741 protein-coding genes, 4 tRNA genes, 1 other RNA gene, 61 pseudogenes and 2 riboswitches (2 of these 809 running past the window's edge) are annotated in these 860,494 nt (G+C 69.2%); of the genes and pseudogenes, 388 read left to right on the top strand and 419 right to left on the bottom strand.

All coding sequences use genetic code 11. The annotated features are described in order from the left end of the window. The 5 genes from M2437_RS26200 to M2437_RS26180 form a co-directional block, all read left to right on the top strand. Nucleotides 1-428: the 3' portion of a DnaB-like helicase C-terminal domain-containing protein gene (locus tag M2437_RS26200; protein WP_253389123.1), read on the top strand. It extends 193 nt beyond the left edge of the window; only the last 428 of its 621 coding nucleotides appear in the window; its start codon lies off the left edge, out of view; its stop codon occupies nt 426-428. A gap of 29 nt (nt 429-457) precedes the next feature. Next, nucleotides 458-580: a hypothetical protein gene (locus M2437_RS26195; protein ID WP_277570404.1), complete on the top strand. Its 123-nt coding sequence runs from the start codon at nt 458-460 to the stop codon at nt 578-580. 485 nt (nt 581-1,065) lie between these two features. Then, nucleotides 1,066-1,278 carry a hypothetical protein gene (locus M2437_RS26190; RefSeq protein WP_253389122.1) on the top strand — a complete coding sequence of 71 codons (213 nt, stop codon included), beginning with the start codon at nt 1,066-1,068 and terminating at the stop codon, nt 1,276-1,278. A 4-nt stretch (nt 1,279-1,282) separates the two neighbouring features. Further along, a complete protein-coding gene (locus M2437_RS26185; protein ID WP_253389121.1) occupies nt 1,283-2,644 on the top strand; it encodes a hypothetical protein in 1,362 nt (453 codons plus the stop codon). A 72-nt stretch (nt 2,645-2,716) separates the two neighbouring features. Further along, nucleotides 2,717-3,094, top strand: a complete 378-nt coding sequence (locus M2437_RS26180) for a hypothetical protein (protein WP_253389120.1) — start codon at nt 2,717-2,719, stop codon at nt 3,092-3,094. 165 nt (nt 3,095-3,259) lie between these two features. Here the strand turns inward: M2437_RS26180 and M2437_RS26175 are convergent, their stop codons facing one another. The 4 genes from M2437_RS26175 to M2437_RS26160 all read right to left on the bottom strand — a co-directional run bounded on the left by M2437_RS26175 (nt 3,260) and on the right by M2437_RS26160 (nt 6,657). After that, nucleotides 3,260-3,526, bottom strand: a complete 267-nt coding sequence (locus tag M2437_RS26175) for a hypothetical protein (RefSeq protein WP_277570403.1) — start codon at nt 3,524-3,526, stop codon at nt 3,260-3,262. A gap of 173 nt (nt 3,527-3,699) precedes the next feature. Continuing rightward, nucleotides 3,700-4,470 carry an anti-sigma factor family protein gene (locus M2437_RS26170; RefSeq protein WP_015822017.1) on the bottom strand — a complete coding sequence of 257 codons (771 nt, stop codon included), beginning with the start codon at nt 4,468-4,470 and terminating at the stop codon, nt 3,700-3,702. 85 nt (nt 4,471-4,555) lie between these two features. Next, nucleotides 4,556-5,119, bottom strand: a complete 564-nt coding sequence (locus M2437_RS26165) for a sigma-70 family RNA polymerase sigma factor (RefSeq protein ID WP_015950331.1) — start codon at nt 5,117-5,119, stop codon at nt 4,556-4,558. Nucleotides 5,120-5,352: 233 nt separating this feature from the next. Further along, nucleotides 5,353-6,657, bottom strand: a complete 1,305-nt coding sequence (locus tag M2437_RS26160; protein WP_012253006.1) for a L,D-transpeptidase family protein — start codon at nt 6,655-6,657, stop codon at nt 5,353-5,355. Between the two features lie 284 nt (nt 6,658-6,941). Here M2437_RS26160 and M2437_RS26155 point away from each other — a divergent pair, with 284 nt between their 5' ends. From M2437_RS26155 to M2437_RS26125, 7 genes are all read left to right on the top strand, one after another. Next, entirely contained in the window at nt 6,942-7,355 is a 414-nt protein-coding gene (locus M2437_RS26155) for a hypothetical protein (RefSeq protein WP_147020017.1), read from the top strand. 49 nt (nt 7,356-7,404) lie between these two features. Further along, on the top strand, nt 7,405-8,475 hold the full coding sequence (locus M2437_RS26150; protein WP_253389119.1) for a DUF1775 domain-containing protein: 1,071 nt from the start codon (nt 7,405-7,407) through the stop codon (nt 8,473-8,475). 115 nt (nt 8,476-8,590) lie between these two features. After that, the gene (locus tag M2437_RS26145; RefSeq protein WP_253389118.1) at nt 8,591-9,115 is read left to right on the top strand and encodes a copper chaperone PCu(A)C; all 525 of its coding nucleotides are present in this window, start codon (nt 8,591-8,593) and stop codon (nt 9,113-9,115) included. Continuing rightward, the gene (locus M2437_RS26140; RefSeq protein WP_253389117.1) at nt 9,105-9,752 is read left to right on the top strand and encodes an SCO family protein; all 648 of its coding nucleotides are present in this window, start codon (nt 9,105-9,107) and stop codon (nt 9,750-9,752) included. The genes M2437_RS26145 and M2437_RS26140 overlap by 11 nt, the downstream gene beginning before the upstream one ends. Nucleotides 9,753-9,894: 142 nt before the next feature. Beyond that, nucleotides 9,895-10,251 (top strand): hypothetical protein, encoded by a 357-nt coding sequence (locus M2437_RS26135; protein ID WP_253389116.1) that lies wholly within the window; start codon nt 9,895-9,897, stop codon nt 10,249-10,251. 42 nt (nt 10,252-10,293) lie between these two features. Continuing rightward, nucleotides 10,294-12,441, top strand: coding sequence for a TonB-dependent receptor family protein (locus tag M2437_RS26130; protein ID WP_253389115.1), 2,148 nt, complete (start codon nt 10,294-10,296; stop codon nt 12,439-12,441). Between the two features lie 245 nt (nt 12,442-12,686). Further along, complete coding sequence (locus M2437_RS26125) at nt 12,687-14,534, top strand: caspase family protein (RefSeq protein WP_253389114.1); 1,848 nt, start codon at nt 12,687-12,689, stop codon at nt 14,532-14,534. A 150-nt stretch (nt 14,535-14,684) separates the two neighbouring features. On the opposite strand, the gene M2437_RS26120 is transcribed toward M2437_RS26125, so the two are convergent. Together M2437_RS26120 and M2437_RS26115 are read right to left on the bottom strand one after the other, a co-directional pair. Then, nucleotides 14,685-16,157 carry a carbohydrate porin gene (locus M2437_RS26120; RefSeq protein ID WP_253389113.1) on the bottom strand — a complete coding sequence of 491 codons (1,473 nt, stop codon included), beginning with the start codon at nt 16,155-16,157 and terminating at the stop codon, nt 14,685-14,687. A gap of 104 nt (nt 16,158-16,261) precedes the next feature. Next, a complete protein-coding gene (locus M2437_RS26115) occupies nt 16,262-16,933 on the bottom strand; it encodes a GntR family transcriptional regulator (RefSeq protein WP_012253014.1) in 672 nt (223 codons plus the stop codon). A gap of 163 nt (nt 16,934-17,096) precedes the next feature. Here M2437_RS26115 and dctP point away from each other — a divergent pair, with 163 nt between their 5' ends. From dctP to M2437_RS26080, 7 genes and pseudogenes are all read left to right on the top strand, one after another. Beyond that, on the top strand, nt 17,097-18,119 hold the full coding sequence (dctP, locus tag M2437_RS26110) for a TRAP transporter substrate-binding protein DctP (protein ID WP_003603318.1): 1,023 nt from the start codon (nt 17,097-17,099) through the stop codon (nt 18,117-18,119). After that, nucleotides 18,116-18,841 (top strand): TRAP transporter small permease, encoded by a 726-nt coding sequence (locus tag M2437_RS26105; RefSeq protein WP_012253015.1) that lies wholly within the window; start codon nt 18,116-18,118, stop codon nt 18,839-18,841. Before dctP ends, M2437_RS26105 begins: the two co-directional genes overlap by 4 nt. Beyond that, nucleotides 18,838-20,192: pseudogene (locus M2437_RS26100) on the top strand (TRAP transporter large permease). The gene M2437_RS26105 and the pseudogene M2437_RS26100 overlap by 4 nt, the downstream one beginning before the upstream one ends. A gap of 167 nt (nt 20,193-20,359) precedes the next feature. Next, the gene (locus M2437_RS26095) at nt 20,360-20,557 is read left to right on the top strand and encodes a NepR family anti-sigma factor (RefSeq protein WP_012253017.1); all 198 of its coding nucleotides are present in this window, start codon (nt 20,360-20,362) and stop codon (nt 20,555-20,557) included. 793 nt (nt 20,558-21,350) lie between these two features. Continuing rightward, complete coding sequence (locus M2437_RS26090) at nt 21,351-21,584, top strand: hypothetical protein (protein ID WP_015950343.1); 234 nt, start codon at nt 21,351-21,353, stop codon at nt 21,582-21,584. A 67-nt stretch (nt 21,585-21,651) separates the two neighbouring features. Further along, nucleotides 21,652-22,698, top strand: a complete 1,047-nt coding sequence (locus M2437_RS26085) for a cysteine synthase A (RefSeq protein WP_253389112.1) — start codon at nt 21,652-21,654, stop codon at nt 22,696-22,698. A gap of 112 nt (nt 22,699-22,810) precedes the next feature. Further along, on the top strand, nt 22,811-22,966 hold the full coding sequence (locus M2437_RS26080; RefSeq protein WP_003603329.1) for a DUF3309 family protein: 156 nt from the start codon (nt 22,811-22,813) through the stop codon (nt 22,964-22,966). A gap of 97 nt (nt 22,967-23,063) precedes the next feature. Here M2437_RS26080 and M2437_RS26075 read toward each other — a convergent pair whose 3' ends face one another. Continuing rightward, the gene (locus M2437_RS26075; RefSeq protein ID WP_253389111.1) at nt 23,064-24,551 is read right to left on the bottom strand and encodes a S1 family peptidase; all 1,488 of its coding nucleotides are present in this window, start codon (nt 24,549-24,551) and stop codon (nt 23,064-23,066) included. Nucleotides 24,552-24,730: 179 nt separating this feature from the next. On the opposite strand from M2437_RS26075, the gene M2437_RS26070 reads away from it, so the two are divergent. From M2437_RS26070 to sugE, 4 genes are all read left to right on the top strand, one after another. Further along, nucleotides 24,731-25,177, top strand: coding sequence for a DMT family transporter (locus M2437_RS26070; protein ID WP_253389675.1), 447 nt, complete (start codon nt 24,731-24,733; stop codon nt 25,175-25,177). A 112-nt stretch (nt 25,178-25,289) separates the two neighbouring features. Continuing rightward, the gene (locus M2437_RS26065) at nt 25,290-30,608 is read left to right on the top strand and encodes an alpha-2-macroglobulin family protein (protein ID WP_253389110.1); all 5,319 of its coding nucleotides are present in this window, start codon (nt 25,290-25,292) and stop codon (nt 30,606-30,608) included. A 4-nt stretch (nt 30,609-30,612) separates the two neighbouring features. Further along, nucleotides 30,613-32,895, top strand: coding sequence for a penicillin-binding protein 1C (gene pbpC / locus M2437_RS26060; RefSeq protein ID WP_253389109.1), 2,283 nt, complete (start codon nt 30,613-30,615; stop codon nt 32,893-32,895). 138 nt (nt 32,896-33,033) lie between these two features. Further along, nucleotides 33,034-33,354 (top strand): quaternary ammonium compound efflux SMR transporter SugE, encoded by a 321-nt coding sequence (gene sugE / locus M2437_RS26055; protein WP_003607143.1) that lies wholly within the window; start codon nt 33,034-33,036, stop codon nt 33,352-33,354. A 4-nt stretch (nt 33,355-33,358) separates the two neighbouring features. On the opposite strand, the gene M2437_RS26050 is transcribed toward sugE, so the two are convergent. Genes M2437_RS26050 through M2437_RS26040 form a run of 3 tightly spaced genes read right to left on the bottom strand, consistent with a single transcriptional unit; the run spans nt 33,359 to nt 37,017 of the window. Then, nucleotides 33,359-34,159, bottom strand: coding sequence for a helix-turn-helix transcriptional regulator (locus tag M2437_RS26050; protein ID WP_253389108.1), 801 nt, complete (start codon nt 34,157-34,159; stop codon nt 33,359-33,361). A gap of 51 nt (nt 34,160-34,210) precedes the next feature. Further along, the gene (locus tag M2437_RS26045) at nt 34,211-34,834 is read right to left on the bottom strand and encodes a class GN sortase (protein ID WP_253389107.1); all 624 of its coding nucleotides are present in this window, start codon (nt 34,832-34,834) and stop codon (nt 34,211-34,213) included. Beyond that, the gene (locus tag M2437_RS26040; protein ID WP_253389106.1) at nt 34,831-37,017 is read right to left on the bottom strand and encodes a marine proteobacterial sortase target protein; all 2,187 of its coding nucleotides are present in this window, start codon (nt 37,015-37,017) and stop codon (nt 34,831-34,833) included. Before M2437_RS26040 ends, M2437_RS26045 begins: the two co-directional genes overlap by 4 nt. 244 nt (nt 37,018-37,261) lie before the next feature. Between M2437_RS26040 and M2437_RS26035 the strand changes: the two are divergent. Further along, nucleotides 37,262-37,874: pseudogene (locus M2437_RS26035) on the top strand (histidine phosphatase family protein). Here the strand turns inward: M2437_RS26035 and M2437_RS26030 are convergent. The 8 genes and pseudogenes from M2437_RS26030 to M2437_RS25995 all read right to left on the bottom strand — a co-directional run bounded on the left by M2437_RS26030 (nt 37,865) and on the right by M2437_RS25995 (nt 46,789). Next, on the bottom strand, nt 37,865-38,596 hold the full coding sequence (locus M2437_RS26030) for a hypothetical protein (protein WP_253389105.1): 732 nt from the start codon (nt 38,594-38,596) through the stop codon (nt 37,865-37,867). The pseudogene M2437_RS26035 and the gene M2437_RS26030 sit on opposite strands and share 10 nt — an antisense overlap. Before the next feature lie 62 nt (nt 38,597-38,658). Further along, nucleotides 38,659-39,672, bottom strand: a complete 1,014-nt coding sequence (locus M2437_RS26025) for a nickel/cobalt transporter (RefSeq protein WP_253389104.1) — start codon at nt 39,670-39,672, stop codon at nt 38,659-38,661. Further along, on the bottom strand, nt 39,663-40,340 hold the full coding sequence (locus tag M2437_RS26020) for a DUF1007 family protein (RefSeq protein WP_253389103.1): 678 nt from the start codon (nt 40,338-40,340) through the stop codon (nt 39,663-39,665). Before M2437_RS26020 ends, M2437_RS26025 begins: the two co-directional genes overlap by 10 nt. 113 nt (nt 40,341-40,453) lie before the next feature. Beyond that, nucleotides 40,454-40,915, bottom strand: a complete 462-nt coding sequence (locus M2437_RS26015) for a cytochrome c-type biogenesis protein (protein WP_015822039.1) — start codon at nt 40,913-40,915, stop codon at nt 40,454-40,456. Then, a complete protein-coding gene (locus M2437_RS26010; protein ID WP_253389102.1) occupies nt 40,912-42,912 on the bottom strand; it encodes a heme lyase CcmF/NrfE family subunit in 2,001 nt (666 codons plus the stop codon). The genes M2437_RS26015 and M2437_RS26010 overlap by 4 nt, the downstream gene beginning before the upstream one ends. Nucleotides 42,913-42,958: 46 nt before the next feature. Next, nucleotides 42,959-43,492 carry a cytochrome c maturation protein CcmE gene (ccmE, locus tag M2437_RS26005; RefSeq protein ID WP_253389101.1) on the bottom strand — a complete coding sequence of 178 codons (534 nt, stop codon included), beginning with the start codon at nt 43,490-43,492 and terminating at the stop codon, nt 42,959-42,961. 162 nt (nt 43,493-43,654) lie between these two features. Continuing rightward, a pseudogene (ccmI, locus tag M2437_RS26000) lies at nt 43,655-45,227 on the bottom strand (c-type cytochrome biogenesis protein CcmI). Between the two features lie 146 nt (nt 45,228-45,373). After that, a complete protein-coding gene (locus M2437_RS25995; RefSeq protein WP_003606556.1) occupies nt 45,374-46,789 on the bottom strand; it encodes an ATP-binding protein in 1,416 nt (471 codons plus the stop codon). A gap of 92 nt (nt 46,790-46,881) precedes the next feature. Between M2437_RS25995 and M2437_RS25990 the strand changes: the two genes are divergently transcribed. Then, a complete protein-coding gene (locus M2437_RS25990; RefSeq protein WP_253389100.1) occupies nt 46,882-47,118 on the top strand; it encodes a type II toxin-antitoxin system VapB family antitoxin in 237 nt (78 codons plus the stop codon). Further along, nucleotides 47,118-47,513: a type II toxin-antitoxin system VapC family toxin gene (locus tag M2437_RS25985; protein WP_253389099.1), complete on the top strand. Its 396-nt coding sequence runs from the start codon at nt 47,118-47,120 to the stop codon at nt 47,511-47,513. The genes M2437_RS25990 and M2437_RS25985 overlap by 1 nt, the downstream gene beginning before the upstream one ends. Nucleotides 47,514-47,520: 7 nt before the next feature. Here M2437_RS25985 and M2437_RS25980 read toward each other — a convergent pair whose 3' ends face one another. The 18 genes and pseudogenes from M2437_RS25980 to M2437_RS25895 form a co-directional block, all read right to left on the bottom strand. After that, the gene (locus tag M2437_RS25980; protein ID WP_003606557.1) at nt 47,521-48,198 is read right to left on the bottom strand and encodes a response regulator transcription factor; all 678 of its coding nucleotides are present in this window, start codon (nt 48,196-48,198) and stop codon (nt 47,521-47,523) included. 38 nt (nt 48,199-48,236) lie between these two features. Next, on the bottom strand, nt 48,237-48,608 hold the full coding sequence (locus M2437_RS25975) for a PepSY domain-containing protein (RefSeq protein ID WP_253389098.1): 372 nt from the start codon (nt 48,606-48,608) through the stop codon (nt 48,237-48,239). A gap of 181 nt (nt 48,609-48,789) precedes the next feature. Then, nucleotides 48,790-49,038: a hypothetical protein gene (locus M2437_RS25970; RefSeq protein WP_253389097.1), complete on the bottom strand. Its 249-nt coding sequence runs from the start codon at nt 49,036-49,038 to the stop codon at nt 48,790-48,792. Between the two features lie 21 nt (nt 49,039-49,059). After that, nucleotides 49,060-49,413: a hypothetical protein gene (locus M2437_RS25965; RefSeq protein WP_253389096.1), complete on the bottom strand. Its 354-nt coding sequence runs from the start codon at nt 49,411-49,413 to the stop codon at nt 49,060-49,062. Between the two features lie 50 nt (nt 49,414-49,463). Beyond that, on the bottom strand, nt 49,464-50,066 hold the full coding sequence (locus M2437_RS25960) for a hypothetical protein (RefSeq protein ID WP_309247843.1): 603 nt from the start codon (nt 50,064-50,066) through the stop codon (nt 49,464-49,466). Between the two features lie 33 nt (nt 50,067-50,099). Then, nucleotides 50,100-50,663 carry a lysozyme gene (locus tag M2437_RS25955; RefSeq protein WP_253389094.1) on the bottom strand — a complete coding sequence of 188 codons (564 nt, stop codon included), beginning with the start codon at nt 50,661-50,663 and terminating at the stop codon, nt 50,100-50,102. A gap of 120 nt (nt 50,664-50,783) precedes the next feature. Then, on the bottom strand, nt 50,784-51,866 hold the full coding sequence (locus tag M2437_RS25950; RefSeq protein WP_253389093.1) for a DUF2793 domain-containing protein: 1,083 nt from the start codon (nt 51,864-51,866) through the stop codon (nt 50,784-50,786). Between the two features lie 24 nt (nt 51,867-51,890). Further along, nucleotides 51,891-55,799 (bottom strand): annotated as a pseudogene (locus M2437_RS25945) (baseplate multidomain protein megatron). Nucleotides 55,800-55,822: 23 nt separating this feature from the next. Next, nucleotides 55,823-56,287, bottom strand: coding sequence for an NlpC/P60 family protein (locus M2437_RS25940; RefSeq protein ID WP_253389092.1), 465 nt, complete (start codon nt 56,285-56,287; stop codon nt 55,823-55,825). A gap of 7 nt (nt 56,288-56,294) precedes the next feature. Then, nucleotides 56,295-57,144, bottom strand: a pseudogene (locus tag M2437_RS25935) (phage/gene transfer agent baseplate hub protein). 10 nt (nt 57,145-57,154) lie between these two features. Further along, nucleotides 57,155-57,796 carry a DUF2460 domain-containing protein gene (locus M2437_RS25930; RefSeq protein ID WP_253389091.1) on the bottom strand — a complete coding sequence of 214 codons (642 nt, stop codon included), beginning with the start codon at nt 57,794-57,796 and terminating at the stop codon, nt 57,155-57,157. A gap of 11 nt (nt 57,797-57,807) precedes the next feature. Next, nucleotides 57,808-58,434: a phage tail tape measure protein gene (locus M2437_RS25925; protein WP_253389090.1), complete on the bottom strand. Its 627-nt coding sequence runs from the start codon at nt 58,432-58,434 to the stop codon at nt 57,808-57,810. Nucleotides 58,435-58,557: 123 nt separating this feature from the next. Further along, nucleotides 58,558-58,605, bottom strand: a pseudogene (locus tag M2437_RS25920) (phage tail assembly chaperone); the annotation flags it as partial. A gap of 56 nt (nt 58,606-58,661) precedes the next feature. Continuing rightward, nucleotides 58,662-58,988, bottom strand: coding sequence for a gene transfer agent family protein (locus M2437_RS25915; RefSeq protein WP_253389088.1), 327 nt, complete (start codon nt 58,986-58,988; stop codon nt 58,662-58,664). Between the two features lie 2 nt (nt 58,989-58,990). Beyond that, nucleotides 58,991-59,401 (bottom strand): phage major tail protein, TP901-1 family, encoded by a 411-nt coding sequence (locus M2437_RS25910; RefSeq protein ID WP_253389673.1) that lies wholly within the window; start codon nt 59,399-59,401, stop codon nt 58,991-58,993. Nucleotides 59,402-59,518: 117 nt separating this feature from the next. Continuing rightward, nucleotides 59,519-59,770, bottom strand: a pseudogene (locus M2437_RS25905) (DUF3168 domain-containing protein); the annotation flags it as partial. A 77-nt stretch (nt 59,771-59,847) separates the two neighbouring features. Continuing rightward, nucleotides 59,848-60,190: pseudogene (locus tag M2437_RS25900) on the bottom strand (head-tail adaptor protein). A 22-nt stretch (nt 60,191-60,212) separates the two neighbouring features. After that, the gene (locus M2437_RS25895; protein ID WP_253389086.1) at nt 60,213-60,788 is read right to left on the bottom strand and encodes a head-tail connector protein; all 576 of its coding nucleotides are present in this window, start codon (nt 60,786-60,788) and stop codon (nt 60,213-60,215) included. 33 nt (nt 60,789-60,821) lie between these two features. Between M2437_RS25895 and M2437_RS25890 the strand changes: the two genes are divergently transcribed. Together M2437_RS25890 and M2437_RS25885 are read left to right on the top strand one after the other, a co-directional pair. Further along, nucleotides 60,822-61,577, top strand: a complete 756-nt coding sequence (locus tag M2437_RS25890; RefSeq protein WP_253389085.1) for a S1 family peptidase — start codon at nt 60,822-60,824, stop codon at nt 61,575-61,577. Between the two features lie 147 nt (nt 61,578-61,724). Then, complete coding sequence (locus M2437_RS25885) at nt 61,725-62,573, top strand: S1 family peptidase (RefSeq protein ID WP_253389084.1); 849 nt, start codon at nt 61,725-61,727, stop codon at nt 62,571-62,573. A 6-nt stretch (nt 62,574-62,579) separates the two neighbouring features. Here M2437_RS25885 and M2437_RS25880 read toward each other — a convergent pair. The 17 genes and pseudogenes from M2437_RS25880 to M2437_RS25800 form a co-directional block, all read right to left on the bottom strand. Beyond that, nucleotides 62,580-63,846: pseudogene (locus M2437_RS25880) on the bottom strand (phage major capsid protein). Between the two features lie 32 nt (nt 63,847-63,878). Next, a complete protein-coding gene (locus tag M2437_RS25875; protein ID WP_253389082.1) occupies nt 63,879-64,349 on the bottom strand; it encodes an HK97 family phage prohead protease in 471 nt (156 codons plus the stop codon). A 57-nt stretch (nt 64,350-64,406) separates the two neighbouring features. Next, on the bottom strand, nt 64,407-65,579 hold the full coding sequence (locus tag M2437_RS25870) for a phage portal protein (protein ID WP_253389081.1): 1,173 nt from the start codon (nt 65,577-65,579) through the stop codon (nt 64,407-64,409). A gap of 46 nt (nt 65,580-65,625) precedes the next feature. Continuing rightward, nucleotides 65,626-66,892, bottom strand: a pseudogene (locus tag M2437_RS25865) (DNA-packaging protein). After that, on the bottom strand, nt 66,855-67,283 hold the full coding sequence (locus M2437_RS25860; RefSeq protein WP_253389080.1) for a hypothetical protein: 429 nt from the start codon (nt 67,281-67,283) through the stop codon (nt 66,855-66,857). Before M2437_RS25860 ends, M2437_RS25865 begins: the two are co-directional and overlap by 38 nt. Before the next feature lie 424 nt (nt 67,284-67,707). Further along, entirely contained in the window at nt 67,708-68,469 is a 762-nt protein-coding gene (gene cobJ, locus M2437_RS25855; protein ID WP_253389079.1) for a precorrin-3B C(17)-methyltransferase, read from the bottom strand. Beyond that, nucleotides 68,466-69,263, bottom strand: a complete 798-nt coding sequence (locus tag M2437_RS25850; RefSeq protein ID WP_003602221.1) for a precorrin-2 C(20)-methyltransferase — start codon at nt 69,261-69,263, stop codon at nt 68,466-68,468. The genes cobJ and M2437_RS25850 overlap by 4 nt, the downstream gene beginning before the upstream one ends. Continuing rightward, entirely contained in the window at nt 69,263-69,895 is a 633-nt protein-coding gene (locus M2437_RS25845) for a precorrin-8X methylmutase (protein WP_253389078.1), read from the bottom strand. Before M2437_RS25845 ends, M2437_RS25850 begins: the two co-directional genes overlap by 1 nt. Before the next feature lie 6 nt (nt 69,896-69,901). Beyond that, the gene (gene cobG, locus M2437_RS25840; protein WP_253389077.1) at nt 69,902-71,188 is read right to left on the bottom strand and encodes a precorrin-3B synthase; all 1,287 of its coding nucleotides are present in this window, start codon (nt 71,186-71,188) and stop codon (nt 69,902-69,904) included. After that, nucleotides 71,185-74,616: a cobaltochelatase subunit CobN gene (gene cobN / locus M2437_RS25835; RefSeq protein WP_253389076.1), complete on the bottom strand. Its 3,432-nt coding sequence runs from the start codon at nt 74,614-74,616 to the stop codon at nt 71,185-71,187. The genes cobG and cobN overlap by 4 nt, the downstream gene beginning before the upstream one ends. 13 nt (nt 74,617-74,629) lie before the next feature. Then, complete coding sequence (locus M2437_RS25830) at nt 74,630-75,526, bottom strand: DUF4349 domain-containing protein (RefSeq protein ID WP_253389075.1); 897 nt, start codon at nt 75,524-75,526, stop codon at nt 74,630-74,632. Next, nucleotides 75,523-76,557: a cobalamin biosynthesis protein CobW gene (cobW, locus tag M2437_RS25825; RefSeq protein WP_147016639.1), complete on the bottom strand. Its 1,035-nt coding sequence runs from the start codon at nt 76,555-76,557 to the stop codon at nt 75,523-75,525. Before cobW ends, M2437_RS25830 begins: the two co-directional genes overlap by 4 nt. Then, a complete protein-coding gene (locus M2437_RS25820) occupies nt 76,554-77,012 on the bottom strand; it encodes a DUF1636 family protein (RefSeq protein ID WP_253389074.1) in 459 nt (152 codons plus the stop codon). Before M2437_RS25820 ends, cobW begins: the two co-directional genes overlap by 4 nt. Further along, nucleotides 77,005-77,772 (bottom strand): CbtA family protein, encoded by a 768-nt coding sequence (locus tag M2437_RS25815; protein WP_253389073.1) that lies wholly within the window; start codon nt 77,770-77,772, stop codon nt 77,005-77,007. Before M2437_RS25815 ends, M2437_RS25820 begins: the two co-directional genes overlap by 8 nt. A gap of 31 nt (nt 77,773-77,803) precedes the next feature. Continuing rightward, nucleotides 77,804-77,986: a CbtB domain-containing protein gene (locus M2437_RS25810; RefSeq protein WP_003606625.1), complete on the bottom strand. Its 183-nt coding sequence runs from the start codon at nt 77,984-77,986 to the stop codon at nt 77,804-77,806. 41 nt (nt 77,987-78,027) lie between these two features. After that, a riboswitch (cobalamin riboswitch) is annotated at nt 78,028-78,226 on the bottom strand. A 44-nt stretch (nt 78,227-78,270) separates the two neighbouring features. Next, nucleotides 78,271-78,693 (bottom strand): anthrone oxygenase family protein, encoded by a 423-nt coding sequence (locus M2437_RS25805; RefSeq protein WP_056112070.1) that lies wholly within the window; start codon nt 78,691-78,693, stop codon nt 78,271-78,273. Next, nucleotides 78,680-79,171: a MarR family winged helix-turn-helix transcriptional regulator gene (locus tag M2437_RS25800; protein WP_253389072.1), complete on the bottom strand. Its 492-nt coding sequence runs from the start codon at nt 79,169-79,171 to the stop codon at nt 78,680-78,682. The genes M2437_RS25805 and M2437_RS25800 overlap by 14 nt, the downstream gene beginning before the upstream one ends. An 81-nt stretch (nt 79,172-79,252) precedes the next feature. On the opposite strand from M2437_RS25800, the gene cobU reads away from it, so the two are divergent. From cobU to fumC, 3 genes and pseudogenes are all read left to right on the top strand, one after another. Beyond that, complete coding sequence (cobU, locus tag M2437_RS25795; protein ID WP_015822077.1) at nt 79,253-79,783, top strand: bifunctional adenosylcobinamide kinase/adenosylcobinamide-phosphate guanylyltransferase; 531 nt, start codon at nt 79,253-79,255, stop codon at nt 79,781-79,783. After that, nucleotides 79,783-80,385, top strand: a complete 603-nt coding sequence (gene cobO / locus M2437_RS25790; RefSeq protein ID WP_076644277.1) for a cob(I)yrinic acid a,c-diamide adenosyltransferase — start codon at nt 79,783-79,785, stop codon at nt 80,383-80,385. Before cobU ends, cobO begins: the two co-directional genes overlap by 1 nt. A 550-nt stretch (nt 80,386-80,935) precedes the next feature. Then, nucleotides 80,936-82,478: pseudogene (gene fumC / locus M2437_RS25785) on the top strand (class II fumarate hydratase). Nucleotides 82,479-82,593: 115 nt separating this feature from the next. Here the strand turns inward: fumC and fae (M2437_RS25780) are convergent. Further along, nucleotides 82,594-83,133 carry a formaldehyde-activating enzyme gene (gene fae / locus M2437_RS25780; protein ID WP_003601903.1) on the bottom strand — a complete coding sequence of 180 codons (540 nt, stop codon included), beginning with the start codon at nt 83,131-83,133 and terminating at the stop codon, nt 82,594-82,596. 180 nt (nt 83,134-83,313) lie between these two features. Here fae (M2437_RS25780) and M2437_RS25775 point away from each other — a divergent pair, with 180 nt between their 5' ends. Next, nucleotides 83,314-83,595: a hypothetical protein gene (locus M2437_RS25775; RefSeq protein WP_253389071.1), complete on the top strand. Its 282-nt coding sequence runs from the start codon at nt 83,314-83,316 to the stop codon at nt 83,593-83,595. Nucleotides 83,596-83,618: 23 nt separating this feature from the next. Here M2437_RS25775 and M2437_RS25770 read toward each other — a convergent pair whose 3' ends face one another. Continuing rightward, nucleotides 83,619-84,065 carry a hypothetical protein gene (locus M2437_RS25770; protein ID WP_003601905.1) on the bottom strand — a complete coding sequence of 149 codons (447 nt, stop codon included), beginning with the start codon at nt 84,063-84,065 and terminating at the stop codon, nt 83,619-83,621. 208 nt (nt 84,066-84,273) lie between these two features. On the opposite strand from M2437_RS25770, the gene M2437_RS25765 reads away from it, so the two are divergent. Together M2437_RS25765 and M2437_RS25760 are read left to right on the top strand one after the other, a co-directional pair. Further along, nucleotides 84,274-85,158 (top strand): alpha/beta fold hydrolase, encoded by an 885-nt coding sequence (locus M2437_RS25765; RefSeq protein ID WP_253389070.1) that lies wholly within the window; start codon nt 84,274-84,276, stop codon nt 85,156-85,158. Between the two features lie 325 nt (nt 85,159-85,483). After that, nucleotides 85,484-87,535: a methyl-accepting chemotaxis protein gene (locus M2437_RS25760; protein WP_253389069.1), complete on the top strand. Its 2,052-nt coding sequence runs from the start codon at nt 85,484-85,486 to the stop codon at nt 87,533-87,535. A 34-nt stretch (nt 87,536-87,569) separates the two neighbouring features. On the opposite strand, the pseudogene M2437_RS25755 reads toward M2437_RS25760, so the two are convergent. From M2437_RS25755 to M2437_RS25735, 5 genes and pseudogenes are all read right to left on the bottom strand, one after another. Then, nucleotides 87,570-90,849 (bottom strand): annotated as a pseudogene (locus M2437_RS25755) (PAS domain S-box protein). A gap of 112 nt (nt 90,850-90,961) precedes the next feature. Then, the gene (locus tag M2437_RS25750) at nt 90,962-93,052 is read right to left on the bottom strand and encodes a hypothetical protein (protein ID WP_253389067.1); all 2,091 of its coding nucleotides are present in this window, start codon (nt 93,050-93,052) and stop codon (nt 90,962-90,964) included. A 190-nt stretch (nt 93,053-93,242) separates the two neighbouring features. Next, complete coding sequence (locus M2437_RS25745; protein WP_253389066.1) at nt 93,243-96,080, bottom strand: DUF4159 domain-containing protein; 2,838 nt, start codon at nt 96,078-96,080, stop codon at nt 93,243-93,245. Nucleotides 96,081-96,093: 13 nt separating this feature from the next. After that, nucleotides 96,094-97,008, bottom strand: coding sequence for a DUF58 domain-containing protein (locus M2437_RS25740; protein WP_253389065.1), 915 nt, complete (start codon nt 97,006-97,008; stop codon nt 96,094-96,096). An 11-nt stretch (nt 97,009-97,019) separates the two neighbouring features. Continuing rightward, entirely contained in the window at nt 97,020-98,030 is a 1,011-nt protein-coding gene (locus M2437_RS25735; RefSeq protein ID WP_012253080.1) for an AAA family ATPase, read from the bottom strand. A gap of 196 nt (nt 98,031-98,226) precedes the next feature. On the opposite strand from M2437_RS25735, the gene M2437_RS25730 reads away from it, so the two are divergent. The 5 genes from M2437_RS25730 to M2437_RS25710 all read left to right on the top strand — a co-directional run bounded on the left by M2437_RS25730 (nt 98,227) and on the right by M2437_RS25710 (nt 101,528). Beyond that, a complete protein-coding gene (locus M2437_RS25730) occupies nt 98,227-98,661 on the top strand; it encodes a PaaI family thioesterase (protein WP_003606720.1) in 435 nt (144 codons plus the stop codon). Next, entirely contained in the window at nt 98,658-99,239 is a 582-nt protein-coding gene (locus tag M2437_RS25725) for a DUF1285 domain-containing protein (RefSeq protein WP_082291575.1), read from the top strand. The genes M2437_RS25730 and M2437_RS25725 overlap by 4 nt, the downstream gene beginning before the upstream one ends. Beyond that, on the top strand, nt 99,236-99,919 hold the full coding sequence (locus M2437_RS25720; RefSeq protein ID WP_253389064.1) for a CoA pyrophosphatase: 684 nt from the start codon (nt 99,236-99,238) through the stop codon (nt 99,917-99,919). The genes M2437_RS25725 and M2437_RS25720 overlap by 4 nt, the downstream gene beginning before the upstream one ends. Before the next feature lie 68 nt (nt 99,920-99,987). Continuing rightward, nucleotides 99,988-100,245: a DUF6111 family protein gene (locus M2437_RS25715; protein WP_056112025.1), complete on the top strand. Its 258-nt coding sequence runs from the start codon at nt 99,988-99,990 to the stop codon at nt 100,243-100,245. Beyond that, nucleotides 100,242-101,528 (top strand): CCA tRNA nucleotidyltransferase, encoded by a 1,287-nt coding sequence (locus M2437_RS25710; RefSeq protein WP_253389063.1) that lies wholly within the window; start codon nt 100,242-100,244, stop codon nt 101,526-101,528. The genes M2437_RS25715 and M2437_RS25710 overlap by 4 nt, the downstream gene beginning before the upstream one ends. A gap of 97 nt (nt 101,529-101,625) precedes the next feature. Here M2437_RS25710 and M2437_RS25705 read toward each other — a convergent pair whose 3' ends face one another. From M2437_RS25705 to hemH, 7 genes are all read right to left on the bottom strand, one after another. Next, on the bottom strand, nt 101,626-102,027 hold the full coding sequence (locus M2437_RS25705) for a F0F1 ATP synthase subunit epsilon (RefSeq protein WP_003597663.1): 402 nt from the start codon (nt 102,025-102,027) through the stop codon (nt 101,626-101,628). A gap of 26 nt (nt 102,028-102,053) precedes the next feature. Continuing rightward, on the bottom strand, nt 102,054-102,269 hold the full coding sequence (locus M2437_RS25700; protein WP_253389062.1) for a hypothetical protein: 216 nt from the start codon (nt 102,267-102,269) through the stop codon (nt 102,054-102,056). A 159-nt stretch (nt 102,270-102,428) separates the two neighbouring features. After that, the gene (gene atpD / locus M2437_RS25695; RefSeq protein ID WP_003597665.1) at nt 102,429-103,886 is read right to left on the bottom strand and encodes a F0F1 ATP synthase subunit beta; all 1,458 of its coding nucleotides are present in this window, start codon (nt 103,884-103,886) and stop codon (nt 102,429-102,431) included. 24 nt (nt 103,887-103,910) lie between these two features. Further along, on the bottom strand, nt 103,911-104,801 hold the full coding sequence (locus tag M2437_RS25690; protein ID WP_056112020.1) for a F0F1 ATP synthase subunit gamma: 891 nt from the start codon (nt 104,799-104,801) through the stop codon (nt 103,911-103,913). A 167-nt stretch (nt 104,802-104,968) separates the two neighbouring features. After that, nucleotides 104,969-106,498 (bottom strand): F0F1 ATP synthase subunit alpha, encoded by a 1,530-nt coding sequence (atpA, locus tag M2437_RS25685; RefSeq protein ID WP_056507265.1) that lies wholly within the window; start codon nt 106,496-106,498, stop codon nt 104,969-104,971. Nucleotides 106,499-106,572: 74 nt separating this feature from the next. Further along, complete coding sequence (locus tag M2437_RS25680; RefSeq protein ID WP_003597668.1) at nt 106,573-107,142, bottom strand: F0F1 ATP synthase subunit delta; 570 nt, start codon at nt 107,140-107,142, stop codon at nt 106,573-106,575. Nucleotides 107,143-107,410: 268 nt separating this feature from the next. Next, nucleotides 107,411-108,481 carry a ferrochelatase gene (gene hemH, locus M2437_RS25675; RefSeq protein ID WP_012253087.1) on the bottom strand — a complete coding sequence of 357 codons (1,071 nt, stop codon included), beginning with the start codon at nt 108,479-108,481 and terminating at the stop codon, nt 107,411-107,413. Between the two features lie 192 nt (nt 108,482-108,673). Here hemH and M2437_RS25670 point away from each other — a divergent pair, with 192 nt between their 5' ends. From M2437_RS25670 to chrA, 5 genes are all read left to right on the top strand, one after another. After that, a complete protein-coding gene (locus tag M2437_RS25670; protein WP_003597672.1) occupies nt 108,674-109,645 on the top strand; it encodes a class I SAM-dependent methyltransferase in 972 nt (323 codons plus the stop codon). A 7-nt stretch (nt 109,646-109,652) separates the two neighbouring features. Then, nucleotides 109,653-111,152 carry a bifunctional metallophosphatase/5'-nucleotidase gene (locus tag M2437_RS25665; protein WP_253389061.1) on the top strand — a complete coding sequence of 500 codons (1,500 nt, stop codon included), beginning with the start codon at nt 109,653-109,655 and terminating at the stop codon, nt 111,150-111,152. 179 nt (nt 111,153-111,331) lie between these two features. Next, complete coding sequence (locus M2437_RS25660; protein ID WP_015950411.1) at nt 111,332-112,036, top strand: uracil-DNA glycosylase; 705 nt, start codon at nt 111,332-111,334, stop codon at nt 112,034-112,036. Between the two features lie 242 nt (nt 112,037-112,278). Then, nucleotides 112,279-113,109, top strand: coding sequence for a chromate resistance protein ChrB domain-containing protein (locus M2437_RS25655; RefSeq protein ID WP_056112007.1), 831 nt, complete (start codon nt 112,279-112,281; stop codon nt 113,107-113,109). Between the two features lie 2 nt (nt 113,110-113,111). Continuing rightward, nucleotides 113,112-114,515: a chromate efflux transporter gene (chrA, locus tag M2437_RS25650; RefSeq protein ID WP_253389060.1), complete on the top strand. Its 1,404-nt coding sequence runs from the start codon at nt 113,112-113,114 to the stop codon at nt 114,513-114,515. 144 nt (nt 114,516-114,659) lie between these two features. Here the strand turns inward: chrA and M2437_RS25645 are convergent, their stop codons facing one another. Both M2437_RS25645 and M2437_RS25640 read right to left on the bottom strand, forming a co-directional pair. Then, a complete protein-coding gene (locus M2437_RS25645) occupies nt 114,660-114,857 on the bottom strand; it encodes a hypothetical protein (protein ID WP_003597681.1) in 198 nt (65 codons plus the stop codon). Nucleotides 114,858-114,990: 133 nt separating this feature from the next. Then, nucleotides 114,991-115,893 carry a peptidylprolyl isomerase gene (locus tag M2437_RS25640; protein ID WP_003597682.1) on the bottom strand — a complete coding sequence of 301 codons (903 nt, stop codon included), beginning with the start codon at nt 115,891-115,893 and terminating at the stop codon, nt 114,991-114,993. A 474-nt stretch (nt 115,894-116,367) separates the two neighbouring features. Between M2437_RS25640 and secA the strand changes: the two are divergent. Then, nucleotides 116,368-119,281 (top strand): annotated as a pseudogene (gene secA, locus M2437_RS25635) (preprotein translocase subunit SecA). A gap of 7 nt (nt 119,282-119,288) precedes the next feature. Next, nucleotides 119,289-119,699 (top strand): GNAT family N-acetyltransferase, encoded by a 411-nt coding sequence (locus tag M2437_RS25630; RefSeq protein ID WP_253389058.1) that lies wholly within the window; start codon nt 119,289-119,291, stop codon nt 119,697-119,699. A 4-nt stretch (nt 119,700-119,703) separates the two neighbouring features. Here M2437_RS25630 and ampC read toward each other — a convergent pair whose 3' ends face one another. Then, on the bottom strand, nt 119,704-120,867 hold the full coding sequence (ampC, locus tag M2437_RS25625; RefSeq protein WP_253389057.1) for a class C beta-lactamase: 1,164 nt from the start codon (nt 120,865-120,867) through the stop codon (nt 119,704-119,706). Nucleotides 120,868-121,022: 155 nt separating this feature from the next. On the opposite strand from ampC, the gene M2437_RS25620 reads away from it, so the two are divergent. Both M2437_RS25620 and M2437_RS25615 read left to right on the top strand, forming a co-directional pair. After that, nucleotides 121,023-121,904 carry a 4'-phosphopantetheinyl transferase family protein gene (locus M2437_RS25620; protein WP_253389056.1) on the top strand — a complete coding sequence of 294 codons (882 nt, stop codon included), beginning with the start codon at nt 121,023-121,025 and terminating at the stop codon, nt 121,902-121,904. Continuing rightward, nucleotides 121,901-122,356, top strand: a complete 456-nt coding sequence (locus M2437_RS25615) for an NUDIX hydrolase (RefSeq protein ID WP_253389055.1) — start codon at nt 121,901-121,903, stop codon at nt 122,354-122,356. Before M2437_RS25620 ends, M2437_RS25615 begins: the two co-directional genes overlap by 4 nt. 34 nt (nt 122,357-122,390) lie before the next feature. Here M2437_RS25615 and M2437_RS25610 read toward each other — a convergent pair whose 3' ends face one another. From M2437_RS25610 to M2437_RS25570, 9 genes and pseudogenes are all read right to left on the bottom strand, one after another. After that, nucleotides 122,391-123,659, bottom strand: coding sequence for an extracellular catalytic domain type 1 short-chain-length polyhydroxyalkanoate depolymerase (locus M2437_RS25610; RefSeq protein ID WP_253389054.1), 1,269 nt, complete (start codon nt 123,657-123,659; stop codon nt 122,391-122,393). 71 nt (nt 123,660-123,730) lie between these two features. Beyond that, nucleotides 123,731-124,180 carry a ribbon-helix-helix domain-containing protein gene (locus tag M2437_RS25605; RefSeq protein WP_253389053.1) on the bottom strand — a complete coding sequence of 150 codons (450 nt, stop codon included), beginning with the start codon at nt 124,178-124,180 and terminating at the stop codon, nt 123,731-123,733. Nucleotides 124,181-124,386: 206 nt separating this feature from the next. After that, nucleotides 124,387-125,097 (bottom strand): DNA polymerase III subunit epsilon, encoded by a 711-nt coding sequence (dnaQ, locus tag M2437_RS25600; RefSeq protein ID WP_003597693.1) that lies wholly within the window; start codon nt 125,095-125,097, stop codon nt 124,387-124,389. A gap of 70 nt (nt 125,098-125,167) precedes the next feature. Next, nucleotides 125,168-125,788: a dephospho-CoA kinase gene (gene coaE / locus M2437_RS25595; protein WP_253389052.1), complete on the bottom strand. Its 621-nt coding sequence runs from the start codon at nt 125,786-125,788 to the stop codon at nt 125,168-125,170. Next, nucleotides 125,785-126,623 (bottom strand): annotated as a pseudogene (locus tag M2437_RS25590) (shikimate dehydrogenase). The gene coaE and the pseudogene M2437_RS25590 overlap by 4 nt, the downstream one beginning before the upstream one ends. Nucleotides 126,624-126,651: 28 nt before the next feature. Continuing rightward, nucleotides 126,652-127,671 carry a cation diffusion facilitator family transporter gene (locus M2437_RS25585; protein ID WP_253389050.1) on the bottom strand — a complete coding sequence of 340 codons (1,020 nt, stop codon included), beginning with the start codon at nt 127,669-127,671 and terminating at the stop codon, nt 126,652-126,654. Nucleotides 127,672-127,685: 14 nt separating this feature from the next. Further along, nucleotides 127,686-128,300 carry a Maf family protein gene (locus M2437_RS25580; RefSeq protein WP_253389049.1) on the bottom strand — a complete coding sequence of 205 codons (615 nt, stop codon included), beginning with the start codon at nt 128,298-128,300 and terminating at the stop codon, nt 127,686-127,688. 16 nt (nt 128,301-128,316) lie between these two features. Continuing rightward, on the bottom strand, nt 128,317-129,468 hold the full coding sequence (locus tag M2437_RS25575; protein ID WP_277570402.1) for a glycosyltransferase family 61 protein: 1,152 nt from the start codon (nt 129,466-129,468) through the stop codon (nt 128,317-128,319). Between the two features lie 11 nt (nt 129,469-129,479). Then, the gene (locus M2437_RS25570) at nt 129,480-130,310 is read right to left on the bottom strand and encodes a pyruvate, water dikinase regulatory protein (RefSeq protein ID WP_003597705.1); all 831 of its coding nucleotides are present in this window, start codon (nt 130,308-130,310) and stop codon (nt 129,480-129,482) included. 747 nt (nt 130,311-131,057) lie between these two features. Between M2437_RS25570 and hemE the strand changes: the two genes are divergently transcribed. The 4 genes from hemE to M2437_RS25550 all read left to right on the top strand — a co-directional run bounded on the left by hemE (nt 131,058) and on the right by M2437_RS25550 (nt 133,476). Continuing rightward, the gene (gene hemE, locus M2437_RS25565; protein WP_012253110.1) at nt 131,058-132,170 is read left to right on the top strand and encodes a uroporphyrinogen decarboxylase; all 1,113 of its coding nucleotides are present in this window, start codon (nt 131,058-131,060) and stop codon (nt 132,168-132,170) included. Further along, nucleotides 132,167-132,616, top strand: a complete 450-nt coding sequence (locus M2437_RS25560) for an NUDIX hydrolase (protein WP_253389047.1) — start codon at nt 132,167-132,169, stop codon at nt 132,614-132,616. Before hemE ends, M2437_RS25560 begins: the two co-directional genes overlap by 4 nt. Further along, nucleotides 132,609-133,049, top strand: coding sequence for a protoporphyrinogen oxidase HemJ (gene hemJ, locus M2437_RS25555; RefSeq protein ID WP_012253111.1), 441 nt, complete (start codon nt 132,609-132,611; stop codon nt 133,047-133,049). The genes M2437_RS25560 and hemJ overlap by 8 nt, the downstream gene beginning before the upstream one ends. Nucleotides 133,050-133,134: 85 nt before the next feature. Then, nucleotides 133,135-133,476 (top strand): lysozyme inhibitor LprI family protein, encoded by a 342-nt coding sequence (locus M2437_RS25550; RefSeq protein WP_147016674.1) that lies wholly within the window; start codon nt 133,135-133,137, stop codon nt 133,474-133,476. A gap of 148 nt (nt 133,477-133,624) precedes the next feature. Here M2437_RS25550 and hisG read toward each other — a convergent pair whose 3' ends face one another. The 4 genes and pseudogenes from hisG to M2437_RS25530 all read right to left on the bottom strand — a co-directional run bounded on the left by hisG (nt 133,625) and on the right by M2437_RS25530 (nt 137,429). Further along, entirely contained in the window at nt 133,625-134,602 is a 978-nt protein-coding gene (hisG, locus tag M2437_RS25545) for an ATP phosphoribosyltransferase (protein ID WP_182569300.1), read from the bottom strand. After that, nucleotides 134,599-135,762, bottom strand: coding sequence for an ATP phosphoribosyltransferase regulatory subunit (locus M2437_RS25540; protein ID WP_003597717.1), 1,164 nt, complete (start codon nt 135,760-135,762; stop codon nt 134,599-134,601). Before M2437_RS25540 ends, hisG begins: the two co-directional genes overlap by 4 nt. 145 nt (nt 135,763-135,907) lie before the next feature. Continuing rightward, nucleotides 135,908-136,795, bottom strand: coding sequence for a TIGR01459 family HAD-type hydrolase (locus M2437_RS25535; protein WP_253389046.1), 888 nt, complete (start codon nt 136,793-136,795; stop codon nt 135,908-135,910). A gap of 120 nt (nt 136,796-136,915) precedes the next feature. Continuing rightward, nucleotides 136,916-137,429 (bottom strand): annotated as a pseudogene (locus M2437_RS25530) (TetR/AcrR family transcriptional regulator). 305 nt (nt 137,430-137,734) lie between these two features. Between M2437_RS25530 and M2437_RS25525 the strand changes: the two are divergent. The 4 genes from M2437_RS25525 (at nt 137,735) to M2437_RS25510 (ending at nt 142,838) form a co-directional block, all read left to right on the top strand. Beyond that, on the top strand, nt 137,735-141,151 hold the full coding sequence (locus M2437_RS25525) for an acyl-[ACP]--phospholipid O-acyltransferase (protein WP_253389044.1): 3,417 nt from the start codon (nt 137,735-137,737) through the stop codon (nt 141,149-141,151). Nucleotides 141,152-141,296: 145 nt separating this feature from the next. Next, nucleotides 141,297-141,698: a type II toxin-antitoxin system RelE/ParE family toxin gene (locus tag M2437_RS25520; protein ID WP_253389043.1), complete on the top strand. Its 402-nt coding sequence runs from the start codon at nt 141,297-141,299 to the stop codon at nt 141,696-141,698. After that, nucleotides 141,682-142,005 (top strand): helix-turn-helix domain-containing protein, encoded by a 324-nt coding sequence (locus tag M2437_RS25515; protein WP_003597728.1) that lies wholly within the window; start codon nt 141,682-141,684, stop codon nt 142,003-142,005. The genes M2437_RS25520 and M2437_RS25515 overlap by 17 nt, the downstream gene beginning before the upstream one ends. 146 nt (nt 142,006-142,151) lie before the next feature. Further along, a complete protein-coding gene (locus M2437_RS25510) occupies nt 142,152-142,838 on the top strand; it encodes a DsbA family protein (RefSeq protein ID WP_253389042.1) in 687 nt (228 codons plus the stop codon). Between the two features lie 21 nt (nt 142,839-142,859). On the opposite strand, the gene mbfA is transcribed toward M2437_RS25510, so the two are convergent. Together mbfA and M2437_RS25500 are read right to left on the bottom strand one after the other, a co-directional pair. Then, on the bottom strand, nt 142,860-143,852 hold the full coding sequence (gene mbfA / locus M2437_RS25505; RefSeq protein WP_253389041.1) for an iron exporter MbfA: 993 nt from the start codon (nt 143,850-143,852) through the stop codon (nt 142,860-142,862). 48 nt (nt 143,853-143,900) lie between these two features. Beyond that, on the bottom strand, nt 143,901-144,923 hold the full coding sequence (locus M2437_RS25500) for a gamma carbonic anhydrase family protein (RefSeq protein WP_056111938.1): 1,023 nt from the start codon (nt 144,921-144,923) through the stop codon (nt 143,901-143,903). Between the two features lie 159 nt (nt 144,924-145,082). Here M2437_RS25500 and M2437_RS25495 point away from each other — a divergent pair, with 159 nt between their 5' ends. Then, nucleotides 145,083-145,535: a molybdenum cofactor biosynthesis protein MoaE gene (locus tag M2437_RS25495; protein WP_003597736.1), complete on the top strand. Its 453-nt coding sequence runs from the start codon at nt 145,083-145,085 to the stop codon at nt 145,533-145,535. 104 nt (nt 145,536-145,639) lie between these two features. After that, nucleotides 145,640-146,798, top strand: a pseudogene (locus M2437_RS25490) (AI-2E family transporter). A 50-nt stretch (nt 146,799-146,848) separates the two neighbouring features. On the opposite strand, the gene mqo reads toward M2437_RS25490, so the two are convergent. From mqo to zwf, 7 genes and pseudogenes are all read right to left on the bottom strand, one after another. Next, nucleotides 146,849-148,501, bottom strand: a complete 1,653-nt coding sequence (gene mqo, locus M2437_RS25485) for a malate dehydrogenase (quinone) (protein ID WP_253389039.1) — start codon at nt 148,499-148,501, stop codon at nt 146,849-146,851. 344 nt (nt 148,502-148,845) lie between these two features. After that, nucleotides 148,846-150,010, bottom strand: a pseudogene (locus tag M2437_RS25480) (VWA domain-containing protein). Further along, nucleotides 150,007-152,329, bottom strand: a pseudogene (locus tag M2437_RS25475) (DUF5682 family protein). Before M2437_RS25475 ends, M2437_RS25480 begins: the two co-directional pseudogenes overlap by 4 nt. 8 nt (nt 152,330-152,337) lie before the next feature. Further along, nucleotides 152,338-153,438, bottom strand: a complete 1,101-nt coding sequence (locus M2437_RS25470; protein WP_253389037.1) for an ATP-binding protein — start codon at nt 153,436-153,438, stop codon at nt 152,338-152,340. Next, a complete protein-coding gene (locus M2437_RS25465; protein ID WP_253389036.1) occupies nt 153,435-155,018 on the bottom strand; it encodes a DUF5691 domain-containing protein in 1,584 nt (527 codons plus the stop codon). The genes M2437_RS25470 and M2437_RS25465 overlap by 4 nt, the downstream gene beginning before the upstream one ends. Then, nucleotides 155,018-156,385, bottom strand: coding sequence for an SWIM zinc finger family protein (locus tag M2437_RS25460; RefSeq protein WP_253389035.1), 1,368 nt, complete (start codon nt 156,383-156,385; stop codon nt 155,018-155,020). The genes M2437_RS25465 and M2437_RS25460 overlap by 1 nt, the downstream gene beginning before the upstream one ends. Nucleotides 156,386-156,580: 195 nt before the next feature. Next, the gene (gene zwf, locus M2437_RS25455; RefSeq protein WP_253389034.1) at nt 156,581-158,083 is read right to left on the bottom strand and encodes a glucose-6-phosphate dehydrogenase; all 1,503 of its coding nucleotides are present in this window, start codon (nt 158,081-158,083) and stop codon (nt 156,581-156,583) included. Between the two features lie 133 nt (nt 158,084-158,216). On the opposite strand from zwf, the gene M2437_RS25450 reads away from it, so the two are divergent. The 3 genes and pseudogenes from M2437_RS25450 (at nt 158,217) to M2437_RS25440 (ending at nt 159,474) form a co-directional block, all read left to right on the top strand. Next, the gene (locus M2437_RS25450; protein ID WP_056507176.1) at nt 158,217-158,465 is read left to right on the top strand and encodes a type II toxin-antitoxin system ParD family antitoxin; all 249 of its coding nucleotides are present in this window, start codon (nt 158,217-158,219) and stop codon (nt 158,463-158,465) included. Further along, nucleotides 158,462-158,752, top strand: a complete 291-nt coding sequence (locus M2437_RS25445) for a type II toxin-antitoxin system RelE/ParE family toxin (protein ID WP_253389033.1) — start codon at nt 158,462-158,464, stop codon at nt 158,750-158,752. Before M2437_RS25450 ends, M2437_RS25445 begins: the two co-directional genes overlap by 4 nt. Before the next feature lie 81 nt (nt 158,753-158,833). Continuing rightward, nucleotides 158,834-159,474, top strand: a pseudogene (locus M2437_RS25440) (uracil-DNA glycosylase family protein). A 7-nt stretch (nt 159,475-159,481) separates the two neighbouring features. On the opposite strand, the gene M2437_RS25435 reads toward M2437_RS25440, so the two are convergent. Beyond that, nucleotides 159,482-161,008, bottom strand: coding sequence for an alginate export family protein (locus M2437_RS25435; protein WP_253389032.1), 1,527 nt, complete (start codon nt 161,006-161,008; stop codon nt 159,482-159,484). 324 nt (nt 161,009-161,332) lie between these two features. Between M2437_RS25435 and pyrF the strand changes: the two genes are divergently transcribed. Both pyrF and M2437_RS25425 read left to right on the top strand, forming a co-directional pair. Further along, the gene (gene pyrF, locus M2437_RS25430) at nt 161,333-162,031 is read left to right on the top strand and encodes an orotidine-5'-phosphate decarboxylase (RefSeq protein ID WP_253389031.1); all 699 of its coding nucleotides are present in this window, start codon (nt 161,333-161,335) and stop codon (nt 162,029-162,031) included. A 2-nt stretch (nt 162,032-162,033) separates the two neighbouring features. Further along, nucleotides 162,034-162,378 (top strand): DUF1330 domain-containing protein, encoded by a 345-nt coding sequence (locus M2437_RS25425; protein WP_003605408.1) that lies wholly within the window; start codon nt 162,034-162,036, stop codon nt 162,376-162,378. A 19-nt stretch (nt 162,379-162,397) separates the two neighbouring features. On the opposite strand, the gene M2437_RS25420 is transcribed toward M2437_RS25425, so the two are convergent. From M2437_RS25420 to dut, 3 genes are all read right to left on the bottom strand, one after another. Next, entirely contained in the window at nt 162,398-163,021 is a 624-nt protein-coding gene (locus M2437_RS25420; protein WP_253389030.1) for a TetR family transcriptional regulator, read from the bottom strand. A 222-nt stretch (nt 163,022-163,243) separates the two neighbouring features. Then, entirely contained in the window at nt 163,244-163,444 is a 201-nt protein-coding gene (locus tag M2437_RS25415) for a hypothetical protein (protein ID WP_003605412.1), read from the bottom strand. A 202-nt stretch (nt 163,445-163,646) separates the two neighbouring features. Further along, nucleotides 163,647-164,153 (bottom strand): dUTP diphosphatase, encoded by a 507-nt coding sequence (gene dut, locus M2437_RS25410; protein ID WP_253389029.1) that lies wholly within the window; start codon nt 164,151-164,153, stop codon nt 163,647-163,649. Nucleotides 164,154-164,249: 96 nt separating this feature from the next. On the opposite strand from dut, the gene M2437_RS25405 reads away from it, so the two are divergent. The 3 genes and pseudogenes from M2437_RS25405 to M2437_RS25395 all read left to right on the top strand — a co-directional run bounded on the left by M2437_RS25405 (nt 164,250) and on the right by M2437_RS25395 (nt 166,476). Further along, nucleotides 164,250-165,032, top strand: coding sequence for a DUF429 domain-containing protein (locus tag M2437_RS25405; RefSeq protein ID WP_253389028.1), 783 nt, complete (start codon nt 164,250-164,252; stop codon nt 165,030-165,032). Then, nucleotides 165,029-165,562: an NUDIX hydrolase gene (locus M2437_RS25400; protein WP_015822135.1), complete on the top strand. Its 534-nt coding sequence runs from the start codon at nt 165,029-165,031 to the stop codon at nt 165,560-165,562. Before M2437_RS25405 ends, M2437_RS25400 begins: the two co-directional genes overlap by 4 nt. Nucleotides 165,563-165,788: 226 nt before the next feature. Continuing rightward, nucleotides 165,789-166,476 (top strand): annotated as a pseudogene (locus M2437_RS25395) (carbonic anhydrase). 220 nt (nt 166,477-166,696) lie between these two features. On the opposite strand, the gene M2437_RS25390 reads toward M2437_RS25395, so the two are convergent. After that, entirely contained in the window at nt 166,697-167,620 is a 924-nt protein-coding gene (locus M2437_RS25390) for a 3'(2'),5'-bisphosphate nucleotidase CysQ family protein (protein WP_253389027.1), read from the bottom strand. A gap of 362 nt (nt 167,621-167,982) precedes the next feature. Between M2437_RS25390 and chpT the strand changes: the two genes are divergently transcribed. The 11 genes from chpT (at nt 167,983) to M2437_RS25335 (ending at nt 180,709) form a co-directional block, all read left to right on the top strand. Then, on the top strand, nt 167,983-168,723 hold the full coding sequence (gene chpT / locus M2437_RS25385; protein WP_012253137.1) for a histidine phosphotransferase ChpT: 741 nt from the start codon (nt 167,983-167,985) through the stop codon (nt 168,721-168,723). A gap of 177 nt (nt 168,724-168,900) precedes the next feature. Continuing rightward, a complete protein-coding gene (locus tag M2437_RS25380) occupies nt 168,901-171,648 on the top strand; it encodes a hybrid sensor histidine kinase/response regulator (RefSeq protein WP_253389026.1) in 2,748 nt (915 codons plus the stop codon). A 32-nt stretch (nt 171,649-171,680) separates the two neighbouring features. Beyond that, nucleotides 171,681-172,160, top strand: a complete 480-nt coding sequence (locus M2437_RS25375; protein WP_003606250.1) for a chemotaxis protein CheW — start codon at nt 171,681-171,683, stop codon at nt 172,158-172,160. A 20-nt stretch (nt 172,161-172,180) separates the two neighbouring features. Further along, nucleotides 172,181-172,603, top strand: coding sequence for a response regulator (locus M2437_RS25370; RefSeq protein WP_003606252.1), 423 nt, complete (start codon nt 172,181-172,183; stop codon nt 172,601-172,603). A gap of 66 nt (nt 172,604-172,669) precedes the next feature. Then, nucleotides 172,670-173,818: a protein-glutamate methylesterase/protein-glutamine glutaminase gene (locus M2437_RS25365; RefSeq protein WP_012253140.1), complete on the top strand. Its 1,149-nt coding sequence runs from the start codon at nt 172,670-172,672 to the stop codon at nt 173,816-173,818. Beyond that, nucleotides 173,818-174,672 (top strand): CheR family methyltransferase, encoded by an 855-nt coding sequence (locus M2437_RS25360; protein ID WP_253389025.1) that lies wholly within the window; start codon nt 173,818-173,820, stop codon nt 174,670-174,672. The genes M2437_RS25365 and M2437_RS25360 overlap by 1 nt, the downstream gene beginning before the upstream one ends. A gap of 46 nt (nt 174,673-174,718) precedes the next feature. Continuing rightward, on the top strand, nt 174,719-175,444 hold the full coding sequence (gene pxpB, locus M2437_RS25355) for a 5-oxoprolinase subunit PxpB (RefSeq protein ID WP_253389024.1): 726 nt from the start codon (nt 174,719-174,721) through the stop codon (nt 175,442-175,444). Beyond that, the gene (locus tag M2437_RS25350; protein ID WP_253389023.1) at nt 175,441-176,460 is read left to right on the top strand and encodes a 5-oxoprolinase subunit C family protein; all 1,020 of its coding nucleotides are present in this window, start codon (nt 175,441-175,443) and stop codon (nt 176,458-176,460) included. The genes pxpB and M2437_RS25350 overlap by 4 nt, the downstream gene beginning before the upstream one ends. Before the next feature lie 46 nt (nt 176,461-176,506). Then, nucleotides 176,507-177,601, top strand: a complete 1,095-nt coding sequence (locus tag M2437_RS25345; protein ID WP_253389022.1) for an apurinic/apyrimidinic endonuclease family protein — start codon at nt 176,507-176,509, stop codon at nt 177,599-177,601. A gap of 120 nt (nt 177,602-177,721) precedes the next feature. Continuing rightward, entirely contained in the window at nt 177,722-180,454 is a 2,733-nt protein-coding gene (locus M2437_RS25340; RefSeq protein WP_253389021.1) for a TIGR02302 family protein, read from the top strand. 69 nt (nt 180,455-180,523) lie between these two features. Next, nucleotides 180,524-180,709, top strand: coding sequence for a twin transmembrane helix small protein (locus M2437_RS25335; protein ID WP_003601223.1), 186 nt, complete (start codon nt 180,524-180,526; stop codon nt 180,707-180,709). Between the two features lie 31 nt (nt 180,710-180,740). Here M2437_RS25335 and M2437_RS25330 read toward each other — a convergent pair whose 3' ends face one another. Continuing rightward, a complete protein-coding gene (locus M2437_RS25330; RefSeq protein ID WP_309247856.1) occupies nt 180,741-181,181 on the bottom strand; it encodes a lipocalin-like domain-containing protein in 441 nt (146 codons plus the stop codon). Nucleotides 181,182-181,496: 315 nt separating this feature from the next. On the opposite strand from M2437_RS25330, the gene M2437_RS25325 reads away from it, so the two are divergent. The 5 genes from M2437_RS25325 to M2437_RS25305 all read left to right on the top strand — a co-directional run bounded on the left by M2437_RS25325 (nt 181,497) and on the right by M2437_RS25305 (nt 185,814). Continuing rightward, a complete protein-coding gene (locus M2437_RS25325) occupies nt 181,497-182,135 on the top strand; it encodes an acyloxyacyl hydrolase (RefSeq protein ID WP_003601220.1) in 639 nt (212 codons plus the stop codon). 120 nt (nt 182,136-182,255) lie between these two features. Continuing rightward, nucleotides 182,256-182,828 carry a cob(I)yrinic acid a,c-diamide adenosyltransferase gene (locus M2437_RS25320; RefSeq protein ID WP_003601219.1) on the top strand — a complete coding sequence of 191 codons (573 nt, stop codon included), beginning with the start codon at nt 182,256-182,258 and terminating at the stop codon, nt 182,826-182,828. Nucleotides 182,829-182,990: 162 nt separating this feature from the next. Beyond that, the gene (locus M2437_RS25315) at nt 182,991-183,740 is read left to right on the top strand and encodes an electron transfer flavoprotein subunit beta/FixA family protein (RefSeq protein ID WP_182569329.1); all 750 of its coding nucleotides are present in this window, start codon (nt 182,991-182,993) and stop codon (nt 183,738-183,740) included. A gap of 80 nt (nt 183,741-183,820) precedes the next feature. Next, complete coding sequence (locus M2437_RS25310) at nt 183,821-184,774, top strand: electron transfer flavoprotein subunit alpha/FixB family protein (protein ID WP_076644213.1); 954 nt, start codon at nt 183,821-183,823, stop codon at nt 184,772-184,774. Nucleotides 184,775-184,932: 158 nt separating this feature from the next. Continuing rightward, a complete protein-coding gene (locus M2437_RS25305; RefSeq protein WP_253389671.1) occupies nt 184,933-185,814 on the top strand; it encodes a 3-hydroxybutyryl-CoA dehydrogenase in 882 nt (293 codons plus the stop codon). Between the two features lie 136 nt (nt 185,815-185,950). Here M2437_RS25305 and M2437_RS25300 read toward each other — a convergent pair whose 3' ends face one another. The 5 genes from M2437_RS25300 to M2437_RS25280 all read right to left on the bottom strand — a co-directional run bounded on the left by M2437_RS25300 (nt 185,951) and on the right by M2437_RS25280 (nt 191,921). Further along, the gene (locus tag M2437_RS25300) at nt 185,951-186,229 is read right to left on the bottom strand and encodes a hypothetical protein (RefSeq protein WP_003601213.1); all 279 of its coding nucleotides are present in this window, start codon (nt 186,227-186,229) and stop codon (nt 185,951-185,953) included. Between the two features lie 190 nt (nt 186,230-186,419). After that, nucleotides 186,420-187,430 carry an NAD(P)H-quinone oxidoreductase gene (locus M2437_RS25295; protein ID WP_253389019.1) on the bottom strand — a complete coding sequence of 337 codons (1,011 nt, stop codon included), beginning with the start codon at nt 187,428-187,430 and terminating at the stop codon, nt 186,420-186,422. A 143-nt stretch (nt 187,431-187,573) separates the two neighbouring features. Beyond that, nucleotides 187,574-188,224, bottom strand: a complete 651-nt coding sequence (upp, locus tag M2437_RS25290; protein WP_003601209.1) for a uracil phosphoribosyltransferase — start codon at nt 188,222-188,224, stop codon at nt 187,574-187,576. Between the two features lie 96 nt (nt 188,225-188,320). Then, complete coding sequence (gene glgX / locus M2437_RS25285; RefSeq protein WP_253389018.1) at nt 188,321-190,414, bottom strand: glycogen debranching protein GlgX; 2,094 nt, start codon at nt 190,412-190,414, stop codon at nt 188,321-188,323. Nucleotides 190,415-190,496: 82 nt separating this feature from the next. Beyond that, nucleotides 190,497-191,921 (bottom strand): alpha,alpha-trehalose-phosphate synthase (UDP-forming), encoded by a 1,425-nt coding sequence (locus M2437_RS25280; protein ID WP_015822153.1) that lies wholly within the window; start codon nt 191,919-191,921, stop codon nt 190,497-190,499. A 530-nt stretch (nt 191,922-192,451) separates the two neighbouring features. Here M2437_RS25280 and M2437_RS25275 point away from each other — a divergent pair. The 4 genes from M2437_RS25275 (at nt 192,452) to M2437_RS25260 (ending at nt 194,634) form a co-directional block, all read left to right on the top strand. Continuing rightward, entirely contained in the window at nt 192,452-192,931 is a 480-nt protein-coding gene (locus M2437_RS25275; RefSeq protein WP_012253154.1) for a hypothetical protein, read from the top strand. Between the two features lie 11 nt (nt 192,932-192,942). Further along, on the top strand, nt 192,943-193,350 hold the full coding sequence (locus M2437_RS25270) for a phage holin family protein (RefSeq protein ID WP_003601203.1): 408 nt from the start codon (nt 192,943-192,945) through the stop codon (nt 193,348-193,350). Continuing rightward, a complete protein-coding gene (locus M2437_RS25265; protein ID WP_003601200.1) occupies nt 193,347-193,733 on the top strand; it encodes a DUF3618 domain-containing protein in 387 nt (128 codons plus the stop codon). The genes M2437_RS25270 and M2437_RS25265 overlap by 4 nt, the downstream gene beginning before the upstream one ends. A gap of 64 nt (nt 193,734-193,797) precedes the next feature. Beyond that, nucleotides 193,798-194,634: an apolipoprotein A1/A4/E family protein gene (locus M2437_RS25260; RefSeq protein WP_253389017.1), complete on the top strand. Its 837-nt coding sequence runs from the start codon at nt 193,798-193,800 to the stop codon at nt 194,632-194,634. Nucleotides 194,635-194,713: 79 nt separating this feature from the next. On the opposite strand, the gene hisS is transcribed toward M2437_RS25260, so the two are convergent. The 5 genes from hisS to secB form a co-directional block, all read right to left on the bottom strand. Beyond that, the gene (hisS, locus tag M2437_RS25255) at nt 194,714-196,225 is read right to left on the bottom strand and encodes a histidine--tRNA ligase (protein ID WP_003601197.1); all 1,512 of its coding nucleotides are present in this window, start codon (nt 196,223-196,225) and stop codon (nt 194,714-194,716) included. Nucleotides 196,226-196,308: 83 nt separating this feature from the next. Next, a complete protein-coding gene (locus M2437_RS25250; RefSeq protein ID WP_253389016.1) occupies nt 196,309-196,680 on the bottom strand; it encodes a tRNA-binding protein in 372 nt (123 codons plus the stop codon). A gap of 84 nt (nt 196,681-196,764) precedes the next feature. Further along, nucleotides 196,765-197,283: a DUF3429 domain-containing protein gene (locus tag M2437_RS25245; RefSeq protein ID WP_253389015.1), complete on the bottom strand. Its 519-nt coding sequence runs from the start codon at nt 197,281-197,283 to the stop codon at nt 196,765-196,767. A gap of 66 nt (nt 197,284-197,349) precedes the next feature. Beyond that, the gene (locus tag M2437_RS25240; RefSeq protein ID WP_056507117.1) at nt 197,350-198,603 is read right to left on the bottom strand and encodes an MFS transporter; all 1,254 of its coding nucleotides are present in this window, start codon (nt 198,601-198,603) and stop codon (nt 197,350-197,352) included. A 290-nt stretch (nt 198,604-198,893) separates the two neighbouring features. Then, the gene (gene secB, locus M2437_RS25235) at nt 198,894-199,400 is read right to left on the bottom strand and encodes a protein-export chaperone SecB (protein ID WP_003601188.1); all 507 of its coding nucleotides are present in this window, start codon (nt 199,398-199,400) and stop codon (nt 198,894-198,896) included. A 461-nt stretch (nt 199,401-199,861) separates the two neighbouring features. Between secB and M2437_RS25230 the strand changes: the two genes are divergently transcribed. The 5 genes and pseudogenes from M2437_RS25230 to poxB all read left to right on the top strand — a co-directional run bounded on the left by M2437_RS25230 (nt 199,862) and on the right by poxB (nt 206,252). Further along, nucleotides 199,862-200,581 carry a Tim44/TimA family putative adaptor protein gene (locus M2437_RS25230; protein ID WP_012253162.1) on the top strand — a complete coding sequence of 240 codons (720 nt, stop codon included), beginning with the start codon at nt 199,862-199,864 and terminating at the stop codon, nt 200,579-200,581. Between the two features lie 12 nt (nt 200,582-200,593). After that, the gene (mltA, locus tag M2437_RS25225) at nt 200,594-201,865 is read left to right on the top strand and encodes a murein transglycosylase A (RefSeq protein ID WP_301292949.1); all 1,272 of its coding nucleotides are present in this window, start codon (nt 200,594-200,596) and stop codon (nt 201,863-201,865) included. Next, on the top strand, nt 201,862-202,647 hold the full coding sequence (locus M2437_RS25220; RefSeq protein WP_015822160.1) for a Smr/MutS family protein: 786 nt from the start codon (nt 201,862-201,864) through the stop codon (nt 202,645-202,647). Before mltA ends, M2437_RS25220 begins: the two co-directional genes overlap by 4 nt. Before the next feature lie 253 nt (nt 202,648-202,900). Then, nucleotides 202,901-204,244 carry a transcription termination factor Rho gene (gene rho, locus M2437_RS25215; RefSeq protein ID WP_012752496.1) on the top strand — a complete coding sequence of 448 codons (1,344 nt, stop codon included), beginning with the start codon at nt 202,901-202,903 and terminating at the stop codon, nt 204,242-204,244. A gap of 273 nt (nt 204,245-204,517) precedes the next feature. After that, nucleotides 204,518-206,252, top strand: a pseudogene (gene poxB, locus M2437_RS25210) (ubiquinone-dependent pyruvate dehydrogenase). Between the two features lie 55 nt (nt 206,253-206,307). Here the strand turns inward: poxB and M2437_RS25205 are convergent. The 3 genes from M2437_RS25205 to M2437_RS25195 all read right to left on the bottom strand — a co-directional run bounded on the left by M2437_RS25205 (nt 206,308) and on the right by M2437_RS25195 (nt 209,227). After that, nucleotides 206,308-207,228 carry a hypothetical protein gene (locus tag M2437_RS25205; protein WP_253389012.1) on the bottom strand — a complete coding sequence of 307 codons (921 nt, stop codon included), beginning with the start codon at nt 207,226-207,228 and terminating at the stop codon, nt 206,308-206,310. Between the two features lie 306 nt (nt 207,229-207,534). After that, nucleotides 207,535-208,281, bottom strand: coding sequence for a TerC family protein (locus M2437_RS25200; protein WP_015950472.1), 747 nt, complete (start codon nt 208,279-208,281; stop codon nt 207,535-207,537). Between the two features lie 16 nt (nt 208,282-208,297). Beyond that, entirely contained in the window at nt 208,298-209,227 is a 930-nt protein-coding gene (locus M2437_RS25195) for a lipid kinase (protein WP_015822163.1), read from the bottom strand. 815 nt (nt 209,228-210,042) lie between these two features. Here M2437_RS25195 and M2437_RS25190 point away from each other — a divergent pair. Together M2437_RS25190 and M2437_RS25185 are read left to right on the top strand one after the other, a co-directional pair. After that, entirely contained in the window at nt 210,043-210,621 is a 579-nt protein-coding gene (locus M2437_RS25190) for a hypothetical protein (protein WP_499007125.1), read from the top strand. A 310-nt stretch (nt 210,622-210,931) separates the two neighbouring features. Then, nucleotides 210,932-212,242, top strand: coding sequence for a thermonuclease family protein (locus M2437_RS25185; protein WP_253389010.1), 1,311 nt, complete (start codon nt 210,932-210,934; stop codon nt 212,240-212,242). Nucleotides 212,243-212,272: 30 nt separating this feature from the next. Here M2437_RS25185 and M2437_RS25180 read toward each other — a convergent pair whose 3' ends face one another. From M2437_RS25180 to M2437_RS25160, 5 genes are all read right to left on the bottom strand, one after another. Continuing rightward, nucleotides 212,273-213,151 (bottom strand): acid phosphatase, encoded by an 879-nt coding sequence (locus M2437_RS25180; RefSeq protein ID WP_253389009.1) that lies wholly within the window; start codon nt 213,149-213,151, stop codon nt 212,273-212,275. A gap of 165 nt (nt 213,152-213,316) precedes the next feature. Continuing rightward, nucleotides 213,317-214,195: an alpha/beta fold hydrolase gene (locus M2437_RS25175; protein WP_253389008.1), complete on the bottom strand. Its 879-nt coding sequence runs from the start codon at nt 214,193-214,195 to the stop codon at nt 213,317-213,319. Then, complete coding sequence (gene dapD / locus M2437_RS25170) at nt 214,195-215,037, bottom strand: 2,3,4,5-tetrahydropyridine-2,6-dicarboxylate N-succinyltransferase (RefSeq protein ID WP_015822170.1); 843 nt, start codon at nt 215,035-215,037, stop codon at nt 214,195-214,197. Before dapD ends, M2437_RS25175 begins: the two co-directional genes overlap by 1 nt. A gap of 162 nt (nt 215,038-215,199) precedes the next feature. After that, complete coding sequence (locus M2437_RS25165) at nt 215,200-215,667, bottom strand: Crp/Fnr family transcriptional regulator (RefSeq protein WP_253389007.1); 468 nt, start codon at nt 215,665-215,667, stop codon at nt 215,200-215,202. Nucleotides 215,668-215,853: 186 nt separating this feature from the next. Further along, on the bottom strand, nt 215,854-216,540 hold the full coding sequence (locus M2437_RS25160) for a response regulator transcription factor (protein ID WP_253389006.1): 687 nt from the start codon (nt 216,538-216,540) through the stop codon (nt 215,854-215,856). A gap of 290 nt (nt 216,541-216,830) precedes the next feature. Here M2437_RS25160 and M2437_RS25155 point away from each other — a divergent pair, with 290 nt between their 5' ends. Then, entirely contained in the window at nt 216,831-217,424 is a 594-nt protein-coding gene (locus tag M2437_RS25155) for a L,D-transpeptidase family protein (RefSeq protein WP_253389005.1), read from the top strand. A gap of 39 nt (nt 217,425-217,463) precedes the next feature. Here the strand turns inward: M2437_RS25155 and M2437_RS25150 are convergent, their stop codons facing one another. Next, nucleotides 217,464-218,207: a YggS family pyridoxal phosphate-dependent enzyme gene (locus tag M2437_RS25150; RefSeq protein WP_253389004.1), complete on the bottom strand. Its 744-nt coding sequence runs from the start codon at nt 218,205-218,207 to the stop codon at nt 217,464-217,466. Between the two features lie 308 nt (nt 218,208-218,515). Between M2437_RS25150 and leuS the strand changes: the two genes are divergently transcribed. After that, nucleotides 218,516-221,143 carry a leucine--tRNA ligase gene (gene leuS / locus M2437_RS25145; protein WP_253389003.1) on the top strand — a complete coding sequence of 876 codons (2,628 nt, stop codon included), beginning with the start codon at nt 218,516-218,518 and terminating at the stop codon, nt 221,141-221,143. Between the two features lie 91 nt (nt 221,144-221,234). After that, nucleotides 221,235-222,570, top strand: a pseudogene (gene mnmE / locus M2437_RS25140) (tRNA uridine-5-carboxymethylaminomethyl(34) synthesis GTPase MnmE). Between the two features lie 13 nt (nt 222,571-222,583). Here the strand turns inward: mnmE and M2437_RS25135 are convergent. Both M2437_RS25135 and M2437_RS25130 read right to left on the bottom strand, forming a co-directional pair. After that, nucleotides 222,584-222,814 (bottom strand): helix-turn-helix domain-containing protein, encoded by a 231-nt coding sequence (locus M2437_RS25135; protein ID WP_253389001.1) that lies wholly within the window; start codon nt 222,812-222,814, stop codon nt 222,584-222,586. Between the two features lie 131 nt (nt 222,815-222,945). Then, nucleotides 222,946-223,518 (bottom strand): annotated as a pseudogene (locus tag M2437_RS25130) (PAS domain-containing protein); the annotation flags it as partial. Between the two features lie 455 nt (nt 223,519-223,973). Here M2437_RS25130 and M2437_RS25125 point away from each other — a divergent pair. The 5 genes from M2437_RS25125 to M2437_RS25105 all read left to right on the top strand — a co-directional run bounded on the left by M2437_RS25125 (nt 223,974) and on the right by M2437_RS25105 (nt 228,745). After that, nucleotides 223,974-224,240: a DUF6894 family protein gene (locus tag M2437_RS25125; protein WP_253389000.1), complete on the top strand. Its 267-nt coding sequence runs from the start codon at nt 223,974-223,976 to the stop codon at nt 224,238-224,240. A gap of 173 nt (nt 224,241-224,413) precedes the next feature. Next, complete coding sequence (gene mnmG, locus M2437_RS25120; protein WP_253388999.1) at nt 224,414-226,288, top strand: tRNA uridine-5-carboxymethylaminomethyl(34) synthesis enzyme MnmG; 1,875 nt, start codon at nt 224,414-224,416, stop codon at nt 226,286-226,288. A 34-nt stretch (nt 226,289-226,322) separates the two neighbouring features. Continuing rightward, nucleotides 226,323-226,958: a 16S rRNA (guanine(527)-N(7))-methyltransferase RsmG gene (gene rsmG, locus M2437_RS25115; RefSeq protein ID WP_253389670.1), complete on the top strand. Its 636-nt coding sequence runs from the start codon at nt 226,323-226,325 to the stop codon at nt 226,956-226,958. Next, nucleotides 226,955-227,815 (top strand): ParA family protein, encoded by an 861-nt coding sequence (locus M2437_RS25110; protein ID WP_003601462.1) that lies wholly within the window; start codon nt 226,955-226,957, stop codon nt 227,813-227,815. The genes rsmG and M2437_RS25110 overlap by 4 nt, the downstream gene beginning before the upstream one ends. A gap of 33 nt (nt 227,816-227,848) precedes the next feature. After that, the gene (locus M2437_RS25105) at nt 227,849-228,745 is read left to right on the top strand and encodes a ParB/RepB/Spo0J family partition protein (RefSeq protein ID WP_253388998.1); all 897 of its coding nucleotides are present in this window, start codon (nt 227,849-227,851) and stop codon (nt 228,743-228,745) included. A 62-nt stretch (nt 228,746-228,807) separates the two neighbouring features. Here M2437_RS25105 and holA read toward each other — a convergent pair whose 3' ends face one another. Both holA and lptE read right to left on the bottom strand, forming a co-directional pair. Next, a complete protein-coding gene (gene holA / locus M2437_RS25100) occupies nt 228,808-229,839 on the bottom strand; it encodes a DNA polymerase III subunit delta (protein ID WP_015822180.1) in 1,032 nt (343 codons plus the stop codon). A gap of 10 nt (nt 229,840-229,849) precedes the next feature. Next, entirely contained in the window at nt 229,850-230,404 is a 555-nt protein-coding gene (gene lptE, locus M2437_RS25095; RefSeq protein ID WP_003601459.1) for an LPS assembly lipoprotein LptE, read from the bottom strand. A gap of 298 nt (nt 230,405-230,702) precedes the next feature. Here lptE and M2437_RS25090 point away from each other — a divergent pair, with 298 nt between their 5' ends. Together M2437_RS25090 and M2437_RS25085 are read left to right on the top strand one after the other, a co-directional pair. Next, nucleotides 230,703-231,146, top strand: a complete 444-nt coding sequence (locus tag M2437_RS25090) for a hypothetical protein (RefSeq protein ID WP_244414034.1) — start codon at nt 230,703-230,705, stop codon at nt 231,144-231,146. A gap of 134 nt (nt 231,147-231,280) precedes the next feature. Further along, nucleotides 231,281-232,384: a DUF2125 domain-containing protein gene (locus M2437_RS25085; RefSeq protein WP_253388997.1), complete on the top strand. Its 1,104-nt coding sequence runs from the start codon at nt 231,281-231,283 to the stop codon at nt 232,382-232,384. A gap of 6 nt (nt 232,385-232,390) precedes the next feature. On the opposite strand, the gene M2437_RS25080 is transcribed toward M2437_RS25085, so the two are convergent. The 7 genes and pseudogenes from M2437_RS25080 to ispG form a co-directional block, all read right to left on the bottom strand. Further along, a complete protein-coding gene (locus M2437_RS25080) occupies nt 232,391-232,984 on the bottom strand; it encodes a hypothetical protein (protein WP_499007123.1) in 594 nt (197 codons plus the stop codon). Nucleotides 232,985-233,353: 369 nt separating this feature from the next. Next, on the bottom strand, nt 233,354-234,292 hold the full coding sequence (locus M2437_RS25075; RefSeq protein WP_253388995.1) for a prephenate/arogenate dehydrogenase family protein: 939 nt from the start codon (nt 234,290-234,292) through the stop codon (nt 233,354-233,356). After that, complete coding sequence (locus M2437_RS25070) at nt 234,289-235,407, bottom strand: pyridoxal phosphate-dependent aminotransferase (RefSeq protein WP_253388994.1); 1,119 nt, start codon at nt 235,405-235,407, stop codon at nt 234,289-234,291. The genes M2437_RS25075 and M2437_RS25070 overlap by 4 nt, the downstream gene beginning before the upstream one ends. Nucleotides 235,408-235,521: 114 nt before the next feature. Further along, nucleotides 235,522-236,007 carry a hypothetical protein gene (locus M2437_RS25065; RefSeq protein ID WP_253388993.1) on the bottom strand — a complete coding sequence of 162 codons (486 nt, stop codon included), beginning with the start codon at nt 236,005-236,007 and terminating at the stop codon, nt 235,522-235,524. 146 nt (nt 236,008-236,153) lie between these two features. Further along, a pseudogene (locus M2437_RS25060) lies at nt 236,154-238,390 on the bottom strand (TonB-dependent siderophore receptor). A gap of 271 nt (nt 238,391-238,661) precedes the next feature. Next, a complete protein-coding gene (locus M2437_RS25055) occupies nt 238,662-240,668 on the bottom strand; it encodes a potassium transporter Kup (RefSeq protein WP_012253194.1) in 2,007 nt (668 codons plus the stop codon). 318 nt (nt 240,669-240,986) lie between these two features. After that, entirely contained in the window at nt 240,987-242,315 is a 1,329-nt protein-coding gene (ispG, locus tag M2437_RS25050; RefSeq protein ID WP_003601088.1) for a flavodoxin-dependent (E)-4-hydroxy-3-methylbut-2-enyl-diphosphate synthase, read from the bottom strand. 331 nt (nt 242,316-242,646) lie between these two features. Here ispG and M2437_RS25045 point away from each other — a divergent pair, with 331 nt between their 5' ends. The 5 genes from M2437_RS25045 (at nt 242,647) to M2437_RS25025 (ending at nt 250,378) form a co-directional block, all read left to right on the top strand. Continuing rightward, on the top strand, nt 242,647-243,891 hold the full coding sequence (locus tag M2437_RS25045; protein ID WP_253388991.1) for a patatin-like phospholipase family protein: 1,245 nt from the start codon (nt 242,647-242,649) through the stop codon (nt 243,889-243,891). A 91-nt stretch (nt 243,892-243,982) separates the two neighbouring features. After that, a complete protein-coding gene (locus tag M2437_RS25040; RefSeq protein WP_182569366.1) occupies nt 243,983-245,035 on the top strand; it encodes an ArsR/SmtB family transcription factor in 1,053 nt (350 codons plus the stop codon). A gap of 99 nt (nt 245,036-245,134) precedes the next feature. Then, nucleotides 245,135-246,067: a methylenetetrahydrofolate reductase [NAD(P)H] gene (gene metF, locus M2437_RS25035; protein ID WP_015822191.1), complete on the top strand. Its 933-nt coding sequence runs from the start codon at nt 245,135-245,137 to the stop codon at nt 246,065-246,067. A gap of 199 nt (nt 246,068-246,266) precedes the next feature. Continuing rightward, a complete protein-coding gene (gene metH / locus M2437_RS25030) occupies nt 246,267-250,019 on the top strand; it encodes a methionine synthase (protein ID WP_253388990.1) in 3,753 nt (1,250 codons plus the stop codon). A 143-nt stretch (nt 250,020-250,162) separates the two neighbouring features. Next, a complete protein-coding gene (locus M2437_RS25025; RefSeq protein ID WP_012253199.1) occupies nt 250,163-250,378 on the top strand; it encodes a hypothetical protein in 216 nt (71 codons plus the stop codon). 10 nt (nt 250,379-250,388) lie between these two features. Here M2437_RS25025 and M2437_RS25020 read toward each other — a convergent pair whose 3' ends face one another. Further along, on the bottom strand, nt 250,389-251,591 hold the full coding sequence (locus M2437_RS25020; protein WP_253388989.1) for a GNAT family N-acetyltransferase: 1,203 nt from the start codon (nt 251,589-251,591) through the stop codon (nt 250,389-250,391). Nucleotides 251,592-251,796: 205 nt separating this feature from the next. Here M2437_RS25020 and M2437_RS25015 point away from each other — a divergent pair, with 205 nt between their 5' ends. Next, the gene (locus tag M2437_RS25015) at nt 251,797-252,849 is read left to right on the top strand and encodes a polysaccharide deacetylase family protein (RefSeq protein WP_253388988.1); all 1,053 of its coding nucleotides are present in this window, start codon (nt 251,797-251,799) and stop codon (nt 252,847-252,849) included. Nucleotides 252,850-252,861: 12 nt separating this feature from the next. Here the strand turns inward: M2437_RS25015 and M2437_RS25010 are convergent, their stop codons facing one another. Then, complete coding sequence (locus M2437_RS25010; protein ID WP_253388987.1) at nt 252,862-253,299, bottom strand: hypothetical protein; 438 nt, start codon at nt 253,297-253,299, stop codon at nt 252,862-252,864. Nucleotides 253,300-253,434: 135 nt separating this feature from the next. Then, nucleotides 253,435-253,641 carry a DUF2842 domain-containing protein gene (locus M2437_RS25005; protein ID WP_003601068.1) on the bottom strand — a complete coding sequence of 69 codons (207 nt, stop codon included), beginning with the start codon at nt 253,639-253,641 and terminating at the stop codon, nt 253,435-253,437. 355 nt (nt 253,642-253,996) lie between these two features. Here M2437_RS25005 and M2437_RS25000 point away from each other — a divergent pair, with 355 nt between their 5' ends. Together M2437_RS25000 and trhA are read left to right on the top strand one after the other, a co-directional pair. Continuing rightward, the gene (locus tag M2437_RS25000; RefSeq protein ID WP_253388986.1) at nt 253,997-255,145 is read left to right on the top strand and encodes a COX15/CtaA family protein; all 1,149 of its coding nucleotides are present in this window, start codon (nt 253,997-253,999) and stop codon (nt 255,143-255,145) included. Between the two features lie 281 nt (nt 255,146-255,426). After that, nucleotides 255,427-256,107: a PAQR family membrane homeostasis protein TrhA gene (trhA, locus tag M2437_RS24995; RefSeq protein ID WP_253388985.1), complete on the top strand. Its 681-nt coding sequence runs from the start codon at nt 255,427-255,429 to the stop codon at nt 256,105-256,107. 122 nt (nt 256,108-256,229) lie between these two features. On the opposite strand, the gene M2437_RS24990 is transcribed toward trhA, so the two are convergent. After that, the gene (locus tag M2437_RS24990) at nt 256,230-256,493 is read right to left on the bottom strand and encodes a hypothetical protein (RefSeq protein WP_003601063.1); all 264 of its coding nucleotides are present in this window, start codon (nt 256,491-256,493) and stop codon (nt 256,230-256,232) included. Nucleotides 256,494-256,751: 258 nt separating this feature from the next. Continuing rightward, nucleotides 256,752-256,856, top strand: a riboswitch (TPP riboswitch). Between the two features lie 74 nt (nt 256,857-256,930). Between M2437_RS24990 and thiC the strand changes: the two genes are divergently transcribed. Next, nucleotides 256,931-258,823 carry a phosphomethylpyrimidine synthase ThiC gene (thiC, locus tag M2437_RS24985; RefSeq protein ID WP_015822197.1) on the top strand — a complete coding sequence of 631 codons (1,893 nt, stop codon included), beginning with the start codon at nt 256,931-256,933 and terminating at the stop codon, nt 258,821-258,823. A 216-nt stretch (nt 258,824-259,039) separates the two neighbouring features. Then, nucleotides 259,040-259,387, top strand: coding sequence for a flagellar protein FlaG (locus tag M2437_RS24980; protein ID WP_147016734.1), 348 nt, complete (start codon nt 259,040-259,042; stop codon nt 259,385-259,387). A gap of 173 nt (nt 259,388-259,560) precedes the next feature. Here the strand turns inward: M2437_RS24980 and flaF are convergent, their stop codons facing one another. Continuing rightward, entirely contained in the window at nt 259,561-259,935 is a 375-nt protein-coding gene (gene flaF, locus M2437_RS24975; RefSeq protein WP_003601057.1) for a flagellar biosynthesis regulator FlaF, read from the bottom strand. A gap of 177 nt (nt 259,936-260,112) precedes the next feature. Here flaF and M2437_RS24970 point away from each other — a divergent pair, with 177 nt between their 5' ends. Beyond that, nucleotides 260,113-260,352: a hypothetical protein gene (locus tag M2437_RS24970; protein WP_253388984.1), complete on the top strand. Its 240-nt coding sequence runs from the start codon at nt 260,113-260,115 to the stop codon at nt 260,350-260,352. 124 nt (nt 260,353-260,476) lie between these two features. On the opposite strand, the gene M2437_RS24965 is transcribed toward M2437_RS24970, so the two are convergent. The 7 genes from M2437_RS24965 to M2437_RS24935 form a co-directional block, all read right to left on the bottom strand. Then, nucleotides 260,477-260,617 carry a hypothetical protein gene (locus tag M2437_RS24965; protein ID WP_015822199.1) on the bottom strand — a complete coding sequence of 47 codons (141 nt, stop codon included), beginning with the start codon at nt 260,615-260,617 and terminating at the stop codon, nt 260,477-260,479. Between the two features lie 183 nt (nt 260,618-260,800). Beyond that, nucleotides 260,801-261,127: a hypothetical protein gene (locus tag M2437_RS24960; protein ID WP_003601051.1), complete on the bottom strand. Its 327-nt coding sequence runs from the start codon at nt 261,125-261,127 to the stop codon at nt 260,801-260,803. Between the two features lie 235 nt (nt 261,128-261,362). Further along, the gene (locus M2437_RS24955; protein WP_253388983.1) at nt 261,363-261,932 is read right to left on the bottom strand and encodes a metallophosphoesterase family protein; all 570 of its coding nucleotides are present in this window, start codon (nt 261,930-261,932) and stop codon (nt 261,363-261,365) included. 57 nt (nt 261,933-261,989) lie between these two features. Then, the gene (locus M2437_RS24950; protein ID WP_253388982.1) at nt 261,990-263,090 is read right to left on the bottom strand and encodes an energy transducer TonB family protein; all 1,101 of its coding nucleotides are present in this window, start codon (nt 263,088-263,090) and stop codon (nt 261,990-261,992) included. Nucleotides 263,091-263,130: 40 nt separating this feature from the next. Then, a complete protein-coding gene (tolR, locus tag M2437_RS24945) occupies nt 263,131-263,592 on the bottom strand; it encodes a protein TolR (protein ID WP_003602685.1) in 462 nt (153 codons plus the stop codon). 84 nt (nt 263,593-263,676) lie between these two features. Continuing rightward, a complete protein-coding gene (locus M2437_RS24940) occupies nt 263,677-264,378 on the bottom strand; it encodes a MotA/TolQ/ExbB proton channel family protein (protein WP_003602684.1) in 702 nt (233 codons plus the stop codon). 71 nt (nt 264,379-264,449) lie between these two features. Further along, nucleotides 264,450-264,932, bottom strand: a complete 483-nt coding sequence (locus M2437_RS24935) for a hypothetical protein (RefSeq protein ID WP_003602682.1) — start codon at nt 264,930-264,932, stop codon at nt 264,450-264,452. A gap of 568 nt (nt 264,933-265,500) precedes the next feature. Between M2437_RS24935 and M2437_RS24930 the strand changes: the two genes are divergently transcribed. Beyond that, complete coding sequence (locus tag M2437_RS24930) at nt 265,501-265,932, top strand: Hsp20 family protein (RefSeq protein ID WP_003602681.1); 432 nt, start codon at nt 265,501-265,503, stop codon at nt 265,930-265,932. A gap of 173 nt (nt 265,933-266,105) precedes the next feature. Further along, a complete protein-coding gene (locus tag M2437_RS24925) occupies nt 266,106-266,387 on the top strand; it encodes a BQ00720 family protein (protein ID WP_003602679.1) in 282 nt (93 codons plus the stop codon). 31 nt (nt 266,388-266,418) lie between these two features. Here M2437_RS24925 and M2437_RS24920 read toward each other — a convergent pair whose 3' ends face one another. Further along, nucleotides 266,419-267,204 carry an alpha/beta hydrolase gene (locus M2437_RS24920; RefSeq protein WP_082290137.1) on the bottom strand — a complete coding sequence of 262 codons (786 nt, stop codon included), beginning with the start codon at nt 267,202-267,204 and terminating at the stop codon, nt 266,419-266,421. Nucleotides 267,205-267,329: 125 nt separating this feature from the next. Here M2437_RS24920 and M2437_RS24915 point away from each other — a divergent pair, with 125 nt between their 5' ends. After that, nucleotides 267,330-268,559 carry a glycosyltransferase family 4 protein gene (locus M2437_RS24915; protein WP_253388981.1) on the top strand — a complete coding sequence of 410 codons (1,230 nt, stop codon included), beginning with the start codon at nt 267,330-267,332 and terminating at the stop codon, nt 268,557-268,559. A 176-nt stretch (nt 268,560-268,735) separates the two neighbouring features. After that, nucleotides 268,736-269,257, top strand: a complete 522-nt coding sequence (gene infC, locus M2437_RS24910) for a translation initiation factor IF-3 (protein ID WP_003602674.1) — start codon at nt 268,736-268,738, stop codon at nt 269,255-269,257. A gap of 192 nt (nt 269,258-269,449) precedes the next feature. Here the strand turns inward: infC and M2437_RS24905 are convergent. Together M2437_RS24905 and M2437_RS24900 are read right to left on the bottom strand one after the other, a co-directional pair. Next, a pseudogene (locus tag M2437_RS24905) lies at nt 269,450-271,788 on the bottom strand (amylo-alpha-1,6-glucosidase). Nucleotides 271,789-271,946: 158 nt separating this feature from the next. After that, nucleotides 271,947-273,080 (bottom strand): glycosyltransferase family 4 protein, encoded by a 1,134-nt coding sequence (locus M2437_RS24900; RefSeq protein WP_015822208.1) that lies wholly within the window; start codon nt 273,078-273,080, stop codon nt 271,947-271,949. A 251-nt stretch (nt 273,081-273,331) separates the two neighbouring features. Here M2437_RS24900 and M2437_RS24895 point away from each other — a divergent pair. The 7 genes and pseudogenes from M2437_RS24895 (at nt 273,332) to M2437_RS24865 (ending at nt 279,379) form a co-directional block, all read left to right on the top strand. Continuing rightward, nucleotides 273,332-273,613: pseudogene (locus tag M2437_RS24895) on the top strand (type II toxin-antitoxin system RelE/ParE family toxin). Further along, nucleotides 273,588-273,911, top strand: a complete 324-nt coding sequence (locus tag M2437_RS24890; RefSeq protein WP_499007120.1) for a HigA family addiction module antitoxin — start codon at nt 273,588-273,590, stop codon at nt 273,909-273,911. The pseudogene M2437_RS24895 and the gene M2437_RS24890 overlap by 26 nt, the downstream one beginning before the upstream one ends. Nucleotides 273,912-274,104: 193 nt before the next feature. Then, nucleotides 274,105-274,308 carry a 50S ribosomal protein L35 gene (gene rpmI, locus M2437_RS24885; protein WP_003602670.1) on the top strand — a complete coding sequence of 68 codons (204 nt, stop codon included), beginning with the start codon at nt 274,105-274,107 and terminating at the stop codon, nt 274,306-274,308. Between the two features lie 52 nt (nt 274,309-274,360). Next, nucleotides 274,361-274,726, top strand: coding sequence for a 50S ribosomal protein L20 (gene rplT / locus M2437_RS24880; RefSeq protein WP_003602669.1), 366 nt, complete (start codon nt 274,361-274,363; stop codon nt 274,724-274,726). A 184-nt stretch (nt 274,727-274,910) separates the two neighbouring features. Beyond that, nucleotides 274,911-275,990 (top strand): phenylalanine--tRNA ligase subunit alpha, encoded by a 1,080-nt coding sequence (gene pheS / locus M2437_RS24875; RefSeq protein ID WP_015950513.1) that lies wholly within the window; start codon nt 274,911-274,913, stop codon nt 275,988-275,990. Between the two features lie 64 nt (nt 275,991-276,054). After that, nucleotides 276,055-278,478, top strand: coding sequence for a phenylalanine--tRNA ligase subunit beta (pheT, locus tag M2437_RS24870; protein ID WP_253388979.1), 2,424 nt, complete (start codon nt 276,055-276,057; stop codon nt 278,476-278,478). Nucleotides 278,479-278,503: 25 nt separating this feature from the next. Continuing rightward, nucleotides 278,504-279,379: a DUF1186 domain-containing protein gene (locus M2437_RS24865; protein WP_253388978.1), complete on the top strand. Its 876-nt coding sequence runs from the start codon at nt 278,504-278,506 to the stop codon at nt 279,377-279,379. Here the strand turns inward: M2437_RS24865 and M2437_RS24860 are convergent. Next, nucleotides 279,327-280,146: pseudogene (locus M2437_RS24860) on the bottom strand (HesA/MoeB/ThiF family protein). The gene M2437_RS24865 and the pseudogene M2437_RS24860 sit on opposite strands and share 53 nt — an antisense overlap. 274 nt (nt 280,147-280,420) lie before the next feature. On the opposite strand from M2437_RS24860, the pseudogene dapE reads away from it, so the two are divergent. Continuing rightward, nucleotides 280,421-281,588 (top strand): annotated as a pseudogene (dapE, locus tag M2437_RS24855) (succinyl-diaminopimelate desuccinylase). A gap of 54 nt (nt 281,589-281,642) precedes the next feature. Here dapE and truA read toward each other — a convergent pair. The 5 genes from truA to recR all read right to left on the bottom strand — a co-directional run bounded on the left by truA (nt 281,643) and on the right by recR (nt 286,106). Then, a complete protein-coding gene (gene truA, locus M2437_RS24850; RefSeq protein WP_253388977.1) occupies nt 281,643-282,395 on the bottom strand; it encodes a tRNA pseudouridine(38-40) synthase TruA in 753 nt (250 codons plus the stop codon). Between the two features lie 13 nt (nt 282,396-282,408). After that, entirely contained in the window at nt 282,409-283,338 is a 930-nt protein-coding gene (gene fmt, locus M2437_RS24845; protein ID WP_253388976.1) for a methionyl-tRNA formyltransferase, read from the bottom strand. A gap of 10 nt (nt 283,339-283,348) precedes the next feature. After that, nucleotides 283,349-283,864 carry a peptide deformylase gene (locus M2437_RS24840; protein ID WP_003599876.1) on the bottom strand — a complete coding sequence of 172 codons (516 nt, stop codon included), beginning with the start codon at nt 283,862-283,864 and terminating at the stop codon, nt 283,349-283,351. Nucleotides 283,865-284,099: 235 nt separating this feature from the next. Continuing rightward, nucleotides 284,100-285,386: a glycosyltransferase family 87 protein gene (locus tag M2437_RS24835; protein ID WP_253388975.1), complete on the bottom strand. Its 1,287-nt coding sequence runs from the start codon at nt 285,384-285,386 to the stop codon at nt 284,100-284,102. A 114-nt stretch (nt 285,387-285,500) separates the two neighbouring features. Continuing rightward, nucleotides 285,501-286,106 (bottom strand): recombination mediator RecR, encoded by a 606-nt coding sequence (gene recR, locus M2437_RS24830; protein ID WP_003599880.1) that lies wholly within the window; start codon nt 286,104-286,106, stop codon nt 285,501-285,503. A 327-nt stretch (nt 286,107-286,433) separates the two neighbouring features. On the opposite strand from recR, the gene M2437_RS24825 reads away from it, so the two are divergent. Continuing rightward, complete coding sequence (locus M2437_RS24825; protein ID WP_253388974.1) at nt 286,434-288,053, top strand: phosphoenolpyruvate carboxykinase; 1,620 nt, start codon at nt 286,434-286,436, stop codon at nt 288,051-288,053. Between the two features lie 45 nt (nt 288,054-288,098). Here M2437_RS24825 and rlmN read toward each other — a convergent pair whose 3' ends face one another. Together rlmN and aroB are read right to left on the bottom strand one after the other, a co-directional pair. Then, nucleotides 288,099-289,376, bottom strand: a complete 1,278-nt coding sequence (gene rlmN / locus M2437_RS24820; protein WP_015950521.1) for a dual-specificity RNA methyltransferase RlmN — start codon at nt 289,374-289,376, stop codon at nt 288,099-288,101. Nucleotides 289,377-289,492: 116 nt separating this feature from the next. Beyond that, entirely contained in the window at nt 289,493-291,232 is a 1,740-nt protein-coding gene (gene aroB, locus M2437_RS24815) for a 3-dehydroquinate synthase (protein WP_076644149.1), read from the bottom strand. Between the two features lie 251 nt (nt 291,233-291,483). On the opposite strand from aroB, the gene M2437_RS24810 reads away from it, so the two are divergent. The 9 genes and pseudogenes from M2437_RS24810 (at nt 291,484) to M2437_RS24770 (ending at nt 304,514) form a co-directional block, all read left to right on the top strand. Next, nucleotides 291,484-292,215, top strand: coding sequence for a TetR family transcriptional regulator (locus M2437_RS24810; protein ID WP_003599888.1), 732 nt, complete (start codon nt 291,484-291,486; stop codon nt 292,213-292,215). Between the two features lie 350 nt (nt 292,216-292,565). After that, nucleotides 292,566-293,529: pseudogene (gene mdh / locus M2437_RS24805) on the top strand (malate dehydrogenase). Nucleotides 293,530-293,606: 77 nt separating this feature from the next. Next, a complete protein-coding gene (gene sucC / locus M2437_RS24800; RefSeq protein ID WP_253388973.1) occupies nt 293,607-294,803 on the top strand; it encodes an ADP-forming succinate--CoA ligase subunit beta in 1,197 nt (398 codons plus the stop codon). An 8-nt stretch (nt 294,804-294,811) separates the two neighbouring features. Next, nucleotides 294,812-295,699, top strand: coding sequence for a succinate--CoA ligase subunit alpha (gene sucD / locus M2437_RS24795; protein ID WP_012253228.1), 888 nt, complete (start codon nt 294,812-294,814; stop codon nt 295,697-295,699). 224 nt (nt 295,700-295,923) lie between these two features. After that, entirely contained in the window at nt 295,924-298,914 is a 2,991-nt protein-coding gene (locus M2437_RS24790; RefSeq protein WP_056462559.1) for a 2-oxoglutarate dehydrogenase E1 component, read from the top strand. Nucleotides 298,915-298,990: 76 nt separating this feature from the next. Continuing rightward, nucleotides 298,991-300,308, top strand: a pseudogene (odhB, locus tag M2437_RS24785) (2-oxoglutarate dehydrogenase complex dihydrolipoyllysine-residue succinyltransferase). Between the two features lie 288 nt (nt 300,309-300,596). Further along, nucleotides 300,597-302,000 carry a dihydrolipoyl dehydrogenase gene (lpdA, locus tag M2437_RS24780; RefSeq protein WP_253388971.1) on the top strand — a complete coding sequence of 468 codons (1,404 nt, stop codon included), beginning with the start codon at nt 300,597-300,599 and terminating at the stop codon, nt 301,998-302,000. A gap of 196 nt (nt 302,001-302,196) precedes the next feature. Further along, nucleotides 302,197-303,822, top strand: a complete 1,626-nt coding sequence (locus M2437_RS24775; RefSeq protein WP_182569390.1) for a hybrid sensor histidine kinase/response regulator — start codon at nt 302,197-302,199, stop codon at nt 303,820-303,822. Between the two features lie 59 nt (nt 303,823-303,881). Then, a complete protein-coding gene (locus M2437_RS24770) occupies nt 303,882-304,514 on the top strand; it encodes a hypothetical protein (RefSeq protein WP_253388970.1) in 633 nt (210 codons plus the stop codon). Here M2437_RS24770 and M2437_RS24765 read toward each other — a convergent pair. The 4 genes and pseudogenes from M2437_RS24765 to M2437_RS24750 all read right to left on the bottom strand — a co-directional run bounded on the left by M2437_RS24765 (nt 304,496) and on the right by M2437_RS24750 (nt 309,800). Next, entirely contained in the window at nt 304,496-305,125 is a 630-nt protein-coding gene (locus M2437_RS24765; RefSeq protein WP_253388969.1) for a sarcosine oxidase subunit gamma, read from the bottom strand. The genes M2437_RS24770 and M2437_RS24765 overlap by 19 nt on opposite strands. Continuing rightward, nucleotides 305,118-308,147, bottom strand: coding sequence for a sarcosine oxidase subunit alpha family protein (locus M2437_RS24760; protein WP_253388968.1), 3,030 nt, complete (start codon nt 308,145-308,147; stop codon nt 305,118-305,120). The genes M2437_RS24765 and M2437_RS24760 overlap by 8 nt, the downstream gene beginning before the upstream one ends. Then, a complete protein-coding gene (locus M2437_RS24755; RefSeq protein ID WP_015950527.1) occupies nt 308,144-308,431 on the bottom strand; it encodes a sarcosine oxidase subunit delta in 288 nt (95 codons plus the stop codon). Before M2437_RS24755 ends, M2437_RS24760 begins: the two co-directional genes overlap by 4 nt. 117 nt (nt 308,432-308,548) lie before the next feature. Beyond that, a pseudogene (locus M2437_RS24750) lies at nt 308,549-309,800 on the bottom strand (sarcosine oxidase subunit beta family protein). A gap of 200 nt (nt 309,801-310,000) precedes the next feature. Here M2437_RS24750 and M2437_RS24745 point away from each other — a divergent pair. The 7 genes from M2437_RS24745 (at nt 310,001) to M2437_RS24715 (ending at nt 316,411) form a co-directional block, all read left to right on the top strand. Further along, nucleotides 310,001-310,999, top strand: a complete 999-nt coding sequence (locus tag M2437_RS24745; protein ID WP_253388966.1) for a GlxA family transcriptional regulator — start codon at nt 310,001-310,003, stop codon at nt 310,997-310,999. A gap of 173 nt (nt 311,000-311,172) precedes the next feature. Beyond that, nucleotides 311,173-312,108: a class II glutamine amidotransferase gene (locus M2437_RS24740; protein WP_253388965.1), complete on the top strand. Its 936-nt coding sequence runs from the start codon at nt 311,173-311,175 to the stop codon at nt 312,106-312,108. Then, nucleotides 312,108-312,797, top strand: a complete 690-nt coding sequence (locus tag M2437_RS24735; protein ID WP_015822231.1) for a GltB/FmdC/FwdC-like GXGXG domain-containing protein — start codon at nt 312,108-312,110, stop codon at nt 312,795-312,797. The genes M2437_RS24740 and M2437_RS24735 overlap by 1 nt, the downstream gene beginning before the upstream one ends. Next, nucleotides 312,797-314,140 carry an FMN-binding glutamate synthase family protein gene (locus M2437_RS24730; protein WP_012253240.1) on the top strand — a complete coding sequence of 448 codons (1,344 nt, stop codon included), beginning with the start codon at nt 312,797-312,799 and terminating at the stop codon, nt 314,138-314,140. The genes M2437_RS24735 and M2437_RS24730 overlap by 1 nt, the downstream gene beginning before the upstream one ends. An 89-nt stretch (nt 314,141-314,229) precedes the next feature. Next, nucleotides 314,230-315,528 carry a type III glutamate--ammonia ligase gene (gene glnT / locus M2437_RS24725; protein ID WP_253388964.1) on the top strand — a complete coding sequence of 433 codons (1,299 nt, stop codon included), beginning with the start codon at nt 314,230-314,232 and terminating at the stop codon, nt 315,526-315,528. A gap of 188 nt (nt 315,529-315,716) precedes the next feature. Further along, nucleotides 315,717-316,226 (top strand): hypothetical protein, encoded by a 510-nt coding sequence (locus M2437_RS24720; RefSeq protein WP_253388963.1) that lies wholly within the window; start codon nt 315,717-315,719, stop codon nt 316,224-316,226. A gap of 110 nt (nt 316,227-316,336) precedes the next feature. Continuing rightward, nucleotides 316,337-316,411: transfer RNA gene (locus M2437_RS24715), tRNA-Gly, on the top strand. A gap of 243 nt (nt 316,412-316,654) precedes the next feature. On the opposite strand, the pseudogene M2437_RS24710 reads toward M2437_RS24715, so the two are convergent. Then, nucleotides 316,655-316,855 (bottom strand): annotated as a pseudogene (locus M2437_RS24710) (IS630 family transposase); the annotation flags it as partial. 481 nt (nt 316,856-317,336) lie between these two features. Between M2437_RS24710 and M2437_RS24705 the strand changes: the two are divergent. From M2437_RS24705 to M2437_RS24675, 7 genes are all read left to right on the top strand, one after another. After that, entirely contained in the window at nt 317,337-328,088 is a 10,752-nt protein-coding gene (locus M2437_RS24705) for a peroxidase family protein (protein ID WP_253388962.1), read from the top strand. Between the two features lie 60 nt (nt 328,089-328,148). Next, nucleotides 328,149-329,915, top strand: a complete 1,767-nt coding sequence (locus M2437_RS24700; protein ID WP_056155618.1) for a type I secretion system permease/ATPase — start codon at nt 328,149-328,151, stop codon at nt 329,913-329,915. Next, the gene (locus M2437_RS24695; protein ID WP_253388961.1) at nt 329,912-332,131 is read left to right on the top strand and encodes a calcium-binding protein; all 2,220 of its coding nucleotides are present in this window, start codon (nt 329,912-329,914) and stop codon (nt 332,129-332,131) included. The genes M2437_RS24700 and M2437_RS24695 overlap by 4 nt, the downstream gene beginning before the upstream one ends. A 21-nt stretch (nt 332,132-332,152) precedes the next feature. Next, entirely contained in the window at nt 332,153-333,499 is a 1,347-nt protein-coding gene (locus M2437_RS24690; RefSeq protein ID WP_253388960.1) for an HlyD family type I secretion periplasmic adaptor subunit, read from the top strand. Nucleotides 333,500-333,670: 171 nt separating this feature from the next. After that, nucleotides 333,671-334,210: a methanogen output domain 1-containing protein gene (locus M2437_RS24685; protein WP_277570399.1), complete on the top strand. Its 540-nt coding sequence runs from the start codon at nt 333,671-333,673 to the stop codon at nt 334,208-334,210. Nucleotides 334,211-334,259: 49 nt separating this feature from the next. Continuing rightward, nucleotides 334,260-335,381 (top strand): sensor histidine kinase, encoded by a 1,122-nt coding sequence (locus M2437_RS24680; protein ID WP_253388958.1) that lies wholly within the window; start codon nt 334,260-334,262, stop codon nt 335,379-335,381. After that, nucleotides 335,374-336,042 carry a response regulator transcription factor gene (locus tag M2437_RS24675; RefSeq protein ID WP_003596159.1) on the top strand — a complete coding sequence of 223 codons (669 nt, stop codon included), beginning with the start codon at nt 335,374-335,376 and terminating at the stop codon, nt 336,040-336,042. The genes M2437_RS24680 and M2437_RS24675 overlap by 8 nt, the downstream gene beginning before the upstream one ends. A gap of 363 nt (nt 336,043-336,405) precedes the next feature. Here M2437_RS24675 and M2437_RS24670 read toward each other — a convergent pair whose 3' ends face one another. Further along, nucleotides 336,406-337,281 (bottom strand): alpha/beta hydrolase, encoded by an 876-nt coding sequence (locus tag M2437_RS24670; RefSeq protein ID WP_253388957.1) that lies wholly within the window; start codon nt 337,279-337,281, stop codon nt 336,406-336,408. A gap of 99 nt (nt 337,282-337,380) precedes the next feature. Then, the gene (locus M2437_RS24665; protein WP_147016766.1) at nt 337,381-338,190 is read right to left on the bottom strand and encodes a class I SAM-dependent methyltransferase; all 810 of its coding nucleotides are present in this window, start codon (nt 338,188-338,190) and stop codon (nt 337,381-337,383) included. A 655-nt stretch (nt 338,191-338,845) separates the two neighbouring features. On the opposite strand from M2437_RS24665, the gene M2437_RS24660 reads away from it, so the two are divergent. Both M2437_RS24660 and M2437_RS24655 read left to right on the top strand, forming a co-directional pair. Then, entirely contained in the window at nt 338,846-344,659 is a 5,814-nt protein-coding gene (locus M2437_RS24660) for a HAMP domain-containing protein (RefSeq protein ID WP_253388956.1), read from the top strand. Further along, entirely contained in the window at nt 344,656-346,743 is a 2,088-nt protein-coding gene (locus M2437_RS24655) for a response regulator (RefSeq protein WP_253388955.1), read from the top strand. The genes M2437_RS24660 and M2437_RS24655 overlap by 4 nt, the downstream gene beginning before the upstream one ends. 270 nt (nt 346,744-347,013) lie before the next feature. Here the strand turns inward: M2437_RS24655 and M2437_RS24650 are convergent, their stop codons facing one another. Continuing rightward, a complete protein-coding gene (locus M2437_RS24650) occupies nt 347,014-347,886 on the bottom strand; it encodes an NmrA/HSCARG family protein (RefSeq protein WP_253389668.1) in 873 nt (290 codons plus the stop codon). Nucleotides 347,887-347,989: 103 nt separating this feature from the next. On the opposite strand from M2437_RS24650, the gene M2437_RS24645 reads away from it, so the two are divergent. Further along, nucleotides 347,990-348,883 (top strand): LysR family transcriptional regulator, encoded by an 894-nt coding sequence (locus tag M2437_RS24645; RefSeq protein WP_253388954.1) that lies wholly within the window; start codon nt 347,990-347,992, stop codon nt 348,881-348,883. A gap of 123 nt (nt 348,884-349,006) precedes the next feature. Here the strand turns inward: M2437_RS24645 and M2437_RS24640 are convergent, their stop codons facing one another. Both M2437_RS24640 and M2437_RS24635 read right to left on the bottom strand, forming a co-directional pair. Continuing rightward, nucleotides 349,007-350,053 carry an LLM class flavin-dependent oxidoreductase gene (locus M2437_RS24640; RefSeq protein ID WP_253388953.1) on the bottom strand — a complete coding sequence of 349 codons (1,047 nt, stop codon included), beginning with the start codon at nt 350,051-350,053 and terminating at the stop codon, nt 349,007-349,009. Between the two features lie 237 nt (nt 350,054-350,290). Beyond that, complete coding sequence (locus tag M2437_RS24635) at nt 350,291-350,689, bottom strand: DoxX family protein (RefSeq protein ID WP_056112257.1); 399 nt, start codon at nt 350,687-350,689, stop codon at nt 350,291-350,293. A 125-nt stretch (nt 350,690-350,814) separates the two neighbouring features. On the opposite strand from M2437_RS24635, the gene M2437_RS24630 reads away from it, so the two are divergent. Further along, nucleotides 350,815-351,705: a LysR family transcriptional regulator gene (locus tag M2437_RS24630; RefSeq protein ID WP_253388952.1), complete on the top strand. Its 891-nt coding sequence runs from the start codon at nt 350,815-350,817 to the stop codon at nt 351,703-351,705. 115 nt (nt 351,706-351,820) lie between these two features. Here the strand turns inward: M2437_RS24630 and M2437_RS24625 are convergent, their stop codons facing one another. The 3 genes from M2437_RS24625 to M2437_RS24615 all read right to left on the bottom strand — a co-directional run bounded on the left by M2437_RS24625 (nt 351,821) and on the right by M2437_RS24615 (nt 353,765). Next, the gene (locus M2437_RS24625) at nt 351,821-351,943 is read right to left on the bottom strand and encodes a hypothetical protein (protein ID WP_277570398.1); all 123 of its coding nucleotides are present in this window, start codon (nt 351,941-351,943) and stop codon (nt 351,821-351,823) included. A 109-nt stretch (nt 351,944-352,052) separates the two neighbouring features. Continuing rightward, entirely contained in the window at nt 352,053-352,706 is a 654-nt protein-coding gene (locus tag M2437_RS24620) for a hydrolase (protein ID WP_012253257.1), read from the bottom strand. Nucleotides 352,707-352,808: 102 nt separating this feature from the next. Beyond that, a complete protein-coding gene (locus M2437_RS24615) occupies nt 352,809-353,765 on the bottom strand; it encodes a zinc-dependent alcohol dehydrogenase family protein (RefSeq protein WP_253388951.1) in 957 nt (318 codons plus the stop codon). A 95-nt stretch (nt 353,766-353,860) separates the two neighbouring features. Here M2437_RS24615 and gcvA point away from each other — a divergent pair, with 95 nt between their 5' ends. Then, nucleotides 353,861-354,799, top strand: coding sequence for a transcriptional regulator GcvA (gcvA, locus tag M2437_RS24610; RefSeq protein ID WP_253388950.1), 939 nt, complete (start codon nt 353,861-353,863; stop codon nt 354,797-354,799). 585 nt (nt 354,800-355,384) lie between these two features. Here the strand turns inward: gcvA and M2437_RS24605 are convergent. After that, complete coding sequence (locus M2437_RS24605) at nt 355,385-355,759, bottom strand: VOC family protein (RefSeq protein WP_056155584.1); 375 nt, start codon at nt 355,757-355,759, stop codon at nt 355,385-355,387. 707 nt (nt 355,760-356,466) lie between these two features. Here M2437_RS24605 and M2437_RS24600 point away from each other — a divergent pair. The 3 genes from M2437_RS24600 (at nt 356,467) to M2437_RS24590 (ending at nt 358,582) form a co-directional block, all read left to right on the top strand. After that, nucleotides 356,467-357,261 carry a L,D-transpeptidase gene (locus M2437_RS24600; protein WP_253388949.1) on the top strand — a complete coding sequence of 265 codons (795 nt, stop codon included), beginning with the start codon at nt 356,467-356,469 and terminating at the stop codon, nt 357,259-357,261. A 62-nt stretch (nt 357,262-357,323) separates the two neighbouring features. Further along, nucleotides 357,324-358,202: a LysR substrate-binding domain-containing protein gene (locus M2437_RS24595; RefSeq protein ID WP_012253262.1), complete on the top strand. Its 879-nt coding sequence runs from the start codon at nt 357,324-357,326 to the stop codon at nt 358,200-358,202. 83 nt (nt 358,203-358,285) lie between these two features. After that, nucleotides 358,286-358,582, top strand: coding sequence for a putative quinol monooxygenase (locus tag M2437_RS24590; RefSeq protein ID WP_253388948.1), 297 nt, complete (start codon nt 358,286-358,288; stop codon nt 358,580-358,582). Between the two features lie 72 nt (nt 358,583-358,654). Here M2437_RS24590 and M2437_RS24585 read toward each other — a convergent pair whose 3' ends face one another. The 4 genes from M2437_RS24585 to M2437_RS24570 form a co-directional block, all read right to left on the bottom strand. Then, the gene (locus M2437_RS24585) at nt 358,655-359,080 is read right to left on the bottom strand and encodes a cupin domain-containing protein (RefSeq protein WP_003596121.1); all 426 of its coding nucleotides are present in this window, start codon (nt 359,078-359,080) and stop codon (nt 358,655-358,657) included. Nucleotides 359,081-359,507: 427 nt separating this feature from the next. Then, nucleotides 359,508-360,524, bottom strand: coding sequence for a zinc-binding alcohol dehydrogenase family protein (locus M2437_RS24580; RefSeq protein WP_253388947.1), 1,017 nt, complete (start codon nt 360,522-360,524; stop codon nt 359,508-359,510). Nucleotides 360,525-360,551: 27 nt separating this feature from the next. After that, nucleotides 360,552-361,412 (bottom strand): DMT family transporter, encoded by an 861-nt coding sequence (locus M2437_RS24575; protein WP_253388946.1) that lies wholly within the window; start codon nt 361,410-361,412, stop codon nt 360,552-360,554. Between the two features lie 461 nt (nt 361,413-361,873). Next, a protein-coding gene (locus tag M2437_RS24570) for an IS3 family transposase (RefSeq protein ID WP_253388945.1) occupies nt 361,874-363,015 on the bottom strand; the annotation gives its coding sequence in 2 pieces (ribosomal slippage) (nt 361,874-362,748 and nt 362,748-363,015; 1,143 coding nt in all). 723 nt (nt 363,016-363,738) lie between these two features. Between M2437_RS24570 and M2437_RS24565 the strand changes: the two genes are divergently transcribed. Beyond that, entirely contained in the window at nt 363,739-365,139 is a 1,401-nt protein-coding gene (locus M2437_RS24565) for a nucleobase:cation symporter-2 family protein (RefSeq protein ID WP_253388944.1), read from the top strand. 126 nt (nt 365,140-365,265) lie between these two features. Here the strand turns inward: M2437_RS24565 and hpxZ are convergent, their stop codons facing one another. The 4 genes from hpxZ to M2437_RS24545 all read right to left on the bottom strand — a co-directional run bounded on the left by hpxZ (nt 365,266) and on the right by M2437_RS24545 (nt 368,068). Then, a complete protein-coding gene (gene hpxZ / locus M2437_RS24560; protein WP_253388943.1) occupies nt 365,266-365,673 on the bottom strand; it encodes an oxalurate catabolism protein HpxZ in 408 nt (135 codons plus the stop codon). After that, a complete protein-coding gene (locus M2437_RS24555; RefSeq protein ID WP_253388942.1) occupies nt 365,670-367,085 on the bottom strand; it encodes an AtzE family amidohydrolase in 1,416 nt (471 codons plus the stop codon). The genes hpxZ and M2437_RS24555 overlap by 4 nt, the downstream gene beginning before the upstream one ends. Then, nucleotides 367,082-367,285 carry a DUF4089 domain-containing protein gene (locus M2437_RS24550; RefSeq protein ID WP_253388941.1) on the bottom strand — a complete coding sequence of 68 codons (204 nt, stop codon included), beginning with the start codon at nt 367,283-367,285 and terminating at the stop codon, nt 367,082-367,084. The genes M2437_RS24555 and M2437_RS24550 overlap by 4 nt, the downstream gene beginning before the upstream one ends. Before the next feature lie 102 nt (nt 367,286-367,387). Then, nucleotides 367,388-368,068, bottom strand: coding sequence for a cysteine hydrolase family protein (locus M2437_RS24545; protein ID WP_209688621.1), 681 nt, complete (start codon nt 368,066-368,068; stop codon nt 367,388-367,390). Between the two features lie 507 nt (nt 368,069-368,575). Between M2437_RS24545 and M2437_RS24540 the strand changes: the two genes are divergently transcribed. The 11 genes from M2437_RS24540 to M2437_RS24490 all read left to right on the top strand — a co-directional run bounded on the left by M2437_RS24540 (nt 368,576) and on the right by M2437_RS24490 (nt 381,543). After that, nucleotides 368,576-369,571, top strand: a complete 996-nt coding sequence (locus tag M2437_RS24540) for a hypothetical protein (RefSeq protein WP_015950587.1) — start codon at nt 368,576-368,578, stop codon at nt 369,569-369,571. A gap of 25 nt (nt 369,572-369,596) precedes the next feature. Continuing rightward, nucleotides 369,597-370,961 (top strand): 8-oxoguanine deaminase, encoded by a 1,365-nt coding sequence (locus tag M2437_RS24535; RefSeq protein WP_253388940.1) that lies wholly within the window; start codon nt 369,597-369,599, stop codon nt 370,959-370,961. Next, complete coding sequence (locus tag M2437_RS24530) at nt 370,961-372,565, top strand: ABC transporter ATP-binding protein (RefSeq protein WP_253388939.1); 1,605 nt, start codon at nt 370,961-370,963, stop codon at nt 372,563-372,565. Before M2437_RS24535 ends, M2437_RS24530 begins: the two co-directional genes overlap by 1 nt. 61 nt (nt 372,566-372,626) lie before the next feature. After that, nucleotides 372,627-373,718, top strand: coding sequence for an ABC transporter permease (locus M2437_RS24525; RefSeq protein WP_253388938.1), 1,092 nt, complete (start codon nt 372,627-372,629; stop codon nt 373,716-373,718). Beyond that, nucleotides 373,715-374,641, top strand: a complete 927-nt coding sequence (locus M2437_RS24520) for an ABC transporter permease (protein WP_253388937.1) — start codon at nt 373,715-373,717, stop codon at nt 374,639-374,641. Before M2437_RS24525 ends, M2437_RS24520 begins: the two co-directional genes overlap by 4 nt. Nucleotides 374,642-374,839: 198 nt before the next feature. After that, entirely contained in the window at nt 374,840-375,946 is a 1,107-nt protein-coding gene (locus M2437_RS24515) for a BMP family ABC transporter substrate-binding protein (protein WP_003606733.1), read from the top strand. 173 nt (nt 375,947-376,119) lie between these two features. Then, nucleotides 376,120-377,277: an ABC transporter permease gene (locus M2437_RS24510; protein WP_253388936.1), complete on the top strand. Its 1,158-nt coding sequence runs from the start codon at nt 376,120-376,122 to the stop codon at nt 377,275-377,277. Between the two features lie 22 nt (nt 377,278-377,299). After that, complete coding sequence (locus M2437_RS24505; protein ID WP_182569189.1) at nt 377,300-378,220, top strand: ABC transporter permease; 921 nt, start codon at nt 377,300-377,302, stop codon at nt 378,218-378,220. 9 nt (nt 378,221-378,229) lie between these two features. Then, entirely contained in the window at nt 378,230-379,258 is a 1,029-nt protein-coding gene (locus M2437_RS24500; protein ID WP_253388935.1) for a formamidase, read from the top strand. Then, nucleotides 379,255-379,974, top strand: coding sequence for a biuret amidohydrolase (gene biuH, locus M2437_RS24495; protein ID WP_147016792.1), 720 nt, complete (start codon nt 379,255-379,257; stop codon nt 379,972-379,974). The genes M2437_RS24500 and biuH overlap by 4 nt, the downstream gene beginning before the upstream one ends. 6 nt (nt 379,975-379,980) lie before the next feature. Then, nucleotides 379,981-381,543 carry an ABC transporter ATP-binding protein gene (locus tag M2437_RS24490; protein ID WP_253388934.1) on the top strand — a complete coding sequence of 521 codons (1,563 nt, stop codon included), beginning with the start codon at nt 379,981-379,983 and terminating at the stop codon, nt 381,541-381,543. Between the two features lie 346 nt (nt 381,544-381,889). Here M2437_RS24490 and M2437_RS24485 read toward each other — a convergent pair whose 3' ends face one another. Next, nucleotides 381,890-382,702 (bottom strand): sulfite exporter TauE/SafE family protein, encoded by an 813-nt coding sequence (locus M2437_RS24485; protein ID WP_253388933.1) that lies wholly within the window; start codon nt 382,700-382,702, stop codon nt 381,890-381,892. A 336-nt stretch (nt 382,703-383,038) separates the two neighbouring features. Here M2437_RS24485 and M2437_RS24480 point away from each other — a divergent pair, with 336 nt between their 5' ends. Further along, nucleotides 383,039-384,112, top strand: coding sequence for a BMP family ABC transporter substrate-binding protein (locus M2437_RS24480; protein WP_015822280.1), 1,074 nt, complete (start codon nt 383,039-383,041; stop codon nt 384,110-384,112). A 77-nt stretch (nt 384,113-384,189) separates the two neighbouring features. Here the strand turns inward: M2437_RS24480 and M2437_RS24475 are convergent, their stop codons facing one another. The 14 genes and pseudogenes from M2437_RS24475 to M2437_RS24410 all read right to left on the bottom strand — a co-directional run bounded on the left by M2437_RS24475 (nt 384,190) and on the right by M2437_RS24410 (nt 396,682). After that, the gene (locus tag M2437_RS24475) at nt 384,190-384,471 is read right to left on the bottom strand and encodes a hypothetical protein (protein WP_253388932.1); all 282 of its coding nucleotides are present in this window, start codon (nt 384,469-384,471) and stop codon (nt 384,190-384,192) included. Between the two features lie 71 nt (nt 384,472-384,542). Beyond that, nucleotides 384,543-384,749: a hypothetical protein gene (locus tag M2437_RS24470; protein ID WP_056111505.1), complete on the bottom strand. Its 207-nt coding sequence runs from the start codon at nt 384,747-384,749 to the stop codon at nt 384,543-384,545. Between the two features lie 88 nt (nt 384,750-384,837). Then, nucleotides 384,838-386,484 carry a CocE/NonD family hydrolase gene (locus M2437_RS24465; RefSeq protein WP_253388931.1) on the bottom strand — a complete coding sequence of 549 codons (1,647 nt, stop codon included), beginning with the start codon at nt 386,482-386,484 and terminating at the stop codon, nt 384,838-384,840. Further along, nucleotides 386,474-387,292 (bottom strand): creatininase family protein, encoded by an 819-nt coding sequence (locus tag M2437_RS24460; RefSeq protein WP_253388930.1) that lies wholly within the window; start codon nt 387,290-387,292, stop codon nt 386,474-386,476. Before M2437_RS24460 ends, M2437_RS24465 begins: the two co-directional genes overlap by 11 nt. Continuing rightward, nucleotides 387,292-388,851, bottom strand: a complete 1,560-nt coding sequence (locus M2437_RS24455) for a class I adenylate-forming enzyme family protein (protein ID WP_253388929.1) — start codon at nt 388,849-388,851, stop codon at nt 387,292-387,294. Before M2437_RS24455 ends, M2437_RS24460 begins: the two co-directional genes overlap by 1 nt. A 51-nt stretch (nt 388,852-388,902) precedes the next feature. Next, nucleotides 388,903-389,490 carry an NAD(P)H-dependent oxidoreductase gene (locus M2437_RS24450; RefSeq protein WP_253388928.1) on the bottom strand — a complete coding sequence of 196 codons (588 nt, stop codon included), beginning with the start codon at nt 389,488-389,490 and terminating at the stop codon, nt 388,903-388,905. After that, entirely contained in the window at nt 389,487-390,875 is a 1,389-nt protein-coding gene (locus tag M2437_RS24445; RefSeq protein ID WP_253388927.1) for an FAD-binding oxidoreductase, read from the bottom strand. The genes M2437_RS24450 and M2437_RS24445 overlap by 4 nt, the downstream gene beginning before the upstream one ends. A 1-nt stretch (nt 390,876) precedes the next feature. Beyond that, nucleotides 390,877-391,848, bottom strand: coding sequence for an isopenicillin N synthase family dioxygenase (locus M2437_RS24440; protein WP_253388926.1), 972 nt, complete (start codon nt 391,846-391,848; stop codon nt 390,877-390,879). Between the two features lie 12 nt (nt 391,849-391,860). Next, nucleotides 391,861-392,499 carry an ABC transporter substrate-binding protein gene (locus tag M2437_RS24435; RefSeq protein WP_499007109.1) on the bottom strand — a complete coding sequence of 213 codons (639 nt, stop codon included), beginning with the start codon at nt 392,497-392,499 and terminating at the stop codon, nt 391,861-391,863. Nucleotides 392,500-392,566: 67 nt separating this feature from the next. After that, nucleotides 392,567-392,830 (bottom strand): annotated as a pseudogene (locus tag M2437_RS24430) (ABC transporter substrate-binding protein); the annotation flags it as partial. Next, nucleotides 392,830-393,903, bottom strand: a complete 1,074-nt coding sequence (locus M2437_RS24425; RefSeq protein WP_253388924.1) for an aromatic ring-hydroxylating dioxygenase subunit alpha — start codon at nt 393,901-393,903, stop codon at nt 392,830-392,832. The gene M2437_RS24425 and the pseudogene M2437_RS24430, both read right to left, overlap by 1 nt. A 66-nt stretch (nt 393,904-393,969) precedes the next feature. Next, nucleotides 393,970-394,764, bottom strand: coding sequence for an ABC transporter permease (locus M2437_RS24420; protein ID WP_056111480.1), 795 nt, complete (start codon nt 394,762-394,764; stop codon nt 393,970-393,972). Next, a complete protein-coding gene (locus tag M2437_RS24415; protein ID WP_253388923.1) occupies nt 394,761-395,687 on the bottom strand; it encodes an ABC transporter ATP-binding protein in 927 nt (308 codons plus the stop codon). The genes M2437_RS24420 and M2437_RS24415 overlap by 4 nt, the downstream gene beginning before the upstream one ends. A gap of 8 nt (nt 395,688-395,695) precedes the next feature. Next, nucleotides 395,696-396,682, bottom strand: coding sequence for an ABC transporter substrate-binding protein (locus tag M2437_RS24410; RefSeq protein ID WP_253388922.1), 987 nt, complete (start codon nt 396,680-396,682; stop codon nt 395,696-395,698). 326 nt (nt 396,683-397,008) lie between these two features. Between M2437_RS24410 and M2437_RS24405 the strand changes: the two genes are divergently transcribed. The 5 genes and pseudogenes from M2437_RS24405 (at nt 397,009) to M2437_RS24385 (ending at nt 401,526) form a co-directional block, all read left to right on the top strand. Next, the gene (locus M2437_RS24405) at nt 397,009-397,914 is read left to right on the top strand and encodes a LysR family transcriptional regulator (protein WP_003603478.1); all 906 of its coding nucleotides are present in this window, start codon (nt 397,009-397,011) and stop codon (nt 397,912-397,914) included. Nucleotides 397,915-398,006: 92 nt separating this feature from the next. Beyond that, nucleotides 398,007-399,387: pseudogene (locus tag M2437_RS24400) on the top strand (cytosine deaminase). Nucleotides 399,388-399,681: 294 nt separating this feature from the next. Then, a complete protein-coding gene (locus M2437_RS24395) occupies nt 399,682-399,930 on the top strand; it encodes a hypothetical protein (RefSeq protein ID WP_012253303.1) in 249 nt (82 codons plus the stop codon). 262 nt (nt 399,931-400,192) lie between these two features. After that, entirely contained in the window at nt 400,193-400,423 is a 231-nt protein-coding gene (locus M2437_RS24390; RefSeq protein ID WP_253388920.1) for a hypothetical protein, read from the top strand. A gap of 179 nt (nt 400,424-400,602) precedes the next feature. Continuing rightward, nucleotides 400,603-401,526: a LysR family transcriptional regulator gene (locus M2437_RS24385; protein ID WP_253388919.1), complete on the top strand. Its 924-nt coding sequence runs from the start codon at nt 400,603-400,605 to the stop codon at nt 401,524-401,526. 27 nt (nt 401,527-401,553) lie between these two features. On the opposite strand, the gene guaD is transcribed toward M2437_RS24385, so the two are convergent. The 16 genes and pseudogenes from guaD to M2437_RS24305 all read right to left on the bottom strand — a co-directional run bounded on the left by guaD (nt 401,554) and on the right by M2437_RS24305 (nt 418,054). Then, nucleotides 401,554-402,912, bottom strand: a complete 1,359-nt coding sequence (gene guaD, locus M2437_RS24380; protein WP_012253306.1) for a guanine deaminase — start codon at nt 402,910-402,912, stop codon at nt 401,554-401,556. After that, nucleotides 402,909-405,695 carry a molybdopterin-dependent oxidoreductase gene (locus M2437_RS24375; protein ID WP_253388918.1) on the bottom strand — a complete coding sequence of 929 codons (2,787 nt, stop codon included), beginning with the start codon at nt 405,693-405,695 and terminating at the stop codon, nt 402,909-402,911. The genes guaD and M2437_RS24375 overlap by 4 nt, the downstream gene beginning before the upstream one ends. Continuing rightward, entirely contained in the window at nt 405,692-406,507 is an 816-nt protein-coding gene (locus tag M2437_RS24370; RefSeq protein WP_253388917.1) for an FAD binding domain-containing protein, read from the bottom strand. Before M2437_RS24370 ends, M2437_RS24375 begins: the two co-directional genes overlap by 4 nt. Before the next feature lie 140 nt (nt 406,508-406,647). After that, nucleotides 406,648-407,637: an ABC transporter substrate-binding protein gene (locus tag M2437_RS24365; protein WP_253388916.1), complete on the bottom strand. Its 990-nt coding sequence runs from the start codon at nt 407,635-407,637 to the stop codon at nt 406,648-406,650. A 115-nt stretch (nt 407,638-407,752) separates the two neighbouring features. Next, nucleotides 407,753-408,718 (bottom strand): ABC transporter permease, encoded by a 966-nt coding sequence (locus M2437_RS24360; protein WP_253388915.1) that lies wholly within the window; start codon nt 408,716-408,718, stop codon nt 407,753-407,755. Beyond that, nucleotides 408,715-409,623 carry an ABC transporter permease gene (locus tag M2437_RS24355; RefSeq protein ID WP_253388914.1) on the bottom strand — a complete coding sequence of 303 codons (909 nt, stop codon included), beginning with the start codon at nt 409,621-409,623 and terminating at the stop codon, nt 408,715-408,717. The genes M2437_RS24360 and M2437_RS24355 overlap by 4 nt, the downstream gene beginning before the upstream one ends. Then, a complete protein-coding gene (locus M2437_RS24350) occupies nt 409,613-410,467 on the bottom strand; it encodes an ABC transporter ATP-binding protein (protein ID WP_253388913.1) in 855 nt (284 codons plus the stop codon). Before M2437_RS24350 ends, M2437_RS24355 begins: the two co-directional genes overlap by 11 nt. 209 nt (nt 410,468-410,676) lie before the next feature. Further along, nucleotides 410,677-411,273, bottom strand: coding sequence for an NADH-dependent FMN reductase RutF (gene rutF / locus M2437_RS24345; protein ID WP_253388912.1), 597 nt, complete (start codon nt 411,271-411,273; stop codon nt 410,677-410,679). A gap of 30 nt (nt 411,274-411,303) precedes the next feature. Beyond that, on the bottom strand, nt 411,304-412,086 hold the full coding sequence (rutD, locus tag M2437_RS24340) for a pyrimidine utilization protein D (protein WP_253388911.1): 783 nt from the start codon (nt 412,084-412,086) through the stop codon (nt 411,304-411,306). A gap of 4 nt (nt 412,087-412,090) precedes the next feature. Further along, a complete protein-coding gene (rutC, locus tag M2437_RS24335; protein ID WP_253388910.1) occupies nt 412,091-412,483 on the bottom strand; it encodes a pyrimidine utilization protein C in 393 nt (130 codons plus the stop codon). A gap of 13 nt (nt 412,484-412,496) precedes the next feature. Next, nucleotides 412,497-413,244, bottom strand: a pseudogene (rutB, locus tag M2437_RS24330) (pyrimidine utilization protein B). Continuing rightward, nucleotides 413,244-414,338: a pyrimidine utilization protein A gene (gene rutA, locus M2437_RS24325; RefSeq protein ID WP_015822305.1), complete on the bottom strand. Its 1,095-nt coding sequence runs from the start codon at nt 414,336-414,338 to the stop codon at nt 413,244-413,246. Before rutA ends, rutB begins: the two are co-directional and overlap by 1 nt. A 238-nt stretch (nt 414,339-414,576) precedes the next feature. Then, a complete protein-coding gene (gene rutR, locus M2437_RS24320) occupies nt 414,577-415,218 on the bottom strand; it encodes an HTH-type transcriptional regulator RutR (RefSeq protein WP_003606172.1) in 642 nt (213 codons plus the stop codon). Nucleotides 415,219-415,352: 134 nt separating this feature from the next. Next, complete coding sequence (locus M2437_RS24315; RefSeq protein ID WP_253388909.1) at nt 415,353-415,850, bottom strand: ureidoglycolate lyase; 498 nt, start codon at nt 415,848-415,850, stop codon at nt 415,353-415,355. Next, nucleotides 415,847-416,686 carry a bifunctional allantoicase/(S)-ureidoglycine aminohydrolase gene (locus M2437_RS24310; RefSeq protein ID WP_253388908.1) on the bottom strand — a complete coding sequence of 280 codons (840 nt, stop codon included), beginning with the start codon at nt 416,684-416,686 and terminating at the stop codon, nt 415,847-415,849. Before M2437_RS24310 ends, M2437_RS24315 begins: the two co-directional genes overlap by 4 nt. A gap of 117 nt (nt 416,687-416,803) precedes the next feature. Then, nucleotides 416,804-418,054, bottom strand: a complete 1,251-nt coding sequence (locus tag M2437_RS24305) for a urate hydroxylase PuuD (protein ID WP_253388907.1) — start codon at nt 418,052-418,054, stop codon at nt 416,804-416,806. A 134-nt stretch (nt 418,055-418,188) separates the two neighbouring features. On the opposite strand from M2437_RS24305, the pseudogene M2437_RS24300 reads away from it, so the two are divergent. Next, nucleotides 418,189-419,122 (top strand): annotated as a pseudogene (locus tag M2437_RS24300) (LysR family transcriptional regulator). A 32-nt stretch (nt 419,123-419,154) separates the two neighbouring features. Here the strand turns inward: M2437_RS24300 and puuE are convergent. Next, a pseudogene (puuE, locus tag M2437_RS24295) lies at nt 419,155-420,568 on the bottom strand (allantoinase PuuE). A gap of 236 nt (nt 420,569-420,804) precedes the next feature. Between puuE and uraH the strand changes: the two are divergent. The 5 genes from uraH (at nt 420,805) to M2437_RS24270 (ending at nt 426,530) form a co-directional block, all read left to right on the top strand. Continuing rightward, on the top strand, nt 420,805-421,203 hold the full coding sequence (uraH, locus tag M2437_RS24290; protein ID WP_253388904.1) for a hydroxyisourate hydrolase: 399 nt from the start codon (nt 420,805-420,807) through the stop codon (nt 421,201-421,203). A 795-nt stretch (nt 421,204-421,998) separates the two neighbouring features. Continuing rightward, nucleotides 421,999-422,991, top strand: coding sequence for a DUF808 domain-containing protein (locus M2437_RS24285; RefSeq protein WP_253388903.1), 993 nt, complete (start codon nt 421,999-422,001; stop codon nt 422,989-422,991). A 248-nt stretch (nt 422,992-423,239) separates the two neighbouring features. Further along, nucleotides 423,240-424,223 (top strand): putative bifunctional diguanylate cyclase/phosphodiesterase, encoded by a 984-nt coding sequence (locus M2437_RS24280; protein WP_253388902.1) that lies wholly within the window; start codon nt 423,240-423,242, stop codon nt 424,221-424,223. 146 nt (nt 424,224-424,369) lie between these two features. Continuing rightward, nucleotides 424,370-425,623 (top strand): GGDEF domain-containing protein, encoded by a 1,254-nt coding sequence (locus tag M2437_RS24275; RefSeq protein WP_253388901.1) that lies wholly within the window; start codon nt 424,370-424,372, stop codon nt 425,621-425,623. Between the two features lie 226 nt (nt 425,624-425,849). Beyond that, nucleotides 425,850-426,530 (top strand): OmpW/AlkL family protein, encoded by a 681-nt coding sequence (locus M2437_RS24270; protein WP_253388900.1) that lies wholly within the window; start codon nt 425,850-425,852, stop codon nt 426,528-426,530. 171 nt (nt 426,531-426,701) lie between these two features. Here M2437_RS24270 and M2437_RS24265 read toward each other — a convergent pair whose 3' ends face one another. Beyond that, the gene (locus tag M2437_RS24265; protein WP_056111406.1) at nt 426,702-427,064 is read right to left on the bottom strand and encodes a hypothetical protein; all 363 of its coding nucleotides are present in this window, start codon (nt 427,062-427,064) and stop codon (nt 426,702-426,704) included. 141 nt (nt 427,065-427,205) lie between these two features. Between M2437_RS24265 and M2437_RS24260 the strand changes: the two genes are divergently transcribed. The 4 genes from M2437_RS24260 (at nt 427,206) to ggt (ending at nt 430,616) form a co-directional block, all read left to right on the top strand. After that, nucleotides 427,206-427,397: a hypothetical protein gene (locus M2437_RS24260; protein ID WP_003603979.1), complete on the top strand. Its 192-nt coding sequence runs from the start codon at nt 427,206-427,208 to the stop codon at nt 427,395-427,397. A gap of 414 nt (nt 427,398-427,811) precedes the next feature. Continuing rightward, nucleotides 427,812-428,108: a hypothetical protein gene (locus tag M2437_RS24255; RefSeq protein WP_253388899.1), complete on the top strand. Its 297-nt coding sequence runs from the start codon at nt 427,812-427,814 to the stop codon at nt 428,106-428,108. Nucleotides 428,109-428,356: 248 nt separating this feature from the next. Next, a complete protein-coding gene (locus tag M2437_RS24250; protein ID WP_253388898.1) occupies nt 428,357-428,638 on the top strand; it encodes a hypothetical protein in 282 nt (93 codons plus the stop codon). Nucleotides 428,639-428,783: 145 nt separating this feature from the next. After that, on the top strand, nt 428,784-430,616 hold the full coding sequence (gene ggt / locus M2437_RS24245) for a gamma-glutamyltransferase (protein WP_253388897.1): 1,833 nt from the start codon (nt 428,784-428,786) through the stop codon (nt 430,614-430,616). Here the strand turns inward: ggt and M2437_RS24240 are convergent. After that, nucleotides 430,613-431,539: a phosphotransferase family protein gene (locus M2437_RS24240; protein ID WP_253388896.1), complete on the bottom strand. Its 927-nt coding sequence runs from the start codon at nt 431,537-431,539 to the stop codon at nt 430,613-430,615. The genes ggt and M2437_RS24240 overlap by 4 nt on opposite strands. A gap of 429 nt (nt 431,540-431,968) precedes the next feature. Here M2437_RS24240 and M2437_RS24235 point away from each other — a divergent pair, with 429 nt between their 5' ends. The 3 genes from M2437_RS24235 (at nt 431,969) to M2437_RS24225 (ending at nt 433,417) form a co-directional block, all read left to right on the top strand. Beyond that, nucleotides 431,969-432,760, top strand: coding sequence for a lysophospholipid acyltransferase family protein (locus tag M2437_RS24235; protein WP_253388895.1), 792 nt, complete (start codon nt 431,969-431,971; stop codon nt 432,758-432,760). An 89-nt stretch (nt 432,761-432,849) separates the two neighbouring features. Further along, the gene (locus M2437_RS24230) at nt 432,850-433,134 is read left to right on the top strand and encodes a BrnT family toxin (RefSeq protein ID WP_253388894.1); all 285 of its coding nucleotides are present in this window, start codon (nt 432,850-432,852) and stop codon (nt 433,132-433,134) included. Further along, complete coding sequence (locus tag M2437_RS24225) at nt 433,088-433,417, top strand: BrnA antitoxin family protein (RefSeq protein ID WP_012253336.1); 330 nt, start codon at nt 433,088-433,090, stop codon at nt 433,415-433,417. Before M2437_RS24230 ends, M2437_RS24225 begins: the two co-directional genes overlap by 47 nt. A 57-nt stretch (nt 433,418-433,474) precedes the next feature. Here M2437_RS24225 and metW read toward each other — a convergent pair whose 3' ends face one another. Together metW and metX are read right to left on the bottom strand one after the other, a co-directional pair. Then, the gene (gene metW, locus M2437_RS24220) at nt 433,475-434,164 is read right to left on the bottom strand and encodes a methionine biosynthesis protein MetW (protein ID WP_003604426.1); all 690 of its coding nucleotides are present in this window, start codon (nt 434,162-434,164) and stop codon (nt 433,475-433,477) included. 6 nt (nt 434,165-434,170) lie between these two features. Then, on the bottom strand, nt 434,171-435,388 hold the full coding sequence (gene metX, locus M2437_RS24215) for a homoserine O-acetyltransferase MetX (protein WP_003604427.1): 1,218 nt from the start codon (nt 435,386-435,388) through the stop codon (nt 434,171-434,173). A gap of 404 nt (nt 435,389-435,792) precedes the next feature. On the opposite strand from metX, the gene msrB reads away from it, so the two are divergent. Beyond that, the gene (gene msrB / locus M2437_RS24210; RefSeq protein ID WP_056506727.1) at nt 435,793-436,296 is read left to right on the top strand and encodes a peptide-methionine (R)-S-oxide reductase MsrB; all 504 of its coding nucleotides are present in this window, start codon (nt 435,793-435,795) and stop codon (nt 436,294-436,296) included. 27 nt (nt 436,297-436,323) lie between these two features. Beyond that, nucleotides 436,324-437,046 carry a peptide-methionine (S)-S-oxide reductase MsrA gene (gene msrA, locus M2437_RS24205; RefSeq protein WP_253388893.1) on the top strand — a complete coding sequence of 241 codons (723 nt, stop codon included), beginning with the start codon at nt 436,324-436,326 and terminating at the stop codon, nt 437,044-437,046. A gap of 45 nt (nt 437,047-437,091) precedes the next feature. On the opposite strand, the gene bfr is transcribed toward msrA, so the two are convergent. From bfr to M2437_RS24185, 4 genes are all read right to left on the bottom strand, one after another. Further along, nucleotides 437,092-437,589: a bacterioferritin gene (gene bfr, locus M2437_RS24200; protein ID WP_003604433.1), complete on the bottom strand. Its 498-nt coding sequence runs from the start codon at nt 437,587-437,589 to the stop codon at nt 437,092-437,094. A 40-nt stretch (nt 437,590-437,629) separates the two neighbouring features. Continuing rightward, nucleotides 437,630-437,920 carry a (2Fe-2S)-binding protein gene (locus tag M2437_RS24195; protein ID WP_015950660.1) on the bottom strand — a complete coding sequence of 97 codons (291 nt, stop codon included), beginning with the start codon at nt 437,918-437,920 and terminating at the stop codon, nt 437,630-437,632. A 342-nt stretch (nt 437,921-438,262) separates the two neighbouring features. Next, nucleotides 438,263-439,126, bottom strand: coding sequence for a universal stress protein (locus M2437_RS24190; RefSeq protein WP_253388892.1), 864 nt, complete (start codon nt 439,124-439,126; stop codon nt 438,263-438,265). Nucleotides 439,127-439,238: 112 nt separating this feature from the next. Beyond that, a complete protein-coding gene (locus M2437_RS24185) occupies nt 439,239-440,339 on the bottom strand; it encodes an acyltransferase family protein (protein WP_253388891.1) in 1,101 nt (366 codons plus the stop codon). 170 nt (nt 440,340-440,509) lie between these two features. Between M2437_RS24185 and M2437_RS24180 the strand changes: the two genes are divergently transcribed. After that, nucleotides 440,510-441,220: a DUF4142 domain-containing protein gene (locus M2437_RS24180; protein ID WP_012253342.1), complete on the top strand. Its 711-nt coding sequence runs from the start codon at nt 440,510-440,512 to the stop codon at nt 441,218-441,220. 250 nt (nt 441,221-441,470) lie between these two features. On the opposite strand, the gene M2437_RS24175 is transcribed toward M2437_RS24180, so the two are convergent. After that, a complete protein-coding gene (locus tag M2437_RS24175; RefSeq protein WP_253388890.1) occupies nt 441,471-442,607 on the bottom strand; it encodes a PA0069 family radical SAM protein in 1,137 nt (378 codons plus the stop codon). Nucleotides 442,608-442,773: 166 nt separating this feature from the next. Here M2437_RS24175 and M2437_RS24170 point away from each other — a divergent pair, with 166 nt between their 5' ends. Beyond that, nucleotides 442,774-443,295, top strand: coding sequence for a hypothetical protein (locus tag M2437_RS24170; RefSeq protein WP_253388889.1), 522 nt, complete (start codon nt 442,774-442,776; stop codon nt 443,293-443,295). A gap of 60 nt (nt 443,296-443,355) precedes the next feature. On the opposite strand, the gene M2437_RS24165 is transcribed toward M2437_RS24170, so the two are convergent. From M2437_RS24165 to M2437_RS24135, 7 genes are all read right to left on the bottom strand, one after another. Beyond that, nucleotides 443,356-443,538, bottom strand: coding sequence for a hypothetical protein (locus tag M2437_RS24165; protein ID WP_003602584.1), 183 nt, complete (start codon nt 443,536-443,538; stop codon nt 443,356-443,358). A 242-nt stretch (nt 443,539-443,780) separates the two neighbouring features. Beyond that, the gene (gene rpmG, locus M2437_RS24160) at nt 443,781-443,948 is read right to left on the bottom strand and encodes a 50S ribosomal protein L33 (RefSeq protein WP_003602581.1); all 168 of its coding nucleotides are present in this window, start codon (nt 443,946-443,948) and stop codon (nt 443,781-443,783) included. 154 nt (nt 443,949-444,102) lie between these two features. Then, nucleotides 444,103-444,927 (bottom strand): 3-methyl-2-oxobutanoate hydroxymethyltransferase, encoded by an 825-nt coding sequence (panB, locus tag M2437_RS24155; RefSeq protein ID WP_253388888.1) that lies wholly within the window; start codon nt 444,925-444,927, stop codon nt 444,103-444,105. Nucleotides 444,928-445,353: 426 nt separating this feature from the next. Further along, nucleotides 445,354-445,749, bottom strand: a complete 396-nt coding sequence (locus tag M2437_RS24150; RefSeq protein ID WP_147016853.1) for a thioredoxin family protein — start codon at nt 445,747-445,749, stop codon at nt 445,354-445,356. Nucleotides 445,750-445,779: 30 nt separating this feature from the next. Further along, nucleotides 445,780-446,367 carry a rhodanese-like domain-containing protein gene (locus M2437_RS24145; RefSeq protein ID WP_182569213.1) on the bottom strand — a complete coding sequence of 196 codons (588 nt, stop codon included), beginning with the start codon at nt 446,365-446,367 and terminating at the stop codon, nt 445,780-445,782. A gap of 17 nt (nt 446,368-446,384) precedes the next feature. Then, nucleotides 446,385-447,200, bottom strand: coding sequence for a quinoprotein dehydrogenase-associated SoxYZ-like carrier (locus M2437_RS24140; protein WP_012253347.1), 816 nt, complete (start codon nt 447,198-447,200; stop codon nt 446,385-446,387). Between the two features lie 41 nt (nt 447,201-447,241). Further along, complete coding sequence (locus tag M2437_RS24135; RefSeq protein WP_056464943.1) at nt 447,242-448,174, bottom strand: quinoprotein relay system zinc metallohydrolase 2; 933 nt, start codon at nt 448,172-448,174, stop codon at nt 447,242-447,244. A gap of 185 nt (nt 448,175-448,359) precedes the next feature. On the opposite strand from M2437_RS24135, the gene M2437_RS24130 reads away from it, so the two are divergent. The 4 genes from M2437_RS24130 to M2437_RS24115 are packed head-to-tail and all read left to right on the top strand — an operon-like array spanning nt 448,360 to nt 450,661. Then, on the top strand, nt 448,360-448,935 hold the full coding sequence (locus M2437_RS24130; RefSeq protein ID WP_003602565.1) for a TetR/AcrR family transcriptional regulator: 576 nt from the start codon (nt 448,360-448,362) through the stop codon (nt 448,933-448,935). A 26-nt stretch (nt 448,936-448,961) separates the two neighbouring features. Beyond that, complete coding sequence (locus M2437_RS24125) at nt 448,962-449,258, top strand: nucleotidyltransferase family protein (RefSeq protein WP_056111358.1); 297 nt, start codon at nt 448,962-448,964, stop codon at nt 449,256-449,258. Continuing rightward, nucleotides 449,258-449,632: a HepT-like ribonuclease domain-containing protein gene (locus M2437_RS24120; protein WP_253388887.1), complete on the top strand. Its 375-nt coding sequence runs from the start codon at nt 449,258-449,260 to the stop codon at nt 449,630-449,632. Before M2437_RS24125 ends, M2437_RS24120 begins: the two co-directional genes overlap by 1 nt. Nucleotides 449,633-449,674: 42 nt before the next feature. Beyond that, on the top strand, nt 449,675-450,661 hold the full coding sequence (locus M2437_RS24115; RefSeq protein WP_253388886.1) for a CobW family GTP-binding protein: 987 nt from the start codon (nt 449,675-449,677) through the stop codon (nt 450,659-450,661). 453 nt (nt 450,662-451,114) lie between these two features. On the opposite strand, the gene M2437_RS24110 is transcribed toward M2437_RS24115, so the two are convergent. After that, nucleotides 451,115-451,366, bottom strand: coding sequence for a hypothetical protein (locus tag M2437_RS24110; RefSeq protein ID WP_253388885.1), 252 nt, complete (start codon nt 451,364-451,366; stop codon nt 451,115-451,117). A gap of 577 nt (nt 451,367-451,943) precedes the next feature. On the opposite strand from M2437_RS24110, the gene M2437_RS24105 reads away from it, so the two are divergent. The 7 genes and pseudogenes from M2437_RS24105 to M2437_RS24075 all read left to right on the top strand — a co-directional run bounded on the left by M2437_RS24105 (nt 451,944) and on the right by M2437_RS24075 (nt 460,368). Further along, nucleotides 451,944-453,380: an O-antigen ligase family protein gene (locus M2437_RS24105; RefSeq protein WP_253388884.1), complete on the top strand. Its 1,437-nt coding sequence runs from the start codon at nt 451,944-451,946 to the stop codon at nt 453,378-453,380. After that, nucleotides 453,377-456,755 (top strand): annotated as a pseudogene (locus M2437_RS24100) (PAS domain-containing protein). The gene M2437_RS24105 and the pseudogene M2437_RS24100 overlap by 4 nt, the downstream one beginning before the upstream one ends. 63 nt (nt 456,756-456,818) lie before the next feature. Next, a complete protein-coding gene (parS, locus tag M2437_RS24095; protein ID WP_253388882.1) occupies nt 456,819-457,310 on the top strand; it encodes a type II toxin-antitoxin system Prs ADP-ribosylating antitoxin ParS in 492 nt (163 codons plus the stop codon). Then, nucleotides 457,307-457,534 (top strand): RES family NAD+ phosphorylase, encoded by a 228-nt coding sequence (locus M2437_RS24090; RefSeq protein WP_499007104.1) that lies wholly within the window; start codon nt 457,307-457,309, stop codon nt 457,532-457,534. The genes parS and M2437_RS24090 overlap by 4 nt, the downstream gene beginning before the upstream one ends. Next, nucleotides 457,524-457,805 carry an RES family NAD+ phosphorylase gene (locus M2437_RS24085; protein ID WP_499007103.1) on the top strand — a complete coding sequence of 94 codons (282 nt, stop codon included), beginning with the start codon at nt 457,524-457,526 and terminating at the stop codon, nt 457,803-457,805. Before M2437_RS24090 ends, M2437_RS24085 begins: the two co-directional genes overlap by 11 nt. A gap of 95 nt (nt 457,806-457,900) precedes the next feature. Beyond that, complete coding sequence (locus M2437_RS24080) at nt 457,901-459,349, top strand: YcjX family GTP-binding protein (RefSeq protein WP_003602557.1); 1,449 nt, start codon at nt 457,901-457,903, stop codon at nt 459,347-459,349. Next, nucleotides 459,346-460,368 carry a YcjF family protein gene (locus tag M2437_RS24075; protein ID WP_253388880.1) on the top strand — a complete coding sequence of 341 codons (1,023 nt, stop codon included), beginning with the start codon at nt 459,346-459,348 and terminating at the stop codon, nt 460,366-460,368. Before M2437_RS24080 ends, M2437_RS24075 begins: the two co-directional genes overlap by 4 nt. 118 nt (nt 460,369-460,486) lie before the next feature. Here the strand turns inward: M2437_RS24075 and M2437_RS24070 are convergent, their stop codons facing one another. From M2437_RS24070 to M2437_RS24025, 10 genes are all read right to left on the bottom strand, one after another. Further along, nucleotides 460,487-460,873: an exopolysaccharide production protein YjbE gene (locus tag M2437_RS24070; protein WP_253388879.1), complete on the bottom strand. Its 387-nt coding sequence runs from the start codon at nt 460,871-460,873 to the stop codon at nt 460,487-460,489. Nucleotides 460,874-461,081: 208 nt separating this feature from the next. Beyond that, nucleotides 461,082-461,633 (bottom strand): RBBP9/YdeN family alpha/beta hydrolase, encoded by a 552-nt coding sequence (locus M2437_RS24065; protein WP_003597653.1) that lies wholly within the window; start codon nt 461,631-461,633, stop codon nt 461,082-461,084. Nucleotides 461,634-461,703: 70 nt separating this feature from the next. Continuing rightward, complete coding sequence (gene lysA / locus M2437_RS24060) at nt 461,704-462,972, bottom strand: diaminopimelate decarboxylase (RefSeq protein ID WP_076644052.1); 1,269 nt, start codon at nt 462,970-462,972, stop codon at nt 461,704-461,706. Nucleotides 462,973-463,169: 197 nt separating this feature from the next. Beyond that, a complete protein-coding gene (locus M2437_RS24055) occupies nt 463,170-463,520 on the bottom strand; it encodes a hypothetical protein (RefSeq protein ID WP_012253357.1) in 351 nt (116 codons plus the stop codon). Between the two features lie 152 nt (nt 463,521-463,672). Continuing rightward, the gene (locus M2437_RS24050; RefSeq protein WP_003597646.1) at nt 463,673-463,951 is read right to left on the bottom strand and encodes a hypothetical protein; all 279 of its coding nucleotides are present in this window, start codon (nt 463,949-463,951) and stop codon (nt 463,673-463,675) included. 190 nt (nt 463,952-464,141) lie between these two features. After that, nucleotides 464,142-464,849: a hypothetical protein gene (locus M2437_RS24045; RefSeq protein WP_253389667.1), complete on the bottom strand. Its 708-nt coding sequence runs from the start codon at nt 464,847-464,849 to the stop codon at nt 464,142-464,144. Between the two features lie 222 nt (nt 464,850-465,071). Next, entirely contained in the window at nt 465,072-465,689 is a 618-nt protein-coding gene (locus M2437_RS24040; RefSeq protein WP_003597644.1) for a DUF1134 domain-containing protein, read from the bottom strand. A 355-nt stretch (nt 465,690-466,044) separates the two neighbouring features. Continuing rightward, on the bottom strand, nt 466,045-466,695 hold the full coding sequence (gene rnhB, locus M2437_RS24035) for a ribonuclease HII (RefSeq protein WP_253388878.1): 651 nt from the start codon (nt 466,693-466,695) through the stop codon (nt 466,045-466,047). Between the two features lie 126 nt (nt 466,696-466,821). Further along, nucleotides 466,822-467,898 carry a glycosyltransferase family 4 protein gene (locus M2437_RS24030; RefSeq protein WP_253388877.1) on the bottom strand — a complete coding sequence of 359 codons (1,077 nt, stop codon included), beginning with the start codon at nt 467,896-467,898 and terminating at the stop codon, nt 466,822-466,824. Between the two features lie 32 nt (nt 467,899-467,930). Beyond that, nucleotides 467,931-468,743 (bottom strand): UDP-2,3-diacylglucosamine diphosphatase, encoded by an 813-nt coding sequence (locus tag M2437_RS24025; RefSeq protein ID WP_238507060.1) that lies wholly within the window; start codon nt 468,741-468,743, stop codon nt 467,931-467,933. A 662-nt stretch (nt 468,744-469,405) separates the two neighbouring features. Between M2437_RS24025 and M2437_RS24020 the strand changes: the two genes are divergently transcribed. The 8 genes from M2437_RS24020 (at nt 469,406) to M2437_RS23985 (ending at nt 480,321) form a co-directional block, all read left to right on the top strand. After that, nucleotides 469,406-470,614 (top strand): aminotransferase class V-fold PLP-dependent enzyme, encoded by a 1,209-nt coding sequence (locus M2437_RS24020; protein WP_003597639.1) that lies wholly within the window; start codon nt 469,406-469,408, stop codon nt 470,612-470,614. A gap of 267 nt (nt 470,615-470,881) precedes the next feature. Further along, nucleotides 470,882-471,826: a D-2-hydroxyacid dehydrogenase gene (locus tag M2437_RS24015; RefSeq protein ID WP_003597638.1), complete on the top strand. Its 945-nt coding sequence runs from the start codon at nt 470,882-470,884 to the stop codon at nt 471,824-471,826. Between the two features lie 143 nt (nt 471,827-471,969). Beyond that, nucleotides 471,970-472,836, top strand: a complete 867-nt coding sequence (locus M2437_RS24010) for an NADP-dependent methylenetetrahydromethanopterin/methylenetetrahydrofolate dehydrogenase (RefSeq protein ID WP_003597637.1) — start codon at nt 471,970-471,972, stop codon at nt 472,834-472,836. Nucleotides 472,837-472,929: 93 nt separating this feature from the next. After that, nucleotides 472,930-473,556, top strand: a complete 627-nt coding sequence (gene fchA, locus M2437_RS24005; RefSeq protein ID WP_003597635.1) for a methenyltetrahydrofolate cyclohydrolase — start codon at nt 472,930-472,932, stop codon at nt 473,554-473,556. A 549-nt stretch (nt 473,557-474,105) separates the two neighbouring features. After that, the gene (locus M2437_RS24000; RefSeq protein WP_003597633.1) at nt 474,106-475,278 is read left to right on the top strand and encodes a malate--CoA ligase subunit beta; all 1,173 of its coding nucleotides are present in this window, start codon (nt 474,106-474,108) and stop codon (nt 475,276-475,278) included. Between the two features lie 22 nt (nt 475,279-475,300). Continuing rightward, entirely contained in the window at nt 475,301-476,191 is an 891-nt protein-coding gene (gene sucD / locus M2437_RS23995; RefSeq protein ID WP_003597632.1) for a succinate--CoA ligase subunit alpha, read from the top strand. Nucleotides 476,192-476,390: 199 nt separating this feature from the next. Beyond that, on the top strand, nt 476,391-479,159 hold the full coding sequence (locus M2437_RS23990; RefSeq protein WP_253388876.1) for a phosphoenolpyruvate carboxylase: 2,769 nt from the start codon (nt 476,391-476,393) through the stop codon (nt 479,157-479,159). Nucleotides 479,160-479,346: 187 nt separating this feature from the next. Next, nucleotides 479,347-480,321, top strand: a complete 975-nt coding sequence (locus tag M2437_RS23985) for an HpcH/HpaI aldolase/citrate lyase family protein (protein WP_003597628.1) — start codon at nt 479,347-479,349, stop codon at nt 480,319-480,321. Nucleotides 480,322-480,391: 70 nt separating this feature from the next. Here the strand turns inward: M2437_RS23985 and M2437_RS23980 are convergent, their stop codons facing one another. Continuing rightward, complete coding sequence (locus M2437_RS23980; RefSeq protein WP_253388875.1) at nt 480,392-480,958, bottom strand: DUF1003 domain-containing protein; 567 nt, start codon at nt 480,956-480,958, stop codon at nt 480,392-480,394. Between the two features lie 293 nt (nt 480,959-481,251). On the opposite strand from M2437_RS23980, the gene M2437_RS23975 reads away from it, so the two are divergent. Further along, nucleotides 481,252-482,127, top strand: a complete 876-nt coding sequence (locus tag M2437_RS23975) for a dienelactone hydrolase family protein (protein WP_253388874.1) — start codon at nt 481,252-481,254, stop codon at nt 482,125-482,127. Nucleotides 482,128-482,134: 7 nt separating this feature from the next. Here M2437_RS23975 and M2437_RS23970 read toward each other — a convergent pair whose 3' ends face one another. Further along, on the bottom strand, nt 482,135-482,512 hold the full coding sequence (locus M2437_RS23970; protein WP_015822354.1) for a 4a-hydroxytetrahydrobiopterin dehydratase: 378 nt from the start codon (nt 482,510-482,512) through the stop codon (nt 482,135-482,137). Between the two features lie 226 nt (nt 482,513-482,738). On the opposite strand from M2437_RS23970, the gene M2437_RS23965 reads away from it, so the two are divergent. From M2437_RS23965 to xoxJ, 6 genes are all read left to right on the top strand, one after another. Further along, the gene (locus M2437_RS23965; RefSeq protein ID WP_003597623.1) at nt 482,739-483,734 is read left to right on the top strand and encodes an ABC transporter substrate-binding protein; all 996 of its coding nucleotides are present in this window, start codon (nt 482,739-482,741) and stop codon (nt 483,732-483,734) included. Nucleotides 483,735-483,773: 39 nt separating this feature from the next. Beyond that, nucleotides 483,774-484,508, top strand: coding sequence for an ABC transporter permease (locus M2437_RS23960; protein ID WP_003597622.1), 735 nt, complete (start codon nt 483,774-483,776; stop codon nt 484,506-484,508). Next, nucleotides 484,489-485,262, top strand: a complete 774-nt coding sequence (locus tag M2437_RS23955; RefSeq protein ID WP_253388873.1) for an ABC transporter ATP-binding protein — start codon at nt 484,489-484,491, stop codon at nt 485,260-485,262. The genes M2437_RS23960 and M2437_RS23955 overlap by 20 nt, the downstream gene beginning before the upstream one ends. A 706-nt stretch (nt 485,263-485,968) precedes the next feature. Next, a complete protein-coding gene (gene xoxF1 / locus M2437_RS23950; RefSeq protein WP_003597620.1) occupies nt 485,969-487,774 on the top strand; it encodes a lanthanide-dependent methanol dehydrogenase XoxF1 in 1,806 nt (601 codons plus the stop codon). A 193-nt stretch (nt 487,775-487,967) separates the two neighbouring features. After that, on the top strand, nt 487,968-488,519 hold the full coding sequence (gene xoxG, locus M2437_RS23945; RefSeq protein WP_012752609.1) for a methanol metabolism c-type cytochrome XoxG: 552 nt from the start codon (nt 487,968-487,970) through the stop codon (nt 488,517-488,519). Continuing rightward, on the top strand, nt 488,519-489,373 hold the full coding sequence (xoxJ, locus tag M2437_RS23940; protein WP_056506660.1) for a rare earth element methanol dehydrogenase accessory protein XoxJ: 855 nt from the start codon (nt 488,519-488,521) through the stop codon (nt 489,371-489,373). The genes xoxG and xoxJ overlap by 1 nt, the downstream gene beginning before the upstream one ends. Before the next feature lie 105 nt (nt 489,374-489,478). Here the strand turns inward: xoxJ and folK are convergent, their stop codons facing one another. The 16 genes and pseudogenes from folK to fhcB form a co-directional block, all read right to left on the bottom strand. Next, nucleotides 489,479-489,955 carry a 2-amino-4-hydroxy-6-hydroxymethyldihydropteridine diphosphokinase gene (gene folK, locus M2437_RS23935; RefSeq protein WP_253388872.1) on the bottom strand — a complete coding sequence of 159 codons (477 nt, stop codon included), beginning with the start codon at nt 489,953-489,955 and terminating at the stop codon, nt 489,479-489,481. Next, entirely contained in the window at nt 489,952-490,344 is a 393-nt protein-coding gene (gene folB / locus M2437_RS23930) for a dihydroneopterin aldolase (RefSeq protein WP_253388871.1), read from the bottom strand. Before folB ends, folK begins: the two co-directional genes overlap by 4 nt. After that, a complete protein-coding gene (gene folP / locus M2437_RS23925; protein ID WP_253388870.1) occupies nt 490,337-491,206 on the bottom strand; it encodes a dihydropteroate synthase in 870 nt (289 codons plus the stop codon). Before folP ends, folB begins: the two co-directional genes overlap by 8 nt. A gap of 94 nt (nt 491,207-491,300) precedes the next feature. After that, complete coding sequence (locus M2437_RS23920) at nt 491,301-491,666, bottom strand: hypothetical protein (RefSeq protein ID WP_015950690.1); 366 nt, start codon at nt 491,664-491,666, stop codon at nt 491,301-491,303. After that, on the bottom strand, nt 491,647-492,381 hold the full coding sequence (locus M2437_RS23915) for a hypothetical protein (protein WP_253388869.1): 735 nt from the start codon (nt 492,379-492,381) through the stop codon (nt 491,647-491,649). The genes M2437_RS23920 and M2437_RS23915 overlap by 20 nt, the downstream gene beginning before the upstream one ends. Beyond that, entirely contained in the window at nt 492,378-493,532 is a 1,155-nt protein-coding gene (gene pqqE, locus M2437_RS23910; RefSeq protein ID WP_012253377.1) for a pyrroloquinoline quinone biosynthesis protein PqqE, read from the bottom strand. Before pqqE ends, M2437_RS23915 begins: the two co-directional genes overlap by 4 nt. Beyond that, nucleotides 493,529-494,647, bottom strand: a complete 1,119-nt coding sequence (gene pqqC / locus M2437_RS23905; RefSeq protein WP_253388868.1) for a pyrroloquinoline-quinone synthase PqqC — start codon at nt 494,645-494,647, stop codon at nt 493,529-493,531. Before pqqC ends, pqqE begins: the two co-directional genes overlap by 4 nt. A gap of 165 nt (nt 494,648-494,812) precedes the next feature. Next, a pseudogene (gene pqqB, locus M2437_RS23900) lies at nt 494,813-495,713 on the bottom strand (pyrroloquinoline quinone biosynthesis protein PqqB). A 47-nt stretch (nt 495,714-495,760) separates the two neighbouring features. Continuing rightward, nucleotides 495,761-495,850 (bottom strand): pyrroloquinoline quinone precursor peptide PqqA, encoded by a 90-nt coding sequence (gene pqqA, locus M2437_RS23895; RefSeq protein WP_012317526.1) that lies wholly within the window; start codon nt 495,848-495,850, stop codon nt 495,761-495,763. A 334-nt stretch (nt 495,851-496,184) separates the two neighbouring features. Then, nucleotides 496,185-496,892: a response regulator transcription factor gene (locus M2437_RS23890; RefSeq protein ID WP_003597598.1), complete on the bottom strand. Its 708-nt coding sequence runs from the start codon at nt 496,890-496,892 to the stop codon at nt 496,185-496,187. Continuing rightward, a complete protein-coding gene (locus M2437_RS23885; RefSeq protein WP_253388867.1) occupies nt 496,889-498,526 on the bottom strand; it encodes a sensor histidine kinase in 1,638 nt (545 codons plus the stop codon). The genes M2437_RS23890 and M2437_RS23885 overlap by 4 nt, the downstream gene beginning before the upstream one ends. Before the next feature lie 108 nt (nt 498,527-498,634). Next, nucleotides 498,635-498,841, bottom strand: coding sequence for a hypothetical protein (locus M2437_RS23880; RefSeq protein WP_253388866.1), 207 nt, complete (start codon nt 498,839-498,841; stop codon nt 498,635-498,637). Between the two features lie 163 nt (nt 498,842-499,004). Continuing rightward, a pseudogene (locus M2437_RS23875) lies at nt 499,005-499,804 on the bottom strand (formylmethanofuran dehydrogenase subunit C). Further along, nucleotides 499,801-500,736, bottom strand: a complete 936-nt coding sequence (fhcD, locus tag M2437_RS23870; RefSeq protein WP_003597588.1) for a formylmethanofuran--tetrahydromethanopterin N-formyltransferase — start codon at nt 500,734-500,736, stop codon at nt 499,801-499,803. The pseudogene M2437_RS23875 and the gene fhcD overlap by 4 nt, the downstream one beginning before the upstream one ends. A 25-nt stretch (nt 500,737-500,761) precedes the next feature. Beyond that, complete coding sequence (locus M2437_RS23865) at nt 500,762-502,408, bottom strand: formylmethanofuran dehydrogenase subunit A (protein ID WP_253388864.1); 1,647 nt, start codon at nt 502,406-502,408, stop codon at nt 500,762-500,764. Continuing rightward, nucleotides 502,402-503,490, bottom strand: coding sequence for a formyltransferase/hydrolase complex subunit B (gene fhcB, locus M2437_RS23860; protein ID WP_012752614.1), 1,089 nt, complete (start codon nt 503,488-503,490; stop codon nt 502,402-502,404). Before fhcB ends, M2437_RS23865 begins: the two co-directional genes overlap by 7 nt. 428 nt (nt 503,491-503,918) lie before the next feature. On the opposite strand from fhcB, the gene M2437_RS23855 reads away from it, so the two are divergent. The 7 genes from M2437_RS23855 (at nt 503,919) to fae (M2437_RS23825) (ending at nt 510,884) form a co-directional block, all read left to right on the top strand. Beyond that, nucleotides 503,919-504,917: a beta-ribofuranosylaminobenzene 5'-phosphate synthase family protein gene (locus M2437_RS23855; protein WP_253388863.1), complete on the top strand. Its 999-nt coding sequence runs from the start codon at nt 503,919-503,921 to the stop codon at nt 504,915-504,917. 110 nt (nt 504,918-505,027) lie between these two features. Further along, nucleotides 505,028-505,921: an NAD(P)-dependent methylenetetrahydromethanopterin dehydrogenase gene (gene mtdB, locus M2437_RS23850; RefSeq protein WP_253388862.1), complete on the top strand. Its 894-nt coding sequence runs from the start codon at nt 505,028-505,030 to the stop codon at nt 505,919-505,921. Nucleotides 505,922-506,031: 110 nt separating this feature from the next. Next, nucleotides 506,032-507,156, top strand: coding sequence for an ATP-grasp domain-containing protein (locus tag M2437_RS23845; protein WP_253388861.1), 1,125 nt, complete (start codon nt 506,032-506,034; stop codon nt 507,154-507,156). Further along, on the top strand, nt 507,086-508,057 hold the full coding sequence (gene mch, locus M2437_RS23840; RefSeq protein ID WP_003597572.1) for a methenyltetrahydromethanopterin cyclohydrolase: 972 nt from the start codon (nt 507,086-507,088) through the stop codon (nt 508,055-508,057). Before M2437_RS23845 ends, mch begins: the two co-directional genes overlap by 71 nt. Before the next feature lie 276 nt (nt 508,058-508,333). Then, a complete protein-coding gene (locus tag M2437_RS23835) occupies nt 508,334-509,248 on the top strand; it encodes an ATP-grasp domain-containing protein (RefSeq protein WP_253388860.1) in 915 nt (304 codons plus the stop codon). Further along, a complete protein-coding gene (locus tag M2437_RS23830; protein WP_253388859.1) occupies nt 509,245-510,114 on the top strand; it encodes a triphosphoribosyl-dephospho-CoA synthase in 870 nt (289 codons plus the stop codon). Before M2437_RS23835 ends, M2437_RS23830 begins: the two co-directional genes overlap by 4 nt. Nucleotides 510,115-510,371: 257 nt before the next feature. Continuing rightward, nucleotides 510,372-510,884, top strand: coding sequence for a 5,6,7,8-tetrahydromethanopterin hydro-lyase (gene fae / locus M2437_RS23825; RefSeq protein WP_003604760.1), 513 nt, complete (start codon nt 510,372-510,374; stop codon nt 510,882-510,884). 139 nt (nt 510,885-511,023) lie between these two features. Here the strand turns inward: fae (M2437_RS23825) and M2437_RS23820 are convergent, their stop codons facing one another. After that, nucleotides 511,024-511,719, bottom strand: a complete 696-nt coding sequence (locus tag M2437_RS23820; protein WP_253388858.1) for a HisA/HisF-related TIM barrel protein — start codon at nt 511,717-511,719, stop codon at nt 511,024-511,026. A gap of 3 nt (nt 511,720-511,722) precedes the next feature. On the opposite strand from M2437_RS23820, the gene M2437_RS23815 reads away from it, so the two are divergent. Beyond that, nucleotides 511,723-512,757 carry a hydantoinase/oxoprolinase family protein gene (locus M2437_RS23815; protein WP_253388857.1) on the top strand — a complete coding sequence of 345 codons (1,035 nt, stop codon included), beginning with the start codon at nt 511,723-511,725 and terminating at the stop codon, nt 512,755-512,757. A 52-nt stretch (nt 512,758-512,809) separates the two neighbouring features. Then, a complete protein-coding gene (locus tag M2437_RS23810) occupies nt 512,810-513,010 on the top strand; it encodes a hypothetical protein (RefSeq protein WP_003604767.1) in 201 nt (66 codons plus the stop codon). A 2-nt stretch (nt 513,011-513,012) separates the two neighbouring features. Here the strand turns inward: M2437_RS23810 and M2437_RS23805 are convergent, their stop codons facing one another. From M2437_RS23805 to M2437_RS23770, 8 genes are all read right to left on the bottom strand, one after another. Then, nucleotides 513,013-514,113, bottom strand: coding sequence for a YncE family protein (locus M2437_RS23805; protein ID WP_253388856.1), 1,101 nt, complete (start codon nt 514,111-514,113; stop codon nt 513,013-513,015). 131 nt (nt 514,114-514,244) lie between these two features. Continuing rightward, complete coding sequence (locus M2437_RS23800) at nt 514,245-514,775, bottom strand: SRPBCC family protein (protein WP_015822376.1); 531 nt, start codon at nt 514,773-514,775, stop codon at nt 514,245-514,247. 65 nt (nt 514,776-514,840) lie between these two features. Continuing rightward, nucleotides 514,841-515,395 carry an SRPBCC family protein gene (locus M2437_RS23795; RefSeq protein WP_277570394.1) on the bottom strand — a complete coding sequence of 185 codons (555 nt, stop codon included), beginning with the start codon at nt 515,393-515,395 and terminating at the stop codon, nt 514,841-514,843. A 20-nt stretch (nt 515,396-515,415) separates the two neighbouring features. Beyond that, the gene (locus M2437_RS23790; protein ID WP_253388854.1) at nt 515,416-516,012 is read right to left on the bottom strand and encodes a DUF447 domain-containing protein; all 597 of its coding nucleotides are present in this window, start codon (nt 516,010-516,012) and stop codon (nt 515,416-515,418) included. A gap of 57 nt (nt 516,013-516,069) precedes the next feature. Continuing rightward, a complete protein-coding gene (locus M2437_RS23785; RefSeq protein WP_253388853.1) occupies nt 516,070-517,644 on the bottom strand; it encodes a DUF6513 domain-containing protein in 1,575 nt (524 codons plus the stop codon). Beyond that, nucleotides 517,641-518,255 carry an amino acid kinase family protein gene (locus tag M2437_RS23780; protein WP_253389666.1) on the bottom strand — a complete coding sequence of 205 codons (615 nt, stop codon included), beginning with the start codon at nt 518,253-518,255 and terminating at the stop codon, nt 517,641-517,643. Before M2437_RS23780 ends, M2437_RS23785 begins: the two co-directional genes overlap by 4 nt. Before the next feature lie 5 nt (nt 518,256-518,260). Next, entirely contained in the window at nt 518,261-518,971 is a 711-nt protein-coding gene (locus M2437_RS23775) for a (5-formylfuran-3-yl)methyl phosphate synthase (protein ID WP_253388852.1), read from the bottom strand. Nucleotides 518,972-519,016: 45 nt separating this feature from the next. Next, on the bottom strand, nt 519,017-519,550 hold the full coding sequence (locus M2437_RS23770; protein WP_253388851.1) for a DUF3280 domain-containing protein: 534 nt from the start codon (nt 519,548-519,550) through the stop codon (nt 519,017-519,019). A 232-nt stretch (nt 519,551-519,782) separates the two neighbouring features. On the opposite strand from M2437_RS23770, the gene M2437_RS23765 reads away from it, so the two are divergent. The 10 genes and pseudogenes from M2437_RS23765 to M2437_RS23720 all read left to right on the top strand — a co-directional run bounded on the left by M2437_RS23765 (nt 519,783) and on the right by M2437_RS23720 (nt 529,644). Then, on the top strand, nt 519,783-521,051 hold the full coding sequence (locus M2437_RS23765; RefSeq protein ID WP_253388850.1) for an ABC transporter substrate-binding protein: 1,269 nt from the start codon (nt 519,783-519,785) through the stop codon (nt 521,049-521,051). 166 nt (nt 521,052-521,217) lie between these two features. Next, nucleotides 521,218-522,204: a YVTN family beta-propeller repeat protein gene (locus tag M2437_RS23760; protein ID WP_253388849.1), complete on the top strand. Its 987-nt coding sequence runs from the start codon at nt 521,218-521,220 to the stop codon at nt 522,202-522,204. Nucleotides 522,205-522,295: 91 nt separating this feature from the next. Beyond that, the gene (locus tag M2437_RS23755; RefSeq protein WP_253388848.1) at nt 522,296-522,730 is read left to right on the top strand and encodes a cupredoxin domain-containing protein; all 435 of its coding nucleotides are present in this window, start codon (nt 522,296-522,298) and stop codon (nt 522,728-522,730) included. A gap of 13 nt (nt 522,731-522,743) precedes the next feature. Further along, a complete protein-coding gene (locus M2437_RS23750) occupies nt 522,744-523,022 on the top strand; it encodes a hypothetical protein (protein WP_253388847.1) in 279 nt (92 codons plus the stop codon). Continuing rightward, entirely contained in the window at nt 523,019-523,768 is a 750-nt protein-coding gene (locus tag M2437_RS23745) for an ABC transporter ATP-binding protein (RefSeq protein WP_253388846.1), read from the top strand. Before M2437_RS23750 ends, M2437_RS23745 begins: the two co-directional genes overlap by 4 nt. After that, nucleotides 523,765-524,658, top strand: a complete 894-nt coding sequence (locus tag M2437_RS23740; protein WP_253388845.1) for an ABC transporter permease — start codon at nt 523,765-523,767, stop codon at nt 524,656-524,658. Before M2437_RS23745 ends, M2437_RS23740 begins: the two co-directional genes overlap by 4 nt. Before the next feature lie 10 nt (nt 524,659-524,668). Continuing rightward, nucleotides 524,669-525,298 (top strand): hypothetical protein, encoded by a 630-nt coding sequence (locus tag M2437_RS23735; protein ID WP_238507089.1) that lies wholly within the window; start codon nt 524,669-524,671, stop codon nt 525,296-525,298. Between the two features lie 542 nt (nt 525,299-525,840). Next, nucleotides 525,841-528,361, top strand: a pseudogene (locus tag M2437_RS23730) (TonB-dependent receptor). 317 nt (nt 528,362-528,678) lie between these two features. Beyond that, on the top strand, nt 528,679-529,080 hold the full coding sequence (lanM, locus tag M2437_RS23725) for a lanmodulin LanM (protein ID WP_253389665.1): 402 nt from the start codon (nt 528,679-528,681) through the stop codon (nt 529,078-529,080). A gap of 203 nt (nt 529,081-529,283) precedes the next feature. Continuing rightward, a pseudogene (locus tag M2437_RS23720) lies at nt 529,284-529,644 on the top strand (hypothetical protein). Between the two features lie 103 nt (nt 529,645-529,747). Here M2437_RS23720 and M2437_RS23715 read toward each other — a convergent pair. The 3 genes from M2437_RS23715 to M2437_RS23705 all read right to left on the bottom strand — a co-directional run bounded on the left by M2437_RS23715 (nt 529,748) and on the right by M2437_RS23705 (nt 533,446). Continuing rightward, nucleotides 529,748-531,304 carry an undecaprenyl-phosphate glucose phosphotransferase gene (locus M2437_RS23715; protein WP_253388843.1) on the bottom strand — a complete coding sequence of 519 codons (1,557 nt, stop codon included), beginning with the start codon at nt 531,302-531,304 and terminating at the stop codon, nt 529,748-529,750. Nucleotides 531,305-531,435: 131 nt separating this feature from the next. Continuing rightward, a complete protein-coding gene (locus M2437_RS23710; RefSeq protein WP_253388842.1) occupies nt 531,436-532,695 on the bottom strand; it encodes a glycosyltransferase family 4 protein in 1,260 nt (419 codons plus the stop codon). Between the two features lie 172 nt (nt 532,696-532,867). Next, the gene (locus tag M2437_RS23705) at nt 532,868-533,446 is read right to left on the bottom strand and encodes a polysaccharide biosynthesis/export family protein (protein WP_003601790.1); all 579 of its coding nucleotides are present in this window, start codon (nt 533,444-533,446) and stop codon (nt 532,868-532,870) included. Between the two features lie 221 nt (nt 533,447-533,667). On the opposite strand from M2437_RS23705, the gene M2437_RS23700 reads away from it, so the two are divergent. After that, nucleotides 533,668-536,070, top strand: coding sequence for a GumC family protein (locus M2437_RS23700; RefSeq protein WP_253388841.1), 2,403 nt, complete (start codon nt 533,668-533,670; stop codon nt 536,068-536,070). Between the two features lie 36 nt (nt 536,071-536,106). Here M2437_RS23700 and M2437_RS23695 read toward each other — a convergent pair whose 3' ends face one another. From M2437_RS23695 to ffs, 4 genes and pseudogenes are all read right to left on the bottom strand, one after another. Next, nucleotides 536,107-536,241, bottom strand: a complete 135-nt coding sequence (locus tag M2437_RS23695; RefSeq protein ID WP_277570393.1) for a hypothetical protein — start codon at nt 536,239-536,241, stop codon at nt 536,107-536,109. 383 nt (nt 536,242-536,624) lie between these two features. After that, nucleotides 536,625-536,948, bottom strand: coding sequence for a YbaB/EbfC family nucleoid-associated protein (locus M2437_RS23690; protein WP_012253408.1), 324 nt, complete (start codon nt 536,946-536,948; stop codon nt 536,625-536,627). Between the two features lie 90 nt (nt 536,949-537,038). Further along, a pseudogene (locus M2437_RS23685) lies at nt 537,039-538,920 on the bottom strand (DNA polymerase III subunit gamma/tau). Between the two features lie 56 nt (nt 538,921-538,976). After that, nucleotides 538,977-539,073, bottom strand: an RNA gene (gene ffs / locus M2437_RS23680) — signal recognition particle sRNA small type. Between the two features lie 103 nt (nt 539,074-539,176). On the opposite strand from ffs, the gene M2437_RS23675 reads away from it, so the two are divergent. After that, a complete protein-coding gene (locus M2437_RS23675) occupies nt 539,177-539,665 on the top strand; it encodes a DUF5991 domain-containing protein (RefSeq protein WP_253388839.1) in 489 nt (162 codons plus the stop codon). A 34-nt stretch (nt 539,666-539,699) separates the two neighbouring features. On the opposite strand, the gene M2437_RS23670 is transcribed toward M2437_RS23675, so the two are convergent. Then, nucleotides 539,700-539,960: a PepSY domain-containing protein gene (locus tag M2437_RS23670; protein ID WP_003607156.1), complete on the bottom strand. Its 261-nt coding sequence runs from the start codon at nt 539,958-539,960 to the stop codon at nt 539,700-539,702. 344 nt (nt 539,961-540,304) lie between these two features. Here M2437_RS23670 and M2437_RS23665 point away from each other — a divergent pair, with 344 nt between their 5' ends. The 4 genes from M2437_RS23665 (at nt 540,305) to M2437_RS23650 (ending at nt 545,498) form a co-directional block, all read left to right on the top strand. After that, nucleotides 540,305-541,843, top strand: coding sequence for a YifB family Mg chelatase-like AAA ATPase (locus M2437_RS23665; protein ID WP_253388838.1), 1,539 nt, complete (start codon nt 540,305-540,307; stop codon nt 541,841-541,843). 298 nt (nt 541,844-542,141) lie between these two features. After that, the gene (locus M2437_RS23660; protein WP_253388837.1) at nt 542,142-542,750 is read left to right on the top strand and encodes a glutathione S-transferase family protein; all 609 of its coding nucleotides are present in this window, start codon (nt 542,142-542,144) and stop codon (nt 542,748-542,750) included. A 176-nt stretch (nt 542,751-542,926) separates the two neighbouring features. Beyond that, nucleotides 542,927-544,123: an FIST N-terminal domain-containing protein gene (locus tag M2437_RS23655; protein WP_253389664.1), complete on the top strand. Its 1,197-nt coding sequence runs from the start codon at nt 542,927-542,929 to the stop codon at nt 544,121-544,123. 10 nt (nt 544,124-544,133) lie between these two features. Continuing rightward, entirely contained in the window at nt 544,134-545,498 is a 1,365-nt protein-coding gene (locus M2437_RS23650) for an ATP-binding response regulator (protein ID WP_253388836.1), read from the top strand. 22 nt (nt 545,499-545,520) lie between these two features. Here the strand turns inward: M2437_RS23650 and M2437_RS23645 are convergent, their stop codons facing one another. Beyond that, nucleotides 545,521-545,844 carry a hypothetical protein gene (locus M2437_RS23645; protein WP_253388835.1) on the bottom strand — a complete coding sequence of 108 codons (324 nt, stop codon included), beginning with the start codon at nt 545,842-545,844 and terminating at the stop codon, nt 545,521-545,523. A gap of 337 nt (nt 545,845-546,181) precedes the next feature. After that, complete coding sequence (locus M2437_RS23640; protein ID WP_012253474.1) at nt 546,182-546,850, bottom strand: transglutaminase-like cysteine peptidase; 669 nt, start codon at nt 546,848-546,850, stop codon at nt 546,182-546,184. Between the two features lie 243 nt (nt 546,851-547,093). Between M2437_RS23640 and M2437_RS23635 the strand changes: the two genes are divergently transcribed. Further along, the gene (locus tag M2437_RS23635; RefSeq protein WP_253388834.1) at nt 547,094-547,513 is read left to right on the top strand and encodes an acyl-CoA thioesterase; all 420 of its coding nucleotides are present in this window, start codon (nt 547,094-547,096) and stop codon (nt 547,511-547,513) included. A 35-nt stretch (nt 547,514-547,548) separates the two neighbouring features. Here the strand turns inward: M2437_RS23635 and M2437_RS23630 are convergent, their stop codons facing one another. Together M2437_RS23630 and M2437_RS23625 are read right to left on the bottom strand one after the other, a co-directional pair. Next, nucleotides 547,549-548,454, bottom strand: a complete 906-nt coding sequence (locus tag M2437_RS23630) for an alpha/beta hydrolase (RefSeq protein ID WP_012253476.1) — start codon at nt 548,452-548,454, stop codon at nt 547,549-547,551. Nucleotides 548,455-548,518: 64 nt separating this feature from the next. After that, a complete protein-coding gene (locus tag M2437_RS23625; protein ID WP_042508810.1) occupies nt 548,519-549,448 on the bottom strand; it encodes a lytic transglycosylase domain-containing protein in 930 nt (309 codons plus the stop codon). A 223-nt stretch (nt 549,449-549,671) separates the two neighbouring features. Here M2437_RS23625 and M2437_RS23620 point away from each other — a divergent pair. The 3 genes and pseudogenes from M2437_RS23620 (at nt 549,672) to M2437_RS23610 (ending at nt 554,812) form a co-directional block, all read left to right on the top strand. Beyond that, a pseudogene (locus M2437_RS23620) lies at nt 549,672-551,853 on the top strand (molybdopterin-containing oxidoreductase family protein). A 106-nt stretch (nt 551,854-551,959) separates the two neighbouring features. Continuing rightward, nucleotides 551,960-553,588: an ABC transporter ATP-binding protein gene (locus tag M2437_RS23615; RefSeq protein WP_253388833.1), complete on the top strand. Its 1,629-nt coding sequence runs from the start codon at nt 551,960-551,962 to the stop codon at nt 553,586-553,588. 3 nt (nt 553,589-553,591) lie between these two features. Further along, complete coding sequence (locus M2437_RS23610; protein WP_253388832.1) at nt 553,592-554,812, top strand: phosphopentomutase; 1,221 nt, start codon at nt 553,592-553,594, stop codon at nt 554,810-554,812. A gap of 288 nt (nt 554,813-555,100) precedes the next feature. On the opposite strand, the gene ettA is transcribed toward M2437_RS23610, so the two are convergent. The 4 genes from ettA to M2437_RS23590 form a co-directional block, all read right to left on the bottom strand. Then, on the bottom strand, nt 555,101-556,753 hold the full coding sequence (gene ettA / locus M2437_RS23605; protein WP_253388831.1) for an energy-dependent translational throttle protein EttA: 1,653 nt from the start codon (nt 556,751-556,753) through the stop codon (nt 555,101-555,103). 235 nt (nt 556,754-556,988) lie between these two features. Next, a complete protein-coding gene (locus tag M2437_RS23600) occupies nt 556,989-557,267 on the bottom strand; it encodes a hypothetical protein (RefSeq protein ID WP_012253481.1) in 279 nt (92 codons plus the stop codon). A gap of 10 nt (nt 557,268-557,277) precedes the next feature. Continuing rightward, complete coding sequence (locus M2437_RS23595) at nt 557,278-558,171, bottom strand: DNA/RNA non-specific endonuclease (RefSeq protein ID WP_253388830.1); 894 nt, start codon at nt 558,169-558,171, stop codon at nt 557,278-557,280. A gap of 7 nt (nt 558,172-558,178) precedes the next feature. Continuing rightward, the gene (locus tag M2437_RS23590; protein WP_012253483.1) at nt 558,179-558,433 is read right to left on the bottom strand and encodes a hypothetical protein; all 255 of its coding nucleotides are present in this window, start codon (nt 558,431-558,433) and stop codon (nt 558,179-558,181) included. 332 nt (nt 558,434-558,765) lie between these two features. On the opposite strand from M2437_RS23590, the pseudogene dxs reads away from it, so the two are divergent. From dxs to shc, 6 genes and pseudogenes are all read left to right on the top strand, one after another. Then, nucleotides 558,766-560,740 (top strand): annotated as a pseudogene (dxs, locus tag M2437_RS23585) (1-deoxy-D-xylulose-5-phosphate synthase). A 208-nt stretch (nt 560,741-560,948) separates the two neighbouring features. Further along, on the top strand, nt 560,949-561,974 hold the full coding sequence (hpnA, locus tag M2437_RS23580) for a hopanoid-associated sugar epimerase (protein ID WP_012253485.1): 1,026 nt from the start codon (nt 560,949-560,951) through the stop codon (nt 561,972-561,974). Then, nucleotides 561,971-562,870 (top strand): squalene synthase HpnC, encoded by a 900-nt coding sequence (hpnC, locus tag M2437_RS23575; RefSeq protein WP_056503966.1) that lies wholly within the window; start codon nt 561,971-561,973, stop codon nt 562,868-562,870. The genes hpnA and hpnC overlap by 4 nt, the downstream gene beginning before the upstream one ends. Continuing rightward, a complete protein-coding gene (hpnD, locus tag M2437_RS23570) occupies nt 562,867-563,718 on the top strand; it encodes a presqualene diphosphate synthase HpnD (RefSeq protein ID WP_015950737.1) in 852 nt (283 codons plus the stop codon). Before hpnC ends, hpnD begins: the two co-directional genes overlap by 4 nt. After that, nucleotides 563,718-565,019: a hydroxysqualene dehydroxylase HpnE gene (gene hpnE / locus M2437_RS23565; protein ID WP_015950738.1), complete on the top strand. Its 1,302-nt coding sequence runs from the start codon at nt 563,718-563,720 to the stop codon at nt 565,017-565,019. Before hpnD ends, hpnE begins: the two co-directional genes overlap by 1 nt. Nucleotides 565,020-565,063: 44 nt before the next feature. After that, nucleotides 565,064-567,067 (top strand): squalene--hopene cyclase, encoded by a 2,004-nt coding sequence (shc, locus tag M2437_RS23560; RefSeq protein ID WP_003604034.1) that lies wholly within the window; start codon nt 565,064-565,066, stop codon nt 567,065-567,067. 170 nt (nt 567,068-567,237) lie between these two features. On the opposite strand, the gene M2437_RS23555 is transcribed toward shc, so the two are convergent. Next, nucleotides 567,238-567,687 carry a hypothetical protein gene (locus M2437_RS23555; protein ID WP_253388828.1) on the bottom strand — a complete coding sequence of 150 codons (450 nt, stop codon included), beginning with the start codon at nt 567,685-567,687 and terminating at the stop codon, nt 567,238-567,240. Nucleotides 567,688-568,030: 343 nt separating this feature from the next. Between M2437_RS23555 and M2437_RS23550 the strand changes: the two genes are divergently transcribed. After that, nucleotides 568,031-568,699 carry a polyamine aminopropyltransferase gene (locus tag M2437_RS23550; RefSeq protein ID WP_253388827.1) on the top strand — a complete coding sequence of 223 codons (669 nt, stop codon included), beginning with the start codon at nt 568,031-568,033 and terminating at the stop codon, nt 568,697-568,699. 95 nt (nt 568,700-568,794) lie between these two features. Here the strand turns inward: M2437_RS23550 and M2437_RS23545 are convergent, their stop codons facing one another. The 6 genes and pseudogenes from M2437_RS23545 to M2437_RS23520 form a co-directional block, all read right to left on the bottom strand. Further along, nucleotides 568,795-570,168 (bottom strand): aminotransferase class I/II-fold pyridoxal phosphate-dependent enzyme, encoded by a 1,374-nt coding sequence (locus M2437_RS23545; protein WP_253388826.1) that lies wholly within the window; start codon nt 570,166-570,168, stop codon nt 568,795-568,797. Further along, entirely contained in the window at nt 570,165-577,571 is a 7,407-nt protein-coding gene (locus M2437_RS23540) for a type I polyketide synthase (RefSeq protein WP_253388825.1), read from the bottom strand. The genes M2437_RS23545 and M2437_RS23540 overlap by 4 nt, the downstream gene beginning before the upstream one ends. 197 nt (nt 577,572-577,768) lie before the next feature. Continuing rightward, complete coding sequence (locus M2437_RS23535; protein WP_253388824.1) at nt 577,769-578,098, bottom strand: hypothetical protein; 330 nt, start codon at nt 578,096-578,098, stop codon at nt 577,769-577,771. Further along, entirely contained in the window at nt 578,091-579,395 is a 1,305-nt protein-coding gene (locus tag M2437_RS23530; protein WP_253388823.1) for a UDP-glucose dehydrogenase family protein, read from the bottom strand. The genes M2437_RS23535 and M2437_RS23530 overlap by 8 nt, the downstream gene beginning before the upstream one ends. Nucleotides 579,396-579,494: 99 nt before the next feature. Next, nucleotides 579,495-581,648: a glycosyltransferase family 2 protein gene (locus M2437_RS23525; protein WP_253388822.1), complete on the bottom strand. Its 2,154-nt coding sequence runs from the start codon at nt 581,646-581,648 to the stop codon at nt 579,495-579,497. Nucleotides 581,649-581,654: 6 nt separating this feature from the next. Further along, a pseudogene (locus M2437_RS23520) lies at nt 581,655-582,702 on the bottom strand (hypothetical protein). Between the two features lie 308 nt (nt 582,703-583,010). Here M2437_RS23520 and M2437_RS23515 point away from each other — a divergent pair. Continuing rightward, a tRNA-Val gene (locus M2437_RS23515) sits at nt 583,011-583,085 on the top strand. A 186-nt stretch (nt 583,086-583,271) separates the two neighbouring features. On the opposite strand, the gene oxlT (M2437_RS23510) is transcribed toward M2437_RS23515, so the two are convergent. Beyond that, nucleotides 583,272-584,570: an oxalate/formate MFS antiporter gene (gene oxlT / locus M2437_RS23510; protein ID WP_041357720.1), complete on the bottom strand. Its 1,299-nt coding sequence runs from the start codon at nt 584,568-584,570 to the stop codon at nt 583,272-583,274. 618 nt (nt 584,571-585,188) lie between these two features. Between oxlT (M2437_RS23510) and M2437_RS23505 the strand changes: the two genes are divergently transcribed. From M2437_RS23505 to M2437_RS23490, 4 genes are all read left to right on the top strand, one after another. Then, nucleotides 585,189-586,571 carry an ethanolamine ammonia-lyase subunit EutB gene (locus tag M2437_RS23505; protein WP_012253495.1) on the top strand — a complete coding sequence of 461 codons (1,383 nt, stop codon included), beginning with the start codon at nt 585,189-585,191 and terminating at the stop codon, nt 586,569-586,571. Next, entirely contained in the window at nt 586,568-587,362 is a 795-nt protein-coding gene (gene eutC, locus M2437_RS23500) for an ethanolamine ammonia-lyase subunit EutC (RefSeq protein WP_253388820.1), read from the top strand. Before M2437_RS23505 ends, eutC begins: the two co-directional genes overlap by 4 nt. Nucleotides 587,363-587,807: 445 nt before the next feature. After that, nucleotides 587,808-589,538: a dihydroxy-acid dehydratase gene (gene ilvD, locus M2437_RS23495; protein ID WP_015822538.1), complete on the top strand. Its 1,731-nt coding sequence runs from the start codon at nt 587,808-587,810 to the stop codon at nt 589,536-589,538. Beyond that, the gene (locus M2437_RS23490) at nt 589,525-590,412 is read left to right on the top strand and encodes a tetratricopeptide repeat protein (protein ID WP_041357722.1); all 888 of its coding nucleotides are present in this window, start codon (nt 589,525-589,527) and stop codon (nt 590,410-590,412) included. The genes ilvD and M2437_RS23490 overlap by 14 nt, the downstream gene beginning before the upstream one ends. 31 nt (nt 590,413-590,443) lie before the next feature. Here M2437_RS23490 and xth read toward each other — a convergent pair whose 3' ends face one another. Beyond that, entirely contained in the window at nt 590,444-591,238 is a 795-nt protein-coding gene (xth, locus tag M2437_RS23485) for an exodeoxyribonuclease III (protein ID WP_082290821.1), read from the bottom strand. A gap of 160 nt (nt 591,239-591,398) precedes the next feature. On the opposite strand from xth, the gene M2437_RS23480 reads away from it, so the two are divergent. Beyond that, on the top strand, nt 591,399-592,058 hold the full coding sequence (locus M2437_RS23480; RefSeq protein ID WP_253388819.1) for a ceramidase domain-containing protein: 660 nt from the start codon (nt 591,399-591,401) through the stop codon (nt 592,056-592,058). Between the two features lie 92 nt (nt 592,059-592,150). Here the strand turns inward: M2437_RS23480 and M2437_RS23475 are convergent, their stop codons facing one another. Together M2437_RS23475 and M2437_RS23470 are read right to left on the bottom strand one after the other, a co-directional pair. Continuing rightward, complete coding sequence (locus M2437_RS23475; RefSeq protein WP_253388818.1) at nt 592,151-594,082, bottom strand: propionyl-CoA synthetase; 1,932 nt, start codon at nt 594,080-594,082, stop codon at nt 592,151-592,153. A gap of 218 nt (nt 594,083-594,300) precedes the next feature. After that, nucleotides 594,301-594,477, bottom strand: coding sequence for a YdcH family protein (locus M2437_RS23470; protein ID WP_082509155.1), 177 nt, complete (start codon nt 594,475-594,477; stop codon nt 594,301-594,303). 251 nt (nt 594,478-594,728) lie between these two features. On the opposite strand from M2437_RS23470, the gene M2437_RS23465 reads away from it, so the two are divergent. Beyond that, the gene (locus tag M2437_RS23465; protein ID WP_003603178.1) at nt 594,729-594,950 is read left to right on the top strand and encodes a YdcH family protein; all 222 of its coding nucleotides are present in this window, start codon (nt 594,729-594,731) and stop codon (nt 594,948-594,950) included. Nucleotides 594,951-595,178: 228 nt separating this feature from the next. Here the strand turns inward: M2437_RS23465 and M2437_RS23460 are convergent, their stop codons facing one another. Then, nucleotides 595,179-595,355 (bottom strand): DUF3606 domain-containing protein, encoded by a 177-nt coding sequence (locus M2437_RS23460; protein ID WP_003603180.1) that lies wholly within the window; start codon nt 595,353-595,355, stop codon nt 595,179-595,181. A 301-nt stretch (nt 595,356-595,656) separates the two neighbouring features. On the opposite strand from M2437_RS23460, the gene purE reads away from it, so the two are divergent. The 4 genes from purE to M2437_RS23440 all read left to right on the top strand — a co-directional run bounded on the left by purE (nt 595,657) and on the right by M2437_RS23440 (nt 599,316). Continuing rightward, a complete protein-coding gene (gene purE / locus M2437_RS23455) occupies nt 595,657-596,154 on the top strand; it encodes a 5-(carboxyamino)imidazole ribonucleotide mutase (RefSeq protein ID WP_042509176.1) in 498 nt (165 codons plus the stop codon). A 17-nt stretch (nt 596,155-596,171) separates the two neighbouring features. Continuing rightward, nucleotides 596,172-597,284, top strand: coding sequence for a 5-(carboxyamino)imidazole ribonucleotide synthase (locus M2437_RS23450; RefSeq protein WP_253388817.1), 1,113 nt, complete (start codon nt 596,172-596,174; stop codon nt 597,282-597,284). Nucleotides 597,285-597,671: 387 nt separating this feature from the next. Next, a complete protein-coding gene (locus M2437_RS23445) occupies nt 597,672-598,532 on the top strand; it encodes a tetratricopeptide repeat protein (protein ID WP_012253503.1) in 861 nt (286 codons plus the stop codon). Nucleotides 598,533-598,935: 403 nt separating this feature from the next. Then, the gene (locus tag M2437_RS23440; protein WP_012253504.1) at nt 598,936-599,316 is read left to right on the top strand and encodes a response regulator; all 381 of its coding nucleotides are present in this window, start codon (nt 598,936-598,938) and stop codon (nt 599,314-599,316) included. Between the two features lie 70 nt (nt 599,317-599,386). On the opposite strand, the gene glpX is transcribed toward M2437_RS23440, so the two are convergent. After that, nucleotides 599,387-600,382 (bottom strand): class II fructose-bisphosphatase, encoded by a 996-nt coding sequence (gene glpX, locus M2437_RS23435; RefSeq protein ID WP_003603189.1) that lies wholly within the window; start codon nt 600,380-600,382, stop codon nt 599,387-599,389. Between the two features lie 235 nt (nt 600,383-600,617). Then, nucleotides 600,618-601,940 carry a homoserine dehydrogenase gene (locus M2437_RS23430; protein WP_253388816.1) on the bottom strand — a complete coding sequence of 441 codons (1,323 nt, stop codon included), beginning with the start codon at nt 601,938-601,940 and terminating at the stop codon, nt 600,618-600,620. Nucleotides 601,941-602,306: 366 nt separating this feature from the next. On the opposite strand from M2437_RS23430, the gene M2437_RS23425 reads away from it, so the two are divergent. Then, on the top strand, nt 602,307-602,606 hold the full coding sequence (locus M2437_RS23425; protein ID WP_003603193.1) for a hypothetical protein: 300 nt from the start codon (nt 602,307-602,309) through the stop codon (nt 602,604-602,606). A gap of 39 nt (nt 602,607-602,645) precedes the next feature. Here M2437_RS23425 and M2437_RS23420 read toward each other — a convergent pair whose 3' ends face one another. From M2437_RS23420 to M2437_RS23405, 4 genes are all read right to left on the bottom strand, one after another. Beyond that, nucleotides 602,646-603,629, bottom strand: a complete 984-nt coding sequence (locus tag M2437_RS23420; RefSeq protein ID WP_003603194.1) for a hypothetical protein — start codon at nt 603,627-603,629, stop codon at nt 602,646-602,648. A gap of 107 nt (nt 603,630-603,736) precedes the next feature. Further along, the gene (locus M2437_RS23415; protein WP_012752712.1) at nt 603,737-604,075 is read right to left on the bottom strand and encodes a hypothetical protein; all 339 of its coding nucleotides are present in this window, start codon (nt 604,073-604,075) and stop codon (nt 603,737-603,739) included. A 75-nt stretch (nt 604,076-604,150) separates the two neighbouring features. Beyond that, nucleotides 604,151-605,401 carry a NupC/NupG family nucleoside CNT transporter gene (locus M2437_RS23410; RefSeq protein WP_003603196.1) on the bottom strand — a complete coding sequence of 417 codons (1,251 nt, stop codon included), beginning with the start codon at nt 605,399-605,401 and terminating at the stop codon, nt 604,151-604,153. Between the two features lie 88 nt (nt 605,402-605,489). Next, on the bottom strand, nt 605,490-606,152 hold the full coding sequence (locus M2437_RS23405; RefSeq protein WP_003603197.1) for a class I SAM-dependent methyltransferase: 663 nt from the start codon (nt 606,150-606,152) through the stop codon (nt 605,490-605,492). A gap of 312 nt (nt 606,153-606,464) precedes the next feature. Between M2437_RS23405 and M2437_RS23400 the strand changes: the two genes are divergently transcribed. Next, a complete protein-coding gene (locus tag M2437_RS23400; RefSeq protein WP_253388815.1) occupies nt 606,465-606,800 on the top strand; it encodes a hypothetical protein in 336 nt (111 codons plus the stop codon). Nucleotides 606,801-606,853: 53 nt separating this feature from the next. On the opposite strand, the gene M2437_RS23395 is transcribed toward M2437_RS23400, so the two are convergent. Next, the gene (locus M2437_RS23395) at nt 606,854-608,002 is read right to left on the bottom strand and encodes a glycosyltransferase (protein ID WP_253388814.1); all 1,149 of its coding nucleotides are present in this window, start codon (nt 608,000-608,002) and stop codon (nt 606,854-606,856) included. 83 nt (nt 608,003-608,085) lie between these two features. Here M2437_RS23395 and M2437_RS23390 point away from each other — a divergent pair, with 83 nt between their 5' ends. Then, a complete protein-coding gene (locus M2437_RS23390) occupies nt 608,086-609,288 on the top strand; it encodes a DNA topoisomerase IB (protein WP_056119480.1) in 1,203 nt (400 codons plus the stop codon). A 19-nt stretch (nt 609,289-609,307) separates the two neighbouring features. On the opposite strand, the gene M2437_RS23385 is transcribed toward M2437_RS23390, so the two are convergent. Next, nucleotides 609,308-610,402, bottom strand: a complete 1,095-nt coding sequence (locus M2437_RS23385; RefSeq protein ID WP_265245318.1) for a methyl-accepting chemotaxis protein — start codon at nt 610,400-610,402, stop codon at nt 609,308-609,310. A gap of 146 nt (nt 610,403-610,548) precedes the next feature. On the opposite strand from M2437_RS23385, the gene M2437_RS23380 reads away from it, so the two are divergent. Together M2437_RS23380 and M2437_RS23375 are read left to right on the top strand one after the other, a co-directional pair. Beyond that, entirely contained in the window at nt 610,549-610,731 is a 183-nt protein-coding gene (locus M2437_RS23380; RefSeq protein ID WP_253388813.1) for a hypothetical protein, read from the top strand. After that, nucleotides 610,713-612,128 carry a cytochrome ubiquinol oxidase subunit I gene (locus M2437_RS23375; RefSeq protein WP_253388812.1) on the top strand — a complete coding sequence of 472 codons (1,416 nt, stop codon included), beginning with the start codon at nt 610,713-610,715 and terminating at the stop codon, nt 612,126-612,128. The genes M2437_RS23380 and M2437_RS23375 overlap by 19 nt, the downstream gene beginning before the upstream one ends. A 92-nt stretch (nt 612,129-612,220) precedes the next feature. Here the strand turns inward: M2437_RS23375 and M2437_RS23370 are convergent, their stop codons facing one another. The 4 genes from M2437_RS23370 to M2437_RS23355 form a co-directional block, all read right to left on the bottom strand. Then, nucleotides 612,221-612,928, bottom strand: a complete 708-nt coding sequence (locus M2437_RS23370; protein WP_253388811.1) for a response regulator transcription factor — start codon at nt 612,926-612,928, stop codon at nt 612,221-612,223. Between the two features lie 181 nt (nt 612,929-613,109). Further along, a complete protein-coding gene (locus tag M2437_RS23365) occupies nt 613,110-614,006 on the bottom strand; it encodes a GGDEF domain-containing response regulator (protein ID WP_012253514.1) in 897 nt (298 codons plus the stop codon). A 106-nt stretch (nt 614,007-614,112) separates the two neighbouring features. Beyond that, complete coding sequence (locus tag M2437_RS23360) at nt 614,113-614,553, bottom strand: hypothetical protein (RefSeq protein ID WP_253388810.1); 441 nt, start codon at nt 614,551-614,553, stop codon at nt 614,113-614,115. A 164-nt stretch (nt 614,554-614,717) separates the two neighbouring features. Beyond that, entirely contained in the window at nt 614,718-614,966 is a 249-nt protein-coding gene (locus M2437_RS23355; RefSeq protein ID WP_015822555.1) for a hypothetical protein, read from the bottom strand. 453 nt (nt 614,967-615,419) lie between these two features. Between M2437_RS23355 and M2437_RS23350 the strand changes: the two genes are divergently transcribed. Next, a complete protein-coding gene (locus tag M2437_RS23350) occupies nt 615,420-616,250 on the top strand; it encodes an FTR1 family iron permease (protein ID WP_253388809.1) in 831 nt (276 codons plus the stop codon). 94 nt (nt 616,251-616,344) lie between these two features. Here the strand turns inward: M2437_RS23350 and M2437_RS23345 are convergent, their stop codons facing one another. The 4 genes and pseudogenes from M2437_RS23345 to M2437_RS23330 all read right to left on the bottom strand — a co-directional run bounded on the left by M2437_RS23345 (nt 616,345) and on the right by M2437_RS23330 (nt 619,563). Next, the gene (locus M2437_RS23345; protein ID WP_253388808.1) at nt 616,345-616,818 is read right to left on the bottom strand and encodes an arsenate-mycothiol transferase ArsC; all 474 of its coding nucleotides are present in this window, start codon (nt 616,816-616,818) and stop codon (nt 616,345-616,347) included. A gap of 307 nt (nt 616,819-617,125) precedes the next feature. Next, on the bottom strand, nt 617,126-617,650 hold the full coding sequence (locus M2437_RS23340) for a UPF0262 family protein (RefSeq protein ID WP_003601966.1): 525 nt from the start codon (nt 617,648-617,650) through the stop codon (nt 617,126-617,128). 129 nt (nt 617,651-617,779) lie between these two features. Beyond that, nucleotides 617,780-619,076: pseudogene (hisD, locus tag M2437_RS23335) on the bottom strand (histidinol dehydrogenase). Between the two features lie 31 nt (nt 619,077-619,107). Continuing rightward, a complete protein-coding gene (locus M2437_RS23330) occupies nt 619,108-619,563 on the bottom strand; it encodes a DUF2948 family protein (protein WP_003601964.1) in 456 nt (151 codons plus the stop codon). A gap of 293 nt (nt 619,564-619,856) precedes the next feature. Here M2437_RS23330 and M2437_RS23325 point away from each other — a divergent pair, with 293 nt between their 5' ends. Further along, nucleotides 619,857-620,237, top strand: coding sequence for a hypothetical protein (locus M2437_RS23325; protein WP_253388806.1), 381 nt, complete (start codon nt 619,857-619,859; stop codon nt 620,235-620,237). Nucleotides 620,238-620,331: 94 nt separating this feature from the next. Here M2437_RS23325 and murA read toward each other — a convergent pair whose 3' ends face one another. After that, nucleotides 620,332-621,621: a UDP-N-acetylglucosamine 1-carboxyvinyltransferase gene (gene murA, locus M2437_RS23320; RefSeq protein ID WP_003601962.1), complete on the bottom strand. Its 1,290-nt coding sequence runs from the start codon at nt 621,619-621,621 to the stop codon at nt 620,332-620,334. Nucleotides 621,622-621,812: 191 nt separating this feature from the next. Then, nucleotides 621,813-621,962: a hypothetical protein gene (locus M2437_RS23315; RefSeq protein ID WP_015822559.1), complete on the bottom strand. Its 150-nt coding sequence runs from the start codon at nt 621,960-621,962 to the stop codon at nt 621,813-621,815. A gap of 591 nt (nt 621,963-622,553) precedes the next feature. Here M2437_RS23315 and hemA point away from each other — a divergent pair. From hemA to M2437_RS23300, 3 genes are read left to right on the top strand one after another with little or no spacing between them, the layout of a single operon-like run. Further along, on the top strand, nt 622,554-623,942 hold the full coding sequence (gene hemA / locus M2437_RS23310; protein WP_253388805.1) for a 5-aminolevulinate synthase: 1,389 nt from the start codon (nt 622,554-622,556) through the stop codon (nt 623,940-623,942). A 39-nt stretch (nt 623,943-623,981) separates the two neighbouring features. Further along, on the top strand, nt 623,982-624,188 hold the full coding sequence (locus tag M2437_RS23305; RefSeq protein WP_253388804.1) for a hypothetical protein: 207 nt from the start codon (nt 623,982-623,984) through the stop codon (nt 624,186-624,188). Beyond that, nucleotides 624,185-624,652, top strand: a complete 468-nt coding sequence (locus M2437_RS23300) for a hypothetical protein (RefSeq protein ID WP_253388803.1) — start codon at nt 624,185-624,187, stop codon at nt 624,650-624,652. The genes M2437_RS23305 and M2437_RS23300 overlap by 4 nt, the downstream gene beginning before the upstream one ends. A 6-nt stretch (nt 624,653-624,658) precedes the next feature. Here the strand turns inward: M2437_RS23300 and M2437_RS23295 are convergent, their stop codons facing one another. Next, the gene (locus tag M2437_RS23295; RefSeq protein WP_499007078.1) at nt 624,659-624,979 is read right to left on the bottom strand and encodes a DUF2059 domain-containing protein; all 321 of its coding nucleotides are present in this window, start codon (nt 624,977-624,979) and stop codon (nt 624,659-624,661) included. Between the two features lie 8 nt (nt 624,980-624,987). Beyond that, on the bottom strand, nt 624,988-625,215 hold the full coding sequence (locus M2437_RS23290) for a hypothetical protein (RefSeq protein ID WP_499007076.1): 228 nt from the start codon (nt 625,213-625,215) through the stop codon (nt 624,988-624,990). A gap of 221 nt (nt 625,216-625,436) precedes the next feature. On the opposite strand from M2437_RS23290, the gene M2437_RS23285 reads away from it, so the two are divergent. After that, the gene (locus tag M2437_RS23285; RefSeq protein ID WP_253388801.1) at nt 625,437-625,742 is read left to right on the top strand and encodes an alkylphosphonate utilization protein; all 306 of its coding nucleotides are present in this window, start codon (nt 625,437-625,439) and stop codon (nt 625,740-625,742) included. A gap of 22 nt (nt 625,743-625,764) precedes the next feature. Here M2437_RS23285 and M2437_RS23280 read toward each other — a convergent pair whose 3' ends face one another. Continuing rightward, a complete protein-coding gene (locus tag M2437_RS23280) occupies nt 625,765-626,496 on the bottom strand; it encodes an MBL fold metallo-hydrolase (protein WP_253388800.1) in 732 nt (243 codons plus the stop codon). Nucleotides 626,497-626,878: 382 nt separating this feature from the next. Here M2437_RS23280 and M2437_RS23275 point away from each other — a divergent pair, with 382 nt between their 5' ends. The 3 genes and pseudogenes from M2437_RS23275 (at nt 626,879) to M2437_RS23265 (ending at nt 630,003) form a co-directional block, all read left to right on the top strand. Beyond that, nucleotides 626,879-628,045 carry a helix-turn-helix transcriptional regulator gene (locus M2437_RS23275; RefSeq protein WP_015950770.1) on the top strand — a complete coding sequence of 389 codons (1,167 nt, stop codon included), beginning with the start codon at nt 626,879-626,881 and terminating at the stop codon, nt 628,043-628,045. Between the two features lie 137 nt (nt 628,046-628,182). Next, nucleotides 628,183-629,566: pseudogene (locus M2437_RS23270) on the top strand (class II 3-deoxy-7-phosphoheptulonate synthase). 221 nt (nt 629,567-629,787) lie between these two features. Beyond that, on the top strand, nt 629,788-630,003 hold the full coding sequence (locus tag M2437_RS23265; RefSeq protein WP_015950771.1) for a hypothetical protein: 216 nt from the start codon (nt 629,788-629,790) through the stop codon (nt 630,001-630,003). Between the two features lie 77 nt (nt 630,004-630,080). On the opposite strand, the gene M2437_RS23260 is transcribed toward M2437_RS23265, so the two are convergent. Then, complete coding sequence (locus tag M2437_RS23260; protein WP_012253530.1) at nt 630,081-630,626, bottom strand: hypothetical protein; 546 nt, start codon at nt 630,624-630,626, stop codon at nt 630,081-630,083. 330 nt (nt 630,627-630,956) lie between these two features. On the opposite strand from M2437_RS23260, the gene M2437_RS23255 reads away from it, so the two are divergent. Both M2437_RS23255 and gmk read left to right on the top strand, forming a co-directional pair. After that, nucleotides 630,957-631,871: a YicC/YloC family endoribonuclease gene (locus M2437_RS23255; protein WP_253388799.1), complete on the top strand. Its 915-nt coding sequence runs from the start codon at nt 630,957-630,959 to the stop codon at nt 631,869-631,871. A 34-nt stretch (nt 631,872-631,905) separates the two neighbouring features. Further along, complete coding sequence (gene gmk, locus M2437_RS23250) at nt 631,906-632,577, top strand: guanylate kinase (RefSeq protein ID WP_003598580.1); 672 nt, start codon at nt 631,906-631,908, stop codon at nt 632,575-632,577. A 46-nt stretch (nt 632,578-632,623) separates the two neighbouring features. On the opposite strand, the gene M2437_RS23245 is transcribed toward gmk, so the two are convergent. From M2437_RS23245 to bluB, 3 genes are all read right to left on the bottom strand, one after another. Beyond that, nucleotides 632,624-634,372, bottom strand: coding sequence for an ABC transporter ATP-binding protein (locus M2437_RS23245; RefSeq protein ID WP_253388798.1), 1,749 nt, complete (start codon nt 634,370-634,372; stop codon nt 632,624-632,626). Between the two features lie 172 nt (nt 634,373-634,544). Then, nucleotides 634,545-635,060 (bottom strand): L,D-transpeptidase, encoded by a 516-nt coding sequence (locus M2437_RS23240; RefSeq protein WP_253388797.1) that lies wholly within the window; start codon nt 635,058-635,060, stop codon nt 634,545-634,547. Between the two features lie 200 nt (nt 635,061-635,260). After that, a complete protein-coding gene (gene bluB / locus M2437_RS23235; RefSeq protein WP_253388796.1) occupies nt 635,261-635,926 on the bottom strand; it encodes a 5,6-dimethylbenzimidazole synthase in 666 nt (221 codons plus the stop codon). Nucleotides 635,927-636,439: 513 nt separating this feature from the next. Between bluB and M2437_RS23230 the strand changes: the two genes are divergently transcribed. Further along, the gene (locus M2437_RS23230) at nt 636,440-636,835 is read left to right on the top strand and encodes a DUF2794 domain-containing protein (protein ID WP_003598586.1); all 396 of its coding nucleotides are present in this window, start codon (nt 636,440-636,442) and stop codon (nt 636,833-636,835) included. A gap of 38 nt (nt 636,836-636,873) precedes the next feature. Here M2437_RS23230 and M2437_RS23225 read toward each other — a convergent pair whose 3' ends face one another. The 6 genes from M2437_RS23225 to M2437_RS23200 all read right to left on the bottom strand — a co-directional run bounded on the left by M2437_RS23225 (nt 636,874) and on the right by M2437_RS23200 (nt 646,651). Next, nucleotides 636,874-639,048, bottom strand: coding sequence for a TonB-dependent receptor (locus M2437_RS23225; protein WP_197707613.1), 2,175 nt, complete (start codon nt 639,046-639,048; stop codon nt 636,874-636,876). Between the two features lie 504 nt (nt 639,049-639,552). Further along, nucleotides 639,553-640,173 carry a bifunctional 4-hydroxy-2-oxoglutarate aldolase/2-dehydro-3-deoxy-phosphogluconate aldolase gene (eda, locus tag M2437_RS23220; protein WP_253388795.1) on the bottom strand — a complete coding sequence of 207 codons (621 nt, stop codon included), beginning with the start codon at nt 640,171-640,173 and terminating at the stop codon, nt 639,553-639,555. 52 nt (nt 640,174-640,225) lie between these two features. Further along, nucleotides 640,226-642,055, bottom strand: a complete 1,830-nt coding sequence (gene edd / locus M2437_RS23215; protein WP_012253536.1) for a phosphogluconate dehydratase — start codon at nt 642,053-642,055, stop codon at nt 640,226-640,228. A gap of 349 nt (nt 642,056-642,404) precedes the next feature. Beyond that, nucleotides 642,405-643,412, bottom strand: coding sequence for an Hsp33 family molecular chaperone (locus M2437_RS23210; protein WP_253388794.1), 1,008 nt, complete (start codon nt 643,410-643,412; stop codon nt 642,405-642,407). Between the two features lie 258 nt (nt 643,413-643,670). After that, nucleotides 643,671-645,782 carry a carbohydrate porin gene (locus tag M2437_RS23205; RefSeq protein WP_253388793.1) on the bottom strand — a complete coding sequence of 704 codons (2,112 nt, stop codon included), beginning with the start codon at nt 645,780-645,782 and terminating at the stop codon, nt 643,671-643,673. A 356-nt stretch (nt 645,783-646,138) separates the two neighbouring features. Continuing rightward, nucleotides 646,139-646,651 (bottom strand): DUF2147 domain-containing protein, encoded by a 513-nt coding sequence (locus M2437_RS23200; RefSeq protein ID WP_015822577.1) that lies wholly within the window; start codon nt 646,649-646,651, stop codon nt 646,139-646,141. 377 nt (nt 646,652-647,028) lie between these two features. On the opposite strand from M2437_RS23200, the gene ndk reads away from it, so the two are divergent. Together ndk and M2437_RS23190 are read left to right on the top strand one after the other, a co-directional pair. Further along, complete coding sequence (ndk, locus tag M2437_RS23195; protein WP_003598598.1) at nt 647,029-647,451, top strand: nucleoside-diphosphate kinase; 423 nt, start codon at nt 647,029-647,031, stop codon at nt 647,449-647,451. A 284-nt stretch (nt 647,452-647,735) separates the two neighbouring features. After that, on the top strand, nt 647,736-648,116 hold the full coding sequence (locus M2437_RS23190) for a hypothetical protein (protein ID WP_003598599.1): 381 nt from the start codon (nt 647,736-647,738) through the stop codon (nt 648,114-648,116). Between the two features lie 96 nt (nt 648,117-648,212). Here M2437_RS23190 and M2437_RS23185 read toward each other — a convergent pair whose 3' ends face one another. The 7 genes and pseudogenes from M2437_RS23185 to M2437_RS23155 all read right to left on the bottom strand — a co-directional run bounded on the left by M2437_RS23185 (nt 648,213) and on the right by M2437_RS23155 (nt 655,690). Further along, entirely contained in the window at nt 648,213-649,349 is a 1,137-nt protein-coding gene (locus M2437_RS23185; RefSeq protein WP_253388792.1) for a M48 family metallopeptidase, read from the bottom strand. A gap of 7 nt (nt 649,350-649,356) precedes the next feature. Next, a pseudogene (locus M2437_RS23180) lies at nt 649,357-650,647 on the bottom strand (YjgN family protein). A gap of 388 nt (nt 650,648-651,035) precedes the next feature. Beyond that, complete coding sequence (locus tag M2437_RS23175) at nt 651,036-651,269, bottom strand: YbdD/YjiX family protein (RefSeq protein ID WP_003598605.1); 234 nt, start codon at nt 651,267-651,269, stop codon at nt 651,036-651,038. Nucleotides 651,270-651,276: 7 nt separating this feature from the next. Continuing rightward, nucleotides 651,277-653,334, bottom strand: coding sequence for a carbon starvation CstA family protein (locus M2437_RS23170; RefSeq protein WP_003598607.1), 2,058 nt, complete (start codon nt 653,332-653,334; stop codon nt 651,277-651,279). A 299-nt stretch (nt 653,335-653,633) separates the two neighbouring features. After that, complete coding sequence (locus M2437_RS23165; protein WP_253388790.1) at nt 653,634-654,260, bottom strand: TPM domain-containing protein; 627 nt, start codon at nt 654,258-654,260, stop codon at nt 653,634-653,636. Next, on the bottom strand, nt 654,250-655,035 hold the full coding sequence (locus M2437_RS23160) for a TPM domain-containing protein (protein WP_253388789.1): 786 nt from the start codon (nt 655,033-655,035) through the stop codon (nt 654,250-654,252). The genes M2437_RS23165 and M2437_RS23160 overlap by 11 nt, the downstream gene beginning before the upstream one ends. 19 nt (nt 655,036-655,054) lie before the next feature. After that, nucleotides 655,055-655,690: a LemA family protein gene (locus tag M2437_RS23155; protein WP_253388788.1), complete on the bottom strand. Its 636-nt coding sequence runs from the start codon at nt 655,688-655,690 to the stop codon at nt 655,055-655,057. 245 nt (nt 655,691-655,935) lie between these two features. Here M2437_RS23155 and M2437_RS23150 point away from each other — a divergent pair, with 245 nt between their 5' ends. Together M2437_RS23150 and M2437_RS23145 are read left to right on the top strand one after the other, a co-directional pair. After that, the gene (locus M2437_RS23150) at nt 655,936-656,250 is read left to right on the top strand and encodes an Rdx family protein (protein ID WP_012253546.1); all 315 of its coding nucleotides are present in this window, start codon (nt 655,936-655,938) and stop codon (nt 656,248-656,250) included. A 99-nt stretch (nt 656,251-656,349) separates the two neighbouring features. Then, complete coding sequence (locus tag M2437_RS23145; RefSeq protein WP_253388787.1) at nt 656,350-658,491, top strand: sensor histidine kinase; 2,142 nt, start codon at nt 656,350-656,352, stop codon at nt 658,489-658,491. A 21-nt stretch (nt 658,492-658,512) separates the two neighbouring features. Here the strand turns inward: M2437_RS23145 and M2437_RS23140 are convergent, their stop codons facing one another. The 4 genes from M2437_RS23140 to M2437_RS23125 all read right to left on the bottom strand — a co-directional run bounded on the left by M2437_RS23140 (nt 658,513) and on the right by M2437_RS23125 (nt 663,886). After that, nucleotides 658,513-659,349: an aldo/keto reductase gene (locus tag M2437_RS23140; protein WP_015950788.1), complete on the bottom strand. Its 837-nt coding sequence runs from the start codon at nt 659,347-659,349 to the stop codon at nt 658,513-658,515. A gap of 114 nt (nt 659,350-659,463) precedes the next feature. Next, entirely contained in the window at nt 659,464-660,243 is a 780-nt protein-coding gene (locus M2437_RS23135; protein WP_003598615.1) for a Crp/Fnr family transcriptional regulator, read from the bottom strand. A gap of 225 nt (nt 660,244-660,468) precedes the next feature. Continuing rightward, on the bottom strand, nt 660,469-662,001 hold the full coding sequence (glgA, locus tag M2437_RS23130; protein WP_056463628.1) for a glycogen synthase GlgA: 1,533 nt from the start codon (nt 661,999-662,001) through the stop codon (nt 660,469-660,471). Nucleotides 662,002-662,260: 259 nt separating this feature from the next. Then, entirely contained in the window at nt 662,261-663,886 is a 1,626-nt protein-coding gene (locus M2437_RS23125; protein WP_253388786.1) for an alpha-amylase family glycosyl hydrolase, read from the bottom strand. Nucleotides 663,887-664,214: 328 nt separating this feature from the next. Between M2437_RS23125 and M2437_RS23120 the strand changes: the two genes are divergently transcribed. Together M2437_RS23120 and M2437_RS23115 are read left to right on the top strand one after the other, a co-directional pair. Next, entirely contained in the window at nt 664,215-666,749 is a 2,535-nt protein-coding gene (locus M2437_RS23120) for a glycogen/starch/alpha-glucan phosphorylase (protein WP_253388785.1), read from the top strand. A gap of 241 nt (nt 666,750-666,990) precedes the next feature. Then, nucleotides 666,991-667,338, top strand: a complete 348-nt coding sequence (locus tag M2437_RS23115; protein WP_277570388.1) for a hypothetical protein — start codon at nt 666,991-666,993, stop codon at nt 667,336-667,338. 19 nt (nt 667,339-667,357) lie between these two features. Here M2437_RS23115 and M2437_RS23110 read toward each other — a convergent pair whose 3' ends face one another. The 3 genes and pseudogenes from M2437_RS23110 to M2437_RS23100 all read right to left on the bottom strand — a co-directional run bounded on the left by M2437_RS23110 (nt 667,358) and on the right by M2437_RS23100 (nt 671,823). Beyond that, the gene (locus tag M2437_RS23110) at nt 667,358-668,299 is read right to left on the bottom strand and encodes a ferredoxin reductase domain-containing protein (protein ID WP_253388783.1); all 942 of its coding nucleotides are present in this window, start codon (nt 668,297-668,299) and stop codon (nt 667,358-667,360) included. A 43-nt stretch (nt 668,300-668,342) separates the two neighbouring features. Further along, nucleotides 668,343-668,711, bottom strand: coding sequence for a hypothetical protein (locus M2437_RS23105; RefSeq protein ID WP_253388782.1), 369 nt, complete (start codon nt 668,709-668,711; stop codon nt 668,343-668,345). Nucleotides 668,712-668,891: 180 nt separating this feature from the next. Beyond that, nucleotides 668,892-671,823, bottom strand: a pseudogene (locus tag M2437_RS23100) (EAL domain-containing protein). 300 nt (nt 671,824-672,123) lie between these two features. On the opposite strand from M2437_RS23100, the gene M2437_RS23095 reads away from it, so the two are divergent. After that, nucleotides 672,124-673,155 carry an MraY family glycosyltransferase gene (locus M2437_RS23095; protein WP_253388780.1) on the top strand — a complete coding sequence of 344 codons (1,032 nt, stop codon included), beginning with the start codon at nt 672,124-672,126 and terminating at the stop codon, nt 673,153-673,155. Nucleotides 673,156-673,166: 11 nt separating this feature from the next. Continuing rightward, nucleotides 673,167-674,090, top strand: a complete 924-nt coding sequence (locus M2437_RS23090; RefSeq protein WP_015950795.1) for an NAD-dependent epimerase/dehydratase family protein — start codon at nt 673,167-673,169, stop codon at nt 674,088-674,090. A gap of 4 nt (nt 674,091-674,094) precedes the next feature. On the opposite strand, the gene M2437_RS23085 is transcribed toward M2437_RS23090, so the two are convergent. Continuing rightward, nucleotides 674,095-674,706 carry an FMN-dependent NADH-azoreductase gene (locus tag M2437_RS23085; RefSeq protein ID WP_253388779.1) on the bottom strand — a complete coding sequence of 204 codons (612 nt, stop codon included), beginning with the start codon at nt 674,704-674,706 and terminating at the stop codon, nt 674,095-674,097. A 76-nt stretch (nt 674,707-674,782) separates the two neighbouring features. Here M2437_RS23085 and M2437_RS23080 point away from each other — a divergent pair, with 76 nt between their 5' ends. After that, nucleotides 674,783-675,187 (top strand): winged helix-turn-helix transcriptional regulator, encoded by a 405-nt coding sequence (locus tag M2437_RS23080; protein ID WP_003604228.1) that lies wholly within the window; start codon nt 674,783-674,785, stop codon nt 675,185-675,187. A 19-nt stretch (nt 675,188-675,206) separates the two neighbouring features. On the opposite strand, the gene M2437_RS23075 is transcribed toward M2437_RS23080, so the two are convergent. The 6 genes from M2437_RS23075 to M2437_RS23050 all read right to left on the bottom strand — a co-directional run bounded on the left by M2437_RS23075 (nt 675,207) and on the right by M2437_RS23050 (nt 681,245). After that, nucleotides 675,207-677,180 carry a nucleoside-diphosphate sugar epimerase/dehydratase gene (locus M2437_RS23075; protein ID WP_253388778.1) on the bottom strand — a complete coding sequence of 658 codons (1,974 nt, stop codon included), beginning with the start codon at nt 677,178-677,180 and terminating at the stop codon, nt 675,207-675,209. A gap of 103 nt (nt 677,181-677,283) precedes the next feature. After that, nucleotides 677,284-678,135, bottom strand: coding sequence for a DUF1206 domain-containing protein (locus tag M2437_RS23070; RefSeq protein WP_003604232.1), 852 nt, complete (start codon nt 678,133-678,135; stop codon nt 677,284-677,286). A gap of 6 nt (nt 678,136-678,141) precedes the next feature. Next, the gene (locus M2437_RS23065; protein ID WP_003604234.1) at nt 678,142-678,483 is read right to left on the bottom strand and encodes a hypothetical protein; all 342 of its coding nucleotides are present in this window, start codon (nt 678,481-678,483) and stop codon (nt 678,142-678,144) included. A 25-nt stretch (nt 678,484-678,508) separates the two neighbouring features. After that, nucleotides 678,509-679,075 carry a Uma2 family endonuclease gene (locus tag M2437_RS23060; protein ID WP_253388777.1) on the bottom strand — a complete coding sequence of 189 codons (567 nt, stop codon included), beginning with the start codon at nt 679,073-679,075 and terminating at the stop codon, nt 678,509-678,511. A gap of 71 nt (nt 679,076-679,146) precedes the next feature. Further along, nucleotides 679,147-679,707, bottom strand: a complete 561-nt coding sequence (locus M2437_RS23055; protein WP_253388776.1) for a Uma2 family endonuclease — start codon at nt 679,705-679,707, stop codon at nt 679,147-679,149. A gap of 89 nt (nt 679,708-679,796) precedes the next feature. Further along, a complete protein-coding gene (locus M2437_RS23050) occupies nt 679,797-681,245 on the bottom strand; it encodes a homospermidine synthase (RefSeq protein WP_253388775.1) in 1,449 nt (482 codons plus the stop codon). Between the two features lie 273 nt (nt 681,246-681,518). On the opposite strand from M2437_RS23050, the gene M2437_RS23045 reads away from it, so the two are divergent. After that, on the top strand, nt 681,519-681,707 hold the full coding sequence (locus tag M2437_RS23045) for a hypothetical protein (RefSeq protein ID WP_003604239.1): 189 nt from the start codon (nt 681,519-681,521) through the stop codon (nt 681,705-681,707). Nucleotides 681,708-681,854: 147 nt separating this feature from the next. Here the strand turns inward: M2437_RS23045 and M2437_RS23040 are convergent, their stop codons facing one another. Both M2437_RS23040 and M2437_RS23035 read right to left on the bottom strand, forming a co-directional pair. After that, the gene (locus M2437_RS23040; protein WP_253388774.1) at nt 681,855-682,412 is read right to left on the bottom strand and encodes a GNAT family N-acetyltransferase; all 558 of its coding nucleotides are present in this window, start codon (nt 682,410-682,412) and stop codon (nt 681,855-681,857) included. Between the two features lie 178 nt (nt 682,413-682,590). Continuing rightward, nucleotides 682,591-683,757 (bottom strand): type III PLP-dependent enzyme, encoded by a 1,167-nt coding sequence (locus tag M2437_RS23035; RefSeq protein WP_253388773.1) that lies wholly within the window; start codon nt 683,755-683,757, stop codon nt 682,591-682,593. A gap of 685 nt (nt 683,758-684,442) precedes the next feature. Between M2437_RS23035 and M2437_RS23030 the strand changes: the two genes are divergently transcribed. The 4 genes from M2437_RS23030 to M2437_RS23015 all read left to right on the top strand — a co-directional run bounded on the left by M2437_RS23030 (nt 684,443) and on the right by M2437_RS23015 (nt 688,580). Continuing rightward, on the top strand, nt 684,443-686,062 hold the full coding sequence (locus M2437_RS23030) for a glucan biosynthesis protein G (protein ID WP_253388772.1): 1,620 nt from the start codon (nt 684,443-684,445) through the stop codon (nt 686,060-686,062). Next, entirely contained in the window at nt 686,035-686,571 is a 537-nt protein-coding gene (locus M2437_RS23025; RefSeq protein ID WP_253388771.1) for a GNAT family N-acetyltransferase, read from the top strand. Before M2437_RS23030 ends, M2437_RS23025 begins: the two co-directional genes overlap by 28 nt. Nucleotides 686,572-686,714: 143 nt before the next feature. Next, on the top strand, nt 686,715-687,803 hold the full coding sequence (locus tag M2437_RS23020; RefSeq protein ID WP_003597994.1) for an alkene reductase: 1,089 nt from the start codon (nt 686,715-686,717) through the stop codon (nt 687,801-687,803). Between the two features lie 105 nt (nt 687,804-687,908). Then, nucleotides 687,909-688,580, top strand: coding sequence for an HAD hydrolase-like protein (locus M2437_RS23015; RefSeq protein ID WP_253389663.1), 672 nt, complete (start codon nt 687,909-687,911; stop codon nt 688,578-688,580). Here the strand turns inward: M2437_RS23015 and M2437_RS23010 are convergent. After that, nucleotides 688,574-689,072 (bottom strand): annotated as a pseudogene (locus M2437_RS23010) (outer membrane protein assembly factor BamE). The gene M2437_RS23015 and the pseudogene M2437_RS23010 sit on opposite strands and share 7 nt — an antisense overlap. A 157-nt stretch (nt 689,073-689,229) precedes the next feature. Between M2437_RS23010 and M2437_RS23005 the strand changes: the two are divergent. The 11 genes from M2437_RS23005 (at nt 689,230) to M2437_RS22955 (ending at nt 700,035) form a co-directional block, all read left to right on the top strand. Then, nucleotides 689,230-689,796, top strand: coding sequence for a ubiquinol-cytochrome C chaperone family protein (locus M2437_RS23005; protein ID WP_253388770.1), 567 nt, complete (start codon nt 689,230-689,232; stop codon nt 689,794-689,796). Next, complete coding sequence (locus tag M2437_RS23000; RefSeq protein ID WP_012253569.1) at nt 689,793-690,311, top strand: YceD family protein; 519 nt, start codon at nt 689,793-689,795, stop codon at nt 690,309-690,311. The genes M2437_RS23005 and M2437_RS23000 overlap by 4 nt, the downstream gene beginning before the upstream one ends. Before the next feature lie 164 nt (nt 690,312-690,475). Further along, nucleotides 690,476-691,534: a phosphate acyltransferase PlsX gene (gene plsX, locus M2437_RS22995; protein WP_253388769.1), complete on the top strand. Its 1,059-nt coding sequence runs from the start codon at nt 690,476-690,478 to the stop codon at nt 691,532-691,534. 33 nt (nt 691,535-691,567) lie between these two features. Next, nucleotides 691,568-692,548, top strand: a complete 981-nt coding sequence (locus tag M2437_RS22990; RefSeq protein ID WP_056463571.1) for a beta-ketoacyl-ACP synthase III — start codon at nt 691,568-691,570, stop codon at nt 692,546-692,548. A 208-nt stretch (nt 692,549-692,756) separates the two neighbouring features. Next, the gene (locus M2437_RS22985) at nt 692,757-693,083 is read left to right on the top strand and encodes an integration host factor subunit alpha (RefSeq protein ID WP_003598011.1); all 327 of its coding nucleotides are present in this window, start codon (nt 692,757-692,759) and stop codon (nt 693,081-693,083) included. Nucleotides 693,084-693,136: 53 nt separating this feature from the next. Further along, nucleotides 693,137-693,619, top strand: coding sequence for a MerR family transcriptional regulator (locus tag M2437_RS22980; protein WP_015950812.1), 483 nt, complete (start codon nt 693,137-693,139; stop codon nt 693,617-693,619). Between the two features lie 142 nt (nt 693,620-693,761). Further along, nucleotides 693,762-694,181, top strand: coding sequence for a hypothetical protein (locus M2437_RS22975; RefSeq protein ID WP_015950813.1), 420 nt, complete (start codon nt 693,762-693,764; stop codon nt 694,179-694,181). A 141-nt stretch (nt 694,182-694,322) separates the two neighbouring features. Further along, nucleotides 694,323-694,796, top strand: a complete 474-nt coding sequence (locus M2437_RS22970; protein WP_003598014.1) for a hypothetical protein — start codon at nt 694,323-694,325, stop codon at nt 694,794-694,796. Nucleotides 694,797-695,055: 259 nt separating this feature from the next. After that, on the top strand, nt 695,056-697,008 hold the full coding sequence (locus M2437_RS22965; RefSeq protein ID WP_003598016.1) for a PrkA family serine protein kinase: 1,953 nt from the start codon (nt 695,056-695,058) through the stop codon (nt 697,006-697,008). Between the two features lie 103 nt (nt 697,009-697,111). Beyond that, complete coding sequence (locus M2437_RS22960; protein WP_003598018.1) at nt 697,112-698,416, top strand: YeaH/YhbH family protein; 1,305 nt, start codon at nt 697,112-697,114, stop codon at nt 698,414-698,416. Between the two features lie 47 nt (nt 698,417-698,463). Next, nucleotides 698,464-700,035 carry a SpoVR family protein gene (locus M2437_RS22955; RefSeq protein ID WP_012253574.1) on the top strand — a complete coding sequence of 524 codons (1,572 nt, stop codon included), beginning with the start codon at nt 698,464-698,466 and terminating at the stop codon, nt 700,033-700,035. A 176-nt stretch (nt 700,036-700,211) separates the two neighbouring features. Here the strand turns inward: M2437_RS22955 and purN are convergent, their stop codons facing one another. The 3 genes from purN to M2437_RS22940 are packed head-to-tail and all read right to left on the bottom strand — an operon-like array spanning nt 700,212 to nt 702,162. Beyond that, nucleotides 700,212-700,871 (bottom strand): phosphoribosylglycinamide formyltransferase, encoded by a 660-nt coding sequence (gene purN / locus M2437_RS22950; RefSeq protein WP_253388768.1) that lies wholly within the window; start codon nt 700,869-700,871, stop codon nt 700,212-700,214. After that, complete coding sequence (gene purM, locus M2437_RS22945) at nt 700,868-701,935, bottom strand: phosphoribosylformylglycinamidine cyclo-ligase (protein WP_253388767.1); 1,068 nt, start codon at nt 701,933-701,935, stop codon at nt 700,868-700,870. The genes purN and purM overlap by 4 nt, the downstream gene beginning before the upstream one ends. Next, nucleotides 701,932-702,162 (bottom strand): hypothetical protein, encoded by a 231-nt coding sequence (locus M2437_RS22940; protein ID WP_253388766.1) that lies wholly within the window; start codon nt 702,160-702,162, stop codon nt 701,932-701,934. The genes purM and M2437_RS22940 overlap by 4 nt, the downstream gene beginning before the upstream one ends. Nucleotides 702,163-702,266: 104 nt before the next feature. On the opposite strand from M2437_RS22940, the gene M2437_RS22935 reads away from it, so the two are divergent. From M2437_RS22935 to ppx, 4 genes are all read left to right on the top strand, one after another. Continuing rightward, complete coding sequence (locus M2437_RS22935; protein ID WP_253388765.1) at nt 702,267-703,379, top strand: AI-2E family transporter; 1,113 nt, start codon at nt 702,267-702,269, stop codon at nt 703,377-703,379. A 62-nt stretch (nt 703,380-703,441) separates the two neighbouring features. Next, on the top strand, nt 703,442-704,200 hold the full coding sequence (locus tag M2437_RS22930) for a P-loop NTPase family protein (RefSeq protein ID WP_253388764.1): 759 nt from the start codon (nt 703,442-703,444) through the stop codon (nt 704,198-704,200). 139 nt (nt 704,201-704,339) lie between these two features. Next, the gene (locus M2437_RS22925) at nt 704,340-706,706 is read left to right on the top strand and encodes an RNA degradosome polyphosphate kinase (protein ID WP_012253579.1); all 2,367 of its coding nucleotides are present in this window, start codon (nt 704,340-704,342) and stop codon (nt 706,704-706,706) included. Nucleotides 706,707-706,859: 153 nt separating this feature from the next. Next, entirely contained in the window at nt 706,860-708,413 is a 1,554-nt protein-coding gene (gene ppx / locus M2437_RS22920; RefSeq protein WP_076643937.1) for an exopolyphosphatase, read from the top strand. Nucleotides 708,414-708,491: 78 nt separating this feature from the next. Here ppx and M2437_RS22915 read toward each other — a convergent pair whose 3' ends face one another. Further along, the gene (locus M2437_RS22915; protein ID WP_003598027.1) at nt 708,492-708,791 is read right to left on the bottom strand and encodes a hypothetical protein; all 300 of its coding nucleotides are present in this window, start codon (nt 708,789-708,791) and stop codon (nt 708,492-708,494) included. A gap of 529 nt (nt 708,792-709,320) precedes the next feature. Then, entirely contained in the window at nt 709,321-710,523 is a 1,203-nt protein-coding gene (locus M2437_RS22910; protein ID WP_012253580.1) for a pyridoxal phosphate-dependent aminotransferase, read from the bottom strand. A gap of 440 nt (nt 710,524-710,963) precedes the next feature. Here M2437_RS22910 and M2437_RS22905 point away from each other — a divergent pair, with 440 nt between their 5' ends. From M2437_RS22905 to pyrH, 5 genes are all read left to right on the top strand, one after another. Further along, the gene (locus tag M2437_RS22905; protein ID WP_003598031.1) at nt 710,964-712,946 is read left to right on the top strand and encodes an acyl CoA:acetate/3-ketoacid CoA transferase; all 1,983 of its coding nucleotides are present in this window, start codon (nt 710,964-710,966) and stop codon (nt 712,944-712,946) included. A 371-nt stretch (nt 712,947-713,317) separates the two neighbouring features. Beyond that, nucleotides 713,318-714,988: a methyl-accepting chemotaxis protein gene (locus M2437_RS22900; protein WP_253388763.1), complete on the top strand. Its 1,671-nt coding sequence runs from the start codon at nt 713,318-713,320 to the stop codon at nt 714,986-714,988. 386 nt (nt 714,989-715,374) lie between these two features. Next, entirely contained in the window at nt 715,375-716,442 is a 1,068-nt protein-coding gene (locus M2437_RS22895) for a 30S ribosomal protein S2 (protein WP_003598033.1), read from the top strand. Between the two features lie 144 nt (nt 716,443-716,586). Beyond that, entirely contained in the window at nt 716,587-717,507 is a 921-nt protein-coding gene (gene tsf / locus M2437_RS22890; protein ID WP_003598034.1) for a translation elongation factor Ts, read from the top strand. A gap of 166 nt (nt 717,508-717,673) precedes the next feature. Next, complete coding sequence (gene pyrH, locus M2437_RS22885; RefSeq protein WP_003598035.1) at nt 717,674-718,396, top strand: UMP kinase; 723 nt, start codon at nt 717,674-717,676, stop codon at nt 718,394-718,396. Between the two features lie 108 nt (nt 718,397-718,504). On the opposite strand, the gene ppa is transcribed toward pyrH, so the two are convergent. Then, nucleotides 718,505-719,044: an inorganic diphosphatase gene (ppa, locus tag M2437_RS22880; RefSeq protein WP_003598036.1), complete on the bottom strand. Its 540-nt coding sequence runs from the start codon at nt 719,042-719,044 to the stop codon at nt 718,505-718,507. 286 nt (nt 719,045-719,330) lie between these two features. Further along, on the bottom strand, nt 719,331-719,837 hold the full coding sequence (locus M2437_RS22875) for a GNAT family N-acetyltransferase (protein WP_253388762.1): 507 nt from the start codon (nt 719,835-719,837) through the stop codon (nt 719,331-719,333). Between the two features lie 137 nt (nt 719,838-719,974). On the opposite strand from M2437_RS22875, the gene M2437_RS22870 reads away from it, so the two are divergent. Further along, nucleotides 719,975-720,700, top strand: coding sequence for a fused DSP-PTPase phosphatase/NAD kinase-like protein (locus M2437_RS22870; protein ID WP_003598038.1), 726 nt, complete (start codon nt 719,975-719,977; stop codon nt 720,698-720,700). An 8-nt stretch (nt 720,701-720,708) separates the two neighbouring features. Next, nucleotides 720,709-721,704, top strand: coding sequence for a WcbI family polysaccharide biosynthesis putative acetyltransferase (locus tag M2437_RS22865; protein WP_253388761.1), 996 nt, complete (start codon nt 720,709-720,711; stop codon nt 721,702-721,704). 61 nt (nt 721,705-721,765) lie between these two features. Here the strand turns inward: M2437_RS22865 and lpxD are convergent. The 3 genes and pseudogenes from lpxD to rseP form a co-directional block, all read right to left on the bottom strand. Next, nucleotides 721,766-722,823: pseudogene (lpxD, locus tag M2437_RS22860) on the bottom strand (UDP-3-O-(3-hydroxymyristoyl)glucosamine N-acyltransferase). A gap of 162 nt (nt 722,824-722,985) precedes the next feature. Further along, entirely contained in the window at nt 722,986-725,550 is a 2,565-nt protein-coding gene (gene bamA, locus M2437_RS22855) for an outer membrane protein assembly factor BamA (RefSeq protein ID WP_003598044.1), read from the bottom strand. 360 nt (nt 725,551-725,910) lie between these two features. Next, nucleotides 725,911-727,003, bottom strand: a pseudogene (gene rseP, locus M2437_RS22850) (RIP metalloprotease RseP). Here rseP and M2437_RS22845 point away from each other — a divergent pair. Continuing rightward, a complete protein-coding gene (locus M2437_RS22845; protein ID WP_499007203.1) occupies nt 726,888-727,154 on the top strand; it encodes a hypothetical protein in 267 nt (88 codons plus the stop codon). The pseudogene rseP and the gene M2437_RS22845 sit on opposite strands and share 116 nt — an antisense overlap. 134 nt (nt 727,155-727,288) lie before the next feature. Here M2437_RS22845 and dxr read toward each other — a convergent pair whose 3' ends face one another. The 4 genes from dxr to frr form a co-directional block, all read right to left on the bottom strand. Then, nucleotides 727,289-728,467, bottom strand: a complete 1,179-nt coding sequence (gene dxr, locus M2437_RS22840) for a 1-deoxy-D-xylulose-5-phosphate reductoisomerase (RefSeq protein ID WP_253388760.1) — start codon at nt 728,465-728,467, stop codon at nt 727,289-727,291. Between the two features lie 14 nt (nt 728,468-728,481). Beyond that, nucleotides 728,482-729,342: a phosphatidate cytidylyltransferase gene (locus tag M2437_RS22835; protein ID WP_253388759.1), complete on the bottom strand. Its 861-nt coding sequence runs from the start codon at nt 729,340-729,342 to the stop codon at nt 728,482-728,484. Then, nucleotides 729,342-730,121, bottom strand: coding sequence for an isoprenyl transferase (locus tag M2437_RS22830; protein WP_003598053.1), 780 nt, complete (start codon nt 730,119-730,121; stop codon nt 729,342-729,344). Before M2437_RS22830 ends, M2437_RS22835 begins: the two co-directional genes overlap by 1 nt. Nucleotides 730,122-730,191: 70 nt before the next feature. After that, complete coding sequence (gene frr / locus M2437_RS22825; RefSeq protein ID WP_003598054.1) at nt 730,192-730,755, bottom strand: ribosome recycling factor; 564 nt, start codon at nt 730,753-730,755, stop codon at nt 730,192-730,194. Between the two features lie 332 nt (nt 730,756-731,087). On the opposite strand from frr, the pseudogene M2437_RS22820 reads away from it, so the two are divergent. Beyond that, nucleotides 731,088-732,228: pseudogene (locus tag M2437_RS22820) on the top strand (HPP family protein). A gap of 322 nt (nt 732,229-732,550) precedes the next feature. On the opposite strand, the gene M2437_RS22815 reads toward M2437_RS22820, so the two are convergent. Beyond that, the gene (locus tag M2437_RS22815; RefSeq protein WP_253388758.1) at nt 732,551-733,831 is read right to left on the bottom strand and encodes an FAD-dependent monooxygenase; all 1,281 of its coding nucleotides are present in this window, start codon (nt 733,829-733,831) and stop codon (nt 732,551-732,553) included. Between the two features lie 392 nt (nt 733,832-734,223). On the opposite strand from M2437_RS22815, the pseudogene M2437_RS22810 reads away from it, so the two are divergent. From M2437_RS22810 to M2437_RS22780, 7 genes and pseudogenes are all read left to right on the top strand, one after another. Beyond that, nucleotides 734,224-735,169, top strand: a pseudogene (locus M2437_RS22810) (LysR substrate-binding domain-containing protein). A 245-nt stretch (nt 735,170-735,414) separates the two neighbouring features. Continuing rightward, nucleotides 735,415-736,164, top strand: coding sequence for an SDR family NAD(P)-dependent oxidoreductase (locus M2437_RS22805; RefSeq protein WP_253388757.1), 750 nt, complete (start codon nt 735,415-735,417; stop codon nt 736,162-736,164). 17 nt (nt 736,165-736,181) lie between these two features. Next, nucleotides 736,182-737,042 carry a transketolase gene (locus tag M2437_RS22800; RefSeq protein ID WP_056463521.1) on the top strand — a complete coding sequence of 287 codons (861 nt, stop codon included), beginning with the start codon at nt 736,182-736,184 and terminating at the stop codon, nt 737,040-737,042. After that, nucleotides 737,039-738,058, top strand: coding sequence for a transketolase family protein (locus tag M2437_RS22795; protein ID WP_182568994.1), 1,020 nt, complete (start codon nt 737,039-737,041; stop codon nt 738,056-738,058). Before M2437_RS22800 ends, M2437_RS22795 begins: the two co-directional genes overlap by 4 nt. Before the next feature lie 162 nt (nt 738,059-738,220). Beyond that, the gene (locus M2437_RS22790; protein ID WP_056154514.1) at nt 738,221-739,237 is read left to right on the top strand and encodes a TRAP transporter substrate-binding protein; all 1,017 of its coding nucleotides are present in this window, start codon (nt 738,221-738,223) and stop codon (nt 739,235-739,237) included. Nucleotides 739,238-739,248: 11 nt separating this feature from the next. Next, nucleotides 739,249-741,135 carry a TRAP transporter large permease gene (locus tag M2437_RS22785; RefSeq protein WP_253388756.1) on the top strand — a complete coding sequence of 629 codons (1,887 nt, stop codon included), beginning with the start codon at nt 739,249-739,251 and terminating at the stop codon, nt 741,133-741,135. 737 nt (nt 741,136-741,872) lie between these two features. Next, nucleotides 741,873-742,730: a transporter gene (locus M2437_RS22780; protein ID WP_277570386.1), complete on the top strand. Its 858-nt coding sequence runs from the start codon at nt 741,873-741,875 to the stop codon at nt 742,728-742,730. Between the two features lie 234 nt (nt 742,731-742,964). On the opposite strand, the pseudogene M2437_RS22775 reads toward M2437_RS22780, so the two are convergent. After that, a pseudogene (locus M2437_RS22775) lies at nt 742,965-751,353 on the bottom strand (ExeM/NucH family extracellular endonuclease). Between the two features lie 360 nt (nt 751,354-751,713). Between M2437_RS22775 and M2437_RS22770 the strand changes: the two are divergent. The 7 genes from M2437_RS22770 (at nt 751,714) to M2437_RS22740 (ending at nt 763,863) form a co-directional block, all read left to right on the top strand. After that, nucleotides 751,714-752,577 (top strand): acyl-CoA thioesterase, encoded by an 864-nt coding sequence (locus tag M2437_RS22770; protein ID WP_004447264.1) that lies wholly within the window; start codon nt 751,714-751,716, stop codon nt 752,575-752,577. Nucleotides 752,578-752,839: 262 nt separating this feature from the next. Next, a complete protein-coding gene (locus M2437_RS22765; RefSeq protein WP_004447263.1) occupies nt 752,840-753,178 on the top strand; it encodes a P-II family nitrogen regulator in 339 nt (112 codons plus the stop codon). Between the two features lie 132 nt (nt 753,179-753,310). Continuing rightward, on the top strand, nt 753,311-754,807 hold the full coding sequence (locus tag M2437_RS22760; RefSeq protein WP_004447262.1) for an ammonium transporter: 1,497 nt from the start codon (nt 753,311-753,313) through the stop codon (nt 754,805-754,807). Between the two features lie 341 nt (nt 754,808-755,148). Then, nucleotides 755,149-756,411 carry an outer membrane beta-barrel protein gene (locus M2437_RS22755; RefSeq protein WP_003603647.1) on the top strand — a complete coding sequence of 421 codons (1,263 nt, stop codon included), beginning with the start codon at nt 755,149-755,151 and terminating at the stop codon, nt 756,409-756,411. 204 nt (nt 756,412-756,615) lie between these two features. Then, nucleotides 756,616-759,231, top strand: a complete 2,616-nt coding sequence (locus M2437_RS22750; RefSeq protein WP_253388753.1) for a DNA translocase FtsK — start codon at nt 756,616-756,618, stop codon at nt 759,229-759,231. A 149-nt stretch (nt 759,232-759,380) separates the two neighbouring features. Next, complete coding sequence (locus tag M2437_RS22745) at nt 759,381-761,540, top strand: TonB-dependent receptor (RefSeq protein WP_253388752.1); 2,160 nt, start codon at nt 759,381-759,383, stop codon at nt 761,538-761,540. Nucleotides 761,541-761,895: 355 nt separating this feature from the next. Beyond that, on the top strand, nt 761,896-763,863 hold the full coding sequence (locus tag M2437_RS22740; protein WP_253388751.1) for a PAS domain-containing HWE histidine kinase family protein: 1,968 nt from the start codon (nt 761,896-761,898) through the stop codon (nt 763,861-763,863). A gap of 122 nt (nt 763,864-763,985) precedes the next feature. Here M2437_RS22740 and M2437_RS22735 read toward each other — a convergent pair whose 3' ends face one another. The 4 genes from M2437_RS22735 to M2437_RS22720 form a co-directional block, all read right to left on the bottom strand. Next, a complete protein-coding gene (locus M2437_RS22735) occupies nt 763,986-764,288 on the bottom strand; it encodes a hypothetical protein (RefSeq protein ID WP_003604157.1) in 303 nt (100 codons plus the stop codon). Nucleotides 764,289-764,305: 17 nt separating this feature from the next. Beyond that, a complete protein-coding gene (locus tag M2437_RS22730) occupies nt 764,306-766,624 on the bottom strand; it encodes an FdhF/YdeP family oxidoreductase (RefSeq protein WP_253388750.1) in 2,319 nt (772 codons plus the stop codon). Nucleotides 766,625-767,145: 521 nt separating this feature from the next. Continuing rightward, nucleotides 767,146-768,222, bottom strand: coding sequence for a quinone-dependent dihydroorotate dehydrogenase (locus tag M2437_RS22725; protein WP_253388749.1), 1,077 nt, complete (start codon nt 768,220-768,222; stop codon nt 767,146-767,148). Continuing rightward, on the bottom strand, nt 768,219-768,569 hold the full coding sequence (locus M2437_RS22720) for a DUF952 domain-containing protein (protein WP_253388748.1): 351 nt from the start codon (nt 768,567-768,569) through the stop codon (nt 768,219-768,221). The genes M2437_RS22725 and M2437_RS22720 overlap by 4 nt, the downstream gene beginning before the upstream one ends. 222 nt (nt 768,570-768,791) lie before the next feature. Between M2437_RS22720 and M2437_RS22715 the strand changes: the two genes are divergently transcribed. Next, nucleotides 768,792-769,424, top strand: a complete 633-nt coding sequence (locus M2437_RS22715; RefSeq protein ID WP_012253605.1) for a S24 family peptidase — start codon at nt 768,792-768,794, stop codon at nt 769,422-769,424. A 10-nt stretch (nt 769,425-769,434) separates the two neighbouring features. Here the strand turns inward: M2437_RS22715 and M2437_RS22710 are convergent, their stop codons facing one another. The 8 genes from M2437_RS22710 to M2437_RS22675 form a co-directional block, all read right to left on the bottom strand. Further along, on the bottom strand, nt 769,435-769,764 hold the full coding sequence (locus tag M2437_RS22710) for a DUF6949 family protein (protein ID WP_012253606.1): 330 nt from the start codon (nt 769,762-769,764) through the stop codon (nt 769,435-769,437). Between the two features lie 170 nt (nt 769,765-769,934). Beyond that, complete coding sequence (locus M2437_RS22705) at nt 769,935-770,150, bottom strand: DUF3126 family protein (protein WP_003604163.1); 216 nt, start codon at nt 770,148-770,150, stop codon at nt 769,935-769,937. Between the two features lie 135 nt (nt 770,151-770,285). Further along, complete coding sequence (gene cysE, locus M2437_RS22700; RefSeq protein ID WP_003604165.1) at nt 770,286-771,146, bottom strand: serine O-acetyltransferase; 861 nt, start codon at nt 771,144-771,146, stop codon at nt 770,286-770,288. 280 nt (nt 771,147-771,426) lie between these two features. Next, the gene (locus M2437_RS22695; RefSeq protein WP_265245336.1) at nt 771,427-772,374 is read right to left on the bottom strand and encodes a helix-turn-helix transcriptional regulator; all 948 of its coding nucleotides are present in this window, start codon (nt 772,372-772,374) and stop codon (nt 771,427-771,429) included. Between the two features lie 615 nt (nt 772,375-772,989). Next, nucleotides 772,990-775,263, bottom strand: a complete 2,274-nt coding sequence (locus M2437_RS22690; RefSeq protein ID WP_253388747.1) for a sensor histidine kinase — start codon at nt 775,261-775,263, stop codon at nt 772,990-772,992. Between the two features lie 121 nt (nt 775,264-775,384). Further along, on the bottom strand, nt 775,385-775,588 hold the full coding sequence (locus M2437_RS22685; RefSeq protein ID WP_012253609.1) for a hypothetical protein: 204 nt from the start codon (nt 775,586-775,588) through the stop codon (nt 775,385-775,387). Between the two features lie 11 nt (nt 775,589-775,599). Continuing rightward, entirely contained in the window at nt 775,600-775,866 is a 267-nt protein-coding gene (locus M2437_RS22680; protein ID WP_253388746.1) for a hypothetical protein, read from the bottom strand. Nucleotides 775,867-776,039: 173 nt separating this feature from the next. Further along, complete coding sequence (locus M2437_RS22675) at nt 776,040-776,774, bottom strand: response regulator (protein WP_082290178.1); 735 nt, start codon at nt 776,772-776,774, stop codon at nt 776,040-776,042. Between the two features lie 375 nt (nt 776,775-777,149). On the opposite strand from M2437_RS22675, the gene M2437_RS22670 reads away from it, so the two are divergent. Next, the gene (locus M2437_RS22670; protein WP_253389662.1) at nt 777,150-778,970 is read left to right on the top strand and encodes an ATP-binding response regulator; all 1,821 of its coding nucleotides are present in this window, start codon (nt 777,150-777,152) and stop codon (nt 778,968-778,970) included. An 85-nt stretch (nt 778,971-779,055) separates the two neighbouring features. Here the strand turns inward: M2437_RS22670 and M2437_RS22665 are convergent, their stop codons facing one another. The 5 genes from M2437_RS22665 to M2437_RS22645 form a co-directional block, all read right to left on the bottom strand. Then, nucleotides 779,056-779,439 carry a VOC family protein gene (locus M2437_RS22665; protein ID WP_253388745.1) on the bottom strand — a complete coding sequence of 128 codons (384 nt, stop codon included), beginning with the start codon at nt 779,437-779,439 and terminating at the stop codon, nt 779,056-779,058. A 153-nt stretch (nt 779,440-779,592) separates the two neighbouring features. Then, entirely contained in the window at nt 779,593-779,901 is a 309-nt protein-coding gene (locus M2437_RS22660; protein WP_277570422.1) for a GTP-binding protein, read from the bottom strand. A gap of 61 nt (nt 779,902-779,962) precedes the next feature. Then, the gene (locus M2437_RS22655) at nt 779,963-780,694 is read right to left on the bottom strand and encodes a Crp/Fnr family transcriptional regulator (protein ID WP_012253614.1); all 732 of its coding nucleotides are present in this window, start codon (nt 780,692-780,694) and stop codon (nt 779,963-779,965) included. Between the two features lie 184 nt (nt 780,695-780,878). Further along, complete coding sequence (locus tag M2437_RS22650) at nt 780,879-782,066, bottom strand: PepSY-associated TM helix domain-containing protein (RefSeq protein WP_253388743.1); 1,188 nt, start codon at nt 782,064-782,066, stop codon at nt 780,879-780,881. Nucleotides 782,067-782,120: 54 nt separating this feature from the next. After that, a complete protein-coding gene (locus M2437_RS22645) occupies nt 782,121-784,301 on the bottom strand; it encodes a TonB-dependent siderophore receptor (protein WP_253388742.1) in 2,181 nt (726 codons plus the stop codon). 344 nt (nt 784,302-784,645) lie between these two features. Between M2437_RS22645 and M2437_RS22640 the strand changes: the two genes are divergently transcribed. The 3 genes and pseudogenes from M2437_RS22640 to M2437_RS22630 all read left to right on the top strand — a co-directional run bounded on the left by M2437_RS22640 (nt 784,646) and on the right by M2437_RS22630 (nt 786,726). Further along, on the top strand, nt 784,646-785,146 hold the full coding sequence (locus tag M2437_RS22640) for a hypothetical protein (RefSeq protein WP_253388741.1): 501 nt from the start codon (nt 784,646-784,648) through the stop codon (nt 785,144-785,146). A gap of 227 nt (nt 785,147-785,373) precedes the next feature. Next, a pseudogene (locus tag M2437_RS22635) lies at nt 785,374-785,981 on the top strand (sulfite oxidase-like oxidoreductase). A gap of 13 nt (nt 785,982-785,994) precedes the next feature. Then, nucleotides 785,995-786,726: a ferredoxin reductase gene (locus M2437_RS22630; protein WP_253388740.1), complete on the top strand. Its 732-nt coding sequence runs from the start codon at nt 785,995-785,997 to the stop codon at nt 786,724-786,726. A gap of 166 nt (nt 786,727-786,892) precedes the next feature. Here the strand turns inward: M2437_RS22630 and M2437_RS22625 are convergent, their stop codons facing one another. Beyond that, the gene (locus M2437_RS22625) at nt 786,893-787,270 is read right to left on the bottom strand and encodes a TIGR02300 family protein (protein WP_003600035.1); all 378 of its coding nucleotides are present in this window, start codon (nt 787,268-787,270) and stop codon (nt 786,893-786,895) included. A 180-nt stretch (nt 787,271-787,450) separates the two neighbouring features. Continuing rightward, a complete protein-coding gene (locus tag M2437_RS22620; RefSeq protein WP_015822654.1) occupies nt 787,451-787,717 on the bottom strand; it encodes a hypothetical protein in 267 nt (88 codons plus the stop codon). Between the two features lie 380 nt (nt 787,718-788,097). Between M2437_RS22620 and aroA the strand changes: the two genes are divergently transcribed. After that, on the top strand, nt 788,098-789,459 hold the full coding sequence (gene aroA / locus M2437_RS22615; RefSeq protein ID WP_253388739.1) for a 3-phosphoshikimate 1-carboxyvinyltransferase: 1,362 nt from the start codon (nt 788,098-788,100) through the stop codon (nt 789,457-789,459). After that, nucleotides 789,456-790,124, top strand: coding sequence for a (d)CMP kinase (cmk, locus tag M2437_RS22610; protein WP_238507913.1), 669 nt, complete (start codon nt 789,456-789,458; stop codon nt 790,122-790,124). The genes aroA and cmk overlap by 4 nt, the downstream gene beginning before the upstream one ends. A gap of 19 nt (nt 790,125-790,143) precedes the next feature. Here cmk and M2437_RS22605 read toward each other — a convergent pair whose 3' ends face one another. Beyond that, on the bottom strand, nt 790,144-790,461 hold the full coding sequence (locus tag M2437_RS22605) for a DUF167 family protein (protein WP_253388738.1): 318 nt from the start codon (nt 790,459-790,461) through the stop codon (nt 790,144-790,146). A gap of 480 nt (nt 790,462-790,941) precedes the next feature. Here M2437_RS22605 and M2437_RS22600 point away from each other — a divergent pair. From M2437_RS22600 to M2437_RS22590, 3 genes are all read left to right on the top strand, one after another. Further along, a tRNA-Thr gene (locus tag M2437_RS22600) sits at nt 790,942-791,017 on the top strand. Between the two features lie 250 nt (nt 791,018-791,267). After that, nucleotides 791,268-792,566: an alpha/beta hydrolase gene (locus tag M2437_RS22595; RefSeq protein ID WP_253389661.1), complete on the top strand. Its 1,299-nt coding sequence runs from the start codon at nt 791,268-791,270 to the stop codon at nt 792,564-792,566. A 36-nt stretch (nt 792,567-792,602) separates the two neighbouring features. Continuing rightward, nucleotides 792,603-793,865 carry a glycosyltransferase gene (locus tag M2437_RS22590; protein ID WP_253388737.1) on the top strand — a complete coding sequence of 421 codons (1,263 nt, stop codon included), beginning with the start codon at nt 792,603-792,605 and terminating at the stop codon, nt 793,863-793,865. A gap of 6 nt (nt 793,866-793,871) precedes the next feature. Here the strand turns inward: M2437_RS22590 and M2437_RS22585 are convergent, their stop codons facing one another. Further along, nucleotides 793,872-794,648, bottom strand: coding sequence for a creatininase family protein (locus tag M2437_RS22585; protein WP_253388736.1), 777 nt, complete (start codon nt 794,646-794,648; stop codon nt 793,872-793,874). Between the two features lie 148 nt (nt 794,649-794,796). Here M2437_RS22585 and M2437_RS22580 point away from each other — a divergent pair, with 148 nt between their 5' ends. Further along, nucleotides 794,797-795,738, top strand: coding sequence for a sensor domain-containing diguanylate cyclase (locus M2437_RS22580; RefSeq protein ID WP_253388735.1), 942 nt, complete (start codon nt 794,797-794,799; stop codon nt 795,736-795,738). Here M2437_RS22580 and M2437_RS22575 read toward each other — a convergent pair. Both M2437_RS22575 and M2437_RS22570 read right to left on the bottom strand, forming a co-directional pair. Continuing rightward, on the bottom strand, nt 795,722-796,138 hold the full coding sequence (locus M2437_RS22575) for a CsbD family protein (RefSeq protein WP_015822662.1): 417 nt from the start codon (nt 796,136-796,138) through the stop codon (nt 795,722-795,724). The two genes, M2437_RS22580 and M2437_RS22575, sit on opposite strands and share 17 nt — an antisense overlap. A 128-nt stretch (nt 796,139-796,266) precedes the next feature. Then, nucleotides 796,267-796,470 carry a CsbD family protein gene (locus M2437_RS22570; protein WP_003600046.1) on the bottom strand — a complete coding sequence of 68 codons (204 nt, stop codon included), beginning with the start codon at nt 796,468-796,470 and terminating at the stop codon, nt 796,267-796,269. Between the two features lie 304 nt (nt 796,471-796,774). Between M2437_RS22570 and oxlT (M2437_RS22565) the strand changes: the two genes are divergently transcribed. The 4 genes and pseudogenes from oxlT (M2437_RS22565) (at nt 796,775) to M2437_RS22550 (ending at nt 801,559) form a co-directional block, all read left to right on the top strand. Then, a complete protein-coding gene (gene oxlT / locus M2437_RS22565; RefSeq protein ID WP_003600049.1) occupies nt 796,775-798,085 on the top strand; it encodes an oxalate/formate MFS antiporter in 1,311 nt (436 codons plus the stop codon). Nucleotides 798,086-798,096: 11 nt separating this feature from the next. Next, on the top strand, nt 798,097-798,861 hold the full coding sequence (locus M2437_RS22560) for a fumarylacetoacetate hydrolase family protein (protein WP_056154551.1): 765 nt from the start codon (nt 798,097-798,099) through the stop codon (nt 798,859-798,861). Nucleotides 798,862-798,966: 105 nt separating this feature from the next. Then, nucleotides 798,967-799,974 (top strand): 2-dehydropantoate 2-reductase, encoded by a 1,008-nt coding sequence (locus M2437_RS22555; protein ID WP_003600053.1) that lies wholly within the window; start codon nt 798,967-798,969, stop codon nt 799,972-799,974. Between the two features lie 2 nt (nt 799,975-799,976). Further along, nucleotides 799,977-801,559 (top strand): annotated as a pseudogene (locus M2437_RS22550) (acyl--CoA ligase). Nucleotides 801,560-801,693: 134 nt separating this feature from the next. Here M2437_RS22550 and M2437_RS22545 read toward each other — a convergent pair. The 4 genes from M2437_RS22545 to M2437_RS22530 form a co-directional block, all read right to left on the bottom strand. Next, on the bottom strand, nt 801,694-801,975 hold the full coding sequence (locus M2437_RS22545) for a hypothetical protein (protein ID WP_003600059.1): 282 nt from the start codon (nt 801,973-801,975) through the stop codon (nt 801,694-801,696). Continuing rightward, nucleotides 801,976-802,203, bottom strand: coding sequence for a hypothetical protein (locus M2437_RS22540; RefSeq protein ID WP_012752772.1), 228 nt, complete (start codon nt 802,201-802,203; stop codon nt 801,976-801,978). 142 nt (nt 802,204-802,345) lie between these two features. Further along, entirely contained in the window at nt 802,346-802,711 is a 366-nt protein-coding gene (locus tag M2437_RS22535; protein ID WP_253388734.1) for a hypothetical protein, read from the bottom strand. A 130-nt stretch (nt 802,712-802,841) separates the two neighbouring features. Further along, nucleotides 802,842-804,044, bottom strand: a complete 1,203-nt coding sequence (locus M2437_RS22530; protein WP_253388733.1) for an MFS transporter — start codon at nt 804,042-804,044, stop codon at nt 802,842-802,844. Nucleotides 804,045-804,161: 117 nt separating this feature from the next. Here M2437_RS22530 and M2437_RS22525 point away from each other — a divergent pair, with 117 nt between their 5' ends. Continuing rightward, nucleotides 804,162-805,064 carry a LysR substrate-binding domain-containing protein gene (locus M2437_RS22525; RefSeq protein WP_253388732.1) on the top strand — a complete coding sequence of 301 codons (903 nt, stop codon included), beginning with the start codon at nt 804,162-804,164 and terminating at the stop codon, nt 805,062-805,064. Here the strand turns inward: M2437_RS22525 and M2437_RS22520 are convergent. Continuing rightward, nucleotides 805,048-805,437, bottom strand: a complete 390-nt coding sequence (locus tag M2437_RS22520; protein ID WP_253388731.1) for a tautomerase family protein — start codon at nt 805,435-805,437, stop codon at nt 805,048-805,050. The genes M2437_RS22525 and M2437_RS22520 overlap by 17 nt on opposite strands. A 260-nt stretch (nt 805,438-805,697) precedes the next feature. Here M2437_RS22520 and M2437_RS22515 point away from each other — a divergent pair, with 260 nt between their 5' ends. Then, on the top strand, nt 805,698-806,588 hold the full coding sequence (locus M2437_RS22515) for an HpcH/HpaI aldolase/citrate lyase family protein (RefSeq protein ID WP_003605195.1): 891 nt from the start codon (nt 805,698-805,700) through the stop codon (nt 806,586-806,588). Nucleotides 806,589-806,657: 69 nt separating this feature from the next. Here M2437_RS22515 and M2437_RS22510 read toward each other — a convergent pair whose 3' ends face one another. Beyond that, the gene (locus M2437_RS22510) at nt 806,658-807,047 is read right to left on the bottom strand and encodes a hypothetical protein (RefSeq protein WP_003605194.1); all 390 of its coding nucleotides are present in this window, start codon (nt 807,045-807,047) and stop codon (nt 806,658-806,660) included. A gap of 225 nt (nt 807,048-807,272) precedes the next feature. After that, nucleotides 807,273-807,947: an HAD family hydrolase gene (locus M2437_RS22505; protein WP_238507905.1), complete on the bottom strand. Its 675-nt coding sequence runs from the start codon at nt 807,945-807,947 to the stop codon at nt 807,273-807,275. Nucleotides 807,948-808,099: 152 nt separating this feature from the next. On the opposite strand from M2437_RS22505, the gene M2437_RS22500 reads away from it, so the two are divergent. Together M2437_RS22500 and M2437_RS22495 are read left to right on the top strand one after the other, a co-directional pair. Next, nucleotides 808,100-809,512 carry a Wadjet anti-phage system protein JetA family protein gene (locus tag M2437_RS22500; protein ID WP_253388730.1) on the top strand — a complete coding sequence of 471 codons (1,413 nt, stop codon included), beginning with the start codon at nt 808,100-808,102 and terminating at the stop codon, nt 809,510-809,512. Between the two features lie 12 nt (nt 809,513-809,524). Beyond that, a complete protein-coding gene (locus M2437_RS22495; RefSeq protein ID WP_253388729.1) occupies nt 809,525-810,160 on the top strand; it encodes a DUF4194 domain-containing protein in 636 nt (211 codons plus the stop codon). On the opposite strand, the gene M2437_RS22490 is transcribed toward M2437_RS22495, so the two are convergent. Then, nucleotides 810,115-811,077, bottom strand: coding sequence for a LysR family transcriptional regulator (locus M2437_RS22490; protein ID WP_253388728.1), 963 nt, complete (start codon nt 811,075-811,077; stop codon nt 810,115-810,117). The genes M2437_RS22495 and M2437_RS22490 overlap by 46 nt on opposite strands. Nucleotides 811,078-811,212: 135 nt before the next feature. Here M2437_RS22490 and M2437_RS22485 point away from each other — a divergent pair, with 135 nt between their 5' ends. The 20 genes and pseudogenes from M2437_RS22485 (at nt 811,213) to M2437_RS22390 (ending at nt 829,786) form a co-directional block, all read left to right on the top strand. Beyond that, nucleotides 811,213-812,142, top strand: a complete 930-nt coding sequence (locus tag M2437_RS22485) for a ring-cleaving dioxygenase (RefSeq protein WP_253388727.1) — start codon at nt 811,213-811,215, stop codon at nt 812,140-812,142. Between the two features lie 76 nt (nt 812,143-812,218). Next, entirely contained in the window at nt 812,219-812,848 is a 630-nt protein-coding gene (locus M2437_RS22480; protein WP_253388726.1) for an alpha/beta hydrolase, read from the top strand. Between the two features lie 591 nt (nt 812,849-813,439). Next, entirely contained in the window at nt 813,440-813,667 is a 228-nt protein-coding gene (locus M2437_RS22475; protein ID WP_003606927.1) for a hypothetical protein, read from the top strand. Nucleotides 813,668-814,215: 548 nt separating this feature from the next. Then, entirely contained in the window at nt 814,216-817,695 is a 3,480-nt protein-coding gene (locus M2437_RS22470) for an SbcC/MukB-like Walker B domain-containing protein (protein WP_253388725.1), read from the top strand. A gap of 388 nt (nt 817,696-818,083) precedes the next feature. Then, complete coding sequence (gene rpsL, locus M2437_RS22465) at nt 818,084-818,455, top strand: 30S ribosomal protein S12 (protein WP_004447775.1); 372 nt, start codon at nt 818,084-818,086, stop codon at nt 818,453-818,455. Between the two features lie 106 nt (nt 818,456-818,561). Next, entirely contained in the window at nt 818,562-819,032 is a 471-nt protein-coding gene (rpsG, locus tag M2437_RS22460; protein ID WP_004447768.1) for a 30S ribosomal protein S7, read from the top strand. A 63-nt stretch (nt 819,033-819,095) separates the two neighbouring features. After that, nucleotides 819,096-821,172: pseudogene (fusA, locus tag M2437_RS22455) on the top strand (elongation factor G). Between the two features lie 53 nt (nt 821,173-821,225). Further along, complete coding sequence (tuf, locus tag M2437_RS22450; RefSeq protein ID WP_012253644.1) at nt 821,226-822,416, top strand: elongation factor Tu; 1,191 nt, start codon at nt 821,226-821,228, stop codon at nt 822,414-822,416. Between the two features lie 79 nt (nt 822,417-822,495). Further along, nucleotides 822,496-822,804, top strand: a complete 309-nt coding sequence (gene rpsJ / locus M2437_RS22445; RefSeq protein WP_003597088.1) for a 30S ribosomal protein S10 — start codon at nt 822,496-822,498, stop codon at nt 822,802-822,804. Nucleotides 822,805-822,854: 50 nt separating this feature from the next. Next, nucleotides 822,855-823,595 (top strand): 50S ribosomal protein L3, encoded by a 741-nt coding sequence (gene rplC / locus M2437_RS22440; protein ID WP_253388724.1) that lies wholly within the window; start codon nt 822,855-822,857, stop codon nt 823,593-823,595. Further along, complete coding sequence (gene rplD, locus M2437_RS22435; RefSeq protein WP_003597092.1) at nt 823,595-824,215, top strand: 50S ribosomal protein L4; 621 nt, start codon at nt 823,595-823,597, stop codon at nt 824,213-824,215. Before rplC ends, rplD begins: the two co-directional genes overlap by 1 nt. Continuing rightward, the gene (locus tag M2437_RS22430) at nt 824,212-824,508 is read left to right on the top strand and encodes a 50S ribosomal protein L23 (protein ID WP_003597094.1); all 297 of its coding nucleotides are present in this window, start codon (nt 824,212-824,214) and stop codon (nt 824,506-824,508) included. The genes rplD and M2437_RS22430 overlap by 4 nt, the downstream gene beginning before the upstream one ends. Before the next feature lie 25 nt (nt 824,509-824,533). Then, the gene (gene rplB, locus M2437_RS22425) at nt 824,534-825,370 is read left to right on the top strand and encodes a 50S ribosomal protein L2 (protein ID WP_012253645.1); all 837 of its coding nucleotides are present in this window, start codon (nt 824,534-824,536) and stop codon (nt 825,368-825,370) included. Between the two features lie 5 nt (nt 825,371-825,375). Beyond that, entirely contained in the window at nt 825,376-825,654 is a 279-nt protein-coding gene (gene rpsS / locus M2437_RS22420; protein ID WP_003597098.1) for a 30S ribosomal protein S19, read from the top strand. Nucleotide 825,655: 1 nt separating this feature from the next. After that, the gene (gene rplV / locus M2437_RS22415) at nt 825,656-826,039 is read left to right on the top strand and encodes a 50S ribosomal protein L22 (RefSeq protein ID WP_003597100.1); all 384 of its coding nucleotides are present in this window, start codon (nt 825,656-825,658) and stop codon (nt 826,037-826,039) included. An 11-nt stretch (nt 826,040-826,050) separates the two neighbouring features. Further along, complete coding sequence (gene rpsC / locus M2437_RS22410) at nt 826,051-826,797, top strand: 30S ribosomal protein S3 (protein ID WP_003597102.1); 747 nt, start codon at nt 826,051-826,053, stop codon at nt 826,795-826,797. A gap of 33 nt (nt 826,798-826,830) precedes the next feature. Further along, nucleotides 826,831-827,244, top strand: a complete 414-nt coding sequence (rplP, locus tag M2437_RS22405) for a 50S ribosomal protein L16 (RefSeq protein WP_003597105.1) — start codon at nt 826,831-826,833, stop codon at nt 827,242-827,244. Between the two features lie 12 nt (nt 827,245-827,256). Continuing rightward, entirely contained in the window at nt 827,257-827,472 is a 216-nt protein-coding gene (rpmC, locus tag M2437_RS22400) for a 50S ribosomal protein L29 (protein WP_003597107.1), read from the top strand. 11 nt (nt 827,473-827,483) lie between these two features. Beyond that, nucleotides 827,484-827,750 carry a 30S ribosomal protein S17 gene (gene rpsQ, locus M2437_RS22395; protein WP_056198894.1) on the top strand — a complete coding sequence of 89 codons (267 nt, stop codon included), beginning with the start codon at nt 827,484-827,486 and terminating at the stop codon, nt 827,748-827,750. 647 nt (nt 827,751-828,397) lie between these two features. After that, a complete protein-coding gene (locus M2437_RS22390; protein ID WP_253388723.1) occupies nt 828,398-829,786 on the top strand; it encodes an AAA family ATPase in 1,389 nt (462 codons plus the stop codon). A 210-nt stretch (nt 829,787-829,996) separates the two neighbouring features. Here M2437_RS22390 and M2437_RS22385 read toward each other — a convergent pair whose 3' ends face one another. The 21 genes and pseudogenes from M2437_RS22385 to M2437_RS22285 all read right to left on the bottom strand — a co-directional run bounded on the left by M2437_RS22385 (nt 829,997) and on the right by M2437_RS22285 (nt 843,401). Next, the gene (locus tag M2437_RS22385; protein WP_003597110.1) at nt 829,997-830,455 is read right to left on the bottom strand and encodes an NUDIX hydrolase; all 459 of its coding nucleotides are present in this window, start codon (nt 830,453-830,455) and stop codon (nt 829,997-829,999) included. 245 nt (nt 830,456-830,700) lie between these two features. After that, the gene (locus tag M2437_RS22380; protein ID WP_015822679.1) at nt 830,701-831,165 is read right to left on the bottom strand and encodes a MarR family winged helix-turn-helix transcriptional regulator; all 465 of its coding nucleotides are present in this window, start codon (nt 831,163-831,165) and stop codon (nt 830,701-830,703) included. Nucleotides 831,166-831,455: 290 nt separating this feature from the next. Further along, the gene (gene rplQ / locus M2437_RS22375; protein WP_253388722.1) at nt 831,456-831,872 is read right to left on the bottom strand and encodes a 50S ribosomal protein L17; all 417 of its coding nucleotides are present in this window, start codon (nt 831,870-831,872) and stop codon (nt 831,456-831,458) included. Nucleotides 831,873-832,103: 231 nt separating this feature from the next. Next, entirely contained in the window at nt 832,104-833,141 is a 1,038-nt protein-coding gene (locus tag M2437_RS22370) for a DNA-directed RNA polymerase subunit alpha (RefSeq protein WP_173390160.1), read from the bottom strand. Between the two features lie 79 nt (nt 833,142-833,220). Continuing rightward, a complete protein-coding gene (locus M2437_RS22365) occupies nt 833,221-834,102 on the bottom strand; it encodes an MBL fold metallo-hydrolase (protein WP_253388721.1) in 882 nt (293 codons plus the stop codon). A 37-nt stretch (nt 834,103-834,139) separates the two neighbouring features. Beyond that, nucleotides 834,140-834,529, bottom strand: coding sequence for a 30S ribosomal protein S11 (gene rpsK, locus M2437_RS22360; protein ID WP_003597118.1), 390 nt, complete (start codon nt 834,527-834,529; stop codon nt 834,140-834,142). A 170-nt stretch (nt 834,530-834,699) separates the two neighbouring features. Beyond that, nucleotides 834,700-835,068 carry a 30S ribosomal protein S13 gene (gene rpsM / locus M2437_RS22355; RefSeq protein ID WP_003597120.1) on the bottom strand — a complete coding sequence of 123 codons (369 nt, stop codon included), beginning with the start codon at nt 835,066-835,068 and terminating at the stop codon, nt 834,700-834,702. Between the two features lie 303 nt (nt 835,069-835,371). Continuing rightward, a pseudogene (locus tag M2437_RS22350) lies at nt 835,372-835,975 on the bottom strand (adenylate kinase). 170 nt (nt 835,976-836,145) lie between these two features. Then, nucleotides 836,146-837,491, bottom strand: a pseudogene (gene secY, locus M2437_RS22345) (preprotein translocase subunit SecY). A gap of 114 nt (nt 837,492-837,605) precedes the next feature. After that, on the bottom strand, nt 837,606-838,115 hold the full coding sequence (gene rplO / locus M2437_RS22340) for a 50S ribosomal protein L15 (RefSeq protein WP_012253650.1): 510 nt from the start codon (nt 838,113-838,115) through the stop codon (nt 837,606-837,608). A gap of 13 nt (nt 838,116-838,128) precedes the next feature. Beyond that, nucleotides 838,129-838,323 (bottom strand): 50S ribosomal protein L30, encoded by a 195-nt coding sequence (gene rpmD, locus M2437_RS22335; RefSeq protein WP_056247438.1) that lies wholly within the window; start codon nt 838,321-838,323, stop codon nt 838,129-838,131. Nucleotides 838,324-838,334: 11 nt separating this feature from the next. Beyond that, a complete protein-coding gene (gene rpsE, locus M2437_RS22330) occupies nt 838,335-838,913 on the bottom strand; it encodes a 30S ribosomal protein S5 (protein WP_012253652.1) in 579 nt (192 codons plus the stop codon). A 90-nt stretch (nt 838,914-839,003) separates the two neighbouring features. Continuing rightward, complete coding sequence (rplR, locus tag M2437_RS22325) at nt 839,004-839,366, bottom strand: 50S ribosomal protein L18 (RefSeq protein ID WP_003597133.1); 363 nt, start codon at nt 839,364-839,366, stop codon at nt 839,004-839,006. 11 nt (nt 839,367-839,377) lie between these two features. Beyond that, complete coding sequence (rplF, locus tag M2437_RS22320; protein ID WP_012253653.1) at nt 839,378-839,911, bottom strand: 50S ribosomal protein L6; 534 nt, start codon at nt 839,909-839,911, stop codon at nt 839,378-839,380. 16 nt (nt 839,912-839,927) lie between these two features. After that, nucleotides 839,928-840,323 (bottom strand): 30S ribosomal protein S8, encoded by a 396-nt coding sequence (gene rpsH, locus M2437_RS22315; RefSeq protein WP_003597138.1) that lies wholly within the window; start codon nt 840,321-840,323, stop codon nt 839,928-839,930. A gap of 12 nt (nt 840,324-840,335) precedes the next feature. Further along, nucleotides 840,336-840,641 (bottom strand): 30S ribosomal protein S14, encoded by a 306-nt coding sequence (rpsN, locus tag M2437_RS22310; protein ID WP_003597141.1) that lies wholly within the window; start codon nt 840,639-840,641, stop codon nt 840,336-840,338. A gap of 41 nt (nt 840,642-840,682) precedes the next feature. Next, nucleotides 840,683-841,249 carry a 50S ribosomal protein L5 gene (gene rplE / locus M2437_RS22305; protein ID WP_003597142.1) on the bottom strand — a complete coding sequence of 189 codons (567 nt, stop codon included), beginning with the start codon at nt 841,247-841,249 and terminating at the stop codon, nt 840,683-840,685. Next, complete coding sequence (gene rplX / locus M2437_RS22300) at nt 841,242-841,556, bottom strand: 50S ribosomal protein L24 (protein ID WP_003597143.1); 315 nt, start codon at nt 841,554-841,556, stop codon at nt 841,242-841,244. Before rplX ends, rplE begins: the two co-directional genes overlap by 8 nt. Next, a complete protein-coding gene (rplN, locus tag M2437_RS22295; RefSeq protein WP_012253654.1) occupies nt 841,556-841,924 on the bottom strand; it encodes a 50S ribosomal protein L14 in 369 nt (122 codons plus the stop codon). The genes rplX and rplN overlap by 1 nt, the downstream gene beginning before the upstream one ends. Before the next feature lie 353 nt (nt 841,925-842,277). Then, on the bottom strand, nt 842,278-842,559 hold the full coding sequence (locus M2437_RS22290) for a hypothetical protein (protein WP_082289311.1): 282 nt from the start codon (nt 842,557-842,559) through the stop codon (nt 842,278-842,280). A gap of 308 nt (nt 842,560-842,867) precedes the next feature. Continuing rightward, nucleotides 842,868-843,401 carry a thermonuclease family protein gene (locus M2437_RS22285; RefSeq protein WP_253388719.1) on the bottom strand — a complete coding sequence of 178 codons (534 nt, stop codon included), beginning with the start codon at nt 843,399-843,401 and terminating at the stop codon, nt 842,868-842,870. A 602-nt stretch (nt 843,402-844,003) separates the two neighbouring features. Between M2437_RS22285 and M2437_RS22280 the strand changes: the two genes are divergently transcribed. The 3 genes from M2437_RS22280 to M2437_RS22270 all read left to right on the top strand — a co-directional run bounded on the left by M2437_RS22280 (nt 844,004) and on the right by M2437_RS22270 (nt 846,906). Then, nucleotides 844,004-844,384 carry a hypothetical protein gene (locus M2437_RS22280; protein WP_253388718.1) on the top strand — a complete coding sequence of 127 codons (381 nt, stop codon included), beginning with the start codon at nt 844,004-844,006 and terminating at the stop codon, nt 844,382-844,384. A 113-nt stretch (nt 844,385-844,497) separates the two neighbouring features. Beyond that, a complete protein-coding gene (locus M2437_RS22275) occupies nt 844,498-845,745 on the top strand; it encodes a GGDEF domain-containing protein (RefSeq protein ID WP_253388717.1) in 1,248 nt (415 codons plus the stop codon). A gap of 90 nt (nt 845,746-845,835) precedes the next feature. Beyond that, a complete protein-coding gene (locus tag M2437_RS22270) occupies nt 845,836-846,906 on the top strand; it encodes a phosphatase PAP2 family protein (protein WP_253388716.1) in 1,071 nt (356 codons plus the stop codon). Between the two features lie 64 nt (nt 846,907-846,970). Here M2437_RS22270 and M2437_RS22265 read toward each other — a convergent pair whose 3' ends face one another. The 3 genes from M2437_RS22265 to M2437_RS22255 all read right to left on the bottom strand — a co-directional run bounded on the left by M2437_RS22265 (nt 846,971) and on the right by M2437_RS22255 (nt 848,115). Then, entirely contained in the window at nt 846,971-847,411 is a 441-nt protein-coding gene (locus M2437_RS22265) for a hypothetical protein (protein WP_253388715.1), read from the bottom strand. Nucleotides 847,412-847,641: 230 nt separating this feature from the next. Next, on the bottom strand, nt 847,642-847,770 hold the full coding sequence (locus M2437_RS22260; protein ID WP_003597156.1) for a hypothetical protein: 129 nt from the start codon (nt 847,768-847,770) through the stop codon (nt 847,642-847,644). Between the two features lie 48 nt (nt 847,771-847,818). Further along, a complete protein-coding gene (locus tag M2437_RS22255; RefSeq protein WP_253388714.1) occupies nt 847,819-848,115 on the bottom strand; it encodes a hypothetical protein in 297 nt (98 codons plus the stop codon). Between the two features lie 283 nt (nt 848,116-848,398). On the opposite strand from M2437_RS22255, the gene M2437_RS22250 reads away from it, so the two are divergent. Both M2437_RS22250 and M2437_RS22245 read left to right on the top strand, forming a co-directional pair. Continuing rightward, on the top strand, nt 848,399-848,656 hold the full coding sequence (locus tag M2437_RS22250; RefSeq protein WP_253388713.1) for a hypothetical protein: 258 nt from the start codon (nt 848,399-848,401) through the stop codon (nt 848,654-848,656). 269 nt (nt 848,657-848,925) lie between these two features. Next, nucleotides 848,926-849,195: a hypothetical protein gene (locus M2437_RS22245; protein ID WP_003597162.1), complete on the top strand. Its 270-nt coding sequence runs from the start codon at nt 848,926-848,928 to the stop codon at nt 849,193-849,195. A 225-nt stretch (nt 849,196-849,420) separates the two neighbouring features. On the opposite strand, the gene M2437_RS22240 is transcribed toward M2437_RS22245, so the two are convergent. From M2437_RS22240 to M2437_RS22230, 3 genes are all read right to left on the bottom strand, one after another. Continuing rightward, nucleotides 849,421-849,507: transfer RNA gene (locus M2437_RS22240), tRNA-Leu, on the bottom strand. A 34-nt stretch (nt 849,508-849,541) separates the two neighbouring features. Then, nucleotides 849,542-850,729, bottom strand: a complete 1,188-nt coding sequence (locus M2437_RS22235; RefSeq protein WP_253388712.1) for an FAD-dependent monooxygenase — start codon at nt 850,727-850,729, stop codon at nt 849,542-849,544. A gap of 16 nt (nt 850,730-850,745) precedes the next feature. Beyond that, nucleotides 850,746-851,012 (bottom strand): zinc-finger domain-containing protein, encoded by a 267-nt coding sequence (locus M2437_RS22230; protein WP_015822688.1) that lies wholly within the window; start codon nt 851,010-851,012, stop codon nt 850,746-850,748. A gap of 132 nt (nt 851,013-851,144) precedes the next feature. Between M2437_RS22230 and M2437_RS22225 the strand changes: the two genes are divergently transcribed. The 5 genes from M2437_RS22225 to M2437_RS22205 all read left to right on the top strand — a co-directional run bounded on the left by M2437_RS22225 (nt 851,145) and on the right by M2437_RS22205 (nt 856,215). Next, nucleotides 851,145-851,609: a GNAT family N-acetyltransferase gene (locus M2437_RS22225; RefSeq protein ID WP_499007052.1), complete on the top strand. Its 465-nt coding sequence runs from the start codon at nt 851,145-851,147 to the stop codon at nt 851,607-851,609. Between the two features lie 183 nt (nt 851,610-851,792). Further along, on the top strand, nt 851,793-852,647 hold the full coding sequence (gene map, locus M2437_RS22220) for a type I methionyl aminopeptidase (protein ID WP_253388711.1): 855 nt from the start codon (nt 851,793-851,795) through the stop codon (nt 852,645-852,647). A gap of 14 nt (nt 852,648-852,661) precedes the next feature. After that, the gene (gene radC, locus M2437_RS22215) at nt 852,662-853,408 is read left to right on the top strand and encodes a RadC family protein (RefSeq protein ID WP_253388710.1); all 747 of its coding nucleotides are present in this window, start codon (nt 852,662-852,664) and stop codon (nt 853,406-853,408) included. 315 nt (nt 853,409-853,723) lie between these two features. Further along, nucleotides 853,724-855,163: a circularly permuted type 2 ATP-grasp protein gene (locus M2437_RS22210; RefSeq protein WP_003597167.1), complete on the top strand. Its 1,440-nt coding sequence runs from the start codon at nt 853,724-853,726 to the stop codon at nt 855,161-855,163. Between the two features lie 107 nt (nt 855,164-855,270). Continuing rightward, the gene (locus tag M2437_RS22205) at nt 855,271-856,215 is read left to right on the top strand and encodes an alpha-E domain-containing protein (protein WP_003597176.1); all 945 of its coding nucleotides are present in this window, start codon (nt 855,271-855,273) and stop codon (nt 856,213-856,215) included. A gap of 82 nt (nt 856,216-856,297) precedes the next feature. On the opposite strand, the gene M2437_RS22200 is transcribed toward M2437_RS22205, so the two are convergent. Together M2437_RS22200 and M2437_RS22195 are read right to left on the bottom strand one after the other, a co-directional pair. Continuing rightward, a complete protein-coding gene (locus M2437_RS22200) occupies nt 856,298-856,552 on the bottom strand; it encodes a hypothetical protein (RefSeq protein ID WP_012253666.1) in 255 nt (84 codons plus the stop codon). A 40-nt stretch (nt 856,553-856,592) separates the two neighbouring features. Then, on the bottom strand, nt 856,593-857,042 hold the full coding sequence (locus tag M2437_RS22195) for a hypothetical protein (RefSeq protein ID WP_003597179.1): 450 nt from the start codon (nt 857,040-857,042) through the stop codon (nt 856,593-856,595). Between the two features lie 14 nt (nt 857,043-857,056). Here M2437_RS22195 and M2437_RS22190 point away from each other — a divergent pair, with 14 nt between their 5' ends. From M2437_RS22190 to M2437_RS22175, 4 genes are all read left to right on the top strand, one after another. Continuing rightward, nucleotides 857,057-857,365 carry a hypothetical protein gene (locus M2437_RS22190; RefSeq protein ID WP_253388709.1) on the top strand — a complete coding sequence of 103 codons (309 nt, stop codon included), beginning with the start codon at nt 857,057-857,059 and terminating at the stop codon, nt 857,363-857,365. A gap of 328 nt (nt 857,366-857,693) precedes the next feature. Continuing rightward, on the top strand, nt 857,694-858,149 hold the full coding sequence (locus M2437_RS22185; RefSeq protein WP_253388708.1) for a hypothetical protein: 456 nt from the start codon (nt 857,694-857,696) through the stop codon (nt 858,147-858,149). 367 nt (nt 858,150-858,516) lie between these two features. Continuing rightward, the gene (locus M2437_RS22180; RefSeq protein ID WP_056120025.1) at nt 858,517-859,377 is read left to right on the top strand and encodes a transglutaminase family protein; all 861 of its coding nucleotides are present in this window, start codon (nt 858,517-858,519) and stop codon (nt 859,375-859,377) included. 165 nt (nt 859,378-859,542) lie between these two features. Then, nucleotides 859,543-860,289 (top strand): proteasome-type protease, encoded by a 747-nt coding sequence (locus M2437_RS22175; protein ID WP_015950899.1) that lies wholly within the window; start codon nt 859,543-859,545, stop codon nt 860,287-860,289. Between the two features lie 114 nt (nt 860,290-860,403). On the opposite strand, the gene M2437_RS22170 is transcribed toward M2437_RS22175, so the two are convergent. After that, nucleotides 860,404-860,494 carry the final stretch of a Sir2 family NAD-dependent protein deacetylase gene (locus tag M2437_RS22170; protein WP_003597185.1) on the bottom strand. The gene runs 617 nt beyond the window's last position, so the window shows 91 of its 708 coding nt (coding positions 618-708); its start codon lies off the right edge, out of view — the gene reads right to left on this strand; it ends in the stop codon at nt 860,404-860,406.

Raw genomic sequence — 860,494 nt, 5'->3', positions numbered from 1 at the left:
TCCACGGCGAGGTCTTCGGCGCCGGGAACGTCTGGCTGTTCGACCCGGAGACGGCGGAATGGACCGTCGAGGTGATCCTCAGTTACGTCCGGTACTGCGCCAAGGCGCTGGACGCGCAGATCATTCTCATCGACCCGATGAGCTTCATCGCCGCGGGTCTCTCTGCTGGCGACGACGAGCGGCGCACCCTCGACAAGGTGTCCCGTGACCTCGCTGCCTTGGAGAAGGAGCTTGGTGTCCACCTCCAGGTGACGCACCACCTCACGCGACCCGAAGGCACCGCCCACGAGGAAGGAGCGCAGACCTCCCTCAACCAGGTGCGGGGGTCTGGCGGCATCGCGAACTTCGCCACCTACGTCATCGGACACGAGCGCAACCAGCAGGCCGAAGACCCCGACCAGTCCCTCATCATGAGGCTGCGGCTCTGAAGAACCGGCCGCGGTCGCGCACGGGCGAGATGATCCGACTGAAGTACAACTTGGGAACGGGCCGCCGCCTGCCGACCGAGGAGCTGTTCCCCGTCAAGGGTAAGGGTTGCGAGAAGGGCGGGGGCTTCCCGCCGGCATCCTCCGACTACTGAGCCCACCGCTCACCGTCGAAAGATCCTCAGGACAATGGACACGACCGAGACCCTCCCCTTCGTCAGCCGCACGCTGAACTGGGAGGTGACGCCGAAGCCTCTAGCGGAGGTCAACGAGGGGCTTCGAGCGGAAGTCTCCCGGCTGCTGGAGGAGGCACAAGTAGCGGCTGTGCGGCACCAGATGGCCCAGGCGTTCACCCAGATGCAGATGATGGGCTACTCCGCCCTCCTGAACTACGGCGTGAACGACCAGGAGCTGCCCGCCTACAAGGACCCCGATGGGCTCCTGGAGAAGGCCGGCAAGCCCCCCTCCTCGACGGCCAGGAGGCGTACTTCGAGTACATGCGCGGGGTCGAGCACCACATCGCCGCCGCGGTTCGCCGCAAGCAGTTCCAGCTTCGAAACGGCGGCCTTAAGAAAGACTGACACCCACTTGCGGGGCCTTGGGGTAACCTGGGGCCTTCCTCTTTGGAGACCCCTGACAGATGGCACAGAACCCCGCCGCCCAGGTTGGCAAGGTCCGCGTGGCCCGCCAGGCGACCGAGGCTTACATCGATACGGCCATCTACCCGACGCCGGCCGCCCAGATCGCCGCGGCGAAAGCCCTCGGCACCAACGACTGGCGCACACGCAACGTCCTCCAGGTAAGCGGCGACGACGTGTTCGAGTACGACGTAGTCTCCTCAGACGGCGTGTGATCGGATGCGCAAGCTAATCCTCGCGGCGCTCTTGGCGCTGGCCGCATGGCCGGTCTACGGGCAGGCCCTCCCCAAGCCTAGCTACCGGGCGATCATCCTCCCGGACAACGACCAGGGCTCGGTCGGGGACACGTCTGGTATTTGCGTCCGGCTCACCCCAGGGCCGCTCCTCCCAGGCGGCTACCTGAAGATCCCGGAAGCGTTCGCCCAGATCCAAGCTCGCACCCAACGTGTCTTCCGGTCCGACCCCCGGGCCTACGGGGCGACCTGCAACGGGAGCGGGATCGGCGACGATCCCGGCTTCAATGGTGCCATCGCGGCGCTCCAGACGGCCGGCGGCGGCGCCCTGTTGATCCCCGGCAAGTGCGTCATCTCCCAGCCGAAGACCGTCACGGGTGTCCCGGTGGCTGTCGTGGGGGATGGGCTCGCAGTCTCCCAGCTCATCGGCTCCGCCAGCTTCCCCGCGGGCAACAAGTTCCTGTTGCGCATCGACATCATGAACGGCAGCGACGGCACGGTGTCCGTCAACGGCGTCTCCTTCCGCACCCTCCAGGCGGAGGTGGCGAGCGGCCTTGAGATCGAGGCCATCCAGAGCAACCTCGAAGAGCGCGTCCAGATCAGCCACACCGAGTTCCGCGGCGTGGACCCAGGCCAGCATGGCCTCAATAACGGGCTCCGTCTCCGCAACGTGAACACGCCCAAGGTATCGAACGTCACGGTGACCGGGCGGCAGTCGAGCAGCGGCGGGCCCGCCAGTCTCACCAACATGGATGTCTGCTTCGACATCGTGAACACGCTGCCGGGGATGACCAACTACGTCTTCTCGGACACCCGCTGCAACGCAGCGAAGCAAGCCTACAACCTCTCCGGCTATTTGGAGGGGCTCTACTGTGGCCGTTGCATCAACGTTGCGGTGGGCTTTGGGTGGTTCCTGCGGCCCAGCCAGCAGACCCCGCCCATCAATATCTTCAGCAGCCAGACTGACTTCTTCAACGCTGCGGTCGATATCACAGACATCACGCAGGGCGCCTATTACGGCAACCTGTTCTACCACCGCGCCGACGCGGCCACGAACGGGGTCTGCTACCAGATCACCCGCGTGAAGAAGAGCCAGATCCTCGGCGGCGAGTGCGTGAACTACGCCGACACGACTAGCCTCGTGGGCGTCGCGTGGTCGGCATCGAGCGACAACATCGTGGGGGACATGATCCTCTCGAAGGTGGATACCGGGGTCACAAACCTCGGGGGCTCCACCGGCAACGTCTACCGGCGCGGCCGATGGATCAACGTGAAGCAGGGGGCCAGGGAGCACGGCAACGGGGGCGACAGCTCCAACGTCTGCATCGGCTACAACGCGGCCTGCTGACGACACCTACCAGACCCTCAACCTCCGTCCGCCTCTGGGCGGCTTTTTCTTTGCCCGGAGACGACCCGACACATGAGCACCCGCTCTGGTGCCGCCCTGCGGTGGCGGCCGGAAGACGAAGCCTGGGACCCGACGCCGTTTCTTCAGGGGGACCGCACAGGGCACGGCCGGGGTCTGATCTTCGACATCGAGAGCAACGACCTCTTCCCCGGGCTGACCGCCTTCTGGTGCACTGCCGCGGTGGATATCGACACGGGCGAGGCGTTCTACTGGGGCGTGGATCTCTCGGCGGGGTCCCTTGCGGACTGCATCGAGTTCCGCGGGCAGGCCTCACTCCTCCTGGCCCACAACGGCACTGGGTACGACCACCGGGCAATCGAGAAGCTTTATCCCGGTTGGTGTCGCCCCGCTAAGTCGCGGGACACCCAGGTCATCGCAAAGGTGGCCTAGCCGTATGACGCCCTGATCGGCCCCGACCTCAAGCGCATCCGCGAGGGCCGGATGCCGGGCCAAGTACCTCAAGAGGCATAGCCTTAGCGCCTGGGGCTACCGCACGGGCACCAACAAGGGCGAGTACACCGGGTGCTTCGGCGCTTGGTCCCCCGCCATGTCGGTCTACCTGATGGCGACATCAGAGGCACGCTCGCCCTCTGGCGCCTCATCGAGAAGCGCATCGGGTGGGACGGGGCGAACCGTAAAGTCGCCGCGGATTTCCTCTTCCGGACCAGGAACGTTCAGCCCAACCCCGTCTGGTCCGAACTGACTCTGGAGACCGAGAACGAGGTCGCCCGGATCATTTGGGAGCAGGAGCAGGATGGCGTCCGCTTCGATCGCGAGAGGGCCATCACGCTCATCGCCGAGCTTCAGAACCAGCAGGCCCACATCAGGCGCGACCTGGTGGCAAGGTCAACAGAAACGAGCCCGCCCCGATGCGGCTGCCGGAGCCAAAAGAAAGCCGAGTGTCTCGGCCTGGATCGATCCAAGACGAAACACTCGGCTCTTAATCTAGGCTCGCGCGCCGCCGAGGAACTCGGCGACCGCGCTTGGGAAAGCTCTTACTTCCGGAGCGCGGCAAGGCGGGCGGCGGCGGCGTGCAGGGCCGGGTCGTCGCGCGAGCCGCTCAGCGCGTAGGCGGTGCCGCCGGTCCGCCAATAGGCCGTCGTCCCGTCGCTCGAGCGTGCAACCGGCTCCGTCCCTTCGGACAGGGGCGCGCCGCTGCTGTGCTTGGCGAACAGCGCGAGTTCGCCGATCTCGGCCGACTGGATCGAGACCTCGATCCCGGTGCCGCTCCGGCTCGGGAAGATCTGCACGTCCCGGACGATCCACCCCTTCGGCAGAGGCGGAAGATCGACGCCCGTCGCGGCTTCGAGATCGGCCGGATCGTAGGCCGAGGCCATGGGCTGGCTGGTCGTGCGCGCGCGGATCTGCACGGCCTCGCGGGCCTGCTTGGCTTCCTCGGCCAGGGACGGATCGATCGGCGAGGCGATGGAGCCGGGAACGCCGAAGCTGCCGCTCTCGGTGTGGGCGAGCCAGCCCGCTCCGACCAGGACCACGACCGCCGCCGCCCGGCGCAGGCGGGAGCGAACCCGCTGCCACGCGAAGGCGCGGTCGATCCGGCGAGCACTGGAGCGCAGCCGCTCCGGCGGCAGGCTCGGCACCGGCAGGAAGGCTTCGCGCAGGGCGTCGCGGTCGCGCAGGTCGGCCATGACCTGCAGCGCGTCCTGCGGATTGCGCGCGAGATGCGCCTCGACTTCGACGCGACGCATCGGCTCGAGTTCACCATCGACATACGCGATGAGTTCGGTTTCCGTAACCGGATCGACCATCAGCCCACTCCGACTGCCCTGCTTGCCCACCGTCGAACCTCTTCGTTTTCCGGTGTCTTCCGTTGTTAACGGCTCAACAGGGTCATCAATTCCCACCAACAACGCGTAGATGTGCACGGCCACGGTCGGGGCCATCGTCGGAAGATCCGGCGTTAGCCTTGCCCTTGCGGCCGCCTTCCTCGAAGGCGCGCAGGGCCGCCCGGCCGCGGCCGAGCCGCGACATCAGGGTTCCGATCGGGATTCCGAGCACGGCCGCGGCGTCGGCATAAGCCATGCCTTCGAGCGTCACGAGGTGGAGCGCGGCGCGCTGCTCCTCGGGCAGTCCTTCGAACGCCTTGCGGATCTGCATGAGCCGCACCTGCCCCTCTTGGGCGGGCGGTGCCACGTCGTCGGAGAGCTGCACCAGCACATCGGCGTGGCGTGCCTCGACGCGTTTGCGGCGCTGCTCATCGATGAAGACGTTGTGCAGCACCGTCATCATCCAGGTGCGCAGGTTGGTGTCCGGCCTCAGGTTCGCGCGCGATTCGAGGGCGCGAACCATGGTATCGTGCACGAGGTCATCCGCTTTCAGCGAATCCCGCGTGAGCGACCGGGCGTAGCGCCGCAAGGGCACCAGCAGGTCGACGATTTCGGAGCGTTTCGAGCGCATTCTGTCGGCCACCATAATCCGTTGACGGCTGGCCCACGCCTTTAATCCGGCGCCCCGTTCTTTTTTCGAAAAATTCGTGCGCTCCGAAGACCGGGCGCTCTTCACGCACGCGGCCTTGCGGGAGGACCGCGCGCGGGTTCAAGCGCCCTGAAACGCGAACAGCCCGGGCCGGATGCGAGATCCGGCCCGGGCTGTTTGGCGTCACCCAGCAGATGGCTCGAACGAGCCGGCGCTTAGTTTTCCTCGTCGCCCGGCTCGTACACTTCGGGCCGGGTCGAGGCGGCGCTGGCAACCGGCGTCGGCGCCTCGATGGTGGAGGGGACGTTCACGCCGTCGCGCTTGTAGATGTCGTCGCGGAACTGCACCGTGCCGTCCGGGGTCGCCCAGGCGGTGATGTAGGTCCAGTAGACCGGCACGGGCTGGGTCAGCGTCGCATCGATGCGCTGGCCGCTCTCCACCGCCTGCTCGACGCGGGTGCGGTCCCAGCCGGGCGTGTCCTTCAGCAGCCACGTGATGTACTCGCGCACGTTCTGCACGCGCACGCAGCCCGAGGAGATGAAGCGGAAGTCGTCGCCGAACACGCCGCGGGAATTGGTGTCGTGCATGAACACGCCATGCGCGTTCGGAATGTTGATGCGCACCACGCCCATGGAGTTGAAGTCGGCGCCGGAATCCTGGCGGTAGGTGTAGCGGGTGCCCTCGTCCGAGTTCCAGTTCACGGAGCGCGGCGAGATCTCCTGTCCCCCCGAGAGGATGCGGATCTTGTTGTCCGTGAGGTAGTTCGGATCCTTCTGCATCTTCGGGATCAGGTCCTTCCTCACGATCGAGGCCGGGACCGTCCAGGTCGGGTTGAAATTGATCTGCGTCGCCTTGGTGTTCATGATCGGCGACTGGCGGTCGATCTTGCCGACGCCCGCGGCGTGCAGCGTCACGACCTGGCCGTTCTCCACCGTCTGCACCAGGGCGGCGGGGATGTTGGTGATGACGAAGCGCCGGCCGAGATCGCCCGAATAGGAGCGCAGGCGGATCACGTTGGTCTCGAGCTGGCGCAGGCGCACCTCGGCGGGCACGTTCATCGCCGCCTGGGTCGCCGGGCTCATCTGGCCGGTCTGCGACAGGCCGTGCCGGGCCTGGAAGCGCTTCACGCCGGCCGCGACGTAGGAATCGTAGACACCCGCACCGCCGGCCGTGGCGTCGAGGTCGCCGGTGACGATCAGGCGCTGGCGCACGGCCGCCACCGCCGGTCCGCGGGAGCCGACGCGCAGACCGGCCGCGCCGCTCACGTTCTGCCAGCCGCCGCGGGAGACGATGGCGCGATACTTCTCGGCCATCGACTCAGTCGCCGCGATGGTGTCGGGCGAGAGGATCGGCGTCGAGGACCGATGCACCTGCATGGTCGTGGGCGAGGAATAGTCCTGCGCCCACTCGGCCTGGGCGAACCCGCCCTCGCGGGCGAGCGCCGGGCCGGCGAGCACCGTCGCCGCCACGAGGGCGGCAGCGAGGGGGCGGAAGTGGGGGTGGCGCGCGCTCTGCAGCATCGATCCGGGCTCTGGAGAAAGGTGCGGTCAGTGGATCCAGCCGGGATTCATGGCTCAAACGCGAAGCGTCGAAGAACCAAGTCTCGGCCAAGTCATCGTGCCGCGGTTGTCGCGGTCTCGTGGTTAAGAAGCCATGCCGTTCCGGGCTACATTATGGCGTCCGCGTGTGAGGGCGCACGCAGAGCGTTCAGCGATGCGCTCGGGCAGGCCTCGCCGGGGCGCGGCGGCATGGCGCCGGCCCGGCCCCTACCGGAGCGGCACGAAGCGGCGTAAGGCTCGTGTCCATGCCGAGCCCACGCCGCGACCGGACCGGAGGAGCGCCGCGCGTCCTGCGCGGGCTGACCGCCGTGGCCGCCCTCTACGCGCTGGTGCTCCAGGCCCTGCTCGGCGGCATTGCCGCCCTTCCCGTCGCGGGCGCCCCCGCCTTCCTCTGCCAGCCGATCGCGCAACAGATCGCGGACGGAGCCGTCTCCGCCGAAGCGGCGAAGGACGGGCTTCCGGCCTCGGATTCACACCACGCCGGCTGCTGCACCGCCGCGCATCACGCGCCCGCTGCCACGCTCACCCCTCCCCTCTCCGCCGAGGCCGCGTGGCCCGAGCGGGACGCCGCCCCCGCAAGGTGGTCCGGGGTCCAGCGCCGGGCTGCCCGTCCGCCGCCCTTCACCCTCGCCCACGCCCGAGCCCCGCCGGCTGCCTGACCCGCCTGATCCCCGTGATCCTTCGATGTCAGACAACCGGAACCGTCCCATGCCTCGCCTCCGCCTCAGCGCCCCTCTTCGCGCCGCCCTGCCGCTCGTCCTGATCGGCTCAAGCGCTGTTCCTTGCGCCGTCTTCGGCCTCGTCTCGCCCGCCTCGGCCCATGCCGTGCTGGAGCGCAAGGAGGCCGCGCCCAACGCCGCCTATCGCGGCGTCGTCCAGATCATGCACGGCTGCGACGGCCGGCCGACCACCCGCATCAGCGTCACCATCCCCGAGGGGGTGACCGGGGCCAAGCCGATGCCGAAGCCCGGCTGGACGATCGAAACCGTCAAGTCGGCCTATGCCCGGTCCTACCCGTCCTTCCACGGACAGGTCTCGGAGGGCGTCACGAAAATTACCTGGAGCGGCGGCAGCCTGCCGGACGAGCAGATCGACGAGTTCACCTTCTTCGCCCGGATTTCCGACGCCTTCGCGCCGGGCGCGACGATCTACTTCCCCGTCGAGCAGGACTGCACCGAGGGCAGCTACCGCTGGAGCGATGTGCCGGCCGAGAACGGGAACGCGCAGGCCCTGAAGGCGCCGGCCCCGGCGGTGCGGATCATCGCCGCGCAAGGAACGGCGCCCCAGGGAACGGCGGCCCAAGCAACGACGACGCAGGCTTCGGCCGCCCCCGCCGCGAAAGCCGGAGCGATCGCGATCGAGACGCCCTGGCTGCGGGCGACACCGGGCGGCGCGAAGGTCGCCGGCGGCTACGTGACTTTGCGCAACACCGGCACCGAGCCCGACCGGCTGACGGGTGCCGCCATCCCCCAGGCGGGCCGGGCCGAGATCGACTCGATGACGACGGAGGGCGGCGTGATGAAGATGGCGCCCGTCGAGGGGGGCCTCGCCCTCGCGCCGGGGGCCAGCGTCGCGCTCAAGCCCGGCGGCTACCACCTGATGTTCCTCGACCTGAAGGACGGGCTGAAGGCGGGCGAGACCGTCGCGGGCACGCTGACCTTCGAGCTGGCCGGAACGGTGCCGGTGAGCTTCACCGTGGCACCGATCGGCGCGCAAGGACCCGACAGGCAAGGACCCGCCGCCGCGCCCGAGGCCGACAGCCACAAGCACCACCACTGACCGGCGACATCACCGCGCGGGTAGGAGCCTCACGGGAGCATCGCCGCCGCATGCGGCGTTCGAGGCTCGAGGTCCGCGCGCCCTCCCCTTTCCCGCTCCGAACGGAGACACGATCATGCGCCTTCACGCTGTCTCGGCCGCCCTCCTCGCGCTCGGCGTTGCCGCGACGAGCCCCGCCCACGCCCATGACTACAAGGCCGGCCCGCTCAAGATCGGCCATCCCTGGTCACGGGCGACGCCCGGCGGCGCGCGGGTCGCGGCCGGCTACCTCACGGTTACGAATACCGGCACCGAACCCGACCGGCTCACCGGCGGCGCGATCGAGGCGGCCGGGCGCGGGGAGCTGCACACGATGTCGATGGAGGGCGGCGTGATGAAAATGGCGCCGCTCGCCGACGGCCTGGCGATCCCGCCCGGCCAGACGGTGACGCTCGCCCCCAGCGGCCATCACCTGATGTTCCTCGACCTGACAACGCCGCTGAAGAAGGGCGAGCGGGTGAAGGGGACGCTGCGCTTCGAGCGGGCCGGGACCGTTCCGGTCGAGTTCGCCGTGGAGAGCCTCGCCGCCAAGGCCCCCGAGACGCGGTCCGAGAAGGGGCCCGAGGCGCACGACCATGGGGGACACGACCATGGCCATTGAACCGGACTCCGAGCCCCGGACGGCTTCCCCCGCCTCTCAACGGGGGAGCACGCTGATCCTCGCCGCCTTCGCGCTCGCCCTCGTCGGCATCGTGGCAGCGACGGTTGCCTTCCTGCCGCGGGGGGACAAGCCCTCCGCCCTCTCGGTGGTCGGTGGTCCATTCCGGCTCGAATCCTCGAAGGGCGGCACCGTCGATTCGCAGGCGCTGAAGGGCAAACCCTTCCTCGTCTTCTTCGGCTTCACCCAGTGCCCGAACGTCTGCCCGACGACGCTGGCCGACCTCGGCACCCTGCTCGATGAATTCGGCAGCCAGGGCGGCGAGATCCAGGCCTACTACATCACCCTCGACCCTGAGCGGGACACGCAGGCGGTGATGCGCGAATACATGGCCTCGTTCACCGATCGGATCACCGGATTGAGCGGCACGCCGCAGCAGATCGAGCGGGTGGCGCGCGATTACCGCGCCTATGTGAAGCGGGTGCCGCTGCCAGGGGGCGACTACACCCTGGAGCACACGTTGATGGTCTACATGATGGACCGCGACGGCGGCTTTGTCGGACCGCTCGACCTGAATGCGGGGCACGCCCTCGCCCTCAAGCAATTGCGCAAGCTGGTCTCCGACGGCCGCAACACCTGACCGTTTCGGCTCACGCGGGCCGGTCTTCCGTTCCGCGGCCGACCGCAGCAGAAAACAAGGTTCTGCCGAACCCGCCTCCGTTGACGTCCCGGCAAGCTTGGCCATAGCTGGCAGCATGCGAGGGCGCTTGCCGGGATGGTCCGTGTGCCGCGCGGTCATCGCCGTGGCCGCGCTCTACGCGCTCGCCCTGCAGGTCGTCCTCGGCGGAGCCTCGCTGGCCGGAAGCCTCGGCCCGCAGAACGGTCTCGTTCACATCCTCTGCGCCCCCGATGCCGGTGAGGCCGACGGCCCCCTGAAGTCGCATCCGGGCCACGGGCACCTGCCCTGCTGCCAAGCCGCGCACGCGCTGCCGAGCCTCGACGTTCCGGAGCCCGCCCACGCCATCGTCGCGTGGCCGCGAGAGCGAGCCGCCCCGGTCGCATGGCGGCCCGAGATCGTCGCCCTCCCCCGTGCGCCGCCCGGCACACGCCCGAGCGCCCGCGCCCCACCCGTCGTCTGATCGATCGCCTCTCCCGATCCTTCAGACAACGGACGTTTCCTCATGCCTTTCCATCACCGGGCCGTGCCGCGTGCCGCCCTGCCCTCGACCCTGCTCGTCTCCGGCCTCGTCCTGTCCGCCCCCGTCCTTGCGCAGGCGCTTCCGGAGAGCGCGACGCTTTCGGAAATCAGCGTCTCCGCTTCGCCCGCCACCGGGCGCCCCGCCGGCCCGGCCGAGACCGCCGGCTCGCTCACCGTGCCGAGCGTGGCCGCGCAGCGGGCGGCGGTGAACGCCACCGTCGGCTCGGTCGCCTTCGTCGATGCCGCGACGTTCCAGAACCGCTACGCCAACACCGTGCGCGACGTGCTGAAAGACGTGCCCGGCGTGTTCGTGCAGGAGCGCTACGGCCAGGAGATGCGCCTCTCGATCCGCGGCTCCGGCATCGCCCGCGGCTTCCATGTCCGCGGCATCGAACTCTTGCAGGACGGCATTCCGCTCAACCTCGCCGACGGCAGCGGCGACTTCTACCAGATCGATCCGCTGAGCCTGCGCTCGGCCGAGGTCTACAAGGGCGGCAATGCGCTCACCTTCGGCGCGACGACGCTCGGCGGTGCGGTGAACTTCGTGACGCCGACCGCCTACACAGCGCTCAGCCCGAACATCGTTCGGATCGACGGCGGCAGCTTCAACACCATCCGCGAGCACTTCCAGTTCTCGCGGATCTCGGGGCCGGCCGACGTCCTGATCTCCGGCACCGCAACCAATTCCGACGGATTCCGCGATCACGAGACCCAGCGCACCCGCAACGTGAACGCCAATCTCGGCTACCGCCTCGCGCCGGGCGTCGAGACGCGGTTCTTCCTCGGCTTCTACGACACCGACCAGAAGCTGCCCGGCTCGCTCTCGCTGTTCGACGCGCAGAACAATCCCCGCCTCGCCAACCCGGCGGCCCTTGCCGGCAACCAATCGCGAAAAGTGACGACGGAGCGGATCGCCAACCGCACCTCGTTCGAACTGGAGGTCGGGCGCCTCGACATCGATTCCTGGGCGATTCACAAGAACCTCTATCACCCGATCTTCCAGGTGATCGACCAGGACGGCTGGACCTACGGCGTCGCGCCGCGCTGGGCCGGCACCTTCGATCTCGGCGGCTTCCGCAACGACCTGATCCTCGGCCTGCGGGCGTTCGCCGGCATCAACGACGCCCGGCAATTCGTGAACGTGGCGGGGTTCCGCGGTGCCCAGACGCTCGATGCCCGCCAGAGCGCCTCGAACTACGAGGCCTATGCCGAGAACCGGTTCTGGTTCCGGCCCGACATGGCGCTGATGACGGGTGCCAAGCTGTTCTCCTCGAACCGCACCTTCAGCGACAGGGGCGGCCTGCCGGCGAGCCCCACGGCGCGCTTTGCCAATGTCACCTACGAGGGCATCAACCCGAAGCTCGGCCTGCTGTGGCAACCGCTGCCGGAGATCCAGGTGTTTGCCGATGTCACTCGCTCGCGCGACGTGCCGGACTTCTCCGACCTCGTGCAGGCGAACCTGCTCGGCACCACCTTCGTGCCGCTCGAGGCCCAGCGCGCCTGGACCTACGAGGCGGGCTCACGCGGCCGGATCGACCGCCTCGCCTGGGACGTGACGCTCTACCGGGCGGAAGTCCGCGATGCGCTGATCAACTTTACGCCCAATCCGGGCCTGAACATCCCGGCGGCGACCTTCAACGCCCCGCGCACCCGCCACCAGGGCGTTGAGGCCGCCGTGACCCTCGACCTCGCCACCGACCTCACCGGCGTCGGCGATCGGCTCGCCGTGACGCAGATCTGGACCCATAACGACTTCCGCTTCGTCGGCGACCCGGTCTTTAGCAACAACCGCATCGCCGGCGTGCCGGTGAACGTGCTGCGCACGGTGCTCGGCTACCGGCACCCAAGCGGCTTCCATCTCGCCCCCACCCTCGATTGGGTGCCGCAGGGCGCCTTCGCCGACCACGCCAACACCCTCAAGGTGCCGGGCTACGCCCTGCTCGGCCTCCAGGCCGGCATCGACTTTTCCAACGGCGTCTCGCTGTTCGTGGATGCCCGCAATCTGACGGACGAACGCTACGTCTCCGACATCTCGACGGTGACCAACGCCGCAACGGTGGCGGGTGGGCCGGTGGCGTTCTTTCCGGGCAACGGCCGCAGCGTGTTCGGGGGCGTGCGGGCCTCGTTCTGAGGGCTCGGCCCCCTCAACGGAAGCCGGCTCATGGCAGACGTCGGCTGTGAGGGATTGAAAATGAACGGTGCCCGCAGGGCGGCTGGACGTGCGAAGCGGGCGCGGAATGTTCACACGCCTCTAATCATATTTTGCGCACCCCAAGGGATTGATCTCAGCAAAACCCTGCGCCAGACTTATTGTATTCGTCGAGCGGTAAATCAGAAACTTCAGGCGTCTATCCCCGCGACACGGGAGCATGGCTCATGCCGAGTTCATTGCGAATTCTTTGCGTGCATGGCCTTGGCGATCAACGTCAAAGCAACTGGGACGCAGATTGGTCGAGTGCGATCAAGCGAGCCGTCGGAACGAGTGCTGGCGTTGAATTGGATTTCCGATTTCTGACCTACGATCCCATATTCGAACGCACCGATATCAGTTTTGCGGAGACGCTCGGCGCCTTCTGGAAGCTGGCGCGCAGCGGCCTCGGCGGCTTGTTTCGTCAGCCGCGTGGCCCGGTCAGCAATATTTCGGACCGACTTCGCTGGACCGCCGGCTACGTGGTTGCCTGGGTGGAGGATGAACAGTTCCAGCAAGAGACCCGCGCGCTCGTGCTCGATACGCTGCGCGACTACAAGCCCGACATCGTCCTTGCTCATAGCCTCGGCTCTCTCGTCACTTACAATGCCTTCTCACACGCGGATGCGGGGGAAAGCGAGGCGGCCAAGGCGCTCGCGAGCACACACTACGTGACGTTCGGATCGCAGATCGGAAATCCTTTTGTCCTGGGAAATCTGACATACGGCCGCGTTCAACGTCTTGCCGTCAGGCATTGGCACCATCTCTACAACGAACACGACGATGTTTTCACCGCACCTCTAAAAGTTCAAGGTGTCGACAATTTCAATCAGCTTCTGACGCCGTTCGATCTCCCCGGTTTCGGAGATCATGATGCGGCCGGCTACCTCACGCATGCCGTGACCCAAACCTCCTTCTGGACGCCGATGGTCGACCTCGCGGCCCGTCAATCCAGGGCTGTGGGTCGCAAAGCGGTGGCGGGCGTCAATCGTTGGAATCGCTCGCTTCCGACCGCGGCCCCATCCACGCGGCGCAAAGCAGTCCTGATCGGAATCGACGATTATCCCGACCCCGCCAATCGGCTGTCGGGTTGCGTCAACGATGTTTTCGCGATGAGCGCGACCTTGCAGGATTGCGGGTTCGAGCCGGAGCAGATTCGCGTATGCCTGAACGAGCGCGCCACCGCGGACGGCATCATCTCTCGGCTCGAATGGCTGGTCGATGGTGCGCAACCCGGTGACCAGTTGGTGTTCTTCTACTCCGGGCACGGCGCGCGCGTGCCGGAATACGGCCAACAGGAGGAGCCGGACCGTCTCACTGAGACGCTCGTGCCGTATGACTTCGACTGGACGCCAGAACACGGCGTGTCCGATGAGCAGATCAACCGCTTCTACGCGCAACTTCCCTATGAGACCCACCTCCTGATGATTTTCGACTGCTGCCATTCCGGCAGCATGCATCGCGATGGCGCCGGTCGCGCACGTGGGATCACGCCCCCGGACGACATTCGGCACCGCCAGCTCCGATGGAACCGCGAAGCGGAGATGTGGGTCGAGCGTGACTTCACCCCGCTCAACAAGGCCTTTTCGAGCCAAGCGGCGAAACGGCAGGCTTTCTTCGGCTCCAACCTCGCCACGGTCCGCCTGGGACGCGCCGCCTTGCTCCGCGTCAACGACCAGAAGAGCTACGACCGGGCCAAGAAAGCACGCGGAGCGCCGATTGGACCGTTCCTCCCCGTCATCATCGAAGCCTGTGGAGAGGAGCAATACTCCTACGAGTATCGTCATGGCGCGACCAGCTACGGCGCCTTCACCTTCTGCCTCACATCCATCCTGCGCAACGAAAAGAACATTACCTTCCAGAAGCTTGTACAGCTCGCGACTGAGCGTCTGGAACGGCTCGGCTATAACCAGAAGCCACAAATCCTGGGGCCAGCCATCGACCTCGATGCGAAGGTGCCGTTCGAGACAGGGCGAGTCGGTCAGCCGCCCGCCCGCAACCTGCCCGGCTCAGCGACGCCGCGAACCTCCGGGTGAGGCCTTGGACGCGCTTCGAACGGCTGCCATGAGCGCATCACCCCGCTCTCATGTGGGCGCGAGCCGCCGCACCGACGCGCGGAGACGGCGGGCGACAGCCGATCGGCGGGGAGCGCAGGGGAGCCTTCCGAGCCTCGAAGGCCGGTCCCCTCAATACTGAACCGTCGCGCGAAGCCCCAGCACGGCGGCGTTGCGCACCCGGCGGCCTTCCGGGTCGCGCGGGTTGGCGATGCCGCCGCCGGGATGCAGGATCAGTTGCGCGTCCGGCTGGACGGTGAAGCCCGGCACCACCACCGCCTGATAGGTCGCCTCGATCACCGTCTCGGCCCGCCGCCGCGGCATCGGCGTGCCGGTCAGAACGATGGTGTCGATGTCGGAGCGGCGCGCGTCGTCGGAGAGGCGGGCCTGCGCCAGGCTGAGACCCACCGTGTCGTTGTCGCGGCCCGGCAACAGGCCTTTATAGGCGAGCCCGGTATCGAGATAGGCGGAGACGAGGCTGGAGCGGGTCGGCGACCACGCCGCGCGCAGGAAGAAGCCGAGGCCCTCGTCGTCCTTGCCCGATTCTCGGTAGAGCGTCTGATCGTAGACCGCGTAGATCCCGGCATTGCCGCGCAGGCGCCGGCCGATGCCGGTGGAGTTCGGATCGGCGAGCGGCAGGCCGGTCTGGTCGAAGCGCAAGCTCTCGAAGCGCCCGAAATGCTGCCAGCCCCCGAGGGTGATGTCGCCGGGCAGTTCCTTCGAACCCTCCTGCGTGTTGAAGGCGTAGGTCGCCTCGGCCACGACGAGGGCGGGATCGCGGGTGCGGAAATTGGTGCCGGTGCGGTCGAGGCGCTGCCCCTCGGGGTCGTCGCCCGGGCGATTGGCCCCGGCCGGATCGCCGTCGTAGAGCCCGGCCTGGAGCGAGAAGCCGTTGCCCGGCACGTATTTGGCCCGGATCGCGGGCGTCGCGAGCGGGTAGGCCGGGCCGCCGCTCGGCAGGTCGAGCCCGGTGATCGCCGGCCAGCCGAAGGTCGAGTTCACGAACAGGGTCGCGGTCTGGCTGACGAAGAACTCGGTGTCGGCCGCTTGCTGGCCGATTCGGATGCCGAGTTTGCCGTCGAAGAGCTGCTGGTCGAGCCACAGCGTGTAGAGGCGGGAGGATGGCAGCGCCTCGATCACGCTGGCGGCCAGCAGGTTGCCGACATCGTAGCGCGACAGGCCGGTGCCGTGGATGAAGTAGGCGTTGGCGTGCACGGTGGCGCCGTCCCAGCCGGCGAGCCGTTGCAGGTCGAGATTGAGCCGCAGGTTCAGCCGGTCCTCGACGATCGCCCCCTGGCGAATGCCGCCGACGGGATTGCCGAGCGTTTCGGCGATGTAGGTGAGGCTGTACTCGATGCCCCGCTCCTTCAGCAGGGGCCGCAGGCCGAGCGGGTCACCGAAGGGCCCGAGCGAGGGCTCGATCGAGCGCACGTAACCGCCGGACGCTTGGCTCGTCGATTCCGGCTGGGCCACCGCGATCCGCGGGTCGCCGCCCGCGCCCTGATAGACCGGCCGTCCGGTGGGCTGCGCCAGTGTGGGCGATCCGGCGAGGGTCGTCAGGGCGAGCGCGACCGGAACGGCGCCTGGAATGGGGCGGCGGGACACTGAGAACCTCCACGGCGAACCGCGAAGCGTGAGCTTACGGCCTCCGCGCCGGCCCTGCCACAGCACCGGAAGCGACGCTCGCGATGTGCGACCCTCCAGGGTGCTCACGCCGCGCTGTGATCCAGCGCCCGCAGATTCGCCACCAGTTCCGAAAAGCCGTCGCCCTGGATCAGCACATGGCGGCGGAGCTGATCGGCCGCCGCGGCGCCATCGCTGGCGAGGATCGCGGCGACGACCGCCTCGTGCTCGGCGAGCGATTGCGCCACCCGATGACGGGTGCGCAATTGCAGCCGTCGATAGGGCGAGAGGCGGCGGTGCAGCGCCAGCGCCTGCCCGCACAGGAAGTCGTTGCGGCAGGCGCGGTAGATCACCGTGTGGAAGACGTAGTTCTCGCCGTAATAGGCTTCCGGATCGCCCGCGGCGGCCGCCCGTGCGCAGGCTGCGACGGCGCCCGTCAACTCCGCCTCGAGCTCCGGCGTGAGGCGGCGCGCGGCGAGCCGGCCGCAGGCGGCTTCCAGCTCCGCCATCGTCTCGAACATCTCCAGGAGATGGCCCGGCTCGGGCGCGCTCACGACCATACCGCGGCGCGGCTTGGTCTCGACGAGGCCGGTGGCGGCCAGTTGCAGCAGCGCCTCGCGGATCGGCGTGCGCGAGACGCCGAAGCGCTCGGCGAGCTGCGTCTCGTCGAGGCGCGCGCCGAGGGCGAGCCGCCCCTCGACGATCTCGTCCTCGATCGTCTGCCTGAGGCGCTGGGTCTGGTTCATCGGTCGAGTCATCGGCGATTTCCTGCCGATCCATATTCACGGGCGTTGACAAAATATGCAAGATGACGCGATCTTGCATTAAATGCTGCGCTGAAACGTATATTGTGCGCTGCACAAAAGTCCGCATGAACGGACGAGCAGAATTCCGCGAAAGCGGTATTGGGAAGGAAACGCCATGACGCTGAACCGCCGCCACCTTCTCGCGGCCGGGCTCGCTGCGCCCGCGCTGCTGAAGCTCGGAACCGGCCCGGCCCGGGCCGCCACGACCCTGAAGCTCTCGCATCAGTTCCCCGGCGGCTCGATCGACGAGGGCGACTTTCGCGATCGGATGTGCCGGAAGTTCGCGGCCGCCATCAAGGAGCGCTCGAAGGGCGCGATGGAGGTGCAGGTCTATCCCGGCTCCTCGTTGATGAAGACCAACGCCCAGTTCAGCGCCATGCGCAAAGGGGCGCTCGATCTCTCGCTCTACCCCTCGCCCTACGCGGGCGGCGAGGTGCCGGAGATGAATATCGGCCTGATGCCGGCCCTGGTCTCCTCCTACGCCCAGGCGCTCGCCTGGAAGGACGCGCCCGTCGGCCGCAAGCTCACCGAGATCCTGGATTCCAAGGGCATCGTGCTGGTGTCCTGGGTCTGGCAGGCCGGCGGCATCGCGAGCCGCGAGCGCCCGCTGCTGACGCCCGACGACGCCAAGGGGATGAAGGTCCGCGGCGGCTCGCGCGAGATGGACCTGATGATGAAGCAGGCGGGCGCGGCCACGCTCTCGCTGCCGTCGAACGAGTCCTACGCCGCGATGCAAACCGGCGCCTGCGACGCGGTGCTGACCTCCTCCACCAGCCTGATCTCGTTCCGCCTGGAGGAGATCTCGAAGGCCCTGACCTCCGGCCGCGAGCGCTCCTACTGGTTCATGCTGGAGCCGATCATGATGTCGAAGATCGTGTTCTCCGGTCTGCCCAAGGACCAGCAGGATCTCATCATGGCGGTCGGCGCCGAGCTCGAGAGCTTCGGCCAGGAGGGCGCCAAGGCCGACGACACCCGCGTCGAGGAAGTGTTCGGCAAGGCCGGCGCCAAGGTGGTGCAGCTCGACGAGGTCAATCTCGGCAAGTGGCGCGACATCGCCCGCGACACCGCCTGGAAGGACTTCGCCAACAAGAACGCGAGCTGCGCCGAGCTGCTCAAGCTGGCGGAGAAGGTCGGATGAGCCATGCCTTCGACGCGGCCTCGGCCGCCTCCGAGACGAAACGCGCCGAGGAGCCGCGGATTCCGGGCCTGCTCGGCGTGATCGAGCGGACCACGCGCCGGCTCAACCACGTCATCCTGGTGTGCGGCGGGGTGGCGCTCGTCGCCGCCTGCCTCGTGCTCAGCTACTCCGTCCTGACCCGCTACGTCTTCCACGAGCCGACCGAGTGGCAGGACGAGACTGCCGTGTTCCTCATCGTCGGCGCGACCTTCCTGTCGGCGGCGGGCGTCCAGGCCAAGCGCGGCCACGTCGCCATCGAGGCCCTCACCGGCCTGCTGTCGCCGGGCGTCAACCGGGTGCGCCTGATCTTCGTCGACATCGTCAGCCTCGCCTTCGTGACCTTCTTCGCCTGGAAGAGCTGGAGCCTGTTTCACGAGGCCTGGGAAGACGGCCAGATCTCGCAATCGACCTGGGGGCCTCCGCTCTGGATTCCCTACCTGCTGATGGCCGCGGGCATGAGCCTGCTCGCCGTGCAGTTCGTCCTGCAGATCACTGAGGCCGTCCTCTACGGCCCCCGCGCTGCCGGCTGGGCCAAGCCGAAGATCGGCATCGGGGCGGACGTCAACCGCGACATGCGCGACCGCCCGGATCTGACGCCCGAGGGGCCGGATCCCCTGGAGAGCACGATCAAACCGACAGCGGCCCCGGTTCGGCCGATCACGACGAGGGGAGGCAAGGCATGAGCACCGCCGCGATCGGCTTCCTCTATGCCGGGGCGACCCTGGGGGCGATGCTCTCGGGCATCCCCATCGCCTTTGCGCTGGGCTTCGTGGCCCTGGCCTTCATGTACGTGTTCATGCCCGCCGCCTCGCTCGATACGGTGGCGCAGAACGTCTACGAGGAGATGGCCGCTCGATCACGCTGCTCTCGATCCCGCTCTTCATCCTGAAGGGCGCGGCGATCGGACGGAGCAAGGCAGGCCAGGATCTCTACTCGGCGATGCATGCCTGGATGCACCGCATCCCCGGCGGTTTGGGCATCGCCAACGTGTTCGCCTGCGCCCTGTTCGCGGCGATGGCCGGCTCCTCGCCCGCCACCTGCTCGGCGATCGGCTCGGCGGGCATTCCGGAGATGCGCCGCCGCGGCTACTCGCCGGGCTTCGCCGCCGGGATCATCGCGGCGGGCGGCACGCTCGGCATCCTGCTGCCGCCCTCGATCACCATGATCCTCTACGCGGTGGCCGCCGAGCAATCGCTCGGGCGCCTGTTCCTGGCCGGCATCGGCCCGGGCTTCCTGCTGGTCGCGCTGTTTGCCAGCTGGTCGGTGTTCCGCTTCCGCTCGGAGTTCGCGGCGGCCAAGCTCGCCTACGAGCGGACGGGTACGCAGCATCCGATCCTCAAGGAGGACAGCTACAGCATGCGCGAGCGCTTCTCGACGCTGCCGCGGGTGCTGCCCTTCGTGGTGCTGCTCACCGGCGTCATGGTCGCGCTCTACGGCGGCTACGCCACGCCCTCCGAGACGGCCGGCCTCGGCGGCCTGCTGGCGCTGGCGCTGATCGCGGTGATCTACGGCGTGTGGCGCTTCCGCGATCTCGACCCGATTCTCACGGCAACGCTGCGGGAATCGACCATGCTGATGCTGATCATCGGCATGTCGCTCCTCTACGCCTACGTGATGAGCTACCTCCACATCTCACAGGCGGCGGCCCAGGCCATCGTCGCGATGCAGCTCTCGCCCTGGGTCCTGCTCGTCACGATCCTGGCCCTGGTGATCGCGCTCGGCTTCTTCCTGCCGCCGGTCTCGATCATCCTGATGACGGCACCGATCATCCTGCCGCCGCTCAAGGAAGCCGGGTTCGACCTCGTCTGGTTCGGCGTGGTGATGACGATCACCATGGAGATGGGGCTGATCCACCCGCCGGTGGGCCTCAACATCTTCGTCATCAAGAACATCGCCCCCGACATCCCGCTCAAGGACATCATCTGGGGCACCCTGCCCTTCGTGATCCTGATGGCTGTCGCGATCCTCCTGCTCTGCCTCGTGCCGGGCATCGCCCTCTGGCTGCCGGACCTGCTCCTGCCGACGACCCGGTAAGAACGGCGGCCGCACTCGGACCGATGGTTTCGAGGAAGAAGAGCCCTCCGTGCCCTGGCACGGAGGGTTAATCGTTTCTTGGTCGCCGCAGTAAAACTCGCCTTAACTTTCCAGAGCGCAGGATCGCCGCCTCACAGCCGCTTCCGGCACCGGACGGGAGACGATCCGTGACGAAGCCCATCGCCGACACGAAACGCGCAGAGGATGCTGCGGAGGCGCCGCCGCTGAGCGCGAGCGTGCGCCGCCATCTCGGCAAGAACCTACGCAGCCACTACGCCGACAGCCTCACCGAGCCGGTCGGCGAGCGTCTCGAAGCGCTCATCGGCCGCCTGGACACGCTGCAGGACCGGGCGACCCGCGACTGACGCTCCGAAAAACGGTCCCGCCAAACGGTTCCGCTCAGCCGAAAACCCCGGCCGCGACGGAGCGACCGGGGTTCTTGATCTGTGCGGTGCGGGTTTGCGCGGGAGCGCGGCGCTCAAAAGCGCCTCACGAAACGCCCGCTCGCCGACCGTATGCCTTCGCCCACGACCGCGCAGCAGGTGTCGTCTCGGGAGGCCCTCAGTCGAGGGCGACGGCGACCAGGGAAAACAGGCCCGCCAGCAGCAGGTTGCAGGCGATGAGGGCGACGACCGTCATGGATTGGATTCGCGACTGAGAGAAAACGGGGCAGGCATCGAAGGCGGCGGATGAAGCTGCCGCGAGAGGAGCGTCTAGCGGGAGAAGCTTGACGGAGTGCTCATCCTGCCTGATTGCGGCGCCGAAGCGGCTCGGTTCGCCAAAACCGGTGCAGGAACATCACAGCCCTCAACCTGCGGCCAAACTGCACCGTCGCGCTTGAACCGGAGCTGAACCGAAAGCGCCGGATGGCCGCCGGAAGGGCTCAGTCCGGATGGTCGGGGTTTTTGCTCCGCTCGCAAATCGTCGGAAGCGAAATTCCGAAAAGCGGGCGCCGCGCGGCGGTCTATTGCACAGCGACGGCGATGAACGGGGCTTCGAAAGCGGCCCGCAGGCGCGGCATGATCGCCTCCTACGCTGCCCCCGGCGCTCCGGAGCGATGAGGGCCGATACGCTGTTTTGGGCTCAGCCTCTCAATATTGCTAAGATTTCGTGAACCGATTAGGCTGGCGACGTCTCGTTTCGAGACAGGAGCCGGCCATGATCTCCCTGAACGAGACCCTCCTCACCGCGGCCGGCCTGTTCGGGCTCGGCGCATCCGCAGCATCGGCCGGAAACCCGGCGGAGTCGCAGGACTTCCGGGATTTCGACCGGAGCGAGACCGCGTCCGATGGCGAGGGAAGAACGCTGTCGCAGGACGACGCCGAGGCAGATGATCCCTTCTTTACTGCGGTCGCCGACGCCTTGCGGGAGGCGGGCTACCTGGATTCCTGAAAATCGGTTGGTTAAGCCTGCCTGATCCGCCGCCCCGCGCGGGCGCTCAGGAAGGCCGCCGCACCGCATGTCCGCATCCTCCGCCGTCTCGCCCGACGTGCTCGCCGCCATCGGCGGCACGCCCCTGATCCGGCTGCGCCGCGCCTCAGAGGAGACCGGCTGCACCATCCTCGGCAAGGCCGAATTCCTTAATCCCGGCCTCTCGGTGAAGGACCGGGCGGCGCTCTCGATCGTGCGGGATGCCGAGGCGCGCGGCCTGATCCGGCCCGGCGGCACCATCGTCGAAGGCACGGCGGGCAATACCGGGATCGGGCTGGCGCTGGTGGCCTCCGTGCGCGGCTACCGCACCGTGATCGTGATCCCCGAGACGCAATCGGCGGAGAAGAAGGAGACGCTGCGGCTCGCCGGCGCCCGGCTGGTCGAGGTGCCCGCCGTCCCCTTCGCCAACCCGAACAACTACGTCCACGCCGCCCGCCGCCTCGCCGAGCGGCTGGCCGAGACGGAAGCGGCCGGCGCCTTCTTCGCCGACCAGTTCGACAACACCGCCAACCGCCGTGCCCATATCGAGGCGACCGGCCCCGAGATCTTTGCGCAGACCGGTGGCGCGGTCGACGGCTTCGTCTGCGCGGCGGGCACCGGCGGCACGCTGGCGGGCGTGGCCGAGGCGCTGCGGGCGGCCAAGCCCGGCGTGAAGATCGCCCTGTCCGATCCCGAGGGCTCGGCGCTGCACGCCTATTACAGCACCGGCACGCTCAAGGCCGAAGGCTCCTCGATCACCGAGGGCATCGGCCAGGGCCGGGTGACGAAGAATCTTGAAGGCTTCACGCCCGACCACTCGTTCCGGATTCCGGACACGGAAGCGCTCGGCATCATCTTCGCCCTGATGCGCGAGGAGGGCCTGTCGCTGGGCGGCTCGTCCGGCATCAACGTGGCGGGGGCGATCCGGCTCGCCCGCGAACTCGGGCCCGGCCATACCATCGTGACGATCCTCTGCGACGGGGCCGCGCGCTACGCCTCGAAGCTGTTCAACCCCGCCTTCCTACGCGAGCGCAGCCTGCCGATTCCCGCCTGGCTTGCAGAGACCGGGGGCGCTCTGCCGGATTGGCGGGCCTAAGGCCCGACGACCGCGGGATAAGACCCGAGCCGGCTGAACGAAATCGCCGGCAGAAGCGTTGCTGTTGGCGCTCAGGCAAAGGGGTCTGGGCGGACCAAAGAGGCTTCCGCCGATGACCATCACCACCATCCTCCTGATCCTGCTGATCCTGCTCCTGTTCGGCGGCGGCAACTTCTACGGCGGCGGTCGCTTCCGCGGCCCCGGCTTCGGCCTCGGCGGCCTGCTGATCATCATCCTGATCGTGCTGCTGGTGACGAACCGGGTCTAAGAGTGCCTCACAAAACTCCCGGTCTCTGACCGTTCTCGTTCTGGCGATGACAGCGCAGCGGGAGTTTTGTGAGAGACACTATGGCCCGGTACTTCCCTCACCGGGCGCAGGTGATGGCAACGACGGCGTCGAGAACGGGCGCCGCCGCCCCGCCCAGCGTGGTCGCAGCGCCCTTCGTGAGATCCTTTCCCGCGTCCTTGGCCGCGTCCTTGCCCGCTCCGGCGGGCAGGCCGCTCTCGCTCAGGAACGCCGCGACGGCCTTCCCCGGCACGACGGCATAGCGAGTCGGCGGCATCACCCCGGCGATCAGGCGGGGTGCGGCGGGAAAGCGGGCGACGAGTCCGACGAGCCGGCCCGACCGGTCGAGCACCGGCGCGCCAGCGGCACCGGGCTGGAGCGGGGCATAAACGCCTTCGACGGCAGCGCTGGCGGGGGCGACGCTCGGGCGGCCCTTCGCCTGGGCGCCGAGCACGAGCAGGGCCTCGCCCTCGCTCACCGGCTCGGCGCGGAGCGGCGGCGGCGCACCGCCCGCGAGCCCCTCGGCGGACAGAAGCGCGAGGCTGCCCGCCGCATCGCGCCGCTCGATCCGAGCCGCCGCACCGCCGATGCGCGGCGCGGTGCAGGATTCGAGGGCATAGGCCGCCGTCAGCACCCGCCCGCCGCCCAGCAGCAGGCCGGTCGCGGCAGGGCGCGCCTCGGCCTGCACGCCGGGCAGCGGCGGTGCTGCGGGCGCGGCCGCCAGGCCGGAGGTGGGCGCGCGAGGAGCCGGGCCGGTGGCCGCCGTCGGAGCGATGGGAGCCGGCGCGTCCTCGGGAAACGGTGAAAAGTTGTTGGCCACCGCGATGACGAGACGATCGACCGTGTCCGCCAACGTTCTGTCATAGCCGAGGGTGAAGCCGCGGATGCCCTGGGGGCCTTCGGCGTAGCGGATATAGGAGCGCCCGCCCGCGGTCTCGGCGGTGATGACGATGAAGTCCGGCTTCTTCAGCTTGTAGGTGACCTTGCGGCCGGGCATCGCGGCGATGGCGCGCTCGAACAGGGCATCGAGGCTGGTCTCCCCTTGCGGGAACGACTTGGTGTCGAGGGTCACCCGCCCGTCGGCGCTCTGCCAGCGTGTGCCACCGGGGATCGCGCTCTTTTTCGGCAGCAGCGCCTCCGGCACCCCGACCACCACGCCGCTCGCCGGATCGGGCTGGACCTTGAAGCGCGCGGCCCGCCGGGCCTCCTCCGCCTCGCGCTTGAGCGCCGCGCGCTCCGGTGGCGTGAGCAGGCCGGTCGGGGCAGCCCCCGTGCGGGTCTGGTAGGTCTGGATGCCCTCGAAGCTACGCTTTCCGAAGGCCCCGGTCGTCACGCCGTTATAGTCACCGGTCCAGACCAGGGCATCTTGCAGCCCCCGCCGCTCCGCCTCGGGCAGGGCCTCGAAGGCCGTCCGCGCCGCCTCGAAGGCGGGATCGGGCGCGGGTTGGGGGGCAGCGGCAGGCTTCGGCCGGGCCAGCACGGCCGGTGGGACAGGTCCTTGCGCAAGGGCGCCCGTGGCAAGTCCGGCGGCAAGCAGGGCCGGCAGGCCGGTGTGAAAAGCTCTCATCCGTCCCGTCATCACCACCGCTCGATTCGCCGTGCGGGTGATGATGCCAGCCAGAGCGTGCCCCCCACAAGCCGCGGCGCAGAGCCGTCATGCGGGATCGTGATCGCACGCCGGTGGACGGACAGGTCCCGGGCGACAGCTTTGGCGCAGGACTTCAAGGCATTCGGAAGGGCGCGGCTTTGCTGCAGATCGGATTGTACGGTGCGGCGGCGCTCGCGGGTGTCGCCTTCGTGGTCCAGCAGGCGGTCAATGCCGGGCTGAGGGGCGACCTCGGCTCCGGTCTCTGGGCGGGATTCGTCAACTTCACCGTCGGCGGTCTCGCCGTCGGCCTCCTGGCGCTGACCTTGCGCGAACCCTTGCCCTCGCTCGACGCGGCCGCCCGCGCCCCCTGGTACGCCTGGACCGGCGGCCTGCTCGGCGTGGTCTACGTCGTCGGGGCGATCTTCCTGATCCCGCGCATCGGCGCCGCCGCGGTCGTCGCCCTCCTCATCGTCGGGCAGATGCTGATGTCGCTCGCCCTCGACCATTTCGGGCTGCTCGGCGTGCCGGTCCACGAAGCGAACCTGCCGCGGCTCGGCGGCGCGCTGCTTCTGCTGTCCGGCGTCGCTCTGATCTGCCTCTTCTGAGGCCTCTCCTCGCCGATGGCTCGGAGTGAGCGTTGCGGCCGGCGCGGCAAGTGATAGCGTGCCGGCCGCGGGCGCCCCTGCTTCGGGCGCACCGGTCGGAGGAGACGCGCGCATGTCCCAAGGCAAAAGTCTCGGGCACCTCGGTGCGACGTTGATCGGCGCGATGCTGCTCGGTGTTCCCGCCCTGGCCCAGTCTCCGCGTCCGGCCGCGCCCGCCACGGCGCCCCTGAGATCGGCGACCGCACCGGTCGCGAAGACCTTTGTGCGCGAGGCGTTGGCGAGTGCGGGCGTCCGGTTGGAGACCGCACTCAAGAGCGAAGCGCCTCCCGGCGCCAAGACGGCCGCGCAATGGCGGCGCGAGGCGGAGGTCGCTGCCCAGAGCGAGGGCGGGGAGCCCGACGCCGAGCTCAACGCCCGCGCCGCCGCCGTCGCGGCCGACCCGAACGATGTTCGGAATTGGCTCGACTACGCCAGCGCGGCGAATGCGGCGGGCAACGACGAGGAGCGCGCCGACTATTCCGCCCGGTTCAAGCTGAAGGGCCGCGCGAGCGCCGCCGCCTATCAGGGCTATCTGCGCGCCAAAAACCCGGCGGACGAGGCCCGCGCCCTGGCCCGGCTCGGCGAGATCCAGGCGGCCCAGTCCGAGTGGCGGTCCGCTTTGGAAGCCTACCGCGCGAGCCTCGCGATCCGGGACGAGGCGCAGACCCGTGCCGCTTACGAGAAACTGCGCGAGGAGCACGGCTTCCGCATCCTCGACTACAAGGTCGATTCGGACGCCGCCGCGCCCCGGGTCTGCTTCACCTTCTCGGAAGGTCTCGTCCCGAAGACCGACTACGCGCCCTACATCGCCGTCTCGGGTGCCGCCAACGCCGCCGTCACGGCCGAAGGCTCCCAGGTCTGCGTCGATGGGCTCAAGCATTCCGAGCGCTACGCCTTCGTCGTGCGCCAGGGCCTGCCCTCCTCGGTCGGCGAGAATCTGCTGAAATCGGCCGATTACGAGGTCTACGTTCGCGACCGCTCGCCCCAGGTGCGTTTCACCGGGCGCAACTACGTCCTGCCACGCACCGGTCAGGCCGGCGTGCCGCTGGTCTCGGTCAACGCCGACAAGCTCGACGTCGAGGTGCTGCGCATCGGCGACCGCGGCCTGCTGCCCGCGCTCCGTTCGGAAGACTTCCTGAGCCAGCTCAGCGGCTCGACGGCCAAATCCATCGCCGACCAGAAGGGCCAGCGCGTCTGGAAGGGCACGCTCGACACCGCCAAGGCCGAAACCAACCGCGAGGCGGTGACCGCCTTCCCGGTGCTCCAGGCGGTCGGCAAGCTGGAGCCCGGCCTGTACCTGATGCTGGCCAAGCCCACCGGCACGACGGATTCGTCGGAGGACGAGTATGGCGGCTACGAGACCCAGGCGACGCAGTGGTTCGTGGTCTCCGATCTCGGGCTGACCGCCTTCAAGGGCCGCGACGGCGTCCACGTCTTCGCCCGCTCGCTCGCCAGCGCCAAGACGGTGTCCGGCGCCGAGATCCGGCTCGTCGCCCGCAACAACGATGTGCTCGCGACCGCCAAGACCGACGGCCAGGGCCACGCTGCCTTCCCCGCCGGCCTCGCCCGCGGCGAGGGCGGGCTGGCGCCCGGCCTCGTGGTAGCGCAGGTCGGCGACGATTACGGCTTCCTCGATCTGGCGCTCGGTGCCTTTGATCTCTCCGACCGTGGCGTGAAGGGCCGCCCGGCGCCCGGCGGCGCGGAGGCCTACGTCTTCCCCGAGCGCGGCGTCTACCGCTCGGGCGAGACGGTGCAGCTCACCGCGCTTCTTCGCGACCCGCAGGGGGCGGCGGTGGCCGGCCTGCCGCTGACGCTGGTGGTGAAGCGGCCCGACGGCGTCGAGTATCGCCGCGCGGCTCTTGCCGACGAGGGGCTCGGCGGGCGCTCGCTCGCCCTGCCGCTGATGGCGGGCGCGATGCACGGCACGTGGCGGGTCTCGGCCTATACCGATCCGAAGGCACCCCCGGTCGGCGAGGCGAGCTGGCTCGTCGAGGATTACGTCCCCGAGCGGCTGGAGGTGAGCCTCACCCCGAAGACGCCGACGCTGACGCGGGGTGAAGCCGCGACGATCGATGTCGCCGCACGCTACCTCTACGGCGCGCCGGGCTCGGGGCTCGACGTCTCGGGCTCGGTCGCGGTTCAGGCGGCGGCCAATTCCGGCATCAAGGGGTTGGAGGGCTTCTCCATCGGCCTCGACGACGAGGCGGTGGAGGCGACGACCGCCGAGATCGACGCCAAGGCGACGACCGATGCGCTGGGCAAGGCCACCATCACTGTGCCGGTGCAGGAGGTGGCCGCCCCCCGCGCGCTGGAAGCCAAGATCACCCTCGCCGTCGGCGAACCGGGCGGCCGGGCGCTGAGCCGCAGCGTGACCCTGCCGATCCTGCCGGCCCAGCCTGTGCTGGCGATCCGCAAGAATTTTGGCGGCGATCTGGCCGAGAACGCGACCGCGACCTTCGACGTCGCCATGGCCGCACCCGACGGCCGGCGTCTGACACAGGACGGCGTGACCTGGACGCTGTCGAAGGTGGATCGGACCTACCAGTGGTACCGCGCCGACGGGCGCTGGAGCTTCGAGCCGGTCAAATCCAGCCGCCGCATCGCCGACGGGCGCGTGGCGACCACCGCCGACGCACCCGGGCGCATCGCCGTGCCGGTGGGCTTCGGCCAGTACCGGCTGGAGGCGAGCGTGCCGGGCCAGCCGCAGGCGGCGGCGAGCGTGTCCTTCACCGTCGGCTGGGGCGGCTCCGAGAGCGCCGACGTGCCCGATCTCCTCGACCTCACCCTCGACAAGGGCGCCTACGCGGCCGGCGAGCGGCTGCGCGCTCGGCTCGCGCCGAAATTCGCCGGCACGGCGACGCTCGCCATCGTCAGCGACCGGGTGCACGAGATCCGGGACGTGACGGTCGCGGAGGGCGGCACCAGTGTCGATATTCCGGTCAAGGCGGAATGGGGCGCGGGCGCCTACCTCGTTGCCACCGCCTACCGGCCGCTCGATCAGGCGGCCAAGCGGATGCCGGGCCGGGCGCTCGGGGTGGCGTGGTTCTCCGTCGATAAGGAGAAGCGCGGCCTCTCCGTCGCGATCGAGGCGCCGGAGAAGGTGCGCCCCCGTGGCACGCTCACCGTGCCGGTGAAGCTCGCCGGTCTCGCCGCCGGCGAGGAGGCGCGGGTGACGCTGGCGGCGGTCGATGTCGGCATCCTCAACCTGACCCGCTACGAGGCGCCGAACCCGTTCGGCTACTTCTTCGGCCAGAAGGCGCTCGGACCCGAGATCCGCGATCTCTGGGGCTACCTGATCGACGGCATGCAGGGCACGCTCGGCGCGATCCGCTCCGGCGGCGACGGCGGCGCGGCGGAACTTGCCGACGCCCCGCCGACCCAGGCGCCGCTCGCGCTCTATTCGGGCGTGGTCACGGTCGGCGCCGACGGCACGGCCAAGATCCCGCTGGAGCTGCCCGCCTTCAACGGCACCGCCCGGCTGATGGCGACCGCCTGGACCAAGGCCAGGGTGGGCCAAGCCCAGGCCGACGTGATCGTGCGCGACCCCGTCGTGCTCACCGGTACCCTGCCGCGCTTCCTCAATGTCGGCGACCGCTCGCGCTTCTTCGTCGCCCTCGACAACGTGGAAGGGGCGGCCGGCGACTACACGGTCGATCTCGACCTCACCGGTCCCGTCGTGGTGGCAGGCGAGGCGGTGCGCTCCACCCTGCGCCTGGAGGCCGGCGCCAAGGGGCAGCTCGTGATCCCGATCACCGCCGCCGGCCCCGGCACGGCTCGGCTCGACCTGAGCCTCACCGGCCCCGGCATCCAGGGCAGCGCCGGCCAGTCCTTCGCACTCGGGATCAATCCGGGCACCGGGGCGCTGGTCCGCCGCAATGTGCGGCCGCTGGAGCCCGGCGCCGGCCTCGACCTGACGCCGGATTTGCTCGCCGACATCCTGCCCGGCACCGGGGCGGTCTCCGTCTCGGCCAACCGCCTCGGCGGCATCGACGTCGCCGCGCTGCTGCAATCGCTCGACCGCTACCCCTATGGCTGCTCCGAGCAGATCGTCAGTCGGGCGATGCCGCTCCTCTACGTCAACGCGCTCGCAGCGACAGAAAAGCTCGGCCTCGACGGAAAGCTCGACGAGCGGGTGCGCGGGGCGATCGAGCGGGTGCTGGCACGCCAGGATTCCAGCGGGGCCTTCGGCGCCTGGTCGACGGAGAATGCCGGCGACACGTGGCTGGCCGCCTACGTCACCGACTTCCTCACCCGCGCCCGCGAGCGGGGATTCGCCGTGCCGCAGACCGCCTTCAACAGTGCGCTCGACCGCCTGCGCAACACGGTGGCCAACACCACCAATGTCGAGAACGGCGGCATGGATCTGGCCTACGCGGCCTACGTGCTCGCCCGCAACGGCCGGCCGGTGATGGGGGATCTGCGCTACCTCGCCGACACCAAGCTCACCGCTTTCGCCACGCCCTTGGGCCGCGGGCAGCTCGCCGCCGCGCTGGCCCTCCTCGGTGATCGCGGCCGGGCGCAAAAGGGCTTCGAGGCGGCGGTGCAGGCGCTCCAGGCCGAGCGCGATCGGGGCACCTATCGCGCCGATTACGGCTCGCGCCTGCGCGACGGCGCTGCTCTGCTGGCGCTCTCAGCCGAGGCTGGGTTTTCTCAAGCGACGCTGCAACCGGTCGCCGCCGTGCTCGGCCAGGAGCGGGCGGACGGCCGCTCCACCAGCACCCAGGAGAATGCCTGGATGGTGCTGGCAGCCCAAAGCCTCGCCAAGGAATCCGACAGCCTCGCGCTCACCATCGACGGCAAGACCGAGACCGGACCGCTGTCGCGGCTCTACCGGGCGCCCGCCCTGGAGGCGCGGCCGGTGCGGATCGTCAATGCCGGCCGCGAGGCGGTGCCGGTCGCGATCGGCGTCCAGGGCAACCCGATCGCCCCGGAGCCGGCGGCCTCGCAGGGCTTCACGGTCGAGCGCAACGTCTACCGGCTCGACGGCAGCCCGGTGGATCTGGCCAAGCCGCTGCGCCAGAACGACCGCCTCGTCGTGGTGCTGAAAGTGACCGAGGCCAAGGCCAGCGCCGGGCGCCTGCTGCTGGTCGATCGTCTGCCCGCGGGGCTGGAGATCGACAACCCGAAGCTGCTCGATGCCGACGCGCTCTCGAGCCTCAGCTTCGCCAAGAGCGAGGTGGCCCCGGTCCATACCGAGTTCCGCGACGACCGGTTCGTGGCCGCCTACGACCGCACGCCGGAGCAATCCGCCTTCTTCTCGGCGGCCTACACCGTGCGCGTGGTCTCGCCCGGCAGCTACGTTCATCCGGGCGCGAGCGTCGAGGACATGTACCGCCCCGAGCGGTTCGGGCGCACCGCGTTCGGATCGGTCGAGGTGACCGCGGCGAAGTAGGGCGATGGCCTCCGACGCAGATCCCCTCTCCCCGCACGCGGGGAGAGGGCCGAGTCCCCCTCGTCGGGGGCTCGGCGAGGCGGCAGCCGAGGGTGAGGGGGCGGTTCCGAAAGAGGCTCATCCTGAGCCGCCCCCTCACCTTCGCTCCGGCTGCGCCTCCGCTTCCAGCCTGCACGACAAGGTGCAGTCTGGCCTCTCCCCGCGCGCGGGGAGAGGGGGGCGCGTCGGCACGGTTCTCGCCCTCTTCGTCATCGTCGCGCTTCTGCTGGCGGGCGCCCTCTGGCGCTACGCCACGACCCTCCCGCCCCTCGACCTGACCCAGGCCTCGCTCCGCTCCACCGTCATCCTCGACCGGAAGGGCCAGCTGCTGCGCCCCTTCGCCACCGCTGACGGGCGCTGGCGCCTGCCCGTCAGCGCGGACGCGATCGATCCGCGATACCTCGCCATGCTCAAGGCCTATGAGGACGGCCGCTTCGACAGCCATCCCGGCCTGGATCCGGCGGCGACGCTCCGCGCCGCGTGGCAATGGCTCGCGCACGGCAAGATCGTGTCGGGCGGCTCGACGCTGTCGATGCAGGTGGCCCGCCTCGTCGAGCCGCGGGCCGAGCGCTCGCTCCCCGCAAAGCTCCGGCAGATGGTCCGCGCGGTCGAACTGGAGCGTGCTCTCGGCAAATCGGGCGTGCTCGACCTCTACCTCGCGCTCGCCCCCTATGGCGGCCCGGTCGAGGGCGTGCGGGCGGCGAGTCTGGCCTATTTCGGCCGCGAGCCGGCCCGGCTGTCGTTTGCCGAGAGCGCGCTCCTCGTCGCCCTGCCGCAATCACCGGAGGCGCGCCGGCCCGACCGCTTCGCCGCCAACGCGCGGCGCGCCCGCGACCGGGTGCTCGACATCGCCGCCGAGCGCGGCGTGCTGACCGCCGCCGAAGCGCAGGCCGCCAAGGCGGAGCCGGTGCCGGTTGCGCGAAAACAATTCCCGATGCTTGCCGCCCACGCCGCCGAGCAGGCCCACGCCGCCGATCCGGACGCGCGGGTGCAGCACCTAACACTGGATGCCCGCCTCCAGGCGAGCCTCGAGGCGCTGGCGACGGAGCGCGCGATCGCCGCCGGCCCGGCGCTCTCCGCCGCGATCCTCGCCATCGACAACCGAACCGGCGCGGTGCTCGCCCATGTCGGCAGCGCCGGCTATCTCGACGCCGCCCGCGCCGGTGCCGTCGATGCCACGCAGGCGGTGCGCTCGCCGGGCTCGGCGCTCAAGCCCTTCATCTACGCGCTGGCCTTCGAGGACGGGCTCGCCCATCCCGAAACGCTCCTCGACGACCGCCCGGCGCGCTTTGCCGCGAGCTACGCCCCGGAAAACTTCGACATGGGGTTTCGCGGCACGGTCACGGCGCGGGTCGCGCTGCAGCAATCGTTGAACCTGCCCGCGGTCGAGCTTCTGGATGCGGTCGGCGCCGCCCGTTTCGTCGCGCGGCTGCGGGGTGCCGGCGCGACGATCCTGCTGCCGCGCGACACGGCACCGGGCCTGCCCGTGGCGCTCGGCGGGCTCGGCATCACGCTCACCGACCTCGCCCGGCTCTATGCGGGTCTCGCACGCTCCGGCACCGTACCGGCGCTGACCCGGCGCCTCGACGGGCCGCCGGCCGCGCCCGAGCCGGAGCGGCGGGTCGCCGATCCGGTGGCCGCCTGGTACATCGCCGACACCCTGCGCGGCGCCCCGCCGCCGGAGAACGCCCTGCCCGGCCGGATCAGCTTCAAGACCGGCACCTCCTACGGCTACCGCGACGCCTGGGCGGTGGGCTTCGATGCCCGCGTCACGATTGCTGTCTGGATCGGCCGCCCCGACGGCGCCTCGGTGCCGGGGCTCGTCGGGCGCAGCCACGCCGCCCCGATCCTGTTTGACGCCTTCGCCCGCTTCGGCGGCGAGCCGGAGGCGCTGCCCCGGCCCCGCGACGCCCTCGTCGCCACCACCGCCGCCCTGCCGCCGCCCCTGCGCCACATCCGCCGCGACGCCCCGAAAACCTTCGCGGCGACGCTCGGCGTGCCGCTCAAGATCGCCTACCCGCCGGACGGTGCACGGGTCGATCTCGGTTTGAGCGAAGGCGCGCAGGCCCGCCTCGCCCTCAAGGCCTTGGGCGGCCAGCCGCCGCTGACCTGGATGGTCGACGGCCTGCCGGTGGCCGAGGCGATGCGCCGGCAATCGGAGTGGAGCCCGGCGGGCGCCGGTTTCGCTCGAATCTCGGTGATGGATGCGGCAGGCGCGAGCGACAGCGTGGTGGTGCGGCTGGAATAGCCCCCTCGCCGGCCGCCGTGCGATGGCACACGTGACTCCGGTGCCTCAGACTTTAGCTGAACCCTCGCGAGGCAACGTCCTCCCCCCATCAGGGCCGAAGTCCGGGACGGCCCGGCTCATGAACCGCATGAGGCTGCCGTGGCCTGGATCGTTCTCGTCTTCGCCGGTTTGCTGGAGGTCGTTTGGGCCTTCGCGATGAAGCAGTCGGAGGGGTTCTCCCGCCTCTGGCCCAGCGTCATCACCCTCGTCACCATGGGCCTAAGCTTCGCCTGCCTCGCCTGGGCGATGCGCAGCCTGCCGCTCGGCACCGCCTACACGATCTGGACCGGCATCGGCGCGGTCGGCGCCTTCATCGTCGGCATCGCCTTCCTCGGCGAGGCGATGAACGCCACCCGCATTCTGGCGGCGGTGCTGATCGTCAGCGGCCTCGTGCTGATGAAGCTGTCGAGCACCGCCTGACGGCTCAGGCCGTCCCCTCCCCGCAGCCAGGGAACACCGCGAACACATCCTCGCGCACCCGGTCGAGGAGGCGGCGGTAGGCCGGCTCACAGGCCATGCCGGCGGTGATGCGCCCGTACTGCGCGCCCTCGGCCAGCGCCCCGCGCTCCGGCACCAGGGCGAGCGGGGTCGCCGCCGGGGTGAGCTGCGTGCCGCGGCCGGAGAACAGGGTCGTCAGGATGCCGAACATCTCGCCCTGGATCGTCGGGCGCCCGAGCACGGCGAGCCGGTACTGCCCCTGGAAGTTCGTGACGAGGTAGATCTGGCCCGATTGGTTCGGCACCGAAACGGTTCCGGATTGCGCGAACGGCGCGTCGAGCCGCTCGGCTTCGCGGAAGACGAGCCGGGCGCTGTCGGCGTCCCAGGCGATCTCGGTGCGGTAGGCGAAGATCGCCCCCGCCTGCCCGAAGGAGGGGCGGAGCGTCAGGTAGCGCCCGGTCAGGAAGGCCACCGCCTCGCGGGTATAGGAGCCGAACTCCTCCGGCGCGTGGCGGGCCTTTTCCGGGGCCGCCACCGGCAGCGCGGGGGCCTGCATCCTCAGGGGCAACCCCAACGCCTCCTCCAGGCGGATCGTGGTGGCCAGCGTGAAGGGCCGGCGGCCGGAGAGCGCCTTCTCAAGAGTCGAGATGCTGATGCGGGCCGCGTCCGCGAGCGCCTGCCGGGACATCCGGCGGCGGGCCAGCGCCTCGCGCACGGCGTCCGCGATGGCGCGGCTCTGCCCGGCGGGGAGTTCGGTCTCGGGGTGATCGGCCTCGATCAGCGACATCGCGTGCGGTTCCGGACGGATCCGCACAGAACCGCACAGAGGAGGGAAGCGTCAAGGCTCGGCGGTTTCGTCGAGCACCGCCTCCACCAGCAACCGTTCCGGCCCCGGCGTCACCGCATCGAGCGGCCAGCAGGTGGCGAGCACGAGACGGCGGCCCGGCGCGTCCGGATCGAGGCCGGAGGCATCCCAGCGCACGACCCGGCGCCCGGTGACGCGGAAGCGGACGGTGACGCGATCGCGGCGCTCCACCGCGATCGCGTCCCCGACCGCAAGGCGGCCAAGGCTGCGGAACTGGGTGTCGCGGTGGGCGGCGTAGACCGCAATTCCCGGTTCGCCTGCCTCCGGCGTGCCCTCGACATGGCCGGGCCCGAAGGCGAGCGCCTGCCCGCTCGAGCCGGCAAGCACCACGTAGCGCTCGCTGAGCCGCGGGAAGCCGATGCGGGCGACCGGAACCGTGTCGGCCCAGGGCCAGGGGCGGGCCGGCGCGCCCTCGGTCAGGGTGCGTGCGAAGGCGCGCTCCAGAAGCACCTGCGCCAGGGCCGCCTTGGCCGGAATCCAGGCCGCCTGCGCCAGCAGAACCAAACCGGCCGCGGTCAAAAGGAAGGCCGGAAGGGCCGCGAGGCCCCTCCGACCCGAGCGCCGCGATGCGGCGCCCTGTTGTGCGCGCCCGCTCACGCTGCGAGCCGGCGGCGGGAGAGGACGAGACCGAACGCCAGCAGCAGCGCTCCGAGCCATGCGCGGATCTCGAAAGCCGTCGCGGTCTGCGGCAGCGCCACGGCTTGCGCGGCAGCGATCTGCGTGGCTGGGGCCGCGGCGCGGCGCTGGCGCGGCGGCGGGGGAAGCTGCGGAGTTTCATCCTGCGTGCCGAACACCGTCTCGAAATCCCAGCCGGCCGGCAGGTTGAGCGGTAGCTCGGTGCTGGCGAGGCGCATCCCGGCCGGTCGGCGCGGGGTGGCGTCCACCGCCACCAGCGAGGTCAGGCGCGTCGTCAGCCCGTGATCGAGCGCCAGCCGCAGGATCGCCGCGTCGGCCGCCTCCGCCGTGAGCCCGCCGGTCAGCCGCGCGGTCTCGGCCTCGGCGATCTTCGCCCGCGCCCAGAGCTTGCCGATCCCGGTCCCGTCCTGCGCCGCATCGAGGTGCAGCTGCGACTGCCAGGGTTGTCCGCCGATCCGGCCGGTGACGGTCAAGGTGCCGCGGGCCTGCCCCATCCGGGCCGAGAGGGTGAGCGGCTCGCCGCGGTAGAGGTCGGGCAGGCGAGCCGGCGTCACATCGATGCCGGGCTCGGAGAAGGTCGCGGTCAGGTCGGTGACGGCGGGGCTTTCCAGCTTCACCAACAGGGCGCGCATCCGCTCGGTCACCTGATCGGGCGTGTCGATCTGGGTGAAGCTACCGCGACCGAGTTCGGCGGCGTGGCGCATCAGGTAACCGTTCGGGGCCGAGCCGATGCCGACCATGAACAGCCGCGAGCGCCCGCGCTCCGTGGCGATGGCCGAGAAGATCTGCGCCTCGTTGCCGATGGCACCGTCGGTGAGGAACACGACTTGGCGCAAACGCCCCGTCTCCTCCGGCGTCGCGTCCCGCAGGGCGGCCTGGAGCGGCGCCAGCATCTCCGTGCCGCCGCTCGCCTGGAGCCCGGCCACGAAGCTTTTGGCCCGCATCAGATGGCCCGCGTCGGCGGGCACCAGATCGGGAAACAGCGTGTCGAAGCTGTGATCGAAGCGGATCACGTTGAAGCGGTCGCCCGCGCCCAGCCGGTCGAGGCCGATGAGCAGGCTCGCCTTGGCCTGCCGCATCGAGGCGCCGCCCATGGAGCCGGAATTGTCGATGACGAAGACGACATCGCGGGGCACGGATGCGGCCGGGCTCGCGGATTCCGGTGGGGTCACCACGGCGAGCACCGCCTCGGCCCCCGCGACCCGCTCGCGGAACAGGCCGATCGAGGGTGCCTCGCCGGGGGCCGCATTCCAAGTCAGCTCGAAGTCGCGGTCGGCGGCGGCGGCGCCGTCGGCAAGCGTGATGCGGCGCTCGCTCGCGGACAGCTCCTCGATACGGACCGCATGGGTGGCGCTGCGCACCTGGCCCAGGGTGAAGCCGGCCTTGAGATCGATGGTGAGCGTCAGCGGGTTGCTCGGCGCATGACGGGCCGGGTCGAGCACCGGGGCCGCAATCGTTTCGCGATCCGGGACGGGATCGGCGGCGGCGCCCCGCTCGACGACGGACATCACCGCCGGGGGAGCGGGGCTGTAGCGCGGGGCGGCGACGGTCGGCACGCGCAAGGCATAGGTGCCGGCGGAGGATCGCACCGGCTGCTGGTACTCGATCTGCACCAGCACGGTCTCGCCGGGGCCGATATTGGCGACCGCGTTGGTGAACAGGTTGGGCCGCTGCTGTTCGGTGAGCGCGGCGGCCTTGCCCTCGGCCTTTGCCGCCTCGTAGACGCGCCGCGCCGCCGCGCGCTCGCGGATGTCGGCGACGATGACCCGGTCGCCGACCACGAGCTTCATCGTATCGACCGCCGCATCCTCCGGCAGCGGGAACAGGTAGGTGCCCTCGACCCACTCGCTCGTCGTGTTGCGGAAGGCCTGGGTGATCGTCGCCCGCGCGGTCGGGCCGCTCACGGTGATCGCGGCGTCTGCCTTGAGGCGGGGCGCCTCGACGGGCGTGCCGCCGTCGAAGCGCAGCAGCAGCGTGCCGCTGCCGTCCTGAGCGCGAGCGGGCGCGATGCCGGCGACGAGGGCGAGCAGGAGGGCGATCAGCGGCCCGAGCAGAAGGTTGCGCGTCAGGCCCGGAGCCGGGTGGGCGAGCGATGATCGGGAATGCGGGGACAGAGGAAGCGGGGAGTGGGGAAGCGAGAGCATGGGAGCCTCCATCGGCGGATGCCGGCCCGGTGGCCGGTTCCTGCCAAGGCTCCTTCAGCGGACGCTGCGCCGCCACGGGACGCTTCGCCAACCTTCGGCCCCGCTCCGCACCCGAGCGGCCCGCGATGTCCGGAAAGCGGCGCCATTGCCCGCTTATGGTGACGCTTCGTCCGGATCGGTGCGGAGATCGGGCGCGGCGTCACGGCCCGCTTCCCGCGGCGCGCGAACCGCCTACATCGGGACGATGTCCCGCTCGACCCCGCCTTCCACCACCCGCATCGTCTGCATCCGCCACGGCGAATCGACGTTCAACGCGCATCACGAGGCGACGGGGCGCGACCCCGGCCATATCGATGCGCGCCTGTCCGAGCGCGGCCACGCCCAGGTTGCGGCGGCCCGCGCGGCTCTGCGCGCGATTCCCTTCGAACTCGTCGTCACCTCGCCGCTGACCCGGGCGCTCCAGACCACCGCCGGGATCTTCTCCGATCACCCGGGCACGGCCCGATGTGCTGGTCGAGGTGCTCCACCGTGAATGCCAGGAGAGCAGTTGCGACATCGGTCGGGCGGCCTCGGTGCTGGCACAGGAATTTCCGGCCTTTCAAGTCGGCCATCTTCCCGAGACGTGGTGGTACGCGGACGGCGAGGCCGGACCCGACGGCTGGCATGTCGAGCCGCGGACGCTGTTCGACCAGCGCGTCTCGGGGTTTCGCGACTGGTTGCGGGCGCGGCCGGAGCGGACCATCGGGGTCGTCGGCCACTGCACCTTCTTCTACCATCTGACCGGGCGCTGGCTCGCCAACTGCGAGGCGCTCGACGTCGACCTCACGGCGGAGCCGCGCCCGCGAGCCTATGGCTGAACTTTTGCCCGCGCCGCTTCCAGGCGTTCGCGGGCGGAGGGCAGGTCGATCTCCGGGGCCTGCCGGCCGATCCGAAGCGCCGCGTCGAGGAGGCCGAGCGCGATCGGCCACGTTCCATCTGCGAAGGGGGCCGCCCCCTCGGCCACCTCGGCGGCGCTGCGCGGGTCGTCGAAGGCGCGCAAAGCCGCCGTGGCGGTGCGCGACACGGCGGAGGCGCGGGCGCCCGCGATCCAGGCGTGACGGCCGGCAGCGGCGTGGGACAGCGCGCCGCCCTGCATCTCGGCCGCACGGAGCGCAACCCTGGCCGCGCCTGCTTCGGAGGCCGTCTCGCAGCGTGCGGCGAGCGCCGGCAATCCGGCGGCGTCGAGCAGCGGCGGCAAGATGCGGCGGGCGCTCTCAAGCGCGAGGAAGGCGGTGCGGGCGGCCTCGACTGCCGGCGTATCCGCCGAGCCGGAAAGCCGCAGCACGAACGCCATCAGCCCCTGCCGCTCGGCCTCCGGCATGGCGTCGTTGAGGCCGAGCGCGTAGGCCGCCAGCGGGCGCGAGAAGCAGGGCGGACAGTCCTCACTCGCGGTGATCGCCCGGTAGGGCAGCCCCGCCGCGACCATCGCCGCCTCGTTGATGCAGGTGCCCCCGTCCGGTCCGGGGAAGGCGTGCGAACCCTTCAAGAGCCGCCAGTTGAGGAGGGGCGCGAAGGCGTCGAGGGCGTGGTGTTCGCTCAAGCAGGGCTCCTCCCGATCCGAGAGAAGCTTGCACAGCTTCGAGGGACTTGGCGAGAGGGCGTTTAGCCACCCACTCCGGCGGCTAAACCCGACAGCATGGCAAGCCCCAGCACCAGCACGAAGGCGCCGGCCAGCAATTCGAGCCCGCCGACCGCCAGCGCGCCGGCCTGCCCCCGCCCGCCCGCGAGGCGCAGCGCCAGGGCCTTGGCGAACACCGCGAGGCTCGCGAGCGCCCCGGTGGTGAGCGCAGTGCCGAGCGCCATGGCGAAGGTCGCGGCGATGCCGGCGGCGAGCAGGCCTTGCGCGGCGCAGAACACGAGGATCAGCACCGCCCCGGCGCAGGGGCGTGAGCCGGCGGCGAGCACCACACCCGCCCGCTCGCGCCAGCCGCCGAGCCGGTCGAGGGCGGCGGCATCGGTCAAGTGGGTATGGCCGCAGTCGGGGCCGCACGCCTCGGGCGGTGCATCGGTCGCAAGGCCGGCAAGCCGCCCCGCCTTGCGCCACGTCACCGCGGCCCCGAGCCCCGCCACGAGGGCGAAGCTCACGGTCTCGATCAGAGTGCCGGCCCGCGTCATGCCGGCGGCGGTCGTGTTGAGGACGAGGACGCCGACCAGCACGATGGCGATGGCCACGAGAGCCTGGAGCAGGGCCGCCGCGGCGCTCAGGGCGAAGCCGCGCCGCAGCGTACGCTCGCCCGCCACGATGTAGCCGGCGATCACCGCCTTGCCGTGGCCGGGCCCGGCGGCGTGGAACACACCGTAGGCGAAGCCCATCACGATGAGCGGCATCCAAGGGCCGCCCGCTTTCAAGGCCGACACGGCAGCCCGAAGCTGGCTCGAAAAGTTGGATTGGACCGCGAGCAGCCAGCCGCCGAGCCCGGTCGTCGCGGGCGCGGCCTCGCGAAAACCGATGCCGAAGGGCGAGCGCGGCGGTGGCGCGGCGACGGGGCCGAGCGCCCAGGCGATGCCGGCGAGGAGACCGGCGGTAGCCAGCACCGCCCCGGCGGCAAGCGCCAGCCGCAGTGGCCACCGGCTGGCCGCCACGCCCGCGGGGCGCAGGGCGGCGGTCAGGGACATGCGACGATGGCCCGGTTGGCGAATTGCTCGCCGTAATTCGAGGCGGCGGTCAGCGCCTCGAACATCGCCTCGGTCATCGACTGGCCGGCGGAGGCCACCGTGGGTTCGGTGTTCTTCGCCCGCGTCACCGTCATACTGCAGCCGGGGGCGGCGCCGGCGAGGCGCAGCGCGTCGGCGCCCTCGGCGAGGCTGAAGGCGATGAAGTAGGTCGGGTCGTAGACCTCGACCGCCGCGACGCCCTTGCCCTGGGCGGCGGGGGACTTCAGCGGCAGCAGGAAGCTCAAGGTGAGCTTGCCGCCCTCCATGGCCATCCGCGCCTCCTGCGGCTCGGCGAAGGCCTGGTCCTTGCCGGCCACCTTGAGCTTCGTGAAGTAGGCGAACTCGGCGAGGTTGCCGGCATGCTCCTTCGCCGAGCCCTGAAGTTCCTCGGGCGAGACCTTGCCGTCGCCGTTGGCGTCCAGCCCCTGCGTCAGGAAGGCGGTGTATTCGGGGTCGAAGGTCCAGGCATGGCGGATGCCGGTGACGCGACCCGCCTCGTAGGCGAGTTCGGCCTTGGCTGTGATCCAGACATGGGGGTGGGCCCAGGCCGGGCTCACAGTCGCAAGGCCGGCGACGAGGCCGAGCGCGGCGGCAAGGACGCGATGTCTAAGGGAGGCGGCGATCGGCATGGCGCTCGGGGGAGGCTCGCGGCAGGTCGGGGCGGTGACGGCGATGCGCCGGATCCTGCCCGTCCGATCGGGCGAAAGCAGGGCGCCGGGCGCCTCCGCCGATCGCCGTGAGCTTACGGCCGCTTGAGCAGCGCCTCGACTTCCGCTTCCTCCGCCTTGGACAGGCCCGCTACCCGTGTCGGCGGGCGGCGGCGCGACAGGCGCCAGATGCCGAAGGCGCCGAGACCCACGGCGAGCAGCGGGCTCAGCCAGAGCAGCAGCGTGTGCCAGCCGAAGACCGGGCGCAGCAGCACGAATTCGCCGTAGCGGGCCACGACGTAATCGATGACCTGGCCGTTGCTGTCGCCCTCTTTGAGCCGCTCGCGCACCAGCACGCGCAGATCCTTAGCGAGCGGCGCGTCGGAATCGTCGATCGACTGGTTCTGGCAGACGAGGCAGCGCAGGCCTTCCGAGATATGCCGCGCCCGCGCCTCCATGGCGGGGTCCTTCAGCACCTCGTTCGGCTGCACCGCGAGGGCAGGAAGTGCGGCGAGGCTTAAGCCGAGCGCGGCGATCGTGGAGCGAAAGCGGGTCATTCGGCGGGCACCGCGGAGGGTGGCAGCTTGGCGCGCGCCTTGACCGGGGCGCCGACACGCATGCGCCGGTCGGTGAGCGAGAGGCCGCCGCCGGCCGCCATGATGAGCGAACCGATCCAGATCAGCAGCACCAGCGGCTTGTAGTAGAGCCGCATGCCGATCGAGCCGTCGGGCATCACCTCGCCGAGGCTGGCGTAGATCTGGCTGACGCCGACCGTCTTCAGGCCGGACTCCGTCACCGTCATCCGGCGGGAGGGATAGAAGCGCTTGCCGGTCTCGGCGGTGCCGACATAGTCGCCCGCGCGGTTGCGCAGCGTCAGGAAGGCAGTGGTCTCCTCGTAGTTCTCACCCTTGGTCGGGCCGATGCGGTCGAGGGTGGCGACGTAGGGGCCGGAGGCGACCTGTCCGCCCGGCCGGATCGTCGCGAGCCCTTCCGTCGCCCAGCCCTGCCCGGCAATGCCGAGCACGACGACGCCGACGCCGGCATGCGCCAGAGCCGTGCCCCAGGCCGAGCGCGGCAGGCCGACCGCCCGGCGCCACGTCGTGCTGAGGTCGCGCGTCCGGTTGTGGCCGTAGCCGCGGGCGCGCGCCCAGATCTCGAGCACGGAGCCGATGATGAGGTAGGCACCGAAGCCGAGGCCGACGGGCGCCATCAGCGGGCCGCCCCAGGCCCAAGACGCCGCGCCGAGGGCGACGACGAGGGCCACCGCGAAGGCGGCGAGCAGGCGCTGCGCGGCGGCGGCGGCATCACCCCGCTTCCACGCGAGCGCCTGCCCGAACGGCACGATCACGAGGAGCGGCAGCGCGAGGGGGATGAAGGTCCAGTTGAAGAAGGGCGGGCCGACCGAAATCTTCTCGCCCGTTAGCATCTCCAGCAGCAGCGGATAGAGCGTGCCGACGAACACCGTGGCGCAGGCCGCGACCAGGAACAGGTTGTTCATCACCAGCGCGCCCTCGCGGGAGATCGGCGCGAACAGGCCGCCCTGGCGCAGGCTCGGCGCCCGCCACGCGAACAGGCTCAGCGCGCCGCCGATGAACAGCGCGAGGATCGCGAGGATGAACACGCCGCGGCTCGGGTCGGAGGCGAAGCTGTGCACCGAGGTGAGCAGGCCGGAGCGGACGATGAAGGTACCGACCAGCGAGAGCGAGAAGGTGAGGATGGCGAGCAGGACCGTCCAGACCTTGAGCGCGTCGCGCTTCTCCATGACGACGATGGAGTGCAGCAGCGCCGTGCCGGCGATCCAGGGCATCAGCGAGGCATTCTCGACCGGGTCCCAGAACCACCAGCCGCCCCAGCCGAGTTCGTAATAGGCCCAGTACGAACCCATCGCGATGCCGAGCGTCAGAAAGCTCCAGGCAATCAGGGCCCAGGGCCGCACCGCCCGCGCCCAGACGGCATCGATGCGCCCCTCGATCAGCGCGGCGACGGCGAAGGCGAAGGTGACGGAAAAGCCGACATAGCCGAGGTAGAGCAGCGGCGGATGGATCGCGAGGCCGAAATCCTGCAGCAGCGGGTTGAGATCGTTGCCCTCCAGCGGCGCGGGCGCGACGCGGGCGAATGGGTTCGAGGTCGTGATGATGAACAGCACGAACACGAAGGTGACGCTCGCCTGCACCATCAGCGTGTTGGTGCGCAGCACCGGCGGCACGGAGGTCTTGGCGGTGGCGACCCAGGCGCCGAACAACGCGAGGATGAGCACCCAGAGGAGCATCGAGCCCTCGTGGTTCCCCCACACGCCGGAGATCTTGTAGATCAGGGGCTTGGCGGTGTGCGAGTTCTCGACGACGTTCTGGACCGAGAAGTCCGACGTGACGTGCGCGTAGGTCAGCGCGCAGAAGGCGAACAGGATGCAGGCGAAGGTGCCGAGCGCGGCGGGCCCCGCCACCTCGCGTAAAGCCGCGTCGCCCGAGCGGGCGGCCCAGGCGGGCATCACCGCTTGCACCAGGGAGAGCGCCAGCGCGAGCGCCAGAGCGTAATGGCCAATCTCGACGATCACCGGCAGTCCCCTCGCGCGGTTTCGGTCCGGACGGTCATGGAATCTTTCACCGCTCGCTACGCTGGCCCAGGGTGGCATCGGCCGTTTCCGGCTTCGCCCCATCCTTCGGAGCCGCCTTAGAGGCGTCCTTGGGGGCTTCTTTGCCCCCGCCTTCCTGCCAGCGCCCCTGCGCCTTGAGGGCGTCGGCGACCTCGCGGGGCATGTAGTTCTCGTCGTGCTTGGCCAGCACCGTATCGGCCCGGAACACGCCGCCGACATCGAGCGCGCCCTCGGCGACGATGCCCTGGCCCTCGCGGAACAGGTCGGGCAGCAGGCCGCGATACTGCACCGGCACCGTGGCGTTGGTGTCGGTCACCGCGAATTCGACGTTCTGGTCGGGCCCGCGCTTCACCGAGCCGTCCTTGACGAGGCCACCGAGGCGGAAGCGGGTGCCCGGCGCGACGCCCTGCGCCGCCACCTCCGCGGGGGAGCGGAAGAACACGATCGAGCCGCTCATCGCCGATAGGATCAGCCCGAGCGCCAGCGCCAGCACGGCGCCGCAGGCGGCGATGAGGATCAGGCGGCGGCTCTTGCGGGTCAAAACGGTTCCGTCCCGGTTCGTCGGCTTCTTCTCGTTCCTTCAGGCTGGCGAAGGCCTGACGGCGGTGCGACGTCTGCTGAGGATCAAGAGACGGGTTTCGGCCCGCCCGCCCCCGGGGTCAAGGTTGAACGGGCGGGACCGATTGTCAGGGGCCGCCTTCCGCTACGGTTGCGCGGGCGTCAGACCGAGTTCCTTGCCGAGCGCGTCGAGGCGTTCGACCGCTTTCGGGTTGGCGGCGAGCGCCATCCTGGCCCGGTCGAGGGCTTGGGCTGCGGCGGCCCGGTCGCCGATCACACCGTAGGAGCGCACGAGCCGCATCCACTCGTCGGCGCTGCCACCCTTGGCGGCGAGCCGCCGGTCGAGGTTGGCGACCATGCCGCGGATCGCCGCCTCGCGCTCGGCCGGCGGCATCGCCCGGATCGCGTTGGCGGCCGTGTCGGGCTCGGCCGCATTCCGCTCACCGGGCTTTTCGCTGTTCTCTGCCTTCGGCGGGGGCGTCCCGGCCCCGGCGAGGCCGAGTTCGTGGGCCTGCGCATCGAAACGCGCCTGGGCTTCCTTATCGTCGGGAAACGCCTTGCGCCCACGCTCCAGGGCATCGAGCGCCTTGTCGCGCTCGCCGAGCACCGCGTGGGAGCGCACGAGGCGCAACCACTCGTCGGCACTGCCGCCCTGCTTGGCCAAGCGCCGCTCCAGCCCCTCGACCATGCCGCGGATCGCGTCGATCCGCTCGGAGGGCGGCAGGGCCTGGATGTTGCTGCCCGGCCCGGCCACCGGGGCCTCGGACATTGTCCCATCCTTGGCCCCGTCCTTGGCGCGATCCCGAGCGCCCTCCCCGGCCTCCCCTTCGACCTTCGGCGCGACCAGGGTCTCACCCTTCAGCCGGGCGAGGTTGTCGCGCACCGTCGGCAACCAGGGGGCATCCGCGGGGGCGGAGGCCGCCATCGCCTCCAGCCGCCGCACGGCGCCGGCCACGTCGCCGGATTGCTCGTCGCCGCGGGCGAGATAGAACTGGGGCTTGGGCCGCCTTCGGATCGGCGGTCAGCGCCCGGCCCAGCACCTTGCGCGCCTCCGGCGAGACGGTGCCGTCAGCCGCCGCGACCAGGGCCTCGCCCCAATCCGACAGCGCCTGGGCGTCCTCGCCCTTGAGGCGCACGAGCGCCGCGTAGGCGCGGGCTGCGTCGTCGAACCGCCCGAGCCGCATATAGACCGGCCCGAGCACGCTCCAGCCGCGGACGTCGTCCGGGTGGTTGGCGAGCCGCGCCTCGATCTGGCCGATGGCGGTCATCAGATCCTGCGCGCCGGCCCGCGTCGCCTTGCGGTCGGCGTCGGTCTGCGACGGGAGATTCGGAGAGCCGTAGAGGCCGTAGACGACGAGCGCGACCAGCGGGATCGTGGACAGCGCGAAGGCGGAAGCCGCCCGGCGCTGGCGCAGATGCGGCTCGGCGATCGGCGCGGCGCCCGACCCGTCAGCCCGCTCCTCGCGGCTCGCCCGCAGCAACCGGCGCGCAGCCTCGGCACGCGCGGCCTCGGCCTCCGCCGGGGCGATGAGGCCACGGCCGAGATCGCGCTCGATCTCGGCGAGTTGGTCCTCGTAGAAGCCGGTCTCGGTGGCGAGCCCGTCGCCGCCTTCCGCCTCCGGACCGACCCCTTGCCGGCGGCGGCGCGACATCGGCCAAAGCAGCGCGAACACGGCTGCGCCGGTCATGGCCGCCAGGATGAACCAGATCGCCGTCATCAGACCCAAAGTTTTTAAGCTCGGCCCCGTGTAGAGCCCGAGCGGGGCCCGCACGACATCGCTTCCGGGTGACACGTCGTCACGCGCGAGGGAAGCATGGCCATAGCACAGGCCTGCCGGTGCGTAACCTTCGCAAGGCCCGCCGCTCAGCGTTGTCCGCCCCCCGCGGGCGCGTCGCCCGGCACTTCGATCACCGCGCGCAAGCCCCCGAGCGCGGCGGCCTCCAGGCGGAAGCGGCCGCGATAGAGCGCGGCCAGATCCGCGACGATCGACAGGCCGAGCCCGGAGCCGGGCTTGGTCTCGTCGAGACGCTGGCCTCGCTTGAGCACCGCCGCGCGGTCCTCCTCGGGCAGACCCGGCCCGTCATCCTCCACCGCCACGAGGAGGTGGGGATAATCGTGCTCGGCCGTCGGCGCGGCGGAGATCGAGACCCGGCCCGTCGCCCATTTCGAGGCGTTGTCGACGAGGTTGCCGATCATCTCCTCGAAATCCTGCTTCTCGCCGCGGAAGCGCAGACCCGGCGGGACGTGGACCTCGTAGGCGATGTCCTTGTCGCGGTAGATCTTGCCGAAGGTGCGCACGAGGCCGGCCAGCGCCGGCTCGACCTCCGTCGAGGTGCCGAGGGTGCCCGCGAGCGCAGCGGCGCGGGCACGGTCGAGGTGGTAGTTCACCTGATCGCGCATCACCGCCGCCTGCTCGCGGATCTTCTCCGACAATTCCGGCGGGGCGTCGCTGCCGCTGGCCTCGTTGACGATGATCGAGAGCGGAGTCTTCAACGCGTGGGCGAGGTTGCCGACCTGGGTGCGGGCCCGCTCCAGGATCTCGCGATTGGTCTCGATGAGCAGATTGATCTCGCCCGCGAGGGGCGCGATGTCGCGCGGATACTCGCCGTCGATCCGGTCGGCCTCGCCGCGGCGGATCGAGCCGAGCGCCGTGCGCAGCTTGCGCAAGGGGGCGAGGCCGAAGCGAATCTGCAGCAGCGCGGTCGCCGCGAGCGAGAAGCCGAGCAGGCCGAAGGTCATGAACAGCGAGAAGCGGAAGCGCTCGACGTCGTTGACGATCTCGTCCGCCGGCCCGGCCACGCGCACGGTGTAGCGCCCGTCGGCCCCGACATCGACGTCGCGCTCGACGATGCGCAGGCTGCGGTCGTCCTGCCCCCGGCCGTAGCCCTGGCGGATCTGGCCGACGGTCGCGGTGCCGGCCTGATCGGGCCCTTTCAGCGGCACGCCGACGAGCGAGCGCGAGGTGCGCAGGTCCCGCGGCTTCGCGTCGGGTCGCCCGACCTGCCAGTACCAGCCCGACAGCGGCAGGTCGAAGCGCGGATCGCCGAGCGAGAAGGAGCGCGTCTCGGGGTCGCTCGGCGAGACGAGATCGGTGGCGAGATTGTTGGCGAAGACGAGCAGACGGCTGTCGAAGGCGCGCTCGGTGTTCTCGCGGTAGAGCGTGGTGAGGATGAAGGCCGCGATGACGAGGATCGCGGTGCTCGACAGAAACGAGGAGACCGCGAGCCGCACCGCGATGGAGCGGCGGCGCAAGGGCAGCCAGGCGAGGCGGTCGGTCATGAATCCTGGCTCGAATCTCGGCTCGCTCGCAACTTTGCGGGCATGTACATCATGCGCACCGACTTTCTACACTGCCCACCAGCGAGACGCTTATGGCCCTGCACATCCGCGATGCGGAGACGGACCGCCTCGTCCGCCTCCTGGCCGAGCGGAAGGGTGTTCCGCTCACCGAAGCCGTCAAGGTCGCCGTCCGCAACGAGTTGGAGCGGGAGGAGCGACGCCCCGGCTTGTGGGAGCGGCTGAAACCTCTGCACGAGCGCGTGGCCGCACGGCCCCCCACCGGGCTTGCAGCCGACAAGACCTTCTTCGACGGGCTGAACGACGAGTGATGTTCGTCGATGCCTCCGCCCTGATTGCGATCATCACGGAAGAGCCGGAGGGACGCGCCCTCTCCGAACGTCTCGAAGCGGCGGACGTGCCGATCACCTCGCCGGTTGCCGTCTACGAGGCGGCCCTCGGCATCGCTCGAAAGAAGCAGGGTGGGCTCAAGGCGGCCCGAGCGGATGTCGCGATGCTGCTCGATCTCGCCCGGATCGGCCTCGTCCCGATCACCCCGGAGGATGGGGAGCGGGCGTTGGATGCCTTCGAACGTTACGGAAAGGGAACGGGGCATCCGGCCCGCCTCAACATGGGCGACTGCTTCGCCTACGCGGTCGCGCAGAATCACGGCGTGCCGCTCCTCTACAAGGGTGAGGATTTCGCGCTTACCGATCTTGGGAGCTAATGAGGCCTCACGCACGCCCCGGCGGCTGGTTCGGATCAATCAGGTAGCCCAGCCCCCGCACCGTCTGGATCAGGTCCACGGCGAGCTTCTTCCTCAGGCGCCCGACGAACACCTCGATGGTGTTGGAGTCGCGGTCGAAATCCTGGTCGTAGAGGTGCTCGGTCAGCTCGGCGCGGGAGACGACGCGGCCGGTGTGGTGCATCAGGTAGGAGAGCAGCCGGTATTCGTGGCTCGTCAGCTTGATCGGAGCGCCGTCCACGAAGACGCGACCCGAGCGGGTGTCGAGGGTGACGGGGCCGCAGGCGATCTGACTCGACGCGTGACCCGCCGCGCGGCGAAGGATCGCGCGCACGCGGGCCATCAGCTCCTCCATGTGGAAGGGCTTGGTGACGTAGTCGTCGGCGCCCGCATCGAAGCCGTCCACCTTGTCGGACCAGCGGTCGCGGGCGGTGAGAATGATGACAGGGGTCTTCACCCCGGCCCGGCGCCAGTTCTGGAGCACGGTGACGCCGTCGGCCTTGGGCAGGCCCATGTCGAGAATGATGGCGTCGTAAGGCTCGTTCTCGCCGAGATAGCCGCCCTCCTCGCCATCGAAGGCTTTGTCGGCGACGTAGCCGGCCTCTTCCAACGCGGCCACGACCTGCCGGTTGATGTCACGGTCATCCTCGACCACGAGCAGACGCACGGTCGGTTACTCCTCATCCCGGCGGCGGACCGCCACGCTTACCAATGCCCGCTCACCTGTCCCGATTGGGCATCGACCATGACGTGCATGAAATGCCCATCACGACGCAAGGCCGTCAGTAGATAGACGAGCCCCGCTTCGTGCCGGCACAGGCTGGCGCGCTGGATTTCGGCCCGCGGAACGATCTGGCGCGCCGCGCGGATCGCGGCGATGGGCGGCACGACGCGCTTTTCGGCCACCGCCTCGCGCAGGTCGGCCGGCGAGAGGCAATCGTCGCCGCGATTCAGCGGCGCCCGCTGCGCCGGGACGGGCGCCAGGGCACCGGTTTCCTCGGCGAGCGGGCCGACCGCCCCCGCCGCGAGGACCGCGGCGGTCGAGATGACGATCAACAGGGCGAAAGCTTGGCGCATCGAGGGTGACTGTCGCGCCAGCGCACTGAATGCGCCCTGAATGTTTGCGAGCGCGGGCGCACTCGGTGGGGAAGCAGCCGGAGATGATGTCTTGCGTTCGAGGGCCATGTCCGGGTCGGCGATGTTGCCGGGGACAAGGCGGGATCGCCGCCGCGGTTCCGTGGGCATGACTGCGCACGCCTCACGCCGCCCCCTCTCCGCCGGCGTGCCGGCGGCGGTCACCGCACACCCGCAGGGTCAGGCACGCCAGATCACCGCTGTCGATGGCGTCGAGGGCGGCCCGGCGCAGGGTGATCAGGGAGCGTTCGAAGCCGCGGCGCGCCGCCTCCAAGCGACCGGCGGCGGCACGGGACCGGCTTCGGCGCGAGGCCTGCGAGCTGGTTCCATCCGGGACGGCGGCAGCCGGGGCGGAAGCGGTAGGGACAGGCATGGAAGACTCCCTATAACAGGGTCAGAGACTCGACCGGTGCTGCAACTCGCCGATGCGCCGCAGGAGATCCTCGAACCGCTCCCGCGCGCGCTCGTCGCTGCGCGCGACCGCCCCGGCGGTCTCGCCCGTGAGCCGGACCAGATCCTCCAGCACGCGGGTGCGGCTTTCCAGGGCGGCGGCCACCGCCGCGTTGGTCTGCGAGGCGCGCTCCAGCGCTGCGGCGGTGGCGCCCGTCTCGGTGATGCGCGCTTCCAGCACGCGCAGGCCGTCCCGGTAGAGGTGGAGGCAGGCCAGCCCCAGCAGCACCGCGACGATCCAGCCGGCGCCCCCGTCGGTGAAGAGGAGGCGCGCGGCTTCCGCTGCGATCTTGTCCATTAGCACCGCCTCCCGGATTCTCGGCTCCGGTCTTGCGCGCTACCGGACGATCAGGCGGCCTTGCGGGTCTCGCGGGCGGACCCTTGCCCTAGGGCGCGCTCCAGAGCGGGTTCGAGGGTGTTGCCCGCGGTCGCCGCCGCCTCCAGGGGCAGGGACCGGAACACCTTCTCCGCAACCCCCTCGCGGCCGCCCGCCGCCCGGATCAGCCAGGCCGGCGCCTGATCGAGCGCCCGCTGCACGGCTCGCGCGATCACCGCCGAGCCGACGGAGACGGTCAGCCTGCGCCCTTGGACGGCGCCAGCCACGGCGTTCAGGGCGTAGTCGGTGGCGTTGCGCACGAGGCGCTCGACCAGCGCGTCGGTGACGAGGAGGCGCAGGGGACCGCCGAACCGCGCAAGCACTGCCGCGAACGCAGCGACGAGCACCGGCGTGAGCAGCGCGGACAAGCCCTGGGAGAGCGCCACGACGGCGTCACCCCAGGGCAAGACCAGCGCGGCGGCGTCGACGGCGGGGAGCGCGGTTGCGTGCGCGGGCGCGCAGCAGCCGAGCAGGAGGAGCGGCGGCAGGACAGGTCTGATGAGGAAGACCCTGGCCATGGTTCGGGAAAAGCTTCGAACGAAAACCTTGTTGGGCGTTACCTTGGTCGGCGTCATGGCAGCGATCCTTTCGGGGGCGGGGGGAAGCGTTCAGTGGCCGGCGCGCAGCCAGTCCCACAGGCGCGCGCGCCAGCCGGGCCGCGCGCTGGACGGCGAGGACGGGCGTTCAACGGGGGCGGCGACGGGTTGCGCATCGCTGCGTCGGGCGCGCGGCAGGGCGGTTTCGTAGGGCGTGCGGAACTGGTCGAATTCGCCCTGTCGACGGGGGATGATCGCGGCCGGGCGGTTCCACATCAGGATCGCTTCGCCCGCGCCCGCCCGGTCGCCGGCCCGCAGGCGCCGCAGCACCGTGGAGCGCCGGAACGCCGCCGGGCCGATGTTGAAGCAAAGCGAGACCAGCGCGTCGAAGGCGTGCTGCGGCAGCGGCTCGGGAACCGTCTCGGCGACGGTGCGGACGAAGGCCGCCACGTCGCGGGTGAAGATCGCGTCCGCCTCCCCGGCCTCGATGCGCAGGCCCGCCCGCGGCACGGGCGGCCCGGCGGCGGCGGTGTGGCCGATGCCGATGGTCCAGCCCCCCACGCTGTCGCGGTAGGCTTCCAGCCGTCGCCCCTCCCGGGCGATCAGCACGGCGCGGCCGACGGCACTGAGGTCCATCGTCAATCTCCGGTCTTGAGGGGATGGGTCGAGAGGCGGGCTCGGCGGCCGGCGTCTCTAGGTCATTGTTTTGCCGCGCCTTCTTTCGACGAACCGGTCGCCACTTCGTCGGAATGCGCTCTAATCCAAGCCCTCGAACAGCAGCGAGAACAGGATGTTGGTGGTGGGCTGCGCCCCGCTGCTCGACACGATCTTGAGGCACCAGCGGTCCGCCGCCTCGAAGACGGCGCTGTTGACGAGGTCGGCCGCTTGGTTGGAACCGGCGCCGGCGATCGTGCAGGTCAGGGCCGTGCCGGTGAACAGGTTCTGGAGCGTGACGGTCCAGCTCTGACCGGCGCCCGGCGCGCCCTGCGTCACGACCCGCAAATCGCGGAACCGCCCCCGCCGGCCGGCGGCGGCGTAGACCACGCTGGGGTGGCCGCCGACGAGGGCGTTGGTGAAGTACCGCGTCGCCCCGGCCGGGATGGAGCTGGGCCCGCTGTTGCCGGCGATCACCTGCGCCGTCAGAACCGGCACGTCCGCGACGGTGATCCGACCGGGAAAGGCGACCCGCCCCGTCTCACGCCCGATCCGCAGCGCCTCGAACCAGTCGCCGCCATTCGGGGAGACCTTCACACGAAGGTCGTCGTCACCGGTCAGGCCGATCTCGGCGCGGGCGGAGAACCCGGTCTGCATCAGCAGGGAGAGGGTGTTGCCGGTCGCCTGCTTGTTCAGGGTGTAGCGCAGATCGCCGCTTCCGCCCTCCGCGACCGTCAGCGCGGTCCAGAGCGCCTTGTTGAGCTTGGCCGCGAAGGGATTGTCCGCATCCGCCCCGGTGCCGAGCCCGAGGCGGGTCAGATTGTCCAGGGCGGTGATCGTCGCGCGGAACGGCATCCAGGCCGAGCCGGTGAAGGTGTAGAGTTCGGCCTCGTCGGCGACATAAGCCGTCCAGCCCGCAAGCGGCTTGAGGGACAGCCACGCACCGTCCTGGAAGCGGGCGATGCGCCCGGCCCAGCCGGTCCAGGCCCCGCTCGGATTGCCTGACACGATCAGGTAGCGGTCGCCCTCGGCGGGGCTCGCGGGTGGGGCGGCCCGGTCCTTGTCGAGGACGGCGAGCTGCACCAGCGCGTCGAGCAGCGCCAGGGCCTCGTTGTGGGTGACGTGCTTCTGCGCCTGCCCTCCCGCGATCAGCGGCAGGGCAAGGCTCGGGGTCGTGTCGGCCATGGGCCACTCCGGAAATGTCGGGGGTCAGACGGTCCGCAGGCTCACCCGCGCCCGGCGGGCAGGGCCGGGACCGGCGAGCGGGCCGATCGGCACCAAAGCGGCGTCGATCTCGGTGCGAGGCGTGCCGAAATCGGCGACCTCGTCGGCGCGTGCGTAGAGCGCACTTGTCGCGGCGGTGCTCAGGATGCGCAGAATCCGCCCGTCCTCGGCGAGGATGTCGAGGCGGTAGGCCTCCGCCCCCTCGCCCGGCGGCAGGTCGGCCGGCTCCCAGGCGTCGGCATCGCGCCGCGCCCGCCGGGTCCAATGGAAGCGGATGCCCTCGGCCTCGCGTCGGGCGCGCAGGTGAACCGGGCTCAACGGGGTGAAGGCGGTCAGGTCCGCCGTCGCCGCAAAACCGACGAAGGCAGGATCGGCCGGATCGCGCTCCGCCGGGCCGACCCGGTAGAGGAAGCGGCGGCCGACCTCGTCGAGCCGATCGACGAGGGGCCGGACGGCGCCGTCGTCGAGGCGCACGATCAGGCTCCCCGTGCCCGCCGAACGGCCGGCGGCGGCCTCGCTGCCGGCCAAGCCCCGCAGCAGGCTCGAGAGCCGCCACGTGCTGGCCCCGATCAGTTCGGCCCTGGCCGCGGACAGGAGTTCCACCGCCCCGTCCGCGCCGATCACCGCGAACAGGTTGCCGCCGGCCAGGGCGGCGGCCTCGCCGATCGCGCTCAACCCTTCCGCGTGGCGCAGGGTGACATCGAGGCGGGCGTTGCGGTCGAAGCGCCAGAGCGGGCCCGGCGGCAGCGGGGTCAGCGTGCGGCCGAGGCAGGCCGGATGGTCGAGGGTGCGGTGGAGCACGAACGGCGCGCCCTCGCCGGCCGAGCGCCAGACCGCGACGGCACCGGGCCAGGGATCGGCCGAGACTGCGAGATAGGCGAGCGGCACCGGATCGCCGCGTTCCACCGGTAGGACCAGCGGCAGGGCGAAGACCGGCCCCGGCACCGCCGGCGGACTCCGGCCCGTTCTCGGGGCCGGCGTGGTGGGCGCGGGATCGGGCCTGGCAAGCGGCACGGCCCGGGTCTCGATCCGGCGGCCCGTGGGCGCGTCGTCGATCCGCACGATGCGGTGAAGCGTCCCACTATCCGCATCCGGGAGTGCCACCACATCGCCGGGCTCCAGATCGATCCGGCGCGGGCTCACCCCGAAGGCGGCCGTATCCCGGCCCGCGAGTGCCGCGTCGAGGACGGCCTCCGCCAGCGCCTGCACGGCGTCGCGCCGGGTGACGATGGCCGCCTCAACGCGCACCTCCTGCCGCCGCGCGCCGGCCGGGCGCGCGGCGGATGCGGTGGCGCGGCGGTAATCCGGGCTCTCGCCGTCGGAAAAGCCGATCGTGACGGAGCGCGGCAACTAGCTCTCCTGCGCCCGCACCCGGCGCAGGGGCGCCGCCTCACCCTCGCCGAGAACGAAATCGCCCGCGACCAGCATGGCGGGCGCGCGCGGGCGCCCGCCGCGAATCCGCAAGGTACCCCCAGAGACCGACACGTCGAGGTTGAACAGCCGTGCCAGCGGCTCCAGCGCCTCGCGGGCGGAGAGCGGCCGGTCGAGCACGGCCCCGTCGAGGAATCCGGCGGCGTCGATGTCGAGGGGCGCATCGATACCGAGATCGGCCAGGATCGCCGCGATCAGCCGGTCGAGTTCCAGCCCCTCGATCCGGCCGGTGATCCAGTGGCCGAGGGCCCAGTTGGCGGCGTCCGACCACAGGCTCGTGAAATCGGGGAAAGCCGGAAACGGCCGGGCATCCCAAGCCCAAACGTAGACGTCTTCGGACGGGATCATCCGGCCGCCATAGACCGGCGAGACCGGATTATGAGCCGGCTCAAAACCGTCGGCTCCAGGGTCGAAGCGCGAGAGGATCGCGTCGAGGCCGCGGGCCTGGATCAGGTCGTCGCGGGTGCCGCGGGAGAAGGGCGGCGCCGCGTTCTCGGACGATTTCGGATCCGGGAACACGTTGGGCCCGTTGGTGCCGCGATCGACCGCCGGGATGCCGATCTCGGTGAGCCAGATCGGCTTGGCGCCCGGCATCCAGGCCGTCGCCTCTGTCTCGACGCCGCGCTCACGCTCGACATGCGGGTTCGACCACCACGCGACGAGATCCTTCGCCCGGTAGATCCACGGCTTGCCGTGGGCGCCATCGGTGATCGGCGTGCGGCGTTGCGCGGCGCGATCCTCGGGGCTGGCATAGTACCAGTCGAACGCCTCGCCCGCCCCGAGGCGGTTCTTGAGATAGGCGCGGTCGTAGAGGCTCGCGGCCTCCGCCGCGTCGCGATGATCGGGCCCGTCGCGCCAATCCGAAATCGGCGGGTAGTAGTCGATGCCGACGGCATCGATGGCCGGATCGGCAAAGAGCGGATCGAGGGGGAAGCGCACGGAGGCGCCGCCATCGCGGACATGGGCGCCGTACTCGGTCCAGTCGGCGGCGTAGACGAGGCTGACATCGCGGCCGAGGCGGGCGCGGACCTCCGTGGCGAGGCGCCGGAGTTGCACGACCGCCGGATAGGCGCCGTCCGGTCCGCGCACCCGTGTCAGGCCGACGAACTCGCTGCCGAGGATGAAGCCGGCGAGCGGCGCTCCCGCCGCCGCCCAGCCGGCGGCGAGGCCGGCATAGTGCAGGATCATCGCCCGATAGCCCTGCCGCCCCTCGAAGAAGGCCGCGACCTGATCGGCCGCGCCGCCGGTGCCGTCCGGGCTTCCGGCCCGGTCGGGAGCGGGATCGCAGGTAATGCGCCCGCGCCAAGGGTAAGCCGGCTGCGCTTCACCGGGTCGGTACGGGTCCGGAAGGGCGTTGCCCCCCGGCACATCCATCATCACGAAGGGATAGAGCACCACCGCGAGGCCACGGCGGGTCAGCTCTGCGACCAGCCGCCCGAGCCCGGCATCGGACGGCGTACCGCCATAGGCGGCCGTCTCACCGGAGCGGGATACGGCCTGCGCCGCGGCGCGGTTCAGCCCGGCAACCGCCCAAGGCTCGCCCGTCGTCGCCTTCAGCGGCGCATCGACCCGCGGCGTCACGGTGCAGTGCCCGGCGCGCAAATCGTCGCCGAACCAGCTTGTCACCAGCGAGACGCGTTTGAGCCGCGGGCACAAAGCCTGAAGCGCATCGAGCGAGGCGACGACGTCGCTTGCACCCTGAAACTGAAAACGGTTTGCCGGCTTCGTATCGCCGAATCCCGCATCCTCGCTGACGGCGAGCGGGTCGAGGCCGAACTCGGTCGAGCCGGGAATCAGGCAGACTGCACGGATCTTGCTCGCCAGCCCGGCGACGGGGCGGATCACCTCGAAGGCGAATTGCGGGATGCGGTTGCCGAAGGCGGCGAGCGGCAGCCGCTCGAACACGATGTAGGCAAGTCCGCGATAGGCCGGCGCGTTATCCACGCCTTCCTTGGCGACGATCAGTGGATCGGGCGCCTGCGTCGCCGAGCCGGTATGAACACGCCAATTGAGCGTCGTCAGGTCGAGTTCGCTGCCATCGGCCCAGATCCGTCGGACCAGGGCGATCTCGCCCGCGCAGAGCCCGACGGCGAGATCGATGAAGGTGCTGTAGGCGGTGCGCACGGTTTTCTGGCCGCCCGCCCCGCCCTTCGAGCCGGAGGAGGACCGCTCGACGGTGGTGTTGGCGATCTCAAGCGGGCGCGTCGCCCAGATCAAGGTGCCGCCGATGCGGGCCCGGCCGTAGACGCGGGGCACCGGCGCCCCCTCCGTGGAGGCGAGGCCGCCGAGTTCGGTCAGCCGCGGCCCGTCCACGAAGCGCGGGCTCGTGCCGGCGCCGAACAGCGCGCCATCGAGCGCCGCGCCCCCGGCCGCGCCGGCCACGCGTCCGATCATTCCGCCGATGGGGCCGCCGAGCGCAGTGCCGACCGCCTCGCCGGCGGTTTGCAGGACGAGCGTCGTCATGACGGTGCCTCTCAGTGAAAGGTTCAGGGCGGATCGGGAAAGCGGAAGGCGTGGGCGAGGTGGCGCCGCCACCACGGCGTGAGCGCAACCTCTGTCACCGCCGCGCCGTCATGAGCATGGATCATCGCCCCTGGCCCGGTCGCGATGGCGCAGTGCTTTGCCGGCAAATATGCGCGAAACGCGAAGAGCAGGACGTCGCCGGCTCGGGGCTGATAGGCGTTCAGCGGTCCGGTGATCGGCACGAGGTGCCGCCGCGCCGCGGCGACCAGCGGGTCGGCGCCGTCGAGGGCCGATTCGGCCCAGGTGGCGGCGTAGGGCGGCGCCTCCTCCGGTTCGGGGCCGAGCACCGCCCGCCAGACCCCGCGCAGCAGGCCGAGGCAATCGCAGCCGACGCCCTTCAGCGAGGCTTGGTGCCGGTAGGGCGTTCCGGCCCAGCTGCGGGCCTCCGCCACGATCCGTTCAGGCAGCGGCGAGACGTCATCATCCATGATGGCCTCATCGGAACAGGCTGGAGCCGTCGAGGCGCGCGCCGGCCTCAGGCCCGGAGCGCAGCACGAAGTCGTTGCCGGGCATGTGCGGAAAACCCTGGAAGTTGAGGGTGCTGGCGAACTTGTCCCGGCAGGCGGCGAGGCTCTTGTCGCAGCCGGCGACGAGCGTGAAGGCGTCGCCGGTCACAACTGGGCGCGGCGGCGGATCCCATAGGTCGAGGATCGTCGCCGCGCCGTCGCGGCGATGGCCGCGCAGATCCGCGGCGTGTCCGGCATTGGCGCCCGTGTCCCGGGTCAGGCGACCGGCGGAGAACCAATCGGTCGTGAAGGTCCCCGCCAGCGCGACGCTGAGTCGGCCGGGCTCGGACGCGGCCCGTACGATGCCGGTCGCGCGGAAGCGCGGGTCCGCGAGATCGACGCGGCAGCGGGCATCGCCGAGTTCCGCGTCACAGGCGGCGCGGAAGCTGCGCCCGACCGTGACGTCGAGGCGGTGCATCAGCCCGCGCAGTTCGGCGACGAAGGCGCCCCCCTCCCGGCGGATCTCGCCCAGGGTCGCCACGTCGAGGAGCAGGCGCGCCTCGGGCTCGGCCCAATCGACCAGCCAGGTCTCGACCCCGGCCCCGTCATAGAGCCCCGCCGCGACGTCGATCTCCGTGATCCCGGCCGAGTTCCGCGCTGGCCTCAGCCGCCTCCAGCCCGCTGCGGGCGGCGTAGGTCACGCCACTGAGGACGAGATCGCGGTCGTGGTCGGTGAAGCCGAGGACGAGTCCGTCGCGGCGGCGCAGGGCCCAGCAGCGGCAGAGCGTGGTCGCGCCGCCCTCCAGGCGCGCGGCGAGACGGGGCGGGACGGCGCGCATGGGCTTCCCCTCAGGGCAAAATCTCGATCAGCGGGATGCGCGGCACCTCGCCGGCGGTGAAGGCGGCGAGATCGACGGCGAGTTCGTCGGTGTCGAAGCGGACGGGCACGTCGAACTCGAAACCGGCGGTGACGGCGGCGCCCACGGGCGGCACCGCGTCGGCGGCGAAGGTGACCCGGCCCGTGACCGGATCGACGGCGAGCTTCGGGGCCGCCACCTCGGCACCGTTCACCGCCACGCGCACGCTGCCGGCCACCGGCTTGGCGATCGCCCGGCGATAAGCCTCCGGCCCGCTCCCGTAGGTCTTGGCGAGGGCGAAGACACGGGTCGTGCCGTCGCCGGTGCCGATCCGTTGGTCCGTCGGCGCGACAGGGCGCGAGGGCGGACCGGAGCGGTGGTCGATCCGGTCGCGGTAGCGGAACCCGTAGAGCCGCCCGCGCCGCTCCTCGAAGAAGCCGAGCACCGCGTGCAGGGCGTCGAGGGTGCGGATGCCGAGCCCAGCATCGTAGCGGCGGCGCGAATCGGCCCAGCGGCTGTTGCGGTGCTCGCGGCCCGAGGCCAGCGTGACGATCTCGGTGCGCCGCACCGGGCCGCCGCTGCCGCGCAGGGCGACATCGAGAGGAAAGCGGACCTCGTGAAAGTCGGATGCCATGGCGGTGCTCCTCAGAGCGCTCGGCGGCCACGGGCGACCGCGCGGGCGAGGCGGGCGGCGACCTGAGCCTCGGAGCGGCGGAAACCCTCGATGTCCGGGGTTGCGATGTTGACGGTGACCGCGACCGGACGCTCGGCTCCGCCCGCGGCGACGCCGAGGCGGCCGTCGCTGCCGCGCCTGAGCGGCAGGATCGCCTCCGGCCCGGCCTCGCCCATCAGGCCGGTGTCGCCTGCAGGGCCGGGAATCGGAAAGTAGGTCGGCGCCGCCACGACCCCGCCGGCCGCGAAGGGGCGCACCCGTCCCCCGCCGAGAACGCCACCGAGCCGGAACGGCAGGATCCGCCCGTCGGAGACGACGCCGCCCTTGGCCAGCGCTGTCGTGCTGCCGCCCTCGGAGGCCGCGCTCAGCAGGCTGTTGACGAGGCTCGTCACACCCGCTTTCACGGGAGCTAGCGCCGCCTTGACCGCGACGTTGGAAAGCTTGCTTGCCAGCGAGGCCAGCACGCCGTCGAGCTGGCGCCCGGCATTGAGATTGCGGTCGAAGGCCGAGGACAGGCTGTGGCCGAAGCGCTGAGCCAACCGGTCGAGGGTTTCGAGCTGCCTGGCGCGCTCGGCCGTGGTGTGGTCGCTGTCGGTCATCACGGGGTCCCCGGATCGGGATGGGTAGCGAGCAGCCGGTCGAAATCGGCCCGGCTCGGCGCGTCGGGCGCCCGGCGCGGTCAGGCCCGCGGCGGTGGCGAGTTCGCGGGGCGTGGCGGCCCAGAGATCGCGCGGGCGCCAGCGCAGGGTCGCGAGACCGAGCGTCAGCACCGCATCCCACGGGAAGGCGGAGACGGGCGTCTCCGGCGCGTGGCTTCCCGTGACGATCAAGGGTCCGTGGGCGGAGCCTCGCCGAAGGCCGCGACCAGCGCCTCACCGAGCGCCGAAGTCACGGCCGCCAATCCGCCGGAGAGCGGCAGCCGTGCGACCACCTCGTCGTCGAGGGCGTGGCCGCCGCCGCGGAGCGCCGCGCCGAGCAGCGCGATCACGTCGCGGGCGGCGAGCCGCCCGCCGGCAAAGCGCTCGGCCAGGCCCGCGAGGTCGCCCGCGCCAAGCGCGTCTTCCAGCTCGGCGAGCGCGCCGAGGGTGAGGCAGAGCGTATAGCGCTCTGATCCTAACGTCAGCGGCACCTCGCCGCGTCGGCGGTTTGCCATCGTCATGCCCCCGCGAAGCTCAAGGGGCCGGCGGAATCGAGGGTCATGTCGAAGGTCACCTCGCCCGCATGCTCGCCGCGATATTCAAGGCTCGTGATCTGGAACAGGCCTTCGATCGTGCCGAAATCCGGCACCACGATCTGGAACAGGCCGATCACGCCATCGAAGAACATCTGGCGTAGGCGTGCATCGGAGGCCTCGTCGCGGAACACGCCCGATCCGGCGACCGCAGCGCGGCGCACACCTGCGCCGGCCAGCAGCTCGCGCCAGCGCCCGGCCGAATCCGCATTGGTGACGTCCACCGTTTCGGCGTTGAAGGCGAGTTGACGGGCGCGCAGGCCCGCCACCGCGACGAAGCCGCCGGTCCCGTTACTGACTCGGACCAGGAGGTCCCTGCCTCTCTGTGCGCTCATGCTCGCGGCTCCGGCGTTCTCGAGGAAAATCAGGCGGCGACCTCGGTCACCGCCTCGAAAGAAAAGTTTCGCGCGCGCCTCACCGGTGCGCTCGTCGCGCAGGCCGGCGAGGCTCTTGTGGCGCAGAAGGACGAGGGCGTGGCCGCTCACGGCGAGGTCGGCCTCGTCGAGGCCGGCGGCGATCCGCTCGGCCACCTCCAGGGCCGAGCGGGCCGAGCCCGGCTTGGCGAAGACCGTCAGAGCGAAGGCGTAGCGGTGGCGCTGCGCACCATCGACGGAATCGTCGCTCACCTCGCTCGGTCCGAACAGCGCATAGACCGGGGCGGCGCCCCGCGGCGGCTCGTCGTAGAGCCGCAGGCGACCGCCCATCAGCGCGGCGAGCGACGTATCCGCGGCAAGGTAAGCGAGAAGGCCGGCACGCAGGGCCAGCAGCGGGCTCGAACGCGTCACGGGGCAGCCTCCTCGATCACCTCTTCCACCTCGCAGACGAGGTCGCGGCGGCGCCCGTCGGGGTCGTCGGCCGCGCGGATGGCGAAGCGGCGGGGTCCGTCGGCGAAGCGCATGGCCGGGGTGACGCCGGGGCGGTAGCGCAGGCCGACGCGGTAGAGGCCCGGGTCGGTCGGTGCGCCCGCCACGGGGCGCGGCGGCGCTGCCGAGCGATTCCAGCGAGCCCCACAGCACGGGTCCGGCGACGTAGCGGCGAAGCCGGCCGCCGAACCCGTCGGGCTCGTCCACCGGGACTTCGAGCACGAGGCGGCGCCGCCGCGCGCCGAGCGGCCTGTGTGTCATGGTCGGTCTCCGTGGATCAGGATCAGAGCCGCATCCGGCGGCAGGCGGCGGCGAGCCCCGCCGCCTCGGGCGGCAGCGGACGGGGCGCGCCGTCGCCGCCCGCATCGCCCCGGTTCTCGAACCAGTCGGCGATCGTCAGGCGCAGGGCCTGAACCAGCGGCTCGGGGACCGGCGGCCCCTCGCCGCCGCAGCCGGCGCTGACCTCGACCAGCGCCGAGGCCGTGCCGAGCGGCGGCAGGTCCGGCCCGAACAGGAGGCAGGGCGCCTCCCACGGATCGGGGCCGACCCGGATCGGCCCCGGCTCGATCTCGGTGAGGGCGCCGCGCCCATCGACCAGGCCGGCGCGAAGCACGGCGACGAGCGGGCTCAGCGGCAGCGGCATCAGACCGAGCCGGGGCCAAGCCGCCAGCACCACCCGGAAGCGGGCGGGCCGCAGCAGCCGGCGGGAGGCGGCCTCGACCGCCGCCTGCGCCGCCGGGATCAGGCGGGCGATCAGCGCGTCCTCGGCGGTCTCGTCGGAGGACAGCCGGAGATAGCCGCGCATCTCGGCCACGGTCACCGGCTCGACGCCGGTCTCCTCGACGCGTATCGGGGTCATGCCAGCCTCTCCTGAAAGCGTTTTTCGCAATCGATGCGCGCGCCGAACCCATCTCTTCCGCGCGGTGCAGGCCTGGGCCTCGGAGCGGCGGCGCTCACGCTCCTGCTCGCAGCCACGCCGGCGACCGCCATCGTCGGCGGCCGGGAGGGCGCGGACGTGCCGGGCGCGGCCTCGGCGGTGATGGTGCTGACCTCCGGCGGCGGGGTCTGTTCAGGGATCGTCGTCGCGCCGGACGCGGTGCTCACCGCCGGCCATTGCGTGGCGGGCGTGGGCGAGAACCGCGTCCATTACCGCGACGAAACAGGCCGCCCGGTGCTGGCCGAGACGGCTGCCCGCAGCTTGCATCCGGCCTATGACGGTAATGCCATCCGCGGGCGCACCCGCTCTGTCGACCTCGCGCTGCTGCGCACCCGCGAGCCCCTGCCCGCCCGGTTCGTGCCGGCCACATTGAGCGCCGCGATGCCGCGGGCCGGCCAGAGCCTGACGCTCGCCGGCTACGGCGCCACGCGGGGCGGCGACCGGCGCTCGATCGGCCGCTATCGCGGCGCAGCGCTCAATGTCGTGGAGCCCTACGGCCCGAGCCGCATCCTGGTTTGGCTGAAGGCACCGGGAGCGGGCGGCTGCCAGGGCGATTCCGGTGGGCCGATCCTAGACGGCGCAGCGGCGGTCGCGGTCGCCGCATGGGTGAAGGATGCCTGCGGCGGCCTGACCCAAGGCATCCTGCTCGGGCCGCAGCGGGACTGGATCGACCGGACGTTGTCCGGCTGGGGCGCCTCCGCGCGCTGGTGACGTCCTTGACCGATCGTGATCCGCGCGCCGCGGCCCATGAGGAACCGGACCTTGGCCGCCGAATTGCCTTCGGATACGCTTCAACAGGTCCGGGATTCATTCATGGAATCCGGCGCACCGCGCCTGGGCCCTGGGAGAACAAAAAAGATGGTTGCGAGCCCTCTTCGCGCGTGCGTGCTCGGTGCCTTGCTGGGTCTCGTCCCCCTCTCGGCGCAAGCGGTGGTCGAGGGCCGCACCTCCCGTGATCCCGGGGGGCTTCGCGCCTCGGTGGTGCGCATCGAGAGCACGCAGGGTGAGATCTGCTCGGGCACCCTGATCGCGCAGGACATCGTGCTGACGGCAGCCCACTGCGTGATGCACAAGGCCGGCTACAACGTCGTCGTGGTCGATCCGAATTTCCGCCAGCGCCGCCTGCGGGCGGTCGCAGTCTCGATGCATCCCGAATTCGTCCCCGGCACGACGCCGGAGGAGCAGCCCGGCATCGACCTCGCCCTGATCAAGCTGGAGCAGCCGGTCGGCGCCGGCTTCCGCCCGCTCGATCCCCGCGGCGGTTCGATCACCACGGGCGACATCGTGGACATCGCCGGCTTCGGCGTGCTCGCCGAGAACCGCCGCAACACCGCACGGACGCTGCGCACGGCCCATCTCGTGTCGATCGGCTCGTTGCAGGTCGCCAACCGCGTGACGGTCGTGACCGACTCGCGGCGCATGGCCGAAACCGCCGGTGCGGGGGCGTGCCTGGGTGATTCCGGCGGCCCGATCCTGCGCGGCGGCCAAATGGTTGGCGTCGTGAGCTGGTCGAGCGGCGCCATGCGCCAGGACCGGCGCGCCCGCACCGCCTGCGGCGGCTTCACCGCCGTCACCCCCACCGGCGAGCACGCGAGCTGGATTTCCTCGCGTACCGCCGAGATGGAAGCAATGACCGCCGACATGGCGGCGGCGCAGGCCGGGCGCACCGAGTGGATGGCCCGGCCCGGCCGGCGGCGGATGTACTGAGCGCGATCAGGCGAACCGGAGCAGCTTGATTGCGCTGAAGTCCTGCACGCCGCCGCCGACGCGCTTGGTGGTGTAGAACAGCACGTAGGGCTTGGCGGAGTAGGGATCGCGCAGGGTCCGAAGGCCGACGCGGTCCACGACGAGGTAGCCGCGCTTGAAGTCGCCGAAGGCGATGGCGTGGCTGCCGGCGGCGATGTCGGGCATCGCCTCGGCCTCGACCAGCGGAAAGCCCATCAGCGTCGCGGCCCGGTCGGCGGCAAGCGGCGGCTGCCAGAGGTAGTTGCCGTCCGCGTCCTTGAACTTGCGGATCGCGCTCTGCACCCGCCGGTTCATCACGAAGCTCGCAGCCTGGCGATAGCCGGCACGCAGCGCGTAGATCAGATCGAACAGCACGTCGCTCGGGTTGCTCGCGGGGAAGGCGCCGGCCGCCCCCGTCGCGATGAAGCCGAGCCTGCCCGAAGCCCAGCTGGCGTTGGCCACGGTGTCGTAGTTGAGAAAGCCCCTCGGCCGACCGACGCCATTGCCGGTGACGAAGGCGACGCTCTCCTGCTCGGCGAAGGCCGCCTCGACTTCCTCGGCGAGCCACGCATCGATATCGAGCACCGCGTCGTCGAGCAGCGTCTGGGTCGCCGCCGGCATGGCGTAGAGTTCCATGGCCGGGAAGCTCAGCTCGGACAGGTTCGGCGTGTCGGTCTGAGGCCGGGGCGCGGTCTCGGCGACCCAGCCCGCGGCGGGACCGTTGACCGAGACGGCGCGCTTGTACTGGCCACCGGAGACGACCCGCACCGTGGCGATGGCGCGGATCGGCGAGATTTCGGCGAGCCGGCGCAGCACCTCGCGCTCGATCGTCGGCGGCACGAGGTAGCCGCCGTCCGGCCCGGAGCCGGCGGAGAGTGCCTTCTCTTCCAGCCGTTTGAGGCCGGCGCTCTCGCCGGCCCCGAACATAGAGGTCGAAGGCCGCCTTGTGCTCGGTGGCGGAGGCGTCGCGCGCCGGCTCCGTCCCGCCGAGCGGCGGCCGGGCACGGTCGAGGCTGATCCGATCGAGGCGGTTCTTCGCCTGATCGAGGGCGGCATCGATGCGGATGAGCTTCTCCTCGGTCACCACATCCGCGGTGAGCCGGGTCTCGATCTCGGAGAGGCGGAGGTCGTTGGCCTCCTTGAACGCCTCGAAGGCGCGGGCGAACTCGTCGAGCACCGCTTCGGTGCCGAAGGTCGCTGCCTTGTTCTCGGGCAGGCCGGTGGGGGCCTTGGTCTCGAAACGCATCTCGGTCATGGCATCCTCGTTGGTGAAGGAAAACGGAAAGCTCAGGCGCGCGCCGCGAGCGGCGGGGCCGCCAGGCGCAGGCGCGGCGGGACGAAGGGGCGGGGTGCTGCGGCGCGGATCACCCGCGCGTCGGGCTGCAGCGGGAAGGTCACCAGCGAGACCTCCCAGAGATCGACGGCGAGCAGCCGACGCCCGCCACGCTCAGGCGAAGCCCGCACGACGCGAAAGCCGATGGAGAGTCCATCGAGGGCGCCCTCGCGCATCAGCGCGTCGATCTCGCGGGCGCGCTGAACCGCGAGGTTGAGCCGACCGGCGACGCGCAGGCCCCGGCCATCCTCCTTGAGGGAGAGCCAGGAGCCGATCGGCTCGGCCGGATCGTGCTGCCACAGCATCCGCACCCCGCGCGCGCCCCGCCGGGCGAGGCTCGCGGCAAACGCCCCCGGCGCGACGGTGTCGCGGCCGAGATCGGGCACGCCGAACAGGCTGGCGTAGCCGGTGAAATGGCCATCCATCGAAAAACCTCGACAAGAGGAGTGAAGAGCGGGCTCTGCGCGAAGCCCGCCGGGGCCTCAGGCCGGAGAGCCGGTGCCTTGCCCCAGACTTTGGGGCGGGTAGCCGACGGCCTCGCGCTTCTCGGCGACCGACAGGAAGTCCGCGCCCTGCACCCGGCGCCAGAGCGACTCGCGCTCGGTCGCCAGGGCCTCGACGGCGTCGAGATCCGGCTCCAACCGCGCGGGGCCGAAGGCGGGCTCCAGCCAGCGCGCGAGCGAATCGGCGGTGCGGCGCACCAGTGGGATCACCGTCTGGCGGTAGAAGGCACGGTTGGCCTCGGCGTAGTTCGCGTGGGTGTTGTCACCGGGAAGGCCGAGCAACAGCGGCGGCACACCGAAGGCGAGCGCGATCTCGCGGGCCGCAGCCGCCTTCGCCTCGACGAAGTCCATCTCCTTCGGTGAAAGCGAGAGCGGCCGCCAATCGAGCCCGCCATCGAGGAGGAGCGGCCGGCCGGCATTGGCGCTGCCCTGGTAGCTCGTTTCCAGCTCGGCCTTGAGCCGCGTGAACTGCGTGTCGCTCAAGGCGGCGCCGGTCGAGGGCGCGAAGACCAGGGCGCCGGAGGGGCGGGCGGCGTTGTCGAGCAGGGCCTTGTTCCAGGCGCCTGCCGCGTTGTGGATGTCGAGCGGCACCGCCGCCGCCTCCATCGGCGAGAGGCCGTAATGGTCGTCGAGCGGGTTGAACAGCGTCAGGTGCAGGATCGGCGGCACGGCGCCGGTCTGCTGGTAGCGGAGTCGGCGCCCCCCGACAGCGTACTCGTAAGCCGCGGGCCAGCCGTCGGCGCCGGCTACGACCTGCATCCGGTCCGGACGCAGGGAGAAGAGTTCTCGCGGTCGGCCATCGATCTCGGCCGCTTCGATGTAAGCATTGCCGGAGACGAGCAGGTGCCCATAGATCCCGTCGAGGAAGCGCATCCCGCCTTCGCGCGGATTCGGCCGGGCGAGCAAGTCCAGCAACGGATGGGCATCCTCGGCGCCGGCCAGCGTCAGCGGCAGTGAGGCCGCGGCCTCGGCGACGAGCCGGACCGAGCGGTGGACGACGGCGTTGCGCTGAAAACCCTCGCGGGCCAAAGCCGCGTAGTCGCGCGCGGTCCAGACCGCTCGTCCCTCGCCGTAGAGCGCAAACGCCGCGCTCGCTTTCGTCTCGGGTACGAACCCGGCGGCCCTTGCGAGCCGCGCGATGAATCCAGGCATGGCACGCCTCCCGCTTGCAATGTTTCACGTGAAATTAACTGCGCCGTCAGAGCCGGCGGATGCGCGGCTCTACGGACGGCGCGAGCATCAGGTGCGTGAGCGCCCAGACCAGCGCATCGAGCCGATCCGGCGAACCGCCACCGGGCAGACCGCCGGGACCGAAGGCGCACATCTCGTCCTCCAGCGCCGGTAGCGGACCGACGTGGCGGATGCGCCCCTGGGCGTAGAGCAGCGAGACCGGCTCGGCCCGCAGCAGCTTGCCCCGCGTCGCCCGCACCGTCACCACGGGCACGCTCGGGTCGGCCTCCGCCAACACCGCGACGACCATCTCGCCACCCTGGTTGACCTCGGCCACCAGCGCGTCGGCCGCCAGGCGGTGGTACAGAGCCAGTGCAGCTCGCGCCCAGACGGCGGGTGCGGCCTGTTCCAGAGTTGCATCGGCCAGCACGTAGGCGGTTCCGTCGGCCGCGAGCCCGGCCGCGACGATGCCGCAGGCATCGGCCCCGACGCGGGAGGAGGCCGGCGGATCGATAGCGACGGCGATGCGTTGCAGCGGCGGCGCCTCGAAGACACGCGCCCGCTCGATGGAATCACGGGTCCAGAGCGCATCCGGCCGGTCCTCGATCAACTCGCCATCGAGCTCCTGCCGCCCGAGTCGGGTGCCGGCGTAGCGACCGACGACCTCCTCCAAAAAGCTCGGCGCGAGGTTCTGAGCATTGTCGGCGGTGCGCGAGCGCGTCACCACCGTGCGTGGGTCGGCAAGCAGCCGTCGGATCAGCGGCACCGGACGCGGCGTGGTGGTGACGAGACCGCGCGGATGCGTTCCGAGCCGCAGGCCGAACTGGATCATGTCGTAGGTGCTCTCGGCCTCGCGCCACTTGGCGACCTCGTCGGACCACACGGCGCCGAATTGCGGGCCGCGCAGGGAATCCGGCTCCTCGGCGGAGAAGGCGAGCGCCACCGCGCCGTTGCCGAACACCACCCGCCGCCGCGACGGCTGCCAGACCGGCGGCGCGCCGCCGAGACGCGGCAGGGCGAGAAGCCCGGACGGCCCTTCGATCATCACGTCGCGCACATCGGCGAAGGTCTCGCCGACGAGGGCGATCCGCTCCACCGGCTCCGGTGAGAACACCGGGTCGCCGTGGGCCAGGCCACGCACCCATTCGGCGCCGGTCCGGGTTTTTCCGGAGCCGCGCCCCCCCGATCACTGCCCAGGTCGTCCAGTTTCCCGGGGGCGGAAGCTGGTCGTGCCGCGCGAGGTGAAGCCAGTCGGCCTCAAGCAGGCGCAGATGGTCCGGCGAGAGACGGGTCAAGAATGCCGTCGTCCGGCTCCGCCGCCGCGAATGCAGCATAGCGGCGCGCGATATCCGTGCGCATCGCAACGAGGTCGGCGGCGTGCAGGGTTGGTCGGCTGGCTGCACCATCCGTCCCTCCCTTCCGCGCGGCCCGGTCGGCCGCTTTCATGTCGTCGAGCATGGTCTTCAGACCACCGAGATCGCGCAGCACTTTCGCGGAATCCAGCCCGGCCGGTGGTGCCGCGGTCTCGAGCACGGCATCGAAGCGAGCAATCTGCCGTTCGATATGCGTGCGCAACTGCGCCCGCAGCTGCCGGGCATCCGGGACACGCTTGCGGGCTTTCCTGGCACTTGGCTTCGAAGGGGCTCCCGGCTCGGGCTCGCCGCGTGGCTCGGAGGGGTCCGGCATCGCGGTGTCTCCATCCACACTTCTTGAGAGTTCCCTTTAGCTACAGGAGGAGCGTCGCGGTGTCAATCCATAAATTCCTATCAAGGCCGCACCAGAGGAATTTGGTCCGAAAAGATGGACCCGCGGCTTGCGATTGGCGGTCGTTGCAAACCCGCCCGATTATGAATTTTTCCATAGATCAGGAACGCCAACCGAGCCTCATTGGTAGATAAGCTAAGGAGTGCGCGTCACCGCCTCCATCACACGGGAGACAGCACGATGCTCAAAGGTGGACTTCTCTGGTTGATCGGCATTCCGCTGCCGATCATTCTTCTGCTGTGGTTCTTCAACGTGTTCTAAAGCTTGGAGAGCGCCGGCTTCGGGGACCTGAACCTCGGAAGAGCACATCCTTCGATTGTAGGAGTACGCTGCGGAGGTGTCCGCGTCAGAGCGTGACGCTCCGCGGCGTGTAGACGAAGGGCAGACGCCCTTCCCGCTCGATCAGCCGCGTCGTGGCGGCGCCGATGATGATCATGGTCGCCATATCGGCCGGCGCGGTGCGGGCCTCATCCAGGGTCAGCACCCGCAACGCTTCGTCCGGCCGGGTCACGGCGCGGGCGAAGATGACCGGCGTCGTGGCAGGCAGGATCTCGGCGGCGAGCGCCAGCGCCTTGCCGAGCTGCCACGGCCGCGCGGAGGAAATCGGATTGTAGAGGGCGACGCTGAGCCCTGCCCGCAGCACCGCCTCCAGCCGGGCGGTCACGACGTCCCAGGGCTTGAGGTTATCCGACAGCGAAATCGCGCAGAAATCGCCGCCGAGCGGTGCGCCGAGGCGGGCGGCGGCGGCGAGCATCGCGGTGATGCCGGGCTCGACCCGGATGTCGAGGTCGCGCCAGTGCGCGGGTCCGTGCTCGACTGCCTCGAACACGGCGGCCGCCATGGCGAACACGCCGGGATCGCCCCCCGACACCACCGCGACATGCCGGCCGGCCACGGCGAGTTCCAGGGCATGCCGGGCGCGGTCCACCTCGACCCGGTTGTCGCTGGCGTGACGGGTCAGTCCCTCGCGCTCCGGCACGCGGGCGACGTAGGGGATGTAACCGATCAGATCCTGCGCCCGGTCGAGGGCGTCGCGCGCCGATTCGGTGAGCAGGCGCGGATCACCCGGCCCGAGGCCGATGATCGTCACGCTCCCTGACGCGCTCACGGGCGCCGGCCCTCGCCGGGCACCAGCACCATGGAGAAGTAGGGCGCGACGTCGTCCTCCTTCTCGGCCAGGGGCACGACCCGCTCGCCGGCCATGGTGCCGCGCTCGACATAGACCGCGCGGGCGAGAAAGCCGGTCTCGGCCAGCACGCCGCGCACCTTCGGCAGGTGCCGGCCGAGCTTCATGATAACGGCCGCATCCGTGCCCTTCAGCCGCTCCACCAGCGCCTCGCGCGGCAGCGTCGCCGGCAGGATGGTGAGCACGTCGTCGCCCCAGGTGATGGGCGTGCCCGCGCGGGTCCAGCAGCCCGACATGCCCGTGACGCCGGGGATCACCTCGACGGGGAAGCGGTCCTTCAGGCGGCGCCACAGATGCATGAACGAGCCGTAGAAGAAGGGATCGCCCTCCGACAGGATCGCCACGTCGCGGCCCGCACCGAGATGGTCGGCGAGCCGTCCCGCCGCCTCGTCGTAGAAGCCGGCCAACGCCGCGACGTATTCCGGGTGATCGGGGTGAAGCTCGGTGGTGTAGGGATAGGCCAGGGGAAACTCGCGGGTCGGATCGATCATCACCGCGTCGGCGATGGTGCGGGCGTTGCCGCGCTTGCCCCGCTTGCAGAAGTGGACGAGCACGGGGGCGTGCTCCAGCACCCGCATCGCCTTCACGGTGAGGAAATCCGGGTCGCCCGGCCCCATGCCGACGCCGTAGAGCGTACCGGTTTTGGCCGCGGCGGGGGTCTCGCCCGCGCCGTCCGTGGTCTCGGCCGGCGCGTCGATGCGCACGCTCCCCTCCATCACTCGATCTCGTTCGCGAGCGCGTTGACGGCGGCCGCCGTCATCGCGCTGCCGCCGCGGCGGCCATGGACCACGACGAAGGGCACGCGCCCGTCCCGCGCCAGCGCCTCCTTGGATTCCGCCGCGCCGACGAAGCCGACGGGGATGCCGATCACCGCCGCCGGGGGCGCGACGCCCTCGTCCAGCAGTTCGAGCAGGCGGAACAGGGCGGTCGGCGCATTGCCGACGGCGACGACGCTGCCGGGCAGCTTCTCGCGCCACAATTCCATTGCGGCTGCCGAGCGGGTGGTGCCCATCTCGGCCGCCAGCCCCGGCACACGCGGATCGCCGAGCGTGCAGATCACCTCGTTCTTCACCGGCAGCCGGGTGCGGGTCACGCCGTCGGCGACCATGCGCACGTCGCAGAGGACCGGCGCGCCGGCCTTCAAGGCCGCCTCGCCGGCCGCGGCGAAATCGTCCGACATCTCCACGTCGCGCGGGAGGTCGGTCATGCCGCAGGCATGGATCATCCGCACCACCACGCGCTCGGCCGCGCCGGACCAGCGGGCGAGATCGGATTCAGCGCGGATCATCGCGAAGGAGCGCGCGTAGATCGCGCCGCCGTCGCGGATGTAGTCGTGGCGGGCACTCATCGCACGTTATCCTGGCACGTCGTCTTGAAACACGGGGTCCAGCGCCGGAAGCCCGGCGGCTGCGGCCTTCCTTATCCGGTCCAGCGCCACCTCGAAAGCGAGACGCGTTGCCGGCTCGGCAGAGGGGGGCCCGGCGAGCACCACATCGTAGGCGCCGTCGCGGCCCACCAGGGTCAGATCGGCGGGGCCCGGATGGGCGCAGCCCTTGGCGCAGCCCGAGACATGAGCGGTGAGGCCGGCCAGCGGCGCCAGCGCCTGCGCCAGCCGGGCGGCGTGGTCGGGCACCGGGGTCGTGCCGGAGCGGCAGGCCGGCGCACCGGGGCAGGCGGCGACCGCCCGGCGCGGATCGTCCGGCGCCACGATGAAGCCGGCCCGCGCCAATTCGGCCTGGAGGGCGGCCGAGCGGCTTGCCGGAACGACGAGGGCGAGGCCGCGCTCCGCGCTCAGCCGCACATCCTGCGCCCCGGCCAGCGCGGCGACCTGTTCCAGCCGATCCGCGGTGCAGCGGCCGAACGGCGCCTGGACGAGGAGCGCCGCGCGATCCGCGGTCAGGGCGGCGAGCCCCGGCGCGGCCGGAGCCGGAGCCGGCGCGAGCGGCGTCGGCTCGAACGGGAAGAAGCCGGCCACCGCCGCGATCACGGCCCGGCCATGGGCGTCGAGGTCGCGCATCCGGCGCCCACCGATCTCGGCGAAGGCCGCGAGCGCAAGGCCGATGGCGCCCGCCGCCTGGCGCTCGGGCAGCACGCCGCAGCGCAGGGGACCGGTTTCGGTCGCGAGGCCGAAAGCGACCTGCCCCGGCCCTGCGGCGAACAGGAAGAAATCGGCCTCGACCGTGCCGAGGCCGTGGGCGCCGCCGCCGTCGATCGCCACCAGCGTCTTGGGTGGCAGGCCCGGCACCGTGAGCCCCGCCGCCTCCACCGCGCGGGCGAGCGCCGGCACGTCGATCTGTTCCGTGGGATCGAGGCCGGCGAGCGGCGCCGTCAGCGTCAGGCGCTGCGGGCCGCCGTCGTCGCGGGTGTCGCCGAGACCGGCTTCCGCGAGGGCGCAGGCAAGCGGCGCGGCGCTCGCCTCGCTGACGCCGCGGATCTGGAGGTTACCTCGGGCGGTCACGTCGATATGGCCGTTGCCGTGGGCCCGCGCGCCGTCCGCCACCGCACGCAACTGCGCCGGCGTCAGGCGCCCGAGCGGCGGGTGGATGCGGGCGAGCAGCCCGTCGCCGGTCGGCATCGGCCGGGCGAGCGAGGGGCACCAACCGCGGCGGGCGCCCTCGGGCAGGGTGCGGCGGGCACTCATTCGGCGGCCAGCAAAGCGTCGGCCGGGGCGGCGTTGCGCCGGCTCTGCCACAGGCCGCGGGCGCGCAACTCGTCGAAGCGCTCGAGGATGGCGCGGGTCGCCTCGGGGTTGGCCGCCTTCAGGGCGTCGAAGGTTTCTGGGTCAGCGATCCAGGCGCCGTAGAGCCGGTCCAGATCCTGGCTCGATACTGCATCGGTCGCGGCAGCGAGCACGAACACCGCATCGATGCCTTGCGCGAATTCCTGCGCGCCGCGGTAGCCGTGGCGAAGCTGCGCCGCGATCCAGCGCGGATGACCGAGCCGGCCGCGGATCAGCCGGGCGACGTCCTCGCCGGCGGTGCGGGTGCGCGGCGCCTCCGGGTTCGAGACGTCGAGGCTGTAGAGCGCGGGTGCCTTCCCCTCGGACGTGGCGGCGGCAAAGAACCCGCCCATGGCGTCGGCGGCCGCATCGCCATCCAGCAGGTCGCGCTCGGCGACGTCGAAGGCGTGGACATAGGCGTCCGCCGCCGCGATGCGGGCGGCGAAATCCGCGTCCGCGCCTTCCGCGTCGCCGTAGGCGTGGGTGGTGGCAGCGAGATAGGCGGTGCCGAGATCGGTGCGCGCCTCCCACGCGCCGTCGAGCGCGGTCTCGGCCGCGCCCGCGCCGTAGCGGCCGGGGGCCGCGCCGTAGATGCGGGCGGCGGACTCGCCCCGGCGCCGGGCGGCGGCGAGCGGGTTCTCCTCGTCGTCCTCCTCACGGGCGGCGACGGCGCGGGCGGCGCGGTCGAGCAGCGCCAGGGTCTCGGGAAAGGTATCGCGGAACGCGCCGGAGACGCGGCAGGTCACGTCGATGCGCGGCCGGTCGAGAAGGGCCAGCGGCAGCACCTCAAAGCCGGTGACACGGGTCGAGGCATGGTCCCAGACCGGGCGCACGCCCATCAGCGCCAGCGCATGCGCCACGTCCTCGCCACCGGTGCGGAGTGTGGGCGAGGCCCAGAGATCCATGACGATCCGGGCCGGGTACTCGCCCTCGTCCTGAAGGTAGCGAAGCACCACCGCGTCCGCCGCTTTGGCGCCGAGCATGGTCGCGGCACGGGTCGGCAGGGCGCGCGGATCGAGCGTCGTCAGGTTGCGGCCGGTCGGCATCACGTCCTGGCGCCCGCGCGAGGGCGAGCCGGCGGGGCCCGGGGCGACGAAGCGGCCGTCGAGCGCCGCGGCGAGCGCGGCGCGCTCGGCCTCGGCACTGGCGCGAACCGGCTCGGTGGCCTCGGCGGGGGCGCGGCCGAAGACGTGCAGGCCGTCGCGGAACGGGGTTTCGCCGAGGTCGCACAGATGCGCGTCGAGCGCGGTCAGCGCGTCGGCCATCGGCGTGTCGCCATCGACGCCCGCGCCTTCGAGCAGGCCGGCGGAGGCCGCCTCGTCGAGGATCGCCGTGGCGATCAGCCCGGCCCGGCGCGGATCGAGCACGCTCGCGGCGGAGTATTCCTCGACGAGCTCACGCAGCGCCGCGGCCTCGGGGGTGAGCCCGGCCGCCTCGACGGTGGGGGTGAGATGGCCGAGCGCAATCCCGCCGAGCCGGCGCTTGAGCGGCGCGGCCTCGCCGGGATCGTCGACGATGAACGGATAGACCACCGGCAGCGCCCCGACGGCCAGCGCCGGCCAGCAATCCGGCGACAGCGCCACAGCCTTGCCCGGCAGCCACTCGGTGGTGCCGTGGGTGCCGAGATGGATCAGCGCATCGAAGGCCCTCCGAACGCCCAGGTAGAAGGCGAGATAGGCGTGGGTCGGCGGCTCGTCGGGGTCATGGTAGCCGGCCTTGCGGTCGGCGGCGCGGCCACGATCGGGTTGGAGGAAGAGGGTGAGACTCTCATCTCTCTCCCCTCCGCGGGAGAGGGTGGCCCCCGAAGGGGGTCGGGTGAGGGGAGCGCCGCTTCCGGAAGGGCCTGAGCCGGCCCCTCTCCCGCCTGCTCCGCAGGCACCCTCCCCCGCAGAGGGGGGAAGGTTTTGCGCCGCGCAGACCATCCGGAACCGGAACGCCCCGTCCCGGCAGAGCGGATCGTCCTCCGGCGCGCCCCAGCGCTCCGTCAGTTCCGTCCGGCGCTCCTCCGGCAATCCCCTGAACCACGCCGCGTAATCGGCCAGCGATACCGAAAAGCTCGGCTCGCCCTCCGTCAGCGACGCCATCAGCGCACCGGCCTCCGACAGCGCCCCAGCGGCAAAGCCCGCTGCGGCGAGGTCGGCCGCAATGGCGCGGGCGCTTTCCGGTGTATCGAGGCCCACCGCGTAGCCGGCCCGGCCGCCGCGGGCGGGATAATCGGAGAGCACCATGGCCAGCCGGCGCTGTTCGCGCGGCGTTCGACGCAGGCGGACCCACGCGGCGCCGCGCTCGGCGAGCGCGGCGATGCCGGCGGGATCGGGGACCGCGCGGCGCTCCGAAAAGCCCTCGACCGCCGCGGCCTCCTCCTTGAACGAGATCGGGAAGCCCGAGAGGCGTCCGTCGAATTCCGGCAAAGCCACCTGCATGGCGAGGTCGGACGCGTTCATGCCGCGGCCCGAGGCGGCCCAGGCGTCGCGGGGCGCGCCGATCGTGTAGGCCTGGATCACCGGGCAATCGGCGGCGTCGAGCACGAAGCCGGCATCGTCGCGGGCGGAGAAGGCGGTGGCGGCGAGCACGATGTCCGGCCGGCGCAGGGCCAAAGCCGCGCGCAAGCTCGCGACCGCCTCCGGGTCCTTCAGGCTCGACACCGCGAGCGTGACGCTACCGATGCCGCGCTCGGCAAGCGCCGCGGCCAGCTGCAGGGCCGGCGCCGTCTCGCCGGAGAGCACCGCGGAGCGGTAGACCAGCAGAAGCGCCAGCGGCCCCGGCCCGGCGGCCCGCATCGCCGTCTCGAGCGCGACGGGCCCGCAGCCGGGGCACCACGCGAAGCCGCGCGGCAATGCCTTCGGCGGCGCGGGCTCGAAGGCGGCGCCGGCCTCCGCCGCGAGGCTGCGCAGCAGGTTCTTCAGGTTCTCCGGGCCACCCGCGCGAAAATAGGCGTCGAGGCGGATGCAGGTCTCGGGCGGCACGGTCGAGAAGGCGTCGAGGCGCGGATCCGGCCGGTCGTCGCCGGGCAAAACCGCAAGTTTGACCCCCTGCGCCCGTGCCGTCGCCGCAGCCCGCTCGATGCCGTAGCGCCAATAGTCGAGCCCGCCGAGGCAGCGGATCACGCAGACCTTGGCGCGGGCGATCACCGCATCGACGTAGAGATCGACCGACATCGGGTGGCGCAGCTGCGCCATCTTGGCGAGCCGCAGCGAGGGCAGGCCGGGCTCGGCCGCATGCGCCCGGGCGACGGCCGCGAGGTCGGTATCGGTGAACGACAGGAAGACGATCTCGCCCGGGCTCTGGCCGAGATCGACCGCCGCCTCGCCCTCGTCGAGGGAGACCGTATCGAGGCGGATCAGGTGCATGGCGCGGGCGCCCTCACGGCTCCAACGGGACGCGCGCCGGATGGGCCCGCTTGCGCCGGATGCGCCAGACCAGCCGGAGGAGCAAGGCGGCAAAAAGGACAATCGGCAGCCAGGGCAGGCTCGCGACGGTGAAGCGGAGGGCCGAGGCCGCGCTCTCGCCGAGGATCGGGCCGCTGCGGGCCCAGACCTCCTGCACCGGGGCGAAGGCGCCGGCCCGCGCCCGGCTGGTGCGGAAGTCCACCGTGACGATCTCGGTGTCCACGCGCTCGTCGAGCCCGCGGCGCGTCCCCTCCGCCTCCTCGATCTGGCTCTGAACCTGCGCCAGCTCGCCCGCGATCTTGATTAGATCCTCGGCCCGGTTGTCCGGCTTCTCGGCCAGCGCGGTCAGGCGGGTGCGGTAATCGTTGAGCTGAGCGAGGCGCCGGCCGGTATCGGCAATCGAGGCCGTCAGATCCTCGGCGCGGGTCGCCTGCTCGATCAGCACGACGTCGCCCGCCGCCTCGCCCGGCAGCGGACCGGTGACGAAGGCGACGTAAGGAGCGACCGCGGCGTGCGGCAGCCGCACCTCGATCTGCGCCTGCGGCGGGTTCGCGCCGTTGCCGTCCCGGATCGAGGAATTCAGCAGCGTGCAGGTCGCGGCGGCGTCGAGGCAGCGGTCGCGGGCGGCGGCGAAGTGCGGCGCCACCCGATCCGGCCCGAGGCCGACGGTGAGGTCGTGGCGATAGGCGAGCTTGGCCGCGCTTCCCTCACGCGCGGCGGAGACGAAGGGCGCGGGCGCAGGGGCCTGGGCCATCCGCATCGCCCCGTCCGCCTCACGCCCGCTATCGGAACAGCCGGCGAGCAGGGCGAGGACGGGGACCGCGAGCCAGAGCCCGCGCGGCCGCCGGCCTGCGGCCTCGCCCCGGTTCATCCGCGCAGGGCGGCGGCGACCGCGTCCTGATCGAAGCCTTTGAGGCCGATGACGACGAGGCGTCCGTCGCGGGGCTCCGAACCCTTCCACGGGCGGTCGTAATGGGAGGCGACGCGCCGGCCGACGCCCTGCACCACGAGGCGCATCGGCTTGCCCTTCACCTCGGCAAAGCCCTTGATCCGCAGCACGCCCTCGGTCTCGGCCGCCTTCTCCACGCGGGCGGACAGGTCTTCCGGGCTGCCGGCGATGCCGACGGGGATCGCGACCGATTCGAAATCGTCGTGGTCGTGATCCTCGCCCTCGCCGTGATGCGAGGGGCGCGCGTCGAGGTCGTCCTCGGCCGCCGCCGCGATGCCGAGCAGCACACGCGGGTCGAGCCGGCCGTGCTCGGTCTCGACGATCTCGACCGCGCGGGGCAGGTGCGCCTGGATGTCGGCGCGGACCTTGTCGCGGCCCGCTGCGTCGAGCAGGTCGGCCTTGTTGAGCACCACGAGGTCGGCGCAGAGGATCTGGTCCTCGAACACCTCCTCCAGCGGGTTGTCGTGATCGACCGATTGGTCCGCCGCGCGCTGGTTGGCGAGGGCGTCGGGGTCCTCGGCGAACATCCCCGCGGCGACCGCCGGGCCGTCCACCACCGCGACCACGCCGTCCACGGTCACCCGCGAGCGGATCGCCGGCCACTGGAAGGCCTGCACCAGGGGCTTGGGCAGGGCGAGGCCGGAGGTCTCGATCAGGATGTGCTCCGGCGGCTCGGGCCGGTCCAGAAGCTTGGTCAGCGCCGGCACGAAGTCGTCGGCCACGGTGCAGCAGATGCAGCCGTTGGGCAGCTCCACCACGGAATCCTCGTTGCAGCCCTCGATGCCGCAGGCGGCGAGGAACGAGCCGTCGAAGCCGAGATCGCCGAACTCGTTGACGATGATGGCAAGGCGGCGCCCGCGGGCGTTCTCGACGGTATGGCGCACGAGCGTCGTCTTGCCGGCCCCGAGGAAGCCGGTGACGATGGTGCAGGGGATCTTGTCCACGAGGCTCATGGCTCTGAGACTTCCGGTTCGGGGCCAGCTGAGTGTCTCTCACGAAACTCCTGGCCAGGAGTTTCGTGAGGAACTCTGAGCGGCGGGATGCGGGCGACGACGCCCTTACGAAACGCCTCCGGGCGCTCGCGCCAGGGCACGACGCCGTCAGGGGTCTCGAGGTAACGGCGCAGGCCCGCCAGAAGGGTGCGGGCGGAGGTGTCGGGGTCTTCGAGCGCGTCGAAGTCGCCGTAGACGTAGGTCCAGCGGTCGGGCGAGACGACCGCGACGGTGCAGGGCCGCTTGCAGACCGAAAGGCACTCGGTGCCCTCGATCGTCAGGCCCGGCACGGGCTCACGCCCTGCCTCCGCCAGCAGCGCGGCCAGCAGCTTGGCCCCGGCGCGCGGCTCGGACGCGTCACCCGCCGCGCGGCAGGTGGTGCAGACCGACAGGATGGCGCTATCGGGATCAGGCATTCGCACGGGCACCCGCCTCGCGGCCGAACAGGCCCCAGGCCCAGCCATAGGCGAGCCCGATCACCGCCCAGAACACGAAGCCGATAGCGAGCGCGCGTGCGGCGAACTGCGCGGCCGTGGCCGGCGGCACCTGCGAGGAGACGGTGTCGATCGATTGCGGCGCGCCCGCGAGATGCGGCGCGACGATGAGGACGAGGCCACCGAGGATCGTCAGCGGCACCCGCCGCACGGCGATCAGGTAGAGTCCGAGCCCGGTCGCCACCACCGTCATCAGCCACCACGACTGGCGCAGCACGAGCGGCGCCGCCCCCATGCCGGGCAGTTCCGGCGGCAGGCCGATGGCGGGGGCGAGGACCACCGCGAGGAAGCCGGCGATGCCGACGACGAGTCCGCCCTGCGGGGTCGGCTCACGGCGCAGGGCCAGCATCACCGCCGCGAGCAGCAGCGCGTAGCCGACGCCGCCGACCAGCGTGGCGAGACCGGTGAAGGCCATCCGCTGAAGGCCCGGCGCAGGCTGCCACGCGTCGGCCGTGCCGTGGTCGTGTCCGCCCTCGCCATGCGCATGCGCGTGGGCCGGGACGATCAGGGCGGCGAAAGAGGTCTCATCGCGGGAGGGCGGTAGGGCGGCATGCGCGCCCTCGCCTTCAAAGGTCTCCGCCTGAAGGATCAGCGGGGAGGTCAGCGTGAGCTGCAGGCCCGTCGCGACGACGGACGCGAGGAAGCCGGCGACGAGCGCCGCCGACAGCAACCGGATGATCATGGAACTGCTTTGAAGCCGCTGAATGCGCGGATCAGTGGCAGGGGAAGTTCTGCGCGTGGCGGAAATCGTGCGCCGCGTTGTGCAGCACCGAGGCCGGGGCGAAGCCCGCCACGAAGACGAGACCGAGGCCGAGGAAGGCGGCGACGAGGAGCGCGCGGGCGCCCTCGGCCGAACGGGTGGTGGCGGCCTGGGTCTGAAGGGTCGCAGTCGTCATCGGGTCACGAGCTCCGGCCGCCCCACCGGCGGCGTTCGAGAACAAAACTTCGCTGGACGGCAGGTCTCCTGGCTCGCGGCTGGTATCGTGCCTGCCGCCTTCCCGGATCACCCGGTGGCTCGTGGCAGGAACTCGCCGCTTACAGTTGCGGGGGCAGCCGCGGAATTGAGGCTTCTGGAAAACCTCTCACCGCATTCCCTTTTCACCCCGTTGCCGGGGCACCGTCACGGAGCGGTCATAGCCTGATGCGGACGGACGCACAACGTGTCCCGCACCGGCCGCGATCACCGCAGCGCCCAGAGGAAGGCCGCCACCGCCGCCAGACCGAGCCCGCTGCGGACTGCGTGCAGGCGGATCCAGCGTTGCATCAGCGGCGCCACGACCGGATCGGCACTCGATGCGGCGAGCAGGGCACGGTTGGTCGGCATGATCGCCAGCATCGTATAGGGCCAGTTGGCGAGCGCGAGCGCCGCCCCGAGCCCCCATCGCGGATCGCCGGTACGCGCCCAGGCGAGCAGGCCGAGGGCGGTGGCGGCCAGCGCCAAGCCGCCCTGCATCCGGGTCGCGCGGCGATAGCTCGGGCGCCATTGCTGCAATTGGGAGGCCGGGTCGAGGACCAGCCGGGCCGGATGCTCCACGAAGCCGACATAGAGCGCGGCGCCGGCAAAGGCCGCCGCCGCGACGAGGGCGAGTTCACCGATCAGCATCGTGGTCTCCCGGTTGTTCGCCGCTCCGGCGTTCGCCGGCCCGCTCGCCGATGGTCCGCACGAGGGCGCGGGCCGCATTGAGCGCCGCAGGGTCGAGATCGCGGGCGAGTGCGGCCGCCCAGGGCGCCTGCCGCGCCGCCGCCGCCGCGTAGGCATCCCGGCCCGCGGGCGTGAGGAGAACGAGGCGGGCGCGCAGGTGGTGGGGATTGTCCGCGAAGCTCACGAGGCCGGCTTTCGCCAGCTCATTGACCGTCCGCTGCACGCCCTGGCGCGTCATGCCCATGTCGCGGGCGATGCGGGCGACCGGCAGCGGCTGCGCCGCGAGTGCGACGGCGCCCAGAACCTGCCAGCGGGCGCTGGTGAGGCCGAAATCCCCCACCAGCCGATCGCCGGCGGCCAGCAGCGCGCCGCTCGACCGGAAGATCTCCAGCACCAGAGCCGTCGCGGCGTCCGCGGCCTCATGATCTGAACGTTTCATGACAATATGCTGCCGATTTGACAGCATATTGTCAATAGACTGACTTTGACGCGCTGGCGGCGCGTGGGGCAAAGGGTGCGGATGCTTCAGGCCGCCCCCCGGATGACCCTGGTGCTCGGCGGTGCGCGGTCGGGCAAGAGCGCCTATGCCGAGCGGCTGATCGAGGCCTGTCCCGCCCCCTGGCTCTACATCGCCACGGCGCAGGCCTGGGACGAGGAGATGCGGGTCCGCATCGACGAGCACCGGGCGCGGCGCTCCGACTCCTGGCACACCCTCGACGTGCCGATGGCGCTGCCGGAGGCGGTGGCCGCCGCGACCGGGCCGGTGCTGGTCGATTGCCTCACGCTCTGGCTCACCAACCTGCTGCTGGCCGAGGCGGATCTCGACGCGGCGACCGAGGCCCTGGCGCGGGCCTGCGCCGCGGCGCCGGGTCCGCTGGTGCTGGTGGCCAACGAAGTCGGCCTCGGCATCGTGCCGGACAACGCGCTCGCCCGCCGCTTCCGCGATGCGGCCGGGCGGCTGCACCAGCGGCTGGCGCGCGAGGCCGACCGGGTCGTGCTCACCGTCGCCGGGCTGCCGCTGACGGTCAAACCCTCACGCGAGAATCCCTGATGACCGAAGACGACACGCGCCACCGCGAAAAGATGGCCAAGCGCAAGGCGGTGCAGGACGCCGAGGTCGCCTCGAAGAAGATCGAGAAGGGCCTGCTGATCGTCCATACCGGCCCCGGCAAGGGCAAGACCACGGCCGCCCTCGGCCTCGTGCTGCGCATGCTCGGGCGGGGTCATCGGGTCGGCGTGGTGCAGTTCATCAAGGGCGCCTGGGACACGGGTGAGGCCCGCGCGCTCAAGAGCTTCGGCGACCAGATCGTCTGGCAGGCGCTCGGCGAGGGCTTCACCTGGGAGACGCAGGACAAGGCCCGCGACATCGCCGCCTGCGCCAACGCCTGGGAAACCGCGCGCGCTCTGATGGCGGACGAGAGCATCCGCCTGCTCGTCCTCGACGAGCTGAACATCGCCCTACGCTACGACTATCTCGACCTCGACGCGGTGCTCGCCGACCTCGCCGCCCGGCGTCCCGACCTTCACGTCGTCGTGACCGGCCGCAACGCCAAGCCGGCGCTGATCGAGGCCGCTGACCTCGTCACCGAGATGGGCAGCGTGAAGCACCATTTCTCCGCCGGGGTGAAGGCGCAGGAGGGGATCGAGTTCTGACGCCCGGCCCGGTTTCCGGCGACCGGGACGCCGCTTCCGGTCGCCGGCGCCCTCCCCCGGAATGAGGGCGTCCGAAGTTCGGGCACGACGCGCGGCGATGTCCGCCAAGTCCGATGCAGGCCCACGTCACGCAATGCCGGATCCCTGACCGTTTCGGCACCGGGCGCGATGGCGCAGCGGGCGTGTCCTGACAGACACGCCCATCGGCACGATCGATGCCGACCTGGCGATATTGAATTATATTATCACAAGACCAAACCGAAGCCTGAAAATTCAGCACCCATCTGCTTTTCACTGCCGAAGCATCAGGTGAGAGGCCTACAGGGCAGACCAAGTGTCAGCCCTATCCCTCCATAACAATTGATCACCTGCCTTGCGCCACGCATGCAGCCCCGGCCGTCGCCCGGCCGGGCTCATCCTGCCCGTGGACGATGGATCATTGATCGCGTGCGCCTCGCCGGAGGATCGCGTGCGGGCCGCGGCCGGACGGGCCGTGATCGCCCGTCCTCCTCGGCACGTCGGTCGCGAGAGCAAGAAAGGGCACGGCTCCATGGAGCGCAGGGACATCCTCAAGACCGGACTGCTCACGTCGATCGGCTTGGCGGCCGGTGCGACAATCCCGAAGGTGGCGGCCGCGGAGACCGGCAAAGCCGGCGTGCAGCCCGCCGGGATTCCTGCGACGGATGGCGGCGAGTGCTTCCGCGTCGAGAAGGACAGCATGGGTGAGGTGAAGATCCCCTGCGACAAGCTGTGGGGCGCCCAGACGCAGAGGTCGATCGAGAATTTCGACATCGGGATCGAGCGGATGCCGCGTGAGCTCGTGTCGAGCTACGCGATCCTGAAAAAGGCCGCCGCCAACGTCAACTTCGCGGATGGCCGCCTCGGCGAGACGCAGCACAAGCTCATCGTTCAGGTCTGCGACGAGATTCTGGCCGGACAGCACGCGGAGATGTTTCCGCTGCACGTCTGGATGACGGGTAGCGGCACCCAGTTCAACATGAACGTCAACGAGGTGATCGCGAACCGGTCCAGCCAGATCGCCGGTCAGCCGCTCGGGAGCAAGAATCCCGTGCATCCCAATGACCACGTCAACATGGCCCAGTCGTCGAACGACACCTTCCCGACGGCGATGTACATGGCCGCCGCGATCGCGGTCCGGCAGCGGCTGGCGCCCTCCATCACCGAGCTGCGGGACAGCATCGCCGCGAAGGCGGAGGCGTGGAAGGACATCATCAAGATCGGGCGCACCCATATGCAGGATGCCGTCCCGATCACGCTCGGGCAGGAATGGTCGGGCTATTCGGGCATGCTGAGCGACAACCTGGAGCGCTTCGACGACGCGCTGAAGGGTGTGTACCGTCTGGCCCTCGGCGGCACCGCGGTCGGCACCGGCATCAACGCGCAGCCGGGCTTTGCCGAGGCGAGCGCGAAGGAGATCGCGCGGCTGACCGGCCTGCCCTTCGTCACGGCGCCCAACAAGTTCGTGGTGCAAGGCGCGCACGACGCCATCGTCCACCTGTCCGGCACGCTGCGCACGCTGGCCGGCTCGCTCTACAAGATCGCCAACGATATCCGGCTGCTGTCCTGCGGTCCGCGCGCGGGCTTGGCCGAGCTGATCATCCCGGGAGAACGAGCCGGGCTCCTCGATCATGCCGGGCAAGACGAACCCGACCCAGGTCGAGGCGCTGACGATGGTCACCCTTCAGGTGATGGGCAACGACGTCAGCACCGGGTTCGGCGGCGCCAGCGGCTCGCTCGAGATGAACGTCTACAAGCCGGTGATGATCTACGACGTCCTGCAGTCGATCCGGCTGCTGAGCGACGGCAGCCGCAACTTCCGCAAGCACCTCATCGAGGGCACGAAGCCCAATCACAAGCGGATCAAGGACTACGTCGATCGCTCGCTCATGCTGGTGACGGCTTTGGCCCCGACGATCGGCTACGACAAGGCGTCGAAGATCGCCCACCTCGCGCACGAGGAGGATCTCAGCCTGCGGGAGGCGGCGCTCAAGCTCGGCTACGTCTCCGAGGCCGACTACGACCGGATCGTCGATCCGCGCAAGATGATCGCCCCCTACGTCGCCAAGAAGTAGTCTTCTCGCGTGAGGCGGTCCGATCCTCCCAAAAACCGCGGGATGATCGGGCCGAGCGACCGAAGCCCATCGACCGGGGCGCGGCCTAAACCGCGTCCCGTCGCGTGCGAAAAAATCAATACTCGATGATGTCTTCGAGCGCGTAGTGCTTCACCGTCTTGCGGTTGGCGATCAGCTCGTCGATCGTCGGCTCGCCCTTCATGGCGCGGGCGATGGCGAGCTTCGTCGCCTCGTAATTGGTGCGGTAGAGATCCTTGCGGTCGAGGTTTTCGTCCGTGCCGCAGCGCTCGTCGAGCCAGATCGTGATGATCATGCAGAGTTCGTCGAGCCCGTCCTTCGGCAGGATGCCCTCGATCACGCAATCGACGATGGCATCAGCCGTGGCCGCCTGAACCACGCCGCCCAGCAGCTCGGCATATTCGGCGGTGTGGATCGTGACCTTGGTGGTCATGATCGTGGAGGGGCGCACGAGCTGGTTGAGGTCGCGCACCACGAACATGCGGGTATGGCCCTGGACCTGCCCCAGCATGCTCGCGAAACCGTGGCCCACGGGGCCGCGGGTGGAGCCGATCAGCACCTCCGGCATCGCGTCGGTGAACTGCCCTTCGGCCGCGAGCACGGTCGCCTCGCCGGTGCGGAACCAGATCTCGGACATGTCGGTCATCCCTTGAGTTGTCGTGTGGCGTCGCGCCCGGCGGGCGGTCGGCGCGCAGACATCATCCCCGGCCGCGCGCGTCAATCGTCTTCGCCGAGCCGCCCGCCCGCGCCGCGCCCCTGGTCTGAGGCGGCGAAACCCTCCATGTCAGGCTCGGCAAGGACCGGAAGGATCAATTCGATGAACGAGCCCGGCAAGGGCGTTGGAATGGGCAGTGGATCAGGCGAGGGAACGGGCAACGCACCGAGCGGTGAGCGCGGCTGGAGCTTGTCCGCCACGCCGGAGGGCGAGGGCGTGCGCCTCGAACTGGGACTGCCCGATCTCGGCGGCCGCCCCGTCACCGCGATCCTCAGCCTCGACCGCGCCGAGGCGCGGGCCTTCGCTCGGGCGCTGCTCGCCGCGGCGGGCGATGCGACGGAGCGGACCTTCGTCAGTCCGCAAGAATCCGAACACGAAACCTGAAGGCGGGCCTGACCGGGTCCCGATCAGCGCTGGTTGCGCCGTCCGGGCAGCCGCGGCACCGCCGTGCCGCGCGGCTCCACCGGGGCGTCGCAGGCATAGGCGAACTCGGTCTGCAGATCGCTGAAGACGGTCTCGCCGGTGATCTTGCAATCCTCGCGCACGGTCTCGTCGAGATAGGTGCGTGCCGCCGTGCGGAAGCGCGCGGCCCGTGTCTCGGCCGGCGGACGCCCGTTGCCGACCCGGCCCACATCGCAGCCCGTCACCTCGCGCAGGGCGTTCGAGACCACCAGAACCCGGCGGCGCTGGCGGTTGTCGTAGACCTCGTAGGGCTCGTTACAGCCGATCGTGACGACCTGCGGCACCTGGCTGACGTAGGTCTGCGAGATGTAGCCGAAGCCGGTGCAGCCCGAGACGGCGAGGCTGCCGCCCAGCACGAGCGGGAGCGCGAGCCACCGAACCGTCGTCGCCATCTGCCGCCTCATACGGTGCCATCTCTCTCCCGCGACCGGCAGGAATGGACGCATTGAAACGGTCCAGCTTGCCCGGTCAAGCCGGCCCCGTTCCGGATCGGTCCGACGAGGCCTCACGGCACGGGCCTGTGACGGCGCGCTGCGGAACGGACCGGCGGGGCCGCCGCGTTGCCCGCGGAAGGTGCGACAGGAAGAAGGACGGTTGAGCATGGTGGAGATCCGGCACGACACGGTGACGGGCAACGGCGTGCAGCTGCACGTCGCCCGGGCCGGAACCGGCAGCCCCCTGGTGCTGCTGCACGGCTGGCCGGAATTCTGGCTGACCTGGGAGCCGGTCATGGCCCGGCTCGCCGGCCGCTTCAGCCTGATCGCGCCGGACCTGCGCGGCTTCGGCGCCAGCGAGAAGCCCGATCACGGCCCCTCGGACCACGCCGGTCCGGAGGTCCACGCCGCCGACATCGTCGGCCTTCTCGATGCCCTCGGCCTCGCGCGTGTCGGGATCGTCGGGCACGATGTCGGCGCCTCTGTCGGGCAAGCCCTCGGGCGCTCGCATCCGGACCGGCTCACCGGCCTGTTCTTCTTCGATTGCCCCTATCCCGGCATCGGCCCGCGTCTGGCCCAACCGGAGATGCTGGCCGAGATCTGGTACCAGTCCTTCCACCTCAAGCCGTTCGCCGCAGAGGTGGTCGGCGCCAGCCGCGAGAGCTGCCGCGCGTATATCGGCCATTTTCTGCGCCACTGGGCCGGCGGGAATCCATCCGCCTTCGACGCGGTACTCGATGCCTTCACCGATAATTTCCTAGTGCCGGGCAACCTGCAGGGCGGCTTCAACTGGTACCTGAGCCGGCAGGCGGGACGGCTCGCCATGGTGCGGGGCGAGGCGCCGGCCCTGCCGCCGATCCGCGTGCCGACCTGTATCCGCTGGGGCACGCAGGACCCGCTCTTCCCCTACGCCTGGACCGACCGGCTCGGCGAGACCTTCTCGGATCTCGATCTCGCCCCGTTCGAGGGCGCCGGGCACTTTCCGCATCGGGAATGCCCCGAAGAGGCCGCGGCGGCGATCGCGGCGTTCTTCGAGCGGCTGGAGGCTTGAGGCGGGCGGCCGGCATCTGGGTCTCGAACGCAACGTCCAAGTCATCACCGCCGAGCCAAGCTTCGACGATCCGACGCCGACGGTAGCGTTCTCGACCGAGCGGGCCGCGAACTGACCCGCGCCGGTCAGCGTCTCCCGAAAGACACGCGAACCCAGACTCCAAGATTCACGCAAACGTGCAACAACAGGCGTTACCCAGTTCGATTCCCGGTCAACCGATCGTTCACAAATATCATAGCGTAATCGCCCCCAGCGCCGACGTGGCGAAAATTTCGAAAAAACAACTGGGGGGCCGATGCGCGTCCGGAATCTCTTCGTTTCGTGCATGGCCTCTGTCGGACTCGTGACCGCGGGTTCGAGCTCTTTCATCGCTTGGCAGGAATGGCAGCGCTGGTCGCAGGCCGACGAGGCACGTCAGCTCGTCGGGGTCCTGGGCGAGATCGCCCGCTTCAACGAGCGCCTCGCCCTCGAACGCGGCTCCTACAACCAGCTCCTGCTCTCGGACAGCGCCGAGCAGGCGCCGATCCGGGCCTCGGCGGAGGCGAACCGGAAGGCGACCGAGGCCGTCGCCGGCCGGATCACGGGGGCCGTCGCGGCCCTGCCCGCCGACAAGCGGGCCGTGCTCGATCAAGCCCTGCAGCCGACGATCCGCCAACTCGAGGGCGCGCGTGCGGCGGCGGATAGCGAGATCGCCAAGCCGCTCAAGGACCGTGACGAGCAGGCCGCCAAGTCGTTCCAGAAAGCGATCATCGCCGTCGTCGCCCAGAACTCGAAGACGCTCGGCATGATCGAGATCGACATCACCCGGGAGAATCCCGAGGTCGCCCGCTCGGTGCCGGTCGTCAGCCTCGCGATGGAGCTGCGCGACATCGGCGGCAGCCGCTCGATCTGGTTCAGTCAGTATGCGGGCGCCAAGCAGCGCTTCTCTCCGGCCCTGACCGTGCAGATCCACGAGATGAACGGCCGGATCGAGCAGGCTTGGCAGCGGCTGCAGCGCAGCGTGATGCAGGTCGAAACGCAAGGCCCGCTGGTCGATGCCCTCACGATGGTCGAGCGCAACTTCATCGCCGATCCGGGACAGGTGGTGGCGGGGATGTTCGCAGCCGGCCGGGATGGGACCGAGCCGCCGATGACCCTCACGGAATGGCGGCCCCACACCACCAAAATGCTCCAGTCGATCCTCAGCGTCAGGGATGCCGCCCTGCAATCGGCCCTCGCCACCGCCGACGAGACGATCGCCTCGGCGCTGCAGCGCCTCGCCGTGGCGGGTGCGACCCTGCTCCTCGTCATCCTGTTCACCTTCGGCATCGTGGTCTTCTTCACCCGCCGCGTCGTGCAGCCGCTGGCCTCGCTGGCGCGGACCATCACGCAGCTCGTGGAGGGCACACGGGACGTCGAGGTGCCCGGAACGGACCGCCGCGACGAGATCGGCGAAATCGCCCGCGCGGTGGATGTCCTGAAGGCGCACGGCGCCGAGGCGGAGCGGCTGAGAGGGGAGCGCGAGGGCCTGCGGCAATCCGCCGAGGTGGAGCGGCGCCAGAGCCTGGAGCGGACCGCGGACCAGTTCGGCAGTTCGGTCGGAGGCATCGTCGGCCAGGTCGCGACGGCGGCGGGCTCTTTCGAGGCGCAGGCCACGAATCTGGCCGGCACGGCCCGAGAGGCCGACCTGCGTTCGGCGGAGGCCGCACGGCTCTCCCGCTCGGCCTCGCAGAACATCGAGGCCGTGGCCGCGGCCGCGGAGGAGCTGTCCGCTTCGATCGATCAGATCCGCCAGCAGGCGCGGGGGTCGTCCGCGGCAGCCTCGGAGGCCGCTCAAGAAGCCGCCTCGACGGAAGCCAAGGTCGCCGATCTCGGCGCCGCCGCCGCGCGGATCAGCGAAGTGCTCGGCCTCATCCGCGGCGTGGCGGAGCAGACGAACCTGCTGGCACTCAACGCCACGATCGAGGCCGCCCGCGCCGGCGCCGCCGGCAAGGGGTTCGCCGTCGTCGCCGCCGAGGTGAAGGCCCTAGCGGGTCAGTCGGCCCGGGCCACCGACGAGATCGCGGCGCATATCGGCTCGGTCCGCGTGGCCACGGAGCAGACGGTGCAGGCCATCGGCAACATCACGCAGGCGATCCAGCGCGCCACCGGCATGGCGGACGCGATCGCCTACGCCATCGACGAGCAATCGACGGCGACCCAGGAGATCGCCCACAACATCTCGGCCGCCTCGCACGGCATGCGCCTGGCCACCGGCGAGATCGAATCCGTCATCGGCGCCTCCAGCGCCACGGGGCGTGCGGCGGATCGGGTGCTGCAGGACGCCATCGCGCTGAACGGGCAATCCACCGAGCTCCGGAGCTCCGTCCAGCACTTCGTCGGCTCGATCCGGGCCTGACGGGGCGACTGGGAGCCCCGGCCGCTCCCCCATACTACCCCCGCGCGATGATCTCGCGGATGCGCAGGCCCAGGGTCTCGACCACGAACGGCTTGGTCAGCACCGCCATGCCGGGCTCCAAGTGGCCGTTGCCCACCGCCGCGTTCTCGGCATAGCCGGTGATGAACAGCACCTTGAGGCCGGGGCGCGAGAGACGGCCTGCATCGGCCATCTGGCGGCCGTTCATGCCGCCGGGCAGCCCGACATCGGAGATGAGCAGGTCGATGCGCACGTCCGATTGCAACACCTTGAGGCCGCTGGCGCTGTCGGCGGCCTCGATCGCGGTATAGCCGAGGTCTTCCAGCACCTCCGTCACCAGCATCCGCACGGTCGGTTCGTCATCGACCACGAGCACCGTCTCACCCTGCTCGGCGCGCGGCGCATCGACCAGGGGGCCGAGCGAATCGAGATCCTCCGCCTCGCCGTGGAAGCGGGGCAGGTAGATGCAGACCGTCGTGCCCTGGCCGAGTTCGGAATAGATCCGCACCTGCCCGCCCGTCTGCTTGGCGAAGCCGTAGATCATCGACAGGCCGAGGCCCGTGCCCTGGCCGGTGGGCTTGGTCGTGAAGAACGGGTCGAACGCCTTGGCCCGCACGTCCGGGCTCATGCCGGTGCCGGTATCGGTCACGCACAGCGAGAGGTACTGGCCCGGCGGAACGTCGTGCTGGTGCGCGGCATGGGCATCGAGCCACTTGTTGGCGGTCTCGATGGTGATGCGCCCGCCCTCGGGCATCGCGTCGCGGGCGTTGATGCAGAGGTTGAGCAGCGCATTCTCGAGCTGCGGCGGATCAACGAGGGAGGGCCAGAGCCCGGCCGCCCCCACCACCTCGATGGTGATGGTGGGACCGACCGTGCGCCGGATCAGATCCTCCATGCCCATCACCAGCCGGTTCACGTCGGTGGGCCGCGGGTCCAGCGTCTGGCGGCGGGAGGAAGGCGAGCAGGCGGTGCGTCAGCGCGGCGGCACGCTTGGCCGCGCCCTGGGCGGCGCCCATGTAGCGGTCGACATCCTTGAGCCGGCCCTGGCTGATGCGGGTCTGCATCAGCTCCAGGCTGCCCGAGATGCCGGCGAGCAGGTTGTTGAAGTCGTGGGCCAGCCCGCCGGTGAGCTGGCCCACCGCCTCCATCTTCTGCGATTGGCGCAGGGCCTCCTCGGCCTCGGCCAGGGCGCGGGCCTGCCCCTTGATCGCGGTGACGTCGCGCACCGAGGCGTAGATGAGCCCCTGGCGCGGCACGGTGTTCCAGGAGAACCAGCGGTAATCCCCGTCGCGGGTCCGGTAGCGGTTCTCGAAGCCGAGCTGCATCTCGCCGCGGGCGAGGCCGGCGGCGGCGGCGCGCGTCAATTCCCGGTCCTCGGGGTGGACGAAGTCGAGGAAGGGGACCGCCTTCAACTCGGCCTCGCTCCAGCCCAGCGTGGCGCTCCAGGCCGGGTTGAGGCTGACGAAGCGGCCCTCGAAATCGGCCACGGCCAGAAGGTCGCTCGACGCTTGCCAGATCTGGTCGCGCTCGGCGGTGCGGGCGGCGACCTGCTCCTCCAGGGTCTCGTTGAGCCGGTGCAGGGCATCCTGAACCGCGCGCAGATCGGTGATGTCGGTGTTGGTGCCGAACCAGCGCACGACGGTACCGGTCTCGTCGCGGATCGGCACGATGCGGGTCAGGAAGGGGCGGAACGTGCCGTCCCGGCCGCGCAGCGGGAAGGTCATGTCGAAGCGCTCGCCGGTGGCGATGGAGTGCTGCCAGCGCTCGGTCACCCCCGGCAGCGCGGCGGGATCGTGCACCGCCTTCCAGCCCCAGCCCTGCATGCTCTCGGCATCGGTGCCGGTGTAGTCGTACCAGCGCCGGTTGTACCAGTAGATGTGGCCGTCGGCCCGGGCCATCCAGCACAGGGCCGGAATGTTGTCGGCCAGCGTCTCGAACTCGACCGCCTTCTCGCGCAGGAGCGCGGTGGCCCGGTCGCGCTCGGCCGCGACGGCGCGACGCTCCTCCACGTCGATGAGCACGCCCGGAAAGCTGAGCGGCGTGGCATCGGGCGCGTGATCGACCCGGCCGTTGGCCTCGATCCAGTAATAGCGACCGTCCGCCCGCCGCACCCGGTACTGGTGGGCATAGGCGCCGCCGCGGGCGATGGCCTCGCCGATCGCTTTCGCCAGCCCGGCCTTGTCGTCGGAATGGACCGTCTCGACCACCTGGGCGAGGCTCAGGCCCTCGCGGCCGAGCGCCGGATCGAGGCCGAAGGCGCGGGCGAACCCCTCGTCCACGGTGAAGCGGTCGCTGGGCAGATCCCAGAACCACGTGCCGACGATCGCGCCGGCGGAGAGCGCGAGCTGGACCCGCTCGGCGTTGACGCGGGCGAGCGCCTCGCTCTCCCGCAGCCGCCGCTCGACCTCGATCCGCTCGGTCACGTCGAGTTCGGCCACCACGCCGCCGACGATGGCGCCCGCGCGATCGCGGATCGGTGCGGCGTTGTTCAGGAACAGGCGCCGCCCGCCGCCGTCGAAGCGCTCGATCTCGACGAGTTCGCCGCGCACGGTCTCGCCGTGCAGCAGGGCGCGGGCCATGCCCCATTCCTCGGCGCGCAGGCGCTCGCCCGTCTCCGGCCAGTAGCCGACCCAGTCGCCGTAGCTTTCCCAATTCACGGTCTGCGGCGGCATGCCCCAGATCTCGCGGTTGGCGACGTTGTCGTGGACGATCCGCCCTTCCGCATCGGCGATGATCACGCCGACCGGCAGCCCCTGGAGGGTCGCCGCCAGGAAGGATTCGCTGCGGCGCAGGGCTGCCTCGCTCTCCCGCTGGAGCGCCTCCATGCGGATGCGCTTCGTCGTCTCGTTGGTGAAGACGAACAGGCCGGCGATGCGGCCCTCCCCGTCGAGCACCCGCGAGTAGGAGAAGCTCCACCACGTCTGCGCCTCGCCCCGGTCGGTGGCCAGCGTCCAGGGCAGATCCTCGAAGCGGCGGCTCTTGCCGGCGAAGGCGTCGTCGATGATCGGCTTGGCCTGATCCCAGGCATCGGCCCAGACCCGATCGAAGCGCTCGCCCATGGCCCAGGGGAGACGGGGGCCCAGCAGCGGGAAGTAGGTGTCGTTGAAGAAGAAGTGCAGCTCCGGCCCCCAGGCCAGGATCATGCTCTCGGGCGAGTTCAGCACGAGGCTGAGCGCGGTGCGCAGCGATTCCGGCCAGGTTTGCGGCGGCCCGAGGGGATGATCCGACCAGTCGCGCTCGGCGATCATGCGGGCGGCCTCGCCGCCGCCGGCCAGGAACGGAGGTAAGTCGGTCATGTCCGAACCGACTTACACAGGTCAAACTCGTTCGGACAGGGCCGTTTCACGCACAGCGATCGTTCCCCGATCACCGTATCTGGAGCGATGCGCCCGAGCTCGAACCGAGGCTCTATACCGCGCGGCCGCGCCGTCCCTCGACCAGCCACATCGCCAGCACGGCGGCGGCGAGGGCCACCAGCGCCCACAGGCCGATGCCGAGGGGATAGACCTCGACGCCGCGTATCGTGGCGCTGTCGCTCGGGCGGAAGCCGATCCAGTCGGCGCCGCCCAGACGGCCGCCGCGGGTGATCTGGAGGCGGGGCACCTCAATGCCGCCGCCGGCCGCCGCGACCCGGCGCACCGTGCCGCCGGAGCCGTCCGCCACGCCCTTCAGCCGGTCGGTATCGCTGAACACGTCGGCGAGTTCGCGCGGGTTGGCCGGGCCGACGCTGACGAAGGCGACGAGGTTGCCCGAGCGGATGGTGTGAAGCCCGAGCCCCTCCGCCTCGAAGGTCGCGGTGAACAGGCCGGTCTCGGCCTTCGACAGGTCGAGACTGCGCTCCTTGCCGGTCGGACCGGTGATCGTGACCGGGCCGGCCTCCTCGGCCATGGTCTGGCGCTCGACGCGGACCTCGCGGCCCCGGCCGGTGGTCTGGGCACGCAGGGCCTCCTCTTCGAGGGCGGGCTCCTTCATCAGCCAGTGGGCGAGGCGCCGCAGCAGATCGAGATAGGGGCCGCCCTGCTGGTAGCCGCGGGCCCAGAGCCAGGCCTGATCGGACAGCATCAGGGCGACACGGCCCTTCTCCTCACGCGAGAGCGCCAAGAGCGGGAGGCCGTTGGCGCCCGACAGGATCGGCTGCACGCCCGGACGGGTCTGCGCCGAGACGATGCGCAGCCAGTCGCCCCAGGCCGGCGGATTCGCCTCCGAGCCCGGCAGCGCCCGGGTGACGGGGTGGCGGTGGCCGGTCTCGGTGAGCGTCGCCTTGAACGGCTGCTCGACCACCTTCATCGAGGGATCGCCCGGCAGGATCGAGGCGAGCCGGGTGCGGGCGAGGCTGGCGGGACCGGCGAATTCCGGCCCGGCGGCGATGAGGAGCGCACCGCCCTCGCGGACGTAGCGAGCGATGTTGTCGAAATAGGCGGACGGCAGCACGCTCTGGTTGGCGTAGCGGTCGAAGATGATGAGGTCGAAATCCTTGATCTTCTGGACGAACAGCTCGCGGGTCGGGAAGGCGATCAGCGAGAGTTCGGAGATCGGGGTGCCGTCCTGCTTCTCCGGCGGCCTGAGAATCGTGAAGTGCACGAGATCGACGGAGGCGTCCGACTTCAGCAGGTTGCGCCAGGTGCGCTCGCCCTGATGCGGCTCGCCGGAGACGAGCAGCACCCGCAGTTTTTCGCGAATTCCTTCGATGGGCAGAACGGCGCGGTTGTTGACCGTGGTCAGCTCGCCCGGCAGCGGCTCGACCTCGATCTCGACCACGTTCGGTCCGCCATGCTCGATATGCGTGGTGAGCGAGAACGGCACGCCGGTCGCGATGCTCTGCCGGTCGATCTCCTCGCCGTCGCGGCGCACGGTAACGGTCGCCGTGCCGGTGCCGCCGCGCTCCATCACCTCGCCGCGCAAGGTGACGTCCCGGCCGACGATGCCGAAGCGGGGCGCCTCCAGCATCTTGATCTGACGGTCGCGCTCGTCCGGCCTGCCGGTGACGAGAACATGCAGCGGCGCCTTGAGCCCGAGCGCTTCGAGCGAGGCGGGGATGTCGTGCACCACGCCGTCGGTGAGCATCACCACGCCGGCGATCCGCTCCGGCGGGACATCGGCGAGCGCCTGGGTCAGCGCCGTGAACAGCTTGGTGCCGTCGTCGCCCTCCCCGCCCTGGGCGTCGCCGACCTCGATGAAGCGGGGCTCTATATTCGCCAGCGCGCCGAAGCGGCGCTCCAGCTCGGCTTTCACCGCATCGGTCATGGCCGGGCGATCGCCCAAGCTTTGCGAGCCGGAGCGATCGACGACGATGGCCACCACGTCCTTCACCGGGTCGCGGTCCTCGCGCACGAGCGAGGGATTGGCGAGCGCGGCGATGACGAGGCCGAGCGCCACCGCCCGCAACAGGGCCGTGCGCCCACGCGCGAGGACCGCGACGACGGCGAGGATCACGGCGAGCACGCCGAACCCGACGAGCACCGGCCAGGGGACGAGGGGGGTGAAGCTGAGGCTCAGCATCGGGCGGGGCCTTCAGTGGAAACTACGAAAATCCCTCCCCCCTCTGCGGGGGAGGGTGCCTGCGGAGCAGCCGGGAGAGGGGCCGGCTCAGGCCCTTCCGGAAGCGGCGCTCCCCTCACCCGACCCCCTTCGGGGGCCACCCTCTCCCGCAGAGGGGGGAGGGCGATGTCGGAACGTCGCGCGGAAAAAATCACTGTCCCAACCGCTCCAGCAAGGCCGGCACGTGGACCTGATCGGCCTTGTAGTTCCCGGTCAGGGTGTAGATCACGATGTTGATGCCGCCGCGGAACGCCATCTCGCGCTGGCGCTGGTCGCCGCCGGTGACGGGGTAGAGCGGCTCGCCGTTGCGGCCGACCGCCCAGGCGGCGGCGAGATCGTTGCCGGTGATGATGAGCGGGGTGACGCCGTCGCCGGCCCGGGCCGGACGGCGCTCGCCGCCCTCGCCCGCGGGTGGAATCGTCTCGACCCAAGTCTGGCCGGTACCGAAGCGGCCGGGGAAGGAATCCACCAGGTAGAACGCCTTGGTGAGCACATGGTCGGCCGGCACCGGCTCCAGCTCCGGCACTTCGAGGGTCGCGAGCATCTTGCGGAGATACGCCGCTTCCGGGCTCGGCGGGCCGCCGGGTCGGGCGGTCTGGGCATCGCGGGTGTCGAAGATCACCGTGCCGCCGTTGCGCATGAAGGCGTCGATCTTGCGGATCGCCGCCTCGCTCGGCTGCGGACGGCCGGCGACGATCGGCCAGTAGATCAGCGGGTAGAAGGCGAGTTCGTCCTTCTCCGGATTGAGGCCCGCGGGCTCGCCGGGCTCCAGGGCGGTGCGGGCGGCCAGCATCTGGCTCAGGCCCGACAGGCCCGCACGGCTCGCCGTGTCCGTCGCGGCGTCGCCCGTGACCACGAAGGCGAGGCGGGTGGCCAGCGCCGATTCGATGCCGTTCGGCCGGTTGGCCGCCGAGTCCTGCGCCTGTGCCGGAGGCGGGGCGAAGACCAGCGCAAGGCCGAGCAAAACCGGCAGAAGGAGGGCGGCCGGCGCCGCCTTCCCGTGTGAACCTCGACCGAACTTTCGAAAAAATCCGCCGAGCCAGAGGCCGGCCAGGGTGTCGAGCGCCAGAAGGGCCAGCGCGAGGGTGAACAGCAGCGCGCGCAGATCCAGCGTCTCGGCGCCCGCGAGCGAACCCGTGCGGGCGCCCTTGAGGCCGGTGAGGTCGAGGGGTTGGAGCCGGTCGCCGGGCGCCAGCGCGTTGACGGCGATGCCGCCCTCCGCCGTGCCGTAGAAGCCGGGCGGGTGTTCGGGGCCGGCGCGGTCGGCGAAATCGGCCGGCACGGCCGTGGCGCTCGCCGGCGGCGAGCCGAGCGCACCGAAGCCGTCGAGGGTCAGGCGCGGCGCCAGCAGCGCGGCCTTCGCCGGCCGGCCGTCGCCCTCGCCGAGCTTGGCCGAGGGGCCGGCGAGCCCGACCACCCGGCGCAGCATGTCCACGAACAGCCCCGATAGCGGCAGGTTCGACCACGTCGTGTCGGCGGTCACATGAAACAGCACCACGAGCCCCTGCCTCCGCTTCTGCGCCGTGACGATGGGCGTGCCGTCCTCGAGTGCCGCCCAGGTCTTGCCCGGCAGGTCGCCGTCGGGCTCGGCGAGAATCTGGCGGCGCACGCCGATATCGGCCGGCGGGTTCAGGCCAGCGAAGGGGCTCTCGGGGGCAAAGGCCGCGAGCGTGCGCGGCCGGTCCCAAGAGAGGGTGCCGCCGAGCGAACGACCGCCCCGGCGCAGGCGCACCGGCACGAGCGGATCGTTGCCGGCGGCGAGCCGAGGACCGGCGAAGCGCAGCAACAGCCCGCCCTCGTCCACGAATTGTTCGACCCGCGCGAGGGTGCGCTCGTCGAGCGCGCCGACATCGGCGAGCGCCAGCACCGAGACCTGATTGTCGAGCATCTGGCCGATGGACTCGGCCGTGCCCTGGCCGCCGCGGGGCTGCTGCACGTCGGCGAAGGGGGTGAGCGCCTTGGCGAGGTAGTAGGTCGGCGCGAGCAGCGGTTGGGCCTGATCGAGGGTGCCGCCGAAGACGAGGCCGACCCGGCGGCGCTTGCCGCGCTCATCCATCAGCACCACGGCGCCGGCCGAGCGCTCGCCCTCGATCTCGAGGCGGGCGATGGCGTTGCGCAGCTCCACCGGCAGGTCGAAGCTGACACGGGTCTCACGCGCCTCCGGCTCCAGGGTGAAGCGGCTCTCAGCGAGCGGCAGGCCCTTCTGGTCGAGCGCCCGTACCAGCCCCGCGTCGCGGCCGTTGCCTTCGGCCCGCAGCACCTGCGCCGAGAGCTTTTCGCCCGGCTGCACCGGGGAGCCTTCGAGCGCCAGCGCCGGGGAGCGCTCGGCCTTCAGCACGGTCACCGCGCTGCCGTGGCGGGCCGCCATCTCGCCGAGAGATGTGGCGAAATCGGCCTCGCCGACGCCGCGCACGCCATCGCTGATCCAGACGATCGAGGCGCCGGGCACCCGCTCCAGGAAGGTACCGATCGAGGCCAGATGCGCCCCGCGGTCACCGAGATGCGGGCGCGGCTTGATCGCGCGCAGGCGCTCCAGCGCGGCGGCCGGGGCCTTCGCCTCGAACGGCGCGGGGGGCTCGGCGCTGGCAACCAGCGCCACCGGGCGACCGTCGCGGGCGGCGGCCTCGATCTCGTCGGTCGCCGCGCGGAGGCGGTCGCGCCAGTCGTGGGCGGCGACGACACCGTTGTCGAGGATGAGGAGCAGCGGGTTGCGCCCCGACGCAGCGCCGATGCCGCCGGGATTCCACACCGGCCCGGCCACGGCGAGGATGAGACAAGCGGCGGCGAGAAGCCGTAAGGCCAGGAGCCAGGGCGGCGTACGGGCCGGCGTTTCGCGCTTCGGCAGCAGGTCGGCCATCAGCGCCAGCGGCGGGAAGTGGATGCGCTGCGGGCGCGGCGGCGTGACCCGCAGCAGGATCCACAAGGCCGGCAGCGCGACGAGGGCGGCCAGCGCGAGGGGGGCGGCGAAGGTGAGCGGAACTCCGAACAATGCGCTTCGCCTTTCAGCCGAGGCCGCGCGCGGCGGCAACGAGAGTCAGCAGCCGCAGGGCCGCCTCGCTCGCCGGCCGGTCGGTCCGGTGGATCGTCAGCGTCCAGCCCCGCTGCCGGGCGATCTCGGACAGGCCGTCGCGATGGGCCGCGATGCGGGTGCGATAGGCCTCGCCCCAGGCCGAGGCCTCGCCGATATCGAGGCTGAGGCCGCCCTCGGGATCGTGCAGCACCGCCTGGCCGGTGAAGGGGAAGGTCTCCTCCACCGGATCGGCCACCAGCACGAGATGGCCGTGGGTGCCGCGCGCCGAGATCGTCTGCACGGCGCTCCGCACCCGATCCAGCGGCGTGAGGAAATCGCTGATCAGCACCACTTCGTCGAACCGGCCGGGCGTGGCTGCCGGCGGCAGATCCTGGGTCAGGCCGGCGCGGTCGTTCACGAGCGCCTGGGCAAGCCGCTCCACGATGCCGCGGGTCGCGCTGGAACGGGTGAGCCCGAGCAGGCCGACGCGCTCGCCGCCCTCGACGAAGGTGTCGGCGAGTGCCAAGCCCAGCACCAGCGCCCGCTCGATCTTGGAGGTCTGGGCGAGACTCGAGGCGAAGCCCATGGAGGCGGAGCGGTCGATCCAGATCCAGATGTTGTGGGCCGCCTCCCACTCGCGCTCACGCACATAGAGCCGGTCGTCGCGGGCGGAGCGGCGCCAGTCGACGCGGGCCGCCGCCTCGCCGGGCACGAAGGGGCGGAACTGCCAGAAGCTCTCGCCCGGCCCCGCGCGGCGGCGCCCGTGCAGGCCGTGCGCCAGGGTGCCGGAGACGCGCCGCGATTCGAGCACGAGCCGCGGCATCACCTCGGCGAGCGCCAGGGCGCCACCGGTCTCGGGGCCACCGGGGCGGCGGCTCTCGGCCTCGACGAGCCGGGTGGAGGCCATCCGCGGCGGGCTCAGAGCTTCGCGGCGAGCTGGCCGATCAGGCCGGTCACCGTCTCGCCGTCGGCCCGCGCGGCGAAGGTCACCGCCATGCGGTGCTTGAGCACCGGCTCGGCCAGGGCCTTCACGTCGGCGACGGAGGGGGCGACCCGGCCCTCGATCAGCGCGCGGGCGCGCACCGCCAGCGTCAGCGCCTGACTGGCGCGGGGGCCCGGCCCCCATAGCAGCTTCTTGGCAACCGACGGATCGCCGCCCTCGGGCCGCGCCGAGCGCACGAGGTCGAGGATGGCATCGACCACGGCGTCACCCACCGGCAGGCGCCGCACGAGGCGCTGGGCCGTGAGCAATTGCTCAGTGGTCATCACGGTCTTGGCCCGCGCGTCCTCGACGCCGGTCGTCTCGATCAGGATGCGGCGCTCGGCGGCGCGGTCGGGATAGCCGACATCGATCTCCAACAGGAAGCGGTCGAGCTGCGCCTCGGGCAGCGGGTAGGTGCCCTCCTGCTCGATCGGGTTCTGCGTCGCCAGAACGTGGAAGGGGCGCGGCAGGTCGTGGCGCTCGCCCGCCACCGAGACGAAATGCTCCTGCATCGCCTGGAGCAGCGCCGATTGCGTGCGCGGGCTGGCGCGGTTGATCTCGTCGGCCATCAGGAGCTGTGTGAAGACCGGCCCCTTCACGAAGCGGAAGGAGCGGCGGCGCTCGGCATCCTCGTCGAGGATCTCGGTGCCGAGGATATCGGAGGGCATCAGGTCCGGCGTGAACTGCACGCGGCGGGCATCGAGCCCGAGCACGGTGCCCAGCGTCTCGACCAGCTTGGTCTTGGCCAGACCCGGCAGGCCGACGAGCAAGCCGTGGCCGCCGGCCAGGATCGTGACCAGCGCCAGATCGACGATCTTCTCCTGCCCGAAGATGACCCCGTGGATCGCCTCGCGCGCCTGCTCGATCGCGGCGAGGCAGGTTTCGGCGGTGGCGACGATCCCGTCGTCGAGGCTCGTCGTGCTAGCCGATCCGGCGCCCTGTGCCATGAAGTGAACCTTGCGATGGCCGGGCGCGGAGGCCCGGAAAGTGCGGAGTCTGGCGCCGAACGCAGGCCGAACGCAAGCGCGGCGCTGCCGCGCGGCAAATCGGCACTATATGGGCGCTCCAGACGCGGCGGGCAGGACGCCCGCGACATCGTGCATCGCGGGCGGAACGCACCCGCCCCGAGGAAGGCGAGACCGGATGACGGACGAGGAGCGCACGGCCTTCCCCGAGGGGTGGGAGGCTTTCACCGATCCGGGCTTCATCGCCCATGTCGGGCCGGTCTATCACCGGACGGTCGAGGGCACGAAAGCGTTCGCCTTCCGCACCGACGAGCGGCACGGCAACCTCGTCGGCATCGTCCATGGCGGCATGCTGCTCACCTTCGCCGACCGGGCGCTCAGCATCGTCGTGCGCGACGCCTGTGACGGGGCACGCGCCGTGACGATCGAGATGTCGAGCCAGTTCGTCGGCGCGGCCCAGATCGGCGACCTGATCGAGACGGTGCCGGAGATCGTGCGGAAAACCGCGTCCCTCGTCTTCGTGCGCGGCACGCTCACCAGCGGCGGCCGGCCTCTGGCGGCGGTGACGGGAATCTGGAAGGTTTTGCGGGACAAGCCCGGCGACAAGTCATGACCCAGAGCACACCCGACGATCCGGCGCTCGCCCGCCTCAGCGCCGCCCTCGGCGAGATCGGCAAACGCGGCCTGCCGCCGGTGGAGCGCTGGAATCCGGAGCATTGCGGCACGATCGACATCCGCATCGCCGCCGACGGCACGTGGTTCCACGACGGCTCGGCGATCCGTCGGCCGAAGCTGGTCAAGCTTTTCGCCTCGATCCTGCGCAAGGAGCCCGACGGTTCGACCGTGCTCGTCACACCGGCCGAGAAAGTCCGCATCACCGTCGAGGATGCGGCGTTCGCAGCCGTGGAGATGGCGGTGGAGGGCGAGGGCGAAGGCCGCCGCATCGCTTTCCGCACCAACGTAGACGACCTCGTCTCGGCCGATGCCGAGCATCGCTTGCGCTTCGAGGACGGGGCAGAGGGCCTCAAGCCCTACCTCCATGTCCGCCGCGACCTCTGGGCCCTGGTCACCCGCCCCCTCACCTACGATCTCGTGGAGATGGGCGAGGAGCGCGAGATCGACGGGCAGCGGTGGTTCGGGCTCTGGGCCGGAGGGCATTTCCACCGCATCGCCCCGGCCGAGGCGGCGTGAGGCTGTCCGAGGCGGCGGCCGGGTCCGTGGCGGACGGGCTCGCGGAGGATTTCGGCCTCGACGCCTTCCTGGCGCGGGCGGAAACCCGCTTGAGCCACGTGCCACCGGGGCCGGGCGTGCCGCTGTCGAACCCGCGCGGCGACCACGACCTCCAGCCGGAGGGGTTTTCCGTTGCGCCGGCCACGCCGCACCGGCCGGCGGCGGTGCTGGTGCCTGTGATCGACCGTCCCGAGGGGCCGACGCTGCTGTTCACGAAGCGGGCGGCGCATCTGCGCGACCATTCGGGGCAGGTCGCCTTTCCCGGCGGCAAGGTCGATCCCGAGGACACCACGCCGATCGACACCGCTTTGCGCGAGGCCTGGGAGGAGATCGGGCTTGAGAGCGACGCCGTGCGCCCGCTCGGCTATCTCGATCCCTATCTCTCCGGCACCGGCTTCCTCGTCATGCCGGTGGTCGGGCTCGTGGCGCGCGAAGCCGTGCTGCGGCCGAACCCGGCGGAGGTGGCGGCCGTGTTCGAGGTGCCGCTCGCCTTCCTCATGGACCCGGCGCGGCATCTCGTCCGTTCGGCGGAATGGAAGGGCCGGACGCGCTATTTCTACGCCATCCCCTTCGCCGAGCACCTGATCTGGGGCGTCACGGCAGGGATCGTGCACAACCTCCAAGAACGCCTTTATCCCTGACCGTCTTGATCCCTGAACGCCTCGACGCTTGACGGGCGCCCCACGGCCCCTCGCAGATTGCGCCATCCATGCTCCGCCTCGTCCTTCAGGAAATCCTCCTGTTCTCCCTGCCCTTCCTGGCCTTCGCGGGCTGGCTGCTGTTCGCCCGGCGCTCGCCGCTCGACCATGCCGAGTGGAAGCCGCACTGGACGCGGCTGATCCTCGCCGGTCTGTTCATCGTCATTGCCTCCCTCGTCACGGTCGGTCTGACCGGGCAGCGCACCCACGACGGCTACGAGCTGCCGCGCTTCGAGAACGGCCGGCTGGTGCCGGGCCATTTCCGATGATCACCGACACGCTGCCCTCATCCGTTGCCCCGCCCCTTGCCCCGCCGCTGGTCGCGGACGGGCCGGCCCGCCTCCTGGCGCGGGCGGGCGTGCAAGCCTGCCTTGCGGCGCTCGATGCGCCGGGCGAGGAAACGCGTCTCGTGGGCGGCTGCGTGCGCGACGCGCTGCTGGGCACCATCGTCGCCGACATCGACCTCGCCACCACGCTGCGGCCCGAGGCCGTGATGGCCTGCGCCCGCGCCGCGGGGATCAAGGCGGTGGGCACGGGGATCGAGCACGGGACCGTCACCCTCATCGTCGGCGGCGAGCCGCACGAGGTGACGACCCTGCGCGAGGACGTCGAGACCGACGGGCGCCACGCGGTGGTGCGTTTCGGCCGCGACTTCGTTCGCGATGCCGAGCGGCGCGACTTCACCATCAACGCCCTCTCGCTCGATGCCGAGGGGCGCCTGCACGACACGACCGGGGGTGTCGCCGACCTCGCCGCCGGTAGGGTGCGCTTCATCGGCGACGCGGCGACCCGCCTGCGCGAGGATGCGTTGCGGCTGCTGCGCTTCTTCCGCTTCCACGCCCGCTACGGGAGCGGCGCACCGGACGCGGAGGGCCTCGCCGCCTCCGTCGCCGCGCGTGACAGCCTCGACCGGCTCTCGCGGGAGCGGGTGCGCGCCGAGTTCCTGAAGCTGCTGCTGGCGCCCCGCGCCGTCGATGCGGTGGCGATCTTGAGCGCGACCGGGCTGCTCCTCCGCATCCTCGGCGGCGTCGGCGAACTGGGCCGGCTCGCCCGCTGTGCAGCGACCGAGCCGCGCCTCGACGCCACGGCGCGCTTCGCCGCGCTCGCGGTGCGGACGATCGAGGACGCGGACCGGCTGCAGGCGAGCCTTCGTCTGTCGCGGGCCGAGCACGCGCGCCTCACCGGCTACGCCACCGCCCTCGCGGCCCTGCACGACCGGCCGGTGATCGAGGCCGACGCAGTGCCGGCTCTCGTCGCCACCTATGGCGCCGGGCCCCTGCGTGAGTTGCTGATCGCCCTCGACGGCGAGCCGCGCCCGCGCGTGACGCCGGACGCGCGCGCCGTGCTCGACCGGATGGAAGCCGCCGGCACGCGCCCCGTCCTCCCGGTGACAGGCGCCGACCTCGTGGCGCGCGGCGTCGCACCGGGCCGGGCGGTCGGTGCCGGGTTGCGGGCGGCCCGAGACCTTTGGCTCGCCAGCGGATGCCCGGACGATGCGCAGGCGCGCGAGCGGCTGATCGCGCGGGCGCTGGAAGCCGCGGCAGCGCCATAGCCGGCCCTCCCGGCAGCCTCCGCGCACGACCCGGCCGCAAAAACAAAAAAGGCGCCGGTTTCCCAGCGCCTTCCAAAATCCGAAGCTCTGACGACAATCAGCGGCTCAGCGTGTTCTTGGCTTCCTGCATCTGAACGATCTGGGCGTTCAGCGCCTCGCGCTTGGCGAGATCCTGGGTCGCGTCGCGGACGAGTTCCACCGCCTCGATCTCCCGGTCGATCATGCCGGGGGTGACCTCCTCGATCGGCGCGGCGCGCTCGGCCAGAACGGTCACGCTCTTCGGTCCGATATCGGCAAAGCCGCCCTGGACGTAGATGCGCATGCCGTTGCCGGTCGTCTCCGTGACGGTGATGACGCCGACCTTGAGGGTGGTCAGCACCGGGGCGTGGCCCGGCAGCACGGTCATCTCGCCCTCGGAGCCGGGAAGCTGCACGGCCTCGACTTCGCCGGAATACAGCGTCCGCTCGGGGCCGACGAAATCGAAGTGGAAGGTGGCCATCGTCAATCAGGTCCCGAGGTTGGATGTCAGCGCCGGCTGCGGTCGGCGACGAAGCCTGCTCCGAAGCCGATCACGGCGCCGATCAGGGCGAACAGCCCCACATGCTGGAGCTGGCCGGTGGTCAGCTCTCCGCCGCGTGCGCCCACCGCCGAGTCCTTGTCCTGGATCTCGACGCTGAGCGGACCGAGCTTGAGCTCGGCGGCCTGCGGCCGGGTCAGGTAGCCGACGAGGCCCCCGACCACGACGCCGACGAGAAGGAGAACGACCTTGGCGTTTACGATCGTTCCCGCGCCCGTGCCTTAGAGCATTGTCCTGGATATCGGATCCAGGACAATGCTCTAACCTTTTGTTCTTGCATCATCTTGTTCCGAAAGCCGGTAACCACCTTTCGGGATGATGCCTTAGGCGGCCGCGAGCTTCTTGGCCTTTTCCTGGGCGTCCTCGATCGTGCCGACCATGTAGAACGCCGCCTCGGGCAGGTCGTCGTACTTGCCTTCGACCAGGCCCTTGAAGCCCTTGATGGTGTCTTCCAGCGGCACCTGGATGCCCGGCGAGCCGGTGAAGATCTCGGCCACCGAGAAGGGCTGCGAGAAGAAGCGCTCGATCTTGCGGGCGCGGGCCACCGTCAGCTTGTCCTCTTCCGACAGCTCGTCCATCCCGAGGATGGCGATGATGTCCTGAAGCGACTTGTAGCGCTGCAGCGTCTGCTGGACCTTACGGGCGACTTCGTAATGCTCTTCGCCGAGGATGGCGGGCGACAGCATGCGCGAGGTCGAGTCGAGCGGGTCGACGGCCGGGTAGATGCCCTTCTCGGCGATCGAGCGCGACAGCGTCGTGGTCGCGTCCAAGTGGGCGAAGGAGGCGGCGGGCGCCGGGTCGGTCAGGTCGTCGGCCGGCACGTAGATCGCCTGCACCGAGGTGATCGAGCCCTTGGTCGTCGTGGTGATGCGCTCTTGCAGGGCGCCCATGTCGGTGGAGAGCGTCGGCTGATAGCCCACCGCGGAGGGGATGCGGCCGAGCAGCGCCGAGACCTCGGAGCCGGCCTGGGTGAAGCGGAAGATGTTGTCCACGAAGAACAGCACGTCCTGGCCCTGGTCGCGGAAGTCCTCGGCGATGGTGAGGCCGGTGAGCGCGACGCGCGAGCGGGCGCCGGGGGACTCGTTCATCTGGCCGTAGACCAGCGCGCACTTGGAGCCCTCGGCCGAGCCGCCGTTCTCCTTGGGGTTCTTGTTGACGTTGGACTCGATCATCTCGTGGTAGAGATCGTTCCCCTCGCGGGTGCGCTCGCCGACGCCGGCGAAGACCGAGTAGCCCGAGTGAACCTTGGCGATGTTGTTGATCAGCTCCATGATCAGCACGGTCTTGCCGACGCCGGCGCCGCCGAACAGGCCGATCTTGCCGCCCTTGGCGTAGGGGGCGAGCAGGTCGACAACCTTGATGCCCGTCACCAGGATCTGCGACTCGGTCGACTGATCGGTGTAGGGCGGGGCGGGCTGGTGGATGGCGCGCAGGGTGTCCGACTGGATCGGGCCGGCCTCGTCGATCGGCTCGCCGATGACGTTCATGATGCGGCCGAGCGTGTTGTGGCCGACCGGCACCTTGATCGGCGCGCCGGTGTCGCGGACTTCCTGGCCGCGGACGAGGCCCTCGGAGGTGTCCATCGCGATGCAGCGGACGGTGTTCTCACCGAGCTGCTGCGCGACTTCGAGAACGAGGCGGCTGCCCTGGTTCCGGGTCTCGAGCGCGTTCAGGATTTCCGGCAGGTGGTCGTCGAACTGCACGTCCACCACGGGGCCGATGACCTGGGTGATCTTGCCCTTGGCGCCGGTCGTCTGCAGGGGGGAAGCGGTGTTCGCCATTGCGATGATTCCTTTATGCGGCGGTCAGAGCGCTTCCGCGCCCGAAATGATCTCGATGAGTTCCTTGGTGATCATGGCCTGACGCGTCCGGTTGTAGATCAGCGTCTGCTTCTTGATCATCTCGCCCGCGTTGCGGGTCGCCGAATCCATGGCGCTCATGCGTGCGCCCTGCTCGGAGGCGGCGTTCTCGAGCAGCGCCCGGAAGATCTGGACGGTGAGGTTCTTCGGGAGAAGCGTCTCGAGGATCGTCTCCTCGTTCGGCTCGAATTCCATCGCGGCATCGGAGCCGGCGCCCGTGGCGGCAGCGCCCTCGGCCGTCGGCAGCTCGGCCGGGATGAGCTTCTGCGCCGTCGGGATCTGCGAGATCACCGAACGGAACTCCGAGTAGAACAGCGTCGCGACGTCGAACTCGCCGGCCTCGAAGCGGGCGAGGATGTCGTCGGCGATCTCGGCGGCGAAGGGGTAATCGACCGGCTTGTTGCCGCGGATGTCGCGCGAGGCGATGATCTGGTCGCGGAACTGCCGGCGCAGGACGTCGAGGCCCTTCTTGCCGATCGTCATGATCTTGACGGTCTTGCCGTCGGCCATCAGCCGGTTGGCGTGGTCGCGGGCCAGACGGGCGATCGAGGAGTTGAACGCGCCGGCCAAGCCGCGGTCGCCGGTGCAGACGACGAGCAGGTGCACCCGGTCCTGACCCGTGCCGGAGAGCAGGCGCGGAGCGCCGACGCCGCCGATCAGGTTACCGGCGAGGTTGCCGAGCACCTGGGCCATTCTCTCGGCGTAGGGACGCCCGTTCTCGGCAGCATTCTGGGCGCGCCGCAGCTTTGCGGCGGCGACCATCTGCATCGCCTTGGTGATCTTCTGCGTCGCCTTCACCGAGGTGATGCGGTTCCGCAGATCCTTCAAGCTGGGCATCGGTGGGCGTCCGGGTCCGTTCGGAAGGGCCTCTCCTCACCCTGCGGGGAGGAGCCGGAGGTCGGGGTGGCTCAAGCGGCGCCGGAAGCTTCGTCCGGCACCGCCCGACCCCTGTCCCCTCCCGCAGGCGGGAAGGGACGTGCGTTCGTCAGGCGAACGGCGTGTTCTCAGGCAAACGACTTGGCGGTGGCCTCGACCACGCCCTTGAGCGTGTTGGCGTTGGCCTCCGACAGGTCCTTGGAGTCGCGCACGGCGTTCAGCCAATCCTGGTGCTTCGAGCGCAGGGTGCCGAGGAGCTGCTCCTCGAAGGCGCGGACCTTACCCACCGGAAGCTTGTCGAGGTAGCCGTTGACGCCGGCGTAGATCACCGCGACCTGCTCTTCCATCTTCAGCGGCGAGAATTGCGGCTGCTTCAGGAGCTCGGTGAGGCGCGCGCCGCGGTTGAGCAGACGCTGGGTCGAGACGTCGAGATCCGAGCCGAACTGCGCGAAGGCCGCCATCTCGCGGTACTGCGCCAGCTCGCCCTTGATCTTGCCGGCGACCTTTTTCATCGCCTTGGTCTGGGCCGAGGAGCCCACCCGCGAGACCGAGAGGCCGACGTTCACCGCCGGGCGGACGCCCTGGTAGAACAGGTCGGTCTCGAGGAAGATCTGGCCGTCGGTGATCGAGATCACGTTGGTCGGGATGTAGGCCGAGACGTCGTTGGCCTGGGTCTCGATCACCGGAAGCGCGGTGAGCGATCCGTTGCCGGCGGCGTCGCCCATCTTGGCGGCGCGCTCGAGCAGGCGCGAGTGGAGGTAGAACACGTCGCCCGGGTAAGCCTCGCGGCCCGGCGGGCGGCGCAGCAGAAGCGACATCTGGCGGTAGGCCACGGCCTGCTTGGAGAGGTCGTCATACACGATCACGGCGTGCATGCCGTTGTCGCGGAAATACTCGCCCATGGCGCAGCCGGCGAACGGCGCGATGAACTGCATCGGCGCGGCGTCCGAGGCGGTGGCGGCGATGACGATGGAGTATTCCAGGGCGCCCTGGTCCTCCAGCACCTTCACGAACTGGGCCACCGTCGAGCGCTTCTGGCCGATGGCGACGTAGACGCAGTAGAGCTTGGCGTTCTCGTCCGCACCGGCATGGGCCGACTTCTGGTTCAGAATGGTGTCGAGCGCGATGGCGGTCTTGCCGGTCTGGCGGTCGCCGATGATCAGCTCGCGCTGGCCACGGCCGACCGGGATCAGGGCGTCGATCGCCTTGAGGCCGGTGGACATCGGCTCGTGCACCGACTTGCGCGGGATGATGCCCGGCGCCTTCACGTCGACGCGGCGACGCTCGGTCGACTGGATCGGGCCCTTGCCGTCGATCGGGTTGCCGAGGCCGTCGACCACGCGGCCGAGCAGGCCCTTGCCGACCGGCACGTCCACGATGGAGCCGGTCCGCTTGACGGTCTGGCCTTCCTTGATCTCACGGTCGGAGCCGAAGATCACGACGCCGACATTGTCCTGCTCGAGGTTGAGGGCCATGCCGCGCACGCCCGACTCGAACTCGACCATCTCACCGGCCTGGACGTTGTCGAGGCCGTAGACGCGGGCGATGCCGTCGCCGACCGCGAGCACCTGCCCGACTTCCGTGACCTCGGCCTCCTGGCCAAAATTCTTGATCTGCTCTTTCAGGATCGCGGAGATCTCGGCGGCGCGGATGTCCATCGTCGGGCCTCTTTAAAGGTCTGGGGCTGTCTGTTCGGCTGTCGGGAGGTTCGCGAGGGTCTGATCGAGACCGCTCAGCGGGCTTCCCGCATGGCGAGGCGAATGCTGTTGAGCTTGGTCCGGAGCGAGGCGTCGACCATGCGCGAGCCCATCTTGACGACGATGCCGCCGATCAGGCTCGGGTCGATGTGGAGATCGAGATCGATCTCGCTTTTGGCGACGTCGCGCAGCGAGGCCTTGATGTCCTCGATCACCGCGTCCGAGGGCTTCTCGGCGACGCGGACCTCGGCGCGGATGATGCCCTTGGATTCACGCACCTTCTCGCGATAGGCGCGGATCATGCCCGGCAGGGCGAAGAGGCGGCGGTTGGCGGCCGTGAGCTTGATGAAGTTGGCGGCCAGACCCGAGATTCCCGCCCGATCGAGCAGGGCGCCCACGGCAGCCGTCTGCTCTGCGGCCGAGTAGGCCGGGCTCCGCACGAGGCGGCGCAGGTCGTCGCTCTCGCGATAGAGCGCGTCGAACGCGTCGAGGTTCTTCGCGACGTCATCGACCTGACCCTGATCGTGAGCCAGTTCGTACAGGGCCAACGCGTAGCGGCCCGCCACACCGGCCAACAGGGGACCCTCGGAACCGTTCTGCGCCACCCGTCGCTCTCTCTTGTCCTTGCCCGCCGGCCCCTCATGCTCGAACTCGCCTTGCGGCGACGGCGTGAGACCCGTGGGGATTGGAATTGCACCGGGCTCGGAAGGCCTTGATCGGTCTCCCCGCGGCGCGGCTGTCGCCTAGCATGCGTTCCGAGGGGGCGCAAGGCAACGTTAGGGCGATGATGGAGCGCTTTCGCGGCATGGCGAACCGCCGCGCGGGATCACGGCGGACCCTGCGCGGCGTTCGTCGAGCCCCGTCCGAGCCCCGTCAGATCCAGCCCTGCAATTCCCGGCGCACCACGTTCTCGATCACCCGCATGCCGAGGTCGGAATCGTTGAGGCAGGGAATGAAGGCGTATTTCTCGCCGCCGTTCTCCTCGAAATAGTGGCGGTTCTCGCCGTCGAGTTCCTCCAGCGTCTCCAGGCAGTCGGCGGTGAAGCCCGGCGCTACGATCGCCATGCGCTTCACGCCGGACTTGGCCAGCGCCTGCACGGTCTCGTCGGTATACGGCTTGAGCCATTCCTCGTTGCCGAAGCGCGACTGGAAGGTCACCCGCATCCGCTCCGGCGTGTAGCCCATCGCCTCACGGATCAGCCGGCCGGTCTTGAGGCACTGGCAATGGTAGGGGTCGCCCTTGAGCAGGTAGCTCTTGGGCACGCCGTGGAACGAGGTGAGGATCACCTCCGGCTCGAAATCGAGCTTGGCCAAACCCTCGCGGATCGATTGGGCCATGGCTTCGATGTAAACGGGATCGTCGTGGTAGGGTGGCGAGACCCGCACGGTCGGCTGCCAGCGCATCTGCATCAGGGCCTTGAAGGCCTGATCGCAGGCGGTGGCCGAGGTCGCCGCCGCGTATTGCGGATAGAGCGGCACCAACAGGATGCGGTCGCAGCCCTGGTCCAGCAGCGCCTGGATGCGCAGGCTCACCTCCGGCTTGCCGTAGCGCATCGCCCAATCGACCACGACGGAATCACCCATCGCCGCCTGGAGCTTCTCGCACTGGCCGCGGGTGATCGTCTTGAGCGGACCCTCGTCGCGCTCGTTGTTCCAGATGCTGGCGTAGTCGCGGCCCTTCGGCCCCGGCCGCTTGGTCAGGATAATGAGATTGAGCAGCGGCCACCAGATCAGCCGCGGCACCTCGATCACCCGGCGGTCGGAGAGGAACTCCTTGAGATAGCGGCGCATCGGCCAGTAGCTCGTGCCCTCGGGGGTGCCGAGATTCATCAGCAGCACGCCGACGCGGCCGGTCCGCACCGCCGGGTGGTCGGGCGGCAGGGCGGTGGGCGCGACCGGCACGGGATCGCGCAGGAGGGTGTGAGGTTCGACGCGTTCGTTCATCGGGTTTCCGGTCACGGGCTCCCCCGCCCCCCTCAATGCGGCAAGCGATCCGGTTGTGCGGACCGGCCGTTCGATCTAGAGCAGGCGGCTTTTCAAGGCCAAGGCTCACCCGAGAGAGAACACTCTTGCGGGGAGTCCGGCCCGAATCTCGGCAAACCCTTTGCCCGAAATCGCTCCGGAGGCCAGCGCGACATGCCGTCCCCCCGCTACTTCCTGAAGCACTTCGTGCCGTTCACCGGCTACCCCTACGAGGGGGCGCCGGCCGCGTGCAACCTGTGCGGATGCCGCGACGCCGTCACCGTGGCCGAGACCGACCGGCGGCTCAAGACCCTGCGCTCGATCGCCTGCCTGCAATGCGGCCTGATCCGCACCGATCCGATGCCGACGCCGGACGAGCTGGCCGAATATTATTCGACCGCCTACCGCGCCGATTACCAGCTCGCCTTCGCGGGCGGGCCGCCGCGCCACCACCTCAACCGCTCGGCCCGCGAGGCGACGTTCCGCGCCGACCTGCTGGCGCCGAAGCTGAAGGCGGGCGCGCAGCTGCTCGATTTCGGCTCAGGCTCCGGCGAGTTCCTGGCGGAGGCCAAACGGCGCGGCTGCGAGGTGATCGGCGTCGAGCCCGGCCGCGACTACGCGACCTTTGCCCGGACGCATCACGGCGTCGAGGTGCTCGACGAGGCCGAGGACCCGAACCGCTTCCCCGCCGGCCATTTCGACGTGATCTCGACGCATCACGTGCTGGAGCATCTGCGCAACCCGGCCGAGACGATGGAGCGGCTGGCCGGCTGGCTGAAGCCCGACGGCATCCTCTACGCGGCGGTGCCGAACATGGCCGCCACCGGCAAGCCGCCGCACGAGCGCTTCCACTTCGCCCATGTCCACGGCTACGTGCGCGAGACCTTCGATCTTTTGGCCCGCCGCGCCGGCCTCGTGCCGCATACGGAGTACTGGCGCGAGGACACCACGGTGGTCTACCGCAAGACCGATGCGCCCGCCGTGCCGCTGAAAAATCCCGGCCTCGCCGACCGGCTCGCCGTCGATCTGAAGCCGATGTCGGCGGGGCTCTACTTCGCCTCGGGCGCCTGGATCTGGCCGGCGCTGCGGCGCAACGCCAAGGCGGTGCGGGACGGGATGAGCAAGGACGGGCTCACCAAGCGCTGAGCCGGTGATGCGCCCGAGCCGCCGCGAGACCGTCGTCGGGCTTGGCGCGGGTCTCCTCGCAGCCAGCACCGGTACGGCGCTGGCCGGCACGCCGACCTTCACCCTGCTCCTCGTCAACGACATCTACGCGATGGACGCGGTGGAGGGGCGCGGCGGCTTTGCCCGACTCAACGCGGTGGTGAAGGCCGAGCGCGCCCGCGGCGTGCCGCTGCTCTACGCGCATGCCGGCGACAGCTTCTCGCCCTCGCTGATGTCGGGTTTCGACCGGGGCGCGCATATCGTCGAACTCTTGAATCTGGCACCCCCCGACGTGTTCGTGCCGGGCAATCACGAGTTCGATTTCGGCCCCGAGGTGTTCGCCGAGCGCCGGAGGGAAGCCCGCTTCCCCTTCCTCGCCGCCAATCTGCGCGGGGCGGACGGCCAAAGACTGCCCGGCATCGAGGATGCGCGGCTGATCGAACTCGGTGGTATCCGCGTCGGCCTCGTCGGCATCGCCCTGCAGGCGACGCCGGAAAAATCGCAATCCGGGGCCTTACGCTTCGGCCCCGAGATCGAGACCCTGGCGCGCGAGGCGGACGCCCTGCGCAAGGCCGGGGCGCAGATGATCGTCGGGATCGCCCACACCGCGCGGGTGACCGACGACGCGATCGTGCGGGCGCGCCTCGTCGATATCCTGCTCTCGGGCCACGACCACGACCTCGTCGTGCGCGACGACGGGCAGACGGTGATGGTCGAATCGAGCCACGACGCCCACTACGTCACCGCGATCGATGTCTTCGTCACGGGGACCGGCGACGGGCCGGTGCGCTGGCGCGCCGCCTTTCGCATCCACGACACCGCCGAGGTGACGCCCGATCCGGACACGCTCGCCGTGGTGCGCCGGCTCGGGGGCGAGCTGTCGCGGGAGCTCGACGTCGTGATCGGCACGACGCAAGGCGCGCTCGACAGCCGGATCGCCTCCGTGCGGGTGCGGGAAGCGAGCTTCGGCGATCTCGTCGCCGACGCGGTGCGGGTGGGCACCGAGGCCGAGATCGGCCTGATGAACGGCGGCGGCATCCGCGGCGACCGGCTCTACCCGGCGGGCACGGCGCTCACCCGGCGCGACATCCTCAGCGAACTGCCCTTCGGCAACACCACCGTGCTCGTGGCGATCGACGGAGCGACCCTGCGCGAGGCCCTGGAGAACGGGTTTCGCGATCTCGGCCGCTCCTCGGGCCGGTTCCTGCAACTCTCGGGAATGGTGGTGACGCTCGATCCGAACGCGCCGCCGGGCCGGCGTGTCGTGTCTGCGACGGTCGGGGGCGCCCCCCTGGACGACGCCCGCATCTACCGCGTGGCCGCCAATGACTTCATGCTGCGCGGCGGCAACGATTACGGGATGCTGGCTCAAGGCCGCGTCCTGATCGGCGGCACCGACGGGCGGCTGCTCGCCAACGAGGTGATGGTCTATATCCGCGCCCACACGCCGCTGCCGGCCGAGACCGGCGGGCGGATTCGATTACTCTGAACCCGATCTCGGCCCTGCGTGCCCACTCGTCATCGCGGGGCGAGCCGAAGCGATCGAGGACTGCGATCCGTCCGGAACGGTCGCGCCACTGGATGGCTTCGGCTGAAGCCTCTCGATAACGACAAGCGGAATTGTCCATGGCCGACCTCTTCACTGCAAACGGGATGGCCGATGCTGGTGTGACCGGACCCGTCGAGGCCGCACTCGCCGCCTTCCGCGCCAGCGGCTCCCCCTGGCTCGACCTGCCCTTCTTCCGGGAGGGCGCGGCGGACCGGGTCGCGAAAAAGGTCGATGCGCGGGTCGCCGCCGGGGCGACAGTGCTGCCGGAGCCCGCCGCGATCTTCCGGGCGCTGACGCTGACGCCCCTGCCCGCGGTGAAGGCGGTGATCCTCGGCCAGGACCCCTACCCCACGCCGGGCGACGCCAACGGGCTCGCCTTCTCCTATGTCGGCCCGCGCCGCCTGCCGGCCTCGCTCAAGGTGATCCTGGCCGAACTCGCTCCCGAGGGGGAAAAGCCCGACCTCTCGACCGGCGACCTCACGCCCTGGGCGGAGCGCGGGGTGCTGCTTCTGAACGCGGCGCTCACGACGGAGGCCGGCAAGTCCGGCGCGCATCTGCGGTTCGGCTGGTCGCAGCTCACCGACGAGGCGGTGGAAGCCGTCTCCGCCCGCGACGCGCCGGCGGTGTTCCTGCTCTGGGGCGCCCAGGCCCGCGCCCGCGAGGCGCTGATCGACACGAGCCGCCACGGCGTCATCGCCTCGGGCCACCCCTCCCCGCTCAACCGCGCCCGCGACTTTCCCGGCTCGCGGCCGTTCGACCGGGCGAATGCCTGGCTCGAAGCGCAGGGCCGCGCGCCGATCGACTGGCGGCTGGGTGAGGGCTGAAACCGAGATCGTCGCGACGATGCGAGGGCCTGCTTGGCGTCCTTCTCGGACCTTCGAGCGGGCACAGGCGCAAGACCGGTTTGGACGAAAAGCGGACCATAGGAAGCCGGCACAGCCAGCGCACGCCCCGCTTGACACCACCCCTATCGCCGGTATCCCTATGGCCTATGGGGAAGGCGATCTCCTCACGAGGCTAAGGCCAAAGCATCGCGTCCCTACTGCACTGGTTGCAAGGACGCGCCATGGCTACGCTCACCACCATCTCCGTTGAAAAACTTGCGCGCCTGATCGGCACCCCCGGCTGCCCGGCCATTGTGGACGTGCGCACCGACAAGGCGTTCCTCGCCAACCAGCGCCATGTGCCGGGCTCCCTGGTCCGGGCGCCGGACCGAGTGGCCGAGTGGGCGCCCCAACTGCGCGGCAGGTCAGTCGTGGTCGTGTGCGAGGATGGGCGTCGGAACAGCCATGGGGTCGCCGCTTGGCTGCGCAGCGCCGGCGTCGACGCCGAGGCGCTCCAAGGCGGCTTGGCGGATTGGGCGGCCGCCGAACGGCCCATGGTTCCGGCCGACAAGATCCGCAACCGCGACGCGCAGGGCCGCACCGTCTGGGTCACGCGCGCACGGCCCAAGGTCGACCGCATCGCCTGCCCATGGCTCATCCGCCGCTTCGTCGATCCGGACGCGGTCTTTCTCTTTGTGCCGCCGAGCGAGGTTGTCGGCGTCGCGGAACGGTTCGAGGCCGCCCCGTTCGACATCGACGACCCCGGCACCTTCTGGAGCCACCGGGGCGATCTCTGCACCTTCGATGTCATGGTCGAGGAGCTCGGCCTCGCCACGCCGCCGCTCCTGCACCTCGCGACCCTCGTGCGCGGGGCCGACACGGGGCGGCCGGATCTCGCCCCCGAGGCCGCCGGCCTGCTCGCGGCCTCGCTCGGCCTGTCGCGCATCTACGCGGACGACCTCGCCCAGCTCGACGCCGGGATGCTCCTCTACGACGCCTTCTACCGCTGGTGCCGCGACGCCACGGAGGAGACGCATAACTGGCCGACCAACAAGCCCAAGGAGAGAGCCTGACCATGGCCGCGACGGCACGCATTCAGACCGAGCCCGGCGCGGCCGCCTCGGAAGCGCCGCTGCCCGTGACCCTGGCCGAGGCGGTGCCGGTCTGGGCCCGCATCGCCGCGCTCTCGTTCGGCGGCCCGGCCGGGCAGATCGCGATCATGCATCGCATCCTCGTCGAGGAAAGGCGCTGGATCTCGGAGAACCGGTTCCTGCACGCGCTGAACTTCTGCACACTCTTGCCCGGTCCTGAGGCGCAGCAGCTCGCGACCTATGTGGGTTGGCTGATGCACGGCCCCCGCGGCGGGCTCGTCGCGGGCGGGCTGTTCGTTCTTCCGGGCGTCGTTGCCATCATGGGCTTGAGCTGGGTCTATGCTCTCTACGGCAACGTCGGGTTCATCGCGGGCCTGTTCTTCGGCCTGAAGGCGGCGGTGCTCGCCATCGTGCTCCAGGCTGTGATCCGCATCGGCAAGCGGGCGCTCAAGGGTCCCGTGATGCTTGGGCTCGCCGCAGCGGCCTTCGTGGCGATCTTCTTCCTCAACGTGCCCTTCCCGCTGATCGTGCTGACGGCGGGTGTCATCGGTTACTTCGGCGGCCGGGCCGGGCTGCCGCAGTTCAAGGCCGGTGGGCACGGGGCCGGCGGCAAGGTCGTGGAGGGTCCCTTCCTGCTCGACGACCACGAGCTTCCGCAGGAGCGGGCCGCCGCCGGACACACGCTGCGGATGCTGCTGACCTGGGGTGCGATCTGGCTTGTGCCGGTCGCTGCCCTCCTGCTCGCCCTCGGGCCGGACGACGTCTTCAGCCACATCGCGGTGTTCTTCTCGAAGATGGCGATGGTGACCTTCGGGGGCGCCTACGCGGTGCTCTCCTACGTCGCCCAGCAGGCGGTGGAGCATTACGGCTGGCTGAAGCCCGGCGAGATGCTCGATGGCCTCGGTATGGCCGAAACCACGCCCGGCCCGCTGATCATGGTGACGCAATTCGTGGGGTTTCTGGCCGCCTACCGGGCACCAGGCGCGTTGCCGCCGCTCGTCGCCGGCACGCTTGGGGGGCTGCTCACCACCTGGGTGACCTTCGCGCCCTGCTTTCTCTGGATCTTCGTCGGCGCCCCTTACGTCGAGCGCCTGCGCGGCAACCAGGCGCTGGCCGGTGCGCTCTCGGCGATCACGGCGGCGGTTGTCGGGGTGATCCTCAACCTCGCGGTCTGGTTCGCGCTGCACACCATCTTCGCTGAGACGCGACCGTTCGCGGCCGGGCCGATCCGGTTCGACCTACCGATTCTGTCGAGCCTGAACCCCTGGGCCCTCATGCTCGCGGCGGCGGCGGTGCTGGCGGTGTTCCGGTTCAAGGCCGGCGTGGTCCAGACGCTGCTGGCCAGTGCGGCGGCCGGCGTTGTCCTGCACCTCGTCGGTGCCGTGTAGGGCGGCTCCACGGAACGCGATTGCCGGCACGATGGCCGCCGTAGGAGCTGGCGGCCGATCGCACGGCGACCAAGGCGCCCAAAAAGAAACCGCCCCCGGCCTGAAGGCGCGGGGGCGGTTCTGATCGGACCGGGTATGCCGGTGTCAGGCGGCGATCTTGGTCGCGGTGACGGCGATGTTCTCGTTGGCCAGCGTGACAGCATGGGCCGGGCGGGCGACGGGCTGGAAGCTGGTCAGTTCACCGGCGGAGGTATGCACGCCCTCGGAGCCGAAGCGCTCGGCCAGCAGCACGACGAGGGTCACGTTGGCGATGGCGGCGGCGAGAACGACGAGGGCGATCATGGCGGGCAGGTCCGTTGCTGCGTTGCGATGAGTCCTATATCGCACCGCACTTCGGTATCTGGTATACCAGATACCGAAGCTCCGACATACCGCCGACGCATGACTCAGCACCCGCCGGCCTCTACCCATTCCCTCAGGGCTTCTTGGTCTCACCCGCGGCCGGCGTCGCGGTGCTGCCGGCGCGCTCGACCTTGGCCGCCTCGCGCAGCTTCACGATCGTGTCCTGCTGCGCCTTGCGGGTGAGGTACTGGTCGATCTGCTCCTTCATCTCGTCGAAGGTGGGCACGGGCTTCGTCCGCTTCTCCTCGACGCGCAGCACGTGCCAGCCGAACTGGGTCTTCACCGGATCGGAGACCTGCCCCGGCGTCATCTTGAAGGCGGCGTCGGCGAAGGGCTTCACCATCCGCTCCTGGCTGAACCAGCCGAGATCGCCGCCCTCGGTCTTGGAACCGGGATCCTTCGAAACCTCGCCCGCGATCTTGGCGAAATCCTCGCCGCCCTTGACGCGTGCGGCGATCTTCTTCGCCTCGTCCTCGCTCTCGACGAGGATGTGGCGGGCCCGCACCTCCTCCTCGGGCTTCATCGACTTCACGGTCTGTTCGTAGAGCGCCTTGGCGGCCTCGGGCGTCACCGCCTTCTTGGCCTCGCGCTCGAGGTAGTCGTCGAGCAGGAGCTTGTCGCGGAAATAGGCGAGCTTGCGCTTGAACTCGGGCGCGTCGCCGACCTTGGCAGATTCGGCCGCCTGCGCGCCGACCTTGAGATCGACCATGTAATCGACGAGCAGGTTCTGCTTGGCCCCCTCGTCGACGCCCGGCAGCGACAGCGCCGGATCCTCGGCGGCGATCGCGAGGTCGGCGGCGGTGATCGCCTGACCGTTGACCCGCGCCACCACCGTCTCCGGCGGAACCGCCGCCGGGATGGGAGCGGGCGCGCTGGGCGTCTTCTGGCCCGCAGGCGCCTGAGCCAGGACGGCGCCCGGCAGGGTGAGCATCAGCGCGAGGGCGCTCGCGCGCCGGAGGGAGAACGGAATCGGCATCGGAAGCGTCGTTCCTTGGCGTCGTCCCCGCCGGGCCGGTTTAGCGCCGTCCGGCTTCGTCCCGCGGGGCTCGTCGGGAATGCGGCAGGCGCCGCGAAGCGCGACACAGGTGGAACCTCTTCCGGGCAAAGGCAAGCGTGGCCTTGATGGCCGCGCGGTCTCGTGACCGCGGGCCGATGCGGCCGTCGCGCGAAGAGCGGTGGCACGGCCTGTCGGGCGCGAAGAGCGCCGCGCGGAGCGGGCTTTACAGGACTTTGGGTCCGGAAAAGCGTCGAGCGGAGCCAAAGCGTGAGCCCGCGGCGGCGGGCGCCGGCGATCGAGGCCGGCCAAAAACCCGGACCGGGCGACCTCTTGGTTATCCGGTCCGGCACTACCGGATGCGCCTGCGGATATTTACCTCTATAAGCCCGCCCAACACAGGCCGGTGGCGCCCGAAACTGCCGCCCGCGACGACCTCACGACCGCAGGTTCACGATGCTCGGTGCCCTCGCCAAGAAGATTTTCGGCTCGTCCAACGACCGCCGCGTCAAGGGTTTTCGCCCACGCGTCGCGGCCATCAATGCCCTCGAACCGGAAATCAGCGCCCTTTCCGACGATGAGCTGCGCGCCCGCACGCAGGCGTTCCGCGACCAGCTCGCGGCCGGCACCCGCCTCGACGACCTGCTGGTGCCCGCCTTCGCCACGGTGCGCGAGGCGGCCAAGCGCGTGCTCGGCCAGCGCCACTTCGATGTGCAGATGATCGGCGGCATGGTGCTGCACGAGAGCGGCATCTCGGAGATGAAGACCGGTGAGGGCAAGACCCTGGTGGCGACGCTGCCGGTCTATCTCAACGCGCTCGAGGGCAAGGGCGTCCACGTCATCACCGTCAACGACTACCTCGCCTCGCGCGACGCGGAGTGGATGGGCCGGGTCTACCGCTTCCTCGGGCTCACCGTCGGCACCATCGTGCACGGGCTCGACGACGGGCAGCGCAAGGAAGCGTATGCCTGCGACATCACCTACGGCACCAACAACGAGTTCGGCTTCGACTACCTGCGCGACAACATGAAGTACGAGCTCTCGCAGATGACGCAGCGGGGGCACCACTTCGCCATCGTCGATGAGGTCGATTCGATCCTCATCGACGAGGCGCGCACGCCGCTGATCATCTCCGGCCCGGTGGACGACCGCTCGGAACTCTACGTCGCGGTTGATACGGTGATGCCGCGCCTGACGCCCGAGCATTACGACCTCGACGAGAAGCAGCGGCAGGTCTCGCTGACCGAGGCCGGCAACGAGTTCATCGAGGAGGAGTTGCGCGCCGAGGGCATCCTCAAGGAGGGCGACCTCTACGACGCGCACAACGTCACCATCGTCCACCACGTGAACCAGGCGCTTCGCGCCCACACCCTGTTCACCCTGGACAAGGACTACATCGTCAAGAACGACGAGGTCGTCATCATCGACGAGTTCACCGGCCGCATGATGCAGGGCCGGCGCTACTCGGAAGGCCTGCACCAGGCGCTGGAGGCCAAGGAACGGGTGACGATCCAGCCCGAGAACCAGACGCTCGCCTCGATCACCTTCCAGAACTACTTCCGCCTCTACAAGAAGCTCGCCGGCATGACCGCGCACCGCCTCGACCGAGGCCGACGAGTTCGCCGAGATCTACAAGCTCGACGTGGTCGACATCCCGACCAACAAGGAGGTCGAGCGCGTCGACGAGGACGACGAGGTCTACCGCACCGTCGAGGAGAAGTACGAGGCGATCATCAAGGAGATCGACAAGGCGCATGCGCGCCACCAGCCGATCTTGGTCGGCACCGGCTCGATCGAGAAGTCGGAGTTGATCGGCGAACTCCTGAAGAAGGCCGGCTACACCCTGCTCGATTATTCCGACCCGAACGCGCTCACCGACGTCTACAAGGCCGCCCGCGAGAACCGGGTGACCAAGCGCTTCGCCGTGCTGAACGCCCGCTTCCACGAGCAGGAAGCCTACATCGTGGCTGAGGCCGGCGTGCCGGGTGCCATCACCATCGCCACCAACATGGCCGGCCGCGGCACCGACATCAAACTCGGCGGCAACCTCGAGATGCGCATCGAGAAGGAACTCGGGCAGATGCCTGAGGGCCCGGAGCGCGACGCCGCGATCGAAGCGCTGAAGGCCGAGATCGCCGAGAACCGGGCCAAGGTGCTGGCCTCGGGCGAGAAGGCCGACCCGGAGGCGGGCCGGAAGAAGGATCTGCCGGGCGGGCTCTACATCATCGGCACCGAGCGCCACGAATCGCGGCGCATCGACAACCAGCTCCGCGGCCGCTCCGGCCGCCAGGGCGATCCGGGCCGCTCGAAGTTCTACCTGTCCCTCAAGGACGACCTGATGCGGATCTTCGGCTCCGACCGCATGGACGGGATGCTGCAGCGGCTCGGCCTGGAGCAGGGCGAGGCGATCATCCACCCCTGGATCAACAAGGCGATCGAGAAGGCGCAGCAGAAGGTCGAAGCGCGCAACTTCGACATGCGCAAGAACGTGCTCAAGTACGACAACGTGATGAACGACCAGCGCAAGGTCGTGTTCGAGCAGCGCCGCGACCTGATGGGCCAGGACAGCGTGCGCGAGACCGTGGACGAGATGCGCCACGGCGTGATCGACGACTTCGTCGCCGTGCACATCCCCGAGAATGCCTATGCCGAGCAGTGGGACGCCGAGGGGCTGAAGCACCGCGCGCTCGACGTGCTCGGCCTCGACCTTCCGATCGAGGAGTGGGTCAAGGAAGAGGGCATCGCCGACGAGGAGATCCGCGAGCGCCTGCGCAAGGCCTCCGACGAATCCTACGCCGCCCGCGTCGAGCGCAACGGCGCGGAAGTGATGACCTATGTCGAGAAGCAGGTGGTGCTGCAGGTGCTCGACCACCTCTGGCGCGAGCACCTCGTCACCCTCGACCACCTGCGGCAGGTGATCGGCTGGCGCGGCTTCGCCCAGCGCGACCCGCTCAACGAGTACAAGTCGGAGGCGTTCGAGCTGTTCAACGGCCTCGTCACCGCCCTGCGCGAGCAGGTGACCGCCCAGCTCTCGCATGTCGAGATCATGCAGCAGCAGCCGGAGGGCTTCGCCGACGGTGGGTTCGAGAGCGCCGGCTTCAGCGAGCCGCAATTGCCGCCGATGTTCCCCGAGCACCGTGACCCGGTGACCGGCGAGAACGAGTTCGCCTTTGCCGGCTCCGGCAGCGACGGCGGGGCGGGCGGCGCCTACGGCTTTGCCGCGCGCGAACTCTCCGCGGACGCGGCCGTGCTGGAGCGCAATCCCGACGACGCCTCCACCTGGGGCCGGGTCGGCCGCAACGAGCCCTGCCCCTGCGGCTCGGGCAAGAAGTACAAGCACTGCCACGGCCGCTTCGCCACCGAGGCGTAAGCCTACGGTGAGCGGCGCGTTTTTCTACGCGCTGGAGCCGGATCTCGACGCGGAGACCTTTCGGGGTGTCCTCGTCGAATCCGGGCTTGAGCCGCGGCGACCGGACGAAGACCTCGAACGGCTCCGGCGGATCCTGAAGGGTTCCGACCTGATCGTCACCGCCCGACTCGGCGGGCGCCTCGTCGGCGTCGCGCGCACGCTCACCGATTTCGCCTTCTGTGCCTACCTCGCCACCCTCGCGGTCGCCCGCGACTGCCAGGGCCGCGGTATCGGCCGCCGGCTGATCGCGGAAACGCGGATGGCGGTCGGCCCCGAGGCCTCGCTGCTGCTCACCGCCGCACCCGGGATCGAGGGTTATTACGAGGCGATCGGCATGCCGCGCGTCCCGCACGCCTTCCGCTACGACCGGGAACGGTGACGGGTCAGGGCTCCTCGGCCGCCAACACCTCCAGCACCGCGTGCGCCGCCGCGATGCGCGCTGGCATCGGAAACGCGCGGTTGGCCAGCATGACGAGGCCGATGCGTTTGGCCGGCACGAAGGCGACATAGGCGCCGAAGCCGTTGGTGGAGCCGGTCTTGTCGAACAGCGTGACCCCCGTCGGTCTCTGCGGCGGGTCGAGCCGCGCGGCGGGTTGCACCTCGAACCGCATCGGCTCGGCATTGCCGGCCTGAAGGCGCTCCAGCGAGATCGGATAGGGAAACTGCTCCCAGCCGAGCCCCTGCACCATCGCGCCGACCCTGAAATACCCGACCTGCGTACCTTGAACCGCCTGCCGCATCGGCGGGTCGAGGCGGGTGGGGTCGAGATGGGCCTCGACGAAGCGGATCATGTCGGCGGCGCTGGATTTGACGCCGTAGGCCTCCCCGTCGAGGACGCCCGGATTGACCCGGATCGGCGTGCCGTCCTTGCCGTAGCCCCAGGCGTAGCGTTCGCTCTCCGACGCCGGCACGCGGATGAAGCTGTGCTTCAGGCCGAGCCCCGGAAACAGCCGGGTTTCCATCATCTCGACGAAGTCGCCGCCCATGGCCGCGGCGGCGGCCGCTCCGAACAGGCCGAGGCTGGGATTTGAATAGAGCCGCTGCGTCCCGGGCGGCGCGGAGGGTTGCCAGCGGCGAAAGTAGGCGATCATCGCCGCCTCGTCGGTCACCGCATCGGAAAATTGCAGCGGCAGGCCGCCCGCGCTGTAGGTGCCGAGATCGAGCAAGCTGATGCGATCGAGCGCGCTGCCCCGCAGCGACGGCAGGAACCGGCTCGGCGCATCGTCGAGCGAGAGCCGGCCGAGTCCCTGCGCGTAGGAGACGAGCGTCGCCGTGAAGGTCTTGCTGACCGAGCCGATCTCGAACAGCGTGTCGCGTGTCACCGGCCGCTGCCGCTCCCGGTCGGCGAGCCCGAAGGCGAAGACCGTGGAATGCCCCGCGCGGGTGACGGCGACGGCGATTCCGGGCACGTCGTACGCTTTCATGAGCGGGCGGTAGGCCTGCTCGACCGCGGCGGCGACCCGCGCCGACGGGTCGGCAGCCAGAGCGGGCGCCGTGACATGCGGTAAGCCGCTCAGGACGATGGCGGCCAGCACGCGCTTTCGCATTGCGGAGATGGCGCGTTTCCTTCTTGGCTAGAGCATCATCCCGAAAGGTGGATCACGGCTTTCGGAAAAAGATGATGCGAGAACAAGAGCTTCACGCGTCGTCCTGGATCCGATCCAGGGCGATGCGCGAAGGCAAGCGAGGCGAGCAGGCGGCCATGACAGGTGAGGAAAGCGCCGAAAGCGCGGCAGGTGCGGGCACGGCCGTCCCGCTGGTGCGGAGCCTGCGCCTCACGATCGAGGCGCCCCGGACCGGCCCGATCCAGGCCGTTCTGGCGCTCGCGAGCGCACCGCTCGATTGGCTCGACGCCCATCGCGGCGGCTTTCTTCACGCGCACGAGGAGGCGCTGCTCACCGACCGGCTCCATGCGCGGCGCCGCCACGGCCTGTTGATCGGGCGCTACGCGGCGAAATGCGCGCTCGCCGCCTTTCGGCCCGAGCTCGACCCGCGGGATCTGGCGATCCGGCCCGGTGTGCTGGAGCAGCCGGTTCTCTCCGGCGCCGGGGTCGAAAACCTCGGCATCAGCCTGTCCCATGCCGGCCCGGTCGCCGTAGCGGTGGTGTTCCCCGAGGCCTGCCCGATGGGGATCGATCTGGAGCGGATTCAGCCGGCCAACGTCGCGCTGCTGACGCGCCAGACTCTTGCCGCCGAGCGTCGGCACATCGCCGCCCGGCTCGATGCGCCGGAGGCCGAGCGGCTGACCCGGCTGTGGTGCCTGAAGGAGGCGCTGTCCAAGACCCTGCGCTGCGGCCTCACCGTACCGCTCGATCTTTTGGCCGTCGGCAGCGTCGTGACGGAGCCGCCGGGGCTCGGCGTCACCTTCGCCAATTTCGCGCAGTACCGGGGGCTGAGCCTCGCCGCGGGTGATCTCGCCGCCGCGCTCGTTCTGCCGCGCCCTCCGGCGGCGGCGCTTGCGGTCGAAGCGGCGGCCTGGGAAGAGCTGCGATCGGGCTTGGCCGAAGCCGCGAGGCGGTGGCGGGCCGAAGACGCCGTACCGCCCCCTCGCAGCGGCGATCGCGAAGAGACCGGACACCGATGACGACCTGGCGCCCACCCCAACAGATCCGCGTCAAGGTGATCGGGCTGGCTTGGCGCGGGGATGCGCTGCTGGCCGTCGAGGTTCTCGACGATCGCGGCCGGATCAAGGGCGTGCGTCCGCCCGGCGGCAGCGTCGCCTTCGGCGAGAGCCGCGAACAGGCTCTGGACCGGGAGTTTAAGGAGGAGCTGGGCTGCGGCGTGACGATGACCGGGCCCTGGACGGTGTTCGAGAACATCTATCGCCACGAAGGCGCACTCGGCCACGAGATCGTGTTCGCCGCCGACATCCGCCTTCACGACGCGGCCCTCTACGACCGCGACGTGATCCGTTTCAGCGAGGATGACGGCACGGCCTGCACCGCACGCTGGCTCCGGCCGGCCGCCCTTCCGGACGGCGCCGCCCTCTTCCCCGACGGCCTTGCGGCCGCGCTGGCGCATCGCCCCGAACGGTGAAGACCGGATTCCGGGACGATGCTCCGGCCTTGGCTTAACCCTGCCCGCCCGTCAGGCTGTGGCTGAGGAAGAAATCGAGCATCGCGCGCGAGGCATCCGGCCCGTTCGGGTCCGTGTAGCTGCCCGCCGAGCTGCCGCCGCACCACGCGTGGCCCGCGCCCTGCACCGACCATGCCTCGACCTGAATGCGGCCGGCCTCGTCGGCGTAGCGGGTGCGGGTGTAGCTGTGACGGCCGTTGATCCCGCCCTCCTGGCGCGGCGTCAGAGCGTCGATGCCGGCCTGCGCCAGTACGGCGTCGGCATTGCGGGGATGGACGGTGCCGTCACCCTCGCCGTGGAAGACGATGGTCGGGACCCGCAGCTTCTGCGTCACCGCACCGGCGCCGAAGCCGGCCGCACCCCCCGGCTCGGCCGCACCGGGCGCGCCGACCCGCATCGCCGAGAGCGCCGAGGACAGGTCGCGGGCGCAGCCTGCGGCGAGACCCGAATGCACGCCGAGGCCCGCGAACAGGTCGGGATAGGCCCGGGCGATGTTGGCCGCCGCCGCCCCGCCCGCCGAGAGCCCGGCGATGTAGATGCGGGAGCGATCGATCGAATGCTCGGCGCAGATCGCGCGGACGAGGCCCGCAACAATGCCGGCCTCGCCCATCTCCCGGCCCTGGTCGCCGGGCTCGAACCAGTTCCAGCACTTCTGCGCGTTGGCCCGGCTCGTCTGGCGGGGATAGGCGACGTAGACCCCCTCCTCCTCGGCGAGCGTGTTCATCCGCGTTCCCGCCGCGAAATCCTCCGGCGACTGGCTGCAGCCGTGCAGCATCACGAGCAGCGGGCGCGGTCCGCTCCGCGGGCTCGGGATGAACAGCTTGTAGTCCCGCGCCCCGGCGGCGTTGGAGAAGCTGCGCTCGACGAACTGGCCGCCCTCCGACGCGACCCCGTCGGGTTCGGTCCCGTTGGGTCCGGGCGCCTGCTGGCCACCGCCCGTCAGCCCGTTCAGCGAGGGCACTAGCGAGCGCAGGCCCTGCATCACGTGGTCGATGTTCTCGCGAAGCCGTTCGGGGATCAGCGTCGCGTGATCCGTCGCCTGAGCCGCATCCGCCTCCGGATCGAGCCGGGTCGCCGACCCGTCGAGCCGCGGCGTCCCGTGCGGGGCGGGCGACGCATCGGTCGGCCGCGCCCCCTCGGCGGAGAGGTTTGCACCACCGAGGCTGCGCTGGATGAGGGCGGTCGCCTCACCGAGCCGTCCGGCCTGGGTCAGGCGGGTGGCCTCGGCGATATCCGTGAAGAAGGCGTTGTGACGTTCGGTCATGCGGGTCTCGCTTTCCGGGTCGGCGACGGGCGCGCGCGAGCGCAGCGGGTCACGAGGGGGTTTTTTGAGGATCAGGGCAGACGGTCGGCCAGCACCCGCTTCACGGCGGGGCTCGCCTGAAGGCTGCCGAGCACTTCGATCGAAGCGATCGCGGCGCTGGCGAGGTCGGCGGGAACATCGTCGGCGATGACGGCGAGGCCGAGGACGCGGATGTCGAGCCGTGTCCCCGCTGCCTGCGCCGCTTCCAGTTCGGCCCGGCCGTAGCGGCACAGGCCGACTTCGATCGGTTTGCGGGCCACCGATTGGCGGGTGATCTCGGCGTGCCGCTCGATCTGGTTGCGCACCGCCGTGCGGATGAAATCGCTGCGGTTGGCGTAGACGCCTTCCGAAACGAGCAGATCGACATGCCCGAGATCGACGAAGCCGAGATTGACCGTGATCTTCTCATGGTCGCCGGGTTTGGCCCCGAACCGCACCGCGATCGGGGCATCCGGCCGTCTCTCCTGCACCACGTCCATCATCGCGCGACATCCCTGCGCCAGCCACAGGGATGGTATGGGAGGGCTTATGCTGCACTGCAAGATGAAGTTTTTTGCATTGCAGCAAGATAGGTGATGAGGCTGGAGAGGCTCCGCTTACGCCTCGTCGGCCGAGCGACGGGCGCTTCGACGCCAAAGACCGCACGCGGGGAAAGACTTAACGGATCGTTTCCGCTGCGGTCATGGGCTTACGGTTCCATGTATTCCCGCCAGACGGCGTTTGTTCCGAGGCTCTCGACAAAGCTGTCATGCCGCAAGCGCTCGCCTTCGGTGAGGCGGCTGCGTATCGGCCGCGGGCCGACCGGACCCGAATCAGTCAAGGCCCCGAGCGCCACGGTCTCGGCCGGCTCGGCGATGCTGAGCCCCAAGCTGGTCTGCTTGCCGCCGAGCAACTCGACATAGACCTCGGCCAGGATCTGCGCGTCGAGCAGCGCGCCGTGCTTGACGCGGCGGGTGGTGTCCACGCCGTAGCGGTTGCACAGGGCATCGAGGTTGTTGGCCGCGCCCGGATGCTTGCGGCGGGCGAGCAGCAGGGTATCGACCACGTCCTCCAGCGCGATCGCCTTCGGCGCGGCGGGCCCGAGCCGGGCGAACTCCATGTTGAGGAAGCCGACGTCGAAGGGCGCGTTGTGGATCACCAGCCGCGCATCGCCGCAGAATTCGAGGAAGGCATCGACCACCTCGGCGAAGACCGGCTTGTCGGCGAGCATCGCATCCGAGATGCCGTGCACCGCGAACGCCCCTTCGGACACCGCCCGCTGCGGGTTGATGAGCCGGTGGAAGGTCTCGCCGGTCTGGACGTGGTTGATGAGTTCGACGCAGCCGATCTCGATCAGCCGGTCGCCGTTTCGAGCCTCCGTGCCGGTGGTCTCGGTATCGAGGACGATCTCGCGCAGCATTTTTTCCGATCCGATGCAGGAGAACAGCCTGCGCGCAGCTCGCCAAGGATGCGTTAACCGGCAGAGCCCTTCAGCGGGTTCGGCTGGTCAGTTCCTCGACGATCCGCCCCACCTCCGCTTCCGCGGGTTCGAACCCGCGGCTCGTGTCGATCACGTAGTCCGCCCGCGCGCGCTTCTCGGCATCCGGCATCTGCTTGGCGCGGATCGCCTCGAACGCGTCCTCGGTCATACCGGGGCGGGCGAGCACGCGGGCGCGCTGCACCGGCGCCGGGGCGGTGACGACGAGGACGGCGTCGCAGCGGGCGTCGGCCCCGGTCTCGAACAGGAGCGGGATGTCGAGGACGACCAGCGGAGCACCGGCATTGCGGGCGAGGAAGGCGCGGCTCTCCTCCCGGACCAGCGGATGCACGATCGCTTCCAGCCGGGCGAGTTTTTCGGAATCCCCAAGCACCGCCTTGCGCAGGGCCGGCCGGTCGACGCCGCCCTCCGGCGTCAGGGTGCCCGGAAAGGCCTCGCCGATCGCCTGCGCCGCGGCGCCGCCCGGCCCGTAGAGGGCGTGGACCGCCGCGTCCGAATCGTGGACCGGCACGCCGCGGGCGGAGAACATCGCGGCGGTGGCCGACTTGCCCATGCCGATCGAGCCGGTGAGGCCGAGCACCACGGGACGGTGAGGTTGGTCAGGAGCACTCATTTCGCGACGAGATCCGCGACGATTGTTTGGCGCAGGGCCGGCGTCACCTCGGGCCGCAGGCCGAACCAGGCTTCGAATCCCGGCACCGCCTGGTGCAGCAGCATGCCGAGCCCATCGACCGCCGCGAGCCCCCGCGCCCGCGCCGCGGCGAGCAGCTTCGTCTCCAGCGGCACGTAGACGATGTCGGCCACCGCCGCGCGGTCCGGGAGCGGGGCGAGGTCGAGGTCGAGCGGCGGGTGGCCGGCCATCCCGAGCGAGGTGGTGTTGACGAGAAGCCCGGTGTCGGAAAGCGCGTCTGGCACGGCCTCCCAGGCCAGCGCCTCGATGTGTTCGGGATCGAGTTCGGCGAGCGCCCGCGCCCGCTCGGGGCTGCGGTTGGCGACGCGGACCGAGAGCCCCCGCTCCACCAGCCCGACAACGATGGCCCGCGCCGCGCCGCCCGCGCCGAGCACGAGGGCGGACGTGCCGGTCCGCTCGGGCCAGCGCGCCCCGAGGCTGTGGTCGAGATGGGCGATGAAGCCCGGCGCGTCGGTGTTGTCGCCGCGCACATGGTCGCCCTCGACGATCAGCGTGTTCACCGCGCCAATCTTCTGTGCCCGCTCCGTCAGGGAATCGGCCAACTGATAGGCCGCCTCCTTGTGCGGGATGGTGACGTTGCCGCCGGCAAAGCCCGAGGCCGGAAGCCCGCGGATGAAGGCCTCGAACGCCTCCGGCGCGCCACGTCGATGCGCTCGTAGCTGCCGTCCAACCCGTGCTCGGCGAGCCAGTGCCCGTGGATCAGCGGCGAGCGGGAATGCCGGATCGGATGGCCGACGACGAAGGCCCTGGCTGTCATGGAAACCTACTGGGAAAGTCGAGAGACATCACGCGACGCAGCTCGTCGGCAGCGTGCAGGCGGTCTGCCCCTCGATCTCGATCTGGATTGTGGCGTGACCGATCCCGAAGCGCGCCCGCAACGCGTCCGCCGTCTCCTTGAGGAAGAGCCGGTCGGGCGCCGCGTCGGCGATCACGAGATGGGCGGTGAGGGCGACTTCGGTGGTGCTCATCGGCCAGATGTGCAGGTCGTGCAGCCCGCGCACGCCGGGGCGGGCGGCGAGATAGGCGCGCACGGCCTCCGGATCGATGCCGGACGGCACCGCGGCGAGCGACATCGCCACGCTGTCGCGCAGGAGCCCCCAGGTCGCGGCGATGATGAGCGCGGCGATGGCGAGGCTCACCAACGGGTCGATCCAATCGAAACCGGTGGCGAGGATGACGAGGCCGGCGAGCACCACGCCGGCCGAGACCGCCGCGTCGGCCAGCATGTGCAGGTAGGCGCCGCGGATGTTGATGTCGTCTTTGGAACCCGAGGCGAACAGCCACGCGGTGAAGCCGTTAATGAGGATGCCGATGCCGGCCACCACCATCACCGTGGTCCCGGCGACGGGGGCCGGATCGAGGAAGCGCTGCACCGCCTCGACGATGATGCCGCCGGTGGCGACCAGAAGCACCACCGCGTTGAACAAAGCGGCGAGGATCGAGGAGCCGCGCAGGCCGTAGGTGAAGCGCGCGGAGGGCGCCCGCTTCACCAGCACCGCGGCGATCCAGGCGGCGGCGAGGCCGAGCACGTCGGAGAGGTTGTGGCCGGCATCGGCCACCAGCGCCATGGAGTTCGAGAGCCAGCCATAGGCCGCCTCGACGCCGACGAAGCCGAGGTTCAGCGCGATGCCGATGGCGAAGGCCGACCCGAAATTCTTCGGGGCGTGAACATGACCAAGCCCGCCATGAGCATGTCCCCCATGTCCATGATCGTGATCGTGATCATGGGAATGCTCATGATCATGACCGGCATGATCGTGGTCTTTCCGGTGGCTCTGCCGATGATCCTGCCGGTGGTCGTCCATCGTCCCTCGCCGTGTCAGAACGCCAGCAGGCCCATGCCCCGCAGCCGCGCGAGAAGGGGCGTGAGCGGCAGGCCGAGAACCGTCGAATGGTCGCCCTCGACCCGCTCGAACAGGTGGATGCCGAGCCCCTCGAGCTGGTAGGCGCCGACCGAACTCGTGACCGCCGCGCCCGCGAGCCGCAGATAGGCGTCGATGGCGCCCGCATCGAGGGGGCGCAGGGTCAGCCGCGCGGTTTCGACGAAATCCTCCGCGTGGCCGCCGCGCCGGATCGCGACCGCCGAATGCAGCGCGTGGGTCCGGCCCTGGAGCCGGGCGAGATGGGCGTGCGCGGCCGCGAGGTCGGCGGGCTTGTGGAAGACCTGGCCCTCGCATTCGAGCACTTGGTCGGCGCCGATCACGACGCGGCCGGGATGGCAGGCCGCCACCTCCTCCGCCTTGGCCTGGGCGAGCCGCCGCGCCAGCTCGACCGGGGCCAGGGCACCGCCCTCGGCCTCCAGGGCGCGCTCGTCGATCCGCGCGGGCGCCGTCTCCACCGGCAGGCCGGCCCCCGTCAGGAGATCGCGCCGGGTGGCGCTCGCCGAGGCGAGAAGGAGCGGTGCGGGGGCGAGCCAGAGGGGGGAAGCGTTCACGTCGAAAATGAATCCGTCAGCGCAGGCCGCGCCAGTCGAGCCAGTCGAACAGGAAGTCGATATCCTCGGGCGCCACCGAGAAGAACCCCTCCTCCGAGCGTTCCGAGCCGATCACATAGCCGCTGGCATGGCCGAGCGTGTGGTCGATCGAGCTTTGCAGGAAGCCGAGTTCGAGCCCGTTGTCGCGCAGCGCCACCACGGTGGTGCCGGGGCCTGCGAACAGCGAGCCGTGCAGCCCCGAACCGTACTCGCCGATGATCGTGCCGGCGGAGCGGAACAGCGCGATCTGTTCGGGCACGCTCAGCCGCTCGGGCCGGACGGGGGTGAAGCCGCGGGCCACCGCCTTTTCCTCGAACGCCGCCCGCTCCGCGAGGGTGCGCCGGTTGAGCGTGTCGGCATTGTCCGAGCGGGAGATCAGGAGTTTTTCGCTCCCCTGTTTCTCGCGGCGGCGACCGAGACGCCAGCGGGGCGGCCAGCGGGAGCCAGGCGCCGCACGATCGAGAAGGAAGCGGCGGGCCTGCCGCATCAGCGGCGAGGCGCGGCTGATGAAGCGGAGCGCCGTCGGCACGAGGAGCGAACGGCAGACGACGAGATCGCGGCTGCGGTCGTAGACGACGAGCCGGTCCTCGCCGATGCCGAGGAGGCCGAGCCAGTCCCGTGCGAAACGCGGCGTGTCGGCGGGCAGGAGGTAGCGCAGCCGCGTGATGTCGTGGCCGGCCCGGTCGAGCAGGAACAGCTTCGGCAGGAAATCGACCAGCCAGTGGCCGTACATCTGGTGGCCCATGCCGGTCAGCATCACGACCGGCTCCTCAACGGTGACGCGGCGCAGATCCGGCAGCCGCGCGGCGATGGCGCGGAAATGGCCCTCGAAGTTGACGGAGAAGATGTTGAGCTGGGCGGCGTACTGGAACACGCCGTCGAGGAGAACGACGCCCTCCTCGGTCACCTCCGCCCCCGGCAATTCGTAGAGGCTCGTCCCGAGCACGGTGGTCTGCTCGTGGTAGACGCGCAGCAGCTTGGGCGTCACCGCGCCGACCAGCAATTCGGGCGGGGGCGCCCAGTCCCGGTAGGACAGGCTGAGATCGGTGCAGCGCCCGCGCCCGGCCTGGACGGTCTCGCGCAGATCGGCCGCGGCGAGGCCGGCGTCTTCCATGCCGGCGTCTTCCATGTGCCGAAGCCTCAGGTCGCGATGAACTTGAGGCGGTGCTCGCGGTAGAGATCGAGGATCGCGGCGGCCGTTTCCTCGATCGAGCGGCGGGTCACGTCGATGGTCGGCCAGCGGTACTTGGCGCAGAGCCGGCGCGAGGCGGCGATCTCGTCGGAGACCGATTGCCGATCGACATAGGAGGAGTTGTCGTCGGCCTTCAGGCTGAGCAGGCGGTTCTGGCGGATCTGCACGATCCGCTCCGGGCTGGCGATCAGCCCGACGATCAGCGCCTTCTTCACCCGCTCGAAGCTCGGCGGCAGCGGCATCGAGGGGACCAGCGGCAGGTTCGCGGTCTTGAGCCCGCGATTGGCGAGATAGATCGAGGTCGGCGTCTTCGAGGTGCGGCTGACGCCGACCAGCACCACGTCGGCCTCGTCGAGATCGGCCGGCAGGTTGCCGTCGTCGTGCGCCAGGGTGAAGTTCATCGCGTCGATGCGCTTGAAGTACTCGGCGTTGAGCATGTGCTGGGCGCCCGGCCGCTCGGTCGAGGTCGCGCCGAGATAGGAGCGCAGCAGCGCGTGCACCGGCTGGAGCACGTTGAGCGTCGGCGAGCCCGTCTCGCGGCAGGCCTCCTCCAGGCGCTCGATCAGCTCGTGGCCGACCAGCGTATAGAGCACGAGGCCCGGCGCCGCCTTGATCTCGGAGATCACCCGTTCGAGCTGCGCGCCCGAGCGCACCAGCGGGTAAACGTGCTCGATGGCCGAGATGCCCTCGTACTGCACCGCCGCGGCGCGCCCGACATTGATCAGGGTCTCGCCGGTGGAATCCGAGACGAGATGGAGATGAAAGTAGCTGCGGCTCATCGTCGGCCCGTCTCTGCCGTGACGCTCGGTGCGAGGCGACACAGCCGCCCCGAGGGGATGCTTAGAGCATTTCCTCGGGCAAGCGCGATGCCGAATTGCCATCGGCCGTGGGGACGTCAGCTCCTATGCGGCCGGACGGCCCATCATCGCGGCGGCCGGAGCGCGTCGCCGACCCTCGCGGATGATGCCGGGGCCCGACCCAGGCCGTCATGGAACGACGAAGCCGAACCGCTCCGGCAGGGCAGCGCAGCGGCCGATTCCGTCACCACCCCGGAAAATTTCGATTGTGTTGTCAGCGCTTTAGCGTTCCGCCACCGCCACGCTGTCCCCAGGGCGCGTCCAGGGAGTCGATAAGTGGGGAAAACCAGGCCCGATCCGAGCGCGACGGCGGGTTGCCCCGAAATCCATCGACTCCGCCCTCAACACCCCGAGCTTGCGCACACGATGGAGTCGCCCGAATGGGAGAATCCGGGACCGAGGCGGCCATCAGGGCATACGGGCCCACGCAAGCCACTGCTGAGCTTGGCCTATCGTGGACATTAGATCCAATCCGTTAAGAGGGGATTAACGCCGTGGCCGTGGGGAGGGCCTGTGGACGCGCTTGCGGCATCACGATCCAACGTCCAAGAGAAAAAACAGAGATTCTAGAATCTCTATTTCTTTGAATAGGGCCGGGGTGGGGATGGCGCGGTCGCGATCCCTCCGGTCTCCCCCGAACGACAATCAGGCAGGATACGGGCTTCAGGCATGGCGGAGGCAAAGACGGCGGCAACGGTGGCGGAAAGGCCGGTGCTGCGGGTGCTGTCGGGAGAGGCGATCTCCCCGCCCCCGGCCTGGATGATGCGCCAAGCCGGCCGCTACCTGCCGGAATACCGGGCGACCCGAGCCGAGGCCGGATCCTTCCTCGATCTCTGCTACAACCCAGCCTTCGCCACCGAGGTGACGCTCCAGCCGATCCGCCGCTTCGGCTTCGAGGCGTCGATCCTGTTCTCCGACATCCTCGTGATCCCCCACGCGCTCGGCCAGGACGTGCGTTTCGTCGAGGGCGAGGGTCCGCGCCTCGATGCGCTCGAAGGCCGCGCCCAGTTCGAGCGCCTGCGCGAGGCCGGCGACCCGGCGATCTTTTCGCATCTGGCACCGGTCTTCGAGGCCGTCGAGCGCATCCGCGGGGCGCTTCCCCACGAGACCACGCTGCTCGGCTTCTGCGGCGCACCCTGGACCGTGGCGAGCTACATGATCGGCGGGCGCGGCACGGTGGATCTCGCCCCGGCCCGGGCGCTGGCGGCGGCCGACCCCGCGCTGCTGGACGCACTGCTCGACCGGCTCGTCGCCGTCCAGACCGAATATCTCGTCCGCCAGCTCCGTGCCGGCGCCGACGTGGTGCAGATCTTCGAATCCCATGCCGGCGTGCTGCCGGCTCTTGAGCGTCATGCCGGTGTGCTGCCCGAGTCGAGCGACGGCGATGCCCTGAAGCGCTACTCGCTCGGGCCGATCACGCGGATGGTTCAGGGCGTCCGGGCGCAGGTGCCGGACGCGAAGATCATCGTCTTCGCCAAGGGATCGGGGCTGGAGGGCCATGCCCGCGTCGTGCCCGAGACCGGCGCGAGCGCCGTCGGCGTCGATTGGGGTGTCGATCTGGCCGCCCTGCGGGCCCGTGTGCCGGCCTCGACGGTCACCCAGGGCAACCTCCACCCCGAGACCCTGATCGAGGGCGGGCGGGCCCTGGACGCGGCCGTGGACGCCATCCTGGCGGCGACCGAGGGTCTGCCGCACATCTTCAACCTCGGCCACGGCATCACCCCGCAGACGCCGATCGCCCATGTCGAGCAGATGCTGGCCCGGCTCAGAGGCGGCCGGTGACGCGTATCCGCGTCGCGGCCCTGGCTCTGACGCGCCGGGACGAGACGGGCGAGGCGTTGCTGGTGGTGCGCAAGCGCGGCAGCACGCGCTTCATGCTGCCCGGCGGCAAGTTCGAGGGCGGTGAGAGCGACGCCGCCTGCCTTGCCCGCGAGTTGCGGGAAGAACTCGCGCTCGCCTTCGACGCCCGCACGGCTGTGCGGCTCGGCCGGTTCGAGGCGGAGGCGGCCAACGAGCCCGGCCACATCGTCGAAGCGACCGTCTATCGGCAGGCCGCCACTCCCGGCCTGAACCCTGTCTGCGGTGCGGAGATCGAGGAGATCCGCTGGCTCTCGCTCACCGGCGGAACGGACGCGGCCGCTCTGCCGCTCGCACCGCTTCTGACCGGACAATTCCTGGCGCTCTTAAGCGCCGCATCCCCCACACGGAGTGCCTCACCCGGTGCTTGAGACCCTGTACCCTTGGATCAAAGCCTTCCACGTCATCGCGGTCATCTCTTGGATGGCGGCGATGCTCTACCTGCCGCGCCTGTTCGTCTATCACGCCGCCCTGCCGGCGGGCTCGCGGGTGCAGTCCGAGACCTTCAAGGTCATGGAGCGGCGCCTGCTCAAGGCGATCATGACCCCGGCCATGATCGTCACCTGGATCCTCGGCCTCTGGCTCGCGTGGCAGAGCGGCTACTACGCGGCGCCCTGGCTCCAGGCGAAGTTCGCCCTGGTGCTGGCGATGAGCGGCGTGCACGGCTTCCTCTCCCGCACGGTCAAGGACTTCGCCGCCGACCGCAACACGCGCAGCCAGCGCTTCTACCGGGTCATCAACGAGGTGCCGACGCTGCTGATGATCGTCATCGTCATCCTCGCGATCGTGAAGCCCTGGAGCTGATTTTTTGCCCGGCTCCGGGCACCGGGGCGCGCACGAGCCGTTGGAAAGGCAAAGCGTGGCCGTTGCTCACGCGGGAGCCTGTCCGATGCGTACGCTGTTTCTCGCCCTCGCCCTGAGCCTCGCGGCAGCCTCCCCCGCGGCGGCGGCGAGCTTCGCCTGCGCCAAGGCCGAGACGCCGGACGAGAAGACGATCTGCGACACCCGCCCCCTCAACGACCTCGACGTCGAGATGGCGGTGCGCTTCGACATCCTCAAAGACCTGCTGCCGATGGGCAACCGCACCAAGATGCAGGACGATCAGGAGGCCTGGCTCAAGGACCGCCGCGCCTGCGGCGCCGATGTGGCCTGCCTCACCGCGGCCTATGAGGGCCGGCTCAAGGTGCTGCGGGGCGTGCTGTCGGAGTTCGCCAAACAGGGCGGGCAGTAGGGCGCTTTCCCACCAAACCCCTCATCCTGAGGTGGCGCGCAAGCGCCCTCGAAGGATCCTCCAGGGATCGCGCGGGATCTGGAGGATCCTTCGAGGCTCCGCTTCGCTCCGCATCTCAGGATGAGGCCGCGGATGGGGGACGCCTATCTCACAGCCGCGCCAGCAGACGCTCCGCCAGCGGGTTCTCCGCCGCGAAGGCGTAATCGATCCGCCGCACAGTGACGGACTGCGCCCCGGCCTGCACCAGGGCGTCGGAGAGATCGAACACCGCATCCACGGGGCAGCGCATCACGATCTCGCCGTCGGCGCCGCGCGGGGCGCCGTAGGGCAGCTCGGCCTCGTGCAGGCCGGCGATCGTGGCCAGATCGATCTCGCCGGATTCGGGCAGCCCCGCGCGCACCTCGCGGCTGGTGCGGGCGCGCTCCTCCGCCGCGATGCGGCCGAGCACGGTGCGCAAGGCGGCCCGCGCCGTCTCGCCCCAGGGGGCTTTCAGCGACGCGACGAGGTTGGCCTCCGAGCGCAGCATCACCCCGTCATCGAGGATCTTCAGCGCGTTGGCCGCGAGCGTGGTGCCGGTGGTGGTGATGTCGACGATGATCTCCGCCGAGCCCGCCGCCGGGGCGCCCTCGGTGGCGCCTAAGCTCTCGACGATGCGGTAATCTGCGATGCCGGCCTCGGCGAAGAAGCGGCGCGTCAGGTTCACGTATTTGGTGGCGATGCGCATCCGCCGGCCCTGGCGCAGGCGCATTTCGCTGGCGACCTCGTCGAGATCGCTCATGGCGCGCACGTCGATCCACGCCTGGGGCACCGCCACGACCACGCTGGCATGGCCGAAGCCGAGCGGCGTCAAGAGTTCGACGCTCGCGCCCGGATCGGGCAGCATCTCGCGGATCAGATCCTCGCCGGTCACGCCGAGATGGGCGGCGCCGCTCGCGAGCTGGCCGGCGATCTCGGAGGCTGAGAGGTAGCGCACCTCGACACCGGGGAGCCCCGCCAGCGTGCCGCGATACTCACGCGCCCCCGCCTTCTGCACGAGCTTGAGCCCGGCGCGTGAGAAGAAGGCGCTGGCATTCTCCTGAAGCCGGCCCTTCGAGGGGACGGCGAGAACGAGGGGCGAATCGGTCACGCGACAACTCCTTCGCTTCCGCTCGTATCGGCTTGGGCGCAGCGCGACAGCCAGAACGCGCAGCCCACCGCCGGCAGCGGCACCGGGCTGCCGAGCTGCTGCAGGAGCCCGTCATAGCGCCCGCCGCCGACCAGGGTCGGGCCACCCTGGGGACCCGTCACCTCGAAGATGAAGCCGGTGTAATAGTCGAGGTTGCGCGCGAACCCGCCGTTGAACCGGAAGCGCTCGACCGGCAGACCCCGCGCCGCCATGAAGCCGGTGCGCTCCTCGAACAGGGCGAGCGCCGCCTCCAGCCCGTCATGGGTCAGACCCGCCTCGCGCGCCAGCGCCCGCACCGCGGCCACGGCCGCATCGGGATCGCCGGAGATGGCGCAGTAGCGCTCGATTACTTCGCGGTTCGTCGCGTTGAGGCCGGCGCCCCCATGCGCCTGCGCCGAGGCCTTGGCGAGGAAGCGCTCGGCGATGGCGCCGGCGCTGCGCCCGCCCACCTGCGAGATGCCGGCGATGGACAGCACGTCCTCCACGAAGGCGCGCACGGCACCCGCATCCTGGCCCTGGATCGCGGCGAGCAGGCCGGCATGGCGATCCTCGGCCTGCACGCTGTTGGCGACCTCGTCGAGGGAGCGCCCGGCGGCGATGGCCCGCAGGGTCCGGCGCTTGGCCACTGGCGGCACGTGGAGGGCGTCGAGGAAGGCGTGGGTCAGGCCCATATCGCCGAGCCGCACGGTGACATCGGAGCGCCCGAGCAGGGCGAGTCCCTCGAGGGCGAGCCCCAGCACCTCGGCATCCGCCGCCGGGGTGTCGGTGCGCCCGATCGACTCGATGCCGCCCTGGACGAACTCGTCGGGCTCACCCGCCACGAGGCGGAAGACGGGGCCGAGATAGCTGTAATCGGCGCTCTCGCCGGGCCGGGTCGCCTGATGCAGGCGGCAGACGGGAATGGTGAATTCCGGCCGCAGGCACAGTTCGGCCCCGTTCGCGTCCTGCGTCACGAAGATGCGCCGCCGGATGTCCTCGCCCGACAATTCGAGGAACGGCTCCACCGGCTGCAGCACGGGGGGCGATGCGGGCACGTATCCGCAGGCGGAAAAATGCGCCGACAGCCGCACATGGCGCAACGCCTCCGCGCCGCTCGGGCCGCCTGCCTCCGGTCTCGTCATCGTCTCGGATCCAGCTTGATTTCGGCCCCCATAGCAATCGCGTCACCGGTTGGCGACCGCGCCGGGGTATTTCCGCGCGGATCGGACTGCGTAAGAGCCATAGAATGGGCAGGAAGGGGGGCCGGCTTTCCGCTGACCTCCGCGATTACCAGACCAGCCGCTCGATCACCGCGTCGGGCTTCACCTCCTGGCGCGACAGCCAATCGGCGATGTCGCCGAGGCTGTGATGCTCGGCCGTGACGCCGAGTTCCTCCGCATGGATGCCACGGGCGACGAGGACCGAGGGGATGCCGTAGCCGGCCGCACCGGCGATGTCGGTGCGGATCGCATCGCCCACCGCCACCGTGCGGCGCGTGTCCGGCGGCGGCAGGCCGTCAAGTTCCCCGGCCATGGCCAGCGCCGTCTCGTAGACCGGCCGATAGGGTTTGCCCGCATAGACGACCGCGCCGCCGATGGCTTCGTAAGCCTGGGCGATCAGGCCGGCGCAGGGGATCAGTTTCTTGTCGCGTTCGACCACGAGATCGGGGTTGGCGCAGATCATCGGCACCTTGCGCTGGCGGAACTCAGCCAGCGCCTCGCGGTAATCCTCCGCCGTCTCGGTATCATCATCGAACAGACCGGTGCAGACGATGCGCTGCGCCTCTGCCGCCGGCACCAGGGTGAGGTCGAGGCGATCGAAGACCGGCGCGTCGCGCTCCGGCCCCAAATGGTACACCCGCTCGCCCGGATGCTCGGCGATCAGCCGCCGGGTCAGATCGCCGGAGGTGAGGATCGCGTCGTAGGCCTCCCGCGGCACGCCGTAGCCGTCGAGGATCTTTTGGACGCCTTGCCAGGGGCGAGGGGCGTTCGAGACGAGAATGACGCGACGCGGCCGGGGTCCGGGGAGTCCGCGGAAGCGGATCAGCGCCTCGCCGGCCGCGACATGGCCCCGCGTCCCGTCATGCAGCACGCCCCAGACATCGCACAGGATCAGGTCGTAGCGCTCGGCGACCTCCGCGAAGTGGCGCAGCGTCGGGACGGAAGGGTGAGTCATCGAAGGATCCGGTCGGGCGGTGTTGCGGGCTCTATACCCGTCTTCGCGTCTCACTGAAGACCGCCGGCCGGTTCCGCTCGCGCACCACCCTTCCCGCCGGGCGGAAAGGGTCGCAAAAAATCACCCCAGAAACCGCCCCACCAGCAGCCGGGCGAGATCCTGCGGCGGGTCGGGGGTGAGCACGGCGAGCTTGCGCGAGGTCGAGAGCGATGGCGAGCCCGTGCAGGGCGGCCCAGAGGGCGGCCACCGCCCGGCGGCGCTCGTCGGCGGGGACGATCAGCGGCGCCAGCACCGTATCGACGAGCATGACCGGCTCGGCCAGGGCCGCGGCGTACCAGTCCGGAAACGGCTGGTCCGGCGCGACGAGATGCTCGAACAGCAGGCTCCAGACCCGCGGGTCGGCGGCGACGAAGACGAGATAGGCGTCGGCCAGGACCAGGGCGTTGTCCCGCGCCGCCCGCTCCGGATCGATCACGGCGCTCAGCGCCGTATGCAGCCGGGCCAGGGTGCGGGCGTTGACCCGAAGGACCACCTGATCGAGGTCGCCCACCGCGTTGTAGATCGAGTTCGGCGCGTAGCCGATGGCCGCCGCCAGCCGCCGCATGCCGAGCGCACGATAGCCTTCGTTGCGCACGAGGCTCTCCGCCGCGCCCGCAACCAGCGCGATGAAGCCCTCGCGGTCGTGCTCGCCCCGCGGTCCGCTGCCTCGTGCCTTGGGTGCCGAGTCTCTTGCCGCCTCTTTTGCCAAATCGGTCTCCGTGCCTGCGCGCCGCCCGTTCCCGTGCCGGTTCGCACGCGGCATCTGGGGTAGATTGCACGCCGTGCAATATCAAGCTTGCAGCCGGCTCGGACCGCGTTCATTTTGAACACCGTGCAAAAAACGGATTTGACGCCTACGCCGTCGGCAGGCAGTCATGCCCGGAGCCGGGAGAGACCACGATGTTCCGCACACTGATGACGACGCGACGCTTCGCGCCGCTGTTCTGGTGCCAATTCTTTTCAGCCTTCAACGACAATTTCCTCAAGAACGCGCTCGCTCTGCTGATCCTGTTTCAGGTGAGTGCGCGGGGCGAGAGTTCGGGCGGGGTGCTGGTGACGCTGGCCAGCGCCGTGTTCATCGGCCCGTTCTTCATCCTGTCGGGCCTCGGCGGGCAGATGGCCGACCGCTACGACAAGGCGGTGCTGGCCAAGCGGCTGAAATTCGCGGAGATTTTCGCGGCCCTGCTCTCGGTGCTCGGCTTCTGGCTGCACTCGGTGCCGCTGCTGTTCGCGGCCCTCGGCCTGTTCGGGATCATCGCGGCGCTGTTCGGGCCGATCAAGTACGGCATCCTGCCCGACCACCTGAAGCGCGAGGAGCTGACCGCCGGCAACGCGCTCGTCGAGGCCGCGACCTTCCTCGCCATCCTGCTCGGCACCATCACCGCGGGTCTGGCCATGGCGATGGGCGGCCACGCGCTCGGGCTCGGCGCCGGGCTGATGGGCATGGCGGTCCTGTGCTGGCTCGCCGCGCGGATGATCCCGGCCACCGGCGAGGGCGCGCCCGACCTGCATGTCGACCGCAACGTCGCCCGCTCCACCGCCGAACTCCTGCGCGACCTGTGGTCCGACACGCGGCTGTGGCGCGGCTCGGTGATCGTCAGCTGGTTCTGGCTCGTCGGCGTGGTCATCCTCTCGCTGATGCCCGTGCTGGTGCGCCAGACCCTCAACGGCACCGAGATCGTCGCCACCACCCTGCTCGCGATCTTCTCCGTCGGCATCGCGGTCGGCTCAGGCCTCGCCTCGTGGCTCGCGAGCGGGCGCATCGTGCTGCTGCCGACGCCGGTCGGCGCGGTGCTGATGGGCCTGTTCGGGCTCGACCTCGCCTGGACGGTCTCGCAGGTGAGCCCCGCCATCGGAGAGCCGGTCGGCGCCTGGGACTTCATCTCCGGCGGCTCGGGCCTGCGCATCGCCATCGACTTCTTCGGTCTCGCCGTCGCCGGCGGGCTCTACGTCGTGCCCTCGTTTGCCGCGGTGCAGGCCTGGACCGAGAAGGCCAAGCGCGCCCGCGTCATCGGCGCGGTCAACGTGCTGACGGCCGCCTTCATGGTCGCCGGCACCCTGGCGCTCGCGGTGCTTCAGGGTCTCGGCCTCTCCACGGCGCAGCTTCTCGGCCTCGTGGCCGTGCTCAACCTGATCGCCGGCGCGGTGATCCTCGTGACCCTGCCGACGAACCCCCTGCGCGACGCCCTCTCGATCCTGTTCCGCGCCTTCTACCGCCTGGAGGTGAAGGGCCTGGAGAACGTCGAGAAGGCGGGCCCGAACGCCATCGTCGCCCTCAACCACGTCTCCTTCCTCGACGCGCCGCTGGCGCTCTCGCTGCTCGACAAGGAACCGGTCTTCGCCATCGACCACGGCATTGCCCAGCGCTGGTGGGTGAAGCCGTTCCTCAAGGTGACGAAGGCGATGCCGCTCGACCCGACGCGGCCGCTGGCCACCCGCACGCTGATCAACGCGGTCAAAAGCGGCGAGACGCTGATCATCTTCCCCGAGGGCCGGCTCACCGTCACGGGCAGCCTGATGAAGGTCTATGACGGCGCGGGCCTCATCGCCGACAAGTCCGGCGCCATGGTCGTGCCGGTGAAGATCGACGGGCCGGAGCGCACCATCTTCTCGCGCCTGAAGCGCGATCAGGTCCGCCGGGCGTGGTGGCCGAAGGTGACGGTGACGATCATGCCGCCGGTCCGCCTCCACGTCGATCCCGAACTCAAGGGCAAGAACCGCCGTCGTGCTGCGGGCGCGGCGCTCTACGACATCATGTCGGACCTCGTCTTCGAGACCGCCGACATCGACCGCGGCGTCTTCGCCGCGCTCATCGAGGCGGGCCAGCTTCACGGCTGGCGGCGCACGGCGCTCGAAGACCCGGTCTCGGGCACGATGAGCTATGCCCGCCTCGTGATGGGCGCCAACATCCTGGGCCGGAAGCTTCAGGCGCTGCTGCCCGACGCGAAAAAGCCGGTCGGGCTGATGCTGCCCAACGCCAACGGCGCGGCGGTGACGTTCTTCGCGCTGGCCAGTGCCGGCCGCGTGCCGGCGATGATCAACTTCTCCGCCGGCCCCGCCGCGGTGCTCTCGGCTTGCCGGGCGGCGCAGGTCGACACCCTCCTCACCTCGCGCGCCTTCATCGAGAAGGGGCGCCTCGGCGCCCTGATCGAGGGCATCCAGGGAACCTTGCGCCTGATCTATCTCGAGGACGTGCGGGCGGGCGTCACCACGGGCGACAAGATCCGCGGATTCTTGGAGCCCCGCCGTCCTCTCGTCGCGCGGCATGGCAGCGATCCGGCAGCGATCCTGTTCACCTCAGGCAGCGAGGGCACGCCGAAGGGTGTGATGCTCGCCAACCGGGCGATGCTCGCCAACACCGCGCAGGTCGCTGCCCGCATCGATTTCGGGCCGCGCGACAAGGTGTTCAACGTGCTGCCGGTGTTCCACGCCTTCGGGCTGACGGCGGGGCTCGTGCTGCCGCTGATCTCGGGTGTGCCGGTCTACCTCTACCCCTCGCCGCTGCACTACCGGATCGTGCCCGAACTCATCTACGGCACCAACGCCACGGTCCTGTTCGGCACCGACACCTTCCTCACCGGCTACGCGAAGATGGCGCATTCCTACGACCTGCGCTCCCTGCGCTACGTCGTGGCCGGCGCCGAGCCGGTGAAGCAGGCGACCCGCAAGACCTGGGCGGAAAAATTCGGCCTGCGCATCCTGGAAGGCTACGGCGTGACCGAATGCGGGCCGGTGCTCGCGCTCAACACGCCGATGTTCAACCGCTTCGGCACGGTCGGCCGGCTGCTGCCGGGCATCGAATCGCGGCTCGAGCCCGTGCCCGGCATCGAGGAGGGCGGACGCCTCATGGTGCGCGGCCCCAACATCATGCTCGGCTACCTGCGGGCGGAAAACCCCGGCGTGCTCGAGCCGCCCGCCGACGGCTGGTACGACACCGGCGACATCGTCGCTTTTGATGCCGACGGCTTCGTGACGATCAAGGGCCGGGCCAAGCGCTTTGCCAAGATCGCGGGCGAGATGGTGTCGCTGGCCAGCGTCGAGGCCTTGGCCGCCGAACTCTGGCCCGACGCCCCGAGCGCGGTGGCCGCCGTGCCCGATGCCCGCAAGGGCGAGCGCCTGATCCTGTTCACGCAAGCCAAGGGCGCGACGCGGGCCGCCTACCAGACCCACGCCAAGAGCCGGGGCGCGGCCGACGTCGCGGTCCCCGCCGAGGTGGTCGTCGTCGAAGGACTACCAATGCTCGGCACCGGCAAGGTCGATCAGGTCAGCGTGACGAAGCTCGCACGCGAGCGGGCCGCGACGGCGGAGGCGGCGTGAGGGTTGGGTTGGGGGACGTGATCCCATCTGATCTCTCATCCTGAGGTGCCGGCGCGGAGCATCGGCCTCGAAGGGTTATCCAGATCCCTGAAAGGTCCTTCGAGGGTGCCCTTTAAAAAGATAGCACTCAGTGCTATCTTGGTGCATGGTCGACGACCGCCTGAATGCTGACGCCGATGAGAATGTCTCGCGAGCTTTCAAGACCGCCGTCTTTGCTCGGTCGGCCCGCAAAGCGCGCATAAGAGATTCCGAGCTTTGTGAGGCTCTCCGAGAGGTCATGGCCGGCCAAGCGGATGATCTCGGCGGCGGGGTCTTCAAGAAGCGCCTGAACAAGAACATGCACCGGAGCATGATCTTAGCGAAAGGCGGACGATACTGGATCTACGAATACCTCTTCGCCAAGAAGGATCGCGATAACATCGATGACGATGAGCTGAGGGACTTCAAGCTGCTCGCAAAGGGTTACGCTTCTCTAGCTAAAGAGCAGATCGACAAACTCGTATCAGACAAGGACCTTCTGGAAATCTGCGATGGCGACAAAGCGTAAGTACAGGAGCGACATTTCCGAGGCGATTCACGCCTCGGCAGCCATGTTGCATAAGGTCGGGGCGCTGGACAAAGCCACCATGCGCGACTTCGATGCGCGCCACCTGATGGTGCCGGACATGATCGAGCCGGCCCAGATCAAGAGGCTCCGCGAGGCCAACAACGTCAGCCAGCCGGTATTCGCTCGCTATCTCAACACCAGCGAGAGCACGATCGAGAAGTGGGAGACCGGTGCCAAACGTCCCAGCGGCATGGCGCTGAAGCTCCTGGCGGTGGTCCAAAAACACGGCTTGCAAGTCCTCGCCTGAAACGACCGCATCCCCTTCATGCCGAAACCGGCCGGTCGCTCGGCGGTCGGATTGCCGGCCCGAGCGGTGCAAAAATAAACCATGCTCGGCGGATATAGCGCGTCATGCGCGGTCCGCTCAGACCGCGCCCGATCAGGGATCCGCCTATGAGCCTCGACCGCCGCCGCTTCCTCGCCGCCTCGCTCGGCCTCGCGATCGCCGGCCCTGCCGCCGCGCAGAGCTATGGCCAGACCTTCAAGGTCGAGAACGACGAGGGCCGGCCGGTGGCCAACATGCGGCTGCCCGGCGAAATCACCGGGCAGATCCAGGAATTGCGCGGCGTCACCTATGTCGGGCCGCGCGAGGCCGAGGTGACCCTCTACGAGTTCTTCGATTACAACTGCCCCTGGTGCCGCAAGGCCGCCGCCGACGTCACTGCGCTCGCCGCCAGCGATCCGGCCCTGCGGATCGGCCTCGTCCACAACCCGATCCTCTCACCGATGTCGGCCCAGGCCGCCAAGGTCTCGCTCGCCGTCCAGCGCAAGCTCGGCTCGGCGGCGGCCTTCGCTTTCTACGGCCAGCTTCTCGCCACCAAGGGCCAGATCGACGGGCTCAAGGCGCTCGAGATCGGTGCCAAGGCCGGGGTGACGCGGGCCGAACTCGAACAGATCGCCGACAGCGACGAGGTGCGCGAGGCGATGCGCGCCCACATGACCGTCGCGGCCAATCTCGGCCTCACCGCGACCCCCTCCTACGTCCTCGGCAACACTGGCGTGCTCGGCCATCCCGGCGTGAAGTCGCTGGCGAAGATGATCGGGGCAATGCGGCGCTGCGATCAGATCGCCTGCGGGTAGGCGCGCTCGTCCACGGGCCCGTCAGGCGCCGCCGATGAGGATGCCCGTCGCGAGCACGAGGGAGCCGCCGAGCACGATCTGGAAGGCGGCGCGCAGGAAGGGCGTCTCCATGTAGCGGTTCTGGATCCAGACGATGGCCCAGAGTTCGAAGAAGACCACGGCGAAGGCGATGCTCGTCGCCAGCCAGAAGTTCGGGATCACGTAGGGCAGCGCGTGGCCGAGGCCGCCGAGCGCGGTCATCACGCCGGAGGCGAGGCCGCGCTTCAGCGGTGAGCCGCGCCCGGAGATCTTGCCGTCGTCGTGCGCGGCCTCGGTGAAGCCCATCGAGATGCCCGCGCCGATCGAGGCCGAGAGGCCGACGAGGAAGGTCGTCCACGGGTTCTGCGTGGCAAACGCCGTGGCGAAGATCGGCGCGAGCGTCGAGACCGACCCGTCCATGAGGCCGGCAAGCCCCGGCTGGACCCAGGTCAGGATAAACTGGCGATGCGCGGCCGCGTCCTCCTCGTCGCGGACGGAGCCGCCGAGATGCTCGTCCGCCAGCGCTTCGGCCGTCCGTTCGTGCGCGCTTTCCGCCGCGGCGAGGTCGCCGAGCAGGCGGCGCGTGTCGGCGTCGGTCGAGCGCCGGGCGGCGGCGAGGTAGAAATCGCGCGCCTGCCGCTCCATCGCGGCGGCCTCCTCGCGGACCCGGTCGAGCCCGAGATTGCGCATCAGCCAGACCGGCTTGCGGCTGTAATAGCCGGCGATGTGCTCGCGCCGGATCGGGATGATGAAATCGCCGAAGCGCTCTTTGTAGCGCGCGATCAGGCGGCGCCGGTGCTCGTCCTCGGCCTCCGCCATCGCGTCGAACAGGGCGGCCGAATGGGGATAGTCGCCGCGCAGGCGTCCCGCATAGGCGCGGTAGATCTGGCCGTCCTCCTCCTCGGACCCGATCGCGAGGGCCAGGATCTCCTGCTCGCTGAGATCGTCGAACCGTTTCCGGCCGCCGAGCGTCAGCATCGAGAGACGGCTCATCATAACTTTATCGACTCCGGGGACGGCGCGTTGGAGAGGGCGCGGATGGCCTTACCCCTCCTGCTCCTGCAGCAGCCGGTACTCGCGCCCGTGCCGGCAATAGCCCTCGACGATGTGGCTCATCATCGCGCGCTTCGCCGCGTCGAGGGTGCCGAGGATGCGGGCCGGGCGCCCGCCCCAGAGATGGCCGCCCTCCAGCAACTGGCCCGGATCGGTGGTCGCGCCGCCGGCCAGCATCACGTCGTCGGCCACCACCGTGCCCGGCGCCAGCACCGAGCCGATGCCGATGAGGCTGCGGGCGCCGATCCGGCAATCGGCCATCCGCACGTTGTGGCCGATCGTGGTGTCGCGCCCGATCACCACGCCCTCGCCGCGGCTGCGGATCACCGTGTTGTCCTGGATGTTGGTGTCGGCGCCGACCACGATCGGCCCGACCTCCGCGGCGAGTTCGCAGGAGAACAGCACCGTCGATCCGGCGCCCAGCGCGATGCGGCCGGAGAGCCGGGCGGTGCGGGCCACGAACACGCTCTCTTCGGTCTCGGGCGGCTCAGGATGCGCGGCCGGGCTCGCCGCCTCGCCGGACGCCTCCCGCAGGCGCTCGGCCCGCTCGGCCAGTTCCTCCGGCGTCACCGGGCGCAGGCGCTTGGCCGGGTTGCCGCCATAGGCGAAGCCGCTCTCGAGCTTCGAGCGCGGGAAGATGGTGGCGCCCGCTTCGATCAGCACGTTGTTGCCGACGATCGCCCCGTCGAGGATGATCGCGTCGTCCTCGATCACCACGTCCGAGCCCACGGTGCAGGCATGCACCACCGCGTTGCGGCCGACCGTGACCCGGTCGCCGATATGGGTCGGCAGCGATTCGGTGGCGATGTGGACGGTGGAGCGGGCACCGAGCCAGAAGCGGTCGCCCGCGGTGATCGGCTGGCCGTCGCTGCGGATCACGCTGTCGTCGCCGAGCCAGGCCTGGGCCCCGAGGGTGGCGGCGCCGATCACGGTGCTGGCGCGCCCGCACCAGACGGGGCGGCTGGCGAAGACGGGCAGGATGCCGTCGTAGGGCAGGATCAGGTCGGGCGTCACGTCGCGGCTCGCTGTTCGTCGAAACGGCGCCGGTGGCGCGGTCCTATTGTTGAGCCATATAGGCTCACGGGCAAAGGGGGTCACGGGCCGGCGCGAAACGCCGGGGCCGGTCTGTCGGCGCCGCGTACGCGTTCCCTCAATATGGGTCATGTGTGGGTCATGACGGTCAGCATCCAGTCCGAGCCCTTCGACACCGCCGCCGAGATCGCCCGGATCGAGGCGGAACTGGCCGGCCGGGCCGGGGCGGTGGTGACCTTCTCCGGCCTCTGCCGCGACGAGGCGGGCCGGCTCGCCGCGCTGGAGCTGGAGCATTATCCCGGCATGGCCGAGGCCGAGATCGCCCGCGTGGTGGAGGAGGCGCGCGCCCGCTGGCCGGTCCAGGCCCTGCGGGTGATCCACCGCCACGGGCTGGTGCGGCCGGGCGAGGGCATCGTCCTCGTCGTCACCGCCTCGCCGCACCGCAAGGCTGCCTTCGCCGCGGCCGACTTCCTGATGGATTACCTCAAGACCCGCGCCCCGTTCTGGAAGCGCGAGCACCTCGCCGACGGCACCACCGGCGGCTGGGTCGCGGCAACGGAGGCCGACGCCGCCGCTGCCCAAGCCTGGGTCTGAATCCCGGGCCTGAATTTCGGACCTGAATTTCGGGCCTGACACATCACCGATTGTCCCGGGGTCTTTTTTAGCCCCGCATGAACTGCGAACGGATCCCCCGAACCATGACGGCTCCCCCTTTCAGCCCGCCGGCCAACCCGCCGGGCGCGTGGCGCCTCGCGGCCGCGGGCATCGCGGTCGTGGCCTTCGCCGCCGCCCTCTGGCTCGCCTGGACCGCGGCGGCGACGCTGCTGCTGATCTTTTCCGGCATCCTGTTTGCGGTCTTCCTCGATGGGGTGACCCGGGGCCTCGGATATGTGCTGCCGATCGGGCGCGGGTGGCGCCTCGCGATCGCCAGCCTCGTGCTCGCCGCCCTCGCGCTCGGGCTCACGGCCTTCGGCGGCGCCACCGTGGCGAGCCAGGCACGCGATCTCGGCACGACGGTGCGCCAGCAATCGGAGACCGTGCGCGACTGGCTGAAGGAGCGCGGGCGTCGAGATCGACCTGTCGCAGGGGGCACCGGCGGAGGCCGGAGAAGGCAAGGGCCAGGATACGGGCAAGGACGCGGGCAAGGACAAGAACGAGAAGGAAGGCGGCCTCGCCGGCCTCGCCTCGGGCGCCCTCAAGAGCCCCGGCTCGCTGCTGTCGGATGCCGGCAGCGTGCTCGGTCCGGCGGCGACCGTGGTGATCGCGCTGTTCAACGCGCTCGGCAACGTCCTCGTGATCGTCTTCCTCGGTGTTGCCATCGCCGCCGACCCGGGGAGCTACCGCGACGGCGCCCTGCGGCTCGTGCCTCCGCGCCACCGCGAGAAGGGCGCGCGCGTCCTCGACGGATCGGGCGAGACCCTGCGGCACTGGCTGTTCGGGCAGCTCGTGACCATGGCCGCGATCTTCGTGCTGACCTGGGCGGGCTTGAGCTTCCTCGGAATCGGCGGTGCGCTGATCCTCGGGCTCCAGGCGGGCCTGCTCGCCTTCGTGCCGACCATCGGGCCGTTGATCGCGGGTCTGGTGATCGTGCTGAGCAGCCTCGCTTCGGGGCTGAACGGATTGCTCGGGGCGCTCGGCGTCTACCTCGCGGTGCAGGCGGCGGAGAGCTACGGGCTCACCCCGTTCATCCAGCGCCGCGCCCTCGACCTGCCGGCGGCGACGATCTTCGCCGGCCAGCTCCTGCTCGGCGTGCTGTTCGGCCTGTGGGGCGTGGCGCTCGCGCTGCCGCTCGTGGCCGTGATCAAGGTGCTGCTGGAAGAACTCTACATCGAGGACGGGGCCGAAGCGGAGGCCTGACGGTCCGCTCCGGCCCCGATCACCTTACGGCGCCAGGTTACGGTGCCAAGTTACGGCGCCATGTCGGGGACCGACTTGACGGTCCCCATCTCGGATGCGGGCGTCGGCTGGGCCGGGGTGCCGATCTGCGGCGGCGGGGTGAGCTGCAGGTGCTCGCTGGTATAGGCCAGCGCCTGTTGCACCCGCTGCGGATCGCCGTTCAGCTTCGTGCCGTAGCTCGGGACGATCTGGCGGATCTTCGCCTGCCATTCGGGGCTGGCGACCTTCTGCGCGAACACCTTCTCCAGCACGGTCAGCATGATCGGCACGGCGGTGGAAGCGCCCGGCGAGGCGCCGAGCAGGGCGGCGATGCTGCCGTCCTTGGCGCTCACGACTTCGGTGCCGAGCTTGAGCACGCCGCCCTTCTCCGGGTCGCGCTTGATGATCTGCACGCGCTGCCCGGCCTGGACGAGGCGCCACTCGTCCTTCTTCGCATCGGGGAAGTACTCGCGCAGGGCCTGGTAGCGGTCCTCGTCGGACAGCATCACCTGGCCGGCGAGATACTCGATCAGCGGGTACTGCTCGACGCCGACGCGGACCATCGGCCAGACATTGCTGGTGGTGGTCGAGGTCAGCAGGTCGAAATACGAGCCTTCCTTCAGGAACTTGGTCGAGAAGGTCGCGAACGGTCCGAACAGGATCACGCGCTTGCCGTCGAGCACCCGCGTGTCGAGGTGCGGCACGGACATCGGCGGCGAGCCGACCGAGGCCTTGCCGTAGGCCTTGGCGAGGTGGCGCAGGGCCACGTCCTGGTTATCGGTGACGAGGAACGAGCCGCCGACGGGGAAGCCGCCATACTCGTCGGCCTCGGGAATGCCGGTGGCCTGCAGCAGGTGCAGCGCGCCGCCGCCCGCGCCGATGAACGCGAACCGGGCATCGACCGTGTGGCGGCTGCCGTCCTTCAGGTTCTTCGAGGTGACGCGCCAGGTCCCGTCCTTGTTGCGCTCGAAGCTCTCGACCTCGGTCGAGAGGCGCAGGTCGAACTTCGGACCGCTTTTCAGCGAGGCGATGTACTGGCGAGTGACCTCGCCCCACTCGCAATCGGTGCCGAGCGGCGACCAGGTGGCGGCGACCTTCTGCTTCGGGTCGCGGCCCTCCATCATCAGGGGGACCCACTTCTTGACCTGCTCGGGGTCGGTCGAGAACTCCATCCCGGCAAAGAGCGGGCTCGCCTTCAGCGCCTCGTAGCGCTTGCGCAGGAAGGTGATGTTGTCGTCACCCCAGACGAAGCTCATGTGGGGCGTGGAGTTGATGAAGGAGCGCGGGTTCTTCAGCACGCCCTTCTGGACCTGCCACGCCATGAACTGGCGCGTGACCTGGAAGGCCTCGTTGATCTCGACGGCCTTGTTGATCTGGACGTTCCCCTTGGAATCCTCCGGGGTGTAGTTCAGCTCGGCCAGGGCCGAGTGGCCGGTGCCGGCATTGTTCCAGCCGTTGGAGCTTTCCAGGGCCACGCCGTCGAGCCGCTCGACCATCTCCAGCGACCAGTCGGGCTCGAGTTCGCGCAGCCAGACACCGAGCGTCGCGCTCATGATGCCGCCGCCGATCAGCAGGACATCGACCTTGCGGGGCTCGTCCGCCGCGAGCAGGGGCGAACCCGGCAGAGCCGTCGCCGCCAGACCCGCCAGCGCGCCGCCGAGAACGTGACGCCGGTTCATCGGCATCAGACTATATTGCACATTGGCGGAACGGATGTGCAGTTTATCGTCATTATTCATTTTATTTTTCGCGCCGCTCAAAAATTTATTGGCCCGAGTGGTCCGCTACAACACGTTCGGGCGAGCGACAACCCGCCGATTACATGGCTGCCATGCCCTGAAACCTTGAACACTCGCAGCCGATTGTCAGGCCAACCCCAGGTCGCCGACCGCCCCCGTGACGAACCCGTGCGCAAGCCCTCAGCGCGCCGCCGAGCGCTCCACTCGGCGGACGCTCCCCAGCAGGGCGAGGACCCACAGCAGCGGCCGGACGAGACTCCCGGACTTAGGCTTTCGGGGAGGGCGGCCGCTCAGCCGTCATGGGCGGCCGGGACCGCGGCGATGCCGGCGCCGGCGGCCCAGGCGTTGAGATCCTGCTTGCGGATCGCCGCCGCCATCATGTCGGGGAAGAGATCCGGCGTGCAGGCGAAGGCGGGCACGCCGAGTGCGGCGAGGCGTGCGGCCAGCCCGCGGTCATAGGCCGGCGCGCCCTCGTCGGAGAGGGCGAGCAACGCCACCACCTGCACGCCGGCAGCAACGAGGCGCTGCGCCTGGGCGAGCAGGCCGGCCTCGACCCCGCCCTCGTAGAGATCGGAGATCAGGACCAGCACCGTGTCCTCGGGCCGGGTGATGCGCGAGGCGCAGTAGCCCACCGCCCGGTTGATGTCGGTGCCGCCGCCGAGCTGGACCGAGAACAGCACCTCGACCGGATCGTCCATCGCGTCGGAGAGATCGACCACCTCGGTGTCGAACACCACGAGCCGGGTCGAGACGGCCGGCAGCGAGGCCATCACCGCCCCGAAGATGCTGGAATAGACCACGGAATTGGCCATCGAGCCGGATTGGTCGATGCAGAGGATCACGTCTTTCAGCGATCCGCGGCTTTTCCGCCCGTGGCCGAGGCGGGTCTCGGGGATGATGGTGCGGTACTCCGCCTGATAGTGGCGTAGGTTCGCCCGGATGGTGCGGTTTCCAGTCGATCTCGGCGTGGCGCGGGCGACGGTTGATGCTGGCGCGGTCGATCGCCCCGGTCACGGCTTGGCGCAGGGGCTCTTCCAACCGCTTCATCAGCGCGTCCACCACCTTGCGCACCACGAGCCGCGCCGTCTCCTTGGTGCGCCCGCCGAGCAGGCCGCGCATGGAGATCAGGGTCGAGACGAGGGAGACGTCGGGCTGGACCGCCTCCAGCATCTCCGGCTCGGTCAGCATCCGCTTGAGGTCGAGCCGCTCGAAGGCGTCGCGCTGCATCACCTGCACCACGGAGGCCGGGAAGTAGTCGCGGATGTCGCCGAGCCAGCGCGGCACGGAGGGCGCGGAGGCGCCGAGACCGCCCTTGCGATCGGAATCGTAGAGGGCGCCCATCGCCCGGTCGAGCCGCTGGTCGCGCTCGCTCAGGGTGCAGCCGGTGCCCTCGGCCGCTCCGCCGCCGAGCACGAGGCGCCAGCGGCGCAGGCGTTCCGCTTCGCGCGCGCTCATGCGGCGTCTCCGGTGGTTTCGTCCGCGGTTCTGGGGGGCTCGGTGCCGAGCAGCAGGCGCAGGATCGGCAGCACCTTGGCCGCGCGCGCCGCATCGAAACCCCGGGCGCCTTCCGCCTCGCCGGGAGCGGCCCCGCCCGGCCGGGCCAACGCCTCGCCGACCGCCCGGCGCTCGGCCGGCGCCAGCGTCGCGAAGGTGCGGCGCACCAGCGGCAGCAGCTCGGTGAAGAGATCCGCGTCGAGGCCGCAGAGCCATTCATCCACGACGGCGAGCAATTCGCGCCCGTGGATCAGCACGGTGCCGCTATCCTCCAGAAATCCCTCGATCCAGGCGGCGGCCGGTCCCGCACCCGAGGCCCGCGACAGGGCGAGGCGCAGGCGCTCGCCGGCCTCCGCCGCCGCGATGGCGCGCTCGTCGAACAGCAGACGCACGGCGCGGCCGACGACGCGGCCGTGGACATGCTCCTGATCGGCCAGCGCCCGCAGGGCCTCTTGCCAGACCGCCTTCAGCTCCGGCTCTTCGATCAGCCCGACCGCGCCGGAGACGGCGACGATGCGCGCCTTGGCCGCTGCCGCCGCGTCGTCGTCGAGGCTCTGGCAGGCGGCGACCAGCCCGGCGGCGGCGCGCGGCACGAGGTCCCGCACCACGGCGAGCACGGGTTCGGTGTCGGAGGAGCGTACGGAGCCGTAGCGGGCGAGTTCGGCGAGCGGGGGCAGCGCGTCCATCAGGTCGAACACGTCGGCCGAGACCGCGGCGCGGTCGTTGAGCGCGCGGATCACCTCCGCCGTGGCCTCGGCGAGGTCGGCGTCAAGTAGGGTGCCGATCAGGCCGGAGAGCTCGGCAACGCGGGTCGCCTCGCGGGCGCGGACCCGCACCCGGCCGGCGGCGGCCTCGGCGATGGTGCCGCCCTCGGCTGAGGCCGCCACCAGCTCCACCACCCATTCCGGCTGCCAAGCCAGGAACCAGCCCTCCTTGAAGGTACCGCGCCCGCGCGCACTCCCGCCGCTCCCCCCAGGGGATGCCGATCAGGCTCAGCCGGTTGAGGAAATGGCTGCGGGCCAGATCCGTCTCCTTGCGCAGGTCGAGGGTGATCTCGCCCGCTGCCGCGCCGGGTTTCAGGCGCAGGCGCTTGCACTGCGCCTCGAAATCCGCCTCGACCGGGGTGCCGGGGCTGTCCGGCGGGGTGGCACCAAGGCGCTCGCCGATCACGAGCTTGCGCCGGATCAGCCCCATCGGCGCCGGGTCGGCAAAGCAGAGCGTGGCCTGGGCGGCTTCATCGAGATCGTCGAGGGAGGGCCGGGACCGGCCGCGAAAACCCGCCAGCGCCTCGGCGAGCCGGGCCGCCTCGATCACCGAGGCCGGCGAGGCGTCGAGATCGTTCTCGCGCAGCAGCGTGGCGGCCCTCGCGAGCCAGCGGGCTGCGACCCGTCCCTCGTGGTGCCACAGGGTGTCGTACCATTCCGGCGAGAGCACCCCGGCGCGGTAGCCGGAGGCGAAGGCCAGCCGCTCGTAGGACCAGGGCGCCCAGGCCGCGGCGACCTTCGTCTTGGGCAGGTTCTTCAGGGTCGCGGTATCCGCCGTGGCTTGGCCCTTGGCGTCGTGGCGGGCGAGCGCGGGCACGTGCCACGCGCCGCAGATCACGGCGATGCGCTCGAATCCGTCCTTGGCCGCCCGCCGGATCGCGCCGCGCATATGCGCCTCACGCGCCTCCTCGCGGAACGCTTCGTCGGGGTCGGTCTCGGCGCCCTCGCGCAGGGCCGCCATCGCCTCATGGATCGCGGCGAACACGTCGCCGTCCGCGCCTGCGCGGCTCTCGACCAGCGCGTCCCACCAGCGCTCGCCGTCGGGGTAGCCGGCGAGTGCCGCGAGTTCGCCGAGCGGATCGCGCCGGATCGCGGCCGGTGCCGGCCTGTCCTCGGATGGGGTTTCGGCCGGCTCGGAAACCGGCTCCGCATCGATCGGCGCGGCCTCGGGCGGAGCTTCCGGTGCGCCAAAGCCGTCGGCGAGCTGGTTCGCGTGCGGCAGGTCGATGAAGCGCAGGGTCGCGCCCGCCGTGACGCCGAAGCGCATCGCCACCCATTCCGGCGAGAAGGCCGCGAAGGGGAAGAAGGCGCAAGTTCGCGGCCGGTCCGGCCGGTAGACGAGGAGCGCGACGGGCGGCGCCATCGCCTCGTGAGCGGCCAGCGGGATCAGCACGTCGGCGTCCGGCGGCCCCTCGATCAGCAGGCAATCGGGGTTGAGCGCGTCGAGCGCCGCCTTGAGCGAGCGGGCCGAGCCGGGTCCGTGGTGGCGGATGCCGAAGAGACGGATGTCAGGCATCGCTCGGATCACGCGCTCGCGCGAGCGGCCTTATAGAAATCCTTCCAGCCGTCGCGCTCCTTCACCACGGTTTCGAGGTATTCGCGCCAGACGATGGCGTCCTGCACCGGGTCCTTCACCACGGCGCCACTGATCCCCGAGACGAGGTCGTGGGCCGAGAGGCGGCCGTCGCCGAAATGCGCGGCGAGTGCGAGCCCGCTGCCGACGACGCTGATGGCTTCGGCCGTCGAGAGCGTGCCCGAGGGCTGCTTCACCTTGCTCTTGCCATCCGCCGTCACCCCCTCGCGCAACTCGCGAAAGATCGTGACGACGCGGCGGATCTGCTCGGCGCCCGGCGGCTCGGCCGGAATTTCGAAGGCGCGCCCGAGCGCGGCGACGCGGGTCTCGACGATGGCGATCTCGGCCTCGATCGTGGCGGGCGGCGGCAGCACCACGGTGTTGAAGCGGCGCTTGAGCGCGCTCGACAATTCGTTGACGCCGCGGTCCCGGTTGTTGGCCGTGGCGATGAGGTTGAAGCCTTTTTGCGCCGCCACCTCCTCGTTCAGCTCGGGGATCGGCAGGGTCTTTTCCGAGAGGACGGTGATGAAGCTGTCCTGCGTCTCGGAGGGGATGCGGGTCAGCTCCTCGACGCGGGCGATGCGGCCCTCGTTCATCGCCCGCATGATCGGCGAGGCCACCACCGCCTCGCGGCTCGGGCCCTTGGCCAGCAGCAGCGCGTAGTTCCAGCCATAGCGGATCGCCTCCTCGCTGGTGCCGGCGGTGCCCTGCACGATCAGGCGCGAGGTGCCGCAGATCGCCGCCGCCAGATGCTCGCTGACCCAGCTCTTGGCAGTGCCCGGCACGCCGAGCAGCAGCAGCGCCCGATCGGTGGCGAGTGTCGCCACCGCGACCTCCATCAGGCGCCGGTCGCCGATATATTTTGGCGTGACCTCGAAGCCCGACGGGAGTTTGCCGCCGAGCAGGTAGGTGACGACCGCCTGCGGCGACATCTGCCAGTTCGGCGGGCGCGGCCGGTCGTCGGAGTCGCGGAGCGCCGCGATCTCCTCGGCGAAGGCATCCTCGGCGGCTTGGCGCAGCTGCGCGGTCTTGACGGAGTGGGTCGATGTCATCCTTGAGCCGTTCCCCCTGTGGTGGTTTCCGGTCGGAAGTCGCGCCGGATCGCGGCGCGCAGTTCCAGCACGCCCGTCAATCCCGTGAGCTGCGTGCGCAGGCGGTCGCCCTCCCCCTCCGGCAGCCGCGCCAGGATGACGGCGGCCGCGGCGGCGCTGTCGTCGCTCGGCCAGAGCCGGTCGCCGAGGCGGGCGATCACCCAGGGCTTGGCGAGATCGCGCCGCAGGGCGTCCGACCCGCGGGTGACGAAGGCGAGCCAATCGAGCAAAGCGGCGCTGAAGGACTCGGAAAAGTGCTCTGGCCCGGAGCCCAGCACGGCCAGCACCACCTCGATCTTGCGGGCGCGGATCAAAGCCGCGACCCGGGCCTCCCATTCAGCATCGGGGAGGAGATTCAGCGCCTCCGCCCACATCCCCAGAACTTCGTTGGTGCGGCGGACGCCGGTGACCTTGCCCTCGTAGGTGTCCGCCGTGATGTCGGCCATCGCGTCCGCCCAGGCCGGGTCGAGCGTGCGCTTGGCCGCCGAGAACAGGCCGTGGAAGACCGGGTCGGCCCACTCACTGCGCAGGGCGAGCTCGATCCAGAGCCGCGGCGGATGCGCGGCGAAGGCGTGGAGCGGCGCGCGTGCCAGGATCGCCCGCAGCAGGCCGGCGCGGGCACCGCCGCCACGCCGCTCCCAGCTGTTCGCTTCGATGCCGTCGCGGGCGAGGTCCGAGCTCTCCTCCGGCAGGGTGACGACGAGATTGTGCGTGGTGCCGCCGAGCAGCTTGCGCTTGCTCTCGACGCTCAGCGCGGCCCGAACGCGGGCCGCCATGCGCTCGGCATAGCGCGAGCCGGGAAGGCCCGGCAGCAGGTGCTGCGCGGCGAGCCGCACGCCGCTCGCGCGGTCGTCGAGGCAGGCCTCGAGAAAGGGCTCGTCGGCCGCCGACAGGCCGGTCGCCAGCGCGTGAACCAGGGCCTCGCGCGCATCGGCCTTCTCCTTGCGGAAGAGCGGTTCCAGGGCGGCGCGCGCGCCTTCCGGATCGCGGGCGCGGAAGGCCGCCAAAGCGGCGCGCCGCTCGGCCACCGTGCCTTCCGTCCATTCCGAAGCCTCCGCCGCGTCCGATCCGTCGGCCGGGGCCTCGCCGCAGGCGCGGGCGAGCCAGTCGAGTTCGGCGCCCACGACCGCCTGCGCCGCGGCGGGCAGGGTGCCGCGCTGGAGCATCAAGGCCTGGAGCAGCCAAGCGGGCGGGCGCGTGCCCGTTGCGGCGGCGCGTTCGAACCATTCCTCGACGCGGCTGCGCGCGCTGGTGCCCTCGGTGAGGAGGCCGTAGAGCCGCGTCGCGGCCGCGGGCGGGCAGTCCGGGCCGAAGCGGCCGCGCTCCTCCAGCGGCGTCAGCGCCTCCGGCCCGAGTTCCAGGCCGGCGCGGTGGTGGGCGCCCTCGGCGGCGAGCCGTGCCAGCAGGGCGGCGCCGGGATCGCTCTCGACGACGTGGGCGGTCAGCGCCGAGAGCGCCGCGGGTGGGGCGCGCTCGGCGCCGAGCAGCGCGGCGGCGAGCGTCGGCTCCCAACCATCCGGGGCAGGTTCGGACGCGTCCATCAGGCCACCTGCAGCAGGACGGGCTGCGAATCCTGCGCCGGCATCGCGTAGAGGCGGCCCTCCGCAACCAGGGCGAGGGGACTCAGGCCATAGCCGTCATAGAGGCCGAACAGATCGACCGGCCGGCCCGCCGCCACCGCGAGCAGGCTCGGCAGGCGCGGCTCGGCCCGCAGCGCGAGGCTGCCGGTCTCGTCGCCCGCCGCGAAGGCCGCCGCGCTGCCGGCGGCGAGGCGCCCGAGCCGCACGCCCGCGAGCCGCACCGGCCAGCGCTCGAGCCAGGGCGCGCGCGACAGCGCGTTGGCGAAGGCGTCCCGCGCCGCCGCGACGCTGGCCGCGCCGGGCAAAGCCGCCTCGGCCGCCGGGCCGGCCTGGCCCTCACGAAACACGGCCCGCAGCGGTGGGTCGCCGGGCTGGAAGGCGAGCGCACCGGAAAAATCCTGGCCGGCGGCGGGGGCCGGCGGCAGGGGCGCGCCCGCGGTTCCGTAATCGATGACCTGAGCCAGGGCGCCGCTGGCGCGGCCGACGAGCCAGACGGAACGGGCCGTCAGCCGGTCCTCCTCCTCGACCGCATGGGCCAGCACCGCCCAGGTGTCGGCATGGTCCGGCCGGGCCGCCATCTCCTCGGCGCTGACGGGGTAGCCGAGCGCCGCGCGCACGCCCGCCGCCTGTTCGGGCGACAGCGCATCGAGGCGGCGCGCGGCCCGGAGCAACAGGGCGAGCCGGCCGAGGCCGAGGCCGAGCGCGGCTTCCGGCCGGGGCGCGCCGGCCTGAGGCGCCGCCGCGATCAGCCCCGGCAGGGCGCGCACCCGGCGGGCGAGGCCCGGCGCCTGCCCGTCCACGAGGCGCCCGGCCATGCGGTCCCAGAAGGCGTAGGGTTCGCCCCGCGCGGCGGCGAGGCCGCGCCGCATCAGGTCGCGCAGCCACAGGTCGAGTTCGTCGAGCGCGGCCGCGACCCGATCCTCGCGGGCCTGACGCCGCTTGGCCTGCGCCCGCTCGTCGACCGGCTTGGCGGGTTCCTTCGCCCGGGTCTCGGCCGCGGCGGCGCGGCTCTCGCGCCCCTTCATCCAGGCGGCGGCCCAGTCCGGCGGCTCCCCCTCGGCGATCGGCGCGCTCGCATCGACCAGCATCAGGCCGAGGCCGTGCTTGCAGGGGAACTTGCGGCTCGGGCAGGTGCATTTCGAGGACGGCCCGGCGAGATCCGCGACCGTGCGGTAGGGGCTCGCCCCGCTGCCCTTGATCTCGCCCCAGATCACCGTGCCCGCCCGGCCGAGGCCGGCCCATTTCTGCGGTTTCGCCTGATCCTGCCCGGCCTTGCGGCTCGACGCGTCGGGGGCGAGATCGAGGATCTGGGCAGTCGTCAGGCTCATGCGGCGCGTGCGGCTGGATGTCCGTCAGTCGAATCGTTGGACAACCAGATTAGACAGATCGGCTTGATGAGCAAGTTTTCCTGCGATCCGGATTTTCGCTGAGCCGGCAATCCTCTTTACGACGGCTGATCTGAGACTAATCTAAGAATTATTCCAATTCACCGCGCCGGGCACGAATCATAGCCTGCGGGGCGCTCAGCCCTGCTCGTCGGTGTTGCGCCATTCCCGCTCGAAGGGCAGGCGCCATGCCTGCGGCGCCACGAGCTGGTGGATCGATTTCGGCCCCCAGGAGCCCGGTGCGTAGAGCCGCACCGGCGGGGGCGCCTCCAGGAGCGGCGTCGAGACCTCCCATAGCCGCTCGATGCCCTCGGCCGTGGTGAACAGGGTGTGGTCGCCGCGCATGGCATCGAGGATCAGCCGCTCATAGGCCTCCAGCACCTCGCCCATCAGGCCGGTATCCTTCATGTTGAACTGGAGCGAGAGCTTGTCGAGCCGCATCCCCGGCCCCGGCCGCTTGCCGTAGAAGGAGAGCGACATCTTTGAGGCGTCGGCGAGATCGAAGGTGAGGTGGTCGGGCCCCTGCGCGCCGACCCCCGAATTGACCGGGAACATGCTTTTGGGCGGCTCGCGGAAGGCGATCGAGATGATGCGCTGCCCCTCCGCCAGCCGCTTGCCGGTGCGCAGGAAGAACGGCACCCCGGCCCAGCGCCAGTTGTCGATGCGGCACTTGAGGGCGATGAAGGTCTCGGTTTCCGATTGCGGATCGACGCCGGGCTCGTCCCGGTAGCCGGCATATTGCCCGCGCACCACCTCGCGCGGGTCGAGCGGGAGCATCGAGCGGAAGACCTTGTTCTTCTCTTCCGAGATCGGGCCGGGTTCGAGGGAGGTCGGCGGCTCCATCGCCATGAAGCCGAGGATCTGGAACAGGTGGGTCACCACCATGTCGCGATAGGCGCCGGTCGCCTCGTAGAAGGCCGCGCGGGTGCCGAGGCCCAGCGTCTCCGGCACGTCGATCTGCACGTGGTCGATGAAGGTGCGGTTCCAGATCGGCTCGAACAGGCCGTTGGCGAAGCGGAAGGCCAGGATGTTCTGCGCCGGCTCCTTGCCGAGGAAGTGGTCGATGCGGAAGATCTGGTCCTCGGAGAAGACCTCGTGCAGCCGGTCGTTGAGCGCCACCGCACTCTCCAGATCGGTTCCGAACGGCTTCTCCATGACGATGCGCGAGCCCGCGGCCAGACCCGCCTCGGCGAGCAGGCGCACCACGGTGAGCGCCGCGGCGGGCGGCACGCTGAGATAATGCAGGCGCCGGCTCTCCTGGCCGGGATGCGCCTGGGCGAGACCCGCCTCGGCGCGGGCCACCGCCCCGGCGAGTGCCTCGGCGCCGGCCGAGAGCGATACGTAGTCGAGCCGCTCGGCGAAGGCCGCCCATTCCCCGTCCCCGGCATGACGGGTGAAGAACCGGTCGATCGCCTTGTGCGCATGTTCGCGGAACGCCTCGACGCCGATATCGTCCAGCGACACGCCGACGATGCGCAGGTCGGGGATGAAGCCGGCACTGAACAGGTGGAACAGGCCGGGCAGGAGTTTTCGCTGGGCGAGGTCGCCGGTGGCGCCGACGAGGACGACGACCTGCGGATATTTCGGGCCGACGCCCGCCCCCAGCCGTGACGCGCGCGATCCTGCCAAGCGGGCCTCCATCGGCGCGCCGGACTTGCGCGCACAGGGTGAGGTAGGGCCAGCGCGATTCGTGCCAAGCTTGTGCGGGCGCGACGCGTTTGGCCAGGATTGCGGAATACCAAGATCGGGTACATCTTGCCGGCCGGAGGGATCGATGCCGCGAAACACGTCCGTCTCGCTCGGCGAGCACTTTGCGCAGTTCATCGACCGCCAGGTCGAGGGGGGACGTTACGGCTCCGCCAGCGAAGTGGTCCGGGCCGGGCTTCGTCTCCTTGAGGAGCAGGAGGCCGCCCTCAACACGCTCCGGGCCGCGCTGATCGAGGGGGAGGAAAGCGGCTCGCCCGAGCCCTTCGATACGGAGACCTTTCTCCGGGAAAAGCGTGAGGGCGCGATCCGAGGATGAGCGTCCGCCTCTCGCCGAGGGCGCGCGCGGATCTCAGCCGGATCTGGGACGATTCGGCCGAGCGCTGGGGAGCGGATCAGGCCGACCGCTACATCCGCCTTCTGGCTGGAGGCTTCGACCGATTGGCGGAGGATCCGGCTCGGGGTCTAAGGGCCGACCAGATCCGCAAGGGGTATTTCCGCCTCTCCGTCGGATCGCACGTCCTATTCTACCGCCTGGGCGCCGAGGGCGGCATCGAGGTCATCCGCATCCTTCACGGGCGGATGGATTTCAAACGCCATCTTTGAGATCGCATCGCGACGGGATCGATGGGCCTCGGGCGCGGTGCCGCATCGCGCCGCCGGATGATCCACCCCATTTCCGCGGCGATGTCCGCCGCTCCTGAAAACTTCGAAGACACCGCCGCCCGCCTGCGCGCCTGCCGGCTCTGCCGCGACGCGCCCCTCTACGGCGCGCCCCTGCCGCACGAGCCGCGGCCGGTGGTGCAGGGCTCGGCCACCGCGCGGCTGCTGATCGCGAGTCAGGCGCCGGGCAACCGGGCGCGCATCGCAGCGGCATCCCGTTCAGCGATCCGTCGGGCCGGCGCCTGCGCTACTGGCTCGGGCTCGACGAGGCGGCCTTCTACGATCCCAGGCGGGTGGCGATCCTGCCGATGGGCGCCTGCTTTCCCGGCCTCGACGCCAAGGGCGGCGACCGGCCGCCACGGCGGGAATGCGCGCCGACCTGGCGGGCCGACCTCCTCGCCGGGCTGCCGCAGCTCGATCTGATCCTGGTGATCGGCCAATACGCGCAAGCCTGGCATCTCGGGCCGCGTCCGGGCGGCCTCACCGAGACGGTCGCCCGCTGGCGCACGATCCTCGACGCCTCGGCGCGACCGCGGGTGCTGCCGCTGCCCCACCCCTCCTGGCGCAACAACGGCTGGCTCCGCACGAATCCATGGTTCGAGGCGGAGCTGCTGCCGGTGCTGCGCGCCGAGGTAACCGCGGTGATGGCGGGAGAGGCGGGGTGAGGATCGCTCAGAAGAAGTACGTCGTCGTCATGTAGCCGTAGATCGTGTCGCCGGTGTTCGGCGCATTCGGCGCGTTGCGCAGCACATCGCCCTTGAGGAGGTAGGCGACGCCGCTGTCGAGCACGATCGAGCGCGGCACCAGCCAGTAGCGCACCCGCCCCTCGATCTGGTGGCCGGCGAAGCTGCCGGAGCGGCCGGTCCGGTCGCGCACTCCGGTGGCGGCGAAACTGTCGGTCGGGTTTTCGAGCCAGAGGCTGCGGTAGTCGATGAAGGCGTCCCAATCGGGGTCCGGCGCGACCTCGAACCGGATGCCCGGCGAGATCAGGTTCGCTCGCTGAACGGCGCCGTAGAGGCTCGTCGGGCCGTAATCGAAGCGCCGCGCGCCGTAGAGTGTGTCGAAGCGGGTGTAGCTGTTGGGGTTGGCGCTGTCGCCGGTGGCGTGGTCGTAGTGGAGCGAGATCCGGGGCGCCCACGCGGTCTTGAAGGTGTAGCCGGCCTCGGCGTGCACGAAATAGGCCGACACGGGCACGTCGGTCACGTCGGTGATGGCGGCGGTGTTGCGCGCGACGCCGAGCTGACCGACCATTTCGAGTTCGTGATCGAACTGCCCCGGCTTGGGCACGCGGTAGAGCCGGAAGCCCGGCGTGAAGAGACGCCGGTCGCGGGTCTGGATGCCTTCGAGCTGCGAGCCGGAATCGCGTTCGAGCAGCCCGTAGCCGTAGGCCTCCAGGATGCCGCCGAGCACGCCCGCCTTGGTGAAGATGCCGCCGAAGAGCTGGGTGTCGAGGCCCTCGTGATCCCATTCGACGCTGTTGCTGAGGACGCCGGCGCGGTCGTCGGGCAGGCGGTAATGCGGCAGGGTGTAGAACAGGCGCAGCCGGTCCTTGGCCGCATTCTCCCAATCGTAGGCGATGCCGGTGAAGGCGTTGATGGTGTTGCGGAACTGGTTGCGGGCGATCAGGCGGCGCGAGCCGACATTCTGCGTGAAGCGCCCGACGGTGAGCGTGCTCACGGTGCCGAGGCCCGCGACATCCGCCATGTCGAAGCCGAGATAGGCCTGGCCGAGCTCGAACGCGTTCACCTCGGTGGTGGCGATGGAGTTCGAGTTCCGGCGCTGGAAATAGGCCCGGCTGTCGAAGATCTCGCCGCCGAACCGGACCGGGCCGCTGTCGTACTCGGCAAACAAAGTGGTTTGCATCGAAAACAGATCGTTGGTGGCCGGCGCGGGGGCGGGGCGGAACTGCCCGCCGAGCCCTTCGGCCCGCGGCCGGAAGCTGCCCTGGATCTTCCAGTTCTCGGGCTTGCCCAGGGCCTCGTAGAGGGCGAAGTACGGCTTCTGCTGCAGCGTCTGGCCCGGCGCGACCTGCGCGGAGGCCGCCACCGGAATCAAGCTGCCCAGAGCCGCCGCGAGACGGACCAGGCCTGTCACGGGCCGAGGCCTGGACTGTCGTCCCGCGTGAAACACCTGGCCGCGTCTTCCGAAAATATCGGATCTGTCAGACCGTTGCAGGCTAGCCTCGAACATACCGAACACAGGAACCCCTCGATATTCAATTTTTGTCGGATTGTTCGGGATTATGTTCGTAAGATCTTGGCGTTAAAACAGGAAAGTATGCCAATTTTCCAGGACTCAGGAGGAGTTCCTCGTGCATAGACAGGAAAAAGCCGAGAACAATCTCTCATGTCCAATCTACGAGAAAGAAAGATATTTAATCCGCCACACCGGCTGAATTTCACGGCGGCGGCATCGCGCAACGGTTGCGGTGGCGTCTCGCCCCACCCGAGATCCGGCGTTGACAGGCGGCCCTCCTTGGGAGGATCGCTGCCGGCGCGCTTCCATCCACGTAACGAGAGCCCGATGCCGGAGAGTGCCGACCCTCGCGACCGCCTGATCGTCGCCCTCGACCTGCCCGACGTGGAGGCGGCGGAGCGGCTCGTCGCGCGCATCGGCGACGCGGCGACCTTCTACAAGATCGGCTACCGGCTGGCCTATGCGGGCGGGCTCGATTTCGCCGCGCGGCTGGCGAAGAGCGGCAAGAAGACCTTCCTCGATCTCAAGCTCCACGACATCGGCAACACCGTCGAGGAGGGGGTGCGCTCGGCCTCGGCCCTGGGCGCGACCTTCCTGACGGTGCACGCCTATCCGCAGACCATGCGCGCGGCCGTGCGCGGGCGGGGGCCGGGCCTGAAGATCCTCGCCGTCACCGTGCTGACCTCCTACGATGATGCCGACGCGGCCGAAGCCGGCTACGCGCTCCCCGTCGCCGACCTCGTGGCACGCCGGGCGGAGCAGGCGGCTGAGATCGGCATCGACGGGATCGTCTGCTCGGCGGCCGAAGCCGGAGCGGTGCGCGACCGGATCGGCCCGTCGGGGCTGATCGTGACGCCCGGCATCCGCCCGGCGGGCGCGGAGGCCGGCGACCAGAAGCGCGTGATGACGCCGGGGCAGGCGCGGGCGGCGGGCATCGACCATGTGGTGGTCGGACGCCCGATCACCGGCGCCCACGACCCCCGTGCCGTCGCGCAGAGAATCATTGCCGAGATGAAGGACGCTTAGACATGGCCAAGGGCTTCTGGATCGTGCGGGTCGATGTGAGCGACGCGGAGGCCTACAAGGCCTATGCGGCCGCCAACGGTGCCGCCTTCGCCCGGTTCGGCGGGCGCTTCCTCGTGCGCGGCGGCGCCTTCGAAGCCGTGGCGGGGCAGGCGCGGGCGCGCAACGTCATCGTCGAGTTCCCGAGCTACGACGACGCCCTCGCCTGCTGGAATTCCGACCTCTACCAATCCGCCCGCGCCCTGCAGAAGGGCGGCGCCGAGGCCGACATCCTGGTGATCGAAGGGTATGACGGACCGCAGCCCGTCGTCTCCGAGCCCTCGCCGATGCCGGGCACCGCGTCGGAGTAGATCCTCGCGTCGGGCGGGTTCAGCCGCCCGACCGCAGGGCGCCGAGCAGGAAAGCGATCATCACCGGCAGCGGCGGCTGGATCGTGTTGGGCTGGCGCCCGACCAGCATCGGGTGGCAGTAGCGGGTAATCCCGGCCTGGAGGCAGGCCGCCGCGCTCTTCGGATCGGCGACGGTGAAAACACCCTCACGCACGCCGTCGGACACCACCCGCGCCAGCACCGCGCCGATGCGATCGAGATGCGCTTGGCAGACGCCCCAGCTCTCGCTCATCGCCGCTTCGACCATTTCGTGGACGCGCGGATGCGCCTCGAAGCGGCGGCGGCAATCGTCGTGGAGCGCGGTGACGATCCGGGTGAGCCGCTCGGGCGCGTCGAGCTTCGGCGCATCGGCGATCGCGACGATCATCGCCTCGATCTCAGCGGTCACCTGCTCGACCACCGCCTCGTTGATCGCCTTCTTCGATTCGAAGAAGCGATAGACGTTGGCCGGACTCATCTTGAGGGTACGGGCGATGTCGGCGACCGTGGTCTTCTGATAGCCGATGTCTTGGAACGACCGGGCCGCCGCCTCCACGATCCGGTCACGCGTCGTCGGCGCGGCTTCGCTGGACGATGGAAGAATCTGAGCCGTGGCGGCGGGCATCGTTGTCAGTACCTAAGCTTCGACTCCGGCTGCTTGGAAAACGTGCGAGTCCGGTGATCCGGTCCTCAAAGCGGAAGTTGTGCAAGCCGTTCCACACACAAGCACTTAGCCGATGAAAGAACGCTGAAAATATGGACCGGCCGCTCGCAGGATGCCGGCCCGCGCCGATTCTGACGCAGGGCCGGGAGCCGGCGGAATGCGTTCAGGTCCTGAAGCGAACCGTCAGGAGCCGAATTGCGAGCCGAGCTGTTCGAGATACTCGGCCAGGTCGAGACCGCCGACGCGCCGACCGTACTCGAACCGCATCCCGCGCCGGATATCGACCTGGGTCGATCGGGTGTTGAGCGTGAACGGTTTCACACAGATCCAGGCGCCGTCGGTGCGGTGCTCGAAGAAACCGAGGATGTCGTGGGGGGCGGCCATGGTTTGTCTCGCAGGTGGATGCGGAGATCCAACGGCATACTGACAAAAGAGTTCAATCGTTCCGGCGCCGTTTCCCTCGAACAAGCTTGCTAGGCTGATGGCAAGCTTGTCCGGACGATGGGAAGTGCTTCGAATGGCCAAGCTTGTACTGAAGTTCGCCGAAGATCGTCGGCGGGGTGGGTTCCCGTGATGGAGGCGGCTTTCAGCGCCGGCCGGTCGAGCCGAAGCCGCCCTGTCCCCTGCTCCCTTGCCCCCCTCCCCCTGGCCCGTCCGGCTCCGGCGCGCCGTCGCAGATCTCGAAATCCGGCCGCAGGACGCGGGTGAAGACGAGCTGCGCGATGCGCTCCCCCGGCTCGATACGGATCGCCGCGCCGCTGCCGGGCGGGTTGCGGTTCCAAGCGGAGATCAGGAGCGGGCCCTCGTAATCGGCATCGATCACCCCGGTGCCGTTGCCGAGCACCAGGCCCTCCCGGTGCCCGAGGCCGGAGCGGGCGAAGACCAATCCGCACCAGTCGGATTCACCGATCCGCAGCGAGAAGCCGGCCGGGATCAGCGCGGGCGGCGCCTGCGGCTCCAGCACCAGGGGGGCGTCGAGGCAGGCATGCAGATCGAGCCCCGCGGCCGCAATGCTGCCCCACCTGGGAAAGCCCCATCCGGCAAGCCGCGGATCGAGGATGTGAAGGCCGACCTTCGAAGGGGATTGTGACAAAGGGGACTTCTCGACGTCCGGGTGAGACTGCGGAAAAGCTTTCTCCGAAGCGGCGGCATGGGGCAATCGGGGGCCGGGAGCAATCGGGGTGAGCGGATGGCACGCTGGGTGGCGGGGCTGGATGGGTGCCGTGGGGCCTGGGCAGGCGCCCTGATCGATCTCGACGATCCGGCACCCTGGCGCTGCGCCCGCTTCCCGCGGGTGATCGACCTGCTCGACGGGCCGGAGGCTCCGGTCTGCGTCGGCATCGACGTGCCGATCGGCCTGCCCGACCGGGTGAGCGGGGGACGCTCGGCCGACCGGGCGGCGCGGGCGTTTCTCGGGGCGGGGCGTTCCAGCGTCTTCCCGGTGCCACCCCGCGCAGCGGTCTATGCCGGGAGCTACGACGAGGCGAAGGCCCTGTCGCGGGCGCATTCCGAGCCGCCCTTCGCGCCCTCGATCCAGTGCTGGAACATCCTGCGCTACGTGCGGGAAGCCGACGAACTCCTGCGCGCGCGGTCCGATCTCGTGACGCGCCTGCACGAGGTGCATCCGGAGGTCGCCTTCTTCCGCCTCAATGGCGAGCGGCGTCTCGGAGCCGGCAAGAAGGGCCCGGCCCGTGCCGAGGGTCTTGCCGCGCGCCGGACCCTCCTGCTCGCCGCCGGGCTGCCCGCGGCGATGGTCGGTTCGCCGCCGCCTCCGGGTGTCGCCGCCGACGACCATCTCGACGCCATGGCCGCCCTCGTCGTCGCCCGCGACATCGCCGAAGGCCGCGCCGAGTCGCTTCCCAACGCGATCGAGCGCGACAGCTATGGCCTGCCGATCGTGATCTGGGCGCCCGCGCCCCTTCCTGCACCCCTTCCCGCGCCCCAATCGGTGCCCCTTGCCATGAGGAGTTGAGCCCCGTGACCGATCACCCCGACACGGATCTGCCGACGCGCGACATCGCCCGCGCCCTGGTCTTCGATCCTTCGAACCGCCTTCTCCTGATCGAGTACGAGGCGGTGCGCCCGATCGATCCCGCCGATCCCGATGCCCGCGGCTTCTGGTTCATGCCCGGCGGCGGGCTGGAGCCGGGCGAGAGCCACGAGGAGGCCTGCCGGCGCGAACTCTCGGAGGAGATCGGCGTCGCTGAGGTGGAGCTTGGACCCTGCGTCGCCGTCTGCGACGGGCCGTTCCACCTGTTCCGCAAGCCGCGTCATGCCCGCGAGCGCTACTTCGTGGTCCGGCTCGCGAGCGACCGCGTCGATACCAGCCGACTGGCCGAGACCGAGGACAATCCCGTCCGCGGCACCCGCTGGTGGCCGCTCGATGAACTCGCCGCTTCGGCCGAGCGTGTGGAGCCCGCCGGACTGGCCAAGCTGGCGCAACGAATCGCCGCTGGCGACGTTCCGGACCAGCCCGTCCGCCTGACTTGGCGGGACGCTTGAGCTTCCTCTCACGGCATGCCAACCGCCCCGTGCGGCGAGCGTGCCGACGCGCGGAGGCTGCGCGCGCTTGTCCGGCCGGCATCGGGGATCGACGCCCCGGCCTTCGCCGGCGCCATCGGCCACACGCCATGTGCGCAAGCGCATCCGCCGGAGGGGATGGATTCGGCGGGTCAGACCGTTTGGTATGCGCGTCACCAATTCAGCAACGATGAAAGGACAACCGCCCATGTTTCCTCAGGTTCTGACCGACGGTTACCGCAGCTTCCTCGGCGAGCGGCTGCCGAACGAGCGGCGCAAATACGAGATGCTCGGCAAGGAAGGCCAGGAGCCTGAAGTCCTGCTGATCGGCTGCTGCGACAGCCGCGTCGCCCCCGAGGTGATCTTCAATACAGGCCCGGGCCAGATCTTCACGATCCGCAACGTGGCCAACATCGTGCCGCCCTCCCCAGCCCGACGGCGCCTATCACGGCACCTCTTCGGCGATCGAGTTCGCGGTGCAGGCCTTGAAGGTGAAGCACATCGTCGTGCTCGGCCACGCCACCTGCGGCGGCATCAAGGCGGCCGGTTTCGGTGCCGAGCCGCTCTCCTCGGGCAACTTCATCGGCAGCTGGGTCTCGCTGGTCCAGCCGGCGACGAAGAAGCTCGCCGAGGCCGGCGACAGCAAGGACAAGGAGGGCTACCTCACCCGCCTCGAATACACGATGATCGGGCAGAGCCTCGAAAACCTGATGACCTTCGACTTCATCCGCGAGGCGGTCGAGGCGGGCAAGCTGCACCTGCACGGCGCGCATTTCGGCATCGAGACGGGTGAACTGCGCATCCGCAACCCGACGACCGGCGAGTTCGAATCCGTGGTCTCCCGCGACGGCCAGTCGCTCGCGGCGTCCGCCCTGATCGGCTGCACCGCGGCTTAAAAAACTGACTGGGTGAAGTCCTCGGCGGCCGTCCCCATCGGTCTCGTCTGCCGGGCACAAGGTCCGCCCGGCGGGCCAAGATCGGACGCCTCATGAGGCGCGTCTGAGGGGCATGGTGCTGAAGGTAAGCCTGGACGAGGCGGTCGGCTCTTTCGGAGTGGGCCGTCTCGTCGGGCCGAGCCACCCTGACCCTGCTCTCTGCGGGCACGGCGTTCGATCGCTATTCCTGGCCGGCGGCCTCAACCGCCGCCCCCGCGCGGCGCCGGTCGAAATAGGACACGGCGCTCTGCTGCGGCAGGGTGAGGGCGTCGCGATAGGCCGCTGAGGCCAGCGCCGCGAAGGGGCCGTTGCGGTAGAAGCGGGCATGATGGCCGTAGGTGATCGTGGCGCCGTCGGGCCCGACGACGCGCCCGCCGGCCATGGTCAGCACGTGGTCGCCGGCTGCCGTGTCCCACTCCATGGTGGGGACGCAGCGCACGTAGAGATCCGCCTCGCCCGCCGCGATCAGGCAGAACTTGAGCGCCGAGGACGTGACCCGCCGCTCGCCGATCGGCAGCCGGTCCAGGCAGGCATCGGTGTCGCTGTCGCCGTGCAGGCGGCTGACGAGGGCGACGAGACCGTCGGCGGGGGCCGCGCGCACGCCCACCGGCCGGAACGCGCCCGGTCGCCCCTCGCGGATCGGCGCCTCGCGGGCGGTGGTGCCCGCCGCCCAGACCCGGCCGAGCCCCGGCGCCGCCAAAGCGGCGGCGATCGGGCGGTCTCCCTGAATGAGGCCGATATTGACGCAGTACTGTTCGCTGCCGGCGAGGAAGTCGCGGGTGCCGTCGAGCGGATCGACGAGGAAGAACAAGGGTGCGGGCTGCGCGGTGCCGGAGGTCTCCTCGGCGATCACCGGGATGCCGGGGAAAGCCTGTCCCAGGGCCGCGACGATCAGCTCCTCAGAGCGGGTGTCGGCGAGGCTGGCCGGCGAGCCGTCCGGCTTGATGACGTGCGGGCAGTCGCTGCCGTGATAACCCCGCAGAATGCGCCCGGCCTCGCAGGCGATTCCGGCCAGCTGCTCCGCGATGGCGTCCCGCATCGCCGCCGAAACGGGAGCCGTCAGGGACGCCGGCGGATCGGCCAGAATGGGAGCGGGGGCGGTCATCGTAATGTCTTCAATGACGGAACCGGGCTTGTCGATCCGAAGTCTGAGCAAATCCGGTGCGCAAGCCCGCGTGATCCGGTCCCCATGACCGCCGGTTGCGGCGAATTGGGGACATCTGTGCCGTCGGGGCGGCCTTCACCGAGCCATGAGCCTCGCAAGAGGGATCGACGATCTGCCGTGGCGCCGTCGCGCGGGACCGGCGAGCCGGACGGATTGATGTCGCCGGCTTTCCAAAGCGGCCGCCGGTGACTATTCGCTTGGGCCCTATCCGGTGTCCGCCGCATCCGAGAGGCAGGCCACCTCCGCGATCGACGACACCACTTCACGACAGCCGGTTTCGACAACCGGGAACGGAGCGCGCCATGAGCGGTAACAGCAGCCTCACCCTCGACGCCCTCGATCTTTCGGCGCTGCTGTGCTCGCGCGTGTGCCACGACGTGATCAGCCCGATCGGCGCGATCGTGAACGGTCTCGAAGTGCTGGAGGACGACGACGACCCCTCGATGCGCGAATTCGCCCTCGAGCTGATCCGCAAGAGCGCGCGCACCGCCTCGGCCCGGATCCAGTTCGCCCGTATCGCCTTCGGCGCGGCGGGCTCGGCCGGCGCCTCGATCGATCTGGCCGATGCCGAGAAGGTCTCGAAGGCGATGTTCGCCGACGAGAAGACGCAGATCGCCTGGAGCGCGCCTCAGGCGCTGTTCCCGAAGAACAAGGTCAAGCTGCTGCTCAACCTCGTGGTGATCGCGTCGAGCGCGATCCCGCGCGGCGGCCTGATCGACGTGGCGGTGACCGGCGGCGGCGACGCCCCGCGCTTCGTCCTGCGCGCCAAGGGCAGCCATGCCCGCATCCCGCCCCATGTCGAGGGGCTGATCGCCGGCACGCCCGAGGGCGGCACCGTCGATGCCCACGGCATCCTGCCATTCTATGCCGGCCTCGTCGCCCGCGCGGCGGCGATGGACGTGCGCTTCACCATCGAGGGCGACGAGGTGACGGTCACCGCCACGCCGACCGAGGCGGCGGTCGGGCTGCCCGGCGCGCCCGCCCCCAGCATCGAGGACGAGCGCCCCTCCGACAGCGCCCCGCCGGACACGCAGCTCGCCTGACGCGGCCGACCCCGCAACTATCCCGCGGGAAAGCAGGCCGGGGCCGGTTCGCGCAAATTCTTGCAGCCGTCTTCTCAAAACAATTGTGAAGTCGGCTCCGCCCTCAACGCTTCAATAACTTTCCCAGGTGAGAGTGCTCGTCGCACGTCCCTTTGTGCGCGTAGACGAGTACCCCCCATGGACGATCTGCTTCGCGAGTTTCTGGTCGAGAGCGCCGAGCATCTGGACACCGTCGATGCGGAGCTGGTCCGTTTCGAACAGGACCCAAATAACCAGCAGATCTTGCGCAACATCTTCCGGCTCGTCCACACCATCAAGGGGACGTGCGGGTTTCTCGGCCTGCCGCGCCTCGAAGCGCTGGCGCACGCCGCCGAGACCCTGATGGGACGCTTCCGCGACGGCTATCCCGTCAGCGGCGCCTCGGTCACGCTGATCCTGGCCACCCTCGACCGGCTCAAGGCGATCCTCGGCGACCTGGAAGCCACCGGCTCCGAGCCGGCCGGCACCGACGACGACCTGATCGGGGCCCTGGAGAAGATGGCCTCCGACGAATCGCCCGCCGCCGCTGCCCCGCCCCCGCCGCCGCTTCCCGAGCTGCCGCCGATCGTCGAGCGCGAGCTCAAGCCCGGTGAAGTGTCGCTGGACGATCTCGAACGGGCTTTCATGGAAGCCCCCGGCCCCGACGATTTTGCCGCCGCGCCCGCCATCAATGCCCCGGCCCACGTCTTCGACGCCGGCGAGCCTGCGTTCGACAGCGCGCCCGAGCCCGCCGCCCCCGTCCAGGCTCCGGAGCGCCGTGCGGCCCCGGCCGCTGCGTCTCCCGCCGCCGAGGGCGGTGAGAGCGCCGTGGCTGCCAAGGTGCAGACGATCCGCGTGAACGTCGACACCATCGAACACCTGATGACGATGGTCTCGGAACTGGTGCTGACCCGCAACCAGCTCCTCGAGATCGCCCGCCGCCACGAGGATTCCGGCTACAAGGTTCCGCTCCAGCGCCTCAGCCACGTCACGGCCGAGCTGCAGGAAGGCGTGATGAAGACGCGCATGCAGCCGATCGGCAATGCGTGGCAGAAGCTGCCCCGCGTCGTGCGCGACCTCTCGGCCGAACTCGGCAAGGGCATCGACCTCGTGATGTCGGGCGCCGAGACAGAACTCGACCGCCAGGTGCTCGACGTCATCAAGGACCCGCTCACCCACATGGTGCGCAACTCGGCCGACCACGGCATCGAGTCCACCAACGAGCGCATCAAGGCCGGCAAGCCCGCCCGCGGCTCGATCCGCCTCTCCGCCTACCACGAGGGCGGCACGATCACGATCGAGATCGCCGACGACGGCAAGGGCCTCGACCTCGCCGCGATCCGCAAGAAGGCGATCGAGCGCAACTTCGCGCCCGCCGCCGACATCGAGCGGATGACCGACGCGCAGGTCGCGAAGTTCATCTTCCACGCCGGCTTCTCCACCGCCAAGGCGATCACCTCGGTCTCCGGCCGCGGCGTCGGCATGGACGTGGTCAAGACCAATATCGAGACCATCGGCGGCGTGGTCGACATCGCCACCGAACTGGGCAAGGGCACCACCTTCACCATCAAGATCCCGCTGACGCTCGCCATCGTCTCGGCGCTGATCGTCAAGGCTGGCGCGCAGCGCTACGCCGTGCCGCAGATCGCGGTGCTCGAACTGGTGCGGGTCGATCCCAAGGGCGACAACACCAGCGCGAACTCGATCGAGCGCATCCACGGCGCCCCGGTGCTGCGCCTGCGCGAGCGGCTCCTGCCGATCGTCACCCTCAACGGGCTGATGCGCGGGCAGGCGACCGTCGAGGAGGGCGAGGTCGTCGAGTCCGGCTTCGTGGTGGTGGCCCAGGTCGGCCGGCAGCGCTTCGGCGTGCTCGTGGACGAGGTCTTCCACACGGAAGAGATCGTCGTGAAGCCGATGTCGTCGAAGCTGCGGCACATCCCGCTCTTTGCCGGCAACACGATCCTCGGCGACGGCGCCGTGGTGCTGATCGTCGATCCCAACGGGGTCGCCAAGCTGGTGGGCCAGAGCGCGCAGTCGGGCGCGGCGACGGAGACCGAGTCCGACGAGGTCGAGGCCGGCGACGCCAAGGCGACGCTCCTCGTGTTTAAGGGGGGCGCCGGCGGCTTCAAGGCGGTGCCGCTCTCGCTCGTCACCCGCCTCGAAGAGATCGATGCCTCGAAGATCGAGCATCTCGGCGGGCGTCCGCTGATCCAGTACCGCGGCCGCCTGATGCCGCTGGTGCCGGCCGATCCCTCGGTTCCGATCCGCTCGGAGGGCAACCAGGCGCTGGTCGTGTTCTCCGACGGCGACCGGGCGATGGGCCTCGTCGTGGACGAGATCGTCGATATCGTCGAAGAGCGCCTCGACATCGAGATCTCGGCCGACCGGTCCGACCTCATCGGCTCGGCGGTTCTGCGGGGTCGGGCGACCGACATCATCAACATCGCCCACTTCCTGCCGCTCGCCTACGACGACTGGGCGCGGGGCCCGCGCAAGACGGTGGTCAAGGCGCCCTCGCTCCTGCTCGTGGACGACTCGGCCTTCTTCCGCGACATGCTCACCCCCGTCCTCAAGGCGGCGGGCTACAGCGTGACGACCGCGTCCTCCGCCGAGGAGGCACTCGGTCTGCTCAAGGGAAGCGCCGGCCTCGACCTCGTGGTCAGCGATCTCGACATGCCCGGCCGCAGCGGCTTCGACCTCGTCGCCGCCATGCGCAAGAGCGGCGGGCGGCTGGCCGAGATGCCGGTGATCGCGCTCACCGGCACGGTCGCCCCCGACGCCATCGAACAGGCGCGGCGCCTCGCGATCAGCGATCTCGTCGCCAAGTTCGACCGCAGCGGCCTGCTCGCGGCGCTCGCCGAAATCGGCGAAGCCGCCCAGGCGGCCGACGCCCGCGCCGCTGCCTGAACCACGAACGGACCGGAAGAGGAGACGCCGCCATGCAGGCCGCCAACGGAAACACCGTTCCCACCGACACCACCGACTACGTCACCGTGTTCGTCGGTGAGACGATGTTCGGGCTCACCATCGACCGGGTGCACGACGTGTTCGTGCCCGCCGGCATCACCCCGGTGCCGCTCGCGCCCCGGGAAATCGTCGGCCTCCTGAACCTGCGCGGACGGGTCGTCACGGCCCTGTGCCTGCGCCGCCGCCTCGGCATCCCCGGCCGCGAGGCCGGCGCGGCCGAGATGGCGATCGGCCTGGAACAGGCGGGCGAGACCTTCGCGCTCATCGTCGACGGTGTCGGCGAGGTGCTGAAGCTCGGCGCCGACACGCAGGAGCCTGTGCCGATCAACCTCGATCCCCGCTGGCGCGACCTCTCGCTCGGCGTCCACCGCCTCGACGGGCGCCTCCTGGTCATCCTCGACGTCGATGCGCTGCTCGCCTTCGGCGACGCCCGCGAGGCGAAGGTCGCCTGAAGCCAAGGGATGCCCGCACGATGACCGGCCCGATCAAGAACTCGACCAAGAACGTGGCGAAGACGGCGCTGATCGTCGATGACTCGGCGGTGATCCGCAAGGTCGCCCGCCGCATCTTGGAGACCCTCGACTTCAGCGTCCGCGACGCGGAGGACGGCGCCACGGCGCTGGTGATGTGCGCGGAAGCGATGCCGACGGTGATCCTGCTCGACTGGAACATGCCGAACATGGACGGCTACGAGGTGCTGCGGCTCCTGCGTCAGTCCCCGCTCGGCGACCAGCCGAAGGTTCTGTTCTGCACCACCGAGAACGATGTCGGCGCCATCGCCCGGGCGCTTCACGCGGGCGCCGACGAGTACATCATGAAGCCCTTCGACCGGGAAATCATGATGGCCAAGCTCGATCTGGTCGGCTTCGCCGTGCATCCGTCCGAAGCCGCCTGATCCGTCTCCGGGGGCTTGCCCAGGCCTCCGCCCCTTCGTTCGCTCCCCCGGAAACGAGTTCCCCCCATGTCGGCATTCCCGGCCGTCGCACACGCTCCGGCGGCGCGCAGCCCGATCAAGGTGCTGGTCGCCGACGATTCGGCTGTGGTGCGCGGGCTCGTCTCGCGCTGGCTCGGCGAGGCGGGCCACGAGGTGGTCGCCACCGCGCCCAACGGCCGCGCCGCCGTGGACGCGCTGGCCCGCTGCAATCCCGACGTGGTGCTCCTCGACATCGAGATGCCGGAACTCGACGGCATCCAGGCCCTGCCCCTGATGCTCGCCAAGCAGCCGGGGATCCAGGTCGTGATGATGTCGACGCTGACCCAGCGCAACGCCGACGTCTCCCTGCGCTGCCTCGCGCTCGGCGCGGTCGATTACATCCCCAAGCCCGAGAGCAACCGCGGCGTCACCACCTCGGACGGCTTCCGCAACGACCTGATCGAGCGCATCCGGGTGTTCGGGGCCGCCCGCGCCCGGCGTCGGCCGGGGCCGACCGCGGTCGAATCCGCCTCCTCTGCGGCGCCCGCCGCACCGGCCGTCTCGCGCCTGTCGGGCACGGTGACGCTGCGGCCGAAGCCGCGCACCGTGGTGCCGCCGCGCGCCCTGCTGATCGGCTCCTCGACCGGCGGCCCGCGGGCGGTCGGCGAGGTGCTGGAGAAGATCGGCGCGGCCACGCTCCGGCGCCTGCCGGTGCTGATCGTGCAGCACATGCCGCCGGTCTTCACCGCCGTCTTCGCCGAACATCTCGGCGCCCGGATCGGGCTGCCGGCGGCCGAGGGCAAGGCCGACGAGCGGTTGCAGCCCGGCCGTATCTACGTGGCCCCGGGCGGGCGCCACATGCGGCTCGCGGGCTCTGCAGCCGAGACCATCATCCGCCTCGACGACGGGCCACCGGTGAACTTCTGCCGCCCGGCGGTGGACGTGATGTTCCTCGATGCCGCCGCGCTCTACGGCGGGGCGACGCTGAGCGTCATCCTCACCGGCATGGGCTCGGACGGCACGGCGGGCTCCCGCGCGCTGGTCGAGGCTGGCGGCATCCTCCTCGCTCAGGACGAAGCCACCAGCACGGTCTGGGGCATGCCCGGCAGCGTCGCCAAAGCGGGCCTGTGCCACGCCGTCCTCCCGCTCCCCGAGATCGGACCGGCTCTGCGCAACGCGATCGCGGAGCGGGTTTGATGACCGAAGCGGATTTCGCGTTCCTGCGCGACTATCTCAGGAAGCGCTCCGGGCTGAGCCTCGGCGCAGAGAAGCGCTATCTCGTCGAGAGCCGGCTCACCCCCGTCTGCCGCCGTTTCAACATCGCGACCCTGACCGACCTCGTCGGCACCCTGCGGGTGTCCCGCGAGGGCCCGCTGGAGAAGGCGGTGGTCGAGGCGATGACCACCAACGAGACGTTCTTCTTCCGCGACCGCGCGCCGTTCGACCTGTTCCGCGACGTGCTGCTGCCGAAAGCCATCGCCGCCCGCAGCCCCCAGCGGCGCCTGCGGATCTGGTCGGCGGCGGCCTCGACGGGGCAGGAGCCGTACTCGCTCGCGATGATGATCCAAGAGGCCGCGGCGCAACTCGCCGGCTGGCAGATCGAGATCGTCGGCACCGACCTCTCGACCGAGGTCCTGGAGAAGGCGCGGCTGGGCCTCTACAGCCATTTCGAGGTGCAGCGCGGCCTGCCGGTGCAGCTCCTCGTGAAGCACTTCACCCAGGTCGGCGAGCAATGGCGGATCAGCCCGTCGCTCGCGGGGATGGTGAGCTTCCGGCCGCTCAACCTGTTGAACCCGTTCGAGCATCTCGGCCAGTTCGACATCGTCTACTGCCGCAACGTGCTGATCTATTTCGACGCGCCGACCAAGACCGACGTGCTGGAGCGGATCGCCAAGACGCTCGCCCCCGACGGCGCGCTGCTGCTCGGCGCCGCCGAGACCGTGATCGGCCTGACCGAGGCGCTGGTGCCCGATCCGCAGCACCGCGGCCTCTACCGCCAGGCCGCCGCCGGGCGGACGGCGGTGCCCCACCGCCTCGCGTCCGGGTTCTAGATATCGACGTCTCGCGGCGGGCTACCCGATTGGGTAACCTGCCGCCATGACGCACGACGCGCCGCGGCTGCTGCCCTGCGGAGACACGGCCTTCACCATCGAGTTCGGCTCAGGCATCGATGCGCGCCTCAGCGCCCGCGTGCTGGCCCTCGATACGGCGCTGGCGGAGCGGGCCCTCCCCGGCGTGCTGGAGACGGTGCCGACCTACCGCTCGCTGACCGTCCATCTCGATCCGCTCCGCGCCGACCCGGCCGAACTCGGCCGCGCCGTTCTGGCGCTCGCGGGCGAACCGCTCGCGGCGGTCCCGGCCCCGCGCCTGTGGCGCATCCCCGTGGTCTATGGCGGCGCGTTCGGGATCGACCTCGACGCGGTCGCCGCCCATCACGGGCTTACACCCGAAGCGGTGATCGCGCGCCACAGCGCCCCCGAATACCAGGTCGCGATGATCGGCTTCCTGCCGGGCTACGCCTATCTCGAAGGGCTTGATTCCGGGCTCGCCCTGTCGCGCCGCCCCAGCCCGCGCTCCGTGACGCCGGCCGGCACCATCTCCATCGGCGGCGCCCAGGCGCTGGTGGCGAGCATCGCGGCCCCGAGCGGCTGGCATCTTCTCGGGCGAACCCCCGAAAGGACCTTCGTGCCTGAGCGCGACCCCGTCTTCCTGCTCCGCCCCGGCGACCGGGTGCGGTTCGTCCCGACCCCGGCCGAACGCTGGGACGCGCTCGCCGCCGCGGCGGAAGCCGGCGAACCGGTCGCCGAGTTGTGCGCGGGATGAGCGCCTATCTCCACATCACCCGCCTCACCGGCGCAGCCTCGCTTCAGGACGGCGGACGGCGCGGCTTTCTCCGCTTCGGGCTTTCGGCCTCCGGGCCGATGGACCCGCTCGCCTTCGCCGCCGCCAACCGCCTCGTCGGCAACCCGGCCGATACGGTGGCGCTCGAACTCGGACTGGCCGCGGCGAGCCTGCGCATCGAGGGCGGGGCTGTGCGCTTCGCGCTGGCGGGGGCGCCGAGCGGTCTGCGCCTCGACGGCGAGCCGCTCGCCGCGCATCGCTCCTTCGTCCTGCGCGAGGGCTCGGCGTTGACGATCGAGCGGCCGCGCGAGGGCGTGTTCGCCTATCTCGCGGCGGCCGGCGGCTTTCCCGTTCGCAGCGTGATGGGCAGCCGGGCGCTCCACCAGCGCGCGGCACTCGGCGGCCTCGACGGGCGCCCATGCCGCGAGGGCGATCGCCTGCCGCTCGCCGCCCCGGCCTCGGGTGAAGCGGACCACAGCCTCGATCCGATCCCGCTGGAACGCGAGGCGCCGGTCCGCGTCGTCCTCGGGCCGCAGGACGACCTGTTTTCGCAAGCCGGCCTCGCGACGTTCTTGGCCGAGACCTTCACGGTGTCGAACCGGGCCGACCGGATGGGCTATCAACTCGACGGACCGGAGATCGCCCACGGCGCGGGCGGCTTCAACATCGTCTCCGACGCCACCGTGGCCGGGTCGGTGCAGGTGCCGGGCTCAGGGCGCCCCATCGTCCTGCTCGCCGACCGCCAGACCACCGGCGGCTACCCGAAGATTGCCACCGTGATCTCAACCGACCTGCGACGGCTCGCCCAGCGCCGGCCGGGCGAGCCGGTGCGGTTCGCGGCGGTCGATCTCGCCGCCGCCACCCGGCTTGCCCGCGAGGCGGCGGCGCGGATCGCGGCCCTGGGCACCCGCCTCAGGCCGGTCGAGGGCGAGGCCGAGCGGCTGATGGCGGCCAACCTCGCCGGCGCGGCGGTGGACGCTTTGCGCGCGGAGGATTGATCTTTTTTGCCGGGGGCCGAAGCCGGCCCTGACGCGTTATCGGCCCATGTCGCGCAAGCCCAACCCCTCCCAGCTCAACACCGCCGAGCCGCCCCGCCTCGGCTTCTGCTGCACCTTCATCCCCGATCCGGACCCGGCCCACAAAACCCTGAAGGCCGCCAAGGATGCGGCCAAGCTGATGAATCTCGGCACGGTGACGATGGCGCATCTGGAGCGCCTTGGGCCCACCGCGCGCTTCGAGAAGCTGGAGGGCGTGGTGCGCCACAACCTCGCGGCGCTGGAACGCCAGATCGCCTGGGTGTCGGCCCGGCCACCCCTGGAGCGGCTGCTGCGCATGGCGAGTTCGGTGCTGCCCGGCTACACCCATCCGGTGGCCGAGCCACTCTATGCCCAGGCCCCGATGCGCGCCCTGATCGAGGCCGGCCTCGCCAGGGTCGGCGAGCAGGCGCGGGCGGGCGACGTGCGGCTCAGCATGCATCCCGGCCCGTTCTGCATCATCGCCTCGCGCAACCCGAACGCGCAGAGAAACGGCATCGCCGAACTCGAATACCATGCCGAGGTGATGACGATGCTGGGCTACGGCTCCGGCTGGCACCCGCATGGTGCCCACGTGAACATTCATATCGGCGGGCGCGAGCCCGGCATCGAGGGCTTTCGTGAGAGTCTGTCGCTGATCTCGGAGACGGCGCGCAACCTGCTCACCGTCGAAAACGACGAGTCGCTGTTCGGCCTCGACGCCGTGCTGCGGCTCGGCGACCGGGTGCCGGTGGTGCTCGATCTCCACCATCACTGGGTCGAGAGCCGCGGCGTCTATATCGAGCCCGACGATCCCCGCATCCCGGCGGTGATCGCCTCCTGGCGCGGGGTGCGGCCGGTGAGCCATATCAGTGTTTCACGGGAAACGGTCCTGCCCGAGCACGATACCGGCACGCTGCCGGACTACGCGGCCTTGTCCGAACAAGGGCATTCCTGGCGTGATCTGGCCGCCCATTCCGACCTGATGTGGAATGAGGCGGTCAACGCGCTCGTCGCCCGGCACCTCGCCTGGACCGATTTCGAGATCGAGGCCAAGGGCAAGAACCAGGCGAGTGTGCCGCTCGCCGCCCGGATCGGCCGCGAATTCTCGCAGGCGGCCGCGTGACGGCACCAAGCGCGACTGGGCGGATTTGACCCGGCGGAGTGCGCCCGTCACCATGCTAGCTTCCTCATTCGTGCGCGGGGCTCCTCTGCCCGGCGCCCGCGGGAGCCGCGACCGGACACGATGAGCGAGGCCGAACGGACGAATTCGAGCAGCGGCGATCCACAGGGCGCGACGCGCCATCGCCTCGACCGGCTGGTGGCGCAGGCGCGGGCCGCGGGCCTGTGGGAGCGGGCCTGGCCGGTGCTGTGGCGCGGGCTGGGCGTCGTCCTCGCCTTCCTCGCCGCCTCCTGGCTCGGCCTGTGGCTCGATTTGCCTTCGGCTGGGCGCATGGTCGGGCTCGGGCTCTTCGCCGCCCTGTTCGTCGCCGCTTTGTGGCCGGCGGTTCGGCTCCGCGCCCTGAGCCGGCGCGAGGCGCTCGCACGGATCGACCGCGAGGCCGCCCGCAAGGGGGGGACCGCGCATGATCCGGCCTCTTCAATCGAGGACACGCTGGCCGTCGGCCAGAGCGATCCGGTCACCCGCGCCCTGTGGGCCCTGCACCAGTCGCGGGCCGCTGCCGCCGTCGCGCGGCTGAAGGCCGGGCGCCCGCGCCCGCACATGCCCGGCCACGATCCGCTGGCGCTCCGCGCGGGCGTCCTCGTCGCGGCGCTGGCCGCCTTGTTCGTCGCCGGCCCCGAATGGCGCGGGCGCGTCGCCGCCGCCTTCGACTGGCGCGAGCCCCAGGCCGCCGCGCCGAGCTTCCGCGTCGATGGCTGGATCGACCCGCCGATCTATACCCGCGTGCCGCCGCTGATCGTGACGATGTCGGGCACGCCGAAGGACCCGGTGCAGCGCCTGCGCGCGCCGGTCAATTCCACCCTGATCGTGCGCATCGCCGGCCAGGGCGAGGCGGAGCTGACTCCGAACGCCGCCCTTGTGCCGGTGGCCAAGGACGAGAAGGACACCGCCGGCCGGCCCGCTCCGCGGGGCGTCGTGCAGAACGGCGCGAAGGCCAACGAGACCCGCGCGACCCTGCGCGAGGAGCGCTTCCGGCTCGCCGGCGGCACCGCCGAACTCGGCATCGCCGCCTCCGGCTCGGAGCCGCAACGCCTCGTGATCGAGACGATCCCCGACCAGCCGCCCGAGGTCAGCCGGGTCGGCAGCCTCGAAGTGAACGGGCGCGGCACCTTCAATCTCAGCTACCGCGCCAAGGACGATTACGGCATCGCCGCCGCCGAGGGGCTGGTCGAGCCGCTGAAGGCCGGGCGCTCGCTCGTGCCGGTGCCCAAGATCGCGCTGGCCCTCCCCGCCGACGCAACGGGTGAGACCGACACCAAGACGCTGGTCGATCTCACCGACAATCCCTGGTCTGGTGCACGGGTGAAGCTCACCCTCGTGGTCCGCGACGAGGCCGGGCAGGAGGGCCGCACCGAGACGGCCGAGATCGTGCTGCCGGCCCGGCCCTTCAGCCAGCCGCTCGCCCGGGCGCTGGCCGAGGAACGCCGCCGCCTCGTCACCGCGCCCGACGCGGACCGCGCCCGCGTCCAGACCGCTCTCGACGCCCTGCGGATCGCGCCGGAGCGCTTCACGCCGCAGCCGGGGATCTTCCTCGGTCTCACCACCGCCGCCAACCGGCTGCGGGCGGCGAAGTCGGACGAGGATCTCACCAACGTCGCCGACCTCCTGTGGGAGATGGCCCTCAAGATCGAGGACGGCGATCTCTCGGATGCCGAGAAGGCCCTGCGCGCCGCCCAGGACCGCCTCAAGGAGGCGATCGAGCGCAACGCGCCGGACGAGGAGGTCAAGAAGCTCACCGAGGATCTGAAACAGGCCCTCGACAAGTTCATGAAGGAGTTCGCCCAGCGGGCGAAGCCGCAGAACCGCCAGCAATCGGAGCGCCAGCAACAGCAGCAGAACGGCCAGACCGTCACGCCCGACGATCTCGAGAAGATGATCAAGGACATGCAGGAGGCGATGCAGCGCGGCGACACGGCGGAAGCCCAGCGCCTGCTCGAACAGCTCCGCAACGTGCTCGAAAATCTCCAGAACGCCGAGAACGGCCAGAAGTCCGACGGCGGCATGGCCGAGATGAACCGGCAGCTCGACGAGCTCGACAAGATGTCCCGCGAGCAGCAGGATCTGCGCGACGAGACTTACAAGGAAGGCCAGCAGGGCCAGCAGCGTCCCGGCCAGCGCCAGAGGCCGCAGCCGGGTCAGCAGCAGGGGCAGCAAGGCCAGCGCGGGCAGCAGCCCGGCCAGCAGGGCGAGGGCCAGGAAGGCCAACAGGGGCAGCAGGGCCGCGGCCAGCAGGGGCAGCGCGGCCAGGGTCAGCAAGGTCAGGGCCAGCAAGGTCAGGGCGGCGGGCAGCAGGGCCAGAATATGGGCCAGCGCCAGCAGGGCCTGCGCGAGCAGCTCCAGGATCTCAAGAACCGGATGAAGCAGCAGGGGCTTCAGGGGGAAGAGGGGCTGTCGGATGCCGAGGAGGCCATGCGCGAGGCCGAGGAATCGCTCGGCCAGGGCCGCAACGGCGACGCGGTGGACGCGCAGGGCCGCGCCCTCGACGGGCTGAAGCGCGGTGCCGAGGGCATGCAGAAGCAGATGCAGCAGATGGCCGAGGGCCAGGAGGGCGAGGGCCAGCAGGAGGGCCAGTCCCAGGGTAAGCAGGGCCGCTCGGGCTCCGCCGACGACGACCCGCTTGGCCGTCCGACCCGCGGACGCGACCTCTCGAACGGCAACGTGCGGGTGCCCAATGCCGACGAATCCGCGGTGCAGCGCGCCCGCCGGATCATGGAGGAGCTGCGGCGCAAGCTCGGCGACCCCTCGCGCCCGCAGGAAGAACTCGATTATTTCGAGCGTCTGCTCCGCCGGAACTGAACCCCGCCGATCGAACCCCCTTTCGGGCCGTGCTCGCGCGAGCACGGCCTCTCACGAGATTACCGACCCATGTCCGCCAACCAGCTCGTTCTCCTCGCCTGCCTCGCCGTGGCCGGCGTGCTGCTCTTCGGCCTCGTCAACATGATGCGGGGCGGCAGCGCCAACCTCTCGCAGAAGCTGATGCGCCTGCGCGTGCTCCTGCAATTCGTCGCGATCATCGTCATCATGGGCGTGGTCTGGTGGCGGGCGGCCTGACCGCCCGGCCTGACCACTGAGCCCTTCGACCTCACTCCTTGGCACGCTCGAAGGTGACGATGCTGCGGGTCTCGCCCTTGTCGGCCCAGTTCGGCATCACCCGCCAAGAGGTCAGCACTCGCAGGCGCTCGCCATCGAGCGTGAACGTCCGGGTCTGCTCCGAGCCGACCCATTTCGGATCCCAGGCGACGTCGAGGTCGGCGATCCACTTGTCGCCCTCGAGGCGGAACTTGCCGGTATAGGAGACGAGCGTCTCAAGGAGCTGGGCCCGCTGCGCGTCGTCCTTGGCGGGCTTGCGATCCTCCCCGGTCAGCACGAAGAACACGCGCTTCTCCGGGGTGAAATAGGCGTAGCCGGTCGGGTGGTCGCCCATCACCGGCAGCTTCTCGCCGTCCTTGCGGACCTCCACCTCGTACGAGACCAGCTTCCAGAGTCCCTGGATCGGGGTGTCGCCCTCCGCCCGAGCCGGCATCGGCGCCAAGCTCGCCGCCAGGGTCGCAGCTGCCAGCATTCCTCGTGTCGTCCGCATGATCCATCCGTTCGCGTGATGCGCTCCGCAGCGGGCGCTGTCGGTCAACGCGATACCGCCTTGTGCGATGCATCATTTGTTGCATCGCAGCCATGATCCTCCGGTTCGGCGGCCGCCGGCCTGCGGACAGAAGACAGGATCGGTGTGGCGCGCACGCCCCACCCGGCCGGCAAAAAGTTGGGGACCGGATGAATCCGCAGGCTGTGCTCAGAACAGCGTGATATTTGGGACGGATTGAAACGGACGGACCAACCGCCGATGAAGTCACCCTTTGCCCGGATTCTCGTCGGCGCGCTGGCCGCGTCGGCGATCACAACCACGCAGGCCGCCGATCTCGGCGCCGCCCGGGCTCCCGCACCGCCGCCCTACTTCGCTCCCGTCCAGCCCTACTCCATCGTCTCCGAGGTTCGCATCGGCGGCTCGGTGCAGGATCCGGGCAGCGCCGAGGGCAAGCTGCCGGGCTTCAGCACCGCAAACGTCAACGGCGAGATTCTGTTCGCCAAGCCGCTGATCACCACCGATCCGTTCTGGCAGGCCTTCGTGCCGCGGCCCACGGTCGGCGGCAGCTACAACACCGGCGGCCGCACCAGCTACGCCTATATCGGCGCCACCTGGACCGTGGATCTCTTCCCCGAGACCCTGGACCGGCGCGTCTTCCTCGAAGGCTTCTTCGGCGGCGCGGCGCATAACGGCTATACCGGCCTGAAGGCGAACGCCCCCTACGGCTTCAACGCGCTGGGCTGCAATCCGCTGTTCCGCGAGGCGGCGGCGCTCGGCTTCCGCATCGACGCGCATTGGAGCGTCATGGCCACCGTCGAGCACATGTCGAATGCCGGCCTGTGCGGCGACAACCGCGGCCTGACCAATTTCGGCGGCAAGCTCGGCTACACCTTCTGACCGAAAGCCGCTTTTGCGGGGTGCCAGAGTTTTACGGGTTGCAAAGACCCGCCGGGCGCGAAACATCGCCCGGCGGGTCTTCTCATTGAAGAACACTTAATGGCCCGCGGGAGAGACGCCGTGGTCAAGCTCAACCGCATCTACACCCGCACCGGCGACCAGGGGACGACCGGGCTCGCTAACGGCGAGCGCCGCTCCAAGGCGGATCTGCGGGTGGAGGCCTACGGCACCGTCGACGAGACCAATGCCTGCATCGGGCTCGCCCGCCTCACGGCCGAGCCCGCTCTCGACGCGATGCTGGCGCGCATCCAGAACGACCTGTTCGATCTCGGCGCTGACCTCGCCACCCCGCCGAGCGACAAGCCGCTGGGCTACGAGCCCCTGCGGATTGTGCCGGCGCAGGTGCAGCGGCTGGAGACGGAGATCGACGCGCTCAACGCGAACATCCCGCCGCTGAAATCCTTCGTCCTGCCCGGCGGTTCGGCGGCGGCCGCCGCGCTCCACCTCGCCCGCACCGTCTGCCGCCGCGCCGAGCGGCTGGTGGTCGCGCTGTCGGGCGTCGAGAGCGAGGCGATTTCGGGCGAAGCCCTGCAATATCTCAACCGGCTGTCGGACTTCCTGTTCGTGGCCTCCCGCGCGGCCAACCGCGACGGCGCCGACGACGTGCTCTGGGTGCCCGGCCAGAACCGGTGATTCGCCGCGGGTCACGCCGCCGATAAGGCGCGTTGACAAGCGGGAAATCGCCTCGCTACGGTCCCGCCGCCCTGAAAATCCCATCGATCGCGGTCAAGCGGGTCCGAGAGTCGTCCAGCAAGTGACGCCGGGACTTCGCAGGAGCGGAGGAAAGCGACAGCCATGAAGGTTCTGGTGCCCGTCAAGCGGGTCGTCGATTACAATGTGAAGATCCGCGTCAAGGCCGACGGGTCGGGCGTTGAGCTCGCCAACGTCAAGATGTCGATGAACCCCTTCGACGAGATCGCCGTCGAGGAGGCGATCCGTCTGAAGGAAAAGGGCAAGGTCACCGAGATCGTCGCCGTCTCGATCGGCCCGCAGCAGGCGCAGGAAACCCTGCGCACCGCGCTCGCCATGGGTGCCGACCGGGCGATCCTGGTCAAGACCGACGTGAATTGCGAGCCGCTCGCCGTCGCCAAGGTGCTGAAGGCGATCGTCGAGAAGGAGAGCCCGAACCTCGTCATCCTCGGCAAGCAGGCGATCGACGACGATTCGAACCAGACCGGCCAGATGCTCGCGGCCCTTCTCGGCTGGCCGCAGGGCACCTTCGCCTTCAAGCTCGAATTCGGCGATGGAAGCATCGACGTGACCCGCGAAGTCGATGGCGGCCTCCAGACCGTGTCGCTCAAGCTGCCGGCGATCGTCACGACGGATCTGCGCCTCAACGAGCCGCGCTACGCGTCGCTGCCCAACATCATGAAGGCAAAGAAGAAGCCGCTGGAGGAGCTGACGCCGGAGGCGCTCGGCATCGACGTCGCGCCGAAGCTGACCGTGCTCAAGGTCGTCGAGCCGTCGGGCCGGCAGGCGGGCGTCAAGGTCGGCTCCGCGGCCGAGCTGGTGCAGAAGCTCAAGATCGAAGCCGGCGTGCTCTAACCCTGGCTCCGATCCTCGCGGCGCCGCTCCCGGCCTCCGGTCGAGCGGCGCGCCTCCCCTCTTTTTGAGAAGTTTCGCCGATGACCACGCTCCTCTACGTCGAGCACGCCAACGGGCAGATCAAGGACGGCACGCTGAAGGCGCTGACCGCCGCCAAGGAACTGGGCGCGCCCATCCACGCCCTGGTGCTCGGCACCGGTTCGAAGGCGGCGGCCGAGGCTGCGGCCAAGTTCGACGGCATCGAGAAGGTGCTGAATTCCGAGGACGGCGCCTACGACCACGACCTCGCCGAGCCGACCGCCGCCCTGATTGCCGCGATCGCCCAGCCCTACGACGCGATCGTTGCCGCCGCCACGACCACGGGCAAGAACACCCTGCCCCGCGTCGCCGCGCTCCTCGACGTCGCCCAGATCTCCGACATCATCAAGGTGATCTCGCCCGACACCTTCGAGCGGCCGATCTACGCCGGCAACGCGATCCAGACCGTGCAGGCCGGGGCCGGTAAGCGCGTCATCACCGTGCGCACCGCCGCCTTCAAGCCCGCGGAACCGGGCAGCGCCTCCGCCGCGATCGAAGCGGTCTCGGCGGCCGCGCCCGACGCGCTCGGCGCCGCCTACAAGTCGGAAGAAATCGCCAAGTCCGACCGGCCGGAGCTGGCTTCGGCCAAGTTCATCGTCTCCGGCGGCCGTTCGCTCGGCTCGGCGGAGAAGTTCAAGGAGCTGATCGAGCCGCTGGCCGACGCGCTGGGTGCTGCGGTCGGCGCCTCGCGGGCGGCGGTGGATGCCGGCTACGCCCCGAACGACTGGCAGGTGGGCCAGACCGGCAAGGTGGTGGCGCCCGACCTCTACGTCGCGGTCGGCATCTCCGGCGCGATCCAGCATCTGGCCGGCATGAAGGACTCGAAGGTGATCGTCGCCGTCAACAAGGACGAGGACGCGCCGATCTTCCAAGTGGCGGATTACGGGCTGGTCGGCGACCTGTTTCAGGTCGTGCCGGACTTGCAGGCCGAGATCGCCAAGGCCAAGGATCGTTAGACGCATCGGTAGACGGATCGGTAACGCACCTCGCGACACCGTCGAACCGGCTTGGGCGCCTGCGGCTTGAGACCGGTTTGACGCATTTGTTGCAGTGCCGCATTCTAGGGGTGCGGTCCGAGACGACGATGCCGCAGCAGGTAGGACGCGATACGGTTATGGGCATCGAGATCAAGACGGTCGGCATCGTCGGTGCCGGCCAGATGGGGAACGGCATCGCGCATGTCTGTGCGACCTCGGGCCTCCACGTTCGGCTGAACGACCGCGATCCGCAGCGGATCGATGCCGGTCTCGCGCTGATCGACGCGAACCTCACGCGTCAGGTCCAGAAGGGAACGCTGAGCGACGATCAGCGCCGCAGCGCTCTGGACCGCATCGCCGCGGCCCGCAGCTACGACGACCTCGCGCCCTGCGACCTCGTCATCGAGGCGGCGACCGAGGACGAGGCGACCAAGCGCAAGATCTTCCAGGCGCTCTGCCCCTCGCTCAAGCCCGACGCCTTGGTCGCGACCAACACCTCCTCGATCTCGATCACGCGGCTCGCGGCGGCGACCGACCGACCGGACCGCTTCATCGGCATCCACTTCATGAACCCGGTGCCCGTGATGCAGCTCGTCGAGCTGATCCGCGGCATCGCCACCGAAGATCCGACCTACGAATCGGCTAAGGCCTTCATCGCCCGGCTCGGCAAGACCTCGACCATGTCGGAGGACTTCCCGGCCTTCATCGTCAACCGCATCCTGCTGCCGATGATCAACGAGGCGATCTACACGCTCTACGAGGGCGTGGGCTCGGTCGAGTCGATCGATACCGCGATGCGGCTGGGCGCGAACCACCCGATGGGGCCGCTGCAGCTCGCCGACTTCATAGGCCTCGATACCTGCCTGTCGGTGATGCAGGTGCTCTACGAGGGGTTGGCGGATTCGAAATACCGCCCCTGCCCGCTGCTGGTGAAGTACGTCGAGGCCGGCTGGCTCGGCCGCAAGACCAAGCGTGGGTTCTACGATTACCGCGGCGAGACGCCGATCCCGACGCGCTGAGGCCTCGCGAGAGCGCATTCCGACGAAGTGGATGCCGGTTCGTCGGAATGCGCGTCAAACCAAAGACCGAGAGCCAAAGAAAAAGCCGCCCGGGACGATGTCCCGGGCGGCTTTTTCGTGATCGTGGTGCTTGGCCTTACTGGGCCGACTTCTGCGCCGGCTGCGGATAGGCCGGGTTCTCAGCCGGAACGTTGCCGCTGTTGGAAGACGGGGCTTTGTTGACGGACCCCGTGGTCACTTCACGCGACGATTCCTGGCTCTTGCCGGCGTAGTCGGACGTCGTCTCCGCCCGGTTCCAGCTCAGCAGGCCGACCGTGGCGACCGCCAGCAGGACGAGGCTCGCGACCAGCACGTAAAGGACAGGCTTGCCCTTCGCACCCTGACGGGCATCGGTTTGGGTCTCGATCTGGGCCATGAAGTTCCCTCTCTTCCGCCCGGCGAAAGGGGCGGCGTCAGCATCGGTTATGCTTGGCCAACGCCGGTGTGGCTCCGAGAGTTCCTAGCAAGCTGCGCCTTGAGCTTCGTCCCGCATTCGGGACGAGGCTCAAAAGTCTTGATTCGGCAGCATCACTTTCAAATCGCCGAAAACATCTTCGGATGAGGCTTCAGCGGCCCGTCGTGAGCAGGATCTTGCCCGTGTGGCTGCTGGTCTCCATCAGCTCATGCGCCTTGCGCGCCTCCTCGAGCGGGAAGGTGGCGTGAACGACGGGGCGGATCTTGCCCGCCTCGACCAGCGGCCAGACATCCCGCTTCAAGCCCTCGGCGATGGCGGCCTTCGCTTCCTTCGCCTGGGCCCGCAGGGTCGCGCCGGTGATGGTCAGGCGCTTGAGCATGATCGGGGTCAGCGTCAAGTTCTCGGCCTTGAAGCCCTTCATGAAGGCGATCTGGACGAGGCGCCCCTCCACCGCCAGCGAGGCGATGTTCTTTTGCAGGTAGGCCGCGCCGACCATGTCGAGGATCACATCGACCCCCTTACCGTCGGTGAGGCGCTTCACCTCCTCCGCGAAATCGGCCTCGCGGTAGTTGATGGCGGCATCCGCGCCCAGCTCCTCGCAGAACCGGCACTTCTCGTCCGAGCCGGCGGTGGTGAGGACGCGGGCACCGTGCTGCTTGGCGATCTGGATCGCCGTGGTGCCGATGCCGCTCGACCCGCCATGGACGAGGAAGGTCTCGCCCTTCTGCAAGCGCCCGCGCTGGATCACCGTGGAATAGACGGTGAAGGTGGTCTCGGGCAGGCCGGCGGCCTCCACCAGCGAGAGCGGCTCGGGCTTCTTCAGCACCTGCCCGGCCTCGGCGACGGCGAATTCAGCGTAGCCGCCGCTGATGACGAGGGCGCAGACCTCCTCGCCCTCCGAAAAACCCGTCACCCCCTCGCCCAACGCCGCGATGCGGCCGGCGATCTCGAGGCCCGGGATCTCGGTCGCGCCCTTGGGCGGCGGGTAGCTGCCCTGGCGCTGCATGATGTCGGGCCGGTTGACCCCCGCCGCGACCACCTCGATCAGAACCTGCCCGGCCGCGGGCTGCGGCAGCGGCACGGTCTCGACCGCGATGACCTCCGGTCCGCCCGCAGCGGTGAAGCGGATCTGGCGCATGGTCTCGGGCGGGTTTTTTGTCATTGGGCTTCCTTGGGGCTTCCTCGGGGCTCACGCGGCGGGTTGGTCGCGCGTACGCTCGCGTCAGATGGCGCAGGGGACGAGGCGCGTCGAGGCGTGAACCGCCTCTGTCATCGTGCGCGAGCGCTGGATCGAAAGCCAAAAAATCAGCGCGTGCCGTACATCCGGTCGCCGGCATCGCCGAGGCCCGGCACGATGTAGCCGTGGTCGTTGAGGTGGCTGTCGATCGCCGCGGTCCAGACCGGCACGTCCGGATGCGCCGCCTGGAAGCGGGCGATCCCTTCGGGCGCGGCGAGCAGGCAGACGAAGCGGAGATCCTTCGCGCCCCGGCTCTTCAGCCGCTCCACCGCCGCGACCGCGGAATTGGCGGTGGCGAGCATCGGGTCGAGCACCAGCACGGTACGGTCGGCCAGATCCGACGGGCTCTTGAAGTAATACTCCACCGCCTGGAGCGTGTCGGGATCGCGGTAGAGCCCGACATGGGCAACGCGGGCCGAGGGCATCAGCGAGAGCATGCCGTCGAGAAAGCCGACGCCGGCCCGCAGGATCGGGGCGAGCACGAGCTTCTTGCCGGCGATCCGGCGCCCTTCCATGGGCTGAATCGGCGTCTGGATGGTGACCGGTTCGAGCGGCAGGTCGCGGGTCACCTCGTAGGCGAGCAGCATCCCGATCTCGTTGAGGAGTTCGCGGAACCCCTTGGTCGAGCGGTCACTGTCGCGCATCATCGTCAGCTTGTGCTGGACGAGGGGGTGATCGACCACCGTCACCCGTGCCGCGCCGCCGCTCTCCGCCTGCATCGATACCGTCCCTGTGCCTGTCGTAATCCCGGCCGCACGATGCCACGGGGGGCGGAGGAAGCCGAGACGCGCGGGACGTTTTCTCGCTTGAGCCCGTCAATCGAGGAGGGGCGGCGACTTCAGCACCAGCACCGCCCGCTCGGGCAGATCGACGGTCCCGCCGACCGGGACCGGCGGCCGCGCTCCGTCGAGGACCTTGCCGGTGACGAGGGTGGTGTCGAAGACGGGACGCCAGGGGCCGCCGAGATCGGGCGGCAGGGCGAAGGGGCAGGGCTCGGGCGCCGCGTTCATGAGAATGAGGACGCGCTCCGAGTCCTCGATATCGTTGCTCATCTGCATGCCGAAGGCGCGGCGCTCGCCGTCGCCCCAGGCGGCCGCGTCCATCTCGGTCCCATCGGGGGAGAGCCAGTGCACGTCCTTCAGGGCCGTCTCGCCGACGCGGCTGCCGACGAGGAAGTGCCGCCGCCGCAGGGAACAGCAGACCCGGCGGAGCGCGGCGAGGTTCGCCACGAACTCGGTGAGCGTCGGATCGGGGTCGTTCTCCCAATCCATCCAGCTCAATGCGCCGTCCTGGCAATAGGCGTTGTTGTTGCCGGATTGCGTGCGGGATCGCTCGTCGCCCATCAGCAGCATCGGCACGCCCTGCGCGAAGAACACGCAGGCCAGCATGTTGCGCTTCTGCCGGGCGCGTAGGGCCAGGATGGCGGGATCGTCGGTCGGTCCTTCGACGCCGTAATTGGCCGAGAGGTTGTGGCCGTGGCCGTCGCGGTTCTCCTCGCCGTTGGCCTCGTTGTGCTTCTCCTCGTAGGCGACCACGTCGGCGAGGGTGTAGCCGTCATGCGAGGCGACGAAGTTGATGCTGGCGAGCGGCGAGCGGCCCGAAGGCAGGAAGATCTCGCGCGAGCCGGAGAGCCCCTGCGTCAGCTTGGCCAGCGTGCCGGAATCCCCTCGCCAGAAGCCGCGCAGGTTGTCGCGGAACTGGTCGTTCCACTCGCTCCAGCCATAGGGGTAGCCGCCGAGCTGGTAGCCGCTCCCGCCGATATCCCAGGGCTCGGCGATGAGCTTGACTCTCGAGAGAACGGGGTCCTGCTGCACCGCCTGGAAGAACGCGGCCTGGGGGGAGAAGTCGCTCGGCGCGCGACCGAGGCTCGTCGCGAGATCGAAGCGGAAACCCGCCACGCCATAGGCGGTCACCCAGTGGCGCAGGCTGTCGAGCACCATCCGCATCACCCGAGGATGGGCGACGTTCAGGGTGTTGCCGCAGCCGGTGCAGTCGATGTTGCGGCGAAGGTTGTCGGGGTCGAGCTTGTAGTAGCTCGCATTGTCGATGCCGCGGAAGGCAAGCGTCGGCCCGCGATGGTCGCCCTCGGCCGTGTGGTTGTAGACCACGTCGATCAGGGTCTCGATACCGGCCGAGGCGAGTTCGCGGATGGCGAAGCGCAGCCCGCTCGCCCCGCCCTCGCCGAGATAGCGTGGCTCCGGCGCGAAGTAGTTGTAGGGCTGGTAGCCCCAGAAATTGACGAGCCCCTTGTCGATCAGGAAGCGGTCGTCGGCGAAGGCCTGGATCGGCAGGAGTTCGAGGGCGGTGACGCCGAGCTTCAACAGGTGCTCGATGATCGCCGGATGGGCGAGGCCGAGATAGGTCCCGCGCTCGGCCTCCGAGAGAGCCGGATGCGTCCGGGTCAGCGCCTTGACGTGCGCCTCGTAGATCACCGTCTCGTGGAGCGGGCGCGGTGCGGGCAGGGCGATGGCGTCGGGGGTCTCGGGGCGGGTGACCACGCCGCGGGGCACGAACGGAGCGCTGTCGCGCCGGTCGATCTGGTCCTCGCGGGCGCCGCCATGGCGATGGCTGTAGAGCGCGTCGTGCCAGCGGATGCGGCCGGCGATCTCACGGGCATAGGGGTCGAGGACGAGTTTGGCCGGGTTGAAGCGGTGGCCGGCCGCCGGGTCCCAGGGACCGAACACGCGGTAGGCGTATTGCTGCCCCGGCAGAAGGCCGTGGAGATAGCCGTGGAAGACGTCGTCGGTCCGGCAGGGCAGGCGGATCGTGCGCGATTCGTGACGGGCGCCGGGATCGAACAGGCAGAGATCGACTCGGGTCGCGTTCTGCGAGAAGAGGGCGAAGTTGACGCCGCGGCCGTCGAAATGCGCGCCAAGCGGTGTCGGCAGGCCCTCCTCGATGACGATCATTCCGGTCTTTCGTGAAACGGGCCCAAAGTGAAAGGCCACGCTTCGACTGAGGCCGATTCGTCGCCGAGGCGGAAGCCGCGCTCTACTCCGCCGCCGCCGCCGTCGTGCTCGGCGGCTCGCGCTCGACGGTGCGGAAGGTCTCCAGCTCCACCATGAAACAGCGGGCCCACCAATCCACGTCCTCGCGCCGCATGCGGTCCGCCATCGGCTTCCAGCGCTCCAGGCGCTCGCCGCGGGGCATGTAGAGCGCCTGCCGGATCGCCTCGGCGACCTCGAAGCGGTCGTAGGGGTTCACGAGCAGCGCCTCGGGCAACTGCCGGGCCGCACCCGCGAATTTCGAGAGGACGAGGACGCCGGGATCCTCCTCGCTCTGGGCGACGACGTATTCCTTGGCCACGAGGTTCATGCCGTCGCGCATCGGCGTGACAAGGCCGACGCGGGCGGCCCGGTAGAGACCGGCGAGGACCGGGCGCGGATAGGCCTTGGTGACGTACTGGATCGGCGTCCAGGCCGGCTCGCCGAGCATGCCGTTGATGTCGCCGACCTTCTCGTTCACCTCACGCGAGAGCTGCTCGTATTCCGGCACCTCGCTCCGGGATTTCGGGGTGATCTGGATGTAGACGACGTTGCCGCGCTGGTCAGGATTCGAGGCGAAGAAGCGGTCCACCGCCTCCATGCGCTCGGGCACGCCCTTCGAGTAGTCGAGCCGATCGACGCCGATGAGCAGCTTGCGGGTGCGCAGGCCCGCCATGGTCTCGCGCACCACCTTGTTGGAGCCGGCCTTGTCGGCAGCCTCCTTGAAGCTGGCGACATCGATGCCGATGGGGAAGGAGCGGATTCGCGTGCGCCGCCCGTCCACCATCATCGAGCCGCCGCCGAGCGGGATCGCCCGCATCGTGTCGATGAAGTTGCGCGAGAGGTTCTGCACGTCCGAATCGGTCTGCAATCCGATCAGGTCGTAATCGGCCATGGCGCGCAGCAGCTCGTTGCTGGCGGGCAGGGTGTTGAACACGTCGGCGGCGGGCCACGGGATGTGGTGGAAGTAGCCGATCGGGTTGGCGATGCCCTGGCCGCGCAGCTCGCTCGCCAGCGGCAGCAGGTGGTAGTCGTGCACCCAGATCAGGTCGTCCGGCTCGACCAATTTGGCGAGCGCCTGGGCGAAGGTCTGGTTGACGCGCTGGTAGCCGGCATAATCCGAGCGGGAGAACGTCCCCAGCCCGATCCGGTAATGCATGATCGGCCAGAGCGCCCGGTTGGCAAAGCCGGCGTAGTACTCGCGATGGTCTTGCGGCGACAGGTCGAGGACGGCGTACTGGATCGACCCGCGGTCGATCAGTTCCGGCTCGGCGCTGGGGTTGTCGCGGATGTTTCCGCTCCAACCGAACCACAACCCCTCGTAGGAGGAGAAAGCTTCCTTGACCGCGACGGCGAGTCCCCCTGCGGAGACCGCATCCTTACCCTCGGCGGGTACGGCGACACGGTTGGAGACGATGATCAGACGTGCCACGAACCCGGCTCCGGTCCTCGCTGGGGCCGGCACGCGGAGCGCGTCGGCCGAAGGGTCTTGAGGGTCTTGCGTCTGGGTGAAAACGCGCGGAAGCCTGGCGCGATCCGTCGAGATGCAGCCAAACGCATCCCCCCCTGCAGGTCAAGCGGGCGGACCGACGATGTTACCGCTGTTCGATCCCGCATCCGCCCGACCGGCCCCCACGCCTTCCCGCGTTCCCCGCAGTGCAGCAGAGCCGCCGCCACCATGCAAGGGCTAAGCTGAATAGGCGATGACATCCGGTCCTGAACCGGCATCGGGCCGGGGCGCATGATCGGGGCGGGCATCGGCATCGGAGGGGCGGTGCTTCCTCGCTTGTCCTGACTTCCGTTCGCGGAAGGCCGTTCGTTCGGCGACCGCGGCCCGGAAGGGTCTCGTGAAACGGAACTCCGCGAGGCAGCCAACGGTTCTTCGGCCACGTTAATCGCAGATCGAAGCGCATCCGCGCCGGTCGGCGATCTTGACCAGCCATCTTGCCCGGAGACAAGCCCATGACCTCGTCCGCGTCCCCAGATCCCGTCGGCGGTGCCCGGCCGGCCGAGACCAAGGCCGACCTGGAGGATCTGCGCCACGACGTGGAAGACACCGCCAGTCTGGCCGCCGAGCGCAGCAAGGGGCTCGCCGCCGCCGCACGCCAGCAGGCCCTCTCCTACGTCGACGACCGCAAGGGCGAGGCGGCCCGTTCCGTCTCGGACCTCGCCAAGTCCCTGCGCGATTCCGGCAAGACCTTCGACGACCGCCCCAACATCCGCGCCTTCTTCGACAGCGCCGCCGAGGGGCTCGACGATCTCGCCGGCTCGATCGAGCGGCGCAGCCTCGACGACTTCTACCGTCAGGCGGAAACCTACGCCCGGCGCTCCCCGGTGACGGTGGCGGTCGGCGCGTTCGCGGCGGGCTTCCTTCTGTCGCGCTTCGTCAAGGCGTCGGGCAGCCCCGAGACGGACCGCGCCTACGACGACTACCGGGCTTGAAGGGACGCGCCATGACAGGCCCCAACCCCTCCCCGCCCCCCTCCTCGATCCAAGCCCTCGTCGCGGACGCCCTGCGCGAGGCGAGTGAGCTTGCCAGCAAGGAGATCGCCCTCTTCCGCACGGAGATGACGAGCAACGTCCGCTCGTTGTTCATCGGCCTCGCGATGATGGTGCTGGCCGCGGTGTTCGCGGTCACGGCGATGCTAGTGCTCATCGGCGCGCTCGTGAAGTTCGTCGCGACCCTCGTGGGGTCCGAATGGCTCGCGGCCCTGCTGGTGGGCGGCGGCATGCTGCTCATAGCCGTGGTGCTCGGCGTCATCGGCGCCCGGGCGATGTCGCTGTCCAACCTCGCGCCGACCCGGACCTCGCGGCAGGTCCGGCAGGATGCCCGCGCGTTGACGGAAAGGGTTTCGGGATGAGCGAATCGATCTCGGATCTCGAGAAGGACATCGAGCAGAGCCGCGCCCGTCTCGACGAGACCATCGACCGGATCCAGGGGCGCCTGAACGCGTCGAGCCTCGTCGACGAGATGCTCGGGTCGGCCCGGCAGACGCCCTATAGCGGCTTCTACGATGACGCCCTGCTGGCGGTGCGGCGCAACCCCGTGCCGGTGCTGCTGATCGCGGCCGGTGTCGGCCTCCTGCTCAACGGCATGCGGACCGTCCGCCGTCCCTCTCCCTCCCGTGCCGTGGTGCCGGTGGAGGCCAAGCCCGTCACCGTGACGGGGGCCGACCGCACCTACGACCCCGACGCCCCCGGCGGGCGCCCCCTCCACGATCTGCCGCCCGAGCGTCAGGTCTGACCCCTCATCTCACGCCGCGCGCGGACATTCCGCTCCGCCGGCCGACCAGGAAACGGAGTCCATCATGAGCCAAGGTCCCAATCATCAAGGCCCTGTCACCACGCCGCCGACTGGCGTGCCGGTGGAGACCCTGCCCGAGAACATCGCCGCCCGCTCCGGCATGCCCCGCGAGTCCGGCGTCGAGCACAATCTGCACGACATTTCCGACCGCGCGACCACGCAGGGCCGCGACGCCAATGCCCGCCTGCAGGCCGGCCTGCAGGACACGACCGAACAAGCCCGGGAAGGCGCACGCAACCTGCGCGACCAAGCCGCGGACCGGGCTTCCGAGCTGAAGAACCGCGTGAGCGAGGCTGCCGATTCCACTCGCGCCCAGGCCAGCGACACGGTTCGCGCCGCCCGCGAGCGGGCAGGCGAGACCTACGAGGATGCCCGCTCCTGGGCCGAGGACCGCTACGAGACGCAGCGCCAGCGCGCCGCCGACCTCGCGGATCGCGGCTATCGCCGCCTGCACGAGGGCCGCACCGCCACGGAGCACTTCGTCTCCGAGAACCCGCTCCTCGTCGGCGTGGTCGGCCTCGCTGCCGGCCTGCTGCTCGGCGCGCTCTTGCCGCGCACCCGCCAGGAAGATCAGGCGCTCGGCCCCTACGCCGACGACCTGCGCGACCAGGGCATCCGCTACGCCCGCGACCTGACCCATCGCGGCCGCGCCTTCGTCGAGACGGCGCTCGACCCTGAAAATCTCGATGCGGCGGTCAAGCGCGCGAGCGCGGAAGGCGGCCCGCAGAGTGGTCAGCAGGGCGGGCCGACGACCGGCCAAGCAACTGGCCAAACGGCCGGCCAAGCGACCGGCTCTCGGCCCGGCTTCAACGAAACCAGCCGGCCGGCGCACCGTCCGTAAGGGACAAGCGCGGGTCTTCCCCTCTCCCCGCAGGCGGGGAGAGGGGATGCGCTAAAACGGACCGGTTATTCGGTGCTTCTCACCCGAAATGCCGGGCCAGCGTTTCGCGAACCGCCTCGACCATCCGTTCCACCGGCACCGAGACCTGGGCCGGACGGGCGGCCTTCCATTCGGCATTGCTGGCGATGGCTTCGGCGGCGCGGGCGCCCGCGATCAGGTCCTTGATCTGGACCTCGCCGGCCTCGCGCTCGTTCGAGCCCTGGATCACCACCGCCGGCGCGCGGCGACGGTCGGCATATTTCATTTGGGCCTTCATCCCGGCCGCACCGAGATAGAGCTCGGCCCGGATGTTCTCCGCGCGCAGCTGCGCCACCAGCGCCTGATACTCGGCGATGTTCTCGCGATCGAGCACCAGCACCACGACCGGGCCGGGCTTGGCCGCGCCTTCCACCAGCGGGCTCTTGGTCAGCCGCAGGGCCGAGAACAGCCGCGAGACGCCGATGGAGAAGCCGGTCGCCGGCACCGGCTCGCTGCGGAAGCGACCGACGAGGCCGTCATAGCGACCGCCACCCGCCACCGAGCCGAAGCGGACGGTCTGGCCGTCCTCGTTGGTGACGGGGAAGGTCAGCTCCGCCTCGTAGACGGGGCCGGTGTAGTATTCGAGACCGCGGACCACGGAGGGGTCGGCCCGCACCCGGTCATGGCCGTAGCCCGCCGCCTCACAGAGCCGCATGATCGCGTGGAGTTCGGCGATGCCCTCGCGGCCGGTCTCGGAGGTGCCGACGACCTCCTGCCAGGAGCCGAAGAACTTTTCCCAGAACGCCATCCGGTCGGCGCCCTCGTGCGGGCTCGCCTCGAAGCCGACATAGGCAAGGATGCGCTCGATCGCGTCGTCGCCAAGCCCGGCGCCCTTGGTGAAGTCGCCGCTCTCGTCCTTACGGCCGGGGCCGAGCAGCAGGCGCACGCCGTCGGCGCCGAGGCGGTCGAGCTTGTCGATGGCGCGCAGCACGGTGAGGCGCTGGCCGGCCTTGTCGGGCCCGGCGAGGCCGATCGCTTCCATGACGCCGTCGAGCACCTTGCGGTTGTTGACCTTGACCACGTACTGGCCCGCGAGCCCGAGCCGCTCCAGCGTGTCGGCCATCAGCATGCAGGTCTCGGCATCGGCCGCGACGGAGCCCGCGCCGACGATGTCGGCATCGAACTGCATGAATTGGCGGAAGCGGCCCGGCCCCGGCTTCTCGTTGCGGAAGACGTAGCCCGCCCGGTAGCTGCGATAGGGCTTCGGGATCGCGTCGAAGTTTTCGGCGACATGGCGGGCGAGCGGTGCGGTCAGGTCGTAGCGCAGCGAGAGCCACTGCTCGTCGTCGTCCTGGAACGAGAACACGCCCTCGTTCGGCCGGTCGAGATCCGGCAGGAACTTGCCAAGAGACTCGGTGTACTCGACGAAGGGGGTCTCCAGCGCCTCGAAGCCGTAGAGTTCGAAGGTCTGCCGGATCGTGTCGAGCATCCGCCCCTGGGCCAAGATGTCGGCCTCGGTGCGGTCGGGGAAGCCGCGCGGCAGGCGGGGTTTCAGGGTGTCGGCCTTGGCCATGTCGTCGCCGATCGAGCGGGATGGGTCGGAAATGAGGTCCGGCTCTATCGCAGCCGCGGGCGGGGCGGCAACCCGATGGTACGTTAGAACAGCCGGCTGCCGTCCGGCACCGGCTTGTCGGGGGCGAACAGCACCACGGCGCCGGCCGGGTCGGCAAAGCCGAGCGTCAGCACCTCCGACAGGAATTTTCCGATCTGGCGCGGCGGGAAGTTCACCACCGCCGCGATCTGGCGGCCGACCAGGGTGTCGGGGCTGTAATGCTCGGTGATCTGCGCGCTGGAACGCTTGGTCCCGATCACCGGCCCGAAATCGATGACGAGCTTGATCGCCGGTTTGCGCGCCTCGGGGAAGGGCTCGGCGGAGACGACGGTGCCGACGCGGATGTCGACGGCAAGGAAGGCGTCGAACCCGATCTTTTCGGATTCCGGGGCGGTGGGATCGTGGCTGACGTGCATGGGCCGGTCGGAGAGCTTGGCGGAATGGCTGGGCCGGCCTTCTACGAAAGCTGCCGATGTTCGCCAATCATCCTGAACCGAGGCTCAGAGCGTGAGGCGGTAGGCCAGTAGCGCGGCGAGGCTGAGGACGGCCAGGGGGATCTGCGCCGGCCGCAGGCGCTCGAAGAACAGCGGCGCCTCGCCCCGCCGCGCGGCGATGGGATCGAGAATCGTGATCTCGGTGAAGCCGACGATCAGCAGCCCGAGCGCGATGACGGGTTTGCCCAGAGCAAAGGCGAAGAGGGCTCCGTAGCCCAGCAGGAACAGGCTCAGCATCGTGGCGATCTGCGCCAGCGTCGCCCCGCCCTCGGTGCGGAAGCTGACGCCGCGGCGCACGCCGGAGAGGAACAGCAGGATCGCGCAGCCCCACAGGAGCGTCAGGGTGAAGACCGTCTCGGCCATCGGCCCGCGCAGGATCCAGACCAGCACCGCCCCGGCGACGAAGGGCAGCATCGGCCCGTAGCCGAACACGACGCTGAGCCAGGGCACGGCGCGGGGCTCGTACGCGCGGATCGTGCGGCCGGTCGCGTCGTCCTGGGAACGGGCCGTCGGGGTGTCAGCCATCTGCGCCTCGCGGCGTTAAGAGAAACGCCCGGTGAACAGCCGGACCGCGCGGCCTGTTCCGCGCGATCAGGCCGGCTTCTCCGCGGAATGGGTAGCCCGGCGGCGCTCGTCGCGCCGGGTGCGGCGGCGCTGGGAGTGGCTCTCCTCCGTGGTGGCGGCGAGCCACCAGACCAGGGCGAGGGCCAGGACACCCGCCGCGCCGAGGGCCAGGAAGGATCCGCTCCAGCCGAACCAGCCCTGGGCGAGACCGCCGTACCAGGCCGAGAGCGCGCCGCCCGCGCCCTGCACGGCGTTGACGGTGCCAAGCGCCGTCTGGGTGCGGCCCGAGCCCCAGGTGAGGTCGGCCACGACCACCGGCACCGCCACGCCGATGATGCCCGAAGCCACACCGTCGAGAATCTCGGCGGTGATGAGCCAGTACGGGTCGTCGATGAAGGCCGAGAGCGCCGCCCGGACGGGCAAAGCAATGCAGGCGGCGATGAGGAGCTGGCGCCGGCCGCGCCGGTCGGCGAGCGAGCCGGCGGCCAGCGCGACCGGCACCATCACGAGCTGGGCCACCATGACGTAGCGGGCGGTCCAGGCGGTGGGATCGTCGGCGGTGTGGACGAGCTTCTGCGCCAGCAGGCTCAGCATGCCGCCATTGCCGAGCTGGAACAGGGCGAGCGCCACGGCGAGCACGAGCAGGCGCTTGTTCGAGAAGATCTGGAAGTAGGAGGAGCGGGCCGGCTCCGCCTCGTCCTCCTCTTTCCAGCCCGCCGCGCGCCGCTGGTTGAAGGCGCGGGCCGGCATTGCCAGCGTGGCGGCGATGGCGGCGGCGGCCATGGCTCCCAGCACCCAGAAGGCGATCTCTGGCCCGAAATGGGCAGTGCCGAGGGTGATGAGCCCGGCCGCGATCAGGATGCCGATATGGTTGAAGGCCTGGTTGCGCCCCTGCTGGCGCGGGAACGCCTCCTTGCCGACGACGCCCAGCGTCAGCGCCGTCACCGCGAGCAGCAGCAGCGTGCCGCCCGCCGCGGCCAGAAACTGCGCCGCCAGCACCGGCACGAAGGAATGGGCCGGCATCAAGAGCAGCGTGCCGGCGAGGATCGCGGCGCAGGAGACCACGATGAGCAGGCGGGGGCGCCCAAGGCGATCGACCAGCGCGCCGAAGGGACCGCTGAGCAGCAGCGTGCCGACGCCCACCAGCGTGGTGACGAGCCCGATCTGCGAAGGGCTCCACTGCCGCATCTGCGCGAGCCACGTGCCGAGGAACGGTCCGAGCCCGCCCTGGATGTCGCCGATGAAGACGTTGATCAGGGCGAGGTGCGTTGTGGGCGCCATGCTGTCCTTGAGGATGAGCCAGCCGAGGGCCGGGGGTGGGCCGCGTAACGCCGTGCTGGGCAAGGCGCAATGCGGGGAGCAATCGGCGGGGCCATGGTGCCCCGCCGCGCCCTAACTCCGAAGGCCGCCCATGCGTGGCCGCGACGGCTCAGCGCAGCCCGATCCAGTCAGTGGGAGCTGTGACGGAAGCCCGCCGGGGAGGACCGGCGATACGAAAAGACCCCGGAGCCATCGGCGCCAGGGTCTCGTTCGAGCAATCCTGATCAGGATCGTGAAGCCGAAGCGCCGCCTCAGGAGGCGAGCGGCGCGCCCGGCTGGCCGCCCTGGGCCTGGGCTTCCATCATCTTCTGCTGATAGAGGCCGACGAAATCGATCGGGTCGATGTAGAGCGGCGGGAAGCCGCCGTTGCGCACCGCCTCGGCGACGATCTGGCGCGCGAACGGGAAGAGCAGGCGCGGGCACTCGATCATCACCGCCGGGTGGATCTGCTCCTGCGGGATGTTGCGCATGCGGAAGATGCCAGCATACTTCAGCTCGAAGGCGAACAGCACTTCGTTCTGGATCTTGGCATCGCCCTCGAGCGTCAGCTCGACCTCGAAGTCCGCCTCGGCGATCTGCTGGGCGTTGACGTTGACCTGAATGTTGATCTGAGGGCCACCCTCCTGCGGCTGCAGGGAGCGCGGCGCGTTCGGGTTCTCGAAGGAGAGATCCTTGGCGTATTGCGCCAGCGCGTTGATCGCGGGCGCGAGATCCTGGCCCTGCGCGCCGTTGCCGTTCGGTGCCGCGGTATCGGCCATGGCGGTCTCTCCTGCTTGCGTCGTCCTCGGCGCGCACGTGTCCCGCGCCAAAGAGCGCCCCTCCGGCGCGGGCTGCGGCTACCATGCCCGTATCCAGCGAACAAGCCGAACCGAAGCAATCGCCGCGGCGCGAAGGCGCGCGTGAATGGGACGCGGAGGCTCGTCTTCCGCGTTTCCCTGGAATACCTCGCAGGTCCGCCCATATGACGATAAGGTCACGGACTTCGAACAGTCGGAGACACTCAGACCCAAGCGCCTACCAAGGTCTCCGTTCCCGGGTCGATCCCCGCGCCGCCCTCGGCTAAGAGGCGGTCTCGCGAACCCTTCCCGGCTCCGGTCGGGAACCTCGCGAAACCCTCTTCCGGAGCGCGGCGGGCGGGATCAGGGGGCGGACCTTTCCCGTCCGGGCGGCCTTAAGGGCGCCGGACTCACGTGTGCGACGGTCACGATTCGGATCGGTGATGCAGGATTCCTTCGACGCAACCACTCTGATTTTCCTGGCGCTGGCCGTCTTCGTGATCTGGCGGCTGCGCTCGGTCCTGGGCCAGAAGACCGGCACCGAGCGCTCGCCCTTCCGGCCGGTGGAGCGCAACCGCACCGAGCCGCCGGCCGGTCGCGGCGAGGGCGACAACGTGGTGCGCCTGCCCGGCGCCGACCGCAGCCCGGCGGGAGCGGCGGCGGTGCAGACCGCGGCCCGTGACTGGCGCGGCATCGCCGAGCCGGGCTCGGCGGTCGCCCGCGGCCTCGAACAGGTGGTGCAGCTCGAACCCGCCTTCGAGCCCCGCGCCTTCCTCGAAGGGGCCAAGGGCGCCTACGAGACCATCGTCACCGCCTTCGCCAAGGGGGACCGCAAGACCTTGCGCGCACTCCTCTCGCGGGAGGTCTGCGAGGGCTTCGAGCGGGCGATCTCCGAGCGCGAGAAGCGCAACGAGACGGCGGAAACGACCTTCATCTCCATCGACAAGGCGGAGATCGCCGCCGTCGAGGTGAAGAACCGCGCCGCCCAGATCACCGTGCGCTTCCTTTCGAACCTCATCACCGCCACCCGCGACGCGGACGGCAAGGTGATCGACGGCAATGCCGAGACCGGTGTCGAAGTCCCCGACGTGTGGACCTTCGCCCGCACGCTCGGTTCGCGCGACCCAAACTGGCAGCTCGTCGCCACCGACGCGGGCGGCTGATCGTTTCGCCTCATGCTGTGTTTGCGCGTTTCCCTTCCGGCCGCAGCGGTCTTCGCCGCTGCGGCCGTTTCCATTCCTGCCGCACCCTCGCCCGCCGCACCCTCGCGCGCGGCGGAAGCCTCGCGCGTGCCGCCCCAGGTGGCGGGTGCGGTGCTGGAGCCGGTCGCCCTCGCCGCCCTGCCCGGCTGGCGCGAGGATGACGGGGCGGCCTCCCTCGACGCCTTCCGCCGCACCTGCGCCGGGCCCGGCCCCAATCCGCCCCAGATCGAGGGCGTGACGGGCTCGCCCGCCGATCTCGCGGCAGCCTGCGCCGCCGCCGCCGAGGTGAAGCCGAACGAGGCCAAAAAATTCTTCGAGGCGCGGTTCTCCGCCTACCGCATCGTCCGCCCGGCCTCCGGAACGGAGCCTGAGCGCCGGGTCGGCTTCCTCACCGGCTATTTCGAGCCGGAACTCACCGGCTCGCTCGAGCCCGGCCCCGGCTATACCGCACCCGTGCTGGCCCGGCCGGACGACCTCGTCAGCCTCGCCCCCGGCGAGACGGCGCCGGGGCTCGATCCGCTCTACCGGGCAGGCCGGCGCACCGAGACCGGGCTCGTCCCCTATCCCGACCGCGCGGCGATCGAAGATGGGGCGCTCGGCGAGCGGACCCGGCCGCTGCTGTGGCTGCGCGACGCCGTGGACCTCTTCGTGCTGCAGGTGCAGGGCTCCGGGCGGGTGCGCCTGCCCGATGGGCGCGGCATGCGGGTGCTCTACGACGGCAAGAACGGCCAGCCCTACACCTCGATCGGCAAGCTGATCGTCAACGAGGGCCATCTGCCGATCAACGGGCTGAGCCTGGAGCGCTGGACGGCGTGGCTGCGGGCCAACCCAGACCATGCCCGCCGGCTGATGCGGATGAACGCGTCCTACATCTTCTTCCGGACCGAGCCGGTGACCGACCCCGCCCTCGGGCCGCCCGGCGCCGCGGGCGTGCCGCTGAGTCCGGGGCGCAGCATGGCTGTCGATGGGAACCTCTGGCGCTACGGCCTGCCGTTCTGGCTGGAAGGCAAGCTGCCGGGCCAGCCCGGCCGCGGCCATCTGGTCGTCGCCGCCGATACCGGTTCGGCCATCGTCGGCCCGGCGCGCGGCGACCTCTATGTCGGCACCGGCGCTGCCGCCGGTCGGGCGGCGGGCGACCTGCACGACCGGATGGGCTTCGTGGTACTGATTCCGAAGCCCGCCCCGGATGGCGCTGCCAAGGGCGCGGCCGCACCGGAGGCCGCTGCCGGAGAGGCGCGGCCGTGAACACGCGACCGCCGCGGCGCTCGCGCCTGCTCTCGCGCGAGGAGGCGCATCTCTGGGGCGAGATCGCCAAGCTGATCACGCCCCTGCGGGGCCGCGCCAAGCCGAAAAAGCCGGCTCAGAAGGGGCCCGCTGCCGGGGCCGAACAGCCCGCGCCGCCGATCACCGCACCTGCGGCGAAGCTCGCCAAGCCGGCACCGAAACCGGCCGCCAAACCTGCCGCCAAGCCTGCCTGGAGACCCGCCTCCCCTCCCCCGGCGGCGTCCGCCCCCGCCAAGCCTGCCCCACTCAAGCCTGTCCCCCTCAAGCCTGCCCCCGCCGCCTCCCTGCCGCGGGTCGCGTCGAAGCCGCTCAAGCTCGGCGACCTCGCTCCCGAGATCGCCCGGGCCAGCGCCGCGCCCACTCTGCCCGCTCCCCCAGCGTCGCCGGGGGCGCCGGGTCTGGAGCGGCGGGAGCGGCGCGGGTTGGAGCGGGGTACGCTGACGATCGAGGCCCGCATCGATCTGCACGGGCTGTATCAGGCGGAGGCGCACGCGGCGCTGGTCGGCTTCCTGCTGCGCTCCCGCGCGGCGGGGCATGCCCGCGTGCTCGTGGTGACCGGCAAGGGCGGCGAGGGTTTCGGCGGCCGCGACCGCGGCGGCTTCTCCGAGCGCGGCGTGCTCCGCCGCAGCGTGCCGCATTGGCTGCGGGGCCCGGAATTGCGCGGCCTCGTGCTCGGTTTCGAGGAGGCGGCGCGCCATCACGGCGGAGGCGGCGCCCTCTACGTGCGCCTGCGGCGGCGGTAGGCCGATGCGCCAAACCTTGAGATTGGAAATCGGCGGGCGGGGTCTTGAGCCGGGTGGCGAAACGCGCTACTGAGCGATGCTCTCCCATTGCAGCCGTGTCGCATTCCGAGGTCTTTCTGGCCGAGCGGAACCGATGCGCGGGCCGGGCCGCGCGCCCGCGACGGCTACGGACCCCGGGGCGCTTCCCCAGCGCCCGGCTCTGCTCCCGAACCGGCCGACCATTCCCCGCCCTTCGTTGGTTGCATCTCCCCACATGACGTCACAGAACGACGCTCTCACCCCCGTTGAAGCTCCGGCCGAAGCCGTCGTCGCGCCGGCCGATCTCGTCGCCCGGCGTGAGGTGAAGCTTCAGGACCTCAAGTCCAAAACGCCGACTGAGCTCACGGCCTTCGCGGAGGAGGTCGGTGTCGAGAACGCCTCGACCATGCGCAAGCAAGAGCTGATGTTCGCGATCCTCAAGCAGCTCGCGGCCAACGAGACCGAGATCATCGGCGCCGGCACGGTCGAGGTGCTCCAGGACGGGTTCGGCTTCCTGCGCTCGCACGATTCGAACTATCTGCCGGGTCCGGACGACATCTACATCTCGCCGACCCAGATCCGCCGCTTCGGCCTGCGCACCGGCGACACCGTCGAGGGCCCGATCCGCGGCCCCAAGGACGGCGAGCGCTATTTCGCGCTGCTCAAGGTCAACACGATCAACTTCGAGAACCCGGAGAAGATCAAGCACAAGGTCCACTTCGACAACCTGACGCCGCTGTTCCCGACGCAGCGCTTCAAGCTCGAACTCGACAACCCGCCGAAAAAAGATTTCAGCCCGCGGATCATCGACATCGTCTCGCCGATCGGCAAGGGCCAGCGCGCGCTGATCGTCGCGCCGCCGCGCACCGGTAAGACCGTGCTGATGCAGAACATCGCGCAGTCGATCACGATCAACCATCCGGAATGCTACCTCATCGTGCTGCTCATCGACGAGCGCCCGGAAGAGGTGACCGACATGATCCGCTCGGTGAAGGGCGAGGTCATCGCCTCGACCTTCGACGAGCCGGCCACCCGCCACGTGCAGGTCGCCGAGATGGTGATCGAGAAGGCCAAGCGCCTGGTCGAGCACGGCCGCGACGTCGTGATCCTCCTCGACTCCATCACCCGCCTCGGCCGCGCCTACAACACGGTCGTGCCGTCCTCCGGCAAGGTGCTGACCGGCGGTGTCGATGCCAACGCCCTGCAGCGGCCCAAGCGCTTCTTCGGCGCGGCCCGCAACATCGAGGAGGGCGGCTCGCTCTCCATCATCGCGACCGCGCTGATCGACACCGGTTCGCGCATGGACGAGGTGATCTTCGAGGAGTTCAAGGGCACCGGCAACTCCGAGATCATTCTCGACCGCAAGGTCTCCGACAAGCGCATCTTCCCGGCCATCGACATCACCCGCTCCGGCACCCGTAAGGAAGAGCTGCTGGTGCCGCCGGACGCGCTCAAGAAGACCTACGTCCTGCGCCGCATCCTCAACCCGATGGGCGTCACCGACGCGATCGAGTTCCTCATGGACAAGCTGCGCCAGACGAAGAGCAACGGCGACTTCTTCGACTCGATGAACACCTAAGGCGCGACACCGCGCCGAGGCTTTATGCTGAGGGGGCCGGCCGACACGATCGGCCGGCCCCTTTTCGTTTCGGAGCGTATCGCGCGACGGAGTGGGTCGGACACGATGCGGGCCGGCCGGTGCCGACGACGTGACGATCCTGCCGGACGTGACGCTCCCGGCATGCGAAATTGTGCAGTCTTTACAAAATCTTCGATCGATCGAACCTTCGCTTGCGTGTGACGTTGGCCCGCCGTCACCGCCTTTCGAGGCGGTTCTGTTCGGAGACGGCGCATGGCAACCCGCAACGTATCGGATCTCGTGGTCGAAACGCTCCAGCAGGCGGGCGTGCGCCGCGTCTACGGCCTCGTCGGCGACAGCCTGAACGGGATCACCGAAGCGATCCGTGCCCGCGGCGTCATCGACTGGGTTCATGTCCGTCACGAGGAGGTCGCCGCCTTCGCCGCCGCCGGCGAGTCGCAGGTGACGGGCGAACTCGCGGTCTGCGCGGGCTCCTGCGGACCGGGCAACCTCCACCTCATCAACGGCCTGTTCGACGCCCACCGCACCCGCACGCCGGTCCTGGCGATCGCCGCGCATATCCCGTCGAGCGAGATCGGCCTCAACTACTTCCAGGCGACGCGGCCCGAGGAGCTGTTCCGCGATTGCAGCCATTTCTGCGAGACGGTCTCGGACCCGGAGCAATTGCCCAACGTCCTTGAAGCGGCGATCCGCTCGGCCGTCGGCAAGCGCGGCGTCGCGGTGGTGGTCATCCCCGGCAACCGTCGCGCTGAAGGAAGCGCCCAAGCGCGTCTTGTCCGCCCCCGCGACGCTGCGCCCCCGCGCACCGGTGACCGTGCCGCCCGCGGACGAACTCGACCGCTTGGCGGACCTCCTCAACGGGTCCAAGAAGATCACGCTTCTCTGCGGACGCGGCTGCGCTGGCGCGCACGCGCCGCTGATGCGGCTGGCCGAGCGTCTCAAGAGCCCTATCGTCCACGCGCTCGGCGGCAAGGAGCATGTCGAGCACGACAACCCCTACGATGTCGGCATGACCGGGCTGATCGGGTTCAGTTCGGGCTACGCGGCGATGGAAGCCTGCGAGACCCTGCTGATGCTGGGGACCGATTTCCCCTACCGCCAGTTCTACCCCGAGCACGCCAAGATCGCGCAGGTCGATCTGCGTCCGGAGAATCTGGGCAAGCGCTGCCGGCTCGAACTCGGCCTCGTCGGCGATGTCGCCGCCACCATCGACGCGCTTCTGCCGCGCCTCACCGGCAACGACAGCGGGCGCCATCTGGAGGCCAGCCTCAAGCATTACGCCAAGGCGCGCGAGGACCTCGACGATCTCGCCACCGGCAAGGCGGGGCGCAAGCCGATCCACCCGCAATACCTCACCCGGCTCCTCAGCGAGGCGGCGACCGAGAACGCGGTGTTCACAGCCGATGTCGGCACGCCCACGGTCTGGGCGGCGCGCTACCTCTCCATGACGGCCGGGCGGCGCCTGATCGGCTCCTGGGCGCACGGCTCGATGGCGAACGCCCTGCCGCACGCCATCGGTATCCAGGCGGCGAGCCCCGGCCGGCAGGTGATCTCGCTGTCGGGCGACGGCGGCTTCGCGATGCTGATGGGTGACATCCTCACCCTGACGCAGGAGCGGCTGCCGGTGAAGGTCGTCATCTACAACAACGGCACGCTGGGCTTCGTCGAGTTGGAGATGAAGGCTGCGGGCTATCTCGAGACCGGCGTCACGCTCGAAAACCCGGATTTCGCCGCCATGGCCCGCGCCATCGGCATCCATGCCCACCGGGTCGAGGATCCGGGTGACCTGGAGGGCGCGATCCAGGACGTGCTGTCCCATCCCGGCCCGGCCCTCCTCGACGTGGTGACGAACCGCCAGGAACTGGCGATGCCGCCGAAGCTCCAGGCCGAGCAGGTGAAGGGTTTCAGCCTCTACGCGCTCCAGGCCGTAATGAACGGACGCGGCGACGCGATCCTCGATCTGGCCAAGACCAACCTGCTGCGCTGAATCGGTTCATACCAAATCCGTTTGATCCCTTCGGGATGGCGGATTTGGGCTTCGCTCAGCCGCCGCGCCCGGCTTCCGCATTGAGGCCGCGCTGCGCCTTCGAGCGCAGGCGCTTGTTCTGAAAGACCAGCGTGACGGTGCCGCCGCTGCTGCGGTCCGACCAGAGATAGGTCTCGAAGGTGCCGACCCCGGGAATGTTCGCGGTGGCGTCGATGGTGCCGCGGCAGCCGAGCACGCCCTCGGCCTCGGACAGACGCATCTCGGCCTGGAGCAGATCGAAGGTGCCGAGGCTGACCGGGCACGGGGTCCGCTCCCTCGGCGGCCGGTGCGCGGCGATCGACGCCGTCGCGAGGCGAGGCGGCTCGCCCGCCGCCGCATCGGCGGCCAGCGGCTGTGCGTTCCAGGTCCGGTCGGGCGGCGCGTCATCTCGCGCATCGGAGGAGGCCGCCGGCACGGCGGCGAGCGCGCGTGGCGCTTCCGCCTGCGGGGCGCCGCCCCGCAGGGCTGGGATGAAGGCCGGGCCCTGTCGGAGCTGGGCGGGTCCGCTCGGGGCGCCATCGCGACCGGCCCCGTGCGAGGCCCGCTCCTCGCTCGGCTCGACGGGTGCGCGGGCGTGCCCGACGACGATGGCCCGGCGCAGGGCCGTCTCCAGGCCGCGCAGGTCGCGGGTGAGGCGTTCGCTCAGGCCGGTGCGGGCCGATCCGGATCTGGTCTCGCAGGCCGCGAAGACGGAGACCGCGTCGCGGATCTCGTCCTCGGTCCACTGCCCGGCCGGCTTGCCGAACAGGTCGGCCTCATCTTGCGACACGGCCTGTGCCGAGGCCACGCCGAGCCGCCCGAGCCTCTCCTCCGCAAGGACGCGGTGCACGCCGCAGCCGCCGGCTGCCGCGAGGGCTGCGCGGAACGGCGAGGGTGCGGCGGCAAGGGAGGATCCGCACGCGGCGGCAAGCAGGGCCGGTGCGAGAAGGAAGCGCATGGGGGCAGTCGCCTGGGTTCAGGTCATACTGCTTAGACGCGCGGTGCGGCGTGAACGGACCCTTACCCGGCAAGCCGGGGCCACCGGGCTTCGGCCGCTATGCCTTACGATTCGTTGACCATCTCGTTCGGATCGACCGCACGTGACCCAAATGGAAACAGGTTCTGCGAGCGAGCCCGTCCCGGAAACAGGCTCGCTTTTTTATCATTTGCCGGGGCTCGCTGGGCCAGGGGCGACGGCCCACACGGAAATGGTGTGAAGGCCCCCGGCCGGTCCCTGTGGTTTTCACGGGAAAACTGCCGCGCTTCAGGCCCCGCTCGTCGGCGTCTTCGCCCGCCTGCGGCGGCGGGCCGCCATGTTGAGGCCTTCCACGCCGGCCGAGAACGCCATCGCGGTGTAGATGTAGCCCTTCGGCACATGCGCCCCGAAGCCTTCGGCGAGCAGCGTCATGCCGATCATGATGAGGAAGCCGAGCGCCAGCATCACCACGGTGGGGTTGGCGGCGATGAAGCGCGACAGCGGGTCCGCGGCGATCAGCATCACGGTCACGGCGGCCACGACGGCGATCACCATGATCGGCACGTGCTCGGTCATGCCGACGGCGGTGATGATCGAATCGATCGAGAAGACGAGGTCGAGCACCAGGATCTGGCCGATGGCCGAGCCGAAGGTGAGCGCCGCCCGGCTGCCAGGCTTCTCCTCCGGGCTCGGATCGACGCTGTGGTGGATCTCCTTGGTCGCCTTCCACAGCAGGAACAGGCCTCCGGCGATGAGGATCAGGTCGCGCCAGGAGAAGCTCTTGCCCAGCACCGCGAAGACCGGCTCGGTCAGGTGGACGATCCACGCCACCGTGCCGAGCAGCGCCAGCCGGAGGATCAGCGCGAGGCCGATGCCCAAGCGCCGCGCCCGGCTCCGCTCGGCCTCGGGCAGCTTGTTGGTGACGATCGAGATGAAGATCAGGTTGTCGATGCCGAGAACGACTTCCATCACCACGAGGGTCGCCAGCGCTGCCCAGGCAGTGGGATCGGCGGCGAGGTGAAGCAGGCTGTCCACGGGCGGGTCCGGAGGTTCAGAAGGGAAGAGGGAAGCGGCTCGTGCTGCCGGGCGCGGCGTCCAGCGGCGCGAGAACGCGCACCGCCTTCGGCATCACCTTGAAATGGGCCGGGGTCCAAGTGGTCAACTCGCCGTCGGTGTTGACCGCCCGCGGCTTGCGGGTCGTTAGCATCAGTTCCGTGGTCTCGAACGCACGCACATCCGCCGCCTTGCCATGGGTCCCGCGGCGCAGGGCCGGCAGCAGCGCGATCAGCCGCCACCAATGGGCGACTTCCAGGCTGTAGAAATCGAGCCGTCCGTCATCGACGGTGGCGTCCTCCTGCACGGTCATGCCACCGCCGTAATGGCGCCCGTTGCCGACCGAAGCCTGGATGGTCGTCACCTTCTCGGTGCGGCCGTCATGCTCGATCGTCACGGTGAAGGGCCGGGCGCGGCGCAGGAGCCGGAAAGCGGCAATGGCGTAGCCGACCGTGCCCCAGGTCTTCTTGGCCTCCGCCGTCAGTTCGCTGGCGAGATCAGCGGAAAAGCCGACGCTCGCCACGTTGAAATAATAGTGCCCGTTGACCCAGCCGAGGTCGATCGCCTTCTCCGGCGCCGTCGGGATCACGTGGGCGGCCGGCTCCGGCTCGAGGGGCAGACCCAGGGAGCGGGCGAGGTCGTTGGCGGTGCCGAGGGGCAGGATGCCGAAGGGCAGCCCCGTCTCGACCAGGGCCGGCGCCGCCGCGTTCATGGTGCCGTCGCCGCCCCCGAGGATCACCAGATCGACGGAGGACGCATGCCGCCCGATCACTTCCTTGCAATCGGCGCTGCCCTCCGGCTCGATGAGATCGAGACCCCCCTCGCGCAGGATCGTGCGGATCGCATCCAGTGGCGCGGACCCGCTGCGGGCCTTGGCGTTCACGAGAAGGAGCGCGCGGCGCTTCCCGGTCTCCGAAGTCGCGCTCAAGCAGCCGCTCCGCTCGCAGAGGAACGGAACAGGAAAACCAGCATGGCCGGCACAGGACTATCCTTGCACGCTTCCGCGCCGCGTTCGCGCCAGCGGTGAAAGAATCCGACATCACGGTCGACGCCTCGACCGTCAGAGGGGCCCGGACCCGTCCTCAGCGATCCCACCCGGTGCTTGGCACCGGGCGCGCTCGGCCTGCTGCCTTCGCGCGCAGGACGAGCCGGGATCGTTACGCTCAAGGTGGGCACTTCCCGCGCGATGGCAAGAGTCCGGGGCAAGAGTGCGGGGCAAGGGCGCGTGGCAAGAGCGCGGCTTCGTGAGCTCTGACGCGGGAAGCTTGGACAGCGGGGGTAACGGGCCTTCCGGGGCCGGCACCGGTCGCACGGGTGCCCGACTCGGTGTAGGCACGGACCCGGTGGCAGAAAGGCGTGGAACCGTAGCGGTGCCGCCACGCGTTCCGTCTCACCGACCGCCTTCCGCGGAGTGCCGGCCGCCGTCACCCATCCGAGGTGAGCGCCGACGGTGACCCGGCCTTCCGCGAGGCATCTTCAGGCCTGCTCGCCCGATCGGTCCCGTCATGCGCCCCGTGCTGTTTCTGACCCTTCTCCTCTCCTCGGTCTGCGCGGCGGGAGGCGCCCTGGCCCAGCAGGGATCGAACTGGATCGACCCACCCGCCAAATCCGGCGCCGCCCCTGCCGGCGGCGAGCGGGCGAAACCGGCGGCCAAAGCCGCTCCCCGGTTCGAGGTCGAACCGGAAGCGAGGACCCGTTCGCGCCGCGGCCGCCGCCCCCTCCCCTGCCCCCGTCCGTTGGGACATGCAGCGCCAGGACCGCACCCGCGCCGCCGAGATGCGCCGCGCCCGCCGGGCCGCCATCCACGAGCGGGCGCGCGAAGAGCGTTACGGACACACCGCCCGGATCCACCGCCCGACCCCGCTGCCTCCCCCGCCGCCGGCCGCGAACCTGGCCCGCGCCGAGCCGGATCCGCGCTTCTCCGATTGGGCCGTGGCGGCGCGTCGCCTGAGCCTCGGCTATCTCGACAGCGTGTCGGCGCCCAACGGCGTGATGCTGTCCGCCGCGCCCCGCTTCTACGGCAGCACGGTGCGCTTCCACGGCCGTGTCATGAGCACTAACGCGCTCCTGGCCGAGAAGCAGCGTTTCGCGCAACGCTGGCCCGAGCGGCGCTACGAGCCGCACGGGGAACCGCGGATCGCCTGCGACGGAGCCAGCGCCACCTGCCTCGTGCGCATCGTCCATGATTTCACGGCGGCCAGTCCGTCGCGCGGCGCGCGTTCGCAGGGTGTCGCCGAACTCACGCTGACGGTGAGCTTTGCCGGGGGCGCACCGGTCATCGTGTCCGAGGCGAGCCGCGTCCTGAGCCGGGCGGGGGCCTGACGGCCGGAGCTCAGAATCCATGGCTTGAAGCGGCGCCAGCAGCTTCGCGGCGCGAAGAGCGCCGCGCGGAGCGGGCTTTTGGGGGCGTGAGCCCCGGAAAGCATCTAGCGGAGCGGAAGCCTGAGCCCGCGGAGGCGGGCGCCGGCGATTGAGGCCGGGTCGGAAACAGGATGATCGCTTCAAGCGATCATCCTCCGGGATCAGCCGTCGCATCGACCGGATACTCCGGCCGGTCCATGCTGTAGAAGCAGCCGACGGGCGCCGCCGTGAGGGGCGCCCCGGCGACGATCGAGAACAGGGCATCGCACGCGTGAAGGGATCGGCAAAGGCTGCAGGCCGGAGCAAGGACGAGACGACGGCCCCGCCGGAGGCGCCGGTTTCCGAGGATGACCGCCGGATCCGCGCGCTGATCCTGGCCGAGCTCGACCGGCGCGGCGCGCGGCCGGTGGCACGCCGGACGCTGGCCTTGATCGCCGAGGGCTTCGTCGAGCCCGCCGACGGCGTGCCCGGCTACCGGATCGTCGATCGAACCGGCACGGTGCGCCTGCGGGGCGAGGCGGGTGCCGGCGTGCCGCTGACCCTGCACGACCTCGTCGATGAGCTTCGTGAGCAGCACGCGCCGCTGTTTCTCCCCCCTGCCCCCGAACCGGAGCCGGAACCCGCCCGCGACACCATCGCCGACGTGCGGGCCGCGGGCGCCCGCTTCGTGGAGACGCAGTCGGCGCTGGCGCGCTCCCTGGCGAACACCTCCGCCGAGCGCAGCCGGGCGCTCGCTAGCGCCGCGAGCGAGACCGTCGAGGGCTGGCGCAGCCGGCTCGCCGAGCGGCTGAAGGCCCGCCCGAGGCCCGCTCCGGTCAGCGCCTCCCTCGATCCGGCCGAGTCCGGGCCGAACGCGGCGGAGCGCCTGGCCGAGGCGCGCGCCCGCGTCGGAGACGGCTGGCGGCGCGTGGCCGGTGGGATTCAGCCCCGCCAGACGGCGACCCGGATTCGCGACCGCGCGGAGGATGCCTTCGCCGCCGGCAGCCGCCGGCCGGTTCTGCTGATGGCATTCGGCGCCCTGGCCGGTGCGGGCCTCGTCGCGGCGCTCTCCCTGAGCGGACGCGACACGGAGCAATCCGGCCGCCCTACTCAGCAGACCGCGGAAACGCAGGCCCCGCAGACGCCGCTGTCCGGCTCGCCGCCGCCCGCGGATCGCGTCCCGGCGGCAGAGGAGCCAGCGCCCGACGCACCGCCCGCGGACGCGCCGGGGACTACGGCCGAGCGTCCGTCCGAGCCGGAGGCGCCGCGCAAGGGTGGCAACGGCGCCAATGCCATCGTCGGCGTTCCGGAAGTGATCGACACGGCGACATTGCGGGTCGGCGGCAAGGTCGTGCGCCTGTTCGGCGTCGAGTGGGTCCGTGGCGGCCAGTCCGACGAACTGAGCAAGTATCTTCGCAAGCGCTCGGTGACCTGCCAGCCCGCGCCCGGCAGCAGCGCACATATCTGCACTGTCGAGGGCCGTGACCTCTCCGAGGTGGTGCTGTTCAACGGCGGCGGCCGCGCCTCGTCGGAGGCGACGCCGGATCTCGCGGCGGCCGAGGACCACGCCCGCACCGAGCGGCTGGGCGTCTGGAAGCGGTGAGGCGTCGGGGCCGGGCCTATCCCGGCTTCTTCAGAGCAAGGGCTGGCGCGCGGCCGCATCCTCGCGGGCACAGAGCGCGGGATCAGGCTTCGCCCCCTCCCCGCTCAGCGCGCGTTTGAGGTCGGTCCGGGCGCGCTCGAGATCGGTGCGGAAGCCGGGATCGGCGAGCAGCACGGCGACCAGCGCCGAGGCGCCGGTTCGGGCAGCCTCGATATCGCTGAGCCAGTGGACCCCACACACGACCCGGCTCTCGCCGTAGAGCCGGCTTCGCACCAGAAACTGCGTCGCCTTCTCCGGCATCAGGTTCGCCATGATCAGCCCGTAGGCCCATCCCTGGCTGGCATGACCGGAGGGATAGCTGAAGCTGTCGGCGAGTTCGGCCGTGCGGGCGACGCAGATCGGCAAATCGTTGCCGACGAAGGGGCGCAGGCGACGGTAGCGCCGCTTGGCCACGCGGGTGGCGCGGGCGATGTCGATCCGGGCCCGATCGAGGAGCCGCATCAGGTCCGGCACGCTCGCTTGATCGATGCGCTGGCCGAGGACGCAGGCATAGTCCTGCAGAAGCGCGGCGCCGCCATCGGCGACGTCGTCGGTGGCGAGCGCCCAGCGCGGGCTGCCCTGGAAGGCACGGGTCGCGTTGTAGACCGCCCGGTCCGCCGCCTCCGCCGCCGAGTGGCCCGCGGGGGGCGGCGGCAGGATCGCCACGAGGTTCGGCGTCGCCTCCTCGCTGAGATAGCCCTTCGGGGCCGCGGCCGCGAGCTTGTCCTTCTCCAGCGAGGGGGCGGAGGTCGCCGGGCCGCCCGGTGCCGTCGGCTCGGCCCTGACGGGGGCGATTTGGATTGGCTGAGCAGCCAGGATCAGCGTCAGCAGGGCGGCCAAGCGCACCGGCGCACGGGTCGGGCGGGTCATCGGGGGAGGAGCTTTCAGGCGCCGGGGCTGAACGGATCGTGGCGGAGGCCAGGAGCGGGCGTCAGTTTCAGACTGATGCTTCCGGCCTGTCTAGGAGGGACGTGCGACGGATGCGTCACAGTCCCAATCCGCTGTCAGACCGGTCCGCTTTTTCGGGGCCTGCTTTCAGGGCGCCCGAATCGCGGCGGCGACGTCGCGGAAAAACTCCTCGTGGGCACTCAGCGCCCCCGGTACGGTGAGGGCCGAGACGCGGCCCGTGCCGATCAAGGCTTCCATCTCGGCGCCCGAGCGGCGGGGCGCCTTCTCCGGGCGCAGCACCCGCACGGGCGGCAGGCCGTCGCCGAACGAAGCCAGGAATTCCTCGCGCGACGAGGCCGGATCGAGGCCGCCCGTCACGAAGGCCGCCGTGCCGAACCGGCCTCGGCTCTGGCGGGTGATGCGGTGCTTGGCCGAGATCACGGCCGGGGTGACATGCGCCGGCTCGGCATAGACGTGGGCGCGCATCATCCGCCCGATGATCGGCGGGCTGATGTTGATCCGGTAGAGCGCCTCGCCGAGGAGCGGCATCTCGACCGCGCGGCGGATCCGGCCGAACCACGCGGCGCGCTCCGGCCCCATCGCCGTCGGCAGCGGCCCGCGCCAGGTCGGCGCCACGAGCACGAGCCGTTCGAAGACACCGGGATGGCGGCGCGCGGCTGCGACGAGGTAGGGGGCGGCATGGCCCGCGGCAACGCCGAGCGCGTAGGGGCCGGGGGCAGCCGCCAGCAGCGCGTCGAGGAAGGCGTGGAGGTTCGCCGGATTGAGCGGCAGCCGCGCCCGCGGATGCGCCCCGAAGCCCGGCCAGTCGGGCACGAGGCAGCGATAGGTCGCGCTGAGTTCGCGGGCGAGCGGCAGCATCTCCTCGCGTGCCGAGATCGAGGAGAGGGCGGGCAGGAGCAGCGCGTCGGCGCCCTCCCCGATCACGGCACAGGGCGTCGCCACCCGGTGCCCTGCGACGGTGAGATCGAGGGTGCGGGTGGCGGCCGATGCGGCGGCAGACGCCATCAGGTCCGCAGCAGCTCGTTGATGCCGGTCTTGGCGCGGGTGCCGGCATCGACGCGCTTGACGATCACGGCGCAGTAGAGGCCGGGGCCGGGGGTGCCGTCGGGCAGCGGCTTGCCGGGCGTCGTGCCCGACACCACCACGGAGTAGGGCGGCACGCGGCCGTAGAAGGTCTCGCCCGTGGTGCGGTCGATGATCCGGGTCGAGGCACCGATATAGACGCCCATCGACAGGACCGAGCCCTCACCGATGATCACGCCCTCGGCGACCTCGGCGCGGGCGCCGACGAAGCAGTTGTCCTCGATGATGACCGGGTTGGCCTGGAGCGGCTCCAGCACGCCGGCGATGCCGGCCCCACCCGAGATGTGACAGTTCTTGCCGACCTGCGCGCAGGAGCCGATCGTCACCCAGGTATCGACCATGGTGCCCTCGCCGACATGGGCGCCGAGGTTGATGAAGCTCGGCATCAGCACCGCGCCCGGCGCGATGTAGGAGCCGCGGCGCACGAAGCAGCCCGGCACGGCGCGGAAGCCGGCGGCGCGGAACTCGGCCTCGCCCCAGTTGGCGAACTTCGAGGGCACCTTGTCCCACCACGCGGAGGAGCCGGGTCCGCCCTCGATCGGCACCATGTCGTTGAGGCGGAAGGAGAGCAGCACCGCCTTCTTGAGCCACTGGTTGACCTGCCAGGAATCGCCCGCCTTTTCCGCGACGCGGGCCTGACCGGAATCGAGCAGGTTCAGCGCCTCGTCCACCGCCTCGCGCACGGCGCCGGTGGTCGCGGTCGAGATGCCGGCGCGCTCCTCCCAGGCGGCTTCGATGGTCTTTTCGAGATCGGCGTGTGACATCGGGGTTTTCCGGACTGAAGTGCATTCCGACGAAGCGGCAAACGGTTCGTCGAGAGAATGTACGTTGACACGAGAACCGAGAGACGTCGGCCGATGCGATCGGGCCGGCGTCTCGCGTTCGGCGCGAAAGGTGGTCGTGCTTACAAAAGCCGCCCGGTCCTGTCACCGTTTGCGTGGCGCGAGGCCCACAAGCCGCTCGCGCACGCCGGACAGGCCCTGCACGAGATCGAGCAGCTCCTCGGCCATGCCATCACGGATCGCCGCCGCCGCGTCGGGAAATTCGCGCAGGACGCGGCTCATCACCGAGGGCGTCACGCGCATCACTTCGGACGGCTCGACCGCGCGCGCATCCGCCGGCCGCTCGACCTGGCGGAAGAGGGCATTGCGCCCAATGACCCCGGAGCGGGCAACCGTGACCGGCTCCGCACCGGACCGCAGGGGGACGAGGGCGATGGTGCCGGACATGACGACGTAGCCGCCGTCGGACGGCTCGCCGCGGGCGAACAGCAGGTCGCCCTCCCCCAGGAGGCGGCGCTCGCCGGCAAAGCAGAGCAGGCGCAGGGCGTCGCGCCCGAACAGCTCGAACACGGGGGCCGCGGCGAGGATCGCGATGTCGTCGTCGAGCCCCAACGCCTCTCCGCCCCTTGGCCGCGATACGCTACGCCTTTTGCATCGCCTCGCTTCCGAAAGCCGGCGACCACCTTTCGGGACGATGCTTGACGGTCCGGGCGCAAGCTTAACCGATGCCGAGGCAACGCGATACGCTGCCCGGCCGCGGGCTGTGCGGGACGGTGGATACCGGTGCCGGATCGGTCCTCAGGGCAGCAGCTTGTAGCCGCCGCCTTCGGTGACGAGGATCGCGGCGACCGCCGGGTTCGGCTCGATCTTCTGGCGCAGCCGGTAGATATGCGTTTCGAGGGTGTGGGTGGTGACGTGGGCGTTGTAGCCCCAGACCTCGGCGAGCAGCGTATCGCGCCCGACCACCTCGCGGCCCGCCCGGTAGAGGTAGCGCAGAATCGCCGTCTCCTTCTCGGTGAGCTTCAGCTTGGAGCCGCGCTCGCCGACCAGCAGCTTGGCACCGGGCCGGAAGGTGTAGGGGCCGATGCGGAACACCGCATCCTCGCTCGCCTCATGCTGGCGCAGCTGCACCCGGATGCGGGCGAGCAGCACGGCGAACTTGAACGGCTTGACCACGTAATCGTTGGCGCCCGCCTCCAGGCCCTCGACCATGTCGTCGTCGGATTCCTGCGCGGTCAGCATGATGATCGGGCCGCGATAGCCGTTGCGGCGCAGGGTCCGCACCGCCTCGCGCCCGTCCATGTCCGGCAGCGCGACATCCATCACCACGAGATCGACCGGCTCCTGCGTGACGCGGTTCAGCGCCCCGGTCGCCGTCGGCTCGCCGATGACGGAGAATTCGTCGTAGGCGTCGATCTGTTCCGTCAATGCCTCACGCAGGGCGTCGTCGTCGTCACAGACGAGGATGCAATAGGGGTTGGACATCGACGCAGCGGCTCTCAACAAGCTTTCCGGACACCTGGACGTCGCACAGAGATCACGCAGGCGGCCAAGACAATTTCATCACGGCACGCCGATCCGAATAGGCATATGGCCCATTGGCTGGCCGCGGACGGAACCCATACGGTGCCGCCTGACGACAAACCTAGTTCGTTTTGCGCGCCGGGAAATCCAGATTGCGCGCTTATGCAGAATTTTCGCCATCTTCCACCTTTCTCTGCCGCGACATGACGTCAGGCCGGGCAAAGCTCGGAGCAAGCTGGGACAAACTGGCAATGCGGCGCGCTCAAGTTGCAAAGCAGACCGGGGCTGCGACTTCAGCAAAGGGAAGGCCGTCCGGCGCCCTTGGCCTGCTGCGGGTGCGCCCGCTGCCGGGTGATCCGACCCGCGGCACGCTGATCGCGGGCGGGGTCGTGATCCCCTGTGCCCTCGGGCGCTCCGGCATCACGACGCAGAAGCGGGAAGGGGACGGGGCCTCGCCGCGCGGCATCTTTCGCCTGCGCGGCGGGTTCTATCGGCCCGACCGCTTCCCCGTCCGCCCCGTCAGTGCGCTCCCCTTGCGACCCACGCGACGGGACGACGGATGGTGCGACGCGCCCCAGGATCGCCGCTACAACCGGCCGATCCGGCTGCCGAGCACGGCGGCGAGCGCCGAGCAGCTCTGGCGCGACGACGGGCTCTACGACCTCGTGATCGACCTCGATTACAACCGCGGTCCGATCCGTCCGGGCCGGGGCTCGGCGATCTTCCTGCACATCGCCCGCAGCGGCTACCGGCCGACGGAAGGCTGCGTCGCCCTGAAACCCGCCGACCTGCTGCGCCTGCTCCGCCGCCTCGGGCCGGGAACGCGGATGAAGATTGGACGATGATCGGTCGTTAACCGGCTCATCGATAGTGCGGGCAGCCGTTCAAGCTCGCTTCGTCCGCCGGCCGAAGATGGCCGTGCCGACACGGACATGGGTGGCGCCCATCTGGATCGCCGCCGGAAAATCCGCGCTCATGCCCATCGACAGGATCGGCAGGCCGTGGCGCTCGGCGATGCGGGCCAGCAGGGCGAAATGAGGGGAGGGCGGGTCTTCGGCCGGCGGGATGCACATCAGGCCGTGGATCGCGAGATTATGGGTCTCGCGGCATTCCGAGAGCAGGACATCGACCTGATCGGGGGAGACGCCCGCCTTCTGCGTCTCGTCGCCGGTATTGACCTGGATCAGGAGCTTGGGCGCCCGGCCGCTCCGCTCGATCTCCTTGGCGAGCGCTGCGGCGAGCGACAGCCGGTCGAGGGAATGGATCACGTCGAACAGCTCGACCGCTTCGCGCGCCTTGTTCGACTGGAGCGGGCCGACGAGGTGCAACTCGACATCCGGAAACCGCTCACGCAGGGCCGGCCACTTAGCCTTCGATTCCTGCACGTAGTTCTCGCCGAAGATCCGCTGGCCGGCCTCCAAAGCCGGCAGGATGCCCTCGGCCGGTACCGTCTTCGAGACGGCGACGAGGTGGATGCTGGCGGGATCGCGCTCGTTGTCCTCGGCGGCCCGGCGGATGCTCGCGCGCACCTCCGCGAGCCCGGCAGCGACATCGGCCTCGCCGACCGGCGGCTTGGCGTCCAGGGTCTGATCCGAGATCTGATCCGGGGTCTGGCTCTCATCCATCATGGGCCCTCCTTGCGGCGGTGCAGACGCGACTTCAAGGGTCGTGGCGTGTTTCCCTGCTTCGCGCCCGCGATATCCTGGCCTCTCCCGATTCGAACGGAGAAGCCCCGCCGATGTTCGATACGCCCACCGACGCCTAGGCCCAACGCGCGCAGGCGCCGCTCCGATCGCGTGGTGGCTGTCTATCAGCAGATCTGAACCGCGCCGAGCGTTGACCCTTGACCGCACGGATATGCTAGGTGCCGGGCTTCGGGCCCCGCGACACCGTTGCGTGCGGCCCACTCCCTTTTCCGCTGATCCCGGCGCTCCCGATGACCGATTCCGCACAGCCCTCCCCGACCGCGCAGGAGCGCCACCAAGAGCGCTACAACGCCAAGGACGCCGAGCCGCGCTGGCAGCAGGCCTGGGACGCGGCCAAGCTGTTCGAGACGAAGAACGACGATCCCCGCCCGAAATACTACGTGCTGGAGATGTTCCCCTACCCGTCGGGGCGCATCCATATCGGCCACGTGCGCAACTACGCGATGGGCGACGTGGTGGCCCGCTACAAGCGTGCCAAGGGCCACAACGTGTTGCACCCGATGGGCTGGGACGCCTTCGGCCTGCCGGCCGAGAACGCTGCCATGGAGCGCAAGGTCAACCCGCGGGAGTGGACCTACGCCAACATCGCCACCATGCGCGGGCAGCTCCAGAGCATGGGCCTGTCGCTGGACTGGAGCCGGGAGATCGCGACCTGCGATCCCGACTACTACAAGCATCAGCAGCGCATGTTCCTCGACTTCCTGGGCAAGGGGCTCGTCACCCGCCGCACGGCGAAGGTGAACTGGGATCCGGTCGATCATACCGTGCTTGCCAACGAGCAGGTGATCGACGGGCGCGGCTGGCGCTCGGGCGCGCTCGTCGAGCAGCGCGAGCTGACCCAGTGGTTCTTCAAGATCACCGATTTCGCGCAGGATCTGCACGACGCCCTCGACGGCCTGGAGCGTTGGCCGGAGAAGGTCCGGCTGATGCAGCGCAACTGGATCGGCCGCTCGGAGGGGCTGGAGGTGCGCTTCGCCCTCGCCGCGCCGTTCGCCGGCACGGACGAGGTGACGGTCTACACCACCCGCCCCGACACGCTGTTCGGCGCCAAGTTCCTGGCGATCTCCGTCGATCACCCGCTCGCCCGGGCCTTGGCCGAATCCGGCCCGAAGGCCGCGGAGTTGCAAGCCTTCGCCGAGGAGTGCCGCCGCATCGGCACCGCGCAGGAGGCGATCGATACGGCGGAAAAGCTCGGGTTCGACACCGGGCTCACGGTGCGCCACCCGCTCGATCCGTCCTGGGAGCTGCCGGTCTTCGTCGCGAACTTCGTGCTGATGGAGTACGGCACCGGCGCCGTGTTCGGCTGCCCGGCCCACGACCAGCGCGATCTCGACTTCGCCAACAAGTACGGGCTCGGCAACACGCCGGTGGTCTGCCCCGAGGGGCAGGACCCGGACGCCTTCATCATCACCGACACCGCCTATGACGGTGACGGGCGGATGATCCATTCGCGCTTCCTCGACGGCATGACCACCGACGACGCGTTCAAGGCCGTCGCCGACCGCCTCGAGGGCGAGACGCTGGGCAACGCGCCGGTCGCCCGCCGGAAGGTGCAGTTCCGCCTTCGCGATTGGGGCGTGTCGCGCCAGCGCTACTGGGGTTGCCCGATCCCGATTATCCATTGCGAGGCCTGCGGCCCGGTGCCGGTGCCGGTGGAAGACCTGCCGGTGAAGCTGCCGGACGAGGTCTCGTTCGACCAGCCCGGCAATCCGCTGGAGCGGGATCAAGCGTGGCGTCAGGTGCCGTGCCCGCGCTGCGGCGCGGCAGCCCGGCGCGAGACCGACACGATGGACACCTTCGTCGATTCGTCCTGGTACTACGCCCGCTTCACCGCGCCCTGGCTCGCCGACGCCCCGACCGACCGTAAGACGGTCGATCACTGGCTCGCCGTCGACCAGTATATCGGCGGCGTCGAGCACGCGATCCTGCACCTGCTCTACTCACGCTTCTTCATGCGGGCGATGCAGGCGACGGGCTGGTCCGGCGTGTCCGAGCCGTTCGCGGGCCTGTTCACGCAGGGCATGGTTGTCCACGAGACCTACAAGGATGCAGCCGGCGCTTGGACGCCGCCCGCCGAGATTCGCTTCGAGACGCAAGACGGAGCGCGCAAGGCATTTCACGTGAAAACCGGCGAGCCGATCGAGATCGGCCCGACCGAGAAGATGTCGAAGTCGAAGAAGAACGTCGTCGACCCCGACGACATCATCGCCAGCTACGGCGCCGATACCGCCCGCTGGTTCATGCTCTCCGACTCGCCGCCCGAGCGTGATGTGATCTGGACCGAAGAAGGCGTGCAGGGTGCGGCCCGCTTCGTGCAGCGCGTCTGGCGCCTTGTCCACGGCGCGACGGCCGCGAACGGGCCCGGCGGCACCGCTGACGCTCCCTTGCGCAAGGCCGCCCACAAGGCGCTCGCCGCCGTCGGCGAGGATATCGAGCGCCTGCGCTTCAACCGCTGCGTGGCCCACATCTACACCCTGGCCAACGCCCTCGACGAGGGCCTGCGCGGAGGTGCCTCGAAGGCCGCGGCGGGTGAGGCGGCCCGCATCCTCGTGCAGCTCATCGCACCGATGATGCCGCATCTCGCCGAGGAATCCTGGCGCGTGCTGGGCGGGCAGGGGCTCGTCGCGGAGACGGCTTGGCCGGTGGCCGATCAGGCGCTGCTGGTCGAGGACGAGATCACCCTTCCGGTCCAGATCAACGGCAAGAAGCGGGCGGACGTGACCGTTCCGCGCGACGCGGACGCCAAGGCCGTCGAGGCGGCGACGCTGGCGCTGGAACCGGTGCAGCGCGCTCTCGAAGGCCGGGCCCCGCGCAAGGTCATCGTCGTGCCGGGGCGGATCGTGAATCTGGTGGTTTGACCGGCCCCTCGCATCAACAGGTCTCGCGGCGGCCGCGTCCCTCCTCTCCGCACGAGGAATGGGGCGCGGCAGCGGGACAGCGTTCAGCACCATGCCCCCACCCCTACCCGACCGCGACGACACCATCTTCGCCCCGGCGAGCGGCTTCGGCCGTGCGGCGGTGACGGTGGTGCGCATCAGCGGGCCGGCGGCGGGGGCGGCACTCGACCTTCTGGCCGGCGGACGCCCGGAGCCGCGCCGTCTCTCCCTGCGCCGCCTGCGCGACCCTGACTCCCGCGACATCCTCGATCAGGCCCTGGTCGCATGGCTGCCGGGCCCTGCCACGGCCACCGGCGAGGACATGGCCGAGCTGCATCTGCATGGGGGCCTCGCCGTGCGGTCCGCGGTGCTGCGGGCGCTCGGACGCGTACCGGGTTGCCGGCCGGCGGAAGCCGGGGCGTTCAGCCGCCGCGCCTTCCTCAACGGCCGCATCGACCTGACCGAGGCGGAGGGCATCGCCGACCTCATCGACGCCGAGACCGAAGCGCAGCGTGTCCAGGCCCTGCGTCAGCTCGACGGCGCCCTCGGCCGTCAAGTCGCCGCATGGCGCGAGACCGGCATCGATCTGCTCGCCGGAGCGGAGGCAGCCCTCGATTTTGCCGATGAAGGCGATGTCGATGACGCCGGCCTCGACGCCGCCCTATCCGGCCGCGCCACCGCCCTGCGCGATGCGATCCAAGACGCGCTGGCCGACGGGCGCCGGGGCGAGCGCCTGCGCGAGGGTTTTTGCGTCGTGCTGGCGGGCGCTCCCAATGCCGGAAAATCGACCCTGCTCAATGCGCTGAGCGGGCGCGACGCGGCCATCGTTTCCGACATTCCCGGGCACCACCCGCGATGCCATCGAGGTGCGCTGCGATCTCGGCGGGCTGCCGGTCGTATTGGTCGATACCGCGGGCCTGCGCGAGACGGCTGATGCGATAGAGGCGGAGGGCGTCAAGCGCACGCAAAGCCGGATCCGCAGTGCTGACCTCGTGCTCCATCTCGTGCCGGCGGACGGCAAGGCCGACGCCGGGCGGTTTGCGGACGTCCCCGTCCTTCTCGTTCGCACGAAAACCGACCTCGCGCCGGAGGTGCCGGGGGAGGGCGGCCTCGCCATCTCCGCCGTCACGGGGGCCGGACTCGACGCGCTGTTGGATGCGATCCAGGCCGCGGCCCAAACGGCCTTCGGTCAGGGCGGCGCCCTCGTCACCCGTGAGCGTCATCGCGAGGCTTTGTCCCGGGCCGCGGCTCATCTCGACCGCGTCGCCACCGCATCGGCCGGCTTCCCGCCGGAACTGGTGGCGGAGGACCTCCGGCTCGCCGTCCGGGCGCTGGGCGAGGTCGGGGGGCATGTCGGCGTCGAGGAGATGCTGGACCGCCTCTTCGCCGGCTTCTGCATCGGCAAATAAGGGACGACAGGGCTCAGCGCCGGAACAGCGCGATCCGGTTGCCCTCGACGATCTGGAAGCCGATCCCGCCCTTCTGAAGCGCGGCGACGGCCCTCTCATGGCTGTGGGCGCGACGCCCGCCGGCATTCTCTTCGAGGCGGCGGACGGTGGCGAAGGACAGCCCGCCCGCCTGAGCCAGATCCTGCATCGACCAGCCGAGCAGCGCCCGCGCCGCCCGCAAATGGCTGCCATCGATGCCCTGCACCAGCCCTCGACGCACCGGATCGGTAATAGGAGCCTTGGGGCCACTGAGCCGCGATGCGTAGGTCGCCAGGTCTCGGTGCGCCCCGTGGCGTCGCGAACAGGGGTGTAGAGGAAACGGAACGCGCCCTGGTCGCCATCCGCCAAGAGCAGGCGCTTCGAGACCTCGAACGACTTCCCCTCGGCGATCATGGCCTGAATGTGAGCCCGCATGCGGGCGCGGTCGTCGGGGGCGACGATCCGGTCGCAATCGGCCCTGAACACCTCCGCGCTCACACCGGTCAGACTGAGGATCTCGGGCGATGCCGTCCGCTGCCCGCCGACATAGAGCGCGGCATTGGACCAGGATTGCAGCACCTCGAACAGAGCCCATTGGCGACGGCGCTCCATGCGCAACGCCGCCGCCATCTGCTCGCGATCCGTCACATCCAGCACGATGCCGGCCGCCGCGCGCGGGCGGCCTTCGGGCGTGTGATAGACGGTGCCCTGAAGGTTCAGGATCCGCAGGGCCCCGTCGGAGCGCAGCACACGGACCGTGTGCGTGCCGAGCAAACCGTCACGTCTGACGTCATCCGCTCGCTCGAGCCGGTCCTGATCCTCCGGGTGTACGAACTGGATCAGCCGTTCATAGCTCGGTGTGACCTCGCCGACCTCGAGTCCGAGCAGGCGGAAGAGGCCGGGCGACCAAACATTGGTCCCCCGTTGCAAGCGTCCAGCCCCAGCTCCCGGTGAGGCCGAGACCTTCCAGAAGCCGCAGGAAGTCGGACGAGGTGAAGCTGAGATCCGCTGCGTTCATCGATGGGTCGATGCCGGAAGGCTGCGCGATACGGAAGGGCCTGAACGATTTTTGCTCACCTCTCACCGGGGAACCGGGCTGATCTGCGAGAACCGCCCCCTATCCCGACCGACGGACTGAATGCTCGTCCCCGCATATCTTGATTTTGCGCAACTTTATTGCCGGCGATACGCGGCGAACTATTTTGCTTAAGTGCTGTAACATATTATTCCAATCGTGAGAGAAATAGACCAGTTTATGGAGGTGCATAGATTGTCATCGCGCCATATGAGCATAAAATGCTCAAAAAAATGTCGAGCAGAGTCTTTATTCGCGTTGAGCCATCAGGCATCATTGCTTGTCTTTAGGCTCAATGACCGAATGCGACATGCCAAGGTACTTCTTCAACGTGCACGACGGCCTCGGCATCGTGGATGACGACGGGGTCGAATGCGTCGATCTGGAAGCGGCCCTGCGCGCAGCCGTCCACTTTGCCGGTTCGCTGCTCAAGGAATCGGGCCATCGGTTGACCCTGGGGGATACGTGGTCCCTGGAAGTGATCGAAGAGGCGACGTCCTCGGCCTTCCGCATCGATCTCCAGATACGCCCCTCCCTTGCCTCGACCGTCTCGGAGCCATCCCGGTCGGCCGCCTGACCTGAACCGCGCAAAGCGCTTCGCCGGCCATCAGGCTTGAGCGGCAACCGGAGCGTTTTGCAGGACCGACATCGGAAAAGCGGGCAGGGCCGAAGGCTCCGAGCCCTCGCCAAACCGGGCGATGAGGCGGGTCTGCGTTGACCTCGCTGATGGCGCGCGCATAAGCACGGGTCATGCACGCCCATTCTTTCAGTTACGACGTCATCGTCGTCGGCGGCGGCCATGCCGGCGTCGAGGCGGCCGCGGCAGCCGCGCGCGTCGGCGCCCGCACCGCTTTGGTGACGCACCGGGCGGCCACCATCGGCGCGATGTCGTGCAACCCGGCCATCGGCGGCCTCGGCAAGGGCCATCTCGTGCGCGAGGTGGACGCCCTCGACGGGCTGATGGGCCATGTCGCGGACGCCGCCGGCATCCAGTTCCGCCTGCTCAATCGCCGCAAGGGCCCGGCCGTGCGCGGCCCGCGCACCCAGGCCGACCGGGCGCTCTACGCCCGAGCCATGCAGGCAGCGGTCGCGGAGACCCCGGAACTCACCGTGATCGAGGGCGAGGCCGACGACCTGACCCTGCGTTCGGGCCGTATCGCAGGCGTGATGCTGGCGGACGGGCGCGCGCTCACCGCCGCGGCCGTCGTCATCACCACGGGCACGTTCCTGCGCGGCCTCATCCATATCGGCGAGCGGCAGATCCCCGCCGGTCGCGTCGGCGAAGAGCCCGCCGTGGGGCTGGCGCGCACGCTCGACCGGCACGGCTTCCGCCTTGGCCGCCTGAAGACCGGCACGCCGCCGCGCCTCGACGGACGCACGATCGATTGGGCCGCGCTGGAGATGCAGCACGCGGATGCGGAGCCCGTGCCGTTCTCGACCCTGACCGAGCGGATCACCACGCCGCAGATCGCCTGCGGCATCACCCGCACGACCCAGGCGGTTCATGACCTGATCCGGGCCAACCTCCACCGCTCGCCGATGTATTCCGGTGGCATCAGCAGCCGCGGCCCGCGCTACTGTCCCTCGATCGAGGACAAGGTCGTGCGCTTCGGCGACCGCGAGGGCCACCAGATCTTCCTGGAGCCGGAGGGGCTCGACGATCCGACCGTCTACCCGAACGGCATCTCGACGGCGCTTCCCGAGGAGGTTCAAGCCGGCATCATCGCCGCCATCCCCGGGCTGGAGCGCACCCGCATCCTGCGTCCCGGCTACGCCATCGAGTACGATTACGTCGATCCCCGCGAACTCGACGCGACGCTCCAGACCAAGCGTCTGCCCGGCCTGTTCCTGGCGGGCCAGATCAACGGCACCACCGGATACGAGGAGGCGGCAGGGCAGGGGCTCGTCGCCGGCCTCAACGCGGCCCGGCTGGCGGGCGGCTCCGATCTCGCGATCTTCGACCGGGCCGCATCCTATCTCGGCGTGATGATCGATGACCTCGTCACCCACGGTGTGAGCGAGCCCTACCGCATGTTCACCTCACGCTCGGAGTACCGCCTGAGCCTGCGCGTCGACAATGCCGACGAGCGCCTCACGCCCCGCGGCGCGGCTCTCGGCTGTGTCGGCTCGGCTCGGGCCGCGCATTTCGCAGCGTCCCAGGCCGGTTTGTCCGAGGCACGCGCCCGGCTCGATACCCTGAGCCTCACCCCGAATGAAGCGGCCCAGCACGGCCTTGCCCTCAACCATGACGGCCTGCGCCGCAGCGCCTTCCAGATCCTGTCCTATCCGGAAATCGGCTGGGACCGGCTTGCGGCGGTCTGGCCCGAACTGGCAGCGGTGCCGCCGCGGGTCGCGGAGCGCCTCCGGACTGACGCGACCTACGCCGTCTATCTCAATCGGCAACAGGCCGACATCACGGCCTTCCGCCGCGACGAGGCGGTGCGCCTGCCGACCTCCCTCGATTACGGCGCCATCGCCGGCCTTTCCAACGAGATGCGGGTGAAGCTCGATGGCGTACGCCCGGCCACTTTGGGGCAGGCCGCGCGCATCGAGGGCGTGACACCAGCCGCCCTGACCCTGCTCGCTGCCCATGCCCGCCGGGGCCGGGTTCAGGCCCCGGCATGAGAAGGCCGGCCTGCCCCGATCCGAGGACGGCAGAATGAGCACTGATCTGCGCACACGCGTCCTCAGCGAGCATCATGTTTCACGTGAAACAGCCGCGTCTCTTGATCTCTACGTTGCACAGCTCACCCGCTGGCAGACCGTCAAAAACCTCGTCGGCCCGGCAACGCTGAAAGAGGTCTGGCACCGGCACATCGCCGACGCACTCCAGCTTCTCAGCATCGCCCCTGAGGCGACCCGCTGGCTCGATCTCGGATCGGGTGCCGGCATCCCCGGTCTCATCCTCGCCATTGCCGGCAAGGAACGGCCGGGCTTTCACGTCCGCCTGATCGAGAGTAACGCGCGCAAATGCGCCTTCCTCTCCGAGACCGCCCGGCTCACCGGCGCAGCGGTAACCGTCCACAATGCGCGCATCGAGGCGGTGATCGGCACCCTCACCGATACCGAAATCGTCTGCGCCCGTGCCCTCGCCCCGCTCTCGCAACTGCTCACCTGGACCGAACCTTTGTTGACAAGCGGCACCATCGGGCTGTTTCCGAAGGGACGTGATGCAGCCACGGAATTGACCGAGGCCGAGGATGAGTGGACATTCACCCGCGACCTGATTCCGAGCCGCACCGACTCGCAGGCACGGATCGTGCGCGTCACGTCGCTTTCCCGCGTGGACCCATGACCGACTCATCCACGGCCTCACCGGCGCAGGTTGCTCCTGCTCATCCCAAACCGCTGCGCGTGCTTGCGCTCGCCAACCAGAAGGGCGGTGTCGGCAAAACCACGACGGCGATCAATCTCGGCACGGCGCTGGCCGCCATTGGCGAGCAGGTTCTGGTGATCGACCTCGATCCGCAGGGCAACGCCTCGACCGGACTCGGCATCGATCGCCGCCGTCGCAAGGTCTCGACCTATCATGTCATGGCCGGCGAAGCCCCGCTGGTGGACGCGATCACGCCGACTGCGGTGCCGCGCCTCTCGGTCGCCCCCTCGACGATGGATCTGCTCGGCCTCGAACTCGAACTGGCGAGCGCCTCCGACCGGGCCCACCGCCTGCGCAACATCCTGCGCGACCTCACCATGCCGGAGGGGATCGAACCGATCAGCTACGTGCTGATCGACTGCCCGCCCTCGCTCAACCTGCTCACCATCAACGCGCTCGCCGCCGCCGACGCGGTGATGGTGCCGCTGCAATGCGAGTTCTTCGCCCTCGAAGGGCTGAGCCAGTTGCTGCGCACCGTCGAGCAGGTTCGCGGAGCGCTGAACCCCAAGCTCCAGATCCAGGGCGTCGTGCTGACGATGTACGACCCGCGCAACAATCTCTCGACCCAGGTGGTCGCCGACGTCCGCGGCTTCATGGGCGACAAGGTCTACGAGACGATGATCCCGCGCAACGTGCGCGTCTCGGAGGCGCCCTCGCACGGCAAGCCGGTGCTGCTCTACGATCTCAAATGCGCCGGCTCGCAGGCCTATCTGCGGCTCGCTTCCGAAGTGATCCAACGCGAGGGCCGGGCGCCCCCGCCCGCCGCAGCCGCCTAAGTCTTTTGAAAGTTTGGAGTTTCGATCGTGGCAATGGCGGATGATACGGCGCGCCCGCGGCTCGGCCGCGGCCTTGCGGCGCTGATCGGCGACTTTTCCGACGACGCGCCGGAGGAGGCGGCCCGCACCACCGGACATGCGCAGCGCAAGGTGGCGGTGGAGTTCCTGCGCCCGAACCCGCGCAACCCGCGCCGCCGCTTCTCGGAGCCGGAGCTCGACGAGCTGGCGGCCTCGATCCGCCAGCGCGGCGTGATCCAGCCGATCGTCGTGCGTGCGCTCTCGGGTGTACCCGGCACCTTCGAGATCGTCGCCGGCGAGCGGCGCTGGCGCGCGGCCCAGCGGGCGGGCCTCAACGAGGTGCCGGTGGTGGTGGTCGAGATCGACGACCGCACCTCGCTCGAATACGCGATCCTCGAGAACGTCCAGCGGGCCGACCTGAACGCCATCGAGGAGGCGTCGGGCTACGAGCGGCTGATGGGCGAGTTCAAATACACCCAGGCCGAGCTGGCCGACCTGCTCGGCAAGAGCCGCAGCCATCTCGCCAACACCCTGCGCCTGCTCCAGCTTCCTCCCGCGATTCAGGACCGGGTGATCGCCAGCGAGATCACCGCCGGCCATGCCCGCGCGCTTCTCTCCGTGCGCGATCCCGAAGCGGTGGCCCGCCGGATCGTGGCCGAGGGGCTGTCGGTGCGTGAGGTCGAGGCGCTGGCCGCGGCAGAGGCCCCGCAGGACGACACGCCGCGCCCCGGCCGTCCGCGCCGCTCCGCCGAGGGCGACGCCGCCCTGCGTTCGCTGGAAGACGTGCTCGGCCGGGCGCTGGGCTACAGCGTGGCGGTGAAGGCCAAGGCGAGCGGGGAGGGCGAGATCCGCATCCGCTACACCAGCGCCGAGGAGCGCGACGCGCTCTGTCGCAAGCTCGGCGGAGCCTGAGGGGCTAAACCGCCGCTCTCACGAAGCGAGCGCCAGGGGCTGAGAAGAGCCCGGCGCCCGACTCAAGCGCGCCGCCGCGCGGCCTCGATGGCGATCCGCAGGAACACGCCCTGCGCCTGAGCATGGGCGAGGTCCGGCTCCGAGCGGCGGCAGGCGAGCACGGCGTCCTGGAGCCACGCCACGGCTTGTTGCAGCCCCGGTGCCGACCAGCGGGCGAGCTGGGTTTCGGCCAGCGCCTTGCGGCGGAAATGCAGGCCGCGCCAATTGGCGACGATCTGGCTCGCGCTGCCGCGCGGATTGTCGAGGCGTAGGGAGAGCAGCGTCAGGGCGTGGCGCAGCCCGGCGCCGAGCATCGCCGAGGGGTCCATCCCTTCATGACGGAAGCGGCGATACTCGCGCTCGGCCTCGCTGGCACGGCCGGCGAAGGCCGCGTCGATCAGAGCGTTGAGGACGCTCGCTCCGACATCGCTGACGATCGCCTCGACGTCGTCCACGCCGACGCTGCCCTGGCCGCGGGCGTAGAGGGCGAGCTTACCGATCTCGGACAGGCTGGCGCGGCGGTCGCTGCCGAGGCTGCCCGTCAGCAGGTCGCGGGCGTCGCGGTCGATGCGCAGCCCGTCCTCCTGCAACGTGCGCTCGATCAGATCGGCGAGCGTGCGCTCGTCGTCGGGGTAGCAGGGCAGGGCGAGCGCCTTGGGCGATCCCTCGCACAGTGTGCGCAGGGGGGCGGAGCGAGCGAGGTCGCCCGCCTCCACGACGATGCGGGCGCCTTCGGTCGGTGCCTTCAGCACCGCATCGACGGCCGGCGCGTAATTGCGGCTGCCGGAGCGGACCCAGATCGTGCGGCTGCCGCCGAACAGGCCGACGGTGCCGGCCTCGTCGACCAAGCGGCCTGGGTCGGAGGCGAGGGTGTCGCCGTCGATCCTGATCAGCGCAAAGGGGTCGTCGGGGTCGGCGACCATCCCCCGGACCAGCCGCATCGCCCGGTCGGCGACGAGGCCGACATCCGGCCCATAGACCAGAACCACCGCAATGCGCGGATCGGGGCCGCGCCGGACCAGCCCCTCGACATCGCCGGCTTTGACCGCCGTCATGCCACGCCCGTCAGGGGTTCGTCTTGACGGTGAGGACGGATGCGATCCGGGTCTTGATCTGTTCGGCGAGCACCTTGGCGAGGCGGATCTCGGCGTCGCGCGCGGCGCGCAACGAGGCGAAACGCTGGATCGAGCGATCGTAGGTCGCGGTGCCGGTCGCGACGCCCTCGGTGAGGACGCGGCGCCCGTCCAGGCTCTCCAGCGAGAACTTCACCGTGCCGACGATGGTGCCGGCTTCCGCCCGCGCCGTGGTCGAGGAGACGATCGGCGTCTGGACCTGCTCGGAGCCCTGCATCTTCAGCCGGTAGCGCTTCGGCACGGCAGCTTGGCCGGAGCCGTCGAGATCGAAGATCAGCTCGCTGCGCAGGTAGTGCCCGAGGCGCTCCTGATCCTGCGCCATGTTCACGTCATCGACCTGGATCGCGGCGAGCAGACCCTGCATCGATTCGCCCGATGCCGTCGGCCCGTAGAGGGGACGAAAGCAGGCGCCGAGATTCAGCGCGAGGCCGGCGGCGAGCGCGAGCCGCGCGATCCGAACCCCCGGCCTGTTCCTCGCCACACCCATTCCCCGCCCCAAGGCTGTTCCTCGCTGCGTCACGTCGATCCGTCCGAAAACCGGCGCTTCGACCCCAAGCGCAGCACACCGCTCCGCTTGTACGGCAGGCTTCGCGCCCGGTCACCCTGCCAGACTCGTGCTTTAAGAATGCTGTGCGGCGGGACCAAGATCGTTCGACCGAATCGGGACGCCGGGTGGCCTCGTCGCTTGTGGAACCAAGCGGCAATCCCCACTTTATCTTGACCCCGGAAACCGTTCCGAACCAGCGCCTTGACGGCGATCGGACGAGCGCTGTAGAACAGAACAAATGGCGAACAAACGAGCCCTGTCCTGGTCGGTCGCGCTCCGCGATCTGAAGGACGATCGATCCCGGAGAGCGGATGTGCGCGAGGAGCGTCTCCGAACCATGGCGGGCCTGCGCGGCGTTGCCGCCCCCGCTTTGAGCGCGTGGCGCGGGCGGTCCGGCCGCCGCTACGTCGTCGGCGTCCACGAACTCGCCGAGCCCGACCTCGCCGAGGTCGATGAGGCGGTGGTCATCGCCGTGCGGCGGGACGAGGCCGGCATTGCCCAGGCCGTGTCCATCGCCGCGACCGGCAAGGGGCCGCGCGAGCGCCTGCACCGCAACTGGCTGGCCCGCGCCCGCCAGGAAGGCGCGACGGAGATGCATGTGCACCGCCTCGCCGAGGGGGAGACCGAGCGTCGCGCCGTCGTGCTCGACCTTGCCGCCGACACGGAGCAGGGGAACGCCTGATCCTGCGCCCGGCCGGTGTCCACTCGCTGGCCTGTGAAAGCCAGCGGGAGGGCAGGGCCCTTGCCTTGGACAGCCCCGGTCTCCAAACACGGGGCGTCCGGCCTCTCCTGCCGGGCCGCGCAGGAACGAGGCCGATGGCGCAGACATCCGATCCCATTCCCGGCGGATCGCCCCCCCGGCGGCGGCGAATCGGCCTGTTCCTTCCCTACATCCTGCTTGCCATCCTCGTCGTCGCCTGGACCGCCGCGTGGTTCTTCATCCGCGGCAAGGCCGAGAGCGAGATGGATGCGTGGCTCGCCCGTGAAGCGCAGGCCGGCCGGCAATGGACCTGCGCCGACCGCTCGATCACCGGCTATCCCTTCCGCCTCGAACTGCGCTGCGGCTCGGTCCGCTTCGCCCGCTCCGACGGCAATTTCACCCTCGGGCCGACCACCGCCGTGGTGCAGGTCTACGATCCGCGCCACGCGGTTCTCGAAGTCGCCGGCCCCTTCCGTGTCGAGCAGGGCGATCTGACCGCCGACGTGACCTGGACGTCTCTCGAAGCGAGCTTCCACGCCGCTTCGAATGGCTTCAGCCGCGCCTCCCTCGTGGTCGATGGCCCCAAGGGCACGGTGCAATCCCCCGATCCGGGCCCGGTGGACTTCGCCGTCCAGCATCTCGAACTCCACGCCCGGCCGACTCCGGGCCGCTTCGAGAGCGACGGCGCCGTCGACATCAGCCTGCGCCTCGCCAAGGCCGCCGTGCCGCAGCTCGACGCCCTGAGCGGCAGCAGCGACCCGGCCGATGTCGATCTCGACACGACCATCGAGCGGGCCACGGTGCTGCGCACCGGCACGGTGGCGCGGGAACTGGAGAAATGGCGTCAGGCCGACGGCCGCCTCGACATGACCCGCCTGTCGATCGCCAAGGGCGAGCGCCGCCTTCAGGCCAAGGGCGAAGCCGGCCTCGACGAGGCGCATCGCCCCGAGGGACGCTTTGAGATCCGCGCGCTCGGGCTCGAAGCCCTGGTCGGGCAGGTGATGGGCCAGCGCTACGGCTCGGACAAGGGCGCGTTGATCGGCAACCTCGTCGGCCAGTTCCTCGGCGGCCTGCGCAAGCGCGAGAGCGCCGCCGGCGAGGTGCAGGCGGCCGACAGCCCCAACGGCCTCAAGCCCCTGCCGACGCTCCGCCTGGGCGACGGACGCCTGATGCTCGGCCCGCTCGCCGTGCCGAACGTGGTGCTGCCGGCCCTGTACTGAAGAGGCCTACCAGGGGCGCGGCGCCCCAAAAATCTTGCGCCGGACGAAGCGCCCGGCGGCTTCCACCCGCGGCCTGTGCAGATGGCGCAGCCGCCACAGGCGATGCTCCCGCGGCGCGACCGGCTGCGCCAGCTCGGGCACGGCGGCGCTGCGTGCGCGCAGCCGCGCGGCCTCGGCCGGCGCGACACTTTCCACGTAAGCCAGGAGATGGCGCATCTCGTCGAGGGTCGGCGGCACCCAGCTGGCCGTCCGGGTGCACGGCTCCGTCTCCGCGCGCGTTTCGGGGGGCGGCGCGCCGGGAACAGGACGGGGATAGTGGTTGAGCCGGATCTCCCCGTGCCGCACGGCGAGGATCGCGCCGGGCCGCTGCGGATCCGGCTCGGCGGGGCCGAAATCGCTCATCAGCCGCTCGCCCCGCACGAGTTCCGTCATGTGCGGGTCGGCGATCGTGGTGATGGCGCCCTGCCGGTAGATCGATGTGACGACGCGGTTCTCCGCGTGGTCGGCCTGCGCGAGCGAGCGAGGGAAACGGCGCAGGACGAGCCCGGAGGCAGGACCCTCCGGCGCCGCGGTGTCGAAAACGCGCCGGTTGACGACCACCGCGCCGGCATGCGGCGGGGATGCGGGCGATCCAGTCCTCGATCGAACGGCCGGGCGCCGGCACTAGGAATTCATCGGTGCCGAGGAAGGCGGCGAAGCGGAACAGCCGCGCCCACGAGGCGAGGAAATGGTCGTAGGCCGCAAAAAGCGGGGTGCGGTCGACGCGGGTCGGGCAGGGCAGGGTGGTGACGCCGATCGCCGCCTGTGCCTTCAGGAACGCCGCGGCCTCGCCGTCGAGTCCGTTGTCGTAGATCACGAAGTGGCGCACGCCGACCGCCCGGTGGAAGGCGAGCCACTCGAACAGCTCGGGCGCCGCCCCCTCGACGACGGCAACGATGGCGAATGTGCGCATCTCGGGCGCCCTTTCCTTCAGCTCTGCTTCGCCGCGGGCGCCGCCGCGTTGCGGGCGCGGCCGAAATCCGGCTCGGCCGTTTCCTGACCCATGGCGACGATGCCGCGGCGGATGGTGCGGGTGCGGGTGAACAGCTCGTGCAGCGCCTCGCCGTCACCCCAGCGGATCGCCCGCGACAGGGCGGACAGATCCTCGTTGAAGCGCCCGAGCATTTCCAGCACCGCGTCGCGGTTGGTCAGGAAGATGTCGCGCCACATGGTCGGGTCGGAGGCGGCGATGCGGGTGAAATCGCGAAAGCCGCCGGCGGAGAACTTGATCACCTCCGACTGGGTGACCTCTTCGAGGTCGGCCGCGGTGCCGACGATGTTGTAGGCGATCAGGTGCGGCACATGGCTGGTGATGGCGAGCACGAGGTCGTGGTGCTCGGGCGTCATGGTCTCGACGATGGCGCCCAAGCCCTGCCACAGGCCCTGCACCCGCTCGACGGCCGCCGGATCCGTCCCCTCCGGTGGCGTGAGGATGCACCAGCGGTTCGAGAACAGGGTCGCGAAGCCCGAATCCGGCCCGGAATACTCGGTGCCCGCCACCGGATGCGCCGGAACGAACGGATTGGCCGGGGACAGATGCGGCGCGACGGCCGCCACCACCGCGGCCTTGACCGAGCCGACATCGGAGACCACCGCGCCTGGCTTCAGATGCGGCGCGATCTCGGCCGCCACCGCGCCGATGGCGCCCACCGGCACGCAGAGGATGACGAGATCGGCCCCGGCCACCGCCGAGGCTTCAGTGCTCGCCCCGTCCGCCAGACCCAGGGCCTTCACGCGCTCGATCACGCCCGCGTCGCGGTCGATCGCTACGATGTCCCGCGCCAGCCCGTAGGTCCGGGCGCCGCGGGCGATCGAGGAGCCGATCAGGCCGAGCCCGACGATGGCGATGCGCTCCACCCCCTCGGTCACGAACGCTGGGCTCCCAGGAAGGCGGCCAGCGCATCCACGAAGGCGCGATTGGCCTCCTCGCCGCCGACGGTCACCCGCAAGGCGTTGGGCAGGCCGTAGGAGGAGACGCGTCGCACGATCACGCCCGCGCGTGTCAGATGCGCATCCGCTTCCGCCGCCGTGCGGCCGGGCCTGTCCGAAAAGTGGATGAGCAGGAAGTTGCCGACGCTCGGCGTCACGATGAGCCCCAGCGCCTCGACCTCGCGGGTGAGCCAGGCGAGCCATTCGTCGTTGTGGGCCACCGCCGCGGCAACGTGGGCCTCGTCGGCGATCGCCGCCGCCCCGGCCGCGATGCCGCCCGCCGAGAGATTGAACGGTCCGCGGATGCGGTTGATCGCATCGACCACGGCCTCGGAGCCGACCATCCAGCCGATGCGCTGCGCCGCGAGCCCGTGGATCTTCGAGAAGGTGCGCGTCATCACGACGTTGGCGGCATCGAGCGCCATTTCGAGGCCGGCGGTGTAGTCGTTGGCGCGCACGTACTCGGCATAGGCCCCGTCGAGCACGAGGAGCACATTGCCGGGTAGGCCGGCATGCAGGCGGCGCACCTCCTCGAACGGCAGGTAGGTGCCGGTCGGGTTGTTGGGGTTGGCGAGGTAGACGATCCGGGTGCGGGGCGTGACTGCGGCGAGGATGGCATCGACATCCGCCGTCAGGTTCGTTTCCGGCGCCACAACCGGCGTGCCGCCCGCCGTCAGGATCGCGATGCGGTACACGAGGAAGCCGTGCTCGCAGAAGATGCCCTCGTCGCCCGGCCCGACGAAGGCCATCGCCAGCAGCGTCAGCAATTCGTCCGAGCCGGCACCGCAGACGATGCGGGCGGGATCGATGCCGTAGCGCGCGCCGATCGCCGTGCGCAGGCGGGTCGCGCTGCCGTCGGGATAGAGCGCCAGCGTCGCGGCCTCGGCCCGCAAAGCCTCGATCGCGTGCGGGCTCGGGCCCAAAGGCGTCTCGTTCGAGGAGAGCTTGTGGATCTTCGCCACGCCCGGCGCAGCGCTCTTGCCGGGCACGTAGGCCTCGATGGCGAGCACGCCGGGGCGCGGCTGAGGGCGAAGCACGGGATCGGTTGCGGACATGGGCCAGGGCCAGCGGGAGAGACGGACGCGGGTATCGCCCGTCCCTCTACAGCATTTCGCGGGAACGGGGAGCCGCCGACTTTGCGGCGGCACTCCCTCGGCCGGCGGGGGCGGTTACGGCTGCGCCGGCTTGCCTCCCGGCTCGCCGGAGCCCGGCGGCAGCAGGACGTTTTTCACCACGTTCCCCTCGGGGCCGTACTCGCCGGCCACCGCGAGGCAGGCCTGTTCGCGGTTGAGGTTCATCTGGTTGGACATCAGCGTGAAGATGCCGATCACCCGGTTGCCGAAGGGGCCGCGGGGGCTCACGTCCTCGGGCCGCGTGTTCTGCTTGGCGAGCAGCGCCTCGAATTCGGGCGCGTTGAGCCGATAGCCGCAGACATTGACCGCCGAGAAGATGTAGGCGGCGAATTCCAGCGCCCGCGGGCTCGGCGCGTTGCGGATCGGCCGCGGTGGGGCAGCCTCCCGCGAAGGCTCTTGCGAGGGGTTCTGCGAGGGCTCCTGCGGCGCGGTCGCAGCGGGCGGCGGGGCGGTGTCCTGCGCGGCGGCAGGGTAAGCCATGCCGCCGATCAGGGTGGCGGCGATAAGGGAGCGGACGATCATGGCGGTGGGGCGTTCCTCGAGATACGGATTCTCACGATCCGCTTAGACAAACCCGAGATAGCCCGCCCGCCCGCCGCCTCCAAGCTGACGCAGGGCCCACGGACGGGTCCTGCGGCGATTCGTACACGGTCGCCCGCGCCAGCGGCTCACCAGCGATAGCTCACGCTCGCCAGCACGCGGCGGGCCTCGCCGTAGAAGCAGGAATTGGCCGACTGGCACGAGGTGACGAAGCGGCGGTCGCCGAGATTGGCGGCGGTGATCGCCATGCGCCAGCGCTCCCAGTTGTAGTGCACGGTCGCGTCGAACAGGACGTAGTCCGGCACTTTCAGATTGTTGAGCTGGTCGGCATAGGAGCGCCCGACATAGCGCACGCCGCCGCCGAAGCCGAAGCCGCGCCAGTCACCCAGGGGGATCGTGTAGTCGGCAAAGACCGAGGCGAAGGTCTCCGGTACGTTGGTCGGGGTCTTGCCGACGAGGTCGCCGAGTGCGGCGTCCCGGACCCGGGTGTATTCGAGATCGTAGTGGGTCACGGCCGCGACGACGTTCAGCCCTTCCGCGAGGCTCGCCACGAACTGCCCCTCGATGCCGCGCGAGCGCACGGTGCCGAGCTGGGTGCTGCCGAAGCCGACGATGACCGGGAAGGGCGGGTTGTCGCGCACGAGGTCGAAGGCGGCGATGTTGAGGGAGAAGCGCTCGCCGACCGGCTCGATCTTCAGGCCGACCTCGATCTGCTCGCCCCGATCCGGCGAGAGCGATCCTCCGGTGATGGCATCGACGCCGATCTGCGGCTGGAACGAGGTCGAGTAGGCGACGTAGGGGGCGATACCGGGATCGAAATTGTAGAGCAGCGCGATGCGGCCGGTGAGCGCCGTATCGGTACGGGACGTGCTCGTGTCCGGCGCGAGCTTCTTGAGCACGTCGCTGTTGGCGATGTCGTAGCGCAGGCCGCCGATCAGGCTCAGCCGGTCGGTGAGCTTGATCTGGTCCTGGGCGTAGAAGCCGAGCTGCCGGAAGCTGTTGACGTCGACCTGATAGGGCAGGGGCCGGCCGACGATCTGCCCGTAGAGCGGGTTGATGATGCTCAGGTTCGGCGCGGGGAAGAGCGAGGCCTGATTGTCGTAGAGCGAGTAGTTCTTGTAATCGATGCCGAACAGCACGTCGTGGGCGACGAGGCCGTCGGAGAACCGGGCCTCGGCCTGGTTGTCGACCTGGAACAGGCTGACCTTGTCGCTGTACTGGAACTGGTAGCGGGCGAGCTGGGTCTGCGGCAGGTCGGCGTAGCCGAGCTGGCCGATATACGAATTCTGCGTCGCGTCCGAGAACGAGTAGCGGAAGTTCTGGCGCACGGTCCACACGTCATCGATCGCGTGTTCGAACTCGTAGCCGGCGAAGACCTGCTCGCGCTGGAAGCTGTTGATGCGCGGATCACCCACATTGAGGGAGCGGTCGATGCGCAGGCCGCTCGCGTTGGGGCGCACGGTGCCGGCATAGGGCAGGAAGTTCGCGGTCACGGCCGTGGAATCGCGCTGATAGCTCGTCAGCACCGTGAAGGTGGTGCCGGCATCCGGCCGCCAGGTGAAGGCCGGGGCGATATAGGCGCGGTCGGAATCCGCGCCCTCGACCTGGGTGCCGCCCTGCCGGCCGATACCGGTGAGGCGGTAGAACAGGTGGCCCGAATCGTCGGCCGGGCCGCCGACGTCGAAAGCGCCGTAGACCTGCCCGAACGAGCCGCCGGCGATCTCGACATAGCCGAAGGGTGCGAGCGTCGGGCGCTTGGTGACCTGGTTGACGAGGCCGCCGGGGTTGCCGGCGCCGAACAGCACCGCGGCCGGGCCGCGCAGCACCTCGATGCGCTCCAACCCGAAGGTCTCGGTCTTCAGCGTGCCGAAGCCGTAGTTCAGCAGTTGCAGGCCGTCCTTGTAGATCCCGTAATCGCTCGCCACGAAGCCGCGCAGGGTGAAGAAATCGACGCGCTCGTCGGCGCCGTAGACGCCGCCGAATAGATGCCGGCGGTGTACTGCGTCGCCTGGGTCAGCGTCTGCGCGCCCTGCGCCTCGATCTGCTCGCGGCCGATCACGGTGATCGCCTGGGGCGTCTCGATCAGGGGCGTGTTGGTCTTGGTCGCGGTGACCGAGCGGGTGGCGACGTAGCCGGCGACGGGGCCGCGCGGATCCTCGGGCGCCGCGCGTCCGTCGGCGCCGCGCTGGGCCGGCGGCCCGCCGGTGGCGCCGGCGCCCCGGCCGCTGCCTTCGACCGAGAGTTCCTCCAACCGTGCCGTCGCCTGTTGCGCGGCGGCTGCGAGGGTCAGGGCCATCAACGAGGCGCCTGTCAGCGCCATCGTCCGCAGGGCGCGGACGCCGACGAGAGTGCGAACCGACCCCATACTCCTGACCCCATCTGCCCAGAACAGCCGACAGCCTCCGCAGGGACGCGCGGAATGGGATCGGTCTGTTGTTTGGAATTATGCTAAACTGTTGTTGTTGCTTACTTTTCGTAAGCTCAGCCGTAAGAGACGGCGCGCGGGCACGCAAGACAGTCGCGCGCAAATGACCGTCCTGTAGCGAGCCGGCCACAGGATCTCTTCGCAACCACCGGATGTCGTCTTTGGGGAGAACGACCGTTTGGCGACCCCGCCGCGGGGCGGGTGCTCGATGCTACACGGTTACTTGTGTGCCGACCTCGACGACGCGGCCGGTGGGGATCTGGAAGAAGTCCGTGGCGTCGTTGGCGTTCTTGGCCAGCGTGATGAAGATCCGGTCCTGCCAGAGGGGCATGCCGGAATGGGCGGCCGGGCGGATCGAGCGGCGCGACAGGAAGAACGAGGTCGACATGATGTCGAACTTGAAGCCCTCGCGCTTGAGCAGCGTCAGCGTGCGCGGGATGTTGGGCGTCTCCATGTAGCCGAAGCGCATCACCACCCGGTAGAAGCCGAAGCCCACGGGCTCGATGCGCACGCGCTCGCTCTGCGTGGCGCGGGGCCGGTCCATGGTCTCGACGGTGAGCACGACGTTCTTCTCGTGGATCACCTTGTTGTGCTTCATGTTGTGCAGGAGCGCGGCCGGGGCGATCTCGGGATCGCTGGTGAGGAAGACCGCGGTGCCCTTCACCCGCTGGTAGGAGGTGCTCTTCTCCAGCATGCCGACGAGTTCGACCAACGGCACGTCGGTCTTGCGGGTCTTGTTGAAGAGGATCGTGACGCCCCGCACCCAGGTCCACATCATCAGCATCAGGCCGCCCGCGAGCATCAGGGGCACGTAGCCGCCCTCGTGCAGCTTCAGCAGGTTCGAGAGCAGGAACAGCGACTCGAGCACGATGAAGGGCATGATGATCGCCGCCGAGACCAGCGGCGAGAGGCGCACGACCTTCCACAGCACCACGTAGGCCATGGAGGCGGTGAGCAGCATCGTGCCCGTCACCGCGATGCCGTAGGCGGAGGCGAGCGCCGAGGAGGAGCGGAAGCTGATCGCCAGGATCACCACGCCGAGAGCGAGCAGGGTGTTGATCTGCGGCAGGTAGATCTGGCCCGAATGCGCCTCGGAGGTATGGCGGATCTCCATGCGCGGCAGCATGCCGAGCTGGATCGCCTGCCGCGACAGCGAGAACGCGCCGGTGATGACCGCCTGGCTCGCCGTGACCGTGGCGAGCGTGGCCAGCAGCACCATGGGGATCAGGCCCCATTCCGGCACGAGCTGGTAGAACGGATCGGTGGTCTCGGGCTTGGCCAGCACGAGGGCGGTCTGGCCGAGATAGTTCAGGACGAGGCAGGGCGCGACGAGGCCGAGCCACGCCACCTGGATCGGGCGACGCCCGAAATGGCCGAGATCGGCGAACAGCGCTTCTGCCCCGGTGACCGCCAGGAACACCGCGCCGAGCGCCACCAGCGCGCCGGTGCCGTGGCCGAGGAGGTAATGCACGGCGTACCAGGGATTGAAGGCGGCCAGCACGCCGGGATTGCCGGCGATATGCGGCAGGGCGGCGGCGGCCATGGCCAGGAACCACACCACCATGGCTGGCCCGAAGAAGGTCGCGACCCGCGCCGTGCCGTGGCTCTGCACCGCGAACAGGCCGAGGATGATCGCCACCGTGATCGGCAGCACGTAGTCCTCGAAGGCCGGCGTGACGAGCTTCAGGCCCTCCACCGCCGAGAGCACCGAGATCGCCGGGGTGATGACGGAATCGCCGTAGAACAGCGAGGCGCCGAGCAGGCCCAGCATGAACACGATCTTGGAGCCGCCGAGCGCGTGGCGGGCCTGGGCCATCAGCGAGAGGATGCCGCCCTCGCCGTTATTGTCCATGCGCAGCAGGATCGCGACGTACTTGATCGTCACGATCAGGAGCAGCGCCCAGATGATGAGCGAGGCGGTGCCGATCACCTCCTCGGCCAGCAGGATACCGTCGCTGCGCGAAGGCGCGAGCGCCTCGCGGAAGGCGTAGAGCGGGCTCGTGCCGATATCACCGTAGACGACGCCGACGGAGCCGACCGTGAGGGCCCAGAAGCCGGTCTTGGCGTGGCCGTGCGCCTCCTCCGGAGACGCATCGACCGCGCCCGCCGAGGCCGCGACCGGGCCTCCCTCGCCGGGCGCCGGCCCGCCCGCGACCGCGGCGACGGGGCCGTCCGGCAGGGTGGATCCGGCGGTATGGGGGCTGGCGGGCTGGGTCATCGGGCAGGCGTGCCTGAGCTCGCGCGTCGTCCGGCCGGGTGTGCCGGAGTCGCATGAAGGGAATGCGTCGGAGATGCGGATCGATGCGCGCCGGTCACCGCGGCGCCCCTGAGGCGGCCATACCACCGCACGCCGTCTCGCGGCACGGGAAACCACTCGCGTTCGGTTCGCAAGGCGCGAACCGGAGAGCACGGCGGGCGCGAGGCGGGGCGGAGGGCAGCGTGAGCGGTCCGCCGATAGGGCGGGCCGTTTCGGACAAAGACGGGCGGGCCGCTTCCCTCACCGCGAAGGTTTCGGGAGCCGGCCCACCGGAGGGGCTCACTCGGCGGCGTCGCGCTTGCCCTGGCCGAAGCGGCGCTCGATGTAATCGACCACGATCGTCTCGAAGTCCTTGGCGAGCGTGGCGCCGCGCAGGGTCATCGCCTTCTTGCCGTCGATGAAGACCGGGGCGCTCGGGCTCTCGCCGGTGCCGGGCAGCGAGATGCCGATATCGGCATGCTTCGATTCGCCGGGACCGTTCACGATGCAGCCCATCACCGCGACGTTGAGGCCCTCCACGCCCGGATAGGACTTCTTCCACTCCGGCATGGAGGTGGAGATCCAGTTCTGGATGTCGCGGGCGAGCTCTTGGAACGTCGTCGAGGTCGTCCGGCCGCAGCCGGGGCACGCCGCCACGAGCGGCACGAAGGTGCGGAAGCCCATGGTCTGCAGGAGTTCCTGCGCGGCCTTCACTTCCACGGTCCGGTCGCCGCCGGGCTCGGGCGTCAGCGAGTAGCGGATCGTGTCGCCGATGCCCTCTTGCAGCAGCACGCCGATGGCGGCGGAGGCGGCGACGATGCCCTTCGAGCCCATGCCGGCTTCGGTCAGGCCGAGATGGATCGCGTAGTCGGAGCGGCGCGCCACCTCGCGGTAGACCGCGATCAGATCCTGCACCGCCGAGACCTTGGCCGAGAGGATGATGCGGTCCTTCGGCAGGCCGAGCGCCACCGCCCGGTCGGCGGAGGTCAGCGCCGACTGCACCATCGCCTCGCGCATGACCGCGCGGGCATCGATGGGGCGGGGCAGCTTGGCGTTCTCGTCCATCAGGTGGGTGAGGAGTTCGCCATCGAGCGAGCCCCAGTTCGCGCCGATGCGGACTGTCTTGCCGTAGCGGACCGCCTGCTCGACGATGGTCGAGAACTGGGTGTCCTTCTTCTCCTTGAAGCCGACATTGCCCGGATTGATCCGGTACTTGGCCAGCGCCTCGGCGCAGGCCGGGTGGTCGGAGAGGAGCTTGTGACCGATGTAGTGGAAGTCGCCTATCAGCGGCACGTGCACGCCGATGCGGTCGAGCCGCTCGCGGATCTTCGGCACGGCGGCCGCCGCCTCGTCGCGATCGACGGTGATGCGCACCAGCTCCGAGCCGGCGCGGGCGAGCTGGGCGACCTGGGCCACGGTGCCGTCGATGTCGGCTGTGTCGGTGTTGGTCATCGACTGCACGACGATCGGGGCGCCGCCGCCGACGGTGACGGCCCCTTCGCCGCTGCCGATCTGCACGCCGACGGTGCGGTGGCGCGGTGCCGGCCCGGCGATTTCCGGCCCCGTCATGCTGGGGCTGCGGGAGTCGATCGGGTTTGCCAGGGCGTCGGGAGCTTCCATGACTTCCATCGTGCCTTCGCGGGTCAAACTGTTGTCCGCGCGTGCCGGCCGGGGGCGTCCCGCAGGCGCAGGGGCGATCCTAACCGAAACCGGCGCGATCCGCGACCTGCCGCCGCGACCGCGCGAACGGATGCGCGGCGCGCCTCGATCGCCAAGGCCGCTTCCATGTCGCATCCGGATCGGGATGTCGAGCGTATGCCGTGCAGATGCAAGGATGCCGACAGGCGAAAGCGCCCTATCATATCTTGCATTCGCCTGCCCGCGGGTCAAAGAACCGCACGGGCACACTTGCTGCTTTGCACCATTTGAAGGTGCGCCGCAACAAATGACGCGAGGCAAGATGGACACGACGAGCCCCGAACCTCAGGCCAGCGCTGGCGCGGCACTGCAAGGACTGCGCGACGAATCCCGACACGGGTCCGGCCCTGAAGACGGGTCTCGGCGCGACGTCTCGGCGCCCTTGGACACCCGGGCGCGGACCGGAACGCGCGACGACGCCCACAATCCGGCCACGGCCGTTCCGGACCCCATCGCCGATTCGACCCGGCCGGGCGAGAATTTCCGCGGCTTGGCCGGGCCGCGGGCGGAGAAGGCGGTCTCCCTCGCGCTCCAGGGCGGCGGTTCGCACGGGGCCTTCACCTGGGGCGTGCTCGACGCGCTAATCGAGGACGGGCGCGTCGCCTTCGAGGCGGTCACGGGCGCAAGCGCGGGCGCGATGAACGCCGTCGTCCTCGTGGATGGCTGGCTCGCGGGCGGCCCCGACGGGGCCCGCGCGGCCCTGGAGAAGTTCTGGCGCGAGGCGAGCCTGGATGCCGACCTGCGCCCCTCGCAGAAAGGCCTGATCGACGGCCTGTTCCGGTTCTGGAAGGGCAACCCGTTCTTCGAGGCCTGGGTGAAGGCGCTCAACCCCGGCCCCTACGCGACCAATCCGTTCAACTTCAATCCCCTGCGCGACGCGCTGGAGCAGACCGTCGATTTCGATCGCCTACGCGCCGCCGACACCGCCAAGGTGTTCGTCTCGGCGACCAATGTCTGGACCGGCAAGCTCGCCGTGTTCGGGCGCGATAGCCTGACGGTCGATCACCTGATGGCTTCGGCCTGCCTGCCGACGGTGTTCCAGGCGGTCGAGATCGACGGCGTGCCCTATTGGGACGGCGGCTATCTCGGCAACCCGGCCCTGTACCCGCTGCACGAAGCGAGCACCCGCGACATCCTGCTGGTGCAGATCAACCCCGTGGAGCGCCGCGAGACGCCGCGTTCGGCCAGCGACATCCAGGACCGGCTCAACGAGATCACTTTCAACGCCAACCTGATGCGGGAGCTGCGCTCCATCGACTTCGTGCACGGCCTGATCGACGAGGGCGGACAGGGACAGGTTCCGGGCCTGGAACGCGTCTTCCTCCACCGCATCGACGGGACCGACTCGCTCGACGGCTTCGCCGCCTCCTCGCGCACCGATGCCCGCTGGGGGATGATCGAGCGCCTGCGCGACAAGGGCCGCGCCGCCGCCAAGGTCTGGCTCGCGGAGGGCTACGACGAGGTTGGCGTGCGCTGCACCCTCGACCTCAAGCAAGCCTATCAGTAGCGGCCCGCCGCTGACGAAGGGGTCGGGTCGTCAGCGAAACCGGCAGCGAAACCCCTTGCCACCGGCTCGTTACGCACATAAAGATATCTTTATGTCTAGCGAGAGCGGCCCAACGAACAGCGCGACCACAGCCCCGGTGCCCTTCGCCGAGGCGCTCGCCGTGCTCCGGGCGGCGGCGGAGGAAACGCGCCTGCGCATCCTGGCACTGCTGGCCGAGGGCGAGTTGTCAGTTTCCGACCTGACCGACATCCTCGGTCAGTCGCAGCCGCGCATCTCGCGCCATCTCAAGCTCCTCGTCGAATCGGGCCTGATCGAGCGTCACCGCGAGGGTGCCTGGGCGTTCTTCCGCCTGCGCGAGGCCGCCATCGGCTTCGTCGAGCCCCTGATCGCGGCGCTGGAGCGCGCCGCGCCCCCGCTCTCCGAGGATCGCGCCCGGCTCGATTCGGTGCGCACCCAACGGGCCGAGGCGGCGCAGACCTTCTTCGCCCGGCTCGCCCCCAAATGGGACGGCCTGCGTTCCCTGCACGTGCCCGAGGCTGCCGTCGAGGCGGCGGTGCTCGACGCGCTCGGAGACCGGCCGATCCGCCACGTGATCGATCTCGGCACCGGCACCGGCAAGATGCTCGGCCTGCTGGCCCCCCTAGCCGGTCGCGCCACCGGACTCGATTCGAGCCACGCCATGCTCTCGGTCGCCCGGGCCAATCTGGAGCGGATGGGCCTGTCGCGGGTCGATCTGCGCCAGGGCGACCTCCACGCGCCGCCCTTCGGCCGCGGCGGCTTCGATCTGGTGGTGCTGCATCAGGTGCTGCACTACCTCGACGACCCGGCTCGGGCACTGCGCGAGGCGGCCCGCCTCGTCGCGCCGGGCGGGCGGTTGCTCGTGGTCGATTTCGCGCCCCACACCCTGGAGCAGTTGCGCGAAAGCCAAGCCCATCGCCGCCTCGGCTTCGGCGCGGAACAGATCACGGGCTGGCTCGTCCAGGCGGGCCTGGGCGATGTCGAGAGCCGCGATCTGGCGCCCGAGGACGGGATCGAGCATCCGCTCACCGTCACCCTCTGGCTCGCGCACGACACCGCCGCCGCGATCGAGGCGCAGACCCCGGAACATGCCCCGGCCCGCGCCCCGGAGCGCGCCGTGGCCTGAGCCTCAAGATCCAAGCTTCACGGTCCGAGCCTCACGGTTCAAGCCGACTTCCATCGACGACCGACACCACGACAGACGTCCAGGAGAAGGGACGAAGAGATGCCCAACGCCTCCCAACACCGCGCCAGCCGCGACGGCTTCCGCCCGATCCGGGTCTCGATCGAGTTCTTCCCGCCGAAGACCGAGGAGATGGAGAAGATCCTCTGGTCCTCGATCGAGCGTCTCGCGCCGCTCCAGCCGAAATTCGTCTCGGTGACCTACGGTGCCGGCGGCTCCACCCGCGAGCGCACCCACAACACCGTGGCACGCATGGTGCGCGAGACGAGCCTCAAGCCCGCCGCCCACCTCACCTGCGTCGATGCGACGAAGGAGGAGATCGACGGGGTGGTGCAGTCCTACTGGGACGCGGGCGTGCGCCACATCGTAGCCCTGCGCGGCGACCCGGCCGAGGGCGTCGGCCACAGCTACCGGCCCCATCCCGGCGGCTACGCGCAGACCTGCGACCTCGTTGCCGGCATCAAGCGGATCGGCGACTTCAAGGTCTCGGTCTCGGCCTATCCGGAGAAGCACCCCGAGGCCGCCTCGCTCGATGCCGACATCGAGGCTCTGAAGGCCAAGGTCGATGCCGGCGCCGATCAGGCGATCACCCAGTTCTTCTTCGATAACGAGATCTATCTGCGCTACCGCGACAAGGTGCGCGCGGCCGGCATCGACATCCCGATCATCCCCGGCATCCTGCCGGTGCAGAACTTCAAGCAAGCGGCCAACTTCGCCCGCCGCACCGGTGCCTCGGTGCCGTACTGGCTCGCGGCCCGGTTCGAGGGTCTGGAGAACGACGTCGAGACCCGCCGTCTCGTCGCCGCCGCGGTCGCCGCCGAGCAGGTGCTCGACCTCGTCGACGAGGGCGTGGAGGACTTCCACTTCTACTCGATGAACCGCTCCGACCTCGTCTACGCCATCTGCCACCTTCTCGGCCTGCGCTCCCAGGCGCCGGCCAAGCCGGCGGTGAAGCCGGAAGCCAAGGCGGCCTGACCCCTCGTCACCGCGCTCCTGAACCTCATCCCGAGCTGCGACCGCGCCGCGGTCGCTGCGAAGGAGGGGGCTGGGAGCGATCGCGTTTTCTGGAGGCCTCCGAGGCCTCCGCTTCGCTCCGGCACCTCAGGCTGAGGTGGGTTGATGCGGCCGACACTTTCGGCCATCGCCGTCCCGGAACATCCCAGGATCGTCCGACATGACCGCTTTCCCCCCCGTCGACGGCACCGAGATCGAGCGCGCCCTGCGCCAGCGCGCGTCGGAAAAGATCCTCGTCCTCGACGGGGCGATGGGCACGGTGATCCAGCGGCTCAAATACACGGAAGAGGATTTCCGGGGTGAGCGCTTCAAGGATCACAGCCACGATCAGAAGGGCAACAACGACCTCCTGATCCTGACGCAGCCCGACGCGATCCGGCAGATCCACCTCGACTACTTCCTCGCGGGCGCCGACGTCTGCGAGACGAACACGTTTTCCGGCACCACGATCGCCCAGGCCGACTACGGCATGGAATCGATCATCCACGAGCTGAACGCCGAGGGCGCCCGCCTCGCCCGCGAGGCCGCCAAGCTGGCCGAAGAACAGGACGGCCGCCGGCGCTTCGTCGCCGGCGCCATCGGCCCGACCAACCGCACGCTGTCGATCTCGCCGGACGTGAACAATCCCGGCTACCGCGCCGTGACCTTCGATGGGGTCAAGCAGGCCTATGTCGAGCAGGTGCGCGGCCTGATCGACGGCGGCGCCGAACTCATCTTGATCGAGACGATCTTCGACACGCTCAACGCCAAGGCGGCGATCGCCGCCGCGTGGCAGGTGTTCGACGAGACCGGCATCCGCCTGCCGATCCAGATCTCCGGCACCATCACCGATCTCTCCGGCCGCACCCTCTCGGGCCAGACGCCGGCCGCGTTCTGGAATTCGCTGCGCCATTCGAGCCCGCTCACCTTCGGCCTCAACTGCGCGCTCGGCGCCAAGGAAATGCGCGGCCACATCGCCGAGCTGTCGCGCATCTGCGACACGCTGGTCTGCGCCTATCCGAATGCCGGCCTGCCGAACGAGTTCGGTCTCTACGACGAGAGCCCCGAGGCCATGGGCAAGCTCGTGGGCGAGTTCGCCGCCTCGGGCCTCGTCAACATGGTCGGCGGCTGCTGCGGCACGACGCCCGACCACATCCGCGCCATTGCCGAGGCTGTCGCCGACAAGAAGCCGCGCGAGATCCCCGAGATCCCGCGCCTGATGCGCCTGTCGGGCCTCGAACCCTTCGTGCTGACGAAGGAGATCCCCTTCGTGAACGTGGGTGAGCGCACCAACGTCACCGGCTCGGCCAAATTCCGCAAGCTCATCACCAACAACGATTACGCCGCCGCGCTCGACGTCGCCCGCGATCAGGTCGCGGCCGGCGCCCAGGTCATCGACGTCAACATGGATGAGGGCCTGCTCGACAGCGAGAAGGCGATGGTCGAGTTCCTCAACCTCGTCGCCGCCGAGCCCGACATCGCCCGCGTGCCGGTGATGGTCGATTCCTCGAAGTTCGAGGTGATCGAGGCCGGCCTGAAATGCATCCAGGGCAAGCCGATCGTGAACTCGATCTCCATGAAGGAGGGCGAGGCGAAGTTCATCGAGGCCGCCAAGATCTGCCGCTCCTACGGCGCGGCGGTGGTCGTCATGGCCTTCGACGAGCAGGGCCAGGCCGATTCCTACGAGCGCAAGGTCGAGATCTGCACCAAGGCCTACAAGATCCTCACCGAGCAGGTCGGCTTCCCACCCGAAGACATCATCTTCGACCCGAACATCTTTGCCGTCGCCACGGGTATCGAGGAGCATAACCCCTACGGCGTCGCCTTCATCGAGGCGACTCGCACGATCCGCGATACCCTGCCCCACGCCCACATCTCCGGCGGCGTCTCGAACCTGTCCTTCGCCTTCCGCGGCAACGAGCCGGTGCGCGAGGCGATGCACGCGGTGTTCCTGTTCCACTGCATCAAGGCCGGCATGGATATGGGCATCGTCAATGCCGGCCAGTTGGCCGTCTACGACGAGATCCCGGCCGAACTGCGCGAGCTGTGCGAGGACGTGGTCCTCAACCGCCGCGAGGACTCGACCGAGCGCCTGCTGGAGGCCGCCGAGCGCTTCAAGACCGGCGCCTCGGCCCAGGCCAAGACCGCCGACCTTACTTGGCGGGAGGCGCCCGTCGCCAAGCGCATCGAGCACGCGCTGGTCAACGGCATCACCGAGTACATCGTCTCCGACACCGAGGAGGCGCGCAAAGAGGCCGCGCGTCCGCTCCACGTCATCGAAGGCCCGCTCATGGCCGGCATGAACGTGGTCGGCGACCTGTTCGGCTCGGGCAAGATGTTCCTGCCGCAGGTGGTGAAGTCCGCCCGCGTGATGAAGCAGGCGGTGGCCTATCTCGAACCCTTCATGGAAGAGGAGAAGCGGGCCAATGGCGGCGACGGCAAGCGCCAGGCCGCTGGCAAGGTGCTGATGGCCACCGTGAAGGGCGACGTCCACGACATCGGCAAGAACATCGTCGGCGTCGTGCTCGCCTGCAACAACTACGAGATCATCGATCTCGGCGTGATGGTGCCGGCGGCCAAGATCCTCGAGACCGCCAAAAGAGAGAACGTCGACATCGTCGGCCTGTCGGGCCTCATCACCCCCTCGCTCGACGAGATGGTGCATGTCGCCGCCGAGATGGAGCGCGAGGGCATGGAGATGCCGCTGCTGATCGGCGGCGCCACCACCAGCCGCGTCCACACCGCGGTGAAGATCCACCCGGCCTACGCCAAGGGTCAGGCGGTCTACGTCACCGATGCGAGCCGCGCGGTCGGCGTGGTGTCCAGCCTGATCTCGAAGGAGACCCGCGGGGCCACCGTGGAGAAGGTGCGCGCCGAGTACGCCAAGGTCGCCGACGCCCATCGCCGCTCGGAGGCCGACAAGCAGCGCCTGCCCCTCGCCAAGGCGCGCGCGAACGCCTTCAAGGTGGATTGGTCGGCCTACAAGCCGGCCAAGCCCAGCTTCACCGGCACCCGCGTCTACGGTTCCTACGAGGTGGCGGACCTCGTCCCCTACATCGACTGGACGCCGTTCCTGCAGACCTACGAGTTCAAGGGCCGCTACCCCGCGATCCTCGACGATCCCGAGCAGGGCCCGGCGGCGCGTGCGCTGTTCGAGGACGCGCAGGTGATGCTCAAGCAGATCGTGGAGGAGCGCTGGTTCAACCCGAAGGCGGTGATCGGCTTCTGGCCGGCCAACAGCGTCGGCGACGACATCCGGCTCTTCACCGGCGAGAGCCGGCAGGAGACGCTCGCGACCTTCCACGGCCTGCGCCAGCAGCTCTCGAAGCGCGACGGGCGCGCCAACACCTGCATCTCCGACTTCGTGGCGCCGGCCGAGACCGGCATCGCGGACTATGTCGGCGCCTTCGTGGTGACGGCGGGCCTGGAGGAGGTGCGCATCGCCGAGCGCTTCGAGCGGGCCAACGACGATTACCGCTCGATCCTCGTGAAGGCGCTCGCCGACCGGATCGCCGAGGCCTTCGCCGAGCGGATGCACGAGCGCGTCCGCAAGGAGTTCTGGGGCTATGCGCCGGACGAGGCTTACGCCCCCGAGGAGCTGGTCTCGGAAAAGTACGACGGCATCCGGCCCGCGCCGGGATACCCGGCCCAGCCCGACCATACGGAAAAGGTGCAGTTGTTCGATCTGCTCAAGGCGGAGAGCCGCATCGGCGTGAAGCTCACCGAGTCCTACGCCATGTGGCCGGGCTCGTCGGTCTCGGGCCTCTACCTCGCCCATCCCGACGCGCATTACTTCGGCGTCGCCAAGGTGGAGCGGGATCAGGTCGAGGACTACGCCCTGCGCAAGGGCATGGATGTGAGCGAGGTCGAGCGCTGGCTCGGGCCGATCCTCAACTACGACCCGGTCCGCTACCTCAAGGCCGCGGCCGAGTAGTCACGCCGAATAGGTCACAGGTGGCGCGGGATCGCACAGCAACGCTCCCGCGCCGCGACTTTTTCCTTGCCGAGGGGCGGCGGGGCGCGGCACGCCTGCCGTTACGACCCGCGGGGCTGACCCGCCTTCGACAGGAAGTCCCGATGCGCTCCACGCTGCTCGTCCTCGCCGCCGCACTCCTCGCCTGCGGGCTGTCGGCCTGCAACAGCACTGATTCGGGCGGCCCCGGCCTGGCCTCGGCCTTCGAGACCAGCAATTACCGGCACTCCTCCGACACCAACGGCACCCAGACCCGCCGGGACGTGAACCGCGCCTACACGCAGCCCTCACTGCCCACCATCGCCAACCGCGGCTTCTGAGCCGTCTCGCTCAGCGCCGCAGACGCCGACGCAGGCTCTGGGCCGCCGCCCAGAGCCGCGGCGAGCGCTTGATCCGGTGCTTGAGCCGCACCGCGAGCCGTGAGGCGAGCACGAGCCCATGGCTCGCCGGGCTCACCGGCACGGTCTGCTCCACGAGTTCGATGGTCTCGTCGCAGGTCTTGGCCTTGTAGCCCGCCTCGCCGACGCCGAGGTCGAGCGCCCGGCGGCCCCGCGCGGCCTGATGGCCGACCAGCCGATGCAGCAGGATCTCGCCGGGGCTGAACCGGCCGAGTTCGGGGTCGGTGTCGAAGGACGTCCACATCCCGCAGAAGCGGGCGCCGTCCACCGCGCCGCCGAAGGTCGCCAGGATGCGACCGCTCTCGCTCGCCACCAGGGCGTGAACCTCGATCGCCGCGCCGCCGCCATCCGCGTCCGGGGCCGTTGCGGCAGCGATGAAACGGCGGATGTCGGCATCCGCGTAGGGGTCGGCGACGCCGAGATCGGCGAAGCGCGCGGCCTTCTGCGCGTAGAACGCCGCCTGGATCTCGGCGGCCGCCGCCGGCGTCTCGGCGACGCGATGCTCGACGGCGCCTAGAAACTCCACGAGCTTGCGCTCCTTGGCCCGCAGCTTCTTGCGGGTGTCGCCGCTGAACACCCGGCGCAGGGTGGCCTCGGTGTCGGGGCCGAGCAGCATGCCGTAGGCGTCGCTCGGCGCCGGCAGACCGCCTCCGGCCAACGGGTTCGGGGTGCCGTCCCAGACGCGCGGCTGGTTGCGGAGCGCGAAGGCGTCGATGCCCGCCGCACGGCCGGCCCGGATCAGCGCCTCGGTCAGATCCTCGGCCGGCATCGCCGCCGCCTCGCGGGAGGCGAAGAGCGGCATGTGGAAGTTGGCGTGTCGGTCGCCGACCACCCGCGCGACCCGCAACGGACCGCGACGCCCGACCGTGAGCGGGATCAGCACCCGCGCGCGTCCATGCGCGTCGCGGAGCACGAGAATGCGCGTCGCCTCACCGGCATCGATCCCGGCACCGAGATAGGCCGCCACCCAGTCGAAGCGCTGGTAGGGCGTCATCAGGACGGCCGAGTCGGCCTCCAGCCCCCGCCACAGCCCCTCGACCGCGGCGAGATCGGAGAACACCTCCGCGGTGAGGCCGCCATGGCCCCGCAGCCCCGCCCGCACGGGGCGCCCCAGATCTTCGGCGAGAGCCGCCATTCCCACATCTCCCCTTGCGGGCGCCCGTCACGGCCAGGACGGGCAGCCACGCACAACCGCCTCCGGGCGATCCTGCCGGGTTCGTCCTCAAGCCTCGGTTGATGCGGGCGGCCGATCTGCGGGGATGGGTAACGAAAGCTTTTCGCGTCCGTCGCTAGGCTTAAGGCGATGCCGGGCCGCCCGGTGCTTCGAGCCGAGACGGGCCATGCCCTCGCCCCGCACCCGACACCGCCTGTTCCGCGCCGGCTTTCGGGCGATCACCGCCACGGGCGCCGACCGCTGGCTCGCCCCCGCTGCCCGCGGGCGCGGCGTGATCCTCACCTTCCACCATGTTCGCCCCGAGCCGGTGCCGGGTTTCGCCCCGAACGCCCTCTTGTCGATCACCCCCGCCTTCCTGGAGCGGACGCTGGCGCTGCTGGCCGCCCGCGGCTTCGACCTCATCAGCCTCGACCAAGTCCCCGAGCGGCTCGCGGCCCCGGAAAGCGGAAAACCCTTCGCGGTGCTGACCTTCGACGACGGCTACCGCGACAATGTCGAGCACGCCCGCCCCGTGCTGGCGCGGCACGGGGCGCCGTGGACGCTGTTCGTGACGAGCGACTTCGCCGAGGGGCGCGGGCGGCTGTGGTGGCTCGAACTGGAGCGGGCCGTGGCCCGGGTCGACGCGGTGCGGCTCGGCTCCGGCCTCGTCCTGCCGGCCCGCACGGATGCGGAGAAGACGGCCGCCTTCGAGACAGTCTATCGCACCCTGCGCGCCGGCCCGGAGCCGGTCCTGCTCGACGAGATTGCCCGGTTATGCCGCGAGGCCGGGTTCGAGCCGGGCGGGCTCGCCCGCGAGCTCTGCCTGAACTGGGGGGAGCTGCGCGATCTCGCCCGCGACCCGGCCGTCTGCATCGGCGCGCACACGCTCTCGCACCCGATGCTCGCCAAGCACGACGCCGCCTTCGCGGAGCGGGAAATGGCCGAGAGCCGCGCGCGGATCGAGGCGGAACTGGGCCGCCCCGTGCGCCACCTGTCCTATCCCGTCGGCGATCCGACTTCCGCCGGGACGCGGGAATTCGACATCGCAAAAAGACTCGGCTTTGCCACCGCGGTGACGACCCGGCCGGGCCATCTGTTCGCGGGGCATGCAGACCATGGCCACGCCCTGCCGCGGGTCTCGGTGAACGGGCTGCACCAGAGCGACGCGGCGCTGGCCAGTCTTCTCTCCGGCGTGCCGTTCCTGGCCTGGAACCGCGGGCAGCGGCTCAACGTGGCGTGAGCGGAGGCCGCCTCAGCGGCGCCGACGGCGCGAGCGCGACGAGCCGCCCTCCGACTCCCCTGCGCCGGCATCGGCGCTGCCGACATCGAAGCTGGCGCTGGCCCGGCCGCGGCGGCCGGAGCGCCGCCCCCGGCGCCGTGCCGGCTCGATATCGGGCTCCTCGATCGAGGGGATGCCGGGGATCGTCGCGGTCGAGGCGACCGAGGAGGTGCTGGAGGCGTCGTTTCCGCTGACATAGCCGCCGCTCGCGACGTTCCGGGCGGGCGGGCCGAACATGGCGAGGCACTGGTTGTAGGCGAGGTCGTTCTTCAGCCGCTCGCATTCCGCCATCGAGCGCGGCGTGCCCTGCGCGGCCGCGGTTTCGGCGGCCATCGGCACGGCGAGCATCAGCGAGGCGGCGAGGAGGTGCGGACGGAACGAAAGCGCGGGACGGCGCGAGGAGGGGCGCATGGGCGACGGGCGACCTTCGGAGACGAACCTTGAGCGTAGGACGTCCCGCCTTCTCGCCAGGGAGTGCGGCGAAAAAAGGGGCCGCTGGCGTTCAACCGTGTCCGAAAGCCGGCGGCCACCGTTCGGAACGATGCGCTAATTGTCCGGCCGGTCCATCCAGCGGATCAGCGGCATCAGCGGGAAGATCCAGGCGATGCCGAGGATCGAATAGATCACCGTCTGCACCGCCGGATGGGTTTCCGAGATGCGGCTGTCGGCAAGCGCCATGGCAAGCGGCGCGTAGACGATCACGAAGGCCAGGATACCGAAGGTTCCGAGCAGGGTGCGCGTGCGGCGGCGCATGGGCCTGGATCTCTCGCGTTCGTGGGTGAGCGCCCGGCGGACGCCGGAACGGGTCGTACCGGTCCTGCTCGCGCCCTGCAACGCGGCAACCCTGCGTCATGGGGCAATTGCGCGAAGCCGCGGATTGCGGCTTCGCGACGCGAAGAGCGTCGCGCGGAGCGGGCCTTGGCTCAGCCAAGGCGTCGAGCGGAGCGAAAGCCCAAGGGGCCGAGGCGTTCCGCGGAGGCCGGCATGAAGAAGGGGGATCGCCTCGTGCGATTCCCCTGCCTGCGCCATAGGCCGCGTTGCGCGCAGGGTCCCGCTTCCCGTAAGCCACCCCGAACATTCCCGGCTGCCGGACCTGACGCGCGAGACCATGAGACTGTCGACCCATCCGACCCTCGACCGCTTCGACGCCGTCCCGGCGGCCTCCTACCGCCCCGGGCACGGCGCGGTGCGCGCGTGGCTCTATCTGCTCGCCGTGCTCGTCGTGGCGATGGTCGCTGTCGGCGGCGCGACGCGGCTCACCGGCTCCGGCCTCTCGATCACCGAGTGGCGGCCCGTGACCGGCGTGGTCCCGCCGCTCGACGCCGCCGACTGGGCGGTGGAGTTCGAGAAGTACCGCGACACGCCGCAGTACCGTATCCTCAACCAGGGCATCGGGCTCGACGGCTTCAAGACGCTCTACTGGTGGGAATGGGGGCATCGCCTGCTCGGGCGGATCGTCGGCCTCGTGTTCTTCCTGCCGTTTGCGTGGTTCTGGGCCCGCGGCATGCTCGGGCGCCGTCTCCTCACCGGCCTCCTCGGCCTCGGCCTGCTCGGCGGGCTTCAGGGCGCGATCGGCTGGATCATGGTGGCCTCGGGCCTCCAGCCCGGCATGACGGCGGTGGCGCCGCTCAAGCTCGCCCTCCACCTCACCACCGCGAGCCTGATCCTCGCCGGCCTCGTCTGGCTCGCCGCCGGCACCCGCCCTCGGGCGCTCGCTCCGGCGCCCGAACCGGTACGGGTCGTCGCCTGCCTGTTGCCGGCCCTGGTGCTGGTTCAGATCTGGCTCGGCGGGCTCGTGGCCGGTTCGAAGGCGGGCCTCCTCTACAACACCTGGCCGGACATGGATGGCGTTCTCGTGCCGCCGGCCCGGGTACTGTTCGACAAGGTGCCCTTCATCGAGAACTTTATCGACAACCTCGCCTTGGTGCAGTTCAACCACCGCCTCTTCGCCTATCTCGTCGTGGTGGTGGCCATCGCCCACGCGATCCAGGCCGCCCGGACGGCGTCCGGCAGCGCCGCGGCGGGCCGGGCGATGGGCGTGGCGGCGCTGGCAACGGCACAGATGGGTCTCGGCATCGCGACCCTCCTGCTGCATGTGCCGCTCTGGGCCGGGCTCGCGCATCAGGTCTTCGCCATGGCGGTGCTGATCATGGCGACCGTCCATGCTCGTCTCGCCCGCGGTGTGCCCGCCGCCGCCGCACCCACGGGGGCGGAGGTGCCGATCGGGCTGGAGGCGCTCGCCGGCCGCGGCGCCTGAGCCGGCTCTGCGCCCGTCGGCCGGTTTGGCGCGAAACCTGCCTCGCGGCCGAGGCAGGTTCATGAAACCGTCGCGATGGGCTTCGATGCTCGGGGGGAAGGCTCAAGGGAACCTTGGCCGACTGCGCCGCAGCATAGAAATCGGCTTACCCCGAGGCGCAAAAGGTGGGTTCCAGTCGTCGCCGCAACAATTTCGGTGGAAGACCGTGCCCTCGGTAGTCCGGCGATGGAACGACTCGGCGCTCTATAGAATTAAATACCTCGCCAACACAGGAGCAGAGGATGTTTCTGGCCGAGGACGGACGCCCGCTTGCGCTGACATGGAACTACACGCCCAGTGAATTGCGGGCGGACGGTGTAGTCCATATCGCAGGCATCGCCCTCGGGTTTCTCGGCGCGATCTGCTTGGTCGTGACGGCGGCCCTCAACCATCTCGGGTGGATCGAACGGGCCTCTCTGCTGGTCTACGCCACCGCGTTGCTGGCGATGCTCGGCGCATCCGCTGCCTACAACATGTGGCCGGTGAGCCCGCGCAAGTGGATCCTGCGCCGTTTCGACCATGCCTTCATCTATCTGATGATCGCCGGCACCTACACGCCGGTCGTGGCGCTGGTCGGCTCCGGCCCCGTCGCCTGGACGCTGCTCGCCCTGATCTGGACGGTCGCGCTCACCGGCATCGCCATCAAGATCCTGATGCCCGGCCGCTGGGACCGTGTCTCGATCGTGCTCTACCTGATGCTCGGTTGGAGCGGCGTCCTCGCCTACGAGTCGGTGATTTCGGGGCTCACCCCGTCCGCCCTGTGGCTCCTCGCCATCGGCGGCCTGCTCTACTCGGGCGGCGTGGTCTTCCACGTCTGGCGCAGCCTGCCGTTCCAGAACGCGATCTGGCACGCCTTCGTGCTAGCCGCGACCGCCTGCCATTACGGGACGATCATGGCGAGCGTGCTGCACGTCGGGGCGTGAGCGTTCTCGCCTGTCCCATCATCGGGCCGCGAAGCCGCCGACACGCGCCAGGACGATGCCGCGCGTGATCCGGGAATAGAAAAACGTGGGAGACCGGGCCGGACGCCGGAGGCGCCTGATCCTCAGGCCGGCTCGGAGATGCTGCTGCCCTCGCCCAGGGTGTCGGAGGCGCGCTCAACGGCGCTGATCGCATCGAGCAGGTGCTGCACGCTGCGCTCCACCTCGATCCGCGGCCGGTCCATGACGGCGGCCCGCGCCACCAGCCCCTCGAGCTGATCGAGCACGTCCAGGAGGTCGCCCGCAACAGCCGCCACGTCGCAGCCGGCGCGGGCCGGCGTGGCGGGGGCAGGGGGGCGGCGGAAAGGGATGACCGTGCTCATCGCCATCGTGTGTCGCGAAAAGGCGGGCGCATGGCCACCCGCCGACCGGGCGTCATCCACACCCAAGCCGCAGTGCGGGGTCGCCAAAGGGGGCTTCCTGGCTCAATTGGTGAGTTTTTCGTCGAAACCGTGTCTCGAATCCCCGGCAAACGGTCAAGCTTTTCCGCCGTGACAGCGGGCGTCTTCCGAAACGGAAAAATCTTTCCTCCGAATCGACCCGTTCCGGCGATGGATTGACAAGGATCGCGTCGAAGCAGAGGTTGGAATCGTTCCGAGGGGGGCCCCGTATGGGGCTGAGAGTGGGCATGCGCCCTGACCCTTGAACCTGATCCGGCTCGTACCGGCGGAGGGACGGGAACCAGTGGCCGCTGCTCACAGGCAGCATCGGTCAGCCGCACCATCGTCGGGACCACGGGTCGCCTCCCCTTTCAGGAGCGACAGCGATGAACGCACCCGTCCGTCCCAAAGATCTTCCCAACAGCAATCCCGCCAGCGTGACCACCGGCCCCGTGCAGGGCTCGCGCAAGGTCTATGCGGAGGCGCCCGGCCGCCCCGACATCCGCGTGCCCTACCGGGAGATCGCCCTCTCCGACCCGAAGGAGGAGCCGGTGCGGGTCTACGACCCGTCGGGCCCCTACACCGAGACCGATGCGGCCATCGACCTCGAGAAGGGTCTGGCCCCGGTCCGCGAGCCGTGGATCGTCGGGCGCGGCTACGCCGCCGTGAAGCCGCGCGAGGTGAAGCCGGAGGACAACGGCTTCGCGGCTGCCGACAAGCTCGTGGCGCCGTGCCCGGCCGAGCGGACGATCCGCCGGGCGGAGCCGGGGCAGCTGGTGACGCAGTACGAGTTCGCCCGCGCCGGGATCATCACCGAAGAGATGATCTACGTGGCGCATCGCGAGAACGCCTGTCGCGCGCAGATGCTGGAGCGGGCGGAAGCCGCGCTCGCCGACGGCGACAGCTTCGGCGCGGCGGTGCCGCCCTTCATCACGCCCGAATTCGTCCGCGATGAGGTGGCCCGCGGCCGCGCGATCATCCCGGCCAACATCAACCACCTCGAACTCGAGCCGATGGCGATCGGCCGCAATTTTTTGGTGAAAATCAACGCCAATATCGGCAACTCGGCGGTGACGTCTTCCGCAGCTGAGGAAGTCGAAAAACTGGTCTGGTCGATCCGCTGGGGCGCGGACACGGTCATGGACCTCTCGACGGGCCGCAACATCCACAACATCCGCTCGTGGATCGTGCGCAACTCGCCCGTCCCGATCGGCACCGTGCCGATCTATCAAGCGCTGGAAAAGGTCGGGGGCGACCCGCTGAAGCTCGATTGGGAGGTGTTCAAGGACACGCTCATCGAGCAGGCCGAGCAGGGCATCGACTACTTCACGATCCATGCCGGCGTGCGGCTGGCCCATGTGCCGCTGACCGCGAGGCGCACCACCGGCATCGTGTCGCGCGGCGGCTCGATCATGGCGCGCTGGTGCCTCGCCGGTCACCGCGAATCGTTCCTCTACGAGCGGTTCGACGAGATCTGCGACATCATGCGGGCCTACGACGTCTCGTTCTCGCTCGGCGACGGCCTGCGCCCCGGCTCGATCGCGGATGCCAACGACGCGGCTCAGTTCGCCGAACTGGAGACCCTGGGCGAACTCACCAAGATCGCCTGGGACAAGGGATGCCAGACCATGATCGAGGGCCCCGGCCACGTGCCGATGCACAAGATCAAGGTCAACATGGAGAAGCAGCTGCGGGAATGCGGCGAGGCGCCGTTCTACACCCTCGGCCCGCTGACCACCGACATCGCGCCGGGCTACGACCACATCACCTCGGGCATCGGCGCCGCGATGATCGGCTGGTTCGGCACGGCGATGCTCTGCTACGTCACGCCGAAGGAGCATCTCGGCCTGCCGAACCGCGACGACGTGAAGACCGGCGTCATCACCTACAAGATCGCCGCGCACGCCGCCGACCTCGCCAAGGGCCACCCCGCAGCGCAGCTCCGCGACGACGCACTCAGCCGCGCCCGGTTCGACTTCCGCTGGGAGGATCAGTTCAACCTCTCGCTGGATCCCGACACGGCGCGCGCCTACCACGACGAGACCCTGCCGAAGGACGCGCACAAGGTCGCCCATTTCTGCTCGATGTGCGGCCCGAAATTCTGCTCGATGAAGATCACGCAGGATCTGCGCGCCGACGTGCTCGCCATGGAAGAGGCCGGCATCGTCATCGGCCAAGCCCAGCCGATGAGCGACGCCGAGCGCCAAGCCGGCATGGCGGCCAAGTCGCAGGAGTTCCTGGAAGAGGGCGGCAAGCTCTACGTCGACGCGGCGGAGTAAGCCGCGCGTGAAATGCGGGATGGCCGTCCGGCGGGCGGCCATCCTCGCAGAACCGATCGGGTGACGCGAATTCGCGAAAACTCTTCAGGGTATCTTTACGGATCAGTGAGGCTGGCGGCCGTTCCCGGGGGACAACCGGCGGGCCTTAAGACTCCAGTAGCGACGCGCGCAATCTCCTGAGGTCCGGCCTCGCGCCGAAACCGAAGGAATGCAGCCATGGACCCGATCAGGGCCGCGGCCTCGACGCCGCCCGTCTCAACCGCACCCATCACCCCCATCCGGCCGGTTGGGGAAACCGTTCGCGACGAGGCTCCTGCCTCGCGCGTGCTCGACCCCGCGGTCACCGTCGCGGTGAGCCCCGAGAGCACGGAAGCGAAACCGTCCGAGCCGGATCGGCGGGCCTATATCCGCGATGCGGAGAGCCAGAGCCTCGTTTTCCGGGTCACCGATCCGCAGACCGGCGACGTGGTGATGCAGATCCCCGACGAAGTGATCCTCAAGGCACGGGCCTACGCACGGGAAGCCGCGCCGTTTCTCGGCGAGCGCGTCGCCAAATCGGCCTGACCAACCGCCCAGCGACATCGCCCGTCCGACGCCCTCCGACGCGACAGAACGCTCGGAGGTGCGGGCACCCGCGCGCCGCGACATCCTACGGCGGATGACGCCCGGACAGCACGCCGCCGAAGGTGACTCGATTCGGCGGCTCTGATTCGATTCGGCGTGCGGTCAGCCGGCGTTTACGCGCCCGGCCCGGCGTCACCCTGAAGCCCCGCGGCGATGTGGTTGTTGAGCGAGACCAGCGACTCGATCTTCTGCGCCGTCGGCTCGATCATCGTGTCCAGGATCGTATGGAACACGTAGGCCGAGAGCTGCGCCATGCTGGTGCGGACCTCGACGGGGAGCGGGCTGCTCGGCTCGGTCGCGGCGGAGGCCAGGATCGTCCAGACGCGCTGGTTGAACGTCAGCGCGTCGTTGAGAGCCGGCCCCGCCTCGACCTGTGAACCGAGGGACTGGAGACGGCCGGCGGCCTTCAGCAGAACGGCCGCCTCGGCTTCTCGAGGGGAGAGCGCCACGCGCGAAGCCTTCGCATAGGCATTGGCCGCGTACTGCATTGTTGGTGTTCTCCCTGCGCCGCCCTCGGCCGATCGCAGGCGGATCAATGCATCGTTTTTGTTAAAAGCCGGTATGCGAGCAATCTGCCCCATTGGCGCCCCGAAAGCGGGCGAGTGCTTCGGCGTGGCGGCCGCTAAGGCCAGTCCGTGCCGCATCGGGTCCGGAACCCGTTTCAGATGACGAATTTCTTTCTCGGACTGATGGCTGGCTGCATCATTGCCGGCGTCGTCACCATCACCGCTGCGCGGCACCCGGCGGTCCAAGTGCGGCTCGGCCTCGTGCCGCCCGCTCAGGCGGCGGTCGTCGTCGCGCCCCGCCCCGAGACGCCCCGCTGCCCGGTGCCGAAGACGGCGAACCAAGTCGGCAATCCGGAGATGCTGTTCTCGCGTAACCGCCTCTGGTCGGTCGCTCCCTGAGGCGGGCCTCAACTCCTTGAGACAGATCTCACGACATCCGGGCGTTCGCTTCGCCGGGCGCGATGGTGTGTTTCACGCGAGCACCGCGCAGTCCTGACGCCGCTCTCGCCGAGCGGAAGCGGTGTCAGACGCTGCTGCTGAGCAGGAACATCACCATCGTCGTCGCAACGGTGCTGCCGAGGAAGCCGAACAGGGCCGCGGCGAAAGAAGGACCGGTCCGCGTTTCGGCGGCGGGCTGACGGAGGGCGTTGTCGGTGGCGATCATGGCAAGACCCTGAAAGGAGGAGAGGAGTTTTCCGGCGCGAAGCGGTCGGTTTCGTTGCGATAGACCTGCGCTTCACGGTGACGCTTGGCGGTGCGGGACCACACGCCGGCCCGCGGACGGATCCGGCTTTCGCAGCATCGAGTTACAGGCAGCTTCGACCCGCGGAGCGCGGGTCAGCCCCGGTCAGTCGCAGCGGTTGACCTGCTTGGCAGCGCGCAGGGACCGGAGTTCGCTGCGCAGATCGATCGAGACGATGTCGGCCCCGCAATCCTCGAAGGCGTCCTGCGCCTCATGGTAGCGGTCGCCGATCTCGTCGAGGGTGTCGCAAACCCGGTCGTGATTGCCGAGCCGCGCTTCCTGGCGGGCCTGATAGCGCAGCGCGCTGGCTTCCTGGATCTTGCGGCGGCCGTCGAGACAGCCGGGGGCCGCGAGCGCGGAGGAAACGAGAGAGACGCCGACGAGGGAGGCCGCAAGGCCGGCGAAAACGGTGTGTCGCATGAGGTGACGCATGGGGCAGACCGAAGCTGTTCGACAGAAGTCGTGAAAAGGTTAAGGGGCGCTCAACATGCAGGCGTCTCAGTGTCTTCACTGATCCTGCCGCGACGTTGCCGTCCGTCTTGGCTTCTGAACGGTGACGCTAAGCCGATGGTTCCGAAACTCGCCTGCGGGATCTGCCAAGATTCTTGGAGGCTTCCTCGACGATTCTTGGTGGAACATTCGGCGCACTGGGATTCGATCGACATCCCTATCCCTCGGCGGCCTCCTTGCTACCGAGATCCGGCCCGGCACGGTTCCGGCGCGCCGTCTCCGACACACGCCCCCGCCGAGAGACGAGAATCTGGTCGAGGGTGACCGGCGCTAAGCCCTGCGCATCGACGCCGACATCGTATTGTCGCGGGATCGGCTTGAGCCGGCCGTGGGAATGGCCGTGCAGGTTGATCGCGCCGCGGCCGAGGCCGTTCCAGGTCCGGAAGGCATAGTGACATAGCACGAGGCGGCGGCCCTCGACTTCGGTCTCTGCGTAATGCGCCACCGAGGTCCAGCCGGGCGCCGAGAGGGTGGCGGGGCCGTCATTGTTGCCGACGATGAGATGCTTGTGGCCGTTGAGCGCGCCGAGCAGGGCCGCGATGCGCTCCGGGGGCGGGCCGAGGGCGAAGTCGCCGAGATGCCAGACGGTGTCGTCCGGCCCGACGACGGCGTTCCAGGTCTCGACCAGAGCCGCATCGTGGGCCGGCAGATCCGGAAAGGGGCGCCTGTCGATCCGCAGGATCCGGGGGTCGCCGAAATGCGTGTCGCTCGTGAAGAAGATGGTCATCCGCCGCGCTGTCCGGTGTGAGCGGGACAACGCGGCGGACGGAAGAACGATGCCGGCCTAACGCCCAGGGCTGAAGCGCAGCGGCACGGTGACGGCGAGGCTCGGCTGCGTCACCCCGGCGGGGGCGGGCGGCAAGCCGCCGCGCACCGCCGCGAGCGCGGCGCTGTCGATGGCGCCCACCCCGCTGCTGCCGGTCACGGCCGCGCCGCTCACCGCGCCGGAGCGGCTCACGGTGAAGCGCACGGTCGCGACGCCGCCACTGGTGCCGGCCGCGGCCTCGCGGTTCATCCGGCCACGGATCGTCGCGGCGATGGAGCCCTTCCAGGCGGCCATGGCGTTGGGATCGCTGGCCGCGGCGGCCGTGCCCGTCGCGCTCTGACGCGAGGTGGCGGCGGAGTTGCGTTGCGCATTGCCCGCCTGCGCGGCCTGGGCACGCCGGGCGGCATCGCGCTCCGCCTTCGCCTTGGCGGCCTTGATCCGCGCTTCCTTCTGCGCCTCCTCGCGCTTCTTCTCGAGGATCTCCTGGCGGCGTGCCTCGCGCTCGGCCTCGCGCTTCTTCTCCAGCGCAGCCTTGCGGCGCTCCTCGATCTTGGGGTCGGTCTTGGGCCGCTCCGGCACCTTCGCCACCACGGGCGGGGGCGGCGCCAGGGGCTCCGCCTCCTGCGCCTCGGAGGCGATGATCTGCTCCTCCGGCGGCGGGGGCAGCGTGTCGGGCGGAACCTCCGTGACGGCTTCCGGCGGCGGAGGCGGCGGCTGCACCTCCTCCGGCATGACCTCCGTCATCTCGGGGGGAGGCGGGGGCTTCACCTCGTCCGGGGTCTCGACCGGCTCGGCCGTCTCCGGCTCGCCCTCGGGCTTGGCCTCCTCGGGGATCGCCTCGGACTGCGCCGTCTGGGCGGGGGCCTGCGTCTCGGCCTCCGCCATCTGCGGCGCGAGATCGATGGTGATCTCCTGCTCGCCCGGCGGCGCGGGCGGTGTCAGATGCAGATAGGTGATGCCGATCAGCCCCGCGGCGTGCAGGGCCAGGGCCAGGGCGAAGGCGGCCGCGAGGCGCCCCTGGCCGCCTCCCTCGGACGGGCCCGAGGGCAACCCCTGCCCGGCATGAGCGGGCACGGGAGCCGGCATCGGGGCAGATATCGGGGCCTGCATCGGCGGCATGGGGGCGGCCTTCGGAGCTGGCTTGGGAGCGGCCATCGGCTTAACGGGGCGTCCCTGCGGCCGGCGCGCCACCCGCCGATTGGGCAATCAGCGAGACCTTGGTGAAGCCCGCCTGACCGACGAGGCCCATCACTTCCATGATTCGGCCGTAGGGCACCTCCCGGTCGCCGCGCACGAGCACGACCTGATCCGGGTTCTCCGCCCTGAGCTGCTTTAGGCGCGGCAGGATCGTCTCCGGCGTGAAGCCGTCCTTGGCGATGAACGGATTGCCGTCCTTGTCGATGGAGACTTCGAGCGGCTTCTGCGACTGCGCCACCTTGGCGGCGGTCGTCTTCGGCAGTTGCACCGGCACGCCCGTCGTCATCAGCGGCGCGGCCACCATGAAGATGATCAGCAGCACCAGCATCACGTCGACCATCGGCGTGACGTTGATCTCGGACATCGGCGTGGCGTCGAGGCCGTCCTCGTCGTCGCTCGCCGAACGCGCGGTTCCCATGGCCATGGCTTCGCCCTTCCGGGTGTCGGCGGCCGCCCGCCGAGCTGAGGCGGGCGCCGCGAAGGTTTCAGGGGTCGGCGAAGAAGCGGATTATTCGGCCGCCGCGGCCCGGGCGTGGGGGCCGCGATCACGGGCGAGGCGGTTGCCGAGCACCGAGATGCAGGAGACGAAGCTCGACTGGATGCGGGCGACGTCGCCGGAGAGCTTGTTGTAGGCCATCACCGCCGGGATCGCGACGACGAGGCCGATGGCGGTGGCGAACAGCGCCTCCGCGATGCCGGGTGCCACCACCGCGAGGCTGGTGTCCTGGCTCTTCGCGATCGACGAGAACGAGTTCATGATGCCCCAGACCGTGCCGAACAGGCCGACGAAGGGGGCGGTGGAGCCGGAGGTCGCCAGCAGCGGCAGCCCGCCCTGGAGACGCTTCACCTCCAGGCTAAGCGCGCCCTTCATCGCCCGCTCGATCCGCTCGCGGCGCTCGGCCCGGCTCTCGCTCGGATCCTGGTCGCGCCACGCGTCGAGCCCCGCCTTGACCACGTGGCCGGCGATGCCCTTCTGCCCGGTATCGATGGTGCCCTCGGAGCGGACCATCGCGTCGAAGGCCTTGGCCTGCCGCTTGGCGGCGGAGAGGCGCACGATCTTCTCGAAGACGACGGTCCAGCAGGCGAGCGAGGCCACCACGAGGAGAATCATCACGCTTTTGACGATCGGGTCGGCCTGAAGGAACAGACCGATGAACGACATGTCGTGGGCTGCAGCGACCGCCTCGGCGGGCACGGACGTCGGATCCATGTGTGACTCCTCGTGGCTCCAATAGGCGTCCGTCGCACCCGGTCGAACCGGTGGGACGGCCGTGGCCGGCCTCAGCGATCGAAGGCGGCCGATGTCTTGGTGGCGGGCTCGATCCGCTCCAGGCAGGTCTCGCGGGTGGCGTCACCGCCCTCGCAGGCGAGCACGTCGTTGAGCAGAAGGCGGCCGATTTTCGGGCAGGCGAGGCCGGCGAAATCGAAGAGCCGCACCACGGTCTTCTTCTCTTGGACCGGGCCCAGCTCGACGGCGAGGCGCTTCTGCGCGACGCCCTCCGTGTCGAAGGCGAACAGATCGACCTTGAGCGACTTCAGCGCGGGCCCGCGGCTGTTGTCGACGAGCATGTAGGTGCGGCAGGCCTCGCCCGCGGGCTCGAGCCGGTTCAGTTCGATCTTCAGGGGAGGGGCGTCCGATTTGGCCGGCGGCGTCGCATCCTGTGCCATTGCGGCGGGGATCGCGGTGATCAGCGCTGCGGCGAGGGCGGCACCCGCGAGGAGGCGTCCCCCGATCCCGCCGCGTCCCGGCCCTGCATCGCTCATTGCCCAGCCTTCCTGAATCACGACGATCTCATCTCCCCAATCTCGCGCCGCCCCGGAGATCCGGAGCGGGCCGCTTGACCCGAAGGCCGAAGGACTGCCGCTGTCCCGCCGACATTCGCTTCGCCATGGTTTCGACGGTGCCGAGAGGCGCCGTCGTCCGGGGCGAGACCACCGTGACGCGATCTCCACCGCATGGCGATGTGCGGATACAGCAAAGGTCACGTCCGGCGCTCGTCACAGCACCGTGTACGTTTCCGGGCGTGCCTATCCGACAAGCAGGGTACCGATCAAGGTTTGCAAAGAATTTCAGAGCAATTCCAAACTATTGGAGAAGGCAGGCAAGCGAACTGGGATTTCTCATTTGTCCCGGCGTGATTGCCGGTTTGTCCCGAATTGCCGTTCCCCGCGCTTCGCCGACCGCATGGCCGACCACCCTTGATCGGCATCCGCCCGCTTTCCATATCCCGTCTCAAGAGCGCTGCCGCGAGGCGGGCTCGAGACCGCAAGGTGCCGCCAAGGGCTCGACGCCGTTCGATCCCCCAGGGCCTTGCCGGAGGTTTGAGCGACGATGACGCGGCCGTCCCCGTTCGGGTACCCATTCCTGCTCGGCTTCGACGAGATCGAGCAGGCACTCGATCGTGTCTCGAAGGCCGCCAGCGACGGGTATCCGCCCTACAACATCGAACGTGTCACCCGCAGCGAACGCGAGCCCGAACGCTTGCGTATCACGCTCGCGGTGGCCGGCTTTACGCAGGATCAGCTCGACGTCTCCTTGGAGGAGAATCAACTGGTCGTGCGGGGGCGGCAGGTCGACGACAAGTCCCGTCACTACCTGCACCGCGGCATCGCGGCGCGGCAGTTTCAGCGGGCCTTCCTCCTTGCCGACGGCATGGAGGTCTTGGGCGCGGAGCTGTCGAACGGGCTTCTGGCGATCGATCTCGCACGGCCGGAGCCGGAGCGCATCGTGCGCAAGATCGCGATCGCCGCCAAGGATCCGTGATCCCGAACGGCGACCCTGACCTGCGCAGCCTACGGACGATGCGACTGAGCCGCGTCGATGCATCGCAGGCTGCGTCGCCCGTCTCTCGGGCCTCCACCCCATCCCGGATTTGTCGCTGCCGATGTGCAGGACCATATCCGGTTCAACGCTCTGCCTCGGAAGGAGGGCATTCCATGACCACAGCCACAACCGACCTGACCATCGACACGACCGCCAACCCCGCCATCGACCCGGCGGAGTTCGCCGCACTCGGCGAAGGGCACATCGCCTATGTCCGCCCGATCCGTTCGGACGAGGTGCGCAGCCTGTTCCCGCAGGCCCCGGAGATGACCCCCGGACTCGACCTGTTCGCCCTGCTCTCGGCGAGCGGCGCGCCGATCCTGCTCACGGATTCCCGCGAGGTCGCCGTGGCGAACGCCATGGCCCACCAGCTCTTCCCGGTGAGCCTGCACTAGAGCCGTTTCCCCGCCGCTCGGCGGGGGCGCATCAGGCCATCGCCGCGACCGTGCGCACGAGGAGGTCGATATCCTCGGGCCGCGACAGGCGGTGGTCGCCATCCTTGATCAGCGTCAGCCGCGTACCCTGCGCGGGCAGGCGTTCCAGAATCCGCAGGGCATGCGGATAGGGCACGTCCGGATCGGCCATGCCCTGAAGGATGTGCACCGGGCAGCCCGGTTCCAGGTTTGCGTCCAGCAAGAGGTGACGCCGCCCATCCTCGATCAGCGCCATGCGGATCGGGTCGGGCTTCGGCGCATAGGGCGTCTCCCGATACCACACGCCGTCGCGCTCCAGGGTCTGCCGGACCTCGGGCGGGAAGGCGTCCCACATCAACGCCTCGGTGAAGTCGAGGGCGGGGGCGATCAGCACCATTCCGCCGAGATCCGCCCCGCGCCGCGCCCGCTCGCGGGCGACGAGGCAGGCGATCCAGCCGCCCATGGAGGAGCCGACGAGGATCGGCCGCTCGTTGGCGTAGCGGTCGATGACGGCGCAGGCGTCCGCGAGCCAGTCGGAGATGGTGCCGTCCTCGAAGCGCCCCTCCGACTCGCCGTGCCCGGAATAGTCGAACCGCACCATGCGCCGGGCGTTCTGCGCAGCCCAGGCGTCGAGGGCGGCGGCCTTCGTCGCCCGCATGTCGGAGCGGAAGCCGCCGAGCCAGACCACGGGCGGCCCCTCGCCCTCGCGAACCCGCACCGCCAGCCGGCGCGGGGAGGGGCCTTCGATATCGAGCGTCACGAGGGGCAATTCGCCCGGCGAAGTCTCCGGATCGCTCACTGGCGCGGAAATCCTGTGATTCTGAAACAACTCGGCGACGCTTCGTTTACCGAACCGTAAAGCCGCGGGGACAATCCTTACCTCATGACCCAATCCCAAGCGACCGTCCCAGCACGGGTGACGCGATGAACGGAGGCAGCCTGTCCGGCGGCCCGGTGCAGTTGTCCGAGGCTTCGCCGTTGGCGGGCGTCACGGTGCTGCAGATCATCCCGGCCCTGGAGGCAGGGGGCGCCGAGCGCACCACCGTCGACGTCGCGGCCGCCCTCGCCGAGGCCGGCGCGCGGCCGCTGGTGGCCACGGAAGGCGGGCGGCTCGTCGGCGAGTTGCAGGCCAAGGGCGGGATCTGGGTGCCGTTCCCGGCCAACACCAAGAACCCGTTCGCCATGGCGCTCAACGTCGAGCGTCTCGCCCGGCTCTGCCGCCGCGAGAACGTGCAGATCCTGCACGCCCGCTCCCGCGCCCCGGCCTGGGTCGCGCTCGGCGCCGCGCGCCGGCTGAAGCTGCCCTTCGTGACGACCTATCACGGCAGCTATTCGGGCCGGACCAGCGTCAAGGTCCTGTACAATTCGGTGATGGCGCGGGGCGACGTCGTGATCGCCAACTCGCACTACACCGCCGACCTGATCCGCCGGACCCATCCCGACCAGGCCGGGGGGCGGATCACCGTGATCCACCGCGGCACGGATCTGGCGGCGTTCACACCCTCGGCGGTCGCGGCGGCACGGGTCGAGAGCTTGCGCCGGGCCTGGAACGTGGCGCCGCACGAGCGGGTCGTGCTGCTCGCCGCCCGGCTCACCGCCTGGAAAGGGCAGCGCGTGCTGATCGAGGCCGCCGCCCGCCTGCGCGACCTCGGCCTCACCGACTTCGCCGTCGTGCTCGCGGGCGATCCGCAGGGACGCACCGCCTATGAGCGCGAGCTCGACGCGCTGATCGAGACGCGTGGCCTGTCGGGCATCGTGCGCCGGGTCGGCCATTGCACCGACATGCCGGCCGCCTTCCGCGCGGCCTCCGTCGTCGCGGTCCCCTCGGTGGAGCCGGAAGCGTTCGGCCGCTCGGCGGTCGAGGCCCAGGCGCTCGGCATTCCGGTGGTCGTCTCCGATCTCGGCGCCGTGCCCGAGACCGTGCTGGCGCCCCCCGATGTCGAGCCCGGCCAGCGTACCGGCTGGCGGGTGCCGCCCGGCGATGCCGCGGCTCTGGCCGAGGCGCTGAAGGACGCGCTCTCGCTCGGTGCCAGCGCCCGCGACGGCCTCGCGCGCCGGGCGCAGGCCCATGTCGAGGCGAATTTCTCGCTCGATCGCATGATCGACGGCACCCTGAACGTCTACGCCGACCTTCTGAACAGAGCCAAAACGTGACAGGGTGAACCGAAATCAGTCCCGCGAGTTGACTCGGCAAGAAGATTTGCCAAGTTAGTGCCGTCCGGCAGCGCCGGATCAATCGGTGGCCGGGGCTCGCCAGACGCGGTGGCTCTCAGGCTGCCGTTTTGTCGTTGATACAGGAGAACTGAGCCATTCGCAGACCAATGAGAGCCATGCCGGCCCCGCAGAAGGACGGGCCGCGCGCAAACCGGGACATACGCGGCGTCCGCGACGTCCAGCTCATCGACCAGGATGGGCAGAACCGGGGTGTCGTGCCCTTCTTCGACGCGCTGGCCATGGCTGAGGAGGTCGGCCTCGACCTCGTCGAAATCGCGCCGAATTCGGTCCCTCCCGTCTGCAAGTTCCTTGATTACGGGCGCTTCCGCTTCAACGAACAGAAGAAGCAGAACGAGGCCCGCAAGAGGCAGAAGACGGTCGAGGTGAAGGAGATCAAGCTCCGTCCCGGCATCGACAAGCACGATTACGAAGTGAAGATGAAGGCCGTTCAGCGGTTCTTCGAGGAAGGCGACAAGGTCAAGGTCACCCTCCGCTTCCGCGGCCGTGAGATCGCCCACCAGGATATCGGCCTCCGGCTCTTGGAACGTGTGAAGCAGGAGACCCAGGAGATCGCGAAGGTCGAGAGCGAGCCGATGCTCGAAGGCCGCCAGATGATCATGATCCTGGCGCCGCGCTAACCGCCTCGGCCCCGGCCTCTCCGCGATCCCGCGGAACAGGCTCATCCGCAAATGCGCTGCTCCCTCGCGGGGGCGGCGCATTTTTCGTTTTGCGTCGGAGGATGAGGGCTCCGCGCGGCGGAGCGACGGGACGGGGCTTCAGAATGCCGACGGCCCCGGAAGGATGAGGCCGCCGGCAACGCGTAAAGAGACTTATTTCAGCATCGCGATCTGCACGTCGCCGACGCGCCGCGTCACCGACACCGTCACGTCGTTGCCGTGGCGATGCAGGCGGATATCCGCCCGCGAGTCGCCGAGCTTGAGGTTGAACAGCTCCACCGCGTCGAGGAAGCGCGGCAGGATCGGATTGCGGAAGCGGATGCGGTTGCGGGCTTGGTCGATTTCGAGCCCGAGACAGGCGGCCAGGAAGGCGAAGGGCGCCGCCGCTGCCCAGGCCTGCGGCGAGCAGGCCACGGGATAGTTCACGGGCCCGCGCTGGCGCCGCCGCATGAAGCCGCAGAACAGCTCCGGCAGCCGCTTCTGGTCGTAGTACAGGCTCGTGTCGAACATCCCCTCGAACACCAGCGCCGCCTCCTCCTTGAGGCCGTAGCGGGCGAGACCGAGGGCGCAGATCGCGTTGTCGTGCGGCCAGATCGAGCCGTTGTGGTAGGACATCGGATTGTAGCGCGCCTCGCCCTTGGCGATGGTGCGGATGCCCCAGCCGTTGAACCCGTCGTTGGACAAGAGCTGCGCCGCGACGCCCGCGGCGCCCGCTTCGGCAGGGCGATGTCGGTGAACAGGGCGTGGCCGGTGTTGGAGGAGCGCACGGCGCATTGGCGCTTCGCGCCATCGAGCGCGAGCGCGTAGGTGCCGATCTCCTCGCACCAGAACGCCTTGTCGAAGTTCTCGCGAAGGGTGTTGGCGGCAGCCGAGAGCCGGACCGAAAGGTCGTCCTCGCCGAGCATGCTCGCGAGCCGCGCCGCACCGCGCTTGGCGGCGTAGACGTAGCCTTGAACCTCGCACAGGGCGATCGGCCCCTTGGCCATGGCGCCGTCGGCATGGAAGATCGAATCGTGGCTGTCCTTCCAGCCCTGGTTGGCCAGCCCCTGCTCGGTCTCGCGGGCATATTCGACGAAGCCGTCGCCGTCGCGGTCGCCGTATGTGTCGATCCATTCCAGCGCCAGCTTGAGCTGCGGCCAGATCGCCCGGATCGTGTCGAGGTCGCCCGTCACCTCATGATACTGGGCCGCCAGCATCACGAAGAGCGGCGTGCCGTCGATGGTGCCGTAATAGTGCCGGAAGGGCACCTCGCCGAGCATCGCCATCTCGCCGCGGCGGGTCTCGTGGAGCACCTTGCCGGGCTGGGCGTCGGCGGCCGGATCGACTTCCTTGGCTTGCGTCGCCGCGAGGAAGCGCAGCACGCCCTTGCCGAAATTCGGGTCGATCCAGAGCGCCATCATCGCCGTGATGATGCCGTCGCGCCCGAACACCGTGGAGTACCAGGGGATGCCGGCGAAGGGGTAGATGCCCTCCTGCGTCCGGGTCGCCAGCATGTAGAGGTCGGCGGTTGCCCGGCAGAGGCCCTCGTTGAACTGATCGTTCGAGGAGATGATCGTGGTGATGCCGGCGGTGATCTGGCGCTGGTCGCGGCGGTTGTCGCGGTAGGCGCGGGCGAAGACACGCCCCTCGCCCAGGGACCGGTCCGGCTGCTCAGCCAGGCTGCCCGCCGCCCGCGACAGGGCTGCGGCGGCGGATTCACCCGCCCGCTCGGGGCCCGGCGCGCTGGTATAGGCGCGGTGCGATTGGCACACGACGCGGATGAACAGCGAGGTGTTGGCTCCAGGCTCCAGTTCGACCACGAACTCGGCCTTGCCCGGCTCCAGCGTGTGCGGCTTCGGCCCGAAATGCAGCGAGGTGGTGCGCACCATCTCGTCGAGGCCGGCGTAGCGAAACTGCACCTCGGTCGCGCTGCGGCGCTCGACGGTCCGCTTGCCGCGGTTGGCCCGGTCCGAGCCGCGCACCTCGAACAGATCGCGGTAATCGGCGTCGAACGTCACGCCGATGCGCAGGCGACGGCGGCGGGTGTCGTAGTTGCGCAGGCCGATCCGGTCGTAGCAGGCGCCCTTGAACAGGAACTTGGTGCGCTCGATGGCGATCAGCTCGCGGGGAATCGCGGTCTCGTCGCCCGCGTCGAGCCGGATATCGGGGGTGGTGAGATCGACGCTGAGCGCCCCGTTGTCGTCCTGGATCGCCGAGGACAGCATCATCGGCCGCTCGTCCTCGATCGTCAGCGCGAGGCGCGAGAGGTAGCGCGTGTCCTGGAAGTAGAGGCCCTCCGGCCCCGGAACCCAGCCGATGTCGCCGTAGCTGTCGAGCACGGCGAAAGCCTCGCCGTATTTGAGGGCGCGTAAGGGGCGGTCCACTAGGGAGGCCTGCGCCTCGATATGATACTGCGGCAGGTTCTCGTCAGCGTCGAGGAAGCCGAACCGCGAGGCCGTCTGTCCCTCGGAGCCGTCGGCGTGGAGATGGGCTGCGTCGTCCTGTGCCGCCATGCGAAGCGCCTTTTTGCCGTTGATCCGATGCGAGCGAGGTGACCCTCGCAAATCGAAGGCCGCCGATCGCCTCGTAGCGACCGGCGGCCCTGTCGGACCCATTCAGTTAGGCGCTCTGCCGGCCCCGGCGAGGGCCGGGGCGGGTTTTCGTCGAGCGGTTAGGCCGGCATCGCGGCGACGTGGATCGGGCCGTGGGCCGAACCGTTCAGCTCACCGTACTGGGGCGAGAAGGCGCCGGCGGCGGGCATCTTGAGCACGTTTCCCTGGCCGGCCAGGAGCTGCTCGTAGGCCGAGACGTACTTGCGGACCATGACCTCGGCGGTGAAGCGGCCCTCGAAATGGGCGCGGACGCCGGCACGCGGCAGATCCTTGACCTTGCGGCACGCCTCGATCGCCTCGTCCATCGAGTTGACGATGAAGCCGCTGACGCCGTCCTTGATGACCTCCGGTACCGAGCCGTTGCCGAAGGCGATCACCGGCGTGCCAGCCGACATCGCCTCGATCATCACCAGACCGAAGGGCTCCGGCCAGTCGATCGGGAAGGCGAGCGCGAGGGCGTTGCCGAGGAAGTCCTTCTTCTGCTCCTCATTGATCTCGCCGATATACTCCACCAGCGGGTGATGGATCATCGGCTCGATCTTCTCGTCCCAATACTCCTGGTCGGCCTTGTCGACCTTGGCGGCGATCTTCAGCGGCGTGCCGGAACGGATCGCCATCTCGATCGCGCGGTCGGGGCGCTTCTCGGGCGAGATGCGGCCGAGGAAGGCGAGGTAGCCGCCCTTGGCCTCCGGATAGTAGGGGCAGTTCTGCTTGGGCAGGCCGTGGTGGATCGTGGCCAGCCAGTTGGAGCTCTCCGGCATCGGATCGCGCTGGTTGTCCGAGATCGAGACCAGGGGCATGCCGGTGAAGGTGTTGTAGACCGGCATGAAGTCCGGCACGTCCAGGCGACCGTGCATGGTCGTCAGGCACTTGTGATAGAGATCCTCGAACATCGGATACTGCAAGAGATCGATGTGGAAGTGGATCACATCGAATTCATGCGCCCGGCGATGCACGTGATGCAGCATGGCGAGGTGGCCCGCGGTGTGATCGCGGTAGCCGAGAAGGCGCAGGCCCTCCGGGTGGCAGGCGGCAAGCTTGGCCGAAGTCTGAGAATCACCGCTCGCGAACAAGGTCACGTCGTGACCCTGGCGAACGAGTTCTTCCGTGATCCACGATACGACACGCTCGGTGCCGCCATAGAACTTCGGCGGCACGGCTTCCGCGAGCGGGGCAACCTGGGCAATGCGCACGAAGACGTCTCCTGTGACAGGAAATAGGGATGTTGGCGAGACTAATGGGGGACGCGGCCTGAGCGGGACATGAACGAAACAGACAGCCAAGGTTTATGGTTCCGCCCCGCGCCTGGGGCGAGCGGCAATCTTTGCAACCCCACGGAATACCAGTTTTCCACATATGTTGGCCGGCGACGCAGGCCGGATCGCGCGGGTGCGGTTGTGGAGCATCGGACAATGTTGTACGTTGTCCGTACAATGACGACCTCATGATCCTCAGCTACCGCAACAGGGACACCGAAGCGCTGGACGTGCACGGTGTGTGCCATCGCCGCTGACGGTCCTTTCAAGCTGCGGCCGGGCGCAAGCTCGATATGCTGAACGCCGCCTCCGTCGTGAGCGACCTGCGCAGCCCGCCCGGCAACCGTCTGGAGAAGCTGTCGGGTGATCGCGAGGGCCAGTGGAGCATCCGCATCAACGATCAATGGCGCATCTGCTTCCGATGGGACGGTTCGGGGCCCGAGGATGTCGAGATTGTCGATTATCACTGAAGGAGGGTGCGGCATGCCTCGCATTAGATCTCATCCGGGCGAGATCCTGCTCGAAGAATACCTTCGACCCCTGGAAATGAGCGCCAACGCTCTGGCGAAGGCGATCGAGGTGCCGGCCAACCGCATCAGCGAACTTCTGCGCGGTCGCCGCGGGATGACCGCCGACACGGCCTGCCGCCTCGGCCGGTTCTTCGGGACCACGCCGGAATTCTGGATGAGTCTCCAGACCGCCCACGATCTGTCGAGGGCCGTCGCGGAGCACGACTATTCCACCTTGCGTGCTCTCGAAAGCGCCTGACGCCGCCGCCGAACGCTCAAGGGCGAATGTTGCGTCCGCGATCGATTGAAACCGGCGGATGTTTCTGCCATAAGCCGCCCGCGTCGAACCGCCCGGCCGATTAGGGCTGCCGTGGCGGTTCCCGTTGCTCCAGCAGCATCAAGCGCGAAGTCCCGGCCGCCGGCCGGATCGCTGTCGCGTTCAGGAGAGCGAAATGCCCAAGCTGAAGACGAAGTCGGGCGCCAAGAAGCGCTTCAAGATCACCGGCACCGGCAAGGTGATGTACGCCCAGGCCGGCAAGCGCCACGGGATGATCAAGCGGACCAACAAGCAGATCCGCAACCTGCGCGGCACGACGACCCTGTTCGAGGGCGATGCTGCCAATGTGAAGAAGTACTTCCTGCCGAACCAGCGGTAAGTTCTTCCACCCCTCGCGATCTGTTTTGTCTTAACGTTCCAGGAGATCTCCCATGGCCCGCGTCAAGCGTGGCGTGACCAGTCACGCGAAGCACAAGAAGGTTCTGAAGGCTGCCAAGGGCTACTACGGCCGCCGCAAGAATACGATCCGCATCGCCAAGCAGGCGGTGGAGAAGGGTCTGCAGTACGCCTACCGCGACCGCAAGAACAAGAAGCGCACCTTCCGCGCTCTCTGGATCCAGCGGCTCAACGCGGCGGTGCGCGAGCACGGCCTGACCTATTCCCGCTTCATCAATGCCCTGGCCCAGTCCGGCATTGAGGTGGACCGCAAGGCGCTGTCCGAACTCGCCATCCACGAGCCGGCCGCGTTCGCCGCCGTCGTCGAGAAGGCGAAGTCGGCCCTGCCGAAGGCCGCCTGATCGCTCCGCCGAACGGCGGAACGCTCGAAGCTCTGACAAGGCGCGGCGCGGCAAGCGCCGCGCCTTCTTCATTTCCGGCCGGGGCATGTCTGCCCGACGGCCCCGGTCCGCCCCCTTCGCGTGCTTGCAGGAATGCGAACGACGCGCGAAGGCAGCCCCGGACGACTGGCCAAGGACAGCGGTAATGGATCTCGACGCTCTCGAACGCGATCTTCTCGGGCAGATCGAGCAGGCCGGGGACGAGGCCGGCCTCGAAGCCCTGCGCGTCGCGGCACTCGGCAAGAAGGGCAGCGTCTCGGAGCTGCTGAAGACGCTGGGCGCGATGACGCCCGACGAGCGCAAGGAGCGCGGCCCGCTCATCAACGGCCTGCGCGACCGGGTGCAGGGCGCGATTTCTCAGAAGCGCGAGGCGCTGGCGAACGCCGCCCTCGATGCGCGGCTCGCCGCCGAGCGGATCGACGTAACGCTGCCCCTTCGCGAGGCGCCGGAGATCCGCGGCCGCATTCACCCGATCAGCCAGGTGATCGAGGAGATCACCGCGATCTTCGCCGATCTCGGCTTCTCGGTGGCGGAAGGGCCGGATATCGAGACGGACGAGCTGAACTTCACCGCGCTGAACTTCCCCGAAGGCCACCCGGCGCGGGAGATGCACGACACGTTCTTCTTACGCCCCGACCATCTCGGGCGGCGCAAGCTCCTGCGCACCCACACCTCGCCGGTTCAGGTGCGGACCATGCGCGCCAAGCAGCCGCCGATCCGCGTGATCATGCCCGGCCGCACCTACCGCCACGATTCCGACCAGACCCACACGCCGATGTTCCATCAGGTCGAGGGCCTCGTCATCGACCGCTCGGCCAACATCGCCAACCTGAAATGGGTGCTCGAATCGTTCTGCCGCGCCTTCTTCGAGGTCGAGAACGTGACGATGCGCTTCCGCCCCTCGTTCTTCCCCTTCACCGAGCCGTCGGCCGAGGTCGATATCCAGTGCTCGCGCAAGGGCGGGGAGCTGCGCTTCGGCGAGGGCACCGACTGGTTGGAGGTTCTGGGCTGCGGCATGGTCCACCCCAACGTGCTGCGCAGCGGCGGCCTCGACCCGGATCAGGTCCAGGGCTTCGCCTTCGGCATGGGCATCGACCGCCTCGCCATGCTCAAATACGGCATGCCGGACCTGCGCCCCTTCTTCGAGGCAGATGTGCGCTGGCTGGAGCATTACGGCTTCCGGCCGATCGACGTGCCGAGCCTGGTCGGCGGCTTGACCGCCTGAGACCCGCCGCCCTGACTTTCGATCCCGGCCCGGTCCGCTCCGGCGGCCGCGAGGATGTTCTGAGATGAAATTCACCCTCTCCTGGCTCAAGGACCACCTCAACACCGAGGCCTCGCTCGACGCGATTGCCGAGTCGCTGACGCGGATCGGCCTCGAGGTCGAAGGCATCGAGGACAAGGCCGCCGCGCTTCGCCCCTACGTGATCGCGCGGGTGATCTCGGCCGAGCAGCACCCGAATGCGGACCGCCTGCGGGTTTGTCAGGTCGATGCCGGCGACGGCCAGCCGCTCCAGGTCGTCTGCGGGGCGCCGAATGCGCGCGCCGGCATGCTCTCGGTCTTCGCGCCCCCCGGCACCTACGTGCCCGGCAAGGCCATCACCCTGTCGGTCGGCACGATCCGCGGGGTCGAGAGCCGCGGCATGCTCTGCTCCGGCGCGGAACTCGGCCTCGGCGACGACCATGACGGCATCCTCGATCTGCCCGCCGACGCGCCGGTCGGCACGCCCTACGCCCTCTGGGCCGGGCTCGACGATCCGGTCATCGAGATCAACCTGACGCCGAACCGCTCGGACTGCACCTCGATCCACGGCATCGCCCGCGATCTCGCCGCCACCGGCCTCGGCACCCTCAAGCGCGAGCCGATGCCGCCCGTGCGGGGCGAGGGGCCCTGCCCGACCCCCGTCACGCTGCAGTTCGACGAGCACGACAAGGGTCTCTGCCCGCTCTTCGCGCTCCGCCTCGTGCGCGGCGTGACGAACGGACCCTCGCCCGAGTGGATGCAGAAGCGCCTGCGGGCGATCGGCCTTCGCCCGATCAACGCGCTGGTCGACATCACCAACTACATGACCTTCGACCGCGGCCGGCCGCTGCACGTCTTCGACGCTGGGAAGGTCGCGGGCGGCCTCACCGTGCGCCGGGCCGAGGAGGGCGAGAGCCTCGTCGCGCTCGACGGCAAGACCTACCGGCTCGATTCCGAGGCGGTGGTGATCGCCGACGGCAACGGCGTCGAGTCGATCGCCGGCATCATGGGGGGCGAGGCCTCGGGCTGCGACGAGACCACCACCGACGTGCTGATCGAGTCGGCGCTCTGGGATCCGCGCAACATCGCCCGCACCGGCCGGCGCCTCGGCATCATCACCGATGCGCGCTACCGCTTCGAGCGCGGCGTCGATCCGGCCTTCGCCCTGCCAGGGCTCGACCTCGCCACCCGCCTCGTGATCGACCTGTGCGGCGGCAGCCCGAGCGAGGCGCGCATCGCCGGCGAGATCCCGGATCTCGACCGCGTCATCGATTTCCCCTGGACCGAGGTGCGGCGGCTGGCCGGCATCGAACTGTCGCGGGCCGAAATGAAGGTGACGCTCGAATCCCTCGGCTTCCACATCTCCGGCTCGGGTGACCGGGTGAAGGTGCTGCCGCCGTCCTGGCGGCCGGACGTGGAGGGCAAGGCCGATCTCGTCGAGGAGATCGTGCGCATCGCCGGCCTCGACCGGATCGAGCCGAAGCCGCTGCCGCGCGTCGAGACGGTGGCGGTCGAGCCGATGCTCACCGTGCTGCAGCGGCGCGGCCGCCTCGCCAAGCGGGCGCTGGCGGGCCGCGGCATGCTGGAGGCGGTGACCTATTCCTTCGTCGCGCACGAGGATGCCCGGCTGTTCGGCGGCGGCGGAGCGGATCTGGCGCTCGCCAACCCCATCGCCGCCGACCTCTCCGACATGCGCCCGAGCCTCGTGCCGGGCCTGTTGCGGGCCGCGCAGCGCAACGCCGACCGCGGGTTCCCCGACACTGCCCTGTTCGAGGTCGGCCAGTGCTTCGCCAGCGACGAGCCGGAGGGCCAGAGCCTGCGCGCCACCGGCCTGCGCCGCGGTACGGCGCGGCATGCCGGCTCCGGGCGCCACTGGAGCGGCGCGGCGGAAGCGGTCGATGCCTTCGAGGCCAAGGCCGACGCGCTGGCCCTGCTCGCGGCGCTCGGCGTGCCGACCGGCGGGCTCCAGATCGTGGCCGGCGGGCCCGACTGGTTGCATCCGGGCCGCTCGGGCACGCTGCAATTCGGCCCGAAAAACGTGGTCGGCCATTTCGGTGAGCTGCACCCGCGGCTCCTGAAGGCGATGGACCTCAAGGGCACGCTGGTGGCCTTCGAGATCACCCTCGATTCCCTGCCGCTGCCGCGCCACCGGCCGACCAAGGCGAAGCCCGCCCTGGTGCTGCCCGACCTTCAGGCGATCTCCCGCGACTTCGCCTTCGTCGTTCCCCGCGACGTGCCCGCCGCCGACATCCTGAAGGCGGCGCAGGGCGCCGAGCGCAAGCTGATCACCGGCATCGAGGTGTTCGACCTCTACGAGGGCGCCGGCATCCCGGACGGGTCGAAGTCGGTTGCGGTCGCGGTGCGGCTGCAACCCTCCGAGCGCACCCTCACCGATGCGGAGATCGAGGCGGTAAGCGCCAAGATCGTCGCCGAGGTGTCGAAGAAGACCGGCGCGACCCTGCGCTCCTGATCGGGTCCGACAGAGGGAGACGGCCATGGACGCGGAACTCGTCGCGGTTCTCACGCAGGAGAACCATCTCCCGGCCGAGGCGCTGAAGCGGGCCGCCGAGAATCCCGAGGCGGTCGCCGAACCCGTGCTCGCCCTGCTGGAGCGGGCGGCGGAGGATGCCGAGGCGATCGCGGACGAGGAGACCAACCTCCTGTTCTGGGGGCTGCACGCCCTGGCCGCGGCGCGCGACACGCGGGTCTTTCCGCTCCTGATGCGCCTGATGCGCCAGGACGGCGAGGCGGTCGATGGACTTCTCGGCGATGCCTCGGCCGAGACCCTGCCGGCCGTGATCGCCTCGACCTTCGACGGCGACACCGCGGCGCTCGCCCGGCTAATCCTCGACAGCACCGCCGACGACTTCCTGCGCAACGCAGCCTTCGCGGCTTTGGGCTTCCTGACGCGCCAGGGCCGGATTCCGCTCGACGAGGCGGAAGCGCTGCTCGTGCGCTTCGACGAGGCGCGGGCGGCGGTTGAGGAAGCACCGGCCTGGATTGGCTGGGAAGAGGCGGTCGCCTATCTCGGGCTGAAGGCGCTCGCCCCGCGGGTGGAGGCGGCCCGGCGCGACGGTCGCATCACCGACGAGTTCAGCGACCTTCCGTGGTTCCGCAAGGCACTCAAGCAGGCGAGCGCTGCGCCGCCGGACCTCAGCGCCTTCGACGCCCACCGCTACACCTATCTCGACGATCCGGTCGGCGCGCTGGGCTGGACCGCGGAATCCTACGGCCAGCCGGTCAAGAACCCGTTCAAGGATGTCGGCCGCAACGATCCCTGCCCCTGCGGCTCGGGCAAGAAGTACAAGAAGTGCTGCCTCACCGCGGCGGAAGCGGGTGCCCCGCCGGCTCGGCTGCCGGGCCTGTCCTGACCCCGTTCAGCGGGTTGTCCGGGTCCCAGGCATAGGCCAGCGTCTCGAAGCGCATCGAGCGGGCATCCACCATCAGCAGGCGCCCGACCAGGGGCTCGCCGAAATCGGCGAGCGCCCGGATCACCCTCCATCGCCATCAGCGAGCCCATCACGCCGGCGAGCGCCCCGAGCACGCCGGCCTCGGAACACGGCGCGACGCTGCCCGGCGGCGGCGGGCTCGGGAACAGGCAGCGATAGGTCGGGTTCGGCTCACCCGTCGGCCCGGTCTCGTGCGCGCGGATCGTGGTGAGCGAACCGTCGAAGGCGCCGAGCGCCGCCGTCACCAGAGGTTTTTTGCCGGCAAAGCACGCATCCGAGACCGCGTAGCGAGTGGCGAAATTATCGGAGCCGTCGGCCACGAGATCGTAATCGGCAAGCAGGGCAGGGGCGTTCTCGGGCGTCAGGCGGCAGGCATGGGTCTCGACGCGCACATGCGGGTTGAGCCGGGCCACGGCTTCCGCCGCGCTCTCGACCTTCGGACGGCCGAGATCGGGCGTGCCGTGGATGACCTGCCGCTGCAGGTTCGAGAGCGAGACGGTGTCGTCATCGACGATGCCGATCGTGCCGATGCCAGCGGCGGCGAGATACTGGATCAGCGGCGCACCGAGCCCGCCCGCGCCGATGACGAGCACGCGCCCCGCCTTCAGCCGGGCCTGACCCGGGCCGCCGACCTCGCGCAGGACGAGGTGGCGGGCGTAGCGTTCAATCTCTTCGGAGTTGAGGGCCATGCGCGCCATGTAAGCCGCTTGGACGGGGAGCGGAAGCGGTCGCGGGCTTGCTGCGCGCGGAGCAGGTGCGTGCTAGGGCTTACCCCTTCGACGATCGCCGCTGTTTCCCACCCGCTCCCTCATCCTGAGGTGCTGCGGAGCAGCCTCGAAGGATCCTCCAGAAGCCGCGCGGACCCTGGAAGATCCTTCGAGGCCCGCTGACGCGGGCACCTCAGGATGAGGGACAGGGTTGGGAGGAGCCGTCCTTCCCCGAGCCATCTTTCCCGAGCCACCGGTGCCGCCCTTGTCCGACCATTCCCCCCTCGCCCTCGCCCAGGCACTGATCCGCTGCCCCTCCGTGACCCCGGAGGAGGGGGGGGCTCTGTCGTTCCTGGCGGATCGTCTTTCGCGGGCGGGCTTCTCGGTCGAGCGTCCTGTCTTCTCCGAGCCCGGCACGCCGGACATCCAAAACCTCTACGCCCGGATCGGCACCGCAGGGCCGGTCCTTGTCTTTGCCGGCCATACCGACGTGGTGCCGCCGGGCGAAGTCGGCTCCTGGACCCACGGGCCGTTCTCGGGCGAAGTCGCCGAGGGCTTCCTCTACGGGCGCGGCGCGGTGGACATGAAGGGCGGCATCGCCTGCATGCTCGCCGCGACGCTCGCCTTCCTCGATCGGCACGGGCCGGATTTCGGCGGCTCCATCGCCTTCCTCGTCACCGGCGACGAGGAGGGGCCGGCGGTCAACGGCACCGTGAAGCTGCTCGATTGGGCGAAGGCGAGGGGCGAGCGCTTCGACCATTGCCTGCTCGGCGAGCCGACCAACCCCGACACCCTCGGCGAGATGATCAAGATCGGCCGGCGCGGCTCGCTGACCGGGCCGCATCACCGTGCACGGCCGCCAGGGCCACGTCGCCTATCCGCACCGGGCCGAGAATCCGATTCCCGGCTTGCTGCGCCTCGCCTCGGCGCTCACGGCTGACCCCCTCGACGGCGGCACCGCGCATTTCGACGCGTCGAACCTCGAATTCACGACGATCGATGTCGGCAACCCGGCCACCAACGTGATTCCGGCCTCGGCCAAGGCCGTGTTCAACGTGCGCTTCAACGACGACTGGACGGCGGACACCCTCGGTGCCGAGATCCGGCGGCGGCTGGAGGCGGCGGCCGGCAACGCGGTGCGGTTCAGCCTCGACCTTCAGCCCTCGAACTCCCCCGCCTTCCTGACGCAGCCCGACGCCTTCGTCGATCGGGTGGCGGATGCGATTGAGGCCGAGACCGGCCGGCGCCCGGCGCTCTCCACCACGGGGGGCACCTCGGACGCCCGCTTCATCAAGGATGCCTGCCCGGTGATCGAGTTCGGCCTCGTCGGGCGGACCATGCACGAGACCGACGAGCGGGTGGCGGTGGCGGATCTCGACCGGCTCACCGCGATCTACGGGCGGGTGCTGGACGCTTACTTCTGACGCATCGTCCCGAAAGGTGGTTGCCGGCTTGTCTGAAGAGACGATGCGCCGACGCTAGGGATAATCCACGCCGACGAAGGTCAGCCCGCAGGCCGGCGCCAGCGGCCCGCAGCGGTGCTTGGCCCCCGTCGCCAGGATCTCCGCCACGTCGTCGGCGGAGAGGCGTTTGCAGCCGGCGAGCATCAACGTGCCGGCCATGGCGCGCACCTGATGGTGCAGGAACGAGCGGGCCGAGGTCGCGATCACGATCTCCTCGAACAGGCCCATCCGCTCGCGGGTCACGTCGAGCTGTTCCAGCGTGCGCATGGGCGACTTTGCCTGGCACTCGGCGGCGCGGAACGCCGAGAAATCGTGGTGCCCGAGGAGCCGTTGCGCCGCCCTGTGCATCAACTCGGCATCGAGCGGCCAGGGCACCTGCCAGACATGGGCGCGGGTGAGCGCGGCGGGGCTGCGCCGGTTGAGGATGCGGTAGCGGTAATGCCGCCGGATCGCCGAGTGCCGCGCGTCGAACTCCTGTGGCACCACCTCGGCGGAGAGGATGGCGACGGGCTGCGGCCGCAGATGCGCGTTCAGCGCGTCGCGCACGGTGTCGGTGCGCCAATCCTTCGCAAGGTCGAGATGGGCGACCTGATGGATCGCGTGCACGCCCGCATCGGTGCGGCCGGCGCAGGTGAGCCGCGCCGTCTCGCCGGAGAAGCGCGTCACGGCGGTCTCGATGGCGGCCTGCACGGTCGGGTCGTCGGCCTGACGCTGCCAACCGCGGAACGGCGCGCCGTCGTACTCGATGACGAGCTTGTAGCGGGGCATCAGGCTTGCGCGCTCACCCGAGCCGCTCCCCCGCCGCCAGCCGGGCACCGCGCAGGAACGCCTCGCCGCTGGCAGTGCCGCCCTTGCCGGCCCGGCGCAGTTCGAGGAGCCGCACCGCGCCCGTGCCGCAAGCCACCGTGCCGGCGGCATCGAGCAGCGTGCCCGGCGCGCCGGAGCCCTCGGCGGTGACGGCCCGCAGCACCTTCACCCGCTCCAACCCCTTGCCGAGATCGGCCTCGACATAGGCGCCGGGGAACGGCGACAGCCCGTTGATGTGGCGCGCAACCTCCGCCGCCGGGCGCGACCAATCGATCCGCGCCTCTTCGTTGGTAATCTTGTGGGCGTAGACGACACCCGCCTCCGCCTGCTGCGTGAAGGTCAGGCCGTCCCGCTCGAGCGCGCGGATCGCCTGCCCCATCAGGTCGGCGCCGAGCGGCATCAGCGCATCGTGCAGCTCGCCCGCAGTCATCCCTTCGGTGATGGCAAGGCGCGCTTCCATCGCCACCGGCCCGGTATCGAGCCCGGCCTCCATCCGCATCACGCCGACGCCGCTCTCGGCGTCGCCCGCCATCACCGCCCGCTGGATCGGCGCGGCCCCGCGCCAGCGCGGCAGTAGCGAGCCGTGCAGGTTGAGGCAGCCGAAGCGCGGAAGGTCGAGAATCCTCTGCGGCAGCAGCATGCCGTAGGCGACGACCACCGCCACGTCAGTCTCATGCCCGGCGAAGGTCTCGGCGGCCTCCTCGCTCTTCAGCGTCGTCGGCGTCAGAACGGGAAGGCCCAAAGCCTCGGCGCGGGCATGGACCGGAGAGAGCTTGAGCGCCATGCCGCGGCCGGCTCTGGCCGGGGCGCGGGTGTAGACGGCGGCGATCGTGTGCCCGTCGGCGTGGAGGCGATCCAGGGTGGGAACGGCGAAATCCGGCGTTCCCATGAAGACGATGCGCATCGGGTCGTCGTCAGGCGGCGTCGCGCTTGGCGGCCTTGGTGAACTTCTTCATCACCCGGTCACGCTTCAGCTTCGACAGGTGATCGATGAACAGGACGCCGTTGAGGTGGTCGATCTCGTGCTGGAGGCAGGTTGCGAGCAGGCCGTCGGCCTCCTGTTCCACAATCTGCCCGTCGAGGTTCATGTAGCGCACCCGGACGCGGTCCGGCCGCTCGACCTCACCGTAGAATTCGGGGATCGACAGGCAGCCCTCGTCGTAGACCCGCTTCTCCTCCGAAACCCAGACGATCTCCGGGTTGAGGTAGACGGTCGGATTCTTCGCGTTCTCGTCCTTCGAGGTGTCGATGGTGACGACCCGCTTGGCCACCCCGATCTGGATCGCGGCGAGGCCGACGCCGGGGGCGTCGTACATCGTCTCGATCATGTCGCGGGCAAGCGTCCGGATCTCGTCGGTGACAGCCGCCACCGGCTCGGAGGTGAGGCGCAACTGCGCGTCGGGCAGGATCACGAGGGGGCGGACGGTCATGGCTTCCGGGCTGGGATGGGCGAGAGCGCGAGCAGGAGCCTGAAAAGGCGTTTCACCACCCGCAGATAGGCGGCAGCGCCGGGGTGGTCAAATATCCCCGTGTGCATCGAGGCTGATCGCTTCAAGCGATCACCCTCGATTTTACTCTGGCCTCAAGTGCCGGCAGCCGCCTCCGCGGCCTCAGGCTGTCGCTCAGCGCGACGCTCTTCGCGCTCTGGCTCTGGGTGCGTCTCCGTCACAGCGCCGCAGACGCCTGCAGCGCAGCCGCGGCCGGATCGGTCTGTACCGCCGAGGCCGGAGCCCGCTCTCGCCGCAGGACGTGCCACATCAAGGCGAGCAGGATCAGCAGAAACGGGCCGGGCAGCGACAGCGCGACGAGAGGCTCCGCTCCCACCGGAACGAGGTGCTCGTTGATCGTCCCGGCGACGAAGCCGTAGCCACTGGCCACCCAGCCGAGACCGAGCAGGGCGGCCTGTTCGCGGCGGCTCGCGCGATCGAGAAGATCCGGAAGCAGCAGGGCCAGGCCGACGCCATAGAGCGACAGATCGTAATCGTAGGCGTAGGGGCTCACGAGCAGGCCCGCCACGGCGGCGAGGCCGACCACCTGACGCCGCGGTACGCCGCGCCGGAGCGCGAGCAGGACGAAGCCGAGCGCCGTGACGGCCGTGACGGCCTGCGCCGCGAGGGCGACCGCGGCCGGCAGATCGAGGCTGCGCAGCGAGGCGTAGACCGAGACCATCCGGAACAGGGGATAGAGGCCCGCGGCCAGATTGGCCGACGCCTCGTCGGCGCCTCGCAGGAAGGCCGGCCAGATCGCGGGGCCGAGCACGGCGGTGGCGAGCGCTGCCGCGAGGCCCGCGGTGACCGCGGCCACGGCCAGGCACGCCCATCGCCGTAGGGCCAGGGCACAGACCGCGACGCCGACGGCGAGATGCGGCTTGATCACCATCAGGCCGAGCGGCAGGCCAGCCGACGTCCTCCCATGCACCAGCCCGAGGCAGGTCAGGCCGATCAGCGTGCCCGTGAGGAACCCGTTCTGGCCGCAGGACACCGTGATGAAGAGGGCCGGAAACAGCGCGATCAGGAGGGCGGGGAAGAACGGACCGGCAATCCGGCGCAGCACGAACAGGAACGCGGCGAGCGTCGTGCCGGTGAAGAGCAGGTAGGCGAGGCTGACCGGCAGGGTCGCGAGCACGGCCACCACGAGGTTGAACGGCGGCGGATAGGCCCAGGGCAGGAAGTCCTGCTGCCCCGTGAGGTCCTGCTGGACCCGCAACAGGGCGGGTAGGTGATAGGCATCCGCGATGTCGCCCCGCCACACCATCCGGCCGGCGATGTGGAGGATGTCGAAATCCGAGAGCCCGATGGGGCCGAAAAGGCCGGTGAACCGCGCCGTCCGGCCCAGGATCACCACCGTGAGGGCCGCGAGAAGGGTGCGCACCACTAGCGGGGTCGCAAGCTGCTCGTAGACCGTCGCCGGGCGGGGCCGACTCTGCTCCGCTGGCAACGATGCGGTTCGCATCCCGGACCACCCGACTTGGACAGGACCGTCGCGCGACGGCCGATGCCGGGCTTTTATCGTGCCGCGACTTAAAGGGCGGTTAGAGCCTCGTTCCGGCCCGCGCCGACCGCCGGGTCAGAACGCCGTGCGGCTGCGGATCGCCGCCGTCAGGGTGCCCTCGTCGAGATAATCGAGCTCGCCGCCGACGGGTACGCCGTGGGCGAGGCGGGTGACCGTCAGCCCGAAAGGTTTGATCGATTCGGTGACGTAGTGAGCCGTGGTCTGGCCATCGACGGTGGCGTTCAGCGCCAAGATGATCTCCTTCACCCCCGGCTCGCCCGCCCGCTCCACGAGGCGGGCGATGGTGAGGTGCTCGGGCCGCACCCCGTCGAGCGCCGAGAGCACGCCGCCGAGCACGTGGTAGCGCGCTTTGACCGCGCCGGACCGCTCCAGCGCCCAGAGATCGGACACGTCCTCCACCACGACGAGGGTGGTGGGGTCGCGGGTCTCGTCCCGGCAGATCGTGCAGGGGTCGCTGGTATCGACGTTGCCGCAGGAGCGGCACACGACGATGCGCTCGGCCGCGACACGCATCGCGTCGGCCAGCGGCGCGAGCAGGGTCTCGCGCTTCTTGATGAGCTGGAGCGCGGCCCGGCGGGCGGAGCGGGGCCCGAGCCCCGGCATGCGCCCGAGAAGCTGGATCAGGCGCTCGATCTCGGGGCCGGCGACGGCTTGGGGCATGCGGGTGCGAAACGGCTGTGACTGAGGAGGAGCGGCGGGCGCCTTCCCTCACATAAGGCTTCCGCCGGGATTTTGCCGCCGGGATTTTGCCCGTTCAGGTTTGCGACAGCTTGGCCGCTGCATGGGGAGCCGGCGCGCAAATTTTATTTGAGCCCATACCAAGGATTAGTTGACGGCCAAGCCGGAGACCGATCCATTGAACGGACGGGGCGGAGAACCTGCGTGCGGCGGCCCTGAGCGACCGCACGGACGCCCCACCGACAACGCGAAACAGCCGGATCGACCGGCGTGGCGGCGCGATCAGGGGCCGTGAGGGAGGAACACCCCGTGAAGACCATCGGTGAATTCAACGCGGCCCACGGTCCGGAGGCGATCGGCCTGACCGATCTCGCCGCCGTCCACTGGAACCTGGAGGCGCCGCGCCTCTACGAGGAGGCCCTGCGCCGGAACGAGGCGCAGCTCGCCCGCGGCGGCGCGCTGGTGGCGACCACCGGCAGCCACACCGGCCGCTCGCCCAAGGACAAGTACGTGGTGCGCGATGCCGGCACCGAGAACGAGATCTGGTGGGACAACAACGGCTCGATCACGCCCGACCAGTTCGCGACGCTGCTCGACGACTTCCGCGCGCATGCCCGCGGCAAGGAACTGTTCGCCCAGGATCTGTTCGGCGGTGCCGACCCGGCCCACCGGGTGCGGGCGCGGGTCTATACCGAGCTCGCGTGGCACTCGCTGTTCATCCGCAACCTGCTGATCCGCCCCGAGCGCGCCGATCTCGCCGCCTACGTACCGGAACTGACGATCATCGACCTGCCGAGCTTCCAGGCCGATCCGGCCCGGCACGGCTGCCGCTCCAAGACCGTCATCGCCATCGATTTCAGCCAGAAGATCGTGCTGATCGGCGGCTCGGCCTATGCCGGCGAGATGAAGAAGTCGGTCTTCACTTACCTCAATTATGTGCTCCCCGGTGCAGGCGTGATGCCGATGCACTGCTCGGCCAATGCCAGCCTCGACGAGACCGGTGATTCGGCCCTGTTCTTCGGCCTGTCCGGCACCGGCAAGACCACGCTCTCGAACGATTCCTCGCGCCAACTGATCGGTGACGACGAGCACGGCTGGAGCCGGGACGGCATCTTCAACTTCGAGGGCGGCTGCTACGCCAAGACCATCCGGCTCTCGCGTAACGCCGAGCCGGAGATCTACGCCACCACCGAGCGCTTCGGCACGGTGATGGAGAACGTCGTCATCGATCCGCTCACCCGCGTGCCGGACTTCGACGACGCCTCGCTCACGGAAAACACCCGCTGCGCCTATCCGCTGGATTTCATCGCCAATGCCAGCGCCACCGGCCGGGCCGGGCATCCGAAGAACATCGTGATGCTGACCTGCGACGCCTTCGGCGTGATGCCGCCGATCGCCAAGCTGACGGGCGCCGAGGCGATGTACCACTTCCTCTCGGGCTACACCGCCAAGGTGGCGGGCACCGAGCGCGGCCTGACCGCACCGGAGGCGACCTTCTCGACCTGCTTCGGCGCGCCGTTCATGCCGCGCCACCCGAGCGTCTACGGCAACCTGCTGCGCGAATTGATGGCCGAGCACGGCGTCGATTGCTGGCTCGTCAACACCGGCTGGACCGGGGGCGGGGTCGGCACCGGGCGGCGCATGCCGATCCGCGTCACCCGCCGGCTGCTCTCGGCGGCGCTCGACGGCTCGCTGGCGCAGGTCGAGTTCCGCCGCGACCCGTATTTCGGCTTCTCGGTGCCCGTCGAAGTGCCCGGCGTCGAGACGCAGGTGCTCTCGCCGGTCGAGACCTGGACCAACAAGGCGGCCTTCGCCGACACCGCCACGCGCCTCGTCACGATGTTCCGCGAGAACTTCAAGCGCTTCGAGAGCCACGTCGATGCCGACGTGCGCGCCGCCGAGCCGGTCGCCGCAGCGATCGCGGCCTGAGCGGTCACAGCCCCTCCCCGCGCGAGCGGGGAGGGGACAAAAGAATCAGTCGACCTGATCGGCGTAGACGGCCTCGGCGCCCATGCCCTCTTCGAGCATCAACCGGGCGCGGGCGCGCAGCTTCTCGGTCTCACTCTTGAGCTGGCCGCAGGCTGCCAGGATGTCGCGCCCGCGCGGGGTGCGCACCGGCGAGGCGTAGCCGGCGGTGAAGACGATCTCGGAGAAGCGCTCGATCCGCTCCCAGTCCGAGCACTCGTATTTCGAGCCGGGCCAGGGGTTGAACGGGATCAGGTTGATCTTGGCCGGGATGCCCTTGAGCAGCCGCACCAGGGCGCGGGCATCGGCGTCCGAATCGTTGACGCCCTTGAGCATCACGTACTCGAAGGTGATGCGCCGGGCGTTGCTCAGCCCCGGATAGTTCCGGCAGGCGTCGAGCAACTGGGCGATCGGGTATTTGCGGTTCAGCGGCACCAGCTCGTCGCGCAGCTCATCGCGCACCGCGTGCAGCGAGATCGCCAGCATGGCGTTGGCTTCCAGCCCCAGCCGCTCGATCTGCGGCACCACGCCCGAGGTCGAGACCGTGATGCGCCGCCGCGAGAGCGCGAGGCCTTCCTGGTCCGACATCACCGCGATGGCATCGATCACCGCGTCGAGATTGTAGAGCGGCTCGCCCATGCCCATGAACACGATGTTGGTGACCAGCCGACCGGGCTCGCCGCCATCCTTGCCCGGCATCTGGCCGGTGAAGTCGCCGAGTGCGTCGCGGGCAACGACGAGCTGGGCGACGATCTCCGCCGTCGAGAGGTTACGCACGAGGCGCTGCGTGCCGGTATGGCAGAACGAGCAGGTGAGCGTGCAGCCGACCTGGGACGAGACGCAGAGCGTGCCGCGGTCGTCGCCGGGGATGTAGACACACTCGATCTCGGCGCCGCGGTTGTGGTCGTGCGCGCCGGTCGGCGCCATGCGCAGGAGCCACTTGCGGGTGCCGTCGCGAGAAACCTGCTCGGTGACGACCTCCGGACGCTCCAGAGTGAAGTGGTCGGCAAGCTGCGCCTTCAGGCCCTTGCCGACATTGGTCATCTCGGAAAATTCGCGCGCGCCGCGCACGTAGATCCAGTGCCAGACCTGGCTCACCCGCATCCGCGTCTCGCGCTCGGGCACGCCGATGCCGATGAGCGCCTGCTTCAGGCCCTCGCGGGTCAGGCCGACGAGGGAGGCCTTGCGGCCGGGCAGGGTCGAGAGGGCCGTGACCTCGGGGGCCTTCTCGATTGCGGGGAGGGCGCGCGATGCGCCCGGGGCGGAGTCGAACGACGCCGTCGCCATGGCTCAAGACCTTAGAAAGCTGGAACGGCTCTTATATAGTCGTATTCGGGCGGGAACGCGACTGCGCCCGCTCCGGCCCTCCCTTGCACCGTGGTCCTTGGGCCGGAGGGCCTCGCTCAGCCCCGCAACTCCGCCTCCAGGAAGGCCCGCACCTCCGCCGCGTCGATGCCCGGCGCGATGAAGCTCTGACCGATGCCGTGGGCGAGGATGAAGGTGAGCTGCCCGTCGCGAACCTTCTTGTCCTGGGCCATGGCGTCGAGGAGGGCGTCCGGGTCACCCGCCCCGCCCGGCACCTGTTGCAGGCGGGTCGGCAAGCCGGCGAGCGCGAGGTGGTTGGCCACGCGCCCCGCATCCTGGCCGGGGCAGAGGCCGAGCCGGGCCGAGAAGCGGAAGGCCAGTGCCAGACCGATCGCGACGCCCTCGCCGTGGACGAGGCGGGCCGCATCGTAGCCGGTCAGCCGCTCCAGGGCGTGGCCAAAGGTGTGGCCGAGATTGAGCAGCGCCCGCTCGCCGTCCTCCCGCTCGTCGCGGGTCACGACGCCAGCCTTGGCGCGGCAGCAGGCGGCCACCGCCTCGTCGCGCTCCGGCCCACCGGAGAAGATGCCGGCCCAGTTCGCCTCGCACCACTCGAAGAAGCCCGCATCCCCGATCAATCCGTACTTGGCGACCTCGGCGTAACCCGCCCGCATCTCGCGCTCCGAGAGCGTGTCGAGGGTGGCGGTGTCGGCCAGCACGAGGCGGGGCTGGTGGAAGGCGCCGATCAGATTCTTGCCGAGCGGCGAGTTGATCCCGGTCTTTCCCCCCACCGAAGAATCAACCTGCGCGAGCAAGGTGGTCGGAACCTGGAGGAAGCGGACACCGCGCCGCAGGGAGGCCGCCGCGAAGCCCGCGAGATCGCCGACCACGCCGCCGCCGAGCGCCACGACGAGGTCGCCGCGCTCGATCTTCTGGGCCAAGAGCCCGTCGCAGACGCGGGCGAATTCCGCGTAGCTCTTCGAGGCCTCGCCCGGTGGCACGGCGATGATGCCGCAGCGCAACCCGGCGGCCTCGAGGCTGGCCCGCACACGCTCACCGTAGAGGCCGGCGACCGTCTCGTCGGTGACGATGCCGGCGGCCCGGGCGCCGAGATCCCGCGCCTCTGCACCCACCGCGTCGATAAGACCCCGACCGATCCGAATATCGTATTCGCGCCCGCCCGACAGGGGAACGTTCACACGCGAGGGTTGCTGCGTCATACTGAATGTCAAATGTTGTGATTGTGTCGTATGAGACGGGTTGATGTGGATATCGAGAGCTTCCATCACGTCCTCCACCACGCGGTCGTGGGACACTTCGCGGGACAGCACCGTGACATCGGCTTGGGCATAGACCGGATGGCGCACCTCCATCAGTGTGCGCATGGTCGCCTCCGGATCCTCGGTCTGGAGCAGGGGGCGCGTGTTGCGCTTGCGCACGCGTCGCATCAGCACGTCGAGGTCGGCCTTGAGCCAGACCGAGATGGCCCCCTCGGCGATCCGCGCCCGCGTCGCCTCGCGCATGAAGGCGCCGCCGCCGGTGGCCAGCACCATCGGCCCCTCGCGCAACAGACGCGCGATCACCCGCTCCTCGCCCTCGCGGAAGCTCGCCTCGCCGTAGATCGAGAAAATGTCGGCGATGGTGAGCTTGGCCGCCGCCTCGATCTCGTGATCGGCATCCTTGAACATCAGCCCGAGACGCCCCGCCAGGCGGCGCCCAACGGTGCTCTTGCCCGCCCCCATCAGGCCGACGAGCACGATCGACCGGGCTCCGAGGCCGCGGCGCAGACGTGCTTCGATCGGTTCGCCGGGCGGCGGCGCCGGCGGCAGGGGGACGGTCATCGGGCGGTCATAGACGGTTTTGCGGAAGCGGCGAAGCGTCCGGTACCCCCGTCGGCGCCGAGTCGAAAGCCCCACAATCTCGGCTTGACTGCAATCCAAGCGGGATTCGCAGAAAAACCGGTGCCGAGAGGGGTTGCAAAGTGCCGCTCGGAGGGGAAGGCTTGTACGCGAGCGCGTGGGACGGCACCGCTCTCGATCAGGCTCGCTTGGTCGAGTGCACCCACGCTTGTTGTCTCTGTGCCGGGAAAATGATGTTGCCGTACGGATCTTTCACCATCCCCGTCACCCTGGCCGAGAGCGAGAGGGAGGCGAACGATCCAGTTTCCGATCCGCGTGCCGCTCCCTCTCGACCGTCGCGTCTCACCGGCCCGGCCGCCCGCGCCCGGTCCACGCCGGTCTCGACGGACGCGCGGCTGCTCGCCATCGCCACGGAGCACCTGACCCGGCTCGGCCCGAAACGGGTGACGGTGGTGGCGGTCGCGGCGGAGGCGGGCATGACCCATGCCAACGTCTACCGCTACTTCCCCTCGAAGGACGCCCTGCTGGATGCGGTCGCCGGCCGCTGGCTGCGCGATCTGGAAACGGAACTCGCCGGCATCGCCGACGCGCCCGATCCCGCCGACGACAAGATCGAGCGCTTCGTCAGCGCACTAGCCAGCGCACAGAGCGAGATGCTGACCCGCGAACCGAACCTGTTCGCCGTGCATCTCGACGCCACCGTCGCCTCCCGTCCGATCGCCCGCCGCCACCGCGTGCGGCTGCGCGCGCTCGTCGAGCGCGTGGTGGAGGAGGGCATCGGCACCGGCGTCTTCGCCGCCCGCGACCGCGAACGGGCCATCGCCGTCATCTTCGACGCGAGCTACCGCTTCACCCATCCGGTCGCGATCCAGCACGACGCGGACGTGCCCCGCGATCTGCTCGATGCCCGGCTCGGCGCGGTGATCCAATCGATCCAGCGGGCGCTGAGGACGGGTACTTTCTGAATACGGAATATAGTTTCGGTGCTGCATCGCGGCGCGGTCGGGACGTCACTCAATGACAGACCGCAAAACATGTCACCGACCCCTTGCCGGCTGCAGTTCGTCGCGAGGGAAAGAGATAGATCGCTGAAATAGAAGGGTTTTTACTGGCGCCCTCCGGGTTCGGCGCGTCGTCGGGCCTCGCTGCAGCCCCGCTCACCCGGACCTTCGTCGGGTTGAAGCTCTGTGGCTTTTCCGCCAAACACCGGCCCATCAGAATTGACCGGCGAAGGTTCGGCCGCAGCGCACCATTTGCAACATTGCTGCATCCATTTCCGAACCGTCGCGAATTCCGACCGGAGGCTAGATCATCCATGGCACGCAGCAAGATCGCGCTCATCGGCGCCGGACAGATCGGCGGCACGCTGGCCCATCTCGCCGGCCTCAAGGAACTCGGTGACGTGGTGCTGTTCGACATCGTCGACGGCGTGCCGCAGGGCAAGGCGCTCGACATCGCCGAATCCGCTCCCGTCGACGGCTTCGATGCCAAGTATTCGGGCGCCAGCGACTATTCCGCGATCGCCGGGGCGGACGTGGTGATCGTGACCGCGGGCGTGCCGCGCAAGCCCGGCATGAGCCGTGACGATCTCATCGGCATCAACCTCAAGGTGATGGAAGCGGTCGGCGCCGGCATCAAGGAGCACGCGCCCGACGCCTTCGTGATCTGCATCACCAACCCGCTCGACGCGATGGTGTGGGCGCTGCAGAAGTTCTCGGGGCTGCCCACCAACAAGGTCGTCGGCATGGCCGGTGGTGCTCGACTCCGCCCGCTTCCGCCACTTCCTGGCCGAAGAGTTCGGCGTGTCGGTCGAGGACGTGACCGCCTTCGTGCTCGGCGGCCACGGCGACGACATGGTGCCGCTGACCCGCTACTCGACGGTGGCCGGCGTGCCGCTGACCGATCTGGTCAAGCTCGGCTGGACCACTCAGGAGAAGCTCGACGCCATGGTCGAGCGCACCCGCAAGGGCGGCGGCGAGATCGTCAACCTCCTGAAGACCGGCTCGGCCTTCTACGCGCCCGCCGCCTCCGCCATCGCCATGGCCGAGAGCTACCTGCGCGACAAGAAGCGGGTTCTGCCCTGCGCCGCCTACCTCGACGGCCAGTACGGCATCGACGGCCTCTATGTCGGCGTGCCGGTGGTGATCGGCGAGAACGGCGTCGAGCGTGTGCTCGAAGTGACCTTCAACGACGACGAGAAGGCGATGTTCGAGAAGTCGGTCAATTCGGTGAAGGGCTTGATCGAGGCCTGCAAGAGCGTCAACGACAAGCTCGCGTAAAGCGCCGTCAGGCTCGGCGGCGGGAGGCTTGGGCCGCCCGCTCAGCCCTCCCTTCCTGCTCGTCCGACGAGGTCTCGATGAACATCCACGAATACCAGGCCAAGGCTGTCCTGAAGGAATTCGGCCTGCCGGTCTCCCGCGGCGTGCCGATCTTCAAGCCGGAGGAGGCCGCTGCGGCGGCCGACGAACTCGGCGGCCCGGTCTGGGTGGTGAAGTCGCAGATCCATGCGGGCGGGCGCGGCAAGGGCACCTTCAAGGGCGCGCCCGAGGGCGCCAAGGGCGGTGTGCGCGTCACCAAGTCCAAGGACGAGGTGGTGCAGTTCGCTCGCGAAATGCTCGGGCAGACGCTCGTGACCGTGCAGACCGGCGAGGCCGGCAAGCAGGTCAACCGCCTCTACATCGAGGAAGGCGCGGCGATCGCTGCCGAGTTCTACCTGTCGATGCTGGTCGATCGCGAGACCGGCCGCGTTGCCTTCGTCGTCTCGACGGAAGGCGGCACGGATATCGAGCAGGTCGCCCACGACACCCCTGAGAAGATCGTCACCTTCTCGGTCGATCCGGCCACCGGCATCATGCCCCATCACGGCCGGGCCGTCGCCAAGGCGCTCGGGCTCTCCGGGCCCCAGGCCAAGGAAGCGGGCGCGCTCACCGAGAAGCTCTACGCGGCCTTCACGGCCAAGGACATGAGCATGCTGGAGATCAACCCGCTGGTGCTCACCGGCGACGGCGGTCTCAAGTGCCTCGACGCCAAGATCTCGTTCGATTCGAACGCCCTCTACCGCCACCCCGAGATCGTCGCGCTGCGCGACGAGACCGAGGAGGACGCCAAGGAGATCGAGGCCTCGAAATACGACCTCGCCTACATTGCCCTCGACGGCACCATCGGCTGCATGGTCAACGGCGCCGGGCTCGCCATGGCGACCCTCGACATCATCAAGCTCTACGGCGAGGAGCCGGCGAACTTCCTCGATGTCGGCGGCGGCGCCTCCGAGGAGAAGGTCACGGCGGCCTTCAAGATCATCACCGCCGATCCGCAGGTGAAGGGCATCCTCGTCAACATCTTCGGCGGGATCATGAAGTGCGACGTCATCGCCCGCGGGGTGATCGCGGCGGTGAAGGCGGTCGGCCTCGAAGTGCCGCTCGTCGTGCGCCTGGAAGGCACCAACGTCGAGGAGGGCAAGGAGATCATCCGGAACTCCGGCCTCAACGTGATCCCCGCGGACGATCTGGATGACGCCGCGCAGAAGATCGTCGCCGCGGTGAAGAAGGGTTGAGCTGACAGATGTCCATTCTCATCGACCAGAACACCAAGGTCATCTGCCAGGGCTTCACCGGCAAGAACGGCACCTTCCACTCCGAGCAGGCCATCGCCTACGGCACCAAGATGGTCGGCGGCACGAGCCCCGGTAAGGGCGGCTCCACTCATCTCGGCCTGCCGGTGTTCGACACCGTGGCCGAAGCGCGCGAGGCCACCGGCGCCGATGCCTCCGTCGTCTACGTGCCGCCGCCGGGCGCGGCCGACGCGATCTGCGAGGCGATCCAGGCGGAGATTCCGCTGATCGTCTGCATCACCGAGGGCATCCCGGTGCTCGACATGGTGCGGGTCAAGCGCGCGCTCGAAGGCTCGAAGTCGCGCCTGATCGGGCCGAACTGCCCCGGCGTCGTCACCGCGGGCCAGTCGAAGATCGGCATCATGCCGGCCAACATCTTCAAGCCGGGCTCGGTTGGCATCGTCTCGCGCTCCGGCACGCTAACCTACGAGGCGGTGTTCCAGACCACGGTCGAGGGGCTCGGCCAGACCACCGCCGTCGGCATCGGCGGCGATCCGGTCAAGGGCACCGAGTTCATCGCCATGCTGGAGCTGTTCCTGGCCGATCCCAAGACCGAGTCGATCGTGATGATCGGCGAGATCGGCGGCTCGGCCGAGGAAGAGGCGGCACAGTTCCTGGCCGACGAGGCCAAGCGCGGGCGCAAGAAGCCGATGGTCGGCTTCATCGCCGGCCGCACCGCGCCTCCCGGCCGCCGCATGGGCCATGCCGGCGCGATCATCTCCGGCGGCAAGGGCGGCGCCGAGGACAAGATTGCGGCGATGGAGGCCGCGGGCATCCGCGTCTCGCCTTCGCCGGCCCGTCTCGGCTCCACGCTCGTGGACGTGCTGAAGTCCAGGTGATGAAGAGTCGATGGGGTCTGTAACCGGGACCTGCGCGGCTGTGTTGCACCGCACGCGAGCTCGGGCGACCCATATGGAAGAACATGTCGGGGCGCGACCGTGCCCCGGCCTGATCCGGAGGCGCGAGGCGGGGTTCTGAGACCTCGCTCGGATCGACGCGCCGGATCGAACTCGACGCGGCGGCCCGCTGTAACAGCGCCGCCCGAGCGGTAGGACAGGCAGCGATGGCACGCCAGGACGCGAACGAAGCGCTTCTTCGAACCTCCTTCCTCTACGGCGCCAACGCCGCCTGGATCGAGGAGCTGCAGGCGGCCTATGCCCGCGACCCGAACTCGGTCGATCCCGAGTGGCAGCGCTTCTTCAAGGATCTGGGCGAGGACGACGCCCTGGTGAAGAAGAACGCCGAGGGCGCCTCCTGGGCCAAGCCGAACTGGCCGGTCGTGGCCAACGGCGAGATCGTCTCGGCGCTCGACGGCAATTGGGGCGCGCTCGAAAAGACGTTCGGCGAGAAGATCCAGGCCAAGGCCCAGCCCGGCAAGCCCGGCGACTCGACCAAGGGCGCGGCCATCGTCGCGGCCACCGGCGTCTCGGTCGAACAGGCCACCAAGGATTCCGTGCGCGCGATCATGCTGATCCGCGCCTACCGCATGCGCGGCCACCTCCACGCCAAGCTCGACCCGATCGGGCTCGCCCCGCGCGGCGACCACGAGGAGCTGCACCCGCAGCATTACGGCTTCCAGGAGAGCGACTGGGACCGCAAGATCTTCCTCGACAACGTGCTCGGCATGGAATTTTCGACGATCCGCGAGATCGTCGCAATCCTGGAGCGCACCTACTGCCAGACGCTCGGCGTCGAGTTCATGCACATCTCCGACCCTGAGGAGAAGGCGTGGATCCAGGAGCGCATCGAGGGCAAGGACAAGGAAATCTCGTTCACGCCGGAAGGCCGGCGGGCGATCCTGAACAAGCTGATCGAGGCCGAGGGCTTCGAGAAGTTCCTCGATCTCAAATACACCGGCACCAAGCGCTTCGGTCTCGACGGTGGCGAGTCGATGGTCCCGGCCATGGAGCAGATCATCAAGCGCGGCGGCGCGCTCGGCGTCGAGGAGATCGTGCTCGGCATGGCCCATCGCGGCCGGCTGAACGTGCTCACCAACGTGATGGCCAAGCCCTTCCGGGCGGTGTTCCACGAGTTCAAGGGCGGCTCGGCCTCACCTGCCGAGGTCGAGGGCTCGGGCGACGTGAAGTACCATCTCGGTGCCTCGTCTGATCGCGCCTTCGACGACAACACCGTTCACCTCTCGCTCACCGCCAACCCGTCCCACCTCGAGATCGTCGATCCGGTGGTGCTGGGGAAGGTGCGGGCCAAGCAGGACCAGAAGGCCAAGCCGAACGTCGAGCGCCGCCGCGTGCTGCCGCTCCTCATCCACGGCGACGCGGCCTTTGCCGGCCAGGGCGTGGTGGCGGAATGCCTCGGCCTGTCCGGCCTGAAGGGGCACCGCACCGGCGGCTCGATCCACTTCATCATCAACAACCAAATCGGCTTCACCACCGATCCGCGCTTCTCGCGCTCCTCGCCCTATCCGTCCGACGTCGCGAAGATGGTGGAGGCACCGATTTTCCACTGCAACGGCGACGACCCGGAGGCGGTGACCTTCGCAGCGAAGGTCGCGGTCGAGTACCGGCAGAAATTCGGCAAGCCGGTCGTGATCGACATGCTGTGCTACCGCCGCTTCGGCCACAACGAGGGCGACGAGCCGGCCTTCACCCAGCCGAAGATGTACCAGCGGATCCGCAAGCATCCGACCGCGCTGGAGACCTACGGCAAGAAGCTCGTGGCGCAGGGTGACCTGACCCAGGAGCAGCTCGACGCGCGCAAGGCCGAGTTCCGCGCGATACTGGAGAGCGAGCTTGAGGTCGCGGGCGGCTACAAGCCCAACAAGGCCGACTGGCTCGACGGCCGCTGGTCCGGCTTCAAGGCCGTGCGCGAGGACGTGGACGATCCCCGCCGCGGCCGCACCGGGGTGCCGCTCGAGACGCTGCGCGACATCGCCACCCGGATCACCACGCCCCCGCCGGGCTTCCACCTGCACCGCACGATCCAGCGCTTCTTCGACAACCGCGCCAAGGCGGTCGAGACGGGCGTCGGCATCGATTGGGCCACCGCCGAGGCGCTCGCCTTCGGCTCGCTGCTGATCGAGGGCCACCGGGTCCGGCTCTCGGGCCAGGACGTCGAGCGCGGCACCTTCTCCCAGCGCCACGCCGTGGTGATCGATCAGGAGAACGAGCAGCGCTACACGCCGCTCAACTCCCTGCGCGAGGGGCAGGCGAACCTGGAGGTCATCAACTCGATGCTCTCCGAGGAGGCGGTGCTCGGCTTCGAGTACGGCTACTCGCTCGCCGAGCCGAACTCCCTGGTGCTGTGGGAGGCGCAGTTCGGCGACTTCGCCAACGGCGCGCAGGTCGTCATCGACCAGTTCATCTCATCGGGCGAGCGCAAGTGGCTGCGCATGTCCGGCCTCGTGATGCTGCTGCCCCACGGCTACGAGGGCCAGGGGCCGGAGCACTCGTCCGCCCGTCTGGAGCGCTATCTCCAGATGTGCGCCGAGGACAACATGCAGGTCGCCAACTGCTCGACGCCCTCGAACTACTTCCACATCCTGCGCCGTCAGTTGAAGCGCGACTTCCGCAAGCCGCTGATCCTGATGACGCCGAAATCGCTGCTGCGCCACAAGCGGGCGGTCTCGAAGATCGAGGACATCGCGGACGGCTCGACCTTCCACCGCATCCTGTGGGACGACGCCGAGCACGACGAGAACGGCGTGAAGCTCGTGCGCGACGACAAGATCCGCCGCGTCGTGCTGTGCTCGGGCAAGGTCTATTACGACCTCTACGAGGAGCGGGAGAAGCGCGGCGTCAATGACGTCTACCTGATGCGCGTCGAGCAGCTCTACCCGTTCCCGCTCAAGGCCCTGGCCAACGAGATGACCCGCTTCCGCAACGCGGAGGTGGTGTGGTGCCAGGAAGAGCCCAAGAACATGGGCTCGTGGACCTTCGTCGAGCCCTATCTCGATTGGGTGCTGGGCCAGGCCGGCTCCGCCTCGAAGCGCGCCCGCTATGTCGGCCGTCCGGCCTCGGCCTCGACCGCGGTCGGCCTGATGTCGAAGCACCTCGCCCAGCTCCAGGCCTTCCTCAACGAGGCGCTGGCGGTCTGACGCCGCCGGCCCTTTTCGACCGACCCACCAACCGGGGCCGCGCCGGCTCGATGCGCCCCGAAACCGCGGTGAAGACATATTATGGCGACCCGACATCCTCGTCCCCACGCTCGGCGAATCCGTCAGTGAGGCCACGATCGGCCGCTGGTTCAAGAAGCCCGGCGACACGGTGGCCGCCGACGAGCCCCTCGTCGAACTCGAGACCGACAAGGTCACCCTCGAAGTGAACGCCCCGGCCGCGGGCGAACTCGGCGAGATCCTCGTCAAGGACGGCGAGACGGTGGAGCCCGGCGCGGTGCTCGGCTCGATCGTCGAGGGGGGCAAGGGCTCAGGAAAATCGGATGCGAAGCCCGCTCCGAAGAGCGCCGAGCCGGCCGAGAGCAAGACGCAATCTCGCGAGGAGAAGGGCGAGAGCAAGCCGGCCAAGGAATCCTCGGCCTCCTATGGCAGCCACGGCGACGCCCCGCCCACGGACGGGCGCCCGGCTGATGACAGCGGCCCGGCGGTGGCCAAGCTCGCCCGCGAATCCGGCATCGACCCGGCGAGCCTCAACGGCAGCGGCAAGGACGGCCGCGTGACCAAGGGCGACATGCTCGCCGCGATCGACAGGAACGGCCAGAAGGCTCCGGCTCAGGAAGCCCGGAGCGAGACGAAGGCCCCCCCGCCGCGCGCCCCCTCCGCGCCGGACGACGCCGCGCGCGAGGAGCGCGTGCGGATGACCAAGCTGCGCCAGACCATCGCCAAGCGCCTCAAGAGCGCCCAGGAAACGGCGGCGATGCTGACCACGTTCAACGACGTGGACATGGGCGCGGTGATGGCGATGCGCTCGCAGTACAAGGACATCTTCGAGAAGAAGCACGGGACGAAGCTCGGCTTCATGGGCTTCTTCACCAAGGCGGTGATCGGCGCCCTCAAGGACGTGCCGGCGGTCAACGCCGAGATCGACGGGCAGGATCTCGTCTACAAGAACTACTACCACATCGGCATCGCGGTCGGCACCGATAAGGGCCTCGTCGTGCCGGTGGTGCGCGACGCCGACGACCTCTCGATCGCCGGCATCGAGAAGAAGATCTCGGGCTTCGGCAAGAAGAGCGCGCGAGGGCAAGCTCTCCATCGACGAGATGCAGGGCGGCACCTTCACCATCACCAATGGCGGCATCTACGGCTCGCTGATGTCGACCCCGATCCTCAACGCGCCGCAATCGGGCATTCTTGGCATGCACCGCATCGAGGAGCGGCCGGTGGTGCGCAACGGCAAGATCGAGGCGCGGCCGATGATGTATCTGGCGCTCTCCTACGATCACCGCATCGTCGACGGGAAGGAGGCCGTGACCTTCCTCGTTCGCGTCAAGGAAGCCCTGGAGGATCCCGCCCGTCTCGTGCTGGACCTGTAAGGCCACAATGTCGGCAGCTCCAGCCGATGCGCTCATTGGCTGGAGCTGCCGACACAGACGTCCCGTGGCATGACCCGCGGCTTTACTGACTTTCGATTTGAAACGCATTCCGACGAAGTGGTGACCGGTTCGTCGAAAGAATGCGCGTTGAAACAGAGACCTAGAGACGCCGGCCTGATGCCATCAGGTCGGATACGGCTCTAGCCGCGGTCGCCGCGCTCGCTTGCGATTTTTTATCTCCGCGGGCGTGCTTGTTCGACGCCTCCTCCGACACGTCAGGCAGACTTGATGTCCTACGATCTCATCGTCATCGGCACCGGCCCCGGCGGCTATGTCTGCGCCATCCGCGCGGCCCAGCTCGGACTGAAGACCGCGGTGGTCGAGAAGCGGGCGACCCACGGCGGCACCTGCCTCAATGTCGGCTGCATCCCGTCCAAGGCGCTGCTGCACGCATCGGAAGCCTTCGAGGAGGCCAACAAGCACTTTTCGGAGTTGGGCATCGACGTGGGCACGCCGAAGCTTGATCTCAAAAAAATGCAGAGCTTCAAGCAGAGTGGCGTCGACGGCAACACCAAGGGCGTCGAGTTCCTGCTCAAGAAGAACAAGGTCGATACCTATCACGGCCGCGGCCGCATCGCCGGGGCCGGCCGCGTCGAGGTGGTCTCGGACGACGGCGGCAACCAGTTGCTGGAGACGAAGAACATCGTCATCGCCACCGGCTCCGACGTGACCCGGCTGCCCGGCGTCGAAATCGACGAGAAGACGGTGGTCTCCTCCACCGGCGCGCTCGAACTCGCCGAGGTGCCCAAGCGCCTCGTGGTGATCGGCGCGGGCGTGATCGGGCTCGAACTCGGCTCGGTCTGGCGCCGCCTCGGCGCCGAGGTCACCGTGATCGAGTATCTCGACCGCGTGCTGCCGGGCATGGACGGCGAGGTCGGCAAGCAGTTCCAGCGCATCCTGGCCAAGCAGGGCATGGTCTTCAAGCTCTCGACCAAGGTGACCGGTGTCGAGACCGGCAAGAAGGGCCGCGCCACCGTCACCGTCGAGCCGGCGCAGGGCGGCGAGCCGGAGAAGCTCGAGGCCGACGTGGTGCTCGTGGCCATCGGCCGGGTGCCTTACACGGAAGGGCTCGGGCTCGAGACGGTGGGCGTGGCGACCGACGACAAGGGCCGGATCGAGGTCGATTCGCACTACGCCACCAACGTCACCGGCATCTACGCCATCGGCGACGTGATCGCCGGGCCGATGCTCGCCCACAAGGCGGAGGACGAGGGCGTCGCGGTCGCCGAGATCCTGGCCGGCCAGTCGGGCCACGTGAATTACGGCGTGATCCCGAACGTCGTCTACACCTTCCCCGAGGTCGCCTCGGTCGGCAAGACCGAGGAGGAGCTGAAGAAGGACGGGATCGCCTACAACGTCGGCAAGTTCCCCTTCACCGCCAACGGCCGGGCCAAGGCCAACGGCACCACCGACGGCTTCGTGAAGATCCTCGCGGACGCGCAGACCGACCGGGTGCTCGGCGTGCACATCGTCGGGGCGGATGCCGGCAACCTCATCGCCGAGGTCGCGGTGGCGATGGAGTTCGCAGCCTCCGCCGAGGACATCGCGCGCACCTGCCACGCCCACCCGACGCTGACCGAGGCGATCAAGGAAGCCGCGCTCGCCGTCGACAAGCGCGCGATCCACGTCTGATCCCATCATGGCCGGACCCGGTCCTCGGGTCCGGCTGCGATCCGCCCTGGACCGGCGGCCACGCTGAGAGACAGCTCTGCGACATCGTGCCGTTCACGAAGCGCTCAAGCCGTCGCTTCCGATGGAACGAGCCGTCGCCGCATCGGATTGATACGCGCAATCCGACCCAGTGGGTCGTCCCCGCTGGAAAACGTTGATGCCGTCGTCACCCGAGAAGCCCCGCGCACCCGGGCCCAATACGCCTGTCACCGGCAGCGGCGCCGCGGGCGTCGTCGATCAGCATCACGACATCTTCTTCGCGGCCGTCGAGACGACGCGCATGCCGATGATCGTCACCGATCCGCACCAGCCCGACAACCCCATCATCTTCGCCAACCGCGCCTTCGTCCGGATGACCGGCTATTCGGCCGAGGAACTGATCGGATCGAACTGCCGCTTCCTCCAGGGCCCCGATACGGACCGCGACACCGTCTCGGAGGTGCGCGACGCCATCCGAGAGCATCGGGAGTTCGCCGCCGAGATCCTGAACTACCGCAAGGACGGCTCCTCGTTCTGGAACGCGCTGTTCGTCAGCCCGGTGTTTAACCGCTCGGGCGACCTCGTCTACTTCTTCGGCTCGCAGCTCGACGTGTCGCGCCGCCGCGACGCGGAGGAATCGCTGCACCAAGCCCAGAAGATGGAGAGCCTCGGCCAGCTCACCGGCGGCATCGCCCACGATTTCAACAACCTGCTCCAGGTCGTGTCGGGCCACAACGAGGTGATGCTGGCGCTACTCGACCATCCCACCCTCGACGTGTCGCGGATGCGACGGGCCGGTGAGGCGGTGCGGGCGGCGACCGATCGGGCGGCCAAGCTCACCCACCAACTCCTCGCCTTCTCGCGCAAGCAGCGGCTTGAGGGGCGGCTCCTGAACCTCAACGGCCTCGTCGAGAGCATGGGCGAGATGGCCGGGCGGACGATCGGCGACGACGTCGTCCTGAAATCCGTCCTCGCGCCGGATCTCTGGACCACCCGCATCGACCCGACGCAGGCCGAGGTCGCTCTGCTCAACGTGCTGATCAACGCCCGCGACGCGATGCCGGAGGGCGGCTCGGTCACGGTGCGCACCGAGAACCTGCTGATCGAGGACGAGGACACCGCCCTCTACAAGACCGTGCCGCCCGGCGCCTACGTGGTGATCTCGGTGACCGATACCGGGACCGGCATGCCGTCCGAGATCCTGGCCCGCGTCATGGAGCCGTTCTTCACCACGAAGGGCGAGGGCAAGGGCACGGGACTTGGGCTCGCGATGGTTTACGGCTTTGCCAAGCAATCCGGCGGCTCGGTGAAGATCTATTCCGAGGTCGGGCACGGCACGACGGTGCGGCTCCTGTTCCCCGCCTCCGACCAGAAGGCCGAGGAGGAGCAGAAGCCGACGATCCGCGCCGCCGACCGGCACGGCACCGAGACGGTGCTCGTCGTGGACGACCGGCCCGACGTGGCCGAGACCGCCGGCATCATCCTGGAGGATTTCGGCTACAAGGTCACCGTCGTCGACGGTCCCAAGGCGGCGCTCGACATCCTCGACGGCGAGGGGCGCATCGACCTGCTGTTCACCGACCTGATCATGCCCGGCGGCATGAACGGTGTGATGCTGGCCCGCGCCGCGCGGGAGCGGCAGCCGAAGATCAAGGTGCTGCTCACCACCGGCTACGCCGAGGCCTCGATGGAGCGCACCGATGCGGGCGGCACCGAGTTCGAGATCATCAACAAGCCCTACAAGCGCATGGAGCTGGCCCGCCGGGTGCGGCGGGTGATCGACGGGCCGACCGGGGTCGGGTAGCCGCGCGGGCCTCGGCCTCTCGGTTTGCCCGCTGCGCGGGCGGCGGGTAGAGGCGGCGGATGGCTGAGACCGCGATCCGCGCCGGAGCGCTGCCCTTGCGACGCCGCCATTTCCGTCGGGTCGCGCGGGGCATCGTGGCTGGCCTCACGGCGCTCGTGGCGCTTCCGTTGCCGGCTCTCGGCGCAGGCCAGGGCGCGGCCGCCTATCCGCTGGCCTGCGCCTATTTCCGTCGGGATCTCGACGCGTACGCGCATTGCGCCCGGCGCGAGGACGGGATGGTCCGGGTCGCCCCGGCGCATCTCGCGCGGATGCGTTTCGAACGCGGCCTCGCCGAGTTGCGCGTGCCGGGGATCGGCTGTCTCTGGGTGCGCCGCGACGGGCTGGCGCTGCCGGTGTTCCTACTCGACAACGGGCCGGACCCTTTCGAGCAAGGCCTCGTGCGCAGTTGGCGCGACGGCAAGGTCGCCTTCTACGACCGCCGCCTGCGGCTCGTCCTCGCCCCGCCCTACGACTGGGCCTTCCCGTTCAACGCACGCGGCGAGGCTTTGGTCTGCGAGGGCTGCCGCTCGGACGGACGGCAACCCGCCGCGATGGTCGGCGGGCGCTGGGGCCTGATCGACCGGACGGGACGTCTCGTGATGCCGCTGGCCGAGACGGACGCCGCCGACCGGCGCTATTTCGACCGGCGCTGATCCGCGGCCTCGACCTCGTAGCCGAACTCGGCCGCCGCGTGCTCCAGCCAGCGCCAGAAGCTGCCGGCGAAGCTGCGGGCGACCGTGAGGTCGTAGGTCGGGCCGGCATCGCGCTGCCAGAGCTGCACGCCGATATGGGCGATGCTCGTCACCGCCGCCCGGCCCGGCCCGAAGGCGCGGGGGTGCAGATCGGCCGCGACGCCCTTGGCGAGCATGGCGCGCGCCTGCGCGCCTGAGATCCGCACCAGGGCGCGGCTGTCGCTCTGGTCGGTGACGGAGGCGACACCGCGCAGGGCTTCGGGCCAATCCCGCAGATCGCGCGGTGACGGCGCCACCGCGAGCCACTGGCCAGGCGCGGACCAGACCAAACCCGTCTCGCCCTCGAAGATTGCGGTGCCGGCCTCCGGCAGGGACGGACCGAACCGATCCGCGAGAGCGGTTTGTAAGTCGGCTTCCTTTCCCTCGGCCGCGATGAGCGTGGCGAGGCCGAACCCCTCGCGCAGGCTCAGGCGGATGCCCGCCGGCCCCGCGGCCGCTCCGTGGCGCCCGATCCGTGCGGCCCCTTCCCAGGCGCCGCGCGGCTGCCACAGGCTCGTCATCGCCTCAGACACGCAGCTTCTCCTCCTTGGGGTCCACGAAGACGGGCGAACAGATCTCGACCTCGATCTCGGCGCCGCGCACCGGATCGTAGGCGCGCACCCGCTCGCCGTGGCGCTCGGGCCCGCGCCGGATCAGGCCGATGCCGATCCAGGATTTCAGGCTCGGGGAGTAGGCGACCGAGGTCATCACCCCCTCGTCGGCCTCTTGGCTCGGCGCGGCGTCGAGGCTCAGGAAATGCGCCCCCGCCCGGAGTCGCGCGCTCGGATCGACGGGACGGAAGCCCACGAGGATCGGCCGGTCCGGATCGACCAGCGCCGGGCGCTCCTTCATCAGGCGGCCGATATAGTCCTTCTTCTTGGCGAGCATCCCGCCGAGCCCGAGGTCGCGGGCGGTGGTCTGGCCGTTGATCTCGGCCCCGGCCGCGTGGCCCTTCTCGATGCGCATCACCGAGAGCGCCTCGGAGCCGTAGGCGGCGATGCCGTAGGGCAGGCCCGCCTGCATGATCGCCCGCCACGCGGCGTCGCCGTAGGCGGCCGGCACCGCCAGCTCGTAGGCGAGTTCGCCCGAGAACGAGATCCGGAACAGCCGTGCCGGGATGCCGCCGCCGACGGTGACGTCGGCGCAGGCGAGAAACGGGAAGGCGTCGTTGGAGAGATCGAAACCGGGATCGACGATGCGGCGCAGGGTGTCGCGGGCGCGGGGGCCGGCGACCGCGTATTGCGCCCATTGCTCGCTGACCGAGGCGAGCTGCACGTCGAGGTCCGGCCACAACCATTGCCGGCAAAATTCGAGGTGTTGCATGACCCGCGCGGCGTTCGCCGTCGAGGCGGTCATGATGTAGTGCGTCTCGCCCATCCGCGCGATCGTGCCGTCGTCCAGGATGAAGCCGTCCTCGCGCAGCAGCACGGCGTAGCGCGCCTTGCCGACGGGCAACGTCGCGAAGGGGTTGGCGCAGACCCGCTCGATGAAGGCCAGCGCGTCGCGGCCCTGGATGTCGATCTTGCCGAGCGTGGTGACGTCGCAGATTCCGACGCGGGCGCGCACGGTCTCGACCTCCCGCACCACCGTGTCGAGCCAGTCGGTCTCGCCTCCCTTCGGGAAATAGGCCGGGCGCAGCCACAGGCCGGTCTCCACGAAGACCGCGCCGTTCTCCTCCGCCCAGGCATGGGAGGGGACGTGGCGGGTGGCGCGGAACTCCTTGCCGCGGTGATGGCCGGCAAACGCCCCGATGGCGACGGGGGTGAAGGGCGGGCGGAACACCGTGGTGCCGACGCTCGGGATGTCCTTGCCGGTCAGCTCGGCCATGATCGAGAGGCCGGCGAGGTTCGAGGTTTTGCCCTGGTCGGTCGCCATGCCAAGCGTGGTGTAGCGCTTCAACAGCTCGACCGCGCGGAACCCCTCGCGGTGGGCGAGTTCGACGTCGGAGGCCGCCACGTCGTTCTGGAAATCGACGAAAGCTTTTCCGCGGGGCTTCGGAGCGCGCCAGAGCGGGGTGTGGTCCACGCTTTCCGGGTCGGTCGGCGGAGCGGCCTCGGCCGAGGCGGTGAAGCCGCAATCGCTCGCGGCCTCGGCGCCGGCCCGGGCGCCGGTCTCCAGGCATTCGGCCAGGGTGAAGCGTCCGGCGGCGGCGCCGGCCGCCTGCATGCCGGAGGGGAGGGTGCCCGGCACGAAGGCGTGGATCGCCGCGTCCCAGACCGGCCGGCGCGACAGGTGCGAATCGAGGTGGACGACCGGGTTCCAGCCATTGGCCATGGCGAGGCCGTCGCAGGGGATCGTCTCGATGCTGTTGTCGCCGTCCACGACCTGGATCGCGCTCAAGCCCAGATGCCCCTTGGTGCCGGCGACGTATCCACCGGCCACCACCCGCGCCCCGGCGGCCTCCGCCATCCGGCGCAGGGCCGGGGGAACGGCAGCGCGGGTGTCGATCACCGCCGCAAGCCCGCCGCCTGCGGCCAGGATATCGGTGGCGGTGCGCCAGCCGTCGTCGCTCGACGTGAACACGGCCAAGCGGCGCCCCGGCAGCACGCCGAAACGGTTGAGGTAGGTCCGCACCGCGCCGGCCAGCATCACGCCGGGGCGGTCGTTGCCGCCGAAGACGTGCGGGCGCTCGATCGCGCCGGCCGCGAGCACCGCGCGCCGCGCTACGATCCGCCACAGCCGCTGGCGCGGGGTGTGGGGGGGCGGCACCGCGAGATGGTCGGAGACGCGCTCGACCGCGCCGTAGGCGCCGTGATCGTAGACGCCGAACAGGGTGGTGCGCGTCAGGATGCGCACCTCGGCCAAGCTCTCCAACTCGGCCACCGCGCGCGCAGCCCACTCGGACCCGCTCGCGCCGCCGATTTCGCGCCGTTCCGCCAAGAGGCGCCCGCCGGTGGCGAAATCCTCGTCGACCAGGATGACCCGCGCCCCGGAGCGGCCGGCTGCGAGCGCCGCCGAGAGCCCGGCCGGGCCGCCGCCGATGACGAGCACGTCGCAATGGGCGTGGGCGTGGTCGTAGGTGTCGGGATCGGGCGCGTCGGCGGCGCGACCGAGACCGGCCGCGCGCCGGATCATCGGCTCGTACACCTTCTCCCAGAAGGCAGCCGGCCACATGAAGGTCTTGTAGTAGAAGCCCGCCGCAAAGACCGGCGAGAGCAGCGCGTTGACCGAGAGCGCATCCACGGCGAGCGAGGGCCAGCGGTTCTGGCTGGTCGCCTCCAACCCCTCGTAGAGCTCGGCCATGGTGGCGCGGGTGTTGGGCTCGCGCCGGGCGCCCGAGCGCAGCTCCACCAGCGCGTTCGGCTCCTCCGAGCCGGCCGAGAGGATGCCGCGCGGCCGGTGATACTTGAACGAGCGACCGACGAGGCGGACGCCGTTGGCGAGCAGGGCCGAGGCCAGCGTGTCGCCGTGGCAGCCGGTGAGGCGCCGTCCGTCGAAGCTGAAGTCGCGCGGCCGGTTCCGGTCGATCAGGCCGCCGGTGGCGGTGCGGAACGGCTGGTCGCCGGCGTTTGCGGAAGCCGGGGCCTCCGCGCGCTGAAGGGCGAGCGTGGTCATGCGGCCTCTCCCGAGCGGCGCGCCCGCGCGACGTCGCGCGCCGGCTCGACGGCTTCGATGGCGTGGGTGCGGGTGTCGCGGGTCACGACCAGCCAGGAGCGGCAGCCGGCGGCGTGGTACCAGAGTTCGCGGATCGTCCCGGCGGGGTTGTCGCGGAGATAAACGTAGTCGTGCATGTCCGCCGCCGAGGCGTCGAGCCCGTCCGGGCGCCGGGGCGCGGCGTCGCCGAGATAGCTGAACTCCCCGTTGTCGCGCTCGCCGCAGAAGGGGCATCGGATGCGCATGGCGTGTCGTCCTCTTTTGAGATCGATGCCCGCTCAAGCGGGCATCGCAAGCGCGACTGCGCGTCGCCGCCCATGCGGCGGATGGCGTCGGCCTCGGCCGACGCCGCCAAGGAAGTCTCAATGCAGGTTGGGCTGGGCGCCCATGCCCTTCTCGTCGATGAGATGACCGGTGGCGAAGCGGTCGAGGCGGTAGGCGCGCGCATCCGCGTGCGGTTCGTCGCGGGCGATCAGGTGGGCGAAGCAGAAGCCCGCGGCGGGCGTCGCCTTGAAGCCGCCGTAGCACCAGCCGGCGTTGAGATAGAGGCCGCCGATATCCGTGCGGTCGATGATGGGCGAGCCGTCCATCGACATGTCCATGATGCCGCCCCAGTGGCGCAGCAGCCGCAGGCGGCCGAGGCCCGGCCACAGCGCCATGCCGCCCTCCATCACGTCCTCGATGGTGTGGAGGTTGCCGCGGCTCGCATAGGAATTGTAGCCGTCGATATCGCCGCCGAAGACGAGGCCGCCCTTGTCCGACTGGCTGACGTAGAAGTGGCCGGCGCCGAAGGTCATCACGCCGTCGATCAGGGGCTTCACGCCCTCGCTGACGAAGGCCTGGAGCACGTGGCTCTCGATCGGCAGGCGCATGTCGACCATGCCGGCGAGCAGCGACGACGAGCCGGCCACCGACAGCGCGACCTTCTTGGCACGGATGAAGCCACGGCTGGTCTCGACGCCGGTGACGCGGCCGTTCTCGCGGCGGATGCCGGTGACGGCGCAGCTCTGGACGATGTCGACGCCGCGGTCGCTGGCGGCGCGGGCATAGCCCCAGGCCACCGCGTCGTGGCGCACGGTGCCGCCGCGGCGCTGGAGCAGGCCGCCCTTCACGGGGAAGCGCGCGTTGTCGAAATCGATGAACGGGACCAGCCGGCGCACGCCCTCGCGGTCGAGCAGCTCCGCATCGATCCCGGCGAGCCGCATGGCGTTGCCGCGGCGGGCATAGGCGTCGCGCTGTGCGTCCGAATGGTACAGGTTCAGCACGCCGCGCTGGCTGACCATGGCGTTGTAGTTGATGTCCTGTTCCAGCCCTTCCCAAGAGCTTCATCGAGCGCTCGTAGAACGGGATGTTGCCGGGCAGGCCGTAGTTCGAGCGCACGATGGTGGTGTTGCGGCCCACATTGCCGGAGCCGATGTGGCTCTTCTCCAGCACGGCGACGTTGGTGAGGCCGTGCTCCTTGGCGAGGTAGTAGGCGGTGGCGAGCCCGTGCCCGCCGCCGCCGACGATCACCACGTCGTAGGCCTCCTGCGGGGCGGCGTCGCGCCATTGCGGGGTCCAATCCCGCTGGCCGCGCAGGGCCTGCCCCAGGACGCTGAACAGGGAGTAGCGCATGGGGTCAGCCGCTCTTGCCCGAAATGTCTGTGTGGTCCCAGACGTAGCCGCGATCGTCCGCGGCAGACTTGCATTTCGCGACACGTTTCCAGCAAATCGCGCAGAAATGCGCTGCCCGTCCTTCGCCTGATCCGAGCGCAGGCCGTATCGCCGAACCCGCATGACGGCCGCATGGGACATCACGGAGGGATCGATCGGACATGTCGGACGATACTCCCGAACCGGGCCACCACGCCCGACCCCGGCGAAAGCCCGCGCGGGCCCAAGTTCCCGCGCCGCGAACGGTCGGCTTCGTGCTGGTGCCGGACTTTCCGCTGATGGCCTACACCGCGGCGGTCGAGCCCCTGCGCGCCGCCAACACCCTGTCGGGCTGCGAACTCTATCGCTGGTGGCACGCCGCGCCGGGCGGCGGCGTGGTGCAGGCCTCGAACGGGCTCGGCATCCTCACCGACGTCGCCGTCGGCGCGCGTGCCAGCGCCGACCGCGTCTTCGTCTGCGCCGGCGGAAACCCGGCCGAGTTCGACGATCCCTCCCTGTTCGCGTGGCTGCGCGGGCTCGCCCGCCACGGGGCGACGCTCGGCGGCATTTCCGGGGGGGCGTATCTTCTCGCCCGCGCCGGTCTGCTCACCGGACGCCGTTGCACGCTGCACTGGGAGCACGTCCCGGCCTTCGAGGAGCGTTACCCCGAGATCGAGGTGGTCCGCTCGCTGTTCGAGATCCAGGGCGACCGCATCACCTGCTCCGGCGGCATCGCCGCCCTCGACCTGATGCTCGACCTGATCGGCCGCGACCACGGCGCCGGCCTCGCCGCGGGCGTCAGCGACTGGTTCCTGCACAACCAGATCCGCGAGGGTCTGAGCCCGCAGCGGATGGATCTGCGCCAGCGCTTCGGCGTGCGCGACCCGCGCCTCCTGCGGGTGCTCGCGGCAATGGAGGCGAACCTCGAAGCGCCGCTCCCACGCGAGGCCCTGGCCGATCTCGCCCGCGTCTCGGTGCGGCAGTTGGAGCGGCTGTTTCGCGAGGGGCTCGGGCGCGGCCTCCACCGGCATTACCTGCACCTGCGCCTCGACCGGGCACACCAGCTCGGCCGCGAGAGCGCCCTGAGCCGCGCCGAGATTGCCACGGCGACGGGTTTTGCGAGCGCGGACGAGTTGTCCCGGGCCGAGCGGCGGCGGCACCGGCAAGAGGCTGAGCGTTGAGGCGTCGCCGCGAGCATCATCGAAGCGATGACGGAGCCGGTGTGCCGTCGCGGCCGGCCCTCCGGATATCAGCGAGATGTTTCATGAGAGGAAATTTTCGTGCTTGTTAGTTGACGCATCCGTCGGAGCGTGCGATCCCTCGCGACAGTGATCGAACGGACGAGGCAGCGCCGATGTGCGGTATTGTCGGACTATTCCTCAAGAATCCGAAGCTTGAACCGCAGCTCGGCGCCATGCTCTCCAAGATGCTGGAGACGATGACCGATCGCGGCCCCGACAGCGCGGGCTTCGCAGTCTACGGCTCGGACGGCGCCTCGAATGCCGGCAGCGTCAAGCTGACCCTGCGCGGCCCCGGCCCGGAGGCGCTGCGCGGCGCGGTCGCGAAGATGGAAGCGGCGCTGGCCCTCTCGGCGCAGGCGACCGAGCGCGACACCCACACCGTCCTCGCTGTGCCCGCCGAGCGTGAGGCCGAGATTCGCGCTTGGCTCAAGGACAACACCCCCGGCATCGACGTGGTGAGCGCGGGCCGGCGCATGGAGATCTACAAGGAGGTCGGGCTGCCGGCTTCCGTGGCCGAGCGCTTCGCCCTGGAGGGCATGTCCGGCACCCACGGCATCGGCCATACCCGCATGGCCACCGAGAGCGCGGTGACGACCAACGGCGCCCACCCGTTCTCGACCGGCACCGACGAGTGCCTCGTCCATAACGGCTCGCTGTCGAACCACAACGACCTGCGCCGCCGGCTCCGGCACGAGGGCCTGAGCTTCGCCACCCAGAACGACACCGAGGTGGCCGCCGGCTACCTCAGCTGGCGCATGCGCGAGGGTGCATCGCTGAAGCAGGCGCTCGAATCGAGCCTGACCGATCTCGACGGCTTCTTCACTTTCGTGGTCGGCACCGAGACGGGCTTTGCGGTCGTGCGCGACCCCATCGCCTGCAAGCCCGCCGTGATGGCCGAGACCGACGACTACGTCGCCTTCGGCTCCGAGTACCGGGCGCTGGTCGGCCTGCCCGGCATCGACACCGCTCGGGTGTTCGAGCCCGAGCCGGCCAAGGTCTACGCGTGGGAGCGCACGAGCGCCGAGCACGCTTCCGGGGAGCGCCAGTGATGCCGAGCTTCGACCTGCGATCCGCGCCCCTGCGCGAACTGAACCGGGCCCTGCACGCCCTGCGGCCCGACACCAACGAGACCCACTGGACCGTCACCGGTCCGGACGGGCGCCACGCCATCGCTGCCGGTCTCGACGCGCCGGTCTCCGTCGAGATCGAGGGCAATGTCGGCTATTACTGCGCCGGCATGAACAAGCTCGCCACCGTTCTCGTCAACGGCAATGCGGGCGTCGGCGTGGCCGAGAACATGATCTCCGGCCTCGTCCACGTGCGCGGCGATGCCAGCCAGTCGGCCGGCGCCACGGCCCATGGCGGCATGCTCATCATCGACGGCAATGCGGGCGCCCGCTGCGGCATCTCGATGAAGGGCGTCGACATCGTCGTGAAGGGCTCGATCGGCCACATGTCGGCCTTCATGGCCCAGGCCGGCACCCTCACCGTCCTTGGGGATGCCGGTGAGGCGCTCGGCGACTCGCTCTACGAGGCCAAGCTCTACGTGCGCGGCTCGGTGAAAAGCCTCGGCGCCGACTGCGTCGAGAAAGAGATGCGCGACGAGCACCTGCGCGAACTCGCCGACAAGCTCGCCGCCGCCGGCCTCGCCGGGGAGGTGAGCCCGAGCGAATTCCGCCGCTACGGCTCGGCCCGCACCCTCTACCATTTCCACGTCGACAACGCCGGAGCCTACTGATGGCCGACCGCAAGGATTCCCGCGAGACGCCGCGCACGAAACCGCGCCTGTCGGCGACCTTCACCCCGGACGTGATGTCCGAGATCCGCCGCGCGGCGGCGACCGGCATCTATGACATCCGCGGCGCCGGCGCGAAGCGCGCGCTGCCGCATTTCGACGACCTGCTGTTCCTCGGCGCCTCGATCAGCCGCTACCCGCTGGAAGGCTATCGCGAGCGCTGCGGCACCGAAGTGGTGCTGGGTTCGCGCTTCGCCTCGAAGCCGATCCACCTCAAGACGCCGGTCACCATCGCCGGCATGAGCTTCGGCTCGCTCTCGGCCAACGCCAAGGAGGCGCTCGGGCGGGGTGCCACCATCGCCGGCACCTCCACCACCACGGGCGACGGCGGCATGACGCCGGAGGAGCGCGGCCACTCCAAGACCCTGGTCTACCAGTACCTGCCCTCGCGCTACGGCATGAACCCGGACGACCTGCGCAAGGCCGACGCCATCGAGGTCGTCATCGGCCAGGGCGCCAAGCCCGGCGGCGGCGGCATGCTGCTCGGTCAGAAGATCACCGAGCGCGTCGCCGGCATGCGCTGCCTGCCCCCCGGCGTCGATCAGCGCTCCGCCTGCCGCCACCCGGACTGGACCGGGCCGGACGACCTCGCGATCAAGATCGAGGAATTGCGCGAGATCACCGACTGGGAGAAGCCGATCTACGTCAAGGTCGGCGCGAGCCGCCCCTATTACGACACCGCGCTCGCCGCGAAGTCCGGCGCCGACGTGGTGGTGCTCGACGGCATGCAGGGCGGCACCGCCGCGACGCAGGACGTGTTCATCGAGCATGTCGGTATCCCGACGCTGGCCGCAATCCGCCCCGCCGTGCAGGCGCTTCAGGATCTGGGCCTGCACCGCAAGGTGCAACTCGTGGTGTCGGGCGGCATCCGCTCGGGTGCCGACGTGGCCAAGGTGCTGGCGCTCGGCGCCGATGCGGTGGCCATCGGCACCGCCGCGCTGATCGCGCTCGGCGACAACGATCCCCGCTGGCAGGCGGAGTACGAGGCGCTCGGCACCACGGCCGGCGCCTACGACGACTGGCACGAGGGGCGCGACCCGGCCGGCATCACCACGCAGGACCCGGAACTCGCCAAGCGCCTCGATCCGGAACTCGCAGGGAGACGGCTCGCCAACTACCTCGCGGTGATGACCCTGGAGGCTCAGACCATCGCGCGGGCCTGCGGCAAGAGCCACCTGCACAACCTCGAACCCGAGGATCTCGTGGCGCTCACCATCGAGGCCGCGGCGATGGCCCAGGTGCCGCTCGCCGGCACGGGCTGGATCCCCGGCAAGACCGGCATCTGACCTGCAAGGGCCGCTCCTGACGCTTCGAGGGCGGCCCTTTTTCTTTTGTGGCGATGGGGCCGCACCACCAAGCCGGAAGGATCCTTGCAATGGCGCATGATCTTGAGACCGCCGCCCGGGAGCGCGGCATCAAGTATTTCCTCGTGTCCTACACCGATCTGTTCGGCACCCAGCGCGCCAAGCTGGTGCCGGCCGCCGCCATCGGCAGCACCTGCCGCAACGGCGCGGGCTTTGCCGGCTTCGCCACCTGGCTCGACATGAGCCCCGCCGACGCCGACCTTCTGGCCATGCCCGACGCGGACGGGCTGATTCAGCTTCCCTGGAAGCCGGAGGTCGGCTGGCTGCCCGCCGACCTCGTGATGAACGGCAAGGCGGTGGAGCAGGGCCCGCGCAACATCCTCAAGCGCCTGATCAAGGAAGCGGCCGAGGAAGGGCTGCAGATGAAGAGCGGCGTCGAGTGCGAGTTCTTCCTGATCACGCCCTGCGGCTCGGAGCCCGCCGACACCGCCGACAAGCAGACCAAGCCCTGCTACGACCAATCCGCCCTGATGCGCCGCTACGAGGTGATCACCGAGATCTGCGACGCGATGCTCAGCCTCGGCTGGAAGCCCTACCAGAACGACCACGAGGACGCGAACGGCCAGTTCGAGATGAACTGGGACTACGACGACGCGCTGATCACCGCCGACCGGCACGCCTTCTTCAAGTACATGACCCGCTCGATCGCCGAGAAGCACGGCTTCCGCGCGACCTTCATGCCCAAGCCCTTCATGGATCTCACGGGCTCGGGCTGCCACGCCCACGTCTCGCTCTGGCGCGACGGCCAGAACGTGTTCGCCGACCGCTCGGACGAGATCGGCCTGTCGCAGCTGGGCTATCACTTCATCGGCGGCCTGATTCACTCGGCGGATGCGCTGGCCGCGCTGACCAATCCGTGCGTGAACTCCTACAAGCGTATCAATGCGCCGCGCACCACCTCCGGTGCGACCTGGGCGCCCAACACCGTGACCTACACGGGCAACAACCGCACCCACATGATCCGCATTCCGGACGGCGGGCGCTTCGAGTTTCGCCTCGCGGATGGGGCGGCCAACCCCTACCTGCTCCAGGCGGGCCTCCTCGCCGCCGGCCTCGACGGCATCCGGCAGCGGCGCGATCCGGGCCAGCGCCTCGACATCAACATGTACACCGACGGGCACACGGTGGAGGGCGTCAAGCGCCTGCCGCTCAACCTGCTCGATGCGCTCCGCGCCCTCGAAGCGAGCCCCGTCCTCAACGAGGCGCTCGGCGCCTTCGTGCCGAGCTACCTCAAGCTCAAGCGCCAGGAGTGGGACGATTACTGCCGCCACCTCACCCAGTGGGAGCGCGACACCACGCTCGACTGCTGAGCGATCCTGCGGCATCCGGTCGATCCCTTCGGCCAGATGCCGGTATCGTGCGTCGCCGATCCTCCGCGAGGAGCCGAACGCGCTGAGGACAGGGCGGCCTGAGGTCGGTTGCTCGATCCGGCCCCGTCGGCCTATCGATCGCCCAGCCGCCGTCGCTCCGACGGAGCAACAGGGAGACCCGATGGCCAATGACGTGGCTCGGACGCCTCCTTCTGGCCGCCTTCGCCCTGATCGTGGCCATCCCGGCCGGCGCCCTGACATTCGGCGCCGGGGTGCTTCTCGACCCAAGCTTCCGTGAAGCGTTGGGCGAAATCGGCCTCGTCGGCCTTTTCGCCGGCCTGTCGGATCTCGCCCAAGGTGTTCCGCCGGACATGGCGGTGATGGCCGTAATCCTCTTCGCCCAGGCGCTCAGCCTCCTGCTGATCCTGCCGCCGACGCTGGCCGCGCTCGTCGGCGAGACGCTCGGGCTGCGCTCCCCGTTCTGGTACGGCGGTGCGGCGGCCGGCTTCACAGCGCTTCTGCCCTGGCTCGCCCGCGGCGGCCCGCCGCCGGCCGCCGGGTCGGTGGCGTCGGCCGCGGAAGCGCGGCTGGCCGCAATCCTCCTCGTGACGGGCGCCGTCTCGGGTCTGGTCTACTGGCTGATCGCCGGACGCAGCGTCGGCAACCGGACACAGCGGCGCGGCGCCGACGCATTTTAGGGGTGGACAGGCGTCCGCCATCGCTTATGAAAATGGAGTGCTTCCGAAGCCTCGCGCTCGGAATCACCCTCCGGCTCAAGAGCGCCTCACCGCTCCGCGAGCGGCCGGATGCGGGCGTAGTTCAGTGGTAGAACGTCAGCTTCCCAAGCTGAATGTCGTCGGTTCGATCCCGATCGCCCGCTCCACCAAATTCATTAGCTTCGACAAGGTATTGCGACTTTTCGGGCCCGACGAATCGAGGCTCTTGGCGAACGTCGGGTACATAATGGTGCACAGGCTGAGTGGGCTTGAGGCCGCCAGAAGTCCGGATCTGCGACGCCCCCCGCGAAAGGCCCGTTCCTTCGCGCAAACGAGGCGGCCGGTTACGCTCCCAAGCCATCATGCGGGACGCTGCGCGGCCTTGAGACGTCACCGAGAGCCGTTCCCGCTCACGTAGCGATAGCCAAGTCGGTATTGTAACCGGCTGCGGCGAGGCCGTTGCGGCATTCGTCGGCCGTGACGCGAGCGAAGGCTTGCGGGATGGTGTGCCCCAGGTCTGGGACCGTGCGGGCCGCCGCGGTCCGGAGCAGGCCCTTCAACTTGGCGAAGACCTGCTCGATCGGATTGAAGTCCGGGTTGTAGGGCTCTAGCCCGCCGTCTTCGGCCTGTAGCAAGGCGGTGCGCTCCTGCAACCGGAGTCCTTCGTGCACGATGTTCTAAAGTCGCTCAAGCGGCCATTCCGGAGCGCTCCGATAGTATTACCCGAGCCAGGCAAGTCCACGGCGCAATCTTCGCTATCAGTAATTTTGCTTTAATTGATTAATATGTGTTATAAAAGGAATATAAAAGTTTTATGCAACAAAATAAACGCAGTAACGCCAAAGCATAAGGGATTTATAACTCGGATGTTTCACAGCAAATAGAATAAATCGCGATCTGCGCCGCCTGAATATGCAAGGAAAATCCCCGCGTGAGGGTTTTTCCTTTTCTTTAAGTATTTTTTAACTCCAGCCAATTTGCGCGGCTGATGGAATGCTGTGGCCAGTTTGGAGACCTCCCCGGGAACAAGGGGCGCTCCGTCCATCACCAGGCCGGCTGATGCTCGCCTGTGTCCGTATTTGGGAGGTGGCCATGGCCGTTAAGCTCAATCTTCAAGATCTGACCTTCATCCTGAAGCAGATCAAGATCGCCGAAGCGCATGCGAGCGGCATCAAGCTCACGGAACTGCGCCTCGATGCCGCCGGCACGCTTCTCACGGATCGCGGGCTCTACGACGCCACCGGCAACTGGCTCGGCGATACCGCGGCGCCGAAGGCGATTGCGGATCCCCACGTGCCCTACGGGCTGCGCACGGTCGACGGCACCTACAACAACCTCGTGCCCGGCCGCGAGACCTGGGGCTCGTCCGGCCAGCCGATGCCGCAACTCTTCGAGCCGACCTACCTCAACGACGCGGACGGGGACACGATGGCGCTCGGACCGGGCGCTCCGGTCATCACGAACACCAATTACGGGCTGCCCGGTTCGGTCGCCGATGCCGACCCGCGGATCATCTCGAACCTCGTGGTCGATGCCACGCTCGACAACCCGGCCGCCATCGCCGCGGCGCTCCGGATCGCCGGTTCGGAGAACGTCATCGCCGATCAGCGCGCCATCACGGCAGCGCACGAGGCCCTGAAGGCCGCCCAGGCCGCGAACCCGGCCGGCGATCACGCGGTCCTGCAATCGAACCTCGATGCGCTGCTGGAGCAGACCGGCGTCACCGTCACCAACGGCTCCATCGATGTTCTCAACGTCTCGCCCGACGAGGGGCTGTCGAAGCCGTTCAATGCCTGGATGACCTTCTTCGGCCAGTTCTTCGACCACGGCCTCGATCTGATCTCCAAAGGCGGGAACGGCACCGTCTACGTCCCGCTCGCCGCCGACGACCCGCTCGTGCTCGGACAGGACGGCCTCGCCGGCACCGCCGACGACCTCGCGCCGCATCTGCGCTTCATGACGCTGACGCGCGCCGCGCAGGTCGAGGGTTCGCAGCGCAATGTCACGACCCCCTTCGTCGACCAGAACCAGACCTACACCTCGAACGCGTCCCACCAAGTGTTCCTGCGCGAATACGCACTCGTGGATGGGCGGCCCATCGCGACCGGGCGCCTGCTCGGCGGCGCGGACGGAGGCCTTGCCACCTGGGCGGACGTCAAGTTCCAGGCGCGGACGATCCTCGGCATCGAAGTGACGGACGCCGACGTCTCGGCCGTCCCGCAATTGCTGGTGGATGCCTACGGCGAGTTCGTCCGCAGTGCCAACGGCTTGCCGCAGGTGATGGTCGGGGTGGGGCCTGGGGGGCTGGCCGTCTATGCCAGCGGCAGCCTTGCCGAGCCGCTGAAGCTCTCGGCGATCCAGCTTCCCGTCGGCACCGTTCTGGTGGGTCCCAACGGTACGCAGAACGTCATTGAGGCCGGTGAGACGGTCGCAGCGGCCCGCACCTTCAACGCGTTCCTCGACGACATCGCCCACAACGCGGTGCCGGTCGCCGTGAACGGCGTGCTCCGGCCCGATGCCGACGCGCTCACGGGCAATGCGGTTCAGATGAACCCGCAGACCGGCCGCAATCTCGAATACGACAACGAGCTTCTCGACCGGCACTTCGTCACCGGCGACGGGCGCGGCAACGAGAATATCGGCCTCACCGCGGTCCACCACATCTTCCATTCCGAGCACAACCGGCAGATCGACGCCCATAAGCTCACGATCCTGCAGTCGGGCGATCTCGCCTTCATCAACGATTGGCTGGCGACCGACATCGCGGCCCTGCCGGGCAACTTCGCGCAGATGACGGCGCTGGGTCAGCTCGCCTACGCCAATACGCTGTCCTGGGACGGTGAGCGGCTGTTCCAGGCGGCGCGCTTCGCCACCGAGATGCAGTACCAGCACCTCGTCTTCGAGGAATTCGCCCGCAAGATCCAACCGCTGGTCGATCCTTTCGTGTTCAATCCGGTGACCGAGATCGACCCGTCGATCTTCGCCGAGTTCGCCAATACGGTCTACCGCTTCGGCCACTCGATGCTGACCGAGAACATGCCGCGGCTCGGGCCGGACGGGCAGGCGCTCGATGCCGACCTCGGCCTGATCGACGCCTTCCTCAATCCGTTGGCGTTCGACAACGACGGCGGCCTGTCCCACGACGAGAGCGCGGCCGCGATCATGCGCGGCATGACCATCGAACGCGGCAGCGAAATCGACGAGTTCGTCGTCGGCGCCCTGCGCAACAACCTGCTCGGCCTGCCGCTCGATCTCGCCGCCATCAACATCGCCCGCGGCCGGGATACGGGCACGCCGACGCTCAACGAGGCGCGGGCCCAACTCTACGCCGCGACAGGCTCGACCTTCCTCACCCCCTACACGAGCTGGGTGGAGATGGCGGCCAACCTGAAGAACCCGCTCTCGGTGGTGAACTTCATCGCCGCCTACGGGACCCACGGCACCGTTGTCGCCGCGACGACGCTCGCGGCCAAGCGCGACGCGGCCATGGCCCTGGTCTTCGGCGGCGAGGGCGCGCCGACAGACCGCCTCGACTACCTCAATTCGCGCGGGAGCTGGGCCGGGCGGGAAACGGGCTTCGGTGCGGTCGATCTCTGGATCGGCGGCCTGGCCGAGAAGCAGATGCCGTTCGGCGGCATGCTGGGCTCGACCTTCAACGCCATCTTCGAAGCCCAGATGGAGAACCTGCAGGATGCCGACAGGTTCTACTATCTCAGCCGCGTCCAGGGGCAGAACTTCCTCAACGAGTTGGAGCAGAACTCCTTCTCGAAGATCATGCTCGCCAATTCGAGCCTGTCGCTGCCGGGGCCTGACGGCATCCGCGGCACGGCGGACGACATCGTGCCCCGCCATATCGGCGTCGATGCCTTCGCCGATTACGACTTCGAGCTGGAGGTGAACGCCGCCAACCAGCTCGACCAGAACGGCGCCGCCCCCGGCCGCGACCCGACCGGAAACGACCCCGTGCTGGAGGCGATGGGCCTCGGCAAGGTCGTGCGCGACGATCCCGGCACCGCGGCCGACGAGGGCGCGAGCGGCTTCCACGCCTCGGTCAACGCTCTGGTCCGGCGCTACGGTGCGGACGGGAGCCCCACAGGCGCGCTCGTGGACGGCAGCGAGGATGGGGTCGGCGGCGCCGGCAGCCCCGTCACCTGGGCCGATCTCAAGGCGAATGCAGCCAAGCTCGGCATCGCGCTGACCCAGGCGGACATGCTGGACGCACCGGTGCTCCGGATCGGTGCCGATGGGCGCCTCGGCTTCGCTCCCGGCTCGTCCGTCCCCGAGGCGGTGGCGCTCGCCAACGGCAGCTTCGAGGGCTTGGCGCTGGTCGCCGGCCAGGAGGGCGTGATCCTCGACGGCAACGGCAACTACACCACGACGAACCCGGCCGGCTGGACCATCGCCGGGGGCGTCGGCGGCCTCTTCGCGCCGGCCGACGCGGTCGTCGACCCCGCCGGCCGCGACGGCGCCAACGTCGTGTGGCTGCGCGGCGGCGCCACGCTCTCGCAGGAGGGCGGGACGACCCTCCAGGCCGGCGTCGGCTACACCTACAGCTTCAAGGTCGGGGACCGCACCGATTTCACCTGGCCGGGCGCCGAGGCGCGCCTCGTGGCGGTCGGCGGGGCAAACCCGGTGACCCTCGGGACGCTGACCCTGACGGAGCCGGCCGACGGGCAGTGGGGCACCTTCACCCTCGCAACGGGTGTTGTCCCGTCGGCGCTTGCGGGCCTTCAGCTTCGCCTGGAGATCCGCAACACCGGCAGCGGCGATGCGCAGATCCTCGTGGACGACATCGAACTCGTGCGGACGGCGCCGGCCTACCGGTCCGATCTGACCCCAGCGCAGACGCCCAGCTACGACCCGGCCGCCGACCCGTTCCTGCGCGATGGCGCCGGCAACGTCCTGCGCACCGGGCAGTCCATCGCCAGCCCGGCCGCCGACCTCGACGCAACCGTCGTCGATCCGGCCGCGCTCAATCAGCCGTTCGCCACCGGGCACTATCTTCGCTTCACCGGCGGCGAGCATGTGCTGGTGGGTGGCACCGACGGCAACGATACCATCATCACCGATTTCGGCGATGACGGGATCTGGGGCGATGCGGGCGACGACCGGATCGAGGCGGGCGCGGGCGTCGATCTCGTGAACGGCGGGGCGGGCGACGACATCATCACCGATTCCGGCGATACCGGCGACTTCCTCAAGGGCGAGGACGGCAACGACGTCATCGCCAACTCCAACGGCATCGACATCCTGATGGGCGGGCGCGGCAAGGACGCGATCTTCGTCGGCGTCGATGCGACCGAAGTCTTCGCCGGCGAGGGTGACGACTTCGTGCTCGGCGGCGATGACGCCGACTTCCTGATGGGCAACGAGGGCGACGACTGGATCGAGGGCGGCGGCGGCTTCGACACCACGGCGGGCGACAACTCGGAGCTGTTCTTCAACTCGGCCATCAAGGGCCATGACGTCATGTTCGCCGGGGGCGACGAGCATGATTTCGACGGCGAGTCCGGCGACGACATCATGGTCCAGGGCGAGAGCGTGATGCGCAACGAGGGCATGTTCGGCTTCGATTGGGCGATCTACAAGGGCAACCAGATCGCGGCCAATGCCGACATGCGCATCCCGATCTTCACCACCGAAGAAGCCGACATCCTGCGCAACCGCTTCGACAAGACGGAGGGTCTCTCCGGCTGGCGGCTGAACGACACGCTCATCGGCGACGACCGGACCGCGGCCGCCAACGCGGATGCCGAGGCGCCTGCCGGCGCGCCGATCACGGCGGCAAACGAGGGCGTGTTCTTCAACGACGGGCTCGACGCGGCCGGCATCGCTCGGATCGCGGGCCTCGACCAGATCGTGTCGCTTGCTTCCGGGCAGCAGTTCTTCGAGGCCGGCAACATCCTGCTGGGCGGCGCGGGCAGCGATACGCTCCAGGGCAACGGTGGCAACGACATCCTCGACGGCGACCGCTGGCTGAACGTGCGCATCAGCATCCGCAATCCTGCGGATGCTGGCCAGGAGATGGCGACGGCCGACAGCCTGAAGCACGTCTTCGACGACAGCGCCGCCAATCAGGCGCGCGGCTGGGCCGGAAAGTCGCTCTTCGAGCTGATGATCGACCGGGTGATCAGCCCGACCCAGCTCGCAATCGTCCGCGAGGTGGTTACCACCGGAGCGACGGCGGCGGACGTGGACACCGCCGTGTTCAACGACATCCGGGCCAACTACACGATCACCCGCGCGGCGAACGGCACGCTCACGGTCGCTCACACCACGCTGAGCAATCCGGCCGTCGATGACGGCACCGATACGCTGCGCAACATCGAGAGGCTGCGCTTCTCCGACGGCACGGTGGATGCCGCGCTCGTCCTCAACCAGCCCTTCGACAGCCTCACCATTACGCCGCTCGACTTGGACGGCGACGATTCCTCGACGCTCGTCGCGACGCTGGTGAACCGGGTTGACCCGATCACCCGCCCCGTAAGCCTGCAATGGCAGGTGCTCGGCGACAACGGACAGTGGCGCAACGTGACGGGCGCGGACGGCCAGCTCACGAATGGCGGCACGCGCTTCACGCCGACCGGCGCGACGGGCATCGAGATCCGGGTGGTCGCGAACTGGACCAGCACGGTCGCCGGCAGCACCGGCGCGCAGCAGACGGCCTCCGTGCAAACCGCCTTCGTCGGCAATGCGGCGGCCGAGGACATCGCCGGCTCCGCGGCCCCGAACGTCATCCTGGGCCGCGACGGCGACGACGACATCGAGGGTGACGTCGGCAACGATGCCATCTACGCCGGCAGCGGCGACGACCGCGTTGACGGCGGCGAGGGCGACGACTTCCTCCTCGGCAACGACGGCGCCGACACCCTGATCGGCCGGACCGGCAACAACACACTCGACGGCGGCAACGACGACGACCAGCTCTCCGGTGGGCACGGCAACGATACCCTGATCGGCGGCGCCGGCACCGACACCGCCATCTACTCGGGACCGATTGCGGCCTACAGCTTCGAGCGGAACGCGCAGGGCGAGGTCGTCGTCAGCGACAACCTCGGAGCGGAGGGCGACGGCGTCGATACGCTCACCACGATCGAGCAGATCCAGATGGGCAACGACCTCACGCCCTACGCACTGGTCGCCAACGGCACGGCGGCCGTCGACATCGTGGTCGGGACGGCCGGTAACAACACGCTCAACGGCGGCGCGGGCAACGACCTCGTCTTCGCGGGAGCCGGCAACGACAACGTCCTGTGGCGGACCGGCGACGGCCGCGACTTCGTCGATGGCGGCGCCGGCACGGACAGCTTCCGGATCATGAACGGGACCGGTCCCGTCCAGCAGCTCACGCTGGCCCAGGCCCGGGCGCAGTTCGCGAACCTGTCGTTCCGTGACGACACGCAGACCGTGGTCGTGCGCAACGGGATCGTCATCGCCGAGCTCAAGAACGTCGAGCAGGTCGCCGTGAACACCGTCGCGACCGGGGCGCCTGTCGTCACGGACCCGACGCCGACGGAGGGCCAGCCGCTCGGCGCGCTGGTCGCCGCGATCCAGGACGCCGATGGCCTTGGGGCCTTCTCGCTGCGCTGGCAGCAATCGGGCAATAACGGTCAGACCTGGACGGATATCGCAGGCAACGCCGCCGGCACGCTCAACTACACGCCCGGCCAGGCCCAGGTCGGGGACGTGTTGAGGCTGCGGGTGAGCTTCACCGACGGCGCGGGAAATCCGGAAGAGCTGTTCTCGGCACCCACCGGCATCGTCGGTGACAGCTTCACTGGCACGGCGCTCAACAGGACCTTCAACGGGACGGCCGGTGACGACATCGCCAACGGTGCCGACACCGCCCTCTTCGGGATCCAGCCGAACGACACGATGAACGGTGGCGCCGGCAACGACATCCTGAACGGCCGCGGCGGCAATGACACGTTCATTCAAGTCAGCACCGACGGGCGCGACCGCGTCGATGGCGGGGCCGGTACCGATACCTACCAGTTGAACGGCGCCGCGGGGCCTGAGACCTTCCGCATCTACAGCCGGTCGGCTTGGCTTCAGGTCGCGGGCAATACGGAGGCGCAGCTCGCCGCTTCGACCGAGATCGTGATCACCCGCAACGGCACGGGTGCCGCCGCGATCGTCGCCGAACTCGACAACGTCGAGGAGATCCGCGTCAACACGCTCCAAGTGACGTCGCCCGGCGGCCAGAACGGCGGTGCCAATGGCGGCGACACGATCCAGGTGATCGGCAGCTTCACCGGCACCAGCCTCAACTTCAACACCATCACCATCGACGGCTCATCGGGCGACGACACCGTGGACATGGCCGCACTCACCTCGGCCCACCGCATCGTCTTCCGCTCGAACGGGGGGCACGACACCATCGTCGGCACCCTGCGGCCGCAGGACGTGATCGAACTGCCGGCCGGCTCGAACCGGGCGGACTACGTCGCCGCCGCAGGCGCGAACGGCATGACGACCCTCTCCAACGGGTCGCATACCATCACCTTCTCGGCCGCGGGCGGCATGCCGCGGATCACGGTGGATGCAGGCGCCGACGGAGGGCACGGCGAGGGCGTCACCGGCGCCTTCGCCTACACGGCAGCCGACATCGACGGGCTGGAGGCGCTGGTGCGCGGCCAGCGCCCTGACAATGCGGGCGACGACGACGTGCCGACGGGCTACCGCGAGCTCAGCGGCCACGGCAACAACCTCGACCACCCGACCTGGGGCAGCGCCGACCAAGCCTTCATCCGCCTGACCCAGGCCCGCTACGGCGAGGCCGACGCCAACGGCAACAGGGCCATCAACCCGATCTTCGACGGCCTCGACGCGCGCACCATCAGCAACATCCTCGGTACGCAGGAGGCCGGCCTGCCCAAGGCCGGAAACGACGCCAACATCTTCTTCATGGCGATGGGCCAGTACATCGACCACGGGCTCGACTTCCTGCCCAAGGGTGGCAACGGCTCGATCGTGATCGGTGCGCCCGGCGGCGGGGCACCGGGCTCCAACAACCCGGCCGACCTTACCCGCGGCACCGTCATGGCCGTCGATGCGAACGGCGTGCCGCAGCACAAGAACCAGACCTCCCCCTACATCGACCAGAACCAAGCCTACGGCTCCAACGCGCTGGTCGGCCAGTTCCTGAGAGAGAGCGACGGGGCGCAGGGCGTCGGCATGCGGCTCCTGGCGGGGGCACCGGACCCGTCCAACCCCGCCTTCAACCTGCTGCCGACGCTGCGCGAGTTGGTCAACCACCACTGGCAGGCCGACACCATCTTCGCCGGACCGGACGGGCCGATCAGCTTCCGGACCTATTACACGAACTTCGCCCTGTCCGAGGGGGTGACCGGCACCCTGTTCAACACGGAGACCGGCGCCTTCGACCCGCAGGTGCTCACGAAGCTCGTCGGAAACTTCATGGGCTCGGGCCATCCGCTGCTGCTAGACACCAACCCCTTCATCAGCGTCCTCGACCACTTCGTGGCCGGCGACGGGCGGGCCAACGAGAACTTCGCCCTCACCTCGATCCACACGGTCTGGGCGCGCAACCACAACTACCACGTCGAGAAGCTCCTCGAATCCGGCTTCGAGGGCACGCCCGAGCAGGTGTTCCAGGCCGCCAAGATGGTCAACGAGGCGGAGTATCAGCGTGTCGTCTTCGACGAGTACTTGGAGACGCTGATCGGCGGTCTGCGCTCGGACGGCACGCACGGGTTCGAGACCTATGATCCGAGCGTGGATGTCGCGATCAGCCACGAGTTCGCGGCGGCGGTGTTCCGGTTCGGCCACTCCCTGATCGGGCAGACGCTGAACGTGAAGGGCGCCGACGGCGAGACCGTTCCGGTCAGCCTGTTCGACGCCTTCCTCAACCCGAGCAACGATCCCTCGGTGTTCACCGCGCCGCTGCCTCCCGGCTACGTGCCGCAGCCCGGCTACGCCCAGTACGGCGTCGGCGGCATTATCGGCGGCACCATCGAGCAGGCGGCCGAGGACGTCGACTTCAACATCGTCGACGCGGTCCGCAACGACCTCGTGCGCATTCGGGCCGACCTGTTCGCCTTCAACGTGGCCCGCGGCTGGGACGTGGGCCTCGGCACCCTCAACCAGGTCCGGGCCGATCTGGCGGCCTCCACCAATCCCTACATCCGGGACGCGGTGGGCTTCGCCGGCGGCGACCTCTCGCCCTACGCCTCCTGGGAGGACTTCCAGGCGCGCAACAGCCTCAGCGACGCGGTGATCGCGCAGTTCCGGCAAGCCTATCCGGACCTCGTCCTCGCCGCCGCGGACATCGCGGCCTTCCGGGCGATCAACGGCGACATCGCCATCGCCATGCAGGCCGACGGGACCGGTGTCGTGAAGGGGATCGACCGGCTCGATCTCTGGGTCGGCGGGCTTGCCGAGAAGCACATCAACAACGGCGTCGTCGGCCAGACCTTCTGGGTCGTGCTGCACGAGCAGTTCGACCGGCTGCAGGACGGCGACCGCTTCTATTACCTCGAGCGCTTCGACAACTTCGACTTCTACGAGAACGTCGTCGACGGCCAGGGCTTCTCGGACATCGTCGCCCGGAACACCGGCCTGACGGTCCTGCCGGAACACATCTTCGAGCTGTCCGATGAGGACGGACCGGGGACGGAGCCCGGTGATGACGATGACGACGGCGACACCGATCCCGTGGGTGGCGATCCCGACGAGGACGAGGACGGCCCGACCGATCCGGTCGGCGGTGGCGGCGATGCCGGTGAGGACGAGGACGAGGACGAGGACGACGGCGTGACCGACCCTGTCGGCGGCGGGGACGATCCCGGCGACGACGAGGACGACGGGCAAGGAGACGGAGATGGGACGACCGACCCGGTCGGCGGGGGTGACGGCGGCGAGGACGGCGAGGACGGGCCCGGGACCGGTCCCGGCACCAATCCGCCCGTCAACCACGTGCCCGGCGTGATCGCCGGCGGCGCGAACGGAGACGTCCTCAACGGCACGGCGGGGGCGGATACCATCCTCGGCCTGGACGGCGACGACAACATCCTCGCCGGCGGCGGTGCCGACGTGGTCCGGGCCGGCGCGGGCAACGACTTCGTCGATGCCGGCGAGGGCAGGGACGTGGTGTTCGCCGGGGACGGCGACGACGATGTCCTCAGCGGCGGCGGCGCCGACATGGTGTACGGCGACGGCGGCAACGACCGCATCCTCGCCGGAGCCGGCAACGACCTCGTGACCGCCGGCGCCGGCCGGGACACGGTCACCGGCGGCGAGGGCGACGACCTGTTCGTGGCCGAGACCGGTGACGGCGACGACACCTACTGGGGCGACGAGATGGGGGGCGGGCTGGGAAGCGACACGCTCGACATGTCGGCCATCACCGCCAACATCGCGGTCAACCTCGGGACGGGTCTGGCTGGGCGCGGCAGTGCGACCAGCACCCAGTCGGGTCGCGACGTGCTCTGGGGCGTCGAGAACGTCGTCACGGGGTCCGGCAACGACGACATCACGGCGAGCGACGCCGCGAACGTGATGGATGGCGGCGAGGGCAGCGACACCTACCGCTTCGGCTCGGCCGCCGCGGCGAACGGCGACACCATCGAGGGCTTCCGGCCGGGCGACAAGATCGACCTCAGCGCGATCGACGCCGATGCCGGGCAGGCCGGGAACCAAGCCTTCACCCTCGCGACCGGCGCGGCCTTCACGGGGGTCGGACAGCTCCTGGTGACGCAGGAGATGCGCGACGACGGGGATTACGTCGTCGTCCAGGGGAACACGGCCGGCGACGCCTCCCCGGAATTCAAGCTCGCCATCAAGGGCAATACGGCGCCCACGGCCGCCGACTTCACGCTCTGATCCTGGTCGGGCCCCGGCCAGGGGCCCGGCCCACTTGCCTGACGAGGGGGAGAGCCTGCCATGCGTTCCAGAGATCAGAAAAAGCTCGCTCAGCAGCGATGCGCCGAGCAGCTCACCCAAAGCGTTCGGGGGCCCTTCGTCTTCCTGTTCGGGATGTCCGGCATCATCAACATCCTGGCGTTGACCGGCTCGTTCTACATGCTGCAGGTCTACGACCGCGCCCTGCCGAGCGGGAGCCTGCCGACGCTCGTCGGGCTGTCGATCCTCGCCGTCGGCCTCTACCTGGCGCAGGGCCTGTTCGACGTTCTCCGCTCGCAGATCCTGGTTCGCCTCGGGGCGCAGTTCGACCGCCGGGTCGCTCCGCTGGCGCAGCGGGTCGGGATCGACATGCCGCGCTTCGGCTTCTCGACCGCGGAGGCGATGGAGCGCGGCCGCGACGTCGACACGGTGCGGGGCTTCCTCGGGAGCCCCGGTCTCGTCGCCCTGTTCGACCTGCCGTGGGTGCCGGTCTTCCTCGTCTTCGTCTACATGCTGCACCCCTATCTCGGCGCGCTCACCGTCGCGGGGGCGGTCGTCCTCGCGCTGCTGACCATCCTCGCCGAACTCCTGACCCGGCGTTGGACCGGCGCGACGCAGCAGGCCGTGGTGGCCCGCAACGCCATCGCGGACTCGAACGCGCGCAGCGCCGACGTGCTCAAGGCGATGGGCTTCGCCGACCGGGCCGTGGACCGCTACCGCCGCGCCAACGACGAACACCTCGACCTGCAGACCCGCACCACCGACATCAGCGGCACGTTCGGGGCGATCGCGCGCGTCCTGCGCATGATCCTGCAATCGGCCGTGCTCGGGCTCGGCGCCTACCTCGTCATCGGCGGCGAACTCTCCGCCGGGGCGATCATCGCGGCCTCGATCACCTCCGCCCGCGCCATGGCGCCCATCGACCAGGCGATCGGCAACTGGAAGGTGATCCTGGCCGCGCGGACCGCCTTCCGGCGCTTGAAGGAGACCGTGATCGCCCTGGCCGCCGCCGAGCCGCCGATGACGCTGCCGCCGGCGCACCGGTCACTCAGGGTCGGCCACATCACGGTCGCGGCCCCCGGCTCGGGTCGCGTGCTCCTCTCGGATGTGGGGTTCGAGCTCAAGGCCGGGCAGGCGCTCGGCGTCATCGGACCGAGCGGTGGCGGCAAGACCACCCTCGGCCGCGCGCTGACTGGCATCTGGCCGCTGCTGCGCGGCAGCGTGCGGCTCGACGAGGCCGACCTGCCGCAATGGGACGAGGCGAGCCTGGGTGGGATGATCGGCTACCTGCCTCAGGAGGTCTGCCTCCTCGACGCGACGGTCGAGGAGAACATCTCGCGCCTGGCCGAGGACAGCGATCCGGCGCTGGTCGTGGCGGCCGCGCAGGCGGCCGGCGTGCACGAGATGATCCTGCGCATGCCCGACGGCTACAAGACCGAACTCGGGCCGCTCGGGACGGCGCTCTCGGGCGGGCAGCGGCAGCGGATCGCTCTCGCCCGCGCGCTCTACGGCAATCCCTTCCTCGTCGTCCTCGACGAGCCGAACGCGAATCTCGATGCCGAGGGCGAGGCTGCGCTCGCCGCGGCGATCCAGGGCGTGCGTGCCCGCGGCGGCCTCGCGATCGTGATCGCCCACCGCCCGAGCGTGCTGGCGGCCGTGGATCTGATCGCCGTGATCCAGGACGGCAAGCTCACGGCATTCGGCCCGAAGGAGGCGATCCTCGGCAAGGCCGCCCGCGACGGTGCGGCCAAGCCCGACAGCGCCCAGGACAACAGGGAGCGCTCCATGCCGGAGCGGGTGCCCGCATGACGATCGAGATCAAGGGCACAAAGCCCGGGCGGGACGCGCCCGAGGGTGCCGAGCGCTACGTCTCGCGCAGCGCCGACCGGCGATCCGGCGTCCCCTACTTCGCCGCGGTGGCGGTCGCGTCCGTCGCCGCCTACCTCAAATCCCTGCTTCTGCCCCGCGCAACCCTGGCAGAGGAAGTGGACCCGGAGATCGTGGCGGCACGCGCCGACGCCCTGCGCCTCGTCCATTCCGAGGAGCTCGCCGCGCCCACCCCTGCAAAGGCCGCCGAGGCACCGAAGCCACTGGCCGAACCGCCATCCCCGGTTCTGCAATCCGGCATGTCCCTGTTCGACGATGGGCACGAACTGCTCGCGCGCGGGCTGCGCTTCGCAAGGCCCGACGCGCATCCGGACCTCGGCGACTTCAAGGCCTCTCCGGTCATCCCCCAGCCGATCAACGACAACGGCGGCTCCCTCGCAGCCGGATCGGGCGGGCGCGGAGGTGGGCAGGCGAGCGGCGGCGGCCGGCCACGGGACGCATCGCACCCGGAACCGGATGCGCAGGAGCCCGGCAACGAGGCACAGCCGGCCCCCCGACCGCTGGGAGAGGAGAAGGCCGACAGGCCGGATCAAGGCTCGGTCGGGCAAGGCTCGACAGGGCAAGGCTCGACAGGGCAAGGCTCGACAGGGCAAGGCGGATCGAACCCAAAGGATCCTGGGCCGTCGGACGGCGGCGTCCGGATCCCTCCCGGCTCCACGCCGGGCGGCGATCCACGTCCCGTCGATCCAGCGACGCCGCCGCGCGGCCGGGACGACGGGCCAGCGGGGCAACGCAACCGCGCGCCCGTGGTGAACGGCCCGGTCCAGCTCGGGGATATCGCGGGCTGCGCACTCCTCACCATCGCCCTGAGCGATCTCCTGCGCGGCGCCAGCGATCCGGACGGAGACGCACTCAGCGTGCGCGACGTCCGGGTCTCCTCCGGCACCGTGACGGCGGACGGCTCGGGTTGGGTGTTCGACGCCGACGCGCTCGGTCCGGTCACGATCACCTACGCGGTGACGGACGGCGAGTTCTCGGTCGCCCGCACGGCTCATCTGACCGTCCTCGAACGGGCCTTGATCGGCGGCACGGACGGGGACGACCTCATTCTCGGCACACCCTGCGCGGACGACATCGCGGCCGGCGCGGGCGACGACAATGTCGATGCCCGCGGTGGCGACGACCTCGTCGATGCCGGCAGCGGCAACGACCACGTCATCGCGGGCGACGGCGCCGACACGGTCCTGGGCGGGCCGGGCGACGACGTCGTGTTCGCCGGGGCGGGCGCGGATCGGGTCTCGGGCGGGGCGGGTCACGACCGCCTGTTCGGGGAGGCGGGCGACGACCTTCTGTTCGGCGAGGCGGGCGATGACCTGCTCGATGGCGGCGAGGGGCGCGACATCCTGGATGGGGGCGACGGCGACGATCTCCTCCTTGGAGGCGAGGGCAACGATAGCCTCTACGGAGCGGCCGGCGCCGACGACCTGTCCGGCGGCACCGGTGCCGACGTGCTCGTCGGGGATGCGGGTGATGATCGGCTGCAGGGCGGCGAGGGTGCGGACATCCTCTCGGACGGGGCCGGGCGTGACCTCGTGTCAGGCGAGGCGGGCGACGACGTGATCATCCTCGCCTTCGACAGCGCGGAGGACACGGTCGACGGCGGTGCGGGGCGGGACACGCTCGACCTGTCGGCGGCCACGGTCGATCTGGTGGTGGACCTGAGGAACGAGACCGTGTCCGCTCAGGAGCTCGGCCTCGACCGGATCGCCTCGGTCGAGGCGATCATCGCGGGATCGGGCGACGACCGCTTCGTGGTGGGCGGCCGGGATCTCGTGCTCACCGGCGGCGGCGGCGACGACGTGTACGCGTTCGCCGCTCCGGCCGAGCCGCGCGATGGCACCCGCACCGTGCAGATCACGGACTTCTCCGTCGGCGATTACATCGATCTGGTCCGCTACGCCCTGTTCAAGGAGGAGACCGCGGCCGGGCGCCCGCTCGCGGAGGCGCTCCGGGGCGAAAGCGATGCGCCGACCGGGATCCAGTGCCGGTTCGATCGTTCCGAAGGCCGGGATCGCACGGTCGTCTCGGCCGACCTCGACCATGACGACGCCTACGAGACCACCGTCGTCCTCGATGGCGAGCACTTGCTGCGCTTCACGATCGGGCCGCTGCCCGAACCGCCGACATTCCACACTTGAGAGCGAAGCCGGAGAAGGATCATGCGTACATCTCCCGATCGGATGCCGCGCCCCCTGCGGCGGCACGAACCGCAATCCCGCACGAACGTCGCGTTCTCCGTCGGCCCGCGCATCGTCGCCGGGTTCATCTTCGGCGCGGCGCTCGTCGGCGGCGTCGGCGGCTGGGCCGCCACGACCGATCTCAGCGGCGCGATCCTCGCTTCCGGATCCGTCGCCGTCGATCAGCGAGCCAAGTCCGTGCAGCACCGCGACGGCGGCGTGGTGGGCGAGATCCTCGTGCGCGATGGGCAGCCGGTCACGGCCAGCCAAGTGCTCCTCAGAATCGACGACGCGCAGACCCGCGCGGAACTCGCCATCGTGACGGGACAATTGGTGGAACTCGCCTCTAAGAAGGCGCGGCTCCTGGCGGAGCGCGACGGGCAGCGCGAGGTCAGCTTCCCGCAAGCCCTGCTTCACCAGGGCCTCGAGGTGCAGTCGATCCTGGAGGGCGAACTCCGGCTGTTCCGGGGCAACCTCGCCAGCCGCGACAGCCAGCGCCAGCAGCTCGAACTTCAGATCGGGCAGATCGCTGAGGAGATCGCCGGCCTCACGAAGCAGCGGGACGCCAAGAGAGACGAACTGGCCGTCCTCACCACCGAGCATGGCAAGCTATCGATCCTCGTCGAGAAGCAGCTCTACGAGAGTTCCCGCTTCCTGCCGATCACCCGCGACAAGCACCGCCTGGCCGGCGAGCAGGGATCGTTGGAAGCCTCCATCGCGCGGGCGAAGACGCGGACGAGCGAGATCCGCGTCCAGATCCTCGCCATCGCAGACACCGCGCGGACCGAGGCACAGCGCGAGCTCAGTCAGGTCGATGCCAAGGCGGCAGAGCTCAGCAACCGTCGCGTGGCATTGGACGACCGGCTGACGCGCACCGAGATCCGTGCCCCCGTGACCGGCATCCTGCACGAATTGAAGACCTTTACGGTTGGCGGCGTCGTCACCCCCGCCGACATCCTGGCGACCGTGGTGCCCGAGGACGCGCGGCTCAAGATCGAGATCCGCATCCCGCCGACCAGCATCGACCAGATCGGCGTCGGCCGCGCGGCCCGGGTCCGCTTCACCGCCTTCAGCCAGCGCACCACCCCTGAACTCAAGGGAGTGCTGACCTACGTCTCGCCCTCGACGACGAAGGGCCCTCGGGACGAGGCGTTCTATATCGGGCATGTCGAGCTCAAGGATGGCGAGATTGAACGCCTGGGAGGCTCGGCCCGCCTTATCCCTGGAATGCCCGTCGAAGTTCAGGTCGCTACGGATGAGAGAACAGCAATGTCCTACCTGATGAAGCCACTTCAAGACCAGTTTAGTCGCGCATTCCTTGAGCGATGACTGTTAATATTTGCGGATCGATTGATTTTGCCAGCCAAGCCGTGCGCATGCCGAGGTTCGACTGCCTACCCCTAAATTTCCGTTTCTAGTAACCCTGGCATAGTACTAACTATTGATGCGCGGATACCACCCGTGATATCCGTAGAGGGTGGCCCTGCTTGGGAGGCGGCAGTGGAACAGAGCTTGGTAGATTCGCGGGGTGATTTCTGCGGTTCGCAGATTCGCTTGGACCGGGAAATATTCATGGATCTCGTTGTGACGACGATGGGGTCCTTGTTTGAGGATACGGTCGGATCCAGCGAGGCTGGCAGCTTCATTAGCTTGGTCGGCCTCGTTGTGGGCGAGAAGATCCAGGAAGAGTACCTTCAGGTGAGTGGTGCGAGCCAACTCGACAGGAAAGGGATGGTCGACGCTCTGCTGGACATGAAGCAGCGGATCGGCAGCGATTTCTACGTCATGGACGAATCGGAGCAGCGCATCGTTCTCGGCAACAAGCGCTGCCCGTTCGGAGAACTGGCAAAGAAATGCCCTTCACTGTGCATGCTGACCGCGAACGTGTGTGGGCATCTGGCCGCGGAGAGTCAGGGATATGCACGAGTCGATCTTCCCGAAACCATCGCCGCGGGGGCGTCCGAGTGCCGGGTCGTCATCAACCTCGACCCGAACACAACCGGCGGCGGGCGGCGGTATCATCGGCGAGCCTGGGCCTGAGTCCGATTTCGCCGCGCTGTTCGCCTTCGTTGCGGATCCCCTGATCCTGGTGGGCCAGTTCGGGCTCGTGGAAGACGCCAATTCGGCCGCGTTCGACCGTTTGCCGGACCTCGCGATCGGCCTTCCCCTGCCGGTCGAGGGGACACATCGCGAGCGGATGAGCCGCTACCTCAGCCTGTGCTCGCGGACCGAGAACCCGATCCCCGGCGCGGTGTTCGTCCGCGCCGGAGCCGGGAGTTCCTGCCGTCATCCATGCCGGGGGGCGCGCATCGTCCTGCGCGCCTATGGTGACGAGCCACTCGTCCTGCTTCATCTCACGCCGACGAACCTGGAGGGCCGCCTTCACCTCCTCACGGAGCGGCTGAACGATGTCCGGCGCGTCATGCAGGAGCGGAAGCGGCGTGAGATCGAGATGCAGGCGCTCCTGACCGAGCGCAGCCGGTTGCTGGTCCACCTCGAGGAGGACGCGCAGGCACGGCAGCGTGCCGAGGCCGAGCGTGACGCCGTTCTTTCAAGGCTCTACCGGGCCGGGCAGGACGAGCGGCGGCGTCTTGCGCGCGATCTCCATGATCATGCCGGTCAGCAACTCGTCACGCTGACCTTCGGCCTGAGAAAGATCGCCTCACGCCTGTCTTGCCCAACGGCCCTCCATGAGGTCGAGCAACTTCTCCGCCACACCCAGGACATCGGGCAATCGCTCCGGAGGGTGACCCTCGAACTCCGGCCGGCCGCCCTCGATGAGTTCGGCTTCGTGACCGCGCTGCGCTCGCTCGTGGATGAGTGGAGCCGGGTGACGGAAATCGTGACCGAGTTTCAAATCGTCGGGGAGGAGGTGGATTTCCCGCTGGAGACGGCGATCACGCTCTATCGCCTGGCTCAGGAGGCGCTCACGAACGTGGCGAAACATGCGGGGCCGGGCGTGTGCGTGTCGGTCGTGCTGCGGTTCAGCGCTTTGCAGGTCACGCTGACGATCGACGACAACGGCAGCGGCTTCGCGGCCGACGAGGCGATCACGACCAGTCTCGTCTCCCAGGGGAAGCTCGGCCTGCTCGGCATGCGTGAGCGGATGGCGCTGGTCGACGGCACGCTGAACATCGAGTCGGCTCCCGGCCGGGGCACGAGCATCGTTGCCCGCGCCTACCGGTCCGTCGAGGAAAGCGGGCATGCCTAGGACCCTGATCCACGTCGTGCTGGCGGACGATCATCCGGTTTTCCGTCACGGTGTGACGAGCCTGATCGCTGATTCCGGCGAGATCGTCGTGGTGGCCTCCGTCGAAACGGGCGCGGCCGCCTACCGGGCGATTGTTCAGCACGAGCCGGACGTCGCCATCCTCGACATCAATATGCCGGAGATGAATGGCGTCACAGTTCTTCGCCATCTCGCCAGAACGGGGACGCGGACCCAGGCTATCATGCTGAGCGTCTATGAGAGCCGGGTCTACATCGACCAAGCCTTTGAGGCGGGCGCCCGCGGCTATGTTCTCAAGCGGTCGGCCTTCCAGAACATCGCCAGCGCGGTGCGGGCGGTTCATGCCGGCGGCATCTATCTCGATCCGGCATTGCCGGAACGCACCGCTCCGCATCGGCGGCTGAGTTCAAGCGTGGATGAGGCGGCGTGCTCAACCTTGAGCGAGCGCGAGCGCGACATCCTCCGGTTCGTCGCCTTCGGCTTCACGAGCAAGGAAGTCGCCGACCGGCTCGGGGCAACCCCCAAGGCCATCGAGACCCAAAAGGCTCGGGCCTGCACCAAGCTCGGCCTCGCAAGCCGAGCACAGATCGTTCAGTTCGCCATTCTCCAGGGTTGGCTTCATGGAGAGATTCCCCTGCGCTGACATTCGGTCTCAGTATTGGCCGGGGTGATTTGGTCTTGAATTGATTGGCTCGCAGGAGTGTCTCGCCGCCTGCGAACGCCTCCGATTGGTGGCGACAGACCAAAATGATCCGTTTGCAGAAGATCACCGCACTCTCCTGCACGACAAAGCTAATTCGGATCTGCGCAAAATCACTTCAAAGAGTCATCGTGCGTCGGTTCATGGTCGGGCCGCATAGGATCGGCCGCTTCATGCGCACCATGAACGTACCAGTTCGCCTCTATAGGCATAGCGAGCCCGTACACTGGACCTCGACGCATAAGGCACATCAGAAACGCCGAGCTCAACCGAGCGGATCCGCATGCAGGCCGGTCTGACGGCAACCTAATGGAGTTCCAAGGATGCCTCGATGAGACCACGCACCTCCTGCCAAGCCGGTGTTGGCGGAGTGACCACGTCGAAGTGTCCGGCATCCGAGACGTTGATGAGTTGCGGCGCAGGTCCGAACCGCCCTCGTACAGCGCGGGCATAGTCGTAGGCGACCCATGGCGGCGTAAGTCGGTCCAGCACGCCGCTGACCAGAAAGATCGGCACCCCTGCGGGCGGGAGGGCGGCAGGTGACACCTCCGATAGCTTGTCTGCTGGGGCGATCCGCTCGACAATGCCCGGGCCGCAGAGCACCGGGATGAACCGCGCGAACGTCGCAAGATCCCCCACGCCGCCCAGGCTGATCACCGCCCGCGGGACAAACCCGGTCGCTGCGTGAAGAGGGCTCGTGGCGGGAAGCAAGCCCCGCGAGGCCGCCCAGAGGGCGAGATGGCCACCTGCCGAGTGGCCCACGAACACCACTCGTGAGAGATCCAAGTGGTGGGCTCCTGCCTCTTCAGCGAGGCGGTCCAGAGCGGCGCCCACGTCCTGATAAGTTCCGGGATAGCCGCCGCCGGCCTCGTTGGCACGGCGGTAGCCGATGTTCCACACGGCAACGCCGCGACGCGTCAGATCTGGTCCTAGGTGACGCATCTGCTCGCGCCCGGCGGTGGTAGCGCTCCAGCAACCGCCGTGGATGAGAACCGCCACTGGGTGTGGGCCAGGCTTTGCGGGCAGGAATACATCGATGCCTTGAGAGGGGGCCTCACCGTAGGTGAGCTGCAGGGGCGGCGGAGGTCGCAACAGGTCACGAAAGTCCGCGAGTTCCACCGGGTCGGCTGATGCCGGGCCGATCGCGAGCACTGTCAAAGTAAGGATTGCGCAACGCTTCATGCTAGCCTCCCTGCGCAGGAGTGATGCTCTGGATCGAGGTGATGAGGTGTGCCGTATCGTGGCCGGGCCGTTCCTGACCACGGCCCAGCCAGGCTCAGGCTAGTGGCGAATCCCACGCGTGACCCAGTACGCGCGGGGAACGCAGATACCGAGCGGGGTGGTAAACTGGGCATGGAAGGCGATGAAGTCGCGCCGCAGATTGGCGCGGCGGTCCTCGTCGAGGCTGGCGGCCAGAGCCTTGGTCGGGCCGTAGCCACCGGCGAACCGCTCCCAGGCCGCCTCTGCGCTCTGCTCGCGATAGAACGAGACGCCGTTCTCGAAAGCCAGCTCGAAGTCCTGACCCAGCAGTTCTTCAAGCCGCTCCGTGCGGCCCCACTCAAATGGCGAGGGCGGGGCCGGATTGGGCGGTGGCGGCATGTAGGGCTTCATCACCATGAACATCCTGAACACATTGTCGTTCGACAGCCAGGTGGTGAGGCAAATCCTTCCTCCCTTGCGACAGACACGTGCCAACTCAGCAGCTGCGGCCTCAGGCCGGCTAGCGAACATCACGCCGCAGGTCGAGATGATGGCGTCAAACGCGCCGTCGGCAAAGGGCAGTCTCTCAGCGTCGCCCAGCTGGTAATCGATGTCGAGACCCTCGGCCCGAGCCTGCTCAGCGGCGAACGACAAGAGATCGGCGCTGATATCGGCCCCAGTGACCTGCGCACCCCGCCGGGCGACGACGCGCGAAGTCCAGCCAGTGCCGGTGGCGAGGTCGAGCACCCGCTCGCCCGGCTTCGGATCGAGACGCAGTACGCAGTGTTCGATACTGTCGGCGATGCCGCGACTGATCTCGTTGTAATGAGCGCCGCCGGAGTTCCAGATGCTGGCAGGCTTGGCGTTATGAGGTTGGATTTCGTAGTTCATGGTGCCTCCGACTCACACGGGGCCCCCAACTCAAGATGCAGCTTTTCGCGTGCGAAAGTCCATCGTCGTGTCCAGCGCCGATCCGAATGAACTCCGAGTACTGCAAGGGGTCAGGAGTTCGCACGCCGATGGTTCTACTGTGCGCCACAACCGGCCCTCGGGCTTCGGTCCAGAAGCGGACCTTGGCTTTGCTCCATCAACGGACTTTCGCCCACGGCCGGCGGGCAGTCTGTTGTTGATACAAGATCGGTCCTTGGCGCGGGAAATACCTAGCTCTCTGACAGCAGCATTGGTTGCTGCAGGGGGGCATCGGATACATCAGACGGGTAGGCTTTCCGGGATTGGCTCATAACTCATAATCTGAGGCTGCCAGCCGCTAAGGCCATAACAGCCTCTCGCTTGCTGCCCGTCACGGTAGAGCGCGACGCGAAACGAAAAAATAACGATCTGCGTCGCGACGAGCGGGCCTATTCTCAGCCGAGCGGCCATGCATCGGAAAGAGCAACGTGCTGGGCCGCGCTGCGGATCGAAGGATCGAGCAACCATTTACGTTGCGCCCTATTGCCGTTCTTCCTCGCCAGTGGTTTCTCACAGCCGCCGACGATCCAAAGAATGCCTCGCTGGTCTGTATCATCTACCCTAAGGGTGTACCCGCATGACGCCGACTACGTTGCAGTTGGAGCCGAAGCTCCTCCTGAAGAGCCTTCGTGCCTTTCGGAAGGGTGACTTCTCGACTCGGCTGCCGCTGGATCTGACGGGCATTGAGGGGGAGATCGCGCAAGCGTTCAACGATATCGTCGAGCTCAACCAAGGGCTCGCTCGTGAGCTCGACAGGGTCGCCCGCGCGGTCGGCAAGGACGGGCGCATCGGCGAGCGCGGAAAGCTTCCGGCCGCGACCGGCGGGTGGAACGATTGCGTCGAGTCGGTCAACACGATGATCGGCGACCTTGTTCAGCCCACCACCGAGGTGGCGCGCGTCATCGGGGCCGTCGCCAAGGGCGACCTCGGCCAGACCATGCAGATCGAGATCGAGGGCCGGCCCCTGCGCGGCGAGTTCCTTCGGATCGGCAAGGTCGTCAACACCATGGTGGATCAGCTGAACTCCTTCGCCTCCGAGGTGACCCGCGTCGCCCGCGAGGTCGGCTCGGAGGGCAAGCTCGGCGGGCAGGCGCAGGTCAAGGGCGTCGGCGGGACCTGGAAGGACCTGACCGACAACGTGAACCTGATGGCGGCCAACCTGACGGGCCAAGTGCGCAACATCGCCGAAGTCACCACCGCGGTGGCCAACGGCGACTTGTCCAAGAAGATCACCGTCGATGTGAAGGGCGAGATCCTCGACCTGAAATCGACCATCAACACGATGGTGGACCAGCTCAATTCCTTCGCCTCGGAAGTGACCCGCGTCGCCAAGGAAGTGGGGTCGGAGGGCAAGCTCGGCGGACAGGCGCAGGTCAAGGGCGTCGGCGGCGTCTGGAAGGACCTGACCGACAACGTGAACATGATGGCGGAAAACCTGACGGGCCAGGTGCGCAACATCGCCGAGGTCACGACCGCGGTCGCGCGGGGCGACCTGTCCAAGAAGATTACCGTCGATGTGAAGGGCGAGATTCTCGCCTTGAAGCTGACCATCAACACGATGGTGGACCAGCTGAACTCCTTCGCCTCCGAGGTGACCCGCGTCGCCCGCGAGGTCGGCACGGAGGGCAAGCTCGGCGGACAGGCCCAGGTCGAGGGCGTGGGCGGGACCTGGAAGGACCTGACCGACAACGTGAACATGATGGCGGCCAACCTGACGGGGCAGGTGCGCAACATCGCCGAAGTCACCACCGCGGTGGCCAACGGCGATCTGTCCAAGAAGATCACCGTCGATGTGCGCGGCGAGATCCTGGAACTCAAGAACACCATCAACACGATGGTGGACCAACTGAACTCCTTCGCCTCGGAGGTGACCCGCGTCGCCCGCGAGGTCGGCTCGGAAGGCAAGCTCGGCGGGCAGGCGCAGGTGCGCGGTGTCGCCGGAACCTGGGCCGACCTCACCGACAACGTGAACCTGATGGCGGCCAACCTGACGGGCCAGGTGCGCAACATCGCCGACGTGACGACGGCGGTCGCCAACGGCGATCTGTCCAAGAAGATCACCGTCGATGTGCGCGGCGAGATCCTGGAACTCAAGAACACCATCAACACGATGGTGGACCAACTGAACTCCTTCGCTTCCGAGGTGACCCGCGTCGCGAAGGAAGTGGGTTCGGAAGGCAAGCTTGGCGGTCAGGCCCGCGTCGAGGGCGTGGCCGGCACCTGGGCCGACCTCACCGACAACGTGAACCTGATGGCGGCCAACCTGACGGGCCAGGTGCGCAACATCGCCGACGTGACGACGGCGGTCGCCAACGGCGATCTGTCCAAGAAGATCACGGTCGACGTGAAGGGCGAGATCCTGGAGCTCAAATCGACCATCAACACGATGGTGGATCAGCTGAACTCCTTCGCCTCCGAGGTGACCCGCGTCGCCCGCGAGGTCGGCACGGAGGGCAAACTCGGCGGACAGGCGCAGGTCAAGGGCGTCGGCGGCGTCTGGAAGGGCCTGACCGACAACGTGAACATGATGGCGGCCAACCTCACGGGGCAGGTGCGCAACATCGCCGAGGTGACGACCGCGGTCGCCAACGGCGACCTGTCCAAGAAGATCACGGTGGCCGTCGAGGGCGAGATCCTGGAGCTCAAATCGACCATCAACACGATGGTGGATCAGCTGAACTCCTTCGCCTCCGAGGTGGTCCGCGTCGCCCGCGAGGTCGGCATCGAGGGCAAGCTCGGCGGCCAGGCACAGGTGCGCGGCGTCGGCGGGACCTGGAAGGACCTGACCGACAACGTGAACATGATGGCGGCCAACCTCACCGGCCAGGTGCGCAACATCGCCGACGTGACGACGGCGGTCGCCAATGGCGATCTGTCCAAGAAGATCACGGTCGACGTGAAGGGCGAGATCCTGGAGCTCAAATCGACCATCAACACGATGGTGGATCAGCTGAACTCCTTCGCCTCCGAGGTGACCCGCGTCGCCCGCGAGGTCGGCTCCGAGGGCAAACTCGGCGGCCAGGCACAGGTGCGCGGCGTCGGCGGGACTTGGAAGGACCTGACCGACAACGTGAACATGATGGCGGCCAACCTCACCGGTCAGGTGCGCGGCATCGCAGACGTCGTCACGGCGGTGGCGCAGGGCGACCTCAAGCGGAAACTCTCGGTCGACGCCAAGGGCGAGATCGCGGCGCTGGCCGACACCGTCAACGAGATGATCGAGACGCTCGCTACCTTTGCCGACCAGGTGACCAACGTGGCGCGCGAGGTGGGCGTCGAAGGCAAGCTGGGCGGCCAGGCGCGGGTGCCGGGCGCGGCGGGTCTCTGGCGTGATCTGACGGACAACGTGAACCAGCTCGCGGCGAACCTCACGACCCAGGTGCGCGCCATCGCCGAGGTGGCGACCGCCGTGACGAAGGGGGATCTCGCGCGCTCGATCTCGGTCGAGGCCTCCGGCGAAGTCGCCTCGCTGAAGGACAACATCAACGAGATGATCCGCAATCTGCGGGACACGACGCTCAAGAACGCCGAGCAGGATTGGCTGAAGACCAACCTCGCCAAGTTCACCCGCATGCTGCAGGGCGAGCGCGACCTCGCCACGGTCTCGAACCTGATCCTGTCCGAGATTGCATCGCTCGTGAGCGCCCAGCGCGGCGTGTTCTACATGGTGGAGGACGAGGGCGGAGAGCCGGTTCTCGATCTGATGGCGAGCTACGCCTTCACGGAGCGCAAGAACCTCTCGAACCGCTATCGCCTGCGTCAAGGCCTCGTCGGCCAATGCGCCTTCGAGAAGAAGCGCATCCTCCTCACCCACGTGCCCGGCGACTACATCACCATCGGCTCGGCTCTCGGCGAGGCGCCGCCCCTCAACATCATCGTGCTGCCCGTCCTCTTCGAGCAGGAAGTCCGAGCGGTCATCGAGTTGGCGTCGTTCAACCGATTCAGCGAGACCCACCAGTCCTTCCTCGATCAGCTGACCGAGTCGATCGGCATCGTGCTCAACACGATCGCTGCCAACATGAGGACGGAAGGCCTCCTGAAGCAGTCGCAGCTCCTGACCGGCGAGTTGCAGAGCCGGCAGGAAGAATTGAAGAAGACGAACGATCGCCTGGAGCTGCAGGCCGCCTCGCTGCAGCAATCCGAAGACCTCCTGAAGAACCAGCGGGAGCGGCTGCAGCAGACCAACGAGGAGCTGGAGGAAAAGGCGCGCCTGCTCGAAATCCAGAAGCGTGAGGTCGAGGGCAAGAACCGCGAGGTCTCGATCGCCAAGACGGCGCTGGAGGAGAAGGCCGAGCAGCTGAGCCTGACCTCGCGCTACAAGTCGCAATTCCTCGCCAATATGAGCCACGAGCTGCGCACGCCGCTCAACAGCCTGCTGATCCTCTCGAAGCTTCTCTCCGAGAATCGCGACGGGAACCTCACCGACAAACAGCGGGAATTCGCCAAGACGATCAACGCGGCCGGGACCGACCTCCTGTCACTCATCAACGACATCCTCGATCTCTCCAAGATCGAGTCGGGCACGGTGTCGCTCGAGATCGGCGACGTCACGCTGCAGGACATCAGCGAGAACCTGAACAGGACCTTCCGGCAGCTCGCCGAGGAGCGCCACCTCGCCTTTGTGATCGAGGTCGATCCGGGCCTGCCGCGCTCCCTGCGGACGGACTCGAAGCGCCTGCAGCAGGTCCTGCGCAACCTTCTCTCCAACGCCTTCAAGTTCACCGAGAAGGGGAGCGTCTCGCTCAAGATCGGTTCCGCGGAGGGCTCGCCCCTGCGCGCCGGGACCCAGTGGATCGCCATGTCCGTCACCGATACCGGGATCGGCATCGCCGAGGACAAGCAGCGGATCATCTTCGAGGCGTTCCAGCAGGCCGACGGGACCACGAGCCGCAAGTACGGCGGCACGGGCCTCGGCCTCGCGATCAGCCGCGAGATCGCGCGCCTGCTGGGCGGCGAGATCGTGGTCGAGAGCCGCGTCGGTACGGGCAGCACCTTCACCCTGTTCTTGCCTTTCGAGCCGCCCGCGCAGGCGCTCACCGGACGCGCGGCGGAGGCATCGGACGGGTACGCGCCTTCGGCGCCGATGGGCCGCCAGCCGAACACCGCGATGGCGCTCTCGTCCTCCGCGGACGACCGCCACGCAATTCACCCGAGCGACCACATCGTGCTCATCGTGGAGGACGACGCCATGTTCGCCTCGGTACTGCTGGAGCTCGCGCGTGAGCGTGGCTTCAAAGGTTTGATCGCGCAGGACGGAGCCGGCGCACTTAGCCTCGCGCACCGCTTCAAGCCGCACGCCATCACCCTCGATATCGGCCTGCCCGATATGGACGGCTGGGCCCTGCTCGACCTCCTGAAGAACGATCCCCGCACCCGGCACATTCCGATCCACGTGATCTCGGTCAACGACGAGAAGAAGCGCGGCCTTCGCGCGGGCGCGTTCGGGTTTCTGGAGAAGCCGGTCGAGCGCGAGGGCCTTATGCGCGCCCTGGAGCGCTCGAAGGAGTTCATCACGCGGCCGGTGCGCAACCTCCTGCTCGTCGAGGACGACGAGAACCAGCGCGCCAGCATCACAGCGCTCCTGAGCGAAGAGGACGTCAAGATCTTCGGGGTCGGCACGGCCTCCGCCGCGCTGGAAGCCCTGACAGGTGGCCGGTTCGACTGCGCGATCATCGATCTCGGCCTGCCCGATATCGGCGGTTCCGAGCTGATCGAGCAGATCCGTGCCTCCCAGGACGGGGAGGAGTTGCCGATCATCGTGTATACGGGCCGGGAGCTGACAGCCGCCGAGGAGCAGCAGCTCAGGCACACCGCCTCGACGATCATCCTCAAGGACACGCGCTCGTCCGAGCGACTTCTCGACGAGACCGCGCTGTTCCTGCATCGCGCGATCAATCGCGTTCCAGTCGAGGAGCAGATCCTCGTCGAGCGGAAGGATGCGGCGTCACTTCAGGGCTGCCGGGTCATCCTGGTCGATGACGACCTGCGCAACATCTTCTCGCTCACGAGTGCCCTCGAGCAGCACGGGCTGGAAGTCCTGTTCGCCGAGAACGGGCAGGACAGCATCGCCCTCCTCAAGTCCAACCCGAACATCGATGCGATGCTGGTCGACATCATGATGCCGGGGATGGACGGCTACGAGACGATGCGCGCGATCCGGGCGGAGGCCAGCTTCCGTAGTCTGCCGCTCATCGCGGTGACCGCGAAGGCCATGAAGGGCGACCGCGAGAAGTGCCTCGAGGCGGGCGCGTCCGATTACGTCTCGAAGCCGATCGACATGGATCAGCTCCTCGCGGTGCTGCGGGTGCAGTTGGCCCGGCGTGGCGAGGTCGCACACGGCCCCGTGCCCACGCTCGGCGACCCGACGACCCTCGATCGGCAACCACAATGAAGGACGGGCTGAGTTTCCTACCGACCGGGACCGGCAGCTCCGCCGAGCCGCGGAGCGCCCGCACTGAGCCCGATCCGGTTCGGGCGAAGATCCTGATCGTCGATGACGACCAGCGCAATCTCCTTGCCGCCTCCGAGGTCCTCGCCGATCCGGCGATCGACCTCGTGCTGGCGAACTCGCCCGAGGAAGCCCTGCGGCAGGCGCTCCGGGAGGATTTCGCCCTGATCCTGCTCGACGTGCAGATGCCGCGCATGGACGGCTACGAGGTCGCCTCTCTGATCCGCAGCCGCTCGCGCACGTCCCGTGTCCCGATCCTGTTCCTCACGGCCCACAACAAGGAGGACATCCACATCTTCCGCGGATACTCCGCCGGAGCGGTGGACTACGTGTTCAAACCGATCCAGCCGCTCGTCCTCAAATCGAAGGTCGATGTTTTCGTCGACCTGTACCTGAAGACAGCGGAGATCCAGCGCAAGGCGGCGGCCGAGAAGCAGCTGCTCCTGGAAAACCTGCGCGTACGTGGCGAGAAGCTTGCCGCTGAGCAGGCTCTGCGCAGGCGTGAGGAACATCAGGCCGCTGTCCTGCGCGGCCTCCCCATTGCGCTCTACACCTCGCCATTCAGTGGAGACGATCGACGGCTTCACTTCACGAATGACAGCATCGAGCGCATCACCGGCTTCTCGCGCGAGGCCTTTGCTGCCTCAAACCTCTGGGGGGAGCAGCTTGAACCGGATGACAGGGACAGGATCTCTGCGGATTTGAGCACGGTCTCGGAATCTGGCGCGGTAACTCTCGAATATCGCTGGCGCAACGCAGACGGCAGGGAGCGGCACATTCTCGATCAGATCGTGATCAACGGTGATGAGAATGGTACGCCAGTCGAACTGTTTGGGATGTGGTTCGACGTGACAGAGCGCAAGGAGCTTGAACTCAGCTTGCAGCATGCCTCAAAGCTTGAGGCGGTTGGCCGTCTGACAGGCGGTATTGCGCACGACTTCAACAATATGCTGAGCATCGTGATCGGAAACCTTGATTTGGTGAAGAGCTCGTTGTCGGGCAACGAGAAAGCGCTCCGCCGCATCGAGAGCGCCGTCGAGGGAGCCCATCGCTGCGCTGAACTGACCAGCCGGCTGCTGGCCTTCTCCCGGCGCTCTCCTCTCCAGCCCAGAGCGTTGGACTTCACGAGCTTCATACCTGGCCTGATAAAGCTCCTAGAACGCACTCTTGGGGAGCGGATTGCGATCTCCGCGGACCTGGAGGATGGACTGCCGGAAGTCTGCGTTGATCACGCTCAGTTCGAGGCCGCCCTCATCAACCTCGCTGTGAATGCGCGGGACGCGATGCCAGACGGAGGGACCTTGGGCATTCGCATCAAGCGTCATGAGGCCGACGCTCAGGAGGATTCCGAGCAGGTGCACTCAGTCGAGATCGCGGTCACGGACTCGGGCACAGGGATGTCTCCAGCCGTCCTCGCCCGCGTATTCGAACCCTTCTTCACGACAAAGGAAGCCGGTAAAGGCACCGGGCTCGGTCTGAGCATGGTCTACGGTTTCGTACAGCAGAGCGGCGGAACCATCGCCGTTGATAGCAATCCGGACCAAGGCACCCGGTTCGTTATTACGCTGCCCGTGCTCGCCAAGCAGGGTTTTTCGGCGGAGGAAATCGATCCAGGGAACGCCCCCGGACCGCTGAACGCGATGAATGGTGCAGGGAGAGCCGTGCTCGTCGTCGAGGACGACGCTGATGTTCGCTTTACAGTCGTCTCGACTTTTGAAGCGCTTGCGTTCAAGGTTTTCAGTGCGCAGGACGTCGATGAGGCCCTCCGCCTCCTACAAATAGAGTCGAACATTTCCCTCGTTTTCAGCGACGTGAACATGCCTGGCGCGATGAACGGCATCGAGCTTGGGCACATCATCCGCCAGCGATGGCCGGACATGCCAATTTTGCTGTCGTCCGGCTACCTTCAAGAAGACCAGGACACGAACGGCTTTTCGTTGCTGCAGAAACCGTATCGCGCGACTGAGTTGGTCGAAACCCTACGTGGTCTGCTCAGCAATACGCATGGGACAATGCCAATCGAATAAGAGTCGGAGATGCACGTCTTCCCGGTGACGCCCGACGCGATGAGCGTCATGACGTGACCGGCTGGCTCTGATCCGGGCTGATTGCGCGGATCAGCCAGGACTGGCGGATTCGGACATGCGGCGAAGTCAGCAACGCGCCATCAGCGGACCTTCGGATCGAACCACTGGAATGGCTGCTTTGGAGCCCGACAGCTGCCGTTGAGATAGAATGCTCAGTCCGGCGGCCACAACGTCCTGACTTGAGGGTCGCCGATGTTTCGCGGCGAGTTTTTAGGCGGTTGCTGCGGCCTGGGCGGCGAAGGCACGATAGGAGCGCAGCGGACGTCCCAACAGTGCGGTGAGGCGGTCGACATCGCCGGCGTCGGGCAGCATCCCCACGCTGAGAAAGCGCTCGCACATCAGGCGCATGTCGAAGGCCATCCAGCCCGGCACGTGCTTCTGCCGAAGGTTCTGCTCGAACGCGGCGGTATCATCGCCACCGTAGTTGATCTGGCGGCCTAGGACATCGGACCAGATGGCGGCAACGTCCGAGCCCGTCAGCGTCTCGGGACCGACGAGGTTGATCCGGTCGAAGGGAAGTGGCGTCTCGGCCTGCTCGCGGCGGATGAGTTCGAGAGCCGCGATTTCGCCGAGGTCGGCAGCGTCGATCATCGCGAGGCCTTTGGCTCCGATGGGCATAGGGTAGATGCCATAGTCACGCACCACATCTTTGACCATGACATCGTTGTTCATGAAGTAGGCGGGACGCAGGACGGTGGCGTTGAAACCCATCGCCTCGATCATGCGCTCGACGCCGAACTTGCCCGCGAAGTGCGGCACGTTCACGTAGAGGTCGCTGTGGATCACCGACAGGTAGACGATCCGCTCGATCCCAGCCTCTCGGGCAAGATTGAGCGCGATCAGCGCCTGGGTGACCTCGTCGGGCACGACCGCGTTCAGCAGGAACAGGGTCGAGACGCCTGAAAGGGCGTTCCGCATTGCGTCGACATCGAGCAGGTCTCCCTGGACCGCGGTGACGCCCGCCGGCAACTTGGCCTTCGATGGGTCACGGACCAGGGCGCGGACGTCGGCGCCGCGCTTGATGAGGTGCTCGACGACATGGCTGCCGACGGTGCCGGTCGCGCCGGTGACGAGAACGGTCATGGGGTAACTCCAGTTTTGCCTCAAACGACACCTGGAAGATGATGGACCCGCTCGCGATCCAATAGGCGTCCTGATAGGACGGTCCGTCTCGCTGGTGGAACGCATGGACCTCCTCGCCCTCGCAGATTTCAACCTCGTCGCCCAACACGGCGGCTTCGGCCGGGCTGCACGCGCTGCCGGACGTCCAAAGGCGACGCTGTCCCGCCGCGTTGCGGAGCTGGAGGCCAGCCTCGCCCTGCGCCTGTTCGAACGTGGGGCGCGCATCCTGAAGCTGACGGAGGAAGGCCGGGCGCTCCACGAGCGGACGAAGGTGTTGCTCACGGAACTCAGCGAAACGGCTGCGGCCATCGCGACGGGGGGCGACAGGCCACGGGGCCGGCTACGCATCAGCGCGCCCGTGCTTTTCTCGCAATCCGCGATGGCAAAGCTCGCCGTCGGGTTCGCCCTCAAGCATCCCGAGGTTCGGCTTGAAGTCACCACGGCGGACCGTGCCGTCGATATGGTGGAAGAGGGCTACGACCTCGTGATCCGGGTGAATCCCGATCCGGACGAGAGCCTCGTCGGACGTATCTTCCTGCGGGACCGTCTGGTCGTCGTGGCGGCTCCGAGCATGGTCCGGCCGACGGGCAATACGACCGCTCCCGCCGTCATACGCGGACCGATGGAGGGCTCCGTGATCTGGAATATGAAGTCGCCTGCGGGCAGATCGAGCGTCACCGCCGAGCCCGTCCTGAGCCTACCGTCGCTGATGATGGTTCGCGACGCGGTCAGAGCTGGCGCCGGTGCCGGACGCCTTCCCCTCTCGCTCGTCAGTCATGATCTGGCCGCCGGCCGGCTGGTCCTCTGGGGCGACCTCGACAGACCTGAGATCGCTCTCTGGACCCTCTATCCATCGCGGCGTCTGCTGAGCGCACGGGTCTCGGCCTTCCTCGACCATCTCAAGGAGGCTTTTCCGATGGGAACCGCCGACGAACTGGCAGCTCACATCGGAGGGTGACAGGCCGCGTCAGGCTCAACGGGGGCCGTCAGACCGACTGCGCATGCTTCTCTCAAGTTCGAGGTTTTCGTGAGGGAGCGTCTGCGACTCGATGCCTTGACGAGGTGAGTGCGACACCTCTTTTCACACCGTCTTCGCGAGTTCCGCCCTAACCCGCGGCATCACCTCAGTACCCAGAAGTGTGATCGACCGCTCCATGGCGTCCGGCTCCTGCATCGCCGAGCTCATCTGGAAGGTCAGGCGGGAGAGGCCGCCCAGCGCCGCGTTGGCGTCGAGCACCTTTGCCGCAACCGTCTCCGGCGCGCCGATGAGGTAGGCGCCGTGAGGGCCGCACATCGCCTGGAACTGCTCGCGCAGGTCCGTACTCGGCCAGCCACGCTCCGCTCCGATCTTTCCGAACATCTGCGCCCAGCCCGGATAGAACGCCTCTTGTGCGGCACGGTCCGTGTCTGCGACGAACCCGACCGCGTGCACGCCCACCTTCAACGTCTCCGGCGCATGCCCCGCCTTCCGGCCGGCTTCCCGGTAGAGTTCGACCAGGGGACGGAAGCGCTGGAAGCTGCCGCCGATGATGGCGACCATCAAGGGTAGGCCCAGGGTGCCCGCCCGGGCGAAGGACGCCGGCGTCCCGCCGACTCCGATCCAGATCGGGAGCCTGTCCTGGTGCGGGCGCGGGTAGACACCCTGGCCGCTCAGCGGCGGCCGGAACCGGCCGCGCCAGGTCACGTGGGTTTGGTCGCGCAAAGCCAGGAGCAGGTCTAACTTCTCGACGAACAGCGCGTCGTAGTCCTCGGCGGCGAAACCGAAGAGCGGGTAGGCCTCTCCGAAGGAGCCGCGTCCGACCACGATCTCGGCCCGTCCCTTGGCGATCAGGTCGAGGGTGGCGAATTCCTGGAAGACGCGGACCGGATCGGCCGCGCTCAGCACGGTGACGGCACTTGTCAGGCGTATGGTTCTGGTGCGCGCGGCCGCAGCCGCGAGGATGATCGCGGGCGCCGCGTCCAGAAACTCGGCGCGGTGGTGCTCGCCAATGCCGAAGACATCGAGCCCCGCCCGGTCGGCGACCTCGACCTCGGCGAGCAAGCGTTCCATGCGCTCGGTCGCCGGCAGGGACCGACCCGTCTTCGGGTCGGGAAGGGTGACGGCAAAGCTGTCGATGCCGAACTCCATGACGGGCTTTCCCTGTGTCAGGCGGGGTCGATGGGGGTCGTGGCCGGAGAGAGAGGCGGCCCCAGCTTACGCGCGCAGAGCCCGCAGAAAGTCTCTGCCCTCGGGCTTGAGCCAATCGGCAATGCCCGAGACGTAGCCGATCGAACCGCACGAAATGACCCCGCCCTCCAACAGACGGCTCTCTCCCGGTTCGTTCGAGGCCGCCGCCGGCAAGGCCATGCAGCGGCCGACTCATGGTCAGCGGCGACCGAGAACCGCGAGGATCTGATCGCGGCGCAGCCACACCAAGGTCGCGGTGAGGGCGAGCAGCACGACGGCCGGGGCGGCGGGCGTGGGCAGAACGGTGAGATGGGCCAGGATGGCACCCACCATGGTGCAGGCCAGCAAGAGGGCGGCGAAGGCGGCGTATCCGGGCACCAGCAGGGCGACGGCACCGGCGACTTCCACAAGACCGGTGACGATGCGGAACCACTGGCCGACGCCAATGAGGTCATAGACCTGCACCATCATCGACACGCCGGCCAGCTTGGCCCCGCCAGCGGCGAGGAACACGAGGGCGAGCAGCACCTGCAGCGACCAGGCCGCGATGGTGAGCTTGCGCGAGGAAGCCGGCGAGGCCGCGAGGGTCTGAGACATGAGGGACATCCGGTTCGAAATGGCCGACAGCGGGTGCGGCTTGCCTGTGAGCGAAAGACCTAAGCGCCTTCCGTCTCCCATCGAAGCCTCTATGTTTCGATGCGTCCCATCACCTGGACAGATGGATGCTCGATCAACTCACCCTCGATCAGTTGCGAACCTTCGTCGCCGCCGTCGACACCGGCAGCTTCTCGGCGGCCGGACGCAAGCTCGGGCGCGCTCAGTCCCTCATCAGCCAATCCCTCGCCAACCTGGAGAGCCAGTCCGGCATCAAGCTGTTCGACCGTTCCAGCCGCTATCCGATCCTGACCGAAGCCGGCAGAGTGCTGTTGGCCCATGCCCGTGCGACCATAGCCGCCGCCGAGACCTTCAAGTCGCACGCAAAGGACCTCGCCGGCGGCCTGGAGCCGGAGGTCAGCATCGTGCTCGACGTCCTGTTTCCGATCCAGGTGCTGACAGCCGCCGTGGTCGCGTTTCAACCGGCATTCCCCAGGACCCCACTTCGGGTACAGGTCGAGACCCTCGGCGCGGTGATCGCACCGGTTCTCGACGGACGTTGCGCATTCGCGGTCGCCGGCGCCACTCCCCTGCTCCCCCCCGAACTCGCACGCGAGCCATTATGCCAGGTTGAGTTGGTGATGGTCGCCTCACCCGCACATCCGCTCGGCCGACGGACGGGGACGATCCCCACCGCCGACTTGGCCGAGCATGTCCAATTGGTCCTGACCGACCGGAGCGAGCTAACCAAAGGGCGCGAGTTCGGCGTATTCTCGCCGAGGACCTGGCGGCTTGCGGATCTCGGGGCGAAGCACGCATTCCTGCGCTCGGGCCTGGGCTGGGGAGGGATGCCCCTCGACGTCGTCGCGGATGACCTTGCTAGCGGTCTCCTCGTGAGACTGGATATCGCCGCCGTGCCGAAGGGCGGCCTGTTCCTGCCGATGTGGGCCGTCTACCCCATTGAGCGCCCGCCGGGCCCGGCCGGCCGCTGGCTGATCACACAGCTGGCCTCCCCGTGAACGAAGGCTCATCGCCAAGGTCTGAGGATCGATCCGACCGAGGAGACGGGACGTCCCAAATCGTTGGCCGACCGAGAAGACCGGGGACAGGTGCCTTCTGAAGGGAAGGAGTCCCTCATGTCTCAGTCCAACGTTGCAGGCCGGCATCGAGCATCACGCGCCGCCAGACGAAGGAATCGTGGCGCGCCGATCCCCAGTCGAGGTTGGCATAGCCCTCGTAACGGGTGCGGATCTCCACGCCGGCCGAGAGATGGATCGAGCCATCCTCGCTCAGCGGGATGTCCTTGAACCGCTCCGTCCAGCCGCCCGTGCGCCTCGCCGGATCGGCGAGGGCGGCCGCTATTCGATCAGCCTGCAGCTTTCGGCACAGGCGTAGCGAGTAGCTGCTGTTCCCAAAGATATGCGATGCCGCTGCCGGCAGCGTGCTGCTTGAGCACCTCGGTGAGACCGACGGCGGTATCCAGGCGGGCCCAGTCGCGCTGCCACTCGGCCGCCAGCGCCAGCCAAGTCATCATGTTCACGCCGGCCCGGATCATGCGCTGGATGGCGACTTCGTGAGCCTCAACCGAGACGCCGCCGGAGGCATCGGTGATCACCGTGACGTCCCAGCCTTCGCCTGCGGCCTGGATCGCTGGCATTGCGACACAGATTTCGGTCCAGAGGCCTGCGATGATCAACTGCTTGCGGCCGGTCGCCTTGACCGCATCCACGACTTTCTCATCCTCCCAGGTGTTGATGAACGTTCTATCGATCACCTCCTGGCCCGGAAAGACATCGGTGACCTGCGGGAAGATGACGCCGCCGCGCTCCGCGATGACGCTCGTCAGGATGGTGGGCACGCCGAACACCTTGGCGGATTTAGCGAGAGCAGTCGTGTTGTTCACGACCATGTGCGGATCGTGGCTGTTCAGGTTCGTGAGCTGGTAAGGCTGATGATCGATCAGAACCAGTACGGAGTCTTCAGGACGAAGAAGAGAATCAAGTCCGTTGCGAAATTTCACGATTATCACCTTTTTTGCTGGCTTTGGGATGCCGTTCTCGTCTTCGACCTCCAGGACATCGCGACCTATCAGGTCAGGGACTCCGACAGAGGTCCGGCGGCGTCACGATCTGACTCTGAGCACGATCTTGCCCTTGAGCCGGCCCTCCTCGGAGCGCGCGTGGGCGCGTGCGACGTCGTCGAGGGGAAACTCCAGGCCGACCTGCGGCACCACCAGGCCTCGCTCGAGGAGGCGCGTGAGGGCGTCGAGCTTGCTGCCGTTCTGGCGAGAGAAAACGAAGTGGTAGGTCGCGTTCCGGCCCCAGGCGTCGATGAGGTTCTGGGGCGTCGCCGTGTCCACCAGGGTGACGACTCGCCCATCCTCGCGGAGGATGCGTGGGGAACGCGAAAGCGTGTCGCGCCCGATCGTATCCAGAACGACGTCGACGCCCCTGCCTTCGGTCAGGCGATCAACGGCGTCCACGTAGTCCTCGCGCTCGAAATCGATGACGGCCGAGGCGCCGAGCCGTTCGACGAGCGCCGCGTCGCTGCCTCGTGCCGTCGCCAGGACCCGCGCGCCGATGGCCTTGGCGACCTGCACGGCGATGGCCCCGACGCCGCCGGCGCCGCCGTGGATCAGGACGGTCTCGGTCACCTGCAACCGGGCCCGCTCGACCAGCCCCTCCCAAACGGTCACGCCGACCAGGCTGATGCTCGCGGCCTCGGAATGGGTCAGGTTGACCGGCTTTCGCGCCACGATGTCGGCGTCCGCCACATGGTATTCCGCGTACGATCCCGGCCCGCTAAAGATCTGCGGCGTGTAATAGACCTCATCCCCAACGCGGAACTTCGTCACGTCGGATCCGACCTGGTCGACCACCCCGGAGACGTCGTGCCCGATGATGGCAGGCAGTTCGACCTGATCGGCGTAGTCACCGCGGCGGATCTGACCGTCGAGCGGGTTGATCGACGTCGCATGCACCGCAACGCGGACCTGCCGGGGTCCTGGCCTCGGGTCGGGTAGATCCCGGAGCTCGAAGCTGTCCGGCCCGCCGAACCTCGTCAACACCATCGCTTTCAAGTGAGTCTCCTGTCCTCGGCAGGCGCCTTTGTGTCAGCCGGGATACGGGATGACGAACTCGTTCTCCTCACGGGACGGATGAGCTACATTCAGCCATGACGATGCGAAGGTCGCTTCCCCCGCTCGCGACCCTGCGGGCCTTCGAGGCGGCTGCGCGCCGCCTGAGCTTCCGCGGAGCAGCCGACGAACTGGGCGTCACGCCGACCGCGATCAGCCATCAGATCCGGCTTCTCGAACAAACCCTGGGGCTGCGCCTCTTCCACCGCGAGACGCGCCGGGTCCGACTGACCGCACAGGGAGCCGTACTGCTGCCCGTGCTCCGCGATGGCTTCGATGCGTTTGCCGAAGCCATCGACCAGATCTGCGGTCGGCGCGCGGCCGGTGTCCTCACGCTCTCGGCTCCGACTGCCTTCGTCGCGAAGTGGCTGGTGCCACGGCTTGCCGACTTCCGTGCCGCGCATCCCGCTTGCGACCTGCGACTCCACGCGTCCGACAGCCTGATCGATTTCGCTCGCGATGGCGTGGACGTCGCGGTCCGGTACGGGCCGGGTCCCTATTCCGATTTCGACGCTCACAGGCTTCTAGCCGAGCGCGTTACTCCTGCTTGTAGTCCCCACCTCGCCATTCGATCCGTGGGTGACTTGAGACATCACACGCTGCTGCATTTTGAGTGGCCCCGCCTGACCGACGAGACGCCGACTTGGCCTGCCTGGTTGCGGCATGCCGGGGTGACCGGCGTCGATGGCAGAGCGGGCATTCGGTTCAGCGACGAGGGGCATGTCATCCAGGCCGCGATCGCCGGCCAGGGGATAGCGCTCCTCTCTGACGTGCTCACCGCCGACGAGTTGACGAGCGGTGCCCTTGTCCAACCGTTCGGGCCTGTCCTCGACGCGCACCCTTACTGGGTCGTTCGCCCGCGCCACTCGGTTCGGAAAGCAGATGTCGAGAAGTTGGCCAGCTGGCTTGTCTCCGCCGCTGCAGGCTCCGTGCCGATCGGCGCCAAGCCGAATGTCGCCTTTCGGGCGACAACCTGATGACAGCTCCCCACCCTCTGCCGGCATCGGCCCGTTGAGCGAGCCGATCCGGCCCCACATCGGCGATTGGTGGCGGACGGGGCACTTCCGTTCGGAGGGGCCGCGCCAGGATGTGGGACTATCTGACCACAACCACCCGTTTATCTCAGGGCTGTCTTTCCACTCTCAGGCATCTCAATCCACAACCACCTTGCCCCGCCCGGTCCGCCGGCGCGGGGTCTTTCGTTTCGGCGACACGGTGCGATTTCAAACCGAGGCTGAACCGTTTGACCCAATTGGGGTTTCACTTCGGAACCTCTCGTTCCATGACGCAACTCACCCCCGCCCGGCTCAGCCGCGGCGGGGTTTTTCATACCCTTTCCACGCTCCCGAGCAGCCATCCGCAAAGTCCGAGATCACCGTCGGGCCGATCACAACGTTTGTCCGTGAGACGTCGGATGATGGTTCGAGCGACGTGTGTGGAGCGCCCGGGGCTGTCAATGCAGTGATCGAAAAGCTAAAATTAGACCGTGCCGACCCTTCTTGGGTGTCCAGCATTGGCCCCCATCTTGAATTCGAACGACGTGAAGTTGACGCCGGTTATTGTCACTTCCCCGGATGCGTCCGTGCCGTCAGCTTGTTTCCGTCCGGGTCACGAAGATAGGCGACAAAGGATCCATTCGGACGCTCTGTGGGCGGGCTCTCGATCGCAGTACCACCATGCGCGAGCCCGGCTTCATGCCACGCGAGAACATGGTCGCGGTTCGCTGCTGCGATACCGATCGTCCCACCGTTGGCTGCGGTTGCCGGCTTGCCATCAATAGGCTTCGTGACCATCAGCCGCCCCCCCTCGTGGGAGTAAATCAGCCTGCCTCTGGCATCCATCTCACCGGGCTGGCCTCCCAGAGCGGCGAACGTGGCATCGTAGAAGCTCCGGGCTTGCTCCAAGTTGTTGCTGCCGATCATGATGTGAGTGAACATACTCGCTTTCTCCAGGGATAGACCATACAAGCAAATCGTGGATGAGCGCCGCATCGGACCGCTGTCGTTCGCATACGCGTATGTATAGGTCCACTCAACGATTGCTTCCCCTGTAGGCATCGGCCCCGCGATCGAGCGCACCGGGCCCTAAATCGGGGATTGCTGGCGGATGGGGGCTTCCGTTCGGAGGAGCGCCGCCGGGGTGACGTGATCGTGTTCCCTCGGCTTCGGCGCAGGGATGGACCCGCCGCTGTCCGCACGCCACTGATGCCTCACGCGCGATCAGTCCCGCGCGCACCTTCTCCAGCCCCGCCCGGCTCAGCCGCGGCGGGGTTTTTCGAATCAGACCCTCGCCGCGGTCAGCATCCGCTTCCGGAACTCGGCCATGCGGTCATCAGCGCCGCCGCGCCCGCCAGCCGGCCGTTCAGGTCGACCGCACCGAGTCGGCAGACCGCGACGGTGCGCCCGTCCAGGACAGCATCGGGTCGACACTGGTCGGGAGGAAACCGGTTGAAGCTCAAGACAGCCATGGTCCCCGCGATCGGAGAGACCACAGGCAGGCTGGTACGATCCCATTCGATCGGCAGCTAGATCCCATCAGAACTATGCGTTTCCCTCGGTCGTCACCGAGGGGCATCCTTCCTCAGCGGTTTGACGTCCCTTGCTGGCCTCGAACGTGGGACATCTCTGGAAGGGTAGCGTGTGCCATGAACGAGCCGGGCTCACTTGCTTCCCCCTGGCAGGGTGGCGGTCCTAAGCGTTCGACCATCCTCCGTCTGACCTGGCTTGCTCTAGCCTTGGGCGGCTGCGTGACCGACGAACCCCAGCAGACTGCCCTGGTACCGGTGCCGAACGCAGCCTTCACGGCGATGTACGGCGCGCGCCCCAACGAGCGTTTCCCGCTGCCGGCAACCGAGATCAGCGGCGTCGAACCCCGCTACTTCCGCCAGGAGGTCGCCTATCCGCGTGCCGAACCGCCGGGCACGCTGGTCGTCGATCCGGGCCGCAAGTTCCTCTACCTCGTGCGCGAGAAGGGCCGCGCTTTGCGCTACGGGGTCGGTGTCGGTCGGGCGGGTCTTGCCTGGAGCGGGTCGGCGCGGGTGGGACGCAAGGCCGAGTGGCCGCGCTGGACCCCGACAGCGGAGATGATCGCGCGGGAGCCGGACCGCAACGGGCCCTGGCGCAACGGCATGGCCGGCGGTCTCGACAACCCGCTGGGACCCCGAGCGCTCTACCTCTTCGAGGGCCCGCGCGATACGCTCTACCGCATCCATGGGACCACCGAACCGCAGACCATCGGCACCGACGTTTCCTCCGGCTGCATCCGGATGTTCAACCAGGACATCATCGACCTCTACGGTCGCGTTCCGGTCGAGACGCGGGTCGTCGTGCTCCCGGCCAGCGAGCATGTCGAGGAACTCGACGGACCTGTCGCTCAGTCGACACCCTCATCGGCCGGGGGTGAGCCCCATGGCAAGGGTCGCCGAACGGTTGATGGGTAGGATGCCGGTGATGGACCGGGCCTCGGTGTTGAGTTTTTGCAAGACTGGGAAGCGGCCGAACCATGCGATACCCGGATCTGGAGCTCGATCTGCTGCGGGCCTTCGTGGCGGTCGCCGAGACGGGTAGCTTCACGGCCGCCGCCGACGTGGTGCACCGTTCGCAGTCGGCGGTGAGCCAGAAGGTGCTTCGCCTCGAAGAGATCCTCGGCCGGCGGGTCTTCGACCGGACCAGCCGTATGCTCGGGCTCACGCCGGACGGCGAGCGGCTGCTGGTTGCGGCACGTCAAATGCTGGAGTTCAACGACCGGTTCATGCGCGCCTGGCGGGAGCCCACCGCGAGCGGCACCCTGCGGCTCGGCGTGTCGGAGGACTTCATCCCCGGTCAGTTGCCGAAGCTGCTCGCGCGGTTCGGTCGGCTCTATCCCGATGTCCATATCGCGCTGATGACGGGCCTGAGTTGCAACCTCCTCGAAGCCTACGACGCGGACCGGGTCGATGCGGTGATCGTCAAGCGCAGCGGCACGAATGGACGAGGACGCGTGATCTGGCGCGAGCCCCTCGTCTGGCTCGCCTCCGCCGACTACCAGCTCGACTTCACCAAGCCCGCGCGCCTCGTCATGCTGGCAGCGCCGTGCAGCTATCGTGAATCGATGATCGCTGCCCTCGATTCCGTGCGGCGCGACTGGGTCGCCGCCTGCACGGCGAGCAGCCTGATGGGCGTGCAGGCGGCGGTGGCGGGCGGGCTCGGGGTGACGTTGCTCGGCCGCTCCTTCGTGCAGGAAGGCATGCAGATCCTGCGTGCGCCCGACCTCTGGCCGGCCCTGCCGATGACGGAGGTCAGCGTGCTCGGCGAGGACCGGGCGCCCGACCTCGTGGAGCCGCTGATCACGTTCCTCAGCCAGAGTCTCGCCGGTCACGACGGGCTCACCATCGCGGCCTGAGCGGTTGGCAGTCGTCCGGCGCGTATACGCGTCGCGCCGTAGGATCACGGCCGGGCAGAAATTGAACCGGGGAACTTAGAACGATGTCCGAGCACGTTCATCTGATCGCCCGCCTGGTGCCCCGCGTTGGACAGGCGTTGGCGCTGGCACAGGCCATGACTTCAATCACGCCTGCCGTGCGCGGGGAGCCCGGCTGCCTCGCTTACACGGCCCACGAGAGCCGAGAGCGGCCGGGCACGATCGTGATGTACGAGGTCTGGGAAAGCCAGGCCGCCCTTGATATCCATGCCGATGGCCCGAACTTCCGAGCGCTCGCCGCGCGCTTCGATGAACTTCTTGGCGAACCACTCGCGATCGAGCTCTTGCACAGGATCGCCTGACCGACGGCTCTGAGGCTGGCCGAACCTTCGTGACACGGGGCGGCACGGCGTTCCGTGCCGGCCGAGCCGCGCTCAGCCCTTCGGCGCGTTGCGGGCTATGAAGGTCTCGGGTGACCCGTCCGCGGCATCGACGAAGACGATGTCGGTCGGTGGGCGTCGCGGCGTGTCGACCGAGAGGAAGACGACCGGCTCCTGCGTGATCGTCGGCAGGGCATGAACGGTTCCCCGTTCGAAGAACAGGAGATCGCCCGGCCCGAACGCCGCCTCCTGGCTCGCATCCTCCATCCAGAACGTTCCACGCCCCGACAACACGTAGAGGTACTCGTCGCAGGTCGCATGGTAGTGCGGCGGCGTGGGACGATAGACCCGGAACACCCGAGCGCTCGCCGCCTCGCGGTCTGTGAGGTAGGTGTCGACCAGCAGCGTCTGCGCCGTCGCGGGCAGCGCCGCCGCGATGGCCCTCAGGTCGAAGCGCCCCGTTTTCGTCGAGTCCGACATGATCCCTCCTCAGTGATGTTCGTTGGGGGCGGCTCGGCGCCCACCTGCAAGGTGAAGACTTCCACCGGGTATCGCACGCGGGATATGCCGCCCCGGAACAGGGCAAGGCGATTGATCTGTGCTGCCGGCATCCAGAGCCGTCCGGTGGCATCGATCCACATCACGTCGACCCGGAGCAGGCGCGGCTCCTCGATCAGGCTCGAGACGGTGCCGTCCGGCGCGATCCGGAGGATGCGTTGCGTGTCCGTGTCGCTGACGAAGAGGGTTCCGTCGACGGCGTGACGGCAACGCGCTCCACCGCGCCCGAGAGGGTCTCGGGCGCGGTTCCGGGCGCGTCGAGGAGCCGGGTCGGCACGCGAGAGAGCGGACCCGAGCAGGGCTGATCGTACAGCCAGGCGCCATCACGCCGTCGAGGGCGATCGTCCGGTCATGCCCAACCCTCCAGAACGATCTTGCCCTTGGCCCGTCCGCTCTCGATCAAGGCGTGGGCACGGCGCAGGTTGGCGGCCGAGATCGGTCCGAAACGCTCGGCCAGGGTGGTCTTCAGCCGGCCCGCATCAACGAGACGCGCAACCTCGTCGAGGAGCTGGCCCTGCGCCTCCATGTCGGTGGTCGAGAACATCGAGCGGGTGAACATGAACTCCCAGTGGGTCGACACGCTCTTGCGCTTGAAGGGCATGACGTCGAGGCTGTCAGGATCGTCGATCAGGGCGAAGCGGCCCTGCGGGGCGATCAGTTCCGCGATCTCGGTGAGGTGCCGGTCGGTGCTGGTGGTCGAGAACACGAAGCCCGGTGCGCCCAAGCCCAGCCCCGCGACCTCGGTGGCCAACGGTTTACTGTGGTCGATGACGTGATGGGCGCCGAGATCGCGGCTCCAGGCAGCGGTCTCGGGACGCGAGGCGGTGGTGATCACGATCAGGTCCGTGAGCTGGCGGGCGAGCTGCGTCGCGATCGAGCCGACGCCGCCCGCCCCGCCGATGATCAGGATCGACCGGGCAGCCCCCGGCACCGGCTTGCCGACGTCGAGCCGGTCGAACAGGGCCTCCCAGGCGGTGATCGCGGTGAGCGGCAGGGCCGCGGCCTCCGCCGCCGAGAGCGCGGCGGGCTTGTGGCCGACGATGCGCTCGTCGACGCAGTGCAGTTCGGCATTGGTGCCGGGCCGGCTAAGCGCCCCGGCGTAGAACACCGCATCACCCGGCCGGAACAACCGGACCTCCGGGCCGACCGCCTCGACGAGGCCGGCCGCATCGTAGCCGAGGATGTGCGGCTGCCCCTCGGCCGGCGCGACCCGGGCGCGGACCTTGGTATCGACCGGATTCACCGAGACCGCCTGAACCCGGACGAGCAGGTCGCGGGGGCCGGGCACCGGGGTCGGCAGGTCGAGGTCGACCAGGGCCGCCTCGTTCTCGATGGGCAGGGAGGTGTGGAAGCCGACGGCCTTCATGGGAATGCTCCTCGTTCGGTGTGGGTGTCAGGGACGGGATCGTTGCGCGCTCGCGGCGATGCCGAGCACGATCGCGAGGGCTCCGACGATCAGGTCGAGGCTCGGGTCTTCGTGCAGGGTTGCCGTGGAGAGGGCGAGACCGGTGACCGGCACCGCCATCATCAGGGTCGCGGTCGTGCTGGCCGGCAGCTGGGCGCTCGCCGCGTTGACGGCGCAGAAGCAGAAGGCCGTGGCGACGGGCCCCACGAAGCCGAGGCAGGCCCAGAAGGCCGCCGTGCCGTCGCCCGTAAAGGGACCTTCGAGGGCATAGGCCAGCGGGGCCAGGGTGGCTGCGGCGAGGAGCATCTGCCAGGGTGCGAGCTGGATCGCCGAGGCCGAGGCTCGCCCGTAGCGCAGGTGCAGGATGCACACGGCCCAGGCGAGCGAGGCCGCCACCAGCATGGCGTTGGCGCCGACGACCTGCCCGTCCCCCCAGTCGACCGCGTGCGGATTAAGAAGGACGAGAACGCCGAGCCCAGCCAAGCCGAGACCGGCCCAATGCCGACGCTCGATCCGTTCGCCGAACACCAGGACCGCGACCGGGAGCACCCAGAGGGGCGTGGTGTAGCTCAGGATCGCCGACCGCCCCGCCGGAAGATGCCTCATCGCCACGGTCCCGAGGGCCGTGAACAGCATCATCTGAAACAAGCCGATGGAGGCGACGCGAGGCAGGTCCCTGCGCTGAGGCCACCACACCTCGCCGCGCAGGGCCTGCCAAGCGAACAGGCAGGCGGCCCCCGTGGCGAACCGGGCAGCGGAGAACCACAGGGGCGAAACATGGCCGAGACCGAGCTTCATCACCGGCCAGTTCGCCCCCCAGAGCAGGATCGCGGCGCCAAGCAGGAGCACAGAACCGCTCCGCATACGCAGCGGCTGCAGCGCGCGCCCTGCGGGAGGCATGCATCTGCGCCCGGCCAGGACGGCTTGAGCTTGAAGGGCAGGATGATCAGAGGTGATGGTGGAGGCAGGCATGGCTGGCCACTTCCGGCACACGCGGCATGGTTCGGTCGCGTCCCGATGCGGGGCTCGCGGCGCACGTTCTCATGACCGGCGCACACTCAAGATGCCGGCGGAGCCACGATCCGATAAGCGCATAGTTCCAATCGATGCGATCAGGAAATCGACTGGATTTAGAAGCCGGGAGGCGCCGGGGGCTCGTCAAAGCTGTGGCCTTCCACAGCCTGCCTTTCCCAATCTCTGATCGACAGGTGCGACGGTGGAGCGTCGCTTCATACCAGCCGATCCATAAACGACACGGACCTGAGGGTGCCCTGACCTGACCGGTATTTTGGACCGAGCCGAGTGAGAGGCTACTGCATGGCCGCTGCCATGGGTAGCCGGAAGGCCCGATCGGGGAAGCTGACAGGCGCGGGCGGCCGGTAGCCCAGGGACGAGTGCGGCCGGACGCGGTTGTAGGTGTTCTGCCACAGGGCGATTACGGCCTGGGCTTCCTTGAGCGAGTAGAAGATCTCTTGGCGCAGGCACTCGTCGCGCAGCTTACCGTTGAAGCTCTCACAGTACCCTTTCTCCCACGGCGAGCCCGGCGCGATGTACTGGATCCGCGAGCCAGCTTTGGCGACCCACTTGCGCAACGCCTTCGAGATCATCTCAGGGCCATTGTCGCAGCGGATGTGCTCTGAGATGCCATGCAGGCACATGGCGTCGGCCAGCGCCTCGATCACGCCGAGACTGTTGATCCGCCGCGCCACCTTCAGCGCGAGGCAGGCTCGGCTGGGCTCGTCGATCAGCGTCAGGATGCGCAGGCTTCGCCCGTCATGGGTCTGTGCCTGCATGAAGTCGAAGCTCCAGACGTGGTTGCGGCGAAGCGGCCGTAGTCGCACGCACGAGCCGTCGTTCAGCCAGAGGCGGCTGCGGGGTCTATGTCGGTTGGGGACCTTCAGCCCCTCGCGACGCCAGATGCGCTGAACCCGATCCTTGCCCACCTGCCAGCCGGCTGCCTGCAGCAGCGCGGTGACGCGGCGGTAGCCATAGCGCCCGTACTCGGACGCCAGGGCAACGATGGCTCGGGTCAGCTCATCCTCGTCGGCCAGCACGGTCGGCACGTAGCGTTGCGTGCCGCGGTGCTGGCCGACGATCTGGCAAGCGTGACGTTCCGAGAGGCCGTACTTGGCTCGGATACCGTCGACCGCCTGCCGGCGTCGCTCGGGGGCTACAAGTTTCCCGAGGCGACGTCCGCCAACACCTGCTTCTCCAGGGACAGGTCAGCCACGAGCCGGCGCAACCGAGCGTTCTCGCGCTCAAGATCTTTCATCTTCCTGGCTTGATCGACCTGCAGGCCGCCGTACTCCTTGCACCAGCGGTAATAGCTCTGCTCGGAGATCTCCGCCTCCTTGCACGCCAAAGCCAAACTCTTGCCCTGGGCGGTCTGCACCTCGATCTGGCGTAGCTTCAGCACGACCTGCTCCGCGCTCGTCTTCTGTCCTCGTCGCATGTCCAACTCCTTCGGTCCTAGCTGATCCTCTCAGTCAGCCCGGTCCAAAGCCAGCCGATCAGGTCAACTGGGGCACGGCCGTTCTCTCGTGTTGATTACCGGGCGCGAGGCTAGGAAACGGCCGCCGAGTCGCTCAAGAGACAATGCTGTGCTTGCAGACTAAATTTGTATTATTTAATTGGCTTGTGCCAGGAAAATAGTCACGGGCCTGCTCGCTGTACGGTTCCGGCTGTGGTGTGATGGGCCAAACCTGAAACGTCCGGGTAGCCGCGCTCCTCGGTGCAGAGGCGGGCCGACAGGTCGAGCGCTTCCCGCACCGTATCCCGCCCGAACTGCGCCCTGTGCCCGGGCGGCACGAACTCGTGCAGCGAGCGCGGCAGAAGCCGGCCCTGAACCGCCTCTCACCCGCGAGACACCTTGGCCATGAGCCGAGTGAACCACCCGCAACGCCGCACCGTCGAGAGAATGACTCGGAGGGGCTGCCAGCCTTCCTCCAGACGGGGCTGGGTTGAGAAATCGACGATGGTCCCGAGACGGGGCCGCAGATCGATGACATCGCGCCGGGCTCGCCGGGTAGAACAGATCTTGCGCGCGATTCGACAGCACGGGGCGCAACGAGTGCCGGCGGCAGGCGGACTTCCGCGCGCCGAAGGCGGCACAGGCCGTGGTCGCTCTCTGGCATAACACCTGCAAACGTGTCCGGACGTTCGGAGCATCTCTCCCATGGTGTTGATGGCGTCTTCCCAGCCGGCGTCCGCGTCCGAGATCGAGGGTCGGGTGCCCGTCAAGCCCGAGGAACGGGTTCCCCCCGCGGCCCTCGGCCTGCTCGGGCTGCAGCACGTGCTCGTGATGTATGCGGGCGCCGTGGCGATCCCGCTCATCATCGGACGGGCGCTCAAGCTGCCGCCCGAGCAGGTGGCCATGCTGGTCAGCGCCGACCTGTTCGCCTGCGGGATCGTCACGCTGATTCAGAGCTGGGGTCTGCCCGGCATCGGCATCCGCATGCCGGTGATGATGGGGGTCACCTTTGCGGCCGTCGGCCCGATGCTCTCAATGGGGACGAACCCGGCGATCGGCCTCACCGGCATCTATGGCGCCGTCATCGCCTCCGGCCTGTTCGGCCTCGTCGCCGCGCCGGTGATCGGACGCCTCCTGCCGCTGTTCCCACCGGTCGTGACCGGCACCATCATTCTGGTCATCGGCATTTCGCTGATGCGGGTCGGGGTGAACTGGGCCGCCGGCGGCGTCGGCAACCCGAACTACGGTGCCCCCGTCTATCTCGGCATCGCGGCCTTCGTGCTCTGCGCGATCCTCGCCATCACCCGCTACGCCACGGGCTTCGTCGCCTCGGCCTCGGTGCTGATCGGGATCGCGCTCGGCATGGTGCTGGCCGGCTTTGCCGGGCTGGTGGAGCTCGACCGCGTCGCTGCGGCGCCCTGGTTCGACATGGTGCGCCCCTTCGCCTTCGGCTGGCCGAGCTTCGATCCGGTCTCGGTCGTCACCCTGTGCCTCGTGATGATCGTCGTGATGATCGAATCGACCGGGATGTTCCTGGCCCTGTCGCAGATCACCGCCGATCCGGTCGACGAGCGGCGGCTGACGCGGGGCCTGCGCGCGGACGGGCTCGGCACCGTCATCGGCGGCATCTTCAACACGTTTCCCTACACCTCGTTCTCGCAGAATATCGGGCTCGTCGGGGTCACCGGCATCCGCTCGCGCTGGGTCACGGTGGCCGCGGGCTTCATCATGCTCGGCCTCGGACTGGTCCCGAAGCTCGCGGCCCTGGTCGAGGCCGTGCCGCAATGCGTGCTCGGCGGGGCCGGCCTCGTGATGTTCGGTATGGTCGGCGCGACCGGCACGCGCATCCTCGGCGGCGTCGATTTCGCGCGCAACCGCAACAACCTGTTCGTCGTCGCGGTCTCGGTCGGTTTCGGCATGATCCCGCTCGTCGCGCCGAACTTCTTCAAGCAGATGCCGCATGCGCTGCATCCGCTGCTGGAATCGGGCATCCTGCTCGCCGCGATCGCGGCGGTGGGGCTGAACCTGTTCTTCAACGGATTCGGCGACCGGGCGGAATCCCGTGAGGCGGCGATCCGTCAGGCCGAGGTCGCGCAAGCCCACTGACGTCACCGCGGGCCGGCGGCGATCCGTCAGACCCCTGACCGCCGCGGCTGGAGCCGAGCCGCCTGTCGCCGGCACCGATCGGAAGACCTGAACCGGCGGCCAGCCTGCGCTCTACGGTGGCGCGCGTCAGGCGCCGCTCGCGCCCTCACCGGGAGCGTCGTCGATGACGCTGACATGGGCCGCCACCACCTTCCAGCCGTCGGGAAAGCGCAGCCAAGTCTGGCTCTGGCGTCCGACGCGGCCGGGGGCGCCCTCGCGCCGGAACAGCGTCATTGCCACGGCGCAGTCGCGGCCGAAGGTGGTGATGACGGTGCCCGCGAGGTCGCGGGCAAGGCCCTGCGAGGGCCGCGCCCGGCGAAAGGCGCGGATCGCGTCCATGCCGTAGAGGTTCTCCGCCGCGCCGTAGCGGATCGTGCGGGGATCGTCGTGGAACAGCCGTTCGAGCGTCGCGACGTCGTTGCTCACGAGCGCCGCCTCGTAGGTCGCGAAGACCCGCTCGACCTCGGTCTTCACCGCGGGGTCGTCGATGATCATCGCGTGTCCTTCACGGTCGCGACCGGCGCCCGGACCGCGCCCTCGCGTTCGAGGTGATGCGCCACCCGCAGGCAGAGCGCCTCGTTCCAGGGCGCGGCGATGACCTGCACGCCGAGCGGCAAGCCGCCGTCGAGCCGGACCGGCACCGCGGCGACGGGCAGGCCGATGAACGAGATCGGCTGCGTGAACACGCCGATATTGGGCCGCACCGGCAACTCAACGCCGTCGAGGACGAAGGTCGTCTCGCCGGAGCGCGGCGCCCGGACCGGCGTGCTCGGCGCGAGGATCACATCGACCTCGCGGAACAGAGCCAGCACGGCGTCGCGATACCAGCGGCGGAAACGCTGCGCCCGTTCCACGAAGGGGGCGGGCAGCATCGCCCCGGCGATGAGCCGGTCGCGCACCGCCGGATCGAAGTCGTCGGCCCGGCTGCACAGCCGGTCGAGATGCAGTGCGGCGCCCTCGGCCGCGGTGATGAGGTAGGCCGCCGCCCGTGCGCGGGCCGCCTCCGGGATGACGACGCTGCGGCGCGCGCCCAGTGCGCGGGCGACATGCGCGACGGCGGCGAAGGCCTCCGAGTCGCCCCCTTGCGTGAAGTAGCCTCCGGCGACCGCGATGCGCAGATCGGCGACGCCCCGGTCGAGGTCCGGAGCCGCGGGCTCGGCCGGGCGGGAGGCCATGGCGGGATCCTCGGGATCGGGCCCCTGCATCGCGTCGTAGGCCAGGGCGAGATCGCGGCTCGAGCGCGCCATCGGCCCGAGATGATCGAGGCTGCCGACGAAGGGGAAGCTCCCGGCCCGGCTCAGCCGCCCGTAGGTGGGCTTGAGCCCGAAGCAGCCGCAGAAGGCGGCGGGTACGCGGATCGAGCCGTTGGTGTCCGAGGCCAGCGCGAGCGGCACCAGGCCGGCGGCGATCGCCGCGCCCGAGCCGCCGGACGAGCCGCCGGACATGTGGCCGAGGGCGTGCGGATTGCGGGTGTTGCCGTCGTGGATGTTCTCGCCGGTGAAGTCGTAGGCGTATTCGCCCATGCCGAGGGTCCCGACCAGGACGGCGCCCGCCGCCTCCAGCCGCCGGATCAGGGCGGCGTCGCGGGTGGCCGGCGCCCGCTCGCGATTGATCCGCGAGCCCGCCCGCGTCGGAAGCCCGGCGACGTCGAACAGGTTCTTGACCGCGAACGGCACCCCGGCCAGGGGGCCGAGCCTGTCGCCCCGGGTCCGCGCGGCGTCGAGCTCCGCGGCGCGGGCGGTGGCGCGCTCGGCCAAGCGCTCGGTGAAGCTGTTCACCGCCGGATCGATGCGGGCGATGCGATCCAGCGCGGCGGCAACCACGTCGCGGGCGCCGACCGTCCCCGTCGATACGGCCCGGGCGATGTCGGAGGCCGGGGCGAGGCTCCAATCCGTCGTCGCGCTCACGCCGTGTAGACCGGGGCGGCCTCGGCGGCGTCGGGCAGCGGGAAGCCGCCGACGAGCGCCGCCGCCGCGTGGAGCACCTGCAGATTGGCGACGACCGCCCCGGTCCAGGCCGGATCGAGGGTGAGGCCCAGCAGGGGTGCCGCCGCCGCGGCGTAGGCGTCGAGATCGGGTGTCGGCGTCTCCGCGGCGTGATCGGTCATCGGATTCCCTCGAGGATCGGGCGCTTCGCGGCCGGTCCAGTGCAATGGCCGCGCCACCCCGGCGAGGCCCGCCCACGGCGCGTTCCGCCGTTCAGGGACGCCTCACGCCTGGCCGAGGGCGGCGATCACCGCGGCGGAGCGCGAGACCCAGCCGAAGATGCCGCCCTGGGCCTTGATCATGGCAAGGCCCGCCTCGTGGAAGGCCGGAATGTACGAGCCGCAGGCATCGGCGACGACGACGCAGCGATAGCCACGGTCGTTGGCCTCGCGCACGGTGGTGTGCACGCAGACCTCCGTCGTCACGCCGCAGACGATCAGGGTCTCGATGCCGCGCGCCTCCAGCAGAGCCGCGAGCCCGGTCGCGTAGAAGGCGCCCTTGCCCGGCTTGTCGATCACCGGCTCGCCGTCGAGGGGCGCCAGTTCGGGGATGATATCGTGCCCGGGCTCGCCGCGGATCAGGATGCGGCCCATCGGGCCCGGCTCGCCGATCCGCGCCGTCGGCGCGCCGCGCTCCAGCTTGGCCGGCGGGGCATCAGACAGATCGGGCGCGTGGCCCTCGCGGGTATGGACGACGAGGAGGCCGGCCGCGCGCGCGGCGGCCAGCAGGGCGCGGGCGGGCGGCACCGCGGCGGCGAGCAGCGAGACGTCGTTGCCCAGGCTCTCGCCGAAGCCGCCGGGCTCGAGGAAGTCGCGCTGCATGTCGATGACGACGAGGGCCGTCCGGGCCGGATCGAACGGCAGGGGTGCGGGTTCGGCGTCGAGAAGGGGCTGCGGGGCGGGCATGGGCTACCTCGGAGCGACCGCGCGGGGCCGGAGGCCGGAGCGCGTCCGGGCCGCCGCGATGATGGCGCTCGGCTCCCGAAAAATCGTGCCCGATCATCGTCGCCGATGCACGAAGTGTCGTCAGGCTGGCGCCGGCCTGTGCAATTCGCGGTGGCACGCCGCCGGCTCCGGCCGTATGGCGCGAACGGCCGTGCGCGCAAACGGCTTCCACTCCGCGGCCCTGCCAGCATCACGTCCATGAAATGCGCAGCATGAGCGGACGGTGGGCGGCCTGGAGAAGGTTCTACGGATTACCCCGGCGCGATGTCGGCTCGTCCTCCAACTCCCACCCGTTCTAAGAGGCGTCCTGGTCCGGCCATACACTGGCGACCCAGCCCGGCAACGCCGAGAATGTGTTGCGGATTTGTGACTTGTGCTGCCGCATAGGCGCCGAGGGCTGCGGCTTGTTTTGTGTTGGCACCCCCGTTGCTGCCGCCCGACCACACGGATGGTCGGGGAGAACGAAGAATGTCGGTTCGGGGACTTGCGGCGGTGGCACTGTCGCTCTTCACGGTGGGTACGGCGGTCGCGGCGGATCTCGGGGAGAAGCGGGCCCCCGAAGCGGTGGCCGCGAAGGAAGTGCCGTTCTTCCTCTTCGCGGACACGCAGATCAGCTATCGCTACCAGTTCCCGACCGTCACGCCCGGCATCCAGATCCAGCGGCCGGACGGCAGCTTCCGCTCGCGCGAGGCGCCCAAGCACATCCTCAACATCTCGCACGCGGATGCCTGGGCCTACGGCACGAACTTCTTCACCCTCGACATCCTGCAATCCGGCTCTCAGTTTCCGGCCGGTACGACCAACACGCCCGGCGGCATCCCGACCTTCGCCGATTACGGCAACACCGAAGCCTACGGCCTCTACCGCGGCACGCTGAGCCTGAACGCCCTGACCGGCACCAAGGCCTTCATGGTCCCGGGCATCGTCAAGGAGGTCTCGCTCTCCTACGGCTTCGACGCCAACTCGCAGAACGACGCCTTCGGCTCGAAGAAGCGCGACGTCGTCGGCGGCCTGAACTTCGCCTTCGACGTGCCGGCCGGCTTCCTGAACCTGTCGGTCCACGCCTACAAGGAGTGGAACCGCAACGGCTTCAACACCCAGCCCGACCGCGACCAGAGCTTTAACACGGTCCCCGAATTCGAGATCGTCTACAGCCTGCCGCTGACCTTCACCGGTCTGCCGCTGACGCTGGCCGGCTTCAACAACATCGTCCTGCCCAAGGGCCGCGGCATCAGCAACAACCCCGCCGCCTTCGCCTTCAACCCGCCGCGCGGGCTGGAATTCCTGTCGCGCACCAACCTCGTGCTCGATCTCGGCAAGCTCGCCTATGATCAGCCCAACAAGGTCGATGTCTTCATCGGCTTCCAGTACTGGCTGAACAAGTTCGGCAACCAGGAGACCGCGACCTTCAAGGGCACCGAGGAGAAGAGCTTCCTCGCCGGCGTCGCCTTCCACATCTTCTGATCCCCGACAGGAAACGCGAAGCCGGATGATGGAATCGAGCACCCGCCCCCGCCGTCTCTGGCTCCGCGATCCGTTGGCGATCCTCGCCGACGGGGCCGGCGGCGGGCTCGTGGTGGAGGGTACCCGCATCGCCGAAGTGGTGGCCGCGGGCGCCCGGCCCGCCCGCCCGGTCGATGAGACGTTCGACGCCTCGCGCCACGTCGTCATCCCCGGTCTCATCAACACGCACCACCACTTCTTCCAGACGCTCACCCGCGCGCACCCGATCGCGATCAACAAGCCGCTCTTCCCCTGGCTGAAGGCGCTCTCGACCATCTGGCCGCGGCTGACGCCGGACGCCTTCCGGCTGGCGACGCGGCTCGCCTACACGGAGCTTCTGCTGTCGGGCTGCACCACGGCGGGCGACCACCATTACCTGTTCCCGAAAGGACTTGAGGCGGCCGTCGACATTCAGGTCGAGGAGGCGCGCAGCCTCGGCATCCGCGCCTTCGTGACCCGCGGCTCGATGAGCCTGTCGGAGAAGGATGGAGGCCTGCCGCCCGAGACGCTGGTGCAGGACGACGACACGATTCTGGCCGACAGCGAGCGGGTGCTGCGCCTGTTCCACGATCCTTCACCCGGCGCGATGGTGCAGATCGGGCTCGCGCCGTGTTCGCCGTTCAACGTCACCAAGCGGCTGATGCGCGAGAGCGCCGCGCTCGCCGAGCGCCACGATTGCCGTCTGCACACCCATCTCGGCGAGACGCTCGACGAGAACGCCTTCTGCCTGGAGACGTTCGGGCAGCGCCCGGTCGATTACCTCGAAGAGGTCGGCTGGATGGGGCCGCGGGCCTGGCTCGCCCACGGCATCCACTTCAACGACGACGAGGTGAGGCGCCTCGGCGCGGCCGGCGTCGGGGTGTGCCATTGCCCGGCTTCGAACATGGTGCTGGCCTCGGGCCAGTGCCGCACCTGCGAGTTGGAGGCCGCGGGCTCCCCCGTCGGCCTCGGCGTCGACGGCTCGGCCTCGAGCGACAGCTCGAACCTGATGGAGGGCGTGCGCCACGCCCTGATGATCAACCGCCTGACCTACGGCGCGGAAGCCGTGACCCATCTCGACGCCCTGCGCTGGGCGACGGAGGGCTCGGCCGCCTGCCTCGGGCGCAGCGATATCGGCCGGATCGAGCCCGGCCGCGAGGCGGATCTGGCCTTGTTCACCCTCGACGAACTCCGCTTCTCCGGCGCCCACGACCCGCTCGCGGCGCTCGTCCTGTGCGGCGCTCACCGGGCGGACCGGGTGATGGTGGCTGGGAACTGGCGGGTGATCGACGGGGAGCCCGTCGGCATCGAAACGGGGCGCCTGCGCGAGGAGCACGGCCGGCTGGCACGCACCCTGTTCGGAACGGCGTGATGGCGGCCGCCTCCGCTGCACCGGCCTCGCGGGAAGGCCCGACCCCGCTCTTCGGGGCCTACGGCATCGTCAAGCGCTTCGGCGCCTTCACCGCCAACGATCAGGTCGATCTGGAGATCCGCGCCGGCGAGATCCACGCCCTGCTCGGCGAGAACGGCGCCGGCAAGTCGACCCTGATGAAGATCCTCTACGGCCTCCTGGAGCCGAGCGAGGGCGTCGTCACGCATCAGGGCGACATCGTGCGGCTGGCGAACCCCGAGGCCGCGCGGGCGCTCGGCATCGGCATGGTATTCCAGCACTTCTCGCTGTGCGAGAACCTGACGGTCGCCGAGAACATCGCCCTCGTCATGCCCGCCGGGCTGACGGGCCGGGCGCTGGCGGAGCGGATCGCCCGGCTCGGGGCGGATTACGGCCTGCATCTCGATCCCGCGCGACCGGTCTGGTCGCTTTCGGCGGGCGAGCGCCAGCGCATCGAGATCGTGCGCTGCCTGCTCCAGAACCCGAAGCTCGTGATCCTCGACGAGCCGACCTCGGTGCTGACGCCGGGCGAGGCGGAGGTGCTGTTCTCGGTGCTGGAACGCCTGCGCGATGAGGGCCGCGCCGTGCTCTACATCTCCCACCGGCTCGACGAGGTGCGCCGCCTCTGCACCCGGGCCACGATCCTGCGCGGCGGCCGGGTCGTCGGCACCTGCAATCCGCAGGCGGAGACCGCCCGTTCGCTCGCCGCGATGATGGTCGGCACGGGGGTGAGCGAGGTGCGGCCGAAGGCGGCCCGCGCGGGCCGCGCCGAGCGCCTCGTGCTCGACCGCCTGTCGCGGCCCGCGCCCGGCCTGCACGGGACGCCGCTGCGGGACATCGCACTCTCCGTTGCGGGCGGTGAGATCCTCGGCATCGCCGGCATTGCCGGCAACGGGCAGGCGGAGCTGTTCGACGTCCTCTCCGGCGAGAGCCGGGCCCCAACGGCCAGGGCGGTGCGCCTCGATGGCCGGGCGGCGGGCCAGCTCGGCATCAATGCCCGGCGCCGGCTCGGGGCCGCCTTCGTGCCCGAGGAGCGCAACGGCCACGCCGCCGTCCCGTCCATGACCCTGTCGGAGAACGCGCTGCTCTCCCGCCACGCCACGGCGCCGCTCACTTGGCTGGGCCTGCTGCGGCTCGGGGCGGCGCGGGCGCTCGCCCGGCGGGTGATCGACGCCTTCGACGTGCGCGGGGCGGGCCCGGACCCGGCGGCCGGCACGCTCTCGGGGGGCAACCTGCAGAAATTCGTGGTCGGACGCGAGATCCTGGCCGAGCCGGGCATCCTCGTCATCAACCAGCCGACCTGGGGCGTCGATGCCGCCGCCGCCGCCCATATCCGGCAGGCCGTGCTCGATCTCGCCGGCCGCGGTGCCGCGGTGGTCGTGATCAGCCAGGATCTCGACGAGCTGTTCGAGATCGCCGATTCCATCGCCGTCCTGCATGCCGGCGCGCTCTCGCCGCCCGTCCCGACCGCTGCGACCAGCCGCGCGGCCCTGGGGCTGCTGATGGGCGGGGCCGGCGAGCCGGAGCCGCAGACGGGCGAGCCTCCGGCGGCGCCTGCGATCCGAACCGCCGCGCCGGTGCATTGAGCCCTGCCGGACCCAATCCCCCTACGTGCGAGAGCCGAGCCAGGAATGAACGGGATGCGCGATGCGCCTTGATCTCCTCCCCCGCGCGCGCCGGTCGCCCTGGCTCGATCTGCTCGCGCCCGCGCTCGCCTTCCTGGCCGCGGTTCTGATCGGCGGGATCGCGGTGGCGGCCCTCGGGGTGGCGCCGGAGCAGGCCTTCCTCACCTACTTCGTCGCGCCCTTGAGCGAGGTCTGGTCGCTGCAGGAGGTCGCGCTGAAGGCTGCGCCGCTCGCCCTGATCGCGACCGGTCTCGCCTTCTGCTACCGCGCCAATCTGTGGAACATCGGGGCGGAGGGCCAGTACGTGGCCGGCGGCCTCGCGGGCGGCTGGGTCGCGGTCGCCGCGCACGGTTTCCACGGGCCCACCTTCTGGATCCTGCCCGCGATGCTGCTCGCCGGCACGCTCGCCGGCATCGCCTACGCGATGATCCCGGCGCTGCTGCGGGTCAGGCTCGGCGTCTCGGAGATCCTGACCAGCCTGATGCTCGTCTACGTCGCGCAGCTGCTGCTCGACTACATGGTGCGCGGCCCCTTGCGCGATCCGCAGGGCTACAACTTCCCGCAGAGCGTCGGCTTCGAGGATGCCGCCCGGCTGCCGCTGCTGATGGAGGGCGAGTCGCTCCATGCGGGCGTGCTCATCAGCCTTCTGGGACTCGTGCTCGCGGCCCTCGTCCTGGCGCGCACCCTGTTCGGCTTCGAGGTGCGCGCCGTCGGCGCGAGCCCGCGGGCGGCCCGCTTTGCCGGCTTCTCGGACGCGCGGCTGACGCTCTCGGTCTTCGCGATCTCCGGCGGCGCGGCGGGTCTTGCCGGCATCTGCGAGGTAGCCGGACGGATCGGTCAGCTCCAGCCGGAGATCTCGCCCGGTTACGGCTTCACCGCGATCATCGTCGCCTTCCTGGGGCGCCTTAGCCCGCCCGGCATCCTGCTTGCGGCGCTCGTCATCGCGCTCACGACGATCGGCGGGGAGGGGGCGCAGATCGACCTGAAGCTGCCGCTCGACCTGACCCGCGCCTTTCAAGGGCTACTGCTCGGCCTCGTGCTCGGGGCCGACGTGCTCACGCGCTACCACGTTCGGATCGTGCCGGGCGGCGCGAGCACACGGGTGACACCATGAGCCTCGACATCGTCCAGATGGTGCTCGTCACGGTGCTGGCGGCCGCCACCCCGTTGATCCTGGCCGCCGTCGGCGAACTCGTCGTGGAGCGCGCCGGCGTGCTCAATCTCGGCGTCGAGGGCATGATGGTGTTCGGCGCGGCCGCGGGCTTCGCCGTCGCCACCGAGACCGGATCGACCGCCCTCGGCGCCCTCGGCGGGGCCGGGGCGGGCCTGCTGCTCGCCGCGCTCTTCGGCATTCTCACCGTGGGGCTGGCGGCGAACCAAGTCGCCTCGGGACTGGCGCTGACCATCCTCGGACTGGGGCTCTCCGGCCTCGTCGGCGCCGGCTATGTCGGGATGAAGCGCGATCCGGCGCCCCATCTCCACCTGCCCGGCCTTACCGACCTCCCCGGGATCGGCCGGCTGCTGTTCGGACACGACGCCTTCGTCTACGCGGCTCTCCTCCCGGTCGCGGGGGTGTGGTGGTTCCTCTGGCGCACCCGCGCCGGGTTGACCCTGCGCGCCATCGGCGACGATCACACCGCGACCCACGCCCTCGGGCTCAAGGTGCGCAAGGTCCGCTTCCTCGCCGTGCTGTTCGGCGGCGCCTGCGCGGGGCTGGCGGGCGCCTACCTGTCGTTGGCCTATACGCCGTTCTGGGCGCCGGCGATGACCGCCGGGCGGGGCTGGATCGCGCTCGCGCTCGTGGTCTTCGCCTCCTGGCAGCCGCTGCGGGTGGCCGCGGGGGCGCTGCTCTTCGGCGGGGCGACCGTGCTCCAGCTCCACGCTCAGGCTGCGGGTCTCGGCCTGCCCGGCCAGTTGCTCTCGGCGGCCCCCTATCTCGCTACCATCCTGGCCCTCGTCCTGCTGTCGCTCGGCCGGCGTCGGGGTGGCTCGCTGGCACCGGCAGCGCTCGGCCGCGTCTTCGCCCCGAGCCGTTGAGGCGCGCAGCCCCACGGGATCGATGGCGCGAAAGCATGCATATGCGGACGTCTTTTTGGGCGCATTATCCGTTTCGACAGGGTTTTCCCTGGCGGATGATCCGCGTTCTGATGCCGAAACTTTGATCTTTTCTCTGCACGGAACAGGATCAATTCTGCCAAGCCTGTGCCGCCGGCCCGGAAAGACGGATCACGCCTCGTGTCAGCCCATCCTTTCTCCCGCAGACATCTTCTCGGCGGTGCGGCCGCCCTCTCGCTCGGCGCGCTGCCCTTCGGTCGCGCCCGGGCCGCCGGCCCGCTCACCGTCGGGTTCATCTATGTCGGGCCGAAGGACGATTACGGCTACAACCAGGCCCACGCCCAAGGCGCGGCCGCCCTCAAGGCGATCCCCGGCCTTCAGGTCGTCGAGGAGGAGAACGTCCGCGAGACCACCGACGTCCAGAAGACCATGGAGAGCATGATCAACCTGGACGGCGCGAGCCTCGTCTTCCCGACGTCCTTCGGCTACTTCGATCCGCATGTGCTGATCGAGGCCAAGAAGAACCCGAAGGTGCAGTTCCGCCATTGCGGCGGCCTCTGGACCGAGGCGAACCCGAAGAACGCCGGCTCGTATTTCGGCTACATCGCGCAAGGCCAGTACCTGAACGGCATCGTCGCCGCCCACGCCTCGAAGTCGAAGCGGCTCGGCTTCGTCGCCGCCAAGCCGGTCCCCCAGGTGCTCAACAACGTCAACGGCTTCCTGCTCGGCGCGCGCAGCGTCGATCCGTCCATCACCCTGCAGGTGATCTTCACCGGCGAGTGGTCGCTCGCGGTCAAGGAGGCGGAGGCGACCAACGCGTTGATCGACGGCGGCGCCGACGTGATCACCTGCCACGTCGACGGTCCCAAGGTCGTGGTCGAGACCGCCGCGCGGCGCGGGGCCTTCGTCTGCGGCTACCACGCCGACCAGTCGGCACTCGCCAAGGACAAGTACCTCACCGGCGCCGAGTGGAACTGGGCCTCGATCTACAAGGGCTTCGTCGCCGACATGCAGGCGGGCAAGGCGCCCCCGAACTTCGTGCGCGGCGGGTTGCCGGACGGCTTCGTGAAGATGAGCCCCTACGGGCCCGCAGTGTCCGAGGAAGCACGCCGCAACGCCGACGCGGTCAAGGCCGAAATGATGAAGGGCGGCTTCGCCATCATCAAGGGGCCGCTCAAGGACAACAAGGGCAACGAGATCGCCGGCCCCGGCAAGGCGTTCGCCGAGAACGCGATCGAGCTGGAGAAGACCAACTACCTCGTCGAGGGTGTAAAGGGCTCGGCCTGATGCGGCCCCCGCCACACCGCCGGATGCAAGCGGATCCCGAGCTTCCCCCAAGAATGGCTCCCGCGCACCATTCGTCCTGCCGTCGCGCGGCGCGGGCGGGGCTGCGCTTCGGGGCGGGGCGGTGAGGGCCGGCTTGGCACGGTTTCTGCCGCTCAGCAGGCGAGGAGTGAGCGATGGCCGCTGACACCACCGCCCCCGCACTGCCGCTCGTGGAAAGCACCGTGAGCGGCCCGGACCATCCGCCGGCCTCGCTCCAGGCTCGGGCCTGGCTCGCGCGCCGGGCCGAGGCCCTGGCGATCCCGGTGGGAGCGGTCATCGCCGGCTTCCTGCTGTTCTCCCTCTTCCTGCTCGCCCTCGGAAAGAGCCCGCTCGCCTTCCTCGACCTCGTCTGGCGCGGCGGCTTCGGCTCGCCCTTCGCCCTCCAGAACAGCCTGCAGCGCGCCGCGCCCCTGCTGCTCGCCGCGCCCTGCGTGGCTCTGCCCGCCCGGCTCGGCCTCGTGGTGATCGGCGGCGAGGGCGCGATTGTGCTCGGAGGCGTGGCCGCGGCGGCCGCGGCGCAGCCGCTTCAGGGTTTTCCCCCGATGCTCGCGGTGCCGCTGATGGCGCTCGCCGCGGCAGCGGCCGGGGCAGCTTGGATCGGCGCCGTCGGCGCGCTGCGCGCCTATCGCGGCGTCAACGAGACCATCGCGAGCCTGCTGATGTCCTACATCGCGATCGCGCTCTCGAACCATCTGATCGAGGGCCTGCTGCGCGACGCGGGCAGCCTCAACAAGCCCTCCACCTGGCCGATCGGCGAGGCGTTCGCGGTCGGCCCCATGCCGGGCCTGGAGGTTCACTGGGGCCTCGGCATCGGCATTCTCGCCTGCCTGGCCGCCTACGGGCTCACCGAGCGCACCACGATCGGCTTCGCCGCGCGCATCGCCGGCGGCAACGTACGGGCCGCGCAGATCCAGGGCTTGCCGGTCGGGCGGCTCGTCGTCGGCTTCACCGCGCTCGGCGGCGCCTGCGCGGCGCTTGCCGGCTTCTTCGAGGTCGCAGCGGTGCACGGCAACGCCAACGCCTCGCTCAATGCGGGCTTCGGCTATACCGGCATCCTCGTCGCCTTCCTCGCCCGCCACAATCCCCTGGCGATCCTGCCCGTGGCCTTCCTGCTCGGCGGCATCGAGGCCTCGAACGGGCTGATCCAGCGCCGGATGCAGCTGCCCGATGCCACGGTCCTCGTGCTCGAAGGGCTGCTCTTCCTCGTCGTGCTCGTCAGCGAGACGCTCTACGGGCGCTTCAAGCTGTTCAGCCCGCATCTCTGGGCCGAGAAGCGCGGAGCAGTGTCGTGAGAGCCGGTAGGGGGCCGACGGAATGAGCGACGATCTCGGCCTGGGGACCGTGCTGCTCGCGGTGATCGGCGGGGCGATCCGCGTCTCGACGCCGTTCCTGTTCGTGAGCCTCGGCGAGACCATCACCGAGCGCTCGGGACGGATCAATCTCGGGCTGGAGGGCATCCTCGTCTTCGGGGCGATGTCGGCCTACGCCACCGCCGTGCTGAGCGGGAGCGCGTGGGCAGGCGTCGCGGTCGCGGGACTCGCGGGCGGCGCCTTCGGCCTGCTGCACGGCTTCATCTGCCGCTTCCCCCGCGTCAACGACGTGGCGATCGGCATCGCGCTGATGCTGTTCGGCTCAGGCCTCGCCTTCTTCCTCGGAAAGCCCTTCATCCAGCCCTCGGCCCCGCCGCTGCCGGCGATTCCCTTCGGCTTCTGGTCCGACCTGCCGCAGGTCCAGGCGGCGTTGCGGGTCAACGTGCTGTTCCTGGCCGGCGCGGCGCTGGCGGTGTTCCTGTGGTGGGCGTTCCGCAACACCAAGGCTGGCCTGATCCTGCGCGTCGTCGGCGACAGCGCGGATGCGGCGCGCGCCATGGGCTACGACGTCGACCGCGTGCGGCTCCTGGCGACCGCCGCGGGCGGCGTACTCGCCGGGATCGGCGGCGCCTATCTCTCGCTCTACTATCCCGGCTCCTGGAACGAGGGCATCTCGTCCGGGCAGGGTCTGATGGCGGTGGCACTCGTCATCTTCGCCCGCTGGAATCCGCTCGCCTGCTTCGGCGCTGCCCTGATGTTCGGGGGTGCCGGCGCGCTCGGGCCCGCCCTGCAATCGGTCGGCATCTCGCAGGGCTACTACCTGTTCTACGCCGCTCCCTACATCCTCACCCTGGCGCTCCTGATTGCCACCTCCTCGCCCGACCGGGCGCTGGCCGGCGCGCCGGGCGAGCTGTCCCTGAAGTAAGGAATCCCCATGAACGGTCTCGGTGGACTGAACAAATCCCCGAACGGCGTCGTCATCGGCCTCGTCCAGCTTCAATTGCCGACCATCGCCACGCGGGCCGACGTGACCGCACAGACCGACCGCATCGTCGCCATGGTCGCCAAGGCGCGCGCCAACCTTGCGACGATGGATCTCGTCGTCTTCCCCGAATACGCCCTGCACGGCCTGTCGATGGACACCCGTCCCGAGATCCTGTGCACCCTCGACGGCCCCGAGGTCGCGGCTTTCAAACAGGCCTGCCGCGACAACCGGATCTGGGGCTGCTTCTCGATCATGGAGGCCAACCCGAACGGCAACCCGTTCAATTCCGGCCTCATCATCGACGATACCGGCGCATTGAAGCTCTACTATCGCAAGATGCACCCCTGGGTGCCGGTCGAGCCCTGGGAGCCCGGCGATCTCGGCATCCCGGTGATCGAGGGGCCGAAGGGCGCCAGGATCGGCCTCATCATCTGCCACGACGGCATGTTCCCGGAGATGGCGCGCGAATGCGCCTACAAGGGCGCCGAGATCATGATCCGCACGGCCGGCTACACCGCGCCGATCCGCGAATCCTGGCGCTTCACCAACCAGTCGAACGCCTTCTGCAACCTGATGGTGACCGCCAATGTCTGCATGTGCGGCTCGGACGGCACCTTCGACTCCATGGGCGAAGGCATGATCGTCAATTTCGACGGCACCGTCATCGTCCACGGAACCACGGGTCGCGTCGACGAGATCATCACCGCCGAGGTGCGGCCGGACCTCGTCCGCGAGGCGCGGGCGCATTGGGGCGTCGAGAACAACATCTACCAGCTCGGCCACCGCGGCTACACGGCGGTGAAGGGCGGCGCGGCCGACTGCCCCTACACCTACATGCACGACCTCGCCGCGGGCCGTTACCGTGTGCCGTGGGAGGAGACGGTGAAGGTGACCGACGGCACCTCGTGCGGCTTTCCCGCCCCGACCCGCGCCTACGGCGAGGGCCAGACGACGGCGGCGCGGGAGGCGGCGGAATGAGCGTCATCCCGTTCCCCTCCGCCGCTGCCGCCGAAAGCGGCCGCTTCGTCGCTGCCGAGCCCTATCCTTGGCCCTATGACGGCTCGCTCAATCCGAAGACGACGGCGCTCGTCATCATCGACATGCAGACCGATTTCTGCGGCAAGGGCGGCTACGTCGACGCCATGGGCTACGACCTCGCCCTGACCCGCGCGCCGATCGAGCCGATTGCGCAACTCCTCGCCGCCGCGCGGAAGAGCGGCTACCCGGTGATCCACACCCGCGAGGGCCATCGGCCGGATCTCGCGGATCTTCCCGACAACAAGCGCTGGCGCTCGCGCCGGATCGGGGCGGGCATCGGCGATCCCGGTCCCTGCGGGCGGGTGCTGGTGCGCGGCGAGCCGGGCTGGGAGATCATCCCGGAACTGGCGCCACTGCCGGACGAGCCGGTGATCGACAAGCCGGGCAAGGGCTCGTTCTGCGCCACCGATCTCGAATTGATCCTGGCCACGCGCGGCATCCGCAACCTGATCCTGACCGGCATCACCACGGATGTCTGCGTCCACACCACGATGCGCGAGGCCAACGACCGCGGCTTCGAATGCGTGATCGTCTCCGACGGCACCGCCGCCACCGACCGGGGCAACCACGAGGCGGCGCTTAAGATGGTGACGATGCAAGGCGGCGTGTTCGGCGCGGTGGCCTCGTCCGAGGCGATCCTGGCAGCGATGGGCTGAGGCGCCATGGCGGCTTCCGCGCACCCCGTCCCGTCCGGCGCCCGCTCCGGCGCCCTTGCAGTCGAGACCGTCGGCATGACGAAGCGCTTCGGCAGCTTCACCGCCCTCGACGACGTCTCGATGAAGATCGAGGCCGGCGGCTTCCACGCCCTGCTCGGCGAGAACGGCGCGGGCAAGTCGACCTTCGTCAAATGCGTGATGGGCTTCTACGCCCCCACCGCCGGCTCCGTCCTCGTCGATGGCCGCGAGGCCGAGATCACGGGGCCGAAGGGCGCGCAGGGGCGCGGCCTCGGCATGGTCTACCAGCATTTCACGCTGGTGCCGTCGCTGACCGGTGCCGAGAACCTCGTCATCGGCCGGGCCGACGCCCCCGCCATCCTCGATTGGAAGGCCGAGCGCGCGGCCTTGGCCGACTTCATGGCGCGGATGCCGTTCCGGCTGAACCTCGACCGGCCGGTGGCGGAACTCGCGGCCGGCGAGCGGCAGAAGCTCGAAATCGTCAAGCAGCTCTACCTCAAGGCCCGGTTCCTGATCCTCGACGAGCCGACTTCCGTGCTGACGCCGGCCGAGGCCGAGGAGGTGCTGGGCCTGCTGCGCGGCATGGCCGATGCCGGCACGCTCACGGTGCTGATGATCAGCCACAAGTTCCGCGAGGTCGAAGCCTTCGCCCGCACGCTCAGCGTCCTGCGCCGCGGGCGGCTCGTCGGCGGCGGCGCGGTCGGCGCGCTGTCGCGGGACGACATGGCGGCGATGATGGTGGGCGAGCGCATCGTGCGGACGATCGCCGCACGGGTCGGCGAGCCCGACCCTGCTCGCGAGATCTTGCGGGTGGACGGCCTGACCGCCACCGACGCCTCCGGCCTGCGGCGGATCGATGTCGCGGATCTGCGCGTGCGCGCCCACGAGATCGTCGGCATCGCCGGCGTCTCCGGCAACGGGCAGAAGGAACTCGCTGACGTGCTCGGCGGCCAGATCCGCGCGACCGGCGGGCGCGTCGCGGTGCAGGGCGAGCCCTATCGCGGCACGCGGGCGCAGAGCCGCCGGCACCGGGTGCGCTTCATCCCCGAGGAGCCCCTGCGCAATGCCTGCGCGCCGCGGATGTCGGTGGCCGAAAACCTCGCCTTCCGCGCCTTCGACCGGCGCGGCGACGATCCCGCCGGTCCGCCGACCCTCTGGCTCGACCGGTGCGCCATGAGCCGGCGGGCGAAGGATCTGATCGCCCGCTTCAAGGTCAAGACCGCCTCGTCGGAGGCGCCGATCGCCACGCTCTCGGGCGGCAACGTGCAGCGCGCCGTGCTCGCGCGCGAACTCACCGACCCGGTCGATCTCCTGATCGTGGTCAATCCCTGCTTCGGCCTCGATTTCGCAGCGGTCGCCGAGATCCGCTCCCGCATCGTGGCGGCGCGGAACGCCGGCGCCGCCGTGCTGCTGATCAGCGAGGATCTCGACGAGATTCTCGAACTGTCCGACCGCATCTGCGTGATGTCGGACGGACGCCTCGTCTACGAAACGCCGGCCGCCGCGGCCGAGGCCGGGGTGATCGGCCGCCACATGGCCGGGCATCACTAGGCTGGGGACGCCGTCAGGTTGGTCGGGTCAATCTCAACCATCTGACCGTGGACCGGGCTGTTTTCGGCCCCGCGCGGAGCTTGTTGCCTATCCACGCTCGCCCCAAGCGTCCGAGCCCCTTCCAGGCCTTCGCGACCACGGCTCGGAAGGTCCACTGCACGACAAGATGCGGACCTGAGTGCCGTGGTCCCGGTATCCGCAGGCCGTAACGGGCCACTGGCAGCACATCCCCAGCCGCGTCCGGCCGCACTCATCGCTCGGCGAGCAACCGCACGTGCCCGTGATCTTCCCCGATCCGGCCTACCCGCGATCCAGGATCACCGACACGAAGCCCCGCACTCGTGGGTCAGAACGCCAGCCGCCGCAGGAGATCCAAGCCGACTAGGATGAGCAGCGCCGCGTAGGTCCGCTGCAGCGTCGTCTCGCTAAACTTCTCGCCGACGGAGACGCCCCAGGGCGCGCTGATCATCACTGTCGGCATCATCACGACGAAGATGACGAGGTCCACGTAGCCGAGCGAATAGGAGGGCCGATCCGGGGCATGCCATCCGGAGAGGATGCCGCCGATCGTCGCGATGCTTCCGGTCACCAGTCCGGTGGCGGAGGCGATCGCGATCGCCTTTTCGAGAGCGAGCCCGCAGGTGCTCAGGATCGGCGTCGTCAGTGTGCCGCCACTTGTTCCGGTCAAAGCCGCCACGAGCCCGACGAACGAAGCGATGCCGATCCTCTTGCCGCCCGACGGCGGCTTGCTTCCGGACGAAAAGCGTCCACGGCCGAACGCGATGTAGAAGCCAACCAGAAGGATATAGACCGCAAACAGGGTCTGCAGGATTCCAGTCGATCCATGCGGAAGCAAGATTGCCCCTAAGGCAACGCCGATGAAGAGGCCGATCACCCATGTCTTGTAAAACCCGACATCGAGGTTCCCGAGGGCATATTGCGTGCGGGTCGCGGTGATCGCACTGGGTATGACCAGCGCCATGGATGTTGCCGATGCCACATGCATCAGGACCGATTGTCCAATGCCGACCCAGGGAAGCAGATAAATGAAAATGGGCAGGCGCACGGTGCTGCCGCCGATGCCGAACAATCCGGATATGAAGCCGGAGACTAAGCCAACGATCGCGAAGATGATGATGCGAAGGACGAGGTCATCCATGGTCCGATGCTCCGTGCGACCCGATCCGTAGGATCGAGCCGCGCTCGATTACGGCCTGCCAAGCGCGCGGGCGTGCCCTCGCGTCCGCGATCGCCACAGGGGCCCGCTGCTCGGCAGTGCTGGATCAGCATGGCTTTGACGCCCGACCGGCGCATTGATCTCCATGCCCAAAAACCAGCCGAACCGCTGATGGTCATTGATGGGATGTGTCAGCATCCGCTCAGCGACTCCCGCTCCCCCTCCTGGCCCTGGTCTTGCTCTGAAATTCCCCCGGGCGCCCATGCGCGGCGCCGGCAAGCCGCGGCAAACAACGCCGCCGAAAAGGGGCAGACACTCATGATGGGCAGCATCGTCACGCGCGTGGCCGGGGCACTCCTGTGCGCGGCCGTCGCGGCGGCTCCGGCGCGGGCGGCGGACAAGCTCAAGGTGGGCTTCGTCTATGTCGGCCCGGTCGCCGATTACGGCTATTCCTACCAGCACGACCTCAGCCGCAAGGCGCTGGCCGAGGCGCTGCCCGGCAAGGTCGAGACGACCTTCCTCGAAAACGTGCCCGAGGCCGACAGCGAGCGCTCGATCGAGAAGCTCGCCCGCTCGGGCGCCGGCCTGATCTTCACGACCTCCTTCGGCTTCATGGAGCCGACCCTGAAGGTCGCCAAGAAATTCCCCAAGGTGAAGTTCGCCCACGCCACCGGCTACAAGCGGGCCGACAACGTTTCCACCTACTCGGCCCGCTTCTATGAGGGCCGTTACATCTGCGGGAAGATTGCCGGCAAACTGTCGAAGTCGGGCACCGTCGGCTACATCGCCTCCTTCCCGATCCCCGAAGTCGTGAGCGGCATCAACGCCTTCATGCTCGGCGCGCAGTCGGTCAACCCGAACATCAAGATCAAGATCGTCTGGGTGAACACGTGGTTCGACCCCGGCAAGGAGGCGGAGGCCGCCAAGGCCTTGCTGGCCCAGGGCGCCGACATCTTGACCCAGCACACCGATTCCGCCGCGCCGCTGCAGGAGGCGGAGAAGGCCGGCAAGCTCGCCTTCGGCCAGTCCTCCGACCAATACCGCTTCGCCCCGAAGGCACAGCTCACCTCGATCGTCGACGACTGGAACGGCTACGTCATCGCGGAGACCAAGGCCGTTCTCGACGGCACGTGGAAGAGCGGAGACACCTGGGCCGGCATCAAGGACGGTATGGTCGTGCTGGCACCCTTCACCAACATGCCCGACGACGTGAAGGCGCTGGCCGAGGAGACCAAGAAGGGCATCGTCGAGGGCAAGATCCACCCGTTCCAAGGGCCGGTGCTCAAGCAGGATGGCTCGGTCGCGGTGAAGGAGGGGGAGCAGGCCCCCGACCCCATGATCCTCGGCATGAACTGGTACGTGAAGGGAATCGACGACCGGCTGACGCAGTAGAAGCGGACGCGAAGGCCCTGAAAAAGGAGGCGCCGCCGGGAGCTATCCGGCGGCGCCTCTTCGCGTTTCGATGCCGGTCAGGGCCGCGGCGAGTGCGTCCGATGGTGCTCCCCGGCCGGGGGCGGGGCCGTCTCGATCGGCACGCCGGTGCCGGGCGTCGCCGGGATCGCCTCGCCCGAGCGGATCGCCTCCTGCTCGTTCGAGAGGGCGGCGGCCCCTTCCGTGCCGCCCGGGGCGGTTGCCCCCGGCTGACCGGCCGGGGCGCCGGTCGATCCTTGGGCGAGGGCGGCACTGCCCAGGCCCACTCCCAGGCCCGCGAGGACGCCCAGGGCGAGCGTGGCTGTCGTGATGGTACGCATGGGACGAACTTTCCGGTTGCGGAGGAGGGGGCGCGCGATGTCGCCGGGTGGCAGGAACCCCAGGAAGCGCCTTACCGATGACGCTTCCGGTGCGAACGGGCGGCCTTTCCGCGCCGCCCGCCCGGAGCGGTGACGCGCGATTGGCCGGCCGGCGGCGTCACCGTGCCCTGCGCACGGGCGCCGGGCGCCGTGGCGACGCCGCTGCCGAGGCAGAAGGCAGCGACGAACCAAGCGAGGAGGGGTAGGCTGAGGCCGAAAAAGGCCCGTTTCACGCGCATTGTCGAGGCTCCCGCGGGGGCCGTCGCGGCCACCGTTTGCACTGATCGGCGTCAGCAAGGGCCGTGCCGCCGGGGCCGATCATGCGGCTCACCCGAGCACCGGCAGCAGCAGCCGCGACGGCCGCTCGGCACCGTGGCGCAGGGCGAGAACGATCACCTGCGCCTGCATCGCCGCATTCGCCTCCGGGCGGCTCCCGGTTCCCGGATTGACGGCGAAGGCTGGCCAGGCGGCGGCCTGGAGCGACAAGCGTAGGCGCTGCCCGGGGTACAGCGTGCAGCACAGGCCCCGCATGGCGATGCGCCGCGGGCCGGGTGCGGCGGCCTCGACCACCCGCAGATGGCCGGCGGTGAGGGTGACGGCGCGTCCGTCCGGCTCCACGAGGGAGAGCGTGGCGTGCAGGTCGTGGCTCGCCGCCGCGGTCTCGACGAACACCTCCGCCGCCACGCGGCCGGCGAGCTGCAGGGGCGCGGCGATCACCGGGCCGTCATAGACCGCGACGTCGCTGCGGTCGTCGAGGGCGGCGCGGTCCTGATAGCCCGGCGGCGTCCCCCAAGTCCCGCCGACGACCGGCGCGGGGCGCCAGGGATCGTGCACGAGGCGGTCCTCGCCGGCCTCCCCCGGCGCCGCCACGAGCCGGCCGCTCGCAGCGGTCGCGGCGAGACCGTCCGAGGCGAGATACAGCGCCGTCGGTTCGGGGTCCGGCCATTCGGAAAAGCTGGCCCAATCGCGAGCCCCCACGTCGAAGAGCCGGACGGGCGGACCCGGATCCTCGCGCCCGCGCAGCAGGTGATCGAGGAAGGCGACCGTCGCGGTATCGACCGGCGTGACCGCCTCCGGCCCGAGATCCAGGCTGCCGACCCGGCGGCCCCAGGGGGAATGCGTCCAGGGCCCGATCAGCAGACGCTGCGGCGCCGGCCCGGCGCGGAAGGCGTCGTAGGCGCCGAGCGTGCCGTCGAGCAAAAAATCCTGCCAGCCGCCGACATGCAGGCCGGGCACGGCGAGGTCGCGCCCGGCGAGGCGGCGGGCCGGTGCGATCCGGTCCCAGAGGGCTGGATCGTCGCCAAGCCAATCGAAATAGTGGTGGTCGGCGGCGTGGGCCGCGAGCGCCTCGGGATAGGCCGCGACCGGTCCGCTCCAGGGCGTGCCGCGCGCCGCCGCGCCGAGCGCCGCGAAGGCGGCGGCGTCGCCCCGCAGCCGGGCGGCCTCGGCGCCCATCTGGCAGGCCCAGCCGATATTGCCGGCAAGGCCGAAGGCGCCGCCGGTGAAGGCCCAGTCGTCGCGGATGCTCCAGCCGCCCATCGCCGACACGATCGCATCGGGCTGCTTGGTGCCCGCGCGCAGGGCGCCCGCCAGCGCGAGGAACTGCGTCACCGCCTGATAGCTGAAGCCGTAGGTCGCGACCCGGCCGTCCGATCCGGGCAGATCCGCCGCCCAGGCGAGGGTCGCCGCGCCATCCTCGGCCTCGTGCTCGAACAGGCGGAAAGCCCCGCCGCTGCCGCCGCGGCCGCGCACGTCCTGAACCACGACGATGTAGCCGCGGGCGGCGTACCAGGCGGGATGGGCCAGGGTCAGCGTCGAGGCGATGGCGCGGCCGTAGGGCTGGCGCATGAGGAGGACGGGATGGCGGCCAGGCCCGGCCGGGCGCCAGACATCGGCGGCGAGGCTCACCCCGTCGGGAAGGGTCAGCGTCGCCGTGGTGGGCTCGGCGACCGGCAGGAGGGGGTCAGCGGGCATCGAAGGCGGTTCCGGAACTCAGCCGTTCGAGCGGAAAATCCGCGATCTCGCGCACCAGCCGCACCACGCCCGCGGCGGCGCGCTCCACCAGTTCGGCCCCGCGCCGGGCATCCGCCGCCGCCGCGTTGCCGCTGACGCCGGACGGGTGGAGATCCTGCGCCATCCAGCCGAAGCCGACCCGGCCTTCCGGCGTCAGCAGGCCGCCAGCCCGCTCCATCTCGACCGAGAGCGGCACGAAGTCGTCCGCCCGCTCCATCCGCACGAGGTCGGGGTGGAGCGCCAGCATCGCACTGGTCTCGATCTCGCCGCCGTGGATGCCGTGGCGCCGCTCGGCTTGCGAGAACAGGTCGTCCATCGGCGTCACCCCGCCCCAGCCACACCCGACCGCGAGCATGCCCAGCCGCACGCGCAACTCGCGGGTGACGATCTCCATCACCTGCGGTTGCCCGCCATGGCTGTTGAGGATGAGGAGGCGGCGGCAGCCGGCGCGGTGCACGCTCTCGGCGGTCTCGATCCACAGGCGCGACAGGGTTTCGTGGGAGAGGCTGAGCGTGCCGGGGAAGGCATGGTGCTCGTTCGACTTGCCGATGGGCAGCATCGGCAGGACCAGGGCCGGCAGGTCGTCGGGCATCAGGGCCACAGCGCGGGCGAGGATGCCGGCATTGATCGCCGCATCGACCCGCACCGGCAGGTGCGGCCCGTGCTGCTCGACCGCCGCCACGGGCAGGATCGCGACGAGCGGCTCCCAGTCGAGGCGCGAAAAGTCTTCCGTGGTCAGATCCCACCACCAGCGCGAGGCGAGGCGCATCACGCCGCCTGCGCGTTCTTTGCGGCGCTCTCGGCCGCCCTCCGCGCGAGGTCGGAGCGGGCGAGATCGGCTTTGGCGATCTTGCCGGTCGGGGTCATCGGCATCTCGGGCACGACGACGAGGACGAGCGGGTCGAGGTCGTAGGCGACCCGGCCGTTGATCGCGGCTTTCAGCGCCGCGCCATCGAGCGCGGCGCCGGGCTGGGCCTGGGCGAAGGCGACCGGCCGCTGGCCGAGCGCCGGGTCGGCGACACCAACCAGCGCCGCCTGCGCCACGCCGGGCTGCGCGGCGAGCGCCTCCTCGACATCGCGCGGATACCACAGACGCCCGGCCACCTCGACGAGTTCCGCCCGGCGGCTGCGCAGCGTGACGCAGCCCTCGGCATCGAGGAGTCCGAGATCGCCGGTGCGCAGGTAGCCGCCGCGGGTCGCGGCTTCCGTCTTGTCCGGCTTGCCCCAGTAGCCGGCCATGAAGCCGCCGGTGAGCGCGATCTCGCCGATCTCGCCCGGCGGCAGCACCCGGTCGTCGGGCCCGAGGATGAAGACCTCCTTGTCGGGCAGCGGCGGCCCGACCCGCCCGAGTTTGGCATCGTCCGGCTCCAGTTCCGGGTAGCCGAGGCCGACGAAGCCACCGAGTTCGCTCTGGCCGTAGCTCTCCACGAGCGGCAGGCCGAGTTCGTCGCGCCACGCCGCCTTGAGCGTCGGCGGCACCGGCCCGCCGCCGGAGATGCCGAGGCGCAGCGACGGCGGGGGACCACCGCGGCGGCGGGCCTCCTGCAGCACGTCGTCGAGGATCGGCGGGTTGGCGACGAGGCTGGTCGCCCCGCGGGCGGTGAGCGCGTCGTAGCCGCCCTCCCGCGTCCAGAAGCGCATCACGTTGATCGCGGCACCGACGGCGAGCGGCGGCAGCAGGTTAGCGACGAGCTGGTAGGAGCTGGAGAGCGCCGAGGGCCCGAAGGAGACGCTGCCCGGCCGCAGCCGCAGCCGCTCGCCGATGCAGCGGGAGGCCCGCACGGTCGGCTCGTGGCGCAGGCAGGCGCCCTTCGGCTTGCCCGTGGTGCCCGAGGTGTAGGAGAGGTGGGCGATGGCGGTCTCATCGCCGGGATCGGGCGGCGCCGGCAAACCGGCCGCCAGCATCTCCGGCAGGGAGAGGGCGCCGTCCTGCGCGCCGTCCATGCACAAGCGGGCGCGGACCGTGCCGAGGGCGGCGCAGGCCGCGGCGACCTGCCTCTCCATGTCGTGGGTGTAGACCACCGCGCTCGGCGTGTGGTCGGCAAAATAATCGGTGAGTTCGTCGGCGAACTTCACGTTCACCAGGGCGGCGATGGCGCCGATCCGCCAGGCGCCCAACATCGCCACGATGTAGTCGAGACCGTTATGGGCGAAGATCGTGACCCGATCGCCCTTGCCGACGCCCGCATCGTGCAAGGCACCCGCCATCCGCTCCATGGCATCGACCGCGCCGGCATAGGTCAGGCCCCGGTCGCGATCGACCCAGTGGAAGGCGGGCCGGTCGGGATGGCGCTCGGCGCCGAGCGTGAGGAGACGATGCATCAGCATGACGGGACTCCTATTGGTGGGATGCCTTGGGGATGCGGGTGATCGTTGGCCTCACAGCCGCTCCATCCGCCTACGCACGTGCTCGATGAAGGCGCGGCGGCGGTCATCGGACGCGACGTTCAGGTGGTAGAGCGCGAGGTACTCGGCGCGGGCCCGGCGCGCGGCGAACCAGCGGAGGTAGCGCGTCACCATCCGGCGGGGCGGGTCTTGCATCGCCAGCGCCATCCAGCGCGGGCGGCCGTAGGTGACGACGCCGACGATCCGCTCCAGCGAGTCGAGGGTCGGCCGGACATGCCGCGGATCGGAGAGGTCGAAGGCGACGCCCGGCATCATCAGCCGGTCGATGAAGCCCTTGAGCATGGCCGGCGGGCCGAAGCACCAGGTCGGAAACTGCACCACCAGCACTTGCGCCGCGCGCAGCCGTGCGACGTAGTCCTCCAGCCCCCGCTGGTTCACCGTCACGTCGTGGTAGTGGCGCCGCCCCTCCGCGGTCAGGACCGGATCGAAGCCCTCGGCGTAGAGGTCGAGCAGGTCGACCGCGTGCCCGGCCCGCGCCAACCCGTCGAGGGCGGCCGTGCGGATCGCCCCGTGAAAGCTCTCCGGCAGCGGGTGGCAGTAAAGGTAAAGAATGCGTTTCACGTGAAACAAACCGCCACGGTCGCAACGCCGGCGGGCGTGAAGCTCCGCATCTTTCCTGGGTTCATCAGGCCCATCGGGTCGGTCAGCCGCTTGAAGCCGAGCTGGTCGGTCTCCGCCCGCTTGTGCCGGGTGCCGTCCTCCAGCGTGTAGACATGCGGGTTGGCGATCCAGACGCCGCGCGCCTCGTGCGCCGCGATGATGTGGTTCAGCCTCTCCGGGTCGGTGAACTTCAGGAGCGGGATGCCGGCATAGGTGAGCCGGCCGGCGAACTCGATCAGTTCGAGATGCGGCACGATCTCGTCGGGAAACAGCGCCGCCATCTCGGCGACGCTCTCCATCAGCCCGTCGGCGGGGTGGAGGCTCTGAAGGTAGGTCCAGCTCCGGTCGGTCTTGAGCACCTGCAGCGTGGTGTGGTTCCAGCTGTATTCGTAGAGCGGCGTGTGGCCTGGTGAATCGTCGAGCGGCGTCTCCAGGGTGATCGTGCCGCCCTCCCGCGCCACCGTCGCCCGGAAGGCGGGCAGGCTCGCCTCCGACACCATCGCGATCAGGATCGCCTGCCCCGGCGGGCACTGCGCCCGCAGCGACGTGAACCATTGCGGCAGCGGCCAGGCGATCGGCGTGATGAGCTTCTTGGTGATCGCGGGGTCGCGGCCGACCGCCAGCCCGACCTCGGCGGCCGTCAGGAAGTTGTCGAAGGCGACGATGACGTCGATCCAGGGGTGGACCGGCACCACCGGCATCTCCAGCGCCGTGACGATGCCGGTGGTGCCGTAGGCGTGCGCCACGCCGTTGACCGCGTCGCCGGTCAGTTCCAGCACCCGCGGCTCCGGCTCCAGCGTCACCACGCGGGCGGCGCGGATGTTGCCGCGCTCGCGCAACTGCCCGTATTTCACCGAGCCGATCCCGCCCGAGCCGCCGGCGATGAAGCCGCCGATGCTCGCCGTGCGCTTAGTCGAGGGATGCATCCGGATCTCCTCGCCGCCCTCCGCGAGAAGGCCGTCGAGGCGGTTCATGCGGAGGCCGGGGCCGGTGCGCACCGCGCCGTCGCGCTGCCACTCGACCCGGTCGAGGCCGGAGACGTCGAGCACCACGCCGCCGTGCAGCGGCACCGCCTGCCCGTAATTGCCGGTGCCGCCGCCGCGCACGGTGAGCGGCACCCCGTGCCGGGCGCAGGAGGCGGCGACGGCGATCACCTCGGCCTCGCTCGCGGGCTCGGCGACGAGGTCGCCGGACAAGCCCTTCAGTTCGGCGTCGAGGACGGGGGAGTACCAGAAGAAGTCGCGCGAGCGCTTGCGCACCCGCGCCGGCTCCTCGACCAGGGCGACGCGGCCGGAGAGGTCCGCCTTGAGCGCCGCGAGGGCGTCGGGGGAGGGGCGGCTCGTCATGTCAGGCCCGGGCCGTCAGGTCCATCGAAGCTTGGAGCTTCGACAGGATGTAGGCGCCGGCCTTCACCGGCTCGTAGCGCGGCGGGTTGGCCGCATCACAGCAGCTCGGCAGGCAGGCGACCTCGGACAGCTCGTTCGGCGCGGTGAAGGCGACCATCGACAGGCGGGCGGAGGAGCCGGTCAGCGCGCGGTCGGGGTTCGACACCCGGTGCAGGGTCGAGCGCCAGCGCTCGTTGGTCCAGCGGGCCAGGAGGTCGCCGACATTGATGACGAAGGAATCCGGCACCACCCCGGCCTCGAACCAGTTGCCGTCGCGATCGGCGAGCTGGAGGCCGCCGGGCGCCGTGTCCTGCCGCAGGATCGTCAGGCCGCCGTAATCGTGATGGGCGCCGTAGCGGAGTTGCCCCGGCATCGGCGGCTCGGCCTGATCGGGATAGTGGACGAAGCGCAGCGTCAGCGCCGGATCCGCGAACCAGGGCGCGAAGTAGTCTTGCGGCAGGTCGAGCGCCAGCGCCGACAATTCGGTGAGCTGCCCGGTGAGCCGCAGGATCGCGTCGCGCCACGCCTCGACGAGGCCGCGCAGTTCCGGCGGCTCGGCGGGCCAGATGTTGGGGCGCGCCGAGGGCCCCTCGCGATGAGGCGCGTTGAAGACCAGCGCCTCGCACAGGTCGGGCGGCGTCTCCCCCTGAAGCGTCCGTGCCACGCTCTCGATGCCGACCGGCAGGTAGCCGCGGCCCTTGGTCTTCTCCGGCGCAGCGTCGCGGCTCTTCACCGCGAGCGGCTGCGCGAAGTAGCGCTTCATCGCGTCGTAGACGTCGTTCGCCAGACGCCCGGGAATGCCGTGGCCGACGACGACGGCGAAACCCGTCGTCTCGAAGGCATGCCCGAAGGCGCGCCCGACCCCCGCCCGCGCGGCGGCGTTGCCGTGGATGAACGGGGCTATATCGACGATCGGAAGATCCGCCTGTCGCATGGATGCGCTCCGTCAGGGTTGGGCGAGGAAGTCGAGCGTGTAGGCTTGGCGGACGTCGAGCGAGGCCGGGTAGAGGCCGGCCTGGGTCATGACGTCGAAGAACGAGCGCCAGCGCGCATCCGTCATGGCGCCGAGGCCGAGCCGGGCCGCGTCGCCGCCCTCGACGAGGCCGCGCCGCTTCATCTGATCCATCTTGAAGCGGAACAGGTCTTCGCCGCCGGTCGGAACCAGGGCGAGCACCGCCCGCATGGCGGGCTCGTAATCGCCGGCCATGCAAGCCTCCCAGCCCTTTCGGCTGGCCTCGACGAAGGCCCGGACGAGCTTCGGCTTGGCGGCGATGAAGGCCTCGGTGGCGAAGATCGAGGTGGCGTAGTTGTCGTAGCCGTAATCGGCCAGCAGGATCGAGACCGGCGGTTCGGGCAGCGCCTTGCCGAGCAGGGCCGCGTCCTCGGTGATGTAGCCCTGCTGCACCGCCCGCTTGTCGGCGAGGAAGGGGGCCGCGGAATAGGCGAACGGCCTGAGCTGGTCGTCGGTGAAGCCGTAGCGCGCCTTGAGGAACTGCCAGAACTCGTTGCGCGAGAAGCCGCCGACCATGATCGGCCGACCCTTCAGGTCCTCCAGCCGGGCGACCCCCTGGCCGGCATGGGCCACCCAGCGTCTGCGGGTCCTTCTGGAAGAAGGCCGCCACGGTGCGCGCCTTGATGCCCTTGGCGACGAGGTTGAGCGTGGTGAAGCTCGACCCCATGCCCATGTCGAGTTCGCCCGAGGCGACGAGCAGCGGCATGTTGACGTTGGGATTGCCGGGTCTCAGCTCGACATCGAGCCCGGCCTGCTCGTAGAGGCCCGTCGCCTTGGCCTGGAAGAACCCGCAATGCTCGGCCTCCGGCACCCAGTTGAGGCCGAACGAGACCTTGTCCAGGGCGAGCGCCGGTGACGCCGCGAGGGCGGCCAGCGTCGCGAGGAGAGCGGCCAAACGGACCATCACGCGACCCTCTCGTGCGGCATCAGCGTCGGCGCCATCGGCACGGAGACCGCCGGCGTTGCCTCGGACACCTCCTCCTCGCCATGGGCGTGCAGTGCGGCCAGCAGGCGGCGGCGCATGATCATGCCGGGGCGGTCGGAGGGCATGTGGCTCTCGACCTTGCGGCCCATATCGACCGTGGCGTCCGGATCGGTCGATTCGAGGATGTCGCGGTCCTCCTCGACGATCACCGCATCCCAGGCGATCAGCGCTTCCGTCGAGCAATCCTCCTCGCGGTCGTTGCGGTAGAGGATCTGCGCGAGCCGGATCGTGCCGTCGTCGATCGGCGTCGCCGAGTTGAAGATGATGTGCCGCAAGCCCGACGGGTATTCGATGTCGAGCCGGCGGCAGAACGGCATGAACCACTTGTTGCGCATGTGGCGCTTGGTGGTCGGCTCGGTGGTGCCGCTGATGCGGTGGGCCATCGGCGGGTTGGCGATGGTGATGATCGTCTCCGCCTCGAAGCCGTACTCGGTCTCGGTGATCTCGTACTTTTCCGGGATCGGCTGGCTGATCTGCCCGAACGTGTTCTGGTGCACGAAGGCGAAGTGCGCGTTGTCGAACGAGTTCTCCATCAGCCGCAGGGGCGAGGTCTTCCACACGTCGTGGAATTGCTGGATGCGCCGGTAGCCGGGCATCGTGTCCTCGGGGATCTCGGGGATCGCCGCGTAGGGCTCCTCCAGGCAGACCCAGGCGTAGCCGTACTTCGCGGTGCAGTGGTAGCTCTTCACCGCGAGCCGCGGCACGACCTGCTCCGGGCTGAATTGCGGGATGCGGGCGAGCGCACCGTGCCGGTCATAGGCCCAGCCGTGATAGCCGCACACGATCAGGCCGTCCTCGCACCAGCCCTTGGAGAGCCGGGCGGTGCGGTGGCAGCAGCGGTCCATCATCGCGGCGGGCTGGCCCTCGCCGTCGAGAAACAGCACGATCCGCTCGCCCATCAGGGTGAAGGGCTTAGGGCCGTCCGCGAGGTCGGACAGGCGCAAGGTCGCGTACCAGTAGTGGCGCCACAGCTTCTGGCGGGTCGTCAGCATGGACGCTCTCCGTGGTGATGCCCGGCGTGAAGCCCTCCGGCATGGTGTCGAGGGACGTGCGGTGGTTCAGGGGCGTTCGGGATCGCCCCAGGAGCCGAGCGCGAGGCGGCTCAGGCCGCTCATGGCGAGGAACAGCAGGATGCCGGCGGCGGTGATCAGCGAGAGCGCGGCGAACATCCGCGGGATGTCGAGCTGGAAGCCGGCCTGGAGGATCTCGTAGGCGAGGCCGGCGCTGCGGCCCCCGGTGCCGGCCACGAACTCCGCCACCACCGCGCCGATCAAGGCGAGGCCGGAGGAGATGCGCAGGCCCGCGAAGAAGTAGCCGAGCGCGCTCGGGATGCGCAGGCGCAGCAGCGTCTGCAGGCGGCTTGCGCGGTAGACCCGCATCAGGTTGACGAGCCCCGGATCGACGCTGCGCAGGCCGACCGTGGTGTTCGAGATCATGGGGAAGATCGCGATGATGGTGGCGCAGATGACGAGCGCGACCTGCGTGTCGCGCACGAGGATGATGATGAGCGGGGCCACCGCCACCACGGGCGTCACCTGAAGCATCACCGCATAGGGGAAGAAGCCGCGCTCGATGAAGCGGCTCTGCACGAACAGGAAGGCGACGAGGGTGCCGAGCACGGTCGAGAGCGCGAAGGCGATCAGTGTCACCCGCATCGTGCTCCACAGGGCCCGCAGCAGGTCCGGCCCGTTCTGGACGAGGGAGGCGGCGATCACGGAAGGGGCGGGGAACAGGTATTCCGGAACCGCGAAGCCGCGGCAGGCGGCCTCCCACAGGCTCAGCACCGCAATCCCGACGAGGAGGGGCGGCAGCGCCGCCTGGACGCGGGGATCCTGAATCAGCGGCCTTCTCATGCCCGCGCCTCCGCGATGGCCGGGTCGCTCGCCAGCGACGCCTCGGTCAGCAGCGCCGAGAGACGCTGGCAGTATTCGGCGAAGCGCGGAGAGCGCCGGAAGGCCTCGCCGCGGGGATGCGGCTCGTCGATGGTGAGTTCTGAGAAGATGCGCCCCGGACGCGCCGCCATCACGACGATGCGGGTGGACAGAAACACCGCCTCGTAGATCGAGTGGGTCACGAACAGCACGGTGAGCGAGCGCCGCCACCAGAGGTCCACGAGGTCGGCGTCGAGCTTGTTGCGGGTGAACTCGTCCAGCGCGCCGAACGGCTCGTCCATCAGCAGGAGGTTCGGCTCGGTGACGAGACCGCGGGCGATGGCCGCGCGCATGCGCATGCCGCCGGAGAGCTGGCGTGGATAGCTCCGACCCTTCTCGCCGAGGCCGACCAGATCGAGCGCGGCCTGGACCCGCGGGGCGGCCTCCGCTTTCTTCACGCCCGCGAGGTCGAGCGGCAGGCGCACGTTGGCGGCGATGCGCAGCCACGGCATCAGCGTGGCGTCCTGGAACACCACCGACATCCGCCGGCCCTCCGCGCCGACCCCGTTGAAGCCGCCGCGCCACCACAGCAGGCGCCCGTCGCTGGGCTCGCTGAGATTGGCCACGAGCGAGAGCAGGGTGCTCTTGCCGCAGCCGGACGGGCCGATCAGCGACAGGAACTCGCCCTCGCGCACCGTCAGGTCGACCGGGGCGAGCCCGCGGGTGCCATCGGCGAACACCTTCTCGGCCGAGAGGATCTCGATGGCCGGCGCCGCGTTGGCGGCGGGCCGTGTCAGCCGCTCCGGGGCCGGCGCGGCCGCCTCGGCCGGCGCCGCGCGCGGACAGGCCGGAAGCGGGCTGGCCGAAGGGTTGGCCGATGGGTTGGCTTGAGCGAATGCCGCCATCGCGCGGCTCACTCGGCTTTTGCCGAGAGGACAGGCATGAAATCGAGGCTGAAGGCCCGTTTCCAGTCCGTGGAGGCTTTGAGCAGCCCCGCCTCGACGAGGTAGTCGTAGGATGCCTTCCAGCGGGCCTCCGTCATGGTGCCGATGGGGACGTTCTCCTCGCCGCCCAGCACCTTGAGCGCCTTCAGCCAGGTGATGCCGAAGGCGATCTGGCCGTCGCTCATCTTCGGGTTGGCCGCCTTGATCAGCACATTGGCGGGAGCCGGGTTCTCCATGTAGCTCTTCCAGCCTTCCATGGAGGCGGCCACGAACCGGCGCATCGCCTCCGGCTTGCCCTCGGCCAGCTTGCGCGTCGTCACGATCGTGGTGCCGTAGGGCGGATACCCGTCCTTGGCGAAGAGATGGAAGTTGACCGGAACGCCCTTCTCCTGCGCCTGGAACGGCTCCGAGGAAGGATAGGCCTGCTGCACGACGTTCTTGTCGGCGAAGAAGGGCTGCAGGTTGAAGGTATAGGCCCGTACCTGGGCGTCCGAGAGCGCGTATTTCTTCTTCAGCCAGGGCCACCACGCCGTCATGCCGGCCGAGGAGACGAGGATCGCCCTGTCCTTGATGCCCGCCAGCGACGTCACGTCGTCGTGGGTCATCATCCCCTGGAGGTCGTACTGGAACGAGGCCGCCACGGTGACTACGGGCAGGCCCTTCTCGACCGCCTGAAGCACCTGGAGGTCGTAGCCCATGATCGCGTCGGCCTCGCCCGCGAGCAGGAGCTGCAGGCCGTTGACCTGCGGCCCGCCCATGCGGATCTCGACGTCGAGCCCGGCCTTCTCGTAGAGGCCGGTGGCCTTGGCCTGATAGAAGCCGCCGTGCTCGGCCTGGGCGTACCAGCTCGTCAGGAAGACGACCTTGTCCGCCGCCTGTGCGGGCCCGGCCATCGCCAGCCCCAAGGTGACCGCCAGGAGGGCGGAGGCCCCCGTATCGAATCGGATCGACCGCATCGGTGATGGTCCCCCGCCGCGTTGCCCGGGATCGGTCTCTCGACGCATGGACCGTGCCGCGTCGGACCTGCCCAGGCTGCCCGACACCAGGGAAGCGGAAGCAGTGCTGCAGGAAAAGCATCGTTTTCCGCGCGCAGCGCTCGCAGAATTCGCACGCTGCCGCATGGCTGTGCGCTTGGTGAAGCGTTCGGCGCCGCCGCATCGCGGCCTGCCCGAGGCGCGGTCCGCGCTCGCCTGGACGAGGGGAGTTGGCAAGCTCCCTGCAGAATGCCGCCGACGCGTTGCGCCGAGGGTGCGCGACGGGACGCGGGCGGAGGCCGCACCCCATGCTGCATCATCGCCTGCTGGGCTACCTCGACGAGGTGGCCCGCAGCGGCTCGATCCGCCGGGCGGCGACGCGCCTCAACGTCGCGTCGAGTGCCGTCAACCGTCAGATCCTCTCGCTGGAGGAGGAGATGGGCACGCCGCTGTTCGAACGGCTGCCGCGGGGCCTGCGCCTCACCGCGGCGGGCGAGGTGCTGGTGCGGCACGTGCGCGACACGCTGAACGGCCACGAGCGCATGCTGGCGCAGGTCGCCTCGCTCAAGGGCCTGACCCGCGGCGAGGTGACGGTGGCGACGATGGCCAGCATCGCCGCCGGAGTGCTGCCGGGGGTGATCCGCACCTTCCGCGAGACCCATCCCCGCATCGTCGTCAAGGTTCTGGTCCTGCCGGTCGATCAGATCGCCGCCGCTCTGCTCGCCGGCGAGGCCGACCTCGCCTTGGCCTACCGGCTCCCGCCCGATCCGCGCATGCGCTGCATCGCCGAGTTCGAGCACCGTCTCGGTGCGGTGATGGCGCCCGACCATCCCCTCAACGGCCGCTATCAGGTGCGCATGGCCGATTGCCTCGAATATCCCCTCGTCGTCGCCGACCGCTCGATGACCCTGCGCGACGTGCTCGAACTGCTCGTGCCCGAGGGCACGAGCTTCACGCCCGTGGTCGAGACGAACTCGATCGAGCTGATGAAGCGCCTCGCCCAGACGGCCCCGCACATCACCTTCGTCAACCTCTCGGATGTCGGTGAGGAGATCCGCCGCGGCGTGCTGGCCTTCACGCCGATCTCCGATGCCAGCGCGATCATCCAGCGGGCGTCGCTGATGCAGCGCGCCCGCTCCGCGCTCGACGGGCCCGCCCACCTCCTTGCGGCCCGGATCCAGGCCGAGTTCGAGCGCCAGAGCGTTCCGGACTGATCCCATCCGGCGCAAGCCGTCCCTTTCCCGCCATCCCTTTCCCGCCATCCCTTTCCCCCTTGCCGACCGCGCTTTCCGCGAAAGGTTGAACCATGTCCGAGCCGCCGTTCCTGCCCGAGGCCCGCGCCTACCGCCTGCGCAACGCGCGCGTGCCCGGAGCCTTCCTAACGGGCGGCGTACCGGCCGGCGCGATCCTCGACGGGGATGGCTGCGCGCTCCTCGACATCGTCGTTGCGGACGGCGTCGTCGCCGGTCTCCTGCCGGCCGGGGGGACGCCGGACACCTTGCCGGATACGCTGCCCGCCGCGGATCTCGCCGGGCGGCAGGTCTGGCCGCGCCTCGTCGATGCCCACACCCATCTCGACAAGGGCCACACCGTCGCCCGCACGCCCAATCCGGCCGGCGACTTTCCCGGAGCCCGCGACGCCACGACGGTGGACCGCACCCGCCACTGGGACGCGGAGGATCTGCGCCGCCGCATGACCTTCGGCCTCGCCTGCGCCTTCGCGCACGGCACGGGCGCGATCCGCACGCATCTCGACAGTCAGGAGAGCGGGGAGGGCGCGCCGCGCGACCAGGCCCGCGACGACCTGGGCGGTGTTCCGGGAGATGCGGGCGGCCTGGGCCGGGCGGATCGCGCTCCAGGGCGTCGGCCTGACCCCGATCGATGCCTACGCCACCGATTACGGGCGCCGCCTCGCCGACCTGATCGCCGATTCGGACGGGCTGATCGGCGGCGTGACCCGGCCGACCGGCGGCCTGCATGGCGGGGCGCTGGCCGAGATCGACGCCCTGCTCGACCGCCTGTTCGGCCTCGCCCGCGCGCGCAACCTCGATGTGGACCTCCATGTCGATGAGACCGGCGATCCCGCGGCGGCCTCCCTCGACGCGGTCGCGCGGGCGACCCTGCGCCACGGCTACGAGGGCCGCGTCACCTGCGGGCATTGCTGCAGCCTCGCGCTCCAGCCCGAGGCGCAGGCTTCGGCCACGATCGCGCGGGTCGCGCAGGCGGGAATCCGCATCGTCACGCTGCCGACCGTCAACATGTACCTTCAGGACCGGCAGCGGGGGCGCACCCCGCGCTGGCGCGGCGTCGCCCCGGTCCAGGAACTGATGGCGGCCGGCGTGCCCGTGATGGTCGCGGGCGACAATTGCCGCGACGCCTTCTACGCCTACGGCGACCACGACATGCTCGATACGTTCCGGGCGGCGGTGCGCATCCTCCATCTCGATCATCCGCTGGCCGGCGCGCCCGCGCTCGCCGGGCCGGTGCCGGGGGCGATGATGGGGCTCCCCCATGCCGGCACGATCCGCGAGGGCGCCCCTGCCGACCTGATGCTGCTGCCCGCGCGCAGTCTCAACGAGGTCGTCGCGCGACCGCATGCGGACCGAATCATCGTGGTCGCGGGCCGGCCCGTCGCGGCGCGGCTGCCGCCCTACGAGGCCCTAACGGGCGAGGCCGCCCCCTGGTAGCCGGGCGCGGGACGGGGGGATGGGTGCGCAACAGCACGCGCCGCGAAAGAGGCATGCCAGAACCCCGGCCCTGTCAAAAAAATCTGCAATTTTGGGCTAACGCTAAGTGAGGGTTGGTGTTTTCAGGTTTGGGCGCCGAAGCGCTCCAAGCCCTCGTCTTGGCTGTGCCGTATCTATGTGCACAGGACCAAAGCAGATCATGTTGTTTTGCGAGGCATAGATGCTCAGTTTCTGGGACATGCGGCGTCGGTTGGTCTGATCGCGACGCCGAACCCAGTCTCGGAGATTGACGACATGATCTCACGCATTGCAGCAGGCGCGATCCTCGGCCTCGCCCTCACCACCGCCGCCTCGGCCCAGAGCTACAACGCCCCGGCCGGCATCCCCGCCGTCACCGCCCCGGGTGGCCTCGTCGGCATCGCCGGTCCGGGCAACGTCGAGCGCTACCTGGATCGTGACGGCCGCCACGGCACCGTGTCCGTCGATGGCGTCTACACCACCGGCTCCACCGTGCGGGGCGCCCGCACCGTCCAGGGGCGCTGACCCATCCGGACGGTCTGACGACCTCTGTTTCGACGGTCCCAAGGGCCGGCTGCGCATCGACGCGGCCGGCCCTTTTCCTTGGCCCAATCGCCCGGTTTCGAACGGGGCCGGCCTCGCAGGGCCCGAAGACTCACCTCCAGCTTTTCAACTTTCTCGAACGTTTCGTTCGAGCTTATTCCAGTTTTCGGAAAGCTCGCGCAGGTCCATCTTCACTCCATCAGATGACGGACGAACCGCCCGCCACCCACCGATGGAGTATCCCATGACCCGCATCCTCACCGCTTCCGTTCTCGCCCTTGCCCTCACCACCGCCGCCTCGGCCCAGAGCTACAATGCCCCGGCCGGCATCCCCGCCGTCACCGCCCCGGGCGGCCTCGCCGACGACGTCGGCGCCGTGCAGCGCCCCACGGCCCGCGACACCCGCTACGGAACCCTGCCGGCGGGCGCCGACCTGACCACCGGCTCGGTGCGGCGGACGCATCACGCGCGCTAAGGGCGCCCCGGGCAAAGCGCCCGCCCGCCGGGAGACCCTGGCGGAAGACCGGTCCCGAATTCGCGCCTCCCGAAGCCGGCCCTTTTTCAAGGGCCGGCTTCGGTCGTTTTCGGCCGCGGCTTCGCGCTTGCTTGTCGGGGTTCTCGCCGCGGCGGGACGCCGGTTTGGGGGCAGAGCGCATGCAGGGACCGGGGACGCCGACACTCGACCAGCTCCGGGTCTTCCTCACCGTGGTGGAGACCGGCAGCTTCGCCGCGGCCGGGCGCCGGCTGAACCGCGCGACCTCGGTCGTCAGCTACACGATCGCCAATCTTGAGCTTCAGCTCGGCCTGTCCTTGTTCGACCGCGAGGCGACGCGCCGGCCCCAGCTCACCGAAGGCGGCCGGGCCGTGCTGGCGGAGGCCCGCACCGTCGCCCACGGCATCGACGCGCTGCGGGCCAAGGTCAGCGGCCTGCTCGGCGGTCTCGAAGCCGAACTCGGCTTCGTGTCGAGCGTGCTGATGCCCGGCGCCCGGCTCGTCGATGCGCTCACCGCGTTCCAGGCCGCCTTCCCGACCGTGTCCCTGCGCCTCAATGTCGAGGCGCTCGGGGCGGCTCAGCAATTCGTCACGGATGGCCGGGCCGATCTCGGGATCACCGTGGAATTGTGGACCCGCGACAGCGACCCGCTCGAACTGATCTCCGTGGGCGAGGTCGAGATGCTGCCCGTGGCCGCGACGAACCATCCCCTCGCCGGGGCGGACGGACGGGTGCCGGGGGCGGCGCGCGAGCATGTCCAGCTCGTCATCACCGACCGCTCGCCGCTGTCGCAGGACCAGGAATTCGGCGTGGTCGCCAGCCGCACGTGGCGGCTGTCGGACCTGAGCACCAAGCACACCCTGCTGCTCGCCGGGATCGGCTGGGGCAGCATGCCCGCGCACATGGTCGAGGCGGACATCGCCGCCGGCCGCCTCGTCGAGCTGAGCCTGCCCGAGGTCCGGCGCCGCCGGCTGCCGCTCACCGTGATCTACCGCACCGACCATCCCCCGGGGCCGGCCGGGCGCTGGCTGATCCGCCGCCTCGTCGAGCAGGCGGAGCGCGAGGCGGCGGCGCGGGCGGCCTGACCGGCGAAGAGGTTCAGGCGACGAGGTTCAGGCCCCCGCCGTCTCCGGATAGACGAGTGGGTCGCCTGCGCGCCGGTTGTCGTAGACCGGCTCGCCCGCCACCCAGGTCGCGCGCACCGTGCGATGGTCGCCGAGCGTCATCAGCACGAACAGCAACTCCTCGATGCTGGAGCAGGTGCCGGTGCGGAAACCCAGGAGCGGGGTCGCGGCGAGGTCGAGGACACAGAGATCCGCATCGTGTCCCGGTGCGATCCGTCCGATCCGGTCGTCCAGCCGCAGTGCCTCGGCACCGCCCAGCGTCGCGAGCCAGAACGCCCGGACCGCGTCGAGCCGGGTGCCGCGGAGCGCCGCGACCTTGTAGGATTCGCCGAGCGTCTTGAGCAGCGACAGAGTCGTGCCGGCGCCGACATCGGTGCCGAGCCCGACCCGCACCGGCCGGCGCGGATCGAGGGCGTCGAACAGCCGGAACAGGCCGCTGCCGAGGAAGCCGTTCGAGGTCGGGCAATGGGCGATCGCCGCGCCGCTGGCGTGGCAGGTGCAGAAATCCTCCTCCGACAGGTGGATCGCGTGGCCGAGCACCGTGCGCGGGCCGACGAGGCCGGACTGCACGTAAACGTCGAGGTAGCTCGCCCGGTCGGGGAACAGCTCGCGCACCCAGGCGATCTCGTCGGTGTTCTCGCACAGGTGGGTCTGGAGGAAGAGGTCGTCGTGCTCCCGCATGAGCGCGCCGGCGGCGTCGAGTTGGGCTTGCGTGCAGGAGGGGGCAAAGCGCGGGGTCACGCAGTAATGCTGGCGCCCGCGCCCGTGCCAGCGGTCGATCAGGGCCTTGCTTTCGTCGTAGCCGCGCTGGGCCGTGTCGAGGAGCCCGGCCGGGGCGTTGCGGTCCATCAGGACCTTGCCGGCGATCATCCGGGTGTTGAAGCGGGCCGATTCGGCGAAGAACGCTTCGACCGAACCGGGATGGACCGTGCAATAGACCACCGCCGTGGTGGTGCCCGCCCCCAGGATCTCGCGGAAGAACAGCTTGGCCACCCGCTCGGCATGGGCCTGATCCGCGAACTGCAACTCGGCGGGGAAGGTGTACTTCTCGAGCCAGGCCAGCAGTTGCTCGCCGTAGGAGGCGATCATCTGCAGCTGCGGATAATGGACGTGGGTGTCGATCAGGCCGGGCAGGATCAGAGCGTTCTCGTAGACGGTTACCGCCACGCCCGCCGGGATCCGGTCCGACAGGTCCGAGAAGTCGCCGAAGGCGGTGATGCGCCCGTCCTCGATCAGGATCAGCGCGTCGGCCACGTGCTGGAGGCAGCCCTCGCTCAGGAACGGATTGCCGGTCAGGCTCACCGCCTGTCCGCGGATCGCCCGCATCCGGGCCGGTGCCGCCGTCATGCGTCCGCCGTCTCCTGTTCCTCGTTTTCCTGCGCCGCCATGACCTGTCGGAAGATCCGGTCGGGGGCGAACGGCGTCGCGGTCAGCCGCACGCCGGTGGCGTCGCGGATCGCGTTGCCCAGGGCGGCGGCGACGGGGTTGTAGGGCGCCTCGCTCATCGATTTCGCGCCCAGTGGACCGACCGTGTCGTGGGTGTCGGCGAACAGAACCTCGGTCACCGGCACGTCGGCCATCGCTGGGATGTGGTAGTTGCGCAAGGTCCGCGTGACGACCGCGCCCGTTTCGTCGAAGCGATAGTCTTCATGCAGGGCCGCGCCGAGCGCCTGCGCCACCCCGCCCTCGATCTGCCCGCGGCACTGCATCGGGTTGATGACCCGGCCGGCATCCGCCGCCTGAATGCTCTTGAGGATGCGGATCTCGCCGGTCTGCGGATGGACGGCCACGCGAAAGGCCTGGACGTTGAAGGCGACCGAGCGCGGCGTCCCGTCGGCCTCGCCCTCGGCTTCGAAGATGGCCCCTTGCGCGAGGGTGGTCAGGGGGACGAGGCCGGTGGGCGTCGCGACGCCGTCGCGGGTCAGGCGGCACGCGTCCGCACCAACGCCGGACCGCTCGGCGGCGGCCGCGCGAAGCTGATCCGCGAGCGCCGAGGCCGCGCGGAAATTCGCCTGTCCGGCGACCACGGTGCCCGTGCTGCCATAGGCGCCGGTATCGTGCCGGACGGCGTCGGTGTCGGCCTGGATCAGGCGGATGCGCTCGGGCGTGGTGCCGAGCACCTCGGCGGCGATCTGCCCGTGCACGGTGCTGGTCCCGTTGCCGAACTCGGCGGTGCCGACCGCGAGGGCGTAGCTCCCGTCCGGTTCGAGGCGGATGCGGGCATGGGCGACGTGGCCGCGCGGCGGGATCGTATCGATCATCGCCATCGCCATACCCTCGCCGACGCGCCAGTCCGGCCCCGGCCCCGGCGCCGCCTCGCCGCTGCCATCCGCCAGGGCGGCCTGCGCGAGGTCGAGGCACTGGTCGAGCCCGTAGGAGCCGTAGATCACGTCGTGCGGCTCCAGGCTCGTCGATACCATCGGGTCGCCGGGCCGCACCGCGTTGAGGCGGCGCATCGCGAACGGGTCGATCCCGAGATCACGGGCCAGTTCGTCCAGCGCCGATTCCACGGCGAAGATCGTCTGGCTCAGGCCGTACCCGCGAAAGGCCCCGGCCGGCAGGGTATGGGTATAGACTGCGTAGCCCTCCACCCGCTTGTTCGGGCAGGCATAGGCGGCAATGCTCTCGTTGCAGCCGTGGTGCAGCACGCCGCCGGCATGGTTGCCGTAGGCGCCGGTGTTCGAGAGCACTTTCAGCGAAAGCGCGGTGAGGCGCCCGTCGGCCCGCGCGCCGACCTTGACCCGCACCCGCATCGGATGGCGCGTCGTCGCCGCGCAAAAGTTCTCCTCGCGGGTCATCTCGTAGGAGACCGGGCGGCCGGTCCGCAGCACGGCGAGGGCCACTAGATCCTCGGTCAGCATCTCCTGCTTGCCGCCGAAGCCGCCGCCGACCCGGCCGCAGAGCACGCGCACCCGGTCCCTGTCGAGATCGAACAGGCGGCACAGGGCGTCGCGGGTCAGGAAGGGCACCTGCGTCGAGGAGCGCAGGGTCAGCCGCCCATCCGCGTCGAGCCAGCCGAGCGCGCCGTGCGTTTCGAGATGCACGTGCTGCACCCGCTGCGAGACGTACTCCGCCTCGTGGATCCGGTCGGCTTGGCCGAAGCCTGCCTCGACATCGCCGATCGCTCCGTGCGCCTCGGCGGCGAGGTTTGGGTGCGCGAGGAGCGGTGGCGCATCGTCGCCGGGCCGCGGCGGGTCGCGGTCGGCGGGATCGTGGACGAGGGGCGCGTCCGGGTGCAGGGCCGCCTCCGGATCGAACACGGCGGGCCGCACGTCGTATTCCACCCGCAGCGCCCGCACGCCCATGGCCGCCGCCGCGGCGCTCTCGGCGACCACCGCCGCGACGCGCTGGCCGTGGAAGCGGATCACGGAATCGAGCACGCCCGTGTCGGCGGCGTCATCGAAAGGGTTCTCGTGCCGCCCGGTCGAGAAGCGGCGGCGCGGCGCGTCCTCGTGGGTGAGCACCGCGACCACGCCGGGCACGGCCAGCGCCGCCGCCCGGTCGATGCTGCGGATGCGGGCATGGGCGTGGGGCGCGCGCAGCACCTTCAGGTACAGCAGACCCGGCACGGCAGTGTCGAAGGTATAGGCGGTCCGGCCGGAGACGAGCGCGCGGCTCGCCGGAGCCGGCAGGCTGCGGCCGACCGGGCCGCCCTCCGCCATCTGCGAAGCGTCGGCATGGGCGATCCCGGCCACGGCGTCGCGGATCGCCCGGTAGCCGGTGCAGCGGCAGAGATTGCCCTTGAGCGCCGTGCCGAGATCCTGCCGCTGGCCCTGGTCGAGGGCGGCCGCCGTCATGATCATGCCCGGCGTGCAGAAGCCGCACTGGAAGCCCTGCGCGGCGCAGAACGCCTCCTGCATCGGGTGGAGATGTTCGGGCGCCGCGTCACCGGGCGCGCAGGGGCCGGCGAGCCCCTCGATCGTGGTGACGCCGCGCCCCTCCGCCTGGAAGGCGGGCATGAGGCAGGAATGGACCGGCTCGCCGTCGAGATGGACGGTGCAGGCGCCGCAATCGCCCGCATCGCAGCCCTTCTTGACCCCGAACCAGCCGAGATCCCGCAGCAGCGTGCGCAGGCATTGGCCGGGCCGGGCTGCGGCCTCCTGGACCTGCCCGTTGACGGTGAGCCTCATCGGGCGAGTTCCTCCCGGATTTCTTCGGCGAGCCGCCCGGTGACGTGCCGGCGCCAGTCCGGCGCGCCATGGACGTCGTCGTACCAGCCGTCCTCGGGAATCGCCGCCGCGATCGCCTGCTGCAGGGCCGCCGCCGTGGGCAGGACTTCGAAAGGGAGCTGGACCGGGCGCGGCGTCGAGGCCGTCACGGTCAGCGCGAAGGCGCCGGCCCGGTCGCGCGTCCCGATCACCAGCGCCCCGGAGCGGCCTTCGGGCGAGAGGGCGATGCGGCGGAAGGCCGTGCGCCGCCGCAGCGCGGCGGCGGGCAGGTCGATGCCGCGCAGGATCTCGCCGGGGGCGAGCGCCGTGCGCTGCGGCCCGAGGATGAACGCCGTGACGGGCAGGCGCCGCTCGTCACCATCGGGCCGGCGCACCAGGCAGGTGCCGTCGAGGGCTGCGGTGAGCGCGATCATCGGGCCGGCGGGCAGGGCCATGCAGAGGTTGCCGCCGACGCTCGCGCGGTTCCAGATCTTGAACGAGCCGAGCAGCGCCCGGCAGCATTGCCCGAAGAGCGGAGCCGCGATCCAGTCCCGCGGCAGAGCGAGCCGGTCGAGTTCGGCGATGGTGCCGGTGGCCGACAGACGAAGGCCCGCCTCGGAGATCTCGGCCGCCGGCCATCCGAGGGCCGACAGGTCGATCAGCCGGGCCAGGGCGGGCTGCGGCTCGGAGAACAGCCATGTCCCGCCCGCGAGCCACGCATCGCCCTCGCGCCAGGGGGGCAACTCGTCGAGGCGCGCCGGTTTCAGGACGGCGGTGATCGTGTCGAGATCCATCGGAAACCGGCTCGCAAGTTCCTATCCAACGGCGGAAGCCGGAGCTTACACGGTTTCCGGATGGTCATTTCCGGGTCCGCGGCTTTCCCCTCTCCCCGCAGGCGTGGAGAGGGGATCCATCGGCAACCCCTGCGCTGCGCCTACTGCCCCAGGGTCGCGGTCACCGCATGCGTCCAGGCCCCCTCGGGCTTGCGGGTGATGACGGGCTGGTCGGTGCCGCCGGCGAGCAGGATCGCGACGGTGCGCTCGTAATCGGCGGGGTCGAGCCGGCCGCCGGAGGTGTCGAGCAGCTTGGCGATCTCGCGCATCATCCGCTTCTGGTGCGTCTCGGTCTGGGCGCCGCTGGCGTCGTTCTCCAGCACGATCTCGGCGGCCTCGTCCGGATGCGCGGCGGCATAGGCCCAGCCCTTCTCGGAGGCCGCCATGAACTTCGCCAGCCGGGCGACGAAGGCCTTGTCCTTCAGCTTCGATTCGAGGGCGTAGAGCCCGTCCTCGAGCGCGGCGACGCCCTGGTCCTCGTAGCGGAAGACGACGAGCTGCTCCGGCTTGAAGCCGGCATCGATCACCTGCCAATACTCGTTGTAGCTCATGGTCGAGACGCAGTCGGCTTGGCGTTGGATCAGCGGATCGACGTTGAAGCCCTGCTTCAGCACCGTCACGCCGCCGGGCGAGCCGTCGGTCTTGAGGCCGAGCTTGGCCATCCAGGCCAGGAACGGGTACTCGTTGCCCGCGTACCAGACGCCGAGCGTCCGTCCCTTCAGGTCGGCGGGCGACTTGATGCCGGTGTCGGCGCGGCAGGTCAGCATCAGGCCCGATTTCTTGAACGGCTGCGCGATGTTGACGAGCGGCACGCCCTTCTCGCGCGAGGCGAGCGCCGAGGGCATCCAATCGACGACGACGTCGGCGCCGCCGCCCGCGATGACCTGGGGCGGGGCCACGTCGGGCCCGCCCGGCTTGATCGTCACGTCGAGGCCGGCCTCCTTGTAGAAGCCCTTGGCCTGCGCGACGTAGTAGCCGGCAAACTGCGCCTGGGGCACCCATTTGAGCTGGAGCGTCACCTTCTCCGCCGCCCGCGCGCCGCCCGCAGCGAGCCCGAGCAGCGCCGCCCCGGCGCAGAGGAGCGCTCTCATCGTTTTCCCCGCCGTTTTCCCCGCCATCTTAGCCTCCTTCAACCTGTCCCCTTCGGGACTTTCCCCTGCGGCCTTCGGCCGTGGTTTTTCGAACGGATGCGGGCGGACCCCGCCGTCAGCCGGCGCGCACCGATGGGTGCCAGCCGGTCGCGGCGCGCTCGGCCAGGGCGATGAGGCCGTAGAAGGCCGAGCCCGCCAGGGCCGCCAGCACGATCTCGGCCCAGACCATGTCGAGGGAGAGCCGCGCCGCCTCGATCGAGATACGAAAGCCCATGCCGACGATCGGCGTGCCGAAGAATTCGGCCACGATCGCCCCGATCAGCGCCAGCGTCGCGTTGACCTTCAGGGCAGTGAACAGGAAGGGCAGGGCCATGGGCAGGCGCAGGCTCAGGAGCGTGCGCGAATAGCCTGCCGCGTAGGTGCGCATCAGGTCGCGCTCGATCGAACCCGTGGCGGCAAGGCCGGCCCCGGCCTGCACCAGCATCGGGAAGAAGGCCATCACGGCGACCACCGCGGCCTTCGACGGCCAGTCGAAGCCGAACCACATCACCATGATCGGGGCGATGCCGACGATGGGGAGCGCCGAGGCGACGTTCGCCACCGGCAGGAGACCACGCCCGAGCACGGGCAGCCGGTCGGCCAGGATCGCGACGCCGAGGCCCGACAGGCAGCCGATGACGTAGCCCGGCAGGGCCGATTTCAGGCAGGTCTGGACAAAATCCGCTCCGAGAACGGGCAGCGCGGTGACGAAGCGCGCGGCGATCGCCGAGGGCGGCGGCATCAGCACGGCGGGCACCCCCGCACCCACCACGACGACCTCCCACAGCACCAGCACGAGGACCCCGAACAGCAGCGGCACGGCGAGCCGCACGAGGCGGCGGCCCGCCGCATGGCCTGTCTCCAGGGCGGCAAGGTCGCGCGCGGCCAGCGTGGCGGCGATCCAGACCAGGAAGGCGGCGAGCCAGAAGCCCGGCCCCGCCGCGCCGGCCAGACCGGGCCGGTGGGCGGCGATGGCGAGTGCCGCCCCGCCGATCAGCGCGGCGGGCGTGAGCAGGCCGATCCGTGCGGCGCGATGCGTCATCGGGCACTTCCTGCTGCGGGCCGGGCACCGAGGGCGCGGGCGCTCGCACGTTCCGCGAGGCCGATCCCCTGGACGAGGAGCGCCGAGAGCGCCGCCGCCGCGAACAGGGCCGCCCAGATCTGGATCGTCTGGCCGTAATAGGAGCCGGCGAGCAGCCGCGCCCCGAGCCCGGCCTGCGCCCCGGTCGGCAGTTCGGCGACGATGGTGCCGACGAGGCTCGCCGCCACCGCGATCTTCAGGCTCGCGAACAGGTAGGGCAGGGCGGACGGCCAGCGCAGCCGCGCCAGGATCTGCCCACGCGAGGCCGAGTAGGTCCGCATCAGGTCGCGCTGGATCCGGTCGGGGGCGTTCAGCCCCTTCACCATGCCGACCGTGACGGGGAAGAAGCAGAGATAGGCCGCAATCACCGCCTTCGGCAGCAGGCCGGTCAGGCCGGCCGCGCCCAGCGCCACGATGATGATGGGCGCCACGGCCAGGATCGGCACGGTCTGCGAGGCGACGATCCAGGGCATCAGGCTCGCCTCGACGCTGCGCAGATGCACGATCGCGATCGCGAGCGCGATGCCGAGCAGCGAGCCGAGGGCGAAGCCGGTGAGCGTCGCCGAGAGGGTGACCCAGGCGTGGTAGACGAGGCTGCGCTTCGAACTCAGCGGCACGCCGAGGACGCTGCGCGACAGTTCTGAGACCACCTGATGCGGTGCCGGCACGACGGGCCGCTCCTGCGCCATCGTCGCCGCGGCGATGCCCGCAGTGTCGGGCGCCGCGCCGGCCCGCACGAGCGCGTCCGCGGCGCCGTTCCAGTTGCCGAGCAGGGCGGCGAGGTACCAGCCAACGAGCAGCGCCAGGACGACGCCGGCCACGGGCAGCGCCCGGCCGCGGGGAAAGGACGCTGCCTCACGCGTCATAGGCGTGACCGGCGCGCAGGCCCTCGCGCACCCGCTGGCCGAGGCGCAGGAACTCGGGCATCTCGCGGATCTCCAGCGGACGCTCCCGCCCGAGCGCGGTGCAATCGACGATGTCGATGATGCGCCCCGGGCGCGGCGACATCACCACGACGCGGGTCGAGAGGTAGACCGCCTCGGGGATCGAGTGGGTGACGAACAGGACCGTCTTGGCGGTCTTGCGCCACAGCGCGAGGAGCTGCGCGTTGAGGTGGTCGCGCACGATCTCGTCCAGCGCCCCGAAGGGCTCGTCCATCAGCAGCAGCTTCGGATCGAAGCAGAGGGCACGGGCGATCGAGGCCCGCTGCTGCATGCCGCCGGAGAGTTGCCAGGGGAACTTGTTGGCAAAGCCGGTGAGCTGGACGAGGTCGAGGAAGTGCGCCACGCGCTCCCGCCGCTCGGCGCGCGGTACGCCGAAGATCTCGAGGGGCAGCGCGACGTTGCGGGCGATGGTCCGCCAGGGATAGAGCGCGGGCGCCTGGAACACGAAGCCGTAGTCGCGCCGCAGCCGCGCCGCCTCGGCGCCGACGCCGTTGACGGTCAGTTCGCCGCCGGTCGGCTGTTCGAGGTCGGCGACGCAGCGCAGCAGCGTGGTCTTGCCGCAGCCGGACGGGCCGATGAAGGAGACGAACTCGCCCGGCGCTACCGCGAGATCGACATCGGCAAGCGCGTGAACCGGCCCGTCGGCGGTGGTGTAGGTCAGGGACAGCCCGCGCGCGGCGATGACGGGCGCTGCCGGCACCGCGCGCGGCGCCGGTTGCTCGAACTCGGGCGGCTGTTTGAGGGCGAGGGCGCCGGCACGCGACATGGCAGGCTTTCGTTCCGTGGGTTTCGGGGTCGGCTCTCGATCGGGCGTCCGGGAGCCGGGGGCAGGCCGAGGGGGCAGGGGAAGAGGGGAGGGGAAGGGAGGCCCGCCGCCGGACATCGTCGCAGCGCCGGATCGAGCATTTTCCGTGCCGTCCGCGCCGAGCGGCGCGAAGGCGCCTGGCGGCCGAGATGCGATGCGCCGATCCCGGCTCAGGCGCTCCTCAGAGCCAAAGCCGGCCCTTCGGCGGGCCGGGCTCCGACGGCGCGGGCGGCGCGCGCCGGCTCGGATCCGCTCCGCGGCGCGCGGGGAAGCGTGCGGTAGCGGCGCTCGCTGTAGAGCAGCGCGTCGGCCTGCCCCGAAGCGGCGACGGCCTCGACCGCGCAGTAGAGCACGTCGTGGCTGCCGACGGCGTGGCGCCCGACGATGCGGCAATCGAAGCTGACGAGGGCGTCGGCCAGCGCGGGCGCCCCGCTGCGCAGGCGCCGCCACGTGCCCGCGGCGAAGCGCTCGTCCACGGGCGTGCGCCCTCCGAACAGGCTCGCCACCGTTTCGTGGCCCTCGCCGAGGGTGTTCACGCACAGCGTCCCGTTCTGAGTGAGGGCGGCGTAGGCGGAGGAGGCGCGGTTGATGCAGACGAGCAGCGTCGGCGGCGCGTCGCTGACGCTGCACACGGCCGAGGCGGTGAAGCCGGCCCGCCCGCCCGGACCGTCGGTGGTGATCAGATGCACCGCGCTCGCGAGCCGGGACATCGCTTCTCGGTAGGCGGCCGCATCGACGGGGACGGCGGCGCTCTCAGACTCGGTCATGGCGGCGGCCTTTCGTGAGGTCGGGTCGCTTCAGGGACTTGCGAGGAAGTCGAGGAGCGTGCGGTTGAAGGCTTCGGGGCGGGTGACGCTGTGGGCGTGGCCACCCTCGGGCGCGAGATCGAGGCGGGCGTTGGGGAGCCCGGCCGCGAGGATTTCCGAGGCGGTGAAGGGCACGAGCACGTCGTCGCGCGCGGCCATGAGCAGGGTCTCGTGTGGGATGCGCCCGAGCGCGGCCGTCGCGTCGAAGGTTTCCAGGACGGCGATGCGGGCCAGCACCGTCCGCGTGCCCGGGAAGTGCGCCAGCGCCTGCGCCTCGTCGTCCGCGACCCGCGCGGCGTTCTCGGAGAGCCAGGGCGCCGGGTAGAGGAAGATCGCTTGGGCGCGGACGAACGCTTCGGGGCCGGCATGCCGGAGCAGCGCCTTGCGGGCGGCAAAGCAGCGGCGCGTCGCCGGGTCCATCACCGCCCAGCCGTTGATCACCACGATCCGCCCGACCCGCTCGGGATGGGTGAGAGCGAGTTGCAGGGCGATGAGGCCGCCCAGCGCGTGGCCGACGATGTCGGCCGTGCCGATGCCGAGATGGTCGAGCAGGGCGAGGACGTCGCGGGCCATGGCCGCGATGTCGTGGCCCGGTTCGAGCGGACCCGGCGAGCGCCCGGTGCCGCGGTGATCGTAGGTGACGACCCGGAAGCGCTCGGCCAGCACCGGCACTTGTGGCGCGAAGTAATGGGCCGAGCCGCCGAGCCCGGGCGAGAGCAGCACGGTGCGCCCGCCGGCCGGCCCGTGCAATTCGTGGTGGACGGGCGCGGCCATCGGCTCAGGCCGGCTTGCCGATATGGGCGACCGAGGCGATCTCGACGAGTGCGGTCGGCTTCACCAGCCCGCACTGGATGCAGTAGCGCGCCGGCTTCTCGCCGGGGAAGTACGTGGCATAGACGGCGTTGATGGCGCTGTAATCGGCCCAATCCTTGAGGAAGATGTGGTTGAAGGTGACGTCGTCCATCGAGCCGCCCGCGGCCTCGACGACGCCCTTGATCGTCTCCAGCACGTGCCGGGTCTGCGCGCCGGCATCACCCTCGTGGACGACGTTCGCCTCCGCATCGAGCGGCAGGGTCCCGGAGACGTAGAGCACGCCGTCGGCGAGGGTGCCGGGCACGTAGGGCGCGAGCGGCTTGCCGGTGCCGGGCGGGATCACGACGGTCTTGGGCATGGGGGTCTCCGCGTCAGGCGGGGATGCGGCGGGCTTCGTCGGAGCTGAGCGCGGCCTCGAAGGCGGCGACATCCGACACCCAGCCGAAGAAGGTCTCGATGTTGCGCAGCGCGCCCTCCTGCAGGGCGGGCGGGCCGGCCTGATGGGTGGCGTCGGCGAGCACGATCCCGAAATACTCGCGGTGGTAGCCGTCGCGCAGGGTCGATTCCACGCAGACATTCGTGGCGATGCCGGTGAAGACCAGCGTGCGGATGCCGCGCGCCCGCAGCATGCTGTCCAGCGGCGTGTTGTAGAAGCCGCTGTAGCGGGGCTTGGGCAGGACGATGTCGCCGGGCTCGGGCGTCAGCGCATCGACGAGGGCGTAGTCCCACGTGCCCTTGGCCAGGAGCCGCTGGTTCATCTCCGGCCGGCGGCGCATGGTCTTGAGCGCGTTCGACTTGTGCCAGTTCGGCGAGCCCGGCCCCCCGGCCTCGACGTAGTCCGGGTCCCAGCCGTTCTGGAACCAGACCACGGCGGATACCGGCCGCGCGGGCCGCCGCCACGGCCCGGGCAATCCGCTCGATCACCGGCCCGGTCGCCGAGACGTCGAAGCCGGCGAGATCGAGATAGCCGCCTTTAGTCGCGTAGGCGTTCTGCATGTCGACGACGATGAGCACGGTGGCATCAGCGTCGAAGGCGATCGGCTCGGGCCGCGCCGGCAGCGTGACCGCGCCGTGGCGCCCGGACGGATCGCGGTAGCCCGCGGGGGCATCGGCCTCCATCACGCCACCTCCGCCAGTGCTTCGCCGGTGACGTGCCGGCGCGAGCGCATCAGCGGCTGGATCTTCGTGCCGAAATCGTCGAGGCCCTTCAGGAAGTCGTCGAAGACCAGCAGCACGCCGCCGGTGCCCGGCACCGTCACCACCTCGTCGAGCAGGGCGGCGACGGTGGCGTGGGAGCCGACCAGGGTGCCCATGTTGATGTTCACCGCCGAGGTCGGATCGGCCATCTGGCGGATGTTGGTGTCGGCGCCGGACTTGGTGTCGGCCGCGCCCTGGAGGCCGAGCCAGGCGATCGCCTCCGCGTCGGCGCCGGCCTTGTAGTGCTCCCACTTGGCGCGGGCCGCCTCGTCGGTCTCATCGCTGATGACCATGAACAGGACGTAGGAGGACACGTCGCGGCCGGTCTTCGCCTTGGCCTCCTCCAACCGCTCCACGGTCGGGGCGAAGGCGGTCGGCGTGTTGACCCCCTTGCCGAAGCAGAAATTGTAGTCGGCATAGGTCGCGGTGAAGGCCATGCCGGCCGCGCTCTGCCCGGCGCAGATAATCTTCATTTCCGCCTGCGGGCGCGGGCTCAGGCGGCAATCCTCCATCTGGAAGAATTCGCCCTTGAGATCGCTGCGGCCGGTCTCCCACAGCTCGCGCAGAACCTGCGCGTATTCGGAAAGATACTCGTAGCGGCGGCCGAAATACTCGTCGCCGGGCCACAGGCCCATCTGCGCGTATTCCGGCCGCTGCCAGCCGGTGACGAGATTGAGGCCGAAGCGGCCGTTCGAGATCGAGTCGATGGTGGAGGCCATGCGCGCGACGATCGCCGGCGGCAGGCACAGGGTCGGGGCCGTGGCGTAGAGCTTGATCCGGCTCGTGACCGCGGCAAGCCCGGCCATCAGCGTGAAGGATTCGAGGTTGTGATCCCAGAACTCGGTCTTGCCGCCGAAGCCGCGCAGCTTGATCATCGAGAGCACGAAGTCGAGGCCGTGCTGTTCCGCCTTGAGCGTGATCTGCTTGTTGAGCTCGAAGCTCGGCATGTACTGCGGCGCATTCTCCGACAGGAGCCAGCCGTTGTTTCCGATCGGGATGAAGACGCCGATATTCATGGCGCGATCTTTGGCCTGGGTCATAACAAACCCTCGCTCGCTCGTCCGGCCGGCGCTTTGAAGGGCCGGCGACAGGTCTGGACGGTAGCGAATCAGACCATTTGGTCAAACTCTGAGAGCCGATATTTGACCGTTTGCACAAACTCTCCGCGCGATGCCCGCGCGGTGGGCCGCTTCTGCTTACGCTTGGTGCGATTCTCGCCGACCTCTTCCGGTCTCGAGACGGGAGAAACGCGAATCAGGTCAGTCCGAGGCTCGCCAGGATCAGTCTCTGGGTGCTCTCCACCGTCTGCTCGAAGAAGGCCTCGTCGCTGAGGTCGCGCCCGGTGATGGCCTCCACCTGCACCGCGAAGTCGGCATAGTGCTGGGTGACGGCCCAGATCGCGAAGACGAGGTGGCGGGGGTCGTGCGGGGCGATGCGCCCGTCGGCGATCCAGCCGCGCAGCACCGCGGCCTTGGCCTCGACCAAGTCCCGCAGGGGACCTTCGAGTTCGGCGCGCAGGAGCGGCGCGCCCTGCACGATTTCCAGGCAGAACAGCCGCGAGGCCCGCGGCGCGTCCCGCGACAGGGTGATCTTCGAGCGGATGTAGCGCTTGAGCGCCTCGGCCGGCTCGGATTCCGCGTCAAGCGCATGGAGCGGGTCGAGCCAGACATCGAGCACGCGCCGCAGCACGGCGACGTAGAGGTCTTCCTTGGTGCGGAAGTAGTAGAGCAGGTTCGTCTTCGAGAGCCCGGCGCGCAGGGCGATCTGGTCGAGGCTGGCGCCGTGCAGGCCGACGGTCGAGAAGATCTCCAGTCCGGCATCGAGCACGGCTTCCCGGCGCAGGGCACCGTCGCGTCGCTGTCGGCGCGCCGGGGCCCCGATCTCGCTTCCGACCACGCCCGAGCCTCCCGATCCGTCACCGCCCCCGCGCGGCTCTTCGGATCACCTAACCGATCCCGCGCGCGCGACCAATCGCCGGCACCGCGGGGCGTGCCGCGACCGGGCCGGTCCTCCCGCGCGGCTGAAGACCGTCACGCGTGCGCGATGATCCAGGGCTCGTCGAAGGGATGCTCCTCCAGGTTCACCCCGGGGCCGCCCCGGTCGATCACCCAGAAATCCTGGGGCCGTTCGAGCGGCGTGAGAACGCCGTGCCAGGTGCCGAGTGCGTAGCAGACGCCCTGGCTGGGGGCGGTGAGGAAGGCCCGCGGCCGGCCGGGCCTGCCGCCCTCGTCCGGGCAGACGACGACGAGGAACGGCGCGGCATTCAGAGGGATGAAGGCTTGGGCTCCGAGCGGGTGGCGCTCGACGAGGCTCAAGGACAGCGGCAGCGTGTAGGGCTCGGCCTCGACGAAGCCGATCACCACCTGCCCGTCCGCGCCGGCGACGGCCACCTGCGCAAGGTCGTGGAAGCGGCGGGCCCGGCCGGCGTTCATCGGCCGCGGGGCGACGGCCGCCTTGTCGATCACCGTGCCGAACGGCGCGAAGGCTGCCTGCGTCAGCGGCTCGACCGGGATCTGCCGTCCGCTCACCAGGCGGCTCCGAACGGCGCCAGCGAAGCGTGCCGGTTCACGTCCTTGTAGAGCAGGTATCGGAACGGGCCGGGGCCGCCCGCGTAGCAGGCCTGCGGGCAGAAGGCGCGCAGCCACATGAAGTCGCCGGCCTCGACCTCGACCCAGTCGCGGTTGAGCCGGTAGACCGCCTTGCCCTCCAGCACGAACAGGCCGTGCTCCATCACATGCGTTTCCTCGAACGGGATCGAGGCGCCGGGCCGCAGGGTGACGATGTTGACGTGCATGTCGTGGCGCACGTCCTCGGGCGAGACGAAGCGGGTGGTGGCCCAGGCGCCGTCGGTGCCCGGCATCGCCACGGGGGCAATCTCGGATTCGTGGGTGACGAAGGCCGGCGGGCACGCGAGGCCCTCGACGCGCTCATAGGCCTTGCGAATCCAGTGGAAGCGCGCCGGCTCGGACCCTTCGCCGTGCAGGCTCCAGGCCGCCCCCGGGGGCAGGTAGGCGTAGCTGCCGGGGCGGAGGGCATGCACCTCTCCGTCGAGGACGAGACGGAGGCCGCCGCCGACCACGAACAGCACGCCCTCGGCGCGCGGGTCGGGCTCCGGCTGCTCGCTGCCGCCGCCGGGCGCCACCTCCATCAGGTACTGCGCGAAGGTTTCGGAGAAACCCGACAGGGGCCGCGACAGCATCCAGGCCCGCGTGCCCTCCCAGAACGGCAGCACGCTCGTGACGATGTCGCGCATCACCCCCTTCGGGATGAGGGCGTAGGCCTCGGTGAACACGGCCCGGCCCGTCATCAGCGCCGTCTGGGGAGGCAGGCCGCCGCAGGGCGGATTGTAGGAGGAAGCGGTCATTTCCGAGGCATTCCGTTGTCGCGATGTCGGGCAGGGATCTCAGCGCGCATTCCGACGAAGTGGTCACCCACTCGTCGAAAGAAGGCGCGTCAAAACAAGGATCGAGAGGCGACGGCTCTAGCGTGCGGCGTCCGTCAGCCAGGCTGCGATCACGCCGCGCTCCTCGTCGGTCATCTCGGTCACGTTGTTGGGCGGCATGTTGTGCGTCAGCACGACCTGCCGCCGAATCGCCTCGGCCTGGCGGCCGATGGCCTCGGCGGTATCGAGCCGCACGCCCTTCGGCGCGACGCCGATCCCCTCCCAGATCGGCTCGACCGCGTGGCACATGGCGCAGCGCCCCGCGACGAGTTCGACGACGTGGTCTGGCGGCGCAGCGCCCCCGTGACCGGCCGAGGCCAGGGCGGTGGCCGGCGGGCCTTCGGCCTGCGGCGGCAGGCCCAGCACCGCACGGCCCCCGGCGCTTCCGGCGACGGCGAGGACGAAGGCGGCGGCCAGACCCATCGAGGCCGCGGCCCAGGCCCACCAGGGCGAGCGGGCGTGGTCGGCATGGCGCCTGTTGTAGAAGAAGCGGATCACCGCGCCCGAGGCGGTGACCAGCGCGACGATGAGCGGAATCGTCGCCTTCGATTCGAACAGCATCGGGTAGTGGTTGGCGATCATCATCAGGACGACCGGCAGGGTCAGGTAGTTGTTCTGCGCCGAGCGCTGCTTGGCCTGCTTGCCGAGGCTCGGGTCCGGCCGCTCCCCCTTCAGCAGCGCGGCGATGACCTTGCGCTGGTTCGGGATGATGATGAAGAAGACGTTGCCGGCCATCCAGGTCGCCATCAGGGCGCCGGTATGGATCAGGGCACCGCGGCCGCTGAACACCTGCGAGAAGCCGAAGGCGGCGAGCGTGACGGCCAGCAGGCCGATCGCTGCGAGGCCGGTCTCGCTCTCGCCGAGCTTCGAGCGGCAGATGCGGTCATAGACCAGCCAGCCGAGCGCCAGCGCCCCGATGCCGAGCGCCGCCGCGACCGGGGCCGACAGGTCCATCACCGCCGGATCGACGAGGTAGAGCCGCGACTGCGCGTAGTAGATCCAGGCCAGCAGCACGAAGCCCGATATCCACGTCGTATAGGCCTGCCACTTGTGCCAGGTGAGGTCCGGGGAGAGATGCTCCGGCGCGACGAAATACTTGCGCATCTCGTAGAAGCCGCCGCCATGCACCTGCCAGGCCGCAGCGCCTTCGCCGGCCGGGATGTCCGGCGTCCGCTTCAGCGACGCGTCGAGATGGATGAAGAAGAACGACGAGCCGATCCAGGCCATCGCCGCGACGACGTGGAGCCAGCGCAGCAGCAGGCTCCCCCATTCCCAGACGAAGCTCTCCACGGCCTCTCCCCTCGGTGTCCGGCTGCGATCCTACCGCTGCGGGCGGGCTTGTATGCCCATCAAATTCCTTGCCAGTTTTCGAAATTTTCACGAAATCGAGGCCGTGTCGGGAGGCCGCAGGGCTCGGAGGGCGGATGCTGTCCCTGGAGAGTGTTCGCATCTTCATGCGCGCGGCGGAGACCGGCAGCTTCTCGACGGCCGGCCGCTCGCTGCGCCTGTCGCCGTCGGTGATCAGCTACCGCATCCAGACGCTGGAGGAGCATCTCGGCTGCCTTCTGCTCACCCGCACGACGCGGCGGATGAACCTGACGGAAGCCGGCCGCGTCTTCTACGACCGCTGCCTCGACATCGCCGCCTCCGTGGAGCGGGCGGAGAAGAGCGTCGAGACCCAGGGCGCCGCGCCGCGCGGGACGCTGAAGGTCACCGCCCCGCTGACCTTGGGCCGACGCGTCGTGGCGCCGTTGATCCCCGCCTTCCGCGAGCGCCATCCGGAGGCGGACGTCCACCTTCGGCTGTCCGATCATCTGCTCGACCTCGTGCAGGAGGCGGTCGACGTGGCGGTCCGGCTCGCGCAGATGCGCGACTCGACCTTCACCCTGCGCAAGGTCGCCGATATCGAGCGAATCCTGTGCGCGTCACCGGGCTATCTCGCCGAGCATCCCGCCCCCGAGAGCCCGGCCGACCTCATCGATCATGCCTGCCTGCTGCTGCGGTTTCCGGGCTCCGAGCAGTTCCGCTGGAGCCTGCGCGACGGCGACGAGGTCGTGACGCTGCCGGTCGCTGGGCCCATCGACGCGGATGACGGCGACGTGCTGACCGAATGGGCGCTCCAGGGGCAGGGCATCGTCCTCAAGCCCGTCTTCGAGGTGGCGCCCTACCTCGCCGACGGCCGCCTCATGCCGGTCCTGCCGGGCACGCCGCCGACACCGGTGACCCTCGGCGGTCGTTTACCCATCGCGAAAAATGCTACCGGCCCGCGCCAAGACCTTCGTCGAGATGACGACCGAGGCCCTGCGCGCCCATGTCGGCGCCGGACTCGACCTGATCGGCCGGCGCTTAGCGCGGTAGGGTCCGGCGGCGGGAGGCCGCCCGGGCGCGGATCAACTCTCCGAAGGCAGCCGGTCCTTCAGGCGCAGCCACGCGATCCGCTCGATCTGGCGCAAAGCTTCCTGAAACTCCTGCTCGGGATCGTTGCGCAGCCGCGCCTCGAACGCCGCCAGGATCGCCTCGCGGCTGCTGCCCTTGATGGCCATGATGAAGGGCAGGTCGAAGCGCGCGCGGTAGGCCGCGTTCAGCCGCTCGAACCGCGCCAGCTCCTCGGCCGTGAGCGCGCCGAGGCCGGCGCTGCCCTGCTCGGCGGTGGAAGCTTGCGTCAACTGTCCCGCCTGGGCGAGCCGCCCGGCGAGTTCGGGATGGGCGCGGATGAGCGCGCGCTGCTGCTCGGCGGGCAGGCCGCGCAGGGCGCCGACGAGGGCGGCATGGAGCCCCTCCGCGCTGTCCTCGCGCGCGGTGAGGCCCGCCTGCCACGCCCGGAGCGCGATCTCCGGCGTGTCCTCGAAGATGTCGCCGAACCGGGTGAGGAACTGCGCCGCGCTCATGGTGCTCGGGCGTAAGGCTTCGGCCGGGTGCCGCGCCGTCCAGTGCCGGGCGATGTCGATGCGGCGCGCCAGCCAGACGCCGTCATGGGCGGCGACGTGATCGAGGAAGCGCGCGAGCGCGGCGATGCGGCCCGGCCGGCCGACCAGGCGGCAATGCAGCCCCACCGACATCATCTTCGGCGCGACGGCGCCCTCCGCGTAGAGCGCGTCGAAGCTGTCGCGCAGGTAGGTGAAGAAGTGCTCGCCGGTGTTGAAGCCCTGCGCCGTGGCGAAACGCATGTCGTTCGCGTCGAGGGTGTAGGGCACCACGAGGCCAGTGCCGGCCCGCCCGTACAGCCAGTAGGGCAGGTCGTCGGCGTAGGAATCGGCGAGATAGGCAAAGCCCCGTTCCAGGCCGAGTTCGAGCGTGTTGACGGAGGAGCGGCCGGTATACCAGCCGAGGGGGCGCTCGCCCGTTACCTGCTCGTGCAGGCGGATCGCCGCATCCATCTGCGCGGCCTCCTCCGCGCGCGGCATATCGCGATAATCGATCCATTTCAGGCCGTGGCTGGCGATCTCCCAATCCGCCTCCCGCATCGCGGCCACGACCTCCGGGTTGCGCGCGAGTGCGGTGGCGACGCCGAACACGGTCACCGGCACGCCCCGTCCGGTGAACAGCCGCCACAGCCGCCAGAAGCCGGCGCGGGCGCCATACTCGTAGAGCGACTCCATGTTCATGTGGCGCATGCCCGGCCAGGGCGCCGCGCCGACGATCTCGGACAGGAACGCCTCGGAGGCCGCATCCCCGTGCAGGATGCAGTTCTCGCCCCCCTCCTCGTAGTTGAGCACGATCTGCACAGCGATCCGGGGCGCCGCCGGGCCAGTCCGCCTGCGGAACGGTGCGGCCGTATCCGATCAGGTCGCGGGAAGTGTGCATCGATGGCCCCGGGTCTGCCGCGCGGGCGCGCGGATCGTTCCGACGCGCTTCAGAAGCTTGCGAAGATGCAACGAAAGCGCCGCGCGGAGTCCTGATCTGTCGGAGTTTTCGAAAGCTGCTCCCGAAAATCCGGGTTGGTGCGCGGGAGCCGATCTGCAAGGGTTGCGGTGCCGGCAAGGTGCGGCCCTCGGGCAGCCGCGGATCGCCCGGCGCGTCCGGAGGAGGAACCGCATTCCATGGCCGTCGCAAACCCCGCCGCCCCACCGGATGCCCGGCGGCTCACGACCCACGTGCTCGACACGTCCACCGGACGCCCGGCGGCGGGGCTGACCCTCCAGCTCCTGCGCATCGAGGGCGAATCCCGCACGCTCCTCACGACGGCCGCCACCAATGCCGACGGCCGCTGCGACGCGCCCCTCCTCTCGGGCGAGGCGATGGCGCCCGGCACCTACGAGATCGCCTTCGAGGTCGGCGCCTATTTCGCCCGCTCCGCCGCCGGCGGCGAACCGCCGTCCTTCCTCGACATCGTGCCCGTGCGCTTCCGGATCGCGCCGCAGGGGCCGAAAGGTCCCGCGCATCTTCACGTGCCGCTCCTGATCTCCCCCTACGGCTACAGCACCTATCGCGGAAGTTGAGGCCCGGACGGCTCCGCCGCTGACACCGATCGGCCCCCATGCGGCGGGAGGCGAGTTCAAAGTGAGTGCAGGCTCAGGGGGCAGGTGTCGTGCAGCAGGCCGATGCCGAGGCAGCCTGCAGAGTGAGAGCATTGAAGGGCGGCAGCCTCGTCACGGCAGACGACCTTCACGCCTTCAGCGATCCTCGATCAGGCACGGCAGAGTGCGCAACAAACTGCCCGACGCCTCTCCGATGGAACGAGTGCGCGCCGCCGTTCACAGTCCTCGCACAGGCTTCCGGCACCGCCCAAGCGAAGCGCGACCGATGAACGGCAGCGTATCCGGTCAGGTGGAAGTCGCGGCGTCTGCGCTCGATCCGGGGCTTATGCCGCCCAGGCTAAAATCAAGACGCCGCTGAGGAACATGGCATAGGTTGCGAGCAGCGCGGAAATCTCACGGTGCTTCGAAACGACGGCGCGGGAGACGGACAGCATGGCGGCGATCAATCACGAGGTGACCGGATCAGGCTGATAGCCAAACCTTGACGGATTTGGAGTGGCCGGCGCCCTGTTTTGCAGGAAAAGTCGAAGTGTTGCGCGCTGGCGACTCTTTTGCGGAGGCGTTCCTGCCCGCCACCGCCCGCCTGTCGCATTTTCCCTTCGTCGGTCCGCGAGGATCGTGCCCGGCCCGGCGGGGTTTCCGGTCGGTCCGATGGTGCCACACCCGCGCCCCACGCCCTGCCGCGCGGGCCGCCTCCTCGCTTAACCGCTACGCTACGCCATATGCTCGCCGAGTAGAGAACGGGATGAAGCGACTGTGAGCGTTGGACTGTTAGCCCTCTTGGATGACGTGGTTGCCCTGACGAAGGTCGCGGCGGCCTCGCTGGACGACGTGGCGGCCCAGGCCGCCAAGGCCGGGACCAAGGCGGCCGGCGTCGTGATCGACGATGCCGCGGTCACGCCGCGCTACGTGGTCGGCTTCTCGCCGGACCGCGAATTGCCGATCGTCTGGCGCATCGCCCGCGGCTCGCTCATCAACAAGCTGGTGTTCCTGCTGCCGGCCGCGCTGCTGCTCAGCGCCTTCGCGCCCTGGGCGATCACGCCGCTCCTGCTGCTCGGCGGCCTATACCTCGCCTATGAGGGTGCCGAGAAAATCTACGAGATGATCGTGCCGCACGCGGCCCACGATCGCACGGCTGAAGCGAAGGCGAGGGCGGCCGCACCGGATGCACAGGTTCTGGAAGACCAGCGGGTCTCCGGCGCGATCAAGACCGACTTCATCCTCTCGGCCGAGATCATGGCCATCACCCTGGCGGGCTTGGGCGATGGCACGGTCTGGTCGCGTGCTGTGGTGATGGCGCTCGTCGCGATCGGCATCACGCTCGCGGTCTACGGCGCCGTGGCCCTGATCGTGAAGGCCGACGATATCGGTCTGGCGCTCGCCCGGCGGGGCAGCGGCGTGCTGGCCGCGATCGGCCGCGGGCTGGTGCGCGGCATGCCCGTGTTCCTGAAGGTGCTGGCCCTCGTCGGCACGGCGGCCATGGTCTGGGTCGGCGGCGGCATCATCGTCCACAGCCTCGCGGGCTACGGCTTCGCCGGCCCCGAGCACGTGATTCACGAGGCGGCCGTGGCCGCAAGCGGGGCCGTGCCGGCACTCGGCGGCGTCATCGCGTGGCTGGTGACGGCGGCTGGCGCGGGCGTGATCGGACTGCTCGCAGGCTTCGCGCTGATCCCGATAGCCGGCAAAATCCTGGCGCCGGCCTGGGCAGCGGTCAAACAACTCTTCCCGACAAGGAGAAAAGAAGCCTGATGAAACTGAGAGGAGAATCCAGCGCCGTGCCTACATAACTTCGGAACAAACATCTCCAGCACCTTGCGGTACTTTAGGATTTGTTAAGGGTCACTCGGGAGGAAAATTCCATAAACATACGATAACTTTTCCTTAGGCTCTGCGTCTTATCTTTTGTTGGCTTGAACGTCCGATAGCCGATGATTCGAAACAAGCGTGAGAGCGGCTCGACCCCCGATGCGTACAGCATTCTTCATGAAGCTCTTTCCATGAGAAGCGAGCCCGCTGTTTCGTCGCAGCGCCTGCATCGTGCGGAAGACAGGCCGGGCATCGATCCGGTCCAGCTCTCGGGCGTGGCCGGTGTGACGGCGCCGCGTCTTGACCTGGAGCGCTCCGCGACAGGCAGCGGGGGCGCTCCGCGGGTCCCGGCTCGCATCAAGGATCTGAAGGCCAAGGATTTCCGGGCGGCCCTGGCCGGGGGGGAGTTTTCGCTCGCCTACCAGCCGATCGTGTCCGCGGCGACGGGGGCGATCACCGGTTGCGAGGCGTTGCTGCGCTGGCAGCACCCGTCCCTGGGGCCGGTATCACCGGCCGACTTCGTCCCCCTGGCCGAGGAGACGGGCGCGATCCGTCCGATCGGAGCCTGGGTTCTCGAGGCCGCCTGCCGGCAGGCGGCGGTCTGGCCGGACTTCTGCCGGGTCTCGGTGAACGTCTCCCCGGTTCAACTGCAGGATCCGGGCTTCGCGGACCGGGTCGTCGCCGCGTTGCGGGCCAGCGGACTGGCGGCGGGCCGGCTCGAACTGGAACTGACCGAAGGGGTCTTGATGGGGGACGTTGCCGTCGCGCTCGAGGGCGTCGCGGCCCTCCGTGCCCTCGGCGTCAGCATCGCCCTCGACGATTTCGGCACCGGCTTCTCGTCGCTCGGCTACCTGCAGCGCTTCGCCTTCGACAGGCTCAAGATCGATCGTACGTTCATCAGAGGCCTCGGTGAGGCGCGCGAGAGCTGGTTCCTGGTCCGGACGATGCACGACATCGCCCGTCATTTCGGGATGGCGGTGACCGCCGAGGGGATCGAGACCGAGGACGAAGCCCGGATGCTTCGCGAGATCGGCGCCACGGAGCTGCAGGGCTTCCTGTTCAGCCGGCCCGTGGCGGGCGCGGTCGCGACGGCGCTCCTGAGCGAGCAGGCGCACCGGCTGCGATCGGGCGAGGCCGGACCACCCGCGAAATCGTCGGATCACCCGGTCCCATGATGCGCCTTGCCGCCCAGCTCCCGCGGCCGGGACAACCGGGATCGGCTCCGGACCGCTGTTCCGATGGGCCCTTCGCCGAACGGGCAATCCGCTCCGAGGCAGGAGCGCTCCCACGCGCGGGTCATCCGTAAAGGGCCTGGACGGTCATGCTCGACTTAAACACCCTTCAGGTCGCCAGCATCAGCAGTCGCCTTGCTTTTGTTCTGGTGTTCTTCGTCACCCTGCTGCGGCATCCGCGCGAGATCTATTTCGGGGTCTGGGCCGGTGCGCTCTGCTGCTCGCTGATCGGGTCGTTGCTGATGCTCGGAGATCCGCCGAGCGTGCCGCTGAATGCCGTCAAAGGGAGCATCGTCTACATCCTGTACGGGGCGAGCCTCGCCGTGTCCTGGGCCGGCCTGCGCCTCTTCCATGAGCGTGCGCCCCTCCTCCCGCAGACCCTCGGGCTCGCACTCCTCAGCGGCCTGTCCTACGGCATCCTGCCCCAGATCGGGGCATCGGTGACTTGGAGCCTGAGCGTCGTGTTCGTGTGCATCGCGCTGAGCACAGCTTTGTGTATGTGGGAAATCCTGAGAACACCCGCTTCGATGCGCCTGTGGACACAGTACATCGTCCTCCTGGGCTTCGGCGGATACTTCATTGCCTTCCTGCTGACGATCGGCGTGATCCATTTCGCGAACGAGCGCCTCGCATCGCCCGAGAGCGGTATCTACTCGCTGCTGTTCGATCTGTGGTGCGGCGTCTTCATCCAGGTCGGCTATCTCGCCATGGTGAGCGAGCGCGCGCACCTGAAGCTCAGTCGCCTGGCCGACACCGACCCCCTCACCGGGCTGGCGAACCGGCGCGGATTGTTCGCGGCGTTGAGCCAGCGGGCCGGCCTGTCGCCTTCCCCGCCGCGATGCGCGATCCTGCTGGCCGACATCGACCACTTCAAGGCGATCAACGACACCTACGGCCATGACGGTGGCGACGCGGCCCTGGTCGGCTTCGCCGAGCGATTGCGCGGCGTGATGCGCAAGGACGACCTCGTCGCCCGCTGGGGCGGCGAGGAGTTCCTGGTCGTGCTCGACCAAGCCGATGCCACCGCGGCCGCCACCGTCGCCGAGCGCCTGCGAAAGTCCGCCGCCGGGCAGCCCTTCACCGTGAACGGAGCGGCCGTGACCGTGACCGCCAGCATCGGGGTCGCGGTCGTCGCCGCCGGCGAGGAGCGGATCGACGCCGCCCTGTCCCGGGCGGACGCGGCCCTCTACGCCGCCAAGAGAGCCGGCCGCAATCGCGTGTGTCTCGCCCCGTCACCGCCTCCGCCGGACACCCGAGCCGTCCGAGCGGAGCCGTCCTCCGGGCTTCGCGAGGCCATGGAGGCCATCCAGGTCGTCGGCCAGCCGCGATCCGAACCGGCCTGACCGTCCCGCACGGAACGACCGTCGAACCGCCGCGGCACCAGAAAAACGGTTCGTGCGCGGGCCTGCCGTGAGGCGCGCCGAAACGATTTTCCTCGAGATTCGAAAAACAGAACCCATGCTCGACCAGCCTGCCTCGTCCCTTCCGTCCTCCGGGCGGGACCGTCGTCGCGCCTGCGCGCCGCGCAGACGGAGACCCGTTCGGCGCGGGGCGTCGGGGGCGAAGCCGATGGCGGCGCGATCGAGCCGTCTCGCAGCCGTGTTCGGCGTTCTCGGGGTTGGCCTGATCGGGGTCTCCGCCGCCTCTCAGGCCGCCGAGCCGGCAATGAATACGGTTCCCGAAAGCGGGCTGACCGCGGGCAGCTTCCTGGTCCGCGGCCGCGTCGTCGGCTCCATCCCGGTCGGCCAGTTCTCCCGGGTCGAGCCGATCGGCGGCCGCGTCATCACCCCGGCACGGGCCCTGCCGGATCTCGACGTGACGTATTTCCTGTCCGATCATTTCGCGGTGGCCGGTCAGCTCGGCGTGGTCTCGACCAAGACCTCGATCCGCGGGTCGTTGATCGGCGACCTGACGATTGGCTCGACCTGGAGCTTCGCCATGACCGGCGCGGTCCAGTTCCACTTCCTCCCGCACGGCCCCTTCAACCCCTATATCGGCGCGGGCGCGGGCTACACCCACCCGATCGCCTACGAGCCGGCCAAGCCCCTCATCACCGAGATGAAGGCCGATCCGCAACTGGGGCCGATGCTTCAGGCCGGCTTCGATTATCACCTCAGCGGCAACTGGTACGCCAACATGGAGATCAAGAAGATCTTCCTGCCGCCGCAGGTCTCCCGGATCGGTTCCGGCACCACCACGGTGCGGCTCGACATGCTGATCATCGGCGCGGGCATCGGCTACCGCTTCTGATCGGCGGCCGGGTTCGGCGCGGCCCGATCGGAGCCTGTCCCGGACGCATCGTTCTTCGCGAAAGCGGGCGACGACGGCCGGGGTCATGCTCCAGGGCCGTGTCCGGCCACCGGTCCTTGTCGTGACGCGCCTTCTCTCGGCGAACCGGTGGCCCCTTCGTCGGAATGCGCTCTAGCGCCACCCCTGCAGCCAGGATGTGACGGGATCGACGACGTAGGCCGCGACGGAGGCGGCCCAGGCGCCCGCCCGAGCCGTCAGGGGGAGGCCGGCCCGTCGCGCGGCCTCGTCCTCGCGGGCGTGTTCGAGCATGGTGGCGGCCACCAACTGGTCCTCGTGTTCCCGGCACTCGTCGAGGACGTTGCGCTGCGCCCCGGCCCGGCTCTGGCCCGGCGGTTGCCGGATATAGGCCTCGCGGACGCAGTCATGCCAGGCCGCTTCGAGATCTCCGAGATCGCGCGTGCGCGCCGCCGCGGCGTCGGCGCCCAGGCTGCCGCCGATCACGAACAGGGCAAGGAGAAGCCGTGGCGCGTTCATGGCGGCGAGATGCCCCCGAAGCCATCAAGGCCGACTTAACGGGTCGCAGGCCGCAGACGCCGATGACGGGACGATCGAGGGAACGACTCCGCCTTACGGCGCTTCCCACCTCCCAACGACACACCGCCGACAGGAAGCCGAATGGCCAAGGACGTGACCACCTATACGCTCAAGCAGGCGCTCGCCGCCAAGGTCGAGGACCACATCGAGATCGCGGTGGAAGCCGAGGACGGAACGAAGTTCAAGATCCGCGCGAGCGCCGATCAACTCGATGCACTCACCGGCGATCTGGAGACGATCCTCGACGGCGACGACACCGAAGACGCCGCCTAACCCGCGCGTCCGGCTGGCGAAGGTCCGAGCCCGGCGCCAGCCGTCACAGTCCCCCACATCATCACGACCGGTGCCGGCGTCACGCCTCCGCATGTTCGGGGGCCAGGCGCCGGCATTCTGATGCCTGCCTCCTAGCCGCCGAGCGACGGCGGGACGGCACTTGGCCAAGCCTCCCTTTGAAGCCCGACATGCGTTGAACGCCGATCCAGCGGGACACGCAGCGCGCGAATCGTCCGGGCGCGCAGGACGGAGGGTCCGAGCCGGTGCGGCAGGGCACGCCGCCCATTAAATTCCGATCATTTTTAAGATTTTTGTCACGGCTCCCTCCGAGCGCACGGGACGAAAAATCGGTTTGTGAACGTTTTATGACATATTGGAACGCGCGATCATCGTGCGTGGAGGAGACACAAAGCGATGCGGATCGTCCCCATCCTCGCAGCTAGCCTCATGCTCGGCTCCCTCGGTGTAACGGCGGCCTCTGCCGCTCCCGCCCTACCCCAGCCGGACGTCATAGCCGGTAACCCGGCCCAGAGCGTGGATTGGCATCCCAGCACGAGTCACTGGGATCATCACTTCCACGCGCATCAGGAATCGCTGCGCTATCACCAGCCGACGGAAGCCGAGCACCGGATCCGCCGTATGCGGCGCACGGAGCCGCACCTGTACGACCGGGCCGGGTCCGCCCCCCGCTACCGGCTCGGCTATCGCTAGGGCGGATTCCGACGAAGCGGTCACCGCTCCTTCGAAAGAATACCCATCAGAACAGTGGATTAGCGCGCCGGCCTGATGCCATCAGGTCGGCGTCGGCGGCTATTGCTTCGGCGCGCTGTCCGATCGCCGAACCGGTGTCCGCCGCGTCGAGGCGCATTCTCGAGCCGAGGACAATCGTGATCGGCCGAGGCGAACTTTCCCGGCTCCGCCGGGTTGAGGGACACCCTTTGCCTCGGACAGGACATCTCATGCGGCTCACGACGATCGCGCTGGCTCTGATAGTCAGCCTCCCGGCGGCCGCCATGGCTGAGGCCGGCGCGGATGCACAGCCCTCGCCGCCGAGCCCGAAGGCTTCGGCCACGGGCTCACAGCCGGTCCCCGGCCCGAGCACGGCCGGCGCCCCGGTCGGCACCCCCAACAAGCCGGCCGTCGTCGGCGGCACGCCCGGCGCCGTGATCGGCGGCACGCCCACCAGCGGGCCGCCCGGCACCGGGGGCACTGCGGGCGGGCCGGCCTTGAGCGGGCGATAGAACTTCGCCGCGACAGGCGCTGGCCGGCGTCCCACGCAACGGTGCCCGAACAAGGCGCGCCTCGTCCCGCATGGGGCGCGCCGAAGGACAAATGGTCGTTCGCGGGGAGCGTGGCTGCGCCCCGCATTTGCGATAAGCTCGGGGCATGAGCCCGACTTCACCCGTTCGCTCCGCCCTCGCACTTCTCCTCGTCGCCTCCCTGGCGGTGCCGTTTCCGGCCCAGGCGCAAGCCCAAGCCCAGGCGCAGGCGCAGGCGGTGCCGCCCGCGCCCGAACCGCCGCCGATCCAGTCGGATGAGGCCCGCCTGCTGCCGGTTCTTGCCCGGCGCGGCATGGTGTCGTCGCAGGACGCGCTCGCCACCCGCGTCGGCGTCGAGATCCTGAGGAAGGGTGGCAACGCCGTCGATGCGGCGGTGGCGGTCGGCTTCGCGCTCGCCGTCACCCTGCCGCGGGCGGGCAATCTCGGCGGCGGCGGCTTCATGATGGTGCACCGCGCCGCGGCCAAGGAGGCGGACAAGGAAACGGGTCAGCAAGCAGCGAAGGACGCCGCTGGGGAAACCATCGCGATCGACTACCGCGAGACCGCTCCGGCCGCGTCCACCGCCGACATGTTCCTGAACCCGCAAGGGGAGCCCGACCGCGCCGCCTCCACCCGGACCGGCAAGGCGGTGGGGGTGCCCGGCACGGTGCGCGGCCTCGCCGAGGCCCACAGGCGCTACGGCTCGGGCAAGCTCACGCTGGCCGACCTCATCGCCCCGGCGGAAAAGCTCGCCCGCGACGGCATCCCGGTCGAATCGGGGCTGGCCGATTCCCTGCCGCGGGCGTCCGGCCTGCTCGGGCAATGGCCGTCGAGCCGGGCGGTGTTTTTTGAAGGCGACCACGTGCTCCCCCGCGGCGCGACGTTGCGCCAGACCGATCTGGCCGACACCCTGAAGGCGATCGCCGAGCGGGGACCGGACGCCTTCTACGTGGGGCCGATCGCTGACAAGATCGCCGCCTCCGTCCAGGGCGCGGGCGGGATTATGACTGCGGCCGACCTCGCCGCCTACCGGCCGGAGATCCGCACGCCGGTGCGCGGCACCTATCGCGGCTACGAGATCGTCTCGATGCCGCCGCCGAGTTCCGGCGGGGTGCATCTCATCGAGATCCTGAACATCCTGGAAGGCTACGACCTTGCCGGCATGGGCGCGGGCAGCGCGGGGGCGCTGCACACGCTCGCCGAGGCGATGAAGCCGGCCTATGCCGACCGCGCCACCTGGCTCGGCGACCCGTCGCGCACGCAGGTTCCGGTCGCGGGGCTGACCGCCAAGCCCTATGCCGCCACCCTGCGCGAGAAGATCGATCCGGAGCGGGCAAAGTCTGCCGCCGAGGTGCGCGCCGGCAACCCGCTGCCCTACGAGTCCGATCAGACCACGCATTTCTCGGTGGTGGACGCGGAGGGGAACGCCGTCTCTAACACCTACACGTTGAACTTCTCCTACGGGATCGGACTTGTCGCCGAAGGGACGGGCGTGCTGCTCAACAACGAGATGGACGACTTCTCCGCCAAGACCGGCGCGCGCAACGCCTACGGCCTCGTCGGCGGCGAGGCCAACGCCGTGGCGCCGGGCGCGCGCCCGCTCTCCTCGATGACACCCACCTTCGTGTTCCGGGACGGCAAGCTGTTTCTCGTCACCGGCAGTCCCGGCGGCAGCCGCATCATCACGACCACGCTTCAGGTCATCGTGAACGTGCTCGATTTCCGCATGAACCTCGCCCAGGCCGTCGCGGCGCCGCGCATCCACCACCAGTGGCAGCCCGACGTGCTGATGGCCGAGGAGGGCGTCTCCCCCGATACGCTGGCCCTGCTGCGGGCCAAGGGCCACAATGTGAAGGTCGGCGCGACCTCGGGCTCGGCCAATTCGGTGATGGCCGAGGATGGCTTGCTCGCCGGCGCCTCCGACCCGCGTCAGCGGGGGACGCTGGCCGAGGGGCCTTAGGGAGATTGCTCCGGCGGCCCTCGACCAGGGCTCTGCCCTGGACCCGCGAAAAGGCTCGCCTTTTCGAAATCCGGTTTTTTGCGCGCCAGCCTTTCGATCGCCGCCAGCAAATCGGCGTCGGTGTCGGAGGGGCGCCCGAACAGGCGTGAGACCGCGACCGGCAGGCGCCACGCGGCGATGGCCTCCCGTGGTAGGCCGCTCGCCGCGCGGTAGGCTCCAACGTACCACGCCGCGATCAGCCGGCGCGCCATCCGCACGGGACGAAGCCGGCTGAACCAGGCCGGGCCGAGCTTGCCATAGCGCAGCACCAGTTCGGAGCGGGCCACGTCCGCGGCCGGATCGCCCGCGGCGGCCTTCTGCCAATCGATCAGGCGGAGCCCGGCCGAGGTCGCGATCACGTTGCCGGGATGCACGTCGCCGTGACAGAGGCGGTCGCCCCTCGGCAGGCGGTCGAGGGCGGCGAGCGCCGCCTGCCGCAAGGGCTCTGGCACCCGCGCGCCCTCGATCTGGGCCCGCAGACCGTCATGCTGCGAGGGCAGGCCGGGGGCGGGACAGGCATGGATCGCGTGCTGAATCCGTGCCACGCGGCGCAGCGCCATCATCAGCCCGACCGGGTTGTAGGCATAGCGTACCGTCATCGGCGAACCATCGAGGCGCGCGAACAGAATCCCGGTGCGCTCGGCCCGTCGGATGATGCCGAGCGCCTTCGGCACCGGCAGGCCGAAACCATGGGCGAGGCGGCTCGCGGCCCACTCGTTCGCAACCGCCTCCGGCTCGAAGGGCTGCCGGTAGAGCTTCACCACCCGGTCCGGCCCTGCGGCGAACACTTCGGAGCTGCGGCCGGCCCCGATGCGATCCGGCACCGCGGCGGGAGGGGCCTGTCCAGGCAAGGACAGGGCACGGATCGACAGGGCACGGATCATGGCTGCGGCTCCGAGCACGCTCCGAGACAGGCTCGCTCGCATTCGAACAAGCCCATCCGTCCCCCTCGCTACCTTGATACAGCCAGGCTATTCGCCGGCAAATCTCATTTGCTAATTCGATTACGCGCCGGTCTCCGGCGTTCAGTGTCGCTAATTTCAAGTAACAAATGTGATTTTTTATAATTATAATTACAAAAACTAAGATGACACCATATTGTATGCCGAGGATCGCCGCGGTCCGCCCTGCATCGATCACCGATCATGGCACCGTGCGCTGAATCCCCCGGATGAATGCCTTTCATCGGATCGGCGGCCGGCCGGAAAAGCGGTGGAGGCGGGTGCTACGCCGCGCGACGCGTTTCCTCGGCCCGGCGGTGGGCAAGCGCAGGCGCACACGGTAAAGGAGCGCCATCCTCACGCGGACCACCGATGCTCCTCTTCCGTTCGCTCGCCTTCAACCTCTCCTTCTACGTCGCGACAGGCCTGATCGCGATCCTGGGAAGTCCGGCGCTTGCCTGGCGCAAGGCCACGATCCGGGTGGCGCAGTTCTGGGGCCGCACCGTGGTGTTCCTGCTGCGCGTGATCGGCGGGACGCGGGTCGAGTTCCGCGGCCTGGAGAACATTCCGAAGGGCCCGCTGCTGGTCGCCGCCAAGCATCAATCCGCGCTGGAGACGCTGGCGCTCACGATCCCGTTCGATGATTTCGGCTACGTGCTCAAGCGCGAGCTGATGTGGATTCCGGTGGTCGGCTGGTACTTCGCCCGGGGCGGCATGGTGCCGATCGATCGCTCGAAGGGCACTCGGGCGATGGCGGCGATGAACAAGGCAGCCGCGCAGGCCATCCGCGACGGGCGCCAGCTCATCATCTTCCCCGAGGGTACCCGCCGCCCGGCCGGCGCCCCGCCCGCGTACAAGCAGGGCGCCTCCCACCTCTACGCGGCGCTGAACGTGCCCTGCCTGCCGGTGGCGCTGAACACCGGCCTCTACTGGCGCCGTCGCGGCTTTCGCCGGATGCCGGGTACGACGGTGATCGAGTTCCTGCCGGTCATCCCGCCGGGGCTGGCGCGTCCCGCCTTCCTCAAGGAGCTGCAGAGCCGCATCGAGACGGCCTCCGACGCGCTGCTGGCGGAGGGCCGGGACGACCTCGCCCGCCACGGCCACCCGATCGCCGTGGCGATGGGCGGTTCGACGCCCGCACCGGAGACATCCGGGACGCTGTGAGGCCGGGCCATCGACAGGATGGCATCAGCCTCATAAGGCCGACGTGAAACGATCTTGTTGGAACTACGTTTTGTAGTTACGGATCGGGCATGGGCTTTCAGTGGGACCTTGAGAAGGATGCGGCCAACCAAGCCAAGCATCTCATCAGCTTCCGGCAGGCGGCTGAAATTTTTCGGGGCTTCCGTCTGACCCGCGAAGACACCCGTCGCAACTACGGCGAACGCCGCTTCATCGCCCTTGGGGAGTACGACAACGAGGTGCTGCGGGTGGTCTATACCCTGCGCGACGGGGACGTTCGCATCATCTCAGCATGGAAGGCGAGCAGACATGAGCGAAAAGCCTACGCGACCGCACGGCAAACTCGTCCGGTTTGACAGCCTCGACGACATGCCGCCCGCCGCGCCGCTGAGCAGCGCCTTCAAGGCGCTGACCGATGACGAACTCGAACGCCGCGCTGCCAGCGACCCGGATGCAGGTTCAATTCCGGCGGAGTTCTGGAACACGGCAGAGCCCGTCGAGGCAGAGACCAAGGAGCAGATCACCCTCCGTCTCGATCCCGACGTGCTCAGGCACTTCCGGGGCACGGGAAAGGGTTATCAATCCCGGATCAATGCCGTGCTCAAGAGCTATGTGAAAGCGAAGGAGAAGGCGGGCTGAGGCTCGCTTTCCCGCTGCCGGGCGGACCGAGGATCACCATTCGCCGGGGCGAAGGTCTCACCCCCGCCCGGCCCCGCGCCGCAGCAGGAACACGCCCTGCGCGCCGATCAGGTTCCAGAACCACCACGGCATCGAGAAGCGCATCGGCCGGCCCCGCGCATCGAGGGCGGTGGCCTTCTCGATGCGGGCGCCGACATCCCGGCACAGGCCGACGAAGTCGCGGATCGTGCAGTGGTGGATGTTGGGGGTCTCGTACCACGTCTCCGGCATGATCTCGGTGACCGGCATCCGCCCGCGGAAGGCGAGTTCGGCCCGCACCCGCCAATGGCCGAAATTCGGGAACGAGATGATGACCTGCCGCCCGATCCGCAAAAGGTGCTCCAGCACGATGCGCGGATTACGGGTCGCCTGGATCGTCTGGGACAGGACCACGACGTCGAACGCGTCGTCGGGGTAGTTGGCGAGATCGGTGTCGGCGTCGCCCTGGATCACCGGCAGGCCGCGGGCGAGGCAGGCGTTGACGCCTTCGCGCGACAATTCGATGCCGCGGCCATCGACGCCGCGGCGGTCGCGCAGGAGCGCCAGCAGCGAGCCGTCGCCGCAGCCGATGTCGAGGACGCGCGCGCCCGGCGGCACGAGGCCGAGCACGACGATATGATCGACGCGCGCCGTGCCCTCGCCGCGGGGCAGCGCCTCGGCGGCCTCCCAGGGAACGCCGGAGGCGGCATCGGTGAAGCTCTCGCTCATCGTGTTCTACAATCCTCGCGCCCGGGCGGCGGCGTCGATGAAGCCCTTGGCGGCGGAGAACATCGCCGGCTCGTCGAGCAGGAAGGCGTCGTGGCCCTTGTCGCTCTCCACCTCGACGAAGGCGACGGGGGCGGCGACCGCATTCAGCGCGTGGACGATGGCGCGGGAATCGGCGGTCGGGAACAACCAATCCGAGGTGAAGGACATCACGCAGAAGCGGGTCTTCGAGCCGCGGAAGGCGTTGCCGAGCACGCCGCCGTGGTCCTCGGCGAGGTCGAAATAGTCCATCGCCCGCGTCAGGTAGAGGTAGGCGTTGGCGTCGAACCGTTCGACGAAGCTGAGCCCCTGGTGGCGCAGATAGCTCTCGATCTGGAAATCGGCGTTGAAGGAGAAGGTCGGCGCCGCCCGGTTCTGCAGGCGGCGGCCGAACTTGCGGTGCAAGGCCGGCTCGGACAGGTAGGTGATGTGCGCGCCCATCCGCGCGACGCCCAGCCCCTTGGACGGCCGTGTGCCGGCCTCGAGATAGCGGCCCTCCTCCCAGGCCGGGTCGGCCATGATCGCCTGCCGGCCGACCTCGTGGAAGGCGATGTTCTGCGCCGAGTGCCGCGCGCCGGTGGCGATGGGCATGGCGGCGAACACCCGCTCGGGGAAGAGCGAGGCCCATTGCAGCACCTGCATCCCGCCCATCGAGCCGCCGATACAGAGGAACAGGTCGGGGATGCCGAGCCGGTCGAGCAGCATCGCCTGGGCGCGGACCATGTCGCGGATCGTCACCAGCGGGAAGTCGAGCCCGTAGGGACGCCCCGTCTCGGGGTTGAGCGAGGCGGGCCCGGTCGAGCCCATGCAGGAGCCGATGACGTTCGAGCAGACGACGAAGTAACGGTTGGTATCGACCGGCTTGCCCGGACCGACCAGCGTTTCCCACCATCCGGGCTTTCCCGTCACGGGGTGGGGCTGCGCGAAATGCTGGTCGCCGGTGAGCGCGTGGCAGATCAGCACCGCGTTGGAACGCGCCGCGTTGAGGGTGCCGGCGGTCTGGTAGGCGATCTGGAACGGGCCGAGGCGGGCCCCGGAATCCATCGCGAGCGGTTCGTCGGCGGAAAACAGCATCACCGGGCTGCGCGGGTCGGATGCCGGCGAAGCCTCGTAGACCGCACGGCGCGCATCGTCCCGCTGGACGCTCTCAGCGCCGCGCTCGGCGTTCTGGGTGAGGGTGGAATCCATCGCGTGTCCCGGGTGCCGGCCCTGGAACCGGTCCCAAGCGGCCCGGCACCGACGGTCCCGCCGGTCTTGAGGGCGGGCGGGTGAGACGATGCACCCGCGAGCATGGCTTGAGGGCCTGATTGGGAGCCTGTCTTGGCCGGCTGATCATTGGAGGTAATGTGCGCATCCCCGAGCGTCAACGCGGCACGGAGGGCGGATCCGGGACAACCGGGCGAAGAGACTCGCCAAGGCTGTGCCGGTAGCGCCGAGACCGGACCGGCCTGCGGCGGTTCGTCTTCGCGGCGGCCCTACCGGTTTCGTGCTATCGATTGCGCGCGATTGATCATCCTCGTCACGTTGCCGGCATCGGGGGAGCCCGTCTTCCTTCGGAGCCGGCGGACCGCAGCCCATCGGAGTCCTCGCGCATGAACCGCCGCCAGACCTTGCGTGCCGGAGCCTCGCTGCTGGGCCTCCTTGCGGCCTCCCGCCTGACATCCGCGATGGCCGGCCCCGCCTCCGCGGCGGGCTTCGAGGTCGAGAAGTCCGAGGCCGAGTGGCGCGCGCGGCTCTCGCCCGCCGCCTACCAGGTGCTGCGCGAGCACGGCACCGAGCGGGCCTATACGAGCCCGCTCAACGGCGAGAAGCGTCCGGGCCGCTTCGTCTGCGCCGGCTGCGACCTGCCGCTGTTCTCGTCGAAGACCAAGTTCGAGAGCGGCACCGGCTGGCCGAGCTTCTTCGAAACGCTGCCCGGCGCGGTCGGCACGCAGGTCGACAGCGCCTACGGCATGCGGCGCACGGAGGTGCATTGCCGCCGCTGCGGCGGCCATCTCGGCCACGTCTTCGAGGACGGCCCGAAGCCAACCGGCCTGCGCTACTGCATGAACGGCGTGTCTCTGCGCTTCGAGCCCGCCGCCGACGGCCCGGCCTGACATGTGGATCGAGAGGGATTCAGGATCATGACCAGCGAACGCTTCCGTCCCCGCGCATCCCGCCTCATCGGCGGCTTGGCTGGCCTCGCCCTGCTTGCCGGCGCGGCTCTGCCCCTGGCGCCCGCCTCTGCGGAGGAGGGTGGGCAACGCCTGCCCGAGGCGGCGATGACCGCTAAGGAGGGTTCGGGCCTGCGCACGGCGACCTTCGCGGGCGGCTGCTTCTGGGGCGTGCAGGGTGTGTTCCAGCACGTGAAAGGCGTGACGAACGCGGTCTCGGGCTATGCCGGCGGCACCCGGGCGAGCGCCCGCTACGACGAGGTCGGCACCGGCCGCACCGCGCATGCGGAAGCGGTGCAGGTCACCTACGATCCGGCTTTGGTCCGCTACGACGAGCTGCTGCAGATCTTCTTCTCGGTGGCGCTCGACCCGACCGAGGTGAACCGGCAGGGCCCCGATACCGGCCCGCAATACCGTTCGGCGCTGTTCCCCGCGGATGCGGAACAGGCCAAGGTCGCCAAGGCCTATATTGCCCAGCTCGACGGGACGAAGGTCTTCTCGAAGCCCATCGCCACCAAGGTCGAGAGCGGCGCCTTCTACCCGGCGGAAGACTATCACCAGGACTACATGAGCCTGCACCCGACCAACAGCTACATCGCCGTCAATGACGCGCCGAAGCTGCGGGATCTGAAGGCGCTGTTCCCCGAGCGGGCGAACGCGCAGCCGGTGCTGGTGGGCCGCCCGCCGGCTTGATGCGATTTTCTCCCCTCCCCACGAGAGGGGAGGGGAAGAGAAGGATCACTCCTTCTCGGGCGCGATCTGCTCCAGGCCGCCGACATGGCGCTGGGCATAGAGCGGCAGGCCGATCTGGCCGATCAGGTCGAGCTGGGTCTCGAGGAAGTCGATATGGCCTTCCTCGTCCTCGGCCAGATCCTCGAACAGCCGCTTGGAGACACGGTCATTGATCGAGTCGCAGTACTTGGCAGCTTCGAGATAGAGCGACCGCGCCTCGTTCTCGGCGGCGAGGTCGCACTCGATGATCTCCTGAACGTTCTGGCCGATGCGCAGGGGATCGAGTTCCTGCAGGTTCGGAAAGCCGTCGAGGAACAGGATCCGGTCGATGAACCGATCCGCGTGGTTCATCTCTTCGATGGATTCCTTGCGCCAGAATTTGGCGAGATCGACGTAGCCCCAATCGTTCAGCAGGCGGAAGTGCAGCCAGTACTGGCTGACCGCCGTCAGCTCGCTGCGCAAGCCGCGGTTGAGATACTCGATGACCTTAGCGTCGCCCTTCATTCACCTCTCTCCTCGTGAGGCGTCGGGACGAGTGATCGTCTCAGGCTGCGACGCCCTCTGGCTCCCTTGTAGTTTGGAATGATCCCAAACTGCAAGACGCTTCACAGGCCGTCGAGCAGGCATGTGCACCGCCATGCGCGGCGGTGTGCGCCTGCGCTTCGTCCAAGGCGTTGCGCAGGATCGAGCGGATGGTGCGCGCGCAGCGTCCGCATTTCGGACTGCAGCCGAGACAGCCATAGACCTGGGCCGGCGTGCGGGGACAGCCCGGGCCCGGCTGCAGGCACGCGCGCACCTGTCCGTCGGAGAGGACGTTGCAAGAGCAGACAATCATGCGGGATCGCAACCTGTCGTGCCTGTCGGGGAAGCCCGGCCCGCGAGAGCCGCGCAGCCCGAAGCCTCCGTTCATTTCGCGCCGCTCAAGGCCACCGGAAACCGGCCGATTTGAGGCAGACGCAGATTAGAATGATTGAAAACTTCAAGCTTTTCAGGACTTTAGCCGCCGATCCGGATTCTGGCAACTCCTGACGGGCACGATTGAATGCGGCGCGAGCCTTCGTCGCGGCCGCCGTCGCGGCGCCACGGGATCGTCATCTACCAGGGCGCACTTGAGCGAACGCCTTCGCCGAAAACGCAAAATTCGGCTGCCAACCTTTGGAGCCGCCGGTCGCGCCGCTCAATGCGCCATCAGCACCGGCACGGTCGCGTGCGACAGGATGTGGCTGGTCGGCCCGCCGAAGATCATCTGGCGCAGGCGGCTCTGGGTGTAGGCGCCCTTGATCAGAAGGTCGCAGCCGAACGATTCAGCGGTGTCGAGGTAGAGTTCGCCAGGGGTGCGGCGCCCGGCGGGCAGAGCCTTGTGGGCGGCCTCGATGCCTTCGCAGGCGAGCGAGCGCGCCACGTCCTCCGCGCTCGGGCCCGGCACCATGCCGCCCTCGGCGCTGACCACGAGCACCCGCCGGGCGCGCCGCAGGAAGGGCATGGCGAAGGCGAGGGCTCTGGCCGTCTCGGTCGAGCCGTTCCAGGCGATCAGGACCGCCTCGCCGAGGCAGGCCGGGGCGGCGGGCGGTGCAAGCAGGATCGGGCGCCCGCTCTCGAACAAGGCGGTCTCGAAGGTGGTCATGCGCGGCGACCCGTCATCGGCACCAGGGCGCCCGACGACGGTTGCCGAGAACAGCCGCGCATACTGGCCGAGGAAGGCGTCGCCCGGCGGCACGTCGGGCTGCCAGCGGTAGCGCGGTCCGGCATTGTCCACCGCATCCGGGGCGCAGGAGGCGCCGGGTTCGCGCCGGGGCAGGCCTGCCGCCTCCATCGCCGCCACGAAGCGCTGCCCCGCATCCTGCGCCTCGGCCTGGTCGGCCTCCTCGTCGCGCAGCCACGTCATGCCGCCGACCATGTCCACCGGCACGTATTCGGCGAGCGCCGGGCGCAGGGCCACGCCCTCGATCAGGCTGCCGAAGCGGCGCGCCACCAGCACCGCCGTGGCGAAGACGGAGGGCAGGGCGTCGTGGAGGGTGACCGGAACGAGCAGGGTCTTCATGGCCGGCCTCCGCGGCGTGCGAGGAAGAGAGGGACGTGACGGCCGGAGGCTAGTGCGAAACGGGGTTCGGGAAAACTGCCCATGACGTCGTCATCCCGCTGTCATCCCCGCCTCATCTCTCGGGCGTCACGGCGCTTTTCGACACCTCGACAGCGGGTGCGGGGTCGAGCCCGCGGCGGACGAGGCGGGTCAGGGGCCGCTCCACCAACCGGTGGACAAGAAGCGCGGCCGGCAGGGTCAACGCGACCATCACGACGAGGCTCGGCCAGGGTCCGAGCAAGGGTGCGAGGCCGGTGCGCAGCAGCCCCTCGCGGACCGCCCGCAGCACGAAGGGATGGATCAGGTAGAGAGCGTAGGAGGCATCGCCCAGCCGCTCGGCCGCGCCGAGAAACCAGGCGCCGATCCCGCCGCGCACGGCCTCGGGCCGGTCCCGGCCGAGCACCGCCGCCGCTACGAGGAACGCGGCGGGCAGGCCCCAGCCGAGCAAGCGGGCAACCGGCTCGGCGGACAGGTTTGCATTGGCGGCAAGCCCGAACAGACCCGCCGCGGCGAGCGCGATCCGAACCGGCGAACCCAGGCGCAGCCCCTCGGCCCGTAGGAGCGCGAGCCCGGCGCCGAGCGCGAATTCGAGGACGATCGGATCGGACCAGAAGGCGAGGGGGACCGGTGGCGCGGGCATCAGCCGCCCGGCGAGAACCAGGAGCACCAGGGCGCCGGCGAGCCACGCTACCGCCCCGCGCCGCGAGAAGCCGAGGCCGAGGGCGAAGAGGGCGTAGAAGGCCATCTCGTAGTTCAGGGTCCAGCCCAGGCCGTAGAGCGGCAGAACCGCCCCGTCGGGCCGGGCGATCGGCCAGAATAGGAACGAGGCGAGGGTGCGTGCGATGTCGGGCGCGCCGCCCTCGCCGCTGAGCAGGGCCGGCGCTGCGAGGCCGAGGGCGAGGTAGAGCCCGGTCACCAGCCAATAGAGCGGGACGAGGCGGGCGATGCGGTGGGCGGCAAAGCGGCTCCGCGCTCCGGGGCGTCCGTAGAGCGGTGCCGCCGCGTGGACGATGATGAAGCCGGAGATGACGAAGAAGATGTCGACGCCCGCCGGCCAGGGCAGCCCGTGGCGTGCGACGAAGTCAGTTCCCGTCCGCCCGGCCAGGGCCGCAGCCTCGTTCTGGGCGTGGTGAACGACCACCATCAGCGCGGCCAGGGCCCGTAGTCCCTGCACGAGGACCAGTTTTCCCCGAATGGGGTCGGGATGAAAAAGCTTATTCAAATTTCGGGAACCACCGTGGAAGGTCGTCGTTGTCGCGTCGAAGTGATCTTCACGGCCTTGACCGTTTCATCCGGTTTCTGAGGCCAGTTTGTATGTCGAAAATCCGATATTTGAGGTTTGGTATGCTGAAGAAATACGCTGCTGCGTCCGCACTCGTCGTCGCCATGGCGACCCCCGCCTTCGCCCAGGTCGGAGGCGATTTCCGCCTGGACGCCATGCAGGCAAATGCCTTCGAGATCCAGTCCGCCCAGATCGCGCTTCAGAAGAGCCGCAACCCGTCGGTGCGGGCCTATGCCCGTGAGGCGCTTCGTGACCATCAGGCCGCCAACGTCGCCCTGGCCGGCGGCGAGCGCAACTACATGGCCGCCCGTCAGGCCGGCCCCGGCGGTCTCGTCGGCGGCCTGGTCGAGGCTCCGCTCGCCATTGCCGGCGGTGCGGTCGGTGCGGCCACCGGCGTCGCGACCGGCGTGGTCGGCGGCACCCTGCAGGGCGGCCCGGTCGGCGCGCTCGAAGGTGCCGGCACCGGTCTGAGCCGCGGCGCCGCCGCCGGCGCACAGGCCTTCGACGTCGACAGCACCGCGGGCACCACCGTGGTACCGCCGAACCCGCAGCAGCAGCAGATGCTGGCCGAGCTGAACGCCACCCCGCCCGGCGCCCGCTTCGACCGTGTCTACGGCCAGCAGCAGGTGATGGCGCACCAGATGTCGATCAGCATGGCGCAGTCCTACGCCCAGTCCGGCCCGAACCCGGCCCTGCGCAACTACGCCCAGCAGGCCCTGCCGGTGCTCCAGCAGCACTACGCCCACGCCCAGCGCCTTCCCGGCGCCCGCTAAGGCGGCCCATCGCACGTCAGGCTGATACGAACATCGGAAGCGGCGGACCTTCGGGTCCGCCGCTTCTTTTCGTTTGCCGGATCGGGGATCCATCCCTTCAAGCGATCGCCCCGCGCATGCCGCCAGCGGTGGATGAACAGCACCGCAGGATGACCCCGGCGCAGCGGGCAGGCCGAGACGGCCATAGCCGAGCCGTCACGCTCGCTTCGTTCCCCCGAAGAGCCGGCGCCCGTTGGGCCGGAGTCGCGTTTCAGAACAAAGCGAGCTGATCCCCCGCTCTCTCCGGCCGGCGGAACAGCTCCGTCGTCTGGCGCACGGGCTCGTCCGGATAGCCGAGGCGGCGCTTGGCCAGGGCGAAGCGGCGGCGGATCAGGTCGGCATAGGGGCCCTGGCCGATCATGCGGGTGCCGAAGGCGGCATCGTAGGTTTTGCCGCCGCGCGCCCCGCTCAGCAGGGAGAAGACGTGCGCCTTGCGCCCCGGATAATGCTCCGAGAACCAGTCGCCGACCAACTCGTCGAGTTCGTGCGGCAGGCGCAGCAGAACGTAGTTGGCCTCTCGCGCCCCCGCCGTCCGGGCCGCTTCGAGAATCGCTTCGATCTCGTGATCGTTGAGCGAGGGGATGATGGGCGCGGCGATCGCCATCACCGGCACGCCCGCCTCGCTCAAAGCACGGATCGCCTCCAGGCGCTTGCGCGGATGCGGCGCGCGCGGCTCCATGCGGCGGGCGAGATCCGGGTCGAGGGTGGTCACGGAGATCGCCACCTTCACGAGGTTCTGCGCCGCCATGTCGGCGAGGAGATCGCGGTCGCGCAGGATCAGGTTCGACTTCGTGACGATGCCGACGGGATGGCGGAAGCGGGCCAGCACTTCCAGCACGGCGCGGGTGATGCCGTGCGTGCGCTCGATCGGCTGGTAGGGGTCGGTCGCGGTGCCGAGCGCGATGGTCCGCGGCTGGTAGCCCGGCGCCGACAGCTCGCGCTCCAGCAGGGCGGCCGCATCGGGTTTGGAAAACAGCCGCGTCTCGAAATCGAGCCCCGGCGAGAGCCCGACATAGCCGTGGTTCGGCCGGGCGAAGCAGTAGACGCAGCCGTGCTCGCAGCCGCGATACGGATTGATCGACCGGTCGAACGAGATGTCCGGCGAGGCGTTGCGGGTGATGATGTGGCGGGCGCGTTCCGGCGTCACCTCCGTGCGCCGAACACGCTCCGCCTCCTCCGGCCAGCCATCGTCGAAGCTCTCGTGCCGGGTCGCCTCGAAGCGCCCCTCCGGGTTGGCGGTCGCCCCGCGACCGCGCCGCGCCTCCGGCGCGACCCGGGAGCCGTCGTGTGAGAAGCCGCCCGGTTTACCCCGAAGCGGCGTCTGTCCGTTCCCCACCCCGAGCCCCACCGTCTGCCACGCTCGCGTTCGTCTTAAGAACATAGCGCGAACATGGAAAGCGGGGATGCACAAGTTTCGTGCAGGTGCGGACTTTGTCCGTCATCCGGGGCCGTCGAAAGCCGAGATAGAGCAAGGAGTGCTTTGCCAGGCCGGAAAATCGGGTATTCGCCCCCGCATGATCTCCGGCCTCATTCATGTGGCGCGATCCGCCGACCCCGCTGCGATCGAGTGCCTCGCCGACACGCTGAGCGCACTCGTCGCGGGCGTGGCGGCTGGGCTCGTGGGCGACGCGGTGATCGTGACGGCTCAGGCCTGCCCCGCGCTGGAGACGGTGGCCGAGGGGAGCGGCGCGACGCTGGTGGTGCGCCCGCCCGGCGCCGACCCATGGGGCGCGGGCGCGCGGGTGGCGCGGCGCGAGTGGTTGCTGTGCCTGGAGCCCGGCGACATCCCGGCGGAGGGCTGGATCCGCAGCCTCGACCGCTTCGTCGGCACGGCGCGGCCGGACATGGCGCTCGGCCGGATGCGGCGGGCGCACAGTGCGCTACCGGCTCGGATCGTCGCGCGAGGGGAGGGCGTCGTCGGCGCGCGCGGATTGCGGGCGGGCGATGTGGTGCGGCGGGAGCGGGTGCTCGCGGGCCTGCCGTTCTCGCCCCGCCTCAAGGTGCGGATGCTGACGGCCCGGCTCGACCGCGCCTGAGTCCCACGACCGGCAGCGTCCCGGCGCAAGCGTCCTGGCGAAAGCGTCTTGGCGAAAACGTCAGCTCACCCGGAACCACGTCGGGGCTGCGCGCATCAGCACCACGAGCGCGGTCGCCACCAGGGCGGCTCCCAAGGTGATCTCGGCTGAATGCGCGTAGCCGGACCGTTCCAGGACGGTGGCGGCCGAGGCGATGGTGAGGCCGATACCGGCCGGAGCGAGGCAGCTGGGCAAGGCGTTCATGCGCCGACCCTAGACGCGATCGCTTGCGCGAGCGTTACGCCGCGCCGCCCCGTTTCGTCGGCAATCCGTGAGGATGCGGCGAGGCCGGAATGAAGCAGCCGCCTCAATGCGAAAAAGCCGCCCCGATGCCGGAGCGGCCCTGCCGCATCGCTTCGCGAAGAAGCGGACGCTTCGTGTCGCGCTCCCGGTTGCGCCGACGCGGCCCGAAGGCGGTCGGCGTCCGGAGGTTCGGCGCGACCGCCTTACTTAATCTTGGCTTCCTTGAACTCGACGTGCTTGCGCGCGACCGGGTCATACTTCTTCATGACCATCTTCTCGGTCTGCGTGCGGGAGTTCTTCTTCGTGACGTAGAAGTAGCCCGTGTCGGCGGTCGAGACGAGGCGGATCTTGACGGTAACGGCCTTGGCCATGGCGTGGCGCTCCTAAAGCGGGTCGAGGGGCGATTCGCTGGTGGCGGCCGCCAGCGCGGGCGAAACGCAAAAGGCCGGGAAGCCCCGGCCGAATTCCGGCGCGGTCAATGCCCGATGGGGGGCGTTTCGTCAAGCCACGGACCGTACCGCCCGTTCACCGCGGCGGGTAGGTGTGCCCCTCGGCCGGGAAGCGGCCCGCCTGCACCTCGTCGGCATAGGCGCGCACGGCCTCCTCGATATGGGCGCGCAGCGAGCCGTAGCTCTTGACGAAGCGCGGCACCCGATCGCTCAGGCCCAGCATGTCTTCGAGCACGAGGATCTGCCCGTCGCAGGCGGCGGTGGCGCCGATGCCGATGGTCGCCGCGCGGATCGCGGTGTCGGTGGCGATGGCCCGCGCCACCGGCTCGACGATGCCCTCCAGCACGATGGCGAAGGCGCCCGCATCGCTGATCGCGCGGGCATCGGCCCGCAGGCGGTCCTCGTCGCCGGCGCCGTGCCCTTGCACCTTGAAGCCGCCCATCGTGTTCACCGATTGAGGGGTGAGGCCGATATGGCCCATCACCGGCACGCCCCGCTCGGTCAGGAAGGCGACCGTCTCGGCAAAGCGCGCCCCGCCCTCCAGCTTGATCGCCCCGGCCCCCGTCTCCTTGAGGACGCGGGCGGCGTTGAGGAAGGCCTGCTCGCGGCTCGCCTCGTAGGAGCCGAACGGCATGTCGACCACGACGAGGGCACGGGAGGTGCCGCGCATCACGGCCTGAGCCTGGAGGATCATCATCTCCAGGGTCACCGGCAGGGTCGATTCCATGCCGTGCATGACCATGCCGAGGGAATCGCCCACCAGCACGAAGTCGCAATAGGCATCGACGATGCCCGCGGTGTGCGCGTGATAGGCGGTGAGCGAAATGATCTTGCGCCCCTCGGCCTTGCGCTTGATCAGATCGACCGCCTGGAGACGACGCGTTTGAACGACCTGCGACATGGCTCGTGATCCGGAGTCTGGCGTTCCCGGGGGCGCCCGTCGGATCGGGCGCAGCGTGCGGAACGCCTCTATAAGCCCGTTCGCGCCGCCCCGCAGGAGGTCATTGGGTCGGTTCCGGTGGATCGGATGCGAAGTGTCACGACGAAAAGGATCGCCCGGAGGGGCCTGCCTTCTCCTGCGGCGTTCCGGCGCCGTCACGCGACGGCCGCCGAAAGCGGCGGCCGGACATCAACGTGAAATGCGCTTCGGTCGCCCTGCTCGCCCTTTTCGGGCGTTTCCTCCCTAGACTTCAGGCCGCCTCCGGACTTGCCGTTTTTCCGCCACATCTCGGCCGGTGTCAATGGTATAGCCTGAAGATCGAGGCGATTGAGATTGCTGGAAATTTAGACTCTTGAGCGCCCTTGGCCGAATCATGGCGAAAACGTGTCAGAGGGCTTTTTCGAGGAGCTGCTCGATCCATTCGGGCTGGGTCTCGCCGACCGAGCGGGCAACCTCGGTGCCGCCCTTGTAGACGATGAGCGTGCTCTGCATCTGCGCCCCGAACCGGCGCACGAGGTCGCGCTGAGCGTCGAAGTCGATCGTGAAGACGGCAAGCGTCTTGAAGCGCGGGTCGGCGGAGAGCGCGGCCAGGATCGGCTTCTGCGCGCGGCAGATCGGGCACCACGGCGCCGAGATCTGCACGAGGATCGGCCGCCCCGCCGCCTGCGCCGCCTCGAAGGCGCTCTGGTCGTAGGCGTTGGAATCGGCGGCCTGGCCGGAGCCGGGCAGGTTGCCGGCCAGGAAGGCCGCCGCGAGGACGAGAACGTGCCGGCGGTTCGTCATCGGTGTCCTCACGGCATCTCGTTCACATGCTCAGCGCTGGGGCGCGCGCGCGCTGTCCGCGTGCGTCCAGGCCGGATCGGGCTTGGCGACGGCGGTGTCGTGATCGTCCTGCCAGCCCTCGACGCCGGGGGGGAACCAGTGGACGCGGCTGTAGCCGGCCGCGACCAGCCGCTTGCCGGCGTTCCAGCTCCCCCAGCATTCCGGCCGGCAGAAGGTCACGACGGGCTTGGCCCGGTCGCCGCCGGTCAGTTCGGCGACCCGCCGCAGGAAGGCTTCCTCCTTCTCCGGCGCCAGCGGTGCGCCGCCCGCGCCCGGCATCCAGACCGCGCCGGGGAGCGAGCGGTGCGTCGGCAGCCAGGGCCGGCCGGCGGGCAGGCCCTCGGGCCGGCGGTCGGCCAGCACCACATCGATGAGGACCGGCCCCTCCGGCAGCAGCTTTTCGAGCCCCTTCAGGTCGATGACCGTCGCCCCCTTGAGCGTCGCCGGGGTGTAGCCCTTCGGCGGTCCGGTATAGAGCCCCTCCGGCTCCGGCACGTTGACCGGCGAGTCGGCCGGACCGGCCGCGCCCAGCATCAAGCCGAGGGCGGCGAACGCCGCATGTCTCGCGATCACCCGCATGCTTCTCCCCATCGGCGTCAGTTGCTCGCGGACGGAACCGGGAAGGACTGCGCCCAGCGCCCCTCTTGGTTGTCCGCAGCCGTGACCTTGAGCGCACCCTGCCCCTCGGGCTTGAAGGCGAAGTTGATGACCGGGTTCGAGGCGATGGAGATGTCGCCGTCGAGGCTGAACACGAGTTTGTCGCCGTAGGTCACATCGAGCTTCTGGATGTAGCGGGCCGGGGTGTAGTCGCGGGTGAGCTGGTTCATCTGCATCCCCGAGAAGTTCGGGTGGCGCACCATCAGCGTCGCCTCGGCCGGCTTGCCGGGCTGGACGTCGCCGACGAACTTCATGCGCATCTCGCCCATGCCCTTCATCGCCTCCTCGTCACTCATGCCCATCGGCGCCGAGCAGCCGCCGGAGGCTTTGACGAACTTGGCCGATTCGAGGAGCCGCCCGTCCTTGGTCTCCACCACCGCGTGGACGTTGGTGTAGTTGTTCACCCGCACCCGCATCTTGATCTCGCCCGGGTCCGCGGCCGGGCCGAAGGTGAAGTGCGCCGCGTAGGGCGACGGGTTGTCGTCGATGATGAAGTAGAGGCCCTTCACGCTGTCCTTGTCGGCGAGCGTCAGGCCGATCGGTACAAGGGCGGCGTCGAGGGCGCGGGCGGGCGCATCGATGGTCACGGCGCTCTCGCTGGCCTCGACTTTCCGGTCACCGAAGATCGACGTCTTGATCTCGGTCCAGCGGGCCGCGCGCTCCTCGTCGGTGTCGGTGGCGCCGGCCAGCACCGGAGCGGGCGCGAGCGCCGCTGCGGAGAGCGTCAGGCTGAGGGCAAGCATCAGGCGTTTCATGGCGCATTTCCTTCCCGGAAGCCCCCGAGACGGGGGCGAACTTATTCCCACTCGAGTTCTTGGTAGGCCTGGGTGACGTTGCGGCCGTTATAAGTGTCGAACAGCGCCCAATGGTCTTTCTCCCCCAGCGCGACGGTCCGAACTGCGGTCTCGATCGGCACGCTTGTGGCCACCGCCTTGCGGGTTTCGTCGCGCAGTGCCGAGAGATAACGCGCGAGGTCGGCCATCGCCGGCGCGAACGCCACCCGTGTCGGGCCGTGGCCCGGCACGGCGTCGGTGGCGCCCACCGCCTTCAGCCGCTCGATCTCCTTGAACCAGCCGAGCAGGCTGCCGTCGAGCGAGGGGATTCGCCCGACGAAGAGCAGGTCGGCCGGGAACAGCAGCCCGCTGCCGGTGTCGAGCATCGACAGGTCGCAGCTCGTATGCGCGTTGCCGTGGGCGGTGAGCCGGAGGGTGCGGTCGCCGAGATCGATCTCGGCGCCCTCCTTCACCTCCATCGTCGGGTAGACCACCTCTCCCGCCTTCTCCTCTCCGAGGATCTCGGCGAGTCGCTGGCGGTAAAACGCGCCCCGCGCATCGAGGGCGCCGCGCAGGCCGGCATGTCCGACGAAGGTCGGGTTGTCGCCGCGGAAGGCCGCAGCGCCGAAGACATGATCGGGATGCACGTGGGTGAGCATCACGTAGCGGACCGGCTTGTCGGTGCGCCGGGCGATCTCCCGGCGCAGCCACTGCCCGTCGGCGAGACTGCCGCCGGATTCCGTGACGAGCACCCCGTCCCGGCCGATGATGAAGCCGATATTGGCGATACCGTCGGCGTTCTCCGGCGTCGCCTCGGCATCGGGCCCGCGCCGAATGAAGGTGCCGGGTGCGACCTCCTCCATCGTCATGGCATCGACGGCAAAGCCCGCTCGCGGCAGGCAGCACAGGCAAAGCCCGCCGAACAGAGCCGCGCGGCGTGTGACGGGGGCGCTCAACGCCCGCCTCCGCCGGACTCGTCACCTGGGCACATCCGTGCCGGCATCGGCCGCTTCCTCCCGGTGAATTTATCGATATAGTGCAAACCATCTAGTAGGTAGATTTTTGTGCCGTCAAGTGCCACCATCGCGAACGGGCGGAGCCGTCGCGAGCACGTGATCGGCCCGATACGAACGGACGGATGATGAGAGACACGCGCGCATCGCTCCTCAGCGAGGCCGAGATTTTGGTGCGCGGCCGGGGCTATTCCGGCTTCAGCTACGCCGACCTCGCCGAAGCGGTCGGCATCCGCAAGGCGAGCATCCACCACCATTTCCGCACCAAGGAAGCGCTCGCCCAGGCGCTGATCGAGGCCTACGACGCGCGCTACGACGCGGCGCTCGACGACATCTCCGGCCAGACCGCCGACGGGGTCGCCCGGATCGAGGCCTATGGCCGGCTCTATCTCGGCGGGGTCGAGCGCGGCCTCGGCTGCCTGTGCGCGGCGCTCGCCGTCGAGCTGGAGACGCTGCCCGAGGCCCTGCGCCGCGCTATCACCGCCTTCTTCGAGAAGCACATCGCCTGGCTCGCCGGCGTGATCGAGGAGGGTCAGATCTCCGGCAGCGTCCGCGCCGGCCTCGACCCGCAGGCCCATGCCCGGATGATCGTGGCGACGCTGGAGGGTTCGCTGCTGCTGGAGCGGTTCCTTGCCGGGCCGGAGGGGTTCGGGCGGACGCTGGCGGCCCTGAGCGAAGGGCTGCGGCCGGTGAACAAGTCCTGATAGACTGGCGCCGGAAGGAGCGCCCGATGGACAGGATGGAGGCCATCACCCGCCTTCGCGACAGTGCCGACGCGGTGCGCACCATGGGCGCCACATCGCTCTACCTGTTCGGCTCCACGGCTCGGGATGAGGCGCGCGCCGACAGCGACCTCGACCTCTTCATCGATTATGATCCCGCGAGCCGCTTCAACGCCTTCGACCTCGTCGGCATCAAGCTGCTGCTGGAAGACCGGCTCGGGACCGCGATCGACGTCACAACCCGCGACGGGCTGCACCCTCGGTTACGTGACCGGATCGAAGCCTCCGCGTTTCGCGTGTTCTGATGGCTCGGCGTGATTATCGCCACGCTCTGGACGACATGCTGGCCGCCCTCGACGGAATCGCTCAAGCGACGGCAGGACAGGACTTCGACGCCTTTTGCCGGAACTGGCTGCTGAAGCACGGCGTCGAGCGAGGCATCGAGATCATCTCGGAGGCGAGCCGCGCCTTGCCGGATTCCGTCAAGGCACTGAGGCCCGAGATTCCCTGGCATCAGGTGCGCGCCATCGGGAACATCCTGCGGCACGAGTATCACGGCTTGTCCGAGCGGATTCTCTGGAACGTGGTCGTCGATGAGTTGCCGCGCCTGCGCATCGCCGTCGAAGCGCTTCAGGCGCAGGCCGGCGATCTTCCATCCGACCCCGTTGATACAATATAACAGCCCGACGTTCCGTCACCGCGCAATCGACCCAGGCCTTCCATGTCCGATGCTTCCCCCCTCGCCGCCTCCCAGAAGATCCCGGTGACCGTGCTCACCGGCTATCTCGGAGCCGGCAAGACGACGCTGCTCAACCGCATCCTCACCGAACAGCACGGCAAGCGCTACGCCGTGATCGTCAACGAGTTCGGCGAGATCGGCATCGACAACGACCTCGTGGTCGGGGCCGACGAGGAAGTGTTCGAGATGAACAACGGCTGCGTCTGCTGCACCGTGCGCGGCGACCTGATCCGCATCATGGACGGGCTGGTGAAGCGCCGCGGCAAGTTCGACGCGATCATCGTCGAAACCACGGGACTGGCCGACCCGGCCCCCGTGGCCCAGACCTTCTTCGTCGATCAGGATGTCGGCGAGGCCGCCCGGCTCGACGCGGTGGTGACGGTGGCCGACGCCAAGTGGCTCACCGACCGGCTCGCCGACGCGCCCGAGGCCAAGAACCAGATCGCCTTTGCCGACGTGATCCTGCTCAACAAGTCCGACCTCGTCTCAGGGGTAGATCTCGACCGGGTCGAGGGCCAGATCCGCGCGATCAACCCCTGGGCCAAGATCCATCGCACCGAGCGCTGCGCGATCCCGCTCGATCAGGTGCTCGACCGCAACGCCTTCGACCTCGCGCGCATCCTCGACGTGGAGCCCGACTTCCTGGAGGAGGGCCACCACCATCACCACGACGAGCAGATGCAGTCGGTCTCGGCCAAGATCGACGGCCCGGTCGATCCGGAGAAGTTCATGCCTTGGATCTCGAACCTGACCCAGGTTCAGGGGCCGGACATCCTGCGCTGCAAGGGCATCGTCGCCTTTCCCGACGAGCCCAAGCGCTTCGTCTTCCAGGGCGTTCACATGATCCTTGACGGCGACGTCCAGGGGGATTGGGGCGCCGACGAGCCGCGCGTCTCCCGCGTCGTCTTCATCGGCCGCAACCTCGATCCGGAAGCGATCCGCGAAGGCTTTTTCGCCTGCAAGGTCTAGAGCCGTATCCGACCTGATGGCATCAGGCCGGCGGCTCTCGGTCTCTGTTTTGACGCGGATTCCGACGAACCGGCGGCCCCTTCGTCGGAATGCGCTCCAGGGTGACGCGCCACCGGTCGGAAACCGCGCACGAAAAAGGGCCACCCTCGCGGGCGGCCCTTTCTTCTTGCCGATCTCCGAGCCGGCCTGCCGGCCGGATCGATTCGATCAGGGGGAAGCGTTCGGCGTCAGAGGTTGAGCAACACGTTCGCGGAACCGATCACGGTGGTCGCGAGGCCGAGCGCGAGCGCACCGATCATCCCGTAAGAAAACGCCTGCATCATCCGCATCTGTCGAAATCCTCCATTCGTATCCGATCGAAACGCTCATCGCCGATGCCGGTGCGGCGAGACGGAGAGCGTAGAAATAAGGCCTGAGAGACCATGCCCGATCCGGCCGGATCGGGCCGGGAACTTAGCAGCGGTTGCCGCCCGCGGTCTGGCCGTACTGCTTGACCGGGAAGTTCTGCTGGTTGGCGTTGCCTTCCGCGGCCGAGTTCATCGGGCAGGCTGCGTAGGACGGGCCGTCATGGACGCCGAGGGAGTCGGTCCAGCCGGACGTCATCGGGATCGGGCGGGCATGGCTTTGGCTGAAGGCCAGAGCCGACGTGACCGGGGCGACACCCAGGACGATGGCGGCGACGGCAGCGGCGATACGAGTGTTCATCAATCTCTCCAACAATCAATCTCGGGATAGTCTGGCGATCCAGACCTTACTGTTCTTCGGTAAATTGAATATGGGGAGTGGTTGTCCGCAGTGACGTGCCGTGGCGCACGCGGTGAGATGGAACAACTACGCGTCTGATTTTTCGGCGCCGTCCCGTCAAAGTCGAGATCGATCCGATCTGGCTGAAAATTATCGCTAGACCGTGCCTCTTCGAGTAGAACTATTATTCCAGAAGACGGCGTGGGCACATCAGCCGTCGCGATCTGTCCGCGATGATTGAGTGCGCCGTCTCGGACTTGTCATTCCAGATACGCTGCGCCCCCGTCCCGGGCATCGCTCGCAGGCAGCGGCGGCTGACACCCTGCACGCACGGAACGACGATCTCAGGTTTGCCGGCCGTCACGTTCCGCACCTCGAGAGGAGCGCAGCGAGCTGCGCAGCCGGGGCTGTTGGTTAAAACGCAACCTTTCGGTGGTTCGATCAGCCCGGTTGAGGGGTCCGCAATCCCGCCGGGTGCCGCGTCGCGGAGCTCGGGCGGGTGGCGTGCGCGGTGCCCCGCGAGAGTTCGAGTTCGCCGATGTCTTCCATGACAGCCGCGCCGACAGGTGCGACGGCCGCCGCGTCGCCGTGGGCGGCGGGCTCGTCACCCTGGGCCGCAGGCTCGTCACCATGGGCCGCGGGCGCTTGGGGACGCGTCCCCGCCCTCCGCGCGGTCCAGGGCCTGGCGAGCGGCCTCCACGCGGCGTTCATCTTCTTCGCCTGCTTCGCCTTCTCGGACGCCTCGCCCTACGACCTCGTGGCGATTCCAACGATCGTGCTGTGGCTCGCGCTCGGCATCCGCCTGCACCGGGGGGCACTGCCCCTCGTGCTCCTGCTCCTCGCCTACCTCACGGCGATGGGGATCGCGCTGCTGCCTTATCTCAACGAGCCGCTGTCCGTGACCTGGACCGTGCAGCTCTTCTACCTCGCGGCCACCTGCATCTTCTTCGCGATGCTCTACGCCGACGACACGCAGGCGCGCATCGAGGTCGCGCTCAAGGCCTATACCGCGAGCTGTGTGCTCTCGGCGGGTCTCGGCATCGTCGGCTACCTGCAACTGCTCGGCATCGAGGATCTGTTCTACAAGTACGGTCGCGCCTCGGGCACCTTCCAGGACCCGAACGTGTTCGGCTCGTTCCTGACGCTCGGCGCTCTCTACCTGATCCACCGCCTCCTCTCCGGCGCGACCCGGTGGCCGATCCTGTCGCTGCTCAGCCTCGTCGTCGTGATGGCGGGCATCTTCCTGTCCTTCTCCCGCGGCTCCTGGGGCGGGACGGTCGTGGCGGTCGCCGTCATGGTCGTGGCGCTCTACACGACGAGCCGCTCGCGGGCCCTGCGGCGGCGGATCGTCACCCTCGGTCTCGTCACCATCGGCTTCGGCGCGGTCGCGCTCGCGGGGCTGCTCTCGATCGACAGCGTCGCCCAGACCTTCCAGACCCGCGCCGCGGTCACGCAGGATTACGACGAGGGCGAGACCGGTCGCTTCGGCAACCAGATCCGCGGCATGGGGATGCTGCTGGAGGAGCCGCTCGGCCTCGGTCCCCTGCGCTGGCGCCAGATCTTCAATCTGGAGCCGCATAATTCCTACATCGGCAGCTTCGCCAACGGCGGATGGCTCGCGGGCGCCGCCTTCATCGCCCTCGTGGCGGCGACCTCCTTCGTCGGCTTCCGGCTGATGCTGCGTCCCTCGCCCTACCGGGCCTACGCGCAGATCGTGTTCCCGGCGCTGCTGATGTTCTTCCTCCAGGCGATGCAGATCGACGTGGAGAAGTGGCGCCACGTCTACATGATGCTGGGGATGGTCTGGGCACTGGAGGTAGCTCGCCTGCGCGCGGCACCCACGCCCTTGACCCTCCCCCTCCCGCGGCGCATCGGAGGACATCCGAGCGTTGCAGCGCCGAGCGGGGCAGGCGGAGCGCGCGAGAAGAGGGTCGGAGGCCGGGGCGAGGTGTCCGGAACGAAGGTGAGGCCGTGACCACGGGAGCGGCGAGCGAGGCCGAGCGCCTCGCGGCTCTGCACGCCCTGCGCATTCTGGATAGCGATCCCGAGGCGCAGTTCGACGCCGTGTGCCGGACGGCGCAGCGCCTGTTCGGGGGTCGCGATCGCCTACATCTCCCTGGTCGATGCCGAGCGGCAATGGCTAAAGGCCTGCGTCGGCATCATGCCGACGCAGACGTCGCGCGCAGGCTCGTTCTGCGATCGGACGATCGCGCAGGATGCGATGCTCGTCGTTCCCGATGCCCGCCGCGACCCGCGCTTTTCCGGTCTCGAGATCGTGACCGGCCCGCCTCACATCGTGTTTTACGCCGGCGCACCGCTGATCCTGCGGCCGGGCGTGCGGCTCGGCTCCCTCTGCCTCGCCGATTCGCAGCCACGCGACTTCACCCCGGAGGACGCGGCAGCCCTGCGCGACCTCGCCGAGATCGTGACGGCGCAGATGCGGCTGCGGCGCGACAACCTTGCCTTCGCCAGCGAGCGGGCGCTGCGGCAGATCCATGAGAGCACGATCCGCGCCCAGGGCGTGGAGATCGAGCGGCGGGCAAGCGCCAACTCCCTCCTCACCATGGCCGAGCAGATCGCCCAGGTCGGGCATTGGCGCCTCAACTTTGCCAGCGGCCAACCGATCTACTCCGAGAGTCTCCTGCGCATTGCCGGCCTCGACGCCGCGGCGCCGGCGACCCGGCATCCCGGCCTCGCCCAGTTGTGCCATCCCGCGGATCGCGGGCGCGTCGAGGCGATCATCGCCGCGGCGATCGCGGGCGGGCGGGATTTCGAGGTCGAGACGCGGTTCGTGCGGCCCGACAAAACGATCCGCGACGTGATGGTGCGCGGCACCTGCAAGACCGACGAGGCGGGCCGGACGATCGGATTGTTCGGCATCCTCATGGACGTGACGGACCGGGTGCAGATCCGGGCGGAGATGCGCCGCAGCGAGATGCGCTACCGCAGCCTCGCCGACGCCCTGCCGCTGCTCGTCTGGACCGTCGATCCGGACAGCGGCGAGGCGACCTACGTCAACACGCGCTTCGAGGATTACTACGGCCCGATCGGCGCCGCGCGGGTGCAGCGGCTCGCCCGCAACCATCCTGACGACGCGCCCGCCATGGAGGCGGCGTGGCAGGCGGCTCAGGCCAGCGGCCAGGGCTATGACGGCCAGTGGCGCCTGCAGGCGCGGGACGGCTCCTACCGCTGGCACAAGATGTCGATTACCCCGATCCGCAACGCGGGCGACCCGGCCGGGATCACCGAATGGATCGGCACCGCGCTCGACATCGACGAGATCGTCTCCGCGCGGCTGGCGGTGGAGGATACGAGCCGCCTGCTCGGCATCGCCCTGGAGGGCGCGGAGGCCGGCACCTTCGACTGGAACCTGCGCACCGGCATCACGGTGCTGTCGCCGGAGAGCGTGCGCCTCTACGGTCTGCCCGAGACCGGTGAACCGCGCGCCCTGTCGCCGACGGAATGGACCGCGACCATCCACCCCGACGACGTCGTCGAGGCGTGGAACCGGATCCACCACGCCGTCGATTCGCGGTCCCGCTTCATCGCGGAATACCGGGTGGGCCAGCGCTGGCTCTACACCTCCGGCCGCACCTTGTACGAGGGCGACGGCCGCCCCTACCGGATGCTCGGGCTGCATCTCGACATCACCGAGCGCAAGGCAGCCGAGGCGGCCCTGCGCGCCGCCACCGCCGAGGCCCGCGCCGCCACGGTGGAGGCCGAGCGGGCGAGTGCGGCCAAGAGCGAGTTCCTCGCGGCCATGAGCCACGAGATCCGCACGCCGCTGAACGGGATCCTCGGCTATGCCGACCTGCTCCTCGACCGCAGAGACCACGATCCGGAGGATCAGCGCCGCCTCGAACTGATCCGCGTCTCGGGCGAGTCCCTGCTCACCGTCGTCAACGACGTTCTCGACGTCTCCAAGATCGAGGCCGGCCAACTCGAACTCGACCCGCTTCCCTTCGCCCTGGGCAAGCTGATCGAGGACACGGTCGCGATCATGCGCGGCACCGCCCTCAAGAGCGCGCTGACCGTCGAGGCGCGGATCGATCCGAATCTGCCCGCGAGCGTGGTCGGCGACGCGAACCGCCTGCGGCAGGTGCTGTTCAACCTGCTCAACAACGCGGTCAAGTTCACGCCGGCCGGCTCGGTGATCCTCACGGCGCGCTACGAGGGCTCCGTCCCGGGCGCCGACGGCGGCACCGCGGAAGCTTTGCGCTTCGAGATCAGCGATACCGGCATCGGCATTGCGCCCTCGCAGCGGCACCGGCTGTTCAAGCCCTTCAGCCAGGTCGACGGCTCGATCAGCCGGCGCTTCGGCGGGTCGGGCCTGGGGCTTGCGATCTGCCATCGCCTCGTCACCATGATGGGAGGCGCGATCGGCGTCGAGAGCCGAGAGGGCGCCGGCTCGACCTTCTGGTTCACCCTGGCCCTGCCGCGCGCCACCAAGCCGCCCACCGCGCAACCGGCGATCAGCCCGCATCGCCCAGAGGCGGCGCGGCCGGCCCGGCTCCTGCTCGTGGAGGACGTGCCGATCAACCAAACGCTGGCCCGCGCCGTGCTGGAGGTGCAGGGCTACCGCGTCGATGTGGCGGGTGACGGGAACGCAGCGATCGCGGCCGTCGAGGCCAGCTATGGCCCGGAGGAGGCCGGCACCGACCCTTACGCCGTCGTGCTGATGGACGTGCAGATGCCGGGCATGGACGGCCTCACCGCGACCCGCCGCATCCGCGCCATGACGGGCCCCGCCGCCCGCCTGCCGATCGTGGCGATGACCGCCAACGTCCTTGACGGGCAGGTGCAGGAATTCATCGCAGCGGGCATGGATGACCATGTCGGCAAGCCGTTCAAGCGCGCCCAGCTCTGCGCGGTGATCGAGCACTGGCGGGTCGTCGGCGCCGAGCGGGCGCGGGAGGCGGCATCCCCGAAACGCCCGCCCGAAGACATCCCTGGGCGTCGCCCTGAAACCGGGCCGCCGGATTTCGCGGCTCGCGGACACGGCGACGGCGAGCCGTTGCTCGACCGCGCCGCCTTTGCCGCCGTGCAGGCCACGATGGGCCGCGAGCGCGTGCTGTCGCTGCTGTCCCTGCTCGAACTCGACCTCGAGCTGCGCTTCCTCCCGGAGGGGGCCGAGCCGGGCCGGACCGATTTCGACCGTGAGCAACTCGCCTACGACGCCCACGCCATGGTCGCCGCGGCGGGCGCCCTCGGCTTCCTCGCCCTGTCCGGGCTGTGCCGGGAGATCGAGGACGCCTGCCGGGACGGCGGCGCGCTTCCCGCCCTGATCCACCGCCTCGCGATGCTGCGGACCGATACGCTTGGAACGATCCGGGCCATCCGGGCGGCGTAATACTGAGCGGCGCTTGCGGCTTTGCTCAAACGAGCTATCTTGTTGCTCTAAGGAGCAATCGCCATGCCGGACACGATGATCAAGACCCCGGCCAAGCGGAGAAAGCCGCACGGGCCGGGGGCACGACCCTTCGCCTATCTCGACCTCTACCGCGCCTCCCCCTTCGACCGCATCGAGGTCATCAAGGCGGGGGTGCCTGCTAGGGCGGTCAAGGGTTTCATCACGGCGCTGTGCCTCGACCAGCAGGTGATGTTCGACGCCCTCAACCTGAAGACGGCCACGGTGAACAAGAAGGCGGCCCGGGACGAAGCACTGTCGTCCGAGGACAGCGAGCGGGTCGTCGGCCTCGCTAAGCTCGTCGGGCAGCTCGAAGCGATGATCGAGGAATCCGGCGCGACGAAGGATTTCGATGCGCCGGGATGGCTCTCGCGTTGGCTGCGCGAGCCCTTGCCGGCGCTGGGCGGCGGCAAGCCGCTCGACCTCCTCGACACGATGGAGGGCCAAGCTCTGGTGTCGCGCGCGCTGGCGCAGATTCAGAGCGGAGCCTATGCGTGAGCCGGTCGCTCTGGCGGATCGGGACCGATGCTCGGACATACACTGCCGACGACCTGTCGGGGACCGGGGCCAAGCTCTCCGGCGGCCGATGGAACGCTGTGGGCGTCGCCCTGGTCTACGCGGCGGGCAGTCGTGCCCTCGCCTGCCTCGAAACCTTCGTCCACCTCAATGCCGGCGGCCTGCCGTTGAAACCGATACCTCGTCGAAATCGACGTGCCGGATGAGGTCTGGGCGTCGGCCGAACGCGCGAGCCCGGACACGCTGCCCGTCGGCTGGGACGCCGAGCCGGCGGGTCTCGTCAGCCTCGCCTTCGGCACGGATTGGGCGAACGGAAATCGGTCGGCGCTTCTGCTGGTCCCCTCCGTCATCGTGCCGGAGGAGCAGAACGCCCTCATCAATCCCGCCCATCCCGACGCGGCGAAGATCACGGCACGCAAGGTCCGCAAGTGGCTCTACGATCCGCGCCTCGACCGCGACCGAGGTCCCTTCGCGTGAGACGACGCCTCTTCCGCGTCTTGAGATCGCAGCCTTCCCGCGCCACCTGACAGCCCGTCCCGCTTCCCCGCCGAAGCCCGCCGCCAGAGCCTGCCTTGCCGCCCCTCTTCGACTACGCCGCGCAAGCGGGCTCCGCGATCAAGGCCTTCGCCGAAGCCTCCAGCGATCTCCTGATCCAGCCGACGCTGAGGCTCGGCGTCACCGGTCTCGCCCGCTCCGGCAAGACGGTGTTCACCACGGCGCTGATCCATCATCTCGTGGAGGGCCACGCCCTGCCGGCCTTCGAGCCGGCGCAGGCGGGCCGCTTGCGCCGGGCGCGTCTCGTGCCACAACCCGACGACGACGTGCCGCGCTTCCCCTTCGAGGAGAACTTTTCCGCGCTCACCGAAGCGCGGCGCTGGCCGGGCTCGACCGACCGGATCAGCCAGCTTCGCCTGGAGATCGAGTACGAGCGCGCCGGCGGCTGGCGCTCGGGCCCGGGCACGCTGATGCTCGACGTGGTGGACTATCCCGGCGAATGGCTGCTCGACCTCGCTTTGGTCGATCAGAGCTACGTGGCGTGGTCGCGCGCGACCATCGCCGGCACCCGCCGGGCCGGCCGGGCCGAGATCGCCGCGCCCTGGCTCGCGCTGATGCAGGAGCTCGACCCCGCGGCCCCCCTCGACGAGGTGCTGGCCGAGCGCGCCGCCAACGCCTTCAAGGCCTATCTCGGGGCGCTGCGCGCGGGCGCGGAATCGGTCGCCACCACGCCGCCGGGGCGCTTCCTGATGCCGGGCGATCTGGCCGGCTCGCCGATGCTGACCTTCGCGCCCCTCGACCGTCTGGCGGAAACCCAGGTACCCGGCAGCCTCGGCGCTCTGATGGAGCGGCGCTTCGAGGCCTACAAGAGCAAGGTGGTGGAGCCGTTCTTCCGCGAGCATTTCCAGCGCGTTGATCGGCAGATCGTGCTGGTCGATGTGCTCTCGGCGGTCGATTCCGGCCCGGCAGCCCTCGCCGAACTGGAGGAGGCGCTGGACGCGGTGCTGCTCGCCTTCCGGATCGGGCGCAACAGCCTGCTCTCGCGCTTCTTCGCGCCGCGGGCCGAGCGGATCATGTTCGCCGCGACCAAGGCCGACCATCTCCACCAGTCGAGCCACGACCGGCTTGACGCGCTGCTGCGCCTCCTCGTTTCGCGGGCGATGCGCCGCACTGAGGCCGCGGGCGCGCGGGTCGGCACCGTGGCGCTCGCCTCCGTCCGCGCCACCCGCGAGACCACGGTCCATGACGGCGGCGAAGTGCTCCGCGCGGTCTCCGGCACGCCGGAGGCGGGCGAGCATGTCGGCGACGAGATCTTCGACGGGCTGTCGGAGGCCGCGGTGTTTCCCGGCGAGTTGCCCGCCGACCCGCAGGCGGTGCTCGACGGCGCGGTTCCGGCGGGCTCGTTCCGCTTCCCCCGCTTCCGCCCGCCGCCGGTGAAGCCCGACGCGCTCGGCCGAGCGGGCCACCTGCCGCAAATCCGGCTCGACCGGGCCATGCAGTTCCTGATCGGGGACAAGCTGACGTGACCAACCCGCAGCGCCCGCGCGCCTTCCGCATCCCCGCCGCAGACCAGCCTCCGCCGGAGGCCGCGACCGCCGAAGCCCCGCCGCGGCCGGAAGTGCGCCTTGTCGACGAGCCCTACGAGATCGTCGACGCCGCCGACGGCGTTGCCGTGCCGGTGGCGCCCAAGCGCCGCGCGCCGTGGCTGTCGATCCTGTTCAGCGCGCTCGGCGGCCTCGTCACCATCGCCGTTGGGCTCTCGCTGGAACGCCTGATCGCCGACCTGTTCGCCACTGCGCCCTGGCTCGGCGGGGTCGCGCTCGCGCTCCTCGCCGTCGCCGTGATCGCGCTCACGGCGATCGTCGCCCGCGAGGCGCTCGGCGTCTGGCGCGAGCGCAAGATCGAGGCGTTGCGCGAGCGCGCATTGGCCGCCCTCACGACCCGCGACCACACCGCGGCGCAGGGCGTGGTGCAGGAGCTTCGCGGCTTCTACGCCGACCGGCCGGCGCTGGCAGGCGCCATCCGCCGGCTTGATGCAGTGGGCGACGCGATCCTCGACGTGGACGACCGGCTGGCTTTGGCCGAGGGCGAGTTGCTCTCGCCCCTCGACCGGCAGGCCAAGGCGGCCATCGCCCAGGCTGCGAGCCAAGTCTCGGCGGTCACGGCGCTCAGCCCGCGGGCCATCGTCGATGTCGCCTTCGTGGTGTTCTCGGCCGCCCGGCTGCTGCGCCGGATTGCGGCGATCTACGGCGGGCGGCCCGGCCTGCTCGGCTTCCTGCGGCTCGCCCGCGCGGCCTTCGCCCATCTCACCGTCACCGGCGGCATGGCGGTCGGCGAGGGCATGCTGCACCAGGTGCTCGGCCTCGGGCTCGCCGCCCGCGTCTCGGCCAAGCTCGGTGAGGGCGTGCTCAACGGCCTGATGACCGCCCGGTTCGGCCTCGCGGCGGTGGCCGTCTGCCGGCCCTTACCCTTCGTCCGCGTCAGCCCACCTACGGTCAACGACGTCGCCGGCCAGCTTTTTCGGACTAGCGAACCAAAGGAATAATGAGATTCCAAAGGGATCATCCCTTTGGCGGGGACCAGGGCGGCGCCCCAAAAGCAAGAAGCTCCCAGGCCGGGCGGCCTGGGAGCTTCTTTTCGTTACGGCTAAGTGAGTGCGGCGGTCAGCAGTCGTCGCCGCCCTTCTTGTCGCCGAGCTTCTGGTCATGGCCGGCGGCGTTCATCGCGCCAACCGTGCCCGGGGCGGCCGGCTGGTCGCCGCCGGCGGTGTTCTTGGCCGAGCTGGTCTGGTCCGAGCCCGGCTTGTTGCCGACGCCCTGACCGGCGCCGACATTGTTCATCGCGCCGACGGTGCCGGGCGAAGCCGGCTGCTGGCCACCCGCGAGGTTCTTCGAACCGGCATCAGCGCCGCTGCCGGTGCTGCTGTTGGCAGCAGCGGAATCGCCGGGGGCCTTGGCGTTGGTGCTGCCCGTGTTGCACGGAGCGGCGAGCGCAGAGCCGGCGATGAAGGCGAAAGCGGTGGCGGTAGCGATGGTCTTCGTGAGCGTCACGATGGCGTCCCTCCGAAATTATCCGACCGACACTGCCGGCCGGTCTGCCCGGAGAAAGCAATTGAGGAAATTTAAGTTCCCGATTCGCCCCGGATCAAAGAAACTTTTTAGAACTGCATTCCCATCCCTGGGTACCTGCATTTGACGGAAAATCCGGCAACTCCCTGATCGGCAATACCCTATTCGGCTCCCCGGCGGATCGGCCCGACTAAAGCGGCGCGAGAAAGCCGGCCAGCCGCATCAGGCCCTCCGGCCAGGGCCCGTGCCCGCTCGCGACGTTGATGTGGCCGGCCTCGCCCGCATCCACCAGCGCCGAGCCCCAGGCATAGGCGTAATCCTCCGCCCGCTCGTAGGTGCAGTGCGGGTCGGTGCGGCTCGCCACCAGCAGCGACGGGAAGGGCAGCGGATCGCGCGGCACCGGCGCGAAGGCGCGCACGCTCTCGGGCAGGTCGGCCCCCGCCTCGATGTCGGGGAAGGCCACCAGCAGGGCCCCCCGCACGACGCCTTCGGGGAAGCGCGGCGCGGCCTCCACCGCCGCGACCACGCCGAGGCTGTGGGCGATGAGGATCACGGGCCGGGTCGCCGCCGCCACCGCCTCCGCGACGCGGGCACGCCACGCCTCCGGGTCGGGCCGGTGCCAGTCGTCCTGCGCGACGATCCGCGCGGTCTTGAGCCGGGCCGCCCAGCGCGCCTGCCAGTGCTCCTCCTCGGAGCCGGCATAGCCCGGCAGGATCAGGATGTCGCAATCGGCAGTCTTCATCGTCAGTGTTCTCGGACGGGCGGCGTCCTCACGCAACGGGCGGCGGGCCACACGGGCTCCGCCGCGAGCGTCACGCGAGCCAGTCGGGCAGGCGGTCGAGGCGGATCAGGTCGTCGTAGCTCGGGCGCGGGCGCACCACGGCCGAGCGGTCGCCGGTCACGAGCACCTCGGGCACGAGGCGGCGGCTGTTGTAGGTGCAGGCCTGGACCGCACCGTAGGCGCCCGCGCTCATCACCGCGATGAGGTCGCCTGGCGCCACCATCGGCATCTCGCGGCCGAGGGCGAGATAGTCGCCGCTCTCGCAGACCGGGCCGACCACGTCCGCCGTCAGCCGGGGCGTGTCGGGAGCGGGCTCGCGCACCGGGCGCAGGGCGTGGAAGGCCTCGTAGAGCGTCGGGCGGATCAGATCGTTCATCGCTCCGTCGACGATGACGAAGGTCTTCTCGTCCGTCGGCTTCACGTAGATCACGCGGGTGACGAGGATGCCGGCATTGCCGGCGATCATCCGCCCGATCTCGAAGACGGGGCGCAGGCCGAGCGGCTTGAAATGCGGGCGCAGGATCGCGGCCAGAGCCGCCGGATCGGGCGGAGGCGCGTTGTCGTCGCGATAGGGGATGCCGAGGCCGCCGCCGAAATCGACGTGGTGCAGCCGGTGCCCGTCGGCGAGCAGATCGCGGGCCAGTTCGCAGAGCAGGCGCGCGGCGTTGTCGAAGGGGGTCAGGTCGGTGATCTGGCTGCCGATATGCGCGTCGACGCCGACGATCTCCAGGCCGGGTAGCCGGGCGGCCCCGGCATAGACCGCGCGGGCGCGGGAGATCGGGATGCCGAACTTGTTGTCGGACTTGCCGGTCGAGATCTTGGCATGCGTCAGCGCATCGACATCCGGGTTCACGCGGATCGAGACCGGCGCCTTGCGCCCGCGCGCGACGGCGACCTCGGACAGGGCGGCGAGTTCCGGCTCGCTCTCGACGTTGAAGCAGAGGATGTTCGCGTCGAGCGCCGCAGCCATCTCCTCACGGGTCTTGCCGACGCCGGAGAACACGATGCGCTCGCCCGGCACGCCCGCAGCGAGCGCCCGGCGCAATTCGCCCTCGGAGACGATGTCCATGCCCGCACCCTGGTGCGCGAGGGTGGCGAGCACCGCCTGGTTCGAGTTTGCCTTCATGGCAAAGCACACCAGCGCATCGTCGCCCGCGAAGGCTTCGGCGAAGACGCGGTAGTGCCGCTCCAAGGTGGCGGTGCTGTAGCAGTAGAACGGTGTGCCGACCTCCTCGGCCAGCGCGGTCAGATCGACGTCCTCGGCATGGAGGCGCCCGTCCCGGTAGTGGAAATGGTGCATGTCAGGAGAATCCGCCGCCGCGCCCGCCGGATGAGGGATCGGCGCATCCGAATGCCCCCACGCGCGGTGCGCTGTCTACGTGTCTCTCACAAAACTCCGCTTCACGGGCACGCCCGGAGGGGAGTGGATCGAGGATCGGAAGCTGTGTGCCCCCGAACCGGAGACCGGCCTCGGTAGGGGCGCGTTCCGGCGGCCCGCTACAGAAGCGGATCGAGGATGAAGGGCTCTTTCGGGATCCGGTAGCCGCGCTTGGATCCGCGGGAGGTCGTGACCGGAACGCCGTCGCCGCCTGCGGGGATCGCCGCGGCGCTCAGCTCGTCGCCCGCCTGCACGGCTTCCGGATCGGGGGCCGCGCCGCGATCGCCCACGGAGACCGTGCTGCCCGGCAGGCTCCGCGCCGAGGCGGGAACGCCGGGCCGCGTCCCCGGAGCGGTCTCGGAGAGGGCCGCACCCGGCGGCTCCAGGCTGCCGCGCCGGCCACAGGCCGTGCAGGCCAGGGTGAGGCCGAGCGCGATCAGGATCGAGAGGCGGGCGGAAGGGGCGGGCATCGGTGTTTCCGGCGGTCTTTCCCGGCTGGGCGGTACGAGCTTAGCCGTTGGAGCCTCGCCCCGAAAGGTGGGCCACGGCGTCTCGGGCGGGACGAGGGGCGCGCGACATGGATGCGCGGCGCGCCCGCTTCCGTCGGGGTCCCGCGCGGTCGTCAGCTCTTCTTGTTGCCGCGCTGCGAATCCTTCGGCGGCGCGTAGGCGTCGATCGCCCGGCGGCAGTTTTCGGAGAGCTTGGCCCAGTTGGTCTTGAAGCACTGATCGGTGGCCGGATCGTCCGGGTCGAGGTTGCCGCAATAGCTGAGGTAATCGCCGGTGCAGTACTTCTTGAGCGTCTCGTTGCCGCGCTTCGACTGCTGCGCCTGTGCCGGAGCAGCCAACACGGCGACCGCACCCGTGAGGGCGAGAACCAGGGGCGTCAGCTTCAAAGCCATGATGTTCGCTCGATCGCGGTTCGTGGGAAGAGATTCGTGAGAGGAGATCCGGGCGCGATGATGCCCCCGCTTGTTCGAAACAAGGCGGGTCCGGGGCAAACGCAAGATGGTTCGGTGCTTACGGGCTCGTACGGGACGGGGCAAGAGATGCTGGCAGAGTAGGCCCCCGGCCGGCGCCGCTCGGTGCGTTTCAGCTCTCGGCGAGCGCGGGAGACGCGGCCGGAAAGGCTCCGGCTTGGGGCAAGCGATCTTGGGGCAGACGGTCGTGCCGCGCCAAGGCGTCGGCGACCTCGCTGATACGGCGGCGCAGCTCGGCGGTGTCGTCGCTCCCGCGTGCGGCCAGCGCCGCCTGAGCCGCCGTCAACTCCGCGCGCAGCGCCTCGATCTCGGCCGCCGTGGAGACAGGCCCGACGGTCTCGCCCTCGGCGCCCGATGGCACCGTCGCGGCCTGCATCCGGCGCGTCGCCTTGAGATCGTCGAGGATCGCGCGGTGGGCCTCTTCCAGGGCGTGCAGGGTGGCGAGCCCCGTCTCACCCTCGGCCCGCGCCGAGGCGAGGTCCCGGTCGAGCCCGGCGATGCGCTCGAGGGCGCGGGCCACCTCGGCCTCGCTGCGGATCCGGGCGGCGACCGCAGCCTCGGTCTCCATGGTGCGGGTCCCGATGGCGGCCATGTCGGCGTGGCGCCGGGCGGCGATCGCCTCGGCCTTTCGCTCCAGCCGCCGCTGCACGACGGCGAACTCCGCGCGCAGATGGTCGCGCTCGGCCACGACCTCGGACACGCTCACCGGCAGGGTCGCCTCGATCCGCCGTCGGGCGAGACGGCTGGCGCGGGCGCTCACGGTCGGCAGGATCGTCAGGGCGCACAGGCTCGCCAGGAGGAAGCCGAGCCCGAAGATCATCACGGTCTCGATCACGAAGGGGCCCTCACGCCGCCTCGGCCGGGCAGGTCCGGCCGCTGCGTCTTTTGCCCGTCTTGCCCGCGCGGAGGCAAGCGCCGTGTCTTCCCTCCGGCCTTAAGCGTCGGCGACCGCACCCGCGGGCGCTTGTCGCAGAGGGCATCCTGCCCCCTCTCCGGGCGATTGCGTGGCGTCAGGCGGTGGCCGGAATCGTTCGGGAAACGGTCAGAACGGGTTCCAGGTCGGGCGGCCGGTGAATTTCAGGTAGCCGATATTGATGCCGAGCCGGGCGCCGACGCCAGAGCGGATCGGCACCACGATGATGCCGCCGTCGGTCACCGCCGTCATGCCGAAGCCGCCGATGAAGTAGGCCGAGCCGTCGACGCCGCCGAAGCGGCGGTAGAGGTCGCGCACGGCGGGCAGGTTGTAGACGAGCATCATGGTGCGCGCGCCGTCGCCGCCGACATCGAAGCCGAGCGTCGGCCCCTGCCAGTAGATCCGGCGCTGCCCGGCATTGCGGGTATAGAGCGTGCCCTCGCCGAAGCGCAGGCCGCCGACGATGGCGCCGGACGCCTCCTGTCCGAGGATGTAGCCGTTGGGCTCGCCCCAGCGCCGGGTCGCCTCCTCGACGGTCAGCGCGAGGCCGCGGGACACGCTGCCGAAGAAGCGGTGCCCGTTCTCGACCACCTCGGCGGCGCGGAACGAGTCCGGGCGCACGCCGTCGTCCTGATAGGCCAGAGCGGGGACGGCCCCGGCCAGGAGGCCGCCGGACAGCCCGGCCGAGAGGCCGAGCAGGGCAGCGCGGCGGGTCGTGCCCCCCGTTCGGATGGGATCGTGCGGCATGTCGGTCTCCCTACCGGCTCCCTTGCCCGCCCCTATGCCCGCCCGGGCTTGCCCGGCGCGCAGGCGCTTCCCTCGGCGGAAGCGGCATCGGATCGAGGCACGCAGGGAGCGCGCAGTCTCGAGATCGATCAAGTCAAGTTTGGGTTAACGGGCGGTTAAGCGGGCGGGTCATGCGGATGAGAGGAGAAGCCCGATCCGGTCCCACGGCTCTCGCCAAAGGGCACAGCGCATGGTCGCGAGGGCTTCCGAGAACCCGACTCGGCTGACCTTCGGCTTCCGAGTTTTTCCGGACGGCCATGGCTGCGGGGGGAGGGGGAGACACGACGGCACCGGCAAAGATCCCACCGGCACCCCGTCACGCGTCCGGGATGCCGCGCGCGGTCTCGAACCGTCCCGTGAAGCTGAGCCTGTGGTGCGGGCTGCGGCCTTGCGCGGTGAGGCCGGCGAGGTGGGCGGCGGTGCCGTAGCCGGCGTTGCGCTCCCAGGCATAGGCCGGGTGGCGCGGGGCGAGCCGACGCATGATCTCATCGCGAAACGTCTTGGCGACAATGGAGGCGGCGGCGATCTGCGGCACGAGGCGGTCGCCGCCGATCACCGCGCGGCAACCCTGCGTCAGGCCGGGAATCGGATCGCGCCCGTCCACCAGTACGGTTGCGTCGAGGCCGAGGCCCAGGACCGCCCGGCGCATGGCGTTGAGGGTCGCCCCGCGCACGTTCACCCGGTCCACCAGCGCCCGCGAGCCCGCCGCGAGCGAAATCCGCGCATGCGCCCGGATCAGCGGGGTCAGCGCCTCGCGCGCGGCACGGTCGAGGCGCTTGCTGTCGTCGAGCCGGGCCAGAATTTCCGGCGGGAAGGCGATGGGGTCGAACCACACGGCCGCCACCATCACCGGACCGCACAGGGCACCGCGCCCGACCTCGTCGCAGCCGATCACCGCCGGATAGGTGGCGGCAAGCGCAGGATCGAACGGGCGCGGGGCTTTGACGGATTTCGGTCGAGGGGCCATGGCGCGGACCCTGGCATCCCTGCGCTCCCCCGTCATCCCGGGGCGGGCCAAAACCCCGCGGACAAGGGGCGCCCCGGCCATGAATCCGGCGGCATCCGATCGATCCCGCGGGAATGCCGGCCTCGCTCAGCCGGGGCGCGGCAGCGGGGCGCTGTTCGGTTGGCGGGCGGAGCGCTGAATCGATCCGAGCGCGTGGGCCGTCGCGATGTTGTCGTAGAACTGGCGCGCGCTCTCGGCCCAGGTGTAGCGCATCGCCTCCGCCCGGCAGCGCTCCCGCGGGATCGCGAGCGCGGCGAGTGCGGCCGCGCGCAGATCCGCATCGAGGGCGCCCGCGCCGGTGCCGCCGATCACGTCGAGGGGGCCGGTCACGGGATAGGCCGCAACCGGCAGGCCCGAGGCGAGCGCTTCGAGCAGCACGATGCCGAATGTGTCGGTCAGGCTCGGGAACACGAAGGCGTCGGCACGCGCGTAAACCCGCGCCAGCGCCTCGCCGGTCAGCGCCCCGAGGAAGTGCGCGTCCGGCGCCAGCGCCTGGAGCCGCGCCCGGTCCGGCCCGTCGCCGACCACGACCTTGGAGCCCGGCAGGTCGAGGCTGAGAAAGGCGGCAAGGTTCTTCTCGACCGCGAGCCGGCCGACCGAGAGGAAGATCGGCCGGGGCAGATCGGAAAACGGGTTCGCCCCGTCGTCGCCGTCACGGGGGCGGAAGAGGTCGGTGTCGACGCCGCGGGTCCAGCGCATCAGGTGGGTGAAGCCGCGCCCCGCCAGCTCCCGTTCGAGGGAGGGCGTGCTGACCATGGTGCCGCTCGCTGCGGCGTGGAAGCGGCGCAGCCACGCATAGCTCCAGGCCTCCGGCACCGGCGCGCGGGCGGCGAGATATTCGGGAAAGCGGGTGTGGTAGCTCGTGGTGAAGGCCTGCCCCCGCGACAGGCAGGCGGCGCGCACCGCGTGGCCGATCGGGCCTTCCGTGGCGATGTGCACATGGGTCGGTGCGAGCCGCTCCCAGCGCGACAGCACCCGGCCGCGGGTGACCAGCGAGAGCCGGATCTCGCGGTAGCCCGGCATCGGCAGGGAGGGGAAGTCGGCCGGCGTCAGCATCAGCGGCTCGACGCCGAGGCCGGCGGCGGCCTCGGCCATGCGCTCGACCGAGCGCACCACACCGTTGACCTGCGGGTGCCACGCATCGGTGGCGAGCAGCAGCCTCATGCGGGTCTCGTCTGTCCGTGAGGGGCGGGGCTCTAGGCGACGGCGCGGCGGATCTCAGGCTCGAAGGTCTCGGCCCCGCGGCGCTCGCGCAGCAGGGTCGGGTAGTGCAGCACCTCCATGCGGCCGTCGTAATGCTCGACGATGCCGGTGCAGGATTCCACCCAATCGCCGGTGTTGAGGTAGATCAGCCCCTCGACCTCGCGGTGGGCCGCATGATGGATGTGGCCGCAGATCACCCCGTCCGCGCCCTGGCGCCGGGCTTCCGTGGCGAGGAAGGTCTCGAACTGCCCGATGAAGTTGACCGCGTTCTTCACCTTGAGCTTCGCCCAGGCCGAGAGCGACCAGTAGGCGAGGCCGAGGCGGCGGCGTATCCGGTTGACCACGGTGTTGACCGCGAGCGCCGTGGTGTAGGCCCAGTCGCCCAGATGCGCGAGCCACTTGGAGTGGCGCACCACCATGTCGAACTGGTCGCCGTGGATGACGAGGTAGCGCTTGCCGTCGGCCGCGACGTGGATCCGGCTGTCGGCGATCTCGATGCCGCCGAAGGTCATGCCGATATAGTCGCGCAGGAACTCGTCGTGGTTGCCGGGCACGTAGACGACATGCGCCCCTTTGCGCACCTTGCGCAGCAGCTTCTGCACCACGTCGTTATGTGCTTGCGGCCAGTACCAGCCCGAGCGGAGCTGCCAGCCGTCGACGATGTCGCCCACGAGGTAGATCGTGTCGGCATCGACGTCGCGCAGGAAGTCGAGCAACAGGGCCGCTTGGCAGCCCTTGGTGCCAAGATGCAGATCGGACAGGAAGAGCGTCCGAACGCGGATGGTCGACTCCGGATCCTGTGACACTGGCGCCCTCGGCTCTTCACAACCGCACCGCGACGGGGAAGAGCCAAATCCCATTCCGATCTCAGTTTGATGACGGCGGGGTGCATCGTTCTGCCCCGCTTCGGCGTTGCGGGCGGTCTCCCCGGTTTCCGGCACCGCGCCCGCCCACGGCTCGCCGCAGACCCTGCCCGCGGCCGGTGCATACGAAAATCTTTTTGTTTTTCAGTTCAGTTTTTTCCGTTTTCCATTCCCCGGCGGGGGAGGCATAACGGCAGCCAAGGTCATCCGCCGCGCGTGCCCCGGCATGCGCAGCAGCACCCGGCAGAGGTGTGGGAATGGCCGCGATGGATGGGAGCGCTGGACACGCAGCAGGAGCGCGCTTGAATGCGGCGCCGGGCTGACGCATCGAGGGTTCGGTCCTTTGGAGGCGACCGGCGCGGCTGCACGCGCCGCGACGCGGGCGGCACGACGGCCGCTTCGCCGCTCCGGGACGGTCAACGATCCGACATCGCAGAGGTACGGTCCCGGTCGGCGGAAGGCCTGTTGCGCGCGGCTTTGCGGTGGGACCGGCGGTGGGACTGAACGACGTTTCGCGGCGGGCTTGCGCTCGCCATCAGGATCGGGCGGGATCGCGGCCGCGAAGGGCCGCTCTGCCCAGAACGACTTAATTGGAGGAAATTCTCATGGCGGCAACGAGACGTCCGGGACGCAACCACCTGTTCGTTCCCGGCCCGACCAACATCCCGGACCGGGTGATGCGCGCCATGATGGTGCAGTCCGAGGATCACCGCTCGGTCGATTTCCCGTCGCTGACGAAGCCGCTGTTCGAGGACACCAAGAAGGTGTTCGGCTCGACCGAAGGCACGATCTTCCTGTTCCCGGCCTCCGGCACGGGCATCTGGGAATCGGCGCTGTCCAACACGCTCGCCCGCGGCGACAAGGTGCTGGCCGCCCGCTTCGGCCAGTTCAGCCATCTCTGGATCGACATGGCCCAGCGCCTCGGCCTGGACGTCGTCGTCCAGGAGGAGGAGTGGGGCACCGGCGCCAAGCCCGAGAAGATCGAGGAGGCCCTGCGCGCCGACAAGAACCATGAGATCAAGGCCGTCATGGTGGTCCATAACGAGACCGCGACCGGCGTGACCTCCAACATCGGCGCCGTGCGCAAGGCGATCGACGCCGCCGGCCACCCGGCCCTGCTGTTCGTCGACGGCGTGTCCTCCATCGGCTCGCTGCCGTTCAAGGCCGACGAGTGGAAGGTCGACTGCGCCATCGCCGGCTCCCAGAAGGGCCTGATGCTGCCCGCCGGCCTCGGCGTGATCTGCGTCAGCCAGAAGGCGCTCAAGGCCGCCGAGGGCCAGTCCGGCCGCAACGACCGGCTCGCCCGCGTCTACTTCGACTGGGAAGACCAGAAGAAGCAGAACCCGACCGGCTACTTCCCCTACACCCCGCCGCTGCCGCTGCTCTACGGCCTGCGCGAGGCGCTCGCCTGCCTGTTCGAGGAAGGCCTGGAGAACGTCTACCACCGCCACGCCGTGCTCGGTGAGGCGACCCGTCAGGCCGTCGCGGCCTGGGGCCTGAAGACCTGCGCCAAGTCGCCGGAGTGGAACTCCGACACCGTCACCGCCATCCTGGCGCCCGAGGGTGTGGACGCGGCCAAGATCATCAAGCACGCCTATGTGCGCTACAACCTCGCGCTCGGCGCCGGCCTGTCCCAGGTCGCGGGCAAGGTGTTCCGCATCGGTCACGTCGGCGACCTGAACGAACTCTCGCTGCTCGGCGCCATCGCCGGTGCCGAGATGTCGCTCATCGACAACGGCGTGAAGGTGACCCCCGGTTCGGGTGTTGCCGCCGCCTCCAGCTACCTGCGCGAGAACCCGCTCGCCAAGGCCTGATCTTAGGGCCTGATAATTTGGCCTGATTTTTGGGGGCGACGCCGGTTCCAACGGCGCCGCTTCCGCTACATGAGAAAGGCGCCCCGTGGAGCGTCCGGCTTGCCGGCGTTCCGCGGGAGACGCTTCGAGACAGGTGAGGAAACGGGGCCGGCGTCGGTGCCTCATGAAACTCCCGGTCACCGACCGTTCTCGCTCCGGCGACGACGGGGCGGCAGGGGTTTTGTGAGCAACACGATTGCCCGCCGGTCGATCCGGAAGGGGTCCAGAATGACAAAGAAAGTCGTCTTCCTCGATCGCGAGTCGCTCGACGCGACCGTGCGCGAATTCAACTTCCCGCACGAGTACAAGGAATACGAGTCGACCTGGACGCCGGAGGAGATCGTCGAGCGCCTTCAGGGCGCCGAGATCGCGATGATCAACAAGGTGCCGATGCGCGCCGACACGCTGAAGCAGCTTCCCGATTTGAAGCTGATCGCGGTGGCTGCCACGGGCACGGACGTCGTCGACAAGGCTGCGGCCAAGGCACAGGGCATCACGGTCGTCAACATCCGCAACTACGCCTTCAACACCGTGCCCGAGCACGTGGTCGGCCTGATGTTCGCGCTGCGCCGGGCGATCGTGCCTTACGCCAACTCGGTGCGCCGGGGCGATTGGAACAAGTCGAAGCAGTTCTGCTACTTCGATTACCCGATCTACGACATCGCCGGCTCGACGCTCGGCATCATCGGCTACGGCGCGCTCGGCAAGTCGATCGCCAAGCGGGCCGAGGCCCTCGGCATGAAGGTGCTCGCCTTCGACGTGTTCCCGCAGGACGGGCTCGTGGATCTCGAGACGATCCTGACCCAATCCGACGTCATCACGCTGCACGTGCCGCTGACGCCTGACACCAAGAACATGATCGGGGCCGAGCAGCTCAAGAAGATGAAGCGCTCCGCGATCCTCATCAACACCGCCCGCGGCGGACTGGTGGACGAGGCGGCCCTGCTCCAGGCGCTCAAGGACGGCACCATCGGCGGCGCCGGCTTCGACGTCGTGGCCCAGGAGCCCCCGAAGGACGGCAACATCCTCTGCGACGCCGACCTGCCGAACCTGATCGTCACCCCGCACGTGGCCTGGGCGAGCAAGGAGGCGATGCAGATCCTCGCCGACCAGCTCGTGGACAACGTCGAAGCCTTCGTCGCGGGCAAGCCGCAGAACGTCGTCGAGGCGTAAGAAACGCACCGGCCTCGGAATGGGGCCGCGTTACGAAAAGACTCTCGAGGGCGACCGGGACCGGACGGCCCCGGACGCATCCTCCATGCAGACGCACCGCGTGATCCATCACCGCGGTCCATGAACAACCGGCCAGAGGAATCATGTCCAAGAAGCTGCTCTTCCAGTTCGACACCGATGCCACGCCGAGCGTCTTCGACGTCGTCGTCGGCTACGACGGCGGTGCCGACCACATCACCGGCTACGGCAACGTCACGCCCGACAACGTCGGCGCCTATGTCGACGGCACGATCTACACCCGCGGCGGCAAGGAGAAGCAGTCGACGGCGATCTTCGTCGGCGGCGGCGACATGGCGGCCGGCGAGCGGGTGTTCGAGGCGGTGAAGAAGCGCTTCTTCGGCCCGTTCCGCGTGTCCTGCATGCTGGATTCGAACGGCTCCAACACGACCGCCGCGGCGGGCGTGGCGCTCGTCGTCAAGGCGGCGGGCGGCTCGGTCAAGGGCAAGAAGGCCGTCGTGCTCGCGGGCACCGGCCCGGTCGGCATGCGCTCGGCGGCGCTGCTCGCCGGCGAGGGCGCCGAGGTCGTGCTGTGCGGGCGCAAGCTCGACAAGGCGCAGGCCGCGGCCGATTCCGTGAACAAGCGCTTCAAGGTGAACGTCACCGCGGCCGAGACCGCGGACGACGCTTCGCGCGCCGAGGCCGTGAAGGGCGCCCATTTCGTCTTCACCGCCGGTGCGATCGGCCTTGAACTGCTGCCGCAGGCAGCCTGGCAGAACGAGAGTTCGATCGAGATCGTGGCCGACTACAACGCCCAGCCGCCGCTCGGCATCGGCGGGATCGATGCGACCGACAAAGGCAAGGAATACGGCGGAAAGCGCGCCTTCGGTGCGCTGGGCATCGGCGGCTTGAAGCTCAAGCTGCACCGCGCCTGCATCGCCAAGCTGTTCGAGTCGAGCGAAGGCGTCTTCGATGCCGAGGAGATCTACAAGCTGGCCAAGGAAATGGCCTGACGGCTCACGGCCCAAAGGGTCACAGCTCAATGGGCGGCGCCGGCCTTCGGCGCCGCCCCAGCGAATCAACAAGAACTGACAGGGGAGGGACCCATGGCCGGCAACGAGACGATCGAAACATTCCTCGACGGCCTGGCGAGCTCGGCCCCGACCCCCGGCGGCGGTGGTGCCGCCGCGATCTCCGGCGCCATGGGCGCGGCGCTGGTCTCGATGGTGTGCAACCTCACCATCGGCAAGAAGAAGTATGTCGAGGTCGAGGCTGACCTCAAGCAGGTGCTGGAGAAGTCGGAAGGCCTGCGCCGCACGCTCACCGGCATGATCGCCGACGACGTCGAGGCTTTCGACGCTGTGATGGGCGCCTACGGGCTGCCGAAGAACACCGACGAAGAGAAGGCCGCCCGCGCCGCCAAGATTCAAGAGGCGCTCAAGACCGCGACCGACGTGCCGCTCGCCTGCTGCCGCGTCTGCCGCGAGGTGATCGATCTGGCTGAGATCGTCGCCGAGAAGGGCAATCTCAACGTCATTTCGGATGCCGGCGTCGCCGTGCTCTCGGCCTATGCCGGCCTGCGCTCGGCGGCCCTCAACGTCTACGTCAACGCCAAGGGCCTCGACGACCGCGCCTTCGCCGAGGAGCGGCTGAAGGAGCTGGAAGGCCTGCTGGCCGAGGCGGGCGCGCTCAACGAGCGGATCTACGAGACCGTGAAGTCCAAGGTGAACTGAGACCTTCGCGCCGCCCGCCGTCGGCGCGAGCGGACGCGAAGCCATTCCCGAGCGCGACTGTTCCGGACGGGGCGAGCCTTGCATTGCTGCGGCTCCGCCTCGCAAAGGCGGGGAGCGGATGGCTGTCGTCCCACCCTCTTCCTCATCCTGAGGTGCCGCGAAGCGGCCTCGAAGGATCGTCCAGAGATCGCGCGGCCGGCTGGAGGATCCTTCGAGGCCTCCGCTCCGCTACGGCACCTCAGGATGAGGAGGCGGATCGGACGAGCGTTGCTATGCTCCGTCCCCGCACCGGACGATTCGCAGGTGAGAAGCCCGCTCGAGCGCATTCCGACGAAGTGGTCACCGGTTCGTCGAAAGAATGCGCGTCAAAACAAAGACCGAGCGGCGCCGGCCTGATGCAATCAGGCTGGATACGGCTCTAAGTCACTGACGGGCAAGCAAACTGAAGCACTACAAAAGAAAAAATTGAGAGCTGACCCGCTTCCCGAAAAGTAATTTTTCCGCGAAGGTCGGCCCAACAAAAACGACGGAAACGCGAAGGAGGTCTCGATGGACGTTCACGAGTACCAAGCCAAGGAGCTGCTCGCGAGCTTCGGGGTCGCCGTCCCGAAGGGCGCCGTGGCTTTCAGCCCGGATCAAGCGGTCTACGCGGCGACCGAGCTCGGCGGCTCGTTCTGGGCGGTGAAGGCCCAGATCCATGCCGGCGCGCGGGGCAAGGCAGGCGGGATCAAGCTCTGCCGCACCTATAACGAAGTGCGCGACGCCGCCCGCGACCTGCTGGGAAAACGCCTCGTGACGCTCCAGACCGGCCCCGAGGGCAAGCCGGTGCAGCGCGTCTATGTCGAGACCGCCGACCCGTTCGAGCGCGAACTCTATCTCGGCTACGTCCTCGATCGGAAGGCCGAGCGCGTCCGCGTCATCGCCTCCCAGCGCGGCGGCATGGATATCGAAGAGATCGCCGCCAAGGAGCCCGAGGCGCTGATCCAAGTCGTGGTCGAGCCGGCCGTCGGCCTGCAGCAGTTCCAGGCCCGCGAGATCGCGTTCCAGCTCGGCCTCAACATCAAGCAGGTCTCGGCCGCGGTGAAGACCATCATGAACGCCTACCGGGCGTTCCGCGACTGCGACGGCACCATGCTGGAGATCAACCCGCTCGTCGTCACCAAGGACGACCGGGTTCTGGCGCTCGACGCCAAGATGTCCTTTGACGACAACGCCCTGTTCCGCCGCCGCAACATCGCGGACATGCACGACCCGTCCCAGGGCGATCCCCGCGAGGCCCAGGCCGCTGAGCACAATCTCAGCTATATCGGCCTTGAGGGCGAAATCGGCTGCATCGTCAACGGCGCGGGTCTGGCCATGGCGACCATGGACATGATCAAGCATGCGGGCGGCGAGCCGGCAAACTTCCTGGATGTGGGCGGCGGCGCCAGCCCGGATCGCGTCGCCACGGCCTTCCGCCTCGTCCTTTCGGACCGCAACGTGAAGGCGATCCTCGTCAACATCTTCGCCGGCATCAACCGCTGCGACTGGGTCGCGGAGGGCGTGGTCAAGGCCGCGCGCGAGGTGAAGATCGACGTGCCGCTGATCGTGCGGCTCGCCGGCACGAACGTCGATGAAGGCAAGAAGATCCTCGCCGAGAGCGGGCTCGACCTCATCACCGCCGACACCCTTACGGAAGCCGCGCGCAAGGCTGTCGAAGCCTGCCACGGCGCCAAGCACTGACGAACGGGGGAGGAATCACGCCATGAGCATTCTCATCGACGAGAAGACCCCGATCCTGGTTCAGGGCATCACGGGCGACAAGGGCACCTTCCACGCCAAGGAGATGATCGCCTACGGCTCCAACGTCGTCGGCGGCGTCACCCCGGGCAAGGGCGGCAAGACCCATTGCGGCGTGCCGGTGTTCAACACCGTCAAGGAGGCCGTGGAGGCGACCGGCGCCACCACCTCGATCACCTTCGTGGCGCCCCCCTTCGCGGCGGACGCGATCATGGAGGCGGCCGATGCCGGCCTCAAGCTCGTTTGCTCGATCACCGACGGCATCCCCGCCCAGGACATGATGCGGGTGAAGCGCTACCTCCGGCGCTATCCGAAGGAGAAGCGCACGATGGTGGTGGGCCCGAACTGCGCGGGCATCATCTCGCCCGGCAAGTCGATGCTCGGCATCATGCCCGGCCACATCTACCTGCCCGGCAAGGTCGGCGTCATCTCCCGCTCCGGCACGCTGGGCTACGAGGCCGCCGCGCAGATGAAGGAGCTCGGCATCGGCATCTCGACCTCCGTCGGCATCGGCGGCGATCCGATCAACGGCTCCTCCTTCCTCGACCACCTCGCTCTGTTCGAGCAGGACCCGGAGACGGAAGCCGTGCTGATGATCGGTGAGATCGGCGGTCCGCAGGAGGCCGAGGCCTCGGCCTGGATCAAGGAGAACTTTTCCAAGCCCGTGATCGGCTTCGTGGCGGGCCTCACCGCCCCCAAGGGCCGCCGCATGGGGCATGCCGGCGCGATCATCTCGGCGACCGGCGACAGCGCCGCCGAGAAGGCCGAGATCATGCGCTCCTACGGCCTGACCGTGGCGCCCGATCCGGGCTCCTTCGGCAGCACCGTGGCCGACGTGCTCGCCCGCGCGGCGTGATCCGCCCGTCCCCTCGTCCTTGCGGGGAGGGGACTTCGGGGTGGTGCGAACGGCACCGCCTCACCTAACCCTGAACGATCCGTCCCTCCTTGCTTCGGCCTCGTGCCAGCGAGGAAGGGCCTCGTGGATCGGAGTGATCCACCGTCCCGCAGGCCTGCCCACGGGAGTCCGGAAAAAGAACCTCGCCAGGGGGGATCCCATGACCAAGACGCTGCACGCCCGGCCGTCAGCCGCGACCGACACGACCTTCGCGCCGCCGGTCATCACCGGCACGGCCACCGAGGACGCCCTCGAGATCCTGTTTCACGCCCTGCTCGACGTGGCCCGCCGCCACGATCCCGAGCTGGAGGACGTGCTGCATGGCCGCGCCGACATCTCCTCCTTCACGCCGGAGATGCTGGCACGCGCGCTTCAGGTGCAGGGCATCTGGTTTCAGCTCGTCTCGATCGCCGAGCAGAACGCGGCTATGCGCCGCCGCCGCCACGTCGAGCGCGACCAGGGCCGCGAGGCGCTGAATGGCTCCTTCGCCAAGGTTCTGGCCGAGGCCTCCGCCCGGGGCATCGGCCCGCAGCAGATCCACGCGCTGCTCAAGGACCTGCGCATCCGCCCGACCATCACCGCGCATCCCACCGAGGGCAAGCGCGTGACGGTGCTGGAGAAGCTGCGCCGGATCTACCTCGTGCTGCGCGAGCTGGAACTGCCGCGCTGGACCGAGCGCGAGCGCAACGGCCTGATGAACGAGCTGCGCGACCAGATCGAGCTGATCTGGATGACGGGCGAGCTGCATCTGGAGAAGGCCACCGTCGAGCGCGAGGTCGCCTGGGGGCTGCACTTCTTCGACGAAACCCTGTTCGAGATGCTGCCCGAGATGCTGCTCTCGCTCGAAGAGAGCCTCGCGCAGTATTATCCCGACGAGACCTTCGAGGTGCCGCCGTTCTTCCAGTTCGGAAGCTGGATCGGCGGCGACCGCGACGGCAACCCCTACGTCACCGCCAGCGTGACCCGCGAGACGCTCCAGCGCAACGCGCTGGCGTCGCTCCGCCGCTACCGCGACGGCATCACCCATCTCGGCCGGGTGCTCTCGATCACCGAGCGCTCGCTGCCGGTGCCCGAGACCTTCCGCAGCGAACTCGCGCATATGCTGGCCGAGTCCGGCGACGCGCGGGCGATCGCCAACCGCAATCCCGGCGAGGCCTATCGCCAGTTCCTCTCCTGCGTGCTGCGCAAGCTTGAGGCGACGATCGCCCGCAACAAGGGCGCCCGCTCGGTCGGGCCGGATTATCCGAGCGCCGACGGGCTCATCAACGATCTGCGCACCCTGGAGAAGGGGCTGGCCGACGCCAAATGCGGCGCGCTCGCCACCGACATCGTGCGGCCCGTGCGGCGGATGGTCGAGATCTTCCGCTTCTCCACCGTGCGGCTCGATCTGCGCGAGAATTCGACCCGCACTACCAAGACGCTGCACGCGCTGTGGAAGCTGCGTAACGGCGACCGCGAGCCGCCGGCGCTGGATTCGCCGACCTGGAAGGATTGGCTGCTCACCGAGCTGGCCCGGCCGCGCACGCCCGAAACCTCGTTCGAGGATTTCGCCGACCGTCTGCCCGACGACGCGCGCGAGACGCTCGCCACCTTCGCCCTGGTCGGCGAGATGCGCGACACCCTCGACCGCGAAGCCTTCGGCGCCTTCATCCTGTCGATGACGCGCTCCACCGTCGACGTGCTCGGCGCCTACCTGCTGGCCAAGGAGGCCGGCATCTTCCTCGACACGACCGGCACCGAGATCTGCCCGCTGCCGATCGTGCCGTTGTTCGAGACCATCGACGACCTGCGCGCCGCCCCGGCGATCATGAAGGAACTGCTCGGCATCCCCGTGGTGCGCCGCTCCACCCGCTGGCAGGGCGGGGTGCAGGAAGTGATGATCGGCTACTCCGATTCCAACAAGGACGGCGGCTTCATCGCCTCGAACTGGGAGCTTTACAAGGCGCAGGTGCGGCTGACCACGCTCGGCAACCATCTCGGCGTGCCGATCGCCTTCTTCCACGGCCGCGGCGGTTCGGTGAGCCGCGGCGGCGTGCCGACCCATCGCGGCATCGCGGCCCAGCCGCCGGGCTCGATCCAGGGCCGCTTCCGCATCACCGAGCAGGGTGAGGTCGTCTCGTTCAAATACGCCAACCGCGGCACCGCCGCCTACCAAATGGAGCTGCTGGCCGCCTCGGTGTTCGAGCACGCCCTGCTCTCGGAGGGCAACGGCAACGGCTCGCGCGCCGAATTCGACGACGCGCTGGAAGCGCTCTCGGGCGCCTCGCGGGCGGCCTACGTCAACCTGCTCCAGGCCGAGGGCCTCGTCGATTACTTCCAGGCGGCGAGTCCGCTCGACGAGATCTCGCTGCTCAATATCGGCTCGCGCCCGGCCCGGCGCTTCGGCGCCAAGTCGCTCTCGGATCTGCGCGCGATCCCCTGGGTGTTCGCGTGGTCGCAGAACCGGCACGTCATCACCGGCTGGTACGGCGTCGGCTCGGGGCTGAAGAGCTTCATCGACGTGCGCGGCGAGGCGGGCGAAGCCCTGCTGAGACGCCTGTTCCGGGATTGCCGGGTGTTCCGCCTCGTCCTCGACGAGGTCGAGAAGACGCTGCTGATGGTCGATCTCGAGATCGCCCGCGACTATGCCGGCCTCGTCGAGGACGCGAGCATCCGCGCGCGCATCTTCGGGATGATCGAGGCGGAATACGCGCTGACGCGGGAGATGGTGCTGCGGGTGTCCGGCGACAGCGAACTCGCCCAGCGCTTCCCGCAATTCAGCGAACGCCTGCGCGGGCGGCTGCCGACCATCAATCAGGTCAGCCGCGAGCAGGTCGAGCTGCTGCGCCGCTACCGCAGCGAGACCGACGAGGACAAGCGCGAGGCGGTGAAGTCCGCGCTGCTGCTGTCGATCAACTGCATCGCCGTCGGCTTCGGCGCGACTGGATAATGCATACAATCTCGGCGACGTGTTCCGGGCCCGGCTGGACGGCCGGCCCGGGCGCGCGAGATAGAACATCGTCCCGAAAGGTGGCCGCCGGCTTTCGGAAAAGGACGATGCTTTTCAAGTGCGGCACGCGACTCCCACGCGTGACCGCGCGCACGACAAGACGGTCTCACAGAACGGAGGATTTCCGATGAGCTTCACCCTGATCCAACAGGCCACCCCGCGCCTGCACCGCTCGGAACTCGCGGTTCCCGGCTCCAACCCGACCTTCATGGAGAAGTCGGCTGCGTCGAAGGCCGACGTGATCTTCCTCGACCTCGAGGACGCGGTCGCGCCCGACGACAAGGAGCAGGCCCGCAAGAACATCATCCAGGCCCTCAACGACCTGGATTGGGGCAACAAGACCATGATGATCCGCATCAACGGTCTCGACACCCACTACATGTACCGCGACGTGGTGGACATCGTGGAGGCCTGCCCGCGCCTCGACATGATCCTGATCCCCAAGGTCGGCGTGCCGGCCGACGTCTACGCCATCGACGTGCTGACGACGCAGATCGAGCAGGCCAAGAAGCGCGAGAAGAAGATCGGCTTCGAGGTGCTCATCGAAACCGCGCTCGGCATGGCCAATGTCGAGGCGATCGCGACTTCGTCCAAGCGCCTCGAGGCGATGTCCTTCGGTGTCGCCGACTACGCCGCCTCCACCCGCGCCCGCTCCACCGTGATCGGCGGCGTCAACGCCGATTACAGCGTGCTCACCGACAAGGACGAGGCCGGCAACCGCCAGACCCACTGGCAGGATCCGTGGCTGTTCGCCCAGAACCGGATGCTGGTCGCCTGCCGCGCCTACGGCCTGCGCCCGATCGACGGTCCCTTCGGCGACTTCTCCGATCCGGACGGCTACACCTCGGCCGCTCGCCGCTGCGCCGCGCTCGGCTTCGAGGGCAAGTGGGCGATCCACCCCTCGCAGATCGATCTGGCCAACGAGGTGTTCACCCCCTCCGAGGCCGAGGTCACCAAGGCCCGCCGCATCCTGGAAGCCATGGAAGAGGCCGCCAAGGCCGGCCGCGGCGCCGTCTCGCTCGACGGCCGTCTCATCGACATCGCCTCGATCCGCATGGCCGAGGCGCTGATCCAGAAGGCCGACGCGATGGGCGGGAAGTAATCTCCTTCGATCGGTAGAACGGAAAATGGCCGGGTTCGCCCGGCCATTTTCTTTTGGGGCGGCCGGGGCGTCAGGCGCGGTCGTTCCGCTCGATCTCGTCGAGGACGGCGTCGGGGGCCACATCCTGGCTGAGTTCGCCGACTTCTGGATCGGCGACCGTCTTGATGCCCATCCGCTCCGTGATCGCCGACACCATTGCGACGAGCTTCGTCACCTCGTGCTCGGCCAGAAGGCTGATGTGGAGGTCGAGATCGGCCCGCTTGTCGGCCGCCGCGGCCATGCGGTTCTGGCTGATCAGTACGAAGGTCGAGAGGAAGATCGCCTCGACCGAAGCCGCGGTCCCGAGGATCACGAAGGACGCGTCCCATTTCGGCAGGATCGGCAGCAGGCCCGAATTCACCAGGGTCCAGAAGCCGAACAGCACGACGTGCAGGGCGACGAACGCCATGCTGCCCGTGAACCGCGTGATCGCCTCGGCGATGCGATCCTGCAGGGAGGCCTCGCGTTCGGCGGCGCTTCGGCGCTCCTGCAGCGTCCGGATGTTGCGCAGGAGAGCGGGCGCCAGCCCTTCCGGCTGAGGCGGCGAATAGGTCGTCCGTGGGGCGGGGCTGTCCCGTTCGTCTTGCCTTGGCGTCATGGCGAGTCTCAGGAGGCCGGTGGCGGAGCAACCGGCCTGACCCGCGGCCTGATCCCGAGGGGAGCGTGAAACCGCTGGAGGCCTTGTCCGGGACCGCGGCTGGCTCTTTCGGGCGTTGGGCCACCGCACGGGCGGCGCGAGGCTGTGCGCGCCCGTCGCAGTTCGCCGACCGGCGCGGGCTTCGGCCGACGCATCCTGCTTTTCCAAAAGCCGGCATCCCCCTTTCGGGGCGATGCCCTAACTCTGCCGTCGGGCGACTGCCCGTTCGACGCATCCATACCCGAGAGGCACGCATGACCGCGTTCGATGCCGACCTGCGGAGCCTCGCGGCTCAGACGACCCTCTCACGGCGCACCGTGATCGCCACGAGTCTCGCCACAGGCTTCGCGCTCGCCGTGCAGCCCGTCGCGGCCCAGACCACCATCACCACGGACACGAACGGCCTGATCGCCGGCGAGGTGAAGATTCCGACGCAGGACGGCGAGATCCCGGCCTACCGGGCCATGCCCGCCGAGGGTGGCCCCTTTCCGACGATCCTGGTCGTGCAGGAAATCTTCGGCGTGCATGAGCACATCAAGGATGTGTGCCGCCGTCTGGCCAAGCTCGGCTACTTCGCCCTGGCGCCCGAACTCTATGCCCGGCAGGGCGACGTCTCGACGTTGACCAACATCCAGCAGATCGTGAGCGAGGTCGTCTCCAAGGTACCCGACGCGCAGGTGATGAGCGACCTCGACGCGGCGGTCGCCTTCGCCAAGGGCACGGGCAAGGCCGACACGGCCCGCCTCGGGATCACCGGCTTCTGCTGGGGCGGGCGCATCACCTGGCTCTACGCCGCGCACAATCCGGCGGTGAAGGCGGGCGTCGCCTGGTACGGGCGGCTCGTCGGCGACAGCTCGGCGCTGATGCCGAAGAACCCCGTCGATGTCGCCGCCGACCTCAAGGCGCCGGTTCTCGGCCTCTATGGCGGGGCCGATCAGGGCATTCCGGTCGCCACGATCGACCGGATGAAGGAGGCCTGCCGGGTCGCCGGAAAGACCTGCGATTTCGTCGTCTATCCGGAGGCGGGGCACGCCTTCCATGCCGATTATCGTCCGAGCTACCGCGCGGAGCCGGCACAGGACGGCTGGAAGCGGCTGCAGGACTGGTTCCGGCAGCACGGCGTCGCCTGAGCCCGCCTCACTTGTCGTACTTGATGTAGGCGAAGCGCGGATCGGTCGGCGTTCCTTCGAGGGCGCCGCCCTCCGCGCCCGGCTGCCAGCCCACGACCTCTTCAATCTTCTTTGCCAGCGAAAAGTCCTTCTCGGTGATGCCCTTGGCGGCGTGGTTCATCAGCCGGACCTCGACCCAGGCGTAAGATGCGGTGAGGTCGGGATGGTGCCACGCGGCCTCGGCCAGATGGCCCACCGTATTGATGACCATCAGCGTGCTCTTCCATGAGGCGGTCTTGTAGGTGCGCCGGATCCAGCCGTCCTCCAGCCGCCAGTGCGGCAACTCTTCCTTCAGCCGCCGCTCCACCGTCGCGTCGTCGAGGACGCCCTCGCGTGCTTGCGTCATTGTCACCCTCCCATCGAATACGGTGAAAACCTGCGTCGGGACGGGCGGCGGCGCAAGCCGGGATCGGCGGGGCTCGCGCCCCTACGCGGAGGCTCGCATGTCGCAGCGGAAACGCCGGGACCGGCTGTGGACGGGGCGGAGGCGAGTCCCTATTAAAAAATTCAACAGAAACCGTCCGCCTCCGCCGGAGACGGAACGGCCTGACCGATAATTCATGAGGACGCCCATGCTGTCACGGCGCGGAATGCTCGCGACGGCGGCTTTGTCGCTGGCCGCGACGCTGCCGATGGCGCGCCGCGCGCAGGCGGCGGGCGAGACGTTCCGGCTCGGCGTTCTGCCCTTCGGCACCGCCTCCTGGGAGGCCGCGGTCATCAAGGCGCGGGGCTTTGATACGGCCAACGGCTTCACCCTCGATATCGTCAAGCTGGCCGGCAACGATGCCGCCCGCATCGCCTTCCTCGGCGGTCAGGTCGATGCCATCGTCGGCGACCTGATCTTCGCCGCCCGCCTCGGCAACGAGGGGCGGGGCGTGCGCTTCTCGCCCTATTCCACCACCGAAGGCGCGCTGATGGTGCCCGCCGGAAGCCCGATCACGGATCTGAAGGGGCTCGCGGGCAAGCGGCTCGGGGTGGCGGGCGGCGCGCTCGACAAGAACTGGATCCTGTTGAGGGCCCAGGCGCGCGAGACGGCCGGGCTCGAGCTCGAGAACGTCGCGCAGATCGCCTACGGCGCGCCACCGCTGCTGGCGCAGAAGCTCGAGACCGGCGAACTCGACGCGGCTCTGCTCTACTGGCAGTTCTGCGCCCGTCTCGAAGCCAAGGGCTTCAAGCGGCTGATCTCGGCCGACGACGTGATGCGGGCCTTCGGCGCCAAGGGTGCGGTCTCGCTGATCGGCTATCTCTACGAGGGCCACACCGTGGCCGACCGGGGCGAGGTGGTGCGCGGCTTCGCCCGTGCCTCGGCCGCCGCCAAGGACGCGCTCGCGAACGAGCCGGCCCTGTGGGAGACGGTCCGCCCGCTGATGGCGGCGGAGGACGACGCCACCTTCGCCACGCTCAAGCGCGATTTCCTCGCTGGAATCCCGCGCCGGCCGATCGCCGCCGAGCGCGCCGACGGCGAGCGCATCTACGCGGCCCTGGACCGGCTTGCGGGCGCGCAACTCCTCGGCGTGGGCAAGAGCCTGCCGCCGGACCTCTATCTCGACGCCTCGGGCAACGGCTGAAGACGGCACGATGACGGTTCCGGCCCGCTGACCCTGCGCATGGCCCTGCTCGCGCGCCTCCTCTCGCTCGCCGTCCTCCTCGTCCTCTGGCAGGGCCTCTCCGCCTATGCCGATACGCGGACCCTACCGGCGCCGAGCGCGGTGTTCGCCTTCATCCTGCGCGAGGCGCAGAGCGGCAGCCTGTTCTTCAATGTCGGCGTCACGCTCGCCCGGGTCGCAGTCTCCTTCGTGATCGCCATGAGCCTCGGCGTGCTGCTCGGCATCGCGCTTGGCCGCTCGCGCCTCGCCGACCGGCTGCTCGACACACCGCTTCTCGTCGTCCTCAACACGCCGGCTCTTGTCATCACGGTGCTGGCCTATGTCTGGCTCGGGCTGACCGAGACCGCGGCCATCGTCGCGGTGGCGCTCAACAAGCTGCCCAACGTCGCCGTCATCATGCGTGAGGGCGCCCGCGGCCTCGATCCGGGGCTTGAGGAGATGGCGACGACCTACCGCTTCGACCGGCGGACCTGGATCGCCCACGTGCTGCTGCCGCAGCTCCAGCCCTTCATGGTGGCGGCGGCGCGCTCCGGCATCTCGCTCGCCTGGAAGATCGTGCTGGTGGTGGAACTGTTGGGCCGTCCCAACGGGGTCGGCTTTGCCATCAACTATTACTTCACGCTCTTCGACGTCACCGCGGTGATCGGCTACAGCCTCGTCTTCATGAGCGTGATGCTCGCCCTCGATTCCCTCCTCCTCCAGCCCCTCGACGCCCATGTCCGCCGCTGGCGCTGAACCCGGCGCCGAGACGGCGCCGCTGCTGACGGTGCGCGTGGACCGCAAGGTCTATCGCAAGCGTGGCCGCAAGGCCGGCACCGAGGCTGTCGAGGCGGTGCGCGGCCTCGCCTTCGAACTCCATGCCGGCGAGATCACCTGCCTGATCGGGCCTTCGGGCGCGGGCAAGACCACGACGCTGCGCATCCTCCTCGGCCTCGACCGCGACTTCGAGGGCAGCGTGACGCCCGAGCCCTCCGAGGCCGGCATCGCGATGGTGTTTCAGGATCCGCGCCTGCTGCCCTGGCGCACCATCGAGCAGAACGTGCGGCTCGGCCTGCCGCGCGAGCGAAGGGCGCGCGACCTCGACGGCCTGTTCGCGTCGCTTGGGCTCGCATCGTGGCGCGCACATTATCCCGGAGCGCTGTCGCTGGGGATGCAGCGCCGGGTCGCCTTGGCCCGGGCGCTGGCGCTGGAGCCGCGCATCCTCGTTCTCGACGAGCCCTTCGTCTCCCTCGACGATGCGGCGGCCGCGTCCCTGCGAGCACTGGTGGTCGAGGCGGTGGCCGATTCCGGCACGAGCGCGCTGATGGTGACGCACAACGTCGCCGAGGCCATCGAGATCGCCGACCGTCTGCTGCTGGTCTCGCCCCGGCCCGCCCGGCTGCTAGCGGATCTGCCCCTCGACCGGCCGCGCTGCGAGCGGGACCGGGCCTGGGCCGACGCGACCCGCCAGGGCCTTGCCGCCCGCTTTCCCGGCATCGTCGCTCAGTAGAATCACGCCCGAGAGAATCGCGCCCTGCCAAAGCCGCAGGCGCGCCGAATGCGCATCGGAGGCGGTCGCAGCCCGCTCCGCGCTGTCCCGTTGGGGACGTCTGCCGTTCCTTAAGGATAAACGGAGCGGTTCATTGCAAAAATTTCCCGGCCGCCACGGGGCGGATCGAGCAGCTTGACGACCCCATCATCGCGTCGTTCGGCGGCTCGGATTGTTTGCAGTGCGGCATCGCCAGCGGGCCTCCCCGGCCCCGATGGCAGGAATTAAAGTGCCACGGACGCATGGGCGATGGGAAAATTTGATCATCCCATGCGAGTGGCGCATTCGTATCCATGGTAGAGCACTGAAGCTCGTCAAAACAAACTTGAGAAGTGTGCGCCGCCCATCAAATTGTGCAACGCAAAATGCTGAATTTAGCAGGCAAGTTTCCTGATAAAGGGCCCTGTGAGTGCGACATTCGACGCGCGAAAGCGAGTTGACGGCGCCCGAAATTTTCTTAGAGTTCGTTCAAGCTTCGGTTTCGGGGAGCCGCTAAGGGATGCGGACCCAGCCGGGTAAGTCGCCGGGAACTATGGAATAATCCTAATTTCTGTGCGGCAGGCGCGAGCTGCCGGAGCGAATATCATCCCTGTCGCAAACAGCAGGTCAATCAACGGTGGGTAGCGGGCTGCTATCCAGCGGCGGATAAGACTTGTCGGAGGAATCCATGAGAGCGGTACATCTCCTCGCACTCGGTGCGGGTCTCGCGGCTGCAAGCCCGGCCCTCGCCAACGAAAGCGTTCTGAAGGGCGTCGCCAACCCGGCGGAGCAGGTGCTCCAGACGGTCGATTACGCCAACACCCGCTATTCCAAGCTCGACCAGATCAACGCCAGCAACGTCAAGAACCTCCAGGTTGCCTGGACCTTCTCGACCGGCGTGCTGCGCGGCCACGAGGGCTCCCCGCTCGTCGTCGGCAACATCATGTACGTCCACACCCCCTTCCCGAACATCGTCTACGCGCTGGACCTCGACCAGGGCGCCAAGATCGTGTGGAAGTACGAGCCGAAGCAGGATCCGTCCGTGATCCCGGTCATGTGCTGTGACACGGTCAACCGTGGTCTGGCCTATGCCGACGGCGCGATCCTCCTGCACCAGGCCGACACCACGCTCGTCTCGCTCGACGCCAAGTCCGGCAAGGTGAACTGGTCGGTCAAGAACGGCGACCCGTCCAAGGGTGAGACCAACACCGCCACCGTTCTCCCGGTGAAGGACAAGGTCATCGTCGGCATCTCCGGCGGCGAGTTCGGCGTGCAGTGCCACGTTACCGCCTACGACCTGAAGTCCGGCAAGAAGGTGTGGCGCGGCTACTCGATCGGCCCGGACGATCAGCTGATCGTCGACCCCGAGAAGACCACCTCGCTCGGCAAGCCGATTGGCAAGGACTCCTCGCTGAAGACCTGGGAAGGCGATCAGTGGAAGACCGGCGGCGGCTGCACCTGGGGCTGGTTCTCCTACGATCCCAAGCTCGACCTGATGTACTACGGCTCGGGCAACCCCTCCACCTGGAACCCCAAGCAGCGTCCGGGCGACAACAAGTGGTCGATGACCATTTGGGCGCGTAACCCCGACACCGGCATGGCCAAGTGGGTCTACCAGATGACCCCCCACGACGAGTGGGACTTCGACGGCATCAACGAGATGATCCTCACGGATCAGAAGTTCGACGGCAAGGACCGTCCGCTGCTGACGCACTTCGATCGTAACGGCTTCGGCTACACGCTCGACCGCGCCACCGGTGAAGTGCTCGTCGCCGAGAAGTTCGATCCGGTCGTGAACTGGGCCACCAAGGTCGACCTGGACAAGGGTTCCAAGACCTACGGCCGTCCGCTGGTCGTGTCGAAGTACTCGACCGAGCAGAACGGTGAAGACGTGAACTCGAAGGGCATCTGCCCGGCGGCTCTCGGCACCAAGGACCAGCAGCCGGCGGCCTTCTCGCCCAAGACCGGCCTGTTCTACGTCCCCACCAACCACGTCTGCATGGACTACGAGCCGTTCCGGGTGACCTACACCCCGGGCCAGCCCTACGTCGGTGCGACCCTCTCCATGTACCCGGCTCCGGGCTCGCATGGCGGCATGGGCAACTTCATCGCCTGGGACAACCTCCAGGGTAAGATCAAGTGGTCCAACCCCGAGCAGTTCTCGGCTTGGGGCGGCGCGCTCGCCACTGCCGGTGACGTGGTGTTCTACGGCACGCTCGAAGGCTTCCTGAAGGCCGTCGACTCGAAGACGGGTAAGGAACTGTACAAGTTCAAGACCCCGTCGGGCATCATCGGCAACGTGATGACCTACGAGCACAAGGGCAAGCAGCACGTCGCCGTCCTCTCGGGCGTTGGTGGCTGGGCCGGCATCGGCCTCGCGGCTGGCCTGACCGACCCGAACGCCGGCCTCGGCGCGGTGGGTGGCTATGCGGCCCTGTCGAGCTACACCAACCTCGGTGGCCAGCTCACGGTCTTCTCGCTGCCGAACAACTAAGTCGCTTGCGACATAGAGCCTAAAGGATGCCGGCGCGGGAAATCGCGCCGGCATCTTTATGATTTTATGATTATGCTGTAGGGCCTGCTTGGTAGCCGCACAGATTACGTTGCGGTGCAACATGATGGTCTCGGGAGAAACGTCGTTGTCTTCGATGAAAAGAACCGCTCTTCTTGGTCTCGTCGGTGCAGCCTTGCTCGGAGCGGTTCCCGCCGCCACCGTTGCCTTCGCCCAGGACGCCAAGCCCGAACTCGCCAACAAGCTCGATCCGAACGCGAAAGAAATCGACGAGCCGGTGCTCAAGGCCGCCACAGCGGCGAAGGAAGAGGACGGCAAGTACTTCGATAAGGACGGTCACCCGACCTTCCACATCACCAACGACGGCAAGAAGGTCGATTGGTTCACCTATTCCGGCTATCGCCGCTATCACGCCGAGTGCCACGTCTGCCACGGCCCGGACGGCATGGGCTCGACCTACGCGCCCGCCCTCAAGGACTCGCTGAAGCGCCTCTCCTACGAGGAGTTCTACGGCATCCTCGCCGGCGGCAAGCAGGAGATCAGCAACACCGCCAACCAGGTGATGCCCGCCTTCGGCGATAATAAGAACGTGATGTGCTACGCCAACGACCTCTACGTGTACCTGCGCGCTCGCGCCGCCGGTGCCTGGGGCCGGGCCCGTCCGGGCGAGAAGGAAGACAAGCCCGAAAGCGCCAAGACCGTTGAGAAGGAGTGCCTGGGCGGCTGATGACCCGCTCAAGCGCACCCGTTTCGGTCGCGGTCGCCGCGCTCCTGCTCTCGGCAGGGGCGCGGCCCGCTCATGCGCAGCACCTGCCGGATCTCGTCACGCAGGATGTCCTGCGTGTCTGCAGCGATCCCGGCAACATGCCGTTCTCCGAGCGCAAGGGCGGCGGTTTCGAGAACAAGATCGCGCAGATCGTCGCCGACGAGCTGAAGGTCAAGCTGCGCTATTACTGGTTGACCCAGGGACCCGGATTCGTCCGCAACACCCTCGGGACCGGCCTGTGCGACCTGATCATCGGCACGTCGGGCGGCGACATCGTCCAGGCGACCAACCCGTATTACCGCTCGGCCTATGTCCTGGTCGCGCGCAAGGGCGAGTTGGCGGACCTCAAGCGCCTCGACGACCCGCGGCTGAAGGACAAGCAGATCGGCATCATCGCCGGGACGCCGCCTTCCAACCGCCTGAGCGAGCTAAAGCTCGTCGGCGAGCGGATCCACGCCTATGCGCCCTACGCCTTCGGGGCCGAGCGCAAGCATCAGACGGTCGCGGCGGAAGTGATCGCGGATCTTGCCGAGAAGAAGATCGACGTGGCGATCCTCTGGGGGCCGGCTGCGGGCTGGCTGGCCAAGCAGAGCGGCGTGCCGATGGATGTCGTGCCGCTCCTCCACGAGCCGGGACGGCCGCCGCTGACCTTCCGTGTCTCGATGGGCGTTCGCCACAACGAGAACGACTGGAAGCGCAGCCTCAACACCGTCCTGCGCAAGCGCAAGGCCGACATCGAGGCGGTGTTGCGCGAATACGAGGTGCCGCTGCTGGCGGAGGAGGACACCAAGCCTCTCGATGCCGCGGACGAGTGATCCCCGATCAGAAGTCTATCATTGAACGCGCATTCTTTCGACGAACCGGCCACCACTTCGTCCGAATGCGCTTCGAAAGGCCCGAACCCCGGTTCGGGCCTTTTGTCATTCCAGCCGCTCGATTCCCGACCGATCGAGCTTGGCCAGAGCCTCCGTGACCGTCTCGCCACCGATGACGAGGTCGGGGGCGATCTCGGCCAGCGGCACCAGCACGAAGGCGCGCTCGCGCACGAAGCGGTGCGGCAGCACGAGGCGTTCGTCGGAAACCTGCGCCCCCTCATAGGCCAGCACGTCGATGTCGATGACGCGCGGCCCCCAGCGGCGCTCGCGGACGCGCCCGAGCGCCGCCTCGATTGACAGGCAGACCTCCAGCAACCCGTGCGGTGTCAGCTCGGTATCGATGGCGACCGCTGCGTTGAGGAACCAGTCCTGATCGGTGTCGCCCCAGGGCGGCGTGCGGTAATCGGCGGAGCGCGCCACGACCCGGATGCCGGGCGTTGCGGCAAGGTGCTCGACGGCCCCGGCCAGCATCGCGGCCTTGTCGCCGATATTGCTGCCGAGCCCGAGATAGGCGCGCGTCATCTCGTCTCCGTGGTCGCGGCTCTGTCGGAACGGCCCCGCACGATCTCGATGGCCGCGTAGTCGAGCACGGCCGGGATCGGCGCGCTCGGCTTGTCGATCCGCACCGCGATCGTCTCGATCCGGAGAAACCGCGCGAGGCAGGTCTCGGCGATCGCTTCGGCCAGGGCCTCGATCAGGGCGAAGCGCCGGTTGGTGGCGATGTCCAGTGCGATCTCGGCGAGATCCGCGTAGCTCACGGTCGCGGCCACGTCGTCGCTGCGCCCGGCCGGCGCGAGGTCGAGCCGGCATTCCAGCGAGATGTAGAAGCGCTGGCCGAGCCGCTCCTCTTCCGGCAGCACGCCGTGACGGGCGAAGACCGCGAGGCGGTGGACGAGGATGCGGTCAGCCATGGATCGTCCCACGCGCCCCCTCCGGGCGCATCACCGCGTCGAGCACCCGCAGCGCCTCGACATGCGGCGCCACGTCGTGGACGCGCACGATGTCGGCCCCGAGCGAGCCGGCAAGCACGTGCGCGGCGAGCGAGCCGATGAGCCGGTCCTGCGGCGCCGTCTCGCGGTCGTGCAGGCGCCCGAGCAGGCTTTTCCGCGAGACACCGACGAGGAGGGGAAAGCCCAGCGCCCGGATTTCGGACAGGCGGCGCAGAGCTTCGAGATGCTGTTGCCAGCTCTTGCCGAAGCCGATGCCGGGATCGAGCACGATGTCGCCGTCGCGAATGCCGGCGCGGCGAGCGATGTCGAGGGAGCGCTCGAAGAAGCGCAGCATGTCGGCGATGATGTCGAGCGAGGCGTCGATCGTCTCGCGGTTGTGCATGACGATGACCGGCGCGCCGTGATCGGCCGCGACGCGGGCGATGTCCGGCTCGCGCTGCAGCCCCCAGACGTCGTTGACGAGGGTGGCACCGGCCTTCAGCGCGGCCTCCGCCGTCGAGGCCTTGTAGGTGTCGATCGAGATCGGGACGGACAGGCCCGGTGCCACGGCCTCGATCACGGGCACGACGCGGGCCTGCTCTTCGGCGGCCGGGACGGGCGTGTGGCCCGGCCGGGTCGATTCCCCGCCGATATCGAGGATGTGGGCGCCGGCCTCCGTCAGCGCGGCGGCTTGCGCCCGCGCGGCATCGACACCCTCGAACCGGCCACCGTCCGAGAACGAGTCCGGCGTGACGTTGAGGATGCCCATCACCAGCGTGCGCCGGCCGAGGTCGGGCAGCAGGGTATTCAGGCGCGTCGGCGGAGTAGAGTCGTCGGGCGGCATCGCGTCTCGAGGGTGAGGGGCCGAGTTTGCCGGCCTAGCCCCTCCGGCGGGGTTGCGCCAGATCCATTCCGTCCCGCCCCGCCGCGGCCCGTCCTCAGGAGGCGCCGCGATAGCAGCGGATCTCCGCCTCGGCCTGGGCGCGCCGCAGCTCGGCCACCTTGTCGTCGAACATCTTGGTCGACTTGAAGGCGGCGGTGCGCTGGCCGATGCCCTGGCGCATCGACAGGATGGTCGAGGCCTGGACGTAGCGGTCATAGGGCAGGATCGACGCCAGCGCGTCGAGGGAGCAGGAGCATTTCTCCAGCGCCTCGCGGGTCTGCCCGTTGGCGGCCATGCAGCCGAATACGTAATCGGCTCGCACATCCGTCGGATAGTCGTTGTCGTCGGCACGGGCGGGCGCGGCGAGCATCGCAGCCGCGAGCAGCGCGGCGGCGAACGCCTCAGGAATCCTTCTGGTCATAATCGAGCCTCTCTTCGAGGAGTTCGCCGCCATCCGGCTTCAGCGCACGGGCCTGGATCGAGACGATCTCTCCCGGCACGTCGGGCGCGACGACGAAGGTGTAGGTGATGGTTTCGAAGCCGCGCATCCGCTCCGACTGAGGATCGCCCGCGAACGGCTTCATCTCGACGCGCCAGCCCTCGACGGTCCGGCCCTTGAACGAGACCTGCATCGGCGTCACCGTCGCCTTCTCGCGCAGACCTTTTCGGATCGCGTTCTTGATGTAGCGCGGGTTGGCTTCCAGCAGGCTGGCGAGACCCTTCAGGTGGTTCTCGAGGAACAGGCTCAGCACGGGGTTGCCGGGCATGTCGGTGAAGGGGCCGGCCGGGAGGCGGTTGCCGCCGGAGAACATCTGCACGCGGATGTCGCGGCTCTCGGCGCTCTTGCCGGGCTCGACCGTGAGCTTGATCGCGTCGCTGAGCGGCGGTCCGTAGGGTCCGCGCTCGATGCCGCTGCGGCGCGCGTAATCGTAGGTCAGGGTGCTGCCGGGCGCGGTGTTCTTCATCTGCGGCTGCTCGAACAGCAGGTCGCTGGCGTCCGGTGCGGTGCCCTTGGTTGCCGGATCTTTGGCCGCCGTCTCTTGAGGCGCCGCCGGATTGGTGTCGGAAGCCGCCCAGGCGGAAGGCGTCGTCACGAGGGCGGCCGAGAGGGCGACCGCCAGAAAGGATCGTCTCAAAGGGGTGCCTTTTCGCTCAACGGGTTTTGCACATTCGTCCCGATGCTGCGGTATATATAATCGGGCGGGGTCTCGGCAGCCTCTTCCTTGGCAAGATCCCGCATTTTCGCGTGCAGCGGCGAAAGGGAGCAGGCCGGATCGGTGTTGGCCGCGTCGCCCGTGAGCGCCAGCGCCTGGCAGCGGCACCCGCCCCAATCCTTCTCGCGCCGGTCGCAGGAGCGGCAGGGCTCCTTCATCCAGCTCGTACCGCGATAGGCGGCAAAGGCCGGGGATTGGGTCCAGATCTCGCCGAGCGAATGGTCGGTGACGTACCAGAATTCGAGGCCGGGGATGGTCTCGGCGGCGTGGCAGGGCAGCACCTTGCCCTGCGGTGTCACGTTCATCAGCTTGCGGCCCCAGCCGCCGGCGCAGGCCTTCGGGTACTTGGCGTAGTAGTCCGGCACCACGAGGTCGATGACGAGCTGGCCCTTGAGGCGCTCGCGCGCGGCCTCGACGATGCGGATCGACTCGTCGACCTGGCTCTTATCCGGCATCAGCGCGGCGCGGTTCACATAGGCCCAGCCGTAATACTGGGTATGGGCCACCTCCAGCCGCTTGGCACCGAGCTTGACCGCAAGGTCGATGAAGCCCGGCACCTCGTGGATATTGCCGCGGTGGATCACCGAGTTCAGCGTCAGCGGCAGGCCGAGTTCGGTGACCCGGGCCGCGAACTGCATCTTCTGCGGCTGCGCGTTCTTGAGGCCGCCGATCTTTTCCGCGTTGGCCGCGTCCACCCCTTGGACGGAGAGCTGCACGTGGTCGAGGCCGACGTCGTAGAGCGCGTCGAGCTTCGCCAAGGCACCGCCGACGCCGGAGGTGATCAGGTTCGAGTACAGGCCGAGTTCGGCGCATTTGGCCGTGATCTCGACGATGTCGGGTCGGGCGGTCGGTTCACCGCCCGACAGGTGGACGTGCAGCACACCGAGCCCCGCCGCCTCCGTCAGCACCCGCAGCCACGTCTGCGTGTCCAGCTCGGCCGAGCGCCGGTCGAGCTCCAGCGGGTTCGAGCAGTATGGGCAGCGCAGCGGGCAGCGGTGCGTCAGCTCGGCGAGCAGACCCACCGGCGCCGGAATGACGTCCACGGGGGAGGGGGCGGGGGTCGGTGCATTCATCGCTCCAGAACCCTTTTTTGCGCGAGGCCAGCCAGCATCGGAAGGATGTCGGCTTCGATGATGGCCGGGTCGGCGTCGTAGGTCTGGCCCAGAATTTGGGCGATCTGCGAAACCGTGTTCCGGCCATCGACGAGCTTGAGGACCGCGACGGCGTTGTCGTCGAGGTCGAAGGTGCGCTCGGGGGCGAGCAGCACGTGCTTGTTGCGGACCTCGTCGAAGCGCAGGCGCACGCCGCGGGGCAGGCGCGGCACGTCACTGCCCGAGAAGGCCGTAGGTTCAGCCGTCGTCGCGGCGGGGCTGGCCGCGGCGGGGGGGCTGGCCTCGGCGGCGTTCGTCTCGGCGACAAGGCCCTCGCCCGGCTGCCACGCATCCGGCGGCACCATGCCGGGGGCGACATAGGCGAAGTAGAGCGCGTCGAGCTGCGTCCAGAGCACGTTGCACTTGAACGTCAACGCATCCATCGCCGCCCGCTGCATCTCGGGCGTGGTGGCGTGTCGCTTGACGTAATCGAGGGCGAAATCGGCGTCGCGCGGAGCCTGGGTCAGGCGCTTGTCGAAATAGGCCAGCGTGTCCTTGGTGATGAAGTCGTAGTTCTTCAGCATCCCGGCGACGCGCTCGGAGATGATCGTCGGCGAGAACATCTCGGTCAGCGAGGAGGCGATGGCTTCGAGCAGGCTGCGCTCGGAGACGAAGTGGACATAGGCATCGACCGAGAAGCGGGTCGCCGACAGGATGCCCTTGGTCGAGAGCACGTAGTCGCGGGTGAAGCCGACGCCTTCCGCGAGCTTGAGCCAGCGCTCGATGCCGCCGTCGCCCTCATGGTCGCCGTCGTGATCGACGATGCGCTGGCGCCAGATCCGGCGAAGCTGCGCATCCGGCAGGCGGGCCAGGAGCGCCGCATCCTTCACCGGAATCATCGCCTGATAATAGTAGCGGTTGAGCGCCCAGGCCCGGACCTGATCCTTCGACAGCTTGCCGTCATGCAGCAGCCGGTGGAACGGGTGGAGGTTGTGGTAGCGCCGTGCACCGATATCGCGGAGCGCCGCCTCAAGCTCCTCGTGGCTCAGCAGGCGTTGCTCGGTGTCCGGGACGGGCGGCGGGAATTGGGCGGTCATGGCGTTCGGTTTCCCCCGAGCTTCGAGTCGCGTTTCCTGGATTATTTTTAAATGGGGCCCGGTACCGATCGGGGCAGGGCCGCTGACGCACGATTGGATCGTGCAAAATATATTCAGTCCGGCACTAAATTTCCAGACCGGGCTCTTCCGAAGACCTCGGCCCGATCAGAGATCGAGGGTCAGGCCGTCATGGGCGACGGTCCAGCCGCGCGCCTCGACGCTCGCGCGCTCGGACGAATCCTCGATCAGGACCGGATTGGTGTTGTTGATGTGAACGAAGACCCGCCGGCCGATCTCGACATCGGCGAGAGACGCGATCGAGCCGGTCTCGCCGTTCATCTGGATATGGGCCCATGCGCCAGCCGGTCTTGGTGCCGACGCCGGCGCGGATCATGTCGTCGTCCTCCAGCACCGTGCCGTCGAACAGGAGCGCATCGGCGCCGGCGATGCGGGCTTTCAGATCCTCCGTCACGCGGGCGCAGCCGGGGATGTAGGCGAGGCGCTTGCCCCCGGCCTCGATCATCGTGCCGACCGTGGTTTCGGTCTCCGCCCCGATCTCCATCGAGGCGTCTTCCAGCCAGAGCGGCACCTTGCCGGGGACGGAGAACAGCGTCACCGAGAGGCCGGGCACCGGCTCGAAGGTCTCGTTGAGGGCGATCGTCTGGCGCTTCACCACCTCGGCGGCCATCACGTCGAAGACGCGGTTGTCGGAGACGGAGGCGAGGATACCGGGTGTCGCGTAGAGCGTGAAGGGCTGGCCCTCACGCAGGGTCAGCAGGCCCGCGACGTGATCGACGTCGCCGTTCGTCAGCAGCACCGCGTGGATCGGCGAGTGGCGCAGGCCCTCGCGCGGATGCATCTGCGGATTGGCCTGGATCTGCTGACGGATGTCGGGGGAGGCGTTCAGCAGGAGCCAGCGTTCCCCGTCAGGAGAGACTGCGATGCTCGACTGCGTGCGCGGCCTGACGCGGGAATCGCCCGCCCAGGCCAGGGAGCAGATGGAGCAGCGGCAGTTCCATTGAGGAACGCCGCCGCCCGCAGCCGAGCCCAGGATTACGACATGCATGGTGAAAACCCGCTGATGCCTGCAACCCCAACCCGGCTCAAATCACCTTAGTTGAAGGTGTCGATCTCGGCCGACTCGTAGCTCGTGACTTCCATGCCGACGCAGATCTCGGAAACGATGGGGGCAGCCCACTTCATGGTGTCTCTCCTCGACTTTATGGAACGCCGGAACCGCGCGATCCCACTAATTAAGAGGATCGTAAGATACTGGCGACGCACTCGTTTTCGCACGCCGGAGGTATATCGCCAATTCCGGTCCCGCCTGCAAGAGCCAGCTTGCCGTTTCTTCCTAAGTTCGCGCCGGGATCGGCATAACTTCGCGTGAGACGCGGGTTAAACTTTGGTCTGAGAGCGCTTTCCGACGAGGTGGACGCCGGTTCGGCGGAAGAAGGCGCGTTCAAGCAAAGACCGGGAGACGCCGGCCTGATGCCATCCGGTTTGAGACGGCGCTCGCAGCGAAATGCCGCGGGGGTCAGTGACGGAAATCCTGACCGCGCAGATCGAGCATGAAGCCCTTGCCGCGCACCGTAACGATCACCGGGCCGCCCAGCCGCACGAAATCCGAGAGCTTCGAGCGCAGGTAGCCGACATAGACATCGACCACGTTCAGCGAGAGGCCGCCCTGGCTCGCCCAGAGCCGGTCGAAGATCTCGCCGCGGGAGATCGGGCGGTTCACCTCCTGCATCAGCAGTGCGAGCAGCTCCGCCTCCCGCGGGGTGAGGCGCGCGGAGGCCTCACCGAAGCTGACCTGGCGGATGTTGACGTCGAGGGTCAGGCGGCCGGCGGTGAAGACGGTGCGTGGAGTGTCCGCCTCGCGCCGCCGCAGCAAATGGACCTGGAGCCGGGCCAGCAATTCGTCGAACACGAACGGCTTGACGATGTAGTCGTCGGCGCCGAGGGCCAGCCCCTCGGCCCGGTCGCGCACCTCGTCGCGGGCGCTCAGGAAGAGGATCGCGCCGGGATAGCCGCCCTCGCGCAAGCTGCGGCAGACGTCGTGGCCGGAACCGTCGGGCAGGGTGATGTCGAGCACCACCGCCTCCGGCGCCTCGTCGCGGGCGGCACTCAGCGCGTCCTCGACCCGGCCGGCCACGCCGACGGAAAACCCTTCCGCCTCCAGGCCGCGAGCCAGGATGCCGCGAATGTCGATATCATCCTCAACGATCAATACGCGCGTCGTCATGCGGCGCCGATCCTCTCGTGTCCTGCCCCGTAGGATTCCGGCGCGACGCCATCGTCGAGCGAGGGCAGGTCGATGACCACCCGGGCACCGCCGCCATGTTCGGCTTTGCCGAGGCTGATCGCGCCATCATGGCGCTCAACGACCCATCGCGCCAGAGCTAAACCTATGCCGAATCCCGCTTCTCCCGATCGGGCCTCGCGGCGGAAGCGCTCGAACAGCCCGTCCCCGCCCGCGGGGAAGCCGGGGCCGTCGTCGTCGATGGTGACCCGCGCCCGGCGGCCCTGCGGCGTGTCGTGCTCGCTCAGCGAGACGGTGATGCGGGTCAGGCCGGTGGCGTGGCGCAGGGCGTTGTCGATCAGGCTCTCGACAACCTGGCGGAGCCATTCCGGATCGGCGGCGATCTCGATGTCGTGGTCGCCCGGTTCCAGCACCAGCTCGACCCGGCGCCGGGCGGCCTCCGAGCCGGCGCTGTCGACGGCGTCGGTCAGCACCTCGACGGCGCTCACGGCGCGCCGGTCGAGCTCGATCTGGCCGGATTCCGAGCGGGCCACGCGAAGCAGATCCTCGACCCGCCGCTTGAGACGCTGCGCCCGTTTGCGGATGGTGGAGAAGACCGGTCCGTAATCCACAGTTCGGCCGGCGGCGCGCTCCGCCGAACGCTGGGCGAGGTCGCACTCGCCCAGGATCACCGTGAGCGGCGTGCGCAGCTCGTGGCTGACATCGGCGAAGAAGCGGCGCCGGGAGCGGTCCACCATCTCCAGTCGCTCGTTGGCCGCGCGCAGGTCGGCGGTGCGGGCCTCCACCGTGTCCTCCAGGGCGGCCCGGTCGGCGGCGAGCCGGCCCTCGCGGCGGGCGAGCCGGGCGGCCATGCGGTTGAAGTTCGCCACCAGAAGCCCGAGTTCGTCGCGGGTCTCGACCGAGAGCCGGGTCCCGAGCGCGCCGCTGCCGACGGCCCCGGCTGCCCGGCGGATCTCTTCGATGCGCGCCAGCGTCGGCCGCGTCACCGAACGGTAGAGCACCCCGACGAAGGCGAGTGCCAGCACCGTCGCGGCGAGTGCGGCGGCGGTGAGCCGCTGCGAAAGGGTTCGGGCCGCCTCGGAGCCGGCGGTCATGCTGCGCCGCTCCGCCTCGATCAGCAGGGAGAGCGGCGGTCCCGTCATGGCGCCGAAGGCGTTGAGCGCGCCCTGCATCGCTGTCTTGCGAAGGTCGGGATCGGTTTCGCGCCGCACCAGGGTGACTTGACGGTCGAGCATCGCGCGGGCCGCGCGGACGTTGGCGAGCGGCCGGGTGCGAGCGACGTACTGGATCCGGTCCTCAAGGTTGGCGCTGGTCGCCATGCCGCTGCCGATGGCGTCATCGACATGGTTGAGCGCCTGATCGACCCGGTCGCGGGTCACCGACAGGGCTTCGGGCGGCGCATCCGGATTGCCGACGCTGTCGATGGCGGCAAAGCCGTACTGTGCCAGCCGCCCCGACAGTTCCGCCAGAAGCTCCAGCCGGTGCTGGGCGGCGAGCGTGCGTTCGATGACGTTCTCGGTCAGCCGGATCGACCACAAGACGCCGGTCGCCGCCAGCAGGGCGATCAGCGCCGTGCCGCCGAGCAGGAGGGCGAACCGGACTCTCAGCGAACGCATGGTCTCCCTCTCCGCCGCAGTGGCGGCGCGCGGACCATGTCACCGCCGGGGCAGGGTCTCAAGCCGGCTCGCATTGCCGGCTTTTCCCGGTCCGCTCGCAGGTTGGTCCTACAGGTCCGTCGGCAGGCTCGCCCTGGGGGCGCAGCGCCAACTCTTCACGTGATAGTCCGGATGCTCCTCCTGCCACGCCGCGAGCGTGCTCTGCGAGTTGCGCAGACACAGGAAGGGATTCGGGTTGTCGTAGTTCAGGTTGATCCGCTCGTCGTGGCACTTCGCCGGCTGGGCGATCAGGCAGACGGACAGGAGCAGGAACATGCGCGCGGCCTCGGCTCGGAGGGGGCGCGGTCGGCTCGACCGGATCGGTGTCCCGCGCCTCGGTCCAAGGCAAGGTGGGAGAATCCGGCAGGCCGGCAAGTCATTTTTCTGCGACTTGCCGGCGGTCTTTGGAAAAATCGTGCCGGATCAGGCCGGCACGAAATCAGGCCGGAACGAACAGTTCGCCCTTGCCGAGCGTCGCGAGATCGCCGGAGTAGCGCCGCAGCGTGCCGCTGAGAAGGCTGGCCTGCGCCGCGCCGAGATGCTTGAGGCTCTGGGCCAGCAGCCGGACAAAGACGAGGTCGGGGGTGCCAGTCTCGACGAAGGTCGGCAGCAGCGTGCCGTGGCTGCCGGCGATCAGGGTGCCACGGCGCATGCCGTAGCCGGGATGGTCGCCGAGCGCGCCGGAGACGACGATCGTGCCCGCGATCATGCGGGAGGCCGCGAAGGCGCCCGCGGAGCCAGCCAGGATCATGCCGCGGCGCATGCGGTCGCCGAGATGGTCGCCGGCCGCGCCCTTGATCACGAGCGTCGCGCCGTCGAGCCCGGCCTTGGCGGCGTAGACGGCGCCGCCCGCGTGGTCGCCGGCATCGCCTTGAATCGTGATCGTGCCGCCGGTCGCACCCGTGCCGGCATAGGGGCCGGCGGAGCCCGCGTCACGGTGAGGGTGCCCGCTGCCATGCCTTCGCCGAGGCGCTGGCCGACATCGCCCTCGACCCGAATCGAGCCTTGCGAGAGCGCCGCACCCACCCGGTCGAGCCGGGACGAGCCGCCCTCGATCACGAGGCTGTCGGAGCCGTCGAGGCTGATCTCGAACACGTCGCCGAGGGTCAGGCCGCGGCGGCTCGTGCCGATGGCGAGCTTGCCCGCCTCGGCCTCGGACAGACCGCTCAGGGCGAGGGGGGTGATGTTGAGAAGGTCGACCCGCTCCGGCAGATCACCGCGCAGTCTCAGCGTGCTCATGCGGCGGGTTTCTCCAACAGGTCGCGGAGGTGGTAATGATGCCGGCCGAGATTGCCGCCGTAATTGCCGGCGGTGACCGCGACGAGGCCGTGCTGTGCGCCGATCTCGGTGGCGGCGTGCAAAGCCGCGCGCATCGATTCGGCGACCGCCGCCGAGGTCAGGGCGTCGATGACGATTTCCAGCACCACGCCGCATTCGGGCGGCAGCGCCGAGCCGGCTCGGCCCTTCAGCGTCGGGCAATAGGCGTCGTTGGTCGAGGCCATCATGCCCTTGGTGCGCCCGCCGACCTTCGAGCCGGAGCGGACGATGCCGCCGGGGAAGGGCAGGATCGCGCCGGGGATGGCTTTCGCCGCCTCGACCGCGATCTCGGCGACGATGAGCGTGTCCGCATGCTTGCGGCCGAGGAACAGCAGGTTGCCGCCGCCGACCGCGCCATCGACCGCGCGCACCGAATCCTCGCATAGGAACTCGCCGTCCATGACGGGAATGCGCCAGTAGCGGCGCATCTTGCCCTCATGGTCGGGCAGGCGCTTGGCGACCGCGAAGCCGTCGCCGAAATAGCGGATCGCGCCGCCGAGCTTGATCTTGGTCGGGCCTTCGACGCCGGCAAAGCAGGCGGTGCCGGGGCAGGTGAGGATGCACTGGCCGACGCGCTTGAGGAGCTGGTCCTTCAGCCCGTTCGGCTCGAAGCCGAACAGCAGGATGCGCACGCCCGGGCGTCCGTCCGGCGTCTCGTCGGGGGAGAGCTCGGCATCGATACCGGCCTCGGCACCGCAGCCGATCACCGAGGTGGCGAAGCCCGTCATCACCGTCGCCGCGATCATCGCCCATTTCGGCGTGTCGTTGGTGACGATGATCGCGGTGCCCGCGACGTCGAAGGCTTCGGCGAAGGTGTCCTCGACCTTGATGCCGTTGAGGGTGAAGTCGCTCATCGATTCGATTCCATCACCCTCGACATCACGCCCGGCACGCCACGTCTTCGAACGTCCCGGTATTCTCCGGGAAGGCGGCGTCCGGCACCGCGAAGGTGTCGAGCCCAGCGCCGAAGCGATCCTGCAGGTAGCTCTCGGCGCGCTTTTCCATGCCCGCATCGGCCTCGACGTCGAGGCTGAGCGTCTTGCCCGAGAACCAAGCGACGACCTCGCCATCCTCGACGATGGGCTGGCCGTCCTTCAGCACCAGCTTGGCGCGGGAGAACATCGCCGTGCGATCCCGATCGTCGCGGTAGATCGCGACGTCGGCCTTGGCGCCCTCGCGCAGGTGGCCGCGATCGGTCAGGCCGAGGAGCTTGGCCGGACCCGAGCGGGTGAGCTGCGCGATTTCGCTGAAGCTGTACTCGCGCTCGATCTTCGGCAGGCCGGAGCGTTCGCCGACGATCGCCGGCAGCGTCGCGATCTCTTTCGCGCGCTCTTCGGCATCCATCAGCAGGTGGATGATGCGCGGGTATTCGGTGAAGACGCCGCCATTGGGGTGGTCGGTCGTCAGGATGGTGCGCTCGGGGTTGCTCGAGAGCAGCATCAGCTCCAGGCCGATCGCCCATTGCAGCGACGAGACCGGACCGCGCGGCCGATAGAGGAACGGCACTACGCCGCCGCCCTCGGCATCACCCGCCGAGATCACCCACTTCTTCGGCTTGGCGCCCTTGCGGCCGCCGAACTGGCGCAGGATGTCGAGCGAGATCGTCACCGTCTGGCCGAACACCACCTGACCCACGTCGTAGGTCGCGTTGGGGTGCGCCTCCATCGCCGCGTTGATCCGCTCGGCCGCCGAGCGGAAGCCGCCGGTCATCGGATTCTCGGGATCAACCACGCCGTAGGCGTAGAACTGGGCGTGGGCGAAGTGGATGCGCCGGCCTTCGGCCGCCTCCAGCGTCGCGATGAGCGAGTCGTCGGCGCCGGGCAGGCCGAGATTGTTGCAGTGGACGTGCAGCGGGTGCGGCACGCCGATCTCCTCGACCGCGTCGAGCAGGGCCGACATTATCTTGCGCGTCGAGAGCCCGTAGCAGGGGATCTCGTCGTCGAGGCTGAGCTTCAAGACGCCGTCCTTGAAGGCCGAGGCGCCGCCCGCGTTGATGCACTTGACGCCCAGACCCCGCGAATGGGCCAGGGTCTGCTGCACGAGATCGCGCACAGCCTGCTTGCCCTCGCCGTCGCGCAGGAGCTGGAGCAGGTGATCGTCGTTGCCGAGCACCGCGAGACCGCCGCGGTCGAGCAGCGGGATGTCGGCGAGTTCGAGATGGGTCGCCAGCGCGTTCGAGGGCGGCAGCGCCGGCTCGACCGCCGTGGTGTAGCCCATCCGCGCGTAATTGGCGCCGATCCAGCTTCCCGAGCCGCCGGCATGGGCGAAGGGATGGCCGTTAGGCGCGGATTCGCTGACGTAGAGGTCGGGCAGCAGCAGGCGGCTCATCACCACGTTGCCGCCGGCGATGTGCGAGTGGACCTCGACGCCGCCGGCCATCACCACGCAGCCCGTGGCGTCGATGGTTTGATCGGGGGCGCGCTCGCTCGGGGCGACGACGCGGCCATCCTCGATCCAGACGTCGCCGACGGCGTCGCGCCCGGCTGTGGGATCGACCACCCGTCCACCGTGGATACGGGTCAGCATGAGACACCCTTCTCGATGAGGCGGTCGCGGATGCGGGTGAGCACGCCGGCCGCAGTCTCCGTTTCAGCCGGCGTCTTCGCGGGATCGCTGGCCTCGGCATAGGCGATGACGCCGCGCCGGTCGTTCCAGAGTGCGCCGCCGACGCTCTGGCCGGGGACGCCCACGGTGATGACGACCTCCGCCGTCTCGCCCGCGGCCTCCTGGGAGCCCTCGCCGACGATGGCGATCGTCGGCAGGCTGCCGAGCCAAGCGGGGCGCGGGGCGGGAAGCGAGGCGAGCCACAGGGCGGCGTCGGCCTCGCCCGCGGCGATCTGGCGGGCGCTGTCGAAGCGCCAGGAATCGTGCTCGGGCTGATGCCGGCCGAAACCGACCCGCGGCGCCTGTCCCGTAGTCCAGGCGGAGAGTTGCACCGCCGCGCGGCCCTGGAACGGGTCGGCCAGCGTCAGCGCGAAGAAGCGGGTGGATTCGTTGAGGTCGCGGATCAGACCCTGGAGCATCTCCGCGCCGAGCTCGCCGACCTCTTCCGGGTCGTAGACGATGACGCCGTACTGGGCCGCGAACAAGCGCTTGGCGAGGTCGGCAAAGGCGGCCTCACCGGCGAGATGGCCCTTGGCGAAGGCGCGCAGGTGCCCGAGCGAGATGGTGAGGCCACCGGCATCCGCCGCGTAGGCGACGTGGCGGATCGCGCCGTTCTGCGGACCGCCCAGCGAGAGCAGGGCACGCTCCGAGCCCGCCGCGCGTCCGCGGCTCGGGGCCGCGGCGGCGATCTCGGCGATCAGCTCACCGTCCCAGGGACGATTGCCGACGATCAGGATCACGTCCGCCCGGCCGATCGTTTCGGCCCGTGTCGTGCTCATCGCACCACCGGCGCTGAGCGCGCCAAGTTCGGCGTAGACGCTGGGGCCGGAGACGGGGTCGAGCGAGGCGCCGAGGGTCTCGGCCAGCCGGTAGGCGGCGCGCAGCGCCGAAACCTCGGCGCTCAGGCCCGCCAGCACCGGCACGCGTGAGGCGGCGAGCAGGTCGGCCGCGGCCTCGACCGCAGCGTCTACATCCGCTGCGCCTCCCTTCACCCAGGCTGCCATGCTTCCTCACCGTCGCTTCTTCGGGCATCCCCGCGTCGAGGCGGGGCGAAAGACGGTCACGTCCGAAGGGCGCGGGCGCCCCTGGTGGAGCCTCGATGCCTCGAAATCCGGAATGCGGGTTCGGGGGCAGTGGCTCGGACCGGCTCCGCGAAGGGAGCCGGGTGGTTTTGCATTCCTGTGCCGGAGGCCGCAAGCCCCCGCCGAAGTTTGACGTCAGGATTTCGTTCGTCGTCCGCTCTCCCCGATCGTCCCGCTTTCGCACGAAAACGGTTCCGAGCGGCGACAACCGCATCGGCATTGGCCAGGATGCCGATACGGTTATCGCGAGCGAGGTTGTCGCGGGCGCCGCAGCATGTGAGAAGCCGCCCGCATCGTTGGGCGCGTCCGCGCCGGCTGGGCCGGCAACGTCGGCGGAAGGGGATGAGACCGTGGCCGAGGTCCCGGACCAGACGGCGGAGATCGTGAGCACGACGACATCCCGGCCGGCCGGGGCCGGCATTCGGGTCCGCGCGCCCGCGCGCCTGCATTTCGGCTTCCTCGATCTCAACGGCGGCCTCGGGCGCCGCTTCGGCAGCATCGGCCTCGCCCTCGACGCGCCGGCCGTCCAACTCGTCGCGCGCCCGGCCAAACGCGTCTCCGCCAGCGGCCCGGAGGCCGAACGGGTGCGCGCCAACCTGCTCGCGGCCGCCGCCTATCTCGATGTGCCGGAGGCCGTGGCGGTGGAGATCGAGGAATCGATTCCCGCTCATGCCGGCTTCGGCTCGGGCACGCAGCTCGCGCTGGCGGTCGCCGCCGCGCTGGCTCGCCTCAACGGACGTCCTTTCGCGCCGGCGGACTTCGCCGACGTTCTCGACCGCGGCAACCGCTCCGGCGTCGGACTCGCTGCCTTTACCGAGGGCGGGCTGATCGTGGACGGCGGGCGCGACGGCTCCGGCGCGCCGCCGCCCGTCATCGCCCGTTTGCCTTATCCTGAGGATTGGCGGGTCGTGCTGATCCTCGATGAGGCCATGACCGGTGTGCATGGCTCTCGCGAGACCGAAGCGTTCCGCGACCTGCCGCCCTTCGATGCGGGGCAGGCCGCCGAGATCTGCCGGATCGTGCTGATGCAGGTGCTGCCCGCCGCCGCGACCGCCGAGCCGAACGGGTTCGGCGCCGGCATCACCGCGATCCAGAAGCGGATCGGCGACCATTTCGCCCCGCATCAGGGCGGGCGCTTCGCCAGCCCTGCCGTGGCCGACGCTCTCGCGGCGATCGCGCAGGCCGGCGTGCCCGGCTACGGCCAGAGCTCCTGGGGGCCGACCGGCTTCGCGCTCGTGCCCTCGCAGAAGGAGGCGGAGGCGCTGGTGGCGGGGCTGGCGCGGCCCGGCCGCCTGCGCTTCGTCATCGCCCGCGGACGCAATGTCGGCGCCTCGGTTGCGGAAGTTTAGAGCTTTTTCTTTTTCCCGGTTCAAAGAAACCTGCGCTTGACCGGCGACAGTCGTTCCGGTTTTGCACCTGAAGCGCCTGGCAAAGGCGCGGTCACGAGAGGACGAACACCATGGCCCGCTCGATCCTGCACATGCTGACGCCGCTCAAGCACATGAGCCCGTTCGACGTGAACATGGCGATCGATGCCGGCTTCGAGACGCTGATCCCCTATACCGGTGTCGATCTCACCGATGTCGTCTCGCTGACGCAGGATTCGATCTTCTCCCGCGCGCCGCAGGACGGCATGCGCACCGGCATCTTCATCGGCGGCAAGAACGCCGAACTGGCGCTCGACATGGTGGACCGGGCGAAGAAGGCCTTCGTGCCCCCCTTCGTCAACCACGTCTTCGCCGACCCGGCCGGCTCCTTCACCACCGGCGCGGCGATGGTCGCCGAGGTGAACCGGGCGCTGAAAGCGCGGTTCTCGACCGACCTCAAGGGCAAGCGCATCGTCATCTTCGGCGGCGCGGGCGTCGTCGCCTACGTCGCCGCAGTGATCGGCGCGCTGGAGGGCGCGCAGACCGTGCTCGTCGGCCATGACGGCGAGGAGCGCGTCTCGAAGATCGCCTTCACCATGAAGTGGCGCTTCGGCATCGATGTCGGCGCCGTGGACGGAACCCTGCCCGAGGCGCGCCGCGCTGCGATCACCGACGCCGACGTGATCCTCTCGGCCGGCCCCGCCGGCGTCTCGATCCTGACGGCGGAGGATCTCGAATCCGCGCCGAAGCTGCTGGTGGCCTCCGACGTCAACGCCGTGCCGCCCGCCGGCATCGCCGGCATCGACGTGAACGCCGTCGATGTTCCGCTGCCCACCGGCAAGGGCGTCGGCATCGGCGCGCTCGCGGTCGGCAACGTCAAGTACCAGACCCAGTGCCGGATGTTCCGCAAGATGCTGGAGGCGCAGGAGCCGCTCTGCCTCGATTTCCGCGACGCCTACAAGCTCGCCGTCGAGATCGCCGGCTGAGCCCGAACCTGAACCCGCTTCCGCATCGGGAGGGCGACGCGATCCTGATCGCCGCCCAGTCCGGCCGGGCGCTGGCGCAGGCCGCGCGGCGGGCGGGCTTTCGCCCGTTCGTGCTCGACCTGTTCGGCGACGAGGACACCCTGGCGCTGGCCGAGAGCCACCGCCCGCTGCCCGGCCGCTTCGGTGCGGGTGCCCGCGACCGGGCCGGCGTGCTGGCAGGGCTCGATGCGTTGTCTAAGGAAGCCGGTAGCACCCTCGGCGTGGTGCTCGGCAGCGGTTTCGAGGCCGCGCCGGACCTCATCGCGGAGATCGCCGCCCGCCATCGCCTGCTCGGCGCCGGCCCCGAGACAGTCGCCACCCTCAAGGATCCGCTCGGTTTTGCGGCCCTGTGCGAACGCCTCGCGATCCCGCATCCGGCGGTCAGCGCCGGCCCGGTCGCCGATTGGGCCGCTTGGCTCCTCAAGCGGGCAGGGGGCTGCGGCGGTTCGCATATCCGCGCGAGCGCGGCCGGTACGACCCCGCCCGGCCACTACCTCCAGGCCCAGATGCCCGGCCGCGCCTTCGCCCTGAACTTTCTGTCCGATGGCCGCCGCATTGAACCGCTGGCGCTGACCGAGCAGTGGCAGGCGCCCTCGCCGCTGCGGCCGTTCCGCTATGCCGGCGCGCTCGCCCGCGGTCGCAACGAGGCGGAGCCGGTCTCGGCCATGGTCGCCGCGGAGATCGCCGAGGCGGCGCTTCGGCTCGCTCGCGCCACCGGCCTCACCGGCCTCGCCAGCGCCGATTGCCTCGTGGACGGGGAAAGCTGGTGGCTGCTGGAGATCAATCCACGCCCCGGCGCCACCCTCGACGTGCTCGATCACCGCCCGACGCCGCTGCTGATTCAGCATATCGAGGCGGCCCTCGGCCGGATGCCGTCAATCGAGGCCGCCCCGGCGGATGCGACGGGCGCCGAGATCTGTTACGCGGCCCGGACCTGCGCGGCGGTGCCGCCGCTCGACTGGCCGGACCACGTGCATGACCGGCCGCGGGCCGGCAGCCACGTGGCGCGCGACGCACCGTTCTGCACGGTGACGGCCTCCGGGCCGGACGCCGCGGCGGTCAAACAAGAATTGCGGGCGAGGGCCGAGACGGTCCGCGCGCTGCTGGAGGAAACGGAGAACAATCATGAGTTCCAACACGAGCGCGCCGAGCCTCAACGCCCTGGCCGGGCCGCTGGTCGAGAGCCTCGTCGCTGACGCGGCCAAGCTCCGGCTCATCGTCGCCCAGGAGAACGGTGCGCGCACCGTCGATGCCGGTGCCAATGCCCGCGGCTCGATCGAGGCCGGCCGGCGTATCGCCGAGATCTGCCTCGGCGGCCTCGGCACGGTGACGATCGCGCCGATCGGCCCGGTCGCCTCCTGGCCCTACACCGTCGTCGTCCACTCCGCCGATCCGGTCCTGGCCTGCCTCGGCTCGCAATATGCCGGCTGGAGCCTCGCCGACGAGGAGGGCGATTCCGGCTTCTTCGCCCTCGGCTCGGGCCCCGGCCGTGCGGTGGCCGTGGTGGAGGAGCTCTACAAGGAGCTCGGCTATCGCGATAACGCGACCACGACCGCGCTCGTCCTCGAATCCGGCAGCGCGCCGCCGGCCTCGGTGGTCAACAAGGTCGCCGCCGCCACCGGCCTCGCGCCGGAGAACGTGACCTTCATCTATGCCCCGACCCAGAGCCTGGCCGGTTCGACCCAGGTCGTCGCCCGCGTGCTGGAAGTGGCGCTGCACAAGGCCCACACCGTCGGCTTCGATCTGCACAAGATCCTCGACGGCATCGGCTCGGCCCCGCTCTCGCCGCCGCATCCGGACTTCATCCAGGCCATGGGCCGCACCAACGACGCCATCATCTATGGCGGCCGGGTGCAGCTCTTCGTCGATGCCGACGACGCGGATGCCAAGCAGCTCGCCGAGCAGATCCCCTCCACCACCTCGGCCGATCACGGCGCGCCCTTCGCCGAGATCTTTTCGCGGGTGAACGGCGACTTCTACAAGATCGACGGCGCGCTGTTCTCGCCGGCCGAGGCCATCGTCACCTCGGTCAAGACCGGCAAGTCGTTCCGCGGCGGCCGGCTGGAGCCGCAGCTCGTGGACGCCTCGTTCGTCTGAGGCAACGATCGAGACCCTCCCCCCCAGCGGGAGAGGGTCGTCGAAAGCCAATTTGACCGGACTGCTTCGGCAAGCTTCTCGTTCCTCATGCTGAGGTGCTGCGTCAGCAGCCTCGAAGCACGCCGCGACGCTTCTCCAGGCCAACCGATGCTACGAGAGCGACCGATCCGGCGTGCTTCGAGGCCGAGCTTTCGCTCGGCACCTCAGCATGAGGACCGTCATGAACACCCGACCCGGTCGGTCAAACAGGCTCTGAAAAAAACGGAAAAAGAGCGAATGCGCATCGGGCTCGCGGCCGACAACGGCAATTGGCACAAGGCGCGGCTGCGGGAGGCCTTGCGCGGCTTCGGCGTCGAGCCGGTGCTGTTCTCGCTCGCCGACGTCGCCGTGGTCACCGGCGGCGGTGAGCCGCTGCGGGTGCCCGGCTTCGAGGATAGGCTGCCGGACGGCGTCCTGCTGCGCACCATCGCGGGCGGCACGTTCGAGGCCACCACCATGCGGCTCGGCGTGCTCCACGCGCTGGTCGCCTCCGGCGTCACCATCTGGAACGGGCCGTCGGCGATCGAGCGCTCGGTGGACAAGGCGGCGACCTCGCTGCTGATCGCCCGCGCCGGCTTGCCGACGCCCGACACCTTCGTCGTTTCGAAACGCGAGGCGGCGGCCGAGATCGTCGCCCGCGAGGCGCGGCCGGGAAAACCGATCGTACTCAAGCCCCTGTTCGGCTCGCAGGGCGAGGGGCTGATGCTCCTCGAAAACCCCGACGATTTGCCGGCGCAGGAGGCGGTGAGCGGCGTCTACTACCTTCAGCGCTACGTCGCCCGTGCCGACGGGCTGTGGCGCGACTACCGCGTCTTCGTCTGCGAGGGCCGGGCGATCGCCGGGATGATCCGCGAGGGCGACGGCTGGATCACCAACGTCCACCGCGGCGGCCGGCCCTTTGCCTGGGATGTGCCGGCCCGCGCCGCCGAACTCGCGGAGGCCGCCGCCGCCGCGGTCGGCGTGGATTATACCGGCATCGACCTCGTCGAGGATGGCGAGGGCGGCTTTCTGGTGCTGGAGGTCAATTCCATGCCAGCCTGGTCCGGCCTGCAACAGGTGACGGAGGTCGACATCGCCGGGGCGGTGGCGCGTGGCTTCCTCAACGCGGTGCGCGCCGCCCGCCCGCCGCGGCTAGTCTCGGCGCTCGGATGAGCGGGACGGCGCCCGGCGGCCTGCCTGCGGCGACCGTGGCCGACCTCTACCGGGCCGCCTGCCTCGCCGAACTCGATGCGCTGAAACCCGGCAACGTCCACGGCTACGCCCCCGGCCACCGCATGGTCGTGGCCGATTTCGTCACCAGTGCCGACGTGTCGGCGCCGCCGCTCGCCGCGGTGGGGGCACGCGTCGGTCAGCGGGTGCGTGATGGGGTCGATGCGACCTTCGCCGCCGTCGGGCAAAACACCAATCTCGGCATCCTGCTCCTCTGCGCGCCGCTCGCTTATGCCGCGGAGCAGCCCGGCCCGCTGGCCGAGGCCCTGAACGCCGTGCTGGCGGGGTTCGACGCCTCCGATTCCCGCGACGTGTTCGCGGCGATCCGCCGGGCCAATCCCGGCGGCCTCGGCCGGGCCGAGCGCCACGACGTGTCCCAAACCGATGACGAAGCGCTCCCGCCGCTGCGCGCGGCGATGGCGGAGGCCGCCCCGCGCGACCGCATCGCCCGCGCCTACGGGGACGGGTTTCGCGACCTGTTCGCGATCGGCCTACCGGCGCTGGCGGGCGCGCGGGCGCGCGGGCTGGTCCCGCCCTGGACGACGACGGCGGTTCATCTCGCCTATCTCATGGCCGTGCCGGACAGCCACATCGCCCGCAAGCACGGCCCCGAGCGGGCCGAGGCGGTGCGGGCGCAGGCGCAGGCCTCTCTCGCGGGCCTCGACCTCGCCGCAGCGCCGGTCGAGCCACTCCTCGCCTACGACCGCGCGTTGAAGGAGGCCGGCCTCAACCCTGGCACGAGTGCCGACTTCACCGTCGCGACGCTGTTTCTCGACGCGCTCCTGTCCGCCCGCGGCGAGAGCGCCTGAGCCTTTGCTGAGCCTTGGTCGAGCCCTCGCCCGCGAGGGGACGAATCTTGTCGCGTCAAGGCCCCCCGGCCTCCAAAAAATCGCAGATTTCAGGGCTTTGCGCGGGTTGTTCGGCGGAATGGCCCGCTGTAGGGTCCGCCCCGCTATCCGGGCAAACCGGCTCGGCTCTCAGCCGGGCGCCGCAAACAAGGATGGCTTCCAGGCCCCGCCTCCTCTCAGGGCGGGCCTTTTTTCAGGAATCCAGGGAGAGACCCCGAATGGCAAAAATCACCAAGGTTCAGGTCGGCGAGGCCCTCGTCGGCGACGGCAACGAAGTCGCTCACATCGACCTCATCATCGGACCGCGCGGTTCGCCGGCCGAGACGGCCTTCTGCAACGGTCTGGTCAACAACAAGCACGGCTTCACCAGCCTGCTCGCCGTGATCGCGCCGAACCTGCCGTGCAAGCCGAACACGCTGATGTTCAACAAGGTCACCATCAACGACGCCCGTCAGGCCGTCCAGATGTTTGGCCCGGCCCAGCATGGCGTCGCCATGGCCGTGCAGGACGCGGTTGCCGAAGGCATCATCCCGGCTGACGAAGCCGACGACCTGTACGTGCTGGTCGGCGTGTTCATCCACTGGGAAGCGGCCGACGACGCCAAGATCCAGAAGTACAACTACGAGGCCACCAAGCTCTCGATCCAGCGCGCCGTCAACGGCGAGCCGAAGGCTTCGGTCGTCACGGAGCAGCGTAAGTCGGCGACCCACCCCTTCGCCGCCAACGCTTAGATCGGAGGCAGTCCTGGGCAGAGCGAGCCTCCGCCCGCACCGCGGGGTCTGCTCCAGCGACTGGCTTCGATCTTCCTTGGACGTTAGTGGATTGGGACGGCTTCGGCCGTCCCTTTCTTTTTGGGGCCTGCCCTGAACCTCAGCGCAGCCGCCCGTCATGGATCGCCGAGGCGACGAGCGCGCCCGCAGCGCCGCTCCGCGCGAGATGCGCGACATCCTCCGGCCCGCGCACGCCGCCCGCCGCGTAGATCCGCCGGCCCCCGCCCGCCTCGACGGCCCGCGACACCCCGGAAAGATCGGGGCCGGTCCCGGTGCCGACCCGTGCCAGCGTCATCACGATCACATCCTCGGGCCACGTCTCCGCATCGTCGTGCAGGGCGTCCGGGCCGAGCCGCTCATCGCCGCGGCTGTCGAGGGAGAGCACGGCACGGTTGCCGAGCGCACGCACGAGATCCGCATCCCGCTGGCTCTCGCTGCCGATCACCGGGCGACCGAGCCCGAACGCGGTGAAACGCTCGATGCCCGGGAAATCGGAGAAGCCGGCATCGACCCACAGCGTCACTCCGGGGCAGGCGCCGGCCACCGCCTCCAGGCTGGCGCGGTCGGGCGCCCGGCCCTCCATGATCGCGTCGAGGTCGGCGACGTAGAGCCGGTCCCCCCCGACGGCATCGAGAAGGCCGCGGGCCACATCGGCGGGCCGCGAGCCTCTGGCCAAGGGGGTGTCGATCGGGGCATAGGCGTCACGCTCGCCCGCGCGGGCGCGCACCACCTGCCCGTGGCGCAGGTCGATCACCGGGATCAGCCGAAACGGCCGCCCCTCAGAACCGTGAGACATCGCGTGAACCGGACTGAAACCAGGGTCATCGGGTGGGATCTCGGCGGGGTGCATGTCAAGGCGGCGCTCGTCGAGGAGGGCCGCGTGGTCGAGGCGGTGCAGGCGCCCTGCCGGCTCTGGCGCGGCGTCCCCGCCCTCGACGAGACGTTCGCGCAATTGCCGGACTGGGTGCGGGGCGAGGCCGCGCACGCCGTCACCATGACCGGCGAGCTGACCGATTGCTTCACCGACCGGGCGGATGGGGTGCATCAGCTTTCCGCCTGGGCGGCTGCGACGCTCAAAGGCAGCGTGCGGATCTATGCCGGCCGCGCCGGCTTCGTCTCGGCCGCCAACGCCCGCGCGCACGCCGCCGATATCGCCTCGGCCAACTGGCATGCCACCGCGGCCCTGATCGGCCGGCACGTCCCTCATGCGCTGCTGGTCGATATCGGCTCGACCACCGCCGACCTGATCCCGATCGTCGGGGGCCAGCCCGCCGCGCAGGGCTACAGCGACGCCGAGCGGCTGGAGACGGGCGAGCTGGTCTATACCGGCGTGGTGCGCACGCCGCTCCTCGCCTTTGCCACCCACGCGCCCTGGCGCGGCCGGCGCACGCGGCTGATGGCCGAGACTTTTGCCAGCACCGCCGACATCTACCGGCTTACCGGCGACCTGCCGGAGGGCGCTGACCAGCAATACAGCGCCGACCTGAAGGGCAAGTCGATCCCCGAGACCGAGATCCGGCTCGCCCGCATGGTCGGCCGCGACCGGGGGGAGGGGAGCGCCGAGGAATGGCGGACGCTGGCTGCGTGGTTCGCCGAGGCGCAACTGCGCCCCCTGCACGATGCCGCCGCGATTCTGCTGTCGCGCCCCGATCTGCCCGAGGATGCGCCGCTCGTCGTCTGCGGCGCCGGCCGCTTCCTGGCCGAGCGTCTGGCCGCCCGGCTCGGACGCCGCCCGGTGCCGCTCACCGAGACCATCCCCGGGTGCTTGAACGGTGAGGATGCGGCCTGGGTTTCGACCTGCGGCCCGGCGGTAGCCGTCGGATTGATCGGGTGAGGAACGGGGCCGTTCCCGCGCGTTGACGGGGACATGTCACAAGGAGAGGCGCATGACCGCAGGAAACAAGCTCGCCCGCATCCTGGCCACCCGCACCGGGGAGGCAATCGAGCTGGCCTTCGTCACCGAAGACGGCCGGACCACGCGGGTGCTGGCGAGCGAGGACCAGATCGACCGCCTCGTGGATGAGCTGGAGGACGTCCTCAACTCGCCCACCGAGACCGGCTCCGGCGACCCGCCCGCGGCGGCCTGACTTTACCTTAGGAAATCCCCGAAGGCGCGCGGCCCGTCGCCGGTCGTGATCGTGCCGGTGACCGTGAGGCTCGACGGGTCGATCAGGCTCAGGGCGTTGTCGCCCCAGTTGGCGACGACGATCGTCTTCCCGTCGCGGGTGGCGGCGATGCCCTCGGGGTGATCGCCGACATCGATCGCGGCCACTTTCTTCAAGCTGGCCGGGTCGAACACCGTCACGGTGTTGGAATACTGGTCGGTCACGAAGCCTTTGCCGGCGGCGAACGCAATGACGTAGGGCCGCTGGCCGGTGGCGACGCGGCCGGTCTCGCGGCCGGCGGCGACGTCGATGGCCGAGACATCGTTCGAGACCACGTTGGCGGTGTAGGCGTAGCGGCCGTCCGCCGAGAGGGTCAGGCCGAACGGGTGTTGGCCCACGGACACTTGCCGCGTCTCCCGGCGGCTTCCCACGTCGATGATCGAGACCGAGTCGGATTCGCGGTTGGCCACCAGCAGCGTGGCGCCGTCCGGCGTCACCGCGATGCCGGAGGGAGATTTCCCGGTGGCGATCTCGCCCTCCAGCGTCAGGCCCGCCGCATCCGGGCGCAGCACGAAGACGCGCGCACCGTACCAGTCGGCGACGTAGACCTCGCCGGATTTCGGGTTGACGCCGATGCCGAGCGGGCCGCCGGGCAGATCGAGGCTCGCACGCACCCGGCGCGCGTCGAGATCAATCACCGAGACGCCGTGGCCCTCGGGGCGGGTGACGTAGGCCGTCTTCCGGTCGGGCGAGACGGCGATGCCCGCCGGCGCCCCCGGTACGGAGATCGATTGCAGGATCGTCTTGGACGCGAGGTCGATGATCTCGACCGCGTTGCCGAGCTGCGCCGTGACGAGGGCTTCCTGCGCCAGGGCGGGAGCTCCGGATGTCAGAAGGTAGGCAAGGGCTATAAATGCCCTCCCCCCTCTGCGGGGGAGGGTGCCTCGCGGATGCGAGGCGGGAGAGGGGAGCGACGCTTCCGGACAATGCGGAGCCAGCCCCTCACCCGACCCCCTTCGGGGGCCACCCTCTCCCGCGAAGGGGAGAGGGAGGAGCCGGCCTGTGAGCCGAAGTGAGCAGCGCATGCCGGCTCCGTATGTTGTCATACCAAATCCGTTTGATCCCTTCGGGATGGTGGATTTGGGCTTCGCTCAGGCGCCGCGCGGGCTTGCTGATACGGTCCCCGCTTTCATCAAGCGGAGACCGTATCAAACCCTTACGAGCCCTTCTCGGCCTTGGCCTTCACGTTCTCCAGGCCCGCCTTGTAGAGGCCGAGCACGGCCTTCTTGGAGGCCTCGTCGTTCAGCTCGGGCGGCGGATCGTTGTTCATGTAGCCGCGGTAGAACGCGCCGCGCCACGTCATCTTGGTCTTGGCGCCGTCACCCTCGAGCTCGATCGTCGAGGAATAATCGTTCACCGGCAGGGTCTTCACGTCGACCTTGGTGATCCGGTACATGAGGAGCTTCTTTTCGGCGTCGTATTTGGCGAGCTCTTCCTCGACCGTGGCGCCGCCCTTCAGGGTCAGCGTGCGGGTCGCCTTGACCTCGTTGCCGCCCTTGCCCTCGGTCTTCTCGACCACCGGAATCCAGCTTCCGTCCTGGAAGTTGCCGACGATCGCCCAGACCTTGTCGGCGGGGGCGTTGATCTCGATCGACTCCGACACCTTCTGCCGCGTGGGACCATGTGCTTGCGCGGAAAAAGTCACCGTGGCGAGCGCCGCCACGGCGGCGAGCGTCCTGAACTTCATGCGTTTTCTCCTCCCATTGAAGCCGCCGAGCATGGCAGCCTCACCCTTCGTTCGAGCGACTTGTGTCAGGAGCCGCTCTTCTCAAGCCGGGCCTTGAGGTTCTCAAGGCTGGCATGAATCCAGGCCCGCACGCGCTTCTCCGAATTCTCGTCGTTGAGTTCGGGCGGCGGGTCGTTGTTCGGATGGCCGCGGTAGAACGCGGCCCGCCACTCGACCCGCGCCTGCGCGCCCTCGGGCTGCACCGAGATCGTGGCCGAGTAATCCTTGGCGGGCAGGTCGGTAACCTGGTTCTCGAGGATGTAATAGCCGAAGCTCTTACGCTCGGGATCGAGCTTGCGGCTCTCCTCGACGATGACGTGGCCGTTTTCCAGCGTCAGCCGGAAGACCGGCTTGTCCGCGCTGCCCTGCCGTTCGCCGCGCGCCACGTTCTCGATCCAGCCCGCATCGGCCGGGTTGCCGATCACTGCCCAGACCTTGTCGGGCGAGGCGTCGATCGTGACGCTCTCGACGATCTTGCGTCGGGTCGGCGCGTGCTGGGCTTGCGTCCCGACTGTGGTGACGACGAGAGCCGCCGCAGCGAGCCATGCGATCCGCTTCAAACCGGGTATCTCCTTGAGCATCGGTTCAGTCTGTCGGCGCCTCACAGGGGGCGGCTCGTCCCGGCGAGGACGCGGCCGGTGCGTCCCAGGGCCCCCGCGACCTTGTCCTCGATCCAGTCCCAGGCCTCGCGCTCGACGGGGCCGGCGGTCTTGGAAATGGCTATGGCATGATAGGCCATCTCCGTCAGGACCTTTTCCGGCTCCAGCATGTGGAGCCGCGTGGACAGAATCGCCGCCTCGATCACCGCGGCTTGCGCCCGGTTGTAGCCGATGAACGGCACGTGGCTCACGGCGTGCACCATCCGCCCGCGGTAGCGCGGGCGCTGCGGATCGTCCTCGATCGCCGCCACCTCGAACTCGGCATGGCCGAAGCATTCGGCGAGGCGCTTGCCGGGAATGTGATCGCAATCCACCACCGGCCAATCGCGCCGCCCGGTGACGACGCCCGCGATCACCCGCACGTCGCTCGGGGCCGAGGCCGTGAAGTAGGGGCGCTCGGCGAGGTTGTCGATCGTGGGCGAGGGGCGGAACGGGGCGAGCACGAAATCCTCGTCCTCGCGGATCAGGCCGAACGGCACGAGATGCAGTGCGCCTGCCGCCGACAGGGTGGTGACGACGGTCTCAAGGATCAGCGGCATCGAGCATCGGTCCGAAAGGTGGCCACCGGCTTTCGGAAAAAGCCGATGCAGAAATGACTAATTCCGGTCCTCGTCGGGCACCAGCCGGCCGCAGACGATGCGGCCACCCTTCGGCTCGCTGAGCGGGTCGCGTTCCGATGCCGCGCCGCTTCCGGTCTCGGTCCGCGGCGGTGCGGCGTCCCGCTCCGGATCGGTCCGGGTCGCGCGCTCGGCGGCGGGCGCCTCGGGGCCGCTATGCTTGGTGTGGGCGGCTTTCGTCGGTCCGGCCGCCTTGAAGGCGGTGGTGTCTTCCTGGGTGCGGTCGGCGGCACAACCCCAGTCGAGGGGTTCGTCCTGCACGTAGCGCTTGCCGAGGCGGAACGCGGTCTCGGCCTTCGTCAGTTCTCCGCCGAGATAGAAGGCGTGCGCGCCGTCGCTCTCCACGCTCAGTTCGGGGAAGAAGGCCATCGCGTCGGTGCCGGTGGTGTGACGGTCGCGGTTGTAGACGTGGATGCCGTCCTCGGCGACGGCGATGCGGTAATTGGGATCGCGCACTTCCGCGGCCAGGGCGGCAATTTCATCGGAGGTCTGCACGAAGGGGCGCTTGTCGTGCAGCGCCAGCAACTCGCGGCCGTAGCCCTTCGGTAGGGCAGCGTCCTCTTTGGCCGCGTACATCACGCGGCGGGCAGCATCGTGCTCCTCCACCGTGCGGCGGGTGTGGTTCGAAACCTGCACGATCAGCACGTTGCGGATGGCGAGTTCCGAGCACATGCCGACGAGGAGCGCCGTGACACCGAGGCTGTCGGCCTCGGTGAGTTCAGTAAGATTGCCGGTGCCCATCATCATCTCGATGTTGGGCCAGCGCGCGCGGATCTCGCGGTAGCGGACGATCGAGTCGACGAAGCCGAAATGAATCGGCTCCAGGATCGGATCGGCCATGTAGGGCCGGCCCGCCCGCTCCATCCGCTCGATGGCGCGGTCGAGGGAGGGCAGGTCGTCGGGGCGCATCGGCACGAGGATCGGTACCGCGTCGGTCTCGAAGGCGAGATCCAGCGTCTCCTCGTTGAGGCTCAGCAGGAAGTCGGCGCCGGCCCGCGCCCCGCGGGTCAACTCGTCGAGGGAGAAGGAATCGACGCTGACCTTCAGCCCGGCGCCTTTCAGCGCCCGCACGCTGTCCTCCAGATGCGGGAACTGCGTGTCGGGCAGCCCGCCGAGGTCGATCACGTCGGCCCCGCGGCGGGCGAGGTCGAGACCCTTCGCCAGGATCTCGTCGGGCGTCATCTTCGAGGCGTCGACGATCTCGGAGAAGATGCGTAGGTCGTGGCGCGAGAGATCGACCTTACGCCCGGTCAGACCAAGATAAGCCGGCAAATCAACAATCTCGTCCGGCCCCCGCTCCACCGGGAGCCCAAAGTGCTGGGCCAGCGCCTCCGGGTTGGCGCGGCAGCGGCCGGGCAGGACGATCCGGGTCGCGCCCTCGGGCATCTGCACCCGCCGCTTGATGATTTCCTCCGTCATCAGCGCGGCGACCTTCACCCCGGCATCGGCGATGCTCCAGGTGAAGCGCTCGGCCGGCAGCGTCGCCGCGACCTTTTCGAGGCGGGCATGGGCCAGCTTGCCGGTGATGAAGACGAGATGTTCGGGCGCGCTCATGCGGCGTGCCTCTGGCTGAGATCCTCGGGGCCGCGGATCACGATCGCTCCGCCGAAGGCGGCAGCGAAACGCGGGAACGCGGCATCGACGAGGCCGGCTCGTGCGAGGGCTGCGGGATCGGTATGCAAGGTAAGTTTTGCCGACTTCACAATAATGCAGCGATCGACGCCGAGCATGCCTGCGAGCCACAGGGCGAGACTGTCTGAGGTGACGTCCCAACTCTCGGCGATATCGGCATGACCCGCTTTGAGCGCGACCGGATCCCAGATCACGGAGCGGCCCTGAGCGAGGGCATCGGCAACGGCCTCGGGGCTCGTGGCGGTGGTGAGCCGTGGTTCGAGCGCGCAGAACACCTCGGCCGTGCGGCCCATGGCGTCGAGGGCGAGGCGGTGGGCGAGGGCGTCGTCGAGGCCGAGCGCAGCTTGGGTCGCGCGCACGGCGTCGGCGAAGAGTCCACCGCCGGGCACGATCGCGACCGGCGGTTGCTCCACGCATTCGGCGAGGATGGCGCAAAGCCGCGCGCGATCCGCGGCGAGGCTGCCGCCGATCTTGACGACGGCGCCGCCGATTGTCCCCGTGACGCGGGGAGCGGTTGGGCTGGCGCTTGTCATACGCCTCACGCCGCGTCGGCTCGCGGGCCGGCCCGCATCGCTTCGACTGCCTGGGCGACGCGGGCCCCATCGAGCGCCTGCCGCCGGTCGCCGGCGCGGCACAGGCCGCCGCGGAAGCCGAGATAATCGGGGTCGAGCCGCGCGAGCGCCGGGATGTCGCCGAGCCCGAGGGAGCCGGCAAGGCCGCTCATCAGGCCGTGCGTGCGGCATCCGGCGACGAAGGCGGCCAGCTGCGGCGCGGCCATGAGGCTGGTAAGCGTGGTGCCGCTCTTGCCGCGCGTATCGATCATCGCCCCGACAAAGCCGGCTGCGGCGAGGCGCGCCGGCCCATCCTCGGCCACGTCATCCTCGGCGAAGAGCACGCCGATGACCCGGCCCGGCGCCTGCGCGGCGGCCTCGGCCAGAGCGGCATCGTCGGCGGCGCCAACCGCGATCTTGATGAAATCGACGCCGGTTGCGGCAATGGCCGCGATGGCCGCGGCGATTTCGCGCCCGGTACCGTCGCCGGCCACCGCGCTGGTGACGGCTTGCCCGCCGACGCCCGCGACGATGGCGCGCACGGTCTCGGGCGGCAGCGCGCCGAGCGCCCCGCGCTCGGGATCCTTGGCGTCGATCAGGTCCGCTCCGGCCCGGAGCGCCGTCAGCGCCTCGTCAGGCCCACGGACGCTGACGAGCAGGCGGGGACGCGCGGAAGAAATCGATACGATGTCGGACACGGGAAACGTTCTTGCTCAGCCTTGCGCGCCCGCACAAGCCCCGCTTCAGGAACGGCCGGGCAGCGGCTCGGCCAGGAGGCGGTTCTTCACGATCCAGCGCGTGGCGTGGGACCAGTCGTCGTCGGTGTTGGCTCTTATCACGACCTGGCCCCGGCGCACGACCTTGCCGGTCTCGGCTTCGGCGATGGTGACGACGAGGCTGAACAACTGGTTGGCGCCCTTGTCGGCGAAGGCGGTCACGGCGAGTTCCGCGCCCAGCGCCTTGGCGATCGGAGCGACGCAGTCGTTGCACTTGTAGAGTGGGCTCTCCTTGCGGATTTCCTCCGCCTGGGGGCTGAGATCGACGCTTTCGAGGTTGCCCTTCTCGGCAAGTTGCTTGCGCAGCACGTCGGTGACGAGGTCGAGGCGCTTCTGGTCGGCCGGCAGCGGCTTGCGGCCATAGGCCAGCGTCGGATCGTTCACCTCCGCCGGGAAGATCGCAGCCTTGCGTGCCGCATCCTCCGCCGAGGCCGCACCATTCAGCGCGGACAGGAGGGTGAGGGCGGGCAAGAGGGCGGGCACGAGGGCGCGAAGTCGCATGGGGTGAGAGCCTCGGACGGGCGCGGGGCCGCGCGGACGGGCTTTAACTCGGTTTCCCGGAGGATTTGGCAAGCGTCGGCGCGACCGTCCCCGGAGCGTATCGGCAAGTCCGGCAACGGCGATGCGGCGCCTGACAAAGCCGGCCCCACGGTCGCCCGACCACATTATCTTATGAAAATCTTATGCTTCTCTCGTTGAGGCCGGTGGCAAGATGTTGCTAGCGTGACGGGCAATGCGTTTGTCCGTTCCGCTCCTCCTCGCCGCCGGTCTCGCGACCGGCCCGGCCGCATTCCTGGCCGCTCCCATCCATGCCCGCGCCCAGGAGCCGAAGGCGGCCACCGGCGAGCCGCCGCCGGGTTCCCCTGCGAACGAGACGCCCGCGCCGGTCCCCGGCTCCGAGACCCACATCGCCGTCCTCTACCGCCCGGTGCCGGCGCCCTCGTCCTACGATGCCGAGGCCGACCCCGAGGATCTCGGCGTGGCCGGCGCGCGCATGGCGGTGAAGGACAACAACACCACCGGCCGCTTCACCAAGCAGACCTTCGCCCTGGACGAAGTCGCCCTCGACGGCGAGCGCGATCCGGTCGAGGCGGCCAAGGCGCTTGCGGACAAGGGCGTGCGGTTCTTCGTGCTGGCCCTGCCCGCCGCCGAGGTGCTGGCGGTGGCCGATGCGCTGAAGGAGACGGGCGCGGTCATCCTCAATGCCGGCGCGCCGGACGACCGCCTGCGCGGGGCCGATTGCCGCGCTAACCTGTTCCACGTGCTGCCGAGCCGCGCCATGCAGACGGATGCGCTGGCGCAGTACCTGACGCTGATGCGCTGGCGGAAGATCTTTCTGATCACCGGCCCGACCGAGCGCGACAAGGCCTACGCGGACGCGGTGCGGAACTCCGCCCGCAAGTTCGGCCTCAAGATCACCGCGGAGAAGCCCTGGACCTTCGGCCCCCTGGCGAAGGCCCGCGGCGACACGCCGACCCGGGCCGAGGCGATGGTGTTCACCCGCGGGCTCGACTACGACCTGGCGGTGGTCGCCGACGAGGAGGGGGATTGGGGCGATTACGTCCCCTTCCGCACCGTCGATCCGCGCCCCGTGGCCGGCACGCAGGGGCTGATCGCGACCACGTGGCACCCGACCCTGGAGACCTGGGGCGCGGCCCAGGCGCAGAACCGTTTCCGGCGGCTGGCGAGCCGCCTGATGCGACCGCTCGATTATCAGGTCTGGGCGGCCGTGCGCACGGTCGGCGAGGCGGCGACGCAGACGCGCAGCACCGATCCGGCCACGCTCGCGGCCCATCTCGTGAAACCCGAATTCTCGCTGCCCGCCTATAAGGGCGTGTCCCTGACCTACCGGCCCTGGGACCACCAGTTGCGCCAGCCGATCATCGTGGTGCAGCCCAAGGCGATGGTCTCGGTAGCGCCCGAGCAAGGCTTCATCCACCAGCGCACGCCGCTCGATACGCTGGGGGCCGACATGCCGGAGACCGCGTGCAAGCTGCCGTGACCGCTTGCGGAAGCCATCCGGGCGATGCGGCAATCCACCGCCCGGTGAGGTTCGGCCGATCATCTGTTTCTTGTTTGAGCGACGGGGCCGCGGGGGCCATGTCGCTCCAGCCGATGTGGACGCAGGCGCGCGAGACGACGCGCCGGAAACGACAGGGAGGACGCCGATGGTCGCTCGCTTGAGGGCAGGACTGGGATGCGCGCTGCTCGCGGGCGTGTCGCTCGGGAGCGCAGGGAGCGCGCAAGCCTTTACCGCCTACGTCACCAACGAGAAGGCCAACACCGTCTCGGTCATCGATACCGAGACGGTGGCGGTGACCGGGACCTGGAAGGTCGGGCGGCGCCCGCGCGGCGTGACGCTCTCCAAGGACGACAAGGAGCTGTTCGTCTGCGCCAGCGACGACGACCGCATCGATGTGCTCGACACGGCGACCGGCAAGGTGGTCCGCTCCCTGCGCTCCGGGCCCGACCCGGAACAGTTCATCCTCGATCAGAGCGGCAACCCGCTCTACGTCGCCAACGAGGATGACAGCCAAGTCACCATCCTCGACATCGAGAAGAACAAGGTTTTGGCCGAGGTGCCGGTGGGCGTCGAGCCGGAGGGAATGGGCCTGTCGCCGGACGGCAAAATCCTCGTGAACACCTCCGAAACCACCAACATGGCCCACTTCATCGACACCAAGACCTTCGAGGTGATCGACAACGTGCTGGTCGATGCCCGGCCGCGCTTCGCCGAGTTCTCGGCGGACGGCAAGTTCCTCTGGGTCTCGGCCGAGGTCGGCGGCACGGTCTCGGTGATCGACGTGGCCACCCGCAAGGTCATCAAGAAGATCACCTTCAAGATTCCGAGCGTCACCGATGAGCAGATCCAACCTGTCGGCGTGCGCCTGACCAAGGACGGCACCCGCGCCTTCGTCGCGCTCGGGCCGGCCAACCGCGTCGCGGTGGTCGATGCCAAGACCTACGAGGTGCAGAAATACCTGCCCGTCGGCCAGCGCGTCTGGCAGCTCGCCTTCACGCCCGACGAGAAGCAGCTCTACACGACCAACGGCACCTCCAACGACGTCTCGGTGATCGACGTCGAGGGGCTGAAGGTGGTGAAAAGCATCCCGGTCGGGCTGCTGCCCTGGGGCGTGGCGATCTCGAAGAAATAAGTTCAGTTTGCCGGCTAAGGCATCGTTCCGAAAGATGGTTGCCGGCTTTCGGAAAAGGGCGATGCAAGAACAAGAAACCGGAGGAAGCGACATGAAGTGGACGACGCGCCTCGGCCTCGCCGCCGCGGCCCTGATGCTGGCCGCCGCCCCGGCCGGTGCCCTCGACCTCACCAAGAAGCGGCAGAACCTGCCCGACCTCGTCCTCGGCAACGAGGAGGGCAACGACTTCGTGGTCGAGAACAAGGATATCGAGCTGGAAGCCGGCAAGGCCTACCGCCTGCGCATCGTCGCCAAGGGGCGGCAGGAATACAAATTCTACGCGCCCGAATTCTTCCGCTACATCTGGTTCAACCAGATCGTGATCGAGCACAAAGAGATCCACGGCGGCGGCCCGCCCGATCACCTCGAATTCGACGATCCCGGCGAGATCGCCATCGAGTTCGTCGCCATCAAGCCGGGTGCCTACAAGTGGTACGCGCAAGGGTTTGAGGAAAAGGGCATGGCCGGCACGATTACGGTGAAGTGAGGGGGGACATCTCATGATGCGCACACGCACCTCCCTCGCCGTACCGAGAGGTTTTCGCGGTAGCGCCCTGCTTGCCCTCGTGGTGCTTGCGACCCCGGCGCTCGCTGACGACAAGGCCGCCTGCGCCGACGGCATCAGCGCGGTGAAGGCGCGCGTCGAGAAGCTAGCGCCCGAGGCCGTCCCGCAGAAACTCACCCGCGCGCTGAAGATCGCCGAGCGTGAGCAGGGCGAAGGCGAGTTCGACGAGTGCCTGGAAGCGCTCGACGACGCCAAGCGGGCGCTGCCGAAATGAGCGCGGCTCTCGACGTCGCCGGCGTCAGCCACCGCTTCGGCCAGCGCGCCGCGCTGTCCGACGTGTCGATCATCGTCGAGCGTGGGCACTTCATGGCGCTGCTCGGGCCCAATGGCGCGGGCAAGACCACGTTGTTCTCGGTGATCACCCGGCTCTACAACAACCAGGAGGGCCGGGTCTCGATCCTCGGCCATCCGCTCGACCGGGAGCCGTCGCGGGCGCTCGCCGGCCTCGGCGTGGTGTTCCAGGCGCGGACGCTGGATACCGACCTCACCGTCGCGCAGAACCTGCACTACCACGCGAGCCTGCACGGCATCGGCCGGGCGGCGGCGCGTGCGCGCATCGAGACCCTGCTCGCCCGCGTGGGCCTCGCCGAGCGGCGCGACGACAAGATCCGCACTCTTTCCGGCGGCCAATCGCGGCGCATCGAGATCGCCCGCTCGCTGATCCACGCGCCGCGCCTGCTGCTGCTCGATGAGCCGACCGTCGGGCTCGACCTCGAATCGCGCGCCGACATCGTTGCTATCATCCGCGCCCTGGTGCGGGAGGAGGGGCTCTCGGTGCTGTGGGCGACCCACATCTTCGAGGAGATTTCGCCCGAGGACGACGCCGTGGTCCTGCACAAGGGCCGCATCGTCGCCCGTGGCCGCGCCGGGGAGATCGGCGGGCCCGGCGAGACGCTGGAAGCCGCCTTCCGCCGCCTCGTCGCCGAACCCGACAAGAGAGCCGTGAAGTCCGCCGCATGAGGTCTCCCTCGAACCCCGCCGTTGCAGCCCGTGCCGAGGACGCCGCGAAGACCGTGCCCCATGCCGGCCGGCTCGATGCGGTCGGCTACCTCATCGCGCTCGGCGGCATCGTCCGCCGCGAGTTGCTGCGCTTCTTCCACCAGAAGGAGCGGTTCTTCTCGGCGATGGTGCGCCCGCTCGTCTGGCTGTTCATCTTCGCGGCGGGCTTCCGCAACACGCTCGGCACCTCGATCACGCCGCCCTACGAGACCTACGTGCTCTACGAGGCCTACGTGGTGCCGGGGCTCGCGGTGATGATCCAGCTCTTCAACGGCATGCAATCCTCGCTCTCGATGGTCTACGACCGCGAGGTCGGCTCGATGAAGGTGCTGCTCACCTCGCCCTATCCGCGCTGGTCGCTGCTGCTGGCCAAGCTGGTCGCGGGCGTCAGCGTCTCCATCGTTCAGGCCTACGCGTTCCTCGCGATCGCATGGTTCTGGGAGACCGGCATTCCGCCCCTCGGCTACCTCGCCGCGCTGCCGGCCTTCCTGGCCTCGGGGCTGATGCTCGGGGCGATCGGCCTGTTCCTGTCCTCGCTGGTGCGGCAACTTGAGAACTTCGCGAGCGTCATGAATTTCGTGATCTTCCCGATGTTCTTTGCCTCTTCTGCCCTATATCCGCTCTGGCAGGTTCGGGCATCGAGCGAGTGGCTCTATCTCGTCTGCCAGGCTAACCCGTTCACCCACGCGGTCGAATTGGTGCGTTTCGCCCTCTACGGGCGCTTCGAGCCGGTCGCCTGCGTCGTGGTGGTCGGCACCGGCCTCCTGTTCTTCACCCTCGCCGCAATCGCCTACGATCCGGGCCGCGGCATCATGGCCCGGCGCGGCGGACCGGCCGGCGAAGCCGCCTGAGAGACCTCCCATGATCCCTCGTTCCGTTCGTGCCCCGCTTTGCCTCGCCCTGATCCTCGCGGCGGGGCCCGTGCTCGCGCAGCCCAAGACCGATCCGGATTGGCCCTGCCCGCAGCGCAAGGTGACGACGCTGGGCTACGGCTCGTTCTGGACCGGGCCGGATCTCGCCGAGGCCGGTGAATGGGGCAGCGACCGCGAGGCGGCCCAGCTCGCCCGCAAGCTCGCCTCCCGCCGCACCGAATTGCGCGAGGTCGACACCCTGCTCGATGAATTCGCGCAGAAGGCCGATCCGGCCGAGAAGGGCAAGCGCCTGACCCGCGTCTTCGCCGGGGTGTTCGAGATCATCAACGGCGAGCGCAGCACGGTGATGAACGGGATCAGCCGCTACGCCCAGGGCCAGCGCCGTCTCGCCGAACGCATCCGCGACGAGGCGGACAAGGTGAGCGAGTTCAAGGACAGCCCGGAATCCGACTCCACCAAGGTCGCCTCCAAGGAGGTTGCGGACCTGGAAAGCCGGTTTAACTGGGACCGCCGCATCTTCGACGAGCGCAACCAGTCGGTCTCCTACGTCTGCGAGGTCCCGACGATTCTGGAGCAGCGCCTGGGCGAGATCGCCCGCCGCATCCAGGCGCATCTCTGACCCGCTTTCGGTCGGAAGCGACGAAGCCGTTTCCGTCGAACGCCGCGGCATGAGCGTATCGGGCCGGCCGGTCCGGGATTTCGTGCCTGGAGTCGGGCCGCGGCCGTCGAAGCGTTTCGCCTGGAGAACGGCCGCCGGCCATCTGATGCCCGGCGCGACGCGGCCTTGGCGTGAGCGGCATGACTTCGCACTGCGCTCCGTGATCGGCTATCTTGGTCGCGCTGAAGCGGCGGGATGCGGCGCAACCGGATTTTCGGGCGAAACAGACTCGGCGCGATCCTGGTTGGAACGGGCGGCTAAAGCCGATCGAAGCTTGCCGAATGATCCCGGTAAAATCTGCCTTTTTGTCCGTAAGTCTTTGACGGAACGGCAGAAATATGTTGCCAGAACACCACGCGCCGGCGGAAGCTTGAGCGTCTCATCATAATTGGTCCCGTAGAAGCCTGGCAGCGATTGTCGTTGCCCCCCTCCTTCAGCAACATCCGGCAACGGTTCCGCTCGAACGGGCCGCAAGCACGAATGATAAGGGCTGGGGAATGACAATGCGGGTGCTGCGAGGCAGCCTCATCGCATCGGTTGCACTGCTTCCGGGACATGTGATGGCGCAAGGCGCGGGCGGTGGACAGGCCGTGACGCTCGAAGAGATCAGCGTCGTCTCGAACACGCCGGTTGCGGCCTCGCGCCGGGTCGTGGCCACCCAGACCCCGTCGGGTCTGCGCGAAGTCACGGTCTTCGACGGTATCGACCGCAACAAGCTGCCGCAGAACACGAGCGTGCTGACCTCGGGTGACGTCTCGCGCGTCGGCTTCCCGAGCACGGTGCGGGCGCTCGACGAGCGCGTCGGCTCGATCAGCGTCAACAACGCCCAGGGCAATCCCTTCCAGCCGACGATCACCTATCGCGGCTTCGAGGCCTCGCCGCTCGGCGGCTCGCCGCAGGGCGTGGCCGTCTATCTCAACGGCGCCCGTTTCAACACCTCGTTCGGCGACACGGTGCAGTGGGATCTGATCCCCGACATCGCCGTCGATCGGATCGAGCTGGAGGGCTCGAACCCGGCCTTCGGCCTCAACGCGCTCGGCGGCTCACTGGCGGTGACGCTCAAGAACGGCTTCACCTACCAGGGCAGCGAGATCAACGTGCTCGGCGGTTCGTTCGGCCGCGGCGCGGTGGCGTTCCAGCACGGCCAGCGCATCGACAATATCGGCCTCTACGTCGCCGGCACCAAGCTCGGCGAGGACGGCTGGCGCAAGCACTCGCCGTCGCGGCTCAACCAGATCTACGCCGATCTCGGCGTGCAGGGTGAGAAGAGCGAATTCCACTTCAACGTCATCGGTGCCAGCAACAGCCTGACCGGCAACGGCACCGCTCCGGTCGAGCTGCTGAAGGCCGACCGCAGCGACGTCTTCACCTATCCCGACCAGACCAAGAACGACTTCCTGCGCTTCCAGCTCTCCGGCACCTACGACGTCACGCCGACCATCACCGTGCAGGGCAACGCCTATTACGGCCTGTTCCGCCAGCGCACCGCCAACGGCGACGCCGCCGACGTGGAGAATTGCGAGGTCGATGAGCGTTTCGTCTGCTCCGAGGGCGCGGACGACAACCAGTTCTTCCTGCGTGACCGCACCGGCAGCCCCGTCCGGACTGACCGCCTGCGCACCTTCAACTTCGGCGGGATCAACCCGACCTTCGCCGACCGCTTCGACGAGGGCGGACCCTACGCCTTCCTCAACCAGACCCGTACCAGCACCGACAATTTCGGCGCCACGGTCCAGACCGTGATCCGCGAGACGCTGTTCGGCTTGCCGAACCGCTTCGTGCTCGGCGGCCAGTATGACGGCGGTCGCACCCGCTTCGGGGCCGACAACTCCATCGGCGGCCTGACCCTCGACCGCGGCTTCTCGCCTCCCGGCATCGTCGTCTCCAGCGACGACGGCATCATCACCCCCGTCTCGGTCCACACCTCGAACGATTACGGCGGCATCTACTTCTCGAACAACACCGATCTGACCGACCGGCTGACCCTGACGCTGCAGGGCCGGTTCAACATGGCCAAGATCGTCCTGCGCGACCAGATCGGCACGGCGCTGAACGGCGACCACTACTACCAGCGCTTCAACCCCGGCGTCGGCGCGACCTACAAGGTCATCCCCGACTACCTCGTGGCCTACGGTGGCTACACGGAAGCTAACCGCGCGCCCGACCCCGGCCGAACTCTCCTGCGCCGATCCGCTGGCGCCCTGCTCGCTCACCAATTTCTTCGTCGGCGACCCGCCGCTGAAGCAGGTCGTGGCGCGCACGGTCGAGGCCGGTGTCCGCGGCCGCATCCCGCAGCCCGACGAGTATTTCGGCGGCATCCTGTCGTGGAAGGCCGGCTTCTTTTCGACTCGCAACGACGACGACATCCTGTTCGTGCCGGCCCCCGACACAATCGGCCGCGCTTTCTTCCGCAACGTCGGATCGACCAAGCGGCAGGGCGTCGAGGCGAGCCTGTTCTACAACGCGCCGCGCTGGAACGCCTTCATCGACTACGCCTTCGTCGATGCGACCTTCGAGTCGCCGGTCGAACTCGCGGCGCCCGGCAACCCATTCAACAGCGCGGGCGGCGACGAGAGTGGTGTCGTGCTCGTGCGTCCGGGCAACCGCCTGCCCGGCGTCGCGCCGCACCAACTCAAGGTCGGCGTGCAGTATCAGGTGACGCCGGAATGGCGGGTCGGCGCGCTCGCGCGCTTCGCCACGGGCAAGTTCCTCGTCGGCGATCCGACCAACCAGAACAAGACCACGGGCGATTTCGCGGTGGTCGGCCTCAACACGAGCTACCGCGTGGCGTCGAACATCGAGCTCTACGGCTACATCGAGAACGCCTTCAACGCCAACTACGCCACCTTCGGCACCTTCTCGCCGGTGAACGAGGTTCCGATCGTCCGGGTGCCCAACGCCACCTCGAACCGCAGCCTCGCCCCCGGCGCGCCGGTGGCGGCCTTCGGCGGCCTGCGCATCCTGTTCGAGCCGCCGCCGGCCGCCCCCGTGGTGGAGCCGTTCCCGCTGGTCCGGAAGGGCTGAGAGGGCCTTAAGAACCGAGCACGCTCCCGGACCGCATCCGGTCCGGGGCATCTGTCGATCGACGCGAGCGGCGCGGTTCTCCTGGACCGCGCCGCTTCCATATCTGACCCTGAATGCAGGATTTTCGGCTGGGCGGGATCTGTGAATTCCATCCCACCTATTGCCAATTTCTCCCGGGCAAGTTACGCAATCTAAGCGAGGCCGAACGGCCGCTTGTCCGGTGGCTTGTTTGCCTGAGGCATGGTGGTCGCGAGCGTCTCCGCGATTTTGCCGTTTGCCCGGTTTCGCCGGGCCTCTTCGATCAGGAGTTTGCCCCGATGGCGTTCCGCCTCTCCTCTGCCGTTCTGCTCGCTGCGCTCGTCGCCGCTCCGGCCTACGCCGCCCCGTCGACGACCACGAAGGTCGATATCGCCGCCTTCGATCCGGACAAGGACGGCACGATCGATCTCAAGGAGGCCCTGGCCGCCGGCTCCGCTGCCTTCGACAAGCTCGATCCGGATAAGGACGGCACGCTCGATGCCAAGGAGCTGAAGGGCCGCGTCAGCGAGGCCGACCTCAAGAAGCTCGATCCGGACAACGACGGCACCCTCGACAAGAAGGAATACCTGGCCGCCGTCGAGGCGCAGTTCAAGGCCGCTAACCCGGACAACGATGGCACCATCGACGCTAGGGAATTGGCCAGCCCGGCTGGTTCGGCCCTGGTCAATCTGATCCGCTAAACTTCCCGACGCTTCGTGCGGGACGAAAAAGGGGTGCGGATCGCGAGATCCGCACCCCTTTTTCATGTCCGTCGTCCCTTCTCCGGACCGTGGGCGAAGCGTCGCAGAGCGGAACTCTGAGGGGCCTTCGAGGACTGTTCCGACCGAAGCGAGCGGTCACGGGACCGACTCGTCACAAGTTGATCCGGAGGAGCCCCAACCCCATGCGCATTGCCCTGACCTTGCCCGTTGCCCTCGCCGTCCTCGTCACCGCGGGCCCCGCCCTGGCCGTCAGCTGCAAGGACGACATCTCCACGGTGGAGCGCCGGCTCAACAGCGCCGGTGCGGAGCAGGTGACTGGCAAGGAGCCGCCGGGCGGCGTCACCTCCTCGAACTCGCCCAAGGCCCTCGACAAGCCGCCGGCCGGTGCCCCGTCCCGATCCCTCGACCAAGCCGACGAAGGCGGGCGTGGAAGAGGCGCGTACGCTGCTCGCTAAGGCGAAGGAGCAGGAGAAGGCTGGTCAGGAGACCGCCTGCCAGGACACGATGACCAAGGTGAAGGAAAAGGCCGGCGCGCTGCCGTAATCCGGCGCCACGGCCCGATCTCAATTATCTCTTGGGAAATGAAGAGGCCCAGGACTGCACTCTGGCGGTCCTGGGCCTCATCCCGTTCGGGTCTCAAGGATCCTCAATACGCGTTGTCGGTCTTAAAGAGCGCGAGCGGCGTGGTGAGCAGGATCTTGAGGTCGAACAGGATCGACCAATTCTCGATGTAGTGCAGGTCGTGCTCCACCCGGCGCTGGAGCTTCTCGCTGGTGTCGGTCTCGCCGCGCCAGCCATTGATCTGCGCCCAGCCGGTGATTCCGGGTTTGACCTTGTGGCGGGCGAAGTAGCCGTCCACCACCTGATCGTAGAGGGTGTTCGCCGCTTTGGCCTGGACCGCATGCGGGCGCGGCCCGACCAGCGAGAGATCGCCGCGGATCACGTTGAACAGCTGCGGCAGCTCGTCCAGCGATGTCTTGCGGATGAAGCGGCCCACGGGCGTCACCCGGGCATCGGTCTTGGTAACGAGCTGCGATGCGCCCGCGTCGCAGAGGTCGACATACATCGAGCGGAACTTGAAGATCTCGATCAGCTCGTTGTTGAAGCCGTAGCGCTTCTGCCGGAACAGCACCGGCCCCGGTGAGGTGAGCTTCACCGCAAGCGCCACGGCGATCATCGCCGGTGAAAGGGCCAGCAACAGCAGCAGGCCGACGACGCGGTCGAACGCGCCCTTCAGGATGACGTCCCAATCGGCCAGCGGCTTGTCGAAGACGTCGAGCAGCGGCACGCCGCCGAGATAGGAATAGGCGCGCGGGCGCAGGCGCAGCTTGGTTGCGTGGGCCGAGAGGCGGATATCGACCGGCAGAACCGAGAGCTTTGCGAGCATCTGCAGGATGCGCGTCTCGGCCGAGATCGGCAGGGTGAACACCACGAGATCGACGGGCGCGTGGCGGGCGTAGGTGACGAGGTCGCTGACATTGCCGAGCTTGGGGTAGCCGGCGACGTCCGTGCTGGATCGGTCATCGCCCCGGTCATCGAAGATCCCGATGATGCGGATGCCGTTGTCGCCGCTCGCTTCCAGGGCATGGATCAGTTCCACGGCCGCCGGTCCGCCGCCGACGATCGCGGTACGACGGTCGAAGCGCCCCTTGGCCATTTGCATACGCACGAAGGCTGAAAGCGCCGCGCGTCCGCCGAGCAGGATGCCGAGGCCGGCCATGTAGTAGCTGAGCAGCCAGATCCGGGAGTAATGGTCGGCGACCTTGGCCAGCACCATGGCCGCGGCCACCATCAGGAACGCGATGGACCAGCCGGTAGCGAGCTTCACCGCCGTTCTCGGCAGATCGCGGAATGCGCTGATCCGGTAACTGCCCGAAGCCTGGAAAAGTCCGAGCGCCGCCAAGGTCACCGCCAGAATGGCGGCGTGGTAGCGCGGGGCGAGGGGCACGACACCGCGCAGCAAGGCCTGATGCAGGGCCAAGCCAAGCAGGATCAAGCCGCAGAATTCGGCCAGCCGCACGCAACCGGCGAGTACGACCGGCGACAGCCAAGCCCCTTTCGGCGGGGTCGGCATAGGGTTCGACGCGGACGGCGCGGAATCAGAATTCTCGTCGCTGTGGAGCGCGAGCGGCGCCGGCACGGATGTCAGCGCGCCGTTTTCCCTCGCGACCTTCAGCAGATCCCGAACGTCGATGGCGCTCATTGGAATGTTCCACGTGAAAACATCGAGCCTCCCCGGTCGTCGAGTGTGCCGCATCGACCTTCACGAAAGCCTAATGCGCGGACGGGCCGGGCTGTGGAAAACGGGGACATCGGTCGTATCGCCGTCCGCGCTCAAGCCGTCGCTGGGACAGACGCCGTCCGCATGCGTTTCGCGTTGAAGGCGGCGGCGTAGCCGCACAGCACGTCGGTCGCCATGCGGTTCATGGAGAAGCGGGTGCGAAGCGAGTTGCTCAGTGCCCGAGCGCGGCCCTGTCGGCGCGATGGCTCCTCATCGAGGATGTGGAGGATCGCGGCGCTCAGAGCTTCGCAATCGCCGGGCGGGACCAGATCGGAGGAGAAGGCCCCGAAGATCTCGGGGATGCCGCCGACATTGGTCGCCACGAGCGGCTGACCGGCCGCCGCAGCCTCCAGCACGACGTAGGGCAAGGATTCCGCCAAGGAGGGCACCACCATGACGCGGCCGCGTCCGAGCACCGGCCGGATCGCCTGGGGCGGCTCGAACGCGATGGCATGGCGCAGACCGAGATTCTCGGCCATCGCGGCGATGCTCTCGGTATCCGGGCCGGAGCCGACCATCAGAAGCCGGAGCTCGCGGCCCTGGCCCCGCAGACGCGCGAGCGCCCGCAACAGCACCGGCAATCCCTTGGCCTCGCGCAGTTCACCGACATAGACGAGATCGAACGGGTCATCCGCCGTCTCCACCGGGGCGAACTCGGCTTCCGCGATGCCGTTATGGACGATGCGCTCGAGGCGCGGCGAGCCTCCGGCGAAGGCGGCATGACGCGAAGCGACGTACTCGCTCTCGAACAGGAACAGGTCGGTCGCCCGCGCCATCACCTGCTCGGCGGCCATGTAGACCCGGTGGAGGGTCGTGCCCGGACGATAGTTGTAGCTGCCGCCATGCGGGGTATAGGCGCGGATCACCCCGCGCCCGGCCCTGCCAAGCGGGGCGAGGCGGGCGAAGACGCCACCTTTCGCGCCATGGCCGTGCAACACGTCGGCACCGACGGCGAGGGCTTGCGCTCGCACGGTGCGCAAGACGTGAAGGTCGCTCGCATGCGGGTTCCGGCGCATCGGAACGCGCGTGACGCCGAGAGCGAGGTAGGGGGCTAGATCCGCCAGCGTCCGTTCGGCCCGCTCGCCGCCGGTCGAGGCGTCGCAGACGAGGCCGACGGCGTGCCCGGCCTCCGCCTGGAGGCGGGTGAGATCGATGACATGGCGAAACAGGCCGCCCACCGGGGCCCGGAACACGTGGAGGATGCGGTGCCGCTCACCAGTGCCGACGCGGGACGACAGGTCCGCGATTGCGTGACCCGCCGGACCCTGTGGCGTCAGGGCGGCGGTCAGAGGAGCGGCGAAGGGAGAGGCCACGGCAGTCGGTCTCCGCGCGGGCGGCCCCGATGCGGGGCCCGAACCGGCGGAAGATCGTCATGGCGCCGTCAGCACCCGGTTAAAGGGCAAGCGCAAACGGTAGGCAGAGGCCTCTGCCGGCCGGCTTTCGCGGATCGCGGTTAGGGGTTGGTGAACGCCGCGATGAGCCGGCTCAGAAGAATCGCTCCTTGACGACGATCGTGTCGCCCGGCCGCACCGGGTATGACATCGGGACGATGCCGTTGATGAGCCCGCCCTGACCCTCGCGGGTGAGCACCGCGTAGTCGCGTGCCGCCCGTGGGCCGAAACCCGCTGCGATGGCCACCGCCGTCTCGACGGTCATTCCGTTGACGTAAGGGTACTGCCCCGAGGTCGTCACCTCACCGAGGATGTAGAAGGGCCGGTAGGCATCGACCTCGACGGTCACGTGCGGCTCGCGCACATAGCCTGCGGCGAGCTTCGATTCGATCAGCCGGGCAGCCTGAGCGGTCGTCTGCCCGCCGACCTGAACCACGCCGATCAGCGGCATCGCAATCCGCCCGCCGCCATCGACCGCGTAGATGTTGGACAGGTTGTCCTGCCCGAACACGATGACCCGAAGCTTGTCGCCCGCCGCCAGGGAGTAGCGCGTGCCGATGGAGCCGGTGCCGGTGGCATCGAGATCGACGGTCCGGAAATCCGGACGCAGGCAGCCGCCGAGCGCGAGGACGGACGGAAGGGCCAGGAGAAATGCGCGCCGCTGCATCGCCATCGCCGTTGTGAAGAACCTCGGCGTTACTTAACGGCGCATGGTTAACGAATGCTGATCCGGCCGCGCGACCGACCGGAATCACAACTCGGGTTCGACCTCTCGTCTCGAATGCCGAGGACGGCCGGCTGCGGCTCTTAACGGGAAGTCAACCTTAACGACCTCAACTGGCCCAAGACGGATCGATCAACCCGATCCGCGTCCTGCCTTCGTAAAGACTGCCCATGCCGCGCCTCAGGCTGTCGACCGATCCGTCTCTTCCGCCCTCCGGTGGGCCCAGTGGGCCCGGCGATGGATTGGCGGTGGCGCAGATTGGCGGCGTTCTGCGCCGCTCCTGGGCCTGGATCGCCGTGCCGACGCTCGTGGCCGCGCTCGGGGCGGGCGTCTTCGTGCAGGTCGTGACCCCGCGCTACACCGGCGAAGCCAAGGTTCTGCTGGAAAGCCGCGACCCCGCCTTCGCCCGCACGGCCGCCGAACGGACGGACCAGACCCAGCCGATCGACGAGCAGGCCGTCGCGAGCCAAGTGCAGGTGGCGATGTCGCGCGACATCGCTCGCGAAGCGATTCGCAGCCTGAAGCTGGTCGGAAATCCCGAATTCGATCCGGAGGCCGAGGGCAGCTCGGCGATCCGGCGCACGCTGATGATGCTTGGGCTCGTCTCGGCGCCGATGGATCGTCCGTCCGAAGATCGCATCCTCGAAAGCTACCTCGACCACCTGCTGGTCTATCCGGTCGGCAAGTCGCGCATCCTCGCCGTCGAGTTCCGCTCGCGCGATCCCGAACTCGCCGCGCGCGGCGCCAACACGGTGGCGGACCTCTACCTCGCCTCTCTGGAGGCGGCCTCCGTCGATACCGCCCGTTACGCCTCGACCTGGCTCGGCAACAACATCGCGAACCTGCGCGCCCGCGTGGCCGAAGCCGAGGCGAAGGTCGAGGCGTTCCGCGCCAAGCACGGCCTGATCGGCACGGGCAGCAGCGCGGCGGCTCAGCCGCTCTCGTCCCAGCAGCTCTCCGAATTATCGAGCCAGCTCTCGCAGGCGCGCACGATCCAGGCGGACCTGACCGCCCGCGCCAAGCTCCTCAAGGACATGATCAAGGAAGGCCGTGCCTTCGAGATCCCCGATGTCGCCAACAACGAGCTGATTCGGCGCACCGTCGAGAGCCGCATGGCGATGCGTGCGCAGCTCGCCCTCGAATCGCGCACGCTGCTGCCGGCCCACCCGCGCATCAAGGAGCTGACGGCCCAGGTCCAGGATCTCGAGAATCAGATCAAGGCCGCCGCCGAGCGGGTGGTGCGCACTCTCGAGAACGACGCCAAGATCGCGGGCGCTCGGGTCGAGAGCCTGCGCGCGGCGGTCGAAGGCCAGCAGGACGTGGTCGCCAAGGGCAACACCAGCGAGGTGGAGCTGCGCGCCCTGGAGCGCGAGGCGAAATCCCAGCGCGAACAGCTCGAATCCTATCTCGCCCGCTACCGCGAGGCCGCCGCGCGTGACGCCGAGAATGCCAGCCCGGCCAATGCCCGCGTGGTGTCCCGTGCGATCGTGCCCGATCTGCCCTCCTTCCCCAAGAAGCTGCCGATCGTCGCCTTCGCCACGATGGTGGCCTTCCTGCTGGCGAGCGCAGGCGTCATCGGCCGCCATCTCCTCGTCACGCCGGCCGGGCCGGGCGGAGACCGCACCGGTGATGAGGGAGAGCCCCTCGTTCAAAGCGCACGGACCGATCGCCCGCGCGACTTCTACCCCGAGCCGGAGCCGCCCCCGTCGCGCCGCCCTGTCTACGAGCCGGTCTATGGCGGGGCCTATCCGGCCTCGGCGGCGGAACGCTTCGCGCCGGCCCTCGCTTTCGCCCATTCCCTGAGGGCGACGGCGACGGTGCATCACCCGGTCTTCGCCAGCACGGCGCCGATCGGAACCGAAGCGGCCGCGCAAGCGGGTGGGGCGAAAACGGACAAGGAAGGGCTCGGCGTCCCCGCCAAATCCTCCGCCTCCTCTGCCGATCTCGACGGGCTGATCGCCCGACTGGAGAACGGAACGGGCAAGGGGCAAGGCAAGGGGCCGTTGTCCGGGCCGTCCAAGGGGGGCTGTGTGCTCGTGGTCGAAACCCCGCGCGCCGACGGCACGCCCGGCCTCGCCTCCAATCTCGCCCGGGTGCTCGGTCCGCGCTACCACACGCTGCTGGTCGATGTGAACGGCATCGTCTCCGGGCCGTCCGAGCCGGGACTGACCGATCTGGTTGCCGGTGCGGCCGACTTCCTCGACGTGATCCAGCCGGTGCGGGGTTCGCGTCTCCACGCGGTGAAGCGCGGCGCCGCGCCTCTCGATGTGCTGGTGGAGGAGCCGCAAGGCCTCGCCATCGGGCTCAACGCCCTGTCGCAGAGTTACGATTGGGTGCTCTGCCGCCTCGATGCGCGCCACGCCGAGGACGGTGCCGAACTCATTCCCGCGGTCGGACCCTGCATGGATTCGATCGTGATCGCCTCGGATGCTCCGTCCGATGACCCGGCTCTGGTCTCGCTCTATCGCCTCGCCAAGGAAACCGGTGTGGCCCGGGTGGTGGTTGCCCGCCACGGCGAGGACGCGGACCGCACGCCGAGCCTGGAAGGGACGCCCCTGCGGCTCTCGGCCTGACGCGCTGGCTGACCTTCGAAGAGGCGGGGCGCCGGTTCAGCAACCTGTCCCCTGCTCGTCTTCCGCCGCGGCCATCGCGGCGGCGACGCGCAGGGCCCAGAGGTTGGTCCCCACAAGGGCCGCCAGAGCAACGCCCGCGGCGATCGCGGAAACCGAGAGCAGGATTGGCACGGTATCTCCCCGAATCAGGGCGGTGGTTCCGCCTGTCCAGATCGGAGGGACCGGCGGAACCGCCGAGCCTCGCTAAGGGGGGGCCGCGTTCGACCCGGCCCAATCACCTTGCCTGCTCAGCGAAATAGCTGCTTTAACAAAATTTATAGTTGTGTCGTCTCGTTCGGCCAACGTTCAGATGTCGGACCTAGCGGCACCCCTGATGTGCCATGGCGGGATCGAGGCAAGTCCCTGATTTATCGTTTCAATTCCAAGGGCGAGTTCCGTATGACCGCGATCGATCTTGCCTCCATGACAGCATGCGGCAGAACGCCGCACGCCCTAAGTCACGACCTTTGCCGGCGGACTGAACACAACCCGCCGCCGATCCTGTCGGCTCAACCCTAGAACGGCAGCTTCATGCCGGGCGGCAGCGGCAGACCCTTCGTCAGCTCCGCCATCTTTTCCTGGGCGGTCGCCTCGGCCTTGCCGCGGGCGTCGTTGCAGGCGGCGACGATCAGGTCCTCCAGGATTTCCCGTTCGTCGGCGACCATCAGGCTCGGATCGATCGAAACGCCGAGCACCTGACCCTTGGCCGTCATCCGCACGGTCACGGCGCCGCCGCCGGAGGCGCCCGACACCTCGACCGCTTCGAGTTCGGACTGAACCGAGGCCATCTTCTCCTGCATGGCCTGGGCCTGCTTCATGATGCCCATGAGGTCGCGCATGGTGGGTTCGCTCCGGTTCCGGTCGAGAAAGGGTCGGCTCCCCCGCACTTAGGCGCAGGGGTCCAAGCTTGCCAGGGTGAGGCGTGAGCCTCAGGCGTCGTCGTCCGTCTCTTCGGGCGGAGGGGCTGCCGGTCCGGCGCCGTTCGCCGCCGCGTCGGCGGTGTCGGTCTCCGGTGCCTTGTCGCGCACATCGACGATCTGCGCGCCGGGGAAGCGCGACAGAACTTCCCGCACCAGCGGGTGGGCGGCGGCGTTCTGGTGGCGGGTTTCCTCGGCCGCCCGCGTGTTTTCCGCGAGCGTCGGCGCACCCTGCTCCTTGGACAGGGCGACCAGCCAGCGCCGTCCGGTCCAGGCATCGAGGGCGCGGGCGAGATCGGTCGGGAGGCTCTGCCGGCCGCCGGGGGCGAGGCGGAACTCGATCCGCCCCTCCTCGAAGCGCACCAGATGCACGTCGCGCTCCAGCGCCACCTTGAGGGCGATGTCGCGGGCCGCCTCGGCCTGGGCGACCACGTCCTCGAAGCGCCCGAGCCGCGGACCGGCCGGGGCCAACCGGAGCCGGGCGCGATGCGGGTTGCGGCGCCGCGGCGGTGACGGGGGAGGGCACCGCGGCCAGGGTCGGCCGAGGCGAGGGCTGCGGGGCGGGCGGCGCCATCTGCAGCGCGGCCGAGCCGTGCGAGGCCATGGGGGAGCCGCCGTCACGTCCGAGGCTCGGGCGAGCGGCGCCGTTGCCCTCGGATGAGGCGATGTCGGCCCGAAGCTGGCGCAGGGCCTCGTCGGGCGTCGGCAGGTCGGCGGCATAGGCGAGCCGCACGATCGCCATCTCGGCGGCGGCGAGCGGGCGGGGGGCGGCCTGCACTTCGGGCAGCGCCTTCAGCAGGATCTGCCACGCCCGCGACAGGGCCCGCACCGGCAGGCGCCCAGCAAACGCGACGCCGCGCACGCGCTCCGCCTCGCTCAAGGTCGGGTCGGCCTCGGCCCCCGGCACGAGCTTGAGGCGGGTGACGAGATGGGTGAAGCCGGCGAGATCCGAGAGCACCACCGCCGGGTCGGCGCCCGCGTCGTACTGGGCGCGAATCTCGGCGAAGGCGGCCGGCACATCGCCGCGCATCACCGCCTCGAACAGATCGACGATGCGCGAGCGGTCGGCGAGGCCCAGCATGTCGCGCACGCCCGCAGCCGAGACCGCGCCCGCCCCGTGGGCGATGGCCTGATCGAGCAGCGAAAGCGCATCGCGCACCGAGCCCTCGGCGGCGCGGGTGACGGCGGCGAGCGCCTCGTCCTCGGCCTCCACCCCTTCCGCGGCGCAGATCTTCTTCAGGTGGGCGGCGAGCACGTCGGCCTCGACTCGGCGCAGGTCGAAGCGCTGGCAGCGCGACAGGATCGTCACCGGAACCTTACGGATCTCGGTGGTCGCGAACACGAACTTGGCGTGGGGCGGCGGCTCCTCCAGCGTCTTCAGGAAGGCGTTGAACGCCTTCTCCGAGAGCATGTGGACCTCGTCGACGATGTAGACCTTGTAGCGGGCCGAGACCGGCGAGTAGCGGATGCCGTCGATGATGCCGCGCACATCGTCGATGCCGGTATGCGAGGCGGCGTCCATCTCCAGCACGTCCATGTGCCGGGATTCCATGATCGCCTGGCAGTGCTGGCCGAGTTCCGGCATCGACACGGTGGGGCCGGTATCCGGCTGCCCGGTGCGCAGGTAGTTGAGGCCGCGGGCGAGGATGCGGGCGGTGGTCGTCTTGCCGACGCCGCGCACGCCCGTGAGCATCCAGGCCTGCGGGATGCGGTTGGCCGCAAAGGCGTTGCCCAGCGTGCGCACCATGGCGCCCTGGCCGATCAGGTCATCGAAGGTCTGAGGGCGATATTTTCGCGCCAACACCCGGTAAGGCGTCGTGGCCGGCACGGGCGCGGGGGTGGGCATGCCGGGCAGGCCCGGCTCGTCGGTGAGCGTGCCGTGCGTCTCGTCCATGCCGCCGTTCGGATTTTCGGAAGAGGCCGGGCCGTCCAGCTCAAGCGGACGGCGAGGGTGGGAGGCTGGACGAAGACCCGCTCGGTCTCGTTAGGGCTGCTTCCTTCCGGACCTGACCCGGTTGGCGAGTGAAACGTCCCTCGCCAACCTCCCGCGCCGTATATGACGGCCCGCGCGGCGGGATGCAAGCGGGTTGCCTCCCTCCGACAGCGCCGCCATGCTTCGAGTAAACGAAGGGCCAATGCAGGGAGAGGCCATGCGGACGACCACGATCCCGGCGCGCCTCGCCGTCCTCGCGCTGCTGGCGATCCTGCCCGTGCCCGCCGGCGCGCAGGATGGGTCGGGAGCGCCGGCACAGGAGGGGGTGCCAAAAGATTGGCAAGGTCGTTACCGCTACGAGCACGCGGCCGGCAGCACGGCCGGCGGCACGGGCATCGTCGTGACTTACGACCTCGTCCTGCTACCCCCCGATGTCGGCGATGGATGCGTTCTGACCATACGGGGCTTCCAGGCCGACGAGACGCTCCGCTGCCGGACCCGCCGGGAGGGGCAGGATCTCGCGGTGACGTTCGATCGCTACGGCGATGGCAGATTGGTCAACAGGTACGGGGTGGCGGTCTACAAGCCGGGCCAACCCCTCTTCACCCTTGCCAAGGGTGGGGCGTTGGTGACGCGCTGGCAGGGCCTCAAGCCGGACGGGCAGGGCGTGGCCGATCGCGGCGCTTACTTCAAAAAGGTGCGGTAGTCCCGGAGAGGTGACCTCTCCGGGAGCAGGTTCGTCACTCCGCCTTGCGCTTCACGACCTCCAAGGTCTTCGGGTCGAGCTTCAGGTCGAACTGCTTGCCGTTGGCGTCGATGGCGTCATCCACCTCGATCATGCCGTCGTCGAGCTCGATCTCCTTCCACTTGGTGAAGCCCTCCTTCTTCAGGATGTCCTCGACCTTGGCCTGTTGGTCGGGCGGCAGCTTCTCGTCGGCGAGCACCGGACCGCTGAGGAGAGCGAAGCCGATGGCGAAGGCGGCGAGGGGGCGGAAGGACATGAGACGCTCCAATACTGAGAGAGACGCCGGGCGAACCGTTGATCGTCCCGGTTGTTCCTGGCCGATCGCCAGACAGCTCCAGGCCCCTCGCTTGAAGGCCAGGACCCCGGTTTCTTGCTGGCCTCAGTCGCCGGCGCCCGCCTCCGCGGGCTTAGGCTTCCGCTCCGCTCGATGCTTTCCGGGGCTCGCGCCCCAGAAAGCCCGCTCCGCGCGGCGCTCTTCGCGCCGCGAAGCCGCTCCTGCGGCTTCGAGCGATGGCCCTGCATACGGCCCCGCTCATGATTGCCAGCGCGCGTAGTGCCGCCTAGGTTGCAACCTCCGGGTTCGGAGCTTGCCGCAGCACCATGGTCACGCGCGTCGCCACCGTCGCCTTCGAGGGGATCGAGGCGCGTGCCGTCGATGTGCAGGTGCAGATCGCGGCGGGTGCCGTCGCCTTCACCATCGTCGGCCTAGCCGACAAAGCGGTGGCGGAATCGCGCGAGCGGGTGCGTTCGGCGCTGATCGCCTCGGGATTGGCGCTGCCGGCCAAGCGCATCACGGTCAACCTCGCTCCGGCCGACCTGCCCAAGGAAGGCTCGCATTACGACCTGCCGATCGCGCTCGCGGTGATGGGCGCCATCGGCGCGCTGCCGGCGGACGCGCTCGGCGGCTATTGTGTGCTCGGCGAACTCGCGCTCGACGGCTCGATCACCGCGGTGGCCGGCGTGCTGCCCGCGGCGATGGCGGCCAACGGGCGCGGTCTGGGCCTGATTTGCCCGGCCGCGACCGGGCCCGAGGCGGCCTGGGCTGCTGGCGACATGGACGTGCTGGCGCCGCGCTCGCTGATCCAGCTCGCCAACCACTTCAAGGGCAGCCAAGTGATGGCCCGGCCACAGCCCGCGGTGGCGGCACCCGCCGGGCCGATGTCGGATCTGCGCGACATTAAGGGCCAGGAGGGCGCCAAGCGCGCCCTGGAGATCGCGGCGGCCGGCGGCCACAACCTGCTGATGAACGGCCCACCGGGCGCCGGCAAATCGATGCTCGCCGCGCGCCTTCCCTCGATCCTGCCGCCCTTGGGCCCGCGCGAACTGCTCGAAGTCTCGATGATCCAGTCGGTCGCGGGCGAGCTGAAGGGCGGCGCCCTCTCGAACCGGCGCCCGTTCCGCCAGCCGCACCATTCCGCCTCGATGGCGGCGCTGGTCGGCGGCGGGCTCAACGCGCGGCCCGGCGAGGCCTCGCTCGCCCATGGCGGCGTGCTGTTCCTCGACGAGCTGCCCGAGTTCACGCCGCAGGTGCTCGATTCCCTGCGCCAGCCGATGGAGACGGGCGAGATTATGATCGCCCGCGCGAACCACCGGACCAACTATCCCGCGCGGTTCCAGCTCGTGGCGGCAATGAACCCGTGCCGCTGCGGCATGGCGCTGGAGCCCGGCTATGCCTGCCGCCGGGGCCCGAACGAACGCTGCGTCGCCCAGTACGGCGCCCGCATCTCCGGGCCGCTGCTCGACCGGATCGACCTGCGGATCGAGGTCGCGGCGGTGACCGCGGCCGACCTGATCCTGCCGCCGCCCGCGGAAGGCTCGGCCGAGGCTGCCGCGCGGGTCGCCGCGGCCCGCGCCCTCCAGAGCGCGCGCTACGCCGCCCTCGGTCTGCCCGCCGCCACGACCAACGCCACCTGCCCGGCGACCGTCATCGAATCCGCCGCCGCGCCCGATGCCGAGGGGGCGGCGCTGATCCGCCACGCGGCCGAGACCATGCGGCTGTCCGCCCGCGGCTTCCACCGCACGCTGCGGGTCGCCCGGACACTGGCCGACCTCGACGGCGAGGCGCAGGTGCGGCGGCTGCATCTAGCCGAGGCTTTGTCCTACCGGGCACGGGGCGAGCGGCCAGCGGCCGCGGCTTAGGGGCGAGATCCGGTGGGAGTGGCTCGAACCCGTTCGAGTGTCGCTCACGAAACGCCCGCGGCGCGTCCTCGCCAGCGCGAGAACGGTCGGTGACCGGGGCTTCAGAGGCGCGCAAGCCGTATCCGACCGGACTGCATCGGGCCCGCGCTTCTAGGTCCTTGTTTCGACACCCCTTCTTTCGGCGAACCGGTGACCGTTTCGTCGGAATGCGCTCTAAGGCCGCCCACTGGGGCGGACGAGGGCAGGGCTCCGTCGTCTCGGGACATCGCAATCGTCTTGGCCTGGGAGAGGCTCGGTTATGATCACCGTGTTTCACGCACCGCGGACCCGCTCGCTTCGGGTGTTGTGGATGCTTGAGGAGATGGGGCTGCCTTACGAGGTCCGCCTCGTCGATTTCCCGAGACATCGTTCCGATGCCGAGTTCATGCGCCTCAACCCGGCCGGCTCCATTCCCGTCCTGCGGGATGGCGATGTCGTGATCAGCGAATCCACCGCCATCATCGAGTATCTGGTCGCGCGCTACGGGCCCACACCCCTCGCGCCGCAGCCATCGGAGGCCGCCTATCCTTCATATCTCCAGTATTTCCATTTTGGAGAGGCCAGTCTCGCGGGTCCGATGACGGTCGTTGCACATTGCTGGTTCATGGGCCCTGAAGATCAGCGAGAAAATGCGGGCGTCGAGGCTGCTCGGACCATCTTCCGTGCGCGGCTGCCGGCCATCCAGAGCCGCCTTGAGGAGCATGACTATCTTGCGGGATCCGCATTCACAGCAGCGGATGTGTCCGTCGTCTATGCCCTCGGACTTGGCCAGGCGCTTCGCGCCGTCGAGACATACGCGCCCGTCATCCAAGAATACCTTGCGCGTTGCCGAGCCCGTCCCGGATTTCAGCGCGCCTCGATGAAGTGATGGGGGATTGTGCGGGACCCGATCCCTGATGTCCCGGAAGGGTCGGGGTCTGCCGCCGGCATTCACACAGCTCCGCCCCGCCCATTGCCACGCCCCTGCACCGCGGACATAGTCGTGCACAATATGTCAGGGGCGGCCGGCCTGCCGGAACAGACCCTGTGCGAGGGAGCGAGGCGGTGGCGCACGGCACGCAGATGCGCGGGCATCTGTGCGGAATCCAGACGGCCTGGACGGATGCGGGCGAGACTTTGGACGCGGTCGCGGCCGTGGCGGGAGCCGTCGACCGGTCGGCCGTCGGCCACCTGATCGTCTTCTTCTCGCCGGCCTACGACGCGGAAACCCTCACGGCCGCGCTCGCGGCGCAGTTTCCCGGCGTCGGGCTCACCGGCTGCTCCACCTCCGGCGGGATCAGCCCGGCGGGTTCGATTGACCGCGGCCTCGTCGCCATCGCCTTCCCGCGCCAAGGCTTTCGCATCGTCTCGGGCCTGCTCACCGACATCGCCCGGCTCGACGTGGAGGGGGCGGCCTCGACCGTGCGCGGCCTGCGCCGGACCCTCGACGGCGGGCGGCCGGACGGCGGCAGCGGCCACCGCTTCGCCCTGTCGCTGATCGACTCGCTCGCCAATGCGGAGGAGACGGTGGTCTCGGCGGTGGCCTGGGCGCTCGACGGCATCCCGCTGATCGGCGGCTCGGCCGGCGACGACCTCGCTTTCCGCAGCACGGTGCTGATTCACGAGGGCCAAGTCTGCCGCGAGGCGGCGGTGATCCTTCTGGTCGAGACCGATTTCCCGATCCGGATCTTCAAGAGCGACAATTTCGAGCCGACCAACCGCAAATTCGTGGTCACCGCCGCCCGCGAGGACGAGCGGCGCGTCACCGAACTCAACGCCGAGCCCGCGGCGCGCGAATACGCCATGGCGGTGGGGCTCGACCCGGAAAACCTCTCGACGATGAGCTTTGCCGCCTACCCGCTCGCGGTGAAGATCGGCGGGGAGTATTACTGCCGCTCGATCAGCCGGGTGGAGCCGGACGGCTCGATGACCTTCTTCTGCGCCATCGGCGAGGGCGTGGTGCTGACGCTGGCGCAGCCTCGCGACATCGTCGAGGCGACGCGGGCCGAACTCGAAAGCCTCGACGCGTCGCTCGGCGGGCTCGACCTCGTGATCGGCTTCGATTGCGTGTTCCGCCGGCTCGATGCCGAGAGCCGGCAGGTGCGCCACCGCATCGCCGACCTGTACCGTCGCTACGGCGTGGTCGGCTTCGAGACCTACGGCGAGCAGTACCGCTCGATGCACCTGAACCAGACTTTTACCGGCATCGCCATCGGCCGGGCCGAGGCGCCGGAGCGCCGCGACGCGAAGATCGCGACGTGACGACGGCCCGATGAACCGCCCAGGCCTCTGGATGGAACCGCCCTCCGAACCGCAGACCATCGAGGCCCTGACGCATCGCGTGGCCAAGCTCGAGCGCATCAACGCGGCGCTGATGGCCCATGTCGAGCGCACCATGGATCAGCAGGGCGGCGCCTACTCGCTGTTCCAGACCGCGATCATGCTGGAAGGCCGCGTCCGCGCCCGCACCGAAGAGCTGACCGCGCTGATGAACAGCCTGGAGCGCTCGAACGCGGCGATGCAGGCCGCCAAGGAAGAGGCCGAGACCGCCAACCGTTCGAAGACGCGGTTCCTGGCCGCGGCCAGCCACGATCTGCTCCAGCCGCTCAACGCCGCCCGGCTCTCGCTCTCCGCGCTGACCGACCTCGCGCCGGGGCCGGAAGCGCAGGGGATCGCCCGGCAGGTCGAGCGCGGCCTGGAGACGATCGAAGACCTGATCAAGGCGCTCATCGATATCTCGAAGCTCGATGCCGGCATCGTGCGCCCCGTGGTCAAGCCGGTGCGGCTCGCCGATCTCATGGCCGGGATCGAGGCCAGCTTCCGGCCCTTCGCCGAGCGCAAGGAGCTGCGCCTTGTCACCCGCTGCGCCGACCTCGTGGTGGAGACCGACGGGATCCTGCTCCAGCGCATCCTCCAGAACCTCGTCTCGAACGCGATCCGCTACACCGAGAGCGGCGGCGTGCTGATCGCGGCGCGGCGGCGGGACAAGCTCTGCCGGATCGACGTGGTCGATACCGGCTGCGGCATTCCCGAGACGGAGCGGGCGCTGGTCTTCGAGGAGTTCTTTCGCGGCGCGCGCGAGTGCGACGATGGCGGGATCGGCCTCGGGCTCGGCCTGTCGATCGTGCAGCGCATGGCCTCGACGCTGGGGCATGCCATCGAACTGCATTCCCGCAGCGGCCACGGCACGCGGCTGAGCCTCACCCTGCCGCTCGCCACCCAGCGTCCGGATCCGCGGGTGACCCTGGCACCGCTGGCGACGGCGCTGACGGGCGCGCGGGTTCTGGCAATCGAGAACGACGCCTCCACGGCGGAGGCGCTGCAGCGGCTCCTGCGCAACTGGGACGCCGAGGTGCAGGTGTTTCGCGATCTCGCAGGCGTTGTGGCCGCCCTCGGTGCCGGTCTGGCGCGGCCGGATGTGATGGTGATCGACTACCACCTCGACAACGGCGCCTGCGGCCTCGACGTGGTGGATTACCTGCGGCGCAACCGGGGCTGGGTGACACCGGTGATCCTCACCACGGCCGACCACGGCGCGGACATCGCCGCCCGCGCCCAAGCCACCGGGGCCGAACTCGTCCACAAGCCGATCAAGCCGGCGCAACTGCGCTCGCTGCTCGCCTACATGCTGGCGTGAGCGGTCGAGATGCCGGAGGGGGTCAGAGGGCGCTGAAACGCCGCTCGCCCATCAGCCGGTCGCGGGCGCGGGCGACGAGGGCGGGGCGGATGCGGGTGACGTCCTCGCCGTCGAGCAGCGGCGATCCGGCGAGCACGCCGAGATAGGCTTCCTCGCGGTCCCGGCAGGTGGAAACCGCCTTGGTGGCGGCGAAGCTGCGGCTGGTGGTGCGGATCTGCTCGGCGAACGCCTCGTCGAGACAGACTTGCCACGCCGCGTGGCGCGCACCCTCCGGGCTCTCCGCGCGCGCGGGGAGGGCGGCGAGAACGGCAAGGGTCGTGAGGCTGGCGAGGAGGACGCGACGCATGGGACGAGCGGACCCTGGGACGGCGAACCTGAGGCGGTGACAGGGTTTTCCGGGGCGGCACGCGCTCGCGGAAACCTCTCATCAACCTTGGCCGCCGAACCGTTAAAGCCTGCTAACGCGTCAGATCCGGTCTGGTCCCGATTTGGGACTGGGAAAACTTTCTGAAAAGGTTCCCCAATCCGATCGATCCCTTCGGGGTGGCGGATTTGCGGGGTGGCGGATTTGCGGGATGGCGGATTTGCGGGATGGCGGATTTGCGGAATGGTGGATTTAAACGTCGCTCAGGCGCCGCGCGGGCTCGCTGAAAGGGTTCCGCTTTCGATGAAGCCGAGCCGGATCAGCGGTTGGCCGCCGTGAGCGGCGAGGCGTCACGACCGAGCGCCATCCAGCCCACCGCTTCCTGGCTCTCGCGCTTGACGAAGGTGTAGCCGGTCTGGCGCCAGGGCAGGACCGCGTTGGTCTTGTTGTCGAGCACGAGGTCGCCGCGGTTGGTGATGAGGGTGAGGACCGCGTGGCCCTCGCCCTTCTCGTCGATGACCACGGTCATCCGCATCGCCCGGCGCGGCAGGCCGGCCTCGACCAGCAGGCGGCGCTTGAGGAGCTGGAAGTCCTCGCAATCGCCCCGGCCGTCCTCGGCGAGATCCCAGCGGTCGGCGGCCTGCCAATGGTCCCCATCGGTCACCGCTTCCACCGACCGGTTGATCCGGCGGTTGACCGCGTTGATCGTCTGCCACAGCGCCGGGGTCAGGGTGATGCTGGCGGGCTCGGTGCGATCGACCGCGCATTCGCCGGGATAGCGCTCGCAGAACTCGGCCCAGGCGGCGATCGGCCGGGCGGGGCCGGTGGTGACCGCCGACAGGCTCATGGCGGGCAGCGCGGCGGTCGGCTGGGCCTCGGCGCGCGGGGCCGCGGCGAGGAGAAGAGCCCCGGCCAGGGCGAGGCCCGCCAGCAGGCGGGTCGTGAGGGCGGGCCGGACGACACAGAGCTTGGAGAACGCGATACGCATGGCCCTGACCGAGCAGTTAAGCTTCCGTTAATGAAGCTCTCACGGCCGTCTGGTTCCCGCAATCGCCGAGTTAAAAATCGGTTAACGCGATCCGTCGCATTTGATCGATCGGGGTCGGGACGCCCACGAGGGGCGCAGGAGCGAGCGCGAAACAAGTCCCGAGCACCGTCACCGGGCGCGGTGGCGGCGGCGCCACGGCACCTGTTAGGCTCAGACTTATCCTAGGATTTGCAAAGCCTTCCGATGACCAGCGAACTGCCTTCCGTCGAGCCCGTGCCGCCCACCGACCGTGGGCAGGCGGTGATCCGCACCGTGGCGATGCCCACCGATACGAACCCGGCCGGCGACATCTTCGGCGGCTGGCTGATGGCGCAGATGGACATGGCCGCCGGCAACGTCGCCGCCCGCCGGGCACGGGGGCGCTGCGCCACGATCTCAGCGGAGGCGATGACCTTCCACCGCCCGGTCTTCGTCGGCGACGAGGTGAGCTTCTATGCCTGGATCGTGAAGACGGGCCGCACCTCGATGCGCATCCAGGTCGAGGTCTGGCGCCGGGAGCGGGAGGGCGAGGCCACCATGAAGGTCACGGAGGGCCTCTTCACCTTCGTCGCCATCGGGCCGGATCGCCGGCCGCGGCCGATCCCGGAGGAGCGAGAGGTCTAAGGGCGACGTCGGCTTGGCGAGCGTGGAACGGGCTTTCAGTGCATCGTCAGCGTGGTGAGCCGGCGCGCGCCCGCATGCTGGTGCAGGAAGGCGCTCATCTCGGCGAGCACCGGCGCCTTGCGGCGGAAGCTGACCGAGAGCGACAGCAGCGTGTCGGCATGGTCGAGGCCCTCGTAGACCCGTTCCTGCACCGGCACGCGGGCCTCGCGCAGGCGCGCGGCGAGGCTCGCCGTGTTGCGGGGCCGCACCACGGTATCCTTGTCGCCGGTGGCAAGAAAGGTCGGCGGTGAGTGGGCGCCGGCGTAGGAGACCGGCTGCGTCGCCTCCGGGTCGGGCGCCTGCCCGAACACGTCGATCGAGGTCTTCTGGTCGAAGGGCAGGAAGTCGTAGGGGCCCGACAGGCCGGCCACCGCCCGGATGATCCGCGGATCGACGCCGGCCTGGCGCAGATATTCAGGGTCGAGCCCGAGCATCGCCGCGTTGTAGGCGCCCGCCGAATGGCCCGCGAGCACGATCCGACTGGGATCACCGCCCTGCGCGGCGATGTTGTCGCGCACCCAGGCGATGGCCGCCGCACCGTCCTTCAGGAAGTCGGGAAAGCGCACTTTCGGGTAGAGCCGGTAATCCGGCAGCACGGTCACGAAGCCCTGTGCGGCCAGGGCCTGCGCGGCGAAGGCGTAGTCGTCCTTGCTGCCGCTGTTCCAGGAGCCGCCGTAGAAGAACACCAAGACCGGCGCCCGCTCCACGGGCACGGTCGGCACGAACACGTCGAGGCGCTGGCGCGGATCCGCGCCGTAGGCCGCGTCGCGGATCGCGAGCCGCCCGCCCTTGTCGCGCGGCCCGAGCGCATCGAACAGCGCCAGCGGCGAGCAGCCGCTCAGGCCTAGGGCGGTGAGCCCGAGGCAGACCAACGAAACGAGGGAGACGAATGCCTTGATCATGTGACCCGTGATTGACGCGGCGGTCGCGGCGGATTCATGGCGCGCGGGGTGGCGACGTTGGGAGTTATGTCCTCAGGACGATGCAGGCGCCGCCGACACCGCGGATCTTCTGGCAGAGGCCGTCAGCTGCGTTCCGGCTCTCGGCCGGGATGCGCACCCGGTAGAAGGTGCGGGTGCCGCGAAAGCGCAGGCGGGTGCCGACGATCATCGGCCGCACCTCGCCGATTACGCTGGTGTAGCGCACCCGCGCCCGCTGGAAGCTCGCGAGTGCCAGCGACTTCGAGAAGTTGCCGGCGAGCTGCACGCCCCAGGGCGCGGCCGGGCCACCCTCGACGGACAGGGCGAAGCGGTCCCCGCGCGACGGGATGCGCAGGGCGGCGGTGACCTGAAGGCAGCTCTGCGTCTCGGCCTCCGGCGGGGGCGGCTTGTCCTCGGGTTGTCCCTCGGCCTTCTTGCCCTCAGGCTTCTTCGCCGACGGATCGGCTCCCTCCGGCATCTCGACATTGGCGTTCGGCCGCCAATCCTCAGCCGGGCGGCCGGTGATGCCGATGACGTAGGCCCGCGTCTCGGCGGGCAGGCCGCCGCTGCCGGCGAGCCAGGCCGAGACCCGCCCCGGCCCGCCGTTATAGGCCGCCGCGGCCAGCCCGAGATTGCCGAACTGCCGCTTGAGGTCGGCCAGGAAATGCGCCGCGTGCGGGATCGCCTGTTCGGGGTCGAACGGATCGGTCAGCCCGCGATCCTTGGCCGTGCCCGGCATGAACTGCGCCACGCCCTGTGCACCGGCCGGGCTCACCACGCCCACGCGAAACGCGCTCTCGCGCCAGATCAGGCGCGTCAGGAACGGCACCGGCAGCTTCCGTGCCTTGGCCGAGTCCTCGATCAGACGGCAGAGCGCCTGCTCCACCGTCTCGCTCTCGGGCGAGGGGGCCGCACGCGAGGGACCGGCAAGCACGGCGAGGGCGGCCGGCAGAAGAACGAGGGCGAGACGAGACACGGCGGCTGATTTAGGGCGCCGGTCCGGGAAGGGGATGGCTGCCCGCTTCCGCGGCACGTTCTGCCCTGTTGAGAAGCATCATTGTGCCGGGTTCGACGCTTCGCGAGGGGGTTGTACCTTAGTAGCGTTCTAAGAATCGCACTATTTTTCTGGAGTTCCCCACGCTAGGCTCGATGCTTGCAAGAGCCGGACGCCAAGATCCGGCCTCACGAGGAGGAACACGATGCTCGAAGAGCGCATCTCGGAGATCGATGCCGAGGCGGCTGCAAAGTCCGTTTCCGAAGCCGTCACCCGGCTGGGCGCCTGCCCGCACGACTGCCCCGACACCTGTTCGATGATCTACACCGTCGAGAACGGGCGGCTGATCGACGTGCGCGGCAACCCGGATCATCCGATGACCCGCGGCGCGCTCTGCGGCAAGCTCAAGGACTTCGACCGCCACCATTACAACCCCGACCGCATCCTTTACCCGATGCGCCGGACTGGCCCGAAGGGCAGCGGTCAGTTCGAGCGGATCACCTGGGATGAGGCGCTCGCCGAGATCCACCGCCGCTTCACCGGCATCATCGAGACGCACGGGGCGGAGGCGATCCTTCCCTACAACTATCTCGGCAACGAGGGCGTGGTGCAGGGCCTCACCGTGGGTGACGCCTTCTTCAACCGGCTCGGCGCGACGGTCGCCGAGAAGACGTTCTGCGGCTCGGGCTCCTGCACCGCGTGGTTGCTGACCGTCGGCCCGACCAACGGCACCGACCCGATGAGCTTCGCGCAGTCGAAGCTCATTGTGATCTGGGGCTGCAACTCGGTCTCGACCAACATCCACCACTGGCACGTGGTGAAGGAGGCGCAGCGCCACGGCGCCCGCGTCATCGTGATCGACCCCTACCGCTCGCGCACCGCCGCCCAGGCCGACTGGCACCTGATGCCGAAACCGGGCACCGACGGCGCGCTCGCCATGGCGATGATCCACGTCATCATCGAAGAGGGCCTGACCGACGACGACTACATCGCCCGCCACACGGTCGGCTTCGAGCCGCTGAAGGAACGGGCGCAGGCCTTCACGCCGGAATACGCCGCCGAAATCTGCGGCATCCCGGCCGACGACATCCGGCAGCTGGCGCGCGAATACGCCACCACCCGCAACGCGGCGCTGCGGCCCGGCGTGGCGGTGGAGCGGAGTGCCGGCGGTGCCCAGGCGCTGCGGGCGATCTTCTCGCTGCCCGCTCTGACAGGGTCTTGGAAGGATCCGGGCGGCGGCGTCTACCAGATGCCGCTGTGGGAGTTCCCGGTGCACTGGGACCGGGTCTGCCGGCCGGACCTGATCCCAGAGGGCACGCGGGTGCTCAACGTGCTCAAGCTCGGCGAGGTGCTCACCGGCGAGGCCGGGATCGAGCCCGGCATCCACGCCCTGATGGTCTACAACGCCAACCCGGTTTCGAACTCGACCGAGACCGCCAAGATCAAGCGCGGGCTCGCCCGCGAGGATCTGTTCACGGTCGTCAGCGAGCATTTCGTCACCGACACCGCCCGCTACGCCGACATCCTGCTCCCGGCCACCATGGCGGCCGAGCACGACGACATGATGTTCTCCTGGGGGCACTTCTTCTTCACCCTGAACCAGAAGGCGATCGAGCCGCCGGGCGAGACGGTCTCGAACGCCGAGCTGTTCCGGCGGCTGGCCAAGACCTTCGGTTTCACCGAGCCCCAGTTCTCCATGAGCGAGACCGAACTCATGGAATGGTATCTCGATTGGGAGAGCCCGAAGCTCGGCGGCATCGGCATGGACCATTTCCGCCAGCACGGCTGGTACCGCCTGAACATCGGCGATCCGGACACGCGCACCCCCCACGCCGAGGGCAACTTCCCGACGCCGTCCGGCAAGTGCGAGTTCTACTCGGAAGCCGCGGTCACGAGCGGCAACTTCGTCGCGCCACCCTTCCGGCAGATGTACGAGCAGTTCCAGGGCGGCGAGGCCCTCGATCCGCTGCCCGGCTACGTGCCGGCCAACGAGCGGCCGGAGACGAACCCGGCCCAGGCCGAGCGCTACCCCGCTCAACATCGTCTCGCCCAAGAGCCACGGCTTCCTCAACTCGCAATACGCCAACGAGGCGCACAAGGTCCGCGCGCAGGGGGAGCAGACGATCCTGATCAACCCGGCCGACGCGCAGAGCCGCGAGATCGGCGAGGGCGCGCTGGTGCGGGTGTTCAACGATCGCGGCGCCTTCCACGGGCAGGCGCGGGTGACCGAGGAGGTGCCGCCGGGCCTCGTGATCGCCTCGCTCGGCTACTGGCACTCGCTCAACCGCGACGGGGCGGTGAACGTCATCAGCGCCTCGACCTATGGCGGCATGGGCCACTCGCCGACCTTCAGCGACAACCTCGTGCAGGTCGGGCTGGCGCAGTAGCGCGACGCGAAGACGATTCGCGCGGCCGGTCCCGCGCGCTATAACCCCTCGGCCCGCCGCTCCGACACCGGATCGCGGCGGGCCGTTTTTCGTTCGCCGGGGTTCGATGTCCGATACGCTGCTGACCGTCGAGGATCTCTCGGTCGCCTTCCGCTCCGGGACGCGCGAGACCCGCGCGGTGGATCGCGTCAGCTTTTCCATCGAGCGGGGCGAGACCTTGGCGCTGGTGGGCGAATCCGGCTCAGGCAAATCGGTGACGGCGCTCTCGATCCTGCGCCTGCTCGACGGAGCGGCACACCATCCGGGCGGAAAAATCCTGTTCAAGGGGCGCGACCTCTTGGAGCTGCCCGAGCGGGAGATGCGTGCGGTGCGCGGCGCGGACATCACCATGGTGTTCCAGGAGCCGATGACCTCGCTCAACCCGCTCCACTCCATCCAGCGGCAGATCGGCGAGGTGCTGGAGATCCACCGCGGCCTGAAGGGCAAGGCGGCGCGGGCCCGCATCCTCGAACTCATGGATCTCGTCGGCATCCGCGACGCCGAGCGGCGGCTCGGCGCCTATCCGCACGAATTGTCCGGCGGCCAGCGCCAGCGCGTCATGATCGCGATGGCGCTCGCCTGCGAGCCCGATCTCCTAGTGGCCGACGAGCCGACCACCGCCCTCGACGTCACCGTGCAGGCGCAGATCCTCGCGCTGCTGGCCGACCTGCAGAAGCGGCTCGGCATGGCGATGCTGTTCATCACCCACGATCTCGGCATCGTCCGGCGCATCGCCGACCGGGTCTGCGTGATGCTCGCCGGCCGGATCGTCGAGGCGGGCCCGGTCGATCGGGTCTTCACCCGGCCCCAGCACGAATACACGCAGCGGCTCCTCGCCGCCGAGCCCACCGGCCGGGCAAACCCTGTGCCCGATCACGCCGAAGAGCTGGTCGAGGCCGGGCCGCTCAAGGTGTGGTTCCCCCTCAAGGCGGGGCTGCTCCGGCGCACCGTCGGCCACGTCAAGGCGGTCGATGGGGTACGGCTCAGGGTGCGGGCCGGCGAGACCGTCGGCGTCGTCGGCGAGTCCGGCTCGGGCAAGACCACGCTCGGCCTCGCCCTGCTGCGGCTCACCGAATCCGAGGGGCCGATCGTGTTCCTCGGTCAGCGCATCGAGGCGCGCGGTCCTGCCCTGATGCGGCCCCTGCGCAAGGACATGCAGGTGGTCTTCCAAGATCCCTACGGCTCACTCTCGCCGCGCATGTCGGTGGGCGACATCGTCGCCGAGGGGTTGGCCGTGCAGGGGCTGGTGAAGGGCGGCGGCGAACGCCGCGCCCTGGTGGCGAAGGCGCTCACCGATGTCGGGCTCGACCCGGCGGCGATGGACCGCTACCCGCATGAATTCTCCGGCGGCCAGCGCCAGCGCATCGCCATCGCCCGCGCCATCGTCCTGAAGCCCCGCTTCGTCGTCCTCGACGAGCCGACCTCGGCGCTGGATCGCTCGGTGCAGGCGCAGATCGTGACGCTGCTGCGCGACCTCCAGCGCGAGCGCGGCATCGCCTACCTGTTCATCAGCCACGACCTCAAGGTGGTCCGCGCACTCTCGAACTACGTCATGGTGATGCAGCACGGCCAGGTGGTCGAGGAGGGCCCGGCCGAAGAGATCTTTGCCGCGCCCAAGACCGACTACACCCGCACCCTGTTCGCGGCGGCCTTCGAGATGGATGCCGCGACCACCGCCGAGATCGAGCCGGCCTGAGCCATGGCCCGCGCCCTCCTCATCGTCCTCGATTCCGTCGGCATCGGCGGTGCTCCGGACGCCGACCGCTACGGCGATGCCGGCTCCGACACGGTCGGCCACATCGCGGAGGCCTGCGCCGCCGGACGCGGCGACCGGCCGGGCCTGCGCGCCGGGCCCCTGCGCTTGCCGAACCTCGCTGCGCTCGGCCTCGGGCTGGCCTGCGAAGGCGCCACCGGGCGCGTCCCGCCAGGGCTTGTGCCCGAGGGACCCGTGCGGGCGCTTTGGGGCCACGCCGTCGAGACCGCCGCGGGTAAGGACACCCCGTCAGGCCATTGGGAGATCGCGGGCGTGCCGGTGCGGGAGGCCTGGGGCCACTTTCCCGATACGCAGCCCGCTTTCCCGGCGGAGCTGACGGCGGCGCTGGTCGCACAGGCAGGGCTGCCGGGTATCCTCGGCGATTGCCACGCCTCCGGCACCGCGATCATCGAGGCGCTTGGGGCCGAGCATGTCCGGACGGGCAAGCCGATCTGCTACACCTCGGCCGACAGCGTGTTCCAGATCGCCGCCCACGAGGAGGCGTTCGGGCTGGAGCGGCTCTACGAGACCTGCCGAATCGCCCGCGAGGTCTGCGATCCCTACCGCGTCGGCCGGGTCATCGCCCGGCCCTTCCTCGGCAGCGCGGCGGAGGGCTTCCGCCGCACCAGCCACCGCAAGGACTTTTCGGTGGCGCCCCCCGCCGGGACGCTGCTCGATCGCCTGGAGGCTGCGGGCCGCGCGGTTGTGAGCGTCGGCAAGATCGGTGACATCTTCGCCCACCGCGCCACGGGCCGCGAGATCAAGCCCGCCGGCAACGCCGCCTGCCTCGACGCGGCGCTCGACGCCTTCGCCGGATTGCCGGAGGGCGGCTTCGTCTTCCTGAACCTCGTGGATTTCGACACCGAGCACGGCCACCGCCGCGACGTGCCGGGCTACGCCGCCGAGCTGGAAGCCTTCGACGCGCGCCTACCCGAGATCCACGCGGTGTTGAAGCCGGGCGACCTCTGCGTGATCACCGCCGACCACGGCAACGATCCGACCTGGACGGGCACGGAGCACACCCGCGAGCAAGTGCCGGTGCTGGCCTTCGGGCCGGGGCTGACGCCGCGCGCGCTCGGCCGCCGGGAAAGCTTTGCCGATATGGGCGCCTCGGTGGCGGCCCATCTCGGCCTGCCGCCGCTCGGGGCCGGGCAGGCGTGGTGGTGAGGGATTCACTCCGGTCCTCCCATCTCCCCACCTCACCCTGAGATGCCGCGAAGCGGCCACGAAGGGTCTTCCAGGGATCGCGAGCGATCTGGAGGATCCTTCGAGGCCCGCTGATGCGGGCACCTGAGGATGAGGCGGAGGGGAGGAGAGCGGAAGTTGTGTGAGTGACACGCATACCAAAACCGTTTGACCCCTTCGGGACGGCGGATTTGGCTGTCGCTCAAGTGCCGCGCGAGCTCGGCTGATACGGGCCTCCACTTTGATCAGGCGGAGACCCGTATCCGGCGATCAGCGCGAAAACTTCTTGTACTTCAGCTTCTTCGGGATGATCGACTCGATCCCGAGACGGCGCTTCTTGTCCGTCTCGTAATCCGAGAAGTTGCCCTCGAACCACTCGACATGGCTGTCGCCCTCGAAGGCGAGGATGTGGGTCGCGATGCGGTTCAGGAACCAGCGATCGTGGCTGATGATGACCGCGCAGCCCGCGTAATCCTCCAGCGCATCCTCAAGGGCGCGCAGGGTCTCCATGTCGAGGTCATTGGTCGGCTCGTCGAGCAGCAGCACGTTGGCGCCGCCCTTGAGCGTGCGGGCCAGATGCACGCGGTTGCGCTCACCGCCCGAGAGCGTGCCGACCTTCTTCTGCTGGTCGCCGCCCTTGAAGGCGAAGGCCGCGCAATAGGCGCGCGAATTGATCTCGCGCTTGTTGAAGTAGATGATGTCGTTGCCGCCCGAGATCTCCTGCCAGACGGTGGCGTTGGGATCGAGCGCGTCGCGCGATTGGTCGACATAGCCGAGCCTGACCGTCTCGCCGACCTCGATCCGCCCGCCATCGGGCTTCTCCTGGCCGGTGATCATCTTGAACAGCGTGGTCTTGCCGGCGCCGTTCGGGCCGATGACGCCGACGATGCCGCCCGGCGGCAGCTTGAACGACAGATCCTCGATCAGCAGGCGGTCGCCGAAGGCCTTGTTGAGGTGTTCGAACTCGATGACGTTCTGCCCGAGCCGCTCGTCGATCGGGATGACGATCTGCGCCGCCGCATCGACCTTGTTGTTCTGCTTGGCGACCAGCTCCTCGTAGCGGGTGATACGCGCCTTCGACTTCGACTGCCGCGCCTTGGGCGAGGCCGAGATCCATTCCTGCTCACGGGCGATCGAGCGCTGGCGGGCCATGTCCTCGCGGCCCTCCTGCTCCAGGCGCTTCTGCTTCTGCACCAGCCAGGCGGAGTAGTTGCCCTCGTAGGGAATGCCCCGGCCGCGGTCGAGTTCGAGGATCCAGCCAGTGACGTTGTCGAGGAAGTAGCGGTCGTGGGTCACGATCAGGATCGCGCCCGGATACTGCTTGAGGTGGCCCTCCAACCAGTTCACCGTCTCGGCGTCGAGGTGGTTGGTCGGCTCGTCGAGGAGCAGCAGTTCCGGCTCCCACAGCAGCAGCTTGCACAAAGCCACGCGGCGGCGCTCGCCGCCCGAGAGGGTCGCGACCGGCTGCTCGTCGCTCGGGCAGCCGAGCGCTTCCATCGCCTGATCGACCTTGGAATCGAGCTCCCAGAGGTTCTGGGCCTCGATCTGGTCCTGGAGGGCGGTCATCTCGTCCGCCGTCTCCTCGGAATAGTTCATCGCGAGTTCGTTGTAGCGGTCGAGCAGCGCCTGCTTCTCGGCCACGCCCTCCACGATGTTCTCGCGCACCGACTTGTTCGGATCGAGCTGCGGCTCCTGCGGCAGGTAGCCGACGCGCGCGCCCTGCGCGACGAAGCCCTCGCCGGTCCAATCCTTGTCGATGCCGGCCATGATCTTGAGCAGCGTCGACTTGCCGGCGCCGTTGATGCCGAGCACACCGATCTTGGCGTCGGGATAGAACGACAGATTGACGTTCTCGAGGACCTTCTTGCCCCCGACATAGGTCTTGGTCAGACCCCGCATGTGGTAGATGAATTCGCGGGCCATGTGCGTTCGTCCTGCGTGAAGCGTGGAAGCCGGTCGGGCCGGCGCTCGCGGATGCGTGGCCTCTCGCGCGAGGCTGGCTCTGTCGAGCCAAGATGCTCGAGCCATGCCGCGCAGGGCGCCGTCCGCTCGCGGATGAAGAATTTCGTGTTCGAGTATCAGGGCCGCCCGGCAGGGGCAAGGCGAAGGCCGGACAGGCGACGGTCGGATACCGATCCTGATATGAGGGCGGTGCGCCTCAGGCGAAAGGGTTGCGCACCGGCTCGGCCGTCTCCGGTTCCTCGGGCACGGCGTCGGGCAGATCCTCCGCTTCGAGGGTGGCGACCACCGCGTCGAGCAGGCTCTTCAACGCCCTCGCACGCTTCAACCCCGCCCGGTCGCGGGTGAGGTCGAGGCTGCCATGCAGGGCAATGCGGCGCGTGCCGTTCTCGATGGAGAAGCCGGCGAAGGTCTGGACGCCCGCATCCTCCGCGAAGGGGCGGAAGGGGAGGGCGGGATCGGCTTTGCGGCGCGGCATCGGGAGCTCCTCAGAAGATCGCGCGCATCAGCTCGCTCCAGAGCCGGCGCAGGACATCGACGGCCAGTTGCTTGAGGAAGTCGGCGAAGGATTCCGGGCCGCCGCGGGAGAATTCCTGCGGCTCGGGCAGCGCCATCGCCTTGGCCTTGCTCGCCTCGGGCAAAGCCGGGAACACGTCGAGCCCCGCCGTCTCCCGCAGGGTCGCGAGAGAGACCGCGCGCCATTCCGCGCCGGCCGCATTCGGCACGAGATAGGCCCCGGCCTCGCCGGTGCGCGGATCGTAGATCGCCTTGAACATCTGGGTCGGCACCAGCACCCGTCCCTTGATCGCCCCGACCGAGCGGCCCTCGAAGATCGGGCCGGTCACGACGAAGATCTCGCCGCGCTCGCTGGCGAGCCGGCGCACGCTTTCCTCGATCGCCGCCCACAGGCCGCGGTTCACCGCCCGGTTCTGCGGCACGATGTTGGCCAGGCTGAAGGATTCGGCCTGCGCGACCGCGCTCGGCATGTCGCCGGCCGGGGCCAGATGGCCGCGGTCGTAGCCGCTCCGCAGGTAGTCGGCGAGGCTCGCGCGGTCGTCCTCGGGCAGGCGGTCCTCGTCGTGGAAGGCGTCGGCCCGCTCGACCCTTCGGGCGGCGGACACGCTCCGGCGCGTCAGCCGCTCGGCGGCGTAGAGCGGCGTGCGCGACACGCCCGAATGGAGCACGGCGAAGGCCTCGAAGCAGAGGGGGACGGCTCGGTCGGCGAGCTTCGGGTTGGTGAGCGTCGGCGCCCGGCCGTCCGCGAACAGGGCGCGGCAGGCCGGCGCCTCCGGCAGTGCTTGGGACTCCGGCAGGGCTTGGGATGCCGCCGCGTGCGAGACAGCGACAAGGAGAAGGGCCGGAACGAGCGGACGCAGCACCATTGCCGGCCTAGTAGCAGACCCGGACGCGGCGGGGGCCGGACGGCGTCTCGCGCCAGCGGAAGCCGCAGGGGCGCCCGAGCGGATCGATCAGCGGGCGGATGTCACGGTCCGGCGGTCCCGGCGGGCGGCGGCAGCGGACGTCGTCCGAGCAGCGTGCCGCGCCGGGCCGGGGCCTGCCGGCATCCGCCGCCCAGGCCGCACTTCCACCGATCAGGGCGAGCGCCAGCGCGACCGTGGCCGGTAACGTTGCGGCGATAGGCATCGGGTGGCGGCCTCGGGGATGAGCGGGCAAGATGTTGATCAATGCAGCCTTCATCCATAATTGAGGGCGCGTCACGCGTGAAATCGTGGGGCTGCCTTAACTCTGAAGGCAGACGAAGCGGCCGAATCCACTGAAAGACGCGCCGCTGTTGCAGCAAGATCATGGTATCCCGTGATCGGTTTGCGCTAGAATGATCGTTCATATGTCCCGGGGAAAGCTGTTTCCGGGGAGGCGGGCGAAATCCGAAGGCAGGCCGCGTTCGAGAATTCGGACGTGTGCCCCTGCAGGAACTGCCCTGCCGACGGGAACGCATTGAGAGACGGGTGAAGGCCTTGGCACTAGCGGACACGACGATCCTTGAGGGTCTTGAGACGCCGGATCGTCTCCGGCTTCTGCCGGAGAGCGAGCTGCAGCGGGTGGCCGACGCGGTGCGCGCCGAGATGATCGACGCCGTGTCGATCACCGGCGGCCATCTCGGCTCGGGCCTGGGCGTGGTCGAACTGACGGTGGCGCTCCACCACGTCTTCGACACCCCCGACGACCGCATCGTCTGGGACGTCGGACACCAGTGCTACCCGCACAAGATCCTCACCGGCCGCCGCGACCGCATCCGCACGCTGCGCCAGGGCGGCGGGCTGTCCGGCTTCACCAAGCGTTCGGAGAGCGAGTACGACCCCTTCGGCGCGGCCCACTCCTCCACCTCGATCTCCGCCGCGCTCGGCATGGCCGTGGCGCGCGACCTCGAGGAGGCGGACGCCAAGGCCAAGGGCGGCCCGGCGCCCAAGCGCCGCAACATGATCGCGGTGATCGGCGACGGCTCGATGTCGGCGGGCATGGCCTACGAGGCCATGAACAATGCCGGCGCGCTGCACTCGCGCCTGATCGTCATCCTCAACGACAACGACATGTCGATTGCGCCCCCCGTCGGCGCGATGTCGGCCTACCTCGCCCGGCTCGCCTCCGGCGGCACCTACCGGTCGCTGCGCGAGACCGCCAAGCAGCTCGGCAAGCTGCTGCCCAAAGCGCTCTACCAGCGCGCGGCGGCCGCGGAAGAGTACGCCCCGCTCGCTGATCGTCGGCGGCGGCACGATGTTCGAGGAGATGGGCTTCCACTATGTCGGCCCGGTCGATGGGCACAACCTCGACCACCTGCTCCCCGTTCTGAAGAACGTGCGCGACTCGGATCAGGGCCCGATCCTGCTCCATGTCGTCACGCAGAAGGGCAAGGGCTACGCGCCGGCTGAAGCCAGCGCCGACCGCTACCACGGCGTGGTCAAGTTCGACGTGGTTTCGGGCGTGCAGGCCAAGGCCAAGGCGAACGCCCCGGCCTATACCCGCGTGTTCGGCGAGAGCCTGATCAAGGCGGCCGATGCCGACCCGAAGGTGGTGGCGATCACCGCCGCCATGCCCGGCGGCACCGGGATCGACCTGTTCGGCAAGGCGCATCCCGACCGGACCTTCGACGTCGGCATCGCCGAGCAGCACGCGGTGACCTTTGCCGGCGGCTTGGCCACCGAGGGCTACAAGCCGTTCGTGGCGATCTACTCGACCTTCCTGCAGCGGGCCTACGATCAGGTCGTGCACGATGTCGCGCTACAGAACTTAGCCGTGCGGTTCTGCCTCGACCGGGCGGGTCTCGTCGGAGCGGATGGCGCCACGCATGCGGGCGCGTTCGATCTGGCCTATCTCTGCTGCCTGCCGAACATGACGGTGATGGCGGCGGCCGACGAGGCCGAGCTGGTGCACATGGTGGCGACCTGCCACGCGCACGATTCGGGCCCGATCGCGCTGCGCTACCCGCGCGGCGAGGGGGTCGGCATCGAGTTGCCGGAGACGGGCGTGCCGCTGGCGATCGGCCGCGGCCGCGTGGTGCGGCGTCCGGAAGGGGCGCGTGTGGCGCTGCTCTCGCTCGGCACGCGCCTGTCGGAGGCGCTGAAGGCGGCCGACGCGCTGGAGGCCGAGGGTATCGCGGCCACGGTGGCGGATGCGCGCTTTGCCAAGCCGCTGGATGCCGAGCTGATCGTCGGTCTGGCGATGAGCCACGAGGTTCTGGTGACGGTCGAGGAGGGCTCGGTCGGCGGCTTCGGGGCGATGGTGCTGCACCTGCTGGCCGAGCGCGGCGTGCTCGACACCGGCCGGGTCCGGGTGCGCACGCTGACGCTGCCGGACAGCTACCAGGACCACGACAAGCCGGAGAAGATGTACGCCGAGGCCGGGCTCGATGCCGAGGGCATCCTCAAGGTTGTCCGCGCCGCCCTGCCGGACCAGAAGAAGGGCAGCCGAACCGGGCGCCTGCGTCTGGCTTGAGGGGTCGGGTGCTCGAAGGCCATTGCCTGAAGAGCGCCTCGCCCCGCGCTTGAGGTTGAGAAGCGCGGTGCTTGCTGCACCGCCTCATCAGTGAGACAAGCGCCGCGCCGTCGGGCCCTGAATCGGGTGCGTTGACGGAGCGGCGTTTCCCTTTGCCCGCTGGTCCTAGGACCAATGGGCGAGACCACCCGTGAATCACGCGAGCACGATGACAGAGCCGACCCAAAGCGGCCCGTTCCCAGCGGGGCCGGTGTTGATCACCGGTGCCAGCGGCTTCCTCGGAGCCGCCCTGGTGGACGTCTTCCGCGCGGCCGGCTTCCGCGTGCGCATCACCGTGCGTGCCTCATCGCCCCGCACCAACCTGATCTGGCCCGATGTCGAGATCGTCGAGGCCGACATGCGCGACCGGGCAGCGGTGGCGAGCGCCATGCGCGGCCAGCGCTACCTCGTCCACGCCGCGGCCGATTACCGGCTCTGGGCGCCGGACATGGAGGAGATCGTCCGCACCAACCGCGACGGCACGCGCATCCTGATGGAGGAGGCGCTCAAGGCCGGCGTGGAGCGGATCGTCTACACATCGAGCGTTGCGACCATCAAACCGCACGACGACGGCACCCCGGCGGACGAGACCCGGCCGCTGACGCCGGAGACCGCCATCGGCGCCTACAAGCGCAGCAAGGTCGTGGCCGAGCGCGTGGTCGACGAGATGGTGGCCCGTGACGGCCTGCCCGCCGTCATCGTGAACCCCTCGACCCCGATCGGCCCCCGCGACGTGAAGCCGACGCCGACCGGCCGCATCATCCTCGATGCGGCGCAGGGCAAGATCCCGGCCTTCGTCGATACCGGCCTCAACCTCGCCCATGTCGACGACGTGGCCGCGGGCCATCTCCTGGCCCTGCGCAAGGGCCGGATCGGCGAGCACTACATCCTCGGCGGCGAGGACGTGATGCTGGCGCAAATGCTCGCCGACATCGCCGCCATCGTCGGCCGCAAGGCGCCGACGACGCGGCTGCCCTACGCGGTGATCTACCCGATCGCTTTCATCTCCGAGCAGATCGCGCGGGTGACCGGCAAGGCGCCGCTCGCCACCATCGATGGCGTGCGCATGTCGAAGTACCGAATGTTCTTCTCCGACGCCAAGGCGCGGGCGGAACTCGGCTATTCCGCGCGGCCCTACCGCCGGGGCCTTGAGGATGCCATCGCGTGGTTCCGTCAGGCGGGGTACATGAAATGAGCGCCGCGCTTCAGACCGCCAGCGACGCCCGCACCGGCAAGGGCCAGCACGACGAGAACTTTCCCGTCGCCTCGCACCTGATCCACCCGCGCTACCGCGGCGCGATCCTCGCCTTCTACAATTACGTGCGGGCCGGCGACGACGTTGCCGACCACACCGGGCTTTCGCCCGAGCGCAAGATCGCGATGCTCGACGCGCTGGCCGACGCGCTGACCGGCAAGGGCGGCTCCGACCCCACGGTCGAGCCGCTCAAGCGGGAACTCGCGGCCCATCGCCAGCCGCCGACCCACGCGCTCGAACTGCTCGACGCCTTCCGCATGGATGCGCGCAAGTCGCGCTACGCGGATTGGGACGAGCTGATCCACTATTGCCGCTACTCGGCCATGCCGGTCGGGCGCTTCCTGCTCGACGTGCACGGCGAGGATCCGGCGCGGGTCTACCGGACCTCCGACGCGATCTGCGCCGCGCTGCAGGTGCTCAACCACCTTCAGGATTGCGGCAAGGATTTTCGCGATCTCGACCGGGTCTACATCCCCCTCGACGTCATGCGGAAGCATGGCGCCGACGTCTCGATGCTGGGCGCCGACCGGGCGAGCCCGCAACTGCGCGCGGTGATCCGCGAACTCGCCGAGCGCACCCTGGTGCTGCTGGACGAGGGGGCGCCGCTGCCGAACCAGATCGACGACCTGCGCTTGAGCCTGGAGATCGCTGCGATCCATCGCCTCGCCGTCGTCTTGACGAAGGGGCTGCTGACCCGCGATCCGCTCAGCGAAAAAGTCCATCACGGCAAGGCCGCCTTCGCGCTCACCGCGCTCGGCGGCATCGCCGCCACGCTGGTGCGCCGCCCGTTCCGGTCGCGTGCGCCCCGTCCCGCCCCCGCCGGAGCCGGCCGATGAGCGCCACCGCCACCCCGATGCCGGGCGAGACCCCGGAAGCAGCTGCCCTGCCGGCCGCCGGCTCGTCCTTCTACACGGCGATGCGCCTGCTGCCGAAGGAACGGCGCGAGGCGATGTATGCCGTCTACGCCTTCTGCCGGGTCGTGGACGATGTCGCCGATGACGGCGGCCCGCGCGAGGTCCGTGCGGCCGAGCTCGACCGCTGGCGCGCCGATATCGACGCGCTCTATGCCGGCCATCCCCCTGCGCGGGTGAAGCCGCTCGAAGAGCCGATGCGCCGCTTCGACCTCAAGCGCGAGGATTTTCAGGCCGTGATCGACGGCATGGCGATGGACGCGGAGGAGGACATCGTCGCCCCGTCGGAAGCCAAGCTCGACCTCTATTGCGACCGGGTCGCGAGCGCCGTCGGGCGGCTCTCGGTGCGCATCTTCGGCATGCCGGAGGCGGACGGAATCCGCCTCGCGTGGCATCAGGGCCGGGCGCTGCAGCTCACCAACATCCTGCGCGACATCGACGAGGATGCGGAGCGCGGGCGCCTCTACCTGCCGATGGAGAAATTCCACAAGATCGGGCTGATGAACCCGACTCCGCAGAGCGCGCTGGCGCATCCGCGCCTCGGCGAGGTCTGCGCGGCGGTCGCCGCGGAAGCGGAAGAGCATTACCGCCAGACCTGGGCGATCATCGAGCGCAGTCCGCGTCGCGCCACCAAGGCGGCCCGCCTGATGGCGGCGGCCTACCGGCTCTACCTCGACGCCGTGGTCAAGCGCGGCTGGGCGGCCCCGCGGGCGCGGGTGAAGCCGGGCAAATTCCCCCTTCTCCTCGTCGCTTTGCGCCACGGGATTCTGTGATGACGGGTACGGTTCACGTTGTCGGCGCCGGGCTCGCCGGCCTCTCGGCGGCGGCCTCGCTGGCGGAGGCCGGCAGCCGCGTGGTGCTGCACGAAGCCGCCAAGCAGGCGGGTGGGCGCTGCCGCTCCTACTACGACCCCTCGCTCGGGCTGACCATCGACAACGGCAACCACCTGCTCCTGTCGGGCAACCGCTCGTCCCTCGACTTCATGCGCCTCATCGGTGCGCCGGCCAACGCCCTGACCGGACCGGACGAGGCGGTCTATGACTTCGCCGACATCCGCACCGGCGAGCGCTGGACCCTGCGCCCGAACGAGGGCCGCCTGCCGTGGTGGGTGCTGCGGGCCGGCCGGCGCGTGCCGGGCACCCGTGCGCGCGACTACCTCGCGCCGGTCTCCCTGCTGATGGCCGCCTCCGGCAATAAGCCGGGCCAGAGCGGCACGATCGGCGAGAAGATGTCCTGCGAGGGGCCGCTCTACGAGCGGCTCTGGCACCCGGTCCTGCTCGCCGCGCTCAACACCGAGCCGCGCGAGAGCGATGTCGGGCTCGCCGCCACCATCCTGCGCGAGACCTTCGGGGGGGGCGGGCGTGCCTGTCGGCCACTCATCGCCGTCGAGGGCCTGTCCACGGCCTTCGTCGATCCGGCCCTGCGCTACCTCCAGAGCCGCGGTGCCGAGATCCGCTACGGCCGGCGCCTGCGGGCGCTGACGCTCGGCCAGGGCCGCATCGAGCGCCTGGACTTCACCGACGAGCCGACGGTGATCGGTCCCGACGACGCGGTGGTCATGGCCCTGCCGCCCTGGGTGGCGAGCGAACTCCTGCCCGGCACGCCGGCGCCGCAGGAATTCCGCTCGATCGTCAACGCGCATTTCGCCGTGCGCCCGCCCGAGGGCGCTCCGCTGATGCTCGGCGTCGTCGGCGGCTTGACCGAGTGGCTGTTCGCCTACCCGGACCGCTTCTCCGTCACCATCAGCGGCGCCGACCGGCTGCTGGAGGAGGGCCGCGAGGATCTCGCGCGCCGTATCTGGACCGAGATCGCAGATCTCAACGGTCTTGCACGAGATTTGCCCAACTGGCAGATCGTCAAGGAAAAGCGTGCGACGTTCGCGGCCACGCCCGCGGAAGCCGCGCGCCGCCCCGGCGCGGCGACGCGCTACCGGAATCTGGTTCTCGCCGGTGATTGGACGGAGACGGGGCTGCCCTCAACCATCGAGGGCGCGATCCGATCCGGCACAAACGCCGCGCAAGCCCTGTTCCGCACCGGGATGTGCGGACGGGCACAGGCACAGGGAGTCGCTTGAAGGATATGACGACGGCATCGAGACAGTCGAACGAGGCGAGAACGATGCGTGAGGCGGCCGTAAGCAAGGTCGAGACGCTGCAGCGTCCCAAGACCCGCGACGTGTCCCTCGACGACGTGGAGCGTGGCGTCCAGAGCGCCACCCGCGCCCTCACCGAGATGACGCAGGCGGATGGCCACATCTGCTTCGAGCTCGAGGCGGATGCGACCATCCCCTCCGAGTACATCCTGTTCCACCAGTTCCGCGGGACCGAGCCGCGGCCCGGCCTCGAGGCCAAGATCGGCAACTACCTGCGCCGCACGCAGTCGAAGGTGCATGGCGGCTGGGCGCTGGTGCATGACGGCCCGTTCGACATGAGCGCGTCGGTGAAGGCCTACTTCGCCCTCAAGATGATCGGCGACGACATCGAGGCGCCGCACATGCGCGCCGTGCGCAAGGCGATCCTCCAGCGCGGGGGCGCGGCCAACGCCAACGTCTTCACCCGCATCCTGCTCGCGCTCTACGGCGAAGTGCCGTGGGCGGCGGTGCCGGTGATGCCGGTGGAGGTGATGCACCTGCCGAAGTGGTTCCCGTTCCACCTCGACAAGGTCTCCTACTGGGCCCGCTGCACCATGGTGCCGCTGTTCGTGATCCAGGCCAAGAAGCCGCGGGCGAAGAACCCGCGCGGCGTCGGCGTGGCCGAACTGTTCGTGACGCCGCCCGATTCGGTGCGGACCTGGCCGGGCTCGCCCCACGCCACCTGGCCGTGGACGCCGATCTTCGGCGGCATCGACCGCGTGCTGCAGAAGACGCAGGACCACTTCCCGAAGGTGCCGCGCCAGCGCGCCATCGACAAGGCGGTCGCCTGGGTCTCCGAGCGGCTGAACGGCGAGGACGGTCTCGGCGCCATCTTCCCGGCCATGGTCAACTCGGTGCTGATGTACGAGGTGCTGGGCTATCCGCCCGAGCACCCGCAGGTGAAGATCGCGCTGGAAGCCATCGAGAAGCTCGTCGCCGAGAAGGAGGACGAGGCCTATGTCCAGCCCTGCCTGTCCCCGGTCTGGGATACGGCGCTGAACAGCCACGCCATGCTCGAAGCCGGCGGTCACCAGGCGGAGGCCAATGCCCGCGCCGGCCTCGATTGGCTCAAGCCGCTCCAGATCCTCGACATCAAGGGCGACTGGGCCGAGACCAAGCCCAACGTGCGCCCCGGCGGCTGGGCGTTCCAGTACGCCAACCCGCACTATCCCGACCTCGACGACACCGCCGTCGTCGTGATGGCGATGGACCGTGCCCAGCGTCAGCACGGTCTGGTCAGCGGCATGCCGGACTATTCGGAGTCGATCGCCCGGGCCCGCGAATGGGTCGAGGGGCTTCAGAGCGCCGATGGCGGCTGGGCGGCGTTCGATGCCGACAACAACCACCACTATCTCAACCACATCCCCTTCTCGGATCACGGCGCGCTGCTCGATCCGCCGACCGCGGACGTGACCGCCCGCGTCGTCTCGATGCTGTCGCAGCTCGGCGAGACCCGTGCGACCAGCCGGGCGCTCGACCGCGGCGTGACCTACCTGCTCAACGACCAGGAGAAGGACGGGAGCTGGTACGGCCGCTGGGGCATGAACTTCATCTACGGCACGTGGTCGGTGCTGTGCGCGCTCAACGCCGCCGGGGTCGATCCGCAATCGCCTGAGATCCGCAAGGCGGTGGCGTGGCTCATCCGCATCCAGAACCCGGATGGCGGCTGGGGCGAGGATGCCTCCTCCTACAAGCTCAACCCCGAATTCGAGCCGGGCTACTCGACCGCCTCGCAGACGGCCTGGGCCCTGCTCGCGCTGATGGCGGCGGGCGAGGTCGATGATCCGGCAGTCGCCCGCGGCGTCAACTACCTCGTGCGCACGCAGGGGCAGGACGGGCTGTGGAGCGAGGAGCGCTACACCGCGACCGGCTTCCCGCGGGTGTTCTACCTGCGCTACCACGGCTACCCGAAGTTCTTCCCGCTCTGGGCGATGGCCCGCTTCCGCAACCTGAAGCGGGGCAACAGCCGGCAGGTGCAGTTCGGCATGTGATTTTTTGGGAGTTTTCCCGAACCTCAGATCAGCGGCGCGGGAGCATCCCGCGCCGTTTTCGTTTGTGTCGACCTTTACGCTGGAGGAAGCCCGAAGCTGCAAACTCGCGTTCTGGCCACATCCTAATCAGCATGACCATATGAGGGGCCGCTTCCGATTTTTTACGGACCTCACGATTCGACGCCGATCACTCCATTCCGGCAGATTATGGCGACTGGACCAGAACGACGGCGGTCAAACAATGTCCATGCAGGATCGCCTTCCGACGTCATGAACGACGCGACGTGTAGGTTACCCGTCAACGACAGCGTCACTTCCGGTATGCGGCCGAACGTCGAGAGGTCTTGTACCGATCGGCCGATGAGGCGCGCGAAGGTTGAGGGCCACAGATCCTCATCGCTCCAACTACCGCAGGCGATGGACGGCCCCTCCTCGATCCGCCAACTCCACTCGATCATCAGACCGATTTCGCCTTCGGGCTCGCCGGGCATTCCGTCATGGCGATACCTCGGAGTTAGCGCACCAAGCTCGATGAACAGCGCCGAACCGTGTCCGCGCCAGACGCGCGAAACCGGCAGCCCATGAGCCGCAGCGCGGAAGTGCTCAATCCAATCCGTCATACGGCCGATCTTGGCGAACTTGGGAAAGTCCGCAAACCACCCACACCACTCCTGTACACGGTCAAGCCGGTTGGGCTCTGCCCCAATGCGGTTACAGACGCATTCCGGGTCCTTACAGTCGTCATCCCCGAGTCGCATTGCGGCATCCGGAAACCACCCGTGATGCGTTTCCGCAGCTTGGTGTCAAGGTTGGGCCTGATTCCCGGTCCGCCTTTGGTGGCCCGGAATGGCGGTCATTGGGTTGCGTGAGCGACGCCACATTCGGAAGACCTGAGATCGCAGCCTGGGACGAAGCTCGTCCCGTGCACCGACCCTTCCTCAAAACGAGCATGCGAGACGACCGTTGATTCCCTGGGAGCACCTCGATACCGCCGCGATCCCCGGTGAGGCGGGCAGCTTGCGCCTGATGCGCCGGGGCAGCGAGTTCTCGATTCAGCTCGACCGCAACGAACTCATGAACAGCCGTCTCAGCGGCTCCGAGGAGGCGCTGGCGCGGCTCTCGGCCGAGCGGATCGCGGGGGTGAAGACGCCACGCGTGCTGATCGGCGGCTACGGCATGGGCTTCACCCTGCGCGCCGCCCTGAGCCTTCTGCCGGGCACGGCGCAGGTGAGCGTGGCCGAGATCGTCCCGGCGGTGCTCGCCTGGGCGCGTGGTCCGATGGCGGAGCTGACCGGCGGCAGCCTGGATGACCCGCGGGTCTCAATCCGTGAAGCCGACGTCGCCGCGGTGATCCACGAGCGTCCGGGCGTCTGGGACGCGATCCTGCTCGATGTCGATAACGGCCCCGACGGCCTCACCCGCAGCGCCAACGACCGTCTCTACGACGCCGCCGGCCTCGGTGCCGCGCGCGCGGCTTTGCGCCCCCGCGGCGTGCTGGCGGTCTGGTCGGCGCATCCCGATGCCGCCTTCAGCCGGCGGCTCGGGCAGGCGGGGTTTTCGGTCGAGGAGGTCGGCACCCGGGCGCGGGGCAAGCGCGGGGCGCGGCACGTGATCTGGCTGGCTCGGCGCTGATCCTGAGAGCAATCCCGATCGCAACCTCATCCTGACGTGCCACCGCTCCGCGCCGGCACCTCGGGATGAGGGGATGGATGGGATATGGGGGAGGTTTACGCCCCCCGGCGCGCCATCAACTGCTCGATCAGCGTCGCGCCGGTTTCGAGCGCGGCCAGCTCTTCCACCATCGTCGCGACCGTCTGCGCGATCTGCTCCGGGGTGTGCTCGGAGGTCATGAAAAAGCGCAGGCGGGAGGAGCGCTCCGGCACCGCCGGATGGATGATCGGCTGCACGTTGATGCCGCGCTTGAACAGCCGGTCGGACAGGGTCACGGCTTTGAGCGAATCGCCGATGATGACCGGGATCACCGCAAGTCCGAGGCTCGTGCCGGTGTTGAGGCCGTGCTTCTTGGCCAGCGCCAGGAACTGGTTCCCGTTGCGGCGCAGGCGCTCCACCCGCTCGGGCTCGGCCTGCATCACCGAGAGCGCGGCTTCGGCCGCAGCCGCCAGCGGCGGCGACATGCCGACGCTGTAGACGAAGCCGCCCGCGGTGCATTTCAGGTACTCGACCAGCACCGAAGGACCGCAGATGTAGCCGCCGCAGGAGGACAGCGTCTTCGAGAGCGTGCCCATCCAGATATCGACGTCGCCGGCATTGACTCCGCAATGCTCGTGCAGCCCCGCGCCGGTGCGGCCGAGAACGCCGAGCCCGTGGGCGTCGTCCACCATCAGCCAGCAATCGTAGCGGCGCTTCAGCTCGATGAAGGCGGCCAGATCCGGCGCGTCGCCGTCCATGCTGTAGAGGCCCTCGATCACGATCAGCGCGCGGCGGTGCTCGTGACGCGTCGCCTCGAGCAGCTTCTCGAGCGAGGCCGGGTCGTTATGGGCAAAGGAGCGGCGCTGGGCGCCGGAGAGTTGGGCACCCGTCACCACGCTGTTGTGGATCAGCGCGTCGTGGAAGATCACGTCCGGCGCTTCCAGGATCGCGCCGATGGCGGTGACGTTGGTGGCGTGCCCGCTCACCAGGACCACACAGGCTTCCGTGCCGTAATGGGCGGCCAGCGCCCGCTCCAGCTTGAGGTGCCCGGGCCGCTCGCCCGCGACAATCCGGCTCGCGGAGGCAGAGGTGCCGAAGGCCTCGATCGCCTTGCGCGCCGCACCGCTCACCGCCGGGTGACCGTTGAGGCCGAGATAGTCGTAGGACGAGTAGTTCGAGAAGGCTTGGCCCTCGATGCGGGTGTTGGCGCCCGCACGGGTCTCGTGCACCCGGAAGAACGGGTTGCCGAGGCCGATCAGGTCGGCGGCCGAGCGCTGCAGGCGCAGCTCCCGGTAGCCGGTCAGCTTCTCGAAATCCTGCGGCGAATCATTGGCCGGCGCCTTGGTCTCGGCGAGAGCGGGGGAGGGCCGGGCATTGGTGCGGCCCAGCCGGTTGGTGACGAAGCTCGCGAGCGCGGCCCGGCCGTCCTGCGGGCGTGACGGCTGGGTCATGGCAAGATCTCTTTGATGTCCGAAACGTTCTTCTCGACGAGTTCGTTGAACGGCATGAGCGTGGCGGCATCGAGATCGCCGACATGCTTCGTGGCGAGACTCAAGGTCACGCCCGCCGCCTCGTCCACCGGCGTCGCCACCGCCTGGATCAGGGTTTCGGTCAGCTCGTTGACGGTCAGCCCCGAGGAGATGCCCGCGGGCGGCGCGTCGAGAGCGAAGCGCTCCTGAAGGCTCGCCCCCAGCTCGACGCCCATCAGCGAATCGAGGCCGATTTCGGAGAGCTGGCGCACGCGGCTGATGTCGTCCTTCGGCAGGCGCAGGATGCGGGCAATGTCCTCGACGATGGCGTCGGAGACCGTCTTGCGGACCGCGTCGATATCCTGGCTCCGCAGCAGCGCACCGATATTGATGGCCGCCACCGTGCCGGACTCGGCCTGCTGGTCGCCGCCGAGGCTGGCATAGCTCGGCGAGCGCAGGGTCGCGAGGCGTTCGCGGGCCTTGCCCCAGTGCATCGCGGCGATGGCGATCACGCCCTCGTCGCTTGTCTTGCCCTGGCTCTCCAACGCCTCAGCCATCAGGTCGAGGCAGAGGCGGGCGTCCATCGGCGTTACGCCGACGCGGGAGGCCAGCGTTTCCATCACCGCCTTGTTGCGGGCGAGCACGCCGACATCGCCGATGGCACCCCAGGCGACCGCGAGCGCGGGCAGGCCGAGGCGGCGGCGCTGGCGTGCGACGCCTTCCATGAAGCCGTTGGCGGCGACATAGGAGCCCTGGCCGGGATTGCCGATGAAGGTCGTGGCCGAGGAGAACAGCACGAAGTAGTCGAGCTTTCGCCCGCGGGTGGCGGCGTCGAGATGGCCTGCGCCGATCACCTTCGGCGCGATCACCGCTTCGAGCGTCTCCGGCTCGATCGCCGAGATCAGGCCGTCCTGAAGCACCATGGCGCCGTGGATCACGCCCGCGAGTTTTTCACCCCGAGCCTCGATGCCCTCGATCAGCGCCTCGACTGCCCGACGGCTGGTGATGTTGCAGGCCTTGGTCTCGACCCGAACGCCTTGCGCGGCGAGTTCGGCGACGACTGCGCGGCCCTCCTCGTTCGGCTTGCCGGAGCGGCCGACGAGGACGATGCGCTTGGCACCCCGATCCGCGAGCCAGCGGGCGGCCTCGATACCGAAGCCGCCGAGGCCGCCTGTCACGAGGTGAACGCCCTCGGCGCTCACCGTGAAGGCGTTGCGCTGGACCCGCGCGACCGAACCGGGCGCCGGCGGCGTCACGACGATCTTACCGACATGCCCCGATTGCTGCATCAGCCGGAAGGCGTCCGAGGTCTCGTCGGCGGCGAACGGCTGGTAGGGCAGGGGACGCAGGCCCCCCTCGGCGAACAGAGCCATTACCTCGCGGAACATCCGCGCGCCGTCCTCGCCCTGGTGCTGGAGCACCTGATCGAGATCGACGCCGAAGTAGGAGAGGTTCCGGCGGAAGGGCCGCAGCCCGATATGGGTGTTGGCGACGTAGTCGCGCTTGCCCAGCTCGACGAAGCGCCCGAACGGCCGCAGGCAGTTGAGCGAGCGCTCCATCATCTCGCCGAACAGCGAGTTGAGCACCACGTCGACGCCGTCGCCGGTGATGCGGCGGACATCGTCCACGAAGGCGAGCGAGCGCGAATCGAGCACATGCTCGGCGCCGAGCGCGGCCACCAGCGCGCGCTTCTCCCGCGAGCCGGCGGTGGCAATGACTCGCGCGCCCTTCCATTTGGCGATCTGGAGCGCGGCAAGACCCACGCCGCCCGCGCCGCCATGGACCAGCAGCCACTCGCCCTTGCGCAGGCGGGCGCAGGTGCAGAGCGCGTAGTAGGCAGTGAGGAACGCGACCGGCACGGTCGCGGCGGCGGCCGGATCGAGACCCGCCGGCATCGGCGCGACGACCATTTCCGGCACGACGACGTGGGTGGCAAAGCCCGATTGGGCGAAGGCGACGACGGCATCGCCGACGGCGAAGTCCACCACGCCTTGGCCGATCGCGGTCACCTGTCCGGAGACTTCGAGGCCCAGGCGCGGACCGGCAAAGCCGTCCTCCAGGATTTCCTCCGGGAGCATGGAGAGCGCCCAGAGCACGTCGCGGAAGTTGAGGCCGGTGGCCGCCACCGCGATCTCGACCTCGCCGGGACCGGGGGCGGCGCGCTCGGCCGGACCCCAGACCATCTCGTTGAGGCCGCCGGTGTTGGAACGCTCCAGCCGCGCGGCCGGAGCCGCCTCGCCGGCCGTGGTCGCGGCGCGGCCGGGATGGAAGCGCACGACGCGGGTGGCGTCGGCATCGAGCACGATCTCGGTCTCGTCGGTGCCCGACAGGATCAGGGCGCGCAGCCGCTCGGCAGCGTCCTTCGAGGACAGGGTCGGCGCGAGGTCGATCCGGCGCACGTCGAGGGTGGCCGTTTCGTTGGCGAGCGTCCGGCTGAAGGCCCAGACGCCAGCCTCGACCGCCGCCGCCTCGCCGCCCGCGTCGCGGGTGGCGCCGGGGGCGACCACCCAGAGGCGGGTCTGGCGGCTGCCGAGAAACTCAGCGCAGCGCTTCAGGCTGAGGCAGCGGTCGCGCAGCCGCGTCGCCGCCGCGCCCTCGCCGGCAAAGGCACCGGCCAGGAACACCACGGTGTCCGGAGTTTCGCGCTCGAGTTCCCGCAGCGACTGCTCGGAATCGAGGATGATCGAGACGTGGACGCCGCTCGCCACCAGCAGGGTCGCCAGCGATGAGGCCGTTTCCGCGCCGAACTCGTCATGGGAGCCGACCACGAAGGCGAAGCTCTGGCCGTGGCCGACCGCCGAGCGCACCGGGGCTTCGGCGACGAGCAGAAGGTCGTCGCCGTTGGCCGAGGCCGCACGGTCGGCGGAAACCCGCACGAGGCCCGACGCGCTGAGGCGGCGCTGCCAGCCGGTCACGTCGTCGAGGCGCGAGAGCGGCATGCCGGCGACCGCTTCCTCGAACCAGTCCGGCGCGAGGCCGAAGACGAGGTCGCGGAACAGCGAGGCACCGGGCTCGACCGCCACGAGCAACCCGCCCGAGGCGAGCGCGGTGGCGAGCTGTCCCGGCAGGGCCTTATCGGCACGGTGCAGCACGTCGCTGGCGAGAACGAGGTCGAAGGCGGCGGCCGGCAGAGCCTCAATGTCCTCGATCACCTCCACCGTGCTCGGCAGAGCGAGGCGGGCGCGTTCGGCCAGACGCCGGTCGGTGTCCAGCACGGTGAGCCGAGCATCCGCTTCGCGGGCGAGTGCGGCGGCGCGGGCCGAGAGCGGGCCGAACCCGACTTGAAGGATGCGCAGCGCCCGGTCCGACGGCATGCGGCCGCGAGCCTCGGCAACGATCCGCGCGACCACGTCGGCGGCGGCGCGAGCCGTGGCGCCGCGCAGATGGAAGGCGTCCAGAGCCGCCGGGGGCAGGCTGGCGGAGGCCGGCGCGTCGCCCGCCACGATCCGCCCGACCAGGGCGGTGGTGTCGGCGAGCAGCACCAGTTCGGCAGCCAGTTCCGGATGGTCGGCCGCGATCCAGCGCATGGTCTCTTCGGGCGCAGGAAGCGACACGTCGCGGCGCAGGCGCCAGACACCCTTCTCGAGGGTCGCGAGACCGCTGCTTTCCAGCGCGTAGAGGGCGTTGGTCGCCCAAGGATGCAGCGCGGCGGGCAGGCGGCGATCGAGGGTCACCTTGCCCTTCTCGGAGAGACCGTCGGCGAGGCGGTAGGCGAGCGCCGTCGCCCAGCCTTCCAGCAGCAGGTGGCCCGGTCCGAGATCGGCCGTGTCCGGTGCGGTCGCGGCGGCGAGGCTCGGGCGCAGCCGCTCGGCCACGCTCGGGCGCCGCTCCAGCGGCAGGGCCGTCGGCTCGGTGGCGCGCTCGACCCCTTGCGTGATGGCGTAGGCGTCGAGGTCGCTGCCGCTGCGGGCGCGCAGGGCCTGGAACCGGCCCTCGCGGATCGTCGCGACAACCTCGCCCTCGGCATCGGTCAGGGTGAAATCGGCCAGGATCGAGCGCTCGTTGCAGCGCCGGGTGCGGATCTCGGCGCGGGCGATCGCGGCACCGGGGCGCAGCAGGCGCACCTCGCCGAAGCGCACCGGCACGTAGGCCTTGGTGGCGCCCTCGCCCATCAGTTCGGCGAAGAGCAGGATCAGGCCGTGGAAGCAGGAATCGAGGCGCGCGGGCACGAGGCCGTAGCGGTCGTCGGACTCGGCCGGGATCAGCTCGGAGACGATGGTGGTCTCGTCGATGCGCGCCGAGGCCGCGACCTGCCGGAAGTTCTCGCCGAAGCCGAGGCCGGAAGCGAGCGCCCGGCGGTAGAGCCCGTCACCCGAAATCGCGTGCTCGGCCGGGACCGCGAGGTCGCGGCGAGCCGGCACGGGGAAGTCGCCCTCGATGATCTTGGCCGAGGCGTGGAGCTGCCACGGCGTCGGGGTCAGGCGGGGACGGCTGAGGATCTGGATCTGGTTGCCGGAGCCCGACAGGCGCACCAGCACCTCGCGCAAGCTCTCTTCGGCGAAGACCATCGGCGAGAGGATCTCGACGTCGGAGAGGGTCACGCTCTCCGTGCGAAGCGCCTGACGGGCGACGTGCAGCGCCATCTCGACGAAGGCCGCGCCGGGCAGGATCACCTGACCGTCGATGCGGTGGTCGTCGAGTTCGGGCACGAGTGCCGCGTCGAGATGGCCGTGCCATTCGAGGCCGTCAGGCGCGAGGCGCGCGCCGGCGAGCGGGTGGTAGGGCCGCGGCGCGGCGCCGGCGCCCTCGGTGGTCTCGGCGAGGCGGAACGGGCGGCGCTGCCAGGGATAGAGCGGCAGGGCGATGACGCCGGCCGGATCGGCACCGAACAGGCGCGCCTCATCGACGGCGGCACCTGCGACGAGGGCGGCAGCGACCGCCTTGGCGATCGGATCGCCGCCGATCGGCTTGCGGTGCATCACGCCGACCGAGGCCACCTCGATGGCGAGCGGCTCGATGGCGTCGCCGATATGCGGCAGCAGGGTCGCGCGCGGGCCGACCTCGACGAAGACGCGGGCGCCCTGGCGGGTCGCCTCCTGCAGCGCCTCGCAGAAGCGCACCGGCTCGCGGATGTTGCGCCACCAGTAGCCGGCGCCGAACTGCGCGCCGGGGAGCACCGTGCCGGTCACGGTCGAGACCATGGCAGTGTGGCCGGCCGAGGCCTTGAGCCCGTCGAGGTCGCGCAGCAGCGGACGCTCGGTCGGATCCATCAGGCGGCCGTGGAAGGGGTATTCGAGATCGAGCTTGCGCCCGCGGCGGCGCTTGCGCGCCAGCGCCTTCATCGCGGCCTCGATATCGGCCTCGGGGCCGGCCACCGTGATGGCCTTGGGGCTGTTGTAGGCGGCGATGTCGAGGGTGGGATAGTCGGCGAGGAACGCCTCCATCTCCTCGGCCGGTCCGAGCAGCACGGCCATGGTGCCGAAGCCGCGCGTCGATTCCTGGTGCTTGCTGCGGTAGAAGATCACCCGCACCGCCTGTTCCAGGCTCAAGATGCCGGCGGCCTCGGCCGCGGCGATCTCGCCGACGCTGTGGCCGAGCACGTAGCGGGGCGCGAGGCCCTTGGCGCGCAGGGCCGCTGTCGAGGCGCTCTGGATCGCGAAGATCAGCGGCTGCGAGACGCGGGTCAGAGAGAGACGCGCGTCGAGATCCTCGGCGAACATCGCTTCCTTGAGCGACCAGCCCGAGAGCTTCTCGAACAGCTTGTCGGTCTGATCGAAGCGGGCGCGGAAGGCCTTGCTCTCCTCATAGGCCTCGCGGCCCATGCCGACCCACTGGCTGCCGTTGCCGGAATAGACGAAGGCGACCTCGGCCTGGCGTTCGACCGCCGTGCCGACGATGGCGGCATCGCTCTCCTCGCCCTCCGCCAGCGCCCGCAGGGCGGCGGGAACGTCCGTCTCGGGGGTGAGCGGCAGGGCGAGCCGCGTGCCGAGGCGCTCGCGGCGATGGAACGCGGCCGCCGTAACGCGGGCGGCTTCGGCGGGCGCAGCACCGTCGAAGCGGGCGGCGTAGTCGAGGGCGAGATCGTTCAGGGCGGCGCGGCTCTGGGCGGAGAGCAGCAGGATCTCGGGCGCGGGGCCCGCATCGTTAGCGGCCGCGACCGGGCCTGCGTCGGTCAGCACGACGTGGGCGTTGGTGCCGCCGAAGCCGAACGAGTTCACGCCGGCGAAGCGCTCGGCCTTGGTGCGGGCGAGCGCCAGCGGCGCGCGGTTGACCGCGAGCTTCATCGCCTCGAACGGGATGTCGGGGTTCAACTCGGCCGCGTGCAGCGAGGGCGGCAGCAGGTCGTGCTCGAGCGCGAGGCTGGCCTTCAAGAGGCCCGCGAGCCCCGAGGTCGGCTCGGTATGGCCGATATTGGTCTTGATCGAGCCGATCGGCAGCGGGGTCTGGCGCGGCTTGCCGAGCTTGCTCCCGATGGCCCCGGCCTCGATCGGATCGCCGACGGGGGTTCCGGTGCCGTGCGCCTCGACGAAGGCGAGTTTGTCGAGATCGATCTCGGCGTCGCGGTAGACCTGCTCCAGCAGCGCGCCCTGCGCGTGGCCGGAGGGCAGCGAGATGCCGGTGGTGCGCCCGTCCGAGTTGACGCCGCTCGCCGCGATCACGCCGCGCACGGCCCGGCCGCTGCGGGCGGCGGCCTCGGCCGATTGCAGGATCAGGACGACGCCGCCCTCGGCGCGCACGTAGCCGTCGGCGCTCGACGAGAAGGCCTGGCACAGGCCGGTGCGCGAGAGCATCTGCGCATTGGAGAAGGAGATGAAGTTGAACGGGCTCGCCAGGATGTTGGCGCCGGCCACCACGGCGGTGTCCACCTGCCCCGATTCAATCGCCGCGATCGCTGCGTTGAGCGCGACCAGGGACGACGAGCAGGCGGTGTCGAGGGTGAAGCTCGGGCCCTTCAGGTCGTAGATGTAGGAGATGCGGTTCGAGATGATCGAGAGCGTGTTGCCGGTCGCCGCGTAGGCGTCGCCCGAGGACGGATCGAGAATGCGCAGGTTGCCGTAATCGAGCGCCGAAGCGCCGACGAACACGCCGATATGGCTGCCGGCGACCGCGGAGGGCCGCAGGCCCGCATCCTCGAACGCTTCCCAGGTGAGTTCCAGCAGCATGCGCTGCTGCGGGTCCATCTGCTCGGCCTCGCGGGGCGAGATGCCGAACACGCCCGGATCGAACGACCAGATGTCGTCGAGCACGCCGGCGGCCCAAGTGTAGCTCTTGCCCCGCTCCTGCGCGCGCGGATGCCCGAAGGCCTGCAGCGACCAGCGATCCTCGGGGATGCGTGAGACGGCGCAGCGCCCCTCCGTCAGGAGCTGCCACAGCCCCTCGACGTTTTGAGCCCCGGGCAGGCGGCAGGCGCGGCCGACGATCGCGATGTCTTTGCGGTGAGTCACGTCGATCCGTTTATGCTCGTGAAGCAGGGACCGGGGGTCCGTCCGGCGAAGGCGTTTCACCCTCACCGAGAATGTCTCTTCAAACCTCGGCTTCACCGTGGCGCCCGGGACAGGGCGGCCGACGACCGGGGGTTTGAAGAGTCATCCTTTAATCTGACCGTCAGGACCGTCCAACCCGCTTGGCTGCAACCTCTCCCTTAATCCTGAGAGATTGGGAGATTGTGTGGCACGTATTCATCAGTGAATCGTTGATGGCGAAAAACCTGCGAGGCATCGAGGCTAACAAACATTAGTTGCGGCTGTTGGGGTAGTTTGCAAAAATGCCATTGTTCCGCCGCAGGCGTGGCAAAGTTACTGCGAATATTGAGTTGCTTTTCGATGATCTTTCTCGTCTTTCCCGTGAAATCGATTTCGCGGGGGGCGCCGGATTGCTGCGCTCGCAAGTTGTAGCTCGCGGCCTCATCAGATGAGGCGAGATCGAAAATGCGCTCGGGTCGTTGGGCCGGCTGAATGTCGCAGTCACGCAACGCCGATGCCGGAATAGGCGAAGCCGTGCCGTTCGGTCTCGGCAGGCGCGTAGATGTTGCGCAGATCGACGAGGACGGGCGCGCGCATCAGCCCCTTGAGCCGGGCGAGATCCAGCGCCCGGAACGCGTTCCACTCCGTCACGATCACCAGAGCGTCGGCGCCTTCCGCGCAGGCATAGGCATCCTCGGCGTAAGCGACCCCCTGAAGCAGCGGCCGCGCCTGCTCCATCCCCTCGGGATCGTAGGCCACGATCTGCGCACCGGCATCCTGCAGGCCGGCGATGATCGACAGCGAGGGCGCGTCGCGCATGTCGTCGGTGTTCGGCTTGAACGTCAGGCCCAAGAGCGCCACCCGCTTGCCCCGCACCGACCCGCCGCAGGCCGCGATCACCTTGCGCGCCATCGCGCGCTTCCTCTGATCGTTGACCGCCACCACCGTCTCGACGATCCGAACCGGCGTGCCGTAATCCTGCGCCGTCTTCACCAGCGCCAGCGTGTCTTTGGGGAAGCACGAGCCGCCATAGCCCGGCCCCGCATGCAGGAACTTGCCGCCGATGCGGTTGTCGAGGCCGATGCCGCGGGCGACCTCCTGCACGTTGGCCCCGACCTGTTCGCACAGATCGGCGATCTCGTTGATGAAGGTGATCTTGGTGGCCAGGAACGCGTTGGCGGCATACTTGGTCAGCTCGGCCGTGCGCCGTCCGGTGAGCAGGATCGGCGCCTGGTTGAGGTAGAGCGGGCGGTAGACTTCCTGCATCACGGCGACTGCGCGTGGATCTTCGGCGCCGATAACGATGCGGTCGGGCCGCTTGAAGTCGTCGATGGCGGCGCCCTCGCGCAGGAATTCGGGGTTGGAGGCGATGCCGACATCGATGTCGGGACGGGCCTCGCGGATGATGCGCTCGACCTCGTCGCCGGTGCCGACGGGCACGGTCGATTTGGTGACGACCACGGTGTAGCCGGTCAGCGCCTCGGCGATCTCGCGGGCTGCGGCATAGACGTAGGAGAGGTCGGCAAAGCCGTCGCCGCGGCGGGACGGGGTGCCGACGGCGATGAACACGGCTTGCGCCTGCGCCACGGCGGGCTTGAGGTCGGTGGAGAAGGTGAGGCGTTTGGCCCGCACGTTCTCGGCGACGAGGGCGTCGAGGCCGGGCTCGTAGATCGGCATGCGGCCCTCGTTGAGGGCGGCGATCTTGCCGGGATCCTTGTCGATGCAGACGACCTCGTGGCCGAAATCGGCAAGGCAGGCGCCCGACACGAGGCCGACATAGCCCGAGCCAATCATCGCGATGCGCATCGATGTCTCCGCCGGGGCGGCCGGAACGCATCCGGCGTGTTGCGGTGCGGTGTTTAGCCCGGTTCGAAGCTGGCGCAAACCATGGTCCGAGCCGCCGGTCTACAGCCGGTAATGCGCCGCCGCCCGCGAAAGGTTCGGATTGTAATAGGGGTCGGCCCGCAGCAGCGGCTCCCAGCGCTCGCGCATCACCCGCGATTCGGCCTCGAAGCGGGCGCGCTTCTCTGGCGTGTCCTCGGCGCCCCGGCTCTTCGACTCGTGGTGGAGGAGGCGGGCCTGCGGCGTCCAGACGATGCGGTAACCGGCCGCACGAATCCGCAGGCACAGATCCACGTCGTTGAAGGCCACGGCGAGATGCGCGGCATCGAAGCCGCCGACTTCGGAAAAGACCTCTGCGCGCATGGCGAGGCAGGCGCCGGTCACCGCGGAGACCTCCTGCGACAGCAGCATGCGCGCGAAGTAGCCGGGTTCGGTGCCCGGCAGGCCGAGATGGCTGTGGCCGGCAATCCCGCCGATCCCGAGCACGATCCCCCCGTGTTGGATCGTGCCGTCGGGATAGAGGAGCTTCGCGCCGGCCGCGCCGATCTCGGGGTCGCTCGCGATCGAGACGAGTTCGGTGAGCCAGCCCGGCTCCATCACCTCGATGTCGTTGTTGAGGAACAGCAGGATCGTGCCCCGCGCCGCGGCGGCTCCCCGGTTCGACAGATCCGAGAAGTTGAACGGACCGGGCGCGGGCAGCACGCGCAGGCGCGGCTCGGAACCGTAGCGCGCGAACAGATCCCGCGTCGCCGGCTCGGTGCTGCCGTTATCGACGACGACGACCTCCAGGGCGGGGTAGTCGGTGCGCGCGAACAGCCCGTCGAGGACGACGCCGAGCAACTCCGCCCGGTCGCGGGTCGGGATGACGACCGAGACGAGGGGCGGCGGCTCCGGCAGGGGGCGTATTAGTCGGTTGAACCCTTGCGCTCCCCGTTCGGCCCAGGCTCCCCGGCGCGCGGCCACTTCGGCAAGCGCCTGCAGGCGCGCCGCCTCGGCCCGCGTCAGGGCCCGATCCGAGAAGGTGCCGGAGCCGGCCGCCGCCCGCCAGTGATAGAGCACCTTCGGGATGTGGCGCACCCGCTCCGCTGCCAGTCCTTCGGTCAGGCGCAACAGCAGATCGTGATCCTGGCTGCCCTCGAAACCGGGCCGCAGGCCGCCGAGCCGGCGCAGCGTGTCGGTGCGGACCACACAGAGATGGTTCACGTAGTTCTGGGCCCACAGCAATTCGCGGTCGTAGCCCGACTTGAAATGCGGCTCGAAGCGGCGGCCGCGTCCATCGACCTTGTCCTCGTCGCTGTAGATCAGCTCCAGACGCGGATCGGTCCGGATGGCTCCGGCGATCTCGAACAGGGCGTTTTCCGAGAGCAGGTCGTCGTGGTCGAGGAAGGCGGTGTAGGTGCCGCTCGCCAGCGTCAGGGCGTCGTTGGTCGCGCGGGCGATGTGGCCGTTCTCCGATCGGCGCACGGAGCGGATGCGCGGCTCCTCCGCCGCGTGGCGGGCGATCAGCCGCGGAATGCGCGGGTCGGTCGAGGCGTCGTCGGCGATGCAGAGTTCCCAGGCCGGATAGAGCTGGTTCCGCACCGAGCGGATCGCCGCCTCCAGCACGCGCGGATCGGGATCGTGTACCGGCATCAGGACGGAGACCAGTGGCGGCGCCTCCCAGCCCGCGATCTCGGCGCGGATTCGCGCCCGCTCCGCCGCCGTGAGGCGGTCGAACCGGGCGATCCAGGCCGCGTAGCCGGTCTCGGCCCGGTGGGAGAGGGCCCGCGCGATCAGCCCGCGGGCGCGGACCTTCAGGCCGAGGATGCGCCAGTAGACCGCCTGCGCCGTGAGGCCGGGCTGGCGGGCGCCCGCCCGTGTCACGATCCCGAGGCGACCGCGGCGGCGGATGGAAAGGTCTTGCAGCACGAATGGATTGGTTCGCGACAGGGTGCTCAGGCGCAGGGCCGCGACGCCCGGCGGCAATCGGCCGGTCCAGGCGAAGGCGTCACCGCCGAGCGGCTCCTCGACCAGCGCCACGCTCTCGCCGTCGCCCGAGACCGCGCTGACGAGGGCGCGGGCGATGCCGCCGCTGCCGGCATCGCGCCATGTCATGCTCACCCAGGCGCCGCCGAGATCGGCGCCGGAGAGGTCGATGCACAGCTCGGCCCCGTCGGCGCCGGTCACCGGCAGCGCCCGGCCCGCGAGCGACGCGATGGACCCGGCCCGTTCCGCCATCGCCGCTCAGGTCTCCCAGCTCTTCGAGACGGAGGCCCGCACGGCGTCGCTGAGCACGGTGTCGTAGACCACCATGTCGCGGGCAAAGCGCATGCCGCGCAGCAGCTCGGCGAGCGCCAGCGTCTCGTTGGGGATCGGCAGGGGCAGCGGCATCGGCGCCTCGATCCCGATATGGTGGAACGCGGAGGCCATGAAGGCTTCGAAGTAGTCGCGGTGGCCGACGACGTCGATGCGCGACAGCACCTCGACCGCGATGATGGAACTGCCCGGCATCAGCCGGTCCTCGGGCACGTGGGTGCTGAGCTGGCGGGTCAGGGGGTTGTAGAGCAGGTGATAGGCCGGCTCCGGCATCATCCGGAACAGCCGCTTCAGGCTCTTCACGTCGGTGAAGTCGTAATCGAGGGTGAAGGCCGCCGCCTCGACGAGGTTGCCGAGGCGCCAGTGCCGCTCCGCGTTGGCGGCAAGGCTCGCCCGCTCGCGCAGCCAATAGAGGCGGCTCGCCAGTTCCACGAAGGGGTCGTGGATCATCAGCATGGTCAGCGCGCCGCTCTGAACGAAGTGCCCCTCGTAGCGCGGGAAGATGATCGAACCGGCCATCAGGCAGGAATCGAGCGTGACGGTGTCGAACATCGCCCGCAGGATCTCGTCCGGGAAGCGGCCGATGCCGAAATACGATTGCCGGAAATAGGGATACAGCGCGGTCTGGATCACCGTTTCCGGGCGGATATGCCCGTTGAGCAGGATGACCTTCTTGTCGGTGAGACCCGTCCGCGGCAGCCGCCGGTAGATCAGCACATTGGTGTCGACGTCGTAGATCTCGAGCCGCTCGATGCCGGGAAGGCCCCGGCACGTCGGTCTCGCGGATCTCGAAATGGCATTGCCCGGTCGCGTGCCAGCCGAACCGGACGAAGTTCGGGTCGGCGTGGATCGCCGAGACCTCCGCCACCCGGCGCCCCTCGATGCAGACGGAGACCCGGCTGATCGCCTGCGGGTTGTCCGGCACCACCCAACCCCGGATCACGTCGCCCTCGTCGGACGAAAGGAGAAACCGCATCCTTAGCTCGCCGTCCTCGGCCCCGTGCTGATCGGTACGCTCGTTTGTCCGCCGCTCCCTCGCGATGCATCCGCCGTCGGAGTGCAGCCGTGAGGGTCATGGAGGGGAGATCGGCGGTCGGTCGTCCCGCGGTGCCCTCTTAGCCGATTTTTGCCGCTTGCGTGCAACGGGCTGCGGCAGCCACGGGACGGCATGGGGTGTTTCGACGGAGGGGATCAGATTCCGCCAAAGTCCCGCTTGCGGAGCCGCCCGGCACCGGCTATAGCCGCGGCCTCGCAGGACACCGGGGCGACCCGGACGGCTTGCAGGGGCGCGTAGCTCAGCGGGAGAGCACTACCTTGACATGGTAGGGGTCACAGGTTCGATCCCTGTCGCGCCCACCATCCCACCCCGATGGGATGATCGAGTAGACCAAGGCTCCGGAGACGGGGCCTTTTTCTTTGGCCGATCGACGTCCCCTAGATCGCGGGCCGGCGCGCTGAGAAAACCCGTTTCAAAAGAAAAGCCCCGCCGTTTCCGGCGGGGCTTTCTTGTCCGGCTTCCGATCCCGAGGGATCGGAGAGGCCCGATCAGGCGTGGGCGAGTGCTGCGTTCGGCACCGCCGCGTTGTTGGCGGCGTGGTGCTGCTTCAGCATCGGCCGCAGCACGGCGATGGCGAGTGCGGCCGCGATCAGGTCCATCGTCGCCACCGTGTAGAGCACCGTCGACCACGTGCCCGTCGCCTGCATGATCAGGTTCCCGACCGGCACGAACAGCGCGGCAAAGCCCTTGGCGCAGTAGAGGACGCCGTAGATCTTGCCGATATGCTTCGAACCGAAGGTGTCGGCGGCCGTGGCGCTGAACAGCGAGTACACTTCGCCCCAGGCCAGGAACACGATGCCGGACAGGATCACGAACGCCCAGGGGTTCGAGCCGAAGTAGCCGAGCGCGACGATGCCGATGCCTTCCATCGCGAAAGCGATGAACATCGTCTTCTCACGGCCGATCCGGTCCGAGATGAAGCCGAAGAGCGGACGCGAGATGCCGTTCATGACGCGGTCCAGCATCAGGGCGAAGGGCAGCGCGGCCATGGCGAAGAAGTACAGGTTCACCTGGAAGTTCTTCACGCCGAGGTCGGTCGCGATGACGCCGAGCTGCGCCACCGCCATCAGGCCACCGGTGACCGTGCAGGTGAACATCAGCAGCATGACGTAGAAGACCGGCGTCCGCAGCGCTTCACCGAGGGTGTAGTCGCGGCGGCTCTGCAGCACCTTGGTCGAGAACTTGACCTCGTCCTTGGCCGGCGAACGCATGAAGATCGAGGCCAGGATGATGACGGTGCCCTGGATCAGGCCGAAGGTGAAGAACGCCTGGGCGTAGCTGCCGGCATCGATCATCTTGGCGATCGGGATGATCGTCAGGGCCGAGCCCGCGCCGTAGCCGCCCGCAGTGAGACCGACGGCGAGGCCGCGCTTGTCCGGGAACCACTTCAGGGCGTTGTTGATGCAGGTGGCGTAGACGCAGCCGACGCCGATGCCGCCGAGGACCGAGCCGATGTAGAAGCCGGTCAGCGAGGTGGCATAGGAGTTCATCACCCAGGCCGCGCCGGTCATCAGGCCGCCGAACATCACGACCCGGCTCGGACCGTACTTGTCGATGAAGTAACCCTCGATCGGTGTCAGCCAGGTCTGGACGACGACGAAGATCGTGAAGGCCACCTGGATCGCGGCGCGATCCCAGCCGAACGTCTTCTGAATTTCGGGGACGAACAGGGTCCAAGCGTACTGAATGTTGGCCGCGGCCACCATGCAGATAACGCCGAAGATGATTTGTAGCCAGCGGTTTGAAGACGGTACCGGCCGTTCCGGGGCAATGGACGACAATGCCATGAGCGTGCTCCCTCGTTCCTGCACAGACGTGAAGGCCTGTTGCGTAGGTTTGGCGTTTTGGGCTTGAGAAGTGGTCAGTGCAGGTTGTTGCGTTTCCTTGTCTGCCCAGGGGATCCGAGCGGCGATCTCGCCCCAGGCATTGGTATGCATTATTTGGTATACCAGCCATGCAGGCAAGCGAAATAATGCGCAATCTGACACGAAAGTGACGGATCGGAAGGATGAAAATCCGGAACTCAACCGGAAATGCGTTGGTCCGCCTACAAAAAACGCCGGTCGCTGAGCGTATGACAGCGGGGCGTTTGCGAATTTGCCGGTGACTCGCCGCCGGCAACCGAGCGGCTCCCGGCATGTTGGCCGAATCACGGCGGCGGAGAGGTTTCGCTCGTCTTCTGGAAAGCTTCGCGCGTGGCCCAATCGCCCTGCAATTTACGCTGGCGCACGGGCGAATAGCCAGATCGCGCGCGAGAGGCGGGTCCGACGTCGATTCACGTTGAGCGGGCGTCGTTCTTGCTAGAGAGCGCGGGCGAGGTGAGCCGAGCGCCCATTCCGCGCGAATCCACCTCGACAGGTCTCGCGATCCTTGCATCCTGTCCGGCGAGGCCAAGGAGCCAGTCGATGCCCTACCGCCACACCGTTGGCCCCCGCACCCACGTCTTCGCCGATCTGGCGACGCTGATGGCGAAGGCGACACCGGTGCGCTCCGGCGATTGTCTCGCGGGCATTGCCGCGGAATCGGCCGAGGAGAACATGGCCGCGCGCTGGTGCCTCGCCGAGGTGCCGCTCAGGGAGATCCTGGCCCGTCCGCTGATCCCCTATGACGAGGACGACGTCACCCGATTGATCCTCGACGACCACGACGAGGCGGCGTTCGCCGAGATCGCCGCGCTGACGGTCGGGGATTTTCGCGAGTTTCTGCTGACCGCGTCCTCTGAGACGCTCGCGCGGATCGCGCCGGGCGTGACGCCGGAGATCGCCGCCGCGGTGTCCAAGATCATGCGCAACCAGGATCTGATCCTCGTCGCGAAGAAGTGCCGGGTGGTCACCCGCTTCCGCAACACGATCGGCCTGCCCGGCACGCTCGCGGTGCGGCTCCAGCCCAATCACCCGACCGACGACCCGGCCGGCGTCACCGCCTCGATCCTCGATGGGCTCTCCTATGGCTGCGGCGATGCGGTGATCGGCATCAACCCGGTCTCCGATTCGATCCAGACGATGGGCACCCTGCTGCGTCTGTTCGACGGCATCATCGGCCGGCTGGAGATTCCGACCCAGGCCTGCGTGCTCACCCACGTCACCACCACGCTCGACGCGATGAACCGGGGGCTGCCGGTCGATCTCGTGTTCCAGTCGATCGCCGGGACGCAGCGCGCCAATGCGAGCTTCGGCGTCACCCTGCCGATCCTGCAGGAGGCGCACGAGGCGGCGCTCGCGCTCAAGCGCGGCACGCTCGGCGACAACGTGATGTATTTCGAGACCGGCCAGGGTTCGGCCCTCTCGGCCGATGCGCATCACGGCATCGACCAGCAGACCCTAGAGGCGCGCGCCTACGCGGTGGCTCGCCGCTACCGGCCGCTTCTGGTCAATACCGTCGTCGGCTTCATCGGGCCGGAGTATCTCTACAACGGCAAGGAGATCATCCGGGCCGGGCTGGAAGACCATTTCTGCGGCAAGCTGATGGGCGTGCCGCTGGGCGTCGACGTCTGCTACACCAACCACGCCGAGGCCGATCAGGACGACATGGACACGCTCCTGACCCTGCTCGGGGCGGCGGGCTGCACCTACGTGATGGGCATTCCCGGCGCCGACGACGTGATGCTGAACTACCAGTCCACCTCGTTCCACGATCAGCTCTACATCCGCGAGGTGCTGGGCCTGAGGCGCGCGCCGGAATTCGAGGAATGGCTCGCTCGCATTGGCCTCACCGACGCGGACGGCGCACTCCTGCCCGGCGGGGCCGAGGCCCGCCTGCTCACCGCCGCGCCGGAGCTGGCCGCATGAGCACGCAGACCGACACCCTCTGGCAGCGGCTGGCCCGCCTCACCCCCGCCCGGATCGGTCTCGGCCGCGCCGGCGCCGGCCTGCCGACCCGCGAGGTGCTGAAATTCGGCCTCGCCCACGCCCAGGCGCGCGATGCCGTGCATACGCCGATGGACGCCGCCGCGATCGCGGGCGCCATCGAGGCGCTGGGCCTGCCGACCGTGACCGTGACCTCCGGTGCGGAGGATCGCGCGACCTATCTGCGCCGGCCCGATTACGGGCGCCGCCTCTCGCCGGAGAGCCTCAAGGCTCTTTCCGATTCCGCCGCCGATTCCGCGGCCGAGCCCGTCGATCTCGCGATCGTGGTGGCGGACGGTCTCTCGGCGCGCGCGGTCCACGAGGGCGCCGCCGCGCTGCTCGCCGCCTTCAAGCCGCACGCGGAGGCGGCCGGCTGGCGCCTGGCTCCGGTGACCATCGCCACGCAGGCCCGGGTCGCGCTGGGGGACGCGGCCGGCGCAGTGCTGCGGGCCCGCGCAGTGGTGGTGGTGATCGGCGAGCGTCCCGGCCTGTCCTCGCCCGACAGCCTCGGCCTCTACGTCACCTTCGATCCGAAGCCCGGACGCTCCGATGCGGAACGAAACTGCATCTCGAACGTCCGGCCCGCCGGCCTGAGCTTCGAGCTTGCCGCGTTCAAGCTGAATTGGCTGCTGACCCAGGCCTTCTCCCGCGGGCTGACCGGCGTGAACCTCAAGGACGAGAGCGATCGGTTGCTTGAGGCCGCCGCGCCTGATCCTGCCATCGGCGGATTCTGAGTGAATTCGCCGGAGCTTTGGGGGTGCTGCGCGAACGGGTCGCCGGCTTTCCAAAAAAAGACGCGTGTCGGCACTGTCGAGGTTGCTGACGAAGCCTGAATTGCACGCGCCGAGGCCGCGGGAATTTGAGCTGAAAACAGCCTTCGTGCGGGACCGCGCGAGGGTGTGTGCGCGTTGATTTTGCGAAGTCTTCCCAAGGCCGGCGCAAGCTCGGCTGTTGCGGCCCTGACACACCGCGAAAGCAACCTGACTTTGCCTTGAGCTGTGCCTTTGAGCGCCGCAATCCCACCATAAACCGGGACGACTTCCGGGGTCGCGGTAAACGCTGTCGCTCCAACGCCTTACCGCAGAGTTTCGAGGACGTCGAAGGACGTTTTTCCGCACTGGACCGTAACGGGCCGCGCGGATCTCGGGGGCGTAACGGGACCGGGGCACGAGATCAGCGATGGACGCGCGTCAGACCGACAAGTCGAAGCTGCCGAGCCGGCACGTGACGGAGGGGCCCGAGCGGGCGCCCCACCGCTCGTACCTCTACGCCATGGGCCTGACGACCGAGCAGATCCACCAGCCGCTGGTCGGCGTCGCCTCGTGCTGGAACGAGGCCGCGCCCTGCAACATCTCGCTGATGCGCCAGGCCCAGGCCGTGAAGAAGGGCGTCGCCGCCGCCAAGGGCACCCCGCGCGAGTTCTGCACCATCACCGTCACCGACGGCATCGCCATGGGCCATGGCGGCATGCGCGCCTCGCTGCCGTCGCGCGAAGTCATCGCCGATTCGGTCGAGCTGACGATCCGCGGCCATTCCTACGACGCCCTCGTGGGGCTTGCCGGCTGCGACAAGTCCCTGCCCGGCATGATGATGGCCATGGTGCGCCTCAACGTGCCGTCGATCTTCATCTATGGCGGCTCGATCCTGCCCGGCTCGTTCCGGGGCCGGCCGGTCACGGTGCAGGATCTGTTCGAGGCGGTCGGCAAGGTCGCCGTCGGCGACATGAGCCTCGACGATCTCGACGAGCTGGAGCGGGTCGCCTGCCCCTCGGCCGGCGCCTGCGGCGCGCAGTTCACCGCCAACACCATGGCGACCGTCTCCGAGGCGATCGGCCTTGCGCTGCCCTACTCGGCCGGCGCGCCTGCCCCTTACGAGATCCGCGACCAATTCTGCGCCGCCGCCGGCGAGAAGGTGATGGAGCTGATCGCCAAGAACATCCGCCCGCGCGACATCGTCACCCGCAAGGCGCTGGAGAATGCCGCCGCGACGGTGGCGGCTTCGGGCGGCTCGACCAATGCGGCGCTGCACCTGCCGGCGATCGCGCATGAATGCGGCATCGAGTTCACGCTGTTTGACGTCGCCGAGATCTTCCGCAAGACCCCCTACATCGCCGACCTGAAGCCCGGCGGGCGCTACGTGGCCAAGGACATGTTCGAGGTCGGCGGCATCCCGCTGCTGATGAAGACGCTGCTCGACCACGGCTACCTGCACGGCGACTGCCTCACCGTCACCGGCCGCACCATCGCGGAGAACCTCGCCAAGGTCGCCTGGAACCCGGATCAGGACGTGGTGCGCCCGGCCGACAAGCCCATCACCGTCACCGGCGGCGTGGTGGGCCTGCGCGGCAATCTCGCCCCCGAGGGCGCGATCGTGAAGGTCGCCGGCATGCCGCCCGAGGCCCAGGTCTTCACCGGCCCGGCCCGCGTCTTCGACGGCGAGGAAGCCTGTTTCGAGGCGGTGCAGAACCGCACCTACAAGCCCGGCGACGTTCTGGTCATCCGTTACGAGGGCCCGAAGGGAGGCCCCGGCATGCGCGAGATGCTCTCGACCACCGCCGCCCTCTACGGCCAGGGCATGGGCGACAAGGTGGCCCTCATCACCGACGGGCGCTTCTCCGGCGCGACCCGCGGCTTCTGCGTCGGCCATGTCGGCCCCGAGGCCGCCATCGGCGGGCCGATCGGCCTGCTGCGCGACGGCGACATCATCACCCTCGACGCGATCAAGGGCACGCTCGACGTGGCGCTCTCCGACGAGGAACTGGCCCAGCGTCGCAGCGAATGGGCGCCGCGGGGCAATGCCGCGACCTCCGGCTACCTCTGGAAATACGCGCAGTCCGTCGGGCCTGCGGTGAACGGGGCCGTGACGCATCCGGGCGGCGCGGGGGAGACGAACGTCTATGCCGACATCTAGGACTGCCCCTTTCCGGCCCATGTGGCCGGCCGGGGCCGATCCGAGTCGGCTCCGGGCGGGGCTTCTCGCCGGGTTCCTCGGCTTTGCGCTGATGCTCACGGCCGTCGATCCCGGCACGGCGCTCGACGCGACCGCGCGCACGCCGGTTCCCGAGAAGGGATACCGTTCGGGCCGCGACGCCCTGCGCTCGGGCGTGCGCGACTACAACGCGGGCGACAAGCAGGGCGCCGTGCGGGCGCTGGAATACGCCGCCGACCAGGGCCAGACCCTAGCGTTGTGGAAGCTCGGCCGCATGTACGCGGACGGCGACGGCGTGCCCCACGACGACCTCAAGGCGTTCGAGTACTTTTCGCGCATCGCCGACGACAACACCGACGATTCGCCCGACACGCCGAATTCGGGCGTGGTGGCGAGCGCCTTCAACGCGCTCGGCACCTACTTCCTGGAGGGGATCAAGGGCACCTATGTGCGCCCGAGCCCCGAGCGCGCCTACGACATGTTCAACTACGCAGCGTCGTATTTCGGCGACCCGAACGCGCAGTACAACCTCGCTCGGCTCTATCTCGACGGCACCGGCGTCGAGCAGGATCCGCGCAAGGCCGCGCGCTGGTTCAACCTCGCCGCCGAGAAGGGCCACCGCCCGGCCCAGGCGCTGCTCGGCGACATGCTCGTCAACGGCACCGGCGTGCAGCGCCAGCCCGTGAAGGGGCTGACCTGGCTCGCCATCGCCCGCGGCGGGGCACAGGGCGCGGCGGACACCTGGATCGTCAATCTCTACGACAAGGCCTGGGCCTCGGCCAATGAGGCAGACCGGGCGGATGCGATGGCCCAGGCGCAATCGCTGTCGACGGGTTCGACCCGTCGGCGGCGATAACCCTCCTCTCCTGCGGGAGGGCTCAGGGCGTTTACCCGTCGCTCAGCTCCACCGTCACCGGTACGTGATCCGAGGGCTTCTCCAGCCCGCGCAGGTGGCGCTGCACCGAGGCCGAGACGAGACGGTCGGCGGCTTGCGGCGAGAGCAGCAGGTGGTCGATGCGGATGCCTTGGTTCCGCGGCCAGCAGCCGGCCTGATAGTCCCAGAAGGTGTAGAGACCGGCGCTCGGCTCGCAGGCCCGCAGGCCATCCGTAAAACCTTCCGCCAGCAGCGCGCGGAAGGCGCGGCGGGTCTCGGGCAGGAACAGCGCGTCCTGCGTCCAGACGGAGGGGTCGGCGGCGTCCTCGGGCTCGGGGATGACGTTGAAATCGCCCGCCAGCACCAGCGCCTCCTCGGTCGTCATCAGCGCGCGGGCATGCGCCCGCAGGCGGGCCATGAAGGCGAGCTTGTAGCTGTATTTCGGCCCCGGAGCCGGGTTGCCGTTCGGCAGGTAGATCGAGGCGACCCGCACCGGCGCCACGCCCTCGCCATGCACCAGCGCCTCGATGTAGCGCGCCTGCTCGTCCTCGGCGTCGCCGGGCAGGCCACGCAGCAGCTGGGTGTACTGGAGCGGTGCGCGCACCAGCAGGGCGACGCCGTTATAGGCCTTCTGCCCCAGCGTCTCGACCGCGTAGCCCGCCGCCTCGATTTCCTCGCGGGGAAAGGACGCGTCCTGGCATTTCAGCTCCTGCAGGCAGACCACGTCGGGTTTGGCCTCGTCGAGGAAGCCCAGCAGGTGGCCGACCCGCTGCTTGATCGAATTGACGTTCCAGGTGGTGATCCGCATGGGGCGTGGGGAGGCTCGGCCGGAGGGGCTCTCGTCATCGGGCCTTCGCGCGGCCCTGGCAAGGCGGGGGCCGCCTGTCGGGTGCGAAGAGCGCCCCGTGGAGCGGAAGCCTGAGGCCGCGGATGCGGCCGCCGGGCGTTTGAGGCTGAGGAATGCCCCCATGGACGCGTCGTGGTTCGAGCCGGTGCGGGCCTATTGCGAGCGCGGCGATGCCAGCTTCTGGGCCGAGCCGATCAATGCCCTGACGAACGCGGCCTTCCTGGTCGCGGCCGGGCTCGCGGCGCGCCGCGCCCGCGGCGACGGGCCGGTCCTGGCTCTGGCCGGCGTGACCTTCGTGGTCGGGATCGGCTCGTTCCTGTTCCACACCCTGGCGAACCGCTGGTCGATGCTGGCCGACGTGATTCCGATCGCCGTCTTCATCTACGGCTACTTCGCCCTCGCCATGGCCCGCTTCTTCGGCCTCCGCCCAGCGGCGGCGACCGCCCTTACGCTGGCCTTCGCCGTCCTCAGCTTCGGCCTGACGCCGGCCCTCGACACGTTGAGCGGACGCTCGGTCTCGGGCCTCACCAACGGCTCGGTTGATTATGCCCCGGCGATCCTGGCACTCCTTGGCGTCGGCCTCGCTCTCCTGAGGCGGGCGCCCGGGACGGCCCGTTCGGTGCTCGCGACCGCCGGGATCTTCCTCGTGTCGCTGACCTTCCGCACGGTCGATGTGGCGAGTTGTGCCCGCCTGCCGCTCGGCACGCATTTCCTCTGGCACGTCCTCAACGCGGTGGTGCTCTACCGCCTGCTGATCGCAGCCACCCGGTTCAGGCTCTGAGGCCCGCGTTTCGGGATCGCACAGGGATCATCCCTTCACCAGGGCTCTGCCCTGGACCCGCGAAAGGACTCGTCCTTTTCGAAACCTGGATTTCAGGCGCCGATTCCGCGGGCCTTCAGGCTGTCGCCGATCTCCTCCAGCGTGGCCGGATCCTCGATGGTCGGGGGCATCGCGTAATCCTCGCCGTCGGCGATGCGCTTCATCGTGCCGCGCAGGATCTTTCCGGAGCGCGTCTTCGGCAGGCGTCCCACGGTGAGTGCCAGCTTGAAGGCGGCCACGGGGCCGATCTCCTCGCGCACCCGGGCGACCAGTTCCCGCTCGACCGTCTCGGGATCCTTGGCGACGCCCGCCTTCAGCACCACGAAGCCGCAGGGTGCCTCTCCTTTCAGCGCGTCGCGGATGCCGATCACCGCGCATTCGGCGACATCCGGGTGCGCGGCGAGCACTGCTTCCATGCCGCCGGTGGAGAGGCGGTGGCCGGCCACGTTGATGATGTCGTCGGTCCGCCCCAGCACCGTGACGTAGCCGTCCTCATCCACCACGCCCGCATCCGAGGTGTCGTAGAAGCCGGGGAAGGTGGCGAGATAGCTCTGGCGGAAACGCTCGTCCGAGCCCCACAGGGTCGGCAGGCAGCCCGGCGGCAGGGGAAGCTTCAGGGCGATGGTGCCCATCGTGCCCGGGGCGACCGGCTTGCCCGCTTCGTCGAGCACGTGGAGGTCGTAGCCCGGCATCGGCTTGGCGGTGGAGCCGTACTTCACCGGCAGCCGCTCCAGCCCGAGCGGGTTGCCGGCGATCGCCCAGCCGGTCTCGGTCTGCCACCAATGGTCGATCACCGGCCGCTCCAGCGCCCGCTCGGCCCAGGCCACCGAATCCGGGTCGGCCCGCTCGCCGGCCAGGAACAGGGCGCGGAACCGCGAGAGGTCGTGGCCCGCGATCTTTTCCGCCCGCGGGTCTTCCTTCTTGATCGCGCGCAGGGCCGTGGGCGCGGTGAACAGCGTCGCGGCGCCGTGCTCGGCGGCGACCCGCCAGAAGGCGCCGGCATCCGGCGTGCCCAGCGGCTTGCCCTCGTAGAGCACCGTGGTGCAGCCGTGCAGCAGCGGCGCGTAGACGATGTAGGAGTGGCCCACTACCCAGCCGATATCGGAGGCGCAGAAATAGACCTCCCCGGGCGCGACGCCGTAGAGGTTCGCCATCGACCACGCCAACGCGACGCAGTAGCCGCCGCTGTCGCGCACCACGCCCTTGGGCCGCCCGGTCGTGCCGGAGGTGTAGAGGATGTAGAGCGGGTCGGTCGCTGCGACCGGCACCGGCTCGGCCCGCCGTCCGGCCCGGCGCGCTCGCGCGACGGTCTCCGCCCAATCCCGGTCGCGGCCCTCGACGAGGCCGGCCTCGCCTTGCGGGCGCTGCAGGATCAGGCAGGCATCGGGCTTGTGGGTCGAGCGGGCGATCGCCGCATCGAGCAGCGGCTTGTAGGCGACGACGCGGGCCGGCTCGATGCCGCAGGAGGCGGCTAGAACCACCTTGGGCGCGGCATCCTCGATGCGGGCGGCGAGTTCGTTGGCGGCGAACCCGCCGAATACCACGGAGTGGATCGCCCCGATCCGGGCGCAGGCCAGCATCCCGAACAGGGCCTCGGGCACCATCGGCATGTAGATCACCACCCGGTCGCCCTTGGTCACGCCGAGATCGGCGAGGGTGCCGGCGAGCACCGCCACCTCGTCGCGCAACTCCCCGTAGGTGATGCGGCGCTTGGTGCCGGTGACGGGCGAATCATGGATGATCGCGGCTTGGTCGGCGCGCCCGCCCTCCGCATGCCGATCGACGGCGTTGCGGCAGACATTGAGTCGGGCGTCCGGAAACCAGCGGCCATAGACGCCCTGCTCGGCATCGAAGGCGCGGGTGGGGGCGACGTCCCAATCGATCGCCGCCGCGGCCTTCAGCCAGAATCCGTTCCGATCCGCGAGCGAGGCGGCGTGGACGGCAGCATAGGCGCCCTCAGGGGCGGTGGGCGTGGCGGCGGACATCGGCGTTTCCCTCGCGCGGCCTGTTGATCGGCCTGTTCGAGGGCGATGATAGCGCGGTTTCGACCGCTGCGCGCCTAACTGCGCCGCACTCGATCCTGCGCTGCCACAAAGCAGAACCGCCGCGCTGGTTGTCCCAGGCGGCGGCAACGGTTTTGTCCGAGGCGGGAGAAGAAGCGTGGCCGGCAGCGCCTCCCGGGGCGAAGCCGGCCGGGGTGTCGCTAGTGGAGGGTGTCCCCGCGCAGGCGCTCGATTTCGTCCTTGAGGTGCAGTTTCTTACGCTTGAGTTCGGCGATGCGCAGGTCGTCGCTGGCGAGGGACTGCATCGCGTAGTGAAGCTCGCGCTCGAGGGCTTCGTGCTTGGCGGCGAGCTGGCTCAAATGCGTCTGCAAGGACATGAGGTGTCGCTCCTGTCACAGTTTCCGACGGGGGTAGACTGGCACAGGATGGCGCACGTGTCGAAGCCATTCGGCGGCAAAGTGGATGGATCGGTAACAGGGCAATTTCAAATCTTCTGGAGCGGGACGGCACGCTGACCTTGGCCGTTGCAAGCTCCGACAAGACGGGAGAACCGGATGTCCCGCCTTGCTCCGGCCGGGAGCTTGGCGCATGGTCGCGCCCGGTCAAGGCCGGTGGTGTGTTTCAAGCGATGATGGCGGACGAGATTGCCAACGACGCGGTCGCGGATCCGGCCGGCGAGCTGACGCGGTTGCGTGAAGAGCACCGGGATCTCGACGAAGCGATCGAGGCGCTGAAGGTCAGCGTCGCCGTCGATCAGCTTCAGTTGCAGAGACTCAAGAAGCGCAAACTCGTCCTGCGCGACCGGATCACGCATCTGGAAGACCAGATCACGCCGGATATCATCGCTTAGAGCCGTGTCTGACCTGATGGCATCAGGTCGGCGTCTCTCGCCCGTTTGTCTTGACGCGCATTCTTTCGACGAACCGGGGACCGCTTCGTCGGCATGCGCTTGAGCACACCGGCATTGTCTGAACGCCGCTGGCCGCTTTTCGGGACGATGCTCGCGCGGCAACGCCGGGAAGGGTACGGCCTCCCCGGCGAAGCGATTGTTGACCGGCGACTGAATGACTTGGTCAGGCTACTTGGCGAGATAGGCCGAGACGCTCGACACCCGGGTTCCGACGAGCCGGACCGCCTTGCGCAGGCGTTCGTCGGAGACCTGAAGCAGATCGGCCCAGTGCTTGCGGGTGGTGCTGTCGTGAATGTCGATATGGGTTGCCGTGCGGGCGCGCGTGTTCTGGTCCGCGGAGGACATTTGAGAGCTCGCTGAGGTAAGGGGCCCGGCCGCTCGATGGCCGTTTCCAGCACAACGCGGTCGGTCGATTTCGGCTCCGCCCGGTTCGGCGAGAATCGGGGGATTTTCACAAGGCGTCGCCGGTGCCTCCGCCCGGCCTCGACGCCGCGGCAGGGGCGAGGCGTGCGCCTTATGGCCGGCCCATGGTGCAGGCGCATTTTAAGTGTTTGCAGGGTCTCGCCTTGCCGGGGTACGGGCCCCCCTGTTATTCGGCCTTTTCGCGGGCCGACGGGCCCGCTTCCTCGTAATGGGCCAGACGACGATGCTGGGATCGCCCCCGGTCGCGATCATCATGGGAAGCCAGTCGGACTGGGCGACCATGCGCAACGCCGCCGAAACGCTGGACGCGCTCGGCGTGGCCTACGATGCCCGCATCGTCTCGGCCCACCGCACCCCGGACCGCCTCGTCTCGTTCGCCAAAGGCGCGCGGGATGCCGGTTTCAAGGTGGTGATCGCCGGGGCGGGCGGGGCCGCGCATCTGCCGGGCATGACGGCGGCGATGACGTCGCTGCCGGTCTTCGGCGTTCCGGTCGAGTCGAAGGCGCTCTCGGGGCAGGACAGCCTACTCTCCATCGTCCAGATGCCCGCCGGCATTCCCGTGGGCACGCTGGCGATCGGCCGGGCCGGGGCCGTCAACGCCGCCCTGCTCGCCGCCGCCGTGCTGGCGCTCACCGATGCCGGGCTCGCCGAGCGGCTCGATGCGTGGCGCGACCGCCAGACCGCCTCCGTCGCCGAACGGCCGGACCCCTCTCAAGCCTGACAACGACACGAAGCGCCATGGCCTCTCCCACCTCCTCGCCGCAGATCCGGCCCGGCGGCACCCTCGGCATCGTCGGCGGTGGCCAGCTCGGCCGCATGATCGCGCTCGCGGCAGCCAATTACGGCCTCAAGGTCCACATCTACGCCCCCGATGCCGACAGCCCGGCCTTCGACGTGGCCCATGCCCACACGCTGGCGCCCTACGACGACGCGGCGGCGCTGGCCGCCTTCGCCGATGCCTGCGACGTGGTCACCTACGAGTTCGAGAACATCCCCCACGCCACCGCGGCGGTGCTCGCCGAGCACGCGACCCTGCGCCCGAGCGCGACGGCGCTGCTCACGACGCAGGATCGCCTGTCCGAGAAGGACTTCGTGACCTCGCTCGGCATTCCGACCGCGCCCTACCGGACGGTCGATACGGTCGAGGATCTCGTGCGGGCCCTGGAGGCGCTCGGCCGCCCCGCCGTGCTGAAGACCCGGCGCTTCGGCTACGACGGCAAGGGCCAGCGGATGATCCGCGAGGGCGACGACCCGGCCGCCCTCCTCGCCGAATTCAAGGGGGCGCCCTGCATCCTCGAAGGGTTCGTGCCGTTCGAGCGCGAAATCTCGGTGGTCGCCGCCCGCGGGCCGGACGGGACGTTCGCGGCCTACGACCCCTGCGCCAACGAGCACCGCGACCACATCCTCGCGCTCACCCGCGTCCCCGTTCCCGGCCTGACCCGGACGACGGGCGATGCGGCGGTCGCCATCGCCCGCGCCATCGCCGAGGCGCTGGACTATGTCGGGGTGCTCGCGGTCGAGATGTTCGAGATCGCCGGGTCCGAGGGGGCCGCCCGCCTCGTCGTCAACGAGATCGCGCCCCGCGTGCACAATTCCGGGCACTGGACCATCGAGGGCGCGCTGACCTCGCAATTCGCGCAAACCGTGCGCGCGGTCTGCGGCTGGCCGCTCGGCGACACCGCCCGCACCGGCGGCATGGCGGTGGAGATGGAGAACCTCATCGGCGCCGAGGCCGATGCCTGGGCGGACCTGCTCGCGGAGCCGGGCGCCCATCTCCACCTCTACGGCAAGGCCGAGGCCCGTCCCGGCCGCAAGATGGGGCACGTCACCCGGCTCAAGCCGCTCGACTAAAGCTTGACCATTCAATCTGTCGCCTCTCGGCAACAGCGAACTACAGTCGAGCCCGGTTCGAAGCGATCGGCGAAAGCGTGAGGACACGGGCCACACCTTCGCCACATCCCGAGGTTTCAGCGAAGGGTACGGGGCGTCCGCGGAAGCATCGTGCGTGTTTGTCCGGTCTCAGGCCGGAGGGGCCCGCCGGATCTTCCCGGATTCGTTTCACAAAACCTTCGCTCCACGGCTCGGCCCGCGCGGGCGCTGTCGGCGATGCGGATGTTTTGCGAGGCACTTTAAGCGCCCATTCACCGTGTTGCGGCAGCGTGCGCGCGACGGGATGATCCGGGCCTCAAGGGGCCGCCGCGGAGATCCGGGCAAGCGGGCGCGGGGGAGAACGGGACAATGATCGGGATGACGCTGGACGGACGCAAGGCGAGGCTGGTCGGTGCCCTCGCGCTGACGGCCGCGGCGCTGGCCGGCTGCGAGACCTATGGCAGCGCGACAGCTCCGCGCCAATTCGCGGTGCTGGAGACCGACACGACGGGCGCCACCAACGTCAACATCGCCTCGCTCAGCGATGTGATTTCGCGCAACCCCTCGGATGCCGGCGCCTACAACACCCGCGGCGCGGCCTATGCCCGCGCGGGTCAGTTCGGCGAGGCGATCACCGACTTCTCGAAGGCGATCCAGCTCGATCCGAACTCGGCCTCGGCCTACAACAACCGGGCGCTGGCCTACCGCCAGACCGGCCGCGCCGATGCGGCGATGCAGGACTTCTCGAAGGCGATCGCCAACGATCCGAATTTTTCCGCCGCCTATATCGGCCGGGCGAACCTCGAGCGCGCCCAGGGTGACCTCGACGGCGCGCTGAACGACCTCAACGTCGCGATCCGCCTCGCGCCGGAATCGGCGGAGGCCTACCACGCCCGCGGCCTCGTGCGGCAGAAGCAGAATCACAACCCTGAGGCGATCGGCGACTTCGCTGCGGCCATCGACCGCAACCCCTTCGTCGCCGCCCCCTACGCCGCCCGCGGCCAGAGCCTGATCTCGCTGGGCCAGTACGACAAGGCGATCGAGGACTTCAACGCGGCGCTGAACGTGAATTCGAAGGACGCCGGATCCTGGGCCTATCGCGGGCTGGCCTACGAGAAGACGAACCGCCGTAAAGAGGCGAACGAGAGCTATCAGCAGGCCGCGCGCCTCGATCCCAACAACGCCGTGGCCAAGCAGGGCGTCGGCCGCATGCAGGGCGGCCTGTTCTAGGGCGCTCTCCGTCTTGCAAGGGCCGCGGGTTCGTCGAAATCTGCGTGTCCCATCAACGGCTTGGAGCCGCCGGCCGATCGGTGCTCGGCGGCCCCTCAAGCGTTGGGCGAAATCCTTCAGAACCCGCTCGATCCACCGCGCCCGGGCGCCCATTCGGGCCGCCTTCTCACGGGCGGCTGCCGAAATGGCGACGCGAGGGGAAGCGCTCTCGCGCGTGCCGATGGCGCGTCTCGCGAACCGGATGACCCTCCGCCGAGTTAGGGCTGGGAACCGGCGCAACCTCCTTACGGTTGTGGGCAACTTGAAATCTGTGGGCGGGGCTCTCCGAAACGGATTTCGCGGTTTATACTTCCGTATCGAACGCGATCTTGAGCGTATCGAGAGAGCGTGGAGGGAGCGGCCGATGCCGGACGGTACCGAACTGTTCAACGGAAGGCATGTCCTCGTCGTCGAGGACGAATATTTTATCGCTGAAGACATACGGCGTGCGTTCGAAGAGCGGGGCGCGCAAGTGGTCGGCCCCGTGGGGAATGTCGATGACGCTCTGGCGATGATCGAGACATGCCCGCGCATCGACGGCGCCGTGCTCGACATCAACCTGCGTGAGGTCATGGTCTTTCCGGTCGCCGACGCGCTCAGGGCGCGCGGCGTCCCCTTCGTCTTCGCCACCGGCTACGAAGAGAATGCCGTCCCGTCGCGTCTGCGGGACGCGATTCATTGCGAGAAACCGATCGATCCGGCGCGTCTGGCCAAGGCGCTGTTCGGTCCAGCCGTCGTCGGCTGAGCGGGAGCCAAGCAGGGGTCGGCTCCGGCCCCGCTTCGGTCCCGGCCAATTCCCCGTTCGCGATCGCGAATCAGCCCGGCGCGCTCTCCAGCCGGCGGTGTTCGCAGGCGATGCGGCGGACGGTGCCGGTGTTCGAGCGGTAGACCACCGTCTCCGTCTCGATCAGGCCGGGGCTGAACCGCACGCCCGCAAGCAGGGCCCCCGTGGTCACGCCGGTGGCCGCGACGATGACGTCGCCCCGGGCCATGTCGTGCATGTCGTATTTCCGGTTCGGGTCGGTGATGCCCATCTTGACCGCTCGTGCCCGCTTGTCGGCGGAATCGAGGATGAGACGCCCCTGCATCTGGCCGCCGATGCAGCGAAGCGCGCTGGCGGCGATCACGCCCTCCGGCGCGGCGCCGGTGCCCATGTAGATGTCGACGCCGGTCTCGTCGGGCTTGGTGCAGTGGATGATCGCGGCAATGTCGCCGTCCGAGATCAGGCGGATGCTGGCGCCGGTGTCGCGCACGGCGGCGATCAGGTCCATGTGGCGCGGGCGGTCGAGGATGATCGCGGTGATGCCGGAGGTCTCCACGCCCTTGGCGCGGGCGAGCGAGGCGATGTTCCGGGCCGGGCTCCAATCGAGATCGACCGTGCCGAGCGGGTAGCCGGGGCCGATGGCGATCTTCTGCATGTAGACGTCGGGGGCGGCGAGCAGCGAGCCGCGCTCGGCCAGCGCCATCACGGCGATGGCGCCGGGCATGTCCTTGGCGCAGAGCGTCGTGCCCTCCAGCGGATCGACCGCGATGTCCACGGACGGACCGTTGCCGGTGCCGACGGCCTCGCCGATGAACAGCATCGGGGCCTCGTCGCGCTCGCCCTCGCCGATCACCACGCGGCCCTCGATCGGCAGCAGCATCAGCTCGGCGCGCATCGCATCGACGGCGGCTTGGTCGGCCTCCTTCTCGCGGCCATGGCCCCGCAGCCGGGCCGCGGCGATGGCCGCCGCCTCGGTCACCCGCACCAGTTCGAGGGTCAGGCCCCGCGCCGTGGGATCGCTGAAGATCCCGGAATTGGCCGCCGACATCGCCCTACGTTCCTTGTTCCCCGGCGCATCGTCCCGGATCTCGGATCCGCGGCGATGCGCTCATTTCTTGTCGTAGCATCGTCCCGAAAGCCGGTGGCCACCTTTCGGGACGATGCTCTCGTCTCGCCCTGTTCCGGCCGGTGTCGATCCGCGCACGCCGTCTCGTCCCCGCACGGGATGGCGGTTTCGGCGGGATCGCGTCGGAAAACGGCGGCGGGTGCCTCGGCTTTCGTGCCTATTCGCGTTCGATCCGGATCAATTGCGGTGCCTCGGCGAGCAGGCCGTCGCGGTCGATGGCGGCGAGCGCCTCGCGGACATTGCCCTCGGTCGCGGCGTAGGTGATCAGCACCAGCGGCACCGGCTGGCCGGAGAGGCCCTGCGGATCGCTGGAGGCGGCCTTGGCGGAGCGGCGCTGGACGATGCTCTCGATCGAGATGTTGGCCTCCGCCATCCGGGTGGCAACGCCGGCCGCGACGCCGGTGCGGTCGTGCACGGTCAGCCGGATGTAGTAGCCGCCCTCGTGGCGCTGCATCTCGACCCAGCGCGGCGGCGCAAGGCCCGCGATCGGCTGGCCGAAGGTGGGGCGCACGAGCCCGAGCGCCACATCGGTGATGTCGGCGACGACCGCGGAGGCCGTGGCCGCCCCGCCGGCGCCGGGGCCGATCAGGGTCAGCTCGCCGACCGCATCCGCATCCACGGTGACGGCGTTGGTGACGCCCATGACCTGGGCGATGGCCGAGGCTTTGGCCACCATGGTCGGGTGGACCCGCTGCTCGATCCCCGCCTCCGTCGCCTGCGCGACGCCGAGCAACTTGATGCGGTAGCCGAGTTCGTCGGCCATGGTGAGGTCGAGGGGCTGGATCGCCGAAATGCCCTCGACCGAGACGCCCTCGGCGTCGATCTCCACGCCGAAGGCGAGGCTGGTGAGGATGGCGAGCTTGTGGGCGGTGTCGAAGCCCTCGACGTCGAAGGTCGGGTCGGCCTCGGCGTAGCCGAGCGCCTGCGCGTCCTTGAGGCAGGCCTCGAAGGTCAGCCCCTCCGCCTCCATGCGGCTGAGGATGTAATTGCAGGTGCCGTTGAGGATTCCGTAGACGCGGGAGATCGCGTTGCCGGAAAGCCCCTCGCGGATCGCCTTGATGACCGGGATGCCGCCCGCCACAGACGCCTCGTAGGCGAGCGCGACGCCGTTCGCTTCGGCCAAACGGGCGAGCGCCGCACCGTGATGGGCGAGCAGCGCCTTGTTGGCGGTCACGACATGTTTGCCGGCGCCGAGCGCCGCTTCGACCGCCGCCTTGGCCGGCCCTTCCGAGCCGCCGACGAGTTCGACGAACACGTCGATTTCGGGTGAGCGCGCGAGCGCCACCGGATCGTCGAACCAGTGCAGGCCCGACAGATCGACGCCGCGGTCGCGGCTCCGGTCACGGGCGGAGACGGCGGTAACGGTGATCGTGCGGCCGGTCGCGGCGGTGAGCGCCTCGGCGCGGCGGGCGACCATGTGCAGGACGGAGGCACCGACCGTGCCGAGCCCCGCAATGCCGAGGCGAAGGGTCTGCGTCATGGAAGTTCGCACCGTAATCGACGTTGGCACCGGACCTGTTCCGGATCGCCGCCCGACGGCCGCTGCTCGCTCAAAGGATCGCCTGGGCGGCGGTCCGGCGAGGGCGCGGAAGACGTCTGGGACGGCGCGCACTTCTGCAACGATTTGGGGCCGGTACGCAAGGAAACGGGACGGGAAGGGTGTGGCAGGCGCCCATGCGAGGGGCGAGGCCGGGGGCGCCACGCGGGTTCCGGCTTGCCGAAGATTGGCCTCAAACCGGAGCTCTTCTCCTGGCTCGGTAGCGCTACGCTCGAGCCGCAGGCTCCGGCCGCGCTGCCGGCAGCAACGCGATGGCGCCGCTGGGCGCGAATCTCAGGAGTTTCGACGATGAGGGGCATCCTTCTCGGGGGCGTGGTGGCGAGCGCCCTGGCGCTCGGCACGGCGCCCGCCGCCCAGGCACGGGACGGCATCGGTCCGGGTGGTGCTGCGGCGCTCGGCGTGCTCGGCGGCCTTGCCGTCGGTGGCGCGATCGCAGCGGCCAACGATCCCTATTACCCCGGCAAGCCGGTCTACCGGGCACCCCCGCGGCCGGTCTATGTCGAGGGCCCGATCTGTCACTTCGAGCGCCGCGAGACCATCGACCCCTACGGCGACATCTACATCCGGCGCGTGCGCGTCTGCGAGTGATACGGTTTCTCTCCTCTCCCTCGCGGGGAGGAGAGGATTTCAGCGCAGTTGCAGGCTGTCCACCACCTGACGGAACAGGGGCAGCATCTGCCCGCGCTGGTCGGCGCGGGTGACGCCCACGGCGCGGATGTAGCCGTCCGGGTTGAAGCGGATCGTCTGCGAGACCACCACCGGCTGGCTCGAGGGGATGTCGACGGCGCGCGCCACGATCTCGTGCCAGTCGATGCCGTTCTGGCGATAGCTCTGAGACCGCTCGATGACGAAGTCCTTCATCGTCTGGTTGGCGTAGAGCGAGGCGCGGGCGAAGCCGTCGCGCTGCTCCTGCGGCGTCGGCTGCTGCACCGCCTGGGCGACCACGAGGATCGGCTGTTCCAGGTTGGTGACCTGATCGCGCGGGCCGAGGGTCAGCAGCACGGAATTGCCGGCCAGCGCCCGCACCGGGCGGAAGCCCGCGAGGTCGCCGATGCGGAAGGGCAGGGCGGCGATCTGCTGGTCGAGGGACAGCGCCCCGCGGATGCGCAGGCCCGTGAGCATGCCGCGCATCGACTCGTCGGTCTCGGCCTCGACGGCGGCCTGGGCGATGATGATGCCGGTCACCTCCGGGGCGCCGACGATGAGGAGCCACTTGCGCGCTGCGGGCGTGCCCTGACCGTCGGCGGGCGTCAGCTCACCGGTGAACAGCACGCCCTCGGCCCCGCCGTCGAGCGTCACCGGCTCGCGGGTCTGGACGACGAGCCCCTGCGTCTTGAGGTTCTCGTCGGTGAAGCTCTGCTTGAGTTCGGGATAGGCGCCGGCCGGCAGTTCGACGATCGAGAGCATCGCGCCGCCGCCGAGCCGCTCGAAGCCGGTGAAGCGCTTCGAGATCGTCATGTCCGACGGCGGCTTGAAGCCGAACCGCGAACTCGGCGGAAAGATCGCGTCCTCGGCACGCGCCGGCGACAGGGGGGCGGACACGGCCCCCGCCAGCACGGTCGCCGCAAGGATGGCGGCGGCGAGCCCGCGGGAGAACAGACGCAACGGCATCACAGGTTGTCTCCGAAGAGCCCTTCTCGGCTCAGGCCCATCCGCGATGGGTCGTCCGCCACGGATATCCTGTCAAGCGCGGCAGAAAGCCGAGGGAGGCGTAGGGATTATTTCCCGCGCCAACGCCGCCATTGCTGCTCGATCCAGCGGGCGGATTTCTCCATCGGCACCTTGAGGCCGGGCACGTCCTGGGCCAGCAGCGCAAGGCCGAGCGGGAGCATCCACAGGCCGAGCACCGGCAGGATCGAGAAGATGCCGCCGAGGATCAGCAGGATCGCGGCGAGCAGCCGCACCGGAAAGCGCGCCGGCTCGCGCAGCCACGCCACCCCGCGCTGCACCGACTCGGGAAGCTTCTGGCTGGCGCGGTCGACCCGCTCGTCCCAATCGCGGGCCGTGACCGGTGCCGGAGCCTGCGGTGAGGCTGGCGTGGCTCGGGCCGGTTCCATGTCGCGCGCGTTCTCCATTCTCTCAGAATGACGATGCAGGCCGAAAGGTTCGCCGATTCCCGTTCATTCGGCCCGTTACCCGGTGATGAACAATCCGGCGATGGCCGCGCTGGTGAGGTTCGAGAGCGTGCCCGCGAGGATCGCGCGCAGGCCGAACCGGGCGATCTCGGGCCGGCGCTCGGGAGCGAGACTGGTGAAGCTCGCGAGCTGAATCGCCACCGAGGCGAGGTTGGCGAAGCCGCAGAGCGCGAAGCACAGGATCGCGCTCGTGCGCGGGTCGAGGGTGCCGGCCTTCAGAATCGGCGAGAGGCTGGCATAGGCCAGGAACTCGTTGAAGGCGATCTTCTGGCCGATGGCGCCGCCGACGAGGGTCGCCTGCTCCCACGGCACGCCCAAGAGCCAGGCCAGCGGCGCCAGCACGACGCCGAGAATGCCCTCGATCGAGAGGCCGGCGAACCCGAACACGCCGCCGGTCCAGCCGATGGCGGCGTTCACCAGCGCGATCAGCCCGACGAAGGCGATCAGCATGGCGCCGACCGCGACCGCGACGCCGAGACCCTTCTGCGTGCCGTCGGCGGCGGCCTCGATCAGGTTGGCCGCCCGCGCCTCGCCGAACTCGACGCGCGTCGTGAGGATGCGCGTCGGCTCGGTCGAGGGCACGAGGATCTTGGCGTAGAGCAGCCCGCCGGGAATCGCCATGAACGAGGCGGCGAGGAGATACGGCATCGGCACGCCGAGTGCGGCGTATCCGGCGAGGATCGAGCCGGCGGTAGAGGCCGCCCCGCTCGTCATCACCGCGAACAGCTCGGCCCCGGTCAGCGCCGCGAGGAAGGGGCGCAGGGCCACGGCGATCTCGCTCTGCCCGATGAAGATGGTGACGACCGCCGAGAACGATTCGATCGGCGAGGTGCCGAGCAATTTTCGCAGACCCGCGCCGAGAAACCGGGCCAGCGCCTGCATCACCCCGAGATGGTAGAGCACGCCGATCAGCGCCGAGACGTAGAGGATCTGCGGCAGCACCCGCAGGGCCAGAATGAAGCCCGAGCCGCCGAACAGCTCGAACATCCGCGGCTCGACGAGGCCGCCGAACAGGAAGGCGGTGCCCCGGTCGCCGAAGGAAAGCACGGTGGTGACGACATCCGCCACCGCGCCGAGCGCCCTCTGCCCGGCGGGCACGAACAGCATCAGCGCGCCGATCCCGACCTGAAGCGCCAGGGCGGCCAGTACCACCCGTGGCCGGATCGCCCGCCGGTTCACCGAGAACAGCCACGCCACGGCGAGCAGCAAGGCAACGCTCGCGCCGGCATGGAACAACCTGTCGAGCATTTTTCGGACCGGGCGGGGAGAGGGTAGGGCTTCCGGCGCATGCGCGAACCGGGCCAGGACGGCAATGGAGGCCGGCTGCCGCTGCGGTTCAGGCGAAGCGCCAGACCGAGGATCGCTTGATCTCGGCATCCTCCAGCGCCCGCGTGACCGGCACTTCGTAGGTCACGAGCGGGATCAGGCGTTCGCGGGGCAGGTAGGAGCGGCCGGGATCGCCGATCAGGACCGTGCGTCCGCGCCCATGCAGGTCGCCGAGCCAGCCGCCGACCGCGGCGGCGAGGTCGCGCTCGTAGAAGATGTCGGCGGCCAGAACGCAGGCCGCATCCGTGCCGATCAGGTCGCTGCCATCCGCGGTGATGCGGTCCGCCACGCCGTTGGCGGCGGCGTTGAGCGGAATCGCGTGGAGCGCGAAGGGATCGAGGTCGCTCGCGGTGACATGGGCCGCGCCGGCCATCGCGGCGGCGATGGCGACGAGCCCGGAGCCCGAGGCGAAATCGACCACCCGCCGCCCCGCTACGGTCGCGGGGTTGTCGAGAATGTAGCGGGCGAGCGCCTGTCCCCCGGCCCAGGCGAAGGCCCAGAACGGCGGCGGCAGGCCGATCGCCTCCAACTCGTCCTCGGTCTTCTGCCACAGCGCGGTCGCCTCGTCGGCGACGTGCAGGACGATCTCGGGGGCGTGCGGTACCGGGCGCAACGCCGTGTGCTCGCGGATGAAGCGGAGAGGGTCGTGGCCAGCCGCGTCGAACGTTGCCAAATCAGATCTCGCTCTGCATAAGGTTTTTACTCTTCAGGAATACTGATCAATATGGGCGAAAGCGAAGCGTTTGTATTGGAGTCCCGTCCTCTTTATCTTGAAGAATTTCGGTCCTTATGCCGGCTGTCTCAAAAATATCGCGATGCCCATGCAGGGCCCAAGGCGATCATCAGATCAAAATTGGCGGCTCTGGTGTTTTTGTCTTTGATAATAACTTGCCCTATCTTGTATAATTTCGAGGCTTACATAGAGTATCCATTGATATTCGGGGGAGGAGATAGGTTCTTCGTCCTCAATGGGAGTTGGATGCTCATGCTTGCGCTGTACGCATTCCTGCTCGGAGTGCTCATGCACGCGGCAGGTTGCGCAGCCTCGGCGACCCAGGCGATCGAAACGGAATGGTCCGCGCGACTCAGGCTGTCTTGGACGGAAACGCGCATTGACCATCGGGGCGTCACCGTCGAGGGACCCGCCGCCGCAGTCTTTCAGGCTTGGTCGACCATGACGGAGGTCCGATCCGAGGCGGGCCTGATCGCTTTCGTGACGAACGGCGTGATTCTGCTGGCCGTCCCCGAAGCGGTGATATCGACTGAGGAGCGCGATCGCGTCGTCGCCTACTGTGCCGCCAGGATCGCCGAAACCTGCTAGATCGCCGCAACGGATCGAGCTGCGTCTTCCGCTGAGCGCGACCCTTCCGATCATCAACCCAAAAGCTCCGCGTAGAGCCCCGCCACCGTCTCGGCGACGGCCGCTTCCGTGTAGCCCCCTTCGAGGATCCGCGCTCGCGCCGCCGCACCCATCCGGGCGACGAGCGCCGGATCGGCGGCGAGCCGCGTCAGCGCGGCGGCGAGCGCGGCGGCGTCGCCCGGCGGCACGAGCAGGCCTTCGACGCCGTCGCGCACGAGGTCGCGGCAGCCCGGTACGTCGCTGGTGAGGATCGCCCGGCCGCAGGACGCCGCTTCCAGCAGCGTGCGCGGCAACCCTTCGCCGCCGCGGGAGGGCAGGGCCCCGACATGGTGGGCGGCGAAGATGCCGGCGACATCCTGTGTCGGCCCATGCCACGTGATCCCGTCGCGCGACCAGTCCCGCAGGGTTGCCTCGGGGATCGCCCGGCGGTTCGAGGGATCGGGCGCGCCGTAGAGCGAGAGTTCCACCGCCGCACCCCCGGCGCGGGCCTGCCGCACCGCCTCGACCGCGACGTCGATGCCCTTCGACCACAGCATCCGCGCGACGATCACCACCTTCAGCGGGGCCGGCGGCGGCAGCGGGCGCGGCGCGTAGGCCTTGGGATCGACGCCCGCGCCGCCGACCAGGGTCACGGCGGTGTCGGACGGGTCGAGACCGAGGGCGCGGGCGTCGTCCGGGTTCTCGAACAGGAAGCGGGTCTGCGGGCTCGCCAGCGGGCCGCGGATCAGCCCTTTCAGGGCGAGACGCGAGAGCCGCCCGGTCGCGTCCGCGCGGGCGCCGAGCAGGCCGAGACCGGTCAGCGCGAAGACGCGGCGCGGGATGCCGGCCATCGCCGCGGCCGTACCGCCGACGAGGATGCCGCGCAGCGCCACGCAATGGACGATGTCGGCCTTCAACGCCTTCAGGATGCCCGCGAGCTGGCCCGCGGCGTAGCCCGCCGCCATCGGGTTGAGGCTGGAGCGCTCGGCTTCCAAGGGCACGACGCGGATGCCGGCGGCCTCGATCACGGCGCGGTGCGCGCGCACCCGCGTCACCACCGCGACCGAGAGTCCCATCTGCCGGGCGGCGCGCGCCATCGGCAGGAAGTGCGAGGCGAAGAACCAGTCCTCCGTGACGACGAAGACGAGGCTTTTGCCGGCGTAAGAGGCTGTTGAGGCGGTCATCGTGCGTGGCCATAGCACGGGGCCCGCGCCGGAACAGCGCCGGCTTTCGCCCGGTTGATGCCCCACGGATCAGGGAGGGCGTCATGCTGTCGGAGGAGGTCGGAGCCGGCGTGGTCGATCCCCGCGAGGCCGCGCGGGATGCGGGCCTGCGCTACGTGGACGATTCCAAGCCCGGCCTGCGGCGCAAGCGCAACGGCAAGGGCTTCCGCTACATCGACCCGAAGGGCGCCCCGGTCCGCGACGCGGAGGAGATCGCCCGGCTCAAAAGCCTCGCGATCCCGCCGGCCTACACGGAGGTGTGGATCTGCCCGCACCCGAACGGCCATATCCAGGCGACCGGGCGCGACGAGAAGGGGCGCAAGCAGTACCGCTACCATCCCCGCTTCCGCGAGGCGCGGGAGGCCTCGAAATTCCACCGCATCATGGCCTTCGCCGAGGCTCTGCCGGGCATCCGCGCGCGGATCGACGCCGATATGGGCAAGCGCGGCCTGCCCCGCGAAAAGGTGCTCGCCACCGTGGTCCACCTCTTGGAGACCACGCTGATCCGTGTCGGCAACGACGATTACGCCCGCTCCAACAAGAGCTACGGCCTCACCACCCTGCGCGATCCGCATGTGAAGGTGGCCGGCTCCGAGATGCGCTTCCGCTTCAAGGGCAAGAGCGGCAAGGAATGGTCGGTCTCGGTGCGCGACCGCCGCGTGGCCAAGATCGTCAAGGCCTGCCAGGACCTGCCCGGCCAGGAGCTGTTCCAGTATCTCGATGAGGATGGCCAGCGGCGCGACGTCACCTCTTCGGACGTGAACGCCTACCTGCGTGAGATCACGGGCGAGGATTTCACCGCCAAGGATTTCCGTACCTGGGCCGGCACGGTGCTGGCGGCCCTGGCGCTGCGGGAGTTCGAGGCGTTCGACAACGCGGCCAAGGCCAAGAAGAACCTGCGCGCGGCGATCGAGTCGGTGTCGTCCCGGCTCGGCAACACGCCGACCATCTGCCGCAAGTGCTACATCCACCCGCAGATCCTCGACTGCTACCTCGAAGGCGGGATGCTGCTGCAGGTGAAGGAGGCGGTCGAGGGCGAACTCAAGAACGAACTCGACGTGCTGCGCCCGGAGGAGGCGGCGGTGCTGAGCCTGCTTCGGGCCCGTCTGGAACGGGCGACGAAGGCCGCCTCCAAGGGTGCGAAGAGCGAGAGCACGACGAAGATCGAGCCGCCGCGTCAGACCGGAGGCCGCAAGGCGAGGGCGACCGGCACGAAGCGCACCTCCGGGGGCAGACGGGCGGCGTGAGACGGTCCGCAGGCGCCGGTCAGGTGCCGCTCTGGACGATGGCGCCGTACCAGCCGAGCCCTCGATAGGTCTCGTAGCCCGGCGTTCTGTGAAAGGCGGTGACGGCTCCAGTCCGAGGATCGCGGACGATCCCGCTCTCCCGCCCGTTCAGCTCCACGGCGAGCGTCTCGGTGAGAACGCCCTTGCCGTCGGAGGCGGCGAGGATGCGGCGCTGCGCGTCCACGAGCACCACGCGGGTACGCGCCCGGTCCTCCTGCGCGATCCGCACGCCCTCGACGATCGATTTCGCCTGGGCTTCCCAATCGAAGTGGATGGCGAGGACGCCGCAGGCCGGAGCGCCGTTCGTCTCGTAGATCCCGGCGGCATAGGTCGCGACCTGTGCGCCGCCGAGTTGCGCCTCGCGCCGGACCTCGCCGGGAACGTAGTCGTCGCTGCCCGACAAGCGGATCGCATCCCGGAACCAGGGCTCGCCCGCGACGCTGCGCCCGCGCAGGTTCGGATAGCGCTGGGGCCGGCCGTTGGCGAGGACGGTGCCGTCGCGGCCGCATAGCCAGAGATCGAGATAGACCGTGTAGGCCGAGAGGATCACCCCGAGCCGCTTTGAGGCATAGTCGGCGGTCCCCGAACCGCCGTCCCGGTCCGGCCGCGCGGCGCAGGCGACCACCGCCGCGTCGGTGGCCCACCAGCGCACGTCGCAGGTTCGCTCATAGAGGTTGCGGTCGATCAGCTCGATGGCGTTGAGGGAGAGATCGACCAGGCGCTCGCCTTCCGCCTTCGCCGTCATCGCATCGACGCCCTGCTGCAACTCGCCGATCCGCGCGGTCAGTCCGGTTTCCAGTTCCCGCGCCAGCGCCTCGATCTCGGCACCGATTCCGCGCACCTCCTGAGCCACCACCGAGAAGCCGCGCCCGTGCTCCCCGGCGCGGGCGGCCTCGATCAGCGCGTTGAGGGCCAGCATCTTCGCTTGGGCGGTGATCTGCCGGATGCGTCCGACCCGATCCTGAGCGATGCGTCCGACTTCCCGGGTCAGGTCGGCGATGGTCTTCGGCTCGTGGTCCGGCTGCTGCCCGGCTTCGGCTTGAGACGAGAAAGGAACCAATGCTGGTGCCGGCATGGCGATAACCCGGTTTGCGTGCAGACCGTGTTATCGGCAACGGGATTAACATAGGTCTAAATCGAGACGCTTTGCGACGTTCAAGCCGTGCCATCGGAGAGAAATCAGCGCGTTGCCGCGCCGGCTGACCTGTTTAAGGTTCGGGGTTGGCAATCGCCGATCCCGGCGCGGTCAATCCGCACAAGGGATGGGCGCGGAGAACCGGCGTCGTCGAAGACCGGTTGATGGATGAATTGGCGCGGCTGGCCGTACGGCACGACAGCCGCGACCGCGCGAACCGCGGTGACGCCACGGTCAGGAAGGTGAAGCGATGGAACTCGACGCCCTGATGCTCTCGCGCATCCAGTTCGGCTTCACGATGGCCTTCCACATCATCTTCCCGGCCTTCACCATCGGTCTCGCCGCCTTCCTCGTCCGGCTCGAGGGGCAATGGCTGTGGACGAGGAACCCGATGTACCGGGTGCTCTACCGCTTCTGGGTGAAGGCCTTCGCGGTCTCGTTCGGCCTCGGCGTCGTCTCAGGCATCGTGATGAGCTACCAGCTCGGCACGAACTGGTCGCGCTATTCCGACTTCACCGGCAACGTGCTGGGCCCGCTGATCCAGTACGAGGTCATCACCGCCTTCTTCCTGGAGGCGGGCTTCCTCGGGATCATGCTGTTCGGCTGGGACCGGGTCGGCGACCGGCTGCACTTCCTGGCGACCTGCATGGTCTCGCTCGGCACGCTGATCTCCGCCTTCTGGATCCTCTCGGCCAATTCCTGGATGCAGACGCCGGCGGGCTTCACGATCGAGAACGGCCGGGCGGTGGCCACCGACTGGTTCGAGGTGATCTTCAACCCAAGCTTCCCGATCCGCTACGCGCACATGGTGCTCGGCTGCTTCCTCACCACCGCCTTTGCGGTGTCGGGCATGGCCGCCTGGATGATCCTGCGCACCCGCAAGGAGCCGCCGGCGAAGGTCCAGGGGGCCCGGGTCTCGCTCTCCATGGCGCTCTGGTTCGCGCTGATCTTCACGCCGATCCAGATCTTCGTCGGCGACACCCACGGCCTCGGCGTGCTCAAGCACCAGCCGACCAAGCTCGCGGCGATCGAGGCGAACTGGGACACCCAGGCCAACATGCCGCTGCTGCTGTTCGCGATCCCGAACATGGAGGCCGAGCGCAACGACTTCGAGATCGGCATTCCGAGGCTCGGCTCGTTCATCCTGACCCACGACTTCTCCGGCGTGGTGCCGGGCCTGAAGGACGTGACGCCGGACAAGCGCCCGCCGGTCTGGCCGGTGTTCTATGCCTTCCGCGCCATGGTCGCGATCGGCATGGCGATGCTGCTCCTGAGCCTGTGGAGCCTGTATCTGCGCTGGAAGGGCACGCTGTTCACGAACCGCGTCTTCCTCACCTGCGCCATGCTGATGACGCCCTCGGGCTTCGGCGCGGTGATCTTCGGCTGGTTCACCGCCGAGATCGGGCGTCAGCCCTATATCGTCTACGGCCAGCTCAAGACGGCGGACGCCCATTCGCCGCTGACGGCCCAGGCGGTGACGACCTCGCTCATCGCCTTCATCGTCGCCTACGCAATCATCTTCGGCTTCGGCAGCTACTATCTCGCCAAGCTGCTGCGCAAAGGCCCCGAGCCGTTCGAGCCCTCGGTGCAGGGCGAGGATGTCGGCCGCAAGCCCAAGCGTCCCCTCTCGGCGCTGGACGAGAAGCTGGAGCCGCGCTCCATCTAGCGCATCGTTCCGAAAGGCGGTTGCCGGCGCGTCGGAACCATGGTCCCGAAACGTCCGCCCGATGCGAGCGGGTCGGATGCGGCTCCGGGCCTTCAGGCCCGGGCGGCGTGTGCAGCGTGGCGGGCCGGGCTGCGCGGCGCCTCGGTGTCGAGCACCGGGGCGAGACCGAGCTGGCGGGCGAGGGTGACGAGATCCTTGAGGCGGCCGGTCTGCGTCTTGCGGCGCAGGTTGAGCCGGTGGGTCTCGACCGTCCGGACGCTCAGCGAGAGCCGCCGGGCGACCTCCTTGTTGCTGAAGCCGGCACTGAGGAAGCGCAGAACCTCCGCCTCGCGCGGGGTAAGCCCGATGGCCGTATCCTCGGCGGAGGGGCAGGCGGAGGACGACGCGGCCGACGGCGCGGGTGGGGCTCCCTTCGCGAGGGCGAGCACGCTGGCGCAGACCTCGTCCGCCGGGGTGCCGCAGCCGACGAAGGCGTCGGCCCCGGCGGCGATCAGCCGATGCATCGCCGACGCGTCGAGGGTCCGGAACACCGCGAGCACCCGCAGCCAGGGCCGTCCTTTGCGCAAGGCCGCGATCCGCGCGCAGCCGGCTTCCGCTCCCGCTCCGTCCACCGGGACCAGCGCGACCGCCGGCACCGGACCGCCACGGGCCAGATCGTCCTCGCCGATGGTGCGCAGGGCCGGTGCGTGCTCCAATTCGGCGCGCATCCGTGCATCGAGCCCCGACTGCTCGTCGACGATCAAAAGCTCGACAGCCCGGCTCGCCGTGTGGCTGGCGGTGTGATTGACGGCCTGGCTCATGCCGCTCCCCTCTCGTCCCGCCGCAGAACGGTGCGGCTTGTGCGGATGGGGAAGAACAAGAGTCGTTCCAGCGGTTTAGGGGACTTTATTGCCCCGAAACGTTCCCTCGCGGTGCCGCCCGGCGGTCACCGTCCCGCTTCGGGACGGGATGGGGCCGAGCAATGCCCCGGCTGGGCGTGTTTCACGCGGTCCGGGACAGGATGAGGTCGGACATCGCCGAGACCACGCGATTGCGGCCCGTCGTCTTGGCTTCGTACAGGGCGATGTCGGCCCGCTTCAGAAGGCCCTCGACGGTCTCGCCCTCGGACCATTCGCTCACGCCGAAGCTGCACGTGAGCCGCACCGGCCCCTTGGTCGAGCGGATGCGCAGATCGGAGGTCTTGAGGCGCAGGCGGGAGGCGACCGCCTCGGCCTCCGTGAGACGCTGACCGGCGAGCATCACCGCGAATTCCTCCCCGCCCAGGCGCCCGGCAATGCCCTCCGCCTCGATCATCCCCGCCACGGCCTTGATCGCCGCGTCGCCGACATCGTGGCCGTGCTCGTCGTTGATGCGCTTGAAATGGTCGATGTCGAGGATCACCGCGCAGAGATGCCCGAACGACCCGGCCTTCTGGGCGGCCTCCCGTGTGCGCTGCAGGAAGGCGCGGCGGTTGAGCAGGCCGGTGAGCGAATCGGTCTCAGCGAGCCGGATCAGGTCGCTCTGGAGCGTGGTGAGGCGCTCGGCTGCCCGCATGCGCGCCTGCAATTCCTCGGCGCCCGGCGGCTTGTCGATGAAGTCGTCGGCGCCGCTGTCGAGAGCCTCGGCGAGGTTGCGGGCGTTGCGGGCCGAGGACATGGCGATGATCGAGAGCGGACGGCTCGACTCGGACAGCAGGCGGGCCGACCAGCACAGTTCCAATCCGCTCAACGGACGGACTTCCAGGCTCGTGATCAGGGCCCGGACCTTCGGATTGTCGGTGATGTAGGCCAGCGCCTCACCGGAGTCCGTGAACTGCGTCACCACATGACCCCGCGGTTCGAGCATGCCGGCCACGATTCGCAGGACGACACGGCTCGAATCCACGATGACGATGTGCACGGCTCTACCCCCCGGTGATTGGCGTAGATTGTGCGCAAGACAGGTTAAGGGCCCGTCTAGAGTTCATACCGCATCAAGGGAGGAAGCTGCCTCTTGGGCGACGGTCCTACCGGGAACGGGCCGGGACCCGGACCGACACCACCTGGGCGCCGAATTCCCCGCCCTCGGAACGGGGTGCCGGATCGGTCCAGATGCCCCTGGAATCCTTCGAGAGGACGCGGGCGCCGTGTCTGCGGGCTGCGGGACGGAGACCGGCGGAAGCGGGCCCTTCGATCACGGTCAGGGTCGGGCGCGCGACAGGTGTGTCGCGGATGCCGGCCGCCGTGGGAATGCCGTAGGTGCCGTAGCCCCAGGCCGGCGGCACGAGGCGGCTCGTGCTGGGCAGACGCGTGAACGGTGCGCCGAGATAGGCGCCCTCAATCACCGGCCCGGCGAAGCGGTAGCCGCCCCCGCCGTAGCCGTAGCCGTAATATGGGTCCGCCGCGGCGCCCGAGGCGGCGCCGAGTGCGAACAGGGTGGCGAGACCGGCGGCGAGGGCAGGGCGCATGGGGCGGGGCTTCTCCGGTGGCGCAACGGCGAGACATGCGCGATTCATGAAACCAAATCGGCGGCGCCTATGCTCGTTCCGCTGCCCCTCGTCCCGCCAGCCGATGCAGAATGCTGAGACGGGCGCTCTGCCGGCCGATGGCGTCCGCCCCCGTCGTTCCGTGTCTAGCGGCAGATCGTGACGCGGCGGACGATCCAGCCCTCGCCCTCGATCCACAGGCGACGGCGCTGCTTGTTGCAGTTGGCGCTCTCCTCGTCGCTGTCCGAGGTCGTCGCGGCCGCCTGAGAGACCTGAGCGGCCTCGGCGACCTGGGTGGTGCTGCGGCCCGTGCCCGGCGCGGCGAGGCTCGGCGTCGCGGTCAGGCCGATCAGGGCGAGGCCGAGGAGGGCCGCGGCGGTGGAGTGCGCGTTCATGATATCCTGCCCGCGCGCCGCTGGGGGCGCGCTTCAACGGTTCGGTCGGGGCGGCCGGTGTCCCGCCGTGCAGGCGCCGCCGCATATTGAATCAACAATCCCCAACGTGGCCATTGGGTTTCGCGCGACCTTCCGGAAAACGGCAAAAATTTGTCTGCGTCTCCCTGCGTTGTCGGCGGTGTTGCCTGCGGCGACGGAGCGCGATCCCGTGTGCCTGCTGCGATGCTTGCGAGAATGGTGCAAAGGGTTGTACTGGCACGCGAAGCGAAACATCGGGCTTCGTCGTCCGAAACTGGACCGCTCTTCTTGTTAGGAACGTTTCCAAACTGCGTTTTGCATCAAAACAACATTGTATCGTGACAAGTATTCGCGGTGCCGCAAGGAGCGGCATCGCCGTTGAGACAGACAATTCGCCGGGACGCGGGTTCCGCCGATCGAAACGGGAGCAATCGGATGACGGACGGATCGACGTTCGTGCAGGCTTTCATCATCCTGTTCCGTGAGGGACTGGAAGCTCTGCTGGTTATCGCAGCGCTCGCTGCCTTCCTTCGCCGTGCGGATGCGGCGGAGCGGATCGCACCGGTCTATATCGGGGCGCTCGCCGCCGTCGTCGCCAGCGTCGTCATGGCGTGGGTGTTCGCGACCTTCTACGACGGCAATCACAGCGACCTGTTCGAGGCCGGTGTGATGCTCGCGGCCGCGGTGCTGCTGTTCTACATGAGCGGCTGGATGTTCCTCCGCCAGGACCCGAAGGCGTGGCAGGCGGACCTCAACCGCCTTGCCGAGCGGGCACTCGGCGCGGGCACCATGCTGTCGCTCGCCGGCATCGCCTTCCTGGCGGTGTTCCGCGAGGGCGCCGAGACGATCCTGTTCGTCCACACCCTGGCCAAGACCGCCAACGGCTTCGATGCCGCATTGCTGGGCGGGCTCGCAGCCGCGACCCTAGCGCTAGTGGCGATGTTCGTGGCGATGCAGTGGCTGGCGCTGCGCTTGCCGCTGCGCCCGATGTTCGTGGTGACCTCGGCCTTCCTGTTCTTCATGGGACTGCGGATGGTCGGCCAAGCGTTCCAGGAGCTTCAGGAGCAGGCACTGATCCCCTTCACCACGGACGGTGTGCCCGCCTTCGTCTCGGAATGGGGCCTGAGCAACGGCAGCTGGGAGGCGCTCGGCACCCAGCTCGCGATCCTGGCCGTGGCCGCGGCGGCGGCCCTCGTCAGCCTTCGGCGCAAGGCAGGCGGCGGCACCGAGGTGCGCGAGGGGCGGCCGGTCTCGGCCGCGTCCTGATTTTGGCGATGGGGCTCCCCGCTCGGGGAGCCCTTTTGCTTTCACGCCGCCGTCATCGGCGGCGTTTTCGTTTCAGGGCGAGAGGCCCTGGCCCTCACACCTTCAGCCGGGACTTGATCCGGTAGGTCAGTCCGTCGCGCACGTCGCGGTAGCCGTCGAGGCGCTGCTCGCGCGTGCCCTCCTGCATCAGCGTCGGGTCCGGCGTCGGCCAGTACTCGACATCCGCCGCAAGCGTGTGGGTCAGTTCGAGCGCCCGGTGGTGCGCCTCCGGCGAGAGGGTGATGATCAGGTCGAAGTTCAGCCCCTCCCAATCCTCGAGCTGCTCGATGGTGCGCGGCTTGTGGCGGGAGGCGTCGATGCCGATCTCGTCCAGGGCCGCGACCATGAACGGATCGCTCGGTTCGCCCGAGCGCACGCCGGCGGACTGCACGTAGGTGGATTTGCCGAAATAATGGCGCGCGATCGCCTCCGCCGCCAGCGAGCGCACCGCGTTGAAGTTGCACATGAACAGGACGGACTGAACCCGCCGCTTCTTGGGCCCGGTCCCGGGGATCGTGTCGTCCGTCATGCCCCGCCCGGGTGCTTCCCACGAAACCCCCGCCGCATCGTCATGCCTGCGGAGGAGCGGTCAACGACCGGAAATCCTGTGGAGCACTCCGAGAGCATCGCCGCGAACGGGCGCCGGCTTGTCGGAAAAGACGATGCAAACACCGTGACCCCTCGCGAAACGCCCACGCCGTCTTGCGCCGATGCACCACGGATCGGGCGTTTCATGAGGTGCTCGCGCACACGCTGATATAGATCCGCTCCGGAATTCCCCAAAGCGTAGCATTCTGCCGAGTGCTCCACCTTCAGGCAGGATAAAGCCGCGATCGTCACCCCTTCCAGTGAAGGGCGAAGATCAGCGTGAACAGGCGCCGCGCCGTGTCATGGTCGAGATCGACCTTGCCTTCGAGGCGCTGCCGCAGCAGCTCGGATGCTTCGTTGTGCAGGCCGCGCCGCCCCATATCGATCGCCTCGATCTGCGTCGGCGAGGCGGTGCGGATCGCGCTGTAATAGCTCTCGCAGATCATCTCGTAGTCGCGGATGACCCGGCGGAACGGAGTGAGCGAGAGCAGGTGGGTCATCACCGGCTCGCCCGCCTCGGTCGCGATCGCGAAGGACAGCTTGTTCTCGACGAGGCCGAGGACCAGCCCGTACGGGCCCTCGTCGCGCTCGGGGATCGTGAAGGAATTTTCCTCCAGGATGTCGTAGATCGCGATGGCGCGCTCGTGCTCCTGGTCGGGGTTGCCCCGGCCGATCGAGCCCTCGTCGAAACGCACCGCCGCGAGCCGGTTTCGCGGCTTTGCCGGTGCCTCGCCCTGCGCGTCTTGCGCCCCCTGCTTCGGTTCGGCCTTCATCGCCGGCGCCTTCTCGCGTCAGCACCCGAATCCGGGCGCCTTGTTTCCGTCACATGAGCCGCAAGCCGGGCCCGCACGCAAGCGCTCCGGGCGATCGATCCGAAACGTGATCCCGGCCGGTCGGAGGCCCTAGAGGTTGAGCCGGATCGATACGGAGCGGGCATGCCCGTCGAGACCCTCGGATTCGCCGAGAGCGATCGCGGCGGGCCCGAGCGCCCGCAAGGCGGCCGGATCGCAGCGCAGGATCGAGGTGCGCTTCATGAAGTCGAGCACCCCGAGCCCCGAGGAGAACCGCGCCGAGCGGGCGGTCGGCAGGACGTGGTTCGGGCCGCCGACATAAATCGCCGATGGCTTCCGGCGTGTGCGCGCCGAGGAAGATCGCCCCCGCGTTCCGGATTTTCAGCGACAACGCGTCGGCGTCCTCGGTCTCGATCTCGAGATGTTCGGGCGCGATGGCGTCCACGAGCGGCACCGCCTCGTCGAAATTTTGGACGCGGATGATCGCGCCGTAATCGCGCCAACTGGCGCGGGCGATCTCGGCCCGCTTCAGGGTCGCGAGCGCGCGCTCGACCGCGGCCTCGGTCGCGTCGGCCAACTCGTCCGAGTCAGTAACGAGCACGGCCTGTGCCGCGGTGTCGTGCTCGGCCTGGGCCAGCAGGTCGGCGGCGATCCAATCGGGGTTGGCGTGGCGGTCGGCCAGGATCAGCACTTCGGAGGGGCCGGCGATCATGTCGATGCCGACCTGTCCGAACACCCGGCGCTTGGCCGCCGCGACCCAGGCATTGCCGGGGCCGACGATCTTGGCCACCGGCGCGATGGTTTCCGTGCCGTAGGCGAGCGCGGCCACCGCCTGCGCTCCGCCGACCCGGTAGATTTCGGTGACGCCGGAGAGTTTGGCCGCAGCGAGCACCAGCGGGTTGAGCTGACCCTCGGGGGTCGGCACCACCATGACGATGCGCGGCACGCCCGCGACGCGCGCCGGCACCGCGTTCATCAGCACCGAGGAGGGATAGCTCGCGGTGCCGCCGGGCACGTAGAGCCCGACCGATTCGATCGCGGTCCAGCGCCAGCCGGCGGTGACGCCGAGATCGTCGGTGGAGAGGTGATCCTCGGGGATCTGGCGGCGGTGATAGGCCTCGATCCGCTCGGCCGCGAGAGCCAGGGCAGCGCGGGCCTCTGGCGGACAGGCGTCCACTGCCGCCTCCACCTCTTCGGCGGTGATGCGCAGGGAAGCCGGCGCGAAATCCTGGCCGAGCCGGTCGAAGCGGCGGGTGTAATCGACGAGCGCCGCGTCACCGCCGGAGACGACCCCCGCGATGATGCCGCGCACGGTCTCGTCCACATCCTCGGAGATCTCGCGCTTGAGGCCGAGCAGGCGCTTGAACGCCTCCGCGAAATCGGGAGAGCGGCTGTCGAGACGGATCATCGGGCGATATCGGCGGTTCGGGGGAGGGGGATCACGGGCGGTTCTCGACGAGGTTGCGCACGGCCTCGTGGTCGGGGCGGCCATCGGCTTCCCAGACGGGGCCGAGATCCTTCAGGCGCACCTCGATGCATTCGAGTTCGAGCCGGATCGCGGCCCCGCCCGAAAAGACCAGGGTCGCGACGCCGGACGGCGCCTCGGTTTCCTCGAAGGTGATCGCCAGCAGGCTCAAGGGATCGCCGGAGGTCGCCCCCGGCGTGATGCCCTTGGTCTTCACCGAGAGCACGCGTTCGAAATGCAGGCCCGACAGGCGTCGCCGGGGCGGCTGACCCGGCGGCACCGACCAGTCGAAACGGCGCGCCGCCAGGGCGAAGCGGTGCTCGCCCGGCAGCCACGCGAGATCCTCTGCCCGCAGGATCGCGTCCTGAAGGTGGGCAGAGATGACGGCGAGATCCTCGGCATCGAGGGCGGCGAGCTTGAGAAGCTCCATCATTACGCTCCGAGCTCTCCGACCGAACACGCGGCGAGCGGATTTCGAGGCGTAGGTAGCGACGCGACCCGCCTGCGGCAACCGGCAGCCGGACGGGTCGGAGCGCGTTTCAGCGACCGGGAGGCCGGTTCGGCATCGGAAAGACCGCGCCGCGCAGGAGCGCGAGCCGTGCCCGGCGCGTCATGTCCGAGCCGCGATCACAGGCTGCGGTTCTTTTGAGCTCATCGTGCGTTCATGAGCGCATGGCTAAGGTCAGCGTGACTTTTCCAAGTCATCCGGAGGGGATGCGGACGATGCAAAACGGAGTTCTGGCCATAGGGCGCACCTTGGGGGTCGTCCTGGCCCTCGGGTTCGTGGCGAGCCCGGCGAGCGCCCAGTCTTATCGCGATGGTTATGACAGTCCGCGCCGCTACGACGACGGCTACAGCCGCCGCTCCCGCGATGACGACGACGGTTATGGTCGGCGCCGCTACGGCGATGATGGTGGCCGGCGCCGCCGCTTCGAGGATGAGGATGATGGTCCGCGCTTCCGGGGGCCGCCCCGCGGCGGACGCGGCGGCAGCGTCTGCATCACCGCCCGCGGCAGCTGCGCGACGGGCTTCGCCCCGCCGAACGCGCCCTGCGCCTGCGATATTCCCGGCTTCGGCGTGAAGCGCGGCGCCATCGCCCGCTGACCCCTCGGATCGTTTTAAAACAGTCTCGGCCTGCACCGCGCGGTGCAGGCCGTTTTCGTGTGGGGCCGAGTGGTAAGATCGGCGCCGGGCGCCGTCAGGCCCGCACGCGCTCGATCTGCGCGCCGCAGCGGGCGAGCTTGGCCTCCAGGGCCTCGAAGCCGCGGTCGAGGTGGTAGACGCGGTTGATCTGCGTCTCGCCTTCCGCGGCGAGCGCGCCGATCACCAGCGAGACCGAGGCGCGCAGGTCGGTGGCCATGACGGGCGCGCCCTTCAGGCGCTCGACGCCCTCGACCACGGCGAGATCGCCGTCGAGGCGAATCCGCGCGCCGAGGCGGGCCAGCTCCTGCACGTGCATGAAGCGGTTTTCGAAGATCGTCTCGCGGATGCGCGACTGGCCCTTGGCCAGCGTCATCAGCGCCATGAACTGCGCCTGGAGATCGGTCGGGAAGCCGGGGAACGGGTCGGTCGTCACGTCGGCCGGGCTGATGCCGCCGCCGTTGCGGCGCACGCGGATGCCGTCGGGCAGGGCCGTGACCTCGGTGCCGGTGGAGGCCAGGGTCTCGAGGGCCGAGGCGAGCAGGTCGGTGCGGGTGTTGACCAGGGAGACGTCGCCCCCGGTCATCGCCACCGCCATGGCGTAGGTGCCGGTCTCGATCCGGTCGGGCAGAACCTCGTGCCGGGTGCCGCCGAGGCGTGCCACGCCCTCCACGACGATGCGGGAGGTGCCCGCACCCTCGATCCGTGCGCCCATCTTGATCAGGCATTCGGCGAGATCGACGACTTCCGGCTCGCGGGCGGCGTTGTCGAGTACCGTCGTGCCGTAGGCGAGTGCGGCCGCCATCAGGGCGACATGGGTGCCGCCGACCGTGACCTTGGGGAAGTCGATCTCGGTGCCGCGCAGCCCGTTCTTCGTCTTCGCGACCACGTAGCCGCCGTCGATCTCGATCTCGGCGCCGAGCTTTTCCAGCGCCATGAGCAGCAGGTCGACCGGACGTGTGCCGATGGCGCAGCCGCCGGGCAGCGACACCTTGGCCTCGCCGAAGCGGGCCAGCAGCGGCGCGATCACCCAAAAGCTCGCCCGCATGGTCGAGACGAGTTCGTAGGGCGCGGTGGTGTCGATGACGTTCGAGGCGGTGAGCCGGACGGTCTGGCCGGTCTCGGCGGTCTGCCCCGGCCGCTTGCCGACGACCATGTGATCGACACCGTGATTGCCGAGAATGCGCGTCAGCGCCGCGATGTCGGCGAGCCGCGGCACGTTGATGAGTTCCAGCGTCTCCCCGGTGAGAAGGCTTGCGATCATCAGCGGCAGCGCCGCGTTCTTGGCGCCCGAAATCGGGATCGTGCCGTTGAGCGGCGTGCCGCCGGTGATGTGGATGCGGTCCATCGGAATCCTCGGAGCACCCCCGTTCCGATCGCGGAGGTCGCCTTGCGTGCCGGGCGCGAGCGCCCCTTGTTCAGGGTGGAGGTATAGGCGGTATCCGGCAAAAAGAAGAAGCGTGGCCGTTCGGTTCCATCCCGCGCCCGAAGCATCGCTCCAATAACGTGGCGCAGGAGAGGCAAGTCGGGCGGCGGGAGCTAGCTCTTCTCGGCCGGTTCGGCCGGCGGCGCCTTCGCGGGCTCGGGTGCGTCGTCGGCCCGGCTCCGGGCTTGCGCCTTGCGGCGGCGCAGGTTGTCGCGCAGGGCCGCTTTGAGGCGGGCGGCGCGCTCCTCGTCTTTGGTCGCCATCTCGCGTTCCGAAACGATTTCACCCGGCGCGGAGCGCCCGTCGCCGCCGATGCGTGCGCTTGGCCATCTCGGGAAAGGCCGTATCCCGATTTTGTCCCCTTCGCCAGCGCATCGGCCGCCAAGTATGGGCCTCGCTTCGCGCCGCGACCCATCGTCACCCAAGGCAAGGTTCATGAGCGAATCAGCGGGCGTCGGTTCTCGCGGGCGTTGCATGAGGTCGCGCTACGACGGCATCTGAGAGCGAGCATTCGATGATCGAGCCCTCACGTGGGCAAGATCGAAGGGCCCTTCGCGCCTGTGCAAAGCAGGAATGTCTCGAACTCACCTTGAACCAGTTCGAAATTACCTCCTATCTTGCGGTCACGGCGGCACCGGCGAGGGACTCGTCCCGGACGGAATGCGAAAAGCCGCCGGTCGGACGATGACGCGCGGCGAAGGCCGTGCCGCTCCCTGGGGGCTGAACCCCGGGAGATCACCGCCCCGGCCGCGAACGGTTCGGCCACGCTCTCCGGGGTAGGGTCCGGGCCCGAAATTCTTTAAACCGAGGCGTCCCAAGAAGAACGCCCGGCCAGCCGAAAGCGTCGAGGACGGATGCCCGTGAACCTGATGCCTGTGAACGCGGCCGACAGCGCCAGCCTGACCGACGAGTCGATCGTCGGCGGCGATGGCGGCGTGGACGATTCCGGTGCTAGCAATGGCCGGGCCAAATTCGAGCGGCCGCCGGTGCGCCCCGCCGGTCCGCGTACGGATTACGACGGCCATTTCCGTGCCGCCCTCGACCGGCTGCACAGCGAGCGCCGCTATCGCGTCTTCGCCGACATCGAGCGGATCTCCGGCCGCTTTCCGCAGGCCACGTGGCGGCGCCCGGAGGGCGGCAACCGCGAGATCACCGTATGGTGCTCCAACGATTATCTCGGCATGGGCCAGCACCCCGAGGTCGTCGCGGCCTTGACCGACACGGCCGCCCGCTGCGGCGTCGGCGCCGGCGGCACCCGCAACATCGCCGGCAACAACTCGCCGCTGGTCGATCTGGAGCGCGAACTCGCCGACCTGCACGGCAAGGAGGCGGGCCTCGTCTTCACCTCGGGCTATGTCTCGAATCAGGCCGGCATCTCGACCATCGCGAAGCTGCTGCCGAACTGCCTGATCCTGTCGGACGCCTTCAACCACAATTCGATGATCGAGGGCGTGCGCCATTCCGGCTGCGAGAAGCGCGTCTTCCGTCACAACGACCTCGAACATCTCGAGCAGCTGCTCGCCGAGGCCGGCGACCGGCCCAAGCTGATCGCCTTCGAGTCGGTCTACTCGATGGATGGCGACGTGGCGCCGATCGCCGCGATCTGCGACCTTGCCGATGCCTACGGCGCCATGACCTATCTCGACGAGGTCCATGCGGTCGGCCTCTACGGCGAGCGTGGCGCCGGCATCGCCGAGCGCGATCGTGTGATGCACCGGGTCGATGTGATCGAGGGGACGCTCGCCAAGGGCTTCGGCTGCGTCGGCGGCTACATCACCGGCACGGCGACCCTGTGCGACGCGGTTCGCAGCCACGCGGCCGGCTTCATCTTCACCACCGCCCTGCCGCCGGCCGTCGCCGCGGCGGCGCGCGCCTCGGTGCGCTACCTCAAGCGCTCGAAGACCGAGCGCGAGGCGCATCAGCGCCAGGCCGCCCGCACCAAGGCGGCGTTGGAAGCCGCCCGCCTGCCGGTGCTGCACACCGAGACCCACATCGTGCCGCTGATGGTCGGCGATGCCGAGCTGTGCAAGGCGGCAGCCGACCACCTGCTGGAGCACCACGACATCTACATCCAGCCGATCAACTATCCCACCGTCCCGCGCGGCACCGAGCGCCTGCGGATCACGCCCTCACCCTTCCATGACGACGAGCGGATCGGTGCGCTGACGGCCGCGCTGGTGGAAACCTGGGATACCCTGGATCTGCCGCGGGCCGGGACGGTGTTCGCCGCAGCGGCGGAGTAGCCTTTTCGCGAAGGCCGCGGCATCGGCTACACTGTCCGCATGGCCCTGGCCTTCGACCGCACCCGCCTCCTCGAGGCCTTTGAGCTGCTCGGCGCGGATCTGTCCGCGCGGGGGCTGTTCGTCGAACTCGCCGTCTACGGAGGCGGGGCGGCGCTGCAAGACCTGTACGTTTCCGTCTACGACGAGGCGCCACCCGGTGAGGCGAGCCTGCGCTTCCGGTCGGTGCTTCAGGATCGCCCACGATGAGGCCCGCCTCCTTGCGCGAGGTGGTCGAGCGGGCACGCGCGGATGGCGATTGGGATCACCACCTGCAGAACTTCCTCGACGCCTTCTACGCGCTCGACGGCGACATCACCGCCCAGGGGGCGATGATCGCCGAGGATCCGGGTTTTCTGGGAGACGCGCGGCCCGATGCCTTCCTCGGCGGGGTCGGCGAGCATCTCGCCCGGCGCTGGCGGCTGCCGTTCATCCCGGCTTGGGTGCGGCACAAGGCGCGCTACCTCGACACGGCGATGTTCGTGCCCGACGAGCGCAACCTGCGCACTTACCTGCTCTGCGTCAGCCCGGTCTCGTTCCGGCCGCGGCTGATCTTCACCGGGCCGGACCCGCTTCAGCGCGCCCGCTTCCCCTATCACCGCGGCGTCGTCCGGATGCCCCTGACCTTCCCGCAGGGGCCCGCGGCCGCGGCCTTGTTCGAGCCGGAGCGGTGAGGGGGCTCAGCGCCGCTTGACCTCGTTCGACCAGCCATGCGCTGCGGCGGCCTTCTCCACCTTCTCCTTGAGCTGCGGCAGCAGCGTGCCCATCCATTGCTGCATCCCCGTCAGCATCGCCTGGCTCAGTTGCGGCTGCGCCTTCACGAGATTCTTGCCCGCCGGCGTGGCGTAGAAGCCGGCAACCGCCTTCAGATCCTCCTTCGAGAGGACGGAGGCGAAGCTGAGGGCCTGGATCGCGAGCAGGTCGTCGTAATTCTCCGAGAGCGTGGGCATCACGACCTCGTCCACCATCACCTGGGCCTTCTTTGGGTCCGTAAGACCCATCTGCTGCATCACCCCCCGGCCATCGGCGCCTTCATCGCCGCGAGCACCGCGGCCCGGTCCCCCTGCGCCGCGGCGACGACCTCGCGGGCGGCGGCCAACCGTTCGGGATCGGCGGTGACAACCGGGGCGGCCGGTTGGGCGGGCGCCTGCGCCGAGGCGGGAACGGTGCCCGTGACGAGGGCCGGCGCGCAGAGCAGGCCGAGGCCGAGCATTCCGGAGAGCATTTCCTGGCGCATGGTCGGTGTGACTCCGGTCGTGAACATGGGGTCGGGCTGTTTGCCCGAACGGGATGACACGCAGGTAACGGTGATCGTGCGAACACCCGCTGCCAACTCGCGGAACGGTAGTCGGTTCGGAGCTATGCTCGCAACGCGCTTGTCGGCCTGCCCAAGGCGCCGCTATCCCAAGCCACCGCTATGGCCGCGCTCACAGTGGCGTGACCGCCAGGAGCCAGACGATGCCGGATACGGACGACACCTACATCTACGACGAAGCGCTCGGCGAATGGCGCCCCGCCGGCGCGGCGTCGCCCGAGACCCCGGCTGCGCGGGCGCCTGTGCGTGACGCCGCGGGCAACATCCTGGCCGACGGTGATGCGGTCACCCTAATCAAGGATCTCAAGGTCAAGGGCGCGAACCAGACCCTCAAGCAGGGCACCGTCATCCGGTCGATCCGCCTCACGGTCGATCCGGAGGAGATCGATTGCCGCCACGACAGCATCAAGGGCCTCGTCCTGCGCACGGAATTCGTGCGCAAGCGCTGATCGCGCGTAGCGAGGGGCGGGGTCAAAGGGTGACGACGAGCCCGTCCTCGGCTGCGATGTAACCGTCCGGCGGGTGAGCGATCATCTCCGGGCTCATATGCGTGAGCATCAGCCGCTTAGGGGCGATCTCGGGCAGGCGCCGCTTCAGCGTCGCCCAATCGAGGTGGAACTTCACCGGACGCTCCACGGTGTAGCCCTCGGCGATCATCAGGTCCGCCCCGCTCCCCGCGGCGACGATATCCTCCACCCACTCGGTGTCGCCGGTATAGCTGACGACCTTGCCCGCCGCCTCGATCCGCAGGGCGTGCGCGGGCGCGCCCGAGGGGTGGCGCATGGTGAAGGCGGCGGCTCGCACGCCCCCGGTCTCGACCGGGCGCCCGGCTTCCATTTCCACGACCTCGACTGGGAATCGGCGCTCGGCCGTGCTGGAGCCGGGAAACAGCACCTCCATCGCCGCCGGAAGGCGCTCGGCCGTGCCCGGCGGTCCGACCACGGTCAACGGCTCCGTGCGCCCGCTGACGAGCTGCCCGTCGAGGATCAGCCAGGGCAGGCCGCCGAAATGGTCGCCGTGGAGATGGGTGAGGAACACCGTGCGGATGCGGTTCGGCTCGACGCCGAAGCGCCGGATCGCGATGAGCGCGGAGGCGCCGCAATCGATGAGGAAGGCGCCGCCGGGCGCATCGACGTGGAAGCAGGTGTTGAAGCGCCCGCCCGAGCCGAACGCGTCGCCGCAACCGAGAACGTGGAGCCGCATGGATCACTCTCCCTGCCTTGCCGATCCCGGCGGGGATCTCGGTCACCGGGCGCCACGATCAATCGTCCCCGGCCGGCATGGATCGCGCTCATTCTCCGGAGTGCGTCTCTCGCGTGTTTGCGAGACGCCGGCCCGCTGTCCGGGAAGACAGATTTCGTTGCATTTGTTAATCGGCTAAAAAGGGAGGATTCAGCGCGACATACTGATTTTAATTTCCCGTTAGGGGATTGGAGTCTGGCTGTGTGCAGGTTGTGATTGTTTTTCTGGGGACAAGATCCGACAAAATACTGTTCCAGCAAGCCCAATGCTGTATCCCGCGGCCTGCGGAGATGGCAAATTCCGACCCTGCGACCGCGTTCGTTCCATTGCTTTCGCTCGATTCATGACGATCCATTCCCACCCCTTCCCCTCCGCCATTCGCTCGGCCTCGATCGAGCCGGCTGCCGCCCTGTCGGCCGAGGGCGCCGCCCTGATCGACCGGATCTACGAGGCGGCGGCCTTGCCCGAGCTGTGGCGCGAGGTGCTCGTCGAACTCGCCCGCTTCGCTGGCGCCCCGCAGGCGGTGATGATCGTCTCGACCGGGACGCACTTTCGCGACTTCGTGACGACGTCGCCGGAGTTCGACCCGCTGGTGATCGATCATTTCGAGCGCTTCCCCGACAACGTCCGCATCGGACGCCTGTTGGCGCTGCGTCATCCCGGCTTTCTCAACGACCTCGACGTCGTGACGGAGGAGGAGATCGCGACGCTGCCGCTCTATCAGGACTTCCTGATCCCCCGGGGCTACGGCGCGGGTACCGCGACAGCCGTGCTGGTGCCGAGCGGCGACAGCGTCATCGTCCATTGCGAGCGCGCCCGCGCCGAGGGCGATTTCGGGCCGCAGATTCTGTCCGCGCTCAACAGCCTGCGTCCCCATCTCGCCCGGGCCGCCCTGCTCTCCGCACGCCTGGAGATGGAGCGGGTCTCGACCACCACCCGGACGCTCGAAGCACTCGGCCTGCCGGCGGCCGTGCTCGGAAGCGGCGGGCGGGTCATCGACGCCAATCCGTCCCTGGTGGCGATGATGCCTCACACCCTCAGCGACCAGCCCTTGCGGCTCGCCGTCGTCGATCCGGCCGCCGACAGGCTGCTGCGCGAAGCCGTGGCACAATCCGCCGCGCCGCAGGCGATGCCGGTGCGCTCGATCCCGATCGCCGCGAGCGGTGAGCGTCCCCCGGTGATCCTGCATCTCGTGCCGATCCGCGGCGCGGCCCACGACGTGTTCGTCCGCGCCCGCTTCGTGCTGATCGCCACCCCCGTCGTGGCCCAGGACGTGCCGAGTGCGGATGTGGTCCAGGGCCTGTTCGACCTGACCCCGGCCGAGGCCCGGCTCGCCGCCCTGATCGCGGCGGGCGATGCCCCGGCACCGGCCGCGGCCAAGCTTGGGATCACCCCCAGCACCGCCCGCTCGGTGCTCCGGCGCATCTTCCAGAAGACCGGCGTGTCGCGCCAAGCCGAGCTCGTCGGCCTGCTCGCCGGCCGGGGCGCCGGGTCGGGATTGCGCGAATAGCGGCCGATGCGTCGGCCGATACTCAGCTATGGCGTCGGCCAACTCGCAACTTCTGAAAAACCGCTCTATAAGCCCGGCTTCGCGCGAGGCGGGAGGGCCCGCGCGCATCACCCGATCGGGTGAGCGGAGAGAGTATCATGGCCGAGCGGTGGACCCCCAAAACCTGGCGCAACCTGCCGATCCAGCAGGTCCCGTCCTATCCGGACGCGGGCGCTCTCCAGGCCGTCGAGGCGCAACTCGCGAGCTTTCCGCCGCTCGTTTTTGCCGGTGAGGCGCGCAAGCTGAAGGCGGCCCTGGCGCGCGTCGGGGCGGGCGAGGCCTTCCTCCTGCAAGGCGGCGACTGCGCCGAGAGCTTCGACGAGCACTCGGCCGACAACATCCGCGACTTCTTCCGCGTCTTCCTGCAGATGGCGATGGTGCTCACCTTCGCGGGCGGCTCGCCCGTGGTGAAGGTCGGCCGCATCGCCGGCCAGTTCGCCAAGCCGCGCTCTTCGCCGACCGAGACGCTCGACGGCGTGGCGCTGCCGAGCTACCGCGGCGACATCATCAACGGCCTGACCTTCAACGAGGAGGCCCGGATCCCCGATCCGCGCCGCCAGCTCGAGGCCTACCGGCAGTCGGCGGCGACGCTGAACTTGCTGCGCGCCTTCGCCACCGGCGGCTACGCCAACCTCGAGAACGCGCATCGCTGGATGCTCGGCTTCGTCAAGGACAGCCCGCAATCCTCGCGCTACCGCGATGTGGCCGAGCGGATGTCGGACGCGCTCGACTTCATGCGCGCCATCGGCATCAACCCGGAGACGCACCAGGAGGTCCGCACCACGGATTTCTACACCAGCCACGAGGCGCTGCTGCTCGGCTACGAGGAGTCGCTGACCCGCGTCGATTCGACGAGCGGCGATTGGTACGCCACCTCCGGCCATATGCTCTGGATCGGCGACCGCACCCGCCCAGCCGGACCACGCCCATGTGGAATATGCCCGCGGCATCAAGAATCCGATCGGCCTGAAATGCGGGCCCTCGACCACGGCCGAAGGGCTGATCCGCCTGATCGATCTCCTCAACCCGGAGAACGAGGCCGGCCGCCTCAGCCTGATCTGCCGCTTCGGCGCGGACAAGGTCGGCGATCACCTGCCGGGGCTGATCCGCACGGTGCAGCGCGAGGGCCGCAACGTCGTGTGGGTCTGCGATCCGATGCACGGCAACACCATCGCCGCCGGCCGCTACAAGACCCGGCCGTTCGAGCGGGTGATGCAGGAGATCGAGGGCTTCTTCGGCGTGCACCGCGCGGAAGGCACGATCGCCGGCGGCATCCATCTCGAGATGACCGGCAAGGACGTGACCGAATGCACCGGCGGCGCCCGTGCGCTGACGGCGGACGACCTTCAGGACCGCTACCACACCTACTGCGACCCGCGCCTCAACGCGGAGCAGGCGCTGGAGGTGGCGTTCCTGACCGCCGAACTGGTGAAGCGCGAGCGCGCCGAGATCGAGCGCCCGCGCCTCGACGCGGCGGAGTAGCCTCGGTCCGATCGTGATCGGAATGCGATGGGGCGGGTGCGATCATGCAGGATCGCGCCCGCCTTTTTCGTTGTGCGAACCCATGTGCAGCGAAGGCCGCCTCCGCCCCGACGCGCAGCCGACAAAAGATTCGGCGAAGCACCACATCGGCGCGCGTCAAGAATGTTTCTCGCGCCCGAGCTTGGTTATCATCCTCTTAAGTGATCGGCTTCGGAGGCGGCATGGCGGTATCGGCGACCAGGAAGACATCTCGCATTCGCAGTCTCTGGCCGAGCTGGAATCCGGGACTGCTCTCCGCCGCCGCGCCTCCGCTGGACCGGCGCTCCATCGACCTGCACCCCATCGAGTCCGAGGCGCGCCTGCCGTCGCACAACCTCACCGCCAACGAACTCATCGCCATGGCCCGCGCCGCCCGGGCGCGCCGCCTCGATCCGTGAGCGGACGCTCCGCCGCTCCGTGACGGCGAAGTCCTGATCCCGCGACCGGGACGGTCCGCAAGCGCCTCGCGCGGCGCCTACTGCACCAGCGCCAGACGGCCGCGCGACTCGGTCGCCCCGGTGCGGATCGGCGCCTCGCTATGGCCGGCGAAGAAGTCCTCGACCATCTCGCGCAGGATCTCGGCCAGGTCGCCGCCGCGATCGGCTTCGACATGCACGTCGCTGCCGACGCAGCGGCCGAGGCCCGGCGTCGTGTTGCTGGCCAGGGTGAGCAGCCGCTCGTTGTACTCCGCCCCCAGGCCGTTCACCGCGATGAAGTTGCGCCCACCCAGAACGGGGCCGTACTTCACGGTGATCCGGTGTTCCTGACCGGCGTCGTTCTGCAACGTGGCGGTGAAGCCAACGAAATCGTCGCGATCCACCTCCGGGGCGGGGCAGGTGATCCGGCCGTGTTCGATGCCGTCCTCTTCCAACACCTCGGCCATCAGGCTCAGGGCCTCAGTGATCGGAGCCAGTGCCCGAACGCCGTCCTGAAGAAGCTTGGCCTGGATCCGATGCTTCTGCGCGTCGGCCGCGCGCAGGCGCGCCCGGAAGCGATTCTTGATGTCGAAGGGGTTCGTCATGGATGGGTCCCCGCTCGATTGTTCGGTGCCCTTTGGTCGACTTGGAAGTTAGGAAGACACATCATCAGCGTCAAGCTGATGCACAGTATTCATGCCTGCTTGGACGCTGGGCTCTTGCATCATTATATGACGTGGACATTTCTTGTGCAGAATAGGGCGGCGCGGTCGTGGTGCAGTGCACGCGGCGCCCACGGCGAGCCGGCCTTCCGCCCGCCTCCGCATTGCGCTTTCTTGCCGAAAGCGCGTATCCGACAAACCGACCTTTTCCGGAGTCGTTCCCCGCGATGAGCGGCCGAGCGCCGATGGAGGACGAGCGGGAGCGACGCGCCCTTGGCCCAGACCAGCGCAGGCAAGACCAGCGAAGACACGACCATCGCGAGCATGACCGGGTTTGCCCGCTCCGCCGGCACGACCGGCGCGGTGCAGTGGTTGTGGGAGATCCGCACCGTGAACGGGCGTGGGCTCGATATCCGCGTGCGTGCGCCGAACGGCTTCGAGGCGGCGGGGGAGGCGGCCCGCATCGCTCTGTCCAAGGCGCTCTCTCGCGGCCAGTGCCAGCTCGGTCTCACCTTGACGCGGCCCGAGGCGGCGGTGCGGGTGCGCATCGACGAAACCCTGCTGGCGAGCCTCGCCGCGGCCGTCGCCCGCGTGCCGCGTCCCGCGGAGGTTGGCCCGGCGACGCTCGACGGGCTGCTCGCCGTGCGCGGTGTCGTCGAGACCGAGAGCGAGGCCGGGGCCGACCCTGAGGCGCTCAATCGGGATCTCGTCGCCGGGATCGAGACCCTCGTGGCCGATCTCGTTTCCGCCCGCCGCGCGGAAGGGGCGCGGCTGCACGCGATCGTGGAGAGCCAGATCGCGGACATCGCCCGTCTGACCCAGGCCGCCGAGGACTGCCCCGCCCGCCGGCCCGAGGCGGTGCGCGCCCGTCTCGCGGATGCGGTGGCGGCCCTCGTCGGCGCCGGGGGGCTCGACCCCGACCGCCTGCATCAGGAGGCGGTGCTGATCGCGGCCAAGGCGGATGTGCGCGAGGAACTCGACCGCCTGCGCGCTCACCTCGCGGCCATCGGCGAGTTGCTGGCTCAGGGCGGCGCGATCGGCCGGCGGCTCGATTTCCTGGCCCAGGAACTCGGCCGCGAGGCCAACACCCTGTGCGCCAAGGCCGGCGATATCAGCCTGTCGCGGATCGGACTCGACTTGAAGGCCGTGGTGGAGCAATTCCGCGAGCAGGTGCAGAACGTCGAATGAGAGCGAGAGACATGCGCAGCGGAGTTTCCCGCCGATGACGCAGGATGCCACCCAAGGCAGACCGGATATCGCCCGGCGCGGGCTGATCCTGATCCTGTCCTCGCCCTCGGGCGCGGGCAAGACGACGCTGACCCGCGCCATCGCCCAGCGGCCCGAATGGGGCCTCGACCTGTCGATCTCGGTGACGACGCGCTCGCGCCGCCCCTCGGAGATCGACGGGCGCGACTACCGCTTCATCGACCGCGAGGCGTTCGAGGATCTTCGCACCCGCGACGACCTGCTCGAATGGGCCGAGGTCCACGGGAATTTCTACGGCACGCCGCGCCGCCCGGTCGAGAAGACCCTGTCCCAAGGCCGGGATATGATCTTCGACATCGACTACCAGGGCACCCGCCAGGTCCGGCAGCGGCTGCAGGACGACGTGGTGACGGTGTTCATCCTGCCGCCGAGCTTTGCCGAGTTGCGCAACCGCCTGGAGCGCCGGGCGGAAGACGCACCCGAGACCATCGAGCGGCGGCTGGCCAACGCCCGCAACGAGATGCAGCGCTGGAGCGAGTACGACTACGTCATCGTCAACGACGACCTCGACGAGTCCTTCCGCGCGCTTCAATCGATCCTGGCCGCCGAGCGCCTCAAGCGCACCCGCCGCACCGGCCTGCCGGGCTTCGTCGATGGGCTCCTGGCCGAGGCCGGGCGGAGCGCTTGAGAATTTGAATTCCCTCGCCCCGCACGCGGGGAGAGGGAAAGGCGCTTCACTCCGCCGCCGTGCGCGGCCGCGACGGATGCGAATCCTCCACCTGCGCCGCGTGGAGGCGGCGGTAGTAGCCGTCTCCGGCCAGCAGCACGTCGTGACGGCCCTGCTCGACGATGCCGTTCTCGGCCACCACCACGATGCGGTCGGCGTGGCGGATCGTGGCCAGCCGGTGGGCGATGACCAGCGTCGTGCGGCCTTCCGCCAGTTCGAACAGCGAGGCCTGGATCTCCCGCTCGGTCTGCGTGTCCAGCGCCGAGGTCGCCTCGTCGAGGATCAGGATCGGCGGGTTCTTGAGGAAGGCGCGGGCGATGGCGAGCCGCTGCTTCTGCCCTCCAGAGAGCTTCACCCCACGCTCGCCGATCACCGTGTCGAGCCCCTCGGGCAGCGAGGCGATCAGCCCATCGAGCCGGGCGCGGGCGGCGGCGTCCAGGATCTCGGCCTCGCTCGCGCGCAGGCGGCCATAGGCGATGTTCTCGCGGATCGTGCCGGCGAACAGGAACACGTCCTGCTGGACGATACCGATCTGCCCGCGCAGCGAGGCCAGCGTCAGGTCGCGGATGTCGTGGCCGTCGATGGTGATGCGTCCGGTTTCCGCCTCGTAGAAGCGCGGGATCAGCGAGAGCAGCGTCGTCTTACCCGCCCCCGAGGGGCCGACGAAGGCCACCGTCTCGCCCGCGTGGATCGTCAGGTCGATCGCGGAGAGCACCGGCCGGTCCGGGCTGTAGCCGAAGCGCACGCCCTCGAAGCGGATCTCGCCCTTCAGCGGCGGGGCGGGGATGGCCCCCGGCCGGTCGGCGATGTCGGGCTCGGTGGCGAGCAGGTCCTGGTAGCGGCGAAAACCGGCGATGCCCTTCGGGTAGGTCTCGATCACCGCCCCGATCTTTTCCAGCGGCCGGTAGAACACCGCCACCAGGAGCAGGAAGCCGACGAAGCCGCCGGGCGTCAGGTCACCGCGCACCACGAAGGCGGCGCCCCCGAGGAGCACCACGATCTGCACGAGGCGCAGGCCGAGATAGTTGATCGACAGGGCGCCGGCCATCAGCCGGTAGGCTTCGAGCTTGGTGGTGCGGTAGTTCCGGTTGTCGGAGGCGAACAGCGCCCGCTCATGCGCCTCGTTGGCGAAGGCCTTCACCACGCGGATGCCGCCGACATTCTCCTCGATGCGGGCGTTGAAGGCGCCGACGCGCCCGTACTGCGCCTGCCAGTTGCGCGTCATGCGCCCACCGTAGCGGATGACGATAAAGGCGATCAGCGGCAGGATCGCCAGCGTCATCAGCGCCAGTGGCGGGTGGACGAGGAACATCAGCGCGAAGGCGCCGAACAGCGTCATCACCGCGATGAACAGGTCCTCAGGCCCGTGATGGGCGACCTCGCCGATCTCCTCCAGATCCTTGGTGATGCGCGCCACCAGGTGGCCGGTCTTCTGCCCGTCGAAGAAGCGGAACGAGAGCTTCTGCAGGTGGTCGAAGGCGCGGGCGCGCATCTCGGTCTCGATGTTGATGCCGAGCACGTGGCCCCAATAGGTGACGACCACCATCAGGCCGGCATTGGCGACGTAGAGCAGCGTCAGGCCCATTGCTGCGAGCAGGATCAGGCTCCAATCCTGCTGCGGCAGCAGCCGGTCGACGAAGGCTTTGACCGCGAGCGGGAAGCCGAGTTCGAGCAGGCCCGAGAGCACGGCGCAGCCGAAATCCACCAGGAACAGCGTCCGGTGCGGCCGGTAATAGGCGAGGAAGGCCTTCAGCATGGCGCAGCAGTGACGGGTCTTCTGGCCCGGAAGCGGGCGACTCCCCGGCGCATAGGCGAGGGCGCGTCGTCGCGCCAGCGGCGCCGACGCGGGGCGGCCCCCACGCTCACCGCTCCACAACAGACCGCCCGGCCCGTGCGACGCTGCGGATGGCTGCGGCCCGAACCGTCGCTTACCGCATCACATACACCTCGGTGCCGACGGCGACGCGCCCGAACAGGTCGGCGATATCCTGGTTGTACATGCGGATACAGCCGTAGGACGCGAAGGTGCCGATCGAATTCGGCCGGTTGGTGCCGTGGATGGCGTATTCGCCTCCGCGCAGGGTCATGGCCGCCACGCCCATCGGATTGCTCGGCGAGCCGCCGCGGATGAGGTTGGGCAGGCGCGGGTTGTCGCGCTTCACCTCCGCCGGGGGCGACCAGTCGGGCTGGTAATATTTGCCGTCGATCTGCGTGGCGCCGCTCCACTGCTTGCCCGGCTTGCCGACCGCGACGGGGTAGCGGATCGCCGTGCCGTCGCCGTTGACGAGGTAGAGCCGGCGCTCGGTGGTGCGCACCACGATCGTCCCCGCACCGAGTCCGTCGGCGAAGGGGACGACTTCCCGAGCCTGCGCGGCACCGGCCGCGCATAAAGCCACCGCGAGCGCGCCCGCGAGACGCGCCCTGTACTTGACTGTCCTGAACATCGAAGATCGCCTTTCGAAGCTGGAGCGTAACTGACGAAGACGATCCGCCGTTCCAGCTTGCGATTCTGCTTTACGCGCCGCGAAATGCGCGCCCCATGCACGGCCTCTTGGCGGCTTAGCGAATGCCGGGCTCGAAAATTCCGACAAATTTTAAGTATCGGCTCGCGGCGCCGGCCTCAGCGCTGGTCTTGGCGCCGGTCTTAGCGTTCATGGAGCCGGGCCGCTTCCGGGTGCCGCTCCTGCCAGCCGTGGCGGACGAGTTCCGGGTCGGCATGCTCCTCGACCGGGTGGCCGACACAGAGATAGGCGACCAGATCCCAGCCTTCCGGCACGTCGAGGGCGTCCGTCACGAGGGTGGGTTCGAGGATCGAGACCCAGCCGACGCCGATGCCGTGGGCGCGGGCGGCAAGCCAGAAGGCATGGATGCAGGCCGCCACCGAGTAGCGCAGCATCTCCGGCATGGTCGCGCGGCCGAGGCCGTGGCCGGCGCCCGTCCCGGAATCGCAGAACACCGCGAGATGAACCGGCGCCTCGCGCAGGCCCGCGAGCTTCAGGCGGGCGTAGAGCGACCGTTGTTCGTCGGCATAGGTCGCGCAGGCGGCGGCGTTGCAGCGCTCGAAGCTTGCGATGACCGCCGCGCGCCGCCCGGGCTCGGACACCCTTACGAACCGCCAGGGCTGGCTGTTGCCGACGGAGGGCGCCAGCGCCGCCAGATCGAGGCAGGTTCGCAGCGCGGCCTCGTCGACCGGTTCGCGGGAGAAGCGCCGCACGTCCCGCCGCCACGCGAACAGGTCCGCGAGGCGGGCGCGGAAGGCGTCGTCGAAGACGGGCGGAGGCGCCGCTGCGGGGGGAGAGGACTCGGACATCGCCGCCGCTTCTCGCGCCAGCGGGCGCGGCTGCCAAGATGGTTGTTGGGGGCTGCGGCCTCGGCTCTCTGCCGCGAGCCTCGTTCCGAGAGGTGGCCATCGGCTTTCGGGCTGATGCACCCGCGAGCGGCGGGAGCCTCGACACGAAAAAAGGGCGGCGCTCCGAGGAGGCCGCCTGAAGTCCTTGGGTCTCGAAACCCCTGGATGCCGGTTTGCCGAGATCCGCGGCATTGCCCGAGGGCTGGGGAGCTCGGGTTCAGGCGCCGCCGCGGTGGACAGACCGACGAGGTTTCAAGCCACAGTGAAAGCGTGTCGCGGTGGCGATGGCAAGGCGAGTCTGCGGCGGGACGGTGATGTTCACCACCTCACCGTGCGGCGACGCACATGAGTCGCGCGCCGCGTCGAAACCACGCTAAGCGACCGATGGCCGGCGAAGCACCTTGCGGGTGCCTCCCGCGGAGCCCATCATCTCCCCCACGCCGCAGGAACGCCGGCACCGCTACGGGAGTGACGATGAGCGAGGGGCAGAGCGTCGATCACCGCTCGAACGACCGGGACAGCCAAGTGGCACCGCACGTCACGCCGCAAGTGATCCCGTTTCCGTCGCCCACCACTCCGCAGGTCGCCTTCCAGCGCGACGAGTTGCGGACCATCTTCAACCTCTACGGACGGCGCGTCGCCGAGGGCGAGTGGCGCGACTACGCCCTCGATTTCCGCCGCGACAAGGCGGTGTTCTCGATCTACCGCCGCGCCTCCGAGATGCCGCTCTACCGGATCGAGAAGGATCCCAAGCTCGCCCGCCGCCAGGGCGCCTACGCGGTGATCGCGGCGAGCGGCCTCGTGATGAAACGCGGCAACGACCTCGCCCGCGTCATCGGCGTGCTGGAGGGGCCGTTGCGGGCGGTGTGATCCCGCCTCCGGGCGTGCCCGGAAGCGGGAGGGGGCGTCTACCAGCGCACGATGATCTGTGCCCGGACCGTGCGGGGGGCGCCGGGCAGGATGTTGTTGTTGTTGTGCGCCGAGACGATGTAGTTGCGGTCGAACAGGTTCTCGATGTTCACCTGCGCGCGTGCGTTCTCGCTGATCCGGTAGAACAGGCCCAGATCGAAGCGCGAGTAGCTCGGAAGCCGGACGGTGTTGTCCGAAGTCGCGAAGGAATGCGACTGGTTGATGAAGCCGACGCCGACCGAGAAGCTCGGATCGATGTCGAACTTGTTCCACAGTGTGAAGGAATTGAGCGGCACGAGGCCGACGAAGTTGCCGGCCACGATCGTATCGGAGAGCCGGTTCGCGATGCGCGCATCGGTGAAGGCGTAGCCGCCCGCGATCGACCACCAATCGGTGACGTAGCCGTTGGCGCCGATCTCCGCGCCCTGCGTGTTGGTCTGGCCCGAGGTCAGGAAGAAGCCGGGCCGGTTCGGATCGGCGATCCGCTGGTTGGTGCGGTCGAGGTTGAACAGCGCGCCGGTGAGCTGAAGCACGGGCGAGACGTCGTACTTCACGCCCACTTCCGTGTTCTCGAATCTCTCTGGCTGAGCGATGACGAGGCCCGGCGTCAATGCGCTGAACTGATCGCCGGACGAGGGCAGGTAGGAGATGCTGTAGCTCGTGTAGAAGGCGAGGTTCGGCAGCGGCTTCACGACGAGGCCGGCGCGCGGCGAGATCAGATCGTCCACGCGGGCATTGGTGATGTTGGTGCGCCGGTCGGTCGCCGCGAAGTCGAAATGGTCGAAGCGCAGGCCGCCGATGAGCTGCACGTAGTCGTTCAGTTCGACCTGATCCTGCACGTAGGCCGCGGCGAGACCGAGATCGTAGGTGCTGTTGGCCCCGCTGGCGATATTGCGGAAATTGACGCCGACGCGCGTCAGCGGCGCGAGCGGGTTGACAACGAGGGTCTGCGTACCGGTGGTCGCGAAGAAGCCGTCTTCACGGACGCTCAGGCCTTCCTGGTAGCCGAGTTCGAACCCGCCGAGCAGGGTGTGCTTCACGGGACCAGTCAGGAACTGGTAGGTGAAGTCGGTCTGATTGAAGTAGTTCGTCCGGTCGGTCTGGCTGTTATAGGCCGAGATGTTGACGGCAGTGCCGGCCGCGTTCACCGCCCCGCCGGGGAAGACGTTCTGGTAGAATTTTTCGTAATCGGCGATGCGTGACTGACTGCGCATCACGACGCCGTTCTCGAAGACGTGGTCGAGCTGCGCCGTGGCGATGTGGGCGTTGACGTAGGTCGGCGACAGGAACGGGTTGCCGAAATAGGTCGCCCGGTTATCGCGGTACCGGTAGGGCCGGCCGAACTGCGAGGGGATGCCGCGATCGGTGGTGCGGTCGTCGTGGAAGTACTCGTAGGACAGGCGCAGCGTCGTCTGCGGCCCGAGCAGGAACGTCATCGTCGGGTTCACGCCGTAGCGGCGGATATCGACGAAGTCGCGGTAGGTCGCCGTATCCTCGAACACGCCGTTCATGCGGAAGAACACGCTGTCGGAGACGCGGTCGCCGACATCGAGCGCCACGCGCTTGTTCGCGAACTGGCCGCCCTGGGCGACGATCTCGCGGGTCGGGACGCCGTCGGCTTCCTTGAGCACGCGGTTGATGACGCCGCCGCCGCCGCCGCGGCCGAAGATCATCGCGTTCGGCCCCTTCAGGACTTCGATGCGCTGGATGTTGTAGAGGTCGCGGTAATACTGCACGTCGTCGCGGATGCCGTTGACGAAGAAGTCGGCATTCGAGCGCTGGCCGCGGATGATCAGCTCGTCGCGATTGCCCTCGCCCTGGGCCTGGATCACGCCCGGAACGTAGCGCGTCGCCTCACCGATCGACTGGAAGCCCTGGTCGAGGATCTGCTCGCGCGTGATGACCGAGACGGATTGCGGCGTGTCGAGCAGGGGCGTCGGGGTCTTGGTGGCGCTCCGCGTCGCCTTGCCGAGATAGCCGACCGTGACACCGCCCTGGGGCTCAAGCCGCAGCGCGCCGCGGCCGAGGCCTTCGACGGCCAGTTCGTCCAGCGCGACCGCGGCGGGAGACGCCTCGACCGGAACAAGGGGTTGTGCCCGTGCAGGGAGGGCAACCGCGACGGCCGTGCCTGCCAGAAGCGCAAACGCGACTTCGTTCGTTCCGCGACGTCTCAAGTCCAATCCCCCGTCTTCTTGTCGATATTTGACGACGTCGTGACGCCGACTTGGCGCTCATGATGACATCGCTCGACGGGGATCAAGCGGGTGAAGCACTATAACAAACGACAAAAATGGTGCTTTTGTTTAGAATAATTCGCGATAACCGCCTAAAACATCGTCATTCAACGCGATTTGTCGAAAGCTGGAGACGTTCAAATCTATACGATGCAGAAACATTGTTGCATAACCGCAACTGCGCTGCTCGGAACTGTTGTAAACTGCTGACTTCATCCGCCATGGCGGCGTGGCGTCGGGACGGAACAGCCGATCCGACGCCCGCGCGTAGCGGCCATGCTCGCAAGGGCGCAGGGGGGGCGAAGACGAAGCCCTGCCCTTTCCGGCGAGGCTGAAGGCCGCGGAGTGCCTTATCCGACCCCATTGCATCAGGCCGGCGTCTCTCGGTCCTTGTTTTGATGCGCAGTCTTTCGATGAACCCGTGACCCCTTCGTCGTTGGGCCTCTACCGGGCGGGCCGCAACGTCGCGGCGGCTTCGGCGAGCCGGCGGATCGCCGTTGGGTCGGGTTTGCCCGCCGGGACCACCCAGCTTCCGCCGACGCAGAGCACGGCAGGATGGGCGAGCCAGTCCCCGGCGCTCGCTTCGGTGATGCCGCCGGTGGGGCAGAAGCGCACTTGGCCGAACGGCGCGGCGAGCGCCTTCAGCGCCTTCAGGCCGCCCGCGGCCTCCGCCGGGAAGAACTTGAAGCGGTCGAGCCCGTGATCGAGGCCGCGCATGATGTCCGCGGAGGTGGCGACGCCCGGCAGGTAGGGAACGCCCGAGGTGAGAGCCGCTTCCGTCAGCGGCGCGGTCAGTCCGGGACTGACGATGAACTTCGCGCCCGCGCCGATGGCGGCATCGAGGTCGCGCGCGTTCAGCACCGTCCCGGCGCCGACCACCGCGCCCTCGACGCTCGACATTGCCCGGATCACATCGAGCGCCGCGGGGGTGCGGAGCGTGACTTCGAGGGCGGTGAGCCCGCCGCCGACCAGCGCCTCGGCGATCGGCACCGCGTCGGCGGCATCCTCCACCACCAGCACGGGGATGACGGGAACGGAGCGCATCAGCGCGTCGATGGTGCTCATCGGGGTTTCCTCCGGTGTCGGTTCGGCTGATCGCGCGTATCGGGACGATGACTTAAAGGCCCGCCGCCGCCAGCATCGCCGAGCCGCCGCGCTCGGCATCGTCGGCGCCCTGGCGCATGAAGGCGAACAGCTCGCGGCCGGTGCCGAGGCCGTCCGGCGGCCGCACCGCATCCTCGCGGCTGTCCCACTCGGCCGAATCGACCAGCACTTCCAGCAATCCCTGCTCGGCCGAAAGGCGGACGATGTCGCCGTCGCGGATGCGGCTGATCGGGCCGCCGCCGACCGCCTCGGGGCTGACATGGATCGCCGCCGGCACCTTGCCGGATGCCCCCGACATCCGCCCGTCGGTGACGAGCGCGACCTTGTGGCCGCGGTCCTGCAGCACGCCCAGCGGCGGGGTCAGCTTGTGCAGTTCCGGCATCCCGTTGGCGCGCGGGCCCTGGAAGCGCACGACCACGACGACGTCGCGCTCCAACTCGCCCGCCTTGAAGGCGGCGATGACTTCGTCCTGATCGGAGAAGACGCGGGCCGGGGCTTCGATGGTGCGCCGTTCGGGATCGACCGCGCTGGTCTTGAAGGTGGCGCGGCCGAGATTGCCCTTCACCAGCCGCATCCCGCCATCCGGCTGGAACGGGCGGGAGGGGGGGCGCAGCATGGCCTCGTCCAGCGGCTCGGCCGGCGCGTCCTCGAAGGTGAGGTCGTTGCCCTCGCCCAGAAGCTTCGGGTCGCGGGCGTGGTCGCGCAGGCGCGTGCCGGCCACCGTCAGGAGGTCGTCGTGCAGGAGCCCGGCATCGATCAGCGAGGCGATGACGTAGGACATGCCGCCGGCCGCGTGGAAGTGGTTCACGTCGCCCGCGCCGTTCGGGTAGACCCGCGCGATCAGCGGCACCACGCCGGAAAGCCGGTCGAAATCCTCCCAATCGACGACGATGCCCGCGGCGCGCGCCATGGCCGGGATGTGGATCGCGTGGTTGGTCGAGCCGCCGGTGGCGAGCAGGCCGACGATGGCGTTGACGATCGCCCGCTCGTCGATGCAGCGCCCGAGCGGGCGGTAATCGTTGCCGTTCCAGCCGATCTCGGTGAGCCGGTGGATCGCCGAACGCGTCACCGCCTGCCGCAGCCGCGTGCCGGGATTGATGAAGGAGGCGCCGGGCATGTGCAGGCCCATCACGTCCATCATCATCTGGTTGGAATTGGCGGTGCCGTAGAAGGTGCAGGTTCCGGCCCCGTGATAGGAGGCGGACTCGCTCTCCAGCAGTTCCGCGCGGCCGACCTTGCCCTCGGCATAGAGCTGCCGGATGCGCTGCTTCTCCTTGTTGGCGAGCCCCGAGGGCATGGGGCCGGCCGGAACCAGGATCATCGGCAGGTGGCCGAAGCGGAGCGCGCCGATGATGAGGCCGGGCACGATCTTGTCGCAGATGCCCAGCAGCGCCGCGCCCTCGAACATGCCGTGGCTGAGCGCGACCGCAGTGGAGAGGGCGATGGTATCGCGGGAGAACAGCGACAGCTCCATGCCGCGCTGGCCTTGGGTGACGCCGTCGCACATGGCGGGCGTGCCGCCGGCCACCTGGGCCGTCGCACCCACTTCGCGGGCGAACAGCTTGATCTGCTCGGGATAGCGCCCGTAGGGCTGATGCGCCGAGAGCATGTCGTTGTAGGCGGTGACGATGCCGATATTCATGGCGCGGCCCGCGATGATTGCGGGCTTGTCCTCGCCGGACGCCGCGAAGCCGTGGGCGAGGTTGCCGCAGGCGAGCATCGGGCGATGCACGCCCGCCTCGCGCTCGCGTTCGATCAGGTCGAGATAGGCGCGGCGGCTGGCGCGGGAGCGCGCGATGACGCGCTCGGTGACCGCGGCGACCTCGGGATGAAGCTCCGGCATGGCTCGTTCGCCTCGTTCGGATGTCGACGGCACGGACAGGCCCGCAAGAACGGGGCCTGCGCTCCCCTTAACATGGAGCGACTCCAAACGGGATCACGCCCGTGAGAACGCTTTCCTGAACCGGAGCCATGGACGGATCTGCTCGGCAGAGGGCCGGGGATGCCGTCGCCGGATGACCCTGCCGCTGCCTTCGCGCGGGTCTGCCATCGCGATCGCCCCGGCCCGTGATCGGCTGCAAGGCGGGTGATCGCTGGATCGGCGGGCCATCACCCGCCGATCCATACGATGCCGGCCCGAGGGTCGCGGGGTCTGTGCCGCGATCCCGGACGCAGGTTGACGAGAAGGTGCTTCACGCCCCCGGCGCGGTCGCGATATCCCGCTCGACCTCGGCCGGGTCGAGCACGTATCGGCGCGAGCAGAACTCGCAGGTGATGGATACGGTGCCGTCATCCGCGACCATGTCCCGGCGCTCCTCGGCCGAGAACGAGCGGATCATCCCCAGCACCCGCTCTTCCGAGCAGCGGCAGCGCTCGATCACGCTCTGCGCATCGAACACGCGCACGCCGCGCTCGTGGAACAGGCGGTAGAGCAACCGCTCGCTCGACACCGCCGGATCGACGATCTCGTGGTCCTCCACCGTGTTCACGAGGCTGCGCGCCTCGGTCCAGGCATCGTCGTCGCGGGTGCCGCCGGTGAGGATCTCGTGGCCCTCCGGTGCGTCGCCGGGCGGAAGGTCGGCCTGGCGCATCCGGTCGGGCGAGGTCGGCAGGAACTGCACCAGCAGGCCGCCGGCTCGCCAGCGGCTCTCCCCGCCCTCCATCTGCTCGGCGACCGCGAGGCGGACCAGCGTCGGGATCTGCTCGGATTGGCGGAAATACTGGTGCGCGGCCTCTTCGAGGCTTTGGCCCTCGAGCGCGACGACGCCCTGGTAGCGGCTCTGGGATGGCCCCTGGTCGATGGTCATGGCCAGGTGCCCGCGACCCATCAGGTCGGCGGCGCGCGCCTTCGGGCCGAGGGCGGCTACCGGCTCCGCATTGAAGCGGGCGGTGGCTCGCACCCGGTCGGGCGCCTCGAAATCGACCACCAGCATGTTCACCGGTCCGTCGGTCTTGGTCTGGAGCTGGAAGCGGCCTTCGAGCTTCAGAGAGGCACCGAGCAACACGGTGAGCGCCGCCGCCTCGCCGATCAGCCGGGCGACCGCGTCGGGATAGCCGTGGCGGCGCAGGATGGTGTCGATCGAGGGCCCGAGCCGCACCGCGCGGCCGCGCAGATCCAGCGCTTCGACGGCGAAAGGCAGAACGGCGTCGTCGTCGCCTTCGAGCGAGGGTGTGAAAGAAGGGGCGTGTCCGGAGCTCATGGGCTCTCCGTATCCGGGCTGGATGAAAAAGAGGAGCGGGAGGGCGGCCGGTCCGGCGGCATCGCACCGAACCGGCGGAAGCGCGTGAACCGGCGCACGTCCTCGGCGCTCCTCATATGGGGGGCGCCGTGCCCCGGCGCGAGACCGGCGCATGATGCCCTCGGCCGGCACCGCCACGCAAACATTTCGGACGCGGCCGTCATCGCGTCCGGCGCCTCCTAACAACCAGCCTGGACAAAACCGCGCTGGTGAGACGAGTCAGAAATCCGTGTGCAGCCGCGTTCCGAAGAAATCGGCCGGGCCCCGGTCGCGGTTATAGGCCGGGTTCTCGATGTGCTGGTAGTCGAAGGTCATCGTCACGGCCTTCGTCAGGTTCAGCGCGTAATAGACCTCGACCGCCCGCTCCGGCGCGTAGTTGTCGAGGCGGCCGTCGCCGATCAGGAGCCCGAGGCCGCCATTGGCGAAGTAGGCGCGGTGAGCGGTCGAGATCCGGTTCGCGGCGGCGCCGACGCCGACCGTGTCCTGCGGCCGGCCCCAGGCCGCGCCTTTGAGCGAGAGGCCGCCCGAGACCGAGCCGTCGATATCGGTGAAATTCAGATTCTCGTTGCGCCCGTCATTGACGCTCGCCCGCGCGAACAGGCCGAGATCCGCGGTGAGGGCCTGTTCGAGATTGACGTAGGCGCCGCTCTTGCGCCGGGGTTCCCGGGTCGCTGCGGCCGCCGTATTGATGTCGGCGAAGGCGCCGGTCTGCGTCAGCGCCACGACCTGCCGGAAGTTGGCGGTGTTGCCGACATTCGAGAACAGGCCGAGGCGTAGGCGGCCCGGCTGGTCGAGCACGGGCAGCGTGTGGCGCTCCTCGAACTCGATCACGGCGCCGGCCCGCTCGAACACCCGCGGGTCGAGCACGTCGGAGGACGGCTCCTTGGGCACCTGCGTGTAGGCGGCACGGATCGCAAATTCCGCGCGGTTGTACTCCACCATCACGCCTTGCGTGAAACCGGGGAGGTTGGCCGGGAAGTCCCAGGCGGCCGCCGCCCACAGGCCCCAGTTCATGAAATCGACCCGCGGGTCGTGGGCGTAGGCGTTGCCGTCGAAGAAGTCGCCGAGGGCGAACTTGCCGGCGATGACCGTGATGCGCTCGACGTCACGCGTGCCGGCGACGGAATTCGGCCCGTCCGGCACCGCTTCCGTCTCGCCGCCGAGCCCGAAGGTCTGGCGGACGAAGTAGCGATTCGAGCGCAGCTTCGGGAACGGCGCACCCGCCTTCTGCGCCTCGCCGTTGACGAAACCGGCCACGCCCAATGTACGCGACAGGCCGAAGCCCTGGCTGAATTCCGGGTTGTAGTAGAGTTCCGTGCCCTCGAAGAGCTTGAGGCCGAGGAACAGCGTCGCGGTCGTCGTCGCCTGCGCTTGATCCGGCACGAGGCTCTGCGGCCCGCGATAGGGCGCGCGGAATCCCGTCACGCCCTGGTTCACGAAAGTGGTCTGGCCGTGCAGCGAGAAGCGAGCGTCCTTCGGAGTTTCGTCGTCCTCCTCCGGCACCAGCGTCAGCGCCTGGGGGTGCCAGATCAGCCGGGCCATCATCTTGTTGGAGACGAAGCTGGTCCGGGTCGTCACCGGCCCGCCGTCCGGGCCCGGCAGCGTGCCAAGGCCGAAGCGACCGCTGTCGCCGAGGTCGCTGTAGCGGTAGTCGATTCCGAGCGAGAGATGCGGATCGACCGCGAACTGCACGCCCGCGCCGAGCGTGAAGCCGAGATAGGAGACGTTGCGCGTGGCCGTGACCGTCGGGCCGCCGGCCAGATCCGGATAGGTGGCGAGCACCCGGCCGTTGGCGCCTGTGAGACCGGCGGTCGCGTAGATCAGGTTGTTGCCGAAGGCGTAGCCGAGCCGGGCGCGGGCGGCCGCGAAGACGTCCGTCTTCTCGCGGATCAGGGCGAAGGGCGGATCGATCCCCTCGTAGCCGAAGCCCGTCGCATCGGAGCGCGCACCGCGCTTGAGATTGGCTCCGACGAGGTCGGCCTCGATACCGTAGACAAGCGCCCCGTCCTGCCAATTCCAGCCTGAGAAGGCGCCGCCGACTGCGGTGGTGGCATCGCCGCCGAGATCGCGGCTGCCGGTGGCATCGCCCGTCGAGATCGATCGAACGCGGCGCGAGCCGATCGTGGTCGGGCCGAAATCGTAGTTGCCGAAGGAGGCGCCCGCGCTGCCCTGCACCCCGGCATAGAAGCCGGACCAATCGATGAAGCGGGGCCGTGCGCGTTCCGCGAGGTCTGCGGCCATGCCAGCGCCGGCATGAAAGCCGAGGATCGCGGCCAGCCCAGCCGACACCGCCCCCTGTTTCGCGATTATCCCCGCGCGCGCCTTGAACACTGCGCCAGCCCCCGCCGCCACCCCGTGAGCGGCCTAGCAGATGCCGTTGCCGCCGCAATGCACCCACGACCCGCCGAAGCACGAGGCTTCAGAACGGTGGCGCGGGCGCCACGATGTGCGTGAGAAGCGGAAACATCCGACAGGACGATGACGGCTGTACCGGTCAGGCCGAGCCGGGCCGAACCGGGAGCATCGCTCTGAAACCGTTCCGGGATGACAAATAGGTGACCGCGGCCGCGCGCGCTGACTTGCGGCAGCGCGCTAACCTTAATCGGCCTTGATCCCCATCAGGCTTGCCGAACTTCAGGGCGCGCCAGCAAAGGCGCGCCCCATTTTTCTAAACCGTTCGGCGGGCGTCACTCCGCCGGGGCGGCGGGTGCCTTGGCCGGCGCCGGCTTCGCGGCGGTCTTCGCAGGCGTCGCGGCGGCCTGCTGGTTCACGTCCGGCACGCGGGTCCAGGTCTGCGAGCCGCACAGCACCTTGAGCATGCAGCCCTGTACGCTCAGTTCGCTCTCGCTCTCACGCTCCAGGCTGACCTGATAGATCTTGCCCTCGTCGGCGTTGTAGATCTCGCCCGCAAAGCCCGCATCTTCAGGCTTGAGGTTTTCGAGGAGCGTGAGCCCGATGATCGGGCGGGCCCGCTTCTTCGGATCGGGGTTCTTTACATCGATGCGCGGCGCGCCGGCGTCATCGGTCGGAGCTTTCAGCCAGACCACCTTGCCGCAGGCATTGCCGCCGCTCGGCCCGCAGCGGTCGATGCGGATTTTCGCGCGTCCGTCCCCCGTTAGCCACGTTCCGGAGAGGTCTTTCGGGGCGGCAAAGGCGGCATTCGAGGCCAGGAGGGCGGCGAGACCGAGAGCGATACGCATGAATGGCTCCTGAGGCTGGGCCCGAAACGGGCTGTGGCTTGCGGAGAAGGGATCACCCCGGCAGCGAGCGGGGGCAGGCGAACCGTCCACCCATTGAGCGGTCGCAATCCGGCGATTTTTCGGCGGTGTTGCGCTAAAGCCATGGCGGCGCCGAAAAAGGCCGAGCTCGCCGTGATTCCGTTCGCTCGGGCATCCACGGCCTGTCCGCCGCTTGACGGTGGTTGAGGGCCTACCGGTCCACCGCTATAAGCCCGGCGCGCCGGGCGCCAACCAGGCCGTCGACTGTCAGGACGGTCGATCTCTCGGGCGGCTTTCGAGCCCGCCCTCCTTCAGCGCGTCGCGCGACCCCTTTCTTCTCCAACGAACCGGACCGGACCATGGCCAACGAGCGCACCTTCTCCATTCTCAAGCCCGACGCGACGCGCCGCAACATCACCGGCGCGGTCAACGCCGTGATCGAGGCCGCCGGCCTGCGCATCGTCGGCCAGCGCCGCATCCGCATGACCCGCGAGCAGGCCGAGAAGTTCTACGAGGTGCACAAGGAGCGCCCGTTCTTCGGTGAGCTGGTCGAGTTCATGACCTCGGGTCCCGTAGTCGTGCAGGTGCTCGAGGGCGAGAACGCCGTTGCCAAGTACCGCGAAGTCATGGGCGCCACGAACCCGGCCCAGGCCGCCGACGGCACGATCCGCAAGCAGTTCGCCGAGTCGGTCGGTGAGAACACCGTTCACGGCTCCGACAGCGCCGACAACGCCCGGCTCGAGATCGCGCAGTTCTTCAACGACGCCGACATCGCCGCCTAGAGCCGTCTCCGGCCTGATTGCATCAGGCCGGCGTCTCTCGGTCTTTGTTCGAACGCGTTTTCTTTCGCCGAACCGGCGTCCACTTCGTCGGAAAGCGCTCTAAGGCACGACCCTCGCCGGCTCCGCATATGGGGCCGGCGAGAAATGCGCTCGCGCTTGCGCGGGGCTGACCTCCAGGGCGCAATCCGGCCGAGTGTGACTCTCCTGCCCTAGCGGCGCGGGGCGGGCGGCCCGAAGAACGGAATCGATCGACGATTTCCCGTCCCTCTCGGATTTTCGCTCCCATGCGCCTCACGTTTTCGCGCACCGGCCGCCTGCTCGTCGCGGCTGGCCTCGTGTCCCTGCTCGCCGCCTGCAACTCCGCCGGCCGCTCGACGCAGTACACCTCGCTCGAAGGCTACGTGCCCGATCCGACGCTGAAGACCGCGACGAAGACCAACCTGACCGGCCGCGTGCGCCACGCCTGCACCGTCACCCAGGCTCGGTTCCAGAAGGTGCCTGAGGACGCGCTCGCGGCGCCGTGCGGCTGCTATGCCGAGCGCACCCTCTCCACCCTCGACAAGGACGAGATCGCATCCTATCGCACCACCGGCTACTTCAACGACAGCGCTCGCGCCAAGGCGCTGAACGCGCTCGATAGCTGCAAGCTGCCGCGTCCGGTCTGATGCGATGAAGGGGGCGGCGCTGAGCGCCGCCCCTGAGAAAGGTGCAGGGCTTGAACCTGCACCTCTGACAAGATCTCGGCCTTTCAGGTCCGGGATCTACAGCTTCTCGGTCGGCGTCTTGGTGTCCTTGTCGTCCGGCTTGGTCTTTTCCGGTTTGGTCGGCTTCGGGCAGATGCCCTGGAGGCTCTGCCACTCGGCCTCGGACAGGATGCCGGGGCCGGCCGACTTCTCCCCCGCCAAAGACCGGATCCGCGCGGCCCGCTCCGCCGTGACCGGATGGGAGCGCAGGAACGAGGTCGCGTCCGGCTTCTCATCGTCCGCGTCGGTGATGCGCTCCAGGATCGCGGCGAGTGCGGCCGCGTCCCCGCCGGCCCGCTTCACCGCCGCCACCGCGTAGGCGTCCGCCGTCCGCTCCGCGTCGCGCGAGTAGCCCGCCGAAATCGCCGCCTGCCCGATCGTCACCAGCACCGTCGAGCCGGTGAGATCGCCGAGCACGAGGCTCAGCAGGAACGACGTGCCGCCCGCCGTGATCACCGAGCGCATCGGATCGCGGGCGGCGATATGGCCGAACTCGTGCGCGAGGATGCCGGCCAGCTCATCGCCGCTTTTGGCCTTGGCAAGGATGTCGGAGAGCAGGATCACCCGGCCGCCCGGCAGGGCCAGCGCGTTGGCGACCTTGTGTTGGCGCACGCTGACCTGCGGCGTCGTCGGCAGCGCCATGCCCTCGGCAAGCCGCGCCGTCAGCCGATCGAGCACCGCCCGCCCCGCCGCCTCGTTGCAGAGCGGCGGGTCGTCGAGCAGGCCGACGATCTGGGCATCGACGCTGCGCCCGAGTTGCGCTTCGATCGCCTGCGGAACCAAGGGGGCGAGCAGGTTCGAGGCGGCCGGCACACCGTAGACGGCCGTCAGCAGCACGGAGACGCCCGCCGCGATCGACCAGAGCACGAGACGGGTGAGGCCACCTCCGCTCTCGGTCCGGTTCAGGTCGGGACATCGCGCCGTCAGGGCTTCCGCGAACGCGGCGTCGGCGAACTCGACGCTCTCCGATCCCTGCGCGTGATTGATCCGCATGAGGGGCGGGGCGGCGTCGGCGGCGCGCAGGTCGAGCAGGCTCCAGTCGCGGGACACATCCTCGCCGGAGACTTCGAGCCGGAACGTCAGCCTCAGCGTCACCGGCTGGGGCCGGGCGCTGAGGCCGTCGAAGAACGTGCCGGTCGCGGTGATCGCCTCCATCAGAGGGCTAGAACCCGATCTCGAGTGCACCGCCGACATCGAGTGCGTCGGCCAGCCCCTCGTTGAGGCCGCTAGCCGGAGCGCGCGTCGAGGCCAGCACCGCTTCCAGCGCCGGTAGGTTCTCGATCTGCATTGTGGTCGCCACCCGCGTGCCACAGGCGCACGGTGATGATGCGGACATAGAGCACGTTCGTGCCGAGGATCGCCCCGAGATAGAGCAGCACGCTCGAGGCGATGACGAAGGCCTGGATGCCCGCATTCTCGCCGTCCGTGGCGATCAGGGGCAGGAGAAGAGCGGCGATGATGCCGAGGACGATGATGAAGCCGATCACCGCCAGCATGTAGACGAGATAGGGGAAGTAGAACTGACGCGCCTTCAGCGAGGAGGCCAGCCTCGCCTCGCCGAGGGAGGCGGCATTGAAGAAGGCACGGGTCTCGCGAGCGCGATAGTAGGGGATCAGCAGCAGCGCCAGCGGGATCGACACGCTGGCGGCGATCCCGACAGCGCTGGCGTAGGACACGAGCGGCGAGTCCTCGTAGGCCGGGTTGAAGATGAACTTGCTGTTCTCACTCGCCGGATCCTGGATCAGCAGATCGCTCGGGATGTCGAATCCGGTCGCCGCCAGCAGTGCCGCGACGCTCAGCAGAATCGGCAGCAACGCAACGATGTAGAACATCATCCACGGCATCAGGATCGAGCGGCCGGTCGCGGTCGAGCGCATCCGGCTCTGGCCGATCAGCGTGTGGTCGATGCGGTAGCGCTCCAGCGCCGCGCGCATGAAGGGGAAGGCCAGGCCGAGGCTGGCGAAGGTCGCGAGCCACCACAGGGAGGCAAGACCGGCATAAGCGAAGCCCGAGCCGTCCTGGCCGAGGCGGATGCCGCGCCAGCGCGTGCGCGAGGCGCGGTAGCGCCGGCCACGGAACAGCGCGTATTGCCCGAGCACGAACAGGCCGATGAAGGAGATCGGCGCGGCCAGGGCCGCCAGCACTGGGCTCAGGAGACCGATCACGAACAGGACGATGTAGATCGGCACCAGAATGGCGAGCGCCACGAGGAAGCCGAGGAACAGCTCCTTGCCGGTGCCGAGATACTCGGCCGGGCTGCCGGCGACGACGGTGCGACTCCAGAAGTATCGCCGCAGATTGGTGATGTACCAAAACCGGTAGATCGAGAAGGTGATCAGCGAGAGCAGGAAGCCTTTGACGACGATGCCCGTCAGCCCCGGCGCCTTCCGGTCGAACGCAACCTCTCCCGTCCGCGCCCCAGCCGGGCTCGGCACGCCTGCCAATTGATCCATCGTCGCAGTCCCCCTCGTTGCCGGGAGACTAGAAGCCGCGCTGGTTGCATTGCAACGGCCGGAGGTCGCAATCGCTGCTTTAGGAACGATCGATCAATGGAAAGCCGGTGCACGGAGCGGGCTTCGCCGAGTTTTCAGGGTTAATTTCACGTGAAAACCGCGTCGGGATCATGTCTCGGAGAGGGATCGTCCCGCCAATGGCACGCGCCTTTGCTCTGCTCCGGTTCACCCATCTCACGGCGATGTCGCGCGCATCGACACTGCTGACGGGAGGCCCGCTGAACGGGCTTCCAAAAGAAAACGCCGGGCCCGATCACGGAGCCCGGCGTTTTCACACGATGTCGTCACGGGAAGGACGGACTGCCCCTCCGAGAGGCAGGTTGGCGCTTCAGCAGCAGCGAAAACCCGAACTGTTGCCGACGCCGAAGCGAGCGTTCTCGCGGTTGCGGAAAAACTCACGCTCGGTCATCGGCGCCTGATCGGGATGGGTTTTGGCGATATGGGCGACATAAGTCCCGTAATCACCCTGACCCACCATCAGCCGCGCGCCGTCGCAAACGCACTTGTTGAAGGCCTGAAGGCGTTCGCGAAAGCTCTGCATCGACGTTGCGGTTCCGGTCATGACGGCCTCACTCCGCCGGGGCGAGACGGGGATCGGCTTCGAGCGCCGTCCAGCGATCGGCACGGTAGGCCTTAACGCAGGCCATGACGCCGAACACCGCGATCGCCACGACGAGGCCGACGAAGAACACGGCCAGAGCCGCGTCGATGCGGTCGTTGAAGACGATCTTGTGCATGTCGGCCATGCTCTTGGCCGGGCCGAGCACCTTGCCTTCCGCGATCGCCGCCGAGAAGCGGTCGGCGTGCGAGAGGAAGCCGATCTTCGGGTCGGGCGAGAAGATCTTCTGCCAGCCGGCAGTCAGGGTGCAGATGCACAGCCACACGGTCGGGATGATCGTGACGAAGGCATAGCGCTCACGCTTCATCTTGAAGATCACGACGGTTGCCAGCGTCAGCGCGACGGCGGCCAGCATCTGGTTCGAGATGCCGAACAGCGGCCACAGGGTGTAGATGCCGCCGAGCGGATCGGTGACGCCCTGGTAGAGGAAGTAGCCCCAGGCGCTGACGCACAGGGCGGTGGCGACCACGCTCGGACCCCAGGCCGAGGTGTCCTTGAAGCGCGGCGAGAGCAGGCCGAGCAGATCCTGCAGCATGAAGCGGCCGGCGCGTGTGCCCGCATCCACCGCGGTCAGGATGAACAGGGCCTCGAACAGGATCGCGAAGTGATACCAGAAGGCCATCATCGCCTTGCCGCCGATGGCCGAGGAGATGATGTGCGCCATGCCGACCGCGAGGGTCGGCGCGCCGCCGACGCGCGAGATGATCGAGTGCTCGCCGACATCCTTGGCGGTCTGGGCGATGACGTCCGGACCGATCGGGAAGCCGAGCGCCGTCACCGCAGCGGCGGCGGTTTCCGGCGTGCTGCCCAGCAGGGCGCCCGGGGAGTTCATGGTGAAGTAGATGCCCGGGTCGATCACGCTGGCGGCCACCAGCGCCATGATCGCCACGAAGCTTTCCATCAGCATGCCGCCGTAGCCGATGAAGCGGGTGTCCATCTCGTTGTTGACGAGCTTCGGGGTCGTGCCCGACGAGATCAGTGCGTGGAAGCCCGAGACGGCGCCGCAGGCGATGGTGATGAAGAGGAACGGAAACAGCGAGCCCGCCCAGACCGGGCCGGTGCCATCGATGAACTTCGTCGTGGCGGGCATCTGCATGTGCGGGGCGACGACGACGATGCCGAGCGCGAGGCCGATGATGGTGCCGATCTTGAGGAAGGTCGACAGGTAGTCACGCGGGGCGAGCAGCAGCCACACCGGCAGAATCGCCGCGACGAAGCCGTAACCGATCAGCATCCACGTGAGCTGGGTGCCGGTGAAGGTGAAGGCGGGGCCCCAGGTGGGGTGTTCATTGATCTGACCGCCGCCGACGATCGCGGCCATGAGCAGGACGAAGCCGATGATCGACACCTCGCCGATCTTGCCCGGCCGGATATAGCGCGCATAGAGGCCCATCAGGATCGCGATCGGGATCGTCGCGCCGACGGTGAAGGTGCCCCAGGGACTCTCGGCCAGTGCCTTCACCACGATCATCGCCAGCACGGCGAGCAGAATGACCATGATCATGAAGGTGCCGAACAGGGCGATCACGCCGGGGATCACCCCGAGCTCGGCCCGGATCAGCTCGCCCAGCGAGCGCCCATCGCGGCGCATCGAGATGAACAGGATCATGAAATCCTGCACCGCGCCCGCGAGCACGACGCCGGCGAGGATCCAGAGCATGCCGGGCAGGTAGCCCATCTGAGCCGCGAGCACCGGGCCGACCAACGGTCCGGCACCGGCGATGGCCGCGAAGTGGTGGCCGAACAGGACCGATTTGTTGGTCGGAACGTAGTCGAGGCCGTCGTTGTGACGGTGGGCCGGGGTCTCGCGCTTCGGATCGAGACGCATCACCTTGTCGGCGATGAAAAGGGAATAATAGCGGTAGGCGATCAGGTAGACGCAGACCGCCGCGACCACGACCCATAGGGCGTTGATCGATTCGCCCCGTTGCGTGGCGACCACCGCCAGCGACGCGGCGCCCAATGCCCCGACCAGGGCCCAGGGCCCATGCTTCTGTATTGCGCCCATCGACGCCTCACTCCGTCATTGGCCGCATTCTTGATGCAGGCGGCCTTTCACCGATCTGTTTGGCGCAATTTTTCCTGCGATACCAGTTGCGGTGAGCACACAGGTGCAGGTTCCCTCGGCACCCGTGGTGACATCTTCCATCCCGCGTTACCCGAACCTTGGGATGAGTGCGCCACGGTGCCATCAACGCCCGTGCGAAGGGCAACCGGGGGAACGGGCATCCGGACGCAGCCGACGATTCGAAGCGTGGCTTCGTTCGATCCGAAGCGGATGGGCCGCGTGGAATGCCTTCGAACGTCTCAGTCGAGGACGATGACGCGGTTGGGGAGTTGGTTGTCGCCGTGGCTGCCCGGCAGCTCCGCCTTGAGCACGGCGCCGACCTGCTCCACTGCCGAGACGAGCCCCTCGCCGAGGGCTCCGCGTCCGGCCGCACCGAGCAGCTCCGAGACGATGGCGCGCCACTGCGCCTCGTCCACGCGGGCCCGCACACCCTTGTCGGCAACGATCTCGGCGTAGCGCTCTGCCATGGCGACATAGACCAGCACGCCGGTGCGTCCCCGCGTTCCGGTGAGACCGTGTGCGAAGAACTCGCGGCGGGCGGCGGCGTGGGCGCGCTCGCGTTGCCAGCGCCGCGGGGTGAGAGTGATCCGGAGACGCTCGTTCAGGGTCAGCAGCAGCGTGACGAGCACGGTCGCCGCCTGAGCGAGCGCAATCTCACCCGCACCGAGCTCGGTGAGCAGGATCAGGGGCCAGGGCAGGGCCAGGGCGACCGTCAGGGCCAAGGCGAGGCCGGGGGAGCGATAGAGCCCGGCGCTGGCGGAGACCAGCACTACGATCTCGCCCGACGTTCCGGTCTCTGCCCGCCCAATCGCTGCGGCGATCCGCTCCCGCGCGGCAGGATCGAGGATGCTCACGCTACCAGTCACCGGACGCTCCCCCGCCGCCGAACGAGCCGCCGCCGCCGGAGAATCCTCCACCTCCATCGGAGAAGCCGCCGCTCCAGCCGCCGGACTGCCCCGGGATCACCACGAAGCCGCCACCCCGGCCGCGTCGTCCGCCGCCGTTCATCCGCGTCAGCACGACGACGAGGGCGATGATGACGACGATCCAGAAGATCACCGTGACGGGATCGACCGTGTCCTCCCGCACCGGCGCGCGGCGCTGCCAATCGTCGGCATCGCCGGCGAGGATCGGAAGGATGGCGTCGACCCCCGCTTCTACGCCCCCGGAAAAGTCGCCCTGGCGGAAACGGGGCGTGATCGCCGTCGTGATGATCGTCTTCGACAGCGCATCGGTGAGCGCGCCTTCGAGCCCATACCCAACCTCGATACGGACCTTGCGCTCCTTCGGGGCCACCAGCAGCAGAACACCGTTGTTGGTCTTCTTCTGGCCGATGCCCCAGGCCCGGGCGAGGCGGTTGGCGTAATCCTCGACCGTGCGGTCCTGAAGGCTCGGCACGGTGGCGACCACGAGTTGATCGCCCGTCTTGTCCTCGTGGGCCTTGATCTTGCCGTCGATCCGCGCCCGCGTCTCCTGCGAGAGGATGCCGGCCGCATCCACCACCCGACCCGTGAGCTTGGGGAAGTCGGGCTCGGCCGCTTGGGCGAGACCCATGAGGCCGCCGACGATCAGCAGCGCGAGCCACAGCGCCGGCAGCGGGCCGAATACGGGGTGCCGAGCGGTCCGATCGGGGCGCGTCATCACCAGTTGGCAGGGCGAACTAGAACTTCACGTTCGGCGCGCGCTCTGAACCCGGCGTCGAAGTAAAGGTCTCCATCGGCTTCGCCTCCGGGTAGAACCACGAGGCGACCCACCGGCCGGGAATGGTGCGGATCTCGGTGTTGTAGGCCTGGACCGCCTGAATATAGTCGCGCCGCGCCACGGCGATCCGGTTCTCCGTCCCCTCAAGTTGCGACTGGAGGGCGAGGAAGTTCTGGTTCGATTTCAGGTCCGGATAGGCCTCGACCGAGGCGAGCAACCGTCCGAGCGCCCCCGAAAGCTGGTTCTGCGCCTCTTGGAACTGCTTGAACTTTTCCGGGTCGCTGACCGTCGAGGCATCGACCTGGATGCTCGTCGCCTTGGCCCTGGCTTCCGTCACCCGCGTCAGGGTCTCCTGCTCCTGCTTGGCATAGCCCTTCACGGTCTCGACGAGGTTCGGAATCAGGTCGGCCCGGCGCTGGTACTGGTTCTGCACCTCGCTCCAGGACGATTTTGCCTGCTCCTCCAGGCTCGGCACCCGGTTGATCGCCCCGCACCCCGACAGACAGGTCGCCAGCCAGAGCGCCGCAAGCGCGGACATGATCCGGCCGAGAACGGACGTGCGGGCGGGGACCGCGGGGCTGAGGGAGAGGGACATGACGGGCGATCTCCGGGACGAGCTTGGCGGCAAAGCTTGCCGTCGGAGATAGGGAGGGCCGGCCGCTGCGGGAAGGGCCGGGATCCGGGCAATCGTCTCGGCACCTCGACCGGATGCCATTTCCTTCGTCCTTCGAGCGCCCTGGAGCGCGTGACCGGATGGTCGTGGTGGTGGATCGATCAAGGTCCGGCAGGATATAAACGGCATCGGCAGCGTCCGCCTGTCGTGAAAGCGCCCTTCCCTCGATGAGCAACGCATCCGGCCCGGCATCCACCCGCCCTCGCATCACCATCACCTACTGCACCCAGTGCCAATGGCTCCTACGTGCGGCGTGGATGGCGCAGGAGCTTCTCTCCACCTTCCGCGACGATCTTGGCGAGGTCGCCCTGCGGCCCGGTACGGGCGGGGTGTTCGTGATCGAGTTGGACGCGGACGTCATCTGGGAGCGGGTGCGCGATGGCGGCTTCCCCGATGTGAAGGTGCTCAAGCAGCGGGTTCGCGACCGGCTCGATCCGGGGCGGGATCTCGGGCATGTCGATCGGGCCGGGCGGGAGGGCTGAGGCGGGGCAGTTGGCACGTATACCCGCGCTGGGGCATGATGCGCGGGCGCCATCCTCAAACCCTTCAGCGCAACGCCGCGGGACGCCTTGATCCGACGCATGCTCTCCCGGCTCGGCCAGCGTGGCTTCTCCACGCAGTTCTACCTGATCATGCTCGTGATCGCGCTGATCGGCCCCGGCCTGATCTTCACCGCGATCCTGCTGACCCGCTACGCCGCGACCGAACGCGCCCGCTTCGAGCAGGATGCACGGGAGAACGTGCGTGGCGTCGCGCTCTCGATCGATCGCGACACCGCCGGTCTCGTCTCGGTGCTGCAGACGCTCGCCACCTCGCCGCGGCTCAAGGACAGCGAGTTCGCGATTTTCGAGAATCAGGCGCGCCTCGTGCGCGAGGCGGTCGGCCTCGATCTCGTTCTGCGCCGGCCGGACGGACAGCAGATCGTCAACACTGCCCTGAAGCCGGGGGCGCCCCTGCCGGTGACAACGCTGCCGATCGACCGCGAACTCATCGAGAGCGGGCAGCGCTCCATGGTCACCGGCTATCTCGCCGGGGCCATGCCGGATCAAGCGCATTACGCCGTCGCGGTGCCGGTGCGGATCGAGGAGACGCCTGCCTTCATCCTCAGCTTCTCGGTGCCCCTGAGCCGCATCGCCGGCATTCTCGCCCGCGAGCAGATCCGGGGGTGGGTCACGGGGGTCTCGGATCGCGACAGCGTCGTACTCGCACGCCTGCCGGAATTACCCGGCGTGGTCGGGAATCCCCGGCTCGCGACCCTGCGCCAGACGGCGACGGGCACCCCCGGCGTCTGGGAGGGGCGCGACCGCGACTTCAAGCCTGTCACCGTGGTCGAGGCGCGCTCGCGGCTCAACGGCTGGACCGTGGGGGCGAGCATCCCGCGCGAACTGGTCGAGGCGCGGCTGCGGCGCTGGATCTGGGCCTTCGGCGGCTTCGGCCTTCTCGTGCTCGCCACCTCCTCGGTGCTCGCCGTCCATCTGTGGTCGCGGGTCTCGAAGCCCCTGCGCCAACTCGCGGCGACGGGGCCGGCCCTCGCGCGGGGGCAGGCAATCCCGCGGATCGCCTCGCCGATCCACGAGATCCGCCGTCTCGCCGACGTGCTCTCGGAAGCCTCGCTGCGGCTGCGCACCCGCAGCGAGGAGCGCGACCGGGCACTCGCCGAGACCCAACGCGGCCTCGCGGCCTTGCGCGAGAGCGAGGCGCGCTTCCGCCACATGGCCGATTCGGCCCCGGCGCTGATCTGGATGACCGACGAGACCGCAGAGGTGGTCTTCGCCAACATGCATTTCGACCACTTGTTCGGCCGTCCGGCGGCGGAGATGGCCGGCGGCGGCTGGGAGTCGATCGTGCATCCGCCGGACCTGCCGGCTTTCCAGGCGACATTCCAAGAGGCGTTCGAGCACCGGCATCCGTTCCGGGCCGAGATGCGGGTTGTCGACCGCAACGGGGAAATCCGCTGGCTGCGCTGCGAGGGCGTGCCGCGCCTCGACGACCACGGCACCTTCCTCGGCTTCACCGGGTGCAGCGTCGATGTCACCGATGCCAAGCGGGCCGAGGAGCATCTGCGCCTGCTCATCAACGAGTTGAACCACCGGGTGAAGAACACCCTGGCCACCGTCCAATCGATCGCCATGCAATCCCTGCGTGGGCTCGACGGCGAAGAGGCACTCGCGGCCCGCGCTGCCTTCGAGGCGCGGCTGCTGGCGCTCGCCCGCGCCCACGACGTGCTGACCCGCGAGAGCTGGGAGGGCGCCGAGCTGAAGACCGTGGTGGGTGATGCGATCCGCCCGCTGGAGGCGGGGGACGGGCAGGAATCGCGCTTCGTCGTATCGGGCCCACGCCTGCGGCTCGCGCCGCGTCTGGCATTGTCCATCGCCATGGCCCTGCACGAACTCGGCACCAACGCCGTCAAGTACGGGGCTTTGTCCAAGGAGGGCGGGCGGGTGACGATCACCTGGACCGTGCAGCGCCGGCCCGAACTCTCGCTATCCCTGCGCTGGACCGAGAGCGGCGGCCCGCCGGTCTCGCCTCCGACCCGTCGTGGCTTCGGTTCGCGCCTGATCGAGCGCAGCCTCGCCCGTGAACTCGCGGGCAAGGTCGAGCTGCTCTACGAGCCGGACGGCGTCGTCTGCACCATCGATGCGCCGGTGCCGCCGCCGGGCTTGCTGGAGCGCAAGGGTGGCACGCAACTCGCTGCGACGAAGCCGCTGCCGCTGGCGGGGTAAGGGCCGGCCCCTGCCGGGCTCCTACTGAAACGTCATCGGGTCCGGCCCGATTCGTCCGTCGGCCCGATCGAGACCGGCGATGGCCGCGTGGTCCTCTTGCGTGAGCGAGAAGCCGAACACGTCGATATTCTCGTGCATCCGGGCGGGGGTGGCGGATTTCGGGATCGCGACGAAGCCGTTCTCGATGTGCCAGCGCAGCACCACCTGGGCCGGGCTGCGCCCGAGTCGGTCGGCGATCCGGGTGATGGCGGGTTCATCCAGCACCTGCGCCTGGCCTAGGGGGCTCCAGGCTTCCGTGACGATGCCGAGCCGGACATGGGCCGCGCGCAAGCTGCGCTGCTGGAACCGCGGATGCAGCTCGATCTGGTTGAGGGCGGGGGTAACGCCGGTCTCGTTCACGAGCCGTTCGAGCTGATCCTCGGTGAAGTTCGAGACGCCGATCGAGGCGGCTCGGCCCTCCTCCTGCAAACGGATCAGTGCGCGCCAGCTGTCGAGATAGAGCCCCCGGTCGGGGCAGGGCCAGTGGATCAGGTAGAGATCGACATGGTCGAGGCCGAGCCGGGCGAGGCTGTCGTCGAAGGCGTGCCGTGTCGCATCGTAGCCTTGCGCGTCGTTCCAGAGTTTCGTCGTCACGAACACCTCGGCCCGGGACACGATCGTCTCCCGAAGGCCGCGCCCGACGCCGCCCTCGTTGCCGTAGGCCGCGGCGGTATCGATCGAGCGATAGCCGCTGCCGAGCGCGGTGCCGACGAGGGCAGGCGTCTCCGCCTCTTGCAGACGCCAGACGCCGAAGCCGAGCTGGGGGATGGACCGCCCGTCGTTGAGAGCGATCTGCGGCACGGGATCGGGGGCTGTCATGGCGTTTTTATTCTCATGCGCTGCCCGAGCGACAGGCCGAGGCAGGGCAGGGAGAATCGGCACGATCCTGCCTGCCGTACAGGCGTCCTTCCGGGGGGCAGGGCTGCGCGCGCGTCAGGGCCCGGCGCGCGTCCGATCCTCGGCGGCCTCGCGATCGGGCATCCTGACGAGGTGCAGATAGGTCGGATCGAAGTCGCAGAACGCCTGCAGGCGCTTGACGTCCGGAACGTGCAGCCGGCGCTCCTTCAACTGGATCAGCCCGGCAAGGCGCAGATCGCGCAGGATGCGGCTGACATGGATCGTCGTAATCCCGAGGATGTCGGCGAGCATCGGCTGGGTCAGAGGCAACGGGCAGTCGCGCTCCCCGGCCGTCCCGACGAGCTGCTGCCGCAGCAGCAATTCGCAGAACAGGTGGGCGATGCGCTTGTCGGCGGAGCGCTGGCCCATGCTCGCGAGCCATTCCCGCAGGATGCTCTCATCGACCAGGGTCGCCCACCACAGCGCCCGGGCGAGACGCGAATCGCGGAAAACCAGGTCATCGACCCGGTCCTGCGGGATGTCGGCGACGGTGCAGGCGGTCAGCGCGGCGATGTAGTGGTCGGACGGGCCGAGCACGATCGATTGCAGATCGCAGAAATCACCCGGCAGGAGCAGGCCGAGGATCTGGCGTTGCCCGTCATCGATGAGCTTGTAGCGGAAGGCGTAGCCTTCGAGGACGAGGTGGACACCCGCCGCCCGGTCGCCGGCCCGCACGATATCCTGCTGCGGCTCCAGGCTGCGGCTGGAGCGGGACAGGTCGGCCAAAAGGGCCCGATCTCCGGCGTCGAGATCCGCGCCGTAGCGAAGCCGAAGGATCAGAGGGTTCGTGCGCGTGAGCGTCACAGTCGCGTCCATGGACGCTCAACGCGGATCGCGCCGTTCCGTGCCATGGAAACGAACGGAGTTTTGCGAGAAACCGCCCCTGCGGACCCGATGTTCCCGCAAGGGTGTCGGGCGTTGGACCCAATCCGGTCGATTCCCTTGGGAAGGCGGATGTGGGGTTCACTCGAGGGCCGCGGGGTTGGCCGACACGACGGCCCTTTTCGTCCGGGGCCGGGCGAAAACCGTGTCCGTCGTGTCTCAGGCGGCCTTCCAACGGCGGGCGGTGTGGTTGCCGAAGGCGCGGGCGTAGAGGTTGCAGTAGTTCAGCGCCGCCCCATCCCAGCCGAAGGAGCGAGACATGGCGCTGCGCCGCATGGTGTTGAGGCGCTTCTTCTGGCCGAAGGTCTCGAAGGCACGGCGAATCGCCGAGGTCAGCCCCTTCGGCGAGGCCTCCCCGAAGGTGAAGCCGGTGACCCCATCCTCGACCGTATCGTTGAGGCCGCCCGTGCGGCGCACGATCGGCAGGGAGCCGAAGCGCTGGGCATACATCTGCGCCAGCCCGCAGGGTTCGAAACGCGAGGGCATCAGCAGGAAGTCGCTGCCGGCGAAGATGCGGCGCGCCTCGGTTTCGCGGAAGCCGACATGGACGCCGACATTCTCGGGATGGCGCCCGGCGAGATCGCGCAGGGCTTCCTCGAACCGGCCCTCGCCCTGGCCGATCACCACGAGCTGACCGCCCTCGGCGACGATCGACTCGGCGGCGCTGATGCTGAGGTCGATGCCCTTCTGGTGCACGAGGCGCGAGACGATGGCGAAGAGCGGCCCGCGGGAGACCGCCATGCCGAACTGCTTGCGCACCTCGTCGGCATTGGCCCGCTTACCCTTCCAGTCGTCGGGCTCGAAGCGGGTGGCGAGGTGCGGGTCCGTGCGCGGATCCCAGCTCTCGTCGATGCCGTTGAGAATGCCGGTCAGGCGACCCTGCGCGGCGCGGGTGCGGAGCAAGCCGTCGAGGCCACAGCCGCCCTCGGGTGTGGTGATCTCGCGGGCATAGGTCTCGCTCACCGTGGTGACATGCGAGGCGTGATAGATGCCGGCCTTGAGGAAGGAGAGCTGCCCGTAGAACTCCACGCCATCCATCTGGAAGGCGTGGTCCGGCACGCCGACCCGGCCGAGATTGTCGCGGTGGAATAGGCCCTGGTAGGCGAGATTGTGAATCGTCAGCACGCTCGGGCGGCGGATGCCGAGCCAGGACAGGTAGGCCGGGGCCAGCGCGGTCTGCCAATCGTTGAGGTGCAGCAGGTCGGCCGACCAGAACGGGTCGATGCCCCCGGCCAGTTCCGCCGCCGCCCGGCTGAGGCGGGCAAACCGCAGGTCGTTGTCGCCGAAATCGCCGCGCTCGTCGCCGTAGGGCGTGCCGTCGCGCTCGTACAGATCGGGGGCGACCAGCACGTAGACGCCGAGGCCGTCCGGCGTGGTGCCGAAGCCGAGTTCGCAGCCCGGAACGCTGGCGAAGCTGCCGAACCGGGCGATCATCGTCAGGTTGTCGAGCCCGGCGAGCACCTGCGCGTAGCCGGGAATGAGGACGCGGACGTCGTAGTGGCGGCGCAGGGAGCGGGGCAGGGCACCCGCGACCTCGCCGAGGCCGCCGGTCTTCACGAAATCCGCCATTTCAGGGGTGGCGTAGAGAATGCGGGGTAGGAGAGCGTTGCCAAGTCTCGGCTGGGGCTCGAAGGTGGAGGTCGGTGGCAGCGGATCGGCGACCGGGAGCCCACCGAGATCCACGTAAGCCATCGACTCGCCCCTACGCCACCCGCGCGGCCGGTGAAGGGCGGGAACCGCCGCTGCTACGCTCGGCATTGAAATGCTCCGGAAGGCAATCCGTTCCGTTGCATCGCACAATTCAGGCCATGTTCAGACCAATATTTTTGAGTGGACGCCTGCGCTTCCATCATGGGTTGTCCGCGCTGGGCGAATGGCGAAAGCGGTCTGCGCATCATTCCCGGTTTGGGCCGGGTCGAATGCGCAGGGTGCAGCGCGGCAACGGCCCGTCCTATCGGCTTGCCGGTTTGAGGATGACGCCTTCGTTCGGTGCGAGCCGGGCCTTGCCGTCGGCCCTGTCGCCCGCCCGTCCCGGAAGGGTCGAGAGCAGGATCGTCCAGCCCCCATCCTCCAACGGAATCGCCCATTCCGAGCTACCGAAATTGAGCAGGATGCGTAAAACCTCGCCACCCAGAACCCGCTCGAACGCGAAGACTTCGGCCGCGTGATCGGGCGATAGCGGGAGGCCGCGCCAATCGCCGATCGAAAGGGCCGGATGGTCGCGGCGCAGGGACAGGAGCCGGCGGTAGAGGGTCAGGATCGAGCGGGAATCGTCGCGCATCTCGTCGACGTTGCGCCGCTCCGCATCGGCGCTGAGCGGCAGCCACGGCGTACCGGAGGTGAAGCCCGCATTCGGAGCCTCCTCCCACTGCATCGGCGTGCGCTCGGGGTCGCGGCCATGGCCGGGCTCGTTGCGCCCCCACGGGTCCTGTGCCTGCTCGGGCGGCACCGGAACATGGGCGAGGCCGATCTCGTCGCCGTAATAGAGCGTCGGCGTGCCGCGCAGCGTCAGCAGCAGCATTGCCGCGACGCGGGCCTGCGCCTCGCCGACGCGGGCGGCGATGCGGGGCTGATCGTGGTTGCCGAGCACCCAGTTCGGCCAGCCACCCTCGGGTAGGGCGGCTTCGTATTCGCCCACCAGAGCCGCCACCGCGTCGGCGCGCCACGGCGTCTGGATGAGCTGGAAGTTGAACGGCAGGTCGGCCCCGGTCAGACCGGGCCCGTAATAGGCCACCAGCCGCTCGATCGGCAGATAGATCTCGCCGATCAGCACCCGCTCGCCGTACTCGCGCAGGACCGCGCGCATCCCGGCGATAACGTCGAGCACCTCCGGCCGGTCGCAGGAATAGACCTGCTGGAAGCGGTTGATCCCGGCCTGATGCGGCTGAAAATCGGGGTTGTGCGGATTGTCGCGAAATCCCTCGTCCTTGATCAGGTGCCAGATCACGTCGACGCGGAAGCCGTCCACGCCGCGCGCCAGCCAGAAGCGCAGGGCGTCGTGCATCGCCGCTCGCACTTCGGGGTTGCGCCAGTTCAGGTCCGGCTGCTCGGGCAGGAAGGCGTGATAGTAGTACTGGCCGGTGGCCGGATCACGGGTCCAGGCCGGGCCGCCGAAATTCGAGAGCCAGTTGTTGGGCGGTCCGCCGTCAGGGGCCGGATCGCGCCAGATGTACCAGTCGCGTTTGCGTGCCTCGCGGCTCGCCCGGCTCTCCGTGAACCACGGATGCGCGATCGAGCTGTGGTTGGGCACGAAATCGAGGATCACGCGGAGCTTGCGCCGATGCGCCTCGGCGATCAGCGCGTCGAAATCCTCCAGCGTGCCGAACAGCGGATCGACCGCGCAATAATCGGCCACGTCGTAGCCGAAATCGGCCATCGGCGAGCGGTAGAACGGCGAGATCCACACCGCATCGACGCCGAGCCATGCGAGGTAATCCAGCCGTGCCGTGATCCCCCGAAGGTCGCCGACGCCATCGCCGTCCGTGTCCTGGAACGAGCGGGGATAGATCTGATAGACTGCCCCGCTCTTCCACCACGCCGCTTCGGAGCCGTTCGCCCCAGATACCGGACCGCCCATCGGACCTCCCTCGATGTTGCCATCGACGCCGTGCGCATCGCTCCAGGGTGGGGTAGGGCCGTTCAGCAAGCCTTCAAGCGGCCGGTGTCATCTCTCGTGCGAGGCGCCGGCCGATGTGCTCGCGATGTGTCTACAGTGACACAGTCCTGCGGGCACACGACTTGCGAATGATGTGTTTGCGCGCATGTGTCTCGACAAGTCCGCCGGCCGGCAACACCATGGTGGGGCAGGGCGACAGACCACGTCGCGGATCATCGTGCCGCCGCATGAAGCGGCCACACTCCGCGTCCGACCGACATCCTCGGCTATAACGAAGGGGGATACCCAGGTGCTGAACGAAGCTCTGTCCGTTCTCGTCAGGAACGGCGAAGCGGACACTTCCGCTTCATCGGCGAAGACGGCGAAGGCCGCCGCCACCTATGTTAAGCCCCTTCACGTTGCCGGTGGTGATGCGGTGGTGGAGTTGCGCGAGGCCATCCGCTCCAAGCTCCTTTACGTGCTCGGCAAGACGCCCGAGGCCGCCCGCGAGCGCGACTGGTTCGCCGCGACGGCGCTGGCCCTGCGCGACCGGATCGTCGACGCCTGCTACGGTGCGCAGGCCGCCACCGTGCCGGAGAAGCGGGTCTATTATCTCTCGCTCGAATTCCTGATCGGCCGGCTTCTGTCGGACGCCATGAACAATCTCGGCCTTGTCGAGACCACCAAGGCCGCGCTGCTCGACCTCGGCGTCGATTTCGCCGGCGTCGAGGGGGCCGAGCCCGATGCGGCGCTCGGCAATGGCGGCCTCGGGCGGCTCGCCGCCTGTTTCATGGAGAGCATGGCGAGCCTGTCGATCCCCGCGACCGGCTACGGCATCCGCTACGACCACGGCCTGTTCCGCCAGTCACTGGAAGACGGATGGCAGCGTGAGGCGCCGGAGACTTGGCTCTCGGAAGGCAATCCGTGGGAGTTCCCGCGGCCGGAGGCAACCTACAAGGTCGGCTTCGGCGGCCACGTCACCATGACGAGCCAGGGCGACCACCACATCCGCCGCCATTGGCACCCGGCCGAGACCGTGAACGCCGTGGCCCACGACGTGCCGATCGTCGGGTGGCGGGGCAAACACGTCAACGTCCTGCGCCTGTGGAAGGCGGAAGCCGACGCGCCGGTCGAACTCGCGCGCTTCAATGCCGGCGATCATGTCGGCGCCGTGGCCGGCCGGGCCCGGGCCGAGGCGATCTCGCGGGTGCTCTACCCGAGCGATTCCTCCGCCGAGGGCCAGGAACTGCGCCTGCGCCAGGAGTTCTTCTTCACCTCCGCCTCGCTGCAGGATCTCGTGCGCCGGCACGTGGCGGAGCGCGGCTCCCTACGCTCCCTGCCCGACCACGCCGCGATCCAGCTCAACGACACCCACCCGGCCATCGCCGTGCCGGAGCTGATGCGCATCCTGATGGAGGATCACGACCTCCCCTGGGAGGATGCGTGGCAGATCACCTCCAACACCCTGCACTACACCAACCACACCCTGCTGCCCGAGGCGCTGGAGACCTGGCCGGTGGAGCTGATGGAGCGGCTGCTGCCGCGCCACATGCAGATCATCTACCTGATCAACTGGCTGCACCTCGAGGAGCAGAGCAAGAACGTTCGGGGTGGGACGTTCGACATCTCCGCCGTCTCGCTGATCGACGAGTCGAATGGTCGGCGCGTCCGCATGGGACCGCTCGCCTTCCACGGCTCGCGCCGGGTCAACGGCGTCTCGGCGCTCCACAGCGAGCTCTTGAAAACGACCGTGTTCAAGGATCTCCACACGATCGAGCCGGAGAAGATCCTCAACAAGACCAACGGCATCACCTTCCGCCGCTGGCTGCACAACGCCAATCCCGAACTGACGGCGCTGGCGGTCGAGGCGGCGGGCGAGGGCGTGCTCGATGATCCGACGCAGCTCGAAAAGCTGGTGCCGTTCGCCGACGATCCGGAGTTCCGCCAGCGCTACGCGGCGATGCGGACAATCCGCAAACAGCGCCTCGCCCAGGTCATCGCCGAGCGCACCGGCATCACCGTCGATCCGTCGGCGCTGTTCGACGTGCAGATCAAGCGCATCCACGAGTACAAGCGCCAGCTCCTCAACCTGATCGAGACGGTGGCGCTCTACCAAGCGATCAAGAAGGCCCCCCACGAGGATTGGACGCCGCGGGTCAAGATCTTCGCCGGCAAGGCGGCGCCGAGCTACGTCCAGGCCAAGCTCATCATCAAGCTGGCCGGCGACATCGCCAAGGTCGTCAACGCCGATCCCGAGATCGGTGACCGGCTGAAGGTGGTGTTCCTCCCGAACTACTCGGTGAGTCTGGCCGAGGTGATCATCCCGGCCGCCGACCTCTCCGAGCAGATCTCGACCGCCGGCATGGAAGCCTCGGGCACGGGCAACATGAAGCTCGCGCTCAACGGCGCGCTCACCGTCGGCACGCTCGACGGCGCCAATATCGAGATCAAGGATCATGTCGGCGGGGAGAACATCTTCATCTTCGGCCTCGACGCCGAAGGGGTGCTCGCCCGCGTGAAGGAGCCGGACTACGCCGCCAAGGCGATCGCGGCCTCGCCGCGGCTGGCCGCGGCGCTCGACGCCATCGCCGACGGCACGTTCTCGCCGGACGATCCGGCCCGCTTCGCGTCGCTCGTGGACGAGCTGCGCCACGGCGACCGCTACCTGACCACGGTCGATTTCGAGGATTACTGGCGCGTCCAGCGCGAGATCGACGCGGCCTGGAAGCGCCCGGCCCAGTGGTGGCGGACGGCGATCCTCAACACCGCCCGCATGGCGTGGTTCTCCTCCGACCGCTCGATGCGGGAATACGCCGAGGAGATCTGGCGGGTGAAGGTGGCCTGACCGTCCGCCTCCGATGAAGACAGAAGGGCGAGAGGCGCGGATACGCCTCTCGCCCTTCGTATTTCGAGTGTGTCGTCGGTTGTCCCGCAGGGAGTCCGATGCATACATCGCTATCAGTGAGTACCGACATCGCAGCGGGTTCACTCTGCGTAGGCCCGCCCCAAAATGCAAACTAGGGTTGAAACGACGCGCCGTCGATCCTAGCGTGAGGGCCGTTCAAGGGTGACCGGGGCTCGACGTCGTGGTGTTGAAACTGCCGAGGCTCGCTTGGTTCTCGTGCCTGGCGACGATCGCCGCGATGTCGCTGCTGAATTTGTATTGTGCGGCGAGCATTCAAACCGACCGAGTTCCCATGCAATTGGGCATCAACGGACGGCCGACATGGTACGCCGATAAGACGATCGGCCTCTGGATACCGGTCGCGATCATCGTCGTCATTGCTCCCCAGATTTTTCTGAAGATCAAGCAGGTCGAAGCCCAAGCCGGGGCTTGGTACTGGATCGGGATGATCGCAATGTTCTGCTTCATCGCCGCCGTGTATGCGTGGCATATCTCGGCGGTCATAACCTGGGCGGAAGCGCAGCCCTGAACCCGATGCCGGAGGGAGTCTACGCCCCCGGTTCAAGCGGGATCGGATAGAACCGCGCCCCCGCCGCCGCGGCCAGGACCTCCACCGCGCCGAGAGTTGAGGGGCAGCCGGAGGCGTGCACCACGTCGGTGGTCCGCAGGCTCGGGATATGGGCGGTGAGCGGGCCGGGGCGCACGTCGGGTCCCCGCTGGCGGTGGCGGTCGGCGGCCAGCGTGATGCGGGTGACGCCGGTGGCGCGCAGCCATTCGAGCGACGGGCGCATGTAGAGATCGAGGGGATCGCGCGCGCCGACCACGAGGCAGATCTCGCGGGCCGGCTCGATGTAGCGCGCGGCGCGGGCGATCGCCCAGATGCCGGCGAACCCGGTCTCTGCCGCCACCAGCACGAGGCGACCGCCGCCGGGCCGATAGGTGCCGTTGCCGACCGGACCCTTCACCTTCACTGCACGGCCGGGCTCGACCGGGCAGCCGAACAGGGCGGTGAGATCCTCCGCGCTCTCGCCGCGCAGGTGGAAGACGAGTTCGTTCAACTCCGCCCCGCCCTCGACGCCGAGCGTCGGCGTGAGCGTGACCGGGTGCCCGCCTTCGAGCGTAATGACCACTTGGTCGCCCGGCTCGAAAGGAAGCCGGCGCTCCAGGGTTGCGACCACCTGAAGGACCCGCGGCGCCAGCGCCGTGATGGAGTCGATGCTGCCGGTGCGGCGCGCCAGCGTCCGGACCGGCGTCTTGACCGGCCGGATCGTCGCGTCCGGATCGGGCGCGGACAGCGTCACCGCCTCCGCCCGCCGCGCCCGAACGGGGAGCCGCCGTGAGGCCGGGCCGGGGCCCTGGCCGAGCAGCCCGGTCATCGGGCCGATCATCCCGTCCGCCAGCGCGGTCTCCAGGGAGGTATCACCGGGGGAGACCCGCAGGGGCTGGCCGTTGACGACAAGCGAACAACGGGCGCTCGTGGGAGCACGCATGGCGGCAACCCGCTCCGATCGGATGAGAGATGTTCTGAAGGGATCAGAGCGGATTGTGGATCAGGCGCTCGACCAGCGCGGCCCAGCGCGCGCGGACGGCCCGCGCCTCCTCGCTCAGCGTTTCCGCGTCCGCGAGGCCGAGGCTGGTCCGAAGGGCTTCGCTTTCCCGGCGCTCGGCGGCGAGTGCGGCCTTCATCACCGCCACTTCGAGGCGCAGGCGCGCGAGATCCGCCTCACCCGCATCCGCTTCGGGCACGAAGGACAGGGGGGCGGGTGCCTCCACCGGAGCGTCCGCCACGATCTGCGCCACGGCGTCCGCCGGAGCCTGCGTCACGGGTTCGGCCGCAACCTCGGCGGCGACCGCCCGCGGCTGCACCGCGGCGGCGAGATGCGCGTGGATGGGCCGCGTCATCAGGCGCCGCATCGCGCTGCCAGAGGGGGCCGGGCTCCTGCGTCTCGTCGCCTCGATCATCGTCCATCCTCAACCCGGCGGGTCCGCCGAAGAGGCGTCCCGGATACTTGGATGGACCTTCCCGCAACATGGTTAAGGGAGGTTTAAACCGAAGCGCGAGACCTGCGCGTCATTGCGGGATCAGGCCGCTTCGGGCGCGGCGCCGACGAGTTGGCGGGCCTGGAGCACGGTCATCGGCTCACCGAAGGCTGCCCCTTGCGCGTAATCGCAGCCGAACTCCTGCAACACCTGCGCATCCTCCTCCGACTCGGCGCCCTCGGCGATGGTGGCCAGACCGAGTTCCTGCCCCATCCGCAGAACAGAGCGCAGCATGGCGGTGCGGCCCTGGCCCATCTGGCGCACGAAGCTCTGGTCGATCTTAATCGTGTCGAAGGGAAAGCGCTGGAGATAGGAGATCGCCGAGTAGCCGGTGCCGAAATCGTCGAGGACGAGCCCGGCGCCGAGATCGTGGATGCGGGTCAGCATCTGGGCGGCGTATTCCGGGTTCTCCATCACCAGCCCCTCGGCCATTTCCAGCTTGAGCGAGCCGGGCAGCACGCCGGTGCGGGCGATCACTGTCTTCACATCGTGCAGGAGGTCGTGGCGCAGGAGCTGGCGCGAGGAGACGTTGACCGAGGCGAAGATCGGCGGTTCGACGTCGAGCGAGCGCTGCCAGGCGGCGAGTTCCAGCGCCGTGCGCTCGATGGCGAAATTGCCGAGCGGGACTATGACGCCGGTCTCCTGCCGCCACGGGCAGGAAGGTGGAGGGCGGGATGCGCCCGAGCTTCGGATGGTCCCAGCGCAGCAGCGTCTCAAAGCCGGCCACCGTGCGGTCTTCGAGCCGGACGATCGGCTGGAACAGCACCTTGATCTCGTTGCGCTCCAAAGCCTTGCGCAGGTCCGCCTCCAGCATCAGCCGGTCGGAGCGTTCGAGGCGCATGTTGGCGCGGAACACCTCGATCCGGTCGCCGCCGCCGCGCTTGGCCTGGATCATCGCCATCTCGGCGTTCTTGAACACCTCCTCGCGCCGCGTCTGCCCGCTGCCCTGGTTGCCCACGCCTTGCGTGGCCTCGTGCAAGGCGATGCCGATGGAGACGGTGAGAAACACCTCGCGGTCGGCATAGGTCACCGGGGTGGCGATGGCGCGCCGGATCATCTCGGCGAACGAGAGGATGCGGTCGGGCTCGCGCTCCGAGAGCAGGATCACCGCGAATTCGTCGCCCGCGACCCGCGCGAGCGTGTCCTGCGGCCGCAGCAGCCGCCCGAGCCGGCGCGAGAGCGTCAGCAGGATCGAGTCACCCGCCGAGAGGCCGATGGCGTCGTTGATCGCCTTGAACCGGTCGATGTCGAGGGCGATCACCGCGGGCTTGAGGCGCGGATCCTGGCTCGCCATCGCCAGCGCGGCCTCCAGCCGGTCGTGGAACAGCTCGCGGTTCGGCAGGCCGGTGAGGCTGTCGTGCACCGCGTCGTGCAGCAGCCGCTCCTCGGCGGTCTTCGCCTCGGTCACGTCGCTGATCGTGCCGACGATGCGGATCACCTCGCCATCGGTGCCGATCACCGGCCGCGCCTTCAGCCGGTACCACGCGTAGGGGCCGTCGGCCGAGCGAAGGCGGAAATCGTGGGTGATGCGCCCGCGCCGCTCCTCGATCACGGTGTCGAGGGCGGCCGAGTAGCGCTCGACGTCGAAGGGATGGAGCAGGCCGAGCCAGTTCGCCGCTGGTCCTTCGAGGGCGCCGCGCTTGAGCCCGAGCTGGGCCTCGATCTCGGGGCCGGCGAAGACACGGTCGCCCGGCACGTCCCAGTCGAACACGATGTCGCCCGCGCCGGTCAGTGCCAGCGCCCGGCGCTCGGTGTCCGAGACGAGGCTGTGGCTGAGGCCCCCGCCGGCAAAGGCGTGCTGCATCACCGTGAAGCCGATCAGCATAACGATGAGCACGAGGCCGCCGATGAGCGCCGGCTGCACGAGGTCGGAGCCGATTTGCCCGGTGATGGCAAAGCCCGCCGCCACCACCCAGACCAGCAGCAGCAGCCAAGTCGGCACCAGCAGGATGGCGCGGTCGTAGCCGTTATGCACGGCGAGATAGAGGATCAGCAGGAGCCCGACGCCAGCCACCGCGGCGATGGAGATGCGCGCCACGCCCGCCGCCACGGGCGGGTCGAACACCGCAAGCGCCACGAGGCCGGCGAGGAAGGTCAGCCAGAAGAAGGCGACGTGGCTGTAGCGGACGTGCCAGCGCGACAGGTTGAGGTAGGCGAACAGGAACACCAGCAGGGTCGCGCCGAGCACGGCCTCGGCTGAGGCGCGGTAGATCCGCTCGGCGAGTTCGGTGACGGGAAACACCCGTTGCAGGAAGCCGAAATCGATGCAGGCATAGGCCAGCACCGCCCAGGAGAGCGCGGCGGCGGCGGGGAAGATGATCGCGCCCTTCACCACGAAGATGATGGTGAGGAACAGCGCCAAGAGCCCGGCAATGCCGATGATGATGCCCTTGTAGAGCGTCAGCCCCGAGGTCTTCTTGCGGTAGGCGTCCTGATCCCAGAGGTAGATCTGCGGTATGTTCGGCCCTTTCAGCTCGGCCACGTAGGTCACCGTGGTGCCGGGATCGATGGTGATCAGGAACTGGTCTGCGTCGAGGCTCTCGTCGCGCTCGGGCCGGATGCCCTCGCTCGCGGTGATCGCGGCGATGCGCGAGCCGCCGAGATCGGGCCAGATCACCCCGGAGCCGACGAGGCGGAAATGCGGGGCGACCAGCAGGCGGTCGATCTGCTCGTCGGTGTCGTTGGTGAGCGCGAACACCATCCAGTCCGGCCGCGCGCCCGCCTCGCGCGCCTTGACCGCGATGCGCCGCACGATCCCGTCCTTGCCCGGGGCGGTGGAGATCTGGATCAGGTCGCCGTCCGAGCGGTAGCGCTCGATCGTCGGCGTCAGGTCGATGGCCGGCGCGTCGAGGGTGACGCGCACGGCCTCGACCGCGTGGGCGGGGGCGGCGGTCCCGATGAGGCCGGCGAGGGAGCCCGCCACGGCCGCCAGGATCGCGAGGGCCAGGGCAAGGGCCAGTGAAAGCGTGCGCAACGGGCGATTCTTGACAACCGGCTTGAGCGGTGGGGGCGAGCGGCCAAGTCGTATCGGCGGCTTCCGGCCCCCGCAAGGCAAGCCGGCCGGGACGCGCGGCCCACCCACCGCTCTTTCGGCGGACCGTGCGACGCGGATCGCGTGGCTTTGCGGCCAAAACAAGTTGGGATCGGCTGTAGCGGCCTCGCTTGGACCGATGCGGGCGGGTAGAGCGGTGACCATGCGAAGGATCGGAAGACGCAGCCCGGAAACCCTCTCTCCTCGGCGGGGGAGAGCCGTCGCGCGCCGTCTCGCAATCCGATGACCCTCGCTCCGCTCCTCACCGTCCCGCTGGCGGCGCTGCTCTCCGCCGGCCTGATCGTTCTGCTGAAGCCGCTGCTGCGGCGCTACGCCCTGGCGCGGCCCAATGCCCGCTCCAGCCACCGGGTGCCGACGCCCCAGGGCGGCGGGATCGCGATCATCGCCGCCGCGCTGATCACGGCGGTCGTCCTGGCCGTGCCGACCGGGATCGCGCTCGGGGGCGTCGAGCTGCCGGTGCTGGCGCTCTCGGTGATCGCCCTCGCCGTGGTCGGCGCCGTCGACGACATCCGGCCGTTGCCAGCCTCGCTCCGACTCGTGATCCAGGCCGGCGCGGTCGCCGCCGTCGTGCTCACCGTCGAGGGCCGTCTGCTGCCGGACGCCCCGCTCTGGCTGGAGCGGGCCTTCGCGATCCTTGCCGGGCTCTGGTTCGTGAACCTCGTCAACTTCATGGACGGGCTCGACTGGATGACGCTGGCCGAGTTCGTGCCGCCCACCGCCTTCCTGTTCGCCCTCGGCCTCGCGGGCCGCTACGCGCCGGAGCCGACGCTGGTTGCCGGCGCCCTGCTCGGGGGCCTTCTCGGCTTTGCACCGTTCAACCGGCCGGTGGCGCGGCTGTTCATGGGCGATGTCGGCTCGCTGCCGATCGGGCTGATCGTGGCGTGGCTGCTGTTCCGCCTCGCGGAGCAGGGGGGATTGCAAGAGGGCTTGGAAGGCGGCTTGGCCGCCGCGCTGATCCTGCCGCTCTATCCCATCGCCGACGCGACGCTCACCCTGCTGTGGCGCCTGCGGCGGGGGGAGGCCGTCTGGCAGGCCCATCGCAGCCACTATTATCAGGTCGCCACCGTCAACGGGTTCTCCGTACGGGAGGCCGTCGGCTGGGTCTTTGCCCTGCAGGTCGCGCTGGCCGCGCTGGCGGGCGTGACCTTGCTTTGGCCGTCTCGGGCCGTCACGCTCGCTTGCCTCGTCCTCGCGGCGGGGCTGGTCGGGTGGCTGCTGCGCCGGTTCGCGACGCCGCGGGCCGCCAGCGCGTGAGGGGATGACGGGTGAGCGGAAAGCTGATCGCGCTGACGGGAGCCACCGGCTTCATCGGACGCCACCTGCTGCGGGCGCTCTCGGAGCGGGGCTACCGGGTCCGCGTGCTGCTGCGGCGTCCCGTCGAGGTGCCGGAGGGCGCCAGCGGCGCGGTGGTGGGCGATCTGGCCCGGCCGATGAACATGGCCGCCGCGCTTACCGGGGTCGATGCGGTGGTGCATTCCGCCGGGCTCGCCCACGCCATGTCCGGCGCACCCGAGGACGATTTTCGCAACTCCAACACCGAGGCGACGCGCAAGCTCGCCGACGCCGCGCAGCGGGCGCGGGTGGGCCGCTTCGTGTTCCTCTCGTCGATCCGCGCGCAGGCCGGTTCGAGCGCCCCGGTGCCCCTCTCCGAGGCGGACGCGCCGGAGCCGACCGATCCTTACGGCCGCTCCAAGCTCGCCGCCGAAGAGGCCCTGGCCGAGACCGGGCTCGACTGGGTCGCCCTGCGCCCGGTGCTCGTCTACGGCGCCGGCGTGAAGGGCAACATGGCGGCCCTGCTGAAGCTCGCCCGCACCCCCTATCCGCTGCCGCTCGCGAGCCTGGCCGGGCGCCGCTCGCTGGTTTCGGTCGAGAGCCTTGCGGGCGCGGTGGCCACGGCGCTGGAGGCCCCCGGCCCCCTGCGACGTCCGCTGGTGGTGGCCGATCCCGACCCGCTGACGCTGCCCGAGATGCTGGCCGCGCTCCGCGCCGGACTCGGGCGCGGGCCCGGCCTGCTGCCCTGCCCGGTGCCGCTGATCGGCCTCGCCTGCCGCGCCACCGGCCGCGAGGCTGCCTTCGACCGGCTGTCCGGCTCGCTCGTCGCCCGCGCCGAGGGCTTGGAGGCCCTGGGCTGGCGGCCGGCGCAAGCGTCGCGGGACGGGCTCGCGGCGCTGGCACGGGCGGGCGGTTGAGGGCTCAGGCGGCCTTGAGAGCCGCCGCGGCGTCGAGGGCGCCAGCCAGAGCCCGCTCGCGGGCCTCCGGGCCCAGGGCGATACCCTCGGCGACGATGATCTCCGGCGCGGTGATGCCGATGAAGGCGAGCACCGTGCGCAGATAGGTCTCCGCGTGCTCGGCCGCCGCGGCGGGCGTGCCCGGCCCGTAGAGGCCGCCGCGCGAGACGACGGCGATAACCCGCTTGCCGCCGGCGAGGCCCTCGGCCCCGGACGGCCCGTAGCGGAAGGTGACGCCCGCCACGAGGATGCGGTCGATCCAGGCTTTGAGCTGGCTCGATAGGGTAAAATTGTAGAGCGGCGCGCCGATCACCACGATGTCGGCTGCCAGAAACTCCTCCAGCACTTGCCGGCCGAGTTCGACGTCGTGCTGCACGTCGGGCGTATTCGTGGCGTTGGGCTGCGCTCCGGCGAGGACCGCGCCCGAGAGGTGCGGCAGCGGCGTCCCGGCGAGATCGCGGTAGATGACGCCGAGACCGGGATGCTGCGCCCGCAGGCGGTCCACGATGGCGGCGGAGACGGTCCGGCTGACGGAATGCGGCCCCAGGATGCTGCTGTCGACGTGAAGGAGCTTCATGTTTGATCCTCGGTATCAGAAATGAACCGAGGCGCTATAGATAACCACCGTCAGCCGCGCGCAAGGAGGCACATTCTTGGAACCCGGGCACATCGAGGGAACCGACGCACCGCCGCGGCCCGAGCATTCCGGGCAGGATTGCCGCCTCGTCGGCACGGTGCTCGCGCGGATCGGCGACAAGTGGAGCGTCCTCGTCGTCATGATGCTGGGCGACGGTCCGCGGCGCTTCAACGAGCTGAAGCGGATGATCGGCGGCATCTCGCAGCGGATGCTCACCTTCACCCTGCGTGGGCTGGAGCGGGACGGCCTCGTGACGCGCACGATCTTCCCGACGATCCCGCCGCGGGTCGATTACGAGCTGACCGAACTCGGGCGCTCGCTGCGGGAGCCGATCCAGGCGCTCGGCGCCTGGGCCTTCGCCCACCTGCCGGAGATTCAGGAGGCCCGCGCCCGCTTCGACCGCCGCGGCGAAGGGGCCTGAACTTCAAGGAATCGAGGCCTCAGGCGGTCGCCGCCTCGGTGGCTGCCGCCGGCGGCGCGATGGTCTCGGGCTTGGTGTTCGGAACGGCCCCGGCGCGATTGCGGAAATCCGGGATCGCCTCCTCGAACACGGCCTCCGCCGCCGCCCGGTCGCCCGCCGTGACGGCCTCGCGCAGGCGAGCGATCCACCCTTCCAGCACCGCGCGGTCGGCGAAGACCGGCTTGGCCGCCATGACGCCTTCGATCCCGGCGAGCGTCACGCGCGGTTCTTCCTTCGCGAACAGAATCTCGTTGAGCCGCTCGCCCGGCCGCGCGCCGGTCACCTGAATCTCGATATCCTCGCCGGGCTCGAAGCCGGCGAGGCGGATCATCCGCTCGGCGAGATCCCGGATGCGCACGGGCTGGCCCATCTTCAGCACGTAGACCGCCGCGCGCTGGTCGCCGGTATCGCCGCGCCCTTCCGCGTCGGCGTGGGAGGCGGCGGTGAGTACGAGGTCGGAGGCCTCGCGCACGGTCATGAAGTAGCGCACCATCTCGGCATGGGTCACCGTGACCGGCCCGCCGCGGGCGATCTGCGCCTTGAACACCGGCACCACCGAGCCGGCCGAGCCCAGCACGTTGCCGAAGCGCACGGCGATGAGCCGGGTCGCCTCGGGGCCGGAGCGCTCCGCGTCGAGGGATTGGGCGACCATCTCGGCGAAGCGCTTGGTGACGCCGAGCTGCGAGACCGGCTCGATCGCCTTGTCGGTGGAGATCATCACCAAGGCGCGGGCGCCCGCGGCCACCGTCGCCTCGGCGACGTTGATCGAGCCGAACACGTTGGTCTTGATGCCCTCGGCCCAGTCCCGCTCGAGATAGGGCACCTGCTTCAGCGCGGCGGCGTGGAAGACGTAAGTGGGCCGGAAATCGCGGAGGATCGCGTGCAGCCGCTCGCGGTCGCGGATATCGGCGAGCGCGCCCTCGACCGCGGCCTCGGCGTGGAGCAGGGCCGGCCCGTTGAGGACGGCATGCAGGGCCGGCTCCGAATTCTCGATGACGAGCAGCGCCGAGGCGCCGAAGGCGACCGCCCGGGCGCAGATCTCGGCGCCGATCGAGCCGCCGCCGCCCGTGACGACGACGCGGGCGCCGGTGAGGAAGCGCTCGAGCCGCGGCCGGTCGATGGCGACGGTGGGGCGCAGGAGCAGGTCCTCGATCTCCAGCGGCGCGAGTTCGGCGTCGCGCATCCCCTCGCCGAGGCTGGTGACGCGGGCGAGCGGCAGGCCGAGACGGCGGGCGCGGGCGATGAGATCGTCGGGCTCGGACTCGGGCGCCAGCGCGCTCGGCGTCGCCACGAGCCGGCGCACCGGCAGGCCGCGATTAGCGAGGTCTGCGACCACCTGTTCGAGGTCGCGAAACCCGCCGAGTACGGGCACGCCGCGCATCATCTGGCCCGCCTCGTCCGCCCGCGGCGAGAGGATGCCCTTCGGGGAGAGCCGCTTGACCGAGCCGGATTCGATCGCCCGCAGCACGATCTCGATATCGGTGCCGCGGCCCAGCAGCAGCGTCGGCGTGGTGGCGGTTCGGGCCTGGCTCTGCCGGGAGCGGGCGTATTTCAGGTAGCGGAAGGCCAGCCGCGGCCCGCCGAGCAGGAAGATCTGCAAGACCCAGTAGAGGACGATGGCGACCTTGCCGAAGAAGTAGAACCCGTAGAGATTCGAGGAGACCAGCACGTAGTCGAGCACGAGCAGCGTCAGCGCGGTGACGCTCGCGGCGCGCACGATGCCGGCGAGGTCGGGCAGCGAGGCGAAGCGCCACTTGGTGCGGTAGAGCCGGAACCACGCGTAGATCAGCCCGGCATAGGCCAGGAACGGCGGCAGCAGCAGCGGAAGCGCGTGCAGGCGCTCGGCCAGCGCCCCGTCCTGAAAGCGGAAGACGAAGGTCAGCACCACGGCCGCCGCGGTCGCGGCGAGATCGTGGACGACCATCACCGCCGTCTTGAGGGAGCGCTTCTGCATGGTGCTTCGTGTCAGAGCATCGGCCCGAACAATGGAGACCGGTTTTCGGCACAAGGCCGATGCTCCAGGCGGAGCGCGGTATCGGCGCCGACCGGGGGGAATGTCAACGCGCCGCGCGGACCGCCCTGGCGACCGCTCCATTCCCCTGGTCGAGATCCGGGGCGTCGATATGGCGGTAACGGGCCTGGATCAGACCGAAGGCGCCGAAGGCGAAGTGGCCGGCGGCGACGATGGCGAGCAGCACCCAGCCATAGGGCTGCGCCCTCAGCGCCGAGAAGGCGCCCGAGAGGCCCGTGGCGTCGGAGGAGGCCTGCGTCCAGGCGGCGGTGAGGACGAAGCCGCCGATCATCAGGAAGACGAGCCCCCGCGCCGCGTAGCCGAACCGGCCGAGCCGGTCGATCCAGGCCTCCGAGCCGGCGGGAAGGGAGAGCCGTTCGGTGACGTTGCCCTTCCAGGCCTTGGCGGCGTAGCCGATCCCGGCGGCGACGATGCCGAGCCCGACGATCCCGACGAGCCAGGGGCCGAGGGGCTGGTTGAGCAGCCATTTGGTCCAGTCCTGCACCCCATCGCCGCCGGCCGAGGCGCGGCCGATGCCGAAGGCGAGGCGGGCCGCGGTGAGGCTGAGGCCGGCATAGATCACGGCGCTGATCAGGTGGGCGCCGCGCACGGCCAAAGCCTTTGGCGAGTGCCCGCGCCGATCCGCGTCGGTCGCGCCCTCGAAAAGGCGCCACAGCGCGAAGCCCGCGAGGCCCAACGCGATCAGTCCGACGATGACGGCGCCGAACGGGCCACCGAGCACCGCGCGGATCGCGCTCTTGCTGTCGCCGGCCGATCCGCCCTGCCCGAGGGCGGCGAGCACGGCGAGCGCTCCCACGACGCAGTAGACGAAGCCGCGCGCGCCGTAACCGAAGCGAGCGAGGTGCTCCAACGCGTTGTCGTTCCGACTCCAAGCCATGGCGGTTCAGTCGCGCTCGCGGTCGGGCTTGCCGGCCAGCGCCACGTAGAAGCCGAGCCCGTCGCCCGCGGGCAGGGTCTGCAGCCGCTCGATCCAGCCGCGCCGCTTGGCATCGAGGAGTTGGCGCCCGATCGGCTGGAACAGGGTCTCGCCCCCGCCCTCCGGCGGTGGATCGAGGCGGATCGCCACGGTCTTGCCCTTGGCGAAGCGGCTGCGCTCCAGCATGTCGGTCAGCGAGGCCTCCGCGGTCGGGCGGTTGGCCCCGCGCAGATCGAGCACCGATTCCGCATCGGTGACCCCGAGCGAGCCGCGCAGCTTGTTGGCGTAGAAGTCTTCGAAATGGGGCAAGGCCGGTCCCGCGCGGGTTCGTCGTCTAGAAAGCGATGTCGTCATAGATCTCTGCAACGGCCAAGTGGCCGCCGAGTTCTGGCAGGTCGATCGCGTCGCCGAGGCCGTGGGCCTCGAACGCCCAGCCGCCCTCGGGCTCACGGCGCCACACCTCGACGCGCGGCTCGTCCTGATAGGCGATCAGGAACAGTTTGAGCGAGGCGATGCTCCGGTAAAAATCGGTCTTGCGGCCGCGATCCCGGCTCATGGTCGAGGGCGAGAGCACCTCCGCGACGAGGACGGGATCGCGGGCATAGCCGTCCCTCAGCGGTGGTCCGCAGCGCACCACCACGTCGGGGATCGGTGCGAAGGTGTCCATGCTGTCGCTCAGCACAGCGATGCCGGGAATCGCGCGGCAACCGCGGTCGCGGGTCATGTCGGAGAGCCGCCGCGCCAAGTTCAATACAATTTGCTGATGCCGCTCGCTCTGCGGCGCCATCGACACCGGCTCGCCGTCGATCAGCTCCCAGCGCTCCTCGTCCGGAAGGTCGGCGACCCAAGCCTGATACTCCGCCACCCGCATGCCGGGGTCGCGCCGAAGGGCGAGCGCCATCGTGAGACCTCCGAAAACGAAGGCGATGCTAGCACCGCCCCGGAGCCAAGCAAGCGGCCTGCGGCGCGGGGTCAGAAGGTCAGGCGCGCATAGACCTCCGCGACGGACAGTACGCCGCCGAGTTCGGGCAGGTCGATGACCGCGCCGGGCCCGGCGACTTCAACCGTCCAGTCCGGCGCCCGGCGCCAGACCTCCACCCGCGCTTCGTCCTGATGCACGAGCAGGAGTACGGCGAGCGAGGGAACGGACTGATAGAACTCGGTCTTGCGGCCACGGTCCAGCACGAGGGTGGAGGGGGAGAGGACTTCTACGATCAGGAGCGGATCGTCGGCATAGCCGTCGGGCAATTCGGCGCCGCATCGGACGACGGCGTCCGGGATGGGCGCATAATCATCGAACGCTTCGCTCAGGATTCCGAGACCTGGAACGGCCCAGCATCCCCTTGCATCGGCGAGATCGCCGAGTGCTCTCAGGAGGTTGTAGACAATTCTTTGGTGGCGGTCCTTGGAGGGCGCCATCAACACGGGGACGCCGTCGATCAGTTCCCAGCGCTCGTGATCGGGGCGGCTGACGACCCATTCCTGATACTCGGCGACCCGCATGCGGGTATCGCGCGGCGGGCCGACAGCCATCGCTCAGCCTCCTGTGCGAAGGCCCGAACCGTAACAAAAAAGGGCCGCCCCGGACAGGGCGGCCCCGAAGAGCGTTCTATGGCGGGGCTTCAGCCGTGCACGAGCACGTTGCGGAACTGCCAGGGGTCGCTCGGGTCGATGTCCTCCGGGAACAGGCCCGGACGGTCGGTGAGCGGGGTCCAGTCAGTGTACACGCCCACGACCGGGCCGAGATACGGCGTCTGCACTTCCAGGCAGCGGCGGAAGTCGATCTCGTCGGCCTCGACGATGCCGGCCTCCGGGTTCTCCAGCGCCCAGACCATGCCGGCGAGCACGGCGCTCGTCACCTGAAGGCCGGTCGCGTTCTGGTAGGGGGCGATCCGCCGGGTCTCCTCGATGGAGAGCTGCGAGCCGTACCAGTAGGCGTTCTTCTTGTGGCCGTAGAGGAGGACGCCGAGCTCGTCGATGCCGTCGACGATCTCGTTCTCGTCGAGGATGTGCTGGTGCTCCTGCACCTTGCCGGCATTGCCCCACATCTCGTGCAGCGAGAGCACGGCGTCGTTGGCCGGGTGGTAGGCGTAGTGGCAGGTCGGACGGTAGACCGCCTCGTTACCCTCGCGGACCGTGTAGTAGTCCGCGATCGAGATCGCCTCGTTGTGAGTCACGAGGAAGCCGAACTGCGCCTGCGCGGTCGGCGTCCAGGAGCGCACGCGGGTGTCGGCGCCGGGCTGGAGCAGGAAGATCGCGCAGCGCGAGCCCTTGGTCTGCTCCTGGGCATTGGCGGGCTTCCAGGTCTCGTGCGTGCCCCAGCCGAGCTCGGCCGGCTGGTTGCCCTCGGAGACGAAGCCCTCGACCGACCAGGTGTTGACGAACACGCCCTGGGGCTTGGGGTTCTTGGCCCGCTGGGTGTCGCGTTCGGCGATGTGGATGCCCTTGACGCCGAGTTCGCGCATGAGCGCGGCCCATTCCTCGCGGGTCTTCGGCTCAGGGGTCGAGGAGCCGGTGTCCTTGGCGACGTTGAGCAGCGCCTGCTTGACGAACCACGAGACCATGCCGGGGTTTGCACCGCAGCAGGAGACGGCGGTCGTGCCGCCGGGCGCGGCGCGGCGGGCGGCGAGGATGTTCTCGCGCAGCGCGTAGTTGGTGCGGTCGGCCTGGCTCAGGTCCTTGTCGAAGTAGAAGCCGGTCCACGGCTCGGCGACCGTGTCGATGTAGAGCGCACCGAGTTCGCGGCAGAGTTCGAGGATGTCGCGCGAGGAGGTGTCGACCGAGAGGTTCACGCAGAAGCCCTGGCCGCCGCCCTCGGTGAGGAGCGGGGTGAGGACGTCGCGGTAGTTCTCCTTGGTGAGCGCGACCTTCTCGAAGCGCAGGCCGTGCTTGTCGGCGAGATCTTTATGGGTGTCGACGGGATCGATGACCGTGAAGCGGCCCTTGTCGTACTCGAAATGGCGCTCGATGAGGGGCAGGGTGCCCCGGCCGATCGAGCCGAAACCGATCATCACGATCGGGCCGGTGATGCGACCGTGGACGGGCCAATCCTTCTTCGGGCCATCGGACATGCGCGGACACTCCTGTCGGGCTGCTCGTTGCTTGAGAGCGGCGTGATTGATGCTTGGAAGTGACGAGCGGATGACGGTTCGGCGTCTGCCGGTCAACCGGTCGGTCCGCTTGGATGTTGCGGAACCGTGAAGATTCCAGGTTTTCAGCTATGAGGTGAGTGCAGGTCTGGGCTCGGATGGCGTCGGAGGCGTGTGCCGAAAAGTCTGTCTATGCTGCACTGCAACAAGGGAGTGACGCTCAAGGGCCGACAGCACGCACAAGGAAACCGCACCATGCTGACCGTCCTCACCGCACCGTCCATCCATCCCGAAATCGAGACGATCGATCGCGATCCGGGCATCATCACACTCCTCGCCGCCCTCGTCCGCGCCGGACGTACGGCCGCCGGCCAGGCCCGCGCCTTCCACGAGGGTGCCAGCCGCCTGTCCTTCTCCGCGACCGCTTGGCCCTATCACCGCTGAGCCGGTGATCCGTGCCGGTGCTCCCGGTCTATTCCATGACGACCACCATCGACCGGATCAGGGTCCGCCGCCGCTCCTGCGGGTCGACGGGCCCTGTTTCGCACTTAATCCCATGACGGGAAGCGGGCGCTGCAGCCCGGCCTCGCCTCAGGCGGCGTGTCGTCGTGCCACGACCGCGGTGGCCTCGGCCGCGACCTCCGGCAGCCGCTCGAACGCGCCGGTCGCGCGCAGCACGCCCTCTGCGCCCGCGAGCGCATGGGCCGCCAGTTCCAGTCCGAGGAAGCGCTCGCGCTCGAACGGACCGGGCATGTAGAGCCCTGCTGCCTTCTCCGGGGCGAAGCCGAAGCGGGCATAATAGGGCGCATCCCCCACCAGCAGCACGGCGCCGTGGCCGAACGCCGCCGCTTCGGCGAGCGCGGCCCGCATCAGCGTTCCGCCGAGGCCGGCGCCCTGAACCTCCGGATCGACCGCGAGCGGGCCGAGCAGCAGGGCCGGCCGGCCGCAGCCGGTCTCGACATCCCACAGCCGCACGGTGCCGACGAGTTTTTCGCCCCGCACAGCCGAGAGGGCGAGGCCGCGCGCTGGAAGGCGGCCCTCGCGCAGGCGCTGCGAGGTCTTCAGGAAGCGGCCGGGGCCGAAGCAGGCGTCGAGCAGGTGCTCGCGGGCCACGACATCGGAGGCGGTTTCATTGCGGATCTGGATCACGGCCGTACCCTCCCAGGTCGCTGAGAAGCGGGGGGAAACAGCCCTCGCACCCGCCGAGGCGGGCCGTCCGGGACACAACGACATGCGCGTCTCGTGAGACGCGCGGCACTTCTGACGGAAGAGGCGTGAATGAAGCCTGACCGGGGCCGGTCCCGCCGGAGCGGGACCGGATTGCGGATCAGATCACGATCTGCGCGAGGGGGGGGAAGCCGTTGAAGGCGACCGCCGCGTAGGTCGTGGTGTAGGCGCCCGCGCCCTCGATCCACACCTTGTCGCCGATCGAGAGGGAGACCGGCAGCGGGTAGTGGTTCTTCTCGTAGAGCACGTCGACCGAATCGCAGGTCGGGCCGGCGACGACGCAGGGCGCCATGCGGTCCTCGTCGTGGTCGGTGCGGATCGCGTAGCGGATCGACTCGTCCATGGTCTCGGCCAGCCCACCGAACTTGCCGATGTCGAGATAGACCCAGCGCACCTCGTCCTCGGCCTCCGACTTCTTGGAGACGAGCACGACCTCGGCCTCGATCAGGCCGGCATTGCCGACCATGCCGCGGCCCGGCTCGATGATCGTCTCCGGGATGCGGTTGCCGAAATGCTTGGTGAGCGCGCGGAAGATCGCGTCGCCGTAGGTTTCCACGCCCGGCACCTGCTTGAGGTACTTGGTCGGGAAGCCGCCGCCGAGGTTGACCATCGACAGGCCGATGCCGCGCAGAGCGCATTCACGGAAGATCTCGGAGGCGGAGGCGAGCGCCCCGTCCCAGGCTTCCGTGTTGGCCTGCTGCGAACCGACATGGAACGAGACGCCGTAGGCATTGAGGCCGTGCCGGTGGGCGTGCTCCAGCACGTTCACCGCCATCTCCGGCTCGCAGCCGAACTTGCGCGACAACGGCCAATCCGCACCGGCGCCGTCGCAGAGGATGCGGCAGAACACCTGCACGTCACCGGACGCGATGCCGGCCGCCTCGCTCGCGCGAACGATCTTCTCGACCTCGGCCTGGCAATCGACGGCGAACAGCCGGATGCCGAGCTTGAGCGCGCGGACGACGTCGCGCTCCTTCTTGATGGTGTTGCCGAAGGAGACGCGGTCGGCGGTGGCGCCGGCGGCGAGCGCCATCTCGATCTCGGCCACGGAAGCCGTGTCGAAGCAGGAGCCCATCTCGGCGAGCAGGCGCAGCACTTCCGCGGCCGGGTTCGCCTTCACGGCGTAGAACACGCGGGTGTCGGGCAGCGCGCGGGCGAAGGCGGTGTAGTTGTCGCGCACGACATCGAGGTCGAGGACCATCACCGGGCCCTCGTCCTGGCCGAGGTCGCGGCGCGCGCGCAGGTAATCGCGGATGCGATCGGTCATTGGTCGTCCCCACCACAGGTTCGAGGCGCCGTCGAGGGCGCGAGATCGAATCGTGACGGTCCCGGAAGGACCGTCGGCGTCAGGGGGCGATGCGTCGCTTCCGCTTCGCGCTTTGGAGACGCGGAACGGTCAGCGGGCGCGAGAAGCACCCCGGAAGCTGCCGTGGATTGGATGGGGGAACCCCAACCGCACGCCGGGCAAGGATAAACAAGCCTCTTCGGTGTCGGCCTTTGGAAGGGCCGACGAGACCAAAAAAGCCCGTTCGTCGTTGCTTTAAGCTGCGTCCCCCGTGGAGAGCGGGGTTCGCCGGTTTCGCCTCCGGCTGCCGGTTGTTGTTAGGGTCTGGTGTCGCCACCCGGATGCCGGCCGTAGGGATCCACCCTTTACGACCATCGATCCTTTAAGACCCCTGGCGGCTGTCCGGCAGTTGACCGGATGCCCACCAACCGACACGCGGCCACAGGCACGTGCGAAATTGGGCAGGCGCCATATACGGCCGGGGGCTCTCGACCACAAGGGAAAAACGGTTCCGCTACCCCCCGATTTCCGGCCGGATCGGTCGAGAGTTCGGCGCGGCGCGCGATTGTTGCGCGAAAGACGCAGCTCCGCATCGCACGAGCTCGGCCGGCCCCTTCCCAAGCCCGACCGAAGCGGCCATTGAACCGTGGCATTTCGGGATGGGATCATGATCCGCGCCAAAGGCCCTCACGCCCCCAACGGCCATGCCGAGCAGGCCGTGCCGACAGGCGCGCCCTCGCGCCGGGGCGTGATGTCGGGGCTGGCTGCCGCCGGCCTCGCCGCGGCCCTGCCGGCTTCCGCTGAAGACGATGCGAGAAGCCCTCCCTTCGAGCCCGGCATGGTCGAGCGTCAGGCGCAGGCGCTCGCGGCGCAGCCGTTCGACGGCCGTTTCCCGCCGCTGCCGGCGCCGCTCGCAGGCCTCGATTACGACGCCTACCGCGACATCCGCTTCCGGAAGGACCATGCGTTTCTCGGCGAGGCCGGCGGGCCGTTCCGGCTTCAATTGTTCCACCGCGGCTTTCTCTATCCGCGCCCGGTCTCCGTGAGCCTCGTGCGCAATGGGATCAGCACGCCGATCCCATACGATCCGGCCCTGTTCGATTTCGGCCGGACGCGGATCGACGGGACGCTGCCGAGCGACCTGAACTTTGCCGGCATCCGCATCCACGCACCGCTCAACCGGCCCGACCGCCTCGACGAACTGATCGTCTTCGCCGGCGCCAGCTATTTCCGCTTCCTCGGCCAGGACCAGCTCTACGGCCTCTCCGCCCGCGCCCTCGCGATCGGTTCGGATGGCGAGAAGGAGGAGTTTCCGTTCTTCCGCGCGTTCTACATCGAGGTGCCGTCGGCGGATGCGAAGGCCCTGACGATCCACGCCCTGCTCGACAGCCCGTCCGTGGCCGGTGCCTACCGCTTCACAGTTGAGCCGGGCCGCACCACGGGGGTGCGGGTGAGCGCGACGCTCTATCCGCGGCAGGACCTAGCCTCCGTCGGCATCGCCCCGCTGACCTCGATGTTCTTCATCAGCGAGACCGATCGCGGCCACAGCGACGATTACCGGCCGGAATTGCACGATTCGGACGGGCTCCAACTCGCCACCGGCTCCGGCGAGTGGCTGTGGCGACCGCTCGACAACCCGCAAAGCCGGCGGATCTCGACCTTCCTCGACCGCGACCCGAAGGGTTTCGGGCTGATGCAGCGCGACCGCGACTTTGGCAGCTATCAGGATCTCGAAGCCGGCTACGAGCGCCGCCCTGGCTACTTCGTCGAGCCGGAGGGCTCGTGGGGCGAGGGCAGCGTCGTGCTGATGGAACTGCCGACCGATAACGAGACCGCCGACAACGTCGTCGCCTTCTGGCGCCCGAAACAGCCTTATCCGGCGGGACGGCCGGCGCGGCTCGCCTATACGATCCGGGCGCTCGCGGCCGAGGATCTTCACCCGAACGGCAAGGTGATGAACACCTTCATCGCCGAGCCCGCCGCGAGCGGCGCCGCGCGCCGGGCCGCGGATGCAGCCGCCCTGCGCAACCGGCGCTTCCTGATCGATTTCGGTGATGGCGAGCTGGACAAGCGTCTCGGCGATCCGGTGCCGCCCGAAGTCGTCGCCAGCGCCAGCAACGGACGGATCACCGCGACCTCGATCGTGCCGAATCCGCATGTCGGCGGTTTCCGCGTCGCCCTCGACGTGCAGCTCGACGGGCCGGGCGCGACCGAATTGCGGGCCTATCTGAAGAAGGACGATCAGGCCCTGACCGAGACATGGTCCTATCCCTGGAGCGTCGCGTGAGCACTCGCAGCGAGCGCGTCGCCGCCCGCGTGCCGGTGGAGATCCGGCCGGCCCGGCTCGCCGATCTCGACGCGCTCGTCTCGCTCGAACACGCCGCCTTCACCACCGACCGAGCCGAGCGGCGGGCGATCCGCCACGCGATCCGCTCGGTCAGCATGACCCTCCTCGTCGCCGTCGCGCGCGAGCCGGCGGAGGGCGGTGAGGTCGAGATCCTCGTCGGGGCGGCCACGACGGAGCGGCGGCGCACCAGCCGCGTCGCCCGGCTCTCGTCGCTCGCCGTCGCGCCCGCCCGCGCCGGCCTCGGGCTCGGGCGCAAGCTTCTGCAGGCCGCGGAGGCCGATGCCCGCGCCCATGGCTGCGAGCGGCTGCGCCTGGAGGTGCGGGCCGACAACGGCGGTGGCATCCGGCTCTACGAGCGGGGCGGCTATGCGCGAACCGGGACGAAGCCGGACTACTACGAGGACGGCATGGAGGCGTGGTGCTACGAGAAGGCACTCACGGAAGGGTAACGTTGGCTTGTGCGCCGCAGCGCAGGTGCGCCAGCGCACTGGCGAACCGGTCGGGCAGATACAAGGTTCAGCCCACCCGAAGGCGGCTTCGGCACCTGCAGCGCAGCGTTTTCGAGAGCCGCTCCCTCCCGACAGAGTATCGAATGCCCTCAATCTTTGACCCGATCACGCTCGGCGCGTTGAAGCTGCCGAACCGAATTCTCATGGCCCCGCTGACCCGCGCCCGCGCGACCCGGACCCACGTTCCGACGCCGGTGATGGCCGAGTATTACGCTCAGCGCGCGACGGCCGGCCTCATCATCTCCGAGGCCACGGGCATCAGCCAGGAAGGGCTCGGCTGGCCCTACGCGCCGGGCATCTGGTCCGATGAGCAGACGGAGGCCTGGAAGCCGGTGGTGAAGGCCGTGCACGAGGCGGGCGGGCGCATCGTTTGCCAGCTCTGGCACATGGGCTACCTCGTCCATTCCGACTTCCTCGGCGGCGAGCCGCCGGTCGCCCCCTCGGTCGCCACGGCACCAGACGAGGCGCACACCTATGACGGCAAAAAGCCCTACAGCCAGGCGCGGGCCCTGCGCGAGGACGAGATCCCGCGGCTCATCGCCGATTACGAGCGGGCCGCGCGCAACGCCGTCGCGGCGGGCTTCGACGGCGTGCAGATCCACGCGGCGAATGGCTACCTGCTCGACGAGTTCATCCGCGACGGCAGCAACAAGCGCAGCGACCGCTACGGCGGCTCGGTCGAGAACCGGGTTCGGCTGGTGACCAAGGTGGCGCAGGCGGTGGCCGGCGTGGTCGGCGCGGACCGCACCGGCATCCGCTTCTCGCCCAACGGCCCGATCCAGGGCGTGGACGATTCCAACCCGCACGAGGTCTTCGGGCTTGCTGCCGAGATGATGGAGCGCGTCGGCCTCGCCTTCATCGAGATGCGCGAGCCGGGTCCGGACGGCACGTTCGGCAAGGCGACGGTGGCGCCGGTGGCGCCCGTCATCAAGGAGCGCTTCGGCGGTCCGGTCATCCTGAACTGCGACTATGACGGTGAGCGCGCCAAGCAAGCGGTGGCCTCGGGCGAGGCGGATGCCATCGCCTTCGGCCGGCCCTACATCGCGAACCCCGATCTGGTCGACCGCATCGCCAAGGGCCTGCCCTTCGCCAAGGACGACATGAAGACCTGGTACAGCCAGGGGCCGGAAGGCTACGTCGATTACCCGGCGCTGACGCAGAAGGCGGCGTAAGACGGGAATCGGCCTCTGGCTGCACTGAGCGATCGAATGCAGGAGGCGGCCTCGCGCAAGCGGGGCCGCCTTCCGCCATGTTGGAGGCCCGATCCCGTGAGCGTCATGACCCCGGAGGACGCCGCGTCGGTCGCTCCCTACCGCCTCGTCGCCTTCGACTTCGACGGCACGCTCGCCGACAGCTTTCCCTGGTTCTGCGCCAATCTCAACGACGTGGCGGCGCGCTACCGCTTCCGTCGCGTCGAGGCGGGCGAGACCGAACGGCTACGGGGCTTGAGCGCCCTGGCGATCCTGAAGGATCTCGGCATTCCCGCCTGGAAGGTCCCGCTGATCGCTCGTCACATGCGGGCGCTCGCGACCCGCGACGCTCCTCAGCTGCGGCTGTTTTCCGGCATTCCGGAGATGCTCGCGGGGCTCAATGCGGCGGGGCTCACACTGGCTGTCGTGAGTTCCAACAGCGAGGCGAACGTCCGCTGTGCTCTCGGCGCGTCGGCCGGATTCATCCGGCACTATGCCTGCGGTGCTTCGCTGTTCGGCAAGGCGCGCCACCTGCGCGCGGTCGCGCGGGCAGCGAGCGTCGAACCGGCTGCCATGCTGGCGGTGGGAGACGAGATCCGCGACGCGGACGCGGCGGCGCAGGCTCGATGCGGCTTCGCCGCGGTGGCCTGGGGCTACAACAGTCCCGAGGCCCTGGCCGGTACGCGTCCGGCCTTCTTGTTCGCCGAGCCGGGTGCGGTGGCGCGGGCCCTGGTGGGCCCGCCCGGACGCTCTTACTGACCGGCGCGGGCGCCGGGGACGACCGAGGCGCCGGCGCCGCTGCCGAACGGCTCGTAGCGGGTCAGGCCGCGGAAGAGCTGGCTGATGAAGGCGCGGTCGGAGCCGCTGGCCGGCGTCGTGCGCTCGATGAAGTCGAACACGCGCCCGTCCTGCAGGCCGTAGAGTGCGACGCGCTCTACCTTCATGCCCTGGTTGAAGTAGACCGCCGTGACCTTCTGGTCCTCGATCTGCTCGCCCAGGAACATCACCGTGCGGCGGGTGTTCTGGCTGATGTAGTACCAGGACTTGTTGCCGACCGTGGAGACGGTGGACGGGGTGCCGAGGATCTGCAGCACCTGTTCGGCACCCATGCCCGGCTTCACCGTGGCCAGAGCCGCCTGATCGATCTGATAGCCGTGGCGGATATCCTCGGCCGATGCAGCCTGATACGCCGATCGCGACGGAGCCGAGAACGGCCGCGCGGGCAAGCGACGAGACGAGACGGCGCGACATCGGCCCCCCTGATTTCCAGCCAAAAGGGTCTTCATCCGCGGCGCGTTTCAACTCGCGCGTCTTCGGACTTGCACCCTGGTCCGCGGTTGCCGTACCGCGGGGTTATGGCTTTGACAAGGCAAGCTTGGCCACAGCGTCGGCACATCCGGTGGAACGTATGATCGCGGGCTTATTCCGCCGCGCCGACCGGCGGCGGCGGACGATCCAATCGCTGCATCGGACGATCGGCGAGGCCGCGCGCCGGCCCGGCCTCTATACGGCGCTCGGCGTGCCCGACACCGTGGAGGGCCGGTTCGAGGCGTTGAGCCTGCACGTGATCCTCGTGCTGCGCCGCCTCGGCCAGTTGCCGCCGCCGGCGGCTGATGTGGCGCAGGATCTGGTCGATTCCGTCTTCATGCAGCTCGACGCTTCGCTGCGCGAACTCGGCATCGGCGACATGGGCGTGCCCAAGCGCATCAAGAAGCTCGGTGCCTCGTTCTATGCCCGGGCCGGATCCTACGGCACCGCGCTCGATGCGGGCGACCGGGCCGGGTTGGCCGAAACACTCGCCCGCAACGTCCTCGACGGCGTCGAACCCGAGGCCGCCGGGCCGCTGGCATCCTATGTCGAGGCCGCCGCCGCCGCGCTGGGGGGCCAAGATCTCGACGGCCTGCTCGGCGAGGGGCCGCGCTTCCCCGAGCCGGTCGGCGCGGCCGCGACAGAGAATTCAGGAGACCATCGATGACGCCGAAGCCCGCGGGGCCGCTCTCCCGCTCCGTCAACGTCGAGCGCCTGCCCAAGGACCGCGCCGAGATCGTCGTCGAGGCGAATCCGGCCGAGTGCGAGGCCCTGGCCCGCGACTTCAAGGTCCCCGCCATCCGCGACCTCGTCGGCCGCTTCACCTTGAGCGGTTCGTTGACCCGGCTGCACGCCGAGGGCCGGGTCGAGGCCGTGGTGACCCAGATCTGCACCGTGACGCTCGAGCCCTTCGAGGCGAAGGTCTCCGAACCCGTCGAGGTCGACTTCACCAATGCCGACATCCTGGAGGGCACCGACGCCGAGGATGTCGATCTCCCCGATCCGATCGTGAACGGACGCGTCGATTTCGGCGTGCTGACCGCGGAATTCCTCGCGCTCGGCCTCGATCCCTACCCGCGCAAGCCAGGCGTCGCCTTCGATGCGGTCACGGTCGGCGAGGACCCGCTGCCGTTCTCCGATCTGGCGGCTTTGCGGGCCAAGCTCGGTGGGGACAAGGGTTGATGGGTGGGCCCGCCAGACCTCCGGCGGGCCTGATCACGACGATGGGTGAGTTTTTGTTTGCCCGGCGGGGCGCTGCCGCTATTTTGCGCCGCCGATTCCGGGGCCTGTGATGCCCCTTCACGCTCGCTGCCCGCCGGCTTACCCCGCGGCGCCCCGAAGGAACCATGTCGAACCGCGTTTGCATCTCGCTCGACGCCATGGGCGGCGATCACGGCCCCACGACCGTCGTGCCCGGTGCGGCCATCGCCCGTGAGCGGCACCCCGAGCTTCACTTCATCCTGTTCGGTGACGAGGCGGTGGTGCGCCCCCTCGTCGACGCCGAGCCGCGCCTGAAGGGCGCCGTCGAGATCCGCCACACCACCGTCTCGATCGCCATGGACGACAAGCCGAGCCAGGCGGTGCGCCAGGGCCGGGGCAAGTCCTCGATGTGGCGGGCGATCCAGGCGGTGCGCGACGGCGAGGCCCAGGCCGCGGTCTCGGCCGGCAACACCGGCGCCTTGATGGCGATGTCGAAGATCTGCCTCAAGACCATGGCCGGTATCGAGCGCCCGGCCATCGCCTGCCTGTGGCCGACCGTGCGCGGCGAGAGCGTGGTGCTCGATGTCGGCGCCACCATCGGCACCGATGCCGAGCATCTCGTCGAGATGGCGGTGATGGGCTCGGCCATGGCCCGGATCGTCCTCGACGTCGAGCGCCCGACGGTCGGCCTGCTCAATGTCGGCACCGAGGAGATGAAGGGCAACGAGGCCGTGAAGGAGGCTGCCCGCCTCCTGCGCGAGTCGGAGCTGCCCAATTTTACGTATCACGGCTTCGTCGAGGGCACCGATCTCGGCCGCGGCACCACGGATGTCGTGGTGACGGAAGGATTTACCGGCAATATCGCCCTCAAGACGGCCGAGGGCACGGCCAAGCAGATCGCCTCCTATCTCAAGGCGGCGATGGGGCGGACCCTCTCGGCCAAGATCGGCTACCTGTTCGCGCGCCAAGCCTTCGCGGCCCTGCGCGAGAAGATGAACCCGAGCCGGGCCAATGGCGGCGTGTTCCTCGGGTTGGAGGGTATCGTCATCAAGAGCCACGGCTCGGAGAACGCTCAGGGCTTCGCGGCCGCCGTCGATCTTGCCTACGACATGGCGCGCTACGACCTGATGCGGACGATCCGGGATATGCTGGAGCAGACGCCGGCGGTCGCCGCCGGGCTCGAAACCGGCTTGATCGAGAAGTAAGCCGGGCACAGAAGTGAGAAAGGGACGGATCTGATGGCGCATGCGCGCTCCGTCGTGGTCGGCTGCGGGGCGTATCTGCCCGAGACCGTCGTCACGAACACAGATCTCGCCGAACGCGGGATCGAAACCTCCGACGAGTGGATCGTCCAGCGCACCGGCATCCGCCAGCGCCACATCGCGCGCGCCGACGAGACGACCTCGGTGCTCGGCACCCGCGCGGCGATGGCGGCCCTCGACGATGCCGGGCTCTCGCCCGCCGACATCGATCTCGTGATCTGCGCGACCTCGACGCCCGACCACACCTTCCCCTCCTCCGCCACCCAGATCCAGGCGGCGCTCGGGATCGAGGGCGGCTTTGCCTTCGACCTCCAGGCGGTCTGTGCCGGCTTCGTCTACGCGGTGGCCACCGCCGACCGCTTCCTGACGACGGGCGGCGCCAAGCGCGCCCTCGTCATCGGCGCCGAGACCTTCTCGCGGCTGCTCGACTGGGAGGACCGCACCACCTGTGTGCTGTTCGGAGACGGTGCCGGGGCCATCGTGCTGGAGGCTCGCGAGGGCGAGGGCACAAGTGCCGACCGCGGCGTGCTCTCGAGCTGCCTGCGCTCGGACGGGCGCCACCGGGCCAAGCTCTACGTCGATGGCGGGCCCGGCTCGACCGGCACCACCGGCAAGCTGCGCATGGAGGGCCGCGAGGTGTTCCGCTTCGCGGTCGGCTCGGTGACCGACGTGATCGAGGACGCCTTCCGCGCCTCCGGCACCACCGCCGACGACCTCGCGTGGTTCGTGCCGCACCAGGCCAACCGCCGGATCATCGAGGCCTCGGCCGACAAGCTCGGCATCGCCCGCGAGAAGGTGGTGCTCACCGTCGATCGGCACGGCAACACCTCGGCCGCCTCGATTCCCCTGGCGCTGGACGCCGCCCGCCGCGACGGGCGCATCCGCGAGGGCGACCTCGTGATGATCGAGGCGATCGGCGGCGGGTTCACCTGGGGCGCCGCGCTCATCCGCTGGTAGGCGATGAGCGTCGGAACGAGCCTAGCCTCCTGTCAACCGTAAGGTTCTGTTGACCGTCGCCCCTCAGCCGATTAGCGTGTTCGATCATAGAGATACACGGCGGGATCCTTTGTCGGGGAACCCGCACGGCATTTGAGCGGAGGCTGCATCCGTACGTCCTGAGAAGGATGGCAGGGATGTCGAGCAACTCGGCCGGAAGGGGGAGCGGATGGCGGGCAAGACGGTCACACGCGCAGATTTGAGCGAGGCCGTCTACCAGCAGGTCGGTCTGTCACGGGCCGAATCGGCCGCGCTGGTCGAGACGGTGCTTGCCGAGATCTGCACATGCCTATCCTCGGGCGAGACGGTGAAACTGTCCTCGTTCGGCTCCTTCGTCGTGCGCTCCAAGGGCAAGCGCATCGGCCGCAATCCGAAGACCGGTGTCGAGGTCGAGATCGAGCCGCGGCAGGTGATGGTGTTCAAGCCCTCGAACGTGCTCAAGGCCCGCATCAATGGCGGCCACGTCAACGGGCTCGACATGGATGAGGACGAGTGACCCGGCCGAGCCGGCCCGGTCCTCTCCCGCACAATCTGGTTTGAGGCGCTGCCATGGGACTGCCGCTGGAATCCCCCGCCCTCGATTCTTCCGCCGGTGACGAGCGGAGCGAGAAGAGCCCCGGCGCCTTCCGCACCATCACCGAGGTGTCCGAGGAACTCGGCGTGCCGCAGCACGTCCTGCGCTTCTGGGAGAGCCGGTTCAGCCAGATCAAGCCGACGAAGCGGGCCGGCGGCCGGCGCTATTATCGGCCGGAGGATGTCGATCTCATCAGGGGCGTGAGCTGCCTGCTGCGCGGAAAAGGCTACACGATCCGCGGGGCGCAGCGCGTCCTCAAGGAGAACGGCGTGCGCTTCGTCCAGGCGCTCGGCCGAGGCGAGGCCGAGGTCGGCGCGCCGACCGGCATCGACCGGGACGAGGAAAGCGTCGAGGCGGCGGCCTCGGATCGCCGGGCGCTCGAGGGGGCGCTCGCCGAGCTGCGTGCCTGCCGGGCCCTGCTCGCTGGCCTCGACGAGGCGGATCACGAGGCCGCCTGAGGCGGGGCCGAGCGCCGCCGTCGAATCCGGAAAAATCGCTTGTGCGCAAGGCATTGGCCGGCCTCGCGGATTTCGGCCCACCCCGGCGCTTCGGCCGGCCGATGCGGGCTGAACTTTACCCGCGGAACGGCGTTGAGGCGCCATGGCCCCCCCTCGCTCCCGGATGTCTCCGACCCAGGAACTCATCGCCCGCGTGATGCGGATCGTGCGCGCTTGCCCGGAAGCCGCCAACGAGGTTCTGGAATTGATGTTCCTCGTCAGCCAGATCGAGGCGTCGACCACCGTCGATCGGGAGTACCGGGACGCGCGGCGGGTCATCAGCCGGCTGCGGGCGCCGCTCTGGGATATGGGCCCGGCTGATCGGGAGACGCTGCTCAGGGCCGCCGATACCATCCGCCGCGCCTGCGACTTGGGCGACGCGGACATTCCGGCCGCACCCTTCGCCGATCTCGGCGAACGCGAGCGCGTCGAGAAGGCGCTGACCCAGGCGCTCGCTGGGCAGCTCGATGACGCGCAGATCGCGCGGGTGGCCGGCACGGTCGCCGCCGCGCTGCAGCACTGAGCGGGCGCGGCCTTCGGCAAAATTCGTTCGGCAAGATTCGAAGGGGCGAGCCTCGACGCAAGCCGGCGCCCTCCCCACATCTTCTTTGGCGCCCAGTCGCTCTCCGGCCGGTCGCCCGAACGACGCTCAAGGGAAACGCCGATGGATCTGCCGACCACTGCCAAGAGACAATCCACGGGACCGATCGCGGCGCTGCCCGCCGCCTTCGCCGCTGCTTGGCTCTGTCTCGCCGGGCCCGCCCTCGCGCAGACCACCGTCACCAAGAGCGAGACCGTGCCCGCCGGCAAGCAGGCGCGCCTCGTGATCGTGCCGAACCTGAAGAAGGATTGCTCGGCGGGCCCGATGCCGGAGATCAAGGTGGTGACGCCGCCCAAATCCGGCTCGCTCATCACGAAGGCCGGCAAGCTCAAGACGCCGGCCAAGTACCGCTGCCCCAACAAGGACGCCGAGGTTCAGGCGATCTTCTACCAGCCCAACAGCGGCTATACGGGCGCCGACGGGGTCGTCGTCGAGATCAAGAATGCCGACGGTGAGACCGAAAAGCGCGACATCCGCATCACCGTCGGCAAGGACGAAAAGTCCAAGGACGAGAAGAAAAGTGGCACCGATCTCTGATCGAATAGACGGTTTCGTGCGCGATCATACCGCGACGCAGCAATTTTGACGAATACCAGGGACTTCCGGTCTTCGGCCGGAGGTTTCTGCCTCGGGTCCGGGGCCGGTCAAGCTCGGGCTAAATCCCGGTCAGCTTTGAGTGTGTCCCGTTTCACACGCAAGACAGCCCTCCTGTGGGCGGTGCGACAAAACCCGCAATGTCAGTTGCGTTCGACCCGAGACAGGATGAAGCTGTCATCAGCCTGAAGGGGGTGTTCGAATGCCGCTGCACTCGACGAACGACCTGTTCCAGAGCTTCGCTCGCGGCTATGAAGCACGCCGCGACACGGAGATGACGCTCTCTGAGTATCTCGAGGCGTGCCGCGACAACCCGCTGATGTACGCCTCCGCCGCCGAGCGCATCCTCGATGCGATCGGCCAGCCGGAAATGGTGGACACCGCCCGCGACGCGCGGCTGGGCCGGGTGTTCATGAACCGCACGATCCGGGTCTACCCGGCCTTTGCCGAGTTCTACGGCATGGAGGAGACGATCGAGCGGATCGTCTCGTTCTTCCGCCACGCGGCGCAGGGATTGGAGGAGCGCAAGCAGATCCTCTACCTGCTCGGCCCCGTCGGCGGCGGTAAGTCGTCGCTCGCCGAGCGCCTCAAGGCGCTGATGGAGGTCCATCCAGTCTACGTGCTGAAGGCCGGCGACGAGGTCTCCCCGGTCTTCGAGAGCCCGCTCGGCCTGTTCGACCCCGAGGCCATGGGTCGCGAGATCGAGGAGCGCTTCGGCATCCCGCGCCGCCGCCTCACCGGCCTGATGAGTCCCTGGGCCCTGAAGCGCCTCGACGAGTTCGACGGCGACATCTCCCGCTTCAAGGTGATCAAGGTGCGGCCGTCGCGCCTGCGCCAGATCGCCATCGCCAAGACCGAGCCGGGCGACGAGAACAACCAGGACATCTCCTCGCTGGTCGGCAAGGTCGATATCCGCCGCCTCGAAACGCTCTCCCAGGCCGATCCGGACGCCTATTCCTACTCGGGCGGCCTCAACCGGGCGAACCAGGGCGTTCTCGAATTCGTCGAGATGTTCAAGGCGCCGATCAAGATGCTCCACCCCCTGCTCACGGCGACGCAGGAGGGCAACTATGTCGGCACCGAGAATATCGGCGCGATCCCGTTCACGGGCGTGATCCTGGCGCACTCGAACGAGGCCGAGTGGCAGTCGTTCAAGACCAACAAGAACAACGAAGCCTTCATCGACCGAATCTACGTCATCAAGGTGCCCTACTGCCTCCGGGTCACGGAGGAGCAGCGCATCTACGAGAAGCTGATCTCGAGCTCCGAGCTCTCGACCGCCGCCTGCGCGCCGGGCACGCTGGAGATGCTGGCCCGCTTCTCGGTGCTCTCGCGGCTGCGCGAGCACGCCAATTCCAATCTGTTCTCGAAGATGCGGGTCTATGACGGCGAGTCGCTTCGCGAGGTCGATCCCCGCGCCCGCTCGATGCAGGAATACAAGGATACCGGCGGCGTCGATGAGGGCATGGACGGGATCTCGACCCGCTTCGCCTTCAAGGTGCTGGCCGCGACCTTCAACCACGACACCACCGAGGTCTCGGCCGATCCGGTCCACCTGATGTACGTGCTGGAACAGGCGATCCGGCGGGAGCAGCTGCCGCCGGAGACCGAGAAGCGCTACATCGAGTTCATCAAGACCGAACTCGCGCCGCGCTACGCCGAGTTCATCGGCCACGAGATCCAGAAGGCCTATCTCGAATCCTACCACGATTACGGGCAGAACCTGTTCGACCGCTACATCGACTACGCGGATGCCTGGATCGAGGATCAGGACTTCAAGGACGCCGAGACCGGTCAGCTGCTCAACCGTGAGCTCCTCAACCAGGAGCTGACCAAGATCGAAAAGCCGGCCGGCATCGCCAATCCGAAGGATTTCCGCAACGAAGTGGTGAAGTTCGCGCTGCGCTCACGGGCGCAGCACGGTGGGCGCAACCCGTCCTGGACGTCCTACGAGAAGTTGCGCGAAGTGATCGAACGGCGGATGTTCTCTCAGGTTGAGGAACTGCTGCCCGTGATCTCCTTTGGATCCAAGAAGGACAGCGACACGGAGAAGAAGCACGGCGAGTTCGTCGATCGCATGACGGATCGGGGCTACACCGAACGGCAGGTCCGGCGACTCGTGGAATGGTACATGCGGGTGAAGCAGGCGGGTTGAGGGCAAGCCCTCTGAGGCGAAGTCCTCCGGCATCCGCCGCCGCACTTCCGCACCTTTGTCCCCGAGCGGGGACGTGAGACTTGAAGGCGCTGAGCGACCCCGGATGCACATCGTCGACCGTCGGCTCAATCCAGGTGGTAAGAGCCTCCCGAACCGCCAACGCTTCCTGCGCCGGGTCAAGGACGTCGCACAGCGCGCGGTTCGGGAATCCGCCCGAGAGAAGGATATCAAGAACCTCGGCAAGGACGGGCGCATCACCGTGCCCGGCGACGGGGTGCGCGAGCCGCGCTTCTCGCGCCAGCCGGGCACGGGCCATCAGGACTACATCCTGCCCGGCAACAAGACCTACGTGGAGGGCGACCGCATCGAGCGCCCGCCGGGCGGCGGGGGAGGCGGCGGCTCCGGCGAGGGCGGGGACGGCGGCGAGAATGGCGAGGACGCCTTCCACTTCGTCCTGACGCGCGAGGAATTCCTCGACCTCTTCCTCGAAGACCTCGAACTGCCGGATCTCGCCAAGCGGCGGCTGGCGGTGGTCGAGACGGAAGGCCTGCGCCGGGCCGGCTACACGGTCTCAGGGTCGCCGGCGAACCTCGCCCTGTCGCGCACTTTGCGCAATTCCATGTCCCGGCGCATCGCCCTCAAGCGGCCGAAGCTGGAGGAGGTGGCGGCCTTGGAGGCCGAAATCGCCGCGGCGGAGACCGCCAGGGATCCGCGCCTGCCCGACCTGAAGCTCAAGCTGCTCGAACTGCGCGAGCGCTCGAAGCGCATCCCCTATGTCGATCCGATCGACCTGCGCTTCCGCCGGTTCGAGCCCTATCCGAAGCCGATCGCCCAGGCCGTGATGTTCTGCCTAATGGACGTCTCGGGCTCGATGACCGAGCACATGAAGGATCTGGCCAAGCGCTTCTACATCCTGCTGCACATCTTCCTGACGCGCCGCTACAAGCACGTCGAGATCGTCTTCATCCGCCATACCGACAAGGCAGCCGAGGTGGACGAGGAGACCTTCTTCGGCTCCCGCGAGACCGGCGGCACGCTGGTCTCCTCGGCGCTGGCCGAGATGAAGCGCATCGTCACCGAGCGCTACTCGCCGGACGACTGGAACATCTACGCCGCGCAGGCCTCGGACGGCGACAACGTCTCCTCCGACGGGCCGACCTCGACCGAATTGCTGCGCGCGCACATCCTGCCGGCCTGCCAGCACTTCGCCTATCTCGAAGTCGGTGACGAGAACGGCCCGCGCGCCGGCTTCGTCGAGCACCGCACCACCCTGTGGCGGACCTACGAGGCGCTGGCCAAGGCCGGCGAACCGCTCGCCATGCGCAAGGTGAACCACCGCCGCGACATCTACCCCGTGTTCCGCGAGCTGTTCGGCCGCAAGGACGCGCGGGCGGAGGCGGAGCGATAGGCCTCTCCGCGAGGGGAGGCGAGACAGCGTCGAAGAGAAGGGCCGACATGGTCGCGAGCCTGAGCCGCACGAAGTCGACAGCACCCAAACCGGGCGAGCTGCTGTTTTCCGGCAATGACTGGGACTTCGAGACGATCCGGCGCATCCACGATGCCTGCGAAGCCGTGGCCGGGCCCGAACTCGGCCTGTCGTGGTACCCGAACCAGATCGAGATCATCACCGCTGAGCAGATGCTCGACGCCTATGCCTCGATCGGCATGCCGCTGTTCTACAAGCACTGGTCCTTCGGCAAGCACTTCGCCCAGCAGGAGGCGAGCTACCGCCGCGGCCTGATGGGGCTCGCCTACGAGATCGTCATCAACTCCGATCCGTGCATCTCCTACGTGATGGAGGAGAACACGGCGACGATGCAGACGCTGGTGATCGCCCACGCCGCTTTCGGGCATAACCATTTCTTCAAGAACAACTATCTGTTCCGGCAATGGACCGATGCCGAGGGCATCCTCGACTATCTCGACTTCGCCAAGAGCTACATCGCCCGCTGCGAGGAGCGCTACGGGCATCAGGCGGTCGAGCACGTGCTCGATGCCGCCCACGCGCTGATGAGTCAGGGCGTCCACCGCTATCCCCGCAAGAAGCGCCCGGATCTGGCGAGTGAGCAGCGCCGGGAGCGCGAGCGCGAGGAGCACGGCGAGCAGATCTACAACGACCTCTGGCGCACGCTGCCGGCCAAGACCGGCGCGGCCAAGGGCGATCCGGCCCTGGAGCGGCGCAAGGCGCTCTTGGAGCTGCCGCAGGAAAACATCCTCTACTTCCTGGAGAAGGTGGCCCCGCGCCTGCGGCCCTGGCAGCGCGAGATTCTTCGAATTGTCCGGCTGGTCGCGCAGTACTTCTACCCGCAGCGCCAGACCAAGGTGATGAACGAGGGCTGCGCCACCTACTGCCACTACCGAATCATGAATTCCCTTTCGCAGAAGGGGCAGCTCAGCGAGGCGGCCTATCTCGAGTTCCTGACCTCGCACACCAACGTCATCCGCCAGCCGAATTTCGACGACCGGTCCTTCGGCGGTCACAACCCCTACGCGCTGGGCTTTGCCATGATGCAGGACATCGCCCGCATCGTAGAGCAGCCGAGCGACGAGGACCGCGAGTGGTTCCCCGACATCGCCGGGACCGGCGACGCCATGGGCGTGCTGCGCGATTGCTGGGAGAACTACCGCGACGAGAGCTTCATCGCGCAGTTCCTGAGCCCGAAGCTGATGCGCGACATGCGGCTGTTCCACGTCGTGGACGATCCCGACGAGCCGGAAATGCGCGTCGCGGCGATCCACGACGAGCGCGGCTACCGCAAGATGCGGCGCTCCTTCGCCCGCCAATACGATGTGGCGTGGCTCGACCCCGACATCGAGGTGGTGGACGTCGATCTGGAGGGCGACCGCCGGCTGATCCTCCACCACAAGGCGCTGAACCGCATCACCCTGCAGCGGGAGGATGCGCGGCGCGTGCTCCAGCACCTCGCCGACCTCTGGGGCTACGACGCGGTGCTCAAGGAGGTCGATCCGGCGACCGGCGCGGTGCTGGTCGAGCACTCGGCAAGCGCGCGGCCGATCTTCTTCTGACTGTCAGAAAGCCGGCTCGGCCGCTCCCATCCTCGCCCTCATCCTGAGGTGGCGGCGCGAAGCGTCGCCCTCGAAGGATCGACCAGGGATCGCGCGGGAGCGGGAGCATCCTTCGAGGCCGCTTTGCGGCACCTCGGGATGAGGTGGAGGGTTGGAGCTGCCCCATGAAAATGGGCTCAGAGCGAGAGGATCGCGGCTCCGGCGTCGCGCGCCTGCGCTGTGAAGCGCACGCGGCCGCCTTCCAACACGGCGCCGCCGCCCGCGATCAGAGCGAGCGCCGCCGGGTAGAGCCGATGCTCCTGCACGATCACTCGGGCGCTCAGCGTGTCGGCGTCGTCGCCCGGCAGGACCGGCACGGCGGCCTGGGCCACGATCGGGCCGGCATCGAGTTCCGGCACGACGTAATGCACGGTGCAGCCATGCAGGCGCACGCCTGCGTCCAGCGCGCGTCCGTGGGTGTGGGTGCCCTTGAACAGCGGCAGCAGCGAGGGGTGGATGTTGATCATCCGGCCGCCCCAAGCCTCGACGAAGGCGTCGGTGAGGATGCGCATGAAGCCGGCGAGCACGATCAGCTCGATGCCCGCTTCGTCCAGCTCCGCCTGGAGCGCGGCGTCGAAGCGGGCGCGGTCGGGGAACGCCTTGTGGTCGATGGCGCGGGCCGGGATGCCCGCCGCCCGCGCGCGGTCGAGGCCGGCGGCGTCGGGGCGGTTCGAGAGCACGAGCACGATCTCGGCCGGATAATCGGGCGCGCGCGCCGCCTCGATCAGCGAGACCATGTTCGAGCCGCGGCCCGAGATCAGGATCGCGACGCGCTTCTTCGGGGCCGGAGCGCTCACAGGGCGAGCTGCCCCGTGAAGGTCACCGCTTCCGCCCCGCGCTCGGTGATGTGCCCGAGCCGGACCGGCGCCTCGCCGGCCTCGGTCAGCGCGTCCGACACGGCGTCGGCCGCATCGGCGGCGGCGACCACCACCATGCCGATGCCGCAGTTGAAGGTCCGCAGCATCTCCGCTTCCGCGACCCCGCCCTCGCGCGCCAGCCAGCCGAAGACCGGCGGCACGGCAATCGCCGAGAGGTCGATTGCGATGCCGACGCCGTCGGGCAGGACGCGGGGGAGGTTGTCGGGGAAGCCGCCGCCGGTGATGTGGGCGAGCGCCCGGATGCCGCCGGCCCGCTTCAGGGCGGCGAGCAGCGGCTTCACGTAGATCCGGGTCGGCTCCAGCAGTGCCTCGCCGAGGCTGCGGCCCGGCGCGAAGGGCGCGTCGGCGTCGTAGCCGAGGCCGGTCTTGGCCACGATCCGCCGCACCAGCGAGAACCCGTTCGAGTGGACGCCCGAGGAGGGCAGGCCGAGCACCACGTCGCCGGGCAGGATGCCGGGGCGCGGCAGCAGCGTGCCGCGCTCGGCCGCCCCCACCGAGAAGCCGGCGAGATCGTAGTCGGAACCGTCGTAGAGGCCCGGCATCTCGGCGGTCTCGCCGCCGATCAGCGCGCAGCCCGCCTGCCGGCAGCCCTCGGCGATGCCGCGCACGATGTCGGCGCCGACGCCGGGCACCAGTTTTCCGGTGGCGTAATAGTCGAGGAAGAACAGCGGCTCGGCGCCCTGGACGATGATGTCGTTGACGCACATCGCCACGAGGTCGATGCCGATCGTGTGGTGGCGTCCGGTCTCGATGGCGATCTTCACCTTGGTGCCGACGCCGTCATTGGCGGCGACCAGGATCGCGTCCTTGAAGCCCGCGGCCTTGAGGTCGAACAGACCGCCGAAGCCGCCGATCTCCGCATCCGCCCCCGGCCGGCGCGTGGCGCGCACCAGCGGCTTGATCGTCTCGACGAGCGCGTTGCCCGCGTCGATGTCGACGCCGGCCTGCGCGTAGGTGAGCCCGTTTCCGTCCTGCGCCGTCATCGCCGCCCCGTCGTCCGGTAATCGCTGATCATGCCAAAACCCGCTGCCACATCGCGGCGCGATTGGCCACTGTCACCGGCGCGGGGCGGCGTGTTCGGGCACAGCATCATGCCGTGCCGCGGGCGAAAACCGCCTCGATCGGTGTCCTCGGTTGCCGTGGCGCCCTCTCCCGACGAGGCGAAGCGGCGATCGAACGCCTTCCCGCCGCGCGCGGCAAGGCCCGCCATGCGAGGTCCGGCTTGCAAGACCTGCCTCGCAAGACCTGCCTTGACCGGGCGCGCCCCGCTTCCCACTGTCCGCGCCGGACGGATTGACGGGGGACGGCATCTCCATGCGTGGGCGGGCAATCGTCGGGCTGTCGATCCTCGCGGTCGTCGTCTTCCTGCTCTACGAACTGCGCGAGGTGATGCTGCCCTTCGTGGCGGGGCTGGCGCTGGCCTACCTGCTCGATCCGCTGGCCGACCGGCTGGAGCGGCTCGGCCTCGGCCGGCTCGCCGCGACCCTGCTGATCCTGGCCGGATTCGTCGTCGGGTTCGTGGTGCTGCTCATCATCGTCGTGCCGCTGGCCGCCGGGCAGATCGCCTCCCTCGTCAATTCCCTGCCGACCATGGTCGGGCGGCTGCAGAGCATCCTCGTGGAGCGGGCGGGGCCGCTGCTCCAGCGGATCGGCGGCACGGAGGTCGTCAACGAACTGCAATCCTCCGTCGGCACGCTGGTCGGGCAGGGCGGGGCGTGGTTCCTGGCCTTCCTCAAATCGCTCTGGACGGGGAGCCAAGCGCTCGTCTCCATCGCCTCGCTGCTCGTCGTCACGCCGGTCGTCGCCTTCTACGTGCTGCACGACTGGGACCGGATGATCGCCGCCCTCGACGGCTGGGTGCCCCCGCGCCACCGCCCGACGGCGCGGCGGCTCGCGGGCGAGATCGACGGGGCGGTGACCGGCTTCGTGCGCGGCCAGAGCCTCGTCTGCCTGATCCTCGGCTCGTTCTACGCGGTCGGCCTGTTCCTCGTCGGGCTGAACTTCGGCGTCCTGATCGGGATGATCTCGGGCTTCCTCACCTTCATCCCCTATGTCGGCACGCTCACCGGCTTCCTGCTCTCGGTCGGCGTCGCCCTGGTGCAGTGGTGGCCCAGCGGCGACTGGCTGCATATCGGCCTCACCGTCGGGGTGTTCCTCGTCGGGCAGTTCCTCGAAGGCAACGTGATCTCGCCCAAGCTCGTGGGCGATTCGGTCGGCCTCCACCCGGTCTGGCTGATGTTTGCGCTGCTCGCCTTCGGCTCGCTGTTCGGCTTCCTCGGGCTCCTGCTCGCGGTGCCGGTGGCCGCCTCGATCGGCGTCGTGGTGCGCTTCGGCATCGAGCGCTACCTCGAGAGCAAGCTCTTCCGGGGCGACGGGCCGCTGCTGATCGGGGAGTCGGGGAACTCGACGCTGCCCGCCCGCGATTGATCGCGCGGCCGCCGAGAATCCCCTCCCGACTGGTGTCGAGCAACTTGGTGTAAGGTGCGAGGATGCGCGACACGGAACCCCCGAAGCAGCTCACCTTCGACCTGCCGCTCGACCCGCGCTACGGCGCCGAGGACTTTTTGGTCAGCCCCTCCAACGAGGAGGCCTACGTCCTGATCGAGGCCTGGCCCGACTGGCCGGACACGGTGTTCCTGCTCCGCGGCCCACCCGGCAGCGGCAAGAGCCATCTCGCCTCGATCTGGGCGACGCGGGCGCAGGCCTGGACGGTCTCGGCCGCGGACGTCGCGATGGACCGCGTTTCGCATCTGATTTCCAACGGCGCCCTCGTGGTGGAGGACGTGGACCGCGCGGCGGGCCGCGACGAGGCGGCCCTGTTCCATCTGCTCAATCTCGCCCGCGAGCGCCGCTTTCCGGTGCTGCTCACGGCCTGCGGACCGGTGGACGGCTTCGGCCTCAAGGTCGCCGACCTGCGCTCGCGGCTGCGGCTCGCCCCCGGCGCCGAGATCGGCCCGCCGGACGACGCGCTCCTGAAGGCGGTGATCGTCAAGCTGTTCGCCGACCGGCAGCTCGGCATCGACACCTCGGTGGTCGATGCGCTGGCGCTACGCATCGACCGCTCGCTCGCTCGCGTCCGCGAGGTCGTGGCCGAACTCGACCGCGACGCGCTCGGCCGCCGTCGCCGCATCACCCGGCCGCTCGCGCTCGCCGTCCTCGACCGGATGGATGCCGCCGACGGGGGAGGCGAGGGTCAGGACGCGGAAGAGGGGGACGGCGAAGAGGACGACGCTGCGGGCGGGCCGTGAGTCGCCCGCCGTTGTCACGAAACCGTCAAACCGGTTCGGCCGCCCTATGTTAGGGAGCCGCGCAGCACTGCAAGGGGCGGAGTCGTCACCGGTCGCATCATGACCGGGACGCGCTTCGGAGCGGAAGGGAGCCAGGGCGTTGTCGGAAGTGGAGTCGGATGTCGTCGCCCGGGATACGGAGGCGACCGAGACCGAAGAGACCAGCCTCGCCACCGAGCGGGGTGTGCGCAGCGAATCCGCCCGCGCCCGGACGGCCCGCGCCGCCCGCATCCTCGCGGCGGAGAAAGCCGCCGAGAAGCCGTCGGAGGCTGACGCCAAGGTGGAGAGCGATGCGGCCGAGGCCGCCCGCGAACCGGTGCTGGAGGCCGGGCGATCGCTCCGCCACTCGCCCGAACGGTTCGTCAATCGTGAGCTGTCCTGGCTCCAGTTCAACCGCCGGGTCCTGGAGGAATCCGCCAACCCCAACCATCCGCTGCTGGAGCAGCTCCGCTTCCTCTCGATCTCGGCCAACAATCTGGACGAGTTCTTCATGGTGCGTGTCGCCGGCCTGCACGATCAGGTCCGCGCCGGCCTCGTCGTGCCCTCGCAGGACGGCCTGACCCCCTCCGAGCAGCTCGCCCGCATCGGCACGGAAGTCTCGCGGCTGGCGCTGGACCAGCAGGATCGCTGGCGCGCGCTGCGCGAGGAGCTGAACGGCAACGGCATCCACCTCGCGGAGCCGGCGGAGCTGTCGGCGGAGCACCTCGCTTGGCTCGACGACTATTTCCTCACCTACATCTTCCCGGTGCTGACGCCGCTCGCGATCGATCCGGCCCACCCGTTCCCGTTCATCCCCAATCTCGGCTTCACCGTCGCGCTGATGATGGTGCGGCCCCGTGACGGGCGCACCCTGCGCGCCCTGATCCGCCTGCCGTCGCTGCTCGACCGGTTCGTGCGCCTGCCCGACGTGGCCGGCGACGGCACCGCTCGCTTCATCGCCATCGAGCAGGTGATCGCGAAATACGCGAGCCGGCTCTTCCCCGGCTACTCGCTCAAGGGGCAGGGCGCCTTCCGCGTCGTGCGCGACTCCGATCTCGAGATCGAGGAGGAGGCGGAAGACCTCGTCCTGCACTTCGAATCGGCGATCAAGCGGCGCCGCCGCGGCGTCGTCATCCGCTTGGAGGTCGAGGCGGGCATGACGGAGGAGCTGCGCTCCTTCGTTGCCGACGAATTGGAGATCGCCCCCGATTCGGTCTTCGTGGTCGAGGGGATGCTGGCGCTCAACGAGCTATCGCAGATCGTCGGGATCGACCGGCCGGACCTCAAGTTCAAGCCCTACAACCCGCGCTTCCCCGAGCGCATCCGCGAATCGGGCGGCGACGTCTTCGCGGCGATCCGCCAGAAGGATTTCATCGTCCACCACCCCTACGAGTCGTTCGACTCGGTGGTGCAGTTCCTGGCCCAGGCCGCCCGCGATCCGAACGTGGTAGCGATCAAGCAAACGCTCTATCGCACCTCATCGAACTCGCCGATCGTGGCCGCGCTCGCGGAGGCGGCGGAAGCCGGCAAGTCCGTCACCGCACTGGTCGAGCTGAAGGCCCGGTTCGACGAGGAGGCCAATATCCGCTGGGCGCGCAACCTTGAGAAGGCGGGCGCGCAGGTGGTGTTCGGCTTCGTCGAGCTGAAGACCCACGCCAAGCTGTCGATGGTGGTGCGCCGCGAGGGCGATCGCCTCGTCACCTACTGCCATGTCGGCACCGGCAACTATCACCCCATCACCGCGCGCATCTACACCGACCTGTCCTTCTTCACCGCCGACCCGGCCATCGCCCGGGACGTCTCGCGCATCTTCAACTTCATCACCGGCTACGCCGAGCCGGCGGAGCTGGAGCGCATGGCGGTGTCGCCGCTGACCCTGAAGCCGCGCCTCCTGCAGCACATCGAGGAGGAGATCGCCCACGCCAAGGCCGGGCGCCCGGCGGCGATCTGGATCAAGTGCAACTCGCTGGTCGACAGCCAGATCATCGATGCGCTCTACGATGCGAGCCAGGAGGGCGTGCAGATCGACTGCATCGTACGCGGCATCTGCTGCCTACGGCCGGGCATTCCGGGCCTGTCCGACACGATCCGGGTCAAGTCGATCGTCGGGCGCTTCCTCGAGCACGAGCGCGTCTACGCCTTCGGCAACGGCGCCGGGCTGCCGCACCCGAAGGCCACCCTCTACATCTCCTCGGCCGACCTGATGCAGCGCAACCTCGATCGGCGGGTCGAATCCCTGCTGCCGATCACCAATCCGACTGTGCATCAGCAGGTGCTCGATCAGATCATGCTGGCAAACCTTCTCGACAACCGACAGAGCTGGCGTGTACTGGCATCGGGTGCGAGCGAGCGGATCAGCCCTGCGGACGGGGAGGAACCGTTCAATGCGCACAAGTATTTCATGACGAATCCAAGCCTGTCCGGGCGCGGTAAGTCGTCGAAGAAGTCGAGCCCGCGGGCGCTCAGCCGTCGTGCCCAGCGGTCCTGACCACGGCCTGCGCCGGGCCGGTTTCCGGCCCGGTACTATCGAGAGTGTTCGGCCGGTTTCCGGCTCGGCACCTTCGTGAGTGTCCGGGCGGTGTCCGGCCTGGCACCATCGTGAGCGCCCCTTGCGCGGGGTGCTTCCCTGAGAGGGGGCTGCATGGGTCCGACACGTCCTCACCTGACGCTCGCCCACTCTGCCGAACGGCCGGCTCCGCTGATGACTGGCATGACGTTCGAACCCGTCGCGATCATCGATATCGGCTCGAATTCGGTGCGGCTCGTCGCCTATGACGGGCTCCAGCGCGCCTCGACGCCGCTCTACAATGAGAAGGTGCTGTGCGGGCTCGGCCGCAGCGTCTTCTCCACGGGCCGCCTCAACGAGGATTCCGTGCAGCGGGCGCTCACGGCGCTCCGCCGCTTCCGCGTCCTGTGCGATACGATGCGGGTCTCGCGCATCTTCGTGCTGGCGACCGCCGCCGCGCGGGACGCGGCCAACGGCCCGGCTTTCCTGGACGCCGCCCGCGAGGCGCTGGGCCAGGAGATCCAGCTTCTCTCCGGCCGGCGCGAAGCGGAGCTGTCCGCGCTCGGCGTCGTCTCCGGCTTCTACGCGCCCGATGGCGTGGTCGGCGACCTCGGCGGCGGCTCGCTCGAACTCGTTGACGTCAAGGGCACCACGGTCGGCCAGGGCGTGACCATGCCGCTCGGCGGGCTGGCGCTTCAGGATCTCTCCGAGGGCTCGCTGAAGAAGGCGCGCAAGATCGCCCGCGAGCATCTGAAGAAGGCCGAGCCGCAGCTCGACACCCTGCGCGGGCGTACCTTCTACGCGGTCGGCGGCACGTGGCGGGCGCTGGCCCGGCTGCATCAGGCCACCCGCGACTATCCGCTCCACGTCATGCACGGCTACGCGGTGGAGCCCTCCGACGAGCTGAGCTTCCTCGAAATGGTCGAGGCGAGCGACGCCGCGACCCTGCAGGAGGTCGAGACCATCGCCGAGGCGCGCCGGCCGCTGCTGGCCTTCGGCGCGGTGGTGCTCGAAGAGATCATCCGGGCGGGCCGTCCGCGCGAGATCGCGATTTCCGCCTTCGGCGTGCGCGAGGGCCTGCTGTTCGAGCAGCTCGACCGCGAGACGCGTCTGACCGATCCGCTGATCGTCTCGGCGCAAGAGCTGAACATGCAGCGTGCCCGCTCGCCCGGCCACGGCGACGAGCTGCGCGACTGGACCGACCAGTTCATCACCAGCCTGGACGGCCCCGAGACCGCGGGCGAGCGCCGCCTGCGCCACGCTGCCTGCCTGCTCTCGGATATCGGCTGGCGGGCGCATCCCGATTACCGCGGCGAGCAGAGCCTCAACGTGCTCGCCAACGCCGCCTTCGCCGGCATCGACCATCCCGGCCGTGCCTACCTCGCCCTGTCGGGCTATTTCCGCCACGAGGGCGTGGCGCCGGAAAAGGCGAGCCCGACCCTGCGGGCGCTTGCCGGCCCGCGCCTGTTCGACCGCGCCCGCCTCGTCGGCGCGCTCATGCGCGTCGCCTTCCCAGTCTCCGCCGGGATGGCGGGACCGCTCAAGCGGATGCCGCTCGTGGTGGAGGACGGCAAGGTGGTGCTGCGCCTGCCCGCCGAATGGGCCGAACTCAACGGCGAACGCCTGCTCAGCCGCGTCCGTGGCCTGGGTCGCGTCGTCGGGCTCGACGGGCGGGTCGAGGTCGCCTGAGCCGGCCGCTCACGATCCGCTTGTAGACCTGTACCCGCTCGCGCCGATGCGGCGCGCGTCGGCGATTGGGCCGCTGGCTCAGCCCGAGAGCCGGGTATGGGCGATCGCGATCTCCCGCTCGGCATCGGCCATCAGATAGGCGATCCGCGGTCCGTCGAGGTTGGCGTCCGTGAGGCGCTGGCGCAGGTCGGCCTCGTACTTCTTCTCCTCGACACGCCGCGGCGGCGGCAGAAGGCGCAGCAGCATCGGGCTGGCGATCTCACTGCGGATGAGACCGCGATGGTTGGCGAGGCGCCGCAGGCTGCTGGCGAGGTCGTCGAGCTTCGATTCCGGCAGATACTGGCGAGCGGACGTGCGGGCTCGGGCGACCTGAGACATGGTGCGACCTTTCGGCGACAATCTGCGATAAATCGCCTGCCACCGGTTCGCTTTCCCTTGAGAAAGACCGTTAACGCTTCTCGCGCTGTACCCAGGCCCGGCCCCGGACCGGATGCGTGCCGGCCAGGGGCTAGGGGAATTCGGTCGAGGGAATTCGGATAGGTGGGCCTTGCGCCGGGGTCGCGGTTCCTGTTCCCCGCGCTCCCGACGCACCTGCAGCCGCTCGGCCCACTGAGCGTCACAGGAACGGCGCAGAGAACTGGTCCGCACCGCCCCGTCACTGCCGGCCCCGCCACCACGCAGGCCCGAGAGGGCTCGCGAAACCGTCAGGCGCATCGGCCGCGGGGAGGGCCGATGTAGAGGCCCGCGCCGCCGACGGCAACCGTGCCGTGACGCCGCTCCCCCGCCACCGATGTGGGTTCTGGTCCTCGCCGGCCCTCGGCTGACCTGCTTCTCACAGAACTCCCGCCACGCGGCCGTGCCCCGAGGGACAGCGATCGGTGATCGGGAGCTTTGATGCGAGACCCTGTTACCGCAGCGAGCCGCAGAAGCGCTGGATGCGCCGGCAGGCCTCTTCCAGGGTCTTGTTGGAGGTGGCGTAGGAGATGCGCAGGTTGGGGCCGAGGCCGAAGGCCGAGCCGTGGACCGCGGCGACGCCCTCCGCCTGGAGCAGCTCGGTGACGAAGTCCTGGTCCGAGCCGATGGTCTTGCCGGTCTCGGTCGTCTTGCCGATCAGCTCGGCGCAGGACGGGTAGACGTAGAACGCGCCTTCCGGCACCGGGCATTTCAGGCCGTTGGTCTGGTTCAGCATTGAGACCACGAGGTCGCGCCGCTCCTGGAACGCCGCCTTGAAGCGCGCGAGGTGCTCCTGCGTACCGTCGAGGGCCGCTACCGCCGCCCATTGCGAGATCGAGGAGGCGCCCGAGGTCTGCTGGCCCTGCACGAAGTCCATCGCCTTGATGAGCTGCTCGGGGCCGGCGGCGTAGCCGATGCGCCAGCCGGTCATGGCGTAGGCCTTCGAGACGCCGTTCATGGTCAGCGTGCGCTCGTAGAGGCCGGGCTCGACCTGGGCGGGCGTGACGAACTCGAAGTCGCCGTAGGTCAGGTGCTCGTACATGTCGTCGGTGAGCACCCAGACCTGCGGATGCCGCATCAGCACGTCGGTGATCTTCTTCATCTCGTCGCGGGTGTAGGCGGCACCCGAGGGGTTCGACGGCGAGTTGAGGATGATCCACTTGGTCTTCGGCGTAATGACCCGCTCCAGCTCCTCCGGCTGGAGCTTGAAGTCGTGGGCCATGTCGGTCTCGGCGAAGACCGGCGTGCCGCCGCACAGGATCACCATCTCCGGGTAGGAGACCCAGTAGGGGCGGGGGATCACCACCTCGTCGCCGGGGTTCAGGGTGGCGAGCAGCGCGTTGTAGATGACGTGCTTGCCGCCGGTGCCGACGATGGTCTGCGAGACCTTGTAGTCGAGCCCGTTCTCGCGCTTGAACTTCTTGACGATCGCCTCGCGCAGCGGGTTGATGCCGGAGACGGGCGGGTACTTGGTCTCGCCGCGGCGGATCGCATCGATCGCCGCCTCCTTGATGTGGTCGGGCGTGTCGAAATCCGGCTCGCCGACCGAGAGGCTGATGACATCGACGCCCGAGGCTTTCAGCTCGCGCGCCTTCTGGGTCATCGCGATGGTCGCGGACGGCTTCACCCGCGAGAGGGCGTCGGCGAGAAAGCCCATGGGAGATCTCCGAAAGGTCTTCGAGTGTGCGGTGGCCCGAAAGATGTTCCGGGCATCGCGGCTCTCGTAATCATGCGCCGCGGCACGAGCAAGCGCGGCAGGCGAGAGGCTGCTGCCCACCCCTTCCGGTCGGAGGCAGCCTCTTCGCAGTCACGGCCCGTCCGAGGCCGCCTGCAATTTTTCTCAATCTGGAACGAAGTGTTTTTGAGGCGTACGCTGGGAAGGTTTTCGGGTATTGTCACAAACAAGACGTGCAGTTTCTTGCAGTGCGACAGCATATCGGTGCACTGCAACGATAATTGTATGCAGAATTCAGCTGCCCCTGTGAGACCGGGACTTGCCCGGACTCGCGGGGGCGGCCGACAATAGTCCGGGCGGAAGCGGCAAGAGGCGGGCGGTACCGTCCGGCCGAGCCAGGAAAGTGGAGGACGGCGGGCCCTATGAAGAAGAACAAGGTCATTACGGCCGAGGAAGCGATCGCGCTGATTCGCGAGAACGATGTCCTCACCACGACCGGCTTCGTCCAGAGCTGCATCCCGGAGGCGCTGCACGCGGCGTTGGAGAAGCGCTTCGTCGACACCGGTTCGCCGCGTGGCCTGACCCTGATCATGACCGCGGGCGCGGGCGACAGCAAAGGGCTGGGCACCGGTCGCCTGCATCACGACGGGCTTCTCTCCCGCGTCATCGCCGCCAATTTCGGGCGCATGCCGAAGGTCGCGCAGGCGGCGCAGGCCAACCTGATCCGCGGCTACAACCTGCCCCAGGGCGTGATCTCGCAGCTCTACCGCGCCTGCGCCGCCGGCCAGCCGGGGCTGTTCTCGAAGGTCGGCCTGAAGACCTATGTCGATCCGCGCCACGGCGGCGCCAAGGTCAACGAGCTGACCACCGAGGACATCGTCAAGCTCGTCGAGGTCGATGGCGAGGAGTGGCTGTTCTACACCGCCACCAAGATCGACGTGGCCTTCATCCGCGCCACCTCCGCCGACCCGTCGGGAAACCTCTCCTTCGAGAAGGAGGCGCTGACCCTCGATTGCCTCGCCCAGGCCATGGCCGCGCGTAACAACGGCGGCATCGTCATCGCCCAGGTCGAGCGCATCGTCGATGACGGCTACCTGCTGCCTAAGGATGTGCGGGTGCCCGGCATCCTCGTGGATTGCGTCGTCGTGGCCGAGCCCGAAATGCACCGGATGAACTACGGCGTGATGTACGACGCCGCCCTCGCCGGCGAGATCCGCGTGCCGGTCACCGGCATCAAGCGGATGCCGCTGAACGAGCGCAAGATCATCGCCCGCCGCGCCGCCTTCGAACTGCCGCCCAACGGCGTGGTCAATCTCGGCGTCGGCGCGCCGGAGGGCATCTCCTCCGTCGCCAACGAGGAGAAGATCACCCCCTATATCACCCTGACGACGGAAGCGGGCGCGGTCGGCGGCGTGCTGGCCTCGGGTTCAAGCTTCGGCGCGGCGACGAACGCCGATTGCATCATCGACCAGAACCAGATGTTCGACTTCTACGACGGCGGCGGCCTCGACATGACCTGCCTCGGCATGGCCGAGTGCGACGGCGCCGGCAACGTCAACACCTCGAAGTTCGGGGGCAAGCTCAACGGCTGCGGCGGCTTCATCAACATCTCGCAGAATGCCCGCTCGGTCGTCTTCGCCGGCACCTTCACCGCGGGCGGCCTGGAGATCGCGGTGCAGGACGGTCAGGTGAAGATCGTCACCGAGGGCCGCGCCCGCAAATTCGTGACGGAGGTGCAGCAGAACACCTTCTCGGGCCCCTACGCGGTCGAGCGCTCGCAGCCGGTGATCTACGTCACCGAGCGCTGCGTCTTCCAACTCACGAAGGAGGGGCTCGAACTGATCGAGGTGGCGCCGGGCATCGACATCGAGCGCGACATCCTCGCCCACATGGATTTCGCACCGATCGTGCGTAACCCGGTGCCGATGGATCCGCGTATCTTCCGCGAGGATCCGATGGAGCTGATCTCGGATCTGCTCAACCTCGACCTCAAGTCGCGCGTCAGCCTCGATGCTGAGCGCAACATCCTCTTCATCAACCTGGAAGGCTGGTACTGCCGGGTGAAGAGCGACATGGACGAGTTGCGCATGACCATTGTCGACGCCTGCCGCAAGGCTGGCCAGCGGGTTAACGCCGTGATCAACCACGACGGCTTCCGGCTCAACGAGAACCTCTACGACGACTACGCCGGGATGATCCAATATCTCCAGGCGAATTACTACGCGACGACGACGCGCTACGCGACCAGCGCCTTCCTGCGCCTGAAGATGGAGGAGGCGCTGACCAAGCGCGGCGTCGCCCCCCACGTGTTCGAGCGCAAGGAAGAGGCCCAGGCCTTCCTCGGCACGACTGAGGACAAGAAGGCGCGCAAGATGATCTCACCGGCGGTGGCTTCCGCCGCTTGAGGACGCGAAAGGAAGGGGATCGCGAAAGGCTTCCGGCCCTCGTGCCCCCCGGGGGCTGCCACGCCGGGCGCGGATCGGCGTGGCTTCAACGACGCGGACCCTCTCCGATCGCGACGCGAGCGAGTAGTGGTGGCTGTCGCCCCTTTTCGTCGGGCCAGATACTTTCTGGAAGGAACGTGATGGTGTTTTGACGAATTGCTGGCTGGCTTGTCGAAAGAACGAACGTCGAAGCCTTAGCTTGGGATACGGCCCGACGCGATTGAATCGGCTGCGACCCTCGGTTGCCGTTTTTCGACACGCTGAGAACATTTCTTAAGCGAGATGCGGAAAGCATTCGGTTTCCCCGAATTCGACGCAGGCATCTCCGGACAATGACACTCAAGCGCACTCTCATGGGGCTGTTCGCGCTCATGTTGCTGTTCGCCGTCGGGCAGGGCGTTCTCGCCCTGGTCAAGCTCGACGCGATCGGCGAGCGGACGTCAGAAATCCTGGACACCACGATCCCGTCGATCAACGAGGCCCACAGCGTCAACGCGTTCGTGATTCGGACGCGGCTCTGGCAGTTTCGCTACGTGACGGCCGAGAACGAGACCGCGCGGGCGGAGAGCGGCGAGAAGGTCAAGGCCTTCATGCGCGACCGCAATGCCAAGGTTGAAGCTTATCGCAGGCTGATCTCCTCGCCCGAGGAACAGCGGACCTACGACGACCTCCTGGCCAAGCTGGAACAGTCGAAGCCCGATTGGGACCGGCTTCGCGCCTTCACCGCCGAGCAGCAGGATGAGGCGCTCACCTATTTCCGCGGCCCCATGAACACGCGCTACCTTGCCACCTCCGAGGCCGCGCGCGCCCTCGTCGATGTCAACATGGCGGCAAGCAAGGTCGCCGACACCGCGATCCGCGCCGAGCAGGCGACGGCGGTGAAGGTCACGCTGGTCGCGCTCTGCATCACGACGCTGACGGCGATCGGCGCGATGATCTTCTCCTTCGTCGGCGTCTCGCGCCCGATCGAGCGGATGACGGCGGCGATGCGCCGTCTGGCCGGCGGCGACACCGAAGCCCCGATCCCGTTCGCGCAGCGGCGCGACGAGATCGGGGCGATGTCAGCGACCGTCCTCGTCTTCCGCGATAACCTGTTGCGGGCCCGTGCGCTCGAAAAGGAAACCGAACTCGCCCGCGCCTCGGCGGAAGAGCAGCGCAAGGCCGGCATGCGCGAGATGGCCGACGGCTTCGAGCGCGCGGTCGGCGGTATCCTCGGCACGGTGACCACGGCAGCGACCGAGCTGCAGGTCACCGCGCAGAGCATGACCGCGATCGCGACGGAGACCGCGGCCCAATCGACCGCGGTGGCCGCCGCAGCCGAGCAGGCCGCCGGCAATGTCGGCATGGTCGCCGCGGCGAGCGAGGAACTCGGCGCTTCGGTGCAGGAAATCGGGCGGCAGGTCGCCGGCTCGGCCGAACTCGCCGGGATCGCGGCCGGCGAGGCCGGGCAGACCGTCGTTCTGGTCCGCGATCTCTCGGAGGCCGCCGCGCGGATCGGTGATGTGGTGGCGTTGATCTCGACCATCGCCGGCCAGACCAATCTGCTCGCTCTCAACGCAACGATCGAGGCGGCACGGGCCGGAGAGGCCGGGCGCGGCTTCGCCGTCGTTGCCGCCGAGGTCAAGGAACTCGCCAACCAGACGGCGCGCGCAACTGAGGAGATCTCGGCCCAGATCGCCCGTATCCAGGGGGCGACCGGAGAGGCCGTCTCGGCGATCGACGGCATCAGCACGCGCATCCGTGAGATCAGCGGCGTCGCCACCGGCATCGCGGCGGCCGTGGAAGAGCAGGGCGCGGCCACCCAGGAGATCGTGCGCAATGTCGGCCAGGCCTCGACCGGCACATCCGAGGTGACGAACAACATCGCGGGCGTCGCCTCGGCGGCCGAGGAGACCGGGGCAGCGGCATCCCAGGTGCTGCACTCGGCGTCGGACCTGTCCCAGCAGGCCGAGCGCCTGAAAACGGAGATGACCCGCTTCCTCGCCACCGTGCGGGCCGCCTGAGGCATCGCCGCCACCGCCTCGTCAGAGTGACGGAGTAAGACAAGGACTATCTCTCGAAGCCGCATCGGCGGCTTCGCGGCGCGAAGAGCGCCGCGCGGAGCGGGCTTTTCAGGGCGTGAGCCCTGAAAAGCATCGAGCGGAGCGAAAGCCTGAGCCCGCGGAGGCGGGCGCCGGCGACTGAGGCCAACCAAGAGCGAGGGCGATTGCTTTCAGGCGATGGGCCTGATGCCGTCCCGGTCCCGCCTTGCGTCATCCGCTCCCATCTGCTAACGCCCCGCCCATCCCACACGCGGAGCCGGCCCCATGCCTGAATGGGGCGTTTCCGGTGGCCGGCCGATTGGCCAGCTACTCCTCCGCGGCGGTATCAACCGGAGAGACCAAAAATCATGGCCGTCGATTTCTCTATGCGCCAGCTCCTCGAGGCCGGCGCCCATTTCGGGCACCAGTCGCACCGCTGGAACCCGAAGATGCAGCCCTACATCTTCGGCACCCGTAACAACATCCACATCATCGACCTCGCCCAGACCGTGCCGGCGCTCCACGCCGCGCTCCAGGCGGTGAGCGACACGGTCGCCCGCGGCGGTCGCGTGCTGTTCGTCGGCACCAAGCGCCAGGCGGCGGATTCCATCGCCGAAGCGGCCAAGCGCTCTGCTCAGTACTACGTCAACTCCCGCTGGCTCGGCGGCATGCTGACCAACTGGAAGACCATCTCCGGCTCGATCCAGCGCCTGCGCAAGGTCGATGAGACGCTCGAAGGCGGGGCCGTCGGCCTCACCAAGAAGGAGCGCCTCATGCTGACGCGTGAGAAGGACAAGCTCGAGAAGGCGCTCGGCGGCATCAAGGACATGGGCGGCGTGCCCGACCTGCTGTTCGTGATCGACACCAACAAGGAGCAGCTCGCGATCAAGGAGGCCCAGCGCCTCGGCATCCCGGTCGCTGCCATCGTCGACACGAACTGCAACCCGGACGGCATCTCCTACATCGTCCCGGCCAACGACGACGCCGGCCGCGCCATCGCGCTGTACTGCGACCTCATCGCCCGCGCGGCGATCGAGGGCATCGGCCGCGGCCAGGGCGCGCTCGGCCTCGACGTCGGCGCCTCCGAGGAGCCGACCGCCGAGGAACTGCCGCCGGCCAACGACGACGTTGCGGTGTCCGTCGCCTCCGACGCGATCGCCCCGGCCGACGTCGCCGCGCTCGCCGAGTCGACCGAGCACTTCGAGCAGCTCGCCGCCCCGCGCGGTGCGCCCGACGACCTGACCAAGCTCAACGGTGTCGGCCCGCAGCTCGTGCAGAAGCTCAACGACGCCGGCGTGTGGCACTACTGGCAGATCGCCGCGATGCAGCCCGAGGACGTGGCCAAGCTCGACGCCGACCTGAAGCTCAACGGCCGCTTCGCCCGCGACGGCTGGGTCGAGCAGTCCCGCGCCTTCGTCGAGGCTTCCGCGGCCTAAGTCCCGCGTTCGCCGCCGGGCTTTTCGCCCGGCGGCCCGATCGTCATCTTCCTGCAAAGCCCGGTGCTTTCAAAGAGCGCCGGGCTCATTCACTTGAAGACCCGCTCTTCAAGTCCCGCTCTTCAAGACCTCGAGAGGATCGCCATGGCCAACATCACCGCCGCACTCGTGAAAGAGCTTCGCGAAAAGACCGGCGCCGGCATGATGGATTGCAAGGGCGCGCTCAACGAGACCAACGGCGACCTCGAAGCGGCGGTCGATTGGCTGCGCAAGAAGGGTCTCGCCAAGGCCGCCAAGAAGGCCGGCCGCGTCGCCGCCGAGGGCCTCGTGGCCGTCGAGTCCGCCGGCCGTCACGCCGCGGTGGTCGAGGTGAATTCCGAGACCGACTTCGTCGCCCGCAACGACGGCTTCCAGGCCTTCGCCCGCGAGGCCGCCAAGCTCGCGCTGAACACCGACGGCACCCTGGAGGGCCTCCAGGCCGCGACCTTCCCCGGCTCGTCCGAGACGGTCCAGGAGAAGCTCTCGAACCTGATCGCCACCATCGGCGAGAACATGACCCTGCGCCGCGTCGCCAAGCTCGAAGTGAGCAAGGGCGTGATCGCCTCCTACGTCCACGGCCAGATCAACGAAGGCCTCGGCAAGATCGGCGTGCTCGTCGCGCTCGAATCCGAGGGTGACGTCGAGTTCCTCTCCACGCTCGGCCGCCAGATCGCCATGCACGTCGCCGCCACCAACCCGACCGCACTCGATGCCTCGGGCGTCGATCAGGCCGTGGTCGAGCGCGAGAGCAACATCCTGCGCGAGAAGAACGCCGGCAAGCCGGACCACGTCATGGCCAAGATCGTCGAGAGCGGCCTGAAGAGCTACTACAAGGAGGTCACCCTCCTGGAGCAGCCCTTCGTCCATGACGGCTCCAAGACCGTCTCGCAGATCCTCAAGGAAGCCGCGGGCAAGGCTGGCGGCGAGGTCGCGATCAAGGGCTTCGTCCGCTACGCGCTGGGCGAGGGCATCGAGAAGGAAGAAGGGCCGGACTTCGCCGCCGAAGTCGCGAGCATGTCGCGCTAAAAGTCCGGGCGAGGACGTTTGAGAGCCTGACTCGGCTCCAGTCGTCACCGATCCTCACAGATCGTCATCCAGGGGCGGCGGCAGCGATGCCGTCGCCCCTCGACGTTCGGCCCCCCGTCTTGTTAGAAGCCGCGGCGCCCAGAACCCGAGACGACGAGGATCTTCGATGTCGGAGACGACAAGCTACCGCCGCGTCCTCGTCAAACTCTCCGGGGAGGCCCTGGCTGCCCCCGACGGTTTCTGGCTGCATCCGCCGATGCTGGCGGCCCTGGCCGAGGACATCGCGGCCACGATCTCCCGCGGCATCCAGATCGCGGTGGTGGTCGGCGGCGGCAACCTGATCCGCGGCGCGCGCATTTCCCAGGCCGGCTGGATCGACCGGGCGACGGGCGACTCCCTCGGCATGATGGCGACGGTGATGAATTCGCTCGCTATCGAGACCGCGCTGAATGCCGCGGGCGTCCAGGCTCGCACCATGTCGGCGGTGTCGATGCCGACCATCTGCGAGACCTATGCCCGCCAGCCGGCGCTGCATCACCTCGACAAGGGGCAGGTCGTGGTGCTCGCGGGCGGCACCGGCAATCCGTATTTCACCACCGACACGGCGGCGGTTCTGCGCGCGGCGGAGCTGCGCTGCGATGCCGTGCTGAAGGCGACGCAGGTGGACGGTGTCTACTCGGCCGATCCGAAGCGCGATCCGGAGGCGATCCGCTACGACCGCATCACCCACGATGAGGCCATCGCCCGCGATCTCAAGGTGATGGACACCGCCGCCTTCGCTCTGGCGCGGGAGAGCCGCCTCACCATCGTGGTGGGCTCGGTGCACGCCCCGAGTTCGATTAACGCGATCCTGACGGGCGCCTCGGTCTCGACCCGCGTGGTGCCGTAGGCAGCGGCGCTTTCCGCGGAGGATCCCCTCGCCCCGCTTGGGGGAGAGGGGAAGTCGGTGTCGGGCCGGCAGGTAAGCCTGCGGCCCGCTTCTCTCGCCAGGAAAGAATCAGCCGACCTTCTGGGCCTTGGCGCGCTCGATGCCTTCGAGAATCAGGCGATGGGCTTCCGCCTTGTCGCCCCAGCGCACGACCTTCACCCACTTGCCGGGCTCCAGATCCTTGTAGTGCTCGAAGAAGTGCTGGATCTGGCTGACCGTGATATCGGGCAGGTCGGTGTAGTTCTCGACGCGGTTGTAGCGCTGGGTCAGCTTGCGCGAGGGCACGGCGATGATCTTCTCGTCCTCGCCGCCGTCATCCTCCATCACCAGAACGCCGACGGGGCGCACGCTGATGACCGCACCCGGGATGATCGCGCGGGTGTTGGCCACCAGCACGTCGCAGGGATCGCCGTCACCGGAGAGGGTGTGCGGGATGAAGCCGTAATTGCCCGGATAGAACATCGGCGTGTAGAGGAACCGGTCGACGACGAGCGTGCCGGCGTCCTTGTCCATCTCGTACTTGATCGGCTCGCCGCCGAGCGGCACTTCGACGATCACGTTGACGTCGTCCGGCGGATTCTTGCCGATCGAGATGGCGTTGATGTCCATGGGCCTGTGCTCTCTGAAATCCGGCCGTCGGACGCTTCGCCCTGTCCGGCGGGTGTCTCGTGCGGGGGCAGCTTACAACGCCGCACCCATCGATCGATGTCTTAGATTGTGCGGGCGGGAAATGAAATCGTCCCTCTGGCCAAGTTGCGTTTCCTCCGCCATCGCGTGGCGAAAAACGCGGGTTTGCCCCGTCCGGCCCTGATTCCGGCCCCGATTCCGGCCTTGAGCAGCGGCCCGCTCCGGAGCCCGCACCACCATCCGGGACGATGCTTTGCTCCCGGCGCGATCAGGTGAAGAGGTAGCCGACCTTCGGCAGGCAGAAGCCGGAGATGCGCTCCACCGATTCCGCGCCGGCCACGCCGCCGAGGCCCTCGTAGAAGCCGCAGGCGCGGGCGTTGTCGGCGAGCGCCCAGACGCCGATGCGGGTGAGCCCGCGGTCGATCAGGTCGTTGCGCACCGCCCGGAACAGGCGCGTGCCGAGCCCGAGCCCCTGGAATTCCGGGGCGATGTACAGTTCGTCGATCTCTCCGTCCGCGCGCATGGCCCGGTCCCGCGTCCGGCCGTAGGTCGCGTAGCCCGCGATCCGCTCGCCGAAGGTGATGACCGCGAATCCGCGCCCGCCGCCGATCATCTCGCGCCAGGTCTCCGGTCCGCGCCGGGCCAGGAAGCGCTCCAGGGCGACCCCTGGAATCACGCCCTGATAGGCCTCGCGCCACGCATCATCGAAGACCGCCGAGAGACCGGCGGCGTCCGCGGCGCGGGCACGGCGGATGCTCACCGTGGTCGTCGTCATGGTGTGGTCCGATTACGAGCCGATGCCGCATGATGACGGCAAAGCGAGCGGTTCGGCAACGGCCTGAAACGGGGTGCGTTGTCGCCCGAATCGCGGGCTGTTAGAGGAACGCTCCGACACGCCTCTCGCAGCAATCCGTGTTCAACCGCTTCCTTCCTCCCGAGACCCGCTACGCGCGGCGCATGGCCCGCATCGCGAAGTTCGAGCGACCGATCGACGGCTCCGTCTCCCGGGCGAAGGCCTGGGCGAACATGCTGCTGGTCGATCACGGAATCTTCCGTCTCGCCTATCTCAACCGGCACCGGATCGGCACCGGGCTGGTCTGGCGTTCGGCCCAGCCGACGCCGCACCAGCTCGCGTGGTTCAAGCGCCAGGGCGTGCGCACGATCGTGTCGCTGCGCGGTGGGCGTGAGCATGGCTCCTGGCCCCTCCAGCGCGAGGCCTGCGAGCGGCAGGGGCTGAACCTCGTCGAGTTCGTGCTGCGCTCGCGCGAGGCGCCCTCCCGCGAGACCCTGCTGGCGGCGCGCGACTTCTTCGCCGGCCTCGAATACCCCGCGGTGATGCACTGCAAGTCGGGGGCGGACCGGGCCGGGCTTGCCGCGACCCTGTTCCTGATCCTGCACGAGGGCCGGCCGGTGCGGGAGGCCTTGCGCCAGCTCTCGCCGCGCTACGGCCATTTCCGCTTCGCCAAGACCGGCATTCTCGACGCGTTCTTCGCGACCTATCTCCGCGAGGGCGAGGCGCGGGGCCAGAGCTTTCTGGACTGGGTCGAGCACAGCTACGATCCGCAGGCGATCACCCAAAACTTCCGTGCCGGTTTCTGGTCCGACGTCGTCGTCGACCGCCTGCTGCGGCGCGAGTAGGCGCCGCCTTGGCCCTCAGGCTGTCGCGGCTGCTCGGGGCCGTGTCTCCCCCCTGGGCCGGACGGCGCGGGTCGGATGAGGCCGGTCTGACCGGTCCCCGGATCGCGGTGATCGGCAATTGCCAGGCGAAGGGCGTGGCGGAGGCCGTGCGCATCCTCGCGCCGGGCGCGCGGGTGCGGCTGATCCCGATGAGCACGCTGGGCAAGCGCGAGCGCAGCCTCGATGCCTTCGCCGCCACGCTCGGCGATTGCGACCACGTCTTCTCCCAACCCTTCCCGACGGGCTTCTTCCCGGAGGGCGGCTCAGAGGCGCTGCGCGAACGGCTGCCGGGGATGCGTCTCTTCCCCTCGATCGTCTTCACGGCGTTCCACCCGGACGCGGTCTATGTCGGCGACCTCGCCTCGGTGGCGCGGGTGACGTTGGTGCCGTCACCGCTCGGCAGCTACCACTCGGCGATCACCCTGTTCGGCTTTCTCCAGGGGCTCTCGCCGGAGCGGATCGCCGGTCTGTTCCGCGAGGACGTGTTTTCGCGCCTCGGCTATCTCGATGCCTGGGGCTTGGCCGCGGCGGACCTGACCGCGTCGAGCCGGGCGATCGGCTTCGATCTCTCGGGCGATCTGCTGCGCTGGTCGCGGGGCGGCCTGTTCATGCATAACATCAACCATCCGCGCCTGAGCGTGCTGGGCGACATCGCCGGGCGGCTGCTGCGCGAGGCCGGGCTCACGCCGCGGCCGGTCGCGGTTGAGGCCTACGCGCCGGATGAGCTCTTGGACGACGCGATCTGGCCGGTCTATCCGCCGGTGGCGATGCTCTACGGCGTGTCGGGTTCCACGATCTTCAAGCGCCGCCAGCGCCGGGGCGCGCCGCCCGAGACCCTCGGTCTCGACGCCTTCGTCGCGGAAAGCCTCGCGATCTACCAGCGGCAGCCCCGCGAGACCCTGACCTGCCACCGGATCGAGCACTGGGCGGCGTCACCCGAGATCCGCAGGCTGTTCGCGGCTTGAGCCCATAACCGATTCCCAAAGGGCGAGCCCTTTGGCGGGTCTCAGGGCAGAGCCCTGAAGCTCACCCCTCCGCCTCGTCCTTGCCGCCGCGTTCGGCGAGGCGGGCCAGCGTCGTCATCTCGCGGAACCACGTCCGCACGGGCTTGGCCGGCGTGCCGCCCCAGCGCGAGCCCGGCGGCACGTCGCGGTTGACGTTGGAGGAGCCGGCGATCTGCGAGCCCATGCCGATGCGCAGGTGGCCGACGACGCCGACCTGACCGCCGAGCACCACGTAATCCTCCAGCGCGTGGTCGAGCCGGAGATGCCGACGCCGGAAACGATCACGCAGTGGCGGCCGATCACCACGTTGTGGGCGATCTGCACGAGGTTATCGATTTTTGTGCCCTCACCGACCACCGTGTCGCGCGAGGCGCCCCGGTCGATGGTGGTGTTGGCGCCGATCTCGACGTCGTCCTGAATGATCACGCGGCCGACCTGCGGCACCTTGATGTGGCCGCCCGCGCCCATGGCGAAGCCGAACCCATCCTGGCCGATCCGGGCGCCGGGATGGACGATGACGCGGTTGCCGACGAGCGCGTGGGTCAGGGTCGCCCCCGCGCCGATGGAGCAGTCGCGGCCGATCCGGACGTTGGGGCCGATCACGGCGTTGGGGCCGAGCACCGTGCCCGCGCCGATCTCGGCGCCGGGGCCGACGACGGCGCCGGGATCGATGCGCACGCCATCCTCCAGCCGCGCCTGCGGGTGGACGTGGGCGCCGGGGGACACCCCGGCGGCGGCAAACAGCGAGCCCGGCCGCATCGCCTCCTCGTAGAGGCGCGCCAGCAGCCCGGCATAGGCGCGGTAGGGATCGCGGGTGACGAGGGCGATGGTGCCGGCCGGCACGCGGGGAGCAAAGCGCGGCGAGACGAGGCAGGCCAGCGCCCGCGTCGTGGCCAGTGCGTCGCCGTAGCGGGCATTGTCCATATAGGCGAGTTCGCTCGGCCCCGCGGTTTCGAGGGGGGCGGCGCCGGTCACCGGCTGCGACGGGTCGGCGCCCTCGGGGAGCGGGACGCCGCAGGCCTCGGCGACGCTACCGAGGGTCAAGCCGCCTTTCGGCGCGATGAAAACGGGATCTGACATAAGGTTCGACGCCGGCAGGGGAGGGAGCTGGGCGCCGCTATAGCGCTCTTCGTCGGAAGGGGCATCCGCCCGGACGGGAGCGGACGTGCCACCAAAAGCAAAAGAGCCGTGCCTGACCGGGATACGGTCAGGCACGGCTCTTTCAAGCCCATGTTTCGAGGATCAGAAGCGCGAGCCGCCGGAGAAGCGGAACGCCTGGAGCTGGTCCTTGCCGACCTTGCCAAGAGCCGTCTGGACACCCTCGTCCTTCGACAGCGCATAGGCGTAGTCGAAGCGGATCGGGCCGAGCGGCGAGTTCCACAGGATCGAGGCACCGACCGAGGAACGGATCGTCGCCTTGTCGCGGACGTTCACGCATTCGGGCTCGACCGTGATCGCGCCGGCACCGAAGTTCGTGTAGTTGCAGCCCGATCCCGGCGCGAAGCCGTTGATGAAGCCGTCGCGGTTCACGTCGAAGTTGCGGCGGCCGTCATAGCCGAACAGCGTACCGGCATCGGCGAACAGCGCGCCCTTCAGGCCGAGATCCCGCGGCAGACCCCAGATCGGGAACTGAACTTCGACGGTGGCGCCGAAGTAGGTCGTGCCGCCGATGGCGTTGGAGCGGGCGTCGGCGATGCCGATGTCGCGCGGGCCGAGGCCGTTCGGGGCGAAGCCGCGGACCAGCGACGGGCCGAGGAAGAACTGGTCGGTGATGCGCAGCGGCTGATCGTCGAGGTTCGAGACGTGGCCGCCCTGTAGACGCACGAAGCCGACCACGTCCTCCCACAGTTCCTTGTAGTAGCGGGCATCACCCGTCACGCGGAAGAACTTGGAGTCGCCGCCGATGCCGGCCACATCCGGCTTCAACTCGCCGTAGAAGCCGTTCGTGGGCCGCTGAAGGTTATCCAGCGTCGAGTAGGCCAGCGTGACACCCGCGAGCGAGGTCAGCACGTTGCCCTGCTGGCCCTTGAGCGCGATCGAGGCCTCGCCGTCGAAGGCGCAGTTCGGATAGGCCGGGAGGCCACCGACGTCACGACCGCTCGACGGGTCGATCGTGCCGGCCGGGTTGATGGCCGTGTAGCCGGGGATCGCCACCGAGCAGTCGTTGTAGGGCCGCTTGATAGTGTTCGGCACCCGCAGCTCGGTGTTGTAGACCGAGTAGCGGAAGGTGACGCCGAATTCCTCGGTGATCGGCAGGCCGAGGCGGAGCTGACCGCCATAGACGGTCGTCTCGTAGCGCGACCAACGGGTCAGGTCGGAATACTTGTAGAAGGCGTCGAAGCCGGCGGCGAGGCGGTAGCCGAGGAAGTACGGCTCGGTGAAGGAGAAATCGATGCCGCGGGCGTACTGGCCGCCCTGCACCGCGAGGCGCACGTACTGGCCGCGACCGAGGAAGTTCGACTCGGAGACCGAGACTTCGCCGATGATGCCGTCCTGGGTGGAGTAGCCGCCGGCCACCGAGAACGAACCCGTGGGCTGATCCTCAACGTCGATGTTCACGACCACCCGATCCGGGGCCGAGCCCGGCTCGTTGGAGAAGCGCACCTTCTTGAAGAAGCCCAGGCCGTTCAGCCGGCGCTCGGCGCGATCGACCAGCACGCGGTTGTAGGCATCGCCCTCGGTCAGATCGAGCTCGCGGCGGATGACGTAGTCGCGGGTCCGGGTGTTGCCGCGGATGTTGATGCGCTCGACGTAGACGCGCGGTCCGTCCTCGACCACGAAGCCGAGGGCGACCTGATGGGTGGCGCGGTCGCGCTGACCGGTGGGACGCACCTGGGCGAAGGGGTAGCCCTGGCGGTTGACCTCGTTGGTGACGCCAACGAGCGTCTTCTCGACGTCCTCGGCGTTGTAGACGTCGCCGACCTGGGCGCGGATCTGCCCGTCGAGCGCCTCGCGGTCGATGCCGGCGATGCGCGGGTCCACGGCCACTGCGCCGACGGTGTATTGCTCACCTTCCTCGACGGTGACGTTGATGACCCAGCCGGCATCGTCGCCGGTCTCGACGTAGCGGGCATCGGCGTTGACGACGCGGAAGTCGGCATAGCCGTTCTTCAGGTAGTACCGGCGCACGATGTCGAGGTCGGCGGAGATACGGTCGGGATCGTAGACGTCGGAGGTCTTGATGAACGAGAGGAAGTTCATCTCCGAGGAGGACATCAGACCCTTGAGGGTCGATTCCGAATAGGCTTGGTTGCCGATGAAATGGATTTCGCGGATGCCGGTCTTATCGCCTTCGTCAATGGCGTAGATGACGTCGGAGCGTCCGCTGGGCAGGTCGACGAGGCGGTAGCTGACCTTGGCGGTGCCGCGGCCCGAGCGCTTGTAGACGTCGCGGATGCGCTCGACGTCGGCGGCGATCACCGCCGGGCTCAGGGCGCCGCGGTCCTTGGTCTCGACGACGCTCTCGAGCGTCGCCTTCTCGACCTTCTTGTTGCCCTCGAAGAAGACACGGCCGACGACACTGTTCTCACGCACGCGCACCACGGTGGTGCCGCCGCGGCCGGAGACCTGCACGTCGGAGAAGAGGCCGGTGGCCAGAAGGTTGCGCCGCGCCTCCTCGGGAGACCCGGTGGCGGTGCCGGTGACGTAGGAGCGGATCGTCTCGGAATCGACCCGGCGGTTGCCTTCGACGACGATCTGCTGCGCCTGCGCGGCCGCGCCGCCGAGGATCACGGTGGCGGCGGTGGCGACCAGAACGATGGCACGCTCCGCCGACTTTCGCCGGCGCTTTCCCGTCATCGACATCATGTAATCGCCCGTCTCTTTTTGTCTCAGCACGGGTTCGCACCCGCAGGCAGCCGCCCTTAAGGCTCACCGCCCTCTGGTCCCGGCCACGCTTGTATCGGGATTCCCCCACGAAGCAAACGCGGCGGCCGTCCGACATACCGGGATTTTGAGGGGTCGTGGCCTTCGCGCCACTTAACGACGAAGCACCTTTTCACGTGATCTCAGATTAGCGTGAATAGGGCGTAAATATGATCGCGAGCACGACTTTCCGGTTCGCGTTCTGATCGTAGTAAGGCGGCATTCACCGCAAAAGCGAACGGCCCGGCGGGGTCGCCGGGCCGTCGATACAGGGTCGGGAAGGGGTAGGGAAGAGCGCTCGGATCAGGTGCCGCGCTGGCTCAGCGAGGCGCCGAGATTGAGGATGTCGTTCCAGGCGGCGAACAGCATCAACATCAGCACGAAGGCCAGTCCGATGCGGAAGCCGATCTCCTGCGCCCGCTCGCTCAGGGGGCGGCCGCGCACCGCCTCGAAGGCGTAGAACATCAGGTGCCCCCCATCGAGGAGCGGGATCGGGAACAGGTTGAGCAGCCCGATCGAGACCGACAGGAGCGCCACCAGCCCGATCAGTCCGCCGACGCCGCCGACGCGCGCCACCTCGCCCGAGACCCGGGCGATGCCGATCGGGCCGGAGAGCTGGTCGGCGGATTCGCGCCCGGTCACGAGCTTGCCGATGTAGTCGAAGGTCCGCTCCACCACGAAGGCGGTCTCGTGGACGCCGAGCTTCAGCGACTCGAACGGGCCGTAATGCACCAGCTTGGCCGCGCCGGCATTCGGCCCGTTGATGCCGAGCCGGCCGAAGCGGTGGCGACCGAAGGGCGTGCGCTCCTCGATCATGTCCGGCACGGCGGTCAGGGTCTGGACCTGCCCGCCGCGATCGACGGTCACCGCCAGCGAGGAGCCGGGCGGCGGCCGAGACGACGCGCTGCATATCGTTGAAGGTGTTGACCGTCTGGCCGTCGATCGTGCGGATCACGTCGCCGGGCTGGAAGCCCGCCCGCGCGGCGGCGCTGTTCGGCTGCACCGCCTCGACGCGCGCCGGCGTCTCGTAGCGGCCGCTGACATAGATCGCGCCCGCGAAGACGGCGATGGCCAGGATGAAGTTGGCGATGGGGCCGGCGGCGACGATGGCTGCGCGCTTGGCCACGGGCTGGGTCGGGAAGCTCACCGCCCGCTCGTGCGGGCTCATGCGGGCGACCGCCTCCGGGTCGGGCACGCTGGCGCCGTTGGCGTCGCCCACGAACTTCACGTAGCCGCCGAGCGGGATCGCCGAGAGCTTCCAGCGGGTGCCCCGCCGGTCGTTGAAGCCGATGATCTCCGGGCCGAAGCCGATGGAGAAGGCGGTGACGCCGACGCCGCACCAGCGCCCGACCAGGAAATGGCCCATTTCGTGCACGAACACGACGATCGTCAGCACGATCAGGAACGGGATCACCGCGCCGAAGAAGCCGGCGGCGTTGCCGCCCATGCCGCTCAAGAATTCCATGGCCGTTATCCTTCAGGCCGCGACCCACGTATGGGATCCGTGCACATCATGCGCGAATCCCAGTCTCAACCGTCCGCCCTGACAGGGCGAGCCCATGGCCGGCAAGTCGCGGATCGTCGCATGCCTCACGTTCGAGCGCGAGATCTATTCGCGCGCGCAACCCCTTGGGCCGGGCTCTCCATCCCCGACAACACTTCGTAAAGGTTAATTCCCAGCCTAGCCCGCGACGCGGGCGGCGGGCACCGCCTCGAGGCTCCAGGCGCGCACCCGCGCGTCGATGGCCAGCGCCTCTTCCACGTCCTCCGGCGCATGGCGGAACTCGGCGGCGAAGTGCTCGACCGCCCGCTCCACCAGTTCGGCGATGCCGTAGAAGGGAATCGCGCCGCGGATGAAGGCGGCGACCGCGATCTCGTTGGCGGCGTTCATGACGGTCGGCGCCGCGCCGCCCTCGGCGAGCGCCGCGCGGGCGACGCGCAGGCAGGGGAAGCGGGCCTCGTCGGCCGGCTCGAAGGTGAGGCTGCCGGTCACGGCCAGATCGAGCGGCCGCCCGCGGGCGATCTCCAGACGGTCGCCGAGGCCGAGGCAGTGGGCGATCGGCACGCGCATGTCGGGCATGGCGAGTCCCGCCGTCACCGCGCCGTCGCGCCACGCGATCAGCCCGTGCACGATCGATTGCGGATGGACGATCACGTCGAGCCGTTCGGCCTCGATGCCGAAGAGGTGGTGGGCCTCGATCAGCTCCAGCCCCTTGTTCATCAGGGAGGCGGAATCGATGTTGATCTTCATGCCCATCGACCAGGTCGGGTGGGCGGCGGCCTCGGCCGGGGTCGCGGCGGCGATGCGCTCGCGGGTCCAGGTGCGGAACGGGCCGCCCGAGGCGGTCAGCGTCATCTTGGCGATGTCGGACACGCGGCCGTCGCCCATGGCCTGGGCGAGTGCGTTGTGCTCGGAATCCACCGGCAGGATGCGGGCGCCGTAGCGCTTGGCGTCGCGCATGAAGGCGTCGCCCGCGCAGACGAGGCTCTCCTTGTTGGCGAGCGCGATGGTGCGCCCGAGCCGGAGCGCGGCATGGGTGGGTTTCAGGCCCGCCGCGCCGCTCACCGCCGCGACGACGATGTCGGCCTCGCGGGCGACCGCCTCCAGCACCGCATTCTCGCCGGCCCCGTTCGGGATGCCGGAGCCCGCAAGCGCCTCGGCCAAAGCCGGGCCGGCGCTCTCGTCGGCGAGCGCGGCGAAATCCGGCCGCATCTCCAGGGCGAGCTTGGCCAGGGCCGCGGCATCCTTGCCGCCGACGAGGGCGCCGACGCGGAAGCGGCCCGCATGCTGGGCGAGGAGGTCCGTGGTCGAGCGGCCGATCGAGCCGGTAGCGCCGAGGACGGTGACGGTGAGGGTCACGGGATCAGTTCCGTTCAGGCATTCAGGAGCCGCAGGGCGGCAAGGCACAGGCCGGCGAGCCCGGCCACGGCGAAGAAGCCGTCGAGCCGGTCCATGACGCCGCCATGGCCGGGGATCGAGCGGCCCGAATCCTTGACGCCGTAGCGCCGCTTGAGGGCGGACTCAACGAGGTCGCCCCCCTGCGACAGGATCGAGGCGAGGCCGCTCAGCGCCGCGACCAGGGGGGGCGAGACCGCGGGCAGCGCGTCCCAACCCTGGCTGCGGGCGATGAGCACGGTGACGGTTCCGCCGACGATTCCCGCGGCGAGGCCGCCGAGCGCGCCGGACCACGTCTTCTTCGGGCTCACCCGCGGCATCAGCTTCGGCCCGCCGATGAGGCGGCCGGTGAAGTAGGCGACGCTGTCGGTGGACCAGACCACCGCAAACATCCAGGCCGGCCCGACGATGCCGATTTCGGGGTCGATCCGCAGCAGCGTCGGCACCAGGGCGACCACCGCGCCGCCGAGCAGGCCCCAGATCGGCTTGCGCCGGCCGGGGCCGTGTCCGAGGGCGAAGAGACCGAGGCTGCCGGCGAGCAGGAGGAGAGCCGGAACCCAGACGGGGGCGCCGAGCAGCACCGTGGCGAGCACACCGAACAGCGTCGCGCCGGTCAGTCCCAGCAGCGGCAGCAGCGGCTCGGAGCGGGTCATGGCGAGCCATTCGGCGGCACCGACGACGCCCGCGATCAGCCAGATGCCGGCAAAGGCCCAGCCGCCGACGAGGAGCGTGCCGAGCACGACGGCGCCGAGCACCAGCGCCGAGGCGACGCGCAGGCCGAATTCGCGGTTGGCGAAGGGCGCGCGCCGGGCCGGGGAAACCACTTCGTCGCCCGCCATCAGCCGGCTCCGGCGCTGAGGCCGCCGAAGCGGCGGTCGCGACGGTGGTACTCGCTGACGGCGGCGAGGAACGCGGCGTGGTCGAAATCCGGCCAGAAGCCCGGCTCGATCACGTACTCGGCGTAAGCCGTCTGCCATGTCAGGAAGTTCGAGAGGCGCTGCTCGCCCGAGGTGCGGATCACGAGGTCCGGGTCGGGGATGCCGGCGGTGTCGAGCGCCTCGGTGATGGTCGGCAGCTCGATCTCGTCGACCCGCAGCCGCCCCTCGGCGACGGAGGCCGCGATGCGCCGCACCGCGCGCAGGATTTCCTGGCGCCCGCCGTAATTGAAGGCAACGACCAGGGTCAGGCCGGTATTGGCGCGGGTGCGCGCCTCCGCCTCGTCGAGCAGGCTCGCGATGTCCGGCGAGAGGTCGGCACGGTCGCCGATCACCCGGATGCGGACGTTGTTGGCGTGGAGGTCGGCGAGATCACCGCGGACGAACAGCTTGAGCAGGCCCATCAGCTCGGAAACCTCCGAGGGGGGGCGGCGCCAGTTCTCGGAGGAGAAGCTGTAGATCGTGAGATAGTCGATGCCGAGGGTGATGGCGGAGCGCACGGCGCGGCGGACGGCCTCGACGCCGCGGCGGTGCCCCTCGAAACGGGGCAGGCCCCGGCTTGCCGCCCAGCGGCCGTTGCCGTCCATGATGATGGCGACGTGGCGCGGCGCTGGCTGTCCGGCGCCTCCGGGGGCGGCGCCTGCCGCCTCACCGATCTGCCGCGCGCCTTCCGAGCGAACCAACGCAGCCTCCTCCTCTCGCCGCCGCGGTTCGGCGCGGCCCCACCCGTCTCCGTTCCGTGCAGGCCGGGTGTCAGACCTGCATGATTTCCTTTTCCTTGCTCGCCAGCACGCCGTCGATCTCGTTGATCGCGTCGTCGGTGGCCTTCTGCACCTCGGCAGCCTGACGCTTCTCGTCGTCTTGGCTGATGGCGCCGTCCTTCTCGAGCTTCTTGAGGATGTCGAGCCCGTCGCGGCGCACGTGGCGCACGGCGACGCGGGCCTCCTCCGTATACTTGTGCGCGACCTTGACCATCTCCTTGCGGCGCTGCTCGTTCATCTCGGGGATGCGCAGGCGGATGGTCTGGCCTTCCGTCATCGGGTTGAGGCCGAGATCGGATTCGCGGATCGCCTTCTCGACGTTGGTGACCATCGAGCGGTCCCAGACCGAGATCGAGAGAAGCCGCGGCTCCGGCACGCTGACGGTTGCGACCTGGGCCATCGGCATCGAGGAGCCGTAGGCCTCGACCTGGATCGGATCGAGCAGGCTCGGCGTCGCGCGGCCCGTGCGCAGCGATCCCAGATCCTTGCTCAGAGAACTGACGGCACCCTGCATGCGGCGCTTGATGTCGCCCAGGTCGAATTCCGGTGTAGCCATAGGTTCAAAGTCCCGATGCGTTCGGGTGGCAGATCGGCGCGCGGACGCGCCCGGCGCGCGGTGCCGCTACATGAACGAAAAACCGGGTGGCCGCAAATGCGGTTGTGCCCGTGCTGGGCTCGGGCGCCGCAGGCCTGCGACGGCGTATCCTTTAACGGTGCAGCTTAGCCAGATCTGCCTTGCCGGAGAGCAACGTGCCTATGCATGTTGCAAATCCGGTAGCGATCCGTCAGCTTGTATGTGGTATACCAGATCCGTGAGCTGACAGGTGGAGCACCTGCCTGCGGAACCGGCAGCGCCGACACCGGTCGAGACACGAGGAACGCGCGAGGATGCCCAACCCCGGTGGCCCGGAACAACGCGCTGAACGATCGCACGGATTCCGCCTGTTCCGGCCGATTCTGGCCGGCGCGACCCTGCGTGAGCGCCTGATCGCGTGCCTGGGTGCTCTTGCGGGCATCACGCTCACCGGCCTGGTCTGCGGCTGGTTCTTCGGAGAAGGCCCCCACATCCCGCTGATCGTCGCGCCGATGGGGGCGTCGGCGGTGCTGATCTTCGCCGTGCCCGCCAGTCCGCTCGCCCAGCCCTGGTCGGTCATCGGCGGCAACACCATCTCCGCGTTCATGGGCGTGCTTGCCGCGCACCTCATTCCCGATCCCGTCATTGCGATCGGCGTTGGCGTCTCCCTTGCGATCGCAGCGATGTCGCTGACCCGGTGTCTTCACCCGCCGGGTGGGGGCCGCCGCCTTGACCGCACTCATCGGCGGCCCGGCCGTCACGTCGGCGGGCTTTCTGTTCCCGCTTTTCCCGGTCGGCCTGAACTCGGTCATTCTCGTTGCGCTCGGCATCGGCTTCCACAAGCTCTCGCGCCGCAACTACCCGCACGTCGCGGTCGCGACGCCGGTGAACACCCACGGGACGGGGGATTTGCCGGCCCCGCTCCGGGTCGGCTTCCGGACTGAAGATGTCGATGCGGCCCTGGTCGCGCTGGACGAGACGCTGGACATCGACCGCGCCGATCTCGACCGGCTTCTCCGGCAGGTCGAACTCCACGCACTCGTGCGCGCACGGGGGGATCTGACCTGCGGTGAGGTGATGTCACGCGACGTCGTCACCATCGGGCTCGATGGCAGCGCCGAACGGGCACGGGAGCTTCTACTCGCCCACAACATCAGGACGCTTCCCGTCATCGACCGGGCCGGCCGGCTCGCCGGCACGATCGGCCTGCGCGAGCTGACGCTGCACGGCGAGGTGGCGCTGGCGCAGGTGATGTCCGAGGCCAGGACGACCGGGCCGGACGACCCGGTGATCGCGCTGGTGAACGATCTGACGGACGGTCATACCCATGCGGTCGTCGTCACCGCCGACGACCGGCGCGTGCTGGGGATCATCACCCAGACCGATCTGCTCGCGACCCTGACGCGCCTGCTCTCCGCCAAGGCGTTCGCGCTGCCCGATCCGGTCTCACCGTAGCGGCCGCCACCGCCCGAGGGCACGCCTTTATCGACCCGTCAAAACGCTCACCTCCGCGACCGCCCGGCCGCCGGACCGCCATCGTCTGCGACGCCCCGCCGAAAGTTGGCCCGGTTGTTGCCAGAACTCACTCTTTCCTGGCGCTGCCACGTCCGCGGGATTGAGCCGATGCAAGACGGTCCGCTTCTTCAGATGCTGTACGCGGCCCTCATGGCCTCGAGCATGATGCTGACATGGCAATTCTCCCGCCTGCGTAAGCCGTAGCCGGCCAGAAGCCGCCGGCACGCCGGGGGCGAGCCGTTCGGCCGTCCCGGCGCCCGCTTCACAGGGCTTCACCCCGCAGCAGGCGCGGGGTCCCGCCCCGCAGCGCCGATGCTTGGCCGATGAAGAAGCGCTTCAGGCCCGGCATCCGATCGACGAGGCCGAGGCCGAAATCGCGGGTGAGCCGCAGCGCCATGCTGTCGTTCGAGAACAGGCGGTTGAGCCCATCCGTCGCCGCCGCCATCGCGACGGAATCGAAGCGGCGCGCCTGCTCGTAATCGCGCAAAACCGCATCCGCGCCGGGATCGAGCCCGAGCCGCAGGGCGCCGGTCACCGCCTCGGCCAGGGCCGCGGCCCCGGCGAGGCCGAGATTGAGCCCCTGGCCCGCCAGCGGATGGATGACGTGGGCGGCGTCCCCCAGCAGCGCGAGGCGGGGCGCCCGGAAGCTGCGGGCGAGGCCGAGATGCAGGGGATGGGCGCTCGGCCCATGCTCCAGGGCGATGCGCCCGAGTTCGGCCCCGAACCGGCGCTCGATCTCGGCCAGCGTCTCGGCGGCATCCCCGCCGAGCAGGGCCGGCACGTCGGCGCTGCGCTCGGTCCAGACGATGGAGGAGCGGTGGCCGAGTGCGCCGCCCGCCTTGAGCGGCAGGATCGCGAAGGGCCCGCTCGGCAGGAAATGCTCGAAGGCCCGGCCCTCATGGTCGCGGGCATGCTGAATCGTCGCGACGATACCCGATTGCGGGTAGGACCAGCCGACCCAGCCGATGCCGGCGGCCTCGCGCAGGGCCGAGCGCGCCCCGTCGGCGGCGACCACGAGCGCGACCTCGTCGCTGCTGCCGTCGCTCAGGGTCACCCGGGTCACGCGCGGGCCCGGCACGGCGGCGGTAACACTTGAGGCGGCGAGGTGGACGCCCGTTTCCCGCGCGGCGTCGAGCAGCACGGCGACCATCGGCTCGGCCTCGACCATGTGGGCGAAGGGCTCGCCCGCGTCGCGGGCCTCGGTTCCGTCGCCGAAGGTCAAGAAAACCGGCCGCACCGGATCGCCGACCCGGCTGTCGCTGATGACCAGCCGGCGCATCGGCTCCGCCGCCGGTTCGATCCGCGACCAGAGCCCGAGCTGCTCGAACATCCGCCGCGGCCCGGCCGCCACGGCGTAGGCGCGCCCGCGATGGCGCGCCGCGCCGGCCTCCAAACCTGGATCGCAGACCGTCACGTCGAGCGCCGCCCCGTGCGCCTGCTTCAGGGCGACCGCCAGGGTCAGGCCCGGAATGCCGGCCCCGGCGACGAGCAAGCCGCGGCTGCCGGCGCGGCGATCCCGAGGAGGACGATTCGTTGCGCTCATCTCGTGACCCTCATGGGCGTCCCTCGTCTGCCCCGTCCGGAGCGGGAGTGGCGGTCGAACCGGTGATATCGCGCCCGGCGCCCGTCCGCATCCCGCGCGAGCAATCGGCGGCTGCGGGACAACGCCGCCGGATTGTCACGCCGCCTCCGGCCGGTGGCGACAGCCGTGACCGATCGCCGGGCCATCCGCAACGTCCCCCGATCTCCGCTCCTGCGCCGTGAGAGGGGTCGACTGGGCGGTCTTCCCGGTTGGTCGGGTTTGTCCGGATCAACCTTGTCGATGGTTTCGCCGCTTACGTCCGTTTGACAGAACAAACCCAGTGATCGGCGGACTGTCTTTCCCCGCTCTATTGGAGATTGTCAGATGGAGGCGCCTGCCGCATCGTCTGCCCGATGCGCCCACCTGTTCCGCTCTCCGCCGTCCGCACGTTCGAGGCCGCCGCGCGCCGCCGTTCGTTCAAGGACGCGGCGAGCGAGCTCAATCTCACCGCGAGTGCCGTCAGCCACGCGGTGCGCAAGCTGGAGCAGGCCCTCGGCGTGGCGCTGTTCGAGCGCGACAGCCACGGCATCGCCCTGACGGCGGCCGGCGAGGCTCTTCTCGACCATGTCAGCCGCGCCTTCGAAGAGATGAACCGGGGCTTCGACCTCGTCGCGACGCGGGCCCCCGCAATTGCTGCGCCTGCACTGCGCCCCGAGCTTCGCCGCGCAATGGCTGACGCCGCGCTTGGCCCGCTTCATGGCCAGCCATCCCGACTTCGAGGTGCGACTCGCCGCTGGCATGGATTACGCCCGCTTCATCACCGACGAGTTCGATGCCGACATCGTCTACGGTCCGCCGCGCGGCGAGGGGCTCATCGTCATGCCGCTCGGCCAGGAAACGGTGACACCGCTCTGCACGCCCGAGCGCGCCCGCAGGATACGCGAGGCCGCCGACCTTCCCGGCCAGCCGCTGATCCAGAGCGACAACAAGCTCGTGCGCTGGCCGCTCTGGTTCGAGCGCAACGGCTTGCGCGCCCCACCCTCCGCCGGCCTTCGCTTCGACCGCAGCTTCCTCGCCATCACGGCGGCGGCCGACGATCTCGGCATCGCGCTGGAATCCACACTTCTGGCCGAACGGGAATTGGCGAGCGGGCGCCTCGTCGCGCCGCTCGCAGAGCGGGCCTCCAACGTCGAATATACCGGTCATTATCTCGTCTTCCCGGCCCTGACGCGGCGCCGAACCCCGCTCTGCGTGTTTGCACGCTGGCTCGCCGCCGAACTGCGTGTGGCGTTGCCCCCGGAACTGCCCCCGGAGACGCCGCAACCCGTGCGGGCGCAGCAGCCGGCACCGGCAAGGTGAGCGAAATTCATCTGGGGCTGATAACTTCGCGTTTGCTGCATTATGGGGCCATGCATCATCGTGCTCATCAATGAGATGAGAGGAAACGAACTGCAGCCGACCCCGGCACCGCCGCTGTAGTGCGGCCGAGCGCGCGGGCAACTTGTCGAGGCCCAGCGGTCGGGCCCGGCAAATCGGCGGATCTCCCATCTCCAAACAAGCTGAGCGCCGGAGCGGAAGCACCGCCGCCGCGCAGGGAGAGCGACATGCTTCTGAAGGACAAAGTCTGTGTAATCACCGGCGCGGCCTCCGCGCGCGGCATCGGCAAGGCCACGGCACGCCTGTTCGCGGCCCAGGGCGGGCGGGTGGTCATCCTCGATCTCGACGCCGGCCAGGCCGAGGCGGCGGCGCGCGAGATCGGTCCGGGGCATTTCGGCCTCGCCTGTGATGTCGCCAGCCGGGCGGCCTGCCAAGCGGCCGCCGACGAGGTGATCGCCCAGGCCGGACAAATCGATGTCCTCGTGAACAATGCCGGCATCTCGCAGCCCCTGAAGCTGATGGAGATCGAGGCGGCGAATTACGATGCCGTCACCGACGTCAACCTGCGCGGCACCCTCTACATGAGCCAGGCGGTGATCCCCGCCATGCGCCGCCAGCGCGCCGGCGCGATCGTCTGCATGTCGTCGGTCTCGGCCCAGCGCGGCGGCGGCATCTTCGGCGGTCCGCATTATAGCGCCGCCAAGGCGGGCGTGCTCGGTCTCGCCAAAGCGATGGCGCGCGAACTCGGCTCCGACGGCATCCGGGTGAATTCGGTGACGCCCGGCCTGATCCAGACCGACATCACCGCCGGCAAGCTCACCGACGCGATGCGCGCCGAGATCGTCAGCGGCATCCCCCTCGGCCGCCTCGGCGTCGCCGACGACGTCGCCAATGTCTGCCTGTTCCTCGCCAGCGACCTGTCCGCCTACCTCACCGGCGCGGTGATCGACGTCAACGGCGGCATGCTGATCCATTGATCGGAAGGAACACAGCCATGGTGCACCCCCCCGAGATCCACCCCCGCGAAGGCTCGAACGTTTCGCTCGACGACCGCGCCTACCGCATCCGCCGCCACGCCCTGCTGATGGGCGAGGTCCAGGGCCAGGGCTACATCGCTCAGGCGCTCGGCATCAGCGACGTGCTGGCGGTCAGCTACTTCCACGCCATGACCTACCGGCCCGACGATCCGGAATGGGAGGGCCGGGACCGCTTCCTGCTCTCGATCGGCCACTACGCCATCGCCCTCTACGCCGCGCTGATCGAGGCCGGCATCATCCCGGAGGACGAACTCGGGACCTACGGTTCCGACGACAGCCGCCTGCCGATGTCCGGCATGGCCGCCTACACGCCCGGCATGGAGATCACCGGCGGCTCCCTCGGCCACGGGCTCGGCATCGCCGTCGGGATGGCGCTCGGCCTCAAGCGCAAGGCCTCGGCCGCCTTCGTCTACAACCTGTTCTCCGACGGCGAACTCGACGAGGGCTCGACCTGGGAGGCGGCGATGTCGGCGGCGAGCTTCGGGCTCGACAACCTGATCGGCATCGTCGACGTCAACGGCATGCAGGCCGACGGGCCGTCCCGCGGCGTCCTGAACTTCGAGCCGCTCGCGCCGAAATTCGAGGCCTTCGGCTGGTTCGTCCAGCGGGTGGACGGCAACGACATCGACGCCCTGGTGAAGGCCTTCGACGCCGCCCGGTCCCATCCGGAGCGCTGCCCGCGCATCATCATCTGCGACACCAAGATGGCCAAGGGCGTGCCCTTCCTCGAGGCGCGCGAGCGCAATCACTTCCTGCGGGTCGAGGCGGACGAGTGGCGCCAAGCCCTGGCGGTTCTGGACGAAGGGAGGCTCCCATGAGGCGTTCGAAGTACGAGAAACCGGCGCCGCGCGCGGCCGGCGGCGCCAAGACCTCGGCGATGATCGCCTCGCTGGCCGCACCCGGCCAGCGGACCAAGCCGGCGCCGTTCGGGAACGCGCTCGTCGAACTGGCCAAGACACGCCCCGACCTCGTCGGCCTGTCGGCGGATCTCGCCAAGTACACCGACCTGCACATCTTCGCGCAGGCCTATCCCGAGCGGTTCTACCAGATGGGGATGGCCGAGCAGCTCCTGATGAGCGCGGCGGCGGGTCTCGCTCGCGAGGGCTTCACGCCCATCGCCACCACCTACGCCGTGTTCGCGGCGCGGCGGGCCTACGATTTCATCTGCCTCGCGATCGCCGAGGAGAACCTCAACGTCAAGATCGCTTGCGCCCTGCCGGGCCTGACCACGGGCTACGGCCCGAGCCACCAGGCCACCGAGGATCTGGCGATCTTCCGCGGCATGCCGAACCTAACCATCCTCGACCCCTGCGACGCGCACGAGCTGGAGCAGGTGGTGCCGGCGATGGTGGAGCATCAGGGCCCGGTCTACCTGCGGCTCATGCGCGGCAACGTTCCCCTCGTCCTCGACGAGTACGGCTACACGTTCGAGTGGGGCAAGGCGAAGACCATCCGCGACGGGCGCGACGTGCTCATCATCTCCTCCGGGCTGATGACCATGCGGGCGCTTGAAGTCGCGCAGGCCCTGGGCGACGACCGCGTGGATGTCGCGGTCCTGCACGTCCCGACCATCAAGCCCCTCGACGAGGAGACGATCCTACGCGAGGTCGGCCGCGGCGGGCGGCTCGTGGTGGTGGCCGAGAACCACTCGGTGATCGGCGGTCTCGGTGAGGCGGTGGCGGGTCTGCTCCTGCGCACCGGCACGGTGCCGCCGGGCTACCGCCAGATCGGCCTGCCCGACGAGTTCCTCGACGCGGGCGCCCTTCCGACGCTGCACGAGCGCTACGGCATTTCCAGCCAGGCGATGGCCCGCAGCATCCGCAGCTGGCTCTGAGGCGAGTGCGGGCGGCGCCGGACGACCGGCGCCGCCTCCCGAGAGGCCTGCCCCACCTCGCGCCCGAGCGGTGCGGAGCATCCGGCACGACTGGATGACGATCCCAAAGACCGCGAACGGCGGGGATCGGGCGGCGGGCCGCGACCATCCAGGGAGTGAAACATGCCAGAGGCTTCTCTCAGCCGTCGGCGCCTCGTCGCGGGCGCGGCCGCCCTTCCCCTGTTCGGCATCCTGACGCGGCGCGCCGCGGCCGCCGAGTTCGTCTACAAGCTGGCGACCGGGCAGGATCCGAACCATCCCGTCAACATCCGCGCGCAGCAGGCGATCGACCGGATCCGCGAGGCGAGCGGCGGACGCCTGGAGATCCGGCTGTTCCCGGCCAACCAGCTCGGGGCCGACACCGACCTGCTCGCTCAGGTGCGCAGCGGCGCCGTCGAGTTCCTGAACCTGTCTGCCTCGGTCCTGGCGACCTTCCTGCCGGTGGCGAGCCTGACCAATCTCGGCTTCGTCTTCAAGGATTACGACAGCGTCTGGGCCGCCACCGACGGTCCGCTCGGCGCCTATGTCCGCGAGCAGATCGGGCGCACGCCGATCCTCACCGTGTCGAAGGCCTGGGACAACGGCTTCCGTCACGTTACCTCCTCGACGCAGGAGATCCGCACGCCGGACGACATCCGCGGCTTCAAGATCCGCGTGCCGCAGGCGCCGATGCAGACCTCGCTGTTCCGGGCCCTGGAGGCGGGCGCGACGCCGATCAACTTCAACGAGCTGTACTCGGCCCTGCAGACCAAGGTGGTCGAGGGCCAGGAGAACCCGCTCCCGATCACCGCGACGACGCGGATCTACGAGGTCCAGAAGAGCTGCAGCCTGACCGGGCACATCTGGGACGCCTACTGGATCCTCGGCAATCGCCGCGCCTGGGCCCGCCTTCCCGAGGATCTGCGGATGATCGTCGGGCGCGAGCTCGACCGCTCCGCCGACGACGAGCGCGCCGACAGCGTGGCGCTCAACGCGAACCTGCGCACCACGCTCGCGGCCAAGGGCCTGACCTTCGTCGATGTCGACCGGGACGCGTTCCGCGACGCCCTCGTCCGGACCAGCTTCTACCGGGACTGGAAAGCCAAGCTCGGGCCGACGGCCTGGGACCATCTCGAGAGCGTCACCGGAAAGCTCGTGTGAGGAAGGCCGCCATGCAACTCGACGTGCAACTCGACGCGCCCGCGCCGGCCGCCCCCGCGCCCGCCGCCGGCCAAAGCTCGTATCTCCAGACCTTCGATCGCGTCTTCGGGCGGATGGTCGAGATCCCCGCGGCGATCCTCGTCGTTCTGGAGATCGTCGTGCTCCTGAGCGGCGTCGTCAGCCGCTACGCCCTGCACCGGCCTCTGGTCTGGTCCGACGAACTCGCCTCGATCCTGTTCCTGTGGCTCGCCATGCTGGGGACGGTCGTCGCCTTCCGGCGCGGCGAACATATGCGCATGACCGCCTTCGTCGGCATGGCCACGCCGCGCGCGCGGGCCTTCATGGATACCCTGGCGATCGTGGCCGGCCTCGTCTTCGTCGGGGTTCTGCTGGAGCCGGCCTTCGAGTTCGCGATCGAGGAATCCTGGGTCTACACGCCGGCCCTCGACCTCCCCAACACCTGGCGCGCCGCCGCCCTGCCGGTCGGGTTCGCGCTGATGCTCGTCACCGCCGTGCTGCGCCTCGTGCAGGAGAGCGACTGGCGCCTCACGGGCGCGGCTTTGGCTCTCGGGGCCGGCCTCGCCGCCGTGCTCGCCGGCCTGTCGCCGCTCCTGAGTAGCATCGGCAACCTCAACCTGCTGGTGTTCTTCCTGCTCGGCGTCGGAGCTCTGGTGTTCTCCGGCGTGCCGATCGCCTTCGCCTTCGGGCTCTCGACCTACGCCTACCTCATGAGCACGACCTACGCGCCCGCCATGGTCGTCGTCGGGCGCATGGACGAGGGCATGAGCCATCTCATCCTGCTCGCGGTGCCGCTGTTCATCTTCCTCGGACTCTTGATCGAGATGACCGGCATGGCCCGCGCCATGGTCGGTTTCCTGGCAAGCCTGTTGGGCCATGTGCGCGGCGGCCTGCACTACGTGCTGGTGGGGGCGATGTACCTCGTCTCCGGCATCTCCGGCTCGAAGGCCGCCGACATGGCCGCCGTCGCCCCGGTGCTGTTTCCCGAGATGAAGGCGCGCGGCGCCAAGGAGGGCGATCTCGTCGCGCTGCTCTCTGCGACCGGCGCCCAGACCGAGACGATTCCGCCCTCGATCGTGCTCATCACCATCGGCTCGGTGAGCGGCGTCTCGATCACTGCTTTGTTCACCGGCGGCCTTCTGCCGGCCGTCGTCCTCGGGGCGACGCTGTGCGCGCTGGTCTGGTGGCGCTACCGCGGCGAGGACATGAGCCACGTCGTCCGCCCCGGTCGGAAGGCGATCCTGAAGGCGCTCGTCGTGGCGGTGCCGGCGCTCGCGCTGCCCTTCGTCATCCGGGCCGCGGTGATCGAGGGCGTGGCCACCGCCACCGAGGTCTCGACGATCGGCATCGTCTACGCCGTGCTGGCGGGGCTCCTCGTCTACCGGCAATTCGACTGGCGCCGCCTCATGCCCATGCTGGTGACGACGGCGACGCTGTCGGGGGCGATCCTGCTAATCATCGGCGCGGCCACCGCCATGGCCTGGGCACTGATGCAGTCCGGCTTCTCGCAGGCGCTCGCCGTCGCGATGAAGGAACTGCCCGGCGGCGCGCTCGGCTTCCTCGCCGTCTCCGCCCTCGCCTTCATCGTGCTGGGTTCCGTGCTGGAGGGAATCCCGGCGATCGTCCTGTTCGGGCCGCTAATGTTTCCCATCGCCCGGGCCGTGGGCGTGCACGAGGTGCACTACGCCATGGTCGTGGTTCTCGCGATGGGAATCGGCCTGTTCGCCCCGCCCTTCGGCGTCGGCTACTACGCGGCCTGCGCCATCAGCCGCATCCATCCAGACGCCGGCATGCGGCCGATCATCGGCTACGTCGCGGCGCTGCTGGTCGGGCTAATCGTGATCATCCTGGTGCCCTGGTTCTCGATCGGCTTCCTCTAAACGCCGGCGCCGCTTCGGGCTGCGGCGCTGATCCGGTCCCGGCCGCCCCCGAGGCGGCTCTCGAAGCCCGGGATCAGGCGCTCAGAGCACGCCGCCATGCCCGGAGCGGGCGAGCCGATCGACCTGCTGCGCGTAGCGGGCCTCAGCCATCCGCCGGAGCGCCGTCGCCAGCGTCCGCGTGAGCCTCGCGCGAACGTCCGAGACACCCCTGTCCCGCGGTGCACGATGCCAGCTTCTGATTTCCGTCACGATTGCCACGACACCACCTCACGGCCTGCTCATGTTGCAATGCAATATCGCATGGCCGCGCCGGCCCGGTGATTGAAACTTGTTCCGACCTGTCATGCGCCCGGCTCATGGACTGAGCGCTGCGCCCGCGGTGGCCATTTTCAGGTTGCACGGCGCGTCATGGCAGTACTTGTTCTGGTGGTTTGCAAATAAAAGCAAATGTAATCGGCGGTACTGGCGTCTACGCAGCTTTTAGTAGTATTATTCTTCAGCAATGTTGCGCTGATCATCGGTCAACACCCGATTATCGGCGGCATTTGCTACCAGTCTTGATCGAATTCGATCAGTCTTGGCATCGGCAGGGACGTCGAACCAAGTCGAAGGCCAGCGAAGACTTCTGAACACATGACTGCATCGACGCCGGGGAGCGTGCGTGCCCGTCATAGGAATATTATGCTAAAACGGGGGGGGTAAGGGTGGCTACTGCATCGAGAAGAGCGGCCGGTCGGTTGAGCTTGGCCTTGGCCGCGGCCGGCATAGTGCTGGCAACGCCGGCCGGCGCGGGGTCGGCCGCGCAGCCCGGCGGATCGATCGGCATTCCCGCGGGTGCACAGATACCCGTCGGTCTGTACTTCGTCGCCGTGCCGAATTACGGCGTCCGGCCCACGTTCCCGGCTTCGTCGGATCTTAACGTCAACACGGCGACCTTCGCCCTGTCGACCCCGTGGTCCGTTCTCGGCGCGCGGCTGCAATTCATCGTCTTCAACCGCTCCGCCGTCTCGGCGAGTGCGCGGGGGGCTCCCTCGTCCACCGGCCTGGGCCAGAGCCTGTACGCGACGCAGCTCGCCTGGAACCTCGGCAACGATGTCGGCGTCAGCTATTTCCTGGGCGGCTATGTCCCGAATTCCACCCGCTTCGGCCCTCAGGAGGGCTCGCTCTCGCACCGGTTCGCCGTGAGCTATACCGGGAACGGCTACAATCTGACCGCGAACCTGCTCTACGGTCACTTCCTCACCGACCGTGCCCTGAACGGCACGCGGGCCTTTCCCGACTATCTCAACATCGATCTCACCGCGACGAAGCGATTCGGTAAGTTCGAATTCGGTCCCGTGGCCTATGCGTCGGCCGATCTGCCGGTCGGCAACGTGGCGGGCTACCGGCGCCAGAGCCAACTCGCGGTCGGCGGGCTGGTCGGCTACAATTTCGGTCCGGTCAACGTTCAGGCTTACATCACCCGCGACGTCGTGGAGCGCCATTACGGTGGCCAGGAGACGCGGGGCTGGGCGCGGCTGATCGTGCCGATCTGGCAGGACAAGGGCGAGGTCGCGCCCAACCGCACGCTCGTGACCCGCCAGCAGGGACTATAGCGAAGCGCCGCGGTGATGCGCGTGCCGTCGACGGGCGCGCGAACGCGGCCCCGCCGGCGCGGGTTGGATGCCAGGGCGGTCTCGGCGTCCCTTCGCCGAACCGCCACAGGTTCGGTGAGGCCGCTCGGCGCAGTGCGCCGATTGGGCCTTCGCTCAAGTGCCGCCTGGGCTTGGCGGATACGGCCTCCGGGCCGCGCCGGGGGCGCGGTCCGACCGGGATGGGACGGGTTGGCCTCAGCCGAGGGTGCCGCCGCCGAAAGTGCCGTCCGCGAAGGTGGAGCGGCCCTCGTAGAGCCCGTCTTGCAGGAAGTGCTGCATCGGGTCGATCATGGCCGCCGCCACATCGGTATAGGTCGAGAGGTAGGTCGAGGAGTCGAAGCTGGCCGAGGGATCGCGGCCCTCTTTCCAGCCGTACTGGTCGTAATGGGTCAGCGGGTTGAGGCCCGCCGCCTTCACGTCGCCGTAGGCGGCCAGATAGCCCTTGGTGTCGAACACCGCGTTCGGGTTGCGGCCCTCCTGCCAGCCGTACTGCTCGAAGTGGCGGGCAGCGAAGGCGAAGGTGTCCGTAGTCCCGGCCGCCTGCGCGACATCGGCATGGGCGAGCAGATAGTACTCCGCGTCGAAGCCGCCGCGGATGTCCCCGCTGCGTCCGACGGCGTCGTGGATCGCGCGGCCCTCGGCCTGGCCATTGGCAAGGTAGTGCGCGAGCGGGTTCAGGCCGGCGGCCTTCACGTCTGGATTGGCCGCGAGATAGAACTCGTTGTCGAAGCGCACGCCCGGATCGCGGCCTTCCTTCCAGCCGGCCTGCTCGTACTGGTCGAGCGGGTTCGCCCCGGAGGCTCTCACCTCGGGATTGGCCGCGAGATAGCCCTTGGTCGAGAAGAAGGGATTCGGGTCGCGGCCCTCGCGGGCACCGTATTGGGCGTAGTGCGCGTCGGCGTCCTGGCCGGCCTGGAACACGTCCTTGTTGCGGGACAGGTAGAACAGGTCGTCCACGAGCGGCTGGTCGTCGTTCACCACGATCGTGGCGTCGGAGATCAGGTAGCGCTCGAAGCCGCTGACGAGGTCGCGGCCATCCGGTCCGGTGATGGAAGTGAGGCTGCCGGCCTCCGTGACGGTGACCGACGCGAAGCTCGTGTTGAACACCAGCGTGTCGTTGCCGCGCCCGCCCGACAGAAAGTCGTTGCCCGCGCTGTTGACGATGATGTCGTCGCCCGCGCCGCCGAAGAGGCGGTCGGCGAAGGGCGTTCCCTGCAGCACGTCGTGACCCTCGGCTCCCGTCCGGCTGACGCCGCGGGCGAGTACGCTGTCGGAGCGGGCGGCGAGGTTCTGGATCCGCGCGTCGGCCGCCGGCGCCGTGTCAGACTGCGCGAAGGGCGTCACGCTGTGGAACGCCTTGAGGTACTCGGCGAGCGCATCCTGCTCGCTGCCCTGGGCTGCGAAGGTCGCGGCGTTGGGCAGCGAGGCCGGCGCGGCGCTGCTCAGCGCCACCCGGTTCTCGCCATAGGCCGGGAAGGGGTAGTTGTCGCCGCCGAGCCCCGGGGCCGTGCTCGTGCCCGTGGTCAGGAAGTCGAGGGTCACGGCGCGGATGCTCCGGTTCGCATCGCCGACGAGCTGGCCGTCCTGCACCAGGGTGTCGATGAGAAAGCCGTCGGCGTCGACGATCGCCGCCGAAAGGATCCGCTGCCCCTCGCGGGTGACGGTGCCGTTCACGTCCAGGGTCTGGGCCTGCCGGGTCGCGTCGAACGAGAAGCTGATCCCGCCGATCTGGGGGAACGCGCCGGGCGTCGCACCCGGAGCGGCCGAGGAGACGGCGTGCTCGAGCACCCGCTCCAGCTCGGAGGCGGTGACCGTGACCATGGAGAGCGCGTTGTTGAAGCGCAGCGAGTTGGTGACGTCGAGCTGCGAGATGTCGCCCGCCGCCTTGCCCGCCGCCGGGTTGGCGGCCGGGGGAAGCTCCGCCGTGCTGCCGCCGGTCGTCGAGAACGAGCCGATCGAGTCGCGGATGCCGCCGCCGTTCTTGATCGAGACCGCGACCGCCCCATCGAACTGCTTGGCGTACCAGAGGTTGGCATCCGCCGTGAGGTTGCCGAGGTTGGTCTCTTCCGTGCGGACCTCGCCGCGACGGCCTTCCAGGTACACGCTGGAGCGGCCGAGGATGTTGCCGTCCTGCTGGCGGATGATGTCGGCGATGCCCGCGGTCTCCTGGATACCGTCGTTGTTGACGTCCAGGCCCTCGATCACCTGCTGCACGAGGAAGCCCTTGGAGCCGGGCGTGAAGGCGGCGGCGGTCGAGCCGTAGAGCTGCGTCACCGTAGTGTCGTCCACCGCGACGGCGCCGGAGTTGGCCGAGTTGATCGAGTCGCGGATGACGTGGCCCTGGTCGTCGAAGGTGACGTTGAGGCGGCCGACATAGGAGTATTCGGAGGCGGTGTTCACCAGGGCCAGGGTCTGGCCGCTGGCGTTGGTGAAGAATTGCGGGTAGCCGCCGCCCGCCCGGTCGCCGGGCAGCAGCCGGTCGTCGGCATCGGCGAGCAGGGTGTGGGAGCCGCCGCCGATCAGCACGTCGACGTTGCGCAGGAGCGGGGCCAGCGCCTGCTCGTTGGCAAGCTGCTGCAGGTGCGTGCCGACGATCACCTTGTTGAGGCCGGGATTGGCCGCGAGCACCCGGTCGACCTCGGCGTTGATCTGGCTCGCCAGCAGCGCGATCTCGTCGCGGCCGGTGAACCCATCGACCGTGACGTTGCCGAGTGTGCTGATCAGTGGGGTTGATCTGCGTCGTCGCGCCGATGACGGCGATCTTCTCGCCGTTCTCGACGAGGATCGTCGAGCGGGCGATCTTGTACGCGCCGGTGCCGGTCTGGGTCGAGGTCGGGCCGGTCTGGGCGAAGGTCGCGCCGTCGCCGTCGCGGTGCACAAGGCCGGACAGGGCGGCCTCGCGGGAGAAGTTCAGGTTCACCGATAGGTAGGGGAAGAGCGCGCCGACCCAGCTGTCGTCGGCGGCGCCCGCCGCGGCGCCGAGATTGGCGCCGATGATGTTGGCGACCTCCGTCGGTCCGCCATCGAACTCGTGATTGCCGAACACCGCGGCCTGGACGCCGACGATGTTCTGGATGGTGATGTCGGCCCGGCCGGGGGAGGCCGCGAGCCGGCCGTAGGCGCCGGCGCCGGAGAGCCCGTAGAACTGGTTGTAGACGCCGTTATAGGTCGCCGCCATCTGCGGGTCGGCCCCCGCGATATAGAACGGGCTCGGGATCCAGGCATCACCGGTCGAGAGCGTGATCGAGTTCGGCGTCGTATCCTCGAGCCGATCGACGATGGCCGCGAAGTTCGCCGCGCGCTGGGTCGCGAGCAGCCCGCCCTCCCAGTCCGAGGCGTGCAGGATCTGGAGCGTGTAGGTCATCGGTTTGGCCTGCTCAGTGGTGAAGTCGAGGCGGTTCTGGGGGAGGGCGGCGGAGGCGTTGCCGGCCGCGTCCGTGAAGGCGCCGGCCGGCACGATCACGTCGTAGGCGGTCCCAGGCCGCAGATCGGCGCTCGGGTTGATCGTCACGGTGTCGCCCGCAATCGCGACCTGCGCGGCGTCCGAGACCGCGATGGTGCGCAGGTCGCCGGCGCCGTCGGTGAGGGTGATGCTGCCGGTGCCGGCCCGGACCGCCTCGCTGAAGCGCAGGACGATGTCGGCGTTCACGGCCACCCGCGCGGCGTCGTCGGCGGGCGTCGAGGCGACGAGGACCGGCGCGGCCTGGTCGAGGCGCAGGCCGACGAGGACGGGATCGTGGTCGGATTCCCGCGCGGGCGAACGGCCGTCGAAGGAGCTGGGCGAGCGGCCGAAATCGAGGTTGTAGTCGATCGCGTCCGCCTCGTCGGCGTTGATGTGCCACTCGGTGACGCCGGTGACCTGCTGGTTCAGGCTCGCGCTGGCCAGGGCATGGTCGAGCGCGCCGTAGGCCCCATCGAAGACGTAGGAATACGGGTTGGCGAGACGGTCCTCGGCGAGGTTGGTGAACCCGGCCGCCTTGAGGATGTCGAGCGCGTCCTCCTTGAGGTAGGCGTTGAAGTCGCCGAGCAGGAGCGTGTCGCTGTCCCCTGTGCCCGTCGGCCGCATCGAGGCCCATTGGGCCAAAGCCGTGGCCGCGAGTTCGCGCTGCTGCTGCCAGGCGCCCTGGCCGTCGCCCTGGTCGGCATCCGCGCCGGTCCCGGTGCCGCCCTTCGACTTGAAGTGGTTGATGATTGCGGTGAAGTCTTCGCCGGTGGCGATCTCGTTGAAGGTGACCGCGAGCGCGGCACGGCTGGTATTCGCGCCGTTGAAGAGGTGCCCGAGGGTGCTCTGCTCCAGCAGGGCCGGGTTGAAAGCCGCCACGTCCGTATCGTCGAGCCGCTCGATCGTGGTGTTCATCGCCACGCTGACCTTGTTCGGCTTGTAGATGAAGCCGACCGCGATCGCGTCGCCGCCGAGGAACTGGCCTTGGTCGAGCTGCGCGCCCGGATTGATGGAGGCGTAGGTGCCGGCGCCCGCGCGCAGGTTGAGCTGGCCGACGAGGTATTCCAGCGCGTTGCCGGGGTCGCTTGGGCGGAACTGGTTCTCGATCTCGGTCAGGCCGAGCACGTCCGCTCCGGTGCCGATCAGGGTCGTGACGAGCTTTTCCGTCTGCCGGGCGAGTTCTTCCGGCGAGTTCGCGCCGCGCGGCTCGAGACCGATCGCGGTGCGGGCGGCCGAACCGGTGTCGAGGGTGGTGAAGTAGTTCAGGACGTTGAGGCTACCGACCTTGAGCGTGCCGCCGACGGGGTCGGGCTCGGCGGGGTGGGGATTGGCCGTGACGAAGCGGTTGTCGCCGTCGTCGATGGCCCGCACCCGGTAGGCGCCGGCCGGGCCGAAGCCGAGGGTGCCGGTGAGCCCGGTCACGGTATCGCCCATGCGCGGCGCCGTCGCGTTGGCGTAGACCGGGCCGAAGCCGTCCAGATTTTCGACCGGCTGGTTCTGGGTGTTGAGGCCGTCGTCGTAGGTGATCGAGCGCGCCGCCGTCTGAGCGAGATAGGCGGCGTAAGCGGTCGCGTTCGGCTCGAATGCGTTGGTGAAGGTCTCGGTCCGGCCGCCGGCGGCGAGGCGGATCTCGTTGAAGCGGTCGAGGTTGAACTGCTCGGTGATCGAGAGGGTCTGGGCGAAGCGGACCAACATGCCCTCGTAGCGCTCGAGGTCGGGCTGCGCGGTGGTGCCGGTGCCGATCACCCCCGCCGCCGGCAGCTCGACGGTGACCGCCGTGGCCTTGACCTCGGCCGGCGTCAGCGCACCGGCGCGGACCACTTGGATCGCCGCGGCGTTCGAGACCGCGATCTGGGTCTCGCCATTGAACTCGGTCACGGTGCCGGTGACGCGCACCCGGTCACCCTCGTTGACATCGACGAGGCGGTTGCCAGTGCCCTCGAAGACGAAGACGCCCTCCGAGGTCAGCGGGTTGCCGTCCTGGTCGGCCGCCTCTTCCTGCAGGGAGAAGCCGCCGAGGTTGCGCTTGGTGTCGGCGTCGCCGTTCTGGAAGTCGCCGACGACGATCGCCTCGACCGTGACGGTCCGGCCGACCATCGGGCTCGCCGCGCCGGCTCCCTGCACCGCCGAGATCAGGCTCGCGTCGTTGACGATCGTGCCCGTCGCGGCGCCCGCCGCCGGGCGCACGGCCGCCGCGATGCCGGGCTGGTTCGAACTGGCGCTGCGCAGGGTCAGGGCGAAGGTCTCGTCCGCCTCCGGCACGGCATCCGCCTGGACGCGGACGCTGACCTGCGCGGAGGCGGCGCCGGCGGCGATCGTGCCCGTCACCGTCAGCGGCAGGGCCGGGGCACCGGCGAAGTCGCCCCCGTCGGCCGCGTTCGCGCCGCTGCCGGTGATCTCGGCGGTAAAGGTGACGGCGCCCAGCGTGCCGTTGCTGCGCTCGACCGTGAAGGTGAACACGGTCTCGCCCATGTCGCCCTCCGCCCGGCTCACGGCGAGCGAGTTCGCGGAAAATGCGACCTCCTGGGTGAAGCCCTGGGGCAGGGCCGCGTAGACGACCGCGCCGCCGTTGGCGACCTCGTTGGCACTGACGAGAAGGGGCGTGCCCGTCGGGTTGCGGTCGGCGGCGATGAAGGTCAGCACCTCCGGGCCGAGATCGGTGGTCGCGCCGGGCTGGGGCGAGACGTAGGAGACGTAGGCCGCGTTGGCCGGGTCGGTCACGTCGTAGACGATGACGCCGCTCTGCCGCTCCAGGCCGACGAAGGCGTAGATCCGCCCGTTGACCGTCCCGATCGTGATGCCTTCGGGCTCGGGACCCTTGTTGTCCGAACGGTCGTCCGGCGTGTTGCCGGCGACCTGGTCGTTGTTGAACCGCTCCGGCGCGATCTGCGCGAAGATTTTCTCGAACTCGCCGCCGGTCTCGCGCACCTTGGTGATCGTGCCGTCGAGGTTCTGGCGGAAGATCGAGATGCCGCGCCCGCCCAGCGTGTGGAGCTGGTCGATCACGCCGTCGCCGTCGGTGTCGCCCGTGCGCAGCAGGACGTTGAGGCGGGCATAGGCCGGGTCGGCCTTCAGCGCCTGAAGCTCCGGGGTCAGGCGGCTGTTGGCGATGCTGCTGAGCCGGGCGACATCGCCCGTGTCGTCGCCGCCGCCGATGACGCGCTGGTCGCCCTCGTTGGCCGTGACGAAGTAGGTGGCGCCGCCCGTCGAGAAGCTCGCCACCGCGTCCGGCTGAAGCAGGCCGTAGATCGGGGCGTTGGCGGGCGTCGCCGCGATGCGGATCAAGGGCGTGCCGACGCCTTGCGAGTTGGCGGGCCCGTCGCGGTCGGAGGCGTCGAACTCGTTTCCGGCCAGCGAATGGTTCACCGACCCGAGCGGTTGGATCGCGATGGGAGCCGTGCCGGGATTGGTCAGATCGATGATCGCGACGCCGTTCACCTCCTGCAGGGTGACGTAGGCGAAGCGGTCGTCGGGCGAGATCGCGATGTATTCGGGCTCAATGTCGGCCGCCGCGCCGGTGCCCGGCTTGATGGCGAGGCCGCGGGCGCGAAGGGTTGCCTCGCTGCCGTCGAGCCCTTCGAAGCCGACGGTCGCCGTGACGGCGGCGTTGGCCGCACCGCCCGAGACGTCGATGATCGAGACGCCGCCGACCGGGTTGCTGGTCGCGCTCGCCTGCTCGCCCTCGTTGGCGACGAGGATCCGGCTGCCGTCGCGCGTGAACACGATCTGGTCCGGGCCGACGCCGACGGTCAGCGAGCGCAGCAGCGTCCCGTTGGCATCGAACAGGGCGACCCGGCCCGGCGCGTCGCCAGCCGCGTTGGCGTAGGCGACCGCCACGAGGCCGTTGAAGGCCGCGACCGAGTTCACCGCACCGTACTGCTCGAGACCGGACAGCAGGATCTCGCCGGCCTTGCTCAAGGCGCCGGTGGCGTCGAGCGAGGCGATCTCGATGCGGTTCTCGGCGGTGTTCTGAATGTAGAGGCGGCCGGTGCTGGAATCGTAGGCCACCACCTCCGCGTTGGGGGCGGCCGATGTCGCCGGGTCGTTGGTGGCGGCGTAGGCGCCGAGCCGCACCAGTTGAAGCGCATTCGTTGGCACCGGGGGCGCCGTGGCTGTGGCACCGGAGACGTCCTGGAGCGACGGGGCCGCCTCGAAGATCGCGGTGCCGCCGATGCGCGGGCCGGTATCGTCGTTGATGAGGGTGCCGGCGCCTTGGCCGTCGGCCACCGTGGCGCCCCGGACGTTCAAGACCGTGACCGTGAAAGTCTCGGTGGGCTCGATCACCGTGTCGCCGAGGATGTCCACCGTGAAGGTCGTGGCGGTCTGGCCGGCCGCGATGGACTGGCCGGTAAGGGTCCGGGCGACGTAGTCGCTGCCGGCGGTGGCGCCGCCGTCGGCGGTCGCGATGTCGAAGCTGACGCCGCCCGACGGGGCCGGCGCCGTCAGGGAGACCGTGAAGGTCAGCTGCCGGGTGCCGGTATCGCCCTCGGCCACTTGGACGTCGTCGATCGACAGGGCCGGGATGGTCGGGGCGGCGGTGACCGTGAAGGCGCTGTAGCCGGGGGCGCCGATGCGGACGGTGTCGCTCTGGGACCAGGACCCGGCGGCGCCGATCGCGGTCAGGAGCCCGTCGCGGGTGCCCGAGAGGGTGCCGGCGTAGCGGCCATTGTCGGCGCCCAGCGCGACGGCGGTCTGCCCGAGGACGAGGCCCGGCGGCAGTGCCGAGGTGTTGGCGTTCGTGCCGTTGGCCGCGAAGCCGGTTGCTCCGTCGGCAAAGTTGATCGCGTACAGGAAGGTCGGGCTCGCGGCGGTGCCCTGATAGGCCAGGATCTGGTCGCCGTCGGTGCTGAACGAAAAGTTCGGGGCGATGGCCGACGTGTAGATGGGGCTGTCGGAGCCGCCCGCGCTGCTGTCGGATGTCGGGTGGATCACGGTGCCGGCCGCAAGGGCCGTCGGCGCCGTGTAGGTGTAGGTGCCCTCGCTGGTGCGAAGCGCGTTGCCGCTCGAACTCCAGCCGTTATCCGTGAAGCTGATGGCTGTGCCGGCCTCGATGTCCCGCAGGACGACGAAAGCGAAATCGTCGGGGTTGTCCGCATCGTACCCGACGATGGCGATGTCACCGGCGGCAAGGCTCGTGGCCATGGTACGTCTCCGGGCGGCAGAGCAGTCCTGTCGCGGCTGCCGCGTGCTGCGAAGCAAAGGGGTTCGCCCGGGGCCGAATCCGCACGCCGATCCCGACCGCCCCGCGAAGGACGATCACGGTCCGGAGGCACGGTTTCGGCTCGTTTCCGCCCCGGCCCCTCGCTAGCGCCGCTCCACAACAGTCCTGTGAAGCTTTCGGGACAATCGGCGGCACGCCGGCACCGGACAGGCCTTCACAACCCGCGCCGCCCGCCTCATCACTCTCCACCCCGTGCGGACGGTGCCTTCGGGCCTCCGCGGTGCCGCCGCGCGGGTCAGGCCGTCCGCCCCTCCTCGTTCGAAAGCCGCAGCGAAGCCGCCATGCCCGATCCCGTCGATGCGCTCCTCGCGATCCTCGATCTGGAGCGTCTGGAGACCGATCTGTTCCGCGGGATCAGCCCGCGAATCGGATGGCCGCGGGTGTTCGGGGGGCAGGTCGTGGCGCAGGCGCTGGTGGCCGCCTCCCGCACGGTCGAGGCGCCCCGCCCGCCCCATTCCCTGCACGCCTATTTCCTCCTCGGCGGCGATCCGGCGGTGCCGATCGTCTACGAGGTCGAGCGCATCCGCGACGGCGGCAGCTTCACCACCCGCCGGGTCAAGGCGATCCAGAAGGGCCGGGCGATCTTCGCCATGTCGGTCTCGTTCCACGTCACGGAGGAGGGCGTCGATCACGCCGCCGGTCTTCCCGATGTGCCGGGACCGGGCGCGCTGGCGGATGCGCGGACTCTCGTCCGGGACGGCGGCAGCATCGTGCCCGAGCCGATGCTCGCCTACTTCACCCAGGCCTGGCCGATCGAGCTGCGGCCGGTCGAGACCGAGCGCTATCGCGACCGCAGCCCGAGGCCCGCGCGCTACCATGTCTGGATGCGCGCGACGAAGCCGCTGCCGGACGATCCGGCGGTGCACCGGGCGGTGCTAGCCTACGCCTCGGACATGACGCTGCTCGATTCCACGCTGATCCCGCACGGCCGCACGGTGTTCGACCCCGAGATCCAGTCGGCGAGTCTCGACCACGCCCTGTGGTTCCACCGCCCGTTCCGGGCCGATTCCTGGCTGCTCTATTCGCAGGATAGCCCGAGCGCGTCCGGGGCTCTGGGCTTTGCCCGCGGCACGTTCCACGACGAGGAAGGGCGGCTCGTCGCCTCCGTTGCACAGGAAGGGCTGATCCGCTCCCGGCGCAGCTGAAGCGAGCCGGTTCGCGCGCATTCTGCCGCTCAAAAGTACTTTATGCCGATATTTTGTGCATTATCTGCGGCCACGCTGCGCGATGGGGCGCCACGGCTCGCTCACGTTCTGGGCAGCGCTGCGAAAGTGGAAATGGTTCCGCTTGGCACGGTCCTTGAATGAGGGCGCCCGGCTGCGGGGTCATTCCGATCCCCGCGGAACCGCTGGGTCTCGGCCGGTGCGCGGCCGGCGGTGAGACGACAGGACAAAGGGGGCGCCGCCCATGAAAATCGTGATGGCGATCATCAAGCCGTTTAAGTTGGAGGAGGTTCGCGACGCTCTGACCGGCATCGGCGTGCACGGCCTGACCGTGACCGAGGTCAAGGGCTACGGCCGGCAGAAGGGTCACACCGAGATCTACCGCGGTGCCGAGTATGCCGTGAGCTTCCTGCCCAAGCTCAAGATCGAGGTTGCGGTCGCCGCCGACCTCGTGACGAGCGTGATCGACGCGATTGCGGGTGCCGCCCGCACCGGCCAGATCGGCGACGGCAAGATCTTCGTGATGCCGCTGGAGAAGGCGGTTCGCATCCGGACCGGTGAGACCGACGCGGACGCGCTCTGACACTCTGTCCCGCATCGCTTTCCTCTTCGATGCCCTGACAGCTCTTCACCCGTTCCGGCGGAACGCGCCCGGCCGCGCCGCCCACCTATTCTCCTCAGCGCTCGACGCACTGCGATCTGGAGCTTCTTGTCCATGAAACTTCGTAATCTTCTCGCGCTCGGACTGGGAGGAGCCGCCCTTGGCCTCCTCTTCGTCGAGCCGTCGCTCGCGCAGGCGCCGGCGGTCGAGCCCGCCGTCACCGCGGCCGCACCGGTGCCCAACAAGGGCGACACGGCGTGGATGCTGCTCTCGGCGATCCTCGTCCTGCTGATGACCGTGCCCGGCCTCGCCCTGTTCTACGGCGGCCTCGTGCGCACCAAGAACATGCTCTCGGTGCTGACCCAGATCTTCGCGATCGCCTCGATCGTCTGCCTGCTCTGGGTGACCTACGGCTACAGCCTCGCCTTCACCAATGGCGGCGGCCTCAACGACTTCGTCGGCGGCTTCTCGAAGGCCTTCCTCAAGGGCGTCGACGCCAACTCGGTGGCGGCCACCTTCTCCAACGGCGTCGTGATCCCCGAATACGTCTACATCTGCTTCCAGATGACGTTCGCGATGATCACCCCCGGCCTCATCGTCGGCGCCTTCGCCGAGCGGATGAAGTTCTCGGCGCTGGTCGTGTTCACGATCCTCTGGGTCACGCTGATCTACTTCCCGATGGCCCACATGGTTTGGTACTGGGGCGGTCCGGACGTCTTCGCCGACGCGGCCCGCAAGCTCGCCGCCGCCGGTGGCGAGGCCAATGCCGCGGCCAAGGCCGAGTACGACGCGGTGCTGGGCGATGCCGGCATGCTCTTCAAGTGGGGCGCCCTCGACTTCGCCGGCGGCACCGTCGTGCACATCAACGCAGGCATCGCCGGCCTCGTCGGCTGCCTGATGCTCGGCAAGCGCATCGGCTACGGCCGCGACCTGCTGGCTCCGCACTCGCTGACCATGACCACGATCGGCGCCTCGCTGCTCTGGGTCGGCTGGTTCGGCTTCAACGCCGGCTCGAACCTCGAAGCCAACGGCGCCGCGGGTCTGGCGATGATCAACACCTTCGTCGCCACCGCCGCTGCCGCCGTCTCCTGGCTGTTCGTGGAATGGGCCGCCAAGGGTAAGCCGTCGCTCCTCGGCATGCTCTCGGGCGCCATTGCCGGCCTCGTCGCCGTCACCCCGGCCGCCGGCTTTGCCGGCCCGATGGGCTCGATCGTTCTGGGTCTCGCCGCCGGCGCGATCTGCTTCGTGATGTGCTCCACCGTGAAGAACGCGCTGGGCTACGACGACTCCCTCGACGTGTTCGGCGTGCACTGCATCGGCGGCATCCTCGGTGCCATCGCCACGGGTATCCTGGTCTCGCCCGATCTCGGCGGCGCCGGCATCCCCGACTACACCACCAAGCCCGGTGAGCTGACCGTCGGTGCCTACGACATGGCCGCCCAGGTCATCATCCAGGCGAAGGCGGTGGGCTTCACCATCCTGTGGTCCGGCATCGGCTCGGCGATCCTCTACAAGCTCGTCGATCTGACGATCGGCCTGCGCGTGACGCAGGAAGAAGAGCGCGAGGGCCTCGACATCGCCGACCACGGCGAGCGCGCCTACAACTACTGAGTGAGGGCCTGCCGTCTCGGCAGGCATCCTGAACCAGGGCCTCGGCGGTGATTCGCCGGGGCCTTTTTTGTGCCGTGTGGGTGATGCCGGGCCGTCTTCCACCTTGTTGATCCGGGGCTTGGCGGCCGGCTTAGTCAACAAAACGTAAAGATCGCACCCAGTTTTGAGGCGATTGTGCAGTTTTGTGCGCCTCAAAAGATGTTGCCTTAGTGCAACATTCTCCGCCCTCAGGTTGATATAGGTCAAAAACGCCCAAAAAATAGGCACTTGCGCAAAACTTCATTTTGCGGCGCGGCGGCGAGTTCGGCACCTTGGCCGTATCGAATGTGGGGCTGACTACAATGACAATTAAAACAAAGCTTCTGGCCGCGACCGCGGTGCTTTCCACCCTGAGCATCAACGCGTTGCCAGTCCTCGCCGCAGATATGCCCGCCGCCAAGTCGGCGCCCGTCATCGTCGAGGAGCATTGTAAGGCTGCGATCTCCACCCCGACCTTCGGCGGTCTCATCAAGGCGAACCCGAACCCGGCCTGCATCGTGACGGGACTGGGCGACATCTATGTCGGCGGCGCGGTCACCGGCTTCGCCTACACCCAGACCAACGCCTTCGGCATCCTCTCGCCCAGCGCTGAGCAGGACCGCTTCGGCCGCGTCGACTTCTCGAACCTCCAGGGCTGGATCCAGAAGGCCGACGGCCCGCTGCAGTTCTACGTCCATGCCGGCCTGTACTCGATCCCGGCGCTCGGCCTGCCGCTCTACTCCGCGTTCGAGCAGACCGAATCGCTGTTCGGCCCGATCCCGGTGGCCTTCGGCAAGTGGCAGATCAACGACGAGTGGTCGATCCAGGCCGGTCGGATGTTCACCAACATCGGTTCCGAGCTGCTGTTCACCTACCAGAACCTGAACATCTCCCGCGGTCTGCTGTTCAACCAGGAGAACTTCATCAACCACGGCGTCCAGGTGAACTACGCCAACGGCCCGTTCGCGGCCGCGCTCGCGGTGACCGACGGCTTCTACTCGGGTGAGCTGAACTGGGTGACGGGCTTTGCCACCTACAAGCTCAACGACGCGAACACGATCGGCATCAACGGCGGCACGCATTTCAGCGATTTCGACGCCTCGACCCGCAGCCCGCGCTTCCAGTTCGCGACGATCAACTCGCTGCAGAACAGCAGCATCATCAGCGTGAACTACACCTACGCCAACGGGCCGTGGATCATCTCGCCGTACTTCCAGTACACCAACGTCGCGCGCAAGGAGGGGTACTTCTCCCCGATCGAGGGCGCGGAGACCTGGGGCGGCACGCTGCTGGCCGGCTACACCTTCACCGACAACTTCGCGCTCGCCGGCCGCCTCGAATACATCGAGCAGTCGGGCACGCGGGGCGTGGTCACCGGCCGCGGCGGCACCAGCGTCCTCTACGGTCCGGGCAGCTCGGCCTTCTCGTTCACGATCACCCCGACCTTCACCTGGGATCGCTACTTCCTCCGCGGCGAGTTCGCGACCGTCCAGGCCTACGACGTGACCCCCGGCTTCGGCTTCGGCCGCGACGGCACCAAGCGCTCGCAGGAGCGCTACCTCGTGGAGACCGGCTTCACCTTCTAAGAACCGCGCCGGTTCGCCGGCGGGACACCGCCTCGCTTTGGGAAGCCTCGGAGAAATCCGGGGCTTCCTGCATTTCGGGCAGGCCCCTGGTCGGACCCCGGACCGCGGCCGTCGACGGCCCACCGCTTTGCGAGGCAGACTTAGCCCCGCGTTAACCGCCCCGCATTAGCCTTACCGGATCGTTGACACCGGACCGGTCTGCGCATGCGTTCCCTTCGCCGTTCCGCGTCGCCCTACGACACCTTCGTCGACAGCCTGAGGCCGTTCCTGGCCAAGCGGCTGACGGAGTGCGGCGGCCTGATTCTCTTCACCGGCGCGGTCGCGTTGACCGTCGCCCTGGCGACGTGGTCGATCAACGACCCGAGCCTCAACCACGCCACCGACCAGCGAGCGCACAACGTGCTCGGTCGTCCCGGAGCCGTCGTGGCAGACCTTGCCATGCAGCTTCTCGGGCTCGGTTCGATCGCGCTCGCACTGCCTCCCGCCCTGTGGGGCGTGCGGTTGATGCGCGAGCGCGACCTGCCGCATGGCGGCTTGCGCATCGTCCTGTGGTTCGTCGGCGTTCTCTGCGCGAGTGCGGTCGCGAGTGCCCTGCCGCCGACGGATCGCTGGCCCTTGCCCACCGGCATGGGCGGCGTCGCGGGCGACGCGCTGCTCGCCGGCACGCGGATGCTGGTCGGGCCGCTGGCGCATTTCGCCGGCTTCCTGTTCGCGGCCTCCGCCATCCTCAGCCTCACCGCCGCCTGCCGCGTGACCAAGCCGGACTTCGAGGAGGACGAGGAGGGGCCCTACGGCGCCGCGCGCCCGGCGCCCCGTTCCGGCCGTGCCTCGACCCACGAGGAGCGCCACGATGCCGACGAGCCGAGCCTCGGCATCCTGTCGCTGGGCGCCCTCGCGCAAGCCGTCATGCGCGGCCGCGCCTCGCTGCGCACCCGGCTCGAATCCTGGCAGGCGCCGGCCGACGAGGCGGAGGGGCTCGCCTATGCCGGCGCCTCGCCCGCGCTCGCTGCGCGCCGCGCCTTCGCCGACTCGGACGAGGCACCCTGGGCGCCGCAGGCCCGCGAGCGCGCCGACGTCTCGGGCCGCCGCGAGCCGCAATTCGACTCGGAGGAGGACGATTCGGACGAAGCGCCCGCCCGTGCCGTCGCCCAGCGCCCCGCGCCGAGTGCCGCTGGGGCGGAGACGACCGCCGACGAGCCGCCCACCCGCGTCTCCCGACCGCTGCCGCAGGCCCCGGCGGCGCGTCCGCGCCCGGCCGAACCCCGGCCGGAAGCCGGCGAGTACCGGCTGCCCGCCCTGGAGCTTCTCGCCCGTCCCCGGGAGGCGGCGCCCGGCTCCGAGGTCTCGGCAGAAGCACTGGAGCAGAACGCCACCATGCTGGAGGCGACGCTGCAGGATTTCGGCGTGCGCGGTGACATCCTTGCCGTGCGCCCCGGCCCCGTCGTCACCCTCTACGAGCTGGAGCCGGCGCCCGGCACCAAGTCGAGCCGCGTGATCGCGCTCGCCGACGACATCGCCCGCTCGATGTCCGCCGTCTCCGCCCGCGTCGCCGTCGTCCCCGGCCGCAACGCCATCGGCATCGAGCTGCCGAACGCCAAGCGCGAGACGGTGTTCTTGCGCGAACTTCTCGCTTCCGAGGATTTCGTCGAGACCAAACAGAAGCTCGCCTTGTGCCTCGGCAAGAACATCGGCGGCGAGCCGATCATCGCCGACCTCGCCCGCATGCCGCACCTGCTGGTCGCCGGCACCACCGGCTCGGGCAAGTCGGTGGCCGTCAACACCATGATCCTGTCGCTGCTCTACCGGCTGAAGCCGGAGGAGTGCCGCCTCATCATGGTCGATCCCAAGATGCTGGAACTGTCGGTCTATGACGGCATCCCGCACCTGCTCTCGCCCGTCGTCACCGATCCGAAGAAGGCGGTCATCGCCCTCAAATGGGCCGTGCGCGAGATGGAGGAACGCTACAAGAAGATGTCCAAGGTCGGTGTCCGGAACATCGACGGCTTCAATGCGCGCCTCGAAGAGGCCCGTGCCCGCGGCGAGACCCTGACCCGGACCGTGCAGACCGGCTTCGACCGTTCCACCGGCGAGGCGGTCTACGAGGACGAGGTCATGGACCTCAACCCGCTGCCCTACATCGTGATCGTGGTCGACGAGATGGCCGACCTGATGATGGTGGCGGGCAAGGACATCGAGGGCGCGATCCAGCGGCTGGCGCAAATGGCGCGTGCGGCCGGCATCCACCTGATCATGGCGACGCAGCGCCCCTCGGTCGATGTCATCACCGGCACGATCAAGGCGAACTTCCCGACCCGCATCTCCTTCCAGGTGACGAGCAAGATCGACAGCCGCACGATCCTGGGCGAGATGGGCGCGGAGCAGTTGCTGGGCCAGGGCGACATGCTGTTCATGGCCGGCGGCGGGCGCACGACGCGCGTGCACGGGCCGTTCTGCTCGGACTCGGAAGTCGAGACCGTGGTCGCCCACCTCAAGCGCCAGGGCCGGCCGTCCTACCTCGAAGCCGTCACGGCGGAGGAGGGCGAGATCCCGGCCGGGGGGCCTGCGTCCGAGGACGGTCCGGTCTTCGATGCCGGCCAGTTCGGAGGCGGCGGGGAGGGCGGCGACCTCTACGAGCAGGCGGTGGCCGTGGTGCTGCGGGACAAGAAGGCCTCCACCTCCTACATCCAGCGCCGCCTGCAGATCGGCTACAACCGTGCCGCCTCGCTGATGGAGCGGATGGAGACCGAAGGTCTCGTCGGGCCGGCCAACCACGCCGGAAAACGCGAGATCCTCGTCGAGCCCGAACCGCAGGCTTACTGACCGGCCGACCCACCACCTGCATCGTCTGATCATCCAGCGCGTCGCCTCGTTCGAGGGCGGCGCGCTTTCGCGTTTCCGGGCCTGCCCCGACTCGACAACGGCTACGCTCGAACTTATAGCATCAGCTATAATTACGAGGTTGGAGTTTCATGTCGAGAAAGCGCTATGGGCTTGGCCCGTGGTTCGGATCGTTCGCCGGGATCGGCATCGCCGGCCTCATCGCGTCGCCGATCCAGGCCGAAGAGGTCGCCCTCGACGAGATCAGCGTCGTCTCGGACAAGCCGGCACGGAACGCAGGTCCGGGTGCGGCGGGGCCGGATCCGAAGCCGGCCGACCCGGTCGGCGTCCTGCCGGTGGTGACCGACCGGTTCTCGACGGTCACCGTCGTCCCCGGGGCCGAACTCGCCCGCTCGCAGCCGACCTCGCTCGGCGAGGCGCTGTTCGACAAGCCGGGCCTGTCCGCGACCACCTTCGCGCCGGGCTCGGCCTCGCGGCCGATCATCCGCGGCCTCGACAACCACCGTGTCCGCATCCTCGAGAACGGCACCGGTGTGCAGGACATGTCGGATCTGGGCGAGGATCACGCCGTCCCGATCAACCCGCTGATCAACGACCGCATCGAGGTGATCCGTGGGCCCGGGGGCCTGCGCTACGGCTCCCAGGCCGTCGGCGGCGTGGTCTCGGTCGAGAACAACCGCATCCCGACCAGCATTCCACCCGGCGGCGTCGCGGGACGAGTGACCACGGGCTACTCGGCCGTCGACAATGGCCGCAACGCCGCCGCCACGGTCGATGCCGGCAGCGGCAACGTTGCCGTCCATGCCGATGCGTTCCGGAGCGCGGCGGACGACTACAACACGCCGCTCGGCATCCAACGCAATTCCTTCAACGAATCGCAGGGCGGCGCCTTCGGCACCTCCTACCTGTTCGACCGCGGCTTCGTCGGGATGTCCTTCAGCCACTTCGATTCGGTCTACGGCATTCCCGGGATCAGCTCCGCGGCGCAGCGCACCCGCCTCGATCCGGTGCAGGACAAGCTCCAGGCCCGGGGCGAGTACCGGCCGCTGGACGGGCCGTTCGCGGCGATCCGGTTCTGGGCGGGCGGCTCGAACTACCGCCACAACGAGTTCGGCACCGACGCCAACGGCGTCGAGGGGATCGAGGCGGTGTTCAAGAACCGCGCGGCGGAGGGGCGGATCGAATTCGACCACGTGCCGGTCGAGACCGCTTTCGGCACCTTCAGCGGGCAGCTCGGCGTGCAGGCCGACCGGCGCAAGCTCCGCATCTCGGGGGCGGAAGGTGGCCTGTTGCGCCCGACCGACACGCGGGTGCAGGCCGCCTACCTGTTCGAGGAACTGGCCCTCGGCGGCGGCCTGCGGTTCCAGGCGGCGGGCCGCATCGAGGGCAACCGCGTCGCCGGCACCCAGGCGCTGTTCCCCTCCGATTTCCTGCCCGACGGCCCCGGCGACGAGCCGGTGGAATCACGCCGTATCCGCCGCTTCGCCCCGAAAAGCGCGAGCCTCAGTGCGCTCCAGGACCTGCCCCATGGGTTCGTGGGCAGCCTGACCGGCTCCTATGTCGAGCGCGCCCCGACCTCGCCCGAACTGTTCTCACGCGGTCCGCACGAGGCCTCCGCCACCTTCGAGATCGGCGATCCGAACCTTAAGCCGGAGCGAGCCCGCACCGTCGAAGTCGCGATCCATCGGGCGGAGGGGCCGTTCCGCCTCGACGCCACCGGCTACGTCACGCGCTATACCGGCTTCGTCTACAAGCGCCTGACTGGCTTCACCTGCGGCGACACCTTCGACAGTTGCGGCATCGGCGGTGGAGATCTGCGGCAGGTCGCCTATTCGCAGGCCGGCGCCACCTTCGCCGGCGCCGAGATTGCGAGCCAGATCGACCTCGTGCCGGTCGGTGACGGGTTTGCCGGCATCAGCGCCCAGTACGATTTCGTGCGCGCCCAGTTCGACGACGGTCGCTTCGTGCCGCGCATCCCGCCCCACCGCGTCGGCGGCGGTGTTTTCCTGCGGGCCGACGGCTGGTTCGCTCAACTCAGCCTGCTGCACGCCTTCGCTCAGACGCAGACCGGCACGCTGGAAACGCCGACGCCGGGCTACAACGACCTCAAGGCGGAGATCGCCTACAGCCGTCCGCTCGATCCGGCGGTCCATGGTCTCAGCGAGGTGACGCTCGGCCTGCGCGGCACGAACCTCCTCGACGACGTGATCCGCAATGCCGCCTCCTTCCGTAAGGACGAGGTCGTGCTGCCGGGCCGCAATGTGCGGCTGTTCCTCACGGCACGGTTCTGACGATCCGGGGCACCGCTTGGTTCGAACCCTACCCACGCCCTCCGACGTGCCGGTCTCGCCAAGGGGGCGGTGCGGAACCGGTTCACGATGGCCGGTCGTTTTGAGCGTTCTGAAGCATGGGCACTGCGGCCGATCGCATCAGGTCGCGCGCAGTCATGCGTCGTCTTTTCTCAGTATAGCGTAGACCGAGCGTATCGATCGGGGCAGGCCAGAATTTATGAAAGAGAAGTCCGGCACCGATATGTTCCATCTAGTGCCCGGGCGAGAGATGCCGTAACGAAATCGCCGCGACTGCGGTTGATGCTGCCCGCTGCGTTTGCGTAGTACGCTATAGAAAGCTGTGCGAAGGTGCGGGATGGATGGGAGCGACAGTCCACCTGCGCAGTCGCGCCGCGGCGAGATGGCCGAGCGGATCCGGGCGCATGACTGGACCGCGACGGCGCTCGGTGCGGCGGACGCTTGGCCGCCGAGCCTCAGAGCCACGATCAGCCTGATCCTCGGCTGTGGTTTCCCCATGATCGCGCTGTGGGGCCGGGATCTGATCCAGGTCTACAACGACGACTTCCGGGATCTGATGGGATCGAAGCACCCGGCCGGGCTGGGTCAGCCGGCACGCGCGTGCTGGCCCGAGATCTGGCACATCACCGCACCGATCTACGAGCGGGTCTGGAACGGCGAGACGTTCACCTTCGAAGACGCGCTCTACCCGCTGTTCCGGTCGGGCCGCCTCGAAGACGCATGGTTCACGCTGACCTACAGCCCGCTGCGGGACGAGGCGGAGCGAATTGCGGGCATTCTGGTCACCCTGGTCGAGAGTACGGCCCGCGTGCTGTCCGACCGGGCGTTGCGCGAGAGCGAGGCGCGCTTCCGGGCCGAGCTGGAACGTCAGGTCCAGGAGCGGACGGCGGAGCTTCAAGCGAGCCGCGACCTGCTCAAGGCGACCATGGACAGCTCCATGGACATGATTCAGGTCTTGAAGGCCGTGCGCGATCCGGCGGGCGAGATCGTCGATTTCCGCTGGCTCCTGAACAACTCCACCTCGGCGAGCCGCTACGGCGATGTGGGCGGTCAGAGCCTGCTCGAACGCAATCCGGGCGTGATTCAGGAGGGCATCTTCGACACCTTCAAGCGTGTCACGGAAACCGGCCAGCCCGCGACCGCGGAGCGCCGCTACGCCCACGAGCAGTTCGACGGCTGGTTCTTCCAGTGCGCGGTGAAGCTCGGTGACGGAGTCGCCATTACCACCAAGGAAATCTCGGCCTGGAAGGCGGCGCAGAACGAGATGCTGCGGCTTCGCGACGAGAGCGCAAACGCGGCCCTGCGCGAGAGCGAGGAGCGCTTTCGCACCCTGGCGAGCCTCATCCCCGTCCTGCTGTGGCGCTCGGACGAGAGCGGGCAGCACAACTCCCTCAACGAGGCTTGGCTCACCTATACCGGCCAGACCCTGCAGCAATCGCAGGCCGGCGGCTGGCTCGAAGCGATCCATCCCGCCGACCGCGACGCGGTGAGCGAGGCCTTCCGCTCCGGGCGCGAGCAGCAGCGGTTGATCGAGGTGCAGCAGCGCATCCGCCGCTACGACGGGCAGTATCGCTGGTTTCTCGTACGGCAGGCGCCCCTCGTCGACACCGAGGGGCAGGTCACGCAGTGGATCGGTGCCGCCATGGACATCCACGATCTGCACGATCTGCAGGAGCGCCAGACCATCCTCGTCGCCGAGTTGCAGCACCGCACCCGCAACCTGCTCGGCGTCGTGCGCTCCATCGCCCACCAGACCATGGCGCAGACCGGCCCGACGGAGCGCTTCCGCGAGCAGTTCAACGACCGGCTCGCCGCCCTGTCGCGGGTTCAAGGGCTGCTGTCGCGCTCGGAGCAGGAGCCGATCACCCTGCGCACCCTAATTCGAACCGAGCTGGACGCCCTCGGGGGCGGCGACTTCGCCGATCGGATCCATATCGCCGGGCCGCCGGTGCGCCTGCGCAAGGCGTCGGTGCAGACCCTGGCGCTCGCCGTGCACGAACTGGCCACCAATGCCCGCAAGTACGGTGCCCTGACGACCGAGCACGGCCGCCTCTCGGTGACGTGGCGCGCCGACCGCGACGACCAGGGCGGAGGAAACCTGCTGATCGAGTGGATCGAGGAGGGCATCAGCCGGCCGCGCGAGGAACAGAGCCCGACGCGGCGCGGCTATGGACGCGAGTTGATCGAGCAGGCGATGCCCTACGCGCTCAACGCCAAGACGCACTACGAACTCGGTGAGACGCGGCTGCGCTGCGCCATCGAACTGCCGCTGGGAGAGCGATTCGGGCAGGTGAGCACGGCCTGAGGGCCACCGTGCGGGCCTAGAGCATCGTCCCGAAAGGTGGATTCCGGCCTTCGGAAAAGACGAAGCAAAATTAAGACTGTAGAGCGTCGTTTTGGATCGAGTTCCAGGACGACGCTCTAGGATCAGGCGGCGAGCGCCGTCAGCACCGCGCTGCCCGCCGGGCTCGCCTCGTAGCGGGTGCGCTGGGTGCGGCCGTCACGGGCCGTCACGGTGATGAGGGTCTCGGCGGTCAGGCTTTCCACCGCCCGCAGAACCAGGGCGTGCTCGACGCCGAAGATTCGGGCGAAGCTCCGGCTGTCGGCCGCCAGCCCGAGATGCAGGCCGGCGAGGATGCCGGCCTCCAGAAGGCTGAGTTCGGGACGCAGCGCCGCGATCGTGTCGGTCGCGGCGAGAAAGGTCTCGGCGTCGGCAGCGGGCTCGCTCACGCGGCCTTTTTCCTCGCTCACGCAGCCTTGCCCAGATCATTGGCGGCGCGGGCCCGCACCTGGACCAGCACCGACTTCGAGGTCGGCGTATCCGAGAACTCGCCGAAGGCCGAGAGCGGCACCAGCACGTTGAGTTCCGGATAGTAGCCGGCGAGCGCGCCGCGCGGCATGTCGAAGGGCACGAGGCGGAAATCCTCCGCCACCCGCTCGACGCCGTCCTCGGCATGGACGCAGACGAGATCGACCCGCTCGCCCGCCCGCGCCTTCAGCTCGGCGAGGTCGTCCGGGTTGGCGAACACGACGCGGCGCTCGCCGTAGACGCCGCGGTAGCGGTCGTCGAGGCCGTAGATCGTGGTGTTGTACTGGTCGTGGCTGCGGAAGGTCTGCAGCACGAAGGTATCGCCCCGAAGGCTCGCGCGCTGGTGCTCGGTCGCCACCGGCAGCGGTCCGCTGGAGAAGCCCGCCCGGCCGGTCGCGGTCTCGAACACCCGCTCGGCGGCCAGATTGCGCAGCATGAAGCCGCGGGGACGCCGCACCCGGGTGTTGAAGCCGGAAAACCCCGGAATCGTCCGCTCGATGCGGTCACGGATGAGGTCGTAATCGTCGGCCAGCGCGGCCCAGTCGATCCGCTCCGAACCCACCGTCGCCGCGGCCATGCCGGCGATGATGCCGATCTCCGAGCGCAGATGCGGCGAGGCGGGCTTGTTGATGCCGCCCGAGCCGTGGACCATGCTCATCGAATCCTCGACGGTCACGATCTGGACCTTGGCCCGGCTGTTGCGGTCGATCTCGGTGCGCCCGAGGCAGGGCAGCAGGTAGGAGACCCGGCCCGGCACGAGGTGCGAGTGGTTGAGCTTCGTCGCGATGTGGACGGTGAGTTCGCAGCCGGCGAGCGCCTTCTCCACCAGCCGCGTGTCCGGCGTCGCGCGCACGAAATTGCCGCCGAGCCCGATGAAGGCCTTCGCCGAGCCGTCGAGCATCGCCCCGATGGCGCCGAGGACGTTGTGGCCGTGCTTGCGCGGCACGTTGAGGCCGAATTCGCGGTCGAGCGCTTCGAGGAGCGCGAGGGGCGGCTTCTCGTTGATGCCGACCGTACGGTCGCCCTGCACGTTGGAATGGCCGCGCACCGGGCACAGGCCCGCGCCGGGCCGGCCGATATGGCCGCGCAGGAACAGCAGGTTGGCGATCTCGCGGATCGTCGCCACCGAGTGGCGGTGCTGGGTCACGCCCATCGCCCAGGTCGCGATCACTTTGTCGGCGCCGAGATAGACCTCCGCCGCGGTCTCGATCTCCTCACGGGTCAGGCCGGACTGATCGAGGATCGCGTCCCACGCCGTCGTCTCGACCGCCGCGCGGTAATCGGCGAAGGCGCTGGTATGCGCGGCGATGAAGGCATGGTCGAGGAGCGAGGGCTTGCCCGCCTCGATCGCTGCCGCGTCGCGGGCGAAGACGACCTTGGCGATGCCGCGGAAGGCGGCCATGTCGCCGCCGGGCTTCGGCTGAAAGTAATGGCTGGCGATCGGGCGGCTCGCCCCGCGCAGCATCTCGACGCTGTTCTGCGGGTCGGCGAAGCGCTCCAACCCGCGCTCGCGCACGGGGTTGAGCACCACGACCCGCGCGCCGCGCTCGGCGGCCCGGCGCAGGTCGCCCAGCATGCGCGGATGGTTGGTGCCGGGGTTCTGGCCGACGACGAAGATCGCGTCCGCCTTCTCGAAGTCTTCGAGCAGCACCGTGCCCTTGCCGATGCCGATGGCCTGGACGAGGGCGATGCCGCTCGCCTCGTGGCACATGTTCGAGCAATCGGGGAAGTTGTTGGTGCCGTAGGCCCGGGCGAAGAGCTGGTAGAGGTAGGCCGCCTCGTTGGAGGCGCGGCCGGAGGTGTAGAACTCGACGCGGTCGGGATGGTCGAGGCCGCGCAGGGTCGCGCCGATCTCGGCGAACGCCTCGTCCCATTCCACGGCGCGGTAGGTGTCGGTCTCGGCGTCGTAGCGCATCGGATGCGTGAGGCGGCCCTCGCTCTCCAGCGCGTAATCGGTCCAGCCGCGCAGCTCCGAGACCGGATGCTTGGCAAAGAAACGCGGCGTCGCGCGCTTGTCGGTGGCCTCCCAGGAGACCGCCTTCACGCCGTTCTCGCAGAACTCGAACGAGGAGCCGTGGGCCGGATCGCCCCAGGCGCAGCCGGGACAATCGAAGCCGTCGGGCTGGTTGGCGCTGAGCAGGGCGCGTGCGCCGGAGATCGGCGCCCGGCTCCCCAACAGGAACTTGCCGCAACTCTTCAGCGCGCCCCAGCCGCCCGCGGCGGAAGAACGCTTGGGTAGGCCTTGCGAACGATCCATCCGTGAGCCCGGTCTTCGCGATGTGGGAGAGGTTTTCGACGATCCGCGCCCGCCGCTTCGCCCCCTGGCGGGTGAGCGGTTTCAGATGCCGTGATCGGGAAATAACATCTCGCAGATGCGAGTTGATGCATGGCCGATGATGGGGGAGGCATTCGTCGCACGCAGGGCAATTTAACTCGACTCCAGAAGATGCCCGTTCCTGGAATAGCTCAAAGCTGAATTTGGGTCAGAGTGCCGCGTGACTTATAGAACTTTGGTGCATTGCATCAAAATTCACATGGTAAGAAATCGCGTGGCGGATCGGTTCATACAGCCCGCCCGCGCCGTCTTAAGGCCGATCCGTTTTTGCGGCGGCAGGACGAATGCGACGCGAGTCCTGCGCCCGTCGCGGGCGCCGGATCATGTCACGGACGCTGGGGCTGGCGCGCAGAACGGGACCTGCTCCGTCATCGTCAGGCGGAGCCGCGGTGATCCGGAGCGCCGAGCCCACCAAAGAGGCCGTGCGACGGCGTGGGGCCGGGTCAGGCGTCCCGCGCGAGGGCGGCCGCATCCCGCCCGACGACCGGGGCGAGGCTCGTCAGGCCCTCCGCCCGCAGCCGCTGGCTCAGGCCGCGCTTGATCGTGCCAACCAGCCCCGGCCCCTCGTAGACGAGGGCGGAGTAGAGCTGGACGAGGCGGGCACCGGCCCGGATCTTGGTCCAGGCGGCCTCGGCCGAATCGATGCCGCCGACGCCGATCAGCGGGATCCGGTCGCCGACGCGCAGATAGGTCTCGGCCAGGAGCCGCGTCGACGGGCCGAACAGCGGCCGTCCGGACAGGCCGCCGGTTTCCTTCGCGACGGAAGATTCCACGAGGGACGCCGGCCGGGCGATCGTCGTGTTCGAGACGACGAGGCCCTGGATGCCGCGCCGGAGCGCCGTCGCCGTCATGGCGTCGAGCCCTTCGAGCGCGATGTCGGGCGCGATCTTAAGGAGCACGGCGGCGCTCGATCCGCTGGCGTCGCGGGCGGCGACGACGCGGGCGAGCAGGTCGTCGAGGAAGGCCTCGCCCTGAAGGTCGCGCAGGCCCGGCGTGTTGGGCGAGGAGACGTTGACGGTGATAAAGGCGACATGCGGGGCGAGCCGCGCGGTGCAGGCGACATAGTCGGCGAGGCGGTCCGCCGATTCCTTGTTGGCGCCGATGTTGACGCCGACGATCCCCTCGCGGTCGGCGCGGGCCTTGAGCCGGTCGGCCACCGCGTCGAGCCCCTCGCTGTTGAGACCGAAGCGGTTGATCACGGCCCGGTCGCGGGGCAGCCGGAACACCCGCGGGCGCGGATTGCCGGGCTGGGGCTGCGGCACGACTCCGCCGACTTCGACGAAGCCGAAACCGAGGCCGAGCAGCGCATCGGCCACCCGCGCACCCTTGTCGAACCCGGCGGCGAGGCCGACCGGATTGGGAAAGCTCTGCCCGAACAGCTCGACAGCGAGGGACGCGTCGTCGGCCGGCGGACGGCGCGGCGGCAGCAGCGACAGGCCGCGAATCGTCACGTCGTGCGCCGTCTCGGCGTCGAGCCCGTGCAGCAGCGGCCGGGCGAGGGGGAAGAGCGCGTCGATCATGCCTGCGGGATCTCCGCCGGGAACACGTGCCGCCCCTCCGGCCCGAGGGGCATGTCGGTCACGGAGCGCACGGCGCTCAAGGGGAGGTCGCCGTAGAGGTGCGGGAACAGCGCGCCGCCCCGCGACGGCTCGAACCGCAGGGCCGGCCCCAGCTCGTTGCCCTCGATCGCCACGAGCAGCAGGTCGTCCTGCCCGGAAAAGTGGCGGGCGGCGGTCTCGGCGACCTGCTCCGCGGTCGAGAAGTGGATGAAGCCGTCGGCGTGATCGACGGGTGCGCCGGTGAAGCGGCCGAGCGCCTCGGCTTCCCGCCAGAGGCCGCGCGGACAGATCTTGTAGACGAGGGCCATCCGGTCTCCGAGGTCAATCTTCCGGAGCGATAGAACGCGCGCTGGCCGACGGCAACCAATGCGGGATGATACCGGATACGGGGTGCCACGCCTTCACCGCTTGCCGTTCAGATGCGACACTCGCTTCTCCGGATGCTCCGATTGCGTCCGGCACCAGCGGGTTCTAGTTTCCTAACTGTAGGCCGTATGTCTCAACGGCACACGCGCCGGTCTGAGGCCACCATGCTGTCGCACGAGCAGATCTGGACTGCGATCGACCGGTTGGCCGAGCGCCACGGCTTCTCCGCGTCGGGGCTCGCCCGGCGTGCGGGTCTCGACGCCACGAGCTTCAACCGCTCGAAGCGGGTCGGGCCCGATGGGCGCAAGCGCTGGCCGTCGACCGAATCGATCGCGAAGGTGCTCGCCGCGACCGGCGCCAGCCTCGACGACTTCCTGCACTTGGTCGATTCCGGGCAGGGTCCGACCCGGACGATGGTGCCGCTGATCGGCCTGACCCAGGCCGGCTCCGGCCGCCTGTTCAACGAGGAGGGGATCCCGACCGGCGGCCCCGGCTGGGACGAGATCGAGTTTCCCGATCTTGGCGGGGACCGCGCCTTCGCGCTGGAGGTTCAGGGCGATTCGATGCTGCCGCTCTATCGCGACGGCGACGTGCTGATCGTTGCCCCGAATGCCAGCATTCGCAAGGGCGACCGGATCGTGGCGCGGCTCAACAACGGCGAGGTGCTGGCCAAGGAACTGCGCCGCCGCACCGCCCGCACCATCGAACTCGCCTCGCTCAACCCCGACCACGAGGATCGGGCGGTACCGCTCGCCGACGTCGCCTGGATGGCGCGCGTGATGTGGGTGCGGCAGTAGAAGGCGCCGGCTACAGCCCGGCCAGCCGATGGGCCATGCCGAGGGCGATCTGGCCCGAGAGCAGGCTCCAGCCGCAGGCGATCATCGTCGCGATCATCACGAAGGGGATCGGCCGGCGCTCGATGCGCCGACCCCGCAGGGTGTTGCGCAGGATGATGAAGGGCGCGACCACCGCGATCATCGGCAGCGCGGCCAAGGCGGTGACGCCGCCGGCTTCCAGCAGACGGAAGCTCGCCCGCCGGTTCGTGGCGTATTCGAAGGCGCTCGCCAGCAGCCCCGCCAGCGCGAGACCGACGATGAGCGCCTGGATGGATTCGACGGAAGACGGGCTCACGGTCATGACGCGCTCGACGCTCCTTCTCAGGATGTAACGCGCAGTCTGACCGATCGTTTACGTGTTGTTAAGAAAGACGTTTCGTTAACATTAACGCTGCCCACAGGCTCGACGCCGGAAGTGGGCGCCGAGCCCGGAGCGGTGCAGCCGGCCGAAACGAAGGCCGGCTCGCGGGATTAGGCGTCTTCTTCGAGATCGATGTCGAGGATCGCCATGCGGAAAGTGAAGGAATCGTCGCCGTCTTCCTTGTCGTCGGCGAGGACACCGATCGACTCATCGCCGATGAACACCTCGGCGGAATCACCGGTCTTCATCGCCACGACGCGGATGCTGGCATTGGCGAACTTGCGGCGCAGGTAATCCTGCAGCTTGGCGACTTCGGTCTTGGTCACGCCGTCAACCTTCTTGCGAGGCGGTGCGTGCCGGGACGCGTGATCCCGGCGGCAGCGCTGAGGGGCTTGTGATGGTGGCCGGCGGCTTGCCACGTCGGGGGAGGGCAGGCAACCCGCCGCACGCGGAGAGCGGCTTCAGATTCCGCCGGCGATATCGATGAACTCGCTCATCGCCACGAGCTGGTCCATCGAGCGCGCGGGCTCGGCGCAGCCGGCCGCACCGACGACGCGCGCCGGCACGCCGACGACGGTGGTGTGGGCCGGCACCGACCGGAGCACGACCGAGCCGGCCGCGACCCGGGCGCAGGCCCCGACCTCGATGTTGCCGAGGATCTTGGCGCCGGCGCCGATCATCACGCCGCGGCGGATCTTGGGGTGGCGGTCGCCGCCATGCTTGCCCGTGCCGCCGAGCGTCACCGCGTGCAGGATCGAGACGTCGTCCTCGATCACCGCGGTGGAGCCGATCACGACCCCGGTCGCGTGGTCGAAGAACACCCCGCGCCCGATCCGGGCGGCCGGGTGGATGTCGGTCTGGAACACCTCCGACGACCGGCTCTGCAGGTAGAGCGCGAGGTCGCGCCGGCCCTGGCCCCAGTACCAGTGGGCGAGGCGGTGCGCCTGGATCGCGTGGAAGCCCTTGAAATAGAGCAGCGGCTCGAGCGCCCGGGTCGTCGCCGGGTCGCGATCCATCACTGCGAGGATGTCGGCGCGCATGCTCTGGCCGATGCGAACATCGTCCTGAAGCGCTTCGTGGAAACCGTGGGCGACGAGTTCGCTCGAGAGCGAGGCGTGGCCGAGGCGGGTGGCGACGCGATGCGCCACCGCCGCCTCCAGGCTCGGATGGTTGAGGATGGTCGCCACGAAGAACGAGGCGAGCTGCGGCTCGTCGCGCACCACCGTTTCCGCCTCGGTGCGCACGCGCGTCCAGAGCGGATCGACGATTCCGGCGATGCCTTCGCGCCCGGAGGCCGGGCTGAGCGACGGACTGGCGGACATGCATTCCTCCTCGACAGCGTGGGCTGTCCATCCGGCTTGAGGCCGCGACGTGCCCGCTTCCGGCAGCGTGTTCGCGCCGCCCCGCACGGCCTCGCCGAGGCGCCCGTGAGACGGGTTATGTCGCCGGGCGGGGCGTGGAGTTACGACGCGTATCGCGAAAAGAGCGCGGAAGAGAAGCGTCTTCGCCCGCGCCGGGTCAAGCCCTACAGCTTGGGGCGATCCCGCGCCGCATCAAGGGGCCGGGTTACACCCTGCGGCGGATGGCGCCGCAAGGCTGCGATCACGCGGCCGGGCGACGCCCACCGGTGTCGTTGCCGCTGAAGCGGGTCTCGATCACTTCGATCAGACGCTCGGCCATGACCTCGACCGGCACGTCGGAGGTGTCCACGACGGCGGAGGCGCGGGCATAGAGCGGCTCGCGGCTGAGCAGCACCGCGCGCAGATCCTCCAGCACCGAGGCCGGATCGCCCTTGCCCTCGACATGGCCTTGGTCGCGCACCCGCTGAAGATGCTCTTCGGGCCGGGCCTGAAGCCAGATCGTGTAGAAGGAGGAGAGCAGCAGGTCGTAGGTCAGCGGCTCGGCGACGATGCTGCCGCCGGTGGCGAGCACCATCGGCCCCGGCTGCTCGGCGAGGCCGCGCAGGGCCTTCTGCTCCAGCCGGCGATAGCCTTCCTGGCCGTAGATCGCGAAGATCTCGCGCACCGACAGACCGTTCTCGCGCTCGATCTCCGTGTTGAGCTCCACGAAGCGCCAGCCGAGATGGGCCGCCGCCATCCGACCCAGCGTCGACTTGCCGGCACCGCGCAAGCCCACCAGCGCCACGCGCCGCCGGATCGTCCGCGATTCCGCGCCAGTCGAGCCCGCAAGCGCCGATTTGGCCAAGGCGATCTGGTCAGGGCTGGCCTGATCGAGCAGGTCGCGGATGACGCGCCAGTCGGACGAGGCTTCCTGGGTCGCGACGAGATCGTCGAGCCGCATCCCCATCGCATTGGCGACGCGCCGCAGCAGGATGATCGAGACGTTGCCCTGGCCGCTCTCGAGCTGGGCAATGTAGCGCTCGGACAGGCCGGAGGCCTGCGACAGCAGCTTGCGCGACAGCCCGCGCACCGTCCGCGCGTGGCGCACGCGCCGGCCGAGTTCGTTGAGGAAGCTCGCTTCTTGATCGGCCGCGTCGGTCATGGCCCCACTCACTTCATCGTCCTTTCCGACGCCCGCCTCGATCCGCATCCATGCCGAACAGTTCCGGCGAGGCCTCGACCTCGCGCCTGGAACACCATCCGCTCGTCCGGAGACCCGAACGAGAGACGTCCGCTGCAACCCGCGGGCCAAAGCACGCGGATACGGCGGGGAAGGCGCACATCTGGCGACTGGCGAGCTGCGGTGCAACCCATCGCACGAGCTTAGCATCCATGCGAACTCGCCGCTGGATAACATATGCTATGCTGCAATGCGAGAGGCGCAGTTGGGGAAAACGCTTATCTGCCAACGTCAGACCCTCAAATAGGGTGCACCTGAACGGGTTCGTCCGGACGCCGCGCACCATGCTCCGGCTGCCCTGTGGACAACGGTTCCGGCGAGCTGAACCCATTGAGCAGCCTCGCAGAGTCGGGCTGAGTTTTCTGGTCGCGCCGGGTGCGAGCCTCATCCTCGTCGGTGTGGCAGGTGTCGAAGATTGCTGCATTGCGGCCTGAGTCGCACCAGCGGGCGAGGTTGGCGCCCCCACCGTCCGCCGATCAGTACGTTCATGAAGTTGTTCGGGTCGCCGTTCTCGCTGGTCCAGCGGTAGACCATCATGGTCGATTTGCCGGCGTGGACGGTGAACCGCAGCGCGGACGAGGCGACTCATCGTGCGTCCGCTCCAGTCGGCCGGCGGGCCGTGCCCGGCCACTCGGTGCCGCCGGGCACCCGCGGGAAGTCCAGGCGCACGAGGGTGCCGTGCTCCGGTGCGCTCTCGACGGCGATGCGGCCCTGGAGCTTGGCCGTGACGAGGTTGTGCACGATGTGCATGCCGAGCCCGGTGCTGCCGCGGGAGCGGGCGGTGGTGAAGAACGGGTCGAAGATCCGCCCGAGATGCTCTGGCGCGATGCCGCTGCCGTCGTCGCTCACCTCCAGCCGCACGAGCGCTCCGGGCGTCGAGACCCGCACCGTGATGGTTCCGGGCCGCTCGGCGCCGGCAAAACCGTGCACGACGGCGTTGGCGACGAGGTTGGTGACGACCTGCGCGAGCACGCCGGGATAGGTATCGAGGACGATGCCGGGCGGGACCTCGCAGCGAATCCTGTGGCCGCCCTTGCGCAGCATCGGCTGGAGGCTCGCGAGTAGTTCGCCGAGCCAGATATCGAGGTCGAAGCTCCGGCGCTCGTCGCTCGCCCGGTCCACCGCCACCTGCTTGAAGCCGTGGACGAGGTCCGCGGCGCGGGTCAGGTTCGCGCAGAGCAGTTGCGCTCCCTCGCCGACCCGATCGACGAAATGGGTCAGGCGCGAGCGCGAGAGCGTGCCCGCCGCGACCAAATCCTGAAAGGTCCGCGTCTCGTCGCGCACCAGCGTCGCAGTGGTCAGCGCGATGCCGAGCGGCGTGTTGATCTCGTGGGCGACGCCGGCCACGAGCTGCCCCAGCGAGGCGAGCTTTTCCACGCGGATCAGGTCGTCCTGGGCCTGGCGGAGATCGTGCAGGGCGGTGTCCGCCTGATCCTTGGCCCGCCGCAGCGCCCGTTCGCGCCGGCCGATCTCGGTCACGAAGAAGTTCGTCGCGCGGGCGATGTCGCCGAGTTCGTCCGTGCGCTGCGTGCCCGAGAGCCCCTCCGCCTTCGGGTCGGCGGCGAGCGCGATCATGTCGCCCTGAAGCTGGCGCAGCGGCACGAGGATCGAGCGGGCCACCGCCAGGGCGACGAGGGCGCCGAGCAGCAGGCCGATGGCCGCCCCGGCGAGCAGGAGCCGGCCGAGGAAGGTGCCGAACCGGTCGGCATCCTCGACCGCGTCGTCGTTGAGGTCGCGGGCGGCCTCGCTCAGGCCGGCGGCGAGGCCGTCCATCTCGGCAATCATCGCGTTCTGGCGCTTGAGCCCGTCGATCGTGGTGGCGAGCCGCGCGCGCCAGCCGTCGATGGCTTCGATCATGTCGGATTGGATCAGCGGCGAGATCGGCAGGGCAGAGGCGCTCGCCGAGAGCCGCTCGCCCTCGCCGAGCATGGCGGAGACGGCCTCCGCATCGCGCCGCGCCAGAGCCTCGGCGGTGCGCTGGCCGAGCTTGAGCGTGGCGATTCCGATATTCTGCGTCGCCTGCTCGGTCGCGTTGGCCTCGCCTGCGGAGGCGAGGAGCTGCGCCACCGCGTCGTCGAGCATGCGCTGCTCGGAGGTCGCGATCTTGAGCCAGCGCTCGCCCCATTCCGTCAGCCGGTCGCCGGCCGCCGGCTCCGAGGCGGTCAGCCCCTCCGCCTCCGTCGCTTCGGTCTCGCGGGAGGTGGCGCGCAGGGCCGCCGCGAGGTCGCGGCCGGCATGGACGAGGCGGGTGCGCTCGGAGTGCGCGGCTTCCTCGCCGCGTTGCCGGGCAAGCGCGCCTTGCCACGCGGCGGCCAGCACGGCGTTGAGCCCCGCCACGACGTCGCGGGTCGCGCGCAGCCGGTTCACTTTCCCCGTCATCGTCCAGGCAAGATCGACGTTGGCAGCCTGCTGGCGCTGGCGCGCCTGTTCGGCAAGGTCGGTCAGGCGGTTCGCGCGCTGTCCCATCTCGGCGATGAGGCCGTCATTCTCGCGGGCGACCGCCGAGAAATCCCGCATCCGCGCCACGTAGCGGCTGAGGGATTGGCGCGCCGCGGCGGCCCGCTCGGCCTGGCTCCGGGTGCGGGCCTGATTCTGAAGCGCCTCCAGGCCGCGTCCGGCTCGGGCGGTCAGGTCGAAGAACCGCGTCTCGATCGCCGCGCGCGCGTCGGCGCGGGCGGAGACGGAATCGTCGCGGACCATCCGCGCCAGGGTGAGGTCGTGATAGACGCGGGCGGCGAGCAGGGCGCCGGCTCGGGCCCGCTCCCCCTGGGCGAGCAGGAACCAGCCCGCCGCCGCGATGGCCGCGGCGACGAGGATCGGGACACCGCCGACCAGGGCAATCTTCCGGCCGACCCGCATCCTCGCCCCGTGGCGGGCTCCCTCGGGAGCGTTCTTCGTCGCAGCGGGATCGTCGCCGGAAACGCGTCGCCGGACAAGGGCGTCGCGCCGGTCTGGATGGGGGCGACGGACCGCGCTACCCTTACGCGCCTGCCGGGGCCGTGTGGCGCCGCTTACGCACCGGAGCCCCCCGGCCGCCGGAGGTGCCGAAGCGCCCTTCCTTGGTCGGCGTCGTCGGGACGGGCCGGCCGTCGCGCCCGCCCTGCTGGCGCCCGTGCAGGATCTCCCGCAGGTTGGCCAGCGTCTCCGCCGAGGCCTCCAGATCCTCCTTCGAGAAATGCGGCATGGCGGCCCTCCTCAACGCGCGGTGAGAGCGATGATGCGGACCTTGCGCCCGTCGGCGGCACACGCCGCCGGTTGGTAGGGCCACGCGGCGGCACAGGGGGCGGTCGTCGATGTTTCGCCCTTGAGCGCCGTCGCCTTGGACGCCGAGGCTTTGGTAGCTATCGCGGCGGGCGCCTGGATGGGCGCTGCGGACAAAGCCGGCTTCGGGCCGGCGGCGGCATCCGTCGCGGCCAAGCCGGCGACGAGGCCGGCGGACAAAACCGCGCTCGCGGCGATCATGGAAACCAATCCCTGCATGACATCCTCCCGCGGCTTTGCCGTCGTTGATGGGAGTGCTTGTAGGCAGGGGGCATGTCCGGCGTTTTGCGTCGCCCGTCACAGGATCACGGGATCAGGGGCGATTGTTGCGTCTCGCAGCCGCCGACGAAACATTCGGGGGCCGGACGGCGCTTTCAGTCGCCTTCGGGGCGGAAGATGTAGCCGAGGCCGCGCACGGTGCGGATGTAGCGCGGGTTGGCCGGGTCCGGCTCCACCTTCTTGCGGATGCGGTTGATTCGCACGTCGATCGCCCGGTCGAACGCGTCCGGATCGCGGGCGTCGGCGAGGTCGAGCAGCCGCTCGCGCGACAGGGCCCGCTTCGGATGGTCGGCGAAGGCCTTGAGGAGATCGAATTCCGAGCGGGTGAGCGGTTGCTCCACGCCCGCATCGTCGCGCAGGCGCAGGGCGTCGAGTTCGAGCCACTTCGTGCCGAACCGAACCGTTCGCGTCGGTGCCGCGGCTTCGGGCGCCGCCGCCTGCGGAGATGCCGGCGCGACCTGGGCCCGCCGCAGCACCGAGCGCACCCGGGCGACGAGTTCGCGCAACTCGCAGGGCTTGGGCAGGTAATCGTCCGCGCCGAGTTCGAGCCCCACCACCCGGTCGATCGCACTCGCCGTCGCCGTCAGCATGATGATCGGAATCGGGCTTCGCGCCTTCAGATCCCGCACGATGGAGAGGCCGTCCTCCTCGGGCATGTTGAGATCGAGCACGATCAGGTCCGGCGTCCGGATCTGGAGATGCGCCCGCAGCGCCCGCCCGCCCTCGCACAGGGCCACGTCGAAGCCGTGCAGGCGCAGATAGTCGCCGACCATGGCGCGGGCATCGGCCTCGTCGTCCACGACGGCGATGTGGGGGCCGCTCGCCGTCATCGACCCGCGCCTGTCCAGTCCGGCGGAAGGAATTGGATGGTCACCTCGATCGTCCCTCGAATCGGAAAGGCACTTTCGGCCAGCCTCGACAGCTTTCGCCCTCACCATGCCCGATCCGGCCTAGCTTGGCGACACCATGGGGACGGCGATCAACGGATCTTGGCGGGCGAGCCGCGCCGAACTTGTGCACGATCATTGAAGCCGCCCGACGTCGAGCAGCGGGGCATGTGTTGAGACCGCTCGCCTTTCGATACGATTTCGTCGCAAGATTTCGCTAAGCATCGCGGTGTGTGCTTTCGAATGGCGTCACCGCTCGCGCCGCTGCATCAAGGGCGGCGTGAGCGCATGCGTTACGCTGATTCGGTCGGCGGATGCATGCGGGCGACCTCGAAGACCGCGGAAGGCCTTCACGCGATGAACGACGACGACTGGCTCGAACTCATCCCCGACGAGGCTGCGGAAGCGCCGACCCGAGCCGGAACCTGGACCATCGCGGTGGTCGACGACGATCCGGCCGTCCACGAGGGCACCCGCTACGCGCTCGCCGGCTACAGTCTCGACGGGCGTGGCCTCGACATCCTCTCCGCCTATTCGGCTCAGGAGGCGCGGGCGCTGCTCGCCGAGCGGCGCGACATCGCCATCGTGCTGCTCGACGTCGTGATGGAGACCGACGATGCCGGACTGAGGCTCGTCGATTACATCCGCCGGGAGCTGAAGGAGGAGACCGTCCGCATCATTCTGCGCACCGGCCAGCCGGGGCAGGCGCCGGAGCGGCGCGTCATCGTCGATTACGATATCAACGACTACAAGGCGAAGACCGAACTCACCGCCGACAAGCTCTTCACCAGCCTCACCGCGGCGCTCCGCGCCTACCAGCAGCTTCGCAGGCTCGACGAGACCCGGCGCGGCCTGGAAATCATCATCGACGCCGCGCCGATGCTGCTCGACCACAAGTCGATGCAGCGGCTCGCCGAAGGGGTGCTGACCCAGGTCGCCTCGCTCCTCAATGTCGATTGCGCCGGCATCCTGGTTCTGCGCGAGAGCGAGGATGCCGCCGACCGGCGGGAGGGCGGATTCTGCGTGTTGGCAGGCTCGGGGCTCTATGGCGGCTATGTCGGGCGCGACCCCGGCTGGCCGCTCGATCCCGGCATCCAGCCCCTGGTCGAGCAAGCCTTCGCCGCGCGCTGCCACAACTTCGGCGACAACCTCTCCACGCTCTATGTCCAGACCGCGAGCGGCAGCGAGATCGTCGCGCTGATCGACACCGACCGCCCGCTCTCCGACACCGACCGGGCGCTGATCACCCTGTTGGCGGGGCGTCTCTCGGTCGCCTTCGACAACGTGATTCTCTACGAGCGGCTGCAGCGCGCCAACGTCACCTTGGAGCAGCGGGTGGTCGAGCGCACCGCCGAGCTGATCCGGGCCAACCGCCGCCTCGACATGCAGCGCTCGGACCTGCGCCGGGCCAACAGCCTCAAGACCGAGATTCTGGGCACCATCGCCCACGACCTGAAGAACCCGCTCTCGGTGATCCTGGGCCGCTCCGAGATGCTGACCGACCTGATCGGCCTCGATCAGGGGGATGCCTCCGGCGCGGAGAAGGCGCAGGCGGCGATGCTGACCCAGGTCGAGCACATCCGCGCCTCGGCCACGCGCCTGATCGACATGATCGACAGCCTCATGGCCGACGCCATGAACGACGCCCTCGACATCACCCTGCGGCGGGAGCCTGTCGATCTCGCCGGCCTCGCCCGCGAGGTCTGCGAGGCCAACCGTCCGCTCGCCGAATCGAAGGGCCAGAGTCTGGTGATGGATCTCGCCGGCCCGCTGACTCTCTGCGGCGACGCCGAGCGGCTGCGCGAGGCCCTCGACAACCTCGTTTCGAACGCGATCAAGTATTCCTATCCCGGCGGCGCGATCGCGGTGAGCGTGCGGGAGGAGGGGGGCGACCTCGTCTGCGCGGTGGCCGACCAGGGCCCCGGCCTGTCGCCGGAGGATGCCGGCCGGCTTTTCGGCCGCTACCAGCGCCTCTCGGCCAAGCCCACCGGCGGCGAGGGCTCGACGGGGCTGGGCCTCTCCATCGTCAAGCGCATCGCCGAACTCCACGGCGGCCGCGCCGAAGCGTTTTCCGACGGACCGGGGCAGGGGGCCGAGTTCGCGATGCGGTTTCCAAGGGAGGCGGTGGGGGTGCCTTAGGGGCGAAACCGGGCGGCTTGGTCAGGCGGGGCGCTCCCTGCCGCCCAGAGCGACCATCAGATCGAATCGATGGCGCTGTCGGGGGCTAAAGCGTGTTCATGCCAACAATGCAGAACCCATGTCCGAAAGGATCGCTGCAGAACGCAACGGAGAGAAAGCCTGGCACGCGGTGCACCTGTTCTGATCTGGCGCCATTCGCCAAAGCGCGCCCGAGCGTTCCTTCGAAGTCATCGACACGGAAATCGACGTGAACCGGTGTCCAATGGCGCTCATACCGGCGGAGGTCGTTGCTTCCCGGCGCCGGTGATGATCCGGCCGGTTTCGCGAGAAGCCCGATCGTCGCATCGCCCGATGCCAACGTCGCGTAGCCGGGATGAGGCCGCGCCGTTTCGACGAACCCGAAGACCTCACCGAAGAACTTAAGACCCTCTTCGATCGACGGGACGTCGATGGAAACCGTCACCTTCATGTCAGCCATTCCCATCGCTTGTCCGCCGACCGGCCTATGCGGAGCTCAATGCGTATCGCGCATCAGGTCCTGATCCGGCCAGAACCTCTCCTTCCCTATGAGTTTTGTCACGGGAGGAGGCGCACCGAAGCTCCACGCGGGCCGACCGGAACGTCAGAGCGCCGCCTCAGCGAAGGCTGGTAAAGACCTCGCCGGCGTCACGCGGTCGCCCTTCGTCACGACGATCCGGTCGGCGGCCGAAATCTGCTTGGTCATCTCCGGCCGGCGCGTGATCTGATCCGCGGCGTTGAACGCATCGACGGTCGCCACGATGGTGCCGGGGGCGAGGTGGTGGGAGAGCACGGGATCGGCCCGAAGGGTCGAGAGAATCGGGAACGGGTGAGCGAGTCCGGTGGACTCGATCACGAGCCGGTCAAAGGCCGGCACGAGGTCGCGCGCCCGCTTCGACAGGAGGTCGCGCAGCGCCTCCGACAGCAGGCGTCCGGATCGAACGGCGATGACGGTTGCGTCTCGTCCGGCGTCCTCACTCTGGGGACGGGGTCGGACTCTTCCGGAACGGACCGATCAGGCGCTCGTACGTGGCTTCGGCGGGACCGTAGCTGCTTCCCGCGAGGTCGCACAGCATCCCGCGGTCGCGGACGGTGATCAGGGCACGCTTGGCCTGGATCGCGCCGTAGCCTTCGAGCGCCTGGATCGCCAGCGTCACGGTCGATCGCTGCGTCGCCAGCATGATCGACAGGAAATCGTGGGTGAGCGAGAGATCGTTGCCCTCCAGCCGGTCGTGCGCCATCAGGATCCAACGAGCCAGCCGCTCTTCGACGGAGTAGGCGCCGTTCGACATCGCCGTCTGGCTCACAGTCATCATCACCGTATGGGTGTAGTGCAGCAGCAGCTCGTGCAGGGCGGGGCTGCTCCGGAGAGCATCGCGGAACGCCTCGGCCCCGATCCGCAGCCAGGGGCCGCCGACCTGGACCAGAAGCTCGTGCGTGGCGCGATCCACGCCCAATACGCTGGCCGTGCTGACCATGCCCTCGGAGCCGAAGCAGCCGACTTCGATCCGCCGCCCCTCACCGGTGACGGCGACGTTCGACGACAATCCGGCTTCCGGAAAGTAGACGAAGTCCAGCGGATCCCCGACGGACCAGAGGATGTCGCCTCTTTGAACCTGGACACGCTCGAACTGCGGCAGGAGCTGTTCCAGCTCGCTGGGTGGCAAAGCCTGAAGCAGGCGATTTCGTGGTGATGATACGCCCATCGCTGGTTCAAGCCCCTCTCGCGTTCTTACGGAAACGCGAGCCCGGAACTTTGAGTTCGATGCCCCGGACGGCGCACGGGCCGCGGCAACCGGCCGATCGAGCGGAATTCGGGTTGGGACGGTGGCGCTTCGGGCAAGGAGGCGGCGTGCTTCAGGCCGATGTTCGGCCTGCCAAGCCGTGCCATCATCCTTGCACCGATGCCTCGGCCGGCAGCGATGCGCGGGCGGGAGCCCTTCGCCGCCCGGCCCGGCGGCGCAGCAGGTAGAGCGTCAGCCCGGTCGCGAAGAAGCCGGGGAGCACGAGCGCCGCGAGGCAGAACAGCAGGGCGACGGGCGCGCCGAAGAAGCGCCCGCGATGTACCTCCAGCATGTTGTCGGCCAGCCGCGGGCCGAGGGCCGCGTCGGCGGCGCGCTTGTCGGTGAGCCCGGCGCCGGTGCGGGCGTCGTAGGTGGCCTCGTTGCGCAGGTTCGAATCCGGGGCGTACCAGCGGATGCGGATCGCCGCCGCCGCCGCCTCCGGCCCCGGCAGGGACAGCGTCGCGAGGGAAGCCGTGTGCGTGGCCGAAAACTCCGCCCAGGCGGTGTCGATGGCCGATGTGCCCTCCGGAATCTTGCTATCGGGGGGCTTGCCGCCCGGCGCGCGCTCAGCGGCCCGCGCCGGGAGGGCTTGGCCCGTCAGAAGCCATGTCGCACCCGCGCGGTACCAGTCATAGGACCACCACAGGCCCGACAGGGCGCTCACCGCGTAGACCGGCAGCAGCCATGTCCCGGCGACCGCGTGCAGCGACCACCAGCGGGCTCGGCCGGGCCGGGCGAGGTTCGGCCGGAGCCAGACCCGCCAGCGGTGCCGGCCGGGCCAGCGCAGATACAGCCCGCTGCCGAGGAAGACGAGCAGCGCGATGGCACAAGCGCCGGTGGTCGTGCGGCCCCAGCCCTTGCCCTCGCCGGGAAGCAGCAGCCAGCGGTGCAAATCCCGCACGGTGGCGAAGAACGCCTCGAGCCGCACGGGGCCGAGCACGGTCCCTTCCGTGGGGTCGGCGTAGACGGGCGGAGGCCGCCCGCCCGCCCGGTCGCGGGCAAACCGCGCCACGGCGCTCTGAAGGGGATCGCCCGACAGGGTCAGTGCGGAGACCCGCTGTCCCGGAAGCTGTGCCTCGATCCGTGCCGCCAGGGCCGAGGGCGTGAGCGGCGGCCGGTCCTGCGCCGCCGAGATCTGTATCCGGTCGCGGTTGGCGAAGGCGGTGATCGCCTCCTCGTAGCTCATCAGCGCCCCCGTGAGGCCCATCAGCGCGAGCACGAGCCCGGCGGTGAGGCCGAGCGCCCAGTGCAGGCGAAACACAACGGTGCGGGCGGGAGAGAAGGCTGACGGCATGAGGCTCTGAAAACGATCATTCGGGTCGGCGTTCGGTTCCCGACGGGGCGTCCCTCAGTAGCGCGCCGTCAGGCTGGCGAGCACGGTCAGGGGCGCGCCGGGCTGGTTGTTGAACTGGTTGAATGGCTGCTCGATGTAGCGCCGGTCGGTCAGGTTGCGGCCGTTCACGGCGAAGCGCCAGGTCGGGTCGATCTCGTAGAACACGGTCGCGTCGAGGCGGGCATAGGCGCCGACCTTGTAGGTGTTGGTGATGTCGCCGAAGCGCTCGCCGACATAGGTGAGGCCGCCGCCGAAGCCCCAGCCGTGCAGGGGGCCGCCCTGGAACTGGTAGGTCGACCAGACGCTGGCGCTGAAGACCGGCGCCGCGGGCAGGCGGTTGCCGATGGCGATGGTCGCATCCTTCGTGACCTCCGCATCGAGATAGCCGATGCCGCCGATGATCTTCCAGCCCGGCAGGATCTCGCCGGCGATGTCGCCCTCGAACCCCTGCGAGCGCTGCTCGCCGGTGATGATCGAGAAGCCGGTATTGACCGGATCGGAGGCGGCGACGTTCGTCCGCAGGATGCGGAAGGCGGCCGCACTCACGGTGAGCCGGTCGGGGATCAGATCGAAGCGGGCGCCGACTTCCACCTGCTCGCCGGTCTCCGGGGGTGGGCTCGCGACGTTGAGGACGTTGGCGGTCTGCGGCACGAAGGAGGTGGTGTAGCTGCCGTAGAGCGTGAGCGGCTCCAGCGGCCGCCAGACGAGGCCGACCCGCGGCGAGACCCCGGTGAGGTTCTGCTCCGGCGGAATCGTCCGCGTGGTCGGCGTGCGCTGGAAATAGAGCTGGTCGGCCGTATCGAAGCGCACGCCGAGCACGAGCTGCAGGCCGGGAAAGAACTCGATCTGGTCCTGCATGTAGAGGCCGAACAGGCTGAGCTTCTGCCGCAGGTCGCTCTGCAGGGTGAGCGTGCCGATTTGCGGCACCGAGCCCCGGATCGGGTTGAGGAAGGAAACCGAGGTCGCCGCCCCCTGCGTGGTGAACGGGTGGCGGAAGCCATCCACGATCTCGAAACCGGCCAGAGCGGTGTGGCGGAAGCCGAACGGATCGATGAAGCGCCCGAGCGCCTCGGTCCGGCTGTCGATGGAGTGATAGATCGAGTCACCCTCGGTGAGGCGCCGCGCCACCGTGGTGCCGGCGGCGTTCACGCCCGTCGCCCGGGTCGCCAGGAGATTGAACGACCCCCACTGGCCGTTGATCGCCTGCCGCAGAGTCAGGTTCTCGTTGACGTCGTGCTCGGCCAGCAGGGTGATCGTGTTCGCCTCACCGTAGTAGCGCGACCACGGCTCGCCGTAGAAGCGGCGGACGTTGTCGAGCGGCACCCGGCCGCCAAAGGCGATCAGGCCCTCGTCGTACTGGTTGTGCTGCCGGGTGAACTCGGCGTTGAGGTAGACCCGCGTCGAGGCATCGGGCGTCCAGACGAAGGCCGGCGCGAAGAAGTGTCGGGAGTTTTCCGGGCCGCCGAAATCGCGGAAGGTCGCCTCGTTCTGCGTGCCGAAGCTGAAGCGGGCGGCAAGCCCCTCCACGCTCGGGATCGCCCCCGAGACCGAGCCCTGCACCCGCCGGAAGCCGAACGAGCCGCCCTGAACCGTCAGGTCGGCCGACGGCGTGAGGGTCGGCTGGCGGGTGACGATGTTGATCAGCCCGCCGGGGTCGCCCTGGCCATAGAGCACGGAGGCCGGGCCTTTGAGCACCTCGATCCGCTCGACATTGGCGAGGTCGCGCTGCGTCGGCTGAAAGGCGTTGGCCGGGTTCAGCACCAGCCCGTCGATGGCGTAGGTCTGGGTGCGGAAGCCGCGCAGGATGTAGGTGTCGGAGCGGCCCTGGATCGTGCCCCCCGGCTGGACGTTGCTGACATTGGTGAGCGCGTCGGTCAGGCGCACATTCTGCTGATCGACCAGAACCTCGCGCGGGACGACCTGGATCGATTGCGGCGTGTCGCGCAAAGCCGTGTCCGTCCGCGTCGCCGTGGCCGAGCGCGTGGCGCGGTACCCAACGACGGGACCGCCCGCCCGCTCCCCGGTGCCCGTGACCGAGAGTTCGGACAAAACAGCCTCGGCGCCCTCCGGGGGGACGGTTTGCGCCTGGGCGCTGAGCGGGCAGAACAGGGCGAGGCCGAGCAGAGCGCGTGAGCCGGTGATGAGCGCGGCCGATCCCGGTGTGACGGGACGTCGTCCCTGCACTGCGTTGCTCATCGTCGTTCCGATTCGAGGGCCGGCTCCACGGAACCAACACGGCGCGTTTACATATGCGGGTTTGCAGGCCGCAAGCGTATGCTTGTTTATTTTGTGGGATTTGTTCGATGGATGGCATGTCGTTGCGGCAGAACAACATTTTATTCCAAGTCTAAAGTCGAAACGAAAGTGCGTCGGCTGCATGGCCGGGAAGTCTTCGCTCGAACGGGACCCTGCGCCGCCGATGTCCGGGCTGTTCGGAGGTGGCCTTGCCGCAATGGAGCGCCGCTCGCGCCCCGCGCGCTTTCGTGTCACCAATCGCCTCTACAATCCTTGCGCGATTGCCACGGCCGGGGCGCACCGACATGCGACGCCTTCTCAAGTTCCTGCATACGATGGGGGCGGTCGGGCTGATGGGGGCGATGGCCTGTCTCGTCATCCTCCTGAATCACACCCCGCCGCCCGCCTCGCTCGCCGGCTACGCCCTGATGCGCGGGGCGATGGGCTCCGTCGCCACATGGATCTTCCTGCCCTCGCTCGGCCTGACGCTGATCTCCGGGCTGCTGGCGGTCGCGCTGCATCCGGGCTTTCGCGAGGCGGGGTGGGCCTGGGTCAAGCTCGCCACCGGCGTGCTGGTGTTCGAAGGCGGCTTCGTCGGCATCCAGGGGCCGATGCAAGAGGAGGCCCGGCGCAGCACCGCCGCGCTCCGCGGCGAGATCGATCCCGCCACCCTCACAGGCGCGCTGGCGGCCGAGAGCAACACCCTCTGGGTGATCCTCGCCGTCGCGGTCATCAACGTCGTGCTCGGCATCTGGCGGCCGCGCATCCTGCGTCTTCCGCGCCCCGACCTGTCACGGCCGGCCTGACGGCGTTTCGGCAAGGCGCCAGGGAAACGGCACTTTCGGGGAAAAGGCACTTTCTGGGAAAAGGCACTTGGGGGAAAAAGCACTTGGGGGAAACGGCGCCTCGGGAACCGGCGCCGGCGCGGAACGCTTTCGGGCGACGCTCCGTTGCCGCCCCTGGGGTTCGTATCGGATCAAGGGAGGCGGTGCGCCGGCACAGCTCCCGGCAAATGGGACGGCGGAGGAGCGTGATGGCGACGCGAGGCTTTACCGGGCGGCCCCCCGCCGCGGCGATCCGCGAACGGCTTCCGCCGGGTCAGTACCTCACCGACGATTTCCCCGTGCTCCAGCTCGGGCCCACGCCGCGGGTGTGTCCACTGAGGGCTGGCGCTTCACCCTGCGCCAGGGCTCGCGACCGCTGGCGAGCTGGACTTGGGAGGAATTCGCGCAACTGCCCCGCACCCGTTGGAGCGGCGACATCCACTGTGTGACCAAGTGGTCGAAGTTCGACACCGCCTGGGAGGGCGTGAGCTTCGACGACATCCTGGCGGCGGCCGGTCTCGAGGCGCCGACGGGCTTCCTCCTGGCGGAGAGCCACGACGACTACACCACCAATGTGCCGGTGGCGGATCTGACCGGCGGCAAGGCGATGGTGGCGACCCATTACGACGGCAAGCCGATCCCGCCCGACCACGGTGGCCCCGCCCGTCTCCTCGTGCCGCACCTCTACTTCTGGAAGAGCGCCAAATGGGTGAAGGGCTTGCGCTTCACCGAACGGGACGAGGCCGGGTTCTGGGAATTGCGCGGCTACCACATGTACGGCGACCCCTGGCGTGAGCAGCGTTTCAGCGGCGATTGAAGGATTGCCCGACGTGAACGGCATCGCGCCCTCGCCCTCGCCGTCACCCTGGCGGGCCATGACGATCCGGGCGATCACGCCCGTGACGCCGCGGGTGAAAAGCTTCCGCTTCGGCCCCCTGGATCGCCCGCACCGGGCCGGCCAGCACGTCGATGTGCGTCTTACCGCGCCCGACGGCTACCAGGCGCAGCGCAGCTACTCCATCGCCTCGGCGCCGGGTGATCCCGCTGGCATCGAGCTGATGATCGAAGGGTTGGAGGCGGGCGAGGTTTCGGGCTTCTTCGACACCGTGGCCGAGGTCGGCGACACGATCGAGCTGCGCGGTCCCCTCGGTGCGTTCTCGTGGAGTCCGGCGGAGGGCGGGCCGGTGCTGCTGATCGCCGGCGGCTCCGGCATCGTGCCGCTGCTGGCCATGGTGCGCGAGCGGACGCGGCACGCGCCCGAGGTGCCGATGCTGCTGATCTACTCGGTGCGCAAAGCCGCCGAAGCCATCGCCAGGGCGGAGCTCGCCGCACTCTCCCGCGATGAGACCGGCTTCGATCTGACCCTGCTCCTGACCCGCGAGGGACCAACCGCGGGCCGGCGCATCGACCGGGTGATGATCGACACCGCGATCGAGTGCTTAGGGATGCCGCGCCACGCCTTCGTCTGCGGCGGCAACGGCTTCGTCGGCGCGGTGGCTAATCTGCTGGTGGATGCGGGCGTGAAGCCGAGCGTGGTCCGCACGGAGCGGTTCGGCGGCTGACGTCGTTCCGGTTCGGGTGCCTGGAGAGGGAAGGGCGCGCAGATCGCCCTTCGAGAGCACGGCTGCCAGCCTGTCCGAGGCAGCCATGCGAGAGCCGGTCCGGATCGGAACCGGCTCGCTCAACGCATCCGTTTCGCCGAACCGGTCTCCCGGTCCGGCGGCGCGCTCAGCCTTCCTCGTCGCCGTCCGAATCGTTGTCGATCAGGTCGGAGACGTCGTCGTCGCCATCCTCTTCCTCGAGGAAGGTGTCGTCGTCCGTTCCCCCGGCGGCGTTGTCGCCACCCTCTTCGTCGTCCACGGCGATATCGGCATCGTCCTCGCTGGCCTCGGCCTCGTCGAGGGAGACGATCTCCGGGCCGCTCTTCTCGTCCTCGTCTTCGTCGTCATCCGTGGCACGGCTGGCGACGGGCGGGGCGACGCGGGACGTCGCGACTTGGTAGATCGTGCCGCATTTCGGACAGGTCGCCGGATCACGGTCGAGATCGTAGAACTTGGCACCGCAATTCATGCACTGGCGTTTGACGCCGAGTTCCGGTCTAGCCACGGCTGCGCACCTCTGGGGACGGATAACGGAAAGGATCCGGGGGAGGGGCCCCGTTAGTCGCAGCCTCCGTCCATGTCAAACGCCGTGTCGCGTGCCATGGCGCGTTGTGCGCCGAGCGTCATGCCAAAGGGCGAAGCCGGGCGCCCGGCGAGAACGGTTGCGACGTAAGATGGGGCGGTGTCAGGCGCGACGCGCCCATTTGTTCTGCCGCCGCTCGACGCTGATGCGCAGGAGCCGGCCGAACGGCGTGCCGCCCCCCCGTCCGTCGCGGTCGAATTCATGAAGGATGGCTTCGAGGGCGACGATGCGTTCGCTGGGGCGGCGATAGGCGCTCTCCAGCTCATTCAAAGCTTCGAGAATGCATGTGCCAGCCGCCGAATCGGCGATGGCCGAAGCATGATCAACCTTGCGGAGGCATTGGCGCACGGGCGTCATGGGCAGCAGCATAAACATATGTATGGCCTTGTCGAGCGTTTGATGCGACCCTAGGCCTGTCCGGTCCCTCTTTTCACGGGATTGGATTAACGAAGGTCAGTCGAGTGTTGCGCGGCGTCGCATCGACCTTGGCAGCTTTGTCCGCGGCCGGAGGTTTATCACTATAAGCTGAAGCGATCTGGCAAGATAACACACTATCCGCGAACCGGCCGAGCGAGCTGCGGCGAGGGTTCCAGCGGGACCATGAGGCCGTCGCCGGCCTTCCGGATGACGCGGGCCGGTCCGCATGGTAACGGGCGCCGGTCACGCCGGGCCCATCCGGCGGGCGGCTCTCGGTGCCCTCTCGGTGCCGACACGCCTCAGCGCAGCGCTCGAGCAAGACGCAGATTCCCGTGTCGCACGATTCCGAACCGCAGCCCGTCACCGCCTCTCCCGGAGGCCCCTTGAACGGGTCCCTGAAGCCGCCGGGCGACAAGTCGATCTCCCACCGGGCGATGATCCTGGGTCTGCTCGCCATCGGCGAGACGCGGGTCGAGGGGCTTCTGGAGGGCGACGACGTGCTGCGCACGGCCGCCGCCGCGAAGGCGCTCGGGGCGCAGATCACCCGCGAGGGCGAGGGGCGCTGGCGGATCGTCGGCGTCGGCATCGGCGGGATGCAGGATCCGGACGGCGTGCTCGATTTCGGCAATGCCGGCACCGGCTCGCGGCTGATGATGGGCGTCGTCGGCGGCCAGCCCGTGACCGCGACCTTCGACGGCGATGCGAGCCTTCGCAAGCGGCCGATGCGGCGCATCCTCGATCCGATCCTGAAGATGGGCGCCGAGATCGTGTCCGAGGCCGAGGGCGGGCGTGTGCCGCTGACCCTGCGGGGCCCGCGCGAGGCGATTCCGATCCGCTACGAGCTGCCGGTGGCCTCGGCGCAGATCAAGTCGGCGGTGCTGCTCGCCGGGCTCAACGCGCCGGGCACCACCACCGTCATCGAGAAAGCGGCGTCCCGCGACCATACCGAGCGGATGCTGCGCCTGTTCGGCGCGGAGGTGACCGTCACGCCGTCGGGCGAGGGCGGCCATGGCCGCACCGTCACGCTGACCGGCCAGCCGACCTTGCGCGGCGCCGACGTGGTCGTGCCGGCCGATCCGTCCTCGGCCGCCTTCCCGCTGGTGGCGGCGCTGGTCGTGCCGGGCTCGGAGGTGATCCTGCGCGGCGTAATGATGAACCCGCTGCGCACCGGCCTCATCACGACGCTGATCGAGATGGGCGCCGACATCGAGCGCCTCGACGAGCGCGAGGAGGGGGGCGAGACGGTGGCCGACCTGCGGGTGCGCGCGAGCCGCCTGAAAGGCGTCGATGTGCCGGCCGAGCGGGCGCCGTCGATGATCGACGAGTATCCGATCCTGGCGGTCGCCGCTTCGTTCGCCGAGGGCACGACCCGGATGAACGGCCTGCACGAATTGCGGGTCAAGGAATCTGACCGGCTCGCGGCAGTCGCCGCCGGGCTTGCCGCCAACGGCATCACCCACGCCATCGAGGGCGATGACTTGATCGTGACCGGCGAAGGGCAGGCGCCCGCGGGCGGCGGTACGGTCGCAACCCATCTCGATCACCGCATCGCCATGGCCTTCCTCGTCCTAGGGCTCGCTGCCAAAAGCCCCGTGACCGTGGACGACGGCGCGATGATCGCCACGAGCTTCCCGAGCTTCCGCCCGACCATGCTGGCGCTCGGCGCCCGGATCGAGGACGGGGCCGCCGCATGATCCCGGATGATATCGCCGTGCACCGGGACAACGCGCCCCTCGTGATCGCCATCGACGGCCCGGCCGCCTCGGGCAAGGGCACGCTCGCCAAGCGGCTCGCCCTGCATTACGGCCTGCCGCATCTCGATACCGGTCTGCTCTACCGCGCGGTCGCGCTGACCTTGCTCGACGCGGGGGGCGACCTCGACGACACGGGAGCGGCGGCGCGGGCGGCCTCCGACCTGTCGGCGGAGCGGCTGACCGACCCGCGCCTGCGGGAGCGGGCGATGGGTGAGGCGGCCTCGCGGGTCTCCTCGGTGCCGGAGGTTCGCGCTGCCCTGCTGTCCTGGCAGCGGCGCTTCGCCGAAGCGACGGAGGGTGCGGTGCTCGACGGGCGCGACATCGGCACCGTCGTCTGTCCGGACGCGCGGGTGAAGCTGTTCATCACCGCCGCCCCGGAGGAGCGGGCGCGCCGCCGCCATCGCGAGCTGCTCGGCCGCGGCGAGGAGACCACGCTCGCCGCGATCCTCGCCGACATCCGCGCCCGCGATGCCCGCGATTCGAGCCGCGCCGCCGCCCCGCTGAAAGCCGCCGAGGATGCGGTGGTGCTCGACACGACCGAACTCGACGCCGAGGCCGCCTTCGCCGAGGCGGTCGCCATCGTCGAGCGGCTCAAGGCCGCCTGAGGCGCCCGCCGCGCCGCGTTTACCCGCCCAGCCAAGCTTCCACCCGCGCCGCGAGTGTCTTCGGATCGCCGGAGAGATGCAGGCGCTTGGTGCGGGAGGTCTCGCCGGAGACCAGCGTCACCTCCGCCTTCCGCAGCCCCAGGCTCTTGGCGACGAAGGCGGTCAGCGCCGCGTTGGCGGCACCCTCGACCGGTGGAGCCGCCACCCGCAGGGACAGGACCGGCCGCCCGCTCGCCTCCGTGCGGACGCCGTCGAGGCCGGTTCGGCTGGCTCGCGGTGTCAGCCGCACCGCCAGGACGAGGCCGTTCGCCTCGAGGGTGAAGGGGCTTTGCGTCATGACAGCCTCGCGGGCTCCGCGTCCCGATCGGGCGGACATGCTCCCGTGCCGACGCGTATCCGTCCGGCTGAGCGGATTGTCATCGGGATAATCAGCGGATCATCGGTTCGGCTTGCGCTCATGCGCGCCCCGGCGGCGGCACGTTCGCGGTGATCCTCAGGCCCCGCGGTGCGCGGCCGCGTCGAAGGTCGTTGGGACGAGGGCTCAGGGGCATCCGGAAGCAGCCAGAGGACGGCCGCCCGCAGGCCGCTTCGCCTCCGACGAGGGCCCACCGCCGCTTCGCCCGCGTCCACACCTGTACCGGGCTTTCGATCGGTTCTCGTGCGAATGGCCCTAGGCCGGCTTGACCCCAATGCTTGAGCTCGTCGCCCAGACAAGCTCAGTTGTGCGCAATATACAGATCGGGGATTGAACAAGTGGAGTGGGCGGCCGGGGATGCGCTTGCGCCGTTCGGGGCGGGCTGATAGCGGGTTGTACGCTGCCGGTTTAGCTCAGTTGGTAGAGCAACCGCCTTGTAAGCGGTAGGTCGCGAGTTCGAGTCCCGCAACCGGCACCATTCTCCCCACGATTTTGCAGACATGTCGGGCAGCGCGCGTGAGCACTGTCCTTGTCGGCGGCTGGCCTGTCCGGGATGCGGCACAGGACGAAAATCTTCACCTTCGCGTGACGCCGATTTCGAGAGCTGCCTTTGCTCCCTTTTCGCAACTGTCAGAGTTGTAACGGATGATGGTGCATTTCGAAAAGGTTTGAGGCTCTTTCCGCAGGCGGCTGACGCGTTCGGCTACGGCGTGAGGACCGTCATCCGGATGGGGGCGTTCGGACGTATGCGTAAATTGCTGAGTTTCACGCCGCCGGATATGCAGGAGGCCCGGCCGGAATCGGTGCGCCACCGCTACGTCTTCTATATTCCCGGCTATGATCCCGAGGCGAAAACTCGCTACCGGCTGCTCTTCGTGCGGGAATGGGCTCGCTACACCAAGCGGTTCGGCGGCAGGCGGGAGATCTCCCGCGCGCAAACGAGCGAGGACGGCTTGGTCCAGAGCTGGACCGTCAGTCCGCCCGACCAGGGCGACGGGGCCGAGACCCGCTACGACGTGCTTTTGTGGGACGACATCGTCGCCGCCGACTTCGCCCGCTCCCGCTTTCTCAGCGTGGCGCTACTCGTCGTCGGCACCCTGCACATGATCCTGATCGGCCTGCTGTTCCGCTTCTACCGGCTGAACTGGAAATACGGCAACGTCATCCTCTACCCCTTCGTGATGGTGATCCTGCTCACCGCTCTGTCCCTCGTCATCGGGGTGACGGTTCATGCCCATCTCGGCGACGCGTTCGGTCACAGCCTGCGATGGCCGCTCTGGGTCTCGCTGCCTCTGGCCGTGGTGGCGGGCATCGTCTGGATCAAGGCGATCGAAGCCTTCCTGAACCGCGTCTTCTTCTGGCAGCTCCTGAACGACTGGGTGTTCAACTGGCAGCACGGCCAGGGCTTGCGGCCCGATTACGAGCGCCGCCTCGATGCCTTTGCTGCGCATATCCTGTCCGCCCTCGCGGCGCGGGCCGCGGCGGGGGAGGCGACCGACGAGGTGATGATCGTCGGCCATTCCTCCGGCGGGCTGACGGCGGTCGAGGTCGCGGCCCGCGTGCTCGCCCGTGACGGGACGATCGGCACCTCCGGCGCCAACCTGTCCCTCGTGACGCTCGGGTCCGGGCTGCCGCTGGTGGCGATGCAGCCGGCCGCCACGCGCCTGCGGGCGGAGATCGCGGGCCTCGTCACGGAGCGGCGCATCGTCTGGTGCGACTTCCACGCGCCCCAGGATTGGATGAACTTCCCCGGCTTCAATCCGCTGCATCACCTCGGCCTCGAGCTGCACGGGCGGCCGGTCGCCAATCCGCTCGTGCGCTCGGCGCGCTTTCGCGACCTGATCTGCCCGGAGACCTACCGGCGGGTACGCTTCCGCCCTTTCCGGATGCACTTCCAGTTCCTGCTCGCGAACGAGCGGCCCGGCGCCTACGATTTCTTCGCGATGACTTTGGGCCCGCGGCGGCTGCGCGAGCAGGTGCTCGCCCCCGCTGCGTGCCCCGAACGTGAACCCGCCCTTCCGCTCTGATCCGGCACGGCCGGACGCCAGCCAACACTGAGGTCGATGCAGGTTTTCATCGTTGCCGTCGGCAGCCACGGCGATGTCCTGCCACTCCTTGCGATCGCGGCCGAGCTGCGACGGCGGGGGCATGCGGTCACGCTGGCGGCGCCCGCTCCGTTCGCGGCCATGGCCGCCCGGGCGGACCTGCCGTTCTTCGCCCTCGGGACGGAGGACGACTACCGTCTCGCCGCCACCGAGACCGAACTCTGGCGACCCTGGCGCGGCGTCGGAGCGATGTTCCGCCATGTCTCGGCCGCGACCGAGCCGGTCTATGATTGGCTCGCGAGGAACGCACGGCCCGGCGAGAGCATCGTGCTCGCCTCGACGCTGGCGCTCGGGGCGCGGGTGGCCCAGGAAAAGCTCGGGCTGGACGTCGTCACGGTGCATCTCATGCCGTTGCTCGCTCGGAGCCGCACCGATCCGCCGATCCTGCCCGGCCTCCCGCTCTCCGAGCGGCTGCCGGCACGCTTCCGGCACTGGATCGGACGTGGGGCCGACCGTTTCGTGATCGGGCCCGCCGCCCTGCCGGCCCTGAACGAATTTCGCGCGAGGCTGGACCTGCCGCCGGTGCTCCGGCTCCGCCGCTGGTGGAGCAGCCCGCAGCGCGTCCTGTTCGCCTTTCCGCGATGGTACGCCGCGCCGCAGCCACACCGGATGCCCCAATCGCTGCAGGTCGGCTTCCCGCTTGCGGATCGCTTCGGCGATGTCGCCGAGCTGGAGCCCGCCGTCGCGCGCTTCCTGGACGAGGGGCCGCCGCTGGCCTTCACCTACGGATCGGCGATGTCGGGGAGCCAGGGCTTCTTCCGCACGGCGCTGCGGATCTGCGAAAGGCTCGGACGGCGCGGCCTCCTCCTGGCGCCGCAGGGCGGGCAGGTGCCGACGGACCTGCCTGCGAGCGTGCTGCACGTCCCCTACGCCCCGTTCAGCCGCGTGCTGCCTCGCTGCGCGGCCCTGATCCACCATGGCGGGATCGGCACCGTCGCGCAGGCGCTCGCGGCCGGAATCCCGCAACTGGTGGTGCCCGTCGCCTTCGATCACTTCGACGAGGCGCGCTGGCTGCAACGGCTCGGGGTCGGCACCTCGTTGAGCCGCCGCCGCTTCACGCCGGCCCGCGCGACGTCCACGTTGCGCCGGCTGCTGACCGATCCGCACGTCGCCCAGGCCTGCGCGGCGGCCAAGGCACGGATGGCGCAGGAGGATGGCGTCGGAGAGGCCTGCGATGCGGTCGAAATCTTCGCTCGAACGGTTCGATCGTCCGCGGCCTGACGCCCGCTACAGCGAAAACCGATCCACCTCCTCCAGCAGCCGCACGAAGGCGTGCGCGCCGTAAGCAAGGGCGGCCTCGCCCGCTTCCGCCGTGCCGAGGCGGGCGTCGCCGATAGCCCCGGACGGGTGGAGGTCTTCCGTCTTCCAGGCGAAGGCCGCCGGGCGGCCGGCGCGCAGCAGCGCGAAGTCGCGCTCCATCGCCACCGTGCGGGGTTCGAAATCCTCAATGTGATCGCGCCGGACGAGGTCGGGCCGCAGCGCCAGCATCAAGGCGGTTTCGATGCCGCCGGCATGGATGCCGTGGCGGATCTCACCGGCCGGAAACAGCCCCTCGGGCAGGCCGAGCCGGCTCCACGAGGTCGTCACCGCGACCATACTGAATTGACCGCGCAGCTCGCCCGCGACGAGGTCGATGAGCGCGCTGTTGCCACCGTGGGAAGAGACGATCACGAGTTTCGTGCAGCCGGCCCGGTGCAGGCTCGCGCCGATCTCGGTCCAGGCCGCAAGCGCGGTCGTCGCGGTCAGGGTCAGCGTGCCGGGGAAGGAATCGTGCTCATCCGACTTGCCGACGCTCTGGACCGGCAGGAGCAGCACGTCGAGCGCCTCCGGCACCTGCGGTGCGACCCGCGCGAGATAGCCTTCCGCGATCAGGGTGTCGGTGCCGAGCGGCAGGTGCGGTCCGTGCTGCTCCACCGCGGCAACCGGCAGCACAGCGATCGTTCGGCTCATGTCGCGGGCACGGATCTCCGCCGTCGTCAGGTCGAGCCAGGATCGCGCCGGCATGCTGTCATCTCCTTTGTCGCGGTTTGAGCGACGCGCCGGCGCGTTCATAGGCTTCCGGCAGCGATCAAGCGGAAACCGCATCAACCACACGTTAGTCAAGCTGGCTTAGGAGCTGCCGGATTGCCTCGCTTGCCATTGCCGAATTGCCATGAACACCTTTCCTCAGAACGGGCTTGGCGCGATGCCTTCCGATACGGGCGCGGCGAATGACGACTCGTCCGCGGCGATGCGCCGGGAATTGGCCCGCCTGCGGGAGATGCTGGAGCAGAACTCGGACTGGATCTGGGAGGTCGATGCGCAGGGGCGCTACACCTACGCCTCGCGCCAATGCGTCGCCCTGCTCGGCCGCGAGCCGGAGGAGGTGCTGGGTCGCACCCCCTTCGACTTCATGCCGCCGGACGAGGCCGAGCGGGTCGGCCGGATCTTCGGCGCCATCGCCGCCGAGCAACGGCCCTTCACCCAGCTTCTCAACCGCAACCTGCGCAAGGACGGCAGCCTCGTCGTGCTGGAAACGAGCGGCGTGCCGCTGCTCGGTCCCGACGGCGCGTTGCGCGGCTATCGCGGCATCGACCGGGATGTGACGCAGCGGGAGGCGGCGAACGAGCGGCTCCGCCACCTCGCCCGACACGACGACCTCACGGGCCTGCCGAACCGGATGTATCTGCGTGAGCATCTGGCGGGGCAGCTGGCCGCCGGACAACGCCCCGGCGTGCTCTGCCTCGATCTCGACGGCTTCAAGCCCGTCAATGATCGCCTCGGCCACGCCGCGGGCGATCGCGTCCTGACGGAGATCGGTCGCCGCCTAGCCGAACTGGCGGCTTCGCACGGCCTGTTCGCGGCACGGCCCGGTGGCGATGAATTCGTCCTGATCGTGCCGGACGGCGTGGCGGTGTCGCCCGAGGCCGTTCGCGCGGTCATCGCTGCACCCATCGCCATCGAGGCCGAGCCAGTGCGGATCGGCGCCAGCCTCGGCCTCGCTTCGGCACAGGGCCCCGAGGACACGGTCGATGCCCTGCTCGCGCGGGCCGACCGTGTCCTCTACGAGGCCAAGGAAGCGGTCAGACGGGTCGACGTCAGCGACGGCGGCTGAGGAGCCAGCCGAGGCCGAAGGCCGCCGCGGCGACCAGCGCCAGGGTCGTGCCGCGGTTCTCTTCGGCCTGCAAGGCGAGGGCGCGACCGCGCCGGTCCGCCTCGTCGCGCAGGTGCCGGCCGCGGGCATGGGCCTCGTCGTGGAGGTGGCGGCCCCGTTGCGCGGCCTCATCACGCAGATGCCGGCCGCGGGAGACCGCTTGGTCGGCGATACGGTAGCCGTCCTCGTAGATGTCCTCGGCCCGCTCGCGGGTCCGGCCGTAGGCCGCCTGCGCCACGCCCGCGACCTGTTCGTAGGCACCCTCGACCTGCGGGCGAGCCCGGCCCGCGACGGCGCCGAACACGGTGCGTCCGCGGCCCTTGAGGTTGCGGAGGCCGCCCTCGATCTGGTCCCTGTTCATGATGAATTCCCTTTGATCAAATGTCTGCCGAGCCCCCAACGACGGGGCCCGAAACGAAGAAGCCGCACCCGGTCGGGTGCGGCTCCAGCCGTCGGATTTCAATTGGAAAATCCCGCCGGCCTCGCGCCTTAGAGCTTGCTCTTCACCGCATCGGCGGCGTTCTTCACGCCCTCTTTGGCCTCGCCGACGGTGCGCTGGGTCTTGCCCTCGAGCTCCTGCGCCTTGCCCTCGGCCTGCAGCTTGTCGTTGCCGGTCACGTTGCCGACGCCCTGCTTGACGTTGCCAGCGACCTCGTTGGCGGCACCCTTGATCTTGTCGGTCGTGCTGCTCATCGCGTTTCCTCGTTCATTGCTCTTGCGCCGCGTCGCGACGCTCTCGGCAAACTGAACGGGAGCCCCGAGCGCTTGGTTCCAATCCTATGATGTGGTGTGCATCGCCGCACACGCGCTGGCAGCGGGCATTTACGGCCGCCAACGCTGCGCCGACGTTCAAAAAATATCTGCGCGGCGGCCAAATATTTTCCTGTCAGCGCTTGGGTCACGAGCGGTTACGTATGCGGTATCCAAAATTCCAATATGGCTAAGCCGGGCACCCGTTCCGGTCCGCCAAGAAGACGTGAGTTCGAGGGACCGCTCCATGGCCGTTCAAGCCGCCGATCCATTGCCCGGCGCTAGTGCTTATTCCGTCTCGCGCGCCGATTCGCCTCTGGGCGGGCGCTGGGGACAGCTCATTCTCGGCGTGCTGTGCATGTCGATGATCGCCAACCTGCAGTACGGCTGGACGCTTTTCGTCAATCCGATCAACGACAAGTATCACTGGGGCAAGCCGGCGATCCAGGTCGCCTTCACGATCTTCGTCCTCACCGAGACCTGGCTCGTGCCGATCGAGGGCTGGTTCGTCGACAAGTACGGCCCGAAGGTCGTCACGCTGTTCGGCGGCGTGCTCTGCGCCGTCGGTTGGGCGATGAACTCGGTCGCCGACTCGCTGTGGTTCCTGTATCTGGCCGCCGCCATCAGCGGCATCGGTGCGGGCGCGGTCTATGGCACCTGCGTCGGCAACGCCCTCAAGTGGTTCCCGGATCGCCGCGGCCTCGCCGCCGGCCTCACCGCCGCGGGCTTCGGTGCGGGCTCGGCCCTCACCGTCATCCCGATCGCCGCGATGATCCGCGACAGCGGCTACGAGCAGACCTTCCTCGCCTTCGGCCTCGGCCAGGGCATCGTCGTGATGGTCGCCGCCCTGCTGCTCTCCTCGCCGAGTGCTGCCTACAAGGAGCGGATGCTCGCCGGCCGCGTCTCCCCCAACGCCACCAGCCGCCGCCAGTACTCGTCGGCCGAGATGGTGCGCACCCCGGTCTTCTGGCTGATGTACGCGATGTTCGTGATGATGGCCGCCGGCGGCCTGATGGCGACGGCCTCGCTCGCGCCCATCGCCAAAGACTTCCAGGTCGATTCGATCCCGGTCTCGCTCATGGGCCTGACCTTGCCGGCGCTGACCTTCGCGCTCACGATCGACCGGGTGCTCAACGGTGTGACCCGGCCGGTTTTCGGCTGGATCTCCGACCGGATCGGGCGTGAGAACACCATGTTCGCCGCCTTCATGATCGAGGGTGCCGGCATCCTGGCGCTCGGCATGTTCGCCCACTCGCCGATGGCCTTCGTGCTGCTCACCGGTCTCGTGTTCTTCGCCTGGGGCGAGATCTACTCACTGTTCCCCTCGACCTGCGCCGACACCTACGGCGACAAGAACGCCACCGCCAATGCCGGCCTGCTCTACACCGCCAAGGGCACGGCCTCGCTGATGCTGCCGGCCTTCCTGGCGATCCAGACCGCGACCGGCTCCTGGCAGAACGTGTTCTATCTCGCCTCCGGCATGGCCTTCATCGCCGGCTTCCTCGCGCTCTTCGTCTTGAAGCCGATGCGCGCCCGCTTCGTGGCCCGCAACCAGTGACGGAGGTGACCGTGACGCGCTGGATCGGCTTCGTCCATAACGGCGAGCCCGGCTTCGGCCGGCTCGACGGAGACCGGATCGAGGTCTGCGAGGGCGACCTGTTCGGCGAGAACAGATCCACGGGGCAGGTGCTGGCGCTCGCGGAAGTGAGCGTCGGCCTGCCCTGCCGGCCCTCGAAGATGATCGCTCTGTGGAACAACTTCGGGGCGCTCATGGAAAAGCAGGGCCTGTCGCGGCCCGAGGCGCCCCTGTTCCTGATTAAGCCCGCCAACACCTTCCGGCCTTCCGGCGCGGCGGTGGCGGTGCCGGAGGCGGCGGGCCGGGCGCTCTACGAGGGCGAACTCGGAATCGTGATCGGCAAAACGGCGCGCGACCTCACCGAGGAAGAAGCCGCCGACCACGTCTTCGGCTTCACCTGCGTGAACGACGTCACCGCTTCGGCGATCCTCAAGGCGGATGCGAGCTTCACGCAGTGGACCCGCGCCAAGGGGCTCGACGGCTTCGGACCGTTCGGCCCGGTCATCGCCACGGGGCTCGACCCGGCGGCGCTGACCGTACGGACCCTGGTGAACGGGCGCGAACGTCAGAACTTCCCGATCGGCGACATGCTGATCCCGGTCCCCCGGCTCGTCGCGCAGCTCTCGCAGGGCATGACGCTCGAGCCGGGTGACGTGATCGCCTGCGGTACCTCGGTTGGGTCGGGGCCGATCCCCAAGGGTGCCACGGTCGAAGTGGTGATCGAGGGCATCGGAACGCTCTCGAACCGGTTCGATTAACGGCACGCTCAAGCAAAAGTGGTCTCCGCGGCCGGACGGAATCGGCCTCGAACGGCGTTTCAGAACGAAGCCGGCGGAGCGAAGAACGGCAGCACGGGTGAGAATATGAGCATCGCGATCGTCGGCGCCGGCGCCATCGGCGGATATCTCGGAGTCAGGCTGGCGGAGGCCGGCGAGGACGTGACCTTCATCGCCCGCTCCAACGCGGCGGCGATCCAGGCGGACGGCATGCGCCTGATCGAGGAGGACGGCACCGAGATCCACTCGAAATCCGTCAAGGCGACCCGCTCCATGCAGGAGGCGGGCGTGCACGAGGTCGTGCTGCTGACCGTCAAGGCGCATCAGGTCGGCCCGATCGCCGCCGACCTGCACCACCTGATCGGCCCCGACACCGTCGTGGTGACGATGCAGAACGGGATTCCGTGGTGGTATTTCTTGGGCGGCTACAGTGGAGACCATGCCGGCACGCGGCTGGAAAGCGCCGATCCCGGCGGGCTGATCGCCGACCATCTCGACCCCAAACACGTCATCGGCTCGGTGGTCTATCCGGCGACCGTGCTCACCGATCCCGGCACCGTGAAGGTGATCGAGGGCAACCGCTTCGGTCTCGGTGAACTCGACGGCTCGAAGTCGGAGCGGGTGCTCGCCCTGTCGCAGCGCCTCGCCAAGGCCGGCTTCCGCGCGCCCGTCACGAGCGACATCCGCGCCGAGATCTGGCTCAAGCTGTGGGGCAACCTCAGCTTCAACCCGATCTCCGCGCTGACCCACGCGACGCTGGAAGACATCTGCCGCTTCCCCGACACCCGGGCGATCGCCGCCGAAATGATGCGCGAGGCGGAGGTCATCGCGAATAAGCTCGGCGTCACCTTCCGCCTCGGCATCGACAAGCGCATTGCCGGTGCCGAGAAGGTCGGCCCTCACAAGACCTCGATGCTTCAGGACGTCGAGGCCGGCCGGCCGATCGAGCTCGAAGCCCTCGTCGGCTCGGTGATCGAACTCGGCCGCCTCACCGGCACCCCGACCCCGCATATCGACACCGTCTTCGCCCTGATGCGGCTCCTGGCCCAGAGCCTCGAGCGTGCCCAGGGTCGCCTCGCGATCCAGGGGGCATGACGATGCTTCTGCCCGAACCTTCCGCCCTTCTCCCCATCGATTCCAAGGAGGCCAGCGTGCCCGCGACGACTCTTCACGAGCTGATCCAGGCCGGCGCCGATGCGGCCCCCGCCCTGTCGAGCCCCGGCGGCGTGCCGCTGACGTTCCAGGCCCTGCGGGCGCTGACCGAGCGCACGGTCGCCGACCTCAACGCCCGCGGCATCGGCCGCGGCGACCGCGTCGCGATCGTGCTGCCGAACGGCCCGGAAATGGCCGCCGCCTTCATCGCGGTGGCTGCCGGCACCACCTCGGCGCCGCTCAACCCGAGCTACAAGGCCGACGAGTTCGAGTTCTACATGAGCGACCTCGGGGCCAAGCTCCTGCTGGTCGCCGAGGGCTCCGAGACGCCGGCCGTCGCGGTCGCGGAGAAGCTCGGCGTGTCGGTGGCCCGCCTGCGGCCGACCCCGGACGAGGGCGCCGGCAGCTTCACGCTGCATTTTGCCGGCGAGAGCGCCGGTCCCACGGAGAAGAGCGGCCCCCGCCGGTTCGGACGACATCGCCCTGGTGCTGCACACCTCCGGCACCACCTCGCGGCCGAAGATCGTGCCGCTGACGCAGGCCAATGTCTGCGCCTCGGCGCGCAACATCCGCACCGCGCTCGCCTTCGGGCCCGAGGATCGCGGCCTCAACATCATGCCGCTGTTCCACATCCACGGCCTGATCGCCGGTATCCTCGCCCCGCTCTCGGTCGGCGGCCAGGTGTCCTGCACGCCGGGCTTCAACGCGCTGAAGTTCTTCGGCTGGATGGATGAGGTGAGCCCCACTTGGTACACCGGCGTCCCGACCATGCATCAGGCGATCCTGGGCCGGGCTGCGCGCAACAAGGAAATCATCGCGCGCAACCCGCTGCGCTTCATCCGCTCCTCGTCCTCGTCCCTGCCGCCGCAGGTGATGAAAGAGCTGGAAGAGACCTTCGGCGCCCCCGTCATCGAGGCCTATGGCATGACCGAGGCCGCGCACCAGATGGCCTCGAACCCGCTTGCCGCCCAAGCCCCACTACGCGGGCTCGGTCGGCCTCGCGGCGGGCCCGGAAATCGCGGTGGTCGATCTGGACGGCGAGCCGCTGCCCGCGGGCGAGACCGGCGAGATCGTCATCCGCGGCGACAACGTGATGAAGGGCTACGAGAACAACGAGAAGGCCAATGCCGAGGCCTTCACCAAGCAGGGTTGGTTCCGCACCGGCGACCAGGGTGTGCTGAGCCCTGAGGGCTACCTCTCGATCACCGGGCGGCTCAAGGAGATCATCAACCGCGGCGGCGAGAAGATCTCGCCGCGCGAGGTCGACGAGATCCTCATGGACCACCCGGCGGTGTCGCAATGCGTCACCTTCGCCGTGCCGCACGACAAGCTCGGCGAGGATGTCGCCGCCGCGATCGTTCTGCGCGAGGGCGTCGAGGCGGTGGAGAAGGATATCCGCAGCTTCGCCTCGGAGCGGCTCGCCGCCTTCAAGGTGCCGGCCAAGATCCTGATCCTCGACGAGATCCCCAAGGGCGCCACCGGCAAGCTCCAGCGCATCGGGCTGGCGCAGAAGCTCGGGCTGGTCTGAGGCTTCCGCCCGATCCGGGTGCCGCCCGCGGTGCCCGGATTGTGTCGCCGACCGAAGCAGTGGGCAGGATCAAACAGAAAGGGCCGGCGGATGAACCGCCGGCCCTTTCTTCATTCTCGCCGAGTGCGAAAAACTCAGTTCCGCGCGGCCATCATGTCGTGGGACAGGACGGTGAGCTTGCCGATCAGGCTCGCCACGTCGCCATGGGCGCAGGACCACTGCGTGCCGATGGCGCTGCCGTCGTTCGAGACCGAGACGACGGCGACCGAGCGTAGCTTGCCCTCGCGGGCGAGCTTGAGCTGATCCTGAAGCACCTCGATGATCGAGGCGACGTTCTCGTCGGCCACCGCCTCGGCGGCGGCGGCGGGGAAGGGGACTACGGCGGCGTCGTTGAGGGCGCGATCGAACTTGGACATTCAGGCAACTCGACGATGCTTGAGGGAGGTGCGGCCGAGAGGTCCGGCCTGGAGACGATCCACGAGGGAGGCGAGGCGATCGGGCAGGGCGCCGTCCTTATCGACGGACAGGCGCTTGCCGATGGCGGAGGCGACACCTTTGGTCACCCGGCTGACGACGGGCCGCTCGAGGCAGGACACCGTCTGCAGTCGGTCCGTTCGGTTCGGGTCGGCGCTCGGATCAGCCATCGCTTCCTCGCTCTCGGACGATTGCATGAGGTGATCCTGCGCGCCGCATCGCGTCATGAAAATGGCACCGGACCGGCCACGCTTGCGCATTTCCCTGGCTGTGACGTGAAAGCGACACTTGCCAGGGCCGGTCCGGACGCGCTCAACGCGGATCCTGCCAGCCGGAACGGACCGGTGCGGCGGCGCTCGCGCCACCGGTGTTCATCGCCCGCGGCGCCTCGGAGCGGGCGACCGCCGGCTCGGCCATCGCCGCGCGGCGGGGCGCACGGACCGACCGGCGCAGGGCGGCGCGGCGCTTGCGGGTGGAACGGGGACGCGCGCTGCTGTTCGAGCCGATGAAGCCGCCGGCCACCGCACCCACCACGGCGCCGACCGGCCCGGCCACGAGCGCACCGGCCACAGCGCCGGCTCCGACACTCATCGCCGTCCGGTTCTCGGCCTGCGCGGGTGCGGACAGTCCTGCGAGCAGCACAAGGCCGGCACAGGCGCCGAGGCAGGTTCTTCGCATCCGGTCGTCCCTTCGAAAAGCACTTCGAGGACGCCCTTGACGTTCGATCTTGACGAAAGGTTGACCTGATTTTGTTTCGTGACTTGGCCGTATAGCCGAAGACAAAGGCTGAATTCGCGTTTGTTCTTGCTCAAGCCTGGCCGCTGGCGGCGAGCGGCCGGCGCAATCGAAGCACCAGCGGAACGATGGCGAGCGCCGTGGCGGCGGCCGCCAGAAGGCCGACGGCCGAGCCGGCCCTGTCGCCCAGTGCTCCGTAGGCGATCGGCGCGAGGCCGCCCGATCCGATCACCGCGGTGTAGAACAGCGCGAACGCCCGGCCGACATCCCCCCGCGGCGCGAGATCCGGCACCGTCCCGTAAAGCACGGAGGAGGTGCCGTTGAGGACGAGGCCGAGGAGCGGCAGCAGGGCCAGGGTCGGCCCGAGCGGCAGGACAAGGAGTGCGGCGACCCCCAGGGCGGTGGCCGTCTCGGTCGCGACGACGCAAGGCACGATGCCAAGCCGCTCGCCGAGCCAGCCGCACACCGCCTTGCCGAAGGCGCCGCCGGAAAACACCAGGGCGAGGGCGAGCCCGGTGGTCGTGCCCGTGCCGCCCTTCGCCTCCAGAAGGAAGGGCAGGAACAGCAGCGTGCCCATCCGCGTGGCGGTGTCAAAGGCGCCGACCGTCATCAGGAGGGTGAAGCCCGCACCCTCGCGGCCGCTCTGGCCGGCGCGCGGGGGTGCGGCGGCCAGCGATCCCCGCGGCAGGACGACGACGAGCGCCAGCGCTGCGGCGAGGCCGACGGCTGCTATCAGCCCGGCGACCGGCCGCCACGCCGTCACCCCGAGCAGCAGCGCGACGGCGACCGGAAACACCGCCTTCCCGAGATCGCCGGCGAAATTGTAGATCCCGAGCGGCCCGCGCGCGGCGCCGCCATAGGCCTGTGCGACGAGGAGCGAAGCGCGGGGATGCTGGAGGCTCGCACCGATCCCGGCGAGCACCAGACCGGCGCAGAGCCCGAACAGGCTGCCGCTCAGTGCCATCGCACCGAAGCCCGCGGCGGCGACGAGGGTCGAGATGGCGAGGCTCATGCGGATCGGCCAGCGCGCCGCCAGCCGGTCCGCGGGGATCTGCAACCCGCCCATGGTCGCGTAGTAGAGGCTGCGCAGGACGGCGAGCCCGGCATAGCCGAGGCTGAACTCCGCCTGCCAGACCGGCAGCAGCACGTAGAGCAGGTCGGTGTAGCCGTCGTGCAAGGCGTGGGCGAGGCAGGCTCCGCCGAGGCTGCGCCGCTTGAGGTCGAGGTCCGCGCGATCCGCTCGCTGGAATGCATCGAGTCGAACGGCTTGGCTCACACGAAAATCTCCGGCTGCGATTGCGCGGCGATCTTAGACTTGTGAGTTTTGCGCGATGAGAGCCGTTCGCCTCACGGGTTTCGTGCGGTTTTCTCACGCATCGATGGGGCGAGGGACATGCGCCGGCTACCGCCGCTGCACGCATTGCAGGTGTTCGAGGTCGCGGCCAGGGCCGGCAGCTACGCGCAGGCCGGGCTCGAACTCGGGCTGACCCACGGCGCGGTGAGCCGGCAAATCGCCGCCCTGGAGACCTGGCTCGGCCAGCGGCTGTTCGTGCGGGTCGGCCGACGGATGGTGGCGACCCCGGCGGCGCGCGTCTTCGCCGAGGAGATCAGCCTGTCCTTCGACCGGCTCACGGCGGCGGCGGAAGCGTGTGGGCGGCCCCAGGCGCCGCGCGTTCTGCGGGTCAGCGCGCCCGCGACCTTCGCGATGCGCTGGCTGATCCCGCGCCTCGACGACTTCCATGCGGTTCGTCCCGGCACGGAAGTCAGGGTCACCACCACAACGACCTTGCAGGATGCGCTGCGCGGCGGGTTCGACCTCGCGATCCGGCGTGGCCCCGAGCCCTGGCCACAGCACCGCGCCGCGCCCTTCCTGACGGAGACCGACACGCTGGTGGCAAGCCCCGCCTTGCTACAGGACAAACCGCTCGCGACGTTGCGCGACCTCGACGGTCACATCCTCCTCGGCACCGAGACCCGGCCGGGGGATTGGAGCGACTGGCTCGCGGCCGCCGCGGTGACGCTCCCCGGCGGCGTGCGCCGCCGGGTGTTCGACCACTTCTTCGTGACCCTTCAAGCGCTTGAGGACGGCGCAGGTCTCGGCATCGGGCCGTTTCCCGTGCTCGACCGGATGGTCGCCGCGGGCCGGCTCGTGGCGCCTTTTTCGAAGATCCGGGTCGGGCGCGCCGCCTACTTCGCCCTGACGCCGTTCGATGCCGACAAGTCGCCCGCGCTTACCGCGCTCATCGACTGGCTCGTGGCGGAGGGCGGGCGGCCGGAGCTCACAATTCCCCGGTGAGGAACTGCGCCCGACCGTGCCCGAACGACCAATCCTCGTCGGTGTTCTCCACCGTCGAAACCATCACGTCGGCGGGGGCGATGCCGCAGGCGGCCTGCAGCTTCTCGGTCAGCAGCCGGTAGAACAGCTCCTTCTTCTCGCGCCCGCGCGGCCGGGTGATCATCTGCACCACCACCACATTCTGCGTGCGCGGGATGCCGAGGCCGGTATCCTCCACGATCATCCGCGAAGGCTTGTGCTCGGTCACGATCTGGTAGCGGTCGCCCGGCGGCACCTGAAAGGCTTCGAGCATCGCCTCGTGCGCGGCGTCGAGAAGCGCCTTCAGTTCCGCATCGCTGCGGCCCTCGATCAGGTCGAAACGCATCAAGGGCATGGGACTCTCCAGGATGAAGCATCGTCCCCAAGAGGGGAACGAGGCCGAAAGACGGTTCGGGCGCGTCGGCCGAGATCCGAGATCCGGACGGCTGCGCCGCAAGGCGAAGTTGCGCCCTCTGGCGGTTGTCGGGCGCTCGCGGTTAAATAGCTTCGCTTCCGGCCGCTTCCAACCGATCGGGATTGTTCGTATTATGCATTCAAATGAGGGTGGGGAGCGGCGCACCGGGCCCCTCACCGGCCCCTGCGAGGAGACGAGACATGTCCGATTTGCGGTTGCGCCGCAGTGTTCTCTACATGCCGGGATCGAACCAGCGGGCGCTCGATAAAGCGAAGACGCTGCCCGCCGACTCGCTGATCCTGGATCTCGAGGATGCCGTCTCCATGGAGGAGAAGGAGCTGGCCCGCGATCAGGTCTGCGCCGCGGTGAAGGGTGGCGGTTACGGCCATCGCGAACTCGTGATCCGGGTGAACGCGCCGCAGACGCCCTGGGGCGACGGCGACCTGCGTGCGGCGATCCAGGCCAAGCCCGACGCGATCCTGATGCCGAAGGTGTCCTCGCCCGCGGTGCTGGAAAGCGTGGCCGATGCGCTGGAGGCGCTCGACGCCCCCGATTCCATCGCCGTCTGGGCGATGATCGAGACCCCGGCCGCGATCCTCAACATCCACGAGATCGCCAAGGCGCGCCGCGACCGCCGCAACCGGCTCACCGGTTTCGTGCTCGGCACCAACGATCTGGCCAAGGACACCTGGGCGCAGCTGGTGCGCGGGCGGGTGCCGATGCTGCCCTGGATGATGCTGACCCTGGCCGCGGCCCGCGCCGAGGGGCTGATCGTCCTCGACGGCGTGTGGAACGACATCGCCGATCCGGAGGGCTGCCGCGAAGAGTGCCGGCAGGCGCGCGACCTCGGCTTCGACGGCAAGACGCTGATCCACCCGAACCAGCTCGAGCCCGCCAACACCTCCTTCGCTCCGACGGAGGAGGAGGTGCGCCGCGCCCGCCTCGTGATTGAGGCCTTCAACCTGCCGGAAAACGCCAAGCGCGCGGCGATCAAGGTCGAGGGCCGCATGTACGAGCGCCAGCATATCGGCGTGGCCCGCCGCGCCGTGGTCTGGTCGGAGACCATCGCCGCCCGCGACGCCGCTGCCTGAAACGCGAAACGGCCGCGCCCGGATGGGGCGCGACCGTTTCGTTATGAGAAGCTGTTAGGCCTGGAAGGCTTACCAGCCGTAGCCGTAATCGTAGGCCGGGCCACCCCAGGAATAGCCACCATAGGCACGACGCGGCGCGTAGTAGCCGCCATCGTAATAGCCGACGTTGCGGTAGCCGTATCCGTAGGCGGGACGGGCATAGCCATACCCGTAACCGGCGACCGGGCGGGCATAGCCGTAGCCACCGCCGTAACCGTAGCCATCACCATAGCCGCCATAGCCGTAGGCATTCGAGGCGGCCGCACCGACGAGCGCGCCGGCCGCGAGTCCGCCGATGACACCGGCCGCGATTGCCCCACCGCCGCCACCACGGCCGCGCCAGCGGGCCTCGGCATCGGTGGAGGACAGGGCGCCGACGCCGAGGACGGCCACGGCGGACAGAATCGCAAGCTTCTTCATGACGTCTCTCCGAAAAGGGTGGATCATCGATCCATTGGCACCCCAACGGGTACGGCCTGGATTCGGTTCACTCCCGATGTGCCGAAGCTCACGCTACGTCCTGTCGCATGAACGAAGGTGCAAGAGGCCGTTCATCCAATCGTCAGGGTCACATTGCGGACCCATGACCGAGGCCGAGCGCAGCGGATCTTCGGCTTAGCCTTGGCCATAGTGCGCTCTCAGCGCTCAGCGTCGGCCGCCGACTTCGTCGAGGTGTTCCAGAAGCATCGCGGGGTCGTCGTAGACCCTGACCGCGCCGGAGCGTTCGAGCTCTTCGGTGCCGTATCCCCCCGAGAGCAGGCCGACCCCGAGCCCGCGGCAGCGCCGGGCCGCTAGCATGTCCCAAATCGAATCGCCGACGATCACCGCGTGCTCGATCGGCGCGTTCAGCCGCGCGGCGGCGGCGAGGAACAGGTCCGGATCGGGCTTGGCGTATTTCACGAGGTCACGGGTCACCACCGGCACCTGTTCGGGATCGACGCCGAGCGCCACGAGGTTGTGGCCGGCGGTCTCCATCCGCCCGCTGGTGGCGATGGCCCAGGGGATGCGGTTCTCGGTCAGCGTGGCGAGCAGTTCCCGGGCGCCCGGCAGCGGCACCACGCCCTTCGAGAGCCGGCCATAGGCCTCCGCGTGCAGCCGCCGCAGCCGGTCGATCCGCTCCGGGTCGATGGCGAGCCCGGTCTCGCGCAGGAGTTGGTTGGTGAACAGGCCCCCGCTCATCCCGATCTTGCGGTGGATGCGCCAGACCGAGAGCGGAATCCCCTCCGCGTCGAGCGCCTCCTTCCAGGCGAGCACGTGCTGGTAGACGCTGTCGACCAGCGTGCCGTCGAGATCGAACAGGAAGACAGTTTCGATGCGCATTTCTTTGGGCTCCATCGGGCGGCGTCTGTCGAGACAACGGATGCATGCCGCGGTCGATGCAAGAAGGGATCAATCAGGGATCAAGGGGGGATAGAGCGGCGCGAGCATTGACCCGCGGCGCCCGAGCGGGTTGTGGTCGCGCCCGTCCCGTCATGCTGTTCACTCATCTCGCCGACGACCTCTTCCGACCGCTCGCCTCGCCGAGCCGCGCCTTCAACGCGGCCCTGCTGCTGCACCTGCATGCCCGCGTGTTCGGCGATGCCGCCGAGCCCCTGCGCAAGAGCGAGTTGCTGGCCGCCATCGGCGATTTCTCCGCCGGCTGGAGCCAGGCCGAGATCGCCGACGACGAGGCGACGCCGGTCGATCCGATCGAGCGGCGCTCGGCGGTGTTCCGGAGGCTGATCGAGGCGGGCTGGCTGGTGGAGCGGCGCGAGCGCTACGTGCCGGTGGTCGATTTCGACCCCGATGCGCGGCTGCTGATCGAGGAACTGGCCCGGATCGAGCGCGGTGAGACCCGCTCCTATGGCGGCGCGGTGCTCGAAGTCCTGAGCGCGCTGGAAAGCGCCATCGCCAGCCCCGCCGACCGTTCGGAGGCCCTGCGCAACGCGGCGAAAGCCTCGCGCACCTTCCTCGGCCACCTGCGCGGCTTGGCCGGCGCCATGCGCAAGCTCGAAGAGCGCATCCTGCACGAGCCCGATCTGAGTGCGGCCTTCCGGCTCTATTTCGAGGAATTCGTCGAGCGCCACCTCGTCTCCGACTACCGGACGCTGCACACCCGCTTCAACCCGTTCCGCTTCCGCTCCGGCATCGTGCGCGAGGCCGGGCGCGCCCTGCGCGATCCGCTGACGCTCCGGGCGCTGGCCGACGGCAACCTGCGCGAGGGCCGCGCCGCCGACATCACCGCCGCCGAGCGGATGGTGCGCACCGATCTCGTCGAGATCCTCTCGATCTTCGAGGGACTCGACCCGCATCTCGACGCAGTGGCCGAGGTGGTCGCCCGGCTGGAGCGGCGCATCTCGGCCGCGCTCCGCTACCGTGACCCGCGCGACTCGGCCCGGATCGAGCGGGCGGCGGCGGCGCTCCGCGCGGTCGGCGCGGGCGAGGACGACCTCGCCGGCCTGCCCTTGCCGCAGATCTCCCTCTTGCGCCCGCCGATCGGCCCGCCGCAGCTCACGAATCCGCGCATGCCGCGCCGGATCATTGAGTACGAGCCGCTGCCGGAGATCGACATCGATCCGGCGATCGAGGCGTTTATCGCCGCCAAGGACGAATTCCGCCGCCGCATCACCGTGACGCCGGAGCGCATCGTCGCCTATCTCGACGCCCGGCTCGCCCAGGTGAAGGCCCTGCGCGGCTCGGACATCCAGGTCGATGACGTCGATGCCTTCGTCGTCTTCCAGCGCCTGCGCGAGATCGACGTGCTGTTCGACGGCGTCCTGCGCAGCCGCTACCGCGTCGCCCGGATCGAGGGCCGTGTCTCCAACGGCTGGCTCGACTGTCCGGACTTCACGATCGAGCGCATACCGCCCCCCGCCGCCCGGCGCGGAGCCGGCAAAGCAGGCTGAACGGACAACCCGATGCTCGAACCCTTCCGCGCCATCCTCGACGGCGAGGAGATGCCCCCGCCCGGCAGCGCCGCGCCGAGCGAGGAGGAGCTGACCCGCGCGCTTCAGGTGATGCTGAAGAGCCAGTGCATCTACGCCGCCACCACCGGCATCGGCCGCTCCTACGAACTTGCGCGGCACTACGCGCCGTTCTTCCGCGACTACTTCGCCTGCCTCGGCTACCGCTTCGAGGTCGCCCACCGCGACCAGATGGTGTTCCTCGCCCTGCCGCCGGACGGCGTGCGCCACGACGCGCAGGGCGAGCGCCTGCGCAAGGACGAGACGCTGGTGCTGCTGGCACTCCGGCTCGCCTACGAGGAGGGCCTGCGCGATCACCGAGTCTCCACCGACGGCACGGTAGAATGCACCACCGACGACATCGCCGACGCGATCCACTCCGCCGCTCGCACCGAGCCCCCGGACGAGGCGCGCCTGATCGAGATCCTGCGCCTGTTCGCCCGCAAGGGTGCCCTGCGGCTGGGCGAGCGCGACCGGGCCGAGCGGGTCACCCCGCTGATGGTGATGCCGGGCATCACCGTGCTCTCGCCGGATGCCTGGATGGATCAGGTCCGCGCCTGGGCCTCCGCCGGGGAGGGGAGGGGCGTCTGACTCTCCTCCTGCGCCCAGGGCGCGGTGGAGAAGGCCCGTTCCAGGAAGGCGATCAGCGCGGTGACCCGCGCGGGGCGCGGCAGGCCGGGCGGCATCACGAGGTTGAGGGCGATCGGCGGCGGCTGCCAGTCCGGCATCACCCGCTCCAGGCGGCCCGACTTCAGATCCTCCCAGATCGTGAAATCCGGCTGCACCGCGAGGCCGAGCCCGGCGCGCAAGGCCGGCACCAGGGCGTCGGCATTGTTGGCCCGCAGCGGGCCTTCGGGCACGATCGTGACGGTTTCGCCGGCCGCGTTGGTGAAGGGCCAGCGGTCCGGCGTCGGCAGGTAGGCGTAGCCGAGGCAGGCACGGGCCTTCAGATCCTCCGGATGCTGCGGGGGCCCGTAGCGCGCCAGATAAGCCGGCGTCGCCACAAGCGAGCGGCGCACGCCGCAGAGCCGCCGCACCCGGAGCGAGGAATCGGGCAGCGCGGCGATCCGCAGGCCGAGATCGAACCCGCCGCCGACGAGATCGACCAGCGCGTCCGACAGGTGCAGATCGACCGAGACTTGCGCGTGCGCCGCCAGGAATTCCGGCAGCACCGGCGCAACATGGGCAACCCCGAACGACATGGGGGCCGCAAGCCGCACCCGCCCCCGCGGCACGCCGTTGGCGTCGAGCGCGCGGGCCTCCGCCGCCTCGCCCGCGGCCAGCAGCCCCGCCGCGTCCTCGCGCGCCAGACGGCCGGCTTCGGTCAGCGCGAGACGGCGGGAGGTGCGGTGGAACAGCCGTGCGCCGAGGCGTCCCTCCAGCCGCGCCACCGCTTTGGAGACGGTCGCCTTCGACAGCCCGAGTTCGTCGGCCGCCCGGGCGAAGGAGAGGGCGTCGGCCACCACCGCGAACACGGCCCAGGCCTCGAAATCGGGTAGTTTCGCCATGGCTCAAATCCGGAAACGATGCGTTTCAATCGTTTCCATTTTCATGCGAGCAGGCAAGGGCCAGATTGCGCTCACACCGATCGCAGCCCGGAGATTGATCCCTGCGGCGATCCTCTCGAACAGGAGACCCGCACCATGAGCGCGCACGGCATCCACCACGTCACGGCGTTTGCGAGCGATACGGCCCGCACCATCGACTTCTACACCCGCGTACTCGGCCTGCGGCTGGTGAAGAAGACCGTCAACTTCGACGATCCCGGCACCTACCACCTCTATTTCGGCGACGAGGCGGGCGCGCCTGGCACGATCCTCACCTTCTTCCCGATCGCTCAGGCGGCCCCCGGCCGCGTCGGCATCGGTCAGGTGTCGGAGACCGCTTTCCGCGTGCCGCGCGCGGCGATCGGCGCCTGGACGCACCGCTTCGTCTCGCTGAACGTCCCGCATGAGGCGCCGGTGACGGTCTTCGGCGAGACGGTGCTGCGGTTCCGCGATCCCGACGGGATGCCGCTGGCACTCGTCGGCGTCGAGGGAGCGGAGGCCGAGCCGGCCTGGACGTCCGAGGGCATCGCGCCGGAAACCGCGATTCGCGGCTTCCACGGCGTCACCCTGCTCCTGCGCGGGGCGGAGGCGACCGCCGCGATCCTCACGGACGTGCTCGGCTTTACGGAGGCCGCCCGCGAGGGCAGCCAGATCCGGCTGACGAGCGGGGCGGGCCTCGGTGAGTTCGTGACGCTTCGGGCGGTCGGCGACTTCCTGCCCGGTCGGCAGGGGGCGGGCTCGGTCCACCACATCGCCTTCCGTGCCTCCGACGACGCGGCGCAGGCGGCGATGACGGAGCGACTGAGCGATCGGCACGGCCTGTCCGTGACCGAGCAGCGCGATCGGCAGTACTTCCGCTCGGTCTACTTCCGCGAACCGGGCGGCGTGCTGTTCGAAATCGCCACCGACGCGCCGGGCTTTGCCATCGACGAGCCGGTGGCGGAACTCGGGACCGCGCTGAAGCTGCCGCCCTTCCTCGAGCCGCATCGCGGGCGGATCGAGGCGGTGCTGCCGAAGGTCGCCTGAACCGACCGCCCACCTTCGCGGCCGCCCGGATCCTATGCGGGCGGCCGCACCCTCCTTAGACGGAACGGAGACAGCCATGACGAACGGCGTCACCTTCGACTTCATCCACCGCTTCGAGCCCGGCACCGACGAGCGCGCGCCGCCGCTCCTGCTGCTGCACGGCACGGGTGGCGACGAAAACGACCTGCTCTCCCTCGGCCGCGCGCTCTCGCCCGGCTCCGCGCTGCTCTCGCCCCGCGGGCCGGTTCTGGAGAACGGCATGCCGCGCTTCTTCCGCCGTCTCGCGGAAGGCGTGTTCGACGAGGCGGATGTCCGCCGCCGGGCCGGCGACCTCGCCGCCTTCGTGGCGCAGGCGCGCGCGGCCTACGGGCTCGCCGCGCCGGTGGCGGTCGGATTCTCGAACGGGGCCAATATCGCCGCGGCGACCCTGCTCCTGCACCCGGAGGTCCTGGCGGGGGCGGTTCTGCTGCGGGCGATGGTGCCGCTCGCCGAGTGCCCGCCGGCCGACCTCGCCGGCCGCCCGGTGCTGCTGCTCTCGGGCGCTCTCGATCCGATCGTGCCGGCCGAGAATGCCGAACGGCTCGCCGCGCGCCTCGCGCAAGCGGGCGCGGCGGTGACCCACACGGTCAACCCGGCCGGGCACGGACTGTCCCAGGCGGATCTCGCCGCCTCCGGGGCGTGGCTCGCCAAGAATTTTGGCGGCTAAGCTTCCCGCGAGAGGGTCTGTCCGGCACGGGGATCGGGGGACTCTGGGTGACATCACCGATGTGGCGGGGGCATCGCCCCCGTCACATGGCCTGCCTCGGTGCCTCGCCCGTCTCGCCGAAGGGCACCATCCAGGTTTCACGCTCGACCGGCCTACCGAAGCCGGTATGGGTCGCTGTCTCGACGCAGGCGACGCCGTGGCGGGCATCGCCCGTCTTGCGGGCGAAGCCGATGCTGGTCGCGACCAGGGTGTCGCCGATGCCGCGGCGGCGGGCGAAAGGCTCGTCTTCGGCGCAATCGCGGACAAACGTGCGGTGCCGGGGGACAGCCTAGGCCCATCCGACGACCGCCGGGTACGCGGATTTGCGGATCGATACGCAGCGGCACCAAGCTGATGCCGTCCCGGCCGGACGCCCAACCTTAGGGTGACCGGTCCGTTAACGATGCCGTTCGATAAAGGGGAACCTGCAGAATTCGCCTAGTTTTAAGCCAAGTGACCCTTTGCGCGCGGTCGGGCGCGGCGGTAACCTAAGGAAAGATTTCGTCAAAAAGGCTCTCAGATGCCGATCCGGCAGGATAGGGTCATGATCCCGTGCTAGCGATCCCGCTTCTCGTTATTGCCGGTATACTGATCGGCATGTTTTATCATTGGGGGATGCTTGCCGTCGCGAGTTTCTTTGTCATCATCGCGCGGATCATTTATCACTTCTACAGTGGCCAGTTGGTGCTGGCCGACCTGTTGATGATCGCAGCCTCCCTCTGCGCTTTGCAGGGCGGTTATGTTGTGGGAGGCTACATCGCTTGCAGGAAAGACGTCTAAGTCGGTCTCAGACCCAGATGATACTGCCTGCAACCCACGATGCCGTGCCCCATAGAACAATCGAGGCGACAATAAACAGAACACCGTAAGTCAGGCGTGGACGGCGGGCGGACATTTCAACGATCGGAGTTCTGGACGGTCGGAGAGCGCAATTTACCGTATGGCACGGATCGTATTGGGTTTGCGTCAAAATCAGTGTTTCTCACATGTGTCAGAGTACGCAGGGAGCGTTGAAAGGCAGTAATCGAACGGGTTTCATGAACCTGCCGTTGCAGGAGATCTGCGACCGTTGTTTCGCGCGTCGGGGCCCGATGCTCAGCCGAATGGCTCTGGTCTCGGATCGACGCGGCCCCGTCAAATCACGGGTCGGTGATTGCTGTATCGATGCCGTCGGCCGCTTGGAGCGGTCGTGCTTCGACGGTTGGGCATCCTCAGATTGTGCCGATCGGGCGGCGTCCGCGGCCCGCCGCGATCCCGCCCTTGCGTGTGCGAGGCGTAGCGTCCATTGCGCTGTCTCTCGTTCAACCTCGGGATAAGCGGCCGGGCTGGTGTACCGCCTCACCGATATTGCGATCTCGAATTGGTACCTCATCCGGCGCGAGCAGATCCGGATTCGGGGCGCGGCGGCGCTCGTCGGTCCCACGGGGGCGGGCAAGTCGACGATCTTTGACGCGGTCGGGACAGTGTTGGCCGGCAACAATGCGAGCCGGCTCGCGCTCAACGCCTCCGCCTCGGGCCGCAGCGCACGCACGGTGCGCGACTACTGCCTCGGCTGGATCAGCGACCCGGCCGAGGGCGGGCGCCCGACGCGCGAGGCCTGCGAAACCCTCATCGCGCTCGTGTTCGAGAACCCGGCGAGCGGCCGCATCGTCACGGTCGGGCTGGCGCTTGCCGCCCGCTCCGAGGAGCCGAAGGAGGAGACGCTTTCGCGCTTCATCGCCGTCGGCCACCGTTTCGAGATCGCCGATTACGTGCGCGAGACCAGCGAGGGCAGCTTCGTCGCGCCCTGGGCCGAGATCGCCGCGGATCTTCGCCGCCGGGCCGACACGTTCGAGGAGTTCCGCACCTCCGGCGAGCGCTTCACCGCCGCCGTGCTGGCGACCCTGCGCGAGGGGGCGGCCGTGCCCGATCCGCGCCAGTTCCTGCGCACCTTCTCCAACGCGGTGGCGTTCAAGCCGATCTTCGACACCAGCGCCTTCGTGCGCAGCTTCGTGCTGGAGGCCGAGCCGCTCGATGTCGCCCGCATCCGCCAATCGATCGAGACGTGGCGGCGCCTGCTGGAGACCATCGAGGAGCTGGAGAAGCGCCTCGCCCATCTCTCGCGCATCTGCGCGCGCTACGAGGGTTGGGCGCGGGCGAGCCTCACCGCCGCCCTCGACGAGATGCGCGCCGCCGGCGCGGATCTGCGCCGCCGCATCCTCGACCATGCGGAGGCCCGCCGCCTGCTCGCCGAGACGTCGGAGCGCCTGCGCATCGCCCGCGAAAGCGTGGCGACGAGCCAGGGCTTCGTGCGCGAGATCGACACCGAGATCGCCGCCCGCAAGGCGCTGATCGTCGGCAGCGTGGCGGAGGCGCGGCTCGCGGCCTCCCATGCCGGTCTCGCCATGGTCGCCCGCGACCGGCGCGACCTGACCAACCGCCTCGCCGGGATCGTCGGCCTCGTGCAGGATGCCGGCCGCCTCAGCGCCATTGCCGGTCCCTTGCGCCGGATCGATCTTCAGGCGGCGCGCATCGTCGAGGCCTGCGCCCGCTCAGGCCTCCGCCGCGAGGCGCCGCCGGAGGACATTCTCCGGGTCGATGGGCCGCTGAAAGGTCTGCTCGAAGGGCTGGCGCAGATGCCGGACGTGTCTGGCACCCTGGAAGAGGAAGCGGAAGACCTCGCCCTCAAGGCCCGCGAGCGCGAGAACGAGGTTCGCGGCCTCGATGGGCAGGTGAATTCCGGCCGTTCCTCGTCCGCGCGCCTGTCCTCCGACACGGAGGCGTTCCGCGAGGAGCTGGGCCGGCTCGGCATCGAGGCGGCGCCGATCTGCGAACTCGCCGAGATCGTCGATCCGAAATGGGGCCCGGCCCTCGAAGGCCTGCTCGGCCGCGCCCGCGAGGCCCTGGTGGTCGAGCCCGACCGGCTGGACCGCGCCTTCGCTCTGCTCGAGTCCCGAAAGAACCAATTCTTCCGCTGTCTCCTGGTGAAGACGACCGATACGGCGCGGCGCGCCGCGCGGCGCTTCGATGACGGGCCGATGGGGCTGATCGAAACCGACAGCGACCACGCCGAGGCCTTCCTCGCCGCGCGGCTCGGCAGCTACGACCTCGCGCCCGACGATGCGGCGCTCCGGAACATGAGCCGCGCCGTGGCGCCGAGCGGGCGCTCGACTTCGGGCATGGCCTATTCGGTGGTGCGCCCCGTGCCGCTGATGATGACCCGGGGCCAGCGCGGGCCCACCGCCGAGACCCGCCGCCGCCTCGACGAGGCGCGCGAGGAGGCGCGGACCCTGCGGGCCGAGGCCACGGTGATGCGCGAGGCCGCCCGCATCGCCGCGCTGCTGCGGAGCCGGCTGGCGGAAGCGCCGATCGATCTCGAGGCCCTGCGCGCCGAGGCCGACGCCATCGAGGGCCGCCGCCGCAGCCTCTCCACCGAGCAGGAGACCGTCGCCCGCGCCGATGCCGGCGTGATCGAGGCGGAATTGAAGGAGCTTCAGAAGGAGCGCTCGGCCTATCTCACCGAACTCGTGCAGGTGCTGGAGCCCAAACGCGACGCCGCACTCGCGGAGGAGGCCGGACTGAAGGCCCGTGTCACGCAAGGGAGGGAGGCGGCGCGCGCCGCGTTCCTGGCCTACCGCACGGCGCTCAAGCGCTGGACCTCCGGCGACACCGTCCGCATCCGCCTCACCGGCACCGTTCCCGCCGACGTGCCGGACACGGTGGCCGGGATCGCCGCGGCGCGGGCGGACCGGGCCGCGCTCGACACCAAGGCGCTGGCGTCGCTGGCCTCGCAGGCCCGCGCCTCCGCCCGCGAGGCCGGCGACAGCGTGCGCAACCAGGGCCGCGCCGCCGAGCGCGACCTTGCTGAGTATTGCGCCGCGTGGCGCGTCGAGAACCCGCTCGGTTCGGGCGAGCAGCCAGCCTCGTTCGGCTATGCCTGGGCGACCCGCGAGCGCGACGAGGTGGCGGGGCACGAACTGCGCCGCTACCGCGACCAGTCGCTCCGGGCGGAGGCCGAGATGCGCCGCTTGATGACCGAGGATCTGCTGACCCGGCTCGCCGACAAGTTCGAGCGGATGCGTGCCCGGCTCGACGCCCTCAACGAGCGGCTGGCGTCGCAGACCTTCACCGGCCAGACCTATGCCTTCGAGGCGGAGGTGGACCGCCGCTACGCCGCCGTCCACGCGCTCGCCACCGAAGTCGCGCGCTCGCCCGATGCGGCGCAGGCGGTGCTGCCAAGCCCCGACAATGGCGCTGAGGGCGGACCGGATAACAGCCCGCTCGCGGCCGCACTCGCGGAGATCACGGCGCTGATCGAGGGCGAGGAGAACGCGGCGCGGCTGGCCGATTACCGCAACTACTTCGTCTACGAGATCGGCATGCGCGACCGGGCGGGCAACCGCACCACCCTGTCGAGCCGGGCGTTGCGCGGTTCGGGCGGCGAGGCGCAGGCGCCGTTCTACGTCGCGATCGCCGCCTCCATGGCCTCGGCCTATTATCCCGGTGATCGCCCCGGCGACGAGACGCCGGGCCTCGGCCTCTGCCTTCTCGACGAAGCCTTCTCGAAACTCGACGTGCGCAACAGCCAGTCGCTGGTTGATCTTTTCCGCGCCTGGGGGCTGCAGCTCCTCATCGCAGCGCCCGAGGACAAGCGCACGACACTGACCGAAGTGATGGATACGGTCGTCACCGTCTACAAAAGCCCGGATCTCGGCTCGGTGCGAATCGAGGCCGAGCATCCGCTGGAAGCCGCCAAGCGGGCGCTGGCCGAAATCAACCCGGATCGACGCGGAATCGACGCTTTTCGCCTCCCGAGCGCCGCCGAATAACAGCTGAGCCGCCGATCACGGTCCGGAGTGCAGATCGGACGCACGTTCACCGAACTTTATCCTCCCCGGGCATTGACGGGCCCGGCCACCCCGCGTAGAAGCGCGCCACTCCGGTGGATCGAGAGTCGCTTTCGGGTCGAGGCCAGGGGCTTCGGCGACCGTCGTCAGACCGATACCGGCATCACACCCTGACGTATTCGTCAGATCAGCGGGTAAGAACGCGTCGTTCACGGCGTGATCCTCTGCCTCACCATCGTCAAAGGCCTTGATCGGCCTCTGGCGCTATTCGTTTTGCCGCGGGTTCGCCCGGGGCCCGGCCGCTCCGCAAGGGGCTTCGACAGGTTTCAGACGGTGGCCGCCCTGCGCGGCCGGATGAAGAGGGCACAGGATGCCGACGATCAACCAACTGATCGCCCAGCCGCGCAAGGCGCAGAAGGCGCGCAACAAGGTGCCGGCGCTCAACGCCTGCCCGCAGAAGCGCGGCGTCTGCACGCGCGTCTACACCACGACCCCGAAGAAGCCGAACTCGGCGCTTCGTAAGGTCGCCAAGGTGCGCCTGACCAACGGCTTCGAGGTGATCGGTTACATCCCCGGTGAGGGGCATAACCTTCAGGAGCACTCCGTGGTCATGATCCGCGGCGGCCGCGTGAAGGACCTTCCGGGTGTGCGCTACCACATCCTGCGCGGCGTGCTCGACACGCAGGGCGTCAAGAACCGCAAGCAGCGCCGTTCGAAGTACGGTGCAAAGCGTCCGAAGTAAGAATCTCCGGACGGCCATTTCCACGGCCTCGCAAGGATGTCGCCGGCGTTTACGCTCAAGGCGGCCTGCGCGAGGTGCTTAAGTCGATTAATCTGAGAGCAAACAGATGTCCCGTCGTCACTCTGCCGAGAAGCGCGAGATCATCCCGGACGCCAAGTACGGCGACGTCGTCCTGACCAAGTTCATGAATTCCATCATGTACGAGGGCAAGAAGTCGACCGCCGAGCGGATCGTCTACGGTGCGTTCGACATCGTCGAGAACCGCGCCCGCGCCAACCCGATCGAGGTGTTCCGCGCCGCGCTCGACAACGTCGCCCCGGCGATCGAGGTCCGTTCCCGCCGCGTCGGTGGCGCGACCTACCAGGTTCCGGTCGAAGTCCGCACCGAGCGCCGTCAGGCTCTCGCGATCCGCTGGCTGATCCAGGCCGCCCGCGGCCGCAACGACCGGACCATGATCGAGCGTCTCTCCGCCGAGCTGCTCGACGCCGCCAACAACCGCGGCAACGCGGTCAAGAAGCGTGAAGACACCCACCGGATGGCCGAGGCCAACCGCGCCTTCTCGCACTACCGCTGGTAATTCGCCTGTCGAGCGCGGCCACCGGGCCGCGCTCCAAGCCCGCTTTCTCCCGGAGAGACCCCGATGCCCCGCACGCATGCGATCGAGGACTACCGTAACTTCGGCATCATGGCTCACATCGATGCCGGCAAGACCACGACGACCGAGCGGATCCTCTACTACACCGGCAAGTCCCATAAGATCGGCGAAGTCCATGAGGGCGCCGCGACGATGGACTGGATGGAGCAGGAGCAGGAGCGTGGCATCACGATCACCTCGGCTGCGACCACCTGCTTCTGGCGCGACAAGCGCCTGAACATCATCGACACCCCCGGCCACGTCGACTTCACCATCGAGGTGGAGCGCTCGCTCCGCGTGCTCGACGGCGCCGTCTGCGTGCTCGACGGCAACCAGGGCGTCGAGCCCCAGACCGAGACCGTGTGGCGTCAGGCTGACAAGTACGACGTGCCGCGCGTCGTGTTCGTCAACAAGATGGACAAGATCGGCGCCGACTTCTTCAAGTGCGTCGCCGACATCATCGGCCGCGTCGCCGGTAAGCCCGTCTGCCTGCAGCTGCCGATCGGTGCCGAGTCCAGCTTCAAGGGCGTCATCGACCTCATCAAGATGAAGGCGATCGTTTGGTCGGGTGAGGCGCTTGGCGCCAACTTCTCCGAGGAGGAGATCCCGGCCGATCTCGCCGATCAGGCGGTCGAGTACCGCACCAAGATGATCGAGGCCTGCGTCGAGCTCGACGACGACGCGATGACCGCCTACCTCGACGGCGTGGAGCCGGACGAGGAGACCCTGCGCAAGCTCGTGCGCAAGGCGGTTCAGCTTCGTGCCTTCCATCCGGTGCTGTGCGGCTCGGCCTTCAAGAACAAGGGCGTGCAGCCGCTCCTCGACGCCGTCGTCGATTACCTGCCGTCTCCCGCCGACCGCGGCGAGATCAAGGGCCTCGACTTCAAGACCGAGGAAGAGGTGGTCCGCCACCCGACCGACAGCGATCCCTTCTCCATGCTCGCCTTCAAGATCATGGACGATCCCCACGTCGGAACGATCACCTTCTGCCGCGTCTATTCCGGCAAGGTCGAGTCGGGCGCCAACGTCATCAACTCGTCGCGCGACAAGAAAGAGCGCGTCGGCCGCATGTTGCTGATGCACGCCAACAACCGTGAGGACGTGAAGGAAGCCTTCGCCGGCGACATCGTCGCCCTGGCCGGTCTCAAGGACACCCGCACCGGCGATACGCTGTGCGATCCGAAGGACGCGGTGATCCTCGAGAAGATGGAGTTCCCCGAGCCCGTCATCGAGATCGCCGTCGAGCCGAAGTCGAAGGCCGATCAGGAGAAGCTCGGCATCGCACTCTCGAAGCTCGCCGCCGAGGATCCGTCCTTCCGGGTCTCGACCGACCAGGAATCCGGCCAGACCATCCTTCGCGGGATGGGCGAGCTCCACCTCGACATCAAGGTCGATATCCTGCGCCCGTACCTATAAGGTCGACGCGAATATCGGTCAGCCGCAGGTGGCGTACCGTGAGAAGCTGACCCGGCGTCAGGAGATCGACTACACCCACAAGAAGCAGACCGGTGGTACCGGTCAGTTCGCCCGGGTGAAGTTCGTGGTCGAGCCGAACGAGCCGGGCGCCGGCTTCGCCTTCGAGTCGAAGATCGTCGGCGGTGCGGTGCCGAAGGAGTACATCCCCGGCGTCGAGAAGGGCCTCAACTCGGTCCTCGGCGCGGGCGTGCTCGCCGGCTTCCCCGTGGTCGACGTCAAGGTCGAGCTGATCGACGGCGCCTACCACGACGTCGACTCCTCGGCGCTGGCCTTCGAAATCGCCTCCCGCGCCGCCTTCCGTGAGGCGCTGCAGAAGGGCGGATCGGTTCTGCTCGAGCCGGTGATGAAGGTCGAAGTGGTTTCGCCGGAAGAGTATACCGGCTCGGTCATCGGCGACCTCAACTCCCGCCGCGGCCAGATCCAGGGCCAGGACATGCGCGGCAACGCCAACGTCATCAACGCGATGGTGCCGCTGGCCAACATGTTCGGCTACGTGAACCAGTTGCGCTCCTTCTCCCAGGGACGCGCCAACTTCACGATGCAGTTCGACCATTACGAGGAAGTGCCGCGCGGCGAGGCCGACAAGGTCATTGCCAAGTACGCCTGACGCGAACGCGTCAAACTTCCTCGATCAACGACACTGACGATTAGGAGGCCCTGATGGGTAAGGAAAAGTTCTCCCGTACCAAGCCGCACTGCAACATCGGCACGATCGGGCACGTGGATCACGGCAAGACGTCGCTGACGGCGGCGATCACGAAGGTTCTGGCGGAGTCGGGCGGGGCGACCTTCACGGCCTACGACCAGATCGACAAGGCGCCGGAAGAGAAGGCGCGCGGCATCACGATCTCGACCGCCCACGTCGAGTACGAGACGACCAACCGCCACTACGCGCACGTCGACTGCCCCGGCCACGCCGACTACGTGAAGAACATGATCACCGGTGCCGCCCAGATGGACGGCGCGATCCTGGTCGTGTCCGCCGCCGACGGCCCGATGCCGCAGACCCGCGAGCACATCCTGCTCGCCCGTCAGGTCGGCGTGCCGGCGCTGGTGGTGTTCCTCAACAAGGTCGACATGGTCGATGACGAGGAGCTCCTGGAGCTGGTCGAGCTGGAGGTGCGCGAGCTCCTCTCCAAGTACGACTTCCCCGGCGACGACATCCCGATCACCAAGGGCTCGGCCCTGATGGCGCTCGAGGACAAGGAGCCCAAGATCGGCAAGGAAGCCGTTCTGGCGCTGATGGCGACCGTGGACGAGTACATCCCGCAGCCGGAGCGTCCGATCGACATGCCGTTCCTGATGCCGATCGAGGACGTGTTCTCGATCTCGGGCCGCGGCACGGTGGTGACGGGTCGCGTCGAGCGCGGCATCGTCAAGGTCGGTGAGTCGGTTGAGATCGTCGGCATCCGCCCGACGACGACGACGACGGTGACTGGCGTCGAGATGTTCCGCAAGCTGCTCGACCAGGGCCAGGCGGGCGACAACGTCGGCGTGCTGCTGCGCGGCACGAAGCGCGAGGACGTGGAGCGCGGCCAGGTCGTGTGCAAGCCAGGTTCGGTCAAGCCGCACTCGAAGTTCAAGGCCGAGGCCTACATCCTGACGAAGGAAGAGGGCGGCCGCCACACGCCGTTCTTCACCAACTACCGCCCGCAGTTCTACTTCCGCACGACGGACGTGACCGGCGTGTGCACGCTGCCCGAGGGCACCGAGATGGTGATGCCGGGCGACAACGTGACCATGGACGTGGTGCTGATCGTGCCGGTGGCCATGGAAGAGAAGCTGCGCTTCGCCATCCGCGAGGGTGGTCGCACCGTCGGTGCCGGCGTCGTCGCCGCCATCAACGACTAACCGCAAGCATCATCGACAGGGGACGTAAGAGGGGCGGGCCCTCGCGCCCGCTCCTCAACGTTTCCGCCGAGGTCAGGTCATGAACGGTCAGAACATCCGCATTCGCCTTAAGGCGTTCGATCACCGCATCCTCGATGCGTCCACCAAGGAAATCGTCTCGACCGCGCGCCGGACTGGCGCGCAGATCCGGGGCCCGATCCCGCTGCCGACCCATATCGAGAAGTTCACGGTGAACCGTTCGCCGCACATCGATAAGAAGTCGCGCGAGCAGTTCGAGATGCGCACGCACAAGCGGGTGCTCGATATCGTCGACCCGACGCCGCAGACCGTGGACGCGCTGATGAAGCTCGACCTCGCCGCTGGCGTGGACGTGGAGATCAAGCTCTAAGTCCGCGTCGGATTTAGAGCTTACCGTTTCATCGCGCGAGGGAGAGACCTATGCGCTCAGGCGTCATCGCACGGAAGGTCGGCATGACCCGCGTCTTTACAGACGCTGGCGAGCATGTGCCCGTCACTGTGCTCCAGATTGATCAGTGCCAAGTTGTGGCACACCGCACGACCGAGAAGGATGGCTACGTCGCCCTCCAGGTCGGCATCGGCAAGGCCAAGGTAAAGAACGTGTCGCAGGCCGAGCGCGGCCGCTTCGCGGTCGCCAAGGTCGAGCCCAAGAAGAAGCTCGCCGAGTTCCGCGTGTCCGAGGACGCGCTGATCCCGGTCGGTGCCGAAATCACGGCCGACCACTTCATCCCGGGCCAGTTCGTCGATGTGACGGGCACCAGCACGGGTAAGGGGTTTGCCGGCGGTATGAAGCGCTGGAACTTCGGCGGTCTGCGCGCCACCCACGGCGTGTCGATCTCCCACCGTTCGATCGGTTCGACCGGCGGCCGTCAGGATCCGGGCAAGACCTTCAAGAACAAGAAGATGCCGGGTCACCTGGGTGTCGAGCGTGTGACCACGCAGAACCTCAAGGTCGTCCGCACCGATCCGGAGCGCGGCCTCATCCTCGTCGAAGGCGCCGTCCCCGGTGTCGCCGGCGGCTGGATCCAGGTTCGCGACTCGGTCAAGCGCAAGCTGCCGGCCGATGTGCCGCTGCCGGGCAAGTTCCGTGAGAACGGCTCTGCCGGCGCGTCCCAGGTCGAGGCGGCCCCCGAGGCTCCGGCGTCCGAGGAGAACGCGTGATGAAACTCGATATCACCACGCTCGACGGCGGCTCCGCCGGCTCGGTCGAGCTCAACGAGGCGATCTACGGCCTCGAGCCGCGCGCCGACATCCTGCAGCGGATGGTGCGCTACCAGCTCGCCAAGCGGCGCGCCGGCACGCACGCCGTCAAGAACCGCTCGGACGTCGATCGCACGTCGAAGAAGCTGTACAAGCAGAAGGGCACCGGTAACGCCCGTCACGGCGCTGCCTCCGCTCCGCAGTTCCGCGGCGGCGGCCGGGCCTTCGGTCCGGTGGTGCGCGACCACAGCCACGACCTTCCCAAGAAGGTTCGCGCGCTGGCGCTCAAGCACGCCCTCTCGGCCAAGGCCAAGGCTTCGACCCTGATCGTCGTCGACGACATCAAGGTCGACAACCACAAGACCAAGGCCATGATCGAGCGCTTCGAGAAGCTCGGTCTGTCGAGCGCGCTGATCATCGGCGGCTCTGAAGTGGACGAGAACTTCGGCCGCGCCGCCCGCGCCATTCCGAAGATCGATGTGCTGCCCGTCCAGGGCATCAACGTCTACGACATCCTGCGCCGCGACACGCTCGTGCTGACGCGCGCCGCCGTCGATGCGCTGGAGGAGCGTTTCAAATGAGTGCCGATCCGCGCCACTACGACATCATCGTCTCCCCCGTGATCACGGAGAAGGCGACCAACCTCACCGAGCAGAACAAGGTCGTCTTCCGGGTTGCCCCGAAGGCCACCAAGCCGCAGATCAAGGAAGCGGTCGAGCGTCTGTTCGACGTCAAGGTCACGGGCGTGAACACGCTCACGACCAAGGGCAAGAAGAAGTTCTTCCGCGGGCAGCGCGGGCAGCGTTCGGACGTGAAGAAGGCGATCGTGACCCTCGCCGAGGGTGATACGATCGACGTCACGACCGGCCTCTGAGACTTGAAGCGTTAGGATCAAGCCGATGGCCTTGAAGACATTCAAACCGGTCACGCCGAGCCTGCGCCAGCTCGTGCTCGTCGATCGCCGTGAGCTCTACAAGGGCAAGCCGGTGAAGGCGCTGACCGAGGGCAAGAGCTCCTCGGGCGGCCGCAACAACCTGGGCCGCATCACCGTCCGCTTCCGCGGCGGTGGTCATAAGCGGGTCCTGCGCAACGTCGACTTCAAGCGTCGCGAGAACCTCAACGTTCCCGCGACGGTGGAGCGGATCGAGTACGATCCGAACCGGACGGCGTTCATCGCGCTCATCACCTTCCCCGATGGGAAGCAGAGCTACATCCTCGCCCCCCAGCGCCTGTCGCCGGGTGACAAGGTGATCGCCGGTGAGAGCGTCGACGTGAAGCCGGGCAATGCGGCTCCGATCGGCTCCATGCCGGTGGGCACCATCGTCCACAACGTCGAGCTGAAGATCGGCAAGGGCGGCGCGATCGCCCGCTCCGCTGGCAACTACGCTCAGATCGTCGGACGCGACCAGGGCTACGTGACGCTGCGCCTGAACTCGGGCGAGCAGCGCCTCGTGCACGGTCAGTGCTTCGCGACCGTGGGTGCGGTGTCGAACCCGGACCACATGAACATCTCGCTGGGCAAGGCCGGCCGTAACCGCTGGCTCGGCAAGCGTCCGCACGTTCGCGGCGTCGCCATGAACCCGGTGGATCACCCGCACGGCGGCGGCGAGGGTCGTACCTCGGGCGGCCGGAACCCGGTCACGCCCTGGGGCGTGCCCACCAAGGGGAAGAAGACCCGGTCCAACAAGCGGACCGACACCTTCATCCTGTCCAGCCGCCATAACCGCAAGAAGTAACAGCCATGGCACGTTCCCTCTGGAAAGGGCCGTTCGTCGACGGCTACCTCCTCAAGAAGGCCGACGCCGCCCGCGGCGGCAGCCGCAACGAGGTCGTCAAGATCTGGAGCCGTCGCTCCACGATCCTTCCGCAGTTCGTGGGCATCACCTTCGGTGTGCACAACGGACACAAGCATATCCCGGTCTACGTCACCGAGGAGATGGTCGGTCACAAGTTCGGCGAGTTCTCGCCGACCCGCACCTTCCCCGGTCACGCGGCCGACAAGAAGGCAAAGAGGCGCTGAGATGGGCAAGCCTGCCACCCCCCGCGCGCTCCCCGAGAACGAGGCGAAGGCCGTCGCGCGGATGCTCCGCGTGTCGCCCCAAAAGCTCAACCTCGTGGCGGCGTTGATCCGCGGCAAGAAGGTCGATACGGCCCTTGCCGATCTCGAATTCTCCCGCAAGCGCATCGCCCGCGATGTGAAGAAGTGCCTGGAGAGCGCGATCGCCAACGCCGAGAACAACCACGATCTCGACGTGGACGATCTCGTCGTCTCCCAGGCCTTCGTCGGCAAGGCGCTGGTGCTCAAGCGCTTCCACGCCCGTGCCCGCGGTCGCGGCGCGCGCATCCTGAAGCCCTTTGCGAACCTCACGATCGTGGTTCGCGAAGTGCGCGCTGAAGCGGCCTGAGGAGTTTACCGATGGGTCAGAAGATCAATCCGATCGGCCTGCGTCTCGGCATCAACCGGACCTGGGATTCCCGCTGGTTCGCCGAGAAGGGCGAGTATGCCAAGCTGATGCATGAGGACGTGGCCATCCGCGCCGCCCTCATGAAGCAGCTCAAGCAGGCCGCCGTCTCGAAGATCGTCATCGAGCGCCCGCACCGGAAGTGCCGCGTCACCATCCACTCGGGCCGTCCGGGCGTGGTGATCGGCAAGAAGGGCGCGGACATCGAGAAGCTGCGTAAGCTCGTCGGCACGATGACCAAGGCCGACGTGACCATCAACATCGTCGAGGTGCGTAAGCCTGAGATCGATGCCACCCTGGTGGCCGAGTCGATCGCACAGCAGCTCGAGCGCCGTGTCGCCTTCCGTCGCGCCATGAAGCGCGCCGTGCAGTCGGCCATGCGTCTCGGCGCCGAGGGCATCCGCATCAACTGCGCCGGCCGTCTCGGCGGCGCGGAGATCGCCCGCACCGAGTGGTACCGCGAGGGCCGCGTGCCCCTGCATACGCTTCGTGCTGACGTCGATTACGGCACCGCCACTGCCTTCACGACCTACGGGACGTGCGGCATCAAGGTGTGGGTGTTCAAGGGCGAGATCCTCGAGCACGACCCGATGGCGCAGGACAAGAAGGCCCAGGAAGAGGGTGGCCGTTCCGGCGGGCGCCGCGAGCGTGACGGTGACGACCGGGGTGGCCGCGGCCGCCGCGAGCCGTCGCACGCCTGACGCTCGATCAAGCAGAAATCTTGAGAGGCTGCCATGCTGCAACCCAAGAAGACCAAATTTCGTAAGCAGTTCAAGGGTCGCATCAGTGGCGCGGCCAAGGGCGGCTTCGAGCTGAACTTCGGCCAGTTCGGCCTCAAGTGCCTGGAGCCCGAGCGCATCACCGCGCGGCAGATCGAGGCGGCCCGCCGCGCGATCACCCGTGAGATGAAGCGTCAGGGCCGGGTGTGGATCCGGGTGTTCCCGGATCTGCCCGTCACCGCCAAGCCCACCGAGGTCCGCATGGGCTCCGGTAAGGGTGCGCCGGAATATTGGGCGGCCCGGGTCCATCCCGGCCGCATCATGTTCGAGGTGGATGGCGTTGCCGAGGACATCGCCCGCGAGGCCCTGCGCCTCGGAGCCGCGAAGCTGCCGGTGCGCACCCGCGTCATCCAGCGCATCGCTGATTGATAGGAAGAGATCATGAAGTCCGACCAGAGACTGTCTGATCTGCGCGCTCTGTCGGCGGATCAGCTTTCCGACGAGCTCATCAGCCTGAAGAAGGAGCAGTTCAACCTGCGCTTCCAGGGCGCGACGGGCCAACTTGAGAACGTCGCCCGGGTCCGTGAGGTCCGCCGCGACATCGCCCGTGTCCGCACGCTGCAGCGTCAGAAGACGCTGGACGCGGCCAAGGCCTGAGGAGATTCCACATGCCCAAGCGCGTCCTTCAAGGCGTCGTCGTCAGCGACAAGACCGATAAGACCATCGTCGTGAAGGTGGAGCGTCGCTTCACCCACCCGGTGATGAAGAAGACGGTTCGCCGTTCGAAGAACTACCATGCGCACGACGAGGCCAATGCGGCCAAGATCGGCCAGACGGTGTTCATCGAAGAGTCCCGTCCCTACTCCAAGACCAAGACCTGGAAGCTGGTCGACGACCAGGCTGCGGCGGCCGAAGCGGCCGGCACAGCGGCTTAAAAGCCTTACCCATAACAGTGACGGTGCGGGCGTGGAGCGAGAGTTCCGCGCCCGTTTTCGTTCGTCCGCTGAAAACGGGCGCTGCATGCCCGCGGCGTGCATCCTCGGCCACGACGGTCACGTCGTCATCCTCGGGCGGCTCCGTCGTTCCTTGTGAGGCTGAAGTGCGGATCACCGGCCCTGCCGCAACGGTAGGCCTTACGCGTGTGGCATGGGCGTGAGTCGCCGCCGTACTCTCATGGCCGAAGCATTCTGCCGGCAGCGTTTCGCTGAACGGTGCCGATCGGCTTCGGCCGAAGCTCGGCCGCGGGAACTTGCAGGCGCTGCTCGCGCCAATGGCCGATGTCTCGAGCACCCACGGAAGTTTTGCCCTTTTAGAAGGTCGCGCGCATGCCCTGAAACTTGGGTCGGCAAGCACGCGAAGGGCGAGGGGACACGTCCAAGTGTATCGACAGACCAGTCGACGCCTCAAAATGTTCTTCCGAGACGCGATGTGATGCAGAGGATTGATCAGTTCGTTTGTTTCAGGGATCGCTGTTTGGAGCGATCGGTTTTGTCACCTGCTCGGGTGCTGTTTTTCGCCGCTCGATCGACACGTTCTTTGAAGGGCCCTGCGAAGGTGCGGCGGCCCCTGAAGGAGCGCAGGGATGTCCCGCAACTTCGACCAAGCCTGGGAAGCGCTCGTCGCGCATTTCGGAGCCGAGCAGGTCAACGGCATCACGAGTTCCCGCCGGCAGTTCGGCGCCCATGTGCTGCCTGACCTTCAGGCGGCCGTTGTGGCTGAGATCGGCTCGGTCGCCTCTGTGCTGCTGGGTGTGCACCAAATCTACGACCAACTGCCGCTGACGATTTCCAGTCTGCTGGTCCGTCAGGGTCAGTACACGATCTCCGTCACGCCGCTGCAGTATCAGGACTTGGATGTCGGCGACGCGGAGCCTTTCGCCGCTCTGAACAACGGCTTGTGGCTCTTCCATGTCGAGCAGCGTCCCGTCGCAGTCCTGCTCTCGCATTATTTCAAGTTCCACGAAGGAACCTTCGCCCAGGTCGAAATCGCGACCCTGCCGGATCTGGCTTCGCTGGCCTTCGCGCGCGGCTTCCTCGCGGCCGTTCAGTCGGCCGGTGCGAACTCGACGCTCTATCGCGGTAAGGTTCTCTCCTTCGAATCCGGCTCCGACTATTCCGGCATGAAAGCCGCCCTGCAGGTGCACAAGTTGCCTGTCGTCGCGCGCGAGGCCGTGATCCTCGACGCCGCAACGATGGCGCGGCTCGACCGGCACGTCTTCGAGTTCGACCGGCATCGCGACGCGCTGAAGCGGCTCGGGCAATCGACGCGGAAGGGACTTCTACTCTACGGGCCGCCCGGCATCGGCAAGACGCATGTGATCCGCTATGTCGCTTCCAACCTTCCCGAGCGCACGACGGTGCTCATCACCGCAGAGGAGGTCTCCAACCTCCAACAGTACATGTTGCTCGCACGCACCCTCCAACCCAGCATCGTCGTGCTGGAGGATGTCGATCTGGTCGGCCGCTCCCGCGAGGGTATGAACAGTCCGAAGACGGAGGTGCTCCTCAACCGTCTGCTGAACGAGATGGACGGCCTGCACGACGACGCCGACGTGCTGTTCATCCTCACCACGAACCGGCCGGAGGAGATCGAGGATGCTCTCGCCTCGCGCCCTGGCCGCGTGGACGAGGCGATCGAGATCGCAAACCCCGACGCGGCCTGCCGTACCCGGCTTGTCAGCCTCTACGGAGACGCCATCGATTTCGAGGAGGGGGCGATCGATGCCGTTGTCACCCGATCGGAAGGAGCGAGCGCCGCGTTCATCAAGGAGATGGTCCGTCGTCTCGCCCAAGCCACGATCGCCGCGGGGACGGGCAACCGGATCACGGTTGCAACGGTCGAGTCCGTCCTCGGCGAGGCCGTCGGAAGCCGCAACCGCATCGGTCGCCGCATCGTCGGCCTGGCATCCGGCGCGCCCGAGCGTGCCGGCAAGCAGGCGCCGCCCTTCGACGGCTGCTGTGACGATCTCTAGATCTGCGAGCGGCCCACTGAAGTCAGTCACCGACCAGGGAACGGCCACGGTAGGGCCGGCATCGGCCGCGCCCTTCCTGCGATGGCTGGACGGGGCCTGAGAGGCGCTTGCTCACTCAGGCTGGCCGTAGCTGCGGAAACCACACTCCGCCCGCTACAAGCGCCCGTAGACGCTCCGATACGGCAGCGAGGGAGGGCGCAGGCCCGCCGCTCAGCCCTTCCGCTTCGGATCGCGGTTTCCGGCGGCACGGATCAGGCCGGCGAGACCGGCCTCGATCACCATGTCGGCGGCCTCCGAGGGCGTGAACCAACGGGCATCGCGCTGGCCGCGTTCGGGAAACTTCTTGAGCTGCTTGCGCACCTCGAGAGGAAACACCTTCACTTGGCAGAGAACCGCGTCGCGGTTCTTCAGGCGCTTCTCGTAGAGATAGAAGCCGATCGGTTGCTTGCCGACGCGGCCGACGACACCGGCCTCCTCATAAGCCTCCTGGGCCGCCGCCTCGAAGGGCTTGCGCCCCTTCATCGGCCATCCCTTCGGGATGACCCAGCGTCGCGTCTCCCGCGAGGTGACGAGCAGAACCTCCGTGCCACCCTCCGGTGTCCGGCGCATCGGCAACACGCCGACCTGGGGCCGCGCTTCGCGGCTGCTATCGATCGGGCCGGCCGTCATGCTGCTGAAACGCCCTGCGGCCGGCGCGGTTCGCGCTTAGCGCTTGCCGCCGGGCCTGTCCCGAGCGGGCACAGACAAGGCCAAACTTCCTTGAAAGAATGATGACGGGAAGGCACGTCGCTGCGATCGAGGCTGCCGTCGCATCCGGACGATGAGCGACAGGGGGTCACTAACGGAATCTTAGGCCGCTACTCAACCGAAATTTATCCGGCAAAATGGCTGCGAACCGAGGCACACCGGCTCGGTCAGCCCGCCGTCGAAAGGTTTTCGATGAGGGCATTCAGGTCAGCCCGCATCGCCTGAATCTCCGGTTCCGACATGTTGAGCTGACACATCACGGACTGGCGTACGGCGATCGCCTCCGAGCGAAGCGCCCGGCCCTGATCGGTCAGCGCGATCTCGACCTCGCGTTCGTCGGACTGGCGACGATTGCGATTCAGCAATCCGCTCGTCTCCAGCCGTTTGAGCACCGGCGTGAGCGTGCCGGAATCGAGACGAAGGCGCCGGCCGATCTCGGACACGGTGACGCCGTCGTTCTCCCAGAGCACGAGAAGCACGAGATATTGCGGGTAAGTCAGCCCCATCCGTTCCAGCATCGGCCGATAGGATTTCGTCATCCGGTGGGCCGCGGCGTAGAGCGCGTAGCAGAGCTGGTTATCCAGCAGCAGCGGATCCCTCAGTACCTCTGCGCTCTCGTTGGGAGCATTCACGGTTCACATCCTGCCGTTCGACAACGCCTTCCGGCCTGCCGCACCGGGGAACGGGCGCCGGCTTGCCGATGATCCTCAACCCTGCCGCGCACCCGACGATAGCGGATGCAATACAGCAAGGCACATGCCCAATTGTCCCAGTGTCGACCTCCCGGTGGTTTCTCCACCGCCGGTTCGAACACTCGCCTTTTTTACCGCTCCCGGTCGAACACGCAAAAAGGCGGCCGTCGGGCCGCCTTTCGCATCGATCATCATGTCATGCGTTCCCCCGCAAAGCGGGGGAGCCGACCTCAGGCGGCTTCGGCCGTCTCGACCGAAGTCGGGCCGGAATCCTTACCGCGGGCGTCGACGTCGCGATCCACGAACTCGATGACGGCCATCGGAGCGTTGTCGCCGTAGCGGAAGCCGGCCTTCATGATGCGGCAGTAGCCACCCGGACGCGACTGGTAGCGCGGGCCGAGCACCGCGAAGAGCTTCTTGACCATGTCCGCATCGCGGATCTGGGCCATGGCGAGGCGGCGGGCGTGGATGCTGTCGGTACGGCCGAGCGAGATCAGCTTCTCGATGACCGGACGCAGATCCTTGGCCTTCGGCAGGGTGGTGACGATCTGCTCGTGCTTGATCAGCGCGGCCGACATGTTGGCGAACATCGACTTACGATGCTCGGTCGTGCGATTGAAGCGGCGACCGCGATAGCCGTGACGCATGGTGGCTGGTCCTTCTCAGTCTCGGCCGCCGTGCCACGGTACGGCCGAGTGCCCTGGGGGCTGTTTTCAGACAATCCGCGTAACCCTGCGGCGGGATCTTTTCGGACGTGCCCGCCCCGGCCTTGGCTGGGGCGGGAGGCAGCGCCGACCCAGTGGCTCAGCGCTGGGTCGAGGGGGCCAAACAAACGACGCCGTGCAGCGCCGCCAAGTCCAGCCCGAGGCGGCCTCGCCTCAGTAGTGCTCTTCGAAGCGCTTGGCGAGATCCTCGATGTTCTCCGGCGGCCAGCCGGGAACGTCCATGCCGAGGTGCAGGCCCATGCCGGCGAGCACTTCCTTGATCTCGTTGAGCGACTTGCGGCCGAAGTTCGGGGTGCGCAGCATCTCGCCCTCCGACTTCTGGATGAGGTCGCCGATATAGACGATGTTGTCGTTCTTCAGGCAGTTCGCCGAACGGACCGACAGTTCGAGCTCGTCCACCTTCTTGAGCAGCGCCGGGTTGAAGGGGAGCTGCGGCGCGAGCGGCGCGGCCTCTTCCTTGCGGGGCTCCTCGAAGTTCACGAAGACCTGGAGCTGGTCTTGGATGATGCGAGCGGCGTAGGCCAGCGCATCCTCCGGCGACACGGCGCCGTTGGTCTCGAGCGTCATCGTCAGCTTGTCCTTGTCGAGATCCTGGCCCTCGCGGGTGGTCTCGACGCGGTAGCTGACCTTAGTCACCGGCGAGTAGAGCGCATCGACCGGGATCAGGCCGATCGGCGCATCTTCGGGGCGGTTGCGCTCGGCCGGGACATAGCCCTTGCCGGTGGCGACCGTGAACTCCATGCGGATCTCGGCCCCGTCGTCCAGGGTGCAGATCACGAGGTCGGGGTTCAGGATCTGGATGTCGCCGACGGCGCCGATATCGCCCGCGGTGACGAGGCCCGGGCCCGTCTTGCGCAGGGTCATGCGCTTGGGCTGGTCGGTCTGCGAGCGGATGGCGATGGTCTTGATGTTGAGGACGATGTCGGTCACGTCCTCACGCACGCCGGGGATCGACGAGAACTCGTGCAGCACGCCGTCGATCTGGACGGAAGTGACGGCAGCGCCCTGAAGCGAGGAGAGCAGCACGCGGCGCAGGCTGTTGCCGAGCGTCGTGCCGAAGCCGCGCTCGAGCGGCTCGGCCACGACGGTGGCGACCCGCTTGGGATCGTCGCCGGCCGTCACCTGCAGCTTGTTCGGCTTGATGAGCTCTTGCCAGTTCTTCTGAATGACCACGGTCCTACCTCTTGCCAAACCCACGCCGCCGGCGTCCCGGAAAGCGCTACGGCCGGCCCTGGATTGCTCTGGAGCATCCGGACCGGTCCCAAAAAATCTAAGCCGTCTCGCCCGCCACCCAGAGAGCGGGAACGAAGCGGTAGCCCGCGCCGTCGCGGGTCACGTATCCCAGCGCCGGAAACTCGAGATGCGAGCCGGCGATGAGGGTCTTCTCGGTCGCCACCTCGTCGAGCACGCGCTTGCGGGTCGCCCGCGCCTGATCCCCGTCCACATCGAAGGCGACACCCGCCTCCGGCTGCTTGAACTGGATCGCCGGCATATGCACCACATCGGTCCACATCAGCAGGGACTTGTCCCCCGATACGATCCGCATGCCGCAATGGCCGGGCGTGTGGCCGGGCAGCGGAACGGCGGTGATGCCGGATACCAGCTCGCCACCTTCGTGCTTGCGCAGCCGCGCGCCGTAGGGCGCCACCGCCTTGCGGGCGTTCTCGAAATACGGCTTCGCCTCGTCCGGTGCCCGCGACAGCGCCGCATCGGGAAGCCAATGCGCGGCTTCCGCCGCATGCAGGACGAGTTCCGCGTTCGGGTAGGCCGCGCTGCCATCCGCCTCCACCAGCCCGCCCGCATGGTCGGGATGGAGATGGGTGAGGAGCACCGTCTCGATCTCCTCCGGCGCGACGCCGGCGAGCGCGAGGGCGGCGGGCACCCTGCCCATTGTGTCGGGGCCGAAATGGCCATACCCGGAATCGATCAGCACCGGCTTGCGGCCGGCACCGGTGACGAGGAACGCGTTGAGCGTGACGACCGGAGACTCCGGACGGAAGCCGGCGCGCTGGAGCGCGCCGGCCTCGTCCCGAGGGATGCCCGTGACGAGATCGAGGGAGCCCTGAAACCAGCCGTCGTTGAGCGCGGTGACCGTGAGGTCGCCGAGATTCCAACGCAGCGCGCCGGGTAGGGGCTTCGATCCGTCCGCCATGGGCTTCTCCGCTCGGGGATGCTCCGGTGTCGTGCGATCAGACGCGGCGGCGCTTGCGCGGCCGGCAGCCGTTATGCGGGATCGAGGTGACGTCGCGGATCGAGGTCACGGTGAAGCCCGCGGCCTGGAGCGCGCGCAGCGCCGACTCACGGCCCGAACCGGGGCCGGAGACCTCGACCTCGAGGGTGCGCATGCCGTGCTCGGAGGCCTTGCGGGCCGCGTCCTCGGCGGCGACCTGGGCAGCGTACGGGGTCGACTTGCGCGAGCCCTTGAAGCCCATCGCGCCAGCGGACGACCACGAGATCGTGTTGCCCTGCGCGTCGGTGATGGTGATCATCGTGTTGTTGAACGAGGCGGCGACGTGCGCCACGCCCGAGACGATGTTCTTGCGTTCGCGCCGGCGGACGCGGGTCGGTTCCTTAGCCATCTTTTCGCTTTCGTCCTTCAATCACGCCCGTACTTCCAGGCGCTCGGGATTCTTTTGGGATTTGGCGGCGCGGCCTTGGACGACCGGTCCGCCACGCCGGCCCCCGAAACGGGACACCCGGCGCAACGCGAAGGAGGCCGAGCGAAGCACGGCCTCCGAATGCCAAAAAATTACTTCTTCTTGCCGGCGATCGGCTTCGCCTTACCCTTGCGGGTCCGGGCGTTGGTGTGCGTGCGCTGGCCGCGGACCGGGAGCTGCTTGCGGTGACGCAGGCCGCGGTAGCAGCCGAGATCCATCAGGCGCTTGATGTTCATCGAGACTTCGCGGCGCAGGTCGCCCTCGACGATGTAGTCGCGGTCGATAGCTTCGCGGATCTGAAGCACCTCGGCGTCGGTGAGCTGGTTCACGCGGCGCTCGGCCGGGATGCCGACCTTCTCGGTGATCTCCTCGGCCTTCTTCGGGCCGATGCCGTGGATGTACTGGAGCGCGATGACGACGCGCTTGGCGGTCGGGATGTTGACGCCGGCGATACGAGCCAAGATGTTCTCTCCATGTGGCGGGCCCGATCGGCCACGCCTCGTCGGATGAAAGCGCGCGTCCGGTGGAGGCCGGCCCCTGCGCGCCGCCCAAAACTACAAATCGGCCCGAAAGCGCGCTCTATGAGGCGCCCCGAACCACATCCCGCTTGGACGAAGGGGGTCCGCCTAGCGCGGGCCTGACGACTTGTCAACGCTTTGCAAACCGGAATGCGCTCCACGGCCCGCAAGACCGTTGCCGCGGCATGAAAAAGCCCGCCCCGTCGGAACCGAGGCGGGCTTCACGATCTGCACCGTGACGAGGCTTCAGGAAGAGGCCGTCTCGCGGAAGCCGTCGAGGAGGGCGGTCACATCCCCGGTCACCACATCGATCGGCTTCATGCCGTCGATCTTCCGCAGCAGACCGGTGCCGGCGTAATAGTCGGAAATGTGGGGCGGTCTGCTTCCGGTAGGCGTCGAGCCGGGTCTTGAAGACCTCCGGCGTGTCGTCCTTCCGCACCGGCTGGCCGCGGGCGGCGGTTTCCTCGGCGCGCTTGGCGATGCGACCGACGAGGGCGGTTTCGTCGACGACGAACTCCACCACCGCGTCGAGGGCGATGCCCTTCTGCGCCAGCATGGCGTCGAGGGCCTTGGCCTGCTCGACCGTGCGGGGGAAGCCGTCGAGGATGAAGCCGTTCTTGGCGTCGGCTTCCTCGATCCGATCGGCGACGATGCCGACCACGATCGCATCGGACACGAGGCCGCCGCTCTCCATGATCGCCTTCGCTTCCAGTCCCACCGATGTCTCGGCGGCGACCGCGGCGCGCAGCATGTCGCCGGTCGAAAGCTGCGGAACGCGGTAGCGCTCCACGATACGCTCGGACTGCGTACCCTTCCCCGCACCCGGCGGTCCGAGCAGAATGATCCGCATAGCCTCTCCCCGTCCTCAAGGCCCAGCGCCGGGCTCGTTCTTCATGGGCGGCGCGCCCACCTTCCTGAGGCCGCGCCGTCGTCACACTGCTGTGATGCGCAATTCCGGCCTGCGCGTCCACCAAACCTTTGTCGAAGGGTGCCCCTTGGGGCACCTCAGCTTGGGGCGCCTCAGCGGCGCCGCGTCGTGGAGGCGCCGCGCAGCTTGGCCTTCTTCACGAGGCCCTCGTACTGATGCGCCATCAGATGCCCGTGGATCTGCGCCACCGTGTCCATGGTGACCGAGACCACGATCAGCAGCGAGGTGCCGCCGAAGCCGAGCGCGGCCGAGGTGTAGGAGGCGACGATCTCCGGCACGAGGCAGACGAAGGTAAGGTAGGCCGCACCGATCACGGTGATCCGCGTCAGCACCTTGTCGATGAAGGCCGCGGTCCGCTCGCCCGGACGGATGCCGGGGATGAAGCCGCCCTGCTTCTTCAGGTTGTCGGCGGTCTCCTGCGGATTGAAGACGATCGCCGTGTAGAAGAACGTGAAGAAGATGATCAGGCCGGCATAGGCGACCATGTAGAGCGGCCGTCCGTGGCCGAGATAGGCCGTCAGCGTGCCGAGGATGCCGGTCGAGCCCTGGTTGGCCGAGAAGCTCGCCACCGTCGTCGGCAGCAGCAGCAGCGACGAGGCGAAGATCGGCGGGATCACGCCCGAGGTGTTGAGCTTGAGCGGCAGGAACGAGGACTGGCCCTCGTACATGCGGTTGCCGACCTGGCGCTTGGGGTAGTTGATCAGGAGACGGCGCTGGGCGCGCTCCATGAACACGATGAAGTAGATCAGCGCGACTGCCGCGAGGCCGGCGCCGAGCAGGACGGCGGGCGAGAGCGCGCCGGTGCGGGTGAGTTCGAGCGCGCCGAAGATCGAGGCCGGCAGGTGGGCGACGATGCCGGCGAAGATGATGAGCGAGGAGCCGTTGCCGATGCCGCGCGAGGTGATCTGCTCGCCGATCCACATCAGGAACAGCGTGCCGCGCCGGTCAGCGTCACGACGGTGGAGAGGATGAAGAACGGGCCCGGGGTGATGACCGCGTTCGAGCCCTGCAGGCCGAAGGCGATGCCCCAGGATTGGACCAGTGCCAGCACCACCGTGAGGTAGCGGGTGTACTGGTTGATGACCTTGCGGCCCGACTCGCCCTCTTTCTTCAGCGCCTCCAGGGTCGGCACGACCGAGGTCAGCAGCTGAACGATGATCGAGGCCGAGATGTAGGGCATGATGTTGAGCGCGAAGACCGCCATGCGCTCGACGGCACCGCCGGAGAACATGTTGAACATGCCGAGCACGCCGCCGGCCTGGTTCTGGAAGTTCCGCGCGAACTGCTCCGGGTCGATGCCCGGAATCGGGATGTAGGTGCCGAGCCGGAACACGATGAGCGCGCCCAGGGTGAACCAGATGCGCTTCTTAAGCTCGTCGGCCTTGGCGATGGCGCCGAAATTCAGGTTTGCGGCAAGCTGTTCGGCGGCTGAGGCCATGTCTCGTATCCCAGGAATTGCCGTCGGGACGCGTCTCGAACGGTCCCTGAAAGCGAAAGCGGCGGCCGCGTGCGAGCACGGGCCGCCGCTTCGGCGTTCGACTTAATCGTGGTGTCAGGCCGACGCAACCGCGCCTTCCGCCGCGCCGCGATGAGCGACGCCGGCAGCGAAGGTCGTGGTCACCGAACCGCCAGCCTTCTCGACGGCCTCGATGGCCGACTTGGAGGCGCGGGTCACTTCGAAGCTGAGCTTCGAGGTCAGCTCGCCGACACCGAGCAGCTTCACGCCGTCGCGGGCACGGGAGATGATCCCGGCCTTGACCAGCGCTTCGACCGTGACGGCGGCGTTCGCGTCGAGCTTGCCGGCATCCACCGCCTGCTGCACCCGGCCGAGATTCACCTCGTTCAGGTCATGGGCGTGGATGTTGTTGAAGCCGCGCTTGGGCAGGCGACGATGCAGCGGCATCTGACCGCCCTCGAAGCCCTTGATGGACACGCCGCTCCGGGCCTTCTGACCCTTCACGCCGCGACCACCGGTCTTGCCCTTGCCGGAGCCGATGCCCCGGCCGACGCGCATGCGGGCCTTGGTGGCCCCTTCGTTATCGCGGATCTCGTTGAGCTTCATGGTGGAGCCCTCCTCACGCCGCGGCGTCGTCGAGGACGCGCACGAGGTGCGCGACCTTGCGGATCATTCCGCGGACCGAGGGAGTGTCCTCCAACTCGGAAACGCGGTGCAGCTTGTTCAGCTTGAGGCCGACCAGCGTCGCACGCTGGGAGGCCTCGCGGCGGATCGGCGAGCCGATCTGCTCGACGCGGACAGTCTTGGTTGCCATGCTGCCCTCCCTTACGCGACGGCCGCTTCGGAGGTGTCGGCCGGGTCGGCGTCACGGCGTCGGGCCTGGAGGGCCGACACCTTGAGTCCGCGACGGGCCGCGACCGAGCGCGGGCTGTCCTCGTTCTTGAGCGCGTCGAAGGTGGCGCGCACGAGGTTGTAGGGGTTGGACGAGCCGAGCGACTTGGCGACGACGTCCTGCATGCCGAGCGTCTCGAACACGGCGCGCATCGGGCCGCCGGCGATGATGCCCGTGCCCTGCGGCGCAGCGCGGAGAATCACCTTGCCGGCGCCGTGGCGACCGTTGACGTCGTGGTGCAGGGTGCGGCCTTCGCGCAGCGACACCCGGATCAGACCGCGCTTGGCGGCCTCGGTTGCCTTGCGGATCGCCTCCGGCACCTCACGGGCCTTGCCGTGGCCGAAGCCGACGCGGCCCTTCTGGTCGCCGACGACGACGAGCGCCGCGAAGCCGAAGCGACGGCCACCCTTCACCACCTTGGCGACACGGTTGATGTGGACGAGCTTGTCCACGAACTCGCTGTCGCGCTCCTCGCGGTCGTCGCGGCGACGACCCTCGCGTTCACGTGCCATATCTGATTCCTGTTATCTCACTGACGCGGATCGGAACGACCCGCTCGCTCGATGGGTCCCCTCCCCACGAGGGGGAGGGAACGCGGCGTCTTAGAAGTCCAGGCCACCCTCACGGGCGGCGTCGGCGAGAGCCTTGACGCGACCGTGGAAGATGTAGCCCGAGCGGTCGAAGACGACCTTGGTGACGCCCGCAGCCTTGGCCCGCTCGGCGACGAGCTTGCCGACCGCCTCGGCCGCTGCCTTGTCGGCACCGGTCTTGAGGCTGGACTTGAGATCCTTGTCGAGGCTCGACGCGGCGGCGAGCGTGCGGCCCGCGGCGTCGTCGATGACCTGGACGTAGATCTGCTTGGACGAGCGGAACACCGACAACCGCGGACGGCCGTTGGCGGCAGCTCTGAGGGCCCGACGGACCCGCGCCTTGCGACGCAGGAGGGCTTCGTTCTTGTTCGACATGATCGCCCCCCTTACTTCTTCTTGCCTTCCTTACGGAAGATGAATTCGCCAGCGTATTTCACGCCCTTGCCCTTATAGGGCTCGGGACCGCGATACTCGCGAATCTCCGCCGCGACCTGACCGACGCGCTGTCGATCAATGCCCGACACCACGATCTCCGTGGGCTTGGGCGTCACGATCGTGATGCCAGCCGGGATCTCGTATTCGATGTCGTGGCTGTAGCCGAGCGAGAGCTTGAGCGCCTTGCCGGCCATCGCGGCGCGGTAGCCGACGCCCGTGATCTCCAGCTTCTTCTCGAAGCCCTTGGAGACGCCCTCGACGAGGTTCGCCACCTGGGCGCGCGAGGTGCCCCACAGGGAGCGGGCCTGCTTCGACTGGTCCTTGGGCTGCACCGAGACGGCGCCGTCCTTGAACTCGACGACCACCTGGGACGGGACGACGAACTGGAGTTCGCCCTTCGAGCCCTTCACCTTCACCGTCTGACCCGTGACCGTGGCGGTGACGCCAGACGGGACGGGGACGGGCTTCTTGCCTACGCGAGACATGTCGCTGTCCTCCGGATCAGAACACCTTGCAGAGCACTTCACCGCCGACGTTGCGCTCGCGCGCAACGTGATCGGCCATGACGCCCTGCGGGGTCGAGATGATGGTGACGCCGAGGCCGTCGGCGACGCGCGGCAACTCGCCAACCGACGAGTAGACACGGCGGCCGGGCTTCGACACCCGCTTGATCTCCCGAATGACCGGGCGACCGTCGTAGTACTTGAGTTCGATCTGGAACTCGGTGCGGCCGTTGCCGAGGTCCTGCACCGCGTAGTCGCGGATGTAGCCCTCGGACTTCAGCACGTCGAGAACCGAGGCGCGCAGGCGCGAGCCGGGGGTCTGGACGACGTTGCGGCGACGGCTTTGACCGTTGCGGATGCGGGTGAGCATATCACCCACGGGATCGTTCACCATGGATGCCTCCCCTTACCAGCTGGACTTCACGAGGCCGGGGATGAGACCCCGGTTGCCGAGCTCGCGCAGAGCCACGCGTGAGATGCCGAGCTTGCGGTAGTAGGCCCGCGGACGGCCGGTCATCTCGCACCGGTTGCGGATGCGGGTGGCCGACGAGTTGCGCGGCAGTTCCGCGAGCTTCAGGCGCGCCTCGAAGCGCTCCTCCATCTCACGGGACTCGTCGTTGGCGATGGCGAGGAGGGCTTTGCGCTTCTCGGCGAAGCGCTTCACCAGATCCTTGCGGTGGTTGTTCTTCTCGACTGAGCTTTTCTTAGCCATGTCTTTCTCCAGTGTCCGCGTCTAAGCGACGTTGCCGCCGCTTACTGCCGGAACGGGAACTTGAAATGGGCGAGGAGAGCCTTGGCCTCTTCGTCCGTGGTGGCGCTCGTCTGGACGACGATGTCCATGCCCCAGGTCTGCTCCGCCTTGTCGTAGGAGATTTCCGGGAACACGAGGTGCTCCTTGAGGCCCATGGCGTAGTTGCCACGGCCGTCGAAGGAACGCGGGTTCAGGCCGCGGAAGTCGCGGACGCGCGGCAGCGCGATCGTGACGAGACGGTCCATGAACTCGTACATGCGAGCCTTGCGCAGGGTCACCTTGCAGCCGATCGGCATGCCTTCGCGGACCTTGAAAGTCGCGATCGCCTTGCGAGCGCGGGTGATGACCGGCTTCTGGCCAGCGATGAGCGCGAGGTCGCCCGCCGCAACGGTGGCCTTCTTCGAATCCGCGGTGGACTCGCCGACGCCCATGTTGATGACGATCTTCTCGATCTGCGGGACCTGCATCGGGTTCGCGTACCCGAACTGCTCGATCAGCTTCTGCCGGACAACCTCGTCGTAGTGCTTGCGCAGACGCGGGATGTAGGCGTTCTTGTCGGCCTCAGCCATCGATCTGATCCCCCGTGGTCTTGGCGAACCGGACCTTGCGCCCGTCGTCGAGGATGCGGAACCCAACACGGGTCGGCTTGCCGTTGGCGTCGGCCACCGCGATGTTGGACAGTTGGATGGCAGCTTCCTTGGAGATGATGCCGCCTTCCTGGTTCTGGGTCTGGCGCTGGTGCTTCTTCACCAGGTTGACGCCACGAACGAAGGCCTTGTCCTCCTTCGGCATGACCTGGATGACCTCGCCGGAGCGACCCGCGTCGCGACCGGTGAGAACGACGACCGTGTCGCCCTTCTTGATCTTGGCGGCCATCACAGCACCTCAGGAGCGAGCGAGATGATCTTCATGTGGTTGCGCGCGCGCAGCTCACGCGGCACCGGTCCGAAGATACGGGTGCCGACCGGCTCCTTCTGATTGTTGATCAGAACGGCGGCGTTCTTGTCGAAGCGGATCACCGAACCATCGGCGCGCTTCACGTCCTTGGCGGTGCGCACGACGACCGCCTTCATGACGTCGCCCTTCTTCACGCGGCCGCGCGGGATCGCCTCCTTGACGGAGACGACGATGATGTCGCCGACGCCGGCATATTTGCGCTTCGACCCGCCGAGTACCTTGATGCACATCACGCGGCGCGCACCCGAATTGTCGGCGACGTCCAGATTCGTCTGCATCTGGATCACGGGAGTGACCTTTCCTTGTTTCAGGCGGGTTTCCGCACACGGACGGTATTGCCCGGCGGACGACGCCTGATGGGGATTTGAAGTCCCCGGCTCATGTAAGAGACCGCGCTATCGGCGTTGGAACGCCGGCGCGGTCACCGCGTACGAAGGGATGCGAGCACCCCAAGGACTGTCGCGAAGGCGTGCCCGATACTACGGACACGGGCGCTGTGCAAGCCTGGAGGCGGGTGAATTCGCGCGAGCCGGCTGGTGCCGGGAGGGTCGCGCAGAGGATTTCCGGCAGGGTGCCGGAGTCCTTGGAGCGAGATCGGAAAGGCTTTACTCGCCGTCCGCCGAGGCTTGGGCCGGGGCGGTCAGCAGCCCTTGCAGATCGAGCCCATCGTCTTGTTCATCTTCGCGTCCCAAGCCTTGTCGCGCGCTTGTGCGGCGCGCTGGGCCTTGAGCATCTGCTCCTGCGAGACCGACGAGATGTCGCCCTGCGTCTGGCCCGGGGCCGGCGGCTTGGTCTGACCGGTCGCGGTGACGGTGCGGCCGGTCGGGGTGACGCGGGTGTCACCCACATCCTGAGCGAGGACAGGACCGGAGAGGGCGAGGCCGGCTAGCAGGAGGGCGGAGACGGCGAACGGGCAACGCATGGCTTCTCATCACTCCCTGGCGCAGGCCGCCGGAACCAGCGGGCTTGAGGCCGCAGCTTCGCGCGGCGGACAAGTCCGGGGAGGTTGTGTCAGGGAGCGACACCACCGTCACGTCCCCAGCCGCCCCATCCGCGCGCCTGGAGACTTCTACGTGGCACCGGACCGAGCCGGTCGCAAGCGGTGCGGCGGCCGTGCGGCCGCCGGTTCCGTGCGGATGCACACCGTTGTCGCCCACGCTCGGGCCTGGATCGGTCCTGGCGCCTCGCTAAATCCGGTCCGCTTTGGGGTTTGGCCTGAACCGGGGCTTTTCAGTGCGTCTCGGGCTGAGCGTCGGCCACCGTGCTGGCCTTGAGGTAGCTCGTCCGTGGCCGTTCGGTCGGATCCTCGAACGAGCCCGCCCAGAGGCCGAGGCGCTTGCCCCAGGCCACCGTCTCGGCGCCGACATAGGCGGCGCGCCGGTTGCGCTCGGCCATGGCAAGGCCCTTTTCCGCCATCCAGGCGCTCAGATCCTCCTTGTCACGATGGCAGACGGAGAGCGCACGGCCGTAGCTGTCGGTCTCGCGAATCTGGCAGGTGACGGTGGCATCCTTGAGGTGGGCAGCCAGCGCCTTGGCCGAGTGGGCACCGCAGGCATAGCCGTGGCCCTTGGCGTTCAGGCAGGTTTGTTTGAGGCCGGGCGCCGCCACGCCGTAGAGGCCGACGACGCGCCCGCCGACGACCAGCGTGTCGCCGCTCAAGATCCGCGGCTGACCGCTCACGCTTTCGCTGGCGTGGCCGGCGCCGATGGCGCCGAATGCGGCGAGGACGATGGCGCTCAGACCGAGAAATCCCGTTCGTCTCATCGAAACACCATGAGTTTCCGACGCTCGACCCGGAGAGGCATCCCCTGCGGAGGCGTCGGCCATTGCTCTGTCGAAAACGCTCACGTGTTTGTCGTTCACGTGATGAGCAAACCGCTCGATCCCTCTCGCCCCAAAGGGCTTCGACAGGGGAGCGCGTCTGTCAGGCAACCTAAAGCATGGCTTATGCCCTTTTCGTGGCCTGCGGCATGCCGCGGTGGCATGCCGGTGTCGCGCCCGTCGCCGCAGGGCCCGCCTTCGGGGCCCTTAACCAAGACCAGCCGTTCCAATGTGCTCGGCCAACTCTCCCGCCAGCTGCCCCTGTCGGAACGGCGCGCCGGCCCTATCCTTCGCCGCGCCGGTCGGTTCGCCTGCCGGTCGCTTGCGCCCACCGAGCGGCGATGCCCCCAAACCGTTCGGCGGGCGTAAGCGTAGAGGATGGCCTCATCGTACGCCCGGATGCCGGCACACGGAGAGGGCGCGCTCGAGACTCCGTGCGTCGGGACGTCGCCCGTATCCTCGCCTGCGAACGGGATCGCTGCGGCGGACGTTGGCGGGATAGGGTTGAGGCGTCGCGCCGGCCCGGAGCGAAGAGGGGTCGGACGGTGGCGGTGAGCTTGGCAGATCTCGTGCGCGGGGCGGCGGCTGAGGCCCGGCGGTTCGCAGCCGGCTTCCCGGCGAGCGGGCGGAAGGACGACTTCCCCTGGGCGGTCATCGCAGCCTTCGATGCCGATGTGCGGGGCCATGTCGAGCGCGACCGGCGGATCGAGGATGAGCGCGACCGTGTTCTGATCGCCTCCGTCACCCTGGCCGAGACCTCCGGCGATGCCGAGCCGGACGAGTGGGACCGGGCGCGCCGCCATCTCGTCAGGGCGGTCGATTACTTGGAGGAGACGGTCCTCCGCTTCGGGATCGTCAACCGGGCCGCGGCCAGGCGCGGCTACGGGGCGGCGGGCGACCCGGTCTCGACATCGCCGAAAGAATGACATTGCCGAAAGAACAAAGCCGGCTTCCTCTCGCCCCGGCTGACATTAATCATTGAGCAACCGCATTCCGATACGCTAACACTTGCGCAGCAGAGGCTAGACTTGGCGCATCGATGCTACAGCCGATCGAAGCCGGTCTGAGCCGCCCCTGGTACCGGCTCAAATTTCCGGACGCGCTCGAAGCGCAGTACCGTGCCGAGACCGCCCGGCAGAGCGGGCGCTACGTGCAGTCCTGGCTCGCCATCTTCACCCTGTTCAATGTCCTCTCCCTCGTCATGGACCGGGAGGTGTTCGGTCCCGAGGGGTTCGTCGTGCCCCTGGCGATGACGCTGGGCGTCTTCTGCCCGGTCGCGCTGGCGGCGATCGTGTCCCTGCGGGGACGGCCGACGACGGTGCGCATCTCCGCTGCCGTCCTCGCCACCGCGCTCGTCGATATCGTCGTCGTCCTCAACAGCGCCCGTCTCGCGCCCGCCCCGCATGCCGACGTCTACATCATCATCGCCACCATCGTTCCGCTGGTGGTCGGGCTGATCGCGCCGATGCCGTTCCGGCACTGCCTGTGGTTCTGCGGTGCCTCGTTCGCGCTCTATGGCGGCCTCGTTCTGGGGTTCGGCCTGTGCAACGCGGAGCGCAGCGGCCTGCCCCTGCTGGTTTCCGGGCTGATCCTGGTGCCGCTGAAGCTCTGCTACTCGCGGGAGTGGGAGGCCCGGAAAACCTTCCTCATCGGCTTGCGGGTGAAGCTCCAGGGCGAAGCGCTCGCCCGCGCCAATGCGCGCCTCACCGTGCTCTCCGAAACCGACTCGCTCACGGCCCTGTCCAACCGTCGCCACTTCTCGGAGCGCTTGGAGGCGGCATGGGCCCTCGCCGGCGAGCGGGATGCGTGGCTCGGCGTCATCCTCATCGACCTCGATCACTTCAAGCTCCTGAACGACACCGCCGGGCACGCGGAGGGGGACCTGTGCCTCGTGGCGGTGGCGGAGGCGCTGCAGACCTCCGTTGCGGCCCATGGCGGTCTGGCCGCGCGCTACGGCGGCGAGGAGTTCGTGGCCCTGCTGCCGGAGGCCGACCCGTCCGCCGCGCGGTCGGCCGGCGAGGCGATTCGCGTGGCCATCACGGATCTCGCCATCCGCCATCCCGGCCTGCCTGCGGGGACGCCGGTGACCGTGAGCGTCGGCACCACCGCCGGGCGGGGGCGGACGCGCGATTTCGGCATCCAGGCCTCCGACCTGTTGAAGGCCGCCGACTTCGCGCTCTACGCGGCCAAGAACGAGGGCCGCAACCGGGTCGAGAGCTTCATGCCCGCCGCGAACGTGAACCGGCAGGCCGGCGAAGAGGTCCGCGCCACACTCCCCTCCGCCTGACGTCGCTGACCTTCCGAACAAAACGCGCGCTGCCGCGTCTTCTCGTCCGGGGGCGGCCGAATGGTGCGGGCCGGAAGGAGCGACCGACGGATGCTGCTCGACGAGGAACGCTGGGCCGGCTCACGCAAGGCTGACGCGCGGGCCGACACACCGTCCGACCTATCGGCCGGCCCGGGTCTCCGACGGCTGAGTGCGGGCCTCGCGGCGCCCGGTCCCCGGCTCTGGGCCCTCGTCGGCGGCCTGATTCTCCTCGACGCCCTCTGGCTCGCGATTGCCGGGATCGGCGTCGCCTGGACCGGCCTGTTCGCGGTGCTCGGTGCGGTGACCGTCCTTCTCGGGCTCGCCTTCCTGTTCAGTGCGGTCAAGCCGGAGCCCAAGCTGCGGGCCATGGCCCTGTCGAGCGCCTATCTGGCGGCCTTCACCACCGCGGCGGCCGTGCTGCATTACCTCGGAGCCACCCTGGCGATGCCGTTCGCCGACCCCGCCCTGGCGCGGGTCGAGGCGGCCATGAGCTTCGATTGGCGCGGCTGGGTCGGCGGCCTCGCCGCGCATCCGGATCTCTCCTGGTGGCTGGCGCTCGCCTACCATTCCAGCGGACCGCAAGTCGGGCTCGTCGTCATCGCTTTAAGCGCGGTGTCGCGGGTCTCGCGCCTCTGGGCCTATGCTCGCCTATTCAGCGTGGCGCTGCTCGCCTCCATCGCGGTCTCGGCCTTGTTTCCCGCAATCGGGCCCTACGCCTATTACGAGCCGCAGGCCTATCCGCAGGGGCATCTCGAAACGGTCGGCGCCCTCTGGCATCTCGACGCGCTGCAGGCTCTGCGCGACGGAACGCTATCGACGATCGCGCTCTCGGAGATCCGTGGCCTCGTCACCTTCCCCTCGTTCCACGCCTGTCTCGCGGTCCTCACCGCCTGGGCGCTCGCCCCGGTGCCGGTGATCGGCCCGCTGGCCCTTCTCCTCAACGGCGCGATCATCGTCGCCACGCTCGGCGCGGGCGGACATTACGGGCCGGACGTGCTGGCCGGGACGTTGATGGGGGTTGCTCTGGTGGCCGCTCACCGGTTCCGGCGGCCGTTCTCGCTCGCGGGCGCAGGGGCCTCGCGCAAAGCGTTGCCGGACAAGGGCGTGGGGCCGCTGCCGCGTCCGCAGACGACGGGTTGACGCTTACGCCCAGAGATCGGGCGGGCGAACCGGCCTTTAGCGAAGCTGCGGGAGCGTCGGCGCTTCACCCCGCATCGGCGAACAGGTCGAGCTGGGTCGAGGCTGCGGCGCGGCGGCGGGGGCGGGGCGCGACGAAGCGTGGGAGCGCGGTGCCGGGCTTGCCGTAGAGGACCACGCCGACGACGCGGCTGCGGTCCCCACTCAGCACGATCGACGCGGTGTGCGGACCGGAGCGGGCGATGTCCTCGACGAGCGGTTCGGAGGCCGGAAGTTCGGCCAGCGCACTCAGAAGATCCGACAGGCCCGCCGCTTCGACGCCCATGACGCGGAAGTCGAAATTCCGGCCGGCCCAGGTGTTGCGCGCCGCGGCGGCGCGGGTAGCCGAGAACGGGTTGTCAATGATCTCCGTTGCCGGATCGCGCAGGAACGCCGCGATGCGCTCACGCTCCGGAACGCGGTGCGCGCTGGCGAGCAACGCGGAAAGTTCGGGCTTGGTGATCGACACCGGGCAAGGCTCGCACGGCTTGACCGGCCGCGTCGAGCCTGGACCGGCTGAGCGCTGTGGAGAGCGCATCATCGTGCGGCTGCTCGAACCGGATGAGGCGGAGGCTCATCTACGCCCTCGGCGACAACAACGCGTTAGATCGCCGGGGTCCAGTATCGAGCAGCCTGCCCACACGCCTTCGCCCACTGGGGAAGCAATATGGCGTGCGGATCGAAAAGCTCTGCGGCCGATCAGCGGCCGGCGGATTTCACGGCCGCGGAGACGAGGTTCTTGGTGGAGGGCGCGGCGGCGATCACCTTCGCGGTCGACTTCTTCGGCTTCTTCGTCTCGCGGTTGCCGCGTTTCTTCTCGGTGGCCATGTCGATGGCTCCTTCGGGTTCGCTTGCGGTAGTAAAGGCGTATCGCGGCTAGTTGAAGACCTTTACCGAGACCGCCATCGGAAGATTTCCCGGCCAGTAGCGAGCGATGAAGCGCGCCCTGTCCCAAAGTTCGATGGGATGATCGTTGAGGAGCGCCAAGGCATGAGCCTTCGCTTCGGGGTCTGTTCTGGCGCGGATAAAGCGTCCGGGCCCTTCGGCGCCGGTACTTCCGACATCATAGAGACGATAGGACGACGACGCGCCGCCGTGTTCGCTCATTTGAATGATATTGGTCATGATCTCCGCCTGTATGATCCAGGCGGGGACATGGTTGCCCTCAGCCATCGGAGCCTGAGGGTTGCTCTTCCGATGGTGAGATCATCCTGCGCTTTTCGGAAGCATAAAGATAGTCCTACGCGAGTCGCCGCAAAACTTAGCTGAAGCCCTGCCTTTTACGGCAAAGCCGCTTCAAGTCCTGGCCTCGTGCAATGTCTCCCGGGCCTTCGATTGAGTCCGTCAGGGTCCGGTGCCGATCCGCGATCGTGATCACCGGAACGCATCGTCCCGCCCCCTGTTCTCTCGCCGAGATAGCGCGCTCACAGCCGCGCTGATGCAAGGGCCACCCCTGATGCCGGACAAGCTCAAGAGAACCCTGCTCGGCGCGGTCATCGCCGTGGCGCTCGCCGCCGCCGTTTCCTACGGGCTCATCACCCAGCAGACCGCCGACAAGCTACAGACCGAGGCCAACCAAACCCTCAACGAGGGACAGCCGGGAAGCCCGCCGCAACAGCAGCCGGCGCCGTCTCCCGAGGCTCAGAATTCCGGCAATCCGCAGCTGGCCCCGCGAGAGCCGACGCAGCCGAACCCCGCTCCTGCCACCCGGTGAGGCATCCCGCTCGTCCTCGCCGGACCCACGCGGCTGGTAGTGAACGGCGCGGACCCTATCGTGAAGCGGACGCGCTGCGAGGGCGCCCCGAACCCCGAGGTAACGGCATCCGGCGCCAAGAACGTCATCAAGCGCAAGCCGTAGGGCGCCTCTTTGCAGAAGCCGCAGGGTGGTGATCGATCCCGGCTTTCGGCACCATCGCCCCTCTCGGCCGTTAATCCTGTGAAGCGCGGCTTACCGCCCGCGCACCCATTCCAGGAGCCAACCCGATGAAGCGGCTATTGCTCGTCTCTGCCCTCGTTCTTTCCCCGCTCGCCCTGTCCGCGACGGCCCAGGCCCAGGGGACCATTCGCGGCGCCGAACGCGGCGTCGAAGACGGCAACCGCGCCGCCGGCCCGGTCGGCGGCGTTGTGGGCGGTGCTGTCGGGGCCGCGACCGGCACCGTCGGCGGCGTGCTCGGGGTCGATCCCGATGCCCGCCGTGAGGAGCGCATCGAGCGGCGCGAAGAGCGGACCGTTCGCGAGCGTCCGGCCCGGTAACCGAGGCTTAAGAGAGCCGGGGGTGAGGACCGCTCCCGGCTCTTCCAAGAAGGGTCACCCGGTGTACTCGAAAGCCTCCGGTGGCCTTCGACCGCGAAGGCGGCCGGCTGTTCAAGTCCCTTCGGAAGCCGGTGCGCTCTCCCATGCGGAAAGCGCGGGAAAAGTACCCGTCTGCCAAGCTCTTGCTGGAAAGACTTTCTACTAAGACTTGGAATTCCAAAAAATTGGTGCGGACGGCGGGACTCGAACCCGCACAGCCTTGCGGCCGCAAGATTTTAAGTCTCGTGCGTCTACCGGTTTCGCCACGTCCGCATGGGCGCAGCGGTAGCGGTCCGGTGAGGCCAGATCAAGCGGGTGGGTGCCAGCCGTAGACCCAGGCGTAGCGCGCGCTCATGCCTTCGGGGCCGGCGCGGCGCATCACCGTATCCCGGGCGAAGCTGATCAGCCGGCCGGCATGGTAGAAGCGCCCGTTGCGGCGTGCGGCCCGCTGCACCGCCCGCACGCGGGACTGGCGCGCCGCGGCGTAGGCCGAAAGCGCCTCGGGCACGCTCGCCTGGGCCGACAGGCTGGCTGCCAGCACCGCAGCGTCCTCGATGGCGAGCGCCGCGCCCTGGGCCAGGAACGGCAGCACCGGATGGGCGGCATCGCCCAGAAGCGCGATCCGGCCCCGTGCCATCGGCCGCACCGCCGGCCGGTCCACCAGCGACCACACCATCCAGCTATCGGGAAGGGTCAGCAACTCCGTCAGCGGCGGGGCCGCATCGGGAAAATGGTCGCGCAGGACCATCGGATCGCCGATCCGGCCCCAATCCTCGTCGCCCTCGCGCTCAGGAACGATCGCCACGACGTTGAGCCGTTTGCCGCCGTTGATCGGGTAATGGACGACGTGGCGCCGGTGCCCGAGCCAGAGTCCTGTTTCGGCGCCCTGAAGCGCCTCGGGCGCCGCCTCGCGCGGGATCACCGCCCGCCACGCCGCTTGGCGGTGGAGCCGCAGCGGACGCGTGTCGAAATGCTGTCGCAGGCTCGAGCGCACGCCGTCGGCGCCGATGACGAGGTCGGCGTTGAGGGTCTCGGTGCGGTCGCCATCGATGCTGCGCACCGTCAGGCTGACGCCGTCCTCGGTCTCGCCGAGACCCGAGACCTCGCGCCCGACGCAGAGGCGGATGCCGGGGCGCCCGCGCACGGCATCGAGCAGGATCGTCTGAAGGTCGGCGCGATGCAGGACGTAGTAGGGTGCGCCGTGACGCTCGCGGATGCTCGCGCCCAAGCGGATGCCGCCGACGACGCGGCCGGTGGTCAGCGCACGCACGGTGACGCCCGGCGGCTCGTCGCCCGCCCGGTGGAGGGCCCCGCCGAGCCCGAGGCCGATCAGCACCGCGCTGGCGTTCGGCGAGAGCTGGAGGCCGGCGCCGACCTCGGAGAACCCGGTGCGACGCTCGATCAGCGTGACGGCATGGCCGGCCCCGGCGAGCGAAAGCGCGGCGGTGAGGCCGCCGATCCCGGCGCCGACGATGACGATGGAGAGCGCCGCCACGGACGGCCCGGTCCGGTCAGGCCGCCTTGGCGGTCTTGTCGGGCGTCTCGTCGTGCCACACGCACCCGGCCGGCTCCGCCGTGCCAGACTTCAGCTTCGGGTCGTAGCGGAACAGGGTCGAGCAGTACTGGCAGATGATCTCGGTCTCGCTGCCCATGTCGAGGAAGACGTGCGGATGATCGAAGGGCGGCAGCGCCCCGATGCACATGAACTCCTTCGAGCCCACCGCGATCACGGTCACGCCGGCCTGATTGTGGAAGTGGGGAACCGCCTTGTCAGCCATCGCACGTCCCTGAAACGGAGGTCCCCGTCTAGCGCGTTCGAGGCGGCAATCCTAGGGTCCCGCTTCGATCTGCCGATGGTCTGAAGACCCGCGAATGCGAGGAAGTGGCCTTACGCGGGAGATGCTGACCCGATGCGCTATTCTCTTGTTCGCGTCGCCGAACCGTCCGATCGGCAGGTCTACCATGCCATTCGTCGTTCCTCGTTGTGGGAGGAAAGGGGCCGTCTTGGTTATGACGATGCCCGGCCTGAGGAGCTTTTCCCGAACCATCACGCCCTGCTCTTGAAGCGGGATGAAGCGGGCATCGGCACCACGCGCCTCGACGACCTCGGGAACGGGACAGGGATCGTCAGACTCGTCGCCATCACCGCCGCCCTTCGCAGGAACGGGCATGGTCGGGTGCTCGACGCGATGGTGGCGGATTACGCGCGAGCGCTTGGCCTCGGTAGGCTGTTCGTCAGCGCGGCGTCGGATGCCGAAGGGTTTCTATTCGTCAACGGGATGGACACGACTGACGAGGGATGCGCCGGTCCTCCTCGGACAAGCCGAGGGCTTTGTGCCGATGACGAAGCGCATCGTCCGGTGAGAACGCATTGATTTGCTTCGACGCCCGGCTGGTCGCCCCGCCGGTTCGATCCGTGACGTATCGAGGTGCGGTCGGTCCCATGAAACAGCGCCAAAGGCATTTATGCGCGGGCGCGCTCGGGTTGGCGCCGGCCCTGGGGCGGCGTAAGACGAGGGCGTCCGCCTCGAACGTCCCTCGCTAAGCGCCCGATCCCCATGAGCCGTGAAGAGCAAGCCGTCGCCGAAGGCGGGCGCCGCGCCCCGGAGCCGCCGATCCACGGACCGGAGGGGTTCGAGGGCATGCGCCGCGCCGGCCGCCTAACCGCCGAGGCGCTGGATCTCTTGGTCGAGGCCGCCCAGCCCGGCGTAACCACGGAATATCTCGACAAGCTCGCCTTCGAGTTCGGGATGGATCACGGCGCCTATCCGGCCTCGCTGTTCTACCGCGGCTATCGCAAGTCGATCTGCACCTCGATCAACCACGTCGTCTGCCACGGCATTCCCAACGACAAGCCCCTGCGCGACGGCGACATCGTCAACCTCGATTGCTGCCTGATCCTCGACGGCTGGCACGGGGATTCGAGCCGCATGGCCTATATCGGCGAGGTGCCGCGCAAGGCGCAGCGCCTGTGCGAGATCACCTACGAGGCGCTGATGCGCGGCATTCGCGCGGTGAAGCCCGGCGGCTCCACCAACGATATCGGCCGGGCGATTCAAACTTATGCGGAATCCGAGCGCTGCTCGGTGGTGCGCGATTTCTGCGGCCACGGGCTCGGCCGCGTCTACCACGACGCGCCGACCATCCTGCACTACGTCGAGGCGAGCTACGACGTCCCGCTCAAAGCCGGCCAGTTCTTCACCATCGAGCCGATGATCAATCTCGGCCGGCCCGCGGTGAAGGTGCTCTCCGACGGCTGGACCGCCGTGACCCGCGACCGCTCGCTCTCGGCGCAGTTCGAGCACACCGTGGCGGTGACGGAAGACGGCTACGAGATCTTCACGCTCTCGCCCAAGGGCCTCGATCAGCCCAAGCCGCATGGTCTCGAACCGCACGGCACGCAGGCCGACTGACGGCCCGCCGGGAGATGGCCCGCCGGACGGCCGAACCGCCCGCTCTGCCGGGCCTTGCCGAGGCGGCCGCTCCCGCGCCCGCCGAGGAGACGCCGCACTATCACGGCCACCGCGAGCGCCTGCGCGCCCGCTTCGCGCAAGCCGGCGCCGAGGCGCTGGCCGATTACGAACTGCTCGAACTCACCCTGTTCCGGTCGATTCCACGGCGGGACGTGAAGCCGCTCGCCAAGGCGCTGATCCATCGGTTCGGCTCCTTCGCCGAGGTCGTCAGCGCCGAGCCCGCCCGGCTCATGGAGGTGGAGGGCGTCAGTGCCGGCGTCGCCGCCGACCTGAAGCTCGTCGAGGCCGCCGGCCGACGGCTGGCCCGCGGCGCCATCACCGCGCGTCCGCTGCTGTCTTCGTGGAGCGCCCTGATCGAGTATCTTCGCGCCACCATGGCCTTTTCGGGCCGCGAAGAGTTCCGCGTGCTGTTCCTCGACCGGCGCAACCACCTGATCGCCGACGAGGTGCAGGGCCGCGGCACCGTCGATCACACGCCGGTCTATCCCCGCGAGGTGGCCAGACGCGCGCTCGAACTCGCCTCCACCGCGATCATTCTCGCCCACAACCACCCGTCCGGCGACCCGGCCCCCTCGAAGGCCGACATCCGCATGACGCGGGAGATCGTCTCGGTGCTCGATCCCCTCGGCATCGTGGTGCACGACCACGTCATCCTCGGCCGTGACGGACATGCGAGCCTGAAAGGGCTCAAGCTGATCTGATGCGTCCGGCCCTCCGGGCGTCCACGCCGGCCGGGACCCGCAGGGCCGGGTGTGTCAGGAGACATTTCGCTGACAGGTTGCGCAAACTTGCAGCGGAGCGTCGCTCCCAGGGATAGGCTTGCGCGGGGCGTCCGCTACATCGACCGGAGGGTCGTCCCGTGTCGCTCGCATCGATGAGGGCTTGTGGCGATCTCCTGCCCGCGGCGCCTCGTGCCGCGGCAGCCGGGGTGGAGACGGTTTCAGGACTGGCAGGAAACCTTCCGGGTGGCCTGCCTCTTGCTCCGGCAACGCGAGACATCAGGGGGAATCGCGCGAATGGCGCACACGGCGTTCGACGAGATGAATGGGGGCGGGGCGGGGCAGCTCGAACCGGCGGCCGTGCGCGAGGCCTATGACATCCTCAAGTCCTGGCTCGACAAGACGCCGCCGGAGCATTTCAACACCCGCCGCAGCCAGGCCGAGATGCTGTTCCGGCGCATCGGCATCACCTTCGCGGTCTACGGCGCCAACGAATCGACCGAGCGGCTGATCCCCTTCGACATCATCCCGCGGGTGCTGACCAAGCCCGAATGGGATTTCCTGGAGCGCGGCCTCAAGCAGCGGGTCACCGCGCTGAACGCCTTCATCAACGACATCTACGGCGCCGAGGAATGCATCAAGGCGGGGATCATCCCGCCCGACCTCGTCTACCGCAACCCGCATTACCGCATGGAGATGCGCGCCTTCGACGTGCCGCACGACCTCTACGTCCACATCGCCGGCATCGACATCGTGCGGACCGGCGAGAAGGACTTCTTCGTGCTGGAGGACAACGCCCGCACCCCGTCCGGCGTCTCCTACATGCTGGAGAACCGCGAGGTGATGATGCGGCTCTTCCCCGAGCTGTTCTCGCGCCACCGCGTCGCCCCGGTCGAGAATTATCCCGACGCCCTGCTCGCGACTCTGCGCAGCCTCGCCCCGGCTTCCGCCACCCGCGACCCGACCGTGGTGCTGCTGACCCCCGGCCGCTACAACTCGGCCTTCTACGAACACTCGTTCCTGGCCGACAAACTTGGCGTCGAGCTGGTGGAGGCGGGCGACCTCTTCACCAAGGACGAGGTCGTCTACATGCGCACGACCGAAGGTCCGCGCCGCGTCGATGTGATCTACCGCCGCCTCGACGACGATTTCCTCGATCCGCTGGTGTTCCGGCCGGATTCGGTGCTCGGCGTGCCGGGGCTGATGAACGCCTACGAGCGGGGCAACGTCACCCTGTCGAACGCGGTCGGCACCGGCATCTCGGACGACAAGGCCGTCTACAGCTACATGCCGGAAATCGTGAAGTTCTTCACCGGCGAAGACCCGATCCTGCACAACGTGCCGACCCATCGCTGCCGGGAGAAGGATGCCTTTTCCTACGTGATGGACAACCTCAAGGACCTCGTGGTGAAGGAGGTCAACGGCTCGGGCGGCTACGGTATGCTGGTGGGCCCGCACGCGACGCGGCGCGAGATCGACGAGTTCGCAAAAAAACTGCGCCACGCGCCGGACAACTTCATCGCCCAGCCGACGCTCTCGCTCTCCACCTGCCCGACCTTCGTCGCCTCGGGCGTTGCCCCCCGCCATGTCGATCTGCGCCCCTTCGTGCTGGCCGGCGCCGACGAGATCCGCATCGTGCCCGGCGGCCTGACGCGGGTCGCGCTGAAAGAGGGCTCGCTGGTGGTCAATTCGAGCCAGGGTGGTGGCACCAAGGATACCTGGGTGCTCGATGCTTGAGCGCTTCGCCCGAATCTTTCGCAATCTTCAGGCAGGCCGGGCAGCGTCGGTGATGAAACACCGCGCATCTGCCGCCCTGGTCGCCAACGCGCCCGCGAGCTGACGCCATGCTGTCCCGGACTGCCGACAACCTCTACTGGCTCTCGCGCTACGCCGAGCGCGCGGATTTTCTGGCCCGCATCCTCGACGCGGCCCTGCGGCTGGCCGCCCTGCCGTCGAGCTATGGCGGGCGCACCTCGAACGAGTGGGCCTCGGCCCTGTCCTCGGCGGGCGATCCCGAGCTGTTCAAGACGCTCTACGATTCGGTCAACGAGCACACGGTCTGCAACTTCCTCGCCTTCTCGCCGCACAACCCGTCCTCGATTCGCTCCTGCATCGCCACGGCGCGGGAGAACGCCCGCTCGATCCGCACGGCGCTCACCACCGAGATGTGGGACACGATCAACGGCGCCTATCTCGAACTGCGGTCCTACGAGGGCCGGGATCTCTCGCGCGACGAGTTCACGCAATTCCTCGACTGGGTGAAGCGCGTCTCGCTGACCTTCGACGGCTCGGCCTACCGGACGATGCTGCGCAACGATGCCTACTGGTTCACCCGCGCCGGTACGGCGATCGAGCGGGCGGACAACACGGCGCGCATCCTCGACGTGAAGTACCAGATCCTGCTGCCGGCCTCGGAGCGGGTCGGCGGCTCGCTCGACTACTTCCAGTGGACGACGATCCTGCGCGAGGTCTCGGCCTTCAACGCCTATCACTGGGTCTACCGCGAGAGCATCAAGCCGGTGCTCGTGGCCGACCTGCTGATCCTCAACCCCGAGATGCCGCGCTCGCTCGCGAGCTGCTACCGGATGCTGGTGGAGCATCTCGATCTGATCGCCGACGCCTACGGCCGCCGCGGCGAGAGCCAGCGTCTGGCGAGCAATCTGCGGGCGAAGCTTCGCAGCGCCGACATCGAGCGTGTCTTCGCCTCCGGCCTCCACGAGTTCATCCAAGGCTTCATCGTCGAGAACAACAGTCTCGGCGCGGCCATCAGCGACCAGTATCTGGTGTGAGAGCGACGAATTGAAACGGCGTCCGCTTCGATCAAGCGGACGCCGTCAGAGCCGGTGCGGTTGAAGCTTCAGTCCTGTGCGGTCAGTAACCGTACCGGTCGTATCGCCGTCCGTCGTTATACCTGGAGCTGCGATACGACCGGCCTCCATAGCCGCCGAAATCATGCTTGCGCCGCCATCCATGGGCGGGCGCCCAGGGCGGCGGACCACCGTGATGGAAGCCGCGTCCTCCACCGCGCGCCCAGGGCGGATCGGCCATGGCGGCCGAGGTGGTGCCGAGGATGCCGCCGGCAAACGCCAGCACGGAAAGTAGGGTCAGGGTCGGTTTGCGCAGCATCGGGCCTCCTGCGGTCAGGTGAGAGACAATCGGTTCGGCCTTACTGGCCGGTGGTCGCGCCCGTGGTGGTCGTCGATTTCACGGGTTTCGATCCGGGCTCGTGCGACATGGTCTTGGTGCGCGACTCGACGCTCTCCCCGTCGCGGACCTTGGTCTTGGTCTGCGATTTCGAGAACGTGCCGCCGTCATGGGCCATGGACTTGGACTGGCCGTTGAGGCCGCCATTTCCGGTCTCATTCACATGCGAGCGGTCCATGGTCTTGCCGCCGGCTGCAGCGCCGCCGGTCGCCAGCGAGGAGCCCGTGCCGCCGTTCGCGCCCGTCGAGGTGCCGCCGGTGCCGACGGTCGAGGCGGAGGTGCCGCCGGATGCCGCCGAGCCGGCGCTGCCCGCCGTGGCACTGCCCTGCGCCTGCGCGAAAGCCGGGGCGAGGACGAGGCCGAGGACGGCAAGCGCCGTCGCCGCACGTGTGTTGGTCTTGGCAATGCTCATCGGACCCTCACTTCTTGCTCGGTACGGTGACCACGCAGTCGCCGTCACCGGTTGTCGTCATCGTGCTGCCGCTGCCGGTGCTCGAACTGGAGGCGGAACTGCTGGTCGTGCCGCTGCCCGATCGCGTCGTCACCGACGGGCCGCCGGTGGTGGAACTCTTCACCCCGTCGGGGCCGGCTGTGACCGAACTCGACAGCGTGCCGGAGGTGTTGGCATCGTCGGATTGGACGACCCGGCACGGCTTGCCGTTGGGCCCGGTCGTGACGGTCGTGCTGCCGGCGACACCGTTCGGGCCCGTTTTGACGGTGCTGGTCTGCGCCTGACTCGCGGCGATGCCGGCCAGAACGAGTGTGGCGCCGAGAAGCGGTCGGATCACACGTGCCATGGTGCCTCTCCTCAGATGATGAGTGTTTCTCACAAAACCCCCATGCACTCCGCAGCCGGAGCGGCGATGGTCGGCGCCCGGACGTTCTGCGAGGTGCTCTGAGACGGGCGCGGTTCGTCCGAACCGCGCCCGCAATTACGCCGGCCGAGGCTTAGCGCTTGTTGTGGCCCGGAGCGTTCTCGGAGTTACCGGGGCCGCTCTTGTCATGACCCGGAGCGCTGCCCGACTTGCCCGCGCTATCGGACGTGCCGGACGAGGAGCCGCCCGTGCCCGTCGACGAGCCGCTGCCGCTCTTGCCGGCCGAAGATCCGCCGGTCCCGACCGTCGAGGAGCTGGTGCCGCCGCCGGCCGAGGAGCCACCGGTGCCGAGCGTGGAGCCCGAGCCGGAGCCGCTGCCCGAGCCAGCGGAAGAACCACCGGTCCCGACCGTCGAGGAGCTGGTGCCGCCACCCGCCGACGAGCCGCCGGTACCGGTCGTCGAGGACGACTGGGCATACGCGAGTGCGGCGCCGCCGATGACGAAGGTGCTGGCGAGAGCGGCAAGGCGAATATGCTTGAGCATGTATTCCTCCAAGTGTTTCGGTTGTTGCGGGACCAAGAACGGAGAGGTCCGGAATACCGTTCCAGGAAATCTGCATCGAAATCGAACAAAACGCTGCAATGAACGGCAGATTAACGCGGCGAGTTATTGGAAAAGGCAAAAATTTTCCGCTTCGTCGTAAGTGGGCGACGAGAGCGGAGTGCAAATTTCGGGATGCGTGATCGCGGTGTAGGGTCGAAACGTCTCTCGGCGGCGTGAGCTGTAGGCACGGGCGCCAGAAACGGTGCGCCCGGTCATATCGTTCCGGGCTGTTGCCGGCCGCACATCCGGCTCAGTCCTGTCCTCCGCCGCTTGCGGGAAGGTTCGCGTCCGGCGCCCCCCGCCCGGAGCGTCGTCCGAACAAGGGTCTCGCGGCGCCGCTCCGGGCTGGTTCCATGACGGAGGCCGCCGAGAAAACGCGATCTGCCAAAGGTTTGAGCAAGCCGCCCGATTTCCAAAGCGCCGTCCTTGCCCTAGCTTGCCGCAAGTCGTCCCGGCAGGATCAAGGCATGCGCATCCGGATCGTCCACGATACGGTCTATACCTACCAGCAGCCCGCGCGGGGCCTGATACAGATCCTGCGGCTGACGCCGCGTGACCATGACGGTCAGCACGTGCGCGAGTGGCGGATCGAGCCCTCGGTCAACGGTCGGCTCACCGCCCGCGAGGACGGGTTCGGCAATCTCGTCCACTGGTTCACCGCCGACGATCCCACCGACGCGCTCACCGTGCGGGTGACCGGCGAGATCGAGACCTTCGAGACCAGCGGCGTCGTGCGCGGCGCGGTGGAGCGCCTGCCCGACCTGTTCTACCTGCGCGACACCCCGCTGACCGAGGCGAGCGCGGAACTCAAAGCCTTCGCGGAGAAGGTCGCGGGCAAGGGGGAGCGTGATGCGCTGCCGATGCTGCACCGCTTGCTCGCCGCCGTCCACGACGCCGTGACTTTCGAACCGGGCCCAACCAGCGCCAGCACCAGTGCCGCCCAAGCCTTCGAGGTTGGGAAGGGCGTGTGCCAGGATCTCACCCACATCTTCCTCGCCGCGGCCCGGCACCTGGAGATCCCGTCGCGCTACGTCTCCGGTTATTTCCGCCGCGACGACGGCGCCGACGACCAGAAGGCGGGGCATGCCTGGGCGGAGTCACTGGTGCCGGGCCTCGGCTGGATCGGGTTCGACCCGGCCAACGGCATCTCCGCGACCGAGGCACATGTGCGCGTCGCCGTCGGCCTCGACTATCTCGGCGCTGCGCCGATCCGCGGCAGCCGGGTCGGCGGAGGCACCGAAACCCTCGACGTGGCCCTGCGTGTCGAGCAGGTGCAGTCCCAATCGCAGTCTCAGGGCCATGGTCAGCAGAGCCAGAGTCAAAGCTAAAGTCTTGGCTAGATTTTTGGCCAGAGCTTGGGCCAAGGCTGAGCCGGCACCGGGCCTTGAGCCCGGCTTTTAAAAAAGTTGTCTTGCCCGGCCGGCTCGGAGCGTGCGATGCGGGCCGCCCGAACCTGCCCGGCGCACGGGCCCTTGCCTGAGGCGTCGACCGCCATGACCTACTGCGTCGGAGTGCTCGTCGAGGACGGGCTGGTGATGATCGCCGACACCCGCACCAATGCGGGGCTCGACAACATCTCGACCTTCCGCAAGCTGCACATGTTCAACACGCCGAACGAGCGCGTGATGATGCTGGCCTCGGCCGGCAACCTGTCCATGACGCAGTCGGTGCTCAGCATGCTCCGCGAGGGCGTGGACGACATCGAGGGCGAGACGCCAGCCAAGCTCGAGGACGCGGCGACGATGTTCAAGGCGGCCCAGCTCGTCGGCCGGGCGATTCGCCGGGTGCGCGAGATCGAGGCGGCCGGGTTCGAGGCGGCGAACCTGCGCATGGAGGTCTCGTTCCTGTTCGGCGGGCAGATCGGCACGGAGCCGATGCGGCTGTTCATGATCTACTCGGCCGGCAATTTCATCGAGTGCAGCCGCGAGGCGCCCTTCCTCCAGATCGGCGAGCACAAATACGGCAAGCCGATCCTCGACCGGGCCGTGACCTTCGAGACCGACCTCTACGACGCGCTGAAGGTGGGCCTCGTCTCGATGGATTCGACCATGCGCTCGAATCTCGGCGTCGGCCTGCCGATCGACATCGCCGTGCAGCGCCGCGGCGCCCTCGACCTCGAAGTGAGCCATCGCATCGAGGCCGGCGAGAGCTACTTTCACGATCTGCGCGAGCGCTGGTCGGCGGCGCTGCGCGCCGCTCATCGCGCGATTCCGCGCCCGCCCTACGGGCCGCAGCGCTAGCGCGCTTTGCGACGAAGGGGATGCCGGTTCGTCGAAAGAAGGCGCGTCAGAGCAGAGACCGAGAGGCGCCGGCCCGATGCAATGGGGTCGGGTACGGCTCCCGGCGCAGACGCATTAGGCGCCGTTCAAGACCTCTTCGACGAAGGCCGGCACGGTTTCGCTCGCGCGCCCGAGCCGGGTCGCCTCGAACAGACCGGCATTGTCG

The sequence above is a fragment of the Methylorubrum pseudosasae genome (genome assembly GCF_029504475.1).
Lineage (GTDB): Bacteria > Pseudomonadota > Alphaproteobacteria > Rhizobiales > Beijerinckiaceae > Methylobacterium > Methylobacterium extorquens.
The sequence above is the reverse complement of the archived record's forward strand: the minus strand, read 5'-3'. Positions and strand labels throughout refer to the sequence as shown.

What these genes read in the sequence shown, in the direction of transcription:
- M2437_RS26195 (WP_277570404.1), top strand. Translation starts at nt 458, where the DNA reads ATGATCCGACTGAAGTACAACTTGGGAACGGGCCGCCGCCTGCCGACC.
- M2437_RS26190 (WP_253389122.1), top strand. Translation starts at nt 1,066, where the DNA reads ATGGCACAGAACCCCGCCGCCCAGGTTGGCAAGGTCCGCGTGGCCCGC.
- M2437_RS26185 (WP_253389121.1), top strand. Translation starts at nt 1,283, where the DNA reads ATGCGCAAGCTAATCCTCGCGGCGCTCTTGGCGCTGGCCGCATGGCCG.
- M2437_RS26180 (WP_253389120.1), top strand. Translation starts at nt 2,717, where the DNA reads ATGAGCACCCGCTCTGGTGCCGCCCTGCGGTGGCGGCCGGAAGACGAA.
- M2437_RS26170 (WP_015822017.1), bottom strand. Translation starts at nt 4,470, where the DNA reads ATGGTCGATCCGGTTACGGAAACCGAACTCATCGCGTATGTCGATGGT.
- M2437_RS26165 (WP_015950331.1), bottom strand. Translation starts at nt 5,119, where the DNA reads ATGCGCTCGAAACGCTCCGAAATCGTCGACCTGCTGGTGCCCTTGCGG.
- M2437_RS26160 (WP_012253006.1), bottom strand. Translation starts at nt 6,657, where the DNA reads ATGCTGCAGAGCGCGCGCCACCCCCACTTCCGCCCCCTCGCTGCCGCC.
- M2437_RS26155 (WP_147020017.1), top strand. Translation starts at nt 6,942, where the DNA reads ATGCCGAGCCCACGCCGCGACCGGACCGGAGGAGCGCCGCGCGTCCTG.
- M2437_RS26150 (WP_253389119.1), top strand. Translation starts at nt 7,405, where the DNA reads ATGCCTCGCCTCCGCCTCAGCGCCCCTCTTCGCGCCGCCCTGCCGCTC.
- M2437_RS26145 (WP_253389118.1), top strand. Translation starts at nt 8,591, where the DNA reads ATGCGCCTTCACGCTGTCTCGGCCGCCCTCCTCGCGCTCGGCGTTGCC.
- M2437_RS26140 (WP_253389117.1), top strand. Translation starts at nt 9,105, where the DNA reads ATGGCCATTGAACCGGACTCCGAGCCCCGGACGGCTTCCCCCGCCTCT.
- M2437_RS26130 (WP_253389115.1), top strand. Translation starts at nt 10,294, where the DNA reads ATGCCTTTCCATCACCGGGCCGTGCCGCGTGCCGCCCTGCCCTCGACC.
- M2437_RS26125 (WP_253389114.1), top strand. Translation starts at nt 12,687, where the DNA reads ATGCCGAGTTCATTGCGAATTCTTTGCGTGCATGGCCTTGGCGATCAA.
- M2437_RS26115 (WP_012253014.1), bottom strand. Translation starts at nt 16,933, where the DNA reads ATGACTCGACCGATGAACCAGACCCAGCGCCTCAGGCAGACGATCGAG.
- dctP (WP_003603318.1), top strand. Translation starts at nt 17,097, where the DNA reads ATGACGCTGAACCGCCGCCACCTTCTCGCGGCCGGGCTCGCTGCGCCC.
- M2437_RS26105 (WP_012253015.1), top strand. Translation starts at nt 18,116, where the DNA reads ATGAGCCATGCCTTCGACGCGGCCTCGGCCGCCTCCGAGACGAAACGC.
- M2437_RS26090 (WP_015950343.1), top strand. Translation starts at nt 21,351, where the DNA reads ATGATCTCCCTGAACGAGACCCTCCTCACCGCGGCCGGCCTGTTCGGG.
- M2437_RS26085 (WP_253389112.1), top strand. Translation starts at nt 21,652, where the DNA reads ATGTCCGCATCCTCCGCCGTCTCGCCCGACGTGCTCGCCGCCATCGGC.
- M2437_RS26080 (WP_003603329.1), top strand. Translation starts at nt 22,811, where the DNA reads ATGACCATCACCACCATCCTCCTGATCCTGCTGATCCTGCTCCTGTTC.
- M2437_RS26075 (WP_253389111.1), bottom strand. Translation starts at nt 24,551, where the DNA reads ATGAGAGCTTTTCACACCGGCCTGCCGGCCCTGCTTGCCGCCGGACTT.
- M2437_RS26065 (WP_253389110.1), top strand. Translation starts at nt 25,290, where the DNA reads ATGTCCCAAGGCAAAAGTCTCGGGCACCTCGGTGCGACGTTGATCGGC.
- pbpC (WP_253389109.1), top strand. Translation starts at nt 30,613, where the DNA reads ATGGCCTCCGACGCAGATCCCCTCTCCCCGCACGCGGGGAGAGGGCCG.
- M2437_RS26050 (WP_253389108.1), bottom strand. Translation starts at nt 34,159, where the DNA reads ATGTCGCTGATCGAGGCCGATCACCCCGAGACCGAACTCCCCGCCGGG.
- M2437_RS26040 (WP_253389106.1), bottom strand. Translation starts at nt 37,017, where the DNA reads ATGCTCTCGCTTCCCCACTCCCCGCTTCCTCTGTCCCCGCATTCCCGA.
- M2437_RS26025 (WP_253389104.1), bottom strand. Translation starts at nt 39,672, where the DNA reads ATGTCCCTGACCGCCGCCCTGCGCCCCGCGGGCGTGGCGGCCAGCCGG.
- M2437_RS26020 (WP_253389103.1), bottom strand. Translation starts at nt 40,340, where the DNA reads ATGCCGATCGCCGCCTCCCTTAGACATCGCGTCCTTGCCGCCGCGCTC.
- M2437_RS26015 (WP_015822039.1), bottom strand. Translation starts at nt 40,915, where the DNA reads ATGACCCGCTTTCGCTCCACGATCGCCGCGCTCGGCTTAAGCCTCGCC.
- M2437_RS25995 (WP_003606556.1), bottom strand. Translation starts at nt 46,789, where the DNA reads ATGACCGACCGCCTCGCCTGGCTGCCCTTGCGCCGCCGCTCCATCGCG.
- M2437_RS25990 (WP_253389100.1), top strand. Translation starts at nt 46,882, where the DNA reads ATGGCCCTGCACATCCGCGATGCGGAGACGGACCGCCTCGTCCGCCTC.
- M2437_RS25985 (WP_253389099.1), top strand. Translation starts at nt 47,118, where the DNA reads ATGTTCGTCGATGCCTCCGCCCTGATTGCGATCATCACGGAAGAGCCG.
- M2437_RS25975 (WP_253389098.1), bottom strand. Translation starts at nt 48,608, where the DNA reads ATGCGCCAAGCTTTCGCCCTGTTGATCGTCATCTCGACCGCCGCGGTC.
- M2437_RS25970 (WP_253389097.1), bottom strand. Translation starts at nt 49,038, where the DNA reads ATGCCTGTCCCTACCGCTTCCGCCCCGGCTGCCGCCGTCCCGGATGGA.
- M2437_RS25965 (WP_253389096.1), bottom strand. Translation starts at nt 49,413, where the DNA reads ATGGACAAGATCGCAGCGGAAGCCGCGCGCCTCCTCTTCACCGACGGG.
- M2437_RS25960 (WP_309247843.1), bottom strand. Translation starts at nt 50,066, where the DNA reads ATGACGCCGACCAAGGTAACGCCCAACAAGGTTTTCGTTCGAAGCTTT.
- M2437_RS25955 (WP_253389094.1), bottom strand. Translation starts at nt 50,663, where the DNA reads ATGGACCTCAGTGCCGTCGGCCGCGCCGTGCTGATCGCCCGGGAGGGG.
- M2437_RS25950 (WP_253389093.1), bottom strand. Translation starts at nt 51,866, where the DNA reads ATGGCCGACACGACCCCGAGCCTTGCCCTGCCGCTGATCGCGGGAGGG.
- M2437_RS25940 (WP_253389092.1), bottom strand. Translation starts at nt 56,287, where the DNA reads ATGGATGATGACGTCTCGCCGCTGCCTGAACGGATCGTGGCGGAGGCC.
- M2437_RS25930 (WP_253389091.1), bottom strand. Translation starts at nt 57,796, where the DNA reads ATGGCATCCGACTTTCACGAGGTCCGCTTTCCTCTCGATGTCGCCCTG.
- M2437_RS25925 (WP_253389090.1), bottom strand. Translation starts at nt 58,434, where the DNA reads ATGACCGACAGCGACCACACCACGGCCGAGCGCGCCAGGCAGCTCGAA.
- M2437_RS25915 (WP_253389088.1), bottom strand. Translation starts at nt 58,988, where the DNA reads ATGGCAAACCGCCGACGCGGCGAGGTGCCGCTGACGTTAGGATCAGAG.
- M2437_RS25910 (WP_253389673.1), bottom strand. Translation starts at nt 59,401, where the DNA reads ATGAGCGCACAGAGAGGCAGGGACCTCCTGGTCCGAGTCAGTAACGGG.
- M2437_RS25895 (WP_253389086.1), bottom strand. Translation starts at nt 60,788, where the DNA reads ATGACCCCGATACGCGTCGAGGAGACCGGCGTCGAGCCGGTGACCGTG.
- M2437_RS25890 (WP_253389085.1), top strand. Translation starts at nt 60,822, where the DNA reads ATGCGCGCGCCGAACCCATCTCTTCCGCGCGGTGCAGGCCTGGGCCTC.
- M2437_RS25885 (WP_253389084.1), top strand. Translation starts at nt 61,725, where the DNA reads ATGGTTGCGAGCCCTCTTCGCGCGTGCGTGCTCGGTGCCTTGCTGGGT.
- M2437_RS25875 (WP_253389082.1), bottom strand. Translation starts at nt 64,349, where the DNA reads ATGGATGGCCATTTCACCGGCTACGCCAGCCTGTTCGGCGTGCCCGAT.
- M2437_RS25870 (WP_253389081.1), bottom strand. Translation starts at nt 65,579, where the DNA reads ATGCCTGGATTCATCGCGCGGCTCGCAAGGGCCGCCGGGTTCGTACCC.
- M2437_RS25860 (WP_253389080.1), bottom strand. Translation starts at nt 67,283, where the DNA reads ATGCCGGACCCCTCCGAGCCACGCGGCGAGCCCGAGCCGGGAGCCCCT.
- M2437_RS25850 (WP_003602221.1), bottom strand. Translation starts at nt 69,263, where the DNA reads ATGGAGGGGAGCGTGCGCATCGACGCGCCGGCCGAGACCACGGACGGC.
- M2437_RS25845 (WP_253389078.1), bottom strand. Translation starts at nt 69,895, where the DNA reads ATGAGTGCCCGCCACGACTACATCCGCGACGGCGGCGCGATCTACGCG.
- cobG (WP_253389077.1), bottom strand. Translation starts at nt 71,188, where the DNA reads ATGAGTGCCCGCCGCACCCTGCCCGAGGGCGCCCGCCGCGGTTGGTGC.
- cobN (WP_253389076.1), bottom strand. Translation starts at nt 74,616, where the DNA reads ATGCACCTGATCCGCCTCGATACGGTCTCCCTCGACGAGGGCGAGGCG.
- M2437_RS25830 (WP_253389075.1), bottom strand. Translation starts at nt 75,526, where the DNA reads ATGAACCGGGGCGAGGCCGCAGGCCGGCGGCCGCGCGGGCTCTGGCTC.
- cobW (WP_147016639.1), bottom strand. Translation starts at nt 76,557, where the DNA reads ATGAGCCTCGTGGACAAGATCCCCTGCACCATCGTCACCGGCTTCCTC.
- M2437_RS25820 (WP_253389074.1), bottom strand. Translation starts at nt 77,012, where the DNA reads ATGCCTGATCCCGATAGCGCCATCCTGTCGGTCTGCACCACCTGCCGC.
- M2437_RS25815 (WP_253389073.1), bottom strand. Translation starts at nt 77,772, where the DNA reads ATGATCATCCGGTTGCTGTCGGCGGCGCTCGTCGCCGGCTTCCTCGCG.
- M2437_RS25810 (WP_003606625.1), bottom strand. Translation starts at nt 77,986, where the DNA reads ATGACGACTGCGACCCTTCAGACCCAGGCCGCCACCACCCGTTCGGCC.
- M2437_RS25805 (WP_056112070.1), bottom strand. Translation starts at nt 78,693, where the DNA reads ATGCTGATCGGTGAACTCGCCCTCGTCGCGGCGGCGGCCTTTGCCGGC.
- M2437_RS25800 (WP_253389072.1), bottom strand. Translation starts at nt 79,171, where the DNA reads ATGAAACGTTCAGATCATGAGGCCGCGGACGCCGCGACGGCTCTGGTG.
- cobU (WP_015822077.1), top strand. Translation starts at nt 79,253, where the DNA reads ATGCTTCAGGCCGCCCCCCGGATGACCCTGGTGCTCGGCGGTGCGCGG.
- cobO (WP_076644277.1), top strand. Translation starts at nt 79,783, where the DNA reads ATGACCGAAGACGACACGCGCCACCGCGAAAAGATGGCCAAGCGCAAG.
- fae (WP_003601903.1), bottom strand. Translation starts at nt 83,133, where the DNA reads ATGTCCGAGATCTGGTTCCGCACCGGCGAGGCGACCGTGCTCGCGGCC.
- M2437_RS25775 (WP_253389071.1), top strand. Translation starts at nt 83,314, where the DNA reads ATGAACGAGCCCGGCAAGGGCGTTGGAATGGGCAGTGGATCAGGCGAG.
- M2437_RS25770 (WP_003601905.1), bottom strand. Translation starts at nt 84,065, where the DNA reads ATGGCGACGACGGTTCGGTGGCTCGCGCTCCCGCTCGTGCTGGGCGGC.
- M2437_RS25765 (WP_253389070.1), top strand. Translation starts at nt 84,274, where the DNA reads ATGGTGGAGATCCGGCACGACACGGTGACGGGCAACGGCGTGCAGCTG.
- M2437_RS25760 (WP_253389069.1), top strand. Translation starts at nt 85,484, where the DNA reads ATGGCCTCTGTCGGACTCGTGACCGCGGGTTCGAGCTCTTTCATCGCT.
- M2437_RS25750 (WP_253389067.1), bottom strand. Translation starts at nt 93,052, where the DNA reads ATGCTGAGCCTCAGCTTCACCCCCCTCGTCCCCTGGCCGGTGCTCGTC.
- M2437_RS25740 (WP_253389065.1), bottom strand. Translation starts at nt 97,008, where the DNA reads ATGGCCTCCACCCGGCTCGTCGAGGCCGAGAGCCGCCGCCCCGGTGGC.
- M2437_RS25735 (WP_012253080.1), bottom strand. Translation starts at nt 98,030, where the DNA reads ATGGCACAGGGCGCCGGATCGGCTAGCACGACGAGCCTCGACGACGGG.
- M2437_RS25730 (WP_003606720.1), top strand. Translation starts at nt 98,227, where the DNA reads ATGACGGACGAGGAGCGCACGGCCTTCCCCGAGGGGTGGGAGGCTTTC.
- M2437_RS25725 (WP_082291575.1), top strand. Translation starts at nt 98,658, where the DNA reads ATGACCCAGAGCACACCCGACGATCCGGCGCTCGCCCGCCTCAGCGCC.
- M2437_RS25715 (WP_056112025.1), top strand. Translation starts at nt 99,988, where the DNA reads ATGCTCCGCCTCGTCCTTCAGGAAATCCTCCTGTTCTCCCTGCCCTTC.
- M2437_RS25710 (WP_253389063.1), top strand. Translation starts at nt 100,242, where the DNA reads ATGATCACCGACACGCTGCCCTCATCCGTTGCCCCGCCCCTTGCCCCG.
- M2437_RS25705 (WP_003597663.1), bottom strand. Translation starts at nt 102,027, where the DNA reads ATGGCCACCTTCCACTTCGATTTCGTCGGCCCCGAGCGGACGCTGTAT.
- atpD (WP_003597665.1), bottom strand. Translation starts at nt 103,886, where the DNA reads ATGGCGAACACCGCTTCCCCCCTGCAGACGACCGGCGCCAAGGGCAAG.
- M2437_RS25690 (WP_056112020.1), bottom strand. Translation starts at nt 104,801, where the DNA reads ATGCCCAGCTTGAAGGATCTGCGGAACCGCATCACCTCGGTGAAGGCG.
- atpA (WP_056507265.1), bottom strand. Translation starts at nt 106,498, where the DNA reads ATGGACATCCGCGCCGCCGAGATCTCCGCGATCCTGAAAGAGCAGATC.
- hemH (WP_012253087.1), bottom strand. Translation starts at nt 108,481, where the DNA reads ATGAACGAACGCGTCGAACCTCACACCCTCCTGCGCGATCCCGTGCCG.
- M2437_RS25670 (WP_003597672.1), top strand. Translation starts at nt 108,674, where the DNA reads ATGCCGTCCCCCCGCTACTTCCTGAAGCACTTCGTGCCGTTCACCGGC.
- M2437_RS25665 (WP_253389061.1), top strand. Translation starts at nt 109,653, where the DNA reads ATGCGCCCGAGCCGCCGCGAGACCGTCGTCGGGCTTGGCGCGGGTCTC.
- M2437_RS25655 (WP_056112007.1), top strand. Translation starts at nt 112,279, where the DNA reads ATGGCTACGCTCACCACCATCTCCGTTGAAAAACTTGCGCGCCTGATC.
- chrA (WP_253389060.1), top strand. Translation starts at nt 113,112, where the DNA reads ATGGCCGCGACGGCACGCATTCAGACCGAGCCCGGCGCGGCCGCCTCG.
- M2437_RS25645 (WP_003597681.1), bottom strand. Translation starts at nt 114,857, where the DNA reads ATGATCGCCCTCGTCGTTCTCGCCGCCGCCATCGCCAACGTGACCCTC.
- M2437_RS25640 (WP_003597682.1), bottom strand. Translation starts at nt 115,893, where the DNA reads ATGCCGATTCCGTTCTCCCTCCGGCGCGCGAGCGCCCTCGCGCTGATG.
- ampC (WP_253389057.1), bottom strand. Translation starts at nt 120,867, where the DNA reads ATGCGAAAGCGCGTGCTGGCCGCCATCGTCCTGAGCGGCTTACCGCAT.
- M2437_RS25620 (WP_253389056.1), top strand. Translation starts at nt 121,023, where the DNA reads ATGACAGGTGAGGAAAGCGCCGAAAGCGCGGCAGGTGCGGGCACGGCC.
- M2437_RS25615 (WP_253389055.1), top strand. Translation starts at nt 121,901, where the DNA reads ATGACGACCTGGCGCCCACCCCAACAGATCCGCGTCAAGGTGATCGGG.
- M2437_RS25610 (WP_253389054.1), bottom strand. Translation starts at nt 123,659, where the DNA reads ATGACCGAACGTCACAACGCCTTCTTCACGGATATCGCCGAGGCCACC.
- M2437_RS25605 (WP_253389053.1), bottom strand. Translation starts at nt 124,180, where the DNA reads ATGATGGACGTGGTGCAGGAGAGACGGCCGGATGCCCCGATCGCGGTG.
- dnaQ (WP_003597693.1), bottom strand. Translation starts at nt 125,097, where the DNA reads ATGCTGCGCGAGATCGTCCTCGATACCGAGACCACCGGCACGGAGGCT.
- coaE (WP_253389052.1), bottom strand. Translation starts at nt 125,788, where the DNA reads ATGAGTGCTCCTGACCAACCTCACCGTCCCGTGGTGCTCGGCCTCACC.
- M2437_RS25585 (WP_253389050.1), bottom strand. Translation starts at nt 127,671, where the DNA reads ATGGACGACCACCGGCAGGATCATCGGCAGAGCCACCGGAAAGACCAC.
- M2437_RS25575 (WP_277570402.1), bottom strand. Translation starts at nt 129,468, where the DNA reads ATGGAAGACGCCGGCATGGAAGACGCCGGCCTCGCCGCGGCCGATCTG.
- M2437_RS25570 (WP_003597705.1), bottom strand. Translation starts at nt 130,310, where the DNA reads ATGAGCCGCAGCTACTTTCATCTCCATCTCGTCTCGGATTCCACCGGC.
- hemE (WP_012253110.1), top strand. Translation starts at nt 131,058, where the DNA reads ATGGCGGAGGCAAAGACGGCGGCAACGGTGGCGGAAAGGCCGGTGCTG.
- M2437_RS25550 (WP_147016674.1), top strand. Translation starts at nt 133,135, where the DNA reads ATGCGTACGCTGTTTCTCGCCCTCGCCCTGAGCCTCGCGGCAGCCTCC.
- M2437_RS25540 (WP_003597717.1), bottom strand. Translation starts at nt 135,762, where the DNA reads ATGACGAGACCGGAGGCAGGCGGCCCGAGCGGCGCGGAGGCGTTGCGC.
- M2437_RS25535 (WP_253389046.1), bottom strand. Translation starts at nt 136,795, where the DNA reads ATGACTCACCCTTCCGTCCCGACGCTGCGCCACTTCGCGGAGGTCGCC.
- M2437_RS25525 (WP_253389044.1), top strand. Translation starts at nt 137,735, where the DNA reads ATGTTCCGCACACTGATGACGACGCGACGCTTCGCGCCGCTGTTCTGG.
- M2437_RS25520 (WP_253389043.1), top strand. Translation starts at nt 141,297, where the DNA reads ATGGTCGACGACCGCCTGAATGCTGACGCCGATGAGAATGTCTCGCGA.
- M2437_RS25515 (WP_003597728.1), top strand. Translation starts at nt 141,682, where the DNA reads ATGGCGACAAAGCGTAAGTACAGGAGCGACATTTCCGAGGCGATTCAC.
- M2437_RS25510 (WP_253389042.1), top strand. Translation starts at nt 142,152, where the DNA reads ATGAGCCTCGACCGCCGCCGCTTCCTCGCCGCCTCGCTCGGCCTCGCG.
- mbfA (WP_253389041.1), bottom strand. Translation starts at nt 143,852, where the DNA reads ATGATGAGCCGTCTCTCGATGCTGACGCTCGGCGGCCGGAAACGGTTC.
- M2437_RS25495 (WP_003597736.1), top strand. Translation starts at nt 145,083, where the DNA reads ATGACGGTCAGCATCCAGTCCGAGCCCTTCGACACCGCCGCCGAGATC.
- mqo (WP_253389039.1), bottom strand. Translation starts at nt 148,501, where the DNA reads ATGCCGATGAACCGGCGTCACGTTCTCGGCGGCGCGCTGGCGGGTCTG.
- M2437_RS25470 (WP_253389037.1), bottom strand. Translation starts at nt 153,438, where the DNA reads ATGACATCGACCCACTCCGTCAAGACCGCGCAGCTGCGCCAAGCCGCC.
- M2437_RS25465 (WP_253389036.1), bottom strand. Translation starts at nt 155,018, where the DNA reads ATGGACGCGTCCGAACCTGCCCCGGATGGTTGGGAGCCGACGCTCGCC.
- M2437_RS25460 (WP_253389035.1), bottom strand. Translation starts at nt 156,385, where the DNA reads ATGAGCCTGACGACTGCCCAGATCCTCGATCTCGCCCCCGACGCGTCG.
- zwf (WP_253389034.1), bottom strand. Translation starts at nt 158,083, where the DNA reads ATGGAGGCCCGCTTGGCAGGATCGCGCGCGTCACGGCTGGGGGCGGGC.
- M2437_RS25450 (WP_056507176.1), top strand. Translation starts at nt 158,217, where the DNA reads ATGCCGCGAAACACGTCCGTCTCGCTCGGCGAGCACTTTGCGCAGTTC.
- M2437_RS25445 (WP_253389033.1), top strand. Translation starts at nt 158,462, where the DNA reads ATGAGCGTCCGCCTCTCGCCGAGGGCGCGCGCGGATCTCAGCCGGATC.
- pyrF (WP_253389031.1), top strand. Translation starts at nt 161,333, where the DNA reads ATGCCGGAGAGTGCCGACCCTCGCGACCGCCTGATCGTCGCCCTCGAC.
- M2437_RS25425 (WP_003605408.1), top strand. Translation starts at nt 162,034, where the DNA reads ATGGCCAAGGGCTTCTGGATCGTGCGGGTCGATGTGAGCGACGCGGAG.
- M2437_RS25420 (WP_253389030.1), bottom strand. Translation starts at nt 163,021, where the DNA reads ATGCCCGCCGCCACGGCTCAGATTCTTCCATCGTCCAGCGAAGCCGCG.
- M2437_RS25415 (WP_003605412.1), bottom strand. Translation starts at nt 163,444, where the DNA reads ATGGCCGCCCCCCACGACATCCTCGGTTTCTTCGAGCACCGCACCGAC.
- M2437_RS25405 (WP_253389028.1), top strand. Translation starts at nt 164,250, where the DNA reads ATGGCACGCTGGGTGGCGGGGCTGGATGGGTGCCGTGGGGCCTGGGCA.
- M2437_RS25390 (WP_253389027.1), bottom strand. Translation starts at nt 167,620, where the DNA reads ATGACCGCCCCCGCTCCCATTCTGGCCGATCCGCCGGCGTCCCTGACG.
- chpT (WP_012253137.1), top strand. Translation starts at nt 167,983, where the DNA reads ATGAGCGGTAACAGCAGCCTCACCCTCGACGCCCTCGATCTTTCGGCG.
- M2437_RS25380 (WP_253389026.1), top strand. Translation starts at nt 168,901, where the DNA reads ATGGACGATCTGCTTCGCGAGTTTCTGGTCGAGAGCGCCGAGCATCTG.
- M2437_RS25375 (WP_003606250.1), top strand. Translation starts at nt 171,681, where the DNA reads ATGCAGGCCGCCAACGGAAACACCGTTCCCACCGACACCACCGACTAC.
- M2437_RS25370 (WP_003606252.1), top strand. Translation starts at nt 172,181, where the DNA reads ATGACCGGCCCGATCAAGAACTCGACCAAGAACGTGGCGAAGACGGCG.
- M2437_RS25365 (WP_012253140.1), top strand. Translation starts at nt 172,670, where the DNA reads ATGTCGGCATTCCCGGCCGTCGCACACGCTCCGGCGGCGCGCAGCCCG.
- M2437_RS25360 (WP_253389025.1), top strand. Translation starts at nt 173,818, where the DNA reads ATGACCGAAGCGGATTTCGCGTTCCTGCGCGACTATCTCAGGAAGCGC.
- pxpB (WP_253389024.1), top strand. Translation starts at nt 174,719, where the DNA reads ATGACGCACGACGCGCCGCGGCTGCTGCCCTGCGGAGACACGGCCTTC.
- M2437_RS25350 (WP_253389023.1), top strand. Translation starts at nt 175,441, where the DNA reads ATGAGCGCCTATCTCCACATCACCCGCCTCACCGGCGCAGCCTCGCTT.
- M2437_RS25345 (WP_253389022.1), top strand. Translation starts at nt 176,507, where the DNA reads ATGTCGCGCAAGCCCAACCCCTCCCAGCTCAACACCGCCGAGCCGCCC.
- M2437_RS25340 (WP_253389021.1), top strand. Translation starts at nt 177,722, where the DNA reads ATGAGCGAGGCCGAACGGACGAATTCGAGCAGCGGCGATCCACAGGGC.
- M2437_RS25335 (WP_003601223.1), top strand. Translation starts at nt 180,524, where the DNA reads ATGTCCGCCAACCAGCTCGTTCTCCTCGCCTGCCTCGCCGTGGCCGGC.
- M2437_RS25330 (WP_309247856.1), bottom strand. Translation starts at nt 181,181, where the DNA reads ATGCCGGCTCGGGCGGAGGGCGACACCCCGATCCAGGGACTCTGGAAG.
- M2437_RS25325 (WP_003601220.1), top strand. Translation starts at nt 181,497, where the DNA reads ATGAAGTCACCCTTTGCCCGGATTCTCGTCGGCGCGCTGGCCGCGTCG.
- M2437_RS25315 (WP_182569329.1), top strand. Translation starts at nt 182,991, where the DNA reads ATGAAGGTTCTGGTGCCCGTCAAGCGGGTCGTCGATTACAATGTGAAG.
- M2437_RS25310 (WP_076644213.1), top strand. Translation starts at nt 183,821, where the DNA reads ATGACCACGCTCCTCTACGTCGAGCACGCCAACGGGCAGATCAAGGAC.
- M2437_RS25305 (WP_253389671.1), top strand. Translation starts at nt 184,933, where the DNA reads ATGGGCATCGAGATCAAGACGGTCGGCATCGTCGGTGCCGGCCAGATG.
- M2437_RS25300 (WP_003601213.1), bottom strand. Translation starts at nt 186,229, where the DNA reads ATGGCCCAGATCGAGACCCAAACCGATGCCCGTCAGGGTGCGAAGGGC.
- M2437_RS25295 (WP_253389019.1), bottom strand. Translation starts at nt 187,430, where the DNA reads ATGACAAAAAACCCGCCCGAGACCATGCGCCAGATCCGCTTCACCGCT.
- upp (WP_003601209.1), bottom strand. Translation starts at nt 188,224, where the DNA reads ATGCAGGCGGAGAGCGGCGGCGCGGCACGGGTGACGGTGGTCGATCAC.
- glgX (WP_253389018.1), bottom strand. Translation starts at nt 190,414, where the DNA reads ATGATCGTCATCGAGGAGGGCCTGCCGACACCGCTTGGCGCGCATTTC.
- M2437_RS25275 (WP_012253154.1), top strand. Translation starts at nt 192,452, where the DNA reads ATGACCTCGTCCGCGTCCCCAGATCCCGTCGGCGGTGCCCGGCCGGCC.
- M2437_RS25270 (WP_003601203.1), top strand. Translation starts at nt 192,943, where the DNA reads ATGACAGGCCCCAACCCCTCCCCGCCCCCCTCCTCGATCCAAGCCCTC.
- M2437_RS25265 (WP_003601200.1), top strand. Translation starts at nt 193,347, where the DNA reads ATGAGCGAATCGATCTCGGATCTCGAGAAGGACATCGAGCAGAGCCGC.
- M2437_RS25260 (WP_253389017.1), top strand. Translation starts at nt 193,798, where the DNA reads ATGAGCCAAGGTCCCAATCATCAAGGCCCTGTCACCACGCCGCCGACT.
- hisS (WP_003601197.1), bottom strand. Translation starts at nt 196,225, where the DNA reads ATGGCCAAGGCCGACACCCTGAAACCCCGCCTGCCGCGCGGCTTCCCC.
- M2437_RS25250 (WP_253389016.1), bottom strand. Translation starts at nt 196,680, where the DNA reads ATGCACGTCAGCCACGATCCCACCGCCCCGGAATCCGAAAAGATCGGG.
- M2437_RS25245 (WP_253389015.1), bottom strand. Translation starts at nt 197,283, where the DNA reads ATGGCTGACACCCCGACGGCCCGTTCCCAGGACGACGCGACCGGCCGC.
- M2437_RS25240 (WP_056507117.1), bottom strand. Translation starts at nt 198,603, where the DNA reads ATGGCGCCCACAACGCACCTCGCCCTGATCAACGTCTTCATCGGCGAC.
- secB (WP_003601188.1), bottom strand. Translation starts at nt 199,400, where the DNA reads ATGGCCGATACCGCGGCACCGAACGGCAACGGCGCGCAGGGCCAGGAT.
- M2437_RS25230 (WP_012253162.1), top strand. Translation starts at nt 199,862, where the DNA reads ATGCAGGATTCCTTCGACGCAACCACTCTGATTTTCCTGGCGCTGGCC.
- mltA (WP_301292949.1), top strand. Translation starts at nt 200,594, where the DNA reads ATGCTGTGTTTGCGCGTTTCCCTTCCGGCCGCAGCGGTCTTCGCCGCT.
- rho (WP_012752496.1), top strand. Translation starts at nt 202,901, where the DNA reads ATGACGTCACAGAACGACGCTCTCACCCCCGTTGAAGCTCCGGCCGAA.
- M2437_RS25205 (WP_253389012.1), bottom strand. Translation starts at nt 207,228, where the DNA reads ATGCGCTTCCTTCTCGCACCGGCCCTGCTTGCCGCCGCGTGCGGATCC.
- M2437_RS25190 (WP_499007125.1), top strand. Translation starts at nt 210,043, where the DNA reads ATGCAGCGCCAGGACCGCACCCGCGCCGCCGAGATGCGCCGCGCCCGC.
- M2437_RS25180 (WP_253389009.1), bottom strand. Translation starts at nt 213,151, where the DNA reads ATGACCCGCCCGACCCGTGCGCCGGTGCGCTTGGCCGCCCTGCTGACG.
- M2437_RS25175 (WP_253389008.1), bottom strand. Translation starts at nt 214,195, where the DNA reads ATGGCGTCTGCCGCCGCATCGGCCGCCACCCGCACCCTCGATCTCACC.
- dapD (WP_015822170.1), bottom strand. Translation starts at nt 215,037, where the DNA reads ATGTCACACGCCGATCTCGAAAAGACCATCGAAGCCGCCTGGGAGGAG.
- M2437_RS25160 (WP_253389006.1), bottom strand. Translation starts at nt 216,540, where the DNA reads ATGTCCAACCCCTATTGCATCCTCGTCTGTGACGACGACGACGCCCTG.
- M2437_RS25155 (WP_253389005.1), top strand. Translation starts at nt 216,831, where the DNA reads ATGCGGCGCGCTCAAGTTGCAAAGCAGACCGGGGCTGCGACTTCAGCA.
- M2437_RS25150 (WP_253389004.1), bottom strand. Translation starts at nt 218,207, where the DNA reads ATGATGGATGAGAGCCAGACCCCGGATCAGATCTCGGATCAGACCCTG.
- leuS (WP_253389003.1), top strand. Translation starts at nt 218,516, where the DNA reads ATGACCGATTCCGCACAGCCCTCCCCGACCGCGCAGGAGCGCCACCAA.
- M2437_RS25125 (WP_253389000.1), top strand. Translation starts at nt 223,974, where the DNA reads ATGCCAAGGTACTTCTTCAACGTGCACGACGGCCTCGGCATCGTGGAT.
- mnmG (WP_253388999.1), top strand. Translation starts at nt 224,414, where the DNA reads ATGCACGCCCATTCTTTCAGTTACGACGTCATCGTCGTCGGCGGCGGC.
- rsmG (WP_253389670.1), top strand. Translation starts at nt 226,323, where the DNA reads ATGAGCACTGATCTGCGCACACGCGTCCTCAGCGAGCATCATGTTTCA.
- M2437_RS25110 (WP_003601462.1), top strand. Translation starts at nt 226,955, where the DNA reads ATGACCGACTCATCCACGGCCTCACCGGCGCAGGTTGCTCCTGCTCAT.
- M2437_RS25105 (WP_253388998.1), top strand. Translation starts at nt 227,849, where the DNA reads ATGGCGGATGATACGGCGCGCCCGCGGCTCGGCCGCGGCCTTGCGGCG.
- holA (WP_015822180.1), bottom strand. Translation starts at nt 229,839, where the DNA reads ATGACGGCGGTCAAAGCCGGCGATGTCGAGGGGCTGGTCCGGCGCGGC.
- lptE (WP_003601459.1), bottom strand. Translation starts at nt 230,404, where the DNA reads ATGGGTGTGGCGAGGAACAGGCCGGGGGTTCGGATCGCGCGGCTCGCG.
- M2437_RS25090 (WP_244414034.1), top strand. Translation starts at nt 230,703, where the DNA reads ATGGCGAACAAACGAGCCCTGTCCTGGTCGGTCGCGCTCCGCGATCTG.
- M2437_RS25085 (WP_253388997.1), top strand. Translation starts at nt 231,281, where the DNA reads ATGGCGCAGACATCCGATCCCATTCCCGGCGGATCGCCCCCCCGGCGG.
- M2437_RS25070 (WP_253388994.1), bottom strand. Translation starts at nt 235,407, where the DNA reads ATGTCCGCAACCGATCCCGTGCTTCGCCCTCAGCCGCGCCCCGGCGTG.
- M2437_RS25065 (WP_253388993.1), bottom strand. Translation starts at nt 236,007, where the DNA reads ATGATCGTCCGCTCCCTTATCGCCGCCACCCTGATCGGCGGCATGGCT.
- M2437_RS25055 (WP_012253194.1), bottom strand. Translation starts at nt 240,668, where the DNA reads ATGACCCAGCCCGCCAGCCCCCATACCGCCGGATCCACCCTGCCGGAC.
- ispG (WP_003601088.1), bottom strand. Translation starts at nt 242,315, where the DNA reads ATGGAAGTCATGGAAGCTCCCGACGCCCTGGCAAACCCGATCGACTCC.
- M2437_RS25045 (WP_253388991.1), top strand. Translation starts at nt 242,647, where the DNA reads ATGGACACGACGAGCCCCGAACCTCAGGCCAGCGCTGGCGCGGCACTG.
- M2437_RS25040 (WP_182569366.1), top strand. Translation starts at nt 243,983, where the DNA reads ATGTCTAGCGAGAGCGGCCCAACGAACAGCGCGACCACAGCCCCGGTG.
- metF (WP_015822191.1), top strand. Translation starts at nt 245,135, where the DNA reads ATGCCCAACGCCTCCCAACACCGCGCCAGCCGCGACGGCTTCCGCCCG.
- metH (WP_253388990.1), top strand. Translation starts at nt 246,267, where the DNA reads ATGACCGCTTTCCCCCCCGTCGACGGCACCGAGATCGAGCGCGCCCTG.
- M2437_RS25025 (WP_012253199.1), top strand. Translation starts at nt 250,163, where the DNA reads ATGCGCTCCACGCTGCTCGTCCTCGCCGCCGCACTCCTCGCCTGCGGG.
- M2437_RS25020 (WP_253388989.1), bottom strand. Translation starts at nt 251,591, where the DNA reads ATGGCGGCTCTCGCCGAAGATCTGGGGCGCCCCGTGCGGGCGGGGCTG.
- M2437_RS25015 (WP_253388988.1), top strand. Translation starts at nt 251,797, where the DNA reads ATGCCCTCGCCCCGCACCCGACACCGCCTGTTCCGCGCCGGCTTTCGG.
- M2437_RS25010 (WP_253388987.1), bottom strand. Translation starts at nt 253,299, where the DNA reads ATGCGCCCCTCCTCGCGCCGTCCCGCGCTTTCGTTCCGTCCGCACCTC.
- M2437_RS25005 (WP_003601068.1), bottom strand. Translation starts at nt 253,641, where the DNA reads ATGCGCCGCCGCACGCGCACCCTGCTCGGAACCTTCGGTATCCTGGCC.
- M2437_RS25000 (WP_253388986.1), top strand. Translation starts at nt 253,997, where the DNA reads ATGAGACTGTCGACCCATCCGACCCTCGACCGCTTCGACGCCGTCCCG.
- trhA (WP_253388985.1), top strand. Translation starts at nt 255,427, where the DNA reads ATGTTTCTGGCCGAGGACGGACGCCCGCTTGCGCTGACATGGAACTAC.
- M2437_RS24990 (WP_003601063.1), bottom strand. Translation starts at nt 256,493, where the DNA reads ATGGCGATGAGCACGGTCATCCCTTTCCGCCGCCCCCCTGCCCCCGCC.
- thiC (WP_015822197.1), top strand. Translation starts at nt 256,931, where the DNA reads ATGAACGCACCCGTCCGTCCCAAAGATCTTCCCAACAGCAATCCCGCC.
- M2437_RS24980 (WP_147016734.1), top strand. Translation starts at nt 259,040, where the DNA reads ATGGACCCGATCAGGGCCGCGGCCTCGACGCCGCCCGTCTCAACCGCA.
- flaF (WP_003601057.1), bottom strand. Translation starts at nt 259,935, where the DNA reads ATGCAGTACGCGGCCAATGCCTATGCGAAGGCTTCGCGCGTGGCGCTC.
- M2437_RS24970 (WP_253388984.1), top strand. Translation starts at nt 260,113, where the DNA reads ATGACGAATTTCTTTCTCGGACTGATGGCTGGCTGCATCATTGCCGGC.
- M2437_RS24965 (WP_015822199.1), bottom strand. Translation starts at nt 260,617, where the DNA reads ATGATCGCCACCGACAACGCCCTCCGTCAGCCCGCCGCCGAAACGCGG.
- M2437_RS24960 (WP_003601051.1), bottom strand. Translation starts at nt 261,127, where the DNA reads ATGCGTCACCTCATGCGACACACCGTTTTCGCCGGCCTTGCGGCCTCC.
- M2437_RS24955 (WP_253388983.1), bottom strand. Translation starts at nt 261,932, where the DNA reads ATGACCATCTTCTTCACGAGCGACACGCATTTCGGCGACCCCCGGATC.
- M2437_RS24950 (WP_253388982.1), bottom strand. Translation starts at nt 263,090, where the DNA reads ATGCCGCCGATGCAGGCCCCGATATCTGCCCCGATGCCGGCTCCCGTG.
- tolR (WP_003602685.1), bottom strand. Translation starts at nt 263,592, where the DNA reads ATGGCCATGGGAACCGCGCGTTCGGCGAGCGACGACGAGGACGGCCTC.
- M2437_RS24940 (WP_003602684.1), bottom strand. Translation starts at nt 264,378, where the DNA reads ATGGATCCGACGTCCGTGCCCGCCGAGGCGGTCGCTGCAGCCCACGAC.
- M2437_RS24935 (WP_003602682.1), bottom strand. Translation starts at nt 264,932, where the DNA reads ATGAGCGATGCAGGGCCGGGACGCGGCGGGATCGGGGGACGCCTCCTC.
- M2437_RS24930 (WP_003602681.1), top strand. Translation starts at nt 265,501, where the DNA reads ATGACGCGGCCGTCCCCGTTCGGGTACCCATTCCTGCTCGGCTTCGAC.
- M2437_RS24925 (WP_003602679.1), top strand. Translation starts at nt 266,106, where the DNA reads ATGACCACAGCCACAACCGACCTGACCATCGACACGACCGCCAACCCC.
- M2437_RS24915 (WP_253388981.1), top strand. Translation starts at nt 267,330, where the DNA reads ATGAACGGAGGCAGCCTGTCCGGCGGCCCGGTGCAGTTGTCCGAGGCT.
- infC (WP_003602674.1), top strand. Translation starts at nt 268,736, where the DNA reads ATGCCGGCCCCGCAGAAGGACGGGCCGCGCGCAAACCGGGACATACGC.
- M2437_RS24890 (WP_499007120.1), top strand. Translation starts at nt 273,588, where the DNA reads ATGTCGAGATTGTCGATTATCACTGAAGGAGGGTGCGGCATGCCTCGC.
- rpmI (WP_003602670.1), top strand. Translation starts at nt 274,105, where the DNA reads ATGCCCAAGCTGAAGACGAAGTCGGGCGCCAAGAAGCGCTTCAAGATC.
- rplT (WP_003602669.1), top strand. Translation starts at nt 274,361, where the DNA reads ATGGCCCGCGTCAAGCGTGGCGTGACCAGTCACGCGAAGCACAAGAAG.
- pheS (WP_015950513.1), top strand. Translation starts at nt 274,911, where the DNA reads ATGGATCTCGACGCTCTCGAACGCGATCTTCTCGGGCAGATCGAGCAG.
- pheT (WP_253388979.1), top strand. Translation starts at nt 276,055, where the DNA reads ATGAAATTCACCCTCTCCTGGCTCAAGGACCACCTCAACACCGAGGCC.
- M2437_RS24865 (WP_253388978.1), top strand. Translation starts at nt 278,504, where the DNA reads ATGGACGCGGAACTCGTCGCGGTTCTCACGCAGGAGAACCATCTCCCG.
- truA (WP_253388977.1), bottom strand. Translation starts at nt 282,395, where the DNA reads ATGCCCCGCTACAAGCTCGTCATCGAGTACGACGGCGCGCCGTTCCGC.
- fmt (WP_253388976.1), bottom strand. Translation starts at nt 283,338, where the DNA reads ATGCGCATCGTCTTCATGGGAACGCCGGATTTCGCCGTTCCCACCCTG.
- M2437_RS24840 (WP_003599876.1), bottom strand. Translation starts at nt 283,864, where the DNA reads ATGACCGTCCGCCCCCTCGTGATCCTGCCCGACGCGCAGTTGCGCCTC.
- M2437_RS24835 (WP_253388975.1), bottom strand. Translation starts at nt 285,386, where the DNA reads ATGCGAACCGCATCGTTGCCAGCGGAGCAGAGTCGGCCCCGCCCGGCG.
- recR (WP_003599880.1), bottom strand. Translation starts at nt 286,106, where the DNA reads ATGCCCCAAGCCGTCGCCGGCCCCGAGATCGAGCGCCTGATCCAGCTT.
- rlmN (WP_015950521.1), bottom strand. Translation starts at nt 289,376, where the DNA reads ATGGCGACGGCGTCGTTCGACTCCGCCCCGGGCGCATCGCGCGCCCTC.
- aroB (WP_076644149.1), bottom strand. Translation starts at nt 291,232, where the DNA reads ATGACCGTCCCCCTGCCGCCGGCGCCGCCGCCCGGCGAACCGATCGAA.
- M2437_RS24810 (WP_003599888.1), top strand. Translation starts at nt 291,484, where the DNA reads ATGTTGCCGTACGGATCTTTCACCATCCCCGTCACCCTGGCCGAGAGC.
- sucC (WP_253388973.1), top strand. Translation starts at nt 293,607, where the DNA reads ATGAACATCCACGAATACCAGGCCAAGGCTGTCCTGAAGGAATTCGGC.
- sucD (WP_012253228.1), top strand. Translation starts at nt 294,812, where the DNA reads ATGTCCATTCTCATCGACCAGAACACCAAGGTCATCTGCCAGGGCTTC.
- M2437_RS24790 (WP_056462559.1), top strand. Translation starts at nt 295,924, where the DNA reads ATGGCACGCCAGGACGCGAACGAAGCGCTTCTTCGAACCTCCTTCCTC.
- lpdA (WP_253388971.1), top strand. Translation starts at nt 300,597, where the DNA reads ATGTCCTACGATCTCATCGTCATCGGCACCGGCCCCGGCGGCTATGTC.
- M2437_RS24775 (WP_182569390.1), top strand. Translation starts at nt 302,197, where the DNA reads ATGCCGTCGTCACCCGAGAAGCCCCGCGCACCCGGGCCCAATACGCCT.
- M2437_RS24770 (WP_253388970.1), top strand. Translation starts at nt 303,882, where the DNA reads ATGGCTGAGACCGCGATCCGCGCCGGAGCGCTGCCCTTGCGACGCCGC.
- M2437_RS24760 (WP_253388968.1), bottom strand. Translation starts at nt 308,147, where the DNA reads ATGACCACGCTCGCCCTTCAGCGCGCGGAGGCCCCGGCTTCCGCAAAC.
- M2437_RS24755 (WP_015950527.1), bottom strand. Translation starts at nt 308,431, where the DNA reads ATGCGCATCCGATGCCCCTTCTGCGGCGAGCGCGACAACGGGGAGTTC.
- M2437_RS24745 (WP_253388966.1), top strand. Translation starts at nt 310,001, where the DNA reads ATGTCGGACGATACTCCCGAACCGGGCCACCACGCCCGACCCCGGCGA.
- M2437_RS24740 (WP_253388965.1), top strand. Translation starts at nt 311,173, where the DNA reads ATGTGCGGTATTGTCGGACTATTCCTCAAGAATCCGAAGCTTGAACCG.
- M2437_RS24735 (WP_015822231.1), top strand. Translation starts at nt 312,108, where the DNA reads ATGCCGAGCTTCGACCTGCGATCCGCGCCCCTGCGCGAACTGAACCGG.
- M2437_RS24730 (WP_012253240.1), top strand. Translation starts at nt 312,797, where the DNA reads ATGGCCGACCGCAAGGATTCCCGCGAGACGCCGCGCACGAAACCGCGC.
- glnT (WP_253388964.1), top strand. Translation starts at nt 314,230, where the DNA reads ATGGCGCATGATCTTGAGACCGCCGCCCGGGAGCGCGGCATCAAGTAT.
- M2437_RS24720 (WP_253388963.1), top strand. Translation starts at nt 315,717, where the DNA reads ATGACGTGGCTCGGACGCCTCCTTCTGGCCGCCTTCGCCCTGATCGTG.
- M2437_RS24705 (WP_253388962.1), top strand. Translation starts at nt 317,337, where the DNA reads ATGGCCGTTAAGCTCAATCTTCAAGATCTGACCTTCATCCTGAAGCAG.
- M2437_RS24700 (WP_056155618.1), top strand. Translation starts at nt 328,149, where the DNA reads ATGCGTTCCAGAGATCAGAAAAAGCTCGCTCAGCAGCGATGCGCCGAG.
- M2437_RS24695 (WP_253388961.1), top strand. Translation starts at nt 329,912, where the DNA reads ATGACGATCGAGATCAAGGGCACAAAGCCCGGGCGGGACGCGCCCGAG.
- M2437_RS24690 (WP_253388960.1), top strand. Translation starts at nt 332,153, where the DNA reads ATGCGTACATCTCCCGATCGGATGCCGCGCCCCCTGCGGCGGCACGAA.
- M2437_RS24675 (WP_003596159.1), top strand. Translation starts at nt 335,374, where the DNA reads ATGCCTAGGACCCTGATCCACGTCGTGCTGGCGGACGATCATCCGGTT.
- M2437_RS24670 (WP_253388957.1), bottom strand. Translation starts at nt 337,281, where the DNA reads ATGAAGCGTTGCGCAATCCTTACTTTGACAGTGCTCGCGATCGGCCCG.
- M2437_RS24665 (WP_147016766.1), bottom strand. Translation starts at nt 338,190, where the DNA reads ATGAACTACGAAATCCAACCTCATAACGCCAAGCCTGCCAGCATCTGG.
- M2437_RS24660 (WP_253388956.1), top strand. Translation starts at nt 338,846, where the DNA reads ATGACGCCGACTACGTTGCAGTTGGAGCCGAAGCTCCTCCTGAAGAGC.
- M2437_RS24655 (WP_253388955.1), top strand. Translation starts at nt 344,656, where the DNA reads ATGAAGGACGGGCTGAGTTTCCTACCGACCGGGACCGGCAGCTCCGCC.
- M2437_RS24650 (WP_253389668.1), bottom strand. Translation starts at nt 347,886, where the DNA reads ATGACCGTTCTCGTCACCGGCGCGACCGGCACCGTCGGCAGCCATGTC.
- M2437_RS24645 (WP_253388954.1), top strand. Translation starts at nt 347,990, where the DNA reads ATGGACCTCCTCGCCCTCGCAGATTTCAACCTCGTCGCCCAACACGGC.
- M2437_RS24640 (WP_253388953.1), bottom strand. Translation starts at nt 350,053, where the DNA reads ATGGAGTTCGGCATCGACAGCTTTGCCGTCACCCTTCCCGACCCGAAG.
- M2437_RS24635 (WP_056112257.1), bottom strand. Translation starts at nt 350,689, where the DNA reads ATGTCTCAGACCCTCGCGGCCTCGCCGGCTTCCTCGCGCAAGCTCACC.
- M2437_RS24630 (WP_253388952.1), top strand. Translation starts at nt 350,815, where the DNA reads ATGCTCGATCAACTCACCCTCGATCAGTTGCGAACCTTCGTCGCCGCC.
- gcvA (WP_253388950.1), top strand. Translation starts at nt 353,861, where the DNA reads ATGACGATGCGAAGGTCGCTTCCCCCGCTCGCGACCCTGCGGGCCTTC.
- M2437_RS24605 (WP_056155584.1), bottom strand. Translation starts at nt 355,759, where the DNA reads ATGTTCACTCACATCATGATCGGCAGCAACAACTTGGAGCAAGCCCGG.
- M2437_RS24600 (WP_253388949.1), top strand. Translation starts at nt 356,467, where the DNA reads ATGAACGAGCCGGGCTCACTTGCTTCCCCCTGGCAGGGTGGCGGTCCT.
- M2437_RS24595 (WP_012253262.1), top strand. Translation starts at nt 357,324, where the DNA reads ATGCGATACCCGGATCTGGAGCTCGATCTGCTGCGGGCCTTCGTGGCG.
- M2437_RS24590 (WP_253388948.1), top strand. Translation starts at nt 358,286, where the DNA reads ATGTCCGAGCACGTTCATCTGATCGCCCGCCTGGTGCCCCGCGTTGGA.
- M2437_RS24585 (WP_003596121.1), bottom strand. Translation starts at nt 359,080, where the DNA reads ATGTCGGACTCGACGAAAACGGGGCGCTTCGACCTGAGGGCCATCGCG.
- M2437_RS24580 (WP_253388947.1), bottom strand. Translation starts at nt 360,524, where the DNA reads ATGAAGGCCGTCGGCTTCCACACCTCCCTGCCCATCGAGAACGAGGCG.
- M2437_RS24565 (WP_253388944.1), top strand. Translation starts at nt 363,739, where the DNA reads ATGGTGTTGATGGCGTCTTCCCAGCCGGCGTCCGCGTCCGAGATCGAG.
- hpxZ (WP_253388943.1), bottom strand. Translation starts at nt 365,673, where the DNA reads ATGATCATCGACGACCCCGCGGTGAAGACCGAGGTCGAGCGGGTCTTC.
- M2437_RS24550 (WP_253388941.1), bottom strand. Translation starts at nt 367,285, where the DNA reads ATGACCGATCACGCCGCGGAGACGCCGACACCCGATCTCGACGCCTAC.
- M2437_RS24545 (WP_209688621.1), bottom strand. Translation starts at nt 368,068, where the DNA reads ATGCCCGCCCCGCAGCCCCTTCTCGACGCCGAACCCGCACCCCTGCCG.
- M2437_RS24540 (WP_015950587.1), top strand. Translation starts at nt 368,576, where the DNA reads ATGTCGGTTCGGGGACTTGCGGCGGTGGCACTGTCGCTCTTCACGGTG.
- M2437_RS24535 (WP_253388940.1), top strand. Translation starts at nt 369,597, where the DNA reads ATGATGGAATCGAGCACCCGCCCCCGCCGTCTCTGGCTCCGCGATCCG.
- M2437_RS24530 (WP_253388939.1), top strand. Translation starts at nt 370,961, where the DNA reads ATGGCGGCCGCCTCCGCTGCACCGGCCTCGCGGGAAGGCCCGACCCCG.
- M2437_RS24525 (WP_253388938.1), top strand. Translation starts at nt 372,627, where the DNA reads ATGCGCCTTGATCTCCTCCCCCGCGCGCGCCGGTCGCCCTGGCTCGAT.
- M2437_RS24520 (WP_253388937.1), top strand. Translation starts at nt 373,715, where the DNA reads ATGAGCCTCGACATCGTCCAGATGGTGCTCGTCACGGTGCTGGCGGCC.
- M2437_RS24510 (WP_253388936.1), top strand. Translation starts at nt 376,120, where the DNA reads ATGGCCGCTGACACCACCGCCCCCGCACTGCCGCTCGTGGAAAGCACC.
- M2437_RS24505 (WP_182569189.1), top strand. Translation starts at nt 377,300, where the DNA reads ATGAGCGACGATCTCGGCCTGGGGACCGTGCTGCTCGCGGTGATCGGC.
- M2437_RS24500 (WP_253388935.1), top strand. Translation starts at nt 378,230, where the DNA reads ATGAACGGTCTCGGTGGACTGAACAAATCCCCGAACGGCGTCGTCATC.
- biuH (WP_147016792.1), top strand. Translation starts at nt 379,255, where the DNA reads ATGAGCGTCATCCCGTTCCCCTCCGCCGCTGCCGCCGAAAGCGGCCGC.
- M2437_RS24490 (WP_253388934.1), top strand. Translation starts at nt 379,981, where the DNA reads ATGGCGGCTTCCGCGCACCCCGTCCCGTCCGGCGCCCGCTCCGGCGCC.
- M2437_RS24485 (WP_253388933.1), bottom strand. Translation starts at nt 382,702, where the DNA reads ATGGATGACCTCGTCCTTCGCATCATCATCTTCGCGATCGTTGGCTTA.
- M2437_RS24480 (WP_015822280.1), top strand. Translation starts at nt 383,039, where the DNA reads ATGATGGGCAGCATCGTCACGCGCGTGGCCGGGGCACTCCTGTGCGCG.
- M2437_RS24475 (WP_253388932.1), bottom strand. Translation starts at nt 384,471, where the DNA reads ATGCGTACCATCACGACAGCCACGCTCGCCCTGGGCGTCCTCGCGGGC.
- M2437_RS24470 (WP_056111505.1), bottom strand. Translation starts at nt 384,749, where the DNA reads ATGCGCGTGAAACGGGCCTTTTTCGGCCTCAGCCTACCCCTCCTCGCT.
- M2437_RS24465 (WP_253388931.1), bottom strand. Translation starts at nt 386,484, where the DNA reads ATGCCCGCTGACCCCCTCCTGCCGGTCGCCGAGCCCACCACGGCGACG.
- M2437_RS24460 (WP_253388930.1), bottom strand. Translation starts at nt 387,292, where the DNA reads ATGCGCCTCGCCTCGCGCTGGTGGTGGGATCTGACCACGGAAGACTTT.
- M2437_RS24455 (WP_253388929.1), bottom strand. Translation starts at nt 388,851, where the DNA reads ATGCTGATGCATCGTCTCCTCACGCTCGGCGCCGAGCGCCATCCCGAC.
- M2437_RS24445 (WP_253388927.1), bottom strand. Translation starts at nt 390,875, where the DNA reads ATGACGAGCCGCCCCTCCCCCGACGCCCTCGCGGCGCTCAAGGCGGAC.
- M2437_RS24440 (WP_253388926.1), bottom strand. Translation starts at nt 391,848, where the DNA reads ATGCGACAGGCGGATCTTCCGATCGTCGATATAGCCCCGTTCATCCAC.
- M2437_RS24425 (WP_253388924.1), bottom strand. Translation starts at nt 393,903, where the DNA reads ATGCTGACGACCCGCCAGAAGCTGTGGCGCCACTACTGGTACGCGACC.
- M2437_RS24420 (WP_056111480.1), bottom strand. Translation starts at nt 394,764, where the DNA reads ATGAGAAGGCCGCTGATTCAGGATCCCCGCGTCCAGGCGGCGCTGCCG.
- M2437_RS24415 (WP_253388923.1), bottom strand. Translation starts at nt 395,687, where the DNA reads ATGGCGGCATTCGCTCAAGCCAACCCATCGGCCAACCCTTCGGCCAGC.
- M2437_RS24410 (WP_253388922.1), bottom strand. Translation starts at nt 396,682, where the DNA reads ATGCGGTCGATCCGATTCGATACGGGGGCCTCCGCCCTCCTGGCGGTC.
- M2437_RS24405 (WP_003603478.1), top strand. Translation starts at nt 397,009, where the DNA reads ATGCTGCATCATCGCCTGCTGGGCTACCTCGACGAGGTGGCCCGCAGC.
- M2437_RS24395 (WP_012253303.1), top strand. Translation starts at nt 399,682, where the DNA reads ATGATCTCACGCATTGCAGCAGGCGCGATCCTCGGCCTCGCCCTCACC.
- M2437_RS24390 (WP_253388920.1), top strand. Translation starts at nt 400,193, where the DNA reads ATGACCCGCATCCTCACCGCTTCCGTTCTCGCCCTTGCCCTCACCACC.
- M2437_RS24385 (WP_253388919.1), top strand. Translation starts at nt 400,603, where the DNA reads ATGCAGGGACCGGGGACGCCGACACTCGACCAGCTCCGGGTCTTCCTC.
- guaD (WP_012253306.1), bottom strand. Translation starts at nt 402,912, where the DNA reads ATGACGGCGGCACCGGCCCGGATGCGGGCGATCCGCGGACAGGCGGTG.
- M2437_RS24375 (WP_253388918.1), bottom strand. Translation starts at nt 405,695, where the DNA reads ATGAGGCTCACCGTCAACGGGCAGGTCCAGGAGGCCGCAGCCCGGCCC.
- M2437_RS24370 (WP_253388917.1), bottom strand. Translation starts at nt 406,507, where the DNA reads ATGGATCTCGACACGATCACCGCCGTCCTGAAACCGGCGCGCCTCGAC.
- M2437_RS24365 (WP_253388916.1), bottom strand. Translation starts at nt 407,637, where the DNA reads ATGAGAGCGCTCCTCTGCGCCGGGGCGGCGCTGCTCGGGCTCGCTGCG.
- M2437_RS24360 (WP_253388915.1), bottom strand. Translation starts at nt 408,718, where the DNA reads ATGACGCATCGCGCCGCACGGATCGGCCTGCTCACGCCCGCCGCGCTG.
- M2437_RS24355 (WP_253388914.1), bottom strand. Translation starts at nt 409,623, where the DNA reads ATGACGCGTGAGGCAGCGTCCTTTCCCCGCGGCCGGGCGCTGCCCGTG.
- M2437_RS24350 (WP_253388913.1), bottom strand. Translation starts at nt 410,467, where the DNA reads ATGTCGCGTGCCGGCGCCCTCGCCCTCAAACAGCCGCCCGAGTTCGAG.
- rutF (WP_253388912.1), bottom strand. Translation starts at nt 411,273, where the DNA reads ATGACCGAGTCTGAGAGCGCCGCCGTCCCCGTCGATGCGGCCGCCTAC.
- rutD (WP_253388911.1), bottom strand. Translation starts at nt 412,086, where the DNA reads ATGGCCGCGCCCGTCCACCACGAATTGCACGGGCCGGCCGGCGGGCGC.
- rutC (WP_253388910.1), bottom strand. Translation starts at nt 412,483, where the DNA reads ATGCCCAAGACCGTCGTGATCCCGCCCGGCACCGGCAAGCCGCTCGCG.
- rutA (WP_015822305.1), bottom strand. Translation starts at nt 414,338, where the DNA reads ATGAATATCGGCGTCTTCATCCCGATCGGAAACAACGGCTGGCTCCTG.
- M2437_RS24310 (WP_253388908.1), bottom strand. Translation starts at nt 416,686, where the DNA reads ATGACCGCTTCCTCCTACAATCCGCCCTGCGGCGGCCTGCCTCCCCAG.
- uraH (WP_253388904.1), top strand. Translation starts at nt 420,805, where the DNA reads ATGGCCGTCGCAAACCCCGCCGCCCCACCGGATGCCCGGCGGCTCACG.
- M2437_RS24280 (WP_253388902.1), top strand. Translation starts at nt 423,240, where the DNA reads ATGAGAAGCGAGCCCGCTGTTTCGTCGCAGCGCCTGCATCGTGCGGAA.
- M2437_RS24275 (WP_253388901.1), top strand. Translation starts at nt 424,370, where the DNA reads ATGCTCGACTTAAACACCCTTCAGGTCGCCAGCATCAGCAGTCGCCTT.
- M2437_RS24270 (WP_253388900.1), top strand. Translation starts at nt 425,850, where the DNA reads ATGGCGGCGCGATCGAGCCGTCTCGCAGCCGTGTTCGGCGTTCTCGGG.
- M2437_RS24265 (WP_056111406.1), bottom strand. Translation starts at nt 427,064, where the DNA reads ATGAACGCGCCACGGCTTCTCCTTGCCCTGTTCGTGATCGGCGGCAGC.
- M2437_RS24260 (WP_003603979.1), top strand. Translation starts at nt 427,206, where the DNA reads ATGGCCAAGGACGTGACCACCTATACGCTCAAGCAGGCGCTCGCCGCC.
- M2437_RS24255 (WP_253388899.1), top strand. Translation starts at nt 427,812, where the DNA reads ATGCGGATCGTCCCCATCCTCGCAGCTAGCCTCATGCTCGGCTCCCTC.
- M2437_RS24250 (WP_253388898.1), top strand. Translation starts at nt 428,357, where the DNA reads ATGCGGCTCACGACGATCGCGCTGGCTCTGATAGTCAGCCTCCCGGCG.
- ggt (WP_253388897.1), top strand. Translation starts at nt 428,784, where the DNA reads ATGAGCCCGACTTCACCCGTTCGCTCCGCCCTCGCACTTCTCCTCGTC.
- M2437_RS24240 (WP_253388896.1), bottom strand. Translation starts at nt 431,539, where the DNA reads ATGATCCGTGCCCTGTCGATCCGTGCCCTGTCCTTGCCTGGACAGGCC.
- M2437_RS24235 (WP_253388895.1), top strand. Translation starts at nt 431,969, where the DNA reads ATGCTCCTCTTCCGTTCGCTCGCCTTCAACCTCTCCTTCTACGTCGCG.
- M2437_RS24230 (WP_253388894.1), top strand. Translation starts at nt 432,850, where the DNA reads ATGGGCTTTCAGTGGGACCTTGAGAAGGATGCGGCCAACCAAGCCAAG.
- M2437_RS24225 (WP_012253336.1), top strand. Translation starts at nt 433,088, where the DNA reads ATGAGCGAAAAGCCTACGCGACCGCACGGCAAACTCGTCCGGTTTGAC.
- metW (WP_003604426.1), bottom strand. Translation starts at nt 434,164, where the DNA reads ATGAGCGAGAGCTTCACCGATGCCGCCTCCGGCGTTCCCTGGGAGGCC.
- metX (WP_003604427.1), bottom strand. Translation starts at nt 435,388, where the DNA reads ATGGATTCCACCCTCACCCAGAACGCCGAGCGCGGCGCTGAGAGCGTC.
- msrB (WP_056506727.1), top strand. Translation starts at nt 435,793, where the DNA reads ATGAACCGCCGCCAGACCTTGCGTGCCGGAGCCTCGCTGCTGGGCCTC.
- msrA (WP_253388893.1), top strand. Translation starts at nt 436,324, where the DNA reads ATGACCAGCGAACGCTTCCGTCCCCGCGCATCCCGCCTCATCGGCGGC.
- bfr (WP_003604433.1), bottom strand. Translation starts at nt 437,589, where the DNA reads ATGAAGGGCGACGCTAAGGTCATCGAGTATCTCAACCGCGGCTTGCGC.
- M2437_RS24195 (WP_015950660.1), bottom strand. Translation starts at nt 437,920, where the DNA reads ATGATTGTCTGCTCTTGCAACGTCCTCTCCGACGGACAGGTGCGCGCG.
- M2437_RS24190 (WP_253388892.1), bottom strand. Translation starts at nt 439,126, where the DNA reads ATGAAGACCCTGCTCGTTCCGGTCACCCTCCACGACGCCCTGCCCTCC.
- M2437_RS24180 (WP_012253342.1), top strand. Translation starts at nt 440,510, where the DNA reads ATGCTGAAGAAATACGCTGCTGCGTCCGCACTCGTCGTCGCCATGGCG.
- M2437_RS24170 (WP_253388889.1), top strand. Translation starts at nt 442,774, where the DNA reads ATGATCTCCGGCCTCATTCATGTGGCGCGATCCGCCGACCCCGCTGCG.
- M2437_RS24165 (WP_003602584.1), bottom strand. Translation starts at nt 443,538, where the DNA reads ATGAACGCCTTGCCCAGCTGCCTCGCTCCGGCCGGTATCGGCCTCACC.
- rpmG (WP_003602581.1), bottom strand. Translation starts at nt 443,948, where the DNA reads ATGGCCAAGGCCGTTACCGTCAAGATCCGCCTCGTCTCGACCGCCGAC.
- panB (WP_253388888.1), bottom strand. Translation starts at nt 444,927, where the DNA reads ATGTCGCAGGTCGTTCAAACGCGTCGTCTCCAGGCGGTCGATCTGATC.
- M2437_RS24150 (WP_147016853.1), bottom strand. Translation starts at nt 445,749, where the DNA reads ATGACGAACCGCCGGCACGTTCTCGTCCTCGCGGCGGCCTTCCTGGCC.
- M2437_RS24145 (WP_182569213.1), bottom strand. Translation starts at nt 446,367, where the DNA reads ATGCGGGTGATCGCGAGACATGCGGCGTTCGCCGCCCTCGGCTTGATG.
- M2437_RS24140 (WP_012253347.1), bottom strand. Translation starts at nt 447,200, where the DNA reads ATGAAACGCCTGATGCTTGCCCTCAGCCTGACGCTCTCCGCAGCGGCG.
- M2437_RS24130 (WP_003602565.1), top strand. Translation starts at nt 448,360, where the DNA reads ATGAGAGACACGCGCGCATCGCTCCTCAGCGAGGCCGAGATTTTGGTG.
- M2437_RS24125 (WP_056111358.1), top strand. Translation starts at nt 448,962, where the DNA reads ATGGACAGGATGGAGGCCATCACCCGCCTTCGCGACAGTGCCGACGCG.
- M2437_RS24120 (WP_253388887.1), top strand. Translation starts at nt 449,258, where the DNA reads ATGGCTCGGCGTGATTATCGCCACGCTCTGGACGACATGCTGGCCGCC.
- M2437_RS24115 (WP_253388886.1), top strand. Translation starts at nt 449,675, where the DNA reads ATGTCCGATGCTTCCCCCCTCGCCGCCTCCCAGAAGATCCCGGTGACC.
- M2437_RS24110 (WP_253388885.1), bottom strand. Translation starts at nt 451,366, where the DNA reads ATGAACACTCGTATCGCCGCTGCCGTCGCCGCCATCGTCCTGGGTGTC.
- M2437_RS24105 (WP_253388884.1), top strand. Translation starts at nt 451,944, where the DNA reads ATGTCTTCCATGACAGCCGCGCCGACAGGTGCGACGGCCGCCGCGTCG.
- parS (WP_253388882.1), top strand. Translation starts at nt 456,819, where the DNA reads ATGCCGGACACGATGATCAAGACCCCGGCCAAGCGGAGAAAGCCGCAC.
- M2437_RS24065 (WP_003597653.1), bottom strand. Translation starts at nt 461,633, where the DNA reads ATGAAGACTGCCGATTGCGACATCCTGATCCTGCCGGGCTATGCCGGC.
- lysA (WP_076644052.1), bottom strand. Translation starts at nt 462,972, where the DNA reads ATGCACCATTTCCACTACCGGGACGGGCGCCTCCATGCCGAGGACGTC.
- M2437_RS24055 (WP_012253357.1), bottom strand. Translation starts at nt 463,520, where the DNA reads ATGCCCGCCCCTTCCGCCCGCCTCTCGATCCTGATCGCGCTCGGCCTC.
- M2437_RS24050 (WP_003597646.1), bottom strand. Translation starts at nt 463,951, where the DNA reads ATGGCTTTGAAGCTGACGCCCCTGGTTCTCGCCCTCACGGGTGCGGTC.
- M2437_RS24045 (WP_253389667.1), bottom strand. Translation starts at nt 464,849, where the DNA reads ATGATCTTCGGGCTCGGCTTCCTCCTGGCGAGCCTGTGCGCCCTGACG.
- M2437_RS24040 (WP_003597644.1), bottom strand. Translation starts at nt 465,689, where the DNA reads ATGCCGCACGATCCCATCCGAACGGGGGGCACGACCCGCCGCGCTGCC.
- rnhB (WP_253388878.1), bottom strand. Translation starts at nt 466,695, where the DNA reads ATGGCCCCTCGACCGAAATCCGTCAAAGCCCCGCGCCCGTTCGATCCT.
- M2437_RS24030 (WP_253388877.1), bottom strand. Translation starts at nt 467,898, where the DNA reads ATGAGGCTGCTGCTCGCCACCGATGCGTGGCACCCGCAGGTCAACGGT.
- M2437_RS24020 (WP_003597639.1), top strand. Translation starts at nt 469,406, where the DNA reads ATGGCGGCAACGAGACGTCCGGGACGCAACCACCTGTTCGTTCCCGGC.
- M2437_RS24015 (WP_003597638.1), top strand. Translation starts at nt 470,882, where the DNA reads ATGACAAAGAAAGTCGTCTTCCTCGATCGCGAGTCGCTCGACGCGACC.
- M2437_RS24010 (WP_003597637.1), top strand. Translation starts at nt 471,970, where the DNA reads ATGTCCAAGAAGCTGCTCTTCCAGTTCGACACCGATGCCACGCCGAGC.
- fchA (WP_003597635.1), top strand. Translation starts at nt 472,930, where the DNA reads ATGGCCGGCAACGAGACGATCGAAACATTCCTCGACGGCCTGGCGAGC.
- M2437_RS24000 (WP_003597633.1), top strand. Translation starts at nt 474,106, where the DNA reads ATGGACGTTCACGAGTACCAAGCCAAGGAGCTGCTCGCGAGCTTCGGG.
- sucD (WP_003597632.1), top strand. Translation starts at nt 475,301, where the DNA reads ATGAGCATTCTCATCGACGAGAAGACCCCGATCCTGGTTCAGGGCATC.
- M2437_RS23990 (WP_253388876.1), top strand. Translation starts at nt 476,391, where the DNA reads ATGACCAAGACGCTGCACGCCCGGCCGTCAGCCGCGACCGACACGACC.
- M2437_RS23985 (WP_003597628.1), top strand. Translation starts at nt 479,347, where the DNA reads ATGAGCTTCACCCTGATCCAACAGGCCACCCCGCGCCTGCACCGCTCG.
- M2437_RS23980 (WP_253388875.1), bottom strand. Translation starts at nt 480,958, where the DNA reads ATGACGCCAAGGCAAGACGAACGGGACAGCCCCGCCCCACGGACGACC.
- M2437_RS23975 (WP_253388874.1), top strand. Translation starts at nt 481,252, where the DNA reads ATGACCGCGTTCGATGCCGACCTGCGGAGCCTCGCGGCTCAGACGACC.
- M2437_RS23970 (WP_015822354.1), bottom strand. Translation starts at nt 482,512, where the DNA reads ATGACGCAAGCACGCGAGGGCGTCCTCGACGACGCGACGGTGGAGCGG.
- M2437_RS23965 (WP_003597623.1), top strand. Translation starts at nt 482,739, where the DNA reads ATGCTGTCACGGCGCGGAATGCTCGCGACGGCGGCTTTGTCGCTGGCC.
- M2437_RS23960 (WP_003597622.1), top strand. Translation starts at nt 483,774, where the DNA reads ATGGCCCTGCTCGCGCGCCTCCTCTCGCTCGCCGTCCTCCTCGTCCTC.
- M2437_RS23955 (WP_253388873.1), top strand. Translation starts at nt 484,489, where the DNA reads ATGTCCGCCGCTGGCGCTGAACCCGGCGCCGAGACGGCGCCGCTGCTG.
- xoxF1 (WP_003597620.1), top strand. Translation starts at nt 485,969, where the DNA reads ATGAGAGCGGTACATCTCCTCGCACTCGGTGCGGGTCTCGCGGCTGCA.
- xoxJ (WP_056506660.1), top strand. Translation starts at nt 488,519, where the DNA reads ATGACCCGCTCAAGCGCACCCGTTTCGGTCGCGGTCGCCGCGCTCCTG.
- folK (WP_253388872.1), bottom strand. Translation starts at nt 489,955, where the DNA reads ATGACGCGCGCCTATCTCGGGCTCGGCAGCAATATCGGCGACAAGGCC.
- folB (WP_253388871.1), bottom strand. Translation starts at nt 490,344, where the DNA reads ATGGCTGACCGCATCCTCGTCCACCGCCTCGCGGTCTTCGCCCGTCAC.
- folP (WP_253388870.1), bottom strand. Translation starts at nt 491,206, where the DNA reads ATGCCGCCCGACGACTCTACTCCGCCGACGCGCCTGAATACCCTGCTG.
- M2437_RS23920 (WP_015950690.1), bottom strand. Translation starts at nt 491,666, where the DNA reads ATGACCAGAAGGATTCCTGAGGCGTTCGCCGCCGCGCTGCTCGCGGCT.
- pqqE (WP_012253377.1), bottom strand. Translation starts at nt 493,532, where the DNA reads ATGAATGCACCGACCCCCGCCCCCTCCCCCGTGGACGTCATTCCGGCG.
- pqqC (WP_253388868.1), bottom strand. Translation starts at nt 494,647, where the DNA reads ATGACCGCCCAATTCCCGCCGCCCGTCCCGGACACCGAGCAACGCCTG.
- pqqA (WP_012317526.1), bottom strand. Translation starts at nt 495,850, where the DNA reads ATGAAGTGGGCTGCCCCCATCGTTTCCGAGATCTGCGTCGGCATGGAA.
- M2437_RS23890 (WP_003597598.1), bottom strand. Translation starts at nt 496,892, where the DNA reads ATGACGACGCGCGTATTGATCGTTGAGGATGATATCGACATTCGCGGC.
- M2437_RS23885 (WP_253388867.1), bottom strand. Translation starts at nt 498,526, where the DNA reads ATGCGTTCGCTGAGAGTCCGGTTCGCCCTCCTGCTCGGCGGCACGGCG.
- M2437_RS23880 (WP_253388866.1), bottom strand. Translation starts at nt 498,841, where the DNA reads ATGTTCCTGCTCCTGTCCGTCTGCCTGATCGCCCAGCCGGCGAAGTGC.
- fhcD (WP_003597588.1), bottom strand. Translation starts at nt 500,736, where the DNA reads ATGAGCGACTTCACCCTCAACGGCATCAAGGTCGAGGACACCTTCGCC.
- M2437_RS23865 (WP_253388864.1), bottom strand. Translation starts at nt 502,408, where the DNA reads ATGCTGACCCGTATCCACGGTGGACGGGTGGTCGATCCCACAGCCGGG.
- fhcB (WP_012752614.1), bottom strand. Translation starts at nt 503,490, where the DNA reads ATGGCAGCCTGGGTGAAGGGAGGCGCAGCGGATGTAGACGCTGCGGTC.
- mtdB (WP_253388862.1), top strand. Translation starts at nt 505,028, where the DNA reads ATGGCCCGCTCGATCCTGCACATGCTGACGCCGCTCAAGCACATGAGC.
- mch (WP_003597572.1), top strand. Translation starts at nt 507,086, where the DNA reads ATGAGTTCCAACACGAGCGCGCCGAGCCTCAACGCCCTGGCCGGGCCG.
- M2437_RS23835 (WP_253388860.1), top strand. Translation starts at nt 508,334, where the DNA reads ATGCGCATCGGGCTCGCGGCCGACAACGGCAATTGGCACAAGGCGCGG.
- M2437_RS23830 (WP_253388859.1), top strand. Translation starts at nt 509,245, where the DNA reads ATGAGCGGGACGGCGCCCGGCGGCCTGCCTGCGGCGACCGTGGCCGAC.
- fae (WP_003604760.1), top strand. Translation starts at nt 510,372, where the DNA reads ATGGCAAAAATCACCAAGGTTCAGGTCGGCGAGGCCCTCGTCGGCGAC.
- M2437_RS23820 (WP_253388858.1), bottom strand. Translation starts at nt 511,719, where the DNA reads ATGTCTCACGGTTCTGAGGGGCGGCCGTTTCGGCTGATCCCGGTGATC.
- M2437_RS23810 (WP_003604767.1), top strand. Translation starts at nt 512,810, where the DNA reads ATGACCGCAGGAAACAAGCTCGCCCGCATCCTGGCCACCCGCACCGGG.
- M2437_RS23805 (WP_253388856.1), bottom strand. Translation starts at nt 514,113, where the DNA reads ATGCGCTGCTCACTTCGGCTCACAGGCCGGCTCCTCCCTCTCCCCTTC.
- M2437_RS23800 (WP_015822376.1), bottom strand. Translation starts at nt 514,775, where the DNA reads ATGAAGTTCAGGACGCTCGCCGCCGTGGCGGCGCTCGCCACGGTGACT.
- M2437_RS23795 (WP_277570394.1), bottom strand. Translation starts at nt 515,395, where the DNA reads ATGCTCAAGGAGATACCCGGTTTGAAGCGGATCGCATGGCTCGCTGCG.
- M2437_RS23790 (WP_253388854.1), bottom strand. Translation starts at nt 516,012, where the DNA reads ATGCCGCTGATCCTTGAGACCGTCGTCACCACCCTGTCGGCGGCAGGC.
- M2437_RS23785 (WP_253388853.1), bottom strand. Translation starts at nt 517,644, where the DNA reads ATGAGCGCGCCCGAACATCTCGTCTTCATCACCGGCAAGCTGGCCCAT.
- M2437_RS23780 (WP_253389666.1), bottom strand. Translation starts at nt 518,255, where the DNA reads ATGACAAGCGCCAGCCCAACCGCTCCCCGCGTCACGGGGACAATCGGC.
- M2437_RS23770 (WP_253388851.1), bottom strand. Translation starts at nt 519,550, where the DNA reads ATGCGACTTCGCGCCCTCGTGCCCGCCCTCTTGCCCGCCCTCACCCTC.
- M2437_RS23765 (WP_253388850.1), top strand. Translation starts at nt 519,783, where the DNA reads ATGCGTTTGTCCGTTCCGCTCCTCCTCGCCGCCGGTCTCGCGACCGGC.
- M2437_RS23760 (WP_253388849.1), top strand. Translation starts at nt 521,218, where the DNA reads ATGGTCGCTCGCTTGAGGGCAGGACTGGGATGCGCGCTGCTCGCGGGC.
- M2437_RS23755 (WP_253388848.1), top strand. Translation starts at nt 522,296, where the DNA reads ATGAAGTGGACGACGCGCCTCGGCCTCGCCGCCGCGGCCCTGATGCTG.
- M2437_RS23750 (WP_253388847.1), top strand. Translation starts at nt 522,744, where the DNA reads ATGATGCGCACACGCACCTCCCTCGCCGTACCGAGAGGTTTTCGCGGT.
- M2437_RS23745 (WP_253388846.1), top strand. Translation starts at nt 523,019, where the DNA reads ATGAGCGCGGCTCTCGACGTCGCCGGCGTCAGCCACCGCTTCGGCCAG.
- M2437_RS23740 (WP_253388845.1), top strand. Translation starts at nt 523,765, where the DNA reads ATGAGGTCTCCCTCGAACCCCGCCGTTGCAGCCCGTGCCGAGGACGCC.
- M2437_RS23735 (WP_238507089.1), top strand. Translation starts at nt 524,669, where the DNA reads ATGATCCCTCGTTCCGTTCGTGCCCCGCTTTGCCTCGCCCTGATCCTC.
- lanM (WP_253389665.1), top strand. Translation starts at nt 528,679, where the DNA reads ATGGCGTTCCGCCTCTCCTCTGCCGTTCTGCTCGCTGCGCTCGTCGCC.
- M2437_RS23715 (WP_253388843.1), bottom strand. Translation starts at nt 531,304, where the DNA reads ATGAGCGCCATCGACGTTCGGGATCTGCTGAAGGTCGCGAGGGAAAAC.
- M2437_RS23705 (WP_003601790.1), bottom strand. Translation starts at nt 533,446, where the DNA reads ATGGCGATGCAGCGGCGCGCATTTCTCCTGGCCCTTCCGTCCGTCCTC.
- M2437_RS23700 (WP_253388841.1), top strand. Translation starts at nt 533,668, where the DNA reads ATGCCGCGCCTCAGGCTGTCGACCGATCCGTCTCTTCCGCCCTCCGGT.
- M2437_RS23690 (WP_012253408.1), bottom strand. Translation starts at nt 536,948, where the DNA reads ATGCGCGACCTCATGGGCATCATGAAGCAGGCCCAGGCCATGCAGGAG.
- M2437_RS23675 (WP_253388839.1), top strand. Translation starts at nt 539,177, where the DNA reads ATGCGGACGACCACGATCCCGGCGCGCCTCGCCGTCCTCGCGCTGCTG.
- M2437_RS23670 (WP_003607156.1), bottom strand. Translation starts at nt 539,960, where the DNA reads ATGTCCTTCCGCCCCCTCGCCGCCTTCGCCATCGGCTTCGCTCTCCTC.
- M2437_RS23665 (WP_253388838.1), top strand. Translation starts at nt 540,305, where the DNA reads ATGGTCACGCGCGTCGCCACCGTCGCCTTCGAGGGGATCGAGGCGCGT.
- M2437_RS23660 (WP_253388837.1), top strand. Translation starts at nt 542,142, where the DNA reads ATGATCACCGTGTTTCACGCACCGCGGACCCGCTCGCTTCGGGTGTTG.
- M2437_RS23650 (WP_253388836.1), top strand. Translation starts at nt 544,134, where the DNA reads ATGAACCGCCCAGGCCTCTGGATGGAACCGCCCTCCGAACCGCAGACC.
- M2437_RS23645 (WP_253388835.1), bottom strand. Translation starts at nt 545,844, where the DNA reads ATGCGTCGCGTCCTCCTCGCCAGCCTCACGACCCTTGCCGTTCTCGCC.
- M2437_RS23640 (WP_012253474.1), bottom strand. Translation starts at nt 546,850, where the DNA reads ATGCGTATCGCGTTCTCCAAGCTCTGTGTCGTCCGGCCCGCCCTCACG.
- M2437_RS23635 (WP_253388834.1), top strand. Translation starts at nt 547,094, where the DNA reads ATGACCAGCGAACTGCCTTCCGTCGAGCCCGTGCCGCCCACCGACCGT.
- M2437_RS23630 (WP_012253476.1), bottom strand. Translation starts at nt 548,454, where the DNA reads ATGATCAAGGCATTCGTCTCCCTCGTTTCGTTGGTCTGCCTCGGGCTC.
- M2437_RS23615 (WP_253388833.1), top strand. Translation starts at nt 551,960, where the DNA reads ATGTCCGATACGCTGCTGACCGTCGAGGATCTCTCGGTCGCCTTCCGC.
- M2437_RS23610 (WP_253388832.1), top strand. Translation starts at nt 553,592, where the DNA reads ATGGCCCGCGCCCTCCTCATCGTCCTCGATTCCGTCGGCATCGGCGGT.
- ettA (WP_253388831.1), bottom strand. Translation starts at nt 556,753, where the DNA reads ATGGCCCGCGAATTCATCTACCACATGCGGGGTCTGACCAAGACCTAT.
- M2437_RS23600 (WP_012253481.1), bottom strand. Translation starts at nt 557,267, where the DNA reads ATGCCGCGCCGCAAAGCCGATCCCGCCCTCCCCTTCCGCCCCTTCGCG.
- M2437_RS23595 (WP_253388830.1), bottom strand. Translation starts at nt 558,171, where the DNA reads ATGGTGCTGCGTCCGCTCGTTCCGGCCCTTCTCCTTGTCGCTGTCTCG.
- M2437_RS23590 (WP_012253483.1), bottom strand. Translation starts at nt 558,433, where the DNA reads ATGCCTATCGCCGCAACGTTACCGGCCACGGTCGCGCTGGCGCTCGCC.
- hpnA (WP_012253485.1), top strand. Translation starts at nt 560,949, where the DNA reads ATGACAGAGCCGACCCAAAGCGGCCCGTTCCCAGCGGGGCCGGTGTTG.
- hpnC (WP_056503966.1), top strand. Translation starts at nt 561,971, where the DNA reads ATGAGCGCCGCGCTTCAGACCGCCAGCGACGCCCGCACCGGCAAGGGC.
- hpnD (WP_015950737.1), top strand. Translation starts at nt 562,867, where the DNA reads ATGAGCGCCACCGCCACCCCGATGCCGGGCGAGACCCCGGAAGCAGCT.
- hpnE (WP_015950738.1), top strand. Translation starts at nt 563,718, where the DNA reads ATGACGGGTACGGTTCACGTTGTCGGCGCCGGGCTCGCCGGCCTCTCG.
- shc (WP_003604034.1), top strand. Translation starts at nt 565,064, where the DNA reads ATGCGTGAGGCGGCCGTAAGCAAGGTCGAGACGCTGCAGCGTCCCAAG.
- M2437_RS23555 (WP_253388828.1), bottom strand. Translation starts at nt 567,687, where the DNA reads ATGACGGATTGGATTGAGCACTTCCGCGCTGCGGCTCATGGGCTGCCG.
- M2437_RS23545 (WP_253388826.1), bottom strand. Translation starts at nt 570,168, where the DNA reads ATGACCCAGCCGTCACGCCCGCAGGACGGCCGGGCCGCGCTCGCGAGC.
- M2437_RS23530 (WP_253388823.1), bottom strand. Translation starts at nt 579,395, where the DNA reads ATGCGCATCGCGATGATTGGCTCGGGCTATGTCGGCCTCGTGTCGGGC.
- M2437_RS23525 (WP_253388822.1), bottom strand. Translation starts at nt 581,648, where the DNA reads ATGGCGGAACGGGCCGGGTCCATCGCGTCGCTCGCGGGCCGGGCGCTG.
- oxlT (WP_041357720.1), bottom strand. Translation starts at nt 584,570, where the DNA reads ATGGCATTGTCGTCCATTGCCCCGGAACGGCCGGTACCGTCTTCAAAC.
- M2437_RS23505 (WP_012253495.1), top strand. Translation starts at nt 585,189, where the DNA reads ATGCCCTACCGCCACACCGTTGGCCCCCGCACCCACGTCTTCGCCGAT.
- eutC (WP_253388820.1), top strand. Translation starts at nt 586,568, where the DNA reads ATGAGCACGCAGACCGACACCCTCTGGCAGCGGCTGGCCCGCCTCACC.
- ilvD (WP_015822538.1), top strand. Translation starts at nt 587,808, where the DNA reads ATGGACGCGCGTCAGACCGACAAGTCGAAGCTGCCGAGCCGGCACGTG.
- M2437_RS23490 (WP_041357722.1), top strand. Translation starts at nt 589,525, where the DNA reads ATGCCGACATCTAGGACTGCCCCTTTCCGGCCCATGTGGCCGGCCGGG.
- xth (WP_082290821.1), bottom strand. Translation starts at nt 591,238, where the DNA reads ATGCGGATCACCACCTGGAACGTCAATTCGATCAAGCAGCGGGTCGGC.
- M2437_RS23480 (WP_253388819.1), top strand. Translation starts at nt 591,399, where the DNA reads ATGGACGCGTCGTGGTTCGAGCCGGTGCGGGCCTATTGCGAGCGCGGC.
- M2437_RS23475 (WP_253388818.1), bottom strand. Translation starts at nt 594,082, where the DNA reads ATGTCCGCCGCCACGCCCACCGCCCCTGAGGGCGCCTATGCTGCCGTC.
- M2437_RS23470 (WP_082509155.1), bottom strand. Translation starts at nt 594,477, where the DNA reads ATGTCCTTGCAGACGCATTTGAGCCAGCTCGCCGCCAAGCACGAAGCC.
- M2437_RS23465 (WP_003603178.1), top strand. Translation starts at nt 594,729, where the DNA reads ATGATGGCGGACGAGATTGCCAACGACGCGGTCGCGGATCCGGCCGGC.
- M2437_RS23460 (WP_003603180.1), bottom strand. Translation starts at nt 595,355, where the DNA reads ATGTCCTCCGCGGACCAGAACACGCGCGCCCGCACGGCAACCCATATC.
- purE (WP_042509176.1), top strand. Translation starts at nt 595,657, where the DNA reads ATGCTGGGATCGCCCCCGGTCGCGATCATCATGGGAAGCCAGTCGGAC.
- M2437_RS23450 (WP_253388817.1), top strand. Translation starts at nt 596,172, where the DNA reads ATGGCCTCTCCCACCTCCTCGCCGCAGATCCGGCCCGGCGGCACCCTC.
- M2437_RS23445 (WP_012253503.1), top strand. Translation starts at nt 597,672, where the DNA reads ATGATCGGGATGACGCTGGACGGACGCAAGGCGAGGCTGGTCGGTGCC.
- M2437_RS23440 (WP_012253504.1), top strand. Translation starts at nt 598,936, where the DNA reads ATGCCGGACGGTACCGAACTGTTCAACGGAAGGCATGTCCTCGTCGTC.
- glpX (WP_003603189.1), bottom strand. Translation starts at nt 600,382, where the DNA reads ATGTCGGCGGCCAATTCCGGGATCTTCAGCGATCCCACGGCGCGGGGC.
- M2437_RS23430 (WP_253388816.1), bottom strand. Translation starts at nt 601,940, where the DNA reads ATGACGCAGACCCTTCGCCTCGGCATTGCGGGGCTCGGCACGGTCGGT.
- M2437_RS23425 (WP_003603193.1), top strand. Translation starts at nt 602,307, where the DNA reads ATGAGGGGCATCCTTCTCGGGGGCGTGGTGGCGAGCGCCCTGGCGCTC.
- M2437_RS23420 (WP_003603194.1), bottom strand. Translation starts at nt 603,629, where the DNA reads ATGCCGTTGCGTCTGTTCTCCCGCGGGCTCGCCGCCGCCATCCTTGCG.
- M2437_RS23415 (WP_012752712.1), bottom strand. Translation starts at nt 604,075, where the DNA reads ATGGAACCGGCCCGAGCCACGCCAGCCTCACCGCAGGCTCCGGCACCG.
- M2437_RS23410 (WP_003603196.1), bottom strand. Translation starts at nt 605,401, where the DNA reads ATGCTCGACAGGTTGTTCCATGCCGGCGCGAGCGTTGCCTTGCTGCTC.
- M2437_RS23400 (WP_253388815.1), top strand. Translation starts at nt 606,465, where the DNA reads ATGCTTGCGCTGTACGCATTCCTGCTCGGAGTGCTCATGCACGCGGCA.
- M2437_RS23395 (WP_253388814.1), bottom strand. Translation starts at nt 608,002, where the DNA reads ATGACCGCCTCAACAGCCTCTTACGCCGGCAAAAGCCTCGTCTTCGTC.
- M2437_RS23390 (WP_056119480.1), top strand. Translation starts at nt 608,086, where the DNA reads ATGCTGTCGGAGGAGGTCGGAGCCGGCGTGGTCGATCCCCGCGAGGCC.
- M2437_RS23385 (WP_265245318.1), bottom strand. Translation starts at nt 610,402, where the DNA reads ATGCCGGCACCAGCATTGGTTCCTTTCTCGTCTCAAGCCGAAGCCGGG.
- M2437_RS23375 (WP_253388812.1), top strand. Translation starts at nt 610,713, where the DNA reads ATGGAACTCGACGCCCTGATGCTCTCGCGCATCCAGTTCGGCTTCACG.
- M2437_RS23370 (WP_253388811.1), bottom strand. Translation starts at nt 612,928, where the DNA reads ATGAGCCAGGCCGTCAATCACACCGCCAGCCACACGGCGAGCCGGGCT.
- M2437_RS23360 (WP_253388810.1), bottom strand. Translation starts at nt 614,553, where the DNA reads ATGCGCCCTGCCCTCGCCGCCGGTCTCGCCACCCTGTTCGCACTCGGC.
- M2437_RS23355 (WP_015822555.1), bottom strand. Translation starts at nt 614,966, where the DNA reads ATGAACGCGCACTCCACCGCCGCGGCCCTCCTCGGCCTCGCCCTGATC.
- M2437_RS23350 (WP_253388809.1), top strand. Translation starts at nt 615,420, where the DNA reads ATGACGGACGGATCGACGTTCGTGCAGGCTTTCATCATCCTGTTCCGT.
- M2437_RS23345 (WP_253388808.1), bottom strand. Translation starts at nt 616,818, where the DNA reads ATGACGGACGACACGATCCCCGGGACCGGGCCCAAGAAGCGGCGGGTT.
- M2437_RS23340 (WP_003601966.1), bottom strand. Translation starts at nt 617,650, where the DNA reads ATGAAGGCCGAACCGAAGCAGGGGGCGCAAGACGCGCAGGGCGAGGCA.
- M2437_RS23330 (WP_003601964.1), bottom strand. Translation starts at nt 619,563, where the DNA reads ATGGAGCTTCTCAAGCTCGCCGCCCTCGATGCCGAGGATCTCGCCGTC.
- M2437_RS23325 (WP_253388806.1), top strand. Translation starts at nt 619,857, where the DNA reads ATGCAAAACGGAGTTCTGGCCATAGGGCGCACCTTGGGGGTCGTCCTG.
- murA (WP_003601962.1), bottom strand. Translation starts at nt 621,621, where the DNA reads ATGGACCGCATCCACATCACCGGCGGCACGCCGCTCAACGGCACGATC.
- M2437_RS23315 (WP_015822559.1), bottom strand. Translation starts at nt 621,962, where the DNA reads ATGGCGACCAAAGACGAGGAGCGCGCCGCCCGCCTCAAAGCGGCCCTG.
- hemA (WP_253388805.1), top strand. Translation starts at nt 622,554, where the DNA reads ATGCCCGTGAACCTGATGCCTGTGAACGCGGCCGACAGCGCCAGCCTG.
- M2437_RS23305 (WP_253388804.1), top strand. Translation starts at nt 623,982, where the DNA reads ATGGCCCTGGCCTTCGACCGCACCCGCCTCCTCGAGGCCTTTGAGCTG.
- M2437_RS23300 (WP_253388803.1), top strand. Translation starts at nt 624,185, where the DNA reads ATGAGGCCCGCCTCCTTGCGCGAGGTGGTCGAGCGGGCACGCGCGGAT.
- M2437_RS23295 (WP_499007078.1), bottom strand. Translation starts at nt 624,979, where the DNA reads ATGGGTCTTACGGACCCAAAGAAGGCCCAGGTGATGGTGGACGAGGTC.
- M2437_RS23290 (WP_499007076.1), bottom strand. Translation starts at nt 625,215, where the DNA reads ATGCGCCAGGAAATGCTCTCCGGAATGCTCGGCCTCGGCCTGCTCTGC.
- M2437_RS23285 (WP_253388801.1), top strand. Translation starts at nt 625,437, where the DNA reads ATGCCGGATACGGACGACACCTACATCTACGACGAAGCGCTCGGCGAA.
- M2437_RS23280 (WP_253388800.1), bottom strand. Translation starts at nt 626,496, where the DNA reads ATGCGGCTCCACGTTCTCGGTTGCGGCGACGCGTTCGGCTCGGGCGGG.
- M2437_RS23275 (WP_015950770.1), top strand. Translation starts at nt 626,879, where the DNA reads ATGACGATCCATTCCCACCCCTTCCCCTCCGCCATTCGCTCGGCCTCG.
- M2437_RS23265 (WP_015950771.1), top strand. Translation starts at nt 629,788, where the DNA reads ATGGCGGTATCGGCGACCAGGAAGACATCTCGCATTCGCAGTCTCTGG.
- M2437_RS23260 (WP_012253530.1), bottom strand. Translation starts at nt 630,626, where the DNA reads ATGACGAACCCCTTCGACATCAAGAATCGCTTCCGGGCGCGCCTGCGC.
- gmk (WP_003598580.1), top strand. Translation starts at nt 631,906, where the DNA reads ATGACGCAGGATGCCACCCAAGGCAGACCGGATATCGCCCGGCGCGGG.
- M2437_RS23245 (WP_253388798.1), bottom strand. Translation starts at nt 634,372, where the DNA reads ATGCTGAAGGCCTTCCTCGCCTATTACCGGCCGCACCGGACGCTGTTC.
- M2437_RS23240 (WP_253388797.1), bottom strand. Translation starts at nt 635,060, where the DNA reads ATGTTCAGGACAGTCAAGTACAGGGCGCGTCTCGCGGGCGCGCTCGCG.
- bluB (WP_253388796.1), bottom strand. Translation starts at nt 635,926, where the DNA reads ATGTCCGAGTCCTCTCCCCCCGCAGCGGCGCCTCCGCCCGTCTTCGAC.
- M2437_RS23230 (WP_003598586.1), top strand. Translation starts at nt 636,440, where the DNA reads ATGAGCGAGGGGCAGAGCGTCGATCACCGCTCGAACGACCGGGACAGC.
- eda (WP_253388795.1), bottom strand. Translation starts at nt 640,173, where the DNA reads ATGAGCACCATCGACGCGCTGATGCGCTCCGTTCCCGTCATCCCCGTG.
- edd (WP_012253536.1), bottom strand. Translation starts at nt 642,055, where the DNA reads ATGCCGGAGCTTCATCCCGAGGTCGCCGCGGTCACCGAGCGCGTCATC.
- M2437_RS23210 (WP_253388794.1), bottom strand. Translation starts at nt 643,412, where the DNA reads ATGAGCTCCGGACACGCCCCTTCTTTCACACCCTCGCTCGAAGGCGAC.
- M2437_RS23200 (WP_015822577.1), bottom strand. Translation starts at nt 646,651, where the DNA reads ATGCGTATCGCTCTCGGTCTCGCCGCCCTCCTGGCCTCGAATGCCGCC.
- ndk (WP_003598598.1), top strand. Translation starts at nt 647,029, where the DNA reads ATGGCCAACGAGCGCACCTTCTCCATTCTCAAGCCCGACGCGACGCGC.
- M2437_RS23190 (WP_003598599.1), top strand. Translation starts at nt 647,736, where the DNA reads ATGCGCCTCACGTTTTCGCGCACCGGCCGCCTGCTCGTCGCGGCTGGC.
- M2437_RS23185 (WP_253388792.1), bottom strand. Translation starts at nt 649,349, where the DNA reads ATGGAGGCGATCACCGCGACCGGCACGTTCTTCGACGGCCTCAGCGCC.
- M2437_RS23175 (WP_003598605.1), bottom strand. Translation starts at nt 651,269, where the DNA reads ATGACCGGAACCGCAACGTCGATGCAGAGCTTTCGCGAACGCCTTCAG.
- M2437_RS23170 (WP_003598607.1), bottom strand. Translation starts at nt 653,334, where the DNA reads ATGGGCGCAATACAGAAGCATGGGCCCTGGGCCCTGGTCGGGGCATTG.
- M2437_RS23160 (WP_253388789.1), bottom strand. Translation starts at nt 655,035, where the DNA reads ATGACGCGCCCCGATCGGACCGCTCGGCACCCCGTATTCGGCCCGCTG.
- M2437_RS23155 (WP_253388788.1), bottom strand. Translation starts at nt 655,690, where the DNA reads ATGTCCCTCTCCCTCAGCCCCGCGGTCCCCGCCCGCACGTCCGTTCTC.
- M2437_RS23150 (WP_012253546.1), top strand. Translation starts at nt 655,936, where the DNA reads ATGAGCAACGCATCCGGCCCGGCATCCACCCGCCCTCGCATCACCATC.
- M2437_RS23145 (WP_253388787.1), top strand. Translation starts at nt 656,350, where the DNA reads ATGCTCTCCCGGCTCGGCCAGCGTGGCTTCTCCACGCAGTTCTACCTG.
- M2437_RS23140 (WP_015950788.1), bottom strand. Translation starts at nt 659,349, where the DNA reads ATGACAGCCCCCGATCCCGTGCCGCAGATCGCTCTCAACGACGGGCGG.
- M2437_RS23135 (WP_003598615.1), bottom strand. Translation starts at nt 660,243, where the DNA reads ATGGACGCGACTGTGACGCTCACGCGCACGAACCCTCTGATCCTTCGG.
- glgA (WP_056463628.1), bottom strand. Translation starts at nt 662,001, where the DNA reads ATGGCTTACGTGGATCTCGGTGGGCTCCCGGTCGCCGATCCGCTGCCA.
- M2437_RS23125 (WP_253388786.1), bottom strand. Translation starts at nt 663,886, where the DNA reads ATGGGCGGTCCGGTATCTGGGGCGAACGGCTCCGAAGCGGCGTGGTGG.
- M2437_RS23110 (WP_253388783.1), bottom strand. Translation starts at nt 668,299, where the DNA reads ATGCGTGCTCCCACGAGCGCCCGTTGTTCGCTTGTCGTCAACGGCCAG.
- M2437_RS23105 (WP_253388782.1), bottom strand. Translation starts at nt 668,711, where the DNA reads ATGACGCGGCCCATCCACGCGCATCTCGCCGCCGCGGTGCAGCCGCGG.
- M2437_RS23095 (WP_253388780.1), top strand. Translation starts at nt 672,124, where the DNA reads ATGACCCTCGCTCCGCTCCTCACCGTCCCGCTGGCGGCGCTGCTCTCC.
- M2437_RS23085 (WP_253388779.1), bottom strand. Translation starts at nt 674,706, where the DNA reads ATGAAGCTCCTTCACGTCGACAGCAGCATCCTGGGGCCGCATTCCGTC.
- M2437_RS23075 (WP_253388778.1), bottom strand. Translation starts at nt 677,180, where the DNA reads ATGCAGAAGCGCTCCCTCAAGACGGCGGTGATGGTCGTCCACGATCTC.
- M2437_RS23070 (WP_003604232.1), bottom strand. Translation starts at nt 678,135, where the DNA reads ATGGCTTGGAGTCGGAACGACAACGCGTTGGAGCACCTCGCTCGCTTC.
- M2437_RS23060 (WP_253388777.1), bottom strand. Translation starts at nt 679,075, where the DNA reads ATGGCGCTCGCCCTTCGGCGCGACCCCGGCATGCGGGTGGCGGAGTAT.
- M2437_RS23055 (WP_253388776.1), bottom strand. Translation starts at nt 679,707, where the DNA reads ATGGCTGTCGGCCCGCCGCGCGATACCCGCATGCGGGTCGCCGAGTAT.
- M2437_RS23050 (WP_253388775.1), bottom strand. Translation starts at nt 681,245, where the DNA reads ATGTCCGATGGCCCGAAGAAGGATTGGCCCGTCCACGGTCGCATCACC.
- M2437_RS23045 (WP_003604239.1), top strand. Translation starts at nt 681,519, where the DNA reads ATGCTGACCGTCCTCACCGCACCGTCCATCCATCCCGAAATCGAGACG.
- M2437_RS23035 (WP_253388773.1), bottom strand. Translation starts at nt 683,757, where the DNA reads ATGACCGATCGCATCCGCGATTACCTGCGCGCGCGCCGCGACCTCGGC.
- M2437_RS23030 (WP_253388772.1), top strand. Translation starts at nt 684,443, where the DNA reads ATGATCCGCGCCAAAGGCCCTCACGCCCCCAACGGCCATGCCGAGCAG.
- M2437_RS23025 (WP_253388771.1), top strand. Translation starts at nt 686,035, where the DNA reads ATGGTCCTATCCCTGGAGCGTCGCGTGAGCACTCGCAGCGAGCGCGTC.
- M2437_RS23020 (WP_003597994.1), top strand. Translation starts at nt 686,715, where the DNA reads ATGCCCTCAATCTTTGACCCGATCACGCTCGGCGCGTTGAAGCTGCCG.
- M2437_RS23015 (WP_253389663.1), top strand. Translation starts at nt 687,909, where the DNA reads ATGACCCCGGAGGACGCCGCGTCGGTCGCTCCCTACCGCCTCGTCGCC.
- M2437_RS23005 (WP_253388770.1), top strand. Translation starts at nt 689,230, where the DNA reads ATGATCGCGGGCTTATTCCGCCGCGCCGACCGGCGGCGGCGGACGATC.
- M2437_RS23000 (WP_012253569.1), top strand. Translation starts at nt 689,793, where the DNA reads ATGACGCCGAAGCCCGCGGGGCCGCTCTCCCGCTCCGTCAACGTCGAG.
- plsX (WP_253388769.1), top strand. Translation starts at nt 690,476, where the DNA reads ATGTCGAACCGCGTTTGCATCTCGCTCGACGCCATGGGCGGCGATCAC.
- M2437_RS22990 (WP_056463571.1), top strand. Translation starts at nt 691,568, where the DNA reads ATGGCGCATGCGCGCTCCGTCGTGGTCGGCTGCGGGGCGTATCTGCCC.
- M2437_RS22985 (WP_003598011.1), top strand. Translation starts at nt 692,757, where the DNA reads ATGGCGGGCAAGACGGTCACACGCGCAGATTTGAGCGAGGCCGTCTAC.
- M2437_RS22980 (WP_015950812.1), top strand. Translation starts at nt 693,137, where the DNA reads ATGGGACTGCCGCTGGAATCCCCCGCCCTCGATTCTTCCGCCGGTGAC.
- M2437_RS22975 (WP_015950813.1), top strand. Translation starts at nt 693,762, where the DNA reads ATGGCCCCCCCTCGCTCCCGGATGTCTCCGACCCAGGAACTCATCGCC.
- M2437_RS22970 (WP_003598014.1), top strand. Translation starts at nt 694,323, where the DNA reads ATGGATCTGCCGACCACTGCCAAGAGACAATCCACGGGACCGATCGCG.
- M2437_RS22965 (WP_003598016.1), top strand. Translation starts at nt 695,056, where the DNA reads ATGCCGCTGCACTCGACGAACGACCTGTTCCAGAGCTTCGCTCGCGGC.
- M2437_RS22960 (WP_003598018.1), top strand. Translation starts at nt 697,112, where the DNA reads ATGCACATCGTCGACCGTCGGCTCAATCCAGGTGGTAAGAGCCTCCCG.
- M2437_RS22955 (WP_012253574.1), top strand. Translation starts at nt 698,464, where the DNA reads ATGGTCGCGAGCCTGAGCCGCACGAAGTCGACAGCACCCAAACCGGGC.
- purM (WP_253388767.1), bottom strand. Translation starts at nt 701,935, where the DNA reads ATGACGGCGCAGGACGGAAACGGGCTCACCTACGCGCAGGCCGGCGTC.
- M2437_RS22940 (WP_253388766.1), bottom strand. Translation starts at nt 702,162, where the DNA reads ATGGCGGGCCTTGCCGCGCGCGGCGGGAAGGCGTTCGATCGCCGCTTC.
- M2437_RS22935 (WP_253388765.1), top strand. Translation starts at nt 702,267, where the DNA reads ATGCGTGGGCGGGCAATCGTCGGGCTGTCGATCCTCGCGGTCGTCGTC.
- M2437_RS22930 (WP_253388764.1), top strand. Translation starts at nt 703,442, where the DNA reads ATGCGCGACACGGAACCCCCGAAGCAGCTCACCTTCGACCTGCCGCTC.
- ppx (WP_076643937.1), top strand. Translation starts at nt 706,860, where the DNA reads ATGGGTCCGACACGTCCTCACCTGACGCTCGCCCACTCTGCCGAACGG.
- M2437_RS22915 (WP_003598027.1), bottom strand. Translation starts at nt 708,791, where the DNA reads ATGTCTCAGGTCGCCCGAGCCCGCACGTCCGCTCGCCAGTATCTGCCG.
- M2437_RS22910 (WP_012253580.1), bottom strand. Translation starts at nt 710,523, where the DNA reads ATGGGCTTTCTCGCCGACGCCCTCTCGCGGGTGAAGCCGTCCGCGACC.
- M2437_RS22905 (WP_003598031.1), top strand. Translation starts at nt 710,964, where the DNA reads ATGAAGAAGAACAAGGTCATTACGGCCGAGGAAGCGATCGCGCTGATT.
- M2437_RS22900 (WP_253388763.1), top strand. Translation starts at nt 713,318, where the DNA reads ATGACACTCAAGCGCACTCTCATGGGGCTGTTCGCGCTCATGTTGCTG.
- M2437_RS22895 (WP_003598033.1), top strand. Translation starts at nt 715,375, where the DNA reads ATGGCCGTCGATTTCTCTATGCGCCAGCTCCTCGAGGCCGGCGCCCAT.
- tsf (WP_003598034.1), top strand. Translation starts at nt 716,587, where the DNA reads ATGGCCAACATCACCGCCGCACTCGTGAAAGAGCTTCGCGAAAAGACC.
- pyrH (WP_003598035.1), top strand. Translation starts at nt 717,674, where the DNA reads ATGTCGGAGACGACAAGCTACCGCCGCGTCCTCGTCAAACTCTCCGGG.
- ppa (WP_003598036.1), bottom strand. Translation starts at nt 719,044, where the DNA reads ATGGACATCAACGCCATCTCGATCGGCAAGAATCCGCCGGACGACGTC.
- M2437_RS22875 (WP_253388762.1), bottom strand. Translation starts at nt 719,837, where the DNA reads ATGACGACGACCACGGTGAGCATCCGCCGTGCCCGCGCCGCGGACGCC.
- bamA (WP_003598044.1), bottom strand. Translation starts at nt 725,550, where the DNA reads ATGATGTCGATGACGGGAAAGCGCCGGCGAAAGTCGGCGGAGCGTGCC.
- M2437_RS22835 (WP_253388759.1), bottom strand. Translation starts at nt 729,342, where the DNA reads ATGGCGGGCGACGAAGTGGTTTCCCCGGCCCGGCGCGCGCCCTTCGCC.
- frr (WP_003598054.1), bottom strand. Translation starts at nt 730,755, where the DNA reads ATGGCTACACCGGAATTCGACCTGGGCGACATCAAGCGCCGCATGCAG.
- M2437_RS22815 (WP_253388758.1), bottom strand. Translation starts at nt 733,831, where the DNA reads ATGAGCGCAACGAATCGTCCTCCTCGGGATCGCCGCGCCGGCAGCCGC.
- M2437_RS22805 (WP_253388757.1), top strand. Translation starts at nt 735,415, where the DNA reads ATGCTTCTGAAGGACAAAGTCTGTGTAATCACCGGCGCGGCCTCCGCG.
- M2437_RS22800 (WP_056463521.1), top strand. Translation starts at nt 736,182, where the DNA reads ATGGTGCACCCCCCCGAGATCCACCCCCGCGAAGGCTCGAACGTTTCG.
- M2437_RS22795 (WP_182568994.1), top strand. Translation starts at nt 737,039, where the DNA reads ATGAGGCGTTCGAAGTACGAGAAACCGGCGCCGCGCGCGGCCGGCGGC.
- M2437_RS22790 (WP_056154514.1), top strand. Translation starts at nt 738,221, where the DNA reads ATGCCAGAGGCTTCTCTCAGCCGTCGGCGCCTCGTCGCGGGCGCGGCC.
- M2437_RS22785 (WP_253388756.1), top strand. Translation starts at nt 739,249, where the DNA reads ATGCAACTCGACGTGCAACTCGACGCGCCCGCGCCGGCCGCCCCCGCG.
- M2437_RS22770 (WP_004447264.1), top strand. Translation starts at nt 751,714, where the DNA reads ATGCCCGATCCCGTCGATGCGCTCCTCGCGATCCTCGATCTGGAGCGT.
- M2437_RS22765 (WP_004447263.1), top strand. Translation starts at nt 752,840, where the DNA reads ATGAAAATCGTGATGGCGATCATCAAGCCGTTTAAGTTGGAGGAGGTT.
- M2437_RS22760 (WP_004447262.1), top strand. Translation starts at nt 753,311, where the DNA reads ATGAAACTTCGTAATCTTCTCGCGCTCGGACTGGGAGGAGCCGCCCTT.
- M2437_RS22755 (WP_003603647.1), top strand. Translation starts at nt 755,149, where the DNA reads ATGACAATTAAAACAAAGCTTCTGGCCGCGACCGCGGTGCTTTCCACC.
- M2437_RS22750 (WP_253388753.1), top strand. Translation starts at nt 756,616, where the DNA reads ATGCGTTCCCTTCGCCGTTCCGCGTCGCCCTACGACACCTTCGTCGAC.
- M2437_RS22745 (WP_253388752.1), top strand. Translation starts at nt 759,381, where the DNA reads ATGTCGAGAAAGCGCTATGGGCTTGGCCCGTGGTTCGGATCGTTCGCC.
- M2437_RS22740 (WP_253388751.1), top strand. Translation starts at nt 761,896, where the DNA reads ATGGATGGGAGCGACAGTCCACCTGCGCAGTCGCGCCGCGGCGAGATG.
- M2437_RS22730 (WP_253388750.1), bottom strand. Translation starts at nt 766,624, where the DNA reads ATGGATCGTTCGCAAGGCCTACCCAAGCGTTCTTCCGCCGCGGGCGGC.
- M2437_RS22725 (WP_253388749.1), bottom strand. Translation starts at nt 768,222, where the DNA reads ATGATCGACGCGCTCTTCCCCCTCGCCCGGCCGCTGCTGCACGGGCTC.
- M2437_RS22720 (WP_253388748.1), bottom strand. Translation starts at nt 768,569, where the DNA reads ATGGCCCTCGTCTACAAGATCTGTCCGCGCGGCCTCTGGCGGGAAGCC.
- M2437_RS22715 (WP_012253605.1), top strand. Translation starts at nt 768,792, where the DNA reads ATGCTGTCGCACGAGCAGATCTGGACTGCGATCGACCGGTTGGCCGAG.
- M2437_RS22710 (WP_012253606.1), bottom strand. Translation starts at nt 769,764, where the DNA reads ATGACCGTGAGCCCGTCTTCCGTCGAATCCATCCAGGCGCTCATCGTC.
- cysE (WP_003604165.1), bottom strand. Translation starts at nt 771,146, where the DNA reads ATGTCCGCCAGTCCGTCGCTCAGCCCGGCCTCCGGGCGCGAAGGCATC.
- M2437_RS22695 (WP_265245336.1), bottom strand. Translation starts at nt 772,374, where the DNA reads ATGCGGATCGAGGCGGGCGTCGGAAAGGACGATGAAGTGAGTGGGGCC.
- M2437_RS22690 (WP_253388747.1), bottom strand. Translation starts at nt 775,263, where the DNA reads ATGCGGGTCGGCCGGAAGATTGCCCTGGTCGGCGGTGTCCCGATCCTC.
- M2437_RS22685 (WP_012253609.1), bottom strand. Translation starts at nt 775,588, where the DNA reads ATGCCGCATTTCTCGAAGGAGGATCTGGAGGCCTCGGCGGAGACGCTG.
- M2437_RS22680 (WP_253388746.1), bottom strand. Translation starts at nt 775,866, where the DNA reads ATGATCGCCGCGAGCGCGGTTTTGTCCGCCGGCCTCGTCGCCGGCTTG.
- M2437_RS22675 (WP_082290178.1), bottom strand. Translation starts at nt 776,774, where the DNA reads ATGACGGCGAGCGGCCCCCACATCGCCGTCGTGGACGACGAGGCCGAT.
- M2437_RS22670 (WP_253389662.1), top strand. Translation starts at nt 777,150, where the DNA reads ATGCGGGCGACCTCGAAGACCGCGGAAGGCCTTCACGCGATGAACGAC.
- M2437_RS22665 (WP_253388745.1), bottom strand. Translation starts at nt 779,439, where the DNA reads ATGAAGGTGACGGTTTCCATCGACGTCCCGTCGATCGAAGAGGGTCTT.
- M2437_RS22655 (WP_012253614.1), bottom strand. Translation starts at nt 780,694, where the DNA reads ATGGGCGTATCATCACCACGAAATCGCCTGCTTCAGGCTTTGCCACCC.
- M2437_RS22650 (WP_253388743.1), bottom strand. Translation starts at nt 782,066, where the DNA reads ATGCCGTCAGCCTTCTCTCCCGCCCGCACCGTTGTGTTTCGCCTGCAC.
- M2437_RS22645 (WP_253388742.1), bottom strand. Translation starts at nt 784,301, where the DNA reads ATGAGCAACGCAGTGCAGGGACGACGTCCCGTCACACCGGGATCGGCC.
- M2437_RS22640 (WP_253388741.1), top strand. Translation starts at nt 784,646, where the DNA reads ATGCGACGCCTTCTCAAGTTCCTGCATACGATGGGGGCGGTCGGGCTG.
- M2437_RS22620 (WP_015822654.1), bottom strand. Translation starts at nt 787,717, where the DNA reads ATGCTGCTGCCCATGACGCCCGTGCGCCAATGCCTCCGCAAGGTTGAT.
- cmk (WP_238507913.1), top strand. Translation starts at nt 789,456, where the DNA reads ATGATCCCGGATGATATCGCCGTGCACCGGGACAACGCGCCCCTCGTG.
- M2437_RS22605 (WP_253388738.1), bottom strand. Translation starts at nt 790,461, where the DNA reads ATGACGCAAAGCCCCTTCACCCTCGAGGCGAACGGCCTCGTCCTGGCG.
- M2437_RS22595 (WP_253389661.1), top strand. Translation starts at nt 791,268, where the DNA reads ATGGGGGCGTTCGGACGTATGCGTAAATTGCTGAGTTTCACGCCGCCG.
- M2437_RS22590 (WP_253388737.1), top strand. Translation starts at nt 792,603, where the DNA reads ATGCAGGTTTTCATCGTTGCCGTCGGCAGCCACGGCGATGTCCTGCCA.
- M2437_RS22585 (WP_253388736.1), bottom strand. Translation starts at nt 794,648, where the DNA reads ATGCCGGCGCGATCCTGGCTCGACCTGACGACGGCGGAGATCCGTGCC.
- M2437_RS22580 (WP_253388735.1), top strand. Translation starts at nt 794,797, where the DNA reads ATGAACACCTTTCCTCAGAACGGGCTTGGCGCGATGCCTTCCGATACG.
- M2437_RS22575 (WP_015822662.1), bottom strand. Translation starts at nt 796,138, where the DNA reads ATGAACAGGGACCAGATCGAGGGCGGCCTCCGCAACCTCAAGGGCCGC.
- M2437_RS22570 (WP_003600046.1), bottom strand. Translation starts at nt 796,470, where the DNA reads ATGAGCAGCACGACCGACAAGATCAAGGGTGCCGCCAACGAGGTCGCT.
- oxlT (WP_003600049.1), top strand. Translation starts at nt 796,775, where the DNA reads ATGGCCGTTCAAGCCGCCGATCCATTGCCCGGCGCTAGTGCTTATTCC.
- M2437_RS22555 (WP_003600053.1), top strand. Translation starts at nt 798,967, where the DNA reads ATGAGCATCGCGATCGTCGGCGCCGGCGCCATCGGCGGATATCTCGGA.
- M2437_RS22545 (WP_003600059.1), bottom strand. Translation starts at nt 801,975, where the DNA reads ATGTCCAAGTTCGATCGCGCCCTCAACGACGCCGCCGTAGTCCCCTTC.
- M2437_RS22540 (WP_012752772.1), bottom strand. Translation starts at nt 802,203, where the DNA reads ATGGCTGATCCGAGCGCCGACCCGAACCGAACGGACCGACTGCAGACG.
- M2437_RS22535 (WP_253388734.1), bottom strand. Translation starts at nt 802,711, where the DNA reads ATGCGAAGAACCTGCCTCGGCGCCTGTGCCGGCCTTGTGCTGCTCGCA.
- M2437_RS22525 (WP_253388732.1), top strand. Translation starts at nt 804,162, where the DNA reads ATGCGCCGGCTACCGCCGCTGCACGCATTGCAGGTGTTCGAGGTCGCG.
- M2437_RS22520 (WP_253388731.1), bottom strand. Translation starts at nt 805,437, where the DNA reads ATGCCCTTGATGCGTTTCGACCTGATCGAGGGCCGCAGCGATGCGGAA.
- M2437_RS22515 (WP_003605195.1), top strand. Translation starts at nt 805,698, where the DNA reads ATGTCCGATTTGCGGTTGCGCCGCAGTGTTCTCTACATGCCGGGATCG.
- M2437_RS22510 (WP_003605194.1), bottom strand. Translation starts at nt 807,047, where the DNA reads ATGAAGAAGCTTGCGATTCTGTCCGCCGTGGCCGTCCTCGGCGTCGGC.
- M2437_RS22505 (WP_238507905.1), bottom strand. Translation starts at nt 807,947, where the DNA reads ATGCGCATCGAAACTGTCTTCCTGTTCGATCTCGACGGCACGCTGGTC.
- M2437_RS22500 (WP_253388730.1), top strand. Translation starts at nt 808,100, where the DNA reads ATGCTGTTCACTCATCTCGCCGACGACCTCTTCCGACCGCTCGCCTCG.
- M2437_RS22495 (WP_253388729.1), top strand. Translation starts at nt 809,525, where the DNA reads ATGCTCGAACCCTTCCGCGCCATCCTCGACGGCGAGGAGATGCCCCCG.
- M2437_RS22490 (WP_253388728.1), bottom strand. Translation starts at nt 811,077, where the DNA reads ATGGCGAAACTACCCGATTTCGAGGCCTGGGCCGTGTTCGCGGTGGTG.
- M2437_RS22485 (WP_253388727.1), top strand. Translation starts at nt 811,213, where the DNA reads ATGAGCGCGCACGGCATCCACCACGTCACGGCGTTTGCGAGCGATACG.
- M2437_RS22480 (WP_253388726.1), top strand. Translation starts at nt 812,219, where the DNA reads ATGACGAACGGCGTCACCTTCGACTTCATCCACCGCTTCGAGCCCGGC.
- rpsL (WP_004447775.1), top strand. Translation starts at nt 818,084, where the DNA reads ATGCCGACGATCAACCAACTGATCGCCCAGCCGCGCAAGGCGCAGAAG.
- rpsG (WP_004447768.1), top strand. Translation starts at nt 818,562, where the DNA reads ATGTCCCGTCGTCACTCTGCCGAGAAGCGCGAGATCATCCCGGACGCC.
- tuf (WP_012253644.1), top strand. Translation starts at nt 821,226, where the DNA reads ATGGGTAAGGAAAAGTTCTCCCGTACCAAGCCGCACTGCAACATCGGC.
- rpsJ (WP_003597088.1), top strand. Translation starts at nt 822,496, where the DNA reads ATGAACGGTCAGAACATCCGCATTCGCCTTAAGGCGTTCGATCACCGC.
- rplC (WP_253388724.1), top strand. Translation starts at nt 822,855, where the DNA reads ATGCGCTCAGGCGTCATCGCACGGAAGGTCGGCATGACCCGCGTCTTT.
- rplD (WP_003597092.1), top strand. Translation starts at nt 823,595, where the DNA reads ATGAAACTCGATATCACCACGCTCGACGGCGGCTCCGCCGGCTCGGTC.
- M2437_RS22430 (WP_003597094.1), top strand. Translation starts at nt 824,212, where the DNA reads ATGAGTGCCGATCCGCGCCACTACGACATCATCGTCTCCCCCGTGATC.
- rplB (WP_012253645.1), top strand. Translation starts at nt 824,534, where the DNA reads ATGGCCTTGAAGACATTCAAACCGGTCACGCCGAGCCTGCGCCAGCTC.
- rpsS (WP_003597098.1), top strand. Translation starts at nt 825,376, where the DNA reads ATGGCACGTTCCCTCTGGAAAGGGCCGTTCGTCGACGGCTACCTCCTC.
- rplV (WP_003597100.1), top strand. Translation starts at nt 825,656, where the DNA reads ATGGGCAAGCCTGCCACCCCCCGCGCGCTCCCCGAGAACGAGGCGAAG.
- rpsC (WP_003597102.1), top strand. Translation starts at nt 826,051, where the DNA reads ATGGGTCAGAAGATCAATCCGATCGGCCTGCGTCTCGGCATCAACCGG.
- rplP (WP_003597105.1), top strand. Translation starts at nt 826,831, where the DNA reads ATGCTGCAACCCAAGAAGACCAAATTTCGTAAGCAGTTCAAGGGTCGC.
- rpmC (WP_003597107.1), top strand. Translation starts at nt 827,257, where the DNA reads ATGAAGTCCGACCAGAGACTGTCTGATCTGCGCGCTCTGTCGGCGGAT.
- rpsQ (WP_056198894.1), top strand. Translation starts at nt 827,484, where the DNA reads ATGCCCAAGCGCGTCCTTCAAGGCGTCGTCGTCAGCGACAAGACCGAT.
- M2437_RS22390 (WP_253388723.1), top strand. Translation starts at nt 828,398, where the DNA reads ATGTCCCGCAACTTCGACCAAGCCTGGGAAGCGCTCGTCGCGCATTTC.
- M2437_RS22385 (WP_003597110.1), bottom strand. Translation starts at nt 830,455, where the DNA reads ATGACGGCCGGCCCGATCGATAGCAGCCGCGAAGCGCGGCCCCAGGTC.
- rplQ (WP_253388722.1), bottom strand. Translation starts at nt 831,872, where the DNA reads ATGCGTCACGGCTATCGCGGTCGCCGCTTCAATCGCACGACCGAGCAT.
- M2437_RS22365 (WP_253388721.1), bottom strand. Translation starts at nt 834,102, where the DNA reads ATGGCGGACGGATCGAAGCCCCTACCCGGCGCGCTGCGTTGGAATCTC.
- rpsK (WP_003597118.1), bottom strand. Translation starts at nt 834,529, where the DNA reads ATGGCTAAGGAACCGACCCGCGTCCGCCGGCGCGAACGCAAGAACATC.
- rplO (WP_012253650.1), bottom strand. Translation starts at nt 838,115, where the DNA reads ATGAAGCTCAACGAGATCCGCGATAACGAAGGGGCCACCAAGGCCCGC.
- rpmD (WP_056247438.1), bottom strand. Translation starts at nt 838,323, where the DNA reads ATGGCAACCAAGACTGTCCGCGTCGAGCAGATCGGCTCGCCGATCCGC.
- rpsE (WP_012253652.1), bottom strand. Translation starts at nt 838,913, where the DNA reads ATGGCACGTGAACGCGAGGGTCGTCGCCGCGACGACCGCGAGGAGCGC.
- rplR (WP_003597133.1), bottom strand. Translation starts at nt 839,366, where the DNA reads ATGTCGAACAAGAACGAAGCCCTCCTGCGTCGCAAGGCGCGGGTCCGT.
- rplF (WP_012253653.1), bottom strand. Translation starts at nt 839,911, where the DNA reads ATGTCTCGCGTAGGCAAGAAGCCCGTCCCCGTCCCGTCTGGCGTCACC.
- rpsH (WP_003597138.1), bottom strand. Translation starts at nt 840,323, where the DNA reads ATGGTGAACGATCCCGTGGGTGATATGCTCACCCGCATCCGCAACGGT.
- rpsN (WP_003597141.1), bottom strand. Translation starts at nt 840,641, where the DNA reads ATGGCTAAGAAAAGCTCAGTCGAGAAGAACAACCACCGCAAGGATCTG.
- rplE (WP_003597142.1), bottom strand. Translation starts at nt 841,249, where the DNA reads ATGGCTGAGGCCGACAAGAACGCCTACATCCCGCGTCTGCGCAAGCAC.
- rplX (WP_003597143.1), bottom strand. Translation starts at nt 841,556, where the DNA reads ATGGCCGCCAAGATCAAGAAGGGCGACACGGTCGTCGTTCTCACCGGT.
- M2437_RS22290 (WP_082289311.1), bottom strand. Translation starts at nt 842,559, where the DNA reads ATGCGTTGCCCGTTCGCCGTCTCCGCCCTCCTGCTAGCCGGCCTCGCC.
- M2437_RS22285 (WP_253388719.1), bottom strand. Translation starts at nt 843,401, where the DNA reads ATGAGACGAACGGGATTTCTCGGTCTGAGCGCCATCGTCCTCGCCGCA.
- M2437_RS22275 (WP_253388717.1), top strand. Translation starts at nt 844,498, where the DNA reads ATGCTACAGCCGATCGAAGCCGGTCTGAGCCGCCCCTGGTACCGGCTC.
- M2437_RS22270 (WP_253388716.1), top strand. Translation starts at nt 845,836, where the DNA reads ATGCTGCTCGACGAGGAACGCTGGGCCGGCTCACGCAAGGCTGACGCG.
- M2437_RS22260 (WP_003597156.1), bottom strand. Translation starts at nt 847,770, where the DNA reads ATGGCCACCGAGAAGAAACGCGGCAACCGCGAGACGAAGAAGCCGAAG.
- M2437_RS22255 (WP_253388714.1), bottom strand. Translation starts at nt 848,115, where the DNA reads ATGGCTGAGGGCAACCATGTCCCCGCCTGGATCATACAGGCGGAGATC.
- M2437_RS22250 (WP_253388713.1), top strand. Translation starts at nt 848,399, where the DNA reads ATGCCGGACAAGCTCAAGAGAACCCTGCTCGGCGCGGTCATCGCCGTG.
- M2437_RS22245 (WP_003597162.1), top strand. Translation starts at nt 848,926, where the DNA reads ATGAAGCGGCTATTGCTCGTCTCTGCCCTCGTTCTTTCCCCGCTCGCC.
- M2437_RS22230 (WP_015822688.1), bottom strand. Translation starts at nt 851,012, where the DNA reads ATGGCTGACAAGGCGGTTCCCCACTTCCACAATCAGGCCGGCGTGACC.
- M2437_RS22225 (WP_499007052.1), top strand. Translation starts at nt 851,145, where the DNA reads ATGCGCTATTCTCTTGTTCGCGTCGCCGAACCGTCCGATCGGCAGGTC.
- map (WP_253388711.1), top strand. Translation starts at nt 851,793, where the DNA reads ATGAGCCGTGAAGAGCAAGCCGTCGCCGAAGGCGGGCGCCGCGCCCCG.
- radC (WP_253388710.1), top strand. Translation starts at nt 852,662, where the DNA reads ATGGCCCGCCGGACGGCCGAACCGCCCGCTCTGCCGGGCCTTGCCGAG.
- M2437_RS22210 (WP_003597167.1), top strand. Translation starts at nt 853,724, where the DNA reads ATGGCGCACACGGCGTTCGACGAGATGAATGGGGGCGGGGCGGGGCAG.
- M2437_RS22205 (WP_003597176.1), top strand. Translation starts at nt 855,271, where the DNA reads ATGCTGTCCCGGACTGCCGACAACCTCTACTGGCTCTCGCGCTACGCC.
- M2437_RS22200 (WP_012253666.1), bottom strand. Translation starts at nt 856,552, where the DNA reads ATGCTGCGCAAACCGACCCTGACCCTACTTTCCGTGCTGGCGTTTGCC.
- M2437_RS22195 (WP_003597179.1), bottom strand. Translation starts at nt 857,042, where the DNA reads ATGAGCATTGCCAAGACCAACACACGTGCGGCGACGGCGCTTGCCGTC.
- M2437_RS22180 (WP_056120025.1), top strand. Translation starts at nt 858,517, where the DNA reads ATGCGCATCCGGATCGTCCACGATACGGTCTATACCTACCAGCAGCCC.
- M2437_RS22175 (WP_015950899.1), top strand. Translation starts at nt 859,543, where the DNA reads ATGACCTACTGCGTCGGAGTGCTCGTCGAGGACGGGCTGGTGATGATC.